Below are 922746 nucleotides of genomic sequence, written 5' to 3'. Positions count from 1 at the left end.
ACACCCTTGAAAGGCTGCTTTTGCGTGTTTTGTGCTGTCGCCAGCATGCTTAGAAAGCATAAAATAGGAAGAAATAGGTACTTTTTCATCTTTTGTTGATTTTAGTTGTGTATAGAAAGGCTCGGGTAGGGGCTGCGTTAGATGTCCCTAACTGGCCAATATGCTCCCAGTTATTGCAAAGTTACTGCTTTATATCAATAAAACGCGTGTATTAAGAAAATTAAAGAACCTATCATTTGGATTTCACCTTTTTTATATTATCTTTGCTCATCATATTATGATTCTTATGACTAAGGACTTGTTGCGTCCCGACTATATATTTGAGTCGAGTTGGGAAGTTTGTAATAAAGTGGGAGGTATTTATACCGTTCTTTCTACGCGAGCAAAAACATTGCAGGATCAATATCCGGACCGAATCATCTTTATCGGCCCTGATTGTTGGAAAGAACAAGACAATCCATATTTTCAAGAAGACAGCTCTTTGTTCGCAGATTGGAAGAGCAAAGCCGCTGATGACGGATTGACATGCAGAATTGGCCGCTGGTCAGTTCCAGGACATCCGCTTGCCATATTAGTGGATTACCAACCCTTTTATGCGCTGAAAAATGAGATTTATGCCCAAATGTGGGAGTGGTTTCAGGTGGATAGTCTGCACGGCTATGGCGATTACGACGAAGCCTCTATGTTTTCGTATGCAGCCGGCAGGGTGGTGGAGAGCTTTTATCGCTTTTATCTGGACAAGACCAAGAAGGTGATTTATCATGGAAATGAATGGATGACCGGCATAGGATTGCTCTACATTCGCCATCAGGTACCCGAGATAGGCACCCTTTTCACAACCCATGCAACGAGCATTGGGCGAAGTATCGCGGGAAACAATAAGCCCCTGTACGAATACCTGTCGGCCTATCACGGAGACCAAATGGCCGAGGAACTCAACATGCAGAGCAAACACTCGATAGAGAAACAAACCGCACATCACGTTGACTGCTTTACAACCGTGAGTGAGATTACTGCCAACGAGTGTAATGAGCTGCTGGATAAACCCGTTGATGAGATATTACTCAATGGTTTTGAAGACAGTTTTGTGCCACGAGGGCAAGAGCTGACGAGCAAACGTAGGCTGGCAAGAAAGCGAATCATAGAAGTTGCTAATGCTTTGATGGGCAATACTTTTGATGACAATACTTTCATTGTTTCTACAAGTGGCCGTTATGAGTTTCGCAACAAAGGCATCGATGTCTTCTTAGAAGCTATTAACCGCTTACGGTTGTCGCAAGATGCCTTAACGCGTAAGGTGCTGGCCGTGGTGGAAGTGCCGGCTTGGGTGGGCGAACCACGTGCCGACTTGATAACAAGGCTGGCGTCGGGAGAATCGTTTGACACGCCCTTGGAGCATTCTATGTTAACCCATTGGCTTCGGGACATGCCAGGCGACCGCATCCTTCAGATGCTGGAAGCGCTGAATATGCATAACGCCGAACATGACAACGTGAAAGTGATGTTTGTTCCGTGCTACCTCACGGGTGATGATGGCATTTTAAACCTGCCATATTATGATTTGGTTGTGGGTAACGACCTGTGCGTTTATCCTTCCTACTACGAGCCTTGGGGCTACACGCCGTTGGAGGCTATTGCGTTCAGGGTGCCTTGTGTCACAACCGATTTAGCGGGATTTGGTTTGTGGGTTAATCGAACAATCGGAACGTATGGTGAGATTGAGCATGGTGTGAAAGTGATTCACCGTACTGACACCAACTACTCTGATGTGGCCGACGAAATCAAGCAAACCATCATGCAGCTGTCAAAGTTATCACCTAAAGAGGTGAATACCATACGCCGGCGAGCAGCCGATTTGTCAAAAAAAGCATTGTGGCAACGGTTTATTAAGTATTACGAAACAGCCTATCACCAGGCTTTGTCACGAGTAGAGAATAGAATAATCAAGTAAGAAAAAAATAAGAAAATTAAAGATTTATGAAAATTAAGACGAGCAATGTTAACGCTCCACAGTGGAGGGAGTTGACAATCAAATCAAGACTGCCCGAACAACTGAAATGTTTGGACGAATTAGCACATAACATGTGGTTTGGTTGGAATCACGAAGCGCGTAGTCTCTTCAAGAGTCTTGATGAGAAATTGTACGAAGCAGTAGGGCACAACCCTGTGCTGTTGTTGGAGCGCCTTAACTATGACCGCAAAGAAGAGATCGTGAACGATGCCAAGTTGATGAAGCGCGTCGAGGACGTGTATGCCAAATTTCGCACTTACATGAACGTGGAACCCGATAAGAAGCGGCCATCTGTTGCCTATTTCTGCATGGAATATGGCATTAATCAGATATTGAAAATCTATTCAGGAGGTTTGGGCATGTTGGCTGGTGACTACCTCAAAGAGGCATCAGACAGCAATGTAGATATGTGTGCTGTAGGCTTTTTGTATCGTTACGGCTATTTCAAGCAGTCACTCAATATGGAGGGTAAACAGATTGCTCAATACGAGGCTCAAAACTTTAACTCGCTTCCCATTGAGCGTGAGGTTGATGAAAATGGCAACCCCATCGTGGTTGACGTTCCCTATCTTGATTATGTGGTGCATGCATACGTATGGCGTGTGAATGTGGGCCGCATCAAATTGTACTTGTTGGATACTGACAACGACTTAAACTCAGAGTTTGACAGATCCATTACCCACGCTCTGTATGGAGGTGATTGGGAAAACCGACTCAAGCAAGAGATATTGCTGGGTATTGGTGGTATACTCACATTGAAGAAACTGGGCATCCAGAAAGACATCTATCATTGTAATGAAGGCCACGCGGCTCTGTGTAATTTGCAACGTCTTTGTGATTACATTGAGAGCGGACTGACGTTCAATCAGGCAATGGAATTGGTGAGAGCATCCTCACTGTACACGGTGCATACCCCCGTTCCGGCAGGCCACGACTATTTTGACGAAACCCTTTTCGGAAAGTACATGCAAGGCTATCCACAGCGTTTGGGTATCACATGGGATGAATTCATTGGAATGGGACGTCAGAATCCTGACAATCATACAGAAAAATTCTGCATGAGTACCTTTGCATGCAATACCGCACAAGAGGTTAATGGCGTAAGCAAGTTGCACGGATGGGTAAGCCAAAAAATGTTCGCTCCTATCTGGAAAGGCTCTTATCCAGAGGAGAGCCATGTAGGATATGTGACCAATGGTGTACACTTCCCAACATGGACTTCGACAGAGTTTCGTGACCTTTACGACAAGTACTTCGACAAGTCGTTTATGAGCGACCAGAGCAACGAAGACATTTGGCACGCGTTTCTGAAGATTCCGGATGAAGAGATTTGGCAAACGCGCATGAAGTTGAAAAATAAGCTGGTGAAGTATATCCGTGAGAAGTTTACCGAGAATTGGTTGAAGAACCAAGGCGATCCGTCACGCGTGATGTCACTGCTTGAATGTATCAATCCAAATGCGTTGATGATAGGTTTCTGTCGTCGTTTTGCAACCTATAAAAGAGCGCACTTGTTGTTTACAGACATCAATCGGTTGTCAAAGATTGTGAACAACCCAGAACGCCCTGTGCTGTTCTTCTTCTCGGGCAAGGCCCATCCTGCAGATGGAGCAGGTCAAGATCTCATCAAACGTATCTATGAGATTAGCCAGCGACCAGAGTTTTTAGGTAAAATCATCTTCCTGGAAGATTACGACATGCATTTGGCCCGAAGACTGGTTTCTGGTGTAGATATTTGGATGAATACGCCTACGCGTCCACTCGAAGCCTCGGGTACGTCTGGCGAGAAAGCCGAGATGAATGGTGTTGTCAACTTGTCCGTGCTCGATGGCTGGTGGGTAGAAGGTTATAGAGAAGGTGCCGGGTGGGCTTTGCCTCAGAAGCGCACTTATCAAAACCAGGAGTACCAAGACCAGTTGGATGCAGCTACCATTTATTCGCTTTTAGAGAATGAAATTATTCCGATGTATTATAGTAAGAATGAGGAAGGCTATAGCGAACAATGGCTTGACGTGGTGAAGAAATCCGTTGCGACGATTGCACCTCATTACACGATGAAGCGTCAGTTGGACGATTACTACGACAAGTTCTACGAGAAGCAAGCAGCTAGATTTGCTGAGTTGGCCGCTGAAGATGCCAAGTTGGCTAAAGAGATTGCGCATTGGAAAGAGACAGTGGCTGAGCGTTGGGATGCCATCCATGTTGTTTCAAAGGATACTGAGTTCTTGACAAACGGTGGCGAAACGGGTGTTGAATATCGCATGAAATATGTGATTGACGAACAAGGCCTGGAGGATGCTGTTGGTTTGGAGCTGGTGACACTGAAACCCTTACCCGATGATGAAGGTCGTGAGCTTTATCGCGTACGTCCCTTTGAGATGACAGGGCACGAAGGCAATCTATATACTTTTGAAGCAGTAATAGATCCTGATGATGCCGGTACCTTTAAATCATGCGTGCGTATGTTCCCAAAGCATAAAAACCTGCCACACCGTCAAGATTTCAACTATGTAAAATGGCTTGATTAACTTGAGGTGATTGAGTTTGTATTAGAGGGTGTGTCAAGTATTTGACATGCCCTCTTTGGTTTATTCCATCAAGCGATTCGGTCGTTTGCTCGTGCATCGATGTACTATCTTTTCCTCAAGATAGGTTTTGTGACACTCATTTTTGAACAAACATTTGTAAGGGTCTTGTTTTTTTAGTAATTTTGCAATGCTTTACGAATACACTTAAAATTCATCTATCTAATGAATATTTCATATAAATGGCTTAAAGAATATGTCGATTTCGACTTGACTCCGCAGGAAGTTGCGCAAGCCTTAACTTCTACAGGGCTAGAAGTGGATGCCTTGGAAGAAGTTCAAACCGTCAAGGGAGGATTAAAAGGACTTTATGTTGGGCAGGTGTTGACCTGTGAAATGCACCCCAACTCCAATCACCTCCATATCACGACAGTAGACTTAGGGAAGGGAGAGCCTCAGCAGATTGTATGTGGCGCCCCCAATGTGGCTGCTGGGCAGAAAGTCATCGTAGCCGACCTTGGCTGTATTTTATATGATGGTGATGATTCGTTTACCATCAAGAAGAGCAAATTACGGGGCGTAGACTCATTCGGAATGATTTGCGCCGAAGACGAAATTGGTGTTGGTACGTCACATGAGGGTATCATTGTGTTGCCAGAAGATGCTCCTGTTGGCCAGCCTGCTGCAGAATATTATAACCTTGAGAGCGATTGGATTATCGAAATAGACATCACAGCCAATCGGGCTGATGCTTTGTCTCATTACGGTGTAGCTCGTGATTTGTATGCATGGTTGAAGCAAAATGGGTATCAAACCAGTCTGCATCGTCCGTCTTGTGATGAATTTAAGGTAGATAATGAAGACTTGCCCATTGATGTCAAGATTGAGAATACAGAGGCCTGCAAGCGTTATGCCTGTCTCTCACTCACGGATTGTGAGGTGAAAGAAAGTCCGGAGTGGTTGCAGAACAAGCTGAGAGTAATCGGCTTGCGACCCGTCAATAACATCGTTGACATCACAAATTATGTGATGATGGCCTACGGACAGCCCATGCATTGTTTTGATGCAGACATGGTTGAAGGTCATCAAATCGTGGTGAGAACACAGCCAGAGGGGACCAAGTTTGTGACCCTCGATGGTGAAGAGCATACTTTGGGTGAACACGACTTAAGCATTTGCAATGCAGAACACCCGATGTGTATTGCCGGAATCTTCGGTGGAAAGGGTAGTGGTACCTATGAAACAACACGCAATGTTGTTTTGGAGAGTGCCTATTTCCACCCAACCTGGATTCGCAAGAGCGCACGCCGGCATGGTTTGAGTACGGATGCAAGCTATCGCTTTGAACGCGGCATCGATCCTAATGGCACGATATACGCATTGAAGCAGGCTGCGATATTGTGTCAGCAGCTCGCGGGAGGTAAGGTTAGCATGCAGATTAAAGATGTGTATCCTACACCTATTGAAAACGCCCAAGTGTCACTTTCATACGATTATGTGAACGGTCTCATTGGTAAAAAGATAGAGCCAGAAATGATGAAGAGTATCTTGGAAAGCCTGGAAATGGAAATCAAGAGCGAGAATCAAGAAGGTCTTGAATTGTCTGTCCCCGCATACCGAGTTGACGTTCAGCGCCCCTGTGACGTCGTAGAGGATATCCTGCGTATCTATGGTTATAACAACGTTGAAATTCCAACGCAGCTCAAGAGTTCGTTGACCATACAGGGTGATGAGGATAGAGCAGCCCATTTGGAAAACTTGGTTGGTGAACAGTTGGTTGGATGTGGTTTTCATGAAATTCTGAACAATTCGCTTACCAAGACGTCTTATTATCATGATTTGAACCGTTACCCAGAGGAGGCAACCGTAAAGATCATGAATCCTTTGAGTACCGATCTGGGTGTGATGCGCCAGACGCTATTGTTTGGAGGCCTTGAAAGCATCATGCGCAATGTGAACCGTAAGCAAACAAACTTGCGCTTCTTTGAGTTTGGTAACTGTTACCAATATGTAGCAGAGCGAGCGAATGAGGAAGATCCGATTAAGGCATATCAGCAAGCTTATCATTTAGGACTATGGGTTACTGGTAAACGTGTGGAAGGAAGTTGGGCACATGCAGATGAGTCCAGTTCATTTGACGAACTGAAAGCCTATGTTCAAAATATTTTTGCCCGGTTAGGCGTGCCTTCTGGCATGTTGGTAACAGAAAAAAGTGAGAATAACATCTTCTCTCATGGTTTGAGCATCATGAATCGAGGAGGAAAAAACATCGCTGAATTGGGTGTTGTTTGTAAAAAGTTGCTAAAGCAGGTTGATGTAGCTGGTGAAGTTTATTTTGCTGAAATCAACTGGACGGCACTTATGAAATTAACTCGTAAGAATAAGGTTGAGTATAAAGAGTTGTCTAAGTATCCAGCCGTTAGTCGCGATTTGGCCCTGTTGATAGATAAGCAAACAGAATTCGAGCAAATAGAAAAGATAGCCTTCCAGACAGAAAAGAAGTTACTGAAGCGCGTTGAACTCTTTGATGTTTACGAAGGCAAGAATCTACCTGAAGGCAAGAAGAGCTATGCCGTCAATTTTATTCTGCAAGATGAACAAAAAACATTGAATGACAAGCAGATTGACGGAATCATGCAGAAACTTATTAAGAATCTCACAGAAAAGCTTGGTGCCGAACTTCGATGATTCGGTTGCCATGGTTTTGTGAATATAAACGTTCATATATCATTAAATAATCAACATTTAGGCGCGAAAGTTCTTCGTCCTAAACCTCTTCAATGAAGAGGATTAAATATTTTTATTCCAATGGGAAGAGCATTTGAGTATCGTAAAGCAACGAAACTGAAAAGATGGGGCCACATGGCTCGTACATTCACGAAAATAGGTAAACAAATTGCAATTGCAGTAAAAGCCGGAGGACCAGATCCTGAAAACAATCCCGCTTTGCGCGCCCTCATAGCCAATGCCAAGCGCGAAAACATGCCGAAAGACAATGTTGATCGTGCCATTAAGAACGCAATGGGGAAAGATCAAAGCGACTACAAATCGGTTACTTACGAAGGGTATGGTCCTCATGGAGTGGCTATCTTGGTAGATACTTTGACGGACAATACCACCCGAACCGTTGGTGATGTGCGGTCTGTATTCAATAAGTTTAATGGCAACTTGGGAACAAGTGGTTCACTGGCATTCCTCTTTGACCATAAAGCCGTATTCACCTTTAAGAAGAAAGATGGCTTGGATATGGACGAACTGATTCTCGACCTCATAGATTATGGTGTGGAAGATGAATATGATGAAGATGAGGAAGAAAACGAAATAACCATCTATGGTGCCCCCACGAGCTTCGGTGAAATTCAAAAACATCTGGAAACGGACGGTTTTGAAGTGACAGGAGCTGAGTTTACATACATCCCGAACGATTTGAAAGACGTTGCTCCCGAAGAACGTGAAACAATTGATAAAATGGTAGAGCGTCTTGAAGAGTTTGACGATGTGCAAACTGTTTACACCAATATGAAACCTGAATAACAGGAACATGTTATAGAGAGTGCGTCAAGTTTGGCGCATTCTTATTTAGTCATGACATGACCGGCATACACGAAAATAAAAGGAGATAAACTCCTAACACTTATGGTTAGTGCTTATCTCCTATATAATAGCTGTCGCTAACATTGGATTTAGTTTCTTAAAGCTGCAAGAACTTGCTGAATTGAGTAGAGGACTAAATCCTGAAAATTCTTTAAATTCCTGCCTTGACCATTACCGGATAGTGATCTGATGGAAACTGACCGTATGGCATGTCATTTATAACACCATACTTTTGTATGCTTACATCTTTCGTAACAAAGATATGGTCAATACGCTGATCTTTACCTTTTTCTCTGATTTTCCATCCATTTGATGTGCCGTAAGTTCCATAAGGTGGCTGTATTGATATTTTGTATGAATCGAGAAGCAGACCGTCATTTAGCAATATTCTAATGGGTTCGCTTTCAGGCGTTGCATTGAAATCGCCAGTGATAATGACCGTTGCATTGGTTCCTGCGATGGATTTGATTTTTTGGGGTCAGTCGTAAAACCCAGTTGCAACCCTCTCCCTCTCATGCACATAATTTCATAAGTATTTGTTATCTTTGCATCATGAAGACCGAGCAATTGTTGCGTTGTATCTTTCCAGAGATACTCGCAGATTATTTTGATGTGATAGATATCCAAGAGAGTATTTCCCAGATAGACTTCTGGTTGGATGAGCGTAACTTTATGGAAGAGGTTGACCGCAAGTCCGGCACGGTAAGCAGTTACGGCTTTACCGCCGAACGGGTTGTCCATGACTTTCCCCTTCGTGGCAAGCCCGTTTACCTTCATGTCCGCCGTCGAAAATGGCGTGACAGTTCCACGGGTGAGATATTCAGTTATTCTTACGATGACTTGACAACTGAGGGCAGCAAACTTTCCCCTGAGTTCGTTTCTTTTTTAAAAGAATAGAATTGAGTCTACTGCGGAGAGCATTACAGGTATCGGCTCTCACTATGGCGTAGACGGCAAGCAGCTTTCCACCCAATACAAGGAGCATTTCAGCGATTATCGCCAGTGGGAGCAGTTGTCGCATGCGGGAGACTGGCTGCTGTTTGATGAGAACCTGGGAGAGAGCCTGAGTATCGATGAGACTTGTCTGAGCAGCGGTGAGGTCTATACGTTTCTGACCAACAAGGCTGGCAAAGGTGGCAGGGGTACGCTGGTAGCTGTGGTCAGGGGAACAAAAGCCGAAGATGTGATTCGTGTTCTGGAAAAGATTGACCTTTCCAAAAGAAAGACTGTCAAGGAGATAACGCTCGACTTGTCTTCCTCTATGATGATCATTGCGCGCACGGTGTTCCCCAAGGCACTCATCACCAATGACAGGTTTCATGTGCAGAAGCTTTACTATGACGCTTTGGACGACATGCGCATAGCCTACAGGTGGATGGCAAGGGACAGAGAAAATGAGGAGATGAAGGAAGCCAAAGCCAAGAACGAAACCTACAGGCCATTCAGATACAGCAACGGTGACACACGCAAGCAACTGCTTGCCAGGGCGAAGTTTATACTGACTAAACACAAGTCAAAGTGGACAGAATCGCAAAGGCTAAGGGCTGAAATAATCTTTGAAAACTACCCGGAACTCAAAAAAGCCTATGACCTGGCCATGGAACTTACCGATATTTATAATGCCAGAAGCATCAAGGACGCTGCAAGATTGAAACTGGCTAAGTGGTTTAACGAGGTAGAGAAGTTGGGCGTGGATAATTTCTATACGGTAATTGACACCTTTAAGAACCATTATGATACCATACTCAATTTCTTTGTCAACAGAGCCACAAATGCCAATGCTGAATCCTTCAACGCAAAAGTCAAAGCCTTCAGGGCACAGTTCAGGGGAGTAACGGATATTCCTTTCTTCCTTTATAGGCTTATGAAATTATGTGCATGAGGGGGAGAGGGTTGCAACTGGGTTTTACGACTGACCCATTTTTTGCAGCAACAATCGAGCTGATTCTCTTCGCGCTATTACTCCTTGATGGTCAAAATGTGAGTTAAATAGAAAGAATATTTTTCCTGAAATTTTCTCCCGGAATTTTCCCCACGAACAGATTCGGTTACAGCATGTAACATCCCACCCTAATCCAACTTTCTCTGGAATTTCCGAATACCAGAAATTTCCCGAGTCGAGGAGATCAAATCTATCTTTTCGATAGAAAATGGCAGAGTGTTCGCCCTCGTCACCTCCATCTCGTCCCTCACCAATCCAGGCATATTGTTTTAATTCGGCAATTTGGACCAGCATGTGTTTGAATCCTTCTTGTGTTCCAAAAATATCAAACTCATGAAAGCGAATCAGTGATTTGCCTAACTCTTTTCGCTTTGACCACTGGTTAGCTCCGTCTGACTTAGTGTCCATCCGTAGGTTAAATGTTGCAACATTGATGTATGCTTTGGATTCTTGTCCTTTTTGAGCAAAGCTAAGGGTAGTGCAGCTCAGAAAAACAGCAAGAATTAAGATGAAATATCTATTTCTCATAATTGTAATCTAGTTTCTTTAATATTTTAATTTCTACCATCCTGGGTTTTGATGGAGATTATTATTTTTCTGTATGACGACCTCTGGGATCGGGTAAAGGTATTGGCGAGCGGGCCAATCACGTCCTTTGATGTTGTATTTGAGCAGATAGCCTGAACCTGCCTGAACCACGTTGAGAACATTGTTCTTCTTCGTACCAACATATACTCCAATCGGTGCATATTTGGCATCATCGATTTTATCGGTCTGATAAAAATATACATCAGCCTCCCCATCGCCATTCATGTCGAGAGGGGTGTTTAAGGCAGGTATGTATACACCTTCCCAAGGATCATCAGCCCACAGATGTGCACAGTTCCATCGTTTTAAATCGTTCATTCTAAAACCTTCCAAACAAAGTTCAATGGCACGCTCACGACGTATTTCAAGGATGGTAGCATCATTTACATCAGGATAATATGCAGCGATGTAAGGTTCAGGCGATGTAGGTTTCGCAGTTAACGTTCCTGTTGTTGGGGTGCCTCCAGTAATGCCAGCACGCATTCTAAGAACTCCTATCGTTTTTGCCCAGTCTTCATCAGTCAAAGTGTTAAGTTCTGCTTTGGCTTCGGCATAGTTGAGCAGAACCTCGGCAAACCGCATCAGTGGAATGTCGTTGTCGTTGGTGCGTGCATCATCGTAAGATACGTCGTCCATCGTATATTTGGTGTATTGGTAACCTGTTAGAGAATGTCCTGAGAAATTGGCTGCCGTAGGAACATAATTGCCAGTAGGGTCCATGCGGGTGAAGTCATAACCACGGATGGTTTGATTTAATCGCAGATCACGATTAGTTGTTTCTTCTACAAATGTCTTGAAACTGCCATCATTTTTTGTCTCACGATAGGGACTACCGTCTCGGTTGAGGTAAGTCTTAGCAAATTTTCTTGACATGCATAAGTGAGGACCATACGTGGAAGAGTTGAACCACCAATTTTGTTCTCCCATCTGCAATACTTTGTCTGTAGCTATGGCCAGCATTACTTCTGTTGTCACAGCATTGTCGGCAATAAACAGCTGTCTATAAGAACCGCGCCCATTTGTATAACTTGTACCTGTATATATTTTATACGGCCCTTTGTCAATCACCTCTTTGGCTGCTTCAGCGGCGAGTAGATAGAGCTGTTTTGGTGAATATTTCGTACAACCTGTGCGAGCAATATCGAGTTCGTCTGTTGCATGGTATTTTCGCCAAGCTGCTTCGAATAAGCAAACTCGTGACTTGAAGGACGCAGCCGTCCACTTGTTCACAGTTGTTGAGTTTTTGGTAGCATCCACCTTATTAATATAGTTATATGCGTAGTCGAGATCGTTAAGTATGTGTTCAATAATGACATCACGCGTGTCTTGCGAATTAAAAAGGTCAGGATCTTCACTGTTGTTAAAAACCTTTTGTATCCATGGCACCTCACCATAACTCACTAACTTGTTAAAATAGAATCTGGCACGAAACAGTCGAGCAATTCCATTATAATGGTTTCTGATATTCTCACTGACAGCTGGGTTGGTATTGTTTTCTAAAAAGAAGTTGATATTCCGTAAAGCTCCCCATGACCAGCTGCTGGATGAGTTGGTGGTATAAGCGCCGACTTCCATGCCGCCAATTTGGTTTTTTGCGCTGTAATCGCTCGTTGCATCTTGCTTGAATGCACTGGAGTAGTTTGGTAAGTCATTATAGAATGAGTATGCGTAGGTTTCAAGTCCTTTTGCGGAAGAAAACACCATGTTAACCGATGCGGAAGATTGTGGCTCTTCGTTCATGTCACAAGATGATAAGAGGAAAATTCCCAATATCGAGAGGCATAAAAATTTTTTTTTCATATCTGAAGTTCTTTGTATATAGTTGTGGATTTGTTAGAATGTGATGTTTAGTCCAATGCTGTATGTGGACATCATCGGGTAGTTATAGCCATCTCCGCTTCCCGAGTTCAAATCAATATCTGAGCTTCCAATGTTGGAAACGTTAACGTCTTTTGTGTATTTATAAAGCGGTGACCATGTAAAAAGGTTCTCTCCACAGAAAAAGACACTGGCTTGTCTGATGAATTTTGTTTTGCTAAGCCATTGCTGTGGAAGGTTGTATCCAATCTGCAAGCTCTTTAATCTCAGGTATGAGACATCCATCAGATATCGTGTATTAGCGTTGTTGTGTCCTCCATGGAAGGGAGCGTAGTAACCAGCATAGCGGGGCAAGAACGCATTTGGATTTTCTTCTGTCCAATAATTATTCTCATGCCATTTAGGCATTTGATTATATGGGCGGTTATATTGTCCCCAGAACACCGAGGCCTCGTTTGAAGGATACCAGTCTTGTTGACCTACACCTTGGAAAAATGCATTAATCCAAATGTTATTCCAGTCAGCAGATAGAGTAAAACTGTAGATGTAGCGTGGTTCCTCATTGCCAATAATGAATCGGTCTCCTGGATCATCGACCGTATTCTTTCCTCGGTCAATGTATCCATTTCCGTTGCGATCTTCGAACTTGATGTCACCAGGATACAGTTTGTATGATTTGGAAGTCTGCATCAGTGGATTGTAATATTTTTGTCCTGCAGCAATGGCAGCAGCATTTGCAGCGTCAATTTCCTCTTGGTTTTGCCATAGTCCGTTCGATTCGAATCCCCACAACTCTCCAATACGCATACCTTCATAATAGTTTCCTGCGAGTGACTGATTGGCTCTTGTGCTCAGCGATTTTGTGGCATTATTATATTTGTCAATGACCGAATAGTAGTCAGACAATGTAGCCTTTATCCCATAGTTGAATCGTTTGCCACCCAATTGAAATCCATCTCTCCATGCAATGGCTATTTCATAACCTCGTGTTGTAAGATCTGCATAATTACCTTTTGGGGAAGAAGCTCCGAACACATCTGGTACAGTAGGTCCCGCAACAATCATGTCTGTAGTTTTGCGCACATAGTAGTCGGCGTTGAACATCAATCTATTGTTTATGAAGTTCATGTCAATACCAAAGTTGTAGGTAGTAGCTGTTTCCCAAGTTAGGTCATCGGGCATTGCTGCTGGGCTGGATGTGTAGCGGCGTCGAAGTCCGTCAAGAATATATCCAGACGTAGACACGCCCATTGTTTGGATGTATTGGTAATTGTTTAATCCAGCTGCATTTCCCAGTTGTCCGTATGAACCTCTTAACTTAACATTAGACATCACGTTTGGGTTGACTTTCCAGAAGTGTTCTTCAGATAGTCTCCATCCCATGGATGCTGATGGGAAAAATGCCCAACGATGGTTTTCAGGAAATCTTGACGAGCCTTCATACCGACCGTTTACCTCAAATAGATAACGGTTGTCGTATGAATAGTTGAATCGGAAGAATGCTCCAGCAAATTGGTATGCATTCCATGACGAAGTTATGTTCTTATTATCAGTGCCCATGGCCAAATTAATGTTTTCCACTTCGTCTGTTAGCAAATCATCGTTATATGAAAAAATCTGTTTAGCGTTTTCTTTCTCATAGTTCCAGCCTACCATGCCCTTGAAATAATGAAGTTCGTTGAACGTTTCTTCATACTCTGCATAAATGTTCGTGGCTAAATATCTGGTGTTGCGTACGGTTTCTGCTATGTTAGAGCGAATTCCTGCTATATATTCTATTTTGCTTGTGTTGTCATTGTTGACAGATTTAGCGTAAGGTGTGCGAACTTGCTTGGTTGTACGCTCCAGAGAATTCTTTTTGAATGTAAAGTCTCCATTAAGACGAATTTTGTTGTTAAGGAAAGTGGCAATGAACGATGTAGTATTTTTATATTCATCTTTCTTATTATTGATACCACTCTGTCCATATAGCAAATCTCCCACGCCATATACGGCACAATATGTCAGCGTACCGTCTGGATTAAATATGGGGGAAGATGGATGCCCTTCGTCAGCGATGTTGCGCCATATCACTCCATTTCCTTCTGAGTAAGTGATAGGATTGTAATAATTATTATTGGAGAATTCGAAATTATTATTCACTTTCAACCAGTTGGTTATTTGGTAACCAGCTTTAAATCGCATGTTGTACGACTTGTATTTATCTGTCTGTTTTTTGCTATCAAAAAGTCCATCGTATGAAAAGAAACGTCCTGATAGATAGTAGTCGAATTTGTTATCGCTTCCTGAAATAGATAGATTCTGACTTTGGCTAAATACGTGATCTTTATAAAGGATATCGTACATATCTACTCCTTCAGGGTAATACACATATCTACCTTTTGTGCCAATACTTCCATCAGAAACTACTGTTCCGAAATTGCCACTATCATGGCGCCGTTTGTATTCTTCCAGCCATGCTGTGGAGAATTGTTGCGTCTTATTGATACCTGATGGATTAGAAGAATTGAAGTTATAATAGGCCATATGAAAGTGTTCGGCCCATGTGTAGCCGTCTGAGACAACATCAGGGACATTTGTGGGTCTCTGTATGGAGTAATTCGACGAATAATTGATTTTAGCAGTACCTTTCTGAGGATTCTTTGTGGTAATTAATACCACACCATAAGGAGCTCGTGCACCATAGATGGCCGATGCTGCCGCATCCTTTAGCACTGAGACGTTTTCAATGTCATCTGGATTCAACAATGAGGGGTCTCCTTCCACGCCATCGATTAGGACCAAGGCGCTGCCACCATTAATTGAACCCGTCCCACGAATATTGAAAGCAGAGCTGCGTCCAGGCTTACCATCAGCCAGACTAATGTTCAGGTTTGGTACTACACCCTCCAGCATCTGTGTCACATTGGCTGTTGGTCTGCCTTTAAAAACCTCAGATGACACCTGATCAACTGCTCCTGTCAGATTAGCCTTCTTCTGGGTTCCATATCCTATAACAACCACTTCGTTAAGGTTTTTTGAATCTTCTTCCAGCTTAACGGAGTAGGATTCAACTCCTTGTTTTACTGTTATTTTTTTTGTTATAAAACCTATATATGAAATAACTATTGTGGATCCAATAGGAACATGCTGTAAGGTGGCTATTCCCTCCATATTAGTAATGGCACCAACATCTGTTCCCTCTATTGAAACTGTAGCACCAGTGATGGCACCTAATTGATCGGAAACAATACACTGGATGGTCATGTCCTTTTTGTTGGAAACTTGCCTACTTTGTATTGATTCACGAAATTCACTTGCATTGGCAAAGCCTCTGTTAACTGGAATTATCAAAGAACCAGCTAAAAGTAGTGTTGCTAAACTTCTCCTTTTACCCATAAATAACTTTTTGTTTTAATTATAACTACAATCTTACAATTTTTGCTTGCAAAAGTACACAGCTCATGTTGCAAGCAGGTTACGAAGCTATGTAAAAAAGATAACACCATGGGTAGCTGGTAGTATAAAAGCACTGTAAAAATGCTATACTACTGTATAGATCATAATTTTTCAGTCAATGTGTTATTTCATTTTCAGGTGGGGATGCTGTCTTTAGAAATCTGATAGAATTTACTGATAATCCTTTGTGCGTATTGTTTGCTGATACAATATTTTCTGTGGTTCTTTATCTGAATGCACTATGTAGGCAAAATTATATTTTGCTTCTTTTAGTTTCTTAATACTTGTATTGTCCTTAATCTCCTTCACCATGAGTTGGTGTATTTTATCCCTGTTCTGTGCTACAATTTGCGCATTGTCCAATTCACCAACAAATGAACAGTGGTAAGTGTAGGTCTTGGTGTCTTTTTGAAAGGTCACACTGTCTGTTCTCGTACCATTAACAACTGGGGTAGGGCAGTATTTATCTGTATATTCCTTGGCTTCCCTTGCGCATCTGTCTTCCAGACTCTCATGACATGAAGACAGCATGGGAATCAATAAAATAGCGATGAATAATTTTTTCATGTATTCTTACATTATAAGCATTTCGAAGCTCGTATGTGCCGAGTGAAAAGCTAGTTTTTTCAGTTATGTTTGGGCGGATTCTATCCACTGCAAAGATACAAAGTTTTTACTAATTTTATCATTTCGTTCGTTGATATATGGTTTTAAATAGTTATCTTTGCATAAGATTGGAGGCCTTTGAGTCAATTTGACGAACATAATGAAATTCATGGCACTATTTACTAACAAAAGGATTGATTTCACTCTTTTAAACTAACGATTGAACTTCCTTCATAGCGGTAGTACAATCTTTGATACTATAACGAAAATATCTGATGGATCAAATAAGAAACTTTTGCATCATTGCCCATATTGATCATGGAAAATCAACCTTGGCAGATCGATTACTGGAATATACTAAAACAGTTCAAGTGACTGGTGGACAAATGCTTGATAGCATGGATTTGGAAAAAGAACGCGGCATCACGATTAAAAGCCACGCTATCCAAATGGAATATCAATATGAGGGACATAATTATATATTAAATTTGATTGATACTCCGGGGCACGTTGACTTTTCTTATGAGGTAAGTAGGAGCATAGCTGCATGCGAGGGTGCTTTGCTGGTTGTCGACGCTACGCAAGGTGTGCAAGCGCAGACCATCTCTAATCTATATATGGCCATCGAGCATGACCTCGAGATTATCCCTGTCATCAACAAGATTGACATGCCTTCTGCCATGCCAGAAGAGGTTGAAGATGAAATCGTAGAATTGATAGGGTGTGACCGTTCTGATATTATTCGCGCATCTGGTAAGACAGGTGAAGGTGTTAGCGATATATTAGATGCTGTGGTGCAACGCGTTCCACATCCTGTGGGGGATGAGAAAGCTCCACTTCAGGCATTAATTTTCGACTCTGTTTTTAACAGCTTTCGTGGTATCATCGCCTATTTTAAAATAGAAAATGGATGCATCAAGCAGGGCGATAAGGTAAAGTTTTATAACACGGGAATGGAATATGATGCCGATGAAATTGGCATTCTTAAGATGAATATGGTTCCCCGGCGAGAAATGAAAACCGGAGAAGTAGGCTATATCATCAGCGGCATAAAAGATGCGAAGGAGGTGAAAGTGGGAGATACCATCACCCATGTAAACCGTCCCTGCGAAAAGGCTATTGCTGGTTTCCAGGAGGTGAAGCCAATGGTGTTTGCGGGTGTTTATCCCATCGACCCTAATGACTACGAAAACTTGCGAACATCTCTTGAAAAGCTTCAACTCAATGACGCCTCATTGTCGTTCTCTCCTGAATCGTCTGTGGCACTTGGTTTTGGCTTCAGATGTGGATTCTTAGGACTCTTGCACATGGAAATCGTGCAAGAACGTTTGGATAGAGAGTTCAACATGGAGGTCATCACTACCGTGCCCAACGTATCTTATATGGTTTACGACAAACACGGAGAATCGAAGGAAGTTCATAATCCGTCTGGTTTGCCAGAAGCAACGATGATTGAACATATTGAAGAGCCTTATATTCGAGCTACTATTATTACGGATGCCAACTACATTGGCCCCATCATGACGCTCTGTTTGGAGAAGAGAGGCGAGCTGGTTAAGCAGGAGTTCATCTCTGGAAATCGCGTGGAATTGCATTTTATGATACCGTTAGGAGAAATTGTCATCGATTTCTACGATAAGTTGAAATCCATCTCAAAGGGTTATGCATCGTTCGATTATCATGTAGACTCGTTCCGACCCTCAAAGTTGGCCAAGCTCGACATCTTGCTCAATGGAGAGCCTGTGGATGCGCTGTCTACCCTGACGCATCAGGACAATGCTGTGAGTTTGGGTAGAAGGATGTGCGAAAAACTCAAAGACTTGATACCAAGACAGCAATTCGACATAGCCATTCAAGCCGCCATCGGAGGGAAAATCGTCGCCAGGGAAACCGTGAAATGCGTCCGTAAGGATGTAACCGCTAAATGTTACGGTGGCGACGTGAGCAGAAAACGTAAATTGTTGGAGAAGCAAAAGAAAGGAAAGAAACGCATGAAACAGATTGGAAATGTAGAAGTTCCGCAGAAAGCGTTCCTTGCTGTGCTGAAACTAGATTAATGTTTTAGGCAAACTAAAAATTACTAACTTTTCAATACCAGACAAATGAAAGAACCTGTTAATACACCTCGTGATATTGCAAGGGAATTGGCACGTAGATACAGTACGATGACACACGAGGAGTTGGATGCACTTGAAAGCATTCTCGTTCCCATGAAATTTGCGAAAGGTGAAATGATTCTCCGTGAGGGAGAAGTGTGTCGCAATATTTATTATCTCGACAAGGGATTGATACGTCAGTTTTATTTCAAGAACGACAAAGAATTAACAGAACATTTAGGCGAAGATCACACCATCTTTATGTGTATTGAGAGTTTGTTCAAAGAGCAGCCCAGCCACCTACAAATAGAAGCACTTGAGGCTTCTGTTGTTTATGCCATGCCCAAAGATAAGTTGGAGCTGATATCTCTGCATCATGTCAATATTCAAATGATGTATCGAAAGATATTAGAAGAAAGTTTGATTATCTCGCAGGTTCATGCCGACTTAATCAGATTCGAGTCAGCACAGAATAGATACAAGCGGATGTGCAAATTGTCTCCCCAAGTAGTCTTGCGCGCTCCGCTGACCTATATTGCCAACTATTTACAGATGACTCCCGAAACATTGAGTAGGGTGAGGGCCTCTACTTTGTTGGACTGATTCACGATTTCCATACGGAAAATCCAAAATGAATAAAATAATCTGTTTGTATTTATTTGTTGTTGTTAGTGTTTGTGGCGCTAATGGGCAGACTAAGCTTAAAGGTGTTGTAAAAGACAAAAATAACATAGGTGTAGAATATGTAACGGTATGTGTGGATAGTATCTTCACTTTAACAGATAGAAACGGAGAGTTTTCCCTCGAACTTCCAATCGGTATCAAGGGTGATATGACTTGTACACATATTGGTTATAAAAAGAAAGTAACACCGTATTCTATATATAAAGGTGGAATCGTTGACATATCATTGGAAGACGAAGTCTATAAACTTGGTGAGGCTTTGGTTGTAGCCCGAAAGACTACGCCTACAGCGATTCTTCGAAAAGGAATGAAACTACCTGGCGATGTTGCTTTCGGCAATGCTCCAACAGGCAAATATGAAATAGGACCCAAATTTACTGTCCATGATAATTTTATTATTGATAGCTTCAACTTGAAGATAAAGAAATGCACCTATGAACATTGCACGCTTCGACTTGTTGTCTATGAATTTTCAAAAGGAAAATTTTCCCCTATCATTTCCAAACCTATTTATTTCAACCTATCTCCTTTGAATAAGAATTCTGAAATTAATATTGAAACAACATCATCAATAGCATTACATAAAGGAAAAGATTACTATATTGGCCTAACTATAGTTTCTGGTTCAAAGGGAACAATCCACTTCCCTGCCTATCTTCGTAGCGGATTTGTAAGAAATCTAATTCAAGGGACCATGAAAAAGCTACCAGCAACAGTTGGTATTGGTATAATTGGACGGAAGCCAACCCTTGCAGATTAATTTAAGATCTACTCGCCTCACCAGCCGGACGTACTTTGAATGTCATGTTTGCGGCTGCCGCATTCAACTTCAAAAGAACCATGTGGCTTCTTTTGTACCTTTTTGAAAGAATGATTATATGGTGCTGTAGAGGCTGAATTTAAATTTTCAAAACCAATTCATCACGCAGGTCTATATGAAGAATGCGATGTCGCCTTTTTGAGAGTCGACTAGATATATACTTGCACCTATCCGAAAAAAATATGCCACAAAATTTGGATATTAAAAATATTGTTCGTACTTTTGCGAACAACAAAGAAGAAAGGAGAATTGGAGTGAAAAAGAAACAGTACACAACAGATCAGGAACAGATTGCTCGGTTTGCCAAAGCAATGGGACATCCGGCACGGATGGCTATTCTTGCTTTCTTGGCAAAACAAGAGAGTTGCTTCTTCGGTGACATTCACGAAGAACTGCCCATTGCCAAAGCAACCGTTTCGCAGCATTTGAAAGAATTGAAAGATGCTGGCTTAATTCAAGGGGAGATAGAAACGCCCAAAGTCCGGTATTGTATAAACCGGGAGAACTGGGAACTTGCCCGAAAATTGTTTGCAGCTTTTTTAGGAGACTGTAAATGTAAAAGTACATCGTGCTGTGAATAGCAGTACTTTTTTTTGGAATAATTGTTCGTAGTTCTACGAACTACAATTATTATATTAACATTAAAGTATAATGACAATGGAAATTAAAGTATTAGGAACTGGGTGTTCAAGCTGTAAAGCCTTGTACGAAACTACCAAACAAGCTATTTCAGAATTAGGTTGCGATGCAACCCTTATCAAAGAAGAAGATTTATTGAAAATCATGGAGTATAACATTTTACGGCTTCCGGCTTTGGTGATTGACGAGAAAGTCGTATCAGCCGGGAAAAAGTTATCCCTTGCAGAAGTGAAAGAGTTGATAACCAAATAAAAATGAACTATGAGAAAATTATTTTATCTACTGATTGCAACGTTGGTCTTAGTTTCCTGTGGTAACGGTGCAAAGAAAAAGACCGGAGAAAATCAAGCGGAAGAAATACAGTCTAACCGCATAGAGGTTCTATATTTTCATGGAGCGCAACGGTGTATCACTTGTCGGGCGATAGAAGCAAATACAATTGCCCTTTTGGATAGCCTTTATTCAGAAGAAAAGGCAGACGGTAAAATTATCTATAAAGTGATAGATATTTCAAAGAAAGAAAATGAAGCGATTGCAGACAAGTACGAAGTTACATGGTCGTCTTTGTTTGTAAACGCCTGGAAAGATGGCAAAGAGAATGTAAACAACCTGACCGAGTTTGGTTTTTCCAATGCGAAAAATGCACCGGACAAGTTTAAAGAGGGAATTAAAAGCAAGATTGACGAATTGTTAAAACAGTTGTAAGATGGATTTTCTTCAATCGCTATTAGATAACAGTTCTATTCCTGCTATTACAGCTTTTATATTGGGGATCTTAACGGCGGTCAGTCCATGTCCGTTAGCGACCAACATAACGGCAATAGGATTTATTAGTAAGGACATAGAAAACCATCACCGGATATTTATAAACGGATTGCTTTATACTTTCGGCAGAGCAGTAAGCTATACGGTTCTTGGCTTTATTCTTATCCCTGTTCTCCGTGAGGGAGCAAGTATGTTTATGGTTCAAAAAGCCGTAAGCAAGTACGGGGAAATGCTGATTGCTCCTGCGTTAATCATCATTGGAATATATATGCTCGATGGAATAAAACTCAATCTACCGAAAATCAATATCGGCGGTGAAAGTTTGAAAAAGAGGACTAAAGGCGGTTGGGGGGCTATGCTATTGGGTATGTTATTCGCCCTTGCTTTTTGTCCTACTAGTGGAGTATTTTATTTCGGTATGCTTATGCCTATGTCAGCAGCGGAAACGGGTGGGTATCTCTTACCTGTTATTTACGCTATTGCTACGGGATTACCCGTAATCCTTGTTGCATGGATTTTAGCGTACAGTGTTGCCGGACTGGGTAAGTTTTATAACCGGATGCAAATATTCGAGAAATGGTTTCGTAAAATAGTTGCCATCCTCTTTATTGCGGTAGGAATTTATTATGTAGTAGTCTTTTATCTATAAACATGGAGTATCACTTTAAACAAAAAAACAGTATGAAAAAGATAGAAATTTTCGACCCGGCAATGTGTTGCCCCACGGGTCTTTGTGGAACAAATATTGACCCTGAATTAATGCGTATTGCGGTTGTTGTTGAAACATTGAAAAAACATGGTATCATCGTTACCCGTCACAATTTACGTGACGAACCGCAAGTATATGTAAGTAATAAGACTGTAAACGAGCATCTGCAAAAACATGGGGCGGATGCACTGCCTATTACTTTAGTGGACGGTGAAATCGCCGTTTCAAAAACCTATCCTACCACCAAACAAATGAGTGAATGGACGGGTATCAATTTGGATTTTATGCCAGTAAAATGAGTACTCATCAGCTAATTGTATGGAAATGAAAACATTTAATTTATCAGATATAGATTTAACGAAGTATCTTTTCTTCACCGGAAAGGGCGGTGTTGGAAAAACTTCGATTGCTTGTGCTACTGCGGTAGGCTTAGCAGATAATGGAAAGAAAATACTTCTTATCAGTACAGACCCGGCTTCAAACCTGCAAGATGTGTTTAATCAAACACTGAACGGACACGGCACGGATATTCAAGAAGTACCCGGCTTAACGGTCGTTAATCTCGACCCGGAACAAGCCGCAGCCGAATACAGGGAAAGCGTTATTGCTCCTTTCTGGGGACAACTGCCCGAAAGTGTAATTCAGAATATGGAAGAACAACTTTCAGGATCTTGTACGGTAGAAATTGCGGCTTTCAACCAGTTTTCCGATTTTATCACGGATGCTAACAAAGCAAAAGAATACGACCATATTATCTTTGATACAGCCCCCACGGGGCACACGTTACGAATGTTACAACTACCATCAGCGTGGAGTACATTTATTAGTGAGAGTACGCACGGTGCATCTTGCTTAGGTCAATTATCCGGTTTGGAAGAACGGAAAGGTATCTATAAGCAGGCAGTTGAAACACTTTCGGATGCAAACGCAACCCGCTTAGTATTGGTTAGCCGTCCTGAAATCGCACCATTAAAAGAAGCCGCCCGTTCTTCACATGAATTGCAATTACTGGGAATTAAAAACCAGCTATTGGTAATCAACGGGCTTTTGCTGCAATTAGATGAAGCCGATAACATATCGAAACAGATATATGACAGGCAGCAAAATGCCCTGAAACAGATTCCTGCGGAGCTGCTGGAATATCCGTCTTATTATGTCCCTTTACGGTCATACAATTTATCTAATATTGCGAATATCCGCCGGATGCTTTACAATGATGATTTGACAAATGATGCGAACTATCAGCCGATTACCGATGCCAAAGGGATGGATGAACTGATAAACGACCTCTATCAATCAGGAAAAAGGGTTGTTTTTACTATGGGAAAAGGCGGCGTGGGAAAAACCACTATAGCCACTGAAATAGCCCTGAAATTAACAAAACTGGGCGCAAAGGTGCATCTTACCACCACCGACCCGGCAAATCATCTGAATTATAACCTTGCTGTTCAGGCTGGCATTACGGTAAGCCGTATTGACGAAGCGGAAGTGTTGGAAGCTTATAAAAACGAGGTTCGCAGTAAAGCTGCGGAAACAATGACAGCCGAAGATATGGAATATATTGAGGAAGATTTACGTTCACCGTGTACGCAGGAAATTGCAGTATTCAGGGCTTTTGCTGAAATTGTCGATAAAGCAGAAAATGAAGTTGTAGTAATTGACACCGCACCTACTGGACACACTTTGTTGTTGCTGGATGCAACGGAAAGTTACCATAAAGAAGTTCAACGTACACATGGCGACACTCCCGCTTCCGTAAGAAAGCTGTTACCACGTTTGAGAAACCAGCAGGAAACAGAAGTCGTTATTGTAACCCTGCCCGAAGCAACACCCGTATTTGAAGCCGAACGTTTGCAAATGGATTTACAACGTGCTGGGATTAATAATAAATGGTGGATCGTGAATGCTTGCTTGTCATTAACTGACACTGAAAATCCATTCTTGCGGGCAAAGGCGCAAAATGAATTGGTTTGGATTAAGAAAGTAGAAGAATTGTCAAAGGGAAATGCTGCCCTAATAGCTTGGAAAAATAATTAAAAACATGAAGATTTTAATTCTTTGCACAGGGAATAGCTGCCGCAGCCAAATGGCACATGGCTTTCTACAATCATTTGACAATAAACTGGATGTCTTCTCAGCAGGAACAAAACCTGCTGAAAAGGTTCATCCGATGGCGGTAAAGGTTATGGAAGAAATAGGGATAGATTTAGCCCATAATATCCCTAAAAGTGTAAACCTATATATAGGGCAGGAATGGGATTATGTGATTACGGTCTGCGGTGGGGCAAATGAAAGCTGCCCAGTGTTTACTGGTAAAGTCGGAAAGAGACTGCACATGGGATTTGACGACCCCTCGGAAGCAACCGGAACGCCGGAGTTTATAAACAGTGAATTTCATCGGGTACGGGATGAAATAAAAGCCCGTTTCTATGATTTCTACCTGAACGTATTAAAACCACAATTAAGCTAAATATTTGTTATTATGGAAAAGAAACAAGGAATTGGATTTTTTGAAAAATATCTGACTATCTGGGTTGCCTTGTGCATCATTATTGGAATTGCCGTGGGACAATGGCTTCCGGCAATTCCGCAAACATTAAGTAAATTTGAATATGCCAACGTGTCTATACCCGTGGCAATCCTGATTTGGTTAATGATTTATCCGATGATGCTAAAAGTGGATTTTCAAAGTGTTAAGAATGTCGGCAAGCGTCCGAAAGGAATAATAGTCACTTGCGTTACAAATTGGCTGATAAAGCCATTTACCATGTTCGGAATAGCCTATTTGTTCTTCTATGTGGTTTTCAAAGCCTTTATACCTGCTGGATTAGCCGAAGAATATTTAGCCGGGGCGGTATTATTGGGGGCTGCACCTTGTACAGCTATGGTGTTCGTGTGGAGTTACCTTACCAAAGGGGATGCCGCTTATACACTGGTACAAGTGGCTGTGAACGATTTAATCATATTGGTAGCGTTTGCCCCTATCGTTGCTTTCTTGCTGGGAGTTGGCGGCGTATCAATCCCGTGGGACACTCTGTTGTTATCCGTAGGGCTGTTTGTCGTGATACCACTTGCTGCCGGGGTCATTACCCGAATAATGGTTATCCGCCGCAAAGGTGTGGAATATTTCAATAACGTATTTGTTAAGAAATTTGATAATTATACGGTAGGTGGATTGCTATTAACGCTTATTATCCTGTTTTCATTTCAAGGAGAAACGATACTGAACAATCCTCTGCATATCTTCTTGATCGCCGTTCCGCTTGTGTTGCAAACGGTTCTGATATTCTTCGTTGCTTACGGTTGGGCGAAATGGTGGAAATTACCCCATGATGTTGCTGCACCTGCCGGAATGATTGGGGCAAGTAATTTCTTTGAATTGTCGGTTGCTGTGGCTATTTCTCTGTTTGGTTTACAATCCGGGGCTGCCTTGGCTACCGTGGTGGGAGTGTTAGTCGAAGTTCCAGTAATGTTGATGTTAGTAAGGATTGCCAATCACACACGAAACTGGTTTGCTGCTACAAAATAACAATAGGGCAAAAGTCTTAATCTAACTTTATCTTAAAAAAGGATCTTGGTGCTGAAAATGTTTGTTCCTAACGTTTCCAGCATTCTGCCTGTTACAAAATCAGAATAAAGATACATTTGTTGTTGAAACAAAAAAAACATGATTGTTTTTGACAACAAACAACCAGCCTTACGTCAAGTCTTTGAATAATGGCCTTGTAGAAGTTACGGATAAGTGTTGTAAGAAGAAGGAACACTGTGTTCTCTGCCATGAAAGATTTGGGCAATCTGTCCCACCCGAAACCAGTGTTCATATCATCGAAGATACGTTGGATTTCATCCTTCGTTTTCACTACTGTCCACGAAAATCTTTTAATAATCTCTTGAAACGCCTATAAATACAAGCTTGTAGGAGATAAAATAGACTCCCTACTTTTGAAAAGAGTATCTTTGCCACAAATTACAATTTGAAAGCAGATACTTATGAACAAAGGTCGATACGTATTTTCACAGCTGTGCGACTTTCTGCCGACAGACCATTTCAAATGGTTGATAAAAAAGTATGAAGGTAATAAATATGTGAAGAGTTTCACTTGTTGGAATCATCTGATGGTTCTTCTATTTGGTCAGTTGTCTAATCGTGAGGGATTACGAGACCTTATTGTAACCATCACTCCGTTCAAGTCAGCGTTCCACCATCTTGGTTTTGGAAAGAATGTCAGTAGAAGCAATTTGAGCAAGGCCAATGAAATACGCGAAGTCAAGATATTCCAAGAGTTTGCAGACAAGATGGTTTCCATAGCAAGAGAGAAACGAGGAGTCGTCAAGGACTTCTTCATATCGAACAATGTCTATGCGTTTGACTCCTCAACAATATCATTGTGCCTTTCTGTATACTGGTGGACTAAACTGCATCATGGGAAAGGAGGAGTGAAATTGCATGAACTGTATGACGTGAAGACAGACATTCCGACATTTTCTGTCATTACAGACGCTTCAGTTCACGATTCTCAAGTGATGGAGCTAATTCCCTATGAGAAAGAGAGTTTCTATATATTTGACAGAGCGTATATGGCAACTAGGAAACTTTATATAATAGAAGGAGCAGAAGCTTACTTTGTCGTGAGAGAGAAGCATAAAATGCCGTTTGAGGTCATAGAGGATAAAGAATACAACAACCCTTCATCTGGAATTATGGCTGACCAAATTATACGTTTCAAGGGATACAAGACTAAGAAGCAATATCCAAATAAACTTCGACGAGTGGTATTCTATGACTATGATGGTAATAGGACATTTGTATTTTACACGAACAATTTTGAAATTACAGCGGAACAGGTTGCTATGCTTTACAAATACAGATGGAGAGTAGAACTGTTCTTCAAATGGCTGAAGCAACATCTGCGCATCAAAGAGTTTTATGGAACCTCGGAGAATGCTGTAAAAATACAAATCTATGCAGCTATCATTGCATATTGTCTTGTCGTTATCGTACAAGAATGTATGGGGCTAAAGCTTCAAACCTATGATGTTCTAAGAATTTTAAGCACGGCATTGTTGACAAAAATGCCATTGTGTGACTTGCTCATTGAACAGAAAGAGGAAGAATTTACTGAAGGAAAAAACCTGCAGCTCTGCCTCAATTTTGATGGGTAACTATCAATTTGTTACTTTTTGAAATGTTAAAGGGTTTTCGTGGACAGTAGTGCTTCGTTTTCTCGCCATGGCATAACTCGAGCATGCTCGGTTCTGCTCATTTGGCTTAACGAAAACGTTCCTTTCCTCCACGATTTCCTCGGAACATGATCCACAATCAGCTCTGAAGCGATTGATAGTGAGCCCATTCTGTTCAAATCTCTCAAAGAACCTCTTCAGCGTGTCCTTCTGATGGAACCGAAGGTTTTCGTTAAGCCAGATGAGCAGAGCTAAGTTTACTTAAGCTCTGCCATGGCGAGAAAACGTGCCATGAAATGGAATGATCTACACCTTAGACCGAGGGTTGAGTCGATTACAGATAATAATGTGGAGTCAAATTGCTCCATGACCCGAAAATAATCCTCCAAAAGGAGTGAGCCTCTCAGATTTAATTTGTATCTTCGCCATATCTATCGTCGGATTCTCTTGTTTTTTTGCAACACTAAGATAAGTGAAAATTCTGACATGGCAAAATCCTGAGCAACATTTTGTTGCTCAAGTACTTAAAAAGTTTAATTTATAATAGTGTTGCGGAATTAAGGAATAACTGTTCTATGCCATTCGCACCATTCATATTTCTTATTTGCTTGGTGGCAGGTATTGCTTACCTTATCTATGTCAAGCGGAAAGAGCGTGAATTCATTGAGCAGGTTACGCCCATTACTCGTGGCGAATGGTCGGAGCGCAGAGTAATATTGAAACTTCTGAAAGCGGGTATCAACCCCAAAGCCATATTTCACGACTTATACATTCAGAAGCCGAACGGCACTTATACACAAGTCGATGTAACCGTTGCAACCAAGGTAGGCTTAATCGTTTTTGAGGTAAAGGATTACAGCGGTTGGATTTTCGGCAACGAACACCAAAAGTATTGGACGCAATTACTGGCATACGGCAAAGAAAAGCACCGCTTTTACAACCCCGTAATGCAAAATGCCGGACACATTCAAGCTATCAGACAATGTTTGCCGCAAAATCCGGGCATACCGATTTATTCCGTTATCGTATTCTTCGGAATCAGCGAGTTTAAGGATATTACTTGTAATGCAGAAAACACCTTTATAGTATATCCTCGCTCTATCCGACAGGTCGTATCGGATATTATGATGCAGCCCAACGCCAATTTCGGGAATAAGTACGAGATTATGAACTTATTCACCAAAGGAGTACAAAACGGAAATGATTCGATGATTGTTTCTTCACAAATCAATTCTGCTGCATATTATGGTCGCAAAACGCCACAGTCCACTTATACCACATCTTTCAACTCATTATTCCGTTTTCGTGATTTTTCACACAGAAGAAAATTTTGGTAACCCACTATTAGCGTATTAAATAGGGTCTGCTAATTAACTTTAACTATCTGACAATTAACTATTTATGTTGTATAAAATTTGGTCAATTCGCCCAAAATGATTACCTTTGGATGTTAAAACATTCAAGAATCGAGATGAAATACTACTCACAATATCGCAGTCACGACCTGTTTGAACTTCAGGAGTCACTTTCTGGATTGAGCAAATCCAACCGTTGGGTCAAGCTGGCCGACCACCTTCCCTGGGGCAGGATAGAGAAAGAATACAACAAACGTCTGACACTTGGATAGAAGCTTGCTTCTTCGCTAAGAACATCATGAAGTTCCTAAGGGGACTTCTTTGTCTCATTTTCGAAAAATCGGGCTTGAGGACCTTCCAAAAGAGAGTTATGAGCATTTTTGACAGCATGAAGGCTGCATTACCCATACCGCAAGGTTGTATGAAAGAAATAAATTAGCAGACCCTAATTAAATGAATATCAATATATTTGCACAAGATAATATAGGGAAGAAAAGTACTCTACAGGGAGCACGCTTTCTGTTTGTATTATTAATATTCTTAAGTCATTGCTCTTCGCCATACATTACATCACCATTCGATTTTGGTGGAGAATGTGGTGTTTCGTTCTTCTTTATTCTGAGCGGTTTTGTGTTGTCTTTGGGGTATGGTCCACGAGTAAGCCGTGGAGAATTTAGAACAAGGCAATTCTTTTGGCGACATTTTATGAAACTTTAGGTTCATCCGACTTTTCGAGTGATACGACAGTCATGTAGTGCATATAGCCTTAGTTTAAAATATCGTTCATCCCTAAATCCGTATGCATTGCGTTTCATCACTTTTATCTTATTGTTAATACCCTCCACTTTACCTGTTGAGATATGGCAGTCATACCATGCAAGTATACCTCTTTTGTAAGCCAGTATAGTCATTGCCATCTTTTGCAGTTGTGGAATATGACTCTCTTTTGCTTGCTCCACCCACTCCGTTAAAACTTTTTCAGCCTCCTCTTTACGCACTTGCAACCATATCTCCCTCAACTGTTCTTTCAGATAATACGCCTTTGATAGAGGCTCATTCATTGCCAAGGCATTTTCCAATCTCGTCTTATATTTCGCATCATAGATATCTGCTCCATTACAAAGCAACAGATATCTGGTTCCCTTGAGTACCTTACGTTTGTTAATATCCTTCTCCATGTTATATTGTATTCGCCGTATATCATCAAGTTTGTCATTCATCAGCTTTACGACATGAAAATGGTCAAAAACGTGTATCGCATCTGGACAATTTTCAAGTACGGAGCCAATAAAAGCCGCTGACAAATCCGTGGCAACATATTTGATAGATACATTCTTGCGCCTCACCTTCTTCCAAAAGTCAGCCAAAGCTTCTATTCCCTTACCCTCACCGACATAGAGTATGCGCCCGCTAATAAGGTCTACAACGATTGTTTTGTATATGTGTCCTTTCTTGACGGCAAACTCATCTATACCTATACACTTAACACCATCAAGCGACGGAGGGGAATAATGGCTTTCAAGATAATGGGAATGTATCTCCTTTACTGTATCCCAACTTACCTCAAGCCGTGCCGCCACATCTTTTAGGGTCATGGAACGCAACAAGTCTACGACATATTTTGCAAAGCGGTGAGTGTAGGAACTGCTGCCCGTTGCAAATCGTATCTTTTCCTGTTGGTCGTAATCACAGTCGTTGCATTTGTAGCGTTGGACTTTCATGCGGATAACTATTTTCTTGCCACCGATCGGAAGACCGAGAAAGTCTCTTATGCGGTAGCCATTTTTCACCAAATGAAGTTTGCCACATTTTGGGCAGACGCTTAAACGTTTCTTGTTTTGTACGTGAAGAATAATTGTATTACCTTTGTATTCCTCCCTTGTACATTCGAGACTATATAGTCCCCATGCGTGATATAGAAAACTGCTGTTCATGATTGTATATCTGTTTGTGGTTATTCAAATATACTCAAGTTCAGCGGTTTTCTTTTATCTTATTGTTAAATTGTCACTCGAAAAGTCGGATGAACCAAACTTTATCCGCTTCATTTGTTACTCTTTGCGATAATGTTGGTACTAGATTGGCGTATAGGAAATCATTATGATTGGTCGCAGATATTAACTACATTGCTATTGGTGCAATCGTGGATTCCGAGCAATCATACTCTTTATAACATTAATCCTGTTTCGTGGTTTCTGTGCGATACGTTATTCTTCTATCTTATTTTCAAATACTTATATTCGTTTATAATAAAAATGAGTTGGAGCAAGCTGATAAAGCTGATAACGGGATTTGTAGTAGTATACTTAATAGCTGCTTGGCACGTGCCAAACAATATGATAAATTGTACGCTATATGCAAATCCTTTGTTGAGAGCTTTTGATTTTACTCTTGGTATTGTTGCATATAGATATTATAAAACTGCGGATATTAGCTATATAAAGAATTGTACTCACAATATTGGTATGCTGGTCATTAGCATAGGTGTTGGAATGACGTTATATGTTGTTTATCAAATGCTTGATGGTAATGGTGTGCGTAGTGTGGCTTTATTTTGGCCTGTTATGCCTGTTTTTATTATTTGTTTAGCTACTATCGATGGCACAGAAGATTTTTTATCGCGCCTATTATCATCACGCTTGATGGTGTGGCTTGGGAACATGAGTTTTGAATTCTTTATGGTTCACTCGCTCGTTATGAGATTATTGAAACATACAATGAAAACAGGCGTGTCGATATTTTCTGATTATATGTTCTTCGGTGTTGCCCTGTGTGCATCTATCCTTGCTGCATGGGTGCTTAATCGATGTTTTACAAAAATGATGCTACGCAAATAATATCTTAAAACAATAATCACCATTAGCGTCATATTAATGGTGATTATTGTGAAAGTTTAAATCTTATTATACGAGCACATTATTTATTGATGTACTCCAATATTTGTTCGGCATGTATAGGCTTTTAGTTTAGGCTATTACTGTGTAACTATATGAATATAAGAACTTATGGACCATCACTCCAAATTTCGGAAGACCCAAAATAATTCATGTCTTCTTGCAGAAACGAAATCAAATCATTATATTTGCAGTAACTAATACAATAGTTGTTAAATAGTAATATTTAATATAACAACTAATATAGAGGTTACTATAATGTATATTTTTGAGCCTATATCAACGGAAGACATCCTCAAACGCCTGTCAAGCAACTGCCGATTACGTCGGCTGGAAAAGAACATCTCTCAGAAAACACTGGCAGAGACAAGTGACGTACCACTGTCCACGATACAGCGGTTTGAGCATACCGGGGCAATTTCCCTTACCAGCTTTGTGAAGATTGTTCGTGTACTGGGTTATGCGGACGATATGATGGAGTTGATAGGCAAGCCCAAGTATTCAAGCCTTGACGAAATGATTAAGATTAACAAGAACAAAAACAGAAAGCGAGGAACAGATGAGAGCGTTTGAATCCTTGAAAGTGTTGTATCACGGACACCTGGTTGGAAGGCTGACTATGGGAGTCAATGACACCTGCCTTTCTCAAAAATGCTATCTCACTTTATGAGGAACGTCTTTTTAACACAAATGCTGGACGAATTTTCAGCTAACTTATTCGTGTGTTGAAAATATGCTAACAATGGGAATGTTTTGTTATCTGCTTGAATGTTAGTGTCTTATGTGATTTTTAAGTCCAAAACGAAATCAAAAAGCAAAGTGTTTTGGGGCAAAAACTCCTTTTTTTGTGCAAAAAAGACCTTTTATATGATGTAGATTGGGCGGCTAAAGCATGCAAATTAAACGGTAAAAGCATGCAAATTAAACGGTAAAAGCATGCTAATAGCTGCTTTATTCCATCTGAATAAGTTACAAGATGATGGATTGAAGGCTTCGAGCACCTAAAAAATCTCCAAATTTTTTCTATTATTCAATTTTGTTTTGTCAAAGAAAACGAATCGAGTTAACAAATGAAAGTTTCGTTAACAGATTCGGACGGAGTTGATTGCCAACCAGCCTTATTTTCACATCGTTTCGTAAATAACAGTTCCATTCGTGTTCATACAAAAGGGCATGTTTGTTTTTACATCGAACATCATTGTTTCATGAAAAAGTCGTATGTGTTTGCTGACGACTTCAGGTGAAGTGAGCGAAGTGGCTTTATTTGTATTTGTCGATAAAGTCTTTAGCTCTGGTATCACCTAACTCTTTCGCTTTATTCAAGGTTTCCAGTCCTTCTTTCTTTTGCTTGTTTTGTACTTGGGCTAATCCTTTAATGAGATAGGCATCGGCATAACTTGGTGCGAGGGAGATGCACAGACCGGCCGTTTTGATGGCATCTTCGTATAAATTCACTTTCAATTGTAGCGAAGCCATCTCTGCTAAGTAAGTAGGTTCTTGCCGATTCAAAACGGCTGCATGAGCAATGTCGTTCAAGGCTTGTTGATATCTCCGCAACTGTGAATTGCACTTATAGCGCGTGTAATAAAATTCATGACTGGCTCTGCCCAGCATCAACGTGTCATATTGATTATAATCCGCCAATGCTTTTTTGTATTCGCCAATCTGGTCGTAAGCTACACCGCGTGCCAACACATAGGGAGCAGCCACTGGTGTCAAAGGCTGTGGACAGGCTGCGACGGCACTATCCAGTAAGGTTAGAATCTCTTTCTCATCAGCTTTGAGTTGAGTCTTTGCCTGTGCGGCTTCGTAAAATAGTTCACCAGAGCGTAAGGATGTTTTCGTTAGCGCCATGAACATGTCATAGGCCTTTTGATATTCTCCTTTGGTAAAAATAATCTGTGCTTGCTGATGTTGATATACAGGAAGTGGATTGATGTTATTTGCTTGTGTGGCTTCATCAAGTGCTTTATCTAATGACCATTGCGTAAAGGTGGAGTCGGGCTGATAAAGTTGCTGCTGATAGATGAGTTTGGCATACTCGGAGTGGGCAACATCCTTGTTTTTAGCATGCTTAATTGCCGTTTCCATCTCGTCGGCAGCCTGTGAAAGCTGTCCTTTGCTTGCAAAAATGTTTGCTTGCGCTACATATCCATCAACAGATTGCGGGAACAGACGTTTAAAGTCTTGCACATATTTGAGATAGTTCTTATGATTCTGTTCTCTTGACATCATCAGCATGACCAGTGCCTCTGACTCCTTGCTTGGCATTTGTGTGCGAATAGAAGTTTGTCGCAAAACGGGGTCTGCAATGCTCAGTCCGGTGTTTACTTTCATGTCGTTCATGAACTTTGCATCCACAGCATGCGTCTCTTCGGCACTGTTGGCATGTTGCAATATACCAATGACCTCACCCTTGGCATTCACGAATGGGCAGCCTTCCTTGTTCGCCGGTGCTTCGGAAGAGAAGATATAATAGGCGTACTTATCCATAAAGGTTTCCACCTTTTGGATTGGCACTTGCTTGATATCAAGTGATTTGATGGAATAGCCTACGATAGAAACTTTCTCATTCACCTTCGAGGTAGACGAAGCAATTTTTGCAGGAGTGGTGTTTCCTACTACTTTAAACTTGCATACGTCATATAGTTCGTTCGCTCCAATCATAACGTCAACTGTCATGGCCTTGCCTTGAGCATCAATCACTACAGCACTGTCGGCTCCCACAAAAGGTTTCCATGTGCTGATTGCCTCTCCATTTTCTCCAACAAATACACCACGTGTTGAACTAAGCAAGGTTCCATCGGCCTTGAACGTAGTTAATGAGAAAACAGATTTTGCTGCCTTTTTTACATTTGCAGACTGTGCGTAAACCTGGGAATGTCCCCCTAGCAGCAAGGCAATGAGGGTGGTGAGGGTTAGAATTGTTCTTGATTGTATTGGATGTATCATTGTGCTATTTATTTCATATTTAAAAGTTCGCGTGCGTTGGCAAGAGCCGCTTCTGTGACATTACTTCCACTCAGCATCTGAGCCACTTCCTGTACACGTTGGTCTTGGTTAAGTTCGTACATATTGCTTACCGTACTATCTTTTAATTCAGACTTGTTTACCTTATAGTGAGTTTTTCCAAGGGCAGCGATTTGTGGAAGATGAGTTATACTGATGACTTGCCGATCGTTCTTGCCCATTTCGTCCATGATGTATGCCATTTTCTCGGCAACACTACCACTCACGCCCGTATCTATTTCGTCAAAAATGATGGTAGGAAGTTTGACGGCCCCACTAATCATAGCCTTTAATGACAACATGACGCGCGCTATCTCACCACCGGAAGCAACTTGTGACACGGGTAATAAGGGTGAATTGGTGTTGGCGCTAAACAAGAAAGAAACGCCATCTTGCCCTTTGTTTCCTAATGGTTTCTGGGTGATTTCAACTTTGAAGCGGATGTTAGGGATGCCAAGAGGTACCAAGCGACTTGACATTTCCTTTTCAATAGTTTTGGCGGCCTTTTGTCTTATTGTTGTTAGTTGATTGGCTTTCTTCGTACAGTCTTTGAGCAGCTGGTCAACATGTGCTTGTAGTTTTTGTAGTTCTTCGTCACTATGGTCGATATGCTCCAGTTGTTTTTTTATTAACTTTTGTTGAGTGAGTAATTCGGTAATGGTTTCCACATGGAATTTGTGCTCCAATGCATTGATTAAATCAATTCGCTCTTGAAGTTTTGCCAGCTGTTGGGGATCGAATTCTATGTTTTCTGTTTTGTTCTGAATCTCGTTCTCTATATCTTTTAGTTCGATATAACAGCTTTCTGTTCTTTGTGCAACCTCTTCAATGGGGGAGTAAACTTCCTTGATGCCATCCAGTTGTTGAGTAATTGTTCTCAAAGCCTCGATGACGCCAACCGATTCTGCAGACAACAACTGTTCTGACTGATATAGGGCTGTCTTAATTTCTTCTGCATGTTCGAGCGTGGCGAGTTCCTGTTCGATGGCTTCCTGTTCACCCTCAACAAGTTGTGCTTGTGCGAGTTCACCATACTGAAAGCGTAAGAACTCTTCGTTTTCTTGACTTTTTGCAATGTCAGCTTTCAATTCTTCCAACTGTTCAGCAGCCTTCTTGTATTCTTGATAACATGCCTGATATTGGGCCAAACTCTTGCTGTCCTGCGTAATGATGTCGACAACTTGTAGTTGAAAGTCTTCTTGGTTGAGCAAAAGGTTTTGATGTTGCGAATGGATATCAATCAATTGTTCTCCCAATTCTTTCATGGTGACAAGAGGTACAGGAGTGTCGTTGATAAAGGCCCTGCTCTTTCCTGAACTGTAGATTTCCCTTCTCACGATACAGTCTGTTGCATCATCATCGATGTCATTCTCTTCGAAAAAGTGGAGAAGATTGTATTTGCTGACATCAAAATGAGCTTCAATCAAGCATTTATCCTTTCCAGTTCTGATGAGTTTTGTATCAGCGCGATTGCCCATCAAGAGGCCAATGGCTCCAAGTATGATGCTTTTGCCTGCTCCTGTTTCGCCCGTAATAACGGAAAAACCAGGATAAAAGTTGATGTCAAGTTCATCAATCAGCGTAAAGTTTTGAATATGTAATTGCTTCAGCATCTTTATTCTTTGATTTTTTCCCATGCATTGTTTTGGGAAGCGTTGATGGAAAACAGTATTTCGTAGACCCGCTCTTTCTCTTTCTGGGTTCCTTTTCCGCTGTAGATGTTGGCCAGTTCATCACGCTTATAATCGGTCCATATCTGCGGTAACAAGCTTAACGGTCTGTTTTCGTGACTTTTTTTCAATCCCTCTTCCAATGCGGTTGTGATGTTTGTTCTTCCTCGCTCAACGTTTGTGGCCATTTGGTCTAAACCGTTTCTGAAATAATCGTATTGCAGTTGGCGGAAGGGTGACATGGCGCTATCCATGTAGTCGTTAATGATGGCAAAACGGTTTCGGCTGTCGTCGAATGATTTCCAACCCGTAAAATTAAGATTCTGCGCATTATTGGTTAGGTTGAGGCATCTTTGCAGTATGTCTTCACCGCCCATGGGGGAGAAGGAGTCTAGATTCAATCCAATGATGAGATAAGCATAATAGGCAATCAAAGCAGTGAGCTGGTTATTGATGGACTCTTCATTGAATTCGAGTTGATCGAATTGGGCAAACTCAAAATTAAAGTCGTTATCTGTATTATTATATAATGTAGTGGTGTAAGCAGAGTTGAATACGGGCCTATTGGCTTGTATCAATGCCCGACAAGTGAACATGTTTGTGGCTTGATCGTATTTGGTCACCGTAATGTTGAAATTACATGGAATGCGCTCTATGCGTTGGAACTTCAGGTTGGTCCACTGCCGGTCATTGATGAATCTAGTGAGTGTCTGCTCCAGATTCTCAAAAATGCTGGCATCCGTACCTTGTATTTGGTTGTGGTTGATATGGATACGCGCATTCAATTCCTGACTGTATACCGGCGAATAGACGCCAGCAGCCAAGAAAAGACTGAATATGAGGAGTGATACAAACTTCTTCATCTGTCAAAAAATCAGTGCGCCAATCGTTCTTATTTCTTGTTAAACTCTCGTAAGCGTATACGGGTGAGCACCTGTTTCGTGTTGTTGGTAAAGTCATTGGATAACATCCAACTGTAATAGCCTGGATCTTTTAGAAGAACTTCTGTCACGGCACAACCTTTATATTTACCGAAGTTGAACACTTCTTGTCTCATGGGTGAACCATCTTCTGTGGTCAACACCTTGCCGTCTGCACCTTTCATGTCTCGCCAAACTATACGGCCGGCAAAATCAACATTATCATTCATCTTGGAGAATTCGGCCAAATATTTCATATCGTTGGGCAATGCCCTGTCTGCTTCTTCTGCTGTTTCGGGATTGTATTTATCCAGTTGTCCCATCAGTACACGATAAGTCACCTCAGCATCTTGGTCTGCCCGATGGGCTTTAAAGTCGTCTTCCATTTTCCGCCCACAATAGAATTTGTAAGCTGCCGCCAGGTTGCGTCGCTCCATCTTGTGAAAGATAGTTTGAGCATCAACCAAATTGCTTTTACTAAAGTCGAAGTCAATGCCTGCACGCAGGAATTCTTCCGCCAGTATTGGTATATCAAAGTGATTCGAATTATAGCCTGCAAAATCACAACCTTTAAATTCTTCTGCTAACTTTTGCGCTATATCTTGGAACTTGGGTGCATCTGCTACATCTTCGTTGGTAATGCCTGTCAAGGCAGAAACCTCGAGAGGTATTTTCTTTTCAGGGTTGACAAGAATGTTCTCGCGCTCTTCTTTTCCGTCAGGAAATACTTTGATGTAAGATATTTGGATGATACGGTCTTTTACTAAGTCAAGTCCTGTTGTCTCGAGGTCAAAAACTATGATTGGTTTCTTTAAATTCAGTTTCATTTTTTAGTGACTTGTCTATGAATAAAATGGAAATATCTACCCGATATCGAAATAATAGTTTTCTTTATTGGGTAGATATGTTTTGCGTCATGCGAGTTGCTGCATATCAGTCATTAAGCAGCATTGGCATAATAAGCATCAGGATGTCTTCGTCTTCCTCCTGTGTCGTCGGGACAATGACACCTGCACGGCTTGGATCAGCCAGTTGTATTGTTACGTCTTCACTTTCAAGGTTGGTGAGAATCTCTGTCAACGAACTGCCCTTGAAACCAATGTTCATGGTTTGGCCAGAGTAATCGCAAACGATGCTTTCCTTGGCACTTGTCGCAAAGTCTATGTCTTCGGAAGAGAGCTCCAGTTTACCAGTTTCCAGATGAAGCCGTACCAGTTGGCTGCTTTCACTGGCAAAGGGTAGGATGCGTCTCAAGGCGCCCAGGAGTCCCTTGCGATCGACGGTGAGTTGATTGGGATTGTCCTGCGGGATGACAGAATTGTAGTTAGGGTATCTGCCCTCTATCAATCTGCACGATAATGATCCTCCTGCATAATGTATTTCGGCGTTCTTCGTATCAAACTTAATGACTGCATCTCCCTCGTCTTTTGTCAAAACGTTTCTTAGCAGCATGGCTGGTTTCTTGGGTAAGATGAACGATGCCGGCGTTTCACTCTTTAGTTTGAAGTTTTTGTTTCTAACGAGTTTGTGTCCATCGCTTGCCACGATTGCCAAACTGTCATTCGTCAGGTCGAAATATATACCGTTCATGACAGGTCTCAGCTCGTCTTGTGCTGTGGCAAAGAGAGAACGGTTGATGTTGTCATTGAGAATCCCAGCATTCATCGTAATGACGGTTGCACCATCTGGTATTGCTTGTGATTCGGGATATTCTGCCGCATTTTGAGCAGTGAAGTTGTATACACCATTCTGGTATTGTATCTGAATGGTTAAATTGGTCACATCCACTTCAAAAGTCAGCGGTTGCTCTGGCAACTCCTTAACGGCGTCAAGAATGGTGCGGCTAGGCACGGCAAATTTGCTTTCACCATCACATTCATCAAGGTGCAATGATGTGCGCATGACATTTTCACTGTCACTGGCGGTAATGTTCAGCTGTTTATCTTGAATATCGAAGAGGAAACTGTCAAGAATTGGCAATGAATTCTTGCTGTTGATAACCTTAGAAAGTGTTTGCAAGCGACTGTTTAAAGCACTGCTTGATAATGTAAATCTCATGGGTATGATGTTTTAAATGTTTGTCTGTATTTATTAGTTACAAAAATACAAAAAAGCATTGTGTTGGACAAAAAAAGGTACTAAAAGTTTCTTTTTTTAGAAGTATTTTACTAATTTCGCAAAACAGTAGACACACATGTTAGATAATTTATTAAAAAAAACACTATAAATGGAATTACAAGGAAAAGTTATTGCTGAAATGCCTGAAAAAAGTGGCGTGTCAGCGAGAGGAGAATGGAAAGTGAGAGAATATGTCATCGAAACGCACGACCAGTATCCTCGCAAGATGGTCTTCTCTGTTTTTGGTGAAGATCGCTTGCAAAGATTTAATGTTCAGGTAGGACAAGAGGTGTTGGTGTCGTTTGACATCGATGCTCACGAATATAATGGTCGTTGGTTCAATAGTATCCGTGCTTTCGATGTACGTCAGGTAGATCCAGCGACGTACGGTGTACAGGGAGCGCCCGTGCCACCTGTCACATCCGATAACACGACTACACAGCAGGCTGACGCACAGCAAGGTGGAGCACAAGCTCCATTCCCTCCACAGTCTGAAATGGCAGGAGATAATGCTGACGACTTGCCTTTCTAACGTACAGCAGCCAATTGTAAATTACATAAAAAAGAGGATATGTCTATTGATGGACATATCCTCTTTTTTTGAGAACCCGCGGTTTGAATATTGTTTGTTAGACTGAAGGTCCAACTGTAAGTGTTTGTGTCAAGAATTACATGTGCAAGGAAAGGGCATTCATCGCAAGATGCAATCAGATGGAACCTGGCTGCAACTCTCTGACTTACCTGGCTGAAACTTCACATCAGACTTTTCATCGTGGATGAGTGCACCTTTGTGAACTTGCTTTTAGCTTGCTTTTGGCGAGGTTTTAAATGGAGCTTTTTCTTTTTCAGCCATTCTTTCTTCCGCTCCTCGTAATCTCTTCTTTTCCGTTCCAGATAGTTGTCTGCCATGACTTATTTAAAGTGTGAGTAGATGACAGACAGCGTTTGCTTGTTTGAGCCGCCAAAGAGTTTGGTGCCTGACAGTGACATGTCGTGTACAACGTTGGTCAGAATCTGCGTCTGATTGAATGTGTAATAAGACGTGGTCACCGGTATGACAACCAGTTTGTTCCAATCTTCCGACTGTTTACCTGTAGCCTTGTTGCGCGCCATGGCCTTGATGACACTTCCAATGTTATTGAAGGTATAACCATTGTTGGCCCTGTCGTAAGTGGCGAGGAAAGACGTTTTGTAGTCGGCAACTCGTTTGTGCTCAAAGAATGTATATAAACTGTCTTTCTGAATCAGCAAGAGTGTCTTCGGAATGTCTAATGCAAACTTGGAGTCAACCTCATTGTTGATTCGTTTCAAATGAATTTTTGCAGCGTTGATTGAATCTTTTTCATGCCCTTTGCATATCTCTTCGACAGGGATTGTGATTTCCGTGAAGATGCCGGCAGGTGATTTTAAGTAAGTGTTGTTCTTGTCATTCACCAACTCGTTAATTGTCTTTCGGTCGTTCACCATGGTTGATGTCTGCAATACCTCTTCGGTGCCTGAGAATGAAGCTGTTCCTGTATAGGTGCTGTCCTTATTAGCGAACCTGAAATAAACGTTCAGTTGTGTCCTGAATATGTAGGCCATCGAACCTAAACCACTGACGTGTTTGAAATAGAATCCCGGCACAACATGCTGTGTGAATGTCATGGAGTTCTTGAAATATTCAGGATGTTGATAATACTGGTTTAGGATATACGTACCATAATTCTTATATCTTTTGCCGTTTTTGTCGGTGTATGGCTGGTTCAGCTTAATTTTGATGTGATTCGTGTAGTTCTTGTCCCATCTTGTTTTTTCACTGATTTGCTGGTCTGTCAATGTGTAAACCTTATCAGCTTGTAATCCATTAGTGCCGACATACCCATTTTCTATAGGGTCAAAATTAGAATAATAGGTGTTAGCTTCGCTCATGGGTCTGCTCATTTCATAAGCAGTTAGCTTCATAGGCGCCAGCGAGTCACCATAGAATTTGTCGTAGTACAGTCTGATTTCGCACGAATCTGCCACAATCATTCCGTCTTCTTTGTTGACCATTTTGTCAGCATCAGGAAATTGATAGTTTTCCTGAATGTGGAATTGAGTCATGAAATTTCCGGTGATGTATCCCCCAGTTTCCGGGTCTCTAATCTTTCCCAAATATCCCAGGGTGTTTCTTGACAACACAGAATCTGCCGCGATAGAACGGGTAGAAACCATGAATGTATCGGTTGAAATCTGTAGATTGTCCAACGAGTTGGTCAATGATATGCCCACATTGTCGGTCGTATCGTCACATGCCGTGAACATGAGTGCGGCAAATGCAAGAACTGCAATAATCTTATTTCTCATTTGTGTTTAAGCTGTATTAAGTGCTGTAAACTAATCTGTTGGTGCTTCTGTATGTCCTTTTGTAACCCAAACGTGCTTATTTCTGCAAAACAAGATCATAGAACTCTTGATAGGCCTTCGTGAAATCACTTCCTGGATATTTCAAGAATGGCAGTTCTTTGTCTGCACAGTACTTCAAGAGCTTTTCGTTGACGTCAGTGCCAGCCTCGATAATGCCATCACTATAGTCAATGGCCAGTTTGCCCAGTTCGAAGAAGTCGAACTTCTCATTGTATGGCTTGAGTAAATCCAGCTTGGCGTCTTTAAACTGCACGCATCTTTTGAAGTTGGTCCCCAAGTCGGTTTTGAGTTGTGTTTGAAATAGGGATGTAATCACCTTGGCGTTTGCAAACGAAGGTTCATCTTTATAAGCTGTCTTTACATATAACGGGATTACGGCTCCCATCCATCCTTGGCAATGAATGATGTCGGGTACCCAGCGCAGCTTCTTCACTGTTTCGAGAACGCCACGTGCAAAGAAAATAGCGCGCTCGCCATTGTCAGGATATTCTGTTCCGGATTCATCAACCGTCATTTGCCGCTTTGTGAAGTAATCTTCGTTGTCGATAAAGTAAACCTGTATTCTCACTTGGGGAATTGAAGCAACCTTAATGAGCAGTGGATGATCGGTGTCATCAATGATTAGGTTCATACCAGAAAGGCGAATTACCTCATGCAGTTGGCCACGTCTTTCGTTAATGTTTCCCCATTTTGGCATGAAGGTCCTGATTTCGCAATCATTTTCCTGCATGGCTTGGGGAAGGTTACGTCCCATGAGCGACATCTCTGTCTCTGGAACGTAAGGTGTCATCTCTTGGTTGATAAATAGAATCTTCTTCGTCATGTCCTTGTTTGGCGTTTACTTGTTTAATGGTGGCAGCATGGCTGTGGCATGCAAATCGTCAGCTTATCAGCTGGCAACATCTGACCTTGATAGTAGCTTGTTACAATTGCCCAACATTAAGCCTACAACATCTGCCCACTGCAAAGATACGAAAAATAATCGAATTACTGGCGTTAATTCTCTTAATTCGGTGTTCAAGCCCTTGCAATTTGTTATTTTTAAACTTTCTGCGTGCCATCTGCCTTTACATTCCTTATCCGCTTTTCTATGATAAATGCCTGTGCAACATAATAGGTTGTACAGGCATCTATGGTTTATCCAAAATTGTTCTGTCTTGATGAGAACTCGTGAGTGGTGTGCCCATACGCATGATGGCATCCTGTTGTCCTCTACAACGAGATGCTGTCTGCGTGGTTTTACATCCTCCTGTCTCTTGTGTCTAGTGTTTCGCGGCCGTTTATTCTATTACCACCAGCGGGGTGTCTTCCATGACGCTTTCACCCTGTTTGATGCAGATAGCTGTCACCTTGCCGTCCTTCTCGGCCTCGATGTTGTTGGCCATCTTCATGGCTTCCAGCACAACAACCGTGTCGCCGGCCTTCACCTCGTCGCCTACATGCACTAAGATGTCGGTGATGACACCAGGGAGAGGCGCCTTCACGGCATGGTCGGTGTTGACGTTGGTGGCCGACTGGCTTTCTTCTTCTGGCTCGCTGGCTACCGGTTTGTTCAATACAGGCTTTTTCTCAGGCTCTGGCTCAGCCTCAAGTTCAACATTGAAGTCCTCGCCATTGACAATGACCTGTGCTACATTGTCGATGATGTTTCCTATCTCGACTGTATATTCCTTGCCGTCGATGATGTATTTGAATACTTTCATAATCAGTGTTTCCTTTCTCTTAAATAGGTGAGTGGTTTACTTTGCACCGCACAGTTGTGGCTTCTCTGTGAAAGAGACGAATTTGGCGTTCCACAGGCTCTGCTTGGGCTTGATGGTTATTTTGCCTGATTCAATGTCGTGTACGTTGTTTCCCCTATATTCATAGAGAGCCATTGCGATGGCTGCATAAATGTTCTTATCCATGTCTGTCTTTTTCTACTTGATGTTTCTACATTGGCATGCATCCGTGCTTCTTGGCCGGAAGACTCTGTCGCTTGTGTGCCAGCTGTGCCAGTCCGCGGCAGATGCGGAAGCGTGTGTTGCGAGGTTCGATGACATCATCTATATAACCATACTGAGCTGCCTGATAAGGATTGGCAAACAGTTCTGTGTACTCGTCTTCCTTCTCGGCCAGGAAGGCGCGCACGTCCTCACCAGCTTCTTTCTTTGCCTTTGCTTCTTTCGCACTTAACACAGCCACGGCACCCGAAGCTCCCATCACGGCAATTTCGGCTGTTGGCCATGCAAAGTTGAGGTCGGCTCGCAATTGCTTGCATCCCATCACGATGTGGCTTCCGCCATAGCTCTTGCGTAGCGTGATGGTAATCTTCGGTACGGTGGCCTCGCCATAGGCGTAGAGCAGCTGTGCGCCATGCAGGATGACGGCATTGTACTCCTGACCGGTTCCCGGAAGGAAGCCCGGAACGTCCACCAGTGAGACGATGGGGATGTTGAAGGCATCGCAGAAGCGAACGAAGCGCGCCCCTTTGCGACTGGCATTGGTGTCCAACACGCCGGCGTAAGCCTGTGGCTGGTTGGCCACGATGCCCACGCTCTGTCCGTTGAAGCGGGCAAAGCCGGTGATGATGTTCTTGGCAAACTTGGGTTGTACCTCGAAGAATTCGCCATTGTCCGTAATCTCTGCAATCACCTTATACATATTATAGGCCATGTTGGGATCGTCGGGCAATAGCTCGTTGAGCAAGTCACTCGTGCGGTCAACTGGGTCGGTGTTCTCCACGCGCGGCGCCTCTTCGGTGTTGTTGGACGGAAGATAGGTCAACAGCGTCTTGATAAGCTGTATCACCTCTTCGTCGTTCTTGGCGGTGAAGTGGGTCACGCCGCTCTTCGTGGCATGCACGCTGGCGCCTCCCAGATGCTCGGCATCGATGTCTTCGCCTGTTACCGTCTTGACCACCTTTGGCCCTGTGAGGAACATATAGCTGGTTCCTTCGGCCATCATGATAAAGTCTGTCAGGGCAGGAGAGTACACGGCTCCACCTGCACAAGGGCCAAGGATGGCAGAAATCTGCGGAACCACGCCGCTGGCAAGAATGTTTCGTTCGAAAATCTCACCATAACCAGCCAAGGCACAAATGCCTTCCTGGATGCGCGCTCCACCCGAATCGTTCATACAGATGACAGGAGCTCCGTTCTGCATGGCCAAATCCATAATCTTACATATCTTTTCAGCCATGGTCAACGAGAGCGAACCTCCGTTCACGGTGAAATCCTGTGCGTAAACGTAAACCAAGCGGCCGTCAATGGTGGCACTACCCGTCACGACTCCGTCGCCCAGGAACTGTTTCTTCTCCATGCCGAAGTTGTGGCAGCGGTGCAGCTTAAACATGTCGTATTCTTCGAACGAGCCCTCGTCCACGAGCATGTCAATACGCTCGCGCGCCGTGTATTTTCCACGCGCATGCTGCTTTTCTATCGCCTTCTCGCCACCGCCAAGACGAGCTTGTTCTCTCTTGGCTACCAGCTCTTTAATCTTTTCTACTTGTTTACTCATATTATTATTTAATCTTTTAGTTTCGATATATATGACGTCACAAAGGTAATAATAATTAGTGAAAGGTTGATGGGTTGAGGCGTAATTTATGTTATTGTAACACGGCTCTTTCGTTTATAGAACGTTGTTTGTTGTCAAAAACAATCATTTGCAGTTCAACGATGTCGCCCATGTCCGTGCGAATGTGCAGTTGTCTTCCTACGAAGGCAAATCCCTTACCCATTTCCATGATAAACTTCTGCAAATGGTTGATGATGCTGCTTTCCAGTTCAGACTCTGTAAAGTCTGCATCCGACTGCAAGCCAAGAAACTCTGCCACTACAGGATTTTTGATAAATTCCAACTTATCCTGTTGCATAGGAACTGTGAGCTTGTGCATCTCGTCAACAACCTTATCTTTATGTGCAGATTGGAGTAGGCGGTTATAATATTGTGAGACAATATTACGATGCAAGGTGCGCGTGCTCCACATCTCCCTCAATGCCTCTTGTTCATACCACCTACGCACAATAGGATCTTCTACCCTTATTAGTTCCCGATAATGCGTCCATGGCAGAATTTTTCTGCTAAGCGGAAATGAATCTTTAGATTTTGTACGCACTGCGTTCACAATCTCAGATTGCCCACTCATGGTGTTGAAGTTTTCTAATTGTTGACGCACTGCGTCTACTTTTGCTGATTGTTGACTCACTGCGTCAACAATCTGTGGAAAACAACGATAGAACTTCAAATAATTATACAAAGAAACACGTTCAAACCCCTTGCCATACGCATGAGTTAGTTCTTTAGCAAGTGTAGTTATTACCTGTTTTCCATATTCGGCTCTTTCTTCTCCATCAAGTTTCTCACGTGCAATGCGTTCACCAAGCATCCAATTGCGGAGTGTGAGCGAAACATTGACAGCACGGTATGCTTGCTCACGGGCGTCCTCTATAATCGAACAGATGTCCGAATATAGGGAGCTGAAACCTGTTGTGTCTTGTATATGATTGTCCATAATTGTTTAATGATGCAACTCTACAAAATTTTTCTCTCCAAAAACCTCATCGCAAACAATGCGGAGGTTATGTACCTCATTGTCATCAATCGAAATAAATATAAGTCCTTCTTCTGAGAGCAAGTCTCTTGCTACTTTCAGTCGGGGATAAATCATGTTCAGCCAATCGTTGTGGAAACGACCGTTGGTGTCGGCATTCTTTTCAAAACTTCAAGTAAATGACATCAAAACCACTTCGGTCATTGATAGCATTTTGCAGCGATACCCTCTAAAAGTTCACTTGCAAAGATAGACAAAACTTTCGAAAATTTACACTTGCAAATACTCTTATTGTGCGTGGTGACACACGGATTTGTCATTAAAGAAATGATGATTGATGGTAATAAATCATCCTTATTCTTTTATTTCATCAACATCATCACTTCAATGTAAGTGCCGTGTTATGGGGTAGAGTGGAGCGTGATGAATCACGTCCCTAACGGGTGTTTCATGCAAAAATGTCAATTTTTTATCTCAAAAACATCCCTTAAATCGGCTCTTGAAAAGTTTCAATCTAGAAAAAATCGATAGGCAAAGAGGATGCAAATAGGGGATGATGTGTTAAGAAAAATCGCGTTTTATGGTTAAAGCAATGGTTTAACTACACAAGAAGCATGCTTTTACCAGGTTATATGCATGCTATAACCAGTCAATTGCGCGCAAATTGGGGGCATGAAGGCATGCTTTTTAGCCGAAAAATGCTTGAATTTAATTACCAATTCGGCTGAATAATTCGTAATGTCTTGTGTGTCAGTGAACTGCGAAAAACGCTCATGCTTGGCGTATTTGCAAGCAAACCTGTGTTCGTTTGCAAATAAGCCAAGCATGAGAAGATGCGTTGTCAAGAAAATTCACAAAGATAAACCTACACGAAACGATGTGGTTCAACGTGAATTTAGTATGGCAGTCTGGGTTTGGAACCCTGCACCAGACTGCCATTCAATGTTTAAGCCTTGCTCTTGTCTCGCGTAGCTAAGATGAAATAGCTAATCAACAGCAGGTATGCGGCCAGTGACAGCAATTCGGACAAGGGGTTGGCAAGCCAATCTGGATTGATGGGATTGAAGCCTGTAAAGCGTAGCAACGCGCTCAAAACGCCCATCAACGCACCGCCGGCGATGAAGCCGCTGGCCAGCAGCGTACCCTTCTCTCCGCGCTGTTTGTTCACCTCATTGTTCTTGCTGCGTGTGGTCACAAACCAGTGAATGGCGCCACCGATGAGGAGGGGCGTGTTGAGTTCCAACGGAATGAACATGCCCAATGCAAATGCCAGTGCGGGAATTTTGAGTAAAGTGAGGATGATGGCCAACAATGCACCGATGCCGTATAAGATCCAAGGTGCGCCCGCACCATTCATCAAGGGCTCGATAACAGCTGCCATGGCATTGGCTTGCGGTGCCACCAGATGCCCTTGTTGTGCCGGATCGAAGCCGTAAGTTTGATTGAGCAGCATCATCACGCCGCCCACGGTAGCCGCACTGACCAGGGTTCCCAAGAACTTCCAAGTTTCTTGTTTGGCTGGTGTCGTTCCCAACCAATAGCCAATCTTCAGGTCAGTGACAAACGCACCGGCCATGGAGAGAGCGGTACACACCACGCCTCCCATGATTAAGGCGGCTACCATGCCCTCGGGACCGTTGAGTCCCACGGCTGCCATGACCACGCTGGCCAAGATAAGTGTCATCAAGGTCATGCCCGATACCGGGTTACTGCCTACGATGGCAATGGCGTTGGCTGCCACGGTGGTAAACAAAAAGGCAATGATGGCCACTAAGAGAATGGCAATCAGCGCATGCGTAAAGTTGTGCATAACGCCCAAAAGGAAGAATGCAAAGGTGATGAGAATGGCGGCAATGGAGCCGATGGCTATGACGCGGAACGAGATATCCCTGCGTGTGCGTATCTCTTCTTTCGTCACCTCACCTTGGCCTTTCATCTCCTTAGCCGCTAGTCCAACGGCACTTTTGATGATACCCCAGCTCTTGATGATGCCAATGATGCCCGCCATGGCAATGCCACCGATACCGATGCTCTTGCCGTAGGTGGTGAAAATCAGCTCGGGAGACATCTCGCCCACCGTCATGGTGAGGTTGGTTCCACCGATGTTTAGGATGGTGTCGCCAAACAACAGTGACAGTCCTGGCACGATGAGCCACCAAACGGCGAACGAACCCATACAGATGATAAAGGTATATTTCAGTCCGATGATGTAACCAAGGCCCATCACGGCTGCGCCGGTGTTTACCTTGAAGACCAGTTTGGCTTGATCGGCCAGCTGCTGACCTAAGCCGAAAACGCGGGTGGTGAAGTTCTCATTCCACCATCCAAAGGTGGCTACGATGAAGTCATAAAGCCCACCAACCAGTCCGGCCATAAGCAATGGCTTGGCCTGCGACCCGCCTTTGGCACCGCTCACAAGCACTTGTGTGGTGGCAGTGGCTTCGGGGAACGGATATTTTCCATGCATGTCGCTCACGAAATATTTGCGGAAAGGAATCAGAAATAGAATGCCAATGACTCCTCCCAGTGCTGAACTCATGAAGATTTTCATGAACGACGCACTCATTTCGGGGTACTTGGCTTGAAGAATGTAAATGGCAGGCAGGGTGAAAATGGCTCCAGCCACCACTGCACCCGAGCAGGCTCCGATGCTTTGGATAATCACATTTTCACCAAGTGCCTTGTTTCGCTTGGCGGCTGTTGACACGCCTACGGCGATGATGGCAATGGGGATGGCTGCCTCAAACACCTGTCCTACCTTCAAACCCAGATAGGCTGCGGCGGCCGAGAACAACATCGCCATGAGGATACCCCATGTCACTGACCACGCATTGACCTCGGGGTAGGTTTGGTTTGCGTGCATGATGGGTTGATACTCTTCTCCTTCTTTCAGTTCCCTGAAAGCATTTTCAGGTAATTGCACTGACTCTTTTTCCTTGTTTTCCATAAGTAATATTTGTGTTTTTGCTGACAAAGATATACTAAATCAATAAGATAGCAAAACGAATTGTAAGATTTTATTCCACTTTGTTATGATTGCTGTAGAGTGGTGTGGAATGTAAAAAGATGAACGCCGATGGGCGATAGTTGAACTATTTTTTATACATTTGCATTCCCAAGTTGGTAAAACAATAAAATACTTCAACCATGGCCACTACCAAAAACAAGCGTCCAACACCGATAGATAACTCTTATGCGCATGTTCAGCCACAAGCAACTGACGTAGAAAGAGTTGTTCTGGGGGCACTGATGATAGACAAAGACGCTTTTTCCATCATTTCCGAGATTCTTCGTCCTGAGTCATTCTACGAGCCAAGGCACCAGAAGATTTTCCATGCCATCCAGTCGTTGACGATGGAGGAGAAGCCGGTTGACATCATCACCGTGACCGATCAGCTGAAAAGAGAGGGGACGTTGGAGGAGATAGGGGGTGCTGCCTATGTAGTGGAGCTTAGTGCACAGGTTGCGTCATCAGCCAACATTGAGTATCATGCCAAAATACTTTCGCAGAAATCGCTGGCTCGTCAGTTGATTTCTTATGCCAGTGTCATCGAAACCAAGGCGTTTGATGAGTCGCAGGATATAGATGAATTGATGCAAGAAGCCGAAAGTGATCTCTTCACGTTGTCGCAAACCAACATGAAGAAGGACTATACGCAAATTGATCCTGTGATTGCCCAAGCAACGGAAATACTGCAAAAGGCATCTGCTAACACAGGTGATTTGACGGGAATACCTTCTGGATATACCAAATTGGATGGCATTACAAGTGGCTGGCAGAAGTCTGACTTGGTGATTATTGCGGGTCGTCCGGCCATGGGAAAAACGTCGTTTGCACTTTCTATTGCTAAGAATATCGCTGTAGATCATCATGAACCTATTGCCTTTTTCTCACTGGAAATGAACAATGTACAGTTGGTAAACCGCTTGATATCCAATACTTGTGAGATTGCGGGCAACAAGATTCTGAGTGGACAATTGACTGCTGATGAATGGAAACGTTTTGATACGAAAGTGAGAAACCTGATGGGTACACCTATTTATATAGATGACACGCCCGGACTGAGTATCTTTGAGCTAAGAACCAAGGCGCGTAGGCTGGTCAGAGAGAAAGGCGTAAAGATTATCATGATAGACTATTTGCAGCTGATGAATGCCAATGGCATGCGGTTTGGCAACCGTCAGGAGGAGGTTTCTACTATCTCCCGCTCACTAAAGGGACTGGCTAAAGAGCTGGATATCCCAGTACTGGCTCTGTCACAGTTGAGCCGTAACGTGGAGAATCGCGATGGATTGGAGGGAAAACGACCGCAGTTGAGCGACCTTCGAGAGTCGGGTGCCATTGAGCAGGATGCCGACTTGGTGCTGTTTGTGCACAGACCGGAGTATTATCGGTTGTATGAAGACAACAATGGGGTGGACTTACGAGGTAAAGCTCAAATCATCATAGCCAAGCATCGTAAAGGTGCGACGGGCGATGTGCTGCTTAATTTCCGTGGCGAGTATACGCGTTTTGAAAACTTGGACGAAGGTTATTCGATGCCAATTCCAGAAGGTGGGGAGTTTATGGAGTCGCGTCTTAATGGAGGTTTCCCACCTCCAGAGTCCACACCTTTAGGAGATTTGCCTCCAGCAGAGCCTGTTCCGTTTTGATGAATGGGCACTTTTCTCAATGAATACGATAGAGATTTTGGTATAAAATAGTGAAAAAGAGACTGTTATGAGTGGTTTTATCAGCATGTTGAGATGTACTTTAGATGCTTTTTCTTTCAGGGAAAAGGCGTGCATCTTGTCTGTTTTCATACTCTTTTTCATGTCTCTTTTGCCTTTAAACGGTTTTGCACAACAGCGTGAAGCGTTGCGTGATAGTTTGAAGAAGGCCACCGCAGCCTTGGAATATCATCCTGATAGTGTGGACTTGCGGTTGAAAAAAGCTGCGTGGAATTTACAATTAGAGCAGTGGCAGTATGCTAAAGACGAGTATGATAGGGTGTTGAACAAAAATCAAGACAACATCGCTGCCTTGTATTATCGGGCTTTCGCCAATCAAAAATTGGGGAGATATAATTTTGCCCGACTTGATTATGAGAATCTGTTGCAAAGAGTTCCCGGACATTTTTCTGCGCTTTTAGGTCTGGCTTTGCTCAATCAGAAGGACAAACACCATACGGAAGCACTTAATCAGATTAACCTGTTGGTGAGTCAACATGCCGACAGTGCGGTGGCTTATGCCGCTCGTGCGGGAATTGAAGTAGAGCAGGGGATGCTTGAGTTGGGCGAATACGATTATTCAGAGGCCATCAAAAGGGATCAGAAAAATACTGATTATCTGCTGAACAGAGCCGAACTGCGCATTCAATTGGGTAAAACTGAAAAGGCAAGAGAAGATCTTGACCGTCTTGTGTCATTAGGTGTTCCGCGCCCAGCTCTCAAGAATTGGTATAGAAGACTGAAGCGATGATTTTGAAAACGCTGTGCCCTAACAACCTACTTCCCCCGTTCTAACACTTTTAAGGCGCAGCCGTGCCGGCACTATTTCACGTCAAGCGGGAACAAACCATACAATCGGTCATCAATCATATCTGTAATCTCCTTGAAATCTTGTGGGTTTTCTTTGAAATGAAGGCGGTCGCCATCAACAATCATGAGGTTCCCTTTGTACGTGCTAATCCAGTTTTCGTAGAGCGTGTTGAGCCCTTGTAAGTAGTCTATTCGGATGGATTTTTCAAATTCACGACCACGTTTTTGGATGTGAGAAACCAGGTTTGGAATCCCTGAACGGATGTAAATCAAGAGATCAGGCAACTTCACGAGCGACATCATGAGGTTGAAAAGGTCTGTATAGTTGTCAAAATCGCGGTCGCTCATCATACCCATGCTGTGCAAGTTGGGTGCGAAGATGCAGGCATCTTCAAAGATAGTGCGGTCTTGAATGATGGTGTCGTTGCTCTTGCTGATGGCAACTACGTCTCTGAACCGCTTGTTGAGAAAGTAGATTTGCAAGTTGAACGACCATCGTGTCATGTCGGCATAGAAATCATCCAGATACGGATTGTCGTCTACTGGCTCGAATTGTGGTATCCAATTATATCGTTTGGCAAGCATGGTAGTGAGGGTTGTCTTGCCGCTTCCTATGTTTCCAGCAATGGCTATGTGCATGATGAATGAGTGTTTGTTGTGTGAATAGAATGATTGTTGATATGTTGAAAAGACGCTGCGTTGTGATTACAGATTGCCAAAGAGGCCGAACAGTTGCGCATCAATCTTGTCGATGATTCCTGAAAAGTCTTTCGGATTGTGCTCAAAGTCAAGCGCGTCCGCCTCAATGATGAGCTTTTTGCCTTGGTATTTATTGAGGATAAAATCTTCGTAACGCTCGTTAAGGTTCGTGAGATACTCCAGTGGAATGGCCTGTTCGTAGTCTCTACCGCGCTTTTGGATGTGTCCAACCAGGTTGGGAACAGACGAACGGAGGTAAATCATGAGGTCAGGAAGCTTGACAGCCATCATCATAGCCTCAAACAGTTCCATGTAAGTATTGAAATCTCTGTCAGACAAATGACCCATATCTCGGTTGTTGGCGGCAAACACATATACCCCTTCGTATATCGAACGGTCTTGTACGATGGTTTCTTTCGATTGAGCTATATCCAGCAAGTCATGAAAACGTTGCTTCAAGAAGTAAACTTCAAGGTTAAAAGCCCATCGTTCAATGGATCGATAGTAGTCGTCCAAATATGGATTGATGTCCACCGATTCCAATTTAGGCGTCCACCCATAGTGTTTAACCAACATGTTTGTGAGGGTTGTCTTGCCGCTTCCGATGTTTCCTGCGATGGCTATATGCACTGTTTTTGTCTTACTAAGAGTTGATGACTAAGCAGAATGAGCCGGGTGTATTCTATCTATTAGATTCAAAGATGCAAAGCCTTTCTGCATTTTGCCTGCAAAGTTAACCGAAACAGTGCATACTTCAAAATATATTAGTTGGTTTTTCTTGGTTTCCGTTTACCTTGACATTGGCTGTCTGAAAGAAGCTGTCAGTCCTTCGTGTGAGATGTTTTTCCCTTACTATTTGATGTGTTATAATGTTTGACGAAAGGTTATTTAATTTTAATTACGTCCATTTATCATCCAATTCGCGCATACAATTAAAATGAAAATCCTATATTTGTGTCATACAGAATGATTCATCAAAAACATAAAAATATGAAAGGACAAGTTTTATCTGCGGCACTCATCGCCTTCAGTATCGTCGTTTTAGGATTTGCGATAAAGGGCGGTATCGATAACTTTGTGAACAAAGACCACAAGGTAACGGTAAAAGGATTGTCGGAAAAAGAGGTTGAGGCGGACAAAGTGACATGGCCCATCTTATCAAAAGAAATTGGCAACGACCTGCCACAGCTGTATAAGAACATTGCCAACACACAGGCCATCATCAAGAATTTCTTGCTGAGTAACGGTATATCTGAAAGCGAAATCAGCGTCAACGCACCCTCGGTGATTGACATGAATGCCAACCAATATTCCAGCAATGAGTCGCGTTATCGCTATAACATCACCTCATCGATAACCGTAACATCGAAGAAAGTAAAGTTGGTGAGAAGCATTATCGCCAAACAAGGCAGCTTACTCAAGGAAGGAGTGGCCATTGTGGATGGTGGATATGAGAATCCTGTGAAATACGAGTATGTGTCTTTCGCGGCCATGAAACCCAAGATGATGGAGGAAGCCATTGATAATGCTGAGAAAACAGCCCAGCAATTTGCCGAAAACAGTCGCAGCAAACTGAACAAGATTACCAGTGCTGATCAAGGACAGTTCTCCATTGAGGACCGTGATTCCAACACGCCTTACATCAAAAAAGTAAGAGTGGTGACCACCATTACCTATTCTTTGAAAGATTAGCCGCCGTTGAAGGTCACGCTAAACAATTGATAGTCTAATCGAGTTTCGCTGGCTTTGTGGGTAAAAGAATAAACAAACAACGGATGTTTCATCGTGAAGCATCCGTTGTTATCTTTAGGTAGGTATGTGATGATGATTGACCTACCCACTTGTTTCTTGTGTGTAAACGAAGAATTTTGCTTATTTGTTCTTCAGCAAGTCACGAATCTCCGTCAAGAGTTTCTCTTCTGTTGTGGGTTCAGGTTTTGCTGGTTCAGGCTCTTCTTCATTCTTCTTAGTGAATTTCATGACTGCTTTGACGAGCAAGAATACACAGAAGGCGATAATTAGGAAATCAACCGTCTGCTGAATAAAGTTGCCATAGTTCAATGTTACGGCTTCCATGCTCTTGCCATCTTCTGAGAGTTTCTCGCCCAGTTTGATACTCAAGTCTTTAAAGTTGACACCGCCAAGCAGAAAACCAATGGGAGGCATGATGATGTCATCCACGAGGGATGATACAATTTTACCAAAGGCACCTCCGATGATTACACCGACAGCCATGTCAACCACATTGCCACGCATGGCAAATGTTTTGAACTCATTTAAAAACTTCTTCATAATTGTCTTTTTTTTATAATAATAATCGATATTTTGTCATGTAGACTTGTCATTGTTCTTTTTCGATGATTATATTCTGTAAAGTTATCGAATAACAAGGCTTTTTTATATTATTTAATACATGAATCACATGCAAATATAGAAAATAAATTGTAACTTTGCATACAAATAAAGGATAATTGTTACTTGACGTTCGTTTTTTTCGTTGTTTCATGACACGATGAGAGATTCTGTCATCAGGATGACAATCATTTCTATGATTTATAATTTAACCCTTTAATAAATAAACTAAAAGTAAAATGATTAAAATTGGTATTAACGGTTTTGGCCGTATCGGTCGTTTCGTTTTCCGTGCTTCTTTGGAAGAGGCTAATGCAAAAGACGTAGTAGTTGTAGGTATTAACGACCTTTGTCCAGTTGATTACTTGGCATACATGCTGAAATATGACACCATGCACGGTCAGTTCAACGGTACAATCGAGTATGACGTTGAGAAGTCTGAACTGATTGTGAACGGTAACAAGATTCGTGTGACCGCAGAACGCAACCCTGCTGACTTGAAGTGGGATGAGATTGGAGCAGAATATGTTGTTGAGTCAACAGGTTTGTTCTTGACCAAAGAGAAATCACAGGCTCACATCCAGGCTGGTGCCAAATATGTTGTGATGTCAGCTCCTTCTAAGGACGACACTCCAATGTTTGTTTGCGGTGTAAACCACGAGAAGTATGAGAAGGGTACACAGTTCGTTTCTAACGCATCTTGCACCACCAACTGCTTGGCTCCTATCGCTAAGGTGTTGAATGACAAGTTTGGTATCACCGATGGTTTGATGACCACTGTACACTCTACTACCGCTACACAGAAGACTGTTGACGGTCCTTCTATGAAGGATTGGCGTGGTGGTCGTGCCGCTTCTGGCAACATCATTCCTTCTTCAACAGGTGCTGCTAAGGCTGTAGGTAAGGTGATTCCTGAGTTGAACGGCAAGCTGACAGGTATGTCTATGCGTGTTCCTACTTTGGACGTTTCTGTTGTTGACTTGACCGTTAACTTGGCTAAGCCAGCTTCATACGACGAGATTTGCAAGGCTATGAAGGACGCTTCTGAGGGCGAACTGAAGGGTATTCTTGGATACACTGAAGAGGCTGTTGTTTCTTCTGACTTCTTGGGCGACCCACGTACCTCTATCTTCGACGCTAAGGCAGGTATCGCTTTGACAGACACCTTCGTAAAGGTTGTATCTTGGTACGATAATGAAATTGGTTACTCACACAAGGTTGTTGAGTTGATCAAGCACATGGCAAAGGTTAATGGCTAATCAAAATTAGTCGTTTAACGATAAATAAGCCGTTCGAGATAGCTCGAACGGCTTTTTTTTAGTATATTTGTCGCGTGAAGATGTTAACAATCTTAGGTCCAACGGCCAGTGGGAAAACGGCATTTGCAGCCCATCTTGCAGCCGATATCGGTGCTGAAATCATTAGCGCCGACAGCCGACAGGTGTATCGAGGGATGGATATCGGTACAGGCAAAGACCTCTCTGACTATGTCGTTCACAAGCAAATTCCCTATCATTTGATTGACATTGTTGATGCTGGAGAGAAGTACAATCTGTTCCGGTATCAGCAAGATTTTCATGCAGCATACGAGGATATTGTTTCCAGAGGCATCATTCCCATCCTCTGTGGCGGCACTGGTCTGTACATAGAAGCCGTGTTGAAAGGTTATGCGCTGTCGCCCGTGCCCCAGAATGAGCATCTGAGGCAGCAGCTAAGCGGCAAGTCTTTGGCCGAATTGACGGACATATTGATTGATTTGAAGCATAAAAACCATTCGGTGATGCACAATCAATCTGACGTAGATACAGCGCAGCGCGCCATCAGGGCCATTGAGATTGAAACCCATCTATTGCAGCATCCCATGCCCCAACGCGCACTGCCACCCATTGACGCATGCATCATCGGACTGCGCATTGACAGGGAAGAACGCCGGAAAAAGATTACTGACAGACTGAAACACCGATTGGAAAATGGCATGATCGAGGAGATTCAAGGGTTATTGGCTTCAGGTATACCGCCCGAAAATCTTATCTATTATGGATTGGAATATAAGTATGTAACCGAGTATGTCATTGGAAAAACTACCTATGACGAGATGTTTCAGCAACTCGAAATTGCCATCCATCAGTTTGCCAAGCGACAAATGACTTGGTTCAGGGGAATGGAACGGCGAGGGTTCGTCATCCATTGGATTGACGCGACGCTGCCCATGGAGGAAAAAATAATAAGAACGAAAGAGATATATGGCTATTGACAACAAACGGTGGGGGATTATTTACTGCCCCAAGAGCAATGCTTTAAGACCACAGAAACATTGGGAGCGCATCGAAAGAAGCCTGAAAGCCAATGGGGTGGAATACGACTATGTGCAAAGCGAGAATTCCGCAAGCGTGAGTCGTTTGGTCAAGATGTTCATCAATTCGGGGTACAAGACGATTGTCATCGTTGGCGGCGACTCGGCTCTCAATGACACCATCAACTGCATGATGCAGGCCGATTCGCAGCTGCGTGACGAGATTTCTTTAGGACTTATCCCCAATGGACTGATGAACGACTTTGCCCATTTCTGGAATATGCGGGAAGGCGAGGAAGAGCGTATCATCAAAGCGCTGAAAAAACACCGTGTCAAGAAATTGGATTTGGGTTGCATGCGGTACACTAATAAAAACGGTGAGGCGTGCAGGCGCTATTTCTTGAATTGTGTGAACATAGGCTTCATCGCAGCCATCATGAACCTGCGCCGCAAAACACGCCGCTTATTTGGGTCGCGAACCCTGTCGTTCTTTTTTTCTTTCGCCTTGTTAATCTTCCAACGACTGGATTATAAAATGCATCTCAAGATTAATACCGATATCATTAAGCGTAAGGTGATGACGGTGTGCGTGGGTAACTCGCTGGGATATGGCCAAACGCCAAACGCCGTTCCCTACAACGGCCAGTTGGATGTTTCTGTGGTCTATCATCCCGAAATGACCCAACTTTTTGAGGGTATCTATTTGTTTTTGCGAGGTAAGTTCCTCAATCACAAGAGTGTACACCCTTATCGTACCAAAAAGGTTGAAGTGTTTACGGCCGAACATGCCATGGTGGGTATTGATGGACGACTGATGAAGACGCCGGTTGGAAAATTCACGTTGTCGATAGAACCCGAAGCCATCAATTTCTTGTTGCCAGACTAATCTCTTTTCTTATTTTTGCAGTTGTCTCCCAAGGCTTCAGCGTTTCGGTTCCAAACCCATTGAGTTTGGCCTCTAAACGCATTGACTTTGACCTCCAAACTCATTGACTTTGGACATCAAACTCATTGAGTTTTGTCTGCCAGCGTTCACTGAACTGGTTTTTGGGCGTTACATCCGTCTGCGTACCTGTATCGGCATTGGTTTTTTACGGAAATGATATTGGTGAAAACATGCTTGTGAATGGTGCAGGAACCACGTTGTCTACTAACATCGACAGACAAGAGGGAAAACCACATTTGTTGCTCATCCAGAGCGAAATAAGATGAATTTTACAAATAAAGTTCGGTTTTATTTTGCTTTCAATTGAAAAATGACTAACTTTGAATCCGCCGTCAAACACGCAGAAATGTTGTTTGCTGCGGCCGTTAAATCTAGTAACAGACCAATATTATACCTTAATAGGCCTATGAGCTATCTTAAATTTGAACGGGCTTTCATGACTAATTTGGAGGAATCTCTTCAGAGAGAATTGCTGCGTACCAATCGGTCGGGAGCCTATTCCTGTTCTACCATTGTGGATTGCAACACCCGCAAGTATCACGGCTTGTTGGTTGTTCCTGTCCCCGAACTTGACGATGATAATCATGTGTTATTGTCGTCGTTGGATGTTACGGTCATCCAACATGGTGCAGCGTTCAACCTGGGTTTGCACAAATATCAGGGCGATCATTTCAGTCCGAATGGACACAAGTATATTCGCGAGTTCAATTGTGACAAAGTTCCTACGACCATCTATCGGGTAGGTGGAGTGTTGTTGAAGAAAGAGGTGGTTTTCCAACACTATGAAGACCGAATCTTGATATGCTATACGCTGCTGGATGCACACTCTGAAACCACCTTGCGTTTCAAACCTTTCTTGGCTTTCCGTAGCGTTCGACAGTTCACGCACGAAAATGCGACGGCTAGCAGAGACTTTGCGCAAGTGGACAAGGGCATCAAGACATGTATGTACCTAGGTTACCCCGAGCTGTTCATGCAGTTTTCTAAAGACAATGAGTTTGTGTTCCAGCCCGATTGGTATCGTGGAGTGGAGTATCCTAAAGAACGTGAGCGTGGCTATGCGTCCAATGAAGATCTCTATGTGCCCGGATATTTCGAGCTGAACATCAAGAAAGGAGAGCAGGTCGTGTTCTCGGCATCTACCTCTTCCTGCGATCCGAAAGAGCTGCAACAACTCTTCGGCGAAGAAGTAGAGGCGCGTAGTCCGCGCGACAATTTCTTTCACTGTCTGGTCAACGCTGCCCATCAGTTCCACAATCGTACATCTGAAGACGAACGGTACATCCTGGCTGGTTATCCCTGGTTTAAGTGTAGGGCGCGCGATACGTTTATCGCCCTGCCTGGATTGACCTTGTCTATCGAGGAACAAGACTATTTTGAGTTAGTGATGGCAACGGCCATGAGAGGTCTCACCGAGTTTATGGAAGGCAGGCCGTTGACCGTAAAAATATATGAGATAGAGCAGCCCGACGTGTTGTTGTGGGCGGTATGGGCCATTCAGCAATACGGTAAGGAGGCTGGAATGGAACAATGTATCAGTCGGTATTATCAATTTGTGTTGAAAATCGTTGATTTCATCGAGTCTGGACGCCATCCTAATCTCAGCCTCGAGAGTAATGCACTGCTCAAGTCGAATGGCAGAGATAAGCCAGTGACATGGATGAACTCTATCGCAAATGGTCGCCCAGTTGTTCCACGTTCGGGGTACATCGTTGAGTTTAATGCGCTATGGTACAATGCGCTGAAGTATGTAGCAGCCTTGGCAGAAGAAAGCGGAGACCTAAAAACCGTAGATCATTATGAAGCTTTGGCGAAAAAATGCCAGGAATCGTTTGTGAATACCTTCTATAACGAACACGGTTATCTGTTTGATTATGTGGATGATGGGCGCCCCGATTGGAGCGTTCGACCCAATATGATATTCCCTGTTGCCTTTGATTATTCACCGCTTACACAAGAGCAGAAGAAAAATGTGTTGGATGTTTGTACACGAGAATTGCTAACGCCAAAGGGATTGCGTTCGTTGTCACCCAAAAGCAATGGTTACAACCCCATGTATGTGGGGCCGCAGACGCAGCGCGACCATGCCTATCATCAGGGAACGGCATGGCCTTGGCTGGGTGGTTTTTACATGGAAGCGTGTCTGAAATTGTACAAACGAACGAGATTGAGTTTCATCGAGCGTCAGATGGTGGGCTATGAGGACGAGATGATGCAGCACTGCTTGGGTACGATTCCCGAGTTGTTTGATGGCAATCCGCCGTTCCATGGGCGTGGAGCCATCTCGTATGCCATGAACGTGGCAGAGGTGTTGCGCACGTTGGAGTTGTTAGAAAAGTATAAATATTGAAAAGGAGGATGAACAAATGAAAGTATTGATGTTTGGATGGGAGTATCCTCCTCATATCCTCGGTGGTCTGGGTACGGCCAGTTTTGGTATCACCGAAGGACTGAAAGCGCAGGGAGACATGGAGATTACCTTCTGTCTGCCAAAACCATGGGGTGACGAAGATCAGTCGAACGCCCATGTGGTTGCCATGAACAACGTGCCTATTGCCTGGCGTGACGTGGATGCTGACTATGTGAAAAGTAGAATAGGAAACATCACTGACTACCAGGAGTATTATCGATTCAGAGATCACATTTATGCTGATTTCAATTACATGAATGTTAACGACTTGGGATGTTTGGAATTTTCAGGTCGTTATCCCGATAATCTGCATGAAGAAATCAATAATTATTCTATCGTGGCAGGCGTGGTTGCCCGTTCACTTGACTTTGACATTATCCATGCACACGACTGGCTGACCTATCCTGCCGGCATCCATGCGAAGCAAGTGAGCGGAAAACCACTATGCATTCATGTGCATGCAACCGACTTTGACCGTAGCAGGGGCAAGGTGAATCCAACCGTTTATAGCATGGAGAAAAACGGAATGGACAATGCCGACTGTATCATGTGTGTGAGTGAGCTGACTCGGCAAACGGTCATTAATCAGTATCATCAAGATCCCCGAAAGTGCTTTACGGTGCACAATGCTGTTTATCCACTGCGGCAAGAATTGCAAGATATCCCTCGTGCGGACCACCGGGGGAAAGAGAAAGTCGTCACTTTTTTAGGGCGTTTGACCATGCAGAAGGGTCCTGAATACTTTGTTGAGGCTGCTAATATGGTGCTTCATCGCACACACAATGTACGTTTTTGCATGGCAGGGTCGGGCGATATGATGGATCAAATGATTTATCTGGCGGCTCAGCGAGGTATTGCACATCGCTTTCATTTCCCTGGATTCCTACGTGGAAAACAGGTGTACGAGTGTTTGAAGGCTTCTGACGTGTATGTCATGCCGTCTGTGAGTGAGCCGTTTGGCATCTCTCCGCTAGAGGCAATGCAATGTGGTACACCCTCCATCATCTCCAGACAGAGCGGATGTGCCGAAATTTTGACCAACTGTATCAAAGTTGACTATTGGGACATTCATGCCCTGGCGGATGCCATCTACTCCATTTGTCACAATGAAAGTCTGTTCACCTACCTGCAAACAGAGGGAAAGAAAGAGGTTGATCAGATTACATGGGAGAAGGTTGGCGTGTGGATTAGAGAGCTTTACGAGCGTACGATGGGCTGGCGTTAAGTGTGATAGATATGTGTGAAATAACGAAAAACCTATAAATAACAATGAAAACAATTTGTCTATATTTCGAAATACATCAGATTAGGCATCTGAAGCGTTATCGCTTTTTTGACATTGGTACCGACCATTATTATTATGATGACTATGAGAATGAGCGGTCTATGACAGAGATTGCCAATCAATCGTACATGCCAGCCCTCAACACCCTGTTGGACATGATTAAGACGCACAATGGATATTTCAAGGTGGCCTTTTCTCTTTCAGGCGTGGCGATAGAGCAAATGGAGATTCATGCACCGCAAGTGCTTGAGAAATTGCAAGAACTCAACGAAACAAAATGCGTGGAGTTCTTGGCCGAACCCTATTCGCACGGTCTTTCATCGCTGATTAATGAGGAATGTTTTGCAGCAGAGGTGAAGCGCCAGTGCAAGAAGATGGAAGAGTATTTCGGCCAAAAACCTCGTGTACTACGCAATTCGTCATTGATTTACAGTGATGACATCGGACTGCAAGTTTCACAAATGGGGTTTGATGGTATGCTGACAGAGGGCGCCAAACAGGTGCTGGGATGGAAATCGCCTCATTATGTTTATCATTGTACGTTGGCGCCAAAGCTGAAACTTTTATTGCGTGACGTGGAATTGAGTGACGACATCTCATTGCGTTTCAATAACCGTTCATGGGAAGGTTATCCTTTGTTTGCCGACAATTATATCAACCGAATCGCTGAACTTCCTGATAAAGAGCAGGTAATCAACATCTTCATGAATCTGTCTGCCATAGGGATGTCGCAGCCTTTGGACAGCAACATTCTTGAGTTTTTAAAGGCATTGCCGTTTTGTGCAAAGCATAAAGACATCGTCTTTTCTACTCCTTATGAGATATGTTCAAAGACCCAGAGCGTTGGTGCCTTGGATGTTCCAGATACAATTAGCTGGAATGATGAGGAGAGAGATGTGAGTGCTTGGCTTGGAAACCCCATGCAGCGAGAGGCATTCAACAAGCTTTACAGTGTTGCTGATCGCGTGAGAATCGCCAATGATCCGCGAATTAATCAGGATTGGGATTATTTACAAGCCAGCAACAACTTTAGATTCATGACCACTAAATCGTCTGGAGTGGGATTGGATCGAGGCATTTACAGCAGTCCTTTCGATGCCTTTACCAATTATATGAACATCTTGGGTGACTTTATCAATCGGGTGAATACGCTTTATCCTGAAGAAATCGATAATGAAGAGCTGAATTCTCTATTGACAACCATCAGGAATCAAGGCGAAGAAATAGAGATTAAGGAGAAGGAAATCCTGCGTTTGCAGACAAAAATAGAAAAGATAGAGGCGGCCAGTGATAAGCTCAAGGCGAAGCTGGACGACGATACAGACAAGGATAAAGGTACGGTTTCTGGTACAGAGGCAACGTCAATCGCTGCCAAAGACAAAGATTTACAGGCATGATTCGTTGTCGTTTTGTAGCGATTTAGTTGTGAAACATCATATTAGTGGCATGCGCTTCAAGGATTGCGCATGCCACTTTTTGGTGGTAGGTCAGTAAAATCTTTATATGAGGTTTCAGCAATTGCGCCTAAAATTGTTTGCTCAACGACATTTTTTTCGCACCCCTTTGTTATTTGCTCGAAAACCTTTATCTTTGTACCATAGAAAGACATGAAGACCAGAGTGGGGCATTCTGTAACTAATAAGTTAGCTCGTTCTTGTGCGGAATGTGTCGTTCTATACATTACGAATCAGTATCCTGTAATATCATCAATATGCAACAGAAAATTATCATTTTAGACTTTGGTTCACAAACTACACAGCTTATTGGCCGAAGAGTGCGTGAATTGGATACCTTCTGCGAAATATTACCGTATAATAAGTTTCCTAAAGGTGACGAATCTGTCATTGGTGTCATCCTGAGTGGTTCGCCGTATTCGGTGCATGACCATGAGGCATTCAAGTGTGACTTAAGTGATTTCATAGGCAAGTACCCCGTTTTGGGCATCTGCTACGGCGCCCAGTTCATCTCATTCACCAATGGTGGAAAGGTAGAAAGTACGGGTACGCGCGAATATGGACGCGCTCATTTGGAAAAGTTTGACGCAACTGATCCGCTATTCAAGGGCTTCCAACCGCAGTCACAGGTGTGGATGAGCCATGGTGATACCATTACTGCCATTCCAAGTGATTGTCATGTCATTGCCAGTACAGGCGAGGTGAAGTATGCAGCGTACGCCAGTGAGAAGAATCCAACATGGGCTGTTCAGTTCCATCCCGAAGTGTTTCATTCCACACAGGGTACCACTTTGTTGAAAAACTTCGTGGTGGACATCTGCGGTAGCCAGCAAACATGGAGCCCTGCATCATTCATTGAGAGCACGGTTGAGAGCATTCAGCAACAGGTGGGCAATGACAAGGTGATATTAGGACTGAGTGGTGGCGTTGACTCTTCTGTGTGTGCAACACTTTTGAACAAAGCCATTGGTCGTAATTTGACCTGCATTTTCGTCGACCATGGCTTGTTGCGGAAGAATGAGTTCAGCAATGTTATGAAGGCTTATGAAGGTCTTGGCCTGAACGTGATAGGCGTTGATGCCAGCAAGAAGTTCTTTGATGACTTGAAAGGAGTGACCGATCCAGAGCAAAAACGCAAGATTATCGGCCGCGACTTCGTTGAGGTATTCAACGCAGAAGCGAAGAAAATCACCGATGCCAAGTGGTTAGCGCAGGGAACTATCTATCCTGACCGCATCGAAAGCTTGAGTATTACTGGCATGGTTATCAAGAGTCATCACAACGTGGGTGGCCTTCCAAAGGACATGCATCTGCAACTTTGCGAGCCTCTTCAGTGGCTGTTCAAGGACGAAGTGCGCCGAGTGGGCTACCAATTGGGGATGCCCGAACATCTCATCAAGCGTCATCCGTTCCCCGGTCCCGGCCTTGCTGTCCGCATTCTTGGGGACATTACACCCGAGAAGGTCGCCATTTTACAAGAGGCGGACGATATTTATGTTCGTGCGTTGCATGATTGGATTTGCGACGATGGCGAGCCATTATACGATAAAGTGTGGCAGGCTGGAACCGTATTGCTGTCTACTATTCGCAGTGTTGGTGTGATGGGGGATGAGCGAACTTATGAGCATCCCGTTGCATTGCGTGCCGTTACCAGCACGGATGCCATGACTGCCGACTGGGCACACTTGCCATACGAGTTTTTAGCAAAGGTGTCTAACGAGATTATCAACAAGGTGAAAGGGGTGAATAGGGTTTGCTACGATATTTCTTCGAAACCGCCTTCGACCATCGAATGGGAATGATGATTCCTCATTTCCATGCAAAATATAACAAAAAGTCCCAAAGATGATCATCACCTTTGGGACTTTTTGTTCATGAATGTTTGCTTATTTATATTCAAAGCCCGCACTGATTACTTGAAAACCAGCTCTTCTTTTCCAGGTTTTTTCTCGATGTTGATGGTGTCACCAGGTTGGAGTTCGCCCGAAAGAATGCGTGCTGCAACGCCATCTTCAATATAAGTTTGAATGGCTCTCTTCAGTGGACGGGCACCAAACTGCACGTCATAACCTTTTGTAGCCACAAACTCTTTTGCCTTATCCGAAACATGAATGTGGTATCCCATGCCTTCAATGCGTTTGAATAGCCCCGTCAATTCGATGTTGATGATCTTCTTGATGGCATTCAAGTCAAGCTGATCGAAGATAATGATTTCGTCCAAACGATTCAAAAACTCTGGTGCGAACTGCTTGCTCAGGCTCTTCTGAATAATCGAGCGGGCGTATTCCTTATCCTCATCATTCATGCTGGGACCTAAATTGTTGGCAGCATTGAAACCAATACCACGCCCAAATTCCTTCAGTTGGCGTGTACCGGCATTCGAAGTCATGATGATGACGGTGTTTCTAAAGTCAACCAATCGACCGTTTCCGTCCGTCAATCTTCCTTCATCCAACACTTGTAGCAGGGTGTTAAACACGTTACCGTGCGCCTTTTCTATTTCGTCCAGCAAAACAATGGAGTAGGGATGACGCCTAACTTTCTCGGTTAGTTGTCCTCCTTCCTCATAACCTACATATCCAGGAGGTGCTCCCACGAGCCGCGAAACATTGAAACTCTCGGTGTATTCGCTCATGTCAATCCTGATCAGCGCATCCGTTGAACCAAACATGTGCTCAGCCAATTTCTTGGCAAGATAGGTCTTTCCTACGCCAGTAGGCCCCAAGAACATGAAAGCACCAATGGGATGGTTCGGATCTTTCAATCCAATGCGATTCCTCTGTATGGCCTTTACCAACTTGTCGATGGCTGGATCTTGGGCAATGACAGCGTCTTTCAGCTCTTTGGCCATTCCCTTCAACCTCACGCCTTCAGCTTCTGCCATGCGTTGAACAGGCACACCGGTCATCATTGACACAACATCAGCAACCTCGTCCGCCGTGATGTTCACCCTTTCGTCCATCTTGCCGGACGACCATTGCTTGTTCATGTCTTCCAACTCAATTTCCAATTCGGTTTGTTTGTCTCGATAACTGGCTGCCAATTCGAAATTCTGATTGCGTACAGCTTCTTGCTTTTTTATTTTAACCGCATCGATTTCTTTTTCTTTGTCGGTGATAGAGGAAGGCACTTCAGCGTGCTGTAAAAACACTTTCGACCCCACTTCATCCATGGCATCAATAGCCTTGTCGGGGAAGAAACGGTCGGTTACATACCTTTCTGTCAACTTGACACAGGCCAACAGTGCCTCATCCGAGTATTGAACATGATGATGCTGTTCGTATCTCTCCTTGATATTTTTCAGTATCTGTAGCGTTTCCTCCGTGGTAGTCGGCTCAATCAGCACCTTTTGGAATCTTCGTTCCAACGCACCATCTTTCTCTATCGAGTTTCGATATTCATCCAATGTGGTAGCACCAATACACTGAATCACACCACGAGCTAATGCCGGTTTCATGATATTGGCGGCATCCATGCTTCCAGGTGTGCTTCCTGCACCAATCAGCGTGTGAATCTCGTCAATGAAAACGATGATGTCAGGATTCTGTTCCAATTCTTTCAACAGGGCACGAATACGCTCCTCAAATTGTCCCCGGTATTTCGTTCCGGCCACGATGGCTGTCATGTCCAGACTTACCACTCGCTTGTTGAATAGCACGGGAGATGTCTTGTGCTTGGCAATCAGTTGTGCTAATCCCTCTACGATGGCGCTTTTACCGACGCCCGGCTCACCTATTAATATAGGATTATTCTTCTTTCGTCGTCCCAGAATCTCGATAACGCGTAGAATTTCCTTGTCCCTTCCTACCACCGGATCCAGTTTTCCCTCCCTTGCTGCTTGTGTCAAATCGGTAGAGAAGTTGTCCAGGATAGGCGTTTTGCCATTCCCTTTTCTCGACTGTGTCGTTGTTGATGGTGCAACATTGCTCTGGTTATGAGCCGTTTGCTGTCCTCTTGAGTCAAACTCAGCTTCCTCTTCCTCGTCTGGCAAGTCAAGTCTGCTGCTTGTTGGTTTTGCCATTCGTCGCAAATAGGTCAGCGTATCTTCGTAGTTCATGTTGTTTGTTTCTAATATTTCTTTGGCTCCATTGTTGGCTTGGTCATGCAAGATGGCCAACAACAGATGATGCACGTCCACCGTTTGCGTATGTTGAATCCTCGCTTCCAGCACGGCCAGCTTCAAAATGTTGCTGGCTCTCTCGTTCAAAACGAGTTCCGACGTGTTGATGGGTTCGTTGATTTCTTCTATTCGTACCCGGTTTTCCAATTCTGCTTTCACGGTTGGAAGATTGATGTTCAATCGTGTAAACACATTTTGTACCAGGCTATCCTTTTCTCTGAGCATCCCCAAAAGAAGATGTTCCGGGCCAACTGATCGGCTGGCCAGTCGGGTAGCTTCCTCTCTACTGAATGCCAGTACTTCGGATACTTTTGGTGAAAACTGACTAGTCATATCTCTTTTTACCTTTCTTTTCTTATTAAATACTACTTAATAGTTTGCAAAAATCGTGCCAATCTACGATAGCATCGCCATCCAATCCTGATGTCTTACTATCAAGAGGTGCCTCGTCTCGGCATCAATCTCATTGCCGATAGAGCCAAGAAAATACACGATTCACCCACGGTATGTATATCCTGAACCAGCGGTATTTGGTCACTGGCTTGCCTCCGAACCTGAGGATGAACTCTCTGAACTGACTCTTCTTAAATGGTAAGCCAGCGTAGAGGAAGTAGAAATGCGCGCAATGATTGGCGTGTGCATACTTAATGGCGTTCCATACCGTGACCGTGTCGGGGTGCAGGGGGTAGAAAGTCTTGCGCTTGGATGCCAGATACCACAGATAAGCGTTTCCTTGTGAAAGGATAATGGTGCATCCGCCAATCAGCTTGTTTTTGTACTGTGTGATGAATGTCTTGGTGTGTTGATTCTGATACAACTTCGTAAACATCTCTTCAGAAGGGATGAATCTCTTGATTTTGCTTCTGAAGTGATTTTTCAGGTGATTGTAAAATAGTTGGAGTTCTTCCGTGGTAGCCACCTCACTCGTCGTCACTCCGGCAGATTCAGCGTGTGCGATACGTTTCAAGGCCTTCTTGCTCAACCTGTTTTCTGGCGGCATACTGTGCAGCGAATTATGAATCTCTTGCCAGTTCATGGGGAAGTACTTGTTCTGTCTGAAGTACTGATAGCCAAACATCTTCTGGCTCAACGCGCTGAACTCTGTGTATAGCGCGAGCTTGCGCCTGAAGAAACGGTTGATTTCATGCAGCATCAGCCCAAACACTTGTTCCTTGTTCTCACAGCTGTCCTCATATTCTCCCTCGCCGTAAACTCTCCCTTGCTTATATATAAAAGGTGGAATCCAGGAGCCATGCCATCTCAGCAGCGCCAACATGTGAGCGACACACTTGCCTGAAGGGTCTTGTGCAACAACCATGTAAGGCGTTTGACCGGATGTATGCTCGGCTATCCGGAACAGCTCCGTGCTGTGAAAAAAGTTGTTGCAGGTTATCGGTGGCAATTCAGAGCTCTTGGAAATGATGCTGACCTTGATGTTGTCCATAGGACAAAAATACGAAATGTTTTCTGAAAAAAACAATGTTTCAGTGAATTTGATTAACTTTGTCCCAGAGATTTTTAACTATTCTGATGATTAAACCATACAAAATCATTCTGGCTTCACATTCTCCACGGCGCCAAGAGTTGCTGCGGGGACTTGATGTGAGCTTTGAGGTTAAGGTGAAAGAGGGAATTCCCGAGGATTATCCAGCCGATTTAGACACGGTTGAGATACCCAAGTTTATCGCACAAAAAAAGGCTGCTGCCTACGAAATGGCTCAAGACGAGCTGTTGATTACAGCCGATACGGTGGTCGTGCTGGGCCGACATGTCATGGGTAAGCCTGTGGATGCCGACCATGCCCGACGCATGTTAAGAGAGTTGAGTGGCAAGACGCATCAAGTGGTAACGGGCGTTTGTCTGAAAACGGCATCGGAGCAGCGTGCCTTTTCGGTGGTGACAAACGTGACGTTTAAAGAACTTTCGGATGCTGAGATAGATTACTACATCGAGAAATACCAGCCTTTCGACAAAGCAGGTTCCTATGGTATACAAGAATGGATTGGCTATATTGGTGTAACCAAGCTGGAAGGTAGTTACTTCAACGTCATGGGATTGCCCGTTCAGCGCATTTATGAAGAGTTGAACAAAATGAAGTAACCATCTTCAATACAGCGCTTTAAGGTTGTGATACTTTTCCTTTTAAAAGGTGATTGCGAGTGTGTTTATCACCTTTCTGCATCATGCGTTCTTTCCATTCATGCAAAGTGGTTTTTCAATAGCATTGAGTTTGGTGCTTAAAGTCATTGGGTTTGGTGTCCAAAGTGATAGAGATTGGACGTCAAACTCAATGCTATTCAAATCGAGGAGCAGATTGATAGAAAAATAAAACGAAGAACAGTGTGGCTCTTCGTTTTAACTCACTCTTTACAAGTCACTTTCGCTTACATTGAAGGTGTTGATACTCATGTCGCCTTTTTCAATTCCCAACTTCAACCATTTCATGCGCTGTGCGCTGGTTCCGTGGGTGAACAACTCTGGCTGACTGTATCCCTGTGCCTTTTCTTGCAGGTAATTGTCACCTATTTTTTCGGCACAGTTGATGGCCTCTTCAATGTCGCCGTCTTCCAACGAATGGTATTCCGCGTCGTCATAATGGGCCCACACGCCGGCGTAATAGTCGGCCAAAAGCTCCAAGCGTACGCTCACCTTGTTGGCTTCAGCCTTGCTCATACGGCTCATCATGCTATGTCCTTCTGACAAGATGCCCAGCAAATGCTCCACATGGTGGCCCACCTCATGCGCGATGACGTAGGCGTAGGCAAAGTCGCCGCTGGCTCCCAATTGGCGTTTCATAGTGGTGAAGAACGAAAGGTCAAGGTACAGCTTTTGATCACCCGAACAATAAAACGGTCCTACTGCCGATGTCGCCGAGCCACAAGCACTCTGTACGCCACCCGTATACAACACCAATGTAGGAGGAGTGTATTTGCGTCCCATCTGCTGAAATACCTTTGTCCATACGTCTTCCGTGCCTGCGAGTATCTGTCTGGAAAACTTTGCCAGCTCTTCCTCTTCTGCCGTGAATTCCCGTTGTTGTGGGGCACGCTCTTCTTGCAAGCCGTTCAGTGCGCCTTGCTGGATGACGTTTCCTATCACGTCACCGAGGTTTCCGCCCGACATGAATGTCATCAGGGCAATCACGACAATGGCTCCTAAGCCTCCGATGCCCGCCTTTGCGCCTCTTCCCATGCGCCGCCGGTCTTCTACGTTGTTGCTTTCTCTTCGTCCGTTTAATCTCATTTTGTATGTTGTTTTGTGGTTGACTTATTGAATTGAATGACTGACAAATTTAATCATTTATTTGATAACTCCGTTCAAAAAGCCCAGGAATGATGTTCCGCTGCGGTAAAATCCTCTGTTTTTGTATGATGAGGGTGGTTGAAATGCGGCCTCACGCATCTGAAGTGGGTGTATCACTTTAGGCTTGCCGCACCCCAATTTATCGACTTACGGAGTTGCTAACCTTTCGACGTTGCTGGTACGTTACGGTCGCAAAGCTGGCGATAGGCACAATAGGTGCATCGTTTCAGTTCGCTGGTGGGTGCGAAGGGGATGGATGGATTGTAGATTTCGCTCAGTAATTGCTGCAAATTTTCCTTGAATTTCGCATCATGCTCCCCAATGTCCAGCACCTTTTCTTTCTCTAAAAGCAGTGTCGGATCGTAGTCTTCACCAGCGGTTTGTTGGATAAAGAGCAGTGCCGGACTTACTGGTAGCTGTGCAGGATTGAGCTGGGGATGGTGCTTGACGATAGAAGCGTATAAGAAGGTTTGTAGATAATAGTCCTTGTGCTTTTCTGAAAGCTTTTCATCGGTAAAGATGTCATCCACGTCAACGGGCGTCGATGTCATGGATTTGCCTGTTTTGTAGTCGATGACCCGTATGCGATGCGTGCCGTCGGGATTGACAATCTCGTCCAATCGGTCGATGTAACCACCGATGGACAATGAGTGGGAGCCTTGCGCTGTCTCGAAAGTGAGGGTAGAACTAACCTTCTCTTCCAACGACTTGATGACGAAGGGTGCCAGCTTTTCATCAATTTGCAGCAAGCGGTTGAGGTAGTCGATGATGACCCTTCGGTTGATGAGTTGCAGACCATTGTACTCGGGTCGGTAGCCCTTGTTGCTTACGTTGAACAATTCTTCGTTAAAAGCTTGGTCTACAAACTGTTCTATGCGCTTTCCTTTCGTCCGTAAGTCATGGATGTCGCTGGCTTGTATGCGTTGGTTTTTCACCTTCAGATGGGTATAAATCAGTTCTGCGCTGCGGTGAAAAATGTTGCCGAACATGCGGTTGTCAACGGCATCCTCAGCCTCTGGCTCCTTCAATCCTGCGAGGATGTTGTAATAAAATTGCAACGGACATCGCAGATAGCGGTTGATGGCGGTGGGAGAGAGCTGCTCCAGCTGGTTCAAAACCTGCATCACCTGTTCGCTTTTCTCAATCACTTCCGGCCCATGCGTCTCCATGCTTTGCCCGCACTGCATGGAGTATCGTTGGATGGAGTGCCCATTTTCTACCATCATCTGCAACATGAACCTGCTCATTTCGCCCGTGTGACTAATCTCGGTTGAATTGTTATAGGTAAGCGTCACGTCGGTGGCTCGCTGTATCAAGCGGTGAAAATGGTAGGCATAGATGGCCACTTTGTGCTTCACCGTGGTGAGTCCGTATGCTTCACGCAAGGCATGTGGGATGAAAGACGTGTCGCTCACCCCTTTTGGCATGTTGCCCTCGTTGCACGACAGCACAAGCAGATGGTCGAAATCGAGGTTGCGTGTTTCCAATACGCCCATCACCTGGATGCCTTCCGCGGGCTCGCCGTGGAACGGGATGTTGGTGGCTTGAATGAGTTGGGCCATGAGGCGTTCGAAGGTGGTGAGGTTAATGGTGAGGTCGCCGGCTGCGATTAGGTCTGACAGTCGGTTGATTAAGGTGTACATTCTGAACACCGATTCCTGGAAAAAAGCGTCTTCGTTGTCTCTTCCTTGCTGTCCTATCCGTTTGAGGATATTGAGTATCCATTTGGTAAGCAAGCAGTTGGTTGGGTCGTCATCTATGTCTGTGAACAGAAGGGACAGGCCGTCGTCCATGGAAAGCTCGCTGCGGGTTGGAAAGTAATGCTTCTCGGTTTCGAGATGTGTTAGCAATGTTTGGTGATTCTCTGAAATATACTGGGCGTACGGATGTCTTAACACACGCTTGACGGCTGCCAATCGGTATTTGTCAGTGTTGAGGATGTGGCCGGAGGTTTGCAGCATCAGCAGGACGTTGATGAGTGATGCCACCGGCGATTGTGCCAACGGATACCCCGTTGTGATGTTGATTTTTCCCGCTTCTGGTGGGATGCAGTGGATTACCGTTTGCAAGAGCTGCTCGTCGCACATCACGATGGCGGTGTTCTTGCCAGCGTCAATGCGATCTTTCTCACGCAGCCAAGTGGTGATGTAGCGGGCTTGCATGTTCTCAGTGGGAGCCGATAGGTAGGTGATGTCTTTCGGTTGTGTGAACTGTTTGTATAGCTCGTCCGACTGGTTGTCCAGCTCATTCGGGAACACATCCAGGTATTGACGGATGAAATGGCCGGCCTCTTGCTTGCCGTCTGTCAGGTAATAGCGGTCGAAGTCCCAATAAAACATGGCCTTACCCATGTCTTTCAGTCGTTTGAAGAGGGCTTGTTCTACTTTTTGCAGCACGTTGAAGCCCACGAAGACATATTGTTCGTATTCAAATTCGATGTCCTCATTCTGTGCCACTTGTCGATAGAGAGCGCCTTCGTAGGCGATTCCCTGAACTGACAGGCGCTGGTTGAAATCGTGATAGATGTCCTTGAAATGGCTCCACAGATTGAGAAATCGACGCTTGAGTTCGGTATCGTGATCTTCATCAAAGCTCTTGAAAAACGCTTGGAGTATCTTTTTTTGCTCCTCAGACAGGTAAGAAACGTCATCAAACTCGTGTATGTCTCGAAGATTGGCAAACACTTTGTCGGCATCAACCATGTTCTTGTCAATGTCATCAAAGTCGGAGAGCAACAGTTGGCCCCATCCATAGAACTTGTCAAGCGTTTCATCACTTCCGGTACATGCATTGAATGATTTGTGCAAATCACAGATTAATTTGATGGAATCGCCGACGGTAAAGGGGGAATGCCGACGAAACAAGTCGCTGATGGTGATGTAGAACGGACTCCAGATGGGGCGGTCTGACAGGCATGCCAGCTGCTCGTTCATGAAAAGCGACGCGCGCTTGTTGGGAAAAACGACCGCCACGCGGGATAAATCCTGCCCGAACTTGGCAATCAAGTCTTGGGCTACATATTTTAAAAAGCTGTTTTTCATATCACTTCTTCAATCTTGTTGCTATAAACATACCATAGGTATCCTGTCACATGGGCATGACCCATCTGGGTCAACAATTGCATGTATTGCCAGACTTGATTGATATGTTGGGGCTTTGGTTGCCCAAACTTGAAGTCAACTACAATCATCTGTTGTCCGTCGGTCATCACCCTGTCTGGGCGATGGGTCATCACTTCTCCTGTCGTAGGATTGACATGCAAGATGCTGCACTCGTTAAATAGTTTCCATTTGCCTGAGAACCAGCTTGCAACCTTGGGATGATTGAGTCGCTTGTTCAACATCTCTTGCAGTTTTTCTCGGGTCACAATGTCATCGTATAATACGCCATCAAATTCTAATTGCTTCAATACAGCTTCCACATCGTCAGCGGTTTTGATTTGAGAAAACAGCTGATGGAGGATGTTTCCCAGTTGGATGTAGCTGGATTGTCTGTCATCTGGCTCCTCATCTTGATTGACAAACTCTTTGCTCTGGTTGCTTTGTCTGAATTCAACCATGTTGTCAAAACTCTCTATTTCTATCTTAAGCGTCTTGACAGGCTGCTGAAAGATGTTTTCGGAAGCCCTCTTTGTTTCGTCTTTAGGCGTGGATAGCGTTCCAAACTCCAGGCTGATGGTGTCCTTCTTATCATCTATGTCGCCCGTGAGAATGCTCCCCGACAGTGCTTTGTGCATCTCTTCCACACTTTCTTCAATTACCTTCGATCGCCTGCCGGCACTCTTTCGCTGGCCAAGGATGTAGAGACTCTTGCCTGCTCTGGTCAAAGCGACGTAGAGTAGGTTGAGGTTGTCAACCATGTTTTGCAGATGCTCGTGCTGATAATCGGGTTCGAAGAAAGTGTTTGTCATGCTTTTCTCCGAGAAATCTATTGGTATGAGCGGCAGTTGACAGAATGGTTCAGCATCCGTTTTGCACCATAATGTGTACCTTCTTTCAAGCTGCCAGTCACAGAAAGGAATGATGACATGGTCGAATTCCAGTCCCTTACTCTTGTGAATGGTCAGTATTCTGATGCCATCAAAGCCATCACTTTGAATGGTTTTGTCATGCAATGTCTCGTTCCACTGCTCCAGAAAGTTGTCCAATCCAGTGATGTTGTCAGTCAAATATTGATTCAGCAAGTCATAAAACTCGCAGATGTACGCGCTTTGATCCTTTAGTGTGTCGAGTTGAAAGATAGCAAACAAACGTTCAACCAAATCGATTGGTGGTAAGGTTAGTAATGAATCGGCCTGTTGTGTGAATTCTTTCGGAAGCCAATCCGTAACGTCTTTCCCTTGAATGAATAAGTCGTTGTCGTCCAGTTTGTTGTTAAGTATTCGCTTTTGATATACTTTTGATAGATTAGCCAAGGCGATTTTGTCTTCCGGATGCAATAGACAATGCATGGCATCTATCAACAGATTGACCGCAATGGATGAGTCCAATCGGAAGGCTTCGTCAGATACCAGGCGTATTTCCGGCATGCTTTCCATCAGTGCATCAGCGATGGTGGGTATCTCTTTGTTGTTGCGAACCAGGATGGCGATATCTTTTTGCCGTACTCCTTTCCCCATCAGCGTGGTGATGATTTGTGCGATTTCACTCACCATCAGGTTATCATAGTCTTCTTTTGGAAAGAGTTTGATGTTGGCAAAGCCTGTCCTGCTCTTCTCATCAGGCGCTTTTTGGCACACGTCCTCGTACGCTTTCTTTACTTGTTCGGCTTCTTCAGGGTTGTCTGTGGCCAGTGCTTCATACTCTTTTCGTGCGACAATCGTGAAAAATGTGTTGTTGAAATGAATGATGTTCTTCTCCGATCGACGGTTTACGTCAAGTTTAAGGGTTTCGAGTAGGTGCCCTTGTGATGGAAATTCCTGCTCAATGTTGTTCAACAGTCGCCAATCACCAGAGCGGAACCGATAGATGCTTTGTTTGACATCGCCCACGATGAGACCGGTACCATCAGCGTGACTGATGACTTCTTTCAATAGAATCTTGAAGTTTTGCCATTGGATGGTGCTGGTATCTTGAAACTCATCAATCATGATGTGTTTGAGTTGTGTGCCTATCTTTTCAAATATAAAGGGCGAGTCGCTGTCCTCAATAAGCTTGTTGAGCAACAACTGTGTGTCACTGAGTAAGAAGCTGTTCGAGTCGGCATTCAGCTCTCTTACCTTTTTCTCAATGCTGCCGAGCAGTCTTAGCTGGTTGAGATGTCGCAAGATGAGTGTTGCTGTGCGGAAAGGAACGAGTAGTTGTCTTCGTCTTTGTTCTGTGGTGTTCAACAAGTTGGTGAGCTCTGTAGCCAACATCATCAACCCCTCATCTTTTTGATCGCCCTTTCTCAACCACTCTTCCGGTGCATCCGCAGCTTTCTGTGCCGTGGCGTTGAACAGCTTGTCGTCGTCATATTTACCTGAACTGAGCTTGATGAAGTAGCCTGCGGGTCCTTTTTTCCCTCCCTTGAGATCATCGATGGAAGCCTGATGTCGGTCGAGTGTTTCGTTGAAGGCTTCCCCCATTTTACTGAATTCTGCTGATGCTCGATCTCGGATGTTTCTCAATTGTTTGGTGTATTGCACAAAGAAGTTGTCTTGACTCAGTACGCTTTCCAGCTCATCGCGATGCGCTTTATACACATCCTTAAAGATGTTCGAGCCAAAATCCTTGATTTCTCCGATGACATTCCATGACTTGTCGTCAGAGATGTTTTGCCGGATGTATTCGTATATCCATCTCAAGAGTTTGTCGTTTGGCTGCAATTCTTCAATCAACTCATCTACTGCCTTCTCTTTCACTTGCTTATCTCTCAGCTCAATTCTTAGATTTGCCGTGAGATCAAGTTCCCTTGCCAGGTTTCTCAACACGCTTTGAAAGAAAGCATCTATGGTCTCTACCCTAAAATAATTGTAATTGTGCAACAACTGTCCCAATGCCTTTTGCGCTCGTTCACGGATTTTAGTGCTAGGAAAGGGGATGGATTCTTGTATCTTGTGTAAATAACTATCAGAGTCGGGCAAGCCATGAGCGATGCCATATAACTGGCTCAAAATGCGCATCTTCATTTCTTCCGTTGCCTTGTTGGTAAAGGTAACAGCCAAGATGGAACGGTAGGCGTCTGGGTTCTCAATGACCCGCTTCATGTACTCAGTGGCCAGTGTGAAGGTTTTGCCGCTTCCCGCACTTGCTTTATACACCGTGAGCGATGGTTGTTGGTCTGAAAAGTTGTTCGTTGCAGTCATGTTTTGAGTTTTACCATTGTCTGAATAGTTCGAAACCAAACTTGAATCCAAAGTTCCTGTACTTGCCGTTGATGGTCGAAACAAACGCCCCAACAGAGGCAAGGCGGGTCTTGAAGGCATAACCCAGTTCGATGTAAGGATGGGCCTGCTTTGCGTGTAAAGCACTGAAATATAGTCTTTCTCGCTCTATGAAATGTCCCGCGAGTGGCACCCAGGCAAGTATTAAGAAAGGTGACTCGTATGTGAAGTTGGCTCTCGCATAATAATGAGATGAGTTATACAGGTCTGAATCCAGCAGTTCGAACTCGCCTGACCAATCGTCTATCCATCCATCGGGGAGGAACGTCTGTCTGAAGTTCTCAAAATCCACAAAGTAATCATTGCTGGAGCGATGGGAATAAAAACCGCCTCCCAAGCGCATGGACAGGCTCTGCACGTTCCACAAGGGCAAGATGTACTGACCGTCAAATTCCCAACGCGTGTACGGCACGTTGGTGTTCGCCAACTTATTGAGGCTTTGTTCGTAGCTGGCGGTCAGGGTAGGACCCGCATATCCCCAGGGTCTATACTGCACTTGCAACTTTGGGGCGAGAGAAGAATACATCCTAGGCTTGTTGATGAGGACGAATCCCTCTTTGTGTACGGCGGAACGGTGGTGGAGAATCAAGCCGGCTTGGAAACCAATGTGTTTGGACAGGTCATAATTGGCAAAGCAATCCCAATAAGTATCTTTGAACTCATCCAATTGCATACCCTCCCAAATGGGATTGTTGTCGGTGGCCAAGTTCAGCTCGTTTACCAGTCTTCTGTTTTTGATACGGCGACCACCGGATAGGGTAGTTTTCAGGTATGCGTTGTGTTGTTTGTCAAAATAATAGATGAGTGGCGTCCAAAAATAAAACTGTTTGAGTTTGAAAGAATAACCGGCCTTGAACTGAAGCCAAAGGTCACTGTTGTTCGTAAACTTGTATCCGCCGCGAATATTAAACTTATAATAAAATCCTTGGTTGTTGCTGTATCCCATGAAGAGCGGGTTCAAGATGGGGTTGATTCTAAAGTATCCCTGTTGGTCTGGCCCGAATTTTTGATTGATATGCGTCAGCACATTTTCCCCAATCATGTCCCACAAAATGGTTTTCAGCTTCATCCGTCTGCTGAATGTCGGAAGTGTGTCAAGCTTTGTAGTGTCCTTCTCGGCAGCTTCTCTTGCCTTCACTATCCTGCCATAAATCAGTTTTTCATACGAGGTGAGCGGCTCTGGTCTCAACTGTTTCATCTTGTTCATATCATGGTCGTCCTCCATGTGGTCATCAACAGGTTTGGGCAGATTGTAAGCCATGGTGTAATGAGCTTTGATGTCATTGCCCAGAAACAGGAAACGAGCATCCAAGTTGCATTTCTCCGGGCGTATAGCTTGCATGATACCGCTACCCATTTTGATGAAAAGCCTGAATTGTATCATGTCGTATTCACCCGCCAGCCTCACTTGTATGATGCGGCCGTCATGGGGCGTTACGATGGCTACCCCGTTAACCAGCAGCGTGTTTTTCAGCTTGGGCTTGAACCTAAGTCGGATAACACTGTCAGATTCTTGCTCAAAGCTGTATTTGTAATATATTTTGTTCTGTTTGTTGAAAGGTGAAAGAATGTTTTCACCAATCATGGTCACGTCATATATGTTGGGCGTGAGATAGCTCATCAAGGTTGGCATGGCAACGTGTCGGTGGGGAATGGTGGACAGTGACAGCAGCTTTTTTGTAGTAAAGTCGCCAGAAGGCAGTAACGACACTTCGTTGAAACTTTCTTGTACATATTCCCGTCTGCCACCATGGGCCACCGCATACATGGTAGGTACGGCCATGAGGAATACATTGCGCTTGTTCACACGCAACGAAGACTTGATGTAAGCATAGCTGGTGGTGTCGGCAACTCGCCTAATCTCGATGTTTTGTGGGTAGCTGAAAACACGGTGCAACAAAGTGTCGAGTTTACTTTTTGCAGACCATACTTCCTGTGGCAATGCGAGGCTGGGAAGTATCAACATCACTACTTTCAACAATGCTGTTCTCACCAAGGACAAAGGTACGATAACCCTGGCAAAAAAACGAACAATTGGTTAATTTCTTATCGGCATATTTCATTCATGTGCTGATGGCAGAAATTCCATGCGAGTGATTGCAAATGGTGGATGTCACCCTTCTACTTGCGTTTGTGCAGGACCATCCATAGTTGACAGCTTTGCCGTTTTCATCTTTCATCTATCTTCGTTATTTCTGCCAACCTAGAAAACTTGGACGCACAATGGTATTGTGAAAATTGTCCTAAAAAATGACAATAAATTTGCTGTTGCAAAATGTTGAACTAGAAAAAAATGATAGGCATTCGGGATGCACAGAAGGAGTAAATCATCAAGTTTTATGTTGTCTGGGTGTAAAAGCATGGAGTTGTTCTTGTAAAGTGTATGAGTTTGCTCTTTAATAAGCATGCGTTTGGTGCGAAAAAGATATCGTATAACAGCACTAAAGTACCTTTTTAGCAGTGTAAACGAGCGATAAATCGCCTTGAAAATCACTATGAAAATCGTAAAGTTGTGACAACTAATGTATTGCGTTTTTCGCTCATTTTTGCGATATTTTCATCTTTGGACGTCTTCATGGAAAATACGCGAAGCACAGCGCATCATTTGTTAAGAAAAATTTAACAAATTCATTACCGAACATCATCATCCCCCTGCGAGGCATGAAGGCCAAAAGTTCTTAAAATATTGAAATATAGTGGTAAAATAAATATAAAATGGTAGACAACTTTCGCTTCTGTGTCATTATTGTTGTATTTTTGCGTTCAGTTTAAAAATTGAATAACAACACAATTATGGCAGAAGCTATTGATATTCGTGAGTTAAACATGCGGATAGAACAACAGAGCGGTTTTGTGACCGACCTTGTTCGAGGTATGGATCAAGTCATCATCGGTCAGAAACATTTGGTTGATTCTTTATTGATTTCCTTGCTCAGCGATGGACACATCTTGTTGGAAGGTGTTCCTGGATTGGCCAAGACACTGGCCATCAAAACGCTGGCCCAATTGATAGAAGCAGACTACAGTCGAATTCAGTTTACACCCGACTTGTTGCCTGCCGACGTGATTGGTACCCTGATTTATTCGCAGAAGGAAGAGAAGTTTCAAGTGAAAAAGGGTCCGGTGTTCGCCAACTTCGTCTTGGCAGATGAGATTAACCGAGCACCAGCAAAGGTGCAGAGTGCTTTGCTGGAAGCCATGCAGGAACACCAGGTGACCATTGGTGAAAACACCTTTAAGTTACCTAATCCGTTCCTGGTGATGGCCACGCAGAACCCCATTGAGCAAGAAGGTACTTATGAACTCCCCGAAGCTCAGGTAGACCGTTTCATGCTGAAGGTGGTCATTGATTATCCTACCTTGGAAGAGGAGAAACTCATCATCCGTGAGAATCTTCAAGGTGCCATGCCGCAGGTCACGCCCGTGACCACTGCGGAGGAAATTCTCAAGGCTCGTACCATTGTCAACGAAGTGTATATCGACGAAAAAATTGAACAGTATATCGCTGACATCGTTTTTGCTACCCGATATCCCGAGCGTTATCAACTGCTTGAACTGAAAGACATGATTACGTTCGGCGGTTCGCCGCGCGCCTCCATTAACCTGGCCAAGGCTGCCCGCGCATACGCTTTCATCAAACATCGCGGATACGTTGTTCCTGAAGATGTGAGAGCGGTGGCACACGACGTGCTGCGTCATCGCATCGGATTGTCGTACGAGGCAGAAGCCAGCAACATGACATCAGAGGAAATCGTGTCGAAAATCATCAACAAGATAGAAGTGCCCTAGAGCGGGACGAGGAACAACTTGCACAGACAGTCGCGTCTGATGAGAAACAACCCTGAAGGGCATGGTTCTACTGGATGAAGAATATGGATACAAGTGAAATCTTAAAAAAGGTAAGGAAAATTGAGATCAAGACTCGCGGACTGAGTCAGAATATCTTTGCAGGGCAGTATCATACTGCCTTCAAAGGGCATGGTATGGCTTTCTCGGAAGTGAGAGAATACCAGTTTGGGGATGATGTCCGTGATATTGATTGGAATGTCACCGCCCGCTTTAACCGTCCCTACATCAAGGTGTTTGAAGAGGAACGTGAGCTCACGGTGATGCTGCTCATCGACGTTTCCGGCTCTTTGGATTTTGGAACTAAGAAGCAAACCAAAAGAGAGATGGCCACTGAGATTGCTGCCACACTTGCCTTTAGCGCCATACAGAACAATGACAAGATTGGTGTAATCTTCTTTTCAGACAGAATAGAGAAATATATCCCGCCCAAGAAAGGACGCAAACATATTCTCTACATCATACGCGAGATGTTGGATTTTGAGCCAGAGAGCAAGAAGACTGATGTTGCCATGGCCATAGAATACCTCACGCGAATGATGAAACGACGCTGCACGGCCTGCGTGTTAAGCGACTTCTACATCCGTCACGATGCCAAAGAATACGATCGCTTCGAGCATGCCATGAATATTGCAAACCATAAACACGACATGGTTGCCGTGCAAATATACGACCCACGTGCCAAAAACCTGCCAAACATTGGCCTGATGAAAATATGTGACGCAGAGACGGGGCATGAGATGATAATAGATACCTCGTCGGCCAAACTGCGCCGCGCCCATACGGCTTATTGGATGGAACGCAATGCCCAACTCAAGCAAACGTTTGCCAAAAGTGGGGTAGATTGGACGAGTGTGGCAACGGACGAAGACTATGTGAAGGCCATGATGCGACTTTTCGCACAGCGTGGCGTTTAATAAGCTTGTCTGTGGTGGGCGAACCATCTATCTGGTGTGTAAATACCATATAAGAATGAATGTAAACATAAAATATATCGTTGGTATCTTGCTTTGCCTTTTGTGCAAAACAAGCTTGTCTGCCCAAACGGCCGTCGAACAAAAGATTGATTCGGTTGGCATCTTCATTGGGCAGCAGGCTCACATGACCATTGACGTGACGGCTCATGAGCGTGCCAAGATTCAATTTCCATCCCTCAAACCCTCGCAATATTTAGTTCCGGGAGTAGAAATCATAGATGTTTCGGATGCCGATACAATGGCATTGGACAATCACTTTGTGAAGGTGTCTAAGAAATACACCATCACCTCGTTTGATGAAAAATTGTATGCCATTCCCGGACAAAAAGTAAAGGTTGATGGAAAGGAATATGTGGGTGGCACCTTGGCGTTGAAGGTGGTTACCATGGATGTGGACACGCTGCATCCCAACCAGTTTTTCCCACCAAAGGACGTGCAGGATAATCCTTTCCTGTGGAGTGAATGGAGTCCCATCTTTTGGATGAGCGTCCTCATGTTAGTACTCTGTATCACAGGATTTTATCTCTACCTCAGACTCAAGAACAACAAGCCCATCATTACCCGAATTAAAATCGTCAAGAAGATACCTCCTCACCAGAAAGCCCTTACGGCTATCGAGAAGCTGAAAGTGGAGAAGATGACTACTTCAACCGATCAGAAGACTTACTATACCGAGCTGACTGACACGTTGAGAAAGTACATCGAGGAACGTTTCGGCTTTAACGCCATGGAGATGACCACCACTGAAATCATCTACCATTTGCAGCAAAACGGTGACCGCAAGATGATGGACGAGTTGAAGGGACTGTTCGAAACGGCCGATTTGGTGAAATTCGCCAAGCACGAGGCACTTATCAATGAAAATGACATGAACCTTGTCAATGCCATCAATTTCATTGATCAGACAAAGATAGAGGGCCAGCCTACCGAAGAACGCATCGTTCCTAAACTTGATGAGAGTGACAGGCGTAAGCAAAAAAACAGAATGACAATCAAGACCCTACTCGCGGTCATAGGCATCGGTGTGCTGGGCCTGCTGGTTTATGTCATTTATCATGTGTATCTCCTGGTGATTTGATTGGGAGCGGATGTGATGTCATTAAAATGAATGAAACGTGGAATTTGTAAATAAAGAATATTTTCTACTGCTGTTGCTGCTCATTCCCTATGTGGTATGGTACTTCCTTTATCGCAAGAAGAGTGAGCCAACCATGCGAATGAGCGATACGCATGCTTATCTGTTCGCACCCAAAAGCTGGCGAATGCGGCTGATTCATCTGCCTATGGTGCTTCGGTGCGTCACCTTCATCCTGGTGGTGTGCGTGCTGGCTCGGCCACAAACGCGCAACTCTTGGGATCAGCGTTCTGTCGAAGGTATTGATATCATGCTGGCCATGGACGTTTCTACGTCTATGTTGGCAGAGGACTTGAGGCCCAATAGATTGGAAGCGGCCAAGAATGTTGCTGCCGAATTTATTTCTGGCAGGCCCAATGACAACATCGGACTGACGATATTTGCTGGTGAATCGTTCACCCAATGCCCCATGACAACCGATCATGCCTCGCTCTTGAACCTGTTGCGAAATGTTCGTACTGACATCGCTGCGCGTGGATTGATTTCTGATGGTACGGCCGTGGGAATGGGATTGGCAAATGCTGTTTCACGTTTGAAAGACTCCAAGGCCAAGAGTAAAGTGGTGATTCTCATCACCGATGGTAGCAACAACATGGGTGACATCTCGCCGATGACCAGTGCACAGATTGCTCAGAGCTTGGGCATCAGGGTGTATACCATTGGCGTAGGAACCAACAAGGTGGCTCCTTATCCCATGAATGTGGGCGGGACGACACAATATGTGAACATTCCGGTGGAGATAGATTCAAAGACCTTGAGTGACATCGCCGCTGTGACGGAAGGCAACTTCTACAGGGCAACCAATAACAAGGAATTGAAACAGATTTACAACGATATAGACAAGTTGGAGAAAACCAAGATGGAAGTCAAGAAATTCTCCAAGCGTTATGAAGCTTTTCAGCCATTCGCTTTAGCGGCCATCATCAGCTTGCTGTTGGAACTGCTGCTGAGAAATACGGTTTTGCGTCGTATTCCTTAAAGGTTTTATGGCGCAACTCGTCAAACTTGTTCGCGTGAAAAACGTACGACGGCTGTATAAGTTGTATAATATGTTGAATACGGAAAGTATATGGTAAGATTTGAAGACCCGATATATCTTTGGCTATTAGTCCTGATTCCACTATTGGCATTGGTTCGTTTTATGGGCTATCGCCGAAGAAGACAGAAATTAAAGAAGTTTGGTGACCCCGAACTCTTGAAGTTGCAGATGGCCGATACCTCGAAGTATCGTCCGTCTGTCAAGTTCTGGTTGTTGCAGGCTGCACTGGCTTTGCTTATCATCATGTTTGCACGGCCACAGATGGGGTCGAAGATATCCAACGAGAAACGCAGAGGCATAGAAACCATCATCGCCTTGGATATATCAAACTCCATGATGGCAGAAGACGTGGTTCCGTCGAGATTGGCCAAGAGTAAGCTGATGGTAGAAAACTTGGTGGACAACTTTACCAACGACAAAATAGGGCTTGTGGTGTTTGCCGGAGAGGCCTTTGTGCAACTGCCCATTACGAGTGATTACGTTAGTGCGAAGATGTTTCTGCAGAATGCTGATCCCTCACTCATCACCACCCAAGGCACTAATATAGCACAGGCCATCCGCTTGTCCATGAGCAGCTTCACGCAACAAGATAAAGTGGGGCGTGCCATCATCTTGATTACCGACGGTGAAGACCATGAAGGCGAGGCGTTGGAGGCTGCTGAAGAAGCTCGGAAGAAAGGCATCAACGTATATATATTAGGTGTAGGTGAAACCAAAGGCGCTCCCATTCCAACACCAGATGGCGGCTATATGACTGATGATAGGGGACAAACCGTCATGACAGCCTTGAACGAGAAGATGTGTCAAGAAGTGGCTAAGGCTGGTGAAGGAACCTACATACACGTTGACAACACGAGCGATGCGCAGAAGCAATTGAATGACGAGCTGGCCAAACTGCAGAAAGGTGAAACCAACAGTGTCATTTATAGTGAATATGACGAGCAGTTTCAGGCTTTTGCCATTCTGGCTCTCCTGTTGTTGATACTTGAAATATGCATATTGGAAAGCAAAAATCCAATGCTGAGTAAGGTTCGGCTGTTCAAAAAAAAGGAGAATAGAGAAGGATGAATAATACATTAATCAGATATATGCTGGGCTTGTTTGTCATGGCTTTGTGTGCGACAAACGTGTATGCGCAGAGTGACCGGCAGTTTATTCGCTCGGGCAACAAGCTGTATCGGTCGCAAAATTACGCCAAGGCAGAAGCTGAATATCGTAAAGCCATTGCACAAAATGGTCAAAATCCACAAGCTTTGTACAATCTTGGATGTGCGCTGATGATGCAGCAGAAAGATTCTGCGGCGATTGTGCAATATGAAAATGCGGGGAAGTTGGAGAACAGTAAATCCAGAAAGGCGAAGATATTTCATAACATTGGGGTGATTTGTCAGAATCATCAAATGTATGGAGAGGCGATTGAAGCCTATAAAGAGAGTCTTCGTAACAATCCGGATGACAACGAGACGCGCTACAACCTGGCTCTTTGCAAACGCCAACAGAAGAATCAAAAGCAGAATGGTGGCGAGCAAAAGAAGAAAGACGATCAGAATGGTAAGGATAAACAGAAGAAAGATGATCAGCAGCAAAAGCAACAGGATCAGCAACAACAGCAAAAGAACAAGCCGAAAGATCGGATGAGTAAGGAGAATGCGGAGCAACTCTTAAATGCAGCCACGCAGCAAGAAAAGGCCACACAGCAACGCATGAAGAAAGCCATGCGGCAGTCGGGCAAGAAGAAGCTGAAGAAGAATTGGTAAACCACACGTGATTAAAAGGATGAATAAGAAAAGGATGAAGCTATATCTCAATTATATATTTATCACCATACTCATTGGTGCGTTATGCCCACTGGTTGGCAACGCACAATCCATCACCGTGTCGGTGCCATCTCATGTGTCAGTAGGAGAGAACTTCAGGCTGTCGTACACCATCAACACACAAGAGGTAGATGATTTCAGAGCTGGTAACATCCCAGATGCTATCGAGGTGATTGCCGGACCGTACACATCCAGCCAGTCGAGCTTTCAAATGGTCAACGGTCATACCAGTAGTTCGTCATCCATCACTTACACCTATACGTTGTATGCCTCAAAGAACGGTACTTACACCATACCGCCTGCAAGAGCACGCATCAACGGAAAGACCATTACGTCGAGAGCGGCGAAAGTGACTGTGTCAGGTACCGCACGACAGAACAATGGTGCGCCTCAGATGCACGATGATTATGCTGGAGAGGCACAAATGAGAAAGGCTGGGAGCAAGATATCGGGTAACGATTTGTTCATCAAGGTGAGTGCCAACAAGCGAAGAGTGCATGAACAGGAACCTATCCTGCTGACCTATAAAGTATATACGCTCGTTGATTTGACACAACTGGAGGGTAAGATGCCCGACTTGACAGGCTTTCACACGCAGGAAATCAAGTTGCCACAGCAGAAAAACTTCCATGTAGAAAAGGTCAATGGGAAAAACTATCGCTGTGTTACGTGGAGCCAGTATGTCATGTATCCGCAAGTAACGGGAAAATTAGAGATACCAAGCATCACCTTCAAAGGTATCGTTGTCCAACAGAATAGGGCCGTCGATCCCTTTGAAGCGTTCTTCAACGGAGGCTCTGGTTATGTGGAAGTAAAACGCAACATCGTGGCACCGGGGCTGACGGTGCAGGTAGACCCATTGCCAAAGCGTCCATCAGATTTCTCTGGTGGGGTGGGAAAATTCAACCTTTCAGCTTCAGTCAATCACACGGAAGTGAAGGCGGGCGAACCCATATCCCTGCGTGTTGTCGTGGGAGGCGTAGGTAATCTGAAACTGATTAAACAGCCAGACGTTGCATTCCCCAAAGACTTTGACAAGTATGATGCGAAGATAACGGATAAAACTAAATTGACGGCAAATGGTGTTGAAGGCAACATGATTTATGACATACTGGCGGTTCCCAGAAATCAGGGACAGTATGACATACCTCCCATTGCGTTTACTTATTACGACACAGGCCTGAATGCCTACAAAACCATCAAGACACAGGCTTTCAAGATCAACGTGAAGAAGGGTGATGGCAAAGGCTCTTCGCTGGCTGACTATCGACAGGAGAAGGCTAACGACATCAGAGGACTCAAACTGCAAAATGTGAGAATGCACCGTGTGGATGAGTTCTTCTTTGGCTCTCCGCAATATTGGGTGAGTTTGTTGGTGCCGCTGTTGGCATTTATCATCTTGTTAGTTGTGTTCCGCAAACGTGCTTTAGACCATGCAGACATTGTGAAAATGCGTGGTAAGAAAGCCAACAAAGTGGCGACCAAGCGACTGAAGAAAGCCAGAAACCTCATGGAACAGAATAAACAAGCCGAGTTCTATGATGAAGTGTTGCATGCCTTGTGGGGATATGTCAGTGATAAATTGAACATGCCGGTCGAACAGCTGTCACGTGAGAATATCGCTGACAATTTGCAACGGCAGGCTGTTGATAACAAAACTATTGATACATTTATCTCGGCACTGGATGAATGTGAGTTTGAAAGATATGCCCCTGGCGATCCATCGGGTAATATGAATAAGACGATTGACTCAGCCATGACCGCGATTATGGAAATAGAAAATGTGATGAAAACGAGCTCAAAACATAAAAACAATTCGGCAGTGCGTGGCAAAACATTCCTGTTGTGTGTGTTGACGGTGTTCGTTTCACTTTCAGCTTCGGGCATCACCAAGGAGAACGCCGATACCGAATATAAACGAGGCAATTATCAGCAGGCTATCAAGGATTATGAGGAATTGCTCAAAAAAGGCGTCAATGCTGACTTGTACTATAATTTGGGTAACGCATACTATCGTACAGATAACATCACCCAGGCCATCCTTGCCTACGAACGTGCGCTGATGCTGTCTCCGGGTGACGATGACATTCGTTTCAATTTGCAGTTTGCCAGCTCAAAAACCATTGACAAAATTACCCCAGAGAGTGAAATGTTCTTCGTTACTTGGTATCACTCATTGGTCAATTTTACAAGTGTTGACAACTGGGCTGTCATGGCAATTGCGTCCATTGTATTGGTGTTGTTGCTAGTACTCATGTTTCTCTTTGGTCCCAACGTAATGTTGCGAAAGATTGGCTTTTATGGCGGATGCTTGTTCTTTATCCTCTTTGTTTTCTGTAACTTCTTTGCTTATCAGCAGAAGTATAATCTTCAGAACAGGAAGGCAGCCATCGTCATTGCTCCTTCCGTCACGGTCAAGAAGACACCAGCTAATGGTAGTGCAGACGAGTTTGTCATCCATGAGGGCACCAAGGTGGACATTACAGACAAAGGACTCAACGATTGGCGTGGCATCCGCCTGGCTGATGGGCGAGAAGGGTGGTTGCGAACCCGTCAGATAGAAGAAATATAATACATTATTAATACAGCATTCTGAAGTTGAATATACAAGCATTAACCGACCTGGATCATCAACTGCTGTTTGCACTGAACGGTTCTGACTCATTGTTTCTGGATGGAATGATGATGACCTTAACCTCCAGTGTGACGTGGATTCCTCTGTATGTCGCCTTGATTTATCTTGTTATCAAGAACAATGAGACGATGACACAGATATTTCTCGTCATTGGTTTTGCCGCCTTGTGCTTGCTCCTTTCATCGGGAATGGCCGATGCCTTCATCAAACCTTTGGTGGGTAGGATTCGTCCTTGTAACGATCTGATGCTGAAATACCAAATCGACGTGGTTGACCAATATCGTCCGCGGACTTTTAGTTTCTTTTCAGGTCATGCGTCCAACACGTTTTCTATTGCCCTGTTTCTCTGTCTGTTAGTCAGGAGTAGTTTGTTCAGCTTCTTTATGATCTCATGGTCTCTGCTCAATGCCTACACCAGACTGTACTTAGGTGTGCATTATCCAAGTGACGTACTGGTGGGATTCGCTTGGGCAACCGTCGTTGGATTCAGTACCTATTGGATGTATTGTCGGGTGAATCGAAAGCTCTCGGCCAATACGAATTACATCTCGAGTCAGTACACCCAAACGGGGTATAACTATAAGGACGTTCATCTTGTTATCTTAGTGATGTCTGTATCTTACATGTATGCTATATTTAGAGGATTAGTGTTGTTTACTTAATGAAGGTAAGAACAAAGAAATAATGGATACAAAACATATACATATTAGTGATTATCAGTACGATTTGCCCGACGATCGTATTGCAAAATTTCCTATAGCGCAGCGCGATCACAGTAAACTGCTTTTGTACAATCAAGGCAAAGTGGGCGAGGATGTGTTCTATCACCTGAAGAATCATCTCCCACAGGGAGCTTTGATGATTTTCAACAACACCAAAGTCATCCAGGCGCGAATGTACTTTATGAAGAGTACAGGCGCCAGGATAGAGGTGTTCTTGATGGAACCAGCTGCTCCAACTGATTACGAACAGATTTTCCAGACAAGGGGTCACTGTGCGTGGTACTGCATGATTGGCAATTTGAAGAAATGGAAAGAAGGGGCTCTTACTCGTTCTTACGAAATAAAGGGTCGCAGTCTTACGCTGACCATAACCAAGAAAAGTCAGCATAAAGAGGATCAGGCAGAGGGAAATCTACTGCTGTCCGCACCTGCTACTCACCATTGGGTTGAGTTTGATTGGGATGCAGAAGATATTAGTTTTTCCGAAATATTAGAAGATATGGGCGAGCTGCCCATTCCTCCTTACCTCAATCGGGAGACACAAGAGAGCGACAAGACCACTTATCAGACCGTGTATTCCAAGATAAAAGGGTCGGTGGCAGCTCCAACGGCAGGTCTTCATTTTACCAACGATGTGCTCAAGTCGTTAGACGAGCATGGCATCGACAGAGAAGAGGTAACCCTTCACGTCGGAGCCGGAACGTTTAAACCCGTGAAGAGTCAAGAGATAGAAGACCATGACATGCACACCGAGTATATCTGCGTACATCAACAAACATTGGAGAAACTGTTGCGACACGATGCAAGTGCCATCGCAGTGGGTACAACCAGTGTGCGGACATTGGAAAGTTTGTATTACATGGGCGTGTATTTGTCGGTACATCCCGATGCCTCAGAAGCCGAGTTACATGTCAATCAATGGGCTCCTTACGAGAGAATGCGAGAGGATGGAACGACGGAACAGTTGGATGGGGGATTGATAGACGGTATCACGCCCATGCAAGCGATACAAAACGTTCTCAACTATCTCAAGCGAAATCAATTAGGAGCCTTGCACAGCTCAACTCAAATCATCATCGCACCAGGCTATGAATACAAAATTGTGAAGATGTTGATTACCAACTTCCATCAGCCACAGAGCACGCTGTTGCTGCTGGTCAGCGCATTCGTTCATGGCGACTGGCGTAAGATTTACGACTATGCGCTGGCACACGATTTCCGCTTTCTCAGCTATGGAGACAGCAGTCTGCTGATTCCTTAATCGAGTTTACCACTCGATGTCACGTCGGATGATAACAGACTAAGTGTTGAACGGCCATGTGCTGGACACGTTTGGCAGGGCAAGTAGAAATAAACATGTTGGATATTTACATTTTTTTATAAGATGAAGATAGGTGATAAAGTAAGTTTTCTCAGTGAGTCTGGCGGTGGTATCATCGCAGGATTCCAAGGAAAAAACATCGTATTGGTAGAGGATGAAGATGGTTTTCAGATTCCTACTCCCATCAATGAAGTAGTGCTTGTTCGGGAAGATGACTATAGCACCAGCAAAGTTGTGAGTTCTCTTTCACCGAAACCTACTTCTGTGAAGCAGGCCATCAGCCATGCTGAAATGGATGAGGAGGAGGAAGATATAGAGCAAGACCCGGCTGACAAGGAGATTACCTTCCGTGCTCCGGTAGAAGAGCGTAAGGGTGGCAATCAACTTAGTTGCTATCTTGCCTTTGTACCATTGGATATCAAGGAGGTGACCCATACGAGATTCGAATGTTATTTCGTGAACGACAGCAACTATTATGTTCGATTCACTTACCTTGCTGCAGAAGGACAGAGCTGGACGTTGAAGGCTACACAGGAAGTAGAGCCTAATACAAAAGAGTTTATCGAGGAGTTTGGGCGTGAGGATTTAAATGAATTGGGTCGGGTAGCCATCCAACTGATTGCCTACAAGCGTGAGAAACCATTCATCTTGAAGCCAACAGTGGATATGCAGTTCAGGGTTGATCCAGTGAAATTCTACAAGCTTCACACCTTCGAAGAGAACGACTTCTTTGAGCAGCCAGCCTTGCTGTACACCATCATCGAAAAGGATAAAACCGCACGACCGTTGGTTGTAGACCCTACAGCTTTAAAGGCCGAGATGTATCAAAAGGCTGAACAAGATCACACCAAAGTTGCATCGTCGGAAAAAGCAAAGGCCGACACGTACATGAGTCGGTACGATGACAAGCGCCGAAAAGGAAATCCTTTTGTGATGAAGCATCGGGGTGATGACAATCTTCTGGTGGTTGACCTGCATGCCAATGAGTTGTTGGACTCTACTGCGGGCATGAGTGCCACGGATATTCTGAATTACCAATTGAAGAAGTTTCGTGACACTATAGCTGAGTATGCTAATAAGAAGGGGCAAAAAATCATCTTCATCCATGGTAAAGGTGAGGGTGTGCTGAGGCGAGCGCTCATCAATGACCTGAATTATCGCTACAAGAAATATCCATATCAGGACGCAAGTTTCCAGGAATATGGTTACGGAGCGACGCAGGTGACGATTAAATAAGGAGGGGTAAACAGGAGTTACGAGGGGAGTCAATGGGAGTTAATGGACATTAGCTTTACAGTTTAACTTAGGAGTTAATAGGAGTTACGAGGGGAGTTAATGGGAGTTAATGGACATTGCTCTTTTAAATAAAAAGAATTTGCTGGTAAACTTCATTTGCCTCCACTTACTCGTGTCAAATAATACGAACAACTTTAAATCAATACAATATGAAATCAGGATTTATTAAGGTAGCATGTGCAGTACCACTGGTCAAGGTGGCAGACTGCAAGTACAATGTCGAGCAAACTGAAGCTCAGATTGCTCAAGCAGAAGAACAGGGTGTCGAGATTATCGTCTTTCCTGAGTTGGGCATCACTTCCTACACGTGTCAGGATCTGTTTCAGCAGAATCTTTTATTAGATGCGTCAGAAGCTGCTGTACTTCATTTGTTGGAGTTCACGCGAAAGTTAGATGTCATTGTCATCATTGGGTTGCCTATCATTGTCGGTGATTTGCTCTTGAATTGCGGCATGGTCATTCAGCAAGGACAGATCATTGGAGTGATTCCAAAGACGTACCTGCCCGATTACAGTGAGTTTTATGAGAAGAGATCGTTTGCGTCTTCACAAGATTTGAAGGAAACAACCATACATTATGCCGGACAGAACATCGTAGTGACCCCGGATCCACAAATCTTCGTTACTGCCGACGGTGTGCAATTCGGTGTAGAAATATGTGAGGACGTGTGGGCCCCCGTTCCACCAAGTAATACGTTGGCATTGGCAGGTGCAGACATCATCTTCAACCTCTCGGCCAGTGATGCTCTGATTGGAAAGTACAACTACCTCAAGAGCCTGCTCTCTCAACAAAGTTCCAGAACCATCACGGGGTATGTCTATGCGGCCAGTGGTTTTGGTGAGAGTACGCAAGACTTGGTTTATGCGGGCAATGGACTCATCTATGAAAAAGGTACCATGCTGGCAGAGGGGAAACGCTTCACCTTCGAAGGACAGATGCATGCCGCACAAATAGACATTGAGATGTTGAGAGCCGAGCGCAGAACCAACTCGACGTATGTCAATGCTCAGCGACAAGTAAATAATTACGCCAAGCAAAGAGGATTTTCTGACAACTTGAGCCCTAATCAGTTTGCCATTTTCAGCAATGGATCGGCCATCCATTACCTGCCATGCCTGCCATGTCTGCGGTCGTATGACTTTAAGCTTGAGCGCGAGATTAATCCACATCCCTTCCTCCCAGATGCAGAACAACTGGATGAAAGTTGTCAGGAGGTACTCAACATCCAGTCGATGGGATTGGCTACGCGCATCAAGCACATAGGTTGCCGCAACGCTGTCCTGGGCATCAGTGGTGGCTTGGATTCTACGTTGGCACTGTTGGTTTGCGTGTTGACGTTCGACCAACTTGGTTACGACCGCAAAGGAATCATCGGTGTGACCATGCCTGGCTTCGGAACGACAGACCGAACCTATCACAATGCCATTGATTTGATGCAAGAGCTTGGTATCACCATCAAGGAAATCGACATCCGTAAGAGCGTCAACCAGCATTTTGAAGACATTGGGCATGACCCCAATGTACATGATGCGACGTATGAAAACTGTCAGGCTCGCGAGCGCACACAGATATTAATGGATTTGAGCAATCAGCTCAATGCTTTGGTGGTTGGCACAGGCGACTTGTCTGAATTGGCCTTAGGGTGGGCAACTTATAATGGCGACCACATGTCTATGTATGGTGTTAACGCAGGGGTTCCTAAGACTATGATTCGTTTTTTGGTACGCTTCTATGCCCAACACCTCACCAAGGATGACCAGACCGCGCGTATCTTGATGGATGTTATTGATACGCCTATCTCGCCCGAGTTGACACCTGCCGACGAGCATGGGGATATTAAGCAAAAGACAGAGGATCTGGTGGGCCCGTACGAGTTGCACGATTTCTTCCTTTATTATTTCTTACGTTTTGGCTTCCGTCCTCGCAAGATATTCTTGTTGGCCAAAAAAGCTTTCGCAGAAACAAAACCGCAGCAGCGGCAAGGTTTAGAGGGTGACTCGCTCAAGATGATAGGATATTATGATGAGGAAACTATTAAGAAGTGGCTCAAGGTATTTTGCAAGCGTTTCTTCTCTCAGCAATTCAAGCGTTCATGTTTGCCTGATGGACCGAAGGTGGTCAGCGTGAGCTTAAGTCCTCGTGGTGATTGGCGCATGCCAAGCGACGCTACCAGCAGACTTTGGTTAGAAGAGTGTGACAGCTTGTAAACAATGTGAACAGTATGTATGCTGTCAAGGCATACGAAAAATGACTACATAACTTAAGTTTCACTCCCTCATTAACAGCGAAAACTGTTTCAGGGAGTGAAACTTTTGTTATAAAAATCTACATATTGCTTTGCCACCTGCACATAGTCGTGGTGCTTCTTGATATATTCCATGCTTTGTTGTTGTAGCCGTTTCACTCGTTCAGGATGTTGTACCAGCAGCTCCAACTCATGCTCAACGCTTTCGTAGGAAGGTTCTACGTTGATGATGGGCCTTAGCTCCGTTTCCTTCAGTATTTCGTAATTCTCCGGTTCGCCGCCACCGATGCAGATGATACCTCGGCTCATGGCCTCCAGAGCGTTCATGGATGGCGTATAACTGTATAGTTGATCCAGGATGGCGTCAGAACCATTCATCATCTTTTTATATTCTTCGAAAGGCACATTCTCGGCAATTTTCAACTGAACTTGCTGGGGATATTTACGCACGATTGCCTGTGCAGCAGCCAACATGATATCCGTTCCTTTGTAGACCGACCGCTCTTTGTTGATGCCAATAAACAATTTTAATTTGCCATCTTCTTTATTTTTAACAACGTCGTTGCTTGTTGAAACACGGATAGGATAGGGGATGAAGGTTGTTTTTTGTGGGAAGATGGGTTGATAACATGCCCAATATTCATACAATCCGGCTATAATGCCATGGCAAGAGTTTGCGATATATTCGTTCAACTGTTGTTTATCAGTGCCCAGCCAGTCTTTTCGTTCTTTCAGTGCATCGGGTGTATTTCTCAGTTCATGCCCCATGTTAAAATCGCTATAGCGCAATGGCATGGTGGTGCAACACGTATTTACCCAATAGTAGTCCATGCCAAAGGCTGCCAAGAATATCTTCCGATTGTGTCTGCGCAAATAGTGGTATATCGGTTCGATGCGGTGTGCCTTAAGTTCGAGGAACATGGGGTTGATGACCTGCACCACATCAAAATCTCGAAGTTTGGGCAAGAGTGCATACAGTCTTGCCAGATAAGAGATGCCTCCCATCTTGCCAAGTTTCCTTGTCAGATTGATGTCACGGGGATAATTTTTCCAGAAATCGCCATTGGAAAGAACCGTCACTTGGTGGCCAAGCTGGCGTAATCCTTCGGCCAATGTCCAGTGTACGTTACTATATTCTCCAAGGAGTAGTATTTTCATATTCGGTTGCTGTCAAATCGGTATGGTGAACATGTTAGCACCAGCTTGTTAGTAGAATCAAGAATTTCCGCCCCATCTTTGTTTGTATCACACTTCTGAACAGACGATACTTCCTGGTGTAATTCTTTTTCGGGAGTGGGTAGAGCCCTCTTCTTCTCAATCGTTCAATGGTTTTGTTCAAATGGTTGATGCTGTGTGTATATCTGGCTACATTATAGAGATAATCCATCGACAATTGAGCGATACGTCGTCGCATGGCGTTGCGTTCCATTTCGGGCCATGAGTCCAAACGGTCTTGAAAATGAAAGAGAATGTTTTCTGTGTCTTGAAGCCGTTTCATCAACGTTCGTGGAGCTTTGCTTGTTGTGCAAGAATTCTTACGACGCCTATAATGATAAGCCCTGGCATCGGTCACATACATCCGCTCTGCGCGCAGAAGTAGTTGTGGCGTAAACTCTTCATCCTCGTTGAGTAAGCCATTTGTAAATTGCAGTCCACAGAGGATGTCCTTCTTGAACAGGTATTTCCACACCATCACTTGCAGATTGTTTTGACTGATATAGGCGCTCCCGGTCATGGGGCCTTGCACAGATGGCGCATTGTTCCCCTTTTTAGAGGAAGATGTGGCGAACGATACCACATCCGCATTCTTGTAACGTATAATGTCAAGACAGTGTTCGTATGAAAAAGGAATCAGTGCATCGTCGCCGTCAATAAACTGAACATACATGCCATTTGCAATTTTCAAGCCCAAGTTTCTGGCTGCCGCAGCACCTTGGTTTGTCTGCCTGATGTAGGTCAGTTGATTCTGATATGCGGCCAACTCTTGCAAGGAACACACGTCTGATCCGTCATCTACCAATATAATCTCCCGTTCATCCTGTCCCAAAGACAGAGAAAACACGCTTTGCAAACACTCGGTAAGTAGATTGATGGGTAAATTGTAGGTCGTGATAATGAAACTCACCAACGGTGTTTTTGATAAGCCTTGAGAATATATTTGTTGAGTTGGCATAGATGTTTTTCCTATCATTTTACTTACTTTGCTAAGGCGAAGTCTGTTTTTGCAAAAATAGTGCGAGCCGAACATAGAGAAAGTTTACTTTCTATATTGAGGTGCAGCCTATTTTATGCAAAGATAGTGCAAACTAAATACAAAGCAAACTTGTTTGTTTTGTTGAGGTGCTGCCTATCTTATGCAAAGATAATGGTTTTCTTCATTCCTTCCGCATTTGCTGCGATAATTCTTTTATGTTAAAATATTTGTCAATGAAAGTAATAAATGTTCCTAGACGTCGTTTTAACACTGATGACTGTGGAACGACGTAACAACAGCTATACGCATATTTTAAAGTATACTAGTTTGTTTGGTGGTGTGGAAGGCTTCATAGTCTTGATCAGCATCATCCGCAACAAACTTATCGCACTAATCCTGGGGCCGGACGGTATGGGACTCATGTCCTTATTCAACTCCACCATCAAATTGGTGTCCGATTCTACCAATTTTGGCTTGGGCATGAGTGCGGTCAGAGAGTTGTCTGCCTGTTACGAAACCGGTGATCAGGCTGCCATTCAGCACCAAATCACCGTGGTTCGGGCTTGGGGCGTCTTCACTTCTTTGCTGGGTATGTTCGCATGCGTCGCCCTAAGTCCTGTGTTAGATCGATGGATTTTTGACTGGGGCGACCATTCACTGCATTTTGCTCTGTTGTCCGTCATCATCGGAATGGCTGCCATCACCCGGGTGGAACTGGCTATACTGAAAGCAGTGAGAAAGCTGAGTGCCCTGGCAAAAATCTCTGTTTATCATGTGGTGGGCGCATTAATCACCTCCATCCCCATGTATTATATATGGGGAGAAACGGCCATCATCCCTTCGCTCATCGTCATGGCGCTCATCCAGATGCTCCTCACGCTTCATTATAGCAACCATCTCTATCCCTTTCGCATCTCGTTCAACACGGCTTTGATGTCAGAGGGTTTGGGAATGATACGCTTGGGTATCGCCTTCGTGCTGACTGGCGTGATTGGAAGTGGCGCTGACCTCTTGATTCGCCGTTATCTCAACATAGCGGGATCGATGGGTACAGTGGGCCTGTATAATGCCGGCTACATGATGACGATGACCTATGCCGGCATTGTTTTCTCTTCCATGGAGTCAGATTATTTTCCTCGATTGTCTGCCATCAAGGCCAATGGCGCCGCTCTGAGCAAGGTTGTCAACAACCAGATTGAGGTATCTTTGCTGCTGGTGGCCCCTATGTTGGTAGCCTTCATTGTGTGCACGCCCATTCTTCTGCCGTTGCTGTACAGCAGCGAATTTATGTCGATACAAACCATGGTTCAGGTTACCTTGTTGGCTATGTACATGAGGGCCATCAAGTTGCCCATTGCCTACATCCCGTTGGCAAAAGGTAACTCCAGGCTCTATTTGCTCATGGAGGGGCTGTACAATGTGGTGTTGGTAGCAGCTGTGATATATGGTTACAGGCTATTCGGGCTCTTTGGAACTGGCGTCGCCATTACCTTAACGGCTATTTTCGATTTTTGTTTGCTGTTCTTTTTCATGCATCATACCTACCAATATCAGGTTTCTTCATCGGTTGTTCGATATTCGCTCATCCAAATACCCATCGGACTACTTGCTTTTTTCCTGACCAGGGTGGACAATCCATGGGTATATTGGATGGTAGGCGGCCTTCTTACCACGGTCAGTCTTATCATATCTCTGCAAATTCTGCGTAGAAAAACCAATCTTTGGGAAAAGTTGAAGGCCAAACTGGCTGGATGGTTCTCTGTGTGAACATGAGCTATTGTGAGTTCCGAAGCATGAATTCCACACGATGATAGAACCGTGTTTCATCATGTTCAGCCGCTTGAAAATGCTACCTTTTGAGTAATAAATTTGTGTTGTCAAATGGTAGTGGCTATACATCCATTGCAATTCACATGACTTTGGGGTCCAAAGTCAAAGAAATTGGCAGCCAAACTCAATGGGTTTGACTGCCAATCTCTATGTGTTTGTAACTCCTTGATATACAGATTGATTACCTGTGTGTTTAGAATCTGTAGTCCACTTGTACGTCTATGACCGAGTAATTATGGTTTCCGTCAGCCAAAGAGCGGTCGTTGGTGTAGGCGTATTCGGCACTAATCAACATGTTTTTGGTGAACGAATAGTTGCATCCAATTTCATATTGCGTCTTCGACTGGTTCCATTCTCCTGTTGGGCGGTACATGTCATAGCGCGCTTTTACCCGCAATTTAGATTTGATGATTGGAGCCATCACCAGTGCATAGGCACCATCGGCCTTGTCACCTGCCTTATAATTAATGTTAGCATTGGTGGCATTGGATGGATTTTGGTAGGTTTGTGTAAAACTCAAACCTGTAGAATGAATGTATTCAGAGCGGAACGTCCAGTCGTTGACAAGATATTCGGCAGAGAAGGCATACCGGTTTTGCCTCAAAGAGCGAACACCCGATTGCGTTTGGTTTACGGTCTTGCCACTGGCGTCGGTGGTTGTGATGGGGTTGTGCTGTTCGTCAAGCACGTTCCATGTGCCCTTCCGGGCGTAAGTACCCGTCCAACCGAAAGCACCAATTCTCATGCCTTTGACTGGCATTACCCACAAACCGCCAATGATGTCTTTCTTTTGATCCACATCCTTCACGTTGATTCCCTGTCCGTTGAATACGCCTACTTGGTAGTGCAACAGTTTGCGTCCTTGGCTGTTGCTCAAGAAATCACCCTGCAACTGCAGACCGATGTCGCGGCCGTTGGATGCATGACCACCCGCACGGTCGTTAAAGCCTGTCAGCTTGAGTATGGTTTGCGCATAGCTCATGAAGCCTTGCTCCATGGGGTGCATAGGATTTTCAAAGCTAAAGGGTCGCTTGAACTGTCCCATCTTGATTCTTAAATAGTCGGTCTTTTGCCATTCTGCGAAGGCGTCGACGATGCGTGGACTGCTTCCAAGATTGGTGGTATTGCCGTTGAACTGTATTTGGGTCTTCCAATAAAAATCGTTCGCGATTCTACCGTCAAGTGACAGTCGAACCATACGGATGTTGAAAGTGTTTGATTCGGCATTCTTTTGTGAACTATATTTATACTGTGTCATTCCATAACCGGAAAGTTTCACGTTGTTAAGCCATGTAGGTAATTTTACTTGTGCATGAGCAGAAATGGCCATTGCGGCTGCCAATGCCAAGAGAGTTTCTTTTTTCATAATTTAGATGTTAATATCATGATTTTGTTAATTAATGTGCAAAATTACTATATTTTTTTGATAATTGACATTATGTTTCATAAAAAACGAGTTGAACAATCGTCTGGCCACACAACCTGCGTGTGCATTTTTCCCTCTTAAAATGTTTTCAACAATTAATGATAGAATAATTTGTCAGTATCAAAAAATAAGATTATTTTTGCGGTTGTTTACAAGCAAAGATACAATCTTATGAAGAAATTCTTTTTACCAATTGTCGTATTGACGATGGTTGTGCTGCTGGGAAGTTGTTCTAGTGGTAAAGATGTACCGTATTTTCAGAATATCGATGAGATTAGTTTGGCTGGATCAAAAGGTCTTTATGATGCCAAGATTATGCCAAAAGACATGCTGACCATTACGGTGAGTACAACAGATCCCGCAGCAGCGGCTCCTTTCAACCTGTCCGTAGGGAACACGGTGGGAGCATCAGGCCAGTTGTCGAACGGTGCTGGTAATCTTCAAGGATATCTTGTTGACAATGATGGAAATATCAATTTCCCCGTCATCGGACACATACACGTTCAGGGTATGACCAAATCGCAGTGTCAGGACATGATTCGAGGAAAGCTGCTGCCTTACATGGCCGCTACAGAGAATCCAATCGTCACGGTGCGAATGTCAAGCTATCGTGTAACGGTCACCGGGGAAGTAAACAGCCCGGGAGTGTTTCCGGTAACTACCGAAAAGATGAGCATCGTGGAGGCGTTGGCTCAGGCTGGTGACTTGACGGTGTATGGCAAACGAGATAACATCATGCTGATTCGTGAAGATGAGACAGGACAGAAAAAGATGGTTCGGCTCAACATGAATGATGCAAACTTGATTAACTCGCCCTATTATTATCTGCAACAAAACGATATTATATATGTACAGCCTAACAGCGTGAAGTCAAAGAACGCCGGTATCGGTCCGTCAACCACTTTGTGGTTTTCGTTCATTGGTATCGTGACGTCGATTTCTTCTTTGTTAGTAAACATTTTGAGAAATTAAGAGAAGACGGATAATGGCTTTTCAGAATAAAAATGAAGAATACCATGATATGATGTTGTGATATTCTTCATTTTTTTTATTTTGTGAGCCAGCTTGACACAACAATTAGCAGATAAGAGGATAATGATATGGAACCGTTAAAGCATGAATGTGGAGTGGCGATGATTCGCCTGTTGAAACCTTTAAAATATTACCAAGACAAATATGGTACCTGGCAATATGCGCTCAACAAGTTGTACCTGATGATGGAAAAGCAGCATAACCGTGGGCAGGAGGGTGCTGGTATGGCATGCGTTAAACTTGGTTCAGAGCCAGGCACCGAACACATGTTCAGGGAGCGGGCTGAAGGTAAGAACGCCATCACGGAGATATTTGGTAACGTAAGGAGTGTGTTTATGGGGGAATCACCCGAGAACATGACAGACATCGAGTATGTGAGAAAGAAACTGCCTTTTGCCGGAGAGTTGTACATGGGGCACTTGCGTTACTCCACAACGGGGAAGAAAGGACTGTCGTATGTTCATCCTTTCATGCGACGAAACAATTGGAGAGCCAAGAATCTTTGTCTGTGCGGCAACTTCAACATGACAAATGTGGAGGAAATCTTCCAAAAATTGATACAACAGGGACAGTGTCCTCGCATCAACAGTGACAGCTACCTGATGCTCGAGTTTATGGGTCATCGATTGGATCGTGAGGTAGAGCGCAATTATGTGAACGCCAAATCGTTGGGATTGGAGAATATGGATATTACCCGTTACATTGAAGACCATGTGCAGATGAGCAATGTTTTGAAGACGACCATGCAAGATTTTGATGGCGGATACGTTGTATGTGGCATCACTGGGTCGGGTGAAATGTTCTCCATGCGCGATCCGTGGGGCATCAGACCAGCCTTTTATTATAAGAATGACGAGGTGGTGGTGCTGGCCAGTGAGCGTCCCGTCTTGCAGACAACCTTCGATTTGGAGTGTGATGACATCTGCGAGTTGCAACCTGGACAGGCGCTACTGGTTAAACGTAACGGCGAGTGTAGCATCGAACAGATATTAGAAAAACGCGGTAATTCACCATGTTCGTTCGAACGAATCTATTTCAGTCGAGGTTCTGACCGTGACATTTACAAAGAACGCAAGAAGCTGGGTGAACTCTTGACGCCGGCCGTGTTAAAGGCTATCGATAACGATACGGCGCACACGGTCTTCTCGTTCATTCCTAATACGGCGGAAGTGGCGTTCTATGGTTTGTTGCAAGGCTTCAAGCAGCATGTTCATCAGAAGAAAATCCAGACGATACAATCCTTGGGACATGTGCCAACGACAGCAGAGTTGGAGGATATTTTATCTGAATCGGTTCGTTCGGAGAAGGTAGCGTGGAAAGACATTAAACTGCGCACCTTCATCACCGAAGGCAATTCGCGCAACGATTTGGCTTCGCATGTGTATGACATTACTTACGAGAGCTTGGTGGCTTATCAAGACAACCTGGTGATTATTGATGACAGTATCGTTCGTGGAACGACATTGAAGGAGAGCATCCTGCACATCCTCGATCGTCTTCATCCTAAGAAAATCATCATCGTTTCCAGCGCACCGCAGATACGTTATCCCGACTATTATGGAATAGATATGTCGAGTTTGCAGGAGTTTTGTGTCTTCCGCGCAGCCATCAAGTTGCTGAAGGATCAGGGTAAAGAAGATACGATTGGTGACGTTTACGCCGCATGTTTGGACGAACTGAAGAAACCTGTGGAAGAGATGCGCAATTGTGTTCGCGACATTTATGAGCCATTTACGGTGGAAGAGATTAATGAGAAAATCGTTGAAATGCTCCGTCCAAAAGATGTCACCACCCCGATAGAGTTGGTGTTCCAGTCCATTGACGGTCTGCATCAAGCCATTCCAAACCATCGCGGAGACTGGTACTTCACAGGTTTGTACCCAACACCCAATGGCATGAAGCTCTGTAATCAGGCTTTCATAGATTACTATGAGAAAGAATATAAACAATCATGATTAAACAATTGATATAATGAAGAATGTGACGCTTGTATTATCCGATGGAACTCGTTTCCACGGAAAATCTTTTGGGTACGATGCACCTGTGGCTGGAGAAGTGGTTTTCAATACAGCCATGATGGGCTATCCAGAGAGTTTGACCGATCCATCGTACGAAGGCCAATTGTTGACACTTACTTTTCCCTTAGTGGGCAACTACGGAGTGCCACCATTTACCATGGAGGAAAATGGCATTCCTTCTTTTATGGAAAGCGAGCGAATACATGCTTCCGCTCTGATTGTATCCGATTACAGCGATTACTACAGCCATTGGAATGCGGTTGAAAGCCTTTCTGAATGGCTGAAACGCGAGAAAGTGGCAGGTGTCACCGGCATAGACACGCGTGAATTGACCAAGGTGTTGCGCGAGAATGGTGTCATGATGGGAAAGATTTTGTTTGATGAAAATCCCGAACTCATTCCCGAAGCTGATTATGCCGGCGTGAATTTCGTTGACCGGGTGAGCTGCAAGGAGATCATTCGATACAATGAAGGTGCAGGCAAGAAGGTCGTGCTGGTTGATTGTGGCGTCAAGGCAAACATCATTCGAAGTCTATTAAATCGTGGCGTCGAAGTGATTCGCGTTCCTTGGAACTATGATTATACAGACATGGAGTTCGATGGTTTGTTCTTGGCTAATGGGCCTGGTGACCCCGACATGTGTGAAGAGTCGGTGAATATCATCCGCAAGCAAATCAGTGAGTCACGAAAACCGATTTGCGGTATTTGCATGGGTAATCAATTATTGGCAAAGGCAGGCGGTGCCACCATCTATAAACTGAAGTACGGTCATCGCTCACATAACCAGCCAGTGCGACAAGTTGGTACCAACAAATGCTATGTGACGAGTCAGAATCATGGATATGCCGTTGACGCAAAGACGTTGGAAACCGATTGGGAAGAACTGTTTGTGAACATGAATGACGGGAGCAATGAAGGCATCCGCCATAAAACCAATCCTTGGTTCTCATCTCAGTTTCATCCTGAAGCATGTTCGGGACCGGTTGACACCTCGTTCATATTCGATAAATTCATTGACACATTAAAGTAAGAGAAAACTATGAAAGACGAAAATATAAAGAAAGTTCTGCTACTGGGTTCTGGCGCATTGAAGATTGGTGAAGCTGGTGAATTTGATTATTCCGGTTCACAAGCATTGAAAGCACTTCGTCAAGAAGGCGTTTCCACCGTGTTGATTAACCCGAATATTGCAACGGTTCAGACCTCAGAAGGGGTGGCCGACAAGATTTATTTCCTACCGGTTCAGCCCTATTTCGTGGAGCGTGTCATCCAAAAGGAAAAACCTGACGGTATCCTGTTGTCGTTTGGCGGGCAAACAGCCTTGAATTGTGGCGTGGAATTATATAAGAGTGGCATCCTCGAAAAATACCATGTGCGCGTACTGGGAACGCCGATTCAGGCCATTATCGATACGGAGGATCGCGAACTCTTCGTGGAGAAGCTGCGCGAGATTGACGTTAAAACCATCAAAAGCGAAGCGTGTGAAAATATTGAGCAGGCTCGCAAAGCCGCCAAAAGCTTAGGCTACCCTGTGATTATCCGTGCCGCTTATGCTCTTGGAGGACTGGGTAGTGGATTCTGTGACAACGAGGAAGAACTGAACAAGCTGGCTGAAAAGTCATTTTCTTTTTCGCCACAAGTGCTCGTAGAAAAGAGCTTGAAGGGGTGGAAGGAAATAGAATATGAGGTGGTTCGCGATCGTTATGACAATTGTGTCACCGTGTGTAACATGGAAAACTTCGACCCACTTGGCATTCATACTGGTGAGTCGATTGTCATCGCGCCTTCACAGACCTTGTCAAACAGTGAGTATCACAAGCTGCGTGAGTTGTCTATTAGAATCATTCGACACATCGGAATCATCGGAGAGTGTAACGTTCAGTATGCGTTCGACCCCGAAAGTGAAGACTACCGCGTCATTGAAGTGAATGCAAGGTTGAGCCGCAGCTCTGCTTTGGCCAGCAAGGCAACAGGCTATCCCTTGGCGTTTGTGGCGGCAAAGTTAGGAATGGGTTACGGCTTGTTCGACTTGAAGAACTCCGTTACCAAGACCACCAGTGCTTTCTTTGAACCGGCTCTCGACTATGTAGTTTGCAAAATCCCACGTTGGGACTTGTCCAAATTCCGTGGCGTAGACAAAGAATTGGGCTCATCCATGAAGTCTGTTGGAGAAGTAATGGCCATTGGACGCAACTTTGAAGAGGCTATCCAGAAGGGACTTCGCATGATTGGACAAGGGATGCACGGCTTTGTGGAGAACAAAGAACTTGAGATTGAGAACATTGACGAGGCTTTGCGCGAGCCAACAGACAAGCGTGTGTTCATCATTTCCAAGGCCATGCACAAGGGATATACTATTGATCAGATACACGAGTTGACCAAGATTGACAAGTGGTTCTTACAGAAGCTCAAGCACATCATCGATATAGACGAAGCACTGAAACGCTGTACCAGTATCAATGTCTTGGACAAGGAGTTGCTGCGTACAGCCAAAGTCTATGGCTTCACTGACTTCCAGATTGCGCGTGCCGTAGGTCTTGAGGCCGAAATGGCCAACATGCACCAGGCCATGCTCGTGGTTCGGAATCTCAGAAAGGCATACGGTATCTTGCCAGTGGTGAAGCAAATTGACACTTTGGCGGCCGAATATCCGGCACAAACCAATTATCTGTATATGACTTATGCAGGCGTTGCCCATGATGTGGCGTTTGAGAAAGACAAACAATCCATCATCGTGCTGGGGTCGGGCGCTTACCGTATCGGCAGTTCTGTTGAGTTCGACTGGTGCGGAGTACAGGCATTGAACACCATCCGACGTGAAGGTTATCGGTCGGTGATGATTAATTATAACCCCGAAACCGTTTCGACGGATTATGATATGTGCGACCGTTTGTATTTCGACGAGTTGACTTTCGAGCGTGTTATGGATATCGTTGAGCTGGAAATGCCGCATGGTGTCATCGTCTCAACAGGCGGTCAGATACCCAACAACTTGGCAATGAAACTCGATGAGCAGCATGTTCCCATCTTAGGAACAGCCGCTAAGGACATCGATCATGCAGAGGATCGCGCTAAATTCTCTTCCCTGTTGTCGCAACATGGCATCAATCAACCAGAGTGGAGTGCGCTGACTTCCATGGACGACATCAATGAATTTGTCGATAGGGTAGGGTTTCCAGTATTGGTTCGCCCGTCTTATGTCCTTTCAGGCGCTGCCATGAACGTATGCTCTAATAAGGAAGAGTTGGAAAGATTCTTGAAGTTGGCTGCCAACGTGAGTGAGGATCATCCCGTTGTGGTGTCAAAGTTCATTGAAAATGCCAAGGAAATCGAGATGGATGCTGTCGCCATGAAGGGCGAAATCATGGCCTACGCCATATCAGAACACATCGAGTTTGCCGGCGTTCATTCAGGAGATGCAACCATTCAGTTCCCGCCACAGAAGTTGTATGTCGAAACCGTTCGTCGCATCAAGCGAGTGAGTCGCCAAATTGTCAGTGCACTGCACATCAATGGCCCATTCAACATCCAGTTCATGGCCCGTGACAACGATATTCTGGTCATCGAGTGTAACTTGCGTGCCTCACGTTCATTCCCGTTCGTCAGCAAGGTGCTGAAGCTCAATCTCATCGACCTAGCAACAAAGATCATGTTAGGAGTGCCTGTTGAGAAACCCAGGAAAAACCTGTTCGACTTGGATTATGTGGGCATTAAGGCCTCGCAATTCTCGTTCAATCGCTTGCAGAAGGCCGATCCAGTCTTGGGTGTAGACATGTCGTCTACCGGTGAAGTGGGGTGTTTGGGTGATGATACCAATCAGGCTTTGTTAAAGAGTATGCTCAGCGTTGGTCACCGCATCCCCAAGCATACCGTGTTGCTTTCAACGGGTGGAGCTAAGCAGAAGGCGGAGATGTTGGATGCAGCCAAGATGTTGAAGCAGCATGGTTACGAACTTTATGCAACGGCAGGAACCAGTCAATATCTCCATGAAAACGGTATTGATAATACCATGGTATATTGGCCTAGCGATGAAACAAAAGAACCGCAGGCTCTCACATTGTTGCATGAACATAAAATAGATATGGTGGTGAACATCCCGAAAGACCTTACACCGCGTGAATTGACCAATGGCTACAAGATTCGTCGTGCAGCCATCGACCTCAATGTGCCACTGATTACAAACAGCAGGTTGGCCAGTGCGTTTATATCTGCCTTCTGTACTCTGAAGATGGACGATATTGACATAAAGGCGTGGGATGAGTTCAAGTAAGTTTTTGAGTTTCTGAGTTTTTGAGTTGGTGAGTACGCTTCTTCGCACAACCAATACAAGAACTCAAAAACTCAGAAACTCTAAACTTAAAAACTTATATAAAAACTTATACAAAAAAAACCATCACTCACGAGGAGTGATGGTTGTTCTCTCAATTTTGTTCGTATTGATTACTGAGCCTGAGCTACAGAGTCAACTGCACCAGTAACAGAATCAACAGCAGCAGCAGCTGTAGAGTCAGCAGCTTCCATTGTAGAATCTACTACAGAGTCAGCGGTTGCTTCCAAAGAATCAACAGCAGCGTCTGTCTGAGATGTTTTGTTACCACAAGATGCGAATGAGATAGCTGCTACAGCTACGAACATTAAAACTAATTTCTTCATTTCTTTGCTTTTTAAATCTGTAAAACAATCATTTGTTTATTAAAACATTGCAAAGGTAAGGTTTTTTTCGATACTCCATACTTTTTTTTAGTCTTTTTTTTGCTTTTGTTTGTAACTTTCCTGTAACTATCTGATAATCATTTGTTTGTAATTACTAAAATTATGTTAAATTTTTATGTCTTTTCATCGGGTTTACAAAAATAGGGATAGAAATCGACAAATTGGATGCTCAAGTACAGCGATCTGAACTTTTTTCTTTAATTTTGCATACCATATTAAATAAGGTTAGATGATTGATACAAGTGCTTTTCAAGGTAAAACCGCTTCCTATTATACACTGGGTTGTAAACTAAATTTTTCAGAAACTTCTACGTTCGGAAAGATGCTTCAAGAATTGGGCGTTCGTACCGTTGACAGAGGCGAGCGTGCCGACATCTGCCTCATTAACACCTGTTCGGTCACCGAAGTTGCTGACCATAAATGCAGGCAAGCCATTCGTAGGATGGTGCGAGAGAACCCTGGTGCGTTTATCATTGTCACCGGTTGTTATGCCCAACTCGAATCAGAAGCAGTGAGCAAGATACCCGGCGTGGACCTGGTTTTGGGCTCTAATGAGAAAGCCCACTTGGTGCAATATCTCAATGATGCGTGGTTGCGCAAGAATGCACTTCGTGAGCAGGGTGATGATGTGCCTGATAGTTTGCATGCATTCCAATCGGTCAAGACGAAAGACATCAAGACTTTCCAACCCTCTTGTTCGAAAGGTAACCGCACACGGTATTTCCTCAAAGTGCAAGATGGGTGCAACTATTTTTGCACCTATTGCACCATACCCTTTGCACGCGGCTTCTCCCGCAATCCATCCATTGCGTCTTTGGTTCAGCAGGCCGAGCAGGCTGCGGCAGAAGGTGGGAAGGAAATCGTGTTAACGGGCGTCAACATTGGCGAATTTGGCGAAAGAACCGATGAGACTTTTTTAGACCTTGTCAAGGCTCTTGATCAGGTGGAAGGCATACGCCGATTTCGAATTTCTAGCTTGGAACCCGATTTAATGGCCGACGAATTGATTGATTATTGTGCGCAGTCCAGGGCCTTCATGCCCCATTTTCATATCCCTTTGCAAAGTGGGTCTGACGAAGTGCTTAAATTGATGCATCGTCATTACGACACCTCGCTGTTTGCCGACAAGATACACCATATTAAAGAGGTAATGCCGCATGCCTTTATCGGTGTGGATGTCATGGTGGGCTGCCGGGGAGAAAAGCCCGAATACTTTGAAGAAAGCTACGAATTCATTCGTTCTCTGGATGTCACTCAGCTCCATGTCTTCCCTTATTCCGAGCGTCCCGGCACCCGTGCGTTGTCCATTCCGTACGTCGTTTCAGAGCGAGATAAGAAGTTGCGCTCGAAGCGTCTTCTGCAGTTATCTGATGAAAAGACGCATGCTTTTTATGCCAAGTATGTGGGGCAGGAGGCTGAGGTGTTGTTTGAAAAAGCCAATCGTGGTCGAGCCATGCACGGTTTCACCCGCAACTACATTCGTGTGGAACTGCCCGCAGCATTGGCCAAAGAAGAATTTGATAACCAATTGATAACGGTCAAGTTGGGTGACTTCAATCATGACCGCTCTGCATTAAAAGCAATGATATGAAAGTAGCAATTGTCATTTTGAACTGGAATGGAGCTAAGATGTTGGCAACCTACCTCCCTTCCGTCATCAATTATTCTCGCGATGAAGCCGAAATCTTTGTTGCTGATAATGCGTCGACCGATGATTCCATGTCATGGTTGTCAAAACATTACCCCATGGTGAAGCAAATTGCCCTGGATCGTAATTGGGGTTTTGCCGAAGGCTACAACAAGGCTTTGGGCCATATCGATGCCGAGTACTACATATTACTCAATTCCGACATTGAAGTAACTCACCACTGGCTAACACCGCTCATTGAGTTTATGGACGCTCATCCGCAGGTGGCTGCGTGTCAACCCAAGCTGTTGTCGGTTTTCGACCACGACCAGTTTGAGTATGCGGGCGCGAGCGGAGGATTTATTGACAGATATGGCTATCCATTTTGCCGTGGCCGCATCTTTCAGACGGTGGAAAATGATGATGGCCAGTATGATGATCCCTGCAAGATAGTGTGGGCTACGGGAGCGTGTCTGATGATACGTTCTCACGATTATTGGGAGGCTGGAGGGTTGGATGGCCGTTTCTTCGCCCATAGTGAAGAAATAGATTTGTGCTGGCGCTTGCGCTCACGCGGCCGTGATATCTATTGTGTTCCCGACAGTCAGGTGTACCATGTGGGTGGAGGAACGCTGCCCAAGAACAATCCGATGAAAACATTCCTGAATTTCAGGAACAATTTGACTATGCTTTACAAAAACCTTAATGACAAAGATTTGAAGCATGTTATGCGTGTTCGGTGGTGGCTTGATTATCTTGCAGCCTTACAAATGCTGTTGTTGGGGCACCATTGGGGCGACTGCCGTGCCGTGTTCAAGGCCAGAAAAGCATTTAAACGCTGGCGAAATGAATTTGAATTTGACCGCCAAAAAATTCAGAACAGCAGGTTGGTGCAAGATGAAGAAATTCTGAGTCCCTATTCCATTCTTTGGAAATACTATGTCAAAGGAAAGAAAAAATACAGTGAAATCTAAGCGGAATTAAAGTAATTTTGGCTTAAATTTATCTTTTTTAGTTTAAAATTTGCTACTTATTATATTTTTGCTTAATTTTGCTCATAATAAGGATAATGTGTATTCGTTTTGAAGCAATATTATAGTCTATTATTTTTAGCCATCCTGTTGTGTAGCGCTTGTCAGCTAAAACTCAAGCCCTACAATCAAGAAGATCAGAAGATGCTGGTAGAAGTACAGCGCTATGATCGTCTGGAGAGCCGTTATCTCACAACGGGTGATTTCTCGGCGCTTCAACAAATGAATACCACCTATCCCATGGAAACCCGCACGTTGATAGAAGACGTGTTGGATTTGGGCGAAGTGAACGAACCGTACATCAATTCAAAATTCCTTAATTTCTACCAAGACTCCCTGCTGCAAGTCCTCATTTCTGATGCAGAAGCTGAGTATGCTGACATGGATGACATCAACAAAGAGCTGAGCAGTGTCTTCATGAAGTTGCAAAAGTTGCTGCCGGGGCTTGAAATTCCCACTGTCTATGCGCAAATTGGCGCGCTCAATCAGAGTGTGGTGGTGGGCGACAAGCTGATTGGCATTTCGTTGGATAAGTATTTGGGGGTAAATTATTCGGTATATAAGAAATATTATTCCGAGCAGCAACGACAATCCATGAAGCGCGAATACATCGTGCCCGACTGTGTCGTTTTCTATTTGTTGAGCGTCTATCCCATGGAAGATCACGGCGTAAACACGCAGGTGGAGAAAGATTTGCACATGGCCAAGATTATGTGGACGGCCAACAAAGTGCTGGGGAAACGATTTTTCAAAAGCGACTATGTGAATGTTGTCGACAGGTTCATGCGCAAGCACAAGAGCATCTCGGTAGCTGCATTGCTAAAACTGGATGACTATTCCAAATTTGAGGTATAGGGTGGTGTTTTAAATTTACGCCTATACCTATTTTTTCCTGATTAATTCACATTTATTATCATAATATTATGCCATTTCAATAACATTGAGTTTGGCGGTCAAAGTCATTGCTATTGAGGTCTTAACTCATTGAGTTTGAAGGTTAAAGTCATTGCTATTGAAGGCTTACCTTATTGAGTTTGGATGTCAAAGTCATTGCTATTGAAAATCAATGTGTGCATTCCAGGATTTCTTCCTATTTTGACATCACGAAAAAAAAGATTTTTTTTATTTTGCGCATTCTTACATTTAGCGTACCTTTGCATAAGACAGGCATCGCCTCGGCAACTCCAAACAAGCTTGGTTGCGCTCGGCTCGCGCTGTCTTTGCATAAGACAGGCATCGCCTCGGCAACTTCAAGCCAGCTTGGTTACGCTCGGCTCGCGCTGTCTTTGCATAAGACAGGCATCGCCTCGGCAACTTCAAACAGGTTTGGTTGCGCTCGGCTCGCGCTGTCTTTGCATAAGACAGGCATCGCCTCGGCAACTCCAAACAAGCTTGGTTGCGCTCGGCTCGCACTGTCTTTGCATGACATAAAAAATACATGAAATGAACTTAAAAGTACGTTTGGCGGCAATGAATTTTCTTGAATTTGCCGTTTGGGGTTCCTATCTTACTTGCATGGGAATCTATTTAACCAACATCGGAATGGCTTCCAACATCGGTGCATTCTTTGCCATGCAAGGGGTTGTATCCATCTTCATGCCTGCATTGATGGGCATCGTGGCTGACCGTTTGGTGCCTGCTCAACGCCTTTTAGGCTACTGTCACCTGCTGGCTGGCTTGTTTATGTTTGCGGCAGCCTACTATGGGATGAGCCAAGGAAGCAATGCTGAGTTTGGTATACTCTTTACTCTTTATTCATTTAGTGTGGCTTTTTACATGCCTACTTTGGCATTGAGCAATTCGGTAGCCTACAATGCCTTGACACAAGCAGGGATGGATACCATCAAGGACTTCCCACCCATTCGTACATTTGGAACTATTGGCTTTATCTGTTCCATGTGGTTTGTAGATATCTTTGGTTTTAAGAGCGATCAGAATCAGTTTGTGGTCAGCGGTGTTTTGAGCATTCTCTTGTTTCTTTACACCTTCACGTTGCCTCATTGTCCTACGTCCAAGGGGCAGCATGCAACTGGTTTGGTTGAAGCTTTTGGACTGAAGGCCTTCTCCTTGTTCAAACAAAAACGAATGGCCATCTTCTTTATCTTCTCCATGCTATTGGGTGTGAGTTTGCAGATAACCAATGGTTTTGCAACCCCTTTTATTGAAAGTTTCAAGACGTTGCCTGAATATGCGGGCACGTTTGGGGTGAAATATCCTGTGATACTTTATTCTTTGTCACAGGTCAGTGAGACCCTTTGCATCTTGATGATACCCTTCTTCATGAAGCGTTACGGCATCAAGAACGTGATGTTGATTGCCATGTTCGCATGGGTGCTGCGGTTTGCCTTGCTTGGATTGGGTAACCCGGGTGACCGCGTGTGGATGTTTGTGCTGTCCATGATTATCTATGGCGTAGCCTTTGACTTCTTCAACATCAGCGGCTCGTTGTATGTGGACAAAGCCACCGAACCCGCTCTTCGCTCCAGTGCGCAAGGCTTGTTCATGCTCATGACCAACGGCATCGGTGCAACGGTTGGATCATTGGCTGCACAGGCAGTGGTTACCTCACATACCATCAACGGCGTTACCAATTGGTCGGCCTGCTGGTATGCATTCGCTGGATATGCCTTGGTAGTGGGAGTGAGCTTTGCTCTGTTGTTTAAACCCAAGAAAAATATGGGGAAGGCATGAACAAGGTACGGCTGATTTTCAAGAGCGTAACAGAGATTGTGGGTTCTGACAATGTGGGATTGCTCATCCTGGTGGATGAACAACAACAGCGTCAGCTTACCATCCCATGTGACCGCAACATGCTGTATCAGTTTAGTCTTCGTGTACAAAAGGTCCCAATCACGAACAGGATGCTGCCAGAAGTGTTGTGGCAGGTCATCCGTTCGCAAACTACGTTGCACTTTGAGATTCTCATCAACGACCTGATAGAGGGGCAGTACAGGGCTGTGTTGTATAATGTAGAAACGCTTGAACCAATCTTGATACGCATCAGTGATGCCATGCTTTTGGCCTATTTCAGCGACATTCCAATATACATTGATGAGAAGTTGATGAAAAAGCAGAGCGTAAAGTATGTTCACAATGCGCAGGGTATGTCCATTCCGGTAAACACCTTGACGGATGAAATGCTGAAAAAGGCATTGAAGAAGGCCATTGAAGATGAGCATTATGAATTAGCATCCTTATTAAGAGATGAGATGAAACGACGCAATTTGCTTGATGCTTGATGTTTGAATATGAAAGAAGCCAGATATTTTTACGTTCCTGATGCTGCCCAGGCTACAGAATTACCACCAGAAGAGGCGCGGCATGCTGTCAGCGTTCTGCGACTGAAAGCTGGTGATGAAATATTCTTAATGGATGGAATGGGTACGTTCTACCAGGCAAACGTCACGCTCGCGGCAACCAAGCATTGTATGTATGACATCGTGAAAGCGTTGCCTCAGCAGAAAACATGGAAGGGACATGTGCATTTGGCCATCGCACCAACCAAGATGATGGATAGGATGGAATGGATGATTGAGAAGATGACTGAGGTTGGCTTTGATGAAATCACGTTTCTGGACTGTCGCTTCTCAGAGCGCAAAAAACTACGAATTGACCGCTTAGAAAAGATTGTTATCGCTGCAATGAAGCAGAGTAGAAAGGCTTGGAAACCCGTAGTTCATCCCATTATGCCCTTTCAAGACTTCGTTAATCAGCAGCGAGAGGGCGGCCTGTACATTGCCCATTGTTACACGGAGATAGCCAGAAAGGATTTTCTTAACGAGATACAGCAAGCTAATGGTCAACAAGATGTTACCATACTCGTAGGCCCTGAAGGTGATTTCTCAATCGACGAAGTGAATCAAGCCCTTGAAAAAGGGTTTTCGTCTGTGTCATTAGGGCAAAACAGATTGAGGACAGAAACCGCAGGACTGGTATCAATTGTGATGTCACAAGTGGTAAAACGCGTCTTATAGTCGATGAAAGAAAAGGTTGGAAACATATAACAGGCCCAGGGAAGGCACCTTCTTGACAGTCTGATGTTTCATTAATAGAAAGGTAAGGTTCAATATGAAAGTATTCAAACTATATTACATTTCCGCATGCTTGCTCATCATTGCTTTTTTGTCATCTTGTTCAGATGGTGAATATCGCCAAGCAATTCCGAAGTCAAGCACTGCTTTAGTGTCGTTTGATGTCAGCAAGATAAGTGGGGTTAACAGCGCCACGTTACTGAAAGTACTGCTCCGGATGAAGAATTTAGATGAGAGTGGTATCGATTTGACACACAAGATTTATCTTTTTGAATCGCCCGATGGGAACTTAGGTATCTGTGCGAAAGTGCAGGACCAAGGGAAGTTAGAGCAAATGTTCGTGAAGATGAACCGCAAGCCCGTGAAGTATCGTGAGGCCTATTTCGCACAAGTGAGTGACTCATGGATTGCCGGTTACAATGATCAGTCGCTCTTAATCATGGGACCTTTGCCACTTACTGCGCAGGAAGTCATGAAAGGCACGATGGCTAAATATCTGCAACAAGACGAGGAAAACAGCGTGATAGCTTCTCCTATATTTGAAAAATTGGAGGGAATTGACAGTCCCATGGCGATGGTTGCACAGGCGAAAGCCTTGCCCGAACAGCTTGTTGCACCGATGACGTTAGGCGCTCCGAAGGGTGTAGATGGGTCACAAGTGCTGATAGCTGCTGAAATGAGCATCCAAAAACGATGTCTGACCATCGAAGGCAGACCGTTTTCTTTTAACCAACGCATCAATCAAGAGATTGAAAAGTCGTTCAAAGTATATCGTCCCATCACCGACGCTTACCTGCAATCCATGTCAAACGAGGCCTTGTTGGGCATGTTCGTGAACGTAGATGGACAGAAGTTTTTGCCCATTTTGCAGCAGAACAAGGGACTTCAGGTGTTGCTGACGGGTATCAATCAGGCGATAGACATGGACAACATCATCCGCAGTGTCGATGGTGACATGTGCATCATTGTTCCAAACTACTCTGATGGAGCCCTTCAATTGTCGATGGCTGCGCGTCTTGCGCATACAAAATGGCTGGCTGACATCTCCTATTGGAAGCAGTCAGTGCCGCAAGGTGCTAAATTGACGGATGTCGGTAAGAACATCTATTCCTATTCAGATGGCAAGACTAACTTCTGTTTCGGAGTGAGTGAGGACAAACAGTTCTTCAGTGGCAGCAGCAAACAAGAAGCGTTGGCTTCAATTGGTAGGGCGAAAACGCCACTGCCCGAGCAGCTGCAAAATCAAATAAAAGGACAGAAAATGGTCATGGTGATTCATTTCAACGATGTGCGTAATGAAACGATGAAAGTGTTTGTTGATTTGCTGAAGCCCGTATTTGGACCTGTGAACACTATGGTATATAAATTAAAATAAAAGGTGGATAGTATCACGTTGAACAAGGTTCTGCCGCATGTCTTTTCACATGTGCAAGGATTAGTGTCAGATGTTTGGAATGAAGAAATCACCTTCCACAAGGGACATTATTATCTGTTGGAAGCCAATTCTGGCAAAGGAAAGAGTACGTTTTGCAGTTATTTGATAGGGTATCGGCGTGATTTCGATGGAAAAATCTTGTTTGATGAGCAGAATATCAATGCACTCACAATCAAAGACTGGGCAGAAATACGCACCCGGCATGTCAGTTATCTCTTTCAAGAGTTGCGTTTGTTTCCCGAATTAACCGCTCTTGAGAACGTTATGATGAAAAACAACATGACGCATTTCAAGACCAAAGCGCAAATTCTTGATTGGTTTGATGAATTGGACATTGCTGACAAGGTGAATGTCAGGATAGGACAGATGTCCTTTGGACAACAACAGCGCGTGGCATTGATACGCTCGCTTGTCCAGCCTTTTGATTTCTTGTTGGCAGACGAACCCATCAGTCACCTCGATGATGACAACTCCAACGCCATGGCACAAGTTCTCTTGTGTGAGGCTACTCGCCAAGGAGCCGGCGTCATTGTTACGAGTATCGGCAAACACCTGGGTTTAAAATATGATAAGGTTGTAAGACTATGACGCTTGTTTGGAAACTTCTTAGGCAACATGTGAGCATTCCTCAGTTTGTAGGTTTTTTCTTTGCAAACCTGTTTGGAATGATCGTCATTCTTTTGGGATATCAGTTTTATCGTGATGTCATGCCTGTGTTCAACAGCGATGACAGCTTCATGAAGGCCGATTACCTCACCATCAGTAAGAAAACGGGTACGACATCCACCATCAGTGGGGAAGATAATACGTTCAATGGGACAGAGATTGAAGAGTTGAAGCAGCAACCTTTCGTCAAAAAGTTGGGCGCATTTACCTCGGCAGAATATAAGGTGAACGTAACGTTGTACGTCAAGGAAACCAAATTGCTTGATTCCGAATTCTTTTTTGAGAGCATTCCAGATTCGTTTGTCGATGTTCCGCTTGCCCAATGGCATTATGACGAAGGCAGCAAGACGGTGCCCATCATCCTGCCCAGGTCATACATCACCATGTATAATTTCGGTTATGCGCGCAATCACTCATTGCCGAGCATCTCTGAAGGTGTGGTGGGAATGCTCAATGTGCGGCTGGCCATTCATGGCAATGGTCAAGATGAAGTGTTTGAAGGAAAAGTCATTGGATTCTCTGGTAAATTGAACTCCATCCTCGTTCCCATGTCATTCATGTCGTGGAGCAACCATCACTTTGCACCAAACGTGACGAGCAACCCCAACAGATTAATCGCTGACGTGTCAAACACGCGTGACGGTGCCATTGCAAAATACTTGGAAAGTCATGCGTATGAGGTGGAAGACAGCAATCTTGCCAACGAGAAAGCCATCTCGTTCTTATCGTTAGTCGTGTCTATCGTAATGGTTGTGGGTTTGTTCATATCCCTCTTGAGCTTTTATATCTTGCTCTTAAGCATTTATCTTCTCGTACAAAAGAATGCATATAAACTTGAAAATCTCTTACTGATAGGCTATCGTCCGCTGCAAGTGTCAAAGCCATACATCTTCCTCACACTCATGCTGAACGTCGCAGTTTTGCTGATAGCCGTTCTGGCCGTGTATTGTGTACGGGATTATTACATTGAAATACTGTATGCCATGCTTCCAAGCATTGACAAAACCAGTATGCTTCCTACTTGTTTATTGGGATTTGTTATCCTGGCGATTGTGTCTTTCATCAACAGTTTGATTATCCGTCGCAGAATCTCTGCTTTATACAAAAAATAAAAAAAGGCAATGGTCTTCACAGATAATCGCCTTCAAATCTTCAATAGGTATTAGTCCTTTAAGGTAAAAAGATTGTTTTCAGGATAACACTTGCAAAGTTAATGTTTTTTTTGAATCCTCCAAACCTTTTTAGTTATTTTTTTTATAAAATTAAAAATGTATCCTTAAAGGTGCAGAATTCTGCATTTTTTCAAATTTTGAAGTGACGTCGGTCAACCGCTATGTTCGATGCATTCTCCATCAAAGTGTCTTATACTGAAATAGCTTGACACATAATCAAACTCAAAAAAAAGTAAAAAGACATGACGAAATCAAGCAAAAGAAGAGAATTTAGTGACGCGTTCAAGCTGCAAGTGTTAAGTGAATATTTTTCTGGCGGCGGTTCTAAATTATCGGTGGCTCGCAAGTATGGGCTCTCGCACGGCCTTCTGCTGGCGTGGATGAAGAAGTGGCCTGTTGATTCAAAATGCTTATCTTTGCCGGAAGAAATAATCAACACTTACAAAATGGCACATCCCAACGTAGAATTCACAGCTCAAGACGCTTTAGAAAAGCGGATAGCTGATTTAGAGAAAGCTCTTGAATATGAGCGTCTTCGCAATTACGCTTACAAGAAATTGATAGACATCGCCGAAGCCGAGGAGGGCATTTCCATATTAAAAAAAGGTGGTGTCAAACAGTGACGGCGCTGCACAATGAATACTCCAAGGTATCCATCGAAAAATTGTGTGGTCTGTTTGACAAACGACGCCAATGGTATTACAACAAGCGCAAGACTGTCGTTTCCGAGCAACAGCGCGTGCGCCTGATCCTCTCCATGGTAGACTACTATCGCCAGTACTGCCCGGGACTGGGAGGCGTGAAATTACATCACCTGCTAAAGCAGGACTTGGGAGTGGAAATCACCCATGGGAGGGATGCCTTCCTCCGCCTGCTTTCCAGTAATGGGCTGATGTTGAAAAAGCCCAAACGCCGGCGAACGACAAACTCCAACCATCTCTACAAGAAATATTCGAATCTGGCACAAGGCCTTGAGGTGAATCAGGTTAACCAGTTGTGGGTTGCGGACATCACCTATATCTGGATTGCCCATGACGTGCTGTATCTGCATCTGGTCACGGACGCCTATTCCCACGCAGTGATAGGCTGGTGCCTGTCAGAGACCATGGAGGCGGAGAACACCCGGAAGGCACTGCTCATGGCCATCCAAAAAGCCGGAGGAGACAACCTTTGCGGAACCATACACCACTCTGACAGAGGCGTGCAATATGCCTGTAACGAATACATTGACACGCTTATGAGTCACCACATCCGAGTCAGCATGACCGAATGTTACAAACCAACGGACAACGCCATGGCCGAAAGACAAAACGGCACGTTCAAAGTGGAATGGATATATCAGCATCAGATGTATCAAGACTTCAATCACGCCCAGCGTGAAATAGCGCAAATGATTGATTTCTACAACCTCAAGCGACCGCACATGAGCATCGGAAAGAAAACGCCCATGGCCGTATACTCAGGAGAGGAACCTGGGCCGAATCTTTGGAAAAAAGAGAAAAACAGTCGTGCGTCAGCAAAATAAGAACTATCTTTGCCAAGCCCAAAACAAGGTGAGCGACGCTTACAGGCTAGCTTACCTAAGTTCTCCAGGGGCATCGAGCCCCTGAAGAACTTGCCCAAAACAAGGCTCGCTCCTCTTTAGGCTATTTCATTTCTCCACCAAAGGAAATGCTTATAAGCCTCGAAAAACGGAGATTGACAAGTAAAATAGTACAATAAAAAAATATTGACAAGTAATATAGAATAAACAACTAAAAACTGTCAAGCGATTTTAGGAAATGACAAAGGCAATGCCTTTGACCTGCAATAGCATTGAGTTTGGGCTCCAATAGCATTGAGTTTGGCCTTCAAAGTCATAGACTTTGGCCATCAATAACAATGCCTTTCCATTCCAATATGCATGCGCTTGCGTGGCAATCTACATATTATCTTGAATATGATACAGTTACGATGCGTCCCGGTTGGGTGAATATTCAGGGACGATCTATTCTTTAATCTTGATGAATGCATTTGTCAGGATGGCCGTGAGTCCACCTGTCGTAATGCCCGAAGAAAAGATGTTTTTAATGGTTTCTGGCATGTGATCCAATATTCCGGGTACCATTTCTACGCTAAGTCCCAGGGCAAAACTGATGGCCATCACCAATACTGCCTTTCGGTTGATTTGAGTTGACGCGATGATTTTGATGCCTGCGGCAGCCACGGTTCCAAACATCAGCAGCGTGGCACCACCGAGCACCGGGGCTGGAATTAAGGAAAACACCAATCCAACAACAGGGAACAGTCCTAAAACAACCAACGCTCCGGCAATGTAGTAGCCCACATAGCGGCTGGCGATGCCTGTTAATTGAATCATTCCATTGTTCTGTGCGAAGATTGAATTGGGGAAAGAGTTGAACACAGCGGCCAACATGGAGTTGAAACCATCGGCTAAAATGCCGCCCGATGCTCTTTTTTCAAATACTTCACCTTCGATGGGTTCTCCGGAAATCAGCGAGTTGGCCGTGATGTCTCCATAAGCTTCGATAGCTGTTATGAGGTAAACCAGTCCCAAAGATATCAGGGCAGATATGTCAAAACGGAATCCATATTTGAACGGAACGGGAATGATAAAGCCTCCATAGCTTTGAATGGAATCCAAGTGAATCATGCCCATGAGATAGGCAGCGATGCATCCAATGAGGAGGCCCAGCACGATTGAACTCATTCGAAGAAAGCGGTTGCTGGAACGATTGAAGATGATGATGCTAAGCAACACGAGTGCCGCCAACCCAAGGTTTACCAGAGAACCAAACGATCCGTCAGCTTCGGCTGCGGCACCACCTCCACATGAGTTGATTCCGGCTTTGACCAGCGACATGCCTATCAACGTGACAACGATGCCAGAAACCAGTGGTGTGATGATTTTGCGTGTGTACTTTAATAGGCGGCTCACAAGCATTTCGACAACAGAGGCGAACATGCAGGCGGTAAATATATAGGACAAAGCCATTTCGGTGTTCAACTTGCCACCTACCATGCCAAGCATGCCGGCTCCGATAATGGGGCCTATGAAGGAGAAGCTGGTGCCTTGGATGCACAAGAGTCCTGTACCAATGGGACCGATGCGGTGACATTGTATGAATGTGGCGACGCCAGAAACGAACAATGACATGGAAACCAAGAATCCTGTTGTTTCCAAATCAAAATTAAGGGCATTCGAAATAATCAGCGGTGGCGTGATGATGGCTACAAAGATGGCCAGCAAGTGCTGCAATGCGGCAAAGATACTTTCTCGGAGAGCCGGGCGGTCGTGAAGACCATAAATCAGGTCAGTCGACTTTGACCTTACTTGTTCTTGTTCTGTTGCGTTCATTTTTTAGCGTTCAATCAATAGGGGAGTGGTTACTTTTCGATGTTTTTTAATTTGATTTGGCAGTTGTCCAGCGATTCAATCATCGCCAAAGATTCGCATCTCACGCCTTCTGCTTCTATCCCATCACGTCCATGTTGGAAGGTTTTTTCAATGATAAAGCCCATTCCAACCAGTTCTGCACCCGCCTGCCGGCATAGATCAATGATGCCTTTGGCGGCATTTCCATAGGCCAGGAAGTCGTCAATGAAAACCACTTTGTCGTTGGGTGTTAGATAATCCTTGCTGATAACGACGTTATATTCACGCTGTTTGGTGAATGAGAAGACCGTGGTGGATAAGATGTTGTCCATCGTTGACGGTTTTTTCTTCTTGGCGAATACCACTGGAAGGTCCAGAAGTAACCCCATAACGATGGCAGGCGCAATGCCCGAGGCTTCGATGGTCAAGATTTTGTTGATTTCCGTTGAGGCGTAACGTTTGATGAATTCGATGGCGATGGCTTTCATGAGGTTGGGATCCATCTGGTGGTTGATAAATTTATCTACTTTCAATATGCCACCAGGATAGCATTTGCCATCTTTCAGAATGCGGTCTATTAATGTCTTCATCTTTTGCATTATTTTAATAATGCATGCAAATTTACGAAAAAGATTGTAAGTGCAGAAAGATGACAAGCTATTTTTTCTTGCCGCTTGTGCCGTGCTTCACTTGATGCTATCGCTTGGCAGTGCGGTGTCTGTTGATTGGTCTATTTGTTGTTTGCAGCCGTTGATCATGTTTTCAATCTGTGCCATACGGTATTTCAACCCAGTCTTGTATCCGTAATGTTGATAGTAGGAGCGTGCGCTTTCAAAATACTCAAGTGCATTTTCCCAATCCTTTTGGAACAGATAACAGAATCCAAGACGGTAGAGGGCATCGGCTTTTTCGTTGTCATGACATACGTTCAGCATCTTTTCATAGCATGGGATGGCGGCTTCGTATTGTTTCAATTGAAAGTGACTTTCAGCGTTGGCATAATAATAGACTGATTGTTCGTGAGGTGCGAAGACGGTGATGCTCGGCATAACCGAGTCCAGATACAGGCATGCCTGCTCGTATTTCCACAGGTGATAGTAGCACACGCCGATGTAAGCCTTGTATCGTTGGTTGAGAAGGTATTCCTGGTCAAGTTTCTGGAACAGCAAAAGAGCCTCGTGATACTTCTCACTTTGAAAGTATTCAAGCGCCATGTTCAGTCGGTCTTTGTCACTGATGGGTCGGTTGTGAGTGGCATCTACCAGGTTGATTTGCCCAAACAATAACACGAGGGTGGCCAACCCAATCATCAGACAGTGCTTCGAATTCATGTTATGTTCCTCATTTTGTGTAGAAATCAATGACGCGTTGGATGGCTCGTTGACACACAGGACAGAACTCGGGTGTGTCATTTGTGCGCATTCTACAGTCGTGTGACGCACGGTAAATGCCTTTCAGCGAGTAGCCAGCGCCTTCTATCAGTCCCACAGAAGGTACATTTCCCATCATGTCTTGCCATTTATCAGAAAACTTAACCTTGGTTGTTATGTTTTGTTCCCATGGTTCAATGTCAGGCGGATACATGGGGATTTCCTCGAAATCATAGGCATATTCGTCGGCAAGTCCGGCAAAGCTATGGCCAAACTCATGCACAACAACAGGTTTGAACGACGGATGATGGGTCATTGACAGGTTGTATGAATTGAGAATACCGCCGCCTCCGTACTGATGAGTGTTCACCAAGATGATGATATGTTCGTATGGAAGTCCTGCCAGCCAGTCGTGTATGGTCTTCAACCGCAATGTGGTAAGGTAACGGTTGCTATAAAACGTGTCAAAATGCGAGTGCAGAGCGGTGTTCTTCCACAAACCTTTAGAAGGTTCGCTGGTACCACTGTCAGCCGAAGGAGCTTTGACCGCTATGATGTTAAACCTGTTTCTCATGGCCTTGAAAGGCTCATGCGCGAACAATGCCTCGGTAGCTTCGGCTGCATCTTTCAGGAAGATGTCCATTTCGTTAGTGCGATATCCCTCTGCCAGAAAGGCGATGTGGATGCAGCGGGAGGTGTCTTGGGCTGTCTGTAGTGTTTCAAATGGAGTGCGGTTTCGTTCTCCGATGCGTTTAATCAAGATGTCACTTGGTGCGACCGTGTGTGTCAGTTGGGTTATCGTTTCACGCCTGTTGTCATTCAATGTTACCGTAATGTCAACGGTGTCCTTGGGCATTGGAACGAGAAATACATTCTCGAAAGCCCTGCTCGTGTGCTTGGCTTCATCGTAAGTGAGCCATTCTTGAAACAACGTTGAAAACGAATTGCGGTAGAGCGTGCGCTTCGTGTGATGGTCGCGGACGGTTATTTGGCCGTTTCCTTCCATGGGTAATTCGGCCAACCGCTGTCTTTTTCCATACCATCGGGGCATGACATTCAATTGATCAACGGCGATATGTTGCTGGTTCGCATTGCCCGAAAAAATATAATCAATGCGCAATGTGCTGTCAGAAAATGCCGTATTGAAGTCCTGCGCGTTCACGTTTGCCGACATGAATAGGCACAGAACACATGGTAGCGTATTGGTCAGGAAAGTCTTGATGTTCATCATTCAATGCTCAATAAATTCAATTTCGTTCATCAACTCTTGTACATAGTCGCGTTGCCAATCGTCTATGTGTAGCTTATTGTCACCATATAGCAAGATGTCGATGTCCATTTGGATGCGATTAAGCGACCTTTCAGCCCCTGTGTTTCCACATATCCGTTCCATGTTTTTCACCTTTTTAGTGAGTTCTTCAAGGGATTCTTCCACCTCTGTGTATGCCAAACAGTTGTAAAATAGGGCTGATGCCATGCCAATGGGCTGTGTCCACTTCTGTGTAGTGAACTTCATGTCAGGCCAAGTGTCAGCCAATAGCTGCATGACTTGTTTCATGTTGCGCTCTTGGTTGACATTTGTTCCCAATGCTAAGATTACTTGTTTGCTGTCCATTTGTACAAAATTACTAATAATTATTAAACGTACACCAATCCATTGTGCTTTTTTTATGAATTTATGTAACTTTGTCTAACATCTTAATGTTCATGAATAAAATTGCGATTATATTCCTCTTTTCAATTTCATCTATGGCATCATGGGCCCAGATGAGATGGAACCAGACCTATCAACTCTACATCAATCAATACAAAGATTTGGCTATTCGGGAGATGCTTCAATACCGAATCCCAGCGAGTATCACCTTGGCTCAGGCTGTTTTTGAGAGTGGAGCAGGGCGAAGTAGATTGGCACGACTGGGCAATAACCATTTCGGAATCAAGTGTCATGACTGGACTGGTCGTACTATTGCCGAGGATGATGACGCTTTGGGCGAATGCTTTCGCGCATACGATCATCCCCTTCAAAGTTTTGAAGACCATAGTAAATTCCTTGTGAACAGCAGTCGTTACCGCAAGTTGTTTAGCCTTTCCATGCAAGATTACCGTGGTTGGGCACATGGTTTGAAAGCTTGTGGCTATGCAACCAACCCGCGATATGCTTATAAACTCATCGAATTGATAGAGCTTTACAAGCTTTATGTCTACGATAGTGCCAGATCATACGATCACGCCATGGTTGAATATTCAGGCAATCAAACAGTTGTTAATCAGGCAAAGCCTTTACATCCTATCGCAATCTTCAACAAGAATTATTATATCCGGGCTCGTCGCGGCGATACTTTCAAGCTGATTGGCGAGGAGATAGGCGTGTCGTACAAAAAGATAGCTAAGTACAACGAGCGAGATAAAGATGATGCTTTGACAGAAGGCGAAATCATTTTCCTGAAGAAAAAGCGGAAAAGAGCACCGAAAGCTTTCAAGAATCGTCCGCATGTTGTCAAGAACGGAGAGAGTCTGTATATCATCGCACAGATTTATGGCATGCGTCTGTCCAGTTTATACAAGTTGAATGGTTTTACTCCAGACCATACCATCCACGTCGGTGACGTTGTGAGAGTATATTAGGACAAGCCAGTTTGCACGGCTGAGAACAATAAATACGAAAAACCATTGAGCCAGTAGGGTGAACCTCGCTCAATGGTTTTATTTTTCAGATCAATTGAATTGTCTCCTGACTTCGTCACTCAAAAAACATGTATTTTATAACTGGTTGATAAACACTATTTTGTATCTTTGTGTCATCTAATATTGGGTGACACGAAAGATATTTTAACTATGTTTGTCCGCAAAAAGAAATATCCATCTGGCAATATCGGAGTTATCGTTGTTGAGAAAATTGGAGGCAAAATGAAGGAACTTGCCACAATTGGAGTAGCCTATAATGAAGGTGAGGTTGAAAATCTTGTCATTGAAGCAAAAGAATGGATTTCCAGAGAGAATTCACGCCGCCAGCCCCAGCTTGATCTATTCGGCGAGGAACGTGAGGCCTGTGACCATGAGCGTGAAGAAGTCCGCCGTGTCCTGTCCAATGTCAGCAATATCTTTCTCAACGGATGCGACTTGATATTAGACCGCACGTTTGACAGGATTGGTTTCAATCGGATTGACGATGATGTATTCCGCAAGCTTGTTAAGGCTCGTTTGGCATATCCAACAAGCAAAGCTGCCACGGTGGAATACCTTAAAAACCACTTTGACGAAGATATGGATCTCTCAAAAATCTATCGCTATCTTGACAAGCTTAGCGACCATCAGCACGAAATCGTACAGGACATAAGCGTGCAACATACAGCTAAACTGTTCGGTGGAAATATCGGTGTGTTATTCTATGATGTTACCACACTTTACTTTGAAGCGGATTATGAGGACGAATTACGCAAGACAGGTTTCTCGAAAGAGGGACGTCACAGTAATCCTCAAATCATACTTGGACTGCTTGTCAGCCTTGGTGGCTATCCGCTTGCCTATTGCATCCATGAAGGCAACAAATATGAGGGTCATACGATGCTGCCGACGATAAACGAGTTTGTAAGCAAATACGGATTGGAAAACTTCGTTGTAGTGGCAGATTCTGGTCTGATGAACAATGCCAACATAGCGGAACTTGAATCGCACGGCTACAAGTATATAATAGGTGCGAAGATAAAGAATGAAAGTCAAGAGGTCAAGAACTGGATACTGGAACAGCCCAAGCGCGACTGCCAGATGGTTGAATATGACAAAGGAGGCGGACGTCGTCTCTTGGTCGGCTATACAGATGACCGTGCTAAGAAAGATGCCTATAACCGGGAAAAGGGAATACGCAGGTTGGAAAAGGCTTACAAGCATGGTGCGCTCACGAAAGGCAACATCAACAAGAGAGGTTACAATAAGTTCTTATCCATGGATGGTGAAGTGAAAGTCGCCATCAATTATGACCGTGTTGCCGACGACTCCAAATGGGACGGCCTAAAGGGATATCTCACCAATACGGATATACCAATACAGGACATATACACGGCATATCACAACCTTTGGCATGTGGAACGAGCCTTCCGCATAGCCAAATCAAAGATAGAGATACGTCCCATGTTTCACTTTACGCGCAAACGAATCGAGGCTCATATATGCATCTGCTTCGTGGCTTTGAAAGTATACAAGGAATTGGAGCGTATGTTGAAAGTCTCAGAGATTAAGATGAGCATAGACAAGGTGCTTGCATTGGCAAAGACCATTACAACGATACAAATCAAGCTACCTCTGAACAAGGAGGTTTATACGCAGACTATGCTGATGGCAAGACATCAGAGAATAGCTAAACTCTTTGACGAAGATTTTTGGGTGACACGATGACGAAGTCAGGAATAAATACGAAAAACCATTGAGCCAGTAGGGTGAACCTCGCTCAATGGTTTTATTTTTCAGATCAATTGAATTGTCTTTCGGAACACTACTGAATAATGCGCGTCATGTTGAACTCTGCGATTTTTCCGTCAGGATTTACCTTGGCTTTGATGCGATAATGCATGGTTTGCTGCGTATCATCCACCTTATTAACATCTTGGTCTGCAGAGAAATTCACGGTGTATTCGTATTGTTCGTCACCGATTTCTTTCTTGTCAATCTTGTAATCATTGAGCAGATGCCATGACATGCTGGCCACCTCCTGGTTGTATAGTTTATGCAAAAAGGTGATGACATCATTTTTATTCGCATCCACTTTACCCAGAAAAGAACTGATGACAGGACTGACCGTGCTGGTCAAACCATCCTCGTCCTTTGCGTTGATACTCTGAAAGAACTGTTTGAACAGCGAGCTTAACATGGCCCTTTCCTCTGGTTGAACCGTCTGTGCGTTGATTGTTTTGATGCCATCTTTAGCATCATCTACATACGCACCGTTGGGATGGTCTTCCAAGTAAAACTGGTATGCGTCCACACTGTTGGCTGAGCTGGCTGCCACCCAGTCCAACGAGTCAATCTTGCGCATGGCTTCCGCACGGTGTTCAGAGTCGGGATGCTTGTCAAGATAATCTTCCAGAGCTGTTTTTGAGTTGCTCACCCAAGCATCGGTCCATTCGCTATCCATTTGCTGGATGGCCGTCAAGCGAACGTGTATGGAGTCTCTGTGTGCCATGGGTGCGTCTTTAAAGCGGTCAAGATAGTCCTGAAGCACGATGGGATCTTCGCTCTTGGCGGCAAACTCGTAAGCCTCCAACTCTTCTTTCATTTGTGCATTGTGATAGAAATAATAGCCCACTCCACATGCAATGATGGCTATGATGAAAGCTATTATTAAAGTGGTGTGTTTCTTCTTGGAACGTTGCATGTCTCCGTTGGGTGCGGGAGGCGTTGTGTCCACCATGGTTGTAGGCTCTTCTTTCAGCTCTATAGCCTGTTCATGAACCGGAGAGTTATCATCGCGATAGTTCATATTGGCGTGGTGGCAGTTTGGACATTCGTGCAAATCATTAAAATAAACTTCACCACATTGCGTGCAACGGGTCACTCTTTCAGCAATTTCTACCCCACAAGAGGGACAAACGGGTGCTCGGTCACTGATTTGGTGGCCGCACTCCGGACATCTAATTATCGCCATATTGTCAAAGTGTAGTATATGTTTGTTAATGTATCCATGTATACTTTCTCGTGTTCGTGACATTTCGTCGGAATCTGATTTCTCTGAGTCCGTGTCTTCCCATCATTCTGCTTTTATCAACAAAGGTATTAATTCCGTTGATTCTACCTTTACCCGTGTATTGCCACATGGTAATGTCTCGCCCGTCTGCCAATACCGGTTCTCGGTCGGTATACTGCGCTATCATGATTTGATAACTGTCCAGTTGTCCAGATAGGTTGTGGTCATAGAAGTTGGCACCCGTGTAGATGAGTGGTTTTTGTTGATAAACTTCTTCCACCATGCCCAGGAATTTGTGCAAAGAGTCACAAAAAGCTTCTGTTGACAAGCCGTTGCGAGTTTCTACGTCAATCATGGGAATGAGGTCTTGGTCACCAGGTCGGCACTGTGTCATGAAGTTCTGCAGTTGGAGCGTCAAGTTGGTCTTAGGTCTGAAGAAGTGGTACGAACCCACTTTCAGGCCATAGCGATGCGCCAACTCAATGTTGGTTTGATAGGTAGGGTCTATCCTGTCACCGCCTTCAGTGGCTTTGAGGTAGACGTATGTGTTCTTGGTGTTTTCACCTACTGTTTCCCAAAACACCTCTCCTTGGTAGTGGCTCAAGTCGATGCCATGTACATGCGAGCATGTGTCTTCGCATTGTACGTCAAAATATTGGGCATGGACGGCCAATATGCAGAATAGGGCAATCACGCATGAAACGATTCTTTTCATATCTGCAAATATACATAAAAAACAGAATCTTTACGCCCGGTTGTCTAAAAAAAATATAGTCAGCGTGTATCTTTGTGGAAAATTTGCTTCTTTGGTGTCAATCGTTGTTTACAAAATCATTCCCGAATCGGTGAAAACATGGTTGAAAAGTGATAAGGAAAATTTTATTTCTGAAGATTATCCTTTTCCTTCTGATTACTCTCATCTTTCAGAAGATCTGCCAAAAAAGAATCCAGGTCCTTGTCTAAATCGTTCATCAAGTCGCCTCCTATAATCACGGTATCATCGTCTGCGACATATAGTTCGGCTATATTCTCTTGTTCATCATTCTCTAAAACAAAGCTAAATGGCTTGAGAATATTCATCTGATCAACCGTTTCATGAAGTTGTTTCAGGACTTTGCGAAGAATGGCAGCGGCATGTTCGTAGAACTTCTCCTCCGTATTGTCTATCCATTCTTCAACGACGCAACGGGTAATCTCGTTTTCATCGTCATCGAATGCTCGTAATTCTCCACTGTCTTGATAGATTCGGATGTGAATATCCGTAACCAGTGATGGGGTTTCATCTGACGTGAACTTTTGTGCTATCTTGCGAATAGCATACTCAGTCTGCTTGTACACTTGTTCGGTTGCGTTCATTAGTAGGTCCTTTCGATTATGCCCTGCAAATATAATTCTTTTTGCGAACACAGCAAGCAAATTTAGAAATAATTTATCTTAATGGTCACGGCTCTCTCATTTATGAAAGGTTGTTGGTTGCGAAAGACTGAATATCACATATTTGTATAAACAACGATTATTAGGAATAAAACAACCTTTGACGACTATGTTTGGAATGATAGCTGATTATTCACCATCGCCATTCGAATGTGTTAACAAACCTTTTGTTTGTTAAATCAATTCGTTTTCTTTGACAAAATAAAATCGCAAAATAGAGAAAATAGGAGAATGTTTAGGGTGTTCAAAATCCTGAAATCATCATCTTTTGCCTCATTTACGCAGAATAAACCGGCAATCTGCATGCTTTTGCAGTCTAAGATAATTATTAAAATGTATCTAATTGAAAATAAAGAAGTTACCTTGTTTGTACAACTAAACTGGTAACGATTTGGAAACGAGCGAGCTACTTGGCTTCGCTGTTTTCTGCCTAACAAAGAACGCTTGTTATTCCGTTTGCAAAGATAATACTTTGTTACCGAATAACAAGCGTTTTTGATGAGATATTCTTTATTCTGCACTTTTTGTATGCTGCTATGTTTATATTCCCCTTCCACGTTTCTTCTTTCTGTTAGCTTGGTATCTGAGTTTGCGCTGCCATGCAGCTTCGGTTAAGTCATAGCCTAGTGTACTTGGTGTAATCAAATCGCCTAACCCTTCCACAACTTCATCGGCTGCGCTAACAATGGTGTCTGCCACTGCACCAATGGAGTTCTGCACTCGTGGGGTATCATTGTCTCGTGAGACAGTGGAACGGCTTTTGGGTACAAGCTGATAACCTGTATCAGATTGTTTGTTGTTTTCTGTCGGCTCTTGTACTGTTTGATGTGGTTTCTTTGGTTCTTCCTTGTTAGTTGGTTCAAAATTCTTTTGCAAAGAACGGTAGCCGAATTCCCTGCCAATTTCGGAAGCCTTGAAGGATTGCCCTGCGTATGAGAACTTCAAGCCATAGACCTTGCCCTGCTTGTTCTTCATACGCTCTATAATAATGCCCTTCTTGTTCAACTCGTAAAGGAACATGGAGTGTCCCGTGATACCTGTTCCTTTGTACTTGTCAAGCAAGGAATAACAGATTTGCTGAACCTCTTTCTTGGTTTGCTCTCTCGTTGGACTTGCTTTTGTCTTTTGATATTTCTTTTCTGCCTTGACCTCCTTTGCAATGGTCAAGCCTTTCTCTCTGCTTATTTCCTCCGCCACTTTTGCTGCCCTATTGCTCACAAAAGTAGTATCATAGACTTCTCCATACAGACTGATACGGTTCGCAATGATGTGAATATGTCTGTTATCGGTGTCCTTGTGCGTTACCGCCACCCATTGGTGGTTGTCGAGTCCCATTCGCTTGGCAAACAAATGAGCAATCCACATAAGTTCGGACACAGGCAGTCTTTTCTCGTCCTGCGGTGCGATACCGATTTCGATACGGAGAAACTTGTTCCTGCAACGGCTGTTGTAGTCACTGACCACTTTCATTTCCTCGTAGATGGTCTTTGAATCTCTGCTGCAAAGATTGTGGAATGCAAGCCGACTACCGAGTTTACCTTCCCTGAAAATATAGTCCAAAGCCGTGCTGCCGTGCGCTATCGCCTTGCATTTACCTATCATTTCTTGTTAGATTTAAGACCTTATATATTTCATCATCCACCCGAAAATGCGGGTCGTAAAACCGCTTAAATGCCTCTTTGGCACATAGCGAAAGGTTCTTAGTGATGAATAGCCACCTTTCATCCTTGACTTTGATGAGATTGGAAATCTGCCCGTAGAACCTTCCTGTATGCTGGAGAATGGCAATGGCTTCCCTCTCATTGTCTGTCATCCTGGGAACGGCTGTTACTTCTCCGTTAAGGAGTATCTCACGGCAGTAGTCAGAGAACTTCCGTCCCGTGCTTTCCGCTTTTGACTTGATACGTTGCTTTTCCTCTAAGGTGCATCTTACCTTGATGAACTCCGTCTTCTTCATCTGCTGCCCTTCCTTATCCTGTTGCTGCCATCGGGCAGATTTTCCTTTGTATCTGCTCATATAAGTTTTTTTGAAAGTTAATCATTGTAGATGATTCGTTGTTGCTTAATTCCCGAACACTGACCGATGAGAACGGAGTGATTACGGTCTAATCTCCCCGACAGTCTGACGAGGGGAGCAAGAGCAGTTTGTGGGTACAAACTGACGTCTTGCAATATCAGCTAACGAAACGTTAACGCACAAGGCGTTTTGCTGCCGAAAAGTGAATGCCGTGCATTCTGTGTTTAACTGCGTTCGTGGTGTTCCCATCATTCAGTATGTTTGACAAATGTCTGTTGTTATGTTCTCTAAAAAAGGGTTGAGGGTTTTGAGTGGAATAATATCCCCTTTTCCCAAAAGTCCTCGCCCCCTTTTCCTGTGCCTCACAGCTTTCTCCACTTCTCTATGTCCTCACCATACTCCTCCAAATGAATGCGCACGATGTTCTCCACGAAACTTGAAAGGTTGCTGCCCCTGTCGCCTAACCTGCGCACGATAAAGTCGGCACGTTCCTGCGTTTCCCTGCTCAGATAGACCGCTTTTCGGTTGCTTAGTTTTGTTGGAACAAGGTAGGCCTGCTTGTAGGCTTCGAGCGTCTCCTTTCTCTTTTTGGCACTGATGCGCCTTTGAACGGTTGCGTTCTCTGTATGCTGCGCAGGTTCAGAGTGCGCAGTGTTCTCTGTGTACTGTTCGTTAGTTGGTCTTTCTATTTCAGGAACCTCATTCCCTTTCTGTGGAGTAGATTCGTACTCAGTTTTATCTTCCACACCCAAAAACCATGAAAAATCTTTGTCCGTTGTCTTTGTTTTATTTTCCATTTCGCTATCTAATTTTATGTTTGACTTGTTTTGATTTCTTACTTTCCTTTTGCTCCGTAACCGTCATCCGTGTCCGTTCCTGCACTTTCTGCTGCTCCTGTTTACGCATACGGCAGACATGAAACTCGTTGAGGTCTTTGAAGCCTTTGTAATGTATGGACATATCCTCCACCTTGAAACCTGCCTTGACGAAATCATTGGTTGCCCTCCGTCCTGCTTCATCATTATCAAGGAAGGCACGGATATGGGGCAGGTGTCGGTCGTTCAGATAGCGAACAGTCCTTGCCACATTGCTTACGGAGTTCATCACAAGGCAGTGGCTGGCTATCTCCTCTTTCATTGAAAGAAAAGAAAGGAAATCCATAAATCCTTCAAACACACATACAGGCAGTGGCTTGTCTATTGCGTGTTCTGTCTGTTTGTCCGTAAATATCAGAGTAATGTCCTTCGGAGCTATCGTTCCCTTGAACGAGTGATTGTCTCGGAGCTCATATCCTCCCAACAGGTTGGCAAAGCCAATGGCTTGATAGCGCCTGCCCCTTACCTCGTAACTGATACATTTAAGAAATGGCGTTGCCTTTTCCAAATCAATGCAGCGTATCTTTGTAAGATACTCCCGCAAATGTGGCGGCAAGGTGTCTGATATGCTTATCAGTTTCCTTGTCTCGTTTGCAGCCATCGTAGGTTGTAAATTATTAGGCACGAAGTTTTTACGAGAACTACATGTTATATTATCGAAAGCGTTCTGTCCCAAACGGTGGATGGCTTCCGATAGCGTGCAGCTCTCCAAGCGCATACAGAGGTCGATGATACTTCCGCCCCTGCCTTCGGCATAGTCTATCCAAAGGTTCTTCTCTGTGTCCACCTTGAAACTCGGATGTGTTTCTGCACGCAGCGGTGAGCGGTACAACGCATAGACTGGTGTTCTGCGTACAGGCTTGATGCCTATCCTTTCAAGATACTCCACGATGGGGTATCGCTTGATGCGTGATAAATCTTCTTTCATTGTGATATGTTTTAATTGAATGGATTGAATCATTTTTGTTTGAATGACAATGGTGTATTTGAATGGTAATTGAATGATTATTGAAAGAAATTCTCTTTTCAGAAGTTTTTCCCCTCCAAACTTTTTCATCTTTCTTCTTACTACATACTATTTTAAGTTAAGTAATTGATTTTCAATATATTTTGTAGTACAAAGTCATACTACGAACTTACAACATACGGCTACTACATTTGGTTGATGCAATAACTTGGCAAGGGACAAGGGAGAATCTTCCTTACCTTATATACATAGATTGGACTGCCGCCCTCACGCCTCTTGCTCACTTTCTCAAAGCCTGCCCTTTTCAGGGCTTCGCCCATATGCTTTAAGGACAAGGGATGATGCGTATAAAGTCTCAAGTAGGTGATTATCTCGGTGGTGGTCATATAGGTACAGTTGGGATTATCCTCCGCTGGCTTCTCAAAGCAACGGAGCAGCAGTTCCATTTCTGCGGTCTGTACTTGGAAGTCTTCGCTCTCCCTGTATAGTTCCGTGATTTCATCATCGTCAAACCAATAGCGAAAGCCTGCGTTTAACAAGGCTTTCGTTTCGGCATAGACATTATCCATAGATATTGCCTTTGCACGCTCAATGTCAATGGAAAACACCTCAAAGGGAAGAAAACGCCTGCTGCCTGTGGGGTCGGTAAGGAAGTCGTTACCATTTACCTATGCAACGAAGCTCGCTAAGTGTGGATATTCCTCCACATACTTGTCGTAGGGCATACGATACTTGACCATCGGGCAGGTAATAAGGTTTTTGAGTTCGTTTTCGTCACGCTTGTTGAGGGCTTTGAGCTGGTCATCAATGTTTACGATGAGGTTTTGCCCGATATAGGTAAGTGTGTCCTTCTCCTGCGGATATATCTTGCCCGTGTAGCTGTAACCATGCAGAGCAGGAGGACAAAGCAAGTCAAGGAATGTTGTCTTGAACTTGCCCTGCTCGCCTGTCAGCACGAGACAGGTATGGTTACGGCACTCACGGTCGTCCATAGCGTAGGCGACTACTGCCACGAGCCATTTTGTAAGATATAGTAGCCATTTTTCGTGATTGCGCACCACAACACAACCTGCCAGTTCGGGAATGGCTTTCAGTGAAAGAGAGAAGGCATTGCAGCAACTATTGTATTCGTCAGTGTTACCACAACTACTGCCTATATCCAGCAAGGGCAACGCTTTGAAATACTCTTGTATTGGATTGATGCGTGGCGAGAAGCTGCTCTCTATAATGGAATAGAGGTTGTCGGAAGAGGTTATTATCCCGATGTCGTTATCTATCTCCCTTCGAAGCGTATTGATTTCATAGCGACCCACTTTTGAAAAGTGAGCATCGTCCTTGCACCTGTATTCGGTTCTACCTAATATCGTGTTATATCTGAACTTATAATAGGAGGAGAGATAGGTTTCTATCTCACCATTTTTGGAGGAAGTCTTCCTTTGCTTGGGCGTATTATTTTCGCCCACTGAATTGCCTTTATCTGCGCTTGTTTTCATTATATGCCTGTTTTTGTTTCCGAGAGTGAAGTTATGAAGAGAATGGGAAAGTTCCAAGCATTCGGAGAGTGCTTGCATAATGTTGCGCAAATTGGCAATGAATTTCTCACGAACTTTTGACAGGAAACAGTCGGAAAGCATGGATTTAAGCCCCAAACAAGAAGATAAATGCGTAAGAGATGCAAGAAAGGCAGGTGCTTATTTGTTCCATTCTGCATAGTATTGCATCGGCTAAAAGGATATGATAAAATGGAGTAAAGAGGCAAAAAGAAGAGAGCGACAATCCTTTTGTCCTTTCATTGTTTTTCCCGGTATTTCCCTACTGTTCCCTTGTGCTTTGAAGTATGACTAACACTCCCTACTTTTGCAGGCAGAAACGTGCGGTGAAGCACAAGACAAGAAAAGGAAGTACAAACAAAACAACAATAGAATTATGGGATATTTTATCATTACGGATTCAAACTGGGCAAAACTGAGGAACGAGATACTCAGTCTTGCCGAGACCTGCCACAAAGCTTTCGGAGAACAGAGTCAGCACACCGATTGGCTGCACAACGGCGATGTATGCAAGTTGCTTAATATCAGCAAGCGCACCTTGCAGCATTACCGTGATACGGGCGTGCTGCCCTTCTCACAGATCGGGCACAAGTGCTATTACAAGCGTGAGGACGTGGAGCGGCTGTTGCAGACTAAATCGGAGAAGACAAAAACAGACAGAATAAAGAATAACAAATAAGACAAGGGTATTATGGAATCAGTAAAGGACTTGAACATGGAAGCGGATGATATGCAGGGGGTGCTGTCCGCACTTGAAGGAGTGAACAGACGGATAAAGGAAGTGGCACAGACACACAAACCGCTGTTTGGAGGTGAGCATTTCCTGACGAGCAAGGAAGTATGCGAGCGGCTGTATATCAGCCCTCGTACTTTGCAGGACTATCGGGACAGGAAGATTATTCCCTACACACAGTTCGCGGGGAAGATACTTTATAAGGAATCGGACTTGGAAAGGTTGGTAGAGAATAATTATAGCTATTAAAAATTAAGAGCCATCTAACAAGTTCATATGAGACTTATTAGATGGCTTGTATAAATAACGTGAATTCGAAGAATTTAGAATAAAGTAAACTGTGTATCTAAAGTCCTTTGTACATTAATACACGGCTTCTTTGGAAATAGACTATAGGCAGCAATAGCTCCCAATAAATTGACAAAAAACTATTGAATGGCTGATGAATAGGGTGTTCTACCTATGCGATATTCTTCAGTTTATCATTCAAAGACTCAATGATAGCCCTCTTTCTGAGCAGCTGTTTGTCAGAGATGCTCATCAGTGTTCCTCTCATGTTGCTTTTCAACTTGAGAATAAGCAGTATGCCATCAACGAAAAGCCTTTGGAAAAGGTTCCTGTTGGCATATCCCATATCACCTACTAACTTGCCATAAATGAATTTCACAAAGACTTGTATTTCAAATGTCTACAGTCTTCGGCGTCACTGCGAGTAATCATGAAATTTAGAACTTCTCCTCTCTCATTGCAGATCAAATGCAGCTTGAATCCATAGAAACAGCCCATGGAGTATTTTCCTCTTTTAACAACACCTCTGAAAATTTTATGAATGTATATTCTTTGGTTTCTACAAATGCGAAGTGATGTACTGTTAACAAACTTATGCTTGTGCATTTTCCCAAAAGTATCTTCTTGATAACAAGGCTAAAGGGACGGCAACCTCCTTTTCCAGTCCGAAAAAGCGACTATACGAGACAACATCTGGAACCAGATGGCGTAGGTGCTTTGCGAACCTTTTCAAGATAGAAATGCTTTTGGTAACGATAGCCTGAGTCGTGAAAGATTATCATATTCAGCATGACTTCTGCCTTAGACATCGTAGAATTACATGGTATTGTTTCTTATTGGCCGATTTTAGCATATATTTCGCCATCATTGTATTAAAAAACTTGCAGAATCATCTGCCAATACAGAATATTTCCGTAACTTTGTCTTCAGTAATCAAAGTGATTTTTGCTTGTAATTCTTTGTATTTCAGAGTTACAATAATTTTTGCTAGTTACCAACTTTATAAAGACCTATAATAGTTGAACTCACGTTAACATAAAAGATGCGCATAGAGATACTACAAGCGGGAACAGGTGATAGTATTTGGATTAGTCACAATAAGAAAAATGTTGTGATTGATGGTGGGAAATCTACAATAGCCATTAGGACTAGATATGACAAAATACCACTAGATGAGATTATTGACCTGCTTGTGGTGACTCATATCGACTCTGACCACATAGCTGGCATCATAGCATTGGTTAAACATATGAAAGAAAATGGGGAGTCACATAGGCTGAAACAAGTTTGGTTCAACTTCCCCAAGAAAGAAGAGACAGATGAATACTCTGTTGCCGAAGGAAATGAGTTGGCATCACTTCTTCTTGGAATAGATGGTGTGTGCTGGAATAACAACATTTCCGAATTGCTTGACTCTACGATAGAGGTTGGGGATATGAAACTGCGTGTACTGGCACCTGATCATGATGTGGCTGATGAATATAAGCCAAACAATCCTGATGAACTTGGAGTTTATCCAGAAGATTGGCATGTAAATTTAAGGACCTTGATAGATAATGTTGATGATGACGATATGGATGAAGGAGGTCCCAATAGCCAGTCAATTATAATTCTAGTTGAATGTGAAGGCAAGAAGTTGTTGCTACCTGGTGATAGTACCCCCAAGGAGCTATATGATGCGCTTCTGTATTATAATAACACCAATGGTACACCTCTTAAACTGGATTTTATGAAACTTCCCCATCATGGAAGTACACGAAACGTCACTAAAAACATCCTTGACGCGGTTACATGTTCAGACTTCATTATTTCAACTAAGAAGAATAAGAAATATCGTTTCCCAAATAAAGAGACCATTGCCAAGCTTCTTCGCTACAGAAAATGTGCAGATAAGGCAATCAACGTCTACTTTAACTATCAAGATTCTCTTGATGTGCTTGGAATAACAGCAGATGAGTTGATGGAAAATAATATTAATCTCAACGTTTGTAATGAATTCGTTTTTTGACATACGCAGTAATTGTGTTAAGATAAAGGCGGACATCAAGAGTAGGGGGCTCCAGTTTCGAGGAAGTGGAGTCCTCTACCCTTTGGATGTGGCTGAAGGGTACGATTATGTCTTTACGGCTCAGCATATTCTTAAATATGATCGGAAAAAGGCGTTAAATGCTGTTCTTGATAAAATAGAAACCATCGAAATAGATGTGTTTGAGGATGGTCATTTTATAACCTATAAGACCATTACAAAAGGCAATATCGCGAATTCTTTACTTCCTATTGGTGAAGATTTTCTTATCATTAGGATTGATAAGAGCGAAAAGCATTTTACTCCTTTCTTCTTGGCAGATGACCTCATTGAAGAAAAATCCATGCAACTCTATGGGGTTTCAGGCGAGGCGCAAGACATAATTACTAGACTGGATTGTATGTGTGTAGATAGCAAAGTAAATCTGGTTAATATCACTTCACATGTAGATAATATGGACAGTCTGCATGGAATGTCAGGTGGTGGCGTTTTTGCCCAGAACCAACCATTAATGTATGGTATGTTATGGAAATATGCTGTGACGAATGGTGAGTTTCACAATGTAAAGATTACACAGGAATTAGAGGAAAAGATTAAATCACAGTTAATTGTACGAAAATGGAAATCGCTTAATTTTATTAATATAACACAGTGTAAACAAGCAATGAGCGTTGTTTACGACAGTGTATTCCGTGATGTCAATGATTCTATACTGGTTAACCATAATAATACGCGGTTCCCTCTTGAGGCAAGATTTATAATGCCTGATTTTATTGATGAAGTACAAAACTTGTATTCTGATGACCAAGGGAAAACAGAGGAGAAACCTATTGAAGTTGATCCTACAAATCTCTATATAAAAAGTAGTGAGATCCAGGAATATAGTGAGCAATATCTGAAAGAGTTTTATAACCAGCTGAATAAAACAAGCAATAGGGAAATTAGAATTCCTGCATCAACTATATTAAATCCCAGCAGTAATATATTACTCATTGTAGGAGGCCCTGGCTCGGGCAAATCTTCTTTGCTAAAGTATCTTACCTTGCAACTGCTAAAAGGAAAAATGAATGCCTATGACGGCTACTTGCCTGTATGGATGCCATTTTCATATATGGCAAGGAATTGCGATAGTGATATAAAGAGTATTGTTCGAGATTGGCTTCAAGAAAACAAGTTATGGGAGAAAAACAGCTATTATCTAGAATATGCATTTGAGCAGCAGAAGATACTGCTAATAGCTGATGGAATAGATGAATGGAGTGAGGCCCCCCTACAAGCAGACAGAATTATCCGAAAAGTAAAGGCAGAGACAGAGGCTGATAATTTACTCGCCATTTTTTCAAGCAGGGAATATGGCATTGCGAATATCAATTCCCCTTTCAGTACAAGCGACACATATACAATCGCACCATTGTCTGCGCTACAGCAGGATGAACTTGTGAAGAAATGCGTAAATCATTATAATGGAGTGATTCGTGAAATAAAGAGCACAGTAGAGTTCCTATCTGCTAAGTTGAGGTCATTACAAGATATTGATCGAATGAAAGAGAACCCCATGCTACTGACCATCCTTATTGGGCAATATCTACAGGGTAACGAACTTCCTCACAACAATATTGCGGCCATGAATTGTATAATGGAACAATTGTTTGTCAAGCATCAACTTTCACGCAAGTATCAGGCTTACGACTATTCTGGGGCATTTGACTACACAAGCAACAAAATGATGCTTGGAATCCTCTCAAAAGAAATGTTTGACTATTACAATGATGGCAGCATGGATAAGACTCAGGCAGAAATACTGCTTAACCAATACCTGAATAGTCAGACATCAGGGCAAGAACTGATTAATGCGCATATTGTTGATGATTTATTCAGGCATAATACACATCAACTTGGTGTTATAGAGGAAAGGATAGGTTCTCGCATTTCCTTCATCAATAGGCAACTACAGGAATTTATGACTGCTAAATACCTTTCGGTAGATATAGAGAGGGCTAAAGTTTTTCTCCGAGATAAAGTTTCGGATGCCGGGCTACACCAGGTTGTTCTCTTCCTTTTCGAAATGATGCCAGCATCAGCTTTTGTAGGTTTGTACAATATCTTAAAACCTATAAAGGCAAACGATTATAGGGATTATTATTTATATAAATTGAAATTAGAGGTTTTGGTAAGATCTACGAAGGCACCCAAACATTTCTTACTAAAAGAAATAGAAGAATACATACAAAGGATTGAGTGGGAATCTGATTATGACATCAAACATGATTTACTGGAAATTCTGCTTGATGGTTTGTATAATACCTCATTACAAGATCGCATTGAAGACTTTATATCCAGATATATTCCTTCAACTTCCGTATATCATGACATCAGGCTATCGGGGTTGGCACAAGTGGCTGATTTGACAGAAGAGGATCGCCAGTTTATTGTTTTGACTGTTATAAATGGTGATGTGAACAACAAAATACTCGCATCTAAGGTAATTAGGGGTCATATCGCTAGCGACGAAAAGTTGCTGGAGATGGTTAATTCATATATAATACCATCAACATTGCCAGAAGTGGTAGCCTTCTTCATCAGAAGTGTTATTGTAGACGGGATAGATATAGATAAGGAAAACGAGCTAGTACGAAAAGTAGTGGCGTGTGACATCTTTACTCACTTTTATCAAATTGAGTTTGCTTTATTTACAGGTAGGCCCGTTTCATCTGATGAAATCCTTGAATTGGTTACAGAACTACCATTTTCAATTCAAGAGGAAGCTAACCGATTATTGCAGCAATATTTTCCACAAGACGATGCAGTCATGCAAAAGGCTCTAAAGTCAGTTAGTGCATTCTACGAAGGACGAGGTAATATTAACAAGGGTATAGCATGGAATTACCTGCTGACATGTTGGATAAATCATCCAAATGTTATCAAGGCCATTAAGGAAGAACTTAATAAGGAATATTCTTTTAATTTTGGAAATAGCTATGAATTGTGGAAAATTATTCAAAGACAAGAACTATCTCCAGATTTGCTTCAAGTGATAACCGAATGGGCTGTCAATAGGGACAAAAAGCATTTTAAATGGGGTATTGAGTCTCTCATTGTAAATACCATTGTTAACGATTCTCGAATCAAGACTAAACTTCTTGAAGCATTAGAGGATATGAAAAGTTATCAGCATATTGTTGTCCATCCTCTCATCAAAAACTGGGGACAAGATGCTGATGTTATAAAAATACTGCAACAATGTCTGGATGAGATGCCGTTAGACCAATCTTCGTGGATAGCAGGATATGCTTATGAAATATACCAAGGCAATGACGAACGGATTATGGCGTATCTAGATAAATGTATCAATGATGTAAATAAGGGTATAATGAAAGACCGTGCAGTGTCTGTGTATATAGGACATTATAAGGAGAAATTTGCAGAAAGATACATACCCCGGATACTCAATGGAGAAATCTCTATGAGTGATCATATTCTCGGCTCAAAATGGGGCATACTGGAAGCCATTATACAGAACTATTCAGAGCGTAAGGATGTCAGAGAGTACCTTCAGAATTATTATTCTGACGACTATAGATTTGCTGGGCAGATTATAGCAAAATATCATGGTTCTGAGTTGGCCTCCAGAATGCTTAAAAAGTGGTATCACATGGATACACGTTTGAGGCTGATGATGATACACAAAATTTCTAACTTGTCGAGTATGGACGAGCGCATAGAAGAAATATTACACTTATTCCAACAGGAGGGTAATGCATATGTCCTATGTGATACAGTTTTGTGCTTAGTAGAACACTTGAAAAGAAAAGGAAGAGACGCTGATGTGTTTAAGATTGCAGAAAAGGTGTTCATCACGTCACAGGTCACGACAGAATATACTTACAAAATGCGATTCTGTATTTACCTGATGTACCATAAACTTGATGAATATGTGCAGATTGATTTACGAACAGGGGGTAAAGAATACGAGTTTGCTCAGTTTCATGCCTTTTACAATGATAGTCCATATGTGGAGAAGACCATTGCAGATGAAGCAGATTATTTGCTTGCAAATGATATGGCCAATCTGAAGAAGATTGTCAGAGATGATAAGGGTATTTATTCGTATATTGTTTTCTTCTCGAAATATGTTAATCCTACCTCGAAGGCAGCAAACATCATTGTAAAATATCTTATAGAGAATAAAGTAAAAATAGATGATGCAAATATTCTGTTGTTCTTAAAAAAAGTCGGGAGACAAAAATCGTTATTGAAAGAATTAGTGATAAGCCATATTGATAATACAAATAATGAAATGTCTGCAACTGTGGCTCAAATCATTGCCGTAGAATTTGATAAAGATGAAGATATTAAGAATCTATTGAAGTTGGATGAATGGAAATGGCGTAATAATTCTTTTAACCGTGTATCGCTCAACTGTTCACTCAACACCAACGTGGAGAAGCTAAAAGATATATTTGACGAATATAAGGAGAACAAATATGATTTGAGCAATGATTATGCTTTTTACAACTTTATATTCTCAATGATAGATAAAAACAAGGTTTTTGAAAATTTAAAATACTACTTAACTGAGCTTCAAGATACATTTGTTTATCGGATGATTATCACTCCTTTGACATTAAGATTGAAACGTGATAAAGCAACAGCAGATGTGCTTTATGAAGAACTTATGCATACCGAGGACTCAAGAATTAGGGTGGCCATCTATTCATTACTTTCGTCTGTTGGGGTGAAAAGTTCGGAATTGAGAGAATGGAGAGAGCAACAGCATGAGTATCTTAATGAATATGGTCATGATATTGTATTGAATAGGGATAGGCAATTGATGGTGATTGTGCAATAACAACGACGTTAGATTCTGATCTAATATATGCCATTATTACGCAAGTTAGGGATAAGAAGGTACTATGACACTTGATACATTACTTGCAATCTCTTATACTATAGGATCTTTAAATCAGTCTATCAGCTAGATTATTAAGTTCGTACGTAGTTTGCAATATGCCAAATGCTTAAAGTCATAATGACAATATCCTAGTCTACTAGTAACAGCTGGTGAATTTTATTGATATCCCTGATACTCAAAAAATACAAGTATAAATTTATAATGAGCGAAATAAGTACATAGGATCTTTATCTGTAAATAGTGGAAGCAGTTGCAAAGGATTTCTGGCGAATAGCAAATGTCATATAAGCCTCCTTTAGAGCATGGCTAAAACAATGAAAAAAGGCAAATGTATTCATAGGTTCTCAAATGCAACAAAGGTAATAAATAAAGGACATCTGGAGTTTTTTCAGCCTACCAAATGTCCATTACGCCTAAAATGTTATGTCTTTGTTGTTTACTATTCAATCAGTTTTTCAAATCTCTGGTAAACTCAATTCAGACTTAAGCACTATTCTTTCCTTTTTATTCAGAGTTAGATTGAGCAGCCCATTGAATGCTATATCAGACTCTTCATATTTCATATTCGGTCTGGCAAAGTAAACTTTAAGTTTATCCCAAATCGGTCATTAGGATTTCTCTGTGTCGTACGGCAAAGAGAAATCCTTTAATTTTTTCCATATGGATAAGAATGATTGTCGTGTTTTTAGTGATCTGGCCAAATATAGGATATGCTTGTCTTTTGTTCTCCCCAAGTAGGCTGGCGTTGATAGCAATTCGTACCGAATTGTCTTCAGAAATTTCTTCTTGTTGGAATTAATCAGCGCATGTCTAAACAACGACATAAAGTTATATGCCATTACAATGAAACTCCCGCATGCCTCTGTTGCCCAGAAGTTATGTGTGACAAAATCATCAATGGAGAAATCATTCTTCAGTTCCTTTATTCTGTTCTCAGAATCCGCCCTTCCGCGATATGAGTCATATACGATCTTGGCTGGCAGGTCAAGGTCTGTTACGAAGCAGCTGTATCGGTATTTCCCGAAATCTTCCTCATCCTCGAAAAGATCCATCTGCTTGATTTGCTTTCCCGCAGCTTTTGGGCGCTTCTCAATTTCTTGCCTGACCATCACAATGCGTCTGGGTTTCTCCCAACTGTTTGCCTGATAGATGGTTTCGGATATTTCCAATCCGTCTGTCAGCTCTATCCATTTGCGTTCATGGGTAAGACTGTACTTAATACGGTTATTGAAACGGCAGGCTATGATATAGTGTAACCCTTTGTTTTCCAGATAGTCAAGTATTTCCTTTGCAAAGAAGCCACTATCCATGCGGACCAGTCCGACACGTTTGCCCTCAAGTATTGAGAGTGTGTCCTCAAGAAATGACAGATAGTTGGTACTTGCAGATGTGTTGCCAGGACGTAGCCAGTAATTTGCTATCATCCTCACATCGGAAACGAATGCAAGAAGAGGATGGTGCGACAGTCGTCCAGGACGTTTGGGGTTGTACCCTTTGGCTGCTCCCTCCTGGTTTCCCTCACGAACCATCACAGTCGAATCGAAGTCCAAGGTGTAATTGTCGAACTTCAACTCTGAGAAAAACCAACGGAACAAATTTCCGAAAACACGCTGGTTGATAGCTTGGGAGAATTTGTTGAGATAGCGCTGGTATGCACGATGGTCCGCTCCGCGTTTCCACCCAAGCAGGTCACATAGTGCAGTGTCATAACGTACCACGTCAAGATGGCCAAAGCAACTTGCGCCACACCACACACCTGCAAACAATCCCAATATTAACTGGATCGGGTCGTAGCCACGGTTGGATCCTTGAAGCGGAACACCACTTTGCATAACATGCTCTTCAAAATGGCATTTCTCAAGCATTTTGAAGAACAGGGAAAGACCACCAAAAGGTGTTATTTCCTTATTTACGAACTTTATGTCACAGTCGCGCATTGGAGTATATACTTTTTTCGTGGTAAAGTTAGTAAATATTTATGGATCAAGCATATACAATGCTGTTTTTCTAATGGCGGTTATTAGAAAATGACAAGAAGCTTTTTCTAATGACCGATTTGGGTTTATAATTACCAGCCGACAATTTACTCATCTTAAAACTAACATCGTATTTGCAAATGCAATCGGCAAGTGCATCAAGGACATTATGGTACACGATAAGGGTTATCTGATTATCTTGATTAGCAATATTCACATAAATCTTTCTTACGGAACAGTTGGCTTTCAAATCTTCCAGTAGACACTGGGCTATACCGTCTTTGTCCAACTCTATACTTAATTTTGTTGGAATAGCATTGTTTTCTGCATAGAAGTCAGGACGTGTATCTGTCGGAGAGATGCTTAACTTACAATTAGAATTTGCAACATCATAAATTCTTAATGGCTCAAGAAATACCTTCTCAGAGGAACATGCAGATAATCCACAGAAAAGGATTAGGCTGTAAAATACTTTTTTCATAATTACAAGGATTTTATATGTTGATATTTATATAAACGTAATTACAAGTTATTTCTTGCTTATATTATTACGTATTTCTGTTATTAATGAATAAACGTATCTGACACTTTCCAAGCCTAAATCATGATTTGTGTCATGTTGTAGGATGGATACCCCTTTCTACTTTATACATAAATGATAAATTTTATATGCCAAAGCTCCATTGCCTTGACATTTGAGAGTAGAAAGGCCTCCTAAAAACACGAAGCATGATAAATCACCTGCAAGAAATTGATCATTCATGTTTTATAATTTAGACAAATTAAAATTATCACTGAACTGAAAAATGTCAATGACTCGTTTCTTGCTTGCAAAAATATAATCAAAAAATCTGTATTTCGAGAATCCTCAAAGCGCAACCGACCAACCAACCAATTATTTAACTTTATCAGACGGTTTGTAGGAGGATATGAGGAGAAATGAAGTGGCAATGGCTATAAAATATCATACCTGAAGGTGCACAAAGTCCAAGTGATATTCCCTTTTATTCGTGATACAATATAATGGTATAAAGGGCAATGAATAAACAAATACTGTGGTTAGAGAATATCATGCCCCCTTAAAAAAATAGCCCTCTTTGATACGATAATCAAAAAGGGCTGAAATCCGCAATAAAGACATACATTTTATGGATAGTGTTTACTATTCAATCAACTTCCCGTGTTTTTTGAGTATTGAGAGAAACTCTCCCCATTCTGCCGCTCTTTTTTCTTTTGCTTTTTGAATGGCCTTGTTCTCTTTAACATATTGACTATTGTCCTCAATATTGCGTGGGTAACAGTCACTCAGATAAAACTTGCCAGATTCTGAAACTAATGATAAGTCTGTGAAGATTTGACTATTGAAAGATGACACAAACGTTGAGATATGGAGTAGAACCTTACCATACGAATGTATTTCTATATTACTGTAAATGGGAAAGAGCTGACTTGTCGGCTCAAAATCTTGAAAAATAATCTCACGGGTCTGCGCGTTGAAAGACTTGATGTTGTCAAGTGTAAAGAGATAGAGGCTTGAAGCGGCTCTTGTCATTCGGGCTGTTCCTATAGCAAACAATTCCGTTTTCGATGCTTGCACTGTGGGAGTTGAAGCAGACTCATCTTCATTGCTGCAACCAATAAACAGCAACGAGAAGATGAACGCTTGTAATACACAAAAGTACCTTTTCATAATTTGTTGGATTTAATTAGTTATTATAATATGTGATCGTCAATTATGTTCATATACTTCTTTATTTCTGCCATTAAGGAATAAACATGCTTAACACTTTCCAAGCCAAAGGCATGATTATCCTTGCATCTGTTTTCAACCATATCGGCAAACGCTTGAATTTCCGAGAAGAATCCTTGTGAAACAATTTGGTTATTCCCAACTATTGGTACAAAACCATTCCTTCCGTACAGATTGACAACGGTTGCATTATTTTGGAAGACCTTTTCCAAAGGGATTCCCCATATTGCAGAGTGTCTTGGAGAAAAATCAAGTCTTTCCATTCTGTCCAATATATACTGTCCTTTGTCCGTACTGATACTTAATTGTTCCTGTGGATTCTGCCAAGAGTAATCTGTTGATAGTTCCAGCATCCCCGTTATATTTTGATGCTCCAACACAAGGAATAAGGTCTGGCCACCATCCTTACTGCGCATTTCCTCTGCTGCCTTTACCTTTGCTTTGCCAAAGAGAAACGTAACATAGTCAAGAGGATGGATAAACAGGTCGAGCATGGCATCACCCTCTGGGTATAGCCCCGTAAGATAGTGATAATGATAATGTCGTTTGCCATCACCTTTCAATCGCTTTTGCAGAATTTGAGTGGCAGGGGCAAAACGTCTTTGCAGTCCGACGACGACATGTTGTGAGCCATAAAGTTTGACGGTATCGGTCAAAGACTTTAGTTCCCTCTCGTTCTCACACGGTGGTTTCTCTATGAATAAGGACTTCCCTGCTTTAATGACTTCGTTTGCTATATGAAAGTGCGAATGTGGATTAGCAGCCACAAAGACTCCCGAAACCGTATCATCATTCAAGATGTCTTGTAAAGAAGTCGTACCTTTTACTCCCTTGTACTTTTGAGAAATCAGCCCGGCTTTCTTCTCCGAGGTGCAACAGATGTATTTCAATGGCAACTGAAGATATTGTATCACAGGCAACAGGTTACTGACACAATGATTGCCAAGACCTACAAAAGCATACCGTTGGGTGTAGATATGGTTCAGTTCCCTTATGCTCCGCACACTCTTGTATCTGCCGATGATTTCGTCTATATGTCCCATAGTTTATGCTGTTATTTGCTTGAAATGTTCCTTATAGGTGATTTGCGTGTTGCTGCTCCATTGATATTTCCCGTAAAACAATTCTATCAGTCGCTTGGGAAACATTTTCTCCAGATTCCTTAACAGGATAATATCATACTTCCGGTGATAGTTGATCCAGCATTGATTACACGTTTTGGAATGTTGACACTGAATCTTACAGGTTTCCTTTGAATTGAATATCTCGTCAAGCGTGTTCTCATGGGTGTTGCCCAAGACCACGTCCAAATTCTGGCACAACGGGACATCTCCATTGGAATGGATGACCAACTCACTGAAAATGCTATGGCACCTCAGTTTCAGCCTGTTATTCTTCCATTCGTCATATAGGGCCACAAAATCAAAATTTTCATCCGTTTGATGTATGGATGAAGGTATCTGACGGATGAAATTATCATCATTGGCTTCCATCAAGTCCTTGGTCGTGTCAAAGAATGACATTGTGCTGTAAATGCCAATACGCACGTCTATGCTATATTTCTTGGCACAATCTATGACATGCTTCATATCCTCAAACGAGTTCCATGGAGAAAGACAGAACATTAGGGAGATAGGTACGATGTCTTTACATGTCTCTATAACCTTAATCACTTTGTCATATCCATCTCTCCCACGCATATAGCGATAGGTTTCTCTATTGCCGTCAAGTGATATGTATAGATGTTTGGGATGATGATTCTTTACGGAAGAAATTACCTTGTCTGCTGCAAGGCAATTGGACAGCAATGTATAGTTAGGGTGGTTAGTATCAAACCATCCCAATATCTTGTCTGCTTTGGGATGGAGGATAAACTCACCTCCTTCCAAACCGACCATCGTGCGTTTTGTTACACATTTGCTGTTCATTATTTTGATGATGTCATCTAAGCTGAGATTTTCTATAGGTTTCTTCCAAATGGAACAGTGCTTGCAACGAGACTGACAGCTTGTTGTGGAATATATCATCAAGGATGTGAGTTCCTTGTGCTGTCTTCGTACTACATTGTTGACAAATACAATTCCATTGTGGATGTAGTCATAAATACTATACATTCTTTCTTTTGAGTTTTATCTTTTATTGTTAAGAGTAGAAAACTACTAAAAGACTGCACTGTATTCATGACTTTTTATTCACTCATCATCTCCATTTACCAAGTAAGCCGCAATCCAAATGGTACCGTTATGATGAACGGATGCTCTGTGCGGTAGGTTTCAAGGCCGCTGCCATTCCCGAAGTAATAGAACATATTAGGTTCTAAATACAGACTGAAAGGCTTGAATAGCCTATACTGAACACCGATACCTAAGTTCACAGACCATTGATAACGTGGCTTGATGTCACCCTTTAACGTGTAGGACGAGTCAGACGTTATGATATACTTCTTATCAAGTGAACTGTGAACTGGCATCTCGAATGTCACTCCACCGGTCGTATAAGCATTGAATCGTCCCTTGCTCCATATACGATAGGTCAATCGCAATGGTATGCCCACATAATCAATCTTCTGGGTCTTCAACAAGGTCGCACCATGAAACTCACTCTCAAAATCAGACTTTATTCTTGTGTAAGTCAATCCTGTTCCAAAAGTCCAATGGGAACTTAGTTGCTTGTTGAGCGACAAACTAAAGGTCTGAGGGCGGTAGTGATGCGCCTTCTCACCTAAGGAAGCGTTGCCCTCTGTTGCATTATTCAGTGCTATCCATGACATTTTTGCCCTCTCGACGGAATCCATCAGTGCATTGTTCCGAACTAAATAATTTACATAATCATCCCATGTATATAATTTAGCCGCAGCCCCACCATTAGCGTAATCTACTACTGATAGGTAGTTCAAATTGGACATGGCTCCATTTGCACCGGCATTGGATGAATAACCCATATTGAATGTCCACGGATACTTCTTCTTATTGCAGACACTAGGCGACATACTTTCATTCAATGCCATCATTTTTTCTTCGGTAATTTGTGGAATACGAAGCACGGAGTCTATGGTGCTGATACCCTTTATAACCAATTGTTTCTGTATAGAATCCACATGGAAAACTACAGTCTGCTGCTCGGATTCTACACTATCTGTTATCATCCGTGAAGAAATCTTTTCAGTAGAGGTAGCCATTTCTGCCAAGGCACGTTCATCATTATTACTGGTACTTATACTTGATGGGATGGAATATCTTGGTTGCACTATCTTTTGAGAGGCAGATTCTTTTTGAACCCGTCCTGGCAGCCCCTTATGAGTGGTTACTGCTGTTTGCTTGTGTTCAGAAGTTCCAACAGTTTTGTCCTTCGTTACGAAATAGATATAGACAGGTATCAGAATTGGAAGCAAGAAGAGCATCCAATAGTTCATCAGTATGGTCCGCAACATTTTCTTTGCCCGAACCAACTGAGAAGATGAACTGTGAGGATTGATACCAAGCAGTTCTCCAATTTCCTTATGGGAAAGACCATCCAGAACCGAGAGTTTGAATATCTCCCTGTTCCCCTCCGGTAACGACTCTATTGCCGACAACAATAGTTCAAGTTCTATATTCTTTTCTTCCTCGTCTTCTTCGCTCAAAAAATCTGTGCCCAGACTAGACAGAGGAATGTCATCCTTCACTGTGCTTTGCAGGTACCTTAGAGAAAGGTTCCTTACAATGGTGATCATCCATCCCTCCAATTTTGAGTTGTCTTTCAGCGATTTGATGGAGGTGAAGATGATGATGAACGCATCATGCAAAATATCTTTTGCCGTGCTTTCGTCTGTCACATAATGCTGGCATATCCGCAATAATCTGTCGGAATATGCCTTGTATAAATTTCCGAGAGCTTTCCGTTCTCCCTGTTTACATGCGTTTATATCAACATCTACTTTCATAGATATACTTTTCCTTTTTATTAAAGGAGCAGATTGTGACTAAAAGACTGCACGAATTTTGAAACTTTTTTTTGAAAAACTTGAAAAAAGACTCAAATTTATGACTAGTGGCCTATTTTTAAGGGCGAATAATCAACAACAAGAGCACTATTGCAAAGTTCACCTCCCGTCATAAAGGAAACATTGGATTGCGTATTTTGATACCTGTAACAAACGATGGTCAATGGCACATCTAAGGAATTATAATTTGTCTGAAGTCATGAAGTAATTTCTCCATTCTTTTCATCAATTCCTTAAAGGGCTTGGCTTCGCCATATATATATCCATCTACCATATTTGTCTCATAGTCCAGACGATAGGCTTTCAGAACCTCATTTCGGGGGATAAAATCAATACTTGTCGGATAATCTTTGTCATAGTCCACATATCCCAAATGATAGAAACGACGACGATGTTCTACGATAGCCTTATAAAGGTTGCCATCGTTCAGTGACTTCTGGCCAAACTCTGTGTCCATCAATCTATCTAAATCATAGAGATGCCGAGACATACGCAATGTTCTTGGTTCTTCCTTTTGAAGCTCCTCACTAAGAAGCAGTGCCTTCTCCAAAAATGTTCTTGATGGCGTTACAGTCTTGATAGATGCTGTCATTTCATCATCCTCCTCAGGGAACTTATCGAAGACAAGAGAGTGAATGTCGCATTTCTCATTAGGCTCAGACATAGATAGACAACTGATTTCTATTTTAATCCTCGCATCAATAAGTCTCATGCTGGACGGCAAAATGCTCTCATAATTGACGAATATTATAGTCGGGTCGCTATCATGGTCTATAGGCCTTGGAGGTTCCCCTGTCACCGTTTCATTCATTATAGTATACCCTTTAACTCCCATTTTAAGGAGTTCTGCATCCAGTTCTGAAGAGAGAGTCCCATGAATATAATCCCGTGATGCTTTTCTTAGTTTCTTCACCTGATTGTTGTTCTCGCACTTTGCAAATGGCAAGTTAAGGACGTCCCCAAAGAAGTTCCTGCCAATGGAAATGTCTATATCTTCACTGAATCGATTGATGAGATTCCATCCTTTACTCAATGAAGTTCCCCCCTTGAAAAGAAGCCATTTCCCACAAGATGTATTGAACAAAGCTTTGAGGACTACTGTCACCCACCAATCCTTCTCTATCGCATTATCTTCGATATTATGATCTTGTGCGACTGATTGTATCATTGAGATCCTCTCATCAATGCTATGATTCTGCCAACTGCTCATGATTCTTATTGTTTAGGATGTTTATTATTTTTCTTCTTATCCATGCAGGCATGACTTTTAAGTCTTCCGACATGGTATCGTCCTCTGGATATTTACTCAATATCACATTGATTGCACTTTCCCACTCGCCATTATAGTTTCGTTCACCGATAGCTTTCATGGCTTGTACTAACAGACGTGTGACCTTTCCCTTCAATGCGAAATTCTTGGGCACTCCTCTTTTGAACGTAATGGTTTTATTGCCACACTTGATTTTTCTTGCAGACCCACTGGTGAGAAAAACAGGGGTCATGGTAACTTGTTCGGACAATCCGAGCATATTCAGCGCGGTGCTGCCAGTAGGGAGAATCTCTGCATTATCTCTTTCTGCAATAGCACGAGCAATATCCTCGGTAGTTGGATAAACAACACCGAATTTGGTTTCCTTTGTTTTTAGGTATATACCACGAGATAGCCTTAATAACAATCCCTGCCGGACAAAATCTGACAAAATTTTGCCAACATACTCGTCGTCGTATTCTGGGAAACTATTATTAAAAAACAGAGTACCGGTGTTTGCTTTTTCAATACAGTTCCTAAGAATATCAACAACCTTCTTTTCTTCTTTGTTTATTAACATATATTAAGTCGGTTATTTTTGCAAAAATACCGAGTATTTTCCAAACACCCAAATTCTTTGAAGTTATTTTTATTTGGGTTGATCATTTCCATTCCATTTCAGAATATCATTTTGCAAGTGATACGAATATAATGGCAAGCAGTGTGTGTTCTTACTGGAAGATTACCAATAGAAGTAGTATGTAGTTTTTAAGTAGTAACTGGATGCTTCTCTTACTAACTACGCTACAAGATTTTTTCTTTCACCGTATTATACCCTATTGTAGTTATGTAGTAAGATATAATCAGTGAAAGAAAAAAGCGTATTACCATCAGTTATCCATGTTGCCTATCAGGAATATCGGTGTTATTATGGATGCTGGTTTCTGCAGCTTCTGACAGATGTACTTTCTGAACAAATGCGCTTCCGTGTTGTCTAACAGAAAGGACAGAGCGATGATGATAGAAAGCGGATAGAGCGGTGCATAGCCTTTGAGCGGTCCATTGATAACGACTTCTTCCTCGTCAGCAACTCTTTCTTCGGGATGCAGGTTGGAAGATATCATAATTGTCTGAAGCCTATGGTTGAGTTTCCTCCATGTTACCCCAAAAAAACTCACAAGTTCACTCTCTGTCATGGCTATCTCTCCGTTTCCTTTGCGAATGACTTGCATTTTGCTGCCCCAATCAAAATAACTACGCTGATTGGCAGTGTTTGTTCTTATTTTTAGGTTGTTGTTTGTCTTCATGCCGATTCCTCCATTTTACAGGTTACAATATCCGAAGATTCACAAGCCTCTCTCTCCGAAGTTTCCTTTTCTTTTGCTGATTGCTTGGCAATGAGCCTGTCCATATCCTCTGATATCTTCCTGTCCGTTACCTGCGCATAGACTTGAGTGCTTGATATGGAGGCGTGTCCCATCATCTTGGCTATGCTCTCAATAGGTATTCCTGCGCTTAGGCTCATCGTGCCGAATGTATGTCTTGCCATGTGGTAGGAAAGTCTTTGGCAGATACCGCAAGCCTTTCCCACAATACTCAGTTTGGCATCCATGACACTGCGGCTGCAATCACGGTGAAAAACAAGGTGGTCGCCTTTTTCTTTCACCGTCTGCTGTACCTCGCTTCTTTCCGGCTCTTTCTGGCAATGACTGATGATGGTTTCCGCTATGGGATGTAACGGCACGATGAACTCAACTTTGGTCTTCTGACGTTCCTTTCTTATGTACATCTGTCCGTCCGCTGCCGTTTGGATATGCTTGTATTCCAAATTCTCCATATCTGAGATAGCCAAGCCTGTGAAGCAGGAAAAGACAAACATCAGTCTTGCCAGCTCCGCTTCCTTGTCGTTCATCTTCATTGCCATAAGTTTCATCACATCGCTCTTTTGCAGAAAGCGTATCTTCTTTTCCTCTTTCTCAAACTTGGCATTCTCAAACGGATTACAGCGGATAATTCTCTTGCTGACCGCACGGAACATCAGTCGGCTCAGCCAGCAGAGGTTGCTGTTGACGGTAGATGCTTTCAGCCCACGCTTTTTGAGAAAGAAGCGGTATTCCTCGAACAAGTCCTCTGTAATTGTTTCGATGGATATATCCTGCACTCCTTTGTTTTCTACAAATTCACGGAGATTTCTGTCAGAATAAAACAGGTTCAGGTAAGTTCCCTCTGCCCTTGATCTGCCTACACTTTCCTTGACTGCTTGGAGTTCCGCCCTGCTCATGGCAAGGAGCGTGGTCGGATTGGTGGCAATACCTTGCAAGCGGTTCTTGATAAGTTCTACGCTTACCACTCCGTCCCTCGTCAGTATGTCCCGATAGGTTTTCTCTACTAATTCCCTGAACTCATTGATTCTTTGATTGGTCTTCCTGTTGGTTGTCAACCCCTGCTTGGTGTTCCACTCAGAGGGCTGGCACTCTTCGCCCGTGGTAATGGCTGTATTCTTTCCGTCGATGGTGATACGGCAGAGAATGGCGGTATTGCCATCTGCCTTGGTCTTCTGTCTGTTGATATAAAATAGTATCTTGAATGTACTTCTCATTGTCTTGGTAGTCTTGATTTATAAGTAATGATAAGATAGAAAAAATAGGAATCAGATTGTTAACTGCATATCTTCAGTGAAAGAAAGGAAACGGTCAAATTCCTCAAAGAGTTTCTGCGGTGTTACCTTTGCATAACGCTCGGTCATGCTCACGTTGGAATGCCCCAGCATCTTACTCACGGTCTCAATGGGTACACCTTGTTCAAGCGTGATGAGCGTGGCAAATGTGTGCCTTGCCGTATGTGTGGTAAAAGGAAACGAGATGCCTGCACGAAGCCGCAGGGCTTTCAAATAAGATTGGTAAGTAGCATATCCCATGAAAGGGAGCAATGTTTCCCTTTCATCGCTGTGGAGCTTCTCCATCAGCCGTATGGCTTCGGGCAGCAGTTTGACACGACAAGGCACACCTGTTTTTTGGCGGTTGAACTTCAGCCAAAGGCTACCCTCGTCATCACGCACAAGATGGGACTTGTCCAGTTCCATCAAATCACAATATGCAGCACCCGTATAACAGGCAAAGAGGAAAATATCCCTTGCCGTTTCCATTTCCTCCTCCAAGTCCTCAAAGTGGAGAGTCTTTAACTTCTCAAATGCCCCTCTGTCAAGTGCTTTGGGGAGTTTCTTGTTACCCTTGCTGATTTTGACTTTGTCGAAAAGTAGGATGTCTGCCAACCCCTCACGGTAAGCCAGCCTGCATACCGTTTTCAAATGGGTGGCAACATTGTAGAATGAGCTTTCCTGAAATCCACACTCCCCCAAGAAGTACTGCTGAAACTCATGGATGAAGTTCTCTGTTAGTTGTGAGAAGGCTAAATCAGAAACCTTATACTTCTTTTGGATGAACTCCTGCAAGTGGATTCTCGTGGAGTGATAGCTGGCTATTGACTCTTTTCTGATGTCTACACCGATATGACTTTCTTTCTCTTTGATGAGCATATCAAGCCTTTCGATGAGCATGCACCGTGTCTGCACACTTCCTTGAAACTGTTCCTTCACATCGGTTGCGTCAAATGGACAACCTCTTGCAAGCAAAGACTGATAGGCTGACTGGATGGACAGCAGCAAGTTCTCCAACCTGCCATTCACTTCCACCGCCTCACGACTTTTTCCGTCCATTCTGCTCTCACGGGGATTCCACAAGTCAGGATTGCAGGAGAGCTTGCAACTGAACTGCGCGATAGAACGTCCGATGGTTATCCGCCCCATAATCGGTGCCTTGCCCGACTTGTCCAGTCCGCTCTTTTTGAGGTAGAGCAACACCTTCATTTTTTCTGTTTTCATACGCTTTGATATTTTGTGGCAAAAATACCAATTTCAAAGCGTTCATCACTTATGCAGAAAACTGCCGACCGTAGCAACAGCCACACGAGCGAAAATAATTCAGTTACCGAACATTGCTCCATCGTTACCTATGACGAATTCGGGTAACGCTCTGGTAACTGAACTTCTGCCTAAATCTGCATATTATAACTCTTTTTGAAAAGAGCACTTCTATGCAAATTATTCCGTTTTCTGCTCATTATCAGTCTGTTTACACCAACTTCGATATTTCTTCATTTTCATTGATTAGTTGCGGTGCAATATTTATGCTCTTGCTCCTCAATATGCATGCTTTTACACCCCAATTTACATCATATAACACGCCTTTTTGTACAAAAACAAGGGCTTTCACCCTCAAAACACATAGATTTTTCATAGTGATTTAGATTTATAAATCGAATAACTTACTATGAATCAATAAAATAACAAAATACTTCTATATTTCGCATATTTTCGGCACATGAGTTGGTTGATGGATAAAACGCCGAGCATTTGTGTTAAAAAGTCGTTGCGACGGAAGCTATTTCACCGAAGAACGTTACGTTTGCTATGAAACAAACGCAGAGAAACATGCTTCAATGAATGAGCCGAGTTGAGATGACATGCTGATTAATTTGTCATCACATCACCTACTTTTTGTATGCAGGCTTTGCTTGTTTCGGCTTTTTTGTATAATTTTGCGTTTGATAAGATATAAAATTCAAACTATGTATAGAACGAATACATGTGGGGAGTTGAGACTTTCCGATGAGGGCAAGGAGGTAACCCTGTCTGGATGGGTGCAGCGTACGCGTAAGATGGGTGGAATGACATTTGTTGACGTGCGCGACCGATATGGTATTACCCAACTTGTTTTTAATGAGGCAACCGACGCTTCTTTGTGTGAGCAGGCCAACAAACTGGGGCGTGAATTCTGTGTTCAGGCAACGGGTAAGGTGAGTGAGCGACAGAGCAAAAACGACAAAATGCCGACCGGAGATATCGAAATTTTGGTCAGTCAGCTAAACGTACTGAGTGAAAGTTTGACGCCTCCATTCAAAATAGAAGACGATACCGATGGCGGTGACGATTTACGAATGAAATATCGATACTTGGATTTGCGCCGACCAGCGGTAAGAAAGAATTTGGAATTGCGCCATCGGATGACGATTCTGATTCGCAATTTCCTCGACAACGAGCAATTCATTGAGGTAGAAACACCTATATTGATTGGTTCTACTCCGGAAGGTGCGCGCGACTTTGTGGTGCCTTCGCGCATGAATCCCGGACAGTTTTATGCATTGCCACAGAGCCCACAGACGCTCAAGCAACTGTTGATGGTGAGTGGGTTTGACCGCTATTTTCAAATCGCCAAATGTTTCCGTGACGAAGACTTGCGCGCCGATCGTCAACCCGAGTTCACGCAAATTGACTGCGAAATGAGTTTCGTTGATCAGGATGATGTTATCGACTTGTTTGAAAATCTGTGTCGTCACCTTTTCAAAGAGATTCGTGGGGTAGAGCTACCAGAGAAGTTGCAGCAAATGACCTGGCACGAGGCGATGAGACGTTTCGGCAGTGATAAGCCTGATTTGCGTTTCGGCATGGAGTTCGTTGAGCTTTTGGATGCGTTCAAAGGCAAGGCAGATTTTAGTGTCTTCAATGAAGCAAGCTACATTGGTGGCATTTGTGTGCCTGGATGTGCCAGCTATAGTCGTAAGCAATTGGACGAACTGAGCGACTTTGTTAAACGTCCGCAGGTTGGTGCCAAGGGATTGGTATACATTAAGTATAATGCCGATGGAACGATTAAGAGTTCTGTTGATAAGTTCTACTCAAAGGAACAGTTGCTGGAAGTGAAAGAGCGAATGGGCGCCAAGGATGGTGACTTGGTATTGATTTTGAGTGGAGACAATGCCAACAAGACGCGCGTGCAGTTGTGTACCCTTCGCTTAGAGATGGGCGAGCGACTGGGACTTCGTGATAAGAACAAGTTTGAGTGTTTGTGGATTGTTGATTTCCCCTTGTTCGAGTGGAGTGATGAGGAGCAGCGCCTCATGGCAACGCACCATCCGTTTACCATGCCAAATCCAGACGATATCCCCTTGCTTGATGAGCATCCTGAACGAGTTCGTGCCAAGGCATACGACTTTGTTTGCAACGGTATTGAAGTAGGAGGGGGGAGCCTGCGTATTCATGATGGACGGTTGCAGCAAAAGATGTTTGAGATATTGGGCTTCACACCTGAAAAGGCAATGGCTCAGTTTGGTTTCTTAATCAATGCGTTTAAATATGGTGCGCCACCTCATGCAGGTTTAGCGTTCGGGCTTGATCGGTTTGTGAGTATCATGGCCGGCTTGGATAGCATTCGCGACTGCATTGCCTTCCCAAAGAACAACAACGGCCGTGATGTGATGCTTGATGCGCCGTCGACCATTGATCAAAAACAATTGGATGAATTAGAGATAAAACTTGACATACATCAATAAAACGCTTCTTTGGTTCAACTAACCCATAAATGTGTTACTTTTTGATGTTTAATAATTGTGTTTTTTAAATAAAATGGCTACCTTTGCTTCGTTAATGAGATATTTTACCTCATTTGAAGTGCAAAGTATATTAAAATTTTATTGATTATGACAGAAAAGAAAGTAACGGCAGCAGTAGCTTCAAAGAAGGTTGCGGCTCCCAAGAAGTGCTCCACAACAAAGAGAGCTGCGGCAAAGAAGTGCGCTCTTGTGGTAAATGCTGAAAGCGTTGGCTTCCGTGCTGGTGATGTTTATCAAGCATTGGCTGCAGCAGACAAAGCGTTGAGCGTTGCTGAAATAGCTAAGGCTGCTAAAATTGGAACAGAAGAAGTCTATCTGGGAATTGGATGGCTGTTCAAAGAAGGTAAAATCAAGGATTCAGAGAATCTGTTTACTTTGGCTTAATTGCAACTCCTTGCTATCGGCTTTAGCCGATTATGAGGGTGCAATATCATACTTTCTTGTTAAACAAACAGGAAAAATTAAATGAGCTCGAAAATAATTTGGGCTCATTTATTTTTTTTCTCTCGCTATCGTATCGTTCCTCTATTGAGTTATGATGAGAGCCAATAACAGTGTTATTGATTCGTTTTTTTCTTAATTCTCTTGATTCTTCTGATAGCTTCTGGATGCTCGGGGCAGAGCTCTAATGCCTTTTGATAGTTGCGCAAAGCAGCTTCTTTCATCCCTTCTCTTTCACATTCTTTGCCCATCATGACATATTCAACGGCGAGCCGTTTCAGCAAATCTTCTTTTTCTTTTTGCTTGTCTCGTAAGCGTTGATTTTCTTCTTTAAGCGTGTTGATGAGATTGAGCTTTCGCCTGATTAGGCGTTTTGCCGCAGGCTTTTCTATTTCATACCTGCTGTGAATGGCCAGAAAGAAATTATCCAAGGCCGATTGCATGTCCCCCTGATCGAATGCCGTCACGGCATCATGATATTGTTTTTCGGCTTTACTTTGTTGCAAGGCTTTGTCGAGAGATTGCTGGTCATTGTATGTCTTGGCAAAACTTGTGATTTCTCGACTAATAAAAATATTCTCTTTCTTGATAGGGGCTTCAAGGTTAATGCCTTCTAACGATCGGCAACGTGACAGGGCAACGTAAGTTTGGCCTCCAGCAAACACGCCTCCAGATAAGTCGATGTTGACTTGATTGAAGGTAAGTCCTTGACTTTTATGAATGGTGATGGCCCATGCCAGCCGAATGGGGAACTGGCGGAAAGTTCCAATTACTTCTTCTTCAATCTTTTGTTCTTTTTCGTTGTAGGTGTATCGAACGTTTGACCAAATGTCTTGTTCTACATCTACATCCTCACCTTGTTCAGTCCTCACGTAAATTAAGCCATCGCTCTCATCTCCCATGCCAATGACGGTGCCTAAGGTACCATTCACCCATCGTTTGTCTCTGTCGTTCTTGACAAACAAAACTTGCGCACCTGTTTTGATTTCAAGTTTCATGGGAGTGGGCAGATTGTTCTCGGGGAACTCGCCTTCGATGATGCCATAGAAGACAGTGGGTTCGCCTGGTAATTGTTGAAGGTGTTGCTGGTTGATGTAGTCAACGCTATCTCTTCGAGTAGATAAGGTGATTGCCAGTCCTTCATGATTTTGTTGAGAGGTGTTTCCTACTCTTTGATTGAGAATGGACAAATCGGTTTGCGAAGTGTTGGACGTTCTGATATGGTCTAATATACTGATGAAAAGTGGGTCCGTTTGTCGGTAAATTTTCTGAAGTTCGATACAAATCAACTGCATCTCCCTGAAAACATGAGCATCAAAAAAGAACTTTGAAGGATAAAATGGTTGTAGCAATGCGCGTTCGTCCTCTTTTAATACCGGCTCTAACTGGTACATGTCGCCAACGAGTAATAATTGCTTTCCTCCAAAGGGAACGCGCATGTTCTGAGCATAAACGCGCAGTATCTTGTCAATGAAGTCGATGATGTCGGATCTTACCATCGAGATTTCGTCGATGATGATGAGTTCTACTTCCTTGATGAGTTTGATTTTCTCGCCGTTATATTTGAGTGTTTTCCGAAGGTTTCGTATGCTATACCTGTTGTCGTTAGGCAATAAGGGATGGAATGGTAGCTTGAAAAAACTATGCAAAGTGCTTCCTCCCACATTGATGGCAGCAATGCCCGTTGGTGCAAGAATGACATGTTTTTTCTTGGTTGTCTGTGAGATGTATCGAAGAAACGTTGACTTACCCGTTCCAGCTTTCCCTGTTAAGAATAATGAGCGATGAGTGTACTGAATAATCTGCAGTGCGTTTTGCAACTCCAGATTATTCAGATCAATGTGTTCGATGTCAGTTTCCTTAGCCATACCCATTATAGATTATCCAAATGGATTACCTTTTCTGTTGGTGTATGGTTTTCATGTGATTTGTCCGAACTGTCTTTTTGTTTCTCATTCTCATCTTTGATGGGTTTTGAGATAGGGTTGCCATCTTCGTCTAGAATGATTTCTTCAGAGATGGAGCTCAAGCTATGTGTTGCAGTTGTGTCCACTCGCGCCTGCTGGTAATAACTCGGACAGTTGTACATGTCGCTGGTAATATCTTTATCTTTAGGCTTACCAAACTTGCCATGATATTGTTTGAAGTTTGGATCATCCAGTACAGCTTGCAAGAAGTAGCCACAGATGGGTAGTGCTGTCCTTGATCCTTGCCCTAAAGCACCTGTGCGGAAATGGATGCTGCGGTATTCTCCGCCTACCCATGCGCCAACAACCAGTTTTGGACTGATGCACATAAACCAAGCATCTGAGTGGTTATTGGAAGTTCCTGTCTTTCCTCCCCATTCCGTATCGTTGTGTTTTCCTACGTATCCCCATAGGCTTTGTGACGTTCCGCCTGGTTCTCTTAGCCCACCCAGCAATAGTTGTTGTACGAGAAACGCACTCTTGTATGGAATTACTTGTTCGGCTTTGTTGGGTGCGATGTAGACTTGCCTCCCATCACGATCAACGATGTGCGTGACCAGAATAGGCTCATGATGTTTGCCATCGTCTGCGATAGTGCTATAGGCATTTGCCATTTCCAGTAGGTTGACGTCGCATGATCCTAACGCAAGGGATGGTTCGTCCTGCAGTGGACTCTTGATTCCCATCTTCTCTGCCGTGTCAATGATTCGTTTGATGCCCATCTCTTGTCCAAGTCTCACGGCGATAGAGTTGATACTTCTCGCAAAGGCACTCTTCAAGGGGATGGAGTCTCCTGAAAAACGTCCATTAGCGTTTCCCGGTGTCCATGTAACCTCTTCTTTCTTTTTCTTGTCATATACTTTCATGGAGATGTATTCATCCCGCCGTTTGTCACAAGGTGTCAGGCCTTGGTTCATCGCCTCAGTATAAACAAAGAGCTTGAAGGTGGATCCCGGTTGGCGCATGGCAGTTACTTTATCATATTTCCATGAGTTGAAGTTGATGTCGCCTACCCAAGCCTTCACGGCTCCTGTCTGTGGCTCCATCGCAACCATGGAGCAGTGCATGAAGCGCACCATGTATCGAATGGAGTCCATGGTTGACATTTCTTTCTCTATGGTTCCTTCGTCATAATCGAACAATTTTACCTTGTGGGGCTTGTTCAAATAATAGGTGATGGAGTCTGGATTATTCTGATATTTGGCGGCAAGGTATTTGTACACAGGCTGTCTTTGTGCGATTTGCTCAATGAATCCAGGAATAACCTTTCCGTTTTCATCAATCCATGGATCATTTTTACCCCAGTGATTATTGAAGTTGCGTTGAATTTGCTTCATTTGTTTACGTGCCGCCTCTTCGGCATACTTCTGCATGCGGGTATCAATCGTGGTATATATCTTCAGACCACTGCTATACAAGTCATACCCATTCTCCTCGCACCAATCCTTCAAATAGTTGGCGACAGCTTCCCTAAAGTATAATGCCTGACCGTCATAGTTAGATTCTACGCTATAGCTAAGCTTGATGGGAATGACACTCAGACTGTCATATTGCTTTTTAGACAGGTCGCCCTTGGTCACCATGTTTTGCAAAACAACATTTCTACGTTTAAGACTATTCTTGGGATTGGCTATCGGGTTATAATGTGTTGTGGCTTTAAGCATGCCTACCAGCACGGCACCTTGTTCAGTTGTGAGATTCGCGGGTGTTGTGTTGAAATAGGTTTTACTGGCTGTTTTGATTCCATACGAGTTAGATCCAAAGTCAACTGTGTTGGCGTACATGGTAAGAATATCCTTTTTATCATACAGCATTTCAAGCTTTAAGGCAATAATCCATTCCTTGCTTTTCATGATAAGTATCTTGATACCTGGTATCTTACCAAGCAATCCAGTGGAATATTGCGTGCGTACGCGGAACATATTCTTGGCCAACTGTTGCGTAATGGTTGATGCTCCACGGGCATCATTTCCAACCAAAGCATCTTTGGCCGCACCAAAGAGTCCTTGAAAGTCAATGCCAATGTGTCTGTAGAATCGTTCGTCTTCTGTATCAATCAGTGCTTTCCAGAACTGCGGATTCACTTCTTCATACTTGACGGGTGTTCTGTTTTCATTAAAATATTTTCCTATGAGCTTCCCATCTGCACTATAAATCTCAGACGCCGAGGAGGTATTGGGATTCTTAATCTGGGCGAAACCTGGTGATTTGCCAAACAACCAGAGGAAATTAAGATCAACAGCTCCAAGATAGATGATAAGTGCTATCAGCCCAGAGAGTAAAGCTATGCCTGTTTTGGTGTACCACGTTCGTCCTTGGTACAGGTTTTTATACCATGGCCAGAAGCCACGTAGTTTGATCCACAACCAGCTGAAAAATCTTTTTATCTTGTGAAGCATAATGGAGATAATTAATTTGCAAAGATAGCGAATTACTTGATTTCTATCGTTGATCGTCTATATAATTTATGATTTCTTCAATGTTCGTAGGCGAAAACCATTTGATTTCATTGTCACGTTTGAACCAAGTAACTTGTTTTCTCATGTATTGTCTTGTGTTTGACTGTATTTTTAAGATGGCATCATCCAGTGAGATGTCACCGTCGAAATAGGCGAAAAGTTCTTTGTAACCTACCGTGTTCAAAGCGTTCAGGCCCTTCTGTGGATATACCGCTTTGGCTTCTTCAATCAATCCTTGCTTCATCATTTTCAAAACACGGTTGTTGATTCGCTCATACATCTCTTCTCTAGGACGGTTGAGTCCAATCTTTACGATGTTGAAAGGCCGTATCTTCTTTGTGTTTGTGCGATATGAAGAATAGGTATTCCCAGTCATATAGCATATTTCAAGTGCATGAACCACGCGTCTGGGATTATGTAAATCCACAATTTTGTAATGTTCTGGATCCAGAACTTTTAACTCTTCAACGAGAGCATCCAAGCCTTCAGTTTCCAGTTTTCGTTTCATCAGCTTTCTTGTTGCCTCGTCGACCGTTGGTATGTCGTCGATACCTTGGCATACAGCATCAATATACATCATGCTGCCTCCTGATAGCAAAGCCATTTGTTGCTGGTTGAAAAGCTGGTTTAAAAGTTGCAAAACATCTTCTTCATATTTGGCTGCACTATAATAATCTGTTAGATGCAACGTGCCAACGAAATAATGTTTTACTCGTTCTTGCTGCTCTTTGGTTGGGGCTGCTGTACCAATAGGTATCTCAGCAAATAGCTGTCGAGAGTCGGCATTGATGATAGGCGATTGCAAATGTTCAGCAATTTGCAGCGCCACCTCTGTTTTTCCCACTCCAGTAGGGCCTAAAAGCACAACAAGTGTGTTCATTTATCTGATGATGCCTCGTTGAGAACTTTCTACAAAGTCTATGATGTATTGAATTTCAGGGGTAACTGTCAGGTTCTTTCTGATTTCTTCTATTCCTTCTTTCAAAACACCTTTGCTATAAAGCAATCGATAAGCTTGGTGTATCAGTTGGATTAATTCGTTGCTGAATCCTCTTCGTCTCAGCCCGATAATGTTGATGCCGGCATATTTGATGGGTTCTTTGCCCGCCATGACGTAGGGCGGAATGTCTTGTGAAGACCTGCTGCCACCCTGAACCATGACATAACCACCGATGTGACAGAATTGATGACATAAAACCGTCGCACTGATGATGGCGTAGTCATCTACAGTCACTTCACCGGCAAACTTGGTGGAATTGCCAATAATCACATTGCTGCCAATGATGCAATCGTGTGCAACGTGCATGTTTTCCATCAGCAAGTTGTTGCTTCCAACCTTGGTCGTTCCTTTTGATGCCGTTCCTCTGGAAATGGTGACATTCTCACGGATACTATTTTTGTCACCTATTTCACAGATTGTATCTTCACCGGCGAATTTTAAATCTTGCGGCTTCGTGCTGATGCTGGCACCGGGAAAAAACTCATTGTCATCACCTATTCGTGCTCCATAATTGATGGTGACACTATTCTGTAAGATATTACGGTTGCCCAGTACTGTGTTTTTATCAAGATAGCAAAATGGGCCGATGACATTATCGTCACCGAGTTGCGCTTCTGGATGTACAAAAGCTAATGGGCTTATTTGATTCATAGGGTATTGATGACTTTATGATGATGAAAAACATCGAGAGACATTTCTGTTTATTTGTTTTTGATGATCTGTGCCATAAACGTAGCTTCAGATACCACTTGGTCGCCAACAAAGGCATAACTCTTCATGGTACTGATGCCATGGCGTACGGGTTGAATCATTTCCACGCGGAAGATAAGCGTGTCGCCAGGAACCACTTTCTGCCTGAACTTCACGCTGTCAATCTTCAGAAAGTACGTAGACCATCGTTCTGGTTCTTCTACTTGGTTCAAAACCAGCAATCCTCCACATTGAGCCATGGCCTCCACTTGCAACACTCCAGGCATGACGGGTTCTTGCGGGAAGTGTCCTGTAAAGAAGGGCTCGTTGCTTGTAATATTCTTTACCCCAACAATCGTGTTAGAACCAATGGCGATGATTTTGTCTACCAACTGCATAGGATAACGATGGGGGAGTAGTTCCCTGATTCTCTTGTTATCCATAATGGGTGGCTCATTGGGATCGTAAATCGGTGCTTGTATTTCATGTTTGCGAATCTCTCTGCGCATCAGGCGGGCAAACTTGTTGTTGATGGTGTGTCCTGGCCGTGTCGCAACAATTCGTCCTTTGATGGGTTTGCCTATCAAGGCCATGTCACCGATAATGTCCAGCAATTTGTGACGTGTGCACTCGTTTTCCCACATCAAGGGCTTATGCTGAATGTAACCTATCTTGGTCGCATCCATGCGTGCCACTTTCAAGATATCTGCCAGTTGGTCCAGTTGCTCTTGTGAAACTTCTCTTTCGTAAATCACGATGGCATTGTCCATGTCACCACCTTTGATGAGGTTCGCTTCGAGCAAAGGAAGGATGTCTCTGACGAATACAAAAGTACGGGCAGGCGCGATTTCTGTCGCATAATCATCGATATTATCGAGTGTCGCAAATTGACTGTTGATGAATTTTGACTCGAATGAGCACATGGCCGTTATGCTGAACTGATCATCGGGAAGTATCGTAATACACGAACCTGTCTCCTCATCCTTCACTTCTATTTTCTTACGAATGATGTAAAAATCTTTCGGCGCATTTTGTTCTACGATACCAATTTCCTGGATTTTATTCACGTAAATGCCGGCTGAACCATCCAAAATAGGAAACTCAGGTCCATTTACTTGAATCATACAGTTGTCTATCCCCATTGCATACAGGGCAGAAAGACCGTGCTCAACGGTAGAAACGCGCACATCGCCACGTGCTAGAACCGTGCCACGTTGCGTGTCAACCACGTTTTCGGCAATGGCATCAACGATGGGTTGTTCTTCCAAGTCTATTCGCTGAATTTTATATCCAGTATTTTCAGGAGCAGGATTAAAGGTAACAGTCAAATTCAGCCCCGTGTGCAATCCTTTGCCACACAGGGAAAAACTACCTTTTAGTGTTCTCTGTTTGATTGTATCCATTCTATGATTTATTTATCGAGTGCAATTGTCTTATTTGATGTTCTTTTTCAATCGTTCCACCTCTTCTTTCAGGTTGTTGATTTCGTTGTATAGTTCAGGAAGTCTTCGGAAGATGGCTTGTGAGCGAAAATAGGCTCTCTCCTTCATGGGTGGCGTGCCAATGAGTTGTTGATTGTCCTTAATGCTTCCAGGTACACCCGACTGTGCGCCAAGAAATACCTTGTCGCCAATGGTGATATGTCCGGCAATTCCTACTTGTCCACCAAACATGCACCATTGTCCAACTTTTGTCGATCCGGCCACACCTACCTGCGCACTCATCACGGTATGTTCACCGATGTCGGTATTGTGGGCGATTTGAACCAAGTTATCAAGTTTCACTCCTTTTCTAACATAGGTGCTGCCCATGGTCGAACGATCAACGCAAGTGTTGGCACCCACCTCTACATCATCTTCAATGGTCACAATACCAATTTGCGGTATCTTGTCGTAGCCATCTTCAGATGGAGCGAATCCGAAACCATCGGCTCCAATGACGCAGCCCGCATGCAGGATGACACGATTTCCTATCTTGCAATTGTGATAGACAGTTGCGTGTGGATAAATGATACATTCTGAACCTACTGAGGCGTTCTCCAAAACCACTGCATGTGGGAATATCTGCGTGTTGTTGCCAATCACGACATTCTCTCCGATGTAAGCAAATGGGCCAACGTATACATTCTCGCCTATCTTGGCCGTTTCGGAGATGGTGGCCATGGGGTGGATGCCAGTCTTTCGGGGCTTAGTCGACTCATATAATTGAAGTAGTTTGGCGACACTATCGTATGCGTTCTTCACGCGTATCAAGGTCGTCTGGACGGGGTTGTCCAATTCCAAATCCTCATCAATAAGAACAATCGATGATTGTGTATCGTATATATAATGTGTGTATTTTGGATTAGAAAGGAATGAAATCGCTCCACTGGTACCTTCTTCAATTTTTGCGAAAGTGTGAACAGTTGCTTCTTCATTGCCTTCAATTTTGCCTCCTATATATTGTGCTATTTGCTTGGCAGTAAATTCCATACTTTAGGTATCTCAATTGATTATTTTGCAAATATACCTATTTTTACTCAGACTTTTGACTGACAAATGTAATATTTGCGTTTTTTCACTGAAACATTTATTTCTTTCACGGTTCGTCTATCACAGTTGAAACCCCAATGGGGCAGGTGTAACCTCACTGTTTATCGATATCGGTGTTCAACGAGAGTCGGGTTAAAAAGGAGTTATTTATGATATGAAAGTTTATAACCTTTCTAATTCTTTTTCCATTTCTTGCTGAAGTTTCATGGCACTCTTTGCAGCGGCCGTGGCAAAGTCTTCTCCTTGGCCGGCATAGATAATGCCGCGTGAACTATTGACGAGCAACCCACAATCCTTCGTCATTCCATATTGGCAGACATCTTGCAGGCTTCCTCCCTGCGCACCCACGCCAGGCACCAGCAAAAAGTGATGAGGAGCCACCTTTCTGATTGCCTCAAACATGTTGCCTTGCGTTGCACCAACCACATACATCATGTTTTGATCGGTCCCCCACGATTGAGAAGTCTTGATGACTTTCTCAAAAAGTTTCTCACCGTTCTTGTCTTCCGTCAACTGAAAATCATGCGATCCTTTGTTGCTTGTCAGTGCCAATACAACGACCCACTTGTCTTCATATTCGAGAAAAGGTGTCACGCTGTCTTCTCCCATGTACGGAGCCACGGTCAATGCATCAACATCGTATTCTTCAAAGAAGGTCTTGGCATACATGGCTGATGTGTTCCCGATGTCACCTCGTTTGGCATCAGCAATGATGAAATGGTCGGGATAATGCGCTTTTAGGTAGCTAATGGTCTTTTCGAAAGAAGTCATGCCCTGAATACCTTTACATTCATAGAACGCCAAATTTGGCTTGTAGGCCACACAATAGGGTGCCGTAGCATCGATAATGGCTTTGTTGAAGGCAAAAATAGGGTCTTCTTCATGCTGCAAATGTGGCGGCATCTTCTTGATGTCGGGATCCAATCCTACACATAAGAAAGACTTTTTGTCGAAGATCTGTTTTATAAGTTGTTGTCTGTTCATATACTATCCGTGAATATAAAAGTAGTGAATTTGTATTAACGTTATTCCCTTTTGCACCGTTGTCTTTGGCTATCGCTCACCCAATGAATGGTGGGTGAATTTCAATCTCTATGCTTTTGGGCGCCAATCTCAATGCCTTTGCCATTCAATCTCTATGCTTTTGAACCCCAATCTCAATGCTCTTAAATAGCTTGTTTTGAGATTATTTATAACAAACTGTATTTCAGTGTTTTATGGGCTAATAGAGTCCTTGTGTGTTATAGAAATCTTATGGTAATTATTTGTTTGAAAGCTATTGTTATTGTCTTAATGAAATATCCTTCAGAATTAAACGATGTCTTATTGTTTAAAGTTCGTTCTCTTTGAGCTTTTCCGCATTCTCTGCTACTGTCAGCGCATCTATCATTGCTTGAATGTCACCATTGACAAAGCCTTGCAGGTCGTGAGTGGTGTAGCCAATGCGGTGGTCGGTGACACGCCCTTGCGGATAGTTGTAGGTACGAATCTTCGCACTGCGGTCGCCAGTAGATACCAATGACTTGCGTCGGTTGGCAATATCATCAATGTATTTTTGATGCTCACGGTCGTAGATAAAGGTACGCAAGCGTGACAACGCACGTTCCTTGTTCTTAGGTTGGTCGCGTGTCTCGGTACATTCTATGAGAATTTCCTCCACTTCGCCCGTGTTGGGGTTCTTCCATGGATAGCGAAGACGAACGCCCGATTCAACCTTGTTGACGTTTTGTCCACCAGCCCCTGAGCTTCTGAACGTGTCCCATTTGATGTCACCTTCATTGATGTTCACCTCGAATTGGTCGGCCTCTGGCAACACAGCCACCGTAGCAGCTGATGTGTGCATGCGTCCCTGGGTCTCTGTGGCTGGCACGCGCTGCACACGATGTACGCCACTTTCGTATTTCAATGTACCGTAGACATTATCGCCACTCACCGCAAAGTCGATTTCTTTGTAACCGCCCACTGAGCCTTCGTTGACCGATGTGACACTTAACGTCCAACCTTTCGAGTCACAATAATGCTTATACATGTTAAACAAATCGCCCGCAAACAGGGCTGCCTCATCTCCTCCCGTGCCAGCACGTATTTCCATTTGTACGTTCTTGGCATCTTCGGGGTCTTTTGGCACTAATGCTAATTTTATTTCTTCTTCCAACTGTGGCTGCATATCTTCGTTAGCTTGCAATTCCTCACGAGCCATTTCTTTCATGTCAGCATCCGTTTCATTGGCAAGAATATCTTTCGACTCTCGTATGGCATTGAGGCATGCAATGTATCGTTTGCGAATGTCCATGATGTCCCCAAGGTCTTTGTATTCCTTGGTTAGCTTCACATAGCGTGGCTGATCGGCTATGACATCTGGGTCGGTAATCAAGGTAGATACTTCTTCAAACCTTGCCTCTAATCCATTGAGCTTGTTCAGTATGCTGTTGTTTTCTATCATATATATTAATATTCGAATGTTCCAAATTCTGATTGAATGGTCAATGCGCGTACTCCCTCTTCGATATGACCGATGATTTGTGCGTCAACATTAAAGTTTTTGCTGATGTTGATGATTTCTTGTGCGTACTCAGGAGCTACATATATCTCCATGCGATGCCCCATGTTGAACACCTTGTACATCTCTTTCCAATCGGTGTCACTGCTCTCTTGTATCACTTTAAACAAGGGAGGAACGGGGAACATGTTGTCTTTTACCACTTTACAATTGTCGCTGACAAAGTGAAGCACCTTGGTTTGTGCGCCTCCCGTGCAATGAACCATGCCATGAATGTGACTTCGGTGTGCATCCAACACCTTTTTAATAATAGGTGCATAGGTGCGAGTAGGCGAGAGAACCAAATGACCGGCATCAACCTCCACGCCTTCTATGCTGTCGGTGAGTTGATATTTACCGCTATACACCAACTCGTTGGGTACGGCATTATCGAAACTTTCAGGGAATTTTTCTGCCAAATATTTGGCAAAAACATCGTGACGGGCACTGGTCAGACCGTTGCTTCCCATGCCACCATTGTATGTTTTCTCGTAGGTAGCTTGTCCTGTGCTACTCAATCCGACGATGACATCGCCTGGACGGATGTTGGCATTGTCGATAACCTCGCTGCGTTTCATGCGGCAGGTCACGGTTGAGTCGACGATAATGGTGCGCACCAAGTCGCCTACATCAGCCGTTTCGCCGCCTGTGGGGTAAATGCCAATGCCCATGTCTCGCATCTCTTGCAGTAACTCGTCGGTGCCGTTGATGATGGCAGAAATCACTTCGCCAGGTATCAAGAGTTTATTACGCCCAATGGTACTCGACACCAAGATGTTGTCTACCGCACCCACACACAGCAAGTCGTCGGTATTCATCACAATGGCATCCTGTGCAATGCCCTTCCATACGCTGAGATCGCCCGTCTCTTTCCAGTACATATAGGCCAAAGACGATTTGGTTCCAGCACCGTCGGCGTGCATGATGTTGCAATAATCAGGGTCGTCTCCCAGTATGTCGGGAATGATTTTGCAGAAGGCTTGTGGGTAAATGCCCTTGTCGATGTTTTTGATGGCGTTGTGAACATCTTCCTTTGCGGCAGAAACACCGCGCATCATATATCTATCCATGTGTATCAATGTTTTTTAAGTTTGGTGAGTAAAACCGTTGATGTGATGACAAACAGCTGCATGAACCACTCTGTTCTTTCTGTGGCTATTTGTCTAAACACATCATTTCTTGAGAGGGTTTAGGAAAGAGCATTTAGGCTTGGTGCCAAAACTCCCATGAGACAAAAGCCTGCAACAGCAGCATTTCTAATCCATTTTTGACCGTTGCTCCCTGCTTGGCTCCCTGTTTCATGAAAAGCGTTTCATCTGGATTGTATATCAAATCGTACAGCAAATGATGGCTGCCCATTGCTTCGTAAGGCAGCTGGGGACAAACGTCGGCATGAGGATACATCCCAACGGGGGTACAGTTGACGATGACATTGTATTCTTGGATGATTTCGGGAGTGATGTCATCATATCGCAATACGTTTGGAAGGTTTTGTCGAGAAACATATTTTGTTTCAATTCCCAGCGACCTTAGCCCCACGTCTACCGCTTTTGCAGCCCCTCCGGTACCTAAGATTAGTGCTTTTTTGTGAAACGTCTCAAGCAGCGGTTCGATGCTGCGTGTAAACCCAATGACATCACTGTTGAAGCCCTTCAAGATGGTTTTCTTGCCCTTGTGTGTGACCTTGATAACGTTAACGGCACCAATAGATTTGGCCTCTGGACTGAGTTCGTCCAGATAGTGGATGACCTTTTCTTTGTAAGGCCTCGTGACATTTAATCCTTTGAGATCGGGGTTGGATGCCAACACTTCTTGAAGATTCTCTATATTGGGAATCTCAAAATTGACATAGCTGGCATTGATTCCTTCGTTTTGGAATTTCTCATTGAAATAACCTATCGAGAATGAATGCCCAAGAGGGTAGCCTATCAGTCCGTATTTGTCCATATCCATATCATTATTGCACGCAAATCCATTAGCGTGTTTCTTCTAAATCATTCTTTTTCTGCAAAATACATCGTGCAGATACCTAATGTCAATCTCTTGAACGTTGCGTTGGAAAAGCCCGCTTTCTGTAAAATCTCAACCATCTGTTCACCTTGTGGAAAGGCTTCGATGGTTGACGTGAGGTATTTGTAGGCGCTTTTATCCTTAGAAAGGAGTTTGCCATAAAAGGGTAGAAGCGTGTGCGAATATACCTTGAACAATTGTTTCATCGGGAACGAGACAGGCTGTGTCAGTTCAACAATGCTCAGGTGTCCACCTGGTTTCAGTACCCTGTAGATTTCTTTCAGTCCGCTGTCTAGATCTTGAAAATTACGAATGCCAAAAGCAGCTGTGACGGCGTCAAACGAATGGTCTGCAAAAGATAGCGCCAGACAGTCTTCTTTTTGAAAGGAAACGATGTGGTCCAAATGCGCTGCAGCAACTTTTCGTTTGCCTATTTCCATCATGCCAACCGAGATATCAGCACCAATCAACTGTTGGGGTTGCAGCATCTTGGCTGACAGAATGGCGAAATCACCAGTGCCGGTGGCTATGTCAAGTATGGTTTGGGGGGCGAAAGGTTCCAGCTGTTTGATGGCTTTTTTGCGCCATCCCTTGTCTATGTTCCATGACAAGCGATGGTTCAGCTCATCGTACGTGGGCGCAATGCGATCGAACATTCGCTCTACTTGCTGTTTCTTCTCGCCCTCCTGACTATACGGTTTTATCTTTTCTTGTCTGTACACGCTGTTGTATGAATTGTCTTTTATTATTTTAGCGAAGCGAGATAGTCGCTGACATTCTTTTCAATGCGAGCAGCCAAATCATCATGGTCGGCCGCCTTCTTGAACTTTTCGCCAGTGATGTGTTCGTACAATTCAATGTATCGCTCGCTTACACTTTCAGCATATTCGTCCGTAATCTCTGGCACGGTCTGCCCAGGCTCGTTCATGAAGTCGTGTTCGATGAGCCATTGACGTACAAACTCTTTTGACAATTGCTTCTGTGGTTCACCTTTTGCCAACTTCTCCTCATAGCCATCGGCGTAGAAGTAACGACTGGAGTCTGGGGTATGAATTTCGTCAATGAGATAAATCTTACCGTCTTTTTTGCCAAACTCATACTTAGTGTCTACAAGAATCAGTCCTTGTTTGGCTGCAATTTCCTGTCCACGAGCGAACAATTTGCGCGTGTAATCCTCGATGATGGCGTAATCTTCTGCCGGAACAATCCCCTGACTGATGATTTCTTCTTTTGAGATGTTGAGGTCGTGTCCTTCGTCAGCCTTGGTTGTTGGTGTGACGATTGGCTCTGGGAAACGTTCGTTTTCCTTCATGCCATCGGGCAATTTCACGCCACAAAGCTCTCTGGCTCCTGCCTTATATTCGCGCCAAGCGCTGCCCGTTAGAATGCTCCGGATGATCATTTCTACACGAAAGCCTTCACATTTTACGCCTACTGTCACCATTGGGTCTGGTGTGGCAATCTTCCAGTTGGGGCAGATGTCTTTGGTAGAGTCAAGAAATTTGGCAGCTATCTGATTGAGAACCTGTCCTTTGAATGGAATTCCCTTAGGTAGAATCACGTCGAATGCAGAGATTCTGTCAGTTGCAACCATCACGATCAAGTCATCGTTGATGTTATAAACATCACGTACTTTGCCATGGTAAACACTCTTTTGTCCATCGAAATGGAAATCAGTTTTTGTTAATGCTTTCATTGTTGTATGTTTAATCTTTAAACTCAAGTTTCTTTTCTTGGTTCCTGGCATTGTCGTATGCTTCATAGGCATTCACGATTCTCGTGACCAATTTGTGGCGAACGATGTCCTTTTTGCCCAATTCAACCACAGAAATACCTTCAACACCGCCTAATATTTTCAGTGCTTCTTTCAAGCCACTCTTTTGTTCGTGCGGTAAATCTATCTGGGTCATGTCGCCCGTGATAATCATTTTGGTGTTCCATCCCATGCGGGTGAGGAACATTCTGATTTGGGCTGGGGTGGTGTTTTGCGCTTCATCCAGGATGACGACAGCGTCGCTTAACGTTCTGCCACGCATGAAAGCCAGGGGAGCAATCTGAATGATGTGTTTCTCCATCATGTCTTGCAGTTTCACAGCTGGAATCATGTCTTCAAGGGAATCGTATAGAGGTTGTAGGTATGGATCTATCTTATCCTTCATGTCTCCAGGCAAAAAACCAAGTTTCTCTCCAGCTTCCACTGCGGGGCGGGAGAGGATAATCTTCTTGGCAGCCTTTTCTTTCAGGGCTTTTACAGCTAAAGCAATGCTGAGATAGGTTTTTCCAGTGCCTGCAGGACCAACGGCAAATACCATGTCCGAAGTGTTGTATGCTTCAATAAGTTTTTGCTGGTTCTCACTTCGACTTTTGATAGGGCGTCCCGAAATACTATACACCACGACATCCTTGATGGCATCGGCCTTTGTCTTGTGGTCATGAACGATGTCCAAGATATCTTCTTCCGTGATGGAGTTGTACTTCAAGACGTGCTTCTGCATCAGTTCGATGTCCTCTTCAATCTTGGCCATCTCTTCCTCGTCGCCCAAGATACGGATGACGTTTCCACGAGCAACTATTCGCAATTTGGGAAACAGCGACTTGAGCATCTGCAAATGATCATTGTTAACCCCATAGAATGTAACAGGGTCTATGTCTTCCAGAACAATATGCTTCTCAATCAATGTGATGTATAAGTTTAAATAATTGTTGCAAATGTACGAAAAAGATTAGACTTTAAAGATGTGGTATTGGAGTTTTTTCATAAAAGTGAAAAAAAAAGATTGGTACTAGGATTAACTGTTTTCTTTTTATTAACTTTGTCGCTCAGAAACTGTATTGATGAAGATTTCAAAGAAGAGATACTTACAAGGTTTTGCCCTCTGCGTTGTGTTTTTGGGCATGGTGCGTTGCGTCTTTCCTGATGTTGCGGGCAATAGGGCTGCAAAGGATATCTCTTCCCCGAGTAATCATTTTGATTCGCTGACGCTGAAAGACAAGTTTCATGAAGATCATGCTGTTAAATCCGTTGCTGCGAACAACCCTGAAGCTCGTCCGAATATGCGCTCAAAATTTTTCAATGCAGATGGATCACTTGTTAAAAACCGAATTTATAGCGTCCAGAATTTTTCCAAATCGTTTCCTGATCAGAATGATGTTCAGCTCGTTGCCGCCAATAAGTTGGGGGTGAAGCCGGTGCTTGATCGTGCCGAAGCTGAAAGTAGAAAGGCTGAGTTGGTATATATTGGTGCGAATCCTTATTTCTATGTTGATCGCTTAAAAAGCAGTATTCCTTATCTGGTGCCACAGGCTGCCGTATTGCTTCAAGACATTGGCCGCAATTTTTTTGACAGTCTGCAAGTGAAAGGAATTCCCCTTCACAAAATTATTGTTACCAGCGTGATGCGAAGTCGTGAGGACATTGAGCGGTTGAGAGGCCATAATGGCAATGCTAAGTCAAACAGTTGCCATCTCTATGGAACAACTTTCGACATTGGTTATAATCGTTATATTACTGTACAAGACCCAAATGGACCTGCCCGCCGACAGGTTCGTAACGATAGCTTGAAGTGGGTGTTAAGTGAAGTGCTGAACGATTTGCGCAATCTTAACCGCTGCTATGTAAAATACGAAATACACCAAGGATGCTTTCACGTTACGACACGATAGGTTAGAAGTGGTACTCGTATTCAGGCAAGGTGACGGTAGCTTGCCCCATCATGTCGAAATGATGATCCCTGACCATCCATCTTTGTCGTGATTTCGGTGCTCTTGGATTTAAGCACCTGGAGGTTTTGCGAAGAAGAAAACCTTCTTTTGTTCTATCAATTGTAAATCCTGAGGCTATTCGTGAGGATTTTCTGTTATAAGAGTTGATACGCCACAGTTCGAATCTATCTTCCAGTACCCATCCTGATTTGTTCCCCTTGTCCAGGCAGATGAACATGTATTCACCGTCAGGACTGAGGTAGGAGGATAAAATTTTATCATATTTTTGTGGCGTAAGGTTGAGCTCTTCATTGATGTTGAGCACTACATCCAGACAAAAAAACTTGTCTTTGCGAATGTAATACAGACTATGACGCTTGTTATCCGTATACTTGGCCACCACAGAGGCATCTTTTGATACATGTCTGGCCGCCTCGTTAACACGGTTTGCGATGGGCGTTTGAGCAGACAAATACGTTGAGGCGAATATGGATAAGAGTAATATTTTAAGTCTTCTTAATAGTATCATAATCAATTGCAAAGGTAAATTAAGAATCTGATACTCCCAAATAATTGATTTGTTTTTTGCATTGCGTATGTTACATACTCGTGGGTTGCAGCTCTTGTTATTTGCGAGTTATACACTCAGAATAAATCCTTGTTTACCTTTCAATGAACAACCGCCAGCTTTGCATATTCAAAACTGGCGGTTAAGTCATAACCATGAGAGGCTATTGCGGTCTGTTATTTTGTGCAAGAAGGTGTCCAAGGTTTCAGTTGTTTGAAGAAATCGTTTCCCTTGTCGTCTACTAAGATGAAAGCAGGGAAGTCGACAACGTCAATTTTCCAAATGGCTTCCATGCCAAGTTCGGGATATTCCACGCACTCAATGCTCTTAATAGAGTTCATCGACAGCACAGCAGCAGGACCGCCAATGCTACCCAAATAGAAACCTCCGTGCTTTTGACAAGCATCGGTCACCACTTGTGTGCGGTTGCCTTTGGCAATCATCACCATCGAACCGCCATGATCTTGGAACTCGTCTACATAAGGATCCATGCGGTTTGCGGTAGTAGGGCCCATACTGCCACAAGGCATTCCCTCCGGAGTCTTCGCAGGACCAGCATAGAGAATAGGATGGTTTTTGAAGTATTCGGGCAACTCTTCGCCTGCATCGAGACGTGCTTTGAGCTTGGCATGTGCGATGTCGCGTGCCACGATGATAGTACCGTTGAGACTCACACGTGTAGATACGGGATATTGCGACAGCTCTTTGCAGATGTCTGCCATGGGTTGATCGAGGTTGATTTTCACCACATCGCCTTCACCAGCTTGACGTAATTCCTCTGGAATGAGTGAACCTGGATTTTCGTCCAACTTCTCAATCCACAAACCCTCTCTGTTAATCTTGGCTTTGATGTTGCGGTCTGCCGAACAACTGACGCCCATTCCGATGGGACACGATGCACCATGGCGCGGCAAGCGTACCACCCGAATATCGTGAGCCATGTACTTACCACCAAACTGAGCACCCAGTCCAATCTTGTGTGCTTCGTCTAAAAGTTCCTTCTCCAGTGCTACATCGCGGAAAGCACGTCCTGTTTCATCTCCCGAGGTGGGCAGGTTGTCATAATAATGAGTAGACGCTAACTTCACGGTGAGCAGGTTTTTCTCTGCCGAGGTGCCTCCAATGACGAATGCAATGTGGTAAGGTGGACAAGCAGCTGTACCTAATGATTTCATTTTCTCTACCAAGAAAGGAACCAAGGTGCCAGGGTTTTGAATAATGGCTTTGGTCATTTGGTATAGATAGGTCTTGTTGGCAGAGCCGCCTCCCTTGGTAACGAATAGGAATCGATATTCCATTCCCTCTGTTGCCTCTAAGTCAATCTGTGCTGGAAGGTTGCATCTGGTGTTCACCTCGTCGTACATATTGAGGGGTGCATTCTGTGAGTAGCGCAGGTTGTCTTGTGTGTAGGTGTTGTAAACGCCACGAGAGATGGCTTCTTCATCGCAAAAGTCCGTCCATACCTGTTGTCCTTTTTCACCGTGAACAATAGCCGTACCCGTGTCTTGGCAAAGTGGCAGTTTGCCTTTTGATGCTACTTCTGCATTGCGCAAGAAGGAGAGAGCCACATACTTGTCGTTGTCCGACGCCTCAGGGTCGGTTAAAATCTTCGCTACTTGTTCGTTGTGAGTGCGGCGCAACATGAAACTCACGTTGTGAAAGGCTTGTTGGGTGAGCATGGTTAGAGCTTCTGGGGTTACCTTTAGAATGGGTTTGCCCTCAAATTCGCTCACCGATACGCCGTCTTTTGTTAATAAATAATACTCAGTTTCGTCATTGCCCATTTGAAACATGGGCGCATACTTGAATTCAGGTGTTTGTGCCATAATGTTTTTATTGTTGTTATTGTCTTGTTATTCTAAACGTATTATATTGTTATTTGCGCTATCAATATCCAAATATCTCTTCGGTAGAAAGACGTTTGATGTTGCCAATTTTCTGTAGAGCCTCCATGTTTAAATTCTTCTCATCGCCCAGAATGACGTAACGATAGGGCTTGCGTGCCATGTGTTTTTGCTCGAAATTGACAATATCTTGCATGGTGATGGTAGGCAAGGCTTGATAGATTCTTTCGTTTTCATCATAATCAAGGCCTCTTTCTTTGGCATCCAAATAGGCTTGAAGTACACCACTGCGTGTGACGCGAAGGCTGGCCAGCTGCTTCGTCAAACCCTGTTTGGCTATGTCGAAAGCAGCTTTACTTTGCGGAATGGTGTCTAAAATATTGTTGAACACCTTGATGCAATCCATCATTTTGTCGTTTTGAGTGATAATATATGTTTGTGCATACTCAGGATGACCTCTCAACGGACTGTTGTTGTAAAATGCTGATGCGCTATAAGCCAACCCTCTTGCTTCACGCAACTCTTGGAAAACAACGGTGTTCATGCCACCGCCAAAGTATTCGTTGAATAGAGTTCCTACCGCTGCCTGCTTGGCATCAAAAGGTTTGTTCTCGTTGTGATACATCACCATGTAAATGTTTTTAGCATTGTATGGAGCAATGTACACTTCGTTTTGCGGTGTGGTTTGTTCTTGATAGTCTTTGTTTTTCAATGCAGGTTTTCTGTTCTTGGCAGGCTCATACAGCTTGTCAAGGCAGGCAGAAAGCTGTTGTGTTCTCGTTGGGCCGTAGTATAGCACAGATTGTTCGTATTGTTTGAGCGATCGAAACAAATCAACCAAATGCTGTGGCTGTAAGGCTTTCAGTTCTTGTTCGCTTACAATATTCCGCACTTGGTTGTACGGTCCATACATGGCATACCTTCTTAAAGCATTGAAATTTTTGCGTTGATCGTTCTTGTCGTCTTGCCTTGCTTTCAATGTTAATGCAACATATTGTTCGTACGCTTTTGCATCGGGTTTCGCATCGGTCATCAGTTCGTTGAGCAATTTTACCGCTTTGGGCATATTCTCATCCAATCCTGACAACAAAATGGCGATCTTGCGCGGATTGGCTATGATGTTGAAGCTGCAGGCCAGTTTGTAAAACTCGCGTTTGATGTCCTCTGCCGATTTCTTAGAGGTACCCAGGTAGCTGATGTAATCACACGCCACTGCATACTCTTTGTTAGCAGTTGTGCCGAAATCCCAATTGAAAACAAGGTTAAAAAGTCCGTCATCGCTGTTGTGTTTGTACACAATAGGTAGCTTCTTTTTAGTCTCAGTGAAGGTTAAGTCGCGCTTGAAATCAAGGAATTGCGGCTGTATGGGCGTGGCGTGTGCATTTTTTATGTCACGCAAAAATGCACTGCTCTCGTTGCGGTTGCTGGGGATAGGGGTGATTTGTGGCTTGTCTATCTTCTTTTGCGTCGTGTCTTCGCCTTGCTTCTTGTACACACAAACAAAGTTGTCTTTGAAGTGTTTGTTGGCAAAGGCCATGATGTCTTGTTTAGAAATCTTTGCCAATCTATCCAAACGATTGACCACATCTTCCCATCTCTGATTGTTAATGAAGGCATCGGTCAGCATAGAAACGCGCGAACGGTTTGACTGTAGCGATTTGTAATAATCGCGTTTGGTGTTGTTGATGATTGACGAGAGCAAGTCATCGGCAAATGCTCCCTGTTTTAGTTTGTCAACCTCGGCCAACAATAGCTGTTTGACCTCTTCCAAAGACTGTCCCTCTTTGGGTAATCCCTCCATGCAGAAAGAAGAATAATCGGCCAAGGCATTGACGAACGAACCGCTCTCTAAAACCTTCATGCTTTGATTGAGGTTCAAATCTAACAGCCCCGCATGCCCGTTGCTCAATATTTTATCCACCAAGGTAAGTGTGTCATTTTGCATGGATGCAGCACCATCGAACTTCCAGGCCAACAATACATTCTCTGCTTCCAATCCCACTACTGTGGTGTCTACACTGGCTTTCAGGTCGGCTTGCGGTGCGAAGGTAGGGTAGGATAGTGTCGGGTTCTTCTTCCATGCTCCGAAATATTTGTCCAAGATGGCTATCACTTCATCCGGATTCATGTCGCCTGCCATGCAGATAGCCACGTTGTTGGGCACATAGTAGCGTTTGAAATAGTTTTGGATGTTTACGATTGATGGATTTTTAAGATGAGCCTGTGTGCCGATAGTGGTTTGTGTGCCATAGGGATGTGTAGGAAACAATTTGGCATTGAGTGCGTTCCACTGCTTTCTTCCGTCGTTCGAAAGCCCGATGTTGAATTCTTCGTACACCGCTTCCAATTCGGTATGAAAGCCTCTGATCACCATATTTTGAAACCGGTCGGCTTGAATTTTAGCCCAATTTTCTACTTCATTGGCCGGAATGTTCTCTACATAACAGGTGATGTCGTTGCTGGTAAAAGCATTAGACCCTTCAGAACCGATGGCCGCCATCAGCTTGTCATATTCATTGGGAATGTTGTATTTGGCAGCCAACTGTGATATACTGTCAATTTCATGGTATGCCTGTTTACGTTCGGCAGCATCGGTCAGCAAGCGATATTTCTCATATCGCTGTGTGATGTCTTGCAGATAAGCAGCCTCTTTCTCTGCATTGGTGGTGCCAAACTGCTTGGTTCCCTTAAACATCAAGTGCTCTAAATAATGCGCCAACCCCGTAGTTTCAGCCGGATCGTTCCTACTTCCGGTCTTAACGGCAATGTAAGTTTGAATGCGAGGTTTCTCTTTGTTCACGCTAAGATAAACTTTCAGTCCGTTATCCAATGTGTAGATGCGGGCTTTCATGGGGTCACCCGTCACTGTTTGGTAATCGTATACTTTTGCATAAAGACTACTTTGAAACAGTATGAGCAGTAAGCTTGACCATATAAATCTTGTTCTCATTTTTATGATTGTTAATGACTTGTTAGTAATATCCAATTTTGTTAGGTTTTGTTTCAAGTGGCTGAACCTGATTTCAGTTCTCGTATTCAACCTCTCGATCCAGTTTTTCAATGAAGTTATCGAATAAATTTTGTTCTACGTCACCCATGGCAAACTCTTTCTCAGCATCTTTTCTAATCTCGGCTATCCATGCCCGACGCGCCTTGATGTAATCTGTACGAATGCGATCGGCATCCGCCAAGGTGATGGTGTCGAGTTGATAATAATTCTTAATGAGTTCGTATGTCCAAGCCCACTGGTACTCTCGATAGTGTTCGTTGATGTCGGTGAATCTTTGCAGCACATCATCTATTGTCTCGAGTTCGCCATTTTTAATGTCGTCTATCAATCGTTCTTCTTCTGAAACAGGCAGCAGCAGTCCGGCCAGGTCTGTCCATTTTCCAGTTCCAATCGTCGTAGTGGGCGGTGTAAGTGCCGGGTCTTTCTTCAAAACTCGCTTCAAAACCGCACCCATGTAGATGTGAAGTGCGATGTCATAGTATTTGATACCTTTTTTTAGCGAACTGGCATTGATGACATATTCATGATAATTGTAGGTTGAAACGTCATCACCCGAGGCTTCGCGCAGCTTCTCCAGAATCTTTTTTCCTTCCACAATTTCGCCTACAGAGAAGGGAGAAAGCCAATCGAAGTTTACGATACTCTTTTGTGAATGTTGCGGACGCAAATCTCTTTTCGGCCACTTGTTGATGTCTCTGTAAAGGCCAACGGTCGTAATGTTTCGTCCCGGCGACAAGTACATGATGTCACCATAGGCGATGAGGTAGGAGAACGGAAGGCTGCGCGTGTCAGGATGATACATCAATTTGCCGAAACATACAGAGAATGTGCCGATGTTCGCTGGCATCAGCAGATAGGCACCGCTGGCCGTTTTGCATCCACGTTGCAGCACGCCATAGTGCATCGGCCCCATTTTATACGCATGGTTGCTAAAGTTGGTGGCGGAACCAGCATTGTAGAATGAAAACATTCCGCCAATCAACAGGCTGCTCTTGTGATGACTGGATGAGAAAGGACCACAGAAGGCTGCACAAGCCTCGCCGTTGGCCATATAGCTGTTGGCGAAGAATATACTGGAAGATGCCGTAAAACCATTTGTTATCTGGCAGGTCTCACCCACAAAGCAATCTTGCATCTTTACACTATTGATGATGGAAGATCCGTGCGAGATGATGGAATTTTCGCAAATAACACCTGTGCCAATATATACGCTGGCGGCCTCTGAACTAAGAATCGTACAGTCGCTCAGACGTGATGCACCGTTGATTTCGCAATCATCAAAGATGATGGTGTTGGTGAGTTCTTTTGTGTTCACGATTTTCACACAATTGCCAATCCATGCTTGGTCCGATTCGTTTAAAGCCATGCTCTCCTTGATGAGACGGAGTATGGCGTCTTTGAGTGCCTTGTCTTGAAAATGTTGTACCATGAAGGCGGCAAACTGACTGTTTAATTCTCTGAACAACACTACGTTGCCATCGCCCACTTCATTTAATACTGAAATGGTGTTGCCTTCGCCATACGTGGCTCCCTCGGTAGTCTCGAGTGTGCAAATGTTTGAAATAAAACAACTGTCGCCAATTGTATAATTATTGATATAATTGCCAACGTTCTCTATCAGGTTGTTATCACCTACGGTTACGTTTCTCAATGTGGCGTTGATAATGCCCGAATGCTTGAAAAACCCCTTCGTTACCTCCAACATTTCTTCAAAGGCACCAAGACGATTCTCGCCATAGAATAGGACGCGACTCAAATACTTTGGACTGAATCCCTCGGCAACCATGACGGATGACCAGTCTTCTGCCCAACAGCCATGACTTTCTAATACATTAATCTCTTCGCTTGTTAATGGCCTGAACTCTTTCATTTATTTCAATTAATCAGTTGGATACAAGAAGTCGTTATACGGATATTTCTGCACATGCAACTGCCGCACGGCTTTGTACAACGTTTCCCTGAATTCGTCAATGTTTTGCTTTTGTTTTGCCGAAATGAAGACACAGTTTTCATTCAACTTAGCCATCCAGGTGCGTTTCAAGTCTTCTAACGAAAGGTTTTCTGGTGTAGGAGGTGTCAAGTCATCAGGAGCTTTCTCAACCCATCTGTATTGATCTATCTTGTTGAAGACGATCATGGTCGGCTTATCTGCTGCATCCAATTCCTTCAGTGTGTTGTCAACCACCCTGATTTGTTCTTCAAAGTCGGGATGCGAAATGTCTACGACATGCAACAGCAAATCGGCCTCGCGTACTTCGTCAAGGGTTGATTTGAACGAATCAACAAGGTCGGTGGGCAATTTCCGAATGAATCCCACCGTATCGGCCAGCAAAAAGGGAAGATTTTCAATCACTACTTTGCGTACCGTGGTGTCTAACGTGGCAAAAAGTTTGTTCTCTGCGAACACCTCACTCTTGGACAACAAGTTCATCAAGGTAGACTTACCCACGTTGGTATAACCCACCAAGGCCACGCGAATCAGTCTTCCACGGTTCTTGCGCTGTGTGGTTTTCTGTTTGTCAATCTCGATGAGCCGTTGCTTGAGCAGCGTGATGCGCTGTAAAATGATTCGACGGTCCATTTCAAGCTGCGTCTCACCCGGACCACGCAAGCCAACAGAGCCCTTTCCACCACCAGAACCTGAGCCGCCACCTTGCCGTTCCAAGTGGGTCCACAAGCGTTGCAGGCGAGGCAGCATGTATCGGTATTGCGCCAATTCAACCTGTGTCTTTGCATTGGCTGTCTGAGCCCGCATGGCAAAAATGTCGAGAATCAGAGAGGTTCGGTCTAAGATTTTGACCTGAAGCTCTTTCTCTATGTTTCTGATTTGCTTGGCAGAAAGCTCGTCATCGAAAATAACCATCCCAACAGGTCGGTCATTTTCTTTCTCGTTTTCTATATACTGCTTAATTTCTTCCAATTTGCCTTTACCCACATAACTCACCATGTTGGGCCCCCCCAGCTTCTGTGTGAATCTTTTGACGGTAACTGCGCCTGCGGTGTCTGCCAGAAATTCCAACTCATCCAGATATTCATTGGTCTTCTCCTCGTTCTGATCCTGTGTGATGAGACCTACGAGTATGGCTGTTTCGGCTTTTGCTTCTGATATGACAAATTCTTTCATTCGGTATATAAATATGGTGATTGCAAAGTTACAACAAAGCGATAGAACGACAAAATAAAAACATCTTTTTTGTTACGGTGGCTAATGCAACACAATGCCAGCTAATCTGCAATGTCAGGATTTCTTTGATGTTTGATGGACAGGGCGTAAAAACAAGAGGCTGATTGATTAAGAATTTTCTTGACAACGTCCTCTCTTATCCTTGGCATATTTACAAACTCTTTCCCTGAAGTTTGTAAATACGCCAAGGAATTTGCAATGTCTGCAAGTGCCAATAGTACAATGTGTTAGTTATATTTCGTTGCGTGATGCGAATATTTTTCATGCTATTTTTGATCAAAAGCATTGCTTTTAGACCATTATATGTATGCTTTTGTTGTTCAACAACATGCATATTGCTCCATCAAGTGATGCTTTTTGTCGAGTAAACTCAATGCTCTAACGTCATCAAGTCGATTGACAGGGTACCGAAATCGCTTGTTTGGCATCCTCTGTGCCTATCGATTTTTTCTAGAATGAAAGTTTACAAGGGTCGTTTTTTGCCCACTTCTTTGATAAATTATCTTACAAATTTGACGAAATGCGAGATGCTCTTTTTTTTATTTGAACAAAAATATGAAAACTCAAAATAGTGCGGATTTTGCGTTTCAAATAGCAGGCCATATGTTAACAAAACTATAAAAATGGATTGAAAACCTTTTTTTTAAGAAACGATGGCAGTCATTTCAATAAATTATGATAACTTTGTGTCATAAATAACCATATTCATCATGAAACCAAAAAAAATAGTATTAGCTTTATTTTTAAGTGCGCTGTCCTTTCAATCTGCGACAGCTAGTTCAGTAGCCGATTACAAAGTAGTTCCTATGCCGAGGGAGATTACCGCAACGGCTAAAAAGGATTTTATGTTGACCGCTGCCACTCCCATCGTTTATCCAGAGGGAAATGCAGATTTGAAGCGTAATGCCGAATTCCTGGCACAGTATATTCGCGAGGTCACTGGCATTCAGGTGTCAACTACCACGAGTAAATCTAAAAATGCCATCACCCTGTCATTAAACAAGAAAATTACGGAGGACGAGGGGTATGTCATTACAGTGACAAACAAAGGAATTACTGTTACAGGAAAGACACCTAATGGAATTTTCTATGGAATACAAACCCTGCGCAAGTCGTTGCCCACACAGAAAGACGCAGATCAAATCACTTTTCCGGGCGTTGTAATTAAAGATGCGCCTCGCTTTGGTTATCGGGGAGGCATGCTCGACTGTGGCCGTCATTTCTTCCCACTGGATTTTGTCAAGAAATACATAGATTTGTTGGCGCTTCACAACATGAATGTCTTCCACTGGCATCTGAGTGAAGACCAGGGTTGGCGTATAGAAATCAAGAAATATCCTAGGCTGACAGAAGTTGGATCAGTACGTTCTGAAACGGTCATTGGACATAATTCTGCTGTCTATGATGGCGTGCCTTATGGTGGTTTTTATACACAAGACCAAGCTCGTGAAATCGTTAAATATGCTGCGGACAGATATATTACGGTGATTCCAGAAATCGATATGCCCGGCCACATGCTTGCTGCGCTGGCATCTTATCCTGAACTGGGATGTACAGGTGGACCTTATAAAGTGTCAACGTCATGGGGCATTTTCGATGATGTGCTGTGTTTGGGTAACGAAAAGACCTATCAGTTCTGTCAGGATGTGCTGGGTGAGCTCATCGATATCTTCCCCTCTAAGTTGATTAACATAGGTGGTGACGAATCTCCACGTGTGCGTTGGGAGAAATGTCCCAAGTGTCAGAAGGTTATGAAAGACCACAATCTACCGGTGAAAAAGCTGCAAGGATATTTCACTAACCGCATAGAAAAGTTTGTCAACAGCAAAGGCAGAAGCATCATTGGATGGGACGAAATCCTGGACGGTGACATCAATCAGAGCGCTACCGTCATGAGTTGGCGTGGAGTAGCTCCTGGTATTAAAGCTGCCAAGAGAGGTCATGATGTTGTGATGTCACCAACCACCTATGCTTATTTTGACTATTATCAGACAGATAAACGGGCTTCGGAACCGCTTTTGATTGGAGGGAATCTCCCCATCGAAAAGACTTACAGCTTTGACCCCTTGCCAGACACCCTGTCGGTTGACGTGCGTAACCATATCATTGGTGTTCAAGCCAATCTGTGGACAGAGTACATCGCCTATCCTAATTTAGCAGAATATCAGTTGCTTCCACGCCTTGCTGCCATTTCTGAAATCCAATGGTCAGATAAGAAGAAAGATTTTCCGGAGTTTAAAGAGCGTCTTACAAGGTTCGTTAGATTCTATGACCTCTATGACTATGTATATGCAAAGCACCTTTGGAAGAAATAATCATTAATAAATTAATTGAAGATGAGAGTCATTATAGAAGAAAATTACGAGTCGCTGTCACGTTGGGCAGCCGAACATGTGATTGAACGTATTAACAAGTTCAACCCAACACCTGAGCATCCTTTCGTGTTAGGTTTGCCTACTGGTTCATCTCCAGAAGGCATGTATGCTCGCTTGGTTAAGGCTTGTAAAGAGGGTAGAGTGTCATTTAAAAACGTGTTGACCTTCAACATGGATGAGTATGTGGGGTTGCCAGAATCTCATCCCGAAAGCTATCATTCGTTCATGGCGCGGAATTTGTTTGACCATATCGACTGTCCAAAGGAAAACATTCATATTCTTAACGGCAACGCAGAGGATTTGGAGGCTGAATGTAAGGCATACGAAGAAAAGATTAAAGCTGCAGGTGGCATCGACTTGTTTATTGGAGGCATTGGCCCAGACGGTCATATTGCTTTCAATGAGCCATGCTCGTCTTTGACTTCCCGCACGCGAATCAAAACACTGACCAGCGATACGATCATCGCCAACAGTCGATTCTTTGACAACGACGTTAACAAAGTTCCAAAGCACGCATTGACAGTTGGTGTAGGAACCGTGATGGATGCGCAAGAAGTGATGATACTCTGTAACGGTCATCACAAGGCTCGCGCCTTACAAGCTGTGGTAGAAGGACCGGTTACCCACTATTGGACAATTAGTGTACTCCAGCAACATCCGCATGGAATCATCGTTTGTGATGAACCTGCGACCGACGAACTGAAAGTTGGAACGTATCGTTATTTTAAAGATATTGAAAAAGATAATATTTAATAACCCAAGGGGCGAGTAGTGTTTAAAAGCTACTAGCCCTTTTTTAATATATGTAAAAATATGAATCTAAATCTAAGTTCAGAAATTGTATTAACTAAAATTCCGGTTGAAATATACCGACCTAAAACGGCTATAGACCGTTCGGAGTTAACGCGTTACGAAAAAATACACACGAACATCTTTGCACAAGAGGAAGAGGGTGCTAAGCATGTGGCTGAAAGTATAGCCGCCATCATCAAGAGCAAGCAAAAAGAAGGCAAGTTCTGTGTACTTGGTTTGGGTACAGGTTTGTCGCTCACACCTATTTTCAAAGAGCTGATTAGCATGTACGAAGCTAAACAGTTGAGCTTTCACAATGTCGTTGTCTTCAATGCATACGAATATTTTCCACTCACATCCAAATCGCAAAACAGCAGTATCAGTCAGTTGTGTACACGCTTTTTAGATCACGTAGATATCGATAAGAAAAACATATTCACTCTAGACGGTAGCATTTCGCAAGACGATGTGCAGAATCATTGTCGCTTATACGAGGAACGTATCAACACCTTTGGCGGTATTGACGTGATGTTGATAGGTATTGGACGTAGTGGAAACATCGCCTGCAACGTGCCTGGCTCTACTGTTACCAGCAATTCGCGCATTATCTTAGTAGACAATGTGCTGCGACAAGAAATGGCCTTGAGCTTTGGAACGAACGAGCAAGTGCCTCCTTGTTCCATCACCATGGGTATTGCAACCTTGTTGAAAGCAAAGAAAATATTTCTTGCAGCGTGGAGTGAAGAAAAGGCTGAGGTTGTACAAAAAACCGTTGAGGGTGTGATTACCGATGCTCTTCCTGCCTCATTCTTGCAAACTCACAACAACGTTGAAGTGGTTATCGACCTGCCTGCCGCATCTCGTCTGACTCGTATCGTGCACCCTTGGCTGGTAAAATCGTGCCAATGGACCGATAAATTAGTGCGTTCAGCATTGGTATGGTTATGCCAGCTCACAGGAAAACCTATCTTGAAGTTGACGAATAAAGATTACAACGACCACGGCCTGAGCGAGTTGTTGGCGCTTTATGGTTCGGCTTACAATGCCAATATCAAGATTTTTAACGACTTACAGCATACCATTACTGGCTGGCCTGGTGGCAAACCCAATGCTGATGACACATACCGTCCGGAGCGTGCGAAACCATTTCCCAAACGAGTAATTGTCTTTTCTCCACATCCAGATGATGATGTAATCTCCATGGGTGGCACCTTACGCCGACTGGTTCAGCAGGGACACGACCTTCATGTGGCTTACGAAACCAGTGGAAATATTGCTGTAGGCGATGAAGAAGTAACGCGATTCATGCACTTCATCAACGGATTTAATCAGATATTCGATGGCGAGAAAGATAAGGTGATTAAACAAAAGTATAGTGAAATCAAGAAATTCTTAGCAAATAAGAAGGATGGCGACATCGACACCTTAGATGTACGAACTATCAAAGGGTTGATTCGGCGAGGCGAAGCACGCACAGCTTGTACATATAATGGCGTGCCATTAGACCATGTTCACTTCCTTGACTTGCCTTTCTACGAGTCGGGTAAGATTGAAAAACTGCCGATGACTGAAAAGGATGTCGAGATTGTGCGCCAACTCTTGCAAGAAGTTAAGCCTCATCAAATATATGTAGCAGGCGACTTGGCTGACCCACATGGTACTCATAAGAAATGTACTGATGCCGTGTTGGCTGCTCTTGAACTTGAAAAAGAAGATGGAGCAGAATGGCTGAAAGAATGTAGAGTGTGGATGTATCGTGGTGCTTGGGCTGAATGGGAAATTGAAAACATTGAGATGTGTGTACCCATGAGTCCAGAAGAGCTGCGTGCTAAGCGCAACAGCATCTTGAAACATCAGAGTCAAATGGAGAGTGCACCATTCCTTGGCAACGACGAACGTTTGTTCTGGCAGCGCTCTGAAGACCGCAATCATGCCACTGCAGCACTTTACGATAGTTTAGGATTGGCATGCTACGAAGCCATGGAGGCATTTGTAGAGTATAAAGTATAGGTAAAATTTTTTCATCTGTTTGAATGCAAGCAAATATCTTTTCCAGAAGAAAAGATATTTGCGACGCATAAAAGGCAGCTGGTCTAGATGAATGATTTACCCCAGTTAGAGGTAGGCTTTGAAAACATTTGAGTTGTTCCAACTCGTTTATAGCCATCCCTTTAGCTGGGGTAACTTATGCTTATGCTGACATATAGAAGAGTTAGTTCATGATGACGTTTGGAGGAAGGGTAATCTCTCCTGCTATCGATTGTTTCATCATTTGGCAGATAGTGTTATAGTCATCATATTGAGCCTGCAAAAACATCAGCTTAGCAATGGCTGCTTCAACAGTACTGTCGTAACCGCTGACAACACCAGCATTTTGTAATTGATACCCATTGTCATAACGCGACATCTCCACATTGCCCCATACGCACTGGCTAACATTGACGACAACGACGCCCCGTTCCGCAGCTTGACTAAGCAGATGGGTGAGCCATGGCGTCTGAGGCGCATTTCCGCTTCCGTAACTGCGCATCACAATGCCCCTCAAGTTGGGTACTTCAAGAATTTGTTGCACAATATCTTCCTGTAAACCGGGAAACAGTGACAAAGCCATTACATGAGGATCCAAGTGTGTATGGGGAACCATAGGTTTGTTGAAGTTGGGCTTCAAAATAAGATGCTCATGATAGGTGAAGTTCACGCCCGCATCACAGAGGTGTGGAAAGTTGAAAGAATCGAAGGCGTTGAATCCATCTGCATTTTGTTTCGTACTGCGATTGCCCCGCAACAGACGGCCATTGAAATAAATACACACCTCTGGAACAATGGCCGTTCCGTCTTCGTGATGAGCCGAAGCCAGTTCGATACTCGATATGAGATTTTCCTTTCCGTCTGTTCGCAACACCCCAATCGGCAACTGACTACCTGTCAGCACAACGGGCTTTGTGAGGTTTTCCAGCATGAATGATAGGGCAGAGGCGGTATAGGCCATGGTATCGGTTCCGTGCAGGATGACGAATCCGTCATACTGTTCATAGCGTTCGCTGATGATGGTCACCAACTTTGCCCACATGGTGGGTGTCATGTCACTCGAATCAATGGGCGGAGTGAACTGATAGACGTCAACCTCTGTTTGAATTAATTCAAACTCCGGCACGTTCTCAACCAAATGATGGAAGTCGAGAGGCTCCAAAGCACCAGTCTTGATGTTCTGCCCCATGCCGATGGTGCCACCGGTGTAGATTAGTAAAACCTTGTTTGTTCTTTTCATAGTAGATTTGTTTTAGACTCTGTCTTAGCGTTGCTCAAGCAGTACCACGTTCTCAACATGCGGCGTGTGAGGGAACATATCGACTGGCTGAACGGCCATGACCTTGTACTGTTCATCCAACATTTGCAGGTCGCGCGCCTGTGTTGCAGGATTACAACTAACGTATACAATACGTTGGGGAGCTGCTCCGAGAATGGTACGAACCACATCTGGGTGCATGCCGGCGCGTGGAGGGTCGGTGATAATGACATCAGGACGTCCATGTTCGGTAATGAATTCCTCGGTAAGAATGTCCTTCATATCGCCTGCGTAGAACAGGGTGTTGTGTATGTCGTTGGCTGCCGAATTGACTTTCGCATCCTTGATGGCATCTTCTACATATTCAATGCCGATGACTTCCCGGGCTTCTCTGGCTACGAAGTTGGCAATAGTGCCCGTTCCCGTGTATAGGTCGTAAACCAACTCTTTACCGGTAAGTTGGGCAAATTCGCGCGCCACGCTATAAAGATGGTAAGCCTGATTGGTATTAGTTTGGTAGAAACTCTTGACTGCCACTTTGAACTTTAGGTCGCCCATGGTTTCCGTGATATGATCTTTTCCTTTGAACACCACTACTGTTTGGTCGCCAAAGGTATCGTTACACTTTTGGTTGTCCACATAAAGTAGGGAAGTTATCTGTGGAAACGAGTCAGCCACATGCTGCAAAAGTCCATGTGCGCGTTGCTCGTCACCCTCTTCTTGGAACTTAAACTGAATCAGCACCATCCACTCACCTGTGTTCGCACTGCGTATCATGATGTCGCGCAGCAGTCCCGTTTGTGCTCTCAAGTCAAAGAAGCTGATGTTGTGGTCGATGGCATAGTCGCGAATGCAGTTTCTGATTTGATTGCAGAGGTCATCCATGAGCCAGCATTTCTCAATGGGATAGATTTTATCAAAGGCTCCTGTGATGTGAAAACCAATGGCATTCATGTGCTCGTATTTCACACCGCTTGTCACCTCTTCCCAGGTTAACCATCGTTTGTTGGAGCAACCAAACTCCAGTTTGTTGCGGTATTCATACGTCTTTTCCGACCCCATGATAGGTCTGAATTCGGGCAATTCTATCTTACCGATTCGCTCCAGTTGGTCGTGTACTTGCTTTTGTTTAGCCTTAAGTTGTTCTTCGTAGGGCAACATTTGCCACTTACATCCACCACAAATGCCAAAATGTTGGCACTTTGGTGTTTGTCGCACATCACTGTATTTGATGAAACGTACCACCTCTGCTTCACAATAGTGGTGCTTCTTTTTGCGCACCTGCAAATCTACCACATCTCCAGGAACTGCAAATGGCACAAATACAACCATGTCGTCTATGCGTGCCAAAGATTTTCCTTCGGCGGCAACGTCGGTTATCAGGATATTTTCTAAAAGGGGTAAGGGCTTCTTTTTTCTTGACATCTTGCTTGTTTTGGTTGGTAAAATTAAGCTAAAATCTGTAATTGTCCAAACAATTTGACAATATTTTCTTGAAGAACAATTGAACCGGCTAATCATCTCAAATTTCATGTTCGTATCAAGCCTGTCATCCACATCTTTTCAATAGCATGTAGATTGGCGTGTAAAGTCAATGAGTTTGACCTTGAAAAGCATTGACTTTGGAGGCCAAACTCAATGCTATTGGCAGTCATAAGAAATATAAAAACGGCAAGCACTACTGTCCACGAAAACCCTTTAACATTTCAAAAAGTAACAAATTGATAGTTACCCATCAAAATTGAGGCAGAGCTGCAGGTTTTTTCCTTCAGTAAATTCTTCCTCTTTCTGTTCAATGAGCAAGTCACACAATGGCATTTTTGTCAACAATGCCGTGCTTAAAATTCTTAGAACATCATAGGTTTGAAGCTTTAGCCCCATACATTCTTGTACGATAACGACAAGACAATATGCAATGATAGCTGCATAGATTTGTATTTTTACAGCATTCTCCGAGGTTCCATAAAACTCTTTGATGCGCAGATGTTGCTTCAGCCATTTGAAGAACAGTTCTACTCTCCATCTGTATTTGTAAAGCATAGCAACCTGTTCCGCTGTAATTTCAAAATTGTTCGTGTAAAATACAAATGTCCTATTACCATCATAGTCATAGAATACCACTCGTCGAAGTTTATTTGGATATTGCTTCTTAGTCTTGTATCCCTTGAAACGTATAATTTGGTCAGCCATAATTCCAGATGAAGGGTTGTTGTATTCTTTATCCTCTATGACCTCAAACGGCATTTTATGCTTCTCTCTCACGACAAAGTAAGCTTCTGCTCCTTCTATTATATAAAGTTTCCTAGTTGCCATATACGCTCTGTCAAATATATAGAAACTCTCTTTCTCATAGGGAATTAGCTCCATCACTTGAGAATCGTGAACTGAAGCGTCTGTAATGACAGAAAATGTCGGAATGTCTGTCTTCACGTCATACAGTTCATGCAATTTCACTCCTCCTTTCCCATGATGCAGTTTAGTCCACCAGTATACAGAAAGGCACAATGATATTGTTGAGGAGTCAAACGCATAGACATTGTTCGATATGAAGAAGTCCTTGACGACTCCTCGTTTCTCTCTTGCTATGGAAACCATCTTGTCTGCAAACTCTTGGAATATCTTGACTTCGCGTATTTCATTGGCCTTGCTCAAATTGCTTCTACTGACATTCTTTCCAAAACCAAGATGGTGGAACGCTGACTTGAACGGAGTGATGGTTACAATAAGGTCTCGTAATCCCTCACGATTAGACAACTGACCAAATAGAAGAACCATCAGATGATTCCAACAAGTGAAACTCTTCACATATTTATTACCTTCATACTTTTTTATCAACCATTTGAAATGGTCTGTCGGCAGAAAGTCGCACAGCTGTGAAAATACGTATCGACCTTTGTTCATAAGTATCTGCTTTCAAATTGTAATTTGTGGCAAAGATACTCTTTTCAAAAGTAGGGAGTCTATTTTATCTCCTACAAGCTTGTATTTATAGGCGTTTCAAGAGATTATTAAAAGATTTTCGTGGACAGTAGTGAACGGCAAGATATCATGCATCCTGCCGTTTGGTGTTAATAACTTTCTATGGTTTAGCTATATATGAATATCTGAAAAAGCTAAACTATAGCGTTATTTTTTGTTCTTTTCATAATAGGCTCTCATTTCCATCAAGGTAGCCCCCGATGTTTGTGAGGTAAGCTGTGTGGTTCCAATTGGAGCCAAAGCCCAGTTGGGTCCAAAGAGCATGACCTTCTTGTTGACACCCTTGCGCCACAACACTTCTGCGTTGTTGTCCAAGAATGTGGTGAATTTCTTGGCATAAGCAGCATTCAAATTGGGTTCCAAAACCAACTGTGTGAAGTATCTCATAAAGATACCTTTGAACAAACCGCCATCGCCTTCGCCCTCGTTGCGCAATATATTATTGCCAATATCAATCATCGAGGCATTGCTGATGCAGTAATAAGCCGCTTTGCGGGCATCGTTCAAGTAAATGTCGTCGCCAGTGAGCTTGTACAACTCGTATGCAGCACCCACGAACGTTCCTTGATTGTAGGTCAAGGTCATGGTGTTCAGTTCGCCTGTTTTTGTGTTCAGGTTGTCATAAACGGCACCTGTAGCTTGATTGAAGAGGGTTTGTTTTTCCCACTCGTAGATTTTTCTTGCCCAGTTTAAATCATTTTCATCCTTTGTTGTCCAGTATAACCGAGCTGCCAAAATGGCTGCTGGGCCGTTAGAGCAAGCATTCTTGCTGTGTTGATTCTTCTTTCGTTCCCAGGCGATGCCACCTTCTCCCAGCTCGTTCCATCCGCCTTTGATCCAGGTCCAAAGCTCCTTTGTGGCGTCGAGATATTTGGTATCTTTCGTCGCTTCGTAGAGGCGTAGCATGGTGAGTGCAATCCATTCGGAATCATCATAAAAGTCGTTTAGATAATTACGTCCGGGATTGGAGAAGTTTGCAGCTTTGATACCTTCGAACCATTGGTCGAACAATTGTGAATACTTGGCGTCTTTCGTACGCAGATAGGCGTCGATGACCGCATCCATGGCATGCGCTTGTGGCCAGTAATTATTATCGTGACCGAGCTCAAAGCGGTCGGCGTGATATACAAAATAATGATTTTTCTGATCCCAGAAATGCTTGATGAGCGATGACGTTGCACTGTCGGCAGCTGCGTTCCAATCAATAGTATATTGATCACGCCCATAGGTATATTCATCTTCGATGTCAGAACATGACTGCCAGGTTGATGCTCCTAACACGAACAGGAATAGATATAGAAATGTTTTTTTCATTTTATGCTTATTTATTATCAATGAGTGGGGTAGAGGAAGGGCCTGTCAGCTTGTGCAGTTGGCTGGTTGAATGTCAACCAATGTAATAGCTCGTCCTCTACCTCTTTCCATTATTTTGCTATCTCTACAGTGTGACGGTATGCACCATCGCCATTAAGGTAGAATGTAAACTTTGACTTGTTACCAGTCTTCTCCGTGTCAAATTTGTTTTGAAGCTTCCACTTCTGATCCCATTGTGAAGGTCTGTATTCCTTCATTTCGTAGTATGAATCAGCCTCGGCGTCTCCAGGAGCACTATCAAGTCCGGCGTTGGTAGGACCCCAATGGACAGTAGACCGTACGCCATCTTTCTCGAGCACCATTTCAAATTTGTAACGTTGATCACGTCCCCAACCTTCTTGTTTGAACGGTGTAGCCCCCGAACCGATCCATGTTCCGTTGCCTTGGTATGCTAGAGGTATGGTTACAGTATTCTTAGGACTGAAGAAGAAGCCTACACTCTCTACCTTTGAAAGCTTAGCTGTTGCGATGGAGAAATCGAGATTGATGCGATACACACCCGTTTCGGCTACTGTAGCCGTACCCAATGTAGCATTGCTCTCTTTCAGAGTAGCGCCATCAATGAAGAATTTTCGGGGTTCATCTTTCTTGTTGTCAATAAAATAATAGGGTTTACCAGCTTCCAATTTGGTGAAAATCTCGAATTCACCACTCTTCGGTGCCGAGAATGCCAATGCCTTGTTCACGTCGTTGTGGCCTTCAGAACCTTCGCCGGTGATGAACAGTTGCGTAGGAATTTCTGCAAAACCTAACAGACGAGTGATCTTAATGGTGCGCACTTTTGTACTGGTTACCTGATTGATGCCACGTGATGATACAACCGTCCACTTCAAGGTTCCGGTCTCACCACTTCCCAATCCGGCCAACGATGCAATCTTATCAAGGTTCTTATGACTGATGGTTGCATAATTACGAGAGCCGTTGTTGTCAGAAGTAATGCGGTAAACAGGCGTTGAGAAATCGCCATCCTCTTTGGCGAACAATACTTCGTACAGTGGTGTGTTACCGTCTTCGGCCAAGGCGGAAGACCATTCAAAGAAGGTTGTTGCCGTTTCAGAAGCTTTCAGTTGTACGGTCTGTCCGTCTTTTGGCGACATGAGTTGTTTGACAGCTGTAACGTTTACATCTTTATACTCCATGTCTTCTGTGCATGACGTGCCAAGAAAAAGGGCACTGATCATAAGCAGGGATGAAAATATTTTTGTTTTCATAATTTTGTATGTATTATCTTTATTCTTGTTATTAGTTAGCATATCCGGGGTTGTTTGGCTTCAAGTTTGGATTGATGTCCATCTGTGACTGAGGCACTGACCATAGGTAGTCACGCGCATCGAGGAACTGATAATTGTCCAAACGAATGTAGGTGTTGTTGGTTCCGTATCTGGCACCATGCATGTAGCCATTGAGATATTCGGTTCCGGCCTTCCATCGTTTGATATCAAACCATCTTAAACCTTCTAAAGCAAGCTCTGAACGACGTTCTACGCGCAGCGTCTGGCGCATTTCTTCCTGTGACTGTTCTGCTGGGAAGTTAAGAGCTTTTGGCTTTGTGAAGCCGGCACGTTCGCGGATGGGACGAATAGTTTTGTTCCAAACCTCGGCAGTCATCTTTCCTTGTTCGTTCATGGCTTCTGCATACATCAAGAGTACGTCGGCATAACGCATGGTAATGATGTTTAAACCTGAGGCCATACCTGCTTCATGATGCTTGTCGTAGTATTTTCGAACATAGTAGCCTGTTGCCGAAGAGTTGCCCGTGAGCCCTTTATATCCATCGGGGGTGTTCTTCTTCGGATTGGTGTAGATAATCTCACCAACAGAGCCATCCTTGATATTTCCACTCCAATCGTACCCATCGTAGATAACGGTTCCGGTGAGACGAGGGTCGCGATTGACATAAGGACGAGCCTCGTTGTAGGTTTTAGAACTGCTGATAGGATCTCCATCGAGTGTAATGAAGTTGTCTACTAGTTCCTGTGTTGGAGCCGTAGAGATAACGCGAGCATCTTTAGAGAGTGGAGCCATATCGTTCATCTCACCCCAAGTGCGGGTAGAGGGAACATAAGCACAGTCCATAATGACCTCCGCATTGTATTCGTTCTCACTTTCAAACAATCCGCTGAAGTTAGGGAACAATTTGTAAGTTCCATGACTTCCATCCATAATTTGTCCGGTATACTTTTCTACATTGGCCCAGTCGTTGTCATAAAGGTAGACACGTGCTTGGAGCATCAATGCGGCAGCCTGGGTGATTTTGCCATTTTCCTCTGCAGAAAGTTGGTCACGGGTGGGCAAATACTGCAAGATGTCGTCCAGTTCTTGATGAATGAATTCGATGACCTTTGCACGTGGTGTTCGACTAATCGTATTCGCTTCTTCCAGCGTGATGTCTTTGGTGAAAAATGGAATGTCACCATAGAAATTAGTTAGACGGAAGAAGAGTGACGCACGGATGAATCGGGCTTGTGCCTTCATGTTGTTCTTCACTGCTTCCGGTGCATCCAAATTATCGATGTTTTCCAAGATGACATGTGTGGTCTTGATACCGCCATAGAGATTACTCCACTCGTTGGCAAAGATAGATGTGGCTGGGTCAGCGATACCATTGCGAATGGTTCGTTGGTCAGTGAATCCACGTCCTTGGAACACATTGTCGCTCAAAGCTTCGTCTTGCCACATTTTTCCGGCACTGTACAACTGGTTGTATGCCATATTGAGCATGTACTGTGCCTTGTCAATGGATGTCCAGAAGGATTTGTTTGTGTAGCTGTTCGTTGGCTCGTTGTCCATTCCGTTGCAACCAGCCAGTATGAATACAGCTATAAAGCATGTTATCAAATATTTTATTTTCTTCATTTTCGTTCCTCCAAATTAGAATTCAATGTCTAAACCAAAACCATAATACTTCAGCGTAGGGTAGTTGCGCCCACTATTGGCACCGCCATTTCTCATCTGGTTGTTGAACTCAGAAGACTCTGGGTCGATGAATGAACAGCTACTGAACGTAAACAGGTTTTGCCCAGTGACATACACTCTTAGTTTCTGCATTGACATCTTATCTGTCCAAGCCTTAGGCAATGTGTAACCCAGTGTGATGTTTTTCAAACGAAGGTAGGCGCCATTGAGCAAGTACATGTCTGATCCCAAACGGAAATTATTGGCTGTAGAGGTAGATCCCGGTGCGCTCAACCGAGGATATTTTGCATCTGTATGGGTTGGAGTCCAATAATCCAGCTGATGTTTGAAAATCACATACGAGTAATTAGAGTGGAAGGGTTCGAGCAATTCTCCACGTACAACCATGTCACGCTTGCCTACACCTTGTGCAAAAAGGCTGAAATCGAATCCTTTCCAGGCAACAGCGTAGTTGAAACCGAAGGTGTAGCGTGGAAATGCATTACCCAGTATGAACCGGTCTTTAGGGTCGATGATGCCATCGTTGTTGCGGTCTACATATTTATTGTCACCGGGCTGAACGGTTAAACCCACGGGTAGGGCAGAGGCTTCTATCTCTTCATAACTTTTGAAGAAACCGTCAGTGCGATATCCATAATATGAGCCCAAAGGTACACCTACACGCTTAAGAATATAAATCTCGTCGGCCTGTGTAATTTGTTCTTCATTAGGAAACTTTTCCAACTTATTGAAGTTGTCTCCAATATTTGCCATGAAGTTATGAACGAAATCACCTGACTGCAATCGATAGTTCAGTGCCAGCTCCCATCCGCGGTTGCTAACCTCACCAAGATTATCCATATTTTGGACGGTTCCGTATACAGAAGGAACAACCGGCTTCATTAAGATGTCAACTGTACGCTTGTTGAAGTAATCGAAAGAAACCGTCAAGTTGTTTTTGAAGAATGTGGCATCAAAACCTATATTGAAGGTTCTTGTCCGTTCCCATTTCAGCTTATCGGTACCAAGCACAAAGCCCGCTCCGGTTACTTCTTTGTTGTTATAAGCATAGGTGTTGTTGAACATGTTGTAAATGGTGTATCGGTCATAAATTCCGATGGTTTGGTTTCCTAGGACACCATAAGACCCTCGAATCTTCAAGTCGCCCACATGCTCTTGATAGCTCTTCATCCATTGTTCATCAGAGATTCTCCATCCCAAGGATAGTGATGGGAAAAATCCCCAACGATAGTCTTTGGCGAACTTGGAAGAGCCGTCGTATCTGAAGTTAATCTCAGCATAATAACGTTCCCGATAGTTATAAGCCAGGCGACCCAATACGGATGTAATACTGGTTCTTCTCATATCTTCCGGGAAGACATGAGAACCATTACTGGTTGTAATCTCTGCCTTGTCACTGGCAGATGTACCCAGATCGGCATTGGCATAGTCTATTCTGACCTGGTTTCCGCGACCTGTCTCCGACTCATTGGTAACACCCAACAAACCACTTACATTGTTGTCACCGAAACTTTTGTTATAATCGAGCAACAACTGCGTGTTGATCATGTACGAATCATAATTCCAGTTTTCGGTATAGTTCTTATCATTACCGTAACGCGATGGCTTCTCCTGGTCGGCACTATAATAATAAGGTACCCTCAATGTGCGGGTATAACGCGATTGTCCGGCAACGTCAACGCCAAAAACGCCACGTAGCTTCAATCCGTCAATGATTTTATATTCGGCATTAAGGTTGGCTACAAAATCGTTATTGCGGTATTTGTTGGTTCCTCCAGCCTCAAGGTTACCCAATGGAGTAAACTCGGTGAGGTAGCTGTTGAGCAAATATTTTCCATTAGATTTCAGCTGATTATAATAATAAGGAGGAACACGCGTAGCATCAATTTCCAAGCTTCCACCGGTAGTCGACACGCTATTGTTGCGCGTAAAGGCCAGCAAGGCCTGAATCTTGAAGCGTCCAACTTCGGTCGTAATGTTCGAACGTAAGTTATAGCGTTGTATGCCAAAAGCATCATTCCCAACATAGTTGCTTTCCTGATCGTAGTAACCCAGACTTACCATGTAAGTGGTTTTCTGACTACCACCTGAAACACTTAAGTTATGGCTCTGTTGCAAGGCTGTACGGAAGATTTGATTCATGAACCAGTTTTCCTCATCTCTGTGTTCGTATAGGTCACGAATCTGTTCAGGAGTGAACTCTGGTGTCATGCCCGAGTTGGTCAATGCCAGATTCTTTAGCGTTGCATTTTGGTAACCTTTTACAGGCGTAAACAGAATATCAGGGTCTTCCCATCCCACTGCGGTGTTCAATCGAACACGCGTAGGCTCATTAACTCGTCCCTTCTTAGTGGTTACCAGGATGACACCATTGGATGAACGAGATCCATAGATGGCAGCGGCACCTGCATCTTTTAAGATGGAGATGTTCTCAATGTCATTAGGGTTCAGGTCATTCAAGCTGCCTTCATTGGTCACCAATCCATCGATAACAATCAGGGGAGAGTTACTGTTGGTGGTGCTGATACCGCGCACGTTCAGGTTGGTGTTCTCCCCATTGGGGTTATAGCTCTTACGTTGAATGATTAAGTTGGGCGCAGCACCTTGCAAAGCTTGTGTGACATTAGCCACAGGCTTGTTTTCTAAGATGTCGCTTTTCACCTGGTCAACCGCACCCGTAATGCTGCGTCTTGTGGTAGTGCCATAACCAATGACCACCACTTCATCCAATACTTTTTGGTCTTCTTTTAGGGTGATTTGTAGATTCTTACGTCCTTGAATGTTGATTTCCTGATCTACGTACCCTACATAGGATATTTGCAACTTGCCCTGTGAAGGTGCATTGATTTGGAAATTACCATCGATATCGCTCACGGCACCCTCATTACTGCCTACCACCTTGATGGTAGCCCCGATAATGGGTTCGCCGTTCACATCGACAATTGTTCCTTTTACAAGCTGATTGTTGTCTTGTTGCTTATCACTGATGGTTAGTGACTGCCGTGTTTCGTTCTTTAGAACAGCCTTATCAATGGTGTTCTTCCCCTGTCCTGTATTCACCGTTGCATACGCACTGGGAGAGATAGAGAACAGCGAAACACACAAGCACAAGTACAGCTTACTGCCTTGTTTGCTTTTCATTTGTTTACTTTTAAATTAAAATTGTTAGACTTATTTTATTGTTATGCTTTTGACAACACAGTTTTGAAGTTGATTAGAAATCAATTTCCAGTTTAGTTCGTCATCTAGTTTATGCATTTAGTAATAGCTTTTCTAAAGTCATTTTTCACAAATGTCTTAGAATAGTAGGATGCAAAATTAAGATAAAAAGTTGGTAAACAGAAATAAATAGCTGACTTTAAGCTCAAATTCCAGCGACTTTTCTCAAACAAAGCGCAGACAGGCATTCATAGCCAGTAAGCGATAGACATGTTGTCGAAGATTTCATGCGAACGCTTTTCATTCGTGGGCTGAATGAAAAAGCAATTAGTAGTTATGATGAATTTTCTTGACAACGAACATCTTATTCTTTGGCGTATTTGCAAACAAACAAACTTACGATTGCAAATACGGCAAATATGAGCGATTTGTTTATGTATCTGTTAATCAACGAGTTGTTGCTAAAACAAAGATTTTCTGATCTGTTTTTCAAACTGTTTAAGCTTAAAAACATTGTTTTTAGCGCGCAATTAACAAGCATTTGCCATCCAAAAGCATGTTACATGACTGATTAAGTGTTGCCTTTTATCGAATAAGCTCATTGCTTTTGTGCAATGAAATCGATTTTTAGGAAAAATAATGAATGATGTGCTTCCTGCAAGCCTATTGATTTTTTCTAGATTGAAAGTTTTTAAGTGCCGTTTTTGAGCTATTTTTTGATAAAAAAAGCGGACATTGATTTGTGCAGTATTCTATTAATAATGTTCGGCAGTGATGTAGTAAAAACAAATTTGAATAGAAATATAAAGTACTTGTTGGTTCAGTTATTCTTGGTTGATACGTTCCATCTATAAGGTAGGTTGATAGATCATATCATAAGTACTTAAGTTAAACGAGTGAAATTAATTTAGCATATAAATCATTCTGCAGTAAGAGTTGTTGAAGATGAAGTTTACATCTTGCAGACTGACTTATATGCTAAATTAATTTTAGAAAGGGTAATATCCTAATTTACATCATCCACAGCAGAACAGAACAATCAGCTGAGCTGTGAAGATTCGGAGGAACATGCTTAACGGATAAACAGTGGAATAACCCGTTGATGGTGCGTCATGCGAACAAACTTGATTGGCGTATGCCAGCGCAGGTGGATCGGTATATGTACCTGCTATCATGCCCATAATGGTGAAATAGTTGAATTTATACTTCAAACGGGCAATGGTGCCGACAATAAGAATGGGAATGACGGTGATCAGAATACCTGTGTAGACGTACTTCAATCCGTCACCTTGAATAACTGTGTTAACAAATCCATCTCCGGCTTTGATACCCACACTGGCTAAAAAAAGAACCAAACCAATCTCACGCAGCATCATGTTAGCCGATGTTGTGGTATAAGTCACAAGCTTCATTCTATAGCCATAGCGCCCAATCAAGATAGCGATGATCAACGGACCGCCTGCAAGACCCAGTTTCATGGGGACAGGCATGCCAGGAATGGCAATGGGGAAACTACCAAACAGGATTCCTATAAAGATACCAATGAAGATGGTTGCAATGTTAGGTGCGTTGAGTCGTCGCATGGAGTTGCCCATCATGCGTTCTACGCGATTGACGTTTTCTTCATGTCCTACCATCATGATGCGGTCGCCTACGTGCAGGTGAAGGTCGTGACTGGCAAACAAGTCGATGCCCTGACGCGTGATTCTCGTGATGTTAACACCGTAAATACTGGAGAAATGCATCTTGCCCAGTACCTTTCCATTCATCGACGGATTCGTAATGACTACTCGTTTAGAAATCATAGGTTGTTTCTTTTCTTCTTCAACCCAAGGCAACTCTGCAACATGTCCAAAGCTCTTGATGACCTCAGCGTCTGACTCAGCACAAACGATGAGCATCTCGTCGCCTTTGTGCACCACGGTTTCACCATTTGGTATCTGGATGATGTCATCGTGTTTCAGTCTCGAACAGATGAATTCTCGATTCAGGAATTCTGAAATCTCGTGCAACGATCGTCCCTCGATGTAGGTGTTGTCCACGCTAAGACGAATTTGGCACGGCTTGACAGACGTGTTGTCTTCTTCTGTTTGCATCAGTTTGTCTTCTTCTTCATTCAAGTTAATTTTGCAAATGAAGCGTATGGCAATGGTTGCAGCGATGATACCCAACACGCCAAGTGGATAAGCGCAGGCATAACCACTGGCTATTTGTGGAACGTTACCATTTGTAAAAACGGAGGTAAGCGCCTCGTTAGCAGCTCCCAATCCAGGTGTATTGGTTACAGCGCCATAAAGCGTTCCTACCATCATGGGCAGATTGGTCACATCAGAGGTGTCGAAAAAGATGAAATAACAGGCAAACATCACGGCGATGTTGAGCAAAACAGCCGTTGTGGTAAGCATGTTGAGGGTGACACCGCCACGTTTGAAACTTTCAAAAAAGCCAGGACCTACTTGTAATCCGATACAGAAAACGAATAGAATCAGACCAAAATCCTGAATGAATGTCAGCAGACTGACAGGTGCGGTGAATCCAATGTGTCCCGCAACAATGCCGGCAAAGAGCACGAAGGTAACGCCTAAAGAGATGCCACCTATCTTAACTTTTCCCAATAAAACGCCAACAGCGATGACACTTGCGTAGAGTAAAACAATGTGCGCAACTGACTCGTTGTTGGTAAACAATTCAATTATCCAGTCCATGTCTGTGGTTTTATAATTAATAGCTGCGAGCAATGATAACACGATGTTTAGCTGGTTTACCTGAAACCATGTCTACACCTGGTGTTTGTTCAAAGCCAAATGGGACACAGCGAATGGTTGCTTGTGTCTCTTCTTTAATCTTGGCCTCGGTCTCTTCGGTTCCATCCCAGTGACAAAGGAAGAAACCACCATCTTTTATCTTCTCCTTAAACTCGTCATAGTTATCGCATTCATAAATATGAGCGTCACGATAGTCTTTGGCTTTCTTCAGAATGTTTGCTTGAATGTCGTCAAGCAGCTTATTGATGTAGTCGGCCAATCCTTCAACAGGAATGGTTTCTTTCTCTAAAGTGTCGCGGCGCATCACTTCAATCGTGTTGTTTTCAAGATCTCTGCCACCCATAACCAGGCGCACAGGAACACCTTTTAACTCGTAATCCGCAAACTTGAATCCCGGACGTTTGTTGTTGCTGTCATCGTATTTCACGGTGATGCCAAGCTTTTTCATGTCCTCCATAAACGGATTCAGCTTATCAGAAATGGCCTTGAGCTGCTCCTCATTCTTAGCGATTGGAATAATGACGACCTGTATGGGGGCCAGCTTTGGAGGCAATACCAAACCATTATCATCAGAGTGGGTCATGATGAGTGCGCCAATCAGTCGTGTAGATACACCCCAACTTGTCGCCCACACATATTCTGGTTTATTCTCCTTATTTAAATAGGTGACATCAAATGATTTGGCAAAGTTTTGACCTAAGAAATGACTGGTACCGCTCTGTAATGCTTTTCCGTCTTGCATCATGGCCTCAATGGTATAAGTATCCAAGGCTCCTGCAAAGCGTTCGGTTTCGCTCTTCACACCCTGCACTACGGGAACGGCCATCCATTGTTCAGCAAAGTCGGCATATACCTTGAGCATCTTCTGTGCTTCTTCTTCCGCTTCCTCACGCGTTGCGTGGGCAGTGTGGCCTTCTTGCCATAAAAATTCTGATGTTCTTAGGAATGGACGTGTACGCATTTCCCAGCGCATGACGTTGCACCACTGGTTGCACATCAATGGCAGGTCGCGCCAAGATTGTATCCAGTTCTTATATGTATTCCATATAATGGTTTCTGAGGTAGGGCGAATAATCAGCTCTTCTTCCAGTTTTGCAGCGGGATCAACTTCCACACTGTCGCCTGTTTCTGATGATTTAAGTCGATAGTGTGTAACAACCGCACATTCTTTCGCAAACCCTTTCACGTGTTCAGCCTCGCGACTCAGGAATGATTTGGGTATTAAAAGTGGGAAATAAGCATTTTGTGCTCCCGTTTCCTTAAACATCTTGTCCAACTGTTGCTGCATTTTTTCCCAGATGGCGTAGCCGTATGGCTTGATGACCATGCAGCCACGCACTGCCGATTGTTCAGCCAAATCGGCCTTAACAACCAAATCATTATACCACTGACTATAGTTTTCCGACCTTTTGGTCAAATCTTTTAATTCTTTTGCCATGTTATCTTGATGAATAGTTATTTACTTCTACGATAGGGAAATTCATATTACATTTTAGTGATATCCCTTTTGACCATAAGTTTGTATTGCTTAAATTTGTCGCAAAATTACAAAAAATTGTTGACTTGGGCATGATAATGCAATAAAAAGAATTATCTTTGCAACTATAAATATAAACACAAAACTGAGTGATTATGAAGAAAATGAAATTTATGACATTGGCTCTTTGCCTTTTAACCGTCTTTAGTTGTTCTACAAAACAGGGAACCGGAGCTTTGGCAGGTGCTGGCGGTGGTGCCGCTTTAGGAGCCATTATTGGCAAGATAGCTGGTAACGCTGGCGTTGGAGCAGCCATTGGTGGCGCGGTAGGAGCTGGCGCTGGTGCTATGATTGGCCGTCACATGGATAAAGTAGCGCAAGAAACAGCTGCACAAGTGGAGAATGCTAAGGTAGAAGAGGTGAAAGATAAAAACGGCCTTGATGCCGTAAAGGTTACCTTTGACAGCGGCATTTTGTTCGCCAGCAGCAAGGCTAATTTAAATCAAACCAGCAAGAATGAGTTGGCAAAGTTCTCTACCGTTTTGAAGAAAAACAAGGATTGCCACATTGATGTTTATGGGCATACCGACTCAACCGGTAATGACGGCATCAACATTCCATTGAGTAACGATCGTGCCCGCAGCGTGGTGAACTATCTCAAGAGCTGTGGCGTTCCGTCCAGTCAGTTCCAGAATGTGGTAGGACAGGGCAGTACACAGCCCGTGGCCGACAATGGCACCAAGGCTGGGCGACAGCTTAACCGCCGCGTGGAGGTATTCCTCTATGCCAGTCCGGCTATGGTTGAAGCTGCAAATGCTGGAACTCTTAACTAATATATTTTTAGGTAAATATCATAAGGGGTGCTACAAGGTACCCCTTTTTCGTTGAAACATGAAGAAAATCGCATCATTTTTTCGTTGGGCTATTGTCCTCTTTTTGGCAACATCAATCCTCACTGTTGTCGCCTACCGGTTCATACCCGTCTACATAACCCCCTTGATGGTGATTCGATGCTTCGAGAAAGGAGAACTCAAGATGCATCACCATTGGGTGGCAATGGACGATATTTCACGACACATGCCTGTTGCTGTGATGGCCAGTGAGGACCAACGGTTCTTGTTGCACCATGGTTTTGACTACAATGCCATCGAGAAAGCTGCGGTTCATAACATCAAAAACAAGACGGGAAAGAAGCGTGGAGCAAGCACAATTACGCAACAAACGGCAAAAAACGTATTTCTTTGGCCTGGTCGTTCGTGGGTTAGAAAAGGTTTTGAAGTTTACTTCACCGCACTCATTGAGTTGATATGGAGCAAACAACGCATCATGGAGGTGTACTTGAATTCCATCGAAATGGGGGACATGATTTATGGAGTGGATGCCGTAGCACGCTATCATTTCGGAAAAACAGCCAGTGATCTGTCGCGATCAGAATGCGCACTCATCGCTGCGACACTGCCAAACCCCATTCGATTCAGCAGCAAAGCCCCCAGTGGGTATGTCCGGTTAAGACAAAGAAAGATAGAGCATGAGATGAAATTCATTCCGTCATTCCCAAAAGAAGGAGAGGATATTGATCCAAACACCACTAAAGGAGGCATCTACCACAAGAAAAGATGAAAGATTTATTGTCGCAATTAAACCAAGAACAGCGCTTGGCTGTTACTTATAACGACGGTCCACAACTGGTTATCGCAGGTGCTGGGTCGGGCAAGACGCGTGTGTTGACTTACAAAATAGCTTATTTGGTACAACAAGGTTTGAAGCCCTGGTCCATCTTAGCATTGACGTTTACCAACAAAGCGGCTAACGAGATGAAGCAGCGCATCGCACAGTTGATTGGGCAAGAGACAGCCAGATACATCCAAATGGGGACTTTTCACTCCATTTTTTCTCGCATTTTACGCATTGAGGCTGACGCCATTGGCTACACTTCGGGCTTTACCATCTATGACGAAAGTGACTCTCGGTCGCTGCTCAAAACCATCATCAAGGAAATGGGGCTCGACGACAAGCAGTACAGGCCAGCCAGCGTACATGCCATTATCAGCAAAGCCAAAAACCAACTCATCATGCCTCGCGATTATTCCAGTAGATCAGAATTCATGAATCGCGACCGAAACAGTCGCATGCCCGAGCTTCATCCCGTTTACGAGGCTTATGTACAGCGATGCCGTAAGGCCAATGCCATGGACTTTGACGACTTGCTTGTTCTGACCCACCAGTTGCTGAAAGAGCATGAAGACATCCGACAAAAATATTGCCAGCGCTTTCAATATGTGCTGGTTGACGAATATCAAGACACCAACTATGCCCAGCAATGCATCGTATGGCTGCTGACCAAAGAACATCGTCACATCTGCGTGGTGGGCGATGACGCGCAAAGTATCTACGGATTTCGTGGAGCCAACATCGATAACATCTTGGATTTCCAACAGATATACGAAGGTTCGCGCCTCTTCAAGCTACAGCAAAACTACCGATCTACACAGAAAATCGTGCAGGCAGCCAATAGCTTAATCAAGCACAACGAACGGCAAATACCCAAAGATGTGTTCAGTGAGAACGATGAGGGGGAGAAGATTATCTTTAAACCCGTTTACTCAGATAAGGAAGAGGCATTCGTGGTTTGCAAGGACATCAAGCGTATTGCCAGACAAGAGAACGCACACTACAGCGACTTTGCTATCTTGTACCGAACAAACGCACAAAGCCGAAGTTTCGAGGAGGAGATGCGAAAGCAAAACATTCCATACCGAATCTATGGCGGCTTGAGCTTTTATCAGCGCAAGGAGATTAAAGACATCATCGCTTATTTTCGTTTGGTCGTCAATCCTGATGATGAAGAGGCTTTCAAGCGCATCATCAATTACCCAACCAGAGGCATCGGGAATGTGACAATCCAAAAGATAGCCGACTCGGCACGCAACCATGCGGTGAGTTTCTGGCAGGTCATATCCGATCCTGCACAATATCTCCAGGGGGTGAATCAAGGCACACTTGGCAAAATCAATCGATTTAAAGAACTCATAGAGGGATATATCTTAAAAGCCTCTAACACAGACGTATATCAGTTGGGCAATGAGATTATGAAGACAAGTGGATTCATTGCCGACATCTATTCCAACAGCGATCCAGAAGGATTGGCCCGACAAGAGAACGTAGAAGAGTTGTTGGCGGGTATGCAAGATTTCTGTGAAAGCAAGAAAGAAGAGGGTAGAGAAAACGAAATTTATCTCACTGACTATCTTCAGGAGGTTGCTTTGCTCACTGATTTGGACAGCGATGATGGCGAAGAGAGTAGGGTGTCACTGATGACCGTGCATGCCGCCAAGGGACTGGAGTTTCCCACCGTCTTCATCGTGGGACTGGAAGAAAACATTTTTCCAAGTCCGCTGTCGATGGGCTCGATGCGCGAGATGGAGGAAGAACGCCGTTTGCTCTATGTGGCCATCACCCGAGCAGAGAAGCATTGTATCATGACGAGTGCCAAAAACCGATGGCGATTTGGCAAGATGGAGTTTGATACGCCAAGTAGATTTATCAAAGACATTGATTCACGTTTTATACACATAGAATCCGAATTCGAAGTCGAAGCGTCCGATGATTCATTCCATACGCCTTACAGTAGAAGCTCCTTCTCGGGCGATGTTAATCGTCGATATAGTGACCGCATGCAGAACTCTAGACCTGTGGCCAGCCAATTCCAAGCCGATGTCAAACCAAAAATCACCTCTATTCAGCGTCCCGTGCAGGCGGTTGACCCGTTCTCATCCTCCTTTAAGCGCCAACTCCAACAGGCAGGTGGGAACTTTAAGCGGGTAACTGATGCCATGACCAACGGTGGACGAACAGTAGCAGCCTCTACCTCCAGTCCTGATGCCTCAGGCTTGCAAGAGGGCTGCACCATTGAGCACCAGCGTTTCGGCATTGGCACCGTACTCAGATTGGAGGGTGATGGCGAGAACCGAAAAGCCACCGTGGCCTTCAGAAATGCGGGAACCAAGCAGTTGTTATTAAAGTTTGCTCGATTCAAGGTGCTGTCATAGCAAGAGCAGGATAGCGTATACAAGGCGCATTTTGTTGAATTATTTCAGTTTTTTAAATTCTCATTCTAGAAAAAAAATCGCCATCACGCAGCTGTTTTTGGGTCATATTTCGCGTCTGTCCGCCTAAAAGCATTGCTTTTGGTCTTCTAGAAGGTACAGTTTGGCATGTTAAAGCAATTGGTTTTCTATTGAAAGTCATTGCTTTTCGGGTGTAAAAGCATTGATGTTCACAACCCGCATCAGGCATAGGAATACCTAAGTTACTGACACATAGTATACTGCAAAATTCGCGTATTTGCGTGCTATCATGCGTCTGGTTGCAAATACGCGAGTATTTGAGAGGGTAGTAAATATTTTTCATCATTTTCACCCTACCAGTCAAGAATAAGATGAACAGCTTGTGGGGAAATCATCATTACGTCCTTAATATTCAATTCTGTGAGGTCCATGGGTGGGGTGTTTACCATCGTTCAAAAAAAAGAAGGTCATGTTTATCATCCTTTAGATGTATTTTTTTTGCAGGTTGAACCTTTTTTTATACCTTTACCCCATCAAACGAAAAACAACTTAAACCTAATCATATTAAAAATGACACAAAAACAACAAATCGTAGAGTGCGTCCCTAATTTTAGCGAGGGTCGCAACATGCATGTAATCAAGCAAATTACAGATGAGATTGAGCGCGTGAAGGGTGTTAAACTTTTAGATGTAGACCCGGGTGAGGCTACCAATAGAACGGTGGTGACGTTTGTCGGTTCGCCCGATAATGTATTAGAAGCTGCATTCCAAGCCGTGAAAAAGGCAGCCCAGCTCATTGATATGCGCAATCACCATGGAGCGCATCCACGAATGGGTGCCACAGACGTTTGTCCACTTATCCCAGTGGCTGGCATTACATTGGAAGAATGTGCAAAACTCGCACAGCAGTTGGCAGAGCGAATCGCCAACGAACTCAACGTACCTTGTTATTGTTACGAGGCTGCTGCACGGACGCCAGAGCGTAAGAACTTGGCTGTTTGCCGTGCAGGAGAATACGAGGCACTGCCAGAGAAGATGAATGACCCTGCCAAGGCACCCGACTTTGGTGCTCGCCCCTTTGACGAAGGTGTGGCACGCACAGGATGTACTGCCGTAGGCGCACGTGACTTTCTGATTGCTACCAATTTCAACCTCAATACAACCTCTACGCGTCGCGCCAATGCCATTGCTTTTGACGTGCGTGAGAAGGGACGTCCACGCCGAGAGGGCAACTCTCCTGTGGGTAAGCCCATGAAGGATGAGCATGGCAAAACCATCATGATTCCGGGTACCTTGAAAGGGACAAAGGCGATTGGGTGGTATATTGACGAATACGCCATTGCGCAGGTATCTATGAATATCACGGATATCAACGCCACTCCATTGCACGTTGCCTTTGATGAGGTTTGCCGTTGTGCGCAGAACCGAGGCATCCGTGTCACGGGAACGGAGATAGTAGGACTGGTTCCTAAACGTACATTGATAGATGCAGGCAAGTACTTCTTGCGGAAACAGAACCGCTCTACTGGTATTCCTGAAGAGGATATCTTGACCATCGCTATCAAGTCGATGGGATTGGACGACCTCAAACCGTTCAATCCTCGTGAGAAGGTCATTGAATACTTGTTGGAGGACGATAACAAGAAAGCCAAACTGATAGACCTTACCGTGAAGGAGTTTGCCGATGAGACTTCGCGCGAGTCTCCCGCTCCCGGTGGTGGAACCATCTCCGCTTATATGGGTGCATTAGGTGCTACCTTGGGAACGATGGTTGCCAACCTGTCAAGTCACAAGGCAGGATGGGACGATCGCTGGGAAGAGTTCAGCAACTGGGCAGACAAAGGACAGGAAATCAAGGTAGAGCTGATGCACCTTGTCGACGAAGATACCGAGGCTTTCAACCGCATCATGGCTGCCTTTGGCTTGCCTAAGAAGACGGACGAGGACAAAGCTGCCCGTTCCGCAGCAATTCAAGAAGCTACTCTTTATGCCACACAGGTACCTCTTCACACCATGAAGGCTGCCTATAAAGTGTTTGAACTCTGTAAGGCGATGGCACAAGAAGGCAACCCCAACAGCATTTCGGATGCTGGTGTGGGCGTGTTGGCTGCCCGTGCTGCCGTTTTGGGAGCAGGACTCAATGTTAAGATTAACGCCTCTGGACTGAAAAATCGTGAGGTAGCTGACCAGTTGGTGGGCGAGGCTAACCAACTCATTGACAAGGCAAACCAAGCCGAAGTAGAGATTATGAAAATAGTAGAAAGTAAATTATAAGACCTTAAAGATAAAGAAAATGACGCACGAAGAATTCATAGCGGACATTCGGGCAGGTATTCCTAACACCTTACCCGACCCACAACCGTATGACCATACGGTGAACCATGCACCTAAGAGAAAAGACATTCTTACACCAGAAGAAAAGAAGTTGGCATTGCGCAACGCATTGCGTTACTTCCCAAAGAAGTTTCATGCCACATTGGCACCAGAGTTTTTGGACGAGTTGAAGACTTATGGACGTATCTATATGTATCGTTTCCGTCCTACGTATGATATGCACGCTCGTCACATTGACGAATATCCACACAAATGCAAGCAGGCTGCCGCTATCATGATGATGATACAAAACAACTTGGATAAAGCAGTAGCGCAACATCCACACGAACTGATTACCTACGGAGGCAACGGCGCCGTGTTCCAAAACTGGGCGCAGTATCGACTTGTGATGAAGTATCTCAGCGAGATGACAGACGAGCAAACATTGGTGATGTACTCTGGTCATCCGCTTGGTTTATTCCCTTCGCATAAGGATGCGCCACGAGTGGTGGTGACGAACGGTATGGTGATTCCCAATTACTCTAAGCAGGACGATTGGGAGAGAGACAATGCACTCGGTGTGAGTCAGTACGGACAGATGACCGCAGGCTCGTATATGTATATTGGTCCACAGGGAATTGTGCATGGCACTACCATTACTGTGCTCAATGCGGCACGCAAGGTAGGTGGCGACAACATGAAACTGTTTGTCACGGCAGGTCTTGGCGGCATGTCGGGCGCACAGCCAAAGGCTGGCAACATCGCTGGCGTGGTGAGTGTGACTGCTGAAATCAACCCCTTGGCAGCTAACAAACGATACGAACAAGGATGGGTAGATGAACTACACGACAATCTTGACGAACTGATACCTGCTATCCGAAAAGCTGTCGAAGAAAAGCGCGTGGTGTCCATGGCATATGTTGGTAACATCGTTGACCTGTGGGAACGCCTTGCCGAAGAGAATATCCGTGTGGACTTGGGTAGCGACCAAACATCTTTGCACAACCCTTGGGCAGGTGGTTATTATCCAGTAGGCATGAGCTTGGAGGAGTCTAATCGCATGATGGCGGAAGCTCCCGAGCAGTTCAAGGAAAAGGTTCGGGCGTCATTGCGCCGTCAGGTAGATGCCATCAACAAGCTCACCGCAAAGGGAATGTACTTCTTCGATTACGGCAATGCCTTCCTCTTGGAGGCAAGTCGTGCAGGTGCTGACATCCTTCGCAAGGACGGTAAGTTCCGTTATCCTTCGTATGTGCAGGATATCATGGGACCGATGTTCTTCGATTATGGTTTCGGTCCATTCCGTTGGGTATGCTCATCGTGCGACCCGAAGGATTTGGAGGTAACCGACCGCTTGGCAACTGAGGTGCTGGAAGAAATGAGAAAAACTGCCACAAAAGATATTATCGGTCAGTTGGATGACAACATCCATTGGATTAAGGAAGCTGGCAAGAATCATTTGGTTGTAGGCTCTCAGGCTCGCATCCTCTATGCAGACAGTGTGGGCAGAACCAAGATAGCGTTGGCATTCAACGAGGCAGTGCGCAAAGGCGAAATCAGTCAGCCCGTTGTCCTTGGTCGTGATCATCACGATGTCTCTGGTACGGACTCTCCTTTCCGTGAAACCAGTAATATCTACGACGGTTCGCAATTCTGTGCCGACATGGCCATTCAAAATGTCATCGGCGACGCTTTCCGTGGTGCCACATGGGTTTCCATTCACAACGGTGGCGGCGTAGGCTGGGGCGAAGTAATCAATGGCGGCTTCGGTATGGTGGTCGATGGCAGCGAAGATGCGAATCGCCACATCCGCGAGATGCTTCTGTGGGATGTCAACAACGGTATCGCACGCCGTAGCTGGGCTCGCAACAAGGGTTCTATCGATGCCATTCAACGAGAAATGGAACGCACTCCCGGCTTGAAGGTAACCTTACCCAACTTCGTGGATGATAGCGAAATAGAGAAACTTAACTTCTAAATCAACGTCCAGTCGCAGTGCTTCACGCTAAACACTTCTTTGAACGAGAGGCATTGCGACTTGGCACATTAACAATCACACTATGATACACAAAATTAGCGCAGCACACCTCACGATTGAAGAGGTGGGAGCGATTTTAGAAAACCATGCTACTTTAGAATTATCTGATGACGCACGTCAACGAATTGTGCGCTGTCGCAAATATTTAGACAAGAAAATTGCCGAGTCGGACGTTCCTATTTATGGCGTTACCACAGGCTTCGGTTCATTGTGCAACGTGTCGGTAGACAAAGACCGGCTGGCTCAGTTGCAAGTAAACCTCATCATGTCGCACGCTTGCGGCGTGGGCAGCAGGGTGCCAAATGACATTGTAAAGATTATGCTCTTTCTCAAAGCGCAGTCTTTGAGTTATGGCTATTCTGGCTGTCAGGTAGAGACAGTTGAGCGATTGATTGACTTCTTCAACAATGATATTTATCCCGTGGTCTATACGCAAGGCTCACTGGGTGCATCGGGCGACCTCGTTCCGTTGGCTCACCTTTGCTTGCCACTGTTAGGAATGGGCGAGGTAGAGTATAAAGGTGAACGAATGAGCGGCAAGGCGTTATTGCAAAAGATGAACTGGGAACCTATACAGTTGGCTTCCAAAGAAGGACTTGCCCTGCTCAACGGTACGCAGAACATGAACGCTTATGCCGTTTGGGCAGTGTTGCAGAGCGAGCGTCTCTGTGATTGGGCAGACAAGATTGGCGTAATGTCATTGGAAGCCTACGACGGACGTATCGAACCATTCACGCATGCCGTGCATGCTGTCCGTCCACACAAGGGACAGATAGACACCGCTGCACATATTCGAGAGCTGTTAGAGGGCAGTGAACTCATCAAGCAACCAAAGGTGAACGTGCAAGATCCCTATTCGTTCCGTTGTATGCCACAGGTGCATGGCGCATCAAAAGACACGTTGGCTTATGTGCGATCGGTCATTGAAATAGAGTTGAATGCGGCAACTGACAACCCAACTGTTTGTCCTGACGACGACTTGGTGATCTCTGCAGGCAACTTCCATGGCGAGCCTATCGCCCAACCTATGGACTTTTTGGCAATTGCCCTGTGCGAATTGAGCAACATCTCCGAGCGACGAATCTATAAGTTGATTTCGGGTACGCGCAATCTGCCCAGCTTCTTGGTGGCAAAGCCCGGTCTTAACAGTGGGTTCATGATACCACAATATGCCGCTGCTTCTATTGTCAGTCAAAGCAAGATGTACTGCACGCCAGCTTCGGTCGACAGCATTCCGTCGTCGCAGGGGCAGGAAGACCATGTAAGTATGGGTGCCAATGCAGCCACAAAGTTGTATCAGGTAGTGCTCAACACCGAGCGAGTGTTAGCTATCGAGCTGTTCAATGCAGCCCAAGCACTCGAGTTCCGTCGCCCATTGAAGTCGTCGCCAGCCATTGAGGCTATCTATGCGGCTTATCGCAAGGTGGTACCATTCATCGAAAACGATGAGTTTATGTCGCCACACATTGCGCAATCGGTAGAATTTTTAAGGAAATAAATCATCAATCCCACTCTCTTCGGACAGGAGGAGTGGGATTTTCATTTTGTTACATGATATGAAACTTTTAGTAACCAACATTGCTTTTCTGGCAGGCATCCAACCCACAGACAAGCTACGATTGGAGGGTAAGGAGATGGCGCAGCTCGAAACGATAGCGAATGCCTTTCTCTATGTCGAGGACGGACGCATCCATTCGTATGGTGCCATGAGCGATTTAGCGAAATGCAACCTTCCTTCTGATGTACAGCAGATAGATGCCAAAGGCGGAAGTGTGCTGCCCTCGTGGTGCGATTCGCACACACACATTGTCTTTGCAGGGAGTCGTGAGCAGGAGTTTGTAGACAAGATACGTGGCTTGAGCTATGCCGAAATCGCCAAACGCGGTGGTGGCATCCTCAATTCTGCCGACAAGTTGCACGACATGTCCGAAGACGAACTGTACCAACAGGCGATGCGTCGTGTAGACGAAGTCATCCGAAAAGGAACGGGGTGCATAGAAATCAAGAGTGGATACGGTTTGAACACCGTTGACGAACTGAAGATGTTGCGCGTCATCAAGCGCATCAAAGAGACGACACCGCTCAAGGTCGTTGCTACTTTCTTAGGTGCGCATGCTGTTTCGCGCGAATATGCAGGCAAGCAAAGTGAATATGTCGACTTGGTAATCCGTGAGATGATTCCCGCTGTAGCCAAGGAAAACTTGGCAGAATACATTGATGTGTTCTGCGATACGGGCTTCTTTACGCCCGAAGAGACCGCACGTATTCTTGAAGCTGGAGCAAAATATGGCATGAGAGGCAAGATACATGCCGACGAGTTGGCGTCCTCTGGTGGGGTAGAGGTAGGAGTTAGATGCAATGCCCTATCGGTAGACCATCTCGAGAGTATGACCGCAGAAACGATAGAGACACTACGTGGCAGCGAAACCATGCCTACCGCCCTTCCCGGTACATCGTTCTTCTTGAACATGCCGTTTGCGTTGGGGCGCAAAGTCATTGACGAGGGGTTGCCTTTAGCGGTGGCAAGCGACTACAATCCGGGGTCGACACCATCGGGCGACATGAAGTTTGTCATTTCCTTGGCGTGCATCAAGATGCGTCTCTTACCAGCAGAAGCCATCAATGCTGGTACTATGAACAGTGCGTATGCCATGGGATTGAGCAAGGATTACGGTTCTATCACGAAGGGAAAGGTTGCTAATTTTTACATCACAAAGCCCATCCCGTCGGTTGACTTTATTCCTTATGCTTACACCACACCAATTGTGGACAGGATATTTTTGCGGGGCGAGGAGTACATTCCACAAACAGTTTTGTAGAAAACTGGCAGATGTTCTGGATTCAAACCCGTTCGTTTGCCTTCTTCTCTGTTCCCCTTTCTTGACGAAAAAACGCTCAACAACAGTGTTGAGCGTTTTTACGAGTTTAGAGTCATTTTATTTTCGCATCTGACGGTCTCTTTCTTTCAAGAAACCGTGTCGGTAGGCGTATAGTAGTGCTTCGAGGTCCTTGATTTGTTGCTTAATCTCAGCACCTTTGTCCGTGTCGGAAACCAGCATGCGGTGGCTGCTCATCTCCACAATCTGCGTGGTGCTTACGATGTCGGTACCCTGCAAGATGGCATCGTTGGTGCTGGTGAAAGGTTCGTGCTGAACAAGTTGTAGTCCACGGCTGTGATAAACCAGCGTATAGCCAGCGATACCCGTTTCCTTGTGATAGGCTTGTGAGAATCCTCCGTCGATGACAATCAACTTACCATTTGCCTTGATGGGGTTCTCTCCCTTCGTAACATGCACGGGGACATGCCCGTTGATGATGTGTCTGTTCTCGCCCGTCACGCCGAAAGCATCCAAAATGCGGTCGGCGGTCGTTTCTTGGTCACGCAATTTAAAATAGTTGCCCTTCTCTTCATGGTGCGTCTCTTTGTCGGTAATGAAGTATCGTTCGAAGGTAGACATCTTTGATTTGTTAAACAAAGGACTGTCTGGTCCGCACCACAGGTAAGTAAAGTAGTCGATGGCGTATTCACGTTCTTCTTTACATGTGTCGTTCTGGAACGCCGCACGAATCATCATACCCGTATTGTGCATCAGTTCTTTACCAGCGTATTTCTTACCTGGATATATTTCTACCTCCTTCAAAGAACCATCTTCGTTCAATGGAATGGAGGCATGGAAGAGCAGGTTGCCATTGTAGACGCCATACATACAGCCATGTTGCAGCAAGAGTTTGATGTGCTTGTGCAGCTTTTCACTCACCATGAAAGAATGGTTCAGCCGGTTCATCAAGTCCTGTTCCTCGGGAGTCAACTCATTTGGATGCTTTGGATCGACGGTAGGAAAGTTGTTTCCATGCAGCGGATATTCTTTTCCATCCAGCAGAATGGTTCCTTTTTCATAATCAATATTGTTGAACAGTGCGCGGTTTTGCATCTTCCATTCCGGATGTTTCTCAAACAGTTTGCCCTCTTCCTTGAATTGAATAATGGCAATGGCCTTGTGCATCAGCGCTGTGAGGCGGAGCGTCTTCTCGTCCATCTCTTTCGATCCACCTGTGAGACGAGGGTAGAATTCCTCGCATGGATCATCGCCATAGGTCTCCATGGCAAAGGTTGCCAAGGGAACGAGGTTGATGCCGTAACCTTCTTCCAGTGTAACGAGGTTGGCATACCGTAGCGAAAGACGGATGACGCTGCAGATACAAGCATTGTTTCCGGCGCTGGCTCCCATCCAGATAATGTCGTGGTTTCCCCATTGAATGTCCCAATTGTGATACTTTTCCATGAAGTCCAGGATGATGTGTGCACCGGGTCCTCGGTCGTAGATGTCGCCAAGGATGTGCAGTTGGTCAACAACAAGTCGCTGGATGACGTTGGCCAAGGCGATAATGAAATCGTCAGCTCTTCCAGTAGAGATGATGGTTTCGATGATCACTTGATAATAAGCCATCTTGTCATTCACCTGCGAGTCCTCGTGCAACAACTCTTGGATGATGTAACTAAACTCCTTTGGCAGCGCCTTGCGAACCTTTGAGCGCGTGTATTTGCTGGAAACATCTCTGCATACCTTCACCAGTTGGTAGAGTGTGATGTGATACCAGTCGTAAATATCCTTCTCTGTAGCTTTCACCAACTCGAGTTTTTGCTCGGGATAATAGATAAGTGTGCACAGCTCGCATTTCTCACTTTCACGAAGTGAGTTGCCGAAAAGCTCGTTCACCTTGCGCTTGATGTTGCCTGACGCGTTCTTCAATACATGTTGAAAAGCTTCGTCTTCTCCATGAATGTCTGCCATGAAATGCTCTGTTCCCTTTGGTAGATGGAGAATGGCTTGCAGGTTAATGATCTCTGTACTTGCATCAGCTATGGTTGGAAACGATAATGATAACAAATCTAAGTATCGCAAATCTTGTTCAATTTCCTCATGTTTCATATTCATCATCTGTTTTTATCTTTCGTTCATTATATATTGCTTGTTGGGTTGATGGCCTCTCTTATTCTTTGAGTTTGTTTGTCATTCAATGCGTCTAACGGCATGAAGCCTTCTGTAAGTTGGTAATTTTCACTCAAAACCTGCATGATACGAGCCGCGAATTGTTCTTCGTTGAGTTGCTCAAGCATATCGTTGAGCACGTCTTCATCGTATTCCAAGCTGTTCAGCGTATCGTTCAGTTCCTGCAATGTCTGTTTCTTGATGTTGCGACGGTGATATTGATAACGCAGATAGAGAAGGGCTTGGCACACCTCTTTTTCAGGACTGTCGTCATTTGGAAAGATGTTTAATTTCTCTTGGATGCGTTGGTGTGTCAGCCGGTCGTGTGCCTCGAGGATTTCTTGATACAGCTTCATCGTTTCATGAGCCATTGCTTCGGGCGAGATCATGGAGGTGGTCACGGCATTGGGTATGACGTGGATTTGCTCATTCCATTTCCTCTTTTCCATTTCCTGCTTTTCAATTCCTCCCCAAACGATGAGAGCCGAAGCCTGTTGGGTTGCTTGTTTCTGAGCAGATATCCGCAAAACTTGGGTGGGAGTCGGGTGCTTTGTGAAATGCCACGGAGCCAGTTGTCCCAAGGAAGAATAGACTGTTGGAATCAATAATCTGTGGCATTGTTCCAATTTCTTATGAGCCGAAGCATCCCAAGCCCCGAAAACATGCACGATGTCGGGGAACTCATGGGACAGCTCTATCTCGTCGTATCTTTGAAGATACTGTTGAATCATCGACAGATGAGCTTGATTATCGGGACAGCCAGCTGCCTTCTTGGACATGTATAGCTCTACTCTCATCTCTATAGTTTATGGCTGGTGAAATCGTTTTTATCTGCTCTGACGTATCTCAAACGGTAAGATAGATTTCTCCACATCATGCTGATTTCAAAAGGTATGACCTTCCAAAGTGCGATGTCGTCCAAGAAATATGTAAGCGTTCTCTTGGCGAATCGTACACGCAGGATGACCGTAAGGAGCAAAGAAACCACGGCTGTCAGCAGTAAAGTATAATTCATGAGTACACCACCATATACCATCATGGCCAAGATGAATAGGTAGGAGGTATGCAAGAGTATCGTATCCAGATTGAACAGCATGCGCATGGGCGTTGATCGGTTGAGGTATTTGCGTGTTTCTTGATAGAAAAGATGCTTGTTGAGCCATTTCTTTTGCAGTGGTTCGTCTTCTATAATCCAGGCATCTTGCTCCATCATGAGTGCGGATGAGCCTTCGTCTGCATACTTGTTGACGATGAAATCGTATTCACCGCGTAGCAGGTGAAGGTTTCCCCGATAACCTTCTCCTTGTAGAAACATACTTTTTCTAAACGCCAAATTGGCAGAGTTGGTGCGATAGGCAATACCGTTTTCAGCTTTTCTCATAAGGTACAGTTCTGTATACAGCTGCTCAAGTCGGCGAAAGTCAGCTGTTTCCGCCGTGTAGTTACTATACCCCAGCACCAGTTTGTTGTTCTCATTGCAAGCCTTCGACATGCATTGCAACCAATAAGGAGAAGCGGGTGTACAGCTGGCATCGGTCATAATGATCCATTCATACTTTGCCGCCTTTACTCCAAGGGTGACAGCCAACTTCTTTTTACTCATGTAGCGTGAGGACGAAGGGATGAACGTTGCGTAAAGATGTTCATTGTTTTCATACCGCTTCAATACGTCTTCCGTCTCGCTGTCACCTTGTTCGGCTACGGCAACGACCTGAAAATCGTGGTCAAACTCTTGTGAAAGGAAGGAGGATAGGTGCATTTCCAGTTCCTTGGCTTGGTCGTGTACGGTAAGCAGTACCGTGATAGGAACTGATTGTTTCGCAGGGATTGAGCAAGCTGTTAATTGCTCTTGGGAAGAGTTCTCTTCTTGAAAACTGTCCAAAGCAGTAGATTCTTTCTCCTGGAGGTGCGAGGATTGAAGCCTCTTCACAATTTTTCTAAACCGGTAGAAGGGAGAGAAAAAAGGAGCAATCACTGCCAGCAGCAGTGTGATAGAGCTTAGTATGATGGTCAACTGGTCAAAAAACATAGACACGAATGATTCTACAATATTATAAATCCTCTGTTAAATAACCTTCGGGTAGTCTCCTGCAATTGTATTGACTGGCCATTACTTCGCCGTAAGCACCGGCAGACCGAATGGCCAACAGGTCGCCGCGATGACATTGGTTCAAATCAATGGCTTTGGCAAACACGTCACTCGACTCGCATATTGGTCCCACCACGTCATAGGATTCATGTGCGTCATTGCTGGAAAGATTCTCTATCTGGTGCCGCGATTGATACAAAGCGGGTCTGATGAAGTCGGTCATACCAGCATCAACGATACAAAACTTTTTGCATACGCCTTGTTTAATGTACAGCACTTTGGTGATTAAACTTCCACATTGTGCGACGACAGAGCGTCCAAGTTCGAAATGTAGTGTTTGATGTGGGTACAACTTCAAGTGCTGGGCGTATGTCTGAAAATATGCTTTGAAATCAGGAATGGGTTGTTGGTCAGGATGTTCGTAGCTCACACCCAATCCTCCACCAACGTTAATGCTTTCAACATGAACATGATGTTGATGCAGTTCTTCCTGCAATTGATTGATTCTGTCGCACAAAGAAACAAAGTCACGCATGTCAAGAATTTGTGAACCGATATGAAAATGTAGGCCGGTAAACCTCACATTCTTCATCCGTAAACACGCCTCAAGGGCGGTTTCCATCTCGCACAGGGCAATACCAAACTTGTTTTCGGCCAGTCCTGTCGTGATGTTCGCATGGGTATGAGCTTCCACGTCAGGGTTGATTCGCAAAGCAATGCGTGCGATTTTACCTTTCTTCTCAGCAATCTCGTTGATAACCTCAAGTTCGGCAATGCTCTCAACGTTGAAGCAAAGAATCTCTTGGTCAATGCCCAAAGCGATTTCCCAGTCACTTTTGCCAACGCCAGCATAAACAATTTTGTTAGGTGAGAAGCCCGCATCAATGGCAGCCAATATCTCTCCGCCACTCACGCAATCGGCCTCTAATCCGGCCTGACTGATGATGTTGAGCAACTTTGCGTTGGCATTTGCCTTGACGGCATAATGCACTTGGAAACGTTCATACGGCTCAATTTCAGTCTTGATGGCCTGGAGCGTTTCTTTCAGCAAAGCCGTGTCATAATAATAGAACGGCGTTTGCTTGGTGCTAAGTTTGTCTAATGAAACCAACTGATGCATAGCTTCCCGTTAATTACCGTTCGCGCAGGTTGTTTCAAACAGCAAGTCACTCAAACTTTGCAATGCTTGCTTCTTGTCAGCTTCCCTTACCAAGAAAGAAATGTTATAATTGCTGCCACCATAGGAAATCATGCGAACCGGAATATCCTTCATTGCATCCAAGGCAAGTGTTTCGAATCCAACATTGCTCCAGTCTAAATCACCAACCACGCAGATGATGCACATGTCGATATCAACGGTCACGGTACCGTATTTTTTCAATTCATCAACAATTTCATCCAGATGCGTAGCGTTGTCAATGCTCATGGACAAGCCCACCTCGCTGGTGGCAATCATGTCAATGGGCGTTTGGTAGCTTTCAAAAATCTCAAACACTTTTCTCAGAAATCCTGTCGCAAGCAACATCCTGGACGATTTGATTTTGATGGCAACGATGTTGTCTTTGGCCGCAACGGCTTTGATTTTTCCGCGAACGATCACGTTGTCAATGATCGTGCCATACGCATCGGGTTCCATCGTATTCTTCAGTCGAACGGGAATGCCTGCGTATTTGGCTGGCTGGATGCAAGTGGGGTGGAGGATTTTGGCCCCAAAGTAAGCCAGCTCGGCAGCCTCTTCAAAGTTGAGTTGTTGCACGGCATCGGTCTTGTCGACGATGCGTGGGTCGTTGTTGTGCATGCCGTCAATATCGGTCCAAATAACAATTTCTTCAGCGTTGAGCGCGGCACCAATCAAAGAAGCTGTATAGTCGGAACCTCCCCGCAGTAGGTTGTCTACCTCTCCATAAGCATTTCGGCAGATAAAACCTTGGGTGATATAAATCTGGTAACCCTCATTGTCAGCCATGATGGCAGAGAGTTTTTCCTTGATGTAGGGTGGGTCTGGTTCAGCATTCTTGTCTGTTCTCATAAAATCCAAAGCCGATAGAAGAACTGCATGAACACCCTGCTCCTGTAAATAGTTTACCACCATGTTGGTACTCATGATTTCGCCTTGCGCTACAATGCACTTCTCTTCGAACGATGTAAAAAGATCTTTGGTAAACGAACGAAGATATTCGAATTCGCTTGCTAAGAAGTCGCGGGTTTTCGCCTTGTATTCATCCGTCGCATACAATTCGTCTACATGCTGCATGTATTTTTCTTCCAATGTGTTAATTACCTCATTGGCGCCTTCCGGATTCTTCTTGTAGAGATAATCGGCTATCTCTATCAGCGTGTTGGTAGTGCCGGCCATGGCCGACAGAACAACAAATGTCTGCTCACCTGACCGTGTCACGAGTGAAGCTACATTCTTCATTCGTTCTGGAGAACCTACAGAGGTTCCCCCAAATTTCATCACCTTCATCTTTATTATATTTACATTGCTTCGTATATGAATTGTTTATCACTCAACCGATAGACACGGTTGCGAATCGCTCTCGGCTTCTTCTTGCAAGTCAATTTTGTTGTATTCGTTCGTTATGTCTACGATGCGACCATCTTTGCAACGGTACACAATACCTGGGAATTTGTCTAACATGGGGATGTTGTGTGTGGACATCACCACAGCTGTTCCCGTTTGGGTGATGTCTTTCAGTAGCTTCACGATGTGACTTGCCGTCTCGGGATCCAAATTACCAGTAGGCTCGTCGGCGATGATGATCTTCGGCTTGTTCAACAAAGCTCTCGCAATGGCTATACGTTGCTGCTCGCCACCAGAGAGTTCGTAAGGCATCTTATACTTTTTCTCAATCATACCAACATCATTGAGCACTTCATCAATTCGCTGGTTAATCTCGTTCTTGTCTTTCCATCCAGTGGCTTTCAAGACGAAATACAAGTTTTTGTAAACATCCCGGTCATGAAGAAGCTGGAAATCTTGAAAGATAATCCCCATTTCTTTTCTCAACGCAGGCACTTCGTTGCGTTTTACCTTTGTGATATCTCTGTCAAGGATTTCGGCTTTTGTGTCTGAATCGCCTTCGATATCCAATTCGCAATACATGGTTTTAAGCAGCGAACTCTTGCCAGAACCAACCTTCCCGATGATATAGATAAACTCTCCTTCGTCTACTTTGAAGTCAACGTTTTGCAAGATGTGATTGTCTGCTTGAAATATTTGAACTTTTTGATAATCTACTAACATATCTGATTTTTCCTTTTGATGATTTTGTTTAATGCCAGTTGGGGTATGTCATAGCCAAGAATGGTTGTCCTATAATTGAGGTCGTTGTTGGTCTTTTTACTTTTAAACGAAACATTTTATACGCTTGAAGTATGATGCAAATTTAGGCAATTTTTCCGAATTATAAGCCTCTCGGGGTGGAAAAGAGTTGGTTGGCGTACATGGCTCTATTATTTAGCCATGTTGCTTTCCGTTTTTTGTTATTTAATCGAACGGGTGGTTCACCTGTGAAATGTCTTCTGTCGCAACGTCTTTTTAACACAAATGCTGGACGTTTTTCAAACAACTTGTTCGTGTGTTGTAAATAAGCGCATTATGGTAGAGTTTTGTTATCTGTTTGATTGTTAGTATCTTATGTGATTTTTAGTCCGAAAGAGAAATCCAAAAGCAATGTGTTTGGCGCATAAAACCCTCTATTTTGTGTAAAAAAGACCTTTTATAGGATTGAGATTGGGCGGCTAAAGCATGCAAATTGGGCGGTAAAAGCATGCTAATTGCTGATTAATTCCATGTGAATTGAGTACAACATGATGCGTTTAAGGGTTTGAATACCTAAAATAACTCCCAATTTTGTCTATTTTTCAATTTTATTTTGTCAAAGAAAACGAATCGGTTTAACAAACGAAAGGTTTGTTAACAAAAAAGGCGGGTGTCGTTGATTGTCCTCCAGCATTATTTTCACATCGCGTCGAAAATGGTAGTTCCATTCGTATTCATACAAAAGAACATGGTGTTTTTTTTACACCGAACAACCTTGTTTCAATGAAAGAGCCTTGGGTTGACGTATCATCTTGCGGAGTTTAAAACTTGTTAAGGTGTTGGATATTTCATAAAACAATCTGTAGAGTATTACTGATTTTCCGAGATTTATTGTAATTTAGCAGCAATGATGACATATATTCAAATATGTGTTGGTTGAATAAATTCGACCAACAGGGGTATAAAGTATCGTCTCATTCAAAAATTGAGCCTTCGACATCTTTAAATTGTCCAATGAGTCAACCGAAATCACATGAGTAACAACTATAAAAAACATAGAATATGAAAAAGTTTGTCTTACTGACAGCTGCTGTTAGCTTAACATCTGTAGCATTCGGGCAGAATGCAAGTTCTTCTCCCGTGGATGAATACGAGTGCATCTACGAGTATCAAGTAAAAAACACCAAAGGTTCTATTGATGCGACCTCTACCATTCTTCAAATCGGTAGAAACACAGCAAAGTTTTCTGATTATACCACCTTTCAAGTAGACTCAGCCATAGCTTGCAAGGCTCCCGAAGCGGACATCCAGAAGTTCAAGGCACAAGAAACGAGAAACGATATACTCTTCGACCAGTCTGTTTCTCAAAATGAGCCCAAAGGTAAGTTGACGGTTTATAGCGTCATCACACCAAATTACTACAGTTATACCGAGAGCGCCACACCGATTAATTGGAAACTTTCAGAGGAAACTGACACTATTTGTGGATACACTTGTCAAAAGGCAGTGGGAGAATATGGTGGCAGAACATGGACGGTTTGGTATTCTTCTGAGATACCAGTGTCCTTTGGACCTTGGAAACTATGCGGTCTGCCAGGATTGGTATTGGCGGCTAACGATGCCGAAAACTTACATCAGTTCAAGGCAATCACGTTTCGTAAATCCAACACTCCGATGAACTTGAAGCCATACGCCAATCCCATCAATATTTCAAGAGAGCAATTTATTAAAGCGAAGAACAAGTTTGAGATAGATCCGATGGGCAACATCCCAGGAGAAGCCATCAGCGAGATGAGCGTTCAGAAATTCGATAACGGCGAATACAAAACCTTGGTCAATGGTGTGGTGGTGAGAGTTCGCCCTAATGGATATGTTCCGCTGGAATTGAAGTAAACATTGGAACATCAATGAATAGGCGAATATTCTTGATTTTCATGCTGTTGACATGCCTCTGTAACTCCTCTTTTTCCCAAAGTGTAGTTACAGGAATAGTGCGTGATACCACTGGTTTGGCTTTGGAAGGAGTCATCGTAAAGGCAACTGTTGACAAAGCAACTTTAGCCTTTGCACGAACAACCGAGAAGGGAGCTTATCAGTTAACGCTGAAGACAGATGCCAAACAGATCATCATCACAGCCGAAACCATTGGATATGAGAAAGCTAAGAGAGAAATCAAGAATATCTCACAGAAGTGCGACTTCATCCTGAAAGAGAAAACAACTGCATTGAAAGAAGTCGTGGTAAAAGCGCCCGCCATCTACCAACGAGGTGATACCCTGACTTACAACTTAGCCTCGTATATAGGAAAGAATGACTACACTTTGAAAGATGCCATGAAGAAGCTCCCAGGCATTGAAGTTGAGGACAAAGGTTCCATCAAATATCTGGGCAAAGAGATTTCTAACTTTTACATTGATAACATGGATTTATTGGGTGGACGCTATAACATAGCAACCACAAACATTCCTGCTTCGTTAGTAAGCACCGTGCAAGTGTTGAGCAACCATCAAGCTGTGAAAGCCAAAAAGGATGTCTTTTCCGACAACGTGGCGATTAATGTAAAAATGAGCAACAAGGCAAAGTTCAAACCAATTGGTTCTTATGGTGTGTCACTTGGTGCAGGCAAGCATACTTTGTATGAAGTGAATGGTGCAGGAATGCTCTTCATGTCAAACTTCCAAATGTTGGCTTCACTAAAGGCTGGCAACATCAATCAGTTTGCATTGACAGACGGAACCAATCACTTTGCCAAGAGAGAGAAATCATCTACCGTATCTAATTTGTTGGAGAATCTCTCTGCTTCCAAACCTCCTATTGATGTTGACAGATATGCTTCACCAACAGACAGGTTGGTATCTTTCAACCTATTGAAAAAGATTCAAAAGGATGTTACCTTAAAAGGGAATATTGGGTATAGTTATGTCAAAAGTAAGTACGATTATAGTTTGACGAGAAGTTATGCGGATGCAGACCATCATATCATCATCGCTCAAGCGTATTCACCTCTATTAACCGTACATCGCCCAAGCATTCTGTTGGAATATAAGGACAATTCGGATAAGACTTATCTCAGCAACACGTTGTCTGGCACTGGTTCTTTTCTAACATCTGAGTTGCCAACTAAAGAAAATGAATCTTTCTTTAACCAGAAACAGAAGATGCGAGCGTTTGATTTGAACAACAAGTTCTCTACCTTGTGGAATCACAAGGACTTGCGTTGGTCGGTTACATCTGTATTGTCATATCAAGGTTCGCCTATGGGAAAGATAATGCTTGACAAGGAAACTGCTGGTGGTGTAGTGCAAAATGCCAATGGACAAACGTTCAGAACAGAGAACACCATCTCTGTATCAAAGAAGCATCTCAACTCTCGCATCTATTTGCCATTGTTGTTGAACTACTATATAGATAAGGTGAAAACGAACTTGCAGCCCACAGATGAAGGCAACGATGTGAGTATGCAGAACCTCAGAATGGCGTTGGCACCACAATATGAGTATTCGCATCCTCAGTACAAATACGTCTTTCGATTGGGAATACCGATGCGCATAGACTATATAGCTCATAGAGACCACATGTCAGCATCATCGTCTGGATCTTGGTATTATTCCATTTGCCCAAGCGTGTATGGCAACTATAAGGTAACCTCCCGTTCTGTGCTGCGTACCAACCTGTTCTATTCCCGTAACTTTGGCGACATATTGGACTTCTTGAAAGCACCTGTCAGAGTCAATGACACCTCATTGAAGATTGGCTCTGGTGTATTGGCAGACAACAAAAGTTGGGATGCCTCGCTACATTACGACTATAAGATACCACTGAAAATGTGGTTTCTCAATGTAGATTTTCTTTATAATCAGGAAAAGAACAACTTGCTTTTGAGCCAAAACGCAAGCTCGAAGCTCGTCACCATGTCGAAAATATACGCCCCAAATACAGGAAGAAGTTTGATGGAGCAAGTAGGTATCACAAAATTTATAGAGCCTATCAAGACCAAAATTTCATTAAATGCTGTTTATCAATGGAAGCGACAAACGACTTTGCAGAATGATGTTCAGCAGAAGTACACCTGGAAAAGTTGGATTCTCTCTCCAAAACTTACTTCACAACCTTTTAAGTATGTGGAGTTAGATTATCATGGAATGTTTGCTAAGACTTATCTTTCTACCGAGTATCAGAGCAACAGCTATCTAAGTCAGCAGCACAAGATTTCCTTGAAAATCATGCCATTCGATGGCTTCACATTCGACACTTCTGCTGATATTGTGAAGAATGAATTGACGAAAGATTTGACGAAGACCATGAGTCTATTGGATATGGGATTATCTTATCGAAAGAAAGCACTCAAGGTTTCTCTTGACATCAGAAACATTCTGAACCAACAACAATATGGATATACCATTTACAACTCTGTCAATACATTTACCTATAACTATCAATTGAGAGGAAGAGAATGTGTTTGTTCCGTGAAATTAACCATGTGAGCCTTACATGACAAGTGTTGCAAAAGAGAGTATTATTATTTCTCGATTCTGAAGAGAAATTCAGCCATTGATGGCAAGGGTTTTGAATGCTATACAAAAAAAATATTAACTATGAAGAATCTACTATTAAGCGCAGCAATTGGCGACATCGCAGGAATGCCGTACGAATTTGAAAATCGAACAAAAAATTATAATGCGGTCGATTTACTACTTTCATCGAATACTTATACTGATGATACCGTTTGCACGTTTGCATGCGCGGAAGCACTTATTAAGAATTTGAATATGGCTGAAAACCTATGGAAGAGATGCCGTGCAGACTTTTATCGTGGATTTGGCGGACGGTTTGCAAGATGGCTGATTGCAAAAGATATTCAGCCATCTTATTACTCTTGTGGTAATGGTAGTGCCATGAGGGTTTCATCGGCTGGATTTATGGCTAAGGATGTCAAAGAATGTATAGAACTGGCTACACAGACAGCGATGCCTACCCATAATCATCCCGAGGGAATTAAAGGAGCAGTAGCAACTGCTTTGGCTATATTCTATGGTATGCACGGGAAAAACAAAGATTTTATTCGAGAACATGTGCTTGAAAAATACTACCCAAATTGGTCGGACTTGACTTATCAAGGTATAAAACCCAACTATGATTTTGATGAGAGCTGCCAACAGACAGTCCCAACTGCCCTTATCTGCTTCTTAGAAAGCACAGATTATGCGGACTGTTTGAAGTTGGCAATTGCCTTAGGCGGTGATGCAGACACTTTGGCTGCCATTTCTGGCCCCATGGCATACGCTTTTTACAAGACCATGCCAAAAGAATTGATTGATAACGCAATCGCGAAACTTCCCGAATGGATGCTTGAAGTGAACAAACAATTTGACGAGGTTGTGAACAAATAACGAATAGCGAATGTAACAATATTGAAAAAATATGGCACGTGACTCGCTTTTTATTCATCATCCTGGTCAGACGTTCGTAAAATAATGCTGGTTGCCCCGATGGTAAACAGCGAACCTTCTCGGATGATTCTGCGTTCGCGGTCGCCCAGTAGTTGGTTGTTTACGAATGTACCGGTATAGCTGGGGCCGTCGCTGAGCTCGTATTTCAGCTTACCATGTTTGTCTTTGGACACTGTGATGTTGCAGTGCGTCAGGTCAACGCTGGGGTCGGTCGTTTCGATAGGGCATTCTATGTTGTTGCCTTTCACGTAGCGTCCAATGTGATTGACGCCGAACTGAAGGGGAAGAACTTGTTTGTAGTGGAAAACGTTCTCTATAACAACAATTGCTCCATAGGCTTGTTGATGAGCGTTTTCATCGATTTTCATGTCCTTTTGTCTTTCTTTCAGTTTGGATACACCTATCTTAATCCTGAATTGTTTGTTGCATTCAGGACATTGGAAAACTAAAGATTGACCGTTAGAATATTTTGTCTCGTCAAATGTGATGTAATTGTCACATTTGGGACATCGAACTCTTTTCAATGTTACAGGTTATTTATGAGAGGAAATGGGGGAGAGTTTCAAAATCCAACCATCCGCAAATTCCTTTTGGTTTTGAAGGTTGTTCAAGGCATTGTATGCGGCACTTTCGGTTTCATACTGTCCGTAGATTACTCTTGTGCTTTTATTTTTCGTGTAAACTTTTGCCTGAGAATAGCCTGCTTGATGTAACTTTTCTACGTATGCATTTGCATTTCTGACCGTTACCCTACTGGCCAAAACAATAACGTAGGCTGTTGTTTTCTCTTCTACCTCTTTCTTAATAGGTTCAGCCGCTTTCGTTTCTTTTAAAATGGGTTTTGCTTCAGTTCTCTCAGGAGCGTTGTTGGGTACGTCTACAGAGCCTGTGATAATGTCTTTGGGCATGATATGATACAGCAAGCTGGTATCAATGTTGCCAAATAATTTGGCATTGTTTCCCTGATGGTTTAGCGTTGTCGGAAACAAAAAGAACGCCACAGCCACCAAACAAGCTGCAACCAGGTTTCTGATGACGCTGACTTTAACTCGGATAGTTTTGCCCGAATTATCATCAGTGTCAGGTAGCTTCACTTCTGCGGGCATGAGCTGCTCTTCCGATGGCTTTGAAGTGTCTGCATGATCAGCCTTATTGAGCTGTGATTCAGCTTGTTCAATAAAGCTTGTTTGAGTAGCTTGTTGAGTAGAAGTGACGCTTGAAATAGGGGATATATCCAATGAATTCAGACCATACAGGGTGGGCGTCAAGATGCCGGCCTCGCATGGTATGAATGTAAATATCCCTTCACTATTATTATAATGTAGCGTGCCAATGTCTGACAAATGGAATTGCCCCTCGTTTGAGAGATGCTCTTTGATTTCAATAACCTCACGTTCAATCCGGCGAAGAGCCTCGGGATAACTGATATCGTATACGTCTACATACGACTGTGCCAGTAATGAATCGTTGATGGTAAGTTGTGGATTGAACCCAATGGTGCGGAGTGGGGGATAGTACAACTCATCTTGCTCTTCATAGTGAGCATGAACGGGATGAGCCATGAACCCACCAAAATTTGGAATGATGACACAGTCATTGTCCAAAAGCAGCGTTTCGATATGTTTTTCCAATTCAATCACGTTTGCAAATTTATCGTTTTTTTACGAATAGAGCAACTAAAAACGTGAAAATTGCAACGGTGATAAATAAAAGCAACAAAAACTTTGCAGTTCTGTTGAATTGTGGTACCTTTGCTTTATAGAATACTTTCAGAAGGGTCAATAATGAAGTACACAGAAACAAAAATCAAAGGAGTATGGATCATCGAACCAAAAGTGTTTGAGGATGCGCGTGGCTATTTTTTTGAAGCATGGAAGCAGGCTGATTTTCAGAAACAGATTGGACAGGTTGTTTTTATTCAAGACAATGAATCTAAATCCAGCTTTGGTGTCTTGCGCGGCTTGCATTATCAGAAAGGTGAGTGTTCGCAAGCTAAATTGGTAAGGGTTATCAAAGGCCGTGTGCTTGATGTGGCAGTTGACCTTCGTAAGTCGTCACCAACTTTCAGCCAGTATGTCAGTGTAGAGTTGAGCGAAGATAACAAGCGTCAATTGTTTATTCCCCGCGGCTTTGCTCATGGTTTTTTGGTTTTGAGTGACGAGGCCATCTTTACTTATAAAGTGGACAATCACTATGCGCCAGCACAAGAGGCTGGAATACGTTGGGATGATGAAACTATTAATATCAGCTGGCCCATAGACAAAGATAAGATAGTGACCAGTGAAAAAGATTTAAAAGCCTGCTCTTTAGCTGATGCCGAACTTTTTGATTGATTCTGCATTAGGATTTTGACACAAAAACGTCTTTATGTAGCGATGAAAACATCTATCTCCACAACTGTCTTTCTACTCGTCCTCATGTTCTTTGCTGCCGGTTGCGCAAATAAGAGTAAGCAGGACGAGAAAGCATTGGCGCAAGAAGATGTGAAGGCCAAGCAGCTTTTGCAAGGCATTTGGTTGAATGATGACGAAGAAGATGTTGTTTTCAAAGTTCAAAAGGATACGATTTATTATCCTGACTCAACCAGCATCCCTGTCTATTTCAAGATTGTTCAAGACTCACTGATTTTACAAAGCTCGTCTGCTGTCAAATATGCTATTGTCCGACAAACGGAGCATCTTTTTGAATTTAAAAACCAGTATGGTGACGTGGTTCGTTTGGTCAAGAGTGACAATCCGGAGAACGAATTTGCCTTTATGCGCAAACAACCTGTGGCGTTAAACCAAAATAGTTTAATCAAACGCGATACCGTCATCAATGTCGATAAACAGCGTTACCACCTTTATGTTCAGGTAAACCCTACAACGTATAAAATCATCAAGAATTCTTATACCGACGAAGGTGTTGAGGTGGGCAACGTTTATTACGATAACATTGTACACATCAGTGTTTACAATGGTGCCAACAAATTGTTCTCACGAGATTTCAAAAAAGCAGACTTTCAAAAATTCATTCCGCAACAATTTTACACGCAATGTATTCTTTCAGACATTGTTTTTGATCATCATTCCTCACAGAGCGTGAATTTTAAAGCGTACCTGCCAATACCCGACTCTACAACAAGTTATGTAATCAAAGTAAACATCACGTTCGAGGGAAAATATGAGCTGAGCATTTAGTTGTATAATAATACAAAACAGCTACTAACAGTATTCTACTCAATGACATGAAAGGTACTTATAAACAAGGTACCTGTAAACAAGGTAGGCAGTGATAGGTGTGGACAAGAAACAAGCTGCTTGGATTTTAGTATTTGTCTTGATGCTTTTGGATGAGAATATAACCGATAATACCCAAGAAAATGAGCAATAAAGCCGTGAGCAACAGACCGTTCATCCTGTTCCAGCCAGTAACGTGGCTGAGCACGAGAAGGAACACCCCTAGGTATACGCAGTAGAGTGCCATCGTGGGAGATAACTTGTTTCTCATCAGTAATCTGTATTTGTCGACAAAAGTACGAAAATTATTTGGCAGACTTGCAAAAAAACAGTACCTTTGCACCGCAATTTGCAAAAAATATTTAATCATTAATTTTTAAAGTAGTATGAATCAATACGAAACCGTTTTCATTTTGACTCCCGTTTTGTCTGATGAACAGATGAAGGAAACGGTCGCTAAGTTCAAGAAGCTGCTCACCGACAATGGTGCCGAGATTCTGAATGAAGAGGCCTGGGGTATGAAGAAATTGGCTTACCAAATTCAGAAGAAAAACTCGGGCTTCTATTGCCTGTTTGAGTTCAAGGGTGAGCCCACATTGGTACAAACGCTCGAAACCGGCTTCCGTCGCGACGAGAAAGTAATTCGTTATATGACTGTTAAGCTCGACAAGTATGCTGCTGAGTATGCATTGAAGAGAAAGCAGAAATATGCAAACAAAAAGGAGGCATAATCATGGCAGCACAGAATAAATCAGAAATTCGTTATTTGACTCCACCTTCAGTGGACACTAAGAAGAAAAAGTATTGCCGTTTTAAGAAGAGCGGTATCAAATATATTGACTATAAGGATCCTGAGTTCCTCAAGAAATTCTTGAACGAGCAAGGCAAGATTTTGCCACGTCGTATTACAGGAACATCTTTGAAGTATCAGCGTCGTGTGGCACAGGCTGTTAAGCGTGCTCGCCAGATTGCACTGCTTCCTTACGTAACCGATTTGATGAAATAAATAAGGAGGAGGAAACAGAATGGAGATTATACTGAAAGAAGACATCATCGGTCTTGGATACAAGAACGATATAGTGAACGTAAAGAAGGGTTACGGACGTAACTATTTGATTCCAACAGGCAAGGCAGTTATCGCATCAGAATCTGCTAAGAAGGTTCTTGCAGAGGACATGAGACAGCAGGCTCACAAGTTGGCTGCTTTGAAAGCAGAAGCTGAGAAGAAGGCCGCCGCATTGGAAAATGTAGCTTTGGAAATAACGGCCAAGGTTTCTGCTTCCGGTGTTACCTATGGTTCGGTTACCGCTGCTACTGTGGCAGAAGAGTTGGCTAAGAAAGGCTTTGACATCGACCGCAAGATTGTTACCATGCGTGACATCAAGAAGGTAGGTGACTATGAGGCTGTCGTTCACTTCCACAAGGAAGTAGAAGTGAAGATTCCTGTGAAAGTGGTAGCTGAAAATGCACCAAAGGAAGAGTCAGCAGCTGAAACGAAGAAGGTTTCAGAACTTGCTGAAGAGGCAGCAAATGCTGAAGCACCTGTTGCAGAAACCGAAGTAACAGAAGAGGCAGAAGCCCCAGCAGCTGAAAACGCTGAAGAGGCTGCTGAATAAGTGGCGGGATCTGTTGCGCGCATTGTTGATTGCCCAACACCCATCCATGTTCTTCAGTGGATATTATTTTTAGATATATAATTGCACTGTAAAGCAAATCTATATGTATTCCCGATTGGTCGCACAGCTGACCAATCGGGATTTTTGATTTGACTAACATGTCTATTGTCTGTAACTATCCGAGAACCATTGGTTTCTCTTTGACATCTAACAAGCCAAACTTGTCAAAGAGATCTGCCTCATTTTTTATAAGCTAACATCACGGATTAAAAACAAAGACGACCAGAAGCACCTTGACAAGTGTTCTTATTTGTTTGAGCGAAATATAATACATGTATTTTATAGTATTGACAGAAACATTTAACATGTTGGCAATTTCAGAATTAGAATAATTACTAAGTTTTAGTTTGAATATCTTCTTTTGTTGTGGCGGTAAGACTTCCACAGCTCTCATCACCTTTTTCCACTGTTTTTCTCTGACGAATCGCACCTCATCGCCATCATCTTCGGATACCAATTCTTTGAGCCAGAAGTGAGCTCCTGCTATTTTCTTCTTATTGTCTCGGAGAGTATTTATGATGTCGTTTTTGAGAATGCAGAAAAGATAATTTTGGATTGGGCAAGACTCGTTAAGCGTTTTTCTATTATTCCATAACTTGATAAATGCATTTTGAACAGCATCTTCTGCCATATACTTGTCTCCGAAATATTTAAATGCAAGAAGATAAGCTCGGCTGGCATATAGTTTATATATGCCAGCAAACGCAAGTTGACTGCCATTTTTGAGTTCTTTTATCGATACTACGTCTTCTTGATTCATACAAAACTGCTATTTCATGTACATTTACTGACGAATTAACTGTTCAGTTTATTACATGACAAATCTATAAAAAATATTGATTATCAACAACTTTAATATGCTAAAATGTGATGAAGTTTATGTTACAAGAAGAAATTTCACATGGCAAGAACCTATATTCCATATTTTTGAATAAGATAACGGCAGAACTGCTGAACATGACTTGTTTCGATACAATCTATCTTTTCTGTTGAGTTAACCCAGTTTTGTTCAAATTCACCTATTGTCTTATCAAGCTGTTGCTGATCGAACGGCTTTCCTGACATAACAGATGCTGTCAACTCGTCAATATACATACTCCACCTACGAACGTAGTAGGTTCGAATAAGCCCGCTCCACGTTCTATTGGCATAGTCGTTAAGTGAGCCTCCCCATGTTGTAATGAGATTTCGTGCATTCTTTTCATAGTATGCTTTTTCCAGGTCATTATTTCCATAGTCACGCGCATCATCAATCCATTTACCAATGGAGCAGCGAGAGTTGCCAGCAGTGAGATAATCCAAGTCGACCAAAATCTCTTTCATTGTGTTTCCTGTACGCTGTAAGCCAACTAAATCTTTATTTACATAGCATGAATCAAGTTCCAACTTTAACTTTAAAAATTTATTGCCTAAAACTTGTCTGCCAACAGCAATAAGATCCAACTGATATTCATTTCTATCACATTCGGAAACGTGACTCATAAGTTTCCAAACCTCTTCCAGGCGTTTTGCTGGGTAAGTAATTCCTGTTCGACGCTCCTGATTCTTCCCTAATATGGGTCGTAATGCTGGCAGTATGCCCAATGATCTCGGGATTTGAGTATAAATATCATTAAACAATATCTGCCAAGCCTGCCGCATTTTAGGAGATGAAAAGCCGACATGCCGATCTGCAAGATTGTCTATCCACTCCTTGTCAGCAGGTTTTGCCGTCCATGCTTGTGTCAAAATATATTCGTAAGGAAACTGTATAACGTCAAGTCCTTCCAGTGTGGAGCCTATGCCTATCAGGTTTTTGTTCTTCTTGTTGAGAGCCTCGTTCAGCCTCTGCCCACTTTCTTTAACATTTCCAGTAATCGTTGTGTTTCCTCCAAAATTTCCCAAATAACACCAAATATATGGCTGCCCATAAAAGTTATTGGTTGTCTTCCAAAGTTCTACGTTTTCGCAATGATAATCCAGTAGAGACATTTTTCCTTGTGGAACTCCCGTTAACAAAGCTTTTATTCGTTTTGGCGTCCATTGTTTCTTGTTATGGTAGAACATCCACGACATCTGCATCCACTCGGCTCCAGGATCAACAGATGTAACGGTACGATATATATTATGTGATATTTCTTTTAAATATTCGGGCTTCCAACTGGGCGGGTCTACTTCGTTGAATGGGTCGATTCCGTAGATATGATCTGTTCCGAACAAAGCCTTTTGTTCCTCGAGATACATTTTTTGGATTTTGGCAAACAGAGGGTCTTCGGGATTGAGGAAGTGACACCGGTAATCATCACTGAAGCCTGCCCATCTACCCAGATACTTAATATTGGCCTGGGGATATAATTCTTTGAGTTTTGCAGGTACATGTCCAGAAAAAGCAGGGAGCACCGGCTTCATATTCAGAGAGCGTTCGCGTAGCAGGATTCTTTGCTGAAGCTCTTTTTGTTGTTCGAGCCAAGACATTGGTAGGGGACCATTCCATTTATCTATATTGGCCATTCTATTCCACGGTAAGTATGTCGGCCCTGTGAAATAGCTCCTAATTTCACTGTCAGACATGCCCATTCTTTCCCATACAGCATACCAAACAGCCTCCTGTCCTGTGATGGCCAAGGGCATGTTTACCCCATTCAGCGCCATCCAGTCTATGAGTCTTTCCCATTCTTTCCAACTGAAAAAAGGCATCGTATAACCGTACGTACAGTAGTTAAGAAAAAATCTTCTCTTTACTTTAGCATTCGATTTAACGAGATTAGGTACGCCTGGGAGTTTATCAGGAACCACCACCGGAACCTCAGCATACCAAGACACGGTGGTATGGCAGTAGTTATTCAGATAGTAATTCAAAGCTACAGCCATTGAATTAGCATTGTTTCCAGCAATATGAATCCTGCCATCCTTTCCGCTTTCAAGCGTAAACGCATCTGCTTTTGCCTTTGACTTGTTTTTGGTAAATTCGAATTGTGACTCGTGCTTAGGTAGAATTCGACTTACCAAAGCCTTGATTGACACAATATCTTGATCCTCTGCATTGCAATAAAATGGTATGAATAACAAACAACCCAAAAGGAATAGTTTCTTAGCAGCACTCATTGATGTTAGAATTTTAATGGTTTATTGTTGATATGATTCTTCTCAGATCTTTCAAAGGGTTGGTCAGGGGGAGTTGTTTTTCTGTTTGTCCGTGTTTGTTTATCCAGCTTTTCTCCCATTGATCCAGCGTTTCTCGTTGGTTTGAAAAATATATTTGTATTCTTGGAATATAATAGTCTTTGATAAGTCCGCTCCAGCATCTGGCAGCATAGTCTTCTTGGTGACCTCCCCATGTGGTAATTAATCGCTTAGCATTCGCTTCATATTGATTCTTTTCCTGAGGCGTGCGGCCTTGACTTCTGGCTTTTGTTATCCAAACATCAAGTCGGTCGGTAGGGTGGGATGCTAAAATCTTATCAGCAAACAGCAGCAACTCAATAGCCTTACTGAGCTGCTTATTTGCCTCAACATGTTTGTTGAGAGAGTCATAGCAGAGTGCATTCTCGTAATATATATCAGCTTTTGCACCAAGGTATTGCGCAGCGAAAAGTATCGCGTCGTCTTGGTAGAATTTTGACTTACCCAACTCGTCAGCGCACGACAAAAAGTCCTCAACAGCTTTGAAGTAAGTATCATTCAAATCGTGCCTACTCTTGCGCAAAGTATCTGGTATGGCAGTTTGCCACGTAAATCTTGGATATGAATACAAGGAGGAGTATACGCTTTTTCTGAATCCGTTCCACGCTGCTTTCATCTTGTCGGGATATTTGCCATATCGCGCCATGCAATAATTCGCAATCCACTCATCAAGATTTATCCCCTTGTCAGTCCATGCGGCATCAGTCAAAAGCTCATAGACCACCTCGTTATTCTCCAATCCCTCGGGAGCAGATCCTATTCCCACCAGGTTACCTTTGTTGGCTGCCGACAAAGCCAGAGAAGCATCGGTAGCATACATTTCCAAGTCGCCTGTAAGAAGCGTCTTTCCCCCGAAGTTAGGAACGTAGCTGAATATCCACTGTTTGCCATAAAAACCGTTGTGACGCTTCCACGTTTGCTCGGTATGCCACACCCATTTGGGATAATCGTTGCCCAAATCAATGATAATCATTCGATCGTTTGGCACCTGGCTGAGTAAGGCACTAAGACTTTTTCGGTTCCAAAAATCATGCTGGTAACCAAAGGTCCATCCCTGAGTTACCCAAATCGCATGAGGATTTCCAGCGTTTATTGACTGATAGATTGCCTTGCCATATTCAGCCAATAGTCTGCATTTTTCCTCCTCGTCATTAGGATTTACAGGGAGCTTCATCTCATTGAAACTGTCAGAAAGATAGTAGGTGTTTTCACCAAACTCCCTTTCCCATTCCTCAATAAATAATTTGCCCAACTGTTTGAAGTATGATGACTCAGGTGGTAAAACATAAGCGTTCAAGGAATCAGCAAAACCTCCCCATCGAAGGTGTTTGAAATTAATCTCTGGATGCTTTTTGGCAAATGCCTTTGGCACAAAACCTGCAAAAGCTGGTGCAATGGGATGCATGCCCAACTCTCGCATGCGTGATATGATTTTGTGTTGTAACGTTATTTGTTGCTTGTGCCACGCATCAGACAGAGGGCCGTCCCATTGGTTGAGGTTACCCATTCTGTGCCAAGGTAGATATGCTGGTCCGGTGAAGAACTCCCGTATTTGAGCTTTTGAAAGCCCCATTCTCGTCCACACTCGTTCTGCTATTGCCTCTGATGCAACAGATGCCAAAGGCATGTTCACTCCATGAAGTGCCATTAAGTCGAGTTCTTTTTCCCAACGCTCCCAGTCCCAATAGGGCATTGTATACCCAAATGTACATACGTTAAGAAAATAGCGGAGCTTGAACGGACTATTGATGACACCAGAGTGGTAATTTGGAAGTTGCTTAGGCAATTTTATATTATTTCCACTCCATGTGGCCATGACATGGCAAGCATTGCGCACATAGGTGTAAAAAGCATAAGTCAATGCCGTTGTACTTGTTCCGCTGAGTGTTAGACAATTGTTCTCACAACTGATAGAGAAAGCATCCAGACCTTCCTGACGTGGTAAAACCTTATATACTATGCGGTTTTCAGGAACCTCTAAAATACGATCGAGAACTCTTTTTGCTGGCACTGTGATATCATTATCAGCGGCAAGAAAAACTTGCGGTAATAATAGAAACAACAGTAAAAGTCGGTATTTCCTAAACATCATGATTCATATCTTGAGCAAAGGTTATCTTTTAAGAATAATTTCCGATACGATTGGAAAATGGTCTGACAAGTACGACCGTACCGTTTGACTTGTTTTCACCTCCCATCTATTCTTAGGATAAGCATATATATAGTCTATTTTGATCTTTGGAGTTGTCGATGAATATGTCTGATCCATAATTGTCATGTTGCGTCCCCATTTGTCCATAACCTTCTCTATAGCAGGTTCGGTAGGACCAGCATTGAAATCTCCTCCAATCAAGACCGGATAATTACACTTTTGAAGTTCTTGTACGATAAATTCTGCTTGCTCCTTTCTGGCGTCCTTTCCGCTTATATCAAGATGGGTTACAGCAAACACGAGCGTGTCTGTACCTACTTCGTAAGTGGCATACATAACGGCTCTTTGCTCTGACTTGGAAGGATTGGGCAGCATTACTTTTTTCATGTCAATGCATGGATACCGAGCCAGCATACCAATACCATAATAGCCCCCCGAGTAGTCGATGGTTTTTCCATACAAACCAAACATACCCGTGTGATAGGCTAATTCTGATATAAAGTTCTTTCCGTTCTGCTTGGGAGCACGTTCACGATGAGTGTTGCAGTCTACTTCTTGCAAGGCAACAAAGTCTGGCTTGAACGCTTTAATGTGATAAGCCAACTCCTCGAGTGATGCCAATTCTCCAAAGCGCAAGTTATACGTCATGACTCTTAACTTGAGTGGTCCTTGCGCCCCTACACAAAGTGAGATAAGTAGTAGGTAAAATGAAATTAAGATTCTCATATTAACTTTATTTAATTTTCAATACTGAAACTATTGGTAAATGGTCTGATGCGTTAATCCCGGTAAAGACCGTGTGAGATACAACATCTACTGCTGTTGATGGTTTATAGGCAATATAATCCAACTCACGATTTGGCTTATCAGAAGGAATGGTAAACTTGTTGGGATCTTTGTTCGTACGAGTAAAGCCGTTTGCTTCCAACATGGTTATAGATGCATCAGTTGGACGGCTGTTGAAGTCGCCACCTATAATGATCAATTTATGAGCGTATGGTTCTAAGCATTCTAAGTACTTGGGAAATTGCTTAAGCCGCTCACTCTCTGTAACGGAGAGATGCATTGTCGCAATATAAATATCTTTTCCTGCGAACACGATTTTTGCACTACCCAATATGTTGCTGCCTTTAATCGTTTGACCATCTATCATTTTGGGCAAAGGGTGGTTTATGATATTCTTCATTTCATATTTAGACAATATCGCAGCGCCGTAAGCTCCACCCTGATAGTCTTTTTGCTTGAAAAATTTGTGATATTTATACCCTGCTCGCTTGGCAAGTTCTTTTGCCTGATCAATATTGAAGGCACGTGTGGTCATGGAATCAACTTCCTGCAAAAGCACCACATCGGCATTTTTATCCTTCAAGACCTTAGCCACATTGCCAACTTCTGCCGGAGAGGGAACACCTGAACCTATATACGGGGAACAGTGACGAATATTATAACTCATTACCGTTAAATTATTTTTACTCTTTTGATGGTCCCAACCATCATCTCCAGAAGTATTGAAGTCTGTGCTGGCTTTGGAGCATCCTGACAAATTTATCATCAGAATACTCATGATAAGAATTATATTTTTCATTTTATTTTTTATTATGTTGATACTTATAAAAGTTTAATGTGAGAATATATTACTCCTCCCATCCTGGATTTTGTCCCAATAAAGGATTCTTGAGCCTTTCCTCATACGGCACAGGCCACAAATAATGCTTTTTAGGATCGAAATATCGGATTCCGCCTTCGGCCGTAGACTTTTCATGAACAATGTCACCAAACTCATCCACACCATTGTCAGGATACGGATTCCGCCCTAAATCATTCATGCATACAGTTAAGCTAGGTCCCGTTATAGCACGACCAAATCTCAGTTCACCTTCGCGCCAACGCATAATATCTGCATAACGCATACCGTCGAAACTCATTTCTACTCGGCGCTCACGCTTCAATTCTGTCCATAGATCCATGTTCCATTTCTTCAACTCGTCGAGTTTCATAGGATGCATGCCCACCCGGTTTCTCAACTTATTGACAGTTTCGTCAATCTCCTGCTGAGTTAAGGTGCCGTTTAATTTGTACAAGGCCTCGGCATAAGTGAGTAAAACCTCAGGATAACGAATGACGTTATAGTTGTTATGTCCTTTTCTATAAGCTATATTGTTAATGATGCTGTACTTTTTAAAATAAAAACCCGTATAGCTGTTAGCCCCCTTGCGGTTGTTGTTACTTAGCGAAGCAAAACGTGGTAATTTAAAAATAGGATTTGCGTTGTCTACATCCTTGTCACCATCGTCGCCGCCGGGCCACTTGTCACCAGGAGCATAGAGTGTCATCCTCATACGCGGATCCCGGTTTTTAAAATAGTCTGCATAATGTTTCTCGGGGTATGTGTACAAATCAGAAGTTACGACATTATTATTGTGATAATATTCCAATCCTGCCTTAGCCGGTTTACCGTCTGTACACAAAAACGCATCTACTAAAGTCTTGGATGCCATAAAACGCACATAGTCAACCGGACTGCATATTTCTCGCGAGGTGTTGTGCATGCGAACATCTTTCACATAGAGGCTGAAAATAATAGATTCATTGTTCTTTGGATTTGTCTCTACGTCTCCCTCTTGCTGGTATAGCTTAGCATAGTCGTACAGTCCATAAGGACTGTTATCCATAATCTCCCGGCAGGCATCTCTTGCTATCTCATAACGTTCGTTCTGCAAGGCAATACGAGCCTTCATGGCTAAGGCTCCCCAACGGTCAATGCGACCAACATTAACTCCTAACTGTCTCTTCGCAGGCAAGCGTTCAGCAGCCCAGTCAAGATCAGCCAAGATATGATCAATGACTTGACTACGGCTCGTTCGAGCGATATAGGCCTCTTTGGATGTTATCACATGATCCACCCATGGTACGTCACCAAAGAAAGTGGTCAACATGAAATACTCATAGGCTCTAATGACCTTCACTTCACCGGCATACACATCTTTAACTTCCTGTGGGATAGGGGCGGAGTTGTAGTTGTCAAGAAAATTATTGCAAGTGTATATATTGCTATACGCCCTTGACCAATATGAGCTCATAGGAAACCCGTCGCTATAGGTGTGTTTACCTCCGGAAACCTTGCTCAATCCACTTTTAACATCACCCCACAACACCGTTTCAGCAGTTGCCTCAGCCCATTTGATTAGAGTCTCATAGTCAAAAGCATCATAACACGGGTACAAGGCCGAACGTAGCTGTTCCTCCGTTTTCCAATATGTTTGGTTGGTAACCGAATCCAAAGGGTATTTATCTAATATATCGCTGCATGAAACTGTTATCATCAAACCGATGAACAGAATGCCAAAATATTTAAAAGTCTTCATAACACATCATTTTAAAAGTTAACGGATAGTCCAAAAACATAAGTTTTGACTTGTGGATATATACTTCCAGAAGTTTCACGTACTTCTGGATCATAAGAACCAAAATATTTGGTAAACGTCAGCAAGTTATCAGCTGAAAAATATGCCCTCACATGATTCATGCCCAACTTGGACACCCATTTATTAGGGAAGGTATAACCCAACTGCACGTTCTTCAAACGTAGATATGATGCGTCCTCGAGCCAATAATTGCTAAACATGAGGTTGTGCGACTGTCCTTGATACAATCTCGGATAAGTTCCATTGGGATTATTAGGTGTCCAACGGTTCAAGTGTTCAACTTTTGGAACCGAATAGTCATTGATGAAACAGTGACGGGCTTCGTCTGAAAGATAACCATTCACTTTCCCCACGCCCTGAAAGTAACAACTGAAATCCCAGCCTTTCCATGCAATATTGGCCTTGATTGCATAGGTGTAATGAGGGAATGGCTCGCCAAACACCACCTTATCATACTCGTCAATCATACCGTCAGGCTTGCCCTCTGGACCGCTAACATCCCGATACTTAATGTCTCCTGGTTGAACAATTGACTTATGTGCGTTTGGCACAACAAATTTAGGATTGATATACTTTCCATCTTCGTTTCTTCCTTCGAAATCGCTCGTTTGAGCCAAACCGTCAGTCAGATACCCATAATAGGCATTGATAGGATCACCTACACGCCGGATATGGTTACCAAGACTTGGTTCGCTATTGCCCAAATCAGTAATTTTATTTTTCGAATCGGATATATTTAAACTCAGTCCATATCTTACTTCACCGATATGGTCTCGCCAAGAAGCACCAAACTCCCAGCCTTTGTTCTCTATACGTCCCATGTTTTCAAACGGAAGATTATTCGAACCAACAACACCTACAATAGTCGGAAAAATAGGTTTCACCAGTGCATTGATATTTTCCTTCTTAAACCAGTCGAACGTCAAGGACAATCTATTGCTAATAAAGTTCAAGTCCAAACCGACATTCATCATGCGTATCGTCTCCCACTTGATGTTTGTATTTCCCAGTTTCCTTTGCTCAAATCCAACGTTGTTTGTATCACCGATAGGATATGCCTTTTCCCTACGTTCGATGGGAGTAACATAAGGATAGAATGTACTGCCCACATTCTGGTTACCCAATTCTCCCCAGGATGCACGCAGCTTTCCCATCGACATATAAGAATCGAGGAACCGCATGAAATCCTCTCTGAAGAAATTCCAGCCAACAGAGAACGAAGGGAAATAGCCCCAACGGTTGTTCTTTGCAAAACGAGAAGTGCCGTCTATACGAAGGTTGGCTTCAAGCAAATATTTATTGTCAAAAGCATAATTCAGTCGGCCAAAATAAGATTGTAATGCCCATTGTCCTTTGGTGCCGCTATTTGTAATGTCTTCCGTACCCATACTAAGCACATAAATATCATCTACGAGAATGTTTTTTCGACTTCCACTCAAATTGCTGTTATCATACCATTCTTGTGAAAAGCCCAGCAATGCTCCAATATCGTGCTTCCAGAACTTCTTGTTGAAAGTAGACGTGATTTGGAAGCTTTGCGTCAATGCATCTTGATGACTTTGCTGAACTGAATTTTTCATCGTCTTGTTGTCGGGGCTTGGCTCGCCATCTGCATTAAACTTTAGCAACGTGGGCGAAAACTCATCTATTTCACGGAAATAGTAGTTTGCAGAGTATTGTCCATTCAAATATAACCCGTCTACGATCTTAAGATTGGCTTCAACGATAGCATTTAACGTTCTCGACTTAGATTTCTGTGAACCACCTTCATACGCGACATACAATGGGTTGCCTACCGATCCGTATGACCAGTACGGCGTATCTTCCCATTGTCCGGCATCGTTCTTCTGCTTCCATTTGATTGGCAGCAACGGTGAGATTCTCTGGGCTAGACGAAATACTCCACCCGTTCCTGAAAATCCAGATACCTGGCGGTTGAAATCCACAAAACTAACCGTTCCGTTCAGTTTCAAGCGAGATCCTATTTCTGTATTCACATTGATACGAGCATTATGACGCTTGGAATTGAACGCATCGCCAACCACCAAACCATCTTGGTTTAAGTAGCCATATGATAAAAAATACGCACTTTTGTCACCACCACCTCTTACACTAACTGCATGGGAGGTCTGTAAAGCATTCTTTTTGAAAATCTCATGCACCCAGTCGGTGTTGGAATATTCATTTGGATATTCTCCTGAATCATATTTTTGGAACGCATCCTCGCTGTATGGCTTGGAGAAGCCAGCTGCTGCCATGGACTCGTTGTAAAGCTCCATATATTGCCTTCCGTTAACCAACTTTGGTAAGGCTGTAGGGGTTTGCATTCCCACATATCCACTGTAAGACACATGGGCATTCTCTTTTCTCTTACCTTTTTTCGTTGTGATTAATATCACACCATTTGCAGCGCGGGCACCATAGATAGCTGACGAGGCTGCATCCTTGAGCACCGATACACTCTCGATGTCCAACGGATTCAGAAGGTTTAAGTCGCCTCCTGCCACTCCATCAATTAAAATCAATGGCGAGGTGTTGCTGCTGATGGTGTTGATACCACGAACCCTAATACTGGGGACTGCACCTGGTTGTCCGCTCGAAGACTCAATGGTTACCCCTGGCAGCATTCCTTGCAAACCTGATGTAACGTTAGCTATCGGTCGATTTTCCAACGCATCGCCCTTAATCATTGAAACAGCTCCAGTTAGATTAATTTTCTTTTGTGTGCCGTAGCCAACAACAACGACCTCATCCAGCCCCGTGGCATCTTCCTGCATCACAAGGGATATGGTCCTGCCATCCCTAACTGTGTACTTAATCTCCTCACAACCTACATAGTTAATCTTCAGTACTGTACCAGGATCTACTTTAATGCTGAACTGTCCTTCTTGGTCAGTGATGGCAATAACTTTTTGGTCAAGTGTCGAAATAGTCGCTCCAACAAGAGGTTCACCATTTTTATCCTTTACCCTTCCGTAAACAGCTGGCTGTGCATCATTCGCTACATAAGTTGGTGAAGGCTTGGTCTTAGCGTCCTTTTTCAGCCTGTTTGTCCTATACAACATAATGGTACCGTTCTTGATGCTGTAAGCCACATCAATATTATGGAACAAGGCATCCAGCACCTTATCTACCCTTTTATTCTTGGCAGACAGGCTTACCAGCTTATCCAAGTCGACAAATTCCTTGCTATAGGCAATCTTTAGATTCGATTTCTTGCCTATAACCTTCATCGCTTTTCCAAGGGGCATGTTGTTGAACTTCACACTTATCACCTGACTTTGAGCACAGAGCCAAAGAGGTAACAATGTTGCCACAAAAAACACACATAGTCGTTTGACAATGTTTAATTGAGTTGTTGTCTTCATAGCTATAATTAATTGATTATATATGTTTGTTCGTCTTGCTTTTTAATTCTTATCGGTGTGATTGTCTCCATTGTTTCTATCACTTCTTTGATATCGTTCGAACTGCAGTTGAATGTATAGCTGTATTTTTTAGCAGCGTTCTCTTTGATGATGAAAGTGACATTGAAATTGCGTTCGAGCGTCAGCAGCACTTCATCCATCGGCGTATTAATGAAAGACAGTCTGTTGTTTTTCCAATCAGACGAACCATTATTGCTCGACACGTTCCTAATCGCACATGATGCCGTTCTACGTGCATAGATGGCCTGTTGGTTGGGCTTCATAGACCGTAAGGTGTGTTCCTTACCTGATTTTCCCACCAGAACATGTCCTTCATCCAAAGTTGTTACGATATCTTTGTTTTCTGGATAGGCTTTGATATTAAATTTTGTTCCCGTAACCTTCACCATCATATCGTAAGTTCTGACTATGAATGGATGCCTGGCATCTTTGGCGACTTGGAAATATCCTTCACCTTCGAGTCCAACTTCCCTGAGTCGGTCATAAAACCTATCGGGGTAACTAAGTTTAGAGTCAGAATTAAGAAATACCTTTGTGCCATCAGGGAGAACCACGAGCAACTTCTCACCTTTTGAAGCATAGATTTCATGGTGTTTAACGCTGGAATTGAGAAAGAGGTAATAAGAACTAAATCCGAGCATAAAGACAATAATCGCTGCTGATGTCCACTTGAGGACATTCGCAATTGGATGATGCTTCTTTTGCGTGATTACTTTCATGATGTTATTGAAAACACCGTCCATATCAAACTCTGGTGCACCAAGTTCTTCGCTGGCTCCTTCCTCATGATTGGTAAGCTGGTCAATGTCATGATCTAACATGTCCTCTATATTTTTAAATAGCTTCTCTCTATCTTTTGTATTCTTCATGCCTGTTTTTTTATAGAATACACATGAGGAAAATAATTGTATGTAAAATAAACGTTAATTAACCTTAATAGCATTCTAGACAGATAGTCAACTCTTCGAACAGTCAGTATGTTTTATTTTACAAATCCGAAGGATGAATTGGTGATGAAGAAATAAAACTTGGCGCTCATCACACTATCTCATTACTCTTTTAATGAGGCTCAAAAGAGGTGAAGGTTAATAGAAGTGCAAACCTCTGCTGTGTTTTTCATGGTTTTAATACAATCCAAACACCAACAAGTTTTGCACTTCGATTATTAATCTTCAAATAAAAGCACGAAACCGCCGTATGCCGAACGGCATGTACGGTGGTGTGGAGTTTGGTTAATGTGAAAAGTAGGGTAAGTATCCAACATTAGACGTTTACTGTGTTAATCAAAAAGAAGAGAATGCATGTGTAGAAACTTGCATTCTCTTCTTATTTAAAATCTCTTTTGGGAGATACTTAACTTTGTTTGAAAGCTTATCGATTGACCGTCACAGCAAAGTAGTCTCGCTTGCCGGATGGCCAGATGCCCTTGATGTAAAGTACGGGATCTTTACTTGTTGATGCCTTTTTTACAGCAGTTTGCAAGTCCTCTAATGCCTTCATTGGTATGTCATTCACCTCCAGAATAATGAAACCCTTCGAGATGCCAGCCTCTTTTAGTGCCCCTTTGTTAATTTTAATCACTTCCAAGCCGTAGCTCGTGCGCATCTGTTGCTTTTGTGCTGAGGTTATTTCTCTGAAGTTGCCCCCAAGCACATCAAGGTCTGCCACCTTGACAATGCTTGTGTTGCCCTGTGCGTTTTTCAGCGTAACGGTCTTTGTATTCTTTTTCTTGTTGTGCAGATAAGTGATGGTTATCTTCTCGCCAGGCCGCTTGCTGTAGATAATTTCCTGCAACTCGGCCATTTTGTTGATCTTTTTGCCATCCAGATTGGTGATGACGTCGCCTTCTTGCAGACCAGCTTCAGCACCCGCTCCTTCGCTCTCAACCTTGGCAACGTATACGCCAGAGTTGGTTCCCAGATCCACATCTTTATCCTGTTCTTTTTGCATGTTGATGTAGTTCAGCACGTCTTGCCCTTGAATTCCGAGCATTGCACGCTGCACTGTACCAAATTTCTTGAGATCGCTCACCACTTTGTTCATGATGCTTGTCGGAATGGCAAATCCATAACCGGCATACGAACCCGTTTGAGAATACAGCATGGCATTGATGCCTACCAGCTCTCCTTGTGCGTTAACCAAGGCACCACCCGAGTTACCTGCGTTGATGGCTGCATCGGTTTGGATAAAGCTTTCTACACCATTAGCGTACAAAGATCTTGCTTTTGCGCTGACAATTCCAGCCGTTACTGTATTGTTTAGACCAAATGGGTTGCCCACGGCAATGACCCATTCGCCAATTTTCAGTTTGTCAGAGTCGCCAATGGGGAGGGTAGGAAGTTTGCTTCCGTCAATTTTGATGAGTGCCAGGTCGGTAGTTTTGTCCGTACCAACCACTCTTGCAGAGAACTCTCTGTTGTCTGTCAACGTGACAGTTAGTTCATCGGCACCCTCAACCACGTGGTTATTCGTGACGATGTATCCATCATCAGAAATCAAAACACCTGAACCTGTTGCTCTCTTCGGTGGAGTTTGCATTTGTCGCTTTTGTGTTCCACCTTGTCCTTGTCCAAAGAAATCGAATGGGAAGCCAAAGAAATCAGAGAAAGGATTGCTAGGTACCTCCACGGTTCTGGTCTTCGAGTTCTGCACATATTTGATGTGAACCACTGCCGGCAACGCTTTATCAGCAGCATAAGTTAAGTCTACTGGTTGTCCTGCAGCGGGAACTTGATCACCAGCTGCGTTCACCTTAATAAACGAGCCGGCAGAAAAAGCAAGTGCGATGAGGCACATTGCTGTTAGCAAATAGTTAGAATACTTTTTCATTTAAATATGATTTAATTGTTCTTTATTTCTTTCATCGAGAATGTTCTGCCTGATAGATGGCAAGCAACATTCTGCCATTTGTTTATAACTGATGCAAATTTAAGCGCAAAAAACGTTAATCTGCCATTTTGTCCAGTTTCTTTATTCCAATTTAACAATTTGTTTTAACACATTAACGGCTCTTAAGTCATTGTCATGTGTTTTTACAAATATTGAAGATTCCAGGGCCTGTGTTTTTCAATTATCCTCAAAGATTTAGGTTCGTCCAAACGATTAAACGATGACCATGTCAGACGTTTGGACGCTTGTGTATAATGGTTTTCTGTTGGTGTACTTCCTCTTTGGACTTCAATGGCCTAGAAGTAAAAACTTTTTGTTTCCACTCTTCATCTCTTTATTTTTTACTATCTTTGCGCTCATAAGTAAGTGTTCCGGCTCTGCCGCTGGTATCTTTTGGATGCGAGAGGAAAGTCCGGGCAACACAGGACGCTCCACTTCTGAAACTAGAAGCTATTGGTGACAGTAGGTGTCGGTAGAAGAGAATAACCGCCCGCAAGGGTAAGGGTGAGAAGGTGGTGTAAGAGACCACCAGCTGATGGGTGATCATCAGGCTGTACCATCTGGAGGTTGCAAGTTCGCGTATACCATTGTTTGAAGGTTGTCCGCCTAAACGTTCGCGTACAATGGAGGGTAGAATGCTAGAGTTGGAGGGCGACTTCCAAAGTAGATAAATGGCAGAGCGCCAACATCGTTGGTTACAGAACCCGGCTTATAGGAACACTTCTTATTTTTATGAAATCAAATAGCATCACCAAGGCAAGACATTAGAGCTTTGTCTTGTAATGAAGTACAATCTATGAACAAGTATATACTGCAAGTTCAGCGCTTCCTGACAGTAGACATCTGGCGCATTACACCCAAAGACGTGTCGTCTTTGCAATATCTGCTCATTAGCATCGTCAAAAAACTATCATTAGCTGTCAAGTTCTTCCTTACCAAGGGAACGGGCGATTTAGCTGCCGCACTAACTTATTCTACGTTGTTGGCCATTGTTCCCATTTGTGCGGTAGTGTTTGCTGTGGCGCGAGGTTTTGGCTTTTCTAAGTACATTGAAGAGTGGTTCCGCAATGCCTTGTCAGGGCAGTCACAAGCCGCTGAAATTATTATTGGTTTCGTCAATTCGTATTTGGTACACACACAGAGTGGCGTCATCCTTGGCGTTGGCTTACTCTTCATGCTGTGGACGGTGCTTCGGTTGACACGAACCATTGAGCAAACTTTCAACAATATTTGGCAGGTGAAGCACGAACGCACGCTGTTCCGTACCGTCACCGACTATCTTGCCATGGTCTTTTTAATGCCTATCTTGATTGTCTTGATTTCTGGTATCTCCATCTTTATGACCGCATTCGTCGACCGTGCGCAAGGCTATATGCTGCTAGCACCCATGTTGCAGATAGGGTTGAAGGTGATGCCTTTTGTCATCATGTCGTGCGTGTTCATCGGTTTGTACATCTTTATGCCCAACACGAAGGTCAAGCTTACCGCAGCCATCGCGCCAGGCATTCTCGCCGGTGTGGCCATGCAGGTGTTGCAGTTGTTTTATATCCACGGTCAGATGCTGTTGTCCAGTTACAATGCCATTTACGGGTCGTTTGCCGCACTGCCATTGTTCATGCTCTGGGTGCAGATATCGTGGACCATTTGCTTGTTTGGCGCACAATTGTGCTACACCAATCAGAACTTGGAAGATTTAGCCTTTCTGACCAATCCAAATGAAATTAGTCATCGCTATCGGCTCTTGATGAGTGCCGTGCTGCTCAGCAAGATATGCAACCGATTCGTTGAGGGGAAGAAACCTTATACCGCTCTTGAATTAAAATTGGAAACAAACATTCCGATTCGCGTCACCAACGACTTATTGTACAATTTGACAGAGGTGAATCTCATCAATTCGAGTGTTTGCCATGAAGATCATGATGGCGACCTAATCTACCAGCCAGCACAGACGTTGGATCATATAACGGTAGGCGACATGGTCGATAGATTGGAAGCATTGGGGCGGTGGGACATGCAACTTGATTTGCACGAGCAACTCACTTCAACGGATTGGAAGCATCTGTTCGACTTACGCAAGACCTATTTGGATCAGCTGCGTGATGTTCCAATCAGGGCGTTATTCCCCCAAGAAGTCATGCAAACAAATAATAATGCGTGAAAATACCCGTTATTTAATTAGGTATTGGTATCTTACCAACCAATTATAAACTAAATGATTGTTGAGTTTAATCTGCTTCATCATTATAACAGTAGAAAGGATTAACGTATGGAAATGAATTTGCCAGATTTTATGAAGTATAAAGACAAGTTCTCTAACTCTGGTTTTGTCGAAAAAATATCACGCATTGCAAAGCGTGCGGGTGCAAAGCTTGTCTATGCCGCACTCATTCTTTATTACACCTTAGAGAACGACAAGGTGTCGGTTAGGGATAAAGCCATCATCATTGGAGCGTTGGGCTATCTCATCAGTCCGCTTGATGTTGTGCCAGATGCCATCCCTATCGCAGGCCTCAGTGACGACTTGGCGGTATTGATTTACGTACTCCATAAGGTTTGGGGTGAGGTTTCTGACGAGGTCAAGCAAAAGGCCAAGGCAAAAATGAGTCAGTGGTTCGACCTTGACGAGATCAACTCGGCCGACGATATCTTTACTGAGCGTCCCGAAGACACGCCTGTTTAGAAGGCTGTACAGCTTGTCGTTACATATTAAAAGAATGTAAGATAAGAGTTCTTGTTGCTGTGCTAAAGATTCTTTGTTGGGCCTAAAGGCTTGAAAGACGTAAACCGTTCTTTTGCTTTATGTCATCCAGCCGCGTAGCCTTTCACCGTGTTACACCTCATTACCATTAAGCATACAAACCTGTGTGGGTACTGGATTCGTGTCTGATAGATGATGAATTTTCTTGACAACCAACTTCTCTGTGCTTGGCTTATTTGCAGTAGATCTATCTGTTATCGCAAATAAGCCAAATATAAGCAGATTTCGTATATACCTATAATACAATTTGTTACCCGAATATCGTACTGTTTCGCCCATCTTTTTCATCATCTTTCCTGCCAAAAGCATTGCTTTTGGGCTTTAATATGCATGCTCTTGTGAGACAATCACCTATCTATTAACAGGCAAAGTGATGCTTGTAGTGCAATAAAAGCATTGCTTTTTCCTGTCAACACCCAATTTTTTCCTACCAAATCTCAATTGTTTGCTTCCTCATTGCCTATCGTTTTTTGCTAGAATGAAAGTTTTCATGGGGCGTTTTAAGGGCAAAAAACGGTTATAAAATCGTACATTTCTTGGACTTTGTGGCTCGAGGCATATCCTCGTTTTAGTGTGGTTATCAGTAACAGGGTTGTCGTTTTGCTCAACTATATGTGGTATCAGACCAAGTACAAGCAGTCGTTGTGCTTATTTTTACAAAGGGAAAATGAAATAGGGTAGAGGCATCAGGGTAAGATAAAAGAAGATGTGTAATTTGTATTTTTTTCACATTGTAATTGTTGTATCATTCTTTTATTTTCTGTATCTTTGTCATATCAACATTATAGAATACTAAGATTATGACAAAAAGAAACGAAATTTACAAATGTGAAAAGTGTGGTAACATGGTTGAAGTAGTGAATGAGTCAACCGGAGAACTTACCTGTTGTGGTGCTCCTATGAAACTTTTGAAGGAGAACACCGTTGACGCTGCGACGGAAAAGCACGTTCCTGTGATTGAAAAGATAGAAGGTGGCTACCGTGTAACCGTGGGTGAGGTAGAGCATCCGATGACGGAGGAACACTACATCCAGTGGATTGAGCTGATTACACCGACCGAAGTTCTTCGCAAATATCTTACACCATCTGACAAGCCAGTGGCTGAGTTCAAGACCTGTGCTACCGAAGTTTGTGCACGTGAGTACTGCAATCTGCACGGTTTGTGGAAAGCAGAATAAGGCATTGTTTTGTCTTTCGCTTTGAATCATATAAAAAGAGACAATCACCAGCGTGGTTGTCTCTTTTCTTTCACTTTCAGTTTCTTCTTATTCTGCAAGGCTGAAAAACGACTTTATGCCTCATGTGCGTTCTGATAAAGATACCTCTTGATGCTCTTCTTCGGCGTTTTTTCAAACTCTTCATCATGTAATCTGATAGCACTCAGTTTGCTATAGGCTGGCAATTCGTTGTTCAGTTGCAGTCTGTTTTGTTCCATGACTTCTTCAATATCCGACCTTGTCAGCCCAATGGAATTAGCTTCATCCAAGTCGGGACAAACCAGTCCCACCAGTTTGTTGTTTTCTTGAATCACCACACTCTCGCTGACCATGGGCATGGCGTTGAGCCTATCTTCTATTTCTTCGGGGTAAATGTTTTGCCCACTCGCACCCAGCAGCATGTTCTTCAAACGTCCCTTGATGAAAATATTGCCTTCTGCGTCCATTGTTCCTAAGTCGCCAGTGTGATACCAGCCCTCAGCATCTAGTGCTTCTGCTGTAGCTTCAGGATTCTTGTAATATCCCAGCATCACGTTTGTGCCTCTTGCCCAAATCTCACCGGGAACGTTCTGCGGATCGTTACTGTTGATCTTTACTTCCATGTGGTAGGCAGCACGACCGCAACTGCCGGGGACAAACGTCTCATGGTTGGCGTATGCGATGATTGGAGCACACTCGGTTGTGCCGTATCCAACGGTATATGGGAAACCTATCTTCTGCAAGAAATTCTCGATGTCCTTGTTGAAAGCAGCACCGCCAATAATGACTTCATGGAAATTGCCACCAAAAGCGTTGATAACCTCTTGTCCAATCTTCTCGTGAATCTTGGTGTTGATGACAGGCATGTTAAGCAACAGCTTCATCATGTTGTTCTGTATCTTTGGGTAGACCCGCTTCTTGATAATCTTCTCGATGACCAGCGGTACGGCAATAATTAAGGCAGGCTTGATTTCAGCGTATGCTTGAGCAATGACGGCTGGGCTCGGCAGACGGGTAAGATAGAAGATGTGGCAGCCCGTAATAAACTCATAAATGAATTCAAAGGCCATGCCATACATGTGAGCCATGGGCAGAATGCTTAACACATGATCGCCTTCGCGCATGATGCCACGCAACTCGTGCCGGGCAAAGTCTACGTTTCCCCACATGGCGCGATAGGGAATCATCACGCCTTTCGAGAATCCTGTCGTTCCGCTCGTGTAGTTAATCAGTGCCAATTCTTCTGGATCTTGCTCGATATAGTAGTTGACATGTTCTGGTCTGAAGTACTTAGGATACTTTTTTCCGAACATCTCGTTAAGATGTTCTCGGGCATACGTCAACTTCTCTGTTCTGGAAACGAACAATGAATAATCGGGAATATAAACGATTCCTTCCAAGTCTGGCATCTCTTTTTCGTCGATGACGGTTGCTACAACGTCGCCGACGAACAGCAATTTTGCTTCGCTGTGATTGACAATGTTGTGTATTTGTTCGGCGGTAAATTCGTGCAAAATGGGAACAGCAACGGCTCCATAAGTCAGTGTTGCTAAGAATGCGCATGCCCAAGCCGCACTGTTTCGTCCACAGAGGGCAATCTTGTCACCCTTCTGAACACCGCTGTTTTCAAACAAGATGTGCAGCTTTTCTATTTTTCGAGCCACATCGTGATACTGAAGAGTAACGCCTTTATAGTCAGTTAGGGCGTTCAAAGTCCAATGGTCGATAATGCTCTTTTGAATGAGGGCATTAAAACTCGGAATTTCTTTCATGCTTCTTTCTATTTATCTTAGTTGAATCATATTTCTGATGTGAAAATCATTAAGTTGAAATTTTCGGTGTCAGTATAAATAATTCTATTGCACAATATTTAAGTATGTGTGCAAAGATAATGTCTTATTTGCACATGTACAAGAAAAATGTGCATGTTTTTTCGTAATATTCAATACATATTTAATGTTTTGATAACTTATCTTCCTGGCAATAAAAGATAAAAGCAAGCCTGCCGTCACGAAAATGTCATGTTAAAGTAGCAGCTGGAAGGTGGCGTAAAATGAGTGAAAGTGCTTATTCGTACCTCATGGATTTGGCCGGATGTATGTGGGAAATGAGGTAGCTTGGGGCTATTAAAACCACAACACTGATTAAGAGTGTAGCCACGTTTAGCAGTAATAAAACGGGGATATTGATTTCGACTGGTACCGTTGTTACATAATAAGTCTGTGGATCCAGACCGACTAAACCTGTGTATTTTTGCAATAAAACCAATCCAATGCCGATAAGATTGCCGATGAGAAGACCGCGGGTGATGATGAAGACAGCAAACCATAAGAACGTATGTCTAATCATCGCATTCTTGGCTCCCATAGCTTTCAGCACACCAATCATGGTAACACGTTCGAGAATAATGATGAGAAGTCCTGAAATCATGGTCACTCCGGCCACGGCAATCATCAAAGCAAGAATGATCCAAACATTCAGATCGAGCAAATCCAGCCATGAGAAAATCTGGGGACTGATATCTCTGATGGTCTTTGAGGAATAAGTTTCGCCGTATTGATCTACCGTTCTATTCAAGCGATTGATGAAGATAGCTTCTGTTTCATCCACCTTATTGAAATCTTTAACCGTGATTTCAGCACCCGATACCTGATCTTTTTCCCAGCCATTAAGCTTCACAGCTGTGTAAAGGTCCATGTAGCAAGTGATGTCATCATATTGAGCCAGGTTGGTTTGATAGATGCCTGCAATGGTAAATCGCCTCACTCTGACCCCAGCGTGGTCAATAAAATAAGCAAATATCCTGTCACCTGTTTTTAATTTCAGCTTCTTTGCCATCGACATGGACAGCAATATATTGTTGCTACTTTTTGTGTCTGAGAAGGTAGGAATGCTTCCTTCCATCAGATTTTGGTGGATAAAGGTTGAGTCAAAGTCGGGTCCAACTCCTTTAAAAACAACGCCAAGGAAGTCGGAGTCGGTTTTCAATACCCCTTGTTTGGTTGCAAATCGTTGAACATGCTCTACGCCTTGTGTGTTTTTCAGCACCTTGATCAAGGAGTCTGTCATCTGAATGGGATACGATTCTGAGGTCTGCAGCGTCATGAAGTTAGCCACTTGGATGTGGCTTCCAAATCCAATGACCTTCGCACTGACGGCATGTTTGAAACCAAACACCACGCAGACAGAAACAATCATCACAGCAAGACCGATGGCAATGCCAGCGGTAGCAATCCTAATGGCAGGCTTGGAAACCTCGGCCTTGTCACCGTTTACACTGTAAATTCTTCTTGCTATGAATAATGGTAAGTTCATCTCTGGTTCTGTCGTTATAGGACGATGTCATTTGACGCATTACTGGAGGAAAGAGCTTAGTTGGCAATTCCTTACCAACCCTATGTTACAATCGTTCTGTATCCACTCTTCCCGGGTATTTATCTAATGCCTCACGCAGAACTATCAGTGCTTTTTCAAGATCGTGTTTGTTGAGAACATAGGCGATGCGCACTTGATTGATTCCTGCTCTCGGTGTGGTGTAGAAGCCCGCTGCCGGTGCCATCATCACCGTTTCACCTTCAAATGAGAATTCTTCCAGGCACCATCGGCAAAACTTTTCACTGTCATCGACAGGCAATTTCGCTACCGTATAAAAGGCTCCCATCGGTATAGGAGAGTACACGCCCGGTATTTTGTTCAGTCCATCAATGAGGCATTTGCGTCGTTCAACATACTCATCGTACACCGTACGATAATACTCTTCAGGCGCATCGAGCGATGCTTCTGCCACAATCTGTCCAAGAAGAGGAGGGGATAGGCGAGCCTGACAAAACTTCATCACAGCCTTTCTCACCTCGACGTTGCGTGTAATTAGCGCTCCGATGCGTATGCCACATTCGCTGTATCGCTTGGAAACCGAATCAATGAGGATAACATGGTCCTCAATACCCTTCAAGTGCATCGCACTGATGTAAGGCGAACCTGTGTAAATATACTCGCGATAAACCTCATCGGAGAATAAAAACAGGTCATATTTCTTTACTAAGTCCCTGATTTGGTTCATCTCTCTGCGGGTGTACAGGTAACCAGTAGGGTTGTTAGGATTGCAAATCATGATGGCACGGGTATGCTCGTTAATCAGCTCTTCAAACTTTTCAACCTTGGGAAGCGAAAAGCCTTCCTCGATGGTCGTTGCGATAGTCCTGATTTTTGCTCCCGCACTGATGGCGAAGGCCATGTAGTTGGCGTAGGCAGGTTCAGGCACAATGATTTCGTCTCCAGGGTTTAAACAACTCATGAAGGCGAACAACACTGCCTCACTGCCACCTGATGTAATAATAATGTCATCGGCCGAAACGTTGATGTCGTACTTTTTGTAATAGCCAGTTAGCTTCTCTCTATACGACAGGCAGCCCTGACTAGGCGAATATTCCAAGATGGTTCGCTTGATATGTTTGAGTGCATCCAAACCAACTTGTGGCGTCGGAAGGTCGGGTTGCCCAATGTTGAGGTGGTAAACCTTGATACCGCGTGCCTTTGCTGCTGTCGCCAAAGGCGCCAACTTGCGTATGGGCGACTCCGGCATCTCTAATCCTCGAACAGATATTTCTGGCATATAATTCAATTATCTTGTGGGGTATTGTATGATGGACTTTTCCCTTTTGTCCTGACAATCGTGCAAATGAGTGTGGTGCGTGGCATCATTCATGCCCACAACTCACTAGCATGTATGATGCAAAGGTAACAAATTAATCTGAACACCAAATGAAGTGTGGATATAAAATACCAGAGTTGGCATGAAATAATATTATCCACGCGTTCATCATAAGACGCTCGTTCCATTTGTGGGATTTGTTGATTTTTACTACTTTTGCATCCATATCATTCAAGCAATATAGTAACTTCATTTAAAAGATATAACAATGAGAACAAGAAATGCCAATTGGTTTGAGACAAATGTACAATATGAGCGTCAGGCAGAAGACGGACTTTTCGCCAAGGTAAGAGAAACTTATGTGGTTGACGCCTTTACTTTTGGTGAGGCAGAAGATGCTATCACCAAAGAAATGGCGAGCTATTCAAGCGGTGAGTTCATCATTAAGAACATTACGCCGGCTGTCTACAGCGAAATCTTTTTCAGTGACAGAGAGGGCGATGATAAATGGTACAAAGCCAAACTGATGTTCATTACTATTGATGAGGAAAAAGGTAAGGAGAAACGAACGGCCGTCAGTTATCTCGTTCAGGCCAAAAACATCGAGGGAGCCCTTCAAAATATCGGAGAAGTGTTCTCGAGTAGCGTGCTCGATTACGTAGTGGCCAATGTTTCAGAAACCAAAATCATGGATGTTTTTGAACATGATTTGAAGAAAGAACCCAATGACCAGCCTGAAGTATAAACGGCTGAGAAGAATAGGAGTGTGGTTCGTTTAAACTTTCATGATTATGGTTGATGTAGCAAAAAACTTGCACGACGTGCAGAAAAGGCTGCCCGATGACGTTTGTTTGGTAGCCATCAGTAAGTATCATCCCAAAGAGATGATAGCGAGTGCTTATGCAGCTGGGCAGCGCATCTTTGGCGAAAGCCGCGAACAAGAGCTTGCCGAAAAGGTGGAAGCACTGCCAAACGACATTGAATGGCACTTCATTGGACACCTGCAAACCAATAAGGTGAAAAATATAGCTCCTTACATCAGCATGATTGAGTCGGTCGACTCGCCCAAGCTTTTGCGTGAAATTAACAAGCAGGCAGCTCGCAACAACCGTGTTATTGACGTGCTGTTGGAGCTGCACATTGCTGAGGAGGCCACCAAATATGGCTTCACCTTGGATCAATGCCGTGATTTCTTGGAGGTCGGCGAATGGCGTGAATTGTCGAATGTGCGTATCTGCGGACTGATGATGATGGCGTCAAACGTGGACGATGAACGACAGATACGCCAAGAAATGTTGACGGCCAAAGACTTTTTTAACGAAGTAAAGGAGCGGTATTTCGCTGACCAACCATCTTTCAAACAGCGTAGTTGGGGTATGAGTCACGATTACCTCATCGCTGTGACGTGTGGTTCTACCATGGTAAGAGTGGGTAGTGCCATATTTGGCGAACGCTGAATCACATGATAAGATAATACAGCATCCTTTCCCTATCTATCCTTTTTGATTAATAGTGGAAAGGATGAATGTATACCTTCTTGCCATCTATGATGTAAATGCCTTGCGGCAAGAGCGATTTGTCGGTTCCCATATACTTCCCATCTATGCTGAAAATGCGTTTGTCGCTTGTCGCTTCCTGAGAGAATGTAGGCACAATTCCCTGTGTAGAGAACTTTTTGAGGAAGTCGAAATAAACAATTCCTTCTTTTTCTAAGATGTTATAAATAGGCTTATCTAACGGAACACCCGTCCACGGTTGATAGTTGGGCAGCGTTGTGTTGTTGGTCAGTTCGGTTACATTGTCAGTGCCTGGGAATAAATCACCCATCAGTTGGTTTTTGTATTTTTCCCGGTCACCATTGTACGAACTAAACAATAAGCCATCGGCAGGTATCACGGTCATGCGGGGTTTGCCCTTTATGTTGTTGACTCTGTTGCCCCCTAAACTAAATGCTTGGGCGTCATAATTAACGTGATACATCATCATGCCATGCCCACCCAATTTAGAATTCCAACGTTTGTTCTGTATATTCTGAATGATGTAGTATTCGTTTGTGCTTTTCTCCTTGTCGGCATATATGCGGTAGGCTTTCCCGTCTTCATCAATGTTCTTCAGGGTTACTTGTTGTGCGTCTTGCAGCTCTTCAATCTCCATCCATCCCATGGCTTCACGTTCCCATGCCGTATAGGCCGTGGGGCACCACCCATTGGCAGTATATTCGCCGTCGTCCATCAAGCTCCATGCCTCCATTCCCTGATTGTTGTCCCTTGCACTGGCAAGAGTAGGGTAGAAGTCGGGCAAACCCATGCAATGACTAAACTCATGACAGAACAGGCCTATGCCCGAAATCCATTTTTGTTTAGGGCTTTTCTCGTTGCCAATCAGTTCGTTGCTGATGCCAGATCGATACACTGTCTTGCCATCTACTTTAAAAGAAGGATAGATGGTTCCAGCTTTTGGCCACATCGTTTCGTTCTTCGCGTTCATGTTTTGGCCATATCCAGCGTATACAACGTACACCAAGTCTACATAGCCATCGTTGTTGGCATCGTATGCAGAGAAGTCAAGTGAGTCGTCCATGAGCTTGCAAGCATCAGTAATGAGTTCGGTAAACTTTTCATCGCCAGGGTCGGCATCCGTTCCTCCATAATAGGCAAGCTCATGTGGAAGTGTCACTGGGCCATAGACATCAAACTGTGGACTGAACATTTCAAAGCTCATGTCTTTGAAATATTGCTGTACACTGGATGCATTCCTGTTTTCACCATGACCATAATCATGAGGATGTCCTTCGCCATTGAGAAACTGTTGAAACGATTTGCGAGGATTGGGGAGCGTGAATGGGGTATCTTGGTAGGCAGCCAAAATGACAATTGCCTTAGGCGAACCCGTGTGTGGAAAGTAGGTATTGTCTGATTTCACCGGCTCTCTTCGCATGGCACGAGTTTGCAGCAGTGTGTTTGCTTGTTCAAAGAAAAGCTTTTTGTCTTGTGCGGCAACTAACTTTTTTTCTGTAGCTTGGCGTCTGTTTTCTTCGTGTGCTATCTGTTTACTCGCCTTTATACGTCCAAATTTGTCAATCGCTGCGATGTAGAAAGTGTTTTGCTCGCGCACCAAAATAGCACCGTCTTGCGTGCTATACCAGTTAAAATGTTCATCTCCATGCTGGTAAACTTGTAGAGTGGTTCCGTCTGGTTGGGTGACGATAAGCGGCATGCGCCAAGCTTTTGCAGCCCACGAGCAAACGGAAAGTATGAGTGCGAGTATGATAAATAACAGCTTTTTCATTTGTATGGTATGTTTCTTTCCATGGGCAAATGTACGAAAATAGTTTTGAATATCAATTGGTTTCGTCTTATTTTCGATAATTGAGCATTTGTTATAGGCAAGATTTGAGAACGCATTGACAATGGGGCTGTCTATCGTGTCATCGTCCTAAGAAAGACAAGGGGTTCTGTTCAGTTGTCCAAACTCATTGACTTTGGTCTCTAAAGTCAATGCTATTGAAAGGTAAACCCATTGAGTTTGGCGGTTAAAGTCAATGAGTTTGCCAGGACGTTTAAATGATTACTGCAAACCAATTGAGACAGGCGGAGAATGACCTGACGTCTGTTCACAGGATTGCACCAATCCCACAAAACAATTTGTTAACGTTACTGATGTTCTGCTTTATTTGCCGATGCAAAAGTGTTTGAAGATGTTTTCAAGTACCTCTGGTGTAGTGATTTGGCCACCCGTGATGTCTGCCAGCTGGTCAAGGCAAACACGCAGATCTTCAGCTATGAGATCTCCGCTGAGGTCTGCTTTTAACCCATTGATTACTCGAGTGATGCTTTCTTTGGCATGAATGAGGGCATCGTAATGGCGAGCACTCGTGATAATGACATCATTCTCCGTGATTTCGGGAATATTTGCTTTTTGATAGAGTTGGTTTTCTAATTGGTCGATGTTCGTTCCTAGTTTAGCACTGATTTGTATGGTTGATAAGTTGTTTGTTGGCAACTTGTCAGGAATCGTTCTGATATCTATCTTATTTTGAACGAGAATCACTTGTTTGTCCTCACAATACTCCAACAATTCTTGAATCTCGCTACGACTAGGCTGTTCATCAACCAACCATAAGATGATGCGTGCTTCGTTCAGCTTCTTATAGGTGCGTTCGATACCGAGCCTCTCTATCTCATCATTCGTTGAGCGAATGCCCGCTGTGTCAATAAACCGAAACGTGACACCTTTAATTTCGGTTGTGTCTTCAATGACATCTCTGGTCGTACCATGAATGTTGCTCACGATGGCTTTCTCTTCCTTTAGTAGCTGATTGAGAAGTGTGCTCTTTCCAACGTTCGTCTTGCCAACAATAGCCACAGCTACACCTTGTTTATAAGCTTTTCCTGTTTCAAAAGAGTGAGCAAGTGTATACAATCGTTGGTCAATAGTTTGTGCCAAATCAAGCAATTCTGTTCTGTCAGCAAACTCCAGTTCCTCGTGGTCACTAAAATCGAGTTCAAGCTCGAGCAATGAAGTTATCTTCAGCAGCTGATTCCTTAACAGAGCCAATTCATCGGAAAAATGACCTTTCAATTGACTCATGGCCATTTGGTGTGTGGCACGATTGGTAGAAGCAATCAAATCTGCTACAGCTTCAGCCTGACTTAAATCCAATTTTCCATTCATGAAAGCTCGCTGCGTATACTCTCCAGGATTTGCTTGGCGGCAACCATTTTGAATGAAGGTTTTAAGAATTTGTGAGATGACATACTGTGAGCCATGACAGGATATTTCAACTGCATTTTCGCCAGTATAGGAATGGGGTGAGCGAAAAACAGAGACTAACACCTCGTCAATCACTTCTCCATCTTGGTTTGTCAAATGCCCAAAATGCAATGTCTGCGGTTTTGCTTCTGTTAGTCTGTGGTCGGATTTGGAAACAAATACCTTGTCTGCAATGTTGATGGCATCATTTCCTGATAGACGAATAACAGCAATAGCACCACCAGCCGGTGTGGCTAAAGCGCAAATCGTAGAACTTGTGTCCACAGAAGATAGATTGTGCGTGTTGTCGCTTTGAGTAAGTTGCATCGAATGATTTAATGTTGGATTGAGTATAAAAACAAGTTGTCAGACCCGCCACATCATGGGTCTGACAATCGGAACGTTCAGATTGTCCCTTGTATAGATGAGGTTAGATAGTCACTCGTTAAATTCTATCAAGTACAATTTGTATTAACCCGTCAATAGAATTTTTGTATTCTATATTTGCCTTTTGAGCACGACGATTGGCTATTACCATACAACACGTCATGGCCTTGTGTCCTAACAGCTTAGCAAGGCCTGCTAAAGCACTACTCTCCATTTCGAAATTGGTGATGCGGTAACCGTTGAATTCGAAATTCTCGATTTTTTCATTTTGTTTCGGGTCGGCCAGAGGTATGCGCAACTCTCTGCCTTGTGGACCGAAGAAGCCACCACAAGCAATCGTCACACCGCGAACCATGTCGTCACCCGCAACGCGATTAAGTGTTTCTTTATCTGCGTCAATAACGTAGGGTGCGCCTTTTTGTGGGTTCCAGTCCATGTGTTTTTTGAAAGCCTCCTCAAATTCTAAGTCACACACTTCGTTTCTTCCAGCGTAATAATTCAACAAGCCATCAAACCCGATACTCTTCTCACTGGCAATGTATGTTCCTTCTGGCGTATATTCTTGCAATCCGCCACAGGTGCCAAGTCTGACCAAGGTGAGTGACCTAAGAGGTGATTTCTCATGACGGGTTGAAAAATCAATGTTAGCCAAAGCATCCAGTTCGTTCATGACAATATCAATATTATCACAGCCAATGCCCGTGCTTACCACACTGATTCGTTTTCCTTGGTAGGAACCTGTAATGGTATGGAATTCCCTGCTTTGTATATCGCACTCTACTTTTTCAAAATGAGAAGCTACCAGCGACACGCGTCCTGGATCGCCTACCAGAATGACCTTGTCGGCCAATTGTTCGGGCTTGACATGTAAATGGAAAACACTACCGTCGGCATTGATGATAAGTTCTGATTCTGCAAAATATTTTTTTTCCATCATTGTAGGGATTTAGTTGGGTAACAATTTGTTTTCTTCGTTTCTTACTGACTTTTCAAAGGTTTGCACATCTCTTCTTTGTTGCAGCAAGGTTTCTTCAGCCTTCAGCAGCTTTGATCGCATGTTTTGTTGTTCGGATATGGACGCTCCGCTATATTCGGATCTCATCTTGGCCAAAGTTTTCTCATTCTGTGACAATTGCGCTTTCATTTCAGTCAACTGAGTGTACAATTCTTTTGTCTTATTGCTTTTGAAATCATCTATTTTTGTATAAACAATCTTGTCATTAATTGGGAACAGAAAGCCTGGCTTTGAATTTGCTTTGTGATTGTTTTGCTTCAAACTTTCCAATCTTTTCAGTGCGGCATCCCTGTTTCCAAAGGCCCATGTGTCTTTAATGCTCGTCAACTTGGCAAAAGACTTAAGCTGTTTATCTTCAAGATTATCTTGACTGAAGTTAAGGCGCGGATTGGTTGGAACGAATGTATAGATGCAAACTTTATCTTTTGGTTGATAGCGGTCACTGACTAACCAGCCCAAGTCATACATGTCATCAATAGCCAAGAAATAATCGTTTGCAGTAGAATTGAATGGCAATCCATAATTCTCTGGTTTATAAAAAGTTCCGTCTTCATTGTTGAACAATGTCATGAAGATGTCATAACCACCCAAACTCTTTTCTCCTTGACCGGAAAAGAATAAGGTCATACCGTCAGAAAGTAGAAAAGGGTAGTTGACATTGTCTACCTCTTCATCCAATTCTACTAATTGTTTTGGTTTACTCCAGATGTCTCCTAATAGATCAGTTGAATACAGGTGGTATCCCTGTACGGTATCACCATCGGCATAGATGCGGTGATTGCCAAGTTCGTTAGTATAGGAGGATTGGCCATTTTGTTCAGAAAGCGTACCGGCATCCTTGCTCATAGGAATTTTAGATAAGAAATTTTTCTTGTCTACCACGATGCTATCGATGAACATGACTTTAGCAGTTCCTTCTACCATCGTCTCAAATAATCTGTCAGCAGGGGTTTTCTCTGTCTTAGTCACCTTCGAAGGAACTGACCTCTTCCCATGCTTTTGAGCTTGCATGGGAAGAGGTGAAAAAAGCAGTAATATCAATAAATATAATGTATACTTCATATTTGTCATGTTGACAAAGATACAAATTTATTTATGAAGTTAGTCATAAAGAATGCAAAAATGTAGTGACTTGTAAAGAAGCCGTTTTAACCTACAAGCTGTCTCTTTATCAATCACTTTTCAGCTCTTAGTTGCATATCCATATTTGCAGCAGCTCTTCTGCCATCACCCATGGCTAGAATCACCGTTGCGCCTCCGCGTACGATGTCGCCTCCTGCATAGATTTCTGATCTACTGGACTGCATCTGGTCGTTGACGACAATGGTGTTTTTGCGACCAAGTTCCAGTCCCTGGATAGATTTTGGTACCAGAGGATTTGGAGATACGCCGACAGCCACAACAACCTGATCTACTTCAAGCGTAATCGTTTGTCCTTCAACTGGCACAGGGCTGCGACGGCCACTTGCATCAGGCTCTCCCAATTGCATGACTTGTAACACGGCGGCGCTGACAGCACCTCTTTCATCCGTGAGATATTCAATAGGGTTATGCAGGCACATGAAATGGATGCCTTCTTCCTTGGCATGTTTAACTTCTTCAAGTCGGGCCGGCATTTCTGCTTCAGAGCGACGGTAGACCAGGGTAACGTCAGCTCCTAAGCGTTTGGCTGTTCTACAAGAGTCCATGGCTGTGTTGCCACCTCCAACGACCATCACTTTCTTTCCAAGATTGATGGGTGTGTCTGCATTAGTATTGGCGGCATCCATAAGATTGATACGGGTCAGGTATTCGTTGGATGACATGATGTTAATGGCATTCTCTCCTGGTATTCCCATAAAATTAGGAAGTCCTGCACCCGATCCCACAAAGATGCCTTTGAAATCTTTTTCTTTGAGTTCTTCAATAGAAAGGGTTTTTCCAATGATGCAGTCTGTTAAGAAATGAACACCCATTTTCTTGAGATTTTCAATCTCAACGTCGACGATGGCATTAGGAAGGCGGAACTCTGGAATTCCATATTTCAGCACGCCACCTATTTCATGCAGCGCCTCAAACACATGAACTTGATAGCCTCGCTTAGCCATATCCCCAGCGAAGCTCAAGCCTGCAGGCCCTGAACCGACCACAGCCACCTTAATACCGTTGTCAGGTTGCATATCAGGGATTGACGCGTTTCCACTTTCCCGTTCATAATCGGCGGCAAAACGTTCAAGATAACCAATGGCGACAGCGGGCTCGTTCATCTTCAAATGAATACATTTGCTTTCGCATTGTTTCTCTTGTGGGCAAACTCTGCCACATACTGCGGGTAGGGCAGAGGTGTTCTTCAACACTTTGGCAGCTGCTAGGAATTGTCCTCGCTCTATATTCTTGATAAAAGAAGGAATGTTGATGTTGACCGGACAACCTTCCACACAGGTCGGTTTAGCACAATCCAAGCAACGTTTGGCTTCAGTCATGGCCATTTCTTTCGTAAGTCCTAGATTGACCTCTTCCGTCCTGGTCGTTGCCCGATATGTTGGATCTAACTCTGGCATTTGCACGCGAGCGATGCTCTTCCGCTCTTTCGGCTTCATGGAATCCCGTAATGCCTTTCTCCATTCAGCATTTCGATCGGTTAGCATCGAGATACTCTCTTGTGTAGGCTCTACATCCATTTTAATGGTAGACGCATGTTTCTCCTGTGCGCTTTCTAACTCATTAAGGTGATCTTGCAAATGTTCTACCTCATCTTTTTCAACATCCTTGAATGTGTTCATGCGCTTGAACATCTCATCCCAGTCAACCAATGCGCCATCAAATTCAGGTCCATCGATACACACGAATTTTGTCTTGCCGCCAATCGTTAACCGGCAGGCACCACACATGCCCGTGCCGTCAACCATGATGGTGTTGAGAGATACATCTGTAGGTATGTTATATTTTTGCGTAAGAAGACAGCAAAACTTCATCATGATGGGAGGTCCAATAGCAAATGCCTTGTCGATATGTTCCTGTTTTATCAATTTTTCCATGCCCACCGTGACGACACCTTTCTCGCCATAGCTGCCATCATCGGTCATGATGATTGTTTCATCAGAATTCGCTCTTACTTCATCTTCTAAGATAATGAGATCTTTGCTGCGTCCTGCCAACACCGACAGCACCCTGTTACCCGCTTCCTTCAAGGCTTTAATGATGGGCAGCATAGGGGCAACGCCAACGCCACCACCCGCACAGAGTACGGTGCCAAACTTCTCGATGTGTGTGGCATTGCCCAAGGGACCTACCACATCAGTAACATAGTCACCTTCATTCAAATTGCAGAGCTTCATGGAGGACAGACCAACCTTCTGCACAACCAATGTGATGGTTCCGCGTTTGATGTCTGCATCGGCGATGGTCAGTGGCATGCGTTCGCCTTTGTGACCTACACGGACGATAACGAAATTGCCGGCTCTTCTGCTTTTAGCAATGAGCGGAGCCTCAATCTCAAAGAGAAAAACTTTCTCAGAGAACTGTTCTTTTCGGATAATTTTATTCATAGTATGTTTTAATAGATTGTTATAGTTCAAATTGATAGTCTAAGGAAAACAGATGTTTAACAGCCGCTTCTCCATGTCAGCCCAGCCATGATGCTGTTCCTGCAATCAAGGTCACCGTTGAACATGGCCGCATAGCTCACTCCTCCATACGGTTTGGTGGTTGTGACGCCATTCGCATGTTGGGCAGCACAATTCATGGAGAAGGTCAGAAGAAAAGAGATGAGTATGTATTTGAAGTTTCTCATCACGGCTGTCTTCACCTTAGAAATTTTGATCGTCAATCATCTCGAATCCACAGTAGGGGACAAGTACTTTCGGTACACGAATGCCTTCTGGTGTCTGATTGTTTTCCAAGATGCTGGCAACGATACGTGGCAAGGCCAATGCCGAACCATTAAGCGTGTGGCAAAGTTCTATCTTGCCATCTTCTGCATGACGATAGCGACATTTCAGACGGTTAGCTTGGTAACTTTCGAAGTTTGATACGGACGAAACCTCCAGCCATCTTTTCTGAGCTGCGCTCCATACTTCAAAATCGTAGCATATCGACGACGTGAAACTCATGTCTCCGCCACATAATTTCAAGATATGATAGGGGAGTTCCAGTTTCTTACATAATCCCTCTACGTGTTCAAGCATTTCGTTAAGAGATTCATAAGAATGTTCTGGCTTGTCAATACGGACAATCTCCACTTTATCGAATTGATGCAAACGATTGAGTCCGCGTACATCTTTTCCATACGAACCTGCTTCACGTCGGAAGCAAGCTGAATAAGCACAGCGCTTGATAGGCAGGTCTTTCTCATCGAGAATCTCGTCACGGAAAATGTTCGTTACAGGAACCTCTGCGGTAGGAATCAGATACAGGTCATCCAGCTGTACATGGTACATCTGGCCTTCTTTGTCAGGCAGCTGACCTGTGCCATAGCCAGATGCTTGATTCACAACAAATGGAGGCTGAACCTCGAGATAGCCAGATTTACGAGCCTCTTCAAGGAAAAATGCTTCGAGCGCTCGTTGGAAACGGGCCATCTTGCCAATGTATAAGGGGAAACCCGCACCCGTGATTTTAACGCCCAGGTCAAAATCTATGAGGTTAAACTTCTTACATAAGTCCCAATGGCACAATGCGTCTTCACCAAGTTCAGGTATCACTCCTCCTTCTTTCACAACGACGTTGTCTGATGCATCTTTACCTTCTGGGACATCTTCGTTTGGGATGTTAGGAATAGTATAAAGTAGGGTAGTGAGGTCGTTTTCAGCTGTTTCCATTGACTGTTGAAGACCTTTAGCTTCCTCTTTCAACTTTGCAACCTGCGCTTTCACCTCATTGGCTTCATCCAATTTTTTATCTTTCATGAGCCCACCTATCTTCTTGGCGAGCAAATTAGCTTGTTGCTTGTTCTTGTCAAGTTTTTGTTGGGATTCTCGACGTAGCTTGTCAATGGCGATCACCTGATTGACAGTTTCTCTTGCTCCCTCGAAATGTTTCTTCTCTAATCCTTTGATCACACGTTCAGTTTCTTCACTGATGAGTTTTAGTGTAAGCATATTTATATTTTTATTGAAAAATTTCCTACTGCTGACAAAGTTACTAATTATAATTAAATATTGTTCATTAAACATCAATATTTTAATGGAACTTTCTACAAAGTAAGAGCCCAGTATCAAATATCGATATCAGGCTCACACTTTTTGTTGATATGAAGAATCATTCAATTCATGTGTCTATCTTACACTGTAAGAAGGTTGTAGCGCGACAGCTACGCTGAATAGTGTAGCATGACTTCATGTCTTCTTATATTCCTAATGTTTGCTGATTCTGTAGATTACGCCGAACGTTCCATATACAGGATAAAGAGTTTGTTCTATCGTTTTGAATGAACGCTTGAAGATACCGTTGAGACCCCAATTTAAATCGGCATATAATCCGAAACGGCGATAAATATGACAATCTATCCCAGCGGATATGCCTACTTGGAACCGTCTCATGTGTTCAGAAAAGTCATAGATACCCCTTGTTCCAGGATCGCTACCCATCTCAATCCTGGGCCCCGTTGGATCTCCTACCCGCAGGTATCCATCATACACGCTTCCTTCAAAGTCTTTAGAGAGCAAGTACGATATATACGATCCCATGCGCAGTTGAATTCTGTCGCTTACATCGTAGGTAGCTTGAATGGGAAGGGTTATCATCCATTGCCGCACCTGTGTCTGCACATAGCCTGTGAACACCCCTTTCAATGACTCGCCTCCGCGAATCATTTCCATGTGGTAGTTCTTCACCTTGGCATCCACGTCCATATCTTTATTCTCCGCCCGAAGGCCTATCAGGCCACCCCATTTGCCATCGATGGTTTTCTGGCCATCAAGTTCTATGGTAACATTATTATGCAACTTGTATGATTCAAGCGATCTGACGGTTGCAGGTAAACCGATGGGAGCGGTTCCTCCCAGGTTGTATCCTATGCGAGCCTGGAGCTTCACATCCTTCATAAAAGAATCTGCCATGCTGTTCAGCGATAAGCATCCCATCCACAATATGATTAATATAAACTTACGCATGCCGTTATTCCTCCTTTGTACAAATGATTCTTACTTCATCAATAGACAACTCACTGCCAATAGCTCCTTCAAACTGTGCGCCTCTTTCGCTGGACGAGAAGACTACGGTTAAATTGTATCCGCGGTTGGCCAGGATTCTTTCATCGGGTTGTTGTGTATAGTCGAAAACCACTTCAAAAGGCGTCCATTGGTCAGTAGTCTTCACTTCTGCCAACTTGGCGATGGCCAAGATGTGCTTGTTCGTCAAGACATCATCCCCATACAGCGTTACGGGATTGTCCTGTTCGTCAACATTTCTATAAAACACAGCATAGATAGCCGCGCTGTCCGTGCGGTTGGGAACTATTTTTCGATTCTTGTCTTGATACTTTTTACCTGGCTTATACCGATACCATCCCGTCAGTTTGATGGGCTTTTTATCAAAAGGAATACCAAACTTGGTCGCTTTCATGGCATCGCGCATGGCCATTCCAAAATCGAAAGATCCCAGATACAGATTGCCTGCTGCCAGAGGCTTACCAACCAAGGAACCTAAGAAGCCTGTGCTTTGGGTGGTGAGTTTGGCATACGATCCACTGTGACCATCCTTCGCAGGGACACTGGGATAGCCCTCTGGTGGTGCCGATTCCCTGCTCATTCTAAATCCTGGATTACCCGTAGCCCAATAGTCGTATCGCTGACCATCTTCACCTATATAATACCAGGTATAGTATTTCAGTTCTTTCTGCTCCAACTCATAATGTTCAAAGTCAAATCGTATGGTGTCACTAACCGTCTGGACAACCGGAAAGAAGCTAACGGCATAGCGCCTATTCCACTGTTTGTCCTCAGATGTTACCGTATAGATGACGGGACCTTTACTGAAATCTTGAACCGAACCGTTTGCCGGAACGATGGTTGCCCCATCCGTCAATGTGAAGTGAGGAGCGATGGCGTTCAGATTTGCATGACGTCTTACATTGAAAATAATGGTACTGTCCGTGTACGGAACATGAAGCTTGCTATCTGAAGGGTGATAGAACATCTCCTCAGGCTTGCTTACCGAAACGGAAGCTTCAAGAATATCACACTCTGCATTCAATGGTTCGTCCTTAAAGCATGAGGTGAACACGGATGAAAGTGCGATAACCAATAAGTTTTGATAAAATTTCATTGTAACATAATCTTTTCGACTGCAAAGTTATGCTTAATATCTTAATGGGGCAAACGAATATCTTTAAAACTATTCAGATAAAGGACAAAAATGGTGGTTTTAATAACAATTTCTGATATAGCATTGTACCCAATTCGCTCAAACAGAATGAAATGCGATGACAATTGCGCTATGATGACCGTTGCTCTGCCATATTCCTATTACAACAGCCGTCAAAAGATACTTTTTAAATCAATACGATCAATCATCATGACGTGGTGAATCGGGCCTGGGTAGTTCGGTCAACCTCACTTTCCATTGTTTATTAAGTTGTACCAGTTGCAGTGTGTAGGTGGCAGATTCAACAAAATGTCCCACGGTCCCTATCGAGTCCATCGGCAAGAAATTCTCAACCTTCATGACCACTGAAGCCACCGAGTCACCCTCTTCATAATGTATTTTCTTGATTTCCGACTTGGCACCTTGCTCAGCACTCCGTAGCTTGTCAACATCATCTTGTTTTACCTGTGACGCTACATAAATCATCCATCTCTTTGAGGATGGGGTGCAATATGTTAGTGCATCGTTGAATTGCCAGTTAAAATAGGTTTGGGCAAAGGCGTTGGCCGTATCCCGGAGTTGCTCTTCATTTTTGTGGTCTGTACAAGCACAGAGGCCTATCAACATATAGCCTACTATCGTGAGGGAAATTGTCAATTTTATTTTCATCCGAAAAAACGTTTTATTGATGCATCAACAGTGCAAGCCAAAGGATAAGAGAGTTCACTGTCTGATGCAAAGGTACCAAAAACTTTGTTCATGTCAAGCCTTTTGTTTACTTTTGTGCCAAATATTTCAAACATGTTAAAATTCATTTGTTTGGGAAGTGGTAGCAGTGGAAACTGCTATTGTCTTTTTACAGAGAATGATGGCTTGATGATTGATGCTGGAATTGGCATCAGACTATTAAAAAGGTCATTCAAAGAGTATGGACTACCACTTTCACAAATTCACCATATTTTAGTTACGCACGACCATGCAGACCATGTGAAATCAGTGGGGGCGATAAGCCTTGATTATCATTTACCCGTCTATGCGACGCAGCTTGTTCATGCGGGCATAGAGCGCAACTATTGTGTACATAAGAAGGTTGCACCGGCTTACATGAAAGTCATTGATAAAGGACAACCGTTTAAACTGGGTGATTTCACCGTTACACCCTTTGGTGTGCCACATGACAGTTCTGACAATGTTGGTTATAAGATATCATGCGCTAACATCGTCTTTACGCTGATGACAGACATTGGTCATGTGACAGACGAAATGAAAACCGTCATCTCCGAAACGAATTATCTGGTCATAGAGGCCAATCACGACCCGAAGATGTTGATGTATGGCCCCTATCCCCAACATTTAAAAATTCGCATATCGGGCCCAAATGGGCATTTGGCCAACCAGGACTGTGCGCAAGCTTTGGCTGAGAACATGACCGAGCGGATGCGCCATGTGTGGCTGTGTCATTTAAGTGAAGAGAACAATCGTTATGATTTGGCACACGAAACGGTAGCACATATTTTGCGAACGAAAGGTATAGAGGCTGGAACAGACGTGCTGTTGGATGTGTTGAAGCGGAAATCGCCCAGCTCGCTATATAATTTGGAGTAATTATTTGCCTATTCCCCGTTTGTTCAATTTTTTCCTCATTTTAGGGCCTTAAAACGGCACTTGCAAACTTTCAATCTAGGAAAAAACGATAGGTCGGAAGGATGCAAATATGCCTTAATTTTGTGACAAAAACCGTTTTTCACCGAAAGAGCATTGAGTTTACCTCACTAAACGTATCACTTTGGCGGACTATTAGCATGCCTTTGCCCGTCAATAGCATGCTAAAAACTCGTTTTAAGCAATGCTTTTGGCTCAAAAGTAGTTGAAATAAAGCTAAACAACTTTAACATAAAAGCATAATTACCTGTGTAAGAGCGATGTAAGAAACATGCTCATATTTCGCTTATTTACGCCCATCAACATGTTTGTTTGTAAATAAGCCAAGGAGCGGAAGGCATGTTGTCAATAAAATTCAGAAAGATTTTAAATCCTTATTTTATTTTGTCTTCTTTCATACCATTTGCCAAAACAACAAACATTGCTGCCAAATAACAAAATGAGACGAATGAAATGCACCTACGCGAAAGACCGAGAGAAAAATTAAACTTTTCTACACCAAAACGAGAGTTCTTCAAACACGTTTTGTAACTTTGCACTTGCTGGTTGACTCTACGGGGGAGAATCTACCACTCGAAAGTTCCATGTATTTGGTAATATTCATGGGATTCATCAAATTTATTTGATAGATAGATGATGAAAAAAGTTATATTATTATGTATATGTCTTGCTCTTGCATCATGTAGCAGATATTATAAAAACTATAATATTACAGGTGTGGAGCTAAGACATATAGTTATTGCCGATTCACTAGAATTAGGCAAGGACTATTATTTATTAAAATTCAACATCAATTTATGCAATCCTGAAATACGTTTTTTTTCTGGAGGAGGAATAGAACCAGGACTGGATGGCATATACAATAATATGGAAGATTTGGAGATTTATGACAAGACTGGAAGAAATATTACAGATCTGTTTAAAGGATGGTGTATGAATAATAGTGGTATTATAACTGATGGAGTTGATACTTTCGAAGTATTTTCTTCTCCCTTTATTTCTTCTTTTATAGAATCGATTAATTCACATGATTATCAAACTAGAGGAACTAAGGTGGAGAGTTATAGGATTTTTTATGTAAATGTTAATTCTTCCAATAAGTTTGTTGCAAAAAAAATACAATTCAAAAACAGAATAGAAAATGTTGTGGAAGACACTAATGTTATATACAAAGTTAGATGGTGATGTTCCTGATTGGGAGTTAATTTTTTATGTCGGCATTGTATCCAATTGGAATTGTCAAAAGCGGAAAAGTGCAATAATAAAGAACGCCAAGGCAGGCACCATCATGGACAATGCCTACAGCTATGATGCCGTGAGCAACGTGCTGGGCATTCAGAACAACGCCCCGCTCCCGCAGAGCGGCAAGGCAGGCGGACAGATAAGCCACAGCTACACTTATGACCCACTGTATCGTTTGTCAAGCGCAACAGGTACTTACAAGGGTGCGGACAATAAGACGGCATCTTACACCCTTGCCATGGGCTATGACAACATGCACCGCATCACGAGCAAGAAGCAGCACCTCACGCAAAGTAACGTGCAGTTCAACGGTACCCTCAATGCAGGCTATGACCTCACCTATACATATAATAATGATGAGGGCAAGAAATTCCAACTGGCCAGTGTCCGTGACATCAACTACCGCACGGAAGAAACCCCGACGGACAGCACGAACATCAACAACGGACACAAGTACACCTATGATGCCAACGGAAACCTTGTCTACATCAACACCAGCCGTGTAAAGCATGATGGCAAGGAAGATGAAAAGGCAACCGAGCAGAAGTACAAGTGGGACGAAGAAAACCGACTCCTTGCAGCCGACGAGAATGGTTTTGTGAGCAACTACTGGTATGATGCCGATGGTGAGCGCACGGTGAAGACTAGTGGTGAGAATGAAGCTATCTTTGTCAATTCCGAGTTCTCGGGTGGCAACACCGGTACGGCACGCTTCAGTCTCTATGTCAGCCCATACCTCGTTGCTGGGCAAGGTGGCAAATATACCAAGCACATCTATGTGGGTAGCCAGCGTATCGTATCTAAACTCGGCGACCTCGCAAGCTACGGTGCGGACCCGAGACGCATCCCGTATGCAGGAAATGAGGCAGATGGCTTGACTATCAATTACAAGGATAAGTACAATCAGCAGTTACAATCCATTAAAGACAATTACAAAACGTTTGACTTACCTTATTCTGGAAAGGACAATGACGACTATGTCAATGGCAAAGGCTTTAGTAGTGATGACGACACGCCGGAGACTTCACAGGCAAGGGCGATGGTCAAGACGAGGGCTGGCGAAGCTGGCACTAACGAGCGGCTGCAGTTCTACTATCACCACGATCACTTGGGCAGCAGTAGTTACATCACCAACTTAGACGGAGAAGTGTCACAGCACATTGAGTATGTGCCGTTTGGCGAAGTATTCATAGAAGAGCGCAACAACACTTGGAACACGCCTTACCTCTTCAACGCCAAGGAATTAGATGAAGAAACCGGGCTATACTATTACGGAGCCAGGTACATGGACCCAAAAATCTCCATGTGGTTAGGGGTAGATCCATTAATGGAGAAATATCCAAGTGTTACTGGGTATTGCTATACGATGGATAACCCAATAAGATTTATTGATCCTGATGGGAGAGATGGCATGGTTACAGGAAATGGGACAGAAACAGACCCATATATTATTACTGCAAAGTATTTCTATAAAAAAGGTACATTAGATGAAAGTCAAAAACAAGGTTTAAATGATGCGATTAATGCATACAATAACTTAGGAGGCGGTAGCGGAATTAAAGTCAAAGAGCAGAATAGAACCTTTTATGCTAAATACAATCTAAGTGCCGAAGAAGTAAAAGATGTGAACGAAGCAAGGCTTAATACATGCTTTGAGACAACCTCCGGGGAGCCACGATATTATGGAAATATCGTTGGAACTGAAGTTTATAATGGAAATGAATATGGTTCTGCCAATAATTTTAGAATAGACTTCAATGTAGAAAACATTAAAAAAGGTATTGAAGAGGGTATTGACTCAAGAGATATTAATACAAGTACAGCAATTCATGAAATTGGACATAATTTGGGTGCAGAACATTCTGATAAGACATCTGTCATGAAGCTATTGGATACAATAGAAAGAACTTCTATAGAAGGAAAGACTTTGAAAACGTACGATTTTCCTAAAGTAGATAAAAACTCTATAAAGGTACTCTTTAATAAGCGGGACACTCCTAAAGCAGATACGAGCAATGGTAGGCTTTGGACAAAGAAAGTGAATTAATAAAAAATACTTATCAATGGAGTATAGCATATATTGCTCCATTGATAAGTTAAAGTTTTGATTTCCTCTATTAGATGATAAAGACAATTATATTATTGGTAATAGTTTTCTATACATTTCCATGCTGGAAGATAAATGCTCAAAGCAGAGATACCTCAAATATCTTTGCAGGATATTACATAGCTGTTTACAATAAGAGCGATTTATCACATAAAAAGATAAGAAGACATCATAAACATTCTTATAACACAGCTGTTGATAGCAGATACAGAACTTATTTTATTCCGATAAAAATTGGAAAAAATAATATTAATCAAAAAAATATATGGAAAGAGGTAACGGACAATAAAAAAGAAAGCGATACAATCTTTATTTTTCCGGACTCTACGGATATAAAGCTATTCAAACAAATTGGGCTGATCGATAGCAATATCTCTGATAAAAAACATCTCTTGCTTCAAGAGATAAAATCCTTACCCTATTATAATACCGCATCAAACAAAGCATATCTATTCAAATGTCTTTATGTCAAAGGAACCTTTTTGCAACTAAGGATAGACACTATAGACAAGAATTGGCAAGATTATTTGTTAGATATATATTCTATTTCAACAAAGAAAAAGAAAAAACTACTTCTTGTTACAGGCATAGATAGTTTGCATTCTATAAAAAGCGATGGAACAGGTAATGCTCCAGATTGGGAGTTGTGAAAATTGGGTCTTGATTATCAGGACTATCTGATAAGTTAAAAATGCGAAGGCAGGAATTAGCGCTTTGCCTTCGCATTATTTTCGCAATTATAGCATAAGCAAATGAAGCAACAGGATAGTTTTGGAACTTTATGCTCCAGATTGGGAGTTGAGTTTCAATGTCCGCATTGCCACTCAAACAATATTATCAGAAGTGGTAAAAGTAGTACAGGTAAACAACGCTACCGATGTAAGAATTGCCAGAACAGTTTTATTACCGTCTACAACATACAAAGCCTATCTTCCTAACATTGATAACTGACCAAAGATGGATTGGACAATCACAGCACGATGCTAACGTTGGGTGTTATGATTTATCAGCATTCATTCTTGTTTACTCTCAAGGGATTTTGTCAGTTGTACTGCTTGTTGTTGAAGTCTAATAAGAAGTTGGGAATAGGTTTCGAGTTTGCTGAGCAGTTGTTGAGCAGTGGCGACAGAATGATAAGTATTGAGGGCTTTCACGGCTTCGTTGTATAGTACGCCTATCTTATGAGTCATGGCAACGATTTCGGAGAGTTTCTCCAAGTAAGGTTCTTTTGCAGGGTCTTGGGTGATGACCTTAAAGGCTTCACCTAAAAGTCTTGCTCGGACAAAATCACTTTTCGTTTTTGCTCCCGACTTGCGGTAGAGTCTGATAAGCTTCTGCTGGTCTTCAGAATTAGGTATCCTGATGTGCCATCTGTCCCATCTTGGGCAGGTGGCACATCTGCCGTCTGGCTTCTTTTGTTTCTGCTTTTTCATTGCTTTCTAATCACGACTTGGGAGTGATTTAATCCCCCTTTGGGGCAAGGGTCTTTGTGGTACAAATGGCAATTTGTGGTACAAAGACACACCTTGCCAGTATAAAGAAAGAGATAGTTTGTTATGTTCCATAAAGTAACCTTTCTGGGGTGCTTTTGATAGACGAGAGTTCAAAGTTCAAGAAGTAAGTCAAGAGATAAGTTTAGACTAATTTCTTGACTTACTGACTTTATGAGCTGACATATTTTTGACTAAAGTTAATTTTGACTTAGGTCGAAACTAATTTCTTGACCAAAGTCATAACTGACCATTTGACTTAAGTCGCGACTGAGTTCTTAACTTAACTCATAACTTACCTGTTTGCGGTATTGGATTATAATGCCTTTCAAGCATAGCTTGTATGTCGCTCTGCCTGTAGAGTATCTTTCCTCCGATTTTGAAATAGGCAATCGTGCCATTGTCCCGATAGTCCTGAAGTGTGCGAGGACTCAACCGTAAAAGTTTGCACACCTCCTCGCCTGTCAGGTAAACCTCTCCACCCAACATCGGACGGGCAGTAGCGCAATACCGCTCCAATTTCTTCAATATTCCTTCCATCAGTTGTGAAAACAACTGCATCTGAGGGTCTTGCTGTGTAATGATTTCGTTCTCTGCCATAGTTCGTTCTGTGTTTGATTTCATTCATTGTTTGCATTCAGTAACTCTGCGATGTCGCTCTCCTTGTAATAGCACTTAACAAAAACATTGCAGCGAATTCAAAATATTCTATAATTTTGTGCATCATAAGATTTTTTGTTACCTTTGCGCTTTAAATAATAACATACTCTAACAGAATATACTTATGGCTAAAAAATTTGCCGAACATCAAGGGTTAGACTTGACCCATACAAACAAGGAAATCTTAGCAAAGTGGGAGGAACTGGATATATTCCACAAGTCTATTGATGAGCGTGAAGGTTGTGAACAGTTCATCTTCTTTGAGGGTCCTCCATCGGCAAACGGTCATCCCGGCATTCATCACGTATTAGCCCGCGCCATCAAGGACACGTTCAACCGGTACAAAACAATGCAAGGGTTCCAAGTGCTGCGCAAGGCTGGATGGGACACACATGGATTGCCCGTGGAGTTGGGTGTTGAAAAAGAACTGGGTATCAATAAGAAAGATATCGACAACAAGGATTCTGAACATTATATTTCGGTAGAAGACTATAACCGTAAATGTCGTGAAAACGTCATGAAGTTCACTGAAGAGTGGCGGAAACTGACCGAAGAAATGGGCTATTTCGTAGATCTTGACCATCCTTACATAACCTACGACAACAAATACATTGAAACGCTGTGGTGGCTTTTGAAGCAACTTTACAACAACGGATTGATGTACAAGGGCTACACCATTCAACCATATTCGCCTGCTGCGGGTACAGGATTGAGCTCGCACGAGTTGAACCAACCTGGCTGTTATCGTGACGTAAAAGACACCACCGTTACGGCAATGTTCAAGACGGATAACGATACGCTGGCTAAGCTTGATGCTGAGTTGGCAGCAAGCACCTGGGGAGCAACTTATTTGGTGGCATGGACCACCACGCCTTGGACGCTTCCGTCTAATACGGCACTCTGCGTAGGGCCGAAGTTTGACTATGTTTCGGTACGCACTTACAATCCTTACACGGCAGAGAAAATCAACATCATCATAGCAGCTGATCGCTTGAATGCCTACTTACCGGCGAAAGGACAGGTCGCTCCAGGTGATGAAATGCCCCCATATAATAAAGGTGAGAAGGTAGTTCCTTATCAAGTGCTTCGACATTATAAAGGAAGTGACCTGGAAGGCTTGCGTTACGAGCAACTGATGCCATGGGTGAAACCCGCTGAGAAAGTGGACGCCAATGCGGCTCCGTTTGTTCAGCAATACGCAAAGGCGCATCCCGAGAACGTGTTCCTGGGCGAAAATGGCAAAGACCAGTTCGTAGAGATGGCGAGTGAGGCTTTCAGAGTAATTCTTGGCGACTACGTTACTACAGACGATGGTACAGGCATTGTGCATATTGCACCAACCTTCGGTGCTGATGATGCCAAGGTGGCAAAGGATGCACGGATACCAGGTTTGTATTTAATCAACAAAAAAGGCGAAACCCGCCCCATGGTTGACCTGCAAGGAAAGTATTATCTCGTTGCAGAACTCGATGCAAACTTCGTGGAAAAATGTGTGGCCGTAGAAGCGTATGCACATCATGCCGGCGACTATGTGAAGAACTCGTATGATCCTAAGTTCAATCCCAATGGGGTGTGGGATGTGGAAGCTTCTGAAAAAGCTGAAGACCTGAACGTCATCATGGTCATGGAGATGAAGATGGAAGGGACGGCATTCAAAATAGAGAAACATGTACACAGCTATCCACACTGCTGGAGAACAGACAAGCCCATCTTGTACTATCCGCTGGATAGCTGGTTCATCAAGGACACGGCCAAGAAAGAACGGATGGTAGAACTGAACAACACCATCAACTGGCAACCAGCGTCTACGGGTTCTGGTCGCTTTGGCAATTGGCTTGAAAATTTGAATGATTGGAACCTAAGTCGCAGTCGTTTCTGGGGAACACCCTTACCAATATGGCGCGATGAGAACAAAGGCGAGAAATGCATTGGTAGTTTGGCCGAATTATACGATGAGCTGGAAAAGAGCGTGGCAGCCGGTTATATGAAGTCGAACCCATTGAAGGATCAAGGCTTTGTACCTGGTGACTATTCGCAAGCCAATTATGACAAGATAGACTTGCACCGACCATACGTCGACAACATTGTGTTGGTAAACGAACAGGGGCAGCCCATGTATCGTGAAAGCGACTTGATTGATGTTTGGTTTGACAGTGGTTCGATGCCCTACGCGCAACAGCACTATCCTTTTGAAGGCGATATGGCCGAGGACAAGACCATGCGTGATGCGCAGGATAGAGTAGTGACCGGAGAAGATGCCCGTAAGGCAATGGTAGAAAGCACCTATCATGGCACGCCCATTCCGCCCGCATTCTTCCCAGCCGACTTTATCAATGAAGGCGTGGATCAGACGCGTGGCTGGTTCTTTACCCTGCACGCCATTGCAACAATGGTTTTCGATTCAGTAGCTTTCAAAAATGTTATATCTACAGGATTGGTTCTCGATGCCAAGGGCAACAAAATGAGTAAGCACCTGGGCAATGTCAAGAATCCATTCGATATGATTGAGAAGTATGGAGCCGATGCCGTGCGTTTTTACATGATGACCAACTCGGCCCCATGGGATAACTTGAAGTTTGATGAAGAAGGTGTTGACGAGATGCGTCGCAAATTCTTCGGTACCTTATATAATACTTATTCATTCTTCGCCTTGTATGCCAACGTGGATGGTTTTGATCCAGCTACGACACAGCCAAACAAGGACCAAGCACCCGAGATTGACTTGTGGATTATTTCGAAACTCAATTCCTTGATTAAAAACGTTGAGACAGCATTGAATGGGTATGACCCTACTCGTGCAGGCAGAATGATTGATAGTTTTGTCAATGACGACCTAAGCAACTGGTATGTTCGTCTCAACAGAAAACGTTTCTGGGGGAAAGAAATGAGTGCTGACAAGCGTTCAGCATACCAAACCCTATATACCTGTTTGATGACCGTAAGCAAGTTGCTGGCTCCTTTCGCTCCGTTCTACGCCGATCAGTTATATCTTGATTTGGGAGGTAAAGCGGAGAGTGTTCATTTAGAATCTTTCCCTGTTGCAGATGAACAATTGGTCAATGAAGACCTGGAAGCACGCATGGACTTGGCACAGAAAGTCACAAGCATGGTGTTGGCGTTGCGTCGCAAAGTGAATGTTAAGGTACGTCAACCGTTAAAGCAGGTGATGATTCCTGCCATCGATGAAGAGCAAAAACGCCGAATCAATGCGATGGCAGATTTGATCAAGCGAGAGGTCAACGTAAAGGAATTGAACTTTATGGAAGGTGAAGGTTTGCTGGTGAAGAAAGTAAAGTGTAACTTCAGAACTATGGGCAAGAAGTTTGGAAAACTCATGAAGGGAGTTGCTAACTTTATGAACAGCGTGGCACAAGAGCAAATCGCATCTCTGGAGCATGATGGAAGCATCAGCTTTGCTGTTGATGGCCAGGAGGTAACGGTTGAAAGAGATGACGTTGAAATCGTCAACGAGGATATTCCAGGCTGGTTGGTGTCCAACGAGGGCAATCTCACCGTGGCTTTGGAGGTTGAATTGACGGATGACCTAAAGAAAGAAGGCATGGCAAGAGAACTCATCAATCGTATTCAGAATCTACGCAAGGAAAGTGATTTTGAGATTACCGACCGAATTAACGTGACTGTTTCTCCCAATGAACATACCGACGGAGCCATACAGGCATTTAGCGATTACATCAAAAGTCAGGTATTGGCAGACAACGTTGGCATTAATCCAAATGATGGGGTAGAGGTTGACTTTGACGATTTCAAACTTCATATTTTAGTAAAAAAAGTATAGTTTCATAACAACAAGTACGGTAAGGAGCGCAGGTTTGTAAGTTTCTGGCTGTACGTTTGAATTCATTTTATATGGAAGAGAAGAAAAGGTATAGCGACGAAGAACTGGAAGAGTTTCGCGCTATTATACATGAAAAATTGAGTTTGGCCCGTAGAGATTACACAAGCATGATGAAACAAATCATGAATTCTGACGGTAATGACATCGATGATACGTCACCTACCTATAAAGCTCTTGAAGAGGGTAGTGCCACGCAAACCAAAGAAGAACTGGTACAGATGGCTAACCGCCAGCAGAAGTTCATCCAAGGTTTGGAAGCTGCATTGGTGCGAATCAACAACAAAACGTACGGTATTGATCGGATGACGGGTGAATTGATTCCGAAAGAAAGATTGAAAGCTGTGCCGCATGCCACTTTGAGCGTGGCATCAAAGAAAGCACGAAACCATTAATGCAGGCTGACATTCTAAGTATCGTAATCAGAAGTTGATGAAGAGATATATTACAGACGGAAAATTAGCGATAATCATAGTTGTGGCCATTTTGGTGATTGATCAGATTATCAAGATTTTGGTCAAGACCCACATGGCCTTGGATGACTCTATTCACATAGCCGATTGGTTCTACATCAGGTTCATCGAGAACAATGGAATGGCATACGGTATGACCTTTTTCAACAAACTGACGTTGAGCCTTTTCAGAATAGTTGCCATCTCGGTGATTTCGTACTATGTGTATAAATTGGTGAAGCGTCCGCAACCAAGAGGTTACATCATCTGTCTGTCCATGATTCTTGCTGGTGCGATGGGGAATATCATCGACTCTATGTTTTATGGCTTGATATTCTCTCCCTCCACACCTTATGAAATCGCAGAGTTTGTGCCATTCGGTTCAGGCTATGCATCATTTCTACATGGTAAGGTGGTAGACATGTTTTATTTCCCCATCATTGAAACGACATGGCCACAATGGGTGCCACAATTTGGTGGGAAAGAATTTATCTTCTTCTCACCTATATTCAATTTCGCAGATGCATGCATCAGCGTTGGCGTAGTTCTTCTGCTGCTTTTCTACCGGAAAGAATTGGAACTCATTGGAACTACCATGAAGGGAGAGACCAAAAATGAGGAATCGCATGAGTGATCAATCGTCTAAATACTATTTGCTCTTTGCTTTCTTCTTGCTGGCAATGGTATCGTGCACTCCCTCTGTGCCTAATCGTTACATCCAGCCAGACAAAATGGAGGACATCTTGTACGATTACCACATTGCCGATGCCATGTATCAATCGAATAGCGGCGACGCAACAACCATGATTGCCTACAAAACCGCTGTACTGAAAAAGAATGGTGTGTCAGAAGCTGAGTTTGATAGTTCGATGGTTTACTACACAAGGCACACAAGATTGTTACAGAAAATATATGAATCTCTCTCAACAAGGCTGAGCAAGGAAGCACTGGCACTGGGAGCATCTGCAAGTGAGATTAATCAATATAGTTTGAATTCGGCGAATGGAGATACAACCAATGTGTGGACGGGGGAGCGATCGATTGTGTTTTCTCCTTACAGACCTTTTAATCTGAGCTCCTTCACATTGAAGACGGATACGACCTATAAGGCTGGCGACAATTTGTGGCTGAACTTTGATACACAGTTTATTTATCAAGATGGTTCACGAGAAGCTATAGCGATGTTGTCTGTCAAGTTCAATAATGACAGCGTCAGTTCACAACACGTATATGTATCGACACCAAATCATTATACACTTCAAATATCAGATAACAATCACGCCGGTATTAAGGAAATCAAGGGATATTTCATACTTAACAAAGGCAATTCGGCAGATGCGTATAGCACAACCTTTAAGCTGATGATAATCTCAAACATCAGTTTGATTAGAATCCATGCACCGAAACAGAAGCGCACAGGAGAAGCACCTGCTGACTCTACTTCTTCTGACGCGAGACACAAAGGCGGAAATGATTCGCTGAAATCAGCGGTTCAAATATCGGCATCATCACAAAGAATGCAAAATGCCAATGAAAAAGTACCGGCATCAGCTGCAATAAGATAGGCATTTTTATAAATACAATAATACCATATACGATTATGATGAGATTTGTTTTTACCAAGAGTGAGCATAACGTTGATTCGCTATGTATGAAAGTTGTTTTCATGACGGTTTGTGCACTTGTCCTCAACCTGCAGAATGTTTTGGCATGCACGAACTTTATTGTGGGAAAGAAGGCCTCTGCAGATGGCTCAGTTATCTGTTCTTACAACGCAGATGATTATGGGCTGTTTATTGGCTTGTGCCATTTCCCTGCAGGTAAACATCAACCTGGCACGATGCGTGATATTTACGACTGGGATAATAACGAGTATCATGGCCAAATTCCAGAAGCAGCTGAAACCTATAATGTCATTGGCAACATCAATGAATACCAAGTGACAATTGGAGAAACAACTTATGGCGGAAGGGAAGAAATGGTTGATTCAACTGGCATAATCGACTATGGTTCACTGATATACATCGCGTTGCAACGGTCAAAAACAGCGCGGGAAGCAATCAAGGTGATGACTACTTTGACCAATCAATATGGATATAACAGTGAAGGTGAGACTTTTACCATTTGTGATCCCAATGAAGCTTGGATCATGGAAATGATGGGGAAGGGACCTGGTAGTAAAGGCACCGTATGGGTGGCCATGCGTATTCCTGATGACGCTATATGCGGACATGCAAACCAAAGTCGCATCTCGAAGTTCAACATGAAGGACAAGAAGAACGTCATGTATGCGAAAGACGTTGTTAAATTTGCAAGGGAGAAAGGTTGGTATTCAGGAAAAGATGCTGACTTTTCTTGGAAAGATACTTATGCGAAACCTGATTTTTCCGGTAGAAGGTTCTGTGATGCTCGCGTATGGAGCTTTTTCAATCATTTCCAAGATATGACTCGCTATTTGCCATGGGCAATGGGCAAAGATCCAAATGCAGAAGACATGCCTCTGTGGATTTATCCGAAGAAGAAAGTGAGCGTGCAAGATATCCAAACATGCATGCGCGATCATTACGAAGGTACACCACTTGCTTTGGACAGCGTGGACATTGGAGGTGGAATTTGGCAAATGCCATATCGGCCCACACCGTTGATGTATAAGGTTGGTGACAAGCAGTATTTTAATGAGCGGCCTACGTCTACTCAACAATCTGCATTTTCCTATGTCAGTCAGATGAGAAACTGGTTGCCACGTGAAATCGGCGGACTTCTTTGGTTTGGCAATGATGATGGGAACATGATTGCATATACTCCTATCTATTGCGGAAATACAACGCAACCAGAGTGTTACAACACGCCAGGTGCAGATGCTGTTACATTCTCAGATAAAAATGCGTTTTGGGTTTGTAACTGGGTTAGCAACATGGTTTATCCGCGTTATCATCAGATGTTCGGTGACCTTCAAACAGTCCGTGATTCCTTGGAATCATCGTATTTTAACAATCAACAAGAAATAGAAGCTGAAGCTCAAAGACGATATAGCTCCAACAAACTTGATGCAATTAATTATCTTAATGATTATTCCAACCAAAAGGCGCAAGAGATGCTTGGGCGATGGAAGCAACTTGCAATACATTTGATTGTGAAATACAACGACATGACAATAAAGCCAGAAAGAAACGGTCGATTCTTAAAAACAAAGACAGGTCTCGGAGCTAAAGTCAAACGTCCCGGCTTTCCAAAATCATTTGCAAAGGAACTTGTCACTCGCACTGGAACAAAATATTTGACGAAGGAAGAAAACTAACACTTTCAATATAAGGTTATTTAGTATGCAACTTTACATATAACCGTTATTATGGTAAATAAAAGGTTTTAACCTTGATTTCACAGATAAACGACAAAAACTTTCGGGTGGATATTATGTTTGTTTCAGTGTTAATCTCTCTTAAAATTAGTGTTTAGTTCGCCTATTTCATCAGATTACAATGAAAAATGAGTACCTTTGCAGCTGATTTAGTCCGTTAAGGCCAGAATAAGTACTGATAAGTATCAGTCGCCTTGCGGAAGAAAACCGTTTATTAATAAATAATAATGTACGCAATCGTAGAAATTAACGGTCAGCAGTTTAAAGTTGAACAAGGAAAAAAGCTTTTTGTTCACCACATCAAAGATGTTGAGAGTGGAAAAACTGTTGAGTTTGACAAGGTACTCCTGGTAGACAATGAAGGAGCTATCACTGTCGGCACACCTACTGTAGAAGGTGCAAAAGTAGTAGTAGAAGTTGTGAACCCTCTTGTGAAAGGTGACAAAGTCATCGTTTTCAAGATGAAGCGTCGCAAAGACTATCGTAAGAAGAATGGTCATCGCGAGCAGTTCACTGAAGTAGAAGTTAAACAAGTAATCGCTTAAATTTTAGGAGGAATTCAACAATGGCACATAAGAAAGGTGTAGGTAGTTCTAAGAACGGCCGTGATTCAGAATCGAAAAGATTAGGCGTAAAGATTTGGGGTGGTCAAAGTGTCATCGCAGGCAACATCATTGTTCGTCAACGTGGCTCAAAGCATAACCCAGGACAGAATGTTGGAATGGGCAAAGACGATACACTATATGCTTTAAGTGATGGTATCGTTTATTTCCAAAAAGGTCGTAAAGACAAGAGTACCGTTTCTGTTCTTTCAGAAGAAGCTTACGCAGAAAAAATGAAAAAAGCAGAAGCTTAACAATTTTCAAACTTATTCCAAACAAACAACAGGTTCCCAATTCTCATCCGAGGATTGGGATTCTTGCTTAAGAATCTTTCGCTACATTACAAGATACTGTTTGACTTTCAGTGAGAAGTTGTTTAGCCCTGAACTCTAATCATAACGAATTATTAGGGGTCAGTCTGTAGATTCAGTGAATATAAAAACAAAAAGCTCTTTCAGTGGCTGCAGTTTCTCGTCATATATGTAATGACATAACGCAGCTATATTGCCTATCATCATAACCGTCTGTGAAAGGAAATTTTTGAGACCAAAGCCCCATGTGAGCTTTGGTCTCAAAGATTCATTTCTTATTGTTTTGCAACCTTCAGTTTGGCAGGCTTCATTCCTGCTGAACAGTCAATGGTGAAGACGTAGGTTTCTCCATCTTTGATTGTTGCATCGTCGGCGATGGCGATATTGCCATCTTTCTCCTGAACTTTGAAATAGGGATTGTCGGTAACGAGATAATGGTCGGAACCAGCTTTACCGAATTCCACACCCCAGTTGGGCTGACCGAAGAACTTGAAGTTGATATCTTTGGCATTCAGTTGCTGTCCGATGGTCAACGTCACTTGGTATACTTTATCAGCTATGGGAGCCATGGCCACATCAACATCTACCCCAGTCCACCAGCCATGGTTGATGGCTTTCCATGTAGGCTTGTTCATACCTTCGCTTCCGATAATCCATATACAACCTGTGCCGTCGGGTTGTAGTGAGGCTGGGTTGCCATTCTCTGCCAGCGGATGTATGCGGAAGTACTTCTTCTCGAAGTCTGCCGTGAGCGAATAGCTTCCCGTGAGGGCTTCGAATGTGAATGTGCCGTCGTTGTTCCGGCTCAGGAAATCTGGGTCGTAATACCATTCGTCTGATTTCATTTCCGGTGATCCCTCAAACTCATATAGTTTTCCTCGCGACATATTTAGCACTTGTGTTTCGCCGCTTGTGGCAAACTGAACTAATGTGACTTGGGCTTCGTAGGTTGGTCCGTACTCGAAATACCGCATATCGAAGCTGATCTCTACATCTCCCGCATTCTCAGAGGTAAAGGTGATGTCGCCATCGTTTCCCAGGGCTACTTCCTTGCCATTCCATCCAAACAACAATGGCTCGTGTGTATTCCCAACGGTAGGAGCCTTGAAATGGCCCTTGGTAACCGTAGAGGGAGTATTGATGATAGTGGTGAACAAGTAGGGATTCTCGGCTGATGGTGTCATGGCATAAGTTTTCCCATCTGCACAAACGAAATCGATGGATTTGAATTTCGGACGTTGGATGTCCACCTCAAGACTTTTTTCTGTTATTGCCAGAGATACATCCTGTAGTGTAAAGCGAAGCTCGGCCGTACCATTGGGAATGGAACGGTAAAAAGGCGCTTTAATACGTCCGCTGTATGTTCCCTCTGTCTTGGTTCTGACTGTTTGTGTGGCTACGACTTCCCCTCCGTAGCACAGTTCTACTTTAAGGGTGGAGAGGGGAACTCCCGTGCTGTTAGAGCAGTTCACATGATAATCTATACTGTCGCCCATCGTGGCGGAAAGCCGTTCGGTAGAAACCGTGATGACAGGATTCCCTGTCGTGGTTTCTTCATCATTACAGGCCACAAGTAGCGGCACTGCAATGATGAGAGCAAGGATATGTTTGATATATCTTTTCATTTTCAATCTTTTTTAGATGTTACAGAAGGATTCCATATACATGATACAACACCTTCGGCAGGAACTGTTACCTGGAAGTTGTATGCACCGTTGCTGACGGTTATCATCTGGTCGTGGCCACCGCTGTTGGCCAATACGATGCCGTAGGTGGAATCGGGATTGCGGAATGTGGCATAGTCTACATCCTTGATGTGTGCGCTACGGCTTGAATCTTCTATCCGAACGGCTCCGGGGCGCACCACGCTGGATATATGGCTAATGATGTAGTAGTGAGAATTGCGATGCAGCGTCTTGTAGTCCGATGCAATATCCACAGCGCCGTAGCAAGTCTGGCAGCCTCCGTCGAGGTTGGGCCCCATCTTCTCATCGAGCATCAGATTCCATACCAACACAGCCTTGCAGTGTCTGTTCACTGTTCCCAAGATGACGTTTTTCATATCGGGCAACAATCTGGCGGAAAGATTACGCCCGTTGTTCCAGGTACCGATGGAACTCTCAGAGAAGATGAGTTCCTTGTCGGGAGCCTTGGCATAAATATCATCTAACTCGGTATTGCTTCCACCATAGTCGTGATAGGCTGCACCAACTACATATTCAGACCCTTCGAACTCGTTGCCAAGCGCGTTGTATATCTTGACGGGATAGTCTTCCTGATCGGCCTTGTTGTCGTAGTTGTAGTTGTGGTCGAAAAGGTAGATCTTAGTCTTCAGCGCATTCTTTTTGAAAGCTTTGGCCAATTCTTTGACAAACTCTGCCTGTTCCTGCCAGGGCATATAGGTCGAGGCGCAGTTGGCTCTGTTGAGCGGCTCATTCTGTGGACTCACTGCATAGATGTTGATGCCTTCAGCTTTCATGGTCTGTACAAACTTCACGAAATAGTTGGCATAGTCGGTGTAATGATCAGGATTTACATGTCCGTCGGTCCATGAGTCGAATGGAGTCTTTGTCTTCAGGTCTTTCACTTTCATCCATTTCGGACAGGTCCATGGTGCTGCTACAATCTTGAGTTTGGGATTGATGGCCAGAATCTCCTTGAGAATGGGAATTACATAGTCAGTCTCGTCTTTATACAGGCGGAAATGCTCTAATCCTTTCTCATCGCACAAGGTATATTCGGTACTCGAAAAGTCATTGCATCCAATAGATATTCTCGCATAGCTCACACCGTATCCTTCGGTTTCCGAATAGGTGCGTTTCAGAAAATCGGCTCTGTCTGCAGCACTCATGTGAAGGAGATTGTAACATGTGCTGTAAGTGATGGCAAAGCCAAATCCGTCGATTTCTTGTCCCACTTTCGTATCATCGATGAGAATGGTCGACGGAGCTAAAGACTCTCCAGCTTTGAGCGAAATTTCCTTCTGAGCCAGCTGTATAAAACCGTCGGATGTTGTAGTGAATGTTTTCACCTTGTTGGCTTGAGGAACTGGAGAGGGTGTGGGATTTTCTGGCTTAACTTCAGGCTGAATATTGAGACCGCTGTCCACTGAGCATGCAATAGACAAGAAAAGGTTGGCACTGAGAAGCAGTGAAGTGATATACATATTTTTCTTTTTCATAAGTTTATTGATAATTGATGGGGTTGGAATTAATAGCCGGGATTCTGACGTAAGTTATCGTTCTCGTCAATAGCCGACTGAGGTATTGGGAGCAAATAAGAGTTCTCGTCAAATGGTCTTGCCTGTGGTAGGCGTCCTTCATCTCTGCTGTTGAGACTATTCATGACACTTTCCACTTTGTCGTTGCGACATAGGTCGTACCATCGCTCGCCTTCCATGGCAAGCTCCAACCGGCGTTCCAGTAAAACGGCTTCCTGCATTTTTTCTTTAGATGACGTGTATTTGGTATCCAAAACGGGGAGCTTGGCCCTTTGCCTGATGATGTTCACGAGCTTGGCTGCTTCAGCCAAATTGCCCTTGTTTGCATAAGCTTCTGCCTCAAGAAGGATGATGTCGGCCAAACGAACAACATATACGTTGTTGTAACCCGAACGCAGTTTAAACATGAAGGCATAGTGTGAAGACGGATAGTAGTTGCTCCACGAGCAGTCATAATAAACGATGGTCTGATTCTTTCTCAGCGTGTCGTTCTCGGCTTCAAAGGCTCTGATCAGGTCGCGTGATGGGGTTACCCATTTGGCCCAAGTGAAGCTATTGTCATAATCTTCCAGACATCGGCCGTACATCCATGATTCCCAGTTGCCGGCTCCGGGGAACCACTGAATCTCAAGTATTCCCTCAGTGGTGTTGCGCTTCATGCAGTCCTTGGTTTTAGCGTTCCATCCCCATAGGGTGGAAAAGTCTTTTTCCAAAGCCACGCCAGGCGTGTTTCTCACCTTTTCAGCGTAAGCAATCACCTTGTCATAATCACGCACGGCCTTCTCGGCGTACACCTTGCATAGGAAGGCCTGCGCTACAGTCTTCGACATCAGCGTGCGGTCGGTTGACGAAATGTCGGGGGCGTTTAGCTCTGCATATTCCAAGTCTTCGATAATCTGATGATAACATTCCTCTGTTGTGGAACGTGGTGGAAAGTAAGTGGGATAAACCTCTTTGATATTGTCGGAGGTAATGGTCTGCGCCACTTTCGTGATGACAGGCAGTGAACCCCACATCCTGACCATGCGGAACATCATCAAGGCACGGAATATTTGTCCTTCCGCACACCATTGACGATACTCTGCATCGCTAACTTCTCCTTTCTTGTGAAGCTGTTCTACACCATTGATGAGCACGTTGGCTTTGGCAATGTCTTCCAGATACCGGCTCCAGTCGCGGCTCATCGTTCCCGTGGCGGCATCCAGGGCATTGGTTTCCGTGGGAATGGTTTCCTGCCCAGTTGTTCCTCCGTAGGCATTGTCGGCATGGGCTTCCCCAAGCAGCAAATAGTCCAGATGCATGTGTTCCTGTCGGTTTTTAAAGAGTTTGTATAAAGCCGTTCGCTGGCTCAGGGCAGCTTCCCTATTCTTCAGTACGGCTGTAGTTGTGTCGGTTTGTGAGCCTTCGGTTAGTTCCGAGGCTTGGGATATAGGCTCTGTGTCCAATGAACAGGCTGTTGTGGCTGATAGCGCACATCCCATTAGTATTGTTTTGATATATTGTTTTGTTGTCATGATGATAGTGGTGTTAATGATTAGAATTCTACTTTAAGTCCCATGACAAACGAGCGGTTCAGGGGGTAAGTTCCCCAGTCGATTCCTTGCACACCACCGCTGTTCCCATACTGGTTTACCTCCGGGTCGCGACCGCTATAATTGGTCCATGTCAGGAGATTTGAAAAAGATATGTATGGCATGAGGCGGGTAAGGTGAAGTTTGTCGATAGCGTTCTTAGGAACATCGTAGGATAAGGATATATCCTTAACTCGCAGATAACTGCCGTCTTCAAGATAATAGGTGGAGTTTTGCTGATTAAAGCCTACTCTTGGAACAGACTTGTTTTGGCCTGGTACTTTCCAACGGTCCAGAACTCCTTTGCTTTGGTTTCTTCCGTTAAACATACCTTCACTTTCCATACGCGACACATTATAGATGTCGTTGCCTACGCTACCTTGCACGAGGATGCTCAGATTGAGACCCTTCCATGAGAAGGTGTTGGTCAGACCATAAGTAAAGTCTGGATTAGGGTCGCCGATATAGGTACGGTCACTAGCCGAAACAACACCGTCTTCATTTACGTCACGATAAATCATGTCGCCCGTTTCTTTATCCACGCCATCGGCCACGTAACCCCAAAAGGCTCCCAACGGATGGCCCACAGCGTTTCGCACCACGCTTTGTCCCACATTGTCGTTGGTGACTGCACCCCAGTACACTGGCACCAGCTCGAGACGGGTCAGCTTGTTACGGTTAAACGAAATGTTGAAATTGGTATTCCATTTGAAGTTACCCGTCAGGTTTTTGGAGTCTATGGAGAATTCCATTCCCTTGTTTTCAATTTCTCCTCCGTTATAGGTCAGATTTCTGGCAGCAGCACTTCCAGCCGGCAACGTAATGTGCATCAGCATATCACTGGTCTTCTTGTAGTACCAGTCAAAATAGAAAGTCAATCGGTTGCGCAACATGGTCAAGTCAAACCCAATATCCATTTGAGAGGTAGTCTCCCAGGTAAGTTCTGGATTGCTCAGTGAACCTTGTGTGCGGGTTGGAACAGCATGTTCGTTGCCCGTTTCCCACCATTGTATGCGTCCGAAGTTATAGAGAGCCAGATAGCCGTAGTCTCCCAGTCCGCTTTGGTTACCAGTTTGGCCCCATCCGCCACGAATCTTCATGTCGTCAATCCATTCTATGTCTTTCATGAAGTTCTCGTTGGAGATACGCCATGCGCCTGAGAAAGAGGGGAAAACACCCCATCGATGTCCGGGAGCAAGTCTTGAGCTACCATCGGCACGTAGGTTGGCGGTCAGCATATAAGTGCTGTTCCAGTTGTATTGCAAACGACCGAAGAATGAAAAAATCTTCCAGTCGGAAGCAGATGAACCGGTGCCACTCCAACTGATTTTATTGGCAGCGTTGAGTGTGCGAAAGAGGTCGTCAGCATAGTCGGATCCATTGATATAGTTTTGGCTCCAGTCGCTCTGCGTCCATGAAGATCCGGCCATGGCGTCTAGTCCGTGTTTGTCGAAATTCTTTTTCCAATTCAGCACATTATCGATGGTCCATACCGTTCCTGTCGAACGCCCGTCATAGCCCGTACCGTTCTGGTTGCGACCCTCGCGTGTAAGTTTTGGGTCAAGAAAATTGGTGACGATTGACGATGACCGATCAAACGAAACGGTGCTTGTCAATGTAAGTTCTGGTATGAAAGTAACGATAAACTTTCCAGTTGCCAACAGTTTGTTGTATTGGCTCTTGTTGTCTTTGGTACGGGCTATATTCTCCAGTGGTCCGTCCACATTTACACCATAAAAGTCTGTGTAATACTGACCCGGGCGAGCTGGATCCCATATCGGAGCATACGTCGGCGTGCCCAGAATGGCGGGAACCACTCCACCCCGGTCGCTACTCGTTCCCGAGATAATGCCTGTTCCTTTAAAAGTATAATCAGAATAAGCCACACTGCCGTTAAACGTGAGCCATTTACTGATTTCGTTCTCCAGCGATCCCCGCATATTGTAGCGTTTGTAGCTGGAGCTCACAATCACACCGTTCTCTCCCGTATATCCTCCTGAAAGGTAATAGCGTAGCTTATCGTTTCCGTTGGTAATGGCCAGTTGGTAGTTCTGCACGTTGCCTGTTCGGTACACTTCCTTCTTCCAGTCGGTTCGGTCTCTAAGTTCTGCGGGGAGTTTCAGACTCAAAACGCCCTTCTCGTTCATATCATTGATGAGATCCTTGTATTCTTCTGCGTTGAGTGGATCTTGGTTGTCACGAACGGTATTGAAGGCATAATGTGCACTAAGGCTTACCTTAGCTACACCAGATTTTCCTTGTTTGGTTCCGATGATAACCACACCGTTGGCAGCTCTCGATCCGTAGATGGCTGCCGACGAAGCATCCTTAAGAATTTGGATGTTGTCAATGTCGTTGGCTGATAGATAGTCAATGTTGTCTACAGGCACACCATCTACCACATACAGCGGGTTATTGCTTCCGTTGAGCGAAGTGGTACCCCGCACACGTATCGTCGGCGCAGAACCGGGTTGGCCGTTGGCCTGACTAATTTGCAGTCCGGCTGCTTTTCCCTGCATACCCTGCACGGCGTCACAATAGGACGTGTTTCCAGGTCTTCGGTGTTCACACTCGATACAGCTGTGGTCACATCTTTTCGTTTCACCGAACCGTAACCTATGGCCACGACCTCCGAGAGGATGTTGGCTTCCTCCTCCATAACAACATGCATATTGGGTTGTACACGTTGTTCCAAAGTTTTGTAGCCTACATAAGAAATGCTCACACGCGCAGAGCGGTTAGCCTCAAGGCTAAATTTACCGTCTATATCGGTTACGGTCCCGCTGCCGGTTCCTATTACCTTCACGGTAGCTCCTATAATGGGTTCTTGATGGGTATCCAGGACTACACCGCTCACTTTTATTATTTGTGCGACGGCTGTCATGGTAAAACACAGGAACGCCACAGAGAGCATGATGGCTTTTGGCCACAATTTCTGATTGTTTCTCATTCTAAATGTTTTTAGTTATTGACAGATGTTTAAGTTTTGTTTTGCAAATTTAATTAATAGAATCAAGCTTTGTTTACATACAAAGGTATCAATGTGGATAATTCTGTATGGTGGAAAATGATATATTATTGATATACATGATGTTGTGTTTTATGTTCAGGTGTTTTAATATAGAAATGATTTTGTTCTTTACAGCTTAAAGGCATCATAAAACAATGTAAAATGTTTGTTGAAACTGAAAAATATGGTATATTTGTGTGCCTATTAATTATATTTAACCGTCATGAAAATAAGACTTTTACTCTTATTTTTTATCTTCGCTTTGTCCCAGGAATCGTCTATGGCGCATTCCAATCGTTCCGAGACACAGCTTTCTCTTAACGAGCTCTATTCACTTTTAGACCGCTCCATCAAAAATTCTCAACAACATATCAAGACCAAAGAACATCGCCTTTCTGTTTTACGCCGGCAGTATGAGGGCATGAGCAATCTTCAAGCACGCTATGAGTTGGCGGACGGATTGTATCGTGAATATTATTCCTACAGCAACGACTCTGCGCTCGTATGGCTTGGTCGCGGACTGGAACTAGCCAAAGCATTGAAGCGCAAAGACCTTCTTAACAATCGTCGGCTGCTGTTGGCCAATCAGTATGGACTCTCTGGATTTTACAACGAGGCCATATTCCATTTTCAGCAGATTCCTCTTGAAAGGCTTAGCATGGAAGATCGCATAAACTATTATTTCGTAGGCAGTCATTTCTATGGCGATTTAGCTTTCTTTTCGAAAGATTCACAGATAGCGCAACAGTATTATCATATAGCAGACCAATATAGTGATTCTCTCAATGCCATCGCCCCCCACAATTCTATTCCATACTTATGGAGAAAGACCGAAAGACTCAACAACAGCGATCAATATCAAGAGGCACTGAAAACATCCACTCAATGGGAGAAACAGGTCAGCTACGGAACCCACGACTATGCTATCATGGCTTTCTTCCGCGCGGAGATCTACCGCAAGATGAAAAACCGTGATGAGCAGAAACGTTGGCTGGCCATATCGGCCCTGTGCGACATTAACAGTGCTGTCATGGACCAGAGTTCTCTGTGGAATCTCGCCAATCTGCTCAGTGAGGATGGCGATAACGACAGAGCCTATCAGTATATGGATTTCTCGTGGACTTGCGTTTCCCATTTCAGCACGCACATGCGTGGCTGGCTCGTTTCGCCCATCCTGACACTCATCAACAACAACTACCGCGACAGTCTGCAAAGTGCCAACCACCATCTCATGTTACTCATCGTTGTTGTCAGTCTTCTTTCCATTATTCTGCTCGGTATCATCTTCTATGTTCAACACAAACGGACACAGCTTGCCAAGGCCAGAAACGAATTGAAAAGCATCAACAGTAGATTGGAAATCCTCAACGAGCAACTTTCCAATGCTAATACGCTCCTTTCATCTACCAATCATCAGCTTTCCGATGCCAACAAGATGAAAGACGAGTACATCGGTAAATTCCTTTCCACGTGTTCCGAATATATCGATAAACTCGATAACTACCGCATCAAAGTCAATAGAAAGCTCAAGGCCAGACAATATAACGACTTGTTGAAAATGACGGAAACCGACGAGCTCAAATCCAATGAGCTGAACGAGTTATTCTACAATTTTGATACCGTCTTTCTTCATCTTTTTCCCAATTTTGTCAATGATTTCAACGCGTTGCTCCAACCCGAACATCGTATCCACATTCCCCACGGCGGACAGCTGACTACCGACCTGCGCATCTTTGCGCTCATACGACTGGGCATTGAGGAGAGTTCCCGCATTGCCGAATTCCTCAATTATTCACCTAATTCTATCTATAATTATCGTGCCCGCATTAAGAAAAAAGCCCTTTGCGACCGCAGTGAATTTGAGAAGCGCGTTAAGAATATAACGATGTAGGACGTACACCATATTTAAGTATCAATTAATAATCACAGTAGAATTAAAATCTTTCTTTTTTCTATGAAATGTTATCTTTTTTACACGGTTTTGTAACAACACTCCTTTATTTTTGTAAGCAAAATAAGATAACACAGAAAAAAAATGAAAGTCATATTCATTGTACAAGGTGAAGGCAGAGGACATCTGACACAAGCCTTGACTTTAGAGAAAGCACTTCGTGATTGTGGCCACGAAGTAACCGAGATACTTGTCGGTAGAAGTCGGTCTAGGGAAGTACCCTCCTTTTTTCTTCATCGAACACAAGCCCCTGTCTTTGGCTTCCTCAGCCCTAACTTTCTACCGTCAAAAGCAAACCAGAAGGTAGGACTTACTCGATCTATCATCTACAACATTTTTAAATCGCCTAAATACCTGTCGAGCATTCGATATCTTCATGAGCATATCCAAGCGAGTGGTGCCGACCTGGTCGTCAATTTTTATGAAGTCCTCACAGGATTAACCTATTTTCTTTTTCGGCCCGGCGTACCAGAAGTGTGCATCGGTCATCAGTACATGTTTTTGCATCCATCCTACCCTTTCCCGAAAAAACATAAAGCGAGCCAACGCCTCATGTTGGCGTTCACGCGAGCAACATGCCTGGGCGCCACGCGTAAGTTAGGCTTGTCGTTTAGGAAAACTGGCGATTACGATGAAGAAAACCTATCTGTTGTACCACCATTATTACGTGATGAGGCACTAAAGATACAAAGAGGTAAGGGTGATTACATGACGGGCTATATCATCAATGCTGGGTTCAGTGACTCGGTGATGCAGTGGCATGCCAATCATCGAGATATCTCGCTGCACTTTTTCTGGGACAAAAAGGATGCGGAAGAAACCACACAGATTGACGACACACTGACTTTTCATCGCATTGACGATCAGAAATTTTTATATTATCTGGCCAATTGTAAGGCTTATGCAACAACTGGTGGTTTTGAGTCGGTATGCGAAGCCATGTATATGGGTAAGCCCGCGATGATGGTACCTGTCCATGTCGAACAAGAGTGCAATGCGCATGAGGCCACGTTGGAAGGGGCTGGAATCAAGTCAGATAGCTTCAACATGGACCAACTTATTGCATTTAGTCAGCAATATATGGAAAAAACGGAATTTCGTACCTGGGAAAATGGCGCCAAAATGATGATTGTTGCGCGGTTGGAGGCAGCCGTGGAGCAATACAACAACACTGCAACCAACAAAGGCTACGGTCTAACGAGGTTTGGAAGAAAACTGTTAGTGAAGAGCCTTTTGCACAATTTTTCCTTCAAAAATTACTGATAAATCCACCACTATATATAATAGGTGCTCATCAAAGTGAATGGAGGAATCATGACATGCAACAGCATGACTCCTCAATTCATTCAGTTTTCGCCAGAAAATTGTTTGATGCGTTGCTCTTCTGCCAGCTTACAAATCAATAAGACACCATCTTTTTCGGCGACAATACAATCATCAAGTCCTTGGATGACAACTTGTTTGGCCTGTGTCGCATGTACGATGCAATTATGAGTGTCATACAAAGAAATATTCTCTCCGATGATGCCATTGCCGTACAGATCGCGCTTAGTTTGCTGAAGTAGCGAACTCCAGGTACCCAGATCACTCCATCCAAACTCTGCTGGACACACAAAGATTTCTTCAGATTTCTCTAAAATCGCATAGTCTACAGAGATGTTTTCACACGCACCATATCGTTCGTCGATGACCTGTTGTTCTTCTTTGGTACCATAGATATCCATCATGCTCTCAAAAATCTTAGCCATTGCTGGCACATATACCCTGAAGGCATTGACGATTGTTTTAACGTTCCAAATAAAGATGCCGGCATTCCAGAAAAAATTGCTCTGCTCGATATATTCTTGTGCGGTCTGTAAATCTGGTTTTTCCCTAAATCTATCTACCCTGAAAAGTTCTTTGTTACGCAACGAACTGGAGGTTAAATCTGCTTGGATGTAACCATACCCTGTTTCAGGTCTGTTGGGTTTCATTCCCAAGGTGATGATTGCATCTGTTTCGTTGGCAAAAGTTAAACAAGATTTGACTACTCTTTGGAATTCAACTCCATTAGTGACAACATGGTCACTGGGCGTCACTACGATGTTAGCTTGCGGGTCACACGACTTGATACGCCAACTGACGTATGCTATACAGGGTGCCGTATTACGGCGCATGGGCTCCTGAAGGATGTTTTCAACGGGGACATCAGGAAGCTGTTGACGCACAAGATGAAAATATTTCTTATTGGTCAAAATCCAAACGTGATCGGGAGAACAAAGTCCACTGAATCTGTCCAAAGTGAGTTGCAAAAGGGATTTGCCAACTCCTAATACATCAATAAACTGCTTGGGTTTATCACTTGTACTCATGGGCCAAAAGCGGCTCCCTACTCCACCTGCCATAATTACCAAATGGTTGTGTGTTTTTTCCATATATAACCAAATATTGTTTTCTTATGCAAATATAGTGATAATAAATCACAAACGACAAAAAATGATGTAAAAACGTTGACAATCAATCGCTATTCTCAAATCAATATGCTATCTTTGCAAGTGTATACATTTTATCTGTATACCTTAAATTATACTTACATCGAAAAAACTAATATTATAACTATAACATGATGAATGACTTAAAAACTATGAACCGTGCGGCAGACAACATCAGAATTCTTGCTGTCTCCATGGTAGAAAAGGCAAACTCTGGCCACCCAGGAGGTGCTATGGGCGGTGCTGATTTTATTAATGTGCTTTTTTCAGAATACTTGGTGTACGACCCAGACGATGCAACTTGGGCTGGAAGAGATCGTTTTTATCTTGACCCAGGTCACATGTCGCCCATGCTTTACTCCACACTTGCCTTGCAAGGTAAATATACGATTGATGAATTGAAGAATTTCAGACAGTGGGACTCGCCAACAACGGGCCATCCCGAACGTGACATCACTCGAGGAATAGAAAACACATCTGGACCTTTAGGTCAAGGACACACCTTTGCTGCCGGTGCAGCTGTGGCGGAAAAGTTCCTGGAAGCCAAGCTTGGAAAAACCATGATGCAACATAAGATATATGCATATATATCGGATGGTGGCATTCAAGAAGAGATTTCCCAAGGAACAGGCCGGTTGGCAGGTGCGTTGGGGCTGAACAATCTCATCATGTTCTACGATTCTAACGACATTCAGCTCTCGACGGATTGCGATGCTGTAACGCAAGAAGATACAGCAATGAAATATCAATCATGGGGATGGAACGTATTGACCATCAACGGTAATGATGTTACTGAGATTCGTCAAGCATTGGACGCAGCCCTGACGGAACAGCACCGACCCACGCTCATCATAGGCAAGACTACCATGGGTAAGGGGGCTTTGAAAGCTGATGGCAGCAGCTACGAGCGTAATGTGAAAACACACGGTGCCCCACTTGGCGGTGATGCTTACACTAAAACAGTACTTAATCTGGGCGGAAACCTCGATAATCCTTTTGAAATCTTCCAAGAAGTCCAAGCAATGTACGACAAACGCCAGGACGAACTGCGAGAGATTGTTGCCCAACGTCATGCTGAAGAAAAGGCATGGGCTGAGAAAAATCCAGAGTTGTCGGCACAAATGCAAGACTGGTTCTCTGGTAATGCTCCTCAAATTGATTGGAGCAAGGTTGAACAGAAACCAGGACAGGCCACTCGTGCTGCTTCATCAGTATGCCTTAGTGTCCTGGCCGAACAGGTTCCTAACATGGTTTGTTCGTCTGCCGACCTATCCAATTCGGACAAAACAGATGGTTTCTTGAAAAAAACGCAGAGCATGGTGAAAGGCGATTTCACTGGTGCTTTCTTCCAAGCTGGCGTCAGTGAGCTTACCATGACCTGTATGTGCATTGGCATGTACCTGCACGGTGGCGTCATTCCTGCCTGTGGAACCTTCTTCGTCTTCTCCGATTATCAGAAGCCGGCCGTTCGTTTGGCCGCATTGATGGAAGTTCCCATCAAGTTCATTTGGTCACACGACGCATTCCGTGTTGGTGAAGATGGTCCTACCCATGAGCCTGTGGAGCAGGAAGCACAAATCAGATTGATGGAAAAGTTAAAGAACCATCATGGAAAAGATTCCGTCAGAGTGTTTCGTCCTGCAGACGTTGAAGAGACAACAGTGTGTTGGCAAATGGCCATGGAAAACATGGATACACCGACGGCACTCATCCTTTCACGTCAGGCCATTGAGAGTTTGCCAGAAGGAAACAACTACCAAGAAGCACGTAAAGGTGCATACATCGTTGCTGGCAGCGACGAACAATATGACGTTATCTTGTTGGCCAGCGGCTCAGAAGTGTCAACTTTGGTTGCCGGTGCAAAATTATTGAGAAACGACAACATCAAGACGCGCATTGTCAGTGTGCCGTCTGAAGGGTTGTTCCGCCGTCAAAGCAGAGAATATCAAGAGTCCATTCTTCCGAAAGATGCAAAGATTTTCGGTCTGACAGCAGGATTACCAGTAACCTTACAAGGCCTGGTTGGAGCCAATGGAAAAGTCTTTGGACTTGAGAGCTTCGGCTATTCTGCACCTTATAAGGTGTTGGACGAAAAGTTAGGCTTCACGGCTGAGAATGTATACAAGCAGGTAAAAGAATATCTATCTGAATAATTTTGTCATGGATATCAAGACAGTTGGCCTCGCATGTGATCATGCTGGCTATGAAATAAAAGAGTTTATCAAGCAATACCTTGAAGAGAAAGGTATTTCGTACAAAGACTATGGCACCAACAGCACATCCTCTTGTGATTATCCCGATCACGCCCATGCCTTAGCCAATGCCATTGAGCGGGGTGACGTCTATCCCGGTATCGGTGTGTGTGGTTCGGGAGAAGGAATGAGCATGACGCTCAATAAGCATCAAGGAATACGTGCCGGACTGGCTTGGTCGCCCGAGATTGCTCACTTGACTCGCCTCCATAACGACGCCAACGTGTTGGTTCTGCCGGGAAGATTTGTTGACAAGGAGACGACAAGAAAGATTCTTGACGAGTTTTTTTCTACCGATTTCGAAGGTGGACGACATGCCCGCAGAATAGCAAAAATACGTATTCAATAACGTGAACATCAGGAGAGCCTCCTTGGTTCTCTTGATGTTTTTTATTTCTATCTACATCCTGATGAGCGATAACGATTATCAATTCGAGATATGCGCAAACAGTGTTGAGAGCTGCTTGGCTGCTCAGGCTGGTGGTGCAAACCGTGTTGAACTGTGCGCCGGTATTCCAGAAGGTGGCACAACGCCTTCTTATGGCGACATCAAGATGGCAAGAGAACACCTTAAGAAAACGCGCCTGCATGTGATTATCCGACCACGTGGAGGCGATTTCCTATACACACCGCTTGACATCAAGTGTATGTTGGCAGACATTGACATCTGTCAACAACTGGGTGTAGATGGCGTCGTGTTTGGTTGCCTGACCAAAGATGGTGGCATTGACATAGAAAACAACCAGCTACTTTTATCGCATGCCAACGGAATGTCTACGACTTTCCACCGAGCCTTTGATCGATGTAAGAATCCTTTTGAAGCTCTTAAACAGCTGATAGACCTTGGGTTCGACCGCATACTGACATCCGGACAGCAGCCAACTGCGGAAGAAGGTATCGAAATGTTAAAGCAATTGCAAGACAGGGCACAAGGGAGAATCAACATTCTTGCTGGTTGCGGCATCAACGAAACAAACATCGCACACATCGCCCAGTGCACGCTTGTCAAAGAATTCCATTTTTCTGCCAGAGAAAGTGTTTACAGTCAGATGGAATACCATAACCCATCCGTTTATATGGGAATGGCGGGTCAGGATGAAATGACCACGGAGGTAACAACAGAAAGGCGTGTGAGAAACACGATACAAGCACTTCTTCATTCAACAAGATAATCCATTCAACCTATGAAAAAAGCAAGCCTAATCCTATTGATGCTATTTTGTTTCCAACTCTGCCAAGCATCTTTAATTTTCAAAGACAACGAACAGCGACAAGAGGTCCTTCAAACTTTTAATGAAAGAATGAAACAAATAGGACCCAAATTCTTTGACATCAAGGGGTTGAAGTTGACAAATGACGAACTGGATGCCTTGCATTTTCTATATGCTTACATGCCTGTTGCCGACGTTACTGACTACCCTACTCGTTTTTACTTAGAGAATATCCGAAGCACTTTCACCACACAACGAGCCATGCCCTGGGGAACAAAGGTGCCACAGCTGTTGTTTCGCCATTTTGTCATGCCGCTGCGTGTCAACAACGAAAACCTTGACGATGCCAGAAAGGTTTTTTATGGCATGCTGAAAGACCGCATTCAAGGCATGAGCATGCAAGATGCAATCCTGGAAGTGAACCATTGGTGCCACGAACATGTCACCTATACCCCATCCGATGCCCGTACGCTGTCTCCGTTAGCCTGCATGAAGAACGCACAGGGACGCTGCGGAGAAGAGAGTACTTTTACTGTTGCTGCGCTCAGAGCAGTGGGCATTCCGGCCCGACAAGTATACACCCCACGTTGGGCCCACACTGACGATAACCATGCATGGGTTGAAGCTTGGGCAGACGGCAAGTGGTATTTTCTGGGTGCCTGCGAGCCCGAACCGGTACTGAACCTTGGCTGGTTTAACGCGCCGGCATCGAGAGCTATGCTCATGCACACAAGGGTTTTCGGGCATTATGACGGGCCTGAAGAGATTGTTTTGCGCACTTCCAATTTTACGGAAATCAATCTGATTGACCATTATGCCGAGACCGCACGAGCAGACTTTACCGTTGTGGACCAAAACGGAAACCCCGTCAATCACGCACAGGTAGATTTCAAGATATACAACTATGCTGAATTTTATACTGCGGTAAGGAAATTTACGGATCAAAAGGGCAAAACGTTCCTCACAGCTGGCAAGGGCGACCTGCTGGTTTGGGCCTCAAAAGATGGATATTACGGGTTTTCCAAAGCATCGTTTGGCCAAGATCAACAGGTAACCATTCGTCTCAACCGATCGCAGAAGACTGACCTGGTGAGAAAAATCCACCCATTAGATTCTCTTGACATTGTGCCTCCGCCAGAGAAAGCACGAATACCACAAGTGACAGAGGAAATGAATGCAAAGAATAAACTTAGATTTGCGCAAGAAGACAGCATCAGAAAAGCATACGAATCAACTTTCTATCATGCTGCAGATGAGCGTGAGCTGTCACAATTGTTAGTGAAAGCACGAGGCAACTGGCGGGTCATCAAGAACTTTTATGACAAGTACCCAGAGAAAGAAGGAAGAATATTGTCACTATTGAAGACGCTGAGTGACAAAGATTTGCGTGACATCACCATGGACATTCTCGAAGACCATCTCTTGGCGAAGAGCAACCAATTGAGTCCAAGAGTTGAGAACGAAATGATTATCCTGCCCTTCAAACAGCAATTGCAAAATGCCTTTGACGCAGCAACAACCAAAAAGTTTCAGCAAAATCCGGCATTGCTTGTTGAATGGATTCAAAAAAACATACGCATCAACCCAGATAACGAGGCCTTAAAAATTGCACAAACGCCCATCGGCGTGTGGAAGTCAAGGTTTGCAGATGCTCGCTCAAGAGATATTTTCTTTGTCGACTTGGCCCGTAGTATTGGTATCGAAGCACGAAAGGACGTGGTTACTTCTAAAGTTCAATATCGCCAAAATGGCCAATGGATGGATGTTGATTTTGAGACAGAAAAACAGAAAACAGCTCCAAAAGGGAAGTTGGTTTTAAGCTATTCGTCATCCAAATATCTGGATGACCCTAAGTATTATAACCATTTCAGCATCAGTAAAATAGAAAATGGTATTCCAGTTTTGCTAAACTTTGATGAAGGTCAGGTTGACATGGGCGGCGGAACAAGTTGGAAAAACACATTCAAGGATGGAACGAGCCTGGATACAGGAACCTATTTCCTGGTCACCGGCACTCGCATGGCCAGTGGAAATGTGAAAGAGAGCCATCAGATATTCAACATCGTGGAAGGACAAACAACTACGATTGACTTGAAACTTCGTACCTCCAAAACAGAGATCAGCGTGATTGGCAACTTTGATAGCGAGTCGAAGTTTGTGAAAGATGCCCAAGAGGTTAGCATCCTGTCGCAAACAGGCAGAGGATATTTTATTTTGGGCCTTATCGGTGTGGGACAAGAACCCACCAACCACACCCTGCGCGACATTGCTAAGCTGAAAGACGAATTTGACCGTTTGGGCAGACCTTTTGTACTTTTGTTTGAGTCAGAAGCGGAAGCCAAGAAGTTCAAGTCCAGTGACTTCGGAGAGCTACCCAACAAAACTATTTTTGGTGTAGACAAAGACGGTGCTATCAAGAAGCAAATCGTGGCACAAATGAAACTGCAAGATGCTCGCCAGTTGCCCATCTTCATCATTGCCGACACCTTTAACCGTGTGGTATTTTTATCTCAAGGATATACCATAGGTCTTGGAGAACAACTGTATAACACGCTAAGTAAATTGTAATTAGTGTTCGCTGAATTAATAAATCGCCATGACTGCAAAGCAGCGGACTCTAAACTTTGCAATGGCATTTGCCCATAAATTGAGCTTAATTTCGAAAAGAGCAAGTCAAAGTTCCCTGAGGAACTTCATCACGTTCTTGACAAAGTAGCACATTCCTGTCCAACATTCTGCTGTTTCTGGAAGCTTGGCTCTGATGTTATTGGCTTGATAGACTCTCTTGCCTGTGCCGAAAGAGCATTCGACTTCGTTTCGTTCTCCGACGGCCTTGGCCATCTTCTTGAGATATTCGGGACTTCTAGGTTCCTTTGGCGGTCAACCTAATGGTTTGCTGTAAGTCTTTATCTCATATTCTTTGAGAATCCTTCTGTCTGCATGGTTCATGTAGATCTTGTCTGCAAGAATAGTAGCGGGAAGGTATCCGAATCGTTCTTTGAAAAGTTGAATATGTAGTGAGAGATCAGTACTTTCGTTGTAGGCATCCCAGCTGTGGTTGGTCTATAAAGGTGTATCCTCGTCAGAAAGGGAAAACTTAGGCTTGATGACACATGCACCGATAATCATGCGGGCAGGCTTGTTACCTGCACCTTTAACTTCATTGTCAAGTCTGGAGTTGTATACCTTTTCCAGTTCTGTCCATGGAAGAAGATCGCCTAATTTTACCCAGCGATTATTCTTGTCCAGCTCATCAAAAGATGAACGGAACATATCGACCGATAACTGTTTCAAATGTGAAGTATACTTCATCTCACTCATGATTTAACACTGAAAAGGTACGAATCTTGTGTTAAACAACCAAAGATAAAACGATATATTTTATTGTATATCAAAAGATTATAATTTATTCAGTAAACACTAATTATTAACTTCATGGTAGTGGAATATCATGTGTCCAAGTTCCTCTAAGGCATTTTCTATACGTTTTCTACCTTGTTCCGTATTCAAGTCAATGTCTGAGAATTTGGAACGCTCTCTGTGAAGGTTAAGGTAATAAATGCCACCGATTATCAGGGATGATATGGCGGATATATCAATACCAGTGTCCTTGAATTTCTCTTCATAGATATTGACAAGAGGTAAAGTGTGCATTTCTCTGAGCATGGCCGTACGGACTGTGGTCTCATTTCCTTCAGCAATCTCCCAGCGTAACAGTTCCAACATCACTGATTTATCTTGAAGTGCTTTCTGTACATCCTTGAAAATACTGATATAGCCCAATTCTGAATCTGTAGGAAATTGAACACCAGTGAGCACATCCTTAAACCAATAGTCATACCTCTTAACGAATTCATCATAAAATTTGCTAAGATTGTCATATCTGTTATAGAACACAAGCGGCTCTATTCTGGCTTTCTTGATAAGCTCTGTCACCAGCATTGATGCAAAGCCTTTTTTCTTAATCAGACTTTCTGCTGCCTTGATAATGTCTGCCTGTATATCGACATTTGTCCTTCTGTATCTTTTGGGTTTATTTTCTTCTTCTGCCATCTAAAAAGGAATTGATTTTCTGATTTCCAAAAGAGCAGTCACTAATTGCTCTAACTGTTCTATCTCGTGAGAAGCCAATACACTAACTCTAAGCCGTGCTTCTTTGGTTCTTACCGCAGGATATGTGATACCGCTTACAAAGATACATCTTTTTTGTAATTCACGTGCTATTTCATATACTTTTCTATTGTCTCTTACCATAATAGGAAATATGGCTGATACCGAGCAGCCTATATCAAAGCCTTCCTCTGTCAGTCGTTTGCGCAGATAATTGACATTAGCCCACAACTTCTTGCGAATCTCTGGTTGTATCTGTATGAGTTCCAGTGCATTCAGTGAAGATGCTGCAACCTGTGGAGTCATTGCTGCGGAAAAGACATTACTGTCAGCATAATATCTCAGATACTGAATCAGTTTTTCTGACGCGTCGACAAAACCGCCGAAACACCCGAAAGATTTACTGAAAGTACCTGTAATAATATCAACCTGCTCCAGACAATTATAATATTCGGCAGTTCCCTTGCCACTTTCTCCCATAACTCCGATACCGTGGGCATCATCTATCATAAGGAGACAATTGTGTTTCTTGCAGACTGCAATGTATTCCGGGAGTTTTGACAAATCTCCATTTTGAGAATAAACCCCATCAATGATGACCAATCGAGTCTGATATTTTCCCGTTTCCCGTTCAAGGATCATGTCAAGATAGTCAATGTCGTTGTGTCCTATATGCTTTACATTGGTTCCAATTAAACCACTTGTGGTACTGGTATGGATATACGAATCTATGTAGGCTATGTCATTTTTCCCCAATATAGCACGAAGCAGACCCGCATTGGCGCCAAAGCCAGATGAAAATAGAATGGCATCTCGTTGTCCTACAAACTTTGCTATGCCTTGTTCCAACTGCTGATGGATGTCTAAATAGCCTCCTATGGCTTGAGCGGCACTTGCCCCTGTACCGTATTTCAGGACGGCATTTATACCAGCCTCCTTGGTCTCAGTCCTTTACGACATATCAAGGTAATCATTGGAAATGTATGCGGAAACCTCACCGTCATAGCCCTCGATTTGCATCTTGGCTCCAACTCCTGTTCTTGCCATGACCCAATAACTTTTGCAGCCGAACTGCTCCATTTGGTCAATGTAACTTTGGAAATTTTAGCTACGCTCGATAACATTCTCGTTTGGAGTAATCTCGAAATTCTTTAATGAAATAATATTTTTATTCATATAAACAATGTATATATAGTAAATAATGTCATAAATATAGCGAAAATACTAAGAAATTGCAAATTTTGAAAAAATAAAAACTGATTTTACTTGTTATAAACAATATGGATTTGTATATTTGTCCCATGATTGTAAAATTAGTATTATTTATTTGTTAGCTTTGAATTATGAAATATACTCTTGAAAAAAATATATTTGTGAGCAAAGAGTCGGTAAAGAAGCTCTGTTCTTGTATAACCCTTATGGGCATTGAATATATACGACTAAATACATGGTAAAGTAATCTATTGATATTTGATCTTTACCTTTCGAATAGTAAAGAATATAATTTTATTTGAAACGATTAAAATATTAACTTTTAAACAAAAATCACATGAGACTACATTTTTTCAATTCACTAATGTGTGCAATCGCGCTATTGGTTACTATGACTATAGTATCGTGCCATGACGATGAATCGGAAATAGGTATATCTTGGTCGCAAGAATCAAGAAAAATGATTCATGATGGAATTAAAACTGACTATGGAAAGAAAATGCTTTCTCTTGTTTTCTATACTGATGAGCAAGTGGGAGTCTCTGCTTCATCTAAAGATGATTGGATAAAGCCTATTCTAACATTCTCTAATGGGAAAGGCGAACTGAACATTGAGGTCTTGGAGAACAAAGATGTTACTTCGAGAGTTGGACATATTCTCTTAAAAGTTCAGAGGAAGACCATTATAATTGGTATTACTCAAGATGGTTCATCCAAGATTATCTCGGATCAAAATTGCTATTATCAAGATTCAGAAGGAGGGGATTTCGAGATTCGTGTAAAGGCGAATGGAAAACTTTCTGCTGAGGTTTATCCTGCTGATTGTAAGTGGGCAAGAGTGGTTAAGACTATTCCAAGTGGTGCCAATGAATACGCAATAACTGTTGCCATTGATAAAAATGAGGGATTAGGTAGAGTCGCTTCTGTTGATTTTAAAATTGATGGGAAAACTGCAAATCAGGATTGTGGTCCATGCTTAGTTCAGGAGCCTGCCCCTTTTACTAACACAACGACCATAATATGTAAGAAACCGGGCTGCCTACAAGTGCTCATGGGAAATGACTTAACCAATCTTCGTCGTATCAGATCGCTTAAATTAATAGGTAATATTAATGGTCTTGATTTTATCTTGTTGAGAAATTTATTCATGGATACAAATGAAAGCCTATACCAATATCCTGTAGATATAGACCTCTCAGAATGTAATATAGTTGCAGGTAATCAAAATCCATATGAGTATTTCGGTTGGCGCTCATCTAAAATATTTGAAGATGTTTTTATGTACGGTGAGATACCATCGGGAGTTTTCAGCAATGCTACTAATTTGAAGAGCATTATTCTCCCTAAAAATCTGAAAATAGTTGGTTATTCTGCTTTTGCTGGGTGTAAAAGCCTTAAGACAATAGATATCCCTGCTGATGTAGAGGAAATTAATAGTAAAGCATTTTATGAATGTATTAGACTGCAAGAAATCAAGCTTACATCCAACGTAAGCCTTACCTCCATTGGAAATCAAGCTTTCACGACAAAATCTACATTGAATGAACTAACAATTCCAGCTACAGTTGTTAATATGGGAGTTGAAGCCTTCAAACATTGTATTTATAACCATAGAACAACCAAAACTAATCAGAAATATCCGAGTGTAAATCTTTAATTACCAGCATATTCTAAAATTTAACACTTTTCGGTTGCCATTTGTCGCTTCCCAAATTTCCACATATTTTTGAGACGTATTTCTGACGTGGAGAATTTGCGGGGCTTGTTTTTTGTCACACCGTGCAGACAGTTGACAAGGGTTTACAACCGTTTACGACAAGCGACAATAACCGCCCCGATATGCGGAAACAGTCACACTGTGTAGAAAAGCGACAATGGTTGACTTCCGTTCACATCCGTTTACCATTTCAGAGATATAGGATTGAAGAAATGAACCATTAAACGATAAAACGGTATGAAAGCAACCAGAAAATGCAGTTTTTGCGGCAAGTCCTTTGTAACCCGAAGCGGTATGCAAAGATATTGCAGTGAGGCTTGTCAGGCAGAAGCCAAACGAGCCAGAGTGATGCAGAAGAACAACCTCTTCAAAGTCGCCCAACCCTTGATGGAGATACAGCATCAGGAGTATCTCACCTTTTCCAAAGCAGCCATCCTCATGGGCTGTTCCCGACAGTACATTTACAAACTTGTAGCCATCGGCAAGCTGAAAGCCTCACGCATCAGCAACCGCATGGCATTCATCCGCAGAGCCGACATCGAGCAGATGTTGGAGGGCAATCCCTATCACCGCATCCTGCCCGGCAACACCTCCACACCAAGGAAATCATCTTCATCTTCCTTACCTGCCAAAAGAGAAAAAAGGGAAAAGGAAAGCGAAGAAGTGTTGGACTTCTATTCGGGCGAGGAGGTGATGTCCCTTTTTAAGGTAAAGCAGTCATGGCTTTACACTTCCGCCAAGCGTAACCATATCCCCATCTGCCGTATCGCAGGAAAGAACTATTACAGCAAGAAGCATATTGACGAGTTTTTCGGTGTGGCAGTTGATATTAGCGAAATTACCGACTGGCTACTGACCGAGGAGGTGGAGGAACTGTTCGGCATGAAGCCGACCGCACTCCGTGCCTACACCTATCGCCATAAGATACCCACTAAAAGAGAGTACGGGCGTACCTATTACTCCAAATCACATTTGAACGAACTCCGCAGAACTGACCTTGTGAACGATGAACGCTACTATACCGTTGAGCAGGTGCAGCAAATCTATGGTCTTTCGTCAGCCAACATCTGCCATATCGTCAAGGTGAAGCACATCGAAAAGATAAAGGTGGGTGTGAAAAACCTGCTTTTGCGCTCAGATGTGGAGCGTGTCATGGCTGAAAGGAACAAATAACCGTGAAAAATCGGGATTATCGAAAATTATTTCAAAATGATGTATCGTGGAGGTATTCACGGATATTTCACGTTGTTCCTTTGCCATCGGAAACATGGATACAACTCCAAAATGTATACAACCAATTAAAACATAATTATTATGAGTAAATGCAAAACAGTTACCTTGCGTAAGCGCAAGATTAAGAACGGGACACAGTATTCACTATGCCTTGACTACTATCCCGGCTACCGTGACAATGTCACCATGAGAGTGATTACACGTGAAGCCTTAGGAATTTACATCTTCGCCAAACCTGCAAACCAGCAGGAACGGGACTTCAACGCACGCATGATGAAGAAAGCGGTCATCCTGCGCAACCAGCGCTACGAAGCCATTTTCAATGAAAACAACGGCTTTTTTGACAAGACCAAGATGAAGGGCGATTTCCTTGCCTATTTCAAAGGACTGGCTGACCGCAAGAATATCAAGTGGCAGCACGTATACAAGCATTTCCAGCGGTTCGTGAACGGCAAATGCACCTTTGAGGAGGTGGATGTGGATTTGTGCCGCAAGTTCATGGAATACCTGCTTGATGCACCCCAATCCATCCACACCAACCAAAAGCTGCACATCAACTCCGCAGCAGGCTATTGGTCAACTTTCCGTGCCGTGCTGCACACCGCTTACCGTGACAGGAAGATAAAGGAGAACCCAAACGGCTTCTTAGACCGCATCGAGTGCATTCCCACCATCAGGGAGCATTTGAGCCAAGAGGAACTGATACGGCTTGCCGAAACACCCTGTGAGGAGGAGGTCTTGAAAAAAGCTTTTCTTTTCGCCTGTCTTACGGGACTGAGAAAGAGCGACATCAGACAGCTCACGTGGCAGCAGATACAACCATACACCAACGGCAGGATGTTCGTTACCACCCGTATGCAGAAAACCAAAGAAATAGTGCATAACCCCATCAGTGATGAAGCCTATGGACTGCTGGGAGAACGGGGCGAGGGACTTATCTTTGAGGATTTCAAGGACAAGATGCTGCAAGGACCACTCCAACGGTGGCTCACGGCAGCAGGGATAACCAAGAAAATCACCTTTCACTGTACCCGCCACAGCTTCGGAAGCCTGCACGTGGAAATGGGAACGGACATGGCTGTCATCCAAGCCTATCTCGGACATAAGAACATTACCACCACACAAATCTATTCCAAGATAGCAGCGCAGCAGATGTGTCAGGTGGTGGACAAGATAACCTTGAAGCGCAAGGAGGCATAAATGTCTCACATTGACAGGTATTCAGAGGGGCGGTTATGGCTACAAGGCTATAATCGCCCCTCTATGTTTTTGGCTTGATGCCACCATTTATAAGCCCCTCAGAGTATGAAACAGAGTATGATATGATGACATTTCGTGAAATACATTGAAAAAGACCGTTCTAACCGCAAATAACGGGCAGTAATTGGGAAAAATAGCATTAACTTTGCACAAAATAATACAGGAACATTCAATCTCTCAACGAAATATGGAATCATCAATCAAGGACAAATACATCATCTTGGGCTTTGTCGGCTTCGCCATCGTCCTAATATCTTCCATTGCCACGCTGGTAATAGCGGACAGCTTCAACCAAGACAACTTTGTCAGGTGGATAGTATTCGTATGCTGTAACCTGTTGGGATGGTTGCTCTATCTCTCCTTTCAGACACTTATCTTTGATACATACGAAATCTACAAAATCAAGTTCGGCAAGAAAGAAACGATTGCCGAAGCCATAGAGGTGCAGGAAGAACTGTCACAAAATACACTTGAAGAAGCCACATCTGTGCCTGGACCTACATCAGTCCCTGAGCCTGTACCCGAATCATCCCCGACAAAAGAAGAGACACTTATCCAAACACAACCGATAGAGCTTACTATCGCCCCGGATCTTCACGAAAAGAACCGTGCCAATTACGCAAGCAGAGAGCAACGGGAAAAGGAAGAGCGCATCCGCATGGTCATGGAGTATTGCCATTATTACCTGCCTCGCATTGCCGACCAAGAAACCGTGAACCACATCTGTACTGAGGTGGACAAATGGATGAATCTTAACACTTATACCCCGAAGCCCATACAAAGACCGTTTACCAAAGACATCAACAACATTCCACTCCGTCACTTCGTATGGAATATCTCTGAGCGTTTCCTGTACAAGAGATACTACAATGGGGATAACCGTGCCAAGTTCATCAAAGCCCTTTTCCCGAAATCGTTTGCTGATACAGACTTATCAACCATCAAGAATTTCAAGGTAGAGCCGTTAAAGACGGAAATTCCCATTGATGAACCCGAAAACGGCAAACTTGATTTCCACTATCCCGAGGATTATGTGCGGAATTAGGATAATCACGACACCAACGACAACCATCCGGTAACTCATAACCGCCTGTTTTACATCGTTTCCCGAGTAATTTTACCCGTCATTTATGGCTGGGCTTAATTATTCGGGAATTATTTTGCAATGACGTGTCGTGGAGATATTCACGGATATATCATTTCAGTCCTTTGCGCCAAGTCTTACAAAAGAGACGAGTACGCGAATGGAAAAATCAATTCTTACCTTCAACGACCTCCCCGAGGTTGTCGCTCAGCTTCGAGACGAAGTGATGAGCCTGAAAAGCCTGCTCGCCGAGCAGCGCAGTGTGAACAATGCCAAAACGGTGGACACCCACGTGCCCATGTCTGTGGACGAGGCAGCAGAGTATTTAGGTATCCCTAAGGGTACGCTCTACATGAAACTGTCAGAAGGGACAATCCCTGCCACCAAGCCCGGCAAACGCTATTGCCTTTACCGTGACGAACTGGACAAGTGGCTGGAAACCGCCCGAAAGAATCCCATACCGTTGTCAGACGAGGAACTGAACAAGTCCTTATCCTCTTCCCACCGTCGCAAGCCCAACCCACGTAACTGGTGAATGATATGGAAGAGGATAAGAACTATATCAACCTGATACGTGGCGACCTCACAAAAGCATCCCAAGCGCATAACGGTATGCCCGACAGTGTAGGCATGATGAATATCAAGACGGCAAACCAAACCATTCTTGAAGCATCGTTATTGCCTACGCCCCGTGCGCTGTGGGACAGCTTTTGGTACGAGGGGGAACTCTCCTGCTTGTTTGCCGATTCCAACGTGGGCAAGTCCATCCTTGCCGTGCAGATAGCCGACCGCATCGCCCGAACCGACAATGTGCTGTATCTGGACTTTGAACTGTCCGAAAAGCAGTTCCAGCTCCGCTATACCAACGAGCATGGAGAGCTCTACACCTTTCCCGACAAACTCTATCGGGTGTCTATTGACTGCAACCAGCTTTTGGATGCCAACTTTGAGGAAGCTATCATAGGCGGCATTGAACAGATGGCTGTGCAGACCGACTGCAAGATTTTCATCATTGACAATCTTACCTACCTGTGTTGCGCCATGGAGAAAGGCGATGCCGCAGGACGGCTGATGATTCAGCTGAACAATCTCAAAAAGAGATATGCGCTCTCTATCCTTGTCCTAGCACATACGCCCAAACGCTCTTTGGATTGTCCCATCACATCCAACGACCTTGCCGGAAGCAAACGGCTCTACAATTTCTTTGACAGCGTGTTCACCATTGGAAAAAGTGCCCAAGACGGAGGGCTTCGCTATGTGAAGCAGCTTAAAGTGCGCTATGGCACGTTCTCTCATGATGCGGATAATGTAATCGTTTACGAGATTGACAAGGTGGATGCTTTCTTGCAGTTCGTGTTCAGGGGCTATTCCACGGAAAAGGAACACTTGAAAAAATTGGGCGACAATGAATCAAGCCAAAGGGATTGCCAAATTCTGCAACTCTCCCAATCGGGCAAGTCCGTCAGGGAGATAGCCTCACAGGTGAATTGTGGCAAGTCCACCGTAAACCGTATCATCCAGCGCAGCAAAGAGAGTAAAAACGCAGGTGTCCCAAGTGTCCCACTGTCCCAACCCTTAGAGTGTGGGACAATGGGACAGGATGGGACAGCCGACAATCAACCATCAAAAACGGACTAAGCTATGGGCAATTATTCATTACAGAAGTATAAAGGAACGGCAACACGGCATACCTGCCCCAAATGCGGAGACAGGCATTCTTTCGTCTATTACGTGGACGAAAATAATGTGCCGTTGCATCCATCGGTCGGCAGATGTAACCACGAAAGCGGTTGTGGGTATCACTACACTCCGAAAGAGTATTTTCAAGAGCATCCTGAACACAGAACTACCAATGATTTCTCTTTTGACAGGCAAAGAGCAGAGCAGAAGAAAGTGAAGCAGCAAAGTAAGCCGACAGCCATCGGCTATATTCCCCCTCACTATGTGGAGAAGTCGCAAAGCGAGCGTAGCAATTTCTTCCGTTTCCTCTTCACACTCCTTACTTCCTACTATGGCGACAAGGCGAAAGAGGTGTTGAAGCGGTTGTTGGAGGAATACCGTTTGGGGGCTACCCGTGACGGCTCTGTTATCTTTTGGCAGATAGACAGGACGGGCAAGGTACGCACGGGAAAGGTGATGCAGTACAATCCCGAAGACGGACACCGTATCAAGGGAGGACAGACATCGGCAGTGAACTGGATACACAGCATATTGAAAAAGCAGCGTGTGTTGGCAGAGGATTGGCAACTATCCCAATGCCTTTTCGGGGAACACTTGTTGAAAACGCATCCCGACAAGGTGGTGGTCTTGGTGGAATCCGAGAAGAGTGCCGTTATCGGTTCTGCTATCTTCCCCGATTATGTATGGCTGGCTACGGGTGGTAAGAGTCAGATGAGAGAAGAGAAACTCCGTGTACTGTCAGGGCGAACCGTGCTTCTCTTTCCCGATGCCGATGCTTATGCCGAGTGGAAACAGCGAGCCGAGAGCATGTACTTTTGTAAGGTGGTGGTTTCGGACATCATCGAAAGGAATGCCACCCCGAAACAAAAAGAAGCCCATATCGACATAGCCGATTGGATTATCTTTCAGATACGGGAGGGCAAGGTGATGAGTACAGCCAACCACTTGGTCGAGGCTGAGAGAATCCTCCAGCGGATGATAGAGAAGAATCCCGTCCTGCAAAAACTGATAGACGATTTAGACCTTGTGCTGGTCGGTGCATCTCCAATCGGCAACGATGATGAAAAACCTCCCTGACGGAGGAGAGCGGAAGCCGTAGGCTGGAGTTTGCAGACAATGGCTTGCCATTGATATAGCCCACTATAACTACACGCTCCGCTTACGTAGTTGTGGGCTCTCCCGAGGGGATTAGGGTTTTACCCTAATGACCCACTCAGGGCGTTTCTCCCCTGAGAACCCAGAGCAAAGAGTGACCCTCTCTTTGCAATCTCCGCTTATGGGTTGCACCCCTAAGAACCCCATGCGTTTACGGACAGCGGAAAAGCAAACAATAAAGTACAAACCAAAAAACAAGTATCTATGGCAACAAAATCAAGCATACATATCAAGCCCTGCAACATCGCATCGAGCGAGGCTCACAACAGGAGGACTGCCGAATACATGCGCCACATCGGAGAGTCCAGAATCTATGTCGTTCCTGAACTATCCACCGATAACGAACAGTGGATAAATCCCGACTTCGGCAGTCCGGATTTGCGGATGCATTATGACAATATCAGACAGATGGTAAAGGAAAAGACCGGACGTGCCATGCAGGAAAAGGAGCGTGAACGCAAAGGCAAGAACGGTAAAATAGTCAAGATTGCGGGATGCTCCCCCATACGTGAAGGAGTGCTGCTTGTCAGGTCGGACACCACACTGGCAGACGTGCGTAAATTCGGTGAGGAGTGTCAAAGACGCTGGGGAATCACACCGCTGCAAATCTTCCTGCACAAGGATGAAGGGCATTGGCTGAACGGTCAGCCGGAAGCGGAAGACAGGGAAAGCTTCAAAGTCGGGGACAGATGGTTCAAGCCGAACTATCATGCCCATATCGTTTTCGACTGGATGAACCACGAAACAGGAAAGAGCCGAAAGCTCAATGACGATGACATGATGCAGATGCAGACCCTTGCATCCGACATCCTGCTGATGGAACGCGGGCAGTCAAAGGCTGTCACTGGTAAGGAGCATCTGGAACGGAACGACTTTATCATTGAGAAGCAGAAAGCTGAACTGCAACGCATGGATGCAGCCAAACGGCACAAAGAAGAACAGATAAATCTTGCCGAGCAGGAACTGAAACAGGTGAAATCAGAAATACGCACTGACAAGTTAAAGAAGACAGCCACCACGGCAGCGACAGCCATAACTAGTGGAGTTGCTTCTCTTTTCGGGAGTGGAAAACTGAAAGAACTGGAACGTGCCAACGAAAAACTGCAAGACGAGGTTTCAAAACGGAACACCAATATTGAAAAATTGCAGAGCCAAGTACAGCAGATGCAGAAACAGCATGATACGCAAATCCACAATCTCAGAGAAATGCACAGGCAGGAACTTGACATGAAAGAAAAAGAACTGTCACGGCTCGCCAGAATCATAGACAAGGCTTTCAGGTGGTTTCCGATGTTCAGGGAAATGCTGCGCATGGAAAAGTTTTGTGCCATGCTGGGATTCTCTAAAGAAATGACTGAAAGTCTTATAGTCAAAAAAGAAGCCCTGAAATGTAGCGGTAAAATCTATTCCGAGCAACACAGGCGGAACTTTGATATAAAGGATGATATTTTAAGGGTGGAAAATGACCCTGACGATGAAAGCAGGCTGAACCTGACAATAAACAGGAAGCCGATTGCCGACTGGTTCAGGGAGCAATGGCACAGGCTTAGATATGGAGCAAGAGTGCCGCAACAGGAAGAAAGAAAAAGTAGAGGATTCAAATTATAATAGAAGCAATTTGATTAGTAATCTAAAAGCACTCCGATAACGATTAGAGTGCTTTTAGATTGTTTATCATTAATTATCAAAGCAAGTGCAGTTTAAGATTTTACTGAAGTTTGCATTAATAAAGAATATACTACAGCTGATATATGCGCAACATATTGTGACGCTTGTGATTCATTTCCCTTGAAATCCTTAACAAATACCGCTAAGGTATAACTGATATTATTAGGCAGACATATATAGGCAACATCATTGTGAGCTGCAAGAACACCATTTTCATTAACATAACCTGAACCTGTCTTATGCGCTATAACAACCCCTTCTTTATCAAGAAGTGGAGCTGCTATCCTATCTACACCTGTTTTGCATTCTTTTAACGTATTCTTAATGAAACTTTGTTTCTCATCATCGATAAGACCTTCAGTAAACAAACGATTCATCAACATTGCAGCACCAAGAGGAGATGTATAGTTAGAGTAAGCCTTGTTATGGTCAGCCGACATTTCCTCTTCCGTATAAGCTATCTGAAAACTTGAACGAGGAATGAGTGTGGCTATAAAACTATCTGTTTGAGCGACATTAACCATATCCTTAAACATAAGGTTGCTTGCATTGTTGTCACTCTGAGTAAGAGTATAACGCAGCAAATCTCTCACTGTCAATGATATGACTGGCCCTGAATAATCTTTCAGCATAGGACTCCAAGTCTTTGGGTCAAGTTTATCCCTATTTATATTTACTAAGGTATCAAGTGAAATTCCTTTATTGTCAAAGTCATTACAAAGAGCTAATGCCTGATGAACCTTAAACACACTCATCATAGGATAAACACTCTTATTATTGACCTTAACCGTATCTCTGTTATTAACAATAACCGCCACACCAATTTCGCCAGGACAAGCTGAGACAATTTGAGAAATGCTATCAGTCAAAACATTTGTTAAAGGAGGATTTGCGCTATCTTTTGTCGCTGATTTATGGAACAATGAAAATACCAAGATGAAAATGCAAACTAAAGCTATACTCAAAACTACGATTTGTTTTTTTCTGTTTTTTTCCATGTTTATATTATTTATATTTGTTTGACGAGAATATCTTTATTTGCCGACAAAGGTACATAACTTTACGGAAAAATATGTTTCTAAAATATATAAATAGACAGCTGTGGGGAAAATGTGGGGAAAAATTAGATAATTAAAAAGGCTAAATGACTGGAAATAATCACTTAGCCTTTTAATCCGTACCCAGACCCGTACTTCGTAATTGCTGCGCCCATCATTCAAGACTGTCAAATCGGGTCTTTCCTGTCAAGCCAATGATGCCTATGCGTATGCCAAACACATGGATTACGGATTTCTCGTTCCGTGAACAAACACTTTATCCGCAACTCTGCTATGTGGTGTATTGGCTTAACTCCATTTCTATGGGCAACACTTTTGTTGCAGATTTCAAGCAGCTTTTATCGAAATACCCATCAGTAAGAACTCGTTTATTAGGCTTTCCTCATAATTGGGAACAAGAGCCTTTGTGGAGATAAAATAATTGCCCTGTTTCTTAAAAAGCACTGGGGCAAACCAGCTCCGTCTTTAATTGTTTCCAATAAATGGATTGTTTCAAGCCCCTATAGAAAGAGAACAAAAATTCCTGTGTGAAAATTAATCTACGACAAGGAGCAAGCAAGGAGCAATATCAAACAAAAATCAATACCTTTGCAGTACATATGAGATAGACCAAAACAAAAGTGGAATATCGGAAACGAATAGCAAGGAAAAGAGAAGAAACGACCCAAGTTGATGTCCTTTTTGAGTTAATAATCAATAAAAGCGTTAAATCTTCACCTTTTAGAATGTGCAATTAAAAATAACAACCATATTTCTGACTTATTATCTATAAAATATTGAGTAATAATCGGTTGTAAATACTTAGGTTGTTCTGTTTCAAAACTTCACCTTAAATGGTTAGAACCTCTTGAGGTTCGCATAGTTCCCAAAATAGAAGGGTGTACTCTTTACGTGCCTAAAGGTACAGTAGAATTATATCATAACACGCGCAATTGGTCTAGAATTCAAAAAATTATTGAGGAATAAATCGCAAAGTAAGGGTTTGCACTTGTTTCGATTGGGGCAAGTTTGCTTTAAATAAGCTTTGTTGAAGAATAAAATAATCGAACATTAGTAATATGAAAATAATTCAATCCTTTTGGGGAGGACATAATAAAGATATAGAAAATCCTTATGGGTGGGCTAACTATAGATTTCATTGGCTTGGTTGGATGTTGAGTTCACTCCAGCTGAGAAGTCACTATGAAAAAGTGGAGCTCTATACTGATAAATTTGGTTATGATTTGTTAGTTAAAAAACTACGTTTGCCCTATACGGAGTTCATGTTGTTCTTGACGAATTGAACACGATGCCTAATGGGCTATGGGCTATGGCTAAAATAGAGTCATATGGATTGCAAACAGAACCGTTTTTACATATTGACGGGGATGTTTTTATCTTCGATTATTTGCCACAAGAACTCCTGACATGTGGAATAATTACACAAAATAAGGAATACGCAACAGAATATTATATGGATCGTTGGAAAAAGATTTCTTCTATCCTTCAATATATACCACAACTTATGAATAATTTCCATAAAGGTATTTTCAAGTCAAGAAATAACTTTCTATAAAACAGGAACAAATATTATTAAACAATTACTTTGTTCAAAAGCAATTGCTATAGAACCGTAAGTAGTAAATCCAAGTAAAAGATGGCAGAAAAGACAAAACTAATAATAGGTATAATTCTTTTTAATATGGTGATTTGTTATGCAAATGCTCAAACGGACAGTCTTGCGACCAAGATAGACTCATTGGAGAAAGTCTATAATTTAGAGGGGATTACTGTCACCGCGCATAAAAGGATTTTCACCCAAAAGCCCGACCGTTTGATCTTCAATGTTGAAAACTCTATTGTGAGCAATGGCGGTAACGCTTTGGCCGCACTGAAGATTACTCCCGGAATAAAAGTGCAAAATGAACAGATAACAATGATCGGCAAAAACGAAATGACAGTCATGGTAGATGAACGTCCTGTGAAGTTAAGTGGTGAAAGCCTTATAAATTTTCTAAGAGGAATTTCTTCAACAACAATTAAAAGCATAGAGGTTATTAGCACGCCTCCGGCAAAATATAAAGCACAGGGTAACAGCGGATTGGTTAATATTATATTGAAAAAGGCTAAAGTCGGTACTTGGTCGCTGATTTTGAGAAATACCTATCAGCAGGCTACTTATGGGGATAATAAGAGCGGAGCAGACTTTAATTTGAGGAAGAAGAAGCTCTCCATATCCTCCAATATCTCGACAGCTTCTGGGAAGGACAGATATGCCATGGACCAATTTACTTATTACCCTGTTGAGACTTGGCATCTGTCAGCGCCATTAAAGCGGAGTTATAACTTCATGAATGTGAACTTTGGTGTTGACTATGATGCGAGCCGGACATTGACTATTGGCATGAACTATTTGGGGCATAAAACGAATAATCCTTTTAGGCAATACAAGTTTAACACCGAAATTATGGATGCAAATAACAATATGTCATCCTACATGGAGACTTTCAATGATAAAATACATAAGGGGTATACCCATGTCCTTAATGTTCATGGTATAGTCAGATTGGATTCGCTTGGAAAAAAGATAAAGATAGATTTAGATTATTTGAGGAACACCAATAAGGACTCCACGAGCGATTATGGGGCAAGCTATTTTCCTGATAGGGAGCAGATTGCAGGCAGTTATTATGCGAATATCAGCAGAAACAAGAGCGAAGTGTCAAACTATGCGGCAAAAGTGGATGTGGAATTGCCATTACGGTGGATAAATTTGAACTTTGGGGGGCAGTTGGATTTTACGACCAATTGCAATGACTACACGTTCTATGACAATCTTTCCGGTAGCCAGATCGTTGACAATAGCCAAAGCAACTATTTTAAATATAAGGAAAATATAGCAGCTTTATACTTGTCTGCCAGTAAAAGCTTAAGTAAAAGGCTTAGCATGCAATTTGGCATAAGGGTTGAGCAAACTTATACTGAAGGCCGGTCTCTTACCATTGATCAAGCCAACAAACATCATTATCTCAATGCTTTTCCCTCTGCTTATGTTTTGTATAAGTTGTCAGACATCAAATCTCTTTCCTTGAGTTACAGCAGAAGGATAAACAGACCGTATTTCTATGATATGAATCCATTTAAGACTTATACCAGTCAATACGACTACAGCGTAGGAAATACGTCTCTGAAGCCTTCTTATTCCGACAACCTGGATTTAATGCTTTCTTCGGGTATATTTGTCCATAAAGTATGGTATAGCCATGTATCTGACGACTATGGGATATACCCGACAATCGACCCGACCACAAAGATTATCAAGCGTTCCCCGAGCAATTTCATAAATTACTATAGCGTGGGGATGTCCGAATCCTATACATTCAACAAGTGGTGGTGGTGGAACTCCTATAATAATGTTACATTTTACTATATCAACAAGAGGGCAATTCTTTCGGAAGCTCCTCCAATGATAGATAGGATAAGCGGTAATTTCATGACCCAGAATGATTTTCTCTTGAATAAAAAGAAAACTTGGATACTGAATTTTGGATTTTACTATGAACTCCCTTACATTAGTTCCTATAGTAAGGTGGCCTCCAATTATTATTTTTATATGGGAGTGAGAACGAATCTGTTGGAAAACAGGCTGTCTCTCTCACTTAATGTGAATGACATCTTCAAAACTTACCGCATGTGCGAAACCATGACTTCAAACGATGTCAGGTACAAATATGATAACCGTTCAGACACTAGATATTTGCAGTTCTCAGTGAGCTATAAAATAGGCAACAGCTCGATAAGAGGCAGAAGGCATGCAACTGCAAATGAGAACATTAGGCGTCGAATAAAATAAAGACCGAAAAGATTCTATTTCTATAAAAACTATGAATCAAATTTATTAAGTAACACTAATTACGGCATTTACAAATGATGTGATAAGCACGCTTCACATAAGAAGTAGCATTTCCACTTCATCAAAGATGAAAACCTGTTTGAACACATATTGTAAATAATTAATATTCAATGTATTATCTATGGCGTATTAAACTCATTGATATTGGAGGGAAAAGTCAATGACTTTGGCGGTCAAACTCATTGACATTGGACGATTAACTCAATGAGATTGAAACGGCAAGTATATCATGCATATTTTCTAAGGGCATCAACAACGACCAACGGACGGTTTAGGACGCACCTCGGACACATCATATTGCGTCATCTTTTGAACGGTATTCTCCTCCAAATCCAATTGGGTACCAACTTCCATAATGCAACCAAAACAGACCAACGCCAGTCGATGATGCGTACATGCTCATGACGCAATATGGCATGAAACATCTTGGCGGCAACTGTTTTTTGATTCAGCATCATGGGATACGAGCCTCCGTTGAGCAAAGGAGTATCCACAAAACCTGGCCTAAGATCTGTAAACTTGATGTGGAGTTTACGAGAATTGGCCAATTGCTCAAGTGACTGAATGTAAATGTTTTGCATGGATTTGGTTGCACTGTATGCCGGTGCTGGCCCTAATCCCTTGGTGCCGGCAATGGATGACACCACAGCAATGTGGCCTCCCCCATACGCCGCCATATATCTGTAGGCGGCTCCCACCATCCTGACGAACCCCATGCCATTGGTGTTTACCGTGTTCAGCTCTATATCTTCCTCAAGCTCTTGATTGATTTTTCCGACACCTGACACATGCAAATATAAGTCTACCCCACCCATGCGCTCAATTAAATCGTGCAGCCGGGCAGGAGCATCATCGCTACATACATCAATTTGGGCAGTATGGATGGTTGAAGTGCGAGCTTGCAAGCCATTACTTACGGAGAAGTTACCACTAAGCTTTTCTTCTCTCCACTTGTTCAAACAGTCGATACGTCGGGCCGCTATCCCGACAGTCCAGCCGGCATCATAAAAGAGTTGCGCCAGTTCTTTCCCCATTCCTGATGAGGCTCCCATGATAATTACTTTGTTCATGTTGACAAATATATGACAGATTACTCAAAAAAACGAAGTATTTCATGACATTATGGATAAAATTAAGTATATTTGCATTCAGTAATCAAAACATTATCTCTATGAAAGATTTTTTCAAATATGTTGGAGCAACAGTCGTAGGACTGATCGTTTTTGGACTGATTGTGGTGATTTTTGGCACGATGAGTATAGTAGGTTTGATATCATCTGCGCAAGCTACTCAAAATGTTAGCAAAAACTCCGTTCTTGTTTTAAATCTTTCAGGTAGTTTGGCTGAACAAGGTAGTGATAATGTTTGGGGAATGCTCACTGGAAACGAACTTGGTTCCGTAGGGCTTGACGATATTCTTTCTGCCATCAAAAAAGCAAAAAATAATGACAGAATCAAAGGAATCTATTTAGAGTCGGGTATATTTTTGGCTAATTATGCCAGTAGACAAGAGATAAGAAATGCACTCTTAGACTTCAAAAAAAGCGGCAAAAAAATCATTGCTTACGGTGACAACTACACTCAGGGCAACTACTATCTGGCCTCTGTGGCTGACAAGGTTTTCCTGAATCCACAAGGCATGATTGATTGGCACGGCATTGGCGCTCAACCGATGTTTGTGAAAGATTTGCTGAAAAAAGTCGGTATACAGTATCAAGTCGTCAAAGTTGGAAAATACAAGAGTGCCACTGAAATGTACATCGCCGACAAGATGAGCGATCCCAGTCGTGAGCAAACGCAGGCTTACATCGACGGTATTTGGTCAGATGTGCTCAAGGCAGTGAGTGACAGCAGGAAAATCAACGTGGATCAGTTGAACCAATATGCTGACAGCTTGATAACTTTCAGCAATCCAAAGGACTATGTGGATGCCAAATTGGTAGATGGCTTGCTTTATACCAACCAAGTGAAAGCCGAAGTAAAGAAGATATTCGGACTCGACAAGGATGATCCTGTCAACCAAGTGGGCGTCACTGACATGCGTAGTGTCAAGGAAGAAACCGAAGGAAAACAGGTTGCGGTGTATTATGCATACGGCTCTATCGTCGACAATCCGGTGACTGGCAGCATGTTTGGTGCAGAACACATGATTGTAGGTTCGGAAGTTTGCAAGGATTTGGAGGCTTTGGCGGAAGATGATGACGTGAAAGCAGTTGTTCTTAGAATCAACTCAGGCGGCGGAAGTGCATACGCTTCAGAGCAGATGTGGAATCAGGTTGAGCAACTGAAGAAGAAGAAACCCGTAGTGGTTTCGATGGGTGATATGGCTGCATCAGGCGGATATTACATGGGTTGCAATGCCAATTGGATTGTAGCGCAGCCTACCACACTTACGGGCAGCATCGGTATTTTTGCCATGATACCAGATATGAGTCAGTTGCTTACACAGAAATTGGGAATCAAGTTTGATGAAGTGAAAACCAATAAGAATTCTACGTTTGGCTCGTCAGCGCGACCGCTGAACGAAGAAGAAATCGGTTACCTCGCAAGATATATTGATAGAGGGTACGCTCTCTTCCGCCAACGCGTGGCTGATGGACGTAAATTGTCTGTCAATCAAGTAGAGGCTATCGCCCAAGGGCACGTCTTCGTAGGGCGAGATGCCTTGAAAATCAAGTTGGTAGACGAATTAGGTGGCCTTGAAAAAGCAGTAGCAAAGGCTGCAAAGCTGGCTAAACTCGATGAATTCTACACACAAGACTATCCTGCAAAGGCAAGTTGGATGGATCAATTGACGGGTGCCATGAGCGGCGGCAACTATCTTGACGAGCAATTACGAGCCACATTAGGCGAATATTACGAACCCTTCATGTTGCTCAAGACAATGAATCAGCAAAATATGATTCAAGCTCGTATACCTTTTTATCTGAACATCAGATAATCAAGAACATCAAAACCACGGTCTTAACTCGCATCGACGCAGCGGCCATTAAACATGATGACGTGCTGTACGAGTAAGACTCAATGTAATGAATGAGGACAGAAGGAGATTATATAAAGATTAACGAATGGCTGCTGCCACTGAGTTGGCTGTATGGAATTGGTGTAAGGTTGCGCAATCAAATGTTTGAAATGGGCATCCTGAAAGAACAGACATACGATATTCCCATCATCTCCGTTGGAAACATGACTGTGGGTGGAACGGGAAAAACGCCTCATGTTGAATACCTGGTTCGCCTCCTTGGTGGCAGGATGAAAGTGGGTGTGCTGTCAAGAGGCTATAAACGAAAAAGTAAAGGCTATGTACTGGCGCGCGAAGATTCAACCATGCAGGAAATTGGGGATGAGCCGTTCCAGATGAAATCCAAATTCCCCAACATCTTTGTCGCTGTGGATGCGAACAGAAGGAGGGGCATTGAGAACCTGACATCTGATGCAGAAACGAAAGATGTTGATGTAATCATCCTTGATGACGCTTACCAACATCGCTATGTAAAGCCAGGAATCAACATCTTGCTGGTAGACTATCATCGATTCATCATGAACGACCAACTGTTGCCAGCGGGGCGTCTACGTGAACCATTGAGTGGGAAAAATCGAGCAGATGTCGTCATCGTGACCAAATGTCCTAAAGACTTAAAGCCAATGGAGTTTCGGGTTTTGACCAAAAACCTGGACCTCTACCCTTTTCAATCTCTGTTCTTTACGACAATCAAATATGGTAGTTTGCAACCTATTTTTGGCGGACCAACTCGCACTCTCCATACCATTAAGAAGACAAACGTGCTCTTGGTGACGGGCATCGCTTCGCCTAAGCAAATGTATGAAGACCTGAAACACCATTGTCAGCAAATTCATCCATTAAAATTTGCTGACCACCACCTGTTCACAAGGAAAGACATAGACAAACTAAATGCACAATTTGAGACAATCTCTTCACCTAAAATTGTCATCACAACCGAAAAAGATGCCACGCGACTGATCGCTGTAGACGGCCTTTCTGACCAAGTCAAGAATGCCATTTATTCATTACCAATACAAATAAGTTTTCTTCAAAACGATGAAGAAGCATTCAACCATAAAATCATTAGTTATGTACGAAAAAATTCAAGAAACAGCATCCTGGTTGAAAGAAAGGATGACAACAAGTCCAAAGACAGCAATCATCCTGGGAACCGGACTAGGACAATTAGCTTCAGAGATAACAGATAGTTACGAATTCGCCTATACTGACATTCCAAACTTCCCCCTGTCCACGGTGGAAGGTCATTCTGGCAAGCTTATTTTTGGCAAGCTGGGTGGCAAGGACATCATGGCTATGCAAGGCCGATTCCACTATTATGAAGGTTATGACATGAAAGAAGTAACCTTCCCAGAGCGCATCATGTACGAGCTTGGCATTGAAACTTTGTTTGTTTCCAATGCCTCGGGAGGAATGAATCCCGACTTTAATATTGGAGATTTGATGATTATCGACGATCATATCAACTTCTTCCCTGAGCATCCACTCCATGGTAAGAACTTCCCAGCAGGTCCAAGATTCCCTGACATGCACGAGGCTTATGACGGACAACTAAGAACACTGGCTGACAAAATTGCCAAAGAAAAAGGTATCAGAGTGGTTCATGGTGTATACGTTGGCGTACAGGGACCGACTTTTGAAACACCTGCAGAATACAGAATGTATCATCGTTTAGGTGGTGACGCTGTTGGAATGAGCACCGTACCCGAAGTTATCGTGGCTCGTCACTGTGGCATCAAGGTGTTTGGAATGAGCATCATAACAGATTTAGGCATTGAGGGACAACCCGTCGAAGTTTCTCATGAAGAGGTTCAGGCTGCTGCGAACAAGGCTCAACCACTGATGACTGAAATCATGAGCGAAATCATCAAGAGAAGTTAAGGCATGCTCACCGTAAGCTGATGAGTGAGTTGACAAGGTACATCCACACGCTCACGTTTCTATAAAAGTGATTGGATACTCCTGTCAACTCACCTTGTAATCTATAAACTTTACAGCTAATTACCACTCAAGCGAATGACAGACATTTCAAAACTGGGTGAATTCAAACTCATTGATCACCTCACAAAAGACATCCAATTACAGAACCAATCAACAAAACTTGGTGTTGGTGACGATTGCGCCGTGATGCACTATCCTGACAAGGAGGTACTGATGACCACAGACATGCTGATGGAAGGTGTTCATTTCGACCTCACTTACATCGACATGCAACATCTTGGCTACAAGTCAGCCATGGTAAACATCAGCGATATATTTGCCATGAACGGAACGCCTAAGCAGTTGTTGGTGAGCCTTGCCATCGACAAAAGGTTTAAAGTTGAAGACATGGAGACTTTTTATAGCGGCCTGCAAATGGCCTGCAATAAATGGCATGTGGACATTGTGGGAGGTGATACGACATCCTCACGCACGGGTATGGCCATCAGCATTACCTGCGTTGGGGAAGCAAAGAAGGAAGACATCGTCTATCGCAGCGGCGCAAAAGACACTGACCTGATTTGCGTCAGCGGTGATTTAGGTGCAGCCTATATGGGATTGATGTTGTTAGAGCGTGAGAAAGATGTATATTACCAGCAGATAGATGAACTCAAAAAGAAACTTAAAGCAGCGCAAAAGGAACAAGACAATCAACTCATTGAGCATCTGAAGAAGAAACTTAGCGAGCTTGGTAACTTCCAACCTGACTTTGCAGGGAAAGAGTATCTGCTGCAAAGACAACTGCAAACAGAAGCAAGAGGCGACATCATAGAAAAGCTCCAAACTGCTAACATCCACCCTACTGCCATGATTGATATCTCTGATGGATTGAGCAGTGAATTGCTACATATATGCAAACAAAGCAAATGCGGATGTAGAATTTATGAGAAAAACCTGCCGATTGACTACCAAACAGCTGTCATGGCAGAAGAACTGAACATGAACGTCACGACTTGTGCGTTGAATGGCGGCGAAGACTACGAACTGCTTTTCACTGTTCCCATCACCGATCATGAAAAGATACAGCAAGTAGAAGGCGTGCGAATGATTGGACATATCACCAAAGAATCATTGGGAACTCAACTAATCACTCGTGACAATCAGGAATTCACACTGCGGGCTCAGGGATGGAACCCACTGTAAATAAACTATTTGCGTATGTACTTACCAGAGGAAACTTCTCTGATGACAGACGTATATCTGCACTTTCATAGTGTGTTCTGTTTGTTAACAAACATTAATCAGTAACATTTTTTCAAGAAAAGTTTCGATGATTAGATAATATTTCTTACCTTTGCAACCGCAAAAGCAATGGTGCCATAGCTCAGTTGGTAGAGCAAAGGACTGAAAATCCTTGTGTCCCCGGTTCGATTCCTGGTGGTACCACAGAAGAAAGGTTGCAAATAAAAAGTCCTGAACACATGTTCAGGACTTTTTATTTGTAACTAGTTGTTCATTTGTACGCTCATCAATAACACGATTTTAGGGGTCAGTCGTAAAACCCTGTTGCATCCCTCTCCTCTCATGCACATAATTTCATAAGCCTGTAAAGGAAGAAAGGAATATCCGTTACTCCCCTGAACTGTGCCCTGAAGGATTTGACTTTTGCGTTGAAGGATTCTGCATTAGCATTTGTGGCTCTGTTGACAAAGAAGTTGAGTATGGTATCATAATGGTTCTTAAAGGTGTCAATCACCGTATAGAAGTTGTCCACCCCCAACTTCTCCACCTTATTAAACCATCTTGCCAGTTTCAGCCTTGCCGCGTCCTTGATGCTTCTGGCATTATAAATATCGGTAAGTTCCATGGCCAGGTCATAGGCTTTTTTGAGTTCGGGGTAGTTTTCAAAGATTATTTCCGCCCTTAGCCTTTGCGATTCCGTCCACTTGGACTTGTGTTTAGTCAGTATAAACTTCGCCCTGGCAAGCAGTTGCTTGCGTGTGTCACCGTTGCTATATCTTAATGGCTTGTAGGTTTCGTTCTTGGCTTTGGCTTCCTTCATCTCCTTATTTTCTCTGTCCCTTGCCATCCATCGGTAGGCTATACGCATGTCGTCCAAAGCGTCATAGTAAAGTTTCTGCACATGAAACCTGTCACTGGTGATGAATGCCTTGGGGAACACCGTATGCGCAATGATCATCATAGAGGAAGACAAGTCGAGCGTTATCTCCTTGACAGTCTTTCTTTTGGAAAGGTCAATCTTTTCCAGAACACGGATCACATCTTCAGCTTTTGTTCCCCTGACCACAGCTACCAGCGTACCCCTGCCACCTTTGCCAGCCTTGTTGGTCAGAAACGTATAGACCTCACCGCTGCTCAGACAAGTCTCATCGATACTCAGGCTCTCTCCCAGGTTCTTATCAAACAGCAGCCAGTCTCCCGCATGCGACAACTGCTCCCACTGGCGATAATCGCTGAAATGCTCCTTGTATTGGGTGGAAAGCTGCTTACCGTCTACGCCATAATGAGAGCCGATACCTGTAATGCTCTCCGCAGTAGACTCAATTCTATTCTTTTAAAAAAGAAACGAACTCAGGGGATAGTTTGCTGCCCTCAGCCGTCAGGTCATCGTAAGAATAACTGAATATCTCACCCGTGGAACTGTCACGCCATTTTCGACGGCGGACATGAAGGTAAACGGGCTTGCCACGAAGGGGAAAGTCATGGACAACCCGTTCGGCGGTAAAGCCGTAACTGCTTACTGTGCCAGACTTGCGGTCTGCTTCTTCCATAAAGTTACGCTCATCCAACCAGAAGTCTATCTGGGAAATACTCTCTTGGATATCTATCACATCAAAATAATCTGCGAGTATCTCAGGAAAGATACAACGCAACAATTGCTCGGTCTTCATGATGCAAAGATAACAAATACTTATGAAATTATGTGCATGAGGGAAAGGGATGCAACTGGGTTTTACGACTGACCCGATTTTAGCAGCTATTCGTGATGATAAGGTTCACCTTTTAGGATGGTACAAGCTCGATACAACTGCTCAACAAAGATTAGTCGAACCATCTGGTGCGAGAATGTCAATTTAGACAAAGAAATCTTCTCATTTGCACGCGCATACACTTCCGGAGAGAAACCGTATGGGCCACCGATCACAAAAACAAGTTTTCTAACCGATTGTTGCTTCTTTTCCATCCACGAAGCCAATTCTACACTCCGAAATTCTTTGCCATGCTCATCCAATAAGACCACAGTATCAGCAGCCTCTATCTTCTTAAGAATCAACCGCCCTTCCTGCACTTTTTGTTGTTCCTCTCCCCTGTTCTTGTTGTTTTTTAGCTCAGGAATCACGGTTATGTTGAATGGTACATAATGACAAATCCTCCGTACATAGTCCTCTATACCTGCGATAAAATGTGGATTATCTGTCTTACCGACCACTATTAGTTCTGTTTTCATCTGATAAAAGGTTATCTTACAACATTCGTTCCATCACCATTCATGGGGAATTCGCTTGTTACTTCTCGGCACAGAATATTTATTTCTCATCCGAGTTGATGATGTCGTATTGATCTTTTCGCTTCGGATTCATCGGGAACCATCCTTTTTCAACCCGTTTTTTTTGAGAGAACAATTCACCTATAGTCCACAAACATGAAGCCCCCAATACGCCAAGAAGGGATGAAAACATGACATCTTCTACAAAAAGTGAAGCTATGACAGACAGAATGCCCATAACCAGGAATATCCACCAGGGACGAACGCCCCATTTATACTCTACCTTAATCACCACCGGGTGAAAGAGTCCGATAATAAGAAATGTTGACACCGCTATTATTAGTCCTTTGTAATACATGGTTATCGATAAGTTTAAAACTTGAAGTTGCTAATCAATCGCTATTTTATAAGCTCTTTGCAAATGTACAAAAAAACGCTTAATGTCAGAAAATTCTCATTTAAAATTACTATCTTTGTCAAACAATACGTATAACTTAAACAGCATAAAGATATGGCAAACAATGCAGAACTGATTGCCCAGTGTGAACAGAAGGCAAAACAATGGTTGACTCCCGCATTTGATGAGGAGACCCAGAATGAAGTGAAAGCAAAGATTGAAGCTGAAGACAAGACAGACTTGATCGATTCTTTCTACAAAGATTTAGAGTTTGGAACAGGTGGACTTCGCGGTATCATGGGTGCTGGCAGCAACCGTATGAATATCTACACGGTGGGCATGGCTACCCAGGGATTTGCCAATTACCTGAAGAAAAACTTCCAAGATCGTGCTGACATATCCGTTGTCGTGTGCCATGATTGCCGCAACAACAGTCGTAAATTCGCTGAAAGTGTTGCAGACATCTTCACGGCCAATGGCATCAAGGTATATTTGTTCGACGACATGCGTCCTACACCCGAGTGTTCTTTCGCTATCAGGCATCTTGGTTGCCAAGCTGGTGTGAACATTACAGCTAGTCACAACCCCAAAGAATACAACGGATACAAGGCTTATTGGGAAGACGGCGCACAAGTATTGGCCCCACACGATATGGGAATCATCAATGAGGTGAACAAGGTAAATGTAGAAGATATTAAGTTTGAAGGTAACAAACAGCTGCTTCAAATCATTGGAGAGGACATTGATCAGGCTTATCTCGACGCAGTCAAGACCGTCAGCATTGATCCAGAAGTGATCAAACGTCAGCACGATTTGAAGATTGTTTATACTCCTTTGCACGGCACTGGTATGAAGATGATTCCGCGATCACTCAAATATTGGGGCTTCGACAACGTGCATTGCGTTAAGGAACAGATGGTAAAGGATGGCAACTTCCCTACCGTTGTTTCTCCAAACCCTGAAAATGGAGAAGCATTGACATTGGCTTTGCGCGATGCCAAACAATTAGACGCCGACATCGTGATGGCCAGTGACCCTGATGCCGACCGCGTTGGCATGGCATGCAAGAACGACAAGGGCGAGTGGATCTTGATAAACGGAAACCAAACATGCTTGATTTTCCTCTATTACATCATCACCAACCGCAAGAACATGGGTCTGTTGAAGCCAACTGACTATATCGTTAAGACCATCGTGACCACAGAGGTGATTCGGAAAGTTGCCGAGAAGAACAACATTGAAATGATAGATTGTTATACTGGTTTCAAGTGGATTGCCCGTGAAATTCGCGTTGCTGATCCCGGCAAGAAATACATCGGCGGCGGCGAAGAGAGCTATGGTTTCATGGCTGCCGACTTTGTTCGTGACAAGGATGCAGTGAGTGCCATGTGTCTCTTGGCTGAAATTTGCGCGTACGCCAAAGATCAAGGTAAGACGCTTTACGATCTTCTTCTGGACATCTATCTGGAATACGGTTTCTCCAAGGAGTTTACCGTCAATGTAGTGCGTCCTGGAAAGACTGGTGCAGACGAAATCAAGACCATGATGGAGAATTTCAGAAAGAATCCACCGACAGATCTTGGAGGTTCAAAGGTGGTTGTTTGGAAAGACTACCAGACGCTTGAACAGCGTGACATCAATGGAAACATCTCCAAACTTGACATGCCAGACACCAGCAATGTACTACAGTGGTTCTGCGATGATGGCACCAAGGTGAGCGTTCGGCCATCGGGTACAGAGCCAAAAATAAAGTTCTATTTGGAGGTAAAAGGCACGATGAAATGTGCCGGATGCTACGAACGTTGCGATGCAGAGGCCGATGAAAAAATCAATGCAATCAAGAAAAGTCTGCATCTTGAGTAAACCAAGCAACGAATTGAGCTTCCTTCACTGGAGGCTCAATTTGTTGCTTCAAATTCTATGTCATTGAGTGCGACAACCAAAGTCAAAGAGTTTAGCGGTTAAAGTCAAAGAGTTTGATAGTCAAAGTCAATGAGTTTAGACAGCAAACCCATAGAGATTAGCATCCAATCTCTATGGGTTTATATTTAACTATCATTCAGATAGTTACGAATTAAAATTGTATTGTTTTCTATTAATTGGAATGTTCTGCTATCTCCTTCTGCGCACATTCAGTGCAGATGCCTTTGTAGTATAGCTGAATCTCATCAACAATATTTCCGTGAATATTTCTGTTCTGAACAAGTTTCGGTGCATCTTCTTCAGGTAAATCTATCACCCTTTTGCATTTCTTACAATAAAAATGTACATGGGGCTCTACACAACCATCGTAACACACACGATGCTCGTCAATGGTTATCATTTGAGCAGCTTGATGTTCTGAAAATAAACGCAGCGTATTATAAACGGTAGTCCTACTTAGGGTTGGAATTTTTGGACACAAACCTTTATAAACATCCTCCACTGTTGGATGGGTATGATTTTCCATCAGGAACTCCATGATGGCCAACCGTTGTGCTGAAGGGTGCACTCCAGCTTCGATTAACTTATTATATGCTTTGTTTTCTGATGTCATATTCGTACATTTTTTGAAAGTGCAAAGATACAAAAATCAATACAATTACAAGCATAAGAACAAAAAAGAATGGTGAAATCTTGCAGACTTCACCATTCTTCTGTTATAAATCTTACTTTCTTTGTTCAGAAAAGACATCCATAAAGTCAGAAATAGGAACTAATATTTGTTCTCCTGTTTCCATGTTTTTGATCGTTATCTTATTTTCCTTCATCTCGTTTTCACCAGCCATGGCCACGAATGCGATTTGCTTTGCATTAGCATAACTCATCTGCTTCTTCATCTTAACCGCATCTGGGTACATCTCTGCGCTGACTCCATGACTGCGAGCCTCATTGACCAAAGGTAAACAATAGGCCGTTTCTTTTTCGCCAAAATTGATGAAAAGAATTTGAGTAGAATTAGTTGTTTCTTTTGGATACAAGTCTAAAGCATTTAATACATCATAGATACGATCGGCACCAAACGAGATTCCTACCCCACTCAACCCTGGCTTGCCAAAAATACCTGTCAAGTTATCGTAACGACCGCCACCTGTAATGCTGCCAATAGAAACATCCTTAGCCTTTACTTCAAAAATGGCACCGGTGTAATAATTAAGGCCTCGCGCCAAAGTCAAATCAAGTTCTATCTCGTTATGAAGCTGCATTGGTTTCAACACATCTAAGATATAGGCAACTTCTTCCACACCCTTCAGTCCTACCTGACTGTCTTTCAGCACGTTTTTGATGACGTTGAGCTTTTCATCATTTGTTCCTTGAAGAGAAATGATGGGTTGCAATTTATCGATAGCTTCTGGAGAGATACCGGCGTTTGCTAACTCTTGATTGACATTTTCCAGCCCTATCTTGTCCAATTTGTCGATGGCAACTGTGATATCTACTATTTTATCCGCAGCACCTATCATCTCAGCAATGCCCGAAAGTATCTTTCTGTTATTGATTTTGATGATTACCCGCACGCCAAACCTTTGGAACACCTCATCCACTATTTGCATCAATTCTACCTCATTGAGCAAGGAATCTGATCCCACCACGTCGGCATCGCACTGATAAAACTCTCGATATCGGCCCTTTTGAGGTCGGTCCGCACGCCAAACGGGTTGAATTTGGTAACGCTTAAAAGGGAATTGAAGTTCATCATGATGCATGACAACATAGCGAGCGAATGGTACCGTCAAGTCGTACCGTAGTCCTTTCTCACAAAGTTGCGATGCAAGTTTCAACGTATTTCTTTCCACAAGTTCTTTGTCGTCAACCTTCCGTAGGAAGTCGCCCGAATTAAGAACCTTAAAAAGCAACTTATCTCCTTCCTCACCGTACTTGCCCATCAGGGTTTGAAGAGTTTCTAGAGCTGGGGTTTCTATTTGTTGATAACCATAAAGCGAATAAACGTCTTCAATAGTCTTGAATATGTAATTGCGCTTAGACATCTCCATGGGCGAGAAGTCTCTTGTCCCTTTGACGATAGTTGGTTTGTTAGTCATTTAATTTCTCTTTTGTCATTAGTTTCTTACAATTGTTTGATTACGATCAGGTCCGATTGAAACAATCTTGATTGGTGTTTCTAAAAACTCTTCCAAGAACTGGATGTAATCTTTGAATTGCTGTGGAAATTCTTCCTCATTGGTCATTTTTGTCAAGTCAGTGTACCAGCCTTGTAGCTCTTGGTAAATTGGCTTCACTCCTTCAAGGTCATAAGGAAGTTCCTTCGTCTGTGTGCCATCCTTCAGTTCATAACCAACACATGCTTTAATTGTCTCGAATTGATCCAGCACATCACTCTTCATTAAAATAAGGTGGGTCACACCGTTGACCATGATTGAATAACGTAATTGAACCAAATCTACCCATCCACAACGACGCTCTCTACCTGTAACAGCACCATATTCATGGCCGATGTCACGAAGTTTCTTGCCATCCTCGTCGAACAGTTCAGTTGGGAAAGGGCCTGAACCTACACGTGTACAATAAGCCTTCATGATGCCATAGACGTTTCCAATCTTGTTGGGACCGAGCCCAAGACCGATACATGCCCCGGCACAAATGGTATTGGAAGACGTAACAAACGGGTAACTGCCGAAATCAACATCCAACATGGTACCCTGCGCACCTTCACACAAGATGCTTTTCTGCTCACGAAGAAGATGATTGATTTCATGTTCGCTGTCAACAATATTGAATTGTTTGAGGTACTCTATACCCTCCATCCAATGCTTTTCCGTTTCTTCTAAATCGAAATCTGTAAAGTGAAGAGCCTTCAACATGTCCAAATGGCGCGCCTTGTGAGCCTCGTATTTTTCTTGAAAGTTGTCAAGGATATCTCCTACCCGCAAACCATTTCTCGACGTTTTGTCTGTGTATGTCGGACCAATACCTTTACCTGTTGTTCCAACCTTGCCCTTTCCTCGTGCGGCTTCGTATGCCCTATCCAGCACTCTATGCGTAGGCATGATGAGATGAGCCTTCTTGGAGATATGAATACGGCTTTTCAATTCGTGGCCACTCTTCTCCAGTTCTTTAGCTTCATCCATGAAAAGATCTGGTGCGAGCACAACCCCATTACCGATGATATTGATCTTTCCACCTTGAAAGATGCCAGAAGGAATGCTGCGAAGAACATATTTTTGGCCCTCAAACTCCAATGTATGACCTGCATTTGGGCCTCCTTGGAACCTGGCAACAACATCATATTTTGGCGTAAGCACGTCGACTACTTTGCCTTTTCCTTCGTCACCCCACTGCAAACCAAGCAGGACATCAACTTTACTTTTGTTCATTTTATTTTATGTTTTTAGTTTTTTCTTTATTCATTTTCTTGCGTGTTATCACCGCTTGACAGGTACTACAAACCCCATAGATATACAATGTGAATCCATCTTTCTTGAATCTTCTCAGTTTGGTTTCATTCACAGCCTCGACAATTGCCGGGGAGTTAACCTCCGAGACTTTGCCACAAACCGTGCAAATCTGATGGCAATGATCCTTATTGTCATAGCACGACTCATACACCGTGCCTCCTTGCAGACGATGGCAAATCACAAATCGCAGCTTTCTAAACAGTCTTAAATTGTTATAGAGGGTAGCCCTACTAACCCTAAAGTTATGTTCAACGAGATATTCATCCAACTCCTCCAAAGAGAAATGTCCCCTGATGCTATAAGCAGCATCAAGGATTGCATACCTCTCTGGCGTTCTTCGAAGGTTGTTTGTTACAAGATAATCATCTAGAAGCTGTTTAACAGCATTTCTGATATCTTTTTTCATTTCCCGAAAATTATAACTCTACAAAGTTACAATATTTCCTTTAAATATAGGTAATGTATGGCTATATAAATCTTCACAATTGTAAATTCAACCTCTCTTCGGCCATGTTACGAAAATCTTCACCAAGCTCTGCGAATTTATTCACGCAATTCAACGCGGCATGGCGAACGCCCATGTTCTCACTATTGAGCGCAAGGGCCACTTCATCCAAGAATTCGTCAATTCTATTTCGGTGAGGATTTTCCCCCTTCATAAAGAGCCTTGAGAGAATAAGATAGCCACACATCCGTACAATTTCTCCGTTGGAATTCATCCATTGGTAAGACAAATCAGCCGCATGTTGTAAGTGTTGGAACAAATTAAAACATGCCATTTCAGCCAAATCTTGTGAATTGACGTCCCCTACCCATTGCTTTGCGAGTGTATCATCCATTTCTTCGGGCGGCATGATGAGAGTCGCCAGAATCTTGCATTCACGGATATTCTCTTGCCACAACGCTATGGCAAGTTCATGATTCTTACCATATTGTTGAGCCATTTTTTGCAAGTCAGGCAGCGACACCCCCCAGTTTATCTTATAGTCCACCCCTTTCTGACGCATGGACTGTGAGACAACGCCGTTCATCAATAGTCTGAATGAACGTTTGATTTCCCTTACTGTTTCGTTAATATCTCCATTCATCCGATTCTGCAGTTTTAGAATATCTCATCATTTGATGAGCATACGATTCCGTATAATCAAGTTGTATGTCTACGATGTTACCCTGGTCATCATACAGAGGCTTCATCCAGGGATTGATAAACCCTTTGTAGGGAGCGATTTTAAGTTTTTGATAACGCCTTAACACCTCTCTGTGCAAATCTGCGTCTATGTCAATGGCGTATTTCTCAACGATTGCCCTTGCGGCCTCAAAATCACCTTCACTCTTGATACGCTGAATCTCTGCCAGCAGTTTGGCAAACAGCTGTCTCAGTTTTTGATAATCGTTGATTTGAACGAAATGACGAACAGTGCCATCATCAGTATCCCCCTGCGTTTGTATTATCGCCACCTCACCGTCGGCATGAGCCAACACCCATCGCGCAATGAGGGCGCGATTACGCATGTGAGCTTCCTCTATTTGATGCCCTTCCTTGATTCTGACCATCTGTGTCAACAGGCCATTCATCATGTAGGTATAGTATTGAGATTTGAACGCATCTGCGTTTGGTAGCAATCCCAACTCAATGAACTTCTCGTCTGCGATGTAATAAAGTCCAAACAAGTCGGCTCTGGCTTCCTCTATGGTGTCACCATAAGCACCCAAGGCATCACCGTCAACACCTGGCAACAACCGTCCACTGCCATGTCCTAAGCATTCATGCAGATCAGTATGCAAATCATCACAAAGATCTCCATAACGGTTAATCAACCCCAGCGTTTCGTCATCAATCACAAACTCCTCATGCAGACCATTTCCTCGGGCCACATGATTGTAAGCTTCCGTGAGATTTCCAATCGTAACACTCTTTGAACCATACCTGGCTCGAATCCATTCTGCGTTCGGCAGGTTGATTCCTATGGCCGACGGTGGATATTCATCGCCACCCAACATGGCTGCGCAAATGACATGAGCGGTCACACCTTTCACCTTTTCTTTCTTGAAACGCTTTTCTACCGGTGAGTGGTCTTCAAACCATTGTGCATTTTTACTGATGAGTTGGGTGCGCTTGGTGGCCTCTAAATCTTTGTACTCCACGAGCCCTTCCCATGAGCCTTTTAATCCCAACGGATCGCCATATACCTCTATAAAACCATTGATGAAGTCTACTTGTCCATCCTGTTCTTTCAACCACCCTATGGAATATTTGTCGAACAACTTTAAGTCGCCCGTTTCATAATATCGTATCAACAGCGAGATTATCATCTTTTGCTGTTCGTTTTCGGCAAATTCCCGCGCCTTGCCCAACCAGTAAACTATTCGTTTCAACTCCTTTTGGTACAGGCAGTTGGTCGTGTATGGTATCTCTTTGATTATACCATCCTCTTTCACCAACTTGGTATTCAGTCCATAGGAAACAGGTTCATCATCTGAAGGCTGTTTCTGGGCAGCGTAAAATTGCTCAACTTCCTTTTGACTAACGCCATCATAATAATTGCAAGCTGATGTCAACACCAAATCTTCTCCATCGGTCTTGTTGACACGCTTGGGCAAGATGTCGGGATTAAACATCACCGGAACAAGTTCATCAAGCAGCTCTTGCACCGTTTGACAGGGTGACAATGGCAAGCGTGTGACATCAATCTCAGACAACACTTTTCTAAAAAAGCCTTCTGAAAACTCTGGAATCATCTTTTCACTGCCGTAGTGATGATAGATGCCGTTTGAGAACCATATCCTCTTCAGATAGATTTCCAGATTCTTGAAGTCATCACCGTCCCTCGAGCCAGAATATTCTTCATACACTGCCTCAAGCACCTTTCTTATCTTCAAGTTGTACTTGCCAAACTGGTCGGTCGTGATATCTCTTCCCGCCAATGTGGCTTTTGCTAAAAAATAGATATAAATCTTTTGTTTGAGCGTCAAGTTCTCAAACCCTTTCAGACGATACCTTAGCATTTGCAAATCTGCAAATCGTTCGTCTGAATATTTAAATTCATGTGTCATTCAGCGACAATAGGATTGTTACTTCTTTTTCTTCTTCGAACCAGATTTCTTTTTTCCCTTCTTCGGAGCCGATGCATCTGGTGGAAGCATGGCCAGGTGCTGCATCTTGTAGTCGCGAGGTGTACAGCCATTCAATTTATAAAAAGACGCATAGAAGGATTGTCGATTTGAAAAGCCTACCATATCTGATATCTCTTCCATATTCAAATCGTAATACCGCTTATCCGTCAGCACTGCCATAGCCTCTTCAATACGATACTTGTTGACAAATGATGTGTAATTCATGTGAAAACGCACATTGACGACAGCCGAAATGTACCTCGTGTTAGTACCCAAGTCTTCGGCTAGTTTCTTTGCCGAATAATTCTTGTCTTTGTATTTCTTTTGGATGAGAATAACATCCAAAATTTTTTCCTGCAGCTCGTCCATCAATTCAGGGCTGACTAGAGAACGGTAGGCAGCATCCTTATCCTTTTTCTTAACAATGTTGTATTTTGCCATATCACCCAAATTAAAAAAATCCGAAACTGTTCTTTGTTTTGCAAATATATGCATATTTTTTCATTTCATCAAGTTTTTCAATAAAAATTTGATAAGATTTTACGATAAAAAAGTTTTTTCCGACATTCACCTTCGGGTGCGCGTGAAAATGATTAATAATGACGCATAAAGAAGATACCTAAGTACTTATATTTTGTGTGAAGAAAATGCTATTTAGCAGAAATGAACAAAACTGCCGTGTTTTTGACGAATGGATTGTCAGCATTCATGACATTGCATAACGGGTTAGATGAGTGGGTATGATTTGCGTCTAAAAAAGACATCATTTCAATAAGAAAAGTTAACTTATTTCCGATAAAATATGGTCTACCCAGCATGTAAAAATCTGGAGTAATGGTAGAGATTTAAGTTTGAAAATCAATCTCTATGACTTTATCCCCCAAACCCATTGAGATTGAAGGGAAAACCCATTGAGATTGGTGTACAAACTCAATGAGTTTGGACACAAGGGGCAAAAGATTAATATAGTAAATGCTATTTCGTGTTCGGCTCATCGCCTTTTTTCAAAATCGTGATACCTTCTTCTATTTCAGTAATCTCGATGAGTTTCTCGTAGGCGTAATTGCGAAGTCGCTCATATTCAAGTGCTTCTTCCAATTCCTTGATGCGTTGGCGATATTCGCTCTCTGTCAAATTTTTCTGTTTCATGATTTGTAGATATTCTTCTGGGACGGCCCATAGAATCTATTTATTAAATAAGGTATAGTCTCGCAATTGATCGATTACTTTCATCACTTGATGAGAAATTTGCAAGTAATGCTTCATTTCATCAACCTGATGAGCGTGATAAATATCACGAAAATGCTCGAATTCAAAAGCCAACCGATGCTTTTTTGGCTGAATGTTGATGGTTTGCGATTTACCGTCCTTGCACAGTTCCAATTCAGACAGCGTACTGACGGGGCCTGTGACGTGTATGCGACCTTTGTCACCCTGTATGGCTCCAAACGAATGTCCGTCACAATCTTTAGCGCCAACACAGGTGGCCACGAAATCAGGATAGGCCAAAATGGCCACTCCAGAGGTGTCAATCTGGTTATATCCCACATTGGAATGATATTCCACGCTGGTGGGTTCGCCAAACAATGACACGACAAAATTGATGTTGTAAACGTTGATGTCCATCAAAGCCCCACCATGGCATGCCGGATCAAACGCAGGGGTTAACTGGTGATTTAAATACAAATCGTACCTGCTGGAGCGTTGACTGTAATTGCAGGCTATCAATTTGATGCGTCCCAGTTGCGCCAGTAACTCGTCTTTTATCAATCGATAGTGGGGCATGTGCAACAGGGTAACGGCTTCGAATATATACAAATTGTCAGCAAATGCCAACTGCATCAGCTCTTCCAATTCAGCTACAGACGTACAGATGGGTTTTTCGATGATGACATTTTTCTTGGCCAACAAGGCACGCCGTGCATAAGTTGCATGTGCATGATTGGCCACGGCCACGTAAACAAAATCGATGTCACTGTTGCGGAGCATGGCATCATAATCGTTGTAAACCTCTTTAATATGAAACAAAGCAGCCAACCGCTCTGCCTTTGAAAGACTTTGCGGTCGGCTGCAAATGGCTTGAATCGTAATACCATTGATTTGTTGGACTACGGGAATCATTTCGTTGACGATTTTACCCGTTCCAATTATTCCAATGTTCATTTCATTTTTGTTCAAAGTTTGCCACGGTTGCTTATCGCTTCGCTTCTGTTTCGTCCTTCACATAGTGTGGAAGATGGAACTCGTAGGAGTTATCAAATACCTGCCCTACTTTATTGATTTCTAGCAAAGTGGTACCACCGTTCTTCCCGAAGCTGCCGCTGAGGTAGGCAATTTTATCCTCTGGTTTGATATATCCCTTTTGACGAAGCATCCTAAGGGCTGCCGTAAAGAGGTATTCAGAACTGGTATGTTCTTTTTGGTAAATAGGGATAATTCCATAACTCAAATTCAACAACCGTTGCGTTTTCTCTCTATAACAGATGGCCAAGATAGGTGTGGCACCACGGAAAGACGACAACGTGCGAGCCGTTTGCCCAGTCTCGCTGGCCGTGATGATGCCCTTCACGCCCAGTCGACGGGTAGATTCAATGGCTGAATGTGCCAAGAATTCCCGTTGGGTTTCATAATCATGAGCCATGGGATCGATGGTTGTTTCCCATGTTCTGTCGGTTTCAGCCTGCTCAGCTATGCGTGCCATCGTCTGAACAGCCTCTACAGGATATCGCCCAGATGCCGTTTCGCCACTGAGCATCAATGCATCTGTCCGAGAATAGATGGCGTTGGCAATATCGGTTACTTCGGCTCTCGTTGGTCGCGGATTGTTAATCATGGTGTGAAGCATCTGCGTGGCCACGATGACTGGCTTTTTCTTCATGACGCATTTGCGAATGATTTGGCGCTGAATGCCAGGTATTTCCTCGATGGGAACCTCGATACCCAGGTCACCGCGGGCAATCATGATGCCATAAGAGGCATCTATAATCTCATCGATGTTATCAACTCCTTCCTGATTTTCTATCTTTGAAATGATTTTGATGTCGCTGTGATGTTCGTCAAGGATGTCTTGCACGGCTTTTACATCCTGCGCATTACGAACAAAAGAATGCGCAATGAAGTCAATATCCTGCTCGATGGCAAAGAGAATGTTGTGTTTGTCTTTCTCGGTAAGTGCAGGTAAGTCGATGTGTCTGCCTGGTATATTCACACTTTTATGAGCCCCGAGTACGCCGTCGTTCATCACTTGTGCCACCACCATCGGCCCGATAATGTCAATCACTCTCATGTCCAGTGCTCCATCGTCGATTAAGATGTCGTTGCCAACTTTCAAATCTTTTGCAATATCTGCATACGAAACGTTAATGATGTCGTGTGTGCTGTCTACGTCCGGCCTACCGAAAATCTTTACAACCTCACCTGTTTTGTACAGCAGGGGTTCAGCTACGTTCGTGGTTCTCACTTCCGGTCCCTTGGTATCAATCAACAATGCCAGGTTTGAAGAAACTGCACGAGCATTTTTGATGACTTCTTTCATTCCCTCAATAGTGGCGTGAGCAGTATTCATACGCACGACATTCATACCTGCGAAAAACAATTTTCGCAAAAACTCCTCACTGCAATTTCGATCACTGATCGAACATACTATCTTTGTTTGTTTCATGATGATGATGATTCATTTGATGAATGACCTGCACAAAAAAGAAGGTTCAGGCCAAATCATCAATGCAAATATTGCTTTTTTATTCCATGCAAAATTACGAAAGATATCTGATACATCCAAATGATTTCAAGTTTTTCAAAGCCCCATTCTTGCGGGTTTAGCACACAATATAAAATTTAACACGAGATGGTGTTCATAGTTATGAGAAAGATTCTTTATTAGACATCTTGAAAGCCATCAATCCATCCTTCTTCCCATCGTATTTCCTTTTCACCCTTATCGTCTGCATGAGGGTTGTTGACAGACAGTCCCATCAGCCTGATAGCTCGATGGGAGTAATCCACTTCACGCAACAAACTCTTTGCCAGAGGCAGTATCTGGTCTTTGGTCTGCAAACAATGATCTACCGTAGCGCTTCTGGTTATTTGCGTAAAATCATCAAATTTGATTTTCAAGGTCAGTGTCTTGCCTTCAAAACCAGCCTCTTTGATTCGTTCAACCAGTTCCAACACCGTGTGGTAAAGTTCAATCAAGACAGCCGAGCGCCGGGTGAGATCTTCCTGGAATGTACGTTCGCAGCCAACGGATTTACGAATCCAATGGCTGATGACGGGCCGTTCATCATCGCCTCTGGCATCTTGATAGTAGACGCTGCCCATCTTGCCGAATACTTCAATCAAGTGCTTTTCAGAAACCGTACGCAACTGTTCGCCCGTAAAGATTCCCATTTTATGCATTAGTTGAGCTGTTTTAGGTCCGATGCCCCAAAACTTCTCTATCTTCAATTGACCAATAAAATCGTACGCATCTTCATGACTAATCTCAAACAATCCATCAGGTTTTCGATAATCAGAAGCTATCTTGGCTAGAAATTTATTGAAAGACACGCCGGCAGAAGCAGTCAAATGAGTGGTTTCTCGTATCTTCTTTTTTATTTCAAGGGCGATGGTCCGCGGATCATCAATATCCTTTTTATTGTCTGTTACGTCCAAAAATGCCTCATCCAAGGATATAGGTTCAATGATGTCTGTGTACTCACGAAATATCTCACGAACCTGTATGGAAACCTCGTGGTACACCTCTCCTCTGTGTGGCACAATGATCAATTGCGGACACAGACGCTTGGCTTTGCACATGGCCATGGCCGAGTGCACGCCAAACTTGCGCGCCTCGTAACTTGCCGTGCTCACTACCCCACGCGGTCCGTCGTGACCTACCGCGACCGGCTTGCCTCTTAATTCGGGATGGTCACGCTGTTCTACCGAAGCGTAGAAAGCATCCATATCAACATGGATTATTTTTCTCATCATGCAAATCTACACATTTATTATATATTGCACAAGAACAACGCATGAAAGCTCACAATAATGACTCGTAAATTCTATCAAAATACAGCTGGAAATATTTTGATATCTAGGTATTTATCGTTAACTTTGGCGATACGAAAAGAAACCATTCATAAACTAATTTTAAACAAAGATGACTTACAAGATTATTGACATCGAGGGAATCGGCAACGTAAATGCAAAAAAACTTGTTGAAGCAGGTATCAATACAGTGGATGATTTACTGCAAAAGGCAAAAAATCCTGCCGGCCGTAAAACCCTAGAAGAAACTACAGGGATAAGTGGTAAAAGTATTCTGAAGTGGACAAACCATGCTGACTTGATGCGCATTAACGGTGTAGGTCCACAGTTCTCTGAACTTTTGGAAGCCGCTGGTGTTGACACGGTGAAGGAACTGAAACACCGGGTAGCAGAGAATTTACAGCAAAAACTTGAAGAAATTAATAATAAGAGAAACTTGGTAAACCACGTACCCTCAGTTTCAGAAGTTCAGAAAATGATTGATCAGGCCAAAGAATTACCAGCAATCATGGAATACTAATTCCGCCTATTCGGCAGAATATCTTCAACATGGCACTGCATTTCATGCTGTTCATCTACAGCATGAGTGCTTTTTCTGCCCTATGTGGTCTATTGTCATCAGGTGAAGGTCAGCCACCAAAAAGATTTCAAAATCGCATTTAATATCCTTGAAAAACATGTTTCGAATTACAAGTTATTCTCACATCTCCACAATCTTAGGATAATGCAATGAACTGAGAACATGGATATGATGGTAAAACTTGTTGCATAAAACAGGGAAAAACAGCTGCACCTTTTCCATAGCACAAAGGTAGATTCACAAAGGTGAAATGGGCATATTTTCTTAATGTAGATATATAAGTTCTTGGATAAGAACTACTTCTGAACTATTTTTATGAAGTATTTTGGCAAAAATAACTAAATATATTTCTCTATCACGCAAAAAACAACTATATTTGCAAATCAAAATCGAGGTACAAGATAAAAAATAACAACAAATAACAATAAATACAATGACGAAAGCAGATATCATCAACGAAATTTCAATGTCTACCGGCTTGCAGAAAAAAGAAGTAGCAGCTGTGGTAGAATGCTTCATGAGTACTGTAAAGGATAGCCTTCTCAAGAAAAGAGAAAATGTTTATTTGAGAGGTTTTGGTAGCTTTATTATCAAGCACAGAGCGGCAAAGACTGCCAGAAACATTCAAAAGAATACCACAATTACAATTGACGCACACGATTTGCCCAGCTTTAAACCATCTAAGAGCTTCATCAATGCGATGAAAGCGTAAGGCAACTTTTAAGTTGAGAATTATCAAATTGGTATTCTACATCTATTAATATAGAAAATTTAGTACAAAACATATTATTTTTAAACATTTAAAATTATGCCAAACGGTAAGAAAAAGAAGGGCCACAAGATGGCTACGCACAAGCGTAAAAAAAGATTAAGAAAGAATAGACATAAGAGCAAATAACATTGCTTGATAGTCTATATAGACAGTGGGGCGCGTCAAAAAGTCCTATGAAGGATATTTGGCACGCCCTTTTTTGATGTAACTAAGCAAAGTAAGAAGAGAAATGACCAGCGAAGTTGTTATTGACGTCCAGGAGAAAGACATTGCCACGGCACTGTTAGAGGATAAGCGACTGGTTGAATACCAGAACGAACCGCGCTCTGCAACTTTCTCTGTTGGAAATGTCTACATCGCAAAAGTAAAAAAACTTATGCCAGGCTTGAATGCCTGTTTTGTGGATGTAGGATATGAAAGAGACGCTTTTCTTCACTATCTTGACTTAGGGAGCCAATTTAATTCGTATGCGAAGTACTTAAAACAAGTACAAAGTGACAGAAAAAAACTTTATCCATTTGCCAAAGCTTCACGTCTGCCAGACCTTCAAAAAGACGGTAGCGTTCAGTCAACACTAACCTTAGGACAAGAAGTATTGGTGCAAATTGTTAAAGAACCTATTTCAACCAAAGGTCCACGACTAACTGCTGAGTTGTCTTTTGCAGGTCGCTTTTTAGTTCTGATTCCCTTTGGTGACAAAGTTTCCGTTTCTTCAAAAATCAAAAACGGTGAGGAACGCGCCAGGTTGAAACAACTCGTCCGCAGCATTAAACCTAAAAACTGCGGCGTCATCGTACGCACGGTGGCAGAAGGAAAAAGAGTTGCTGAGTTAGATGGCGAAATGAAAGTGTTGACAAAGCGTTGGCAAGATGCGATTGTCAAAGTACAGAAAACCCAAAAACGACCTCAACTAGTATATGAAGAAGCGGTACGAGCAATCGCTTTATTAAGAGATATATTTAACCCAAGCTTCGAGAATATTTATATTAATGATGAAGAAGCATTTAGGCAGGTTAAAGACTATGTCACGTTAATAGCCCCGAGCAAGTCGGGCATTGTGAAGCGGTACACGGGCAAAGTGCCTATCTTTGATAATTTCAACATCACAAAACAAATTAAGTCTAGCTTCGGTAAGACCATCAACTACAAGCATGGTGCCTATCTTATCATTGAGCATACCGAGGCCCTTCATGTTGTGGATGTAAATAGTGGGAACCGAACACGAAAAGAAAATGACCAAGAAGCAAATGCGCTTGAAGTAAACCTTGGGGCAGCAGACGAATTGGCACGGCAGCTCAGGTTGCGTGACATGGGAGGTATTATCGTTGTTGATTTTATCGACATGCATCTTGCTGAAGACCGACAGATGCTCTACGAGCGCATGTGTAAGAACATGCAAAGTGATCGTGCACGTCACAACATTCTCCCACTGAGTAAGTTTGGATTGATGCAAATCACTAGACAACGTGTAAGACCTGTAATGGATGTCAATGTTGACGAAACATGTCCCACGTGTAATGGCACAGGTAAAATTAAGTCTAGTATTTTATTTACCGATCAACTTGAAAGAAAAATTGACAAACTAGTCAACAAAATAGGAATTAAACGGTTCACGCTCCACGTTCATCCGTATGTAGCCGCATATATCAATCAAGGAGTGTTCTCCCTGAAACGTAAGTGGCAGATGAAATATGGACTTGGAGTTAACGTCATCCCTTCACAAAAACTAGCTTTTTTGCAATATGAATTCTACAATTCAAAAAAGCAGTTTATTGACATGAAGGAAGAGATAGAAACAAAGTAAACTTTCTGATACAACAGGGATGAGCATGCCACAAGCGTGTCCATCCCTGTTGTTTTTATTATTTACCATATAGCATATTTCACAAAAATACATTGTAGATCATGAACAAGAAAGCCCTACTCACACTCATTTCATGTTGCCTCCTCACGGGCATCCATGCCAAAGAAATGTCGCAATACGAATGCTTCAGCCTCATGAAGGGCAAAATAAAGCCATCGGTAGCGCCCATGCTCAAGACAACCTGGGGACAGAACGCCCCCTATAACCTACAATGTCCGCTGGCTCCTGGTAAGAACGTACACTGCAAGACGGGCTGCGTAGCCACTGCCATGGCACAGGTTATGAAATATTACGGTTATCCTACGCGCGGACAAGGTAGCGTGAGCTACGCATACGTGGGCGACGACGGACTAACATACTTCGTTGAGACCGACTTCAGCAAAAGCACCTACGACTGGGAGAAGATGAAAGATGCCTACACATACGGTGACAACAGCTCGGACGAGGAGAAGCAAGCAGTGGCAAAAATCATGGCCGACTGTGGTGCTGCTGTGAAAATGGAGTACAGGCTACACTACAGTGGCGCATTTGACATGGATGTGGCACATGCTCTGAAAGACCATTTTGCGTACGACGATGCCGTGACCTACCTGTCAACCTTCCTCAACGATGATGTAAATGACAGCACATGGTACACAACCCTTTACCAGCAACTTTCAGACGGCATGCCGGTCATCTACGGAGGAAGTTCGCCCTACGCGCCACATTGCTTCGTCATCGACGGCTACGACGACAAGGGCAATTTTCATGTGGTATACGGTCTGGGAGGCGGAGATGGATTTGTGGATCTCAAGAAAATACCCTACCAGAATCAGTCGATGACATTCAACATCAAACCACGCAAGGTAACCAATACGGTGGGCAAACACCTTGCAGACAGCCGTACACCCATGGAGAAAGCGCGCTACCTGCTGGACGGAACCAGAATCAGCAGGCCGCAGCGGGGCGTCAACATCATCGTGATGGACGATGGAACGGTGCGCAAGGAGATAGTAACAGAACCTTAACAAGTTTTCTATTGCTGCTTGCTAAAACTTTGTTTGAGGATGAAAAAATCAGGAGGGTGCATCTTAATCGTTTATATAATGCACCCTCTCCTATTCTTAGTAAATTTCTACTGATACAAAAAAAATATAATCTTTGCTGGATCATCGTAATATTGCAACTTTATTCGCGCGTTGTTGAATTTGAGAATCGAAAGTATGTTTACGGCAACATCTATGACTTCAATTCGTGTATTATTCGTAAACCTCGTCGATACCAAACTCATCTACGTCCCTATCATCTCTGGCGCACGGATTATAACCTTCAGGTAGTCCAAAAGAAGCATCTGGTTTATATCCTAACGAAGCATCTTTATACACTCTTTTCATGAAGTTAGCCCATATTGGTAATGCCATGGTTGCTCCCTGCCCCATCCTCATGGAGTCAAAATGAATGTCGCGGTCTTCACCGCCTACCCAACATCCACTCACTAATTGAGGTGTGAAGCCCATGAACCAAGCATCAGAATTTCGGTTAGTAGTACCCGTTTTCGCTCCTATCTCTCCACCGATGTTGTACTTGAAACGCAATCGACCTGCTGTTCCTCTGTCGACAACTTCTTGCAAGAGAACTAGCATTTTGTTGGCACTCTCCGCACTAATCACTTCGCTCATACGAGGCTGGAAGGTTGCCAGCACATTCCCTTCATTATCTTCTATTTTAGAAACAAACATGGGAGCGGTACGGATGCCGTGATTGGCAAAAGTGGTGTATGCGCCGACCATTTCCGCAACAGAAACTTCACAAGGCCCTAAACAAAGAGCCATAGAAGGATGAATGTCTGGATTTTGAATGCCGAAATCGTGAAGCATACTTACAAACAGCTGTGGGTTCAAACGGCTCATCAAGTATGCCGATATCCAGTTGTTCGAGTTGGCCAAGCCCCATTTCAGCGTCACCATCGAGCCATAACTTCTTCTACTGGTGTTTCTTGGTGTCCAAGGTTTGCCTGCCACCATGTAAGTTCTCTGCACGTTGGGGGCTTGGTCGCAAGGAGAAAAACCGTTTTCCATGGCCAAGGAATACAGAAAAGGTTTGATGGTTGACCCAACCTGTCGGCGCCCGTTCATCACCATGTCATACATGAAGTGATTGTAGTCAAGCCCACCCACGTATGCCTTCACATAACCCGTCTGCGGATCCATGCTCATGAAGCCCGCACGAAGGAAAGACTTGTAATAACGGATAGAATCCATAGGCGTCATTGTCGTATCCACATCGCCATGATAGGTAAACACCGCCATGTCGACAGGTGTGTTGAATGACTTCTTGATTTCTTCGTCAGAGGCACCAGAGGCTTTCAATACTCTATAGCGCTCACTTCCCATCATAGACCTATTCAAGATAGATCTAATCTCTTTCGGTGTCAGTGCTTTGGTGAAGGGAGCGTTGGGGCGTTTGGCTTTCTCTTTGTCAAAAGCTGGTTGCAAGAACTTAGCCACGTGGTTATAAACAGCCTGTTCTGCATATAGCTGCATACGTGAATCTATGGTGGTAAACACTTTCAGGCCATCCGTGTAGACATTATAAGGCTTGCCATTTCTCTTAAAATTCTTATTGCACCAACCATAAAGGGGATCTGTATCCCATGCGATGGAATCGAAGACAAATTGATTCTGGTTCCAGGATGGATAATCAGAACGATCTGGACGCGAGGCCATCATATATTGGCGCAGGAATTCACGGAAGTAGGTAGCCAATCCATTCTTGTGATCTGTACGGTGAAAGTTCAGCTTCAACTTTTCATCTGCGTACTGGTGGTATTCTGCTTTCGAAAGATAGCCGGCCTTCTGCATTTGCCCAAGCACGACATTACGACGTTCGGTACAACGTTCAGGATAACGAACGGGATTATATAGAGACGGATTCTTACAAAGGCCGATGAGCATGGCCGACTCTGTGACTGTCAAGTCTTTGGGTTCTTTATTGAAATACGTATTTGCAGCCGTTTTAATTCCTACCGCATTGTGAAGAAAATCAAAATAATTAAGGTATAATGCGATGATTTCTTCCTTGGTGTAATTTCGCTCCAACTTTACCGCGATGACCCATTCAATGGGTTTTTGCAGCATTCGTTCCAATGTACTTCGTGCAGTTTCCGAATAAAGCTGTTTAGCCAATTGTTGGGTTATAGTTGAGCCGCCTCCGGCATTCTCTTGTCCTAATATCCCCCGTTTGATGATGGCACGTCCCAATGCGAAAAAGTCAATTCCTGAATGTTCGTAGAACCGTTCATCCTCTGTTGCAACCAAAGCATGAACCAGATGTGGAGAAATCTTAGAATAAGGTATGACAATGCGGTTTTCCTTGTTAAAGTTCCAGGTGCCCAGCACTTTTCCATCTGCCGAATAAACCTGGGTTGCAAAACGACTGATGGGGTTCTGAAGGTCTTCTACTTCAGGCATATAGCCTATCCACCCATTCCATATCGCGATAAATGCAATCAGGATGATGCAAAATACTGCGATCAAAGTTTTCCAAAGGAAATGAACAAATGCCTTTCTCATTCTCCGCAATACATATATATAATTGATGCAAAAATACAACTTTTCTTTTAATTATCTCTCGTAAATAAAAATTAATAACTAACTTAGCCGTCAATTCCAAAAACAGATTAAGTATACAAAATGGAAAAACGTCATTTTATCAACATTGCCGACCTCGCTAAAGATGAGCTGATGTATCTGTTGGCCTTGGCCGAGCAATTTGAAATGCATCCCAACCGCGAACTATTAAAAGGGAAGGTCGTAGCCACACTCTTCTATGAGCCATCAACCAGAACCCGTCTTAGCTTTGAGACGGCGGCTAACAGGCTGGGGGCACGGGTAATAGGCTTTTCAGATGCGAAAGCTTCCAGCGTATCCAAAGGTGAAACCCTCAAGGATACCATACTCATGGTTTCCAACTATGCCGACCTCATCGTGATGCGCCATTACATCGAAGGTGCGGCTCAATATGCCAGTGAAGTGGCTCCCGTTCCCATCATCAATGCCGGTGACGGTGCTCACATGCACCCTTCTCAATGCTTGTTGGATCTCTACTCTATCTACAAGACGCAAGGAACGCTTGAAAACTTGAACATTTATCTGGTGGGCGATTTGAAGTATGGCCGCACGGTGCATTCACTCATTACGGCAATGCGACACTTCAACCCCACTTTTCATTTCATTGCTCCTAACGAACTGGCCATGCCCATGGAGTACAAGCTCTATTGTCAAGAGCATGGCATCAAGTACCAAGAACACACTGCCTTTAACAGCAAGGTGCTGGCAGACGCCGACATACTCTATATGACACGTGTGCAGAAAGAACGTTTCTCTGACTTGATGGAATACGAACATGTGAAGAACGTTTACATTCTGCGCAACGACATGCTCAAAAGCGTCAAGGACAACCTCAAGATACTGCATCCACTACCACGTGTCAACGAAATTGCTTACGACGTGGATGACAATCCGCATGCCTATTACATTCAACAAGCACAGAACGGGCTCTATGCCAGACAAGCCATATTCAGTCATTGTCTAGGCATCACACTTGAAGACATCAAGCAAGATAAAACAATTATCAAATAAGTTGTAATACAACAATAATATTCTGATTATGAACAAGAAAGAGCGTTTAGTTGCAGCAATAGAGAATGGTACCGTTATAGATCATATTCCTGCGAGCAAAACATACCAAGTTGTCAATCTGCTGGAACTCCAATCATTAAACACACCGGTTACCATTGGCAACAATTTTGTTTCCAAAAAGATTGGTAAGAAAGGCATCATCAAGGTTTCTGACAAGTTTTTCTCTGATGAAGAAATCAGCCGCCTTTCTGTGGTAGCACCGAAAATAGTGCTCAACATCATCAAAGATTACGAAGTAGTAGAGAAGAAAACAGTTGAGACACCGAACGAATTGCGTGGCATCGTGAAATGCAACAACCCCATGTGCATTACCAACAACGAGCCCATGCAAACCGTATTCCATGTGGTAGACAAGACACATGGTTTATTGAAATGTCACTATTGTGATAAAGAACAAGACATCAATAAAGTAGAACTCTGCTGAATCCTGTCCTGTCAAACTCACTAAAAAAAATCAATAATAGACCCAAAAAACAAACAGAATGCTGTGAATTGCAGATCATTCTAAATGAAACATCTTTACTTAAACCAAATTAAAAAATCATGGAAAAAGATCAAGAACTTTTTAATCTCATTGAGCAAGAGCATCAACGCCAGCTCAAAGGAATGGAACTTATCGCATCAGAGAACTTTGTCAGCGACGAAGTGATGCAGGCTATGGGATCGTATTTAACAAACAAATACGCCGAAGGTCTTCCCGGAAAGCGTTATTATGGCGGTTGCCAAATCGTTGACCAGGTAGAGAATCTGGCGATAGCACGTGTTAAAGAACTCTTCGGAGCCGAGTTTGCCAACGTACAACCACACTCGGGCGCACAAGCAAACGCCGCCGTCTTGCTGGCTGTATTGAAGCCTGGCGATACATTTATGGGGCTCAACCTCGATCATGGCGGCCATTTGTCACACGGAAGCAGCGTCAACACATCCGGAATTCTTTATCATCCCATTGGCTATAACCTGAATAAGGAAACGGGTCGGATAGACTATGATGAGATGGAACAGCTGGCTCACCAACATCATCCTAAACTGATTATCGGAGGTGGCTCTGCTTACAGCCGCGAGTGGGACTATCAGCGCATGCGAAAGATTGCTGACGAAGTAGGAGCTTTACTCATGGTTGACATGGCTCACCCAGCAGGATTGATTGCCGCCGGATTGCTGAACAATCCCGTCAAATATGCACACATCGTCACCAGTACCACACACAAAACGCTCCGTGGTCCACGCGGTGGCATCATTTTGATGGGTAAAGACTTTGAAAACCCATGGGGCCTGACCACTAAGAAAGGTGATGTCAAGATGATGTCGCAACTGCTCAACAGTGCTGTATTCCCCGGAACACAGGGCGGTCCTCTTGAACATGTCATTGCAGCCAAGGCTGTTGGCTTCGGTGAAAACCTGAAACCCTCATGGAAAGAGTATGCTCTGCAGGTTAAAAAGAATGCGGCTGTGTTGGCCGACGCACTCACACAACGTGGCTTTAGCATCGTAAGTGGCGGAACAGACAACCACTCGATGCTGGTTGACCTTCGCTCAAAATATCCCGAACTGACAGGTAAAGTGGCAGAGAACGCACTCGTTGCTGCCGATATTACTGTCAACAAGAACATGGTTCCTTACGACACACGTTCGGCATTCCAAACCAGTGGCATCCGTCTTGGCACCGCAGCTATGACGACACGAGGTGCGAAAGAAGACATCATGCTTCTCGTTGCCGGACTCATCGAAGAGGTATTGAACGCACCTGATGATGAAAAGATCATCGCAAACGTAAGACAGAAAGTCAACGAAACGATGAAGAACTATCCCCTCTTTGCTTATTAAGAGGCATCAATAGGTTATCAACGACCACCGAATCCTTCCCATGTCCGATAGAAGAAAGCTTTTGAAGTATGGGAGGGGTTCGGCTTGATTCAATTCCTTGTTTATCCAATCAGCATACACTATTGATAGCTCGCTCATCAATGGAATGATAAAAACTCAATATGACATACGTTGTTCAATACACTATTCTCATTGCCATCCTCATCGCGGCTGTAGCGTATGCAGGACGAAGAATATACCTGACATGGCGACACAGCGGCGACAAATGCTACGGATGTAAAGGATGTGCATTACATGACCAGATTCTGAAAAAACAAGCGTCAGCCCATCGAAAGCCCGCATGTTATGAGAAAAAGTGAGACAAATGTTTGGAAGAACAAATTATTTACCTTATCTTTGCACACGCAAAAATCAATCAGGGTACCTTGGCCGATCGGTTAGGTAACGGTCTGCAAAACCGTGTAGGGCAGTTCGACTCTGCCAGGTACCTCATAATTAGCGAATCACAATCTTTTCACGCTTGAAGAGATTGTGATTTTTTCGTTTATGCCCATATATGCACCTAGCTTACAATGTTCAAATGGCCCATGTCATGGCTTTGGCAGGGACAGGACGATGGTTTTAAACCAATCTTTCATCACCCCACCCGCCTGATTTTGCGAATCAGATACCAAGACCAACACTTGGGAACCGTCGGCCAGTTTCGGACCAAGGCACATCCCCTCAAAGTTGGCTATCTCATGACGGAATAAAGAAAGTCGGGTGGTCCATTTCGTCACCAATCGTTTTTTCAAATAAGGCATTACTTCGTTCAGCGCTTCTTCCCCATCGATGGGAGCGCCTTTTTGAGGGTGTACCAAAAACAATTTATTGTTGACAAAAGCACCCAGTTTAGAAGGTGGCGTATAAAATTCGCGCTCTAAGACCAGCACGCTGCCGTCATCGAGTGCCGTGACCTCAGCAACTCCCATGCCATAGAGATAAGCTTTCTTGTTTGCTTCGGGTGCATCCATCAGATAGGCATACTGATGTAAGGGCTGAAAATCGGCACTGAACGATTGCAAGCGCAACCTGTTACGAACCCCATTTGTCGCAGTGGCCTGTTCACCATCGCCCAGAAGCGTCCCTTCATTACACGTCCAAAAAGTCTGGGTTCGCTCGTTAAAGCTCAAAGATTCCAACCCATAATTGCCCCTATCCTTTTGGTAAATGGCAGGAACGGACAGTTGTCTGATCGTTAGATGCCCATCCAGCGCATATTCTTTGATGGTGTTGTCGGTTTCACGGGTGATGTACAACGTTTTAGATGACGGCACATAAGTGATGGCTTCCATATCCCCATTTTTGTCTGTGTCGCCCCTAAAGCCGAGATTCTCCACGTGAAGTACGTCGCCAGTGATGGAGTCGAGTGCTATTTTAAAAAGGAAGAAGCCATCCTGTGGCGACTTGTCACTAACCACTGCATACACACTGTCACCGATATAGGTGATACCACTGTAATTCCCTGCGGGTATTTCCTGCGGAAAACTACGCTGCTTATTCACTCGCACAACTGTTAGCGAGTCTTGAGCTTTTACAGAATATACCGCCAATAAGACGGCTGCCATTAAATAAATCTTTCTCATCTGATATGAATAGAGTGCAAGCCGAAGCCAAAGGAAAACTTGTTTACTTTGGTGAGACGCAGCCCATCTTATGCAAAGATGGCGCAAACCGAAGCCATAGAAAAACTTGTTTACTTTGGTGAGGCGCAGCCCATCTTATGCAAAGGTAATATATTCCCAGCAACAAACTACAGCTTTTCTGCGAAGATTCACAAATCTTTTGCATACTCTATATATGTCAATGCCATACGAAGTGCACTAATTCTTAGTTTGTTGCCTGCCCTTTCGAAAAATAGACCTTAGGGTAAAATAGAGTTCTTCTTGTATTCTGAACATCCTCCATGAAAATCTTAGTGGCATGTACCCGAATTTATATTTTAATCGTTTGTACAGTCTATTTACCTCAATGCTTTTCCATATTCGATGAAGCTCATGCATGCCCATCGCTAAATCCTCAGCAGAAAGCTGTTGTCTGTAGGAATAATGAAAATAGTATAAATCTATCAATACCACCCAACGCTCATTCTCATAAATAGTTAACACTTCATCGCTTACGTTGAATTTTATCAACTGTTTCTTCATACTTTCATTGGCGCGAAGATAGTCAAACCTGCTTCCACTAATAATGTGTGTTACCGAGTGGGGATTGTAGTGGTAGTAATACTCTCCATGACAACAACCCACTTGCTTAGAAAACAGATAATGCAGTCGTGTACTGTTGTCATCACTGTAGGTTTTACATGTGTCATCGTACGGGAACTGTTTGAAGAGGAAGGTTTTCGCAGCATAAACGCCATGTATTTTCCAGGTTAAACTGTCTTTGAAAGCTTCATATCCAGACCTTTCTTCAAAAAAATCCATGGCATATTCCTGTGTGGTTGAATTGTCACCTCCAATAGTGATGAGCTTGAAAAGCACACAGTCTACTTGTGGATGCTTTTCAAAGACCTGTAAAGCCTGTTCTAAGGCATCTGGTGCAAAAGTATCATCGCAATCTAAAAAAGTGGTGTAACGAGCGTTGATATACCGAATTCCTTCATTGCGTGCATGTGCTGCTCCATAGTTTTGATTTAGATGATAAATCTCGATTCGTTGGTCTACAGCAGCATACGATTGTAATATTTCCCAAGAATTGTCCGTAGATCCGTCATCCACACAAATCACTTGAATATCTTTGAGGGTTTGTTTTCGCAACGAGTCCAAGCATCTTTTCAGATACTTGCTACCATTATAAACCGCCACCAATATGGCAAATGATGCTGTTTTTTCCACACTCGTGTTTTTAGACGTGTCCACAAATCGTTATTTTTTCTCCATCTACGCACTGACAACCACATACCCAGAGCAGCACAAGCGCTGTGCCATACCCTCGACACCGAGAAGGTGAGCCACCAACTTGTTATGAACAATGCTTAGCAAAATATCATAATCTTGTTCAACATCAGTGTATTTTAAGCTATGAATATGTGTTTTGTTGCGATTCTCGTTTATCATCTTAGGATGAACGAATAAAAATTACTTTTATTACGTTTCCGATGTAGAACTTTTGTTTCAACACCGAACCAAGCGTATATGCCAATTAAATAGCATTTTATTTTTCATTTTTTGGCATTTTAGTCGTTCAGTTCGTAGAAGGAGAATTCGGAAAATGTGAAATGATCGTCTATTTATAGTGTGATTATGTGAAAATACATGGTAAAAAAGACGTGATAATGTGAAATAATCACATGTTTATTGGTTGGATTATGTGAAAAGTTTTATCTTTGCAGTTGTAATTAAAGATTTTAATATGGAACAACTGCTTAGAAGAAAGGTTGATAGCTATTTGATGGCTTGGAAAGCTAATCCAGATAGAAAACCGCTCATTATTAAAGGTGCCCGTCAGATTGGAAAAACACGCTCAATAGAATGGTTTGCCAGTCAGAACTATAAGACTGTTATCCAAATTAATTTTGTAGAGCAACCAAAATATAAGAATATCTTTGACGATGGATTTGAAGTTGATGCGATTCTTAAAAACATTTCATTGCTCAATCCTGAATTGAAGTTTATACCTGGTGAAACTCTTTTCTTCTTTGATGAGCTTCAAGCTTGTCCAAATTGTGCTACATCATTGAAGTTTTTTAAACTTGATGGACGCTTCGATGTTATCTGTTCCGGTTCATTGATGGGTATTAGTTATCGGGAAATTGAATCTAACAGTGTAGGCTATAAGGAAGATTATGAGATGTATTCCATGGATTTTGAGGAGTTTCTTTGGGCTAAAGGATACAATGATGATTTTGTGGATGAGTTGTATCAGCACATGTTGGAAGTCAAACCACTTGCCAAACTGCAAATGGATGTTCTCTTTGAATTGTTCCGTGATTATGCTACTATCGGAGGTATGCCAGAGGTTGTAAACACATATATCAAGAACAAGAATTTCAGTGGAACTTTGGCCATACAGAAGCAATTGCTCAAAGACTATGAGGAGGATATTACAAAATATGTAGAAGGTTTGGATAAAGCAAAGATTCAAGCCGTTTATAACCACATTTCTACCTTCTTGGCAAAAGAAAACAAGCGTTTCCAGATTACTAAAATTGCAAAGAATGCGCGTAATAGAGATTACATTGGTTGTGTAGAATGGCTTTCTGATGCTGGCGTTATAAACATCTGCTACTGTTTGAATCAACCTGAGCTCCCGCTTAAAGGGAACTATGATCCTAAGCTATACAAGATTTACTATAAAGACACTGGACTTTTGATTGCGTCACTCGATGAGGAAGCACAAGATGATTTGAGAGCCAATAAGAATCTGGGTACATATAAAGGAGCTATATATGAAAACATTGTAGGTGATATGTTGGTAAAGCAGGGTTATAGCCTTTATTACTACAGCAAAGACAGGCCTTCTCTGGAAATGGATTTTTTTATCAGAGATGCTGACTCCCTTATTCCAGTTGAAGTAAAAGCTAATGATGGTGCCACACCGTCATTGAACAAGTTACTAAGTGATGATAAATATCCAGATGTTAAATACGGCATCAAATTAGGATATAAGAATATCGGTTTCAATGGCAAATTCTATATCTTTCCATATTTTTTGTCTTTCTTATTGAAAAGGTTTGTGCGGAGAGGATAAAATAAAGGTCATCCGAAATTTGGAGTGATAGCTCTTATTATAGCGCCACTCCATTTCCATAATGAACCTCATTTGTATTTGTTGTTCACCAATTTTGCCCTTAACAGAAAAGGCTGTAACGGCTCTTGGTTTTATTGATAGCTTTCTATGAAAAAAATGAACCATAAGTTATATAATTGATTAACAGACAATCAATTACGAATACTTAAAAACAAGCGGTTCAAACTCATTGAGTTTGGACTCCAAAGTCAATGACTTTAACTGCCAATGTCATACAGTTTGGTAGCCAAACTCAACGCTATTGATTTCGCTTGGATATCAGATGTAAACAAACACCGAAATAGCTACATTCTATACGAGTATTGTTTTGTATTTTTGCAGGCATAACCAAACTAAAGACATCAAACAATGAAAAAGTTTTTATTTACACTGCTGCTTTTGATGACAAGCACTAATGAAAGGACAAAAACCAACCGGCCAGTACGCAATGTTACACCGAAACAACCTGACGGTTGTTCAAATTCTTGAAGCAGCCATCGAAAGCAACAGGACAGGAAAAGCCATCAAATTATAGCATCATAGGAATGTTTATAACTTTTCCCGTATACTGATTTATGAGGATAGATATCCAATAAAAGCCCATTTCATCGGGAGTCACATCATTATTTTTAGGTATTTTATACAATGCATCGTCATTTGCAACTCTGTTGCGCATTAAATTTTGTATTTTTGTACTTGAGATAGAGAGACAAAGATGAAGTTATCAGACTTAAAAACAGGCGAAACAGGGGTAATTGTTAAAGTTACCGGTCACGGTGGCTTTCGCAAACGCATCGTTGAAATGGGCTTTATCAGCGGGAAAAAGGTTGAAGTGCTATTGAATGCGCCCTTGAAAGACCCCGTGAAATACAAAGTGATGGGTTACGAAGTGTCACTAAGACACTCCGAGGCCGATATGATTGAGGTGGTGTCACTTGAAGAGGCCCGAACGCAAAAACCAGCTGAAAACAATTACCAAGGAGCCATTTCTGATGACGACGTCGATGGAATCCAACGTGTAACAGAACAGCAAATCCGTGCTGTTGCGATGCAGAAGAGCCGAACCATCAATGTAGCCTTGGTGGGAAACCCTAACTGCGGGAAGACATCATTGTTCAATTTTGCATCCGGCGCACACGAAAGAGTGGGCAATTATTCGGGTGTCACCGTCGATGCCAAGGAAGGTCATGCCAGCTTTGAAGGCTATCATTTCAACATAGTTGACCTTCCCGGCACTTATTCGCTTTCGGCTTATTCGCCGGAAGAACTCTATGTGAGAAAACAAATCATCGAGAAAACACCAGATGTCGTCATCAATGTCATAGATACCTCAAACTTGGAGCGAAACTTTTATCTAACGACACAACTCATTGACATGCACCTTCGTATCGTCTGCGCATTAAACATGTACGACGAGTCTGAAGACCGAGGAGACCGGATTCATATCGACAAGCTTTCCGAACTTTTCGGCATCCCGATGGTTCCTACTGTATTTAAAAATGGAAGAGGCGTTAAGGAGCTGTTCCATCAGGTTATTGAGACATACGAAGGCAAGGAAGACGCCCAACCACAATTCCGCCATGTACATATCAATCATGGGCATGAAATAGAGCAAGGCATTGCTGACATCCAGGCTTTCTTGAAACAAGACGAAAATATTCGGCAGCGCTACTCTACCCGATATCTTGGCATCAAGCTGATGGAACACGACCATGACGTGGAAAAAATGATCAGCTCCATGCCCCAGGCAGACAAGATATTTGCTGCCAGGGACAAAGCTGACAGACGCGTAAGGGAGGAAACGAATACCGACAGTGAGACTGCGGTGATGGATGCGAAATACGGCTTTATTCATGGAGCACTGAAAGAGGCTGCCTACAAAACAGGAAACAAGAAAGACACCTACCAGCTTACGCACTGGCTGGACAGCTTTATCACGCATAAAGTATTGGGTTTCCCTATCTTCATAGCCTTGATGTGGCTGATGTTCGAAGTAACTTTCTCACTTGGTCAATACCCCATGGATTGGATAGAATCCGGCGTTGCCTGGCTGGGACAGGCCATTTCCACCTATTTTCCTGACGGCCCCATCAAAGATATGCTCGTCGACGGTGTCATTGGGGGTGTAGGTGCCGTCATCGTCTTCTTGCCACAGATATTAATTCTGTATTTCTTCATCTCTTATATGGAGGACAGCGGTTACATGTCTCGTGCGGCTTTCATCATGGACAAGCTGATGCACAAGATGGGATTGCACGGCAAATCGTTCATTCCTCTCATTGTGGGTTTCGGCTGTAATGTGCCGGCAGTGATGGCAACACGAACCATTGAAAGCCGAAAGTCAAGGCTCATCACCATGCTCATCTTACCCATGATGAGCTGTTCGGCCCGACTTCCCGTTTATATCATGATTATCGGAACGTTCTTCTCGACCCAGTATCGGTCAACGATGATGATGTCGCTGTATCTCATTGGCATCCTCATGGCCGTCTTTCTGGGCTGGTTGTTCAGCAAATTTGTCATCAAGGGTGAAGACACCCCCTTTGTGATGGAACTTCCCCCGTACCGATTACCGACCTGGAAAGCCATCACCAGACATACTTGGGAGAAAGGAAAATTGTACCTCAAGAAGATGGGTGGCATCATCTTGGTGGCCAGTATCATTGTCTGGGCATTGGGCTATTTTCCCCATAACGAGCATCTGTCCAGGGCTGAACAGCAAGAGCAGAGCTATATTGGACGCATTGGCAAGGCCATAGAACCAGTATTCAGAGTTCAAGGTTTTAGTTGGAAACTGGATGTGGGCATCGTGGCAGGTGTTGGAGCTAAAGAGATCGTGGCTTCAACAATAGGTGTACTCTATTCGTCAGAAGGGAGTGTTGAGGAAGATGACGCAACATCAGATGAGCCCGAGAAGTATTCACGACTGAGAAAACAAATGACAGCCGATGGCATCACGCCGCTAACCGCATACGCTTTCTTGCTCTTTATCCTGTTATACTTCCCCTGCGTGGCCGTTATAGCTGCCATCAAAGGCGAAACAGGCAGTTGGAAATGGGCATTGTTCTCGGCCGGTTATACCACGCTTCTGGCATGGATTGTATCTGCAGCCTTCTATCAAATAGGAAGTCTGTTTATCTCATAGTTGCATATTCTTGGACTGTCCAACATTAATTTCAAAAAAATAAACGAAATGTTTGGCATTTTAAGAAAATCAATGTACCTTTGCACACGCAAAAAAGAAACTTGCACCCTTAGCTCAGTTGGTAGAGCAACTGACTCTTAATCAGTGGGTCTAGGGTTCGAATCCCTAAGGGTGTACTTCTTTCTCGCTTGCACCCTTAGCTCAGTTGGTAGAGCAACTGACTCTTAATCAGTGGGTCTAGGGTTCGAATCCCTAAGGGTGTACAATCACTACAAAGGTAAATCAATAGGTCTGAATGAGGACATTTTGGTTTACCTTTTACTTTTTTCTTAACTTCGCACCATCAGCTGAAGTTCAAGTTTCAACGACATGATGACAAAATGATAAGGAATGTAAGTTAGCAGCTTTATGCTGAAACAGCGGCAACTTTTGAAAACCAGCGGTGAAGGGGAAAGAAAAACGCCTGCAAAACATAAATAGTTTACAGGCGTTTTGTTACTTTGTAGTCGGTACGAGAATCGAACTCGTATGCCAAGATTGAGAATCTTGTATCCTAACCATTAGATGAACCGACCGTTTTGCATACGCATCTTTGGCGGAAGCGGGGGGATTCGAACCCCCGGTACGGTAACCCGCACGTCAGTTTAGCAAACTGGTGGTTTCAGCCACTCACCCACACTTCCCTTCCTTTTCATCGTAAAGGAGAATGCACTGTGTCTCAAATGCGGTTGCAAAGGTAATGGTTTATTTCTGAATACCGCAACCAATGTAATGAAAAAAGAATGTTTTTAAAATTTATTAACAAGTTGATTTCAGCGCATGTTATCGTCTACAAACGACAGCGGAAGCAGATCTTTCACGCTTCTGACACAATAGATTTTCTGAGTACCGTACAAGAGAATTTTGATAGGCTTTTTGTATCGGTCTTCTATCTCCAGTATGACCTGTCGACAAGCTCCACAAGGTGTGATGGGACTAGGCAATACGCCTTTCTCGTTCCGGCCTGCAATGGCCAAAGTTTCAATGGGACTGTCGGGATAGTTGGCTTGAGCCGCAAAGACAGCAGTACGCTCTGCGCATAAACCTGATGGGAATGCAGCATTTTCTTGGTTGGCTCCTATCACTATTTTTCCATTTTCAAGTCTTAAAGCAGCGCCCACATAGAATCGGCTGTAATTCGCGTATGCGTTCTTGGTAGCTTCTATGGCGGCCTGAACCAACTCTTGGTCTTGTGGTGAAAGTTCACCAAGCTGATAACTCTCAATCGAGATATTAATGTCAATCTGTTCCATGCATGTTAGGGTTTAAAGTATTCATAGGCGCCGATATCCGGCCGTTCATCTCTCTTTCTGCCATCCCTATCCAAGGGTAAGGATGTTGCTTGGTTGGCTTTTCCTATGGCCAAAGATTTTTCTCGCAATCTGAAATCATATCTCAGGCTATCAGTGTCAATCAAAAGGAAGTTCTTGTGACCAGCCTGAATCGTATCTTTTACATCTTCATATATCACGTTTTTAAAATAAACACTATCTGCTGACTCTTCACGAGGCATGCGTAGCAAACAGTTCTCAAAGGCGAAATGCAACTGAGAGGCATCTTTTCCAGGGTTTCTCATCACCTCATGGGCGGAGTAGCCCGTAACAAGTGAGTTGTTACAAACGAATTGAATTAAGGGCGAAGATGCCGCACTCAATCTTAGAGCCACACCTCTGTTAGAGTCAAATGGATAAAATTGCGCCAAGGTACATCCGTTCATCACCACATCGCCGCCATCAATTGAAACGCAATCGTTGAGGGTATTACTGAAAACAGAATTGTTGATGGAAACTTGCGAATGACGAGTCAGCAAGCCATATCCTTGACAATTGTGGATGGTTGAATTGGCCATGATCAGTTTTTGCTTCGCTATGTCGGCAGAATCAATAACCAAACCATTGTATGCGCCATGGATATCGGCGTACGAAATGGCATTCTCGTTGGAAGAAGGATAAATATGTACGCCCTGCCACTGACCACTCAGCCCATCATAAGGCAGGTAATCGAACATACGATCCAGTCGGTTGCCTCGCAAAACAACTTCTTTTTGCGGTTCTCCCTCAATGGACAGTCGACCATAGACATCAATGCCTGCACGTTGATCGAAATACAATGTCGTACCAGCAGCTATGCGCAAAGTCTTGTTTTCTTCAACTGTCAGTTTTCCAAACACCACAATGGGCTTGGTTCCTGATAGTACTGTATCGTTCTTAACATGATGATCGCGTAAGAAAATGGCATCCCAAGCATAGGCATTCAGATTAACTTTTTGCTCCTTTCCATTCTCCAATGCAAACACAATATTGTCTTCAATGCGTTGCGGCACATCTGCATATTTAGGCGGAGCGGTTAATTCTACATACACACGAATGCTGTCATTCTTTCTAATTTCAATCTCTGAAGTTGCATATCCCACATCTTTACCCAGATAAATACCGTCTACATTGACTCTAAACCCCGTCTGATTGCCCCGTTCTAACCTGACGTTAGAACATCTAATGCCTCCTCCTGAATGGTTATAAACCCAAAAAGATTTGGCTGCCGAGGGAATATTGGAAAAGACGGTATCAAGTTTGATACTGTCAGAGGAGAATGTCAGCAAATGATTAGGTGATGAAGAAAAGGTATCTTCATCATGACATGCGGTGAAACCAATCAGTGCAAACAAACAAACTATAATAGAAAATCGTATATTCATTAATGAATAAACGCTAAAAGTGATTATTTATTTTTGACAACCCCAATAAAGTCTTGACAAGAAATGTAAAATAAGCAATGGTCAATGCAAGCGAGGCAACACAGCTGTGTTTAAACCATTGCACACAACTTTTCATAACTCATCCCAACAAAGTCATTAATAACCATATCTGACAAAGGCTCAATCAACTCAACAGAGTTTGTTGTTGCCAGTCCACAAACCTTCATTTGAGCGGCCTTTCCCGCTTTCAATCCGTTGATACTATCTTCAAATACAACACATTGGTTGTGCGAAACAGCAAAATGAGCAGCAGCTGTAAGGTAACAATCCGGATCAGGTTTACTGCGTTTAAAGTCTTCACTGGTAAGGATAACGTCAAAGAACGTTTCAAATTCTGGGTGACGTTGATATACATTTGCCATTTTCTGTTGGTTGCTACTTGTTACAATGGCCGTATTAACGTGATGCTGTTTCAGGTCTTTGATAAAGGCAATAACTCCAGGAATGAATGCGTAATCCATATTTTTTTCAAACTCAATGAGCTGATTTTCTATTTCATGTTGCGCCTTTTTTTCATCTTTAAAATACCGATCGAATATCTGAGTTAGGGTCTGTCCCTTAATAAGATGGGCAAAATGCGGTATGTCAGGTTTGTAAATCTTACCTAACCGATCCCAACAAACAGTATACTGAGACTCGGTATCCAGTACGACTCCGTCTAAATCAAAAAGTGCTGTGTTAAACATTATTTACCTTATTTTATAGTATGACATGTCAAAGGTACAAAAAATATTCGTATTTTTGCACAAAAAAGAGAAGATGAGGAATCTGTTGTGGGTCATTGTCCTCACCCTTTTTGCATCAGGATGTGATGACAATCACAACAACGTGTTGAAGAAAAATGGTTTACAAGCCATATCCTTTGCGATAGATTCAACCACGTATCTGGCAAACAACGCTCACTCCCCCAAGTGCGAAGTATCCATCCAAATGCAATGTATGCGAGGAAAAAACGCTCTGAAAATCAACCAAACATTGATTCAATCTGGTTTTCTGGTGACAAATAGCTTATCTCAAACAAACGAGTCGACCGACATGGAGAAGGCCCTGCGTACCTTTGTAAGCCAATATATGAATGAATACATCAATACTTATGGTCCGCTTTACCGTGCAGATTCTACCAATCCAACCACCTATAACAGACGTTATCAACTGAAATCGGAACTCCAAAATAACCAAAAAGACATCCTCACATACATCATTTACTTGTCAACAGCTGCGGGAACGTCGCAAACATCAAATCAAACAATTGCAAAAAACTTCAACTTGAAGACTGGAGAGTTAATCACTTTGTCAGACCTGTTCATTGAGGGTTATGAAGAATCTGTAAAAGACATCATTCTTGAAAAGCTTCAAAAACGTTTGAAAAATCATCGAACTGGATTCCAAAAACACGAAGGAAGTTTGACAGATGGCGATATTTACATCACTGATAATTATGTCATTGGCAAGAATAAAATAACTTTCATCTATTGTGAAGATGAGATTGTGTCCCATGAATATGGCGAGGTGAGGGTTGATTTAAGCAAATCTGAATTAAAGAAATACTTAAAATGAACATAGAAGCGATACTGAAATATTTTCCTTCCATAACGGAAGAGCAGAAAAAACAATATGGCATGCTTCAAGAACTGTATAGCGATTGGAACGCAAAAATCAATGTCATTTCACGCAAAGACATTGACCATCTGTATGAACATCATGTTTTGCATTCGCTGTCTATTGCTAAATTGATCGGTTTCATCGATGAAACAAAGATTTTAGACTTAGGGACAGGAGGTGGTTTTCCTGGTATTCCCTTGGCCATTATGTTTCCAAAATGCAACTTCACGCTCATCGATGGAACGGGAAAAAAGGTTCGAGTGGCCGAAGAAATCGCCCATTCCATCGGTCTAAAGAATGTCACAACCAAGCATATCAGAGGTGAAGAAGAAAAAGGTATCTATGATTTTGTGGTGAGTAGAGCCGCCATGTCTCTCCCCGACTTGGCCAAAATCGCCAAGAAGAACATATCCAAAGAGCAACGAAATGTTTTGCCAAACGGAATCATCTGCTTGAAAGGAGGAGATCTTGACGCTGAAATTAAACCGTTCAAACGCATCGTTGAGAACTGTTCGATATCAAATTGGTTTGACGAAGAGTGGTTCAAAGAAAAGAACATTGTCTATCTGCCACTTTAATTTCATAAAACAACAACACTAAAAGACGATAAGTTATGCTCAATATCAAATGCTTCGAGTGCAATATGCTGCAAGAAAACTGCTATGTAGTCAGTGATGAAACCAAGGAATGTATCATCATTGATTGTGGGGCCTTTCATGAAAAAGAGCAGAAAGCCATAGCACAATACATCGAAGCTCAAGGTTTAAAACCTGTTGATTTCATCGCCACGCACGGACATGTCGATCACCATTTCGGCGATCAGTTTGTCTATACAAAATACGGATTAAAGGTGAAAGTTCATCGTGCTGACGCTTTTTTGATGCAACTACTGCAAGAACAAGCTGAAGCGTTTGTGGGTGTTAAGCTTTCTGACGATTTCCCAAGTGTGGGTCAGTATCTCAACCAAGATGATATCATATCCTTCGGAACACACCAATTCACATTGATAGAAACTCCGGGACACACACCTGGAAGCGTGTTCTTTTATTGTCAAGAAGAGGATGTTGCATTTTCAGGCGATACATTGTTTCACCTATCCATCGGAAGAACTGATCTTCAGGGAGGCTCCATGTTCCAGATGATTCAGAGTTTAAGGATGCTTTCACAGCTTCCTGACAACACTAAGATATACCCTGGACATGGTGAACCAACAACAATCGGCACTGAACTCGCAGGAAATCCCTACATGGATCGCTAAAACGAATACGCAATGACAACTCCCCAACAACAGCAAATCAAAGAAAAAGTGATACTGGGAATCGATCCTGGTACCAATGTAATGGGTTATGGCGTCATTAAGATTCTTGAAAGAAAGCCTTCCATGGTAGCCATGGGGGTGATTGACATGCGAAAGACTGATGACCCTTACCTTCGATTGGGACATATTTTTGATCGTATCACTGGCATTATTGATGAATATCTACCCGATGAGATGGCCATTGAAGCACCTTTCTTCGGAAAAAACGTGCAGTCCATGTTAAAGTTGGGACGTGCCCAAGGAGTGGCCATCGCTGCGGCCATTCACCACGATGTACCCATTCATGAATATGCTCCGCTCAAGATTAAGATGGCTATCACTGGTCAAGGTCAGGCCAGTAAGGAACAAGTGGCTGGGATGCTTCAAAGACTTTTGAAAATAAATCAAAGCGAAATGCCGCATTTCATGGACGCTACAGACGCCCTCGGGGCTGCCTATTGCCATTTTCTTCAGATGGGAAGACCCAGCGCAGACAACAAGTACCACGGCTGGAAAGACTTTATCAATAAGAATAAAAACAGACTTTCACAATCGTCTACCAAGTAACAGAACGACAAAAGAACATTCAAAAGATTCATAACCACCCAATTATATCAAATTAAGAACAAGAACAAAAAACATAAGAGAATTATGAAAAAAATCATTATGCTACTCGCTTTCACCTGCACATTTGCAGTGAATGCCATGTCACAAGAAATTTACAATGAAGTAAATCGCATCATGCACCAGGCTGAAGCCATCAAAAATGATACGAAAAGAAACTTGGAAGAGCGGAAAATAGCCACTTTCAAGGCCGATGCTATCTTCTACCTTATCACGAAAGCGGCGCAAAACGACCATTTCACCGAGTTGGAATTGGGGAAACAGACCAATGCCATGATTGACTTTGTCAATAGCTATGTCAAGCGGTTGGCTCGCTCATCCAATAAGCAGGACAAAGAAATCTTGATGGCTCGATTCAAAAATGCCACCGTTCAAAATCCTCTTTTTAACGATCCGGAGAAAGAAATCACCTACGCATATGTTGACAATGAAAAATTCATCACGCAGTTTTCCATTGACACCGATTGGGTAAAAGCATTAAATGCAGTGAAATAACAAGAGGTTGCACCTAAGGGGTGTTCCCAACTCATCAGGCACATTGGCACTCACTTCTTTTGGTGATAATGAAAGTAGTACCAATATGTTTTCCCATAGATATCCCGAATTTTGGTTTGTCTGACCATCTTTTCGGGATATTTTTTTTCCAAATCCTGATAATCTCTGTAATCCGCATCTGTCACCGCATCATGATATACCAGCTTTGGATTTGAACGCGAATGGGTATAAAGCACTAATGCCTCACGATAATGTTTAGGCAACAAGCTGTCAACATGATAGTAACGAGGAAGATGAACCACAAACTTGTCCAAATTTTTATCCAACAAATAGCCGCATAACAAATAATCTCCGGCTGGTTTCTTGGCCTTTCTGCTCTCCGTGATGAGTTTCAAATAGCGCATGACAGGCATCTGCTGTCTAGGTATGACACCGATGTAACGATACACGTCTTTATCTGGTGTCATCAACATTCTCACTGAACTGCCATTTGGCAGCAGCGATTGAGACTCGCCCATCAAAGGATATTCAAACAGACTCTCCCCCATTTTATGCGTCTTTGACAAGCAATAAGCACGCAGCATCACAAGGTTTGAATCGGTTTTCAAATTGTTTTTCCCCACCTCCAGCGCATCTTTGTATTCCTTGTTGACGATAGCCTGTTCCATTTTTGCGCGCTCATGAAATGCCACGTCATGATTACTAAACAGACCTACCAGCACAAACATCACGCCCAGCGACATGATATTTTGCCACAAGAGATGCACAAACACCTCATACGCTTTTCCTTCTTCCACTTGGTGCCTGTTTCTCTTGAGAACCCACATCAGGCCTCCATAGGCCAACAGCAGCAAAGGTGCCGCTATCCACCATCCTCCCAACGAGAAGTTGCGGTCAATGTTATCACTAATATCTGTCAGAATCGTCAGCAGTAGTAATGAGGGGAAAAAGGTAAGCGAGTACCCTATTCCTGAAGGACGACAAAAATAAGATACGCCAAGGTGCACCAGATAGAGTGTCAAGGTAATCAATATTGCCCCGACACCAGCATGGTAAGAGGTTTTTCCCTCTGACAGTATATGTTGCGCCACGGCCAAAACATCAGCTTGGTACACATATAGATACACGAAAGTAAAGCAACAAAAGAGAATGCTGCTCACCCAACGTATCAACAACGTATCATTCAAACGAGCTATAGACTGTGTGATCAAGAGGAGGTGTTTACTTTTTTTTCAAGACCATAGCACTGCGTGCCGGGATGTATAATTTAAGCCACCCCTTGTTTGCTTCTTCGTACAGAGGGTCGAAGTTGGTCAAATGCTCCACGCTATCATCTGTCAAACCATTACCGCCAAACTGGGGATCATCCGTATTCAACACAACTTGATAGCTTCCTGCCGGAGCGAGAAAGCCATAATCAACAAATGATTGGGAGGGCGAGAAGTTAAACACAAACACCAAATCTCCCCGCATGTAGCACAATATTTGATCGCCATCATGATGCCAAATCTCCTGAACCACCGTTTTGTTGAATCCCTTCTGTGATTTCAACAGGTTGACCATCGCGCGGTCGAAGTCGCCCAAATAATGATAATCCAGTTCCTGATTGTCCACCAGGTTCCACTGTCTTCGAGCATATTTATGGCTCCATCCATTTCCTTCTCTTGGAAAATCAATCCATTCAGGATGCCCGAACTCGTTTCCCATGAAGTTAAGATAACCTCCATTCATTGTGGATGCAGTAACCAACCTGATCATCTTGTGAAGTGCTATACCACGATGAACCAGTGCATTTTCATCACCTTTCTTGAAGTGCCAATACATGTCAGCGTCAATCAGCCTGAAGATGATGGTTTTATCACCTACCAAGGCCTGGTCATGACTCTCGCAATACGAGATGGTCTGCTCGTCAGAACGCCGGTTCTTGATTTCCCAAAAGATGGAGCTGGGTTTCCAATCTTCATCCTTCAGCTCTTTGATGGTCTTGATCCAGAAATCGGGTATGTTCATGGACATGCGGTAATCAAAGCCCAAGCCGCCATCCTTCACCTTGGCAGCCAAGCCCGGCATGCCGCTAACCTCTTCGGCAATAGTTATCGCATCTGGGTTCACTTCATGAATAACCTGGTTTGCCAATGTCAGATAACAAATGGCATCACCGTCCTGGTGACCGTTATAATAATCGGAATAGTTGGTAAACGCCTCCCCCAATCCATGGCTATAATAGAGCATCGAGGTGACTCCGTCGAAACGAAACCCATCGAAATGGAATTCTTCCAACCAATATTTACAGTTGGACAGCAAGAAGTGCATCACCTCGTCCTTGCCATAATCAAAGCACAAACTGTCCCATGCAGGATGTTCGCGTCTGTCACCGGGACAGAAATACTGATTAGGATCGCCCGCAAGATTACCCAGTCCCTCAACCACGTTCTTGACTGCATGACTGTGCACGATATCCATGATGACAGCCACGCCCTGCTGATGGGCTGCATCTATCAACTCTTTCAGTTCTTCTGGTGTACCAAATCTCGAGGATGCTGCAAAGAATGAGCTGACATGATAGCCAAAAGAGCCATAATAAGGATGCTCTTGTATGGCCATAATCTGTATGCAGTTATAACCAGCTTTCACGATGCGCGGCAGCACATAATCCTTGAATTCGGTGTATGTACCAACCTTCTCGGCATCCTGCGCCATGCCTATGTGGCATTCGTAGATGAACAACGGATCTCTGGAGGCTTTAAAGTTGGTTGTCTTCCATGCGTAAGGAACCTCTGGACACCATACCTGAGCCGAGAAAATCTTAGTCTGATTGTCTTGAACCACGCGGTTCACCCAAGCCGGAATGCGCTCACCCTGTCCACCTTCCCAATGAACATGCATCTTGTAAAGATCACCATGGTGGATGGAAGTTTTGTCCATCATCAGTTCCCAGTTGCCCGTTCCCTCAACACGCTTGGCGGCATATTCAGGCCGTTCTTCCCAGTTGTTGAAGTCACCAACCAGATAAATGGCCGTCGCATGGGGTGCCCACTCTCTGAACACCCACCCTTCTGCAGTTGGATGCAAACCAAAATAATGGTGTCCCGAAGCAAATTCGCTTAAAGTAAACTTTCCGTTTTGCGTTAAACGTCTTTGGGTTGCCATCGCATGCTCATGCCTGCCGCAGATGGCGTTGGCGTAAGGTTCCAGATAAGGATCATTCTTGATGATACCCAACTCACTCGCTACCTCTTCCTGATGTTTTGTTTCTGCACCCTTTGGGTGGTGTGATGTATTATTTTTCATGATAGACCTGACTTAATATAGGATGTTGATATATATGAAATGTCTAATCCACATAACGACGACCACGTTCGTAATGCCCACGCTGAAGAATCTTTCCATTGCGATCTTTCTCTACAAACTTGCCGTCTCTGGCATCGTCTACATACGACCCTTCAAATCGCTTGCCGTCTTTAGTTTCTTCTATGGCAGGGCCATTGCGCTTGCCATTCTTGAACGTACCCTTGTATTTGCTGCCGTCAGCATAGTGAATAATCACTTCACCATGCACCTTCCCGGCCTTAAAGTCACCTTCAAAAACATCGCCATTCTTCTTCACCAACTTCCCCTTGCCGTTCTGCAAGTCATTTTTCCACAACCCGGTGTAGCGGTCGCCATTGGCCCATGTCATCGTTCCCACACCATTTTTCTCGCCATCTTTGAACGTTCCGGTATATTTATCACCGTTGGCCAAACGGAAGATGCCTTCTCCAGTTCGTTCGCCGTCAACGTATTCGCCTTCGTACAAGTCGCCGTTTTGGAATTTATAGATACCTTTTCCGTTCTGGATATCTCCATACCAGTCGCCTGAATAGACGTCGCCGTCGGCATATTTGTAAAGTCCTTTTCCTTCACGCACATTGTTCTGCCACTGACCGTCATAGCTGGAACCATCGCCCCAATCAAAGTATCCCTTGCCACTTTTCTCATCATCTTTCCACTGCCCTTTGTAATAGGCGCCCGTAGAAAAGGTGTAAGTTCCCTTGCCTTGGCGTTTGTCTTGATACCAGTTACCCTCATAGCGGTCGCCATTGTAATAATACATCACACCGTGACCTTGCTGATAGTCGCGAAACCACAATCCCACATACTTGTTGTTGTTTGCGAAATAATAGGTGCCCCGTCCGTGCTGCTGGTTTTGAAACCACTGACCTTCATATTTTTCTCCATCGGCAAACGTATAGATGCCATACCCCTGTCGTCTGCCTTTTACAAACTCGCCCTCGTAAGTATTGCCATTGCTGTATAGCACGTTGCCCTTCCCCTGAGGCTTACCGCCAGACATTTCACCTTTGTATTGTCCAGTGACGCGAGCTTTGCCCTCGCCTTCGGATATTGTACAAGAGCCCAAGGTGAGTTTTTGGGCAAAAACATAGAATGGAAATAGTAACAATATGATGGATAATAGTTCTTTCTTCACGTGATAACGGGTTTTGTTGTACCGTCCAAAAGTACTTATTTTTACTGAGACAGCAAAGACTATTAGTATTATTTAGTATCTTTGTACGTCTTAAATTAGATTTTTTATGAAGTTTACAGGTATCATACCGGCGCGCTACGGGTCGTCCCGTTTCCCCGGAAAGCCTTTGGCCATGCTGGGTGGCAAGACCGTTATCCAACGGGTGTACGAACAGGTTTCACAGGTATTGGAAGATGCTTTCGTCGCAACTGACGACCAGCGCATCTTTGATGCCGTCACAGCATTTGGCGGAAAAGCGGTGATGACCAGCCCTAACCATCAAAGTGGAACAGACAGAATCGAGGAAGCAGTAGAGCAATTGGGACTGACGTGTGACGTTGTGCTCAACATTCAGGGCGACGAGCCTTTCATTCAGCGACAGCAAATAGAAACGTTGTGCCATTGCTTCGACGACTCCAAGACGCAAATAGCAACGCTGGGAAAACGGTTTGAAAGCCAGGAGGCGCTGGAAAATCCCAACTCACCTAAGATTGTGGTGGATAAAGATGGGTATGCGCTGTATTTCTCAAGGTCGGTCATCCCATTCATCAGAAACAAAAAAGGTGACGAGTGGATGAGCCAATATCCTTTTTTAAAGCATCTGGGCATTTACGCTTACCGCAGGGATGTTCTCAGGGAAATCACACAGCTGCCGCAATCTTCGTTGGAATTGGCCGAAAGTTTGGAACAGTTAAGGTGGTTGCAGAATGGTTATCGTATCAAGGTTGGTCTCACTGACATTGAGACTGTAGGAATAGATACACCCGAAGATTTGGAGCGGGCCGAACGCTTTTTAGGACATTTGCAGCAGGTGGAGTAACTAATGTCCTAATGATGGATTTTCAATAGCATGGACTTTGGCCGCCAAAGTCATTGAGTTTGGGGCTCAATTGCATTGAGTTTGAACGCCAAACTCAATGCTTTTAAAGCCATCTATGTATCATCATGGTTTTCAATTGGTTGGAAGCACCGCTGGTATATGATAAGATGATGTTCATTCGTGAAGCATTTCTACTTTTAAAACCGTTTGCGTTTCTTTTGTCATCTTATAGGGATCGGCCAGCCTCTCCTCAACCACCCACAGTATATGTCCTTGATGATCGGTCAGCACCAGTTGCTGCCGTTTCTCAAACAGCGACATCTTTCGGTCGGTCATGTAGTCGCTCAACAATTTAGTTCCATTCATGCCGAAAGGCTGGAAGCGGTCGGCCGGCTGGACAGGTCTGAGTACTAATGGAAAACTTACTTGGTCAAAATCAATATAGGCACAGCGTTTATCCTTGACGGTTTGAGCCGATATGGGGGCGGCGATAACGGAAAGCCTCACTTTCAACTTAGTATCAAAGCGGTAAACACCTGGTTCCGGAATGGTGAGTGGCTTCTGTGGTTCATTGTTGCGCTGCGCCAACACCAGTTGGTCGCGGTCAATCAGCAACTCGTGCGTCTTGGAGGTCCACACTCTTCCGCTACCGTTGTTTCTGTTTTCATAAATGTTGTCAATCTGCTTGGAGGTGAATTGATGGTTTTTCAGCAAATACCACAATATGTATTCGTGCGTAACCTCCTTGAGGTGGAAATACCAATAAGATCCACGGGGTTTCCATTGGGCCACTCGTTCCATCCACCCGTCAAGGATACTCACAGCATCAGCCAGGCGCAGGGCCGTTTGTAAGATGTTTTGCTGTGCCGCTGGATTGATGCTTTCCAAAAGCGGAATCACTTCCAACCGCATTTTATTGCGCTGAACATCGGGCACTAAATTGGTGCTGTCGGTGATATAATTTTGTTGAATGCTTTGCAGGTAATCCGTTATCTCTTTGCGACTTACACAAAGTAGTGGCCTGTATATATAATCGTTTTTAGGCGCAATGCCCGTCAACCCATGAATGCCCGTTGAGCGAACCAGGTTGATTAAAATGGTCTCTACGCTGTCGTCCTGATGATGACCCACACAAACGCCGCCAGCACCCATGTCCTTACAAAGGTTTTTGAAATGGTCGTATCTCAGCTCGCGGGCCGCCATTTCAATGCTCACATGGTGCAACTCGGCATAAGAGCGCGTGTCAAAATGCGCCAAATGCAGGGGAATGTCAAGTTTTCGGCACAACTCTTGGCAAAAAAGCTCATCCCTATCCGACTCTTCACCGCGTAAACGAAAATTGCAATGGATGGCTTCTAGGCGGTAACCCAGTGTCTTGAGGCAGCGAAGCAGGCACACGCTGTCGGCTCCGCCTGAAAGGGCTACCAGATACAACTCATCTTTGTGAAGCAATGACAAAGATGAGATATAGTTCTGAATATGATGCTCAAACTTATTCAACGTATAAGACGAGGCCCTTCAGATATTCTCCTTCGGGATGGTAAATGTTGATGGGATGATCGGCAGGCTGGTGCAATTGGTGCAGAATGCGAACCTTGCGCTTGGCCTGGGCGGCCGCTGTAAACACGGCATTCCTAAAGTTTTCTTTCGTCACCACCTGTGAACAACTGAACGTAAACAGTATTCCTCCGGGCTTGATGCGCTCGAACCCCTTCACGTTCAGTCGGGTATAGCCCTTCAAAGCATTGCGTAGCGCCGCCCGATGCTTGGCAAAGGCGGGAGGATCCAGCACCACCAGATCGTATTGTGCATCGTGAGCGTCGAGATACTTGAAAGCATCGTCACAGAAAGCCGCATGCCTGGCATCCGACGGGAAGTTCAACTCGATGTTCGCATTGGTCAACTCTACGGCTTTAGCACTGCTGTCAACCGAATGAACGAGCTTGGCCCCACCGCGCATGGCATACACTGAGAAGCCTCCAGTGTAGCAAAACATGTTGAGTACCGAGCGGTTTTTGGCATATTTTTCCAGCAAAGTGCGGTTTTCACGCTGGTCTACGAAAAAGCCAGTCTTTTGCCCTTTCAACCAATCCACATGAAATTTCAGTCCGTTCTCGATAGCTACGTTGTCATCGCTGCCACCATAGAGGAATCCATCCTGTTGTCCCAATTCGGCTTTGAACGGCAAAGTGGTCTCACTTTTATAGAAAACATGCTCGATACGACTGCCCATCACGCTCCTAAGAGCCTCACATATAGGCAGTCTTTCCACGTGCATTCCGACGCTATGCGCTTGCATGACAGCCGTTTTCCCATAACAATCAATGATTAAGCCTGGCAACATGTCGCCTTCACCATGCACCAATCGGTAGGTGTTGTTTGTTGGATTGTCGGCAATACCAATGGCAATGCGCATATTCAGGGCAGCCTTTAGTCTTGACTCCCAAAACTCTTGGTCAATAGTGATATCCCTAAACGACAATACTCGCACAGCGATGGAGCCGATTTGGTAATGCCCTATCGCAATGAACTCTCGGTGAAAGGTCACTACTTTGACAAGTTCGCCTTCTTCAATCCCATCATCCATCCGAAGGATTGCACCAGAAAAAATCCAGGGATGGAAGCGTTTGAGCGACTCTTCTTTACCCTTTTTAAGCTGTATGGTTTTGGTTGTCATCTTTTACTTGTTTAGCGTTATTTTCTTCTTCGTCAGGTATGAGCGTATAATCGCCTGTTTCTTTCAGCCTAAGTATTTCTTCATACAACATGATACAGGCCCATGCGTCAGTGGCTGCGTATAGCTTTTGTTTATCTGTGAGGTTCTCCTGGTCCCAATTGGTGAGGCGCTGACGCTTGCTAATCTTTTGATGAAAGATATTTGCATACAACTTCTGAAGACTTAAATCTTTGATTCCGAGTTCACCGACAATATCTTGTAAATCAATGAAATATCCTTTCTCAAAATCACATCTTTTATGCAACATCAACAAGTCGTCATGCCACGACAATCCAATCATCTTGGTTTTCGTGTTCTCCAGCAAGAGTTTGATGGCTGGAGTGATGCCTAACATATTAAGACGGAACAAGAAACAAATCTCCCTGGTAGCGACCTGAAACAATGAAACTTGGTAAGATTGTCCTTTTCTGAATACGGGACGCGTTTCGGTATCTACGCCTAAAATGTCTTGAGCCAACAAGAATTTCACCGCTTTTTCTGCCATTTTTTCGGTGGTCACGACAATGATTCGACCTGAAAATAAAACTTGTGGGAGTGTGTGGATGGCTTCCTTGTTGAATTTGCTATAGATAATTCTCTTCATAACCCATATTCTTATGAATTGCAAAAATAGAAAAAAGTTATCAAAACGTGAAGGATTCTGACATATTTACGCTATTTTTGCATTCAAATCACATAGACTTGATATGGGAATAAAAAGAAAGAAGCCCGAGCGAAAACCAAAGAATGTGGGTGAAGCTGTAGGCTTTCAAAATATCTTCAGCAACGAAAAAACAGATTTTCTCTTAGGTGCTATCCTATCGGTCATTGCACTGTACGTCATCGTTGCAATGGTTAATTATTTTTATACGGGACAGGCAGACCAAAGTATCCTGGAGGATTTGCGGCCAAGAGAATGGATGAATGCTGATCGTACCTTCTCAAATTATTGCGGAAGTATCGGTGCTATCATCGCTTATACGCTGATTACAGTCAACTTTGGTATTCCCGCATTTCTGATACCTCTGTTCATTATTTTGCTGGGACTTAGCTTAATGAAAGTCTACAAGATTAACCTATGGAAATGGTTTCTTGGCATGGCTCTCGTTATGATATGGAGTTCTGTCACGCTTGCCAAGTTTGCAACACCGCTGATGGGTGAACTTGTGTTCAATCCTGGTGGCCGACATGGCATGTTCTGCGTACAACAATTAGAGAATTTAGTAGGTCCTCCCGGTTTAACAGCCATTTTGTTGTTGGTGGCACTGGCGTTTTTAACTTATTTAAGTGCCGAAACAATAGAAGTGATTCGAAAGGCATTGAACCCCGTGAAGTACTTAACTCGTAAGATTCCATTCACGGTAACGAATCTCACCCGTCATGATAACACTGCTTCTGCGGTTAAGTCAGAGGAGGAAGATGAGGCTCAGCCCATTGGCAACACGTCATCTGATGATGAAGAAGACTCAAAGCCAACAGTGGTAGATTTAACAGATGTATCTAAATTTACAAACACCTCTACGAAAAAATCCAACGGAAAGACTGCTTCCACACAGCCTTCAAGTGAAGACGGGGCATCACATCTGACGGTCGAAGTGGCTGCTGAAGATGAGAAAGCGTCTGGCAAGACATTGACAGCAGAAGAGGTTTTGAAGACACCTATCAACCCCAAAGAGCCTTTCTTGAAGTATAAATATCCCGGGCTTGACTTGTTAAAGAAATACGAGAGCGACAACAAGCCATTGGTAGACATGGACGAAATCAAGGCTAACAATGCTCGTATCGTAGAAGTACTTAACAGTTTTGGTGTTTCAATCCGTGAGATTAAGGCCACGGTAGGCCCAACTATCACCCTCTATGAGATTACGCCAGCCGAAGGAGTGCGCATCTCTAAAATCAGAAACCTGGAGGATGACATCGCTTTAAGCCTTGCCGCATTGGGAATACGCATCATCGCTCCCATCCCAGGAAAGGGTACCATTGGTATTGAGGTGCCAAACAAGAAACCGACTATCGTATCCATGGAAAGCATATTGAACTCTAAAAAGTTCCAAGAGTCAACCATGGAGCTGCCTTTAGCCATAGGAAAGACCATCACTAACGAGGTGTTTATGGTGGATTTGGCAAAGATTCCCCATCTTTTAGTCGCTGGTGCAACGGGACAAGGTAAGTCTGTCGGGCTGAATGCCATCATCACTTCGCTGCTTTACAAGAAGCACCCCAATGAGTTGAAGATTGTCTTAATCGACCCCAAAAAGGTGGAATTCAGTGTTTACTCTCCTATTACAGACCACTTCATGGCATCAGTTCCAGACAATGATGATGAGCCTATCATCACCGATGTGACGAAAGTTGTTAGGACGCTAAATTCACTTTGCACCTTGATGGATCATCGCTATGACATGCTGAAGATAGCCGGAGCACGAAACATCAAGGAGTATAACAAGAAATTCATCAATCACCAGCTAAACTTAACCAAAGGACATGAATACATGCCCTACATCGTTGTCGTAATTGATGAGTATGGCGATCTGATTATGACTGCTGGAAGAGAGGTTGAAGCCCCCATCACTCGTATCGCACAGTTGGCCCGTGCCGTGGGCATACACATGGTTATCGCCACTCAACGACCCACCGCCAACATCATTACTGGTAACATCAAGGCCAACTTCCCCGGCAGAATGGCCTTCAAGGTAAGTGCCATGATCGACTCGAGAACCATCCTTGACCGTCCTGGTGCCAACCAATTGGTGGGACGAGGCGACCTGCTTTTCCTCAATGGAAACGAGCCTGTCCGCGTTCAGTGTGCATTTGTTGACACACCAGAGATTGAGAGAATCAATCAATTCATAGCCAGTCAGCCCGGTCCGGTGTCACCTTTGGAGTTGCCCGAACCTGCTGTTGACGGGAAAACTGGTACCGCGGGTGCGGGAGGTGGCGACATACAAAGTCTCGATCCCTTCTTCGAAGAAGCAGCCCATGCCATCGTCACAAGTCAGATAGGCTCAACCAGTATGATTCAAAGGCGGTTCTCTATCGGGTACAACCGCGCGGGAAGGCTGATGGATCAGCTCGAAGCGGCCGGCATTGTTGGTCCCGCTCAAGGCAGCAAACCAAGGGATGTGCTGGTGCAAGACGAAGCTTCACTCAACTCAATCATTGCTGCCATCCATTCAACATAAAAGAAAATATAAAATGAAAAGATATCTATTTTTAAACGTACAGAGAGTAATTATATTCCTATTTGCAGTCACCTTATATACAAATGCAAGCAGTCAAAGTAATTCGCAGACCCGAAAAATACTGGATAGGACAGCCCAAGTGGTTGGAAGAGCAGGTGGTGCGAGTGTAAACTTCACGATTGCAAGTGCGAAAATGGGAAAGACTTCCGGTACTATTGCCATCAAGGGCAACAAGTTTCATGCACGAACACCCCAAGCCATGGTGTGGTTTGACGGCAAAACGCAGTGGAGCTACATGAAGAGCACCAACGAGGTGAACATCTCTACCCCATCGCGTTCGCAGCAAATCTCCATGAATCCCTACACCTTCATCAACATGTATAAGGCGGGATATCGACTGAGTCACCGTGTAAAAGGAAACAATTACGAAGTACACATGGTTGCCCAAAACAAGAACAATGGCATACCTGAAATGTACATCTCCATCAACAAGCGAACCTACAATCCGTCGCAAGTAAAAATCAAACAAGGGGGTAGCTGGACCGTCATCAACATCAGCAACTTTAAAGCCAAGAACCTTCCCAACAGCACTTTCGTATTCCAATCGAAAGACTTGCCGTCTGCCGAGGTTATTGACTTGAGATAGTCACAGCCAAGCTAGCGAACAAGAAATCACCTATCAATATTTAACCACATGAAGTCAATGGAACGATCACAGCTGTTAGCAGATTTCAAACAACGATTTGACTTGTTCAAGATGATTTGGCGCCATCGGAAACTAGCCGAGAAACGCAATTTAAGTTTTGAACAAAACAAGGCTGCCAAGTACGTCATGTGGGGAATGACCATTTTTGGGTTCGTTTATTTTTGCTTCATCGCCATTCTTTTTTCATTGGCAGCCAATGACAGCCGCTCCTACACCCCAGTTGAATTCGTCTGCGGAACAGTTCCTTTCATCCTTGTGCTTGATTTTTTATTTAGATTTGCCTTCCAAGAAATCCCCGCACAGCTCATTAAGCCCTACGTTCTGTTGCCCATTTCCAAGTATGCTTGCATTGACAATTTCATCGGAACATCACTTCTTTCTGGATACAACTTCACCTGGTTCTCCTTTTATGTTCCCTATGTACTGATGTCGGTCGTCTTCAGTTCTGGTGTATGGGTATCACTCGGCGTGTTATTCTTCTTTTGGCTACTCATGCTGATCAATACACAATGGTATTATATTGCACGAACCTTAACCAATGACAGCGCACTTTGGTGGATATTGGTGGGCGTGGTTTATGCCATCATGGCCATGCCTTGGTATTTAGGCAAGCATGCCAGAATAGATCACCTGTTTGACTTTTATACTGGCATAGGACATTTCATCACAGATGGTAGCCTTCTCCCCTACCTCGTCCTTGTAGCCTTATTGGTTCTTCTTTTCTTCCTCAACCGACGCATCCAGTATGCACACATCCAGTCAGAATTGATGCATTTAGAAAAAACGAACCTGCGCCATGTCAATAAGCTTTCGTTCTTTGAGCGATTTGGACAAACAGGTCTTTACCTACAACTTGAGGTAAAAAACTTATTGCGCAACAAGAATCCCCGAAAAAGCTTCATTACCTCCGTCAGTGTGGTGTTCGTTTTCTCTGTCTTCCTCTCTTTTACAGACATCTACGACAGCGGCGCCATGGTCTCGTTCTTGGGTTGTTACAACTTTGTTGTCTTTGGTGCGGTGATGCTGACACGCATCATGTGCAATGAAGGCAACTACATAGATTGCCTCATGGTGCACCAGGAAAACATTCTATCACTACTCAAAGCGAAATATATATTCTACTGCGCTATGTTGTTAGTACCCTTCCTGTTGATGATCCAAACAGTCGTTGTTGGCAAATGGTCATTGCTCATGCTTCTGGCTTATGCTGTATTTACGGCAGGTTTTCAATATTTCATCCTTTTCCAAATGGCCGTCTACAACAAGCAAACCTTACCGCTCAACACCAAATACATAAGTAAGGCCGGAATGGAAAACAACTACAGACAGCTGGTTGTCACCATGGGATGTCTCTTTGTACCCAGCATTCTCATTACCACATTGAGCGGTTTCATGAGCGAACAACAGGTCTATGCCTTCATGTTGGTCGTAGGCGTAGCTTTCATCGCCACCAGTAAGTTTTGGCTTCGCAATATTTATAACAGGATGATGCGCAAGAAATACCAACTGCTGGAAGGCTTTCAAAGCTCACGATAGCGCTGACACGCAAATTGACGAACTAGACTAAAACTTCTCTGCGGCCAATCCTCCTTCGCTGGTTTCTTTATAAAGCGAAGGTAAGTCGTGTCCTGTTCTCTTCATCACTCTCACCACCTTATCAAACGACACACGATGTTTGCCGTCTGAAAACGAGGAGTATAAGTTCGCATCCAATGCCCGGGTTGCGGCAAAAGCGTTGCGCTCGATACACGGAATCTGAACCAAACCACATACTGGATCACAGGTCATACCCAAATGGTGTTCAAGCCCCATCTCGGCCGCATACTCTATTTGCATGGTACTGCCACCAAACAACTGGCACGCTGCCGCAGCAACCATAGCGCAAGCCACGCCCACCTCGCCCTGACATCCTACGTCAGCGCCAGAGATAGACGCATTGTGCTTCACGATGTTACCAAACAGTCCAGCCGTGGCCATAGCGTGTAGGATGCGCGTATCACTGAATTCGTGTCCCTTGGCCAAATGATACAACACCGCTGGCATCACACCAGATGCACCACAGGTGGGGGCTGTGACAATAGTTCCACCGGAAGCATTCTCCTCACTCACCCCCAGTGCGTATGCATATACAAGTCCACGTGTTTGCAAAGACCTCTTGTACCCCGTCGCCTTCACATAGTAGCTGGGCGCTTTTCGACGAAGATTCAGGGGACCGGGCAGCACTCCTTCATGATTGATGCCTCGTTCTACAGCCGCTTTCATCACGTTCCAACATTCCATGAGATAGTCCCAAATATCATCACCTTCACACATGGCGACATATTCCCAGTAGCTTCGACCATTGGTTTCACACCATTTCATAATGTCCTTCATGGTGTTCAAATCGTACACATCCTGGGTATTGAACAGATCATCATCGCCTTTTCCTTCCGACAAGGCACCGCCACCGACACTATATACCACCCAGCTGCCCAACAGTTCCTGGTGCTCACCAAAAGCCTTGAACTCCATTCCGTTGGGATGGAATGGAAGAAATATCTTGGGTTTCCACACTATTTCCAACTTATGGTTCACTCCCAGTACGTCAATGATAGCCACGTCGGTCATGTGCCCTTTGCCCGTTGCGGCCAAACTGCCATAGAGCGTCACTTCGTAACTATGGGCATGAGGATATTTCTCCAAGAATATCTTTGAAGCCAATTGAGGTCCCATGGTATGACTGCTGGAGGGTCCCCTACCTATTTTATACAATTCTTTCAACGATTTCATAACTTCACGTTTGTTTTTGATCGACTCAAATCGATGTCTTGAAACTTCGAAATACAATCTGGTACAAAGGTAGCTATTTTTTCTAATGCTAGTTTGCTATTCCATGAATTTTTATTTATCTTCGCACGAATAAAGGTATAATATGGACATTGATTTGATTCTTCGCATAATGATAGCTGCATTGTTAGGCGGTATCATCGGTTTAGAACGCGAATACAGAGCCAAAGAAGCAGGTTTTCGCACACACTTTCTCGTAGGCCTGGGCAGTGCACTCTTCATGGTGGTATCTCAGTACGGTTTTGAACACATTCTTGCCACACAGCCAAATGTGTCTTTAGACCCTTCGCGCATTGCTTCACAAGTTGTGTCGGGCATAGGTTTCATCGGTGCCGGCACCATTATTTTCCAAAAACAGGTGATTCGCGGACTCACAACGGCCGCAGGTTTATGGGCAACGGCCGCCATCGGTCTGGCATGCGGAGCTAGCATGTATGTAATTGCTGTGGCTTCAACAATCATGGTGCTTGCCTGCTTGGAAACGTTGAATTATACGATGAAACGTTTTGGCAACCGAAACATTAATCTCACATTTACCGCTTCTGACAAGACACACATCCAAGAAATCCTGAATCATCTTGACCAAGAAAAGATAACCATCAACTCATACGAGATTCACCCTGAAAAAACTAGCATAGGAGCTAACTACAACGTCGAAATGGAAATAACCATTAAGCGAGCCAAAGCCAATAACCACATTTTGTCTTTAATATCTCATTTTGAGGGAGTTACGGTAAAAAGTATTGAGTAAAGCTTTTGCTTTGTTCGGCAACAAACTATCAATCCATTTTCAAAGTGTCTTATACTGAAATAGCTTGACACATAATCAAACTCAAAAAAAAGTAAAAAGACATGACGAAATCAAGCAAAAGAAGAGAATTTAGTGACGCGTTCAAGCTGCAAGTGTTAAGTGAATATTTTTCTGGCGGCGGTTCTAAATTATCGGTGGCTCGCAAGTATGGGCTCTCGCACGGCCTTCTGCTGGCGTGGATGAAGAAGTGGCCTGTTGATTCAAAATGCTTATCTTTGCCGGAAGAAATAATCAACACTTACAAAATGGCACATCCCAACGTAGAATTCACAGCTCAAGACGCTTTAGAAAAGCGGATAGCTGATTTAGAGAAAGCTCTTGAATATGAGCGTCTTCGCAATTACGCTTACAAGAAATTGATAGACATCGCCGAAGCCGAGGAGGGCATTTCCATATTAAAAAAAGGTGGTGTCAAACAGTGACGGCGCTGCACAATGAATACTCCAAGGTATCCATCGAAAAATTGTGTGGTCTGTTTGACAAACGACGCCAATGGTATTACAACAAGCGCAAGACTGTCGTTTCCGAGCAACAGCGCGTGCGCCTGATCCTCTCCATGGTAGACTACTATCGCCAGTACTGCCCGGGACTGGGAGGCGTGAAATTACATCACCTGCTAAAGCAGGACTTGGGAGTGGAAATCACCCATGGGAGGGATGCCTTCCTCCGCCTGCTTTCCAGTAATGGGCTGATGTTGAAAAAGCCCAAACGCCGGCGAACGACAAACTCCAACCATCTCTACAAGAAATATTCGAATCTGGCACAAGGCCTTGAGGTGAATCAGGTTAACCAGTTGTGGGTTGCGGACATCACCTATATCTGGATTGCCCATGACGTGCTGTATCTGCATCTGGTCACGGACGCCTATTCCCACGCAGTGATAGGCTGGTGCCTGTCAGAGACCATGGAGGCGGAGAACACCCGGAAGGCACTGCTCATGGCCATCCAAAAAGCCGGAGGAGACAACCTTTGCGGAACCATACACCACTCTGACAGAGGCGTGCAATATGCCTGTAACGAATACATTGACACGCTTATGAGTCACCACATCCGAGTCAGCATGACCGAATGTTACAAACCAACGGACAACGCCATGGCCGAAAGACAAAACGGCACGTTCAAAGTGGAATGGATATATCAGCATCAGATGTATCAAGACTTCAATCACGCCCAGCGTGAAATAGCGCAAATGATTGATTTCTACAACCTCAAGCGACCGCACATGAGCATCGGAAAGAAAACGCCCATGGCCGTATACTCAGGAGAGGAACCTGGGCCGAATCTTTGGAAAAAAGAGAAAAACAGTCGTGCGTCAGCAAAATAAGAACTATCTTTGCCAAGCCCAAAACAAGGTGAGCGACGCTTACAGGCTAGCTTACCTAAGTTCTCCAGGGGCATCGAGCCCCTGAAGAACTTGCCCAAAACAAGGCTCGCTCCTCTTTAGGCTATTTCATTTCTCCACCAAAGGAAATGCTTATAAGCCTCGAAAAACGGAGATTGACAAGTAAAATAGTACAATAAAAAAATATTGACAAGTAATATAGAATAAACAACTAAAAACTGTCAAGCGATTTTAGGAAATGACAAAGTCAATGAGTTTGACATCCAAAGTCAATGCTTTTGATTGGCAAAGTCATAGAGATTGGATGCTAAACTCAATGGGATTGAATCCACTACACGTCAAGCAGTCGGTGGCTGACCAGACGACGTGCTTGTCGGAACGCCACCACTTACATTTCATCTGTATGGCTGCCAGCATCTAGCACGCTATCGCAGCCTGAACTTTCTTTCGTATTTTGTGCTCGGCCATACATAGGAGAAACGCCTATAGCGGTATATTTTTGGGAATGACGAAACAAAAAAAGGTGCATCAACAGCTTGACACACCCTTTACTTATGATCTTAGTGGATATAATTATAATCTTAGCGCCTCTTATTTAGCGTAGGCCACACTGCGTGTTTCGCGAATGACAGTGATTTTTACCTGTCCAGGATAGGTCATCTCGTTTTGTATCTTGGTGGCAATATCATCTGACAACTTCAGCGACTCGGCATCATCCATCTGGTCGGCACCTACGATAACGCGAAGTTCGCGGCCAGCCTGTATGGCATAAGTCTTCGTCACGCCAGGATAACTCATCGCGATGGCCTCGAGGTCATTCAGTCGTTTGATGTATGCTTCCACAATTTCGCGACGTGCACCAGGGCGCGCACCCGAGATGGCATCACACACCTGGACAATGGGAGCCAGCAGTGTTTGCATCTCTACCTCATCATGGTGGGCTGCGATAGCGTTGCAGATATCCGGTTTCTCCTTGTATTTTTCGGCCAATTTGCCACCGTATAGTGCGTGAGGCAGTTCACTCTCCTCATCAGGTACCTTACCAATATCGTGTAAAAGTCCTGCACGCTTTGCCTTTTTGGGATTGAGTCCCAGTTCTGACGCCATCACCGCACAGAGATTAGCGGTTTCGCGTGCATGCTGAAGGAGGTTCTGTCCATAGCTTGAGCGATATTTCATTTTGCCTACGATGCGTACCAGTTCGGGGTGCAAACCATGAATGCCTAGGTCGATCACGGTACGTTTTCCCGTTTCGATGATTTCGTTATCAAGTTGCTTCTTCACCTTTGCCACCACCTCTTCTATACGTGCGGGGTGGATACGTCCATCAGCAACGAGCTGGTGAAGAGCCAAACGGCAAACCTCTCGACGCACTGGATCGAACGCAGAAATAACGATGGCTTCGGGTGTGTCGTCGACAACGATTTCTACTCCCGTTGCAGCTTCCAAGGCACGGATGTTGCGTCCTTCGCGACCAATGATGCGACCTTTTACCTCGTCATTGTCTATATGGAAGACGCTGACAGAATTTTCAATAGCCGTCTCGGTGGCTACGCGCTGGATAGTCTGGATGACAATTTTCTTAGCCTCTTGGTTGGCATTGAGCTTGGCTTCGTCTATAATTTCATTGATGTAGCCGGCTGCATCTGTACGGGCCTCGTCTTTCAGGCTTTCTATCAATCTGCTTTTTGCTTCTTCTGCACTAAGTCCAGAGAGTTCTTCCAGCATTTCGCGCTCTTGCAGTTGCATTTTTTCGAGTTCGGCCTGCTTAATTTGCAACAATTTCTTTTCATTGTCGATGCGCTGTTGCTGATGGTCTACCTCCTGTTTTCTGCGTCCGAGTTCTTCCTGACGCTGACTCAATCCAATTTCTCTTTGCTTGAGCTTGTTCTCGGTCTGTTGGATTTTCTGGTTGCGCAGTTGAACTTCCTTCTCCAACTCAGATTTCTTGTTCAGGAATTTCTCCTTGACCTCCAACAATTTCTTTTCCTTAATCACATCAGCCTCTTTATTAGCGGCTGCTACCATTTCATTATATTTTCCTTTAACAATGTAACGGAAAATCGCATAGCCACCCAGTCCGCCAAGAATCAGCGCTACGATGGCAACAATTACTATACTCATTATTTTTAAATTTAAATTTCATTTATAATAACTACATAAATGAAAGAGGTTGGAAGAATCATGCGTAAGCGCGGCAATCCGCACGTTGCACCATACATTTCCGCTTAAAATCAGAACGGCTTAGAAAGATAAATAACTTCCTGGTACAAGAATGCACGTTGTGGAAGGTTGGTTTAATCCTTCAGTGCCTCTTCAATTTCAGAAGTTAATTGAGATATGATTTTACTATACGGGGTGACATCATTGCGTGCAAACTCTTTCTCGTAACGCAATGCTATGTCAATCAATGCCATATAGAGTATATCCTTCTCGCTTCTCTTTGCCTTGAAAACAGAAGCGTAAGTGTTTACAGTATCAGTAATAAGTTTGGCTGCCTTACGATAATACTCCTCATCCTCCCGCATGACCGTGACGCTCATGTCGGTATCGTAAACATGCAATCTTATCTGTAGTTTATCTCTATTGTCTCCTGCCATCGCTCCGATTACTTTTCATTCAGTAGCGTGATACATTTGTTAACGTCTCTTATCAGCTTTGACAACCGTTTTTTGGCCACTTCGATGTCAGTGGTGGAAATTTCTATCATCTTGGCTAGTTTGAGACTGTTGTAGTCATTTTGTGCTTGATTCAACTTCGCCTCGAGCTGTTTTATCTTGGCATCACGCTCGTCAACCATGGCATACAAGCTGTTGTTCTCCTGTTTTGTTTCCTTGTACTGGAGAATCATCTGCCTCATGCGAGTGGTAAAGAGCGTTAGAGTTTTCTCATTAGCATCCATCGACATACAATTTGGTCACAAATTTAGCGTAATAAATTGACAATCACAAATTATCGGTTGTTTTTTTGTCCATCACTTTAATCTTAGCTGGTTGTGCGAGCAACGCCAAGTTGTCGTAATGTTTTGTGTGATTGATGGTTATTTTTGGTTCTCATTTCCTGGCTTCGGTTCTTTTTTAGCCAGCATTACTACCTGATGAATGAAATCGGTAGTCCATTTTTGAGAGAATCCCAGTCGTTTGTTGTACTGCCGAACAGCGACCACAGCTTTGATGACGCCTGCATCCTTATAGTCATTTTTAGTAAAGATGTCGTTCACGGTCTTTTCTGTCATGGTGTACAATGCACTTTTGAAAATGGACGGCATACGCAATTTAAACTTCATCAAGTTTCCGACAAGCATCATCAGTTCTTGAGTAAACCCCTGAAACTGTAGCAAGTAAGGTTGCACATCTTCCAACCTTCGACAATTCTTTCGTATACTCTGATCGATTTCTTTGAAAAAAAGATCATCTGTATGATACATTTCTTTCAACATGTTTTTGCACCGTGCTTTCTCGCCCACTCCCAGTTTGTTGTTGACAGTGGGCACGCGTAGAGTGATTTTGAACGTCCTGAGGTCGGGCAGCATCTTTAAGTTATTGATACCCAACTGGGCTGCTATAGCCGATTGAAAGTAAACCCTGATGAGTGTCATGTAGTCTTCCATCCCACCAGTAGTGTCATTTCGATCTTTCTTTCCAAACAGTTTTGATAATAAATTTGCCATTATATTGTAAAATTAAATTCATTTCGTAACTAAGAGTTTTTTCCTAAATCTCTACAAAGGTATGATAAAACCATAAATATACAAAACAAAAGAAACAATTTTAGCTGTAGCACTTTCCGCTTTCAATAATTATTTATACCTTTGTACACAACTTTAGAAAAAAGTACAACAAGCATGACGCTTGATTCCTGTTGGTAACAAAAGGAACAATCTAATCATGCAAGTTGATTATTCAAGTGATAGCCATAGTAAGTTTAATTCTGTTGCGATTATCAGATTAATAACCAATTAGATTCGAAGAATGAAAGGAATCGTTTTAGCCGGTGGCTCCGGAACACGCCTTTATCCCATCACCAAAGGAATAAGCAAACAGCTCATTCCCATTTTTGACAAACCCATGATTTATTATCCAGTATCAGTCTTGATGCTGGCTGGAATTAAAGAAATTCTCATCATTTCGACTCCCTATGACCTACCAGGGTTCAAGAGACTCCTTGGCGATGGGCATGACCTCGGCGTGGAGTTTTCATACGTTGAACAGCCAAGCCCTGACGGTTTGGCACAAGCGTTTATCCTGGGTGAAGACTTTATTGGTGACGACTCCGCATGCCTGGTGCTGGGTGATAATATTTTTTATGGTTCGGGATTCACCGCTCTGCTGAAACAGAGCTTAAAAGACGCCGAACAAAAAGATAAGGCAACCGTTTTCGGCTACTATGTGAACGACCCAGAACGGTATGGCGTGGTGGAATTTGATGGTCAAGGGAAATGCCTGAGCATTGAAGAAAAACCCGCACACCCTAAAAGCAATTATGCTGTAGTGGGACTGTACTTCTATCCAAACTCTGTAATTGACATTGCCAAGAATATCAAACCAAGCGAACGAGGAGAACTGGAAATCACGACTGTTAACCAAACATTTCTTGAACGACAGCAACTTCAAGTAAAGACTCTGCAACGTGGGTTCGCATGGTTGGACACGGGAACACACGATAGTCTTTCGGAAGCAAGCACCTTTATCGAGGTGATTGAAAAAAGACAGGGATTGAAAGTGGCCTGCTTGGAAGAAATTGCTTTCAAGCAAGGATGGATTGATGCCAAACAACTCAAGAAATTGGCAGAGCCAATGTTGAAAAACAATTATGGAAAATACCTTTTAGACATCGCGAGCAGGACTATTTAACGGGATGGCTGGGAAGGAATGAACAAGAAACAAGAATTTATATTTTAGCTAAAAAATGGAAGAAGAGATAAAGAATCAGGAATTGGAGAACGTCGAAGGACAAGAGGAGAATTCATTCTTCAATTTACAAACGATTATACAGACACTCATCCTCAACTGGAAATGGTTTGTACTGTCTGTAATTATTTGTCTGGGAGCGGCTGCTATCTATTTGCGTTACACGCCACGCATCTATCAGTCGTTCGCCAAGCTGCTAATTAAAGAGGAAGAAACTAGAAGAGGAAGAAGCTCATTGCTCTATTCATCAAACCTTGGCATGATGTCAAACTCAACGGGTATAGATAATGAAATGGAGATCTTATCTTCCCTGAACCTGGCAGAACAGACGGTGAAAGACCTGAAGCTCTACGTTAAATATACCTCTGAAGGAAGAGTGAGAGACATGGTTATCTATAAGAGTCAGCCCATCAGCGTGGACCTCGATCCTGCCCATCTCGATAAGCTGCGCTCACCCATCTCTATGGTTATCCAGAGAGTAGGCAACACATATCATGTCACAGGAAGTTACAGTAGCCCCGTTGAAGGCAGAGGATGGCAAACCACGAACATTGACAAGAAGATTAGTCAACTGCCATCCACAATAGTAACCAAAGTTGGTATTCTATCGTTCATGAACGAAAATGCAGGCTCCATGAAAGACGGACAATCGTTCAAGGTTTCCATTCTTCCACCCAAAAGTGTAGCAGCAGGATACAGAGGTGCTTTCTCTGTAGCGCAGAACAATAAAACAACATCCATTGCTCTTCTGGGAGTCAAGGACGAAGTACCATCTCGCGCCAGCGATTACTTAAAGCAATTGGTCATCTGTTACAACCGACAGGCCAACATGGACAAGAATGAGGTAGCACGCAATACAGAAGCCTTCATCAATAGCCGTCTGGAAAAGATCAGTGAAGAATTGGGAGCCACTGAAGGACAGCTGGAAAGCTACAAGAAACGCAACAGAATGGTAGACCAAGCGATGAATGCTGGTCAAGCTATGCAAAACGCTAACGAGTACGATCAGAAGCTGGCAGAAGCTAATACACAGGTGGCCCTGCTCAACAGCGTACAAGAAAGCATGTCGCAACCCAGTAACCAATATCAGACGCTACCAGCTAACGTGGGCATCTCAGACCCTACGGTAAACGGCTTGATCAATAAGTACAACGAAATCGCATTGGAGAGAAAAAAACTCCTTCGCAGTGCTTCTGAGACCTCACCGACGGTAACACCCCTCACTTCTCAATTGGATGATTTGAACAACAGCATCCACCGTGCCATGGCCCAAGCTAAGAAGGGACTTCAAATTCAGCGCAACAATGTTGCTTCGCAATATGGCAAGTACCAAGGACAACTCACTGCCAGTCCAGAGCAAGAAAGAATGCTTACTCAGATTGGCCGACAGCAAGATGTTAAATCAGGACTCTACTTGATGTTATTACAGAAGCGAGAAGAAAACTCTATCTCGCTTGCAGCAACAGCCGACAAAGGCATTCTGATAGACGAACCCGCCAACGGTGGACAAGTAAGTCCAAACAGACAACTCATATTCCTCATCGCCTTGCTCTTGGGACTGGGCATTCCTGCACTCATCTTATTCTTAATCAACTTCTTCCGCTATAGGATAGAAGGACACGATGATGTTGCCAAGCTTACCAAGCTTCCCATCTTGGCCGACGTCGCCGTTGCCAGTGATACGGCTAAGACAAAAGCCGACATTGTTGTTCACGAGAACCAGAACAACCAGATGGAAGAAATCTTCCGAAGCATGCGAACCAATCTCCAATTCATGCTGAAAGAAAACCAGAAGGTTATCCTCTTCACGTCGAGTACCTCTGGCGAAGGAAAGACATTCAACGCCTCCAACCTGGCTGTCAGCTTCGCACTGCTTGGTAAAAAAGTAATTCTTGTTGGACTGGATATCCGCAAGCCACGCTTGGCCGAGCTCTTTGAAATCAACGATCATCATCATGGCATTACCATGTTGTTAACCAAGGAGCAGCCTAGTTGGGAAGAAATCCAAAGCCAAATTTTGCCATCGGGCGTGAACAACAACCTGGATCTTCTCATGTCAGGACCCATTCCTCCCAACCCTGCCGAATTAATAGCTCGCCCTTCACTCGACGTCATCATCAACCAGTTGAAAGAGAAATATGACTACATTCTCATCGACACTGCTCCGGTTGGTCTCGTCACCGACACGTTGCAAATAGGACGTGTAGCAGACGCCACAGTTTACATGTGCCGTGCCGATTACACGCCCAAAGAAAGCTTCGGACTGATCAACAGCTTGGCAAAAGAGAAGAAACTTCCTAACATATCCATCGTCATCAATGGTATCGACATGTCCAAGAAGAAGCATGGATATTATTATGGATATGGCAGATACGGAAAGTATGGGAGGTATGGACGATACGGTGGAAAATATGGGAAATACGGATCGTACGGTCACTATGGCAATTACGGTACTTACGGCAACTATGCAAACAGCCACTATGGAGACAAGAACGACACGTCCATCAAGCGTTAATGCACTTGATGGCGTGCTAATATCATTTTTATATTTGCCACCATTTAAACTGATTTCAAATAGATGACAATAGCAGTTGATTTTGACGGAACCATCGTAGAACATAAATACCCCGCGATAGGACAAGAGATACCTTTCGCTACCGAAACGCTCAAAATGCTCATCAATGAGCATCATCGACTCATCTTATGGAGCGTGCGTGAGGGAACTCTCCTGCAAGAGGCTGTGGATTGGTGCAAAGAACGCGGGGTTGAGTTTTGGACTGTCAACAAGGACTATCCAGAAGAGGAAGGAACCTCCAACAACAACCATTTCTCCAGAAAGATTAAGGCCGATATCTTTATCGACGACCGAAATATTGGCGGATTGCCCGACTGGGGACAAATATATCACATGATACACGATCATAAAACAACCAAAGACCTGATTCGTGAAGCATACTTGCGAGGACAAACTGCCGAAGAACCCAAACCCAAAAAGCGTTGGTGGAAATGGTGAATTGTGCTACCAAACAAACTGTCAACGAATTGACTAAATAACCTTATCATTCGTTTCGGTTAGTCATTTTTTTCTACTAACTTTGCACAAATGAGTGATAAACATGAAAAGATATATTACGGGGTGCCTCATTGCACTTTGTTGCAGTACAAGCATCATGGCCAAGAACAAAACAATTGATCTTCGCATCATCCAAACCAGTGATGTCCACGGTAGTTTCTTCCCTTACGACTTCATCAATCGCAGACCAAAGGCAGGTAGTCTTGCCCGAGTGACGACCTATGTTGACTCTCTGCGGGCAAAATATGGGAAGAATCTCATTCTATTAGACAACGGCGACATATTACAAGGTCAGCCTATCTGCTATTACAGCAACTATGTCAACCCGCAAGGCCCTAATATCGCAGCATCTGTTGTCAACTACATGCAGTATGACGCACAGACCATAGGCAATCATGACATCGAAACCGGGCATGCCGTTTACGACAAGTGGATTCGTGAAGTGTCGTGTCCTACCCTCGGAGCCAACATTGTCAATACCCAAACTCAACAACCATACGTTCATCCATACACCATTCTTGAGCGGGATGGTATCAAGATTGCCGTCCTTGGCATGCTCACTCCGGCCATACCCAACTGGCTTCAAGAAAAGTTATGGAGTGGACTTCGGTTTGAAAACATGGTGCAATCGGCACGCCACTGGATGAATGTATTGCAAACAACCGAACACCCCGACATCGTCATTGGTTTGTTTCATTCGGGCAAACAGGGTGGCATTACCACCCCAACCTACGAAGAAGATGCCTCCTTGCGCGTGGCAAAAGAGGTTCCGGGCTTCGATTTGATACTCTTTGGACACGATCATACCCCTCACAGCAGCACCATTCTCAACAGCAAAGGCCAACCTGTTGTTTGTCTCAATCCTGGTTGTAATGCTATCAACGTAACCGACAGCGAAATTAGGATTACGCTGAATGAGCAGATACGAAAAGGAAAGAAAGCCCATGTCGTATTGCGCAAGCAGGTCAACGGACGCGTGGTAGACATTCGAAATGAGCAGATTGACCAAAAATTCATGGCGCATTTTCAAGACGACATCAATGCCGTCAACGCCTTTGTCAATAGGAAGATTGGCTCATTTCAACACACTATTTACAGTCGTGATTGCTATTTTGGCAGTTCAGCCTTTACGGATTTGATTCACAACCTACAACTAACGGTTACTGGAGCCGACATCTCGTTCAACGCACCCCTTGCTTTTGATGCCCAAATCAAGGCAGGCGACGTGTTTGTAAGTGACCTTTTCAACCTCTACAAATACGAAAACAACATCTATGCGCTCAAGATGACAGGCGAAGAAATTCGCAATTACTTAGAAATGAGCTACGATTTGTGGGTCAGCACCATGACCTCTCCCGGCGACCACATTCTCCTCATCGACAACAAGACCAAGGATGACCAACAACGTTATGGCTTCAAAAACTTCACATTCAATTTCGACAGTGCTGCCGGCATCGATTATGAAGTTGATGTCACCAAGCCAAAAGGAAACAAAGTTAACATCCTGAAAATGAGTGATGGTACGCCATTCAGCCTCAAGAAGACGTATAAGGTTGCCATGAACAGTTACAGAGGCAACGGCGGAGGTGAACTCTTGACACGTGGCGCGGGCATCTCCATGGCCGAATTGAAGCAACGTATCGTGTTCGAAAGCAAGCATGATCAGCGTTATTATCTCATGCAATGGATTGAAAAATGTGGAGAAATAAATCCCAAACCCAATAACAATTGGAAGTTTGTACCCGCAGCGTGGACCATACCTGCATTGAAACGAGATAAAATGCTTATCTTTGGACAACCACAAAGAGAGGAAGATGAGAAATGAAAACCCTGTTTTTTATATTTTGTAAAACAGACCTCGTGCTCGAAAAACAAGCAAACGGACTATATACCATACCGCTTGCCGATGAACCACCGATACACACAAAACCTTGGACACATATTATGGATGTGGAAAACATGGCAGACGGCACTCCTGTTCGGGCATTTCGAATAGATGAACCCATCACCAACAACCCACAATATGAGATGTGTGGACTGCGCGCTTCATTCTACAAGCTGCCCCACGACTTATATTTAATGGCCGGAAAGTGCCACGAGCTGCTCTATTGGGACTTCAACACCAAGTTTTGCGGCGTATGTGGTGGCCCAATGCAGATGCACACCGCCATTTCAAAACGCTGCACCCAATGCGGAAAAGAAGTGTGGCCACAGTTAGCCACAGCCGTCATCGTGCTGATACACCGCGGAGATGAGGTGCTATTGGTTCATGCAAAAAACTTCAAATCCGACTTTTATGGACTGGTGGCGGGATTCGTTGAAACTGGTGAAACGCTGGAGGAAGCCGTGCATCGCGAGGTCATGGAGGAAACGGGCATCAAGATTAAGAACGTAACCTACTTCAGTTCGCAGCCATGGCCCTACCCCTCCGGCTTGATGGTGGGCTTCAATGCCGACTATGTTAGCGGTGAGTTAAGGTTGCAGCGATCAGAATTAAGCAAGGGTGGCTGGTTCTCTAAGAATAATCTCCCCACCATTCCAGAGAAGCTTTCTATTGCCAGAATGCTCATAGATGCCTGGCTGGAGAAAGGCGAAGAATAACCAAACTGTAAGAATCTTCAAAACATATCTCATGAAACCATTCGCAAAACTTCTTGGCTTCGATACCAAGAGCATGAAAATGAAAACAGAATTGATTGCCGGAGCAACCACATTCTTAACAATGAGTTATATCCTCGCCGTCAATCCAGCCATTCTCTCGAGCACGGGAATGGATAAGGGTGCGCTCTTCACGGCTACAGCTTTGTCAGCTGCTATAGCCACCTTGCTGCTGGCCTTCATGGCCAAACTGCCCTTTGCACAGGCTCCCAGCATGGGACTGAATGCCTTTTTTGCCTACACGCTCTGTCAGGCTATGGGCTATTCATGGGAACAAGCCCTGGCCATCATGCTCATTGAGGGGCTCGTGTTTCTACTCATTACCTTTTTCAATGTACGCGAATTAATTCTCGACAGCATACCCAAAAACCTGCGGTACGCCATCTCTGCGGGCATTGGCATGTTCATTGCGTTTATCGGCCTCAAGAATGCGGGCATCATCGTGGCCAAAGAAGGCACGTTTGTGGGCTTGGGTGCCTTCACCCCCGAGTCGACATTGGGCATCATCGCCATTCTGCTGAGTGGTATCCTGATGGCCCGCAATGTCAAAGGGTCGCTGTTCTATGGCATCGTTGCCGCAACGCTCATTGGCATACCTATGGGCGTCACCATGATACCTGATGGCTGGCTGCCGGTTTCCGCGCCACAAGACATCTCCCCCATCTTCTGTCATTTCGACTTCAACGGGTTCCTCAACATCAAGACCCTGTTGGTGATTTTCTCGTTGCTCATTGTCAACATCTTCGATACCATCGGCACCTTGGTCGGTTTGGCAGAGAAAACGGGCATCGTACAACCCGACGGTTCCATTCCAAGAGTGAAAGAAGCGATGATGAGCGATGCCATTGGTACCACCTGTGGAGCCATGCTCGGATCCTCCACCATCACCACCTATATTGAAAGTGCATCGGGTATTGCGGAAGGTGGCCGAAGCGGTGTGACATCAGCGTTTGTGGGTATTCTCTTCCTCCTTTCCCTTTTGGTATCGCCTATCTTTCTCCTCATCCCCGGTGCTGCTACCAGTGGCGCATTGGTGTTGGTAGGTGTGCTGATGCTCGACTCGGTGAAAAAGCTCGATTTGAGTGATGTAAGCGAGTCATTCCCTGCCTTCATTACCATGATTACCATGGTACTTTGCTATTCCATTGCCGACGGTATCTGCCTTGGCATCTTGAGCTATGTGATTTTGAAGTTGTGTGTTGGCCGTTGGAAACAACTCAACATCACACTCGTAACGTTAGCCATTCTGTTCATCATTAACTTCGTTTTCAATTAATATGAAACATATCAGTTGGGGATTCATCGGATGCGGCGAGGTCACCGAATTGAAATCGGGACCTGCCTTCAATGAGGTTGAGGGATCGCATGTAGAAGCTGTGTACAGCAGGAGCAAGGAGAAAGTGCTATCGTACGCCGAGCGTCACCACATCAAGAAATGGTATACCGATGCGCAGCAGCTCATAGACGACCCCGAGGTGAACGCCATTTACATCGCTACCCCACCCTCCAGCCATGCCACCTACGCTATCATGGCCATGAAGGCGGGCAAGCCGGTCTACATTGAGAAGCCTTTGGCTGCCAGTTATGAAGATTGCGCGCGCATCAACAGAGTAAGCCAGCAAACGGGAGTTCCCTGCTTTGTAGCCTACTACAGAAGATACCTACCCTATTTTCAGAAGGTGAAAAGCATCCTGGACAGTGGAACCATCGGCACGGTGACCAACGTGCAAGTGCGTTTTTCCGTTCCTCCTCGGGATCTGGACTACAGCGGCAGCCGCCATCTTCCGTGGCGACTGCAACCCGACATCGCTGGCGGTGGCTACTTTTATGACCTGGCACCTCATCAACTTGACTTGCTGCAAGAATTCTTTGGTGTGATTACCCAGGCGCATGGCTATTGTGCCAACCGCGCACACCTATACTCTGCCGAGGACACCATCAGTGCTTGTTTCCTGTTTGAGAATGGTCTTCCGGGAAGCGGGTCATGGTGCTTCGTAGGTCATCAGAGTGCAAAGGAAGACAGCATCGACGTGGTTGGCGAGCAAGGCTCACTGTCGTTCTCGGTTTACAACTATCATCCCATTCAGTTAATCACCTCTGACGGCATCCGAAACATCACGGTTCCTAACCCATCATACGTTCAGCTACCCATCATCAAAGCGGTTACCGAAGACCTGCAAGGTATCGGTGTCTGCACCTGCACGAGCGTCAGTGCCACGCCAGTAAATTGGGTGATGGACAGAATATTGGGTAAATTTTAACTGCATACCTATTTTGATGCTACACTACAAACGATACACACTACTGTTGTTGGTCGTATTTTCGACCCACATGCTGGCTGATACCATCCCTGAGAGAAAAGGTTTCTTCAAGAAACTAACCCAGGGGGCGGTCAGGTTCGTAGAGAGTTTCTCGGAAGTAGACACCAATTATGTCGAACCACAGCATTACTACTACACCGTGATGCTGCAAAACACCAACACCTATGAAGGCTATCGTTTGCGCAACCAACAAGGACAAACTGTCACCTTGGCTCCCCAACCCAGCATCAAGATAGGCCCTTTCGTAGGCTACAGGTGGTTTTTTCTGGGCTATACCTTCGATCTCAAACACTACGACAAGAATAAGGATCGCCAAGAAATAGACCTGAGCCTCTATTCTTCGCGCCTCACCATAGATTTGTTTTATCGTAAAACGGGCAACTTATATAGTATCAGAAGCCTGTATATTGATGATAAAATCGACACCAAACCTCTTGAGAAGCAACCGTTCAGTGGCTTCAAGTCGAGCATCAAGGGCTTCAATCTCTACTACATTTTCAATCACCGAAAATTCTCTTACCCAGCTGCTTTCAGCCAATCCACGGTACAACGAAGAAGTTATGGGTCGCCTATGGTGGGCATTGGCTATACCAAGCACAAGATGAGCATCGACCTGTCTGAACTTAATCATCTGGTCAGATCGGTGTTAAAACCAGGGGAAGAGGGAAAAACGAAAGAAGACACACGTCTGACATTTGGTAATTATCACTACTCCGACATTTCAGTTTCTGGCGGATATGCTTACAACTGGGTGTTTGCCCACAACTGGCTGTTCGCCTCTTCCCTATGCCTGGGACTGGCGTACAAGCACAGCGTGGGTGACGTTTTGAAAGAACAAACGACCACCCATGATTACAATCTGAAAAAATTCAACGTCGATGCAGTAGGCCGGGTTGGCGTTGTGTGGAACAATACGCGCTATTATGTAGGCACAAGTACCATATTCCACGTATACAACTATCAGAAAGGTCAGTTTTCAACAAGTACCATTTTCGGTAACTTCAACATCTATGTAGGATTTAATTTTGGAAAAATAAAACAAAAATAATTTGATATATGCGACTGCTATTTTTACTATTATCCACCTTCTGCCTACAGGTCTTCGGGCAAACCCTGCAATATGAAAAAGCTGACAGTGTCAAGGTTGAACAACTTCTCGCTTCTGCCCGTCAGCAAGACAAAGGCACAAACATGGTGATATTTTTTGCTCGTCAGTTGATTGGAACGCCCTATATCGCCAAGACCTTGGAAAACAACGACCGGGAGAACCTGGTTATCAACTTGCGCGAACTTGACTGTACAACGTATGTGGAAAATGTTTTGGCACTTTTCTTATGCCACAAGAACCATCAAAAGCGTTTTCAAGACTTTTGTCAATTTCTGCGACTCGTCAGATATCGCAATGGAAAAGTAGCTTATCCCAACCGTCTTCACTACTTCTCATCCTGGATAGAAGACAACGTGCGCATGGGCTACATCCAGCATGTTGAAGAGCTTGACCCGCCTTTCTCGGCTACACAGGTGCTTGACCTGCACTACATGACAACCCATCCGCAATATTATCCGATGATGAAGGGCAAGCCGGAGGTCATCGCAGCCATTCGAGAAATGGAGATTGAGCTAAGTGGCAACGAATATCTGTACATTCCCAAGGACAGCATTCGCAATACGCCCCTCCTCAGGCGGTGCATCAAAGACGGTGACATCCTGGCCATGCTCACCAGCCGAAAAGGGCTGGATACCAGTCACGTCGGCATAGCCATCTGGCACGAAGATGGCCTACATCTGCTCAATGCCTCCTCCATTCACGGAAAAGTGGTGGAAGAATCGATGACGCTCAACAAGTACATGAGTAGACAACGCTCACAAATTGGCATCAGGGCGGTCAGGTGTGCCGGACTGTAAACACAAGGGTTGCCGACCACTTGAACAGCTCATTTATTCAACCTCAAAACGCTGTTGTTTTCAGGCTTTTACCATTGTCGTGCAATCTCATAGAGTTTGGCAGTCAAAGTCAAAGAGTTTGGCAGTCAAAGTCAAAGAGATTGGCTGCCAAAGTCATGGAGATTGGTTTTCGAAAGAAAAACAATGGAATCAATCGAGCTACAGAGTGATGACAAAATAAAAAGAACCCATAAAATAGAGTGAATTCACAGCTATTTTTCGTAACTTTGTCAACACAACGAGAATAAATTATCATTAACAAATAAAAGATTCGAAAATGAAAATTGATCAATTCAATTTTGCTGGAAAGAAAGCAATTGTACGCGTAGACTTCAATGTTCCATTGGATGAAAATGGAAAGGTAACCGACGACACCCGCATTCGTGGTGCTCTGCCTACGCTGAAGAAAATTCTTGCAGACGGCGGTGCTGTCATCATGATGAGCCACATGGGCAAGCCCAAAGGCAAAGTGAAGGCTGAATTATCACTCGAACAAATCGTTAAGAACGTTTCAGATGCTTTAGGCGTTAACGTGAAATTTGCGAAAGACTGCGCCCATGCTGAGAAAGAGGCAGCTGACTTGAAGATGGGTGAAGCACTGTTGCTGGAAAATCTTCGCTTCTATGCTGAAGAAGAAGGCAAGCCTGTAGGCGTAGAAAAAGGCACACCAGAATATGACGAGGCAAAGAAGGCCATGAAGACCAGCCAGGCAGACTTTGCCAAGAAACTGGCTTCGTATGCAGACGTATATGTAAACGATGCCTTTGGTACCGCTCACCGCAAGCACGCTTCAACAGCTGTGATCGCCGACTATTTTGACGCCGATAGCAAGATGTTAGGCTACCTGATGGAGAAAGAGGTTACTGCCATTGACAACGTGTTGAAGAACGCACAACATCCTTTCACGGCCATCATCGGTGGCAGCAAGGTAAGCTCTAAGCTGGGTGTTATCAAGAACTTGCTTGACAAGGTAGACAACTTGATTATCGGCGGCGGCATGGGTTACACCTTCATCAAAGCACAAGGTGGCAAGATTGGTAAGTCGTTGCACGAAGATGATTTGATGCCAGAGGCTCTTAATGTGATGAAAGCCGCCAAAGAAAAGGGCGTGAACCTGTCATTGTCGGTAGCAACCGTTTGCGGAAAGGAATTCTCCAACGACACCGAACGCAAAGTGTTCCCCATCAATGAAATTCCAGACGAATGGGAAGGCATGGACGCATCGGAAGAGAGTTTGGAGAACTGGAAGAAGATTATTCTCGATTCTAAGACTATCTTGTGGAACGGTCCTGTTGGTGTGTTCGAGTTGGAAAACTTCGCACACGGTACTGGTGAAATTGCCAAATACGTAGCTCAAGCCACGCAAGAGAATGGTGCATTCTCTCTGGTTGGCGGTGGCGACTCAGTGGCAGCTGTCAACAAGTTTGGCTTGGCCGACAAGGTTTCTTACGTTTCTACTGGTGGTGGCGCAATGCTTGAGGCCATTGAGGGAAAAACTCTTCCCGGTGTAGCTGCCATTAAAGGCTGAAAACAGCATGCAAGGGATATTTCCTTGCAGGCATAAATAAAATTGGGTAGGAGGTAAATGTTATTCATAAAAGACATTTACCTCCTATTTTTCACATTTGCCGACCTCCCCATCACCGTACGTGCCGTTTGGCATACGGCAGTTTCGCGTTTTTACACCTTACGGTGTGCGGCATGTTGTTTTCAGCCATGCCTTCGATATACGTTTCAGTTACTACCGTTTAATTGACAGGTCTGCCTTTCGTGGAGCGTTATCGAGTACTCCACTACTATGGCATCTGCTGACTTTTCACAGCAAGCGTTACTCCGTTTCTTTCGTAAAAAAACTATTTGATGCGTCCGTGAGTCCTCCTCGGATATGAACAATATCTTTCCACCTTATATCTACTTTATTTTTCGTTAAGCTCAAGGGAACTCCGCCAACCATTCCGAATAGCTATAAGACTTTGATTTGTTTGACAATCTCATCCATGGCCAAATGCCTTATAAAAAGTTTCTGTACGTTAAGTCAGATGTTTGTCGCCAGCTTCCTTCAGATTTCACCTCACGATGAACACCCTTGCCTTTAGTTATGTAATTCGCGCTATTAGGCCATACTCGGGAGTTGCACCCGTTAGATAATGCTCATGCTGAGCGTACAATAAACTGTTGTAAACTACCTTGTCATAGCTTGATACAGTTTATTTTACACTTTCATTTAAGGATTGAAAACCTTTGTCACATATTCGAATATGACATACACTTTTCTTCCGTAGACAATCATCATGTTCTCATCCTTGACAGAGTTTCCTTTTGCTTTACTTGTCACAACATCGTTTCTTTTTATTTGCACTACTTCTTCTATTCGAAGTAGTTCTAAAAAAATGCAAAACTATAATCAATAAGATTATTACATGGATAGATGTAAATAACACCAAATAGAACCACCACGTAAAAGCAGCTCCACCTGCACCTTTATAGGTCATTAAGTAGTACAAAGGAAATGAATAAACAATAAACACAATTGCATTTATTGAATATTTTTTGTGACTAATAAAAATCCATTCTATTAGTAGTAATATTATGCATATTAAAGAAATAGCATATACGATTATACTATCATTCATATTTTAAATTGTTATCATTAGCAATGTATTTGCAACAATAGATTGCCAATACATTGCAGAAAGTTAATTACTCAACTGTAGATTCAAACTATCCGGGATGCTTCTTATTCCATTGTTGATACAAATTTATTAATCGCCTTTTATATCTGATTTTGAACCACCAGCCGTAGAGTCAACCAGCAAGTGCAAAATTAGTCAATCCTTTTATAAAACTCTTGTTTGGTGTTGAAAACTTGAGTTTTTCACTCCCAATCTGGAGTGCAAAGTGCCGATGTGTTCTTGTATATTCATTTTTCTTTGTTTTGGACTACAAATATAGCAAAAGGCAGAGAATCTTTCCCTGCCTTTATACCTAATTATTTAGAACCAAATTGATTATTAAGTAGTTATTCTGACAAGTCCCAATTTGGAACATTACCAAAAATCATGTGTTATTTGTTTTCATATATAATTTCTTTTGTTTCATAGTGTCGTCTATATATTTTTTCTAATTTTACTATTCGGTTATTTTTATCATAAGTAAATACACATGTATATGAAATAATGACGTCAGACATATTGGGCTTGTAGGTATAACTATATTGGGTAATAAGACTATCCTTGACTATAATGTTAATACTAACTACATAGTCAACACTGGCATCAAGATACGTGTAATACTTATTGATATCTTGTATAGAAATCTTTTTTCGCTCCCCTATAGGCTTTGTAAACGATAAGATTTCGCTTGGGTCATAACTTGACAAAATATCAGCAATAATACACGCATCTTTATATATGACCTCGGGATATTTTAGAATTATTCCATAATCAATCAGGCTATAAGATTGATCTAAAAATATCTTTTGATATTTGATATCATCTGCGGACAATTTAACCAATCTACCTCGTTTATTATACACCCCGATTTTTTTTTCGTTTAGAAATAAACTTCTCTCTACCTTACAACCATTGCTTAAAATTTTTACAACAGTTTGTGATTTCAATTCTAAACTATTTAGAATTGAAATCACAGAAAGTATCAATATAGCACAAAATCTCATTACTAATCTTTTATTTTGGCGACCTCAGTTTTGAGCATTACACTTGAGACCTAAAAAGAGCTATTCCACATTTATAATCATCGATTTTACAGAGATCCATCCAATCTGCTTCAGATTCATGCAACGAATGGAATGTAAGTACACATGACTCTCTTTGTATGGTTAATATAATCTCATATCCACATTTCATTTCTTTAAGTATATTCTCCAATCTATCTGCAAAAATAAAAGCATTTGATACAATATCCTTACGACAAAAATCCTCAATGTGAACATTATTGAGAAAACATTCATACGCCGTCATATCATCAAACAAATCTAATGTTATATGTGGATTATTGACATAAAAACGTTTAAAGAAAATACATTGTCCATTAACAGTGATTCCTTCTTTTAAAAGATCTGCAAGCCCTTTGGACAGCCTATTTGAAATAAGCTGTCTTTTCAGAAAGAGCATCATTTTTTTATTAAAAACAATCATTCTCCAAGATATTTTTGTCCTTGTTTTGTTGCGCTCCTCTATGAACACTTCACCGAACGGCACATATTCGATGTGCTACGATACCTCGCCGTCAAGGTTGGTGATGTAGCTACTGCTGCCCAAGTGATCAAGATGGTAGTAGAACTACATCTTCTCGTACCCTTCATTCGGCTTGTCTCTTGTACTTACAGAAAGAAGTTTCGTTATTTTCATTACCTTTAATTCTGTCATAACGTACGATTGTTTATGGTTATCAACTATTTAACGTCGTTCTTTCCTGTTTATTGCTCTCGTTTTTGTTATACCCATACCATTCTTCGCACCTTTGATTACTTCCGTTAAATTGCAATGCAGACATTGAAACTCAACTTCCCAATCTGGAGCATAAAGTGCCGACGCGTTCTCATATATTCATTTTTCTTTCTTTTGGACTACAAATATAACAAAAGGCAGAGAATCTTTCCCTGCCTTTATACCTAATTATTTTGAACAAAATTGATTATCAGGCTGTTATTCTGACCTACCTTTCTTTAATAACTTCCCCATTCCATTGTGTAATATTAGGAGTATAAATAGAAAGCCATTTATTAATGAAGTTCTCTATATTAGAAATATCCTTTTCTAATCTTCTTTTTAGTTTTTCTATTTGTCTTTCCATTCCTTTTTTTGACCAAGCTGTATGCAATTTATAATAATCAAACATAAATCTTTTACTAAATAAAGGAATTGTATGTAACAAATCCATGTCAAGTCTTGCTCTCTTTTTATTATTTGGTAACAAATGAAAATTTAAACCATCAATATTCTCTAATTGGTAAATATCATTTAGTCTAGGAGATAATTCGAATATATTCAGATAAATTTGAATATAAGAATCCCTTTTACTAATATATATGGTAATAAATTCTATCACTACTGTCCACGAAAACCCTTTAACATTTCAAAAAGTAACAAATTGATAGTTACCCATCAAAATTGAGGCAGAGCTGCAGGTTTTTTCCTTCAGTAAATTCTTCCTCTTTCTGTTCAATGAGCAAGTCACACAATGGCATTTTTGTCAACAATGCCGTGCTTAAAATTCTTAGAACATCATAGGTTTGAAGCTTTAGCCCCATACATTCTTGTACGATAACGACAAGACAATATGCAATGATAGCTGCATAGATTTGTATTTTTACAGCATTCTCCGAGGTTCCATAAAACTCTTTGATGCGCAGATGTTGCTTCAGCCATTTGAAGAACAGTTCTACTCTCCATCTGTATTTGTAAAGCATAGCAACCTGTTCCGCTGTAATTTCAAAATTGTTCGTGTAAAATACAAATGTCCTATTACCATCATAGTCATAGAATACCACTCGTCGAAGTTTATTTGGATATTGCTTCTTAGTCTTGTATCCCTTGAAACGTATAATTTGGTCAGCCATAATTCCAGATGAAGGGTTGTTGTATTCTTTATCCTCTATGACCTCAAACGGCATTTTATGCTTCTCTCTCACGACAAAGTAAGCTTCTGCTCCTTCTATTATATAAAGTTTCCTAGTTGCCATATACGCTCTGTCAAATATATAGAAACTCTCTTTCTCATAGGGAATTAGCTCCATCACTTGAGAATCGTGAACTGAAGCGTCTGTAATGACAGAAAATGTCGGAATGTCTGTCTTCACGTCATACAGTTCATGCAATTTCACTCCTCCTTTCCCATGATGCAGTTTAGTCCACCAGTATACAGAAAGGCACAATGATATTGTTGAGGAGTCAAACGCATAGACATTGTTCGATATGAAGAAGTCCTTGACGACTCCTCGTTTCTCTCTTGCTATGGAAACCATCTTGTCTGCAAACTCTTGGAATATCTTGACTTCGCGTATTTCATTGGCCTTGCTCAAATTGCTTCTACTGACATTCTTTCCAAAACCAAGATGGTGGAACGCTGACTTGAACGGAGTGATGGTTACAATAAGGTCTCGTAATCCCTCACGATTAGACAACTGACCAAATAGAAGAACCATCAGATGATTCCAACAAGTGAAACTCTTCACATATTTATTACCTTCATACTTTTTTATCAACCATTTGAAATGGTCTGTCGGCAGAAAGTCGCACAGCTGTGAAAATACGTATCGACCTTTGTTCATAAGTATCTGCTTTCAAATTGTAATTTGTGGCAAAGATACTCTTTTCAAAAGTAGGGAGTCTATTTTATCTCCTACAAGCTTGTATTTATAGGCGTTTCAAGAGATTATTAAAAGATTTTCGTGGACAGTAGTGAAATTCTATATACTGACAATCAACTAACCGACACAGCTCATATATGTATAACGAAGGATTAGCAAGACCGTAACATGTGTTTACAAATGGAGATTTAGCAAATTTTTTTTACCAAGTTCAGGAATAACATTCTTTAAAACAATGTTATTCCTAATTTTAAAAGATTCTAATAGTGTGATTTTTAAAAACATTTTGCTTTATCGTCTATTATTATTACCTATTATTCCTGCACTCCCGTTTACACTTTGCTGCATCCAATTTCCTAATTGACTACCTGTTGTTCTATCTATTCTGAAAGCATAATATTGGAATCATATATCAGAGCTTGATGGAAATTTATTGATAACCTCTATCTCAAATATATTTATGTCCTTAGGAAAGATATCGAGAACGGAACATTCTTATCCTAACTCAGGTTAGTAGGTGTAGGTTAAAACATACCTATCGTTGAGACGATAATAAACGGGAACTGTCTGGTTGGCCTTCAAATTGTCGACGTTGACACACCCTTCGCTGGCCACTTGGAATGGATGCAGTCGCATGTCCGCATATTGTAACCGGTGTGCAGAGAAGTATTTGAACACCGTTTCCTTGGCGCTCCAATGGATGAGCCGGCTCTCTGTAGTGCCAGCCACTTCATCTTCACGAAGAAACCGCTTGGCTATGCGGTCCACCCGGTTGCTGTAATATTCGATATCAACGGCCACCTCTTTCGTTTTGCTCAAGATGATGGCTACATATCCCGCTGTATCACTGATACTAATAAAAAAATCTTTCAGTAAAGGTTTGCCATGCGAATCATGATTGATGACGACATGCTGGTTGCCATTCATGGCATATAACAATGCGTAGACCGCCATTTTTTGGCGCTTGCGCTCAAAATGATGATAACCGGAAACAACTTGTTCAAGGTGTGGATAGGCAGACAGAAACTCATCTATGGACTCATCAATCTTCCACAGTCCAAGTTTCACATCCTTTGTCAACTGGCTAATACTGAGGACGGGCATTGCTATTCGTTTACTTCGTTCTCATCCGTAGCAATGGGATGGACCACCAATTTCACCTGACTGATACGCCTCTCCTCTATTCCCACAATTTCAAAAGTATAGTTCTTATAGCTGATCTTCTCGTGAAGATGAAGAAAATCGCCCTTCATCTCTAACAGCAATCCGGCTAAAGAGTCGGCATCACCCTGCACATCACTGAACTCATCATCATGGATGTCTAAGATTTTGAAGAAATCGGACAATGGGGTCTTGCCTTCAAACAGGTACGTATTTTCGTTTAATTTAGAAAATGTACGTTCTTCCTCATCATATTCATCATTGATTTCTCCGACAATTTCTTCCAGAATGTCTTCCAAGGTAATCAATCCACATGTTCCTCCAAACTCGTCAACAACGATGGCAATGTGCACCTTATTCTCCTGAAACTCAGTCATCAAGTCATCAATCTTCTTCGTGCCTGGTACGAAGTAGGCTGGTCTGATAAGACTCTGCCAACGAAAAGCGGCAGGCTTATTGAGATGAGGGAGCAAATCTTTGATGTACAAAACGCCGCGAATATTGTCATCATTGTCCTGATACACCGGAATGCGGCTATAGTTGTTTTCGATGATGCACTGCATGACTTCATTAAAATTAGAATGAATGTCTATGTCAACTATGTCTTTTCGTGGCGTCATCACCTCTTTTGCCGTCTCATCCCCAAAACGAATAATGCCTTGCAGCATGCTCTGTTCGTCTTTAATGTCTTCCTTGTCTGTCAATTCCAATGCCTGTTCCAAATCATCAACGCTGAGAACATGGTTTTGTTTTTGTATGACCCGTTCGGCTATCACCCCGCTTCGCAGCAAGATATTCTCGATAGGCCAAAACATTTTTCGGAAGAACAAGATGCCATTGACACTGTTTCTGCAAAACTTCAAGGGGTTTTGACGACTATAAACCTTGGGCATGATTTCACCAAACAGCAATAACAAGAACGTCAACAACACTGTAATGGTGAGAAATTGCAACCAATAAGCCTTTGGTCCAAAATGAAATAGCGAACCAAACACATAGTTGCACAGCATGATGATGGTGACGTTGACAAAGTTGTTGGTAATCAGAATGGTAGCCAGCGTACGTTGACTGTCATCACGTAGCATTTGAATCTTGCGGTCACGGACGCTTCTTTCACCGTCTAATGCAGCGAGATCGGTAGGAGAAAGACTGAAAAAAGCTATTTCAGAACCGCTTGCGAAGCCGGAGGCCAGCAACAAAAGAGCCGCCAGAACGGCTGCAAAGATGACGCCTACTGTTGGATACTGGAAGGTGACATCTGATAAAGAAGAGCTAATAGAGGAGATATCCAATTTCAAAAGGGTAGTTTAGTTGTATCATTTGTCGGAGTGGTCGTCTCAGAAGAACCACTCTTCTCTGTTTTATCTTCCGCTTCTGACGAGGCGCCACGCTTAGGGGAAAGGAGTTCCATGTTATCAGCCAGTACCTCTGTGACATATCGTTTGATACCACGTTGGTCATCGTATGTCCTATATCTCAGACGCCCTTCAACGTACAGTTTGTCACCCTTATGTACATATTTCTCGACAACCTTGGCCAAACCTCGATAGAAAACGATGTTATGCCAATCAGTGTGATCTGGAACCCGAGTTCCATTTTGCAACGTATAGCCACGCTCAGTTGTTGCCAGCGTTAACTGCGCAACCGCTTGATCGGCCTCAAAATATCTTACTTCTGGGTCTTTACCAACATTACCGATGAGCATTACTTTATTCATGACAATGTACTATTTGATGAAGAATATGCTATTTCCACATGCCTAAATACTTGAAACGGAAATTTTTGCCTTTTGCAGAAGGAAATTGGGAGCGACTGTCCACACGATCTTTGAGATAGTCGACAATACGATTGTAACAATCTTGTCCGGAATTGGCCTTGCATTGAGCGATGAATTGCGTATCCTTGTACTCATGCTTACCTGTGGAAGGAATCAAAACCACTCTCTTGAAATCTAGAGAACCCTCATACCAGCCTTCATGAATTTCGGTCAAACGCGTCATAGCTGTGGCAGCAATATCCCGCTTATCAATAGGACTCGCTGGATGATTGGATGGGTGTAACGCTTTTTTTTGCTTAAAATCGAGCATCGTTTCTGCCGTGGTCTTGATAATGATGAAATATACTCGGGGGCGTACCTTATAACGTTTTGGATAGAAGACGTCGCTTGCAACATAATCGCGGATGTCTGATTCCAAATCCATGTCTACCACTATCTCGGGTATAGAACGCAAAAACTCTAAAGCTTCTTCAACATTATAAACTAATGTCTCACGATCAAAGTATCTTAAATATAAATTCATGAATGAGTATGTTTCTCTGAAAAAAAGAGCGGCAAACGAGACTTGAACTCGCGACCCCAACCTTGGCAAGGTTGTGCTCTACCAACTGAGCTATTGCCGCATCAATATAATAACAACAAAACGTGAAGAGGAGGAGACTCGAACTCCCACGAAGCAATTTTCACTACCCCCTCAAAGTAGCGCGTCTACCAATTCCGCCACCTCTCCAACATTTGTTACCATCCTGAATAAAAGTGCCCAGAACAGGGATCGAACCTGCACGTTGTTAAACACACGCACCTGAAACGTGCGCGTCTACCAATTCCGCCACCTGGGCAAGTTGGGTAAAGTTACCCTATTGGTTTTATTCAGAACGAGAGCGGCAAACGAGACTCGAACTCGCGACCCCAACCTTGGCAAGGTTGTGCTCTACCAACTGAGCTATTGCCGCATCACCCTTTTAGCAAGGGACATTTCTCCAAATGCTGTGCAAAGGTAATGCTTTTTTCTGACTGTACAAATAAAATCATCTTTTTTTTCTGAATGGATTGCTATTTATTTAATCCATCCTATCTGCGTAATCGTCAAAAGTATATTTGCGTAGCACTTCTAATTCGCCATCCTGACGCAAGAAACCTATTGCTGGATGCCCCACTCCATTGAACATATTGGTCTTAACCGTAGTGTAATGCATCATATCTTCAAAAATAATGTTTTCACCAACCTGTAGTTCATGGTCAAAGCGCCACGAGCCCATGTAGTCGCCACTGAGGCACGAGTTTCCACCTAATCTATATATATGTTCTTTGGTTGGCAGATGTTTTTCCTCCTCAACGATATCGGCAAACCGCACCGTTGGCATGTATGGCATTTCCAAGCAGTCGGGCATGTGACACGTAAAGCTCACGTTGAGGATAGCCGTTCGGATGCCGTGATCTTCTACTACATCGACAACCTGCGACACCAGCGGTCCCGTTTGCCACGCAAAGGCGCTGCCTGGTTCTAGAATTACTTTCAGATGTGGGTATCTTTTCTTAAAATCAAGAAGGGTTTGTACCAACAAATCGATATCATAATCCTTGCGCGTCATCAAGTGTCCACCGCCGAAATTAATCCACTTCACTACTGTCCACGAAAACCCTTTAACATTTCAAAAAGTAACAAATTGATAGTTACCCATCAAAATTGAGGCAGAGCTGCAGGTTTTTTCCTTCAGTAAATTCTTCCTCTTTCTGTTCAATGAGCAAGTCACACAATGGCATTTTTGTCAACAATGCCGTGCTTAAAATTCTTAGAACATCATAGGTTTGAAGCTTTAGCCCCATACATTCTTGTACGATAACGACAAGACAATATGCAATGATAGCTGCATAGATTTGTATTTTTACAGCATTCTCCGAGGTTCCATAAAACTCTTTGATGCGCAGATGTTGCTTCAGCCATTTGAAGAACAGTTCTACTCTCCATCTGTATTTGTAAAGCATAGCAACCTGTTCCGCTGTAATTTCAAAATTGTTCGTGTAAAATACAAATGTCCTATTACCATCATAGTCATAGAATACCACTCGTCGAAGTTTATTTGGATATTGCTTCTTAGTCTTGTATCCCTTGAAACGTATAATTTGGTCAGCCATAATTCCAGATGAAGGGTTGTTGTATTCTTTATCCTCTATGACCTCAAACGGCATTTTATGCTTCTCTCTCACGACAAAGTAAGCTTCTGCTCCTTCTATTATATAAAGTTTCCTAGTTGCCATATACGCTCTGTCAAATATATAGAAACTCTCTTTCTCATAGGGAATTAGCTCCATCACTTGAGAATCGTGAACTGAAGCGTCTGTAATGACAGAAAATGTCGGAATGTCTGTCTTCACGTCATACAGTTCATGCAATTTCACTCCTCCTTTCCCATGATGCAGTTTAGTCCACCAGTATACAGAAAGGCACAATGATATTGTTGAGGAGTCAAACGCATAGACATTGTTCGATATGAAGAAGTCCTTGACGACTCCTCGTTTCTCTCTTGCTATGGAAACCATCTTGTCTGCAAACTCTTGGAATATCTTGACTTCGCGTATTTCATTGGCCTTGCTCAAATTGCTTCTACTGACATTCTTTCCAAAACCAAGATGGTGGAACGCTGACTTGAACGGAGTGATGGTTACAATAAGGTCTCGTAATCCCTCACGATTAGACAACTGACCAAATAGAAGAACCATCAGATGATTCCAACAAGTGAAACTCTTCACATATTTATTACCTTCATACTTTTTTATCAACCATTTGAAATGGTCTGTCGGCAGAAAGTCGCACAGCTGTGAAAATACGTATCGACCTTTGTTCATAAGTATCTGCTTTCAAATTGTAATTTGTGGCAAAGATACTCTTTTCAAAAGTAGGGAGTCTATTTTATCTCCTACAAGCTTGTATTTATAGGCGTTTCAAGAGATTATTAAAAGATTTTCGTGGACAGTAGTGAATCCACTTGATTTGCGAAAACCATGGAGAAAACCTCTCTTCAATATGAGCAAGCGTTCGCTGAAACACATCAGCACCGCTTTCACAATGACAATGACAATGAAATCCAGTGACCACAGAAGGCAACTCGCAAGGTAGTTTATTAGCCGTTACGCCAAATCTTGTTCCCGGCGCACATGGATTATACAAGTCTGTACCCACCTCAGAATATTCTGGATTGATACGCAGTCCCACGTTAATGGATGGATTCACGCTTTTGACAGTTTGCCCGAAACGTTCCAATTGTGATAGGGAATTAAACGTGAGATGGCTTGACATACGGGCTATCTCTTCAATCTCGTCTTCCACATAGGCAGGAGAATAAGTATGAGTAGGAGCGCCAAATGTGTGAAAACCCAACAAGGCTTCATTCAGTGAGCTGGCTGTTGTACTGTGAATATACTCGCGAAAGACCGGAAAAGTTTTCCACAGCGCATAGGCCTTAAACGCCAATATAATCTCCACACCGGCTCTATCGGCTACGCTGCTAATCAATTGAAGATTTCGTCTCAGTTTTGTTTCTTCAAGTATATAGATGGAGTTCCTTATGTTCTCAAATGTTCTCGCGTCAACTTTCATGTCTCCTAGATATGTATTTCTGGGCAAAGGTAACTTTTTATTTCTTATAAAATTGCTAATTTGATATTATTTTCATACATTTGCAACATCAAATCAAAATAGTGATGAAGCTCGTAATCATGACTAAATCCACATTTTTTGTGGAAGAAGACAAAATACTTACTGCCCTTTTTGATGAAGGAATGGACAACTTGCATTTACACAAGCCTGGTTCGTCACCCCTTTATTCAGAGCGTTTACTGTCACTGCTACCCGAAAAGTACCACAAGAGAATTACGGTTCACGAGCACTATTATCTGAAGAACGAATACAACTTATCAGGAATTCATCTGGACCAATTAACCGATCAGCCGCCCGCAGGCTATCGGGGACGGATTACTCGCAATTGCTCAGATTTGAGTTTGCTGAAGGAAACGAAGAAAAAAGCCGATGATACCTTTTTGACATACATCTTCGACAGCATTGAGGAAGAAAATCATAAAGCCAACTTCAACATGCAGCAAATTGAAGAGGCTGCCAAAAGGGGTCTCATAGACCGACACGTATTTGCCGCGGGAGGCATGAATATAGATAATGTGAAACTTGCCAAGGATTATGGCTTTGGCGGAGTGGTGATAAGAGGCGACTTGTGGAGTAGGTTTGACATCCACAATGAGACGGATTTCAAAGATTTGATGGCACACTTTGAAAAGCTACGAAAGGTTGTCGGATAGGAATAATAATCCTTACAACTGAAGAATATTCTATAACACTATAAATCATAAATGCTAATTAGTAATGAGTGACAAAGACTCTTTTTTAATCTTCTCAGGTACAAAATCGAGATACCTTGCAGAGAAGATTTGCGCAAGTTTGAATTGCCCATTGGGAAAGTTGGTCATGACGAAATTTTCTGATGGTGAATTTGCAGTATCCTACGAACAATCCATTCGTGGACAGAATGTTTTTCTCGTTCAAAGTACATTCCCCAACTCTGATAACCTGATGGAGCTTTTGCTGATGATTGACGCTGCAAAACGTGCGTCGGCAAGACACATCATTGCTGTGATTCCTTATTTCGGATGGGCAAGACAAGATCGCAAAGACAAACCAAGAGTGAGCATTGGCGCCAAACTTGTTGCCGACTTGTTAAGTTGCGCCGGCATTGATCGCCTCATTACAATGGATCTCCACGCCGATCAAATTCAAGGATTTTTCAACGTTCCTGTGGATCATCTGTATGCATCTGGCGTTATGCTCCCCTATCTGCAGAGTCTGAAGTTAGATCAGCTGGTTATTGCTTCTCCAGACGTTGGTGGTTCCAAACGTGCCAATACGTATGCAAAATATTTGGGATGCCCGCTCGTTTTGTGCAATAAAACCCGCGCTCGCGCCAATGAAGTGGAAAGCATGCAAATCATTGGCGATGTGAAAGGTAAGAATGTTGTCTTGATTGATGACATGATAGACACCGCAGGCACCATCACTGTGGCAGCCGATGTCATGAAGAATGCCGGCGCCATCAGCGTGAGAGCACTGGCATCACACGCTGTCATGAGCGGTCCGGCTACAGAAAGAGTGCAAGCTTCATCCATTGAAGAGATTGTCTTTACGGACTCCATTCCATACACTCAAAGATGTTCCAAGATCAAACAACTATCTGTTGCAGACATGTTTGCAGAGACCATCCGCCGTGTAATCAACAATGAGAGTATCTCATCACAATATTTAATTTAATCCCAAGCAACTATGATGAAGCCATCCACGCTTATTGCAATCACCTTGATGAGTACCTTTGTACTCACAGGGTGCCAATCAAAAAAGAAGGACAAACTGCCGGAAGCGCAGCAAGTAGCTGTTCAAGACAATACGATTCCTGACATCAAGATGAACGACATCAATGGAAACGAAACTTCCGTCAAAGTCGAAGTGGCCAAAAATAAGATTACCATTCTTGACTTTTGGGCCAGTTGGTGTGGCCCCTGCGTCCAAGAAGCACCAAGTGTGGTGGCACTCTACAACGACTATCATGCTAAAGGATTGGGCATCATTGGCATCTCTCTCGATAAGGACGAGGCTTCGTGGAAACAAGCTGTAGACAAACTGGACATGAAGTGGATACACCTTTCGGACCTTCAAGGATGGGATAATGCTGCCGCCCAACTATTTAATGTCAACTCCATACCACATACGGTTGTGGTTGACGAGCAAGGTACCATTCTCGTTCAGGGACTCAGAGGTGATGACCTGCGCCAATTTATTGCAGAAAAGTTGGACTAACCTTCTATTTTACAATGATAATCTATAATGCAGGAGGAAGCCTATACGCTTCCTCCTGTTTCTGTTTTCTTCACTATGTAACATCTTTATCGAATAACCACTCAAACAAAAAACCACAGACCTTATGGAAATCTATCCATAGAGCCTGTGGCTTTTATCAAGTGAAAAGATAAATGACCTGCATTCATCTTATCCAAATTTCGATAAATATTAGTTCTTGAAGAAGTCTTTCACTGCTTCGTTTGGAACCATTTGTTCATCAAAAACGTAAGCACCCGTCTTTGGGCTCTTCACCATTTTGATTACCTTTGTATATGCTCGACCATCCATCTTACCTTCATGGAGGGTAGCGACCGCTTTCTTTGCCATTCTATAATCTCCTTATTACTTAATTTCCTTATGAAGAGTCATCTTCTTCAAAATAGGATTGTACTTCTTTAACTCAAGACGCTCAGGAGAATTCTTACGATTCTTCGTCGTTATATAACGACTTGTTCCTGGCTGTCCACTATCCTTCATCTCGGTGCATTCCAAGATTACCTGTACTCTATTACCTTTTGCTTTCTTTGGCATAATGACTATTCTCCTACTACTTTAATGTCTTTCCAATCGCAATAGCCATTAGAAACGGCTTTCTTCAACGCTGCGTCAAGACCGACTTTATTAATGAGACGAAGACCAGCCGCACTGATCTTAAGGCTAATCCAGCAACCTTCTTCTACATAATAGAACTTTTTGCTGAATAGGTTTACGTCAAAGCTGCGCTTTGTACGATGCTTTGAGTGAGACACATTGTTACCAATCTGTGCCTTCTTTCCTGTGATTTGACAAATCTTAGACATTGCTATCTTAAATTATTGTTATCGTTTTGATACTTATTCCAAACAGGGTGCAAAATTACAAATATTTATCGAAAACCCAAAAGAAATCTTGAAAGAATCCTTTTTATTAAGTTTTTTTGATGTTTTACCGTGTAGCAATACTATTTTGCATTACTTTTCCACTTGATTGGCAGGTTGGCGTTCGGGTGCGTTTTCCTGTAGATATTCTAAGAAAAGACGCAGTGCTTTGTTAGTTGCAAAGTTCAGATTAAGATCTCTACCATGGTCTTCCGTCAGCTGAAAGGTCCTGATGTCGTCTTTCGCTCCATATCCTATCCAAATGGTTCCAACGGGTACCTCCGGTGTTCCTCCGCCTGGTCCGGCGACACCAGTGATAGAAATCACATAGTCGCAATCCAATGTTTCACAAAGCCCTACGGCCATTTGCCTTGCCACCTCTTCACAGACGGCTGTTTGCGCTTCAATCACCTCATGATCAACACCCAGCAACTTCTCTTTCACATCATTGCTATAAGCGATGATACCGCCTTTAAAGTAATTGGAAGCACCCGGAACGGCGATGATGACTTCCGCAATGCGACCGCCCGTACAGCTTTCTGCCGTCCCAAGCGTTTTCTTTGTATCGTACAACATCTGTTGTATCTCACGACTGATAACTTTACTTCCAAAGTCCATTTCTATAACTGTTGCCTTCTGTTTTATCCTATTAGTCTGATCTTCGCATGATGTGTCAGCCTACTTATTTAAACGTTACTTTACTGAATGCTGGTTTATCGATGCTACAAAAATCTTTGTCTAGATATTTATAATAACCTGTGATGCCAATCATAGCTGCGTTGTCTGTGGTATAACTGAATTTAGGAATATAGATGGTCCATCCATATTTCTCAGCATGTTCACGAAAAGCATTGCGCAATCCGTTGTTGGCCGACACTCCACCGGCAACGGCAACATGGTTGATGCCTGTTTCTTTCACAGCCATTCTCAGTTTGTTCATGAGGATATCCACAATGGTAAACTCAAGACTTGCTGCGATGTCATTTTTATGGTTCTCTATGAAATCAGGTTCTTCAGCCACCCATTTGCGTAAGTTATACAAGAATGACGTCTTCAATCCCGAAAAACTATAATCCATACCAGCGACGTGTGGCTCTGCAAATTTGTAAGCATGCGGATTTCCCTGCCGTGCCAATTTATCGATGATGGGTCCCCCGGGATATCCAAGTCCCATCACCTTCGAGCATTTGTCTATCGCCTCACCAGCGGCATCGTCAATGGTCTGTCCCAGCACCTGCATGTCGTTGTAGGCATTGACCTTCACAATTTGCGAGTTACCACCCGACACCAACAAGCAAAGAAATGGCAACGGAGGCTGTTGATGGTCGTCACCGTCCTCTTTGATGAAATGTGCCATGACATGACCTTGCAGATGATTGACGTCTATCAAAGGGATGCCCAGGGAGCGAGCGAAACCTTTGGCAAAGCTCACCCCTACGAGCAGCGACCCCATCAGGCCTGGCCCGCGCGTAAAGGCTATTGCACTTAATTGTTCTTTGGTGATGCCCGCGCGTTTCAACGCCTGATCCACAACAGGCACTACGTTTTGTTGATGAGCGCGTGATGCCAGTTCTGGCACCACTCCACCATAGGCTTCATGCACGGCTTGCGAAGCTGTTACATTGCTCAACAACACATCATTGCGCAGAACAGCTGCTGACGTGTCATCGCAACTGCTCTCTATACCTAATATATATATGTCTTCCTTCATGATTAAATTCTTTCCTTCAGCGGGGCGCAGTCAGCGGCTTCTTCGCATCTTTACAGCACCATCAAAGCTATTTAACTGCACCATCAAAGCTATTTAGTGTGTCAAAATCTCAACGCCGTGTTCGGTCATCACAAAAGTATGCTCCCACTGTGCACTGGGCAGTTCGTCACCAGTGACGATTTCCCAGCCGTATGGATCTTCTGCATCGATGAAAACTTTCCAGGTGCCCATGTTAATCATCGGTTCTATGGTAAACACCATACCCGGTACCAGCAACATGCCGGTGCCTTTGTGACCGAAGTGCATGACATCAGGTTCTTCGTGAAATTTTATTCCAACGCCGTGTCCGCATAAGTCTCTTACAACTCCATAATGGTATTTTTCGGCATGTTTCTGAATAGCGTGGCCTATATCGCCCACAAAGCTATATGGTTTCGCTGCTTCCGCACCAATCTCCAGGCATTCTTTCGCAACGCGTACCAGCTGCTCTTTCTCCGGAGTTGTCTTACCGATGATAAACATGCGCGAGGCATCTGCGTAATAGCCGTCCACAATGGTCGTCATGTCCACATTGATAATATCACCGTTTTTCAGTACATCTTCTTTCTTAGGGATGCCATGACACACCACTTCATTGATACTGGTACAAACACTTTTAGGGAAGCCTTCATAGTTGAGACAAGCCGGAATGGCATGGTGTTCTTCGCAATATTTCATGCAGATATCATCAATTTCCTGCGTATCCATCCCCTCGTGAATCTGTTTGGCCACTTCGTCCAGCACACCCGTGTTCACCACGCCTGACTTTCTGATACCTTCTATTTGCTCCGGAGTTTTGATTAATTCGCGAGTGGGAACCAGTTTACCCTTATTTTCCCAGTACATCACCTGTTTGTCAAGATCAGTTAAGGGCTGCCCTGACAAGGCATGCCATCTTTTCTTCTTCTTAAAATTCATCTGCATACTTAAATTTACCAAGTGTACAAAAGTACACCAAATTACAGACACCACAAAATTTATTCAACCTTTTTAAGTTTGCAAACAACACGGTAGAGCCTAACGTAGAGTCAGCCAGAAAGTTTTGCACTTCGATTTTGAATCTGCATTTACAGTATTAAAGGTACTATAAATTAGCTAGATTACCAACTTTTAAAGCATCTCTCTTATACCGAACACAGGTTAGTAGACTCATAGATATTGGCAGGAACCTGGACTTCAAATATGACACCACTTTCACCATTTATAGTAGGGATAGCCTTCAAGGTAATCTTTTTCTTAGGCAAACCTTTCATCATTGTCTCATTAATGTAAATATCGACATTCTTTGTCATTAAGAATAAATCTGTTATTTGGTTCTTTTTTACATCTAATAATGCCACGTACCATTCTCGGTTTTTTGTATCCCTCAACAAGATATGAGCATCCTGCATATCATCAGTTACATCATAACTGTTAACAACAGGATGAATCCATGTCTCGTCCTGTTCACCCACACCTTCATTTGCATAGTCCCATAACCAAATTGGATATCGCAAAAAATCTTCAAGGCTTGTATCTTCTATTGGTTTAGAAGACCCGTATTGTAGTTCAAACTTTTTCTTCCTATTGAAAAATATTCCCATAATATATTCCTTTTAAGTTAGCTTTCATCATCTTTTGTTTGGTTTCAACCCCTATGATTATTTTATATAATTTGTAATAGAATGAGCCGTAACTATAGTAACTTCTACAAATAAAATCGTTTGATAGAAAGTTGTTTTCTATTGAGAGATACATAGAAGGACTTATTACTTCGTCATAACTACCACAACAATTGCGGTGGCGAATAAATTGTGTATGACCTCTCTCTTCATCTAAATAACAAACATTTCCCACATCAAGTATATAATATCCTTTACACTTGATCAGTTCAGTAAAATGAATATTGGCATATTCGTTACAGAGACAAAACTCCCGAAACTGCTCAGAAACAATCGTATAATGGTCATACGTCGTTACCATATTACGACGGCTTTTCAATTTATAATTAGGATTAGGAACATCTTTTATCCTATTTTTACAAATTGGACAAATATCAGGGCGATCATCTGTGGAATCATACATGAAACCATGTTCATCGCCTCCTATTAAAAATGTGCTACCAGGGTGTCCATCTTAAATTGTTGTTTTTATAAAAATTTCTATAGTTGAAATGAAGCTTTTTGCTAAACTATCAACTTTTTGTAATGCTGGCAAAGTATAATTTAACACATCAAAATAAATCGTTGTAGAACGGTCTATGCGGACTAAGTCAGTTGTTTTAAAACCATAATTCATACAACAACACAAAAAATAATCTTTTGGCTAATGTGACAAAAATGTGCTTAACTTCTTTGTCCCATTAGCCTGATTTTATCGTTTTGAGATAGCGAAAACAATATTTTGGGGTTCTCCTTTATCACAACATCTGCTAATTTTGCATTTCGGGCATTGCTTAAACCTATCGGTTGATCTTTTACGTTATTATAACTTGGATAAGCAACGTTAATTTTCCTCATTCAATCGTCCTATATTTTCATATAATTCCAATCCTTTATCAAATATGTTTTTATATCCTTTACATGTATTACCTATCAAATTAGTACCTTTTATAAAAATATTATTATTAACAGTCATTCTTTCAAAAAAATGACAATCAAAAAAATCAAAAAAACCAAGGAAGATATTATTATGTATATGTATTTCCGAATAATTATGTCCGCCCATCTCATGATTTATATCATTAAGAACTATGCAATTCTCTAATACAAATCCTTTGCGAAACCACGTTGAATTCAAATACATATTCTTTATTACACATTCTTTTATATAAACAGGTGTTTTTATTTCAGAATAATTGAAGTCAATATTCACATTGCTAATACCTTCTATTATGATTATATTATTTTTTTGATATTTTAAATAATTGTCATCATTTATAATTATTGATTTATTTTCTACCATTTTAATTCTCCAAATTTAATAATAGGATTTGCCGTCGGACGGTTTGAATATCCAGGAAATAAGTTTAATGAACGAATTTGTCCATTGTGCACATTGATAATTAAAGACTTTTGTATGCCATTAATTGTACCTTGAAAAGTATTACTGCCTTCTCGCAAATTGAATTTATTTTTGATTACAAAATCTTCCACATGACTTGTAATATCTGACTTAGATATTCCTATATCCTCATGTCTATTATTTGAAAAAGCATGTTCATTAAACTTTTGTATAACATCATTAGATATATATTTTTTACCCGTCCACGGATTCACTTTATTATCCCTAGCATATTTAAAACCAGAAGCGGCACCAGTAATTGCACCTACACCAGCTCCCGTCAAAGCGTTGACTCCCCTTTCTGATTTCACGCAGCATCATAGGCATACGACAAAGACTGTTGTGCATAGGCTTGTAGGGCTATGCATGCCCATACCATGGTTAGAATAAAGTGTTTCATACGCCCTAAGGTTTTAGTCTTTAGAGATAAGCAATCAATAAAATCAGAATATAACGCCATATATTCTTGTATGGTATTGCAAATATAAACACTATTTTTGAATCACACAAATAAAATGGGATAAAAATCAATAATCAGAAAAGGCGCAGATCCATTCGGATTTACCGTGTTGAACAGCCATTACCCGGACTGATTTATACGATCACTCACCAAAAATAAAAGTATCTTCATTACATACTGGTCTTGATTTAATTGTTTCATCTTTCAAAAATGCTAAATCCATTTTTGTATTCTTGCAACATAATAACACAAGTTTATTTCCTTGTGATGGTGCATCTATAAGGTTTAAAACATAATCGTAATTATTTTTAAGTAAGAAAGTTGAGATGATAAAATCATCTTCTTTTCCTACATAATACCTTTTTTTATATCTTCCTTTTCCTAAAAATACCCGATTGACAACAAAAACACTTTTTAATTCACTATCATATACAAATATCTCATAATGAATTATTTTTAACCTTTCTAAATAATTACATATCTTATTATTTTTCTCAAAAGTTGGAGATACTGAATATGTCTGAGTACTATCCAAGACTTCAAAAAGAACTGTAGCAAAAAGTTGTTCTTCCTTTGGAATATCAAATAATTTCCGCATTTTACAAATTGCCTGTTTTTCTAACTGCTTTATTTCGATCTTGGGAATTATTTTTTGAGGTATAACATTTATAAATGATGGCAACAACATAATTAATAATATTATATTTTTTTTCATAATGCAATTTTTAGGGAAGTATTCTCCATATAAAATCTATTGAACGTGCACCAATATTTCTGAAAACTCCAGAAGCTGGATCCATAACTTGATACACAACTTTTTGGAAGGTAACACCAGATATTTTTTGTATAGTAAGTACCGAAATTTTGTTTAATGCTGTAGCATGATTTATTGCAGTCCCCGTTCCAGAGGATAACATAAACCGATTTCCACCATTTAACAAACCAGACAATTGTTTAGCACCCAGTACGTCAGAAGGTAACTCTGTCCCTAAAGGTTTAACTGCCCGCCCAGTTAAATCTGTAATCGCTTTATTCATATCTAACGGTTTAACTGGGTCATTTATTCCATAATTATATTTTTTCACTAAATGATCTCTATACACATCTTGTGAAACTCCAGTATTGGCTTGAGATGTAGCAGGACCACAATTCATATCATTATTTTGTATAACACTAGGGAGATTAGCGTTACCAAGAACTTCAGTATTAGTTACTCTTGATCCATCCCAAAAATTCCTACCATCAATGCTTGCGGAAATTCCACTAGCTATTCCACCCACTACTCCACCGACACCCATTCCTATAAGACCATCTCTCGCACCACTCAAAAGTGCCTGTCCAAAAGTTTGATTTTGCATCAGTCCATTTCCAAAACCAGAAACAAATCCACTGCTTAGTCCTGCACCTCCTCCTATCAAAGCTCCAGACACAAAGCTTGTGGTGGCAGTTGTTGCTGTACTAGTTCCAAAAAAACCCGCAACAAAACCGCCCGACATTTGACCTGCAATTGGCAAAACAGAGCTTATTCCTGCACCAACACCAGCACCTAATGCACCTGCTGCTGCCCCAACAGCAAAATAGCCAAGTCCTTTTGCGTTAAATTTAAATCCATGTGAAGCCCAATTTACAATTCCACCTATGACTGCCCCTATTATAAGATGCCAGAACTCCCCATCCCCATCCACATACACCAGCGGATTATTCAAACAATAGCTGTACCTGTTGAAGCTCTGCGTAAAGTCTGGCATCTGCACGTATGGGTCAGGGCTGAGGAAACGGCCCAAGACAGGGTCATACAGGCGGGCATTCATGTTGATAAGCCCGAACTGCGGAAGATGTTCATGACCCGTGTAGCCACGTCCTAAGAACAACGCAGGCTCCGTGCCCGGTGCATAAGCTACTTGTGTTTCAGGATTGCGCAACCGTCCCCACGCATCATAACTCAATTCCTGTTTTAAAGTGCCATCAGCATTCGCAATATGCGTGATGCTGCCCAGATAGTCACGGCAGATGTAATATATCTTCCACTCACTGCTGTTTTCTTCCTTGACATACACGGCCGGAGCACTGTAAGCATCGCCACCGATGAATAAGCGTTGGGCGGCATTACCCTTGACACCGTCAATTTCATACTTGCCGTCAAAATAATAACGTGTCAGAAGAGTGGAACCTCCGCTGTCTACAATCATTTTTATCCGGTCGCCGTCTGCATTGTACGTCAACGAAGCTTTGATGCCGTTTTCTGAAATCTCATCCGGGCGTTGAATGGAATTATACGTAACGGTCTGTGATCTTAATGGCACTGTGTTTCCATCAGGTGTCAACATGGTAACCTGATAAGGCCTGTCTGCATGATTGTATTGCATGCTGCCCATGCCGGGCATCTGTGTGATGTTGCCGTTGGAAGCATAGGTTATCTGCTGTTGTCCGATGCTACTCAGACGGTTCAGGTTGTCATATCCGAACGTTTCGGTAAGATGGCGGGTGTTGTCGGTCCTGCTGTTCAGGTTACCTGTCTGAATGTCGGAGTCGTAGGCAAAGTCTTGGATGTTGCCAGCCGTTCGGCTGGTAGGCATACCAAAATCTGTATAGCTGTAAGTGCGGTTCAATGCTCCCGTGACGGCTTTGGTGGGCTGACCTAAGGCATTTTCTTCTGTCAGTTTCCAAATACTGATGTCGTCATTCAGCTTGATTTCTGTATTGTACCCGTTGGAATAAACATACTTTTCTGTTGCAATGGCTCCTGTTTGTGAGGTATATGAGATTTCGGCAATGTTGCCATCGTGATAGGTAAACCGCTTTTCTAAGAATTTCCCTTCGGAAAGATTGTCCCAAACGGCTGCAACCCTATCCATTTCATCATATTCAAATACCCGCATGCTAAGATTATCTGAATATAACTGTGCTAAAGTACCGTCATCATTATAAACGTATGAGGTATTTGTGTCAGCTCGTTTTTCCACTACCCTGCCATATTGATCGTAAACAGTCGTGTTGCTGACATTTCGGGCATCGGTCACCGTCAATGTCTTGCTGCCGTCAGCAGCATAGGTTTCAGTGAAGCTTTGTCTTCCTGCACTGGGGTCGGTGATGGATGTCTGTCTTCCATATTGGTCATATTCAAACGACGTCACCACATTACCTGGGGCCGTTATGCGCGATGGCTGACCATCCGGACGCAAGGTATATTCTATCATTCCACCCGGATCTTCTACTTTTATCAATGCCCCCGATTCATCTGTCGTTTTGGTTGTGGCAATGCCGTTTCGTGTCTCGGTGGTGCTCAGTCCGTCATAAGCCCATGTGGTTGTTTTGCCTGAGGCCTCTGTCAGGGTAAGCGGACGATTGTATGGGTCGTAGGTATAGGTAGCCCAGAAGTTGGGTGACGTTCCTCTGAAAGGAAGCGACACTTTTTCCAACCGTCCCCTTCCGTCATACGTTTGGTCAACAAACTGCCATTGCCCGTCAAAGCGTTGACTCCCCTTTCTGATTGCACGTCCCAAAGCATCATGATGCACAACCGTTGACGGTTTGCCCGTAGCCGTATTTGTTACGGTATACAATCCCTGTCCGCCCCAGTCCGTTTTTACTTCTTCTTTCGTTCCGTCCGGGTGTTGGGTGGAGATAAGCTGCCCCCAAGCGTCATACTGATAAGACGTAGTACGGTGCTTGAAGTCGGTAACTGTGCCTGCATGGCCAAACTTGTCATAATTGGCATAGGTCGTGGTTTGCCCCAAGGCGTTGGTTGAAGAAGCAAGATTCCTGCCTTCAGCATCATAGGTAAACGTCGTACCTAAGAATGTAGCCACGTCATACGGTGCCGAAAGTTCACTCGTCATGTTGCCATAGGCGTCGTAGGTCCAGCGCGTCTCATTTACCTTGTTGTCTTGAATATATGAGATTCGAGATTCGGGCAAACGATTGGTATTGTAGGTAATCGTCTCCTTATTGACCCACGATGTGCCACCGCGTACATTCGTAACGGTTTTTGTCACAGGTTGTCCAATCAGGTATCTGCCAGATGTTACCAGGTTGTCATACGTTTGCGCCGTTGTCGTATGTAAAGGTACGAATTTTTTCGAAAATAGAATTACCATTTGAAATGTCTACGTTCTTATTTCTCACAGCGGATTTGCTACTCTTTAATCATATAAACATCCATAGATTTTATAAATTGGTCTACGTTCTTACTTCTATACTCTTCTATACTAAGCATTATTATATTTTTAAAATCTTTATTTTCATATGAAGAAATTTCTATAGTTGAAATGAAGCTTTTTGCTAAACTATCAACTTTTTGTAATGCTGGCAAAGTATAATTTAACACATCAAAATAAACTGTTTTAGAACGGTCAATGCGGACTAAGTCAGTAGTTTTAAAACCATAATTCATACAACAACACAAAAAATAATCTTTTAATAATTCTCTGTTTTTTTGCATTTCACATTCACTCTTACATGTAAAAGAAGAAAATAAAAAAATGTAGAGAAAAAAAAGGAGGGACAATTTGCGTTTCATATTATCTTTTATTTAAAATTCCATAAGTTAAATTGATATACGCCAGCACTTGCATGCGATTATGCATACCAATATCACGGTTAGAATAAAGTGTTTCATACGCCTTAAGGTTTTAGTCATTAGAGAAAAGTGTTGAGTATCATCTGAATATATCGCTATATATTCTTGTATGGTATCGCAAATATAAACACTATTTTTTGATTTTACAAATAGTTTGGAATAAAAACAACAAAAGTCTCCGGGGTAGAGTCAGCCTACAAGTTTTGCACTTCGTTTTTGAATCTGCACAGAAAGGTTGATGATAGCCATACTCAGTCAACCGATATTTCACCTATCTAATCCTAAAGATTACTCGTGAGTATATTTCATCATGAAAGTCAGTCACCACCTTGACCGGTCATCTGCAACGTAAACAACAATGACACCACATTGCATCTTTCGTCGCTACATCTAAAAGTTTTTGACGGCCCTATCCATTTCTCGCCTGTCTTCTTTTTCCTTCAGCGTTTGTCGTTTGTCGTATTCCTTCTTTCCCTTAGCCAAAGCGATGTCCACCTTGGCTCTTCCATGCGCATCGATGAACACCAAGGTGGGAACGATGGTATGACCAGCTACCTTGATGTCGGCTTCCAACTTTCTGATTTCACGTTTCGTCAGCAACAGCTTGCGGTCACGCTTGGCTTCTGGGTTCGAGTAAGAGCCATAGAAATACGGACTGATGTTCATCCCTTTAATCCAAATTTCGCCATGATAAATGTAGCAGAAGGCATCAACCAAAGAGGCCTTACCCAGGCGAATGGACTTGATTTCCGTACCCGTGAGCACGATGCCGGCGGTATAAGTATCAATGAAAAAATACTCAAATGACGCTTTTTTGTTCCTAATCTGTATGGGACTCTTTTTTCTTAGTGCGAGTTCTTCCTTATTCATTCTTACACAATCTTTACAAATTGCCCGATGTGTTCATCCACATAACGTGCAATATTTTCCGTCCAACGCTCTTCATTTTCAACGAATTCATCGTCAAAATCGTCAAAGGCTGGATATTTCTCAAACAACGCCATAAACTCGTCGTCAGAACAATCTTGTTCCAATTCGGCAGCATATTTACGATAGAGCTTATGACATTTCCCTATCATCTTAGACAAATCGTGGATGTCCCAGCTTTTCAGAGCCTTGTCAAAAGGGTTTCTGAAGATAAAGGGACCATAACCGTTATGAATGAGCTGTACGAATCCACCGTCCATCACTTCCTGATGAAGGATGTGATAAGCCAACAGCGTAATTTGATCCGAGTTTAGTTGTTGCATCGAGTCGGCCGTCAGTTCTCCGCCTATCGCATCATAAATCGTATCCACAATCGCCTGAAGAAATACATCCATCCCTTCTTCAGCTGCTTTTTGCAGAACGTTTTCTTCAAGTTTTATTTCAATCATACACTGCAAAGATATGCAATTCGTCTTGATTATCTTCACATTATTAACTATTTTTGAACTGTTTGCACACACATTACCACTTCAACCAGTTCTTTTTTGATTTTTGGCCGTGGAAGTTCTTCTCGTTTCACTGGTGACCATGTACCAGTATTCGCATAAGTTAAAATTATCTACGAAACATATTTCATTCCACATTATAATATAAAATAGCACCCGGAGAGCATTGATAGTATAATATTTCTTAATATTCATTGGAATCTCATTAATTTATTTATACCTTTGCCCAAACCGAATAAAAAAGAAAGGACTAGAAAATGAAAAAACTGATCATGTTATCCATGATGCTGTTTGCTTGTTTTACCATAGTAAACGCACAACAAAAAGCACAAATCAAGTTTGACAAAATCACTCACGACTTTGGCAAATTCAATGAAAGCACACCTGAGCAGAAGTGCGTTTTTACCTTCACTAACGTGGGTAACGCCCCGCTTATCGTCAATCAAGCTGTGGCAAGCTGTGGTTGCACTGTGCCAGCTTACACCAAAACTCCTGTTCAACCAGGAAAGAAAGGTGAGATAAAAGTAACGTACAACGGCAAAGGTAGATTCCCTGGACACTTCAAAAAGACCATCACGGTACGCACCAATGGGGAGCCAGAGATGACCCGTCTGTACATTGAGGGCGTCATGGAAGAGGCTAAGAAATAAGCAAAGACTACTTTTATAGTATACATACACATAGAGGAGGGAGTATCAAAACAGTGATACCCCCTCTTTTTTTGAACCACAATGATTGATCTGTATAACAAACGAATTCCATGTTCCCACGAGTAGTCAACATTTGGAACAGCCTATTTGACACATTGATGCGACACAGAAGCAAAAAAAAAGAGGTTGGTGCAGGATGCTACCAACCTCGAGGGACGATTTCATAAATCATGAAATCTAAAAACTGTGACAAATATAATGTTTAAGATTGACAATAACAAATTTTACCCCTAAAAAGTTCAATATTTAACAATCAGTCAACAATAAACTGAAAGCAGCAGTCATTTAAACTATTAAAAAGACGTGTTGTCACAAAAAATTAATATATAGAAAAACATCAATATCGAGTATATTTTGTAACTTTGCTCCAACTAAATAACTTATAAACTAACTTTAGAAATTATTGAGTATGAACAAAATTTTACGCATTTCAGTAATGAGTTTGCTCGCTTTGATAAGCAGCATCACCTTTGCACAAGTGACATTTGACGCCAATGTAGACAAAGGAACACAAACAGGAGATGGAAAACCTGACCAAGTAAGCAAAGACGGTGTCACTCTTTCGTGCACAAATGCTGCACTTGCAGCCGTTCATTACAAGACAAAGAAAGCAGAATACCGTTTCTATTCCAATTCAAGCGTAACCCTATCTGCTACTGACAAAAACATTGTAAAAGTCGAGATGACCTGCTCAGGCGATAAAAGACATGCAGCATCCAACTTTGCTACACAAGAAGGCCTGGTAATTACTAAAGAAACAGCTACATGGACAGGTAAGGCTACCTCTATCACTTTTAAGACTACGAAACAAGTACGTGCCTATAAAGTAGTCGTTACCTTAGAAGGTGGAGCTGTTACTCCTACCCCTGAAGTACAAACAGTAGATAACATTGCAGCTTTTAAGGCGTTATCTGACGGTACTACCGCTCAATTAAAATTGAATAATGCACAGGTACTCTACACATGGACCAGTAACAAAGGCAACACCAGCACTTACATCCGCGATGCTACAGGTGCCCTGCTGTTGTACAATAGCGGACTAACCCTCAAAGAAAACCAGATGGTGAACGGTGAAGTAACCTTGGAACTAAAAGACTTTAAAGGACTGCCCGAAGGTGTGAATACCGATAAAACCAACGCTGACGGGTTGACCATCACCAATGGTACACCAGCAAAACCAAAGGTCATCACCCCCGACAAGGCGGGCGAGAACCTCTCTGACTTGGTACAAGTGGAAGGAGTAACCATACAGAGCGAACAATCGGGGACGCACACCAACTACTATGCCCACGTCGGAGATCAAAAGATTCAATTGTACAACGGCTTCCACTTAGACGCCTATAATGATCTGTCAACGCTGGAAGGGGCTAATAACAAAACCGTCAAAGGTATTGTCAGCATGTTTAATGGCAATTATCAGATTACGATTATCAGCATCGACACAACGACTGGGATTGACAACTTAAATGCAGAGAGCAAGACCCTCAACGAAAATGCACCGATGTACAACTTGGCTGGCCAGCGTGTTGACAAGACATATAAGGGTGTTGTTATACAAAATGGCAAGAAGTTTATCAACAGATAACCATGCGCTGAAACGAGAAATCATACACTTGATTATCTATATATCAAACGGACGTGTCCATCTGGCGGCACGTCCGTTTCTTATTTTGTCCCCACAAAATTTATCAACACGTTTGTCATTTAGACAGAAACGCAGCGCATCGCTCGGCACATCGCTCACCATCAATACCGGCAGAGACGATTCCACCTGCATAGCCAGCGCCCTCTCCACAAGGAAAGAGGCCACGAACGCGAACATGTTGCAGCGTTTCGCGGTCGCGGAGAATACGCACGGGCGACGACGTTCGCGTCTCAACGGCTATCACGACAGCTTCATTGGTCAGGAAACCACGGCTCATCTGTCCAAACTTCTTGAAGCCTTCTTGCAAACGATGGGCGATAAATGGCGGCATCCAAAAGTGAAGTGGACTGCTCATTAAGCCGGGAGCATAACTGGATGCCGATAAGTCGTATGACAATTTGCTGTTCACAAAGTCAGCCATTCGCTGCGCCGGAGCAGTTTGTTGCCTATTTCCCTGCAACCAACAAGTGTATTCCAATTGTTCCTGCAACTGCATCATCACCAAATCATCATTCAGCTTTTCATCATCACTGGGCATCAACATGCCTGCCTGGCGAACGTCTTCAGGATGCAATTCCACCACCATGCCCGCATTCGACCACTTCGTTCCGCGGTTACTGGGACTCATTCCATTCACCACTATTTGCCTCGGACCCGTGGCAGAAGGGATGACAAAGCCACCCGGACACATGCAGAACGAGTAAACGCCACGTCCTTCCACCTGACTGACAAATGAATATTCGGCCGCCGGAAGATATTTTCCCCGACCCCGCTTATCATGATATTGTATCTGATCGATCAACATTGAAGGATGTTCCAAGCGCACTCCAACCGCCAATCCTTTCGGTTCGATTTCTATTTTGGCACCACTCAAATATCGATATACGTCACGCGCACTGTGTCCGGTGGCCAAGATGACCGGCCCTTTGAACGTAACTTCCTGCCCCGAAGACAATCGCACGGCTTCAACGCCCAGCACCTCATCCCCCTCGGCAGACAGCAAGAAAGCCGTCATCTTGGTTTCAAAATGCACCTCTCCACCACTGTTGATGATGGTATTTCGCATGTTTTCGATGACCTTCGGCAACTTGTCCGTACCGATATGCGGATGTGCGTCGGCCAAGATCGAGGTTGAAGCACCATGTTGGCAAAACACATTGAGAATTTTCTCAACCGAACCACGCTTCTTCGAGCGGGTATACAGTTTGCCATCCGAATACGCACCGGCGCCACCTTCACCAAAACAATAGTTGCTTTCAGCATCCACCTTCTGCGTCTTGGTAATCATGGCAAGGTCTTTCTTGCGCTCCCTGACATTCTTCCCCCGCTCGATGACCACGGGTTTGAAGCCCTCTTCAATCAAACGAAGTGCGGCGAAAAGTCCCGCCGGACCAGCTCCCACCACGATGACACGAGGCTTTTGGGACACATCCGGATAAACTGTCCTGATGAATTCCTCATCCTGTGGCAACTCATTGATGTACACTCTCAAACTAAGATTCACATACACCGTTCGCTGCCGTGCGTCAACAGACCGTTTCAACACCCGCACATGCTTCACCGTTCGGGCATCCATTCCCTTTTCCTTGGCCAGATATTCAATGATAGTCTGCTCGGAATGAGCATGCTGAGGAAGAAGTCTGATTTGAAATTCTTTGATCATGAATGAAGAAATTTTGTAGATTTTCGACAAAAAAGGATGTCACAAAACACCTTATCTCTTTGCAAAATAAGTATTTTTTTTCCAGCTACCCAAGTATTTTTCAGATTAAAACCAACTCTTTTCAAAGTTCATGCCCATCGAAGGGAAATCAATGTTGTATGATAAGCCATTCAAAGTTTTTTCGTACTTTTGTCACCAAATATCGACTTCGCAGCATGATGAGGCATGAAACCCAATGCGTTCACCATCGTTGTAGGCTGGATAACGCCCACGTTTCTGTTCGTAATGCTGAGAAGCGAAATCAACAAATCATCAAAACCACTTTTGTCGGGTGGCATAAAACATTAAAAAACAGTAAAATGAAAGTATTGAAATTCGGCGGAACATCCGTTGGTTCCGTCAAGAGCATCCGCTCTTTGAAGAGAATTGTAGAACAAACTGCCAAGCAGCAACCAGTGATTGTGGTAGTCAGTGCCTTGGGAGGCATCACCGATCAATTGCTGTCAACTGCCCAACAGGCCTTGCAAGGTGATGACGAATGGAAACAACAGTTCAGCGAGATGGTAGACAGGCACCACAAACTCATTGACACCATCATCACAGACAATGCGCGGAGAGAAGAGTTGTTCTATACCGTTGACGCTCTTTTTGAACAACTACGATCCATTTACTTCGGCGTTTATCTCATTCATGATTTAAGTCGGAAGACGCAAGATGCCATCGTGAGCTATGGCGAACGATTGAGTTCGAAAATCGTCGCCACGTTCATCAAAGGCGCTAAATGGTACGATGCCCGCGAATTTATCAAGACCGAACGCAAGCATGACAAGCACACACTGGACAGCCAGCTCACCTACAAACTGGTTAAACACACGTTTGCCACCCTCCCCCGCATCTCTCTCGTGCCGGGTTTCATCAGTCAAGACAAGAATACCAACGAAATCACCAACCTCGGACGAGGTGGGTCAGACTACACGGCATCTATCATCGCCGCAGCGCTAAACGCGGAGATATTGGAGATATGGACTGATGTCAACGGCTTTATGACGGCCGATCCGAAGGTGATTAAGACCGCTTACACCATCAACGAACTGAGCTACATCGAGGCTATGGAGCTGTGTAACTTCGGCGCCAAAGTGGTTTATCCACCAACCATCTACCCCGTGTGCGTCAAGAACATCCCCATCAAGGTGAAAAACACCTTCGACCCAGACGGCGAAGGCACCATTATCAAAGCCCAAATAGCCAACGATGGCAAGCCCATCAAGGGTATATCCAGCATCAAAGGCACGGCACTCATCAATGTGAGCGGCCTCTCCATGGTGGGTGTGATTGGTGTAAACCGACGCATTTTCACGGCCCTGGCCGACAAGGGCATCTCCGTGTTCCTGGTCAGTCAGGCTTCTTCCGAAAATTCTACCAGCATTGGCGTACAGGAAAAGGATGCCGAAGAAGCTGTCAAGGTGCTCAACGAAGAGTTTGCCAAGGAGATTCAGACCGGTGCCATGTTCTCCATGGAAGCACAGAAAGGCTTGGCTACCATCGCCATCGTGGGCGAAAACATGAGACACCTGCCGGGAATAGCCGCCAAACTCTTTGAGACGCTCGGCCGATCGGGCATCAGTGTGATTGCCTTCGCACAGGGATCCAGCGAAACCAACATATCGGTAGTCATCGAGGCTCCATACCTTCGCAAGGCGCTGAACGTGCTGCACGACTCGTTTTTCCTATCAGAATACAAGGTACTGAACCTGTTTATCTGCGGAATAGGTACCGTTGGCGGCAAGCTCATCGAACAGATTCGAACGCAATACGAAGAGCTGAAACGCCATTCGCAGCTCAAACTCAACGTCGTAGGCATCGCTTCGTCAAAACATGCCATTTACAACCGTGACGGCATTGACCTGAACAATTACAGGGAAGCGTTGAAAGAATCTGACCTCAGCTCGCCCTCTGCCCTGCGCGACCATATCCTCAACATGAATATTTTCAACTCTGTGTTCGTCGATTGCACCGCCAGTGAAGAGATTGCCGCACTCTATCAAACCTTTCTCGAACATAACATCAGCGTGGTGGCAGCCAACAAAATAGCCGCATCCTCACCTTACAACGAATACTTGGCTCTGAAACAAACAGCCGTGATGCGGGGCGTGAAGTTCAGATACGAAACCAACGTCGGCGCCGGACTGCCCATCATCGGCACCATCAACGACCTGCGCAACTCGGGAGACAAAATCTTGAAGATTGAAGCCGTGCTGAGTGGCACCCTCAATTTTATCTTCAACGAACTTTCCGCCGACGTTCCGTTCTCAGCAACCGTACGCCGCGCGCAGACTGAAGGCTACAGCGAACCCGACCCACGCATCGACTTGAGCGGCAAGGATGTTATCCGAAAACTGGTAATCCTGACGCGAGAAGCCGGCTACAAGGCTGAACAAAATGACGTGGAGAAGCATCTGTTTGTGCCAGCCGACTATTTTGAAGGCAGTCTGGACGACTTCTGGAAACGCTTACCCCTCTTGGATGCCGACTTTGATGTGCGCCGAAAGCGACTGGAAGAACAAGGCCAGAGATGGCGATTCGTGGCCTCCATGGAGCATGGACACATGCAAGTGGCTCTGCAAGCCGTTGACCGGCAGCATCCGTTCTACAACCTCGAGGGCAGTAACAACATCGTGCTGCTCACCACCGAGCGTTACAAAGACTACCCCATGCAGATACAAGGCTATGGAGCTGGTGCCGACGTGACAGCCGCAGGCGTGTTCGCCAACATCATGTCCATCGCCAACATTTAGGATAAGCCATGACGGCCATCTTGCGCAAGCTGTCGTAAGAGCCACGCCCCTCACCGCACGCATATACCGAGAGATGATTGACGAATCGTGAATGACAAACCAACGCCTTTTGTATGCCAGCGCAATCGTAGGAACGCACAAACCCCACATCCCTACGATTGCGCTGAACCATTTCCACTAAATTTGTCTGTTATTTTCATCAAAAAAGGCCTCTAAAATGGCCATCCAAAATTTCTATTCTGGAAAAAATCAATAGGCAAGCAAGGGACAAACGAGCAATGACATTGGTTGAAATAACGATGTTGTACGCAAAAACGCTTGATTTTTTCTACAAGAACCATACTTTTACGCAACAATTACCATGCAATACCCCGCCAAAGGCATACATATTACACGCTTATAGCATAGCTTTTGGCTTCAAAAAACATTGAAAGATAGAGCAAAACTTTTACAAATAACTGCAACGTATTGATTATCTTTCACTTGTAAACATCGTTCATCTTTGTCGTATTTGAAAGCAAGGGCGAGGTTGTTTGTAAATACGCCAAGCATTGAAGCGACCTTTGTCAAGAAAATTCCTCATCACATTTCCACTTTATGTTTGCGCTTAGAGCACGAAAACACAGTGCACTGCAATCTAAAATTCGTGCGCAACACCAGCAAATGTGGTTATCAAATTAAGAATAGAGTACACATAATATCAAGGGAGCATCCGTACTTTTCCTCACAAAAAAATGCAATCTTTTAGGTTAATGATTAATTTTGAACATGCTGGTTGGATAAATTGAAAAAACTTTTATTGAATTTTCTTGAATTAATCTGCAAGAATTCATTATATTTGCATGCAGATAACTTTAAACCTAAACAATCAAATGGTCTACGTCGAAGTATCAGAACCTAGCAGACTCACCAGCTTCTACCTGGCGATGGAAGAATATATTGCACGACATGTCGACAGTACGGAGGATTGTTTCTTCATGTGGCAAGTGCCGCCAACGGTGATGTTTGGACGTAACCAACTCATCGACAACGAAGTAAACACCGAGTATTGCCAGGAAAAAGGCATCCACCTCATCAGGCGAAAAAGCGGAGGTGGCTGCATCTACGTTGACGAGGGCTGCATTCTGTTCTCCTGCATCACACACGACGACCAGGTGAACATGGTATTCTGCCAATACATCAAGCGCGTGGTAGACATGCTTCAGGCCATGGGGGTAGATGCCCATTCGGGTGGACGAAACGACATTCTCATTGGCGATAAAAAGGTGTCAGGCAACGCATTCTACCATGTACCGGGGCGAAGCATCGTTCATGGCACCATGCTCTACGACACCAATATACAAAACATGGTGGCCAGCATTACGCCCAGCCAAGAAAAACTCATCAGCAAAGGGGTGCAGAGCATTCGCCAGCACATCGCTCTGCTCAAGGATCACACCACGCTTACCCTCGAAGAGGTCAAACGTTTTGCACGTCAACACCTCTGCTCATCGACAATCACCCTGACAGCCGATGACGTGAAGGGTATCGAAGAGATTGAACAAGACTACCTGTCGGACGATTTTACATACGGCAACAATCCCCGTTACTCCATCGTTCACAAAAAACGGATTGAAGGCGTTGGCGAATTGGAGGTGCGACTTGAACTGAAAAACAATGTCATCAAAGAGGCCAACATCATGGGCGACTACTTCCTGACGGGCGACCTGGACAATGGCATTCTTAAGAAGTTGCGCCATGTACCTTACAACGCACAGGCTATCGCGAACGCCCTGCCCGACCGTTTGGACGACATCATCAGAAATCTGAAGAAGCAACAGTTGGTTGATTTGATATTGGCTGAATGAAAACCGCCTTGCAACCATCCTAACTTGACACCAACTACAGACTACTAAAAAATGAAAACAAATACGAAAAATCTACACTTAAACATCAAAAACATGGAAAATAAAAAAACTTGTTTGTACGACAAACACGTGGCATTGGGTGCGCAGATGCAACCCTTTGCAGGATTTGAGATGCCCATTCTGTACTCGTCCATCATCGAAGAACATCAAGCGGTACGCCAACATTGTGGCGTTTTTGACGTATCACACATGGGCGAGGCTTACATAACAGGCGCAGATGCCGAACGATATGTCAACCACATCTTCACCAACGATGTGGCAGGTGCGCCTATCAATCAGGTATTTTACGGCATGATGCTCTACCCTGACGGTGGAACGGTGGACGACCTGTTGGTTTACAAGATGGGTGAAAACGAGTTTTTCCTCGTCTTCAACGCTGCCAACATCGATAAGGATGTGGCCTGGATGCGCGAAAACGCCGAGGGTTTTGATGTAACCATTGACCACTGCTCTGACTATTATGCACAGCTGGCCGTGCAAGGACCCGAGGCAGAAGCCGTGATGAAAGAGGTGTTGCACCTGGATTGCACGGATCTTCAGTTCTATACAGCGAAGACAGTAGACGTTGATGGCGAGAATGTCATCATCAGTCGTACGGGCTACACGGGCGAGGACGGATTTGAAATCTACGGCTCTCACGCGTACATTATTAATACATGGGATGCCTTGATGGCGAGCAAGCGGTGCGTACCCTGTGGCCTTGGCTGTCGTGACACCCTGCGCTTCGAAGTAGGATTGCCACTTTACGGCAACGAACTGTCTGCAGAGATTTCGCCTGTTATGGCTGGTTTGAGCATGTTCTGCAAACTGGACAAGGAAGAATTCATCGGCAAAGAGGCCATTGTGAAGCAGAAAGAAGAAGGCGTCAAGCAAAGAGTAATCGGTCTGGAGCTGCAAGAAAAGGCCATCCCTCGTCATGGTTATGCCGTTCTGAGGGACGGACAGCAGGTCGGTGTGATAACCACTGGCTACCATGCCATCAGCGTGGACAAGAGTGTGGCCTTCGCTCTGGTGAACAAGGAAGATGCGAAATTAGGTACCGAACTGGAAATCCAGATTCGCAAAAAGACATTTAAGTGTGTGGTCGTGAAGAAGAGATTCTACGACAAACATTATAAGAAAGACTAACTTAGCTGTGGGTTTCTCCCAGCGGTGGTTTCCATCAACAGGACAAGTCCGAAGAGTATGGAAGCCAGTCACCGTTTCCCAAATAGCTTTTCTCAACGATGAGGGAATGAACGGAGAACACAGTGAAGCAACTATCAAGTATAACATTAATTAATATAACATATTATGGCAAAAGTGATTGAAGGACTCTATTATAGCGAGTCACATGAGTTTGTAAAAGTAGAAGGTAACATCGCCAGCATCGGTATTACCGATTATGCACAACAGGCATTAGGCAACATCGTTTATGTGGACCTGCCAGACGTTGACGACGAGATAGAAGCAGGCGACGATTTTGGTGCCGTTGAGAGCGTAAAGGCTGCCAGCGACCTCAGTACTCCCGTGAGTGGAAAGGTTGTAGAGGTGAATGAGGCTTTGGAAGACACACCAGAGTTGATTAACCAAGATGCTTTCGGTGCATGGATTATTAAGGTAGAACTGTCGGATACCAGCGAGCTGGACAACCTGATGGATGCCAAGAAATACGAAGAATTCTGTAACAAATAAATACAATGACTTACAAGTTTTTTCCACATACGGAAGAGGATGTAGCTCAGATGTTGGAGAAGATTGGCGTCAAGTCGCTCGATGATCTTTATCAAGAGATTCCGGAAGAAGTGCGGTTCAAGGGAGAATACAAGCTGCCGGAAGCAAAAAGCGAACTTGAGATTCGTCAGTTCTTCAACGAGCTGGGGGCCAAAAACAAGCAACTGACCTGCTTTGCCGGCGCCGGCGTGTACGATAGATACTATCCTTCGGCAGTGCCTTATCTGGTAGAACGGTCTGAATTTCTGACCAGTTACACACCTTATCAAGCCGAGATTTCACAAGGCACCCTACATTACATCTTCGAGTTTCAAAGTATGATGGCCGAACTCACCGGTATGGAAGTGTCTAACGCCTCCATGTACGATGGTGCTACAGCCACAGCCGAGGCTGTCTTGATGGCAAAGGCCAACAACAAGAAAGCCTACAGAGTGTTGATTTCTGAGACGGTGGATCCTAAAATCCTGGCCGTTGTCAAGACTTATGCTCACTATCAGAACATAGAAATTGACCTAATTCCGCAGAAAGAGGGTGTTACCGACCAACAACAACTGCAACAGAAGCTGTCAGAAGGCGGCGTGGCAGGCGTTGTGGTTCAGTATCCCAACTACTATGGCATTGTAGAAGATTACACTGGGGTGGCCGACCTGTGTCATGAGCAGAAAGCATTGTTCATCATGAACAGCAATCCGGCAGACCTCGCTTTGTTGAAGACACCTGCTGAATTAGGAGCAGACATCGCCGTTGGCGAAGGTCAATCATTGGGCATCCCGATGAGTTGGGGCGGTCCTTATGTGGGTTACATGTGCTGTACCACGAAAATGATGCGCAAGATGCCGGGACGAATCGTCGGCAAGACCGTTGATGAGGATGGCCAACGCGTGTTTGTTTTGACCCTTCAAGCCCGCGAACAACATATCAGAAGGGAGAAAGCCACATCGAACATCTGTTCCAATCAGTCGCTGATGGCTCTTTGGGTGACCATTTACCTGTCACTGATGGGCAAGGAAGGTCTGAAAGAAGTAGCCCAATTGTCGTACGACGGTGCGCACTATCTGTGCGAAAAGCTGGTGAAGACAGGCCATTTCTCATTGGCTTTCAACCAGCCTTTCTTCAATGAATTCTGCGTACGGTATGATGGTGACATCAAACAACTGCAACAACGACTGATAGACAACGGCATCTTCGGAGGCGTACAGGTTGGAGACGACATGCTCATGCTGGCTGTCACCGAGAAGAGAACCAAGGATGAAATAGACAAACTAATAGAACTTGTGTCATGAATCATAAACTATATAGCAATCTGATATTTGAGTTGTCGCATCCAGGACGACGTGGGTACAGTCTGCCCAAGAATCAATTTGGCCACCATGAAATACCCGCCGAACTGAAAAGGACAGCCGATGCCGAGCTTCCGGAGTGTGATGAGATGACCGTGGTGCGCCATTACACTAATCATAGCGGGAACAATTTCGGCGTTGATAATGGTTTTTATCCTTTGGGATCGTGTACGATGAAATACAATCCACCCATCAACGAGGAAATTGCCGCACACCCTGCTTTCGCCAATCTGCATCCCCTTCAACCGGCTGAGACGGTGAAAGGTGCCGAGGAAGTGTATGAGAACTTGCAACAGTCATTATCTGAGCTGACAGGTTTGTCACGCTTCACGCTGAATCCTTGTGCCGGTGCACATGGTGAGTTGACGGGATTGATGATCATCAAGGCCTATCATGAGAGTCGTAACGACCATCAGAGAACCAAGGTCATCGTACCCGACTCGGCTCATGGAACCAACCCAGCTTCAGCTGCCGTATGCGGATTGGATGTGGTAGAGGTGAAGAGTACACCCGATGGACTGGTAGATGTTGAGCACCTCAAGACCCTTTTGGGTGACGACATCGCCGGCATGATGATGACAAACCCCAACACTCTCGGCCTATTCGAGGTGCATATCCCCGAGATTACCAAACTCATCCACGACTGTGGTGGTTTGATGTATTACGACGGAGCCAACCTCAATCCGCTTTTGGGCGAATGTAGACCAGGCGACATGGGCTTCGACGTGATGCACATTAACCTGCACAAAACATTCTCTACGCCCCATGGTGGAGGTGGACCAGGTTCGGGTCCAGTTGGCGTTTGCGAGAAATTGGTAGATTTTTTACCCACCAACAACTGCAAGGTGAAAGGCCATACAGGCACAGCCATCACCATTCATCCTTATCATGGACATTTTGCAACCTACCTGAGAGCCTATACTTACATTCTCTCTCTAGGTAGGGAAAACGTGAAGAAGGTAGGTCCATACGCGACACTGAATGCTAACTACATCATGAATAGCTTGAAAGATGTGTACGAACTGCCTATTGACAAGGTCTGCAAGCACGAGTTTGTTTTCGATGGATTGAAAGATAAGAGCACGGGAGTCACCACGATGGACGTTGCCAAACGCCTGTTAGATTACGGTTTCCACGCTCCCACCATCTATTTCCCACTGCTTTTCCACGAAGCAATGATGATAGAGCCAACCGAAAGCGAAAGCAAAGACACCATTGATGGTTTCATTGATGTGATGCGCAAGATAGCTGAGGAAGCGAAGACCAACCCTGATATCGTTAAGGGCGCACCACACGAAACGCCTGTCAAGCGTGTGAATGATGTGGAAGCGGCTAAACATCCGATACTCACCTATCAACAGCTCATCCATGACAACAACTGATCTCATCATCATCGGCAGTGGCCCCGGAGGTTACCGGGCTGCCGATTATGCCGCTAAGAACGGCCTTCAAGTTCTGATTTTTGAAGAGCTGGAGGTCGGTGGCACATGTCTCAACAGTGGTTGCATACCGACAAAGTGTTTGGCGCACGATGCCTCGAAAGAGACCATACCAGCATTTGAGTTGGTGATGGAACGCAAGCAACAGACCATTCAGCAGCTGAGAGAGGGTGTGCAGACCCTACTATCACAGCCCAACATCACGTTGGTGCGAGGCAAAGCCGTTTTCAAGGACAGCCAAACGGTGGTTGCCAACGGTGAAGAATACCAGGCAAAGCACATCATCATCGCCACTGGATCGCACGCAAAGATGCCACCCATCGAGGGATTGGTGTATCAACAGGGAGGAGAATCGAATGTTGTAACATCGACAGAACTGTTGAATATCGACCACGTTCCCGAGAAACTGTGCATCGTAGGCGCTGGGGTTATCGGGATGGAATTTGCTTCTGCATTCGCCAGTTTCGGCAGTAAGGTGACCGTCGTGGAGTTCATGAAAGAATGTTTGCCAACGCTCGACAGCGACATTGCCAAGCGTTTGCGCAAGTGCATGGAGAAGAAAGGCATTGAATTCTACCTGCAAGCTGGTGTGAAGAGCATTCATCAAGGCAAAGTGACCTTTGAGCGGAAAGGCAAAGAACAGACCGTAGAGGCCGATACCATCCTCATCGCAACAGGTCGTGCGGCCAACATGGATTCACTAAATCTGGACGTCATGGGCATTGCCTACGATAAAAAGGGCATTTTGGTCGATGATAACATGGAAACTTCCATCAACGGTATTTATGCCATCGGCGACACAAACGGCCGTCAGATGCTTGCCCATGCTGCGACTTTCCAAGGTTTCAGAGCCGTGAACCACATCCTTGGCAAGAGCGACAACATTCGTTTCGACATCATGCCTGCTGCCGTGTTCACCCTTCCCGAGGCTGCTTCAGTGGGCAAGACCGAAGATGCATGTAAGGCCGAAGAACTAAATTATACGGTTCGAAAAGGCTACTACCGTGCCAATGGCCGCGCCCTGTCGATGGAAGAACCTGAAGGTATGGCGAAACTGATTGTTGACGAACAGAACAAAATCATTGGTTGTCACATCTACGGTGCCCATGCCGCTGAATTGGTGCAAGAGATTTCGGCACTGATGAACATGGACATCACAATCGACCGACTGAAGGACATCATCCACACCCACCCCACTTTGGGTGAGATTTTGCAGGACATGGCCATCGGTTAGGAAGGATGCGGCTGTCTTAAAGAGCCCATCACTTCAACAATAGGAGGAGTAAGACAAAGTTGGAGTTATCGGGTGCATTCCATGCACCATGGAGCTTGACTCAGGGTTGATATTCAACCAAAGCGCAAGGCTCAAATACTTCAATTTGTCTTACTCCTTTATTTTTAATATACTTTGGCACATTATTTGCATTAATGTTGATGGAAAAAATTATTAACATATCATTATATGCAAAAAGGTAATATCGGGGTTACAACAGAAAACATATTCCCCGTCATTAAAAAATTTCTGTATTCAGATCACGAAATATTCTTACGCGAACTCGTCAGCAATGCTGTAGACGCCACACAAAAGCTCAAGACGCTGGTCAAACAAGGCGACTTTAAGGGCGAAGAGGGCGACTTGACCATTCGTATCAAGCTCGACAAAGAGCAAGGAACGTTGACTATCAGCGACCGAGGCATTGGTATGAACGCTGAAGAGATAGACAAATACATCAACCAGATTGCATTCTCTGGCGTGAACGATTTCATGGAGAAGTACAAAGAGAACGCCAATGCCATCATTGGACACTTCGGACTGGGATTCTACTCTGCGTTCATGGTCAGCAAGAAAGTGGAAATCATCACGAAAAGCTATCGCGATGGCGAGCAAGCCGTGAAATGGAGTTGCGACGGAAGTCCGGAATTTACCATTGAGAACATTGAGAAGGCCGACCGAGGCAGCGACATCGTACTCTACATAGATGACGACTGCAAGGAGTTTCTTGAGAAATCTCGCATCGAAAGCTTGCTGAACAAGTACTGTAAGTTCCTTCCCGTACCTATCGCCTTTGGCAAAAAGACCAAATGGGAAGATGGAAAACAGGTGGATACCGAGGAAGACAATCTCATCAACGACACCGAACCGCTTTGGACAAAGACACCGTCTACGCTGAAAGATGAAGATTATAAGAAATTTTACCAGAACCTCTACCCCATGCAGGACGAGCCTTTGTTCTGGATACACCTCAACGTTGACTACCCATTCAACCTCACCGGCATTCTCTACTTCCCACGAGTAAAGTCGAACATCGAATTGCAGCCGAACAAAATACAACTCTACAGCAATCAGGTATATGTCACCGATCAGGTAGAAGGCATTGTTCCGCAATTCCTTACACTGCTCCATGGCGTCATCGACTCGCCGGACATCCCGTTGAACGTGAGCCGAAGTTATCTGCAAAGTGATGCGAACGTGAAAAAGATATCCACTTACATCACCAAGAAAGTGGCCGACCGCTTGCAGGCTATCTTCAAGGAAAACCGCAAAGACTATGAAGAAAAATGGAATGACCTCAAAATTTTCATCAACTACGGAATGCTCACACAGGAAGATTTCTATGAGCGCGCGAAAGACTTCGCATTGTTCAAGGATGTTGATGGGAAGTTCTTCACCTATGATGAGTACAATACCTTGATTAAGGATGAGCAAACAGATAAGGACGGACAACTGATCTATCTTTATGCCACCGACAAGGATGAGCAGTACTCATTTATCGAGTCTGCCAAGGCTAAGGGGTATAATGTCTTGCTGTTCGACGGGCAATTGGATGTGGCAACCGTATCCATGTATGAACAAAAGTTTGAAAAATGCCGCTTTACACGTGTGGATGGCGACATTATTGACCGTCTGATTGTGAAGGAAGATGCCAAAGAAAACAAACTTTCGAGCGAGGAAAGCGACAATCTGTCACAAGTTTTCAAGTCGCAAATGCCAAAGATGGCTCAGGTTGAGTTCAACGTAGAAGTGCAGCCTTTGGGTGAAACAGCAACTCCGTTGGTCATCACACAGAGCGAGTACATGCGCCGTATGAAGGATATGAGCAAGTTCCAAGCTGGCATGGCCTTCTATGGTAGCATGCCCGACATGTACACCTTGGTGCTGAACAGCGACCACCGACTCATCAAGGACGTTCTTGCCAAGAGCAACAAGGCAACCGAGGCAGAGCTGAAACCGATACTCAGTGAGATAAAAGGTCAGGAAGCTCGCTTGGCCGCCCTGCACCAGAGTCAAGACAAGAAGAAGTCAGAAGAGGTGACGCAAGAAGAGAAAGACGACTTGCAGAACACTGAAAAAGCCCTCAAGGAGCAGAAAGAGAAGAAGACAGCCGTCATCTCCAAGGCCGCCAAGGACAACCAAGTGGTGCATCAGCTCATTGACCTTGCCCTGCTACAGAATGGCATGCTCAAGGGAGCATCACTCGATGCCTTCCTCAAACGCAGTGTTGATTTGATTAAATAGAAGGTCATCAATACGAAAGATGTAAGATTTTTAAATCTCAAATCAAATAAGACGCCACCCACTACGGGTGGCGTTTTTATTTGTACGAGCAAACCGATGAAAAGTAAAGCCAGACAGCATTCATCCCACCAGCTGACATTTTGCTTTTATTTTTCACGAAAGTTCTAAAAAAATCAGAAAAAGATTTGGCGGTTACATAAAAACCTTTTACCTTTGCACTCGCAATCACAAAAAGAGAATTGCTAACGGCTCCCTAGCTCAACTGAATAGAGCATCTGACTACGGATCAGAAGGTTGTGGGTTTGAATCCCGCGGGAGTCACGCAGAAGGATGGTCTTGAAGGCCATCCTTTTTTCATTTTTCCAACTTTAAGTCAAAGTGCTTGGAATTTAAACTGATTTTAGGAAAAACGCAAAGTCATTGAGTTTAATAACCAAAGTCATTGGGTTTGAAGGGCAAAGTCATTGAGTTTAACGACCAAAGTCATTGAGTTTAACTACCAAAGTCATAGACATTAAAGGCCAAAGCAAACGATCACCAAACATCAGATTAAAATTCTCTGTAAGATGCTAATAATAAGGCGCTTAGAAATATCAACTTCTTATCAACAGATTTGAGAATCAGACATCTCCCGTACTGACAACTCTTCATACTCAAAATTAACCATTCCTACTTGTGAATGCGGAGATACACGCGCCCCTTCAGCCTGTCTTTTTATCAGATTCTACTAAAATCGCATTATACCGTCCTGTTGCTTTCGCACGAATTGAAGGCGTTTAAAGATATTTATGAGAACATCACTTGGCGTTATTAGCCAAAATACGTACCTTTGACCTCACTATAAAATAAGGTAAACAGACCGTACCGTCTGCACCTTAAAACGATCACTTGAAAATGAAAATATTGTTTACCAAGCTCTTCATAGCCTCATTTTTCATCTTTGTTCATACCATGGCTTTGTCAGCCCAACAGCCCAGCAATGCCGATTCCATATCGGTTGCACAGAACGACAGTGCCATACAAGCTGCGATGAACGAAGACCTTGCGGCCACGGCCGACAGCATGGGCATGGCTACAGAGAACAGTGGCGTGCACCAGTTTTTGAAAACCAAGTTCATTGAAGGCAACGCCGGCTTCATGTCGCTGGTGGCGTTAGTGCTCATCTTAGGTTTGGCGTTCTGCATCGAGCGCATCATTTACCTCAGCTTGTCGGAGATTGATGCCAAGCGATTCATGGCCGATGTGATTACAAAGATAGAGAGCAAGGATTTGGAAGAAGCCAAGCAACAATGCCAAACGACACGCGGACCTGTAGCCTCGCTGTGCTACGAGGGGCTAAGTCGTGTGGACGAACCGATTGAGAACATAGAACGTTCGGTGGCATCTTACGGCTCTGTCCAAGCCAGCAACCTGGAGAAAGGCTGTTCGTGGATTACGCTGTTCATCGCCATGGCTCCTTCGTTGGGTTTCTTAGGAACGGTCATTGGCATGATTATGACGTTCGACCAGATACAGATGGCCGGCGACATCAGTCCCACCATCGTGGCTGCGGGTATGAAGGTGGCACTCATCACCACGATTTTCGGAATTATCGTAGCCCTCATCTTACAGGTGTTTTACAATTACATCTTGTCAAAAATAGACCATATCACGGCACAGATGGAAGAGTCGGCCATCACGCTGCTTGATGCACTGATGAAGCATAAACTATCGAAATGAAGCACATCGACCTACAGCATCGTTCAACGGAACAGCTCTCCAGGTGGGTGCTGTACGTTTTGTCAGCTCTGACGGTCTGCTTGTTCGCCCTCTACTATCTGGTGGGCTATGACCAGCCGTACGTTGAGAACCCCGACTTCAACGAACCTTTACTCACTACCGCCCTACTCTTCTTTATGTATACGCTGTTGGTCACGACAGTAGGCATCGGTGTTTGGTCCATCTTACGTGAAACAAAACGTCGACGCAGCGAGTCAAAGGTAAGCAATGGCATCCCCACTTCATTAATCAGTCGCTGCGTGGCGGGTGGAACGCTGATGGTCCTCGTCCTGACTTTCGCATTGGGTTCAACACAACCGCTGATGACTAACGGAAAGAGTTTCACGGACAGCACGCTCCTTCGCATGGCCGACCAGTTCATCAACACCTCCATCCTCCTATTGGTAGCGGCTGCCTTGGCCGTGGTCTTCGGCATGACAAGATATTATCGCAAGCAAAAAAGAGAACATGCTGATTAGGAAAAGAAGACATGACATCCCAGGACTGAACACCACTTCAACGGCTGACATCTCGTTCATGCTGCTGATATTCTTCTTGGTAACCACCTCTATGGACGTGGATAAAGGACTGCGCAGGCAGTTGCCACCGGCACAGCAGGAAAAGATTGAACAAGAGAGTTTGGTAGACAAGGGCAAACTGATGGAGCTGAAAATAACGGAAGGCAATGTGTTGCTGCTCAATGAACAGCCCATCAACATGGATGAATTGCGTATCAGAACGGAGGAATTCATCACAAGAGTGGGCAAAGAGCATCTCATATCGATAAGCGCATCACCCGAGTCGGCATACGAAACCTACTTCAACCTGCAAAACGAGCTGATGGCTGCGTATAAAAACGTGCGCAACCGCCTGGCCCGCCAACGATATGGGCAAGCAATCGAAGCATGCAACGAGGCTCAACGGAATGGCATTTTAGAACAGTGTCCACAACGGATTGCAGAGACATACCAAACAAACGAGGAAGGAGCCAAGCCATGATCAGCTTCAGAAAGCGACAACATTTTGTGCCGAATCTAAACACGGCATCCCTACCCGACTTGATTTTCACGGTGCTATTTTTCTTCATGATCGTCACTCACATGCGTGAGGTGACGCTCAAAGTGAAGTATCGTATGCCGCAAGGAACTGAATTGACGCGACTTACCAAGAAGTCGGCCGTATTGTATGTCTACATTGGCGTTCCCCTTTCTACTAGTGGGACGGCCAATGAAAGAAATGTCCGCATCCAATTGAATGACAAGTTTGTCACACCTGATGACCTTGTGGACTACATCACCGAGGAGCGTCATCGCATGTCACCCGAAGACTTGCAACAGATGACTGTATCTATTAAAGCCGACAGACATGTGCGAATGAGTACATTAAACGAGGTGAAGCTGGCACTAAGAAAGGCTAACGCCCTACGTATCAACTATTCGGCCACGGAGAAACCATCGCTGAAGAATTGAGAATGAGTGGCTATCCATACATGAAGAGTGCCTCTGATACTGCCAAGATAATCGGCTTAACAAACAGTACAAGAGAAACGAAGAACTTTAAACACCGAGTGTTCATGGCTTCATTTCTCTTATCGTGTAGCAAAAAAGTTGAAGCCTTCCTTGACTTCAACTTATTCATAACTTATTCATCAATCTTGATAATACACCCGCTTCACCCTGTTGCTCACCCCTGTAAGCACCTCGTAAGGGATGGTTTCGAGCGTGTCTGAGAGTACGGTCACAGGCAGATGGTCGCCAAAAATCTCTACTTGGTCGCCTTCCTTGCAATCAATTCCCGTCACGTCGATCATGGCCACGTCCATACAAATGTTACCCACATAGTAGGCACGCTGCCCATTGACCAAACAATAGCCATGTCGATTGCCCAAACGTCGGTTCAGTCCGTCGGCATAACCGATAGGAATGGCTGCAATCATGCTATCGTGTTCAATCGTTCCCTTTCGACTATAACCTACCGTATCGCCAGCTTTTACCATGCGCATTTGCAGGATTGTGGTTTTTAAGGTACTGATGTGATTGATTACTTGGTTGTTTCGAGGATCGATGCCATACAGTCCTAAGCCCAACCGGCACATATCCAGCTGTCGCTCGGGGAAATGTTCAATACCGGCAGAGTTGTCCATGTGGCGCAAAATCTTGTGTTGAAAAGCGGCTTGCAACTGTTTACTTGCCTTATCAAACAATGCAAACTGCTGTGCGGAGAAGTCGTCAAAGTCATCGCTATCCGACCCTACAAAATGCGAAAATACCGAACGGGGAATGATGGCGTCTTGATGTTTCAAACGTTCTATCAAACGCTCTATGTCATTAGTGGGGTCAAACCCAAGCCGATGCATGCCCGTATCAAGTTTGATATGCACAGGATAGTCGGTGATACCCTCTTTCTCGGCAGCCTTGATGAGTGCTTCCAGTAAGCGGAACGAGTACACTTCAGGTTCCAAGTCGTAATCGAAAAGCGTTTTAAACGAACTCATTTCTGGGTTCATCACCATGATATTGGCCGTGATGCCATTCTTTCTGAGTGTCACACCTTCATCGGCAACTGCCACAGCCAGATAATCCACACGATGGTCTTGCAGCGTCTTGGCTATCTCTACCGCACCCGCTCCGTAAGCATCTGCCTTGATCATGCAGACCAACTTCGTGGACTGCTTCAAGAATGAACGGAAATGATTCAGGTTGTCGACCACCGCATTGAGGTTCACCTCAAGGATTGTCTCATGCACTTTCTGCTCAAGCAACTCGCTAAGCCTGTCAAATCCAAACCTGCGGGCTCCCTTCAGCAGGATCACCTCATCGCGCAGCGCGTGGAATACGCCACTCTTGATAAAAGCTTCTACCGTTGGAAAGAAATACTTCTGCGTTACCTTGATAGCATCTTGCTGCTCAGTAAGCTGCGGACCGATACCAATCAACTTGGTCACACCACGCTTTACGGCAAAGTTAGAAACCTCTCTGTACAGTTCAGAAGCCTCTCGTCCGCTCTGATCAATGTCGCTCAAGACCAACGTTCGGCTACGCCCTTGATGGTCAGGGCGACGATTCATGAAGTCGAGTGCGATGTCCAGTGAATTGATGTCCGAGTTGTAGGAGTCGTTGATGAGTGTACATCCATGCTGTCCCTCTTTCACTTCAAGTCGCATAGCTACTGGTTCTATTTGCTGCATGCGTTGATCCAGCACGTCTGGTGTTACACCCAAGTGTAGTGACACGATGGCGCAGACAATGGAATTGACCACAGAAGCCTCATCGATGAACGGCAGTGAATACCAATCTTCCTTACCTTTATATATATAGGTGACTGTCGTCATGGTTTCTTTCTTCTCGACAAATTTCACAAAGAACGGTGCCTCTTTGTCCTTCATCGACCAATAAAGTCGTTCACCAGGATAGTCGTATTCAGTGATAACCTTGCTGATAATTTCATCGTCAGCTGGATAAACCAGGGTTTCAGCATCGTGGAAGAGGACGAGTTTTTCACGACATTTATCCTCGATGAGTCCGAAATTCTCTTGATGCGCGTCGCCAAGGTTGGTCAACACGGCAATGGTGGGTTGTATGATGTCACGCAAAGCACTCATCTCCCCTGGCTTACTGATTCCCGCTTCGAACACGCCAACCTGCGTTTGTTCATTCATCAACCAAACCGAAAGAGGCACACCAATCTGTGAATTGTAGCTGCGAGGCGAACGGGTGACATAAAATTGCGGTGAAAGCAGCTGATACAACCACTCTTTCACCATTGTTTTTCCATTGGAACCTGTGATGCCGACGATGGGAATGTCAAACTCATCACGACGCCGTTCTGCAAGCCTTTGCAGAGCTTTGAGTGTGTCAACCACCTTGAGAAAGTTGGCTTCGGGATAAAGTTTGTCGTAACCAACCGGCACAGCCGAAACCACAAAGTTGCGTACACCACGCTGATAGAGTTCCGGAATATAATGATGACCATTGTTACGATCGGTCACCAAAGCAAAAAATAAAGTTTCTTCGGGAAAACAGAGCGATCGACTGTCTGTTAAGATAAAGCCTATCTGTGCATTTTTTGTCCCATAACGCCGCGCACCTATCAGTGTGGTAACCTTTTCGATACTATATGTCATAAAACTCAATATTTATCAATACAAAGGTAAACTTTTTCTGATGGATGCCAAAGAAAATAAATGTAGATTCAAAATCGAAAGTCAAAAATAGATAGCTAATAAGTATTTTATAGGACAAAATTTGTTCATTCCATTGAAAACAACTACATTTGCAACTATCCATCAAATTGGGCAAACCAACAATGAGACAACTGAAAATCACAAAATCAATTACGAATCGGGAAAGTGCTGCTCTCGATAAGTATCTTCAAGAGATTGGACATGAAGACCTAATCTCCATTGAAGAAGAAATTGAATTGGCTCAACGCATCAAAAAAGGTGACCGAAAAGCATTAGAAAAGTTGACCAAAGCCAATTTGAGATTCGTGGTTTCAGTGGCAAAGCAGTACCAGAATCAAGGTTTAAGTCTGCCTGATTTGATCAATGAAGGTAACTTGGGACTAATCAAGGCCGCAGAAAAATTTGATGAGACACGTGGGTTCAAATTTATATCGTATGCCGTTTGGTGGATTAGACAAAGCATCTTGCAAGCTATAGCCGAACAAAGTAGAATCGTAAGGCTTCCTTTGAATCAAGTAGGGTCGGTCAACAAAATCAATCGGATTCTAAATAAATTTGAACAAGAGCACGAAAGAAGGCCAAATGTTGATGAGATAGCTGACCAGATAGACCTGCCAGAAGACAAGATTGTAGAGGCCATGAAAGTCAATGGTAAGCACATCTCTGTGGACGCACCCATCATGGAAGGAGCGGATAGCAGCCTCTTGGACGTGCTTCCCAACACAGAATCACCCATGGCAGACAACGAGTTGGTGATGGAATCGTTGCGAGAAGAGGTAGCCAGTGCATTGAATGTCCTGAATGAACGTGAACGGAACATCATCGAATGCTTCTATGGCATCAACCAAAGAGAGATGACACTGGAAGAAATTGGGGATAAATTTGGCCTCACACGCGAACGCGTCAGACAAATCAAGGAGAAGGCTTTGCGCCGGCTCAGACAAAATACGAAGAGTAAACAGCTCAAAGCCTACTTAGGCAGATGAGCGTAAACAGGTAAAAAGATTATTTTTTTAGATGCTATTTCACCTATGGAAAAGCATCTTTACAGTTAGAAATATGAAAGTTAGAAAACTCTTATTGATTATTTTCACCATTGTGATTTCCATGCATGTCAATGCCGCAAAAGAAACAACAGGCACGCACATGTTCGGTTTTGCTGCATCGTTTAACGATTCTACCATCTACATCACGGAGATACAATATGTTGATTCCGCCTATATCGGCAAATCAAACTTCTTGTTCAGCAGAGAAAATTATTCCTATCAACTGCAAAATTACCTACGTTCTATTGGTGCTGTAAGCCCCACTTGCATCACAACTTTCGCCAAAGATCAGAAGAAAATTGAAAAAAAATATCTTTCCATGCGGAAGAAATATGAGAAGAGTGGAAAGTATACCATCAAATATATTACAGCAACAAACTTCAGGTATCAGGGCATAATGCCTCAGGCTAGTGACTTGGAACAAGAAAAAGCGGCTAAAAGAAAAGCCAAAGAGGCTAAAAAAGCGGCAAAGATAGCGAAGAAACAAGCCAAAAGAAAACAAAAATTGGCAGAGAAAGGAATCATTGAAACGAACCATCCTGCGGCAGCTAAAGATACAAAACAATAGATTTTTACCTGAAGAATACCGGCTTTCATGGACTTACAAACAAACTATTTCACCATAGCTGACCATCATCTCTGCATCAGTTTTCTTCCTTCACAGAAGAACAATATGCATCTCATCCCTTCTTTTGAACCTTTCAGAAGTGAAAAATTCGAAGAAGATGATGAGCTTTTTTTTGAGCTGACAGTAGATGATAACTTAAAACCCATCGCCAAAGACAAGCGCGAACTAATCAGAAAGTTCGAAACAGGGAATGGCGATACCACCGTGGATTTACTCGACAACGGCGGCTATCAATATATTATTAAGAATGTAAAGGGTGCAGATTGCTGCATGCTACAAACCGACAAAGACTTCAAACACTGTAAGTGCGCACTCAATGGGAACTACAACATGCGCTGTTTTGGATTGAGTAACGCACTTATGTTGATCTTTGCTTTTGCAGGAAGCCGCAAAGAAACCCTCCTCATTCACGCTTCACTGGTTCGACAGGCAGGCTATGGATATGCCTTTATTGCCAAGAGTGGAACCGGAAAAAGCACACAAGTGAGCATGTGGCTGCGATATCTTGAAGGCTGCGACTTGATGAACGACGACAATCCCGTCATCAGAATAATCGATGGCAAGCCCTATATTTATGGCAGTCCATGGAGTGGGAAGACGCCTTGTTATCGAAATGTGAAAGCCAAATTGGGCGCCATCACACAAATAGACCGTGCCAGTGCAAACAGCATTGAGCCGCTTAAACCCGTCGAAGCCTTTGCCTCCATGCTCGTTTCATGCTCCATGATGAAATGGGACAAAGACATATTTAACCGCATCTGTGACACCGTCACCCACATTATTGAAACAACTGGCATCTACATTCTGCACTGTCTTCCCAACAAAGAGGCTGCCGAAGTTTGCCATAAGGCTATTGCAAAACAATAAAAAGGAGGATAACAAAAGAGAGTGGCCATGTCTTCAAATCCCAAAAACACGCATAGTCATCAACCTGCTGCTAAAGAGTTGCAGATTGAAAACCGTAAGTTTCTCCCTGAAGTTATCACACTTTTGAACGAAGGACATACGGTAACTTTGCAATTGAGAGGCTTCAGCATGCGCCCTTTCCTTGAGGACAATCGTGACAAAGCACTCCTGGCCAAGGCCAAAGACATACAAGTGGGCGATGCGGTTTTAGCAGAAACAGCCCCGAAGCATTATGTCTTACACCGAATTATCAAGATTCAAGGAGAAACGGTCACACTAAGAGGAGACGGAAACTTAGGAACAGAGGTGTGTCATGTCCATGACGTACATGGGTATGCGATTGGCTTTTACCGCAAAGGCCGCACCAAACTCGATAAGACAAACGACATCAAATGGCGCACCTATTCGCACATTTGGACGGCACTTTATCCCGTCAGACGCTACCTGTTGGCTGCGTACAGAAGAATATGGATTCCGCTGTTTGGACCAATTTAATCAGAAAACAATAATAGATAATATGAAAGCAAAAACAGGATTTAATCTACGCAACGTGTGTGGTGAGCAAGTCATCGTTGCTGAAGGTAGAGAAAACATCGACTTCAGTAACATCATATCCATGAATGAAACCTCAGCTTACTTGTGGAATGCCATTCAGGGCAAGGATTTTACCGTTGACGACTTGGTAGAATTGCTCACGCAAGAGTATGATGTAGACAAACAGACGGCTCGCAAAGACGCACAAGCGTTGGCCAACCAATGGCTCGAAGCTGGAATTTGCGAATAGTTCATTCCTTTCATCAATTAACCAGTAACGCCATGGCGATAAGACAAATGTCTACGTCATGGCGTTACTGATTACAAACGTTCAATCAACAGACCACCCGATAGGGTTATTTCAGTTCGTCAATAAAGAAGTTTGCTATCTGCCGCATCAAGTGATTGCGGGTGTTACCGCCATAAATACTATGATTGCGGTTGGTATAATAAATCTCTTTAAAGTCTTTGTCAGCCTGAACCAATGCCTCTGCATACTCAAATGTGTTTTGTGGATGCACATTATCATCGGCCAAACCATGACAAATCAATAAGACACCATGCAGCTTTGCCGCCCGCTCTATCGGATTAACGGCATATCCATCGGGATTTTCTTTGGGTGTTCGCATGTATCGCTCGGTATAAACCGTGTCATAAAACTTCCAATTGGTAGGAGGCGCTACGGCTACACCAGCCTTGAACACGCCACGTCCCTCGCTCATGCTCATCAGTGTGTTGAAACCGCCATAGCTCCATCCCCAAATGCCAATGCGGTTCTTGTCAACATACGACTGCTTGCCAAGCCACAGAGCTGTTTCCACCTGATCTTTGGATTCTAATTCTCCTAACCGCTGATAAACCACTTTCTCGAACTCAGAACCTCTACCGCCAGTGCCTCTGCCATCAACACAAACGACTATAAAACCCTGTTGTGCCAGATAATAATCAAAAGCACCTCCCTGCCCCATGGAACCCGCATTCCATGAGTTGGTCACTTGTTGGCTACCCGGTCCACTATACTGAAAGAGGATAACCGGATATTGTTTAGAAGCATTGAATTGAGCGGGTTTCACCATCCATCCGTCCAACTTTACGCCTTCAGACGTGGTGAAAGAAAAAGTTTCCTTGGGTGTCCAACCGTAGTTCGCTATTTTTTTTCGCAAAGACGCATTGTCAATCAGCGTGGACATCACCTTTCCTTTATTGTCCCGAACGGTATATACATACGGATGATCGTAATCGCTCCATGTATTGATGAAGTATTGATAATCGCCAGAGAACTGCGCAACGTTCCACCCTTGTTGCTGCGTCAGTCGATCGGTCTTACCATTCTTGTGCGAAACATAAATCTGACGGTCGTGAGCATTCAGTGCGGCAGCTTGATAGTAAACATCACCGGTTTTTTCGTCGTAGCCATACCAAGCGGTAATGTCATAGGAACCATTCCCGATGGTTCTAATCATCTGACCGTTCATGTTATACAGATACCCCTTCATATACCCGTCCCGATCGCTGGGCAGCAAAATGCTGTTCTCGCCAATGATGACACCTTTCATGGCCTCTTCCTTGACATACTTCGGTACACGCTCCTTAATCAACAGCGTAGCCACGGTACTTGATGGATTAACGGCATACAAATGCATTTCGTCCTGATGGCGATTCAAGGTGTAAACGATAACCTTGTTGGGATCGGTCGTTGGCTTGATGCGGGGAACATAGCCATCGGCATCCAACGGAACTTGCAACTGGCGGGTTTGATGGCTCTTTACATCATAGCTCCACACCGACACCTTGGAATTGTCCTGACCGGCCTTGGGATATTTATAAGTATACAGTCCCGGATAATCTGCATATTGATGCTGCTCGGGGTGCATGCCCTTGAAAAGTTGTAAGGCATAACTCTTGACGTTAGACTCGTCGTATTTGATCCAACAAATCTTGGTTCCGTCGGCGTTAAAGCAGAACGAAAGATTGTGTCCAAACTCTTCTTCATTCACCCAATCAGGCACTCCGTTGATAATTTCATTGAACTTACCGTCTTTGGTGACCTGACTTTCAGCGTTGTCGTACAAGAGTTTAATGAGGTGGATGTTGTTGTCACGCACGAAAGCAATCTGTCTACTGTCTGCCGACCACACCGGAACCTGCTGCGGTCCTCCCTCCGAAAGGGGTTCCAACTTTGTACTGGCAATGGTATAGATATAATATTGTGCTTTGAACGAACGGCGATAAATACGTTCGGTCTTAGTCTGGATGAGCATTTTCGCACCGTCCGGCGACAGGATATACCCGTCGAACGAATCGATTTTCGAACCCATCGTATGGTTCACGTCAAACAGCACGGCCGTCTGCTTCCCCGTCTTGAACGAGTACCTGACAACACGATTGCCGTCTTTGCTGATTCTTGCATACTGGTCGGTACCCGCTATGGGTTTAATTCCGCTCAAACGCTCTGCCGCAAAAGCACCATCTTGGATGGCCTTCAAAGTAATTCGCTTTGCCGAATGGACGCTTAAAGTTGCCATGAACAGTGCTATAATCCCTAAAATGATCTTTTTCATTCTGCTTGATTTCTTAATGCTAATGATTGCAAAGATAGGCAATTTTGCGTATTTTTGCAAGTGAATGAAACAATTATATCGTGACTTTGGCTCGTGGATTCGCACGTATTTTGATGGTCCGGTGCAGAAGATTTCCGTTGACGCGGGCTTTACCTGCCCTAATCGGGATGGCAAGCTGTTAACAGGTGGCTGCACTTACTGTGACAACCGAGCGTTCAATCCCTCTTATTGCAACCCCAGGAAGACCATTCAAGAACAGTTGGAAGATGGAAAGGCGTTCTTTTCGCGCAAGTATCACGGCATGAAATACCTCGCTTACTTCCAAGCTTACACCAATACTTACGCTTCTATCGAATCACTCAAGCGCATATATGAAGAGGCTTTGCTGGTGGAAGACATCGTGGGCATCGTCATCGGTACCCGTCCCGACTGCATGAGCGACCAGCTGTTGGACTATTTGGAACAACTGAACAAGCAGACTTTCCTCTTAATAGAATATGGTGTAGAGACGACCAACAACGACACACTGCAGCGCATTAACCGAGGACACACCTTTGAATGCAGCAAAGCAGCAATAGAAAAGACGCACGATAGGGGCATCCTGACAGGCGCACACGTCATCATCGGACTGCCGGGCGAGTCGGGCGAAGACAGTATTGGGCAGGCTCCCATCATCTCGTCGCTACCCATCGACGTGCTGAAAATTCACCAAATGCAGGTGATACGGCACACGCTACTGGCAAAACAGTACGCAGAATCCCCATTCCACACCTACACGGTTGATCAATATCTTGACGTCATCATCCGCTACATAGAGCGTCTTCGAAATGATTTGGTGCTCGAACGCTTTGTCAGCATGTCACCGCCAGACAGGGTCATCGCACCCAAATGGGGACTGAAGCCTTATGAATGGATGAATTTGTTGACGCAAAGAATGGTTGAACGGAACACATGGCAAGGAAAGTTATGGCATCCCTCCGCAAATATCACCATGGATGTTGAATGATGTTCGCAACTTTCTTCAATGCTGAATTTTCTTGACAACACCCTGCTCATATTTCGCTTGTAAACAAGCAAACTGTCCGCACGGCTCAAATAAGCGAAATATGGCGCACTTCATTATCTTATTGAAGCACAATTCATTGCGGAACCATTACCTAATTTCCAGACCGTTCACTATGCTTTTACGAAACAAAAGCATTGCTTTAAGAGCCTAAAGTCATAGCTATTGTCCTTCAATGGTATGACACTTGGCTCCTAAAAAGCTACATCTATCAGCATAATCTCCATGCTTTAGCACCACCGTTCGGACTTTTTTCCCAAAAAACGAGCATTCTTACTCCTTGTTGGCCTATTGATTTTTTCTAGAATGTGATTTTTCAAAGGTAGTTTTTTGGTTATTTTTTTGGACAAATACAGAAAACTCAAAGAAAAGAGCAACGTACAAACAATATATCATATATTTTGCTTATCTTCGTAACATCAATATTCATCACACGCTCGGGCATAGACCCGAATGTTTAAAAACAATACAAATATGAAGATAGGAGACAAGGCGCCCGAGATATTGGGACGCGACCAAGACGGTAATGAACTGAAGTTGGATGATTTCAAAGGCAAGAAATTGGTGTTGTATTTCTACCCAAAGGACAACACGCCAGGATGTACCACCGAAGCTTGTAACCTGCGCGACAACTACGAACGCTTTTTAGCCCAAGGCTATGCCGTAGTGGGTGTTAGCGTGCAAGACGAGAAATCGCACAAGAAGTTCATTGAGAAGCACCAGCTACCCTTCCCACTGATTGCTGACACAGAAAAGACACTCAATAATGCTTTTGGTGTTTGGGGCGAGAAAAGCATGTGTGGAAGAAAGTACATGGGAACCTTCCGCACCACCTTCATCATTGATGAGGAAGGAAAGATAGAGCGCATCATCACGCCGAAAGAAATCAAGGTGAAGGAACACGCCCAGCAGATACTCGGTTAATGCTGGGTTAATTTGTTGTCTCATCAAGGCTGCAAAGGCTTGCAGCACCAGCGGGCCACCTTCAACATCACGCCCATACAGGGTATCTCTTTCAAGAGAAAATACTTTTTGTTGCTGCGGACCAACCTGCCGCTCAAGCCTTTCAGTGGGCCATACTTGACATAAACAGGAGTGCCTGGCTTTAGTTTTGCTTGCTCCTCGCTCAAGAATTTACGCATGGCAATCTCGGGATTGCACATGGCTTGGAACTCAAACATCTGCTTGGCCGGAATCTCATAATACCGACTGTCATCCTTGCTTTTGCGGATGACAGAAGATTTGAAGGGTGCATCCATCAGCAATTGCCGTATGGTCTTTTCGGGTTTGCTTTTCTTAATGAATACCAAATTTCGAACGACAGGCCGCAGTTGTTGACGGATGTGATGGTCTTTGTCCTCAACGTCCACATACTCCATCGGTATAAAATACTCCAACTGCTGCTCATCCAGATAATCCATCACCAACTGAGGCTTTGCCATGAACAGCCTTACGGCAAACCATGGCAACGTATCTTCTACATTCTGCTGAGGCAAGATGGAAGCTGATGACGCATTTTCAGAAGGGTGACTATCTGGCTTGCTTTCCATAACTACGACCGTATTTCTTGGATAAATGTACATAGCATCTCTACATCTTTCACACCAGGCGCTGTCTCGAAACAACGATTCAAGTTAACACCTGCGAACAAAGGATGATTGAACTGCTTGATGCGTTGTGCATCTTCGGGGCCAATGCCGCCTCCTAACAAGAATGGCGTAGTACCCTCGTACTTCTCAAAGACTGACCAGTCGGGCTTCTTACCTTGGAATTCCTCTTCATCGAAAGACGGAACGAAAAGAAACTGGTCGACCACTCCCTCAAACTCTTTACACTGTTCCAAATCTTGTTGGGATGATATGGACAAGGTCTTGATAATCTTGATATTCGGTTGGATATCGGGTTTGAGCGTACGAAGCAGGTTCTCTATCATCACCCTGCTTTCGTTTCCGTTCAATTGAACGTAATCAAGACTGTAATTGTAGACGCGTGTCACGATGGTCTGCGGCATATCGTCAGCGAACACGCCTACCCGCTCAATACGATTAGCAACAGACTGTGGCTCCTGCTTTTGCATTCCTTTGGCCAAGCGTTCTTCACTATAATCGGGTATGATGCCGGCCATGCTGCTAATCATCTCCACATAACGAGGAGAATGGGGAATGAAGTTGAAGCCCATCATGTTGATGTCTAAGGCTGATACGGCGCGAATGTTGTCGGTATCACGCATACCGCACACTTTTATTTTCATTTTGTTCATTCAATCACTAATGTCCCGTTAAGGTGGGCTAATCGCTCTTTGAATTAATTGAAATACAGTCTATTAGGTGGTGTTTTGAAATGAAACGGACTTGATTTCGTAACTTTGCAGTCAAATTTAAATGACTGTTATGTTCCAAGACAAATACGTTTTTGCCCAGCTCACCGCTTTTTTGAACAGAACTCAGTTTAACAACTATGTTCGCAAGTATGATGGAAACCGCTATGTGAAGCATTTCACTTGTTGGAATCAGTTGCTTGCTATGATGTTTGGTCAACTGAGTAATCGAGAGAGTTTGCGAGATTTGATAGTTGCTTTTGAAGCACATAGAGCAAAGCAATACCATCTTGGATTAGGGCGTAAGCCTATTGCGAAAACGACATTTGCTTCAGCCAATCAGAATCGTGACTACCGTATCTTTGAAGACTTTGCTTTCTATATGATGGAGCAAGCCAGAAAGAAACGGGTAACGGATGTCTTCAAGTTGAAAGGCAATGTGTATGCCTTCGACTCAACGACAATTCCTTTGTGTTTGTCAGTCTTCTGGTGGGCAAAGTTCCGTAAGAAGAAGGGAGGGATAAAAGCACATGTGTTATATGACCTCGAATCTCAGGTTCCTGCTTTCTTCCATATCTCTACAGCATCCATTTACGACTCAAATTCCATGAAGGAAATTCCTTATGAATCAGGTTCTTACTATGTATTCGACCGTGGATATAATGCATTCAAGGAACTTTTCAAAATACATCAGCATGAATCGTTCTTTGTTGTGCGAGCCAAGAAGAATCTGCAATACAAATGCTGTAAATGGAGACGCAGGTTGCCAAAGAATATATTGACAGATGCTGTAATTGAATTCATTGAATACAATTCATACCGAAAGTATCCAGAGAAACTCAGACTCGTCAAATTCTATGATGAAGAACAAGACAGGGAGTTTGCTTTCCTAACCAATGCCTTTCATCTTACAGCACCTGAAATCGCCAATCTTTACAAGAATAGATGGCAGATAGAGCTGTTCTTCAAATGGCTAAAGCAGCACCTCAAGATCAAGAAGTTTTGGGGTACTACAGAGAATGCTGTGAGAATCCAAATTTCATCGGCAATCATAGCCTATTGCCTTGTTGCTATCGTACAACATGATTTTCAACTTAAGCGATCGACTTATGAGGTTCTTCAGATTCTAAGTATTTCGCTTATGGATAAGACACCACTCGTAGATCTCTTCGAAAGGACTGATTTCAATAATGTCAAAGAACTCGATTGTCCCCTCTTTCCGGGGTTATTTGATTAATATTTAACTGGTCCCGATTTTAACGGGACACTAATGTCATTCAATGTTAAAATGATGTTGAACTCGACAAATGTACGAATTTATTTCGACAAACATCTTGAAGTAGCTCATATAAATTGGATTTCGACGTTCTTACCCCGCATCCTAAAGGCCTACGGAAGACGACAATAGGCCGGAATAAGAGTGAAATGAATCTAATTTGAGCCGCAAAAACAACTTCACCTTATTATATAAGAGGCTCATGATTAAACGCTGCACGAAAATATTGACACTATAATGTAATAAAGATATTGCTGGAACGTTATGATATTAACAAAGACATTATCAAAGATATAGCCTATGAAATACTTTACACCAGAAGAACTGAACCCCTCAGAGGTCACGCTGAACTTACTCAGACAGTTGGCTCGTACATACAGGGTGATAGACATTGATAACAAGAAGACATCCTATTGTCTCAATTAATGCCCAAAAACGCAAATGAAGAACATTCTTATTTCTCCCTCACTCCTATCGGCTGACTTTACAAACATCAAGTCAGACGTCGAAATGATTAACCGCAGTGAGGCCGACTGGCTTCACATGGATGTCATGGATGGTGTGTTTGTACCAAACATTTCATTTGGTTTTCCCGTCATCAGTGCCGTCTCGAAAATCTGTAAGAAGCCGCTCGACGTTCACTTGATGATTGTACAACCCGAGCGATACATCGAACAAACGGCCAAGGCTGGGGCCTATATTATGTCTGTTCAATACGAAGCATGTACCCATCTGCACCGTACTATTCAGCAAATCCATGCGGCTGGCATGAAAGCCGGCGTGGTATTGAACCCTTCCACGCCCGTTCATCTGCTGGAAGACATCATCTGTGACGTTGACTTGGTACTGCTTATGAGCGTCAACCCTGGCTTTGGTGGACAAACATTCATCGAGAATACCATCAACAAGGTGAAACGCCTCCGCAAACTCATAGATGAATACGGATCTAAAGCTCTTATTGAGGTTGATGGAGGTGTACAGGGAGAAACCGCTCCGCGACTTGTTCAAGCAGGAGCAGACGTACTGGTGAGTGGTAGCTATGTATTCAAATCAGAGAATCCAGAGAATACCATTAAACAGTTAAAGACACTTTCTGCAAGCCAAGAAAGTGAAGAATGACCCTCGAGAACTTAACATAATCATGGAGCAAGAAGAAGACAAATTAGCATTCTTCTTGCTCAATAGGAGTGCATGAGCGGCCTGATTACATCATTCGTAATTCCATCTGATGCTCTTGAGCCATCTTCCTCAGATTGATGATGGCATAACGCATGCGCCCCAAGGCCGTATTGATACTTACATTCGTGGTGTCAGCTATCTCTTTGAATGACAGCTGTTGATAGAATCGCATGTACACCACTTCACGCTGAGCGGTAGGCAAAAGGTTCATCATCTTCTTGACATCGCAGAGAATTTGTTCGTTGACAAACTTACTCTCAATGTTCTCGTCTAACAATTCCTTACTGCCAAAGTTTGACAAGTCATTGTCTTCTGTAGCCTCAACAATCTTTTCAGATTTCTGTTCGCGATACATGTCCATGATGATGTTATGGGCAATGCGCATGACCCATGCGCAAAACTTACCCGTAACGGTATACTTCCTCTGCTGTAACTTGGTGATGACCTTCACAAAGGTTTCTTGAAAGACATCGTCAGCCACATCCCTATCCCTTACAACAAACAGGATATAAGAGAATATCTTTGACTGATTGCGCGACAATAATAAATCAAAAGCGTGGTTATTACCATTGATATACGCCACTGCCAATTCCTCATCTGACAGCTCATTCAGCTTCCTCATTTTCTTAAAAATTTGATTCTAAGTAAATGTATATCTATAGGCAATGATATTTATTTGTTATAAAACGTTTCAAGATGTGCACAAAGTTAAACGAATTTAATGATTCCACCAAATTAAATAACCAAAATATACGCAAGAAACTTTACTTTTCCGAAAAGAATCAGTTGCCCTACTGTGTATATTCAACTATCGAGTATGGCTTATTGATTGCGCTTTTCTTTTGTATATGGCTTATTGCGAATGATGACATTCTCAAATCCCATGGATTTCATCAACTGGTAGAACTGGCGTGAGGCGTTGCGCTCTGCACTCTTGATGTTTGGGGTTGTCAAGCATCGGTCAATCATAGCTTGGTAGGCTCTTTGGTAAAGATCGTCACGATCTTTAGCCTTCCACTCGCCTTTTTCAAAGAAAGACTTGGTGCGAGCCTCGTCAATAAAGTTGTGATCCAACAGCTTGACGGGTGGTAACATAACGACGATAGAATCTCCCTTAGGCTCTATAAAATCTTCACCTGCATCTTGTAAATCAATCCCCAGTCGCAAAGTACCATAATAAATACGAACCAATTCGGCGTCACCGAAGAAGCCATGCCTAACGGTATCGATGATTTCTTCGTTGTTGATGGTTAGAAACTCCCATTGTCCGATGTCACGAATGCTCTGTATCTGCGTGGGGGTGATATTGATTTTGTCATCCTTTGACAGAGCAAGCCTATTGTCTTTATTGAGATACACCAACACGATGCCCACCAATAGCAAGATGATAATGATGGAAAAAACAACCTTCCCTGATGTCTTGGACAAGCGGTTGAGCAAGTTGTGCCTTTTATTGTTATTTGTTTCCATGTTCAATCGTTGTTTTGTCAAGAAGAGTCTTGATGTCTTCCAATGTGAATTGTTTTCGGAAAGAGATGGTGATGTCTTCCTCACGATACCCCATTTGCTCAATCATCGGTATCAAAGTGCGGGCAGCACTTTCACGAGCCAGGTCGATAATGCCCAGTGAATTGATGTCATTGATGATGGCATTACGCCCTTGTTGACCGTAACTGGCGAGTTCTTCGTCAGAGAAGTTGCTGCGAGTGAGTGCTACATACTGTTTGATTTCTTCATGATTGATGCGAGTTGACGTGAGTGTCACCCGAGGATCCGGCAAGATAATCTCAATTTTTTGTCCCTTCTTTTGCACGTTCTCTTCGCTGAAATTACTGAAATCGATGTATGCTTTCAGGGTGGCATCCATCGGGATGGCAATCTTCCGTCTGCCCAACGGAAGGTTGACACTAAAATCTTTCTTCATGAAAGAACCGTTGAGCTTCAGCTGGTCGTCATGCGTAACAATCTTGTGAACATGCACTTCAGTGGTATATAGTTTAGAACACTTTTGTATCTGCATCACCATGGTTGGAATCGTGTCCATAGGAGCGATTCCCTCTTCTGTTTTATTGTGCGAACAGGAGCAAAATGCAATGATGCAACTGAGGATAAATAGGTATGATCGCATGTCAGTTTTGTGCGTGATACAATGTAGAAAACGCTAGAAGCTACATATTGTAGCAATGGCATTTTCGTATTGTTCAGTAATTTATGTTTTACAAAAGTAGAAAAAATATTTGAGAATGTCATGAAATGTGTCAAATTTATATTCTTCATTTTACATCTGGTTGTTTACTACAAAAATATGATGTAACTTTGCAAACTCAAACAGACTCCATCATTCTACAATGGTCTGTGAGCAACTATTATATCATCTTAAATGAACATTCATCATCCTGTTTCACGTCAATTCATCGTATGCGTGACGCTGTTCTTGCTGCTATCGAAAGCTGTTTTTTCCGCTGTGACTGACACTACGGCGTTAACACCATCCCCCATCCTCACACCTGTTACTAATTTCAATGCGAAGAAGGCATTGAAACAAGATTTCACATACATGGGATTGGGATTCATCGCCTCGGGATTTATCGTGAAATCTCGCAAAGAAGACTTTCGTTCTCTCCGACATTATTTTCAACCAACGTTCAAGACCACTTGGGACAACTACGCACAATACAGCCCTCTGCTAACAACGTGGGTGCTGAACACGGCTGGCGTTCAAGGACGAAGCTCACTTCAACGTCTTGCTGTAAGCAACGCCATGTCGTTTGTCATGATGGCAGGAATAGTCAACACCATGAAACACACCACAAAAGAGCTTCGTCCAGATGGCACTAAACGCAACTCTTTCCCTTCGGGGCACACGGCTACAGCGTTTGTTGCTGCAACCATCTTGCACAAAGAGTATGGACTTACGCGTAGCCCATGGTACAGCATAGCTGGGTATTCAGTTGCTACAGCAACGGGCATTTGCCGCATTTTGAACAACAGGCATTGGGTAAACGACGTGTTGGTTGGAGCGGGAATAGGCATTTTAGCCACAGACATTGGCTATGCCCTGGGTGACCTGATATTCAAGGATAAAGGCCTGAGGCGAAGCAATCTGGAAGATATTACGCCCAACATCTCAAACCGACCCTCATTTTTTGCCATCAACATAGACATGGCAGCCAGGATGCAACGCTTTAAAGCACCAGAAGTATACGACCACTATGATGAGAACATGCAACCCTATGCTCCTGGCAGCACGCAAGGCTCGAGCCATCCTTTAGGCTTGAAACTGAACTTAGGTGCCAGCATAGGCGTAGCGGTTGAGAGTGCTTATTTCTTGAATGATTACATCGGAATAGGCGGAAGACTTCGCGTAACGACCATGCCTGTTACTTCTACCGTTGATTTGTCGCATGGGTTCAAATATAATATGTACGCACATGGCCTGCAAAATGATTTAAAAGAAAAATTCGTGAACTTCGTAGGACTGGAATCCAATCATGTGGGCATGTTCGATTTCAGTGCGGGTGCCTATTTCTCTTATCCCCTTACCAGCCGATTGCGCTTAGGCAGCAAGGTGCTGATTGGTAGAAGACACACGACTGACTATGACATCGATGCCATCGCCGATGTGGATGTTGAAGGTCTGCGCAATGCCCTTACTCCAATTTCCGCAAATGACAAACAATATTTTAAGAGCCCAGATGAAAAGGGAGAGCTGACAAGATGGTTGGATGACCTGGGCGATGGACGAGGCATCCATGATGGTAAGTTTTTAACGATTAAGTCGAACAAAACGCCCCTATACAGCACGGGGCTCTCCTTGACGTGGGCCTACAAGCATGGCATGTCGTTCAAGACAAATCTTAATTATGACTACGCTGAACCTGAATACACCTATGAACTGAGGAACCGTGTTCAAGAATCACAGGATGGCACACGGACTTATCTTACTGACACCTTTAAACGTCGGACTCCCATGCACCAACCCAGTTTTTCATTCGGTATGGCATTTAATTTTTAAACCTATCAACAGCCGGCGGAACGTGATAAACCTCGTCCCTTTCACGCAGCAGTCATAAAAACGCTGTGACTGATCATTGGTATAATTGCATGGGCTAACGCATTGAAAAACCCATTTAAAAGTAACCTTTCTATCAAAAGACATGTGAGTTGACCGTATCCAAATCATGGTAGTCTATATAATTGAATTTTCTTGACAACGTACGCTCTCATATTTCGCTTATTTGCAAACAGACTTGTCGGTTGTTGCAAATACGGCAAGCATGAGCACTTTTCGTATATGTCTTATACACAACAGTTTACGCTTCTTTCCTAAGTTTTATCTACCTGCCAACATCCCATTTGCTAGCAATAACATTGAGTTAAGCATGAAATTCACATGCTTTTGGCAGGCAATTACCTATCACTTGCCCCCCCAAAGTACTGTGTATTCAGCGAAAAACTCATTGACATTGCAGCAAAAACACGATTTTAAAACATCGTTAACGTCCTGTGTGCATCCTCCATGCCTATCGTTTTTCTCTAGATTGCGCATTCTGAAGGGCCATTTTGAGGGTTAAATATGAGCAAAATTATCAACAAATGTTCGCTCAGCTCTCTTGCGCTGGTTCAGTACATCACATCCCGATAGATGAACAACCCATATTTCGCCTTTCTAAATTTTCTTATTTCAAGGGTGGGAAAATATGTAAGAAATATTTGTAAACTTAAAATTATTCACTACATTTGCGACAAATCTACTAACTTAAAACACATTAAAACCATGAACATTCCATTTATTTTCTGGCTTGTGCCAGTAGCCTCCGTGGTTGCACTATCCATGGCATGGTACTTCTTCCAAAGCATGATGAAGTATGATGAAGGCACACCTCGTATGCGAGAAATTGCACAACATGTGCGCAGAGGCGCCATGGCGTACCTCAAACAACAGTACACTGTGGTGCTGTATGTATTTATCGCATTAGCTATCCTGTTTGCTTTTATGGCTTACGTGCTCAAAATTCAAAATCCATGGGTACCGGTTGCGTTCCTCACTGGAGGTTTATTTAGCGGACTCTGTGGTTTCTTTGGTATGAAAACCGCCACTTATGCATCGGGTAGAACCGCCAATGCAGCTCGCAAGAGCTTAAATCAGGGTCTGCAGATAGCCTTCCGGTCGGGCGCAGTCATGGGACTCGTTGTGGTTGGTTTAGGTCTGTTGGACATTGCCATGTGGTTTATACTCCTCACCTATCTTTATCATGGCAGCAACATGGCACTGGTTACCGTCACTACAACAATGCTGACCTTCGGCATGGGTGCCTCTACACAAGCGCTGTTTGCACGTGTTGGAGGAGGTATCTACACCAAAGCAGCCGATGTAGGTGCTGACTTGGTGGGCAAGGTAGAACAAGATATTCCTGAAGACGACCCTCGAAATCCCGCTACTATTGCCGACAATGTAGGCGATAACGTGGGCGACGTTGCTGGTATGGGTGCTGACCTCTATGAAAGTTATTGCGGAAGTATCTTGTCTACGGCTGCATTAGGTGCCACAGCCTTTGTGGCAAGCGGTGACATGCAACTCAAAGCCGTGGTAGCTCCTATGATTATTGCGGCAGTAGGTATTTTCTTGAGCCTGATTGGTATTTTCTTGGTACGTACCAAAGAAGAAGCAACGATGAAAGACTTGCTGAAGTCTTTGAGCCTTGGTACCAATGTTGCTGCGGTACTTATTGCCATTGCTACCTTCCTCATCTTGTATTTCTTGGGCATCACCAACTGGTTGGGCGTTAGCTTCTCAGTAGTAACAGGTCTAGCAGCAGGTGTCATCATTGGTCAAGCCACCGAATATTACACCTCACACAGTTACAAGCCCACCAAAGAGATTGCAGCTTCTTCGCAAACAGGTGCAGCAACCGTCATCATCAAAGGTATTGGCACGGGAATGATTAGTACTTGCATTCCTGTAGTAACCATATCTGTTGCCATTATGTTGAGCTACCTCTGTGCCAACGGTTTTGATTTGAGTATGAGTGCCGAATCTATCAGTCATGGACTGTATGGTATTGGCATTGCAGCAGTAGGCATGCTATCTACCCTGGGCATTACCTTGGCTACAGATGCCTATGGACCCATTGCTGACAATGCAGGTGGTAACGCTGAAATGAGCGAACTGGGTGAAGAGGTGAGAGAACGCACCGATGCACTCGACGCATTGGGTAACACCACAGCAGCTACCGGTAAGGGCTTTGCCATCGGCTCAGCTGCACTGACAGCCTTGGCGCTTTTGGCATCCTATATAGAAGAGGTGAAAATAGCCATGGTCAGAATGGTAGACGAGGGTCATCAATTTGTAAATGCCGCCGGCAATGTATTTACACCAAACACGGCAACCATGTCAGATTTCATGGACTTCTTCCAAGTGAACCTCATGAACCCACGCGTTTTGGTAGGTGCTTTCATTGGTGCCATGGCTGCTTACCTGTTCTGCGGACTCACCATGGGTGCTGTAGGTAGAGCGGCAGGTGCGATGGTTGATGAAGTAAGACGCCAATTTAGAGAAATCAAGGGTATATTGGAAGGCAAAGCTACCCCAGATTATGGACGCTGTGTAGAGATTAGTACCAAGTCGGCACAACGCGAGATGCTGTTACCATCCATATTGGCTATAGCCATTCCTATCGTTGTTGGCATCGTATTAGGTGTCGCAGGAGTGTTAGGTTTGTTAGTAGGCGGATTGTCTGCAGGCTTCACACTGGCCATATTCATGGCAAACGCAGGTGGCGCATGGGATAATGCCAAGAAGATGGTTGAGGAAGGTAACTTCGGTGGCAAGGGCTCGGCATGTCATAAGGCTACTGTCGTTGGCGATACCGTAGGTGATCCTTTCAAAGACACAAGCGGACCAAGCTTAAATATTCTGATTAAGTTGATGTCTATGGTCAGCATCGTGATGGCTGGACTAACAGCTGCTCTGATTTAAACACATAAGATATTAATGCTTGGAAATCACCCCAAGAAACTCAATCAATGCCGTAAATTTGGATGAGTTTCTTGGGGTGATTCTTGTTTGCAAAGAATATTTCATTACCTTTGCAATAGAAATAATGACAACGATAATGGCAGAACACAACCTTAATCAATCTACACCGAGAGATGGAGCTCATGGACATTATTCTCATTCTCAGCACCATCACCATCGCAGAAACTACGAATCATCAAAGTTTAAGAACAACAATCGCTTTTCTAAGAAACGAAGAAAAATGATTAGTAACGTTCTGTTCATTTCCTTATCCATCATTGCAGCACTCATCATGATTGCGGTTATCTGGTTGTACACCGTTGAATAATGCTACACGAATCATATTGAATGATGTAGAATAGGAATCTATTCACCAAGATAAAAAGGCGTTTCGAAGTATGATGTTCGAAACGCCTTTTTTATTTAATGGTGTTGTTTGACTAACAAACTTTCTCCAATCGCTTCATTACAGAGAACATGAACAAAGCAGAGAGTAAGCAGACTCCAATGAATACAGACCAAACAGCCCATACTGGTAAGTCACCCCAAAGGTATCCACCTACGCTCACCAACAAGTTACCAATGGCGGTAGCAGCAAACCATCCGCCCATCATGGCACCCTTGAGTTTAGGAGGTGCAACCTTACTCACAAAGCTGATACCCATTGGACTTAACAACAATTCACCAAACGTCAGCACGAGATAAGTACTAATCAACCAGTTGGCAGATGCGTAACTGGCTGTTCCTGCCTCGGCAGCTAACGCCTGTTCATTAGGAGTAAGCAAGCCTTGTGAGCCAACAATCATGATGGTATAGGCAAATGCCGCAATCACCATACCATAAGCTATCTTGCGTGGAGCCGAAGGTTCTTTGCCCTTGGCTGCCAACGAACCAAAGATAGCCATGCTGACTGGTGTCAACGCTACAACATAGAATGGATTGAATTGTTGGAAAATAGGCGCACTCACATCAATAGCTCCCTCTACTTGTGTGTACTTATAAATCAACACAGCGATTGCTGCCACGATGACGGCTAAAGAGATTCCCTTAGCTTTCTGTGTTTTTGACTGGAAGAATGAGAATCCTGCATAGACGATAAAGATAATCATCACAAGATTCACCACATCGAAAGCCATGCTCTGAACGCCAGAAGAAGTCTTTTGAGTAAACTCATTGGCAAAGTAAGTCAGGGTAAGTCCGTTCTGGTGGAATGACATCCAGAAGAAAATAACCACTGCAAACACCAACAACAATGCCACTACTCTATCCCTTACATCTTTTTTGCTCAACTCTTCGGTCTCGATAGCTTTACCATCGTCTGTCTTGGCTGCCGTGCCATTTCCTTCCACATGACGGAACGTTGAACGGAAACCGTAATAAATAGCCATAGAAATAATCAAGGATACACATGCTACAGCAAAAGAGAAATGGTAAGCATCGTTCTCGGCATAGCCAACAGACTCGGCCCACTCCTTGATTCGGACGGCTGCCGTTGGTGCGAACAAAGCACCAATATTGATAGCCATGTAGAAGATGGAGAAAGCTGAATCGCGCTTGTCGGCATACTTCGGATCATCGTAAAGATTACCTACCATTACTTGCAAGTTGCCTTTGAACAAGCCTGTACCAAAGCTGATGAACAGCAAAGCCAGTAACATTACTAAGAGCGCAAACGTCTCACCGCCCAATGGGATGGATAAGAACAGGTAACCCAGGAACATCACCACGATGCCAATGGTGACCATCTTGCCAAAACCGAACTTGTCGGCAAGCACACCACCCACCAGTGGAAGGAAGTAAACCAGTCCAAGGAACACACTGTAAATCATACCAGCCGTACCAGGATCTAATCCAAAGTTAGCTCTTAAAAACAATACAAACACGGCAATCATGGTGTAATAACCAAATCGTTCGCCGGTGTTGGCCAGTGCCAAAGCAAAAAGGCCTTTAGGTTGATTTTCAAACATAGATTTATTTTTTTAAATTGGTTTTAGTTATATCAAAAAGATAAGATAGCTTCACGACGATATTAGACAAGTTGGACTTGGCAAAATAATCTCTCTTGGTATCGCCATAGATATTTGCCAAACCATAATAATAACGCGCATCAAGTAAGATATGACCCAACTTAGGCAACGAATACTCCACGCCGATGCCCGCTACAATTCCATAATCAAACTTGTGTTCCACGGGCATGCTATATTGTGTTGTCTCTTTATTAGCTCTGTCATTCATGTTTGCATGGTCCAAGTCAAAGTTTACGCTGGTACTTTCATTCAGCATATAACCGAACTGGGGACCAGCTTGAAAGAAAAATTGAAAGCCTCTACCCTCTTTTCCCCATGCCAAATGGGCGAAAACGGGTACTTGTATATAATTGATGGTTCTGCTATATTCCTCAGCGAGGCCTGTTTCACTGTTCACAACTGGTTGATCCTTCAAGTCAACGATGTTTTCTTTCCATCCACCTTGTGTATAGTTCACCTCGGCATAAATAGAGCAAATGGTCTTGAAATACTTCTCTGAAGCATAACGCAACGTGAGTCCTCCCGTCATACCACCATGTAAGCCTTGCGTAACTTTGGGTACGAAGCCGACATTACTGAGGACATAGCCGCCATTAACGCCCACAGCAAACTCGTTACGATAGTTCCCTACTTGGGCAAAAAGCCACAAAGGAAACAAGATGAACAGTAGAGAAAATACCGACTTTTTCATTTAAAAATCTTTCAAAAGCGATTCTTTAATAAGTGATACTCTCGATGGTTCGATTGTTCTTATAATGAATCAACATGAAATTGGCATTCTGTCTGCCACCGTTAGCGACCTGCCTGAAATGTAATGGAGTTTGCAATGGCGTATGCATATTTTCCGCTTTGCTTCCTGAGAAGTTCATGCCATACCGATGAAGTCCTTGACAAAAATAACTTGCTTGGTCGTAACCAGTTAGTGCAAATCGTGGAAGAGCGCCTTGCATCTCTTCCTTAAACCACTGACGATACTTATATTCAATCCGCTTGGTTTGAGGAGAGAGGGCGTTGTAATAAGCAACTGTCGGTATATAAGTTTCGTACTTGCAGAAGTAATCGAAGTACACTTTCGTATACATCAGCCACTCTGTGTAGCCAAACAACGACACAGACAGTGCGGGATTGGCTGCCTTCAGTCCATCAATCTTTGCCAAAGCCACGTTCAATTCTGGTGAACGCCCGGTATTCAAAATGACTACATTAGGCTTTGACAAGCTGAACGACTTTGCAAAAGCTTCCTCGCTCGACTTCAAGTTGGTGATGTTATACTTGATGCCTTTGGCTTCCAACTGCTTTCTCAACGGAAAAGTGAAGATGCCTTTTGTACTCGTAGCATCATTACAGTCAATGAATACCGGGTGATGGTTAGGAAAACGATCCAGGTAAGCACGTATGGCGTCTTGTGCTTGACTGTCTGCCGACTGGTATATTTGGAATATCTGAGGATTATTGGCCACCTCACCTCCTTCAATAGAGAACGGAATAACCATTTTAATTCCAAACTTCTTGCAAAAATCTCCCAAATGTTTTACTTGCTTGGTGTATAACGGACCAAAAATAATGTCACAACTTTTGGCATTCGGATCCAGCAACGTTTGGCGGATATCAACATCAATTGGTACATTCCACGCATGGATATCGGTTGAAATACCCTTTGCCTTTAAATCATCACAAGCCAGCAACAAACCGCGATAATATTCCACCATTCTCCTGCCATCACCATCAACATCGTGCAAAGGGAGCATCACACCAATGCGAATGGCACGCTTGGTAATGTCCATATTACTAGCCAATTGCGGTTTGGCAGATTCTTTTTTCACAGGTGTTTGTGTCTTGACCGACCCTGTTGTCGCAGCAGTCTGTTTCTTAACAAATGGTATGAAAACGGTATCCCCCTTCTTCAACTCATATCCTTCTTTTTTCATTTCAGGATTGGCATCCATCAAATCAGGAACGGAAACACCATATTTTCGTGCAATACCGAATACGGTATCTTTCTTCTTAGCTTCATAAATGTCACGCCATTGGTTGACTTGCGCTATGGCTTCAATGCTGAAAAGCATTAAAACCGCCAGTAATATATTTTTAAATATAGATTTCATGTTCATCGTTTTCATCCTTATTTAACTGCAAAAATACAAAAAAATATTCAACACCTCACTATTAGTCATGAATCTTTTACTATCTTTGTCTTCGGATTGCACCATTCTCATTGTTCAAAACGAATCAAAAATGAAAATTAAGACAGCCCTATTCATTCTCATGCTGCTAACCTCTTTGCACATCATGGCACAAGAGACACCCACGATAAGTCCATCTGCCATCTTCACAACAGTAGATGGCGAAACGAGTGAGGCGGTCACTGAATTTAGTGGTTCAGCACCTTTAAAGGCCAAATTTTCAGCAAATGTAGCGAATCAAGGAGACTGGAACGCTTACTTCGAATGGCGGTTTACCCTTGAAGGTGACGAGAAACCGTATCTCATACGCTACGAACAAGATACCGAAGTGACTTTCACCAAGGCGGGTTCGCATCGAGTAGTGCTCTACGCCATCTTCACTCATGGCACTGACTCGGTGAAGTATACGGAGGAATATTGGGCTGACGCATCACCGATAACTGTTTCTATTTCAGAAAGTAAGCTGGATATGCCTAATGCTTTTTCACCTAATGGTGATGGCATCAATGACATCTATAAAGCCAAAGACGGTTGGCAAAGTCTGACAGAGTTCAAGGCATACATTTTTAACCGGTGGGGACAAAAGTTGTTCGAGTGGACAAATCCAGCCGATGGTTGGGATGGAAAGTTCCAAGGCAAAGACGTGAAGCAGGGCGTTTACTTCTGTTTAGTCAAAGCAAAGGGTGCCGACGGAAGAACTTTCAACATCAAAACAGACGTAAATTTACTGAGAGGATACAATGAAGATGGTGGCACCAAGATGGGTAAATAAAACAATTTAGGAAGCAACAGGATACAAATGACTCGCGAAGACGAAAAGATTAATATATGGGGTGCACGCGTACACAATCTTAAGAACATCGATGTAGAGATTCCACGCAATGCACTCACCGTTATTACAGGCTTATCAGGTTCAGGAAAATCATCCTTGGCATTCGACACTATTTTTGCCGAAGGCCAACGAAGGTATATCGAAACGTTCTCGGCATACGCCAGAAACTTCCTCGGTAACCTGGAAAGACCCGATGTAGATAAAATCACAGGACTGTCTCCAGTCATCAGCATCGAGCAGAAAACCACCAACAAAAATCCACGCTCTACTGTAGGTACAACCACTGAAATATACGACTACCTGCGCCTTCTCTATGCCCGGGCCGGTACAGCATACAGCTATCTGTCGGGTGAAAAAATGATAAAATACACCGAAGAGAAGGTTATTGAGATGATTCTCAACGACTATGCCGACAAGCGCATCTACATTTTGTCTCCCTTGGTCAGGCAAAGAAAAGGCCACTATCGCGAACTTTTCGAGAGTATGCGGCGCAAAGGCTATCTCTACATGCGGGTAGATGGAGAAATCAAGGAGATTGTTCGCGGCATGAAGGTTGACCGGTACAAGAACCACAACATTGAGGTGGTGATCGACAAGTTGCAGGTGCGTGGTAAAGATGATGAGCGACTGAAGAAAACAGTACAGATAGCCATGAGGCAAGGCGACGGTGTCATCATGATTATGAACAAAGAAACAGGCGAAATACGCAACTTCTCCAAACGCCTGATGGACCCCGTCAGCGGCATTTCATACGGTGAACCCGCCCCCAACATCTTTTCTTTCAACTCGCCAGAGGGTGCCTGTCAGCGTTGCAAAGGTTTGGGCTATGTCAACGAGATTGACCTTTCAAAAGTTATTCCGAATGACAAACTTAGCATACATGATGGTGCCATCGTCCCATTGGGCAAATACAAGAACCAGATGATATTCTGGCAAATCGATGCCATCTTGCACAAATACGATCTGACACTCAAAACTCCATTCAAAGACATACCGCAGGATGTGGTTGATGAAATACTTTATGGAAGCCTTGAAAACATCAAGATTTCCAAAGACTTAGTTCGTACCAGTAGTGACTATTTTGTGACTTTTGAAGGCATCATCAAATACCTGCGTACGGTCATGGAGAATGATGATTCGACAGCCGGACAAAAATGGGCAGACCAGTTTCTTGCCACGACCACTTGTCCTGAATGCAACGGCATGAGGCTCAAGCGAGAATCGTTGTCGTACAAGATATGGGACCACAACATTTCAGAGATTGCCAACCTCGATATCACCGAACTGAAAGAGTGGCTCGACCATGTGGAGGAGCATCTGGACAAACAACAAAGAACCATTGCTACTGAGATTGTGAAGGAATTGAGAGCACGCGTGAGCTTCTTACTGGAAGTTGGTCTCGACTATCTTTCACTCAACCGCGCGTCTGCCTCTTTGTCCGGAGGCGAGAGCCAGCGCATCAGACTGGCCACTCAAATTGGCTCACAACTGGTCAATGTGCTGTATATTCTCGACGAACCCAGCATTGGTTTGCACCAAAGAGATAACGAACGGCTCATCCACTCACTGAAAGAATTGCGCGACATGGGCAACTCTGTCATTGTCGTGGAGCACGATAAAGACATGATGTTGGCTGCCGACTACATTATAGACATCGGCCCAAAGGCTGGACGCAAAGGAGGTGAGGTTGTCTTTCAAGGCACTCCGCAGCAAATGCTCCAGCAACATACCATCACGGCCGATTATCTAAATGGCAAACGAGCCATTGAGTTACCCACGAAACGGCGTGAAGGCAACGGCAAAAGTATTTGGATAAAGGGAGCAAAAGGTAACAACCTGAAGGATATTGACGTGGAGTTTCCGCTTGGAAAACTCATTGTCGTAACGGGCGTGTCTGGCTCTGGCAAGTCTACTCTCATCAACGAAACGCTGCAGCCCATACTGTCGAAGCATTTTTATCGCTCGCTGAAAAAGCCAATGTCGTACGATTCGATAGAAGGCATCGACTATATAGATAAGGTGGTGGATGTAGATCAAAGTCCGTTAGGGCGAACTCCTCGCAGCAACCCAGCCACCTATACGGGCGTGTTCAGCGACATTCGCTCGCTGTTCGTCAACCTACCAGAGGCTAAAATACGGGGTTACAAACCTGGACGCTTCTCGTTTAACGTGAAAGGTGGACGATGTGAGGCCTGCGGTGGCAATGGTTACAAGACGATAGAAATGAATTTTCTGCCCGATGTGATGGTGCCATGCGAGGTTTGCCATGGCAAACGCTACAACCGCGAGACACTTGAAGTGAGATATAAAGGCAAAAGCATTGCCGACGTGCTGGACATGACCATCAATCAGGCGGTAGAATTTTTCGATGCCGTGCCTAACATTCTACACAAAATCAAAACCATTCAGGATGTTGGCTTAGGCTACATCAAACTGGGACAACCCTCCACTACCCTTTCGGGCGGTGAGAGTCAGCGGGTGAAGTTGGCTACCGAATTATCTAAACGCGACACAGGAAAGACGCTGTACATCCTTGACGAGCCAACAACAGGACTGCACTTCGAGGACATCCGCATCTTGATGGACGTGCTTCAGCAATTGGTTAATCGTGGTAACACGGTTGTAATTATCGAACACAACCTGGATGTCATCAAGTTGGCCGATTACATCATTGACATGGGACCAGAAGGTGGACGTGGCGGCGGCATGATTTTAACCACGGGAACGCCTGAAGAAGTGGCCAAAAGTAGTAAGGGATATACCCCAAAATTCTTAAAACAAGAACTTAAAGGCTAACCCCCTTCCGAAAGAGTTAACCTATATTTATAGAAGTAGGCCCGTGCCCGCTTCCATATTTTATTATACCTAAATGTTACAAATATTTAGGAGATTCGCCGTATTTATTGGCCTCTAAATCTGAATCTTGGCAGCACCAAACAATCAATAAGATACTTCCAATCAACGGAATGATTCCCCAAAGAATATTCCAACCGCTCTTGTTAATGTCATGCAAGCGACGAACTGTAACAGCTAAATTAGGTAAGAACAATACGAGTGCCGCAAGACAATAAATCGCTCCGTAAAAGGCGTACTCAAAGGTGATGCCAAAAAGGTTATCCAATAAAGCTGCTGCAATTAAAACCAAACAGTAAAACAGCACGAACCACCAATACTCTGACCGGCGCGCACGTCCCTTAAAGGTTGCATACTTGTTAAAAACTTGACGAACGGCATCGGAAAACGACAGCTTGGGCGATGCCTCACGAATAGAATTTTGTTCCATAGTTTTATTTTTTAATAGGTACAATCTCATTGTACCTTGGTTATTAAGATGTTTAAAGAACAACAGAAGTTTAAAATTTTACTTTTATTAAAAGTGCTTTGCAATATAGCTATACACGCATTCTCTAAGGACAAAGTTAGCTTTAAATATTCAATATAACAACTCTTTAACTCAAAATTTTTAAAGAAAAAAGCATCAATTAGCTGGAGTAAATACATATTAATTCTGACAGTATACTATTCGTATTCGAGATTTCACAAGTACCGATCTACAGCCTTCATATTGTCGTCCTTTCAATAGCCATGAGTTTGATCATTAATCTACATGACTTTAACGTCCAATCTCAATGACTTTGGATGCCAATTAGCATGAGTTTACCTGAAGTAAAATACTTGCCTGTTATTAAGAGAATTCACGCAACGAAAAAAGTCCCTACCCGATGGCATTTCAAATACCAAAGGTTAGGGACTTTATTTATGTATAAATTCGTAAAACTACGAAATGGCTACCGAAGCCGCATGTATCCAATCGAATACCATGTAGCACACGCCAAACAACACTACACCGGCTGTGCATACAGCCAATGCCAACTTGGTGTTTGTGTGACTCTTGAACATGGGCAATGGATTTTCACTTTTCTTGATGTACATCGCCTTCACAATCAAGAGGTAGTAATACAAGGAGATGACCGTATTGATTAACGCAATGAACAACACGATGTACGCCCATGCCCCTACTGAAGTACTCAGATCGGCATCCTGCACGGCTGCCATAAAGATAAAGAACTTAGAGAACATGCCCGCAAACGGTGGAATACCACCCAACGAGAACAATGCCAAAGTCATGAGGAAAGCCAGCTTGGGATTGGTTTGATAAAAGCCATTGTAACTGTCCATCATCACCGTACCGTTGTTATGTTCCTCTACCGCACTGATAATGGTAAAAACTGCCATGTTAGCTACCACGTAAATCAGCACATAGAAGCTCAATGCAGTGACGCTCAACGCCGAGTTACCAACAATCGCCAAGACAATATAACCTGCCTGAGAGATAGAACTGAACGCCATAAAGCGTTTCAGGTTGGTTTGACGAATGGCGAACAAGTTGGCTACCGTGATTGACAACACAATAACGATGTACAACAAATATTGCCAATAGATGACCATGGGGGCAAAGACTTTCATCAAGATAGTGCAAAGAGCAAAAGCTGCTGCACCTTTACTTACTACCGAGAGATAGCCAGTAACGGTAGTTGGCGCACCTTGGTACGAGTCGGCTGTCCAGAAATGGAAAGGCACCAAGCTAATCTTAAAGCCCAAGCCGCTGAAAAAGAACACCATGCCAAGAATGGTAAACGGTGTGGCTGTGAGCTGTGTGGCAATGTCTTCAAAGTAAAGCGTGCCTACCGCACCATAGATAAAGCTGATACCGTAGAGCATCACCCCGCTTGAGAAGGTGGCTGTCAATATGAATTTGGCTCCTGCTTCGGCTGAGTCGTGACGATATTTGTCAAACGCAACCAAGCAAGCCATAGGTACGCTCGCCATTTCCAAGCCTAAGAAAAAGAGCAAGAAGTGGTTGGCACTCACCATCATATTCATTCCCAACAGCGTTGCTATCACCAATAAGTAAAACTCTCCCTCCTTAAAAGCGGTATCGGGACGCGACAACCATTCTTTGGACTGAATGAGAACGATGAGCGTTCCAAAAGCCAAAATCGTCTTTATCACCCCAATGGCAGGTGTAGCGATGTACATTCCCCCAAAAACAGTGTGTGTCTCAATGGGGAATAGGTTGATGAGGATGTGCGCAAACATAAGCAGACAAATCATGGGATTGAACCATGAGCGACGCTTGTCGGTGGGAGCAAGCGTCCTTATCTTCTGCGATGTAGCAAAGTCGACAACAAACGTAACCAGCAAAAGCACCACTAAGGTGACCTCTGGCATCATATATAGGAATTGACTGTAATTCATCTTCTTCTAAACTTTAGTGTATTATATTGAGTAGGATAGGTCCTACGGCATCATTGATGACATTGCTTGCCCACAGAGGTGCGATACCTAAGCCAGCTACACAGAATATCAAACACATCACAGCCACACGCTCGTCCCATGTAGCATCAGTGAGTTGCTCAAAATGAGGATTGGGTACCTTCTGATATAGTATTTTTCCGACAACACGCAGGATATAAACTGCGGTAACAACAATGGAGGTACAAGCAATAATAGTAGCGGTGCGGTGGAATGTGTCGTTGTTGGCAAACGAGCCTACAAAGATAGTCATCTCAGCAACGAAGCCGGAGAAACCGGGTAACCCCAAGTTCGCCAAACCTGCCACTACATATCCCACGCCCAAGAAAGGCATGATTTTCATCAATCCACCCAACTGACGGACATCACGTGTATGCGTACGTCCGTAAATCATACCGATGAGCGCAAAGAACAAAGCGGTCATCAAACCGTGCGAGAGCATTTGGAGAATCGCACCCGTACAAGCGGTTTTGGTCATCATCAACAGTGCGAACAACACCAAACCACAGTGACTTACCGAAGAATAGGCGTTGATATATTTCAAGTCGGTTTGTACACAAGCCGAAAGAGCACCATAGACTACAGAGATGGTGGTGAGGATAAGGAAGATCCAAGCCAACTCTTGTGCCGCCTCGGGCAACAAGAACATGGCGATGCGGAAACAGCCGTAGCCTCCCAACTTCATCAACACGCCAGCATGGAGCATAGAGACAGCGGTGGGTGCAGAAGCATGTCCATCGGGTGACCATGTGTGGAAGGGGAACAAGGCGCCTAACACACCGAATCCAATGAATATCAATGGGAAAAATATCTTCTGAACATCAACGGGAATGTTGTGCAGAGCAGCAATCTCAAGTACGTTCATCGTGGTGGCTCCACTATAGAAGTAAATGCCCAGGATACCGATAATCAGCAAGGCACTTCCGCCCATGAGCATCAACGTCAACTTCATAGCGGCATATTCTTTTGGACCACTACCCCACACACCTATGAGCAGATACATCGGGATAAGTGCCACCTCGTAGAACATGAACATGGTAAATAAATCGATAGAGATAAAGAAGCCAAACACACCAATGCTCAACAAGGTGAACCAAAGGAAGTATTCTTTAGTCATGGGTTTGAGCTGCCAAGAGGCAAAGGTACCCGTAAAAACGATGATACTCGATAAGAGCAACATGACAACCGAGATACCATCCACTCCTACCGTGTAAGCAATGTTAAGCGGTTTGAACCAAGGTGCACTGTACATAAACAGCATGGCTTCGGTATTTCCTGCATGGCGCATTTGGATAAATGCAATAGTAAGCCAAACAGAGAGTGCCAGCAAAGCGGTAGAGCCAGCCACCATGACGCCACGTACTTGACGGATGTTGCGAGCCAACCAAAGCCCGAACAACATCAAGACGGGAATAACGACGAATAATGTTAATATACTCATTTTTGTATTTTATTCATTAAATCTTTCTAACTAAAGCATTACAACAAGCAAATCAATGCCAACGTCAATGCTACACTACCTGTAAGGAACCAAATGGCGTATTGTCTCACATCGCCACTCTGCCAAGGTCGGATGCTTTCGCCTGCCTCTTGTGTACCCCATGCCAAGAAGTTAAAGAAGCCATCAATGACATGACGGTCGAACCAAGCAATGGGACGGCTGACACAACGGAAGATAATTTTGTGTGTCACAAACTGCCAAACCTCGTCCATATAAAAACGTTTGTAAGCAGCGCGGTGCAAGGTTGGGAAAGTACTTGCCAACTTGTCTGCCACTGGCGTTTTCTCTCCTTTATACATAAAGGTGGCAAGACCGATGGCAAGCAATGCCAATACAGTACTGGTAATCGCCACTGACCAGTTGGTATGCGTATTAAACCCAATGCCGTTGGCAGACACCAGTTGTCCTGCACGTGTCCCCCAAAGGAAGACGGTACAAGTGATGAGCGACAAGAATATCAACGGAAAGGTCATCACCGCAGGAGCTTCGTGAGGCGCATGCACGTTGGGTTCGCCCTGATGCGACTCGTAATAGCTCTTACCCCAGAAGATAACGTAATACAAACGGAACATATAGAAGGCGGTCATCATAGCAATACCGCTCATCACCATTCCCATGACGGGATGGAAGTTGTAACAAGCCACCAATATCTCATCCTTTGAATAGAATCCTGAGAAAGGTGGAATGCCCGAAATAGCAAGACATGAAATCAAGAACGTAATGTGCGTGATGGGCATGTACTTGCGAAGTCCTCCCATATAATATTTCTCGTTGGAGTGTACGGCATGAATCACACATCCTGCACCCAAGAACAAACAAGCCTTGAACATGGCATGCGTAAACAGATGGAACATGCTTGCCATATATCCTAATCCTTGTACGTCGGCATATTCTTCGGTCATTGCTACTGCTCCTGTGGCAGGATCGGGCAAGCAAACGCCCAAAGCAACGAGCATAAAACCAATCTGCGAAATGGTTGAGAATGCCAAGACACGCTTGATGTCGCTCTGTGCACATGCTACGGCAGCCGCATAAAAGGCAGTAAAGGCTGCAATATAAGCAATCCAATGCAACTGTTCGGGCGCATATTCCACGAACAAGGGGAACATACTTGCCACCAAATACACACCTGCCACCACCATCGTTGCAGCGTGAATCAATGCCGAAACTGGAGTTGGACCTTCCATCGCATCGGGCAACCAAATGTGTAAAGGGAACATGGCTGATTTACCTGCACCACCAATAAACATCAGGAACAGAGCCAACGGCATCACCCAAGCGGCATGAGCAGCATGAGTTGCCAATTCTGGCGTAGCGGTTAAATCGTAATTGAATGTTCCTACATAGAAGCTATAAAACAAAATACCGATTAAAAAGAACAAATCGGCAAAGCGTGTTACAATGAAAGCTTTCTTTGAAGCAGCCACGGCTGTGTGCATGGGATAATAGAAACCAATGAGCAGGTAAGAGCTAACGCCCACCAATTCCCAAAACAAATACATCTGGAAGATATTGGTTGCTACTACCAAGCCCAACATTGACATGGTGAAGAGCGAAAGGAAAGCGTAATAACGCTGAAAACCTTTTTCTCCGTGCATATAGCCAAAGGAATAGATGTGCACCATGAAACTGACCGTAGAGATAACCACTAACATCATTACAGAAATAGGTGTCAACCTAAAACCGATGTTAAAGGTAAGCAGTTCAGTAAACTTCAACCACGTAATATTAAAAGGTGTAATGGTAGGATATAATCCGTCAACGCCACGCCCTACGCCTATAAAATATTCATAAGCGGTGTAGCAAGAGAGACAGAACACCGTACCAAGCACCACGGTGCCAATGAGTCCAGCCACCTTATGACTCATCTTCATACCCAACAGTCCAAGTATCAGGAAACTGAGTGCAGGTAGAAGAAGTATTAAATATACATAACTGTAATCCATCATCTTATAATTTCATATTTTCAATACTGTTCACCTGATCACTACCAAAGTTTCGGTAAACGTTTATAATAATGGCAATCGCCACCGCTGTCTCGGCAGCACTGATGCCAATGGAGAACAACGTGAAGAAAAAACCCTCCAACTGTTCGGGGAACAGGATGCGGTTAAACACGGCAAAGTTGATGTCTGCGGAGTTAAGAACCAACTCTACGGAGATTAACATTGCCAACAAATTACGACGGGTAACGAAGCCAAATACGCCAATAAAAAACAATAGCGCACTCAGACCTATCAAACATTCAACGGGTATCATTTATCATCCTCCTTTCTGGCAATTAACAAACCGCCAATGATACATGCCAACAAAAACACGGAAATGAGTTCAAAGGGCAAAACATACTGATATTTTTCAGAGCCTACCAATGCTTGGCCAATGACATTCATCGAGACTTCTGCATCGGCAACCTGCGTTGCTTGATGTATAAACTGGTTCTTCACCAAGACACCTATCACGGTAGCCAGTCCTATCAATGAGAGCAAAGCTCCCTGAAAGACGCGTGAACCTTTGAGATGTTCTACTAATCCTTGGAGCGTACGCTTAGATACCAACTGTATTGCAAAGATATAGAGTATCGTGATGCCCCCTGCATAAATAGCAATCTGTGCTGCTCCCAAATATGTATATCCTAAAAGGAAATAGATACCTGCAACACCAAATAAAACAAATATCAGAAAGGTAGCCGCCCGCATAATCCTTTTTGTTAGTACACACATGATGGCAGAGCCCAAGATGACGACTGCCAAAATGCAAAACATGATTAAATTAGCCATATACGTTACTACTTTTATTTGGTTTTGGTATTAAATTGTCCAATGGTCAGCGGTGCCCCACCGTCTATCAAGTCTGGCAAACTTCCGCCTTGATACACTTCCTTGTCAAGGTGCATGGTCAAGGAATCTCGCTCAAACACACTGTTTTCAAAGTCGTTGGTAAACTCAATGGCGTTGAAGTTACAAGAGTTGACACAGAGTTGGCAGAACATACAATCGCCTAATTTGTACTGATAGTCCACCAATTGTTTCTTTTTCCTGCCCGTTTCTTCATTGACAACCATTTCACTCTTAATGAGTATGGTCTCATTGGGACATGCTTTCTCGCACATAGTGCACGCTACACAGTTGTGAGTGCCGTCTTCGTTACGCTTAAACACTAAGCGTCCGCGATGACGTTGAGCCACATGCAGTGTCGTTTTGCGATTCTCTGGATATTGTTCGGTGCTCTTTGGGGTGAAGTATTCCTTCAAGGTAACCCTCAACCCCGTTACAAGCGACTTGACAGCATACCAGATTTCGCTAAAATATGATTGTTTATTTTCCATCTTACTGAATCTTCAAGAAATGAAACGATTTAACCGTGGATACCAAAAGCCACACAAATGGTCATCAGTATGAGATTTACCAATGCCAATGGCATGAGATACTTCCACTCTAAAGTTAAGATTTGGTCAATTCTCAAACGTGGGAACGTCCAGCGAATCCACATCAGAAGCCAAACTACAACAAAGGTCTTACCTAAGAACCACACAATGCCAGGAATATAATTCATCACAGCATCGAAGCCTTCGACTCCAATGTTGAAAGGTGCCCAACCGCCTAAGAACACGGCAGTGGCTAATCCTGCGATGACAAATAGGTTGAGGTATTCTGCCAAATAGTAGAAACCAAAACCCATTCCCGAATACTCTGTATGGTATCCAGCAGTCAACTCGCTCTCTGCCTCTGCCAAGTCGAACGGTCCACGGTTCGCTTCAGCGTTGCCAGCTACCAAGAACAACAAGAATGCAATGATCGCTGGAAGATGTCCTTTAATAATTAACCAGTTCCATGGTCCTGTCTGTGCTTCCACAATTCCGCTCATTTGCATCGTTCCCGTCAAGGCAACAGCCGCAATGAGAGTCAGTCCCAAGGTCATTTCATACGAAATCATCTGCACCGCTCCACGCATGGCAGACAGAACAGAATATTTGTTATTTGATCCCCATCCTGCCAAAAAGACGCCTAACACACCAATACTCGATATAGCAGACACCAAGAAGATGCCCACGTTAAAATCGAGAATGTGCGCTCCCTTATTCCAAGGAAGGAACGAGAAAGTACCCACCGAGGCAATCACGACAAAGAATGGCGCAATATAATACAAGAATTTGTCGGCTTTGTCAACGGCAAAGATTTCTTTAATGAGCATCTTAAACACGTCGGCAAACACCTGAAGCGTTCCCCAAAAGCCCACACGCATAGGCCCGAGACGACATTGGAAGTAAGCACACACCTTACGTTCCATGAATATCAACACTATCGCCAACAAGGCGTAGGCAGTGAGAATGGCGACACCAACGATAACACATTCAATGAATATCGTCCAAAAATCGTTCAAACCTAAGGTTTGTCGAAGCAGCGTGTCGAACCATGTGGTTACTATACTAAAATCAAACATGATCTATTTAAGTTATTTATATTGAACAAGTTGCGAACATTGAGCAAAGCATTGCTACAAGTTGTCAACTTATATACCTGCTATCTGTCAATATCTGGAATGACAAAGTCGAGCGCCGCACCTGCAGTAACAAGGTCAGCTATCTTTTGTCCTCGTAGCATCTCATCCATCGCAGCAACATGATTCAAGCCCATAGGACGGAATTTCAAGCGATAAGGCATCTTGTCTCCCTTGGAATCCAAGTAAACTCCTATTTCGCCACGCGAGCCTTCGCATGAGAAATACCATTGTCCTTCAGGCACTTTGATGATTGGCTTCTGTTTTACATAGAAGTCGCCTGCTGGAATATTATCAATAAGCTGTTCGATGATGCGAATGCTTTGCTTGATTTCCTCAATACGATTGAGGTATCTACCAAACGAATCGCAATGCTCGTTGAGAACTTCCTCAAACTCTACCTTGTCGTACATGGCATAAGGATGATTCTTGCGCACATCGTTTTTCCAGCCAGAAGCACGTCCAGAAGCACCTGTTACACCATAACTAATGATGTTTTCAAGATTCATGGGCGCAATTCCCTTGAAGCGTTGTTGCATAATGACGTTATCCCCAAACACATCCATGTACTCTTGTAACATGGGTTTGAGATAAGCACACAGTTTCTTGGTGTTCTCCACAAAGTTGGAATCAATATCATCTTGGCAACCGCCAATGCGGTAATAGTTTTGAATGAGTCGTCCACCCGTAGTCTCCTCCATGACGTTCAACACGTGTTCACGGTCGCGCATGCTGTACAAGAAGGCTGTCAAAGCACCCAAATCCTGTGCGCAACAACCCAAATATAGCAAGTGCGAGTCGATACGCTGCAACTCGTCCATGATGGTACGGATGTACTGTATGCGCTCGGTCAGTTCTATCTCCATCGCCTCTTCGATAACGCCCACCAACGCATGGCGGTTCATCATGGCACTGAGGTAGTCCATTCGGTCTGTCAACGCCAAGGTTTGAGGATAGGTGTACGCCTCGCACATCTTCTCCATTCCACGGTGGATATATCCCAAATGCGGATAAATTCGCTTCACGGTTTCACCGCTTAATACACTTTGCAAACGAAGTACACCGTGCGTACTGGGGTGTTGAGGACCGATGTTGATAACGAAATCGTTGTCTGTGAACAACGGAACGCGGGTCTCTACCAAGTTACCGTTCTTGTCGAGTGAGTATTGGAACGTGTAATCCAACTCCACATCCTCTTCCAAAGTGTACTGGTTGTTCTCGGGCGAGACATCGAAGTTCTTACGAAGTGGATAGCCCTTGAAATCATTGCGCAAATAAAGACGGCGCATATCCTTATGTCCCAAGAACTTAATACCTAAGAAGTCGTACACTTCACGCTCTAAAATATCGGCAGCCTTCCATAGGTTGGAAACAGTATCGAGTACATACTCCTCCCCTATTTGCTGCGCTATCGCCTTGACCGATGTACGCTCGTGAGTTAGTGTGTTTTCTAAAATATAAATACATCCTAACCCTTCTTCGCCAAAGTCTTCGCCAACAATGGTAACAAGGTAATCGAAATGCTTGTCGTTCTTCAGTTTCGACATCTCTTGTGCCAAGTTACTGAATGCAATTTCTATATTTTCTAATTTCATATCCGATATACCTTATTTAATGTTGATGTTCTAACTCTTCTTGAGGATGAAAGTCTTCGGGAACGTGAGTCACTACGATAGGCTTGTTTTCCTTCAGTTTTTGTTGGTACACCTCTGCGTTACTCAATCCGTGGTGGTGATCCTCTTGCTTATGATTGACACCTCCGAAGAATTTTTCTACTTTGATTTTGCGCTGCAACTGCATCATGCCATACATGATAGCCTCTGGGCGTGGCGGACATCCCGGTATAAAGACATCGACGGGAACAATCTCATCAATTCCTCTAACCACGTGATAACTGCTCTTAAACGGACCGCCAGAAATGGCACATCCTCCTACCGCAATAACGTATTTGGGTTCTGCCATTTCATCGTATAAACGCCTAAAAGCAGGTGCCATTTTGTTGGTAATGGTTCCAGCACACATAATCAGGTCGGCTTGTCGTGGAGAGTTACGTGTGACCTCAAATCCGAAACGAGCGAAATCGTAACGAGCGCATCCCACTGCCATAAACTCAATACCGCAACAGCTGGTAGCGAATGTCAAGCTCCAGAGCGAGTTGGCACGTCCCCAGTTAATCAATTGATCCAGCGATCCTGTGACAACATTCACGCCTCCTTCATGGAGTTCGTCAACAATGCGTTCCAACGATTCGTTGTCCTTAAACTCTTCGTAAGGAATACTCTTGATATACGGTTTCTTTATTTCCATTCCAAAGCTCCTTTCCGCCAAGCATAAGCCAAGCCTAAGACAAGTACCATGAGGAAGAAACCGATGCTAACCAATGCCATAGCTCCAAAATCTCGCACAACTACCGCCCATGGATAGAGCAGTACAGTCTCGATATCGAACATGAGGAAAAGGATAGCGAAGAGGTAATAACCAACGTGCATGGGAAGCCACGAAGAACCTCTCGTTGGGATACCACTCTCATAGGGTTCGCCTTTTACCGCATTATACGAGCGCGGACCAATCAACTTTGCAATGACATAAGCTGCCACTACCAAGGTTACGGCCGTCAACAAAACGGTAACGAATAAAGTAAAATTCATAAAATTATTATAATTATAATTGTTCTCGCTTTCTGTCGAAACACATACATTTTTACAAATGCGATGCAAAGTTAATCATTATTTTGAGATTTTTTACAAGATATGACAAAAAAAATAGGTTAAATTGCTAACTTCAGATTGCAAAATGAGATTCTCGAGTAATTATTTTATTTTCAAAGCTACAATGCACTTATTCAACTTCCACTAACGACATACAAATAAAAGTAAAAAGTTGATAGTATTTGAAGGCATATAATATTTGAAAATTCTTAACACAATACATTAGAAAACTCTCGGATTTTAGGGCAAAATCCTGGCGATATTTTCAATCAACCTCATGGTTGACGACAAATATGCGAATTTTACAAAATATTGATATAGATAGACTTACGAACCAGATAGCAGAAGGCATGGGGGCTAACTCCATGCTTTTGGCATCAAAATGGGCGAAATTGGCATCTTAGAACCATGCTACAAGGGAGCAAAAGCTATCTTTTAGCACGACTAAAGCATGCAGATAAGCTGATTAAAGCATAGGAATAAGGTGGTAACTCACTATTCTGACACCTTCAAAAAAACTAAAACAAAGAAAACTCGAGCTATTTTCTTAGGCTTATCTCAATGCTTTAACAGGGGAAAGATGTACTTGAAAACAAGAACAAAAGTTTACAAATATTTTCCTCTTCCCTTTTTGTAACAAATAAATTCAGAGCAAAATCACTACGCAGGAAATAAAGCAGGAGAATAAAAATGGAGGCAGCGAAAAAATATTCTGCCTCAAATAGTGTCAACAGATGTATGTAACAACCAAATCCCTTGTACCTCTATATTGGTGCTGGCCTGACTTCGTCACTCAAAAAACATGTATTTTATAACTGGTTGATAAACACTATTTTGTATCTTTGTGTCATCTAATATTGGGTGACACGAAAGATATTTTAACTATGTTTGTCCGCAAAAAGAAATATCCATCTGGCAATATCGGAGTTATCGTTGTTGAGAAAATTGGAGGCAAAATGAAGGAACTTGCCACAATTGGAGTAGCCTATAATGAAGGTGAGGTTGAAAATCTTGTCATTGAAGCAAAAGAATGGATTTCCAGAGAGAATTCACGCCGCCAGCCCCAGCTTGATCTATTCGGCGAGGAACGTGAGGCCTGTGACCATGAGCGTGAAGAAGTCCGCCGTGTCCTGTCCAATGTCAGCAATATCTTTCTCAACGGATGCGACTTGATATTAGACCGCACGTTTGACAGGATTGGTTTCAATCGGATTGACGATGATGTATTCCGCAAGCTTGTTAAGGCTCGTTTGGCATATCCAACAAGCAAAGCTGCCACGGTGGAATACCTTAAAAACCACTTTGACGAAGATATGGATCTCTCAAAAATCTATCGCTATCTTGACAAGCTTAGCGACCATCAGCACGAAATCGTACAGGACATAAGCGTGCAACATACAGCTAAACTGTTCGGTGGAAATATCGGTGTGTTATTCTATGATGTTACCACACTTTACTTTGAAGCGGATTATGAGGACGAATTACGCAAGACAGGTTTCTCGAAAGAGGGACGTCACAGTAATCCTCAAATCATACTTGGACTGCTTGTCAGCCTTGGTGGCTATCCGCTTGCCTATTGCATCCATGAAGGCAACAAATATGAGGGTCATACGATGCTGCCGACGATAAACGAGTTTGTAAGCAAATACGGATTGGAAAACTTCGTTGTAGTGGCAGATTCTGGTCTGATGAACAATGCCAACATAGCGGAACTTGAATCGCACGGCTACAAGTATATAATAGGTGCGAAGATAAAGAATGAAAGTCAAGAGGTCAAGAACTGGATACTGGAACAGCCCAAGCGCGACTGCCAGATGGTTGAATATGACAAAGGAGGCGGACGTCGTCTCTTGGTCGGCTATACAGATGACCGTGCTAAGAAAGATGCCTATAACCGGGAAAAGGGAATACGCAGGTTGGAAAAGGCTTACAAGCATGGTGCGCTCACGAAAGGCAACATCAACAAGAGAGGTTACAATAAGTTCTTATCCATGGATGGTGAAGTGAAAGTCGCCATCAATTATGACCGTGTTGCCGACGACTCCAAATGGGACGGCCTAAAGGGATATCTCACCAATACGGATATACCAATACAGGACATATACACGGCATATCACAACCTTTGGCATGTGGAACGAGCCTTCCGCATAGCCAAATCAAAGATAGAGATACGTCCCATGTTTCACTTTACGCGCAAACGAATCGAGGCTCATATATGCATCTGCTTCGTGGCTTTGAAAGTATACAAGGAATTGGAGCGTATGTTGAAAGTCTCAGAGATTAAGATGAGCATAGACAAGGTGCTTGCATTGGCAAAGACCATTACAACGATACAAATCAAGCTACCTCTGAACAAGGAGGTTTATACGCAGACTATGCTGATGGCAAGACATCAGAGAATAGCTAAACTCTTTGACGAAGATTTTTGGGTGACACGATGACGAAGTCAGGAAAATGGAGGCAGCGAAAAAATATTCTGCCTCAAATAGTGTCAACAGATGTATGTAACAACCAAATCCCTTGTACCTCTATATTGGTGCTGGCATCGGTTCCTCTTTTAGATTTAATAAAGAATTTACCGAAAAGATTAAGCACATTGCTTGCTTTAACATGTGTTCCTTTGCCTGCAAAATAAATATTTCCTAACTACACAAGTATCAAGAATGAACCAATTCCCATTTGACACAAAAAGTGGAGCTTTGATATGATATCAGCTCCACTCCACCGACCTCCGTTAAACCCTATTGAAGAATAAGGTCAGTTTGTATCTCGCTTGACATTTTAGAATACTCTTCGTAACTATTAAAGAGTATGAAAATAAATTTCCTAAAAACCACTATTCACAATTTGTCATAACGAGATGATATGTTATTAATAGGATTACACGAATCTTTTAAAATTGTTTTTTATGCGTTTTGCAAAGTAGTTTATTCGTAACTATCGGCTAACAGGAAAACAACTTGCATGAGAATATAACTCACTTTGCAAATATATAGAATATTATCATACACGTCAATAGTTTTAAGATTTATTAAGACATCCCAACGCACCACGCCCGTGTATGATGTCGTTCAAAGAACCAACAATTTACTTGGAATGCCTACAACACCCCAAGGGTGAACGCTATATAGACGAGTACAGCTAATAAAATCAAGGATATGATAGTTTTGATTAAGCAACTGGTCACTTTTTTAATAAAAAAGATGGCCAAAGCGATGGCAACTATGCAAAAGATATACAAAGAAAAGTTTGAACTCATTGAATCAATTACGCTAAAAACATGTTCATACTTACGTTTGCTACAAAATTTTCAAACATCAAATACTCATTCGTTTATTTAAACAACTTCCTGAAAGCAGGAGGAATCTGCGTTTCAAATTCCATTGGCCGACGAGTTACTGGATGGGTAAAACAGAGCATGTAGGCATGCAGACAAAGCCGATCAAGGGGATTGTCACCATTGCCATACTTGAGATCTCCACACACAGGATGCCCTATATCGGCAGAATGGACGCGTATCTGATTCTTTCGTCCCGTTTCCAAGCGATACTCTACCAGCGAATGTTCGGTGGTTCGATCTAAGGTATGAAAATGGGTAATGGCAAACTTTCCGCCATTATCTACCGGACTTGAATAGGTAACGTAGGCCTTGTTGTCTTTCAACCAACTCGTAATGACCCCTTCGTCGACTTCCATTTCGCCGGACACCACCGCCACATAACGGCGATCGTACACAATGTCGTGCCAGTTGTGTTCCAGCTCTTGTTCTGTCGCCATATCCTTGGCGTAAATCATCAGACCACTGGTTTCTCGATCCAACCGATGCACAACGTGTGCCGTGCATTTCTGTTTACTGGTTCTAAAATAATCATCAAGAACCCTTTTCACGTTTAATGAAGAATGACCCGCAGCCATGGACAGGATTCCAACGTGCTTTTCAATCACAACCAAATAACGATCTTCGTAGACAATCTTCAAATAGCGGTTTTTGAAGTTGGTGTTTTTTTTAGACTTGCTCACCGCAATTTTCATTCCCGCCTCAAGCGGAAAGTCAAACTGCGTGATGCACTTGCCATTCACGATGATGCCTTTTCCAGCCAACGTCGCTTTGATTTTACTCTTGCTAAGGTTGGTGACATGATTCAGCAACCAGTTTAACAGCGTGTCGGCTTGCGCCACCTCATAGCGGTCATAATCGCCTTTCATCTTATTGATATCCATCCAGTCTGCTCTTCACTCGCACGTGCGAAAGTCTTGTCATTTATCTTGAATGCTTTCAGTCAGAGACGTTTCCTCCTCCATCCCTATCTAATGGCATTCAAATCATTCATCCAACAATCCAGCTGTACCTTAAATTCTTATCTCTTTCAAGATGTCAGCCATCTTTTCTTTGGTTTTAATCGTTGTGGGTACCAATGGCAAACGCAACACATTCTCAATGTACCCCATGTCGTTGAGCAAAGCCTTGACGCCAGCAGGGTTACCGTCAACGAACAAAAGACTATATAGCTCGGTAAACATGTGGTGTATTCTCCGGGCAGCTTCGTATTCGCCCTGGAACTCAAGTCTAATCATTCTGGAAAATTCTCTGGGTAAAGCATTGCCAATAACTGATATCACACCGGCCGCACCACTGGCTATCATGGAGAACGTCAGCGCATCGTCCCCACTGATAATGTCAAACCTATCGGGTTTACCCTTAATGATTTCGTCCACCTGCTCAAGGCTTCCAGCTGCCTCTTTAATGCCTACGATGTTTTCACAGTCATGAGCCAACCGAACCGTTGTTTCGGCTTTCATATTGACACCCGTACGCCCTGGCACATTGTACATCACGACTGGAAGCGGACTGGCTGAAGCTATGGCCTTGAAATGTTGATACAATCCCTCTTGAGAGGGTTTGTTATAATAGGGACAGATACTCAAGATGCCGTCGATTCCAGTCCAGTCTGTGGCTTTCATCTCTTCAATCACTGCTGCCGTATTGTTGCCTCCACAATACTTTAAGATTGGAACCAGCCCCTTGTTCTCCTCTTTAACCAACTCTGTGATCTTGTTTTTCTCATCCAATGTCAGACACGGTGTCTCACCGGTTGTCGCCAAGATGCATAGAAAATCAACACCACTATCCAATTGATAACGAATCAGTCGCTTCAACGCTGGATAATCTACTGCGCCATCCAACGTAAAAGGGGTCACTACTGCCACACCAAGTCCTCGAAAAATGTGATATCTCATAAATGCCTTTTAATCTTACGATTTAATTGCAAATATAGTACTTTTAGCCGATAAAGCTAATCAAACGACAGAAAAAAAACATTTTATTTACGACTTACTACCCAGGAACAAGAACACCATGCTCAACAACACCAAAGCCAAGTCGACCGCTTTTCCCTTGAGATTCTTCTCATGAAAGACAAAGGCTCCAAATAAGAAACTCACCAATACACTGCCTCTTCGCACCATGGAAACGATGGATATCAAGGCCTCTGGCTTACTCAAGGCATAGAAATAGACAAAATCGGCCATGCAAAGAAAAACACTGATGCCCACTATCGACCACGACCAATGAAAAGATGTGGTATGATGATGGGTGGGATACCATATCAGTAACAAGACCACTCCCATCATGAAACACTGGTAAATATTATACCAACCCTGTACCATCATTTTGTCCAACCCTACTCCCCCAGCTGTTACCGGAGCCATGAGATACTTGTCGTACAAGCCACTCACTGCTCCCAACAGTGCAGCAAGCACCAGAAGGAACAACCAGCGATTGTGCTTAAAATCTATTCCCTCTTTCTTGCCCGACCTACTCAGCAGGTAGAACGACGTAATGGCCAGCAGAACGCCAATCCATTGATATAGGTTCAGCTCCTCACCAAACACCAGCATGGCACCGACAAGTACCATCACGGGACGTGTAGCATTAATGGGACCAACAATGGTAAGCGGAAGATGCTTCATGGCAAAATAGCCACATATCCAAGAAGACAGTACGATACAACTCTTCAGTAGGATGTATCGGTGGACTTCCCATCCTCCAGAGGAAACATGGAAGATGGTGTTGTCCAACACACCTGTCGTTGCAGACAGGATGATAAATGGCAAAAAAATGCACGAACAGAATAGTGTATTCAGAAATAATACGGGGATGACGGAATTGCCTGACAAGGCTTTTTTCTTGAAAACATCATAAAAGCCCAGCAGTACCGCTGACAAGAAGGCAAGCAACAACCACTCCATCAGTACTCAACGTCATCTAAAAACAACGCATTGGCAGGCATGCTTTCGCCTGCTTTGGTGCGGTTTCCACTCCGTACAACGGCATCAAACTCATCGAGGGTCATGCGATGTCGGCCCACTTCTATCAAAGTACCAACCACAGCACGTACCATATTGCGCAAAAAGCGATTGGCTTTGATGACAAAGTACCAAGCATCTTCGCCAACTTCCACCCATTCAGCCTGCACCACATGACACAACGTTGTCTTTACATCCGTGTTGCTTTTGCAGAAAGCACCAAAATCTTCAACCTTCAGCAGATGCGACGCTGCTTCGTTCATCAATGAAAAGTCGAGCTGATAAGGCAACTGACACGAATAATGGCGCAGAAATGGATTCTTCGACAGGTGTATATAATAATGGTAGGTGCGCCATTTGGCACTGAAGCGGGCATGCATATCCTCACTGACGAGATAAACGTTCAATACCGAAATGTCCCGCGGCAGCAGACGATTGAGCTTATAGGTGAATTGTTTGGTGTCTATCTCAGCATGAAAATCAAAATGTGCAAACATCTTCCGAGCATGCACACCGGCATCTGTCCGGCCGGCCCCTACGGTCACGATGGGCTCTCTAAGAATAACAGACATGGCCTGTTGCAACTCAGCCTGCACCGAATGCCCGTTGGGTTGCACCTGCCATCCATGATAAGCTGTTCCGTCATAGCGGAAACAAATGAAATACCGATGCATGAAAAGGTTACTTTTTAACTTTTTGTTGCTGCTGTCGACACATAGCCACCCGCCTCATCATTTGGCGATGAAACTTCTCTTCGGCACGGATAATCTTAAACACTTTGCAGGCAGGCAGAATGGTCAAAAACTGAAGATGATACTGCTGCTGTATCTCTTTTATTTTCAATTCGCTTGCCGCATGTTTGCGAATAGCTTCTTCACAGGCCTTTTCATCCGTGACGTTCAGGTGCCTAAAGCGACGACCTTCCGCAAAATAGGTCATCTGTTTCTTTCTCATGTCCCGATACACGGGGAAAAACGTAGCCGATTCTTGCGGGGTCAGTCCGGCTTCTGTAGTGATGAACTGTTCCAGCTCGGCTTGAAATTTCTGAGGATTAAATCGCCTTTGCCCACGTTGTGGTTGAGCTGTCGCGGAAGATACCAACAAACAGAAGGTGATAAAAATAACGGATAAAACGTGTTTCATGTTCAGCTCCTTTCTTATTCATCAGCTAATATTGCGTAGATGTCGCCATTGTCAATCATCGAGTAAAAAGCAGTTTCTTCAACAGAGCCATCACTCATGCTGCTTTCTGTTTGCTGATCTGTGGTGAACTCTTGTTCCTGTTGGCCTGCAAAAGGCTTTTCGAAATAAATAGTAGCCGTCAATGCAACAGCCAAAACGCTGGCTGCAGCAATCATTGCCGGACGCATTCTGAACCAAACGGTGTGTTGTGTCTTCACGGTTTTGGCTGCTTGGTCAGGCAACTGAGCCATGAATTGATCGGCAAAGTTATCCAAATAACCCTGTGGAGCCTTGAAAGGTTGTTCCTTTCCAAATCGGTTCTCTATGTATTTGTCTTCTTTTACCATAATTATTATCTTTATTAATATGACGCAAAATTCACCAAAAGGTTTAATCCAGATCCTGGAAATAGGCTGTTATTTTCTTGACTGCCAAATGATAACTGGCTTTTAGCGCACCTTCGCTCGTGTTGAGAAGTGGGCTCATCTCGGCATATTTCATTTCCTCATAGTAGCGCAAGTTGAACACCACACGCTGCACTTCCGGCAGCTGGGCTATGGCTTCTTGCAACTGCGCTTGTGTCTCATCTCCGTCAAAGTAGTCATCGGCCATCAGCATGTTGGCCACCGAAGGGTCGTCATCCGCACTGACCGCCCTGTTGTTGCTTTTCTTTCTCAAGAAGTCCAACGCCTCATTGATGGCAATGCGGTAGATCCAAGTTGATATTTTTGATTTGTTTTGAAAATCATCCAAATTGTTCCAAGCCTTGAGAAAGGCATTCTGCAACACGTCATTGGCATCTTCATGGGTCAGAACGATACGACGAATCTTCCAATACAGCGGTTTACTATATTGGTGAACAACCTGTGAGAAGGCCTGGCGTTGTGTTTCCTTTTTGGCCAAGCGATCGGCTATATTCTGTTCATCGTATGGTCTATCCATTCGCACTTATGGCAAGTAATTGAGGAGTTGGTGGTATATCACCGAATCGAATCCATAGACATCGGGATATAATGTCATCACATGGTTCTCGTTTGGGTACAAAGTATAATAGGTGATGAACAGAGGAACCGTCGGTTTTACTTGAACTGACTTAATCAACTTGGCCCTGTCCAGTCTGTCGGCCTCCACTAATTGTTTCTTGTCTGATGATGGATTGTCATCCATATAGGTGGGATGAATGTCTGCTTCCATCGAATATCTGATTCTTTCTATCGTCTTTTCGTCCTTATCATCCAATAAGAACACAGCAAAATCGAATGGCTTTTCGAGTCGAATACAGCCATGCGAAACTCCTCGGTATTCTCTTTCGAAGACTCCCTTCGATGACGTATCGTGCAGATAGATAGCGAATTTGTTCTTAAAGCGGAACACGATGCGCCCCATGGCATTGCCCTTTCCACCTTCTTGTATGACAAAATAGTTGCCACTTTTCAGCATGTCGGCAGACACCTGCGTGACATCCATTCGTTTTCCGGTCTTTCGTTCGCGAATGAAATATCGCCGAGCGTCAAAATAATCTTTATTTCCCGCTTGTGGAACCACGCTTTTTTCGATGATGCTTCTGGGCATGACCCACTGTGGGTTGACGTCCATACGCATGATTCTACTGGTTATCAGTGGTGTCTTCGTACTCAAAGCACCCATACCAACGCGCATAATCAGCGTACTGTCATGATCTCTTGCCATGAGATGCATGGAAGGTAAATTGATGACGACGTACTTTTCATGCTTGTCAGGCTCGTCATCCAGTCGCCACCTGGCACGCTCCAAATTGCAAATCACCTTGCGCCTGGCCGCTGTACCTACAGCTTTGGGCAACCGTTGTTTCAAATCATCGTACAACTTTCCATGCGGTTGAATGGCTTGTAGGTAGATGCCCACGCTGTCGTGCCGTATCTTCTGCAAGGCCTCGGTCCAAAAGTTTTTGGTGGGTCGCTGCATGGGAAGATCAAAAAGTTCACGATAACCCACATTGATAGAATCGCGCTTTCTAACATCCAGCTTGTTAAACAGAGCAAATGGGTTGGTATACCCAAACTGTTGACCATTGACATAGCGTAGATAAGCTTTGGTGAGATGATATTCCAATCGAGCCATCACATGGCTGATGGTGTTGCTGGCTGTATCAAAGTCGAGTGTGCGCAACCGTTTCAAATCGTTCTCAATATCCTTGACATAGAACTTTTTAGGTGAAAACCCAACCTGATCAACGGTACGCAGATACGCCAATAACGTGTCTGCACGCGCATCAACACCCAGCCTGTCTATCCACAAGAAGCTACCATGCTGACCATAATAACTTCGGGTTCGATAATCGGGCTGCATGGAGTCGACATCGGCTTTCATCAACCGATCAAGGTGCTGACGTATTTTACCAGGATGAATGGCATAAGATGACGTTCTCAAATTGGAAAACGCCTCTAATTGAAGTGCTTGGTTCGGATTCAACTCCTTCTTCTTGCATGAACACAACTGGAAGATAAGAAGAAAGAGAAGTGAAAATTTGAAGAAGACTTTCAAAGTCTAACTATCTGATAGAAATCTTTCTAACCGTTTTACCTACCTTAACAATGTAACAACCCTTGGGTACATTGAGTTCGTATCGCTTGTCCTGACTGTCAACCTTGACACTCATTAAGCAAACTCCCGTTACATTATATACTTGCAATACTTGTCCATTAGCACCACTGACATGCAAAACAGAGCCTGAGACAGAAATGGAAACACTCTGAATATCATTCTCGATGATTTCCATTGACTGACCAGCTTGCATGGACAAAGGATGCGCCATGAACAATGCTGCAGCGAATGCTATAGAAAGTATTTTTTTTACCATATTATGTCTACCATTTGTGTTCACTTCAAGGCAAAGATAGTTATTTATAGGTAATATTCAAGGATGAGCCTTAAATATTATTGTGCATTTAACTCTATTTAACATCGAAAATCATTTCTTCGGCTGTCAAAAAGCTGTTTGGAAATATTTTCTGTGCTTCTCGCAGAATCACGCTCTCATCATCATATCGCGCACTATAATGCCCCAACAGCAGTTTTCCCACTCCCGCATCAAGAGCCACCTGGGCAGCCTGTGCCGCCGTGCTGTGATAATACAGTTTGGCGCGGGCTTCATGTTCCGAATCGTAGGTCGACTCATGGTACAACACATCCACGCCCTTTACCAGCTGGTGGAGCGTAGGGATATATCGCGTGTCACTGCAATAGGCATAGCTACGCGGTGCCTCAGCCGGATAGGTCAGTCGACTGTTTTCCACCAATTCGCCCTCCTCCGTAGTCCAATCGGCACCATTCTTGATGTTGTTGATTTGCGAAATGGGGATTTGATAGCAATCAATCATATCCCGACGGATGTGCGGCAAGAGTGGTTTTTCCCTAAACAGGAACCCACAACAGGGCACTCGATGCTCCAAAGGAATGGATGCTACCGTCAAACTTTTATCCTCATAAATCACCTGATGCTTGGTTGTGTCAACAGCATGGAAGACCACTTCAAATTCAAGACCCTTGCAAAACATGTCTATTTGCATCTGAAGCATCCGCTCAAACTCGCCTGACGCATAAACATGCAGTGTAGCCGTACGCCCCAGCATGCCGAAAGTGGAAATCATACCGATAAGTCCCAGACAATGATCGCCGTGCAGGTGACTGATAAACACCGCTTGAATACGGGTGAAACTCACCCTGGAACGGCGCAACTGCACTTGCGTACCTTCGCCACAGTCGACCATGAAAAGCTTTCCGCGTATGTCGACCACTTGCGAAGAAGCGTTGTGTTTGAGCGTAGGCAAGGCACTGCCACAACCTAAAATATGTATTTTAAAAGGTTCCAATGCCTTCGATTATTGCTGTCTTCTGTAGGCAAAGATGCCCTCGTTGTTCTCCAGATAGAGGCTGTCGGCTCCCAAGGTGTTCACGCTGAAGGTGTCTTTATTCAGCAACAACTTACCGTTGAGAATCTTCCAGGATGTCCATGGATTGCTTTCTGCCTTGACGAACGACTGCACCGCACCGCCCTCTTGTATCTCAAAGTTCTTGTCCAGGCTCGACCACTTGCCTAAGAGCGTGGTGAGATTGATGACTTTCTGAGCCACTCTTTCACCGTTGGACTGAACACCTACGATGGCTAGTCGGTCACCTACCATCAAACCTCCCTGAACATCAGAGATGACGTCGCCATCTGAGTTCAACATATACATCAGCGTATCGCCAGCATCTGATATAATCTGCAGCGTATGCATCGCCGTACCGTCCCCGCAAACGCCATAAACAGTAGAATCGTTATTAGTTTCTTCCACGGAGGCTGCGTCTTTATCTGCAACTTGCTTGGGCTTACGGTCAACACATCCCATCACTAAAAATGTGGTCAAAACAACAACCACTAAGCCTTTCATACTCTTTTTCATGATAATCTGTTTTAATATTTTCTATTTCTTTGATTTCCAACCTGTTGTACGAATCAACAAAGAAGTGTTTTCTTCGACATTGCAATTCCTATGCTATTGGCCACTAAACTCAATGACTTTGAAGGCCAAACTCAATGACTTTGGAGTGCAAACTCAATGACTTTGGAGTGCAAACTCAATGACTTTCATTTGCAGCCGCATCGCATGCATTATTATTGGTCGCATGGGTTGCCTTCCTTTCCATCATCTTTGCTTCCACCCATAGTTTATCCATTTCCTCCAACGTCATATCAGTCAGTAGCTTTCCTTTCTTTAACGTTTGCTGTTCTACATAGTTGAAACGACGAATAAACTTCTGGTTAGTCATCTCCAAAGCGTTCTCTGGATTCAGATGATACAAGCGTGCGGCGTTGATGACGGAGAAGAGAAAATCACCGAGTTCACTCGTTGCTTTCTCTTGACTAAGCTGATTCAATTCCACCTCCAACTCCTTCAACTCCTCACGCACCTTATCCCATACGTCTTCACGCTGTTTCCAGTCGAACCCTACGTTGCGGGCTTTGTCCTGAATGCGGTAAGCCTTGATGAGTGATGGCAGTGAATCAGGCACACCCGAGAGCACTGTTTTGTTTCCATCTTTCTCCTTTTGCTTAATCTGCTCCCAGGTTTGTTCCACCTGTTGCTCCGTTTTGGGGTTGTCGGTCAACGTGTTACCTTCGGCCGTTTTTCCCTGTTTGGGATCACCCTCCCATCCTGTCCAGTCGATAAACGGATGGCGAAACATCAGCTTGTCGGCCTGCTTGTTGCATACATCTGCCAAATCGAAGTCGCGCGTCTCCTCTCCTAAGATGGAATAGAACAGCACATGCTCCATGACATCGCCCAACTCCTTGCAAATGTTTTTCTTATCGTCGTTCAAAAGCGCGTCGCAAAGTTCGTAAACCTCTTCAATCGTATTGGGTCTGAGGCTCTCATTGGTCTGCTTTCTGTCCCAAGGACACTCTTTTCGCAATCGCTCTTGGACATCGAGCAAACGACTAAAAGCCGCCAGCTTTTCTTCTTTCGTGTGCATATAGGTGTATTTTATTACGGCAAAAGTAATCATTTTCAATTGAATTTTCGTAATTTTGCAACGATTTATACGAATTTATTATTTAAGCAGAAATACATCAAATGGAATTAGCAAGTAAGTATGATCCCAAAGAAGTGGAATCAAAATGGTATGAGTATTGGCTGAACCACAAACTTTTCAGTTCAAAACCTGACGGACGCGAACCTTATACGGTTGTCATACCTCCACCCAACGTCACTGGCGTTTTGCACATGGGACACATGCTCAACAATACCATTCAAGATATCCTGGTGCGCCGCGCCCGCATGGAAGGCAAGAATGCCTGCTGGGTACCGGGTACAGACCATGCGTCGATTGCCACAGAAGCCAAAGTGGTGGCACGTCTCAAAGAACAGGGCATCAACAAGACTGACCTTTCAAGAGATGAGTTTTTGAAGCATGCATGGGACTGGACACACGAGCACGGCGGCATCATCCTGAAGCAACTGCGTCGCCTGGGCGCTTCTTGCGACTGGGATCGCACGGCCTTCACCATGGACGAAAAGCGTTCGGAGAGTGTCATCAAGGTGTTCTGTGACCTCTACAACAAGGGACTCATCTACCGCGGAGTGCGCATGGTGAACTGGGATCCACAGGCTCAGACGGCCCTCAGTGACGAGGAGGTGATTTACAAGGACGAACATTCCAAACTGTATTACCTGCGATACAACGTTGTGGAAGAACCCGGCAAGTATGCCGTTGTGGCCACCACGCGTCCAGAAACCATCATGGGTGACACGGCCATGTGCATCAACCCCAACGATCCCAAGAACCAATGGCTGAGGGGTAAGCACGTCATCGTGCCACTCGTAGGCAGGGAGATTCCGGTTATAGAAGACGACTACGTGGATATCGAGTTCGGAACGGGCTGTCTCAAAGTGACACCGGCGCACGACATCAACGACCATGCCTTGGGTTTGAAACACGGATTGCAAACCATCGACATCTTTAACGACAACGGTACCCTCTCCGAGGCGGCCGGACTGTATGTGGGCATGGATCGTATGGAGGTGCGCAAGCAAATAGCCAAAGACCTGGAGAAGGCGGGATTGATGGAAAAGGTGGAAGACTATGACAACAAGGTGGGCTATTCCGAACGCACCCATGTGCCCATTGAGCCGAAGCTATCCACACAGTGGTTCCTCAAAATGCAACACTTTGCCGACCTGGCCTTGCAGCCGGTGATGGACGATGACATACAATTTTATCCATCAAAGTATAAGAACACCTACCGCCACTGGCTGGAGAACATCAAGGATTGGTGCATCAGCCGTCAGCTATGGTGGGGACATCGCATACCAGCCTACTACTTCACGGTAAACGACAAGCAAGAGGTTGTGGTGGCCAAGTGTGCGGAAGAAGCGCTGGAGCTGGCCCGAAAGAAGGACAATGCGCTGACCATGGAACAGCTGGAGCAAGACAGCGACTGTCTGGACACCTGGTTCTCCTCATGGCTGTGGCCTATCTCGCTCTTTGATGGCATCAACCATCCCAACAACGAGGAAATCAACTACTACTACCCCACGGCTGACCTGATTACCGGACCCGACATCATCTTCTTCTGGGTGGCACGCATGATCATGGCCGGATACGAGTATAAAGGGCAGATGCCTTTCAAGCATGTGTACTTCACGGGCATTGTTCGTGACAAACTGGGTCGTAAGATGAGCAAGAGTCTCGGCAACTCTCCCGACCCCATCTCACTGATAGACCAATACGGAGCCGACGGTGTGCGTATGGGTATGATGCTCAGTGCGCCGGCGGGCAACGACATCCTCTTCGATGAGAGCCTGTGCGAGCAAGGTCGAAACTTCAACAACAAGATTTGGAATGCCTTTAGATTGGTAAAAGGATGGGAAGTGGTTGACGGCGAACAGCCCAATGCCTGCAAACTGGCAACAGCCTGGTTCGAGGCAAAACTGCGCACCACAAACGAAGAAGTGAACGACCTGTTTGCTAAATATCGTATCTCTGAAGCCCTCATGGTGGTGTATCGCCTGTTCTGGGACGAGTTTTCCAGTTGGTATCTGGAAATGGTCAAACCTGCCTACGGTACGCCCATTGACCGAACAACATACGAAGCAACCTTGAAATACTTTGATGTGCTGCTCAAAATGCTGCATCCTTTCATGCCATTCATCACCGAAGAACTGTGGCAACACCTGTACACACGCGCTGAAGGAGCATCGATTATGCGCGAGAAGTTGCAAATCGCAGAGCCTACGGACGCGGACAGAACGCTGGTAGAGGACATTGAAAAGGTCAAACAAATCGTGAGTGGCGTGCGTACTGTACGCAACCAAAAGAACATTTCACCTAAGGACGAACTTGAGCTCATCGCCATATCCAACAACAACCATGCGGTTTATAACGACATCATCACCAAGATGGCCAACCTGAAAAACATTGAGGTGGCGGAAGAAAAGCCATCAGACGCAGCCCTATTCATGGTGGGTACCGATGAATTTGCCGTGCCAGTGGGCAACTTGATTGACGTAGCAGCCGAACTCAAAAAGCAGGAAGACCAGCTCAAACATCTTGAAGGATTCTTGGCTGGCATCAAGAAGAAGCTCGCTAACGAGAAGTTCGTGGCCAATGCTCCGGAAGCTGTCGTGGCACTGGAGCGTAAGAAACAGAGCGACTCGGAGGAGAAAATAGCCTCATTGCGCCAATCAATAGCAGAGTTGAAGAATAAAGTATCATGATGAATAGGAGGAAACGATTGTTTTGGTGGGTGATCTTGGCATGCACGATGATACTCTCTTCGTGCAGCGAGGATGAGCCTGTAAACGTTGAGGACTTCAATAAGCAGACCATACTGGTTTACATGCCTTGGTCAGGCGATTCGAATGTCAGCGGGCTGTATAACATTTTCAAGGAAAACCTAGACAGCATTGAGTCGGGAATAAAAGCCAAGAAAGGGTTGAAAGGCTCACGATTGGTGGTTTTCCTCAGCAAGTCGGCCACTGAATCGGAATTGTACGAGGTGAAATATGAAAACAAGGAGTTTGTACACCAACCCATCAAGACCTATTCGGGGCATGCATACACCACGGCAAGCGGTATCGCAGAAATAATCAACGACACCAAGTCGGCTGCTGAAGCCTTGAACTATGCCATGATTATTGGGTGTCATGGAACAGGTTGGACTTACAAGGCCAACTGGAAAGACTATCCATATCAGGCGAAGAAATACAACTTCATGACGCGGCAACGCGTGACCCAATGGGAACGAACACGCTTTTTTGGCAGCGTGAACGACCTGGAAAACTATGCGACAGACATCGAAGTGCTGGCTGAGGGCATTGCCCAGACGGGTACTAAAATGCAGTATATCTTGTTTGACGACTGTTACATGGCCAACATAGAAACGGCTTACATGCTGAAAGATGTATGCAACTTCTTGATTGGGTCGACCTCAGAAGTCATTGCTATCGGCATGCCTTATGCATCCATGTGGGCCAGTTTGGCCACACCAGTACCCAACTATGCCACGGCAGTAAACAAGTTTCATGAGTTTTATTCAAACTATAAGGTGGCCTCTGGAGCCATTGCCGTGATTGATTGCCGTCAAGTAGATGGGCTGGCCAACATCATGCGAGACATTAATGCCGTCTATACCTTAGACGACAAACAACGAGACAGCATCCAAGTACTGGATGGTTTCAAACCAAACATCTTCTTTGATTTGGGCGACTACGTGGACAAGCTGTGCCAAGACGAAAGAATGAAAGCAACATTCAAAGCCCAACTGGCCAAGGTTGTACGCAGCAAGAGCGTGACGGATTCAATTTATTCGTATATCTATCCATACGAAAAGCCCAAGTATATCAAGATTAAGAACTTCAGTGGAATCACCATTTCCGACCCAACCCTGCATGTTGCACCATCGCGAGGATTGCAGCAAACAGGCTGGTGGAAAGCAACACATTAGGTTATCGCCTTACGTCTTCTCAAGAACAGTTTCGCTTTTGCGAAAGTTCTGAAATCAACTGAAAGGCGCTAACCCGTGCGGTGGAGAATTCTTTCGAATTAGAAAGAATAAGAAAGTCCAACAGACAGGTATTCCTTGTACATGAAATATCCATGGTGATCGTCGCGCTTACGACTGTCGTCAAATCGTGGATATACGTACAGGTTGGTGGAGAGGTACTTGGTAAACTGAACCGTGAGCGTATTCTCCCACTCCATTTCGGTACGTTTGTAGGACGTATAACCGTACAAACGCGTCTTCCATCGAACCATATCAGAGAACTTCCAGGTGAGATCAATGTTCAAACTCGAACCATAGTCGTCTACATAATGTTTACCTTTTTCGATACCAAATCTTGTTACCAAATCTTCACGTCCCACATAACGATAATGGTAGGCAAACGGAGCTATGTTGACATTTCCCTTGAGCTTGCCCTTAAACGAGTCGACGTTGTACCGCATACCCAGGGATAATTCAACGTTCAACGGAGAGAGGAAATCGGAGTATACGCGCTCGTCGTTGTTACGATAGCCACGCATGAACTGAGTGTTGGCAATAAGTTGCAGAGAATAGTACCATCTCTTGGAGGCTTGCAGACCAAAGCTGCTCGTGTATCTGATATCGTCAGTATGGGTTTTAAGCGCGTGCAGGGTATCACTCTTGGAGGTTTGGAAACCTAATTTCATCTCCAGCTTATTGTCCCATTTCACTTTCTGCTTATTGTTGTAATTGGCATTTAGCGTCACAGTGCCCAGCATCGAATAGTTGCTCTCGCCTGCCTTGTACCAGTTGCCTGATACATAGTTTTGCAGGAATTGAAGATAGCCATCGCCCGAGAATTTCCAGAAATTAGGTTTTTTGATGACTACGTCTACTGGAACAGGTAAAGCTTCGGTGGGTGTGGGTGCCACTTTCTCTACGATGGCGGTCTTCGTCTTGATGGTTGCATCTTGACTTGTTGAGACCAGGCCCTGCGCATTGAGACGTGTCTGCGTGTTCCGAACAAGATCAGGACGCTTCAAATAAACGCGGAGCAAAGCTCTCTCCAGCGTTTCGTTGAGCATAGAATTGGTTACGGGGTCTTCAGACAGTCGAAACTGATTGTGGCTGATGTTATGGTAAAACGTCATAGGCAAAAACAATCTCGAGTATTTGCCATTCTTGTCATTGAGCAAACTGTTCAATGACGCATTAACCTTCTGCAGCGAATCAAGCTGCATCTTATAGTTTTTCAGTGAATCTGTATACGTTTTTACGAAAGGAGCAACGGTATCCACAGGATGGTGGATAACGCCACGTAAACTCTCCCCATAAGCATTCATAGCAAGAGCTGACAAGAACAATAACGCTGTGCTTTTAAATTTCATTTTATTAATTGTTTTGTATGGATGCAAAGGTAATAATAAAAAATGACAGTTGCTTGTTTGTTTCGCAATTTTATGCTAACTTTGCAACTTGTATTTTTGTGACATTTAACAAATAAAATATCATATCGTGGCTGAAACAAAGTATATATTCGTTACGGGTGGTGTAGTTTCATCACTTGGTAAAGGTATCATTTCATCTTCTATTGGTAAGCTTTTACAAGCAAGAGGTTACAACATTACCATTCAAAAATTTGACCCTTACATCAATATCGATCCCGGTACACTCAACCCTTACGAACATGGAGAGTGCTATGTAACGACCGATGGTATGGAAACCGATTTGGACTTAGGCCACTACGAGCGCTTTACCGGCATACAAACCACCAAGGCTAACTCGCTGACAACCGGTCGTATCTACAAGGCGGTGATTGACAAAGAACGGCGAGGCGACTACCTGGGCAAGACCATTCAGGTGGTTCCTCACATCACAGACGAAATTAAACGCAACGTGAAGCTGTTGGGACAGAAGTATCATTATGACTTTGTCATCACGGAGATTGGAGGTACAGTGGGCGATATCGAGTCAACACCTTTCCTGGAAGCTATCCGTCAATTAAAATGGGAACTGGGTAAGAACGCCTTGAGCGTACACCTCACATACGTTCCTTACTTGAAAGCTGCGGGAGAGTTGAAGACCAAACCAACGCAGCACAGCGTGAAAGAACTGCAAAGCATTGGTATACAACCCGACGTACTGGTGTTGCGCACCGAGAAACACTTGAAGGATGATGTTTTACATAAGGTGGCTTCGTTCTGCAATGTGGATTTTGATTGTGTGATTCAGAGCGAGGATTTGCCAAGTATCTACGAAGTTCCGGTGAACATGCAGAACCAAGGTCTGGACGTAGCCATTCTTAAAAAGATGGGATTGGAAGTAAAAGAAACGCCAACCCTTGGTCCATGGAAGAGTTTTCTGGAGCGAAGAAACAGAGCGAAGGAAGAGGTTCACATCGGTTTGGTTGGCAAGTACGACCTTCAAGACGCTTATAAGAGTATTCGAGAGAGCCTTTCACAGGCTGGCACCTATAACGACCACAAGACTGTATTGACGTTCATCAACTCGGAAAAGATCACTGAAGACAACGTTGCAGAAATGTTGAAAGGGCAAGACGGCATTGTTATTTGTCCTGGATTCGGGCAGCGCGGCATAGAAGGTAAGCTGGTTGCGGCTCATTATACACGCACACACGACATCCCTACCTTTGGTATTTGTCTGGGTATGCAGATGATGGTGATAGAATTTGCACGCAACGTGCTGGGCTATCCTGATGCCAACAGTAGAGAGATGGATGAAAAGACAGAGCATAATGTCATTGACATCATGGAGGAACAGAAGAACATCACCAACATGGGAGGTACGATGCGTCTGGGTGCTTACGAATGTCAACTGAAACAAGATTCACGCGTGTTCAACATCTATCGACAGGAATTCATACAAGAACGTCACCGTCACCGTTTTGAATTCAACACCGCTTTCATCAAAGAATTCGAGAAGGCGGGCATGATGTGCGTAGGAAAGAATCCTGAAAGTAACCTCGTTGAAGTAGTAGAAATACCTGGTTTGAAGTGGTACATCGGTACACAGTTCCACCCAGAGTATCAGAGTACAGTGCTTAAACCACACCCATTATTCGTCGATTTCATCAAGACGGTTATTCAAAATCAGAAGAAATAATCAAGAAATGGATAAAAATACTATTACCGGACTCGTGCTGATGGGTCTGCTGCTGATTGGGTTCAGCTGGTGGTCGCAACCCTCTTCCGAACAAAAGGCAGAAATGATGCGCCAAGACTCCATTGCTGCGGTCATGAAGCAAAAGGCAGAAACCAACAAAAAGAATGCGGAAGCCAAACATTTGGCTGAACAGAAAGCCAAGCAAGAAGCTGACACCACGGCTCTTTTCCATGAAGCCTTACAGGGTGACGCACAGGATATCGTTTTGCAAAACGAGAAACTGCAACTTACTTTGAACACCAAAGGAGGAACAGTCACCAAAGCTGTGATTAAGGGATTCAAGGACAAAGAAGGAAATAGGGATGTAACGTTGCTGGATGAAAAGGTTCATCGTTTGAACTTCACCCTATCCACCAAAGACGCCAATATCGCTACACAAGACCTCTTCTTCCAACCTTCGGCACAGACAGACTCCACCGTTACGCTCACAGCCAATGCGGGTCAGGGAAAGTCTATGGTGCTTACTTATAAATTAGGGCCAAACTATCTCCTACACATGTCCATGCAAGTGATGGGCATGAACGGTCTTTTTGCGCCAGATACGAAAGTCATGAACGTGAACTGGAAAGACAAATGCAGACAGCAGGAGAAAGGTTTTACATTTGAGAATCGCTATTCAACCCTTACTTATCATGAGGAAGATGGTGGCACAGATAAGCTCAGTGAAACTTCTGAGAAAGTAGATGAGCAAATCGACAAGAAGATTGACTGGGTTGCTTTTAAGAACCAGTTCTTCTCAGCTGTGATGATTGCCAAGCACGACTTTAATACTGGTGCCTTGTTGACCAGCATTCCTCAGCAGAAAGGCAGTGGCTTCTTGAAAGAGTATGAGGCGAAATTGAAAACCTTCTTTGACCCAACTGGGCAAACACCATCTGAATTTGAATTCTATTTCGGCCCAAATGATTTCCGTTTACTCAACCGAGTTGAGCAACAGAGTACTTTCAATAAAGACCTTGAATTGCAGAGATTGGTATACCTTGGTTGGCCATTGTTCCGCATTATCAACCGTTGGTTCACCATCTATGTATTCGATTGGCTATCCAAATGGTTCCCCATGGGCGTAGTACTCATCTTAATCACCTTATTATTAAAGGTCATTACCTTCCCAATGGTTAAGAAGAGCTACATGAGTTCGGCCAAGATGCGTGTCTTAAAACCAAAACTTGACGCTGCCACGGCACAATACAATAAGCCTGAAGACCAGATGCAGAAGCAGCAAGCCATGATGGCTGAATATTCTAAATATGGCGTTAGTCCTCTTTCTGGCTGTCTGCCAATGCTCATTCAGATGCCTATTTGGATTGCTATGTTCAACTTTGTGCCAAACGCTATTCAACTACGTGGTGAAAGTTTCCTTTGGATTAACGACTTGAGTACATACGATCCAGTGATTGAATGGAACAGAAACATTTGGCTCATTGGTGACCACCTGTCACTCACCTGTATTCTTTTCTGTGTGGCCAACGTGCTCTATAGCTGGATGACCATGCGCCAACAGCGCGATCAGATGGTGGGACAGCAAGCCGAACAAATGAAGATGATGCAATGGATGATGTATCTCATGCCAGTGATGTTCTTCTTCATGTTCAACGACTATTCATCAGGCCTTAACTTCTATTACTTTGTTTCACTGTTCTTCAGTGCAGCCATCATGTGGACTTTGCGTAAGACGACCAACGATGAGAAGCTGCTTAAGATTCTCGAAGCACGATATGAAGAGAACAAAGCAAACCCGAAGAAGCTAAGTGGCATGGCGGCTCGCTTGCAAGCCATGCAGGAACAACAGCAAGCCATGCAACGCAAAAGAGAAGAACTTGAAAGAAAAAAACGTAAACTATAATAGGGATGAAAAAAACAACACTCCTTTTAGCAACTGTCGCCCTCTTGTTTGGCGGCAGTTTTGCAAATGCACAGAACACCGTGAAAGATCAAAACGCAACATTCAAAGTGGGCAGTGACCTCATGACACCAGAAGCCTTATGGGCCATGGGACGCATTGGTGGTGCCACAGCTTCACCAGATGGCAAACAAGTTGTCTACCAAGTAGGCTACTACAGTGTGAAACAAAACAAAAGTCAGCAGATGCTGTTCGTCATGGATGCAGACGGAAAAAACAAACGTCAGCTCACAACAGGACAGCAAAGCGAAACAGATGGCGCATGGATTGATCAGGGACGACGCATCGCTTTCATCACAGGAGGCCAGCTTTGGTCAATGAATGCCGACGGAAGTGACCGAAAACAGCTCACAAACAGCAGCGTGGACATTGAAGGATTCAAGTTTTCACCAGACGAAAGAAAAGTCATCCTCATCAAGTCACTTCCCTATCATGGCACCATTCAAGCCAATCCTGCTGACCTTCCACTGGCTACAGGGCGACTCGCTACTGACATGAACTACCGCCATTGGGATCACTATGTTGAAACAATCGCACATCCTTTCGTGGCAGACTTTGACGGTTCAAGAATCAATGATGACATAGACATTTTGCAAGGCGAGCCTTTCGAGTGCCCAACCGCTCCTTTCGGAGGAACAGAACAGCTTGCTTGGAGCCCCGATTCTAAGTCAATTGCTTACACATGCCGTAAGAAAGAAGGTGTGCAATACGCCATTTCCACCGATACAGACATCTACTTATATGATGTTGCAACAGGCAAAACCAAAAACCTTTGCAAGCCATCTGGCTACAAAGAACCTGCCATCGATGCCACAAAATCGATGAAGAATCAAGCGGTGAATCATCAACCAGGCGATATGAATGTTGGTTACGACACCAATCCTCAGTTCTCTTCGAACGGCAAATACATTGCTTGGCAGAGCATGGCGCACAATGGTTATGAGAGCGACCGCAACCGCTTGTGCGTCTATACACTTGCGGATGGAACGAAAAACTATGTCACCGAACAGTTTGACAGCAATGTTGACGCATATTGCTGGGGCAATGATAACAACACATTCTACTTCATTGGTGTATGGCATGGCAAGACACATGTCTATCAAACCAACCTGAAAGGCCAAATCAAACAACTCACTGATGGACAATACGACTACGGTAGCCTACAGCTGTTGGGCCGTAAGGGACAGCTACTCGTTACGCGCCACTCGATGTCACACCCAGATGATTTGTTTGTTCTCACTCCGTCAAAGAAGGAAAAGCGTTCACAAGTGACACAAATAACAGATGAAAACAAACATATCTTTGATCAATTGGCCATTGGAAAAGTTGAAGAGCGTTGGACAAAGACAACAGATGGCAAGGACATGCTCAGCTGGATCGTTCTTCCTCCACACTTCGATGCCAACAAGAAATACCCTACTCTGCTGTTCTGTGAAGGTGGTCCTCAAAGCCCAGTCAGTCAGTTCTGGAGCTATAGATGGAACTTACAAATCATGGCAGCACACGGCTATATCGTTGTTGCACCAAACCGTCGTGGTCTTCCTGGCTTCGGTTCGGCATGGAACGAAGAGATTTCTGGCGATTGGACAGGACAATGTATGAACGATTATCTATCGGCCATCGACGACGCAGCAAACAATCTTCCCTACGTGGACAAAGACCGATTGGGAGCTGTTGGCGCCTCTTTCGGTGGATTCTCGGTTTATTATCTTGCCGGTCATCATGACAAACGATTCAAATGTTTCATCTCTCACGATGGTGCATTCAACCTCGAGAGCATGTATACTGACACCGAAGAGGCCTGGTTCTCCAACTGGGAATACGAAGATGCCTACTGGAACAAAGACCAAACAGCCAATGCAAAGCGTACATACCAGAACAGTCCTCATCAGTTTGTTGATAAATGGGACACGCCTATCCTCTGCATACATGGTGAAAAGGATTATCGTATCAACGCCAATCAAGGCATGGGAGCCTTCAATGCCGCCCGTTTGCGTGGCATTCCAGCCGAACTACTTATCTTCCCCGATGAGAACCACTGGGTGCTGAAACCACAAAATGGCATTCTTTGGCAACGCACTTTCTTCAACTGGTTAGACCGCTGGCTGAAGAAATAATGCCCTTGTGCCAACTCGTCAACTAAAAAAAACTTTAAAACTCAATAACTTAAAAACTCACTATAATGGTTGAAACATTTCAAAAGAAACTGAGTGACTCTCCAGCATGGCGCTGGACTGCCCTGGTATTACTGGCATCGGCAATGTTCTTTGCCTACATCTTCGTTGACATTCTGTCGCCTTTACAAGAATTTTTACAAACACAACACGGTTGGGACCCTATAGCCTACGGCCGTTTTGCGGGTTCTGAACCATTCTTGAACGTATTTGTATTCTTCCTCATTTTCGCAGGTATCATCCTGGATAAGATGGGTGTGCGCTTCACAGCCATTCTTTCAGGTGCCGTCATGGTAGTTGGTGCTTCCATCAACTATTACGCATTGACAGAAGGTTTCGAAGCAAGCAGTCTGAAGGTATGGTTTGATAACAATTTGAACCTGCCGCTCTCGGCCTGGAATGTTACACCATTTTATGATGGCATGCCAGCCTCAGCCAAACTATCAGCCATCGGATTCATGATTTTTGGTTGTGGAGCTGAAATGGCTGGTATCACGGTTTCGCGTGGTATTGTGAAGTGGTTTAAGGGTAAAGAAATGGCGTTGGCCATGGGAATCGAAATGGCTATTGCCCGTGTGGGTGTCGCCGTGGTTGTCATTGCTTCGCCAGCCATCGCCTCTATCCATCCAATCGACGTTTCACGGCCTGTCGCTTACGAGCTTCTTTTACTGATTATTGGTTTGATATGCTTTATTGTTTATGGTTTCATGGACAAGAAGTTGGATGCACAAGGCGTGGAAGAAGAGAAAGATGATCCATTCAAAGTGTCGGACATTGGAAAGATATTATCACTGAAAATGTTCTGGATTGTGGCGCTACTCTGCGTTCTTTACTATTCAGCCATCTTCCCTTTCCAAAAATACGCCATCAACATGTTGCAATGCAACCTTAACTTTACGGCCGAACAAGCAGGTATGGTGTTCTTCGTATTTCCATTAGGTGCCGCTGCCGTCACTCCTTTCTTAGGCAATTTCCTCGACCGCAAAGGTAAAGGAGCGTCCATGCTCATCTTAGGCGCGTTGCTCATGGTGATATGCCACCTTGTGTTTGCGTTCGTCGTACCAGCCACACAAAGCGTCATCATTACCTATGCCGCCATCATCTTGTTAGGCATTTCGTTCTCATTGGTTCCGGCTGCACTGTGGCCTTCTGTTCCAAAGCTGATTGATGACAAACTCATTGGTTCGGCATACGCATTGATTTTCTGGATTCAGAACATCGGTCTTTATGCCTTCCCCATGATCATTGGTTCTGTGTTGCGTTCATCCAACCCTGGTGTTACCGACCCATTGAAGTACAACTACACCGTACCCATGTTGGTATTCGCCTCTTTGGGCGTAATCGCTCTTGTCTTGGGATTCCTGTTGAAAGCCCTTGACAAGAAGAAAGGTTATGGCTTGGAACAACCAAACATCCAAAAGTAGGAGTGATAGCACTGGGCAAGTACGAAATACTTGCCCATGGGCCTGACATCAATTGGGCCACCCTACCTCAACCCACCTGTACCAAGAAGGGCTCAACTTATTACAGTTGAGCCCTTCTTGCTATATAAATGGTTGCTTGTATCAGAAGCGATAGCCCAATGTGAGCAACAGCTGATGGCGCTTGTGGCTAACGCTTACAGCATCGGCGATACAGTCCTCTTGCTTGTTTGTTTTAGAACGGTAACTCATGAATGGATAAAAATCGCCATTGGTCTGTGTATACTGATAGGCCAAATCTACAAAGAATTTCTTGACTGAGTAACCCAATCCGCAGGTAATGCGGTTGGTACTTTCCCAGTTGGTGTAGTCGGTTGAGGTGGCGTATGCGTTTCCTGGCGAGGAAATACTACCGTCACGAAAACCGTCCTTGCTAAACATCGGACTCAAATAGTTATACCCCAGACGAACAGCCCAACTTGGATGCGGTTTGTATTCCGCGCCCAATTTCACTGTACTCACTCCTTTCAGGGTTGCTTTGGTATGGTCGTTCATGCCACCATCACTATAAGAGTCATCATAATAGCCACCATCTACAGGGTCATAATAACCACCGTTGTTCACGCGATTATCGATTGTGCCATAGTCAGCATACTCGTAGGTTGCACCCAAGGCCAGCTCTCTGCCAATGGTATGTCCCAGGCTCAAACCAAACTTCCAAGGTGTGTATACCTTGAAGTCATAATCTGAGCTTTGCCCTTTGTCTACCCTGTCCAGCCCAGCGCCCATGGTCATATCATTTGCACCTTTTAGATGTAAGCTGTACATGGTAGGCGTGTGGATATATGCTCCTATACGGAATGGAGAGTTTTCTATGGGTAGGAAGATAGCACCAGCCTTGAGATCAACACCAGTACCATCTATTCGCAGGTCTTCCCACATTCCCATTACTGTGTTAAGCTCCAAATTCTCCGTGTAATAGCTGTTGCTACGATAGTTCACGTCGTGCAAGCCAAAAGTCAATCCAAGGTACACCCGATTGTTAAAGTTGCCGCTTAGATTTAAGCTATACTCACCAATGTATCCTTTTTGATACTGTCCAAACACATAGGCCGTACCATCAAGATAGTCCATGCCTGTCTGTTTGCCATTAGAATCCTTGATAGGAGCCATCAAACTGGCATAGTTGGCATCCACGCCATTCCAATTATAGTCGTTAGCATACGGATACTTCATCGCCGACAGTTTATTCTGTGAGGCTTGCGATAGCGTGTTTACAGCCGTTAGAATCTGGTCAAAATTACGACTCTTGTGGTAATTAAACGCAATGTTCACATATTCGTTCCAGCCTGTACGCATTGAGTAAACCAACCCTATTTGGTCAAAGCTGGCATTGGTCTTGTTACCATTGAAACTAACATTGATGTTGCTTATAGAGGGCGTAGTGGTTTCACCTTGCTGAGTGACCATTCCCCCAGATACAGTAACCTGCCCAGAACGGAACAACCCAATCCCTGCTGGGTTAGTACTAATCGTGGATATATCCGCACCCAGCGCCTCCAAAGCGCCACCCATACCTACATACCGAGCCGTACCATTGAGGTCGTTGTCAATCAGTTTCGTATCTTGATAAGTTTCTTGTGCTGTCAGTGATGCCGACATGAACATCATGACCGCCATCAGGCAATATTTTGTCTTCATTTGTCTCATCTTTTATATTCGTGTTATTCTTTACCTTCTACCTCCACCAAAGTGGCCGCCGCCACCGCCGGAAGAGTGTCCGCCGCCAAAACCGCCACCGGAAGAACGTGTGCCACCAAAGCCGCTACCGGAAGAACGTGTGCCACCAAAGCTACCGCTGTTATAACTTGGTGTAGACCTGGTGGAATTACCAAAGCTACTGTTACTGCGAGTGCCGATCGAATTGGAACGAGGCGTATCGGTTCTGCCACCGAACGACCTGTTACGTCTACTGCGGGTTGTATAAGTACTCCCTGGCTGTCTGTTGCGATTTGTCGTTCCACGAGCGAATCGCCCTGTACTGTATGTATCTCCGCTGCCGCCAAATCTCCAGGTTCTGTTTCCGGTCAAGCCACGGGGGTTGCCTTCGTATACACGTGCATAGCCTCTACCATACCCGCCATACGGATAGTTATACCAGCCTCCGTAATATGAACCATACCATCCGCTATAGCCATAATACCAAGGATTGTACCATGGATCGTAGAAACCATAATAGCCACCATACCAAGAACTGTACCAGGGATCGTAGAACCCAGTATAACCATAATACCATGGGTCATACCACGGATCGTAAAAACCCCAACCGGCACGCCAATAAGGATAGGCTCTCCAACGATAGCTGCTGTAGAACCACGGATTATAATAGCCGTCCCAGCGGCTCATCCGACTTGTATATTCAAAGTCATCACCATCGACCATCGTATCATAATACTTGCCGACAAAAGTGGTGTCGATGTAGGTAGAGTCGGGATAAACCCCTCTACCCTTCTGAAATTCGATGACATCGTTGCCACGATTGTCCGTTCCTATCTTCTGATAATGACTCCAATACTTACCATGACGATTATATTCGTCTACATCACGGTCGCTGCCACTATAAGTCACTTCACGATCATTCGTTCGCACCTTTGGCTTCTTAACGGTAGGCAAGTTAGACGGAAGAATGTACATATCGTCCTGTGCCAACATCTTATAGGGCATCATTCCCAACAATAGGGTGAATAATATGAGCTTTTTCATCTTGTTACTCCTTTCTAATATATGCTTTTCCACAATGCAAATATATCAAATATGTTTATGCAAATATAAGGAAATTCCCTAACTATGGATAGGTTTTTCCCTATTTTTTATACCTTTGTGGCATCTTTTACGTTAAGAATATGAAATATAAGATAGCAGACTTTAAAATAGCCTGTACGCCGGAGCTTACGCAAATTGCCAAAGACCTGTTACCTGATTTGATGGGAGAAATTGGCTTTGAGTCGTTTGAAGACACTCAAGATGGACTCAAAGGATACATTCCCGCAGACTTACTGGACCCCAACAGCTTGAAGCAAGTGCTTGACACCTTTCCCTTAGAAGGCGTCAACATCACCTACACGCTTTCCGATACAGAAGACAAAAACTGGAACGAGGCCTGGGAAAACATGGGGTTCGCACCCATCAACATTGACAACCAGGTGCTGGTTTATGATGCAAGAGCTGGGAAGAAGCCCGACGGTGACTCGCTCATCAACATCGGAATCGAAGCAAAACAAGCCTTTGGCACGGGAACTCACGAAACTACTCGCATGATGATTGGAGCCATGCTACAGCTGTCACTGAAAGGAAAACGGGTTCTGGACTGTGGATGCGGCACGGGCATTTTGGGCATCGCCGCCCTTAAACTGGGCGCAGAGGCGGTCGTTGGCTTCGATATCGACGAGTGGAGTGTGGAAAACACCCAACACAATGCTGCTATCAATGAGGTCGACAACATCGAGGTTTTTCATGGTGACGCACACGTTTTATCGCATGTGTCGGGGGTATTTGACGTGGTGTTGGCCAACATCAACCGCAACATTCTTCTGAACGACATGACCGCTTATCTGGAAATAATGAATGCTGACTCGATATTGATCATCAGTGGCTTTTATGAGGAAGATGTAAAATTGCTTGACGAAAAAGCCAACACATTAGGATTAGTAAAGACAAGCCAAAAAACAGATAACCACTGGTGCTGCTTGACATTCATCAAACAGTAACTATATAGAAACCAGCTGATTACGAACAGAATACAGATGCATGTTCAAACTCATTGACTTTGTCCCTCAAAGTCAATGGGTTTGGCCTTCAATAGGATTGACTTTGACGCCTAAAGTCATAGAGATTGGCTGGCCTTCAAATAGCTGTACGGTTTTTAGTTGGTTATTCTAAAATACTTGTCAATATTTTTCAATAATATTATTTTACTTGTCAATCGCCCTTTCGAGGCTCAAAGGTATGAAAAATCATTGAACGATGGCCATGATAGAGCGTCGATTGCATCGAGCTGTTTGACACATCCCCATGTTCACCAAGTTACCTTTTGGCGACCAATGGTCATCTGCTTCAAATCGTAAAACGAGCCGTTGTAGACATTCAAGTCAACGAATCCTTTGATACCGGGCAGTTTTCCGGCATCAGTATGCTGCCAGAATTTCCACTTGCCTTTGTAGGTCACCTTCTCAACATAGTAATGGGCTATCCAATAGGGATAATCATCAAAAACGGGTGCGCCCAGATATTCGTCCTTAAATTTATAATAGGTATAAATCATGGGCTTTACATGGTACTTGTCTTCGACGATGTGCAACCAGGTGAGGATATCTCGTTGAAAGTCTTCAACGCTCTGGTCTTTAGGTTTGTGTTCAACATCCAATACCGGCGGCAGGTCACCATCTTCCAGATGTACCTGCTTCAAAAAATAGTATGCCTGATCTCTGGCCGACGAATGGTTGCTCCAAAAATGGTATGCCCCCCTGATAAAACCATGTTCGCGCGCATTATAAAAGTTGTCGTTGAAATTGTCATCCAGTTTGTCGGCACCCTCTGTTGCCTTGATCATGACAAACCTGAGCGGGCACCCTCCTATCATACCATTGCGCAACAGTTGCCAATGGATGTCACCTTGATAGTGAGAGATGTCGATACCATGTATCTCATAACCTGCGGGGTAGTCAGCATCACCATAAAGTGCGCGCCACCTGAACCCGGTAGGACTTACAAAAAACTCATAGAATGCCCACATATAGAGTAGTGCAAAGACAATGCCCCCTACCCAAACGGCCCGTCGGGGACATCTACCAAAGAATCGTGTGCGTTTCTTTCTGACTCGCTTTCTTCTTTTTCTTGTTGGCATTGAATGATGAAATTGAAAAAGAGAATCTGCCATGCAATACGTAACCGAACTACATCAGCAGACTCTCTTTAGGCTGGTTCTATAAATTAGCTTTGTTAGATTTTGAGCTTATTTTTGAGGTCAAAATGCAAGAGAGTAAAGGAGTGTAGCGAGCTACACGACTGAACGAACTTACATTTTGAACAAAAAAACGGAGCAAGCCGAATACAATCAAACTTGTTTGAATTGTTGAGGCGCAGCCTGTTTTATATAAAAAGAAGCCAAAAGATAACAAAACGTATTTCATAAACATTTAATGACTATGTGCGGTGGTAATTTATAGAACCAGCCTTTATAGTAGTTTTAACTGTCAGTAAGATTATTCCTGCTCCAATGCCAAGGTTCGTGTGGTCTGGTCACAAACCTCACTGGGGCCCCAATACTGGATAGGACCTGGATAAACATAGCATGTATGGTTAGCCCATTCGTCACGGTTGGCGGCGAAAGTCTTGAAAGGCTTGCCTTCCAACTCTACCAACGCCTTGCGGATAACCGGTTTCATTTCACCTGTACGACGCTCCATGTTCATCATCATGGTGATAGGTACACCACCTGCTTTCCAGTTGTCGGTGCAGTCGGTGGTATTCTTGACAATAGCCATGTATCCTGTCTTACCGTTCGCGATGAGCTGAGCAGCACTGGTACCAAGCGCATAGCAATAGTCGGCATCAAAATTAGACGGCGCAGCACAGCGACCTTCGTAACCAAAGAAATGGTGAAGAGGTGAGAACTTACCTTGATATTTGCCTTGCTTCTTCCATTCATTGAGCTTAGCGGCAACCATGTTGGACAGCAACTTCTCGGTCTCAATTAAGGAAACCTGAACATTTCCGTGTGGGTCGCGATCCAAACTCAGCTGACGAGCCACATCTTCCGGCAATGTTTCGAAAGTAGAGCGGTTGGCGTCAGAGAGGTGAGCCAGGATGTATTCACGTTGTGCATCCTTGTCCAAATCCTTATAATCGGCACCATGAGCGGCCAGCAGGTCGTTCAATTCGGCGATCAAGCGGCCGATGGCGGGGATGAATTCTATCAAGCCTTCGGGAATGAGGACCACGCCAAAGTTGTTTCCTTCTTTGGCACGATAGGCCACAACAGAAGCAATGTTCTCAACAATTTCATTCAACGTCTTGTCTTTTGCCTGTATTTCTTCAGAAACAAGACAAATGTTTGGCTGTGTCTGCAATGCACACTCCAGTGCAATGTGAGAGGCCGAACGTCCCATCAGCTTGATGAAATGCCAGTATTTGCGAGCCGAATTGCAGTCACGCTCAATATTTCCAATGAGCTCTGAATAGGTTTTGGTTGCCGTATCAAAGCCAAATGAGGTTTCAATTTGCTCGTTCTTCAAGTCGCCGTCAATGGTCTTTGGACAACCGATGACCTGCACGCCATACTGTTTGGCAGCGTAATATTCGGCCAAAACACAGGCGTTGGTGTTTGAATCGTCACCACCAATGATGACAAGTGCTTTGATATCCAGCTCGCGAATCACCTCCAGACCCTTTTCAAACTGGTCTTCTTTCTCCAGCTTGGTACGTCCAGAGCCAATCATATCAAAACCACCCGTGTTGCGATATTTCTCCAAGAAACCAGCAGTAATCTCGATATAATTATGATCTACCAAACCACCAGGCCCCATCAAGAAGCCATACAAGCGGTTTTCTTCGTTCAACTTCTTCAAAGCATCGAACAAGCCACTAATCACATTATGTCCACCAGGAGCCTGACCTCCACTGAGGATAACGCCTACATTCATCAGCTTGTGTTCACATTTATCACCTGGCACAAACTCAACGAGAGGCATTCCGTATGTATGTGGGAATAATTTTTTGATTTCATCCTGATCATCAACACTTTCAGTTGGTGCTCCTTCCTGAATTTTTACAGCACCTTGAAGAGCTTTTGGCAGTTTTGGCTGATAAGAAGCTCTTTCTTTTTGTAATGCACTTGTTTTCATCTTTGCAATTTTACTAATATAATAAATGATAAATTTTCATTGCTCTTAGGTTTTGCAAATTTACCCTTTTTCTTTGAGATAGAAAAACAAACAATCAAGAAAACAAGATTTTTCCAGTCAATGTGTTGCAAATACAGATAATTTTTCTACCTTTGAACTATCATTCAATTTCGTACAAACTATAAAGAGACAATTCATATGGCAAACAAAAGAGATTTAAAACGAATAATTCATTATGTTTGTAGTGACCTTTTAGCAGAATGCGTAGCCGCCTCGCTGTATAGTGAAAAACCCGAAAAGGAGAATATTGATGCGCTGCTGACGTCGATCTTGACGTTGCAGAGTCAATATATTAAGCGCGTATCTCATCCCGAACCAGGAATGAAGCAAAAGGATTATTACAAGGATTTGATTGCAAAATTCAACTCAGACGTGTCTGAAATTGTAGATCAAATATCGAATATTTATTAAAAAAACCGAAGCGTATATGCTAAATCGTTTGTGTAGATGGCTATTATATAGTTGCATGGGATGGACAAAAGTTGTAACTGTTGACCATCCCGACAAATACATTATCTGTCTTGCCCCACACACCAGCAACTGGGATTTCATCATCGGCCTGCTATATATGCACGCTGAGGGCATGAAATCAAACTTTCTGATGAAGAAAGAATGGTTTGTAGGCCCCCTCAAACCCCTTTTGAAAGCCATGGGGGGAATACCCGTTTGGCGCTCAAAACATACGAGCATGACGGACAACCTTGCGGCCTTCGCCCAAAAGGAGAAAACTTTTCAACTCTGTATCACACCCGAGGGAACACGATCTCTGAACCCGGATTGGAAGCTGGGATTCTATTACATCGCCCTGAAAGCAAACATACCCATCCTCTTGTATGGTCTTAACTATCAACGCAAGACAATAAAATGTACGAAAAAGATTGTTCCCACAGGAAATGTAGACGAGGAGATGAAAGAGGTGAAACTATATTTTAAAGGCATGCAAGGCAAACATCCTGAGAAATTTTCGATAGGAGAAATTGCCCAATGAGGTTACGCACGGTTTTATTTCTGTACTGCGTGTGCCTGTCACTCCACCTATCTGCTCAGTACAACAGTAGCTTCACGCGAGCATGGGGCGATATTGACCATCGGGATAAGCCGTGGGTGACGAACACATCGAAGACCAACAAGATTACAAAAGGACTGAAGAATAGGCATATTTCTGTATGGGCAAGCCATGGCTACTATTACGATCAGAATAAATTTAAGTGGAAATGGCAGCGACCAAACCTATTTGGAACCACCGAAGATTTGTTCACTCAAACCATTGTCATCCCCTACCTTATTCCCATGCTCGAGCATGCTGGAGCCTGTGTATTTACACCCCGAGAGAGAGATTGGCAAAAGCATGAGGTCATTATTGATAACGATGACCCAAACAAAGGGACATCCTATCTTGAGATAAACGTTCATGGAAATTGGGAACGAGCTCATACAAAAGGCTTTGCAAGGACAAAAACCATCTACAATGATGGCGACAATCCCTTTCAGCAAGGTAGTGCGAGAATAGCTCATTCAACCAAAAGCAGGCATCCAAGCCTGGTATCTTATCAGCCTAATCTGCCTCAAGCTGGACGATATGCCGTATATGTGAGTTATCAAACGGTAGACAACAGTGTGGATGATGCCGAATACATCGTCTATCACAAGGGTCAGGAAACTGCTTTTAGGGTCAACCAGCAGATGGGAGGAGGCACTTGGGTTTATCTTGGCACCTTCGATTTTGACGCTGGAAGTAATCAGTTTAACCGTGTAGTGGTGACAAATCGCTCGAAGAAGAAAAGACGCTTCGTGACGACTGATGCCGTTAGATTTGGTGGTGGAATGGGTAACATTCAACGTGGAGGAAGCATAAGCGGTCTGCCACGGACGCTTGAAGGTTCGCGATATTATGCACAATGGGCTGGTGCACCCTACAGTGTCTACGGAGGAAAAGGCGGTCAAGACGACTATTCCGATGACATCAACACCCGATCCAAAATGACAAATTGGCTCTCAGGCGGAAGTGTATTCGCGCCATCACTGCCAGGACTAAGGGTTCCCCTTGAGTTGGCATTGGCTGTTCACAGTGATGCAGGATATAGTGCGGATGGAAAATCGCTCACTGGTTCTTTGGCTATTTGCACGACGAACTTCAATGACGGACGCTTGAATGCCGGGATTTCGAGAATGACCTCAAAGGATTTCGCCAATGACTTACTGCAAAATGCAGTCAGAGACCTGAGTACCGACCAAAGACCCTGGCCCAAGAGATACCTTTGGGACAGAAACTATTCGGAAACGCGTGTGCCAGAAATCCCCTCTGCGATACTGGAAACCATGTCTCATCAAAACTTTCCAGACATGATTCTCGGTCAAGATCCCAACTTTAAGTTCAGCTTTGCCCGTTCAATCTATAAGACCATATTAAGATATATCAATCGACAGCACGGAAAATCGTTTGTTGTTCAACCATTGGCACCACAAGATTTCCGCATCGAGTTTACATCTAAGAACAAGGTAAAACTGTCATGGTCCCCACAAACCGACCCCAAAGAGGAAACGGCAACACCATCATCGTATAACGTATACATGGCGACAGGAACGAGTGGATTTGACAATGGTAAGAACATCAGCAGAACATCTTATTCGATAGAACTTGAACCTGATGTGCAATACAACTTTAAGATTACGGCCTGTAACAAAGGTGGAGAGAGTTTTCCCACAGAAACTTTGTCGGCATACTATTCACCATTAGCCACTCAAACGGTACTGGTTGTCAACGGATTCAATCGTCTTTCGGCGCCCAAGGTAATCGATGATGAGCTTCAACAAGGCTTTGACCTCCATGAGGATATTGGGGTTGCGTACGGAAAGACTGCGGGGTGGGCAGGATATCAAACGGCTTTTGACAAAACACGCATGGGCAGTTTGACAGAAAAAGGTTTGGGATATGGAGGCAATGAACTGGCCGGACAATTCATTGCAGGTAACACTTTCGATTATGTAGTAGACCATACGGCCGCCATTGCGAGTTCTAAAAAGTACAATGTGGCGAGTTCATCCAGCCAAGCAGTATGGTCTGGCGAAGTAAAACTGACCAAATATCCCTGTATTGACCTGATATTAGGATTGGAAAAATATGAACCGTACACAGTAAAATACTATAAATCGTTCACCCCTCAGATGCAAACTCTGTTGACAGACTATGCCAATCATGGCGGAGCAATCATGGTTAGCGGCTCGTATATTGGCTCGGATATGACCTTTGAAACCGAAAGATCGTTTCTCAACAACGTTCTGAAACTATCCTATACGCCCAGCGATAGTATTGTTTCCTCTAATGCTGTACATGGCCTGGGCATGAACATGACGTTCTACCAAACGCCTAATGAAGAGCATTATGCCGCGCAATGGCCCGAAGTTCTTTCTCCCAATCCAAGTGCTATGTGTGTCATGCAATATGCTAATGGTACCAGTGCCGCAGTTGCGTACAAGGACAACCATTATAGATGCTTCACCATGGGTTTCCCGTTTGAATGCATCATCGATCAAAAGAATAAAGAACTGCTGATGCGGGGAATATTAAACTATTTGCTAGAATAACGGACAGGCTCGCCCAGCAGCTTATGGAAGCACAACAATGGCATGAGAATTGCAGTTTGATTGACATAAACAACCACTTATATAATAGCAGAAGATATGAAATATAAAATCCAATCCAATCCATCTGGCACGAGATGTATCGAAGTTTCGGACGAACATCTGACCTGTATTCAGAAATATGCTTTATTCGAAAACCTGGTTGATAGCACGGGCATCATTGATGAAGATATACTGAACAAGCTAAAACTGAATGTCAGATCCTTGTTAGAATCAGATGCAAATCATGACAAAGCCCTACTGGATCTTTGCCTTGACGTTATCTACCACGCCAACATGAAGGCATTTGGCCTCAACCAATTGGTGAAACTGTATATAGACTGGGCAAACCAAAAGACCGAGGATAAAGAATGTATCACGAGTCGTGAGGACTAAAATAAAGACAACACTCATTTGAAAGATTATCAACTTACTGATTTTCTTCCAACCACTAAGAAGGAATGCAAGTTAAGAGGTTGGGAAGAACTGGATGTCATCTTGTTTTCAGGAGATGCCTATGTTGACCATCCATCCTTTGGAGTTGCCGTCATAGGGCGTTCACTTGAAGCTGCGGGATACAAGGTTGCCATCGTTCCTCAGCCTGATTGGCATGGCGACTATCGCGACTTCAAGAAGCTGGGTAAGCCGAGATTATTCTTCGGTATCTCACCAGGTTGCATGGATTCGATGGTAAACAAGTACACTGCCAACAAAAGATTGCGCAAGGAAGATGCCTACAGTCCTGACGGAAGACACGATTGTCGTCCTGAATATCCAACCGTTGTTTATTCAAAGATTCTACGTCAACTATACCCTGACACACCCATTGTATTGGGTGGCATTGAGGCTTCCATGAGACGTCTTACGCACTATGACTACTGGCAAGACGCTCTTCGCAAATGTATTCTATGCGATTCGGGTGCCGACATGATTCTGTACGGCATGGGAGCGAAGTCTGTTCTGTGCTTATGTCAAAGGATAGCAGCCGGTGAACCCATCCAACAGATTCACGATATCCCACAGACTGTATATCTAACTCAAAAAGAAGAGATCGATGGGGGCATCAAAGATGACGACATTATCCTTCATAGTCACGAGCAATGCTTGAGGGAAAAACGACTGCAAGCCGATAATTTCAGGCATATAGAAGAAGAGTCCAACAAGATACATGCACAAAGATTGATTCAGGCTGTGGACAATAAATATGTGGTAGTCAATCCTCCTTTTCCAACTTTGTCAACTAAAGAGATTGATGCTTATTATGACTTGCCCTATACGCGCGTACCACATCTCAAATATAAGGGCAAACGCATTCCTGCCTACGAGATGATAAAATTCTCGGTAAACATCCACCAAGGCTGTTTTGGCGGTTGTGCCTTCTGTACGATATCGGCTCATCAAGGGAAGTTTGTCACTTGCCGATCGAAAGAAAGCATCTTGAGAGAAGTAAAACAGGTGATTGACATGCCTGACTTTAAGGGTTATCTTTCTGATCTTGGAGGGCCGTCAGCTAACATGTATGGCATGGCAGGTAAGAACCATCTGGCTTGTGAACACTGCAAACGCCCATCCTGCATTCACCCAAAAATCTGCCCCAATCTCAACACAGACCACAGTAAACTACTGGATATCTATCGATCCGTCGATGCTATTCCCGGTATAAAAAAGAGTTTTGTCAGCAGTGGTGTTCGGTATGACTTGCTGTTGCACAAGAGCAAGGATGAAACGACGAATGCCGCTGCACAAGAATATACCAAGGAACTGATTAAGAACCATGTGAGTGGTCGCTTGAAGGTAGCACCCGAACACACGTCAGATACTGTTTTGAACTTGATGCGCAAGCCTTCATTCAAGTTGTTCGAACAATTTAAAGTCATCTTTGACAAAATCAACAAAGAAGAAAATTTAAAGCAACAACTCATCCCCTATTTCATCAGCAGTCATCCCGGTTGTCAAGCACAAGATATGGCAAATCTTGCCATCATCACCAAAAAACTGAATTTTCAGCTTGAACAGGTGCAGGATTTCACCCCTACTCCCATGACTGTCAGCACAGAGACATGGTACACAGGATACGATCCTTACACGCTGGAACCAGTTTACTGTGCCAAAACACCAAATGAAAAACTTGCCCAACGACAATTCTTCTTTTGGTACAAACCCGAGGAAAGAAAGAACATTGAAAGGGAGTTAAGAAAGATAGGAAGGCCAGAACTCATCGAACAGCTTTTCTCCCATGCACCAAAGCCACCAAAAACATCTTCCAGAAAAGATGAAGCAAGCTCGCAAAGAACAAACAACAAACGCCCTGCTTCTTACAATCCAAACTTTTCAAACAAGCGAAAAAGGGAGAAACACAAACGTCGAAACTAAATAGACGTACACCACAAACCAAACAACGCTCATCATAGAAGACGACATAAAGGTACATAAAACGGCGAAAGAAAGTTTGTTTAGTCAAACGATAGCAACCTATGACCGTCCTAAAACAAACTTTCTTGCACGTCGCTTAATCACACATTACTTTCACAAACCTAATGAACGCAGGCTTTTCATCCCAAGACATGGAAAATTACTTATCATCAATATGCAATTTTCTGCTCACTCTTGAACATCCTACAAAAACAGACAACACACAAAGTAATGCGATGACTACTCCTGCTTGTTTCCTCATTGACAGTGATGATTAAGCTAAATTATTTAGATTTTTTCTTTAATTTCAATGCCGGGATTTTAACTTTTTCACCCTCCTTCACTTCGTTCTTCTCATTGACAGCCTCCATGTAGCACTCCATGCCAGGCCCTAAGTAAGTTTTACTGATAGAAGTCAAGGTCTGTCCTTTACGCACCGTTACGGTTTGTGCCACACCTGTTATGACATAGGCACCGGTTCTAACTCTCGAATCTGAATCATATTTTGAGGCCATTGTTTGGCTGTTCTGTGGAGACTGGTCACGCTTGACGCTCTCAGATGCCACTTTAGCAGCTGCATCCTTCTCTTTTTTCTCGTCTTGAACACCATTGTCAGACTGCTCTATTGATTGCATACTCTGATTAGCAGCAGACGTATTTTCCTGTCCCGCACTGTTTACCGCCGCATTTTCGGAGGCCGATTCGCCTTGAACACCAGCCACGTTTTCCTTCACTTGCGCAGCTTGTTTAACAGCATGCAGCTCTGCCATCAAATGCTCTATTCGATTATCACGAGCCGCAAACTGCTTACCGATATAATAACCGCCAAGACATGCCACTAACAGCAAAGCACATACGGCACCAATCAGTATCTTTTGATTTCGCTGAGTTCGAGCCAAATTAGCACGCAACTGTTGATTTTTTTCATTCAACTCATTCAGTTCGGCTAACTCAAGTGATTCTTTTTCTTCGTTTTCCTTTATTGGTGAGTGCGACTTGTTATCTGTTTTTTCTGTAACATTTCCTTCTTCCAAGACAGGCTGGTCATCAACCGCAGGAGTTCCTTCAATGGGCGGAACCTCTATCACCTCTTGCTCACGCACGCCATCTTCAATGAGATTGCCAGAACGAGGCTCAGTGTCGTTGGTAACCAACACCTCCCCATTCACAGTAGATGACGGTCCAGGTGATGGTTCAGGTGATGATTTTTCTTGAAGATTGTCCTGCGGTTCAACTTCAACCTGTTTTTCTTCCGTAGTCAGAACGGTCTCCACAGGTGCGCTGCTGTCATCGTTTTCTTGTTCCTCGAGTTGCTGATAACGTTCATCTATCTCCGAAAAATCGGCATCATCGCTCACTGTAACCGTTTCAAACTGCTCGAACGGACTGTTCACCTTATCCCTCAAGACAGGTTCGGGCGTGAAAGAAATCTTCTCTCTCCCCTCAATGATGATGCGTTCACCCGTGTTCACATCCACACTCTCACGGGCATTCACGGATGTCACCTTGAACGTTCCAAGTCCTCTAATCTTAACTTGTTTATCGGCTTTAAGGCCCGTTGTCAAAACGTCTACGAGCAAAGGGATAAAAAATTCGGCCTCACTTTTCGATAGCTGGTGCTGTTCTTCCAACACGCTCGCCAAATCTGTGATCTTTATCATGAGTCGCCTCCTTTCTTCAACTGTTCTTTGACGGAAGGCATGGGTCTGAAACTAAGAACCAATTTTGGGGGAACCAACATCTTCTTGCCTGTTGAAGGATTCATCAGGATGCGTTCCATCCGCTTTTTCACTTCAAAAGTACCGAATGAAGGGATGGAAATCGATTCGCCCTCTCCAAGAATGTTTGTCATTTCTTCCACGAGCGTACGAACATAGTTTTGCGTTTGTTCTTGCGTATAGCCCGCACGTCGTGACAATTCTGCAATAAACTCTTTGTTATTCATGGAACTTGCTGTATATGTTTAGACAATCTCGCCGTACAAATCAAACTCTTCGGCATCAGTGATCTTCACTTGATAAAAAGAACCAATCTGCACGACCTTCTGTCCGCCTTGTATTAATATTTCGGGATCGACCTCTGGGGAACAAAATTCCGAACGCCCGATAAAATAGTAGTTTTCCTTCCTGTCTATGATTACTTTCATGGTTGAGCCTATCTTTGCGGCCTCTATCTCGGCACTGATTTCCTGCTGAACCGCCATCAACTCATCCAATCTTCGCTGCTTCACATCTTCAGGTACGTCGTCTGCATAGTGATTGGCACCGTAGGTTCCCTCCTCTTCCGAATACATGAAAGCACCCATGCGTTCAAATCGGGCCCATTTAACAAAGTCGAGCAACTGCTGAAAATCTTCCTCTGTTTCGCCGGGAAACCCGACCATCAGCGTGGTGCGCAGATGAATGCCTGGCACCTTTTCTCGGATGGTGCGAATCAAATCCATGGTTTCCTGCTTGTTCACATGCCTGTGCATGCGCTCAAGTACCGAGTCGGAGATATGCTGCAGCGCGATATCAAGATACTTGCAGACGTTTTGTTTCTCGTTCATCACGTCCAAAAGCTCAAGTGGAAACTGGTTTGGATAAGCATAATGCAAGCGTATCCACTCAACCCCTTCCATGTCAGCCATCTCGCTAATCAAATCCGCGATGTGCCGTTTGCCATCAAGGTCTACCCCATAATAAGTCAACTCTTGGGCGATGATTTGAAACTCTTTCACCCCATCAGCCACCAAGTTACGAACCTCTTGCAGAATTTCGTCTTTCGGTCGGCTGACATGCTTGCCAGTTATGAGGGGAATGGCACAATAAGCGCAGTGACGATTACAGCCTTCTGATATTTTAATGTAGGCATAGTGAGCGGGCGTCGTGAGATGTCGCTGACCGTTGCAAGCCTTGATTTCAGCCTTTCCCAAATCAGCCAACAGCTGCTTGTAATTGAACTTGCCATAGAATTTGTCCACCTCCGGAATCTCATTTTCAAGCTCATTCTTATAGCGTTCACTGAGACAACCCATGACAAAAAGTTTGTTCAAACGACCTTCTTTCTTCGCTTCAACAAATTGAAGTATCGTATTAATACTCTCTTCTTTAGCTGCTTCAATAAATCCACATGTATTAATCACTGCAATCTCACCATCAGGTTGTTCACTGTCGTGCGTGCAGTCGTACCCATTCGCTTCAAACTGCTTCATCAGCGTCTCGCTGTCAACGAGATTCTTTGAGCAGCCCATCGTAATGATATCTATCTGATTCTTCTTCAAAATTATGGACTTTCTGTTATAATTCGTGCTGGAACAAACTGTCTACAAACTCTCGTCTGTTGAACAGCTGCAAATCATCCATCTGTTCACCCAGTCCGATATATTTCACAGGCACCTTCAGTTGGTCGCTGATACCGATGACCACGCCCCCTTTGGCCGTTCCATCCAATTTTGTGATGGCCAGCGAGGTAATCTGAGTGACGGCAGAGAACTGCTTTGCTTGCTCAAAAGCGTTTTGTCCCGTGCTACCATCCAAGACGAGCAACACCTCATCAGGAGCCTGAGGCAGAACTTTTTTCATCACATCCTTGATTTTCTTCAATTCGTTCATCAAACCCACCTTGTTGTGCAAGCGACCGGCTGTATCGATTAACACCACATCGGCCCCATTGGCCTTTGCACTTTGAAGCGTATCAAACGCCACCGAAGCCGGATCGGCTCCCATCTGTTGACTCACCACAGGCACGCCTACCCTTTCGCCCCAAATCTTGATTTGGTCTACGGCAGCAGCACGATAGGTGTCGGCTGCTCCCAGGAATACCTTTTTACCCGATGCCTTAAACTGATAAGCCAGTTTGCCGATGGTTGTGGTTTTGCCAACTCCATTGACACCAACGACCAAGATAACATACGGCTGATGGTCGGCGGGTAGATCCCAATTCTCGTGATCCTCGGTGTTGTTTTCAGCCAATAAGGCCGCAATCTCATCGCGCAAGATAGAATTGAGTTCAGCAGTTGACACATACTTGTCGCGTGCCACCCTTTGCTCGATTCGTTCAATGATTTTCAGCGTTGTGTCAACACCGACATCCGATGTGACGAGCACCTCTTCCAAGTTGTCCAGTACCTCGTCATCGACCTTAGACTTGCCTGCAACAGCACGTGACAACTTTGAGAACACACTCTGCTTGGTCTTCTCCAGACCCTGATCCAGCGTTTCTTTTTTCTTCTTATTGAACAGACCAAAAATACCCATATATTACCTTATTGTTGTTGAGTCACTCCTGAATGGAGTATAATTATTCTAAAATTACCTGCCGCAGCTTTTGCAAAGTTGGTGCGAGCCAAACACAAAGCAAGTTTACTTGTTTTGGTGAGGCGACGCCCAACTTATGCAAAGTTGGTGCGAGCCGAATGCAAAGCAAGTTTACTTGTTTTGGTGAAACGACGCCCAACTTATGCAAAGTTGGCGCGAGCCGAATACAAAACAAGTTTACTTGTTTTGGTGAGGCGATGCCCAACTTATGCAAAGTTGGCGCGAGCCGAATGCAAAGCAAGTTTACTCGTTTTGGTGAGGCGATGCCCAACTTATGCAAAGATAGCACATTTTTTTGACTCTTTCTGTTTATCAAATAGATTTTCAACCAATTCCTTCATAATTGTAACGCACGTCATTGCAACAGCTCTTCCAATTGGTTATAAGAACAAGTTTTCAATGCCGTGTAGCCAGCCTTTTCGGCTCTACGAACATCACGAAGACATATCATCAAACAACCAATCAGTCAACGCATTACAAACTCATTGACTTTACCAGCCAATAACATGCGAATAAGGGCGAAAACTCTATGACTTTGAGCACCAAAGTCAATGGGTTTGCATCTGTGTTACATGAATGTGTAAATGGATAGGCTATTTTTGAAAAAAAATAGGAATGCGACAACCAAAGTTGGCAGGATATGAGCCACCGGATTTATGATTGTTATCGGTGGGCTTGTTTTTCATTCAAACGACAACTTGTGAAGTGCGTTTTTCAAACGTTCGGCCTCTGATTGACGAATGGCCAGCGTGATACTACAGGTGTTGTCAAAAGTTTGTGAAACGATTCGAGGCTGCATATCTTTCACAATTCTCATCACCTGGTTCATCATGGGATAGGCAAATGTGCAGGTGATGGTTTCTTCTACCAGTTTTACCTCTATCTGTGATGCCTCAATGGCTGCCGAAGCAGCTGAGCGGTAGGCGACAATAAGTCCACTGGTACCCAACTTGGTACCACCAAAATAGCGGATTACAACTATTAAGATGTCGGTTAACTCGAAGGAATTGATTTGTCCCAGTATCGGTTTTCCTGCGGTACTCGACGGCTCTCCGTCATCATTCGCCCTGAAGTTAACACGTTCAGCCCCCAGCATATACGCGTAGCAACAGTGTCGGGCGTCATAATATTTTTTCTTGTACGCCTGCAAGATTGATTTTATTTCGTCTTCAGACGTTACATGATGCGCAAAGGCGAGGAATTTACTCCTCTTCTCAGAGTAAAATCCCTCGCCTACTTTTTGTGATATTGTCTTGTATTCGTCTAATATCATGACAGCTTGTGAATCACCAATCCGCTACGTAGCTTGGGTTCAAACCACGTTGCTTTTGGTGGCATAATCTTTCCAGAGTCAGCAATATCCATAATCTGCTGCATGGAAACAGGATAAAGAGCCAGTGCCATCTTCATTTCTCCACTGTCTACTCGACGTTCAAGCTCTTCCAAGCCACGCAAACCACCAACGAAATCAATACGCTTGTCTGAACGTAAATCCTTGATTCCGAGTAATTCATCGAGTATCAATCGAGAAGAAATATCTACATCCAACACACCAATTGGATCGTTGTCGTCGTAGGTTCCTGGTTTTGCTTTCAAGCTATACCACTTTCCGTCGAGATATAAAGAGAATTCATGCAACTGCTGTGGCTTGTAACTCTTCGTACCTTCCTCTGTTACATCAAAGTTTTTCTCCAGAGCTTTTAGGAACTCTTCTGATGACATTCCGTTCAAATCCTTCACCACTCTATTATAATCTAAAATGGTTAACTGAGATGCAGGGAAGCATACAGCCATGAAATAGTTATATTCTTCATGACCCGTATGATTAGGATTGGCTTTTGATTTTTCAACCCCAACCAATGCAGCAGCTGCAGAACGATGGTGACCGTCAGCGATATACAAGGCTGGCATCTTCTTAAATTCAGCGGTAATGGTTTCTATATCCTTTGCATCAGAGATTACCCAGAACTGATGTTTGAAACCGTCAATAGGAGCAATGAAGTCGTATTCAGGCTTTTCTGAAGCATACCGCTCAATCAATGACGTAAGCGTTTGATTGTCGGGATAAGCAAAGAAAACAGGTTCTATGTTGGCATCACATACCCGTACATGCTTCATTCTGTCTTCTTCTTTATCTCTTCGAGTCAATTCATGCTTCTTAATAACCCCATTGAGATAATCTTGGCAATAAGCACCTACTACCAATCCATACTGTGTTTTACCATTCATGGTTTGGGCATAGATATAGTAGTTTTCGTGTTCGTCTTGCTTGAGCCAACCTTTCTCTTGAAACTTCTTAAAGTTCTTGGCAGCTTGCTCATAGACGCGTGGGTCATATTCAGATGTTCCTGGCTCGAAATCGATTTCTGGTTTTATAATGTGATACAAACTCTTCTCATTATCTCCAGCTTCTTCTCTCGCCTCATCAGAATCTAAGACATCATATGGACGTGACTCAACCTCTTCGACTAAATCTTTTGGAGGTCGAACACCTTTAAATGGTTTGATTGTTGCCATGGCGATTACTTATTAACTTGGAATTTTGTGCAACCGTCTTTGAAATAAGCATTGATTTGCTGTGCGGCAGCAATTCCGGCATTTGCGTTGGCTTCTGCAGTCTGTGCGCCCATCTTCTTAGGAGTAGTGAAGTAACGACCCTCGAACTTTGCAAATTCAGCATCAGCGTCTGGCTTGATGTCTGTCACAAATTTAAGATCTTCACGTTCACCCATTAAACGCAACAATTCTGGTTCGTTGATAACTTCCTTGCGAGCAGTATTCACCAAGATGCCACCCTTCTTCATCAAGTTAACAACATCATAACCAACACTTTGTTTTGTGTGTTCATTGGAAGGAAGGTGTACACTGACAATATCACACTGCTTGAAAAGTTCTTCTTTGGTAGCTACGAACTGAACGCCATCTTCTTTTTTAGGATTCTCTGCATGTGAACGGCTGAAGCCATATACCTCCATACCAAAACCATTGGCGATACGAGCTACATGACGTCCAATGTTACCAAAAGCCAAGATACCTAACTTCTTACCTTTCAGCTCACAACCTGATTTTCCAGAGAAGCAGCTACGAGACATATAAATCAACAAGCCAAATACCAATTCGGCTACTGCATTAGAGTTTTGACCTGGGGTATTTTCTACCACTACACCTTTTTCTTTGGCATAGGCGGTGTCGATAGAATCGTAACCAGCGCCTGCACGAACAACAACTTTAAGTTTTGGAGCAGCATCAAGGATTTCTTTTGTTATTTTATCAGAACGAACAATCATCGCCTCTGCATCTTTAACAGCTTCTTTGAGTTCATCGGTAGAAGTGTATTTCTCTAACAGTTCAACGCAATGATTCTGGCTCTCCAACTCTTTTTTAATAGCCTCGACTGCCTTTCCATTAAAAGGTTTTTCTGTAGCAATAAGTACTTTCATTTGTTTAGAATATTGAATGGGTTAATTAACTACGCAATCACATCAAGAGGTGATTACGCATGAATTGATAAACAAACAGGCTAAAATAAGGTTGAATCAGGCAAACTGAATTATTAAGCTCGCCTAATTTCCTTATTTTAGCCTATTCGTAAATCATAACTAGTGTGTAGTTTGTGATTGATTAATGTTTGTCTTCGAATTCCTTCATGCAAGCGATCAGCTCTTTCACACCATCAACACACATTGCGTTGTAGCAACTTGCACGGAAACCTCCAGCAGAACGGTGTCCCTTGATACCAACCATACCACGTTCGGTAGCGAACTCGAAGAATGGTTTTTCAAGATCCTTGTATTCATCATTCATGATAAAGCAGATGTTCATCAATGAGCGATCCTCTTCAGCAACAGTACCCTTGAACAGTTTGTTTCTGTCGATTTCAGCATACAACAAGTCTGCTCTTTCGTGAGCCAACTTATCCATAGCTTCTACACCGCCGTTCTTTTTAATCCAACGTAAGGTTTCAAGAGCTGAATAGATAGGAACAACAGGAGGAGTGTTAAACATAGAACCTTTCTCGATGTGTGTGCGATAATCCAACATCGTTGGTATTTCACGTCCGGTCTTGCCCAGCATGTCTTCCTTAACAATAACGAATGTAACACCGGCCATAGCCAAGTTCTTCTGTGCTCCACCGTAGATACATGCATATTTAGCAACATCAATTGGACGACTAAATATATCTGATGACATATCTGCAATGAGTGGCACCTTTACATCCAAGTCTTTGCGGATCTCTGTACCGTAGATGGTGTTGTTAGAAGTAATGTGGAAATAATCACAATCTTCAGGTACGCTCCATCCTTTAGGAAGATAAGAATAGTTCTTGTCTGCAGAAGAAGCCACTTCTACTACTTCTCCGAAGAACTTTGCTTCTTTCAAAGCTTTCTTAGCCCATGTACCTGTGTTCAGGTAGGCAGCCTTCTTCACAAAGAAGTTGTTAGGAATCATGTGGAACTGCAATGAAGCACCACCACCTAAGAAGATAACTGCATAGCCTTCTGGTATCTGCAACAACTCTTTAATCAAAGCTACAGCCTCGTCAACAACTGGCTGAAAGTCTTTTGCACGGTGGCTAATCTCCATCAGAGAGAGTCCACTACCATTAAAATCGAGAATTTGTTTCGCTGTGTTTTCAATCACCTCACGAGGGAGAATTGATGGACCTGCATTAAAATTGTACTTTTTCATATTAATTGATTAGTTAGTAGAAATAAATGTTTGTCTTATTTGGGGGCTAATTTACGACATTAGTCTGAAAGAAAAAAATATTAATGCATTTTTTTTGCGCAAAGCCTCTTTTTTTATGAAACTGGCTCTACCAAAGTCTTTATTCCCTTGATTTTTTCACCTTTGGACAACTGGAGAACTTGTTGCAACTTATTTCGAACCACGGCCACGTATACATAATAGTCTTTAACATCGATACGTCCGATTTCTGTTGACTTCAAACCGCATTTCTTACACAAAAATCCCACGACATCCATCTTACTGATCTTATTTTTCTTTCCTTTTCCGATGTACAATGTAGCCATTTTGGGTTCCATGGGAACCGGTGGAAGTTGTTCAGGAAAGTCAAAGTTTGTGATGTCAGAAGAGATAAATTCAGGAATGCTCTCCGTAGGTCCGATGATGAGAAAGCTTTTTCCTTTTTTGTCCCATCGGGCCGTTCTTCCTATTCGGTGTATGTAACCATCTTCATGTTCAGGCAAATGATAATGAACGATATTACTGACATCGGGAATATCAAGTCCACGAGAGGCCAAGTCGGTACTAACCAAGACATTTACGGAACCATTAGAAAACTGATAGAGTGAATCTTCACGTTGTTTTTGGTCAAGCCCACCATGGAAGACCGTAGAGGAAAATCTATGTTCCTGCAAGTATTCATGAATTCGCTCGGCACTATCTCGGTAATTGACAAAGACGATACTACTTTGATTGCCAAAAGTGAGCAACAGCTTGGACAAGGTCTCTAATTTATCTTTCTCAGGACTATGTACAGCAAAGATTTGAATCTGCTTTGTGGCATTAACTTCATCCAAATAATCCAAACGCTGTAGACGGTTTACATTGACAAACTCTGGGATGGAGTCGGCATCTGTTGCCGATAGGAGTATTCGTTGCTTGATTGCATGCAGTTGTGTCAACACCTCCTTCATTTCATCCTGGAATCCCATTTCAAGACATTTGTCGAACTCGTCTATCACGACATATTGTGTGGAATTTGTGACAATGTTTCCTTTGCTAAGATGATCGTTGAGTCGGCCTGGTGTGGCAAATATGATTTGGGGTTGAATCTGCTTCAGCTGTTTGTGCTCATCCATAGCTGGCCGACCACCATAACAAGCGTAAGAACGTACGGGCGTAGACAAAACTTTCAAGATACTTGATGACTGAAGTGCCAACTCTCTGTTTGGCACGATGACCACGGCTTGCAGCTCATCGCGTGACACCTCTATTTTTTGAATCAACGGCAGTAAATAAGCCAATGTTTTACCTGATCCCGTAGGAGACAAGATGACAACATCTGCCTGCCCACCCAATATGAGCCGAGATGCCTCTTGCTGCATGAGGCTTAATTCATCAATACCCAGTTTGTTTAAATTAATATTGGCACTCATGGTCACCCCTTCTTTGCGTTTATAATTTTATCAATCTCATCAAACTCTTTACCCATATTCAGATTTAGGTAAATAGTATAGAGCGGAAGGCTCCAGCGCTCTTTCATGTCAGGAGCCAGTTGTCTGTAGCGTTCGAGATAGGGCAAAGCCTTGCGATAATCATTTAATATCATTTGTCTATGCTGCTTAGACACCTGTGTTTCTTTGTCTAAAATGACGGCCTGATTAAAATAAGCCAGCCCCGCATTCAAATAAGGTTCCATCATGCTATCGTTCTCTGCAATCAATCCATCACATATTTCTATACATTCGTCATATTGTCCCGTATTCAGCAAAACGGTACTCTTGGCAAAGCGATAAATCTGATTGGTGCTGTCGACCGATAGTGCTTGGTTAATGACGTGTAGTGCTTGATCGAAGCTATGATTCTGCACAAAATAGTCTACCAGCCGTGGAAAGAAGAACGGAAAGTCTGGATGTGATGAGAATCCTTCTTCCAATGTCTTTAAGTACAAGGTAGTATCATTCATTTCCTTATACGTTTGCGCCAAATATTGTAGCATGTAAACGTAGTGAGTTGTATCCTTCAATGCTAAAGGAGTGTGCTTCAAGGTTGCTTGGTGGTTCTTGAGTTTGTAAGCATTGTAGGCCGCCCAATAGGAAGCCTCGGGTATCAACTTGTCACGTCTCATATAGTCATACTTTTTGAACAAAGGTTGATACGCGCAATTGATGTATGCGTCATACATATCATAAGCTTCTTGATACTTATGCTTCAGCATGAAATAGGCTCCGCCATTGAAAAGGTTGGGTCTGATTTGGTTTAAGAACTGGGCATGTTCGTCTCTGTATTCTATTTTAATGACTCCTTTTTTGTTGGGTGTCGCATCAACAGAGTCGAACGCTTGCAAAACATCAAACATTTTCTTTCCCAATGAAAATAACTTAGCTGTATCGTACTTTTGCTTTAAATACAGCTTTTCATTTCCCTGTTCATACTGCTTTTTAACAGCCTCGAACAGTGTTATCCATATTTTCTTATTATTTCTATTCGTGGAGTCTTTCAACAAATTACTCATGGAACTCTCTGCTTTATCCAGATTATTACCATGTTTAATCCATTGTTTAGCCTGGGATATTTCTTTTCTCTGTGCTTGTACTGAACAAACAACGATGATAAGTAGAAGGAAAATCACTACTGTCCACGAAAATCTTTTAATAATCTCTTGAAACGCCTATAAATACAAGCTTGTAGGAGATAAAATAGACTCCCTACTTTTGAAAAGAGTATCTTTGCCACAAATTACAATTTGAAAGCAGATACTTATGAACAAAGGTCGATACGTATTTTCACAGCTGTGCGACTTTCTGCCGACAGACCATTTCAAATGGTTGATAAAAAAGTATGAAGGTAATAAATATGTGAAGAGTTTCACTTGTTGGAATCATCTGATGGTTCTTCTATTTGGTCAGTTGTCTAATCGTGAGGGATTACGAGACCTTATTGTAACCATCACTCCGTTCAAGTCAGCGTTCCACCATCTTGGTTTTGGAAAGAATGTCAGTAGAAGCAATTTGAGCAAGGCCAATGAAATACGCGAAGTCAAGATATTCCAAGAGTTTGCAGACAAGATGGTTTCCATAGCAAGAGAGAAACGAGGAGTCGTCAAGGACTTCTTCATATCGAACAATGTCTATGCGTTTGACTCCTCAACAATATCATTGTGCCTTTCTGTATACTGGTGGACTAAACTGCATCATGGGAAAGGAGGAGTGAAATTGCATGAACTGTATGACGTGAAGACAGACATTCCGACATTTTCTGTCATTACAGACGCTTCAGTTCACGATTCTCAAGTGATGGAGCTAATTCCCTATGAGAAAGAGAGTTTCTATATATTTGACAGAGCGTATATGGCAACTAGGAAACTTTATATAATAGAAGGAGCAGAAGCTTACTTTGTCGTGAGAGAGAAGCATAAAATGCCGTTTGAGGTCATAGAGGATAAAGAATACAACAACCCTTCATCTGGAATTATGGCTGACCAAATTATACGTTTCAAGGGATACAAGACTAAGAAGCAATATCCAAATAAACTTCGACGAGTGGTATTCTATGACTATGATGGTAATAGGACATTTGTATTTTACACGAACAATTTTGAAATTACAGCGGAACAGGTTGCTATGCTTTACAAATACAGATGGAGAGTAGAACTGTTCTTCAAATGGCTGAAGCAACATCTGCGCATCAAAGAGTTTTATGGAACCTCGGAGAATGCTGTAAAAATACAAATCTATGCAGCTATCATTGCATATTGTCTTGTCGTTATCGTACAAGAATGTATGGGGCTAAAGCTTCAAACCTATGATGTTCTAAGAATTTTAAGCACGGCATTGTTGACAAAAATGCCATTGTGTGACTTGCTCATTGAACAGAAAGAGGAAGAATTTACTGAAGGAAAAAACCTGCAGCTCTGCCTCAATTTTGATGGGTAACTATCAATTTGTTACTTTTTGAAATGTTAAAGGGTTTTCGTGGACAGTAGTGAAGGAAAATATGTATCAATCTTTTCATGTTAATCAACTATTATAAATTAATCAGTGCTTTTAAGTATCTCTAGTGAGATGATGTATTCAACAAAGGTGATGAATAATTTCTGAATATTGAACTCTTTCTTCTGCAAATATACGGAAAAAGTTAATATCCTCTACATTTATTACAATAAACTTAACATTATTTGCAAAGGGATAAATAAAGTTTTGCAATCATATAAAAACGTGGAGGATATACCTCACGATACATCCTCCACGTTAAGATTATTAATAGTACTATTATTTATTCAAATTCTCCATTTCCTTCGTTCTACTGTCTTCAGCACCATAGAGCGAGTAATAGCATTGATAAAGAGGATAGCTCCAGTTTGCACGACTCTTATCGGGATCAAGGTCACGAGCTTTTTCCAGATAGCCAACTGATTCTGTATAAAGTTTCTTTTGCTCAGCAGCATTATTCAAAGCCTGCGCCTTTGAATTAATACAGAACCCAAGATAGGTATATACAAGTGCATCCTTATCGTTTACTGCTACAGCTTTCTTATAGCCCTCGATAGCTTCATCCCACTGACCAGCATTCATTGCAATTTGAGCTTTCATTGCCAAAGCACTGAAATTATTAGGATCTTCTTGCAGCTTAGAAGCAACCAATTTGTTCAACTCTTCTTTGTTGTCCATGCTGTTATACATGGCACTTAATGCGCTGAACACTTGCTCATTACCCTTCTCTTTTACATACAGTTCTTTCAAGCTTTCAATAGCTTTCAACGAGTCTGATTTTGATGTGAGCCCTTGTGTAATGAGATACGACTTCAAGTTCAATGCCTCCTTATGCACATCTTTTGCTGTATCCTGCAAGGCTACATCTGCATATTGGTTTGCCAAATCAACCTTCTTATCTTGGAAGGCATATACAGCTGCTACGCGTGCCACCTCTCCAAGATATTGATCATAAGCAGGTTTGTTAGCAACATCCTTAAACAAATTGGCTTGAGACGAAGATACATACAAACCAAAGTTCTTCAAAGCTCCTTGCTGATCGTTCTTTGTACCCGCGTCCTGTCCTGCATTAATCAACTGTGGGCGTAAGTTGTACAAACGATTTTGATTGTCCTTGTGAAACTTAGGTTTTACCTTTCCTTTCGCATTAGGCATCATATCGTATTTGTCTGCTTCAATACCAGCATTTATTGCGTGGTAAAGTGCATCATAATATCCCAGCGTATCATACTGTTGCTGTTCACCCTGCTTGAGCTGTTGACTAAGCATATTCTTCTCAATGATAGCCTGCTCCTTGTTCACTTTTTGCATGGCAAGGTCGACTAGCTTATTATAAGCTTTTGCTTTTTCTTCATTGTTTGCTAATTGTGACAAATTTGACTTGACCAAATTCTCTGCTTCAACAAATGTTTTTGCAGACATGATAGCCTTTAACGCGTCACTGTCACCGGCAAAAGACGTTGAGGCACCCAGTGCCATCAAAGCCATCAACATTAATTTTTTCATAATTTCGTTATTTTTAAAGGTTTATTTTTATTCGTTAGGCTCCAACTCATCATCAAAATCTACCAATGGAGCCTCTTCAGCAGTTGTCTTGTCTGACCCAGAGTTCATGGTATCCTCTCCCTCTCTATCGGGCTGATCCAATTCCTCTTTATTATCCTCTTCCAAGGATGCTTCCAGTTCTGAGCTCATGGTCTTGCAAACACTGGCGATGACATCATTCTTCTTTGACAGATTAATCAATCGTACACCTTGTGTAGCACGTCCCATCACACGACATTCTGCAACAGCCAATCTAATGGTGATACCACTCTTATTGATAATCATCAGATCGTTGTCATCGGTTACGTTCTTAATCGCAACCAGACGTCCTGTCTTATCAGTAATACTCAGTGTCTTGACACCTTTACCGCCACGATTGGTCTTTCTGTAATCCTCTACCAAAGAGCGCTTGCCATAACCGTTTTCACTGACAACCATGACCGTCTCGTTTACAGGATCATTCACAACAATCATGCCAACTACAGCGTCGTCACCATCATCCAGTCGCATACCGCGCACACCTGTTGCGGTGCGTCCCATGGTACGAACGGTGTTTTCATCGAAACGCACTGCCCTACCATTGCGGTTAGCCATGATGAGTTCGTTTTCACCATTGGTCAATCTCACATCAACCACTTCGTCGCCTTCTGCAATGTTGATGGCGATAACACCATTGGTTCGTGGACGAGAATAAGCCTCAAGGCTTGTTTTCTTCACGGTACCGTTCTTGGTTGCAAAGACGACATAGTGAGAATTGATGAACTCTTCATCATTCAAGCCACGCAAACGTAAAATTGCATTGATGGCATCGTCACTGTCGATGTTGAGCAAATTCTGGATGGCACGACCCTTAGAATCCTTGGCTCCCTCTGGTATGTTATAGCACTTGAGCCAATAGCATCGTCCCTTCTTGGTGAAGAACAACATGGTTTGGTGCATGGTAGCGGGATAGATAAACTCCGTAAAGTCTTGATCACGATGTGTGGCACCCTTAGATCCAACACCACCCCGTGCTTGTTCACGGAAGTCAGACAATGGCGTTCGCTTGATATACCCAAGATGACTCACGGTAATAACAACAGGATCATTTGGATAGAAATCCTCGGCATTGAACTCATGTTCATCAGGAATAATCTTTGTGCGGCGGTCATCACCGTATTTCTCCTTTACCTCGTTCAGCTCATCCTTCATCACCTTCTTACAAAGTTCGGGATCAGAAAGAATGTTTTCCAGATAAGCGATGAGTTTTTCCAACTCATCATATTCAGCATGCAACTGATCCATGCGAAGTCCTGTCAACTGAGACAGACGCATGTCAACAATGGCCTTACTCTGCAGATTATCCAGGTCAAACCGCTTTTCCAAATTAGTTTGAGCTTCCGAAGGCGTCTTACTTCCACGGATGATGTGAACCACTTCGTCAATGTTGTCGCATGCAATAATCAAGCCTTCCAAGATATGGGCGCGTTCTTGTGCTTTCTTCAACTCAAACTTGGTCCTGCGGATGGTTACATCATGGCGATGCTCAACAAAGTACTTCACACATTCTTTCAAGCTCAACAGGCGTGGACGACCTTTCACCAGGGCGATGTTATTGACTGAGAACGAACTTTGCAAAGCCGTCATCTTAAACAATTTGTTTAAAATGACATTGGCATTGGCATCCCGCTTGATGTCAATAACAATACGCATTCCCTGCCGACCCGATTCATCGTTAACGTTTGAGATACCGTCCAGCTTACCTTCTTTCACAAGAGCTGCTATGTATTCAATGAGCTGCTGTTTGTTAACGCCGTATGGAATTTCTGTGACAACAATCTTATCGTGGCTCTCATCACTTTCAATCTCGGCTTTTGCTCTGATGATGATACGACCACGACCAGTTTCGTAGGCATCTTTCACGCCCTGCAGGCCATAGATATAAGCCCCAGTCGGGAAATCAGGAGCCTGGATGTGCTTCATCAGTTCGTCCAGCTTGATGTCAGGGTTGTCAATATATGCGCAACAACCTTCTATCACTTCACGAAGATTATGAGTTGGCATGTTTGTCGCCATACCCACCGCAATACCATTTCCACCGTTTACAAGCAGGTTTGGTATCCTGGTCGGCATAACCGTTGGCTCCTGTAAAGTGTCGTCAAAGTTGCTGGCCATGTCCACGGTATCCTTATCCAGGTCGTCCATGACATGCTCACCCATCTTTGACAATCTACATTCGGTATAACGCATGGCAGCAGCAGAGTCACCGTCAACACTACCAAAGTTACCTTGCCCGTCTACAAGCGTGTAGCGCATGTTCCAATCTTGTGCCAAACGTACCAAGGCACCATACACAGAACTGTCACCATGAGGATGGTACTTACCAAGCACCTCACCTACTACACGAGCACATTTCTTATATGGCTTGTCACTTGTATTGCTAATACCCAGCATACCGTATAAGATACGACGGTGCACAGGTTTGAATCCATCACGTACATCAGGAAGGGCACGAGCCACAATCACAGACATCGAATAATCGATGTATGACGACTTCATTTCTTCCTCAATGTTAATCTTCATGATCCTGTCATGATCAATTGTCTGATTTTCGTCCATTCAATCGTTAGTATAAATATAATGTTAAATTCCGTCTAAAATCGTCTATAAGCGCATTTAATTTCGCTCTGTGACGTTTTGCCTATTTATTTCAACATGCTAAAGTACAACTTTTTTCCGAATTAGAAAGGCTTTAAACGATAAAAAACGCAAAATTTAGCAATATTGAGCATATTGGTGAAACTAGAGTGATAGCAATTGCCTTCACACCTAACGAAGAGTAACCGACTGTGAATTCCCTGCCTGTAACGATGTTGAGTGTTTTTCAGTTCCGGTTTTTCTTTGTGACATCAACACGCCTCGAGGTCGGTTGAAGAAGATGGTAAAAGCGGACAATCAAAGATTTCTATATATAATACTTCTTTTTAGATTCGTAAGGATTAACTATCCTGGTTATGACTTACAAGTTACATGGAGAGCAGTTGTTCGTCTTCCAATTCACAACCACGGAAGCCCATTTCTTTGGCTCGTTTTTCATCGAATACAGAATAAACGGCCGACCCTACAACACATAGTTCACCCTGCCCATTCTCGATGGTTGCATCAATGAATACCAGGTTGCGCCGACGCTCTCGTATGTGGGCACGTATGGTTAATTGAGGTTCTGTCGTGGCAACCGGCTGTTTATAGCGCACTTCCAACTTGCTGGTCATGCCAGTGGTTTGTAGTTTTCGGATGACCACCCACCCCGCTATCTCGTCGATGAGCGTGCTAAGAATGCCCCCATGGATGGTTCCTACCCACCCTTGTCCATGTGTTTGTGGATTCCAAAAGGAGATGATGTCGTCGCCATCCTCATAAAACTCCATCTTCAACCCCATCTCATTGTCTGGGCAACAACCATAGCAGTTGTACTTCTCCACTCCTATCCAGGGATTCTTAATTTTTCTCATGTTGTAACATTTTATCAAGTCTGACTATTTATCTCATGGCTATCAACCAATGAGTGCCTCATCTGCGGGCACTCATTCCAATGCAATAGCGTGGCATTGCATCCACTTAGAAGGTCATCATGACGCTGAACCTCACTCCGTTCTTTTTAGTATTGGGATGTCCGTTGTAATTGATACGATGGATGTAGTCTACCCCAAAGAATTTGAAAATGTTGTGAACACCTGCCACAATCTCCATATAGGGCACTTTCTTGTCCATAACGTATGCTCCTTCCGGGAAGGCAAACAGCATGTCATCGGCCTGATTGCGCTGCAAAAAGGGATTATTTTTGTCTGTCAGAGTGCCAAACATGCCTTTAAAAGCTATATATTCACGCCACTTCAATCGCTTGATGAGAGGAATACGATTCAGCAGCTTACCATTCATGTCCCATGACAAAGACCAGAACGCATAGCGGTCTGTCAGAAATTCCATGTTGCGCATCATGGAGAATGTCTCTGGGTGTTCAAAGTAGGAAAGATTCACTGGTGGCATGATCAACAAAGGGAACGGCACCTTGTCCCACTGTGCGCCCAGGTTTACATATCCATTCAGATAACCCCAACTGCCCAGCCATTGCCGCTTGTAAACCCCAACTTCCGTAAAATTCATCGTATATTGTCCACCCAGGAAGTTTTTCAATCCCATGGTATGGCTTACTTTGAACTCAGGACTATCCAAGTTGATGGGTACTCTTTTCTGTTTGGTGTTCAAGAAAGTCTGTCCAGGGCAATAGCGCAAGCCAAATTGTAACTCAGTGGTTCTTATCTTGAAAATCTCTTGACGATCACTCATGCGCATGAAGTGCAAGTCACCTGCCACCTCATTGCTCTCGGCTTTGACAGAGGTGTTAACACTGAATCCCCAATCTGTTTCATAAATAAACGATAGTTTCTGGCGGTTGTAGAAATACATCTGTTCTACCTTCTGCGTCTTAATGGCCATAAAGGCATTGTCTTTATTGTGTATCAAAAACTTATCGGCTGGCGACATCACGTCATAAGCGGTCTCAAAGACCAGATTACGTTGTGGAAACTCAAACGGCGAGTTCTTCTTTTTGTTCAAGGCATAGGTCACCTCTGAACCGTAATAGGTTTTCTGCGACCGTGTTCCGTATGCCACATAGCCATTCCAGAACAGATGCGGATTGAGTGCAGCCATCGTTCTACCGCAGATCCGGAAGCGCAAACCATCCACAAAGTTGCTCGATACAAGCGTATTGATAGGGCCGAAGTCGAACTTGCTCTTGCGTTGGCTGCTGCCTGTCTCCACATAATTTTCAACAAGTGCTTTGATGCCCACCAACAACCACTTGAAGTTTTTCGATTGTTCCATACGATGCACGAAAGCATCCATAGACGATTCACCCTTCGTCAATTCCACCGCACGATATCGATTCCAGAAATCCTCATCCCGAACCATGGCATCGGCTTCATGCCGCACTTTGGCCCTGCCCTTGAATATCTTGTTGGGCAATTCGTCAAAAGCATAGTCGCTCATGCGGGTATTACGCACAACCAGTACTTTGGAAAGAAAACTCGTTAGTGACAATTCAGCCCACATATCATCCTTGGTCAGCACCCACTCACCGTTATCGAGCTTGGTGTATTCTTGGTCTACATGCAGGTCTTCGACAAAATTGACATCACTTTTCTTCGGTATGGTCAACTTGCATTTCTTCACATGCAAAGTCGAATCGGCCAGAACATACAGCTCTCCGCGGAATCCAAAGTCTTGCTGGTTATTGGGAATAAACTGTAGATGATAGCACAAGTCACGATTTACATAGACCGTGTCTTCGATGTAATAGCGATAAAAAGAGATGGCCGTACGCCCGATAGGGCTCACGAAAGAATACTGAAGCAGCCGAACATAGTCGTCGTAGATATCAACGTTCGTAAAGACGTCTTTCATGATCACGTTCAAGGCTTCACCTGTCTGCAAAATCTTATTGACACCCTGACTTTGATGCCCTTTGATGATATTTTTCTCCGACTTCGGCTCTTTGCGGTAGATGTGCTGCGTTACCGTTTCGTCTACAGATACTGGGAGAACCAACTTATTGTTATAGCTGCTGGTTTCAATCTGGTCCAACATCCACTGCGACTTGCTCAATCTGCCACTTTCCAAATCCTCTGGCTTGATGTCACTCAAAGACAACGTAAGCTTTTGATACTTGTTATACTGGTAGTAAGGATGATTATCCAGATGATTTTTCTTCTTGGCTGCAATCACCCGCCGCATCAGTTCCACGGCAGGGTTGTTTTTGCGCGAATAGCGACCACGCTTACTCTTTACCACCACTTCATTCAAGCGTTTGGCATCTTCCTTTAAAACAATGTTCAGATGTGGCTTTGTACTGGCATCTACCTTAATAGACTGCTGTTTAAAACCCACTGAACTGATTGTCATCACCCATCCCTCATGCCGGGCAATGCTGAATTTACCTTCTATGTCGCTGACAACAGCAACATGATGGCCTTTATACATCACGCTAGCGTATGGAATGGCATACCCATCTTCATCTACTATCACACCCGTAATCTGCGCATGAGCTACACAGACAAAAGTCATGACTATAAACAGAAAACTAAAAAATCTCTTCACCTTATTATATATAGGGTCACCTGCCGGTGCAAGTGACATCTTGTCGATATTGTAATTTCATTTAAACCCTGAGGTAGGTCAACCCCTATGGACGGTCAGGGGCGATTTCTCTCTATCATGCAAAGATATACATAATCTTAGAATTTTAAAGAAAACTCTTTGGATATTAATATTTTTTCTATTAATTTTGCACCTACTTATGGAGCGTCCGCCGCTGTTAGCAGTTATTATTGGCACCGGTTTCGGAAGCGGATTCTGGCCATGGGGGCCAGGAACTGCAGGTGCTTTTCTGGCCACAATCCTGTGGCTGGCAATGGCGGTCACATTCAGTCCCACCACCTTATTTTTCATCACACTTGCCCTCATTGTCGTTTTTACTGCTTTCGGCACTTGGGCAGCCAACGAGTTGGAACCATTTTGGGGTGAAGATCCCAAGCGAGTGGTCATTGACGAGATGATTGGTATGTGGATGCCGCTGCTGGCTGTACCTATACAAAATGGCTGGTACATAGTAGCATCCTTCGTTCTCTTCAGATTCTTTGACATCATGAAGCCATTGGGTATTAGAACGTTGGACCGTCGTCACGGTGGTTTCTGGGTGATGGCAGACGATTTGTTGGCTGGCGTTTATAGTCTCATTATCATCCTTTTCACACAATGGGCTATATAAAAAATGCAGTCATCACCTTCGGCAAAGCGCAGATATCGGCTTGGATAGCATCATTCGTCGACTTTGCCGTCACCATCATCTTGGCGCAATTTGCTGAATTATGGTACGGTTATTCCACCTTTATCGGCGCCCTCATGGGAGGAATCACCAACTGCATCATCAATTACAAATGGGTGTTCCATCCCGACTCTATCAATAAGCGTCACGTAGCAGCACGGTATATGATAGTGTGGGCGGGAAGCATTCTGCTCAACACCTTTGGCACCCTTTCCCTAACAGAAGCGACAGGTGTAAGTTTCATCATCGTCAAAGCGGCTGTCGCCATCGCCGTTGCCGTATTGTGGAACTACCAAATGCAACGACTGTTTGTGTTTAACGCAAAGCTAAGCCGACCTCTGAAGAAAATAATCAACAAGAAAAAAACAACGATAGAATTGCCGGAATCTACATCCTCCGAGGCGTTTATCCTACCTGACATAGAAAATTGAACACGATGAAATATAGAGACTATTTACAAAAACTCATTTATACCCTCATCAATCCCATCATCAAGGGAATGATTAAGATGGGAATCACGCCCAACATGGTGACAACCATCGGTTTTGTCGGCAACGTCGTCGCCGCATTCCTCTTCATCCATGCCAGTCAACTCACGCCGATATCCATAGGTTTTTCATGGATTGGCTGGGGAGGAGCTATTCTCCTTTTCTCCGGTTTGTTTGACATGATGGATGGCCGATTGGCGCGTTTGGGCAACATGTCCACTACTTTTGGCGCATTCTGGGATAGCACTTTAGACCGCTACAGCGAACTCTTCTCGCTCTTCGGCATCACGCTTTACCTGATGACCGCTTCAGGAATCTGGGCAGGTGTCATTACATTCCTGGCCCTGGTAGGTTCCATCATGGTGAGTTATGTGCGGGCCCGAGCCGAAGGTCTGGGCATTGAGTGCAAGGTGGGACTGATGCAACGTCCGGAGCGTGTCGTAGTGACGGCCTTGGCCGCCATCATCACCGGCATGACCAGCAACCTGTGGTGGCTCATCGGGGGCATGACGCTCATCGCTGTTTTGGCCAACATCACTGCTTTTTGGCGCGTGGCGCATTGTTACAAACAATTGAAAGACCGATAAGTGTTCAGTATTTACATCATCTTGTTATACATCGTGTTGGCAGCCTACAAGCCCACACGCAAATTGGCCTTGGCCTTAGCCCCCTGGGCCTTGTTTGGTTGTACCTATGACGTGATGCGGCTTTACCCCAACTACATGGTCAACCCGATAGACATTCGTGACCTCTATGAGGCTGAGAAACAGCTTTTCGGCATCACGACAGCAGCCGGAACGCTCACGCCTAATGAGTTTTTCGCACAACACCACTGCACGGTAGCCGACCTCTTGGCTGGCTTTTTCTACCTCTGCTGGGTTCCTGTACCCATAGCGTTCAGTCTGTACCTTTATCTTAAGGGCGACCGCAAGCATTATCTTCACTTTTCAACAGCATTCCTTTTCGTCAACCTCGTGGGATTTGCAGGCTACTACATCCATCCCGCTGCCCCACCCTGGTATGTCATGCAATATGGTTTTGAACCCCTGCTGCACACCAGTGGAAACGTTGCCGGACTGGGCAGGTTCGATGAACTCATCGCCATTCCCGTGTTCCAGTCGCTCTATGGCAAAAACGCTAACGTGTTTGCCGCCATTCCATCACTGCATGCGGCCTACATGCTTGTAACAACCATTTATGCCGTGATAAGCCAACAGCGGAAAGCGGTCATTGCCACTTTTGCCATCATCTGCATGGGCATCTGGTGGACAGCCGTGTACACCAGTCACCACTACCTCATCGACGTTGCACTGGGAATCGCTACTTGTGTTGTAGCTGTCGTGGTTTTCGAATGCCTGTTACTCAAGGTTCCCTCCATCAGAAATACCTTTAATGGCTACATTCGTCGCATATCGTAAAATAGAGGCTTACTGGTCTGAAAACAAAGTCATTGGGTTTGGCGTCCAAACACGTTGACTTTGTCTGCCAATCTCCATGCTTTTAGACATCAAAGGCATTGAGTTTGATTACGCACCTCAATGCCTTGATAATTAGAGAAATATGACGATATGTACTCCTACCTTATCTCTGTCATCGGTAGGAATTTTTTTCCACAACAACATCCTGCAACTCTGCCGGAGCGATAAGTCCCACAATCCTCTTATAAGTTCACACTGCTGATGTCAACAAGGTTGGTGACAATAGCATAAATGGTAAGGCCCGCCGGCGAATGAATTTGCAGTTTTCTGGCTATGTTGCGTCGATGCGTGATGACAGTGTTGATAGAAATGCACAGATGCTCGGCAATCTCCTTGTTCGTCATACCCTGCACCAAACTGATTACCACTTCTTTCTCCCGATCGCTTAACGCCTCTTGGTTTTGCGGTGTTTGATTGATCATGGATGAAATTTTAACCGACACGTCATTTTTCCTTAACTGCCGCTCCAAATGACGGATGGCCGGTGTGAAGATTTCATCCTCTACCAATGCGTGCTGCGAAAGCCATTGTTCACAATTGTAGAGGTCGTAGAGGGTGGCCGTGAGCTGGTTATTCCTCAAACCATCAGAAGGTAAATACTTGATAATGATATTCTTGAGTTCTTTCAGCTTAAGGTCTGTCTGACCATGATGTTTTGAATAAGTTTCGATATCATAGCTCTCGTTGGCCTTGTTGTTCAGCAAATCGTTGACGTAGGGGAACACGTTCTTCTCTTCATAGCGCATGTGGTTTCGAATGGTGTGCGCATATTCATCGTAAATCTTGATGATGAGCCGTGCCAGATTATCATTTTCATCGAGTGCACTCTCCAATTCTTTTCGGATAAAAGGCAGTTGAAAATCAAGATAATAAGCATGGCTGGCACTTAGGTATTTGATCAAGGTAGGTATACACAATCGCTCTACATCCTCGGTGTCACGATACCCATTAATGGTGAGGTTGACGATGGCCAAAAAAGTATAGGTGTCCACATGCTCATCTTCACAAACCTCACGAACGGTTTTATCGCCAAAACCCAGGCTAATGCCAAACGACCCAAGACTTTGCAATATGCTATAATTGTCTGCGATGATAGAAATGAGCTTATCATCAGCCTCATACATCTTATGAACTTTCATTGTATTACCCTCATGATTATGTATCAGTTTGCAAAAATATAAATTATTTACGAATGGCACAATCATAATATTTAGGTATTTGATTGATGAATACAAGAAAGAAGTACCTATTTCAGGGTTGTTTCATACCTAAATATAATGAGCCATTCTGTCACCAATCTCCTTCATCAAAATGTAGCAGCAAGAAGAATTTAACACCTACGGAGGAAAGAAACAGCTATATGAAGCAACATTTGTTCGACGCATTCAAAGCAAAAGGTGTACGCTAAGTCTTGACATGTTCAAGGTTTAACGTACACCTTTCCATGGGTGCAATCATTATTTTAAAATCAGCCAGCAGCGTGAAAGATTAGGGTTGATGTTGCTCTCTCAACAAATCATTCACGGTTTTTACTGGGTTGAATGTGGACAATGGAACCTCTACGAATACCGTATTCCAATTGCTCATGGCTCCATTCCACAATCCAGGTAACTCTAATGCTTTCAACTCTTTACCATCTTTACTTTTAGTAGAGATGAAACCAGTTTCCTTGTCTACGAAATCGGGCAAGTTGAATGGCTTTCCCTGATAATCTTTCAAAGCACAAACCAGGTCTACCGGATTGAAATGGGTTCCCTCATTGAACATTTTAACATATTCCTCATTGTTCTTGTCTATCTGACTGGACTCAAGGATTTGCGGACTGGTAGCGCCGTCTTTGCTATAAATAATGAAAGGACCTCCACCGGGTTCACCAATATTTCTGACCATCCCACACACACGCAAGGGGCGGTTAAGCTTTCCACGAAGATACGGGAAGAGCACCTCATCTTCCATGTGTTTCAATTTCTCATTGCGGCACATCAGGTCACGTTGTACAAATCGTATGATTTCTTCCAACTCATCATGAGAGAATTTACCACTTTCCAACAGGCGCAAGCATTTGAAACATTTTTCCTGTAGCTCAATCAACACGCCACCAATCACCTGCTTGTAGGTAACGGTATCGGTCTTCAAGCGGTCAGGAACCACGTTGTCGATGTTTTTAATGAAAACAACATCAGCATCAATGTCATTGAGGTTTTCGATTAAGGCACCATGACCTCCCGGCCTAAAGAGCAAAGTTCCGTCTTCATTTCTGAATGGCGTATTATCCATGTTCGCTGCGATGGTGTCGGTGCTGGGCTTTTGTTCGGAGAACGACACATGGAATTGTACCTTGTATCGCTTTGTGAATCTATCAACAACCTTTTCAACCCGCTGCTTGAACAGTTCCAAATGCTGGTGTGATACCGTGAAATGAATGTAAGAGTCGCCATGACAGCTGGCATATAAAGCAGCTTCTACCAAATGTTCTTCCATGGGTGTACGTGGCGCATCGTCATATTCATGAAACAACAACAGCCCCTTGGGCAGGTTGCCATAATTGAGTCCTTTTGGCTCCAAAAGGTTCTCCACCACCGTTTTATATTGACCTTGGGCGATAAGCTTAGCCGCTTTTACACCTTCGTTTTGCTCGCATACCTCTGTGAGTTCTTCATAAAAAGCAAATTTCTTGAGGTTAGTGAAGAACTCTTTTTCGAAATCTGTCGTTGGAACCGTATAGTCGGCATGCAAAAACGCATAGAGATTTTTGAACATACGGCTGGCTGCACCCGAAGCAGGTACAAACTTTACGATGCGATGGTCGCCCTGTTTGTACTGGTTCCACAATTCTACGTAATGCTTTTTCATTACTTCGTCCAGCAAAACAATACCATACTCAACACTGGCTGCCGCCTTGATTGGAAGAAATGGGAAGCCGTTTTTAATGTCTTCCAACTGTTGATTGATTTGTTCTTCTGTAATACCTTTTTGAGAAATTTGTTGAAGATCTTGTTGTGTCATATTGAGTTCTTTATAAATTAGCGGAAGGATATAAGTATAAGTTTGCGTATTTGATACAAAGATAGTTACTTTTCATGAAATACACATTAGTTTACAATAAAAACATTATCTTTGCATGTATACTTTAAGGCAAATAGATGGATACAAAGTTTGAATTCCTTGCGTCGGAAAAATCTGAATACATAGCCATATTCAAGCGCATCAAAGAAACAATTGGCGATTCTTTTCAGGAAAACGATGAAGCAAACATCAAATCGCATTTGAAGACATCTCTGGAGAATGGCCTCATCACAAGAGATGCCTTTGGGTTGAACCCAGTGTTAAACTCGATGCAGACAGCAGAAATTGCCGTCAACGAAATTGGCCTGAAAAGGGATGGCGTGGTTGCTATCTTGCTGTACCAAAGTGTGGTCAACGGTTACTTGGACATCGATGACGTTAGCGCGAAATATGGTGAGGTAGTAGCACATATCATTCATGGTCTGGTAAGAATTAATGCACTGTATAGCAAGAACCCTGTGGTTGAAAGTGAGAATTTCAGGAATCTGCTGCTCACCTTTGCTGAGGACATGCGTGTTATCTTGATTATGATTGCTGACCGTGTGAACTTGATGCGCCATATCAGAGATGCTGAAAACGTGGAGGCAAAGCGACAGGTGAGTGAGGAGGCAAGCTATTTGTATGCTCCCTTAGCCCATAAATTGGGGCTTTATCAACTGAAGAGCGAGCTGGAAGACCTGAGTTTGAAATACCTTGAGCATGATGCTTATTACATGATTAAGGATAAGCTCAATGCGACGAAAAAGGCTCGTGACAGTTATATCGCGAGCTTCATCAATCCTATTCAGCAGAAGTTGGAAGATGCAGGGTTGAAATTTCAGATGAAGGGACGCACCAAGAGCATCCATTCTATCTGGCAAAAGATGAAGAAGCAGAAATGTAACTTCGAAGGTATCTATGATCTTTTTGCCATACGTATTATCTTGGATGCGCCTTTGGAGAAAGAAAAGATGCAATGTTGGCAGGTCTACTCCATCATCACGGACATGTATCAGCCCAACCCAAAGCGATTGCGCGACTGGCTTTCGGTTCCAAAATCCAATGGATATGAGAGTTTGCACATCACCGTTTTAGGACCAGAGAACAAATGGGTTGAGGTACAGATACGTACTGAACGAATGGACGAGATTGCAGAGCGGGGTTTGGCTGCGCATTGGCGATATAAAGGCATCAAGAGTCAGGGCAACATCGACGAATGGCTGGCCAGCATAAGAACAGCCTTGGAAGCGGGTGACGATTTGCAAGTAATGGATCAGTTCAAACTGGATCTTTACGAAGACGAGGTATATGTGTTCACACCAAAAGGTGAAATCAAGAAGTTCCCTAACGGGGCTACGGTCTTGGACTTTGCCTATTACATCCACTCTGACGTAGGAAGCAAATGTGTTGGCGCGCGTATCAACAACAAGAACGTTCCTATCAGAGAACAATTGAAATCGGGTGACACGGTTGAGATATTGACGCAAAGCAACCAAAAACCAAACCAGAGTTGGCTGAAAATCGTCAAGACCAGCAAAGCGAAAGCCAAAATACGCCTGGCGTTGAAAGAAACTCAGGTGAAAGATGGGCTTTATGCCAAGGAATTACTGGAGCGGAGGTTCAAGAACAAGAAGGTGGAACTGGAAGAAACCATCATGAACCACCTGGTGAAGAAGATGGGATACAAGGAGATTTCGGATTTTTACAAGCAAATAGCTGACGAGAAACTTGATCCTAACGATATCATTGACAGGTATATAGAACTGCGTGACAAAGAATTGAACGTTAACACGCTGAAGCCAGTTCAACGTGCCGATGAGTTCAGTTTGGAGCATCCTGACGGACAAATGACCAGCCAATCTGACGTGTTGGTCATCGACAAGAACCTGAAGGGCATCGATTACACGTTGGCTCAATGCTGTCATCCCATCTATGGTGACGACGTCTTTGGGTTTGTAACGGTAAGTGGCGGCATTAAAATACATAGGAAAGACTGTCCCAACGCGCCGGAAATGAGGAAGAGATTTGGGTATCGAATGGTGAAAGCCAGATGGAGCGGACAAAATGGGGCCTTATACACCATCGTACTGCGCATCATTGGGAATGACGATATCGGAATAGTTAACAACATTACCAGCATTCTATCCAAAGAAGAGAGGATAGTGATGCGTTCCATCAATATCGATTCAAACGACGGATTGTTCAGTGGTAATCTTTCTGTTCAATTGGATGATGTGACGAGGCTGGATGCTTTGATCAAGAAATTACAAACGGTGAAAGGGGTAAAACAAGTAACCAGACTGTAAATAAAGAATCTTTTCGCCCTCTCTTTTCATGCAGACTCCAGCCAAGTATCATGATAAAAATCAGTATATTTTGCATTGTCTTAGGCAGCAATTATGAAGCAAGTATTTAAGTTGGCGTTGCCATCCATCATCTCAAATATCACTGTTCCCCTATTAGGTATCATCGACCTAACCATTGTCGGGCACATGGGTGATGTGATTTATATTGGAGCCATCGCCATTGGCACCATGATTTTCAATGTGCTGTACTGGCTCTTTGGTTTCTTGCGGATGGGTACCAGCGGCATGACATCTCAGGCATTAGGAAGACGTGATTTGACCGAAGCCATGAGATTGTTGGTTCGTTCGCTGACTATCAGTACGGCGATTGCTGCGATTTTCATCGTCTTCCAACTTCCAATTCGTTGGATGGCGCTGACCATCATGCAGCCCACCGAACAAATTGCGGAACAGGCAGCAATTTATTTTTCCATTTGCATTTGGGGCGCACCAGCCATGTTGGGCTTATACGGACTGACAGGATGGTTTATAGGTATGCAAAATACGCGAATTCCGATGTTGGTCTCCATCTTTCAAAACATCGTGAATATCGTTGCAAGCGTTAGTTTTGTATTTGGATTTGGCATGAAAATCCAAGGTGTTGCGTTGGGAACTTTGACGGCACAGTGGACCGGTTTCCTTCTTGCCTTGTACTGCTGGAAGCGATATTATGGCAGATTGGCTGAATATAATTGGAAAGATGACTTGTTTAAGCGAAGTACGATGGTTCGATTCTTTGCCGTCAACGGGGACATTTTCATACGAACGCTTTTCTTGGTTGGTGTCAATTTCTTTTTCATTTCAGCCGGATCGAGGCAAGGAGCCATCATCCTATCTGTCAATACGCTCTTGATGACTTTGTTCACCCTCTTCTCTTACGTTATGGATGGATTTGCTTACGCCGGAGAAGCCCTTAGCGGGAAGTATTATAGTGCAGCGAATAAGCTGGCCTTTGACAGGGTCTATCGTAGCTTGTTCGCATGGGGAGCCATCATGGCCGTGGTGTTCACGCTGGTCTACGCAGTTGGAGGCAATGGCTTTCTGATGCTGTTGACCAACGAAGCTGTTGTCGTTCAATCTGCCGAAGCATATTTCTGGTGGGCTGTGATGATTCCTATTGTCAGCGTATCGGCCTTTGTTTATGACGGTATATTTATTGGACTCACGGCCACAAGGGGCATGCTGGTATCTTCAGTGGTATCAGCTCTTGTCTTCTTCGTGCTGTACCTTACCCTACAAAGCTACTTGGGAAATCACGCGCTGTGGTTGGCTTTCATCGTCTATTTAGGCTTGAGAGGTGGCATACAATGGTTGTTGTATCGAAGAATGCATCTGAATTGGGTACAAAAATAAAATGTCGTCAACGCTTTGAGATGCATATCAAATCAATTATCTTTGCAATATGGAATTCATATACTTAGCCATAGGGCTCGTCATTGGAGCAATCATCGTTTTTTTCTTTTTAAATGGAAAGCTGAAAAAGCTGGAGACCAAGAACGTTTTGTCTAATCAACAATTGGCGCACGAACAAGAACTTGGCACACAGTTGCAAGCAGAACGTGACCGACTTCAGCGTGAGCAAGCAGAACAACAGCAACAGTTGATAACTATCAAACTTGAACTGGAGCGAGTAACTACGCAGCTGGAATCAGAACAAGCATCGCATTCGAAAGAGACAGAAATGCGCCGCGAACAATTTGAACAACAACTGAAGACCGTTCAAGAGCAATTCTCAAATTTGGCAACACGCATCTTAGAACAGACGTCGGAAAGGCTGAAGACAACCAACAACGAATCGATGGAACATCTAACAAAACCGCTTAAGATGAACATCGAGCAATTGCAACAAGCCATTCAGCACACAAATACAGAAACATCTAAGAATACTGCCTCGCTATCACAACAACTCAGAGAGATGAGTTTACAGACACAGAAGATTGAATCCACCGCAACCCGACTGACCAATGTAATTAGAGGTGGGAACAAGGCACAAGGCAATTGGGGTGAACGCATGCTGACAGACATTCTGGAAAGTCAAGGTTACAAGGTCGGCATTGATTATGACATCCAGCACACATTAACAGATGAAAAGGGAAATGTGATTAAAAATGATGATACAGGAAGGCGGATGATTCCTGATGTCATTCTACATTACCCAAACAATGAAGACGTCATCATTGATGCCAAGATGTCAATTGATGCCTATTATCAATATGTTAACACCGAAGAAGAAGCGCTCAAGAAAAAGTTTGCAGCCGATTTGGTGAGCAGTATACGCACACAAGCCACCAATCTCGCCAAGAAAGACTATAGCAAATATGTACATTCGCCACGAAAAGCCATTGATTTCGTCATCATGTTCGTTCCAAACGAAGGAGCTTTGCAGCTGGCTTTAGACACGGATCCAAAGATATGGAGTGAGGCTTTCGACAAACAGGTGTTCATCACCAGCCAACAAAACTTAATGGCCATATTGCGTATGATTCAGATAGCTTGGAGACAATACGCACAAACAGAAAACCAAAAGAAGGTTTTCGCCTTGGCTGAAGAATTATTGAAACGTGTAGGCGAATTCATAAAACGATTTGACAAGATTGGCAAAGACATTGACATGCTTCATAAAGACTATGGGGAAGCTTACAACAAGGCTTATACGGGGCGGCAAAGTATTGTACAGAAGGCCAACGAACTGAAAGAATTAGGCGTAAAAGAAAGTGCTAACCAACAGATTCCCATGGCCCAACCTGACGTATTGGACATCACAGAAGAAAGCGAAAATGAGTAAGACAAAAAAGAGATTGTTATTCGTGTGTTTAGGAAACATTTGCAGAAGTCCGGCGGCAGAGGGCGTAATGAAATCCATTGTCAAGGCTGCTGGCATGGAAAATGAATTCGTCATCGACTCAGCAGGCATTGGAGATTGGCACATCGGACAACTACCCGACCATAGAATGAGAAAACATGGTGCACAAAGAGGATATCGGTTTGATAGCCGTGCTCGCCAGTTCAATGCGGATGATTTTGCGAAATTTGACCATATCTATGTCATGGATCAAGAAAACAAACGCATGATTACCGCTATGGCAGCTACCGAAGAAGATGGCCAGAAGGTAGAAATGCTGGCAAGTTACCTAAAAGACAAGCCGAACGTTGATGTGGTACCAGACCCATATTATGGAGGAGATGAAGATTTTAAATATGCGCTTGACTTGATAGAAATCGCTTGTAAAGAGTTATTTATTCAATTAAATGGAAAATAAGCTGGCCATTTGTAATTCCACGCGAGCTCGGTTTAACTGACTGAAGAGCAGACCCTACGAATCGTATATTTATAATCTTCTGGCATTTCATCAATTGCCTCGATATTATATGAGGCTGCATGAGTACACGAGTTCCTATATTTTTTAATCCTTATAAATGCAATGTATACATTGCACTTTTCTGTATAAATATTTTGTAAGATTATAAAATATTGTTATTTTTGCAAAAGCATAAAATAAATAAATTAAGAGAATACTTTAAGGTATGGATGTAAAAAGAGTTTATACCTTCGGCAATGGAAAAGCTGAAGGTAAAGCAGATATGAGAAATCTGCTTGGTGGCAAGGGTGCTAACCTTGCGGAAATGAATTTAATAGGCGTTCCAGTTCCTCCTGGTTTTACCATTACGACAGATGTTTGTAATGAATATTTTGACAAAGGAAGAGATGAGGTTGTTGAACTTTTAAAGGGTGACGTTGAACGTGCAGTCAAGCACATTGAGACTTTGATGAACTCAAAGTTCGGTGATGCATCCAATCCGTTGCTGCTATCCGTACGTTCAGGAGCTCGCGCTTCCATGCCAGGCATGATGGATACCATCTTGAACCTAGGACTGAATGACAATGTGGTGGAAGGCTTGGTGAAGAAAACTGGAAATGAACGTTTTGCTTATGACAGCTACCGCCGTTTTGTACAAATGTACGGTGATGTAGTTCTCGGAATGAAACCAGCGAACAAAGAAGATATCGATCCATTTGAAGCAATCATCATGGATGTCAAGGCCAAACGTGGAGTGAAGCTTGACAATGAAATGACCGTTGATGACCTCAAGACATTGGTTGTTAGATTTAAGGATGCCATCAAGAAACAAACAGGAAAAGACTTCCCTACCGATCCCATGGATCAACTCTGGGGAGCCATTTGTTCGGTGTTTGACAGCTGGATGAACGAGAGAGCTATCTTGTACCGCAAGATGGAAGGCATACCCGCAGAATGGGGTACAGCCGTTTCTGTCATGGCCATGGTGTTTGGTAACATGGGTAATACCTCTGCCACTGGCGTATGCTTCTCCCGCGACGCAGCAACTGGTGAGAACCGTTTCAATGGAGAATATTTGGTCAATGCGCAAGGTGAAGACGTTGTTGCGGGCATCAGAACGCCGCAACAAATCACCAAAGAAGGAAGTATGAGATGGGCCAAGCAGCAGAATATTAGCGAAGAAATACGCAAATCCCAATATCCTTCCATGGAAGAAACCATGCCGGAAATCTACGAGCAGCTGAACAATATTCAAGACAAGCTGGAGAAGCATTACCATGACATGCAGGACATGGAGTTCACTGTACAAGAAGGCAAACTGTGGTTTTTACAGACCAGAAATGGAAAACGCACAGGTACCGCTATGGTTAAGATTGCCATGGATTTGCTGCATGAAGGAGAAATTGACGAAAAGACAGCACTAAAACGCTGCGAACCCAATAAGCTGGATGAACTATTGCACCCAGTATTTGATAAGCTTGCACTCGGCACAGCCAAAGTTCTCACCAGAGGATTACCCGCTTCACCAGGTGCTGCAAGCGGACAAATCGTATTTTTTGCAGACGATGCTGTTAAATGGCACGAGGCTGGACATCAAGTTGTCATGGTACGTATGGAAACATCTCCGGAAGACCTGGCTGGCATGTCTGCTGCAGAAGGCATCCTGACAGCTCGTGGAGGTATGACATCACATGCTGCCGTTGTTGCCAGAGGTATGGGCAAATGCTGTGTATCGGGCGCAGGAGCCATCAATGTGAACTATAAAGAGCGCATAGTAGAGATAGACGGCATCGTTCTCCATGAGGGCGACTATATATCTATCAATGGCTCAACAGGCGAAATATACCAAGGCGAGGTTGAAACACGCCCGGCTGAAGTTACTGGTGACTTTGCAGAGCTTATGAAGCTTTGCGACAAATATACCAAGTTGGTGGTACGTACCAATGCAGACACACCGCATGACGCTGAAGTTGCACGTAATTTTGGTGCAGTTGGCATTGGCCTTTGTCGCACAGAACACATGTTCTTTGAGAATGAAAAGATCAAGGCCATGCGAGAAATGATCTTGGCTGAAACCCAAGACGGCCGTGAGAAAACTCTCGAGAAGCTCCTACCCTATCAGAAACAAGACTTCTATGGCATATTGAAAGCGATGGACGGATATCCCGTTAACATCCGATTGCTGGATCCACCGCTACACGAATTTGTTCCTCATGATTTGGCTGGACAAGAAATCATGGCCAAGGATATGGGTGTCAGTGTGCACCAAATTCAAAAACGAGTAAACAGTTTAAGTGAGGCTAACCCCATGTTAGGCCATCGTGGCTGTCGTCTGGGCAACACCTATCCAGAGATTACTGCCATGCAGACAAAAGCCATCTTGGGTGCCGCTATTCAATTGAAGAAGGAAGGATACGACCCACGTCCCGAGATTATGGTGCCACTGATTGGTATCGTGAAAGAGTTTGATGTGCAAGAAAAAGTAATTAGAGACACGGCAAAACAACTGTTTGAAGAAGAGGGAATTGAAATACCTTTCCATGTAGGAACAATGATTGAAATTCCTCGAGCTGCTCTTACAGCCGACTTGATTGCTGAACGCGCTGAGTACTTTAGCTTTGGAACGAATGACCTTACTCAAATGACGTATGGGTATAGCCGTGATGATATCGCAGGTTTCTTGCCTGTTTATTTGGAGCAGAAAATATTAAAGGTAGATCCGTTCCAAGTATTAGACCAAGATGGCGTAGGACAGCTTATTAAAATGGCCGTAGAAAAAGGTCGTTCCACTCGTAAGAATCTTACATGTGGCATTTGTGGTGAGCATGGTGGTGAGCCTACTTCCGTGAAATTCTGTCATAGGGTAGGTCTTAACTACGTTAGTTGTTCACCGTTCAGAGTTCCTATCGCCCGCTTAGCAGCGGCTCAGGCAGCAGTCGAGGGATAAGACTTTTCACATTTATCAACAGCAATAGGTCAGGTAGTTGCGTGTATCAACACAGGCTACCTGGTCTTAACTTAAAATCGACATGTTATCAAGATTATTTATTCTCATCCTTAGTTGTTTCTTTTTCATGAATACACAAGCTGACAATGGTGCAAAAGTGGCAACTGTCAGTATCGGTTCAGAATACCAACAAGCGCTGACGGACATTAAGGCCGAGTTTGGTGAACCTACAACCATTGACCAACAAGCTATTGAATTCAAGAATATGACCTATCATAATTTTAAATTTGACTTAGTCATCTTCAAGTTCAAGAATGATAAATTAAATGAAGCTCGCTTTTTCATGAGAGCCAAAAATAAAATAGGTGCCGATAAAAAAGTAGAAGCGTTGTCTAAAGAGCTGGGTAAAAAACATCCTCTATCAGAAGATTATGAAGATGGCTCATATTTCTATAAAGGCGGTTTATCACCAAAAGGCATAGGGCACTTGTTTACCATCTCGACAGCCAAAAGACAAGGTGTATGGAATGCTGAATTGACTTACGGTCCATTCTAATTCATGCATTTGTTCTATTTTTTGTGTTCAATGAAAGCGTGGTGCAAAGCTACCATATAACTGTTGAATAAACACATGGCTTCATCTTACCCATTCCAGTTGGAGCACATGCTAAAGATTCAAAATCGAAGTGCAAAAATTGTTGGTGTTTGGATTGTACAAAAAACATGAAAAACACCGCGGAGGTTGCCATGCGGCCGGGGGCGCGAAGCCCCCGAAGAGCACAATCAGCAATACAAAAAAAGCAAAAGGGAGACCGCAGTCTCCCAAAGATTAATTAACTTTGTATTGTATATGTATCATCAATTAACCTCGGAGCAAAGGTCGCAAATTTTCGCCTTACTCCAAAAGAAAATAAAGAGAAAAGAAATTGCCCTCATTGTGGGTACGAGTGAAGCTACGATCAGTCGTGAGCTAAAGAACAACAGCACGCCATCAGGAAAGTATATCTGGACAAAGGCGCACGACATGGCTATGCAGCGCAGAAATAGAACGGTAAAGAACTCCAAACTCTCCGACGAATTGGTCTGGAGAATCAAGGAATATATCATCAATGACCAGTGGTCTCCAAGACAAATATCTGGTTATCTGCGCAAGAACGAGGGGATAAAGGTGTCCCACCAGTCCATCTATAACATCATCCACAATGACACGACAGGGGAACTTGCCAGGCACACAAGGCATAAGATGAAATACAGGCATCGTCCCAAGGGCAGACATCTTCCAATCAAGGACAGGGTGAGCATCCATGAAAGAAGCAAGGAAGTTGACGGGAAGAGATTCGGGGATTTTGAGATGGACTTGATCGTAGACCCTGCCCAGCACGCCATACTCACGCTGGTGGAGAAGTCCACCAATATGCTGCTCATGCAGAAACTGCCATTCGGGAAGCAGTCAAAGCCCCTGGCAAAGGTGGTCAGGAAACTGCTGCTGCCATACAAGGATTGTCTGAAGACCATTACAACAGACAACGGGCCTGAATTTGCGGCACATAAGGACATTACCAAGTTCTTAGGCGTGCCCGTGTACTTCGCTGATCCATATTGCTCATGGCAGAAGGGAGCTATTGAGAATACAAATAAGCTGATCAGACAATATATACCGAAAAAGGATTCGTTTGAACATTACACAGACAAGAGAATTATGTCGATACAAAAGAAATTGAACGAAAGACCGAGAGAAAAATTAAACTTTTCTACACCAAAACGAGAATTCTTCAAACACGTTTTGTAATTTTGCACTTGCTGGTTGACTCTACAGATGCGCTAAGCATATTAAATGGTTAAAAAATTTTGGGCATTGCCAAATTATTATTACATTTGCACACTCATTTAGGAAGATTGGCAGAGTGACCGAATGCGCTGGACTCGAAATCCGGTATACCCTTTTTGGGTATCGGGGGTTTGAATCCCTCATCTTCCGCCAACAAAAGAGACTTCAAACTCATTGACTTTGCTTACCAAAGTCAATGAGTTTGAGCTTTTATAGCATTGACATTGAGCACTAATAGCATTGACTTTGCGTGTTAATAACTTAGACTTTGCGTGTTAATAGCTTAGACATGGTGTGTTAATAACTTAGACTTTGAGCACCAATAGCTTAGACTTTGAGCACCAATAGCATAGACTTTGAGCACCAATAGCATAGACTTTGAGCACCAATAGCATAGACTTTGAGCACCAATAGCATAGACTTTGAGCACTCGTCTGTTTGGGTATACTTTTGGTACTCAAAACATAAACCAAAAAAGTTCGAGATAACATCATTGTGTTGTCTCGAACTTTTTTGTTCAATTACATCAAATTGTTTAGTTATTGATAGTCCCGCCAACGATATCCAGCAACTCGTTTGTAATGGCTTGCTGTCTACCCTTGTTATACTGTAAATTGAGTGAACGAAGCAAGTCATCTGCATTGTCGGTAGCTGTCTGCATAGCGACCATTCGAGCGGCATGCTCACTTGCGTTGCTATCTAGCAATGCCGTATAGAACATGAGGTGTAATTGATTGGGTATCAAGGTGCCCAATACAGTCTTGACATCAGGCTCTACAATGAAGTCATCGTTCAATGGCTGGACATCTATCTCTTTCCTTTCAACTTTTAGATTCTTTTTCCTCAGATATTCCTGTGCTCTTGCCGTCGTGTAAGAAGATTTCAAATCACGATCATTTCCCCATCCAATCTCGGTTGACAAGTCAATGGGTAAGAAGGTTTTACGAGTCAGAATCTGAGAACCTACACTTTTAAAGTGATGATATATCATCTCGACCTTGTCATACTCACCGTTAAGGAACTTCTGTGCAATTTCATGAGCAATCTTTTGGCAGGTCTGTGCATTAGGCTTATCAGCCAATTCAACGAAATTCCCAGCAGTTTTATACCCCATCTTTACAGCACGCTCTGCAACTTTTCGGCCAATAGGATAAATAATAATGTTATCCTTATCAATTCCGAGACGATGGTAATCTTCAACAGCCTGTTGCATCATTTTCAACACATTAATGTTAAAACTACCGCATAGACTGCTGTTTGAAGAAAAAACCACCAATGCCACGCGTTTCAAGTTAGGACGTACGGCATCAAATGGCGTATCAGCATCTGGTGTAGAAATAAGAAATGACTTAAGAATATGCTCCAACATATTTTCGTATGGGAGCATATTCTCTACTCTGACCTGTGCATGATGAAGTTTGCTAGATGCAACCATCTTCATCGCACTGGTGATTTTTCGGGTATTCTTGACACTGGCAATACGTGTCTTAATCTCTTTGAGTGACGGCATAGGCTATGAAACTTTGTAAGAAGCTGTCACTTCGCTCATGGTTTGCTCGATGGTCTGGATGGCTTCGTCTGTTAATTGGCCTGACTCAAGAACCTTCAGTACATCAGCATGTTTGGTGCGCATGGCTTCCAAAAAGGTATCTTGGCATGTTCGAACCTCATCAATTGGCACATCATGCAGCAAGCCATGTACGCCACAATATAGAATGGCAACTTGCTCGCCCACAGGAACAGGACTGTATTGTGGTTGTATCAACAACTGATTGTTCTTTCTTCCTCGATCAAGTGTCATGGCTGTTACCGAATCCATATCACTTGAGAACTTGGAGAATGCTTCAAGCTCACGATACTGGGCTTGATCAATTTTCAAAGTTCCGGCAACTTTTTTCATACTCTTGATCTGAGCACTACCACCAACACGTGACACGGAGATACCCACGTTGACAGCAGGTCGAAAACCTTGATTGAAGAGATTGGACTCAAGGTAAATCTGTCCGTCTGTAATAGAGATAACATTGGTAGGAATATAGGCTGACACATCGCCTGCCTGGGTTTCAATAATTGGCAAGGCTGTCAATGAACCACCACCTTTGACATGACCCTTCAGGCACTCGGGCAAGTCGTTCATCTGCTCGGCTACCTCTTGCTGGTCATTGATACGAGCAGCCCGTTCCAACAATCTAGAGTGTAGATAAAACACATCACCCGGATAAGCTTCACGCCCAGAAGGACGACGTAGAATCAGTGAAATCTCGCGGTAAGCAACGGCCTGTTTAGATAAATCATCATATACCACAAGAGCTGACTCCCCTCGATCGCGGAAATATTCACCGATGGCAGCGCCTGCAAACGGCGCATAGTATTGCATGGCAGCTGGGTCAGCGGCTGTAGCAGAAACGATGATGGAGTAAGGTAAAGCACCACGTTCTTTTAATGTCTGAACAAGGTTTGCAACAGTGGATGCTTTTTGGCCGATGGCTACATAAATACAGTAAACGGGTTTGCCTGCATCATAAAAGCTCTTCTGGTTGATAATAGTGTCAACCGCAATAGCTGTTTTACCAGTTTGACGGTCACCAATAATCAACTCACGTTGTCCTCTACCAATTGGAATCATCGAGTCTACAGATTTCAATCCTGTCTGCAGCGGTTCTTTCACGGGTTGTCTGTAAATCACTCCCGGAGCTTTACGATCCAGCGGCATTTCAAACGATTCTGTCAAATCGAGCTCGCCCAATCCGTCAATAGCCTCACCAAGAGGGTTGATGACACGTCCAAGCATGTTGTCATTCACGCGGATGGATGCGATGCGATGGGTACGTTTCACAACCATCCCCTCTTTGATGGCGGATGATGACCCCAAAAGAATACAACCGACGTTATCTTCCTCCAAGTTCATCACAATGGCTATCACACCATTCTCAAACTCGAGCAACTCGTTAGCTTCGGCATTCTGCAAACCGTACACGCGAGCCACACCATCCCCCACGTTAAGTACGGTACCAGTTTCTTCAAACTGATTGTCCGAGCTGACACCACTTAGTTGTTGAAGTAGTACGTCTGACACTTCGCTTGGTTTTATTTTGTCTGACATTTTATTTTTTCTTTTTAATTTATTTCTTAAGCTCTTTCAGGATATTGTTCAGTTTTGTTTGAACGCTGGCATCCATACGGTAAGAATCATATTCAAGGATAAAGCCTCCTATGATGTCTGGGTCGACTTCTGTTTGGAACTCAACCGTAGCCTGAGACTTGTTTTGAACCATCTGTTTCATTTTTTGCTCCACCTCAGGCGTGACTGTTGTTGCAGTAATCAATCGGCCACTGATGATATTTTTCTGTTTTCGATAGAGCGTAATATAAGATGTGGCCATCATCTGGATGACATTCTCTCTGCCTTCTTGTAGAACCAGCTGGATAAATTTCTCTGTCAATTCAGACAGATTCTTCCCACAAGCAGCTTGCAAAAGTGCTTGCTTTTTGTCCTTTTCAAGCATGGGATTGTCAATTGTAGAACGCAGTTCAGGTACACGATTATATTGATCAGCAAGAGTTAACATCTCCTGATAAACCTGATCTTCCAGGTTCTGCTCCATCGCACATTTTAAAAGCGCCCTCGCATATCTGACTGATATTACACCTATAGCCATATCCTTTTACTCGTTATTTTTACCAACAGAAATGTCATTCAGCAGTTTGTTGATTAACTCCATTTGACTCTCATCTGAAGAAAGTTTCTCGCGAACAATCTTTTCTGCTACCTGAACGGAAATCTCAGCTACCTGTGTGCGAATGTCTCGAATGGCATTCTGCTTTTCTGCTTCTATTTCAGCTTTTGCCTCATTGAGCAATCTGGAACCTTCATTTGTAGCTTTCTCCTGAGCTTTCACAACAATCGCATCGCGAGTATCCGCCGCATCTTTCAATATTTGTGCCTGCTTTTCTCTCGCATTTTGGAGCATGGCTTCCCCCTCTTTCTGTATGTTTGCAAGTCTTTCATTGGCCTCATGAGCCTTTCTCAAGCTGTCGTCAATGAATTCCTTTCGGCTATTCACCATATTGACAATTGATGGAAAGCCCCATTTCCATAAGATGGCCAATACAATGATAAAGACGATGGCCATCCAGAAAAACAATCCAAAATCAGGAGTTATTAATGACATAAGCTATTATTAATTTCTTGTTAATCAGTTGAAAGTGTATTTTCTACATCGACAGATGGCAAGACAAATACCATCTGCTATTTCAACTTCTACACAAACAATGAAAGCAGGGCAATGATAATCGAAAGGAATGCTGCACCTTCAATCAACGCGGCTGCAATAATCATGGAAGAACGCAAGTCACCAATCTTCTCTGGCTGACGTGCCATGGCATCCATAGCATTACCACCAATACGTCCGATACCGATACCTGCGCCAATTACAGATATACCACCGCCAATTGCGGCACCTACTTTTGCAACAGCATCTGCTGCTAATAATAATGATAACATAGTCGTTTTAATTTTAAGTTATTATTTTAATATATTTCAATTCTTACTCTAAGGAGGCATTGTGTTCCTTAACATGAGCGAGTGAGATAAAGACTGCGCTCAACATGGTAAACACTAATGCTTGGATATAGCATACCAACAGTTCCAGCAACATCATGAAGATGCTCATCAGGACGCTGACAACAGTCATCAAAGTACCTGATACTGGGTTGATGGCAAACATGATAAAGATGATGCAGGCAAACGATATGGCAATGGCATGGCCAGCCATCATGTTGGCAAACAATCGAATCATCAAGGCCAGAGGCTTTGTGAGGATTCCAAAGAACTCGATAAAAGGCATCAAAGGAATCGGTGCCTTCATCCACAAAGGGACGTCTGGCCAGAAGATTTCTTTCCAATATGCCTTCGTTCCTGTTAAGTTCGTTACCAAGAAGGTGCATAGAGCCAAAAAGAAAGTACAGGTGATATTCCCCGTAAGGTTACCTCCTCCTGGCGGAAAAGGTATGACACCCATGAAGTTGGAGATGAGGATGAAGAAAAAACAGGTTAACAAGTATGGAGCATACTTATCAGCTTCTTTACCCAATGTCGGTTTAATTACATCATCATATACCGACATGACAAACATGTGAACCAACCCCGTAAATCCTCCAGGTGCTGGGTCACTTGGTTTATGATTGCGACACCATCTGGAAGGAATCAGTATACAGAGAAGCAAGATAATGGCATTAATAAACAGAATGACAACGGTCTTGGTGATTGATATGTCGAAAGGACGAACCTCTTCTCCATTCACCATCTCGCAAATCTTATTCTCGTGTACTTCGTTATTTGCAATATACAAACCATAAGGACCTGGCCTGTTACCTTGTTCATTGGGTTCATGGGCAAATTCATTACTGCAAAAGACATGCCATCCTGTCGAGCTTTTAACGATAATCGGCAGATGTAACACGATTGGCTTGCCCATAAAGTCAGTTATGTGCCACTCGTAGGAGTCTTTAATATGGCCCATCAAAATCTCCTCCAAGTCAATATTTTCCTTTTCCTGGTCAGCAGCCATCGCTGGAGAAAGAACCAGAAACAGGGTCAATAGACAGAAGATATGTTTGATATATTTCATTTCTTAATGCTTATTTGATTCTTCTTCTCTACTCGGGAAAAATATGTTGCGTCGTAAATAATCATCGCTAAATAGTAAATCGAGAACATAGCAGCGAATGCAATGACTTGTGTTCTTGTTCGAACGATGAGGCAATACGCCAGGACAACCAGTATTCCAACAAAAAACTTCACAGCCATGGCTACCAAGTAGAAGCCTGTTAGCTTCGTTGGAGATGTCTTAGCTGTTTTCTTCCACAAAGCAGCGTAGACCCAGGTTGAGGTTAAAAAATATAGCACACAAACCACCAGTCCTGTCAGCATGGCTGTGTTGGAAGTGATTTGAATCGCCAATAAGAAGACTAGCATGAATCCTGCAATGATCCATAAACCAACTTTCTTATATTGTTTAACCACAGAATCGATCATAAACTTGCCGTCTATTATACTTCTACACAAAGTGAAACGTCGTTCTGCTTCACCTGAACAAAGCCACCCAGAATATCGATTTTCTGCTTTTGCTGATGTGTTTTATATTCCACCACTCCTTCTTCCAGAGAAGAAATAATGGGAGCATGATCTGTTAAGATCTCAAAGCTTCCTAATGTTCCAGGCACCAGTACGCTTTCCACCTCGCCATCAAACACCACCTTTTCAGGAGAAACTATTCTTAGATGTAACATATATCTCTTCCTGTTTTGTGATTATCCCTGTGCTGCCGCAAGCAATTTCTTACCTTTCTCAATGGCATCCTCTATGGTACCCACGTTCAGGAAGGCCTGCTCAGGCAGGTCATCAACCTCACCATCAAGAATCATATTAAATCCTTTAATGGTGTCTTCAATGGAAACCATCACACCTTTCACGCCAGTAAACTGTTCGGCCACCGTAAACGGTTGTGACAAGAAACGCTGTACGCGACGCGCACGGTTCACAATTTGTTTATCATCATCAGACAACTCGTCCATTCCAAGAATGGCAATGATGTCTTGTAATTCCTGATAGCGTTGCAAAATTTGTTTTACTCTTTGCGCACACTCATAATGTTCTTTGCCAACAATCAATGGATCGAGGATACGCGAGGTAGATCCTAAGGGGTCTACAGCCGGATAAATACCCAGCTCTGTAATCTTACGGCTCAACTCGGTCGTAGCATCCAAGTGTGTGAATGTCGTAGCAGGAGCAGGGTCTGTCAAGTCATCTGCCGGCACATAAACAGCCTGAACGGATGTGATAGATCCCCTCTTGGTTGATGTAATGCGCTCTTGCATCACGCCCATTTCAGATGCCAGGGTAGGTTGATAACCTACAGCCGATGGCATACGACCCAGCAAAGCAGATACTTCAGAACCTGCCTGCGTGAATCGGAAGATGTTGTCAACAAAGAACATGATATCTGCATGTTCACCCTGACCAGCAACGCCCTTGTCACGAAACTGCTCGGCAACGGTCAAACCCGACAAAGCAACCGATGCACGGGCCCCAGGTGGCTCGTTCATTTGTCCATACACGAGTGTAGCCTGTGATTGTTTCAATGCCTCTGGATCGACCAATGACAAATCCCATTTGCCTTCATCCATGGCTTTGCGGAATTTATCACCATATTTAATCACCCCCGATTCTATCATGTCCCGAATCAAGTCGTTGCCTTCACGCGTACGTTCTCCTACGCCAGCGAAGACCGAATAGCCGTTGTGACCTTTGGCGATGTTGTTGATTAGTTCCATAATCAACACCGTCTTTCCTACACCGGCACCACCGAACAATCCAATTTTTCCACCTTTCATATAAGGTTCCAGCAAGTCAATCACCTTGATGCCAGTTGCCAGCATTTCTTTGTGCGTGGACAAGTCCTCAAACTTTGGAGGTTCTCTATGGATAGGATATGAATTATCCTTGGTCAACGCTTCCATTCCGTCAATCGCCTTGCCTACAACATTCATCATTCTACCCTTGATTTGTTCTCCAGAGGGCATGGTGATGGGACTTCCTGTAGGGATTACTTCCATTCCACGTTGCAATCCATCGGTATTATCCATGGCTACACAACGAACCGTGTCTTCACCTATGTGTTGTTGAGTCTCGATGATTAGCTCCGTTCCGTCTTGGCGTTTGATGCTTAAAGCATCATAGATTTTTGGGAGCACCTGATCTGAATCTTGCCCTTTGGTGTCAAAATAAACATCGATGACTGGCCCAATAATCTGAGAAATACGTCCGGTTATCTGTGACATGATTTTATATTTTATATCAATATTTTTCTAAATTAATCTTAAACTTAAGTCCTGCAAATATACGAAAATACTTTGTATAGCTCGTTGGCTTTGCCAGATATTAACAAAACCAATTGCTTTATTAACATATATTACCTTTGAAAACTTTCACTAAATACTCAGTTCATCAAGCACCTTGATGAGTTTTCGGTCAAAGGGTTTATCACTCCTAATGGCTTCTACCAGCGGGATATAATCTATCTCGTTGTTTTTTATACCTATCATGATGTTGCGTTGTCCTTGTATGATAGCCTCAACGGCCGACACGCCTGTTCGACTTGCCAAGATTCTATCGTGCGCGGAGGGGCGGCCTCCTCGTTGAAGATGCCCTAAAATGGTGACGCGAACATCATATCCAGGGAACTCTTTTCTTACACGCTCAGCGTAATACAACGCGCCACACTTAGGACTTTCGCTCACGATGACGATGCACGAGCGTTTTGATTTACGTATACCCCGCTCCATGAAGTGTCCCAATTGGTCCACGTCTGTTCTATCTTCGGGTATGATGGCAGCTTCTGCACCCGATGCGATGGCACTGTTTTGCGCCAAAAAACCGGCATCACGCCCCATCACCTCTACAAAGAAGATGCGTTCATGACTTTGTGCCGTGTCCCTAATTCGGTCTACGCATTCGACAATCGTGTTCAAGGTTGTGTCATATCCGATGGTGGAATCCGTACCATACAAGTCGTTGTCGATCGTACCGGGCAGGCCAATACAACGTACGTCGTATTCCTTGCCGAACTCCATGGCACCCCTCAACGAACCATTTCCACCAATCACGATTAGTGCGCCTATCTGATGTTTTTGCACATTTTCATAAGCTTTCTTGCGTCCTTCAGGTGTCATAAACTCTAAAGATCGTGCTGTTTTCAAGATTGTACCACCCGACATGATGATACCACTCACGTTTTCGGTCGTAAAATCCTTGATATCATCGTTGATCAGGCCATCAAATCCCTTGTATATACCTTTAATCTTAAAGCCATTACAGATACCCGCGCGCGTTACCGCACGGATGGCTGCATTCATTCCCGGAGCATCTCCACCAGAGGTCAAAACTCCTATTGTTGTTATATTATTCATACTTCAAAAAAAATATTTCATACAAAGATATATAGAGCCAGATAGCCTAACATGGTTCCCACCAATGCTTTCCATCCAATATTGCGCAAATACCAGACCACACGGATGCGTTCAGCCTTGATCAAGGCTAACCCACTCATCGAGCCAATGGCCAAGATGTTACCAGCAACGGCTGATGTGTATCCCACTATTTTCCAATATTCTCCGTCTTGTGCGAATGCCGACAGGGTGGCTGATGCGTGAACATTTTCCACTGCATGAAGCGACAGCATACCCATGCCTGTAGCAAAGTTGTCTAAGATGGTGCTCACCAGTGCGCTCACTGCGCCCAACATCCACACATTCTGCACTCCCTGGTCTAACAAAAGTGTAAACCGCTGCAAGAATCCTGTTTCCTGTAAAACACCGACAGCCAGCATGATGCCCATCACAAAGAGCATCATTTGCAGCACTCCGTATTGCAGCACGCGTGGTGTGCGGCGCTGTATCATCTGTTCTTCATTCATCAGTCGATGGTTGAACAATTCGTTCACCACCCAAAGAACGGATAGCACACAGAGCGCTCCGAGGAATGGACTCAACCGGGTGATATTACTAAACGACGGGATGAACCACAACCCACCAATGCCGATGAACAGCATCAACAATCGTTGCCGCACGTTGAGATTGGTATCATCGCCACGATAGGGCATCACAATCCACTCGGTCTGCATCCGCTCGGGCAACATCCGCCCCACCCAATAAGTTGGCAGTGCCCATGCAATGAGGCATGGGACGAGTAGCGACAGCGAATAGTTGGTTGGCGTAACGGCTCCTTGACTCCACAAAACCAGTCCCATGGGATCGCCGATAACCGTTAATGCTCCCCCACAATTGGCAGCCAAGACGATGGCCGAACCATAAATCATGCGGTATCGCCTGCTTGGAATAATCTTGTGCATGATGGTGAGCATCATGACCGTAGTAGTGAGGTTGTCGAGATTGGCCGAGATGATAAACGTCACAATGGCCAGCCGCCATAATATTTTCTTGCTACTGCGCGTCTTCAATAGTTGACTGATAAAATCGAAACAGCCATTATTGTTCAAAATCTCCACGATGGTCATCGTAGCCAACAAGAAGAGAACGATCTCGGAGGCATGACCCACATGCTTAAGAAACACGTGGCGGGCAATAAACTCTTTGACGAGTATTCCTGTAGACTCTGCTCCGTCCAAGAAGCTAACATAGTCGGTAGCGTGTCGGCTCATCACAAAATCAGTACCGTAACCGACATACAAAACCCATCCTACTGTTCCTGCAAAGATGGCAACAGCAGCTTTATTGACGTTCGTCTTGCTTTCTGTGGCTATCAAGAGAAGGCAGACTGCTAAAATACTGACAATGATGGGTGTCATGATAAAGCAACTTAATCACCGCAAAGATACTAAATATAATATGAATTAAACAAAACAATTGTGTGATTTTTCCATTAAAACCTCAAAACAGCTTTGTACTTCGATTTTGAATCTTCACATTGGACATGCTTGGCAAACTCATTGACTTTAATGGGCAATTGCATTGACTTTAACGGGCAAACTCATTGACTTTGGACTGCAAAACCAATGCTTTTAGATGAGCTTCAAGACCTACTGTTTATCAACTACTTACAGATACCTGTATTCATTAAAAAAGGCACAGGACGTAAACCCTGTGCCTTTGATTATTTTCCAATAAGATTGCCGTTTTGCTTGTAAACGAGCTTAATCTTCCTCTGGCGTGATGAGCTTATAGCCCTTGCCGTGGATGTTGATGATTTCAATCTGGTCGTCATCCTTCAAGTGCTTGCGCAACTTGGTGATGTAAACGTCCATCGAACGAGCGTTGAAATAGTTGTCGTCTATCCAGATGGTCTTCAAAGCAAAGTCACGCTGCAGTATTTCGTTCGCATGAGAGCAGAGCAAGGACAGCAACTCGTTCTCCTTGGTAGTCAACTTTGTTTGCTTGTCACCGATGGTGAGCAACTGCTTCTGCGTATCAAACACAAACTTGCCGATTTTGTAAACTGTGGCTTCCTTGTTTTTCTTACCTCGTACACGGCGCAAGATGGCCTCAACACGCAACACAAGTTCTTCCATGGAGAATGGTTTGGTGATGTAATCATCGGCTCCAATCTTGAATCCCTCGAGGATATCTTCCTTCAAAACTTTTGCTGTGAGGAAGATGATGGGCATGTCTGCGTTGGCCTGGCGTATTTCCTGGGCCAGCGTGAACCCGTCTTTCTTAGGCATCATCACGTCCAGGACGCAGATGTCAAACTTGTCTTTCAAGAACTCTCTATAGCCAACCTCACCGTCTGGGCATAATGTTGCGGTATAACCCTTAGCCTGTAAATACTCGCGAAGCAGCATTCCTAAATTCTCATCATCTTCACACAATAGAATTTTTATTTTCTCTTCCATAGTCTTGTATTTATTAATGAATAATTATTAATCTTTAATGACGGGGAGTTTGATTGTAAACTTAGTCCCCTTTCTGTACTCACTATCAACGGCTATCTCACCATCGTGCAGTTCCACAATTTGCTTGACATAAGCCAATCCCAGCCCAAATCCTTTCACATCGTGCACATTCCCTGTATGGACGCGGTAGAACTTCTCGAAAACTTTCTTCAAATTTTCTTTCTTGATGCCCAGTCCCGTGTCGCGAATTGACAGATACAAATGCTGATCATCGTTCCAAGTAGACATGTAGATGTCCAGCGGCTGGTCGGGTTTTCCGTACTTCACGGCATTGTCCATCAGGTTGAAGATGGCGTTTTGGAAGTGCACTTCATCAACGTAAATGGTAGAGTCAACGGCACCTATGTCCGTATATATCCTTCCTCCGGTATGTTCAACACGCAATGAGAACGAATGGGCAATGCTCTCAACCATCTCGTTGAGGTCCAATTCCTTCTTCTTGAACACGGTTTTCTTACGATCGAACATGGACATCTGCAACACCTTCTCCACCAAAAACCGCAGACGCTTGGTCTCTTCTTGTATCACCCCACCAAGATGGTTAATCATAGACTCGCTCTTGGTCAGGCTCTTGTCATTCAACATCTGCGCAGCCAACGAAATACTGGCGATTGGTGTCTTCAATTCGTGGGTCATGTTGTTCATGAAGTCGTTCTTAATCTCGGTATACCGTTTCTGCCTGAACACCACAACAATGGTGAAAATAAACGTCACCAGCAGGATGAAGGTGAAAACAATAGCTGGCATCATGAACCTTACTGAAGAAAAGATGTAGCTGTTCATATCGGGGAAGTGCACCTTCACCACACCCATTTTCGATGCGGGGTCATTACGGAACAGCACCTGTGAATAAGTATATTCCTCCCCTTTCTCTGAATAGTCAGAACATCTGTACACCTCGCGTCCATCCTGTGTCGTCACACGAAAGTGATATGGGATGTTGATTCCATTGTTCATCAGTTCCGACTTGAGGTCTTGATCCAACAATTTGAAGTTGATTCGCTCTTTCAGTGGCTTGTCAGAAGCTGAGTACAAGATGGAGTAAACCACTTCGTCGAGCAACGCTTTCTGGTAGATGTACCGGTTCTTGACAATCTCCTGCAACGACTTTGAAGCCTCAGACAGAGAGTTTTTATCGTTTTGCAGAATCATTCCCTTGGGCATCTGTGAGGGTTTCACTGTGATGGTCTTCAGCTCAAAGGCCGAATACATGGTTCCATCCTTGCCCGTCACCGAGAACTGGTGGGACTGTTGCAACGTACCGTCGGGCTTTCCTGAACGAGTTCCAATCGAGTCTTGTATATAAGCTCTCCGTTCTGTCTCGTTCACATCCTTCTGTAGGTAGCGCCACGTCTCGTTATATTCCAAGTTGCGAGATGCCTGGTTCAAGGCTCTGTTGACCGATTCGTCAAACTGTTCCTTCTTCATGTCGGCCATTTCCTGAAAGTATTTCAACTGCAGGAAAAGCAACACCAGGAACGAAAGCCCCATGATTGTCGAGATGACCCAAATTGTTCTCTTCTTCATACATCACAAAGATAACGTTTTTCTTAAACGCTTAACAATAAGCTGTTAAATATTTCTCTATTATTATCGATAATTAACGAATTGCATATTTATAATTATGCATATCAAATTATAAAACATAATCATCAAGAATGAGTATTAAGCTTGTGAACTTTTCAAACAGAAAAGGTGTGACATGGCAAACCACATCACACCTTTTAACTTGTAAAATAACGATTTATTCTTCCTCATTTGCGAGCTCAGCCTCATGCTCTTCAATGAGCTTCGTCTGCAAATCGTTTGGTACCAACTCGTAACTTGAGAACTTGGTCGTGAACGATGCACGTCCGCCGGTCAGAGAACTCAAAGAGATAGAGTAGCTGGACAATTCCTTCAATGGTATCTTGGCAGACAGTTTTTGGTATCCTGCCTCGCTATCCATTCCCATAATCAATGCGCGACGGCCTTGCAAATCGCTCATCACATCGCCCATGTAGTCAGCAGGAACATACACTTCCAAATCATAAATTGGTTCAAGAATCTTAGGACCAGCAGCCTTGAACGCCTGTGAGAAGGCATGACGCGCAGCCAAGGTGAACGACAATTCATTGGAATCTACCGGGTGCATCTTGCCATCGTATACCACAACCCGAACATCACGCGCATAACTTCCGGTCAAGGGGCCGTGCTCAATGCAGTCCATTACACCTTTCAGGATGGCGGGCATGAAACGCAAGTCAATGGCGCCACCAACCACAGAGTTGATGAATACCAACTTACCACCCCACTCTAAGTCGATTTCCTCCTTGCTCTTGATGTTCATCTTGAAATCCTGACCATTAAATTTGTAAACCGTTGGGTCAGGCATGCCTTCGGCATAAGGTTCTACAATCAGATGAACTTCACCAAACTGGCCTGCACCTCCCGATTGCTTCTTATGTCGATAGTCTGCTCTGGCTTGCTTGGTAATGGTTTCGCGGTAAGGTATTTTGGCATCCACAAAGGTCACTGGTAGCTTCTCATTGTTCTCCAAACGCCATTTCAAGGTACGCAAGTGGAACTCACCTTGTCCGTGAACAATGGTCTGGCGCAATTCTTTCGATTGTTCAACCACCCATGTCGGATCTTCTTGACGCATCTTCAGCAAGGCGGCCATCACCTTTTCTGTATCAGCTGAATTAACAGCTTTAATGGCACGACTGTACTTCGAATTAGGATATTTGATGAAGTCGAAACGCCACTCACAATCCTTTCCATTCAACGTATTACCCGTTTTAACGTCCTTCAACTTAACCGTGCAGCCTATATCGCCTGCGTTCAGCTGGTCTACTGCTATACGGTTGGCACCCGCACAAGCATACAATTGGCCAATACGCTCTTTCGATCCACGGTCTGCATTGGTCAAATCATCGCCTGATTTCACGCTACCACTCATAACCTTGAAATAAGATACCTCGCCAATATGCGGTTCCATACCGGTCTTGAAGAAGTAAAGTGACGTGGGACCTTGTGCATCTGGAGCCACTTCCTCACCGCGTGTATTGTGGATTTTCGGCATTTCACTCACAAAAGGAACAACATTTCCTAAGAACTCCATCAGTCTACGTACACCTTTATCCTCACCAGCGCAAACACAGAATACAGGGAAGATGCTGCGCGTAACAAGTCCCTTGCGGATTCCTTCACGCAATTCGTCCTCACTAAGTTTCTCTTCTTCGAAAAATTTCTCCATCAAACTATCATCATTCTCAGCAGCTGCTTCTACGAGTTGTCTATGCAGTTCCATGGCTTTTTCCATCTGGTCTTCTGGAATATCCTCAATAATAGGCATTCCACCTTCAGCCTTCCAGGAATACTTCTTCATCAACAGCACGTCAATGATTTCGTTAAAGTTGGCTCCAGTCTCCACTGGATATTGTATTTGAACACACTTGGAGCCATAAATATCTTTCATGGTATTGATGACAGCATCATAATCACATTTGTCTGAATCAAGCTGATTAACCAAGAAGATGACGGGCTTCTTCAGTTTTTCCGTGTATCTAAAGTTGTTCTGCGTACCCACTTCTGGTCCATATTGCCCGTTGATGAGAATCACAGCTTGGTCAGTAACATTCAAAGCAGTGATGGCTCCGCCCACAAAGTCATCCGAACCGGGACAGTCAATGATGTTCAGTTTTTTGTTATTCCATTCTACATGGAATACGGTAGGGAACACCGAATAGCCGTATTCCTGCTCAACTGGAAAATAATCACTGACGGTATTTTTGGCCTCTACTGATCCACGGCGCTTGATGATACCACTGCCAAACAGCATACTCTCGGCAAGTGTGGTCTTGCCGCTACCCGCACTGCCAAGCAATGCGATGTTTTTAATTTCGTTCGTTTGATATACTCTCATAACGGTTATAGATTTTAAAAAGGGTTAGTATTACGTTATTTAAGATTATGCCGTCTAAGTTAGGCATTTTTTGAATAAAGACAAAAGTATTATAGAAAAAATATAACATATTTAAATCAAATTAGTACTTTTGCATGAAAATAGTCCATACCCATGGCAGGCTTATACATACACATTCCTTTTTGCGCCAGTCGCTGCATTTATTGTGGCTTCTACTCCACCACGCACCTTGATGTGCGCCAACAATATGTTGATGCTTTGTGCCGAGAGATGCAGCTAAGACGCCATTACCTGCCCACGACAGAAGACACAGGTGCTGTTGCTCAGCCTCTGATTTCCACCATATATTTAGGTGGAGGTACCCCTTCCCAACTCACTCCCGCACAACTTCAACAGATTTTCAGTACCATCGTCACGGTTTTCTTTCAGGGAGAAGATACGCTGATGCGCACCCATTGTGAGGTAACCATGGAGTGTAATCCCGACGATATCACCCCATCATTTGTCCAATTTCTACAGCGTTCGCCTGTGAACCGTGTGAGCATGGGTGTACAATCATTCAGCAACGAGCGATTGAAGTTTCTTCACAGGCGCCATCATGCGGAAGATATTTCTCCTGTGGTGCAGCAACTTCGAGGCATCGGCATTGACAACATCAGTGTAGATTTGATGTTTGGTTTTCCCAACCAAACACTCGACGAATGGAAACTGGACATCCAAAAGGCCCTTGCGCTGCGGGTTGAACACATCTCGGCTTACAGTTTGATGTACGAAGAGGGCACACCACTCTATCAACTACTAAGCAATAAAAAGGTGAAAGAAATTGATGACGAACTTTCTTTGACCATGTATCAAACTTTAGTGGATGAGCTGAAAGCTTCTAGATATGAGCACTACGAAATCAGCAACTTCGCTAAACCGGGCAAACGGAGCCAACACAACAGCAGTTATTGGCACGCTATACCCTATCTGGGCATCGGTGCGTCGGCCCACTCGTACGACATTCAATCGCGACAGTGGAACGTTTCCAATATCAAGGAATACATCTCATCCATCGAACAAGGTGAGATTCCTTTCGAACGCGAATGCCTTGACGACGATACACGCTACAACGACTTGATAACAACCGCACTGAGAACATCGGAAGGCATCAACTTATCGACACTCACTCCTAAACACAGGACGTATCTTTTACAACAAGCAGAAAAGCAAATCGCCCAAAACCTCTTGGAGATTCGGGGCGATTCAATTCGTTTGACGACGCAAGGACTGTATGTGAGCGATGCCGTTATGGCTGATTTAATCTACGCTTAAAAGCTTCGTATGCCTGTGCTTTGACCTCTTTTTCTACCTCATCCAACGGACGATGACCAGAAACAGCTGACTTAACCCAGACACATACCAAGAATACGACAATGACAGCTCCCGCAGAGGCCAACCATTTCAGCACCTCGCTCTCACTCCTAACCACGTTGAACGTCAAAATTCCCACCACAACAGGCAAGGCCCAAAGCAGCCAATCGAAACCCGTTCGCATCTTATAGCTTTCTTCTATCTCCCGATACTCTTTGTTTTTTGCCAGAAGTTCACGGCGGTTTTCCAGCCAATAACGCTCAAAGTCCTCCTCCATCATGCTTCTTCCTCCTCGGTACGCTTAGGCAACGCCAAGTTGAGTACTACGCCCGTAATGGCACTCAGGCCAATACCACTCATCTTGGTCAGTTCGTTATCGCCACCAGGAAGCAAAAAGAAGACCAGGGTACTTAAAGCAATGCCACCTATTATAATAAGCAGCACTTTTACCAAACCTTGCTTCATGGCATTGGCATAAACCAAACAACTAACCATAAGAATACCGATGAGTACGCCACGCAGACTGAAATCGAGCATCGCACCACCAATTCCCAGCGTTAAAGTCACCGATACTATAATGATATTGCGTTGATTGTTAAGATTCACTTTGTGCTGTATCAGATTTTGAACTCCCACACTGGCAATGGTTCCAAACAGCAACAGCATGATTCCTCCCAGTACTGCTTGCGGAATACTCTGCAACAGAGCACTCAGCTTTCCAATCACAGAGAACACGATGGCCGTCAATGCTGCGATGCGAATGATCTGCGGATGAGTCACTTTGGTAATCTGCATGGCACCCGTCACCTCCGAGTAAGTGGTCACGGGAGGGCCACCAAAGAAGGCTGCCGCAAGACATGCCAACCCATCACCCAACATCGTGCGGTGCAAACCCGGCTCTTTCACGAAGTCTTTGTCAGCCACTGCGTTCACCACATACACGTCGCCAATGTGCTCTATCACCGGTGCAATGGCAACAGGAATCATGTAGATAAATGGCTTCCAAGCAAACTCGGGCCAATGAAAATGGGCCAATGAGCCTGGCAAGGCAAACCATGATGCCTCATGCACTTTCGTGAAATCCACTTCACCCATCAGGGAAGCGACGATGAACCCTACCACAATGCCACACACGATGGGCACTAATTTAATTAACCCCTTGCCGAGTGTCAGTACAAGGATGGCCGTCACCAAGGATACAAAGGCCAATGTCCAGTTCTCTTTGGCCATGTTCACGGCCGATCCCGACAAGGACAAACCAATGAGGATAATCACCGGACCGATGACAACGGGCGGGAACAACCGATCCAGGAGCTTCCTTCCCTGCCATTTAATCAATGCACTCATCACAAAATAAACCAAGGCTACGCCAGCAATACCCGCCAATGTACCAGCCATGCCCCACATCTTGGAGGCCTCAATGATAGGTGCGATGAAAGCAAAGCTCGAGCCTAAGAAAATAGGTACCTTCCCTTTCGTTACCAAATGAAAGATGAAAGTACCTATACCAGCGGTAAACAGTGCGGTTGCCGGATCCAAACCCACCAGCAATGGAACCAAAACGGTTGCACCGAATGCGACAAAGAGAAATTGCACTCCCACAATTCCCTTACGTAAAGGAGTTAATTCAATGGTATTCATCATGCAGGCAAAATTACAAATTAATATCGAATTGTGAATAAAAAAACAACAAATGATTGCTACAGTGCAAGAAAATGAATATCTTTGTCTTGGTCAATCGTACCTTGTACGGTTTGCACAACACCTCTTGCTTCATCTGATATGACGAACATCAATAACAAAACATACTTTATGAAAATCAAGAATTTACTTTTACTCGCCTTGACTGTCTTCGGCCACCTGACATTACAGGCGCAAGACGACATCAAACTAATCGTTGGAACCTATACCAATGGTACCAGCAAAGGCATTTACTCGTTCAACTTCAATCAATCCACCGGAAAGGCCACCCCTCTCGACACGCTCGAACTGAAGAACCCATCCTTCCTGACACTCGCCTCAGACGGCACGATGATTTATGCCGTTAACGAAAACCATGACGAGTCGGCAGCGGTCAACGCCATCACGTTTGACAAGACAACGGGACAAATGCAGCTGCAAAGTTCGTTCCCCACGAAGGGCGCAGACCCTTGCTATGTGGAGACCAACGGCAACCTGTTGCTGACGGCCAACTATTCAGGAGGCTCCATGAGCGTGTTCCCCTTGAACGTAGACGGGTCGCTCTCAGCCATGTCGCAACAATTCAAAGGCTCGATAGGTGGACCAAACCCTGAGCGTCAACAGGCGCCACACGTTCATTGCGCACGATTCCTTCCCGATGGAAATGGCGTTATTGCCACCGATTTCAGTGCCGACCAACTGCTGCGTTTCGAACTGGAAGACATGAAATCACTGGGCAACGCAAAGGTTACCGCAAAGCTGTCCAAAGGTTCAGGACCGCGCCATATCGCCTTCAGCACCGACAGCAGGTTTGTTTATGTGATGAGCGAACTGTCGGGAGCGGTTACTGCATACCAATATAACTTTGGCAATATGAAGAAAATACAGGAGATACAGTCTGATGAAGTGGGCGCACAAGGCGGCGCAGACATTCACGTTTCACCCGACGGCAGATTCTTGTATACCAGTAACCGACTGAAAAATGACGGCATTGCCATCTTCAAAATCAATCAAAAAACAGGCTTGTTGACAAAGGTAGGCTATCAGCGAACAGGCATCCACCCACGTCATTTCAACATTACACCCAACGGACGGTTCTTACTTTGCGCCTGTCGCGACGACAACACCATTCAGGTTTTCCGCATCAACAGTGCTAATGGCTTACTGACCGACACACATCAAAACATCTCTGTGGATAAGGCAGTGTGCGTACAGTTCTACCCCATCGTGATGCAACCTGACATCCAGGGTGACGGTGTGTTTAGGGTGATAGAGGTGACAAAATAAGTTTGTATTTTCATCTGTCAAAAACCATCATCTCCCTTCTGACCTATTTTAGTCCTTATAAATGACAAAAAAATGGCCATCGTAAAATGATGAAATAGAAAAAATCAATAGGCAAACGACACGCCTACATGACTTTTATTTCCAACAAATAGGTTGTTTTAGCATAAAGTCATTGAGATAGTGCGGCAATAGCATACATATTGCCGCACTATCTGTATGCTATTGCGGCTCAACTGCATTGTTTTTTCACCGTTTTTCTTGGCTTTTTTGGGAAAAATCGGGGGTGAAAAAACCTGTTTTTTCACCTCTAATTCCACAACACCCTGATTCACTTTGATTTATACAAATCGCCCATATTTCGCGTGTTTACGTCGAACTACTTGGTGGTTTGCGAATAAGCCAAGCACGGAAACATGTTTGTAAAAATCTTTCTAACACGATAACAGAATTCTCCCAGGCAAATATTGTATCTACTCCCCTCCCCTTTGGGGAGGGGTTGGGGGTGAGGCTCTTTCTTCTATCTCTTCCAAATAATATAGATAATCACCGGTGCGCCAATCAATGGAGTTACGGCGTTGAGAGGCAAGATGCCTTGCGAACCGGGCAACACGCAAACAAGTTGGCACAAAAGAGCAATCAACGCCCCCATGGCCATGGTGATGGGAAGCAATTGAAGATGGTTGTCGGTGCCAATCACAAGACGCGCCAAGTGTGGAACGGCAAGCCCGATGAATGCCACCGGACCGCAATATGCCGTGGTAACGGCCGTGAGCCATCCAGTAATCACCAAGAGCCAACTGCGCATCGTACGCACGTTTACGCCCAAGTTGCGCGCGTATGTTTCGCCCAACAACAGCGCATTGAGGGGTTTGATCAGCAAGACGGAACCCACCAACCCTATCACAATCGCACCAGTAAACATGGGCAGTTGCGACAACGACACGCCGCCAAAGTTTCCCATGCCCCACATGGTAAACGACTTTACGCCTTCTTGGGTGGCGAAAAAGTTGAGAAGGGCGATGGCAGACGAAGCCAAATAACCAATCATCATACCGATAATGAGCAGCATCACACTGCTTTTTACCCACTGGGCGAACATAAAAATGATGCCTGTCACGGCCATGGCTCCCACAAACGCAGCCAACAAGACAGCCCATGCCCCACCTACGCTGAACAAAGCCGTAGACACACTTCCGCCCAGCAACAGCATAACGAGAGCCACGCCTAATGCGGCCCCGCTGTTGATGCCAAAGATAGAAGGACCTGCCAAGGGGTTTTGAAACGACGTTTGCAATAGCAAACCGGAGGTAGAAAGTGCGGCCCCGCACAGCAACGCCGTGAGGGCTTGCGGCAAACGCGACTGGAGGATGATGAATTGCCAACTGGGTTTGCCCACATCTTGTCCGCACAAAATAGTCAACACATCCTGCGTAGGTATCGCAACGCTACCTACCAACAAGTTGAGCATCAGCAGAAGGCAGATGCAAAACGATAAAGCCAAACTCAAAACGATGGTATTGTTCTTTGTCATACCAAAGGGCAAAGTTAGTTAAAAAGTGGGATAAAATGGCTAACTTTGCACACGGAATAAAGAAACAGGATATGGAAAATCAGTTTACTCGAACCGAAATGCTCTTTGGCACCGCTGCCCTGGAAAAGCTAAGCCAATCGCACGTCATGGTTTTTGGCGTGGGCGGCGTGGGCAGTTATGTGGTGGAAGTGCTGGCACGCAGCGGAGTTGGAGAAATCAGTTTGGTAGATAACGACGAGGTAAGCCTCTCGAACATCAACCGACAACTGGTGGCATTGCATTCAACCCTCGGGCAAAAAAAAGTTGAGGTGGCGCGAAAGCGCATCTTAGACATCAACCCCCACTGCAAAGTGCATGCGCATGCGCTGTTTTATTTGCCGGAAACAGCACATGAAATTGACCTGTCAGCTTGCGATTATGTGGTAGATTGCATTGATACCATGGCTGCCAAACTGGAGATTATCAAACAATGTGATGCGCTGCACATACCCATGATTGCCTGTATGGGGGCAGCCAACAAGATGGATGCCACTCGTTTTAAGGTGACAGATATCAGCAAAACGCAGATGGACCCGCTGGCAAAGGTTATCAGAAAGAAACTTAGAAAGTTGGGAATTACCCACCTCAAGGTGGTTTATAGTGACGAAGAACCCCGCAAACCGTTTCCCATAGCGTCAACCAATGAGGACTCATCAGCACCAGAACCCGCATCATCAGCACCAATCGTTACTAATAAAAAGCGGTCTGTACCGGCCAGCAATGCGTTTGTTCCTGCTGCCGCCGGACTGATTGTTGGGGGTGAAGTGGTGAAAGATTTGTGTGATTTATAGCTTAGAGTCAGGAGTTAGCGGGAGTTAAGATGGGAGTAAGTGGGGACTAGAATGGGAGTTAACTGGAGTTATTAGGAGTTAAGAGGGAGTTATCAGACAAATGTCCGTTTACTCCCGATAACTCCCATTTTACTCCCATTAACTCCTTTAAAACGCCCAGTCACCGCCTTTACTGCCCCAGCTTCTGCAAGATATAATCCCTACACTTCTCCATGAGCCACTTAGGCGTGCTGGTAGCACCACAAATGCCAACGGTATTGACACCTTGTAACCAATCGAAATCTATTTCGTCCACATCCTCTATATGGTAACTATTGGGGTTCACGCGCTTGCACTCTTTGAATAAGACACGCCCATTCGAGCTCTTTCGGCCACTCATGAAGAGTATCAAATCATGCTTAGACGCAAAGTTAGCAATGTTAGGCATACGGTTCGCTACCTGTCTACAAATGGTGTCAAAGCTGCGAAAGACGGCATCGCGTGAGATGTGCGATTGTATGTAATCAATCACACGATGAAACTCGTCGAGGCTCTTGGTGGTTTGCGAATACAAATAAATGTCGCGTGAGAAGTCCAACAGCTTCACGTCGTCTACCTTTTCTATCACAATCGCATTGCTTTGGGTTTGACCTACCAAGCCCAACACCTCGGCATGACCAGTCTTTCCGAAGATCACAATTTGCGCATCAGGATGATTTTCGTATTGTTTTTTAATGCGGCGTTGCAACGCCAGCACCACGGGACAGGTGGCATCTATAATCTCGATGTTGTTTTTTCGAGCCAATTCGTAGGTTTCAGGGGGTTCTCCATGTGCTCTCAGCAACACCTTCACATCGTGCAGTTGGCGCAAATCATCGTGGTTAATGGTCACCAGTCCGCTTTCATGCAGACGCTTCACTTCAATACCATTATGCACAATGTCGCCCAAACAATACAGCGTTTCTCCCTTGGCCAATTCTTCCTGTGCTTTCTGTATGGCGGTCGTCACGCCGAAACAAAAGCCACTGCCACTATCAATTTCTATTTGTACCATCGGAAAATCAGTTCACATGGATATCAATAATCACCTTAGGCAACTCCGGGTCGTTGGTAATCATCAAGATACGAGGTTTACTCTTAGCCTTTTTCAATTGCGCTGCGATAGCCGTCACTTTGAGTTTGGCGGTCTGACCAGGTTCCAATTTCGACTTGTTGAGCGATATCTGCAAACCTCCGGTGAACATTTGTACGTTCTCTATCTCGAGCTTGCTCTTCCCTATGTTTTGGATGAAGATTTGTCCTTTCAGCTTTTTCTTACGCCCAAAGGTGCCCAAATCCAACTTGGTTGCAGAGAGTTGCATCTTTGGTTGGGGCATGTGCGCGGCTGTTGCCTGATCATCGAATTCAGGTAGAAGTACAGCAGAGACTGTCAACTCATTATCTGGATTTACTTTATCGCCCGGAACAAAACCCATAAAGATGGATGTCTGGGTCAGTCCGTAGTCGCGTATCAGCTTGGAATTCAAGGTGATGGTTGCAACGCCGGCTCGGCCTGGCGCAATGCGTGAGGGTGAAACGTCGGCTGAAAGATAGTTGGGTAGATGCATCAAGATGGGCTGTGCCATCTGCGTCGTGTTGTTCTTGATGTGTATCTTAGCCTGCGGACGCTCGCCACGATTCACATCATCAAACTCGATGTTGTTGACATCGGTTTGCAACAGGCCTAAAGTAAAGGGATAAGATCCGCCGAAATCAATGATTTCATCCACGACTTTACCCTTGATGGTCAACTCCAAAGGAGCGGCAGAGCCATTGCTGTAAATGCGAACCAGCTTGTTGAAAGTTCCCATTTGCTTGGCATCATAGGTGACTTTCACGACAGCCGAACCGTGAGAAGCGATGGCTTGGCGGGGATAATCCACAGAGGTGCAGCCGCAACTGGTCAGCACTTTGCTGATAGCGATCGGCTTGTCGCCGGTGTTCCTGATGTCATACGCCACCGTCACGGGAGCCTTATAAACGACTTGTCCGCAATCTATCACCTCGTTGACGGCTGTCATCTGCTGCGCAGAAGACAGGAGTGGAAGCGCCATGAGCGCGAATATTATGAGTTTTCGATTCATCTTTTATTGTATATTCAATGTTTTTGCAGCCTCCCTACCATTGTACTCCGGACTGTAAGCACACTGAATGGTGCAAATGCCCGTTTGGTAGGTTCCGGCTCTGTCTATGTAATAGTCGGTTTCTATGCGATGTTTTCCTTTGCCAAGGCGGTCGAAATAATAGTTGGTGGCATTGTCTTTGGGCGCACAGTAGTAGCCTTGATGATAGCCACTCAACTGACCTATCGGTTCAAGACATGCCGCACGCTTATCCTGTAGCTGCACGAAGTCGTAGTCGCGGTCGGCCTCTATCTCAATTCTCACGGTCACCCTGTCGCCCACTTTCAGATTCGTTGCAGGCTTACCATTATATAATAAGGTACGAGTTACCTTAATTCCAGACGACTGACTGGCCACTTCGGTAGATTTCTGCATGAACTGTGCGTACACAGCTCCCCATGATGTACCGGCTGAAGTCTTGCTCACAGCAAGCGTTCGCACATCCTTGCCCGGCTTCGACACCTTGACATAACCCAGACCTGCGGTGGCCTTAGGCAGGTCAACAGGCTGGTTGTCTATCTTGATAACGGCATCTTGGGATGACTGGGTGAGCTTTTCGGTGGCTCCATGCAAGAAGGCAAACACCGCATTCACGCTGTTAATGGGCGTATCCCAAGCCTGTGTGCGCTTGGATTGCAGCAGCCAGCGTTGCATTTCCTCAATGCTGGGGTCGCCAGGACGCAGACGTTTTGTGGCCTCAATGGCTGCCACCTGCGAGGGTATGCGATAGTCGCACCAGGTGTACTGGGCACGCGGCGTATCGAAATAGCGTCCCATTTCCTCTTTGTAAACACTATATTCGTTGATACTTTGCAGATATTCCTTGGCCAATTCGTGTTTACCATACTGTGAAAGGATAATCGCAGAATTGGCTTTTCCATAGATTGTCAATGCCGAAGGCTTCTTGGCGAGCAAGTCAACAAGGTATTTAACGGTGGAGGTCCATGGTCTTTCTGCCAACGCATGGATGTACAAATAGTCGCAAGCCGCCTCGCTGGGAGCCAGATTCTTGTTTCCTTTTGCTTTCAATTCTTTCAATTGAGCCACCTCTTCGGCTGCTTTCTTGTCCAAGTATGCAAGAGCCTGCCGAATGATTGACGTAGTTACCTGCTGCTTACCAATGAGCACATTCAACCGAACCAACATCTTGACAACGGCTGTTGTCATGTATCGACTGCCCGACATGCCCTTCCACCAGCTGAAAGAGCCATCGGGATTTTGTAGTTTTGACAGCTTGTCGAGGGCGGAGTTCAATCGGTAGTCCATCGAGTTTGGGTCAAAGAAAGTGACCAGTTGCTGCTTCTGCTCGCTCTCTTTGTTTGCATCGGCCACCCAAGGCGTTTCTTCAAGTACCATTGTTTTGAGTGATTGGTTCTTCTCCAGACTACTCATGAGCGAGGTCTCGCCACCCTTTTCCTGCTTCCACAGGCTAATGGTCGACTTCAGTTGCGGTGCCTCGTTCAACAGATAACGCCCAATGCTGTTGGCATAGTAGGCTGCTGCCAGACTGATGGCATTGTCGGCGTCGGGCGTTCCCATCGAGGGCAGTGCCTGAACCATGAGCCATGCTGGGTTATTGGTGTATTCGATGGTCAGCCGATTGGCAGCATCATCCACGGGGAAGAGCTGTTTCAGGTCAATCATCTTGGTGCCGGGGGCATGCTGCGTGAAGGGTACGGTGGTGGTCACCCATTCCTTCGCGGGCAGAATGGGCAGGTAGTGTTGCTCGCCATCGCTGTATCCCTTCCCGCTTACCATGACCCGTGCGATGAGCAACGACAGCTGCGGATGGGTGGCGAGCAGACGAGTTACGTCGAAATCGAAGGCTACCGATACGGTTGTGTCGGGCTGAAGACGGCAGGACTGCTGTTTACTAAACACCACACCTTCGGTCTCCGGGTTGAGCAACTCCAGTTGCACGGTGCCTTCAACCACTCGCTTAGAGGTACTGATGATGCGCGTCGACAGCGTGGCATGGTCGCCCATACGCACAAAACGCGGCATATTGGGCTGCACCATGACGGTCTTTTGCGCCACAACCTCGTCCTTGAGCATACCATGACGCATCGCCTTGTCGTGCGCAAGGCCCATGAACTGCCATGTAGTGACACTCTCTGGCAAGATGAATCGCAGGCTCACGTTGCCTTTGTCGTCAGACAACAAGGCCGGAAAGAAGAAGGCTGTCTCGCTCAAGTTCTCACGAACGCTCATTCGTGAGGCTGGTTGTTGGGGCTGAGATGCCTCTGCCAAAGCTGGCGAAGCGGTGTCATCAGCAAATTCTTCCCTTGCATTGCCCCCTCCAGCTGTCGATTTCAGCACCATGGCACCTGACTGCTTGGCCGTCGCAGACATAGGCATGGCCTTCATCGCACGGCTTCCATACAGCCTGATATCAGGGGCATAGCCTACGAGGAACACCTCATCTCTCTGGCCGAAACTTGTAAACACATTGTCAAAACGACTGAAATCAAGATTCCGTTCACGAAGAGACGCGATGGGAGCATCACCATAGAGAACAGCTTCAGCAAAGTTTAACCCGCTCCATTGGGTGAAAGGCAAAGCTGGATGGTAAGTGGTATTGAGCTTCCAATCGTGTTTTCTGATTTCATTGAGCGTCTGGTCGAACAACACAGCCATCAACTGAGCCTGCGCTGGCGAGCCATCTGGCTTGGTAATTTGCAACGACCACTCTTCCTTTTGCCCTGGGGTGAGGCGATTGCGGAAAGTCTTCCATGTGACCATCAACCGCTTGTCGGGCTGCGGTTTTTGTATCATCTGACGATGACTGTATAGCTTACCATTCTTCACCCATGCGTAGTTGACAAGCAATCCCTTGTCATATTGGGGCAGATAAGTCAGCTTCTTCTTAATCAGTTGGTTGTTGATTTCAAGGGTTCCACTATCTATGACACGGTCGCCAGCAATCATCGTGTACACTACATGCACCTGCCTGTCAGACGAACCAAACAACAGATACACCGGTTTGCCCTTGTGTGGGAATGTGTCTGATGTGACATAAAAGAAATCGGAGGTCTTGACAACAGGTTTCTTGTCATCAAGAGAGAAAATAACAAACTTCTGGTCAAGCGTATCGTTGCCGCAAATGGCAACTAAATGATGCTCGCCCGAAGACAGATTCTTCAATCCCTGAACGGTCGGCTCATTGGTTTTTGCTGAATAAGCATGCCCATCTATCGTATAATTTACTTGTCCATCGACAGGCTGACCAGCGTTATTGATGTACCTGAAGGTCACAGGCTGGATGCTGTCTCGCAAACTTTGAGCCGGCAAGTTACAGGTGAGCAAGGTTGGTTTGTCGCTCAATGGTAGCCGAGTTGCAGCCGAATGGCTCTCTCCGCCAGCGTCAGTGACATCGACATGAACCTCGAACGAATAGTAACGTGCAACGTGATGGCTGTAATCATCGGGCATCTCCATCGGCACAGGAACCGTGAAGCGTCCGTCACCGTCAGTCACCAAGGTGTCTTTGGCGACCATAACCTCCCGATCTTTATTCATACGATAGAACCACCACATGGCAGGTTTGCGCACAACCGTATAACTAACTTTGGCTGATTGGACAGGAACACCAGCGAAACTCTTTACATGTCCAACCACATTCACGGTGTCACCCGCCTGATATTTCTCTTTCACGTCATCGAAAGAAACCTGGAAAGTAGGACGTTTATATTCTTCAACCGAGAAAGATTCGTAACCGCTGTTGCCAAAGTTTGTGCGCAATGAGAACATGCCAGTAAGTCCAGAGGATGGCAAAACAAAGTCGGTTGACGCCGTTCCAAAGTCGTCTGTAACCACCTCTTTGGTGGCTACAACCTTATAATTGGCATCACGCAACGTCAAGGTCATGGCCTGATGGGCAACTGCCTCGGTACGTTCATCATCCACCCTTCGGTAAACAATGGCTGCGGCATGCACAGTCTGTCCAGGACGATAGATGCTTCGATCCGTATAAAGCTCAACCTGCGGACGAACTGGGACTCGGTCTTTTGGGAATTGTCCATACGCATTGAAATAAGTTTCCGCACAAGCTTGGTCCTCATCTGTATAAGGATAAATGGATTGATAGGACGACCTACCCATTTGGTGCACCACCTCTCCTTGCGCATTGCAGGTCAAGGTTTGGGAATGTCGCTTGTTGTCATAATTGTTACCGTTTGTGATTCTGATCTTAGCGTTCGGCAATGGCTGTCCTGTGGTTGCACTCACAACAACCAATCGTACCCTGTTGTTGGGCAGTTTCTGTGACATGAGATACATATCGCTGACCCGTAACAAGGCTCGCTGTGGCTTGATGGATTTATTGGTGGTGGTCATCTCTACGAGATACACGCCAACTGGCAAGCCTTTGATGGTCATCGTGTCGCGCATGACCTGATAGTCTGGCAAACCAACGTATCGCTTTGAGGCTGTGTACACGGGTGTTTTAGATACAAGATGCGACTTGATTCTTGCATAGTCACGCGAGTCATTGGGATCAAATGAAGTATCGCCTTTCAGATTGAGGCGCCACACCGACATGTCCAACTGATCGATATTACAGATTTGCATGATGACCACCTGTCGCTCCTTGTTAGGAATCTGGACGCTTTCACCCAGTGAAAGATGGAACATTGGCAACGTTAACCGTGCCTGGGCATTGCGAAGAATGTTCATGCGAGGCCACGCTCCCCATTGGGTTAGTGCATAATTTATGTAGTTCATCTTGCTTTCGGCAGAAGCATCGTCAGCCTGTTCCATAAAACGATAGCGCTCAATGGCCAGTTCACCTGCCACAGGAAGATCTTTATAGTGGTCAATCAATGAATCGATGGTCAGCAGATATTTCGACTTCCTCACCTGCATCACGTCCCCATCTCTATCTTGTCGCACGCGCAGCAAGGCCGTGATGCACGCAGCAGGACGGTTGTTTTGTTTTTGATAATAATCGTGCAGCATCCCATAAGCCTCAGCCTCCATGCCCAATACATGCAAGAGATCGTTGCCGAAAATCTTACTGTCGATGCCTTCTATCACCATGGGCACATACTCCGAGGCCTTATGAGCAGCCAACAAGTCGGGATGCGACAAGGATTTGCGGTAATACTCCTCACTCAACTCCTTACTATTGTCCGACAATCGCTCATTCTCCCGATAGCGACGACCTAACGACGATTGATAAACAGCAGCTAAGACCGGATCCTGCTTCTCGGCCTTCTGCATGCTGGCGACTAGCCTTTCCACTTCTATGGTCAATGAATCGGGCGACACTTGACTAGCGAGGGAGCCGTGTAGCAATTCAGCTTTCAAGAGATGGCCGTATCGTTTATCGGCCTGTGCCTTGGTTATAATCTTCTTCAGCACATTCATGGACGTCTTAGGTAGATCCTTCTGTTGTGCTCGCTCATACTGCTTCCAAAGTACAGTATAACTGTCTGCCATCAGGTGAGACGGCAGCATCAGTAAAGAAGCTATCAACATCATTATGATTTTTTTCATACCTTAACCCTTGTTTTTATAAAAGACTTAGGAAGCATGCAGATGACAGAACTATATTCTACCAAAACACACACCGTTCGTTATTTGCAAAGATAGTGCAAGCCGAAGGCAAAGGAAGTTTACTTACTTTGTTAAGGCGCAGCCTATCTTATGCAAAAACAGCGCAAACCGAAAGCAGTCAAACTACGTTTGAATTGCTGAGGTGTAGCCTGTTTTATGCAAAGATAGTGCAAGTCGAATGCAAAGAAAGCTTGTTTACTTTGCTAAGGCGCTGCCTATCTTATGCAAAGATAACAAAAATCGAATAATAGCCACAAGAATTATCATTCTTTATGACGATTTAAGTGCTAGCTAAAAAATGGATGCCGATTAGCGAATAAACAGAAAAGATGTAAAAAGATAAGTCACACCAAACAATACAATCACCTAACCCTCATGAAGAAATGCCGTGGGGTGTGGCATGATGGCACTAGAAACAAAGAGGAGAAGCGCCAAGACGAAGCTGCCAAATGATGGTCTACCCTACACACCATCATCTTCCTCTTCCATATCTGCTTCCGATTCCTCACCCTCCGTGTTACCGGTATCCAACAGGGTATCTTTCTGGATGGATACAGCACCAAGGTTTGATATCTTCATAACCAAAGGAACATACTCGTCACTCATTTTGTCGGGCGATCCGATACTCACTGCAAAAATGAGGTTGTTGCCTTCAACTTTATCAAAAACAATACCTAACAATGCGCTGTTTTTACGATAAAGTTCATCAACATAGTTTACAAAATCAGCTTTCGTAAACGTCCTACCATAGAATTCGCTTTGGTCTTTTCGAACGATACTCAGTTTTATCTTATTATCATAATATTTGTTGCCTGCCCCGTCATCCGCTAACGGTAGCGAAGAGTCAGCTTGCCTTGATACATTTACATGATACACCGAGCCTACCCATTCAACAGGAATCGACTGCTCGTAGTCGCTCATAGATTGCGTGGCCTTCTTCTTGACAGGCTTTGGCTTCTGCGTGATGATTGTCTTGTCTTGTTTCTTTTCAGAACAAGAAACGATACCACAACCTACAACTATAATCAAAAATAAACGTAAATACAATCGCATGAGTTGATTCTATATATAATGTTTCCTATCTTATAACTTACTTGTGGCGTGTTGTGCTTCACCCCCATCATCAGGAAGAAAACCAGAACCGTCCATCATTTGCAAAGGTACAAATAAAAAATGACAAAAAAAATCATTGCACACAAACTAGACAAAAAAAAGAAAAGCGCCCGCTAATCACTTAGGGGACGCTCCATATCATCCTGATCTTACAAACTAATTCCTATAGAATCTCATTTAAATATATAAAAGTTCAGTTCTTGTATTTATCTACTGTTATGCGCAACTAATCATTTAGTTGATTATGGTTAGGAAATTTCCTCCATCTATAGCAGGTGATATCTGGCAATATAGAGATGTCTTCCCGATTGGGTAGGTCACCTGCTCCACGGCTATCGTCTTGCTGCATAGTGACTTCTTAGTCATGCTTTTAGATGCGTTGTCAACCTCTAAACCCCAGACTGCCATTAAAATGGCTAAAATCAAGCGCATTCAATTAGTTAAAGTCTAGTTAAATTACTGTGTCGATTTTATGTTATGACGAGAGTATGATAAAAAGGTTTAATCCTATCAATAAAAAAAATGAATTGAAATGGGGGGGTAATGGTCAGAACGACCGTATCTTTCCATCTCAATAATTTGTCGTTGAACAAAGAGTGAGCGTGCCACGAACGACACGATTTGTACATTATTTTACCCAAATAATGCCCCAAAAACGGCTCTTCAAAAGTTTCAATCTAGAAAAAATTGATAGGCAAACAGGGAGCAAACAAGTGATGATTCGGTGAGAAAAAAGCAGTTGTTCCAGCAAAAACAATGAGATGACACGGCAAGATTCATCAGTTTGCACCTCTACTAACATGACATTACAGCGTTAAAGCATGCAAATTAGCATTGAAAAGCAATGACTTTGGCTGAAATCAACATGAACCACCGAGGAGAAACGACGCATGAAGACGGTAGAATATTGTATATCAACGTCTTATCAACATCGCTCATTTTCGGCGAATTTTCGGTCAGCAGCAAGTTCGTTTGTAAATAAGCCAAGGAGAAGAAAGATGATTGTCAATATAAATTACCACCAAATGAACATTGATTACAAAAAATACTTAAATCGTTGTGGAAAACAACACTTTGTAGTATATTTGCACGGTATTATAAAATTAAAATATATAAAAGTAAAAAATGGGACACCATAATCTTGACGCATTAGATAAGAAGATTCTCACGATGATTGCTGAGGATGCCCGTACTCCATTTCTGGAGATTGCCCGCGCATGCAACGTTAGCGGAGCAGCCATCCATCAGCGCGTGCAAAAATTGATAAATTTGGGGGTGATTAAGGGTTCGGGATTCATATTCGATCCAGAGAAGATTGGCTACGAAACCTGCGCTTTCGTTGGTCTGCACTTGAAAGATCCCAGTGATTTTGACCGAGTGGCCGACGAATTGAAGAAGATTCCGGAGGTGGTAGAATGCCATTGCCCAACGGGTGATTATGATTTGTTCATCAAGCTATATGCCACAAACAATCATCACCTGATGAGCATTATCTATGATAAATTGCAACCCCTGGGACTGTCGGGAAGCGAAACCATGATTTCGTTCCGCACCGTAATCGATCGCCAATTGCCCGTTGCTCAGATGAAGATAGAAGAACGCAGCGAGATGGTTGATGAAGAGGCAGATCCAGAGCCGTAGTTTTACGAGAAAGAAACGACACCAAATATAACGGGTGGAAGATAAATACATTTTTGAGTATTTAACTTCCACCCGATTTGCTGGGTAGCTGCAGACGCAGTTTCTACTCTTCTTGAACGAAGAAACTTAGAGCAATTTGGCCAAAGAGGAATATTTGAGAATGGCTCTTGACTGACTGAGCAGCCGATAAAACTCGCGTGCAGAATTTTTGACATAGGCTTGTTTGAGCAGATGAATGCATCCCTCCATATCGTTGCCTGTCATTTCGAGCGGGATGGCAACCAGGCCATCTTCATCATGAATGGTGGCGTCGGCTAATATCGTGATGAGCTTGCTCTGTTTAATCAGCTTCAGCAAGATGCTCACGTCGTTGAGTTCAACGCGTATTTTGAGCTTGCTGTTTTCACTATGAATCATATCATCGAACGAGTTGCGAGCCTGTAAACCGCGTGCCGGCATGGCAGCATCGTACGGAGCCAAATCGTCTAAGGTCAACGACTTCCGCTTTGCCAATGAATGTTGCTCACTGACCACTACGGACAGATGGTTGTTGAAGAGCACGTGGCTCTCTATCTTATCGTTTCTGTCGGTAGGTTTGAAAGCCAGCACAAAGTCAACTTCCCGCCGTTGCAGCATGTCCATCAGCTCACTCATGGTTTTATAAAAAACATTGAGGCGCACATGTGGGTACAGTTTCATGAATTCGAGAACGGTCTCGGTAAGCAAAGGACTGAACGTGAACGTAACGCCGATGTTCAATTCGCCCGTCAGCATGTTCTTCAGGTCGTCCATCTTCTGCGTGCAATCATCGACATCAATCATCACTTTTCGGGCATATCGCATGAATTGTTTACCGGCTTCGGTGAGCGAAACCTCGTGACTGTTTCGCTCAAACAAGATGGTGTCGAATTCGTTCTCAAGCTGGCGTATCTGTTGAGAGAGGGTGCTCTGTGTGATGAACAGCGCCTTTGATGCCTCAGAGAAATTCAACAATTCGGCCACCTTGAGAAAGTATCTTATTTGTCTCAGTTCCATAGTTTACCTCATTCAGTTGGTTACATCATATTCAATCTACGTTACGTGTAGCGCGATAGGATATCTTGTTGAGGAAGAAGATGGGCAATGTGGCACCCAACACCATTCCTAAAATGTCAAAAGCGCAAGTGAATCCGTTTGATGTACAAAGATACAAATAATGATTGAATAAATCTTCATCCTGTGTAAACAAACACATAACCAAAGCCTCGACAGTTCGATAGGCATACATACCAGGAATCATCGGCAAGAGAGATGGGAAAGAGAAAGTCTCAGGTGGACACTTAGCCATTCTGGCCAGTGCCACTGCCATGAAGCCAATGACCAAAGAGGCCACGAAACTGGCTACGATAAGGCTCTCTGGGTGATAGGCGTTGTTCATCAAGAAATATCTCACGCCATGGCCTACGGCTGAGATGAGGGCGCAATAAGGATACGCATTGTGCGGTGGGTTGCTGATACTGGCAAATCCTATGCCTGCCAGAGCACCAAAAAATGCGTCTTCTAAAACGCATAAAAAGAATGCCATAACTATACGATTAAAACATTTTGAGATTCATCAGCAGTATGCCACCAGCCAATCCAACAGAGAGGCAGAACGTAAGGATCATGGAATTCATGAATCTGCTGAAAGACACAAGATACTGACCTTGTATAAGATCGCTAAGACTGTTGATATACGGGATGCCTGGTATGAGGTACAAAACACTGGTACCCAATGCCACATCGGGCTTGTCACCCAGTCCGAAGACATATCCCGCCGTACCGATAACGGCAGAAAAGAAAGCACAAACCATGAAAACCAGTTTGACATCCACATGTTCTTCCAACAACACCTGCTTCAATCGGAAGCCCAACAGCGTAGCCACGAAGACGATGACCATGGCCAACAAATCGCCACCGAACAAGCGGCAGAATGACATATTTGCAAGTGAAGCAAGGAACAACACCACACACTTGTTGGTAAACGGCGCAGAAATGATGCGGGCAAACTCTGTCTGAGCCTCCTCAAACTGAATATGACCGTCAGAAACGGCCCAACTGAGTTTGCTCAGTTGGGTGTTTTTGTAAAAGCTGATACCTGTGCTCGGCGTTTTCTTGAAGTACACGCTTGATTGTCCCGTTTCCGGATCAAAGTGTGCCAGATGGATACTACCGGGCAAAATAGTCATTTCTATGTTTAGCTTCCACACCTTGGCCATGCGGTCAACGTTCTTCTTTATCCGTGTGCAGGTCGCTCCACAGCCATAAAGCCATGAGGCATAGTCGGCCAGAAACAGGCATATTGACTTGGTTTGGTCAGCCACTTGCAATTGATTATTCTTCGTCCCAGTCATAGATATCGAATTCATCTGAAAGCTCAAATAATTTATGTCCTTTGGTGTGCCTTCTCATTTTAACAGCTTCACGCATGATGAAGATGACACCTAACATTAAAATAACACTACTCCAAATAATGATTTGATTGTCCATAATTACTATCTTGTTAAAGTTTTACGCTAAAGATTCAAAATCGAAGTGCAAAAATTGTTGGTGTTTGGATTGTACAAAAAACATGAAAAACACCGCGGAGGTTGCCATGCGGCCGGGGGCGCGAAGCCCCCGAAGAGCACAATCAGCAATACAAAAAAAGCAAAAGGGAGACCGCAGTCTCCCAAAGATTAATTAACTTTGTATTGTATATGTATCATCAATTAACCTCGGAGCAAAGGTCGCAAATTTTCGCCTTACTCCAAAAGAAAATAAAGAGAAAAGAAATTGCCCTCATTGTGGGTACGAGTGAAGCTACGATCAGTCGTGAGCTAAAGAACAACAGCACGCCATCAGGAAAGTATATCTGGACAAAGGCGCACGACATGGCTATGCAGCGCAGAAATAGAACGGTAAAGAACTCCAAACTCTCCGACGAATTGGTCTGGAGAATCAAGGAATATATCATCAATGACCAGTGGTCTCCAAGACAAATATCTGGTTATCTGCGCAAGAACGAGGGGATAAAGGTGTCCCACCAGTCCATCTATAACATCATCCACAATGACACGACAGGGGAACTTGCCAGGCACACAAGGCATAAGATGAAATACAGGCATCGTCCCAAGGGCAGACATCTTCCAATCAAGGACAGGGTGAGCATCCATGAAAGAAGCAAGGAAGTTGACGGGAAGAGATTCGGGGATTTTGAGATGGACTTGATCGTAGACCCTGCCCAGCACGCCATACTCACGCTGGTGGAGAAGTCCACCAATATGCTGCTCATGCAGAAACTGCCATTCGGGAAGCAGTCAAAGCCCCTGGCAAAGGTGGTCAGGAAACTGCTGCTGCCATACAAGGATTGTCTGAAGACCATTACAACAGACAACGGGCCTGAATTTGCGGCACATAAGGACATTACCAAGTTCTTAGGCGTGCCCGTGTACTTCGCTGATCCATATTGCTCATGGCAGAAGGGAGCTATTGAGAATACAAATAAGCTGATCAGACAATATATACCGAAAAAGGATTCGTTTGAACATTACACAGACAAGAGAATTATGTCGATACAAAAGAAATTGAACGAAAGACCGAGAGAAAAATTAAACTTTTCTACACCAAAACGAGAATTCTTCAAACACGTTTTGTAATTTTGCACTTGCTGGTTGACTCTACACGCTGCAAAGGTAGGAGGATAAACACCCGATTTTACGTTTCTGTTACGGTTTGTATCTATACCAGCATTCGGTAGATGATGGATGAAAATTGAGACTTCAAGTTGTTTTGTAAACTTTGAAATAACCCTACAAAGGAACGATGTGCTAATGATAATGCGGAAAAACAAATACTTGATAACATCATGACAAGCTGTTTGTTACATAGATTCACCTTGAGTAACAAACTAATTGGTGTTTGCTCTGTTTTGTATGGAACGTTGTCACGTATTTAGTAAAAACGATTTGATTTTCTTTCTCTTGGCATTTGGTTCTATGAATATCTGTTATTGGTTTTACCATAGAAAGGGGAAAAAATGAACCTACCATGTGTCTTTCAGTGATGAAATATATATGACGATTCTAAAAACGACAAATATCTATTTGCCTTTCTTTGAAAAATAAATTATCTTTGTCATACTAAAGCATGAATCAATCATTCAACACAAAAACATTATGAGAAGTATCACATCATTTGAATTGCAGTATGCACCCCGTTTTTGTAAAATACAATAGATGGAGTAGCCATCTCACTTCTACCTAATATTATATACATGATGACATGTTAGACGCAAAAGCTCCATACATTGATAAGAAGATATGGGTCGTCATCATACTGGCCTTTCTTCCGATTCTCATCTTGCGCGACTTCACTCCTGCGAATGAAGGTAGGTACCTCATCATTGCCGATGAAGCAATCAGGTCGGGTAACTTCATTTCCTTCACTCTCCATGGAGAGCCTTATGCAGATAAACCACTTTTTTATCTTTGGTTAGTAATGCTTTGTCGATGGATATCGGGTGGACACTACATGATTTTGTTGAGCCTGCTTTCGTTTATTCCTGCTTGTGGCATTGCCGCCATCATGCTTTCATGGACAAACAATCTGTTCTCAGAGCAAAATAGAAAGACGGCCACCTTGATGCTAATGACCACTGCTTACTTTGCTGCAACGGCATTGGTTGTACGCATGGACATGCTGATGGTGCTGTTCATAGTGCTGGCTTTTCGTTTCAATTTATCTATCAGTGGTACTATTCCTACCGACGCCATGCCTCCCTCCTCCCGCTCGGCTTTTGGATTATCAGTCTGATAGGTAGTTGCACCATCGTTATATACGGTATCATTCGCCGCAATCCAGTCTCGATTCTGGGACAATCATTCGGATTTGTGGCCTATGTACGCAACATTGTCCTTCTATCCAGACAGCGTAAAAGCGGTGATCAATAACACTAAGGCGACCTGACATTCAGCAAAACTACTTGCAAAACATCAAAGCAATGAACACATCCTTAATTCTTCTCAGTATCGTAGGCCTCATGGCTGGCATGCTTTCCAGCTCCATCGGGTTTGGTGGCGGCATGCTGCTGCTACCCATCGTCACCTCCGTATACGGCATAGAGGTGGCCGTTCCCGTATGTACCATCGCACAACTGCTAAGCAATGCCTCGCGCGCCATCATCGGATGGAAAAGCATTGAATGGAAAAAAACGCTATGGTTTTTGCTGCCATCCATTCCCCTCACGGCCCTGGGTGCTTACGGTTTCTCCATTGCGCCCAAAAACATCATGACCATTATCGTAGGCTTTGCCTTGATACTGTTTGCCATTCAGAAACTCCGTGGCAAGCTGCACTTTCCACAACATCCGGCAACCATGGTCATGGGTGGTTGCGTCACGGGATTCATCAACGGCATGTTGAGCATTTCAGGGCCGCTGAGCAGTGCGGCGTTCCTCACATTAGATTTAAGTCCGGTGTCGTACATCGCCAGTGAAGCCACAACAGCAACGGTGATGCACGTTGTTAAAATCGTGGTTTATGGCAAGCTGAATCTGGTTAACGAGCAAATCATCATCGCTGGTCTTGGCATTGCCGTGGCGATGATTGTCGGCAACTACCTGGCCATGCGATTCATCAAGAACGTTGACAAAAAGAAATATCAAAAAGTGGTAGCCAGCTGTATGATACTTTTATCGTTGTTCCTCATCATCTCGGCGATGTGTTAATATATATTAATTATGAATGATTCTTGACATCTGTTTGTCACTTTTCAATTAAAAGCATTACCTTTGCATCCGCAAACAGAAATGACAGCATTAGTTGAGGTGCGTTAGTTCAGTTGGTTAGAATGCCTGCCTGTCACGCAGGAGGTCACGAGTTCGAGTCTCGTACGCACCGCCAACCAATCATTTCTCCATGCACTTGGTGCGTTAGTTCAGTTGGTTAGAATGCCTGCCTGTCACGCAGGAGGTCACGAGTTCGAGTCTCGTACGCACCGCCAACAAATAGTTTAGACATTAAGTCTGAATGGATTTAACAACACATCAGTATCATAGCTCCATGGAGTTATGATATTTTTTTTGCCCTCTACCCGTGATAAATCTGTTAAAAAGCTCAAAAAGCGGGTCAGTCGTAAAACCCAGTTGCAACCCTCTCCCCCTCATGCACATAATTTCATAAGCCTATAAAGGAAGAAAGGAATATCCGTTACTCCCCTGAACTGTGCCCTGAAGGCTTTGACTTTTGCGTTGAAGGATTCAGCATTGGCATTTGTGGCTCTGTTGACAAAGAAATTGAGTATGGTATCATAATGGTTCTTAAAGGTGTCAATTACCGTATAGAAATTATCCACGCCCAACTTCTCTACCTCGTTAAACCACTTAGCCAGTTTCAATCTTGCAGCGTCCTTGATGCTTCTGGCATTATAAATATCGGTAAGTTCCATGGCCAGGTCATAGGCTTTTTTGAGTTCCGGGTAGTTTTCAAAGATTATTTCAGCCCTTAGCCTTTGCGATTCTGTCCACTTTGACTTGTGTTTAGTCAGTATAAACTTCGCCCTGGCAAGCAGTTGCTTGCGTGTGTCACCGTTGCTGTATCTGAATGGCCTGTAGGTTTCGTTCTTGGCTTTGGCTTCCTTCATCTCCTCATTTTCTCTGTCCCTTGCCATCCACCTGTAGGCTATGCGCATGTCGTCCAAAGCGTCATAGTAAAGCTTCTGCACATGAAACCTGTCATTGGTGATGAGTGCCTTGGGGAACACCGTGCGCGCAATGATCATCATAGAGGAAGACAAGTCGAGCGTTATCTCCTTGACAGTCTTTCTTTGGAAAGGTCAATCTTTTCCAGAACACGAATCACATCTTCGGCTTTTGTTCCCCTGACCACAGCTACCAGCGTACCCCTGCCACCTTTGCCAGCCTTGTTGGTCAGAAACGTATAGACCTCACCGCTGCTCAGACAAGTCTCATCGATACTCAGGCTCTCTCCCAGGTTCTCATCAAACAGCAGCCAGTCTCCCGCATGCGACAACTGCTCCCACTGGCGATAATCGCTGAAATGCTCCTTGTATTGGGTGGAAAGCTGCTTGCCGTCTACGCCATAGTGAGAGCCGATACCTGTAATGCTCTCCGCAGTAGACTCAATTCTATTCTTTTAAAAAAGAAACGAACTCAGGGGAAAGTTTGCTGCCCTCAGTTGTCAAGTCATCGTAAGAATAACTGAATATCTCACCCGTGGAACTGTCACGCCATTTTCGACGGCGGACATGAAGGTAAACGGGCTTGCCACGAAGGGGAAAGTCATGGACAACCCGTTCGGCGGTAAAGCCGTAACTGCTTACCGTGCCGGACTTGCGGTCAACCTCTTCCATAAAGTTACGCTCATCCAACCAGAAGTCTATCTGGGAAATACTCTCTTGGATATCTATCACATCAAAATAATCTGCGAGTATCTCTGGAAAGATACAACGCAACAATTGCTCGGTCTTCATGATGCAAAGATAACAAATACTTATGAAATTATGTGCATGAGAGGGAGAGGGTTGCAACTGGGTTTTACGACTGACCCCAAAAAGCAGATGAAACAGACATTTACTTTTCCGCTTTTTATTTACTTTTGCACACATTCATTTCAATAAGTTTCCACAAATGAAGAAACAATATTTCATCTTGATTTTAACAATGGTCGCTTTCTGTTCGTTACCGATCAAAGCGGCAAGTGATGACGACGCCCCGAAACGCTGGGGATTACAACTGGGAATGGGCAAGACTTCCGTAGGAGACAATTCGCCAGAAAACCAACCCTTCTATGTTTCCAATGACAACGAAGGGAACCTATTTTCACTCAACGGTGATTATTTTCTCAATCAAAGACTGGCCTTGACTGGTGGTTTGTATTTTGAACAAGCCGGACTTATTACAAGCTTTTCCAGTGGAATCGGACTGAAGAAGATTAATACAATGGGCCTCACAGCCGGTGCCAAATATTACTTTTTTCCCAAGAAATGGATCATCCAGCCGCACGTTGGCGCCTCCCTTCAAACCAATTTCCTCAACCTTAGTCGTTCACAGGGCAAAGGCAATTATGCGGTCACCGAAGCATACCCCGGAACAACCCTTTATATGGAACACGATGTACAATGCCCAGCTTTGAGTATTATACCACAGTTGGGCGTTGACATTCACCTTTTCAGCACCGTTTCGCTCTGCCTCGACTGGGACTACCGCTTTGGTTTAGGGGGACATCAACGCGCAAATATGCGATTTATCAACGGTCCTTTTACGGGACAGCCGAGCCTTTTCGAGGCAGAAAAGTTCAAGACCGCCTTCACCATCGGTGTCAAAATGGATTTCCCCACGCGCAAAATCAGCCAACGCGCATACAACAATGTCCTGTGGCTGCTCAGGGGGTGGATTGAAAGCAAAGCGCAAAACAGATGACTCGAGCATGACTAACTTTCGGCAACAAACCATCATTACTTTGTCATGCTATGCACATGGCTTTGTAAAAAGAATATTGTAACTTTGCAATATCACAGCAAAACAATAGAAAGAAATGAAAAAGTTTTTTACACTTTGCACGCTCTTGGTATGCTCATCACTCCTCGTGATGGCTCAACCCAAGAAACCAAAACTAGTAGTAGGCATCATTGTAGACCAAATGCGTTGGGATTATCTGCCCTATTATGAAAGCCGGTTTGGGGAAGATGGCTTCAACCGCCTGATGAATGGAGGCTTTAGTTTCGACAACCTCAACATTAATTACACCCCTACCGTTACCTGCGCAGGCCACACGCACGTTTATTCAGGCTCGGTGCCAGCCATCTCTGGCATTGCCGGTAACAACTTTTACATCAACGGCCAGCGTGTTTATTGCGCCGACGACAATACCGTTAACAGCGTAGGAAGTCAGTCGAAGGCTGGCAAGATGTCGCCCCGCAACCTCAAAGTGACGACCATGACCGACGCTTTACGACTGGCCAACGATTTCAGATCGCGCACCATTTCAATCTCCATCAAAGACCGTAGCGCCATCATGCCTGGCGGACATACGGCCAATGCAGCCTATTGGATGGATGTATCGGCCGGTTCTTTCATCACCAGCACTTACTACATGAACGAGCTTCCCGCATGGTTGAAAGCCTTCAATAAGAAGAATTACGACATCATCAAACGCGACGTGCGCACCGATCCGGAAGGAAATTCCATCTTGGTGCGTCTGGCCATGGAGGTTCTGGACAACGAAAAACTGGGGCAAGGCGATGAAACCGACTTCCTGGCCATGAGCTTTTCGTCGACCGACTATGTGGGTCACAAATACGGTGTGAGAAGTAAACAAACCGATGCGATATACCTCAACCTGGACAAGGAGTTGGGCAAACTACTCAACAAGTTGGACGAAAAGGTGGGAAAAGGCAACTACCTGCTGTTCCTCACAGCCGATCACGGAGCTTCGCATAACACAGATTACCTCCGCGCACACAAAATTCAGGCCGGAACATGGGATGCTCGCGCAACCATGAAGGCTCTCAACGAACACCTCACTTCCAAATTTGGAGTGGCCAAACCATTAGTTAAAGACTACATTGAATACCGTATCTATCTTGATCATGAAACGATTGGCCAATCGAACCTCGATATCCAAAAGGTAAAAGACGAGATTGCGGCATTCTTGAAACAAGACACGAAGATTGAATTCGTGGTTGATTACGAGAATTTAGAGAATCTATCCATGCCCGCCAGACTGAAAAACATGATGCGCAATGGATATAACGCCCAGAGAAGCGGCGACATGGAGGTGGTACTTTCGCCCGCTCATTACGAGCATGCAGGCACGGCTCCTCACCAAGGAACCACGCACGGAGTATGGAATCCCTACGATTCGCACATCCCATTTGTACTTTACGGCTGGGGAATTCCACATGGCAGAAGCGCGTACGAAGCGACCATCAACGACATTGCACCCACCATCTGCAACCTTTTGAAGATACAAGTGCCGAACGGCAGCATTGGCAAACCGCTTCCATTTAAGGAATGATGAAACGGTTTGATTAGTCCCAAATCATAAGAAATCAACAGCTCGTCCCCTCGCCTATCATGGCTTTCTGCACATGAATGGCGAGGGGATTTTGTTTTGTGCTAGCATCATTGAGTTTCTTGAACAAGTGACAACGATTTTAGGGCAAAATACACAGCATCCAAACTCATTGACTTTGGGCTGCAAAGTCATACAGATTGGCTTGCAAAGTCAATGACATTGGGGTCTAAAGTCATGGAGATTGGAAACGGAAAGCAAAAGTAAGAAAATGGGAAAGTGCAAAGATATGGGACTACCACTCAATGCACTTTCCTATTATTTCTTGTTAAGTAATTGTTTAACAACGAATTAAACCAATCAAGCATCCTTGTTTATTGACTCGTGTTATTTCATCTGTTCCATTCGTTGTTGCAAAAACCTTTACTCCTTAAACTTCTTAGCAGCCCTGAGCTGCTGACGCATGCTGCTGAGCAGCAGTTGGCTCTCTTGGAGCAGGTTGAGATAGACAAGCGACAATTGGAAGGTCTCGTTGTCCTGTGCCATCTGTATACGATCGATATGCTTCTTACGATATTCACTCAACTCTGTTTCAAACTGGTCGGCCTTATCCAACAACTCCCGATAGTTGTCAAACCGACCTGTGGCAATAAGATTTTCTGTTTGGGTTAAAAAGTCGGTGATTTTCAGACGGATAGGTTGATATTCGTCAATGAGACGCTGCGTGATAGGAGTAAAATTGTTGTCAACATGTTCTTTGATAGGCTCAAGCATACGACGCAATCCATAGATGTATTGCTGCGACGCGTTCATGCCCACATGGAACCACGTATTGCGTTCAATGGCGAGGTCGGCAGGTGCCTTACGCAAAGCCATCAGTTCCTGTCGCCGATATTTCGTAAGTGATGTTTTCTCATTGCGCAGCGCACTCAGACTGTGCCTCAACACATTTGGTTTATCATTGATAAATCCGTCCAAGATGGCATTGTATTGCACATTGGCAAAACGTGTCATGTAACTTTGCGTACGACTGACATGTTTGCTCAGTAAATCCCAGAGAATAACCGGATCTTGCGTGCGCATCATCAAACGGTAAGTATCATCTTTGCCCGAGCCGCTGTCCGACTTATCCTTCGACCCTCTAAATAAACAATAGATTACTAAGGCGATGAAGACCGCTTGTGCTAAGATACCTCCATAGAACATGAGCAAGGCTACCACAGCGGCGCAAAGAAATGCAACGCCAGCCGTGATAAACCAACCGCCGATGACAGACAATACACCCGTTACACGGAACACAGCACTCTCGCGACTCCATGCCCGATCGGCCAAGCTGGTACCCATGGCAACCATGAAGGTAACATAGGTGGTAGACAATGGCAACTTGTAGTTGGTACCAAAGGTAATCAGCATGGAAGCCAAAACCAAGTTAACCGCTGCCCGAACCACATCGTAAGCAGCACCATCATCTAAAGATGCGGCCCGGTGATCAAATCGGCTGTTTATCCAATCGATGATTCGATTAGGAATGATTTTCATGACATACGAGTTGGTATTTTGTGTGAAGCGAACGATACTGCGTGCGGCACCACTCGATCCAAACATCTCGTCGCCCTCGTCTTGTCGTGCCAAATCAACCGAAGTTTTAATCACGCGATGAGCTTTCTTTGATGTGGCCATGGCTATGATCATGATGACGCCTGCCAACATTAAATAAAATGGAGGTGTTTTGGCACTCTCAACCAAACTGGTCATCAAGAAAGAAGTGGGAGCAGTGCCGTTACCCTGCGCCAAATAAGTTTGATACGAATCAAGTCCGGCAAGCGGAACGCCGATAAAGTTAACCAAGTCGTTGCCAGCAAATGCCATTGCCAAGGCAAACGTTCCCATCAACACAACGAACTTGAAGATGTTCACCCCCATGAGATGCATGAACTGCATGAGGATGGCCGAGCCGATAAAGGTATAAACAAGCAACATGCCTACGTGGTCATTGATGTATTGCCGTGTAGCTTCGGATATATAAGGAGACTTCCCTAAACCCTTCATAAAGATGAAGTAAGCCAAAGCGGTGAATGCGATGCCACCAAAAATGGCAATGGCATAACGCATGTTTTTCTTGTAATTGAAAGTAAAAATGATACGCGTAAGATACTGCACGACAACGCCAAACGCAAAAGCGATGGCGACACTCACAAAGATGGCAATAATCACTTTTAAGGCCTGTTCTGTGTTCAACAAATCACTGAATCCGAGGGAAGAGTCGGCTATCATCTTGATAATGGCCAACATGAAGGTGGCACCCAACAGCTCGAAGACCATGGAAACCGTGGTAGAGGTAGGCATTCCCAAGCGATTGAAGATATCCAAGACAATGACGTCTGTAACCATAACTGCCAAGAAAATAATCATGACCTCATGGAAACTAAACTGGGCTGGATTCATGATGCCATGCCGAGCCACATCCATCATGCCCGATGACATGACTGCGCCTAATACTACACCAAAGGAAGCAATGATGAGGATGGTGCGAAACTTGGCCACCTTGGCTCCCACTGCCGATTGTAAGAAGTTGACAGCATCGTTAGAGACACCTACAAATAAGTCAAAAACTGCCAAAGAAAGCAGGAAAATGACGATGCACAAATAAATTGTTAACATTGATATGGTTTAATAATGAATAATCAAAGTACAGTCTGGCATAGCACCTACTGATTTTGTGAGCAAAAATAGCGGAGTTATATTACAAGTCTTTTAAACACATATTACAATCGTATTACAATCGCAAATAATTAAAATTATGCATCACCACTGGTTGTTTTCAATTTAAAAATTGTACCTTTGTACCTTAAATATTGAGACATTACATAGAGATGAGTAAAGATAATTTGACTCATGCGTTGACAAGCACGGTTGAACTGCTGTCCCAACCAGAATCACTCAACAACTTGTGCCATCGGCAGCGTGATGGATACCCTATCCCATCTGGTAAAACACTGCAAGAAATCATAGACTTGTCAAGAGCCATTCTTTTTCCTGGATATTATGGAAAAGCATCGGTGAACATTCAAACAATACAATATTATATAGGTGTAAACGTAGAGCGATTTCAACGCTTGATGGAAGATCAAATATTAGCTGGACTCCGTTTCTGTGAAGACTGCGAGACTACGTTGAGCGAGTTGGAAGCAGACGAACAGAAAAAGATGGCCAGGGATTTGTCGTTCAAATTGGTCAAGAAACTACCTGAAATACGTGAAAAACTCTCAACAGATGTCATCGCAGCTTACAATGGCGACCCTGCGTCTGAAAGCCGGGCTGAGATTATAGCGTGCTACCCTATCATCAAAACATTGGCAAACTATCGCATCGCACACGAACTCTATCTACTCAAAGTTCCTCTGATACCCAGAATGATGACAGAAATGGCTCACTCGGAAACTGGAATCGATATTCATCCGGGCGCACACATAGGCAGATACTTCACCATTGATCATGGTACAGGTGTCGTTATTGGTGCCACATGCACGATTGGCGACAACGTGAAAATATACCAAGGGGTAACCTTGGGGGCTAAAAGCTTTCCGTTGAACGAACATGGGAACCCTGTCAAGGGCATTCCACGTCATCCCATCATTGAAGACAACGTCATCATTTATGCCAATGCCACCATCTTAGGCAGAGTTACCATCGGTAAGGGAAGCGTCATTGGCGCCAATGTTTGGGTGACAGAAGACTTGGCTCCCGACACAAAGAAATACAACAAGAATTAAGTTTTCATTATTTTAATACAACTATTATTTATCAATTCAATCAAATGGAATTTGAACTCATCGCCAAAACTTTCATGGGCTTGGAACCCGTTTTGGCACAAGAGCTGACCCAACTGGGTGCAAACAATGTACAAATAGGACGCAGAATGGTGTCATTTACTGGTGATCAGGAAATGATGTACCGCGCCAATTTCCAACTCCATACGGCCATTCGTATTCTAAAACCCATCAAGCACTTCAAGGCTCGCTCTGCTGAAGAGGTGTATGATGAAATCAAGACGGTGGACTGGAGCCAGTACATAGAAAAAGGTAAGACATTCTCCGTCGACTCGGTGGTTTATTCTGAAGAGTTCAGAAATTCCAGATTCGTGACCTACAAGGTGAAGGATGCCATCGTAGACCAATTCAGAGAAAAGACAGGAACACGTCCAAATATCTCGGTGAGCAATCCTGACATGCGCCTACACATACACATTGCCGACGAAGATGCAACGCTTTGTTTGGACTCGAGTGGAGAGTCGCTGCACCGAAGAGGCTACCGACAGGAATCTGTAGAAGCTCCTTTGAACGAGGTGTTGGCTGCCGGAATGATCTTGATGACAGACTGGAAAGGCGAAACCGACTTCATTGACCCGATGTGTGGCAGTGGTACGTTGTTGATAGAAGCGGCGCTGATTGCCCGAAACATGAGCCCTGGCATCTTTAGAAAGGAGTTTGCATTCGAGAAATGGCCCGACTTTGACCAGGAGTTGTTCGACCGTATCTATAATGACGAGTCGCAAGAGAGCGAGTTCACGCACCATATTTATGGATATGACATTGACATGAAAGCGGTGAACACGGCTCGACTGAATGTTAAAGCAGCGGGACTAACCAAAGATATCACGATAGAACAGGCTGATTTCAAGAACTTTAAGAAGCCTCAAGAACCCAGTATTCTCATTACCAATCCGCCATACGGCGAGCGTATCTCCACGCCTAACTTGCTCGGAACCTACAAGATGATTGGCGAACGACTGAAACATGAGTTCATGGGCAATGATGCTTGGATATTGAGTTATCGTGAAGAGTGTTTCGAACAGATTGGCTTGAAACCATCTATCAAGATACCAGTGTACAACGGAAGCCTTGAATGTGAGTTCAGAAAGTATGCTATCTTCGACGGAAAGATGAAGGAATTTCGTGCCGAAGGAGGCATCATCAAGACCGAAGAGGAAAAGAAAGAGATGGCTGAAAAGCATCGATTTAAGAAAAATCGCGAGTTCAAAAAACGCTTAGAAGAAAACGAAGAGAACGAAATTGCGGATATCCGCTCGTTCAAATTTCATTCCTTGGAACGAGTACAGGAAAGAGACGAGCGCAAAAAAGGCGGAAACCGCCGCAACGACCGCTCGTATGATAGTAACGATATGCCTGATTACAAAGGCAAGAAACGCTTTGACAAAGACGGACGTGGACGGTCATTTGGTAAACGAGGTGGTAAAGAACGTGGAAGAAAGAATTATCAAATAGACGATTATGAATAAAACTTGGTTCAGTTTTCTTACCCTCATTGCCCTATTCGTAGGTGGCCAAAAGGTTATGGGACAGAAACTATTCACACTCGAAGAGTTAAACTTTGGAGGGAAAAACTATCGAAAGTTCGTCCCAGAAAATCGCTACACTACATGGTGGGGCGATGAACTGATTCGCACAGAAGCCAGCCAATGCAGCGTTATCGACAAGAAAACGGGCAAAGAGCGCATCATGTTCACGCTGGAAGAAATAAATAAATACGCAACAAGCGACAGATCCAGCCAGGTTAAAAACCTGTTTGACGTTTCGTTTCCTTACCCTCGCAAGCCACTGGTACTGCTGCGCAACGGGGCAAACATGAGCTTGTACAACTGGAAAACGAAAAAGACTGCATGGTGCATAAGCACTGCTGACCAGGGCGAGGTAGCCGAATGGAATGCCAAATCCAAGGCAACTTCGTATATAGAACCTAAAAGTCAGCAACTCCATATACGCACCTCTGATGGCAACGACACTCAGTTGACAACCGATGGAAGCAGGGAAATCGTGTATGGTCAAAGCGTACACCGTGACGAGTTTGGCATACACAAAGGTATGTTTTGGGCACCAAATGGACAGAAATTGGCATTCTATCGCATGGATCAGAGCATGGTGGCTGACTATCCGCAGGTAAACATCTTCGGCAGAATAGCAAAATGCGAGCCAGACAAATATCCTATGGCAGGCGAGACAAGTCACAAAGTAACGGTGATGGTGTATGACTTAACCACGAAAAAGACGGTTACTTTGCAAGCTGGTGACCCCACTGACCGATATTTTACTAACATTGCATGGAGTCCAGACAGCAAGAACATCTATATGTTTGAACTGAATAGAGACCAAAATGACTGTCGGTTGGCAAGCTACGATGCACAAACAGGCAAAAAGATCGCTGAACTTTACCGAGAGACGCACGATAAATATGTAGAGCCACAGCACCCTATTACATTCTTGCCTTGGGACAACAACCTCTTCATCATGCAAAGCCAACGTGATGGTTACAACCATTTGTACCTATACCAAACTAATGGTAAGTTGGTCAAGCAGCTTACCAAAGGCAAATGGGTGGTGTTGGACGTGATAGGATTCAATGCAAAAGACAAGTCGATTGTCTATACTTCTACCGAAAAGCATGCGCTGCAAACCAACACATACACCGTAAATGTCAAGACTGGAAAGCGTAGATTGTTGGACAACGGACGTGGCTATCACAGTCCGTCATTATCCCCTTCTGGTACATTTATCGTAGATAAGTACAGCGAACCCACCGTTCCACGCAACATAGAAATTATCAATACTGCCAACGGAAAGCGCACCCAGTACTTTGAAGCGGCTGACCCGTGGAAAGAATATCAGGTGCCAACCTTTACATGTGGCACCATCAAAGCTGCTGACGGCACGACCGACTTGTACTATCGCATGGTGAAACCAGCCAACTTTGATGAAAACAAGAAATATCCTTTAGTGCTTTATGTGTACGGAGGACCTCATGCACACAACGTAGATGCACGTTGGCATTACGCTTCTCGCAGTTGGGAAACCTACATGGCACAGAAGGGATACATCCTTCTCATACTCGATAACAGAGGAAGTGAGCGGCGAGGAAGGGATTTTGAACAAGCAACATTCCGCCAATTAGGTCAGATAGAGATGCAAGACCAAATGAAGGGCATTGAATATGTGAAGACTTTACCATACGTCGATGCCAACAGAATAGGCGTACATGGTTGGAGTTTCGGCGGTTTTATGACCATTTCGCTGATGACAAATTATCCCGAAACCTTCAAAGTGGGTGTTGCTGGCGGTCCTGTCATTGATTGGAAATGGTACGAAGTGATGTATGGAGAACGCTATATGGACACACCACAAGCCAATCCAGAGGGCTATGCCAAGACTTCCTTGATACCACAAGCCAAGAATTTGAAAGGCAAATTACAAATTATTCAAGGCACTAACGACAAAACGGTAGTGCCGCAACACTGCTTGTCGTTCATCGCTGAGTGTATCAAACAAGGCACTCAACCCGATTTCTTCGTCTATCCGGGTGAACCACACAACATGAGAGGACACCAAAGTGTTCACCTCCACGAACGCATTACACAGTACTTTGAAGATTATCTGAAATAAAAAAGGAAACATACGCATGAAGATATTATTATTAGGTAGTGGCGGAAGAGAACACGCCTTGGGCTGGAAAATAGCACAAAGCAAACGAGTAACCCAACTGTTCATCGCTCCCGGCAACGCTGGAACAAGTGAAGTAGGCACCAATGTCGACATTCAGGTGAACGATTTCGATGCCATCAAAGATTTTATTTGCAACCAAAAGATTGACATGGTTGTCGTTGGACCCGAAGATCCACTTGTGAATGGCATCTATGATGCGTTGAAAAATGACTCTCGAACCAAAGACACCGTTGTCATAGGACCATCGAAAGAAGGGGCAAAACTGGAAGGTAGCAAGGATTTTGCCAAGGCTTTCATGAAACGCCACCACATTCCAACCGCCCGATACCACACCTTTACGGGCGAGACTTTAAATGAAGGACTTCGCTTCTTGGAGACTTTAGAGGCTCCATACGTGTTGAAAGCCGACGGACTATGTGCCGGCAAGGGCGTTTTAATACTCCCTACGCTGGCAGAAGCACAGCGAGAATTAAAGGAAATGTTAGGTGGGATGTTTGGAAAAGCGTCGGCACGAGTCGTTATAGAGGAATATCTAAGTGGAATAGAGTGCTCTGTTTTCGTCTTAACCGATGGCAAACATTATCAAATTTTGCCAGAAGCAAAGGATTACAAGCGCATTGGTGAAGGTGATACAGGGCTGAATACAGGCGGCATGGGCAGCGTCTCACCCGTCCCATTTGCAGATAAGGACTGGATGAAGAAGGTGGAGGAACGAATCATTCAGCCAACGATAAAGGGACTATCTGAAGAAGGTATCGACTACAAAGGTTTTATCTTCTTTGGCTTAATCAATGTGAAAGGCGAACCCATGGTGATAGAATACAACTGTAGAATGGGCGATCCAGAGACCGAAAGCGTAATGCTGAGACTTGAAAGCGACCTTGTTGATTTGTTTGAGGGCACTGCCGAAGGCAACTTAGACAAGCGTGTTGTCACCTTTGACGAACGCGCAGCCGTGTGCGTCATGCTCGTCAGCGGCGGTTATCCGCAAGCCTATACCAAGGGATATCCTATCTCAGGACTCGAAACGGTAAAAGACAGCATTGTCTTTCACAGCGGAACGGCGGTGAAAGATGGGCGAGTTGTAACGGCTGGCGGCAGGGTTTTGGCCGTTTGTTCATACGGAAAAGACAAAGACGAGGCACTGAATAAGAGTTTTGCAGCAGCAAAAAAGATTGATTTTCAAGACGTATATTTCCGAAAAGACATCGGCAAAGACCTATAAATGTCTACGCTCGCTCACACGAAGATCGGCTGGCCAATCCATCAAGTACGAACAGCTGTCGTCACCGATGCTTTAACTCGAGAATGCACTTACAGTGTCGTTTGGTTTGATTCATGACGCATAGATTACAAAACAGAATAGCAGGAAGTCGATATGCCCTGCCCATCACCATGGTATATGCGATAGGCATTTGGTTCATGGGCGGTTTGCTTCAACAGCAGTTGTGGCCTCAGTTCATACTGATGCTCATGACTACTTTGACCATGGTCGAACTGAACAACCAGCACAGTTTGATACGAACCTATAGTCGCATGCTGTCTTGTTCGTATCTTGTACTCTCTGTCGCTGCCCTACCCTTGTTTGTTCACCTGGATGCCTGCATCGTTCAACTTTGTTTTGCCCTCACTTATTTGTTCATGTTCCGCGCCTATCAAGACAAATCGGCCATCAGCAGCGTGTTCAATGCGTTCTTCTTCATCGGTGTGGCCAGTATTTGGTTTGTCCAAATACTATTCCTTATCCCCATTTGGTGGATTATCTTGCGGTTTTACGTCATGGGCATGGGCTGGCGAACCTTCTGGGCATCGCTGCTGGCTGTCATCACTCCCTATTGGTTTGTAGGAGGCTATTACGTCTATCGGCACGATGTTGGCACACTCATCCATCACTTTTCCAGCATCACCGACTTTGCACCTCTCTTCGATTTCCAAAGCATTTCCTCGCTGAACCTGCTGACGCTCTGCTTTATCTGTGCATTGGGCATTATCGGCATGCTGCATTTTCTCCTCAACAGTTCAAAAGATAAGATTCGCATTCGCTTGTTTTTCTCTTCCTTCATGTTGATGATGACAGCCACCATCGTATTCATCATCCTGCAACCCACGCACCTAACCAACCTCTTACCTGCACTCATTATCAGCGTTTCATCCCTTATCGGCCACTACATCACGTTCACCGGCTCGCGCCTGTCGGGCATTACTTGCCTCACGCTGTTCATCATCACGCTGACCATCACGGGTTATCAACTATGGATACATTGATAGATCTCTTGATACAATACGGCTATGTGGGCATGTTCTTGGCCTCGCTTTTGGCCGGATCGGTCTTTCCTTTCAGCAGCGAAGCCGTCATGGCGGGTCTGTTGGCAGCTGGTCTTAACCCCTGGCCCCTGGTCGTGTACGGCACCATTGGAAACGTCATGGGGTCGTTGTTCAATTATTTCATCGGCACGTTGGGGCGATTAGACTGGATAGAGAAATACCTACATGTCAAACCCGACAAGCTGGATCGCGCACAACGCCTGATGGCCCAGTACGGCGCCTGGATAGGTTTCTTCGCTTTTCTGCCCATCATCGGCAGCGCCATAGCCATTGTCTTAGGACTGGTAAGAGCCAACATCTGGGTCACCCTCTTCTCTTTCACCTTGGGAAAAATATTCAGATACCTACTTATCATTTATGGCATGAATCTCATTTTATAAGCATTACATACATGACACGCTCAATGAAAAAATACCTTCTGCTGCTCACGGTCACGCTCATTCTCGCATCTTGCACCACCAACCCGCAAGACACGAGACGAAAAATCACGGTGACCATAGAGCCACTTCGTTATTTCACCGAACAAATTGCTGGTGAGAAGTTTGTTGTGAACACCATGGTTCCCCAGGGCGGAAACCCCGAAACCTACGAACCAACCGCCCAACAAATGGTGAAATTGGCCGAAAGCGACCTGTACATCAAGGTGGGAAACATTGGCTTTGAACGCACATGGATGAAAAAACTGAGCCAAAACGCGCCACATACCATCATCATCGATTCGTCTGAAGGCATTGAGTTGGCCCACTCATCACACGGCGTTACTGATCCACACACCTGGATGAGCACCAACAACGCAAAGCAAATCGCACGAAACATCTACGAAGCGTTGGTCAGCATCAATGCACGAGACAGCGCCTCCTACAGGCGAAATTACGAAGCCTTGATAGACACCATTGAGGCTACCGACATGCGACTGCGCGAACAGCTCACGCGTGACAAGTCGCAGGCCTTCCTCATTGATCACCCTGCCCTCACCTACTTTGCCCGCGACTACGAGCTTTTACAGATTCCAGTGGAGGAAGAAGGGCGCGAACCCAGTGCCGCCCAACTGAAAAAGACCATCCAGTTGGCCAAGGACAAGAAGGTGAAAGTGATGTTTGTGCAGAAGCAGTTTGAAACCAGAAGCACGAAGATAGTCAGCCAAGAGGTGGGTGCAGAAACGATAGCCATCAACCCTTTGAGCCACAATTGGAGTGAAGAAATGGTGAGTATTGCCAAAAAACTAAAATAACCGCATGACACCCATCATCCAATTAGAAAACATCAGCGCGGCGTACGGACAGAAAACGGTTCTGCAAGACGTGAACCTCACCGTGTACGATCACGACTTTCTGGGCATCATCGGACCGAACGGTGGTGGCAAAACTACCCTTGTACAACTCATCATCGGTCTGAAAAAGCCGAGCGAAGGACAAATCAAGTTCTACCGAAACGGAACACTTTCAGACCACATCAGCATGGGTTATCTCCCACAATACAACGACATCGACAAGAAATTCCCCATCTCGGTGCAGGAAGTAGTGCTGTCGGGACTGAGCGGACAAAAGAAATTGTTCTCCCCATTCACGTCCAAGCACCACCAAATGGTGGATGAAACACTCGCCAGAATGCAGCTCACCGAACTGCGCCGGCGTGCCATCGGCACCCTGAGTGGTGGCCAGTTGCAGCGTGTGTTGCTGGCTCGCGCCATCGTAGCACGACCAGAAGTGCTGATTTTGGATGAACCTAACACCTACATTGACAGGCAATTCCAAGAACAGATGTACCAAATGCTCAACGACATCAACCGCGATTGCGCCATCATCATCGTGAGCCACGACATTGGCTCCATCCTGCAAAACGTGAAGGCCGTGGCCTGTGTCAACCACAATGTACACTACCATCCCGACACAGAGCTGTCGATGGTTGAGCTGGAGCAACACCTCGGCTGCCCCATCAACTTGTTGGGACATGGACGCATGCCTCACCGCGTGCTCAAAGCCCACACGGATTGAAGTTGAATGCTCGCTACGTCAGCAGCTTTCAGCCATCGCACACCCACTTAATCATTCTATACACAACCGGGCAAACACTCTAAAAATAATTGGGCGAATGGCGAATGCACCCCTGTGCATCCCCACCCTTTCCGCAAAAAAACACTGTTTCATAAACCTCTCATTGACAGTGTTTTATAAGAGAGATTGACCACATTTTCAAAGTCATGGAGTTTGGGTATCAAAGTCATGGAGTTTAGCCTCCAATCTGCATGGGTTTGAGGTCCAAAGTCAATGAGTTTGCAGAGCAAGGACAATGCTATCGATAAATATTTTTATTGTTAGCTGATATTCAATGGTTTACAAAGAAACGACGGGCTGTCAATCCCGTGCATTTCATACCCTTGCAATACACTCGGCATCAGGTTGCTTGTAAATCACCTGCGTTCAAGAAAATTGTGAACGACTGTCAAAAAAAAATCCACTCACTTGAGAAGTTGATGCTCAAATGAGTGGATATGATTATTTCAATAATCTGGAAGAATTACCACAAATCCAAGCGGTTTTTCTTCGGAATAAAGAGCTTGTCGCCTTCTTTCACGTTGAAAGCCTCGTACCAAGCGTCGATATGAGGCAGTGCGCCATTGACGCGCCACTTGCCCAACGCATGGGGATCACGCTTCACGCGGTTGCGTATTTCCTGCTCGGTGATGTTCTGTCCCCACACGCCTGCATAGGCCAGGAAGAAACGTTGATCGGGGGTAAATCCGTCTTTGGTCTTCAAAGGCTTCTTCGCCGTGGCGTTCTTATAAGCCAGGAAACTAACCTGCAATCCGCCATGGTCGGCCAAGTTCTCACCCAACGTGAAGCGTCCGTTGGCCTTGAGGTCGGGCAAAACATTGATATTGGAGAAGAAATCGGCATACATGTCGGCTCGCTCGTTGAAGCCTTTCGCATCGTTGGCAGTCCACCAATCGTTCATATTGCCATTGGCATCGTACTGACGACCTTGGTCATCGAATCCGTGCGTCATCTCATGACCAATCACCACGCCTATGGCACCATAGTTGAAGGCCTCATCGGCCTTAGGGTCGAAGAACGGATATTGCAGGATTCCCGCTGGGAAACAAATCTCGTTGGTGGTGGGATTGTAGTAGGCGTTCACGGTTTGCGGTGTCATGAACCACTCATCACGGTCGACTGGCTTACCAGCACGCTCGGCAATATGATTTTCGTGTGCGAACTGGCGGCATGCCATGACGTTCTCATAGAACGACTTAGCGGGGTCGATATTCAACTTAGAATAATCGCGCCACTTGTTAGGATAACCGATTTTGACATAGAATTTATCCAACTTCTTATGTGCTTCGGCCTTGGTTGTATCGCTCATCCATGTTTGTGCATCAATACGTTGGCCCAATGCAATTTGCAGATTGCGCACCAAGTTCTCCATCTTCTTTTTAGAACTCTCGGGGAAATAACGGTCTACATACATCTTGCCGAGTGCCTCGCCCATTTGCGCCTCAACCTGATTGGTGGCACGTTTCCACAGCGGATAATCCTCCTTGCGACCACTCATGGTCTTACCGAAGAAGTTGAAGTTGGCCTCACGGATTGCATCGGTGAGATAGCTTGATGAAGACATGATGACATCCCACTCCATCAACGCGCGCAAATCGTCGGCAGTGGCAGCAGCCGAGAGCTTGTCATATCCTTCCAAGAATGACGGTTGGCCGACAACCATCGTCTGGATGTACTCACTCTTCACGCCCTCCGCATTAGCCATGCCTTCAAGGTTGATGTTGGGGTAATTGGCCTTGAACTCTTTCAAGGTCATCTTGTTGTAGTTGGCTTGTGGGTCGCGAAGCTCCGTCATGCTCTTTGAAATCAACGCAAGTGCGGTTTCGGTTTTGAAAATGACATCCGCCTTTGCCTGTGCCTGCGCCTCATCGAATCCATAGAGGCTGAACATGCGCGCGATGTGCTTCTTATATTCGTCGCGAATGGCAATGGTGGCCGCATCGTTGTTGAGGTAATAGTCCTTCTGCCCCAATGTCAATCCACCCTGACTGACGTTCAGAATGTTCATCGTCACATTCTTTTCGTCAGCAGCGAAGTAAGAACCGAAAGCGACGCCATATCCCTGAGCCGCATACTTCAATTGCAGTTGTTCCAGATCTTTCTTCGTTTTGGCAGCTTCCATCTCATCCAACAAGGGTTTCACAGGTTTGATGCCCTCTTTGTTTCGACGGTCGGCATCCATGGCGAGCTTGTAGAAGTCGGACAGCTTTTGCTCCATCGTACCTTTCTTATACGTCTTCTTCTGCAACTCACCCAAGATGGTGTTTATTCGCTTGTTGTTATCTTCGGCCAACTGGTCGAAGCTGCCAAAGCGCGAATAAGCAGCCGGCAGCGGATGTTTCTTCTGCCATCCGCCCGTGGCAAACTGGTAAAAATCATCGGCTGGGCGGACAGACTTGTCAAAGTTAGCCTCGACAAGTCCCGATTTTGATTGTGCCATCCCCATCGAGGGTGCCACCATCAACATCATGATTGGAAATAAATGTTTCATAAGTTTTAATGTATTTTAGTTTACGAGTTTACAAGTTTACGAGTTTACGAGTTAACAAGTTGATAGTTCAAAGTTCAAACCACAAAGTTCAAAGTTCAAAGTTCAAAGTTCAAAGTTTCTCCATTTTCTCATTAAGCTCCATCCATCGTTCGTTTTCCGCATCCAATGCTCGTTGAATAGAAGTATATTCAGTAACCAACTCCATGTTAGACGCATTTTCTGGTTGTGAGAGAATGGTGTTTAGTTCGGTGATACGCTTTTCCATGGAAGCAATTTTAGCTTCACTCTCCTCGATGCTCCGTTTTAGTTTGCGTACTTTCTTTTGCTGTTCCTTCCGCTGGAGATATTCTTCAGCCCCACTCTTTTCTGTTTTTGAAGCAGCTTGCAATGGTTGTGATGCACTTGACTGTGCGTTTGTGTGCAAAAGAGAATCGATGCTATGGTTGTCAGCGTCATCACCCATTGCCTGTGCATGACTGCGGATGAAGTCGTAGATGCCACCTAAATGTTCTTTCACCTGGCCGCCACCGAACTCGTAAACCTTGCTCACCAGGCCATCGAGGAAGTCGCGGTCGTGGCTCACCAATATCACCGTGCCATCGAAAGCCTGTATGGCCTCCTTCAAAACATCTTTTGATGGCATGTCCAAATGGTTGGTAGGCTCGTCAAGAATGAGCAGGTTGACGGGTTGCAAGAGTAAGCGTATCATCGCCAACCGGCTGCGTTCGCCACCCGATAACACCTTAACCTTCTTCTCAGACGTTTCGCCACCGAACATAAACGCACCCAACAGGTCGTTGATTTTCAGTCGCATGTCACCCGTTGCTACACGGTCAATCGTTTCGTAAATCGTCAGTTCCTCATCCAGCAGCTGTGCTTGGTTCTGCGCAAAATAGCCTATCTGCACGTTGTGACCCACCTTCAGGGTGCCAGTATACGAAATCTCACCCATGATACATTTGACCAAGGTAGATTTACCTTCGCCATTTTTACCGACAAAGGCAACCTTTTCCCCACGTTTAAGGGTGAAAGTAACGTCTTTAAACACCGTATGAGAGCCATAATCTTTACGAAGTTCATCACAAATAATAGGGTAATCGCCACTTCGAAGGCATGGAGGAAACTTCAAGTGCATGCGTTTGTTATCAACCTCATCGACCTCGATGAGTTCTAACTTTTCCAGTTGACGGATGCGCTGTTGCACCTGAACGGCCTTGGTTGCTTGATAACGGAAACGCTCAATGAAGGCTTTTGTGTCGGCTATTTCTTTTTGTTGGTTTTCATAGGCGCGCAGTTGTTGCTCTCTACGCTCGGCGCGCAACACGACATATTGATCGTATTTAACTTTATAGTCTTCGATATGGCCACAAGTAATCTCTATCGTACGGTTAGTTACATTATTGATGAAAGCACGGTCGTGACTGACCAGCACCACTGCTTTGGCTGATTGAGCGAGAAATTGTTCCAGCCATTGTATCGACTCAATGTCGAGATGATTGGTTGGTTCGTCCAGCAACAGCACGTCAGGGCGACGCAACAAAATCTTCGCCAGTTCGATTCGCATGCGCCAACCACCAGAGAACTCGGACGTGGGACGGTCAAAATCTTCCTGAGTGAAGCCCAGTCCGGTAAGTGTCCGCTCCATTTCGGCCTCATAATTCTCACCGCCCATCATCAAATAGCGATCATGTTCCTGCGTAAACTTCTCGACCAGTTCCATGTACGATGCACTCTCATAGTCGGTACGGTTGCCCAATTCGTTCTGCATGTGCTCCAGGTGTTCCTTCATGCGCATGCTATCAGAAAAAGCCTTTCGCGTTTCTTCCTTGACAGTTGTGTCATCGGCTATCTTCATCACCTGCGGAAGATAACCAATGGTGGTGTCATTAGGAACCGAAACGACACCCGCAGTAGGTTTCTGTTGGCCGTTGAGAATCTTGAGTAAGGTAGATTTACCAGCCCCGTTCTTGCCCACCAATGCGATTCTATCACGCTCATTAATGACAAAACTCACGTCGCGGAACAAGGGTTTCACACCAAATTCTACCTTCAAACCTTCTACTGATACCATGAATATCTCGTTAAATTTAGTCGCAAAGTTATTTCATCCTCCTTCAACGCTGCGCTTCTTAACAGCACAATCACGCTTGCTTTTCTTCCTTCTGATTGCGCTTACGAAACTCATTGAAGCATACTAAGATAATCAGTACCACCAACAAAGCAAAGGAAATATACGCGATGGTTTCCGTGCGATTGACCGATTTAGGGAAGAAACTCAATATCACCGTATGCTTACCGGGTTTCACCTGGATGGCACGAAGTATGTAATTAACCCGACCAACCGGTACTTCCTCGCCATCAACCGTGGCCGTCCATTCCGGATAATAAATCTCAGAGAACACCACCACGCCACCTTTGCTCGACTCTACCTGATAGGTTAGTTGATTGGGTTCATACTTCTGTAGCGTTACTACCGATGAATGGTCTTGCGCAACGGCCTCACCAAGTTGTTGTCTGAACTTCTTATCAGCCACAGCCTCAGTACGAAGATTCATCTTTCCGATGCGTTCTATTTCCTGATTGGCATTATCCACATACGTCAATTTATCAACAAACCACGCATTACCAAAGGCGTATGGATTTTTAAGCGGAACGGTTTGTCCGCCCTGCAATGGCATGATAAAGAACTTAGTGTTCAGCATATTCAGCACAGGCGAAATGCTATCGCCATTCAATTGCGTCATGTCGCCCTGAGCATCCATAATCCCTTTCATCAGGTTTTGCATTTCAGGAGCGATATAAGCCTCTATCATTTCCTGATAACGGCGCAACTTAGCTGGATGATAGCCACCAATGCTCTTGTGGAAATAACTGGTTTCGTTCTCGTTAAACGTACTCGTTGAGAGATTCAACACACGATAGTCGAGTTCTTTGGTCTGTAGGATTTGCTTGTCGGTGGGTGTCATTTCGATAGGATTTTCGCGCACACTCTTCTCAACAAACATGCTATCGTACAAATAACGCTTGTTGACAGCCCACATATCTACCAAGCACAACAGGGTAAGACCACCGATGAGCCACGCTGTTCGTATTTTTCTTGCCCTGTAAAGCAGTAAAAATAGGGTACCAATGAGGATAATCACAAACGATCGCCAGCAGTCAGTTGTGAAGATAGCTTGCCGCATGGCACGAAGATTTGTCAACAGCGCACCCTGATATTCGGAAGGAATATTCTTCATAGCCTCCATCTCTGCAGTGGAAATATAGTCGGAGAAGAACACTGTTGGCATCAGGGCAAACAACAAGCAGAACCCAGCAGTGAGGCCAAAGCTGACATATACATATTTCAAGCGTTTGTTCAATAGTTCGGGTTCGTCAATGATTTTCTTCAATGCCATCACGGCCAACAGCGGAATAGTAAACTCTGCGATAACCAATATCGACGCCACGGTTCGGAATTTGGCGTACATGGGCACGTAATCGATGAAGAAATTGGTAAGCGGCATGAAGTTTTTACCCCACGACAGCATGACAGACAGGATGGTAGCTGCCAACAAAGCCCACTTCATAGGCCCTTTCACGATGAACAATCCCAAGATGAAGAGCATCATGACGAATGCGCCAACATACACAGGACCGCTGGTTCCGGGTTGTTCACCCCAATATTGGCCTATCTGTTGATAGATTTCCATGAACTGTGGATCAGCCTTTTTCATGGCGGTTTCGTTCATTGAGAGCGGAACAGACGCACCACCTTTAGCATTAGGTATAAGCAGCGTCCATGTTTCACCAATGCCATAACTCCACTGGGTGATGTAGTCGCGCTCCAAGCCACTATTGGTTTGGTTGGCCGAGTTGGGCTTCACCAGCTCGCTTTTGCCACGCATCGACTCTTGACTGTATTCCCATGTATGATACAGGTTGCTCAGGTTGATGCAGATACCGATGGCAGCGGCGGCGATACACACGGCTGTTGCCTTACCAAACCGTGCCAACTGCTTGTCTTTCACAGCCTGAACCAAGAAAGCGATAACCATGAAGAGGATGATGAACAGATAATAATAGGTCATCTGCACATGATTGGCCTTCACCTCAAAGGCGGTAAACAAGGCCGTCAGGATGAATCCCCAGAGATATTTTCCCCTATAACTAAGCACAATGCCAGCTATCATTGGTGGCAGATAGGCCAAGGCCATCACTTTCCAAATGTGTCCGGCAGCAATGATAATGAAGAAATAACTGGAGAAAGCCCAGATGACAGAACCCAAAACAGCCAACTCCTTGCGGAAATCAAAAGCACGCAACAGGATGTAGAAGCCCAGCAAATAGGCAAACACATACCACACATTTTCGGGCAACCACAGGTGGTAAGCGTTCATCACCTTGCTCAATGTGTCGGTACTTTTGTACGACGGAGCCGTTTGATAGGTGGGCATACCTCCGAACACTGAATTGGTCCATCGGGTTCGTTCACCTGTTCTTTCATAATATTCTGTTTGTTCATGCCCAAGCCCCTTTCCTGCTGAAGCATCATGCTGGAACAGAATACGCCCTTCCAGACTGGCTGGAACGAAGTAAGCGAATGAAATCAAGACGAACAAGACAATGGCGGCGACATCCAACCCATATTTCTTCAAAGCTTCCATGAATAGCTGTTTTATGTTAAGATTTAGGCACAAAGATAGCAAAACTTTACCGTTTACACCTGCCTGTGCAACCATTTTTTGCTACCTTTGCAGCCAAATAGCAAACAACAGTCATGAAAATAGGTATCATTGTGGCCATGGAGAAAGAGTTCACGCAACTCAAATCCTTGCTCGAAGACATGCAGACACAACAGTATCGGCATCTGTCTGTCATCACGGGACGCATTGGACAACACGAAATCGTGATGCAACAATGTGGCATTGGAAAGGTAAATGCTGTCATTGGTGCGGTGGAATTGATAAACCATCATCATCCCAACTTAGTGATATCATCTGGATGTGCGGGTGGTGCAGATGCGTCATTAAGTCCTACCGACGTGGTTGTAAGCACACAATGTTGTTACCACGACGCTTATTGTGGCAAAGAGTGCGAGGCAGGTCAAATCATGGGAATGCCCGCAAGCTACGCCTCTCCTGCCGAATTGGTGCGTAAGGCGTGCGCCATCGACTGCGGAACTAATATTCGCAGCGGTCTCATTGTGAGTGGCGATTGGTTTGTTGACAGCAAAGAGAAGATGCAACAAATACTTTCCTCTTTTCCCACAGCCATGGCTGTTGACATGGAAAGTTGTGCCATTGCCCAAACCTGTTACCTTTATCACACGCCGTTCATCTCCTTCCGCGTAATCAGTGATGTTCCTTTAAAGGATACGAATGCGGCACAGTATTATGATTTTTGGGAACGATTGGCCAACAATTCGTTCCATGTCACTAAAGAGTTTATACAGATAGTGGGATAGTTTACAAGTTTACGAGTTGACAAGTTCACGAGTTGATAGCTTTCTCTGTTGACGAATCAACGATAAAACACATGAATAAAGAAAAGCCATCAACTCGTAAACTTGTCAACTAAAAACTCGTCAACTAACAACTCATTAACTAAAAAACTCACAAACTCATCAACTTAAAAATGAACAAGATTCCCTCATTCACCATCAACCACAACAAATTGTTGCGTGGTATTTATGTAAGTAGGCAAGACGTTGTCGGCTCTGAAGTCATCACTACTTTCGACATCCGCATGAAAGAGCCCAACCGTGAACCCGTGTTACACATCGGCGCCTTGCACACCATCGAGCATTTGGCCGCCACCTATCTGCGCAATGACGCTCAGTGGAAAGACAAAATCGTTTACTGGGGACCCATGGGATGCCTCACCGGCAACTACCTTATTATACATGGCGACCTGAAAAGCAGCGACATTGTCGACTTGATGATACGCACCTTCAGCTTCATTGCCAACTATGAGGGCGAGATTCCCGGCGCACAACCCAAGGATTGTGGCAACTACCTGTTGCACGACCTACCCATGGCGAAACTTGAATCACGCAAATTCCTTGAAGAAGTATTGCTGAATATTGAAGACAAGAACCTTGTTTATCCAGAATAATTTCCTACAACATTATAAAATAGCCTCTTTCCTATAAATCTCTTTCTGACTTAATGTCAGGCCTGAGAAGTCTGCCTGTAAAACGAACGAAAGATAATTTAGTTATCTTGGCAGATAACATAAATTGAAATTGGGATGGTTTGAAAATCTCTAAAAAATAATTTTATATGAAAACTTTTTTTACGTTTTTATTAATGCTTAGCTTGTCTTTTGTGGCATTTGCCCAAAAGAAAACATTTCAAGTAGAAACCGGTATTAACTATCCGATAGGATTGGTAAAAGATGGGAACAAAGAAAACCACATTGGTTTTTATATTAATGGAACATATAATTTTCATAACAACCCACTTAGTGCTAAACTTAAAGTCAGCTATGAGAGCTACACGGTAGTGATGAACGAATATACCAATTCACCTTTCAATGGAAGGTCTATTGTGATTTTGCCTGCCCTGAATTATAATTTCCCATTGTCATCACAGGTAGAATTCTATACGGGAGCGGGTGTTGGCGTTACGATTGATAATATGAATAGAGGTGTTTTTAATGAAGGAAGAAAATAGACCTATAGCTCATTTTGCAGGCTGAAAAGTGTCATGCCATTCGATATATACACATGTTTCGCCCATTCAAGATACCTTCAGCACTAAATTGACGATTCAAATTGCTCAATAGCTCATTTTGCAGGCTGAGACATAGGTATCTTTCCGATGTACACTAACTTTATGGGCATTTAAGTTGCCTCAAAATTCAAAGTTAGTATGTTCAAAATGAGATGTCGTGTGTGTGGCAGTACGCATACGAAAAAGAATGGTGTTCGCAAAGGTGTACAACTGTATAAATGTCAGGATTGCGGCTATCAGTTTCGCTCCGGTTTCCAAGTGAGCGATGATGAATTGTGGACTGCTTATCAACAACAGAAGCAGACGATCAACGAACTATCGGTACGCTTCAGGATAAGCCTCTCTACGGTCAAGCGTAGGTTGCATGACATCAAGTGTGAGTGGGTGCAACCTCCACTAAACGGAAGTGGTTTTGTCCATCTGGACGTAACGTATTGGGGTCGAAACTTCGGTGTGCTGCTCGCATTGGATACGGAGAACGGAAAGCCTCTCTATCTGTCCTTTGTAAAGAGCGAGACGGTGAAGGACTATGAAGATGCGGTCGTCAGTATTGAGAAGCGTGGATATGTCATACGCGGTCTAATCATTGACGGGAAAAAGAGCCTCTTCAAGTCTTTCTCCGAGTATCATGTACAGATGTGCCAGTTCCACATGAAGCAGATTGTCAGAAGGTATCTTACGCAGAATCCGAGAATGCTGGCCAGCCGGGATTTAAAGGCTCTTGTGGACAGGCTGCATCGAATCCACGAGGCTGATTTCAGGAGCGAATATCAAGCATGGAAGGAAAAGTGGAAGGGTACGATAGAACACCGCAGCCTGCACAAGGACGGCAGGCTGCATTATACGCACCGACGGTTGAGGTCAGCCATGAACAGCCTTGATTTCTACTCGCCTTATCTCTTTACCTGCCAGCGGGAGGAATGCTGGGGAATGCCCAATACTAACAACAAGATTGAGGGAACATTCACTGACCTGAAGAAAAACTTGAACAATCATAGCGGACTTACACAAGAGAACCGCAAAAGGTTCATCAATGGGTTTTTCTTGGCATTGATAGAAACTCAAAGTATGAAAAAGCAGGAACCACACCCATAGTGGATCCTGCTCATACTTGTCGTTTTATACAATCCTATTCCTCATGGAGTTGCTCCCCAGCAGAGCCCCATTATGCTTCAGACTGCATGGCAAAGGTATATAAACTCTTTGAATATTCTGAATAAAGCCAGCCTGCAATTTGAGCTATTGAACACCTAACTCAAAAAATTAGCCTGCAAAATGAGCTATACGCCAGAAAATACCATGCCATATTCTCACCTCAAGTAGGAGTTAATATCATCAAACATTTCAACATATCAGCTCAATACAGCATTACACAAAAGGATTTTTCCCGCTTGATGATAGGCGTTGGATATATCTTTTAGAACGTCCTGTCAATAAGAAAAACCCCAATAAGTCAGCTACAACTTATTGGAGTTTTCTTTTTGAAGGCCTCTTCATAACAAAATGCGATTCCTTTGTTAGCAGTTAGTAATGGAGGCTTACGTTTTATCTTAACTTCTTCGTCAAGGTGCTGCCATGAAGGGTTTTCACTCGCACAACAACCACTTGCGTGGCAGGAACGTGCAACCTCACGGAATGTTGACCGTGGGCATCAGAGGCGGCAATCAGGGTTCCATCGAGTGCGAACACCTGCACATGTGCCAAGTCCTCGCCCTGCACGTCAATCCAGTTACCACCTCGCATCATGCGTAGCGAGCCTTGTGTTGTGTCTATATGCGTGGTCTCACCTGGATAAACATTGTAAATACTGTTCGTAAACGACACTTCATAGGGAGCGCAGTTCTCGTTCCACAAATCACACTCCACACCGTCTACCATGCCCATCAACGCCAATCTATAGATACGATTGTTGATGACGGGCAAGCTGTCCTTGTTTCTCAACCATCCTGTAACAAAGATTTCATCATCTCCTCCACCCGACAAGTTACATTGCTTTTGGGCACTACCTCCCAAGGCTATGCGTCGGTGAGTTTTCATATCAATCAAGCAAAGCGTCAATTTGCCGTTGTAGGTGGCTTGAGGTGCGAGCGTCATCACCACTCCTATCTTTAGCAATGGATTGCCACTGAGGTCAACGTTCGTGGGAGATATGGAAAATCCACTGTTGTCTTGCACCATGCCCAAAAGTTGTACGAAAAGCTTGTCGCTGGGCTTAGCTGCCTCCACTTGCAACGTAGACGGCTCGTTGCCATGCACCATACTCACCGTGGCGATATTGTCGGCATCATATTGTTTAAGTACTTCTACCTTCAGTTTGTATTCCTTGGACTGCAGATTGTCGGGCAAGTGTATGTCCACCCTCACCTCGGTCTCGGCAAACATCTCAAAGTCCACCACCTCTGCGGTTTGTCCTGAAGCAACCACATGAGTGTCATCATCCACGAGCGATACCCTCACCGTACCATCGAAAGGCCTACCCGTGAGTTTGCGTATCGTCAAGCACAGCGTGGCTTTGTTCCCGGCAGTACACGGTTTGAGCGTATAGGGGTGTGATGCCAATGCGAAAGGTACCTTGTCATCGGGTTTCTCAAATAGGCGCACGCCGTTGCCTTGCACCTGAAAGGCTATGCGTGGTGCCGTTTTCATCTTACACCATGCTCCATAGGTGTCCTTATCCTTGAGGCTGGCGCATACAGCTTGCAAATAGTAGATTCCATCGGCAAGGTCTTCAAGATTCATCGTAAACGTGCATGCATCGTCAATCAGCTGTCCCGATTGCAGCACGCCACCGTTATATTTGCCGCGTTCTGCGGTGTATCCGCCTTTGTCGTGCCATGCCGATGGCACCACTTTAACTTGTTTGCCCTGCTCATTGTACACGCCCAAGCCAACATCTCCGGCAAACGTTCCGTCGGCTTGGTTCTTAAAGTGGTGATAGCTAACCGTCATGGGTTGCCGTTTGTTAGTGGGCATGCTGCCAACTACGGTCATATTGCCCTCCGAGTTGAAACACAAGTTGGGGGCATCATCAGCAAGTTCGTCATCAATGGGTGCGCTTCCCGGTTTGTTGGGATGCACCAAAACTATCTGCACCTGCTTGTTAAAGGAGAGAGGCTTGCCGCCAAACTCCTGTCCTGTGGAGGCAAGGTTCAGTGCAGTGACGGAGAAGTAGCCGTCGCCACCGCCTCCCCAACCAAAGTTCATGTGAAACAGGTTGTCCTTATCTACACCGTCTACCACCCATGCGTGTCCGCTACCGCCCGACTTCACGCTGCCGCTGATATACACGGGAAAGCCGTTTTCTATCTCCTTGCGCAATATCTGGGTGAAAGCAGCTGCGCCCTCATCAGACTTGTTGAGCATGGAAGTGGAATAATTGAAGTACGTTTTCAGTGCCTTGGCTGCCATGAAGGTTTGTGCACCACTGGATGTGGGACTGTATTGCATGTTCACCGACACGCCCACATCACGCATGAGCAGTGCCACGGCGTCGCAAGCCTCCGCATTGTCAAGTGCCGTGCGTGTGTTGTATCTGGGCAACATCTTGTCCCATGGGTATACCGACTGACTGAAGTCCACACTCATCATGCGGTTGTCAGAGCGCACTACATACGAGTAGCTACCCTCTCCCCGCTCTGGCCAGCGATGATAATACATGATTTGCGCCACTGCCGTAGCCACGCATCCTGTGTATTTGTACCCCGTAAGACGACTGTAAGGGTCGTCTTGATTCCATGCCGTTGTGAGCAACGGAGCCACCTCCTTTCGGTTGGGAGGCGTAGTGGTAACGGTAGCTCTTGTGCCAGGTTGCCTTTGCAATTGGTGAAAGGCGTCACGGTAGGCGCTCAGCAGGAATTTAAGCTCCTCGCTTGCACGCAACGTGTCGAGCGTTCCTGTGTGCGAGTAGCCCAACACTTGTCCCATGTCATCATCGCCTGCCACCACCACAAAGCCCCGCCCATGACGGTCGTTATAAATATAATAAGGTGGTGTACCATGCGAAGCTCTCGTAGCATGGCGTTCCGAAAGGCTCACATTGACATATTTGCGGGCAATACTTATCGACTTGTCCACTGTTACTATCTTGCCCAAGGTGGGAATGCTCACCATCGAAGCAAGCACAATGCCCCATAAGGTGGGACTTAACCATCTTTTAATTTTCATTTTTTTAATCTTGTTTGATTTTAACTACAAAAGTCTGATACAAAGCCACTAACCACACCGACAACACGAAAGGTGCGGTGAGCGTGACAAGCCCCATGTGCAAACCTGCATACTGCATTAGCAACGATAGTATCAGGGCTATCAATGCCTTGACGTAAGTCCATGTGCCAATGTCAAGAATATTGGCAACTGCCAAAACCGCAAGAATGGCATTGTAGCCATACATGCCGTTGTTCACCGAGGTGGTACTGACAAACGGCACACAAACCACGGCGAGACACAGCGCACAGGCCACAAGCGATTCCACGCCCATCTTGCGCGAATTGACACAAATGGCAAGAAGAAACAACAAGCCAGTGAGCAGGTTGTTGCCCTGAAGCATGATTTGTCCAAAGCTCAGTGAGGCGGCTCTAATCAGCGAGAAACTTTCCGTAGTATCGGCAGCTGTCATTGCTGGCAGCTGCAACTGGGGAAAAACGTGACCCAGCAGCAGCATCGCCCAAGTGATGAGTACGAAGGGTGCGGTGAGCGCAGGGACAAACCGTTGCCGCTCGAACATTCGCGTCACCAGCGCAGACAGCGCACATGCCACCACCATGAGCAATACAGAACCTACATGGATGGGCATGAAACAGGGTACGGCGATGCCTACCAGCGCAGCATTAAAACCATAAAGGCCGTCACGAATGCGCTCTCCGTCATATCGAAGGGCAACAGCCGTACATGTGCCAATGGCACTTCCAGCCAAGGCAAACAAACACATGAGGAGGGAGTTGCAAGCAATACCTGCAAGCATCAGTGCGCCCGACAGCGCATTACCTTGAAACATGACTTGTCCCACACCACGGAATATACTTTTCATCATCTGCATTGAATCGTCATTTTAGAAGTGTTTTTGTCCGTTTGAGCGCACAAAATTACGTAAAAGATACGATATGTGTGTAAAAGAGAACAAATAAACGGAAATTTATAGCACCACGTTTATTACCGAAAAAGGATTTTTCCAAAAACACGCAATCGTAAATGATTGATTTTCAGGAGCATGAGAAGCATAGCTAAACTCAATGACTTTAGCGTCCAAACTCAATGACTTTAGCGCCCAAACTCTATGACTTTAGCACCCAAACTCTATGTTATTGAAAAACAACTGATGAGCACCACCCAAAAAAACCTTTTCAGTTTACAATTTAGAGGATAATGGAGAGCGTAATTTTACTCTTAGTGGGGTTTAACTACCAGAGGTCAAACACATAACCAACCGTGAAGGTGAACACCTTGTTTTTCATTCTATCTTGGGTATATTTGTTCATCTTGGTCAGGCCGAAGTTGTATCTTGCATCCAGCACCACATGGCTGTACTCCAACGAAAAGCCAACAGGAATGGAAACGTCGAAGCGCTTTGAGTAGGACAGGTTGTCATATTTTTCGGTGTAGGCATACAGCAAATTCCCCTTCTCGCCAGTCTGATAATGCACTTTTCCTTCCTTGTCAACCGTAAATTGCGACAACGTAGCCCTACCTTTTGCCGACAAGAGGTAGCCCATCTGCACGCCAGCATTGAACGAAAGACCAGGAAGAACCGCCACATGAGCCATCAAGGGAAGCGTAAGATAATCGTATTTCCACTGAACATCCTCAGACGTATAGTGTACTTTTTCCTTGTCAATCGTTTCTGATGGCGGAAAACGCATTCCCTGAACCGAATAGAACACACCGGCAGAGAATGCCACCTGATTCATCGCTTGGTACTGTACGTCCAGTCCGCCGATAAATCCTTCGCGGTATTTTGATTTCTGCTCAACTCCATTCTGCTGCCCATCAGGGTACAAACCACCAATGACAACGTCCATGTTTGAGATGTTTGCCAAGTTTACCCCAACCTTAGGAATCAATGACCACGTCCCAACACTGCGTTGAGCCATGGTAAATGTGCAGGCCATCAGCAGGGCCATAGACAGCAATAACTTCTTCATGATGCTTATTTTTTCTATATAAACGGACAAAGGGTGTGATTTATTACAAAAGAAGATGAAAAGCTGAATATCTAAAGACAGCATAACAGACAGAGACAGATAAATAAACGCAAAGTAAACACCAAAGCAGAACGAATGTAGACGATGGCTTCAACATGCTCTTGCTCACAAACATTTGGCATGGTTAACGGCCGATGATTTCATCTTTTTCGTTATCTTTGTACAGCAACCAAGCATTTTTGGAATGGAACAATATATCGACACATACGCCTCTCCCTTAGGAATCATCACCATGGGCAGCAATGGCAAGCAGCTTACAGGATTGTGGTTTGAAGGACAAAAACACTTCGGCGACACGCTATGTGACCAACCTTCACATCATGCGCTCCCCATTTTTGACGAGGCCCGCACTTGGTTAGACGTTTATTTTCAGGGCAAACGCCCCACCTTCACACCCCCGATTCTGCTGAACGACACGCCGTTTCGCAGGACTGTGTGGCAGTTATTGTTGACCATTCCGTATGGAGAAACCACCACTTACAAAGACATTGCCAGGCAGTGGGCCAGGCAGCACGGCGCGAAAAGCATGTCGAGCCAGGCGGTGGGCGGTGCCGTTGGGCGCAATCCCATCTCCATCATCATTCCCTGTCATCGGGTTATCGGCACCAACGGAAGCCTCACGGGCTATGCGGGAGGCCTGGACAGGAAGCGGTGGCTGCTGCAATGGGAACAAGAAAACACTGACAAATTCTTCATACCTCAAGACTAGGAACGAATCATGAGGGACAGAAGGCAGCACATTACACTTAATCCGTCAAGTTTACACCCCATTTGTTTTCTAACTCCTTGATGCGCTCTTGCGTCTGACGGATAAACGATTGGTAAGCATCGTCATCCGGATGGAACGGACGATGCGCCAAGGCGGCCTTCACAGGATGCCAATCGGCCAAGAAAAGTTTGGCCTCCTGACTGAAAAAGGCATCCGAAAAACGCTCCCAGATATATGCCACGGCTTGTTCGGACGGATGTAACATGTCTTCTTTGTAAAACCGATAATCGCGCAACTCGTCGTTCACAATCTCGTAAGCGGGGAAATAGGTCACCACGCCTGGATAACGTTCTTCCAACTGGCGAGTAGCCAAAAGCAGCGTGGCCTTGGACAGCTGACTGCCATGAAAACCGTACTTGGCATAACGAATGGGACTGACGGTGAGGATGACGTGCACCTTGTCATTGCGCTTCAACAAACATTCTACCGCTTGAGACAGATAGGCCACACACTCCTCCACGCTCAATTCTGCTTCACGAAACAAGCGTTGCGGACGCTTTTGGCAGTTGTCTACTATCTCGCCCGTCTCTTTCAAGATGTACACATGGTTGGTACCCAGGGTAAACACGGCCACGTTGGGGTTCACATCGGTGCACTCTACCGTATGCAGAATGCTGGCCGGATTGTACATCACGCCGTAAGGATTGACGGTGACGCGAAACTTATCTTCGACAAACCGCTGCCCCATGCTGTCAGCAAAGCATGAACCGACAAAGAGCATGCGCTCGAATGGCGGGATTTGAAACGAGGGTTGGTCTACCTTGACGATGGTTCTGAACTGCATAAGCTATTGATTCTGCCTTTCCACCCCATCAACATCACAGGAACTGCGATGAAGAGGAAGCGGGAAAAAACGTTAGGATGACAAAATTAATCATTTTTATCAAAAGACACTTGGCATAACTTATATTTTATTGTAGATTTGCGATATTAATCAAACCCAAGACGAGCAATGGCACATTTCATGTCTAAAGACGCATTCCAACACTGGAAAGAAGGCCTGCAAAGCATTGTGCGGAGATTTCCGCTGACCCTGTTTTTCACCATCGCCTCATGCCTGTCGCTGATATACCTCAATCACGATTTGAGCAATGGCGGAGAGATGAAAGGATTCGAATTCTTCCTCATGTTCTATCCACTCACGGCCACCATTCTGTCGTTGACACTCCACCTGTGGACGGAAGACATGCGTAAACGGCTCGAAGCATGGGGATGGCAAGGTGGCCTACATGCCCTTTGGCTGGCCCTGTGCATCTATTGGGCCACCGAATACGAACTATCCATTGGGCAAAGTATCGCCGCCGGAACATGCGTAGGCGCTATGCTCGTGGGCTGGTTCACACTGCCTTTTACGCAACAAACGAACGACCGTCCAGCCATTAATTTCCTCATCAGGCTTATGGGAAGCGGCATTATCGCCGCCGGCACATCCCTTGTTCTCTTCTTGGGTATCTTGTTGCTGATACAATCGTTCAAGTATCTGTTTAACATGGACATAGAGGAAACCCTCTATGCCGACACGGCTATCGTGTGTTTCACGCTGGTGGCCCCACTGTTATTCATGTTCCAGTTGCCAAAAGACGAACAAAAATACAGTCAATACAACTGGCTGCAACATAAGTTTGGCAACGGCATCATCCATTACCTGCTCATTCCGCTGCACTTAGCCTACGTCATCACGCTTTATCTCTACGCTGCAAAGATACTCGTTACCTGGGAATTGCCCAACGGATGGGTGTCTACATTGGTTTCGGTGCTCATGTTGCTCACCGTCATTATTCTGTTCTTACTCTACCCTATCCACCAGCAAGACCATGTAAAGCCGGTAGACCGTTTGGCGGTTCGCTACCTTCCAATCATCGTTTTGCCGTTGCTGGTGCTGATGTCGATAGGCATTGGCCGCCGTTTTTCCGACTATGGCGTAACCATACAGCGTCTGTACCTGCTATTGTTCAACCTTTGGTGCTACGCTGTCTGCATAGGTCTCATCGTCTGCCGGTCGCGCAAGGTGATGTGGGTGGCATGGAGTTTTGTCGCCATTCTGTTGCTGGTGTCGGTATTTCCGGTAAATCTATCAAGTTATACCCACAACCGTTTGCAAAAACAGGTACGCGAATTGTTGGCCAAGCACAACATGACCAAGTTTCCGATAAGCAGTAAAACATACACAACTTTATTGAAACAGGTAGGATACCAACAGGCGAAAAGCTTTGCGGGTAAGCTGAACTACCTGAACAGAACATACGGCAGACAGACCATTGAAGACATCATCAACCCCAGGTATCTCCTCGCCGACTATCAAGTAGAAGAGATGTACAGACAGTCAATGGCAGGTACCTCTTCAACATCCATACCCGAAAACAGACTCATCAGCGACGATCGCGAAGAAAACATTCCATTACCCATTCCGCCAGGTTACCGTTATTTTCAGAACATCGATCAATATACTCAGCAAAAAGGCGCTAAAGTTGAGGGCGACAAGCTACTTGTGACCATGAAATATCAACTGAATGGGAAAACATTGACTGACCACTACCAAATGAGTTTGGCTGAGATTGAACGAAAGGTCAATGGCAAAGATAAGTTCTGCATAACTGCCACCGGCAAACAGACACAGCTTGTCATCACTTACCTGTACCTCTCGTATGGCGAAGACTTCGTCGACATGCAATACCGGGGTACGCTCTTCGTGAAATAGCACACGACTGTGAGCATGGAATGTGCGTCATCAAGCCCATTTCACGGATGCTTCCATGGATTTGAACGGTGCATCATGTCGGTGGTTGATGGTTCACCATAGGCTGGTAGTCCGTCATGATACGCAAATAAAAACGGGAACCTGCTCCAAGGTTTAGCCGATGGAGTGCATAAATAGTATTTAAAAATGAAAAAGCATATTATTTTCTCAATAGTTTTATTCTCGAATATCGTTATGTTCGCTCAGAATCAGAACTATAATATCAGATCACGAGTTTTAACCTTAGAAGATTCCATTCCGGTAAGTTTCGCAACAGTGAGACTCATGCAGCCCGACTCCGTCATGATTGGATCAACCCTTACGGATTTGAACGGTCTGTTTGGCTTCGACACCACATTAAAAGAGGGGATGTTTCTTTCCATATCCTCAGTAGGATGCAAAAACACAGATGTAGTCCTTCCGTGTGATACCATGATTTATATTGAAAGCACCAATAAACTTGCAGAAGTCGTGGTTCGGGGAAGTAAGAAATATGTCAAGGGAACGCCGAGAGGCTTGCAAATCTCAATGGCAGGGAATCCTATTGCAAAACTTGGCAATGCCATGGAGGCGATCAAGTACCTGCCGATGATTGACACGTCTGGCGGTGGGATATCTGTCCTTGGACATGGAACGCCCGTTGTCTATATCAACAACAGGCTTGTGCGTTCAACAAGTGAGTTGTCTTCACTTTCCGCCAACGATATATCCAATGTTGAGATTATTACCAACCCTTCATCAAAATATGGTGCCAATGTGTCATCTGTCATTCTCATACGTACAAAAAAACTTAATGAGGGATTCCATGCTGTCGCAGCAGGTAATGTGTCGGCAAGTGAAGAATGGTCAGAATCTGTCGATGTGTCACTGAATTACCATACAAAAAGCGGACTTACTGTCTTGGGAGATTTATCATACGGCTTTTCTGGCTTCAAACAGGATAGACATTATATTGAATGTTTTTATTCAGAGAGTAACCCTGAATCAAAATATCGTTCTGATACTTATTCCAAAGCCAAAAGCAAAAGCCAGTCCCTCATGGCAGACGCTGGGCTAAACTACGATTTTGGAACCAACTCTATTGGTGCAAAATACACGTTTCAGCGCACTCCTAAGAGTCATTATAGCGGCAATGCAAAATCTGTAATAGATTATCAAGGAACCGAAGATGTAATAGCATCAATAAGTGACTTGTATAATCAAAGTTCCATGCACCATGTCAATACTTTCGGCAGTTTTGCACTGCCTGTCAGTATCTGGTTGCGTATAGACGCCGATTATGTGAAATCCTATCGTACTTCCAACTCGGGTGTAGATGAGAACAATTCTACCAATATGGTCTACAATTCGAATGTAAGCAAAGCCTCTTTATGGTCAGGAAAAATTGTACTGTCAAGAAAAATCAGCAAGGTGGAGATAGAGGCAGGTTCGGAAATCTCATATACACGTAATAATCAGGATTATTTGGGGGCTTCCACTGGGAATCTGGATTTTATTACTCCGGAAACAGACAATGTAAAACAAAATCTCTATGCAGGATTTGTCAGTTTTAACTGGACACCCAACAACATATGGAATATGTATGGTGGACTTAGACTTGAATCAACCAATACAGATTTCAGACAAAACAACGTTCTTCGTGAAGATTTATCAAAATCATATACAGACTTGTTGCCTAATCTGGGCATATCCTTTAATTCATCTATTCGTATGAGTTTGTTTTACAGAGCATCCGTGTCTCGTCCGGGATACCAATCTCTTGACAACACATACGTTTATGTTACTCCAACCCTTTGGGAAACAGGCAATCCTGAACTTCGTTCAACTCTCCGCCACAAAATAGGATTGAACCTTTATTATAAGAAATTTATCCTTCAAAGCTCATTCACAATGAACAAACGGAATGTGACTTCAATATATCGCTATGACAACACCGATCGCATTAATGTTGTACAACCTGTCAATCTGCCAGATTATAACTCATTCCAGCTTGTAGCTGTCCAACAACTTGATTTCGGCTTTTGGCATCCCACCATACAGGGCGTGTTCTATGTTCAGGATTTGAAGTATGGCTCACCTGTAAGAAAATACGATAAACCGCTCTATACTCTGTCGCTCAACAACCGGTTCGACATTCCCGGCAGTTTCTATGCTTATTTAAATCTGTTCGGTATAGGGACCGGCAATCAAGATGTGATTTATAGCCGTGGTTCGTGGCAGGCATCAGTGACCTTGAACAAAACTTGGAAAAGCTGGGCTTTCACACTCTCGGCTAATGATATATTCAATACATGGAGACAGAAATTTGACACTTTCACCAATACTGTCGATTATTCTTCTGACATCAAGGGGGGATCCCGTTCAATCGCATTAAGCATACGATATACTCTTAACGCAGCAAAGGGTAAATATAAAGGAAAAACATCTCGACAGGACGAGATAGATAGATTATAGATCCATACAATGAAGAAGATGAAGATTATCATGCAACGTGATGCTATGCAATGCGGCATAGCATCATTAGCTATGATTTGTAATTATTTTGGTCGCTTTGTTTCGGTTATCCCAAAGCTATTCCTCACAGCAAGTTCCCGTTAGGGTTTACGCTTCAATGTGCTAAAATGTGACCAGCCGTGGGCCGTCTTCCTGCTCTGCAATGGTTACCTTGACAGCATCTTTTGGCAGCAACTCTTCCACCAACTCCGGCCACTCGAGGAAGCAGAGACGATGGCTGTAAAAATAATCCTCATAGCCCATGTCGTACACCTCTTCGAGCTTTTTAATGCGATAGAAGTCGAAATGGTAGATGGAGTCTTGCAACTTATTGGAATAATACTCATTGACGATGGCAAAGGTGGGTGAGGTGATGACATCCTCCACGTCCAAACATTCACAAATGGCCTTGATGAAAGTGGTTTTTCCAGCTCCCATTTTTCCGTAGAAAGCAAACACATTGCCCTTACCCATGTTGTCTATGAACTGCTGGGCAGCCTCTTTTATGCAATCTAATGACTTGATTTTAATTTCCATTTCTCTATTTTATTAATTTCTATTATCTGTATTGTTTGATTGTTTTATCGTTTTCTGGGCGTGAGTGTAATCAGCGGAATGAGCATTTCCTCCATGCTGATGCCCCCATGTTGGAAGGTGTCCTTGTAATAGGATACGTAATAATTGTAATTATTGGGATAGGCAAAGAAGGTGTCACCCGTGGCAAAAACGTAGCTGGTACTAATGTTGGGCGAGGGCAACTGTGCACTCCGGGGATCTTTAATGGTAAAGACTTCCTTGGCACTGTAACTCAAATTTTTGCCAAGTTTGTACCTTAGGTTGGTGTTGGTGTTGCGGTCGCCGATAATCTTGATGGGCTTTGAGGCGCGAATACTGCCGTGGTCGGTGGTCAACACCACTTTATAGTCGCTCTGTGCAAGCAATTTCATCAACTCGGCCATCATGGAATGTCGGAACCAGCTCTTGGTGATGCTGCGATAAGCCGACTCGTTGTTGGCTAACTCGCGCACCATCTTGGACTCGGTTCGGGCATGTGAAAGCATGTCTATAAAGTTGACCACCAACACATTCAAATCGTTCTTCTTGAGTTCATGCAGCTTGTCGAAAAACTTTTCTGCCCCACTCGAATCATTCACCTTATTATATGAGAAGCTGTGATGACGACGGTAGCGCTCGATTTGTGTCTGTATAAGCGGCTCTTCATTGAGGTTTTTGCCCTCCTCCTCGTCTTCATCTACCCACAAATCGGGAAACATTTCGGCTATTTTGTTGGGCATCAGTCCACTGAAGATGGCGTTTCGGGCATACTGTGTGGCCGTAGGCAAAATGCTCACATATATGTCTTCCTGCAGGTCGAACAGGTCGCCAATCTCCTTGGAGATGACTCGCCACTGGTCATAACGAAAGTTGTCGATGACAATGAGAAACACTTTTTCGCCAGCATCGAGCAATGGAAAAATCTTGTTCTTAAACAAATCGGGACTCATCATGGGCCTATTGGTCTGAGAAGGCGCTACCCACTCGAGATAATGTTGCTTGATGTATTTGGCAAATCCGAGGTCGGCCTCTTCTTTCTGCATCTGCAACATCTCTGTCATGCTGCTGTTTGTCGAACTCAGTTCCAGTTCCCAGTGGACCAATCGTTTGTAGATATCCATCCAATCGCCCAGTGATTGGCAATTCATAATCTGCATGGAGATGTCTTGGAAACTCTGTTGATAGCCCGATTGCGTCACCTCCGTTACAATTTCTTTGCGGTGGATGTTCTTTTTAAGCGCCAGTAAAATCTGGTTGGGGTTCACAGGTTTGATGAGATAGTCGGCTATTTTTGAACCAATGGCCTGATCCATAATGTTTTCTTCCTCACTCTTAGTCACCATCACGACAGGTGTTGCCGGACTGATTTCCTTGATTCGTTGCAAGGTTTCCAATCCGGTGAGACCCGGCATCATTTCATCCAACAGCACCAAGTCAAAGGTGTGCTGGCGACATTGATCGATGGCATCCGATCCATTGCTCACCGTCACCACCTGATATCCTTTTTTTTCGAGGAAGATGATGTGTGCGCGAAGCAGTTCTATCTCATCATCTACCCATAACAATAGTCCATTGCTCATCATTAAAATCCTTCTAAATCATAATATTCATCACCTAAGTCGATGACCTTTGGTTCAGCTTTTTTCTTTGCCTTTTCATCCTTAGAAGCCGGTTTGGCGGGTGTTTTCTGATTGTTCTTTTGAGACTTTTCCTTTGGAGTGTTCTCAAAATAAATAATCGTTTCACCAGGACGTTGCGGCTGTGGCTTGTTGGGAACCGTCTTAGGTTGCGTTTGCGTTTTCGGCTTCACGGCTGGTGTCTTGGCGTTAGGTACCTTTAAAGGTTGCTCACGGGGAGTGGTTTGCTGCTTTTTATCCTGGTTGGCAGGAAGCCGAAGTATGGTTTCGCGCAGAGGAACATTTTTGTCTTGCGTCTTTGGCAAGGGTGTTACAGTTGGAATCACCGTGCCACCTTGTTCGTTTTGTTTCGTTTCTTCCTCTTGCGGAACAATGATAGTTCCACGATCTATCGGCTCAATTTCGAGGCCATTGTCTATAAAGATGCCATCATCCAGCAGGTGGTCTATCTCTTCTACCGATGGTTTGCGCTGCGGTTCGGTAGGTACCTCAGCCGGTTCTGTGAGCAGCTGGAACGTACTTATCTTCAAAGGTGCAAAGTGCTTGTTATAGTATCGGTCATAATCATCATAGCTGAATGTGGTGCCCAGCAACTGAAGATTGGCATCGCTGATGACAAACGAACGCGCCTTACCCACGAGAGAAGTGAGATTGGTTTGGCGATGGAACGCACGAGCATACTGCAAAGCCTCGTCAAAATTACGGAAGCCGGCTATCTTCATCAAGTGCAAACCTGCATCTGCATCAATAGTAACATCAAAATTGCGTACCACATAACGGGTAAAATTGTACTTGGCCACCTGGTAGAGCAATTGATTTTCTTGAACAGAATCAGGATGATAGACGAGCATGAACGTGAAGTCCGTGTTTCGTTCGTTACTGAACTGACGGGATGCAATAGAGTCACTGTCACTCAACACCGCAGAACGCCACGACCACACTTCGCCCATGTCAAACTTACCGCCGTGCAATCGTCTGCCAGCCTGTACACCATTGATAATCATGCCAGCCATGTTGCTGAGGCCACTCTCGGGGAATTGTTCCACCAGCTTCCGCATATCGGCCAAGCAACCGTCAGCATCACCATTGTTCAACTTACTTAAACCTCCGATGAAAAGGAATTTGTCACGGTTGGCACCCAATGGGAAGCGGGTTGATGAAAGATGCGTATTGCCGCGCACTTCATCGTAGCGATCAGCCTTAAACGCATTGTAGGTGGCCGCATAGAGGGAATCCTCAAGTTGCACACCAAACTGCGCGTTCTCACGGAAATGAGGGTCGGTGAGAAGAACGGTCCACTCACTTTTCGGATGTTGTGCCTTGAGCAGCTGTATGTAGCGAGCGGCAACACCCGACTGCCCCAGCCTTGAATACAACAGGAACAGGTGATAATAAGCTTTGTCTATATGCTCGTAGGAAGGATAGCCATCAACCAGCCGCCGCAGAGCCTTCTCACTCAACTTCAAATTGTCCAGTTTATCCTTAAAGATAACCCCCGAGTGAAATAATCCATCCATGATTTGGAGATTGCTGGCCGCAACTTGTTCGGCAGAAAACGGTATCTGCGCCAAATAGTAGGCACGCTTGTGCGGGTCGTTCTGGGCACTATCGGGAACCTGACTGAGTGAATCTGTCACCGTTTCCGCTTGTTGTAGGGAATCGAGTTGTGATTCTGTCATCTGGTTAGTATCGCCAAACGACACCACCGTTTTATTAGTTCGTTGCCAATTGTCAACGTTTTCACGCTTTCCCCACAATCGTTCAAAAGCGGTCTTGCCTTGGTTAACAGCCATTTGATTATAAAAATACCATTGGCCATCACCTTGCTTTTGAGGGGTTGGCGTGGGTGGTCGGTAAGGAGTGTTTCGTTGGTTGTCGAAATAACTGTCATCCCCTCCAGCCATCGAGTTTTGACCATTCTGCTCAGCCAGGCGATCAGCCTCTTCTCTTTCTTTCTTCTTCAACGCATCAATGACACGGTCGATGGCTGCATAAAGTTTTGGTTCAGGCAGTTTGGCCAGTGCTTGCAGGGAATCTTGCAACGAAACAGCATCGGTGTAAGGCACCAGTTCGTCAAGAACTTTCGATCGATAAGATAGCTCTTCATAATCTTCACGCTCTTTGTCCAACAGTCCTATCGCTTCGCCATAACACCGTTGGGCGTCGTTATACTTCTCACGTTCCCAATAAAGATCACCAAGTTTCAGCAGTAACACACCTTTTTCAATGCCGCTGCGGGTAGCACCTTTGTTTCCTTTCTCATACGCATCGATAGCTTGGAGGGTATCTTTCTTGGCCAAATAAATATTACCAATGGCATAATAAACCTGATCCAGGTAGTCCTTATTGTTCTCGTTGACCGCCATTCGACGCAACTTGGCAATCATTTTCTTGGCTTGTGTACCCGCCATCACTTCGGTCATGGCAACACGAGCGTTAAACTCAACCTCGTAAGGGGGATGCTGTCTAAGTACTCGCTGGTATGACTTGTAAGCCTGTTCCTTGTTTCCAACGGCCTCATAGAGCTGTCCTAACAGGAACCACTGGCGGGCTTTCTGCTTGCGACGCATCTCGTGTTTAATGACTTTGCGGAGATAAGGAATGGCTTTATCGTACTCCTTCGTGTGTAGATAATAGTCGGCATAGGTATAATCCCACTCTTTTTGCGCCTGCCAGTGAATGGAATCGCGCTGCATGTTGCGAATGACGTCTTCGGCATCGTACAACCAATCTTGCTCAATATAGCTTTTAGCAAGCCAGGCTCGTGCACGACCATAGATGGAAGGCTGCGACTGATACAGACGACTCATGTAGGAAAAGGTTGACGCAGCCTCATCAAAAGCACCCGAATGGAATTGCGAACGCCCCATGAGCATCCACGCTTTCCATAAGAAAGGATTGTATTCTTTCCGACTCAGCCACTCACGATCTTTCTCTGTCTTTCGCTTTCCTGGATTCCACTCAGGTCTACGCTTGATGCTATGCAACTTGATTGCCTTCTGAGATTTCTCAATAGCGCGGTCAAAGTTAGCCTTACCAAGTTCACGGCTTTTTTTATTTCCGACAGGATAGAGAGGAAGCATTTCGGTAAAGTTGTCTCGATGTCCATTCTCTTTCTCCAATGAGCCATCAATATAGGCTACCGAACCATTGTAATAGATGTTATACCGAGTGGTAAACGAATGCCACCATCTACTCTTGGCAGTGTTTTTCTGCGTAGAGCAACCCACCAATGACAGCAATAAGGCTATCAAAGGCACGGCTAAAGTGATATTTTTAAGATGGTGAGACCTCACGTTGGTTAAACTTGAATATAAGGACTTTTATTGCCTTTAGCAAGGCATAAATGATGATACTGACAAAAATGATGGCAGCTCCAGATGGGATGTTCAGCATATAACCGAACGTCAAGCCCAACAAACAATCCACCCAACCCAACAAAATGCTGTATGCGATGATGCGTTTATAGCTATATGTAAACAGATTGGCTGTCATCTGGGGAATGGTCAACAAACTGATGGCCAAGACAACTCCAACCATACGGAGGGTGGATACGATGGTCATGGCGATCAATATCATCATCATGTATTCGATGGCTGATACGGGGAGCTTTTGCGAACGGGCAAAACATGCATCAAAGGCAACGCTCAAAATAGGACGAAAGAGCAATGTGAATATGGCGAGCAACAGCAAAGAAAGCACGGCAAGCAACAACAGATCACCATGAGAAATAGTTAAAATGTTGCCAAAAAGGAATGAGGGAAGGTCGGGCATGAATCCCGGTGTCAAAAAACAACAGATGATACCCACGCTCATACCAAAAGTCCAGAACAGGGCAATGGCAGAATCTTCACGCGCATCACTACGATTTGACATCCACTGAATGCCGCATGCACTGAAGATGGCGAACAGCATGGCCGACAGGATGGGATTGAAACCTAAGAACACCCCCAAGCCAATACCGCCAAACGAAGCATGCGTAATGCCGCCACTGATGAACACCAGTCGGCGCGTCACAATGTATGTACCGATGAAGCCACACACGATACTGGCCAAAAGTGAACCTAACAGGGCGTTTTGAAAAAACGTATAATGCAGTATGTTCATGGCTATTGATTAGAAATAAGCATGATGACCTCGTCCTTTAGTTGGTTAGGAAGGTGGATGCCCCGCAATATGAGACTTCTGTTCCAATCCTTCACTTCCTCTTGCTTCATGGAGTACAGCACTTCGGCGAATTCATTGGCCTCCTCATCCGTGAACTGATCAGACGGTTTTCCTTTAAAGCGGTCCAGTTCTTCGTCATCAAAGTATTCAATATCTTTCGTTGCAGCCTCCATCATACACACTTGCTCACACATCTCGTCAACGCCATTACAGGTGGCACATGAACTGGTTGGCATGTGAACTGGTTCTTTGTCCTCACCACGTTTAGTAGCAAAGATACCAAAAAGAGCGGCCAGCAGGATTAAACCCAATAGGATAAGTATAACTGTCATAATGGCTAAATATGATGAACCATATTGATTTCCTTTATCTGAAAACCTGCATGACGCATGTCATCCCAAAAATGCGGGTAAGACTTTGACACGACTTCCGGATGATTGATGCGCAGACCAGGGAACTTAATCGCTGCTGGCGCGAAGGCCATGGCCATGCGATGGTCTTCGTATGTATCAATGGGTTCAAAAGTAGGTTCGCATTTTTCACCATCCCAGAAGAGCTCGCTGCCGTTTTGATCCTTGATGACATATCCCAACTTGCGCAGCTCAGTCTTCAAAGCCTCAATGCGATTTGTTTCCTTAATCAGCAAAGAAGACAAGCCCGTAAACAGAAATGGAATGTCGAGAACCGCACAGCATACTGCGAATGTTTGTGCCAAATCAGGCGAATTAATGAAATCGTATTCCAATTTCGGCAACGTTCTGACATGTCGCGTGATACGAATGCCCCCCGTACGTGGGTCTTCACCATTTTCTACAGTAGTCTTGACGCTAAGCAAGGAGAAAAGATATCGCGCCACAGAGTCGCCTTGCTTCGATCCATCGGTAAGTCCTTTCAACATGAACGTGTTGTCACGATGACTGGACAAGGCCAGAATTTCATACCAATACGAAGCCGCACTCCAATCACTTTCTATGTAATATTCGTGCGGTTGATAGGGAGTTGGCTTGACAGCAAGCGTGTCAATGTCGCTCCATTCAGCCTCTGCACCAAACTGCTGCATGGTCCATAGCGTCAGATCGATATAGGAACGCGAAGCCAATGTTCCCGTCAGTTTCAGTTCAAGTCCATCCTTCAACACGGGCCCAATCATCAACAAGGCCGAAATATATTGCGAACTGACATCGCCTGGCATCTCCAGATAACCGCCTTTTAAAGGTTTTCCTTGAATGCGTAGTGGCGGAAAACCTTCTTGTTCGGTATATTCAATATCCGCACCAAAATAGCGTAAAGCATCTACCAACGGCCCAATAGGGCGATGTTTCATCCGTTCAGTTCCCGTGATGACATGCTCTCCCCCACGGACAGCTAAGTAAGCCGTCAGGAATCGCATGGCTGTACCAGCCGCCTTGACATCTATCACCCGCGGCATGTCCTTGAGAGCATCGATGACAACTTGCGTGTCATCGCAATCGGAGAGATTCTCGGGACTAATCTTTCCACCCGAAAGAGCATTGATGATCAATGTCCTGTTGCTCACACTTTTAGATGCAGGCAACTTGATGGTATGGTTGAAACGGCTGGGTGCCGTGATTTCATATTGTGTCATCTTCACCTTTAATTAATTGTTTGTATGGGCAGATCTAACACCTCGTCACTCTCCTCCTTGGCAGCTCGGCTGGTTGACCTGTTTTTCTTTGGGCCTGGAATCAACGGACTATAATACAACACCTGACGAATACGATGTTTTTGGTCAGGTGACAAGCAAAAACCATATCCTATGGCATAGTCCATGATGTTAGTTGATTCAAACTGTTGTCCTTCACAATTTTCCCTTTTCACCAGTTCTTTAATGTCGATGTTCTTGCTGGGAGCATTCTTCAAATAGTCATTCAACCAGCTATCATACGCTACCTTATTATAGGAAGGTGTATCCTTGCAGTGGTCAGAGTCGTGACAATCATCAACAGCTTCATAACCTCCATGAGCCTTGTTCTCTGAAAACGTGTGATACAGTCCTAAGTAATGCCCCAATTCGTGCGCCAAGGTCACGTTAACATCGGTGGAAACATATTGATATCCTCTACGTCCTTTGTCGTTTAAGACATAGCGGGTGGACTCTGAATTGATGTAAGTGCTGTTGATAGAAGAGCAATAAGCGTAGTTCAAGTTGCGCTTGGTCAAATGTTTTTGACGAACAGATTCAAGACCAGAGATGGTAGAATCACTCTTCGAAACATACGGTAAGTGACTAACGCCCAAAGTCTGTCCATCTTTGTCTTTCGTGAAATGATACAGCATCACATTGATATATTCATTGGGATCCCAGATATACTTGACATTTTTTCCCGAATTGTCATTCATAAACTCTTTGGGATTGATGGGATAAGCACCAGTATATTTCACATATTCCACCCCAGGGGTTACCAGTTTCTTACCAGACTCATCATATTGTGCCAGAAAGAAATGCACGCGTATGCGCTCACTTTTCCCATAGACATCACCCTGAAACAACTCATTGACATTCTTCACAATGGCTTGCAAACGTGAAGCCGGGACATATTGTGTGGCATCTTCAGCATTCTGGTACAAAACGTGGAAGATGATGGGCAGCCGATAGACATACTCGTCATCAATTGTCGTCTGCGTATCGTCATCATCCTCATCCACTACCACATTCTGCGTTTTCCGCTCCAGCCCATCATCTTGACTGCAAGAAAAAAACGTGAAGCAAAACAACAGAAAAATATATGTATATCGTTGCATGAAAATAATCTCTATTGATTCATGCAAAGTTACTAAAAAAAATGAGTGAAGGCAAACGCTTTTAAACGATATCTACATGAATCCATGTAAATTAAACATTTTAAAACAAAAAAAGGAAACATAAATTTGCAGATATGCCACGAAGTCACTATCTTTGCAGCACTTTTAGAAAATGATCGGGATTTGGCGCAGTTGGTAGCGCACACGTCTGGGGGGCGCGAGGTCGCTGGTTCGAGTCCAGTAATCCCGACATAAAATTAAAGAGCTGTTAATCATTGATTACAGCTCTTTTTTCTTTTCCGTTTTACTATCGCAGGTTTTGTTGAAATTGGGTAATAATATCCCAGTTCGGGTTAAGCCCTACTACGAGAGTAGCATATATACCATTGTTTGTCATTGAGTTGATGAAATCTAATTACAACCACTTGTAAGTTACAAGGAACCCTTATGGATGATATAAAACTAAAAGCCACTCACCATTCCGACGATTCATATTTACTTGAACAGAATGGTAAGTGGCAATACGAAAAACTCTTGCAATAAGCTTAAAATCTCTCAGTCAGGACTCATGTCTACCAACCAGGATTCTGTGGAAGCTTAAATCCGCGAGACTCATACAATGTGATTTGATCCTTGGGCAAAGGATACAAGTAGTCTTTCTCTGAATAAGTACGCATTTTGCCCTTATCTTTGATTGGCAAAATGTACCCGCTGTTTCCGCCTCCGTCAAGATGTACGCCTTTCAAATTCTCAACAGTCAACGGTTTCTTATTCGGATATTTGGCATTATACCATTGTACATATCTATCTTTATCTACCCATGCCCCTCTATTCAAATCGGGATTCAGACTCATGTCAGCATAATTAAGTTTACTCCAACGGCGCAAGTCATTGAACCTGATTCCTTCGAAAACCAGCTCAACTCTCCGCTCACGACGTATCTCCCACAACAATTGCGAAACATCTTGGTCGCGTTTAGGATCGTTGATGACAACACCGTTTACCTTCAATTGCCCACCATCTAAAGTTACATGAGGCATAGAGGTGCTCGGCCGATCTCTTAAAACATTTATCGTTTTATCAAAATCTTTTTGCGTCAAATTGTATGCGCCCAAAGTAGACAACTCGGCAGCCGCCTCAATATAATTCATTAACACCTCATTGTATTTCATAACAGGAGCATCCGTAATGCAAGTGCTGCTTCTACCTCCAGGCAAGTATTTTAGCGATTCATTTACAAAGCGGTTGCCAAAATAGCCAGAAACAGCCCAAACATCTACAACACCCGTCAAAAAAAGTCCCGTCGTATCAATATTGGCATACAGGCGAGGGTCACGATCAGCGATTTCGTCATAGAACCATTTATCGCCCTTAAACATATTGTTACCACTTTGACCTATAGGAAGACCGTTTTTGGTTAGATAGGAGTCGATCAAGGATTTTGAAGGTGCCTTTTCCTCGTGTTCTGTGTTTTGGAATGCCATCAAACTGTGTGTTACAATCGACTCAACATAAGCACGGTACATAATGACTTCCGGATTACCGGCGAGATCCATAGACGTGGTCAAGTCTTTATAATTATTACACAATTTATATTTGCCCTCATTCATGATGGACTCTGCAAAAATCTTCGCAGCCATCAAGTATTTTTTTGCAGCTTCGTTATTCTTTTCCCGATATTTTTGCCATGTACCCTCAAACAACATGAAGCGCGACGCAAAAGCTCTCGCTACATCTTTGTTGATTGTCAATCCGGCCTTGCCATCGGATACGCGAATATTTTCAACAGCAAAATTGAAATCATCTAACACTTTATCCATTACCACCGTACGCAGATCCCGTGCTTTGTAAAGTGTATTATAATTATTTTGCGCTATCGTATCTGCATAATAAGGAACGTCTCCAAATTTTTCAACTAACGAAGCATACTCCATTCCACGCAACAATCTACTTACGCCCAACCAGTGCTTCTTCGCTTCTTCGTTCAAGGCCGACTTTTCAATGCTATTTATTTGCAGGTTTAACGCACGAACGTTATCAAAGTTCCAACCAGAACCACTTGTTGATACCGGTGCGACCTTTGTAAAGAATGTTGCTTTCAATTGTGCGATGTCGTCTGTCCAGTCTGCAACATTGGTATCGGCAAACCAATCAGCACGCGACCATCCCGACCTATATCCAGGGAAGTAAGTGGTATAAAAATCTAATGTCGACAACCGAATGTTCGACTCTTTATCCCAAAACTCCGGAGAATAGCTCACGGTATCCAGTGGATCCAATGTCAGAAAATCATTACATGATGTCAATGTAATGGATATCAGGAATACTCCCAATCCAAATATTTGTTTTTTCATATTATTTGCTTTTTAAGGGTTAGAATACAGCTTGTACACCAAAAGACAATGTCCTTGTATATGGATAGCTTCTACCAAACGACCAGCTACTGTTTCCATAGCCGGCTTTATAATTTGTTGACTCAGGGTCTAACGGCAATTTCATGTTATCAAACTCAAACAAGTTTTCGCCACTGAAATATATTCTAAAGCTTTGGAAATATGCCTTTTGTACCCATTTTGTCGGTAACGTATATCCCACTGTAATGTTTTTACAGCGTAGATAAGACATATCTTCTAAGAATCGAGTCTGCCGCAAATAGCTTTTACCATTTGATGTCCATGCCATGTTAACGGGGCGTGGATAGAACGCATCGGTATGTTCGGGCGTCCAATAATCCATTTGATGATCAAAGGCAGCATCCATATATCCAGAGCCACCTCCTGCAATACCTACAGCACCAGTTGGCCAATAGTCGCGTTTTCCTACACCTTGGAAGAAAACGTTGACATCAAATCCTTTATATGATGCTCCTAAGTTGAAACTGTATTCAAAATTTGGAAGCTCATTACCAATAACAGACAAATCTCCATGGTCTTCAACGGTGTTTTTTCCGTATGTTATTTTACCGTCATCATTTAAATCTTTGTATTTTACATCTCCAGGTTCAAATTTGAAGTTTCCACTTTCAAACAAGGCTTGCGAGGCGATACCTTTTTTGAGTTTACCGCTCTCGTCAAAGTCATCTTTTTGGAACAACCTATCGGATGTATAGCCCCATATTTCGCCTAACCTCTTACCTTGGTAATTGCCATAGATATTGCGGTCTTGGGCGTTAAATTTAGTAATCTCTTCCGTTACATGAGACAATGATGCCCCCAACGAAACACCTAAACCATTTTTGAATAAATGCTGATAATTAACACCCAATTCAAAACCTTTGCCAGTAAGTTCTCCGTAATTAACTTTTGGTACTTTCGCTCCAAACGTAGCAGGTAAGGCTTCTCCCGCGGTGTGCATGTCAGATGTTACACGACGATACCAATCAAACGTAAATTTCAAATCATTGTCGAAAAATGCAGCATCAACACCGAAATCTAACGTTGTAACTCGTTCCCATGTTAACGTAGGAGATATAACGGAAGGAGTATTCAGCGAAGCCATATTTTTACCTCCGACTACCCAACCCGAATAGTTCATCGCCATTACAGACATAAACGAATAAGGTGCCACATCTTGATTTCCTATGGTACCCCACGATCCACGCAATTTCAGATTAGACAACACAGGCGATGCCCAATGCATGAATTTTTCTTCTGACATACGCCATCCTGCAGATGCAGAGGGGAAGAAAGCAAACTTCTTTCCAACGGGGAAACGAGACGAACCATCATAACGAGCATTCAGCTCGAACAGATATCTTTGCATGTAATCGTAATTAATACGCCCAAAGAAACCTGCTGCTGCGAAATGGGTATGATAGCTTGAACCTCTTTCAAATGAATACTGATCACCTGAAGCAAGTGCTATTTCAGGAAGGTCTTGACTTATCAATCCCTGCCGTTTAGAGTGATGTCCAAGACTTTCACGTTTTTCCGCATCAAAACCACCCATCAACTTAAAATTATGCTTGTCTAACAAGTTGAACTGGTAAGTTACATATCCTTTGAAAATATGTTGCGTGGTATACATGCTGTTTTGTGTTACGGCATCATGATAGCTGGAGTAAATTTGTTCAAAGCTGTTGAAAGGAGAGGTTGCAAACATGTTGTATGCATAAACTGTTCCTCCATTACGCTTCTGTGCATCATTAGCATACGAAAATGTATAATCAAAATTGACAGACAGGTTTTTCATTGGATTCAACTCCGTCCCCAAGTTCGCACGGACGTAGGTTGACGTGACGCTTTCCCGATTACCATTTTTGATATCTGTTACCGCCGAACGGAAAGGCTTTCCTTTGTAGTCGGCGTACGGATACCAACGAGGCCAACGCAACAAATAGAACCAAGCATCATACTGTCCGGATGTAAAGCGGTAAGGCTCCTCATTTTTAGAACGAGTCAGCAATATGTTGGTGCGTACTTTCCACCATTTAGTGATTGCTGTAGTAATATTACTGTGCAATGTGTACCTGTCATACTTGTCAGTGTTGAATTTCATAACGCCTTTTTGACCTAAACGGCTCAAACTGATATTATATTGCGTGTTCTTGTTCCCTCCAGTTATCGACAGGCTGTGATTTTGTTGTGGTGTCCACTTGTGGGTAAATTCCTTCACTGGGTCGAAAGAACGGTAAAAATACGTTTTGCCATTAACAATCTCAAAGTCGCGGCCCTCCTGCATCTCTCCCAATGCATCTTGCGACATACCGCCGTATTTCTGCTCCCATTCTTTGATTTTATTGATGGCATATTGGTCTATGGTATAGCCAATATTGGACTTCTGAGTCAATTTTTCCGACTGCATGATTCTCCAGATATAGTCAGCATTATCAGAGGCGGAAGCCAATTTGGGCATGACGGTCGGTGTGTTCCATGCAAAATTATTAGAATAAGACACTCTTACTTTATCATTGGCAGCGCCTTGTTTTGTCGTAATCAAGATAACGCCCCACGCTGCTCGTGTTCCATAAATAGAAGCAGATGAGGCATCCTTAAGCACAGATATGGTTTCGATGTCATCTGGATTGACCAGATTCAAGCTGGGCACTTCAACGTTGTCAACCAAAATTAAAGGAGACGTTCCGCTTGTTGCATTTAAAGAACCTACCGAACCACGAAGTTTAATGGTGGATTCTGTTCCTACGCCTCCTATCTTATTTGTAATGGTCAATCCCGGCGTAACTCCCTGTAAAGCTTTACCTACATCTGTAATTGGCCTGCTGGCAATGGCTTCTTTTACATCAACATTAGCCACCGCACCTGTCAGGTTGGCTTTCTTCTGTGTACCATAACCCACAACAACTACTTCTGAAAGCTGGCCGGCATCTTCCTCAAGCGCTACCTGCATGTTGTCTTTTGCTCGAAGCGTTACCGTTTTGTACCCAACGTAAGAAATTTTAAGTTGAGTACCAGCATCTACCGGAAGTGTAAAACGACCGTTTGTGTCCGTAATGGCACCTGTGGTTTTACCAACCACAACAATCGTGGCACCTACAATCGGTTCACCATGGGCATCGGTGACAATACCACGAACGGCTTGCTGCTGCATCATCACACCAGGCAAATTCAGCTCACTTGCTGATGCCAACATCGGTTGGGACGCAAAAGCACTACCTGCGACGGTAAGTATCGCACATAGATAATTTTTTGTTTTCATAGACCCAAAATTTAAGTTAATAATATATATCTCTACTTTGAATATTATTCACAGTAAGGGGTTAACGCATAGAAATAGGTTGTGAGGCTTATCTGGTTCACCCTGTATCATTGCAATTACTTCCGCAGCAAATGTAGTGATATCACATCAAAAATACAAATTTTATTTAAATTAATTTACGTTCCCAATTCATAAATAATGTTTAAACGCGCATTGGAGAGGCAAGTTTATGCGTAATGGACATTTGGTAGGCTGGCTATTTCAGTCTACCAAATGTCCATTACGCCAACTTTGCAGAAACATGGAAAGCATCCAACATTGGAGGCAACGTTAAAGAGCCACACAAATTCTTTTTATCGTAAGAACTTGTGTGGCTCTACCTATGAGATGTAACACTCGTTACAATCAAGCACCAATTACCAACCTGGATTCTGTTTCAATTCCTTATTCAGTGTTATCTGTCCTGTCGGAACAGGATAGAAATAATGCTTTTTGTCAAAGGTACGAATCTGCTTCAAAGTATTCGAACCAATCATATATCCATCGGCATTTACATCAACTTCAGGATTCTTCAAATACTTTAAGTTAGCGCCAAGATAGATATTGGGATGCTTTTGTGAATCTAACAAATCAAGTTGATGCCAACGTATCAAGTCCCAATAGCGATACCAGTTGTCAAACATCAACTCGCAACGGCGTACTCGTCGGATTTCCCACAACAAGTTGCTAACATTCATGTTGTTAGCGGGGTCAGCCTCTGGCGTTGTTGTCATATTTGGCAAGCCTGCACGCTTCTGTAAAAGGTTCACACTCTTATCCAAATCTGCTTGGGTTAGATTGCCTAACTCAGCTTTTGCTTCCGCATAATTCAAGTAAATCACTGACAACCAGTAGATAGGACAATCGGTATATTGCTTACCAATGTTGTTTCGGTCAGTGGTAGTCATTTCCTTAGGGTTATCATATTTGGCTACACCATACCCTGTTGTCGAAGTAAATTCATTCGAACCAGCACGCGAATAAGGCTTTCCCTTAAACACCAAAACCGTATCTATAGTTACAGCTAAACGCTTATCGCGTACGGCGAGCAAAGAATTGATGTTAAATACACCATTCGCATCTGCCTGTACTGCATCGGTATTATCCAATGCCGTTGTTGCCTTTGGCTTTCCATCCAAGAATAAATAAGCATCAAAGGCATCCTTCGTCATGCCATGTGTACCACTGGTATTCAAAGTATAATCGACTGTTGAGTGCATTAAAACGTTCTGAGAATAAGGCTTGTAGAAGATAATTTCAGGATTATTACTCAAATCTATCGAATTATAGATACCCTGATAGGAATCATTGAGCTTGTATCTCTTCTTCATCAATGCCTCACAAGCCGATACACACTCATTCAAATACTTCTGGGCGCGTGCCACATCCGGACCTTTGCCAGCATTTTCTTTAGCAGTACGATATTTACAATAGGTTCCTTCAAACAAAGTAACATCCGCTTTCATTGCCAATGCCATATCGGCCGTAAAGCGCTGTTTGTTGCTTCCCTGTATGTACTTGGCTGCAAAATTCAAATCGTTTAATACGCTATCCATGACAATATCGCGATCTACTCTCGGACCATACAACACGTCATTATCGTCAGTTGACACCACATGACCTACCCATGGCACATCTCCATATTCTCTTACGAACTGATAATACTGCCAGGCACGATTCAAGCGGGCGATGCCTTCATAACTTGCCTTCACAGTTTCGGACAACGTAGAGGATTTCAAACCCTGGATGATATAGTTGGCGCGTCGTATTTCTGTTAATGGACTTGACCAGTTACCTGAAGAAGAAACCACGTTGGTGTAAGACCACAAGTTATCGTGATAACTTACTTGGTCATCACTCAAGGTCTTAAAATAGAACCATCCACCACCGCCAGCGTTGCCATAACCTACATAGTTATTCAGGAAGTGGTTACACTGGTTGTCTAAGTTGCTGGAATTACTCCAATATGTTGGGGTATTGGTAAAGGTGTCGTACGGACTGATGTCCAAGAAGTCATTACAACTCGACATCGCCACTATCAAACCAATACCTAAAATAATGCTCTTTTTCATAATTGCTGATTTTTAGGAATTATACACTATAAGGTTACTTGAACACCAAAAGAGAATGTACGCGTGATGGGTGCTGTACGTCCCCAGCCACCGTAACTCTCACCATCACCCGTGTTCACTTCTGGGTCTACAGGTAAATCGTGTCCTTTGTGTAACAAGAATAAGTTATTACCACTGAAGTAAATACGTGCTCTTTGGATATAAGCCTTCTGTGTCAGGGCTGTAGGAAGTGTATAACCAAGCGTGATATTCTTCAATCGTAGATACGACATATCCGTCAGATAGCGTGACTGTGGATAATAGTTATTCGATCCGTTGCTAATACCTGATACCGTACCGCCTCCATCATTTCCTGGGAACAAACGCGGGTATCGATTACCTTGATTTATCTCATAGCCCTTTATCGTTTTCCAATCATCCGAATAAAGCACCCTGTTATAACTATCCTGATGTGCATAAGATGCCAAGTCTGCACTACGCATCAACGGGAAGTTAAGCGATGAGATAGTCCAAGCATCACGCTTGCCAACACCTTGGAAGAACAAATCCAAGTCGAATCCCTTCCAATTACCACCTAAATGGAAGCTATATTCGTAACGAGGCAAGAAGTTTCCTATCACTTTCAGGTCGCCATGATCACCGGCAGTGCCTTTACCACCATCGATAACGCCGCTGCCATCTAAGTCTTTAAACTTAACATCACCAGGTCCATAATGGAAAGAGCCCTTCTCCAAACCTTTTTGTGAAGCGATGCCTTGTGCATAATTCCATGTACCATCGGCATTGCGTCCCGTGAAATCTGATTCTTCAAAATATCTATCAGTCTCGAATCCCCAAATATCACCATAAACCTTACCCGAGTAATTGGTATTCAACAGCTTCGCATCATTGCGCCACTCTTGTACCGTAGTCTTAGAATCACTCAAGTTAAAGTTAGCATATACATTCACCTCTCCGAAGGTGTGATTCCAGTTGATATTAAATTCCCAGCCACGTGTGCGCAGCGTTCCTGCATTTTGATAAGGTGCAGCGGCGCCTAATACGTCAGGTAAGACTTGCGATGGGGCTAACATGTCTCGGTTTTCACGTTGGAACCAGTCAAAGCCCATCATCAATTCGTTATTGAAGAAGCCTAAATCCAAACCTAAGTCAATAGTGCGAATGCGCTCCCATGTCAAGGAATTAGCAACTAAGTTTGGCATATTATACATGGTCAGCTTATTAGCATTGGCAGCGTTGTTCTCTACCCAATACGCATAACGTGAACCCGTTTGATTGATAAGTTCTTCAAACATGTAATTACCAATGGCCTCATTACCAATTTCACCAAACGATGCGCGCAACTTACCGTTGCTCACTACCTTCTTCAAAGGCTCAAAATAAGCCTCTTCGGAGAAGCGATAACCAGCCGAAGCTGATGGGAAGAATGCCCAATGATCATCGTGAGGGAAGCGTGAAGAACCGTCATAACGACCATTCAGTTCTAAGAGATAGATGCCCTTGTAATCGTAGTTCAATCGTCCAAAATAACCTGCAGAAGCCCTTGCTGAGTGCTCCCAACTAATATCTTGTCCTTCTTGTGAAGCCAAATTCAATTCAGGCATTTGCTCATCGAACAAGCCACTACGCTTTCCATACAGGTAAATATAGTCAGTCTTCTCAGCATTCACACCAGCCATCGCTTTGAAGTGATGGTCTCCCCAACTCTTATCATAGTCCATATAAGCATTGAGGGTCCAAGTATTGCTCTTTGAATTGTCACGCCAAACGGTAGTTTGACTTGGGTTTACAATATATCCTGGCTTCACTCCACCCCAGTTAATGCCGTATACCGAGAAGTCTTCAGAGCCACTATTCATGTTCTGTATCATATAGGTGAAATCAGCATTCAGGGTCAACTCTTTGGTTAAATTGGCTTTTGCAAAAGTATTCAAGCGGGTTAAGTCAACCGTTGTACGACGATCAGATGCCTGCTTCTGCATGGCGATCACACGCTGATCCAATCCATCTATTGTTCCTGAAGGGATAAAGAATGATCCCCAACGCCACAAATATTGATAGGTACTTGACCAGGTGTCAGGACGTTTGTACATCTTGCGCGTGAAATTGATGCGTGCACCTATCTGTAACCAATCAGTGACATTACTCGTAATATTAGCCGATGCGTTGTATTTATTCAACTTGTCAGGATGTATTTTCATCAACCCCTGTTTTTCATCATAGCCAAATGACAAGTAATAATTGGTTTTACCAGACGAGCCTTGTACTGAGAGTATATGACTCTGTGAAGGTGCAGCATTGTTAAAAAATATTTTCTTGATATCCCAGTCTGCATAATAATAAGGTGTGGCACCTACCATGGCATAATCACCCACATTATCGTCACTGACATATTTTCTCATCTCGCCATAACCAATCTTGCCACCATTCTGTGCTTTCCACTTTTCAGCGTAAGGAAGAAGTTTATCGAAGTACATACCAAACAATTCTACCTCGTACTGACCTGCATTCGCCTTGCCTTCCAAAGCCATTTTAAGTTGCGTCGGCACATCGGGATAGTCTGGCAAATAGGTTGCTTGATCCCAAGAGAAGTTGTTGTTATAGGTAACAGTTGTACGTTCTGAAGGGTGTGCTCCCTTGGTTTGAATCAGGATAACACCGAAAGCAGCTCGTGTTCCGTAGATAGAAGTGGATGCGGCATCTTTCAGCACTGAGATGCTCTCAATGTCCTGTGTGTTCAGGAATGAGATGTCATCCATAGGCACGCCATCTACGACAATCAGCGGATTGCTCACTGCCTTGTTACTCAAGGTACCTACACCTCTAATACGCATAGATGCTTGCCCGTTAATACTACCATTCGATGAGGTAATGGTTAGTCCTGGCACTGCACCTTGCAGGGCTTTCGTTACGTCTTGTTGAGGACGGCCTGCCATGGTTTTACTCAAGTCAACCGTCGAGACTGCACCTGTCAGGTTGGCTTTCTTCTGTGTACCATAACCCACAACAACTACTTCTGAAAGCTGTCCGGCATCTTCCTCAAGCGCTACCTGCATGTTGTCTTTTGCGCGAAGCGTTACCGTTTTGTACCCAACGTAAGAAATTTTAAGTTGAGTACCAGCATCTACAGAAAGTGTAAAACGACCGTTTGTGTCTGTAATGGCACCTGTGGTTTTACCAACCACAACAATCGTGGCACCTACAATCGGCTCGCCATGGGCATCGGTTACAATACCACGAACGGCTTGCTGTTGCATCATCACACCAGGCAAGTTCAAATCACTTGCTGATGCCAACATCGGTTGGGACGCAAAAGCACTACCGGCGACCATAAGTATCGCACATAGATAATTCTTTGTTTTCATAGACCCAAAATTTAAGTTAATAATAATATATATCTGCTTTGAATATTTTTCGCAGTAAGGGGGTAACGCGTGAATAGTTGTGAGGCTTATCTGGTTCACCCTGTACCATAGCAATTACTTCCACAGCAAATGTAGTGATATCACATCAAAAATACAAATTTTATTTAAATTAATTTACGTTCCCAATTCATAAATAATATTTAAATGCGCATTGAAGAGGCAAGTTTATGCACATTATTCTTCATCATCAGGTGCTGTTTTGTCCAAATAAATGACAAAAAAAGTTTACTTACAAATTGATGAAATAGAAAAAAACGATAGGCAAACATGCGACAATCATTCCCTACGAATGCAATGTAAAAGGCTTATTTGAGCAATAGCACGGAGTAAACCCAAATCGGCCATTAGAAAAAGCTTCTTGTCATTTTCTAATGACCGATTTGGGTTTAAGCAACATTTTTTGTCTAAATCATATCCCATTCATGATAGAGTGGGATGTATTATCATGCACATGACTCTAACAAGGAACAATGCTCCTAACTTGTCAAAATAGGGACGGGCTTAACCCGAACTGGGGTAATCCTTATCTTATTGCTGTGATGTTTACAAAACAAAGGCAACAAAAAGGACAGAATCCCAAGTAAAGATACCCGATATTATTTATCAATTAGTTACAAAATTCAAATATTCTGTTCATAACAAATTTTGTTTTCAGGCTTAGAATTGATTAGCCTTAGAATTTGTTTCTTCTTTTCCAAAGCTTCATTAAAACCATCACACATGATGTCCACTAATTCCTGATATATCTTGCCCTCATGCCATTTTGATTTATTGACTAATTGTTTTGTAATGGATACGCGTGGCTTTTTACCATATTTACCAGTTTTAGGTTTAATGAATTTCCAGCCTCCTCTTTTCTCTTCAATTCCATACGAGCTTATTATTTCAAGACATTTATCCCAACGGTCCTTATTATTCGATTGATAGGCAGCGTCAGCTGCAATTGCTATTTTATATGTTCCTGATTGGAAACTGATGGCAATTGTTATTTTGTCAGTATCTACTTGTCCAATGGTCTGAGCTTTAAATATAATTTCTGCATCTCCATTTCTTGCTGATCCAGCTATATTATATTCTTTCAAATCCTCGCACTTACCATCATAACGGCTCTTGATACATGTAACAATTTTATGATATAGAGCAATTTGAAAGATACTTTCTAAATTATTCGAAAGTACAAATTGAGTAGTTGCTCGATATTTGTCAAGATTTTCCTTGTCGCGATTAGGTAGCTTATGAAAAATCTGAGGGTATTGCTCTGGGCTATCTAAATATTTTTGCAAACTGTCGATAATATTGCGTAAAGAATCTAAATATTCATCCACGATTACTATATGCCGATTTGTTACTTGATTATCATCAGTTGCTCGCTCCGCCTTGTTGAAAATATCGTACAGATCCTCGTATTTTAAAGAATGCCATTTAATTTCATTTGATTTTGCATCTTCCCCAGTAAGGCTTAATAAAACAAAATGATTCACCCCTTCACCGTTTTTCTGTAAAATCTTATCAGCGTATTCTTCTGTCTGCCATTTCCCGCTTTTGACCTTATGTTCTAAGGACTTGATTTTATTCTCTACTACCCACAACGTCATCATATCATTCTGTTTTGTTGTAAACACAATATCTATGTGATTGCTTTCAACCTGAGTTCCAATGTTGGGATAGGTAATGTTGTTTTCATCTACGCCAAACATTTGACGAAGTATCTTTGATTTTACTGTTTGAGAAAAAGCATGGCAATTTTCAGATAACATCCAAGCTATAATGGATGAATGTACACGCTCGATATCGGCAACACCAATGTAATTAAAAAAATTGTTCCACTAGTGTCCGGTTAAAATTTCCATACTATCATTTATTTCGTTAATATTCAATGAGATACATCGATTTAAAAATTTTCCGATTTGATTTCTTATCTTTGTACTGTCTCATATATAAGATAGCACAGGATATGAATGTCGGAAACACTGTACTCTCGCAACTGATGTCTCTCATCCCTGATTACGAGCTCAGGAAATGTGTTGACAAATATCGAGGGGATTTTCATGCAAGACGTTTCACTTGCCGTGATCAGTTTCTTGTCATGAGTTATGCTCAATTTACTAGCAGTGCAAGTCTTCGAAGTATAGAAGCTCAACTTACCGCATTCAACTCCAAATTGTACCATGCGGGGTTGAAAATCATGCCAAAATCTACTCTTGCTGATATGAACGAAAAGAAAAACTGGCGTATTTATCAAGACTATGCAATGATACTTGTCGATAGAGCTAAGACCCTTTATAAGGATAATTATTACCGTCTGAACATCGACAACATGGTCTATGCTTTTGACAGTAGTACCATTAATCTTTGTCTGCAGCTTTGTCCTTGGGCAAAATTCCATCATGATAAAGGGGCGTTCAAAATGCATACCTTGGTTGATGTTAAGAACAGTATACCTAACTTTGTTCTCCTTACTCCCGGCAATGTACATGATAGCCAAGCTATGGATATGCTGCCAATCGAAACAGGCGCCTATTACCTTATGGATAAAGGATATGTCGATTTTGATCGGCTGTTCCGAATCTTTCAACAACAACATGCATACTTTGTTACCCGAGCTAAGGATAATATGAAGTACAATGTTTTCGAGACAAGAGTGGTTGATAGGCAGACTGGTGTCATCTCTGATGAAACTATCAGTCTCACTGGTCTCTTTACTGCCAAGAAATATCCAGACGTATTGCGATTGGTTACATATGAAGACTATGCTCAGAACGTTGTGTATCGATTTTTGACTAATGACTTCATCCTTCCAGCGATTACCATTGCAGAACTCTACCGAGAGCGTTGGACTATTGAGACGTTCTTCAAATGGATTAAGCAGCACTTGCATATCAAGTCGTTCTATGGAACAACCCAGAATGCAGTCTTTACGCAAATATGGATAGCTATCTGCGATTATCTGCTTCTTATTATTGCTTTGAAGATGTATCATATTAAGCAAAATCTTTACATATACTCTAACGTCATCGGACAAGTTCTCTTTGAGAGGACTCCGTTGAATGAACTATTTGATAAAACAATTATTAATCAAAATGCGGAAAATGAACGCCAGCTTTCGCTTTGGTAAAATTTAACCGGACAGTAGTGATGAGACAGTACAAAGATAAGAAATCAAATCGGAAAATTTTTAAATCGATGTATCTCATTGAATATTAATGAAATAAATGATAGTCTGGAAATTTTAACCGGACACTAGTGATTTAAAGTCTCTAATATAGTTACCTTTTAACACACAGCAACCAAAATATAGACCTCCGTTTTCTATGATATCTTCAAACCTCGGCAAGCCCTCGAAAATATTTTCATTACTACAAATCATTAGTGTCCCGTTAAAATCGGGACCAGTTAAATATTAATCAAATAACCCCGGAAAGAGGGGACAATCGAGTTCTTTGACATTATTGAAATCAGTCCTTTCGAAGAGATCTACGAGTGGTGTCTTATCCATAAGCGAAATACTTAGAATCTGAAGAACCTCATAAGTCGATCGCTTAAGTTGAAAATCATGTTGTACGATAGCAACAAGGCAATAGGCTATGATTGCCGATGAAATTTGGATTCTCACAGCATTCTCTGTAGTACCCCAAAACTTCTTGATCTTGAGGTGCTGCTTTAGCCATTTGAAGAACAGCTCTATCTGCCATCTATTCTTGTAAAGATTGGCGATTTCAGGTGCTGTAAGATGAAAGGCATTGGTTAGGAAAGCAAACTCCCTGTCTTGTTCTTCATCATAGAATTTGACGAGTCTGAGTTTCTCTGGATACTTTCGGTATGAATTGTATTCAATGAATTCAATTACAGCATCTGTCAATATATTCTTTGGCAACCTGCGTCTCCATTTACAGCATTTGTATTGCAGATTCTTCTTGGCTCGCACAACAAAGAACGATTCATGCTGATGTATTTTGAAAAGTTCCTTGAATGCATTATATCCACGGTCGAATACATAGTAAGAACCTGATTCATAAGGAATTTCCTTCATGGAATTTGAGTCGTAAATGGATGCTGTAGAGATATGGAAGAAAGCAGGAACCTGAGATTCGAGGTCATATAACACATGTGCTTTTATCCCTCCCTTCTTCTTACGGAACTTTGCCCACCAGAAGACTGACAAACACAAAGGAATTGTCGTTGAGTCGAAGGCATACACATTGCCTTTCAACTTGAAGACATCCGTTACCCGTTTCTTTCTGGCTTGCTCCATCATATAGAAAGCAAAGTCTTCAAAGATACGGTAGTCACGATTCTGATTGGCTGAAGCAAATGTCGTTTTCGCAATAGGCTTACGCCCTAATCCAAGATGGTATTGCTTTGCTCTATGTGCTTCAAAAGCAACTATCAAATCTCGCAAACTCTCTCGATTACTCAGTTGACCAAACATCATAGCAAGCAACTGATTCCAACAAGTGAAATGCTTCACATAGCGGTTTCCATCATACTTGCGAACATAGTTGTTAAACTGAGTTCTGTTCAAAAAAGCGGTGAGCTGGGCAAAAACGTATTTGTCTTGGAACATAACAGTCATTTAAATTTGACTGCAAAGTTACGAAATCAAGTCCGTTTCATTTCAAAACACCACCTAATAGACTGTATTTCAATTAATTCAAAGAGCGATTAGCCCACCTTAACGGGACATTAGTGAATTTAGACCAATCAATATACAATTCAACTTCATTTTCATGAGTCGTTTTTGAAAAGACTCTGATTTCTCGTCCTAATTTATGAACGCCGAGTCTCCCGATTCCCTTCTCTCCCAACGGATATCGCCCACATTCATTCTTTTTAGTGGATTTTTTGTAATCGGTTCCAACAACAAGCCAAACGTTTTTTATTATATCGGCATTCATACCGCATCCGTTATCCGAAATAGTTATCTTTTTAAGTACTTTATTTTCAGAATAAAACTCTACCTTACATTCTGTTGCACAAGCATCATACGAATTTTTCACCAATTCAAGAATGGCAATACTTTCATTTTTAATCAAGTCTTCTCCGAAATGTGCAATGATTCTCGGTGTAACGGAAAAATGATGTTTCATATGGCTTTAAATAGAATTTTTAATTATTACTTCACCTAACCTTCTGGCATATTCTGGAGGCACGGCGTTACCAATGAGTTTAGCGGTTGCAGCAATGCCATTAGTTTTGAAAACGTAAGTTTTTGGAAAGCTTTGTAAAGTTGCTCCATCACGCAGAGAAACAGCCCTATCTTCATCGGGGTGTCCGAAACGTCCGTTCGAAATGCTGAAAAACTTAGTGGTAATCGTTGGAGCAGGTTTATCCCAACTCATTCGCCCGTATGTATCTTTAAAAGAGGAATCTTTCCCTATAAAACATTTGAGTTGTAATTCCGAATCATTTGCCCAGCCCAATCTGTCACCTCCGTTATGTCGCGTTTTTGCCATACGACGCAATCCTTTTTCACTCAATCCTGCTGCTGTGTGATTAAAATCACTCAAATCTCTATGACCTGCTTTAATCTTTGGGAATCCGTTTTGCGGTCCAATGGCGTCACGAAGTAATTTGCTTTCTTTTTCGGGAGCGGGCAAATGAATATCTGTATTTTTTAATCGAGTGGCTATTAATGAAAAACGTTTTCTACTTTGCGGTATGCCGTAATTGCTCATATTTACAACTCGATATACGATTTTGCCATATCCTATCTCTTTTAACTTTCCAAGAAAATCTGGCAATATGCTATCTCTATGAGTTATAATTCCAGGTACATTCTCTACTAAAATATATCCAGGCTTATAATAATCAACGAAGCGGGCAAAATCAATTAATAAGTCCTTTGACTGAATTGATTTGTTTTTATCGGAACGTATTATGCTATAAAATTGGCAAGGACTACATCCGACAAAAATTAAGTTGTCGTCATTTTTTTTGTAAATTGAAGTTTATTTCAAAATAATTACAGTGCAACGCTTTAATATCTGATTGGATAAAGACTGCACCTGGATTATTATACTCGTAAGTCTCTTTTGCATCCTTATCGAAATCAACTCCAGCTATAACATTTATACCAGCTTGGCGAAGTCCGCATGTCATACCGCCTCCGCCACAAAAGAAATCAATTGCCTTATATTTTGTAATATTTACTTCCATTAATTTTTACCGCATTTAAAATGTTTTAATAAAAATCATATACTTATCCTCAAAATAAGGATATAAACTTCCGTAGCCTATATTATTTGCCACCTATGACCATTTTAATCAATATTTCATTGCAAATATACATAAAATCGAATCTAAAACCTAGTGATAGACCATATTTCTTTTATTGTTATATAGACTCTAGCTCACTATGATTGTTTAATGGAGTTCGGTAATTATCACTCCATGTTTTTTCCCTCCATATACAAAGTTAAGATTACCCGTATTAAATAACGTTTTAATGGGTAACGTGTCTTTTGGATTATCAACATATATGATATTGATAATTCTATAGGTCTCTTTGTGAGAATATGTCCACCTTCCTATTTTTTCTTTTAAAAGATTTCTACTTACTTGAGGAATCTTTAAATCAAATTTGACGGTTAAAGTATCTTTTGGATGTATCGATGGCTCTGCATCCAAGTGTGCTTTTACAAGTGTAAGCCAAGTACTGTCCTCAAGAACCTGTATCTGGTATTCTCTTTTCAGTCTAATAGGTTTATTTGAATTATTATGCATCCATAATGATAATTCCTTTCCTATTGTTTTGTCTACATGGCTCCTCACTACAATAGAGTCATCATACTTTGTGGAAATACTATCCTTTTGAGAATTTCCCGAAAGACTTTCTTTTTTAACCGTATTTGTAGTACAACTATAAATTACAAATAGCAATATTAACAGGAGAATCATCTTTATGTTCTTATTCATAATTTTCTATTGAATTGTCTTATCAAACTTACCGTTAAAATCTCTAACAACAATTCTTCGATGGTATAACTTCTTAATGCGAATTTCATCCCATGAATATTGTTTTGCAACTCTTCAAACAAGGATGAGTGTTTTGTTTGGACACCCTGTCAGAAGCTATGAACAGGTTTAAGTTCACCTTTTTTTCTATCATAATAGACAGAGTTCCATAAATTATTAAACTCTTGTTCCGTTATCATTTGAATATTGAATTTCTTGAAGAATTGCAAATCACAGTTTGTATCCAACCAATAACCGTAATTCCTTTCATCGGGCATTTTTACTATTATTTTTCCACCGCTATCAATTCCTATTTCTCGAAAAGGTTCATCGTATTTTTCATCATATTCTAAATACCACATTGCTACATCGCCTAATTTATCAAAAAAGTCTGGATCGGCATTAAAATATTTGCTCAAAATAAAACGAATTCTACTACATAAGTTTTTTTCTTTCATCGTTTGCACTGGGATTTCTTTTTTACGGTGCCGATATTGAAACTTAAAATACAACATAATTACATAAAAGTTAAACGTAATAATTTAACGACGATGTCCCGTGTAGCCACGGTGCAGACCCATGGTGTTGATCGTCACCGTCTGCCTGCCCCACGCATCGTAGGAGGCATCGAAGACCTTTGCACCATTTTCATCCATAACGGATAGGATGTTGCCTAATCGTCCATAATTTTTATCTACACTAAAAGTTTCTATATAACAGCCTCCGAAATCGCTCATAGGATTCGGCAGGTACACCCTAATGTGATTAGCATGTGTAGTGACTTGAAAGTGTTAGTTCCTACACATCATCATCATTCACATTCTAACATGTGGGCGATACCCTCAATTACTCTTAATACTAAAGCATAAACTACCAACTACAATTCCCACAGAAAGCAAGTTTTCGTCTATTCTTGTTGTAATCTTCCACGATAAGGATGCCCTTCACATTGAAAGACTCACCATGGCCTTTACTCGTTGTACTGTTAATCGTCACTTTTAAAGTGAATTTTTTATTCTTATACCAAAAAACATCTTTCTTATTGGCCACAAGAGTAAACTCTTCAAGATGACGATTAACCATCATGTAAGCTGTGGTCGCAAGATCGTTCACCATAATGTAGCCTTTATTTCGCACTTTGCCTGGATACTTATAAAAAACACAACAACCACCATCTATCTCTGATGGTATAGAGTCGAAGCTTCCTATTTCAATGCTGACATCCGATTTTACCTCTGCAAAAGATGTGAGAGAATATAGTATTGAAAGACAAGTAATTATAGATAACTTTAAAGTGTTCATTTCTATCTGTTTTTAATCTCACTTTGGCATGGCCTTGGATAACTTTTATTCATTTTATCCTCTGAATAATAAGCTGACTCCCCACATCGCAAATATTCCGCTAATTGTGAAAACTACAGAGCCGATGCAGAACGCCCATGTTATCCGATTCCATTTCTTATGCCATTGCTCATCTTCTTTCTCAAATTGCTTAAAGTATTTCAGATAACGGTCTTTTGAAAAAACGGCCCTATATGCAGGGATATAACACAAACCGATAGGCAGTGCGATTATTGTCATTGCTACAATTAGATTCACACCCCCAAACATACCATCTGGGATTCCCAGTAAAACAAATGACAAGAATATAGAATAACCAGAATAGAAATACCCAAACCAATGGTGGGCGAAGCCTATAGACACCCCTCCATCCTTCTCATACATATAATCCCACAATTCTTTCTCATTCTTTCTCTCATCCACTTTCTTATTGTAGAAGTTCTCAAAAGAAAAAAGAACGGATAAATAGTGCATTATCCGCAACACACCTTTATCGACTTTTTTCATTGACCATATTTCTTTTAGATACATGCAATCACTAATGTCCCGTTAAGGTGGGCTAATCGCTCTTTGAATTAATTGAAATACAGTCTATTAGGTGGTGTTTTGAAATGAAACGGACTTGATTTCGTAACTTTGCAGTCAAATTTAAATGACTGTTATGTTCCAAGACAAATACGTTTTTGCCCAGCTCACCGCTTTTTTGAACAGAACTCAGTTTAACAACTATGTTCGCAAGTATGATGGAAACCGCTATGTGAAGCATTTCACTTGTTGGAATCAGTTGCTTGCTATGATGTTTGGTCAACTGAGTAATCGAGAGAGTTTGCGAGATTTGATAGTTGCTTTTGAAGCACATAGAGCAAAGCAATACCATCTTGGATTAGGGCGTAAGCCTATTGCGAAAACGACATTTGCTTCAGCCAATCAGAATCGTGACTACCGTATCTTTGAAGACTTTGCTTTCTATATGATGGAGCAAGCCAGAAAGAAACGGGTAACGGATGTCTTCAAGTTGAAAGGCAATGTGTATGCCTTCGACTCAACGACAATTCCTTTGTGTTTGTCAGTCTTCTGGTGGGCAAAGTTCCGTAAGAAGAAGGGAGGGATAAAAGCACATGTGTTATATGACCTCGAATCTCAGGTTCCTGCTTTCTTCCATATCTCTACAGCATCCATTTACGACTCAAATTCCATGAAGGAAATTCCTTATGAATCAGGTTCTTACTATGTATTCGACCGTGGATATAATGCATTCAAGGAACTTTTCAAAATACATCAGCATGAATCGTTCTTTGTTGTGCGAGCCAAGAAGAATCTGCAATACAAATGCTGTAAATGGAGACGCAGGTTGCCAAAGAATATATTGACAGATGCTGTAATTGAATTCATTGAATACAATTCATACCGAAAGTATCCAGAGAAACTCAGACTCGTCAAATTCTATGATGAAGAACAAGACAGGGAGTTTGCTTTCCTAACCAATGCCTTTCATCTTACAGCACCTGAAATCGCCAATCTTTACAAGAATAGATGGCAGATAGAGCTGTTCTTCAAATGGCTAAAGCAGCACCTCAAGATCAAGAAGTTTTGGGGTACTACAGAGAATGCTGTGAGAATCCAAATTTCATCGGCAATCATAGCCTATTGCCTTGTTGCTATCGTACAACATGATTTTCAACTTAAGCGATCGACTTATGAGGTTCTTCAGATTCTAAGTATTTCGCTTATGGATAAGACACCACTCGTAGATCTCTTCGAAAGGACTGATTTCAATAATGTCAAAGAACTCGATTGTCCCCTCTTTCCGGGGTTATTTGATTAATATTTAACTGGTCCCGATTTTAACGGGACACTAATGACATGCAATAATGAACCGCATTCAAAAAATATTCAAATTTCTTATTCATAATTATACCATTATCTTCCATATATCATATCAACAGAACTTGTTGCAAGCCATCCACCACCATATGTCCCAAGGTCGTCACAATATTGACTTTACCCATTGTAATGCGGATCACATTGAACTCTCGGGATTGTGAGGGACGTAAGTGAAGAAGAACATAACTTCAACTCTTCTTTTTTTCATGTTCCTCATCACATGTCATCAAGTGTAATGGGAATTTCTATCGGGGTGATTTTCACTTTCTTTTTCGCCCACCTCTCAGCCTTTTGGGCCGACTTCTCAGATAGTCGGCCATTGAGGTATTGCTCGATGATGAGAGAGGCCATCGGTGCAGCCAAATCAGCACCGAAACCACCATTCTCAACATATACGCTCACAGCGATGCGAGGCAAATCTTTTGGGGCGAAACCCATAAAGGTAGAATGGTCATCCCCCTTGTTTTCAGCGGTTCCGGTCTTGCCACATATTTCATATTGATGAGCGTTGATGGCGTGTGCCGTGCCTCCTTTGACGGCTGCTCGCATGCCTTTGATGACAACGTCAATAGCTTCGGGCGTGGCCATGCAGTGGTGTCGGGTGGTATCAACGGCGTGCCCGGAGGCGTTTTCGTGAATATGGGGAGTGATGTAATAACCGCGATTGCCGACCATTGCGGCCAAATTGCAGAGTTGCAAGGGCGTGGCTTTTACTTCCCCCTGCCCCATTCCTACCCACATAATGGTGGTTCCATTCCATTTCCTGTGCAGGTTTTGCAGATAAGCCGAATCAGGAATCAATCCACGGTCTTCATTTTCCAAATCAATGCCAAGCGATACGCCCAGTCCCATGCTGTGCATGTAGTCGGCCCACCGATTGATAGCGGCGGATGGTGATGGATACAGCTGCCGGTTGTCGATTGTTTCTTGGAACGATTTGCAAAAAAATGCGTTACACGACTGCCCAATGGCTTGAATCATTGCCAGCGGCGTGCGATGTGGATGACAGCCAATACGAATGCCATTAAACGAGAAACCGCGTTGACAAGCATACGTCTTCTTCGTGTCTATGGCTCCTTCTGACAGCATGAACAAGGCTTGAGCCACCTTGAAAGTGGATCCGGGCGAATAAGATGTGGATATGGCACGATTGACGCCATCGTCCAATTTATCGTTACTAACCAGCGCAAGCACTCGCCCCGTAGCTGGCTCGATGGCCACAATACTGCCCTGCTTGTTTTGCAACAGGCGTTTCGCCAGGCGCTGTAGCGATTGATTTATCGTCAGCTTTTCTACACTTGTACTCTCTTGGGTAAACCCATGGAGGGGAAAAACGACCATAAAAAAAGCGAAAAGTATCTGGAAAATAGTTCGTATCATCGTTTAGTTCAACTCGTTGAATTTTCAGGCAAAGATAATAAAAATTATCGACCGCCGCAGCAATTTTTCTTAAAATGCTAGAACGACATCAAACCTTCCTCATCTGGCGAAAGCGGTACGATTACGGCATCTTCCCAGAGAGGAATCTCCATGATATTAAAGTGCCGCTTTAAAGTCATTGAATTTACGCCTCATAGTCAATGACTTTACCGTTTAAACTTCATGAGTTTGGTGCGTAAACTCCATGAGTTTGAAAAGACAGCATAACGCGGTGACTATCAACACCTTATTTCAGGGAACATTTACTCTAAAATGAAGTAATACCCGTCAATCATCAGCAGCGTATTTTTCGTGGCAAAACAGAACCGTTTTCAGCACTGGCTCATGATGCAGATGAATCATTTGCGTTTTTTTTAAGCTGTCCGGTTCTTTTTTCAAAAAATAAAATTGTACCTTTGCTTCTGCTAATGGATAGGTCGCTATCTTTTCTGGTAATGCGGCCTGCCCTGCCCTAACTAAACTTTAACTTAACGATATGCTCATGAAAAGATATGCCCTGATCTCCGTGCTGCTTGTTTTCTTCACTTACCAAGCTTGGGCCACAGAGAATCTCACGCAATATGTAAACCCGTTTTTGGGTACGGCCACCCTATGGACCCAACAAGATCTTCAATATGAGAGGAAACGAGAAACCCGCACATGGGGAGGCGAAACTTTCCCAGGGGCGTCATTGCCACATGCCATGGTACAACTCACACCGGTAACCATGTATCGAAGTGGAGCCGGTTATCAGTATGAAGACAAACAGATTTATGGATTTGCACACACCTGTAAAGGCCACTGGAATTTGCTGCATCTGCCCTTATTGCCGACGAATGCAGAACGGGTGAACGCCGACGACTTTGCATCACCCTTCTCGCACCACAACGAGAGTGCCCACCCAGGCTACTATCAAGTGTACCTCGAACGCTATGGAATCAATGCTGAATTGACCTCTACCCTGCGATGCGGCTACCACAAATACACGTTCAAACCGGGAGACCGCAAGCGACTGATTGCCGACATGACGCGCACCAACAACCACGTTCGCGAATGGGCAATCGAAAAGGTTGGTGAGCATTCGTTCTCTGGTTATCAGCATGCGGATGGTAAAATATATTTCTATGCTATATCCAATTATGCAGTCGACCACATCGGACAGCTGCAAGGAAGAAACCACACCGTTTCGGTAGTTGACTTTAAGAATTCGACCACCCAGCAGCCGTTGGAGCTCAAAATAGGCTTCTCGTTTGTAAGCGTAGCAGGTGCCAAAGCCAATTTGGAAGCCGAAATGCGACAAAAAGATTTCGCGCAAGTGAGAAATGAGGCCGACCAGACCTGGGAGGCGCTGCTCAACAAGATTCAGGTGACAGGCGGTACGAAGCGGCAAAAACAATTGTTCTACTCCTGTCTGTACCGCTCATGCTTATGGCCTTGCCTTAGAAGCGACGTGAACAAAGACTATACAGATGCACGAGGAAACACGGTAAACAATGGATTTCACTACTACACCAACCCATCGTTTTGGGACGATTATCGCAACAAGCTGGTGTTGATAGGACTGGTAGAGCCAAAGATTACCGTCGACATCTTACGTTCGCTCATTGACGAAGGCGAGAAGCGCAACGGTTACATGCCCACTTTCTTCCATGGCGACCATGCCTCGACCTTTGTTGCCGGCAGTTATCGGCGGGGCTTACGCGGATTTGACCTCAACCGTGCCTATCAGCTTATCTTGAAAAACGCCACGGTGCCAGGCAGAGGCGGAAGACCTTATCTGGATGAATACCTCAAACAAGGCTGGGTTGCAGAGAAGGACACAACCCAGGTTCCTTACTACGACGAATACAAGGCGGCCGTCACCAAGACCTTGGAATATGCGTACGATGACTATGCAACGGCGCAGGTGGCTAAAATACTGGGTGACACCAAGAACTACAAACTGCTGATGAAGCATTCACAAAACTACAAGAATGTATTCGACCCATCCACGGGGTTCTTTAGAGGAAGGATTGCCGACGGCTCATTCATCAAGGAGTTTGACCCTTATTATCCATACTTTGCGTACATGTACCGTGAATCCAATGCATGGAACAACCTGTTTTTCGCACCCCATGACATACCGGGCATCATCCGTTTGTATCCTAACAAGAAAACAATAGAAAAGAAGTTGGACAAGATGTTTTCGGAACCATGGCGGGGATACGAAGTTGAGAATCTAACTGGCTTCATCGGTAACTATTGCCATGGCAACCAACCTGGCCACAGCATACCCTACATGTACTATTTTGTGGGACGCCAAGACAAGGCACAGTGTGTTTTAGACAGCATCATGAACCACTATTACGATATGGGTGAAGACCGTTTGGCCTTGGCCGGCATGGATGATGCGGGGGAAATGTCCTCCTGGTTTGTCTTCAATGCAATGGGGCTCTACACCCTATCGCCAGCCGACCCCGAATACATTGTAACCGTACCTTTGTTCGACCAAGTAAAACTGAAATTGAACAATGGCAAGACGTTCACCATACGCAAGCAGGGAAAAGGCAATAAAATCAAACGCATTGAATATGGCGGTAAACGATTGAAAGGATGGTTTATTCAAGATGCAGCCCTTCAACAAGGTCGTGAGCTGACGATAGTGACTGCACCCGGAGATTGTCAAAAATAAAAGTTAAATATTAATTATCTATCAAATTACAAAAATGAAACATGCATTATTAACATTACTTTTGCTGATTTCGGTAAGCCTGTCAGCAAAAACCATTAGAGTGTTGGCCATTGGAAACAGTTTTTCCGAAGACGCCGTTGAACAGTATCTTTACGAACTTTGCGCCGAGAACGGCGACCAACTGATTATTGGAAATGCCTACCGAGGCGGACAAGGGCTTGAATCGCACTGGAAAGTAGTAGTGAACCAAGAGCCGGCTTTCAGCTACAGGAAGATTGTAAAAGGCAAAAAAACAACATCTGAGAAGCGCACGCTTACCTCCATCGTCATTGATGAAGAGTGGGATATCATCACCTTTCAGCAAGTAAGTCACGACGCTGGTTTGTATCGCACCTACGAACCTTTTCAGACAAACCTCATCCGATACGTCAAAGCAATTGCGACGAACAAGAATCCGCGCATAGGTTTTCACATGACGTGGGCTTATCCTCAATATTCAAAACACGGAGGATTCAAGAGTTACAACAATGACCAAATGACCATGTACAACGCCATTTGCGATGCCGTTCGTCAAAACTTGGAGCATCATCCCGACATCCATTTCGTCATTCCTTCTGGTACGGCTGTGCAAAACGCTCGCGCCACCTACCTTGGCGATCACCTCAACCGCGACGGTTTTCACTTGGATTTGGGCTTAGGTCGCTACATCGCCGCATGTACATGGGCAGAAGCACTGACGGGGAAAAGCTGTGTAGGCAAGAAGTTTCGCCCCGCAAAAGTAACGGCCAAAGATGCGTTGACTGCACAAAAAGCCGCACATGCCGCTGTAAAAACCCCATACAAGTTGGCAGAATAGCAACGACTGGCTGGTGTAATTTATCAGCCAGTTGCACCAAAATTGTAGATAAAAATGATTACCTTTGCACCCAAATCATAAATAGTTAAGGTAAAGAACATGATAACAGTTTCAAATCTTGCCATCCAATTCGGCAAGAGAGTGCTCTACAAGGACGTCAACATCAAATTCACGCGCGGAAACATCTATGGGATTATAGGTGCCAACGGTGCAGGGAAATCAACATTATTGAAAGCCATCAGCGGCGAATTAGAGCCAAACAAAGGGACCATTGAACTGGGACCAGGTGAGCGTTTGTCGGTACTCGAACAAGATCACTTCAAATATGATGAATTCAAGGTGATGGACACCGTGTTGATGGGTCACGAGCCTTTGTGGAACAACATGAAAGAGCGCGAAGCCCTTTACGGCAAAGCCGAGATGACGGAAGAAGATGGGAATCGCGCAGCAGATTTGGAACTGAAGTTCGCAGAAATGAACGGATGGGAAGCTGAGAGCAATGCAGCCCAGCTTTTGCAGAATCTTGGCATCAAAGAAGACTTGCACAACAAGCAGATGGCAGAGCTGTCGAACAACGAGAAAGTGCGTGTCATGCTGGCAAGAGCCTTGTTTGGCAATCCAGAAAACTTATTGCTTGACGAGCCTACCAACGACTTGGACCTTGACTCGGTGCAGTGGTTGGAAGAGTATTTGAGCAACGTAGAGCAAACGGTGTTGGTGGTTAGTCACGACCGTCACTTCCTGGATGCCGTCAGCACACAGACTGTTGACATCGATTTTGGTAAAGTAACGGTATTCTCTGGCAACTATTCGTTCTGGTATGAGAGTTCTCAGCTGGCATTGCGTCAGGCTCAGAATCAAAAGATGAAAGCCGAAGAGAAGCGCAAGCAGCTGGAAGAGTTTATCAGACGGTTCTCTGCCAATGTGGCAAAAAGTAAGCAAACCACCTCTCGCAAGAAGATGTTGGAGCGACTGAACGTGGAGGAAATTCGTCCGTCGAGTAGAAAATATCCTGGAATTATCTTCCAAATGGATCGAGAACCAGGCAATCAGATTCTGGAAGTTGAAGGACTGAAAGCGGTAGACACCGATGGAACGGTACTTTTTGACAACGTCAGCTTTAATGTAGAAAAAGATGAGAAGATTGTTTTCTTGAGCCATAATCCCAAGGCCATGACAGCGCTCTTCGAAATCATCAACGGCAATCGACAGGCTGATGCGGGAACTTACAAATGGGGCGTGACCATCACCACCGCCTATCTCCCACTCGACAACGCCGAATATTTCAACTCAAAGCTAAATCTTGTGGACTGGCTCAGCCAGTTTGGGACGGGCAACGAGGTGGTTATGAAAGGCTATTTAGGACGCATGCTGTTCTCTGGCGAGGAGGTATTGAAAGAGGTCAACGTGCTGTCGGGCGGTGAAAAAATGCGCTGCATGATTGCTCGCATGCAACTGAAAAATGCCAACTGCCTGATATTAGACACACCAACCAACCACCTGGACTTGGAGAGTATCCAGGCGTTTAACAACAACCTCGTATCGTTTAAGGGCAACATTCTGTTCTCTAGTCATGACCATGAATTCATTCAGACAGTAGCCAATCGCATCATCGAATTGACACCGAGTGGCACTATAGACAAACTAATGGAATACGACGAGTATATCTACGATGAGCAAATCAAAGAACTGAAAGAAAAGATGTATAATGCTTGAGAAAGAATGGTGTGCTTTCTATAGCAGTATCTCACAAAGACAAAACAGCTTGACAAGTAATTGAAACTTGGCAAGCTTTTTGCTATGATATAACAGAAGAATTATCAATTATTAGGAAAATGAGCAATAAAAATAAATTGAAGCACCAAGCGAAAGAAGACATTCTCAAAAATCAAGAAGGTGATGTAGACACACAAGCTACAGTAGACAATGAAGCGAACGCCGAAGTTTCAGAGAAACAGAAAGAAACTGAAGAAGTAGAAGATACTTCAGAAACTAAAGAAGATCCGCTTCAGAAGGCACAAGCCGAGCTTGATGAACTGAAAGACAAATATCTACGCACTGTTGCAGAGTTCGAAAATTACAAAAAGCGCACGCAAAAAGAGAAAGCTGAATTGATTTTCAATGGTAGCGAAAAAACGGTTTCGGCCATTCTGCCCATCCTTGATGACATGGAAAGAGCAGCAGCAAATTCAGCAAACACAGAGGATATCCAGGCATTGGAAGAGGGTTGGGAGTTGATTTTCAAGAAACTTCAAACCACATTAGAGGGCTTAGGCGTCAAGAAAATCGAGACAAAGGACAAAGATTTTGATGTAGATTTTCATGAGGCCGTTGCCATGGTTCCTGGTGTGGAAGAAGACAAAAAAGGAAAAGTAGTTGACTGCGTACAAACAGGATACACCCTCAACGAAAAGGTCATCAGACATGCCAAAGTGGCTGTAGGCCAGTAAACGAGGAACAGTGTATATAAGAGAGTATATATAGGATTAAATAAATGGCAAAACGTGATTACTATGAAGTGCTTGGCATTAACAAGAACGCTTCAGAAGACGAAATAAAGAAAGCTTACCGCAAACTAGCTATCAAATATCACCCCGACCGCAATCCCGACAGCAAGGAAGCTGAAGAGAAGTTCAAGGAAGCAGCCGAGGCCTATGACGTATTGCATGATCCACAAAAGAGACAACAGTACGATCAGTTTGGCTTTAACGCTCCCGGTGCAGGGGGCTTTGGAGGATTCGGAGAAACAGGCGGATTCTCCATGGACGACATATTCTCTATGTTCGGTGATGTATTTGGCGGACATGGAGGTTTTGGTGGATTCAGTGGATTTGGTGGCGAAGGCAGTAGGCAACGACCTCAATACAGAGGTTCAGACCTGCGGCTGAAAGTGAAACTCTCGCTACAAGAAATTGCGACCGGAGTTACCAAAAAGTTCAAAGTAAAAAAGGATGTTACCTGTACGCACTGTCATGGTAGCGGTGCAGAAAACGGAAGTAAGTCAGAGACCTGCCCTACCTGTCACGGAAGTGGCGTTGTAGTCAAGACGGTAAGAACCATGCTGGGCATGATGCAAACACAAACGGAATGTCCAACCTGTCACGGAGAAGGCACCGTCATCAAAGACAAATGCCATCAGTGTCATGGCACCGGAGTGGTAAAAGGCGAGGAAATCGTTGAGATTAAAATACCGGCAGGCGTGGCAGAAGGCATGGTCGTGAACGTTCCGGGCAAGGGTAACGCAGGCCAACGAAACGGTATCAGCGGGAATATCCAGGTGTACATCGAAGAAGAGGAAAACGATACTTTCATTCGTGATGGTCAGGACATCGTTTACAACCTGCTGCTTGACTTCCCAACTGCGGCCCTCGGAGGAGACGTAGAGATACCCACACTGGAAGGAACGCGGGTTAGAATCAAGATTGATGCTGGTACACAACCTGGGAAGACATTGCGCCTGAGAGGCAAGGGATTGCCCGCCGTGCAAGGATATGGCAGCGGAAAAGGTGACTTGGTGGTGCACATCAGCGTCTTCGTACCAAAGACTTTGAGTCGTGAGGAAAAGAACATGCTGGAGAATTTGCGCAACAATGATAATTTCAAAGGCGACAATGTGACCAAACGGTCTATCTTCAAGAAGTTCAGAAATTATTTTGATTAAGTTAAACTCGCAGTTGATGGCTATCATCAACTGCATTTTTTATCGTTTAAGATGACATACGAAGAAACGATTGATTACCTTTTTCACGCAACCCCTGTGTTTGAAAATGTGGGCGCATCGGCCTACAAAGAAGGCTTAACAAACACATTGGCATTGGATGAGCATTTTAATCATCCACACAGACAATATAAGACCATTCATGTAGCAGGCACCAATGGCAAGGGATCGTGCTCGCATACATTAGCCTCGATTCTGCAAGCAGAAGGGTATAAAGTAGGACTTTACACCTCTCCTCACCTCATTGATTTCAGGGAACGCATACGCGTCAACGGCAAATGCATCGACCAAGAACGCGTTATCAGATTTGTAGAAGAAGAAAGAAGTTTCTTTGAACCCCTTCATCCCTCATTCTTTGAACTGACAACAGCACTGGCATTTACATATTTTGCAGAGCAGAAAATCGATGTTGCGGTTATAGAAGTGGGACTGGGAGGTAGGCTCGATTGTACCAATATCATCACCCCTTTCCTATCCATCATTACCAACATCAGTCTGGATCATACCCAGTTTCTGGGTAACACGCTGCCATTAATCGCCAAAGAAAAAGCCGGCATCATCAAAAACCACATTCCAGTGGTGGTGGGTGAGACAACGGCAGAGACGAAAAACGTGTTTGAAGAAGTTGCAAACCAACATGAAGCTCCCCTTATTTTCGCTGAAGATAACAATGAAATCATCGCCTCCAGGTATGATAATGCGTTGCAAGAAAGAATCTATAAAACGCAGTCGTTCGGAGAAATTCATGGTGACTTGATGGGAAATTATCAAGACAAAAACACCAACACCGTCTTGAATGCAGTGAAAGTGCTGAAGAACTACGACCTCATCAAGTTGTCAGACAACAGTATTCACCAAGGCTTCAAACAGGTTTCGACCACCACCGGACTGCTGGGAAGATGGCAATGCATTCAAAAGTCGCCGGCAACCTATTGTGACACGGGACACAATGTTGGCGGATGGACCTATCTGAGCCAACAATTGGCGCAACAAGATTGTGCGCAAATGAGAATCGTATTCGGTATGGTGGACGATAAAGACCTGTCGACTATCATGCAAATGTTGCCCCAGAATGCACAATACTATTGGACACAACCTGCATGTCAACGCGCTTTTCCTGTTGAAAAAGTAGCACAATTAGGGCGTGAAAACCATCTTCATGGAAAAGCGTTCCCAACCGTGAAGGATGCATACCAAGCAGCCATGCATGACGCAGATGCGCAGGATTTCATTTTCATCGGTGGAAGTAGTTATGTGGTAGCCGATTTATTGACCTTTCTCAAACAATGATACTTTAATAGATTTTAACACCAAAAGTCAATGTTTTTCCTGACTTCGTCATCGTGTCACCCAAAAATCTTCGTCAAAGAGTTTAGCTATTCTCTGATGTCTTGCCATCAGCATAGTCTGCGTATAAACCTCCTTGTTCAGAGGTAGCTTGATTTGTATCGTTGTAATGGTCTTTGCCAATGCAAGCACCTTGTCTATGCTCATCTTAATCTCTGAGACTTTCAACATACGCTCCAATTCCTTGTATACTTTCAAAGCCACGAAGCAGATGCATATATGAGCCTCGATTCGTTTGCGCGTAAAGTGAAACATGGGACGTATCTCTATCTTTGATTTGGCTATGCGGAAGGCTCGTTCCACATGCCAAAGGTTGTGATATGCCGTGTATCACTACTGTCCACGAAAACCCTTTAACATTTCAAAAAGTAACAAATTGATAGTTACCCATCAAAATTGAGGCAGAGCTGCAGGTTTTTTCCTTCAGTAAATTCTTCCTCTTTCTGTTCAATGAGCAAGTCACACAATGGCATTTTTGTCAACAATGCCGTGCTTAAAATTCTTAGAACATCATAGGTTTGAAGCTTTAGCCCCATACATTCTTGTACGATAACGACAAGACAATATGCAATGATAGCTGCATAGATTTGTATTTTTACAGCATTCTCCGAGGTTCCATAAAACTCTTTGATGCGCAGATGTTGCTTCAGCCATTTGAAGAACAGTTCTACTCTCCATCTGTATTTGTAAAGCATAGCAACCTGTTCCGCTGTAATTTCAAAATTGTTCGTGTAAAATACAAATGTCCTATTACCATCATAGTCATAGAATACCACTCGTCGAAGTTTATTTGGATATTGCTTCTTAGTCTTGTATCCCTTGAAACGTATAATTTGGTCAGCCATAATTCCAGATGAAGGGTTGTTGTATTCTTTATCCTCTATGACCTCAAACGGCATTTTATGCTTCTCTCTCACGACAAAGTAAGCTTCTGCTCCTTCTATTATATAAAGTTTCCTAGTTGCCATATACGCTCTGTCAAATATATAGAAACTCTCTTTCTCATAGGGAATTAGCTCCATCACTTGAGAATCGTGAACTGAAGCGTCTGTAATGACAGAAAATGTCGGAATGTCTGTCTTCACGTCATACAGTTCATGCAATTTCACTCCTCCTTTCCCATGATGCAGTTTAGTCCACCAGTATACAGAAAGGCACAATGATATTGTTGAGGAGTCAAACGCATAGACATTGTTCGATATGAAGAAGTCCTTGACGACTCCTCGTTTCTCTCTTGCTATGGAAACCATCTTGTCTGCAAACTCTTGGAATATCTTGACTTCGCGTATTTCATTGGCCTTGCTCAAATTGCTTCTACTGACATTCTTTCCAAAACCAAGATGGTGGAACGCTGACTTGAACGGAGTGATGGTTACAATAAGGTCTCGTAATCCCTCACGATTAGACAACTGACCAAATAGAAGAACCATCAGATGATTCCAACAAGTGAAACTCTTCACATATTTATTACCTTCATACTTTTTTATCAACCATTTGAAATGGTCTGTCGGCAGAAAGTCGCACAGCTGTGAAAATACGTATCGACCTTTGTTCATAAGTATCTGCTTTCAAATTGTAATTTGTGGCAAAGATACTCTTTTCAAAAAGTAGGGAGTCTATTTTATCTCCTACAAGCTTGTATTTATAGGCGTTTCAAGAGATTATTAAAAGATTTTCGTGGACAGTAGTGGCCGTGTATATGTCCTGTATTGGTATATCCGTATTGGTGAGATATCCCTTTAGGCCGTCCCATTTGGAGTCGTCGGCAACACGGTCATAATTGATGGCGACTTTCACTTCACCATCCATGGATAAGAACTTATTGTAACCTCTCTTGTTGATGTTGCCTTTCGTGAGCGCACCATGCTTGTAAGCCTTTTCCAACCTGCGTATTCCCTTTTCCCGGTTATAGGCATCTTTCTTAGCACGGTCATCTGTATAGCCGACCAAGAGACGACGTCCGCCTCCTTTGTCATATTCAACCATCTGGCAGTCGCGCTTGGGCTGTTCCAGTATCCAGTTCTTGACCTCTTGACTTTCATTCTTTATCTTCGCACCTATTATATACTTGTAGCCGTGCGATTCAAGTTCCGCTATGTTGGCATTGTTCATCAGACCAGAATCTGCCACTACAACGAAGTTTTCCAATCCGTATTTGCTTACAAACTCGTTTATCGTCGGCAGCATCGTATGACCCTCATATTTGTTGCCTTCATGGATGCAATAGGCAAGCGGATAGCCACCAAGGCTGACAAGCAGTCCAAGTATGATTTGAGGATTACTGTGACGTCCCTCTTTCGAGAAACCTGTCTTGCGTAATTCGTCCTCATAATCCGCTTCAAAGTAAAGTGTGGTAACATCATAGAATAACACACCGATATTTCCACCGAACAGTTTAGCTGTATGTTGCACGCTTATGTCCTGTACGATTTCGTGCTGATGGTCGCTAAGCTTGTCAAGATAGCGATAGATTTTTGAGAGATCCATATCTTCGTCAAAGTGGTTTTTAAGGTATTCCACCGTGGCAGCTTTGCTTGTTGGATATGCCAAACGAGCCTTAACAAGCTTGCGGAATACATCATCGTCAATCCGATTGAAACCAATCCTGTCAAACGTGCGGTCTAATATCAAGTCGCATCCGTTGAGAAAGATATTGCTGACATTGGACAGGACACGGCGGACTTCTTCACGCTCATGGTCACAGGCCTCACGTTCCTCGCCGAATAGATCAAGCTGGGGCTGGCGGCGTGAATTCTCTCTGGAAATCCATTCTTTTGCTTCAATGACAAGATTTTCAACCTCACCTTCATTATAGGCTACTCCAATTGTGGCAAGTTCCTTCATTTTGCCTCCAATTTTCTCAACAACGATAACTCCGATATTGCCAGATGGATATTTCTTTTTGCGGACAAACATAGTTAAAATATCTTTCGTGTCACCCAATATTAGATGACACAAAGATACAAAATAGTGTTTATCAACCAGTTATAAAATACATGTTTTTTGAGTGACGAAGTCAGGACGCAGATGCGCAGGATTTCATTTTCATCGGTGGAAGTAGTTATGTGGTAGCCGATTTATTGACCTTTCTCAAACAATGATACTTTAATAGATTTTAACACCAAAAGTCAATGTTTTTTTATGACTTAAGTTTGTCATATTCATTTTTTTTCAGTTACTTTGCAAAAGCATCAAGTAACTAAAAACTTATTTTTATGACGAACACAACAGAAACAGAAAACCTCTGTGGATTGAAGTCCAAGGATTTTCAAACCACCATCGACGGAAAAAATACAGATCTTTATATTCTCAAAAATAATGTTGGAAACGAAGTAGCCATCACCAACTACGGTGGTGCCATCGTTGCCATCATGGTTCCTGACAAAGAGGGCAAACTCGCCAACGTCATTCAAGGTCACGACAACATCCAGGATGTCATTGATTCACCTGAACCTTACCTGTCTACTTTGATTGGCCGATATGGTAATCGCATCGCAAAAGGTAAATTTCATTTGCATGGCAAGGAATATAACTTGCCCATCAACAATGGTCCAAATTGCCTTCATGGTGGCAACAAAGGGTTCAATGCCCGAGTTTGGGATGCCCTTCAGATGGACGATCAAACCCTGGTTCTTAAATATGTAAGCCCTTATGGCGAAGAAGGCTTTTCAGGAGAATTAAGGACAACGGTTGTGTATTCGTTCAATGATGATAACGAACTGTCGATAGAATACATGTCGACCACCAATAAAAAGACAATTATCAACCTCACCAGCCATGGCTTTTTCTCACTGCCAGGCATCGCAAATCCTACTCCTACAATAGAAAACCAGATTTGCGAAATCAATGCAGATTATTATATTCCAATCGATGATACCTCCATTCCCACGGGTGAAATTCGATTTGTAGAAGGAACACCATTTGACTTCCGTCAGCCTAAGTCCATCGGTCAAGACATAGAAGCAGACGACGTGCAAATTAAAAATGGTGCCGGATATGATCATTGCTTCGTGTTGAACAAGAAAGAAGAAGGTGAACTAAGCTTTGCAGCCAGATTGACCGATCCAACGAGCGGTCGCATCATGGAAGTGTATACCACCGAACCAGGCGTACAATTGTACACTGACAACTGGGCAGACGGATACAAAGGGCAGCATGGTGCCACTTTCCCACGCCGCAGTGCCGTGTGTTTCGAGGCGCAACATTTCCCTGATTCACCTAACCATCCTTATTTCCCATCAGTGGTATTGAAACCTAACCAAGAATATAAGCAAAAGACTGTTTATAAGTTTTATACACAGAAATAATCCAGGAAGAAATATCTAAAATAACTAATAAAAAAATCTTTCAACAAAAAATGGAACAACAGACTAACAAAAATGGCGTCATTGTTGCGATTATCTCAATGATGTTCCTCTTTGCTATGATTTCATTCGTAACCAACCTTGCAGCACCATTCGGAAATATTTGGGGTAAAACCTACTCTTGGGCTGGTATGGTTGGTAACTTAATGAACTTCCTGGCTTATCTTTTCATGGGAATCCCAGCAGGCAAGATGCTTGTGAAATACGGTTACAAGAAAACTGCACTGATTGCTATCGCAATCGGTTTCATCGGTTTGTTTGTACAGTATTTATCAAGTACGTTTGGCGGAAGCAGTGAGATGTTCAGCGTTCAGGGACAACCAGTTATGCTCAACTTCATCGTCTATTTGTTAGGTGCGTTCATTTGCGGATTCTGTGTATGTATGTTAAACACGGTGGTGAACCCCATGTTGAACCTTCTTGGCGGAGGCGGTAACCGTGGAAACCAACTCATCCAAACAGGAGGAACATTAAACTCACTCGCAGCAACACTCACCCCGTTCTTTGTTGGTGTGCTCATTGGTCAAGTTACGGACAAAACCAGCATGACTGACGTTACCCCCTTGCTTTGGGTAGCCATGGGCGTGTTTGCCGTTACCTTCCTGATTATTTCATTCGTAGCCATTCCAGAACCACAGTCAACCGCCCCAGGCGTTAAGTCTGAATACAGTCCATGGAACTTCCGTCACTTCATCCTCGGCGTGATTGCCATTTTCTTCTATGTGGGAATTGAAGTGGGTATTCCAGCTGAATTGAATTTCTACATCACCAAGCTCGATTTCCCTGGTGCGGCAGCCGTAGCTGGTGGTATCGTAGCCATCTATTGGTTGTTGATGCTCGTTGGCCGTTTCGTCAGCAGTTTCATCAGTGGTAAAGTATCTTCACGTACACAGATGATTTTCACCTCATCCTTGGCCATCATCCTTTTATTGGTTGCCATTGTGCTCCCCGAGAGTTCTGCCGTGTCATTCCGTGGCTCTGAAGTTCCTATCAAGTGCTTCTTCATCATTTCATGTGGTATCTGTACCTCAATCATGTGGGGCTGTATCTTCAACTTAGCGACAGAAGGTCTGGGTAAATACACGGCCGCAGCGTCAGGTATCTTTATGATGATGGTTGTTGGTGGTGGTGTGATGCCATTCATCCAAGACCAAATTGCAACCAGCCTCAACGATTACATTGCCAGCTACTGGCTTGTTATAGCCATGCTCGCATACCTACTCTACTACGCTCTGGTAGGCTGCAAGAATGTGAACAAAGACATTCCTGTAGAATAATAAGCAACAAAGAATGCTGAATGCTTATCCCAGATAAGTACATTCAGCATTTTTTATGATAAAACAATTTTTAGATTATAAACCCCTAAACCCTATTAATTATGATGGACATAGATCATGTAAGAAGTCGTTTCATCAAGCACTTTGATGGCAAAACAGGAAATATTTATTTCTCACCAGGTCGTATTAATTTGATTGGCGAACATACAGATTATAACGGTGGATTCGTATTTCCAGGCGCAGTAGACAAGGGAATCATGGCTGAAGTTCGCCCCAATGGCACCAATACGGTCATGTGCTACGCTATAGATATGAAAGACCGTGTAGAGTTTAAGGTAGACGATCCCGAAGGTCCCCGCACCAGTTGGGCACGCTACATCTACGGCATGGTGCAAGAAATGAAGAAACTCGGCGTCGACGTAAAAGGCTTCAACACCGCTTTCTCTGGCGATGTGCCCTTAGGTGCTGGTATGTCTTCATCGGCAGCATTGGAAAGCTGTTTCGCCTTTGCCTTGAATGATTTGTTTGGTGATAACAAAGTGTCTAAATGGGACATGGCTTTGGCAGGACAAGCTACAGAGCACAAGTATGTAGGCGTTAACTGCGGTATCATGGATCAGTTTGCCAGTGTCTTCGGACAAGAGGGTAAGCTCATGCGCCTCGACTGCCGTAGTCGCGAGTTCGAATACTTCCCATTCAACCCAGAGGGCTACAGACTCATGCTCGTCAACTCATGCGTGAAACACGAATTAGTTGGTTCGCCATACAACGACCGTCGCAAATCTTGCGAGAATGTCGTTAAACACATTGCAGCCAAGTACCCCAATGAGAAATTTGAAACCCTGCGCGACTGCACATGGGAGCAATTAGAAGCCGTGAAAGCCGAAGTTGGTGAGGAAGATTACAACCGCGCCCGCTTCGTTCTGGGTGAGAAAGACCGCGTGCTGGCCGTATGCGATGCATTGGAAGCTGGCGACTACGAGACGGTGGGTAAGAAGATGTACGAGACCCATGAAGGTCTGAGCAAGGACTATGAGGTATCTTGCGAAGAGCTTGATTTCCTCAATGACGTTGCCAAAGAGAACGGCGTTACAGGCAGTCGTATCATGGGCGGTGGCTTCGGTGGCTGCACCATCAACCTGGTGAAGGATGAAATTCATGACAAGTTCGTGGCCGATGTCACAGAAAAATATCTTGCTAAATTTGGCAAGAAACCTGAAATCTATGACGTAGTCATCAGCCAGGGCTCTCACAAAGTATGCTAATTGATAGCAAAGAAAGATATCTGTTATCAACATTGTGATAACAGGTATCTTTTTGTTTTTACTCATTCATAACAAATATTACCAAAAACATTCAAGATGAAACTAACTAAAGGATTATTCGTGGGCGCAGCATTTGCCATGGCACTGTTTACGGGTTGCTCGTCCAGTGACAGCAGTAAGTTAACTGTTTCAGGCTTAGACCCTGCCAAGTTCGACACAACACTCAACGAAAAGCCAGTTAAGCTGTTCGTTTTAAAGAACAGCAATGACATGGAAGTTTGCGTCACAAACTTTGGTGCACGCGTCGTGTCAATCTGCGTACCCAACAAAGCCGGTGTTGCTACCGATGTAGTGCTAGGATATGACAACATTGCGCAGTATGCCGATTCTGTCAATAACGCCAGCGATTTCGGCGCAGCCATTGGTCGTTACGCCAACCGCATCAATCAGGGTCAAATCACTGTTGCAGGAAAGAAGATTCAATTGCCACGCAACAACTTTGGACACTGTCTGCATGGTGGTCCCTCAGGCTGGCAATATTCTGTATACGAAGGTAACCAGTTGAACGACTCAACGCTACAGCTTGTCTTGCATTCTCCTGACGGTGACAACAACTTCCCTGGCAATGTAACGGCAACAGTTACCTACACGGTAACCAGCGACAACACCCTGGACATGAAGTTTGAGGCTACCACCGACGAAGAAACCGTCATCAACATGACGAATCACTCGTACTTCAACCTCTCTGGCGATCCCTCAAAGGCCGGCACCAACATGGTTCTTTATGTCAATGCCGACAACTATACACCCTGCGACAGTACCTTTATGACAACAGGAGAAATCAAACCAGTTTATGGCACACCCATGGACTTCACCAAGCGTCACGCACTGTATGAAACCATCGGGGACACTACCTTCACACAACTCAAATATGGCAGAGGGTATGACCACAACTATGTGCTGAACACCTACAAGGACGGTAAGGGTGACGACACCAAGGTAGCTGCCAGCCTATACTCTCCCGAGTCGGGCATCTATATGGAAGTGTACACCAACGAACCAGGTATACAGGTTTATTCTGGCAACTTCCTTTCTGGCAGTGTCATCGGCAAAAAGGGCATCGCCTATCCACAGCGTGCCTCAGTTTGTTTGGAGACCCAGAAATTCCCTGATTCTCCAAACAAGAAAGACTGGCCTTCACCTTACCTCAAGCCAGGTGAGAAATATTTCAGTCACGTTGCCTATAAGTTTAGTGTAAGATAAACCCCGCTGCGGCAACAATGTTCCGCATCAACGCTATCAAGTAGGAGATAAACGCCCATCATGGAGGTTTGTCTCCTACTTTTTTCATTACCGCCATCAACAGTTTCTTACTTTCGATATAACATTTTAAGGGTCGGCTCGGTCGTAATCATCTATATCGAAATGGCATCTCTCAAAGAGAATCCGTCAAGTACGTATTATTAAAGATTCAGCCGAGAAGGATGCAAAGGAAGTTTAAATGGCAGATTAAAAATATAATTTATGTTATAAAAACGCCCTGTATAGACCAGAAAACTTGCACGGATGAAATATTTTACTACCTTTGCATTGTGTTTTTCATGGTATTAGATTATTAAGGTTAATGAAGATTGGTTGTCGTGAGACAATCAATTTTTTTTGATAGTTCACGTTGTCAGGTTACACGGACGACAGCACGCCTTCGGGAGTCCATTCTGTGAAGGCAAAGCATTTGTTTTAAAAAGTAAGACAATGATTTAATTGTCCGCTTATTTCAGAATTTTCTTTCCATCCAAGATGTATATCCCCTTTGGCAGGGCATCGAGTTTGGTTCCCACGAACTGTCCATTGAGATTATAAATTTTGAAAGGCTGGCGAGTGTTGGGCTTGGCCTCAAGCTGTTTGATACCAGTTTCCTGCTTGTTCGTAGGTCCTATCACCTTTACGTCATCCAAGAAAAAGCGGTTGTAAGGTATAAATTGGATGGTCGTCGCTCCGGTTCCCGTGAAAGGAACCTTGATGGTAGTCCACTTCCCTCTTTCCAATGTAAAGACGCCCAACGGCGAGTCGTTGATGTACACATCCAACGTGTTAACATCTTTTCCAAAAGGTGCAGCCACGAAGATGAGTGTGTCTTTACCGTGCGCAACAAATTCGGGTGACAACACGGTGCCATTTTTTGACGATGTGCCAAACTTCGCACATCGGTCGCCACCGTATGCGGCACCTGATGGCACGTTCCAGCCTTCCATATCCGTCATGAAATCATTCATGCTTCGGGCCACTTGCCCGCTAAACTTGCCGTCATTTCCACCCGTTCCCTTACACTGGTCAAATGTTTCGTGGAATAAAATGCCGTCAGACGGCGTCTGATTCGGTTTTGTTGAGGCAGCAACCACCTTGAAACGAAAAGAAATGGTTCCGTCATCATTTCTTGTTATCTCATTCACGTCCTTATTCATGAAATAGGTTCCCCACCTATTCGCATTGAACAAACGGGCCGCAGGCTTAGAATTGGCTGTCAGACTGTCATTGGCCTTATATGGATAGGCATCGCCTGCAATCTCTGAGGCACTATAATTTCCCCACATGTCGAGGTAAACATCTGAATTGTCGGCATGAAAAATAGTACATCTTTGATGATCTTTCTGACTGTTCACAGTATTGTCGGCCCATGTCTTGGCATCAAAATCAACATGAAGAATCAGCAATCCTTCTCCACCAAGTCCTGCATCCCAACCTGTTTTTTGCCTATTTTCCAACAGGTAATATTCATTTCTATTGTTTTCGTTGTAAATAACATAGGCCTCACCCTGTTCACTGAGCGGCTTCATGTTCGTGACAGTGAGGTCGCTGGTTAGCTCTATTGGATTCAACCAACCTAAATAAGTGCGCTCATAACTGGTATAACCAGCTGGAACGAAGCCATCAACGTTGTAACTTCCTTGATCCATCACATCCCATGAAAACATGCCATAAGCCTCGCCATTAAGCGTGTCATACATGTCAGGCAGCCCCAACACATGCGAAAACTCATGACAGATGGTTCCGATACCTTCGATTTGTGTTCGTGAAGACAATTCAGGACCACAGGCATAAGTATCGATTGTCACCTGATCCAAGTTAAAATCAAAGTTGGATTCAGACAGTTCCGCCTGGTGTGGCCACACGCGCTTGGAATCTTGTCCTTCTGCTGAATTTTCACCTTGACCGGCATACAACACGTAAAGCGCATCCACTTTCCCATCATGATCCCAATCGTAATCTTTGAAATCCACCTCTGCATCTGCACCCATGCAAGCCTCTTGTATCATTTCGTGCGGTCGGACATCGTAACCTTCACGGTCGTTGGCACCATAGTAAGCATAACCTTTCTTCATGCGTATGGGGCCTACGACATCAAAAGTTAAATCAAATTTACCCCTGCTCTGGTCTAAGAAATAATCTCTTACACTTCCTCTAAATCCCAATTCGTGAACAAATCCCAACTTATTGGTTATCTGTTGATAAAGCTCTTTTGTATGCGTTTCGTTGAATTTGGCGTCCTCAAAATCCACCAAAATCATCAAACCTTTTTTCTTTCCTTCGTAGCCAGCGTGCTTTTCGCCCAAGGAAACACGTGTCTTTGCCTGTCTACGAGCTGCTAATCTGCATCTTTTTGCAGCAGCTTTTCTTGCTAAGGTTGTGAAATCGGCAGGTCGATAAGCTTGAAGTTGTTCGTCAAAAACGTATTTCTGACCATCTTCTGCCTCCATGTAATGCAAGTGTTCATCGCCTTTGAACATCGCTTTTACCTCTACTCCACGCGCAAGACGAATGACTTTCCATCCGCTCTTTTTGACTGGTATGGCGACAATCCACGGCGTCATCCATATAAATAATAAAATGGAGAATAATCTTTTCATGCCATATTTTCTATTTGATGACAAAAATAATGAAAAGATTTTTAAAATCATTGTGAAGATTCAAATAAGAAGTACATCACCATCAAGCACGTACGTTCACATGCTTTGTGCCTTCAAAACCGTGTCAAGAGCATCATGCACGCTCACCAATGGACATCTGTTGAGCTTACAGACCAAAATGTAGGCGGTAGACTACCATTGGGAAAAAGGAGAAATGATATTGTGACACATACGCACGTTTGTCAATATCATAAAACATGTATGCGATATTTTTTCGATTGGTGAGGTTAATCAAGTCAATTCCCCACTCCTGTGAAACCTTCTTACCATTCAGTCTGCCGCCCAAACGAGTGTCCAATCTGAAGTAAGCAGGCATTTGTTTTTGATACCACTGATCGTATTGGTACACCTGGTCGTGAGCCGCTTGAGATGCCACCTCATCAACAGGCGTGTATTTCAAACCACCCGAGAGCGCCAACTGAGGTGAGGCAAAGAGGGTCCAACGGCTGCTCACAGGCCATTCAAACCCACCAGTGACATTCAGGATGTAACCACCATCAAACACTGTGCTGAATTCATGGTTGAGTACTGGGTCGGTATAGCGTGAGCGATAGAGGGTGCCGGACATCAAGAAGAAATAATTTTTGCTGAAGAATTTTTCCACCGTCAGTTCAAGTCCATAGTTTCGTCCCCTGCCAATATTGCGAAGTCCGGCGATGCGTTCCATGGAGTTTTCGCCTGCTCCATAATTGAGTAGCGACACTCCATAGGCCTTGTCCTCAGCCGCAATATCAAAAAGCCATTGACAATACAGTTCTGTATGCACACGCCAATCCTTGTTAATTTGGTAGTTGTGCGAGAGGTTTGCATGCCAACTCTTGGAGAACCCCAAGTGATGATTGCTGTCCGAATAATGACCATCGGCCTCTCTGACGAAGAAAAAAGTGTGCGGAGGCAACTGACTGTAAAGGCCTCCTGCGAGGCCAATGGTGTGATGGGTACCAAGTTTTAACTCAGCAGCAGCACGTGGTTCCAAAGCATAGTTGCCATTCAGGGGCAAATAACTGCCATGTACGCCTGCAGTGACAGTAAAAGCATCGCTGAACAAATGTTGATACTGCGCATAAGCGCGATAAAGTGATAATGTGCTTCTATCGTCATTGAGGGGATAGGGTGTATCTTCCACCTCATTGAACATATTGAGATAATATTGATCGACAACCGTACCCACATAAAGATTGTCGTGATGCGTGGATAATCGATGACGGATATCGGCCGAAAACGAGAGTTTGCGTTCCTTGGTTAGATCCGTAAAAATCATTTTAAAGTCTTCTTGATTGGCCAATTCCTTATTGTACACTCTCATCTTTATATCATTATAGTTCCAAGAAAGTGTGGCATGAAGATCGGTCCGAGCAGCCAGTTGGCCATGATAGACCATACCTAACAATGCCAAGCCACTGCGTAAGTTAACCTTTTGGTCAAACGATAGCTTGTCAACTTGCACGGTCGTACCCGCCCCGGAGAGTTCTGATGTCTTGAGATGAATGCTACTTGTACCTACAATGCCAATCAATGAAAGCGTGTGACCCTCATGGATGCGCCAATCTATCTTGGTGGTAAGGTCTTGATATCTTGGCACAACGGCCATGGATTTGCCAAAAATCTTCATGGCATAGCTTGCCAACTCTGGGATGGAATAACGATAGGAGGCAAGATAGGTCATCGAACCATCCTTGTTCATCGGCCCCTCTGTCATGAGTTCGGCTCCATTATAGCCCATCTGGAAGCGCATTTGGTGGTTGTTGGGATTGCCTTTTCTCAGATTCAGATCAAAGATTGCCGCCAGTGCATTGCCTTTTGTTGCCTGCCAACCGCCCAATAAAAAATCAGAGTTGGTAACAACATTCATATTAAGGGCAGTTACCTGTCCAGCCGTCATTCCCAGTCCGGCGTTGAAATGGTTAGGATTTGGAATTTCAATCCCATCCAATCGATATTGCACCCCTAATGATGAGTTGCCTCTCACCACGATCTCATTACGCGAATCGTTGATGGGCATCACGCCTGCAAAGCTCCTCACCATCCTGCTTGGATCGCCTAACGAACCCGCATATCGCTCTGTTTCTTCCACACTAAAGCTTCGCGCACCTGCATAGGCAAGCGGCTGTAGGGGCCGAGCTTTGTTGTAATATCGCTTCACCTCTACCCCCTTGAGATTATAAGTGGCAGACTCCAGTTTGACATCAAGCGACACTTCTTCACCCATAACCAACAACAAACTGATCTCCTTGTCCTGGTAGCCCACTGAACTGGCCCGCAAAACTTGCCTGCCCAACGGTACTTGTAGTTCAAAACGACCCGCTTTATCTGTGGTTTGGGTAATTAAAGGCTCCGCATTTAAAATGCTCAAACTAACATCAGCCAACGGGTTTCCATGAACGTCCGTCACCCTACCCAATACCTTTTGCGTTCTGTTTCCTTGTGCCATGATGGCCATGGAAACAACTAACAACAGTATACCAGTGCCAATCCACCTTTTCATCATACGATAGTTATAAGATTTGTTCGCGCAAAAATAATTATATCACATTACAAACCTGTTAAAATCCCATCAATTACTCATGAACGTTCACTACTTTCTCATTGAAGCTTTGCTGAATTAAGCAAAAAAAAAATCGCGAACAAGGTGCTCGCGATTTTATCATGTACAATGACCATGAAGGAAACTGTGCAAAAGAAACTTTCTTATTTCTTTGCGTCAGCCTTTTTCTTTGTGTCGATTGGCTTATAAGCCTTGTTCAAACCAGCAACCACATCCTTGGTGATGTCATAGCTCTTGTCGGCATACAGCAGATTATCTCCTGCCTTGGAAAGGATGAGGCTATACTTCTTATCCTTGTTATAGCTTGCCAAGAAGTGCTGAATGGAGTCGCGGAGAGCCTTGTTGTACTTATCGGTTTCTGTTTGAAACTCATTGCTCAGACGCTGATTGAGCGCCTGTAGATCGGCACTCTGCTTCTGCAATCCAGCCTGAATGGATTCTGCCTGGTCACGAGTATATGCATTTTGTTGAAGCTTCTGCTGGAAGTTTGCAGCTGCTTGCTCCAACTGTTTCTGCTTTCCAGCCAGCGTGTTCTGAATGTTTTGACCCTTCTTCTGCAAAATCAAACTATAGTCTTTGCAGAACTTATACTGGGTCATGATGCTGTCTACCTCAACATAGGCAATTTTCATGTCTGTAGGAACAGCAGCTGTTGTACCTTCTGACTTCTTATCAACCTGAGGTTTTGAATTGTCACATGCCGTGAAAGCCAGTGTCGCAAGTGCTGCAACCGCTACCGAACGGATAATCTTTTTCTTCATTTTGTATACTGATATTTAATTGTTTACGTATTATTTTGTCTCATGACCATGACAGCATGCTGCCCATGACATCCATTTCAAAACGCCTTATTCTGCTTTCTTGCCTCTTTGTCTTGATCTACCACACAATGAATGCCACGCTCTTTCATAGCGTCACTGTCATGTATGTGCATGGAATCGAACTTTCCATTCTTCTGAAAAATCAATTTCACAGCCATCAATGCAATACATATTGCAATTATTAACATGCTAAGAAGTAATGTTTTCAACATTTCTTATTATATTTGCACTGTCACTTTGTCATTTCAATTTGGCAAAGGTAGTGCAAATAGAGCAATATACAAAATAAAATAAGAAAAAATAGTATGGAAAAGAAAGACTTACAACCAGCTAGCGTCTTCAAGCAGTTCGCCAAAATCAACGAGATACCACGCCCTTCCAAGCGTGAGGAAAAGATGATAGAATACCTCAAAGAGTTTGGCAAGAGTCATCAACTGGAAACGTCAGTAGATGAAACAGGCAACGTGATTATCCGCAAACCAGCCACCAAAGGCTATGAGGATCGTGCTACGGTGATACTCCAGAGCCACATGGACATGGTGTGTGACAAACTTGTAGACGTTGAGTTCGATTTCGATAAGGATGCCATCCAGACCTACATTGATGGCGAATGGCTTACCGCCAAGGGCACAACGCTCGGTGCAGACGATGGCATCGGCGTGGCTATGGAATTGGCTGTGCTCGAAAGTGACGACATTGAACACGGTCCGATAGAATGTGTTTTCACCGTTGACGAAGAGACACAACTAACGGGAGCGTTAGGGATGAAGGCCGGATTCATGACGGGTGATTATCTCATCAACTTAGATTCTGAAGACGAAGGCAAAATATATGTAAGCTGTGCGGGTGGCCGTAGCACCATTGCCACCTTCGATTACAAGGCAGAAGAGGCTCCAAAGGACCACTTCTTCATGCAAATTTCGCTGAAAGGTTTGGTGGGAGGCCACTCTGGGGATGACATCAATAAGAAGCGTGCCAATGCCATCAAGGTTTTAACGAGATTTCTTTTCAACGAACAAGAGAAATTTGATTTGCGCTTAGCAAGTTTTAATAGTGGCAAATTGCACAACGCCATCCCGCGTGATGGAAAGGTTGTGTTCGCCGTTCCCAATGATGCGAAAGAGCAAGTGCGTGCCGATTGGAATGTCTTCCATCATGAAGTGATGCAAGAATTCCATGTTACAGATACCGACATGGTGTTCAACATGGAAAGTACCGAGCCCCAACAGGTGCTTCCTAAGGACGTAAGCAGCAAACTGATACTGGCTCTGCAAGCCGTTGACAATGGCATCTTTGCCATGTGCCAAGATGAATTATTGGCCAATATGGTTGAAACATCAAGCAACGTGGCAGCGGTGAAGACCATGGATGGCAAGGTTGAAATCTTGTCGTCGCAACGCAGCAACGTGATGAGCAATTTGGACAATATGTGTAACACCGTGAAGGCCGCTTACCAATTGGCAGGCGCAAAGGTTGAACAAACCGATGGCTATCCAGCTTGGAACATGAACCCAGACAGCAAATTAGTCAAACTGACGGTCGAGACTTACAAGAAATTGTTCAACAAAGAGCCAGAAGTATTGGGCATTCATGCAGGACTTGAGTGCGGATTGTTCTCGGAACGTTATCCCCATATCGACATGGTTAGCTTCGGACCCACGCTTCGTTTCGTTCATACACCCGATGAACGTTTGCACATCCCTACCGTACAAATGGTTTGGGATCACCTTCTTGAGATATTGAAGAACATCCCTGTACGCAAATAGTGCACGCAAATAGCATCAATGGATTCATGGTTTCAACCGACACCGTGAATCCATTTTTCATGCTCTTTACATTCGTCATTACCAAAAAGTAAAAGACATTAAACAAAGTTTACAACCCTCTCTACCCTCATTCTTCGAAGAATTGCAGTATTGGCCTCATGAAGGGAGTGATGTCGCGCGGGTGAGAACGATTGTAATAGTCAATCCTTGTGGTCGACCAAGCCACATAAAGACGTTTCTTTGCCCGCGTCATGGCTACATAAAATTTACGCTTGTCTTCGGCCAACAGCCGTTCGTTGTTTTGATTGTAGAAGTTGGGATAGCGTCCGTCAACGGCATCAAAGATGATGACATTGTCAAATTCCAGTCCTTTTGCCTTGTGAACGGTTGTCACAAAGATGCGCTCTTGCAGCGTTTGACTGTTACACAAGTCGGCCTCTTTCAACGTGTTTATTTCCGTGACGTAGGCCCACAGCTGCTCCACCAACGATGGTGCCGCTGCCTGGTCAATGATATCATCCGTGAGAAACTGCGTGATATAATGCAATTTATCTTGCGGTTCCAACAGTTTTTCACTACAAAGAAACGCATAGAAGCGTTGCATTTCCTGCACCAACACAGGTTCATCGCCAGGTTTTTCTCGCTGATACAGCCGCTGTTTGGCCGCATTGTATATGTCTAAATAGTTTTTTCGCAACACCTCTGCCCGCTTCTTGAACCGCGGATGACGTATCCATTCCAACTGAGAAGGTACCATGAGCTTGGCTTTTCCATAGCAATGGCGCACCACATTGCACGTTGCATCAACGTCGGCATCGGCCAAATGGGCGTTTTCTCCTTCCAAATGCAACACCGAGAGCAAGTGCTTGAGTTTGTACTCACGCAGATTTGGCTCTAATAACCGAACGAGTTTGAGCGAATCCAGATAGCGTGGACACTGCTCTTTCAACGATATGGCGGGCAAATAGCGTTGCAGATTGAAATCCAGAATATGATAATCGTAGTCGGCATTATGTCCCAAAAGCATGCTGTCGCCCACGTATTCCATGAACATCTGTAACCCTTCAGCATGACTATGCAGCTCATGTCGCTGCATTTCAGCAATCAATGGATTTTCAATCTCTCCCAGTCGTTGCGGAATGTCACGGTCGGTTTCCATAAAAACGACAAACGACGAGCCTGGAACCACTTTCCCTTGCCGCATCCTGACAGCTGCAATCTGCACGATGTCGTCCTCAAAAACATTCAGTCCGGTGGTTTCTGTGTCGAACACCACAATATCCTGCTGCTCATAACACTTTACAAATTCCTGCACATAACTGCTCTCTGGATATATCAGAAGGTCGGTTGGTAGCATCGCCCTGTCCAACAATCCTCGCACAAAGCCACGCGCCGCCGCATTGCTCTCAAAGACATGCAGCCCCATGAACAATCGTGACCAACCGATGAAGTTGTGCTCGTTGGCCAAAACATTCAGGTGTGCCAGCAGCAACTTCACGCCCTGCGAGGCGAACAAATCATCTCCCGACACCTTAAAATGCGATAATGACAAGTCGTTCAACGCCCTACTCATCATTTCGGCATCGGCATTGGCGCTCACGATGACCGCCGATGTTTCCCTCGCATCCGCCGCTTGCAACCGATTCACCACATCAGCAACGTCACGGTATTCCGAGTCAATGGTCACGCTATCCATCACTTGCAACTCATCTCCCTTACGTTGGGGAAGATAATTGGTCGTTGGCAGCACGTTTTTGTCTATTCCCAGCTGCTGTTCGGCATACACATTGAACACTTCAAGCAGATATTGAGGGGAACGATGGTTGACAAACAGCCGGTGAACATGCCCCTCACAACGCTCCCTCAGGGCGTCCAGCGTGCTCATCTTGGCACCCATGAACGAAAAGATGGCCTGCTGCTCGTCACCCAGATACATCACGGTGTGGAAGTCGCTACTTGTAAAACCGTCGACAAGTGCCAGCTGCAACGGGTTGAGGTCTTGCACCTCATCAACCTGTATCCAGTCATACCGCTTCAGCTCATGCTTGTCGTCGGCCCGCAGCGCATCGTAAGTAAGCATCAACAAGTCCTCAAAATCCAGCAGTTTGTTCTCTTTCTTGTACGCCATGTAATGCCGCGCCTGGTCCATCTTTTTCAGCAAGGCACCAATATCACGCTGACTTCCCAGGTCGTATGCCTCGGTCTGGATGAGATCCTCGTACACATCCGAATGCCTGAACACATTCAACATCGTGGCAGGCGTCATCTCCATTCGCTGCACTTGGCACAACGTGCGCAACGCCGTCACGTCCCTTGCCGTCACACATTCAGGGTGTAGACGCAGTTTTTTGGGATGTTCATGCACCAGTTGATGGATGAATCCCGCAAAATGAAACACCTCCGTATATTCACTTTTCGCTCGATAATTCGCCTGCACCGCATATTCGTCCTCATCCCGATAGCGAGCCAGGATGCTGACAGCATCGTCATCGTCAATAACCGAACTCTCGGCAGGCACCAAACTATTGTCGAACAAGAATTTGGAACAAAACCGATGCACGTTTCCTACATACACCTCGTTAACGCCTTCATCCGCAATATGCGCCTCAATACGTTCTTTCATGCCACGGGCAGCGCGGTTTGTAAACGTCAAACACAGCATCTTATCGAATGGCATTCCTTGTTCGTGCGCCCTACGAATGCGCTCGGTGAGAATTTGGGTCTTGCCACATCCCGGCGGAGCCAGCACCAGGTGGTACCCACCCTCGGCCTGTATCACCGCCTGTTGAAACTGGTCGGGCGTAAAAGTTGTCTGAATCTTATTCGTGTTCATGGCCTGCATCGTTATCGTTTAATCCTACAAATATATCATTTTTATTTGAGCTACCCGGCATTCTCCAAAAAAATACTATATTTGCAGTTGATTTGTAGACGATGAATGACCATCTACTCGCAACGCAAACCCAATTAAACATGATGAAAAATAAAAACAAAATACAGGCACACAGTGCCGTGATACTGGCCAACGTAATCTTTGGTTTAGGTGTACCCGTTACCAAACTCTTGCTCGACGAATGGGTGTCGCCCATGGGATACATGTTCACCCGATGCCTGGGTGCTGCGGTGATATTCTGGTTGATTAGTCTGTTCATGCCCAAAGAGCATGTTGAACGCAAAGACTTACTCATCATTATGCTGGGTGGTTTGCTTGGATTCGTGGTTTCACAAACGCTCACCGCCTGGGCTTTGGTATACACCACGCCCGTTTACTTTTCACTGATTGCCACACTGACACCCGTTGCCACCATGCTGATGGCAGCCGTTTTTTTGAAAGAGACGCTCAATGGAAAGAAGACGATAGGCGTACTCATCGGTATTGCCGGTGCGCTATTGATGGTATTCATGGGCTGGCAGGGCGGCTCAGGAACCAACGACGTGCTGGGCATCTTCCTCACCATTCTGAGTCTGCTCACCTGGGTCATCTATCTGTTGATTACCCGAAACGTTTCTCAGAAGTACTCGGCCGTGACCCAGATGAAGTGGATTTTCCTCATTTCTACCATCGCCGTGCTGCCATTTGCCGCCCCCGAATGGGGTCAGCAGAAACTTTTCTCTGCCGCATGGGCCTGGACAGGCGTAGCCGAAATGGCCTTCATCGTGCTGTTCGCTACCGTGATGGGCTACTTTGCCATACCGTTCGCCATGCGCTACCTGACCGCTACCACCGTAAGCATTTACACCAATCTGCAACCTGTGGTTGCTTCGTTGGTAGCCATCTACATCGGACAGGACGTGCTGACCTGGGACAAACCGGTGGCCGGCATTCTCGTTTTGCTGAGTGCCTACATCATCACCAGAAAAAACGTGGAATAATAAAACACGGAAACACACAAAAAATCGTTCACATCACACCCATGCTCATCGTTCACAACCGACTGATACCCTTCAAAAATTATGATGCCATCAACATTCTGGGAATGTTGTTTTGCCGCAAGGGAACGACCATCACGGCCGACCTTATCCAGCATGAGCGCATCCATACCCGACAGATGATTGAACTGGGATTTATATTCTTCTATCTTTTCTACGTCATCGAGTGGCTCGTTCGCCTGCCGATGAGCGGGCGCGCCTACCTGAACATTTCATTTGAGCGCGAGGCATACAGACACATGGACGATCCCAACTATTTGCTCAACCGACGGCCATACGCTTGGACACGCTATCTGAAAAACCCGAGTAAACCTCGCACGAAACCCACCAGAAAATCGAATTAAAAACGGGGCTCACAGCCCCCACGGATGGCGCCCCACGAAGGCTGCCAACCAAGGACGTTGACTTTGGGCATCAATGTCTATGACTTTGGACCCCAAAGTCATAGACATTAACCTTCAAAGTCAATGCTTTTAGTTTCACAAGGGAAAAAAGAAGAGAAACGAGGACATGCTTTACTTCAAAAGAAGTAAATAATAAGCTGTGTATCAAACCATTTATAAGACATACGGTATCAGCAAATCATCACCGGCCAGCGAGACTTTCAAGCGATACTTATCGGTGTACTCCACATGCATGAGTTGTTTGGGAGCGGTTGACTGCGGTTCCGTCAACGCCAAGGCCACATGCCCCATGGTACGGCGGAGATTGAGTTCGACACAAGGATGGATGCACAACTCCTCGCGATCCTCCATCCGAACCACCATCATGTCGATGCCAAACGGCCCCACATATTTGCCTTTGAAGAGCGAACCCACCAGCGAGATAACATGCGCCTGAATGAAATCGAGCAATTCGAGGGGTACATACCGCGCCATCATGTCGCGCTTCACCGCCTCCGAAGCGATGATGTTGCCCGTATAGGCACCATGAACCGTCGAGAACAGTGATAGACCAAGGTATGCCACACGGCCGTTGTCCATGGCCATGAATTCCATTCCAAAATCACAGACCTTATTATATTGCGGCTCTATCATGATGCCACCCTGCTTTTTGATGAGGTTTCGGCACCACCCTTCAACATGGCCACTGAAATCATGGTCTACATATCTCAACCCCCTACCGCTACTGCTCCAGGGTGCCTTCAATACAAATCGATCACCGTCTGCCATGAGCAGGTCGGCCAACTGAGCGGCATCGTCCGAGAAAAAAGTGCTGGTTCCCACGAAACGCTCGTGTGACGCAGCAAGAACAGGTAGCAAATGGGTTGCAGCAAACGTGCGACTGCTCAGTTTGCGCATAACATCCAATTGCTTGGCCGTGGGCACTGTTTGTCTGAACGTCGCGTTGGACGACACCAAATAGTGACACAAGGCCCTGTTCCACCCCCAAGGTTCGACCTTCACCGTGGAGAAATCGATGGGAAAGCGGCACAAATCGGCATGCGAAATAAACAACACATCATGCACCAAACCGCCAAGACGGCGTGCCGATTCGAGTGCAGCCGACACGTCATCCACCAGCACCATATCACCGTCATCAGCCCACAGAGCCGGCAGATAGCCTAAGTCGGCACGCAATTCGCGTGCGGCATGCGGAGCTGTGAAAGCATCCATGTTGGACGCCAATGCTACATCGTGATCTGGATTGAAGATATGTAATTTCATCGTCGGAAAGCCTCATTCTTTTAACTGGGTACAAAAATAATAAAAAAAGATGATATTTTGCAATATAGAGTTTGCAATTATAGAAATAAATAGTATCTTTGCAGTGACGATTATGCAATTTAAAAGGATTTAGAAATGGAATCTTTCTTCCGCACTCATAAAAGCCTTGTAGAGCACACCAAAGCGCCAGTTCGTCGCACCCTCATGGATGAGATTGACTGGAACGACCGCTTGATAGGCATCAAGGGAACAAGAGGTGTGGGAAAGACCACATTCTTGTTGCAATACGCACAAGAAAATTTTGAGAGTACTGATCGCCGCTGCCTGTACATCAACATGAACAACTTCTACTTCCAAGGCTGCGGAATAGATGATTTTGCGAAGCAATTTGTTGAGCAGGGCGGTAAGGTGCTGCTCATTGATCAGGTGTTCAAGCAGCCCAACTGGAGTGAGGAGCTAAGGCGATGCCACGACCGTTTTCCGGAGTTGAAGGTGATTTTCACCGGCTCGAGCGTGATGAGGCTCAAGGAAGAGAATCCCGAACTGAACGGCATCGTGAAGAGTTATAATCTGCGAGGATTCTCGTTTCGCGAGTTTCTCAACCTCAAGACCAACAACCAGTTTACGCCTTACACGCTTGACGAGATACTCACGAATCACGAATACATCATCAAGCAAATCCTGCCAAAGGCCAGTCCGGCGAAATACTTCATGGACTATATCCACCATGGCTTCTACCCATTCTTCCTGGAGAATCGCAATTTCTCGGAGAATCTGCTGAAGACCATGAACATGATGACGGAAGTAGACATTCTGCTCATCAAGCAAATTGAACTGAAATACCTCACAAAAATCAAGAAGTTGTTCTACCTGTTGGCCACTGAAGGGCAGTGTGCGCCTAATATCAGCAATCTGGCGCACGAGATACATACCAGTCGCGCTACGGTGATGAATTACATCAAATACCTGGCCGATGCCCGATTGATTAACATCATCTATCCCATGGGTCAAGATTTCCCGAAGAAGCCCAGCAAAGTGATGATGCACAACACCAATCTGCAATATGTGATCTATCCGAACAAGGCAGATACACAAGACTTGATGGAGACTTTCTTCGTGAACTGCATGTGGAAAGACCACGCAGTGAACCAAGCTGGCAAAGACCGTTTCTACCTGGTTGACGGCAAACAGAAGTTCAGAATTTGCGATGCAAAGAGCGAACATAAGATACATTACAGCAGTGATACCGTCTACGCCCGATACAACACAGAGGTGGGACAAGACAACCGCATCCCCCTATGGCTGTTTGGTTTTCTATATTGACAGGCGACAGAGGGGCGAATCAAGACAAGCGAACAAATAAATACAGCAACAAAAGAACAAGAGTAATAGTAAAGAATTAAAAGATTCATACGAAACATTTATTCATATTTTATTTATAACAAAATGGCAAAAGAAAAAAAGTTTATCACTTGTGATGGTAACGAAGCCGCAGCTCATATCAGTTACATGTTTTCTGAGGTAGCTGCCATCTACCCCATCACACCGTCTTCTCCTATGGCCGAACATGTTGATACATGGGCTGCCAAGGGACGAAAGAACCTATTTGGTCAAACGGTTACGGTACAAGAAATGCAGTCGGAAGGAGGCGCAGCCGGTGCCGTGCATGGCTCTCTTCAATCAGGCGCATTGACCACAACCTATACAGCATCGCAGGGTTTGCTACTCATGATACCAAACATGTACAAGATAGCTGGCGAACAGTTGCCTTGCGTCATCAACGTTTCTGCGCGCACCATTGCCACACACTCATTGTGTATCTTTGGTGACCACTCTGACGTAATGGCTTGCCGTCAAACCGGTTTCGCCATGTTCTGCGCTGGATCCGTTCAAGAGGTGATGGATTTGTCGACTGTACCTCATTTGGCTACCTTAAAGACAAGCATTCCTTTCATCAATTTCTTCGATGGTTTCCGCACCTCGCATGAGTATCAAAAAATTGAAATGATTGACGAAGAGGAAATCAAGAAATTGATTGACTATGACGATATCAAGCGTTTCCGCGACCGCGCACTCACTCCAGAGCGCCCAGTAACCCGTGGTACGGCTGAAAACCCAGAAACATTCTTCACACATCGCGAAGCATGCAACAAGCATTACGAGGATGTGCCAGATGTTGTGGAAGGCTATCTGAAACAAATCTCTGAGCTTACAGGTCGCGAATACCACATCTTCTCTTATTATGGAGCAGAGGATGCAGAGAACATCATCATCTTGATGGGTTCGGCTACCGAAGCCGCTCGCGAGGTGATTGACCACCAGTTGAAGGAAGGTAAGAAGGTCGGAATGATTTCGGTACACCTCTATCGTCCTTTCTCCGTTAAACACCTGCTGGCCGCAGTGCCAAAGACTGTTAAGCGTATTGCAGTGTTGGATCGCACGAAAGAGCCAGGTGCCGAAGGCGAACCGCTATACCTTGACGTGAAGAGTGCTTTCTATGACGTAGAAAACAAGCCACTGATTGTGGGTGGACGCTATGGACTTGGGTCAGCTGACATCACGCCAAGCCACATCATTTCCGTGTTCAACAACCTGGAGATGAACGAGCCAAAGAACCACTTTACGGTTGGTATCGTTGATGACGTGACCTTTACTTCACTTCCTTTGCTCGAAGACATTCCTCTGGGAGCCGAAGGAACGTTCGAAGCTAAGTTCTTTGGACTGGGTGCCGACGGTACTGTAGGTGCCAACAAGAACTCTGTGAAGATTATCGGTGATAATACCGATAAATATTGTCAGGCCTACTTCTCGTACGACTCGAAGAAGTCAGGAGGTTTCACCTGCTCACATCTTCGCTTTGGCGATCAGCCCATTCACTCTACCTACAAAGTAATCACACCTAACTTTGTGGCTTGCCACGTTCAGGCATACTTGAGAATGTATGACGTGATTCGCGGTCTGCGCAAGAATGGTACCTTCCTTTTGAACACCGTATTTGAGGGAGAAGAGTTGGCCAACTTTATTCCAAACAGACTGAAGCGCTACTTTGCTCAAAACAACATTACGGTATATTACATCAACGCGACGAAGATTGCGCAAGAAATTGGTTTGGGCAACCGCACCAACACTATTCTACAGAGTGCCTTCTTCCGTATCACCGAGGTGATTCCTGTTGACCTTGCCGTTGAACAGATGAAGAAGTTCATCGTGAAGTCTTATGGTAACAAGGGACAGGACATCGTTGACAAGAACTACGCAGCTGTAGAACGCGGTGTGGAGTATCAGCAATTGACGGTTGACCCAGCATGGGCAAACCTTGCAGATGAAGAAGAAGCACCAGAAGAGGATGTTCCGGCATACATCAAGGAAATCGTACGTCCAATCAATGCACAGAATGGCGATTTGCTGAAAGTATCCGATTTCGTGAAATACGATATGGTTGACGGTACCATGCTGAATGGTTCGTCGGCCTATGAGAAGCGAGGCGTTGAAGCATTCAACCCCGAGTGGACACCCGAAAACTGTATCCAGTGTAACAAATGTGCTTACGTTTGTCCTCACGCAGCCATTCGTCCATTCGTATTGGATGAGGAAGAGGTGAAAGGTTTCAATGACAAGACCCTGGCTATGAAGGTTCCAAGACCGATGGCTGGCATGAACTTCCGCATTCAGGTAAGTGTACTCGACTGTGTAGGTTGTGGTAACTGTGCCGATGTCTGCCCTGGAAACAAACAAGGTAAGGCATTGAAGATGGTTCCATTTACACGCGATGAGAAGATGATTGAGAACTGGAACTATCTCACCAAGAATGTGAAGAGCAAACAACATCTTGTTGATATCCAGAGCAATGTGAAGAATTCTCAATTTGCACAACCTTTGTTTGAGTTCTCGGGTGCATGCGCCGGATGTGGTGAAACACCTTATGTAAAATTGGTTTCACAATTGTTTGGCGATCGTGAAATGCTTGCCAACGCAACAGGTTGTTCATCTATTTACTCTGCATCACTGCCTTCAACACCGTACACGACCAATGCAGACGGTAAGGGGCCGGCCTTTGCCAACTCATTGTTTGAAGACTTCTGCGAATTTGGTATGGGTATGGTAATGGGCAACAAGAAGATGCGTGACCGTCTTGCTCTCCTACTCGAGCAACTGGCAGAAAAAGAAGATTCGTCTAACGAGTTGAAAGAAGCCGTTCAGAAGTGGATGGAAGCGAAAGAAGACGCTCAAGGCTCTAAGGAAGTCACAGAACAACTCAAGCCTCTTATCAAAGCAGGTGCAGAGAAAGGTTGTGACACTTGCAAAGAACTGATGACGCTGGAGCACTACCTCATCAAACGTTCACAGTGGATTATTGGTGGTGACGGTGCATCGTATGACATCGGTTTCGGTGGACTCGACCACGTTATCGCATCAGGTGAAGATGTTAACATCTTAGTTCTCGATACGGAAGTTTACTCGAATACGGGTGGACAGAGCTCAAAGGCAACACCACTTGGGGCCATTGCTCAATTCGCAGCCCAAGGAAAACGCATCCGCAAAAAGGACTTAGGCTTGATGGCTACGACCTATGGGTATGTGTATGTTGCACAAATAGCAATGGGTGCCGACCAGGCTCAAACGCTGAAAGCCATTCGTGAAGCAGAGGCTTATCCCGGACCATCGCTCATCATCGCCTATTCACCCTGTATCAACCACGGCTTGAAAGCCAAGGGTGGCATGGGTAAGAGCCAGGCAGAGGAAACTCGCGCCGTTGCTTGCGGTTACTGGCACTTGTGGAGATACAATCCTCAGCTGGCCGATGAAGGCAAGAATCCATTCTTACTCGACTCTAAAGAACCAGACTGGAGCAAGTTCCGCGATTTCTTATTGGGTGAAGTTCGCTACCTGTCTGTGAAGAAAGCATATCCGAACGAAGCCGATGAACTATTCCAAGCTGCAGAGGATATGGCGAAACTGCGCTATAACAGCTATGTTCGCAAATCGCAAGAGGATTGGAGTATGTCAAATGGAGAAGTTGACAAAACCGCCAATGAGGATCCTAATACAGCCGAAGCTACAGAAAAAGTGGTAGCAAGTGAACCGAAGGAAGATTCAAAGGCCGAGCATGTTGATGCTAAATCTTAAGCAAGAAACATAGCTCATCATATTTAGAAAAGAGGGAGTATCAGCAACATGATACCCCTCTTTTTTTCTTATTTTACGATGGATTCAAGATGAATGAACAAATTCTTGGCTTTCCAAGAATGATTATGAAGGAGTATGGTTCATCAAGTTCAGCAAAATTTGCAGCGTGATCCGTCTAATACAGCACTTAAAAATATCTAACGAACAAGACTTCTCTCTATTTTAAAGTCCATTCTGCATGTGAACCACTCAATAGAAGTCTAACGGTCACCCTATCTGTTAACAAAATTTAAAGGCGGTAAAAAGTATTGGTAGGTAACCGTATGCTGCATTCTTTTTTTGTATCTTTGCAAGCAAATAAAAACATACAAAGTCGTTTCTCTTCTGAAACGCAGAAATTTCTATCAACACTTATTATACAACAATGTATAGCAAAGACGAATTATCATCTAAAGATATCCAGGAATTGTCGGATATCGCTCAAAAATTGGGTGCCGAAATTGACGAAAACAATACGCCAGAAGAAATCATATATTCAATACTCGATAAACAAGCAATGTCAGAAACAGATGAAAACGCCACAGGTACCAAGCGGCGTCGTATTCGCATACCGGTACGTGAAACTGACAGAGTGTACTCGGTGAATGGGAAAGAGGGTGAGAACTTCGACCTGAAAAAGAAAAAACCAGCCAGCGAGCCTACTTCCTTATTCAAAGAGGACGACATGACCAAAGAAGATATTTCGTCTAAAGAAGAGAAGGAATTGACTCCTGAAGAAGAACTTGCAGCCATCCCTAAGCATAGGGGAAGGAAGACAAAACGCGAGCTTGAACTTCTTGCAATGATTGATGCCAAGAAGGAAGAGAACCAAGAAGATACAGAAAAACAAGAAAAAGAGGCAGAAGATAACGACGATACCGAAGCATTACGCTCAAATGAAGCACATGATGAGGTGAATGAAAAAGATTCTGAGAACGCGGAAGAAGAGGCTTCAGAGGCAAACTCAGAAGACACAATTCATAAAGACTCTGGTATGACCAACTTATTGGAACGCTTACAAGCGAAAGTGAATGCGCACAACGAGAACGAGCAAGAACGTCGCGAGGCCATCGCAGAAGGCATTTGGGAAGGAGATCCTGCTGATGGTACAGACTTTATCGTTGTGCAAGACTTACCCATCGTAGATCAAGGTGCGGTGCCAAGTTATGATATGTTTGACAATCCTACCACACCCGTGATGCCGTCGGCTTCATACCAAACGCCTGTAAACACGAACGCTACCAACCAGCCTGCATACGACTTTTCTGACATTATTGAAGCAAATGGTGTGCTGGAAATCATGCCAGATGGCTATGGATTCCTACGTTCAAGCGACTACAATTATCTGTCTTCGCCTGATGATGTGTACGTTGCCAGCTCACAAATCAAGAAGTATGGCCTGAAAACAGGTGATGTGGTACAGTGTCATGTTCGCCCTCCACATGACGGAGAGAAGTACTTCCCACTGACCAACATCGACAAGATCAACGGAAGAAACCCAAATGAGATTCGTGACAGAATACAATTTGAACATCTCACTCCGCTCTTCCCAGAAGAGAAATTCACACTCTGTGGTGATAAAGCAACGACCAATCTGTCTACAAGGGTGGTCGACCTCTTCTCTCCTATCGGCAAAGGACAGCGCGCACTCATTGTGGCACAACCCAAAACCGGTAAGACCATCTTGATGAAAGACATTGCCAATGCCATCGCTGCCAACCACCCCGAGGCTTATTTGATGATGCTTTTAATCGACGAACGACCAGAGGAAGTGACCGACATGGCGCGAACTGTGAATGCAGAGGTCATCGCATCAACATTCGATGAGCCGGCAGAACGACATGTTAAGATTGCAGGAATCGTGCTTGAGAAAGCCAAACGGATGGTTGAATGTGGGCATGATGTGGTGATATTCCTCGACTCTATTACCCGTTTGGCCCGCGCCTACAACACAGTAAGCCCTGCATCAGGCAAGGTATTGACCGGTGGTGTGGACGCCAACGCATTACAAAAGCCGAAACGATTCTTTGGTGCAGCCCGCAACATAGAAGGTGGTGGATCACTCACCATCATCGCTACAGCACTGATTGACACGGGCAGTAAGATGGATGAGGTAATCTTCGAAGAGTTCAAGGGTACCGGCAACATGGAACTTCAATTAGACCGGTCACTTTCTAACAAGCGCATCTTCCCAGCTGTCAACCTGGTTGCATCGAGCACCCGTCGTGACGACTTGCTACAAGACAAGACCACACTGGATAGGATGTGGATTCTGCGCAAGTATATTGCCGACATGAACCCAATAGAAGCAATGAACTCAATTCATGACAGAATGATAAGAACCCACAGCAATGACGAGTTCTTGATGTCAATGAACTCATGATAATGAACAAAAATATTGAAATAAAAGGTGCCCGTGTCAACAATCTGAAGAACATCAGCATCAATATTCCCCGAAATCAATTTATTGTTATAGCCGGCCTATCGGGTTCCGGCAAATCATCCTTGGCCTTCGACACATTATATGCCGAAGGCCAACGTCGCTATGTAGAATCACTTTCCTCCTATGCAAGACAGTTCTTGGGGCGCATGAGCAAACCCGAATGTGACTTCATCAAGGGACTGCCACCAGCCATAGCCATTGAACAAAAAGTGATTTCTCGCAATCCTCGAAGCACAGTTGGCACGTCAACCGAAATATACGAATATCTACGTTTGCTATATGCTCGTATTGGTAAGACATTCTCTCCTATCAGTGGCGAAGAGGTAAAGAAACATTCAACTGACGACATCGTCAACTGTACGCAACAATATTCTAAGGGAACCAAGTTTGCCATCCTGGCTCCATTGCACCTGATTGAAGGCAGAACGCTGGAGAAACAACTTGAAATGGAAATCCAGGAGGGCTACACTCGTCTTTGGTTCAAGAACGATTTCGTGCGGATAGACGACTTTCTGGCTGACAAAGAAGCGTTGGAAAAAGCAAAGGTTGACGAGATTTTCCTGTTGATTGACCGCCTGTCTGTTGACGACGCCAAGGATGTTATCTCCCGATTGATAGACTCTGCAGAGACTGCTTTCTACGAAGGACGTGGTGAATGCCAATTGGTGTTCTTCCCCTCCAACATAACTTATGAGTTTTCCATGCGTTATGAAGCTGACGGAATGACCTTCGAGGAGCCCAATGACAACATGTTTTCATTCAATTCTCCTTTGGGAGCATGCCCAACTTGCGAAGGGTTTGGCAGCATCATAGGCATTGATGAAAAACTGGTTATTCCCAACTCTACCCTTAGTGTCTATGACGGTTGTGTACAATGCTGGCACGGCGAAAAGATGGGTCAGTGGAAAGATGAGTTCTGTCGACGTGCGAAACGAGACAATTTCCCGATATTCAAGCCCTACCTGGAGTTGACAAGAAAAGAGAAAGACATGCTGTGGCATGGCTTACCATCCGACATGCACGAAGACGAGCGTGACCGAGTGAGCATTGATGCCTTTTTCCAAATGGTGAAAGAGAATCAATACAAGATTCAATACCGTGTGATGATGAGTCGCTATCGGGGCAGAACCACTTGTCCAACCTGTCATGGTACACGTCTGAAAAGAGAGGCCAGTTGGGTGAAGATCAACGGCATGAGCATCACTGACCTGGTAGAAATGTCCATCTCCAACCTCCATGCGTGGTTCAAACAACTTGCCTTGGACGACCATGACGCAGAGATTGGCAAACGATTGCTCACCGAAATCAACAACCGATTGCAGTTTCTTATTGACGTGGGACTGGGCTATCTCACGCTCAACCGCCAATCCAACACATTGAGTGGCGGCGAGAGTCAGCGCATCAACCTCACCACATCGCTTGGAAGTTCCTTGGTGGGCTCACTTTATATCCTGGACGAACCCAGCATTGGCTTGCATAGTCGCGATACAAAACGATTGATTGGTGTGCTAAAAAAGCTACAAGCATTGGGCAATACCGTCATCGTGGTGGAGCATGACAAGGAAATCATGCAAGCCGCAGACACCTTGATAGATGTAGGTCCCAATGCGGGTAGACTGGGAGGAGAAATTGTTTTCAATGGATCCATCAAAGATATTGACCGCAATAAGGAGCAATTTGCCAAACAATTCTCTCGCTCTCACACCATCCAATACCTCACAGGAAAAGAAACAATCGATAAACCCAGTTCTCGAAGGTCATGGAACATGGCCATCGAACTGAAAGGTGCCAGACAAAACAACTTAAAGGGAATTGACGTAAAGTTCCCGCTGAACGTGCTGGATGTGGTGACTGGCGTTAGCGGATCGGGTAAGTCAACCTTGGTGAAGGGCATCCTCTATCCCGCCTTAAAGCGACATTTGAATGAGGTAGCCGATCAGCCTGGCGAATATATTTCGCTGGAAGGCGACTGGAAACACATCGAGCATGTAGAGTTTGTTGACCAAAATCCCATAGGCAAGAGCACGCGCAGCAATGCGGCAACTTACGTCAAGGCCTACGATGCCATCAGACAATTGTTTGCCGAACAACCGCTTGCCAAGCAAATGGGCTTCTCACCACAATACTTCTCCTTCAACACCGAAGGCGGCAGATGCGAAGAATGTAAGGGCGCAGGAACCATCACCGTTGAGATGCAGTTTATGGCCGACCTCGAATTGGAATGCGAAGCGTGCCATGGTCAACGATTCAAGAAGGACATATTGGATGTGCGGGTAGATGGAAAAAACATCAATGACGTGCTGAACATGACGGTTACAGAGGCCCTTGAGTTTTTCAATCGCTTGAATGAGAAAACGGTTGTCAGCCGACTGCAACCGCTGGATGACGTGGGATTGGGATACATCAAGTTGGGACAAAGCTCGTCTACGCTTTCGGGTGGTGAAAACCAACGCGTAAAACTGGCTTACTTCATTGGGCGCGAGAAGCAAGAACCTACCTTATTTATCTTTGACGAACCAACCACCGGACTACATTATCTGGACATCAAACGTCTGCTGTCGGCATTCGATGCATTGATAGAACGAGGACACTCCATCATCGTCATCGAACACAATCTGGATGTCATCAACTATGCCGATTACGTCATCGACCTTGGTCCGGACGGGGGTGACAAGGGCGGCTCATTGGTTGTCGCAGGCACACCTGAAGAGGTAGTCAACTGTAAGGAAAGTCTTACCGGGCAGTACCTTAAAGCTGAGCAGTTGTAACAACCAACTAAACTCATCTCAAACGATATCACTCCCATTATTTCAGACAACCATGAATCGCAGCGAGCTATCCATCTTAATCCCTACCTACAACGATTGTTGTGTAGATTTGGTCAAAGCACTGGCTTGTCAAGCAGCGAACATACCCAAACTACACTATGAAATCATCGTGGTAGATGATGGTTCCACACGCCCTGAAACCAAACTGCAAGCTACTGAAATCAATGCGTTGGACAACTGTAGGTTCATCAGTAGAAACATCAATGTTGGGCGTGCTAAAATTCGTAACATTCTCACTGTCATGGCGCGCCATCACTGGCTGCTGTTCTTGGATAGTGACATGAAAATCACGAGAGACGATTTCATTCTGCAATATCTTCAAGCCGACCGACAGGCGATGGTCATCTATGGCGGCAACTGCGTGCAACGCCCGCCCAAACCAGCCGATGGAACGTTGAAATATCGTTATGAGACTGCGGCTGAGGATTCACATTCGGCAGCAGAGCGCAACAAGTCACCCTATCAACAGTTTAACACTTCCAACTTCCTGGTGGCCAAGTCGGTGATGGAGGCTCTTCCTTTTGATGACCGAATACAAACCTATGGCTATGAAGACGTGCTGTTTGGCAGGTCTTTAGAGGCAGCCGGCATCAACATTTACCACATTGACAATCCTGTTGGTTTTCAACAGTTTGAATCAAACGTCAGCTTTCTGGCAAAAACAGAGGAAGCCATGTACACGCTCAACTTATACCACGAAGAACTGAAAGGCTATTCGAAAGTTTTGGATGCTTATCACAAACTTCGTCTTCTGGGCCTGGCACCTCTCCTTCGGTGGTTCTTTCATGCTGCAAAAACAAAGATGAAAACCAATCTGCTGGGTACCCATCCCTCTCTCTTCATCTACAAATGTTACAAATTAGGGTTTTACGCAACCATTGCACACGGTAAGCATCGTAACAAGAAAGAAATAAAAGATTAAATTTTGCTGGACGTTCATTCAGGTGCTGAACTCTAAAGAAAATTGAAAGAATTGGCTTATTAGCGTAGGATGTAACGCATTGAATCTCAAGTGATTCCGTTGGGGTAATAACGATAGCTGATTATCAATGCGTTACAGATGTTTTGGTGCAAATTATTGGCACTTTGGTACGAATTTGTGTTTTATGTTAAAAATCAATCGTTTTATTATATGAATACTTTCTTTTTTTAAATCAAAATTCTTTGAAAGACCCGATGAACTTGAAGAGATGGATAACGTCTTCTTTTGCAATGTCCTGGTAGTCGCCATATTTGGGGTCTTTGTTTTCTGGAATGAGACGGATATTTTGCTCATCGTCTGCCCGGCTCACCCATTTTACGGTTCGCATCTCGTTTTTTGTAACGATGGCATATACTTCTCCGTAGATGATATCTTGCACACCTTCTGGTATATGACGAAGACAGATTCTTGAACCACTTTTGATGAGTGGGTACATGCTGTCTCCTGAGAGTCTGCACCAGAAATACCCCTCTTTGTTGTATGGCTCCATAGATATGTAATCGTCTGCATATTCTACGGTGTCCAGGTTCACGAGGTCGAACCCACCGAGGAAGTCAATGTCGAAATATGGTCTTCCAACTTTTTTCAGTGCGTCTTTGGCGTATTCTTCTTCTATATCCTCCTCTGATCTCCAAGGACTTCCAATTCCATAGCAGAGCCAATCGCTGTTTAGCTCTGGTTTGGCGTCGCAGATTTTCCTGATGGTGGATGGTTTTAGTTCTTTGTCACCCTTTGAATTAAAATAGCCGTTGCTAAGTCCGAACTCATTTGTAAACTGAGTGGTATTACCACCTTTGTTGATAAAATCTTCGAGTAAAAGCTCTAACCTTTTCCTCGTTCCTTTGACCGCTTTGATTTCCATACCTATGAGTTTTTATGTTAATTAAACGTTTTGAGCGTTTGTGTTATATTATGTTAATAAACTAACAAAATTCTTCGATATTCTAATTTAATTATATATATTTGCACAGAAAATCTAATGGTGATTTAGATTATCGTAGCAATTGAGATGATATAATTTGTTTATCGCTTTATTTGCTACAAATATATAAAATAACGGTGGAAAGTCGTCAACTGTTTATGTTAAATTATGGTAAAAATGAAAGAGAAATATCTAAAAACAAAGGCGGCAGCTGACCGATTGCAGGTTCATCCAAAGACTCTGCTTAGGTGGGCAAGAGAGGGAGAGATACCCTACATCCGTCCGAAAGGCAGGTATTACTTCTCAACGAGCAGTATTGATGCCTTTTATAACAACGAGTTGTAAGGAGTTATGACTTAGCTTTGATTTTTATTTATTGGAAAACGGACGCAGCCGTTGCGTCAGCCGAAAGACGTTTCAAGTTGATGAGTAGGTAAAGCGGTTGGGGTGGAGGATTGAAAGTTGCACCTCTATACATACACTGATACGATAGGTATGGTAAAAACGAAATGAAGGCTATAAAGAACAAGGGGTAGTCATGGACTTTAATGTACTGGTAGCGCAGTGCGCCCAAACTAAATACAGCCTCCTTGCGTGTTGAAACATGGCACTGCAATCGAATTGACAAGGAGGCTCTATCTAAAGAAGTTAAATTTTCTTGCGCAAATTTGGATGTTTCGCAGGATTTGAATATCTTTGTAGCGCAAACAGTTAATGAATCACATTCATTTCGCAGGGCAAGCGGTCAAGTTGCTCAATCAAGGTTGGGCATTTTTTATGCCCGTACATTAAGATATTGGCGGTTGCCTATACGTAGTTATATACAAGTCCTTCGGGGTGAGTGCATTAACTGTTTGCAGCGTATATGGTAGCCGCTTTCTTTGTATAAAGTCTGCCTATCACATAACTTTAAATGCAAACAGTTATGAATAATCAAATTTCAGTCCTAAAACAGACAGAATTGTGTGGACAGCAATTCACGGTGTATGGCTCAATGCAAGACCCTTTATTCGTAGCTTCTGATGTTGCGACAATGATTAACCACCCTAACACAAGCGAACTTGTTAAACTCGTTGATGATGACGAAAAGCTGACCTCAACAATTCTTAGGTCAGGTCAAAACAGAGAGGTTTGGATGTTGACAGAGAACGGCTTATATGAGGTGTTGATGCAGAGCCGCAAGCCAATCGCCAAGCAATTTAAGAAAGGTATCAAGGCTATTCTCAAAGAAATCCGCAAGACGGGTGGCTACATTGCCACCACGCAAGAGGACACACCCGAGCTGATTATGGCTCGCGCCTTGCAAGTTGCTCAGGCGACCATTGACAGGCACAAGAAGCAGTTGGAATTGGCAAATGAGAGAATAGCGTTACAAGGTGAGCAATTGAAGTCGCAGGCTCCGAAGGTGGATTATTACGACCAAGTGTTGCAGAGTGAGGGTACGATGACCACGAGACAACTTGCGATGAGCATAGGTATGACAGCCAACACCCTAAATAAGAAACTTTGCAACGCAGGTATACAATTCAGGCAAAGCGGAATGTACATTCTTCGCTCCCCATATTCTTCATACAACTTGACAGGAGTCCGCTCCTATCCATACACAACTTCTGACGGAAGGACGCTGACCAAGCAGTATCTTGTATGGAATGAACGAGGAAAGCAGTTTGTGACGATGTTGCGCAACAATAACTTTGATGCAAAGAAGACACGGAGGGAGATAAGTCCTGATTTTTGGATGACGCTACTACGACCTCAGTGTGCTACAAACAAGAATAAATAAAAAAATGTAAGCATATAAAAACTATATACAAGAAGTCCCTGTTTCAAATCATCACGGTTTGAAATGGGGATTTTTCGTATATAGAAGTTTCCATATAAGCTGCAATAAGGCTTTGTTCTCGAAGAAGTATGGAAACCACTTTTTGTAAGTGATATTATTTAACTCTTTTGGTTGTTTTGTCTGTGAAGATAGAACAACCTTTTTTATTAAAAAAAACAAGCAAATGAACAATATTTATATAGGTATAGACCCTGGTCTGCACGGTGGAATCGCTGTGTTGGACGAAGATGGTAACGTAACTGACGTAGAAAAGATGCCACAGACGCCACTTGACATATTGACCTATTTCAGGCAATATGATATAGCGCATACGGCCGTGTATTTGGAAGACGTGGGACACGGCATGCCAGGGCAGTCGTCCAAGGCGACAGCAACCTTTGCGAGACATAACGGACATTTGGAAATGGCACTTTTGTCTTGCGGTTTGCGAACCATTAAGTGTACTCCACAAAAATGGATGAAGACCTATCAATTGGGCAAGAGCAAAGACTATAGCAAGACGGATTGGAAGCGCAGGTTGAAAGAAAAATGCCAGCAGTTGTTTCCTACGCTTGGTAAGAAGATAACCTTAGCGACTTGTGATGCGCTTTTGATAGCCTCTTATGGTCGCCATCAAGAAATACGGAACGACAAATAGTACTCGCTTTAGTGTTTTTATGTTATAAAACGTGACAGCTACCTTGTCTGTGAAGATGGGGTAGCTTTTTTTATTTCCAAATTTTTATGATAGATGTGTACGACATAATCAAGTCAATCAACGAGGAGAAAAAGGAAAAGAAACTTCATCCTACCTCTGCTTTATTCAGCGAGATAACAGCCGCTGTGGCAGTAGTGGTAAAGAAAGAGATAAACGAGCTTGTGAAGAGCAAGCATGTGGTGTTTCATCAAACGGTCAACAGTTTATCGTTTGATGCCGTAGAAGATAAAGAGCGCAATGGCAATGAGCCATAAGAAACATGTAGAATTTTTGTCAAATCAATAAAAATTAAAAAAATATGGACATACAATTAATAGGAACGATTGTAAGAGTGTTGCCCATGCAGAGCGGCACAAAGAGAGATGGTGGTGAATGGCAGAAGCAGGACTATCTACTTAGTGTAGAGGGTGAACGTTATGACAAAAAGGTTTGCTTTCAGATATTCGGTGCTGAAAAGATAGCGAGAATAGGGTTGAAGGAAAACGAGCGTGTGCGCGTGCATTTGGAGATACGAGCCAACGAATACAATGGAAAGTTTTACAACAGCATAGACTGTTGGAAAGTTGACAGGAACAGCGACCATCAACAGCAGCAAGACAATGCTGTCGTGAATGCAAGCCAACAAGCGGCACCCAATCAGCAGCCACCGCAAGAGACGGTTACACAACCAACGCAACAGCAGTTTCCGCCGCAGGTGAATAGTCAAGGTGAACCACAGCAACAGGCTGCACCACAAGCACAAGAAGCTGAACCATTGCCATTTTAGAATTAAATGAAGCCCTGCTTTTATTGGTGGGGCTTTTTTATTTGAAAAAAAAGATGAAAACAAATCAGATAATGATACGCCCGATGGGCATGTTTAGTGTTGAGCAGAGAACGAAAGATTCTATGTTTAACGCCACAGCTTTGCTCAAGCAATGGAATGCAACCTCGAAAGGAGATAGAAAGATGGACCTGTATTTCAACTCTCCTAAAACACAGGAATTTATAGAAACGATTATGTCTAAGGAAAATTTACATACCCCGAAAATGGTGTATGTAAAATCCCGCGCGTCACGCGGTGCAAATGCTGGAACTTGGATGTCGCCTATCCTATTCATTGACTTTGCTATGTGGATAAATCCATCTTTCAAATATGATGTAATTAAGTTCGTGTTCGATAGGATGATAGAATTTCGCAACGACGCAGGTGACGCATATAAAGACCTTGGAAGTGCAGTTCAAAAAATTGTTGCTCCAAATTTTATGTGCGTGGCGATGAAGAAAGTTGGTGAGGCGTTGAATTGGATAATCTTCAACAAGCACGAGAAGGCGCTCCGCAACAAACATGGTGATGAGGGAAAAATGCACTCTTTGTTCGACCTTGAAAGAGAGATAGCAATGCTTATAAATAAAGGTTTTATAAAAGACTATAAATGCTTGCTATCTTATCTCCGTGATGAATACAAACGTAGGAACATGCCTACTGTATTTATGGAATAATGGAGCGTAATTAAATGTTAGATTAAGATTGAACCTGTCGTATCAATATCTGTAAATTTGAACTATACTATAATAAGAAATGAAAGTAGTACTTGATGATAATGTGTTTTCAGTTATTGGGTCTGATTATCGTCTTGAACACCTACTCATTTATCTTATAAGGAATGCAGATAAAGAAGGGAGATTTATCACCACATATAAAATCCTCGAAGAGGAAACAGGACTTGCCAAATCAACCCTCAGCAGAAGTCTAAAAACATTATCCGAAGGAAACATTTTAGCACTAAAAAAGGTATCTTCGAAAGAAGTCGAGGAAGTGTTAATGGAACGGAATGTGGAACGGAACGTAACTATTATAACTATCTGTAACATAAGGAGATTGAGGGGGCTTTCAAATGTTAATGGAACGGAACTTGGAACGGGACACAACGAGAATAATGATGATTTCTTTAGATTTTAATATTGAACTATATTAACCAATTATTCAATATTCAGTAGAGATAAGGATGAGAAAAGATATAAGCATTCCGATAGATATTTTAACCAAATTCGATGGGAAAGCCAATTACTATTACTTGTTTGCTTGCATTTTAGATAATGTCAACAGAAAAGGAATATGCGATTTGTCTATTCGCTCACTATCTACTGTATCTAATCTATCTGTAAAGGTTGTGCGAAATGCCATTGATTTTATGGTTAAAAAAAAACTCATAAAATTAAGCTCTCAAGAAACAAGAAGGGCACAGCAAAGGGCACAGCAAAATACAATCATAAGTGTCTGTAATACAAGCGAATACTCAATTACGTTTTTTGAGAAGGGCACAGCAAAGGGCACAGCTTTTACATTTGAAAAACTATGGGATTTATACAAGAAAAAAGAGGGTCCAAAGGATAGGTTAAGAAAGAAGTGGAATACTTTTGATGAGGAAACGAAAGAAAAGGTTTTCGAGTTCGTTCCCAAATACGTTGCCTTAACAGAGTATAAGTATCGGAAAATGTTATCTACATTTCTAAATCAAAGGACTTGGGAGAACGAAACCATATCCGTTGGTTATGACAGCATCAATGTAAAGAACTTTAATGCGAGCCTATTGGTGGATGGAGAGAACAGCCTTTTTTATCAATTTGTAGACCACTTCAATAAATTTGTGGCAGGAACGAAAATACCGCCTGTTGACATGAGGACAGGTTTGACAGAAGAAAGAAGAGTAAAATTCAACATTGCATATTGTTTGAAGTATCATCAGATAAAATTGGTCATGGAGAAGGTACTTGCAAGTCCAAGTCTGAATGGTGAGAAAGGTTTTGTGGCGAGTTACGATTTTATTTTTGACCCAAGGAATTTCCAGAAGATATATGAGGGAGTGTATGATAGATGAAACAAGACAATCACGTTTTATTACATAACGATGACGCAGAGGAAGCTGTGTTAGGAGCCTTGCTTGTCAACAACGAGAATTATTATCGTGCAGACGGTTTGTTATGTGAGAAGTTGTTCTGGGGGGCAAAAAACAAAAGTCTTTACCACTGCATAGAAACACTTATCCTGAATGAGAAGATAGCCGACATCATAAGCGTCAGTCAATATTATATGGTGCAGAAGGACGCAACATTATGGCAACCGTTTGAGATAGTGGAAGTAAGCTCAAAGGTTGTGACCGATGTCACCTTTTTACAAAATGTGTATCTGTTACGAGAATTGCAGCTACGCAGAAGCTATTGGCAGTTTGGGCAGAAACTCATCCTGTCAGGTATAGACATGACCGTCAGTGTAGACGAACTCAAGCAACAACTGTCTTCCATATTATCGGACACTGACACAGGCATAGAGCCAGTAAAAAGTTTGGCGGCTGTGAACGGCTCATTGTTACAGCGCATAGATGACAACCGTGAGGGAAAGAATAACACATCCATTCCAACAGGTTTCAAGATGATAGACGAGGTGAGCGGTTTTCAGTTGACAGACCTTAATGTGATAGCCGCAGAATCGAGTATTGGTAAAACATCGTTAGCAATAAATATTTCTGTCAACGCAGCAGAGCGTGGTATCCCTGTGATGTATTATTCATTGGAAATGAATGCCATGCAGTTAGCGTCAAGGATAAATGCCTCACGTTTGAATTTGAGTTCAAGCACCTTGCAATACAAGCGGTTGAGTGATGCGCAGTATGACGAAGCGAGAGAAGCCATGAGGACAACGAGCAAACTACCCATTCTTTTTGATGACAAGGCGACCAGTAGTTTTGAAGCCATAGACGAGAGCATACACAGGAATGCCAGAAAAGGCAAGGCAAAGATGTTTGTGATAGACTACCTGCAGATACTATGCTCAACGGGTAAAATATCCAACCAGGAGCAATTTTTGGGCAAGGTGACACGAGTGCTGAAGAACACTGCAAAAAAAGAAAACGTATGTGTTGTTTTGCTATCGCAGTTAGCAAGAGACAGGGAAGACCCCTACCCGACCACCTCAAGATTACGAGGAAGCGGTCAGATAACAGAAGCATCGGATAATGTCTTTTTCATTTATAGACCAGAGATGGTTGGTAAGACCACCTACAAAAACTATCCCCATGTGAGAGATGTAACAGGAACGGCAGAGTTGATATGGGCGAAAGGCAGAAATGCAGGAACGAGAAACTGCTTGGTAGGATTTGATGCGATGAGTACGAAATTTTATGATAGAGAATTTTCAGTGATGCCGCAGGATAACATGGGAAATACAAAAGCCAAGAAAGACGATTTAGCTTTTATCCCACCAGAGAAAGGAGCATTACCATTTTGACATAATAAAAAAAAGATATAGATATGAGAAAGAATGATAAAATGATTAGAAACGCAGGTTTTTCTGTAAGGCTGACCAACGCACTTGCTGCGGCTGGGATTAAAACCGTGTATAAAGCATTGAATATGCCAATTAGTAAGTTGAAACGCATACCAAACCTTGGTGACGCATGCGTGAATGAACTTTATAACTATGCAAAAGAACACAACTTACTGCATACCCATCAATACGACAAACAAATAAAAGAAACAGCGCATGAAAGCAATTAACGCAAGTGTAGCACTCTTGCGTCAATCCGAAGGCATGGATGGCGTAAAGAAACAGATAGAGAGAGCTGGGCGGACAGCCTACAAGTCTGTAAATAAGATACACGATGGGAGTGCCGACCGCTTTGTTGAGATGCTGAAAGAGAAAAGGCACAATGCCGTTTTTGAGCATGGGACGATATACCTGTGTACGACATCAAAAAGCGTTAGTTTGAAGTATATGAACAATCCATATTCAATTGTATGCGGTGGTAATCAAATACAAGACAATCGCAAATACATAACGACAAACTATAGAGTGATCGTTGAAAACGGATGGGATGATGACTTGCAATACCTATGTGAGCCAACTCAACTTCATGAGCGCAGATACACCCTATCGTTCATCACATCAAGAGCTATCGCCAACGAGTTTGTGCGGCATAGGCATTTTAGTTTTGTGCAAGAGAGTACCCGATGGTGTAATTACAGTAAAGGTCGCTTTGGTGGGCAGATAGAATGCGTGATACCTACAGCAATAAAGCCAAATACCGTACAATATCTCCAATGGAAAAAGGCGATGCGCTATGCAGAGCATTGGTATATGGAACTTTCGGAGAGCAAAGTAAAACCAGAAATAGCCAGGGACTTGTTGCCGTTAGGTATGAAAACCGAGTTAGTGATGACAGGCACAAGGACAGAGTGGAATAACTTTTTTGAGTTGCGTTGTGCCAATGACGCACATCCTGACGCAAGGTTTTTGGCGGAAAAGGCGAAAGAAATTATTTACGAAGAAGAAGAGCAATATGATGCAGAAAGTTGAAGACATGATACCATGCGTTATCAGGCGGATGGCAAGGTTGCAGTTGTTATGTCAGCTTCGTGATTATGGCTTTTTCAAAGCAAAAACAAAAGAACATGTCATTTACGACCAAGCCGTTATAAACCTATTGATGAGCAGTGATAAAGCAATTGACAGTTTTATTTCTTCTCGTTTCGATTACATTAGGTTTAGAAATCACGAACGAAATAAGGACGGTCAGTTGGTAAGTGTAGAAGCATATCTTTCAGACAAATGAGTAAGGACTGGATAGGAAACAAGAAATCAACCTTTGTCACACTTGGAGCCAGCAGCCATAGCGACAATGAGCGACAACGAGAAGATTACTATGCGACAGAGCCAAAAGCCGTAGCAGAGCTATTGAAGATAGAAACCTTTTGCGATTCTATCTTAGAGCCTGCCTGTGGTGAGGGGCATATCTCAGAGGTACTGAAACGTAACGGCTACCATGTGGTAAGCAGAGATTTGGTAGATAGAGGTTATGGCGATGTGGCAGACTTCTTGAGTGTTGACAATACGTTATGGAATGGTGATGTGATAACCAATCCACCTTATCGGTTAGTAATAAAACAAATAAAACAACATAGAATACATTAACCCGTGAGGGCGAATATTTTTACTTTTATTTCCATTGTGAGGGAAGCGTCCCTCACTTTTTTATTTGGAATGGTGGCGGAAATGGTAGACGCAACGAGGATAGCGCGCACGTTATGAGAAGCCGACTTGCAACAAACGGTCTCATTGCAGGTTCGACCCCTGCCCATTCCACAACAATGAAAACCATAAATAAAAATGAATATGAGAGAAAATGAACATTTGACATTGAACGACATCCATGTTGGTGATTGGGTGCAAGAGTACAGTGGAATAGCAAAAAGGATGAGCTGTCCGTTGGTGGTGAAAGACATTTTCGCTGACGGAAGTTTGAATTTAGGCTTTGACAATGAGAGATATTCGGAGTTTGAGCCAATGGAAAGTTATGACAAAGACATTTATGGAATAAAGGTCAATGAAGAGATACTCGAAGGATTTGGCTTTATGAAAAAAGCTAACGAAGGCTACGAATGGTTGTTACTTTATAAGGAATATTCGATATTGTTTGGATTACCAAATAAAGTGTTGTTCTATAAAAATGCAGACGAAAGTTATATAGACACATTGGAAGGTCCATTCATACATGAGTTGCAACGTTCGTTTTACAAGCAAACAGGAATGCCATTAAAATTAGAGTGGAAAGGAGTGGAACACCGTGAAGATAAAGATTAAGAAGCTGTCGAGCAACGCAAAGTTGCCTTATAAGAAACATGCGGATGATTTCTGCTTTGATCTGTACGCCACATCATGCGAGGAGATAGCTCCAAACGTGTATAAGTATGGTTTTGGTATCGCCATGCAGATAGAGCGTGGCGAGGAGTACGTGTTAGAGATAGGCAACGACAAGGTACGAGAGTATGTGAGCATAGATACCTCTAAGATGCCATTGCTGTTTGATATAGACATTCGTCCACGCTCATCGGTGTGGAAGACAGGATTGGTACTATCTAACAGTATAGGAACGGTAGATGAGGGTTATACGGGCGAAATGTCAGTTGTATTCTATCATGTAGTCCCTACCCTACCTATATATAAGGTTGGGGATAGAGTGGCGCAGATGAAGATAGGTTTTACTCTGCCCGTAGACTTTGACATTGTAGAAGAACTCAACGAGACAGAGCGCAAGGCAGGAGGATATGGAAGTACTGGTCAATAAAAGCAAGTAAGGTATATAGTTTTTAGGAAAAAGATTGAGGATAACACAATTATGATGGCAATGGCTTTTCGGCTATTGCCATTTTACAAAAGACTATACAACTAAAAAAAACAATTATGAGAAAGAAAACATCCAATTGGTTTGAAACCACCGTCAGCTATGAAAAGCTGACAGAAGATGGAGTAGAGAAGCGGGTAAGAGAACGCTATGTGGTGGAAGCATGCAGCTTTGGCGAGGCAGAAAACACCATTATCGAAGAAACAAGTCCGATGGTAGCGATAGGCGAGATAGACGTTCAAAAGATAGCCAGAGCGAGCTATCAAGAAGTGTATTTTGATGATGAAAAACACTGCGGCATCTATTACAAAGTAAAGCTGTCATCATGCTATATTACAGATAACGGAGATGAGAAAGAAGAAACTGTCTATATACTTGTAGAAGCAAGCAGTATAGAAAGTGCCAGAAAGAAAACGGCAGAAGCATTGTCGTTACATGACGGATGCGGCACAGAAATCACTGGCATGGCGAAAGTGCGGTTTGTGGATGTGTTGGAAAACGGATAAAACGAAAAACAGAGATGAGTAAGAGTATTGTAGTATGTGTTGCTGAGAGTGGTGGCAAAATAAGAGACGTAACATTTTATGAAGAATATAATGTTATGGCTTTGGAATGGTGTAAACAACACAAAGATAAGGGGATGATTGTAGAGGTTTTAACCTGCGAATTTCCATTGTTTTTAACCGAAGAACAAGAGAAGAGACACGGCGAAGAAGGAACAAGATTAACTAAGTCTCATTGGAGTATTCGGGTGAAATGTGTGGAGAAAGATAAGATATATGGTACCGTGAAATCATGTGCTTACGACTTAGGCCTGAGTGCTTACAGAATAAGAAGAGTGTTAGATACCAACATGACTGTAGACGGACTGCATTTTGTAAGAGTGTTACCAAAATGAAAAGAAGAGAAAAACAAATAGCAAGTGCCTACTATGCGGCACAATGCAGAAGGAGAAAGGTTAGCACCACTCGCAATGGAGAAACGCTAACCTTTTCTTCTTTGAAAGAAGCGAGTGAGAAGCTCAATATTCCAAGTTCGATGATTTGCGTGAGCTGCAAATATGGGGTAATTGTAAAAGGAGGATATTTGTTTGAATATGCGTAAACAGCATTTGATATAACATTTAACCAATGAGAAAACTTAAAAAGGTTGCTCTATTTGATTTATTAGGATACTGCAATGGATTTTCTTGTCCTTCTAAACAGATTGAAATTATATCATGTGAGAAAGGACAAGCTGATACTATTATTAAGAAACACCACTATTCTCATAAGGTAACAAAAAATTCGTTTCTTTCTTTTCTTGTCTTATACAAGGGTAAGGTTAGCGGAGCATTGCAGTTGGGTTATGGTATAAGACCAAAAATAAAAGGAGATTATTCTTGTGACGAAACAAGAGAATTTGACAGAATGTGGCTTTCTGACGATATGCCAAAATATTCGGAGACGATAGTGATAAGCCTACTTCATCATTTCCTTAAAAAAGTATATCCAAACATCAAGTACTTGATAAGCTACGCCGACACGTCAGCAGGGATGACAGGTACGATTTATAAGGCAGCTAACTATACCCTTATAGGCAAGATAAAGGCAGACTTCTACATTCTTCCAGATGGAGAACGAGTCCATCCTGTTACGATGTGGCATCGTTACAACACAAGAGCTTGGAACTTTCTGCAAAAGAAGATACCAGGCATAAGGAAGGCAGATGGCTTCCAGCTTAAATTTATCAAAAAGTTATAGAAATGTTTTAAGCCGCCATAGGGCAACCTATGGTGGCTATTTATTTGAGTAAAAAAATGATAGACAAAAAGATAAAGCCGCAGTTGTTCAACGACTCATATCAGAATTTTAAGAAATATAACATACCGAAAGCTCAATTAATTTTAGCGGATGTTCCGTTCGGTATAGGTGAAAATGCGTATGGCTCAAATCCTCAATGGTATAATAATGGAGATAACAAGAATGGAGAGAGTGAATTTGCAAAAAAAGCATTCTTTAATTCTGATTATTCGTTCAAGCCAGCCGAGTTTATTCACTTCTGTACGCAGATGCTCATGAAAGAGCCAAAAGAAGCTGGCAAGGCGCCGTGCATGATAATATTCTGCGAATACGAGCAGCAGTTTGAGTTCATAAGATTAGGAAAGAAATACGGACTGATGCACTACATACCGCTCGTATTCCGCAAGAACTACTCTCCGCAGGTATTGAAAGCCAATATGAAAATCGTTGGCAACTGCGAGTATGGCGTATTGCTTTATCGCAACAAACTCCCGAAGTTTAACAATAAGGGACAAATGGTGTTTAACTGCATGGATTATCCAAGAGACACGGAAACACCACGAATACACCCTACACAGAAAAGTGTTCCATTGCTTGAAAGACTGATAGAGCTGTTTACCGACAAGGGAGATGTAGTGATTGACCCAACGGCAGGAAGTGGAAGTTCGCTACTTGCCGCTGCCAATTTGAGTCGTCGTTCCTTTGGGTTTGAGATAGACAAAGAGTTTTTCAAAAAAGCGAATGACATTATGTTGAAAAAGATACAGCCAAATTTATTTGCTTGAATTATGAGAGAAAAGAAATGTTACATCTCTCTGCCGATAACAGACAGAGATTTGGATGATGTTAGGGAAATAATAGCGGAGTTGAAGCGCAAATTGGAAGATAAAGGTTTTGTACCTGTTTCACCATTTGACAGGGATGTTGACTTCAATGCCACTCACGCAGAACACATGAGAGCGGATTTTAAGTTATTGCTCGATTGCGACTACATCCTTATGGGGCAAGAATGGGAACGTTCAGTTGGCTGTCGTGCAGAGTTGAACGCTGCGCTTGCGTGTGGAATAAAAATAATGTTTGAATTTGCAGAGATAATATGATTCACGTTAGAGATGGAGAACCGTACATCATTTTCAAAGGCAAACCGCTTTACCCATACGATGGTCTGTACATAGGTACTTCAGAGAGGTTTTTCAGAGGAGGAGTTAGAGGAATAAGCAGGTGTATCAAAGCCAGCTTGAATGACGCGGCGGTAGTAGTTTTGGAAGATGAATGAGTTTTTTTTAACGCCAAATCCGTGCAAGCATTTTGGCGCCATAAGGATGTCTAAATCTTTTGCACCAACCATGCTCGCAACAGATTATAAATCACCACCATTGATAATAGAGATAGAAAAATGAAATATGACAAAGAGAACCCATTAAAAGTATTCACTGCGTTCAGTGGGTACGATAGTCAATGTCTTGCATTGGAAAGATTGAAAAAATATGACAAGGATTTCGAGTATGACCTTGTTGGCTGGTCAGAAATAGACAAGTATGCCATACAAGCGCATAACGTTCTATTCCCTCAATACAAAGACAGAAACTTTGGTGACATATCGAAGATAGATTGGGCGAAAGTTCCTGATTTTGATTTATTTACGTTCTCATCGCCTTGCCAAGATTTCAGCCAAAGCGGTCTGCAACGAGGTGGCGAGGAAGGGAGCGGCACGCGCAGTTCGTTGCTATGGGAATGCAGAAAGGCAATTCTCGCAAAGAAGCCAAAATACTTGATGCTTGAAAATGTAAAGGCATTAACAAGCAAGAAGTTCATGCCATTGTTTCAAAAGTGGCTTGACGAGCTTGAGAGTTACGGTTATGTCAACTATTGGAAAGTACTCAACGCTACTGATTTTGGTGTGCCGCAGAACAGAGAGAGGGTGTTCTGCATATCAATATTGAAGACAGAAGATGAACCTATGCCAGTCTTCCACTTTCCCGTACCCTTTCCACTTGAAAAGAGATTGAAAGACATTGTGGAGAAGAATGAGGACGGAAGTCCGAAGAAAGTGAACGAGAAATACTATCTGTCTGACAAGGCGCTTGAGTATTTCAACAGAGTTAATGAAGACAAGACACATTGTCATAATTTCAAATAAGGATGGGTGGAGGGATAGCCTGCGCCATAAGGTGCAAGGCAGGCAGTCGTGTAGATGACAACTTTGTGATAAATGAAGAATAAGATAATGGAAGCCGTCATCATACCGCAAGTAATGAGGGGGGGGGCAAGCCCAACGATAACAGCGAGTGTGAAAAACATGGGGTGTGCCAACCTTGTTTCGTTAGCGCATTTCCCCATAGCAGGAGTGGTAGAAATTTATGAGTGAATTATGATTGAAGATGTTTTTGTAATCAATGGCTATAAGAGAAATGGCAAGGAAGTGTCATCCACTATTCGTGGAGTATATGGTAAGTGTGGTTTTGATAGTGTTTTTGTCGGCACGGGACATGGGATAACTGGAATAATAGAATGCGCATTATGATTTATGGATTTGGTTGCACAAGAAACTGTTTAGGATAAAAGTGACTGCAAAGCATAGAATGCTGTTCACATAATTAACTGGTTAAGATTGAAATATCGGTGTAAAAGCAATATTATGAAACTATATAATCATGTAGCTTACAAGATGTGCCAACATGAAGTAGATATGGCACGGCATATCCCAGCTGGTGGCAACTGGAAGGATATTCCTGAAGAGATTACGGATAATAGACTTGCTAAGATTCGTGACAGCGGAGGCAGAACAACCTATTACGGGCGTCTTACATGGGATAAACCAAGTTATACCATAAACACTTTTTTTAATCGCGTACCTAACGGTTGTAATCTCCATCCAGATCAGATGCGTGTTATTTCGACTCGTGAAGCAGCTCGTCTTCAGTCTTTCCCTGATGATTTTGTGTTTATATCAAAAACAAAATCTGGGATATACAAACAAATAGGGAATGCTGTCCCCCCCATTATTGGCAAGAATGATTTCTACACTCATTAAGCCCCATTTGGATAGTTACAACATTGTAGACCTTTTTGCTGGGTGTGGAGGGTTGTCAGAAGGTTTTATTCAAAATGGTTTTAACCTATTAGCAGCCAATGAGTTTGATGAAAGTGTATTTGAATCCAATAAATTCAATCACTACTGTCCACGAAAATCTTTTAATAATCTCTTGAAACGCCTATAAATACAAGCTTGTAGGAGATAAAATAGACTCCCTACTTTTGAAAAGAGTATCTTTGCCACAAATTACAATTTGAAAGCAGATACTTATGAACAAAGGTCGATACGTATTTTCACAGCTGTGCGACTTTCTGCCGACAGACCATTTCAAATGGTTGATAAAAAAGTATGAAGGTAATAAATATGTGAAGAGTTTCACTTGTTGGAATCATCTGATGGTTCTTCTATTTGGTCAGTTGTCTAATCGTGAGGGATTACGAGACCTTATTGTAACCATCACTCCGTTCAAGTCAGCGTTCCACCATCTTGGTTTTGGAAAGAATGTCAGTAGAAGCAATTTGAGCAAGGCCAATGAAATACGCGAAGTCAAGATATTCCAAGAGTTTGCAGACAAGATGGTTTCCATAGCAAGAGAGAAACGAGGAGTCGTCAAGGACTTCTTCATATCGAACAATGTCTATGCGTTTGACTCCTCAACAATATCATTGTGCCTTTCTGTATACTGGTGGACTAAACTGCATCATGGGAAAGGAGGAGTGAAATTGCATGAACTGTATGACGTGAAGACAGACATTCCGACATTTTCTGTCATTACAGACGCTTCAGTTCACGATTCTCAAGTGATGGAGCTAATTCCCTATGAGAAAGAGAGTTTCTATATATTTGACAGAGCGTATATGGCAACTAGGAAACTTTATATAATAGAAGGAGCAGAAGCTTACTTTGTCGTGAGAGAGAAGCATAAAATGCCGTTTGAGGTCATAGAGGATAAAGAATACAACAACCCTTCATCTGGAATTATGGCTGACCAAATTATACGTTTCAAGGGATACAAGACTAAGAAGCAATATCCAAATAAACTTCGACGAGTGGTATTCTATGACTATGATGGTAATAGGACATTTGTATTTTACACGAACAATTTTGAAATTACAGCGGAACAGGTTGCTATGCTTTACAAATACAGATGGAGAGTAGAACTGTTCTTCAAATGGCTGAAGCAACATCTGCGCATCAAAGAGTTTTATGGAACCTCGGAGAATGCTGTAAAAATACAAATCTATGCAGCTATCATTGCATATTGTCTTGTCGTTATCGTACAAGAATGTATGGGGCTAAAGCTTCAAACCTATGATGTTCTAAGAATTTTAAGCACGGCATTGTTGACAAAAATGCCATTGTGTGACTTGCTCATTGAACAGAAAGAGGAAGAATTTACTGAAGGAAAAAACCTGCAGCTCTGCCTCAATTTTGATGGGTAACTATCAATTTGTTACTTTTTGAAATGTTAAAGGGTTTTCGTGGACAGTAGTGAAATTCAATCATTCAAAACATGCAAGTGAGGGAAAGTTTATCCTTGGTGATATTATAAAAGATGACACCAAGCAAAAGATTTTCACAGCATGCGGAGAAAATCAGGTTGATGTTATCCTTGGAGGCCCTCCTTGTCAAGGTTTTTCTTATGCAGGGTTGCGTAATCCAATAGATAAGCGTAATCAACTTTTTAGAGAATTTGTTTCTATCGTTAGAGTTTTGAAACCGAAATTCTTTGTCATGGAGAATGTAATGGGAATCTTAACAATGGAAAATGGCGAGGTGATTAAAGATATAGTTCATTCATTTAGAGATGAGGGATATTATATTGGTAAACCATTAAAACTCAATTCAATGTGGTATGGTGTTCCTCAAAAACGCAAGCGAGTGTTTATCATTGGTTCATTGGATGAAAATATAAAAATTGAACAACCAGAGCCTTTATTTGAATACAATGATATGTACTTGCCAGAGCCAGTAACTGTAAAGGATGCAATAGGAAACTTACCTAAAATAGAAGATGGTGGTGGTGAATTTAAAATGGAGTGGGATTTTAAAAAGCCATCATTATATGATTTGCTAATGAAAAGAGAGATTGACTTTGACACATTTTACAAATTAATGTGTAAGAGATAAAGTAAAATGATATAATATATCAATTCCGTTTCTTTGCGATTTTTAATATAAGTATATGACTAAAATTCACGGGCTTGGATATACGAGAGATTATAGAGGGAAAGTATCTTCGAGACACATTAAAGATATAGCGAATACAGTCACTACGTACACGGGAAGTGGAGGAAGTGCAGATTACTTTATATTGGAAGTGTATGACTAAAAACAACAGGATAATCAAGCTGTTCAAAGTCTGGCATAGTTCACAAAACGGATATGTATATTCATTGAACGGTGTATCTCCAACCATTTCTTGTGGTTGCCACGCTGGTGTTGAACCTAAAATTATGATAGTTTATGACTAAGGCAAAAATAATTCAGCTATTCAATATTTGTCCACCGTCTGTCAAACGTCCAGACAAACAGAGAGGCAGGGTTTACAGCGTTGATGGGGTAAGTCCTACCCTTAATGCGATGCAAGGCGGAAATCTGCAGCCGAAAATAGTGGTGATAGAGTGATGATGTTTTTATCATGCGCAAGTCGCGGGAGGGACCCCGATAATTCAAGTGAGCGAAATAGGTCTCGTTGAATGTATAGACAGAGAATTGAGATTAACAATAGTGGCAATTCAAATACCATCACAACAGTTCAAAAAGACTATCTGCTTATGGAGTTTCCGCAAATAATGAGATCTGAGCGGACAGAATTTGGGAAATCTGTCAGGAAAGAATATGAGAGGCACGAATTAGGTATCAAAAGGCAAGACATGCGTATATGGAGACCTCGCAAAGATGGGGTCTCTAATTGTATCACCACTTTGACAAAAGACAATATTATGATAGAACAAAAGAGAAACAAAGGCAAGTTGATAACAGAAGAGGTAGCAGTGAAGTTAAAGCTACCGAAAGAATATGTTGGCAAACGATTTAGGATAAGGAAATTGACTCCAAGAGAGTGTTTCCGCCTTATGGATGTGGATGAAGAAAAAACAGACAAACTGCTAAATGCCAAGAATGAGAAAGGATTGCAGCTTATATCCAATTCACAACTTTACAAATTAGCTGGCAACAGCATAGTTGTGAGTTGTATGGAGTACATGTTTAGGAACTTGTTCATAGGTGTTCCAGAAGAAGAGAAAAGGAAACAAGAGCCTGTGCAATTAAAATTATTTTAGATGAAATATTTAGGAAGCAAGCGCAGGATAGCGAAAGACATTTTGACTATCATTCTTGACGGAATGAAAAAGGGAGATTATTTTGTGGATGCCTTTTGCGGTGGTTGTAATCTGTTGGACAAAGTACCAAACACTTTCAATCGGATAGCCAATGACAGGAACGAGTACCTTATTGCCATGTGGAAATGCTTGCAGCAAGGTGAGATATTTACAGAAACAATCAGTAGGGATTTGTACTCAAAGGCGAGAGAAGCATATCGAAAAGAAGACTTCTCGCTATTTACAAAAGGCGAGATTGGTTGGATTGGATTCATGGGTAGTTACAATGGTCGCTATTTTTCAGGAGGCTATTCGGGACATGATGTAAACGGAAGAGATTACATCAGCGAGCAAATAAGGAACACGCTGTCGCAAATACCGCTTTTATCGGATGTGGACTTTCGTTGCGGTAGCTATGAAGAGATAATGCTACCCCGCCCTGTGAGTAAGACGACTATCTATTGCGACATTCCGTATAAGGACGTAAAGCAATATACGACATCAAGAAACTTTGATTATGAAAGATTTTACGATTGGTGCAGAGAGAAACATGCAGAGGGTTATCGTGTTTTTGTTTCAGAATATCAAATGCCCGATGACTTCAAATGCGTTTGGCAGAAGCAGATAACGAACTCAATGAACCAAACGATAACGAAAAAACCTATTGAAAAACTATTCACGCTTTAACTATGGAAAACAAGCTTGATAAACTCACTGCTGAGTGGATAAAGAAACACCCGAAAGCGACACTTGAAGAAGCGTTCAAAGCAGGGTATTTAAGGCATGTTGAAGCGTGGGTGAAGAACGAGAGATAAGAATGATAGAAGAGAACAAACTATATCACGGAGATTGCTTTCGTCTTATGCAGGACATTCCCGACAAGTCTATTGATATGATACTATCCGATCCACCCTACGCTTGTCTGAACAAAAACAACAAGGACGCAAAGTGGGATAAGGAGATAGACTTGCAAGAGTTGTGGAAGCAGTATGAGCGCATTATAAAGGACAATGGGGTTATATTGCTGTTCGGCCAAGGAAAGTTTGCAGGCAAGCTCATTTTGAGTAATCAAAGGCTATACAAATACGACCTTATTTGGAATAAAATTAGGAAGACAGGCTTTCTTAATGCTAAAAAGATGCCAATGAGACAGCACGAGCAAATACTTGTGTTCTATAAAAAACTGCCTACATATAATCCTCAAATGGTGAAGTGTGAGCCACGTCAACGTAACCACAGCAGAGGGAACGGAACGCACAAAGAAACAAATAGAAACTACGGGAAGTATGGAAAGGCAGAGGATATTATTACAGACGAGAAATATCCAGGCAGCATTATAACTTTTGCAAAGGGACACGGTAAAGAAGATTGGCTACACCCTACGGCAAAGCCCATAGAATTGCTTAGATACCTTATTCGCACCTATTCCAACGAGGGAGATTTGGTGTTAGACAACTTTGCTGGTAGCGGCTCAACTTGTATAGCTGCCATAAAGGAAAACAGAAAGTTTATCGGAATGGAAATGGACAACCACTTCTTTGAGGTGGCAGATGAGAGAATAAAGAACGAATTGAGAGAACCGAAATTATTTTAATATTTTAAAGATATGAACGTAGAAAACGCAAACAAAGCATGGTATTTATTGAAAATGAAATCATGCGTAGAGAATGTTTTAGAATTGATGGGAAGTGACACTGATTTTAGCGTAACTGTATCAGTAAAGGAAAAAAACGGGAAAGGAAGGTATGTGTTCCTTGACAAATTAGGAATTTCTGACGTGAAAGACGTGCTAAACAGCATGAAAGCAAGAATAGAAGAAAAATTAGAGGAGTTGTAATGATGAATACTCGAAAACCAGAACATATTTTTCCATACTCTATTCGGCTGTTAGCCATAAAGCAAGTGCTTAACAGGTGCTTGGACGATGGTTATTTCGACTGCCATAAAAAAGAAGGCGCAATCTACAATAAAGCGGTTATTAAACTTTGCATATCGGATAGTCATGCAGCAGACGAATTTATGGCAGGAGGAAACGGTTTTAGATTCAGAAATCACAAGAAAGACAAGAAGGGGAAGTTGGCGAGCGTGGAAGCATACATGCCAAAATATGAAAAGTAAATATTATGAGTGAAGAAAATTTTAAGATTGGCGACTTGGTCGTGTTGACCGAAAAAGGGAAATCTATTTTCGACGAAGTAAGCGATTCTGATATGCCTATGCGGATAGATGCTATCGAAGATAATGTTTACAAGTGTTTATTTAAAAACAAAGAGATGTTCTTGTATTTAAATGTTTCTTGTATAGAGTCTTTTCACAAAGAAAACGAAGACAAACTTGTTTCGTGTAAAGAAATAGAGTTTGCGAAACTAACGAAACAAATGCTTGAAACTTTCAAAAAGAAAAACGCAGACTATGGAGACAGCACAACGCAGACTTTCAAAGAGTTTGGATTGACATCATACGCTATCAGATTGAACGATAAACTAAACAGGATTAAGTCGTTCTGTAAGAATGGTGAATTGGAGGTGAAAGACGAATCGTGCATAGATACGCTTATGGATATGGCAAACTATTGCCTATTGGCGGTTATTGATATTAAAAACAAAGAAAATGGGAAAGACAATAAAGAATAATGCTGACAAGGCTTTTCCTTATGCAAAGGATGAAAACACGGATGCTTCTATGCTTGAGAAAAAGAGAGCATACATTAAAGGTTATGAGCAGGCACTTAAAGATATGAAAAAACATCTTGACATTGCTGCTATTGCTGGTAAAAGTTTTATGGTGCTTGACATGTATAAATGGATTGATAGAAGACTAAAAGATTAAGGAAAAAAAACGAATAAAATTATGAGATACGAGAATTTAAGAATTACGAAAATTAACGACGGCTATATCATCTTAGAAAATGGAGATAAAGAATGAGGAAGAAAAACTGCGAAGAAAAATCGTTTATCAGGAATTAAAGAAGAAAAACATCGCCTTGTTTTACAGAGAGTTTTCTGTTGTGCATAGGGAATGGTTGTCGGCATTAACAAAAGCATACAAAGAAAGGGGAATATTTGATGTAAGCCCGTTGATGTTAAGCAGTTACTATAAGTCATACGAAGACAAACAGATAGCCATATTGGCTGGCGGTTTGCTTTTGCCAAACAACGACAGAGTGATGGAGCAAGTGTATGGCATGAGAAAGCTGTTAGGCGACAATCCCTATAAAAACCTATATGAGAACAGGGCTTTCGTAAGACTATCTAACGGCAGTAATCAATTGCGTAACATTGCCTATGGTGGTTCATTGCCATACTACAAGCTATCGCATCTACTCAGCGTGCTGTGGGAGATAGAACACACCACCAACAAGACCCTATACGACACATTTATGGTAAACATTCAGGAAAGAGGATATACACCATATTATGCTTTGTTGGACTTGTTTGAAAATTTACAGATAGTGAACCCAGAGTATCGCGTCAATCTGACGCTCATGGGGCTTTGCGAACAAGGTTCTTTTGGAGAAGGTTTGTGGGAGATAAAAGGCATAGATGTAGAGTTGGCGTGTCCGAACAGCTTGGAGCTAAGAAACTTCTTGCGGTTATGGATGCCCAATTGGAATAAAATTTATAGCATACGAGAAATGAGCGAAATATTAGGCTTTGAGAAAGAGACAGATTTGTATTATTGTATGCTTGCCTATAAGACGCTGAGCCAATACAGAAAAAAAGAAATAGGACGCTACCTAACAGCATATAACAGGCTCTATGCCAAAGGTGAATCTGGCTATCAGATAAATAGGGCGTTAAAAGAAAAACTGCCGAAGATAAAATTTGAGAAAGAGTAAGAAAAGAAACTCTCATAACATACCCCTTGCGCTTTGTATGTTATGAGAGTGGAAACTTTTTTTATCCGTGGAAGAAGCTCATGGCGTTGGTACCAGGCTTCTTGCCGTCAATACAGATATACCGATCCGTCATGTTGGTTGTGCTATGACCAGCGAGCGTTCGTATTGTTTCGACAGGGACATCTTTTTGCGCAAGAATGGTGCAGAAAGAGCGGCGAGCCGAGTGCATAGAAATGAACATGTACTTTGGACCCCGCTTCAACTCTCCTGCGACATAAAGTTGCGTGTCTTGGTTTATACCCAATTTCTTGCAAATGCGCTGAATAGTAACACGAAGGGCGGATGCTCCATGATTGCCACAATCTTCGGCAAGATACTTCAGCAACCTATGATGTACAGGTTGGTTGACCTCCGTCTTTGTCTTTTTGGAAACATACGACAGAATGTCGTTAGAAACATTCTCCAAAGTCAATTCTTTTGCGTCAGAACACCTGCACCCCGTATAAAGACAACGCATAAACAAGTTTTTGGTGTGTCGCTCTGTTATCGAGTGAGGGACGTAAGCGTCAAGAGCCTTCATTTCGTCTTCCGTAAGTGCGATATGTTGTGACGGAGCATGCTTACCTGTGAGAACACCCGTAAGACTTCTGCATGGAATGAGATTCTCCTCCGAGTAGTCGTTCAGCAAAGACTTTATCAAAGAGAGGTAAGTGCATGCAGAGTTGGGAGCCACCCTATCCAAGATATACTGCGTGATTGTAGTAAGATTAACCCTTGTGAGATGTTTCCATGAAATGTATTGCACACCGAGAGCATCGCACATCATGCGAATGATTTGTGGTCGGTCGGTGTATTTGTGTAAGAAAGCACCGATAAATGTATCTTTCCAATCATCAAATGGCACCTGCATGATGTTTGCCATGAATGGCTGTGCGATAAGAAAACCGAAACGCTTGTCGTCATTCTCCAAACCAAGATAATGTTGTAATTGTTGTAAATCCATAATAATGTATTTATTTTTTATGTTAAACTTATGGTAGTCATACGGATGAGTTATATTCGCATGACTAAATGTTGAAGAATGCCGTTATCTATTCGGCTATCGTGAAGTAGACTTCCTCTCCTATGTTATTTTGGATAATGACACGCAAAGGGTCAATAAGTGTTTTGTGTACCTCTGTGATGTTGTTGCCTTTGAGGTTTACCAAATACTCTTCAATATTTTCAAGCGACTGGATGGCCAATGCGGCTTCCTTGCTTAAACTAACTCTTACGAAATCTGCCTCTGCGAGTCTTTGTAATTGTTCCATAATTATATTTACTACAATATTAAATTGATTATTGTTTTTATTTATTTGGTTTTATTTGATTTTTGCGAGTTTTGCATTGTCGTTCTGCTTGTTTCCAAATAGGAAGTTGATGTACGCAAGTCCTTTTTGCGTGCAGATGGTTTTCATGACAATAAAGTCGCTGCCGTCTGACCGCTTGATTGGTGGTAACTCGGTAAGGTAGAAATATCCAGCCTGCACAAATCGTTGTTTTGGCTCGTTCTTGCTTACGAAAAACACCCCTTGCTCTCGCAACTTCTTAAAGAGCGTGTTACGCCCGAACGGCAGCTTAAGGATTTTGGCGGCTTGCCCAATATCCACGCATCCGTCTGCTTTGAATGCTGCGTCAGCGAAGTCGGCTTTTGGCTGCAGCAGCTTGATTTTGTTGTCCTGCATGGAAATTTTCTCGTTTGCTTGCGAAAGCTGCTTTTCTGCTAATTGTAAACGGTTGTGTAGAATTTCTTGAGAACGTGCTAAAATGTAATCATCGCTTTTCAACAGCATTTCACGCTTATTGAACTCATTGATAAACATCTCCTTGAATTTACCAGCCTTATCACCATTATAACCCATAACTAAAAAAGAAAAGCCGTCTTTGGTCATTTGGTACATTTTGTGATTTTGACCTGTCTTTTTGTTCTCAAAAGTAGCCTCGCCAAAATTGGCGACCCTAAAACTTTCAGAACATGAGAGATTTTCAATGTCTCTACAAACTTTACTGTGTTCTTTTCCGAATACTCGCGAAACGATTAAACTTGTCGTTACGTCTCGTCCTTGTGAACTTTGAATTACTAAATCTGTCATTCTTTATGATTTTGACAATAAAAAAACCGTGCTACGAGTTGTCAAAGTTCATAAAGCTAAACTTTTGTGGGCATTTCTGACACCACACTCGGCACGGTATATCTATACCTTTAATTCGATAAGTATGGGTACAAAAAAAGCCGATATTACTCGGCGGCTCTGTACCGCTTTATGATTTTGACGCTGCAAAGATACGAATAATACTTCGTATTCTCCAAATTGTTAGCTTGCTTTTTTGCGATTATCGTGTTATTTTGTGTTAATATATATATTAGCATATTGCATTACCATATATTTTGTGTTACCTTTGTGCTGCAGCAATGAAGTTTGACTATGACGCATTTTGACAAACAAAAACTATCGGAGATCGTTTTGTACATTTTGAACAAGACAAAAGGCTTAGACTATTACCATTTGTTCAAGGTGATATACTTTGCCAATATGGAGCATTTGGTGAAGTATGGTTTCCCTATGGTTGCGGACGATTTCTACGCTCTGCCTGACGGCCCAGTCCCTACGGTTCTTTATGATAGTATCAAGCGAGATACCAATTGTGATAGTGAGCTGCATAACCTATTGTCAAGCAGTACAAAAAAGGGAGAGGACGATGCTTATTATATGCTTGCCGCAAGCCGCAAGACCGATGAGGACTATTTGTCAAAGGCAGATATAGAGGCTCTGGATAATTCAATCAAAGAAAACGCATATCTTCCCTATTCTGAGTTGAAAGCCAAGTCGCATGGCAAGGAGTGGGAAAGGGCTTTCTCACAAAGTAGCGACAAAAAGATGAGCATTGTAGGCATTGCGAAAGATGGTAGAGCCTCTGATGACATGATAGAATACATCAAGGAAAACTTGATGATTGAATCGGCTTTGGCATGACGAGTATAGGAGATTTAATCGGAAGTTTATCCGATAAGCTCACGCAAGACAACATTGATGTTGGAAGCGTATATATGCTTCGTCTTGACAAAACGAATGGTATAACTCCAAAGAACGGAGATACCTTTCGTGATAAATTCTTTGTAGTTCTCGGTCTTAACGAAGATAGAGTGGTTGTTGGCGGTTTGGTTATTAACTCAAACATCAACAAAAATCTGCCACCCACTGTTACTGATTACTATTTACAAATATCAGCTGAACGTTACCCTTTTTTGAAACATGATTCATTTGTGAATTGCTCAAAGTTAATCATTGCTAACAAGGATAAATTCACACGCTCAACTTATTGCGGAGAAATTACCGACAGCAGTTTTTTAGAGAGTATATACAATACCGTCAAAGAAAGCCCAATGGTGAGCAATAAGCAGCTGAAAATGTTTGGAATAGAGTAAGGTTTATTTCTTTACTACAATACTCATTCAATACAAGTTATACTTTTGCAAAACAAAATAACCGCCCATACGTTTGTTGTGTGGGCGGCTGTATTTGTTACTGCTATGATAGGTTAGTAAAAATAAAAGCCAAAATGTATGTTATTGAATTGACAGCTAATTATTACTATCCTCCGTTATTTTCTTTTTTTTACGCTTATATATATAGATACCCAAAGATCCAATCGAAATTAAAGTAAATATCCCAGAAACAGACCATTTGCAAGTATTGTACAAGGATTCCTTATGGTTTAACTCATTCATATCCAATATATATTTTATAGCGTCATATTCTGTAGCTTGATGTAAATAAACATCCGCATCATACTCAACAGACAAACTAATTCGTTCTGAATGCAAACCTTCGGAAGCGAACTTGAAAGCAGAAAAGCTAAATATTGCAAGTATTGCACTTACAATGAAAGCAATAAGATATGCCTTAGTGTTCATATTAAATAATGATTATTTTTTTTGAACTCGTTTGTATTAATTAGATTAAGAACATGTTAACATATATGCTCTTCATTGTAGAAAACTAAAATAACTTGGAAGCCATCTCTTCCATGTTCAGTAAGTCTCTTTTCTATGGCTAAGTCTATTCCTATTTCTTTGTTCGTGAAATATGCGTATTTTATATCACCTTTATATTGGTCTTTTATTTTTTCAGTTGGCTCTGTTTCGTATTGACCGTAATGTTTTCTAACAGAAAAAAGTACCATTTTATAAAATTCTTTCGCTTTTTGTAATGGGTTAGAATAATATTTATTTGAAAAATTTTTCTGCATCATTATTCCTGTAACAGAAGAATTATCAGAATCATCATATTCAAACCAAATTTGTCCAAGGTCAAATTCTAAATCCCAATAATTAAACCGCTGCTCAAATTGATAAAGTCCTTTATCAATAACGTTGTATGACACATTGCTTTTCCTTAAAACATTTTCAGCTGTTTTTCTATTACTATTAAAAGAAACGCCGAATAAATTCGCATTTATTTCACCCTTTATTATCTTATGTTCTTGTTTGTTTTCTTTTTTGTCAGATTTTGCATTCCCACAAGAATTAAATATTAAGCAAATAGATAATAGTGACATCCAAAAGATTATTGAAAGTTTTTTCATAAAAATTGTTTTTTGAAAGTTAATATATAATTTAAGATAAATCTTCGTACTGCAAATATATTGAAAAATGCAGTTGTAAACAGCTTTTCAATATGTAAAATAAGTTAATAGCTGTGGAAGGTGACAAACAAATATAAAATAAAACGAGGTTGTAGTTTATGATAAGTGCATGAAGCCTCTATGTCCCTCATTCATATAATAATGAGCGGAACAACGACAGATGGATTTTTTTTATTATCAACATGTACTTAGTATATATCTATATATGATAGTACAGAGGTTTCCAAAATGTCGTTTTTTGCCTGTGTGGAAGTTCTTGTCCCAAGAATTTTGTTTCACCGTACAATGAGCAACTTATGAGGGTCGTGAGGTCGGGAGTTCATAGGCTTGAATGATTGCTCCCACTTTCTTATTGCAGGTATATTCCATCAGACTGAGCAGTTTTGTATATGGCTGATAAGACCAAAAGGACTGCACGGATTGAACCTTTATGTCGTTTCCCCTTTTTTTTTGGGGGGGGGTGGATGGGGGCTGTTAAAAGGCCCCCGCCTTAAGGTGAAGAGAAACGGGCGAGGGCTTGTATATTAGTTATGAAAATCGTATTGTGTCAACATGTGCGTCGCGTTGTTTTCTCTTCCCTGTTTCTTTTCTGTTGCAAATATAGGACGCATTCTAACACGTCACAAGAGAAGTGACTAAAATCCAACGAAAAAGATAGAAACTCGTTAGATTATCTATTTTCATCATAATTCATCGTACTGTGTTTGTTGTTTTGTACTTTGTGCTGGAAAGTAAGAGTGTAAAGAAAAGACTGCCACGAATCACTTCGGAGCAGTCCTGATTATAAATCTTTTAATTATTTAATTATGAAAACAGTGGGACGCTTCCCACATTTAGTATTTTTTTTATTCTTCGGTTTCGCTTATTTTGTTTCCTTTTTCACTTGGTTTGTCAAGATAGTTGTCTACAAACTTATTCATTGCGTCGGCAGTAAGGTCAAATCCAAGCGATTCGTCCATGTTGAGGATGTTGTGTGCCAATTCCTCAATGTCAAGAATCTCGTCCTTGTTGTCTTTGAACGGTGGCAAGTTGTTGATTTTTGAAATCAGGCTGTTCACCTGAATGGCGACAGCGATTATTTTGCCTCTGAAAAGATGCAAGTCGGCAGCTTTTATGGCATTCTGCATAGAAACCTCGTCATCTGAAAGTTTTATCGTATTTCCGTTCCTGTCTTTTTCAATATGCTTGATGCCATATTTCTCTTCACTCTTTCTCGCTAAATTCTTTTCGGTGAACGAGATTAGGAGATTGCAATATTTCCGTATGTCAAAAGGGTCTGTGTCAAGGACTATCTGGCTTGTGTTGGACGGGCAGAGATAGTGCCTTATCACATACGGCTCAAGAACCCTGTCGGGGATGTTTTCCGTAATGATATTGCCTCCCTCGTCAAGGTCGGTTGGCAGGATGCGCCCTCGCTGTATGGCATCAAGTCTTTGTTTCTCAGCGAAAGAACGATAAGCACCATCTTTCACTACATCGTACTCACTTGAAAAATAGAGAGCGTTTTTCAGGAAAGACACTATCGTACTTGCGTATTCGTGGAACAACAGTGCGTTTACAAACATTTCGTTTCTCTGGCTGTCTTGCGTGTCAGCGAATGATTTCGGTCGTGAGTATGCGAACATTTGCTTGGAAGCCGCTATACCCTCGTTCAGGAAAAGGCACAACGGCTCATCTCCGTTCAATAAATTAAAATTGTTTAGCATATAGTGATATATTTAACTTAAAAAGCGGTATGCAGGTATTATTTATACGCTACATACCTTTAGTAATAGTTTCTGAAAAACTTATCATACTTCCATTTTCCATTTTTGTACAGCACGTGGCGATCTATTTCTCCGTGTATTCTGTCTGGGATATTTCTTGCATGTCGTTCTTGGTCTGAAAATATTCTTCTTATTTCAAACTCTGCAAATCCTTTCTCATCCACATTTCCTTTGATAATGTGTCGTACTTGTTTATCGAGCAAATGCAAGTTAGGACTTTCGAGGCGGATTTCCTCTCCTCCGTTGATGCTGTAAGTAGCTATATACTTTGTAGGGAAGCGCATATCTTCTTGTATTTTAGTTTCTCCAAAAGTACATATTCTCTTTACAATTTCAAAGACATTGGTGTAAAATCGTTTATTTGCCAGTTTATTTTCGTTCTGTTGGCTCAAAATATTATTAGTTAGGAATTGTAGCCCTATATAACAATTCGTCTCCTGTGAAGCCTTCTTTGAATATATCCATGGTCTTTCCTTTATACTTTTCATCTGTATGAATGATTTTGACCGCTTCGAGAAGCCCCCAATCTCCGAATACGGCTTCTTTATGTTTTCCTTTCTCTCCAATCATTACCAAGTCTTTCGAGTATCGGATGTGATACCTGCTGTAGCCTTGCACCATGTCGTAAAAAGCGCAAGCGAGGTCATCGTACTCTTCGCATTCTGTGAAAAAACCACGAGAGCCTGCGCCCATATCGCATTTTGCCCAATCGGAAAAAACCACAAACGGATGTTCGATATTCTCTCCTGGTTGGAATGTCAATACGGTATGCGTGTCTTCGTTCAGCTTCACGACGCAATACCAGCATTTTTTGTCAATCTGATTTCCTTCAAAATTAGTGAAGCATTGAAAACCTTTCAGGAAAAACCACGGTTCGTACATGTCGTACAGCTTAAAACATCGTTCTTCAAAATCTGAAAATGTTTTTATTTTCTTTGTTGGTGGAATATAATAACTCATATTACGTTTATTTTAATGTTAGTTAATTAGTTCGTACTTGCGACAATTTTCATGTTGCCGCAAGCTGTACTCTATACGTTATGAAACATCCACTCCTCGTGTAGTTTTCCCGTAATCATTGCATTTGTAAATTTTGTAGAGCAAACTCCATATTTTTTATACCCATCATCAAGTGCGGTGAAGCCGCAGAAACCGATATTCAAAAGATTGCTTGGCGTTGCAGCAACCCTTATGTCTTCGTCTGCAATAGAGTCCATGTGAATATCGCACGCACCCATTACTTCTTTATCTGGATTTCTGTAAACGCATTTCATAATTGAAAAGCCTTTTTGCATACTCATGTATAACGTGTCGTACTCTTCTTTTATTTCGATGTTTTTGATAAAATTCCTGAACGTTATTATTTCGTCCTCCTTGATTTTAATCTTGCACGTTGGCTCGTCTAAAACCTTTTTCCACATTTTTGGGTATGATGTGTTTGCGGTCTCAACTTTCTTGTATTCGGTATGATTAAAGAAGGTTGCCTTACTAAAGCCAAACTCGTTTCTTTCGTAAAAATCAACCGTTACGTTATTGTTACACTCATTCGCAAAATTGCATAATGATTTAATGTCGTTTTTGCTTAGAAGAGTATAAAATTCCTCGTTTCCGTGGCTTGTATCGCTTTTTATTTGCCACGGCGAACAATTACCCTCTACGGCAATAGATGTGCCGTTAGACGCAAGAAAAACAAGGTTGTTTGTGGCTGGGTCGTACCATAGCAAAACATCTTCCAAACTTCCATGTTCAGCACCTATTTGTTTCGCTACTTTCGCCAATCTTTTTACTTTGTTGATTTCTGCTTTGCTGTCAAACTCAATAAAGATTGAGACAAGTGCTTTCTCTTCGCACTCGTAGTTTCTTTGTACTTTCATAATTGTAAATTTTAGTTGTTAATAATTGTGTGGTTCCCTATTAAGTTATTGTACTTAACAGGGATTCTTTCTCTAATTTGCTTTAAAAAGCACCTTACCTTCAAAGTAAACGAAATCATTGTGAGGGCTTTCTTTTAATATACCAATCTTTTCTTCGTACCTGTTTGCATTAAAAGCAAAAGTAAATTTAGCCATTTTGCTTGTTGTATGATAGCTTTTAAGCTCATTCATTCTATCCGAATATTCTTTTATCAACTCCGTCTTTGTCATTCTTTCGATAGAATAGAAATATCTTCCCGCCTTGCAAGTGTCATAATTTTCATTTTCAATTAAAAACTTGAAAGCTGCCCTCGCGGTTGGTGCCATGTAGATATGTTCAGGGCTGAACACGTCCACATAACCATAAATACTTTTTGCCATAATAATTTATTTTTTAAAAGTGAATAATTGTTCCCTCCCAAGTTGTCGTACGTGGGAAGGATGTTTTTGTGTTGCAAGTCTTTATCCAATAAATAATACTTCTTCTAATTGTTTCTTTGTAAACGGAAAATTAGGTAATTCTCTATTTACACCTGCTTTTGCCATTCCTGCCTGTTTGTCTGTAATGAATCGTACTTGATATTTCTTGTCAATCTTCTTTCTAAAATTCTTGAAAAAATCAATAGCTGAGTGTTTTGAGCCAAAAAACATACAGTGATATTTGTTTCGATTGAATAGCGCAATGTCACCAAATGCTTTTATGTCATGCTTTGTAACAAACTTTCCTTTGTCAGGAGTAATAATTGCCCATGTTGTCTTGTAAGGATTCAACTTAATTTCATTTGTTTTCATAATCGTAAAAATTTAGTTAATAATCGTACTTCCAACAGTGATTAAACTCTTGGAAGTTTGAAGATTTCAAGAAAGATATTTCTTGCTTATTTCACCTGAAGAAATTTTCTTTTCCAGATAATCTTTGAAGGTCATCAATACTTCATTTGCATCATAAAAGTGACATTCGGAATGATTGTTCGCAATAATTCCAAAAACTCCTTTCCAAACATCATTTTTTCCAAAAACAAACGAAATGCCACCTATGCTTACGCTTATCTGACTTTTGTAAACATAATAGCAGTTATCGTACTTATAATTTTCAAGAATGTCTGTTTTTGGAAGGTTCAGGTTTTTGCATATTTTCCTGACTTCTTTTTTGATTTCTCTTAATTCCATATTTCTATTTTTTTTAAAATTAAACATTCGTACTTGCAAGATTGGTTAGGGTCTTGCAAGTTTGTTGTTAGAAATCCCACTTGGCGTTATCGTACTCGGGGAGACGACGAACTATGAACTGAGCAACATTGGATATAAGCTCGTTTATTTTCATCTTGAAATTTTCATAGTCTTTGCGCATTGTCCACGTTTCGTACTCTTCATCTTCTATCCATCCCCTTGCATCCGTATTATAATCTATCATTTGCAGGGTTTTAAGGAATTGAACAATTGTCATGCGCTTGCCATCTTGTTCTTTCAAATCTTGAATGTATTTTTCGCACCAACCTAAATTCTCGTTTACTTCCTTATCGCCTTTCGTTAATTCAAATTGATTGAAAATAAAGGCGTCTGTTATAAACTTTTGCGTTTCCTCTTCAAACTTTTCTGCGTTCTTTCTGTTTTTTGAAAAAACAAACGGAAGGCTTGTCATTTGCTCTTTCGTTGTTTCTTTCCAATTCAACGAATCGTTCAAAGTCTCTCGTACTCCGATGAGAGCTTCTTTTGAAATTGTCATGCAACTCATAATAATTTGTTTTAAAGGTGAATAATTGTGCGGCTATCATTTGTTAAGATGATAGCCACGAAAGTTGCGTTACTCGTCAGCCCAGTATGTCCACGTATGCAATTTCTTGGTTCCATATCTTTTTAAGTACGACTTGAGACGTTTCTCAAATTTTTCGTACTCTTGTTTTTGTGCCGCATAGCACTTTTGGAAATCCTCTTCGGTTGCTTTTATTAAATTTTTAAACCAACCCGTGTTCCTCTCGACATCGTACTCGGTCAGGAAAGCAAATTCATAGATATTTCCACGGCTGCTGTTATTGTAGAAATACAGGTCGTATGGTGCTTCAAATCCGTCCTCGCTTGTTTCATTCTCAAAAAGTTCCAATGTCCGTTTCATATCGGCAAGATTATTTCTTAAAAATTGTTTCTCGCCAAAATTTGCTTCCTGCTTGTTTGCTTCGTCAAAACTTTGTCCTTGCCCAAAATCTGAATAACCGAAACAGAATCTTGTTTCTATTTTCGGTTTGTCGAAAGTTACCAAACCTCCGAATGACGTAAGTACGCAATTGCTTGTATTTTTCAAACAGTAGTCTTGCATTCCTTTGTCGTTTTCCCAAATTTTGGCAAATTCTTCTTTCAACAAAAATTCGTGTGGCAAAGAATTTTTCTTAAACTTAATCGTACTAAATTCTTTGATTGCCTGCAAATCTTGTTCGTACCCGTTTGCCTCGCACCATTCAGCAAATGCTTCCTGTCGGTTGGTATCGTACTTTTTCAGAATTTCAAAAACCGTCCAAATTTCATCACTGACAAAACTTTCGTCAATCATTGATTCTGGAATGTTCTCATAATCTTGAAACATGAACTCAGGGTCGCTTTCGTCTTTGTGCAACCTTTTGCATGCTTGTAAAAACTCGTTTTTACTTTCGTACTTTGAAAGTTGTAACCACTTGCCAGCGATTGAGCCGCTGTTGTACTTTCCATAAGTGCCTACATAAACACTTGCTTGCATTAAATTTTTCATAATTTGAAATTTTTAATTGTTAATACTAAAAATAGAACCCCAGCTAAATTTTACTTTGGCTGGGGCTTCGTACTTTGTTCTTAATTGTTCTCCAATCACTACTGTCCACGAAAACCCTTTAACATTTCAAAAAGTAACAAATTGATAGTTACCCATCAAAATTGAGGCAGAGCTGCAGGTTTTTTCCTTCAGTAAATTCTTCCTCTTTCTGTTCAATGAGCAAGTCACACAATGGCATTTTTGTCAACAATGCCGTGCTTAAAATTCTTAGAACATCATAGGTTTGAAGCTTTAGCCCCATACATTCTTGTACGATAACGACAAGACAATATGCAATGATAGCTGCATAGATTTGTATTTTTACAGCATTCTCCGAGGTTCCATAAAACTCTTTGATGCGCAGATGTTGCTTCAGCCATTTGAAGAACAGTTCTACTCTCCATCTGTATTTGTAAAGCATAGCAACCTGTTCCGCTGTAATTTCAAAATTGTTCGTGTAAAATACAAATGTCCTATTACCATCATAGTCATAGAATACCACTCGTCGAAGTTTATTTGGATATTGCTTCTTAGTCTTGTATCCCTTGAAACGTATAATTTGGTCAGCCATAATTCCAGATGAAGGGTTGTTGTATTCTTTATCCTCTATGACCTCAAACGGCATTTTATGCTTCTCTCTCACGACAAAGTAAGCTTCTGCTCCTTCTATTATATAAAGTTTCCTAGTTGCCATATACGCTCTGTCAAATATATAGAAACTCTCTTTCTCATAGGGAATTAGCTCCATCACTTGAGAATCGTGAACTGAAGCGTCTGTAATGACAGAAAATGTCGGAATGTCTGTCTTCACGTCATACAGTTCATGCAATTTCACTCCTCCTTTCCCATGATGCAGTTTAGTCCACCAGTATACAGAAAGGCACAATGATATTGTTGAGGAGTCAAACGCATAGACATTGTTCGATATGAAGAAGTCCTTGACGACTCCTCGTTTCTCTCTTGCTATGGAAACCATCTTGTCTGCAAACTCTTGGAATATCTTGACTTCGCGTATTTCATTGGCCTTGCTCAAATTGCTTCTACTGACATTCTTTCCAAAACCAAGATGGTGGAACGCTGACTTGAACGGAGTGATGGTTACAATAAGGTCTCGTAATCCCTCACGATTAGACAACTGACCAAATAGAAGAACCATCAGATGATTCCAACAAGTGAAACTCTTCACATATTTATTACCTTCATACTTTTTTATCAACCATTTGAAATGGTCTGTCGGCAGAAAGTCGCACAGCTGTGAAAATACGTATCGACCTTTGTTCATAAGTATCTGCTTTCAAATTGTAATTTGTGGCAAAGATACTCTTTTCAAAAGTAGGGAGTCTATTTTATCTCCTACAAGCTTGTATTTATAGGCGTTTCAAGAGATTATTAAAAGATTTTCGTGGACAGTAGTGTTCTCCAATATTCTGGAAAGTCGCACGTTAATTACTAAAAATCGTTTCCAAAATCGTTTTGGGACAATTCTCAAAATAATTATTAGATACATCGTACCTAAAACTATCAATGCCAAACTATCTGAAATAAGGCATACAAAAAACGGTAGGAGCAATAAACAACCCACCGCAAAAATTTTAATTCTTTCCATAACTCAATTTATTTAATGTTTATGGCTGCCTGCAAAGTTTATCGTACTTTACAGGCATGTAGAAAATGTTTACCCCCAAATGGCATAAATATAGTTGCCACTTCTGAAAATTTCTTGTGCTTTATCCCACCCGTATAATTTTTTCATTCCTCGTACTGAACCAGTGTGGGAAATAGAGGAACACTTTTTGCCTTCCAATCTTTTTTGAAGGTCTTTTGTTTTAACGTACTCCATAATTCTTAAAATTTAAATTAAATATCGTACTTACAAAGTGTTTCAATACCTTGCAAGTGAATTTTCCCCTAATTTTTTAGGTTAATAGCTTTTTTAACTTTCTGGTAACCAAGCATAAAACTGTCACCAAATAAACACAAGCCCATAGCGGTAGAATAATTCAAGCGATTGTTAGATAAATTTCACTTGTCCGTTAATCTCTAAAGTAATCGCTTCCTGGGACATCTCATTTTTAAGATTTTCGCAAATTTCCAAAATCGTATCTATATTGTTCTTCAGTTGTTCGGAGGTGCAATAGCTATATACTATTTTGATTTTTTCGATAACGGTTTGCCCGTCGTTTGCAACCCAACCGCCTACAGCGTCGGAGGCGGTTGCTCCTCCAAACAAAACAGACAGCCGCTTTATAATTTCCATTACTTGTTTCTCATTGCTTGCCGTTTGGTTCACATTAACCGTTGACGGTACATAAATTGCCACCTTGCAATCTAAATCAAACTTAAATTTTAATTGCTTTTTCATAATTGTAAAATTTTTATTTGTTAATAATTTGGTATAAAAAAGCCTCCTAACAAATCGCAAAATTTATTAGGAGGTTACTCGTTTTTTATGTTTCGTGTTACATTGTTTCAAATTCTTGCTTACATGCAAAGTAAAAATTTGTAGCTTCTTTGTAATTGAAACCGTATCTTAAAAATGTTTCCTTGCTGATCCGATATTCTTTCATATCGTCTTTTAATTTTTTGTACCACAAATCTAAAAAGTAGAAAAAATCTTTATTTGTTGATTTTCCTTCTTTTATTGATTGGTATTTATTATAAAAGTCCTCAAAATCGAATCTTGCAAATTTTGCCTTCCTTTCAAGCGTTGGTATTGAAAGCAGCACACTGAGGGCAAAATTATTACCGTATTTTGTTAGCTTGTTTTTTGCAGGAGTCGCAAAAATAGGTGTGTTATTTTCACTTGTTTTATTTTGCGCATCTAGGTATTGGCGTTCCTTCATTTTTATGAAAGCTCCAAAGGAATGCAGGCTAATTTTTTGGGCGATTGCCTCCTCTTCCCACCTGTTATAAATTGTCGTGGGTATTATTATTTGTTGTTCCATGTTATTTTTTATATTATTATTTGTTGTTACTTTGTAAATATTTTTCAATTTACAGAGCATAAAAAAAGCGGCTGTTTGGGCCGCTTTTTTTGTTAGTTAAAAATTTCGTTCGTTATCCTTGTTACATCCTCAACGGCGGCGCCGTTATCCTTCAATGTTTGTAAAATGTTCCGTAAATCACTAAAGGCGGCGTTTGCTTTGTTCAGCTGGTTTTTAAGCCTTTTTTCTCCTTCTAAAAAATAAGAATAACCACGAATCGCGCGTAAATAATTGGGGCGGGTGCAATCAAGTTTTTTATAATAAACCGTTTGCGTGTGTTCCTTGCCGAATAAATCCAGGCGCTTTATATTTTCACTATTAAGACTTGTTTTTTTATTGTCTTTGTCCTCGTCTTTGTCTTTGTCCTCGTCCTTCTTGTTCGGCTCTGAACAATAACAAATAACCTGATCGCCTTCGATAATGTTTTTATAATCGAATGAATTGCAAAAAACATCATCCAGAAGGGTTTTTATTTCGTTGTCAGTTTGCAACCCTTCAAAAAATTCCACGGGGGCAACGTTTTCAACCATTTCAAGTTTATTTTTATTTGCGTCCTCCCATTGTTTTTTTATTGATGAAAGCGCAGCATCAAACGCGCCTTCGTTTGCCTCCTTGAGAGCTGCAAAGGTATTATAAAATTCTTTGCACTCGTTGGAGGCCTCAAAATTAAGCCCGGTTTTTTTCTCAATTAAAGCAAGTAACCGTTTTTTTGGACTTTCGACCGGCTCGGACTGGCTGCAGTTTGTTTTACACCCTTTCGTTGTCGTGGCATCCGTTACATTTATACCTTCATTTGTTACCTGGTTTTCTACATTGATCGCTTGTTTTGTTTCGTTTGATACGCTTTGCGCATTCTTTTTGTTTGTCGTTTCCATAACTCAAAAATTTAAATGATTTATAAAAATGTTTGTTTTTTGTGCCTGGTAAAATATTTTTCAATCTTGCCAGGCGGTTTTTTGTTTTTACACACTGAAAAATTATAAATAAATAATCTAAGTGTGTGAAGTACTTTTTATCCTCGTTATATGGAGGATAAAAAATAATATCTTTCAAATATATTTAGTTATAACTTGGAAAGGTTATAACTCAGCGGTTTCCTTTCGCCGCTGCGGTATGTAAGCAAGTCAAATATTTGCATTATTGATTTTACAAACTTTTTTTATATCAAAAATTTGCGTGGATAAAAAAAGCGGTGTATATTTGCAGCCGTTGAAGGCTTGTATCTATTTATATTTTTTATATAATAGATATTTGCAATTTACAGCCTCCTGAAGTGTTCCAGCACTTTAGGAGGTGCTTTTTTTATCTATTTTCAATAAATCAAAACGAGCCTATTACCCCCAAAGGGGGCAAGGTGGATAACGCTTTATCCGTATTACAAAGATACAAAACATACAATAAAAGTACAAATATTTAGCGTTAAAAAGCGTTAAAATATAAAGGCTATTTGCCTGATGCTCAGGCGGTTGCATGGTTGTTAACCTGAACATATAAGTAAAATATATTTACATGGTAAACCAGGCAACCAGACAACCGGATAACCAGACAACCGGATAAAAACAAAAGAAAAAGCACACAGGAGGGAGGCGACTCTTAATTTGCGGGGGAGGGGTGGGTTTGTAATTATTACAAATTTGGAGATTATTACCATAATGTGCAAAATATCAACGAGTTACGGGGTTTATTTATTGACCGGGGCGGGGGGGGGGGGTGCATGGGGCATATTTTTGTTATTTCACTTTTCGTCTGTTTTTTTTTATTTTTTTATTTTCAGTTTTTATTTTTTTTTGTTGAGGTTGTATTGAATGGGGCTGTGTGGGTAGTTTGTCAGGTTGGCGCACGAGAATGGTGGAGTTTATGTGAGTGTGTGAAAGTGAGTGAGTGAGTGAGAGAGAGAAAGTGAGTGATGTGTGGAAGATAGGATATGCTTCTGTATGGAGTTAGTAATCGTTGTAGGATAAGGGGTTGTGGGAAGAGTTGTTCGTGCGTGTGTATGGGTATGGGTATGTGTATGTGTGTGTAAGGGTGTTTTTGTGTTTATGATGGTTTTATTGTGTTGTGTTGTGATGTTTTGTCGTGAAATATGGCATTTTTGCAGTTTGTATGAGAAGTTGGTGTTTTGTTGCTGTAATAGCTTTGTTTAGTAGTGTTGAGTGTTGTTTTGTGTAGCTGTTTTTAAAGTGTTAAATTCATGTTAAATTCATTGTTTTTTGTACTGATTTTGCGTTTATGGATGATTTTTGGTGGTATATTCTGCTATTATTCTTGAATTTTCAAGATTTTAGCTAATGTACTTGAAAGTCCCATGTATAGGGGTTATCTTTGCATTGTTAGTGGATATATTTCTTGAATTTCATCTATTTTAGTGATAGGTAAATATAGATTTATATATCTGTATAGTAAGAAACGATAGATTTTGAGAAGATTTGGCAAGGAATTTGGGAAATAGCGTTGATTATGAGAAGAGTATGGACGTAGTGTCGTTACTCTCTTCGTCTTTGTATTCATCGTTTTCCAAGAAGGAGATACAGGAAGTCATCATGGACCCTCGTTTTGGTGACAGGGTTTTTGGTTATGAGAGTTGTGTCCGTGATGCTTGTGCCAAGGTTTTCAAGAGTTATCGTGGTAGTGTTTATTATTTTTCTGGTAAGTATTGGTCTTTACTGACGGATGATTTATTGGAATTATCTTTGAGTGCTGCCTTGTTGCGTTTTCGTCCACAGAAGTCGGACTTGGTAAAGGCTCGTTCCAATATTTTGCGTGCAGCGAAGCAGGGTGCGTCTTTATCTATATTACGTCCGTCCCGTTATATTGTTGGTTTCAGTAATGGTGTCTACGATTTTTCGGATATTTGCAATCCTGTGTATCATCCGTTTACTGACCGCATGGACGTGTTGTCTATCCTACCTTACTCATACGACCCGACGGCTACTTGTCCGCAATGGTTGTCGTTTTTGAGTTCCGTATTGACACCTGCGCAGGTTTCCCTGCTTCAAAAATATTTATCGCTTGGTGTTGCCCCCCGTGATGCGTCCACCCATAAGGTAGAAGAAACGTTATGGTTGGTAGGTAATGGTGCCAATGGCAAGAGTGTGATATTTGAGGTTATCGGGTATGTGTTCGGTTTGGACAATATTTCCTCTGTTCCACTTCATGACTTGATACGTGGTGGTGACGAGCGTGCCAGGTTCATGGCAGCTCTTGTGGGTAAGATATTCAACTACTGTACAGAGGTAGACTCCTCTGACATTTCAAGGTTTGAGGGTAATTTCAAGTCCTTATGCTCTGGTGAGCGTCAAGCCGTTCGCCTTATCGGTAAGAATGTGGAGATGACATCCGATATTCCATATTTAATCTTCAATATGAACAAGAAGCCGAGCAACAGGAGCATGGGTGAAGCGTTCATGCGCAGATTGCTGCTCATCCACTTCAGGACTACCGTTTCCAAGCGTGACATGCGTCCAGATTTGGCGCATGTGTTGTGTGCGGAAGCCAGTGGTATTAGAAATTGGCTCATTCAAGGTTACAAGACCCTCATGGATGACGGTTTCAAGTTTATCCCCACGAAAGAAAGTCTTGAGGAGACCGAGGAGTATCTGTTGGAGAATGGTCAGACGATACAGATATTTTTGCGTGTGAGAGGTTACAGACCCAACAGGTACAGTGGGCAATGGAGTGAAATGCCAAAAGCTGTGCCTGCTCAATCGTTGTACAACGACTATGTTACGTTCTGTGAGCGTAAGATGTACGATGTTGAAACGCTGAACATGTTTGGCAGGGAGATGACACGGTTAGGCTTTGCGAAGCGCAAGCACAGCAGTTACAACATTTATGAGCTGTATTCCGACAACGAGATAAGTTACGCATTTAATATTTAGATTTATATAGTTATGAGAGAAAGAAAAGAATATTGGGCAAAAGTTGTAAATGAGGAAGCGTTATCGTTTCTCTGTTCTATAGGCGTTTGCACTCGCGAATTGCCAATTATGAAAGTGTACGATATTAGTTATTATAAAGTAATGATTGTTGAGATATTAAGGGGCGATTTCCCACAACAGATAGAATTTTGTTTTTCAAAAGGCGATATATCACCGTTGTCCTATGAGAATGCCGTTCTCCTGAATATAGAGCATAATGCTAAATGGGCAGAGATTTGCAATGATTGCATTACCAGTGAGGCTACAAGAATGTGCGAGAATTTTACCAAAGGCATCATGTCGAAAGAAGAAGCAAGAAGGTTGATAATGGGCATAGATGTTGGTACTGGAAATGATTATACAAGCTATGAGCGTATCAAGTTTGAGAGAGCTAATGAAACGCATGAATTGCCAGATGAGATAGACTTATATAATTTCTTTGAGAAGTGGAGAGGTTTTGCCATTGGTCGCTACTTGTCCTGTAGTGATAAATATGTTGTTGGACGTGATGTAACTCTAATTGGCGATATGAGGAGTTATATGAAGGAGCGTGATGACTTTGACTATATCATTTACAAGATTGGACTACAATTTTACCATGCCATCAAGTTCAAGGACAGAGGTACGTTCCTTGTGAGCGAAAAGAGATATAAAGAGTTAAAAGCAAAGAAAGGGGAGTAATTATGAATCAATTATCACGGAAGATAAACAAGCTGTTGCCATTGTATGTTGATTTGCATACTTTCAAACGAATATTGGGAACATCGAACAACCACTATACATTTGCGATATGGAATTGTGGTAGAAGGGATAATCTACTTCATACCTTGGCAGATTTAAGAATAACAATCAGAAAAGGTGCAGAGTTTTGGACTATTAAAAAAGGGTATGTATGAGTTTTTGTAAAAAAAATAATACATAATAAAACGAGCTGCATTTAGATTTAGTGAGTTCCTATATGGAATACCTACGAGTAAAGAAAGACTATCGTCCATGGAAACGTTAAACTTATGATGATATGAAACCTGAAGATGTGAAAACCATTGATTATTTCGTAGCAAGTCTATCTGAAAAGGAAGCAAGGGAGCAATTATCCCTTGCTTACCAACAGATGGAACTTTGCTTAGGTGTACTTAATGGGAAGAAAGGCGTAAAGCCAGTAGAGATGGCAGACAACGGATTGTCTACCGATTTGGAGTTGTTCTATAGCTGCAAACGAGTGGTTGACGGACAATTACCTATCAAAAACACAAAATCAAAAAAATAAAGAAGAAATGAAGAAAAACAAGTTAGAAAAGGATAAGCCTTTTCGTTTCGGTAATTTTTATGTGACCCTCGTAGATCAGTCCCTTCCTGTGGATGGTGTTGCCCATGAGAGTACTCCAGAGGAGAAAGCCTATACCGATGAAGAGCGTGAGAAAAACGGCATTGTTTTTATCAATGCGTTGAAGATAAGCAGTTTGGAAGGACTGTGGCAGGTATTCTTGTCAGAGAGTAGCAGTATGTACACCCTTATCATCTATCTTATCGAAAACAGGTCAAAGGCGAATGATGACATCCTATCTACTTTTTTCACCAACATGAGCTTTGTGACGACAATAGGTTTTGGCGTGTTCCAATCCGCTGTGTTGCGACTTGCGGAAACGGTCATCATAGAAACGGATGAGGTAAGCAGCAAGGAAAAGAAGATGGAGCGATACCGTCAGCTGTGCAAAGAATTAGAGGCGTTCTTTATGAGAAGTCTGCAGAATTATGAACCAAAGGAGAAGCAAGACCTTAGCGACAAAGAGATGGCGCAAGCCGAGTTGGCGGATGAGCTAAAAGAATTGCCTCACCCCCTTACCCCTCCCCGAAAGGGAGGGGAGTAGTCTCTCCCCCCTCCCCTCCCCGAACGGGAGGGGAGGGAATGGCTGGACTAATAGCTCGTCTTCTTGTGAACTTGTCAACTTATTAATTTGTGAACTCGTCAACAGGTTTGCTGGGTTTATCATTTTCTTTCACTTCGTTATTCGCCTTTTCATTCGTTTTTATCGTCTCTTTAGCCATTTCTTTTGCTTCCTTGCGGCTTTCTATGTGGTCTTGGTATAATTGGCAGTCGCAGCATTTTAAGGGCAGGTAGATACGGATACTCTCGTCTTCTGGTTCTGCATCTACAGATGTGTTTTTCCTTAGTAGTTCCGTGTATTTGACGAACATTTCGCCCCTTTCCTTCGAGCCAGTAGGCAAAGACTTTGCCGCCATCAGTACCTGTTTTGCCGCTTCCTCGGTAGACATCAGTTCTATGTCCTCTTCCTTGATAGATGTCGGCAACCTGCTTCTTATCAATCTTCTTCTATCCTCTGCCATTTCCATAAACTTTTGAGAGGTAGTCAACGCGTTTCTGATGCTCTGGTTCTGTTCAAAAGTAAGTACACAGTTATCCGCATACGCTATGTTGTACGCTTCTGCCTCCGTGTACCCTACTGCCAACAAGTCAGCCAACACGACTGCTTGCGGTTCTATATTATAGTCTTTCGCTTCCTTTGTAATTCTTTTACTGAAATCCATATTTTATAGTTTTATTATTCATTTACTCATCCTTTCGCATGGGTACGGCTATACATGCGCAGTGAGCATGATATTGAGGTAACAAGTCGCTATCCGTGGCAGGGTGAAACCCAACCATGCTATCGCATAGGGCACATGGGTACGAGCTTCCTCTCATGACAAAGAACCCCTCGATGCCATCATCCTGTTCAAATTCCATTTCCAAGTTTTTCATCCACGCCATATTCATGGTGTTTTTCGCCATGTTTATGACATTGTTCGCATTGCTGTTGCTCACTCCCGCTGTGCTTAGTCCTGTATTGTCCCTATGCACCCCCATCAGTCTGATATATTGCGCTTTCATCGTAGGCATATATTTTGCGCTCATCGCCATTTTCACCTCTGGCGTTGTGTACACCGTGTGTTGTGCCATTTTCACCTTAGCGATGATGCTTGCGTCCGACAGAGCCTTTTCCTTGCCTTGCTCCCTTGCCAATAACAGCGATGCCATGAGTGCCTCTATGTCATACATATATCGAAACAGGTAAGCATCTAACGTTTCCCGCATATCCATGTCATTCTTTCCGAGAGATGCAAGGTAGGCTATTAACCCCTCTTTTCTCTCATCGTTGTCAGAGATATGTAAGGAATAATTCATAATAAGTTGGAAGATACGATCCTCCAACTCATCCATTACCGCTGTGATGCGTTCATACATCTGTTTATTGGCTTTTAATAAGAAGTCTTTTGCAGGAATATGATATTGCAGGCAAATCTTTGCGATGCGCTCCGCCCCCTCCACCAATATGTCATCCACCTTACCTCCAAGTTCGTCAGCAAATGCGATTCTTCTTTTGATGAAATTCTGAGCAGCGATGATTTCCTTTATGCTCGGTCTTTTCCGCTCTTCTTTCTTGTCAAACTCCATCCTTTATGTGTTAGTTTTGAATCTTATAATTGTCCCACTTTGAATACGCCTTGCCAGTCACAGGGTCAACTTTATTTCTATTCTTGTCCCACACGAACTTTCCATCTCCGTGCGGTGTCATGTCGCCATTGTCAACAGGTTCGTCTTTTTGTTTCTTTTCTATGATGATTTTCTTTTCATCGAACAACAAGTCATTCTCCTGTTCGCTTTTCTTTTCAGCCAGAATTCTATCCCATTCCTGCGGTGTGGCATATACCGATTTTTCCGAAGCCGTTTGCTTGGACAAGAATCCGTTTTGCACCTGCATAGACAAATTTGTCGTGAGTTCTGTTTCATTCAAGTGAACATACGGTTTGATGTAATGTGCGATAGGTGTGCTTTTGAATTTCAGTTGTTTTCCTGTTTCCACACCATATCCGTGAGAAAAAATCTCCACCATCTTATCAACAGCCCCATCAAACTCATTGGCGTCGCTCATCGCCTTTTCATAGGCAGGTGAGTATAAGATTTTCAGTGCAGCCGCAGGTAAGTCGCCCGATTTCAATTCAGGAGGCGTGACTGCGAACGACTGCGTGTATATTTGTTTTTCCAAGACACTCAATTCCTTCTCGTATCCATTGCTTGCATCCTGCCTGTTTAGAAATCCCATTTCCCCGTCAGACGGTAGGAAGAATATCTTTGAAGCATGGCTCATATCCTGTGTTGCCACCTCTTCCGACCCTTCGCCCTTGACATACATGATAGGCAGTCCGAAGTCGTGGTTACTCTGTGCCATGCGTGAGAATGCCATCTCATAGTTATCAATAGACTCTTGCGAGAGTGTCCAGCACGCCCCCATATCATTTCTTTGATAAGCGACTGGTATTTGTTCAAATCCGTGTGGTTCTTTCTGTATCAAGCTATATCCGCTCATGTTAAACAAACTAAGTGTTGCCTGTTTGAATTTCTCTACCGCAGTAGTTGCATCTCCACTACTCTTCAGGCAGTAATAGAACTCCTTATCCCATACATCAACAAATCTGTTGACCACTTTCCCTGTCTCGTCAAAATTACAATACGTTCTTGCCAACAAGTTGAGTTCTCCTGTCTTGATGTCATAATGTGGGAACAGTTTATCCCCCTTTAAGAATGACAGCACCTTCCATGCGAATTTTTTTCCGTTCATAAAACCAACGAATGCTCCGTCACCCGTTGCCTTTACCGACTTAGCCAGTTGATACCAAGCCGTTTCCATGTTCCGTTCCTGCCATCCACGCTTGAACGCGTTGTATATATGCCTTGCGTCCACGTCATCCTTTTTGTCCGCTAGTTCAAACTGTATATCATTCCCAGTGAGGTGTGTGAGGTGCTTGTACAAAATCACACTTTGGAAAGCGAACGCATACCTTGGCACCTCTTCGAGGTACCACTTTCCGTCTTCTGGGTTTCTTCTGTAAATATCAGGGTAATACTCCCTATCGTTAATCAGATGCCCATAAGGGTCTAATTCCCTTAGGAAGTCCTCCTGCGTTACAATCTTTCGATGAAGGAAATCTGATGTTTCCGTTTCCTCCATGACATTTCCAAACCTCTCTCCATGGTTATAATGTCCATCTGGTTTCACTCTCGTGAAAGGCTTTTTCGTGAGCAGTTCCCTCAACTCATTGTCTTTCAGTTTTTTCTCCCCCTTTGCTAAAACACTCAAATCCATGTTACTATGCTATATTATTGTTGTTATTACTGTTATCCATGAATACGAATATGGCAAAACAAGCCGCCATAGCTATCGTTAATCTCAAAGTAGTCCACACCACCATGTGTTTGTTCTTTTTATTAAAAATGTCTTGCCCATTCGGGTACTTTCACTTTTTTGTGTTTTACCTCCGGATACGCTCTCATGACGAGTGCTTCAAAGAAGTCAGGTGAATGCTTTACGAGCGTTTTCATTTGCGCTTTCTTAATCAGACACCACCCTTTGTCTAATTTTGACATATCCTGTCGGATACATTTTCTCTCTGTTTGCAAGATGTCACTCAACTTTCTTCCGTCAAACCCTTTCCCAGAAAACTTCTCTTCCAACATCACCTCGTCGAAACTAATTTCAGCGTTGTGTATTTTTTGTGCGAGCAGATAAGCGCATTGACTTTTCACGTTGTCATACACATTTCTGAACTTTTCGTCTACCGCCTCCACATTATTGAACGGAATAGCCTTTGGGAAGACTCCTTTGAATGTCTGCCCAAGTCCATTTAAGTCATAAATAAAGTTTTGCTCTGTGACCCCCCATTCAGCGATTTTCGCTGCCACCGCTGCGCACGTCTTCACTGCATCCATCTTACATACGAACACATCAGCCACATGCCACCCAATCCAATGGAAGGTCACACAGTTATCCCCACCCGTGAAAGCAATGTCGCAGGTCGCCCTATGAATGCCATCCCCTATCATTTGGTCGTTTCTGAAACATCTCTCGAGGTGCGACATTTTAATCAAGTCATCTCCCATTTCCATGAAATTCCAGTTTCCGTCCAACTCCCGTGCTTTAATCTCCTCTGTTTGGTTGTGCAATCCAGCGAGATAGCTGGGGTCAGACTTCAACAACAGCTTGTTGAATTTCAAGTCAGCCTTGATAAATGTCACCGATTTAACGAAGAACGAAGTTTTGTCGTAACCCAATTCTTCGTAAGAGCTATCCCACCTACTATCAATCTCCTCTCTGCATTGTAGGTACACCTCCTCTGGTGTGTTTCCCCACACCGTCTGTTCCACCGAATCTCCCCTCATGTAGCAGTATCTGATAACCCCATTTCTTTCTGGTATAGGCAGTCCGTCTTCCCCGATATACCAATCGATGAAAATGCGAAGCCATGACAGAGGGTCAGGGTTGCATGTACCCAATATACGCGACCGGATACCTGCTCCATTACGATTACTTGTTAGTAAGAATTTGAACATTCGGAACGACATCTGCGGCAACTCATCAATTCCGATGTATGCGAACTGCTGTCCTCTGTATTTGTCATCGAACTCCTCATAAGGCAAATCATAGATGCCGAATTTCAGTTGTGCTTTCGAGTGGAAATTCCACGTCATGTCATCCTTAGACTTGTTATATCTTCCAAACCTCCCATACAACAAGTTGCTATCTCTGACGATGTTGTTAAAGTCATCCTTATTTTTTCGTAAGATGATGCCATTAAATAGCGGGTTCATGATGTCATACATCGGCTCCATGAGAAGCGTGAACGTGTTGTGGTTGATGGTATATCCATCCGTTAGATAGAGATGGTGCTTTCCCGACACCGTGATGCACCTACATTCCTCTTTCTCTTTGTTTTTTTTAATCTCAACGATTTTCTTCGACAGTGCGTTGATGTTATTTGGTGATTTAGACACCGTACCGTTGACGTGCGCCCTTGCGAGGTAATTCGTTTTGAAATAAATATCCCTGTCATCCACGCAAATGAAGACGATACCCCACCATCCATAGTGTTCAGGCGTTTCGTTCACACTATATACTTTCGCCCATACACCCAGCGACCTTGCCAGTTGAGCCACGTCCTCAATCAACGCCTTGTTCGGTAGTTCAAGGTGTGGGTGTCTTCTTTTTGAGTAGCCGTGTATGTAAAACACGCCCATTAGGAAAGCCCATCTTGCTGATATGCTTGCCGTCATATATTCCTTTGGAATCCTTGCCAGTCGTCGTCCCCTGTTGGTGGTAATCTTCCGTACCATTTCTTGTGATATTCCCTTTACGCAATATTTTCCGTATTTATCCTTTAGAACCCTATACCCCACGCCCGTGAGAAACCTTGCCAGGTTGTATGATTTATCCACGACCACTCCATTTTTAGGAAATTCCATGAACCCCGTCCCACATATATATCCGAGCAAGAACGGGTGTATAGGAAGGTCGAACTCCGTTCTATTCTCGTTCATCTCCACAGCGTTCGGCAGAGGAATTTCCACGAAATCAGTAACATTTCTTCTTAGAGAGTTTGGTATTTTCGCATCCATCCTATAGTTGCTGAAAATCTCTTCCGCTGTCCATTCCCTGTATTCATCGAACTCCCCCTGTTTTGCCCAGAACCGATGGTTGTTCATACATTTCATAGAAGTGCCATCATCAAAATACAAGGTGTACACCGTGTTTTTCCCCTGCTCAAAGATACGTTCCACTCTTTGAATGCCCTCGAAAGGCGTGCATACGCAGTCACCAACCTCCAATTCACCCATTTTTACGAACCCATTAGGCGTAGCGACAGGAGTAGAGTAAGGATTAGCCTTCCCTCCTCCACGGTTTCCACCCGTGATGAGAATATCCACATTCGCATGCAAGTCATCCTCTTGCGGACCCTTTTGTGCGATAAAAACATTGTTTGCTTTTTTATGGTCAATTTCTCTTCTAAGATTTTGAATAAAATTTACGGAATATACCTTTTTACCTAATGTAGTTTTCATATATATGTAAATATATTTTACTACAAAAATACCATATAAAGCCTTTACTAACAGGAAATAACGCTAAAATGTTCAACATTTTAGTAAAAATACTTTACAAACAACTTGAAAAGATATATTTTTGTAAATATATTTTACAAGACTATGGAGAAAGAAGCTCTTATTGAACAATTAAAAGAAAAAGTCGGAGAGACCGATTTCAGTGTATTATCAGAAAAGACGGTAGACGCCTTAGTGACCCCTTTGTTGCCCTCGTTTGCGGATGATGAGAAAGTAACAGAAGATAGTTGGACGATGCCTGTAAACATGTTCAAGAATTTTGTCGGTCAATATCGGCACGAATTAGCGCAAGGTTCAGAAGCAGAGAAACAACGTATTGCTAAGGAGAACGAGAGCAAGGTTAAGCATCTTGCAGAAGACCTTTTTTCGCAATTCAAGAAAGATTGGGAAGAGAAGCACTCTGTCCCCTTGAAAGAAGACGATAAAAAAGGAAACGTTGAGAAACCGTCAGAAACGGAAGACCTTTTGAAAAAATTAGAGGGTCGTCTGTTTGGTGAGGACGGAAAAGGCGGTTTGATTGGTGGTAAATTGACCGCAGTAGAAGCCTTCATTGATGATACCAAGAAGAAAGAAGAAGCAAAGAACGCAGAAGAAATCAAGCACCAGCTGAAAGATTACCTTATGAAAGAGCGTAAGGCCGGTCGTGAGGCTGTTGTAGACCTTGCGATAGAGCTGTCAGGCATTAAGCCAGACGGTAATATCAGCGAGCAGAAAGCCCAAGTAGAAAAAATCTACGAAGAGCAGTACAGACGATTCTATGGCGATGGTGGAAAGCCCTATGGTGGTGACTCTACTGGCGGTAGGAATGAAGCAGACCCTGATGATGATGTGAAAGCCTACTTAGAAAAGCGTAAAAAAGCCGATGAGGAGCGTGCCATTAAACTTTCAGAAGTCAAGAATAGTTTTGTTTAACATTATCAACCCCTAAAACGAAAGACCAAATGTCAACAATAGGAACATTCAATCAGTCGGTACGCTATTCTACCAAGATAGGTGGCTACCGCAGAGTATTTGAGGGACACGTATCCCTTCTTGTCGGAGGTTTTTCCTTTGACTTAAACGATTTGCCAGAGGCGGGCAATGTTCTTCCTGCAGGTACCCCAGTTTATGTAGACGAGGTAGCCCGTACCATTAAGCCCCTCTATGGCTTCAAAGTATTGAAGAATGATGGTACCGCCCTTACTGTGGAAAAAGGACTGTCTGGCACCCGTGCCAAGGTAGGCATGACCATAGAAGGTCAGAAGGTAGCCAGTATAGACAAGAGTGACCCTACCTGTGATGTCCTCACAATGGCGGCTGCCGTTTCTACCGCCAAAGTAGGTGGTGTAGTCTATGGTGTGATGGATGGTAAAGACATCAAGACGAAAGTCAATGCCTTGACCCCTTACGACACCTGTCTTGACCCCCATGCGGTATCAGCCGATGGTGATGGTGCTTGGGCAAGTGATTTTCCTGTATTGGAAACTCGTATGCCCCCTATCACGGATGAAGTTAAGAAAGCATTGAACAGCAACGGCTGTTTCTTCCGATTCAGTAACCGTCATTAAAAGAAAGGAAAAGAACGATGAGAGATACATCACTGTATAACGTAGGCGACCTGCGTCGCTACATCAGTCCGAACAACTTTGGCGTGATATTAAACGACTCCAACGCCAAGTACAACCAAGCCATTTGGCGCAGATACGCATCATGGGGAACCCCGAGTGATGACAAAGAGTGGAGTCAAGGTCATAAAGAAACTCCAATATTGGTACGTGCATCCATTCTTGGTACTCACTCCAACAAGCCACAGAGGAATGGTGGTGGTTGGACAGCATATACTGGTTCAGTGCCAAAGATAGGTCATGGTTACTCTATTGACGAGGACGACTTGTTCATGATTAGAAAGAACAAGAACATGCAGGGCATTCCTGCCTCCATTCTCATGACCGACCTGGTTACAGACCGCAGTACTGCCATGATTGGTGGTGTTCATGCAGAGTTGAACTACCTTACCTTACAAGCCCTCTCTACGGGAGCCATCAAGGATGTGTCGGTTGACGGTGCTGCTTTTGACTATAAATTCCCGATTGCCGACAGTCATTATTTGAAGTTGGCAAAGGCCAAGGAATGGTTTAAGAAAACGGGTGGTAAAATAACCGCCAACGAGACTGCCGACCCTATCAATGACATCTTGGATGCTCAAAGTGTTTTGACCAACGAACTTAATCTTTCAGTTGACCACTGGAAGATCAGCAAGGAGTTGTTCGACCGCCTTGTTAAACACAAGAGCGTAGTAGACAAATGCGTTGCGAGAGCCAACTACTTCGATAAGGAGAATGTCCACTTGACCGATAAGGAAGTTGCTACTTTCATGCACGACATGGGTGTATGGATGTTTGATGTGGTGGACTACAAGTCCCGTCATGAGGTGGATGGAGTCAGCACGGCTGATGCACCTGCTTTTGATGAGCATAACCTTGTGGCATGCAGTTCACAAATCATCCCGTTCGAGATGAAATGTACCAATAGCATCTTGATAGACCGTCAGCGGTTAGGACAGGTAGGCAGCAATCACAACTACTATCTTGTAGAAGACCGCATTGCCGTTCTGTCCACAACAGAAGAACGTCCATTCAAGAATATTGTAGACTGTGAGCTTTATGCGGCACCTGTCTTCAATAACATTCGAGAGATTGGTTTCTTAACCGCTTGGTCAGAATAGGCAACCAATAGCAAGAAGTCGTATGGATTGTTGTCGATACACTATCTCGAAATACCTCAGGGGTAAAGTCAGGAACATCAGTGTTCCTGACGAAACCCTTTTATCTATCTTGGTAGACAAAGGTTTGACACCCGACCTTGACTATTCGGAAGTATCGCAGCAATTGAGAGATTTGTGCGTTGCCGATTTGTACACATGGGTTGCCTTATCACCAACAACCTCCAACCGAGTGACCGACAAGGATGCTCATTGGGAGCATAGTGAGGGCGGAGAGTCAATTTCCGCAACCGTATTAAATCATTATATACGCATGGCGAACAGTATCTACAAGCGGTACGGTCTACCTACGGTAGGTGTTGGTCGTTGGGGCATGGTAGGAAGAGGTATCCACAATATTAACAACGGTAGAGAAAGAAACTTGTAGTCATGGTAAACAACCCGAGATTTCCCCATAAATGTCAGATTATCAGACCCACCAAGTCGGACAATCCCATGTCAGACGAGGAAGAAGGAGTGGTTTTGTATGATGGCATTTGCAGAGGTTTCGACAAGCTCACCACGTCAGTCAGCGGAGAAGTAATCTCCTCATATCGAGGTCTTGCGCTGCCTTTGAAGCAGGACGAGTGGACGAAAGAAACCATCCCGCAGGAGGGAGACAGGATAGTTTTGGACAAAGGTTCTTTCACAGAATATGGCGAGGTGATGGACAGGATGCCTGGTAATTTAGGAACTCATCTGCTTTGGAAGTATGTCAGGAATTAGCACCATAGTACAGTCGGCTATTTCTGATTTCAAGAAAGAGATAGAGGATAAGGTTGAACAGAATTGCAAGGTCTATTGCAAGTACATTCTTGACGCGGCGATAACATGGAGGCTACATACAGAAGGAGCGCATAACTTCACAGGTAATCTTATTAACTCCATTGTAGTATGTCTATATAAGAAAAACGAACCACTCGTTGCCTATTATTCTCATTCGAAGGTAAAGAGATCCATCTTCCATAAAATGGCTCAAAGGAAGCAAGTGTATGATTTTTATAAAGATTGGGACGGTGTGGAAAGTATGTTCGACGCAGACGAAAAGACAGACGAGGGTTATGGAGAGAATGATGCAAAGAAATTCTTTCAGCAATATCGTCCTAATAGTAATAGTCTATTTGACATTGTCGTTGCCTATCCTGTTGAGTATGCTGATTTTGTAGAAAACAAAAGGCAAACGACCGGATACCTGATGACCAAAAACGTTGCCGAAAATGTAGGTTTAACCTTTTTAAAGATGTAAATATATGCCAAAGTCAACGATGTACAACATATTCAACTCTCTCGTTACCGCAGCCAAGACTACAGGTGTGGCAAACATTTTCCTCTCCAATCGTCCAGATGTGACCAAGGAAATGACCGAGTTTGTTGTGATAGACCTTCCGACGGTGCAATACAGGGCGGTGAAGGGCAACGATGACTTTATAGTTAGGACGGAGGGTGTGTTCTATATCGGCATGAAAGCCAAGTCGGACAACACCCCCAATATAGGTAAGCAAACTGCGCTTGTGCAGAAGTTCTTAGACCTCTTCCCGATTACGGATGACCGCATTGTCGCAACAGAGCCTACGGTACTGCTGAAAGGCAGCGATAAGAGCGGTTTTCAATTGACCACCATCACATTTCATATCCGCACAAAAATCAATTCGTTTAACCATTAAAAAGAAAAAAACATGGCATTTAAGAGAAAGATAGACATGCAAGGCGATGTGTTCAACGGCATATCGTGTGTGTTTGCAGTAAAAGGCGGTATCGCCACCACTGGCAATGCAGCCACCTTGAAAGACACCGACATGATAGAGTTTCCAGTGTCCGATGAGTCAGGTTTCAATTTTGACACTGGTGCACCAAGCATAGACCACTTCAAGATTAAAGGTCTGCAAGCCGACTGGGTATCGAAGTTCAAGCCTGGCGATGGCGAGGTGAAGTTGGAAATCCCCTGTAACAACACAGAGATTTTGGATTTCTGCGGTTTCAAGGGACAGAAGACCACTTTGACTCTCCCAGCAGGTTTAACCGTTGGTGGCAAGGGTAAGGTATCAGGTCTGAGTTATTCATCCACCCAAAAAGCCATCTACTTAGGTGTGTTGGTTTTGAATGACAGTGAGGATAAAATCCTGTACATCAAGAAAGTCAAGTTCATGGCTCAATTGGTATTTGATAGTAGCAACAAGCCTCTCTGTGTCGTTTTGACAGGAAGCGTAGCTGCTGGTGCTGATGCAGACGCCTTTGGTATCTTTGAGCCAGACGCAACTGCATAAAAGATTGTTTCATTGATAACAGAACTCAACCGATGGGGCGGTGGTAGTGATGCTACCGCTGCCCCTATTTAATTAAAAGAAACAGGAATGAAAGAAGAACCTATCGTTAATCAGCCCACCGAAGAAGAACAGCGCATCTATCAATCTGTTCGTGACAACACTCCCACTATAGTAACCATTCCAGGAACCCGTAAGCGGTATAAGATACGTTGGTTGAAATATTGTCAGACACGGAAACTTGGAAGAGTACTTCTACGCAAACAAAATAGTGACGAAAAAGATAAAGCGCAACAAGATTTAAGTAAAGTTGATATTGTCATAGCAGACAGCAAGATAGCATGCAAAGCCGCTGCGATATTCGTGTTAGACGGTATGTTCAAGCTACACTTTCTTTATTGGTTTTTGTGGCGATGGTTCTATTATGTGAAAGAATACCGTTACGACCAGCTTCTTCCCATCCTTACAGAAGGTAAAAAAAAAGTACCTCTCATGCAGTACTTCGGAGCTACCACATCCTTGATAGGGGTGAAGGATACGCTACTCCAGATGACGACGAAGGAAGTAGAACGTATCCTTCAAGAACTGGGTACGGAACGGCCCACTCAGCAGCCAAGCACCGAGAGTGGCTCGTCAGCACAAGATACTTCTTCTTCGGACTAATACCTGTAAAGATGTATGAGTACTACTACGTTTACACCATTGCCCAAATAGAACTGATGAACATAGACGTTCCGATGACCTGCTACCGCCACAAGCGTGACAAAGACGCGCCTCCTACCCGTGCAGAAATGGATGAGACCGTGCGAAAGTGGGAAGAGCGCAAGAAACGTAGAAAATGGAAGATAGAAGACCTATTAAACAGTAAGAAAGAAATCACCACAACCCCATAAAACCAAGCAGCCATGGCATCCAACAACATCTTGAAATTCACCGTAGCCATAGAGGACAAAGCCACTAATGGTTTAGACGCTATCTCTAATCGTCTGAAACAATTGGAAGATCAATTCATTAAGTCTATTGGCAACATCAATCAGTCTTTAGGAAATATAGGAGGCAAACAGCCGCTTCCTAACTTAGATGCGCTTTTGAAACAGGTAGCCAGTGCCAAAGAATCCTTGAAAAAGGATGTGAACGACGTTCCTATGTTTAAGAATGTCATGGAACAGATGCGCCAGTTGCAAAGTTTTGTTGGTAGCTCTGCGCTTCCGCAAGAAATCAAGAAGATGGAAGAAAGTCTATCCAATCTTTTTAAGGAAGCAGGTCGTGTCAATCCCAACAGTTTTACCACCTATTTTAATCAGTTAAGCAAAGCCTACGAAAGTTTCCAAAGCAAGTTGAGTGGCAGTGGCTCGACCGCAGGTCTAAAGGCGTTGGATGAAAAGATGAGCAGTTTAGGCGGCTTGCGAGGTGGTGGCATTACGCAAGACGTACAGTCGCAAGCCGAGCAAATCAAGATAGTGTTGCTCAAATCCATTCAAGACATCAACGAAGCTGTCCTCACCACCAAGAAATTGTTAAGCAACAGTGGTGGTATAGATTTTGGGGCTGTGAGCGAAAAAGTGGACAGGCTTTCCGCCTCCATCGGTCAGTTGACCGAAGCCTTCAGGAGCATGAACGGTGTCATGGGTCAGGACAAGGGGCTGTTGAACTTAGCCGCAGGGATGGGAACGATGCTCAATGAGGTGAAATCCGCTGTAGGGACGCTCAAGATGGGAGATGCCAATCTCAACGTAAAATCAAGTTTTGAGACAGCCGTCAAGAGTATTTATCAAGCACGCACGGAGTTGGAGCGGCTTTCCCCTTTGTTAGAAAAGTTACAGCATCAACGCTTCCTTGCTAAATCATTTGGTTTTGATACCAACGAGATAGACAATGCTATTTATAAGCTCAACCTATTGCGTGGAAAGCTCAATAATATCGCCAATGGTAACACAGGCTTGTTGGTCAGCAATGCCTATCCTGGCGGTGCTGAGGGTCTGCTAACCTCCCAGTTGATGCAAGCCGAGCGTTCAAATCTTCAGGCTATCAGGAACACCCTTGCCGTTCAAACCGAAGCCAACAGTCAGGCTGCCAAGAACGAGCAAGCGAAAGATGCTGTATCCCGAGCCAACGCACGGCTGACCGAAGAAGAACAGCGTGTTGCCAATGCTATCCGTAACAGCTCTGGTGCCATGCACGGTCAATCGCAAGTAGTGTCTGACCTGAAAAGCATGGCTCTGCAATATTTGAGTGTATGGGGAGCGCAACAGTTCGTTACCGACATGGCTAATATCACGGGAGAGTTGGAATTGCAGCGTAAGTCCCTTGAGGTCATTTTAGACAATGCCAGTGCTGCTCAGAAGATGTACAGTGAGATACGCGACCTATCGCAGATGTCGCCCTACACCTTTGAAGACCTGTTGAAGAGCCATAGGCAGTTAGCCGCATTTGGTATTGAAGCCAAAGACATATTCAGCACGTTGAAATCCCTGTCAGACATTGGCGCAGGTTTGGATGTAGATGTATCCCGATTGATTTTGGCGTTTGGTCATACCAAGTCATACGGCTACCTTTCTGGTATACAGAACAGGCAGTTTGAGACGGCAGGTATTGACTTAGTTGGAGCTTTGTCAGCTATGTACAACAGGCGTGCCAACGAGCGTAAACGTGAAGGCAAACAGTATGAGTTTGTCAACAGGAAAGACATTTTCCAACGCATGCGCGCCCGCAGTATTCCCTTTGAGGATGTGCAAGAAGTAATATTGGACTTGGACAAGCCTGGTGGTAAGTTCTACAACATGCAGATCCGTCAGTTTGAGACACTTGGTGGTAAGTTAAGAAACCTTCGCAACAACTACCGTATCATGATGAGCGAGTTAGGAGGGGCGAACAAAGGCTTCTTGATGGGCAGTGTCGGCATGATTAACGAATTGACAGAGCATTGGCAGCGATACCTGGGTGTGTTAAAAGGTGTTGCTTTTGGTTACGGAGCCATTAAGCTCGCTTCTCTATTTGCAGGCAGACAAGCCCTATCCGCCAGCAAAGAACTCGTTTCCGCCTCCGTGTTGCGCAACCGCCTATCAGGAACGACATCCTATCTGAACGGTAACATCAGCATGTGGGGAGCCATGGGTAGCAGTAGGAATTTTTTTAGTCATAAATCCTCCTTAGCGTTAGATAAGAATGACAACATTGTCAGGAGCATCGCCACAGACACCAAACTCAACTCACTGACCAAGCAGCGCATTGCCCTTACCAGTGCGTTGACCAAAGAGCAACGGATACTCCTTTTGACAGAATCGGGTATTAACCAAGCCCGTGCCACACAGATAGCGAGTATGAGTGCATGGCGTCGTGGTCTACTCTCTTTGCGTTTAGGTATTATTGGTGTAGCACAAAGTTTCAAGGCTATGGCACTTGCCATGCTCACCAACCCTATGACATGGATATTCGCTGCCGTTGGAGCCGTTACATGGATTGTCAACAAGATTGGACAAGGCGTGGAAGAAGCCGAGAACTTCAAGAAGGGTCTATCCGAAGCCGCAGAAACCGATGTCAAGGGTATGAGTGAGTTTCTTGACCCTTACAAGCAAAGCGGCATGATTAAGACCGTAGGTAAGACCTCTGTGAGAGGAGATGGTAGGACTGCTATTCATGAAACCGTCGCCATCAACAAAGCAGAGTTGGAAGCCGAAGGTATAGACACCGTTTTTGAAGAATTGAAGAACAGACTACAGACCGCCTCTCCAATGTATGAGGGCGACTATTTTGATGTGATGAAAGCAGGCAACCAAGCTGAACAAGTAGAGGGCTTGTTCCAAAAGATGGAAGACATCAAGTTTGCTAAGCAGATAGAGCAACAGACCAGTGATGAGTTGGGAGCAGCAGTCTCATCTACCGCTCCTGAATCTGCGTGGTATGTTTGGCAATATGGACGTGGTGAGGGCGTGATAACCAATATGGGTGACTATGCGAAAGACCGCGCTGACTTGGTGAATAGCATTCGTGTGTCTGATGACCAATGGAATAGTTTTTCGCAAGAAGACAGAGCAGCCATTGAAAAATACATGAGAGATTTGGGTATGGCAAGAAATGAAGCCATAGCCAAATACCTTATCAATATGAGTGCTGAGGGAAATGCGAAATTGGCTGTCAACAAAAGCTATGATGAAGATAACGTTTTGAGAAAAGGTGCGAAACAAGCATTAAAATTGAAGCATACGTTAGATGAAGCCAAGGCAGACATTGCTCCTGTGGCTGAAAGTATGGCGACCATCCTTGTCAATAAATTTGGCGACAACATCAGTGCTGGCAGTGCCTATGTTACAGACGCCTTTGACAAAATGCTCTCTGACGCTAAAGTTGGAAGTCCTGAGACGCAGGCAGAGTTGGCAGCCGAACTCAACCGAAGTATCTATGATAATTTGGCTTCTATGGGTAAGAGTTCACTTGCCAACATGGTGTTAGAGCGTTCCTATCAAAACGAGATAGGTAAGATGGCACTTTCAGGGTTAGACGGTAATCTTCGTCAAGATATGTCGGAAGATGAGGTTATCAAAGTAGCAAAAGGAACCGCCAAGAAAGCATTAGAAGCCCTCAAGTTGAAAGACCCAAAATTTAATGAGTGGTGGAAGAGCCAAGGTAAGACCGCCCTATCCTCCTTTTTGAGTGGTATCACTGAAAAGACAGAACATGCAGCGAAAAACATAGTTAGCAATATTGGTTGGGTTAATTTCTACCAGAAATTTGGTTTAGCAGTAACTGCCGAGGATTCTAATGATTACATCGGTTATATCAAAAACAAGCGAAAAGAGATAGCAGACAATATGCAACGCATACTATCTGTCAAAAGTAAATTGAAGACCCAATTTAAGATAGATGTTGGTGTAGACCTTAATTCAAGTGATGCTGTCAAGCAGATAGCTCGCTTAGTAGGTGCTATGAACAGAGCCATATCAGATGCTTGGAAGACCCACAATGCTTCAAGTGGAGAAGCAAGAAAAGAGTCAATGCGCAATATCGAATTTTTAAGAACCACCCGAGATAATGCGCTTACCGCCTATAAAGTTGCTCATGCTTTACAAGCCGACCATCAGTCATTGACCGATGACGACGGCAAGAATAAAGGTGGAAGAGGAAGTCGTAGCAGTCATAGTGGTGGTAGTTATAAAGACCCATTTGTAAACCGCTGGGATGAGCGCATCCGTGTGATGAAAGAAGCCAACAACGTGTATGAAGACTGGGAGAAGCGTGTTGGCAGAGGAGCCGCCATTGAAAGAGTTAATAAGCAATTTGGTGATATTTTTGAATCGTGGAAGAAAGACAAAACACTTCCTTTTGATTTCAATACAGAAGATGTTGGCGACATCCGCAAGTATGTAGAGAGCATCAAGCAACAAGCCGTTGAGAGGTATAAGAAGCAAAAAGGCAGCAAGCGTTACAACCATGGAGAAGAATCGTTGCGGGTGTATAGGCAAGCTCAAGAAGTGCTGAACAGCATAGACGCAAAGATGTTCGACCGAGCTACCGAGTTGTGGGCGAGCAAGACCAATCTTTGGTTAGACCGTTTGACGAAAAAATGGGAGCTGTACCAAAAAGTTCTTAAGGCAACAGGTGACATGCAACTATCCATGTCGCTGTCGGGCTTTAATACAGAGAAATACCAATCCGTTGCCGATGCTATCAAAGAGAAGATAAGCAAAGACTTACAAGATATGGGTGTAAAAAAAGGGTTTGTTTTTGACAAAGATGCCAGCGACAAGCAGATAGAAGAGAGTGTCAAGGCTTCGTTGGGAGGCAAATCCAATGATGAGCGCATCAAAGGCATTGTAGAGGAGTTAAAGAAATGGCGAGACCTTCAACGGCAGATAGAAGACGAGGGTAAAGAAGCATACGCATCCATTGTAGGTGGTATAGACAACTACCTCAACCGCATACAAAAAGCCAATTCCGAGTATGAAGACCTCCTACGAAAGATGGAGAATGCCAAGAATGCGGGGGCGCTGTCAGAGGAGCAGTTTCAGCGAGGAGTGCAGATAGCTGCTGACAAACGAGACAGAGCCATATACGAAGCGAGTGCGCCTTACAAACAGCTCATTGGTTCAACACTCACCAACAGTAGTCAGTTTGCCCATGCTGAGGGCAACCGAGCCATACAGCTTTTAATGGAACAATTTAACAGAGGTAGCATTTCCGCTGATGAATACACCAAGAAGATAAAAGAGATCAATGATGCGTTAGACAAGACCGACAAGAGTAAGGTGAGCGACATTATTCGTTTCTTTAATGAGACCCCAGAGCAACGTCATACTCGCAAAGCCAATGAAGCCATGGAGCGTTTTACTAATGCGACGAATGAGTACGAGCAATATAAAGGCATCAGAGACAAAGCCATTGCGAATGGGGACAAGCGCACCGCCATCAATGCAGAGGTTGCGATGGGGCGAGCGCAAGCCAAGCAAAAAGCCGCATTGGCAGAGGCGAATGAAGAGCAAGAGAAAGCCATTAAGTTCAAGAAATTCGCTGATGCCGTAGACACTGCCACAAAAGCTCTGCGCGATTTTCAAAGTGGCATGGATTTACTTAGTAAAACGTTCTCTGCTCTTGGCATGGAAGGAGCTGCTAATGTGGCAGAAGATGCCGCAGGGCTTGCTGGCGGAATGCTTCAAGGAGCCAGTTCTCTCTCGTTTTTAGGCCCATGGGGGCAAGCTGCGGGAGCCGCCTTAGGATTGATAGGTGGTGTAGCCCAATTGCATGACAAGAATTTAGAGCGTCAGATAGGTAAGATAAAAGACGATGTTGCAAACATAGAAGCCTATACCGAGGTCATCAGCAGGGCGCAGGAGCGCACGTTGGGCTATGATAGAGGTAACGAGTTACGCAGTTTTGCACAGCAGTATGCCAAAAAGGAGTTTATCTTTGGACCCTTTAATTTTAACAAAGATGGAGCTGCTGGTCATGCCATGAAAGAATTTTATGGCGCAGCCACTGGTGCAGACAACGGCTATCAACAACAGTTTGAGTTATTGAAGCGAGAGCGTCAAGACTATGTTGACATGTACAACAAAGAGGATGATAAGAAGAAGAAATCTCAAAAAGACCTTTTGGAGTACAAGAAGAAGATAGCCGAGTTGGACGACAAGACGCTTCACTTCGTTGAGGATGCTGCAAAAAATCTGTGGGGCATAGACATCAAAGGTTGGGCAGACCAAGTGAGTGATGCTCTGTGTAATGCCTTTGAGAATGGTGAGGATGCTGCCAAAGCCTTTAAGGACACTACAGAGGATATTCTTCGTGGTGTAGCCAACAACATCATCAAGATGGGCATTATTCAACCTATGTTTGAAGAGTTGAGGACTAAACTTCTTGGTTATAATGACAAAGCGGGCAACTACCACGCAGGGCTTATAGACATTCACGACAAAAACAGCTTCAAAGACCCTGACAAGACCGCTAAGGTACTTGCTGGCGGTGTTGGTCAATTTATGAAGGAAAGGGGTAATGATATGATAACGACCGCTCAGCAAGGACTTATTGGCATGGAGCGAATGTTTGAAAGCATGGGTTATAGCTTGAAGAAATCAAAGGATAGCGGTAGTGGCACGTTAAGTAGTGGCATACAAGGTATGAGCGAGGACACGGCAGGACTACTTGCAGGTTATGTGAACGCCTTGCGCCAAGACGTGTCTTATATCAGGTTGATACAAACCACCTTTGCTAATGAGATGTGGAAAGACTATATCCAACAGGTAACAGGCATGGGAGGTGCGCTGACGAGGATAGACGAGAATGTAGCTGCTATCAGGTCGGTTATCAGCGAGAACGGAGCATTGTACCAGAAAGTTGAGCAGATGGCAGGTGATTTGCACAATGTTATCTTTGGAAATGAGAGGGTGAGGATAGAATAGAATAGAAAAACGAAGCCTCTCCCCCTACCCCTCCCCGAAAGGGAGGGGAGTGAATAGACAAGCTATCAACTTGTAAACTCGTCAACTATCAACTTGTGAACTGAAACTTTTACTTCAGATAGTCGAGGTCGTCTTCTGTGGTGGCTTTTCCACGAACAATGATGTTTGCAGATTTGCTGTTTCTGAAGACCATCAGTCTTGAGGAGTCGAGTCCCTCAGCCTGGACGGTCGCGTCATCCAACACATGTACAAGGACGAACGCATCGTTTCTTGCTATGACCCTTACGTTTGAGTTGTCTCTGACATAGATGACGGCATGATGGCGTCCGTTAATTCTGACGGTAGACTTTGAGTTTCCAAGAATCATTGCTTTTGACTGGTTTAAAAAACCGTAATTATCATCCACGAGGATGCCGTTTTTCCTTAGCAAATCTCTTTCAAAATGAGCAGAGATATATTCGTTGGACGGATAATGATGTATCAAGCAAAAATCAAGTCCTTTGAAAAATTTGTCTATCAACGTTTGCTCATCCGTATCATCCTTCCATTCTCCGAACCATTTATCACAAAGGTTCAGTTTTCTTGCCATGTTGCGCAACTCTACACTCAAAGAAATGTCATTATTTTTCATACTTTATTTGTTTTTATTTTGTAAAGGTAAACATAAAAGTAACATATTTGTTTTCAAACTATTAAAAACATTGTATAAAGAGTAAGAATTAAGTATTATTTTATTTATTTGTAAATATTCTTTACTATTTTTGTTCACAATAAACGACCTTGGTATGGGAATAAAGAAATTATACATCCAACAATCATTTTACGATGGTTCAACCTATCAAAAGGGAGCCATCGTGGACACCTTTGCTACCTATCATGTAGCTATTTTTGACATATCATATAAGTATTTGCCAGAGACAAAAGACCTTCCGAAGCGAGATTGGAATGGCACTGATGGAGAAGATGTGTATATTCCTAAACATATCCCTATGAAAGGCTATGAGCTGGAAGTCAATATGCTATATAAGGGTAGCGAAGACCATATCAATGATGACATACAGTCGTTTGTGGAATACCTCTATGGCAGGAATGCAGGAGCGACAGGTGGTAGATTGTTTATTTATGATGAATATACTCAAACAGGTCGTAAGGATGTGTATGTAAAATCCATTTCACCCTCTGACTACTATGTAGAGGAGAACGATACTGATGCTATTTGTGCTTTCAGTGTTAAGTTTTACGTCAGCGACCCAGTAACCAACGTAAGCCCTACCTATATCGAAGGTAAGATAACCGATTTAAGCTATTAAGACGATGCGAACAGAGCCACTCATTATCTATCATAACACCAAACCACTTTGCCGAGCTGAAAAGTGGACTTTTTACGACAAGGTGCAATCCGTTGGTGGTCAGTATATCTCCACGACCATTAAGAGTCCTGTACCTATTACATTTAGTATTGGCGACTATTGTGAGTATCGTGGTGAGCGTTATTACATGAACAACCTCCCGAGTGTTACACAGCAAGCAAAGCCCAAGGAGTACGGTGAGGGTTTTGTTTACGACAATGTTCGTTTTGATGGAGCAGGTTTTGAGTTATGTCGCATTTTAATGCTCGACATTACCCCTACGACAGGACTTTACATCCCAAAGAAAGGCACCAATTACACGGGCAGCAGTAATTTTCAGTTGTACTGTGGGGAAACCCGCATGACCGTAGACGGTACCGAGAAAATCTATCCTGCCGTCTGTACCCTTGCAGGTAAGATACAAGCCAACTTAGACAGAGCCTACCCCACATCAGGGTGGAAAATATTAGTAGACACCACTACTACACATGAGGTAAAAGGTAATACCGAGTTGCGCACGCATACCGATGACAAAATTCTAAGTTTTAATAATACCACTGTCGCCAACGCCCTTGCGGAAGTAAACAACACCTTTAAGTTGAATTTTCATATCAAAGGAAGAACTATCTATATCGGCTACACATTAGGGGCTGTTACAGGTAACTTTATGGGAAATAGCGGTGTTGTTGGTGACAACGACTATTATTATTTAGGTTATGGTCGAGGTTATGCCGACAAGGAGCATCCAGGAAGAGGATTATATGAGATAAAAAAGAGTGCGGACACCAATCAGCAAATCATCACTCGTCTCCGTGCTATGGGTTCAACGAAGAACATGCCGTTCAGATATTACAACAAGCGTTACGACTTGTCGCAAGACTTGTACCCCGCCAACCTTCAACTCCCCGATACGTTCAAGCCACCATTGGAAAAACATGCGGGGCATGAGCGTCGCAAGACCATCAACAAAAGTGTTTATGAGGTTCTTGGAGAGACCAATGATGCCTATCTTGAAAAATATAACGACATCAAAAGGTGCAAGGAAGGACTGCGAGAGGGCGTCGCCATTTGGGACGGCAGCAATGGCTTACCAGAGATCTATCCAACGATAGAGAGAATGACCTATGGAGAGTTGCGTGGCAACAATTGTGCCGACATGTTGGGCAAGACAGAGAGCGGTAGTGGCGCACAAGTCAATGGACATTCATCCTTTTATTATTACGACAACAACGAAAGGGTGGATGAAATATTGGCAGTAGGCAAGCTGACAGGCACCACACTAAGTGATGATGCCAATTTTGGCAACGGACTGTTGCAACCAGACACCTTGGAGGAAAGTAGTAATATAGACTGTCCATGTAATGTTAAGAGTAGTTTCTCTGTCTCGTATTTGCAGAATAAAATAGACAGAGGTTATGACCTATTTCCACCCATACGCATGCAAGCGGCAGGAAAGTACATTCTATCTCCAGAAGCACCCTCTTTGCGTGCAGAGGTCAGCATTAACACAGGCAGGCACGAATCAGGTGGCAAGCACGCTTCTGGACTTTGTTATTATGAGATAATTCTATCTTCTGTGTCCTTGAAAGATAATCAAAGGACGACTATTGGTAAATATGTGTCAGAAAAGAAAGCCGTAAGCAGCGGCCAACCCTGTCTGATAGAACTACCAAAATTACCAGACCTTTTTGATGACAAGAAAGAAGAAGGAACAAAATACGATGCGCAAATCAAAGCCATTCAATTGAATGGTGTCAGTGATGTTTATGCCTCAATTGTCTTTCATGTAGAAGACATTAAGAGAGATGTCCAAGACAATGTCTATCTCACCGTTTATGCAGGCAAGCCCAGTTTTGGCAAAGAGGCTTCCGTGATGAAAGACTCCCCTAGCGTCTATGTATGGAGTCCATCCACAGAAGACAAAAAAGACATCAACAAGCCATTCCATGTGATTATCAAAGACATCGGCATTTCACAGTTTGTATCTCAATTTAGCGGTGGTGAGCAACCCATGCTTAGCATGAAAGACGGCAACTGTTTAGGTCGTAATTTCTTGATAGGTAAAGACGTAAAACGAGTGACCTACACCAAGAATGGTAATACCTATAATGGATGGCAATTAGAGCTGACACGAGCCGCCGATGATAGCATACACCGCTACTATCCAAACCAAACAGACCGTTTGCAAGCTGGTGACCATTATGTGTTGTTAGGCATTCCTATGCCCGATGCCTACGTTCAAGCAGCCGAGATGCGTCTTTTGGTAGCTGCCAGTCAGTACCTTAGAGACAATAGTAGGACGAAATACAACTATGAGCCAAAGGTAGACGAGTTGTTTTTGGCACGCAATTACGACAGATGCGAGAGCATGAATGCCAAAGAGCAATCTATCTATTGGAATTTGTACGCAGGATTGCGCTTACCATTCTTTGGTAGTCCGAATACAGACAATGCAGACGAAGAACTCCCACTCGTCAATATACCGATAGAAAGTTTGACGATAAAAGAGGGTGACGGCATTATCCCAAAGGTAGAACTCCATTTGCGAGAAGGCAGTAGTCAGAGCAGCATTCAGCAGATAAGCGCGAGAATAGACGCCCTCTATGACGGAATGAATAGAGGAAATGGTGGCATGACTCTTAGCGATACCAACACCGCTATATTTCGTACAGGTGTGAAATACTTTTTGCGCAAAGATATTGCAGATACTGCTGAGCAGGTCATTATTTTTTTGAAAGGCATCATCGCTAAGGCTATCTCCTACTTCAATGGCATTGAGAACAACGGTAACTTCCGCAACAAAGGGGACATCACCAATACAGGCTGCATCATGACGAATAACCTCACGGTGACGGGTAAGGCGACATTCTTTGAATTGGAGATACAGAAGGCAAAGGCAGCTGGGGGTATGTCTGTGAACTCTGCGGGTACTTTCCATATTGATGCAGTGGAGGTAACGCCAGACGGATTTGTGTGTTACCAACGTGCTGAGAAAGACGGTGTGAAGCTGTTGCAGACGTGCGAGCCGAAAGACCAGATGATGTGTTCAAATGGGATGAATAGCCTCCTCCTGCAGCCTCCCCCAACCCCTCCAAAGGAGGGGGGAAGCCAAGGGAGGGGAGACCAGACGAAGGATGGAAAGCCACATGCCATTGGCAATCACTACTATTGGCGGTTGGCAACGGAAGCACCTAAGGAGGTGGTGATGCACACGATTGACGGTAAGGAAGAAAAGTGTCTGAAATTGGTGCTGTCAAAAACTGACCGCCATAAATTGAAGAATGAAAGTCCGCAGGATATAGGCGACATACCGAAGGTAGGTGACGACCTCGTTCAGGTTGGAAATCGTGACAACAAGGAAAGACAGAGCGTCATGATGTCGTGTGCTTATAATAGTTTTGACCCCGATTTGAAGCCGTCTTATTGGGCGCATTACATGGGTGTGAACGACTATGATATTTCCAAGCATAGATACACATGGTTTGCCGCCAATGGCAGTCAGGTGACGGGCAACTTCAAGGTGCAGAGCGATAATGGTGGACTTGAGTCTATTGAGGACTACATGAAAGGCTTGGCGTCTGAAAATAGTTCTGTGCTGTACAAGTTGGTGATGAGCAGCTCGCAGTTCAATGTGAAAGCAGATGGAAGTCTTTCTCCGCAATTCATCTCCATCTATGCTTACAAGGTACAGGGAGAAAATCTCACGCAGCTGTCGCCAAGTGAAAAAGTGAGCGTGCGTGTGACGAAAGGCGAGAACGAGCTCCCTATTAAAGAAAACTCTGTTGTTGTGCGCAGCGACAAGTGGAATTTATGGGCAAAAAAAGAAGACATGACCGATGTGTTTAATGTGGATTTGATCATCAACGATAATGTTGTAGACAAGCAGAAGTTGGTAGACATGCAGAAGATACATGTTGTCAGGGAAGGACAGGACGGACGTGACGGACACTCGCTTGTAACTAAGGTATTTATGGAGGGCAGCTACCGTAACGGATTCACCAAGGGCGTGAAAAGCTATGTGAAGGTGTACTATGACGGGCAGGAGGTGACGGACTTCAAGGCGAGCTATAGATACAAAGGCGGTGGATTTTCCGACTGGTCAGCAACAGAAATTAAAAGCAGTGACGCTTGGGGTGATGCGCAGCGTGACGGCAGTACGCTCTACGTTGAGTATGCGGTGGAGTACAAGGGGTTGAAAGCCCTTGCGACAGGCAGGCTTGACAACATACAGGACGGCAAAAAAGGAAGTGATGCCGTGAGCTACAATCTGATACCGATGCAGGAAGCAGCCGTGGCATACAAGGCGGATAGTGGGAAAAAACTTGTAAGATTGTTTTTAGCGTACAAGATACAGAAAACAGTTGGTGAAGTTACTCGTGAATTAGCTCTCGGTGAGGAAGGCATAAAACTTTCTGTGGCTGGTATTACTAAAACATTCGTGTCAATTGGTGGCGCATATGTCTTGGATAAAAAAGATGTTGAATACAAAGAAACTAACATTGACACATACATTGTGACGCTGAAAAAAGGCAGCGACATCGTAGACCAGCGCATTGTTCCTATCACTTTCAAGCCAAAGGTGGTGTTTGACATTGACACGGTGAATGGAAAAATTACCAGTCAGATAGAAGCTGCTAACGGTAAAATAAACTCTGTTGAGCGGGACCTCAACCAGACCAAAGCCACGGTGGGAGAGCTTGATGGGAAGTACTCGCAGCTAAAGATGAAGTCAGACGAAATTAGCCTTACCGTGAATAATGGAACTCGTCCTAACTTGCTTTGGGGAAGTGACCTTGATTTGTCAGAGATGCAGGATAAGATACAGCTTGCCTATAAACAGGGGACCGATATCAAACAGAAAACCGCTGAAAAGGAAAATTTGCAAAGACAGTTGGATGCCACGTCTACCAATGACACGGCAAAGCGCAATGACCTACAGAAGAAGATAGATATTTGCAACGATGCCATAACCGCTGCAAAGAATAAGGTTAGTGAGTGCAAGGCAGCCATCGAGAAACATTTGGGCGTGGGGCTGAATGTCACCAAGGTTGACAACACAGAGAGGTTCGAGTATTTGAAAGGCGGTGGCGTGGCTTGTGCGGATGCCATAAAGGCAAAGGTGACAGCAGTAAATGACGATGGAAACTACTATGCAGGCTTGTATTGGCAAATAGGTTTTGGTGCTAAATCAAACGTCAAGGTAAAACCCAACACCGAATATACTTTCTCGTTTTGGATAAGAACGGAGATACTGCAAGGCAGTGGCTATGCGGTGGTGGAAAGTTTTAATATGGAAAGCCTTTCTGGTGGAAGGAAAGACCGTACGATGCCGTGGACAGATGTTAAAGCAACGAACGAGTGGGAAAGAAAGAGCTACACGTTTACTACAGGAGCCACAGGCTACATTATGGTGGGTGTTGGACTTTCGGGTTCACCCAATTTCTCGGGACTTATCTACCTTTGCCGCCCCAAGCTGGAAGAGGGCAACACTGCCACTCCATGGTGCGCCTATGACGGCACGGTGGATGCGTTGAAGAGAACTGGTATTGACATCTTGACTGGTGAAATAGTGCTTGACGCAGACAAAACGACCGTCAAGGGAGATCTTACGGCAAAGAGCCTGCAAACGGAGGGAGACCCAGCCAAAGGGGGTGGTACCGTCGTGGCCAAGGACGGCGTTATAACCTTCTATGGCGTTAACAAGTCAGTACCTGGCATAGAGATAGGACTTAACGAGGCTGGAGAGCCTGTTCTCAAAATGTACAAGAACGGGAAATTCATGTACGACCTGGGGCCAGACACCATATTCGAACAAGTAATCGAGCGTGAAAACGGATTCACACCGTGTGACATGCATAGGATATGCAACACCGTGGGAAACGACATGGAGAAATCATTCGGAGTAAACTTCCCGAACAATTATCGAACGATGGTGGCGTATGTGTTCAGTGAGGGGTACAAGAGAGTTGGCAACCAGACGAGATACAAAGTGTCTGAAACAAAGGAGATATCGACATACAACGGTGTACACTTCGTCGAACAACGCAGTGTCTCTGGGATTACCGCCGACCAACTTGAAAGCATGTCAAGGATAGCCGATGGATGGTATTTGAACGGGGGTGGCCCCAGAGTCAGCGACTCAAGCGCGCCTGCGTATGACGGCTCAAATCCACAAGGATATACGTGTCGCCGTTTTGGCGTGAGGTATTACTCTAATGGAAAAGCTACATCAAAACTTGGCTCGTTCACTGTGTGTGGAAACAGTCAGACAGGATGGACGGTGGAAAAAATAGACATACCATTCTTATAACTTAAAAATGTAAAATGTAGATGAGCTATGGATAAAGATAGACAAACGGTAAAATCAGTTTCAGACAAGCGCATTATCGTGCCAGGCACGGTGAACGGCAGAGAGTATTACTTCTTAGTGGACACGGGCGCATCGATAGCACTCATCAGTGAAAAGGTGCGGGGACTGGACATCGGAAAACGTTTCGGTGGCAGCATCATGGGCGCAGGTGGCAGCATAAGAGCAAGGATTTGCAACACGTTCGTGAAGATTGGCGGAAAGGATTTCTCGCAATTCCTCGCTACCGACTTGGATAACCTCATTGTATCTATTGCGGAAGAGACGAATGTAGAGATAGCTGGTATCATCGCTCTGCCACAGATGCAATTCTACGGTGTGGAGATTGACACGGACGACGGAACTATAAGGCTATGAAGAAACAAAACAGCCTCTCCCCCTGCCCCTCCCCGAAAGGGAGGGGAGTGAATAGACAAGCTAACAACTTGTGAACTCGTCAACTATCAACTTGTGAACTAAAAAACTAAAAAGATATGAACAACGAAATGTGTGGATGCAACGGAACGTGCGGCAGCGAGGAAAAGACCTCCACCGCAAAAGGAATAGTAAGAATCAACTACAAGGAGGACTTCGAGTTAGTAGTGGAACTATTAGCTGGAGATAAGCCTTATAAGCTGGGCGATGAAGATTTCAGGATAGACTTTATCGTCATGGCGAGCCGATACACAGTAGGTCGCACAGGTGGCATTTGCGAACGGTGTGCGGTGGACGGCAACAAGATACGGTGCTTCATGGACAGGCATGGTTTGCCTCCTGGTGAGCTGCGTGCCGAGGTGAAAGTGAATAATCCTGACCCCAACTATGCAAACGGAAGTAGGCTGAGCGTGGCGATTGCCGAGGGTGTAGTGGTATTAGTGAAGGACAACACTCGCTTTGACGGTGCTGTGGTGAAAGCCAATATCCCTGTGGCTTTGGTGGATGCTTTCCAATTGGCAAAGGCACACGGCTATAAGGGTACGATAGATGAGTACTACGCTACGTTCAACGATATTGGTCATCTGAAAGAAAATATCAAGGGAACGCTGGATGAAATGAAGGAAGCCGAGAAGCTGCGGGCTACTGCTGAAACGGAAAGAGCCAAGGCTGAAACTGAACGGCAGAGTAACCGAGATAAGTTCAACACTGCCGAGGGTGAGCGGGTGAAGAATGAGCAACAGCGACAGAATAGCGAGGAAAAACGTGAACAGGCGGAAGTGAATAGATTTACCGCTGAAAACTATCGTAAGAGTGCAGAGGAAGAACGATTAAATGCTGAACAGCGACGCAACAGCACGGAACAGGCACGACAGACAGCTGAGGACCAACGTAGAAAAAATGAGATAGAAAGGTTTGCTTCAGAAAATGCGCGTTTCAAATGGGAAGAGGGTCGCAAACAGGCGGAAAAACAACGACAGACAGCCGAAGAACAGCGCAAGCAAGCCGAGACGGAACGAGTTAACTCGGAAACGGTATGGAAAGAGTATGAAGAAGCAATTAAAAGAGCCGAGCGGCAACGGAATGCCACTGAAACGGAAAGGGTGGCTGCGGAAAAGCAGCGGAACAGCACGGAAGTATCACGGAAAAAGAATGAGCAGCAGCGACAGACGAATGAAGATGCACGCCAAAAGGCAGAAAAAGAACGTGCCACTGCCGAGGGGAAACGTGCGGATATAGACAAGGAGCGTGACGAGCTTGTCGCCAAGATGCAGGCGGCATGGCAAGAGATAGAACGCATGAAGAAATTGCGTGAGGGTGAGTACGGCAAGGAGATAGAATTAGTAGAGAAAATCAAGAACGCTGCCAAAATTCCTACGCAGAACGTGTGGCTCGATGCCACGAACGGACAGATAAAAAGCACGCCTGCCAGTGAGGGTATCAACGCAAACGCCTACAAATACTACTATATAGGAAGAAGAGAGGTGGTGGGAAATGGAGGTAGATTCACAAATAGATATCTTCGCTCTCTTGACCTGAGCAACTGGGACACGCAGTCACTCTCGGACGCAAGCTATATGTTCAAGGGCTGTTCGTCTCTGCAATCAATAGATGTAAGCAACTGGAATACACAGGCACTAAAAAACGGATTCGCCATGTTTTCCAATTGCTCTGCGCTTCAGACAATAGACCTAAGCAACTGGAACACGCAGTCACTGTCAAGCACAAATTATATGTTTGAGAACTGCACATCTCTCCATTCAATAGACGTGAGCAACTGGAACACGCAGTCACTCTCGGACGCAAGCTATATGTTCAAGGTTTGTTCGTCTCTGCAATCAATAGATGTAAGCAAATGGAATACACAGGCACTGTCGAATGTATCAAGTATGTTTGAGAATTGTTTATCTTTGGAAAAGTTGAATTTTAGAAATGTGAATTTTAATAAAGTAACAAGAGCAAAAGGTATGTTCTATAACTGTAATGCACTTGAAGAGCTGTGGCTGCCGCTGACGTTCGACCTACTGACTTCGATTGACTTGAGCATACCGAACTGGGGCGCAACGCCAGAAGGTTTGGCGTCTTTGCGCCGGACGTTCGGAGAGGGTGCTGATGACCGCACGGCAAAGGGTTTGCATCCATGCACGGTGAGGTTGCACGAAAATGTATATGACAGGCTGACGGACAATGAGCGTGCGGCAGCAGCAAGGAAAGGTTGGACAATCACAAAATAGAAGAATATGAAAAGGACAGAAATTAACGGCTGCACGGTGCTTGAAGCCGATGTAGGAAAGAAGATAGTCAAGGACAACGAATTTGTGTGCGGCACGGTGGTATGGCTGGCGGTGAACGATACCGCAGAGGACTACACCGAGATTACCGAGAAGGAAGCAGAGGAGATGGAGAAAGAAGCCTCCCCCGACCCCTCCGAAGGAGGGGAATAGCCTCTCCCCCTGCCCCTCCCCGAAAGGGAGGGGCAGGGAATGGCTGAACTAACGACTTGTTCACTTGTCAACTCGTGAACTCGTGAACTATAAAATATATTAACAACTTAAAAAACAAAAAAAATGAAAGAAGTAAAGAAAGAGAATTGGAAGTATTTGGTAGTGTTTTTCATGATGGCACTGTCCATTGGTGTAGGCAACTATTTTAATTTAAGAGCCGAAGCTGGCGGTTGGGGAATTGTGGGTATGGCTGCCGTTATCAGCACCATTTCGCTGGCTGCGCTTGAGTTTTGCAAAGTACTCATCTACGGTGGCTCATGGAATTGGCAACGTGTGCTGGTAGGCATCGGTGTAGCAATCTTGTCAAGCGCTCTGCTATGCGTAATTTGATGGAGAAACTTGCGAGTATAGGCACGGACAGACTGCTACATTTCAATGCCTGTTTGTTCGTTGCCTACCTCACCGCACGACTGCTGCCTTGCTGTACGGTAGAGCGAATGTTAGCTGGTTTTACATTTGCCGTCCTCATCGGCTTTGGAAAAGAGCTATATGATGAAGCACAGGAAGGCGATATGTTCGACTGGCACGATTTATTGGCAGACGTGGCAGGAGCGGCGGTGGGAGCGGTGATGGGACTTTGAACTAAAAGAAAATTCGAGGGACGATTTTGTAAACTAAAAGATAATGAATGAAACAAGAGTAATTATAGAACAATGTAGTGCGGGAGTACTTACATCCTTGGCTGCGATATTTCTGCAAGATGCAATCAGTACGATGCTGCCATGGCTTTTCACTATGTTAGCCGTTATTTTGTGCGACTTAGCGTTTGGCGTTAGAAAAAGCATGAAATTAGGAATACACATCAGTCCGAGCCGTGCGATGCGTGCGACCATGAGTAAGATGGTGACGTATGTGGCATGGGTAATGGCGGTGGCGATGATAGATTGTGCTGAAGGGCATTCGCTCAACATCACCCGATGGGCGTGCTTGCTCGTTTGTCTGATAGAGGGAATGAGCATTATTGGTAATATGCTCAAGCCGTATGGTTATGATTTAAGCGTGAAAAGTTGCGTGGTGTTTTTCCTCTCGCTCATTTTCAGACAGGATAAGGAAAAGCTCGAAGACTTGGTATCGGATGAACATCTTGATGTGATTACCGCAAGAGAGAGAAAGAAGTGGGGGGACGTGAAGAAAAAAAACTCCACAAGTCCCTCAAAATGAGTGTAGACTGTGGAGTAACGGATTAAACCGTCAGAGGTACATCCTCTTTCTAAAATGCGACACAAAAATAAGAAAAAACGAGATAATAATGAAAGAAGTATTAAAAAAGCGGACACCTGTATTGTCCGCTGGAGGAGCGACATCACATCGCTATCTTCTTGTTCGCAGGAACAAGGAAAGAAAAGCATCGGGATTTTTTAGGGTAAATCCTTTTGCCATTTTTCACGATGTATGGGCGAAATAAACGCACCATGCCACTTTCTTGTAAATCATCCATTCATAACACCTCCTTTCTGTTTTGCGCCCAACCTGTATCGGACGCTTATCTGCACTCTACCAAAGTGCAGAAAAAAGCCCACAATTTACAGGCTTGCGGGCTTAATCTCGTAGAGAGATGCGGACGGTGATTTTTGGTAGCTCACCGAAAGGAGATGCTCTCTTGGATGATTTACGGCACAAAGATAAAGTAAATAAATAAAAGCGACAAATCTTTAACACACATTTAGGAATTATGAAATATAGAGCAAGTGACACACTAATAAGTAAGCTAAAAGCGTTTGAGGGACTTCGATTAGTAGCTTACAAGCCTACGAAAGCAGAGCGGTGGTACACCATTGGCTACGGACACAGCGCAGGAGATGTAAAGGCAGGAATGCGCATTAACGAGGAAAAGGCGGAAGAACTGCTCAAACGTGACCTTTTCTTTGTGGAGAAGTTCATAAACGGTATACCAAAGATAAAGACGCAAGGTCAGTTCGATGCGTTGGTGTCGTTTACCTACAATGTGGGCATTGGAAAGTTGAAAGCGTCTACGCTATTAAAGAAAATCATGCACGATGCATCTACGGCAGAGATACAGAGAGAGTTCATGAAGTGGGTGTACAGCGGAGGAAAAAAGCTGGACGGACTGGTGAGAAGAAGAAGGTGGGAGGCGGAAAGATATGGACTTTGAACTTTGAACTTTGAGATTTGAACATTGAACTTTATAGTTAGCAAGGCTATCAACTCGTATACTCGTGAACTATGAACTTGTAAACTTCAAACGATAATACAAATAATATGGCACTGAACAGGGATAAAATTGATAAGGGGAAAGTAAGACGCTACTTCAATGACCGAGCAGGAAAGCACAAGTACTACAAACACTGCATTAACAAGATTGTGAGAAGAATGTGCAAGAATGTGGATGAAGATAGCTACGAGCTGCGTATAAAGAAGCCTTATCGTGGCTGGGAGCATTGAAATGTAAAACAATTAATCAGGCGTTCTTTGACATTGTGGGACTGTTATAATTTGAGTTAATTTGTTTGAGCTTTGGTACAATAATTCTATCTTTGCGAAATAGAAATAATAATAATCGGTATGCAGTTAAAATTTGAAGGGCAGACAAGTTCTATAGATGCTGGCACACTTATCAACGTTCTCATGCAATATCAGAGCGTTGCACAGGAGGCAAATCTCATTTATGGTGGAGGAACCCAAGAAATAAAAATACAGGTAAATGCTATCGAAAAGGGTTCTTTCATTATAGATCTTGAAATTGTGCAGAATGTGATTCAACAGCTTTTTAGCAAAGCGTCCGTTGAATACATAGTTGCATTGACAGGGATTATTACCTTCTCCTATAAGGCCTATAAAAAATTAAAGGGGAAGCCCATAAAAACAGAAGACGATAAAAAGAAAATAAGTAGTCTTTCGGTTAATGGAGATATGAACGTAAATATAAACGTTTATAACAGCAGGGCAACAAGGGAAGCGATTTCCAAGTCTATACAGGCCGCTGATGATGACGCGAGCGTTGAAGGGTTTTCTGTAAAGGACAAGGAGGATAATGTTATAGTTACTTTTAGCAGAGATGAGTTCAAAGAATACAAATACGATGATTTTGATACAGAGGAGGATGTTCATGAAGAACGCATTGTTGATTCTGAAGCTACCTTAATCATTGTCGGGCTGAATTTTGAGAAAGGTTCCAGGTGGCAATTCATGTACGATGGATTCAAAATTCCTATTGTTGTAAAGGATGATGCACTTATGAGGAAAATTGATGAGGGGGAACGCTTTGGGAAAGGGGATTCTATCCGTGTGAAATTGCGTAAAATACAAAAGTATAATAAGGAATACAGAGCATACGAAAATAAATCGTATAAAATAATTGAATTTTACGAACATATAATACCTCCACAGCAAACGGAGCTTTTCTAAGCACAAATTATATATATGACTATATCGCCACAGCTTAAACCCCTCGAAATCGAGATGTTCAGCGGCAGTCCCACATTATTGAGATTGCCGCTTTTGCGTAAATAATAAAAACAGACAATATGAGAGGAAAGAAGAATTACTTACTTGTAATGGTTTTAACGCTGCTTTCGCTGACTGGCTGCAAGACCGTTAAGTTTGTGCCTGTGCCAGAGTATCACACCTTATATAAAACGAGGGTGGACACGGTGCAACGTTTGGATAGCGTGTACTTCAGGGATAGCGTGTTCATGGCGGCAAAGGGCGACACGGTGTTTCTGACCAAGACGCAGTGGAGGGAAAGATTTAGAAACGTTTACCATATCAAGGCGGACACTGTTATGCAGCTTGACAGCATTCGTGTGTCTTACCCTGTGGAAAAACAGCTTACAAAGTGGGAGCGGTGGAAAATTGACATGGGCGGCTGGGCAATGGGCGTGGCGGCTGTGCTGGTTATCTTAGTCATTTTGAAAGTGACTAAGATAGCGCATAAGATATTTGTTTGATGCAGAAACAGAACAGCTGCTGCAAAAAGCAAACCCTGCAAATATATCCGCATGGGTGTGCGAGCAAATCAAAGAGAATAGCAGGTAACGACTGTTGATTTTGCTTGTTGGTATTCATTGAAAGAAAATCTCATTTTTTAGATTTTTTTCTTTCTTTCCTCCTGTATCATCCTTTTTGCCTTGCTCATGAGCATTTTATAGGCATTGTCGCATAGGTCACCCCACTTTTCGTTTTGCAGGTAAGATGAATTTTTGCGTAAGTAGTTCAGTTTTGCCTTGACCATATCAATGAGCTGCCTCATGTCGTTGAACCGCTCATAGTTGAGTGTTTTGTCGTATCTATGCAACGTGTCATTCATGTCAATAAGACAACAGTTAATGACATCGCACGCCATGAACAATGCAATTTCTGCCGCCCGCATGTATTCTTCATCCTCTTTACTCATTCCGATGCTTTGTAGTGTCGTGTCGGAAGCCTCGTTTTCGGCAGCTTTCAGATATTCGTCTATCGTGCGAGTGTGTAGGATTTCTATTTTTTCCCCGAGGCGCATGGCTGCTTGAAACATTCTTTTTCGCATCAACTCGTTCTGCTGTATACGCATTTGCCTAACTGATGGATGTTGATTGAATTGTTCATCTATCTTTGCCAGTAAATCGGATGGTATGTCCTTTAATTTCAGTTGGTTCATTGTTGTTTGTTCTTAGTCTTTTCTTTCATTATTGTTTTCAGTTCCTTTGCGCTTGCATGAGGATACTCTTTCAGAATGGCGATAAACTTTTCACGCTTTAGCTCCTTGTAAAATTTAACGAAATCAATTCTAACGAGGTCGCACGGCTCGCCCGGGTCAATCGCGTTTTCCTTACCACTCTTTGCAGCCATAGCTGACAATGCGAATACGTCAATACCGTCCTTATTAACGATGAAGTACACATCTCCGTTAATATGTATCTGACCATAATATCTTGCTATTGAGAACTGTGAGTTTTCCCAATATTCCTCTGCCATGCAAATTGGCATATCGTTGTTTGTCATTGTCTAATTATTTTATTTTGTTTATACAATTTCTCTATATTTAATCTACCCTTTCAAACGTGTATGCCTCCACCCATGGGTTGCGCTCCCAAGTGCCTTTGCCGCAGATATTATTGATGAGCGCAGCGTAGGCTAATTTCGGTGTTGGAAATAATTTTATATTACCGCTTCTCGTTTCTCTGTGTGCTTCCTTTTCCCAATCCCTTACCATCAGCCCCTCAACATAATATCCGATTGTCGCTTTTCTGATGCCCTCTTTCAAGCAATCTTCGTTTGTTATGTCCTGCAAACGTTCTATTCTTACATCGGTAATCTTGACGTGATGTGGCATAAGGTCGGCACGGACAAACATCTTATTGGGAAAACCTTTCTTAAACCAATCTGTTTCACGCTCCCATTCATCGAAGCTCGCAGACCCTATATCAGAGTAACGTTGCGCAATAGCTACCACTTCTCCAGCCTTGTATCGCAGCATCTTTTCCGTTTTCTGCCAATTACCGATGGGTATTTCCTTTTTTATGACACGCCTTGTCATTGTCTTCGTTCCGCCCAGCACCGCTTGGGTGAGGAGGAACTTGTCGTTAAACATTATTTTCTTCATTTGATTATAGTTAAAAGGACAGGACGCACCGATAAATAAAAGTGTCTAATTTCTAAATTATCTTGTAAGTGGTGCGCCTATCCTGAATTATTTACTATCTTTGGGGTGTCTAATTTTTAAATTTACAAACTTATGCAACAGAAAGTAATTACTATTGCAAAGCGCTTTCAGGCAGTTGACCAGTATTATCTCAACCTTGATAGTATCACAAAGGATATTAACGATAAAGGCTGGATAATAAAACAAATTATCTCTACTTCATTTGAGCATCAACCATTCGGACAAGAAGCTCGCTATCCTGTTCTGGCCGTAACCCTTTTGATAGAACGCCCTTAGAGATAAAATCATAGGCTCGGTTTAAAGCGTCCGTATTTGCCCAAATCACATTGCAAACACACCATAATCGGGTGTTCCATTGCCAAAATGGAGCATCTGAAACCCACTTATATGCCATCTCGATTATTTCCACAGAGCTGTCATTGTATCGTCTGTAGATTTCCTTTCTGATTTTCTTCTTCGTAATAAACATGATGTTTTTCATTTGCTTTCCTTTTTTAGTTCCTTGATAAGGTCGTCTGCCCACAGTATGCAATTATGGACATGTGATGCAACGCTTGCACCAGACATTGGTTGGTCGAATGACGCTACCATTATGTCTCTTGCAATCTCGTATCGGCGTTGCTCCCAGTCAATAGGCTTGACGGTTTCGTTATTTATTTGTACACCTTTCATTTGTGCGCCAACATTGAAATCTAATTCAAATCTTGAATATTCTTTCCTATTTTCACTATCCAGATAGCTTATAAAACATCCGGATAGTCTATCAATAATACTAATAACGTCTACAATTTTTCCTGTTTTAATAACTTTTGCTTTCATATTATTTATTTTTATCTAAAACCAGACCACCATTCAAAACGTGTTGTATCATACTTTCACCACCTTTTAGCATTTTCTTGAAAGAAGGTCTGCGAAACTCAAATACCTTGAAGTCTTTTGGAAACGTATCTTTCCGATATGTTTTCAAGTGAGTCATTGTACCACCGCACTCGCAACTTATACAAAATGGCGTTACACCTTTGTCTGCACAGGTGGTAAACACTTCCTGGTGGCATACTTCTCACACATAGCCATGAATTTCGTCACGACCATCGTAACACTTAATGTTTGCAAGGTTATTATACCTCTTTTCAAGTTCTTTTCTTTTCATGTCATTTTGTTTTAATTCACTTATTAAAATTATTCTCGCACCACTCGTAGAATGATGCTGCTATCTTTTCTATTTCATCAATTGATTGGTTTTCGTATGACAAGTCTAAATCTACTCTATCTATCTTATCCGTGCTAACTAATATTGCTACGGTTATTCCATAGTCAGGGAATCCTTCGATATTTCTACTCTTTTTGTAATCCGTATAGTCCCATACAGCAAATTCAATCTGGTATGGTGAATTATTCCAATCATGCTTACGAGGTATCGGAGATTTGAACCATCCGTAATTCTCGTTAGCGTGACCGTTGTTGTACTTCTTGTAGCCTCGCCTTTTCAGTTCTGCTGCGAGGATGTTGTATTGTTCTTTCGTCATTGTTATTCCGTTTTAATAAGTAATTAGTTTTCGTGTATGTTGCCGATAACGCAGCAGTCTTTATAGACATTATGCAAATCATAGCTTATCACGTTTGCCGCTTCACATACAAATCCGTCCTTACAGTACGACACAGTTCGAGTTCCGTCCAAGAAATCTACATTGAGAATATCTCCCTCAAAAATCTTCTTTCCTTTCTTGTCTTTCAGCCCTGTGTACTGACCTACTGTGTCAGAATCTACCTCGTATTCTAAACAAACTGCATCAAATTCGCATATATAATCAGATATATATAATTCATTTGATTCTTGAACATGGATTTCATCTACTCTGTGTATAAGATTTCCGTAAACCCATTCTCCTGTCCCTTTAACTTTCCCACGAAACAGTATCTCTCGTTTTGCCATTATTGTTATATTATTCTTGTCCAACATTCGTTATTATCCCATTGCTTATTTTAGCGTTACCTAATACGCAAACGTTACCTAATACACGAGCGGTGCCAGATACACGAGCATCGTCATATACCAAAGCGTCGTCACGTACCAAAGCGTTGTCAGATACACAAGCTTTGCCAAATACCCAACAATTACCAACGTGTGATAGGTTGTCCTCGCTCTCAACATATCCGCCTTTGTCGCCTTTCTTCACATATTCGAAATCTCGCAAGGCTTCTATTCTGTACAAAGTTCTGCCACTTACCGTGATAGTTTCATCTACCAATAGTCTGTATTTCTTTTTCATTGCTATAACTATTTATCTAAATAAACTTTTTTCAATTGGTTGATTTCCAAGAATAGCATTTACACGCTTTATCTCTACATCTACTTCTTTCTCTACAACCTTACACTGCTCAAGTACAGTTTTGCTTCGAGTCTTGAAGGATTCTTGTTGCAATCGTCGTATCAAAGCGACTTTGTCAAAAAACACGACTGTTCATACTTTATCTCCATTTTTATTTAATTCAACTTCTGCATCGCATCCTTTTCCTTCCTTACAATTAAGGTCCGCCAGCCCAATCTTGATATTGTCGAATACAAACTCAATCATACCACAAGGGTCGCTTGCCGTAATGCTTATTACGTCAGCTCCGATATGCGCCAAAGCCTTTGCCACGATGTCAAGATAATACCATCTAAAAAATGAATTCCCAATCTTTACGACAGCATTTTCGTCGTGAACTTTCCTGCCTGTGTATGTTTCCTTCTTGTGTGTTATCACGCCATCGCCACCACACATCGGACAATCGAAATCGTGGTAATGCGTATGTAAGTTATCATCTGTATATTCCCATTCTACCTCACCAGTACCACCACACTCCTTGCATTCTTCCTCGTTTCCTTCTGTTACCAATTCATCTACCAACGGACATGCATCCAACGCCTGTCTGATAGCCTTATATGTACAAGATAAATGGCATGGTCTTAATACTTTTGGTAGTTTTAGTTCTTCACATCTCTTGACAGGCTCGTAGTGTTTGTTAAGCCTGTCTGGGCTAATTCTGATTATTACATGACCTTCTGTTGCCCAAACTTCATTGTAGACAGGATGGAGAAATGGAACATACGTAAATGCTCTAACGCCATCTCCTGCTGTAAACATTTCTAACAACTCGGTCTCGTTCTTGATTTTATTGTTTTGCATTGCTGTTTGTTAGTTTACGAGTTAGTAGTTAACAAGTTTACGAGTTAATAGTCATTTATGTTATCTAACTTCCCATCCTTTCTTAGTGGTTGACTGTTTGGGCTTGCGTCTAAATCACATTCTTTAATATAAAACTTTCGGGCAACTTCCTCATACGGATCTTGCTTTAGCGTCACCTGTTGATTGACAAGATTGACATCTTGTGTGCTGTGTCGTGACATTTTTACACTCACCTTTCCTGCTTGAATATTAATGGCATTGTCAGTAATTTCTATTTCCACTTTCTCATCCGTGGTTTTGTATGGAGAAAAGACGAGCTTTCCTCTTTCTGTAAAGTCCTTTGCATTAATGTCAAAACCCGTACTTTGCATTTCATTGTCGTTTTGGCTTTTGCAGCCGTTGCTTATTTTGTTTGTTTCCATAGCTTTACTTGTTTTTTCTATCTTTCAACTCATTAACATGCTTAGTGGCTGTCGCCAAGCTGTCAATAAAACCGTCCTTATTGATACCGTATCTCGCTGCTATCTCAGACATTTCTGACAAAAAATACGCTAATGAAGTTATAAATACTGGTAGTCGCATTACAAAGTCATTATCATCTATAGCCCTCATCAAACTCAAATAAAATTTATTAAAGTCTTTGTACTCTTGCTTCGTGAGTTCCTTATTGTTTGTTTCCATTGTTTTTCTTTTGTATGTTGTTTTATCTTACTTATCCCTTTTCTGTTCTTTCAATTTATTAAGACGTTTGGCATTATTCATCACGAAATCAATGAATTTATCTTTACCGATACCGTATGGCTCCATTGTCCCAGACACGGCTGACAAGAAATTCACTAATGAACTTGCAATTACTATTAGTTTCATGTTTTCACTATTGTCTTTCATAGTGTCCACCAATGCCGTATATAATTTTTTGGAGTCTTTTTCGTCCTGCTTTGTAATTTCTATTCCGTTTATTTTCATTTTTATTTCGTATTTATTTTTTTTCATTACCATCCAAATCTACAGACATAACTTGCATCGTGTCAGACAACAGACTTTTTAGGAATTGGTACTTATTGATACCAACTTGTTCTACTATCTTAGAAATATCGGATAAAACAAGCGCCAAAGAGGCTGTTAGTATTGTTAGTTTCATTCCTATACAATTATCTTACACGACTCCCATCAGTTTCATACAAAATTCATCAATGTCTTCTATGTCCTGCTCCGTAAAACTATATTTGTTTGCTTTCATTGTCTTACCTGTTTTTAATGTTCTCCAATTGCTCTGTTATATACTGATAATTTCTTTCTTCAATGGGTTTATCCTCTTTATAGTAAGTCATATGTTTAATCCATTCATGATAACACACGGGGCAAAACCATCTATTTATTACAGCTATATAATAGCCTTCTTCTGGCATCTCCAAGCAATTGTCGCATATCCCTGGACTTCCAACTGCTTGTTGAAGTTCATGACTATCAATTTTAATAACTTTGAATCCTTTTTCGTTTTTTACAATACTTGCCATAACGATCTTATTTATATTTATTTTAAGTTCAACGCTTCATTTTTTTTATCCGTTTTTATATATTTTTCAATCATTCTTTTATAACTTTATCTCCAACCCATAATGCGCAGCCTGTACACGTTTTCCTGTTGCCTTGCGCATCTCACGCACGAACTTTCGCTCATCGCCATTGCCGTCAGACAAATGGATAAGCAAGATGTATGTGGTAAGATGAAGGTCTATCCGTTTTGCTATTTTGATAGCGTTCTGCAAGGACATGTGGCTACGCTTGATACGGTCTTTTAACCGTTCATCTAAATGACTTCTATACAAGATGTAATTGTCATAATTCGCTTCTATCATCCAAAGGTTTATATCCTTGAAATCATAGTTGATGTATTTTATGCCGTCTTCCGTCATTACATCACGAGCGAAAGCGGAGCAGTCGGTAAAGAAACAGATGCGCCCACAGTCCTCATGCTTGATTAAGAAGCCGCAATTAGGACATCGTGTTCCGTCCGTGTTGTAATGGATAAGAGGAAAAGGAAGCACCTCAAATCCACCTTCTCGAAACCACACACCTTCTTTGTATGGCTTGGCAAAAGTTTTGTTGAGATGCCTCTTTTCAATCGTGTCTTCTGAAGCTCTGACCGTAATGCCTAACTCAGCGTATTGGTAGGCATAAGCAGCATGGTCGCCATGCGCATGGCTCACGATAACAGCTACTATCTTTTCCACATTCCAATGAAGAGCCTCTTTTACCTTTTTATCGAAAGGCAATCCAGCTTCAATAATGAGAGCCTCTTCTTCATTTTGTAAAACGTAGCAATTGCCGTTAGAGCCACTACCCACGACCGTCAGTTTCATAGACTTACTACTCTTTAGATTGGACATTTGCGAGAGCCTTGTGCATTCTGCGTATTCTCAAACAAATCATTTGCACCTTTATTCTCACTTTGTGGGGCTTCCTTTATTTCCTCGTAAGAAGCTGAATCCTCAAAGTCATCTTGATGTTCAGTAGCTATCTTTTTTGTTTGTTCTACGTTGTCAGAAGTACTGTTTACGATATCTCGTTCCACATCACCTTTGGGTTGAGCCATAAAAGCCTCATCATCGGTATGCCCATCTTCGGTGCTATCAAGTTCTATCTTGCAAGCCCTTGCGATAACCGTTTTCTTTGCCATTTGGTCTGTAAAATTCAAGTGCGCCCCACTATTTCCACGAGCGGCACCCTGTCCCCATGCCTTGCGTATCATATCCATAGTCATTACTTCAAGGCGAGTTGAGCCGTTTTTATACACAACAACTGCGTATGCACCCACTATTTTGGCATTATCCATGTTTGCCATAGAGGTTTCGTGTTTTACAAGCTGCAGAACACCACGGTCGTCCACCGTGTACACGAAATTATCCTCTTCATATACCACCTGCGCATTGACAGACACAATGTCTGTGTCTCGCTTTGCTCGCATCAGCTTGCCTGTGTATCTTTCCCAAAAAGAAAGCTGATTACCCGTAGGAATGAAGTAGCAATGTTGCATAGGGTGTTCTCCACGCACTACCATGTCTAACAAGCAGTTAGCTATGCTTTCTTTCGTGCAAGTGTCAATAGCTTTCTGCTTATCCCTTGTTTGTACGTTTTGGAGGTAAAGCCATGCCGACTTAAGCGCATTCCCTGCTTCATATCCTTTTGGTAATACAATTTCACCTGCTTTTTGCATAGTAGACACCCGTTGCAGTACCTGTTGAGAGATATTATCCACTGTGCGTGCAAGGGCTGTTTGGTTTTGTGAAAGAGGCTGTGTAGCCACCGATTGTGTTTTGTTTTCTGTTGTCATTTTATTTGTTGTTTTATGTATGAAAAATTTGTGTTATGTCATTTGTTGACCATTGTTATTCTTTTACGACCGTCAATTGCTCATCACGACTTACCACAAGACGAATTTGCTGACAGGAAGTAGGAAGAATGTCGTTGCAACTCTCTGCATTATCAATGATGATGGGCGCATACATGTCGTTGTAAGTATTCATTGCTCGAATTAGGTCAATGCCAGCATTGATTTTCTCGCTGTTGGATAAATCGTTATACGGCACACCGTGCATAGTCAGCACACATGTAGGCTTTGTTGAGCCGTTGAGTAACGTTTCAAACATCTTGAACTTGATGAGCATAAAGAGTTTATTAACCCTTTCCTCCAAGTTTTGAATAGAAGCCAATTCAAGATTAGCAGCCGTATAATCCTTGCGTTCCAAATCCGTCAGTTGCTGATTAAGTTGCTTCATCTGCATGGTAAGCTGTTCAATGCGTTCTTCCCTCTCTGCTATGAGCTTTTCTTTTGAAAGCGATAGGTTGAGTTCATCACGTTGCCGTATCAACTCTTGTTTTTTATCCTTAATCATCTGTGTGGTAGAAGATTCTCCATCCTTACAAATATCATTAAGTTTTGCTTCCTGCTGTTCGATTTGTAGCGACAGGTGTTTCCAATCATCATTATCATGGTAGTCCACCTGTTCCACCTTGTAAGCCTTCAGTTCGTTTTCCTGACCCTGCACGGAAGAGACCTCTGTGGTTAGCATGTCAATTTTCGTTTGCAGTTCGTTCAGCTCCGCTTCGATTCGCTGTTTTGTATCTTTCAGTGCCTTCGCCTCCACATCCAACCTATCCTGCTCAGCCATGTGCCTAACTGTCCACTGCTCATGCGCTTTCTCTTTCAACTCCTCAATGTTTTCAGACGACAGTCGCTGTCCACAATTCGGGCATATTTCTTGGTCTTCATTCCATACGAATGCTTTACTCTCTACCTCTTCCCATTTTTTACGAAATTCATCGGCACGCAATTCTATCTGTTGTAGTTCTTGCTTCTTCATGCGCAATGCGTCAGCTTTCATGTCGCGCGAATATTCCGTGTTTTTCAGCTTTTGCTGTATGGCGTTCAGTGCATTCTCATGTTCTGCACGCTTTGCTCGGTTTTCACTTTCGATTTTATTAACAATCTCCTGTTGTTTATCTTTCAGGGAATTAACGAGTTGTCGTTGCGCAGCTTTTTTTTCGTAGTCTTGCGAGAGTTTAGCCGATGCGTCCTGCAACTGGTCATCATACTTTTTTATATCCTCATCAATTTCGTTCAGTCTTTTACGAATAGCTGCGAAATCAGACACCTCATCAGATAGACCCTGCAAGATTTGTTGATTTTCGGTAATCTTGTTTGGGATACTCTCTATTTCGGTCTTTATACCTTTTATCTGATATGAGAGGTGGCTACGGTACTCCTTCAAATCCTGCCCAACCAACTCATCAACCAATCGCTTAAACTCATCTTTTTGTTTTGCTATTTCAGAGAGAGACATATCTCCCACCATTTTTATGAGCAAGGCGCGCTGTTCTTCCGCCTTCAGGCTTGGGAAATATGCGGGGTTAGTGATGGCGCGAAATAGAGCCTCGTTGCACAAAGCGTTCACCTCCGCCTGGTAATCCTTGATTGTGTATTTGTTACCATTGATGAAACACTCTGTGGTATGTCCTGTTAGTGCATCCTCAAACTGTCCTTTCGGTTTACTCCATATTTCTTTACGCACTTTTCTTAGCACGAGTTTCCTGTTGTCAGCAGAAACAGTCAGCGTAACAATATTCTCCAAATTGTTAATCACATTATTGTTTTCATCTTTCGGATCAATTCCGAACACCGCTTGCCCATCGCTGTTTTTTCCGAATAGCACCCACATAATAGCGTCTGCAGTGGTTGTTTTACCCGTATGGTTGGCTCCGAGAATATTCGTGATATCAGAAGCAAAGTCGAAGGACAATGATTTTACCCCTTTGAAATTCTCAATTTCCAGTTTTTTAAATTTAATGTTCATATTTTTAGTTCTCCGTTATTTGTTTTTGATTACATCTTTCCTGTTGTTTATGTTTCCACTTGTGATTTCATACTGTTGCAACTTCTGCTTTGTGATATAAAGCTCATGCTGGTAATTATCACGTTCGATTCTCGCCTGTCCAATTTTTACAAAGCATACGATGACAGCAATGATAATTGTTACCGTGATTGCATGAATTGGATAGCGTTTAATAGTTTTTACAATGAGATGCAGTAAGTCTGCTAACGACAAAGCGAGGTTTTTTGCCGCACAAAGGAAATACCAACCACTTAGAGCGATATGATTTCCTTCCTCTTCCTGTTTGTTGATGTAAAATGATATAGGTTTCATAATCCGTATTTTTCTATCAATTCGTTGTACTTTTCCTTATAAGAACAAATATTTTGCTCTTCATAGATTTTTGCAATATCTCTGATTCTTGCCTTTGCTGTTCGTTGGCAATGGTTTGCTGCGGCATTACTAAGCCGTGCAACCAGAGTTTGCAGTTGTGTTTCATCAAAAATCATTTACTGTTTCGTTTTGGAAATAATGTTTCATGCACTTAATGGTATATATTCGAGCCTGCGTAGGTGACATATTATACACTCGTAGATTTGCGACCTTTTGGCTTGTGCAGTCTTTTGTGTTAATACACCTAACCCGAATTAGTGTACCATCTTTAGCTTCTGCTTTTCCTGTTGGTTTTCTCTTGTTTGAGAATATACCAAACAAGAATGCTTTAATCTCGTCATCGTCCGTATCTACTACCTTTATCTGCTGGTTGTCTTTCTTTCGGCAAAAGTCCACAAGGTAGTATGGCTTTTCTTCGTCTTTGAGTTTCATAGTTGTTTATTCTCCTATATTAAGGAGACCACTTTCTGCTTTTTTCAACTCAAATTTTTCCGCATCAAGTTTTAGCCGAGAATAGTTATTCATTTGTTTGAGGATAGAAACTGATAACTTTCCTCTCTCAATTTCAATCTCTTGTTTCTCATTCTTTTCAAGAAGGTCTGCCATAAATTGCATCATGTCCTTACCTTCAACCTTTTGATCTAATTGCTGCATATTACTTACATTTTTTATTATTATATTATTACTATGTATCACGCTGTTATCACCTACATTTACAGTGCATTAACACCGATGCCATTACAGCAGCCCCTTCGGTGGATAGCTGTATATCACCTACATTTATAGTGCATTAACACCATGTTTCGTGTATCTGTCTGATATACAGAATTGTAAGTGATTTCACGAGTGAATAATCCTCGTGTTAAGGGTGTACAGCCACCCCGAATATCATTTTTTATTTTTCAACTTTCAGTGTTATTCCCGACATTTTACACTTGTAACCAATTTTCTCTTTCAGGCCGTAGTAAGACCAATTACGCAGCACGAATGGTTCTCCGTTCTGATTATCCTCTTTCGCTTTTTCCTCTCTGTGGATTTGGTTCATCAAAACGATAGTACCGCATCTGTGCTTGATGGCTAAATCTACCAGCATACGAGAATAAGTATGAAGTTTGGTGTCCACATAGTTATTCTCCTTGTCATGCCATCTGTCTATGGCTTGACACTTCTTCTTTCTTCCTTTGCCACCAGCAGAGTATTTGTTATTGATTTGACAGCGTTTAACTGCTTCTTGTATCTGCCTTCTTCTGTAGTTAAACTCATCCTTAGTGCCTATCTCAAATGTCTTAAAACCGTTATCACACTCTTTGTATGCTTTCACATCGGTAGTGCATACGATAGGATTCATAACACCCAAGAAAGCGAATAGTTGCTTATTTTTATCAACCTTGACTTCTTGTTTTGGTATATCCACGCAAAGGAGCAGAAACACCTTATTCTTGTCGAATTTCAGAGATGATGTACACATCTTATACTCACCACTGATTACTCTTTCTACAATCAATCTATTACCGCTCCTGTCCCGACCAAGCTTGCACTGAAACAGAACACCAATCAAAGTGAAGAAACATCCGTTGTGCGTTTTACCATCTTTGTCTTGATAGTCAGCAAAGCGAAGATTGAGAAACCTATCCGCCTTAAATGGTATCGGCATATTTGATTTGTATGAGCGCAGTGAGCGCTTCCACATACCTTGCTTGCGGTCGTCTTGGTACATTTTCTGTGCGTTCTGCAATATACTTGATACCATACCCATATCTATCTTTCCTTTAAATTTCTCACTTGCTGCAACGTATGGAGCATTTTGCTTGGTTGCTTTCTGACCCTTACATCCGAGATATTCCAAATTTTCCCTATTTTCTTCTGATAGATAAGGAGTAGTATTATCCAATATAAATAAATGTGAAACACCCATATTTGCAACTTGAACGGCTATATTTCTGTTGTCGTAAAGTTTATCGTAGTACGACCTACGCAAGTCTTTGTCGTCCTCGCACACAAAGACTTCAATCTTTCTTGTAATGACCATATTTAAGTAGATGTTTATTTTTTTTATTGCGCTCACTGTATTTACGACACAAATCAGTATGCTATACACTAATCGGTCGGAAGATACTGGTGAAGAAAGCGCTGTATGTACCACACAAATTAGTATGCTATACACTCCAAACCGATTCGGATGGTTTGCCAGTTCGCTGTATGTACCACACAAATTAGTATGCTATACACTATGTTTATTATAACTACTTGCATAACAAATTGTTAGGATACTTACCGAGTGGTAAAATTTCCCTCAGCTTAAAGCGGTACAGCCCGCTCGAATTATTTTTTTTGAACCCACTCCCAATTCGATTGTAGCACCATATTTCAGTGCAGAGTGAGCTTGGTGTTGATAGACCGCTATGAAGCAGGAATCGAACCCGCAACTCATTACCACAACCTCCACCAACGAGCCGAGTTGAACGGCATACTCCTTATCCCATATCTATATTCAATATTATATAGGTATAGGATTATATTGCTCTATGCCGTAGCGACCACGAACCCCAAGCTCATGTTCTTATCAGTCTATAAAATAATTGAGGATTTTCTGACTTTTGGCATATAATTCAAAATTCAAATAAATAGCCGCCTATTCAGTCCACTATGAGGTTACGGCATTTCTGCTACCCATAGCACCTTTCAGCTTAACTGTGCCAAATAGTCAAATAACGCTTTGTAATTAGATTACGAGCGCAAAGATAATAGATAATCTAATTATAGCAATGATTTTCTAAGAAATAATTTTGATATTAACACTATATAACTATTATGCGGTAAGATTATCCTATATATAATTATGTTTAGAGATGACATTCTGTTAATATATATTATTTTCTAATATTTTCGTTGCATTATCTTTGTTCGTGTTAGATTATTTTCTATTTTTGCAGACATATTAAAAGATAACAACTCATTAATTATATCATATAACAATGAAAAGGCGGTGTTTTAACATGCCGAGAAGACTGACTGACAGTAGAAGATTCAGTAAGGACGAGAAAGAAGTTCTTGCTGCATGGCTCGGTATGAAGTTCGCCTTTGCCAATTCTATATTATACGATTTCAGTACGAAGACCCTCATGCAGTTTTATCATATTAGCTTTACGACTGCCAAGAAGTTGGAAGTTAATATGCGTAAGGATGAGGAGTTGTTTCATTTTGCTGACAAGAAACACCGTTTGTTTGCCAAATCTTGTAAAGACAAGGTAGGACATGAGCCACGCAGGAATTACAAGACGAAGTATTACGCAGATGATGTTTTCACAATAGAGGTACCGCAGTGTTATCTTTCCGAAAAGAGAGAAGACAGGCGCACCTTACCACTTGCCAAATTAGTTCGTTTAATCGAGGAAGCACTTGTACGCAAGGAATACGATGATGATTCTGAGTATAAGTCAACAGAGGGCGGTCGAAAGATTGACAACCTATCTTGTGGAACTCGCACTATCACGCAGGAAAGCGTAGCAAGGAAAACTGGGTTGAGCAGAATTAAGGTAAACAGGATATTGAAAGATCTTGTAGAGAGAGGTATCTTTTCGAGAACAGAAATGCGGATAGAGCGATGCAAGGCAGGTGAGCCACACTCATTCAAAGCCATCAATAAAAAAACGAGAATGCCCTATTACGCCAAGTGTGTGCCAGTGACATATACAAAGCTGAATGATGATGGAGTGCGGTTCAGATATGTGATTTGGAATCATGCAAAACGAGTTTGCACAAAATTCGTGATGTCTGCTCGAAAGATGGTAGAAGAGATAAAGAAAACGATGCCACACCTTTCAGAAACAGAACTTCAATTCAAAGTCATGGTAAATAATTATTATCAGTTGCATGAAATTTATGATTAATTATTTTTTTGCGCCATTTTCCAAATGAACACTATATATAAAGGGCTTACTATATTCTATAGTATATAGATAAGAGAGAAAAAGAAAGAAAGAAAAAGATAGAGAAAACATCAAAAAAAAACTTTCTTATTATAAAATTTGCCGCAAAAAAAAACAAAAATGCCGATTTTGACACATGTTTAAACGGATGTTGCAACAGTTCTTTCACAATCCCTATTGGAATAAATCATCTTAAAAGATGAGATACCAATGCATGAAAACAAATCTGTGTGTCTATGTAAGTATTTCATGAAAGCGCAAAAAAAATGGTGGAGCGACAACCTAAAAAGCATAAAAATACGAAATAATCATCTATGTAGCTTAATAAATATACAAATCATGGAAAATTCAGAAAAGCTAACTGCCGTCATGCAGTTTCTCCGAGAGAACAATATCAAGTATGTATTGAATGGTAAAGGTGAGGGACATTGCAACCTGTGGGTGCCAGTTCACCGCATAGCCATTAAGATGACAGGCGAGGATGATGCCTTGTTTTATGACACGCATCGCAGAACCTGTTTTCCCGTGTTCATCAGAATGGAGGAAACAGCGGAGTTCGTGATAGAAAAGGTACAGAACACCATCGTAAAGTCAATGAAAAAAGTGCAGGAGCAATTACTTCTTAATCAGGAAAAGGCAGAGCGTAAAAAGAAGACTGAAGAAAGAATATCAAAACGAAGAGCGAAGAAAGAAATGTTGCTCAAGAAAAAGGCAGAAAGCAGGTCAAGCCGCATTTTGATAAAGAAATCTTATGATAAAGATGATATGGTAATTAAACCAAAGAGAAAGCGGATAAGAGTGAGGGTCAGTCATGATTAAACACTAATTCATGAAAAAAGTATTTGAGTGTTATTCGGACGGACTTTTTACATAAAAAAAAGAAATCGGCAGAGCAAGAGGGCGGGAACTCTACCGATTTTCTTTTAGAGTGCTAACAATTCGATTAAAGTCCTTGTCGGCACTTTTGTATTTGCAAAGATAGTGCGTTTTGTTAATCAACAAAACAGATTACACTAAAATCTTTATTATTAGAAAGCATTTTTTAGATTATCGAATGCCTTATTAACCGTCTTGTCTACAATTTTTGCGTAAATAGCCGTAGTTTTTATGTCCTTATGTCCTAAGAACTCTTTGACCACCTCGATACGGACGTTGTTATTCAGGCAGATGACAGCAAACGTATGACGCCCAACGTGGCTGCTACACCTTGTTTCTATGCCAGCCCTATATTGTATGGCTTGCAGATTTCTATTATATACCTGCATACATTGCACTGGTAATTTGTAGTCATATTTTTTTAGAATATCCATAGCAGGAGGAAGCAACGTGATGTTATATTTGTTCCCTGTTTTGACACGTTCCTCTTTGACACGATAGGCACCGTCCACAAACTTTGCCATTTCTTCAAAATTGAAATGAGCCATGTCCGTATATGCCAAACCTGTATAGCATTGGAACAAGAAGCAATCCCTGGCTTTGATAAGTGGTATTTCTTTCAGCTCCACGGACTTAAATTTGTTTAACTCATCAATTGATAGGTATTTACGGTCGGTACATTCACATCTCTTAAAATGTAGAACATCGTAAGGATTGTTTTGTATATATCCGAAGATCTTTGCCTCACGGATGTAGATTTTCAGCACTTTGTGATAGTTGTATATGGACTTTGTCTTAATAGCATTCTTCGTTGACAAATCATTCCACAATAAAATGTTTCGCTGATTAACATCAGAGAACTCCTTTATCTTTCCCCACCTTTTTAGAATGTTATATACGGACAGATGTCCCTTTCGTGTACCTTCCGATATTTGTCTTTCATAAATACGTTGATACATGAATGTAAGGAAAGCATCCTTTTGCAATGCGCACCCATTGTTCTCCATGTATTCTCTCAGACCATCAAGCGCGAATGGCTCCCTGTTCTCAAGTTTAGAGTTGATGTAGTCATCAATTGAGTTGCGAATGGTGTCAATGCGCTCATTATATTCCTTCTGATGTCCACAGTTGCAGATACGATTATTTCTGAACTGATTTATCTTAACCTTTATTCCTGTATTATAGAAATTTCTTTTTCCTTGGTAAGATACTTCAATGTAGACAGCTGCTGTATTTGTTCTTGATGCAGTATTATGTCTATTAAAAACGACTCTTGTACTTGGTATTGTTTTCATATCACTTTATCATTATTTTTACAACCTCAAAACAGCAAAATGGTACGAGCAGTGGTACGAATTTGGTACGGATTATGTACCAAAATGTTCCTTTTTGTGCCTTTTTGCTCCTTTTTTGTAAAGTGATATTACGCTATCCTAATAGCAGATAAAACATTGAATACCAATTAGTTATGAATTTGGTTTTCGTTGTTTTTTGTTGTTCTCAAGTGATTCCGTTGGGGTTCGAACCCAAGACCCACAGCTTAGAAGGCTGTTGCTCTAATCCAACTGAGCTACGGAACCGATAATCGACTGCAAAAGTAATCATTTTGATTGAGAGTAAGGCGATGAAACGGCTTGTTTCAGTAGAAGTTAGCATTTTTTAACAAACACAGTTGGTCATTTGATGGCGAACCTCACACTACTCTCAATCTGCTGCTACTCAAAAAGTTCGTTCATTATTTTTGTCCTATAAAATGACAATAAAACGGTTATGAATAATTGCTGATCTAGAAAAAATCGATAGGCAGATGGTATGCAAACATGCCATATCTTGGTTAGAAAAACCGAATTTTCAGCTTAAACGATGCAAAAATAGCCTGACTTAGCACCATATTGGCGGTCAATCTTCATGATCTAAGCTGCCAAAAGCATGGAGATTGGAGGCATAGAGCATTGCTTTTGCGGCCGAGATGAACTTCAGAAGGAGCAAAGATGCTTATCAATAACTGCAAATCATTCATTATCAACCAACTACAAATCACTCTCATTTTGGCCGTATTTCGAATCAATGGAAGGTTGATTCATCAATAAGCGAAATATAAGCGGGCTGTTGTCAAGATAAATTCATCATCAAGCACCTGCTTACCAAAGGGTTCAATGCCATTATAGCAGGCATGAGAAACGCCTTATTGAGAAATGACAACGGCCTCTCCTACTCGTCATTCAATGCGTTCGAGCATCTTTAATCCATTGAGCGTGCAAATGCCACGGATGAATAATAAAATGATGTTACGAAAGACTATCTGTAGGCCATGTTCCTTATACAGTTGACTGGTCATGGCAAAACGTACGGCTTCACGCGCTACTTCCACAACGATGTGATAATTAGTGTCTGGCCTAAAGAAGCCCTCTTTTACGCCTCTGTCAATAAAGTTATACGCATCTTCATCTCGTTTCTTATGCTTGTTCTCAAGATAAGCTTGCACACGCTTGTACTTTTGTACTTCATCAAAATATAGCGGAGAAATCTCTGACAAACGATGGGCCTGGCAATTGTAGAATTCAATCAATATATCCATGACATGATGGTTGTCCTGTTCACTGAAATTCTTCATGTGCTCATCAAATTCTTGCTCGGCAGCTTTCATGCCTTCCAGCAGCAGTTCCTCCTTGTTGCTGTATATCTCGTACACCGTGCGCTTGGATATGGATAATCTCCTGGCTATGTCATCCATCTTGACCGCCCTGATGCCCTTCTCGAAAAATTCGCTCATGTCTGCTTTCAATATACGCTCACGCAACTCTTGTCGATAAGGCGTTTGACCGATCACTCTATTCATTCCTTTTACCATAACGGCGCAAAGATACAAAAAAGCATAAAAACTTGTTATTCTTTAATGGTTTTTTCTTAACTTTGTTCCGTTATCAACTAATAAAACGTTTAATCATTGGGAGAGACAGCTGGGTAGATTTTTATTAAATTCATGCCCTTTTCGCCCTCCATTTAGTACTATAATCCAATGTTAAAAATTACCAAAGAAGCAGCTCTTGCTTACCATGAGGGGGAACGTCCCGGCAAAATTGAAGTAAAACCGACCAAACCATACAGAACACAAACAGACCTGAGCTTGGCCTATTCACCAGGCGTGGCCTATCCGTGTCTTGAGATTCAGAACAATGAAAATGACGCTTACAAATATACCAACAAGGGAAACTTGGTCGCAGTGATCTCCAACGGCACGGCAGTGCTGGGCTTGGGGGACATTGGTGCCATGAGTGGTAAGCCCGTGATGGAAGGCAAAGGCTTGCTGTTCAAGATATATGGCGGCATTGACGTATTCGACATCGAGGTAAACGAGAAAGACCCCGTGAAGTTTTGTGAGACCGTTGAAAGGATTGCACCGTCGTTTGGCGGCATCAATCTGGAAGACATCAAAGCACCGGAATGTTTCTACATAGAGGAAAGGCTGAAGAAAAATCTCGACATCCCCGTGATGCACGACGACCAACATGGCACGGCCATCATATCAGCGGCGGGTCTGAAGAACGCTTTAGAGGTTGCCGGCAAAGACATTAAGAAAGCCAAATTGGTTATCAATGGCGCAGGAGCCGCTGCCATCAGCTGTACCAAATTGTATGTAGCTTTGGGGGTAAAGAAAGAAAATATCCTGATGCTGGATTCGCACGGAGTGATTACAACAGACCGTACCGACCTGAACCCAGAAAAAGCGATATTCGCTACCAACCGGAAGGACGTACACACTTTGGAGGAAGCCCTTAAGGATGCCGACGTCTTTGTGGGTTTGTCAAGAGGCAATATTCTATCCAAAGACATGATTCGTTCGATGGCTTCCAATCCTATCGTGTTCGCATTGGCCAATCCCGTGCCTGAAATTAGCTACGAAGATGCCCTTGACAGTCGGCCAGACGTCATCATGTCGACCGGTCGCAGCGACTACCCCAATCAGATTAATAATGTTATCGGCTTCCCATACATCTTCCGTGGTGCGCTGGATGTACATGCCAAGGCTATCAATGAGGAAATGAAGATGGCCGCCGTACATGCCATAGCCGACCTGGCCAAACAACCCATTCCGGATGTGGTCAATGAAGTTTACCACATCAACGACTTGAGTTTTGGTCCCAAGTATTTCATTCCAAAGCCCATAGACCCACGCCTCATCACAGCAGTAAGTGCGGCTGTTGCCAAAGCAGCCGTAGAGAGTGGTGTGGCCAGGACACCTATCAAGAACTGGGATAAGTACAAGGAGAATTTGAAGCAGTTGCTCGGACAGGAGTCTAAGTTTACGAGAACGCTGCATGCCACAGCCGCTCGGCATCCGCAGCGCATTGTGTTCGCAGAAGGAGGCCACCCCACCATGATGAAAGCTGCCGTGCAGGCGAAGCAAGAAGGCATTTGCTTTCCTATTCTGTTGGGAAACCCTGACAGGCTTAACCGACTGGCTAACAGACTGAAACTTGACCTCACGGGAATCAAAATCATAGACATGCGCGCAGATAAGGAACAAGGAAAGCGCGCGAAGTTTGCTAAACACCTGTCAGAAAAGCTTGAACGACAAGGGTATACCTTCGAAGAAGCGTACGACAAGATGTACGAGCGCAACTATTTTGGCATGTCAATGGTTGAAAATGGTGATGCAGATGGCTTCATCACAGGACTCTACACAAAATACTCGAACACCATCAAGGTGGCCAAAGAAGTGATAGGCATTCGTCCTGGATACAAAACTTTTGCCACCATGCACATCCTTGATACCAAAAAAGGCATCTACTACATCTCTGACACCTTGATTAACAGGCACCCAGACGAGAATGTGCTGTATGACATTGCGCGCCTCAGTGCTGACGCTGTAAGATTCTTCAATGACAAGCCAGTCATGGCGATGATTAGCTATTCCAACTTTGGAACAGACACGATTGGAAGTCCACAAAAGGTTCATGCGGCCGTAGAAAAAATGCAACAAGAGTTCCCTGACTTGGCTGTAGATGGCGAAATGCAGGTTAATTTTGCCATGGACAAAAAATTACGGGACGACAAATATCCATTCACTCGCTTGAAGGGTAAGAACGTCAACACGCTGATTTTCTCAAACATGAGCAGTGCTAACGGCAGTTATAAATTGCTGCAAGCCCTCAATTCGGATGCAGAAATCATTGGTCCGATACAAATGGGATTGAAAAAACCAATCCATTTTACCGACTTTGAATGTTCTGTGCGCGACATTGTAAACATCACTGCCGTAGCTGCCATCGATGCATACGTGGAGAAAATCAAGAATTCAAAAAAATAAATTCAACTATAAAAGTGCCAACAACGCAGTTTATGCTGTTTGTTGGCATTTGCATTTTGTATATCAACCCATTGCTACATGATTACATTTCCATGTGCCAAAATCAATTTAGGCCTTAACGTAGTAGGCGTTCGGCCAGATGGTTACCACGACATAGAAACCGTGTTCTTCCCCATTCCGTTGCACGACACGCTTGAAATAACACGCATGGACGAACAGTTTCCGTCCGATAATCCGTGCGATTTGAAGATAACAGGAAGGGCAGTCGATGTTCACGAAGATAACAATCTCGTCATCCAGGCTTACCATTTGCTGGCAAAAGACTTCCCACTACCGCGTATTCACGCTCATCTTTATAAGGAAATCCCCTCACAAGCGGGCTTAGGAGGCGGCTCGAGTGATGCTGCTTTCATGATCAGGCTGCTCAATGAGCAATTCAAACTCAATCTTACCACCGCTGACATGGAGCAATATGCGGCCCAATTGGGTGCCGATTGCGCCTTCTTCATCACCGCTAAGCCTTCGTTTGCAACGGGAATAGGTGCCCAACTCGTGCCGACTGAGTTACCAAAAAGAAATCTTAATGGGTGTTATCTCGCACTGATTAAGCCCGATATAGCCGTTTCAACCAAAGATGCTTATGCCAAAATTGAGGTGAAACAACCTGCCAAATGCTGTCGTGACATCATCAGTCAGCCCATAGAAACGTGGAAAAACGAACTGATGAATGACTTTGAAATACCCGTATTCAAGTTGTATCCGAAGTTGAAGCACATCAAAGAGCAGCTCTACCAGCAAGGAGCTGTGTATGCAGCCATGAGTGGAAGCGGCAGTACCATCTATGGTATTTTCAAAAAAGAACCACAAGGAATTAGCCAGTTGTTCGGCGATTGTTTTACAGCTGTACTTCCATTATAGGTAATGAGAGTTGACTGGAGTGAAACGTCTGCTCACAATTGATGCATAAACTGTTCAGCTGTATGCAGCGTTTCTTGCTTGCCAACATCCATCAACCTGAGGTTTGACTCTACATGTCCAATGATGGGAACCTGATTGCACACGCTTAAATAGAAATCAATCACGCCAAAACGGTCAGGAAAAGCATCCATCCATGGAAACAACTGTGGTGAAAAGGTGTGAATACCAGCGAAGGCAAGCTTCTTGTACTGTGCCACATTCAAGTTTGGATAGGGCGAACGAAACTCGCCAGTGTTCACGTTCGTCCAACCAACCAAGCGCATATCGTCGTCAAAAAGCAAGTAACGATTGGTGTTACGCTCGCTGACCAGCAAGGTTGCCGCTGCCTCCTTATGCGCGAAATAAAAGCGTTGAAGGTTGATATTGCTTAGTATATCAACGTTATGAATCAATATTCTGGTGTCCCCAAACAAGCGCTTTGCAGCCTTAATACCACCTCCCGTATCGAGCAACTGGGTGGTTTCGTCGCTGATAAGGATATCTAAACCAAAATAATGATTTGTCTCTAAGTATTGAATAATTTGCTCTGAGAAATGATGCACATTGACAATAATACGACTAAAACCCGCATCTTTTAACTTGAATATCACCTGTTTGAGCAAAGGTTCTCCCCCAACTTCCACCAAAGCCTTTGGCACATGGTCGGTCAGCGGTTTGAGTCGGGTTCCCAATCCAGCTGCTAAAATCATTGCTTGCATCATATCTTTATCTTCATTCATCATTACTTATCTCTCTCACTCAACGCTGTCAAAACCAGCAGGTATTTAACTTGTCGTCCTAAAAAAAGCTACTTTGCCTCCAACGTTTTCTCTATTTTCTGTTCACGGTGGTTGATTCTAACCTCTATTCCGAACTTATCATGAATGTGTTCTGCCAAATGTTGCGCGCAATATACGCTGCGGTGCTGTCCGCCTGTGCAGCCAAATGAGAATATCAAACTGGTAAATCCCCGCTCAATGTATCGTGCCACGTGACGATCGGCCAGTTGGTAAACATTATCAAGGAAGACGAGTATCTCGCCATCATCTTCCAAGAAACGAATCACAGGCTCATCCAAACCCGTCAAATTCTTATAAGGTTCGTATCGTCCGGGGTTGTGAGTTGACCGACAATCAAACACATATCCGCCCCCATTTCCTGTGGGATCTTCGGGAATACCTTTGTGATAAGAAAAACTGTTCACACGAACAATCAGCTCACCTCTATCATCATATTTCGAAAAAGTGGCGGGTCCATCCACCGGATTGGCCTTAAATATATTGTTATCCGTAATCTTGAAGCCATCAGTTCTCTTCACTTTTCTCTCCTCTTTGTTGGCAAATTGAGGCAACTCCGTCATCTCTTTGAGGATGCCCATCATGTATGGATAGGGAAAAACATGCTCGCCAAGCTTAATAAGCTCACGAAGATTCTGCATGGCTGCTGGAATAGATTGAATAAAATGTTTCTTCCGTTCGAAATATCCACGAAAGCCGTATGCGCCCAAGACCTGTAACGTGCGAAACAACACAAAGAGATTCAATCGCTCTACGAAGTGTCTACTCGACGGAACTTCCGTATATTGTTTCAAAGACTCATAATAAGCGGACACCAAATCACGACGTAATTTAAAAGGATATTTAGCTGATGCCTGCCATAGGAAAGACGCTAAGTCATAATAGTATGGCCCTTTTCTGCCTCCTTGGTAGTCAATAAAATAGGGATTACCATCGTTGTCAAGCATCACATTGCGTGCTTGAAAATCTCGATACAGGAAACATTCCGCTGGTTCTGCCGTCAAATCCTTGGCAAACATACGAAAGTTGGCCTCTAACATCAGCTCGTGGAAATCGATTCCTGTCGCTTTCAGAAAGCAATACTTGAAGTAGTTCAGGTCAAACAACACGCTTTCTACATTGAATTCGGGTTGTGGATAACATTGCTGAAAGTCGAGTCCAACGGCTCCCCTAACTTGCATTTCGGGTAATGCTTGAAGCGTTTTGGTCAACAGCTGCTTTTCTTTTTGCGTGTATCTGCCGCCAGCATCACGGGCACTTTTCAGCATATCAAACAACGAAGTATGTCCCAAATCGGTCTGAAGATACCTCAGTTCATCGTCACTAACAGCCAAAATCTGAGGAACCGGAAGCTGTTTGACCGTAAAATGCTCCGTGAGATAAATGAACGCATGATTTTCATCACGACTGGTACCTATCACTGCGATCACCGATTGGCCTGATTTGTTGCCGAAACGATAATAAACACGATTGCTGCCAGCCCCTTCCAACTTCTCTATAGTGGAAGGTTTCTCACCCGCCCATTGTGCATAAAGTTCTATAAGTTTCTCCATATATTTCAATTCTTCTCCCCTTTGCACCACGGGTTTACAGCACATTGAACCGTAACACGCTCGTTGATGAAAGGTGATATAGACAGAATGACAAGACAAAATTAAGCATTTTTTAGTGAAAAAACGGATGAACGGGCAGGAAAAGAAAAATATATCCTCTCCCAAGAACAGCCAAAGGGATGTGGAAAGGTCTACCTAAAAAAAGAATCGGATGTCATCCCGACATCCGATTTAAAAAAACAAACTACTTAAAAACTAATCTACTAAAACAAATCAAAAATATCTTATCTACTTAACACTTTAATCAATATTTTCGTATTTAGGTTGCAAAGATATATGTTTTGGTTTTGATTTCAAAATTTTTTGATATAAAAAAACGCATTTTTTATACAATATGCATAAAATAAGAGGGTGTGCCTACAAATAGACACACCCTCTCGTTTATTTTAATCAAATTGATATTTACATCATGCCACCCATTCCTGGCGCTGCCGGCATAGCTGGTTTTTCCTCTGGCTTGTCAACAATAAGACATTCAGTAGTTAAGAACATGCCTGCAATAGATGCGGCATTCTCCAGTGCAACACGAGCAACTTTCGCCGGATCTACGATACCCTCTTTGCGTAAGTCCTCGTAAGAATCGGTACGAGCATTGTACCCATAGTCATCTTTGCCCTGACGTACCTTGTCAACAACAACAGCACCTTCGCCACCAGCGTTGGTTACAATCTGTCGAAGTGGCTCTTCAATAGCGCGTTCTACTATGTTGATACCAGTCTGTTCGTCAGTATTCACACCCTTCACACCCTTCAATGCGTCGAGCGCACGGATGTAAGTGATGCCGCCACCGGCCACAACACCTTCTTCAATGGCTGCGCGGGTTGCACACAGAGCATCGTCAACGCGATCTTTCTTCTCCTTCATTTCAACCTCGCTGTTAGCACCTACATAAAGAACGGCTACGCCACCAGAGAGTTTAGCCAAGCGCTCTTGCAACTTCTCCTTATCGTATGAGCTTGTGGTATTTTCAATCTCGGCCTTGATTTGATTGATACGAGCCTGGATATTCTCGCTCTGTCCACCACCGTTAACAACGGTTGTGTAGTCCTTGTTGACCGTAACTTTCTCAGCAGAACCCAACATTTCGAGGGTAGCCTGCTCGAGTTTCAAGCCCTTTTCCTCGCTGATAACCACACCACCTGTCAAGATGGCGATGTCTTCCAGCATGGCCTTACGGCGATCGCCAAAGCCAGGAGCCTTAACAGCGCATATCTTCAAGCCGGCACGAAGGCGGTTCACTACCAACGTTGTCAATGCCTCAGAATCTACATCCTCTGCGATGACCAACAATGGGCGGCCACTTTCGGCTGCATTCTGCAAGATAGGCAAGAATTCTTTAATGTTGGATATCTTCTTTTCGTAAATCAAGATGTATGGATTTTCCATCACACTCTCCATCTTGTCCGTGTCAGTCACGAAGTAACTTGACAGATATCCGCGGTCAAACTGCATACCCTCTACCACGCCGATGTTGGTATCGCGGCTCTTACTCTCCTCGATGGTGATTACACCGTTCTTGCTCACCTTGCGCATAGCGTCGGCCAAGAGTTTACCAATCTCTGCGTCGTTGTTAGCAGATACGGTAGCCACTTGTTCTATCTTGTCGTAATTGTCACCAACTTGTTCTGCATGTGCCTTGATATATTCAACCACTGCACTAACAGCCTTGTCAATACCACGCTTCAAATCCATGGGGTTGGCGCCAGCGGTCACATTCTTCAAACCTTCAGACACAATGGCCTGTGTCAAGATGGTTGCCGTTGTGGTTCCGTCACCAGCATCGTCACCCGTCTTAGATGCAACGCTCTTCACAAGCTGTGCACCAGTGTTTTCAAATGCATCCTCCAGCTCTATTTCTTTTGCTACGGTCACTCCGTCCTTGGTAATTTGCGGAGCACCGAACTTCTTCTCAATCACAACGTTGCGACCCTTAGGCCCCAGTGTAATTTTTACTGCATTCGCCAACTTGTCAACGCCCTGCTTGAGCAAGTCTCTTGCTTCAACATCGAATTTAATATCTTTTGCCATAATTTTTATATTCTGTATTTATATTGGTTCTATAGTATGTTAATCATAAAAAATGCACCTGTGCGAAATTTACTTGACCACAGCAAGAACATCACTCTGACGCATAATCAAATAGGTGTCACCGTCAAATTCTAATTCCGTGCCACTATATTTTCCGTATAGCACCTCATCTCCTTCCTTGAGAACCATCTCTTCGTCTTTCGTACCGTTACCCACGGCTACCACCTTACCATGCAATGGTTTTTCTTTTGCGGTGTCGGGAATAATGATTCCACCTACTTTCTCTTCTGCTGGTGCTGGAGCAACCAACACTCTGTCTGCTAATGGTTTAACTTTCATAATAATAATTTTTAAGTTCTTCTATATTCTATTCATGTATCTTGAGAGATGATCAATATCTTCAGAACATCAAACTACAAGACTCACCCTTTCCATGCGAAAAACGTGCCAACTCAGCCGCATGTCATTTTTGTCAGTCTGCTGTCTGCCACTTTTGTCAGTCTGCTGCCTGTCAAATCTGTTATTTGCCAACTTTGTCAGTAGATGCGTTAACTCTTCCAGTATTGATGACATATATATATAAAGAAATGTTCATGCCCAATTTAGGTGGAATAAAATTAAGTGAACGATAAAGCATGAAGGTCGCACCTATTGTTGATATTTTTTATCAAATTTCGCCATTAAAACGGCACTTGTAAATCTTCAATCTAGAAAAAATCAATAGGCTTGGAGGATGCATACAGGAGTTCATCGTGCAAGAAAAATGGCATTTTGGCGCAAAGTCAATGTGTTTACCTCTCAAGATGCATCACTTTAGCGGCCAATTCACATTACTTATCTGCACAAAAGCATGCAAATAACACCTTTAGAGCATTGCTTTTGACTTAAAAAACCGTGTAAAATGGGGAAAAAACCAGCCTCCAAAACTGTAACATTCTGTCCATCAACCACATTCAAAACCCGCTCATATTTGGCGTATTTGCGACGAGGTGTAAGGTCGTTGACAAATAAGCCAAGCATGAAGAGGTTGGGTGTCAAGAAAAATCATTCGCAGGTATCAGCGTGATTTTCATTTTGACAACAGATATTCTCTTTCGATTTTTTAGTACATCCAGCCTATGTTTCGGGATTTTTTTCTACCTTTGCAAGACACATATTTATAAACGACTCAAATTTAGCATAGAGATGAAACAGACGATTCTTGTCACTGGCGGAACTGGCTTTATCGGTTCACACACAACGGTTGAACTACAACAGGCGGGCTACAACGTTGTTATTGTAGATAATCTTTCCAACTCAAAGATTGAAGTCCTTGATGGCATCGAAAAAATTACAGGAACACGCCCCTGCTTTGAGAAGATAGACCTGTGCAATGAAGAAGAAACGGAAGCTGTTTTCAAAAAATATGACAACATTGCCGGCATCATCCACTTCGCTGCCTCCAAGGCCGTTGGTGAGAGTGTGGAGAAACCCTTGATGTATTACAGAAACAACATCACCTCTTTGATCAACTTGCTGGAGCTGATGCCCAAGTATCACGTCAAGGGAATCATCTTCTCAAGCAGTTGTACCGTGTACGGTCAGCCCACCAAGGAGAACCTCCCTGTGACGGAGGAAGCACCCATTCAAAAGGCACTTTCGCCCTACGGTAACACCAAACAGATTAACGAAGAAATCATACAAGACTATATTCACAGTGGCGCAGCTATCAAGAGCATCATCTTGAGATACTTCAACCCCATTGGAGCGCATCCATCTGCCCTGATTGGCGAGTTGCCCAACGGCGTGCCAAACAATTTGATTCCATACGTAACGCAAACGGCCATGGGCATTCGCAAGCAGCTGACCATCTTCGGAAACGATTATGACACACCCGACGGAACGTGCATTCGCGATTATATCTATGTGGTAGACCTGGCCAAGGCGCACGTCGCTGCCATGAGAAGGGTGTTGGAAGAAGACGCCGATCGCATAGAAATTTTCAACATCGGCACGGGAAGAGGCGAATCAACGCTTGAAATCGTTGAGGGATTTGAGAAAGCAACGGGGGTAAAACTCAATTGGAAGTTCGGCCCACGGCGTGAAGGCGACATCGAAAAAGTATGGGGCAACGTGGACAAAGCCAACCAAGTGTTGGGTTGGAAGGCCGACACACCCATTGAAGACGTGCTGGCATCAGCCTGGAAATGGCAAGAAAAATTGCGTGAAGACGGGGTGATGTAAGCCCTTATCAACCCTTCCGGAGAAGGTACGAGGCAACATCCAGCCGTGTAATCTATCAGCCAGTTATCCCATGTATGCAGCATGATGACTGGCTGGTTATGTATAATTTTGTTAATATTGTTTAACAAAACACCTTTCAAGGAGTTGATATTTCGACAGATAAGCTTTTTATCGTAAATTTGCACCCGCTGTCACGAGTTGACGGCATCAATTCAAACCTAAAAATAATAAAACAAAAAAATGGCAACAAAGATTAGATTGCAGCGCGGCGGACGCAAAGGCTATGCTTTCTATAGCATCGTAATCGCTGACTCAAGAGCACCACGAGATGGTAAATTTATTGAAAAGATTGGAACGTATAATCCCAATACGAATCCAGCAGCTGTAGATTTGAATTTTGACAGAGCTCTTTACTGGCTTGAGGTTGGCGCACAACCCACAGACACAGCTCGTAACATTCTCAAGCGCGAGGGTGTGTATCTCATGAAGCACCTGCGTGGCGGTGTAAAGAAGGGAGCATTCGACGAGGCTGCTATGCAAAGCAAATTCGACGCTTGGAAACAAGACAAGGACAAAGGATTGCAAACAAGGGCTGAGATTGAAGCTCAGACTAAGAAGGATGCAGCAGCAAAAGAACTTGAAGCAGAAAAGAAGATTAATGCAGAAATCGCTAAGAAGGTAGCTGAGAAGAAGGCTGCTGCACAGGCTGAAGAAGCAAAAGCTGCTGCCGAAGAAGAGGCTGAAGCTACTACAGAAGAGGCAGAGGCTACTACAGAAGAGGCTCCTGCTGCTGCAGAATAAGACAGCAATTTTACGCAGACAGGTGAGGCTGACAGTTGATTCCAGCGATACAAAAACGCAAGACGAATCACGCTTTACAGCTGACGCTGGTTTTGACTTTCCTCACACGATACAAGTCTGTGAAATGATAATGAGTTCGGTGTTTCGCCGAACTCATTGTCGTTTTACAGCGTATGTCCTACTTACAGTATCATTGGATGCACGAAATACACGAGGAGCGGATGGCACTTTTTCGGTACAGTAAAAAGAGTATTTGAAGCCCTACCCTTGTTTTTCGGCGCCAAAAATCATGCAAAGCCCCCAATTAGTAGGATCTGTCATTGCTATTGTTGCAAATATTTTGTATCTTTGTACATTGTATGATGGAAATCAAAGAGTTAGACAAAAATTCAAAGGACATCGAGCTTGTCAAGCAGTTGTACGTCGAGGCATTTCCGAAAGTAGAGCGATTGCCGTTCGACGCATTGCTATTGTTACAAGAAAGAGCAGATATCAAATTCCTCGGATTTTACGATGAAAACGGCCAATTTAAAGGACTGACCTATACTTATCATCATGATGATTTGAGTTGGCTGTTTTATTTCGCGGTCATGCCCAGTGAGCGAGGCAAAGGAATCGGTACGAAAATTATCCAACGTTTATTAGAAAAGTATAAAGATGAGCGACTGATGATTGACATTGAAGACGTTGAACAGCCCGCTGACAACAGCCAGCAGCGTAAGAAACGATACGAGTTTTATAAGCGAATGGGATTCGTTGACTACGGATTGCGTAAAACATGGCCTGGAATAACCTACATCATCATGTCAAGTGGTGGACGTGTAACGTCGGAGGAGTATGACAATATCGTCAACCAATTCTGGGACTTACTTCAGCTAACCGACGATTAAGCACACCCGAAGAAAAGTACTAAAAGAAGAAGCCACGGTAACATCTCATGCAAGATGCTATCGTGGCTTGTTGTATGGATAGAGGGTTTAGTCTTCCATCAGCTTTCTGTATCGGCCTTTTTTAATTTCCTCATCCCCCAATCGACGGGCCTTGTTGATTTCATATTCAGAATAAGTTCCTTCAAAGTAGAACACTTCACCATTGCCTTCGAATGACAAAATGTGCGTACAGATACGGTCTAAGAACCATCGGTCATGACTGATGACTACCGCACAGCCTGCAAACGACTCCAAACCTTCTTCCAAAGCACGGAGCGTATTTACGTCAATGTCATTGGTAGGCTCATCCAGCAATAGCACGTTTCCTTCTTGTTTCAGCGCCAAAGCCAGTTGCAGACGGTTGCGTTCACCACCCGAAAGCACTGAACACATTTTGTTTTGGTCGGTTCCGGAGAAGTTGAAACGCGACAAGTAGGCACGAGCGTTAACGTCACGGCCACCCATTCGGAGGGTTTCATTGCCCTGCGAAACCACTTCGTAGACCGTCTTATTGGGATCAATGTCCTTGTGTTGTTGGTCAACGTAAACCATTTTCACGGTTTCACCCACCTCAAACGTACCAGCATCAGGCTGTTCCAATCCCATAATCAGGCGGAAAAGCGTGGTCTTACCCGCACCATTGGGACCGATAACACCTACGATACCATTCGGCGGCAGCATGAAGTTGAGATCGTTGAACAACACTTTTTCGCCAAAAGCCTTCTTCACATGCTGCGCCTCAATCACCTTGTTACCCAATCGTGGGCCGTTAGGAATGAAGATTTCCAGTTTCTCTTCCCTGGTCTTCTGTTCCTCATTCAACATCTGTTCATAGGAATTCAAACGAGCTTTACCTTTAGCTTGGCGAGCTTTTGGAGCCATGCGAACCCATTCAAGCTCACGTTCAAGCGTCTTACGTCGCTTCGATGCCGTCTTTTCTTCTTGATCCATGCGCTTGGTCTTTTGCTCCAACCACGAGGAATAGTTGCCTTTCCATGGAATACCTTCTCCCCTATCCAGCTCAAGAATCCACTCACTGACATCGTCCAGGAAGTATCTGTCGTGCGTAACTGCAATCACCGTACCCTCATATTGTTGCAAATGCTGCTCCAACCAGTCGATGCTTTCGGCGTCAAGATGGTTGGTTGGCTCGTCCAGCAACAAGACATCAGGCTTTTGCAGCAACAACTTACACAGTGCTACCCTACGACGTTCGCCACCAGAAAGGTTGGTCACAGGCAGGTCACCCGCAGGACAACGCAAGGCTGCCATGGCCCTATCCAGTTTAGAATCCATGTTCCATGCGTCCGTGGCATCGATGATATCTTGTATTTCAGCCTGCCGTTGCATCAGCTTCTCCATCTTGTCAGGATCACTATAATACTCTTCCATGCCAAATTTGACATTGATTTCATCGTATTCTTTCAGTGCGTCATACACATGCTGCACGCCCTCTTGCACATTTTGCTTCACTGTTTTATCTGCATCGAGGGGAGGATCCTGCGGAAGATAACCAACAGAGTAGCCAGGACTCCACACCACATCGCCTTGTGTGGGTTGTTCCAGCCCGGCAATAATCTTCATCAGTGTTGACTTACCCGCACCATTCAGACCTATGATGCCTATCTTAGCACCATAAAAGAATGACAGGTAAATGTCCTTGAGTACTTGTTTTTGGTTTTGTGGGATAATCTTTGAGACACCCACCATAGAGAAGATAACTTTCTTGTCGTCTACTGTTGCCATTATATAAAATATGTATTGAATGAAATATGCGATAAAAGCTGAACGCTTTTCTGTTGCTCATCATAGATGGAAAGCCCCATGTTCACGCGTCGAAGTGAAGGAGGCGCGCCATGTACTTGCCCAAGATGTCGAACTCGATGTTAACAACAGACCCAATCTTGATGTCACAGAAATTGGTATTCTCTCGGGTATAGGGAATGATGGCCACCTTAAAACTATTGTCCGTAGGCTCACATACGGTCAGCGAAACGCCGTTCACGGTGACGCTGCCCTTGTCTACGGTCATGTAACCACGCTTGGCCATCGTCTTATCAAATGGGTATTCAAAGGTGAAATAGGTTGACCCATCGGCATCTTCCATGTTCACACACGTCGCCGTTCCGTCGACATGACCTTGCACGATGTGTCCATCCAAACGGCCATTCATCAACATCGACCGCTCTACATTCACCCTGTCGCCCACTTTCAACAGCCCCAGGTTGCTTCTGATGAGGGTTTCCCTCATGGCTGTAACCGTGTAGGTGTCGTCAGTCAAACGAACTACCGTCAGGCAAACACCATTGTGACTGATGCTTTGGTCTATCTTGAGATGATCTACAAACGAGCATTTAAAGGTGAAATCAATATTGTCTTGATCTCGATCGATGGCAACCAGTGTGGCCATTTCTTCTACGATTCCGGAAAACATAAGCTAAAGTGTAATTAAAAAGGCAGGAATGCACCTGCCTTTGTATCATAAAAAGGGGTTGCTCGATGATGTGATGAAACTCCGTACTTGATAAGATTTGAGAGCTCTCCGCCTTTGTAATCCACCGGCTTTACAGCTTAGTCCCTAAGGATTTATGTGGCCCGCCATTAGCAAGAGAAGTCTTCTCGGTTTCATTTTTTTATTGATGAGTATCCCGATCAAACCGACACAACCCCCATGTTGTATCATGTTTGTTATTGCAAAGATACATTTTTCGCTCGAAACAAGCAAATTTTGCACCCTGTTTTCTGTTTGATTTTACATGAAATCACAGAATTGCTAAACTTTTTCATTACTTTTGTCGTCTAACAGACAACAATGGAATGTGGGGATAAATACCCCATCTTCCCGCGCAATCTGATAAAACATAACGAACACGGTATGAAAAATATTTGTACAACTTGTCTTCTGGCAATCATCTTCTTGTCATTGTCAACGCCTATTGAGGCGCGAAAGTGGTCACTGAAAGACTGCATCCATTACGCCCTATCCAACAACATCTCGTTGAAAAAGACCTCGCTCAAACATCTCAGTGCCATTGAAGACACCAAGCAGAGCCAGGCTGCGCTGCTACCATCGCTGAACGCTGCCACCTCTCAAAATGTGACTTATCGGCCATGGCCACAAACGGGTATCGCCGCTGAAGGCTATGTGCAGACTTCAATTGACAAGGTGTATTACAACGGAACTTACAGTGTGAACGGTAGTTGGACGGTATGGAACGGTGGTAGAAACACCAACACGGTGAAACTGAACAAGCTGACGGAAAAACAAGCAGCACTCGACTCGGCGACCATAGCCAACCAACTGATTGAGCAAATCGCACAGCTGTATGTACAAATACTATATTCCAGCGAGGCCATCGCAGTGAACAAATCTATGTTGGCCTCGAGTGTGCAAAACGAAAAGCGTGGCGAAGAATTTATGAAAGTGCAGAAAATGAGTCGTGCCGACATGGCGCAGCTTACCGCCCAACGTGCTCAAGACGAATATAATGTGGTTGAAGCTGAGAGCAACTTGCGCAACTACAAGCGACAGCTGAAGCAGCTTCTGCAACTGGTTGATGAAGAAACGTTTGAAATAGACGTACCGCACACAACCGATGCCATGGCCCTTCAACCGATTCCCACTGTGAAAACGGTCTATTCGGCAGCGTTGAACTATCGTCCTGAAATACAAAATGCACAGCTGGGCATCGAGAGCAGCAATCTGAGTGTGAAGATTGCGAAGGCCAGCAAACTGCCCGTCATCGGAATCAACGCTGGTGTTGGCACCAGCACCACTTCGATGAGCGACTATCAATGGGGAAACCAACTGAAAAACAACTTTGACATCGGTGCTGGCATCTCATTGAGCATTCCGCTGTTTGACAACAGACAGGCAAAGACAGCCGTAAACAAAGCCATGTTGCAAAAGCAAAACTACATGCTCGACTTGAAAGACAAACAAACCACGTTGTACTCGAACATCGAAGACTATTGGCTGCAAGCCGTTAACAACCAGAACCGATTCAAGGCCGCCAAGGTGAGTACACAGAGCGCAGAGGAAAGTTTCAGACTGCTTAAAGCCAAGTTTGACGAGCAGCTCATCAACATCGTTGAACTCACAGACGGCAAAAACAAGCTCATGACAGCAGAACAAAACGAACTGCAAGCCAAGTACCTTGCGATATTAAATATTGGCTTATTGAAATTCTACCAAACGGGGTTGATGGAATAAGGGGTGCTTGCCGCGACCTAAAGCATCAACTCTTTTGGTGACGAAACAAAGGTGGTAGCCCCATGTTCCAACAAAAATTCTTTATCTCTAAATCCCCATAACACACTGATGCAAGGCATGTTGCTATTGCGTGCCGTGGCTATGTCTACATCACTGTCACCAATATAAACTGCATCTCGGCCATCATCGTCCAACTGACGCAAGGCTTCTAACACCGTGTCAGGTGCCGGCTTTTTCTTGATGTTTTCTCGTTCACCAATCGCTACCGTGACATAGTCGCTAAAAAAGTGTCGACAAAGGTCTTGCGTGGCATCGTAGAACTTGTTGCTGACCACAGCCAACTTCTTACCATGGGCGTGCAAATTGGCTAAAAGCTCGAGTATCCCTGGGTAGGGTTTGGTATTGTCAAGATTATGAACCAAATAGTGTTGACGAAAATCAGCGTATGTAACCTCAAAATCGGGATTGTCTAATCCGTTGGGAATGGCGCGCTCCATGAGTTTTTTCACACCATTACCCACAAACTTTCGCACCTCGCCAATGGTTCGTTCAGGCATGCCATGCATCTTCAAAGCCGCATTGCAACTAATGTATAAGTCTTGAAGTGAATCAAGCAAGGTACCATCTAAATCAAAAATATATGTACTGTATTCTTTCATGAACCTATGAGTGTTTAATTTGTTCTGTTGGTTGACTCCCATTGAAGTTTCCTCTTCTTTCTGAAGGAAAAGCCATCCGTTCATCAACGATCGGGCATATATTATCTGTGTCAACCCTGATTCTGTCTACAAAGGTAGCATTTGTTTGTTGCATTGACAAACAAATGAACGTTTTTCATGGCTCCTGTCCTGGCTTCAACAGACGATTGTAAGGGGTGAAGCAAACTGTGTCATATTCTTTTGTTCAACATCTTTCAACCTTATTATTTCATTGAAAATATGACGATAAACTACTCGTTATTGCGCAGGAGGAATTATGCTAACTTACAAGATATCAGCAGAATACGAAAGCAAGCAACCAAACGGCAATCTCAAATTAAAAAGTTCACAAATCAATTCACATGACTTTGGAGGTTAAACTCAATGACTTTGGTGGTCAAACTCAATGACTTTGGAGCCCAAACTCAATGCTATTGCCAGACGTGGTGTAAACGGTTGTGTTTGGCAGTCAGGGTTCATGAATGAGAAACCAAAATATATGCGCAATTATTTTGCCTTGTCTCTAACTTCAACTAACTTTGCATTCAAATCACATTTGCAATTGAAAACATGGACAAACAGCATAAAAACTACTATCTACTTGCTGCGGCCATCTGCGTTCTTCTGGTATGCGGATTGACCTTTTACTATTTCTTCAGCGCTTTTTCGACCTCAGAAACCACCAGCTATATCTACATAGACACGGATGATAATGTCGACTCGGTAGTGGCCAAGCTATCTCCCATAGCCCGTCAACATAGTCTTCATGGTTTTACCACGTTGATGAGGCACACCAAGTATGCCGATAACGTTCGCACAGGTAGGTATGCCATCAAGTCGGGAGAAGGGGCTTTCACGGTTTTGAGGCACCTGAAAAATGGCATGCAAGAGCCTGTTAATCTTACCATTCCTACGGTCAGGACCATTGAGCGCTTGTCGGCCGAACTGGCAAAACATCTGATGCTTGACAGTACAACGTTGGCCAACGCCTTGAAAAACGACACCGTATGCCAAAAATACGGCTACGACACCACCACCATTGCGTGCATGTTCATTCCAAACACCTACGATATTTACTGGAATGTAAACATGAACAAGCTGTTGGATCGGATGAAAAAAGAGAGCAACAACTTCTGGAACGCCGATAGAAAGGCAAAAGCACAGCGACTGAAACTATCTCCAAACGAAGTGATTACCTTGGCCAGCATCGTTGATGAGGAAACGGCTAACAATGGAGAGAAGCCCATGATTGCTGGCATGTACTATAACCGACTGATGTTGCGCAATGCCGAATATCCCAACGGAATGCCACTGCAAGCTGACCCTACCATCAAATTTGCGTGGAAAGACTTTGGTTTGAGGCGCATATACAATAAGCTGTTAACCATCAAAAGTCCCTACAACACATACGTGAACACAGGATTGCCACCAGGCCCCATCCGCATCGCCTCAATTGCTGGCATAGAGTCTGTGCTCAACATGACGCATCACGACTACCTGTACATGTGTGCCAAAGAAGACTTCAGCGGAACACACAACTTTGCACAGACATACGCTGAACACAAAGTCAACGCAGCCAAATACACCGCAGCATTGAACAAACGAGGCATTCAATAACAACTATCCGTTGTATGTTCAAACATGCTGTGGAGCTAAATTGAGCATTCATTTCCCAATCTTTTTGGATAAAAGAATCGTCTATAAATGAAAATACAATGTATTGATGACCAATACATTGTATTTTATATCGTTGTCGGGGCGACAGGATTCGAACCTGCGACCGCCTGTTCCCAAAACAGGAGCGCTACCGGGCTGCGCTACACCCCGCTTGCAGTTCATTGTTGAATTGCGAGTGCAAAGGTAAGATATATTTTTATATTCCCAAAATTTTTTAAACAATTATTTCATAAAGTGCTCACGAACGCATGAATCATAAGGAATTTTGCGCTTGTTAGCGTCATTAATGTGACAATTCTGAGAATGAACGTTCCCGACACATTGTTTATTAACACGGCTCATGCACGCTACAATCAATCTCTGTAAACCAAAACAGGGAAAGCATGATCTACTTTCCCTGTTATTATTTTGGTGCAAAAGTGCTACTTCTTGATGATACCTTGGTCCACAAACACTTTTTTCAACGCCTGAACACCCCGCTCTACTTGTTCTTCAGTATGTGTAGCCATCAGTGCAAAACGAACCAATGTGTCTTGCGGTGCACAGGCTGGAGGTATCACAGGGTTGATGAACACACCGTTGTCAAAAGCCAACTTGGTCACCATAAAGGTCTTATCAATATCTCTCACATACAGAGGAATAATCGGACTCTCCGTTTCACCAATCTCAAAACCTTCTTCCTTAAAGCGTTTCAAGGCATAGCGAGTGACTTGCCAAAGATGCTCTATCCGCTCTGGTTCAGCCTGAATGATACGCAGGGCTTCGCGTGCGGCAGCTGTTGCGGCAGGCGTATCGGATGCACTAAATATATAGGTGCGACAGGTATGGCGCAGATAGTTGACGGTGTCGCTGTCCGATGCGATGAAGCCGCCGATAGAAGCCAAACTCTTTGAGAAGGTTCCCATGATGAGGTCAACCTCGTGGGTCAATCCAAAATGGTCACAAACACCACGTCCTTGACGGCCAAAGACTCCCAATCCGTGCGCCTCATCAACCATGATGGAACAATTATACTTGCGTTTCAATTCAACAATAGCGGGCAAATTGGCCAAATCTCCCTCCATAGAGAACACTCCATCCACCACAATCAGCTTTACAGCATCGTAAGGAAGCTTTTGCAACAACCGTTCCAAGTCGGCCATGTCGTTATGCTTATAGCGCAGTTGGGTGGCAAACGACAAGCGACGTCCATCCACAATGCTGGCATGGTCACGGTCATCACAGATGATATAGTCGTTGCGACCCACCACCATGGCCAACACACCTTGATTAACAGAGAACCCCGTAGGGAAACACAGTGTTTCATCTTTCCCCACGAAGGTGGCCAATTCTTTCTCCAATTGCACATGCAGATCAAGCGTACCATTGAGGAATCGGCTTCCTGCACAGCCCGAACCATATTTATCCAAGGCCTCCTTGGCCGCACGGATGACACGTTCATCGCCCGTCAATCCAGTATAAGCGTTAGAGCCAAACATCAACACTCGATGTCCGCCCATCTCTACTTCCGTTCCTTGTTTACTGGTTATTTCCCTGAAATAAGGATACACGCCAGCATCCATGTATTTCTGAGGATCTCGATAATTCTTGTATCTTTCTTGTAATTGTCCCATTATATTTAAATAGGTGTCCCACCCATAATGAATAATATAGGCTGCAAAGATATAAAAATAATAACATAAATTGTTCCTTTCTCAACTAAAAACGCCAAATTTAAGTTTTTTACCAGATTTAAATGGATATATCACTGGAATTGTCGTACATTTGCGAATCATGTTCGCATGAATGAAAAAGTCTTTCGGAACAACAGCGTTAAAATAACAGACAATACACAAGATGAAGAAGATAAGATTCATCATGAACCCCATATCGGGAACCAGTGACAAGGACGGCATACCCAAAATGATTGACGCAAAGCTCGACCATGAGCAGTTTGAGTACGAAATCATTACGACCAATCATGCCGGTCATGCCTCCGAATTGGCTACTGAAGCCAAAGATTCTCATGTGGATATTGTCGTGGCTGTGGGTGGTGATGGCACTATCAATGAGGTGGCGCGCGCCATTGTGCATTCAGACACGGCACTGGGCATCATCCCCTGCGGTTCAGGTAATGGACTGGCGCGCCACATGCTCATTCCCATGAGTGTGAAGAAGTCCATCGAAATCATCAACAAATGCGTCATCCATGACTTCGACTACGGCATCATCAACGGCTACCCGTTCTTCTGTACCTGCGGCATGGGATTCGATGCCTATGTCAGTCAGAAGTTTGCTGAGTGCGGAAAGCGCGGTCCCATCACCTATGTTCAGAAGGTATTGGAAGAAGGCCTCAAATACAAACCTGAGACTTACGAAATCACCACCGAGAATGGTGTGAGCAAATACAAAGCCTTTCTCATCTCTTGTGCCAACGCATCGCAATATGGCAACAATGCCTTCATCGCGCCACAGGCATCGATGAGCGACGGACTGATGGATGTGATTATCATGGAACCCTTCGATATTATCGAGGCTCCACAAATCAGCATCGACATGTTCAACAAAACGTTGGATAAGAATTCCAAGATTAAGACTTTCACCTCAAAGAAACTCCACATACACCGTAGCAAGCCAGGGGTAATCCATTACGATGGCGACCCAGTGATGACGGGCAGAGACATTGACATCGAACTGGTGGAAAAGGGTATCAAAATCATCATCAACCCCGATGCTGACAAGAGTCAACGACAGCCAAACGCCATTCAGAGTGCCGCTGCCGAGCTGTTCAACGAAATCAACGTGGTACGCGAAGACATCTCCAAACAGACGCGCCACATACAGGCCTTAAGCAAAGTGTTGCAGAAGAAATTAAACCTATGATGGCCACATGCGGCCGTTACCATGGCCACATGCTCATGAACGCCATCCAACCAACACGGCATCAACCCGCAGGCTGATGCCGTTTTTGTTTCAAATGACTAAAGTATGGCATGCGCCTCCGTTCTGTCACAGTCGTTCTTTACAAATAAAAATTGTTCATTAATTTCGCATACCATTCTGACATTTCTCCCGCATCGTCAAACAGTGTCAGCGTCTGCTCATCCAACATTTCGGGACGACGCTTCACCCATGCCATCAAACAGCGTTTAGGCGATTTGCGGGCAACCGTCTTTATCAAATATTTTTTTCGAAGATAAAATCCCGCAATCACGGCTGAAGTACTGAATTTCTCAACCGATTCAACTGGCAGCACCACACTCATTTCGCCCTCATTGGCAAGCAATCGGTAGGCTGATTGGCACAATGCTTCATAGGGAAGCGTGTCACTGTGCCGAGCCATGGAACGCTTCGCATCCGGACTGCGAAGACCTTCTACGAAGTAAGGTGGATTAGAAACGATGCTGTCAAATTGTTTTACCGATTCAAACTGCTGCAAAGCCACCTCCCGAACCCTCACCCTATCGGCAAATGGGGATGCCTCTACATTGACTTTTGCCTGCCGACAGGCGTCACGGTCAATCTCCAAAGCCTCAACAAAGCAAGCAGCATACCGCTGCGCCATCATCAAAGCAATGAGTCCGGTGCCCGTCCCGACATCAAGAATGCGCTGTCCTCCCTTGGCCCAGGCACCCAGCAACACGCCATCCGTGCCCACTTTCATGGCGCACTGGTCTTGTCGGATGGTAAATTGTTTGAACTGAAACCACTCGTTACTCATGCTGCAAATTTACACAAAAAAGATGAAAATGAGAGGTTCTCATGTTTGGAAATCACCGTCAAAAATCTAAAAACCTCCCACCTTGATAACACATTGATTATCAATAACCTGCAAAACGAATTTCAAACCCATTGACCTTGCCGCCCAAACCCATTGACTTTGATGCCTAATCCCATTGACTTTTGGCGGCAAACTCTATGCTATTGAAAAGTTCATGTTATGCGCTTGATTTAACGCCCTCAAACTCATCATCAATTCAGGATGGCAAGGGCTACCGCCAACGACTTGGCATGATATTTGCATCTTACCACATATTAAACATGAGTAATATAAAATGTAGCGGTGCAAAGGCCCTCATGTCAATAAAAAGTAGTAACTTTGCACACCGATAACGAAAAGACAAATATGAGTAAAAAGAACAATCCATCTATCCAGATGATTGCCGATTTCGAAGGAGATATTTCAAATCTCTTTCATGTAGAAACAGAAGGCGACGTGCCCATCTTAGCAACACGCAACATGGTGATGTTTCCCGGCGTGCTCTGCCCCATTCTCATTGGTCGCGAAAACAGCCTGAAACTGATTGAAAAAGCCAAGAAAGCCCCCAATACCATATTCGCCATATTCTGCCAAAGAGATGCAGATGTGGAAGAACCGCATCAAAAAGACTTGTACGCTTACGGTGTGTACGCCCGATTGGTGCGCGTGCTGGAAATGCCGGGACACGGACAAAACGTCACGGCCATCATTCAGGCGATGGGACGCTGCAAGCTGGAAAAGGTCACCAAGACCAAACCTTTCTTGCAGGGATTGACGACTATTGCCCCAGAGGTATTGCCCGAACCGAACGATGAGGAATACCAAACGGCCGCAGAGGACTTTCGCAAGCAAACCATCGAGTACATCAAAGAGAACGATGATATCGCCGACGAGGCACAGTTTGCCTTGAACAACATCCAGAACAACATTCTGAGCATCAACTACATGTGCACCAACATGCCTTTCACCAACGAGGATAAGATGAGCATGTTGGAGGCCAACTCGATGAACGAGCGCATCATGATTTCGCTGAAAGTGCTGAACAAGGAAATGCAGCTGCTGGAACTGAAAAAACAGATTCGCACGAAAACGCGTGAGGATCTGGATGAACAGCAGCGCGAATACTTCCTGCAACAGCAAATCAAGAACATCAAAGAGGAACTGGGCAACGGTGAGGGTTCGCCCGAGCGTCGTGATTTGGAGGCGAAAGCCAAGAAAAAGAAATGGACGACCGAGGTGCGCGACACTTTTTACAAAGAGCTGGAGAAGCTGGAGATGTACAATCCACAAAGTCCGGAGTACAGCGTACAGCTGAATTACCTGCAAACCATGGTCAACCTACCCTGGGGAGAATACACGGCTGATAATCTCAACCTGCAGCGCGCGCAGCGCACCTTGGACCGTGACCACTATGGCATGGAAAAGGTGAAGGAACGCATTTTGGAATACATGGCCGTGCTGCAATTGCGCGGTAACCTCAAGTCGCCCATCCTGTGTCTGTACGGACCGCCGGGCGTGGGCAAGACCAGTTTGGGTAAGAGCATCGCCTCGGCCATGAAACGCAAGTATGTGCGCATCTCGTTAGGAGGCGTACACGACGAATCGGAGATACGCGGACACCGCCGAACCTATATCGGCGCCATGCCCGGCCGCATCATCAAGAGCTTGCAGAAGGCGGGTTCTTCCAACCCCGTGTTCATCCTCGATGAGATTGACAAGGTGACGCAGAACACCATCAACGGCGACCCATCCTCGGCATTGCTCGAGGTTTTGGACCCTGAACAGAACAACGCCTTCCACGACAACTACCTGGATGTAGACTATGACCTGTCGCATGTGATGTTCATCGCCACGGCCAACGACCTCAACACCATTCCTCGTCCTTTGCTGGATCGTATGGAGATTATCGAGGTGAGCGGCTACATCACGGAAGAAAAGATTGAGATTGCCAAGCGACACCTGGTGCCAAGGGAACTCAAGAACACCGGACTGGACACCAACGAACCCAAAATCAAGTTCAACAAGGCATCACTGGAGAAGATTATCGAGCAATATACCCGTGAAAGCGGCGTGCGACAGCTGGAAAAACAAATCAACAAGGCCCTGCGGAAGATGGCGTTCAACAAGGCCATGGACGGTGAGCTGACCTACACGGACATCACGCCCGAGAAGCTGGAGTCGCTGCTGGGCAAGCCGCCTTTCTATCGCGATATCTACCAGGGCAACGACTATGCCGGCGTGGTGACAGGCTTGGCATGGACCAGTGTGGGCGGAGAGATTCTCTTCATCGAGACCTCGCTGAGTAAAGGAAAGCCCGGCAAGCTCACTTTGACAGGTAACTTGGGCGACGTGATGAAAGAGTCGGCCGTGATTGCGCTTGAATATGTCAAGGCGCATGTGGACGCTCTGGACATCGACTACCGTCTGTTTGAACAGTGGAACATACACATCCACGTGCCGGAAGGAGCCACACCGAAGGACGGTCCGTCGGCCGGAATCACCATCGCCACATCCATTGCCTCGGCGCTCACACAGCGCAAGGTGCGCAAGAACACGGCCATGACGGGTGAAATCACCCTCCGTGGCAAGGTTCTGCCCGTGGGTGGCATCAAGGAGAAGATACTGGCGGCCAAGCGCGCAGGCATCACCGACATCGTGATGTGCAAGGAGAATAAGAAGGATATTGACGAGATTCCGGAGAAATACCTCAAGGGAGTAGAGTTCCACTATGTGGAAAACGTGCAACAGGTATGGGACTTTGCCCTGACCAACGAGCGCGTGGAGCATCCTGTGGACCTGACCATCCAGGAACTTCCCGACAAGACCGCCAGCGATCCGCACACCGTTCTGCTGTAAAGAGAGGGTAACATGACATTTGAACTGCAACATACAGACCCATCATCGGACGCACGGGCAGGCCTGATTACCACGGCGCACGGGCAGATTAAGACACCTATCTTCATGCCTGTGGGTACGGCTGGAACGGTAAAAGCCGTGCATTTCAGGGAACTGAAAGAGCAAATCAACGCGCAAATCATTCTGGGCAACACGTATCACCTGTACCTCCGACCGGGACTGGACATACTGAAGGCCGCAGGAGGATTGCACAAGTTCAATGGCTGGGATCGCCCCATCCTGACCGACTCGGGAGGGTTTCAAGTGTTCTCGCTCACCGGTATCCGCAAACTGCGTGAGGAGGGTTGCGAATTTCGGTCGCACATTGACGGTTCCAAGCATTTCTTCTCGCCCGAAAGCGTGATGGACACCGAGCGCATCATCGGCGCCGACATCATGATGGCGTTTGATGAATGCCCGCCCGGCGACTGCGACTACCAATACGCCAAGACAAGTTTGGTCATGACACACCGCTGGCTGGATCGTTGCATCAAGCGGTTCAACGAAACGCAGCCGCTGTATGGTTACGACCAGTGCCTCTTTCCCATCGTGCAGGGAGCGGCGTACAAGGATCTTCGGGAAGAATCGGCAAAATACATTGCAGATAAAGGAGCAGACGGCAACGCCATCGGTGGCCTGGCCGTAGGAGAACCCACGGAGGTGATGTACGAGATGATTGAGGTGGTGAACGCCATTTTGCCGAAAGACAAGCCACGCTACCTCATGGGCGTGGGCACGCCACAGAACATTCTTGAAGGCATCGAGCGGGGCGTCGACATGTTCGACTGCGTAATGCCTACCCGCAACGGACGCAACGCCATGCTGTTTACCTACGAGGGCACCATGAACATGCGCAACAAGAAATGGGAAAACGATTTCACCCCCATTGATCCCAACGGATGCGACACCGACCAGCTTTGTACCAAGGCCTACCTGCACCATTTGTTCAAGGCAAAGGAGTATTTGGCACTGCAGATAGCGTCCATTCACAATCTGGCCTTCTATCTTAGGTTGGTGACCGATGCGCGCAAGCACATCCAGCAAGGCGACTTCAGCACATGGAAGCGGGGCATCATCGAGCAGTTAGGACGAAGAATTTAAGACGAGATGAAGAGTTTCAAGACCCGCAGACGACACCGGCGATTGCTCAAGGCAGGCAGATGGATGAGACGGCACTTTGCATGGCTCACCCTATGGATGGCATGGCTGGGCAGAAAACTGAGTTTTTTGCGCATTCTGAACCCAAACAAGTACATCCGAAGGATAGACTGGTACATCATCAAGAAATTCATTGGAACGTACATCTACTCCATCGCGCTGATTATTGCCATCGCCATTGTGTTCGACTTCAACGAGAACTTGTCAAAGTTTACTGAATACCATGCGCCGGCAAGAGCCATCATCTTTGACTTTTATGCCAACTTCATCCCGTATTACTCCAACCTGTTCAGTCCGCTGTTCGTGTTCATTGCGGTGATTTTCTTCACCTCCAAGCTGGCCGGCAACTCGGAGATTATCGCCATGTTGGCATCGGGCATCTCGTTCAAGCGACTGATGCGGCCCTACATGCTCTCGTGCGTGCTCATCGCATCACTGTCTTATTACCTCAGTGCTTACGTCATTCCGCACGGCACCGTGATACGGCAGAACTTTGAGAGCATGTACCGAAACAGCAAGAAACGAACAGCTGCCGACAACGTTCAGCTGCAAGTGGGCAAAGGAGTCATTGCCTACATACAGCACTACGACAACAAGACCAAGCGCGGATATGGCTTCTCGTTGGACAAGTTTGAAAACAAGAAGTTGGTGAGCCACATGACAGCGATGGAAATTCAGTACGACACCATTGCCGATTCGAAGTATCACTGGAACGTAACCGGATGGAAAATCAGACAACTAAAGGGTCTTCGTGAACACATCACCAGTGGAGCCGACCTTGACACCCTCATCCAGATGGAGCCAACCGATCTGGTGTACTCCAAGGGACAGCAAGAAACGTTTACCAGTCCGGAACTGAAAGATTACATCACCAAGCAGGTGGACAGAGGATCGAGCAACGTGGTACAATACCAAGTGGAGTACCACAAGCGCATCGCCTCGTCGTTTGCGTCGTTCATCCTCACCATCATCGGTTTTTCATTGTCGGCCAGGAAGCGAAAAGGAGGCATGGGACTGTACCTCGGTTTGGGGCTGGCACTGAGCTCTTTGTACATCATGCTGCAAACCGTTTCGGCCACCTTCGCCATCAATGCCAACGCACCTCCCATCTTGGCAGCGTGGATACCGAACATTATTTTTGCCTTGGTGGCCTACTTCTGTTACCGCAATGCACCGAATTGATGAGGATAAAAGTGAGTGAGCGATAACATGACATGCGCCCTTGGCACGGCGAATCTACACAAAGAAATGAACCGTCTTGCATTCACCAAGAATCATGTGAATGACAAAGGACAAATTGAAAATCAGAAAAAATGAAGTTTGAAGAATTAGAATTAAACAATAATGTATTAGACGCATTATACGACATGCGCTTTGACACTTGCACACCCGTACAAGAAAAGTGTATACCCGAAATACTTAAAGGACGTGACGTGCTGGGTGTGGCACAGACCGGAACCGGAAAGACGGCAGCTTACCTGCTGCCCATCATGAGCAAGATAGACAGTGGAAACTACCCAGAAGATGCCATCAACTGCCTTATTATGTCGCCAACGCGCGAACTAGCCCAGCAAATAGACCAGGCCATGCAGGGCTTTGGCTATTATCTGCAAGGCGTAAGCAGCGTGGCTGTGTATGGCGGGAACGATGGAAACCGGTACGACCAGGAACTGAAAAGCCTCCGCATGGGTGCCGACGTGGTGATTGCAACGCCGGGTCGCTTCATCAGTCACATGAGTTTGGGCAACGTAGACCTGAGCAAAGTGAGCTTCTTCGTGTTGGATGAGGCCGACCGCATGCTGGACATGGGCTTTTCGGAAGACATCATGACCATTGCTAAGGGCTTGCCGAAGACATGCCAGACCATTATGTTCTCGGCAACAATGCCTGACAAGATTAACGAGCTGGCAAGAACATTGCTTAAAAATCCCGTTGAGGTGAAATTGGCTGTGAGCAAACCAGCCGAGAAAATTAAACAGACCGCCTATGTATGTCATGAGACTCAGAAGCTGGGCATCATCAAGAAAATCTTCAAACAAGGTGACTTGAAGCGCGTCATCATCTTCTGTGGAGCCAAACAAAAGGTGAAACAAGTGAGCCAGGCACTGCAACGCATGAAAATCAATTGTGGCGAGATGCACTCCGATCTGGACCAGGCTCAGCGCGACGAGGTGATGTTCCAATTCAAGAGTGGACAGATTGACGTGCTTGTAGCCACGGATATTTTGTCAAGAGGCATTGACATCGACGACATTGCCATGGTCATCAATTACGATGTACCTCACGACGCGGAAGACTATGTACACCGCATTGGCCGTACAGCCCGTGCAGACCGTGACGGAGCGGCTATCACGCTGGTTAGCAAAGACGACATCTACTACTTCCAACAGATAGAAAAGTTCCTTGAAAAAGAGGTGGAAAAGGTTGAACTGCCTGAAGAACTGGGCGAGGCACCTGACTATACTGCCGATGGAAAGCCACAGCGCAAACGCTCTTCTGCCAAATCAGTTCGCCGGAAAAACCGTGACCAAACGGCACACAAGCGCAAGCCGCGTCGGAATAAAAACGAGCAACGCCCCAAGGAGGTAGATGCCAAAAGTGAGCAAACAAACGAAAAGCAAGCGCAAGAACGCAGTAAGACAGCGGATAAGCAGCCTGCAAAGAATCGCCAAAAGAGTAACAAACGCAACAACAATAGGCGTAAACAGCAAAACAACACTGACGGAGCTGGAACGCAACGTAATAAGCAACGCAATGACAAACGACAAGCGATTGACAACAAAACTGGAGACAAACAGGTGCAACCGCAAGCCAATACGAAGAACAAGCGTCGCAGAAAACCCAACAACAACCGTAAAACGCAACGCGAAGACCCACACAATGGCAGAAGAAAGTTTGAACCTGCAAAGACCGAGGCCAAACCAGAGAGTGGCATTTCAGCCATCATCAAGAAACCACTAAAATGGCTCAAGTCGCTCGGAAAGAAATAAACGAATGGGTGACACCCAAGAGATTCCATCCCTCAAACCGCCTATTGTGACGATGAACAGAGGATGACGAAGATGAGAGGAGAATGTATCAAGCTGACATTCTCCTCTCATTGTTTATCATCGTTGATGGAAAAGGATTTGTTAGCTACCTTGTATTCACCGCATATTCCGTGTTATCGGAAACGTTTTGTTCAACCTTCTGGACTTGTCATCAAGTGAATGAGATAACAACCAGCCGTAGGTTTGCTACATGTAAAGTAATCAAACCGAATATGTTAAATATGTAGATTGAACGAAACTATTCACTTTATTATTTGCTTTAAACACTTAATTTACTTATATTTGCACAATAAAAATAATACTATTAATATACCAAGGAAAAATAAAAGATTTTATTATATATTAAAACTATAATAACTATATATCTTAATAAGACAACATTAATATATAAATATTTTTATTATCTCAAACAACTATTACTAACGAATAAACATTTAAAATTTAATCCTTAAATCAGATTGATAAGCATGAGAACAAATATCCTGCTAAAAAACAAGAGATTTCTTTCGGTAGGTATCATTTTGCTACTTGCAAGTACACTCACATCTTGCGCATCACCAGATCCTTCAAACGACAAGAATGACAGGAACATCAGTTTCAAAACCAAGCCATTTGAACGCGAAAAGAACGTATTTCACCATGCTGTACCTCAACACACGGTTTTAATATATAGTGGTGGAGCTCATCGGCCTTTCCAATGGGATGCGGAACATTTTGATCCTTACCTAGCCGGCAAGGTTGATGGTAAAGAAAAATGGCTGTTCGATGGGTTTTTATTTTTAGAAATATTGGACGGCCATGGGCGCGGATTTGCTTCTGGCTATCAGAAACAAGCAGCGAGGAAAGAAGAATGGGAGAAGTTGTTGAGTGGCTATTTTAAGAAAGGTAATGCCATTGCGGCGTTGAATGAACAGGCAAAGGCGGTTAAAGAACGGATAGGAGCAAGCAAGGCTGGAAAACGGAAAATAATATTGGTAATTCCAGAGCCCATCCCTAATCAAACTGATTGGGGTGAGATTAATGGTAAGAAAGTAGTTTTCACGGACCAAAACGATCGTTTGTCTGCGTGCAAGTGGTACATTGATCGCGCAGAGCAGTTGTTTAAGGACAGCCACTTAACCGAATTGGAATTGGTTGGGTTTTATTGGTTGGCTGAGGAGGCAACTAACACACGCCACCTGGTGAATCAAGTATCTGAATACCTTGACAAGAAAGGATATGACTTTTATTGGATACCTTACTTTTATGCGGATGGGTATAATGAATGGCAACACCTGGGATTCAACGTACCCTATTATCAACCAAACTATTTCTTCGACGAAAAGCATCCTTACAGCAGGTTACAAGAAACTTGTGACAGAGCGGCCAAATACGGCATGAACTTGGAAGTGGAGTTTGATGATAGAGCATTGGCTTCCCAAAAGAATTGGGGCTATCGTTTAAGAGACTATCTGGATGTATTTGAGAAAAATAGTGCGTTTAATTCCTTGAAAATCGCCTACTATCAAGGGAATGACACCTTTTACAAATTAGCGAAGTCGGATCATCCAGCAGATCAAACGCTATATAAACGACTGGTGAAACTCATTGCAAAGTAATCATCGATATCATGGAACAAGAGATTAGCATGCCTTGAGGAGAATCGATTAAGAAAAGTGAAAATATCTTTGTACCTTATTTATATTTTATATTAGATACACTTAAATTTATTATCTATGGAAACAAAGCGAACCTTCTTTTTGAAAAAAAGCGCCATGCACATGTTACGTGCACTGAGTTGCTTCTTATTTCTGCTCTGTAGTATAGAAGCATCGGCCCAAACAACGGTCAGAGGTGTGGTAACCGACGCTAACGGCGAGTACCTCATCGGGGTCCAAGTACAGGAGAAAGGAGCGAAACAAGGTGTAAGTACAGATGCAAACGGAAAATTCAACATCGCCGTGTCCAATCGAAATGCCGTATTGACATTTCGCTATGTGGGATACAAAAACCATTCGGTAGCTCTTAATGGCAAAACGAATGTTAACGTGATGCTTGAAGAGGACGCAAAAGCATTGGACGAAGTGGTTGTTGTGGGCTATGGCTCCCAGAAGAAACAGCATGTGACAGGATCTGTTGCGCAATTGAATGCGGACGAGATCCTAAAGGCACCATCAGGCAATGTGTCAGGTATGCTTGTTGGCCGAATGCCAGGATTGGTTGCCCAACAGAAGTCAGGACAGCCTGGTGCCGATGGATCCAACTTGCTGATTCGTGGCGTAAGCACACTGGGCACTGCAGCACCAATGGTCATTGTAGACGATGTTCAGCGAAGCTTTAACAATCTTGACCCCAACGAAATTGAAAGTATTACCATCCTGAAAGATGCATCTTCAGCGGCTGTCTACGGTATGCAAGCAGCTGGTGGCGTAATTCTCGTGAAAACTAAACGTGGTTCCATGCAACGCCCTCGAATTACATATTCAGGGAAATTGCTATACAGCCAGAACACCAATTACCCTAAATTCCTGAATGGTCCAGACTTTATCAAATGGTTTAACAAAGCACTTGAGATGGATGGCAAAGAACCTTTGTTCACGGAAGAGGTGTACAACAAGGTTTTGAATGGAGATCCGGAAGGCAAATATGCCAATACCGATTGGTTCTCTGAATTGATGAAGAACGGTGCCACCACTACCCATCACAACATATCCGTGAATGGTGGCAACGAGACAGCCAAGTATTTTGTTTCACTGGGCTACTTCGACCAAGGCGGTATCGTGGATAAGTTTTCCTTCAAGAGATATAACCTACGCTCTAATTTGGACATCTCATTAGGCATGGGATTCAAGTTAGGATTAGATTTAGGAGCTCGCCAAGAGCGGCGCAACTCAGGATACTTCTCTGTAACGAACCAGTCCTGGAACAACCCCATCAACTTGGCTCAACGTATGATGCCTATCGTTCCTACGACCTACAAAGGCATGCCTACCGCAGCGAACATTAGCTCAAACGCCAAATTCAATCCTATCGCTTTCAATAACCAAACAGGATACAACAATTCTGTCATGAACGCTCTTACGACGACGGCGACATTATCGTGGGACGTACCTTTTGTTAAAGGCTTGAATTTGAAGTTGAAAGCTTCTTACGACAAAGATTACACGACGTCTAAGTCGTGGGCTGAAATTGTTGAGTTGAACAGTTATGATCCATTCACAGAGAAATACAGTGTCATCATCTGTGATCACGGAATGAACAAAGACGATGTGGCACAATTGCGTAACAGTTCTGCACAGGCAAGCCGACTAACGCTTCAGCCCTCCATCAGTTACCACCGCACCTTTGATAAACATGATATTTCTGGCTTGTTACTGTACGAGCAGTCATCTTACGAAACTGAATCATTCGGTGCCGGCGTACAAGGTTTTGACTTAACATCACTACATGAATTAAGTCTGGGTAAAGATATCATGGGCAAAGAAAAGAAGAAGGCCATCAATGGTGGAAGTTATATCTTTAACCGGGCTGGATTTGTTGGCCGTATCAACTATGCATACGATGGCAAATACTTGCTTGAATTAGCTGCACGTTACGATGGTTCTGTTCGCTTCCCAAAAGAAAACAGGTGGGGCTTCTTCCCAGCAGCATCATTTGGATGGAGAATATCAGAGGAGTCATTCTTCGAACCGCTCAAGGGCTTTGTAGAAAACTTGAAGATCAGAGGCTCGGCAGGTGTGCTTGGTAATGACCGTATCGGTGACTTTCAATATCTGAATCTCATGGTCCCAAATCCGCCTACGCTCTACGTTGGCGATAGAGAGTACATCTCTATTTACTCGAAAGGTAACGTAAACCGAAACATTACATGGGAGAAGACCAGAACCTACAATATTGGTTTCGACCTGTTGTTGAACAAGGGAATTTTTGGAATGGAATTTGACTATTTCTATAAACTTACAAATGACATCTTAATCTCCAGTGGTGGTATCTATCCTCCTTCATTGGGAGGCAACTTCCCCAGCATAATTAATGGTGGAAAAGTGAGCAACAGAGGCTTTGAACTTGTATTGACCCATCAAAACAACATTGATCAATTCCATTATAACCTCAGAGGCAATGTAAGCTGGTCAAGAAACAAAGTCTTGCGAATGAACGAAAGCCCAAATGTACCAGACTATCAAAGACGCACAGGAAGAAAAATGGGTGAGAAAATGGGATTTATCACCGAAGGCTTGTATCAAAATGAAGAGGATATCATCAACTCTCCTACACTGAGTCACTTAGGCAAAAGCCAAATCCGTCCTGGAGACATCCAATATAGGGACTTAAATCATGACGGTAAAATAGATAGACTTCAGGATTATACGTTCATTGGTAACAGCAATCTCCCTGAACTGTTTTACGGTTTGAGCATTGGAGCGTCGTGGAAAGGCTTCGACTTCTCCATGTTGTTCCAAGGAGCAGCCATCACAGATGTTTTCTTGAGCGGAGTATATGGAAATGGTTCCGTTGATGCTACCATTTTTACCAGACCATTCCACGGTTTGGGCAACTCACCATATTTCTTGATTGAAAATAGTTGGACGCCAGAAAATCGTAATGCCGAATTTACCCGTTTGTCTACCAATGCTGCCGAAATGGGCAACTGCAACGGATGGGCTTCTGACTGGTGGATAAGAGATGGCAGTTATCTTCGACTGAAGAATATCCAATTAGGATATACACTGAAAAACAGTTTCATTCACCGAATCGGCTTAGACAACATTCGTCTTACGCTCACAGGAGGAAATCTGTTTACATGGTCAAAACTGACGAAATACAACATTGACCCCGAAACTCCTGAAATAACCAATGGTTATTATCCTCAACAGCGTACTTATGAGTTTGGCATCAATTTCACATTCTAATATATTATTCCAAGACTATGAAAACTATTAACAATATCTTGACAATCTTGGTATCCGCATTCATTCTATCAGCTTGTTCTGATTTTTTAGATCCTGAACCAAGAGCACAATATACCGAGATGGATGCGTGGAGTTCCGTAGACAATACCTATTTGTACATCAATGGCTTTTACAAACCTATTTACGAATACGGACCTTATGGCGTAAAATACGCTGGAGTAAGCCTTACTGATGGTTTCTCTGACATTCTTCGGTACAGCGCAAATGTCATGGGCGGATCCGGAGGTGATGTCAACAAGGTGGTCTACACCGGAAATATCAGTCCACAAGGCAATCCCCTGAGTGATTATACATACGAATATAACCGCATCAGGCGCATTAACGAATTTTTGTACGGATTAAAGACCTATGCAAAATACGGTGACCAGGAGAAACTGATAATGGAGGCACAGGCACGTTTCTTCAGGGCTTACCTTTATTTCATGCTGGTAAGGGGGCATGGCAGCGTTGTAATTCGCGATTACATCGACGGTCCCAATGAGGCATTCAAGGAAAGAAGTCCCGAATCCGCATGCTGGGATTTTATTGAAAGCGACCTTGATTTTGCCGCAGAGAACTTGCCCGACACTTGGCCCAAGAAGGATTTAGGACGCATCACCAAGGGTGCTGTTTATGGATTCAAGTCGCGTGCCATGTTGTATGCCAAGCGCTGGGACAAGGCTGCTGAAGCCGCTGCAAAGGTAGTGGCGAAAGAGGGAGAGCTATATGACCTTATGCCAAATTATGCAGACGTATTCAATCAACCCGACTTTTGCAAGGAAACCGTTTTAGGCTATCGTTTCCATGGTCAGCTAACGCATTCAACGCTCTTTGACAAGCAATATAGTCCGAAAGGTGACTTCCCTGAAACCAATACGGATGGAAAGTGTTTAGCTGTTCCAACACAAGAGCTTGTAGACTCCTATCGAATGGCTGACGGAAGCAGTTTCGATTGGAACAACCCAACGCATGCCGCCAACCCATATAAGAACAGGGAGCCTCGCTTTTACGCTTCCATTCTGTATAATGGTGCTACCTGGAAGGGAAGAACCATTGAAACTTTCGTGGGAGGTAAAGATGGATTTAAGCCGTTTGACATTGAGGCGTACCCAAACGCCACTACTACTGGCTACTATATACGCAAATTGCTGAACGAAAGCGTCAAGGACATGACCGTCAAAGGCACCACCTGTTGGAACGAAGTACGCTATGCAGAAGTACTATTGAACCAAGCTGAAGCACTCAACGAGATGGGTAAGACCGCTGAAGCTCTTATCCCATTGAACAAAGTAAGAAGTAGAGCAAAGCTACCTGCTGTTTCACCTACGAGCCAAGAGAGTCTGCGGAACATTATTCGCGAAGAACGGAAGATAGAACTTGCCTTTGAAGGCCAACGTTATTGGGACTTAAGACGCTGGAACATGGCTTTAGAAGTATTAGGAGGCAAACGTATGCACGGCATGAAGATAACCAAGCAAGCAGACGGAACCTTCAATTACCAGATAATTGACTGCGACGGTAAAGACCGACATTTTGAAGAACGATATTATCAATTCCCAATACCGGCATCGGAAATCAAAAATAATCCGAAATGCAAGCAAATAGATAAATGGTAAACTTAATCAAGCATAACAATGAAAACAATAGATAAAATTACGGTGTCAGTTCTTGGCCTACTGCTCATGTTTTCGTGCCAAGAAGCAGATACATTGGTACCCACAACAGGCAATGACATTAGTGGCATAACGATTATGTTACCAGATGGCACAAAATCAGATTTCACCGTTGCTCCTGATGCCAACAACATGATCAACCTCGAAATGGACGGAAGCATCAAGACTGATCTGACAAAAATCAGAATGTCAGTAAACGCTCCCAACAACGCGATAGTAGAATCAAGCATACCACTTGGGCAATACATGGATTTTACAAAGCCTGTGAGCTTTGATGTTATTGCAGCCAATGGGGACAAGAAAACATATACAGTTGATTTGAAAGTGGTTCCAACAGCCATCCAAGTAGATGAGCTGTGGAGAAAGACAGGATCCCAACTGAATTTCGTTAAGCACAATAACGGCGGCTTGGCCATCAGTGGAGATTATTTGGTCATACACGAACGCACAAAGTTTGACTATTACAATCTGAAAGACGGAACAAAGGCAGGCACTTTGTCTATGGAGGGGGTTGACTGGAATACACTTACCCGCACCGTACCCTTATTTATAGCCAACGACGATGCTGGAAACATTGTTTCAACCAACTTCTACATGAATAGATGGATGCCCAAAGACGGCACCAGCACCATACACATGTTTTGGTGGGAGGGTGTAAACGCCAAACCCAAACTGCTGTTTTCGTATGATGTTAACTTAGATGAATTCGCAGGAAACAAAGACGTAGGTAGAAAATTCTACGTCAAAGGCAACATCAAGGAGCATGCATTCTTGTATATGGGCGTTTCGTTCCAGAACGTTTTCCTCAGATGGGAAATCAAAAACGGAAAACCTGTATCGCAACAACCTGAAAAGATACAATATGACCCAGGTTACCAAATGGGCCTAATGCCCCAAATCGTACCTATAGAGTTTGGTAAAAATAGCAACTATTTCATTTCACGCTACGATGAAGGAAAACCTAAGGTAGCCATCACGTACATGGACGGCCATACCAACAAACCTCTTTATTCCTCGTCACATCATGTGCAAGGTATTTTCCACCAGTGGCTTGGCGGAGGAACTGCATTCGATTATGTAGATTTGATGGGAGCAAAATACATGTTTTACATCGAAGGAGATGTAAATAACTGGATGAGAGAGATTTACAATGTTCGATTGGTAATGAAAGATCCAGCTGGAACTACCACCAACACACAACTATTGGCACATACGCGCAAATGGAATGGGTGGCTTGAGTTCCCAATTGATCCCGCATACGGTGCCAATATCAATACTACGGCAGATGTCGTCACGCAAATAGCACCCGACAAGAAGTCTGTCATCGTAGCCTTCCTTTATACCAACGGAGGCGTAATGGTGTGGAAAGTAAACTTGATGTAGCGAACTTTAAAAAGATCGGAGATGCTTCAACGAGCTCGTTGAAATTGCTTAGAAGAAGTAAAAGAAAATGATAAGTAAAATGCATGGCAGTGCTTTTCAAGTATGTAGAAAACCAGTTAGTAAGTGATTACTGACCTGCAAAAACATTCTCGACTGACTCGGAAAATCATTCCAAGCATCCCCCTTCTATTCCTGCTCATGCAGAGCACAATAAGTAAAATCGGCTGTATGATTCTAAATTCATACAGCCGATTCTCTTTGATTATTTGTTATTTGGCCTGTTGCCAAAGCAACATTTAAACTAATGTATTACCTGATTCGGTCAGCTGACCTCACCAATTTTTCATCGTGAATGATACCCCGGCGCGCCAAAACTAATGCGATGATGGCAACCAAAGGTAGACATGCCGCAAACTGAAGATGGAAGGTATACTCATGACCAAAACCATTCAGCAGGGCGAATGCATAATAAACATACCATGCCAGACAGAAAACAATGCTCCATACGCAAAGTTTAGCCTGCAAGGGTCGTTTGCGGTATAAAAAAATAGCGCAGGCTTCTAAAGGGATGGTCACTACCAACAGGGCGAAAAGAGGCCAGTTGCTGAAATTGATTCCTTGATCGGGCACTACTGTCCCAAGGTTATAAATCAAGGTAGACAGCCCCATCCCTTGCGGTTCGAGCATGGATACAGGCATGCACAGACATGCCACCGTCACTATTAGAGCCAATAGCAGGTACAGCGTTTGCTTTCGTTGAATCATGCCTGACTGTCGTTATTATCCAAAGAAGGATCACGGTAATAAACATTACCTTCTATAAATTCCTGTGTTGCCAGCAAAGTAGGTTTGGGCAACTTCTCGTAATAACGCGAAATTTCTATTTGCTCACGATTCTCAAACACCTCTTCCAAAGAGTCGTTGTAAGACGCGAACTCTGTCAATTTTTTATTCAAATCCTGTTTAATCTCTGCTGCAATCTGATTAGAACGCTTCGCAATGATTGCCACACTCTCATAGATGTTTCTCGTCTCATCACACAATTCCATAATGTTGCGTGTAGTCGTGTTGACGGGTGCGTTTGACTTTTTGTAATCCATTTTTTATAAATCCTTATCTGTTGGGCATTGTCGTTTTACTGGACAATGACTTATTCAAAATATATAATTGATGATTTTATTCACGATGTATGGCAGAAATATGAGGCAACATCCTCTTTGTTTTCTACGAGTTAGACTCTCCTGTCTTCGTGACCTCCTTGCATTTCTTGATAAACTTCTCAGCCAGGGGGCGTTGCTTCGAGTCGGGATACTCGTTGATGAATCCGTAGCACTCATCTTCTGCATCCTGGTAGCGTTCCAATCGCTTCTCCTCAACGCTCTGTTCTGCCAACTCAAACTTGCTCTTCATCACCAGCACGGCAAAATTCTCACGCAGTGATGAATAGGGGTAATCCTTCAATGCATTCTCTGCCGTAATGATGCAAGCTTCGTAATTGTTGCCGCCGCTGGTGCAGTTGCCGAAATAAGGGCCAAGATCATAATACAACTGTGCCGAATACAACTCCTTCTTCACCAGCTTGTCTTGCAACTCAAAGAGCCTGTTCTGTGCGCTGTTTTTCAGTTTGGCGTCTGGAAAAAGATCCAAAAACTCCTGGAAAGAGGCGATGGCCGAAACCGTTTGCGACTGATCCAAACGTGGCTCTGGCGTACACATGTACAGACTTTCGCCCACATAGTAGCTCGCCAACTCAGCGTATTTACCCTTCGGATAACTTTGAATATATCGCTTGAACGCTTGGGCAGCACTCTCATAATCACCACTTTTGTACTGCGCCATGGCCAACATGTAAAGGCTTTCCTGCGCATTCTCGGTACCTTTCTGAACAACAATCAAATCGTTGAGCAAGGTAATGGCCCGAGTGTACTTACCTTTGAAAAAGCACTCCTTCGCATATTCATAGCGATAGTTGCTGTCGGTCGACTTGTAAACCGCATTGAACTCACTGGCACAACTGCCGAATAACAATGCGACGCATATAGTGGAAATGAAAAACAGTTTCTTCATTGACATGATCTTTGGAGTGCAAAAGTACATATAATCCATCGATTTACAAAGTAAAGAGAATGCTTTTTCGCAAATAATTAACCTTTATAACGGATATTTTTGTACTTTTGCATGTCTGGGCAGCCATTTGCATGCTTAGAAACAATCCTTCAATAGATTCAGGATGAATTTCAAACTCACGTCAAAATACAAACCTACGGGCGACCAACCAGAAGCCATTCAGCAACTCACCGATGGCATTCAACGGGGTGATCCAGCTCAGGTGTTGCTCGGTGTAACCGGATCGGGCAAGACTTTCACGGTGGCCAACGTCATCAACAACGTACAAATGCCAACGCTGATTCTGAGTCATAACAAGACGCTGGCAGCCCAACTCTACGAAGAGATGAAGGGCTTTTTCCCCGAGAACGCAGTAGAGTATTATGTATCTTATTATGACTATTATCAACCCGAGGCTTATCTTCCTACGACCGACCTGTATATTGAGAAAGACTTGGCCATCAACGACGAGATAGACCGCCTGCGTTTGAGTGCGGTAAGTGCTTTGTTATCAGGAAGAAAAGACGTCATTGTCGTGTCTTCCGTTTCGTGCATTTACGGCATGGGAGGCCCCTCGGCCATGACCAACAGCATCATTACGGTGAAGAAAGGAGAACGATTAGATCGTAATGATTTTTTACGGAAGTTGGTGGAAGCACTGTATGTTCGCAATGACATCGACCTGCAACGTGGCAATTTTCGCGTCAAGGGCGATACGGTAGACATCGCGATGGCCTACTCCAACAACATTCTTCGCATCACCTGGTGGGACGAAGAGATTGACAGCATCGAGGAAGTGGACAGTGTGACCTTCCATCGATTGGAAGAATTTGAGGAATATCACATTTACCCCGCCAATCTCTTCGTTACGACAAAAGAACAGACCGAGCACGCCATCCGTGCCATTCAGGACGACTTGGTGAAGCAAATTGACTATTTCAACGACCTTGGTGACACCATCAAAGCACAACGCATCAAGGAACGTGTGGAATACGACATAGAGATGATTAAGGAACTGGGCCACTGCAGCGGCATTGAGAACTATTCGCGCTACTTTGACGGACGTGAAGCCGGTCAGCGGCCTTATTGCCTTTTAGACTTCTTTCCAAAAGATTTCCTACTTGTTGTCGACGAGAGTCACGTCAGCGTGCCGCAAATCAGTGCCATGTACGGTGGCGACAGGGCCCGTAAGCAGAATCTCGTGGAGTACGGATTCCGCCTGCCAGCAGCGTTTGACAATCGTCCGCTGCGCTTTGAAGAGTTCCACGACATGCTCCATCAGACCATCTACGTTTCGGCCACCCCTGCCGACTATGAGCTGCAAGAGGCTGAAGGGGTCGTGGTAGAACAAATCATCCGACCCACGGGATTGCTCGATCCGGAGATTGATGTGCGCCCCAGCGAAAACCAAATTGACGACCTTTTGGACGAAATTCTGCAACGCACCGAACGCGAAGAACGTGTCCTGGTCACCACGCTGACCAAACGTATGGCCGAGGAGCTGACCGAATACCTGCTCAATCATGACGTGCGTGCCAACTACATCCACAGCGACGTGGCCACGCTGGACCGCGTAAAGATCATGACCGACCTGCGTGCCGGCGTTTTTGACGTTTTGGTTGGGGTCAACTTGCTGCGCGAGGGTCTGGATTTACCAGAGGTATCGCTCGTGGCCATCCTTGACGCTGACAAGGAAGGGTTTTTGCGAAGTCACCGTAGTTTGACGCAAACGGCAGGACGCGCCGCACGCAATGTCAACGGAAAAGTAATTATGTATGCTGACACCATCACCGAAAGCATGCAGCGCACCATCGACGAAACCGCTCGCCGCCGCTCCATTCAGCTGAAATACAACGAGGAACACCACATCACGCCACAGCAGATTGTCAAGGAAATCAAGAACGCATTGCCCACCTCGAAAGAGAATGAGAAAGATTGGCGCTACCCCACCCTTGCCGCCCAACAGGCGTATATGGAGGCAGAGAGTGGCGCCTTTGCAGCCGACCCGATTGTATTGCGAATGACGCGCGAACAACTTGAGAAGAGCATTGCCAACACCACTGCCTTGATGAAACAAGCAGCCAAGGACTTAGATTTCCTGCAAGCCGCTCAGTACAGGGATGAAATCGTGAGGTTGCAGGCGATGTTGGAACAAAAATAACTTCACCATTCAACGTTCAGCATTTGCATGAGCAGAACTGAATCATTACACATTGTAATAAGTATATCGTCTTCTTTTTTTACCAAGAAATGCCCTAAAAACGGCACTAACAAACTTTCAATCTAGAAAAAATTGATAGGCAAACAGGATGTAAACTTGAGAATTATTGTCAAGAAAAATCAGTTTTCACCCTAAACTCATTGCTTTTACCCAATTAAAAGAATGTCTTTGGTGTCCAATCTGTAGGATATTATCGGGTAAAAGCATGTAAATTGCGCCCTTAAAGCAATGGTATTTGCCATAAGAAGACATGAACTTCCAGCTCATCCGACGCAAGATTCTCATAAATTATTAGCTATCAACAACATATAAAAATAGCTAAATTTTGGCGTATTTACAACCAAAAGACCAGTTGATGGTAAATACGTGAAATATGAAGAGGTAGTTTGTCAAGAAAAATCATACGCGCATGCCATTATCATATTACTTCCGCTTTCAAACTGAAAGGATAATTTGTAACGGTAGTATCATTAATGTTTGAATCATTGCTTTCATTAATCTTCTCAAATTTTGCGTCATTTACACAGAAAATATATACATTTGTGAAATGAATCAATTAACTGGATGATGAGAAAGTTTGGTACAGCCATCTTCTCGGTCTTGCCTTTCATAAATCGACCTCAGACCCACTTGGCTCTGAAGTGACAGTTAGAAAAGGGCAAACAGGAGGTGAAGGCTGATAAGAATGCACACAATGTAGCTAAGAATTTACAGCAAACACAGCATCAAGAACGCTCAAGGCATGGCGGGTAGCTGGCAGCTTTTCTTCCGTAGTCAGTATAAAAAGGAGGACACTTCATGGAATACAGCAAAGAAGACAAATTAGAATGGACGATGATTTTCATTCATGAGTTTGGCAAGCGGTTCGGCCTTACCATGAAAGAGGCTTTCGGCTATCTGAGTCGCTTCAAGGGTATTGACTTCATAGACAAGCACTATGGCTTTGTACATACGCAATCGTTTGAAAGTATGGTAGACGACATCGCCAGTCTGTGCAAAAGAATGGGAGGACAGTTGGGATGAGACTCTATCATGGCACCAGCAACAGGAATTAGAAACTGGTAAAATAGGGTAAGGTAATTTATATTCTTCTAACAGCGAGAAAGTATAACTTGCAGCGGTTGTAGTGCAAGGAACAGATTTCATCCTTTTTCGTTAATCTTCTCAAATTGTGCGTCATTTACGCTGAAAATATATACATTTGTAGACTGAATCAACCGATTGAATTATGAGAAAGTTTGTCATCGCCATTCTCTTAGCCATGCCTTTGATAATCCAAGCTCAGACAGTTTTGACGCCGGAGCAAAAATTGGAAAAGGCCAAACAAGAAGCGCAGGCTGCCAAGAAAGCCGTCATAGAGGCTAGGAAAGCTGCAAAACGAGCTGCTGCAGAGGCCAAGAAAGCTGCCAAAGACAAAGCTAAACAGGCCGAGAAAGCACGAATTGAAGCTGAAATTGAGCGTGCCAACAAGGAGGCAGCTCGATACAAGATGGAAGCAGAGATGATTAAGAAGAAGGCAAGACAGACTGTTGAAGATGCGCAGAAAGCTGTTGCAGGTTCGTCATCAGGCTGGTCCATCCCAGACAACAGTGCGAACGAGAGCAATCAAAGAAGCAGCTCGCAACAGCAATCGGTTAGTTCAAAGGTCACTATGCCGAAGACAGACAAATATGATTCCAAGTATTTGGAGGGAGGTGTACCGCAAGATGCCGATGGCAAAGTAGTATTCACCCTCGATTTAAAAGCCCCTGGGAAAACGGGCAAGCAGATTTACGACATCACCTATCAATATCTTGATGAACTGACAAAAGGCGAAAATCAACTCAATAGCCACATCGCGCTAGTCAATCAAGAACAGAATATCATTGCCGCCCGATACACAGAGTGGTTGGAATTCAGTAAGTCATTCCTGTCATTAGACCGGACAGAATTCGATTATACGCTGATTGCCAAGTGCACAGACAACCACTTGGAGCTCACGATGAGCCGCATACACTACGACTATGAGAAGGGACGGCCCACACACATGTCGGTCAGTGCAGACGAATGGATTACTGACGAGGTGGCCATCAACAAGAAAAAGAACAGTCTGCGTCCCCTGTCATCAAAGTTTCGCCGCAATACCATCGACCGCAAAGATGAAATATTCAGTCAGATTTCCTATCGACTTCGCTGACAAACCATACCTGGCTGAGCATCAACAGACAGGCAGAAACACTAATAAAAACTATTTTTTCAAGCGATAACACCACATCTATATGAGTGCAAAATACCCAAGACGACAAAGAGGAACAGGCGAAACGCCACGCGATAGAATCTTTTGGATTCGAAACATACTCAACATCATCTTCATGATTGGTGCCGTGGTAGGCGTCATCTTCTATTTCTTTACACAAAAAGAAACGCTTGGAATCATCATCATCCTAACCGCTATGTTCTTCAAGATGGCCGAATGCAGCATTCGCATATTCCACAAATGACTCGATTTTTATTATCCATATTCCTTTTACTATCGTCCTTGACTATGGTTGCTCAGATAGACGACTATAATCAAATAGACCCAAGTGGTAACATTACGCGACGAGATGGCATGGCCAACGACTCGACCCATGAGAACAAAGAAATTCCGAAGGGGCTGAAGGTTTGGACGGTCAGCGAACGTTTTGGTGACATCGTTCCTGCCATTCCCGACACCTTGTCACACATGTATCCCAACAGCATCTTTACAACGGGCATGCGCGGTGAATACAATTCTACGGGCAATCTGGGCGCACCACGCATCCACAGGCTGTTCGTCGATCGCCAACGTGCTGATGAACAGTTTATCTTTACGCAACCCTATGACTACTTCATCGTTGCTCCGGGCGATTTTCATTTCACCAACACACTGTCGCCCATCACCAACTTGACCTACAATACGGCCGGAAACCGCACCAACGGGGAAGATCATTTCACGGCTAAGTTTGCCGTCAATGCGGGCAAGAAGTTAGGTTTGGGATTTAAATTCGATTACCTTTACGGCCGTGGCTATTATTCCAACCAAGCGTCTTCACATTTCAACTACACCCTGTACGGTTCCTATCTCGGCGAACGGTATCAAGCTCACCTGCTCTTTTCGACCAATCATCAAAAGAATACAGAGAATGGAGGTATTACTGATGACAAATTCATCACCAACCCAGAAAGCTTTGACGATAACTACCAAACATCAGAAATACCGACGGTATTGCAGCAGAACTGGAACCGTAACGATAATCAGCACGTTTTTTTCAGTCATAGATACAACGTTGGCTTCAATCGAAAAGTACCCATGACGGCTGAAGAGATTAAGGCAAAAAAGTTTGCCATGGAGGCCAAGAAAGAAAATGATGCGAAGAAAGCCAAGCAAAAGGCCAGGAAACAGGCCAAGAAAGATGGCAGAACACTGAACGATGACGACCTGAAAGAAACAGAACCGCTGGCCGGCAGGCCTGATGACGCGGTCATTGCAGGCGTTGAGTCTGCAACTCCTGCAGCGCAAGACAGCGGCCGTATTGTCGTGAACGGTCAACAGGCAGCAGACAGTTTGTTGGCCAAACAAAAGAAAGAAAATAAGGATACGGCTTGGGTAAAGAACGAATATGTGCCCGTGACCAGCTTCATACACACGCTGAAATTCGACAATTACACCCGCATCTATCAAGCATATCAGACGCCAGACAACTACTATGCCAACACATACAAGATGGATGAATGGCTGCGAGGTGACTCTATTTATGACAAGACCAAGCACTACCGTGTGCACAACACGTTTGCACTATCGCTCTTGGAAGGATTTAACAAATGGGCCAAATCGGGATTGAAAGCTTTTGTCAGTCACGAACTGCGTCATTTCACGCTACCCGACACCGTTGGAATGGCGACTTACAACGAAAACTCCGTGTACGTTGGCGGACAATTGAGCAAGACACAAGGCAAAACTTTCCACTATGAAGTGACCGGAGAGGTGGGTGTTGCAGGACGAGATGCAGGCAAGATAGACATCAACGCCACCGCCGACCTCAACTTCAAGCTGTTTGGTGACACCGTACAGTTGGCTGCGAGTGGCTTCTTCCATCGCTATCAACCCACTTTTTACTACCGTCATTACCACGGACGTCATTTCCTCTGGGATAATGATGACTTGAGCAACACCACACACACGCGTATTCAAGGCTTGTTGAGCTATGCCAAAACCAAGACTTCACTGCGCATTGCCGTGGACGAATTGACCAATTATACCTACCTGGCGCAAGCCTATACCATCAACAATCAGTATCAGCGTATTGGCACAGAGGTTGGCGTTCGGCAAAGCAGTGAAGCCATCAACGTGCTGACGGCCTCACTGTCGCAGGATGTAGCATGGGGACCTTTGCACTGGGAATCGGTCATTACCTTTCAAAACTCATCCAGTCAAACGGCGTTGCCATTACCAAAACTCAACATTTACTCTAATCTTTATTTCCGATTGAAGATAGCCAAAGTACTGAAATGTGACGTGGGTGCCGACGTACGTTACTTCACCAAGTACTATGCACCTGATTACAGTCCGGCCTTAGGTCAGTTTGTTGTGCAGGAAAATACCGACCGCGTTGAAATAGGCAACTACCCTATCGTGAACGCATACGCTAATTTCCACTTGCAACAAACACGCTTCTTCGTGATGTACAGTCATGCCAATGCGGGCAGTGGCACGAAGGCAAGTTTCCTCGTTCCTCACTATCCGCTCAACGGCAGCATCATCCGCTTTGGGTTGAGCTGGAACTTCTTCAATTAAAAAAGCAGACCGAGAGAAACCAGAACACCATATATAAAGATGTTCCGCCCTGTCTCACCAAGGATTTGATTCAGCGCCTTACCTTGTTTAACTCGCATGCGACGGCAAGTACGCGTATGCAAAACTAAATAAATCATAGAGAAGATGAAGGCCCAAGGATGCCCGTTGAACAAAAACACGATACCCAACAACCATCCCAACCATCCCAGCAAGAGATAAAATTTGCGTGATAAGGATTCACCCATCCGTACTACCAAGGTCATCTTGTGGGCTCGCCGATCGTTCTCCAAGTCACGATAGTTGTTGACAATCAACAAGGTATCAATGACAATTCCACAGGCCAGCGAACTCGACACCACTTCCCAAGTGACGTGATTCATCGTTGATGGCATCGCCAAATAGTAGGTTACACAAACAGGAATCAGGCCAAAGAAGAGAAGAACCAGTAGATCACCCAGTCCGAGATAAGACAGATGCGTGGTGTAGAGGAAACAAAACAAGACACAGAGAAGTCCCACTCCAATCATTTCAACACCGCCATAGCAAATCAAAGGTAGTCCAACCACACACGCCAGCAAAGTTGTGAGGGCAATACCCATGCGCATGGCTTGCGGAGAAATCCACCCCTGCGCACAAGCACGACGTGGTCCCAGTCGGGTTTCATCGTCATTTCCCCGCTTGAAGTCAAGATAGTCGTTGATGAAATTGGCGTCTATCTGCATGATGAAAGCAAAGAGGAAACACAACACTACCGGCACAACACGAACGTTCCAGTCAGTCTTCGCCAGTGCCAATGCCGTGGCAATCATAACGGGAACAGCCGAACCAGACAAAGTTTTGGGACGCATGGCCAAGAGCCAAGCTTGAAGAGAGTTGCGTTGAACACGAGGTGCATGCATACAAATAGTTTTTCGTTGAATCTTCTTGAGATTGGTTTGCAAAAATAAACAATTATTCTTACATTTGCAACAAACTCCCATGGGCATGATAGAAAACAATGTAAACCTTGATTTAATGGCTTTCATCGAGCAAAACATCCTACCAAAATACAACGATTTTGGCCTTTCGCATGGATTGGGGCATGTGCAGCATGTCATCAGAGGAAGCCTTGAGCTGGCCAAAAGGATGGGGGCAGACGTAAACATGGCATACACTGTTGCGGCCTATCACGACATTGGCATGTCTGGACCGAGAGCCATTCATCACATTACCGGAGGAAAAATACTTGCCGCTGACGCGCGATTGAAGCGATGGTTCTCACCAGAACAGATACGCATCATGCGCGAAGCCGTTGAAGACCACCGTGCCAGCGCATCCCATTCACCACGCAGCATCTACGGTAAGATTGTGGCCGAGGCTGACAGAGACCTCGACCCAGAGCATGTTTTTCGCCGCGCAGTACAGTTTGGTTTAGAAAACGAGCCCGAAAATAATCGCGAAGAACAGTGGCGTCGCTTTCTGGCTCACCTGCAAGAAAAATATTCCAACACAGGCTACATCAAACTGTGGATTCCCAACTCGCCTAACGAACAGCACCTGAAAGCCATCCGCAGCATCATCGAGAACCCAGAAAAACTAAGACAACAATTCGACAATCTCTATAATGAGGAAACAGGCAAACAGCACACCTGCTGACTTGTCTACCCCAAAAGCTCACGACCTTTTTTCACTTACAGCAGGCCAGCTTTCTTCAACAGTGGCATGACGGTCTCGGCATGGAGCCGCTTCTTCTTTTCTACAGAACGGTATTCGTCGAGCAGGGGCTGATGATCGTTGAGCAAAACCGCCATGAGCTTCTCGTCAACAATCAAAGCTTTCTTGTTGCCTGGCGTGACGATGTAACACACATTCTGACTGGCTAACTTCTTGGAGGCGGCAGCCGTGGCCAACGCACCAATGAGGCCGAACATTCCACCAATGGTAGCGCGACTGCTCATTTCCTGCACATTGAGGTAGGTGAGCAGCAGATGGCCATCGCTCATCTTGAAGGCTCGGGCATATCCGTTGCCGAAAGCACAACCGCGATCCTTGTACGGACGGGTGTTCAGCAAGAGCGTGTCGCCATACATGATGGCGAAAACATCCTTCTTGAGCAGCTTCTTGACCTGCTTATCGTGCGAGTCGAACCTGAAATCGTTTCCGCCCCACCACATCTGCTGGTTGCGTGTCTTGGTGATTACGGTCACGCTGTCGGCAGTCTTCCATTCGCCTGCGGCCAATTCTTCGTTACTGTTGCAGTATTTAATGCTAACACACTTGTGCGTATGTTCTTTTTCTACAGATTCCGCCTCATTCTGTGCATGAGCTGGAACGAAAGAGGCCGTGGCCAGCAACAGGCTCATAGCTACGGCGGCAGTACTTGTTTGAATCTTTTTCATATCTAACTGAGATTAATAGTGTTTGTCCTTGTTTCGGTCAGAATGTGACAACGGTGCACGCGGTTAAAACAAATAAGCCAGGCCGATGCCTAACTGATAATGGTTAAACCCAAACTGACCCTCCCATCCGGCGGGCTTGCGATAGATGGAAGTAAGCTGTCTAAGGTCGACTCCGATGCCCCAATGGCGTGACAGCTTATAGGTGCAACCAAGAATGGAAAGAAGTCCAAGCCCGTTTTCCTGGCCCGGCTGTTCCAGGTCATTGCGGGCAAAGCCCATGCCTACCGCACCTTCCCATCGCCAGCCTTTGTCGGTTGTCCATGTGGCGACGAAGCTACCTCCCACGAAGAGCACATTGCAGTTGGGCTTGCTGAAGTGGTTTTGGCTGGCATGAATGCCAAAGCCCAGCCCATTGTCCCACAAATGTTCATAGTCAAGGCTCAGCGTTTCGACTGAGCTTGAATTGTAAGTTTCTCTCACATCCTCGAACTTGGATGTCATGATGCCAAGCCCGTAATTCAGTCGAATCATGTTTGGCAGCGCCTCTGTGCGGTCTGGTTTCACAGCAGTATCAACAGGCTGCTGGGCACTCACAAAGATTGCAAAGAGACTGCAGAATGCCCATAAAAGTGTTCGCTTCATATATGTTAGCTTTAAATTGATGTACAAAGATAACAAAAATCAAAATTTTACAAAAAAAACATCTTTTTTGTTCTATTTTTTATCGGAAAAAGTTTCTTTCCTTCATAGACCTTACTGACATTTTTTGCAGAGTGCTAAGCCGAATCACGTGTTAACTCGCTCTTATTGTCTGACATGTCGTGACGCGACCTTGACTTGGTGACCATCCAAACGCCCACAAACACCATGAGAACAGCAAGGCCATGCGTCCATTTGAAAATGCCCATTCCCGTGAGTACCGTCACTACCACGGCCACAATGGGCTGCACATAGTTGTAGGAACTGACCACCGTGGGGCGCAACACGCGTTGGGCTGAAATGACGAGGATGTATCCGACAAACGTACCAAAGAAAACAACATAGGCGGTTTCCATCCAGGTTTTAGTAGAAACGGCCGCCCAAGGAATGTCCATGACTTCACGGCAAGAAAACGGCCAAATGAGACAGGTGGCCCATAGAAACATCCATTTGTTGACGGTAAAGACCGAATACCGCTTCACCAACTTGTTGAATGTGGATAAATAAAACGCATAGGACACCTGCGCCCCCATGACCATCAGGTCTCCGCGAATGTCGCCAACCTTGGCATCGCCTGCGGTCATGCTGGTTAATATCAAAATCAGCGCACCGCAACATCCTATCAACACGCCTATTGCCTTTTTACCCGTGATGGGTTCTTTCAAAATGAGTGCCGCCAACACCATGGCAAAAATGGGCATGGAGGTTGTGACGATGCTGGCATTGATGGGAGAAGTGTAGCTTAAGCCAATGGTAAAACAACATTGATTGCAAACCAATCCGAAAACAGCGGCGCCAATAAACCACAACACATCCCGTAGGGGTACATGCTCGTGCTTGACAAAAAGCGAACTCACCCAAAACAAAATGGCTCCGCCCAGCACTCTAAACGAAACCATACTCACGCCATTCAACCCATTTAGCATGGCATCTTTGCCAATTGGAGCCATGAGTCCCCAGATGGCACAGGCCGAAAACATACTCAAGTGAGCCAGCAAGGGGGCACGATTAAAATGCTTGGGAGAAACATGTTCGTGATCTAAAGAATCCATATTTTGTTCCATCACAATGAAAATGAGTTTTAAAAGAAGTGGGTAGCCATGAGAAAGTAGCCTTATGGAATAATTTTGAACCGAACTCTAAAGGCTTTTTTATGCTCATCCCAGTTGGTTCCCAATAGTTCAAACCTTCCTATTTGTGAGGTTGAACGCACATGTTTTCCGATACATGGACAAACGTCGTAATCGCCAATGCGGCAAATACGAATCACTTCGGAAGCATCGGCTGGCAGGCGATCTAAGCTGATTCCTTCGGGAAGATGCTGCCTGTCGACCACTTCAAACGTAACGGGCAAATCTTGTTGTATCAACTCGTTCATACGAGTTTCAATCTCTTTTTCGTCACGTTTGTCCGGTTTTTGATTGAGAACAAACGTCATTTTGCTTTTCTTTCGCTCAATGTGCGCATTGTTCGAACGCTCACATCCAAACATTCTATGCATCAATTGATTGAGTAAATGCTCTGCAGTATGGGCCAATGGGAATGACACTTCCCGCTCTTGTATTTCCAACACGATCTTGTTATTTTATGAACAGACAAAGATAGCCATAAATGTAGAAACGAACAAAAGAACCCTAAACGAAAACTCCCCATCCTCTGTGATTTGACGAGAATGGGGAGTTTTCGAGTTGATTAGCGCTGAAAATCAGACTTCATGACGTTTTATTTCATAAATTTTACCGCCATAGCCCATCACCTGCGTTACAAAAGGCTGACCAACTTGCCATGCTACGGTTTGTTCTTTGTTGGTCAACAAGTCAATGGCTTGACAAGTACCTTGCGACATTTGTAAATAGTTGAAGGCATGTTCTGGAATGTTGATGTGCACTGTTTGCTGATTGGGCGAGAAGTTCACGACAATCAACAAGAGTTGCTCTGCCGATTTACGCAAGAAGACATACTGCTCATCGGGGTTGAACAATGCCGAGTGCTGATTGTTGGCATACATCAAGTCGAAGAACTGACCGTGTGCAATGGCAGGCAGGTTACGGAAAATGAGTATTTGTCGATAAATCTCGGATAACGTTTTACTGTGTTTATCCATTTTTCTTCTTTGGTAATATCCTTCGACGACGGACTTTACTGCCCAGTAGTCGAATATGGTTGTCCTACCGTCAAGTCCACTGAATCCCTCTGCATCCATGCCTCGCTCGCCAAACTCCTGTCCAGCATACACCATGACAGGATTGGTGTGCAGCCATGCGCACACCATGAAAGCCGGCAACGCACGTTCGGCACTGCCACAAAAGAAGTCGCTGGCGATGCGTTGTTCGTCGTGATTTTCCAAGAAATAAAGCATCTTTGGCAAAATATTATCCACGGATTGCCATTGGCGGGTAATGTGATGGGCGGGACGCTTGCCACACACGATGTCGCGCAAACAGTCGTACATGCCCACCTTATCGTACAGATAGTCAAATCCAGAAGCGATATACGCCCGATAAAGCGAAGGATTGTACACCTCGCCAATGATGATGACGTGTGGATGTGTAGCCTTGAGCTTACCAATAGCGTACTGCCAAAATGCTGTTGGCACCATCTCTGCCATGTCACAGCGAAAGCCATCCACTCCCTTAGAAGCCCAAAACAGCAGAATGTTTGTCATCTGTTGCCACGTGTCGGGCATGGGGTCGAAATGTTCACTGCGTCCACCAGCATCAGTGTAATCAATGCCATAGTTCAGCTTGACGGTCTCATACCAATCATTAGCTGAAGGCGAAGCATTAAAACAATCGTTACCCGTACATTTAGCAGGATATTCATGATAAGGTTCGCTGGCATCCTTGCACAAATCAATGGCAGGTTCAAAGGGATAGCCTGGGCAATAATAAAAATTGTTGTGAATGTCAAAATGCTTGTTCACATCATCGTTCTCTCCCAAGTCTCTCACTCCCTTAGGTTTGCAAATGGAGTGGTATTGCCGTGCCACATGATTGGGGACGAAATCGATAATCACCTTCATGCCCACATCGTGCGTTCGTTTCACCAAAGCCTCGAACTCATCCATGCGCTTGGGCACCTGCACGGCAAGATCAGGGTCGACATCATAATAGTCAGTAATAGCGTATGGCGACCCAGCCTTTCCCTTCACAATGGTTGAATGTTGGCGAGGGATGCCGTAGGTAGAATAATTGGTTGTCGTTGCATGTCGAACAATGCCCGTGAACCAAATGTGCGTGAACCCCATGTCGTGAATACGATTGAGCACAGTCGTAGTGATGTCGTTCATCTTCCCCACTCCATTCTGTTCCATCGTTCCATGGGGTGTGCGAGGCATGTTTTGATTGCCAAAAAGGCGAGTAAAGATTTGATAGATGGTCATTTTTATAAGGAGTTAATAGGGAGTTAGATAGGAGTTAATAGGGAGTTAACGGACAATAGCAGTTCTTTCTATGGAAGTTAAAATGTAAAGAGAAATAAAATGGGAGTTAACAGACAACACCTAATTTAATACTTGCGATTAAATGACATTTGTCTATTAACTCCCACATCACTCCTATTTACTACTATTTACTCCCAACAGGTATTTAGATGCCGTGGACTGTCACTTCCGTGCTGATGCGTCCTATCATACCCTGCAGAGCCTTTCCAGGTCCACATTCGGTAAAGTCAGTAGCACCATCGGCAATCATATTCTGCACCGTTGTTGTCCAGCGAACACTACTGGTCAGTTGGGCGATGAGGTTTGCCTTAATCTTAGCTGCATCGGTATAAGGTTTTCCATCTACGTTCTGGTACACAGGACATTGAGGCGTATTCACTGTGGTAGCCTCTATCGCCTTTTGCAACTCGTCTTTGGCAGGCTGCATCAATGGCGAGTGGAATGCACCTCCCACCTTCAAAGGCAACGCACGCTTGGCTCCCGCAGCTTTTAGCTTTTCGCAAGCCTCCTCAATACCTTCCTTATCTCCAGAGATAACCAATTGTCCAGGACAGTTATAATTAGCAGGAATGACAACTTTGCCTTCTTTGCTCACCTCTTGACATATCTCTTCTACCTTTTCATCTGGCAAACCAATGATTGCTGCCATGGTACCCGGTGCCACCTCGCAAGCCTTCTGCATTGCCATGGCACGGGCATAAACTAATTTGAGACCGTCTTCAAAGCTCAATGCACCAGCTGCCACCAATGCAGAAAACTCGCCCAAAGAGTGACCTGCAACCATATCAGGCTTGAACGCATCGCCCATACAGAGTGCTGAAATGACACTGTGCAAGAACACGGCAGGCTGTGTTACCTTGGTTTCCTTGAGTTGCTCATCGGTACCATCGAACATGATGTCGGTGATACGATAGCCCAACACCTCGTTGGCTTTGTCGAACAACTCCTTTGCCGTTTCGTTATTATCATAAAGTTCTTTTCCCATTCCTACAAACTGGGATCCCTGACCGGGAAATACAAATGCTTTCATACTTGTTTTTTTGTTTGATTAAATCTAATGTAAGCAGATGCGCCAAGCTAATGGCGGTCTACAAATTTTCTAATACTCATAAAGAAACAACCTGCCTCAATGTGAGACATGGCTGCAATTCGTTTTAATATTTTATAAGGCATGCGTTGATGATTCAACCTTCGCACAATATAATAAAAACCTACCGTATTGAACACGCCTATCGTGATTACCACCAGCAGTTGGACAGTGGCAGAAGCTCCTAACTGATAAGAGATAAACCAACACAACACATTAAAGGCATTGAGTGCCAATACCGACACGGTTGTACCGATATGCGAGAAGCCTATCTCTATAAACAAATGGTGCAGATGCGATTTGTCTGGATGGAATGGAGAGCCTCCCCTCAACATGCGCAGAAACATGACACGCAAGGTGTCGAAAACTGGAATGGACAGAGCAGAAAGCGTAAAAGCCACTACCCCCATGTTAGGATAATTATAGGCCACCATGGATTTGGTTTCCAAAATATGAAAAACAAAAATACTCATGAGTGTGCCCAGCATGAGCGTTCCACTGTCGCCAATGAACATCTTTGACGTTTTGCCGAAAACGTTGTGCAAGAAAAAAGGAAGCAAGGAAGCCACACATATCCAAGCCAGCACGGTCATCGACCCGTAACCCGATGTCATGAAAGCATAACCGAAGAGGGCGCAAACGAACATGCAAAATCCAGAAGAAAGTCCATCAACGCCATCAATCAAGTTAATGGAATTGATGATACCGACACCCACAAACGAAGAAAGCGCAATGCCAACATATTCGTTCAGCTGGTGTATGCCAAAGGCGCCATGAAAATCGTCAATAAATTTGTGCTCGGTAGATACCAAGAACAAGATTACGCAGAACTCGACTATCAGTCTTAACCATGCGCTTAATCCTATGAGATCATCCAACGAGCCTAAATACATCATTACCGTAATGGCAACAAAAGCAGGAAAGAAAATATAACTGTCAAAGACTGCACTCGTCAAGCCCACACCCAACACAACTCCCCAAAAGACAGCAATGCCGCCCAATACGGGAACGGGGGCTTTCTGCAATTTGCGGGCATCGGGATTATCAACCATTCCTTTTTGTTTGGCAAGTTTAACTATTAAAGGATGAATCCATGTCACCAACGCAAACGCACTAATAAAAGGAATGACAATGCCTAAAAGAAGAAACTTCAAATTCATAATGTTCTCTACTTAAAATCTTGTTCGCTTGATACCACTTTTCAAATAACCAGGAATGTTGTAGATGGTCTCGTGAGGAAACATGAAGAAGTTACGCAGGATTTTACTCATATTGCCTCTGAAAGCCTTGCACCTGCGCACATAATAATTCTTGGATTTACTTTTTGTGCGTACATCGTGATACCCAAAGTTTCCCGAGTCCAACACATAGCGCAGCACCTGTTTGCCCATGTCCGCATACCGCTCGTTATAAAGTGGCATCTTATCTTTGGAGTATCCCAAGAAGTCAACTGCCATGGCGGCAAACACTTTCCATATCTTTTCAATGCCCAAATACGTTACGTCACGAGCCAACTGCTCTTGGTCAATATCCGCATGGTGTGCATAAAGCAGGCGCATCCAGTCGGCTATCTGCCTCAAACCTATTCCGCCACCAAAATAATGTCTTGTCAAGTGTACAAAGACAAAGACAAGGTCCAACCGCAAGGGAGGCAGCACGGCAAAGCCACCCCCTACACAGACCTTTCTTTCCTTCTCCTCACGAAACATTGCATCACACCAAGCGGGGAAACGCTGTTCCAGGGTTTTATTCACATACGGATTGATGCGGCCATGCAGCTCCACCACTACATTGCGATACTGAAAGACAGCTTCCATTGTATCGGTGGCGAGAGGCTCTATCATCTTCATTTTTTGTTGACACAACTTGTAAGTCTCGGCTATCTGTTCCGTGTCGGGAATATATAGGTCGACATCTCCCGACTGTCTAGAAAGTGGGTCACGATAGTTTTGTGCCACCCCTTGTCCTTTCAGCAAGACAGGCACAACATCAATGTCTTCCAGCAAGTGATATATCTCGGGGATGGCAGCATTCATCGTTTCGTTGTTCCTCCTAACGGTGAGTACATACGTTATCAGTTTCATCTTCAATGGCTGCGGCAGCTCTGCTTCTCTCAAAAGCGAAATACCATCAGACACATTGCCTACAACAGCTTGTTTCTCTGCCATGCCCAGCACGGCTTTCCAGTCTATATGCTTACCTACAAGGACATCTTTGTGGGCAATCTCTCCCCACACTCCTGCTTTGTACAGTTCAAGGAAAACTTTTTCTGTATCCGTAAATGTCGTCATTTGCTATTCTTATTTTGCACAAGCTGCAGATACAAAGCGTGATACGCCTCGTACATACTCACTGAAGAGAACAGCTTGCATGCCTTTTGTTTGGCACGAAGCGGCTTGTCTTCCTCCTTTTCTGCTTGCAGGATCTTCTGTATCAAATCATCCGAGTGTCCTGATTGATAATAGGTAATCTCATCATCCGCATATTTTTCTTTCATCCCTCGAATGTCTGCACATACTATCTTCTTTCCATACATGGCTGCTTCTGTCAGTGCCAGGCAAAAGCCCTCGCTCAGACTTGTCTGCACATATACGTCCATAAGTGGCATGTATCGATGTCCTTCGGGGACAAAACCCATGAACATTACCCTTTGGGAAATGCCCAATTCAGCACACCGCTGTTGAAGAGGCAATCGCAAGTTTCCTTCGCCAATCACCAACAGGCGAAACCTGTCTGGCAACTGTGCAAGGGCTTGTACCAACTGTTCCACTCCCTTTATCTTCACCAATGAGGCACATGTACCTATGAGCGTGTGACCTCCCTTAAATTGCTGCACCTGCTCTTCTTCCTTGACGGACAGCTTACCCTGTGGCTTATCTATGCCATTGTAGCAACGAGCCAGTTTCTGCGCGTTCACCCAGCGTGAATAATAACCAACGGCATCATCGCTGAGCACCACTACCTTATCCAACGTCCTGACAGAAGCCAAGAACAACAGACTGAAAAGAGAGCCTCCCATTCTGCCAAATCCGACCCGAAACTCTTCCCATATATAACAATGTACCGTGGTTACAAATTTTGTTTTCTTGCCAAACCACGGCTTGTAAAAGGTAAGATATAAATTGGGGCGTATACCATGGGCATGCACAATATCGTAGTGGGAAAAGTTGATGGGCCGGTATCCGTCTACCTTTTCCGTGGGAAAAGGAAGTTCAAAGATGTTCTCGTCAAAGTAAAACACCTTGCACTCATGACCATGTTCAACCATTTGCTTCGCCAGTTGCATGACCACCGACACGGGACCTGCGTGCTTCAGCGCAGAAACCACATAAGCTATCCTCACCTCTTGATAACGCAGAAATGCTTTTTTAATTGTACAGCCACCCGAGCAATATGCGGATGTTGGCACGTAGCCATGTCTACTACCGTCACGCCTTTATAACTATTGAGCGTGTGCATGCGCGACGGCTGGCCGGTTGTGGGCGCAGAAAGTCGGCATACCCCATGAAAAGCGAGTCTGCCAATCTCATCTTTTGTTACCTGTTGTATGACAATGTCCTGCCCATAATAGAGTTTTCCGTCTTGTGCGGGTCGATATAGCTTACCTTCACATTCAAAAAACGCTCCTGCATTGCGAGCCGTTCTGTCTGCAAAAACGTATGACTCTCGTCGTACCTCCTCTCCTTGGGCATTATAAACAAACGTATGCAATACAGGATTGTCATACGGCAAGTAAGTTCCCAACAGCATCTCCTCCCCAAACACATCCGTAAGGACGGCATCCGCCAGAGGTTGTGTCGACACTACTTTCTCTTTACGGCAACTGTACGTCTCCTGATCAAACTCATACAACGTAAGTCCTTCGCCAAAAAGATTTTCGGGCATGATGTACACTTTGCCATTCTTGCGCACGATGCAAGGAAAACTAAGATGCCGTTCCACATCCAAGACAGGCGTGAGCTTCTTCAACTCAAGTGTGTTGCGCTCTACTGTCAACAACGATATGCGACCACGTCTCAAGTGTATGTCATAATCCTCTGCCAAAAGCAAGATTTCGTCATCCGTCACCTCCAACACAAAGGGGTCGGCAAACCATCGGTCGGTGTAGGAATGCCGAAGCATACGAACATAGAAAGATGCCCCATGCACCAACGCCTCCAACGACTTGTCGGGAAATCCGATGTTCCATTGTCTCTCCCTCACAACATGGTTGTATATACGTCCCAAAAGCATCCGTAAAAGCGAATATTTAGCTTTATTTTCGCAGAAAGCGTTGATACACCCAGGTTCTTACACTGTTGGGTAGCAAAAACTGTACGGTGCCACGCACCATATCGTTGTATATCATCTTGGGAAGGGATATGAGTCCGTGTTGCCACATCCACTTGTTCAATGCAAGCACATCCTTATAATACGCCATGCCACCTCTTCGTGCAAACTGGTCTCTGCCCGAACGCACGTTCACCACAATGTCGGGAATGTTGCGAAACTTGCATCCAGCCTCAATCATGCGCGCCCAAAGATAATAATCTTCTTGCTTGAAATCCTGCTGATAATTGCCGGCACGCAGCAGTTCGCTTTTCTTCATGACAACCGTAACATGATTCACACCACACCGCGATTGCATAAACCGCTTGATACCGCTGTCATCCAAAGGCAAGATGCGCTTGCTCACCACATGCTCAGGCGAGTCGACAAATTCGGTTATCATCCCCCCAACTACCGCCAAATCATGGTCTTCCTCAAAACATCTCATCTGTTTCTCAAAACGGTCGGGCAACGAAATGTCATCGCTGTCCATGCGAGCAAGATAATCATGCTGTGCCTTTTCCACGGCAATGCGCAACGCTCCACCCAATCCTCTGTTCTTATCCTGATAATAAGCATGCAAGCCCGCAAACCGAGCTTTCGTATTCTCCACCACATCTATTAACGCTTGTGGTACAGGACCATCGGCTATCAGCACAATCTCGTCTGGCACCAGCGTTTGACGAATGATGCTGTCCAAAGCCACCTGCAAATATTCAGGGTTGTCGTTTTTATAAATCGACATGATGACAGAAAACTTCAACCTACTCATGCTCTTTTATTTTTTTATCCTAACCTTTATAATTATCTACCAAAAACAAATCCTAACTGCATTGCATACAACGCCTTTGATATATACACACAAAGGCATGTGGAACAAACTCACAAATGCCGCCAAACTACTGGGATTGGGTTCAATATTCCAACCATAGTAACAATAAGACGACAAATGGCCTGTTATCACAGCAAGTATGGCAAATGCCTTGAGCGCATCAATACAGAAAACACGGGGATTCTCCATGAGAGATTATCTATTTATTCGAATTTCGAAAAATGTTTTTATGAAAAGGCACTACCAATGTGCATTCATATAAAGAATGATGTGACTACAAAAAACACTCACAAAACAGTGTTTGTAAAATTTATAATACGTTATATTGAAGGAATATAAATACTGAATTATCTTTACAAAGTGCCTCTCATAACTCGCGTGAAATCATCCAACAGCAAAATTGGTCGCAAATACGCAAAATTTGAGCAATGTTTGTAATTTGTTGATGTTGAGCATGTTAAAACAAAACCATCTCTTTTCATTCCTAATTTTATCAGTTTTTTGCGGCAAAGGCATTGAGACAAGCCTGCAAGTTGCATGCTTTAATGCGGTTATTACATGTTAATAACAGCTCTAATGCGTGTTTCCAAGGGCATTAAATCAATGCTTCAGTTTGAAAAGACATTTATTTTGTTAAAATTAGCCCATTTTTGTTGTGCGTTTGCCTATTGATTTTTTCTATTTTGAAGATTTTAGATGGTCGTTTTTTGGTAAAATAACACGACAAAAACTAACAAATACCTTAACCAAGAATCACCAAGCTAAGAATTCGTAACCGTATTAAAATAGGTACGCACGGTTCTTGCGTCCATTAAGCAAATATTACCAAATCTAAAACTAAAACTTGAGTTACTTCCTTCCTATGCTGTGATACTCAAATCCGAGAGCCTTCATGTCGTTTGGAACAAAGATGTTTCTTCCGTCAATAACCAGAGGCGTGTTCATAGATTTCTTCACAACTCCCCAGCTTGGCAGACGGAATTGTTTCCATTCAGTAAGCACCAACAATGCATCGGCATCAAGAACGGCATCATACATATCTGTAGCGTAAACTACAGCATCACCTACCCTACGCTGACATTCCTCCATGGCAACAGGATCGAAGACACAAATATTAGCACCTGCCTGTTTCAATAACTCAATAGTTATAAGCGAGGTTGCCTCTCGCATATCGTCTGTCTCTGCCTTGAAGGAAAGTCCCCATATTGCTATTTTTTTTCCTTTCAACTTGCCTTGATAGTAATTGTTCAGTTTCTTGAAAACAACTTCTTTCTGCGATGCGTTCACAGCCTCTACCGCCTTTAGCACTTTCATGTCGTAACCATTCTTCTCTGCTGTCTTTATCAGTGCTTTCACATCTTTTGGAAAACAACTTCCTCCATATCCACAACCTGGATACAAGAATTTATTTCCAATGCGTGTATCAGCACCTATACCTTTGCGAACCATGTTGACGTCGGCACCAATCAGCTCACATAAGTTGGCGATATCGTTCATAAAGCTGATACGAGTGGCGAGCATTGAATTGGCTGCGTATTTAATCATCTCCGCTGAAGGTATGTCTGTAAAGATGACACGAAAATTATTCATCATAAATGGACGGTACAACTTCACCAACAGTTCTTTGGCTCTGTCGCTTTCCACTCCTACGACGACACGGTCAGGACTCATAAAGTCCTTGATGGCTGCTCCCTCTTTCAGAAACTCGGGATTGCTTGCCACATCAAAGGGTATATCCACACCACGTTTGTCAAGTTCTTCCTGTATAGCAGCCTTGACTTTCTTAGCAGTTCCGACAGGAACGGTAGACTTGGTCACCAACACTGTATATTTGTTGATATTGGCTCCAACAGTATGCGCCACTTGCAACACATAATGCAAATCTGCACTTCCATCTTCGTCAGGAGGTGTGCCTACGGCAGAAAATACGACCTCCACATCTTCCAATACAGATGTTAAATCTGTGGTGAAATGTAGTCTTCCTTCTTTTACATTTCTCTGCACCATTTCATCCAAGCCCGGCTCGTAAATGGGTACAATGCCCTTCAAAAGCATGTCTACTTTCTTTTGATCTACATCTACGCAGGTTACGTTGGCACCCATTTCTGCAAAACAGGTTCCACTAACCAAACCTACATATCCTGTTCCTACTATTGCTATGTTCATATTTGAGTTTTTAAGTTAATGAGTTGGTAAGTTATTAAGTTGACAAGTTGACAAGTTAACGAGTTGACAAGTTGACAAGTTGACGAGTTAACGAGTTAATCTCTCAATGGATTTTGATCTGATTGATACCATTCCACAAACTTGCCAATTCCTTCGTGCAAACTAAAATGCGGCTGATAACCTAACTCTGTCTGTAGCCTTGTGGTGTCTGCATTGGTCTGATACACATCTCCCGGCTGCATAGGCAAATATATTTTTTCGGCTTTCTTACCCAATGCCTGCTCTATCTCCGCAATGAAATCCATGAGTTTTACAGGATGCGAACAGCCTATGTTATAAATTTTATAAGGCACATGGTGAGGACAGTCCTCTGCGTTCAAAGTAGAATCTATCACCCGTATCGTTCCATTGACAATATCATCGATGTAGGTAAAGTCGCGTATCATGTCGCCATGGTTGAACACCTTGATAGGTTCTCCTTTAGATATAGCGTTGGCAAACAACATTGGCGACATATCGGGGCGTCCCCAAGGACCGTAAACGGTAAAATACCTAAGTCCTGTTACACTGAACCCGTACAATTTGCCATACGCATGAGCCATCAGCTCGTTAGACTTCTTACTGGCAGCATACATGCTCACTGGCGAGTCAACCTTGTCGTTCTCATGATATGGCACATGTTCGTTAAGTCCGTACACTGAACTCGAAGAGGCAAAAACCAAATGACTTACCTCATGGTTTCTACAACACTCCAACACATTCAGGAATCCAACAAGATTGCTGTGCAGGTAGGCAAAGGGATTTTGTATGGAATATCTCACCCCTGCTTGAGCCGCCAAGTTCATCACCTTATCGAAGTGATAACGCAAGAAAAGTTGTTCCATCGCTTCCTTGTCTGCAATATCCATGCGCACAAACAAGCAGTTCTCAAATTTTGAACTCTGTACGATATTCTGATGCCAAGAAACGTCATATTCATTGAAACCACACATTTGCAGACGCCCATACTTCATGCGGACATCATAATAATCGTTGATGCAATCAACGCCCACAACAAAGTCACCTCGCTGTGCAAGTTCATACATTAGCTTCGAGCCAATGAAACCTGCCGCACCCGTTATAAGAATTTTCATATCTTGATAGGTTATGAGCGGTTTTATAAATTACCGCCGTAAAGTTTTTACATGTTAGTCTTTTTACATTTTGTCATCTTGCGGTCTCTTTTTATATAAAACAGGCTGCGCCTCAACAATTCAAACAAGTTTGATTGTATTCGGCTTGCTCCGTTTTTGGTTCAATTTACTTGTTCGTTCAGTCGTATAGCGCGCTATACTCCTTCACTCACAAGTAAATTGAACCAAAAATAGCTCCGCAATCTGTCAAAGCTAATTTATAGAACCGCCCTTATTTGACTATATTTTCTATTATCTGCATCCATTGTGCAGCTATGTTTTCTATTCGGAATTGTTCTCTCATCTTCCTGCTGTTCTGCCCAAATTGTTGGAGCAGAGACTCGTTGTCTAACAAGCTATCCAGACTCTCTGCCATTTGGTCAATGTCCCCACATGGCACTACATATCCATTTTCGCCCTCATGAACCAGTTCTTTAACTCCCGACACCCGTGTCGTCACGATAGGCAGCCCCACGCACACAGCCTCTATCATTGCATTGCTCATACCTTCTGAGTCGCTGCTCAGCGCAAAGACAGCACTTTCTCGGAGTCGTTCTACCACTTCCGCTGTCTTACCTGGCAGCATTATTCGCTTCGACAATCCTGGCACCATGCCTTCCATCTCATTAATATAATTGGTAAGCCGTCCTCGTTCTGGTCCCTCTCCATAAATGACCAGTCTCCATGCTTGATGCTTGGCGGCTATCTTGGCAAACGCTCCTATCAATACTTCATGCCGTTTTTGTGGATAGAGACGTGCCACAGAGATGATGGTCTTGGTTTTATGCACCTTTGTACTATCCACCTCTTTAAGGGCTTCTTCCCTTACGGGATTGAAAACAATACGAGTTTTTTTACGTATCCAATGCGGAAAGTAATCCTTAATGGCCTGTGTCTGTACCACAAAGACATTTGTAAAGGGCAAGACAAAGACTTTTAGCAATCGACGCACCAACGGTTGTGTGCGTGGGTCTATCCTCTCCGAAGATATGATGGGCGTATGCGTTCCAAGCAATGCCAATATGGTAAAGAGGTAGACACCTTCTGTAAAGGCAATCACGACATCGGGCTTTTCCTCGCAAACATGGTTTCTAAGCCAAGCCCTTCGTCTGTTCATATCTTGTAGGTTCTCTACAAATCTTACATTGCTGTCTTCTTCTGTAACTTGTTCATCCGTGCCCTTGGCAGACTTTTCGTTTGCGGTCATTACAACCTTCACTCGCTTGTTCACCTTATAATAATAGTCACTGTACCGCAAACATACTATCTCCACCTGATGACCTCTATCAACAAAGTCGCCAGAGAGCAGACTTACCACACGTTCTGCGCCACCACTGCCCAAAGAAGCTAAAGTAAATATAATTTTCATTGACTTGCTTTTTTCATTGACTGACGGATATGGTCAACGATGATTTGTGAAAACAACACCGCACCTTGTCGATTAAGAAGACACATATTCTGCCACTGACTTTTCCGTCCCGCAATGGAGAAGTACAACAGCAACACGGTTATAAAGAATAACAAAAAAATGAAAGAATTTACTAACATGATTCTAATAAAATTGCTATCACACTTTTATAAGTAGCTTTCGCAACGGATTGATATTTTTTTTGCAACGGATGAACACGGAAATTCACGGATTTTATAATATTCCGTGTCAGTCCGAGAAACTCCGATGCTTAACACTCTTTATTGCAACGGACAAGTATTCTTTTTGCAACGGATAGGCACGGAAATTCACGGATTTTATAATATTCTGTGTCAATCCGTGAAACTCCGATGCTTAACTATTTTTGTAACGGATAGGCACGGAAGTACACGGATTTATCTTATTCCCTGTTAATCCGATGATCAAAATCACAAACCACTGGACCTATACGCCTAACAAATTTTCTATCACCACAGAAATTAAACACAAAACCAACTTGCTTTTTAGTTGTTGTGAGATAGTTGATAAGTTGTGCCACATGCTCGTTAGTAATAGTTGTCACCGCCTTTAGCTCCAAAATAATCACATCGTTTACGATTATGTCTGCCACAAAGTCACCAACAATCAACTTTTCTTTATAGGTCACCTGCAACGGCACTTGTTCAGCAACAAGTAATCCTCGTTGCTTCAATTCATAAACGAATGCGCGTTCGTACACCTTTTCGGCATACTCGATTGCCAAGTTATGACAAACCTCATAAAAAGCCTCAATTATTTTATCTGTTATGTCCCTATAAAGTAGCATATAACCAGATTTTTAGATTCTTATTTACGCAACGGATAGGTATTTTTGTAACGGACAAACACGGATCCACTCGGATTAATTTTTTCCGTGTCAATCCGTAAAACTCCGATGCTAAACACTCTATTGAAACAGATAAGTATTCTTTTCGCAACGGATAGGCACGGAAATTCACTGATTTTATATTATTCCGTGTCAGTCCGTGAAACTCCGATGCGACATACAGTATAACAACAGGCAAGCACGGGGTTAATCCTCCTCAGCCTTCTGTCGCTTCAGAACATCGTACAGGTAGAAAAGGTAACCAACAGGTTTAAGTAGGTAGCACCACCAAGGAAGCCGCGGCTTCTTGCCATGATAACAAACAAGGTATCTCCAAAAGCTAATGGCATCAAGCACATGTCGCTGCACACCAAAGCGTTCATCACATATCTGATGCGAATAATACAGCATGGTTCCTTGTGGCGACTGGCGATGTAGCTGTCGAAGATGATGTGATAATCCGTCCTCTAAATACTGGCAAATATAAATGTTGGCATTAAAATGTCTCAACAAATACGTTTTGGCTATCTCATTAAACACCACATCCTCGGTAACGAACTTCTCGCCAATAAATTCTGGAAAAGGATACTTACGCAGTACATCCGTCTTGAAAGCTTCGGCAATATCGCCACGCATTTTATGTTTCTGCCGAAACGTTACACTGTCATCATCCAATACATCGGTAGTGAATCGTTTACAAATCCGTTCGCCATGAGAGTATGTCCGCATACCTGCAACGCCAGCAAACCTGTTGTTGTCTTTTATTTGCTGATAATAGTCAACCAACACAGCAAGGCTGTCGGTGGGAAGGTAGTCATCACTATCAATGATAAAGAACAACTCACCATGTGCCAGCTCTACTCCACGATTGATTGCTCTGTGCTTGCCACCATTCGCTTGATAATAATACCGTATCGTTATCTTCTGCTCCTGTGCCCACTGCTGTACCAATCTTTTTGTATCGTCTATACTGCCGTCGTCAATAACCAACCATTCAAAATCTGTGTAGGTCTGGTGTATTAAACTCTCATACAATCTTGGCAATGAATAAGCACGATTATATGTGGAAGTAAAAACTGTAACAAGGGGCATGTTGTAAAAAGCAAGTACTTAAAAGCACATCAATTTATTTTTGCAACGGATAAACACAGATATACACGGATTTTTAATATTCTGTGGCAGTCCGTGAAACTCCGATGCTACACACACATTATTGTAAGAGATTGTTTTTTTCAGCGGACAAGCATGGATGTATGCGGTTTATTTTTATATCCGTATCAGAATTTACTACAACAAATTCACCTATTTATTATATATTACGAAGTAAGTTTTAAGAATGCTTTTTCAACTTCTTCCAACCCATATTTTATATGATAACTTTTATCTAAAGGTATCCAACTTCCAATTTCCAAATCCGCCTTATGCGGTTCAATATGATTATAACCAGACCCATGAAAAAACGTAATTTCTCCAAAATACACTTTTCCATCTACATTATACAAATCAACTCTACAGTGAGGAAATGGCTTTGAAAGAATTTTTGCACATTCTACCATATAATCAAAATTCTTGGGCTTTTTAATTGAATTATCAAGAAAGTTTTCACGAGTTTCTTTTATTTCAAGCAAATTAAATTGCATATCATACACATTTCTATAATAATGCTCTGAATGTCCTCCGTCTTTGTCACAAGCGCCAATATCTAAGAATAAAAGTTTTGGAACGCCAGCAAAGCACATAAATTTATAATCCAAAAGAGAGCCTCCGTCAAGTGGTCTTAAGATTTTTTCAATTACGATTTGAGGCTTTATATACTTATAATTATATTCAAAACCATAATAATAAAAGTTATTACGAAGTAAAGGTCTAAATATTTTTTTTATTTTTTCTTTATCGAAATTATCTTTCGTACAAATTATATTCCCACCTGAAAGATGATTGCACTTCAAAAAGAATTCATTCGGTAGCTTTTCTATGTCTATATCATCTACACTTGTAAAACTCGCATAACACTCATTTAAGATATCGCGTAAGCCACATTTCTCAACATATTTTCTTACCAAATATTTATCCGTACAAATGGTCATAAGAGGATTGAAATAATGAAGTTTCAACCACCAAATTTTCTCGTCAAACGTTTGTGGGTTATCAATACTTAATTTCGTATGATACAGGACATAATATTTAATATGTGCATACATCCTTTTGGGTATAAGAAAGGCTCTCATACGGAAATAACAACGCTTTAAGTTGTTATAAAATAATGTCTCTTTTATTTTCATTCTAAATCTAATTAAATGCTCTGTTATAATTATATCTTTTTTTATTAGAAATGTGTATTATCAATAAAATTGTTGCGTGATTAAATAAAAAACCTATATATGCTTTAAGTAGTTAGGCTACGAGAAATGATTGGCGGAAAGATTCCACCATATTCTCCGATACCGCAGTATTATTTTATACGGCCTTAATTCCCTCACCGATAGAAACAAAGTCGCCTAAGATGTGAATTCGTATCATAAGATATTCACTACTGTCCACGAAAATCTTTTAATAATCTCTTGAAACGCCTATAAATACAAGCTTGTAGGAGATAAAATAGACTCCCTACTTTTGAAAAGAGTATCTTTGCCACAAATTACAATTTGAAAGCAGATACTTATGAACAAAGGTCGATACGTATTTTCACAGCTGTGCGACTTTCTGCCGACAGACCATTTCAAATGGTTGATAAAAAAGTATGAAGGTAATAAATATGTGAAGAGTTTCACTTGTTGGAATCATCTGATGGTTCTTCTATTTGGTCAGTTGTCTAATCGTGAGGGATTACGAGACCTTATTGTAACCATCACTCCGTTCAAGTCAGCGTTCCACCATCTTGGTTTTGGAAAGAATGTCAGTAGAAGCAATTTGAGCAAGGCCAATGAAATACGCGAAGTCAAGATATTCCAAGAGTTTGCAGACAAGATGGTTTCCATAGCAAGAGAGAAACGAGGAGTCGTCAAGGACTTCTTCATATCGAACAATGTCTATGCGTTTGACTCCTCAACAATATCATTGTGCCTTTCTGTATACTGGTGGACTAAACTGCATCATGGGAAAGGAGGAGTGAAATTGCATGAACTGTATGACGTGAAGACAGACATTCCGACATTTTCTGTCATTACAGACGCTTCAGTTCACGATTCTCAAGTGATGGAGCTAATTCCCTATGAGAAAGAGAGTTTCTATATATTTGACAGAGCGTATATGGCAACTAGGAAACTTTATATAATAGAAGGAGCAGAAGCTTACTTTGTCGTGAGAGAGAAGCATAAAATGCCGTTTGAGGTCATAGAGGATAAAGAATACAACAACCCTTCATCTGGAATTATGGCTGACCAAATTATACGTTTCAAGGGATACAAGACTAAGAAGCAATATCCAAATAAACTTCGACGAGTGGTATTCTATGACTATGATGGTAATAGGACATTTGTATTTTACACGAACAATTTTGAAATTACAGCGGAACAGGTTGCTATGCTTTACAAATACAGATGGAGAGTAGAACTGTTCTTCAAATGGCTGAAGCAACATCTGCGCATCAAAGAGTTTTATGGAACCTCGGAGAATGCTGTAAAAATACAAATCTATGCAGCTATCATTGCATATTGTCTTGTCGTTATCGTACAAGAATGTATGGGGCTAAAGCTTCAAACCTATGATGTTCTAAGAATTTTAAGCACGGCATTGTTGACAAAAATGCCATTGTGTGACTTGCTCATTGAACAGAAAGAGGAAGAATTTACTGAAGGAAAAAACCTGCAGCTCTGCCTCAATTTTGATGGGTAACTATCAATTTGTTACTTTTTGAAATGTTAAAGGGTTTTCGTGGACAGTAGTGTAAGATATTATATAGTGTTTGTCTAAAAATGTTTAACTACTTTTTTCAACAATTCCTCCCATCTTTTTATCGTCTTATCCATTGTATAATATTTAGAACGCTCAATGGCAGCTTCTTGAACTTTTTGTCGATAAATATCATCACCTATCATTTTTTTGATTGCTAAAGCTAATGCATCCACATCGTTTGGAACACAAATTAACCCTTCAGAATCATTACGAATAATCTCCCGTTGCCGCCCTTTGAAATCGCAAGCCACACAAGCACATCCCTGAGACATAGCTTCAATGAGAACCAATCCAAAGCCCTCGTATCTACTACTTAAAACAAGGATAGCCGATTGCTTGTATCTATCAACAATATTTTTTTGATATCCCAAGAATTTTACTTGATTTTCAACTTCTGATTTCCGAACAATATCCTGCAACAACTCTAAATCTTCTTTTTTCCCTTCTCCAGCAATTTCCAAAGTCCAATCAGGATATTGTTTGGCTATTGTTCCCCAAGCCTTTAACAAGATGTCAAAACCTTTATAATGCCAGTCATCAATTCTTCCTGCAGCCAATACAATCTTGTCTTTTACAGGTAAGTTAATAATAGGGGTTAGGAAAAGAGGATTAGGCATAACTACCGTATTCTTTAAACGCAATCCTATGAACTCTTTATCAGCCTCTGTTAGTATTGTTACACAACAATATAATTTATTTATATAGAATTTCGTTATAATCTGCCATTTAGTAAGAGGTGTATTTTGGGGTCTTTCAAAGGCATTATGCTCAGTCATGATAACAGGAATATTCAATCCTATCGTAGCCAATTTCGCAACCAAGCTGCATGTTTCCATAATACCAATAATTACATCCGGTCGATAAGTTTTGGCGTATTTACGAATATTTGGCAACGTGCTTGCCCACTTCTCAATTTTAGAAGATATACTTGAAAATAAAGGCAAGAGCTGTACACTACTCTCTATCTCATACGTTGGCTCTTCCAAAGTATTAGATATGAGATATACGCTATGAGAAACGGACAAGCCATTAGCGAGCATTACGCCCACACGCTCAGCACCCCCATACGACAATCTGCTACAGACAATAAATATCTTCATAAGTTTATTTTTTCGAAAAAAACAATGCCTATAATTGCTGCAATATTTGTTCACCTCTCATCATTATCATGGCACTGCTATACTTATCATGGAAGAAATAGACAAACACAACTCCACAAGCCAGTAAAAAAATCATACGCCATTTCATAGAAAGAGATTTTGCCATAAGTGGGAGCATAAAGATTTCCAGGGTGGCAAACATCGTTGAGGTGCGACCAGAAAGAGCTGTATAATTGCAGAAAATGATAAGAAACAATGTGGAATAAAAATACCCCGTGCGGTATACATCATAATACGATGAAAAGCATCGTAACCTATCCTCCATAAATGTAAACATCAACAAAATGCCAACTTGAAAATAAATCATAGGATTTGCAAGTCCTTTCGCTTCATCCACATACATTCCCTCTGTATAAGTAGAATATTGCAAGTCTTCACTATACGCCTCAACAAAATTGGCAATTGAAGAGAACATTACCTGAGAAACAATAAAAGCCAGAACCAATCCAATAACGATGTGGCTCTTTTTCAATTTTAACAGACAAAGGAAATAAAGTGGTAAGCCGATAATAGCCATATGATGGAACTGGTAAGCCACAAAAACCAACAAGAGATAATGCCACATCTTTCGTTCTTTGATAAGGTCTACCCCAAGCACAACCAATAATATTGCTAACGAAGAACGCATCTGTATAAAATCTCGATTAAGCAAAAAGCGACCTATATAGACACAAAGCCCAATCAAAGCAAACACAGAATATCTTTGCAGATTCTTATACAACAAAAACATGGATAGCCCACCCATGACGAACAGATAAAATCGACTATTATCAACTATTGCCTTGACACATGATGCCAAAAACCAATATCCCGATTCGGCATAGCCAAATGGTTTCGCATTGAAAGAGAAATCCCATGGCAGTGGTGCCATATCAAAAGCCATCTGATACACCAACTCATCTGGCCATGCCGTCCGGACACCAATGGCGTATGTAAGTACACACAGAGCCAAAATCAGAACCTTATGCTGGTATTTTACTTTATTCTGAATAACCAGTACAAAGCAAAACAAATAAAATAAAGCAAAAAGAACAACCATCACGACAAAAGTTTATGCTTGAAATGAATAAGAGCAGATACTATTTTTATGGTTGGTTGATAAAAACCAAGCATCGAGACATACAAAAGTATCTTTTCAAAAAGAGAATATGGCGAAGCCAAAATAATATTTTTGTACCTATAAAATATTTCATGAAACTCTGCAGAAGTAAATACTTCTTTACCAAAAATGAAGGCTCTTGAAACCATGGCAGCAGATTTACGTTGATAAGCATGCTCTTCAACACCAGTTCCTTGTAAAAGAGTTGCATAAAGTTCTCTTAATTGCAAATCTTTGTGAAGTGAATTCTTGTTATAGTGTTTGGAAAGAGAGCCTTGCGCAGAATCTTTGACATAATGATAAAAAGCTTTGGGTAAATAATCCACTTTGATATCATGCTTAAGAAGTGAACAAATAACATATTCATCTTCACAAAACGACACTTCATTTGGAAACGAAATATTATATTTACGATAGCATGCTGTTCTAATGAGTTTATTACAGCAAGATCCCATAAGATGATCAAATATTTCTTTAAGTACAACCCTACTTTCCAATGATGACGGTTTCTGCCTAATATAGCTTTGCTTAACAGGACTATTAATATAGAAATCACAAATCACCATATCTGTATCATGTCTTTTGGCACACCTATAAAGTTCTTGCAACATCTCTGGTTCTACCCAATCATCAGGATCCACATGTATGGAATACTCACCTCTTGCACGTTCTATACCGCATTGTCGTGCGGCAGAAACACCCTTGTTGCATTGATGAACAACCTTTACCCGCTTGTCCTTGCGTACATATTCATCACAAATATATCCTGAATTATCTGTACTCCCATCATCTATCAGGATAACCTCAAACTCGGTAAGAGTCTGACCTAATACACTATCCAAAGCCTTACATAGTGTCTTGTCTGCCTGATATATAGGAATAATAACAGAGACGAGAGGGGTTGCTTTATTCATTTAGTCTTTACCTTAAAATAAATATTATCTAATAATGAAGAGAATTTTTCTAGTCCACAAAGATTCATAAATAAGCGTAACTTTCGCGTCCATTTACTTGTATCTTCTATAAACAATACAGGCTTATAAAGTACGTTAAGTTTGTTTTTACGTATCCACACATTCATTAAATATTCAGAAAAATATCCCAATTCTCGTGGAGCAATCCCAAATGAGCTTTCATCCAATTGTTTTTCAACTAAAAATAGTATATTAAACAGCCATTCACAATAATCATCAAATAATTGTTTACTACAAATTATAATATTGCCTGCACACAATCGATTAATATAAAATTCTTTTTCAAATTCTTCAAGATATTCAGGATAAAGTTGTATTATGGCAGGTTTAACAAATCGATAAAAGCAAAATTCTGGAATATCTTCTTTTATTCTAAAATAGCCACTACGCTCACCTTGTTTTTTGGATTTATTACTAACTATCACATCATAATGTTTCATATACTCGACTATTTCTTGCTCCGATAAAATAACTTTATGAGGATTCAATGCAACTTTTTTGTGCGCCAAGTATCTTCTGTAGTGAACCAAGCCAACATAATCAACATTATGAATATTCTTCCATATATGGTATAATCCTGTAAGTTCACAATAAATACCATTCCTATTTGAAATATTATCGATATTGTCGTTGTCTTTTACGGCATTATTTATAGCTATATTTGGATGTAATGAAGCTCCTACATGTATAAATTGATAGCATTCATCTCCTAATAATTCTGCTGGCTTATGTGCAGCAACAAATATTTTAACTTTGGGGTCTTTCATTTGAAAATTAGTTTTTATTAACAATCATTCCGTTCCGTTTCCTAAAATTCTGATACATTTTACGTAAATAAGCGACTATTTTCTCTACTATATAAAACACACAAGAGTGACCAGGATTTTTTTTCTCATACAGACAATCATGTAACATCATATATTTGTCATAATCTCTCTTTAATGGATGAACACAATCAGTATGCCATGGCTTCTCTCCAGATGTATAATGAACAATAATAGGAGAACATCTATCTTTAGCAACATTTTCCCACTTATCAGCTCTTAACCAAGTAAGCTCACCATAAAATCCTTGTTGAAAGTTATAAGTATAATCTAAGTATAAAACCTTCCCTTCAAGTACAACGTTTAAGGCATCTTGATCAGGACACATCAACCACCCTGCATTCGCAATATAATCAATTAATTTTTTTGCAATATCATATTTTCTCCAATAATCTAAATTCATCAATAACACTCCTGAATTGAAATAACGAGAAAACATATTAATCCTGTTGTGCATTCTAACATCATCGCCACATTGATCCTCTACGACTCCACAAGCATAATTTGTTAGATCTATATTAAAGAGATTCCTCAAAGAATGTCTAACAATTATATCGCAATCTAAATATAAGACAGATGAGTCATTGATAATCTCAGGAAGCATGAATCTGAAGTACATAGATCGGGGGAGTCGTCCTGTCACTTGAAGTCCCTCAAATATTTTGCCATCTATAACTTTCACCTCTACAGGCTTCTTATAGTATTTTTCAAGATAATGAAACTTCTTGAGATTTTCATCTAACAATCCTTCTGTCATCACATAGATGTGGCAGTCTTCAAGTTTGTTATTTTCTAAAATAGATGTAATGCAAATTGCGCAATGGTTGGCATATCTGTCATCTGTACACAGTGCTATATTCATCATTATTATGATTTAATTTTCAATCGCATCTTTTAGCCATGCAATGGATTCTTGACTTAGTATTTTTAGTTTTAATTGTGCATCTTCTATACTACTTTTGGGCAATTTGCCATTGAAGTCACTGTCTACTAATCTGTCTTCAAGACCAAACATTTCAAGCAAGGAAGTAAAACGTGCCATTCCTCTATTTTTGTTTCCAATGACAATAAAAGGTTTTCCAAAGATAATAGAGAATACGCAGGCATGGAAACTGTCGGTTACAATATAGTCTGAATCTCTAAAACCTCTAATCCAATCTTCTACAGGGGGCTGAATACGTTCTTCGATAGGCGCCCATATATCATCTGCTTTAGAGTTAACTTTGAATGCCTTTATATTTAACTGCGTTGCGCACGTATTGACTATACGCATTTTCCAGTCCGATTCATCAAGAATGTATGCCATCAGTTTCTCTTGACGCTGATTAGAAAACGTAAACTGATGAAGTAACTTAATATAGTCTTCTTTTGTTAATAAGAGTGTTGGATCCAATACACGTTTAGCGTCCACATATAAATGCTCTTTACACAATTTTATTCCCGACTGCTCACGAACACTAATAGCATCAAAACTTTTTATTAACCTTTGGCATACTTTAGTTTCATCATCAGAATATTCCCATGTATCTACTCCAAAAGAAGGTGCGTATGCTATTCGTTTGCAATCCCAGTCTTTAGCAAACTCTAAAAAAGAATTATATCTATTCTTGCTGTTACCTAATATGCCAGCCCTCCAAATTTGGTCACTACCAACAACAATAGCATCGAAATTATTTTTTGATAATAGATTAGGCTTATCGATTGTAATATGGTGTATATATTGATTGATAAATTTCCTCGTATTAACCTCTATCCCTGGATATACTTTATGTTCATATGCTTCATTGAATATCCTGATATTCTTTTTGCCAATGTATTTAGCCTTTAACCGTCGTAGTAATTCCCTTGGATGGTTAAAAATATTCACTTTTTTAATATAAGGGCGGTCTATTACAACAACCTCATGCCCCATTCTCTCCAAGACGGTTTGTAACGCATAAGCCTGCAATAATCCTCCATAATTATAGTTCAGAGGTAATGTGTAGATTCCAATTTTCATTTTCCAATTATTCTATGATAGATTTTTGAAAAATGCCAACGATATTGACTCATTTTTGTTCGAAGCCTCACCGTGTACGTTGGTTTCATTATTTTCTCCATAGTTTCGATCACAGAATCTGCCTTATTGATATAATTAAAAAACGAATCTCTTTTAACGTGCCTTTTTGTATGTTCGTGCAAACCTTCATTATAAATTTTCGCTCTCTCCAAATCTGTTTCTTTGTACCTTACTTTTTCATAAGGAAAAGCAATTTCTCCCTTATTTGAATTAATGATTACTAAACATAGACCGTTATCATTTTCCATATCAGGCTCTATATGCTCTGCTCCCCAAAAATCAGCAATTGTTATGTCTGAATGGTTCCGCCCCTCTTTACAGGCGCAGTAATAGCATGCCTCACGTACAGAAAGCCCATCGAAAAAAGCACGCATATAAGGATCTTCAGAACGTGGGACAGAATAAGTCTGTTCCTTATTCTTAAATGTCAGCCGATATCCTCTCCAAGTATCATATTTATATCTAAAATTAACATGGGTAATTGCTTCACCTCCAAAATATGTATGTTTAACCTCTTGGAGATATCGACCCCAAAGCATAGGACTTGGAACCCCGTGACAAGCAACATCTACTGTCAATAGATTATCATAAGTAGTTCTTCCTAAAAAATGATTTAAGCCTGCAACTTGGCATGGTGTACCTGTATATAAAACTTTGCGTCCTTCTTGTAAAAACTTTTCTACTTTACGAAAAGAATCACCTACACTGGCTTGAACATATTTAGATCCCCTAAATAGTCTTAAGTCCTCAGTTTGCTCTACATAATCAATATTTACCTGCCAGTTTTCATTAAATCGTGCTCCAAATACAACTCCTCCATCTTCTAAAACAGGTGTTGCTAACAATGTAAAAACCCCGCCAGAAGTACTCACGAAACACATGTCTTCGTCCCTATTATAGGCACCAAGAGTCTTAATCGGAGACTGCTTGTCCCAGGGACTTTGGATTGGGCAGGTATCTACACACAATGAGCAATGAATACAAATATCTTCATTTGCCTTCGCATATAGAAAGCCTTCATCATCCGTTTGCATGGAAATACAACTGACAGGACAAACATTTACGCAAGCTGTGCATCCGTTACAATCTTTCTTATCTTCAATATTTATCATTAGAAATGAGTACTGATCGTATTATTATATCTTTAATGCTCAAAATTTAATTGCTTTTTACGTACTCTCAAATATCCTCCTCCTAAACTTGAAGTAAGCATTCTTATACATTTTTGAACTTAACATTTAATAAAATGTTTAACTTTTCTCGAAATCTTCATGATTGAAAACAATAAATTCGATTTAAAAACCCTTTGCTGTGTATGAAACCGTTTTGGTATAGGTTTATTTCTCTCCACAAAATAATCTAATGCTTGATTAAAATATTCTCTATCCATGGATTCATATCCGAGCTGTAGTTTATCCAGAGCATATTTCTCATCCAATAGATCTTGATAAAGATGCAGATCGTCAGTGGGCATATCTATAGTAATCAAAGTATTTTTAATAGCCTTTATAAATTCCTCGATGGCCTTCTTTCGCTTTTCAAAAGTTTTATAATTCCCATTGCTTATACTATCTTCTCTTACAAGATAGTAACACAATGGTTCTTGAATGAATCCTCGGCAGTATTTGTAATACATCGGTAACAATATCTGCCAATTTGGGCCTATTGGAGATGGATAGATTTTACGATTGATATGTGTAGCATCAAAAGCGGACATCCTACACATCTGGCAGGCTGCTGTGAAGACCGAATTACTTAACAATGCTTGGACAAAGTGATTACGATCGAATCTATTAGGATTGTACCTAGAAAGAACACCATATGCACAATCTACTTGTTTTTCTGAAACTAACCATGCATCACTGGTTACAACTGCACAGTCGGGATGTTCCTCCAAATACTTAACTTTTTTTTCTATAGAATCGGGAGTTAGCCAATCATCATACTCTGGCCAACACAGATATTCACCATTCACATATTGTAACCCTTTTTCAACTGCAGTAGAGACTCCGCCGTTTTCTTTATAAATATATTGGAAAGATATTCCTCTATCTTCAAATTTGTTTTTATAAGAAAGAACAACATCTTTTGTTCCGTCCGTAGAACCATCATCTACATAAATATATTCTATATGGGTGTATGTTTGTAATAAAATAGAATCACTACTGTCCACGAAAACCCTTTAACATTTCAAAAAGTAACAAATTGATAGTTACCCATCAAAATTGAGGCAGAGCTGCAGGTTTTTTCCTTCAGTAAATTCTTCCTCTTTCTGTTCAATGAGCAAGTCACACAATGGCATTTTTGTCAACAATGCCGTGCTTAAAATTCTTAGAACATCATAGGTTTGAAGCTTTAGCCCCATACATTCTTGTACGATAACGACAAGACAATATGCAATGATAGCTGCATAGATTTGTATTTTTACAGCATTCTCCGAGGTTCCATAAAACTCTTTGATGCGCAGATGTTGCTTCAGCCATTTGAAGAACAGTTCTACTCTCCATCTGTATTTGTAAAGCATAGCAACCTGTTCCGCTGTAATTTCAAAATTGTTCGTGTAAAATACAAATGTCCTATTACCATCATAGTCATAGAATACCACTCGTCGAAGTTTATTTGGATATTGCTTCTTAGTCTTGTATCCCTTGAAACGTATAATTTGGTCAGCCATAATTCCAGATGAAGGGTTGTTGTATTCTTTATCCTCTATGACCTCAAACGGCATTTTATGCTTCTCTCTCACGACAAAGTAAGCTTCTGCTCCTTCTATTATATAAAGTTTCCTAGTTGCCATATACGCTCTGTCAAATATATAGAAACTCTCTTTCTCATAGGGAATTAGCTCCATCACTTGAGAATCGTGAACTGAAGCGTCTGTAATGACAGAAAATGTCGGAATGTCTGTCTTCACGTCATACAGTTCATGCAATTTCACTCCTCCTTTCCCATGATGCAGTTTAGTCCACCAGTATACAGAAAGGCACAATGATATTGTTGAGGAGTCAAACGCATAGACATTGTTCGATATGAAGAAGTCCTTGACGACTCCTCGTTTCTCTCTTGCTATGGAAACCATCTTGTCTGCAAACTCTTGGAATATCTTGACTTCGCGTATTTCATTGGCCTTGCTCAAATTGCTTCTACTGACATTCTTTCCAAAACCAAGATGGTGGAACGCTGACTTGAACGGAGTGATGGTTACAATAAGGTCTCGTAATCCCTCACGATTAGACAACTGACCAAATAGAAGAACCATCAGATGATTCCAACAAGTGAAACTCTTCACATATTTATTACCTTCATACTTTTTTATCAACCATTTGAAATGGTCTGTCGGCAGAAAGTCGCACAGCTGTGAAAATACGTATCGACCTTTGTTCATAAGTATCTGCTTTCAAATTGTAATTTGTGGCAAAGATACTCTTTTCAAAAGTAGGGAGTCTATTTTATCTCCTACAAGCTTGTATTTATAGGCGTTTCAAGAGATTATTAAAAGATTTTCGTGGACAGTAGTGAAATAGAATCTAATAAACGATATACAAATGACTTGCCATTCCACCCTGGCGTGATTATACTCACTAACGGTTGATTAATTTTAGTCATTTTATTCTTTTAATTTTAATTAAGACGTTTTCCTTAATAATATTCCCTATATATTCAAGTTCCATAAACCTGAATATTTTAGAAATTATATAATAAAATAAAGAACCTATTATTGTGCCTGCTATAATTTGCAATGGTAAAATTGCAAATAAACTACATATATAATAAATTAATCCTCCCATAATTAGAGATAAAAAGAATGAAGGAGACAAATCTTGCATTTGTTCTATAAAGCCAACTCCAATCAACTTTCCTGTATAAAAAGTATTAATAAACAAAGTAAAATAGGCAGAAATAACACTTCCAATACACATTGCTACAACACCCATCGGAACGGTAACTACCACAACTAAAATCAATAATATTTTTTCTACAATTGTAATTCTTAAGAACAAATCAGAACGTCCTTTAACTTGCAATAAATTCATATTTAAAGAAGATATTGGTTTCCACATCGCTGAAAAGCACAAAATTTGTAAAAAGATGACACAAGGAATCCATTTTTCTGATATCATAACTATTACTAAAGGACGTGCCATTGCTGCGAGTGCTATCATAACAGGAAAAACCAGATAAGCAGAAACACGCAGCATCTTTCGATAAATTACAGATAATTCTTGTGTATCATCCTGTATTCTGCTCAAAATTGGTAATGTAACATTAGAAATTACATCATTTACCGTAGCGGAAGGTAATGCTGCATAACCTTCACCTCTCGAATAATATCCTAAAGCAGCTGAAGAAAACTTTTTACCAATGACAATTGGATATATATTTCCAAATATACAATTTAGCAAATTAGAAATCAATATTTTAGATCCATAAGAAAAAAGTTCTTTAAAAGATTGTGTCGAAAATTTAAATCCGGGAAACCAATGCTGGTAGTGGTAATATAATCCAAATCTAATATAAATCATTACAATATTAGGTATTACTAGAGCATATACTCCCAAACCATAAAAAGCCAATGCAACGGAAATGAGTCCTGTAGAGATGGTTGTTACTACATTGATAAAACTCATTGTTCTAAACTGCAAATCCACTATCATCTTTGCTCCTTGGACAGCTAACAAACAGCCACTTGCACTTTGTATTGCAAATAAATATATTATATTTTTTAAAACAGGTTGATGATAAAAATCTGCGAAGATGGGGGCAAAAACAACCATAAACACAGCCATCAGTATATTCATGACTACATTGAAAATAAAAACCGTAGAAAAATCCTCTGGTGTCCTATCTTTCTTACGAATTAGTGCATTTGTAAAACCTGAGTCGACAAGTATGGCACAAACACCATTAAGGATTGCGACCATGCCTATCAGGCCATAATCTGATGGGTCTAATAAGCGAGCCATAATAATGCTTTGGATGAACATTACACCCTGTACAGAAAACTTCTCAAGAAATTTCCAAAACACACCAGATATGGTTTTTTCTTTTAAACTTTGTTCTTTCACTTTAAAATCAAAGGTTATGAAAAAGTAAACTAAAACATATTCAATACCTTTTCAACAATAGGAGCCATGTCATAATACTTATATTCTGCAAGTCGACCACCAAACAAGACATGGGTTTCTTTGTCAGCTAATTGCTTATACTTCAGATATACCTCATTATTTACACCATTGTTTACGGGATAATAAGGCTCCATTCCAGATTTCCACTCTACGGAATATTCCTTTGATATAACTGTATGCGCACATTTATTCACCTCATTTCCAAATTTCTCAAAATGTTTATGCTCTATAATTCGTGTATATGGCACTGCTATATCAGTATAATTCACCACCGCATTACCTTGGAAATTAGAAAGATTGAGTACTTCCTGCTCGAAAAAAACAGTTCGGTATTCAAGATTTCCAAATTGATAATTATAGAATTCATCAATCTTACCAGTGAAAACAATCTTGTCGGCAATACCTTCCCAATGTTTCCTGTTTTCAAAAAAGTCTGTGTCGACCTTGGTTTCTACACCTTCTAACAACGCTTTTATAAGCATATTGTATCCGCCTTTTGGAATTCCTTGATACCCATCATTAAAATAGTTATTATCAAAAACCAATCGAACAGGCAGTCGCTTGATAATAAATGCTGGGAGCTCAGTACACTTGCGTCCCCACTGCTTTTCCGTATATCCTTTTATTAATTTCTCGTATATGTCTTTACCTATTAATGTCAAGGCTTGTTCCTCAAGATTTCTGGGTTCAGTTACCCCATCAGCTTGCATCTTCTTTACTGCCTCAGAGCGTTGTTCGTCTAATTTTGCGTTTGCTTCTTCTGGAGTTGTTACACCCCACATTTGATAGAAAGTATTCATATTGAAAGGCAAATTATAAAGTTTCCCCTTATAATTTGCAACAGGTGAATTTGTATAACGGTTAAATTCTACCAGGGAATTTACAAAATCCCACACTCTTTTACTTGAAGTATGAAATATATGGGCACCATAGCGATGCACATTAATTCCTTCAATATTTTCACAAAACAAATTACCTCCTAATTGAGGTCGCTTTTCTATAACCAAACATTTTTTCCCATTTTTGTGTGCAAGATAAGCAAACATGGCACCAAAGAGTCCAGCTCCAACTATTAAATAATCATATTGCTTTTCCATTTATTTGTTTTTTATGCAGTTCAAAAAAATATAACCTCATGAATTCCTACAGCTCATTCATTTATAAATAATGTTTTTTATAATGATAAGCACTAATAAAAACTGCGTATATGAAATTAGTTATACACAGTGTATGAAACGACAATTAGTTCTGAATTTTCTTTACAAAGTACCTCTCATAACTCTCGTGAAAACAACCAACACCAAAGTGGGTCGCAAATACGCTAAAAATCAGAGACTTTTATAACACGTTGATATGAATATATTATACATAAAGAACTTATTTTCACTCCCATTTTTACCGTTTTTTGTCGACTAAAGCATTAAGATAAGCCTGCAATTTGCATGCTTTAAGGCTGTTATGTCATGTAAATAACACCTCTAATGAGTGTTTCCAAGGGCGTTAAGTCAATGTTCTAACTTGAAAAGACGTCTATTTTGACAAAATCAGCACATTTTTGTTGAGCGTTTGCCTATTAAATTTTTCTATTTTGAAGATTTTAGATGGTCGTTTTTTGGTAAAATGATAGGACAAAAACAGTTTCTTTACCGTTGATGATAAAGTTCTGATTTTATATTTGTATCGGTTTACAAATACATGATTTTATTATATTCTATTTCTTTACTAACATACCTTAGTATTACCACGGCTCAAACCCTGTGGGCTTTACAGCTTCCACGGTTTTGTTTGCCGCTTCCAAATCAAAGTCTTTGGAATCGTCAATCTCTCCGTTTTCTTTCATGTCTTCATATCCCCACGGTCCGCCACAATCTTCTTCGGGACAGACTCCTTTGCCAGCCGTACACGAGGCATGGGGATGCAATTCATCTATAATGTCCTCAAGCGTGATGTCGTGAATCCAGTCATCACCGAAGTCGTAAACGTAACAGAGTTTATGTTTAGGATCGAGCTTTTCCCCATAAAACTCTCCCACCGTGAACGCTCGGGCATTATAGTCGGGAGTGTCGCTCCAATCTTCGTCATGTACCTCGGCTATCGTCAGCACACGACTGTAAGGTTTGTCTCCAAAGCTATACAGATGTTCGTTCCACCAGCCGAATGCCTCTTGAATTACGGCATGGAATCCTGAGAAAGTGAAGTTGGCAGGCACCAACACACGCCGCCATACGGGTGGCTTGGTGATACCTCGCAACTTAATCTTGAACTGATAAGTTATCTTGGCTTTCTTATTTGATTTCACAATGTTATCTGACTTAAGGCTTGTTCTATAAATTGTTACCTATTATTATATAAAAGAGAGATACTAACTATAGAAAATAGCCTTTGTCTTACTCCCAACAATGATCGTTCCAAGAAGAATCTTCGTCTTCAAACTCAAAAAGTTTGGAGTGCGCACCACCAGCATCACCCTCATTAGGGCTTCCTGTTGTATCTACATTACCTTTTTTGTTTACTCCTAACTTGCCCGATTCTTCTAACAGATGGGTTGTGTTATTGACACATAAAACATCTATATGTGGAGTTATATAAATTTGACGCACGACAATATCTTATTTACTTACACATATCTTCTTTCCATTCTTGACATAAATGCCTGGTGGCAGAGGTTGACTATCGTCCACTACCATTCCCCGTAAGTTGTAAGTACGAGGTTTATGTGATTTCAATTCAGGAAGAATATACATGATAGCGGTGGTTTCGTCATCAAACCGTATGGCGTATTTGCCATTTGATAATGTGTTTGAATTTTTGTTTATTCTAAAGAATGCACGCATACCATTCATTCTGTTATGCGATGAAGAGGGTTTATACAGTTTGTCACCATTTCCAAGGAATAATTCTGTACCGTCTGTTTGCAGCTCCGTGGGGTTAAAAACACCCACGAAAGAGAAAGCTCCCGTTGGATCGCTCACTACAGTAGGTTCAGCATTGGTGTAAATGACATTCGTAAAAATAGGACACTCTACTGTCTTTGTAGGCTTTAGCAGATAGGGAACACCTGCTTTTATTTCCTTTGCTTCTGTAAAAATCATCGTACCATTCGCATCTACATTCCCCGTAAAAGTTCTTAATCTATGGGTATTCCCGAATAGTTCCTGCACTTGACTCTCCTCCACATCAAACGGCAAGCAAATGGTATTCCAATAGTCTTTGGAGAAAATACGCTGCACTTGGTAAGAATAAGTCTCTCCAGATTTGATGTGTTGCGAAGACAACGCAACAATATCAGACAATCGAGAGATAACTTCAATGTAATAAATACTCATTGCTTGTTTCAAACTCTCATCATATTTCATCAGCACTTCGACTTTGCCACTCGCACCTTTTGCAGAAAAACCTAGAACACATATATCTGCATTTTTGGCTACTTTTTTAGATTCTACCGGTTTGTTGTCTATCGACAAACTCACGGTATAGGGGGCATTGGAATCTGTACAAACAAGTATGGTATCGACATTGTCAAATTCATTACAACTAGTTAAAACAGTTTTGGTGACGGCCCAACTGGATGTTCCGATGTGTAACATGCTTTTCTTATTCATGTTATCTCCATTTTTCCCATCCGTTTCAAGAATCCATTGATGACCGTTTTGCTCTTCAGATGTATATTTTTTTAAAACACCTTCTTTAGCATCCTTTCCCCATCCTCTAAACATGTCAGAAAGCATAAATCTCTGGGCATACAGGCAAGGAGTCACGAAAAATAACAATGAGAGGCATATCAGCCAACGAAAAGTGAATGTTTTCATCGTATACTTATTTTCTTTAACAAGCGTTTTTCGATAACTCATCATACAACCTTCAATCCATCAATCCCGCTTAAAGATATCTCGAGTATATACCTTCTCTTCCACATCATCCAAACAACTGTCGTATCGATTGGCAACAATGGCCTGAGACTGTTGTTTGAACGCATCCAAATCATTAACCACCCTACTGCCAAAGAAAGTGGTGCCGTCCTCAAGCGAAGGCTCGTAAACAATCACCTCGGCACCTTTAGCCTTAATGCGTTTCATCACTCCTTGTATGCTGCTCTGCCTAAAGTTGTCACTATTACTCTTCATCGTAAGGCGGTAGATACCTATCACGCATTTTTTCTCTTTGGATGTATCAAAAGCTCCCCGATTGAAATAATCATAATAGCCAGCTTTGCGTAAAACACGGTCGGCGATGAAGTCCTTACGCGTGCGGTTGCTCTGTACGATAGCCTCAATCAGATTTTCGGGAACATCCTCATAGTTCGCCAAAAGTTGTTTGGTGTCCTTGGGCAGACAATAGCCGCCGTAACCAAACGATGGATTATTGTAGAACGAGCCTATGCGTGGGTCAAGTCCTACCCCTTGGATAATATCTTTGGTGGAGAGGTTTTTCATCTCGGCATATGTATCCAATTCATTGAAGAAGCTGACACGAAGTGCCAAATAGGTGTTGGCAAACAGTTTCACCGCCTCAGCCTCGGTGGTTCCCATGAACAGCGTGTCAACATTCTCTTTCATTGCGCCTTGCTGAAGCAAAGAGGCGAAATCGTGGGCTGCCTGTTCTAACTTTTCATTTCCCGCAGGTCGTCCAACGATGATTCTGCTGGGATAGAGATTGTCGTAGAGAGCCTTACTCTCACGCAAGAACTCTGGGGCAAAGAGGATGTTTCCACAATTGTATTTTTCACTGACGCTCGCCGTATACCCCACAGGCACCGTACTCTTGATAACCATAATGGCATGAGGATTTACCTTCATCACCAACTCGATGACCTCTTCCACATGCGACGTGTCGAAGAAGTTTTTCACAGGGTCGTAGTTAGTTGGCGTGGCAATCACCACAAAGTCAGCCTGCTTATAAGCCGTCTCTCCGTCGAGCGTTGCTTGTAAATTGAGTTCTTTCTCGGCAAAGAACTTTTCTATGTATTCATCACTGATAGGAGATTCCCGTCTGTTAATCTTGTCTACCTTCTCTTGCACCACATCAACAGCCAGTACATGATGATGCTGACTGAGCAACGTAGCGATGCTTAATCCTACATAACCCGTGCCAGCTACGGCAATGGTATATTTTTTGTTCACAGGATAAAATTATATTTCGTTTGGTCTACCATTTACAGAAGTAGTCTTAGCTCAAAGCCAACAATCTCTCTACCCACTTGTTGAATAAGGGACATTTCTTCCTTATCCCATCAAGTCCTATCTCCATGGCAATGATATTGCCATATATCACCTTTTGATAACCATTGATTATTTTGGATAGTCTGTGCGAAGGTGATGTATCATGCCCATTATTGATTTCTTCGGGATTGGGATATTGTTCAAGGATGTGAGTTAGCTCGTCTCTATCAATGTAATCTTTTTCAGAAAAGACATGATCAAAACTATCTATGTCATGAAATAGCAAGGACTCAAATTCGTGCAACTGAATGTAAGGTATGAAGCGCCTATCATTGATATCACATTCCATTCCCTCGCATAAGCGATTTATTATCTCCTGCTTGTCTTGCTTACACAGCACCTCCTCCCAAGCAGGAAAATGATGCTTATCTGTTAAACCGTAATAATCAATGAACAGGGTAACAAAAGCGTTTTCTCTGAGATGATTTAATATCTGCTTTCTCAAATCGTCCCACTTAACAATTCCCCCCATTGACTTTTTTATGCGTGGGCAGTATACACTGATGTTCTGCTTAGACAACTCAGGCATCAACAGGGCTTTGCAAAACTCTTGCTCTGTCTCTCCCTCACATATTATAATCAGTCGTTTTACTGACATCCTTATCAGGTGTTTGGTTGGGCTTTGCTGATAATGCTAAGCTTCCACAATTCGTCCAGTGTATATTCATCAACCCATTGAGAAAGTTGGTCTGCATCCAATCGCTCAAAATGACTCTCACCATTTATCTGGTCTACGGTAACTACATCTTGTGGTTCAAAATTGGAAAGCAATTCTGTCGATTGTGTGGCTATTATCACCTGACATCCTTTTGCGGCTGCCGACTTAATAAGCCCTGCCAACTTACTAATGGCGGCAGGATGCAATCCTAACTCAGGCTCGTCAATGATGATTACTTGAGGTAAGGTTGGCTGAAGGAATAAAGTAGAAAGAGCGATAAAACGCATCGTACCATCTGACAAATCATTAACACCATACACCATAGAACTATACCGATCTTCCCATTGCAATCTCAAATCCCCTTTCGCATTAGGATGAAAAGAGAAATCACGAAAGTATGGCGCTATGCTCTGTACCGTTTTAACGATAAAATTATACTTTTGCAGATTATCATTTTTAATATGATACAAGAAAGCTGCTAAATTTTGACCTTTATCATATAAGCGGTAAATATCATTATGTATATTTGACCACTGTGTAAATGGCGAATGCTCGCTGGTATCGTGGAAATGGTACTTCTCTAAACCAGCCAAGTAATTCTTGATGAAATTTGCTCGCGGAGCGGATGAATCATTAAGCTTTGATTCGGTCTGAAAAGAAGATATATCCATGGGATTATCCTTATGCGGATTGTTAGCATACCATAGTCCCTCCTTGGTAAATACAAACCCCTCTGTACCAGCTTTCAACTCAAAGGAATAACCATTTTTACCAAAATCAAGATGAGAATAAATCGTATCTGTTATCTTGCTTCCCTCAAACAAGAATTTATCCATTCCTCCATGCAAAGCCACATATTCTTTCAACCGTTGAAGATACATATTTTTCAACAGTTCAAAAAAAGACAACAAATTAGACTTTCCACTGCCATTTGCACCTATTAATATATTAACGGGTGACAATTTCAGCTTCAAATCTCTAATTGATTTATAGCCTTTAATTTCGATAGATTCCATGATGCTAATTTTATAATGGAATGGAGTAAAAATCAGATAGCATTCTATCCTTGCAGCGACTGCTTATACCAATCGTATAACTTCTGCACGCCCTGTTCTATTTCCACTTTGTGCGTCCAACCTAAAGAGTGCAGCTTCGACACATCGATGAGCTTGCGTGGAGTTCCGTCGGGTTTGCTTTCGTCCCATGCAACGGTTCCTGTAAAGTCAATGGTTCGTACAATGAGTTCGGAAAGTTGCTTGATGGTCAGTTCCTTTCCCGTACCTATATTAATATGACAGTTGCGTATCTCGCCAAGAGAGGGGATAGCACCGCCACGCCCCTCGCTATTGTTGCGATTTACCTCACCGTTGGTAGCAGTGCCGTAAAACACGCTCGAATATTTCTCAATGCCGATGATATCCTTAAAGTCTACATTGAGTAGGATGTGTACCGAAGCATCTGCCATATCCTCACTCCAAAGGAACTCGCGCAATGGCGAGCCTGTTCCCCAAAGTGTTACCTTGTTGTCTTCTATGCCATAAAACTTCAACGCCTGCAAGATACGTTCTTGACTACACCCACCGTCAACATTGTCTTTTCCTATCTGCTCTGCCAAAGTTTGTACAGGATTGATGGGTCGTTTGTTCATATCTACCCTAATGGCTTCCCAGTTATCCTCATGAATCAGTTTAGCCAAATATATCTTACGCATCATGGCAGGCATCACATGACTGTTCTCCAGGTGGAAGTTGTCATTGGGCCCATATAGATTGGTGGGCATCACCGCAATATAGTTCGTCCCATATTGCAGGTTATAGCTCTCGCACATCTTCAGTCCAGCAATCTTGGCAATGGCATATTCTTCGTTGGTGTACTCTAACGGCGAGGTCAACAACACATCCTCTTTCATGGGCTGTGGTGCATTCTTTGGATAGATGCAGGTAGACCCCAAGAAGAGTAGTTTTTTCACACCATATTTATAAGCCGATGAAATCACGTTGCATTGCATCATCATGTTTTGCATGATGAAGTCGGCTCTGTACAGACTATTCGCCATGATACCTCCCACAAAGGCAGCGGCTAACACTACCGCATCAGGACGTTCTGTCTTGAAAAAGTCGTCAACGGCCTGCTGATTGGTTAAATCTAATTCGCTATGGCTGCGCCCTATCAGTTGGCTGTACCCTCTTGCTTCAAGATTCTTCCAGATGGCAGAACCCACTAAGCCATGGTGCCCAGCGATGTATATTTTAGATGTTTTTGATAATGCCATGATGAATGGATGGGTTTGTTGATTTCCTAGGAACACTAGGAATCCTAGGAGTGCTAGGAAATCTAGGAATACTAGGTAATCTAGGAATACTAGGTAATCTAGGAAAACTGGGTTATCTAGAAAGAAAAAAAGCTGTTTTCCCTATTTTTTCACATTCTTCAAATCAAACTCCGTCATTCGCTTCACCAGTTCTTCAAAGCTGGTTTGGCGAGGATTCCACCCAAGTTTCTCTTTTGCCTTCGTGGGGTCACCAAGCAACTGCTCAACCTCCGCAGGACGGAAATACTTGGGATCTACCTCCACAAGCACCTTTCCCGTCGCCTTGTCAATACCCTTCTCATTCATCCCCTTATCACGCCATTCAAGCTCGATGCCCGCATAATGGAATGCCAAGGTGGCAAAATCGCGTACACTATAATACTCGCCTGTAGCAATGACGAAGTCATCAGGCTGCTCTTGCTGCAACATCAACCACATGCACTGCACATAATCGGGTGCATAGCCCCAGTCGCGTCGAGCGTCCAAGTTACCTAAATACAGTTTATCTTGCAGCCCATGTGCGATACGTGCCGCTGCCAAGGTAATCTTTCGCGTCACAAAAGTTTCTCCTCTACGCTCGCTCTCATGATTGAACAGAATGCCGTTGCAGCAATACATGCCATAACTTTCGCGATAATTCTTCATAATCCAAAAGCCATACAACTTGGCCACGGCGTAGGGCGAACGCGGATAAAACGGCGTTGTTTCCCTCTGTGGAACTTCTTGTACCTTGCCAAACAACTCTGACGTGCTGGCCTGATAGATGCGACAACTCTTTTCTAATCCGCAAATACGCACCGCTTCCAACAATCGAAGCACACCAATAGCATCAGTATCGGCTGTGTATTCGGGCACATCGAAACTCACTTTCACATGACTCTGTGCCGCCAGATTGTATATTTCTGTAGGATGAATCTCGCCAATGATTCTAATCAATGACGAAGAGTCGGTCATGTCGGCCCAATGCAGGTTCACCAACCGGTCTTTCTTCATGTCGCGCACCCACTCGTCCAAATACAAGTGTTCGATGCGCCCCGTATTGAAGGACGAACTGCGGCGCAGCAATCCGTGCACTTCATATCCTTTATCAATGAGGAATTCGGCCAAATAACTGCCGTCCTGCCCGGTGATACCGGTGATTAAAGCTACTTTTGAACTTGTCATTATTCTTATCTTAATCAAACATGCTCAGCACCTTGTCTACAATCGGTGCCATGTCGTAATATTTATATTCTGCCAAACGCCCACCAAAGATCACATTTTCCTCCTTGTCAGCCAACGCCTTGTAGCGGGCATACAGTTCGCTGTTGCGACTGTCGTTCACGGGATAGTAGGATTCCATGCCGGGTACCCACTCCGTAGAATATTCACGCGAGATGACAGTTTTGGGATTTTTATCCACATCCGGACCAAACATCTCGAAGTGCTTGTGCTCGATAATACGCGTGTAGGGCACCTCAGCTTCCGTGTAGTTCACCACCGCATTACCCTGGTAGTTGGCCGTGTTGAGCACCTCGGTTTCGAAACGCACGGTGCGATACTCAAGCTTGCCCAGAGCATAGTCGAAATATTCATCGATTTTCCCGGTATATACAATCTTGTCAGCCACACCGTTCCACTTGTCTCGATCGTCAAAGAAGTCAGTGTTCACCTGGGTCTCAACACCATCCAACAGTCCGTCTATCAGCTTGTTATATCCTCCTATGGGAATGCCTTGATAGCGGTCGTTAAAATAGTTGTTGTCAAAAACCAACCTCACAGGCAACCGCTTGATGATGAATGGGGGTAGCTCTGTGCACTTCCTCCCCCACTGCTTCTCGGTGTACCCCTTGATGAGCCGTTCGTAGATGTCGCGGCCGATGAGCACCAAGGCCTGCTCTTCCAAGTTGCGAGGCTCGTCAATGCCTTCGGCTTTCATCTTAGCCACAGCTTCGGCACGCTGCTCGTCAAGCTTGGCCTGCGCCTCTGCCGGCGTTCTGACGCCCCACATCTGATAAAACGTGTTCATATTGAACGGCAGATTGTAGAGCTGTCCCTTGTAGTTGGCCACCGGCGAATTGGTGTAGCGATTGAACTCCACGATGGAATTAACAAAATCCCACACCCGCTTGCTGTTCGTATGGAAGATGTGAGCGCCATACTGATGCACATGAATGCCCTCCAGGTGTTCGCAATAAAGATTGCCGCCCAGGTGAGGCCGTTTGTCAATCGCCAGACACTTCTTGCCTCGTTGGGTTGCCAAGTGGGCGAACATACAGCCAAAGAGCCCTGCGCCAACAATGAGAAAATCATATTTTTGGGTGCTCAAAGCCGTCATATTAGTAAAAAGAGGGAACAAATGTGATAGGATGTATCATCGATTCTGCGCACGATACGCAGTGCCGACTGTAGGAATTCATCTGAAGTTTTCTATACAAAGGATGAATAGGTACACACTGCTGAAAAAGGAATTGAATGCTCTATAAAGCATAGAACGAAAAAGGATAGACCATCTTCTCCTCACCCATCCAGCTGACAGGCAAGTGCGCTTACTCTTCTCCGTTTCTCAACTCCACCGTAGGGCAATCATATCACCCGCAGAGCACTCAAAACATAGCGTATCTAGTTCTGTGGGCAAAGTTAAATATTTTTCTTCAATGCTGCAATTTTTACATCTATTATTGTAGGCATGAAAATCAGAAAGCAAAATACTTCGGGCCATCATTCAACACCCGTAGCCCAGTCCATTTACCTTATTTTCACCGCGTCTATAGAGCGTCTTTTCCAAACTCATTGACTTTACCCTCCAAACCCATTGACTTTGACCTCCAAACTCATTGACTTTGGAACGGTAGAAAAACAAGGAAAATACAGCAAAACAAAAAGAAAAAAGTCCAAAATATTTGCTATCCTATCGAATTGTCCTATCTTTGTATCTCGAACTACAAATCCATCTCGAACAGATGCATCAAGAACAACTCACGAAAGAGAATCTACGAATCGTCTTCATGGGCACCCCAGAGTTTGCCGTAGGTTCGCTCCGCGCACTCGTGGAGGGAGGTTACAACGTTGTGGCCGTGGTCACACAACCCGACAAGCCCGTAGGTCGACATCACGACACATTACAGGCATCCGAGGTGAAGAAGTACGCCTTGGCGCAAGGATTGCCCGTTTTGCAGCCCCAGAAGATGAAAGACCCCGCCTTTGTGGAGCAGTTGGCCAGCTATAAAGCCGACCTTCAGGTGGTTGTGGCCTTTCGCATGCTGCCCGAGGTGGTGTGGGCCATGCCCCCACTGGGTACCTTTAACGTGCACGCGGCGCTCTTACCTCAGTATCGGGGGGCCGCACCCATCAACTGGGCCGTCATCAACGGCGAGACAACCACCGGGGTCACTACGTTCTTTCTGGACCATCAAATCGACACCGGGCGCATTATCCTGCAAAAATCGATGCCGATTCCCGATGATGCTGACGTAGAGTATGTCTACAATCACCTTATGGTGCTGGGGGCACAGCTATGCCTTGAAACCATTGACCAATTGATTGAGAACGGCGGAGAGATTCCATCGACACCGCAAGAACACTATGCGATGGACGAAGCCGAACTGCATCCGGCACCGAAAATCTTCAAGGAGACGTGCCAAATCAATTGGCATCAGCCGGCTAAACGGGTGTACGATTTCATCCGCGGACTAAGTCCGTATCCAGCAGCATGGACCATCGCCATCGACGGCAACGGCAAACAGCAGACGTTGAAGATTTACAAATCAAGCAAAACCAACCTTGCTGCTGATGAAACACCGGGTACGATGTGGGTGGAAAACAAGAAACTGTATTTCGCAACTGAAGACAACTGGCTGGAAATCACGGAGCTGCAGATGGCTGGAAAAAAACGCATGAGCGCGAAAGACTTCCTAAATGGGTGGAGGGAATAAAAGCTATTAGGCCAATAAACCTAATTGGCCCAATTGGCCTTATTAGCCTAATTAGCCTAATAACCAGCAACCAGAGAATCTTAAAAACTTAAAAATCTCAAAAACTCACAAACTCAAAATGACCATACAAGAAGACATCAAGAACGCCATAGAGGTAATGAAACAGGGTGGCGTGATACTCTATCCCACCGACACCGTGTGGGGAATAGGTTGCGACGCAACCAATGCTGAAGCCGTGGCCAAAGTGTACAAAATCAAAAAACGCGATGACTCGAAGGCACTCATCTGTCTGGTCGACTCCGATGCGCGCCTGCAACGCTATGTAAGACAGGTGCCCAATGTGGCATGGGACTTGCTGGACGTGGCCGTGAAGCCAACGACCATCATCTTGGATGGCGCCATCAACCTGGCTCCCAACCTGATAGCAGAAGACGGAAGCATCGCACTACGCATTACCAAAGAACCCTTTTCGCACGAATTGTGCTACCGTTTTCAGAAGGCTTTGGTAAGTACCAGCGCCAATGTCAGCGGTGAACCGGCAGCAGCCAACTACTGCGACATCAGTCAGGAGATACTCGATGCGGTTGACTATGTCTGCCATTCGCGCAGACAGGAACACAAACCCCAAACGCCCAGCAGCATCATTAAGCTGGCAGAAGATGGAGAAGTAACCATCATCAGAAAATAAAACACACGCTCTTGATATTTGTCGCCACGGCCACCCCACACGTTTTCACGAGACAGGCGACAACAGGATAAACGATGCAACCAACAACCTATATCAACAAACTTCACAAGTGGAGACTGACACATCTGACCAATCGTCAGATGGCGACCATCCTAGCCTTTTTCATAGGTATCTTCGCCTCGGTAGCCGCTTATGTGTTGCACTTCATCATCAGACAGATTCAACATTTACTTACGGCTGGTTTCGATGCTACCACCTACAACTGGCTGTACCTACTGTTTCCCGTTATCGGCATTTACATCACATCACTCTTCGTGAGATATGTGGTGAAAGATAACATCTCACACGGCATCACGCAGGTGCTGTATGCCATATCGACCAAGCAGTCAAGGCTGAAGGCGCACAACTGTTGGACATCGGTCATCTCATCGGCCATCACCATCGGCTTTGGTGGGTCGGTAGGTGCCGAGGCTCCCATCGTGCTGACGGGATCGGCGATAGGCAGTAACCTCGGACAATTGTTCAAGATGGACAACAAGACGTTGATGCTGCTCGTGGGTTGTGGCGCATCCGCTGCCATCGCAGGCATCTTCAAAGCGCCGATAGCTGGCCTGGTGTTCACGCTGGAGGTGCTTATGGTAGACCTCAGCATGGCTGCACTGCTGCCAATCCTCACCTCTACCGTCACGGCAACCGTCTTCACATACATTTTCGTGGGTAACCGCTCGCTGTTCGATTTTACACTCGACAGTGCTTGGAACATCGACCGCATACCGGCAAGCATCTTGCTGGGATTGTTCTGCGGCATGGTAAGTCTGTACTTCATCCGCATGATGAGCAAATGCGAAGGAGTGTTCGAACAGCTTAAAGACTATCCATTCGCCAAACTTTTTTTAGGAGCTATCCTGCTGAGCTCACTGATATTTTTCTTTCCTTCACTATATGGTGAGGGCTACAATTCGCTGAATATCTTGCTTAATGGAAACACGGAAGCCGACTGGAACGCCGTAATGAACAACTCATTGTTCGCAGGCAGTTCGGGCTTGCTGGTGGTCTACATCGCCTTGGTGTTGCTCACTAAGATCTTTGCCACATCGGCTACCAACGGAGCGGGTGGCGTGGGAGGAACCTTTGCGCCATCCCTTTTCGTCGGAGGGTTCGGTGGTTTTCTCTTTGCGCGTGTGTGGAACATGAATCAGGTGGGAACCTACATCCCCGAAAAAAACTTCACCCTGCTGGGAATGGCTGGGGTGATGGCTGGAGTGATGCATGCCCCTTTGACCGGTGTGTTCCTCATTGCTGAGCTCACGGGCGGCTACTCGTTGTTCTTACCGCTTATCATGGTGAGCATTGTGTCGGTGATGGTCATCAGTATCTTCGAGCCACACAGCATCTATGCCACGCGTCTGGCGCGCCAAGGCAGACTGCTCACCCATCATACAGATCGATCAATCCTAACGCTCATGAGCCTGGATAGCGTGATAGACCACGACTATACGACCGTAGACCTAGACATGCCGTTAGGGAAGTTGGTGAGTGTAATCAGCAGAAGTCACACCAGTTTCATCCCTGTCGTGAACACGGCAGGCATCTTACTGGGCATCATTGACATTAACAAGATTAGGCATGTGATGTTCAGAACCGAACTGTATCACCGCTTCACCGTGCAACAAATTTTAATACCCCCGAAAGCTACACTGGGCATTAAAGACTCCATGGAAGAGGTGATGGAGAAGTTTGACAAGACCAACGCCAACTATTTGCCGGTGGTTGACGTGGACGGAGAGCTTACTGGCTTTATAGAACGCACCCGACTGTATTCCATGTACCGCAAGACGGTGGCCGACTTTTCGGCAGAGTGATTGAAAATAAATGGCAAACACGAAAGCGGAAGGTTTCTCCGTGCCTCGTGTTTGCCACATTTTTATAGCAGCGTAGCGCCGGTTAGCCACGCCAACGACGCTGAAAATGAAGGTTGCTTGTTAGGGTAACCCTATTTGTTTACCTTGACAATCTTTGTGGGTTGCTGCTCTTTGTTTCGTCTGTTGGTCACCGTGACCACTGCTTGTGCCAGGTTGAGAAAGGCCTGTCCCGTCATTGTATCAGTGTGAACAGCCGACGGTTCGCCACCATCACCATTCTCACAGATGCTCTGCACGATGGGAATCTGCGCCAACAACGGCAGCTTCATCTCGTCTGCTAGCTGCTTGCATCCATCCTTTCCAAAGATAAAATATTTGTTTTCAGGCAGTTCAGCGGGTGTGAACCAAGCCATATTTTCCACCAATCCGAGAATCGGCACGTTCACCTTGTCGTTCTGATACATATCAATACCCTTCCTAGCATCAGCCAAAGCCACCTTCTGCGGCGTGCTCACGATGACCGATCCCGTGATGGCGAGCGTCTGGAGCAATGTTAAATGAATGTCACTTGTACCTGGTGGTGTGTCAAGGATGAAGTAATCCAGCTCGCCCCAATCAGCATCAGCAATCAATTGCTTCAGCGCATTCGATGCCATGCTGCCTCGCCAGAGCGTTGCGGTCTGTGGATTGACAAAGAAGCCCACGCTCAACAACTTCACACCATATTTCTCTATCGGCACAATGAGTTGTCTGCCCTCTTTCTCGATGGCGTAAACTCGCTCGTTTTCCACGCCGAACATCTTGGGCATGGATGGGCCGAAGATGTCAGCATCCAACAATCCCACCTTGTAACCCAGTTGCGCCAAGGCGATAGCCAGGTTGGAAGAGATGGTCGACTTGCCCACTCCACCCTTGCCTGAGCTTACGGCAATGATGTTCTTCACTTGCGGAAGCAACTTGTCTACCTCTGGTCTTGGTGCGGTCTTGAACTCTGTTTTGATATTCACCTCAACCTCTTTTCCTACATGGAAGTGGATGGCAGCCTCGGCAGCCTTGAGCGTTGACCGCAGAAAAGGATCGGTCTCACGGGGAAATATCAAGGTAAACTCAACCTTCATCCCATCGATTCGGATATCATCTGCCAGCATGCCGCTCTCAATGAGATTCTTCTTGGTTCCGGGATACATCACCGTTGCCAATGCTTCAGTAATTAGTTTTGGATATAAAGTCATCTTCTCATGTTTTATATTTAGCGTTGTCATCCCTTCTTTTTGAAGCGATTTTTCAATTGATTGATTACAGTTGCATGCCCTGTCGATAAGTCATTGTTTTTCCAAGAGCCGACAATGACGGTGCAATGTCTTGCGGCTGTGTAGCCCATTTCTTATTCGGTTTGGTCGACATGACGAACTGTATGTGGGCTCCTTCTTTCAAATCGGTCCATTTCAAGTAGGATTTAGTGTAGGGTTTCCCATTCAAAAACACTTTATTAACATACACTGCTCTCTTACTCCAGCCCTTGGTTGTGACCACAATCTTCTTTCCATTGCTCATCGTTAGTGTGACACCAGGCAAGGCTGGCGAACCTATATTGTAGTATCCGCTTGAGGGTGCCACCGGATAGAAGCCCATACTGTTAAAAATGTACCATGCAGACATCTGTCCACAGTCATCATTTCCCGAGAGCGAACCAGGCTCATCGCCATAGAATCGGTCAACAACTTCCCTGACAATCTTCTGCCCTTTCCAACCTTCGCCCAAGTAATTGTACAGATAAGCCACATGATGACAAGGTTCATTGCCATGCCAATAAGCGCCAATTCGTCCCTGAATGTCGTGCGCACCGGGTATATCATCTGGCAAATCGTAGGTAAACAACGAATCCAAACGCTCACGGAACTTGTCTTTTCCCATGAGGTTCATCAGCCCTTGAACATCCTGTGGAACCGTCCAATGATACTGCACGGTGAAACCTTCGGTGATATCACCCCATCCATTGACCGACCCTGGTCCTTGATAAGCAATGGGTGAGAAAGGCGATCGCCATGCTCCACTGGCGTCTTTGCCACGCATATACTTGGTTTGGTGGTCGAAAAGATTCTGATAACTCAATGCCCTGTTCAGAAAATAGGTATATTCTTTGGTCTTTCCCAGCTTCTTTGCGGCCTGCGCAATGGCATAATCATCGAATGCATACTCCAGTGTTTTGGAGACAGACTCATTCTCTTTGTCAAATGGCACATAGCCTTTGGATCGATAGTCGGGCAAACCATCGTAGTTAGGGTTCATGGCTGTTCGCACCATAGCCTCGAAAGCTCGCTCGTAGTCGAAGCCTTTCACCTCCTTGCAAATCATGTCTGCCAGCACCGCAGCGGCGTGATAGCCAATCATACACCAAGTTTCGTTACTACCAAACGACCAGAATGGCAACATTTTCTCAACGCTCTTGTCATAATGAGCCAGCATGGAATTAGCGACATCGGCCTGAATGTCGTGATGAATCAGGTTCATCAAAGGGTGCCAGGCACGATAAGTATCCCAAAGAGAGAACTCGGTTCGATTGGTAAACCCATGCGCCTGCTCGATGTTCTTATCCAGACCGCTGAACCTACCATCAGCATCATCATACGTAAATGGGCATAATGCAGCATGATAAGCCGAGGTATAGAAGGTGCGTTTCTGCTGTTCACTGCCGGTAATCTCGTACTTTGCCAGTTCTTTCTGCCACTTTTGTTCGGCCAACTGCTTGAGACTGTCAAAAGTATGGCCTTGCAATTCCTGCATATTCAGCTTGGCACCATCGGTCGAGGTGGAAGAAATACTGGTCTTCACCGTTACCACAGCATTATCATGTGTATTGAATGTTGCCGTGAACAGGATGTTGGGCCCCCACGCTTCACGATTACTTCTAAAACGACTTGTGTTGTAAATAACCGGCTTTTTGTCTTGATAAATGATGAAATGACGGAACGGATGCGAGAATTCGGCTCTAAAATAGATGTGCCTCTCCGGTCCCCATCCCTTGACAAGTTTGTATCCTGTAAGGGTATGATCGTCTTCAACGCGGATGTTCGACCACACACATTTCTGCCAAAGCGTATGGTTCAAATCAATCAGCACAAAGGCTGAATCGGTCTTCGGATAAGTAAATCGGAAAATACCACTACGCTCTCCCGCCGTCATCTCAGCCTTGACACCATAATCTTTCAAGTTCACATAGTAATAACCCGGTGTCGCCTGCTCGTCATCATGCGAAAAACGACTGCGATAACCGCTGTCCGGTGCATCATTACTACCTGGATCAAGCAATATTTTACCTGTGCCTGGCATGAAGAGAAAGTCACCCAGGTCGGGGATTCCCGTACCACTGAGGTGTGTCAACGAGAATCCCTGGATAGAGTTTCGGTTCCATTTATAACCCGAAGCGCAGTCGTAAAAATGTTCATCCGTATCGGGACTGATTTGAATACCCCCGAAAGGAATCTGCGCACCAGGGTAAACATTGCCATAACCATCGGTGCCCACAAAAGGATTAACATAAGCGATGGCTGGCTTATCCATTTGCTTGGGTCGATTTTGCGATGCACACACAGCCACACGCTGCATGGCCACGAACAGGAAAAGAATGATATATTTGATTTTCATTTCTGCTTACATATTTATTTCCTACCACCCTTCAACGGGCAGGAGGTGGTATTGATGGAGATTTAATGAGCCTTGATATCGCCAATGGCAACCTGATATTCGTGCCAAAGGGTGTCAATACCATACTTCTTGCCCAGTGCATATTTCACGGCACCATCCCAAGACCATGGCACAACCTCCAGGGTTGAACGATTCATCTTACGAATAAAATCCTTATCCTTATGGTCCTTCACCCAGTTCAGGAAGTAGCCCGTGGTGCGATAACCATCCATATAATTTCCACCTTTCGGTCGATCTTGCTCACCATGGAACCCGCCATTGGCCACACGAACGGCATCGGCCATTCCCTCTATGAACGACCATACCATCTTATTATCACCGTAACCACCAATGCCTTGCGGCTCTAATTGAAAGGCATGCGTCAACTCGTGCAACAATACGCCTCGCGTTTCAAAAAGAACCTTCGCCGTGTCATTGTTGGAAAACGAACGCTTGATGTGTCGTGTGCTATAGAAGATGTCCACGAATCCATTCCCACCACCCTTGGCAGAGATTCCCTTATCGTCGCGAATAATATAGTGCAAACGCTTACAAGCGGGGATGCTGTCAGATGGTTTGAAATACAACGTGCGCATCACGGTGGCCGTTACCTGACGGATGTACGCATCAGGATTGGGTATGATGGCATGATAAATACGCGATCCCTCGCTACCTTTGTCTTGATCTTCAAAATCTATTCTGCCCAAATGGGTATTCCATTGGTCGTCTGTATAACGGGACACGCCTGCCATTTTCTTTGATATTCCACACGAGATGAGCAGCATTCCGCTCATCATAGCAGCCGCCATTACCCATACGTTCTTCTTCATAATCGTTTAGTTTCTTAATGCTGATTGATGTTGAACTTTAATTTCCATTGGTCATTGAATACGGCTTGTCCGTCTTTGCCAATCCTCTTTTCTTATTAGGTTTGCTCCCCATGTCAAATTCCAACACGCCTCCCTTCAGCAAGTCGGCATGGGTGATATACAGTTTGGTGTACGGTTTGCCATTCAGTCTTACCCGTTGAACATACCGATTGCGATCGTTCACCTTCGGAGCCTTAACAATCATGGCCTTACCCGTTGGCATCGTTACCTTCATATAGGGCAGGTAAGGAGCCCCCAGCACATATTCATCGGTCCCAGGGCATACAGGATAAAAGCCCATGGATGAGAAGATGTACCAGGCCGACATCTGTCCACAGTCGTCGTTGCCGCCCAATCCGCGCACTTCGTTGCGATACATCTTGTTCATGATGGTGCGAAGCCACTCTTGTGTCTTCCATGGTGCCGAGGTCCAGGCATACAGATAAGGAATGTGATGACTGGGCTCGTTGCCATGAACGTATCCTCCAACCAAACATTCTGCCGTCACATCCTCATTATGCTCATAGTACTTGGCCGGCAAATCCATTGCAAACAAACGGTTGAGCTTTACCAAGAATTGTTTTTCTCCGCCTAACTTGTTCATCAGTCCATACACATCCTGTGGCACATGGAATGAGAAATTCCACGAATTACCTTCGATGAAACCTTCGTTAGAGGTCTGATACGGATCCAAATCCTTCTTAAAAGTGCCGTCTGCATAGCGAGGACTAGCAAAACCAATCGTTGTGTCGAACGTGTTTCGATAGTACAAGGCACGTTTGGCATACTCGGCAGCGATGTCTTCTCGCCCAGCTTTCTTGGCTGCCGCATAGATGGTCCAGTCGTCGTATGCATATTCCAGCGTGTTCGAGGCCGCCGTTGCGTCACGCTCGTAGGGTACATAGCCCTTTTGCATGTATTCGCCAATGCCCGCAAAATAGTGACATGTAGCCGTGGAGGTCATGGCCTTGAGAGCGGCATCATAGTCGATGTCGGCTCCTTTCACCATGGCATCGGCAAGAACAGACACAGCGTGATAGCCTGTCATGCACCATCCTTCGTTGCCCATGAGGCTCCAAATGGGCAGCATCTTATGCACACTCTGCTGCTGATGAGCCAACATAGACTTCACCATATTGGTGTTTCGTTCGGGCTTCAGCAGGTTGAGCAGCGGATGCAGGGCGCGATAAGTATCCCAAAGCGAGAAAATGGTATAGTTGTCAAAGTCGTGAGCCACATGAATATTGCCGTCCAAGCCACGGTATTGCCTGTCAACATCCATGTAAACAGACGGGTTGATCATGGTGTGATAAAGCGACGTGTAAAGCATGGCCTTATGGTCTTCGGGTCCCTCACATTCGATGACATCCAGCTCGCGTTCCCATTGGTCGTGCGTTTCCTTGCTGATTTGCTCGAAACTCTTGCCCGCAGCCTCAGCACGAAGGTTCTTTAGTGCGCCCTCGGTACTCACTGCTGACAGGGCTACCTTGATTTCAAGAACCTGAGAAGCCTGGTTGTCAAAGTTGAAATAAGCCACTATATCCCTTCCAGCTATCTCCGGAAAGTTGTGGTACAGGTCAAACTTTCGCCAGAATCCCACATATTTGGGACGTTTCATGTCACGATAGCCATAGCTCTTGATGGGCTTGCTCAGCGAAATGGCGAAATAAGTATAGTTGCACCGCGCCCATCCGTTGGTAAGTCTGTAACCCGTTATCACCGTATCGTTTTCCACTCGCATGCTGCTCCACAACACCTTGCCGTCGTAGTTGTAGATACCATGCAACAAATCGAGTATGATGCGGCTGTCCGCTCCCTTTGGAAACGTGTAACGGTGAACGCCCACTCGTGGAGTAGCGGTGAGCTGTGCCTTGACACCATAATCATCCAACATCACTTCATAATATCCGGCTGTGGCCTTTTCGTTGGCGTGTGAATAGCGTGACCGATAGCCATTCTCCGGATGCGTGGCCGTGCCGGGATTCAACTTCAGTGCCCCTGTCTGCGGCATAATCATCACGTCGCCCAAATCACTATGCCCCGTACCGCTCAAATGTGTATGACTGAATCCCACAATGGTAGGGTCATCATATTGATAACCAGCGCAGTAAGCATATACCTTACCTTGATATTTGCCATCGAAATTATGCGGAATGGTATCGGTTTCAGGACTCAATTGAACCACACCAAAGGGCGCACAGGCACCTGGAAAGGTGTGTCCCATGCCGGCTGTGCCAATCATGGGGTTGACATACGATGTCAACGAACGCTTGGTCTGCGCCTGCATAAGCAAGCTACCAAGCATGAGAAGTGCCATCAACGGCAACACTGTTTTTTTCATCTGATTTGGGTTTTTGGGGGTCTACTTACCAGTAGCCTTACCACTGCGCTTGCTGCGGTGGTAGCTGCGATAGTCATCGAGCGGTATTTCTACGTCGGGCTCTTCCAACTGGCCTTCATGCGGCAGCCGGAATTTGATGTACTTGATGTTCAATCCCCGCTCCATCCACATGCTTTCATAATACGTCTGGATGGACAAGATGCGCCGGGTAGCCTCGTCAACGTCAGCGGTGTGATACAGGTCAGCTGTTTTTTGGAGCAACGGCAGCTGGTTTTTCTCCACCATGAGCGACGTGTAGGTGAACAAAAAGTTGGAGTCGGTTTTGAGATGCACTACCCCGCCGTCCACCAAGAAACGGCGATAGCGGTTCATGAAATAGGTGCTGGAGAGCCGTTTTCGGGCATTCTTCATCTGCGGATCAGAGAAAGTGAGCCATATTTCCCGCACCTCATCCGGTGCAAAAAAGCGGTCAATCATCTCGATGTTCGTGCGCAGAAAAGCCACATTGTCCAACCCTTCGGCCAAAGCCTGCTTGGCACCGGTCCACATGCGCGCGCCTTTGATGTCAACGCCGATAAAGTTTACGTCGGGAAAAAGCCTGGCAAGCCCCACGGTATACTCACCCTTACCACATCCCAGCTCCAGCACAATGGGATGGTTGTTTTTGAAATAATCGTCGCACCAGTGACCTTTCATATCGAAAGGAACATTCTCAAGCACGGAAAAGGGATATTGAAAGACATTTTTGAATGTCTCCATTTCAGCAAATTTCTCTAATTTTCCTTTGCCCATAAAGTGTTTTTTGTGTTTGCAAAGATAATCAATTATTTAATTTCAGCCAAACCCACACAGGCTTTAATCGGCCGAAATATCATCCCTTCTTGCGCACGTTTCGTCATCTTCGACTCTCATCTTTGAAACATACGCAAAAGACACAAAGGTATCTTTGTAACTAATTGATTTTCAGAAACTATCGTTTAAGTTTCCAAAGTCAATGAGTTTGGAGGTCAAAGTCAATGGGATTACAAGGCAAAGTCAATGTGATTGGCAGGCAAAGTCAATGGGATTGAATCTGACTTCCATAACACATCATATTTGTGTGATGAAACACCAACGATTGGGGACATAAAGTGGCGACTTTCATGCCGCCCAGAATCAGAAAAGAGCGACAAGAATGTCGCCCTTTTATATTATCCACTATTACTCTATCACCACGGTACTCCAGCCATGAATATCTGGCTCCGTGCCATACTGTACGCCACGCAACTTATTGTACAGCTTTGTGGAGATGGGTCCAGGCTTGTCACCAAAGTCATAACGTTTGCCCGTATCGAGGTCGTCGATGTAGCTGATGGGACTGATGACGGCAGCTGTTCCGCAGGCTCCAGCCTCCTCAAATGTTTCCAACTCCTCTTCGGGAATGGGACGTTGTTCCACCTTCAGTCCCATGTCTTCGGCCAACTGCATGAGGCTCTTGTTGGTGATGGAAGGCAGGATGCTGGTCGACTTCGGCGTGATATACGTGTTGTTCTTAATGCCGAAGAAGTTTGCAGCCCCACATTCGTCAATGTATTTCTTCTCCTTGGCATCAAGATAAAACTCACTGGCATACCCTTTTTCGTGGGCGATGCTGTGTGCGTAGAGCGATGCGGCATAGTTGCCGCCCACCTTGTACTTGCCCGTTCCCAGAGGAGCCGATCGGTCGTAGCCGCGCATGATGACGTATGGGTTGCTGGAAAATCCACCTTTGAAATAAGGTCCCACAGGGGTGACAAAGATGATGAATGCGTATTCGCGCGCCGCACTCACGCCCACCTGCGCCGAAGTGCCGATGAGCAGCGGACGAATGTAAAGCGTAGCTCCGCTCTCGTAGGGTGGTATGTACGCTTGGTTGAGCCTCACCACCATCTTAACCATCTCTTCAAAACGCTCGGTAGGCAGCTCAGGCATCACGATTCCGCGGCAAGTACTCTGCAAACGAGCCGCATTCTCGTTCATTCTGAACACGCGTATCTTCCCATCTGGACAGCGATAGGCCTTCAAACCCTCGAAGGCCTCTTGTCCATAGTGCAGGCAAGCGGCAGCCATGTGCATATTAAGGTACTCGTCGGAGCATACTTCAATCTCGCCCCATTGACCGTCACGATAGTAGCAACGCACGTTATAGTCGGTCTTCACATAACCGAAGGACAGGTTAGCCCAATCAATATTTTTCATCATCTTATCTGTTTAAAAGGTTTATAATCACATCATGTGTTTCGCAAAAATAGGCAAAATATCGCGCAAGCACAACGATTGTAACATATTTTTTGCAGTGCAGAACACACTTAATCTTCTTCCAAAATCTTCTTAATGTCAGCATCTACCTTTGTCAGGCGCGCCTTACAAAGTTTGATAAGCTTTTGGGCGTTTTTCAGTTCGGTGGTCAATTCGTCGATGTCGAGTTCCTCGTTTTCCATCCGCTGCACAATGTTTTCCAGCTGGCGAACAGCTTCTTCATAATTTATTTCTTTGGTCATATTATTTGATGATTGATTTGAATGTTCCATTCTCCACGCGCGTTTCTATCTCGTCACCCGTCTTCAACTCACCGGCATGGCGCACCGCGCGTCCTTGGTGCAGCGTGATGCTGTAGCCACGGCTTAGCAGCAGTTGGGGATCCAGCGACTTGCATCGCTGCTGAAGCATGTCCAAGCGATGCCCTTCCGTCACGATTTTTCGCTCGGCCATCGGTTTCAAACTATTTGAAAGTACCTGGACGTGATGCTGGGCATCAGAGATTTTGCGGGAAGCCCTGGCAGTGAGCTGCAAAAAATATTGTTGCAAACGCTCTTCCTGCCGCACCCTGACATGCGAGAAAAGTACCGGTATTTTGCTTGAAACGCGCACGAATCGATTCTTCTGTCGCTCCATGCAGTGCCGCACGATTTGCACCATCTCACTTTGCGCATCGTCTATCCGAGCCAAGGTGTCAGCCAGGTTATCGATGAGATACGCCGCCGCTGCCGTAGGGGTTTTGACACGACGGAACGAAACCATGTCCAACACGCTCTCATCGCGTTCGTGCCCAATTCCAGTGATGATGGGCAAGGGAAAATTGGCTACGTTCTCGGCCAGCGAAAGGGTATCGAAACCGCTCAAATCGCTTGTCGCACCGCCGCCACGAATGATAACCACCACGTCAAAGTCATCGACTTGCGCATTGATATGGTTCAAGGCTTCGATGATGGTGGGTTCCACTCGTTCGCCTTGCATAACGGCAGGAAAAAGCTGAACCTCAAAGTTGAACCCAGGCTCGCAATCTTTCAACTGTCGCAAAAAGTCGCCATAGCCGGCCGCCTGCTCACTGGAAATGACGGCAACGCGGCGCGCAAACATGGATAGGTGCAAGTCTTTTTGCAGGTCGAACACCCCTTCGGCTTTCAAACGAGCAATGATTTCCAAGCGCTTGCGGGCCATGTCGCCCATGGTGTACACGGGGTCTATGTCGGTAACAATCCAAGAAAAGCCGTAAGCCTCGTGGAAATTGGCGTACACCTTTAACAACACTTTCATGCCGGCGCGCAGCACTTGTCCGGTTGTGCGTTCAAAGTAAGGACGCATCAGCATCCACTTGTTCTTCCAACATTTGGCCGATGCCTTGGCCACGGGCGTGTTGGTTCGCTCATCTTTCTGCACCAGTTCCATGTAACAGTGCCCCCTTACCTCGCGCACCTCAGACAATTCGGCCTCCACCCAATATTCATCGGGCATGGCAGTTTGGAGGGTTTCGCGCACCAGTTCGTTGAGTTCATACAAGGTTAGTGCTTGCTTCATGTGAAAATATTTTTTACCTTTTCGATACAAAAATACAATTTTATTTTGAAAGGCGATGCATGGTAATAAAAATGCACTGGCAGATAGTTCAAAAAGTTCCATTTCTTAAATAATCTTACTGCTGGAGATTCAAGAGAAACTGCCCAGAATGGTTTAGAGAAAAATCATCATATTTAGGTATTGCCTTGACAATTAGGAGCTGTTACCTTTGCAAATTCAAATGATACATGCAAAGCATGCCATTGAACGAAAAAAAATTAAATAACTAATTTATATATCATCTTGAAAATGAAAAATTTAAGAAAAAAACTTTTGGCATTAATATTTTTATTGACAATAGTAGGTAGCATGCAAGCCAAAAATGCGTTAATTGTAATAGCGCATGGCTCACCTATGCCCAGTTGGCGTAAACCAGTCTTGGATTTAGAACAAATCGTACGGCAAAAATTAGCAACTCATCCCGTAAAAGGCATCGACTATATGCGTGTGGCACTCATGGAATATACAGAACCTTCGATAGCCAATGTAGTAAAGGATTGTTTGGAACAAGGAGCTGATACCATCTTTGCGTTACCTTTATTCATAGCCCCATCAAGTCACACGGAAGAAGATTTACCCAATATTCTTGGCATGAAGTATAATAGATATGTACGCGAAGAGTTAGCAGAGGAAAATACCGAGATGGTTCAGACCAATGTTCCTATTGTCATGGGACCAACATTCTATTATAGCTACGTGTTAGAAAAGACGATGTTACAACGAATAAAAGCGATGTCGAAAGATGAGGCAAACGAAGCCGTAGTATTTCTTGCACATGGCGACCCAGAACGTATTGGATTTTGGAACATGATGTTAGAACATGTACAAAAATACATCAAAGACAACAGCAAGATAACTTATACTGATGCACGACAGATAGAGATGGGACATGACTTCGCAAATGAACTACTACCTATATTAAAACGTGCCGCACAACACAAAAAGCGAATATTGGTACAGGGCATTTATCTTACTTCAGACGTGAAACGTATGGCAGATAGGCACAACATGCAGGAAAAACAAGCGGAGCTAACCAGAGATGGTGTAGAAATAGTTTACAGCAATGAGGGAATTTTGCCTGCATCATCTGATTTAATTGCCAATTGGGTAATAGAAGAAACGACACAATGGTTGAAGAGCAAGAAATAGCTCTTCAATCTTATCCGTTAGTAAAATAGTGCATACATGTTACGTATTAAGCCAAAACACACAGCCAAAACAACCAAAATCGTACAGATGACTTTGCTGCTATTTGGGAACACATCATGCAAGAAAAGTATTTTTGTCTTGCTGTGTATGATAGGGGGCATTCTCAATACTCATGCTCAAACAAGTAAGGTTTTTGGTTATGTTACTGACACAAATAACGAGCCTCTAATAGGCGTGTCAGTGAAAGTGGATGGCACTAATACGATGACTGTTACAAATAACGAAGGACGATTTTTATTAAGTATTCCACGACAAAATTCATTTACTGTAACATTCTCATATGTGGGATATGCCACAAAAAAAGTGAAATGTAAAGATAACACACCATGCCTAAATGTGAAGTTGTCAGAAGATGTAAATCAAATAAATGAAGTTGTAATACGTGCAAAAAGCAATATCAACGCGATTGACTTGCGAGCTAAATCGGGTGCAGTGGTTAATGTAGACATGAGAGCACTTAAAGATAAGCCAATGATTGACATGGGATTGGCTATGCAAGGAATGGTACCAGGATTAATGGTTTCTAATACAGGGGAATTGGGTAAAGCCCCTGAAATACGCATACGTGGAAACTCTTCATTTAGAAAGGGGAATATGACCAATGAACCATTGTATGTTTTAGACGGAAAAATAATAGCTGCCGAAACCTTTTATAACCTTCCCCCACAAGATATTGCAAGTATTAAGGTACTAAAGAACGCATCAGCATGTGCCTTATACGGCGTTAAAGCTGCTAATGGGGTTTTGGAAATAACGTCACAACGTGGGTATAGTGGCAAACTTACCATATCCTACAGCAACAATATCGGAATTACGGGACGCGGAAAGCGAGGAGTTCGGTTAATGAATTCCAGTGAAAAATTGGAATTTGAACGACTTTTACAAAATCCTGCCACACCAGGCTATCGGTTTAGTGCCGACTATTACAACAAGTATGAGGCAGATAATCCTGATAAGGCTCAACTTATCAAAGAAGGAGAAGTATATCTCAATGAATTACGGAAAATTGACACAGACTGGTTTAACGAACTGATACATAATAATATCTACCAACGCCACAGCTTCAGCTTGAAAGGCGGGAACAATTCAACGACATATTATGTTTCTGCGAACTATGCCAATCAAGGTGGAAGAATGAAAGGAAACGACAAACAACGTTATAGTGTACGTCTTAGCTTAGACCAACGTTTAGGAAAGATTGGTTATATGATGTTGGGAGTCAATGGTGGATATGCAAAAACGAATACGCCAACTGGCACAACATTCGACCCAACTTCATTGGTGTATAACCTTAATCCTTACGAAACAACTTCATCACAACTTTATTCATATCCAGGACAAAGGTTCAATGACTTACTTTACCAATTCCAACAAGACCATACAGATAAAGACGTGGGGTTTTCCGCCAACCTCACTCTTACACCCTTTGCAGGACTAACATTGGCCTATATTGCAGGTGCTGACTTGAGCTTTGGCAACAATCATCGATTTACTCCTGCTACCTCTTACAGTGAACAGCATCAAGGTATCCCTCTCCTAAGGCGCGGGATATACAGCAAATCTCAAAATGCGACAACAAACATATCGAGCAACTTTAGAGCAACATATAATCAAGTAATCAATGACATACACGACCTTACTCTTGGTGCGAATATAGATTATTACTTTTACGACAATGAGGGAGTAGGCATCACGGGATATGGTGTGGGTAATATAGACTCACCTTCTGCCATAAACCATTCGCTGCAAGGGCTTAGGCAACCTGAGATACGAAACCCACATGACAGGAATGCACAATTGGGTATAGGTGTGGTAGGTGGCTATTCCCTTAAAAACATCTACGACTTTTACGCTACCTACAAAGCGGATGCGTCATCCGTTCTTCCTAAAGAAAAGCGTTGGAACTCTGCTTGGGCAACAGGAATAGGGTGGACGCCAACCAACTATTCATTTTTGAAGGGCAATAAGATAATATCTGCACTGAACCTAAAAGCATCGTATGGCGTAACAGCTAATCTTAATGGCGTTTCGGTATCACAAACGATTGGCACATTCTCATTTTCCAATAAAGGCTATGATGAGGTAAGGCCATTGGAACTACTTATGCTTTATAATAAAGATTTGAAAGCAGAGCAAAACAAATCAATGGACGCTGGTCTAACCCTTGAACTATTTCACCGCATTACATTTGATGCGAATTGGTATAATCGCATTACAGAAGAAGCCCTGTTGGATGTACCTATTGCGACAAGCACAGGGTTTCAATTGATGAAACGCAACGTTGGAATTCTACAAAATAACGGTATAGAGTTAGGCTTTAACGTTAGGATTATTGATAATTATGACAGCAGGTTAAATTTGCGTGCCAATTTTTGCTATAATCGCAACAAAGTTATTGATCTATATGACGGCAATCGATTATATACGAACGAAGATGATATACTGCCAACTTACGAGGTAGGTAAATCATACGATATGCTGTATGGGCTTCATTCATTAGGCATTAATCCTCTTACTGGTTATCCTGTATTCAAGACTCCTGACGGCAAGGAAAAACAAGCAAGCGAATTTCTTACGAAGTCTGACTTCCAATCCTTAGGTCATCTCACACCACCCTACAACGGAGGATTGAATGTTGATTTTCAATACAAAGAATTTGAAATGAATGTTGGCTTTTACTACACGCTTTCGGGTATTCGTCAATTTGATTACAAGTACGTACGTAATAAAGACAATGCAAACAAGAATGCTATTGCTGGACTTACTGAGCACATGTGGTTTAAGCAAGGAGATGAGCACAAAATTTATCCCACACCCTATTACGCAAACAGTGTGGCTGAAGAAAACATGGCTTTGTATGCAACCTCTCGCACAGTTGGTTCAAGCAACATGTTAAAATTATCCATGGTGTCATTGAGATACCGCATTGCAGGAAAATGGTTAGAAAAGCATTTACCTTTTTTACAATTCGCCTCAGTGGGATTTCAAGGTTCAAATCTCTATACATGGACATCCTTTAAGGAGTCGGATCCAGAAAGTGGAAAACTTTCTGGAACACTTCAACCTGTGTTCACATTTAATATGAACCTAACATTTTGAAATTATGTTTAAGATAACACGCAAAAATATATTATTGTTTCATTATATCATTTCTGCGATGATATTTACATCGTGTTCGCTCAACATTCCGCCAATGGATATGTTTTCAGACCCCGATGCGATTACCAATGTTCAAAATGCACGTTCACTCTTAACTTCAGCATATAGGGCATATCCTCATTACGAATTGGAGTTTTCAATCTTAGGCAATGACTTTTGCCCCACGTCACTCTCTCACAGCAATGTTGAATTAACAAACCTGTATGCGTGGCGTCCTAAAGAAATCACACAACTTTCCACGAATCTTTGGCTTGGATATTATAACGTTATTGCTATCTGTGATGCTTTAGATGAACGACTGCCACAAGTGCAGATAGAAAAAGAAGGTGACAAGCAGGAAATTATTAATATTTCCTCGGAAAGCAAACTACTAAAAGCTTGGTGCTATTTGCAATTACTCAAGATATATGCTCCAGCCTACGACAGAAACCCAGACGACATGGGAATCATACTAAAGTCGACACTCGGAATAGAAAACAAACAGCGTAGTTCTATCAAAGAATGTACGAGTTATATCGAGGATTTATTACTACAAACAGCACAACATCCCTTCAACAACAAAAATCAGATGTGGATGTCGAACGATGCAGCTCACTACTTATTAGCCGATCTCTACCTTTATATGGGACAATGGGATAAAGTTCTCGAGTATGCTGTCCCACAGCTTTCTACAATGCCAAAGACAGAGTCTGACTCCTATGAAAAAGAATACAATTCTTTATGGACTGACAAGAACTCAACAGAACGTATTTTTGCTTTTTATATGGATAGTCCTGTTTTCACTAATTTGGAATACGATAGAAACAAAGGAGATTTATTTGCCATCAACCCAAACTTTGCGATTGACAAATCAGACAAACGTTATGACATGGCGATTATACCCAAAAAGATGTACAACAAACAGGTCATGCTCTTGGGTAAATATAACAAGTTACAAAAAGAAAACATGGTCGTCTCCTACCTTAACAAAATGCGGCGGGCAGGTCTTATCTTCATGGTGGCTGAAGCTTATGCACAAATAGGAAATTATAACAAGGCTATTGCAACGATAAACAGTTATCGAAAATTAACTGGAAAGAACATGCTCACAGAAAATTTGAATGGCAAAGATTTAGTCGATTCTATCCTTCACGACAGATACGAAGAGTTTGCTGGAGAAGGCACTAATTACTTTGACTTAAAACGTACACATAACAAACCGCTTGCTCGCTTAACTTTATGGGGCGAGGGACATTCCGCTTATATATCAAAAGACGACTATCGGTGGACTTTCCCTATACCAAAAGCAGAATACCGCTTTAATCTTGCTGAAATCAACCAAAACAAAGGCTGGTATTATACAAATGACAAATGAAAAGTAGGTGATATCGTCTAACATGACATCACACTAAAAGACATCACACGGAGCTGGCAAATATCTCATAAAAATAACTCATTTTTTTATAACAATTACACAATGAAAACCATTAAGTTTACATTAGCAGCCCTTTTGGCACTTTTTCTTATTCCCTCTTGTACAGAGGATAAGGATGAGCAAATGACAAATCATCTAAATCTTGAACTGCAAGGAGTTCATGAAATTGCAGAAGATGATAATACGACTATCGCGATTAAGGCAAGTCTGTCCTTTACACCAGAGGAAGACATTACTGCCAATTTGATGGTCACAGGAAACGATGACAAGATTGTAGAACTTTCTACGCAAAATCTTGTTTTCAAGAAAGGTGAAAAGGTTCAAACCTTTACTATCAAATCCAACAACAAACATTTAGTTAAAGGAGTTCGTTCTATTACCATCAATGTGGGTCACATAAACAATGATAACGTAAAATTATTAAAGCCTGTGACTATTAATGTTCGACAAGATAGTGATATTCCAGTCTTTACAGAAGCACAACAATCTTTAATCAAGGGTTATAAAGAAAAGTTTGGAGTTGACCTCACAAGCATCCTTGGTAAAATAAAGGTAAAAGCAACTGTTAGTTATAATGCAAGTGACAAAGAACAATACTTTGGAGGTAAAGAGAAAGAAACATTCAACGGTTACACCATTATTACACTCAGCGAAAAAGCCACTGCCGACAAACCCGTTTTAAAGATGATATCCAATGCAATGGGACTTAACGACTTTTTCTACATGGTACTTAAAAAGAAGACAGTTGAGGATACAGAATTCTTCCAACAACAACCTAATGGCTTGGCTGTTGTGAAAGCTGTAAAGTTTGATCCTAAGGAAGATACATTCACGACAGCTCTTGACAATATTGAACTCAATATTAAAGATGGAAAAATCAATTTCTTAGGAACGGGAAAGGATGTATATGGAGACGAAATAACTGTGGTGCCTTTTTCATACAAGTTCTCTGCATGGGACCGTTTGCAGAACATTGTAAAGCAAGGAAATGTCTCCGTTACCATCAAATTGCCTTATGAAGACCATGAGCAAACGATATTAATTAACCAAGATGTAATTGATGCAGGTGGAAGTATTTCCCCAAATAAATGGCTCGGATATAGCACCATAGACAAGGATTCATATAAGAACGATCCGTCTGACTACATCAAGCCTACCTCTGTTCTTGACTTCAAGGGAGGGAAGATGTCTTTTACATTCCCATGGGACTTTGATGAGGCGAATGGCTACACACAAATAAATGTAGAATATACCTTTTAATATTGATTAAAGAACAGAATCATCTCCTCTTCTATTATGAAGCGGTGACAAGTGTAAACAATAAAAAATTCACAATATCATACCCTAAAGGTATATGCACATAAAACTAACAACTTGTAGAATAAGCTTATTATCACTTCTACTTGTTTTTTCTATTTCTATAGCAAGGGCGAGGGACACAACGTTCCCTCCCCTTTCTCCCAATGCTGTTGAGGGGGAACTCACCAATGGCTTACGTTACATCCTTGTACCTACTACAAACCAATCGCATAAAATAGAAATGCGGATGATTATGCGAATAGGTTCGTTGGTTGAAGATGAAGAACAAAGAGGATGCGCACACTTCTTGGAACATTTAGCGTTTGAGGGAACTAAACATTTTCCCAATCGCACTATGATACAGGCTTTCGAGGCGCAAGGAATGAAATATGGGCGAGATATTAATGCGTTTACAGGATTCGACCGTACCATTTATTCCTTATCTCTACCGATCACCAGCGCCCAACAACGTTCTGAAATACTGCAATTAGCACTTCATTCGACAAGCGATTGGCTTGGTGCTATTGAAATATCAACATCTCATGTTGAAAATGAGAAAGGCACCATTATAGAAGAACTTCGCAGTTATACCCTGCCTGATGATTTTTATACGCTAAAAATAGGAACAGGAAGATATTCTAAGCGTATGCCTTTGGGTTCAGAACAAGAAATTAAAGCTGTAACGCCTAAAGCATTACTACAATATTACAACAAATGGTACAAGCCTCATAATGCAACTATTATTATTGTTGGAGATGTAGACGTTAAGGAGGCTAAACATTTGATATCAACAACATTGGGACATCTTCCAAAAACAAACAAGCAAACTACACCTCCCTCTTATCCTTTAACTTACAGCAAAGGCACCAACTATATGGTGTTAACCGATAGTTTACAAACCACTCAAAAAATTGATTGGATAATTCCACATGTCATGCCTTTTACCACCAATCTGCACAACATGCTTGAACGTAAACGTATGGAAATTGTGTGTTCTTTACTCAACAACAGATTAAAGGAAAGCGGAACAAGGTGCGAAGTCTATGACTCGTGGTATTTAGCAAATAAAAATCATTTTACATTCTCATTTTCATCAACGCATAACAGCACATTGCTACAATCCATAAGAGCTGCCTCAGCAGAATGTAGACGTATTGTCAAGCAAGGTATCTGCTCCATAGAACTTCAACATCTCATCAAAAAGCAACAAGAAAAAATGATTGTTGAAAAAGAAGACAAAACTGCTACTGAGATTTGCGATGATCTAATTGATTATGTTATTTTTGGGGAAAGACGAATTTACTCTAATCAAGAAGCCAATCAGCTGAAAGTGCTATTAAGTAAAACTACGAGCAGAGATATTGTAAAGCGTTTAAGCTTCCTGTTGAAACAAATGCGAAAATCAAGCCTAATAGCTTACAATAGTCATAGTGACAATTCATTGTCCAAGCAAGCAATCATACAAGCATGGCAACAAGGACAGCGGCAAAACATGGAAAGATACACATTCCATCTACCTCATCCAAGTTCTCCAAGTGCTGCCATACAACGCCCCGAATGGGATCTGAAAAAGTACGAGATTGCAAAAGGAGCTATAACAAAGCAAAACTATCATGAAAAGTTGGGCGTAACCGATATAAAACTTTCCAATGGAATACGCTTATTGCTCAAACCTACCAATACCGCCGACTCTACCATTTACATCGCATGGATAGGACGTGGCGGAATGGCAGACCTTACAACTCTACAACAAAAACGCTACTACGATGCTATTGCTTATGTGGATCTGGGTGGTATACAAGGATTGCCAAACGATACGCTGTCTGACATCATGATGCAAAAATCACTCTCAATGGCTTTGGGAGTAGACCAATATTGGCATCAATTATTAGCTTCTGGACCAGTCTGCTATAGCTCTTCTTTATTTCGTTTGATCAGAGAAAAAATAATGCATCCAGGCTTAGATTATCCACTATTCGAAAATCTGAAACAATCAGAAATAACGAATAATGGAAAAGAGACCTTGTTACAGCGTATGATGAAACGAGATATTAACCGACTCATAGATATTTGCATTGATTCATTGGTTGGAAACGGAAGAGATAAAACTTTTTTAATGAATAAAGCAGATTGGCAACAGCTTGATTTAGATACGTTGGCAACCTACTATAAGCGTACATTTGGTGATTTGCGCAATACAACAATCATCCTAACAGGGGGATTTGATTTGACAAAAATTATACCGCAAGCTGTCGCTATCTTTTCTGAAATGCCTCAACAAGATGCCATGCCTTTGGACAATCGACCTATAAGCTTACCGCACAATGAGGTGCGAAAAGTATTTATAGACAATGATAGTCATCAAAATGGAACACTCTATATGGTACTTCCCTTCAACTATCATCCTGGGTTGAGAACGTCTCTCTGCATGAAACT

Annotated in this window: 765 protein-coding genes, 18 tRNA genes, 1 other RNA gene and 16 pseudogenes (2 of these 800 running past the window's edge); 375 read left to right on the top strand and 425 right to left on the bottom strand. The window is 43.5% G+C overall.

All coding sequences use genetic code 11. From position 1 onward, the window contains the following. Positions 1-89, bottom strand: partial view of a hypothetical protein gene (locus NQ518_RS04190; protein ID WP_227208054.1) — the start only. Its footprint begins 337 nt before the window's first position; only the first 89 of its 426 coding nucleotides appear in the window; its start codon is at positions 87-89; its stop codon lies beyond the left edge, outside the window. Positions 90-286: 197 nt separating this feature from the next. Here NQ518_RS04190 and NQ518_RS04185 point away from each other — a divergent pair, with 197 nt between their 5' ends. The 4 genes from NQ518_RS04185 (at position 287) to NQ518_RS04170 (ending at position 8070) form a co-directional block, all read left to right on the top strand. Further along, the gene (locus NQ518_RS04185; RefSeq protein ID WP_227960784.1) at positions 287-1951 is read left to right on the top strand and encodes a glycogen/starch synthase; all 1665 of its coding nucleotides are present in this window, start codon (positions 287-289) and stop codon (positions 1949-1951) included. A gap of 26 nt (positions 1952-1977) precedes the next feature. Further along, on the top strand, positions 1978-4539 hold the full coding sequence (gene glgP, locus NQ518_RS04180) for an alpha-glucan family phosphorylase (RefSeq protein ID WP_227960786.1): 2562 nt from the start codon (positions 1978-1980) through the stop codon (positions 4537-4539). Between the two features lie 222 nt (positions 4540-4761). Next, the gene (pheT, locus tag NQ518_RS04175; RefSeq protein ID WP_227960788.1) at positions 4762-7224 is read left to right on the top strand and encodes a phenylalanine--tRNA ligase subunit beta; all 2463 of its coding nucleotides are present in this window, start codon (positions 4762-4764) and stop codon (positions 7222-7224) included. A gap of 120 nt (positions 7225-7344) precedes the next feature. Next, positions 7345-8070: a YebC/PmpR family DNA-binding transcriptional regulator gene (locus NQ518_RS04170; protein WP_227208059.1), complete on the top strand. Its 726-nt coding sequence runs from the start codon at positions 7345-7347 to the stop codon at positions 8068-8070. Between the two features lie 211 nt (positions 8071-8281). On the opposite strand, the gene NQ518_RS04165 is transcribed toward NQ518_RS04170, so the two are convergent. Next, positions 8282-8590 carry an endonuclease/exonuclease/phosphatase family protein gene (locus NQ518_RS04165; RefSeq protein WP_227962432.1) on the bottom strand — a complete coding sequence of 103 codons (309 nt, stop codon included), beginning with the start codon at positions 8588-8590 and terminating at the stop codon, positions 8282-8284. Between the two features lie 92 nt (positions 8591-8682). Here NQ518_RS04165 and NQ518_RS04160 point away from each other — a divergent pair, with 92 nt between their 5' ends. Further along, positions 8683-9027, top strand: coding sequence for an ISAon1 family transposase N-terminal region protein (locus NQ518_RS04160; protein WP_227960382.1), 345 nt, complete (start codon positions 8683-8685; stop codon positions 9025-9027). Position 9028: 1 nt separating this feature from the next. Continuing rightward, on the top strand, positions 9029-10012 hold the full coding sequence (locus tag NQ518_RS04155) for an ISAon1 family transposase (protein ID WP_419471399.1): 984 nt from the start codon (positions 9029-9031) through the stop codon (positions 10010-10012). A 24-nt stretch (positions 10013-10036) separates the two neighbouring features. On the opposite strand, the gene NQ518_RS04150 is transcribed toward NQ518_RS04155, so the two are convergent. The 4 genes from NQ518_RS04150 to NQ518_RS04135 form a co-directional block, all read right to left on the bottom strand. Further along, a complete protein-coding gene (locus NQ518_RS04150; RefSeq protein ID WP_227960790.1) occupies positions 10037-10600 on the bottom strand; it encodes an exonuclease/endonuclease/phosphatase family protein in 564 nt (187 codons plus the stop codon). Positions 10601-10633: 33 nt separating this feature from the next. Beyond that, positions 10634-12460, bottom strand: coding sequence for a RagB/SusD family nutrient uptake outer membrane protein (locus NQ518_RS04145; protein ID WP_227208063.1), 1827 nt, complete (start codon positions 12458-12460; stop codon positions 10634-10636). 33 nt (positions 12461-12493) lie between these two features. Beyond that, positions 12494-15724: a SusC/RagA family TonB-linked outer membrane protein gene (locus tag NQ518_RS04140; protein WP_227208065.1), complete on the bottom strand. Its 3231-nt coding sequence runs from the start codon at positions 15722-15724 to the stop codon at positions 12494-12496. 363 nt (positions 15725-16087) lie between these two features. Then, entirely contained in the window at positions 16088-16483 is a 396-nt protein-coding gene (locus NQ518_RS04135; RefSeq protein WP_004350031.1) for a cupredoxin domain-containing protein, read from the bottom strand. Between the two features lie 314 nt (positions 16484-16797). On the opposite strand from NQ518_RS04135, the gene lepA reads away from it, so the two are divergent. The 11 genes from lepA to arsB all read left to right on the top strand — a co-directional run bounded on the left by lepA (position 16798) and on the right by arsB (position 25764). Next, the gene (lepA, locus tag NQ518_RS04130; protein ID WP_227208428.1) at positions 16798-18579 is read left to right on the top strand and encodes a translation elongation factor 4; all 1782 of its coding nucleotides are present in this window, start codon (positions 16798-16800) and stop codon (positions 18577-18579) included. Between the two features lie 45 nt (positions 18580-18624). Further along, positions 18625-19221: a Crp/Fnr family transcriptional regulator gene (locus tag NQ518_RS04125; RefSeq protein ID WP_227208426.1), complete on the top strand. Its 597-nt coding sequence runs from the start codon at positions 18625-18627 to the stop codon at positions 19219-19221. A gap of 28 nt (positions 19222-19249) precedes the next feature. Further along, positions 19250-20062, top strand: coding sequence for a hypothetical protein (locus NQ518_RS04120; RefSeq protein ID WP_227960792.1), 813 nt, complete (start codon positions 19250-19252; stop codon positions 20060-20062). A 314-nt stretch (positions 20063-20376) separates the two neighbouring features. After that, positions 20377-20703, top strand: coding sequence for an ArsR/SmtB family transcription factor (locus NQ518_RS04115; protein WP_227208433.1), 327 nt, complete (start codon positions 20377-20379; stop codon positions 20701-20703). Positions 20704-20779: 76 nt separating this feature from the next. Continuing rightward, on the top strand, positions 20780-21013 hold the full coding sequence (locus NQ518_RS04110) for a thioredoxin family protein (RefSeq protein ID WP_227208422.1): 234 nt from the start codon (positions 20780-20782) through the stop codon (positions 21011-21013). A 9-nt stretch (positions 21014-21022) separates the two neighbouring features. Continuing rightward, positions 21023-21466, top strand: a complete 444-nt coding sequence (locus NQ518_RS04105) for a nitrophenyl compound nitroreductase subunit ArsF family protein (RefSeq protein ID WP_227960794.1) — start codon at positions 21023-21025, stop codon at positions 21464-21466. A 1-nt stretch (position 21467) separates the two neighbouring features. Then, a complete protein-coding gene (locus tag NQ518_RS04100) occupies positions 21468-22175 on the top strand; it encodes an aromatic aminobenezylarsenical efflux permease ArsG family transporter (protein ID WP_227960796.1) in 708 nt (235 codons plus the stop codon). A gap of 32 nt (positions 22176-22207) precedes the next feature. Then, positions 22208-22534: an arsenite efflux transporter metallochaperone ArsD gene (gene arsD, locus NQ518_RS04095; RefSeq protein WP_227960798.1), complete on the top strand. Its 327-nt coding sequence runs from the start codon at positions 22208-22210 to the stop codon at positions 22532-22534. 25 nt (positions 22535-22559) lie between these two features. After that, positions 22560-24272 carry an arsenical pump-driving ATPase gene (gene arsA, locus NQ518_RS04090; protein ID WP_227208431.1) on the top strand — a complete coding sequence of 571 codons (1713 nt, stop codon included), beginning with the start codon at positions 22560-22562 and terminating at the stop codon, positions 24270-24272. Positions 24273-24276: 4 nt separating this feature from the next. Then, positions 24277-24705, top strand: a complete 429-nt coding sequence (locus NQ518_RS04085; RefSeq protein WP_227208416.1) for an arsenate reductase ArsC — start codon at positions 24277-24279, stop codon at positions 24703-24705. Positions 24706-24717: 12 nt separating this feature from the next. Next, on the top strand, positions 24718-25764 hold the full coding sequence (gene arsB / locus NQ518_RS04080) for an ACR3 family arsenite efflux transporter (RefSeq protein WP_227208612.1): 1047 nt from the start codon (positions 24718-24720) through the stop codon (positions 25762-25764). Positions 25765-25930: 166 nt separating this feature from the next. Here arsB and NQ518_RS13580 read toward each other — a convergent pair. Next, positions 25931-26074: pseudogene (locus tag NQ518_RS13580) on the bottom strand (IS1380 family transposase); the annotation flags it as partial. 151 nt (positions 26075-26225) lie between these two features. Here NQ518_RS13580 and NQ518_RS04070 point away from each other — a divergent pair. Further along, positions 26226-27398 (top strand): IS4 family transposase, encoded by a 1173-nt coding sequence (locus NQ518_RS04070; protein WP_227208630.1) that lies wholly within the window; start codon positions 26226-26228, stop codon positions 27396-27398. Between the two features lie 123 nt (positions 27399-27521). Here NQ518_RS04070 and NQ518_RS04065 read toward each other — a convergent pair. After that, positions 27522-27845 (bottom strand): annotated as a pseudogene (locus tag NQ518_RS04065) (hypothetical protein); the annotation flags it as partial. A 146-nt stretch (positions 27846-27991) separates the two neighbouring features. Between NQ518_RS04065 and NQ518_RS04060 the strand changes: the two are divergent. The 3 genes from NQ518_RS04060 to NQ518_RS13575 all read left to right on the top strand — a co-directional run bounded on the left by NQ518_RS04060 (position 27992) and on the right by NQ518_RS13575 (position 29488). Continuing rightward, complete coding sequence (locus NQ518_RS04060) at positions 27992-28753, top strand: nuclease-related domain-containing protein (RefSeq protein ID WP_227960800.1); 762 nt, start codon at positions 27992-27994, stop codon at positions 28751-28753. Between the two features lie 134 nt (positions 28754-28887). Beyond that, on the top strand, positions 28888-29043 hold the full coding sequence (locus tag NQ518_RS04055; RefSeq protein WP_227960802.1) for a hypothetical protein: 156 nt from the start codon (positions 28888-28890) through the stop codon (positions 29041-29043). A 181-nt stretch (positions 29044-29224) separates the two neighbouring features. Beyond that, positions 29225-29488 carry an acyltransferase family protein gene (locus tag NQ518_RS13575; protein ID WP_374211133.1) on the top strand — a complete coding sequence of 88 codons (264 nt, stop codon included), beginning with the start codon at positions 29225-29227 and terminating at the stop codon, positions 29486-29488. A 2-nt stretch (positions 29489-29490) separates the two neighbouring features. Here the strand turns inward: NQ518_RS13575 and NQ518_RS04050 are convergent, their stop codons facing one another. After that, positions 29491-30705 carry an ISL3 family transposase gene (locus NQ518_RS04050; RefSeq protein ID WP_227960804.1) on the bottom strand — a complete coding sequence of 405 codons (1215 nt, stop codon included), beginning with the start codon at positions 30703-30705 and terminating at the stop codon, positions 29491-29493. A 111-nt stretch (positions 30706-30816) separates the two neighbouring features. On the opposite strand from NQ518_RS04050, the pseudogene NQ518_RS04045 reads away from it, so the two are divergent. Both NQ518_RS04045 and NQ518_RS04040 read left to right on the top strand, forming a co-directional pair. Beyond that, positions 30817-31608, top strand: a pseudogene (locus tag NQ518_RS04045) (acyltransferase family protein); the annotation flags it as partial. 315 nt (positions 31609-31923) lie between these two features. Beyond that, the gene (locus NQ518_RS04040; protein WP_227205829.1) at positions 31924-32238 is read left to right on the top strand and encodes a helix-turn-helix domain-containing protein; all 315 of its coding nucleotides are present in this window, start codon (positions 31924-31926) and stop codon (positions 32236-32238) included. Between the two features lie 687 nt (positions 32239-32925). Here the strand turns inward: NQ518_RS04040 and NQ518_RS04035 are convergent. The 5 genes from NQ518_RS04035 to dnaN all read right to left on the bottom strand — a co-directional run bounded on the left by NQ518_RS04035 (position 32926) and on the right by dnaN (position 39322). Beyond that, positions 32926-34617, bottom strand: coding sequence for a tetratricopeptide repeat protein (locus NQ518_RS04035; protein WP_227960806.1), 1692 nt, complete (start codon positions 34615-34617; stop codon positions 32926-32928). Between the two features lie 8 nt (positions 34618-34625). Further along, positions 34626-36287 carry a DNA repair protein RecN gene (recN, locus tag NQ518_RS04030; protein WP_227960808.1) on the bottom strand — a complete coding sequence of 554 codons (1662 nt, stop codon included), beginning with the start codon at positions 36285-36287 and terminating at the stop codon, positions 34626-34628. Between the two features lie 2 nt (positions 36288-36289). Next, positions 36290-37207, bottom strand: a complete 918-nt coding sequence (gene porD / locus NQ518_RS04025; RefSeq protein ID WP_004350047.1) for a type IX secretion system protein PorD — start codon at positions 37205-37207, stop codon at positions 36290-36292. 29 nt (positions 37208-37236) lie between these two features. Continuing rightward, positions 37237-38091 carry a 3'-5' exonuclease gene (locus NQ518_RS04020; protein WP_227960809.1) on the bottom strand — a complete coding sequence of 285 codons (855 nt, stop codon included), beginning with the start codon at positions 38089-38091 and terminating at the stop codon, positions 37237-37239. A 106-nt stretch (positions 38092-38197) separates the two neighbouring features. Next, positions 38198-39322 carry a DNA polymerase III subunit beta gene (gene dnaN / locus NQ518_RS04015; protein WP_227205819.1) on the bottom strand — a complete coding sequence of 375 codons (1125 nt, stop codon included), beginning with the start codon at positions 39320-39322 and terminating at the stop codon, positions 38198-38200. A 169-nt stretch (positions 39323-39491) separates the two neighbouring features. On the opposite strand from dnaN, the gene NQ518_RS04010 reads away from it, so the two are divergent. After that, on the top strand, positions 39492-39914 hold the full coding sequence (locus tag NQ518_RS04010) for a DUF3127 domain-containing protein (RefSeq protein WP_227960811.1): 423 nt from the start codon (positions 39492-39494) through the stop codon (positions 39912-39914). Positions 39915-40135: 221 nt separating this feature from the next. Here the strand turns inward: NQ518_RS04010 and NQ518_RS04005 are convergent, their stop codons facing one another. The 9 genes and pseudogenes from NQ518_RS04005 to NQ518_RS03965 form a co-directional block, all read right to left on the bottom strand. After that, on the bottom strand, positions 40136-40291 hold the full coding sequence (locus NQ518_RS04005) for a hypothetical protein (RefSeq protein WP_227960813.1): 156 nt from the start codon (positions 40289-40291) through the stop codon (positions 40136-40138). Positions 40292-40294: 3 nt separating this feature from the next. Further along, positions 40295-41710 (bottom strand): DUF4270 domain-containing protein, encoded by a 1416-nt coding sequence (locus tag NQ518_RS04000; protein ID WP_227205815.1) that lies wholly within the window; start codon positions 41708-41710, stop codon positions 40295-40297. A gap of 76 nt (positions 41711-41786) precedes the next feature. Then, complete coding sequence (locus NQ518_RS03995; RefSeq protein ID WP_102696921.1) at positions 41787-42593, bottom strand: glycogen/starch synthase; 807 nt, start codon at positions 42591-42593, stop codon at positions 41787-41789. Between the two features lie 457 nt (positions 42594-43050). Continuing rightward, positions 43051-43473 (bottom strand): biotin/lipoyl-containing protein, encoded by a 423-nt coding sequence (locus tag NQ518_RS03990; protein WP_227205812.1) that lies wholly within the window; start codon positions 43471-43473, stop codon positions 43051-43053. A gap of 36 nt (positions 43474-43509) precedes the next feature. Further along, positions 43510-43677 (bottom strand): hypothetical protein, encoded by a 168-nt coding sequence (locus tag NQ518_RS03985; protein WP_227205810.1) that lies wholly within the window; start codon positions 43675-43677, stop codon positions 43510-43512. Positions 43678-43702: 25 nt separating this feature from the next. Continuing rightward, positions 43703-45268 (bottom strand): acyl-CoA carboxylase subunit beta, encoded by a 1566-nt coding sequence (locus tag NQ518_RS03980; protein WP_227205808.1) that lies wholly within the window; start codon positions 45266-45268, stop codon positions 43703-43705. Positions 45269-45359: 91 nt separating this feature from the next. Further along, positions 45360-46265 carry a PDDEXK nuclease domain-containing protein gene (locus NQ518_RS03975; RefSeq protein ID WP_260107757.1) on the bottom strand — a complete coding sequence of 302 codons (906 nt, stop codon included), beginning with the start codon at positions 46263-46265 and terminating at the stop codon, positions 45360-45362. Positions 46266-46286: 21 nt separating this feature from the next. Then, positions 46287-46472: pseudogene (locus NQ518_RS03970) on the bottom strand (DNA methyltransferase); the annotation flags it as partial. A 778-nt stretch (positions 46473-47250) separates the two neighbouring features. After that, on the bottom strand, positions 47251-49251 hold the full coding sequence (locus tag NQ518_RS03965; RefSeq protein ID WP_227205806.1) for an OPT family oligopeptide transporter: 2001 nt from the start codon (positions 49249-49251) through the stop codon (positions 47251-47253). 200 nt (positions 49252-49451) lie between these two features. Between NQ518_RS03965 and dnaB the strand changes: the two genes are divergently transcribed. Both dnaB and NQ518_RS03955 read left to right on the top strand, forming a co-directional pair. After that, positions 49452-50957, top strand: coding sequence for a replicative DNA helicase (gene dnaB, locus NQ518_RS03960; protein ID WP_102696925.1), 1506 nt, complete (start codon positions 49452-49454; stop codon positions 50955-50957). 67 nt (positions 50958-51024) lie between these two features. Then, on the top strand, positions 51025-51765 hold the full coding sequence (locus tag NQ518_RS03955) for a tetratricopeptide repeat protein (RefSeq protein WP_374211132.1): 741 nt from the start codon (positions 51025-51027) through the stop codon (positions 51763-51765). Positions 51766-51836: 71 nt separating this feature from the next. On the opposite strand, the gene NQ518_RS03950 is transcribed toward NQ518_RS03955, so the two are convergent. After that, positions 51837-52463 carry a deoxynucleoside kinase gene (locus NQ518_RS03950; protein ID WP_227205804.1) on the bottom strand — a complete coding sequence of 209 codons (627 nt, stop codon included), beginning with the start codon at positions 52461-52463 and terminating at the stop codon, positions 51837-51839. 66 nt (positions 52464-52529) lie between these two features. Beyond that, positions 52530-53153, bottom strand: a complete 624-nt coding sequence (locus NQ518_RS03945) for a deoxynucleoside kinase (RefSeq protein WP_227205802.1) — start codon at positions 53151-53153, stop codon at positions 52530-52532. Positions 53154-53513: 360 nt separating this feature from the next. On the opposite strand from NQ518_RS03945, the gene NQ518_RS03940 reads away from it, so the two are divergent. Next, complete coding sequence (locus NQ518_RS03940) at positions 53514-54215, top strand: SIMPL domain-containing protein (protein WP_227205800.1); 702 nt, start codon at positions 53514-53516, stop codon at positions 54213-54215. 180 nt (positions 54216-54395) lie between these two features. Here NQ518_RS03940 and mscL read toward each other — a convergent pair whose 3' ends face one another. Beyond that, entirely contained in the window at positions 54396-54815 is a 420-nt protein-coding gene (gene mscL / locus NQ518_RS03935; protein ID WP_227205798.1) for a large-conductance mechanosensitive channel protein MscL, read from the bottom strand. A 299-nt stretch (positions 54816-55114) separates the two neighbouring features. On the opposite strand from mscL, the gene gap reads away from it, so the two are divergent. From gap to guaA, 8 genes are all read left to right on the top strand, one after another. After that, positions 55115-56134, top strand: coding sequence for a type I glyceraldehyde-3-phosphate dehydrogenase (gene gap / locus NQ518_RS03930; RefSeq protein WP_004348308.1), 1020 nt, complete (start codon positions 55115-55117; stop codon positions 56132-56134). A gap of 80 nt (positions 56135-56214) precedes the next feature. Continuing rightward, positions 56215-57129 carry a tRNA (adenosine(37)-N6)-dimethylallyltransferase MiaA gene (gene miaA / locus NQ518_RS03925; RefSeq protein WP_227205796.1) on the top strand — a complete coding sequence of 305 codons (915 nt, stop codon included), beginning with the start codon at positions 56215-56217 and terminating at the stop codon, positions 57127-57129. After that, entirely contained in the window at positions 57119-58054 is a 936-nt protein-coding gene (locus NQ518_RS03920; protein ID WP_227205794.1) for a diacylglycerol/lipid kinase family protein, read from the top strand. Before miaA (NQ518_RS03925) ends, NQ518_RS03920 begins: the two co-directional genes overlap by 11 nt. Positions 58055-58179: 125 nt before the next feature. Next, a complete protein-coding gene (locus NQ518_RS03915) occupies positions 58180-58380 on the top strand; it encodes a hypothetical protein (protein ID WP_227205792.1) in 201 nt (66 codons plus the stop codon). 140 nt (positions 58381-58520) lie between these two features. Beyond that, the gene (locus tag NQ518_RS03910; RefSeq protein WP_227205790.1) at positions 58521-60464 is read left to right on the top strand and encodes a glycogen debranching enzyme N-terminal domain-containing protein; all 1944 of its coding nucleotides are present in this window, start codon (positions 58521-58523) and stop codon (positions 60462-60464) included. A gap of 16 nt (positions 60465-60480) precedes the next feature. After that, positions 60481-61749, top strand: a complete 1269-nt coding sequence (locus NQ518_RS03905) for a glycosyltransferase family 4 protein (protein ID WP_227205788.1) — start codon at positions 60481-60483, stop codon at positions 61747-61749. Positions 61750-61793: 44 nt separating this feature from the next. Next, entirely contained in the window at positions 61794-63206 is a 1413-nt protein-coding gene (locus tag NQ518_RS03900) for a glycoside hydrolase family 57 protein (protein ID WP_227205786.1), read from the top strand. A gap of 314 nt (positions 63207-63520) precedes the next feature. Beyond that, complete coding sequence (gene guaA, locus NQ518_RS03895; protein WP_227205784.1) at positions 63521-65065, top strand: glutamine-hydrolyzing GMP synthase; 1545 nt, start codon at positions 63521-63523, stop codon at positions 65063-65065. Between the two features lie 110 nt (positions 65066-65175). Here the strand turns inward: guaA and NQ518_RS03890 are convergent, their stop codons facing one another. Together NQ518_RS03890 and NQ518_RS03885 are read right to left on the bottom strand one after the other, a co-directional pair. Beyond that, positions 65176-67716: an ATP-dependent Clp protease ATP-binding subunit gene (locus NQ518_RS03890; RefSeq protein WP_227960815.1), complete on the bottom strand. Its 2541-nt coding sequence runs from the start codon at positions 67714-67716 to the stop codon at positions 65176-65178. 130 nt (positions 67717-67846) lie between these two features. Further along, positions 67847-68827 (bottom strand): GNAT family N-acetyltransferase, encoded by a 981-nt coding sequence (locus NQ518_RS03885; protein ID WP_227205781.1) that lies wholly within the window; start codon positions 68825-68827, stop codon positions 67847-67849. Between the two features lie 86 nt (positions 68828-68913). Here NQ518_RS03885 and NQ518_RS03880 point away from each other — a divergent pair, with 86 nt between their 5' ends. Next, positions 68914-69483: a Maf-like protein gene (locus NQ518_RS03880; protein ID WP_227205779.1), complete on the top strand. Its 570-nt coding sequence runs from the start codon at positions 68914-68916 to the stop codon at positions 69481-69483. Between the two features lie 267 nt (positions 69484-69750). On the opposite strand, the gene ypfJ is transcribed toward NQ518_RS03880, so the two are convergent. The 4 genes from ypfJ to NQ518_RS03860 form a co-directional block, all read right to left on the bottom strand. Continuing rightward, positions 69751-70626, bottom strand: a complete 876-nt coding sequence (gene ypfJ / locus NQ518_RS03875) for a KPN_02809 family neutral zinc metallopeptidase (RefSeq protein WP_227205777.1) — start codon at positions 70624-70626, stop codon at positions 69751-69753. Positions 70627-70844: 218 nt separating this feature from the next. Then, a complete protein-coding gene (locus NQ518_RS03870) occupies positions 70845-73727 on the bottom strand; it encodes a PD-(D/E)XK nuclease family protein (protein WP_227960817.1) in 2883 nt (960 codons plus the stop codon). Next, positions 73724-76972, bottom strand: a complete 3249-nt coding sequence (locus tag NQ518_RS03865; RefSeq protein WP_227960819.1) for a UvrD-helicase domain-containing protein — start codon at positions 76970-76972, stop codon at positions 73724-73726. Before NQ518_RS03865 ends, NQ518_RS03870 begins: the two co-directional genes overlap by 4 nt. 10 nt (positions 76973-76982) lie before the next feature. Then, a complete protein-coding gene (locus NQ518_RS03860) occupies positions 76983-79043 on the bottom strand; it encodes a DUF5686 family protein (protein WP_227960821.1) in 2061 nt (686 codons plus the stop codon). An 800-nt stretch (positions 79044-79843) separates the two neighbouring features. Between NQ518_RS03860 and NQ518_RS03855 the strand changes: the two genes are divergently transcribed. The 11 genes from NQ518_RS03855 (at position 79844) to NQ518_RS03805 (ending at position 94045) form a co-directional block, all read left to right on the top strand. Beyond that, positions 79844-80839, top strand: a complete 996-nt coding sequence (locus tag NQ518_RS03855; protein WP_227960822.1) for an AAA family ATPase — start codon at positions 79844-79846, stop codon at positions 80837-80839. An 83-nt stretch (positions 80840-80922) separates the two neighbouring features. Then, the gene (locus NQ518_RS03850; RefSeq protein WP_227960824.1) at positions 80923-81813 is read left to right on the top strand and encodes a DUF58 domain-containing protein; all 891 of its coding nucleotides are present in this window, start codon (positions 80923-80925) and stop codon (positions 81811-81813) included. Between the two features lie 55 nt (positions 81814-81868). Beyond that, positions 81869-82951, top strand: coding sequence for a hypothetical protein (locus tag NQ518_RS03845; RefSeq protein ID WP_227960826.1), 1083 nt, complete (start codon positions 81869-81871; stop codon positions 82949-82951). Between the two features lie 37 nt (positions 82952-82988). Further along, positions 82989-83987 (top strand): vWA domain-containing protein, encoded by a 999-nt coding sequence (locus NQ518_RS03840; RefSeq protein ID WP_227960827.1) that lies wholly within the window; start codon positions 82989-82991, stop codon positions 83985-83987. A 90-nt stretch (positions 83988-84077) separates the two neighbouring features. Beyond that, positions 84078-85115 (top strand): VWA domain-containing protein, encoded by a 1038-nt coding sequence (locus NQ518_RS03835; RefSeq protein ID WP_227960829.1) that lies wholly within the window; start codon positions 84078-84080, stop codon positions 85113-85115. After that, the gene (locus tag NQ518_RS03830) at positions 85112-85804 is read left to right on the top strand and encodes a tetratricopeptide repeat protein (RefSeq protein WP_227960831.1); all 693 of its coding nucleotides are present in this window, start codon (positions 85112-85114) and stop codon (positions 85802-85804) included. Before NQ518_RS03835 ends, NQ518_RS03830 begins: the two co-directional genes overlap by 4 nt. A 19-nt stretch (positions 85805-85823) precedes the next feature. Further along, entirely contained in the window at positions 85824-88436 is a 2613-nt protein-coding gene (locus NQ518_RS03825) for a BatD family protein (RefSeq protein ID WP_227960833.1), read from the top strand. A gap of 26 nt (positions 88437-88462) precedes the next feature. Then, positions 88463-89161: a phosphatase PAP2 family protein gene (locus tag NQ518_RS03820; protein ID WP_227960835.1), complete on the top strand. Its 699-nt coding sequence runs from the start codon at positions 88463-88465 to the stop codon at positions 89159-89161. Positions 89162-89183: 22 nt separating this feature from the next. Continuing rightward, positions 89184-90482: an S-adenosylmethionine:tRNA ribosyltransferase-isomerase gene (locus NQ518_RS03815; protein ID WP_227960837.1), complete on the top strand. Its 1299-nt coding sequence runs from the start codon at positions 89184-89186 to the stop codon at positions 90480-90482. Between the two features lie 123 nt (positions 90483-90605). Further along, on the top strand, positions 90606-91778 hold the full coding sequence (locus tag NQ518_RS03810) for a DUF2027 domain-containing protein (protein WP_227960838.1): 1173 nt from the start codon (positions 90606-90608) through the stop codon (positions 91776-91778). Positions 91779-91987: 209 nt separating this feature from the next. Beyond that, on the top strand, positions 91988-94045 hold the full coding sequence (locus NQ518_RS03805; RefSeq protein ID WP_227205752.1) for an NAD(+) synthase: 2058 nt from the start codon (positions 91988-91990) through the stop codon (positions 94043-94045). Positions 94046-94134: 89 nt separating this feature from the next. Here NQ518_RS03805 and NQ518_RS03800 read toward each other — a convergent pair whose 3' ends face one another. Both NQ518_RS03800 and NQ518_RS03795 read right to left on the bottom strand, forming a co-directional pair. Further along, positions 94135-95241, bottom strand: coding sequence for a glycosyltransferase family 4 protein (locus NQ518_RS03800; RefSeq protein ID WP_227960840.1), 1107 nt, complete (start codon positions 95239-95241; stop codon positions 94135-94137). Between the two features lie 34 nt (positions 95242-95275). After that, the gene (locus NQ518_RS03795) at positions 95276-96274 is read right to left on the bottom strand and encodes a glycosyltransferase (protein ID WP_227960842.1); all 999 of its coding nucleotides are present in this window, start codon (positions 96272-96274) and stop codon (positions 95276-95278) included. A 276-nt stretch (positions 96275-96550) separates the two neighbouring features. On the opposite strand from NQ518_RS03795, the gene NQ518_RS03790 reads away from it, so the two are divergent. Then, a complete protein-coding gene (locus tag NQ518_RS03790) occupies positions 96551-98044 on the top strand; it encodes an oligosaccharide flippase family protein (RefSeq protein WP_227960844.1) in 1494 nt (497 codons plus the stop codon). Positions 98045-98300: 256 nt separating this feature from the next. Here the strand turns inward: NQ518_RS03790 and NQ518_RS03785 are convergent, their stop codons facing one another. Further along, positions 98301-99473 carry a porin gene (locus NQ518_RS03785; protein WP_227960846.1) on the bottom strand — a complete coding sequence of 391 codons (1173 nt, stop codon included), beginning with the start codon at positions 99471-99473 and terminating at the stop codon, positions 98301-98303. 231 nt (positions 99474-99704) lie between these two features. Between NQ518_RS03785 and NQ518_RS03780 the strand changes: the two genes are divergently transcribed. From NQ518_RS03780 to carB, 4 genes are all read left to right on the top strand, one after another. Next, complete coding sequence (locus tag NQ518_RS03780; protein WP_227960848.1) at positions 99705-100505, top strand: polysaccharide biosynthesis/export family protein; 801 nt, start codon at positions 99705-99707, stop codon at positions 100503-100505. A 128-nt stretch (positions 100506-100633) separates the two neighbouring features. Continuing rightward, positions 100634-102520 (top strand): amidophosphoribosyltransferase, encoded by a 1887-nt coding sequence (locus NQ518_RS03775; protein ID WP_227960850.1) that lies wholly within the window; start codon positions 100634-100636, stop codon positions 102518-102520. Positions 102521-102536: 16 nt separating this feature from the next. Continuing rightward, positions 102537-103613, top strand: coding sequence for a glutamine-hydrolyzing carbamoyl-phosphate synthase small subunit (gene carA / locus NQ518_RS03770; protein WP_227960852.1), 1077 nt, complete (start codon positions 102537-102539; stop codon positions 103611-103613). A 9-nt stretch (positions 103614-103622) separates the two neighbouring features. Beyond that, a complete protein-coding gene (gene carB, locus NQ518_RS03765; RefSeq protein ID WP_227960854.1) occupies positions 103623-106853 on the top strand; it encodes a carbamoyl-phosphate synthase (glutamine-hydrolyzing) large subunit in 3231 nt (1076 codons plus the stop codon). Between the two features lie 170 nt (positions 106854-107023). Here carB and NQ518_RS03760 read toward each other — a convergent pair whose 3' ends face one another. After that, positions 107024-107236: a PG1828 family lipoprotein gene (locus NQ518_RS03760; RefSeq protein ID WP_227960856.1), complete on the bottom strand. Its 213-nt coding sequence runs from the start codon at positions 107234-107236 to the stop codon at positions 107024-107026. A 289-nt stretch (positions 107237-107525) separates the two neighbouring features. Between NQ518_RS03760 and mtaB the strand changes: the two genes are divergently transcribed. From mtaB to NQ518_RS03700, 12 genes are all read left to right on the top strand, one after another. Continuing rightward, positions 107526-108887 (top strand): tRNA (N(6)-L-threonylcarbamoyladenosine(37)-C(2))-methylthiotransferase MtaB, encoded by a 1362-nt coding sequence (gene mtaB, locus NQ518_RS03755; protein WP_227205731.1) that lies wholly within the window; start codon positions 107526-107528, stop codon positions 108885-108887. Continuing rightward, positions 108884-109897, top strand: coding sequence for a glycosyltransferase family 2 protein (locus NQ518_RS03750; protein WP_227205729.1), 1014 nt, complete (start codon positions 108884-108886; stop codon positions 109895-109897). Before mtaB ends, NQ518_RS03750 begins: the two co-directional genes overlap by 4 nt. A gap of 108 nt (positions 109898-110005) precedes the next feature. After that, positions 110006-110809 (top strand): gliding motility protein GldB-related protein, encoded by an 804-nt coding sequence (locus NQ518_RS03745; protein ID WP_459554060.1) that lies wholly within the window; start codon positions 110006-110008, stop codon positions 110807-110809. A 272-nt stretch (positions 110810-111081) separates the two neighbouring features. After that, positions 111082-111396 carry a hypothetical protein gene (locus NQ518_RS03740; protein WP_227960858.1) on the top strand — a complete coding sequence of 105 codons (315 nt, stop codon included), beginning with the start codon at positions 111082-111084 and terminating at the stop codon, positions 111394-111396. A 1-nt stretch (position 111397) separates the two neighbouring features. After that, positions 111398-112645, top strand: coding sequence for an MFS transporter (locus NQ518_RS03735; RefSeq protein ID WP_227205723.1), 1248 nt, complete (start codon positions 111398-111400; stop codon positions 112643-112645). Further along, positions 112642-113193: a bifunctional nuclease domain-containing protein gene (locus NQ518_RS03730; RefSeq protein WP_227205721.1), complete on the top strand. Its 552-nt coding sequence runs from the start codon at positions 112642-112644 to the stop codon at positions 113191-113193. Before NQ518_RS03735 ends, NQ518_RS03730 begins: the two co-directional genes overlap by 4 nt. 9 nt (positions 113194-113202) lie before the next feature. Beyond that, on the top strand, positions 113203-113928 hold the full coding sequence (locus NQ518_RS03725; protein ID WP_227205719.1) for a 16S rRNA (uracil(1498)-N(3))-methyltransferase: 726 nt from the start codon (positions 113203-113205) through the stop codon (positions 113926-113928). A 94-nt stretch (positions 113929-114022) separates the two neighbouring features. Beyond that, positions 114023-115360, top strand: a complete 1338-nt coding sequence (locus NQ518_RS03720) for a DUF4836 family protein (protein WP_227205717.1) — start codon at positions 114023-114025, stop codon at positions 115358-115360. Between the two features lie 3 nt (positions 115361-115363). Further along, a complete protein-coding gene (locus tag NQ518_RS03715; protein ID WP_227205715.1) occupies positions 115364-116008 on the top strand; it encodes an ATP-binding cassette domain-containing protein in 645 nt (214 codons plus the stop codon). Further along, positions 116005-117198 carry an ABC transporter permease gene (locus NQ518_RS03710; protein ID WP_227960860.1) on the top strand — a complete coding sequence of 398 codons (1194 nt, stop codon included), beginning with the start codon at positions 116005-116007 and terminating at the stop codon, positions 117196-117198. The genes NQ518_RS03715 and NQ518_RS03710 overlap by 4 nt, the downstream gene beginning before the upstream one ends. Before the next feature lie 302 nt (positions 117199-117500). Then, entirely contained in the window at positions 117501-117881 is a 381-nt protein-coding gene (locus tag NQ518_RS03705; RefSeq protein WP_102696941.1) for a transposase, read from the top strand. Continuing rightward, entirely contained in the window at positions 117878-118783 is a 906-nt protein-coding gene (locus tag NQ518_RS03700) for an IS3 family transposase (protein ID WP_260107754.1), read from the top strand. The genes NQ518_RS03705 and NQ518_RS03700 overlap by 4 nt, the downstream gene beginning before the upstream one ends. A gap of 462 nt (positions 118784-119245) precedes the next feature. Here NQ518_RS03700 and NQ518_RS03695 read toward each other — a convergent pair whose 3' ends face one another. From NQ518_RS03695 to NQ518_RS03675, 5 genes are all read right to left on the bottom strand, one after another. Next, complete coding sequence (locus NQ518_RS03695; RefSeq protein WP_227205711.1) at positions 119246-120616, bottom strand: nucleobase:cation symporter-2 family protein; 1371 nt, start codon at positions 120614-120616, stop codon at positions 119246-119248. A gap of 29 nt (positions 120617-120645) precedes the next feature. Further along, positions 120646-121224, bottom strand: a complete 579-nt coding sequence (gene xpt / locus NQ518_RS03690) for a xanthine phosphoribosyltransferase (protein WP_040562556.1) — start codon at positions 121222-121224, stop codon at positions 120646-120648. A gap of 96 nt (positions 121225-121320) precedes the next feature. Then, positions 121321-121965 carry a tetratricopeptide repeat protein gene (locus tag NQ518_RS03685; RefSeq protein ID WP_227205709.1) on the bottom strand — a complete coding sequence of 215 codons (645 nt, stop codon included), beginning with the start codon at positions 121963-121965 and terminating at the stop codon, positions 121321-121323. A 10-nt stretch (positions 121966-121975) separates the two neighbouring features. Further along, on the bottom strand, positions 121976-123178 hold the full coding sequence (locus NQ518_RS03680; protein ID WP_227205832.1) for a M64 family metallopeptidase: 1203 nt from the start codon (positions 123176-123178) through the stop codon (positions 121976-121978). A 57-nt stretch (positions 123179-123235) separates the two neighbouring features. Beyond that, the gene (locus tag NQ518_RS03675; protein WP_227205707.1) at positions 123236-123619 is read right to left on the bottom strand and encodes a 2-amino-4-hydroxy-6-hydroxymethyldihydropteridine diphosphokinase; all 384 of its coding nucleotides are present in this window, start codon (positions 123617-123619) and stop codon (positions 123236-123238) included. A 92-nt stretch (positions 123620-123711) separates the two neighbouring features. On the opposite strand from NQ518_RS03675, the gene NQ518_RS03670 reads away from it, so the two are divergent. Together NQ518_RS03670 and NQ518_RS03665 are read left to right on the top strand one after the other, a co-directional pair. Beyond that, entirely contained in the window at positions 123712-124629 is a 918-nt protein-coding gene (locus NQ518_RS03670) for a glucosaminidase domain-containing protein (protein WP_227960862.1), read from the top strand. A 210-nt stretch (positions 124630-124839) separates the two neighbouring features. After that, positions 124840-126396 (top strand): IS1634 family transposase, encoded by a 1557-nt coding sequence (locus NQ518_RS03665; RefSeq protein WP_227960864.1) that lies wholly within the window; start codon positions 124840-124842, stop codon positions 126394-126396. A 97-nt stretch (positions 126397-126493) separates the two neighbouring features. Here the strand turns inward: NQ518_RS03665 and NQ518_RS03660 are convergent, their stop codons facing one another. From NQ518_RS03660 to NQ518_RS03625, 8 genes and pseudogenes are all read right to left on the bottom strand, one after another. Continuing rightward, positions 126494-127642, bottom strand: coding sequence for a zinc ribbon domain-containing protein (locus NQ518_RS03660; protein WP_040562525.1), 1149 nt, complete (start codon positions 127640-127642; stop codon positions 126494-126496). A 25-nt stretch (positions 127643-127667) separates the two neighbouring features. Continuing rightward, positions 127668-128396 carry a glycoside hydrolase family 25 protein gene (locus NQ518_RS03655; RefSeq protein ID WP_004348919.1) on the bottom strand — a complete coding sequence of 243 codons (729 nt, stop codon included), beginning with the start codon at positions 128394-128396 and terminating at the stop codon, positions 127668-127670. 164 nt (positions 128397-128560) lie between these two features. After that, complete coding sequence (locus NQ518_RS03650) at positions 128561-129037, bottom strand: hypothetical protein (RefSeq protein WP_227205199.1); 477 nt, start codon at positions 129035-129037, stop codon at positions 128561-128563. 618 nt (positions 129038-129655) lie between these two features. Further along, on the bottom strand, positions 129656-130717 hold the full coding sequence (locus NQ518_RS03645; RefSeq protein ID WP_004349996.1) for a relaxase/mobilization nuclease domain-containing protein: 1062 nt from the start codon (positions 130715-130717) through the stop codon (positions 129656-129658). Next, entirely contained in the window at positions 130707-131132 is a 426-nt protein-coding gene (locus NQ518_RS03640; protein WP_004349995.1) for a plasmid mobilization protein, read from the bottom strand. The genes NQ518_RS03645 and NQ518_RS03640 overlap by 11 nt, the downstream gene beginning before the upstream one ends. A gap of 362 nt (positions 131133-131494) precedes the next feature. Beyond that, positions 131495-131929: a DUF3408 domain-containing protein gene (locus NQ518_RS03635; protein WP_004349994.1), complete on the bottom strand. Its 435-nt coding sequence runs from the start codon at positions 131927-131929 to the stop codon at positions 131495-131497. 4 nt (positions 131930-131933) lie between these two features. Beyond that, positions 131934-132935 (bottom strand): toprim domain-containing protein, encoded by a 1002-nt coding sequence (locus tag NQ518_RS03630; protein ID WP_227960866.1) that lies wholly within the window; start codon positions 132933-132935, stop codon positions 131934-131936. Between the two features lie 224 nt (positions 132936-133159). Then, positions 133160-134467: pseudogene (locus NQ518_RS03625) on the bottom strand (VapE domain-containing protein). Positions 134468-134900: 433 nt separating this feature from the next. On the opposite strand from NQ518_RS03625, the gene NQ518_RS03620 reads away from it, so the two are divergent. Next, on the top strand, positions 134901-135203 hold the full coding sequence (locus NQ518_RS03620) for a helix-turn-helix domain-containing protein (RefSeq protein ID WP_004349989.1): 303 nt from the start codon (positions 134901-134903) through the stop codon (positions 135201-135203). A 12-nt stretch (positions 135204-135215) separates the two neighbouring features. Continuing rightward, positions 135216-135506, top strand: a complete 291-nt coding sequence (locus NQ518_RS03615; RefSeq protein ID WP_004349987.1) for a helix-turn-helix domain-containing protein — start codon at positions 135216-135218, stop codon at positions 135504-135506. A 74-nt stretch (positions 135507-135580) separates the two neighbouring features. Here NQ518_RS03615 and NQ518_RS03610 read toward each other — a convergent pair. After that, positions 135581-136482 (bottom strand): annotated as a pseudogene (locus NQ518_RS03610) (IS982 family transposase). A gap of 105 nt (positions 136483-136587) precedes the next feature. Between NQ518_RS03610 and NQ518_RS03605 the strand changes: the two are divergent. Continuing rightward, positions 136588-137553, top strand: a complete 966-nt coding sequence (locus NQ518_RS03605; RefSeq protein ID WP_066265397.1) for a ComEC/Rec2 family competence protein — start codon at positions 136588-136590, stop codon at positions 137551-137553. An 88-nt stretch (positions 137554-137641) separates the two neighbouring features. Beyond that, entirely contained in the window at positions 137642-142420 is a 4779-nt protein-coding gene (locus tag NQ518_RS03600; protein ID WP_227962436.1) for an NACHT domain-containing protein, read from the top strand. Between the two features lie 671 nt (positions 142421-143091). On the opposite strand, the gene NQ518_RS03595 is transcribed toward NQ518_RS03600, so the two are convergent. The 11 genes from NQ518_RS03595 to NQ518_RS03545 form a co-directional block, all read right to left on the bottom strand. Further along, positions 143092-144420: an IS1380 family transposase gene (locus NQ518_RS03595; protein ID WP_227960868.1), complete on the bottom strand. Its 1329-nt coding sequence runs from the start codon at positions 144418-144420 to the stop codon at positions 143092-143094. A 70-nt stretch (positions 144421-144490) separates the two neighbouring features. Then, the gene (locus NQ518_RS03590) at positions 144491-144940 is read right to left on the bottom strand and encodes a hypothetical protein (protein WP_227960870.1); all 450 of its coding nucleotides are present in this window, start codon (positions 144938-144940) and stop codon (positions 144491-144493) included. Between the two features lie 681 nt (positions 144941-145621). Further along, a complete protein-coding gene (locus NQ518_RS03585) occupies positions 145622-146149 on the bottom strand; it encodes a hypothetical protein (protein WP_066265417.1) in 528 nt (175 codons plus the stop codon). Positions 146150-146172: 23 nt separating this feature from the next. After that, the gene (locus NQ518_RS03580) at positions 146173-147252 is read right to left on the bottom strand and encodes a Gfo/Idh/MocA family protein (RefSeq protein ID WP_066265420.1); all 1080 of its coding nucleotides are present in this window, start codon (positions 147250-147252) and stop codon (positions 146173-146175) included. A gap of 3 nt (positions 147253-147255) precedes the next feature. Next, on the bottom strand, positions 147256-148323 hold the full coding sequence (locus NQ518_RS03575) for a radical SAM protein (RefSeq protein WP_066265423.1): 1068 nt from the start codon (positions 148321-148323) through the stop codon (positions 147256-147258). 95 nt (positions 148324-148418) lie between these two features. Next, the gene (locus NQ518_RS03570) at positions 148419-150131 is read right to left on the bottom strand and encodes a sigma-70 family RNA polymerase sigma factor (protein ID WP_066265429.1); all 1713 of its coding nucleotides are present in this window, start codon (positions 150129-150131) and stop codon (positions 148419-148421) included. 232 nt (positions 150132-150363) lie between these two features. Beyond that, complete coding sequence (locus tag NQ518_RS03565) at positions 150364-151401, bottom strand: nucleotidyl transferase AbiEii/AbiGii toxin family protein (RefSeq protein ID WP_004348715.1); 1038 nt, start codon at positions 151399-151401, stop codon at positions 150364-150366. Next, positions 151379-152020, bottom strand: coding sequence for a DUF6088 family protein (locus NQ518_RS03560; RefSeq protein WP_004348713.1), 642 nt, complete (start codon positions 152018-152020; stop codon positions 151379-151381). The genes NQ518_RS03565 and NQ518_RS03560 overlap by 23 nt, the downstream gene beginning before the upstream one ends. A gap of 310 nt (positions 152021-152330) precedes the next feature. Then, the gene (locus tag NQ518_RS03555; RefSeq protein WP_004348712.1) at positions 152331-152747 is read right to left on the bottom strand and encodes a hypothetical protein; all 417 of its coding nucleotides are present in this window, start codon (positions 152745-152747) and stop codon (positions 152331-152333) included. After that, complete coding sequence (locus NQ518_RS03550; protein ID WP_004348710.1) at positions 152744-154039, bottom strand: site-specific integrase; 1296 nt, start codon at positions 154037-154039, stop codon at positions 152744-152746. Before NQ518_RS03550 ends, NQ518_RS03555 begins: the two co-directional genes overlap by 4 nt. A gap of 51 nt (positions 154040-154090) precedes the next feature. After that, the gene (locus NQ518_RS03545) at positions 154091-155320 is read right to left on the bottom strand and encodes a site-specific integrase (RefSeq protein ID WP_004348708.1); all 1230 of its coding nucleotides are present in this window, start codon (positions 155318-155320) and stop codon (positions 154091-154093) included. Positions 155321-156066: 746 nt separating this feature from the next. Here NQ518_RS03545 and aspS point away from each other — a divergent pair. Together aspS and NQ518_RS03535 are read left to right on the top strand one after the other, a co-directional pair. After that, positions 156067-157827 carry an aspartate--tRNA ligase gene (aspS, locus tag NQ518_RS03540; protein WP_227205198.1) on the top strand — a complete coding sequence of 587 codons (1761 nt, stop codon included), beginning with the start codon at positions 156067-156069 and terminating at the stop codon, positions 157825-157827. Between the two features lie 147 nt (positions 157828-157974). Further along, complete coding sequence (locus NQ518_RS03535; protein WP_227205196.1) at positions 157975-158271, top strand: winged helix-turn-helix domain-containing protein; 297 nt, start codon at positions 157975-157977, stop codon at positions 158269-158271. 173 nt (positions 158272-158444) lie between these two features. Here the strand turns inward: NQ518_RS03535 and NQ518_RS03530 are convergent, their stop codons facing one another. The 13 genes from NQ518_RS03530 to NQ518_RS03470 all read right to left on the bottom strand — a co-directional run bounded on the left by NQ518_RS03530 (position 158445) and on the right by NQ518_RS03470 (position 174202). Continuing rightward, on the bottom strand, positions 158445-160202 hold the full coding sequence (locus tag NQ518_RS03530; RefSeq protein WP_227205194.1) for an ATP-dependent DNA helicase: 1758 nt from the start codon (positions 160200-160202) through the stop codon (positions 158445-158447). Continuing rightward, positions 160202-162694 carry a transglycosylase domain-containing protein gene (locus NQ518_RS03525; RefSeq protein WP_227205192.1) on the bottom strand — a complete coding sequence of 831 codons (2493 nt, stop codon included), beginning with the start codon at positions 162692-162694 and terminating at the stop codon, positions 160202-160204. Before NQ518_RS03525 ends, NQ518_RS03530 begins: the two co-directional genes overlap by 1 nt. 43 nt (positions 162695-162737) lie before the next feature. After that, positions 162738-163634, bottom strand: a complete 897-nt coding sequence (gene miaA, locus NQ518_RS03520) for a tRNA (adenosine(37)-N6)-dimethylallyltransferase MiaA (protein ID WP_227205189.1) — start codon at positions 163632-163634, stop codon at positions 162738-162740. Beyond that, positions 163635-164405 carry an acyl-ACP--UDP-N-acetylglucosamine O-acyltransferase gene (gene lpxA, locus NQ518_RS03515; RefSeq protein ID WP_227205187.1) on the bottom strand — a complete coding sequence of 257 codons (771 nt, stop codon included), beginning with the start codon at positions 164403-164405 and terminating at the stop codon, positions 163635-163637. It abuts the gene before it with no gap. A gap of 50 nt (positions 164406-164455) precedes the next feature. Further along, positions 164456-165847 carry a bifunctional UDP-3-O-[3-hydroxymyristoyl] N-acetylglucosamine deacetylase/3-hydroxyacyl-ACP dehydratase gene (locus NQ518_RS03510; RefSeq protein ID WP_227205185.1) on the bottom strand — a complete coding sequence of 464 codons (1392 nt, stop codon included), beginning with the start codon at positions 165845-165847 and terminating at the stop codon, positions 164456-164458. Between the two features lie 30 nt (positions 165848-165877). Further along, the gene (gene lpxD, locus NQ518_RS03505; RefSeq protein WP_227205182.1) at positions 165878-166915 is read right to left on the bottom strand and encodes a UDP-3-O-(3-hydroxymyristoyl)glucosamine N-acyltransferase; all 1038 of its coding nucleotides are present in this window, start codon (positions 166913-166915) and stop codon (positions 165878-165880) included. 222 nt (positions 166916-167137) lie between these two features. Next, a complete protein-coding gene (gene pyrF / locus NQ518_RS03500; RefSeq protein WP_227205180.1) occupies positions 167138-167959 on the bottom strand; it encodes an orotidine-5'-phosphate decarboxylase in 822 nt (273 codons plus the stop codon). Between the two features lie 346 nt (positions 167960-168305). Next, on the bottom strand, positions 168306-169418 hold the full coding sequence (prfA, locus tag NQ518_RS03495; protein ID WP_227205179.1) for a peptide chain release factor 1: 1113 nt from the start codon (positions 169416-169418) through the stop codon (positions 168306-168308). A 5-nt stretch (positions 169419-169423) separates the two neighbouring features. Beyond that, positions 169424-170584: an AIR synthase-related protein gene (locus NQ518_RS03490; RefSeq protein ID WP_227205177.1), complete on the bottom strand. Its 1161-nt coding sequence runs from the start codon at positions 170582-170584 to the stop codon at positions 169424-169426. Positions 170585-170717: 133 nt separating this feature from the next. Next, positions 170718-171461 (bottom strand): shikimate dehydrogenase family protein, encoded by a 744-nt coding sequence (locus tag NQ518_RS03485; RefSeq protein ID WP_227205205.1) that lies wholly within the window; start codon positions 171459-171461, stop codon positions 170718-170720. Between the two features lie 47 nt (positions 171462-171508). Next, a complete protein-coding gene (gene ubiE, locus NQ518_RS03480) occupies positions 171509-172246 on the bottom strand; it encodes a bifunctional demethylmenaquinone methyltransferase/2-methoxy-6-polyprenyl-1,4-benzoquinol methylase UbiE (RefSeq protein WP_227205176.1) in 738 nt (245 codons plus the stop codon). Between the two features lie 23 nt (positions 172247-172269). After that, entirely contained in the window at positions 172270-173220 is a 951-nt protein-coding gene (locus NQ518_RS03475; RefSeq protein ID WP_227205173.1) for a phosphoribosylaminoimidazolesuccinocarboxamide synthase, read from the bottom strand. Positions 173221-173230: 10 nt separating this feature from the next. Next, positions 173231-174202, bottom strand: a complete 972-nt coding sequence (locus tag NQ518_RS03470) for a PhoH family protein (protein WP_227205171.1) — start codon at positions 174200-174202, stop codon at positions 173231-173233. A 157-nt stretch (positions 174203-174359) separates the two neighbouring features. On the opposite strand from NQ518_RS03470, the gene NQ518_RS03465 reads away from it, so the two are divergent. Next, positions 174360-175187, top strand: coding sequence for a DUF5715 family protein (locus NQ518_RS03465; RefSeq protein ID WP_227960872.1), 828 nt, complete (start codon positions 174360-174362; stop codon positions 175185-175187). 1 nt (position 175188) lies between these two features. Here the strand turns inward: NQ518_RS03465 and NQ518_RS03460 are convergent, their stop codons facing one another. The 5 genes from NQ518_RS03460 to hflX all read right to left on the bottom strand — a co-directional run bounded on the left by NQ518_RS03460 (position 175189) and on the right by hflX (position 183772). Continuing rightward, the gene (locus tag NQ518_RS03460; RefSeq protein WP_227205168.1) at positions 175189-175755 is read right to left on the bottom strand and encodes a hypothetical protein; all 567 of its coding nucleotides are present in this window, start codon (positions 175753-175755) and stop codon (positions 175189-175191) included. Between the two features lie 215 nt (positions 175756-175970). Beyond that, positions 175971-177620 carry a fumarate hydratase gene (locus NQ518_RS03455; protein ID WP_227205166.1) on the bottom strand — a complete coding sequence of 550 codons (1650 nt, stop codon included), beginning with the start codon at positions 177618-177620 and terminating at the stop codon, positions 175971-175973. A 61-nt stretch (positions 177621-177681) separates the two neighbouring features. Next, positions 177682-180588 carry a M16 family metallopeptidase gene (locus NQ518_RS03450; RefSeq protein ID WP_227205164.1) on the bottom strand — a complete coding sequence of 969 codons (2907 nt, stop codon included), beginning with the start codon at positions 180586-180588 and terminating at the stop codon, positions 177682-177684. A 73-nt stretch (positions 180589-180661) separates the two neighbouring features. Beyond that, positions 180662-182518 carry a DUF4954 family protein gene (locus NQ518_RS03445; RefSeq protein WP_227205161.1) on the bottom strand — a complete coding sequence of 619 codons (1857 nt, stop codon included), beginning with the start codon at positions 182516-182518 and terminating at the stop codon, positions 180662-180664. Between the two features lie 9 nt (positions 182519-182527). Further along, positions 182528-183772, bottom strand: coding sequence for a GTPase HflX (hflX, locus tag NQ518_RS03440; RefSeq protein WP_227205159.1), 1245 nt, complete (start codon positions 183770-183772; stop codon positions 182528-182530). Positions 183773-184542: 770 nt separating this feature from the next. Here hflX and NQ518_RS03435 point away from each other — a divergent pair. The 3 genes from NQ518_RS03435 to NQ518_RS03425 are packed head-to-tail and all read left to right on the top strand — an operon-like array spanning position 184543 to position 189009. Then, positions 184543-186147 (top strand): beta-N-acetylhexosaminidase, encoded by a 1605-nt coding sequence (locus NQ518_RS03435; RefSeq protein WP_227205157.1) that lies wholly within the window; start codon positions 184543-184545, stop codon positions 186145-186147. A 21-nt stretch (positions 186148-186168) separates the two neighbouring features. Beyond that, positions 186169-186960, top strand: a complete 792-nt coding sequence (nagB, locus tag NQ518_RS03430; RefSeq protein ID WP_227205155.1) for a glucosamine-6-phosphate deaminase — start codon at positions 186169-186171, stop codon at positions 186958-186960. A gap of 60 nt (positions 186961-187020) precedes the next feature. Beyond that, positions 187021-189009, top strand: coding sequence for a glucosamine-6-phosphate deaminase (locus NQ518_RS03425; protein WP_227960874.1), 1989 nt, complete (start codon positions 187021-187023; stop codon positions 189007-189009). A gap of 202 nt (positions 189010-189211) precedes the next feature. Here NQ518_RS03425 and NQ518_RS03420 read toward each other — a convergent pair whose 3' ends face one another. From NQ518_RS03420 to proS, 9 genes are all read right to left on the bottom strand, one after another. Next, positions 189212-190267 carry an asparaginase gene (locus tag NQ518_RS03420; protein WP_227960875.1) on the bottom strand — a complete coding sequence of 352 codons (1056 nt, stop codon included), beginning with the start codon at positions 190265-190267 and terminating at the stop codon, positions 189212-189214. Positions 190268-190291: 24 nt separating this feature from the next. After that, on the bottom strand, positions 190292-191710 hold the full coding sequence (rlmD, locus tag NQ518_RS03415; RefSeq protein ID WP_227960877.1) for a 23S rRNA (uracil(1939)-C(5))-methyltransferase RlmD: 1419 nt from the start codon (positions 191708-191710) through the stop codon (positions 190292-190294). A 303-nt stretch (positions 191711-192013) separates the two neighbouring features. Further along, positions 192014-193186 (bottom strand): IS4 family transposase, encoded by a 1173-nt coding sequence (locus NQ518_RS03410; RefSeq protein ID WP_227208630.1) that lies wholly within the window; start codon positions 193184-193186, stop codon positions 192014-192016. Between the two features lie 225 nt (positions 193187-193411). Continuing rightward, positions 193412-194578 (bottom strand): glycoside hydrolase family 76 protein, encoded by a 1167-nt coding sequence (locus tag NQ518_RS03405; protein WP_227960879.1) that lies wholly within the window; start codon positions 194576-194578, stop codon positions 193412-193414. A 110-nt stretch (positions 194579-194688) separates the two neighbouring features. Next, positions 194689-195849, bottom strand: coding sequence for a SusE domain-containing protein (locus NQ518_RS03400; protein WP_227960881.1), 1161 nt, complete (start codon positions 195847-195849; stop codon positions 194689-194691). A 31-nt stretch (positions 195850-195880) separates the two neighbouring features. Next, a complete protein-coding gene (locus NQ518_RS03395; protein WP_227960883.1) occupies positions 195881-197494 on the bottom strand; it encodes a RagB/SusD family nutrient uptake outer membrane protein in 1614 nt (537 codons plus the stop codon). Between the two features lie 15 nt (positions 197495-197509). Beyond that, on the bottom strand, positions 197510-200695 hold the full coding sequence (locus NQ518_RS03390; protein WP_227960885.1) for a SusC/RagA family TonB-linked outer membrane protein: 3186 nt from the start codon (positions 200693-200695) through the stop codon (positions 197510-197512). 1034 nt (positions 200696-201729) lie between these two features. After that, positions 201730-203418: a putative transporter gene (locus NQ518_RS03385; protein ID WP_227205142.1), complete on the bottom strand. Its 1689-nt coding sequence runs from the start codon at positions 203416-203418 to the stop codon at positions 201730-201732. A gap of 16 nt (positions 203419-203434) precedes the next feature. Further along, positions 203435-204916, bottom strand: a complete 1482-nt coding sequence (gene proS / locus NQ518_RS03380; protein WP_227205140.1) for a proline--tRNA ligase — start codon at positions 204914-204916, stop codon at positions 203435-203437. A gap of 194 nt (positions 204917-205110) precedes the next feature. Between proS and NQ518_RS03375 the strand changes: the two genes are divergently transcribed. The 7 genes from NQ518_RS03375 to hutI all read left to right on the top strand — a co-directional run bounded on the left by NQ518_RS03375 (position 205111) and on the right by hutI (position 216192). Then, complete coding sequence (locus NQ518_RS03375; protein WP_102697004.1) at positions 205111-205788, top strand: OmpA family protein; 678 nt, start codon at positions 205111-205113, stop codon at positions 205786-205788. 58 nt (positions 205789-205846) lie between these two features. Next, positions 205847-206575, top strand: coding sequence for a monofunctional biosynthetic peptidoglycan transglycosylase (gene mtgA, locus NQ518_RS03370; protein ID WP_227205138.1), 729 nt, complete (start codon positions 205847-205849; stop codon positions 206573-206575). Beyond that, the gene (locus NQ518_RS03365; RefSeq protein WP_227960888.1) at positions 206572-209004 is read left to right on the top strand and encodes an ATP-dependent helicase; all 2433 of its coding nucleotides are present in this window, start codon (positions 206572-206574) and stop codon (positions 209002-209004) included. Before mtgA ends, NQ518_RS03365 begins: the two co-directional genes overlap by 4 nt. Positions 209005-209592: 588 nt before the next feature. Further along, complete coding sequence (gene ftcD, locus NQ518_RS03360; protein WP_227960891.1) at positions 209593-211296, top strand: glutamate formimidoyltransferase; 1704 nt, start codon at positions 209593-209595, stop codon at positions 211294-211296. 19 nt (positions 211297-211315) lie between these two features. Next, a complete protein-coding gene (locus tag NQ518_RS03355; protein WP_227960893.1) occupies positions 211316-213313 on the top strand; it encodes a urocanate hydratase in 1998 nt (665 codons plus the stop codon). Positions 213314-213395: 82 nt separating this feature from the next. Then, positions 213396-214871 (top strand): histidine ammonia-lyase, encoded by a 1476-nt coding sequence (hutH, locus tag NQ518_RS03350; protein ID WP_227205130.1) that lies wholly within the window; start codon positions 213396-213398, stop codon positions 214869-214871. Between the two features lie 58 nt (positions 214872-214929). Next, entirely contained in the window at positions 214930-216192 is a 1263-nt protein-coding gene (gene hutI, locus NQ518_RS03345; protein WP_227205128.1) for an imidazolonepropionase, read from the top strand. A gap of 117 nt (positions 216193-216309) precedes the next feature. Here hutI and NQ518_RS03340 read toward each other — a convergent pair whose 3' ends face one another. The 6 genes from NQ518_RS03340 to NQ518_RS03315 all read right to left on the bottom strand — a co-directional run bounded on the left by NQ518_RS03340 (position 216310) and on the right by NQ518_RS03315 (position 223700). Beyond that, positions 216310-218304: a fructose-1,6-bisphosphatase gene (locus NQ518_RS03340; protein WP_227205126.1), complete on the bottom strand. Its 1995-nt coding sequence runs from the start codon at positions 218302-218304 to the stop codon at positions 216310-216312. A 29-nt stretch (positions 218305-218333) separates the two neighbouring features. Further along, positions 218334-219161 carry a glycosyltransferase family protein gene (locus tag NQ518_RS03335; RefSeq protein WP_227205124.1) on the bottom strand — a complete coding sequence of 276 codons (828 nt, stop codon included), beginning with the start codon at positions 219159-219161 and terminating at the stop codon, positions 218334-218336. A gap of 2 nt (positions 219162-219163) precedes the next feature. Further along, positions 219164-220294 carry a glycosyltransferase family protein gene (locus NQ518_RS03330; protein WP_227960895.1) on the bottom strand — a complete coding sequence of 377 codons (1131 nt, stop codon included), beginning with the start codon at positions 220292-220294 and terminating at the stop codon, positions 219164-219166. A 121-nt stretch (positions 220295-220415) separates the two neighbouring features. Continuing rightward, complete coding sequence (gene lysA / locus NQ518_RS03325) at positions 220416-221573, bottom strand: diaminopimelate decarboxylase (protein ID WP_227205120.1); 1158 nt, start codon at positions 221571-221573, stop codon at positions 220416-220418. A gap of 9 nt (positions 221574-221582) precedes the next feature. Continuing rightward, positions 221583-222920 (bottom strand): aspartate kinase, encoded by a 1338-nt coding sequence (locus NQ518_RS03320; RefSeq protein ID WP_227205118.1) that lies wholly within the window; start codon positions 222918-222920, stop codon positions 221583-221585. A gap of 39 nt (positions 222921-222959) precedes the next feature. Next, entirely contained in the window at positions 222960-223700 is a 741-nt protein-coding gene (locus NQ518_RS03315; RefSeq protein ID WP_227205116.1) for a cell division ATP-binding protein FtsE, read from the bottom strand. A gap of 1080 nt (positions 223701-224780) precedes the next feature. Here NQ518_RS03315 and NQ518_RS03310 point away from each other — a divergent pair. From NQ518_RS03310 to NQ518_RS03300, 3 genes are all read left to right on the top strand, one after another. Continuing rightward, the gene (locus NQ518_RS03310) at positions 224781-225611 is read left to right on the top strand and encodes a GLPGLI family protein (RefSeq protein ID WP_227205114.1); all 831 of its coding nucleotides are present in this window, start codon (positions 224781-224783) and stop codon (positions 225609-225611) included. A gap of 14 nt (positions 225612-225625) precedes the next feature. Beyond that, positions 225626-228202 (top strand): carboxypeptidase-like regulatory domain-containing protein, encoded by a 2577-nt coding sequence (locus NQ518_RS03305; RefSeq protein WP_227205112.1) that lies wholly within the window; start codon positions 225626-225628, stop codon positions 228200-228202. A gap of 111 nt (positions 228203-228313) precedes the next feature. Then, on the top strand, positions 228314-229108 hold the full coding sequence (locus NQ518_RS03300) for an ADP-ribosylglycohydrolase family protein (RefSeq protein WP_227205110.1): 795 nt from the start codon (positions 228314-228316) through the stop codon (positions 229106-229108). A gap of 50 nt (positions 229109-229158) precedes the next feature. Here NQ518_RS03300 and NQ518_RS03295 read toward each other — a convergent pair whose 3' ends face one another. Together NQ518_RS03295 and NQ518_RS03290 are read right to left on the bottom strand one after the other, a co-directional pair. Further along, positions 229159-229692, bottom strand: coding sequence for an FHA domain-containing protein (locus NQ518_RS03295; protein WP_227205108.1), 534 nt, complete (start codon positions 229690-229692; stop codon positions 229159-229161). A 9-nt stretch (positions 229693-229701) separates the two neighbouring features. Then, positions 229702-230808: an HU domain-containing protein gene (locus NQ518_RS03290; RefSeq protein ID WP_227205106.1), complete on the bottom strand. Its 1107-nt coding sequence runs from the start codon at positions 230806-230808 to the stop codon at positions 229702-229704. Between the two features lie 144 nt (positions 230809-230952). Between NQ518_RS03290 and rfbC the strand changes: the two genes are divergently transcribed. Beyond that, positions 230953-231501 (top strand): dTDP-4-dehydrorhamnose 3,5-epimerase, encoded by a 549-nt coding sequence (gene rfbC, locus NQ518_RS03285; protein WP_227205104.1) that lies wholly within the window; start codon positions 230953-230955, stop codon positions 231499-231501. A 42-nt stretch (positions 231502-231543) separates the two neighbouring features. Next, positions 231544-232347: a DUF4738 domain-containing protein gene (locus NQ518_RS03280; protein ID WP_227205101.1), complete on the top strand. Its 804-nt coding sequence runs from the start codon at positions 231544-231546 to the stop codon at positions 232345-232347. Between the two features lie 127 nt (positions 232348-232474). Here the strand turns inward: NQ518_RS03280 and NQ518_RS03275 are convergent, their stop codons facing one another. After that, entirely contained in the window at positions 232475-232657 is a 183-nt protein-coding gene (locus NQ518_RS03275) for a hypothetical protein (RefSeq protein ID WP_146014584.1), read from the bottom strand. A 115-nt stretch (positions 232658-232772) separates the two neighbouring features. On the opposite strand from NQ518_RS03275, the gene rpsF reads away from it, so the two are divergent. From rpsF to rplI, 3 genes are read left to right on the top strand one after another with little or no spacing between them, the layout of a single operon-like run. Beyond that, the gene (gene rpsF, locus NQ518_RS03270; protein ID WP_004348820.1) at positions 232773-233117 is read left to right on the top strand and encodes a 30S ribosomal protein S6; all 345 of its coding nucleotides are present in this window, start codon (positions 232773-232775) and stop codon (positions 233115-233117) included. Positions 233118-233119: 2 nt separating this feature from the next. Continuing rightward, positions 233120-233392, top strand: a complete 273-nt coding sequence (rpsR, locus tag NQ518_RS03265; protein ID WP_004348819.1) for a 30S ribosomal protein S18 — start codon at positions 233120-233122, stop codon at positions 233390-233392. Between the two features lie 19 nt (positions 233393-233411). Beyond that, positions 233412-234002: a 50S ribosomal protein L9 gene (rplI, locus tag NQ518_RS03260; protein ID WP_227205099.1), complete on the top strand. Its 591-nt coding sequence runs from the start codon at positions 233412-233414 to the stop codon at positions 234000-234002. Between the two features lie 259 nt (positions 234003-234261). Here the strand turns inward: rplI and NQ518_RS03255 are convergent, their stop codons facing one another. The 9 genes from NQ518_RS03255 to NQ518_RS03215 all read right to left on the bottom strand — a co-directional run bounded on the left by NQ518_RS03255 (position 234262) and on the right by NQ518_RS03215 (position 249058). Continuing rightward, a complete protein-coding gene (locus NQ518_RS03255) occupies positions 234262-234822 on the bottom strand; it encodes an RNA polymerase sigma factor (RefSeq protein ID WP_227205097.1) in 561 nt (186 codons plus the stop codon). Positions 234823-234974: 152 nt separating this feature from the next. After that, positions 234975-237146: an alpha-N-acetylglucosaminidase gene (locus NQ518_RS03250; RefSeq protein WP_227205095.1), complete on the bottom strand. Its 2172-nt coding sequence runs from the start codon at positions 237144-237146 to the stop codon at positions 234975-234977. Positions 237147-237159: 13 nt separating this feature from the next. Beyond that, positions 237160-239235 (bottom strand): alpha-N-acetylglucosaminidase, encoded by a 2076-nt coding sequence (locus NQ518_RS03245; RefSeq protein ID WP_374211131.1) that lies wholly within the window; start codon positions 239233-239235, stop codon positions 237160-237162. A 102-nt stretch (positions 239236-239337) separates the two neighbouring features. Continuing rightward, complete coding sequence (locus tag NQ518_RS03240) at positions 239338-240024, bottom strand: endonuclease/exonuclease/phosphatase family protein (RefSeq protein ID WP_004348812.1); 687 nt, start codon at positions 240022-240024, stop codon at positions 239338-239340. An 85-nt stretch (positions 240025-240109) separates the two neighbouring features. Continuing rightward, positions 240110-240961, bottom strand: coding sequence for an endonuclease/exonuclease/phosphatase family protein (locus NQ518_RS03235; RefSeq protein WP_004348810.1), 852 nt, complete (start codon positions 240959-240961; stop codon positions 240110-240112). Positions 240962-241010: 49 nt separating this feature from the next. Then, positions 241011-242741 carry a RagB/SusD family nutrient uptake outer membrane protein gene (locus NQ518_RS03230; RefSeq protein ID WP_004348809.1) on the bottom strand — a complete coding sequence of 577 codons (1731 nt, stop codon included), beginning with the start codon at positions 242739-242741 and terminating at the stop codon, positions 241011-241013. Positions 242742-242752: 11 nt separating this feature from the next. Next, positions 242753-246169, bottom strand: a complete 3417-nt coding sequence (locus tag NQ518_RS03225) for a TonB-dependent receptor (protein ID WP_004348808.1) — start codon at positions 246167-246169, stop codon at positions 242753-242755. Between the two features lie 8 nt (positions 246170-246177). Beyond that, on the bottom strand, positions 246178-247098 hold the full coding sequence (locus tag NQ518_RS03220; protein ID WP_004348807.1) for a FecR family protein: 921 nt from the start codon (positions 247096-247098) through the stop codon (positions 246178-246180). A 502-nt stretch (positions 247099-247600) separates the two neighbouring features. Beyond that, positions 247601-249058 carry a Do family serine endopeptidase gene (locus NQ518_RS03215; RefSeq protein ID WP_227205093.1) on the bottom strand — a complete coding sequence of 486 codons (1458 nt, stop codon included), beginning with the start codon at positions 249056-249058 and terminating at the stop codon, positions 247601-247603. 423 nt (positions 249059-249481) lie between these two features. Between NQ518_RS03215 and rnpB the strand changes: the two genes are divergently transcribed. The 4 genes from rnpB (at position 249482) to NQ518_RS03195 (ending at position 253054) form a co-directional block, all read left to right on the top strand. Further along, an RNA gene (gene rnpB, locus NQ518_RS03210) (RNase P RNA component class A) lies at positions 249482-249846 on the top strand. Between the two features lie 68 nt (positions 249847-249914). Next, a complete protein-coding gene (locus NQ518_RS03205; protein ID WP_227205091.1) occupies positions 249915-251276 on the top strand; it encodes a YihY/virulence factor BrkB family protein in 1362 nt (453 codons plus the stop codon). Positions 251277-251390: 114 nt separating this feature from the next. Further along, on the top strand, positions 251391-251798 hold the full coding sequence (locus NQ518_RS03200; RefSeq protein WP_040562542.1) for a YkvA family protein: 408 nt from the start codon (positions 251391-251393) through the stop codon (positions 251796-251798). Between the two features lie 878 nt (positions 251799-252676). Further along, the gene (locus NQ518_RS03195) at positions 252677-253054 is read left to right on the top strand and encodes a desulfoferrodoxin (protein ID WP_227205089.1); all 378 of its coding nucleotides are present in this window, start codon (positions 252677-252679) and stop codon (positions 253052-253054) included. A 113-nt stretch (positions 253055-253167) separates the two neighbouring features. Here the strand turns inward: NQ518_RS03195 and NQ518_RS03190 are convergent, their stop codons facing one another. From NQ518_RS03190 to NQ518_RS03180, 3 genes are all read right to left on the bottom strand, one after another. After that, on the bottom strand, positions 253168-254844 hold the full coding sequence (locus tag NQ518_RS03190) for an AMP-binding protein (RefSeq protein ID WP_227205087.1): 1677 nt from the start codon (positions 254842-254844) through the stop codon (positions 253168-253170). A gap of 295 nt (positions 254845-255139) precedes the next feature. After that, the gene (locus NQ518_RS03185) at positions 255140-256387 is read right to left on the bottom strand and encodes an ABC transporter permease (protein ID WP_227205086.1); all 1248 of its coding nucleotides are present in this window, start codon (positions 256385-256387) and stop codon (positions 255140-255142) included. Positions 256388-256472: 85 nt separating this feature from the next. Next, entirely contained in the window at positions 256473-257684 is a 1212-nt protein-coding gene (locus NQ518_RS03180; RefSeq protein WP_227205084.1) for a pyridoxal phosphate-dependent aminotransferase, read from the bottom strand. A gap of 307 nt (positions 257685-257991) precedes the next feature. On the opposite strand from NQ518_RS03180, the gene NQ518_RS03175 reads away from it, so the two are divergent. Both NQ518_RS03175 and NQ518_RS03170 read left to right on the top strand, forming a co-directional pair. Next, entirely contained in the window at positions 257992-258468 is a 477-nt protein-coding gene (locus NQ518_RS03175; RefSeq protein WP_227205082.1) for a DUF4494 domain-containing protein, read from the top strand. 46 nt (positions 258469-258514) lie between these two features. Continuing rightward, positions 258515-259180 carry a YggS family pyridoxal phosphate-dependent enzyme gene (locus tag NQ518_RS03170; RefSeq protein ID WP_227205080.1) on the top strand — a complete coding sequence of 222 codons (666 nt, stop codon included), beginning with the start codon at positions 258515-258517 and terminating at the stop codon, positions 259178-259180. Positions 259181-259229: 49 nt separating this feature from the next. On the opposite strand, the gene NQ518_RS03165 is transcribed toward NQ518_RS03170, so the two are convergent. The 10 genes from NQ518_RS03165 to NQ518_RS03120 all read right to left on the bottom strand — a co-directional run bounded on the left by NQ518_RS03165 (position 259230) and on the right by NQ518_RS03120 (position 271830). Beyond that, positions 259230-261011, bottom strand: coding sequence for a M6 family metalloprotease domain-containing protein (locus NQ518_RS03165; protein WP_227960897.1), 1782 nt, complete (start codon positions 261009-261011; stop codon positions 259230-259232). A gap of 381 nt (positions 261012-261392) precedes the next feature. Next, positions 261393-262802: a tRNA uridine-5-carboxymethylaminomethyl(34) synthesis GTPase MnmE gene (gene mnmE / locus NQ518_RS03160; protein WP_227207914.1), complete on the bottom strand. Its 1410-nt coding sequence runs from the start codon at positions 262800-262802 to the stop codon at positions 261393-261395. A gap of 118 nt (positions 262803-262920) precedes the next feature. Further along, the gene (locus NQ518_RS03155) at positions 262921-263799 is read right to left on the bottom strand and encodes a nucleoside phosphorylase (protein WP_227207912.1); all 879 of its coding nucleotides are present in this window, start codon (positions 263797-263799) and stop codon (positions 262921-262923) included. A gap of 9 nt (positions 263800-263808) precedes the next feature. Continuing rightward, a complete protein-coding gene (locus tag NQ518_RS03150; RefSeq protein ID WP_227207910.1) occupies positions 263809-264939 on the bottom strand; it encodes a hypothetical protein in 1131 nt (376 codons plus the stop codon). 113 nt (positions 264940-265052) lie between these two features. After that, positions 265053-267404, bottom strand: a complete 2352-nt coding sequence (locus tag NQ518_RS03145) for a bifunctional dihydroorotate dehydrogenase B NAD binding subunit/NADPH-dependent glutamate synthase (protein WP_004348786.1) — start codon at positions 267402-267404, stop codon at positions 265053-265055. Between the two features lie 56 nt (positions 267405-267460). Continuing rightward, on the bottom strand, positions 267461-267664 hold the full coding sequence (locus NQ518_RS03140; protein WP_004348784.1) for a hypothetical protein: 204 nt from the start codon (positions 267662-267664) through the stop codon (positions 267461-267463). A gap of 1 nt (position 267665) precedes the next feature. Beyond that, entirely contained in the window at positions 267666-268955 is a 1290-nt protein-coding gene (serS, locus tag NQ518_RS03135) for a serine--tRNA ligase (protein ID WP_227960899.1), read from the bottom strand. Positions 268956-269210: 255 nt separating this feature from the next. Next, on the bottom strand, positions 269211-269915 hold the full coding sequence (locus NQ518_RS03130) for a porin family protein (RefSeq protein ID WP_227960901.1): 705 nt from the start codon (positions 269913-269915) through the stop codon (positions 269211-269213). A gap of 58 nt (positions 269916-269973) precedes the next feature. After that, the gene (locus NQ518_RS03125) at positions 269974-271122 is read right to left on the bottom strand and encodes a PCMD domain-containing protein (protein WP_227960903.1); all 1149 of its coding nucleotides are present in this window, start codon (positions 271120-271122) and stop codon (positions 269974-269976) included. Positions 271123-271362: 240 nt separating this feature from the next. Next, the gene (locus NQ518_RS03120) at positions 271363-271830 is read right to left on the bottom strand and encodes a hypothetical protein (protein WP_227960905.1); all 468 of its coding nucleotides are present in this window, start codon (positions 271828-271830) and stop codon (positions 271363-271365) included. 132 nt (positions 271831-271962) lie between these two features. On the opposite strand from NQ518_RS03120, the gene NQ518_RS03115 reads away from it, so the two are divergent. From NQ518_RS03115 to NQ518_RS13570, 5 genes are all read left to right on the top strand, one after another. Beyond that, positions 271963-272766 carry an MBL fold metallo-hydrolase gene (locus tag NQ518_RS03115; protein WP_227960907.1) on the top strand — a complete coding sequence of 268 codons (804 nt, stop codon included), beginning with the start codon at positions 271963-271965 and terminating at the stop codon, positions 272764-272766. A 690-nt stretch (positions 272767-273456) separates the two neighbouring features. Next, positions 273457-274008 carry a hypothetical protein gene (locus NQ518_RS03110; protein ID WP_102697048.1) on the top strand — a complete coding sequence of 184 codons (552 nt, stop codon included), beginning with the start codon at positions 273457-273459 and terminating at the stop codon, positions 274006-274008. Next, positions 273983-276112, top strand: a complete 2130-nt coding sequence (locus NQ518_RS03105) for an RHS repeat-associated core domain-containing protein (protein ID WP_227960909.1) — start codon at positions 273983-273985, stop codon at positions 276110-276112. The genes NQ518_RS03110 and NQ518_RS03105 overlap by 26 nt, the downstream gene beginning before the upstream one ends. A gap of 74 nt (positions 276113-276186) precedes the next feature. After that, on the top strand, positions 276187-276822 hold the full coding sequence (locus NQ518_RS03100) for a hypothetical protein (protein WP_227960911.1): 636 nt from the start codon (positions 276187-276189) through the stop codon (positions 276820-276822). A 102-nt stretch (positions 276823-276924) separates the two neighbouring features. Then, a complete protein-coding gene (locus tag NQ518_RS13570; protein WP_081454833.1) occupies positions 276925-277110 on the top strand; it encodes an IS1/IS1595 family N-terminal zinc-binding domain-containing protein in 186 nt (61 codons plus the stop codon). A gap of 75 nt (positions 277111-277185) precedes the next feature. On the opposite strand, the gene NQ518_RS03095 is transcribed toward NQ518_RS13570, so the two are convergent. Next, positions 277186-277605 carry a plasmid mobilization protein gene (locus NQ518_RS03095; RefSeq protein ID WP_004347770.1) on the bottom strand — a complete coding sequence of 140 codons (420 nt, stop codon included), beginning with the start codon at positions 277603-277605 and terminating at the stop codon, positions 277186-277188. A 345-nt stretch (positions 277606-277950) separates the two neighbouring features. Further along, a complete protein-coding gene (locus NQ518_RS03090) occupies positions 277951-278262 on the bottom strand; it encodes a helix-turn-helix domain-containing protein (RefSeq protein ID WP_044071569.1) in 312 nt (103 codons plus the stop codon). Positions 278263-278446: 184 nt separating this feature from the next. Between NQ518_RS03090 and ileS the strand changes: the two genes are divergently transcribed. The 7 genes from ileS to rpmA all read left to right on the top strand — a co-directional run bounded on the left by ileS (position 278447) and on the right by rpmA (position 286841). Continuing rightward, entirely contained in the window at positions 278447-282118 is a 3672-nt protein-coding gene (gene ileS / locus NQ518_RS03085; protein ID WP_227960913.1) for an isoleucine--tRNA ligase, read from the top strand. 71 nt (positions 282119-282189) lie between these two features. After that, positions 282190-282570 carry a TraR/DksA family transcriptional regulator gene (locus NQ518_RS03080; protein ID WP_023057477.1) on the top strand — a complete coding sequence of 127 codons (381 nt, stop codon included), beginning with the start codon at positions 282190-282192 and terminating at the stop codon, positions 282568-282570. Between the two features lie 37 nt (positions 282571-282607). After that, positions 282608-283261 carry a lipoprotein signal peptidase gene (locus tag NQ518_RS03075; RefSeq protein ID WP_227960915.1) on the top strand — a complete coding sequence of 218 codons (654 nt, stop codon included), beginning with the start codon at positions 282608-282610 and terminating at the stop codon, positions 283259-283261. Further along, the gene (locus NQ518_RS03070) at positions 283254-284192 is read left to right on the top strand and encodes a DUF4296 domain-containing protein (RefSeq protein WP_227960917.1); all 939 of its coding nucleotides are present in this window, start codon (positions 283254-283256) and stop codon (positions 284190-284192) included. Before NQ518_RS03075 ends, NQ518_RS03070 begins: the two co-directional genes overlap by 8 nt. 86 nt (positions 284193-284278) lie before the next feature. Continuing rightward, on the top strand, positions 284279-285925 hold the full coding sequence (locus tag NQ518_RS03065) for a dipeptidase (RefSeq protein WP_227960918.1): 1647 nt from the start codon (positions 284279-284281) through the stop codon (positions 285923-285925). Between the two features lie 287 nt (positions 285926-286212). Next, positions 286213-286530 carry a 50S ribosomal protein L21 gene (rplU, locus tag NQ518_RS03060; protein ID WP_004347757.1) on the top strand — a complete coding sequence of 106 codons (318 nt, stop codon included), beginning with the start codon at positions 286213-286215 and terminating at the stop codon, positions 286528-286530. Between the two features lie 20 nt (positions 286531-286550). Further along, positions 286551-286841 carry a 50S ribosomal protein L27 gene (rpmA, locus tag NQ518_RS03055; protein WP_008121848.1) on the top strand — a complete coding sequence of 97 codons (291 nt, stop codon included), beginning with the start codon at positions 286551-286553 and terminating at the stop codon, positions 286839-286841. Between the two features lie 332 nt (positions 286842-287173). On the opposite strand, the gene NQ518_RS03050 is transcribed toward rpmA, so the two are convergent. The 4 genes and pseudogenes from NQ518_RS03050 to NQ518_RS03035 form a co-directional block, all read right to left on the bottom strand. After that, positions 287174-288523 (bottom strand): DUF5121 domain-containing protein, encoded by a 1350-nt coding sequence (locus NQ518_RS03050; RefSeq protein ID WP_227960920.1) that lies wholly within the window; start codon positions 288521-288523, stop codon positions 287174-287176. Between the two features lie 2 nt (positions 288524-288525). Beyond that, a complete protein-coding gene (locus NQ518_RS03045) occupies positions 288526-290079 on the bottom strand; it encodes a glycoside hydrolase family 30 protein (RefSeq protein ID WP_227960922.1) in 1554 nt (517 codons plus the stop codon). Positions 290080-290108: 29 nt separating this feature from the next. Continuing rightward, positions 290109-291632: a RagB/SusD family nutrient uptake outer membrane protein gene (locus NQ518_RS03040; RefSeq protein ID WP_040562049.1), complete on the bottom strand. Its 1524-nt coding sequence runs from the start codon at positions 291630-291632 to the stop codon at positions 290109-290111. 20 nt (positions 291633-291652) lie between these two features. Then, a pseudogene (locus tag NQ518_RS03035) lies at positions 291653-294639 on the bottom strand (SusC/RagA family TonB-linked outer membrane protein). 283 nt (positions 294640-294922) lie between these two features. On the opposite strand from NQ518_RS03035, the gene NQ518_RS03030 reads away from it, so the two are divergent. Both NQ518_RS03030 and NQ518_RS03025 read left to right on the top strand, forming a co-directional pair. Continuing rightward, entirely contained in the window at positions 294923-296590 is a 1668-nt protein-coding gene (locus tag NQ518_RS03030; protein WP_040562047.1) for a DUF6377 domain-containing protein, read from the top strand. Between the two features lie 144 nt (positions 296591-296734). Next, on the top strand, positions 296735-297913 hold the full coding sequence (locus tag NQ518_RS03025; RefSeq protein WP_227207571.1) for a glycosyltransferase family protein: 1179 nt from the start codon (positions 296735-296737) through the stop codon (positions 297911-297913). 83 nt (positions 297914-297996) lie between these two features. Here NQ518_RS03025 and NQ518_RS03020 read toward each other — a convergent pair whose 3' ends face one another. Continuing rightward, positions 297997-299064 (bottom strand): mannose-1-phosphate guanylyltransferase, encoded by a 1068-nt coding sequence (locus NQ518_RS03020; RefSeq protein ID WP_227207569.1) that lies wholly within the window; start codon positions 299062-299064, stop codon positions 297997-297999. 191 nt (positions 299065-299255) lie between these two features. Between NQ518_RS03020 and NQ518_RS03015 the strand changes: the two genes are divergently transcribed. The 4 genes from NQ518_RS03015 (at position 299256) to NQ518_RS03000 (ending at position 305152) form a co-directional block, all read left to right on the top strand. Beyond that, positions 299256-301274, top strand: coding sequence for a transketolase family protein (locus NQ518_RS03015; RefSeq protein WP_227207577.1), 2019 nt, complete (start codon positions 299256-299258; stop codon positions 301272-301274). A 7-nt stretch (positions 301275-301281) separates the two neighbouring features. Beyond that, a complete protein-coding gene (gene rpiB, locus NQ518_RS03010; RefSeq protein WP_227207567.1) occupies positions 301282-301722 on the top strand; it encodes a ribose 5-phosphate isomerase B in 441 nt (146 codons plus the stop codon). Between the two features lie 61 nt (positions 301723-301783). Then, entirely contained in the window at positions 301784-302545 is a 762-nt protein-coding gene (locus NQ518_RS03005; protein ID WP_227207575.1) for a copper homeostasis protein CutC, read from the top strand. A 12-nt stretch (positions 302546-302557) separates the two neighbouring features. Beyond that, on the top strand, positions 302558-305152 hold the full coding sequence (locus tag NQ518_RS03000; protein WP_374211130.1) for a transglutaminase-like domain-containing protein: 2595 nt from the start codon (positions 302558-302560) through the stop codon (positions 305150-305152). A gap of 105 nt (positions 305153-305257) precedes the next feature. Here NQ518_RS03000 and NQ518_RS02995 read toward each other — a convergent pair whose 3' ends face one another. The 4 genes and pseudogenes from NQ518_RS02995 to NQ518_RS02980 form a co-directional block, all read right to left on the bottom strand. After that, a complete protein-coding gene (locus tag NQ518_RS02995) occupies positions 305258-305425 on the bottom strand; it encodes a hypothetical protein (RefSeq protein ID WP_227207565.1) in 168 nt (55 codons plus the stop codon). A 222-nt stretch (positions 305426-305647) separates the two neighbouring features. After that, a complete protein-coding gene (locus NQ518_RS02990; protein WP_227207563.1) occupies positions 305648-305896 on the bottom strand; it encodes a hypothetical protein in 249 nt (82 codons plus the stop codon). Positions 305897-306007: 111 nt separating this feature from the next. Continuing rightward, positions 306008-306637: pseudogene (locus NQ518_RS02985) on the bottom strand (TetR/AcrR family transcriptional regulator); the annotation flags it as partial. Further along, a pseudogene (locus NQ518_RS02980) lies at positions 306638-307870 on the bottom strand (aminotransferase class I/II-fold pyridoxal phosphate-dependent enzyme). It abuts the pseudogene before it with no gap. 373 nt (positions 307871-308243) lie between these two features. Between NQ518_RS02980 and NQ518_RS02975 the strand changes: the two are divergent. From NQ518_RS02975 to NQ518_RS02940, 8 genes are all read left to right on the top strand, one after another. Then, positions 308244-309563: a leucine-rich repeat protein gene (locus NQ518_RS02975; RefSeq protein ID WP_227207559.1), complete on the top strand. Its 1320-nt coding sequence runs from the start codon at positions 308244-308246 to the stop codon at positions 309561-309563. Between the two features lie 297 nt (positions 309564-309860). After that, positions 309861-310796 carry a transposon Tn4555 protein TnpA gene (gene tnpA / locus NQ518_RS02970; protein WP_004292844.1) on the top strand — a complete coding sequence of 312 codons (936 nt, stop codon included), beginning with the start codon at positions 309861-309863 and terminating at the stop codon, positions 310794-310796. Positions 310797-310937: 141 nt separating this feature from the next. Further along, positions 310938-312056: a tyrosine-type recombinase/integrase gene (locus NQ518_RS02965; protein WP_004338318.1), complete on the top strand. Its 1119-nt coding sequence runs from the start codon at positions 310938-310940 to the stop codon at positions 312054-312056. Between the two features lie 247 nt (positions 312057-312303). Further along, the gene (gene tnpC / locus NQ518_RS02960) at positions 312304-313161 is read left to right on the top strand and encodes a transposon Tn4555 protein TnpC (RefSeq protein ID WP_004339687.1); all 858 of its coding nucleotides are present in this window, start codon (positions 312304-312306) and stop codon (positions 313159-313161) included. Between the two features lie 199 nt (positions 313162-313360). Then, entirely contained in the window at positions 313361-313735 is a 375-nt protein-coding gene (locus NQ518_RS02955; protein WP_004338328.1) for an excisionase family DNA-binding protein, read from the top strand. A gap of 5 nt (positions 313736-313740) precedes the next feature. Next, positions 313741-314838 carry an AAA family ATPase gene (locus NQ518_RS02950; protein ID WP_004348225.1) on the top strand — a complete coding sequence of 366 codons (1098 nt, stop codon included), beginning with the start codon at positions 313741-313743 and terminating at the stop codon, positions 314836-314838. A gap of 3 nt (positions 314839-314841) precedes the next feature. After that, positions 314842-315957, top strand: a complete 1116-nt coding sequence (locus tag NQ518_RS02945; RefSeq protein ID WP_004292742.1) for a DUF6371 domain-containing protein — start codon at positions 314842-314844, stop codon at positions 315955-315957. 282 nt (positions 315958-316239) lie between these two features. After that, positions 316240-317643 (top strand): hypothetical protein, encoded by a 1404-nt coding sequence (locus NQ518_RS02940; RefSeq protein WP_004292734.1) that lies wholly within the window; start codon positions 316240-316242, stop codon positions 317641-317643. A gap of 92 nt (positions 317644-317735) precedes the next feature. On the opposite strand, the gene NQ518_RS02935 is transcribed toward NQ518_RS02940, so the two are convergent. Further along, entirely contained in the window at positions 317736-318701 is a 966-nt protein-coding gene (locus tag NQ518_RS02935; protein WP_004339683.1) for a CfxA family broad-spectrum class A beta-lactamase, read from the bottom strand. 1118 nt (positions 318702-319819) lie between these two features. Here NQ518_RS02935 and NQ518_RS13565 point away from each other — a divergent pair. Then, positions 319820-320316, top strand: a pseudogene (locus tag NQ518_RS13565) (DUF6734 family protein). Positions 320317-320397: 81 nt separating this feature from the next. Next, positions 320398-322593, top strand: a complete 2196-nt coding sequence (locus NQ518_RS02930; protein ID WP_227207553.1) for an outer membrane beta-barrel family protein — start codon at positions 320398-320400, stop codon at positions 322591-322593. 362 nt (positions 322594-322955) lie between these two features. Here NQ518_RS02930 and NQ518_RS02925 read toward each other — a convergent pair whose 3' ends face one another. Continuing rightward, positions 322956-323723, bottom strand: a complete 768-nt coding sequence (locus tag NQ518_RS02925; protein ID WP_227960924.1) for an SDR family NAD(P)-dependent oxidoreductase — start codon at positions 323721-323723, stop codon at positions 322956-322958. Between the two features lie 101 nt (positions 323724-323824). Here NQ518_RS02925 and sppA point away from each other — a divergent pair, with 101 nt between their 5' ends. The 5 genes from sppA to NQ518_RS02900 all read left to right on the top strand — a co-directional run bounded on the left by sppA (position 323825) and on the right by NQ518_RS02900 (position 329041). After that, positions 323825-325594: a signal peptide peptidase SppA gene (sppA, locus tag NQ518_RS02920; protein WP_227207549.1), complete on the top strand. Its 1770-nt coding sequence runs from the start codon at positions 323825-323827 to the stop codon at positions 325592-325594. Between the two features lie 92 nt (positions 325595-325686). Continuing rightward, positions 325687-326865 (top strand): tetraacyldisaccharide 4'-kinase, encoded by a 1179-nt coding sequence (gene lpxK / locus NQ518_RS02915; protein ID WP_227207547.1) that lies wholly within the window; start codon positions 325687-325689, stop codon positions 326863-326865. Further along, on the top strand, positions 326747-327556 hold the full coding sequence (locus NQ518_RS02910; RefSeq protein ID WP_227207545.1) for a purine-nucleoside phosphorylase: 810 nt from the start codon (positions 326747-326749) through the stop codon (positions 327554-327556). The genes lpxK and NQ518_RS02910 overlap by 119 nt, the downstream gene beginning before the upstream one ends. Before the next feature lie 135 nt (positions 327557-327691). After that, positions 327692-328798: a thiamine-phosphate kinase gene (gene thiL, locus NQ518_RS02905; protein ID WP_227207543.1), complete on the top strand. Its 1107-nt coding sequence runs from the start codon at positions 327692-327694 to the stop codon at positions 328796-328798. 170 nt (positions 328799-328968) lie between these two features. Further along, positions 328969-329041, top strand: a tRNA-Phe gene (locus NQ518_RS02900). Between the two features lie 136 nt (positions 329042-329177). Here NQ518_RS02900 and NQ518_RS02895 read toward each other — a convergent pair. The 4 genes from NQ518_RS02895 to NQ518_RS02880 all read right to left on the bottom strand — a co-directional run bounded on the left by NQ518_RS02895 (position 329178) and on the right by NQ518_RS02880 (position 331461). Next, positions 329178-330161 carry an ISAon1 family transposase gene (locus NQ518_RS02895; RefSeq protein ID WP_419471402.1) on the bottom strand — a complete coding sequence of 328 codons (984 nt, stop codon included), beginning with the start codon at positions 330159-330161 and terminating at the stop codon, positions 329178-329180. 1 nt (position 330162) lies between these two features. After that, a complete protein-coding gene (locus NQ518_RS02890; protein WP_227960252.1) occupies positions 330163-330507 on the bottom strand; it encodes an ISAon1 family transposase N-terminal region protein in 345 nt (114 codons plus the stop codon). A gap of 86 nt (positions 330508-330593) precedes the next feature. Then, positions 330594-331064, bottom strand: coding sequence for a 23S rRNA (pseudouridine(1915)-N(3))-methyltransferase RlmH (gene rlmH / locus NQ518_RS02885; RefSeq protein WP_227207172.1), 471 nt, complete (start codon positions 331062-331064; stop codon positions 330594-330596). Positions 331065-331143: 79 nt separating this feature from the next. Then, a complete protein-coding gene (locus NQ518_RS02880; protein WP_227207174.1) occupies positions 331144-331461 on the bottom strand; it encodes a DUF4491 family protein in 318 nt (105 codons plus the stop codon). A 153-nt stretch (positions 331462-331614) separates the two neighbouring features. Between NQ518_RS02880 and NQ518_RS02875 the strand changes: the two genes are divergently transcribed. Then, positions 331615-333363 carry a phospho-sugar mutase gene (locus NQ518_RS02875; RefSeq protein WP_227207176.1) on the top strand — a complete coding sequence of 583 codons (1749 nt, stop codon included), beginning with the start codon at positions 331615-331617 and terminating at the stop codon, positions 333361-333363. 232 nt (positions 333364-333595) lie between these two features. On the opposite strand, the gene NQ518_RS02870 is transcribed toward NQ518_RS02875, so the two are convergent. From NQ518_RS02870 to dinB, 11 genes are all read right to left on the bottom strand, one after another. Further along, positions 333596-334036, bottom strand: coding sequence for a Fur family transcriptional regulator (locus NQ518_RS02870; protein ID WP_227207178.1), 441 nt, complete (start codon positions 334034-334036; stop codon positions 333596-333598). Positions 334037-334148: 112 nt separating this feature from the next. Next, the gene (gene hisS, locus NQ518_RS02865; protein WP_227207180.1) at positions 334149-335522 is read right to left on the bottom strand and encodes a histidine--tRNA ligase; all 1374 of its coding nucleotides are present in this window, start codon (positions 335520-335522) and stop codon (positions 334149-334151) included. Between the two features lie 18 nt (positions 335523-335540). Continuing rightward, a complete protein-coding gene (locus tag NQ518_RS02860; protein ID WP_227207182.1) occupies positions 335541-336815 on the bottom strand; it encodes an adenylosuccinate synthase in 1275 nt (424 codons plus the stop codon). Position 336816: 1 nt separating this feature from the next. After that, entirely contained in the window at positions 336817-337302 is a 486-nt protein-coding gene (locus NQ518_RS02855; protein ID WP_227207184.1) for a Fur family transcriptional regulator, read from the bottom strand. Between the two features lie 73 nt (positions 337303-337375). After that, the gene (locus NQ518_RS02850; protein ID WP_227960928.1) at positions 337376-337984 is read right to left on the bottom strand and encodes a DNA alkylation repair protein; all 609 of its coding nucleotides are present in this window, start codon (positions 337982-337984) and stop codon (positions 337376-337378) included. Continuing rightward, a complete protein-coding gene (locus NQ518_RS02845) occupies positions 337968-339950 on the bottom strand; it encodes a dipeptidyl peptidase 3 (RefSeq protein WP_227207188.1) in 1983 nt (660 codons plus the stop codon). The genes NQ518_RS02850 and NQ518_RS02845 overlap by 17 nt, the downstream gene beginning before the upstream one ends. Before the next feature lie 18 nt (positions 339951-339968). After that, positions 339969-340451, bottom strand: a complete 483-nt coding sequence (locus NQ518_RS02840; RefSeq protein ID WP_227207190.1) for a helix-turn-helix domain-containing protein — start codon at positions 340449-340451, stop codon at positions 339969-339971. 534 nt (positions 340452-340985) lie between these two features. Further along, positions 340986-341159 (bottom strand): hypothetical protein, encoded by a 174-nt coding sequence (locus NQ518_RS02835; RefSeq protein WP_227207192.1) that lies wholly within the window; start codon positions 341157-341159, stop codon positions 340986-340988. 36 nt (positions 341160-341195) lie between these two features. After that, on the bottom strand, positions 341196-342173 hold the full coding sequence (locus NQ518_RS02830; protein WP_227207194.1) for a Gfo/Idh/MocA family protein: 978 nt from the start codon (positions 342171-342173) through the stop codon (positions 341196-341198). 31 nt (positions 342174-342204) lie between these two features. Next, positions 342205-343671, bottom strand: coding sequence for a pyruvate kinase (gene pyk, locus NQ518_RS02825; RefSeq protein ID WP_227960930.1), 1467 nt, complete (start codon positions 343669-343671; stop codon positions 342205-342207). Between the two features lie 218 nt (positions 343672-343889). Beyond that, positions 343890-344978 (bottom strand): DNA polymerase IV, encoded by a 1089-nt coding sequence (gene dinB / locus NQ518_RS02820; RefSeq protein ID WP_227207257.1) that lies wholly within the window; start codon positions 344976-344978, stop codon positions 343890-343892. Positions 344979-345150: 172 nt separating this feature from the next. Between dinB and NQ518_RS02815 the strand changes: the two genes are divergently transcribed. The 4 genes from NQ518_RS02815 to NQ518_RS02800 all read left to right on the top strand — a co-directional run bounded on the left by NQ518_RS02815 (position 345151) and on the right by NQ518_RS02800 (position 349261). Continuing rightward, on the top strand, positions 345151-345558 hold the full coding sequence (locus tag NQ518_RS02815; protein WP_004347685.1) for a DUF4332 domain-containing protein: 408 nt from the start codon (positions 345151-345153) through the stop codon (positions 345556-345558). A 493-nt stretch (positions 345559-346051) separates the two neighbouring features. Further along, a complete protein-coding gene (locus NQ518_RS02810) occupies positions 346052-346330 on the top strand; it encodes an HU family DNA-binding protein (RefSeq protein WP_227207198.1) in 279 nt (92 codons plus the stop codon). 289 nt (positions 346331-346619) lie between these two features. Beyond that, positions 346620-348194: an Rne/Rng family ribonuclease gene (locus tag NQ518_RS02805; RefSeq protein ID WP_227207200.1), complete on the top strand. Its 1575-nt coding sequence runs from the start codon at positions 346620-346622 to the stop codon at positions 348192-348194. Between the two features lie 101 nt (positions 348195-348295). After that, positions 348296-349261, top strand: coding sequence for a C10 family peptidase (locus tag NQ518_RS02800; RefSeq protein ID WP_227207202.1), 966 nt, complete (start codon positions 348296-348298; stop codon positions 349259-349261). 231 nt (positions 349262-349492) lie between these two features. On the opposite strand, the gene NQ518_RS02795 is transcribed toward NQ518_RS02800, so the two are convergent. Further along, positions 349493-351805, bottom strand: coding sequence for a penicillin-binding protein 1A (locus NQ518_RS02795; RefSeq protein WP_227207204.1), 2313 nt, complete (start codon positions 351803-351805; stop codon positions 349493-349495). A gap of 120 nt (positions 351806-351925) precedes the next feature. Between NQ518_RS02795 and pyrB the strand changes: the two genes are divergently transcribed. The 5 genes from pyrB to NQ518_RS02770 all read left to right on the top strand — a co-directional run bounded on the left by pyrB (position 351926) and on the right by NQ518_RS02770 (position 355247). Next, positions 351926-352873, top strand: coding sequence for an aspartate carbamoyltransferase (gene pyrB / locus NQ518_RS02790; RefSeq protein WP_227207206.1), 948 nt, complete (start codon positions 351926-351928; stop codon positions 352871-352873). A 28-nt stretch (positions 352874-352901) separates the two neighbouring features. Continuing rightward, the gene (locus tag NQ518_RS02785; RefSeq protein ID WP_227207208.1) at positions 352902-353357 is read left to right on the top strand and encodes an aspartate carbamoyltransferase regulatory subunit; all 456 of its coding nucleotides are present in this window, start codon (positions 352902-352904) and stop codon (positions 353355-353357) included. Positions 353358-353476: 119 nt separating this feature from the next. Further along, on the top strand, positions 353477-354757 hold the full coding sequence (gene glyA, locus NQ518_RS02780; protein ID WP_227960932.1) for a serine hydroxymethyltransferase: 1281 nt from the start codon (positions 353477-353479) through the stop codon (positions 354755-354757). Positions 354758-354918: 161 nt separating this feature from the next. Beyond that, complete coding sequence (locus tag NQ518_RS02775) at positions 354919-355116, top strand: FeoB-associated Cys-rich membrane protein (protein WP_227207212.1); 198 nt, start codon at positions 354919-354921, stop codon at positions 355114-355116. A 60-nt stretch (positions 355117-355176) separates the two neighbouring features. After that, positions 355177-355247: transfer RNA gene (locus tag NQ518_RS02770), tRNA-Cys, on the top strand. 100 nt (positions 355248-355347) lie between these two features. Here the strand turns inward: NQ518_RS02770 and NQ518_RS02765 are convergent. Together NQ518_RS02765 and NQ518_RS02760 are read right to left on the bottom strand one after the other, a co-directional pair. After that, positions 355348-356382, bottom strand: coding sequence for an esterase-like activity of phytase family protein (locus NQ518_RS02765; protein ID WP_227207214.1), 1035 nt, complete (start codon positions 356380-356382; stop codon positions 355348-355350). A gap of 237 nt (positions 356383-356619) precedes the next feature. Next, complete coding sequence (locus tag NQ518_RS02760; protein WP_227207216.1) at positions 356620-357633, bottom strand: glycosyltransferase family 2 protein; 1014 nt, start codon at positions 357631-357633, stop codon at positions 356620-356622. A 517-nt stretch (positions 357634-358150) separates the two neighbouring features. Between NQ518_RS02760 and NQ518_RS02755 the strand changes: the two genes are divergently transcribed. The 4 genes from NQ518_RS02755 to NQ518_RS02740 all read left to right on the top strand — a co-directional run bounded on the left by NQ518_RS02755 (position 358151) and on the right by NQ518_RS02740 (position 362935). Beyond that, positions 358151-359488, top strand: a complete 1338-nt coding sequence (locus NQ518_RS02755) for an ATP-binding protein (RefSeq protein WP_227207218.1) — start codon at positions 358151-358153, stop codon at positions 359486-359488. Between the two features lie 754 nt (positions 359489-360242). Then, complete coding sequence (gene feoB / locus NQ518_RS02750; protein WP_227207220.1) at positions 360243-362672, top strand: ferrous iron transport protein B; 2430 nt, start codon at positions 360243-360245, stop codon at positions 362670-362672. 103 nt (positions 362673-362775) lie between these two features. After that, positions 362776-362848, top strand: a tRNA-Lys gene (locus tag NQ518_RS02745). 14 nt (positions 362849-362862) lie between these two features. Next, positions 362863-362935: transfer RNA gene (locus NQ518_RS02740), tRNA-Lys, on the top strand. A gap of 240 nt (positions 362936-363175) precedes the next feature. Here NQ518_RS02740 and NQ518_RS02735 read toward each other — a convergent pair. The 5 genes from NQ518_RS02735 to NQ518_RS02715 all read right to left on the bottom strand — a co-directional run bounded on the left by NQ518_RS02735 (position 363176) and on the right by NQ518_RS02715 (position 366152). Next, positions 363176-363247 (bottom strand) — tRNA-Glu (locus NQ518_RS02735). A gap of 18 nt (positions 363248-363265) precedes the next feature. Continuing rightward, a tRNA-Ser gene (locus NQ518_RS02730) sits at positions 363266-363355 on the bottom strand. Positions 363356-363484: 129 nt separating this feature from the next. After that, positions 363485-363964, bottom strand: a complete 480-nt coding sequence (gene cdd / locus NQ518_RS02725; protein WP_227207222.1) for a cytidine deaminase — start codon at positions 363962-363964, stop codon at positions 363485-363487. Positions 363965-363969: 5 nt separating this feature from the next. Beyond that, on the bottom strand, positions 363970-365406 hold the full coding sequence (locus NQ518_RS02720) for a right-handed parallel beta-helix repeat-containing protein (protein WP_227207223.1): 1437 nt from the start codon (positions 365404-365406) through the stop codon (positions 363970-363972). A 110-nt stretch (positions 365407-365516) separates the two neighbouring features. Beyond that, the gene (locus NQ518_RS02715; protein ID WP_227207225.1) at positions 365517-366152 is read right to left on the bottom strand and encodes an HAD family hydrolase; all 636 of its coding nucleotides are present in this window, start codon (positions 366150-366152) and stop codon (positions 365517-365519) included. Positions 366153-366294: 142 nt separating this feature from the next. Between NQ518_RS02715 and NQ518_RS02710 the strand changes: the two genes are divergently transcribed. The 5 genes from NQ518_RS02710 to NQ518_RS02690 all read left to right on the top strand — a co-directional run bounded on the left by NQ518_RS02710 (position 366295) and on the right by NQ518_RS02690 (position 369484). After that, entirely contained in the window at positions 366295-367023 is a 729-nt protein-coding gene (locus tag NQ518_RS02710) for a DUF3298 domain-containing protein (RefSeq protein ID WP_227207227.1), read from the top strand. After that, the gene (rsmG, locus tag NQ518_RS02705; protein ID WP_227960936.1) at positions 367020-367646 is read left to right on the top strand and encodes a 16S rRNA (guanine(527)-N(7))-methyltransferase RsmG; all 627 of its coding nucleotides are present in this window, start codon (positions 367020-367022) and stop codon (positions 367644-367646) included. The genes NQ518_RS02710 and rsmG overlap by 4 nt, the downstream gene beginning before the upstream one ends. Positions 367647-367681: 35 nt before the next feature. Further along, positions 367682-368326: an MBL fold metallo-hydrolase gene (locus NQ518_RS02700; protein WP_227207232.1), complete on the top strand. Its 645-nt coding sequence runs from the start codon at positions 367682-367684 to the stop codon at positions 368324-368326. A gap of 12 nt (positions 368327-368338) precedes the next feature. Continuing rightward, positions 368339-368932, top strand: coding sequence for a crossover junction endodeoxyribonuclease RuvC (gene ruvC, locus NQ518_RS02695; protein WP_227207234.1), 594 nt, complete (start codon positions 368339-368341; stop codon positions 368930-368932). An 84-nt stretch (positions 368933-369016) separates the two neighbouring features. Then, a complete protein-coding gene (locus NQ518_RS02690) occupies positions 369017-369484 on the top strand; it encodes a hypothetical protein (protein ID WP_227207235.1) in 468 nt (155 codons plus the stop codon). A gap of 50 nt (positions 369485-369534) precedes the next feature. Here NQ518_RS02690 and NQ518_RS02685 read toward each other — a convergent pair whose 3' ends face one another. Genes NQ518_RS02685 through NQ518_RS02675 form a run of 3 tightly spaced genes read right to left on the bottom strand, consistent with a single transcriptional unit; the run spans position 369535 to position 373952 of the window. Beyond that, entirely contained in the window at positions 369535-370695 is a 1161-nt protein-coding gene (locus NQ518_RS02685; RefSeq protein WP_227207236.1) for a DUF6057 family protein, read from the bottom strand. A 10-nt stretch (positions 370696-370705) separates the two neighbouring features. Then, a complete protein-coding gene (locus tag NQ518_RS02680) occupies positions 370706-372775 on the bottom strand; it encodes an alpha amylase C-terminal domain-containing protein (RefSeq protein ID WP_227207238.1) in 2070 nt (689 codons plus the stop codon). Between the two features lie 43 nt (positions 372776-372818). After that, a complete protein-coding gene (locus NQ518_RS02675; RefSeq protein ID WP_227207239.1) occupies positions 372819-373952 on the bottom strand; it encodes an MORN repeat-containing protein in 1134 nt (377 codons plus the stop codon). Positions 373953-374058: 106 nt separating this feature from the next. On the opposite strand from NQ518_RS02675, the gene kdsB reads away from it, so the two are divergent. Further along, positions 374059-374811: a 3-deoxy-manno-octulosonate cytidylyltransferase gene (kdsB, locus tag NQ518_RS02670; protein ID WP_227207241.1), complete on the top strand. Its 753-nt coding sequence runs from the start codon at positions 374059-374061 to the stop codon at positions 374809-374811. Between the two features lie 174 nt (positions 374812-374985). Here the strand turns inward: kdsB and tilS are convergent, their stop codons facing one another. The 3 genes from tilS to NQ518_RS02655 are packed head-to-tail and all read right to left on the bottom strand — an operon-like array spanning position 374986 to position 378131. Beyond that, positions 374986-376311 (bottom strand): tRNA lysidine(34) synthetase TilS, encoded by a 1326-nt coding sequence (tilS, locus tag NQ518_RS02665; RefSeq protein ID WP_227207243.1) that lies wholly within the window; start codon positions 376309-376311, stop codon positions 374986-374988. Next, positions 376304-377488: a class I SAM-dependent rRNA methyltransferase gene (locus tag NQ518_RS02660; RefSeq protein ID WP_227960938.1), complete on the bottom strand. Its 1185-nt coding sequence runs from the start codon at positions 377486-377488 to the stop codon at positions 376304-376306. Before NQ518_RS02660 ends, tilS begins: the two co-directional genes overlap by 8 nt. After that, the gene (locus NQ518_RS02655; protein WP_227207247.1) at positions 377463-378131 is read right to left on the bottom strand and encodes a 3'-5' exonuclease; all 669 of its coding nucleotides are present in this window, start codon (positions 378129-378131) and stop codon (positions 377463-377465) included. Before NQ518_RS02655 ends, NQ518_RS02660 begins: the two co-directional genes overlap by 26 nt. Before the next feature lie 109 nt (positions 378132-378240). Here NQ518_RS02655 and NQ518_RS02650 point away from each other — a divergent pair, with 109 nt between their 5' ends. The 3 genes from NQ518_RS02650 to NQ518_RS02640 are packed head-to-tail and all read left to right on the top strand — an operon-like array spanning position 378241 to position 382951. Continuing rightward, a complete protein-coding gene (locus tag NQ518_RS02650; RefSeq protein WP_227962438.1) occupies positions 378241-380709 on the top strand; it encodes an FtsK/SpoIIIE family DNA translocase in 2469 nt (822 codons plus the stop codon). Positions 380710-380722: 13 nt separating this feature from the next. Further along, positions 380723-381355 (top strand): LolA-like putative outer membrane lipoprotein chaperone, encoded by a 633-nt coding sequence (locus NQ518_RS02645; protein WP_227207249.1) that lies wholly within the window; start codon positions 380723-380725, stop codon positions 381353-381355. Positions 381356-381412: 57 nt separating this feature from the next. Beyond that, the gene (locus NQ518_RS02640; RefSeq protein ID WP_227207251.1) at positions 381413-382951 is read left to right on the top strand and encodes a DUF5687 family protein; all 1539 of its coding nucleotides are present in this window, start codon (positions 381413-381415) and stop codon (positions 382949-382951) included. 27 nt (positions 382952-382978) lie between these two features. Here the strand turns inward: NQ518_RS02640 and NQ518_RS02635 are convergent, their stop codons facing one another. Beyond that, positions 382979-384184 (bottom strand): L-serine ammonia-lyase, encoded by a 1206-nt coding sequence (locus NQ518_RS02635; protein ID WP_227207253.1) that lies wholly within the window; start codon positions 384182-384184, stop codon positions 382979-382981. 142 nt (positions 384185-384326) lie between these two features. On the opposite strand from NQ518_RS02635, the gene NQ518_RS02630 reads away from it, so the two are divergent. The 3 genes from NQ518_RS02630 (at position 384327) to NQ518_RS02620 (ending at position 386376) form a co-directional block, all read left to right on the top strand. After that, positions 384327-384992 carry an MgtC/SapB family protein gene (locus tag NQ518_RS02630; protein WP_227207255.1) on the top strand — a complete coding sequence of 222 codons (666 nt, stop codon included), beginning with the start codon at positions 384327-384329 and terminating at the stop codon, positions 384990-384992. A gap of 101 nt (positions 384993-385093) precedes the next feature. Continuing rightward, positions 385094-385474 carry a transposase gene (locus NQ518_RS02625; protein ID WP_102696941.1) on the top strand — a complete coding sequence of 127 codons (381 nt, stop codon included), beginning with the start codon at positions 385094-385096 and terminating at the stop codon, positions 385472-385474. Beyond that, positions 385471-386376: an IS3 family transposase gene (locus NQ518_RS02620; protein ID WP_260107754.1), complete on the top strand. Its 906-nt coding sequence runs from the start codon at positions 385471-385473 to the stop codon at positions 386374-386376. The genes NQ518_RS02625 and NQ518_RS02620 overlap by 4 nt, the downstream gene beginning before the upstream one ends. 609 nt (positions 386377-386985) lie before the next feature. Here NQ518_RS02620 and rny read toward each other — a convergent pair. The 4 genes from rny to NQ518_RS02600 all read right to left on the bottom strand — a co-directional run bounded on the left by rny (position 386986) and on the right by NQ518_RS02600 (position 390064). Beyond that, a complete protein-coding gene (gene rny / locus NQ518_RS02615; protein WP_227208224.1) occupies positions 386986-388518 on the bottom strand; it encodes a ribonuclease Y in 1533 nt (510 codons plus the stop codon). 173 nt (positions 388519-388691) lie between these two features. Then, positions 388692-388994: a cell division protein ZapA gene (locus NQ518_RS02610; RefSeq protein WP_102697112.1), complete on the bottom strand. Its 303-nt coding sequence runs from the start codon at positions 388992-388994 to the stop codon at positions 388692-388694. Between the two features lie 8 nt (positions 388995-389002). Beyond that, complete coding sequence (locus tag NQ518_RS02605; protein ID WP_102697151.1) at positions 389003-389296, bottom strand: hypothetical protein; 294 nt, start codon at positions 389294-389296, stop codon at positions 389003-389005. A 138-nt stretch (positions 389297-389434) separates the two neighbouring features. Further along, positions 389435-390064 (bottom strand): hypothetical protein, encoded by a 630-nt coding sequence (locus NQ518_RS02600; protein WP_227208226.1) that lies wholly within the window; start codon positions 390062-390064, stop codon positions 389435-389437. A gap of 301 nt (positions 390065-390365) precedes the next feature. Between NQ518_RS02600 and rfbA the strand changes: the two genes are divergently transcribed. The 10 genes from rfbA (at position 390366) to NQ518_RS02550 (ending at position 402828) form a co-directional block, all read left to right on the top strand. Further along, on the top strand, positions 390366-391247 hold the full coding sequence (gene rfbA / locus NQ518_RS02595; protein ID WP_227208228.1) for a glucose-1-phosphate thymidylyltransferase RfbA: 882 nt from the start codon (positions 390366-390368) through the stop codon (positions 391245-391247). 55 nt (positions 391248-391302) lie between these two features. Next, positions 391303-393819, top strand: coding sequence for a GumC family protein (locus NQ518_RS02590; protein ID WP_227208230.1), 2517 nt, complete (start codon positions 391303-391305; stop codon positions 393817-393819). Positions 393820-393882: 63 nt separating this feature from the next. Further along, positions 393883-394317: a BT0820 family HAD-type phosphatase gene (locus NQ518_RS02585; protein ID WP_227208232.1), complete on the top strand. Its 435-nt coding sequence runs from the start codon at positions 393883-393885 to the stop codon at positions 394315-394317. A gap of 103 nt (positions 394318-394420) precedes the next feature. Next, complete coding sequence (locus NQ518_RS02580; RefSeq protein WP_227208234.1) at positions 394421-396202, top strand: bifunctional metallophosphatase/5'-nucleotidase; 1782 nt, start codon at positions 394421-394423, stop codon at positions 396200-396202. Next, positions 396199-396978, top strand: coding sequence for an NAD(+) diphosphatase (gene nudC / locus NQ518_RS02575; protein ID WP_227208236.1), 780 nt, complete (start codon positions 396199-396201; stop codon positions 396976-396978). Before NQ518_RS02580 ends, nudC begins: the two co-directional genes overlap by 4 nt. Positions 396979-397009: 31 nt before the next feature. Then, positions 397010-398311, top strand: coding sequence for an NCS2 family permease (locus tag NQ518_RS02570; protein WP_227208238.1), 1302 nt, complete (start codon positions 397010-397012; stop codon positions 398309-398311). A 1-nt stretch (position 398312) separates the two neighbouring features. After that, on the top strand, positions 398313-399296 hold the full coding sequence (locus NQ518_RS02565) for a Gfo/Idh/MocA family protein (RefSeq protein ID WP_004350597.1): 984 nt from the start codon (positions 398313-398315) through the stop codon (positions 399294-399296). 16 nt (positions 399297-399312) lie between these two features. Then, positions 399313-400404, top strand: a complete 1092-nt coding sequence (locus NQ518_RS02560) for a DUF4421 domain-containing protein (protein ID WP_227208239.1) — start codon at positions 399313-399315, stop codon at positions 400402-400404. A gap of 8 nt (positions 400405-400412) precedes the next feature. Next, the gene (locus NQ518_RS02555) at positions 400413-401261 is read left to right on the top strand and encodes an N-acetylmuramoyl-L-alanine amidase-like domain-containing protein (protein WP_227208241.1); all 849 of its coding nucleotides are present in this window, start codon (positions 400413-400415) and stop codon (positions 401259-401261) included. A 316-nt stretch (positions 401262-401577) separates the two neighbouring features. Further along, complete coding sequence (locus NQ518_RS02550; protein WP_227960940.1) at positions 401578-402828, top strand: phosphoglycerate kinase; 1251 nt, start codon at positions 401578-401580, stop codon at positions 402826-402828. A 1536-nt stretch (positions 402829-404364) separates the two neighbouring features. Here the strand turns inward: NQ518_RS02550 and NQ518_RS02545 are convergent. The 15 genes and pseudogenes from NQ518_RS02545 to NQ518_RS02475 all read right to left on the bottom strand — a co-directional run. Next, positions 404365-404976, bottom strand: a complete 612-nt coding sequence (locus tag NQ518_RS02545; RefSeq protein WP_227207085.1) for a hypothetical protein — start codon at positions 404974-404976, stop codon at positions 404365-404367. A gap of 37 nt (positions 404977-405013) precedes the next feature. Continuing rightward, positions 405014-405457 carry a hypothetical protein gene (locus NQ518_RS02540; protein WP_227207083.1) on the bottom strand — a complete coding sequence of 148 codons (444 nt, stop codon included), beginning with the start codon at positions 405455-405457 and terminating at the stop codon, positions 405014-405016. Positions 405458-405977: 520 nt separating this feature from the next. Continuing rightward, the gene (locus NQ518_RS02535; RefSeq protein ID WP_227960942.1) at positions 405978-406370 is read right to left on the bottom strand and encodes a hypothetical protein; all 393 of its coding nucleotides are present in this window, start codon (positions 406368-406370) and stop codon (positions 405978-405980) included. 49 nt (positions 406371-406419) lie between these two features. After that, positions 406420-407592, bottom strand: coding sequence for an IS4 family transposase (locus NQ518_RS02530; protein ID WP_227208630.1), 1173 nt, complete (start codon positions 407590-407592; stop codon positions 406420-406422). A 549-nt stretch (positions 407593-408141) separates the two neighbouring features. Then, positions 408142-408735, bottom strand: coding sequence for a 4'-phosphopantetheinyl transferase superfamily protein (locus NQ518_RS02525; RefSeq protein ID WP_227207079.1), 594 nt, complete (start codon positions 408733-408735; stop codon positions 408142-408144). A gap of 2 nt (positions 408736-408737) precedes the next feature. Continuing rightward, complete coding sequence (gldE, locus tag NQ518_RS02520) at positions 408738-410084, bottom strand: gliding motility-associated protein GldE (RefSeq protein WP_227207091.1); 1347 nt, start codon at positions 410082-410084, stop codon at positions 408738-408740. 2 nt (positions 410085-410086) lie between these two features. Continuing rightward, complete coding sequence (locus tag NQ518_RS02515; protein ID WP_004351180.1) at positions 410087-410509, bottom strand: single-stranded DNA-binding protein; 423 nt, start codon at positions 410507-410509, stop codon at positions 410087-410089. A gap of 28 nt (positions 410510-410537) precedes the next feature. Continuing rightward, positions 410538-411092, bottom strand: a complete 555-nt coding sequence (locus tag NQ518_RS02510; protein WP_227207077.1) for a hypothetical protein — start codon at positions 411090-411092, stop codon at positions 410538-410540. Positions 411093-411119: 27 nt separating this feature from the next. Further along, positions 411120-411192: transfer RNA gene (locus tag NQ518_RS02505), tRNA-Gly, on the bottom strand. A 23-nt stretch (positions 411193-411215) separates the two neighbouring features. Next, a tRNA-Leu gene (locus tag NQ518_RS02500) sits at positions 411216-411299 on the bottom strand. Between the two features lie 27 nt (positions 411300-411326). Beyond that, positions 411327-411408: transfer RNA gene (locus tag NQ518_RS02495), tRNA-Leu, on the bottom strand. Positions 411409-411449: 41 nt separating this feature from the next. Further along, positions 411450-411522, bottom strand: a tRNA-Gly gene (locus NQ518_RS02490). Positions 411523-411630: 108 nt separating this feature from the next. Continuing rightward, positions 411631-412194, bottom strand: a pseudogene (locus NQ518_RS02485) (type III PLP-dependent enzyme domain-containing protein); the annotation flags it as partial. A 49-nt stretch (positions 412195-412243) separates the two neighbouring features. Then, positions 412244-413416 carry an IS4 family transposase gene (locus NQ518_RS02480; protein ID WP_227208630.1) on the bottom strand — a complete coding sequence of 391 codons (1173 nt, stop codon included), beginning with the start codon at positions 413414-413416 and terminating at the stop codon, positions 412244-412246. A gap of 127 nt (positions 413417-413543) precedes the next feature. After that, a pseudogene (locus NQ518_RS02475) lies at positions 413544-414167 on the bottom strand (type III PLP-dependent enzyme domain-containing protein); the annotation flags it as partial. A gap of 104 nt (positions 414168-414271) precedes the next feature. Here NQ518_RS02475 and NQ518_RS02470 point away from each other — a divergent pair. From NQ518_RS02470 to NQ518_RS02460, 3 genes are all read left to right on the top strand, one after another. Then, entirely contained in the window at positions 414272-414880 is a 609-nt protein-coding gene (locus NQ518_RS02470; RefSeq protein WP_102697604.1) for a beta/alpha barrel domain-containing protein, read from the top strand. Between the two features lie 64 nt (positions 414881-414944). Beyond that, on the top strand, positions 414945-415883 hold the full coding sequence (locus tag NQ518_RS02465) for a ribose-phosphate pyrophosphokinase (RefSeq protein WP_004349775.1): 939 nt from the start codon (positions 414945-414947) through the stop codon (positions 415881-415883). A gap of 12 nt (positions 415884-415895) precedes the next feature. After that, positions 415896-416426 (top strand): peroxiredoxin family protein, encoded by a 531-nt coding sequence (locus NQ518_RS02460; protein WP_227207073.1) that lies wholly within the window; start codon positions 415896-415898, stop codon positions 416424-416426. Positions 416427-416636: 210 nt separating this feature from the next. Here NQ518_RS02460 and NQ518_RS02455 read toward each other — a convergent pair whose 3' ends face one another. The 15 genes from NQ518_RS02455 to NQ518_RS02385 form a co-directional block, all read right to left on the bottom strand. After that, entirely contained in the window at positions 416637-416795 is a 159-nt protein-coding gene (locus NQ518_RS02455; RefSeq protein WP_004349773.1) for a DUF4295 domain-containing protein, read from the bottom strand. 15 nt (positions 416796-416810) lie between these two features. Then, positions 416811-416999, bottom strand: a complete 189-nt coding sequence (gene rpmG, locus NQ518_RS02450) for a 50S ribosomal protein L33 (protein ID WP_004349772.1) — start codon at positions 416997-416999, stop codon at positions 416811-416813. Between the two features lie 5 nt (positions 417000-417004). After that, positions 417005-417268: a 50S ribosomal protein L28 gene (gene rpmB / locus NQ518_RS02445; protein ID WP_004349771.1), complete on the bottom strand. Its 264-nt coding sequence runs from the start codon at positions 417266-417268 to the stop codon at positions 417005-417007. A 150-nt stretch (positions 417269-417418) separates the two neighbouring features. Further along, complete coding sequence (locus NQ518_RS02440) at positions 417419-417943, bottom strand: CinA family protein (protein ID WP_227207071.1); 525 nt, start codon at positions 417941-417943, stop codon at positions 417419-417421. A gap of 64 nt (positions 417944-418007) precedes the next feature. Continuing rightward, positions 418008-419036: a tRNA (adenosine(37)-N6)-threonylcarbamoyltransferase complex transferase subunit TsaD gene (gene tsaD, locus NQ518_RS02435; RefSeq protein WP_227207069.1), complete on the bottom strand. Its 1029-nt coding sequence runs from the start codon at positions 419034-419036 to the stop codon at positions 418008-418010. 93 nt (positions 419037-419129) lie between these two features. Next, positions 419130-419993, bottom strand: a complete 864-nt coding sequence (map, locus tag NQ518_RS02430) for a type I methionyl aminopeptidase (RefSeq protein ID WP_227207068.1) — start codon at positions 419991-419993, stop codon at positions 419130-419132. A 206-nt stretch (positions 419994-420199) separates the two neighbouring features. Then, positions 420200-420658, bottom strand: coding sequence for a hypothetical protein (locus NQ518_RS02425; protein ID WP_227960944.1), 459 nt, complete (start codon positions 420656-420658; stop codon positions 420200-420202). Beyond that, on the bottom strand, positions 420639-421139 hold the full coding sequence (locus NQ518_RS02420; RefSeq protein WP_227960946.1) for a hypothetical protein: 501 nt from the start codon (positions 421137-421139) through the stop codon (positions 420639-420641). Before NQ518_RS02420 ends, NQ518_RS02425 begins: the two co-directional genes overlap by 20 nt. 420 nt (positions 421140-421559) lie before the next feature. Beyond that, complete coding sequence (locus NQ518_RS02415; RefSeq protein WP_040561871.1) at positions 421560-422018, bottom strand: hypothetical protein; 459 nt, start codon at positions 422016-422018, stop codon at positions 421560-421562. After that, positions 422012-422428 (bottom strand): hypothetical protein, encoded by a 417-nt coding sequence (locus tag NQ518_RS02410; protein ID WP_040561873.1) that lies wholly within the window; start codon positions 422426-422428, stop codon positions 422012-422014. The genes NQ518_RS02415 and NQ518_RS02410 overlap by 7 nt, the downstream gene beginning before the upstream one ends. Before the next feature lie 291 nt (positions 422429-422719). Next, positions 422720-423292 (bottom strand): hypothetical protein, encoded by a 573-nt coding sequence (locus tag NQ518_RS02405; RefSeq protein ID WP_040561875.1) that lies wholly within the window; start codon positions 423290-423292, stop codon positions 422720-422722. A 10-nt stretch (positions 423293-423302) separates the two neighbouring features. After that, a complete protein-coding gene (locus tag NQ518_RS02400; RefSeq protein ID WP_227207061.1) occupies positions 423303-426674 on the bottom strand; it encodes an RHS repeat domain-containing protein in 3372 nt (1123 codons plus the stop codon). Positions 426675-426712: 38 nt separating this feature from the next. Next, a complete protein-coding gene (locus NQ518_RS02395) occupies positions 426713-427096 on the bottom strand; it encodes a hypothetical protein (protein ID WP_227960948.1) in 384 nt (127 codons plus the stop codon). Between the two features lie 450 nt (positions 427097-427546). Continuing rightward, positions 427547-428026 (bottom strand): SsrA-binding protein SmpB, encoded by a 480-nt coding sequence (gene smpB / locus NQ518_RS02390; RefSeq protein WP_036872427.1) that lies wholly within the window; start codon positions 428024-428026, stop codon positions 427547-427549. Between the two features lie 2 nt (positions 428027-428028). Continuing rightward, positions 428029-428532, bottom strand: a complete 504-nt coding sequence (locus tag NQ518_RS02385; RefSeq protein WP_023058450.1) for a DMP19 family protein — start codon at positions 428530-428532, stop codon at positions 428029-428031. Positions 428533-428846: 314 nt separating this feature from the next. Between NQ518_RS02385 and NQ518_RS02380 the strand changes: the two genes are divergently transcribed. Continuing rightward, the gene (locus tag NQ518_RS02380) at positions 428847-429239 is read left to right on the top strand and encodes a DUF1573 domain-containing protein (protein WP_227960950.1); all 393 of its coding nucleotides are present in this window, start codon (positions 428847-428849) and stop codon (positions 429237-429239) included. A gap of 469 nt (positions 429240-429708) precedes the next feature. Next, a complete protein-coding gene (locus tag NQ518_RS02375) occupies positions 429709-430884 on the top strand; it encodes a hypothetical protein (RefSeq protein WP_227960952.1) in 1176 nt (391 codons plus the stop codon). A gap of 115 nt (positions 430885-430999) precedes the next feature. Here NQ518_RS02375 and NQ518_RS02370 read toward each other — a convergent pair whose 3' ends face one another. Continuing rightward, a complete protein-coding gene (locus tag NQ518_RS02370; protein ID WP_227960954.1) occupies positions 431000-432607 on the bottom strand; it encodes an NAD(P)/FAD-dependent oxidoreductase in 1608 nt (535 codons plus the stop codon). Positions 432608-432966: 359 nt separating this feature from the next. On the opposite strand from NQ518_RS02370, the gene thrA reads away from it, so the two are divergent. After that, positions 432967-435402 (top strand): bifunctional aspartate kinase/homoserine dehydrogenase I, encoded by a 2436-nt coding sequence (gene thrA, locus NQ518_RS02365; RefSeq protein WP_227960955.1) that lies wholly within the window; start codon positions 432967-432969, stop codon positions 435400-435402. Here thrA and NQ518_RS02360 read toward each other — a convergent pair. Continuing rightward, a complete protein-coding gene (locus NQ518_RS02360; protein ID WP_227960957.1) occupies positions 435380-435574 on the bottom strand; it encodes a hypothetical protein in 195 nt (64 codons plus the stop codon). The genes thrA and NQ518_RS02360 overlap by 23 nt on opposite strands. 700 nt (positions 435575-436274) lie before the next feature. Between NQ518_RS02360 and NQ518_RS02355 the strand changes: the two genes are divergently transcribed. The 12 genes from NQ518_RS02355 (at position 436275) to NQ518_RS02300 (ending at position 448545) form a co-directional block, all read left to right on the top strand. Beyond that, positions 436275-437249, top strand: a complete 975-nt coding sequence (locus NQ518_RS02355; protein ID WP_227960959.1) for a lipoate--protein ligase — start codon at positions 436275-436277, stop codon at positions 437247-437249. Positions 437250-437342: 93 nt separating this feature from the next. After that, a complete protein-coding gene (gene gcvT, locus NQ518_RS02350; RefSeq protein ID WP_227960961.1) occupies positions 437343-438437 on the top strand; it encodes a glycine cleavage system aminomethyltransferase GcvT in 1095 nt (364 codons plus the stop codon). Between the two features lie 165 nt (positions 438438-438602). Then, complete coding sequence (gene gcvH, locus NQ518_RS02345) at positions 438603-438983, top strand: glycine cleavage system protein GcvH (protein ID WP_227960963.1); 381 nt, start codon at positions 438603-438605, stop codon at positions 438981-438983. A 5-nt stretch (positions 438984-438988) separates the two neighbouring features. Beyond that, a complete protein-coding gene (gcvPA, locus tag NQ518_RS02340) occupies positions 438989-440305 on the top strand; it encodes an aminomethyl-transferring glycine dehydrogenase subunit GcvPA (RefSeq protein WP_227960965.1) in 1317 nt (438 codons plus the stop codon). Then, entirely contained in the window at positions 440302-441744 is a 1443-nt protein-coding gene (gene gcvPB / locus NQ518_RS02335) for an aminomethyl-transferring glycine dehydrogenase subunit GcvPB (protein ID WP_227960966.1), read from the top strand. Before gcvPA ends, gcvPB begins: the two co-directional genes overlap by 4 nt. Continuing rightward, on the top strand, positions 441731-443035 hold the full coding sequence (gene lpdA / locus NQ518_RS02330) for a dihydrolipoyl dehydrogenase (RefSeq protein WP_227207040.1): 1305 nt from the start codon (positions 441731-441733) through the stop codon (positions 443033-443035). Before gcvPB ends, lpdA begins: the two co-directional genes overlap by 14 nt. A gap of 228 nt (positions 443036-443263) precedes the next feature. Next, positions 443264-445318 carry a molecular chaperone HtpG gene (htpG, locus tag NQ518_RS02325; RefSeq protein WP_227207038.1) on the top strand — a complete coding sequence of 685 codons (2055 nt, stop codon included), beginning with the start codon at positions 443264-443266 and terminating at the stop codon, positions 445316-445318. Between the two features lie 247 nt (positions 445319-445565). Beyond that, positions 445566-445639: transfer RNA gene (locus NQ518_RS02320), tRNA-Arg, on the top strand. Between the two features lie 573 nt (positions 445640-446212). Beyond that, a complete protein-coding gene (locus tag NQ518_RS02315; protein WP_374211129.1) occupies positions 446213-447037 on the top strand; it encodes a MotA/TolQ/ExbB proton channel family protein in 825 nt (274 codons plus the stop codon). Beyond that, complete coding sequence (locus NQ518_RS02310; RefSeq protein WP_227207036.1) at positions 447034-447555, top strand: hypothetical protein; 522 nt, start codon at positions 447034-447036, stop codon at positions 447553-447555. The genes NQ518_RS02315 and NQ518_RS02310 overlap by 4 nt, the downstream gene beginning before the upstream one ends. Further along, positions 447545-448075: an ExbD/TolR family protein gene (locus NQ518_RS02305; protein WP_227207034.1), complete on the top strand. Its 531-nt coding sequence runs from the start codon at positions 447545-447547 to the stop codon at positions 448073-448075. Before NQ518_RS02310 ends, NQ518_RS02305 begins: the two co-directional genes overlap by 11 nt. Continuing rightward, complete coding sequence (locus NQ518_RS02300) at positions 448072-448545, top strand: ExbD/TolR family protein (protein ID WP_227207032.1); 474 nt, start codon at positions 448072-448074, stop codon at positions 448543-448545. The genes NQ518_RS02305 and NQ518_RS02300 overlap by 4 nt, the downstream gene beginning before the upstream one ends. A gap of 179 nt (positions 448546-448724) precedes the next feature. Here the strand turns inward: NQ518_RS02300 and NQ518_RS02295 are convergent, their stop codons facing one another. After that, positions 448725-451199, bottom strand: a complete 2475-nt coding sequence (locus NQ518_RS02295) for a bifunctional UDP-N-acetylmuramoyl-tripeptide:D-alanyl-D-alanine ligase/alanine racemase (protein WP_227207031.1) — start codon at positions 451197-451199, stop codon at positions 448725-448727. A 182-nt stretch (positions 451200-451381) separates the two neighbouring features. Here NQ518_RS02295 and NQ518_RS02290 point away from each other — a divergent pair, with 182 nt between their 5' ends. From NQ518_RS02290 to NQ518_RS02270, 5 genes are all read left to right on the top strand, one after another. Further along, positions 451382-452245, top strand: a complete 864-nt coding sequence (locus NQ518_RS02290; protein WP_040562414.1) for a sigma-70 family RNA polymerase sigma factor — start codon at positions 451382-451384, stop codon at positions 452243-452245. A gap of 73 nt (positions 452246-452318) precedes the next feature. After that, positions 452319-452873, top strand: coding sequence for a hypothetical protein (locus NQ518_RS02285; RefSeq protein WP_227960968.1), 555 nt, complete (start codon positions 452319-452321; stop codon positions 452871-452873). A 27-nt stretch (positions 452874-452900) separates the two neighbouring features. Then, the gene (locus NQ518_RS02280; protein ID WP_227960969.1) at positions 452901-453800 is read left to right on the top strand and encodes a hypothetical protein; all 900 of its coding nucleotides are present in this window, start codon (positions 452901-452903) and stop codon (positions 453798-453800) included. Between the two features lie 27 nt (positions 453801-453827). Then, on the top strand, positions 453828-454334 hold the full coding sequence (locus tag NQ518_RS02275; RefSeq protein ID WP_227960971.1) for a S24/S26 family peptidase: 507 nt from the start codon (positions 453828-453830) through the stop codon (positions 454332-454334). A gap of 22 nt (positions 454335-454356) precedes the next feature. Continuing rightward, entirely contained in the window at positions 454357-454623 is a 267-nt protein-coding gene (locus NQ518_RS02270; protein ID WP_227960973.1) for a PqqD family protein, read from the top strand. A gap of 106 nt (positions 454624-454729) precedes the next feature. Here NQ518_RS02270 and NQ518_RS02265 read toward each other — a convergent pair whose 3' ends face one another. Next, complete coding sequence (locus tag NQ518_RS02265) at positions 454730-456934, bottom strand: S9 family peptidase (RefSeq protein WP_227960975.1); 2205 nt, start codon at positions 456932-456934, stop codon at positions 454730-454732. A 64-nt stretch (positions 456935-456998) separates the two neighbouring features. Here NQ518_RS02265 and mnmL point away from each other — a divergent pair, with 64 nt between their 5' ends. Continuing rightward, entirely contained in the window at positions 456999-457940 is a 942-nt protein-coding gene (gene mnmL / locus NQ518_RS02260) for a tRNA modification radical SAM protein MnmL/YtqA (RefSeq protein ID WP_227960976.1), read from the top strand. Between the two features lie 531 nt (positions 457941-458471). Then, complete coding sequence (gene bcp / locus NQ518_RS02255) at positions 458472-458921, top strand: thioredoxin-dependent thiol peroxidase (RefSeq protein WP_227207015.1); 450 nt, start codon at positions 458472-458474, stop codon at positions 458919-458921. Positions 458922-458944: 23 nt separating this feature from the next. Here the strand turns inward: bcp and NQ518_RS02250 are convergent, their stop codons facing one another. Beyond that, a complete protein-coding gene (locus tag NQ518_RS02250; RefSeq protein ID WP_227207013.1) occupies positions 458945-459547 on the bottom strand; it encodes a UpxY family transcription antiterminator in 603 nt (200 codons plus the stop codon). A gap of 2 nt (positions 459548-459549) precedes the next feature. Further along, positions 459550-460248, bottom strand: a complete 699-nt coding sequence (locus tag NQ518_RS02245) for a phosphoribosylanthranilate isomerase (protein WP_227207011.1) — start codon at positions 460246-460248, stop codon at positions 459550-459552. 139 nt (positions 460249-460387) lie between these two features. Between NQ518_RS02245 and NQ518_RS02240 the strand changes: the two genes are divergently transcribed. The 3 genes from NQ518_RS02240 (at position 460388) to rpe (ending at position 462709) form a co-directional block, all read left to right on the top strand. Continuing rightward, entirely contained in the window at positions 460388-461551 is a 1164-nt protein-coding gene (locus NQ518_RS02240) for an IS4 family transposase (protein ID WP_227208633.1), read from the top strand. 339 nt (positions 461552-461890) lie between these two features. After that, entirely contained in the window at positions 461891-462016 is a 126-nt protein-coding gene (locus tag NQ518_RS02235) for a hypothetical protein (protein WP_260107753.1), read from the top strand. 15 nt (positions 462017-462031) lie between these two features. Continuing rightward, positions 462032-462709 (top strand): ribulose-phosphate 3-epimerase, encoded by a 678-nt coding sequence (gene rpe, locus NQ518_RS02230; RefSeq protein ID WP_227206245.1) that lies wholly within the window; start codon positions 462032-462034, stop codon positions 462707-462709. An 85-nt stretch (positions 462710-462794) separates the two neighbouring features. Here rpe and NQ518_RS02225 read toward each other — a convergent pair whose 3' ends face one another. From NQ518_RS02225 to NQ518_RS02215, 3 genes are all read right to left on the bottom strand, one after another. Then, on the bottom strand, positions 462795-463391 hold the full coding sequence (locus tag NQ518_RS02225; protein WP_227206243.1) for an RNA polymerase sigma factor: 597 nt from the start codon (positions 463389-463391) through the stop codon (positions 462795-462797). Positions 463392-463591: 200 nt separating this feature from the next. Further along, positions 463592-464239: a DUF4230 domain-containing protein gene (locus NQ518_RS02220; RefSeq protein ID WP_227206241.1), complete on the bottom strand. Its 648-nt coding sequence runs from the start codon at positions 464237-464239 to the stop codon at positions 463592-463594. Next, entirely contained in the window at positions 464226-464813 is a 588-nt protein-coding gene (locus NQ518_RS02215; protein ID WP_227206238.1) for a DUF4230 domain-containing protein, read from the bottom strand. Before NQ518_RS02215 ends, NQ518_RS02220 begins: the two co-directional genes overlap by 14 nt. Before the next feature lie 336 nt (positions 464814-465149). Here NQ518_RS02215 and NQ518_RS02210 point away from each other — a divergent pair, with 336 nt between their 5' ends. The 3 genes from NQ518_RS02210 to NQ518_RS02200 all read left to right on the top strand — a co-directional run bounded on the left by NQ518_RS02210 (position 465150) and on the right by NQ518_RS02200 (position 470115). Then, positions 465150-466784 (top strand): phosphatase PAP2 family protein, encoded by a 1635-nt coding sequence (locus NQ518_RS02210; RefSeq protein ID WP_227206236.1) that lies wholly within the window; start codon positions 465150-465152, stop codon positions 466782-466784. Between the two features lie 762 nt (positions 466785-467546). Further along, on the top strand, positions 467547-469748 hold the full coding sequence (locus tag NQ518_RS02205; protein WP_227960978.1) for a sodium-translocating pyrophosphatase: 2202 nt from the start codon (positions 467547-467549) through the stop codon (positions 469746-469748). Positions 469749-469884: 136 nt separating this feature from the next. Continuing rightward, on the top strand, positions 469885-470115 hold the full coding sequence (locus NQ518_RS02200; protein ID WP_227960980.1) for a hypothetical protein: 231 nt from the start codon (positions 469885-469887) through the stop codon (positions 470113-470115). Between the two features lie 112 nt (positions 470116-470227). Here NQ518_RS02200 and NQ518_RS02195 read toward each other — a convergent pair whose 3' ends face one another. From NQ518_RS02195 to NQ518_RS02185, 3 genes are read right to left on the bottom strand one after another with little or no spacing between them, the layout of a single operon-like run. Next, positions 470228-471754 carry a peptide MFS transporter gene (locus NQ518_RS02195; protein WP_227205020.1) on the bottom strand — a complete coding sequence of 509 codons (1527 nt, stop codon included), beginning with the start codon at positions 471752-471754 and terminating at the stop codon, positions 470228-470230. Positions 471755-471758: 4 nt separating this feature from the next. Then, positions 471759-472505, bottom strand: coding sequence for a porin family protein (locus NQ518_RS02190; protein WP_227205018.1), 747 nt, complete (start codon positions 472503-472505; stop codon positions 471759-471761). Between the two features lie 25 nt (positions 472506-472530). Further along, on the bottom strand, positions 472531-473925 hold the full coding sequence (locus tag NQ518_RS02185) for an amino acid ABC transporter substrate-binding protein (protein ID WP_227205016.1): 1395 nt from the start codon (positions 473923-473925) through the stop codon (positions 472531-472533). Positions 473926-474049: 124 nt separating this feature from the next. On the opposite strand from NQ518_RS02185, the gene NQ518_RS02180 reads away from it, so the two are divergent. Both NQ518_RS02180 and uvrA (NQ518_RS02175) read left to right on the top strand, forming a co-directional pair. After that, positions 474050-474769, top strand: coding sequence for a gliding motility-associated C-terminal domain-containing protein (locus NQ518_RS02180; protein WP_227960981.1), 720 nt, complete (start codon positions 474050-474052; stop codon positions 474767-474769). Between the two features lie 27 nt (positions 474770-474796). Continuing rightward, the gene (gene uvrA, locus NQ518_RS02175; protein ID WP_227960983.1) at positions 474797-477625 is read left to right on the top strand and encodes an excinuclease ABC subunit UvrA; all 2829 of its coding nucleotides are present in this window, start codon (positions 474797-474799) and stop codon (positions 477623-477625) included. Between the two features lie 76 nt (positions 477626-477701). Here the strand turns inward: uvrA (NQ518_RS02175) and NQ518_RS02170 are convergent, their stop codons facing one another. The 11 genes from NQ518_RS02170 to NQ518_RS02120 all read right to left on the bottom strand — a co-directional run bounded on the left by NQ518_RS02170 (position 477702) and on the right by NQ518_RS02120 (position 488791). Further along, a complete protein-coding gene (locus tag NQ518_RS02170; protein ID WP_227960985.1) occupies positions 477702-478112 on the bottom strand; it encodes a DUF805 domain-containing protein in 411 nt (136 codons plus the stop codon). Between the two features lie 494 nt (positions 478113-478606). Further along, positions 478607-480088 carry an NADH-quinone oxidoreductase subunit N gene (locus NQ518_RS02165; protein ID WP_227205008.1) on the bottom strand — a complete coding sequence of 494 codons (1482 nt, stop codon included), beginning with the start codon at positions 480086-480088 and terminating at the stop codon, positions 478607-478609. Between the two features lie 13 nt (positions 480089-480101). Continuing rightward, complete coding sequence (locus NQ518_RS02160) at positions 480102-481586, bottom strand: complex I subunit 4 family protein (protein WP_227205006.1); 1485 nt, start codon at positions 481584-481586, stop codon at positions 480102-480104. Positions 481587-481624: 38 nt separating this feature from the next. Continuing rightward, positions 481625-483592 (bottom strand): NADH-quinone oxidoreductase subunit 5 family protein, encoded by a 1968-nt coding sequence (locus tag NQ518_RS02155; protein ID WP_025071551.1) that lies wholly within the window; start codon positions 483590-483592, stop codon positions 481625-481627. Positions 483593-483596: 4 nt separating this feature from the next. Further along, complete coding sequence (nuoK, locus tag NQ518_RS02150) at positions 483597-483905, bottom strand: NADH-quinone oxidoreductase subunit NuoK (RefSeq protein WP_004348632.1); 309 nt, start codon at positions 483903-483905, stop codon at positions 483597-483599. Continuing rightward, positions 483902-484423, bottom strand: coding sequence for an NADH-quinone oxidoreductase subunit J family protein (locus NQ518_RS02145; protein WP_227960987.1), 522 nt, complete (start codon positions 484421-484423; stop codon positions 483902-483904). Before NQ518_RS02145 ends, nuoK begins: the two co-directional genes overlap by 4 nt. 14 nt (positions 484424-484437) lie before the next feature. Next, positions 484438-484971 (bottom strand): 4Fe-4S dicluster domain-containing protein, encoded by a 534-nt coding sequence (locus NQ518_RS02140; RefSeq protein WP_227960989.1) that lies wholly within the window; start codon positions 484969-484971, stop codon positions 484438-484440. A 29-nt stretch (positions 484972-485000) separates the two neighbouring features. After that, positions 485001-486086, bottom strand: a complete 1086-nt coding sequence (gene nuoH, locus NQ518_RS02135) for an NADH-quinone oxidoreductase subunit NuoH (RefSeq protein WP_227960991.1) — start codon at positions 486084-486086, stop codon at positions 485001-485003. Between the two features lie 80 nt (positions 486087-486166). After that, complete coding sequence (locus tag NQ518_RS02130; RefSeq protein WP_227960992.1) at positions 486167-487738, bottom strand: NADH-quinone oxidoreductase subunit D-related protein; 1572 nt, start codon at positions 487736-487738, stop codon at positions 486167-486169. Positions 487739-487754: 16 nt separating this feature from the next. Further along, the gene (locus NQ518_RS02125) at positions 487755-488450 is read right to left on the bottom strand and encodes an NADH-quinone oxidoreductase subunit B (protein WP_227960994.1); all 696 of its coding nucleotides are present in this window, start codon (positions 488448-488450) and stop codon (positions 487755-487757) included. Continuing rightward, on the bottom strand, positions 488441-488791 hold the full coding sequence (locus tag NQ518_RS02120) for an NADH-quinone oxidoreductase subunit A (RefSeq protein ID WP_025071546.1): 351 nt from the start codon (positions 488789-488791) through the stop codon (positions 488441-488443). Before NQ518_RS02120 ends, NQ518_RS02125 begins: the two co-directional genes overlap by 10 nt. A gap of 944 nt (positions 488792-489735) precedes the next feature. Between NQ518_RS02120 and NQ518_RS02115 the strand changes: the two genes are divergently transcribed. Continuing rightward, entirely contained in the window at positions 489736-491292 is a 1557-nt protein-coding gene (locus NQ518_RS02115) for an IS1634 family transposase (RefSeq protein ID WP_227960864.1), read from the top strand. Positions 491293-492184: 892 nt separating this feature from the next. On the opposite strand, the gene NQ518_RS02110 is transcribed toward NQ518_RS02115, so the two are convergent. The 12 genes from NQ518_RS02110 to mazG all read right to left on the bottom strand — a co-directional run bounded on the left by NQ518_RS02110 (position 492185) and on the right by mazG (position 501835). Next, positions 492185-493072, bottom strand: a complete 888-nt coding sequence (locus NQ518_RS02110) for an RluA family pseudouridine synthase (protein WP_227960996.1) — start codon at positions 493070-493072, stop codon at positions 492185-492187. 129 nt (positions 493073-493201) lie between these two features. Then, positions 493202-494089, bottom strand: coding sequence for a 4-hydroxy-tetrahydrodipicolinate synthase (gene dapA / locus NQ518_RS02105; protein WP_227204990.1), 888 nt, complete (start codon positions 494087-494089; stop codon positions 493202-493204). Between the two features lie 87 nt (positions 494090-494176). After that, positions 494177-495100 (bottom strand): DMT family transporter, encoded by a 924-nt coding sequence (locus NQ518_RS02100; RefSeq protein ID WP_227204988.1) that lies wholly within the window; start codon positions 495098-495100, stop codon positions 494177-494179. Continuing rightward, entirely contained in the window at positions 495100-495831 is a 732-nt protein-coding gene (truA, locus tag NQ518_RS02095) for a tRNA pseudouridine(38-40) synthase TruA (protein ID WP_227204986.1), read from the bottom strand. The genes NQ518_RS02100 and truA overlap by 1 nt, the downstream gene beginning before the upstream one ends. Positions 495832-495838: 7 nt before the next feature. Next, complete coding sequence (locus NQ518_RS02090; protein ID WP_227204984.1) at positions 495839-496300, bottom strand: hypothetical protein; 462 nt, start codon at positions 496298-496300, stop codon at positions 495839-495841. Between the two features lie 14 nt (positions 496301-496314). Then, positions 496315-496686 carry a hypothetical protein gene (locus tag NQ518_RS02085; RefSeq protein WP_227204982.1) on the bottom strand — a complete coding sequence of 124 codons (372 nt, stop codon included), beginning with the start codon at positions 496684-496686 and terminating at the stop codon, positions 496315-496317. A gap of 43 nt (positions 496687-496729) precedes the next feature. Beyond that, complete coding sequence (locus tag NQ518_RS02080) at positions 496730-497281, bottom strand: RNA polymerase sigma factor (RefSeq protein ID WP_227204980.1); 552 nt, start codon at positions 497279-497281, stop codon at positions 496730-496732. A gap of 6 nt (positions 497282-497287) precedes the next feature. Beyond that, positions 497288-498748 (bottom strand): L,D-transpeptidase family protein, encoded by a 1461-nt coding sequence (locus NQ518_RS02075; RefSeq protein ID WP_309565674.1) that lies wholly within the window; start codon positions 498746-498748, stop codon positions 497288-497290. 121 nt (positions 498749-498869) lie between these two features. Then, complete coding sequence (locus tag NQ518_RS02070) at positions 498870-499178, bottom strand: T9SS type A sorting domain-containing protein (RefSeq protein WP_227204978.1); 309 nt, start codon at positions 499176-499178, stop codon at positions 498870-498872. Positions 499179-499272: 94 nt separating this feature from the next. Continuing rightward, on the bottom strand, positions 499273-500190 hold the full coding sequence (locus tag NQ518_RS02065) for a ribonuclease Z (protein ID WP_227204976.1): 918 nt from the start codon (positions 500188-500190) through the stop codon (positions 499273-499275). A gap of 9 nt (positions 500191-500199) precedes the next feature. Then, positions 500200-500763, bottom strand: coding sequence for a lipocalin family protein (locus NQ518_RS02060; RefSeq protein ID WP_227204974.1), 564 nt, complete (start codon positions 500761-500763; stop codon positions 500200-500202). A 175-nt stretch (positions 500764-500938) separates the two neighbouring features. Next, positions 500939-501835: a nucleoside triphosphate pyrophosphohydrolase gene (mazG, locus tag NQ518_RS02055; protein ID WP_227204972.1), complete on the bottom strand. Its 897-nt coding sequence runs from the start codon at positions 501833-501835 to the stop codon at positions 500939-500941. Positions 501836-501936: 101 nt separating this feature from the next. On the opposite strand from mazG, the gene NQ518_RS02050 reads away from it, so the two are divergent. Further along, complete coding sequence (locus NQ518_RS02050; protein WP_227204969.1) at positions 501937-504579, top strand: valine--tRNA ligase; 2643 nt, start codon at positions 501937-501939, stop codon at positions 504577-504579. Further along, positions 504576-505808 (top strand): clostripain-related cysteine peptidase, encoded by a 1233-nt coding sequence (locus NQ518_RS02045; protein ID WP_227204967.1) that lies wholly within the window; start codon positions 504576-504578, stop codon positions 505806-505808. Before NQ518_RS02050 ends, NQ518_RS02045 begins: the two co-directional genes overlap by 4 nt. Positions 505809-505906: 98 nt before the next feature. On the opposite strand, the gene NQ518_RS02040 is transcribed toward NQ518_RS02045, so the two are convergent. Then, complete coding sequence (locus NQ518_RS02040) at positions 505907-507214, bottom strand: DUF3078 domain-containing protein (protein WP_227204965.1); 1308 nt, start codon at positions 507212-507214, stop codon at positions 505907-505909. A gap of 127 nt (positions 507215-507341) precedes the next feature. Here NQ518_RS02040 and NQ518_RS02035 point away from each other — a divergent pair, with 127 nt between their 5' ends. From NQ518_RS02035 to NQ518_RS02020, 4 genes are all read left to right on the top strand, one after another. Then, a complete protein-coding gene (locus tag NQ518_RS02035; RefSeq protein ID WP_227204963.1) occupies positions 507342-508949 on the top strand; it encodes a CTP synthase in 1608 nt (535 codons plus the stop codon). Between the two features lie 7 nt (positions 508950-508956). After that, positions 508957-510852, top strand: a complete 1896-nt coding sequence (gene yidC, locus NQ518_RS02030; RefSeq protein WP_227204961.1) for a membrane protein insertase YidC — start codon at positions 508957-508959, stop codon at positions 510850-510852. Positions 510853-510857: 5 nt separating this feature from the next. Then, positions 510858-513026, top strand: coding sequence for a dipeptidyl-peptidase Dpp5 (locus NQ518_RS02025; RefSeq protein WP_227204959.1), 2169 nt, complete (start codon positions 510858-510860; stop codon positions 513024-513026). Between the two features lie 65 nt (positions 513027-513091). After that, on the top strand, positions 513092-514507 hold the full coding sequence (locus tag NQ518_RS02020) for an MFS transporter (protein ID WP_227204956.1): 1416 nt from the start codon (positions 513092-513094) through the stop codon (positions 514505-514507). Positions 514508-514648: 141 nt separating this feature from the next. On the opposite strand, the gene NQ518_RS02015 is transcribed toward NQ518_RS02020, so the two are convergent. Both NQ518_RS02015 and NQ518_RS02010 read right to left on the bottom strand, forming a co-directional pair. Next, complete coding sequence (locus NQ518_RS02015) at positions 514649-516205, bottom strand: OmpP1/FadL family transporter (protein WP_227204953.1); 1557 nt, start codon at positions 516203-516205, stop codon at positions 514649-514651. Between the two features lie 30 nt (positions 516206-516235). Next, positions 516236-517267 carry a hypothetical protein gene (locus tag NQ518_RS02010; protein WP_227204951.1) on the bottom strand — a complete coding sequence of 344 codons (1032 nt, stop codon included), beginning with the start codon at positions 517265-517267 and terminating at the stop codon, positions 516236-516238. Positions 517268-517407: 140 nt separating this feature from the next. Here NQ518_RS02010 and prmA point away from each other — a divergent pair, with 140 nt between their 5' ends. Then, positions 517408-518271 carry a 50S ribosomal protein L11 methyltransferase gene (prmA, locus tag NQ518_RS02005; protein WP_227960998.1) on the top strand — a complete coding sequence of 288 codons (864 nt, stop codon included), beginning with the start codon at positions 517408-517410 and terminating at the stop codon, positions 518269-518271. Positions 518272-518579: 308 nt separating this feature from the next. Here prmA and NQ518_RS02000 read toward each other — a convergent pair whose 3' ends face one another. Beyond that, positions 518580-519407, bottom strand: a complete 828-nt coding sequence (locus tag NQ518_RS02000; protein ID WP_227961000.1) for a glycoside hydrolase family 25 protein — start codon at positions 519405-519407, stop codon at positions 518580-518582. Positions 519408-519765: 358 nt separating this feature from the next. After that, positions 519766-521406, bottom strand: coding sequence for a diphosphate--fructose-6-phosphate 1-phosphotransferase (locus NQ518_RS01995; RefSeq protein WP_227961002.1), 1641 nt, complete (start codon positions 521404-521406; stop codon positions 519766-519768). A gap of 198 nt (positions 521407-521604) precedes the next feature. Here NQ518_RS01995 and NQ518_RS01990 point away from each other — a divergent pair, with 198 nt between their 5' ends. The 5 genes from NQ518_RS01990 to NQ518_RS01970 all read left to right on the top strand — a co-directional run bounded on the left by NQ518_RS01990 (position 521605) and on the right by NQ518_RS01970 (position 527460). Further along, on the top strand, positions 521605-521877 hold the full coding sequence (locus NQ518_RS01990) for a hypothetical protein (RefSeq protein WP_227204943.1): 273 nt from the start codon (positions 521605-521607) through the stop codon (positions 521875-521877). A gap of 16 nt (positions 521878-521893) precedes the next feature. Continuing rightward, on the top strand, positions 521894-522454 hold the full coding sequence (locus NQ518_RS01985) for a 1-acyl-sn-glycerol-3-phosphate acyltransferase (protein ID WP_227204941.1): 561 nt from the start codon (positions 521894-521896) through the stop codon (positions 522452-522454). Next, positions 522451-525051 carry a golvesin C-terminal-like domain-containing protein gene (locus NQ518_RS01980; protein ID WP_227204940.1) on the top strand — a complete coding sequence of 867 codons (2601 nt, stop codon included), beginning with the start codon at positions 522451-522453 and terminating at the stop codon, positions 525049-525051. The genes NQ518_RS01985 and NQ518_RS01980 overlap by 4 nt, the downstream gene beginning before the upstream one ends. A gap of 96 nt (positions 525052-525147) precedes the next feature. Further along, positions 525148-525483 carry a hypothetical protein gene (locus tag NQ518_RS01975; RefSeq protein ID WP_004350388.1) on the top strand — a complete coding sequence of 112 codons (336 nt, stop codon included), beginning with the start codon at positions 525148-525150 and terminating at the stop codon, positions 525481-525483. Between the two features lie 18 nt (positions 525484-525501). Further along, entirely contained in the window at positions 525502-527460 is a 1959-nt protein-coding gene (locus NQ518_RS01970) for a YgiQ family radical SAM protein (RefSeq protein ID WP_227204938.1), read from the top strand. A 323-nt stretch (positions 527461-527783) separates the two neighbouring features. On the opposite strand, the gene NQ518_RS01965 is transcribed toward NQ518_RS01970, so the two are convergent. The 10 genes from NQ518_RS01965 to NQ518_RS01920 all read right to left on the bottom strand — a co-directional run bounded on the left by NQ518_RS01965 (position 527784) and on the right by NQ518_RS01920 (position 538998). Beyond that, positions 527784-529160 (bottom strand): HU family DNA-binding protein, encoded by a 1377-nt coding sequence (locus NQ518_RS01965; protein WP_227204936.1) that lies wholly within the window; start codon positions 529158-529160, stop codon positions 527784-527786. Continuing rightward, on the bottom strand, positions 529157-529444 hold the full coding sequence (locus NQ518_RS01960; RefSeq protein WP_227204934.1) for an HU family DNA-binding protein: 288 nt from the start codon (positions 529442-529444) through the stop codon (positions 529157-529159). Before NQ518_RS01960 ends, NQ518_RS01965 begins: the two co-directional genes overlap by 4 nt. 18 nt (positions 529445-529462) lie before the next feature. Next, a complete protein-coding gene (rimO, locus tag NQ518_RS01955; RefSeq protein ID WP_227204931.1) occupies positions 529463-530761 on the bottom strand; it encodes a 30S ribosomal protein S12 methylthiotransferase RimO in 1299 nt (432 codons plus the stop codon). Positions 530762-530777: 16 nt separating this feature from the next. After that, complete coding sequence (gene ftsY / locus NQ518_RS01950) at positions 530778-531737, bottom strand: signal recognition particle-docking protein FtsY (RefSeq protein WP_227204930.1); 960 nt, start codon at positions 531735-531737, stop codon at positions 530778-530780. Between the two features lie 742 nt (positions 531738-532479). Continuing rightward, positions 532480-533070, bottom strand: a complete 591-nt coding sequence (locus tag NQ518_RS01945; protein WP_227204928.1) for an IMPACT family protein — start codon at positions 533068-533070, stop codon at positions 532480-532482. Continuing rightward, positions 533067-534314 (bottom strand): DUF1015 domain-containing protein, encoded by a 1248-nt coding sequence (locus tag NQ518_RS01940; RefSeq protein WP_227204926.1) that lies wholly within the window; start codon positions 534312-534314, stop codon positions 533067-533069. Before NQ518_RS01940 ends, NQ518_RS01945 begins: the two co-directional genes overlap by 4 nt. A gap of 5 nt (positions 534315-534319) precedes the next feature. Beyond that, positions 534320-535237, bottom strand: a complete 918-nt coding sequence (locus NQ518_RS01935; protein ID WP_102697688.1) for an NAD(P)-dependent oxidoreductase — start codon at positions 535235-535237, stop codon at positions 534320-534322. Between the two features lie 181 nt (positions 535238-535418). Next, positions 535419-536486 carry a 3-phosphoserine/phosphohydroxythreonine transaminase gene (serC, locus tag NQ518_RS01930; protein WP_227204925.1) on the bottom strand — a complete coding sequence of 356 codons (1068 nt, stop codon included), beginning with the start codon at positions 536484-536486 and terminating at the stop codon, positions 535419-535421. A gap of 113 nt (positions 536487-536599) precedes the next feature. Next, on the bottom strand, positions 536600-537919 hold the full coding sequence (locus NQ518_RS01925; RefSeq protein ID WP_227204924.1) for a DEAD/DEAH box helicase: 1320 nt from the start codon (positions 537917-537919) through the stop codon (positions 536600-536602). A 2-nt stretch (positions 537920-537921) separates the two neighbouring features. Continuing rightward, a complete protein-coding gene (locus NQ518_RS01920) occupies positions 537922-538998 on the bottom strand; it encodes a tetratricopeptide repeat protein (RefSeq protein WP_227961004.1) in 1077 nt (358 codons plus the stop codon). 247 nt (positions 538999-539245) lie between these two features. Here NQ518_RS01920 and NQ518_RS01915 point away from each other — a divergent pair, with 247 nt between their 5' ends. Then, positions 539246-540418 carry an IS4 family transposase gene (locus tag NQ518_RS01915; RefSeq protein WP_227208630.1) on the top strand — a complete coding sequence of 391 codons (1173 nt, stop codon included), beginning with the start codon at positions 539246-539248 and terminating at the stop codon, positions 540416-540418. A 336-nt stretch (positions 540419-540754) separates the two neighbouring features. Here NQ518_RS01915 and NQ518_RS01910 read toward each other — a convergent pair whose 3' ends face one another. The 4 genes from NQ518_RS01910 to NQ518_RS01895 all read right to left on the bottom strand — a co-directional run bounded on the left by NQ518_RS01910 (position 540755) and on the right by NQ518_RS01895 (position 548125). Beyond that, positions 540755-541981 (bottom strand): tetratricopeptide repeat protein, encoded by a 1227-nt coding sequence (locus NQ518_RS01910; protein ID WP_227204922.1) that lies wholly within the window; start codon positions 541979-541981, stop codon positions 540755-540757. 27 nt (positions 541982-542008) lie between these two features. Further along, the gene (gyrA, locus tag NQ518_RS01905; protein WP_227961006.1) at positions 542009-544618 is read right to left on the bottom strand and encodes a DNA gyrase subunit A; all 2610 of its coding nucleotides are present in this window, start codon (positions 544616-544618) and stop codon (positions 542009-542011) included. A 407-nt stretch (positions 544619-545025) separates the two neighbouring features. Next, on the bottom strand, positions 545026-545511 hold the full coding sequence (locus NQ518_RS01900; RefSeq protein ID WP_227961007.1) for a PaaI family thioesterase: 486 nt from the start codon (positions 545509-545511) through the stop codon (positions 545026-545028). Positions 545512-545617: 106 nt separating this feature from the next. Next, positions 545618-548125 (bottom strand): DUF5686 family protein, encoded by a 2508-nt coding sequence (locus NQ518_RS01895; protein ID WP_227961009.1) that lies wholly within the window; start codon positions 548123-548125, stop codon positions 545618-545620. A 232-nt stretch (positions 548126-548357) separates the two neighbouring features. Between NQ518_RS01895 and NQ518_RS01890 the strand changes: the two genes are divergently transcribed. The 4 genes from NQ518_RS01890 to NQ518_RS01875 are packed head-to-tail and all read left to right on the top strand — an operon-like array spanning position 548358 to position 550791. Then, the gene (locus NQ518_RS01890; protein WP_227962442.1) at positions 548358-548828 is read left to right on the top strand and encodes a phosphatidylglycerophosphatase A family protein; all 471 of its coding nucleotides are present in this window, start codon (positions 548358-548360) and stop codon (positions 548826-548828) included. Beyond that, positions 548816-549316 carry a GtrA family protein gene (locus tag NQ518_RS01885; RefSeq protein WP_004350431.1) on the top strand — a complete coding sequence of 167 codons (501 nt, stop codon included), beginning with the start codon at positions 548816-548818 and terminating at the stop codon, positions 549314-549316. The genes NQ518_RS01890 and NQ518_RS01885 overlap by 13 nt, the downstream gene beginning before the upstream one ends. 5 nt (positions 549317-549321) lie before the next feature. Continuing rightward, a complete protein-coding gene (locus tag NQ518_RS01880) occupies positions 549322-549960 on the top strand; it encodes a CDP-alcohol phosphatidyltransferase family protein (RefSeq protein ID WP_227961011.1) in 639 nt (212 codons plus the stop codon). Beyond that, complete coding sequence (locus NQ518_RS01875; protein ID WP_227961013.1) at positions 549961-550791, top strand: phosphatase PAP2 family protein; 831 nt, start codon at positions 549961-549963, stop codon at positions 550789-550791. Between the two features lie 242 nt (positions 550792-551033). Here the strand turns inward: NQ518_RS01875 and NQ518_RS01870 are convergent, their stop codons facing one another. Further along, positions 551034-551990 carry a helix-turn-helix transcriptional regulator gene (locus NQ518_RS01870; RefSeq protein WP_040563113.1) on the bottom strand — a complete coding sequence of 319 codons (957 nt, stop codon included), beginning with the start codon at positions 551988-551990 and terminating at the stop codon, positions 551034-551036. Positions 551991-552339: 349 nt separating this feature from the next. Beyond that, positions 552340-553857 (bottom strand): DUF4301 family protein, encoded by a 1518-nt coding sequence (locus tag NQ518_RS01865; RefSeq protein ID WP_227961015.1) that lies wholly within the window; start codon positions 553855-553857, stop codon positions 552340-552342. A gap of 137 nt (positions 553858-553994) precedes the next feature. Between NQ518_RS01865 and NQ518_RS01860 the strand changes: the two genes are divergently transcribed. The 8 genes from NQ518_RS01860 to NQ518_RS01825 all read left to right on the top strand — a co-directional run bounded on the left by NQ518_RS01860 (position 553995) and on the right by NQ518_RS01825 (position 564468). Then, the gene (locus tag NQ518_RS01860) at positions 553995-556202 is read left to right on the top strand and encodes a RelA/SpoT family protein (RefSeq protein WP_227961017.1); all 2208 of its coding nucleotides are present in this window, start codon (positions 553995-553997) and stop codon (positions 556200-556202) included. A 93-nt stretch (positions 556203-556295) separates the two neighbouring features. Further along, positions 556296-557594, top strand: a complete 1299-nt coding sequence (locus tag NQ518_RS01855; RefSeq protein ID WP_227961018.1) for an MATE family efflux transporter — start codon at positions 556296-556298, stop codon at positions 557592-557594. A 49-nt stretch (positions 557595-557643) separates the two neighbouring features. Continuing rightward, positions 557644-559026, top strand: coding sequence for a DNA recombination protein RmuC (locus tag NQ518_RS01850; protein WP_227204913.1), 1383 nt, complete (start codon positions 557644-557646; stop codon positions 559024-559026). After that, complete coding sequence (locus tag NQ518_RS01845; protein ID WP_227204912.1) at positions 559019-559501, top strand: low molecular weight protein-tyrosine-phosphatase; 483 nt, start codon at positions 559019-559021, stop codon at positions 559499-559501. The genes NQ518_RS01850 and NQ518_RS01845 overlap by 8 nt, the downstream gene beginning before the upstream one ends. 265 nt (positions 559502-559766) lie before the next feature. Continuing rightward, complete coding sequence (gene ppdK / locus NQ518_RS01840; RefSeq protein WP_227961020.1) at positions 559767-562487, top strand: pyruvate, phosphate dikinase; 2721 nt, start codon at positions 559767-559769, stop codon at positions 562485-562487. 127 nt (positions 562488-562614) lie between these two features. Beyond that, complete coding sequence (locus tag NQ518_RS01835; protein WP_227204910.1) at positions 562615-563043, top strand: hypothetical protein; 429 nt, start codon at positions 562615-562617, stop codon at positions 563041-563043. Between the two features lie 294 nt (positions 563044-563337). Continuing rightward, positions 563338-564276 (top strand): IS30 family transposase, encoded by a 939-nt coding sequence (locus tag NQ518_RS01830; protein WP_227208636.1) that lies wholly within the window; start codon positions 563338-563340, stop codon positions 564274-564276. Between the two features lie 101 nt (positions 564277-564377). Next, positions 564378-564468, top strand: a tRNA-Ser gene (locus tag NQ518_RS01825). 382 nt (positions 564469-564850) lie between these two features. On the opposite strand, the gene NQ518_RS01820 is transcribed toward NQ518_RS01825, so the two are convergent. From NQ518_RS01820 to NQ518_RS01755, 14 genes are all read right to left on the bottom strand, one after another. Then, entirely contained in the window at positions 564851-565825 is a 975-nt protein-coding gene (locus NQ518_RS01820; protein ID WP_227205574.1) for a F0F1 ATP synthase subunit gamma, read from the bottom strand. A 3-nt stretch (positions 565826-565828) separates the two neighbouring features. After that, entirely contained in the window at positions 565829-567418 is a 1590-nt protein-coding gene (gene atpA, locus NQ518_RS01815) for a F0F1 ATP synthase subunit alpha (protein WP_227205576.1), read from the bottom strand. 19 nt (positions 567419-567437) lie between these two features. Further along, complete coding sequence (locus NQ518_RS01810) at positions 567438-567974, bottom strand: F0F1 ATP synthase subunit delta (protein WP_227205578.1); 537 nt, start codon at positions 567972-567974, stop codon at positions 567438-567440. 6 nt (positions 567975-567980) lie between these two features. Beyond that, the gene (atpF, locus tag NQ518_RS01805) at positions 567981-568487 is read right to left on the bottom strand and encodes a F0F1 ATP synthase subunit B (protein WP_227205580.1); all 507 of its coding nucleotides are present in this window, start codon (positions 568485-568487) and stop codon (positions 567981-567983) included. Between the two features lie 89 nt (positions 568488-568576). Continuing rightward, positions 568577-568819 carry an ATP synthase F0 subunit C gene (atpE, locus tag NQ518_RS01800; RefSeq protein ID WP_004350460.1) on the bottom strand — a complete coding sequence of 81 codons (243 nt, stop codon included), beginning with the start codon at positions 568817-568819 and terminating at the stop codon, positions 568577-568579. A gap of 43 nt (positions 568820-568862) precedes the next feature. Next, entirely contained in the window at positions 568863-569945 is a 1083-nt protein-coding gene (atpB, locus tag NQ518_RS01795) for a F0F1 ATP synthase subunit A (protein WP_227205582.1), read from the bottom strand. Then, positions 569942-570352, bottom strand: coding sequence for a hypothetical protein (locus NQ518_RS01790; protein WP_040563116.1), 411 nt, complete (start codon positions 570350-570352; stop codon positions 569942-569944). Before NQ518_RS01790 ends, atpB begins: the two co-directional genes overlap by 4 nt. Positions 570353-570366: 14 nt before the next feature. Beyond that, a complete protein-coding gene (gene atpC, locus NQ518_RS01785; RefSeq protein WP_004350464.1) occupies positions 570367-570606 on the bottom strand; it encodes an ATP synthase F1 subunit epsilon in 240 nt (79 codons plus the stop codon). A 21-nt stretch (positions 570607-570627) separates the two neighbouring features. After that, complete coding sequence (atpD, locus tag NQ518_RS01780) at positions 570628-572157, bottom strand: F0F1 ATP synthase subunit beta (RefSeq protein WP_227205584.1); 1530 nt, start codon at positions 572155-572157, stop codon at positions 570628-570630. A gap of 150 nt (positions 572158-572307) precedes the next feature. Continuing rightward, a complete protein-coding gene (gene pfkA / locus NQ518_RS01775; RefSeq protein ID WP_227205586.1) occupies positions 572308-573285 on the bottom strand; it encodes a 6-phosphofructokinase in 978 nt (325 codons plus the stop codon). Positions 573286-573302: 17 nt separating this feature from the next. Next, entirely contained in the window at positions 573303-574682 is a 1380-nt protein-coding gene (locus NQ518_RS01770) for an SLC13 family permease (RefSeq protein ID WP_227205588.1), read from the bottom strand. A 345-nt stretch (positions 574683-575027) separates the two neighbouring features. Then, positions 575028-575726: a response regulator transcription factor RprY gene (gene rprY / locus NQ518_RS01765; protein ID WP_004350468.1), complete on the bottom strand. Its 699-nt coding sequence runs from the start codon at positions 575724-575726 to the stop codon at positions 575028-575030. Positions 575727-575753: 27 nt separating this feature from the next. Next, positions 575754-577313 carry a sensor histidine kinase gene (locus NQ518_RS01760; RefSeq protein ID WP_227205590.1) on the bottom strand — a complete coding sequence of 520 codons (1560 nt, stop codon included), beginning with the start codon at positions 577311-577313 and terminating at the stop codon, positions 575754-575756. 217 nt (positions 577314-577530) lie between these two features. Further along, positions 577531-579693, bottom strand: a complete 2163-nt coding sequence (locus tag NQ518_RS01755; RefSeq protein ID WP_227205592.1) for an elongation factor G — start codon at positions 579691-579693, stop codon at positions 577531-577533. 153 nt (positions 579694-579846) lie between these two features. Here NQ518_RS01755 and hemW point away from each other — a divergent pair, with 153 nt between their 5' ends. Continuing rightward, complete coding sequence (gene hemW, locus NQ518_RS01750) at positions 579847-581007, top strand: radical SAM family heme chaperone HemW (RefSeq protein WP_227205594.1); 1161 nt, start codon at positions 579847-579849, stop codon at positions 581005-581007. Here the strand turns inward: hemW and NQ518_RS01745 are convergent. Both NQ518_RS01745 and NQ518_RS01740 read right to left on the bottom strand, forming a co-directional pair. Then, entirely contained in the window at positions 580982-581326 is a 345-nt protein-coding gene (locus NQ518_RS01745; protein WP_227205596.1) for a hypothetical protein, read from the bottom strand. The two genes, hemW and NQ518_RS01745, sit on opposite strands and share 26 nt — an antisense overlap. Further along, complete coding sequence (locus NQ518_RS01740; RefSeq protein WP_227205689.1) at positions 581323-582687, bottom strand: uracil-xanthine permease family protein; 1365 nt, start codon at positions 582685-582687, stop codon at positions 581323-581325. Before NQ518_RS01740 ends, NQ518_RS01745 begins: the two co-directional genes overlap by 4 nt. A 171-nt stretch (positions 582688-582858) precedes the next feature. Here NQ518_RS01740 and NQ518_RS01735 point away from each other — a divergent pair, with 171 nt between their 5' ends. Continuing rightward, the gene (locus NQ518_RS01735) at positions 582859-584013 is read left to right on the top strand and encodes a lactonase family protein (RefSeq protein ID WP_227205597.1); all 1155 of its coding nucleotides are present in this window, start codon (positions 582859-582861) and stop codon (positions 584011-584013) included. Between the two features lie 517 nt (positions 584014-584530). Here NQ518_RS01735 and NQ518_RS01730 read toward each other — a convergent pair. After that, a complete protein-coding gene (locus NQ518_RS01730) occupies positions 584531-585544 on the bottom strand; it encodes an iron ABC transporter permease (RefSeq protein WP_260107752.1) in 1014 nt (337 codons plus the stop codon). A gap of 71 nt (positions 585545-585615) precedes the next feature. Here NQ518_RS01730 and NQ518_RS01725 point away from each other — a divergent pair, with 71 nt between their 5' ends. Further along, positions 585616-586374: a tRNA threonylcarbamoyladenosine dehydratase gene (locus tag NQ518_RS01725; protein ID WP_227205693.1), complete on the top strand. Its 759-nt coding sequence runs from the start codon at positions 585616-585618 to the stop codon at positions 586372-586374. A 169-nt stretch (positions 586375-586543) separates the two neighbouring features. On the opposite strand, the gene NQ518_RS01720 is transcribed toward NQ518_RS01725, so the two are convergent. The 4 genes from NQ518_RS01720 to NQ518_RS01705 form a co-directional block, all read right to left on the bottom strand. Further along, positions 586544-587407, bottom strand: a complete 864-nt coding sequence (locus tag NQ518_RS01720) for a 4-hydroxy-3-methylbut-2-enyl diphosphate reductase (protein WP_227205599.1) — start codon at positions 587405-587407, stop codon at positions 586544-586546. A 7-nt stretch (positions 587408-587414) separates the two neighbouring features. Next, complete coding sequence (locus NQ518_RS01715; protein WP_227205601.1) at positions 587415-588476, bottom strand: DUF1573 domain-containing protein; 1062 nt, start codon at positions 588474-588476, stop codon at positions 587415-587417. Between the two features lie 3 nt (positions 588477-588479). Further along, positions 588480-594011, bottom strand: a complete 5532-nt coding sequence (locus tag NQ518_RS01710; protein WP_227961022.1) for an alpha-2-macroglobulin family protein — start codon at positions 594009-594011, stop codon at positions 588480-588482. Positions 594012-594533: 522 nt separating this feature from the next. Then, a complete protein-coding gene (locus NQ518_RS01705) occupies positions 594534-595100 on the bottom strand; it encodes a DUF4738 domain-containing protein (RefSeq protein ID WP_309565652.1) in 567 nt (188 codons plus the stop codon). Between the two features lie 1209 nt (positions 595101-596309). On the opposite strand from NQ518_RS01705, the gene NQ518_RS01700 reads away from it, so the two are divergent. After that, complete coding sequence (locus NQ518_RS01700) at positions 596310-596825, top strand: Lrp/AsnC family transcriptional regulator (protein WP_004350492.1); 516 nt, start codon at positions 596310-596312, stop codon at positions 596823-596825. A 126-nt stretch (positions 596826-596951) separates the two neighbouring features. On the opposite strand, the gene NQ518_RS01695 is transcribed toward NQ518_RS01700, so the two are convergent. Genes NQ518_RS01695 through NQ518_RS01680 form a run of 4 tightly spaced genes read right to left on the bottom strand, consistent with a single transcriptional unit; the run spans position 596952 to position 599333 of the window. Beyond that, on the bottom strand, positions 596952-597860 hold the full coding sequence (locus tag NQ518_RS01695; protein WP_227961026.1) for a LysR substrate-binding domain-containing protein: 909 nt from the start codon (positions 597858-597860) through the stop codon (positions 596952-596954). Between the two features lie 31 nt (positions 597861-597891). Further along, positions 597892-598389, bottom strand: a complete 498-nt coding sequence (locus NQ518_RS01690) for a threonine/serine exporter family protein (RefSeq protein ID WP_227205611.1) — start codon at positions 598387-598389, stop codon at positions 597892-597894. Positions 598390-598399: 10 nt separating this feature from the next. After that, a complete protein-coding gene (locus NQ518_RS01685) occupies positions 598400-599197 on the bottom strand; it encodes a threonine/serine exporter family protein (RefSeq protein ID WP_227205613.1) in 798 nt (265 codons plus the stop codon). Beyond that, positions 599178-599333, bottom strand: coding sequence for a hypothetical protein (locus NQ518_RS01680; protein ID WP_227961027.1), 156 nt, complete (start codon positions 599331-599333; stop codon positions 599178-599180). The genes NQ518_RS01685 and NQ518_RS01680 overlap by 20 nt, the downstream gene beginning before the upstream one ends. Positions 599334-599542: 209 nt before the next feature. On the opposite strand from NQ518_RS01680, the gene NQ518_RS01675 reads away from it, so the two are divergent. From NQ518_RS01675 to NQ518_RS01650, 6 genes are all read left to right on the top strand, one after another. Next, positions 599543-600481, top strand: coding sequence for an IS30 family transposase (locus NQ518_RS01675; protein WP_227208636.1), 939 nt, complete (start codon positions 599543-599545; stop codon positions 600479-600481). Positions 600482-601106: 625 nt separating this feature from the next. Then, positions 601107-601637, top strand: a complete 531-nt coding sequence (locus tag NQ518_RS01670) for an ArnT family glycosyltransferase (protein ID WP_227205617.1) — start codon at positions 601107-601109, stop codon at positions 601635-601637. Further along, positions 601565-601774 carry a lipid-A-disaccharide synthase N-terminal domain-containing protein gene (locus NQ518_RS01665; RefSeq protein WP_374211146.1) on the top strand — a complete coding sequence of 70 codons (210 nt, stop codon included), beginning with the start codon at positions 601565-601567 and terminating at the stop codon, positions 601772-601774. Before NQ518_RS01670 ends, NQ518_RS01665 begins: the two co-directional genes overlap by 73 nt. Before the next feature lie 50 nt (positions 601775-601824). After that, positions 601825-602550: a sulfite exporter TauE/SafE family protein gene (locus NQ518_RS01660; protein WP_227961029.1), complete on the top strand. Its 726-nt coding sequence runs from the start codon at positions 601825-601827 to the stop codon at positions 602548-602550. 98 nt (positions 602551-602648) lie between these two features. Beyond that, positions 602649-602725, top strand: a tRNA-Asp gene (locus NQ518_RS01655). 23 nt (positions 602726-602748) lie between these two features. Beyond that, positions 602749-602825 (top strand) — tRNA-Asp (locus NQ518_RS01650). 159 nt (positions 602826-602984) lie between these two features. On the opposite strand, the pseudogene NQ518_RS01645 reads toward NQ518_RS01650, so the two are convergent. Together NQ518_RS01645 and NQ518_RS01640 are read right to left on the bottom strand one after the other, a co-directional pair. Then, a pseudogene (locus NQ518_RS01645) lies at positions 602985-603967 on the bottom strand (ISAon1 family transposase). 1 nt (position 603968) lies between these two features. Further along, the gene (locus NQ518_RS01640; RefSeq protein ID WP_227960382.1) at positions 603969-604313 is read right to left on the bottom strand and encodes an ISAon1 family transposase N-terminal region protein; all 345 of its coding nucleotides are present in this window, start codon (positions 604311-604313) and stop codon (positions 603969-603971) included. Positions 604314-604470: 157 nt separating this feature from the next. Between NQ518_RS01640 and NQ518_RS01635 the strand changes: the two genes are divergently transcribed. Next, a complete protein-coding gene (locus NQ518_RS01635) occupies positions 604471-605262 on the top strand; it encodes an outer membrane beta-barrel protein (protein WP_227961031.1) in 792 nt (263 codons plus the stop codon). Between the two features lie 115 nt (positions 605263-605377). Continuing rightward, the gene (locus tag NQ518_RS01630; RefSeq protein WP_227961033.1) at positions 605378-606859 is read left to right on the top strand and encodes an alkaline phosphatase family protein; all 1482 of its coding nucleotides are present in this window, start codon (positions 605378-605380) and stop codon (positions 606857-606859) included. 420 nt (positions 606860-607279) lie between these two features. Here the strand turns inward: NQ518_RS01630 and NQ518_RS01625 are convergent, their stop codons facing one another. Continuing rightward, on the bottom strand, positions 607280-609517 hold the full coding sequence (locus NQ518_RS01625) for an inorganic phosphate transporter (protein WP_227961034.1): 2238 nt from the start codon (positions 609515-609517) through the stop codon (positions 607280-607282). A gap of 212 nt (positions 609518-609729) precedes the next feature. On the opposite strand from NQ518_RS01625, the gene epsC reads away from it, so the two are divergent. From epsC to NQ518_RS01585, 8 genes are all read left to right on the top strand, one after another. Continuing rightward, on the top strand, positions 609730-610629 hold the full coding sequence (epsC, locus tag NQ518_RS01620) for a serine O-acetyltransferase EpsC (RefSeq protein ID WP_227961036.1): 900 nt from the start codon (positions 609730-609732) through the stop codon (positions 610627-610629). A 44-nt stretch (positions 610630-610673) separates the two neighbouring features. Next, positions 610674-612155, top strand: a complete 1482-nt coding sequence (locus NQ518_RS01615) for a THUMP domain-containing class I SAM-dependent RNA methyltransferase (protein ID WP_227961038.1) — start codon at positions 610674-610676, stop codon at positions 612153-612155. Beyond that, positions 612148-614310, top strand: a complete 2163-nt coding sequence (locus NQ518_RS01610) for a S9 family peptidase (RefSeq protein WP_227961040.1) — start codon at positions 612148-612150, stop codon at positions 614308-614310. Before NQ518_RS01615 ends, NQ518_RS01610 begins: the two co-directional genes overlap by 8 nt. Positions 614311-614326: 16 nt before the next feature. Then, the gene (gene purD, locus NQ518_RS01605; protein ID WP_227205634.1) at positions 614327-615595 is read left to right on the top strand and encodes a phosphoribosylamine--glycine ligase; all 1269 of its coding nucleotides are present in this window, start codon (positions 614327-614329) and stop codon (positions 615593-615595) included. A gap of 113 nt (positions 615596-615708) precedes the next feature. Then, the gene (locus NQ518_RS01600; protein ID WP_227205636.1) at positions 615709-616635 is read left to right on the top strand and encodes a hypothetical protein; all 927 of its coding nucleotides are present in this window, start codon (positions 615709-615711) and stop codon (positions 616633-616635) included. Next, the gene (locus NQ518_RS01595) at positions 616623-617075 is read left to right on the top strand and encodes a YqaA family protein (RefSeq protein ID WP_227205638.1); all 453 of its coding nucleotides are present in this window, start codon (positions 616623-616625) and stop codon (positions 617073-617075) included. The genes NQ518_RS01600 and NQ518_RS01595 overlap by 13 nt, the downstream gene beginning before the upstream one ends. A gap of 23 nt (positions 617076-617098) precedes the next feature. Next, positions 617099-617926 carry a metal ABC transporter solute-binding protein, Zn/Mn family gene (locus NQ518_RS01590; protein WP_227205640.1) on the top strand — a complete coding sequence of 276 codons (828 nt, stop codon included), beginning with the start codon at positions 617099-617101 and terminating at the stop codon, positions 617924-617926. A gap of 4 nt (positions 617927-617930) precedes the next feature. Next, the gene (locus NQ518_RS01585; RefSeq protein WP_227205642.1) at positions 617931-618689 is read left to right on the top strand and encodes a metal ABC transporter ATP-binding protein; all 759 of its coding nucleotides are present in this window, start codon (positions 617931-617933) and stop codon (positions 618687-618689) included. Positions 618690-619212: 523 nt separating this feature from the next. Here the strand turns inward: NQ518_RS01585 and NQ518_RS01580 are convergent. The 3 genes from NQ518_RS01580 to NQ518_RS01570 all read right to left on the bottom strand — a co-directional run bounded on the left by NQ518_RS01580 (position 619213) and on the right by NQ518_RS01570 (position 625886). Beyond that, a complete protein-coding gene (locus NQ518_RS01580; protein WP_227205644.1) occupies positions 619213-621240 on the bottom strand; it encodes a M13 family metallopeptidase in 2028 nt (675 codons plus the stop codon). 109 nt (positions 621241-621349) lie between these two features. Continuing rightward, on the bottom strand, positions 621350-623311 hold the full coding sequence (gene abc-f, locus NQ518_RS01575) for a ribosomal protection-like ABC-F family protein (RefSeq protein ID WP_227205646.1): 1962 nt from the start codon (positions 623309-623311) through the stop codon (positions 621350-621352). A 70-nt stretch (positions 623312-623381) separates the two neighbouring features. Then, positions 623382-625886: a YfhO family protein gene (locus NQ518_RS01570; RefSeq protein ID WP_227961042.1), complete on the bottom strand. Its 2505-nt coding sequence runs from the start codon at positions 625884-625886 to the stop codon at positions 623382-623384. A gap of 113 nt (positions 625887-625999) precedes the next feature. Between NQ518_RS01570 and NQ518_RS01565 the strand changes: the two genes are divergently transcribed. The 4 genes from NQ518_RS01565 to NQ518_RS01550 all read left to right on the top strand — a co-directional run bounded on the left by NQ518_RS01565 (position 626000) and on the right by NQ518_RS01550 (position 629051). Beyond that, positions 626000-626686 (top strand): 5'-methylthioadenosine/adenosylhomocysteine nucleosidase, encoded by a 687-nt coding sequence (locus tag NQ518_RS01565; RefSeq protein ID WP_227205650.1) that lies wholly within the window; start codon positions 626000-626002, stop codon positions 626684-626686. Positions 626687-626856: 170 nt separating this feature from the next. Then, the gene (locus NQ518_RS01560; RefSeq protein WP_227205652.1) at positions 626857-627336 is read left to right on the top strand and encodes an S-ribosylhomocysteine lyase; all 480 of its coding nucleotides are present in this window, start codon (positions 626857-626859) and stop codon (positions 627334-627336) included. Between the two features lie 167 nt (positions 627337-627503). Then, a complete protein-coding gene (locus tag NQ518_RS01555) occupies positions 627504-627896 on the top strand; it encodes an outer membrane beta-barrel protein (protein ID WP_227961044.1) in 393 nt (130 codons plus the stop codon). A 198-nt stretch (positions 627897-628094) separates the two neighbouring features. Next, on the top strand, positions 628095-629051 hold the full coding sequence (locus NQ518_RS01550; protein ID WP_227960240.1) for an IS256 family transposase, variant Zn-binding type: 957 nt from the start codon (positions 628095-628097) through the stop codon (positions 629049-629051). Positions 629052-629501: 450 nt separating this feature from the next. On the opposite strand, the gene NQ518_RS01545 is transcribed toward NQ518_RS01550, so the two are convergent. From NQ518_RS01545 to NQ518_RS01535, 3 genes are all read right to left on the bottom strand, one after another. Continuing rightward, positions 629502-632120 (bottom strand): C10 family peptidase, encoded by a 2619-nt coding sequence (locus NQ518_RS01545; protein WP_227205656.1) that lies wholly within the window; start codon positions 632118-632120, stop codon positions 629502-629504. A 4-nt stretch (positions 632121-632124) separates the two neighbouring features. After that, positions 632125-632985 (bottom strand): urea transporter, encoded by an 861-nt coding sequence (locus NQ518_RS01540; protein ID WP_227205658.1) that lies wholly within the window; start codon positions 632983-632985, stop codon positions 632125-632127. Between the two features lie 367 nt (positions 632986-633352). Continuing rightward, the gene (locus tag NQ518_RS01535; protein ID WP_227205661.1) at positions 633353-634093 is read right to left on the bottom strand and encodes a porin family protein; all 741 of its coding nucleotides are present in this window, start codon (positions 634091-634093) and stop codon (positions 633353-633355) included. Positions 634094-634337: 244 nt separating this feature from the next. On the opposite strand from NQ518_RS01535, the gene NQ518_RS01530 reads away from it, so the two are divergent. Then, positions 634338-634862 carry a methylated-DNA--[protein]-cysteine S-methyltransferase gene (locus NQ518_RS01530; RefSeq protein WP_227961046.1) on the top strand — a complete coding sequence of 175 codons (525 nt, stop codon included), beginning with the start codon at positions 634338-634340 and terminating at the stop codon, positions 634860-634862. 37 nt (positions 634863-634899) lie between these two features. On the opposite strand, the gene NQ518_RS01525 is transcribed toward NQ518_RS01530, so the two are convergent. Next, on the bottom strand, positions 634900-635706 hold the full coding sequence (locus NQ518_RS01525) for a GSCFA domain-containing protein (protein ID WP_227961048.1): 807 nt from the start codon (positions 635704-635706) through the stop codon (positions 634900-634902). A 168-nt stretch (positions 635707-635874) separates the two neighbouring features. Here NQ518_RS01525 and NQ518_RS01520 point away from each other — a divergent pair, with 168 nt between their 5' ends. From NQ518_RS01520 to NQ518_RS13560, 3 genes are all read left to right on the top strand, one after another. Next, complete coding sequence (locus NQ518_RS01520; protein ID WP_227961050.1) at positions 635875-637620, top strand: DUF4153 domain-containing protein; 1746 nt, start codon at positions 635875-635877, stop codon at positions 637618-637620. A 342-nt stretch (positions 637621-637962) separates the two neighbouring features. Then, a complete protein-coding gene (locus NQ518_RS01515; protein ID WP_227961052.1) occupies positions 637963-640113 on the top strand; it encodes an outer membrane beta-barrel family protein in 2151 nt (716 codons plus the stop codon). A gap of 9 nt (positions 640114-640122) precedes the next feature. Beyond that, a complete protein-coding gene (locus tag NQ518_RS13560; RefSeq protein ID WP_374211128.1) occupies positions 640123-640257 on the top strand; it encodes a cysteine peptidase family C39 domain-containing protein in 135 nt (44 codons plus the stop codon). Positions 640258-640275: 18 nt separating this feature from the next. Here NQ518_RS13560 and tsaE read toward each other — a convergent pair whose 3' ends face one another. From tsaE to NQ518_RS01480, 7 genes are read right to left on the bottom strand one after another with little or no spacing between them, the layout of a single operon-like run. Further along, a complete protein-coding gene (gene tsaE, locus NQ518_RS01510; protein ID WP_227961053.1) occupies positions 640276-640689 on the bottom strand; it encodes a tRNA (adenosine(37)-N6)-threonylcarbamoyltransferase complex ATPase subunit type 1 TsaE in 414 nt (137 codons plus the stop codon). A 44-nt stretch (positions 640690-640733) separates the two neighbouring features. Beyond that, the gene (porX, locus tag NQ518_RS01505) at positions 640734-642287 is read right to left on the bottom strand and encodes a T9SS response regulator signal transducer PorX (RefSeq protein ID WP_227962452.1); all 1554 of its coding nucleotides are present in this window, start codon (positions 642285-642287) and stop codon (positions 640734-640736) included. Positions 642288-642289: 2 nt separating this feature from the next. Then, positions 642290-645640: a type IX secretion system periplasmic lipoprotein PorW/SprE gene (porW, locus tag NQ518_RS01500; protein WP_459554059.1), complete on the bottom strand. Its 3351-nt coding sequence runs from the start codon at positions 645638-645640 to the stop codon at positions 642290-642292. Next, complete coding sequence (locus NQ518_RS01495) at positions 645621-646451, bottom strand: metal ABC transporter permease (RefSeq protein ID WP_227205675.1); 831 nt, start codon at positions 646449-646451, stop codon at positions 645621-645623. The genes porW and NQ518_RS01495 overlap by 20 nt, the downstream gene beginning before the upstream one ends. 2 nt (positions 646452-646453) lie before the next feature. Beyond that, entirely contained in the window at positions 646454-646843 is a 390-nt protein-coding gene (locus NQ518_RS01490) for a hypothetical protein (RefSeq protein WP_227205677.1), read from the bottom strand. Between the two features lie 5 nt (positions 646844-646848). Next, complete coding sequence (locus NQ518_RS01485; RefSeq protein ID WP_227205699.1) at positions 646849-648117, bottom strand: 3-phosphoshikimate 1-carboxyvinyltransferase; 1269 nt, start codon at positions 648115-648117, stop codon at positions 646849-646851. 8 nt (positions 648118-648125) lie between these two features. After that, the gene (locus NQ518_RS01480; protein ID WP_227205679.1) at positions 648126-649274 is read right to left on the bottom strand and encodes a zinc-dependent metalloproteinase lipoprotein; all 1149 of its coding nucleotides are present in this window, start codon (positions 649272-649274) and stop codon (positions 648126-648128) included. 177 nt (positions 649275-649451) lie between these two features. Here NQ518_RS01480 and NQ518_RS01475 point away from each other — a divergent pair. Further along, positions 649452-649524 (top strand) — tRNA-Pro (locus tag NQ518_RS01475). A gap of 322 nt (positions 649525-649846) precedes the next feature. On the opposite strand, the gene NQ518_RS01470 is transcribed toward NQ518_RS01475, so the two are convergent. The 5 genes and pseudogenes from NQ518_RS01470 to NQ518_RS01450 all read right to left on the bottom strand — a co-directional run. Next, positions 649847-651628 (bottom strand): RagB/SusD family nutrient uptake outer membrane protein, encoded by a 1782-nt coding sequence (locus NQ518_RS01470; RefSeq protein ID WP_227205681.1) that lies wholly within the window; start codon positions 651626-651628, stop codon positions 649847-649849. Positions 651629-651647: 19 nt separating this feature from the next. Continuing rightward, on the bottom strand, positions 651648-654929 hold the full coding sequence (locus NQ518_RS01465; RefSeq protein ID WP_227205683.1) for a SusC/RagA family TonB-linked outer membrane protein: 3282 nt from the start codon (positions 654927-654929) through the stop codon (positions 651648-651650). Positions 654930-655345: 416 nt separating this feature from the next. Further along, positions 655346-657040, bottom strand: coding sequence for a RagB/SusD family nutrient uptake outer membrane protein (locus NQ518_RS01460; RefSeq protein WP_227205685.1), 1695 nt, complete (start codon positions 657038-657040; stop codon positions 655346-655348). A gap of 26 nt (positions 657041-657066) precedes the next feature. Next, entirely contained in the window at positions 657067-660339 is a 3273-nt protein-coding gene (locus NQ518_RS01455) for a SusC/RagA family TonB-linked outer membrane protein (RefSeq protein WP_374211145.1), read from the bottom strand. Positions 660340-661085: 746 nt separating this feature from the next. Then, positions 661086-662273 (bottom strand): annotated as a pseudogene (locus NQ518_RS01450) (hypothetical protein); the annotation flags it as partial. A 146-nt stretch (positions 662274-662419) separates the two neighbouring features. On the opposite strand from NQ518_RS01450, the gene NQ518_RS01445 reads away from it, so the two are divergent. Then, complete coding sequence (locus NQ518_RS01445) at positions 662420-663580, top strand: IS4 family transposase (RefSeq protein WP_309565639.1); 1161 nt, start codon at positions 662420-662422, stop codon at positions 663578-663580. Between the two features lie 285 nt (positions 663581-663865). On the opposite strand, the gene NQ518_RS01440 is transcribed toward NQ518_RS01445, so the two are convergent. From NQ518_RS01440 to NQ518_RS01400, 9 genes are all read right to left on the bottom strand, one after another. Then, positions 663866-665029, bottom strand: a complete 1164-nt coding sequence (locus NQ518_RS01440; RefSeq protein ID WP_227208633.1) for an IS4 family transposase — start codon at positions 665027-665029, stop codon at positions 663866-663868. 82 nt (positions 665030-665111) lie between these two features. After that, entirely contained in the window at positions 665112-665552 is a 441-nt protein-coding gene (locus NQ518_RS01435; protein ID WP_227208565.1) for an ATP-binding protein, read from the bottom strand. 6 nt (positions 665553-665558) lie between these two features. Continuing rightward, positions 665559-666341, bottom strand: coding sequence for a DNA cytosine methyltransferase (locus NQ518_RS01430; RefSeq protein WP_260107767.1), 783 nt, complete (start codon positions 666339-666341; stop codon positions 665559-665561). A gap of 49 nt (positions 666342-666390) precedes the next feature. Then, positions 666391-666621, bottom strand: coding sequence for a DNA cytosine methyltransferase (locus NQ518_RS01425; RefSeq protein WP_260107750.1), 231 nt, complete (start codon positions 666619-666621; stop codon positions 666391-666393). A 207-nt stretch (positions 666622-666828) separates the two neighbouring features. Further along, a complete protein-coding gene (locus tag NQ518_RS01420) occupies positions 666829-667380 on the bottom strand; it encodes a hypothetical protein (protein WP_227208564.1) in 552 nt (183 codons plus the stop codon). Between the two features lie 149 nt (positions 667381-667529). Next, positions 667530-667877: a hypothetical protein gene (locus tag NQ518_RS01415; RefSeq protein WP_227208562.1), complete on the bottom strand. Its 348-nt coding sequence runs from the start codon at positions 667875-667877 to the stop codon at positions 667530-667532. Between the two features lie 84 nt (positions 667878-667961). Then, the gene (locus NQ518_RS01410) at positions 667962-668156 is read right to left on the bottom strand and encodes a hypothetical protein (protein ID WP_227208560.1); all 195 of its coding nucleotides are present in this window, start codon (positions 668154-668156) and stop codon (positions 667962-667964) included. A 133-nt stretch (positions 668157-668289) separates the two neighbouring features. After that, positions 668290-668721, bottom strand: coding sequence for a hypothetical protein (locus NQ518_RS01405; RefSeq protein ID WP_227208558.1), 432 nt, complete (start codon positions 668719-668721; stop codon positions 668290-668292). A 54-nt stretch (positions 668722-668775) separates the two neighbouring features. Beyond that, on the bottom strand, positions 668776-669267 hold the full coding sequence (locus NQ518_RS01400) for a hypothetical protein (RefSeq protein WP_227208556.1): 492 nt from the start codon (positions 669265-669267) through the stop codon (positions 668776-668778). Between the two features lie 154 nt (positions 669268-669421). Here NQ518_RS01400 and NQ518_RS01395 point away from each other — a divergent pair, with 154 nt between their 5' ends. Then, positions 669422-670585 (top strand): IS4 family transposase, encoded by a 1164-nt coding sequence (locus tag NQ518_RS01395; RefSeq protein ID WP_227208633.1) that lies wholly within the window; start codon positions 669422-669424, stop codon positions 670583-670585. Positions 670586-670860: 275 nt separating this feature from the next. On the opposite strand, the gene NQ518_RS01390 is transcribed toward NQ518_RS01395, so the two are convergent. Beyond that, positions 670861-672024 carry a penicillin-binding transpeptidase domain-containing protein gene (locus NQ518_RS01390; RefSeq protein ID WP_227207939.1) on the bottom strand — a complete coding sequence of 388 codons (1164 nt, stop codon included), beginning with the start codon at positions 672022-672024 and terminating at the stop codon, positions 670861-670863. Positions 672025-672565: 541 nt separating this feature from the next. On the opposite strand from NQ518_RS01390, the gene NQ518_RS01385 reads away from it, so the two are divergent. The 6 genes from NQ518_RS01385 (at position 672566) to NQ518_RS01360 (ending at position 680598) form a co-directional block, all read left to right on the top strand. Next, positions 672566-674734: a GH92 family glycosyl hydrolase gene (locus tag NQ518_RS01385; protein ID WP_227207937.1), complete on the top strand. Its 2169-nt coding sequence runs from the start codon at positions 672566-672568 to the stop codon at positions 674732-674734. Positions 674735-674768: 34 nt separating this feature from the next. Further along, positions 674769-675590 carry a DUF4886 domain-containing protein gene (locus tag NQ518_RS01380; RefSeq protein WP_227207935.1) on the top strand — a complete coding sequence of 274 codons (822 nt, stop codon included), beginning with the start codon at positions 674769-674771 and terminating at the stop codon, positions 675588-675590. A 99-nt stretch (positions 675591-675689) separates the two neighbouring features. After that, the gene (locus NQ518_RS01375; protein WP_004349502.1) at positions 675690-677306 is read left to right on the top strand and encodes an ABC-F family ATP-binding cassette domain-containing protein; all 1617 of its coding nucleotides are present in this window, start codon (positions 675690-675692) and stop codon (positions 677304-677306) included. Positions 677307-677425: 119 nt separating this feature from the next. Continuing rightward, positions 677426-678040 (top strand): nucleotide exchange factor GrpE, encoded by a 615-nt coding sequence (locus NQ518_RS01370; protein WP_227961057.1) that lies wholly within the window; start codon positions 677426-677428, stop codon positions 678038-678040. 44 nt (positions 678041-678084) lie between these two features. Next, entirely contained in the window at positions 678085-679251 is a 1167-nt protein-coding gene (dnaJ, locus tag NQ518_RS01365; protein ID WP_227961059.1) for a molecular chaperone DnaJ, read from the top strand. A gap of 51 nt (positions 679252-679302) precedes the next feature. Then, entirely contained in the window at positions 679303-680598 is a 1296-nt protein-coding gene (locus NQ518_RS01360) for a bifunctional folylpolyglutamate synthase/dihydrofolate synthase (RefSeq protein ID WP_227961061.1), read from the top strand. 48 nt (positions 680599-680646) lie between these two features. On the opposite strand, the pseudogene NQ518_RS01355 reads toward NQ518_RS01360, so the two are convergent. The 3 genes and pseudogenes from NQ518_RS01355 to NQ518_RS01345 form a co-directional block, all read right to left on the bottom strand. Beyond that, positions 680647-680985, bottom strand: a pseudogene (locus NQ518_RS01355) (IS1634 family transposase); the annotation flags it as partial. A 53-nt stretch (positions 680986-681038) separates the two neighbouring features. Further along, positions 681039-682211: an IS4 family transposase gene (locus NQ518_RS01350; RefSeq protein WP_227208630.1), complete on the bottom strand. Its 1173-nt coding sequence runs from the start codon at positions 682209-682211 to the stop codon at positions 681039-681041. Between the two features lie 133 nt (positions 682212-682344). Beyond that, positions 682345-683571: pseudogene (locus tag NQ518_RS01345) on the bottom strand (IS1634 family transposase); the annotation flags it as partial. A 299-nt stretch (positions 683572-683870) separates the two neighbouring features. Here NQ518_RS01345 and NQ518_RS01340 point away from each other — a divergent pair. The 4 genes from NQ518_RS01340 (at position 683871) to NQ518_RS01325 (ending at position 688824) form a co-directional block, all read left to right on the top strand. After that, the gene (locus NQ518_RS01340; RefSeq protein ID WP_227961064.1) at positions 683871-684962 is read left to right on the top strand and encodes an aldose epimerase family protein; all 1092 of its coding nucleotides are present in this window, start codon (positions 683871-683873) and stop codon (positions 684960-684962) included. Positions 684963-685012: 50 nt separating this feature from the next. After that, positions 685013-686296 carry an MFS transporter gene (locus tag NQ518_RS01335; RefSeq protein ID WP_227961066.1) on the top strand — a complete coding sequence of 428 codons (1284 nt, stop codon included), beginning with the start codon at positions 685013-685015 and terminating at the stop codon, positions 686294-686296. 104 nt (positions 686297-686400) lie between these two features. Next, entirely contained in the window at positions 686401-687561 is a 1161-nt protein-coding gene (gene galK, locus NQ518_RS01330) for a galactokinase (RefSeq protein ID WP_004349510.1), read from the top strand. Between the two features lie 96 nt (positions 687562-687657). Then, complete coding sequence (locus tag NQ518_RS01325) at positions 687658-688824, top strand: aldose epimerase family protein (protein ID WP_374211127.1); 1167 nt, start codon at positions 687658-687660, stop codon at positions 688822-688824. A gap of 506 nt (positions 688825-689330) precedes the next feature. Here NQ518_RS01325 and NQ518_RS01320 read toward each other — a convergent pair. The 4 genes from NQ518_RS01320 to NQ518_RS01305 form a co-directional block, all read right to left on the bottom strand. Further along, positions 689331-691466: a M6 family metalloprotease domain-containing protein gene (locus NQ518_RS01320; RefSeq protein WP_227961068.1), complete on the bottom strand. Its 2136-nt coding sequence runs from the start codon at positions 691464-691466 to the stop codon at positions 689331-689333. Between the two features lie 166 nt (positions 691467-691632). Continuing rightward, positions 691633-694014, bottom strand: coding sequence for a carboxypeptidase regulatory-like domain-containing protein (locus NQ518_RS01315; protein WP_227961070.1), 2382 nt, complete (start codon positions 694012-694014; stop codon positions 691633-691635). A gap of 200 nt (positions 694015-694214) precedes the next feature. Further along, a complete protein-coding gene (locus NQ518_RS01310) occupies positions 694215-694832 on the bottom strand; it encodes an OmpH/Skp family outer membrane protein (RefSeq protein WP_004349517.1) in 618 nt (205 codons plus the stop codon). Between the two features lie 77 nt (positions 694833-694909). After that, positions 694910-695104, bottom strand: a complete 195-nt coding sequence (locus tag NQ518_RS01305; RefSeq protein WP_040562775.1) for a hypothetical protein — start codon at positions 695102-695104, stop codon at positions 694910-694912. A 93-nt stretch (positions 695105-695197) separates the two neighbouring features. On the opposite strand from NQ518_RS01305, the gene NQ518_RS01300 reads away from it, so the two are divergent. Further along, on the top strand, positions 695198-696658 hold the full coding sequence (locus NQ518_RS01300; RefSeq protein ID WP_227207920.1) for an aminoacyl-histidine dipeptidase: 1461 nt from the start codon (positions 695198-695200) through the stop codon (positions 696656-696658). A 127-nt stretch (positions 696659-696785) separates the two neighbouring features. Here NQ518_RS01300 and NQ518_RS01295 read toward each other — a convergent pair whose 3' ends face one another. Beyond that, positions 696786-699500 (bottom strand): 3'-5' exonuclease, encoded by a 2715-nt coding sequence (locus tag NQ518_RS01295; protein ID WP_227961071.1) that lies wholly within the window; start codon positions 699498-699500, stop codon positions 696786-696788. Positions 699501-699634: 134 nt separating this feature from the next. Between NQ518_RS01295 and NQ518_RS01290 the strand changes: the two genes are divergently transcribed. Together NQ518_RS01290 and NQ518_RS01285 are read left to right on the top strand one after the other, a co-directional pair. After that, on the top strand, positions 699635-700531 hold the full coding sequence (locus tag NQ518_RS01290) for a DMT family transporter (protein ID WP_227962454.1): 897 nt from the start codon (positions 699635-699637) through the stop codon (positions 700529-700531). A 41-nt stretch (positions 700532-700572) separates the two neighbouring features. Continuing rightward, a complete protein-coding gene (locus NQ518_RS01285; protein WP_227961073.1) occupies positions 700573-700932 on the top strand; it encodes a hypothetical protein in 360 nt (119 codons plus the stop codon). Between the two features lie 213 nt (positions 700933-701145). Here the strand turns inward: NQ518_RS01285 and NQ518_RS01280 are convergent, their stop codons facing one another. After that, complete coding sequence (locus tag NQ518_RS01280) at positions 701146-702255, bottom strand: hypothetical protein (RefSeq protein ID WP_227961075.1); 1110 nt, start codon at positions 702253-702255, stop codon at positions 701146-701148. A 135-nt stretch (positions 702256-702390) separates the two neighbouring features. Here NQ518_RS01280 and NQ518_RS01275 point away from each other — a divergent pair, with 135 nt between their 5' ends. From NQ518_RS01275 to NQ518_RS01255, 5 genes are all read left to right on the top strand, one after another. Then, positions 702391-703578, top strand: a complete 1188-nt coding sequence (locus NQ518_RS01275) for an ATP-binding protein (RefSeq protein WP_227961077.1) — start codon at positions 702391-702393, stop codon at positions 703576-703578. 123 nt (positions 703579-703701) lie between these two features. Continuing rightward, a complete protein-coding gene (gene nifJ / locus NQ518_RS01270; RefSeq protein ID WP_227961079.1) occupies positions 703702-707382 on the top strand; it encodes a pyruvate:ferredoxin (flavodoxin) oxidoreductase in 3681 nt (1226 codons plus the stop codon). A 424-nt stretch (positions 707383-707806) separates the two neighbouring features. After that, entirely contained in the window at positions 707807-709804 is a 1998-nt protein-coding gene (gene rho, locus NQ518_RS01265) for a transcription termination factor Rho (protein WP_227961081.1), read from the top strand. Positions 709805-709806: 2 nt separating this feature from the next. Continuing rightward, complete coding sequence (uvrA, locus tag NQ518_RS01260) at positions 709807-712632, top strand: excinuclease ABC subunit UvrA (protein ID WP_227961083.1); 2826 nt, start codon at positions 709807-709809, stop codon at positions 712630-712632. Between the two features lie 52 nt (positions 712633-712684). Beyond that, complete coding sequence (locus NQ518_RS01255; RefSeq protein ID WP_227961085.1) at positions 712685-713614, top strand: glycosyltransferase family 2 protein; 930 nt, start codon at positions 712685-712687, stop codon at positions 713612-713614. Positions 713615-713846: 232 nt separating this feature from the next. On the opposite strand, the gene NQ518_RS01250 is transcribed toward NQ518_RS01255, so the two are convergent. Beyond that, positions 713847-714536 carry a S24 family peptidase gene (locus tag NQ518_RS01250; protein WP_227961087.1) on the bottom strand — a complete coding sequence of 230 codons (690 nt, stop codon included), beginning with the start codon at positions 714534-714536 and terminating at the stop codon, positions 713847-713849. Between the two features lie 237 nt (positions 714537-714773). Between NQ518_RS01250 and NQ518_RS01245 the strand changes: the two genes are divergently transcribed. The 37 genes from NQ518_RS01245 to NQ518_RS01065 all read left to right on the top strand — a co-directional run bounded on the left by NQ518_RS01245 (position 714774) and on the right by NQ518_RS01065 (position 736275). Then, entirely contained in the window at positions 714774-714941 is a 168-nt protein-coding gene (locus NQ518_RS01245; RefSeq protein WP_227961089.1) for a helix-turn-helix domain-containing protein, read from the top strand. 580 nt (positions 714942-715521) lie between these two features. Beyond that, positions 715522-716379 (top strand): phage antirepressor KilAC domain-containing protein, encoded by an 858-nt coding sequence (locus NQ518_RS01240; RefSeq protein WP_227961091.1) that lies wholly within the window; start codon positions 715522-715524, stop codon positions 716377-716379. 223 nt (positions 716380-716602) lie between these two features. After that, positions 716603-717076, top strand: coding sequence for a RuvC family protein (locus NQ518_RS01235; RefSeq protein ID WP_227961093.1), 474 nt, complete (start codon positions 716603-716605; stop codon positions 717074-717076). A gap of 86 nt (positions 717077-717162) precedes the next feature. Next, positions 717163-717390 carry a hypothetical protein gene (locus tag NQ518_RS01230; RefSeq protein WP_227961095.1) on the top strand — a complete coding sequence of 76 codons (228 nt, stop codon included), beginning with the start codon at positions 717163-717165 and terminating at the stop codon, positions 717388-717390. 44 nt (positions 717391-717434) lie between these two features. Next, positions 717435-717902, top strand: a complete 468-nt coding sequence (locus NQ518_RS01225; RefSeq protein ID WP_227961097.1) for a DUF3127 domain-containing protein — start codon at positions 717435-717437, stop codon at positions 717900-717902. Positions 717903-717955: 53 nt separating this feature from the next. Next, positions 717956-718618 carry a KilA-N domain-containing protein gene (locus NQ518_RS01220; protein ID WP_227961099.1) on the top strand — a complete coding sequence of 221 codons (663 nt, stop codon included), beginning with the start codon at positions 717956-717958 and terminating at the stop codon, positions 718616-718618. A gap of 79 nt (positions 718619-718697) precedes the next feature. Further along, positions 718698-719078, top strand: coding sequence for a replication/maintenance protein RepL (locus tag NQ518_RS01215; protein WP_227961100.1), 381 nt, complete (start codon positions 718698-718700; stop codon positions 719076-719078). Between the two features lie 46 nt (positions 719079-719124). Next, a complete protein-coding gene (locus tag NQ518_RS01210; RefSeq protein WP_227961102.1) occupies positions 719125-719997 on the top strand; it encodes a hypothetical protein in 873 nt (290 codons plus the stop codon). Continuing rightward, positions 719994-721403: a replicative DNA helicase gene (locus NQ518_RS01205; RefSeq protein WP_227961104.1), complete on the top strand. Its 1410-nt coding sequence runs from the start codon at positions 719994-719996 to the stop codon at positions 721401-721403. Before NQ518_RS01210 ends, NQ518_RS01205 begins: the two co-directional genes overlap by 4 nt. A gap of 23 nt (positions 721404-721426) precedes the next feature. Continuing rightward, positions 721427-721672 (top strand): DNA-directed RNA polymerase subunit alpha C-terminal domain-containing protein, encoded by a 246-nt coding sequence (locus NQ518_RS01200; protein WP_227961106.1) that lies wholly within the window; start codon positions 721427-721429, stop codon positions 721670-721672. Continuing rightward, positions 721659-722471 carry an FAD-dependent thymidylate synthase gene (locus NQ518_RS01195; RefSeq protein ID WP_227961108.1) on the top strand — a complete coding sequence of 271 codons (813 nt, stop codon included), beginning with the start codon at positions 721659-721661 and terminating at the stop codon, positions 722469-722471. Before NQ518_RS01200 ends, NQ518_RS01195 begins: the two co-directional genes overlap by 14 nt. Then, positions 722455-722727: a hypothetical protein gene (locus NQ518_RS01190; RefSeq protein WP_227961110.1), complete on the top strand. Its 273-nt coding sequence runs from the start codon at positions 722455-722457 to the stop codon at positions 722725-722727. The genes NQ518_RS01195 and NQ518_RS01190 overlap by 17 nt, the downstream gene beginning before the upstream one ends. Further along, positions 722724-723086, top strand: coding sequence for a hypothetical protein (locus NQ518_RS01185; protein ID WP_227961112.1), 363 nt, complete (start codon positions 722724-722726; stop codon positions 723084-723086). The genes NQ518_RS01190 and NQ518_RS01185 overlap by 4 nt, the downstream gene beginning before the upstream one ends. 66 nt (positions 723087-723152) lie before the next feature. Then, a tRNA-Ala gene (locus tag NQ518_RS01180) sits at positions 723153-723257 on the top strand. A 30-nt stretch (positions 723258-723287) separates the two neighbouring features. Then, positions 723288-723755 carry a hypothetical protein gene (locus NQ518_RS01175; protein WP_227961114.1) on the top strand — a complete coding sequence of 156 codons (468 nt, stop codon included), beginning with the start codon at positions 723288-723290 and terminating at the stop codon, positions 723753-723755. After that, positions 723739-724239 (top strand): dUTP diphosphatase, encoded by a 501-nt coding sequence (locus tag NQ518_RS01170; protein ID WP_227961116.1) that lies wholly within the window; start codon positions 723739-723741, stop codon positions 724237-724239. Before NQ518_RS01175 ends, NQ518_RS01170 begins: the two co-directional genes overlap by 17 nt. 116 nt (positions 724240-724355) lie before the next feature. After that, positions 724356-724802 (top strand): DUF4494 family protein, encoded by a 447-nt coding sequence (locus NQ518_RS01165; protein ID WP_227961118.1) that lies wholly within the window; start codon positions 724356-724358, stop codon positions 724800-724802. 14 nt (positions 724803-724816) lie between these two features. Beyond that, the gene (locus NQ518_RS01160) at positions 724817-725194 is read left to right on the top strand and encodes a hypothetical protein (RefSeq protein WP_227961126.1); all 378 of its coding nucleotides are present in this window, start codon (positions 724817-724819) and stop codon (positions 725192-725194) included. Then, on the top strand, positions 725191-725400 hold the full coding sequence (locus tag NQ518_RS01155) for a hypothetical protein (RefSeq protein WP_227961127.1): 210 nt from the start codon (positions 725191-725193) through the stop codon (positions 725398-725400). The genes NQ518_RS01160 and NQ518_RS01155 overlap by 4 nt, the downstream gene beginning before the upstream one ends. A 26-nt stretch (positions 725401-725426) precedes the next feature. Then, positions 725427-726038 carry a Mom family adenine methylcarbamoylation protein gene (locus NQ518_RS01150; protein WP_227961129.1) on the top strand — a complete coding sequence of 204 codons (612 nt, stop codon included), beginning with the start codon at positions 725427-725429 and terminating at the stop codon, positions 726036-726038. A 56-nt stretch (positions 726039-726094) separates the two neighbouring features. After that, a complete protein-coding gene (locus tag NQ518_RS01145; protein WP_374211126.1) occupies positions 726095-726862 on the top strand; it encodes a DNA-methyltransferase in 768 nt (255 codons plus the stop codon). A 3-nt stretch (positions 726863-726865) separates the two neighbouring features. Beyond that, positions 726866-727177 (top strand): DUF4406 domain-containing protein, encoded by a 312-nt coding sequence (locus NQ518_RS01140; protein ID WP_227961131.1) that lies wholly within the window; start codon positions 726866-726868, stop codon positions 727175-727177. A gap of 296 nt (positions 727178-727473) precedes the next feature. Continuing rightward, on the top strand, positions 727474-728217 hold the full coding sequence (dcm, locus tag NQ518_RS01135) for a DNA (cytosine-5-)-methyltransferase (RefSeq protein WP_227961133.1): 744 nt from the start codon (positions 727474-727476) through the stop codon (positions 728215-728217). A gap of 72 nt (positions 728218-728289) precedes the next feature. Then, positions 728290-728445: a hypothetical protein gene (locus tag NQ518_RS01130; RefSeq protein ID WP_227961135.1), complete on the top strand. Its 156-nt coding sequence runs from the start codon at positions 728290-728292 to the stop codon at positions 728443-728445. 270 nt (positions 728446-728715) lie between these two features. Next, positions 728716-729111, top strand: coding sequence for a DNA cytosine methyltransferase (locus NQ518_RS01125; protein ID WP_227961137.1), 396 nt, complete (start codon positions 728716-728718; stop codon positions 729109-729111). Beyond that, positions 729065-729298 (top strand): DNA cytosine methyltransferase, encoded by a 234-nt coding sequence (locus NQ518_RS01120; RefSeq protein WP_309565622.1) that lies wholly within the window; start codon positions 729065-729067, stop codon positions 729296-729298. The genes NQ518_RS01125 and NQ518_RS01120 overlap by 47 nt, the downstream gene beginning before the upstream one ends. An 85-nt stretch (positions 729299-729383) precedes the next feature. Beyond that, the gene (locus NQ518_RS01115) at positions 729384-730556 is read left to right on the top strand and encodes an IS4 family transposase (RefSeq protein WP_227208630.1); all 1173 of its coding nucleotides are present in this window, start codon (positions 729384-729386) and stop codon (positions 730554-730556) included. Between the two features lie 49 nt (positions 730557-730605). Then, positions 730606-731244: a DNA cytosine methyltransferase gene (locus tag NQ518_RS01110; protein ID WP_227961141.1), complete on the top strand. Its 639-nt coding sequence runs from the start codon at positions 730606-730608 to the stop codon at positions 731242-731244. Positions 731245-731813: 569 nt separating this feature from the next. Beyond that, positions 731814-732398: a DNA cytosine methyltransferase gene (locus tag NQ518_RS01105; RefSeq protein ID WP_309565620.1), complete on the top strand. Its 585-nt coding sequence runs from the start codon at positions 731814-731816 to the stop codon at positions 732396-732398. Then, positions 732399-733124 (top strand): DNA adenine methylase, encoded by a 726-nt coding sequence (locus tag NQ518_RS01100; RefSeq protein ID WP_227961142.1) that lies wholly within the window; start codon positions 732399-732401, stop codon positions 733122-733124. It begins immediately after the preceding gene. A gap of 2 nt (positions 733125-733126) precedes the next feature. Further along, the gene (locus NQ518_RS01095) at positions 733127-733252 is read left to right on the top strand and encodes a hypothetical protein (RefSeq protein WP_260107748.1); all 126 of its coding nucleotides are present in this window, start codon (positions 733127-733129) and stop codon (positions 733250-733252) included. Between the two features lie 2 nt (positions 733253-733254). Continuing rightward, the gene (locus tag NQ518_RS01090; protein ID WP_227961144.1) at positions 733255-734031 is read left to right on the top strand and encodes a DNA-methyltransferase; all 777 of its coding nucleotides are present in this window, start codon (positions 733255-733257) and stop codon (positions 734029-734031) included. A 12-nt stretch (positions 734032-734043) separates the two neighbouring features. Next, a complete protein-coding gene (locus tag NQ518_RS01085) occupies positions 734044-734274 on the top strand; it encodes a hypothetical protein (protein ID WP_227961146.1) in 231 nt (76 codons plus the stop codon). Beyond that, the gene (locus NQ518_RS01080; protein WP_227961148.1) at positions 734274-734555 is read left to right on the top strand and encodes a hypothetical protein; all 282 of its coding nucleotides are present in this window, start codon (positions 734274-734276) and stop codon (positions 734553-734555) included. The genes NQ518_RS01085 and NQ518_RS01080 overlap by 1 nt, the downstream gene beginning before the upstream one ends. Positions 734556-734560: 5 nt before the next feature. Next, positions 734561-735070 (top strand): DUF1599 domain-containing protein, encoded by a 510-nt coding sequence (locus tag NQ518_RS01075; RefSeq protein ID WP_227961150.1) that lies wholly within the window; start codon positions 734561-734563, stop codon positions 735068-735070. Further along, complete coding sequence (locus NQ518_RS01070) at positions 735048-735266, top strand: hypothetical protein (RefSeq protein WP_227961152.1); 219 nt, start codon at positions 735048-735050, stop codon at positions 735264-735266. The genes NQ518_RS01075 and NQ518_RS01070 overlap by 23 nt, the downstream gene beginning before the upstream one ends. A gap of 79 nt (positions 735267-735345) precedes the next feature. Further along, positions 735346-736275, top strand: a complete 930-nt coding sequence (locus NQ518_RS01065) for a hypothetical protein (protein WP_227961154.1) — start codon at positions 735346-735348, stop codon at positions 736273-736275. 61 nt (positions 736276-736336) lie between these two features. Here NQ518_RS01065 and NQ518_RS01060 read toward each other — a convergent pair whose 3' ends face one another. The 3 genes from NQ518_RS01060 to NQ518_RS01050 all read right to left on the bottom strand — a co-directional run bounded on the left by NQ518_RS01060 (position 736337) and on the right by NQ518_RS01050 (position 738407). After that, a complete protein-coding gene (locus NQ518_RS01060; protein ID WP_227961156.1) occupies positions 736337-737278 on the bottom strand; it encodes a tyrosine-type recombinase/integrase in 942 nt (313 codons plus the stop codon). A gap of 88 nt (positions 737279-737366) precedes the next feature. Then, positions 737367-737585, bottom strand: coding sequence for a hypothetical protein (locus tag NQ518_RS01055; RefSeq protein ID WP_227961158.1), 219 nt, complete (start codon positions 737583-737585; stop codon positions 737367-737369). A gap of 51 nt (positions 737586-737636) precedes the next feature. Beyond that, positions 737637-738407, bottom strand: a complete 771-nt coding sequence (locus NQ518_RS01050) for a phage regulatory protein/antirepressor Ant (protein ID WP_227961160.1) — start codon at positions 738405-738407, stop codon at positions 737637-737639. A 381-nt stretch (positions 738408-738788) separates the two neighbouring features. Between NQ518_RS01050 and NQ518_RS01045 the strand changes: the two genes are divergently transcribed. Together NQ518_RS01045 and NQ518_RS01040 are read left to right on the top strand one after the other, a co-directional pair. Then, positions 738789-739289 (top strand): Panacea domain-containing protein, encoded by a 501-nt coding sequence (locus NQ518_RS01045; RefSeq protein WP_227961162.1) that lies wholly within the window; start codon positions 738789-738791, stop codon positions 739287-739289. After that, complete coding sequence (locus NQ518_RS01040) at positions 739286-739741, top strand: hypothetical protein (RefSeq protein WP_227961163.1); 456 nt, start codon at positions 739286-739288, stop codon at positions 739739-739741. The genes NQ518_RS01045 and NQ518_RS01040 overlap by 4 nt, the downstream gene beginning before the upstream one ends. 156 nt (positions 739742-739897) lie before the next feature. Here the strand turns inward: NQ518_RS01040 and NQ518_RS01035 are convergent, their stop codons facing one another. From NQ518_RS01035 to NQ518_RS00965, 15 genes are all read right to left on the bottom strand, one after another. Continuing rightward, positions 739898-740230: a hypothetical protein gene (locus tag NQ518_RS01035; protein WP_227961165.1), complete on the bottom strand. Its 333-nt coding sequence runs from the start codon at positions 740228-740230 to the stop codon at positions 739898-739900. A gap of 56 nt (positions 740231-740286) precedes the next feature. Beyond that, positions 740287-740901 (bottom strand): hypothetical protein, encoded by a 615-nt coding sequence (locus NQ518_RS01030; RefSeq protein WP_227961167.1) that lies wholly within the window; start codon positions 740899-740901, stop codon positions 740287-740289. Positions 740902-741806: 905 nt separating this feature from the next. Next, positions 741807-742667, bottom strand: coding sequence for a hypothetical protein (locus NQ518_RS01025; protein ID WP_227961169.1), 861 nt, complete (start codon positions 742665-742667; stop codon positions 741807-741809). 59 nt (positions 742668-742726) lie between these two features. Then, positions 742727-743011, bottom strand: coding sequence for a hypothetical protein (locus tag NQ518_RS01020; protein WP_227961171.1), 285 nt, complete (start codon positions 743009-743011; stop codon positions 742727-742729). Positions 743012-743126: 115 nt separating this feature from the next. Further along, complete coding sequence (locus tag NQ518_RS01015) at positions 743127-743687, bottom strand: hypothetical protein (RefSeq protein ID WP_227961173.1); 561 nt, start codon at positions 743685-743687, stop codon at positions 743127-743129. A 71-nt stretch (positions 743688-743758) separates the two neighbouring features. Continuing rightward, positions 743759-744601 carry a hypothetical protein gene (locus tag NQ518_RS01010; protein ID WP_227961174.1) on the bottom strand — a complete coding sequence of 281 codons (843 nt, stop codon included), beginning with the start codon at positions 744599-744601 and terminating at the stop codon, positions 743759-743761. Between the two features lie 72 nt (positions 744602-744673). Beyond that, positions 744674-745021, bottom strand: coding sequence for a hypothetical protein (locus NQ518_RS01005; protein ID WP_227961176.1), 348 nt, complete (start codon positions 745019-745021; stop codon positions 744674-744676). An 81-nt stretch (positions 745022-745102) separates the two neighbouring features. Continuing rightward, positions 745103-745432, bottom strand: a complete 330-nt coding sequence (locus tag NQ518_RS01000) for a hypothetical protein (protein ID WP_036882170.1) — start codon at positions 745430-745432, stop codon at positions 745103-745105. Positions 745433-745498: 66 nt separating this feature from the next. Then, complete coding sequence (locus tag NQ518_RS00995) at positions 745499-745810, bottom strand: hypothetical protein (RefSeq protein ID WP_227961178.1); 312 nt, start codon at positions 745808-745810, stop codon at positions 745499-745501. Between the two features lie 67 nt (positions 745811-745877). After that, positions 745878-746366 (bottom strand): hypothetical protein, encoded by a 489-nt coding sequence (locus NQ518_RS00990; protein ID WP_227961180.1) that lies wholly within the window; start codon positions 746364-746366, stop codon positions 745878-745880. Between the two features lie 78 nt (positions 746367-746444). Then, on the bottom strand, positions 746445-747380 hold the full coding sequence (locus tag NQ518_RS00985) for an antirestriction protein ArdA (RefSeq protein WP_227961182.1): 936 nt from the start codon (positions 747378-747380) through the stop codon (positions 746445-746447). Positions 747381-747528: 148 nt separating this feature from the next. Further along, positions 747529-748701, bottom strand: coding sequence for an IS4 family transposase (locus NQ518_RS00980; RefSeq protein WP_227208630.1), 1173 nt, complete (start codon positions 748699-748701; stop codon positions 747529-747531). A gap of 729 nt (positions 748702-749430) precedes the next feature. Further along, positions 749431-749781: a hypothetical protein gene (locus tag NQ518_RS00975; RefSeq protein WP_227961184.1), complete on the bottom strand. Its 351-nt coding sequence runs from the start codon at positions 749779-749781 to the stop codon at positions 749431-749433. A 97-nt stretch (positions 749782-749878) separates the two neighbouring features. Further along, on the bottom strand, positions 749879-750364 hold the full coding sequence (locus tag NQ518_RS00970; protein ID WP_227961186.1) for a hypothetical protein: 486 nt from the start codon (positions 750362-750364) through the stop codon (positions 749879-749881). Between the two features lie 92 nt (positions 750365-750456). Further along, positions 750457-751278 (bottom strand): hypothetical protein, encoded by an 822-nt coding sequence (locus NQ518_RS00965; protein WP_227961188.1) that lies wholly within the window; start codon positions 751276-751278, stop codon positions 750457-750459. A gap of 1563 nt (positions 751279-752841) precedes the next feature. Between NQ518_RS00965 and NQ518_RS00960 the strand changes: the two genes are divergently transcribed. From NQ518_RS00960 to NQ518_RS00945, 4 genes are all read left to right on the top strand, one after another. Beyond that, the gene (locus tag NQ518_RS00960; RefSeq protein WP_227961190.1) at positions 752842-754281 is read left to right on the top strand and encodes a DNA primase family protein; all 1440 of its coding nucleotides are present in this window, start codon (positions 752842-752844) and stop codon (positions 754279-754281) included. Between the two features lie 12 nt (positions 754282-754293). Beyond that, positions 754294-755001, top strand: coding sequence for a hypothetical protein (locus NQ518_RS00955; RefSeq protein ID WP_227961192.1), 708 nt, complete (start codon positions 754294-754296; stop codon positions 754999-755001). Positions 755002-755338: 337 nt separating this feature from the next. Then, entirely contained in the window at positions 755339-755587 is a 249-nt protein-coding gene (locus tag NQ518_RS00950) for a hypothetical protein (protein ID WP_227961194.1), read from the top strand. A gap of 7 nt (positions 755588-755594) precedes the next feature. Then, positions 755595-756188: a hypothetical protein gene (locus tag NQ518_RS00945; RefSeq protein ID WP_227961196.1), complete on the top strand. Its 594-nt coding sequence runs from the start codon at positions 755595-755597 to the stop codon at positions 756186-756188. Between the two features lie 82 nt (positions 756189-756270). Here the strand turns inward: NQ518_RS00945 and NQ518_RS00940 are convergent, their stop codons facing one another. The 4 genes from NQ518_RS00940 to NQ518_RS00925 all read right to left on the bottom strand — a co-directional run bounded on the left by NQ518_RS00940 (position 756271) and on the right by NQ518_RS00925 (position 762214). Then, positions 756271-756867, bottom strand: coding sequence for a hypothetical protein (locus tag NQ518_RS00940; RefSeq protein ID WP_227961198.1), 597 nt, complete (start codon positions 756865-756867; stop codon positions 756271-756273). 22 nt (positions 756868-756889) lie between these two features. Beyond that, positions 756890-757774, bottom strand: coding sequence for a hypothetical protein (locus NQ518_RS00935; RefSeq protein WP_227961199.1), 885 nt, complete (start codon positions 757772-757774; stop codon positions 756890-756892). Positions 757775-757784: 10 nt separating this feature from the next. Further along, on the bottom strand, positions 757785-759464 hold the full coding sequence (locus NQ518_RS00930; RefSeq protein ID WP_227961201.1) for a phage portal protein: 1680 nt from the start codon (positions 759462-759464) through the stop codon (positions 757785-757787). A gap of 122 nt (positions 759465-759586) precedes the next feature. Then, positions 759587-762214 carry a terminase large subunit domain-containing protein gene (locus NQ518_RS00925; RefSeq protein ID WP_227961202.1) on the bottom strand — a complete coding sequence of 876 codons (2628 nt, stop codon included), beginning with the start codon at positions 762212-762214 and terminating at the stop codon, positions 759587-759589. 144 nt (positions 762215-762358) lie between these two features. On the opposite strand from NQ518_RS00925, the gene NQ518_RS00920 reads away from it, so the two are divergent. From NQ518_RS00920 to NQ518_RS00870, 11 genes are all read left to right on the top strand, one after another. Further along, complete coding sequence (locus NQ518_RS00920; protein WP_227961204.1) at positions 762359-763186, top strand: hypothetical protein; 828 nt, start codon at positions 762359-762361, stop codon at positions 763184-763186. A gap of 29 nt (positions 763187-763215) precedes the next feature. Further along, the gene (locus NQ518_RS00915; RefSeq protein ID WP_227961206.1) at positions 763216-763821 is read left to right on the top strand and encodes a hypothetical protein; all 606 of its coding nucleotides are present in this window, start codon (positions 763216-763218) and stop codon (positions 763819-763821) included. A 17-nt stretch (positions 763822-763838) separates the two neighbouring features. Continuing rightward, the gene (locus NQ518_RS00910) at positions 763839-764978 is read left to right on the top strand and encodes a major capsid protein (RefSeq protein ID WP_227961207.1); all 1140 of its coding nucleotides are present in this window, start codon (positions 763839-763841) and stop codon (positions 764976-764978) included. A 22-nt stretch (positions 764979-765000) separates the two neighbouring features. After that, positions 765001-765402: a hypothetical protein gene (locus tag NQ518_RS00905; RefSeq protein ID WP_227961210.1), complete on the top strand. Its 402-nt coding sequence runs from the start codon at positions 765001-765003 to the stop codon at positions 765400-765402. Between the two features lie 2 nt (positions 765403-765404). Then, entirely contained in the window at positions 765405-765740 is a 336-nt protein-coding gene (locus NQ518_RS00900; RefSeq protein ID WP_227961212.1) for a hypothetical protein, read from the top strand. Further along, positions 765727-766260, top strand: coding sequence for a hypothetical protein (locus tag NQ518_RS00895; RefSeq protein ID WP_227961214.1), 534 nt, complete (start codon positions 765727-765729; stop codon positions 766258-766260). Before NQ518_RS00900 ends, NQ518_RS00895 begins: the two co-directional genes overlap by 14 nt. A 4-nt stretch (positions 766261-766264) precedes the next feature. Beyond that, positions 766265-766678 carry a hypothetical protein gene (locus tag NQ518_RS00890; protein WP_227961216.1) on the top strand — a complete coding sequence of 138 codons (414 nt, stop codon included), beginning with the start codon at positions 766265-766267 and terminating at the stop codon, positions 766676-766678. A 12-nt stretch (positions 766679-766690) separates the two neighbouring features. Beyond that, entirely contained in the window at positions 766691-767278 is a 588-nt protein-coding gene (locus NQ518_RS00885) for a hypothetical protein (RefSeq protein ID WP_227961217.1), read from the top strand. Positions 767279-767365: 87 nt separating this feature from the next. Beyond that, positions 767366-767938 (top strand): hypothetical protein, encoded by a 573-nt coding sequence (locus NQ518_RS00880; RefSeq protein WP_227961220.1) that lies wholly within the window; start codon positions 767366-767368, stop codon positions 767936-767938. 11 nt (positions 767939-767949) lie between these two features. Beyond that, positions 767950-768168, top strand: coding sequence for a hypothetical protein (locus tag NQ518_RS00875; protein ID WP_227961222.1), 219 nt, complete (start codon positions 767950-767952; stop codon positions 768166-768168). A gap of 12 nt (positions 768169-768180) precedes the next feature. Further along, entirely contained in the window at positions 768181-775164 is a 6984-nt protein-coding gene (locus tag NQ518_RS00870; protein WP_227961225.1) for a hypothetical protein, read from the top strand. Between the two features lie 109 nt (positions 775165-775273). Here NQ518_RS00870 and NQ518_RS00865 read toward each other — a convergent pair whose 3' ends face one another. After that, positions 775274-775795, bottom strand: coding sequence for a hypothetical protein (locus NQ518_RS00865; RefSeq protein ID WP_227961227.1), 522 nt, complete (start codon positions 775793-775795; stop codon positions 775274-775276). A gap of 154 nt (positions 775796-775949) precedes the next feature. On the opposite strand from NQ518_RS00865, the gene NQ518_RS00860 reads away from it, so the two are divergent. From NQ518_RS00860 to NQ518_RS00800, 13 genes are all read left to right on the top strand, one after another. Continuing rightward, a complete protein-coding gene (locus tag NQ518_RS00860) occupies positions 775950-776474 on the top strand; it encodes a hypothetical protein (RefSeq protein ID WP_227961229.1) in 525 nt (174 codons plus the stop codon). 4 nt (positions 776475-776478) lie between these two features. Continuing rightward, positions 776479-782823: a hypothetical protein gene (locus tag NQ518_RS00855; RefSeq protein WP_227961230.1), complete on the top strand. Its 6345-nt coding sequence runs from the start codon at positions 776479-776481 to the stop codon at positions 782821-782823. Between the two features lie 27 nt (positions 782824-782850). Next, positions 782851-783237, top strand: coding sequence for a retropepsin-like aspartic protease (locus tag NQ518_RS00850; RefSeq protein WP_227961232.1), 387 nt, complete (start codon positions 782851-782853; stop codon positions 783235-783237). Positions 783238-783353: 116 nt separating this feature from the next. Next, entirely contained in the window at positions 783354-785528 is a 2175-nt protein-coding gene (locus NQ518_RS00845) for a BspA family leucine-rich repeat surface protein (RefSeq protein ID WP_227961234.1), read from the top strand. Between the two features lie 6 nt (positions 785529-785534). Further along, the gene (locus NQ518_RS00840; RefSeq protein WP_227961236.1) at positions 785535-785738 is read left to right on the top strand and encodes a hypothetical protein; all 204 of its coding nucleotides are present in this window, start codon (positions 785535-785537) and stop codon (positions 785736-785738) included. A 123-nt stretch (positions 785739-785861) separates the two neighbouring features. Further along, positions 785862-786128, top strand: coding sequence for a hypothetical protein (locus tag NQ518_RS00835; protein ID WP_227961238.1), 267 nt, complete (start codon positions 785862-785864; stop codon positions 786126-786128). Continuing rightward, the gene (locus NQ518_RS00830; RefSeq protein ID WP_227961241.1) at positions 786116-786379 is read left to right on the top strand and encodes a hypothetical protein; all 264 of its coding nucleotides are present in this window, start codon (positions 786116-786118) and stop codon (positions 786377-786379) included. The genes NQ518_RS00835 and NQ518_RS00830 overlap by 13 nt, the downstream gene beginning before the upstream one ends. Before the next feature lie 43 nt (positions 786380-786422). Then, positions 786423-786959: a phage holin family protein gene (locus tag NQ518_RS00825; RefSeq protein ID WP_309565591.1), complete on the top strand. Its 537-nt coding sequence runs from the start codon at positions 786423-786425 to the stop codon at positions 786957-786959. 88 nt (positions 786960-787047) lie between these two features. After that, the gene (locus NQ518_RS00820; RefSeq protein WP_227961244.1) at positions 787048-787203 is read left to right on the top strand and encodes a hypothetical protein; all 156 of its coding nucleotides are present in this window, start codon (positions 787048-787050) and stop codon (positions 787201-787203) included. A gap of 267 nt (positions 787204-787470) precedes the next feature. Next, on the top strand, positions 787471-787911 hold the full coding sequence (locus NQ518_RS00815; RefSeq protein WP_227961246.1) for a lysozyme: 441 nt from the start codon (positions 787471-787473) through the stop codon (positions 787909-787911). Positions 787912-788018: 107 nt separating this feature from the next. After that, entirely contained in the window at positions 788019-788201 is a 183-nt protein-coding gene (locus tag NQ518_RS00810) for a hypothetical protein (RefSeq protein ID WP_227961248.1), read from the top strand. A gap of 120 nt (positions 788202-788321) precedes the next feature. After that, a complete protein-coding gene (locus tag NQ518_RS00805; RefSeq protein ID WP_227961250.1) occupies positions 788322-789164 on the top strand; it encodes a hypothetical protein in 843 nt (280 codons plus the stop codon). A 119-nt stretch (positions 789165-789283) separates the two neighbouring features. Continuing rightward, positions 789284-789706, top strand: coding sequence for a hypothetical protein (locus tag NQ518_RS00800; RefSeq protein ID WP_227961252.1), 423 nt, complete (start codon positions 789284-789286; stop codon positions 789704-789706). A gap of 137 nt (positions 789707-789843) precedes the next feature. Here NQ518_RS00800 and NQ518_RS00795 read toward each other — a convergent pair whose 3' ends face one another. The 3 genes from NQ518_RS00795 to NQ518_RS00785 are packed head-to-tail and all read right to left on the bottom strand — an operon-like array spanning position 789844 to position 791340. After that, positions 789844-790395, bottom strand: coding sequence for a hypothetical protein (locus NQ518_RS00795; RefSeq protein ID WP_227961254.1), 552 nt, complete (start codon positions 790393-790395; stop codon positions 789844-789846). After that, positions 790392-790739, bottom strand: coding sequence for a hypothetical protein (locus tag NQ518_RS00790; protein WP_227961256.1), 348 nt, complete (start codon positions 790737-790739; stop codon positions 790392-790394). The genes NQ518_RS00795 and NQ518_RS00790 overlap by 4 nt, the downstream gene beginning before the upstream one ends. A gap of 40 nt (positions 790740-790779) precedes the next feature. Further along, the gene (locus tag NQ518_RS00785; protein WP_227961258.1) at positions 790780-791340 is read right to left on the bottom strand and encodes a hypothetical protein; all 561 of its coding nucleotides are present in this window, start codon (positions 791338-791340) and stop codon (positions 790780-790782) included. A gap of 132 nt (positions 791341-791472) precedes the next feature. Here NQ518_RS00785 and NQ518_RS00780 point away from each other — a divergent pair, with 132 nt between their 5' ends. Then, positions 791473-791676 (top strand): hypothetical protein, encoded by a 204-nt coding sequence (locus tag NQ518_RS00780; protein WP_227961260.1) that lies wholly within the window; start codon positions 791473-791475, stop codon positions 791674-791676. Between the two features lie 201 nt (positions 791677-791877). Here NQ518_RS00780 and NQ518_RS00775 read toward each other — a convergent pair whose 3' ends face one another. From NQ518_RS00775 to NQ518_RS00690, 18 genes are all read right to left on the bottom strand, one after another. Next, a complete protein-coding gene (locus tag NQ518_RS00775) occupies positions 791878-792219 on the bottom strand; it encodes a hypothetical protein (protein WP_227961261.1) in 342 nt (113 codons plus the stop codon). Between the two features lie 347 nt (positions 792220-792566). Next, the gene (locus NQ518_RS00770) at positions 792567-792926 is read right to left on the bottom strand and encodes a hypothetical protein (RefSeq protein WP_227961263.1); all 360 of its coding nucleotides are present in this window, start codon (positions 792924-792926) and stop codon (positions 792567-792569) included. Positions 792927-792949: 23 nt separating this feature from the next. Further along, positions 792950-793333, bottom strand: a complete 384-nt coding sequence (locus NQ518_RS00765; RefSeq protein ID WP_227961265.1) for a YopX family protein — start codon at positions 793331-793333, stop codon at positions 792950-792952. Between the two features lie 10 nt (positions 793334-793343). Beyond that, positions 793344-793670, bottom strand: a complete 327-nt coding sequence (locus tag NQ518_RS00760) for a hypothetical protein (RefSeq protein WP_227961267.1) — start codon at positions 793668-793670, stop codon at positions 793344-793346. A 192-nt stretch (positions 793671-793862) separates the two neighbouring features. After that, positions 793863-794570, bottom strand: a complete 708-nt coding sequence (locus NQ518_RS00755; RefSeq protein WP_227961268.1) for a hypothetical protein — start codon at positions 794568-794570, stop codon at positions 793863-793865. A 44-nt stretch (positions 794571-794614) separates the two neighbouring features. Further along, positions 794615-794992, bottom strand: a complete 378-nt coding sequence (locus tag NQ518_RS00750) for a hypothetical protein (protein WP_227961270.1) — start codon at positions 794990-794992, stop codon at positions 794615-794617. Between the two features lie 4 nt (positions 794993-794996). Further along, positions 794997-795251 (bottom strand): hypothetical protein, encoded by a 255-nt coding sequence (locus NQ518_RS00745; protein WP_227961272.1) that lies wholly within the window; start codon positions 795249-795251, stop codon positions 794997-794999. Between the two features lie 27 nt (positions 795252-795278). Then, a complete protein-coding gene (locus NQ518_RS00740; RefSeq protein ID WP_227961274.1) occupies positions 795279-795563 on the bottom strand; it encodes a hypothetical protein in 285 nt (94 codons plus the stop codon). Continuing rightward, a complete protein-coding gene (locus NQ518_RS00735) occupies positions 795550-795711 on the bottom strand; it encodes a hypothetical protein (protein WP_227961276.1) in 162 nt (53 codons plus the stop codon). Before NQ518_RS00735 ends, NQ518_RS00740 begins: the two co-directional genes overlap by 14 nt. 103 nt (positions 795712-795814) lie before the next feature. Beyond that, on the bottom strand, positions 795815-796087 hold the full coding sequence (locus tag NQ518_RS00730) for a demethylase (RefSeq protein ID WP_227961283.1): 273 nt from the start codon (positions 796085-796087) through the stop codon (positions 795815-795817). A 78-nt stretch (positions 796088-796165) separates the two neighbouring features. Continuing rightward, positions 796166-796933, bottom strand: a complete 768-nt coding sequence (locus NQ518_RS00725; protein ID WP_260107747.1) for an MBL fold metallo-hydrolase — start codon at positions 796931-796933, stop codon at positions 796166-796168. Between the two features lie 14 nt (positions 796934-796947). Further along, positions 796948-797904: a RecT family recombinase gene (locus NQ518_RS00720; protein WP_227961287.1), complete on the bottom strand. Its 957-nt coding sequence runs from the start codon at positions 797902-797904 to the stop codon at positions 796948-796950. 55 nt (positions 797905-797959) lie between these two features. After that, on the bottom strand, positions 797960-799924 hold the full coding sequence (locus NQ518_RS00715; protein ID WP_227961289.1) for an AAA family ATPase: 1965 nt from the start codon (positions 799922-799924) through the stop codon (positions 797960-797962). A gap of 15 nt (positions 799925-799939) precedes the next feature. Then, positions 799940-800275, bottom strand: coding sequence for a hypothetical protein (locus tag NQ518_RS00710; RefSeq protein WP_227961291.1), 336 nt, complete (start codon positions 800273-800275; stop codon positions 799940-799942). Further along, positions 800272-800451, bottom strand: a complete 180-nt coding sequence (locus tag NQ518_RS00705) for a hypothetical protein (protein WP_227961292.1) — start codon at positions 800449-800451, stop codon at positions 800272-800274. Before NQ518_RS00705 ends, NQ518_RS00710 begins: the two co-directional genes overlap by 4 nt. Beyond that, complete coding sequence (locus NQ518_RS00700) at positions 800441-800767, bottom strand: hypothetical protein (RefSeq protein WP_227961294.1); 327 nt, start codon at positions 800765-800767, stop codon at positions 800441-800443. The genes NQ518_RS00705 and NQ518_RS00700 overlap by 11 nt, the downstream gene beginning before the upstream one ends. A 6-nt stretch (positions 800768-800773) precedes the next feature. Then, positions 800774-800989, bottom strand: coding sequence for a hypothetical protein (locus NQ518_RS00695; protein WP_227961296.1), 216 nt, complete (start codon positions 800987-800989; stop codon positions 800774-800776). A gap of 241 nt (positions 800990-801230) precedes the next feature. Continuing rightward, a complete protein-coding gene (locus tag NQ518_RS00690; RefSeq protein WP_227961298.1) occupies positions 801231-802364 on the bottom strand; it encodes a hypothetical protein in 1134 nt (377 codons plus the stop codon). 967 nt (positions 802365-803331) lie between these two features. Here NQ518_RS00690 and NQ518_RS00685 point away from each other — a divergent pair. Both NQ518_RS00685 and NQ518_RS00680 read left to right on the top strand, forming a co-directional pair. After that, a complete protein-coding gene (locus NQ518_RS00685; protein WP_227961299.1) occupies positions 803332-804225 on the top strand; it encodes a winged helix-turn-helix transcriptional regulator in 894 nt (297 codons plus the stop codon). Between the two features lie 378 nt (positions 804226-804603). Continuing rightward, the gene (locus tag NQ518_RS00680) at positions 804604-805083 is read left to right on the top strand and encodes a hypothetical protein (protein ID WP_227961301.1); all 480 of its coding nucleotides are present in this window, start codon (positions 804604-804606) and stop codon (positions 805081-805083) included. Between the two features lie 209 nt (positions 805084-805292). Here NQ518_RS00680 and NQ518_RS00675 read toward each other — a convergent pair whose 3' ends face one another. The 3 genes from NQ518_RS00675 to NQ518_RS00665 all read right to left on the bottom strand — a co-directional run bounded on the left by NQ518_RS00675 (position 805293) and on the right by NQ518_RS00665 (position 807979). Further along, complete coding sequence (locus tag NQ518_RS00675) at positions 805293-806435, bottom strand: site-specific integrase (RefSeq protein WP_227961303.1); 1143 nt, start codon at positions 806433-806435, stop codon at positions 805293-805295. Between the two features lie 210 nt (positions 806436-806645). Beyond that, positions 806646-806720: transfer RNA gene (locus NQ518_RS00670), tRNA-Arg, on the bottom strand. A 638-nt stretch (positions 806721-807358) separates the two neighbouring features. Next, positions 807359-807979, bottom strand: a complete 621-nt coding sequence (locus NQ518_RS00665; protein ID WP_227961305.1) for a TetR/AcrR family transcriptional regulator — start codon at positions 807977-807979, stop codon at positions 807359-807361. Between the two features lie 180 nt (positions 807980-808159). On the opposite strand from NQ518_RS00665, the gene NQ518_RS00660 reads away from it, so the two are divergent. Both NQ518_RS00660 and ispE read left to right on the top strand, forming a co-directional pair. Then, the gene (locus tag NQ518_RS00660) at positions 808160-810451 is read left to right on the top strand and encodes an NADP-dependent malic enzyme (RefSeq protein WP_227961306.1); all 2292 of its coding nucleotides are present in this window, start codon (positions 808160-808162) and stop codon (positions 810449-810451) included. 78 nt (positions 810452-810529) lie between these two features. Continuing rightward, on the top strand, positions 810530-811369 hold the full coding sequence (ispE, locus tag NQ518_RS00655; RefSeq protein ID WP_227961307.1) for a 4-(cytidine 5'-diphospho)-2-C-methyl-D-erythritol kinase: 840 nt from the start codon (positions 810530-810532) through the stop codon (positions 811367-811369). Between the two features lie 32 nt (positions 811370-811401). Here the strand turns inward: ispE and NQ518_RS00650 are convergent, their stop codons facing one another. From NQ518_RS00650 to NQ518_RS00635, 4 genes are all read right to left on the bottom strand, one after another. Further along, complete coding sequence (locus NQ518_RS00650; RefSeq protein ID WP_227962464.1) at positions 811402-812130, bottom strand: sugar phosphate nucleotidyltransferase; 729 nt, start codon at positions 812128-812130, stop codon at positions 811402-811404. Between the two features lie 86 nt (positions 812131-812216). Beyond that, the gene (locus NQ518_RS00645; protein ID WP_227961308.1) at positions 812217-813758 is read right to left on the bottom strand and encodes a RapZ C-terminal domain-containing protein; all 1542 of its coding nucleotides are present in this window, start codon (positions 813756-813758) and stop codon (positions 812217-812219) included. 462 nt (positions 813759-814220) lie between these two features. Beyond that, positions 814221-815846: a chaperonin GroEL gene (gene groL, locus NQ518_RS00640; protein WP_227961309.1), complete on the bottom strand. Its 1626-nt coding sequence runs from the start codon at positions 815844-815846 to the stop codon at positions 814221-814223. Between the two features lie 69 nt (positions 815847-815915). Then, positions 815916-816185: a co-chaperone GroES gene (locus NQ518_RS00635; protein ID WP_004349545.1), complete on the bottom strand. Its 270-nt coding sequence runs from the start codon at positions 816183-816185 to the stop codon at positions 815916-815918. A gap of 846 nt (positions 816186-817031) precedes the next feature. Here NQ518_RS00635 and galE point away from each other — a divergent pair. From galE to NQ518_RS00620, 3 genes are all read left to right on the top strand, one after another. After that, the gene (galE, locus tag NQ518_RS00630) at positions 817032-818069 is read left to right on the top strand and encodes a UDP-glucose 4-epimerase GalE (protein WP_227961311.1); all 1038 of its coding nucleotides are present in this window, start codon (positions 817032-817034) and stop codon (positions 818067-818069) included. 240 nt (positions 818070-818309) lie between these two features. Beyond that, positions 818310-818870, top strand: a complete 561-nt coding sequence (locus NQ518_RS00625) for a 30S ribosomal protein S16 (protein ID WP_227204891.1) — start codon at positions 818310-818312, stop codon at positions 818868-818870. Between the two features lie 359 nt (positions 818871-819229). After that, positions 819230-819760, top strand: coding sequence for a GNAT family N-acetyltransferase (locus NQ518_RS00620; protein ID WP_227961313.1), 531 nt, complete (start codon positions 819230-819232; stop codon positions 819758-819760). Between the two features lie 87 nt (positions 819761-819847). Here NQ518_RS00620 and ettA read toward each other — a convergent pair whose 3' ends face one another. After that, positions 819848-821545, bottom strand: coding sequence for an energy-dependent translational throttle protein EttA (gene ettA, locus NQ518_RS00615; protein WP_227961315.1), 1698 nt, complete (start codon positions 821543-821545; stop codon positions 819848-819850). Positions 821546-821627: 82 nt separating this feature from the next. Continuing rightward, complete coding sequence (locus NQ518_RS00610) at positions 821628-822233, bottom strand: riboflavin synthase (RefSeq protein ID WP_023057263.1); 606 nt, start codon at positions 822231-822233, stop codon at positions 821628-821630. Between the two features lie 441 nt (positions 822234-822674). Here NQ518_RS00610 and NQ518_RS00605 point away from each other — a divergent pair, with 441 nt between their 5' ends. Next, a complete protein-coding gene (locus NQ518_RS00605; RefSeq protein ID WP_227204888.1) occupies positions 822675-824012 on the top strand; it encodes a TolC family protein in 1338 nt (445 codons plus the stop codon). A gap of 17 nt (positions 824013-824029) precedes the next feature. Here the strand turns inward: NQ518_RS00605 and NQ518_RS00600 are convergent, their stop codons facing one another. Beyond that, the gene (locus NQ518_RS00600) at positions 824030-824671 is read right to left on the bottom strand and encodes an HAD family hydrolase (RefSeq protein ID WP_227204887.1); all 642 of its coding nucleotides are present in this window, start codon (positions 824669-824671) and stop codon (positions 824030-824032) included. 609 nt (positions 824672-825280) lie between these two features. Between NQ518_RS00600 and mltG the strand changes: the two genes are divergently transcribed. Continuing rightward, positions 825281-826327: an endolytic transglycosylase MltG gene (gene mltG / locus NQ518_RS00595; protein ID WP_227204886.1), complete on the top strand. Its 1047-nt coding sequence runs from the start codon at positions 825281-825283 to the stop codon at positions 826325-826327. A 136-nt stretch (positions 826328-826463) separates the two neighbouring features. On the opposite strand, the gene NQ518_RS00590 is transcribed toward mltG, so the two are convergent. Both NQ518_RS00590 and spt read right to left on the bottom strand, forming a co-directional pair. Next, positions 826464-826537, bottom strand: a tRNA-Pro gene (locus tag NQ518_RS00590). Positions 826538-826809: 272 nt separating this feature from the next. Further along, positions 826810-828000, bottom strand: a complete 1191-nt coding sequence (gene spt / locus NQ518_RS00585) for a serine palmitoyltransferase (RefSeq protein ID WP_227204885.1) — start codon at positions 827998-828000, stop codon at positions 826810-826812. A gap of 223 nt (positions 828001-828223) precedes the next feature. Here spt and NQ518_RS00580 point away from each other — a divergent pair, with 223 nt between their 5' ends. Beyond that, a complete protein-coding gene (locus tag NQ518_RS00580; protein WP_227961316.1) occupies positions 828224-829249 on the top strand; it encodes a diacylglycerol/lipid kinase family protein in 1026 nt (341 codons plus the stop codon). Positions 829250-829388: 139 nt separating this feature from the next. Here NQ518_RS00580 and NQ518_RS00575 read toward each other — a convergent pair whose 3' ends face one another. Continuing rightward, entirely contained in the window at positions 829389-830087 is a 699-nt protein-coding gene (locus NQ518_RS00575; RefSeq protein WP_227961318.1) for a tRNA1(Val) (adenine(37)-N6)-methyltransferase, read from the bottom strand. A 405-nt stretch (positions 830088-830492) separates the two neighbouring features. Here NQ518_RS00575 and lon point away from each other — a divergent pair, with 405 nt between their 5' ends. The 8 genes from lon (at position 830493) to NQ518_RS00535 (ending at position 845213) form a co-directional block, all read left to right on the top strand. Then, on the top strand, positions 830493-832982 hold the full coding sequence (gene lon, locus NQ518_RS00570) for an endopeptidase La (protein ID WP_227961320.1): 2490 nt from the start codon (positions 830493-830495) through the stop codon (positions 832980-832982). Positions 832983-832994: 12 nt separating this feature from the next. Continuing rightward, a complete protein-coding gene (gene tgt / locus NQ518_RS00565; protein WP_227961322.1) occupies positions 832995-834122 on the top strand; it encodes a tRNA guanosine(34) transglycosylase Tgt in 1128 nt (375 codons plus the stop codon). Between the two features lie 6 nt (positions 834123-834128). Then, positions 834129-835361, top strand: a complete 1233-nt coding sequence (locus tag NQ518_RS00560; RefSeq protein WP_227961324.1) for an LptF/LptG family permease — start codon at positions 834129-834131, stop codon at positions 835359-835361. Positions 835362-835492: 131 nt separating this feature from the next. Further along, positions 835493-837169, top strand: a complete 1677-nt coding sequence (locus tag NQ518_RS00555; protein WP_227204879.1) for a DEAD/DEAH box helicase — start codon at positions 835493-835495, stop codon at positions 837167-837169. Positions 837170-837696: 527 nt separating this feature from the next. Beyond that, entirely contained in the window at positions 837697-838827 is a 1131-nt protein-coding gene (locus tag NQ518_RS00550) for a DUF4855 domain-containing protein (protein WP_227204878.1), read from the top strand. A 162-nt stretch (positions 838828-838989) separates the two neighbouring features. Then, complete coding sequence (locus NQ518_RS00545; protein ID WP_227204877.1) at positions 838990-842118, top strand: SusC/RagA family TonB-linked outer membrane protein; 3129 nt, start codon at positions 838990-838992, stop codon at positions 842116-842118. A 17-nt stretch (positions 842119-842135) separates the two neighbouring features. Continuing rightward, positions 842136-843773 (top strand): RagB/SusD family nutrient uptake outer membrane protein, encoded by a 1638-nt coding sequence (locus tag NQ518_RS00540; RefSeq protein ID WP_227204876.1) that lies wholly within the window; start codon positions 842136-842138, stop codon positions 843771-843773. Positions 843774-843791: 18 nt separating this feature from the next. Continuing rightward, entirely contained in the window at positions 843792-845213 is a 1422-nt protein-coding gene (locus tag NQ518_RS00535) for a DUF5018 domain-containing protein (protein ID WP_227204875.1), read from the top strand. 309 nt (positions 845214-845522) lie between these two features. Here the strand turns inward: NQ518_RS00535 and NQ518_RS00530 are convergent, their stop codons facing one another. The 3 genes from NQ518_RS00530 to NQ518_RS00520 all read right to left on the bottom strand — a co-directional run bounded on the left by NQ518_RS00530 (position 845523) and on the right by NQ518_RS00520 (position 847280). Then, positions 845523-845978 carry a DUF4293 domain-containing protein gene (locus NQ518_RS00530; protein WP_227204874.1) on the bottom strand — a complete coding sequence of 152 codons (456 nt, stop codon included), beginning with the start codon at positions 845976-845978 and terminating at the stop codon, positions 845523-845525. Next, positions 845975-846313, bottom strand: a complete 339-nt coding sequence (locus tag NQ518_RS00525; RefSeq protein WP_227204873.1) for a DNA-directed RNA polymerase subunit omega — start codon at positions 846311-846313, stop codon at positions 845975-845977. Before NQ518_RS00525 ends, NQ518_RS00530 begins: the two co-directional genes overlap by 4 nt. A gap of 124 nt (positions 846314-846437) precedes the next feature. Next, the gene (locus tag NQ518_RS00520; RefSeq protein WP_227204872.1) at positions 846438-847280 is read right to left on the bottom strand and encodes an outer membrane protein assembly factor BamD; all 843 of its coding nucleotides are present in this window, start codon (positions 847278-847280) and stop codon (positions 846438-846440) included. Between the two features lie 163 nt (positions 847281-847443). Between NQ518_RS00520 and uvrB the strand changes: the two genes are divergently transcribed. From uvrB to NQ518_RS00495, 5 genes are all read left to right on the top strand, one after another. Continuing rightward, positions 847444-849480, top strand: a complete 2037-nt coding sequence (gene uvrB / locus NQ518_RS00515; protein WP_227204871.1) for an excinuclease ABC subunit UvrB — start codon at positions 847444-847446, stop codon at positions 849478-849480. Positions 849481-850338: 858 nt separating this feature from the next. Beyond that, positions 850339-850563 carry a DUF3791 domain-containing protein gene (locus tag NQ518_RS00510; protein WP_023057586.1) on the top strand — a complete coding sequence of 75 codons (225 nt, stop codon included), beginning with the start codon at positions 850339-850341 and terminating at the stop codon, positions 850561-850563. A gap of 205 nt (positions 850564-850768) precedes the next feature. After that, a complete protein-coding gene (locus NQ518_RS00505; protein ID WP_227204870.1) occupies positions 850769-851716 on the top strand; it encodes a DUF4468 domain-containing protein in 948 nt (315 codons plus the stop codon). An 82-nt stretch (positions 851717-851798) separates the two neighbouring features. Continuing rightward, a complete protein-coding gene (locus NQ518_RS00500; RefSeq protein WP_004349897.1) occupies positions 851799-852020 on the top strand; it encodes a hypothetical protein in 222 nt (73 codons plus the stop codon). Then, the gene (locus NQ518_RS00495) at positions 852017-854335 is read left to right on the top strand and encodes a putative porin (RefSeq protein ID WP_227961325.1); all 2319 of its coding nucleotides are present in this window, start codon (positions 852017-852019) and stop codon (positions 854333-854335) included. The genes NQ518_RS00500 and NQ518_RS00495 overlap by 4 nt, the downstream gene beginning before the upstream one ends. On the opposite strand, the gene menA is transcribed toward NQ518_RS00495, so the two are convergent. After that, positions 854332-855234 carry a 1,4-dihydroxy-2-naphthoate octaprenyltransferase gene (menA, locus tag NQ518_RS00490; protein ID WP_227961327.1) on the bottom strand — a complete coding sequence of 301 codons (903 nt, stop codon included), beginning with the start codon at positions 855232-855234 and terminating at the stop codon, positions 854332-854334. The genes NQ518_RS00495 and menA overlap by 4 nt on opposite strands. Before the next feature lie 79 nt (positions 855235-855313). Between menA and NQ518_RS00485 the strand changes: the two genes are divergently transcribed. Then, positions 855314-855970 (top strand): HD domain-containing protein, encoded by a 657-nt coding sequence (locus NQ518_RS00485; protein WP_227961329.1) that lies wholly within the window; start codon positions 855314-855316, stop codon positions 855968-855970. A 35-nt stretch (positions 855971-856005) separates the two neighbouring features. Here the strand turns inward: NQ518_RS00485 and NQ518_RS00480 are convergent, their stop codons facing one another. From NQ518_RS00480 to NQ518_RS00400, 17 genes are all read right to left on the bottom strand, one after another. Then, positions 856006-856713: a DUF6563 family protein gene (locus tag NQ518_RS00480; RefSeq protein ID WP_227961331.1), complete on the bottom strand. Its 708-nt coding sequence runs from the start codon at positions 856711-856713 to the stop codon at positions 856006-856008. A 63-nt stretch (positions 856714-856776) separates the two neighbouring features. Continuing rightward, complete coding sequence (locus NQ518_RS00475) at positions 856777-857355, bottom strand: hypothetical protein (protein WP_227961333.1); 579 nt, start codon at positions 857353-857355, stop codon at positions 856777-856779. Positions 857356-857489: 134 nt separating this feature from the next. Beyond that, on the bottom strand, positions 857490-858464 hold the full coding sequence (locus NQ518_RS00470; RefSeq protein WP_227961336.1) for a DMT family transporter: 975 nt from the start codon (positions 858462-858464) through the stop codon (positions 857490-857492). 62 nt (positions 858465-858526) lie between these two features. After that, on the bottom strand, positions 858527-858913 hold the full coding sequence (locus NQ518_RS00465; RefSeq protein ID WP_227961338.1) for an alanyl-tRNA editing protein: 387 nt from the start codon (positions 858911-858913) through the stop codon (positions 858527-858529). Positions 858914-859117: 204 nt separating this feature from the next. Next, positions 859118-860794, bottom strand: a complete 1677-nt coding sequence (locus NQ518_RS00460; protein WP_227961339.1) for an alpha-amylase family glycosyl hydrolase — start codon at positions 860792-860794, stop codon at positions 859118-859120. Between the two features lie 205 nt (positions 860795-860999). Continuing rightward, a complete protein-coding gene (gene fabD / locus NQ518_RS00455; RefSeq protein WP_227961340.1) occupies positions 861000-861884 on the bottom strand; it encodes an ACP S-malonyltransferase in 885 nt (294 codons plus the stop codon). A gap of 47 nt (positions 861885-861931) precedes the next feature. Continuing rightward, the gene (locus NQ518_RS00450; RefSeq protein ID WP_227961342.1) at positions 861932-863101 is read right to left on the bottom strand and encodes a glycosyltransferase family 4 protein; all 1170 of its coding nucleotides are present in this window, start codon (positions 863099-863101) and stop codon (positions 861932-861934) included. Positions 863102-863113: 12 nt separating this feature from the next. Further along, on the bottom strand, positions 863114-864232 hold the full coding sequence (locus NQ518_RS00445) for a nucleotidyltransferase domain-containing protein (protein WP_227961343.1): 1119 nt from the start codon (positions 864230-864232) through the stop codon (positions 863114-863116). Beyond that, a complete protein-coding gene (locus NQ518_RS00440; RefSeq protein WP_227961344.1) occupies positions 864229-865284 on the bottom strand; it encodes a glycosyltransferase family 4 protein in 1056 nt (351 codons plus the stop codon). Before NQ518_RS00440 ends, NQ518_RS00445 begins: the two co-directional genes overlap by 4 nt. Then, entirely contained in the window at positions 865281-866144 is an 864-nt protein-coding gene (locus NQ518_RS00435; protein WP_227961346.1) for a glucosamine inositolphosphorylceramide transferase family protein, read from the bottom strand. The genes NQ518_RS00440 and NQ518_RS00435 overlap by 4 nt, the downstream gene beginning before the upstream one ends. 52 nt (positions 866145-866196) lie before the next feature. Continuing rightward, positions 866197-867021, bottom strand: coding sequence for a glycosyltransferase (locus tag NQ518_RS00430; RefSeq protein WP_227961348.1), 825 nt, complete (start codon positions 867019-867021; stop codon positions 866197-866199). Positions 867022-867930: 909 nt separating this feature from the next. Next, positions 867931-869247: a UDP-glucose dehydrogenase family protein gene (locus tag NQ518_RS00425; protein ID WP_227961350.1), complete on the bottom strand. Its 1317-nt coding sequence runs from the start codon at positions 869245-869247 to the stop codon at positions 867931-867933. Positions 869248-869342: 95 nt separating this feature from the next. After that, entirely contained in the window at positions 869343-870380 is a 1038-nt protein-coding gene (locus tag NQ518_RS00420) for an NAD-dependent epimerase/dehydratase family protein (protein ID WP_227961351.1), read from the bottom strand. A 271-nt stretch (positions 870381-870651) separates the two neighbouring features. Further along, complete coding sequence (locus NQ518_RS00415) at positions 870652-871788, bottom strand: glycosyltransferase (RefSeq protein ID WP_227961353.1); 1137 nt, start codon at positions 871786-871788, stop codon at positions 870652-870654. A gap of 460 nt (positions 871789-872248) precedes the next feature. Then, a complete protein-coding gene (locus NQ518_RS00410; protein ID WP_227961355.1) occupies positions 872249-872653 on the bottom strand; it encodes a GxxExxY protein in 405 nt (134 codons plus the stop codon). Positions 872654-872899: 246 nt separating this feature from the next. Then, positions 872900-873784, bottom strand: a complete 885-nt coding sequence (locus NQ518_RS00405; RefSeq protein ID WP_227961357.1) for a glycosyltransferase family 2 protein — start codon at positions 873782-873784, stop codon at positions 872900-872902. Positions 873785-874008: 224 nt separating this feature from the next. Continuing rightward, positions 874009-874974 carry an ATP-grasp fold amidoligase family protein gene (locus NQ518_RS00400; protein WP_227961359.1) on the bottom strand — a complete coding sequence of 322 codons (966 nt, stop codon included), beginning with the start codon at positions 874972-874974 and terminating at the stop codon, positions 874009-874011. A gap of 379 nt (positions 874975-875353) precedes the next feature. Between NQ518_RS00400 and NQ518_RS00395 the strand changes: the two genes are divergently transcribed. Next, positions 875354-876526, top strand: coding sequence for an IS4 family transposase (locus NQ518_RS00395; protein WP_227208630.1), 1173 nt, complete (start codon positions 875354-875356; stop codon positions 876524-876526). Between the two features lie 74 nt (positions 876527-876600). Here NQ518_RS00395 and NQ518_RS00390 read toward each other — a convergent pair whose 3' ends face one another. The 20 genes from NQ518_RS00390 to glf (NQ518_RS00295) form a co-directional block, all read right to left on the bottom strand. Beyond that, entirely contained in the window at positions 876601-877686 is a 1086-nt protein-coding gene (locus tag NQ518_RS00390; RefSeq protein WP_227961361.1) for a glycosyltransferase family 4 protein, read from the bottom strand. Between the two features lie 28 nt (positions 877687-877714). Further along, a complete protein-coding gene (locus NQ518_RS00385) occupies positions 877715-878785 on the bottom strand; it encodes an EpsG family protein (protein WP_227961363.1) in 1071 nt (356 codons plus the stop codon). Beyond that, a complete protein-coding gene (locus tag NQ518_RS00380; protein ID WP_227961365.1) occupies positions 878785-879759 on the bottom strand; it encodes a glycosyltransferase family 2 protein in 975 nt (324 codons plus the stop codon). Before NQ518_RS00380 ends, NQ518_RS00385 begins: the two co-directional genes overlap by 1 nt. Further along, on the bottom strand, positions 879756-880586 hold the full coding sequence (locus NQ518_RS00375) for a DUF4422 domain-containing protein (RefSeq protein ID WP_227961366.1): 831 nt from the start codon (positions 880584-880586) through the stop codon (positions 879756-879758). The genes NQ518_RS00380 and NQ518_RS00375 overlap by 4 nt, the downstream gene beginning before the upstream one ends. Before the next feature lie 7 nt (positions 880587-880593). Continuing rightward, entirely contained in the window at positions 880594-881508 is a 915-nt protein-coding gene (locus NQ518_RS00370; protein ID WP_227961368.1) for a glycosyltransferase family 8 protein, read from the bottom strand. Positions 881509-881517: 9 nt separating this feature from the next. Further along, positions 881518-882642 carry a polysaccharide pyruvyl transferase family protein gene (locus NQ518_RS00365; RefSeq protein ID WP_227961370.1) on the bottom strand — a complete coding sequence of 375 codons (1125 nt, stop codon included), beginning with the start codon at positions 882640-882642 and terminating at the stop codon, positions 881518-881520. Further along, the gene (locus tag NQ518_RS00360; protein WP_227961372.1) at positions 882639-883814 is read right to left on the bottom strand and encodes a Coenzyme F420 hydrogenase/dehydrogenase, beta subunit C-terminal domain; all 1176 of its coding nucleotides are present in this window, start codon (positions 883812-883814) and stop codon (positions 882639-882641) included. The genes NQ518_RS00365 and NQ518_RS00360 overlap by 4 nt, the downstream gene beginning before the upstream one ends. Before the next feature lie 119 nt (positions 883815-883933). Further along, on the bottom strand, positions 883934-884875 hold the full coding sequence (locus NQ518_RS00355) for a glycosyltransferase family A protein (RefSeq protein WP_227961374.1): 942 nt from the start codon (positions 884873-884875) through the stop codon (positions 883934-883936). 39 nt (positions 884876-884914) lie between these two features. Further along, positions 884915-886087, bottom strand: coding sequence for an IS4 family transposase (locus NQ518_RS00350; RefSeq protein WP_227208630.1), 1173 nt, complete (start codon positions 886085-886087; stop codon positions 884915-884917). Positions 886088-886304: 217 nt separating this feature from the next. After that, positions 886305-887768 (bottom strand): lipopolysaccharide biosynthesis protein, encoded by a 1464-nt coding sequence (locus tag NQ518_RS00345; RefSeq protein WP_227961376.1) that lies wholly within the window; start codon positions 887766-887768, stop codon positions 886305-886307. A 29-nt stretch (positions 887769-887797) separates the two neighbouring features. After that, a complete protein-coding gene (gene glf, locus NQ518_RS00340) occupies positions 887798-888925 on the bottom strand; it encodes a UDP-galactopyranose mutase (RefSeq protein ID WP_227961378.1) in 1128 nt (375 codons plus the stop codon). Between the two features lie 641 nt (positions 888926-889566). Beyond that, positions 889567-890127, bottom strand: coding sequence for a plasmid pRiA4b ORF-3 family protein (locus NQ518_RS00335; RefSeq protein WP_227961380.1), 561 nt, complete (start codon positions 890125-890127; stop codon positions 889567-889569). 88 nt (positions 890128-890215) lie between these two features. Then, a complete protein-coding gene (locus NQ518_RS00330; RefSeq protein WP_227204843.1) occupies positions 890216-890428 on the bottom strand; it encodes a hypothetical protein in 213 nt (70 codons plus the stop codon). A gap of 9 nt (positions 890429-890437) precedes the next feature. Continuing rightward, a complete protein-coding gene (locus NQ518_RS00325) occupies positions 890438-891637 on the bottom strand; it encodes a hypothetical protein (RefSeq protein ID WP_227204842.1) in 1200 nt (399 codons plus the stop codon). 60 nt (positions 891638-891697) lie between these two features. After that, on the bottom strand, positions 891698-892948 hold the full coding sequence (locus tag NQ518_RS00320; RefSeq protein ID WP_227204841.1) for a nucleotide sugar dehydrogenase: 1251 nt from the start codon (positions 892946-892948) through the stop codon (positions 891698-891700). Positions 892949-892994: 46 nt separating this feature from the next. Continuing rightward, the gene (locus NQ518_RS00315) at positions 892995-893645 is read right to left on the bottom strand and encodes a DUF4276 family protein (protein WP_227204840.1); all 651 of its coding nucleotides are present in this window, start codon (positions 893643-893645) and stop codon (positions 892995-892997) included. A 5-nt stretch (positions 893646-893650) separates the two neighbouring features. Next, positions 893651-894721, bottom strand: coding sequence for an AAA family ATPase (locus tag NQ518_RS00310; protein ID WP_227204839.1), 1071 nt, complete (start codon positions 894719-894721; stop codon positions 893651-893653). 44 nt (positions 894722-894765) lie between these two features. Next, positions 894766-895977 (bottom strand): GDP-L-fucose synthase family protein, encoded by a 1212-nt coding sequence (locus NQ518_RS00305; protein WP_227204838.1) that lies wholly within the window; start codon positions 895975-895977, stop codon positions 894766-894768. 141 nt (positions 895978-896118) lie between these two features. After that, positions 896119-897180, bottom strand: a complete 1062-nt coding sequence (gmd, locus tag NQ518_RS00300; RefSeq protein ID WP_227204837.1) for a GDP-mannose 4,6-dehydratase — start codon at positions 897178-897180, stop codon at positions 896119-896121. Positions 897181-897190: 10 nt separating this feature from the next. Beyond that, on the bottom strand, positions 897191-898333 hold the full coding sequence (gene glf / locus NQ518_RS00295) for a UDP-galactopyranose mutase (RefSeq protein WP_227961382.1): 1143 nt from the start codon (positions 898331-898333) through the stop codon (positions 897191-897193). 625 nt (positions 898334-898958) lie between these two features. Here glf (NQ518_RS00295) and fmt point away from each other — a divergent pair. The 3 genes from fmt (at position 898959) to NQ518_RS00280 (ending at position 902480) form a co-directional block, all read left to right on the top strand. After that, entirely contained in the window at positions 898959-899930 is a 972-nt protein-coding gene (gene fmt / locus NQ518_RS00290) for a methionyl-tRNA formyltransferase (RefSeq protein ID WP_227961384.1), read from the top strand. 118 nt (positions 899931-900048) lie between these two features. Further along, entirely contained in the window at positions 900049-900618 is a 570-nt protein-coding gene (locus tag NQ518_RS00285) for an L-threonylcarbamoyladenylate synthase (protein WP_227204834.1), read from the top strand. A gap of 74 nt (positions 900619-900692) precedes the next feature. Beyond that, positions 900693-902480: a chloride channel protein gene (locus NQ518_RS00280; protein ID WP_227961386.1), complete on the top strand. Its 1788-nt coding sequence runs from the start codon at positions 900693-900695 to the stop codon at positions 902478-902480. A gap of 131 nt (positions 902481-902611) precedes the next feature. Here the strand turns inward: NQ518_RS00280 and NQ518_RS00275 are convergent, their stop codons facing one another. From NQ518_RS00275 to xseA, 8 genes are all read right to left on the bottom strand, one after another. Continuing rightward, the gene (locus tag NQ518_RS00275; protein ID WP_227961388.1) at positions 902612-903712 is read right to left on the bottom strand and encodes an Mrp/NBP35 family ATP-binding protein; all 1101 of its coding nucleotides are present in this window, start codon (positions 903710-903712) and stop codon (positions 902612-902614) included. Positions 903713-903776: 64 nt separating this feature from the next. Continuing rightward, entirely contained in the window at positions 903777-906125 is a 2349-nt protein-coding gene (locus NQ518_RS00270; protein ID WP_227961390.1) for a GH92 family glycosyl hydrolase, read from the bottom strand. Positions 906126-906187: 62 nt separating this feature from the next. Next, positions 906188-906994, bottom strand: a complete 807-nt coding sequence (locus NQ518_RS00265; protein ID WP_227961392.1) for a basic secretory family protein — start codon at positions 906992-906994, stop codon at positions 906188-906190. Between the two features lie 37 nt (positions 906995-907031). After that, on the bottom strand, positions 907032-909374 hold the full coding sequence (locus NQ518_RS00260; RefSeq protein ID WP_227961394.1) for a GH92 family glycosyl hydrolase: 2343 nt from the start codon (positions 909372-909374) through the stop codon (positions 907032-907034). Positions 909375-909395: 21 nt separating this feature from the next. Further along, a complete protein-coding gene (gene trmB / locus NQ518_RS00255; RefSeq protein WP_227961396.1) occupies positions 909396-910166 on the bottom strand; it encodes a tRNA (guanosine(46)-N7)-methyltransferase TrmB in 771 nt (256 codons plus the stop codon). A 408-nt stretch (positions 910167-910574) separates the two neighbouring features. After that, the gene (locus tag NQ518_RS00250) at positions 910575-911591 is read right to left on the bottom strand and encodes a branched-chain amino acid aminotransferase (protein ID WP_227962466.1); all 1017 of its coding nucleotides are present in this window, start codon (positions 911589-911591) and stop codon (positions 910575-910577) included. 110 nt (positions 911592-911701) lie between these two features. After that, positions 911702-911893 carry an exodeoxyribonuclease VII small subunit gene (xseB, locus tag NQ518_RS00245; protein WP_004349828.1) on the bottom strand — a complete coding sequence of 64 codons (192 nt, stop codon included), beginning with the start codon at positions 911891-911893 and terminating at the stop codon, positions 911702-911704. 1 nt (position 911894) lies between these two features. Then, positions 911895-913190, bottom strand: coding sequence for an exodeoxyribonuclease VII large subunit (gene xseA / locus NQ518_RS00240; RefSeq protein WP_227961397.1), 1296 nt, complete (start codon positions 913188-913190; stop codon positions 911895-911897). Positions 913191-913478: 288 nt separating this feature from the next. On the opposite strand from xseA, the gene NQ518_RS00235 reads away from it, so the two are divergent. From NQ518_RS00235 to NQ518_RS00215, 5 genes are all read left to right on the top strand, one after another. Continuing rightward, positions 913479-914378, top strand: coding sequence for a sirohydrochlorin chelatase (locus tag NQ518_RS00235; RefSeq protein WP_227961399.1), 900 nt, complete (start codon positions 913479-913481; stop codon positions 914376-914378). An 87-nt stretch (positions 914379-914465) separates the two neighbouring features. Then, entirely contained in the window at positions 914466-917537 is a 3072-nt protein-coding gene (locus NQ518_RS00230) for a SusC/RagA family TonB-linked outer membrane protein (protein WP_374211144.1), read from the top strand. 4 nt (positions 917538-917541) lie between these two features. Continuing rightward, a complete protein-coding gene (locus tag NQ518_RS00225) occupies positions 917542-918951 on the top strand; it encodes a RagB/SusD family nutrient uptake outer membrane protein (RefSeq protein WP_227961401.1) in 1410 nt (469 codons plus the stop codon). 102 nt (positions 918952-919053) lie between these two features. Beyond that, entirely contained in the window at positions 919054-920271 is a 1218-nt protein-coding gene (locus NQ518_RS00220) for a DUF4929 family protein (RefSeq protein ID WP_227961403.1), read from the top strand. 94 nt (positions 920272-920365) lie between these two features. Further along, a protein-coding gene (locus tag NQ518_RS00215) for a M16 family metallopeptidase (RefSeq protein WP_227961405.1) crosses the window boundary here: on the top strand, positions 920366-922746 show its 5' portion. It continues 463 nt past the right edge of the window; only the first 2381 of its 2844 coding nucleotides appear in the window; it begins with the start codon at positions 920366-920368; its stop codon lies beyond the right edge, outside the window.

It is taken from the genome of Hoylesella buccalis ATCC 35310 (genome assembly GCF_025151385.1).
Lineage (GTDB): Bacteria > Bacteroidota > Bacteroidia > Bacteroidales > Bacteroidaceae > Prevotella > Prevotella buccalis.
This window is presented reverse-complemented; position numbering and strand designations above follow the sequence as displayed.

Coding starts and splice junctions, on each gene's coding strand:
- NQ518_RS04185 (WP_227960784.1), top strand. CDS start 287: ATGACTAAGGACTTGTTGCGTCCCGACTATATATTTGAGTCGAGTTGG.
- glgP (WP_227960786.1), top strand. CDS start 1,978: ATGAAAATTAAGACGAGCAATGTTAACGCTCCACAGTGGAGGGAGTTG.
- pheT (WP_227960788.1), top strand. CDS start 4,762: ATGAATATTTCATATAAATGGCTTAAAGAATATGTCGATTTCGACTTG.
- NQ518_RS04170 (WP_227208059.1), top strand. CDS start 7,345: ATGGGAAGAGCATTTGAGTATCGTAAAGCAACGAAACTGAAAAGATGG.
- NQ518_RS04160 (WP_227960382.1), top strand. CDS start 8,683: ATGAAGACCGAGCAATTGTTGCGTTGTATCTTTCCAGAGATACTCGCA.
- NQ518_RS04150 (WP_227960790.1), bottom strand. CDS start 10,600: ATGAGAAATAGATATTTCATCTTAATTCTTGCTGTTTTTCTGAGCTGC.
- NQ518_RS04145 (WP_227208063.1), bottom strand. CDS start 12,460: ATGAAAAAAAAATTTTTATGCCTCTCGATATTGGGAATTTTCCTCTTA.
- NQ518_RS04140 (WP_227208065.1), bottom strand. CDS start 15,724: ATGACCATCCAGTGTATTGTTTCCGATCAATTAGGTGCCATCACTGGT.
- NQ518_RS04135 (WP_004350031.1), bottom strand. CDS start 16,483: ATGAAAAAATTATTCATCGCTATTTTATTGATTCCCATGCTGTCTTCA.
- lepA (WP_227208428.1), top strand. CDS start 16,798: ATGGATCAAATAAGAAACTTTTGCATCATTGCCCATATTGATCATGGA.
- NQ518_RS04125 (WP_227208426.1), top strand. CDS start 18,625: ATGAAAGAACCTGTTAATACACCTCGTGATATTGCAAGGGAATTGGCA.
- NQ518_RS04120 (WP_227960792.1), top strand. CDS start 19,250: ATGAATAAAATAATCTGTTTGTATTTATTTGTTGTTGTTAGTGTTTGT.
- NQ518_RS04110 (WP_227208422.1), top strand. CDS start 20,780: ATGGAAATTAAAGTATTAGGAACTGGGTGTTCAAGCTGTAAAGCCTTG.
- NQ518_RS04105 (WP_227960794.1), top strand. CDS start 21,023: ATGAGAAAATTATTTTATCTACTGATTGCAACGTTGGTCTTAGTTTCC.
- NQ518_RS04100 (WP_227960796.1), top strand. CDS start 21,468: ATGGATTTTCTTCAATCGCTATTAGATAACAGTTCTATTCCTGCTATT.
- arsD (WP_227960798.1), top strand. CDS start 22,208: ATGAAAAAGATAGAAATTTTCGACCCGGCAATGTGTTGCCCCACGGGT.
- arsA (WP_227208431.1), top strand. CDS start 22,560: ATGAAAACATTTAATTTATCAGATATAGATTTAACGAAGTATCTTTTC.
- NQ518_RS04085 (WP_227208416.1), top strand. CDS start 24,277: ATGAAGATTTTAATTCTTTGCACAGGGAATAGCTGCCGCAGCCAAATG.
- arsB (WP_227208612.1), top strand. CDS start 24,718: ATGGAAAAGAAACAAGGAATTGGATTTTTTGAAAAATATCTGACTATC.
- NQ518_RS04070 (WP_227208630.1), top strand. CDS start 26,226: ATGAACAAAGGTCGATACGTATTTTCACAGCTGTGCGACTTTCTGCCG.
- NQ518_RS04060 (WP_227960800.1), top strand. CDS start 27,992: ATGCCATTCGCACCATTCATATTTCTTATTTGCTTGGTGGCAGGTATT.
- NQ518_RS04055 (WP_227960802.1), top strand. CDS start 28,888: ATGAAATACTACTCACAATATCGCAGTCACGACCTGTTTGAACTTCAG.
- NQ518_RS13575 (WP_374211133.1), top strand. CDS start 29,225: ATGAATATCAATATATTTGCACAAGATAATATAGGGAAGAAAAGTACT.
- NQ518_RS04050 (WP_227960804.1), bottom strand. CDS start 30,705: ATGAACAGCAGTTTTCTATATCACGCATGGGGACTATATAGTCTCGAA.
- NQ518_RS04040 (WP_227205829.1), top strand. CDS start 31,924: ATGTATATTTTTGAGCCTATATCAACGGAAGACATCCTCAAACGCCTG.
- NQ518_RS04035 (WP_227960806.1), bottom strand. CDS start 34,617: ATGATACATCCAATACAATCAAGAACAATTCTAACCCTCACCACCCTC.
- recN (WP_227960808.1), bottom strand. CDS start 36,287: ATGCTGAAGCAATTACATATTCAAAACTTTACGCTGATTGATGAACTT.
- porD (WP_004350047.1), bottom strand. CDS start 37,207: ATGAAGAAGTTTGTATCACTCCTCATATTCAGTCTTTTCTTGGCTGCT.
- NQ518_RS04020 (WP_227960809.1), bottom strand. CDS start 38,091: ATGAAACTGAATTTAAAGAAACCAATCATAGTTTTTGACCTCGAGACA.
- dnaN (WP_227205819.1), bottom strand. CDS start 39,322: ATGAGATTTACATTATCAAGCAGTGCTTTAAACAGTCGCTTGCAAACA.
- NQ518_RS04010 (WP_227960811.1), top strand. CDS start 39,492: ATGGAATTACAAGGAAAAGTTATTGCTGAAATGCCTGAAAAAAGTGGC.
- NQ518_RS04005 (WP_227960813.1), bottom strand. CDS start 40,291: ATGGCAGACAACTATCTGGAACGGAAAAGAAGAGATTACGAGGAGCGG.
- NQ518_RS04000 (WP_227205815.1), bottom strand. CDS start 41,710: ATGAGAAATAAGATTATTGCAGTTCTTGCATTTGCCGCACTCATGTTC.
- NQ518_RS03995 (WP_102696921.1), bottom strand. CDS start 42,593: ATGACGAAGAAGATTCTATTTATCAACCAAGAGATGACACCTTACGTT.
- NQ518_RS03990 (WP_227205812.1), bottom strand. CDS start 43,473: ATGAAAGTATTCAAATACATCATCGACGGCAAGGAATATACAGTCGAG.
- NQ518_RS03985 (WP_227205810.1), bottom strand. CDS start 43,677: ATGGATAAGAACATTTATGCAGCCATCGCAATGGCTCTCTATGAATAT.
- NQ518_RS03980 (WP_227205808.1), bottom strand. CDS start 45,268: ATGAGTAAACAAGTAGAAAAGATTAAAGAGCTGGTAGCCAAGAGAGAA.
- NQ518_RS03975 (WP_260107757.1), bottom strand. CDS start 46,265: ATGGACAATCATATACAAGACACAACAGGTTTCAGCTCCCTATATTCG.
- NQ518_RS03965 (WP_227205806.1), bottom strand. CDS start 49,251: ATGGAAAACAAGGAAAAAGAGTCAGTGCAATTACCTGAAAATGCTTTC.
- dnaB (WP_102696925.1), top strand. CDS start 49,452: ATGGCCACTACCAAAAACAAGCGTCCAACACCGATAGATAACTCTTAT.
- NQ518_RS03955 (WP_374211132.1), top strand. CDS start 51,025: ATGAGTGGTTTTATCAGCATGTTGAGATGTACTTTAGATGCTTTTTCT.
- NQ518_RS03950 (WP_227205804.1), bottom strand. CDS start 52,463: ATGCACATAGCCATTGCTGGAAACATAGGAAGCGGCAAGACAACCCTC.
- NQ518_RS03940 (WP_227205800.1), top strand. CDS start 53,514: ATGAAAGGACAAGTTTTATCTGCGGCACTCATCGCCTTCAGTATCGTC.
- mscL (WP_227205798.1), bottom strand. CDS start 54,815: ATGAAGAAGTTTTTAAATGAGTTCAAAACATTTGCCATGCGTGGCAAT.
- gap (WP_004348308.1), top strand. CDS start 55,115: ATGATTAAAATTGGTATTAACGGTTTTGGCCGTATCGGTCGTTTCGTT.
- miaA (WP_227205796.1), top strand. CDS start 56,215: ATGTTAACAATCTTAGGTCCAACGGCCAGTGGGAAAACGGCATTTGCA.
- NQ518_RS03920 (WP_227205794.1), top strand. CDS start 57,119: ATGGCTATTGACAACAAACGGTGGGGGATTATTTACTGCCCCAAGAGC.
- NQ518_RS03910 (WP_227205790.1), top strand. CDS start 58,521: ATGAGCTATCTTAAATTTGAACGGGCTTTCATGACTAATTTGGAGGAA.
- NQ518_RS03905 (WP_227205788.1), top strand. CDS start 60,481: ATGAAAGTATTGATGTTTGGATGGGAGTATCCTCCTCATATCCTCGGT.
- NQ518_RS03900 (WP_227205786.1), top strand. CDS start 61,794: ATGAAAACAATTTGTCTATATTTCGAAATACATCAGATTAGGCATCTG.
- guaA (WP_227205784.1), top strand. CDS start 63,521: ATGCAACAGAAAATTATCATTTTAGACTTTGGTTCACAAACTACACAG.
- NQ518_RS03890 (WP_227960815.1), bottom strand. CDS start 67,716: ATGACTAGTCAGTTTTCACCAAAAGTATCCGAAGTACTGGCATTCAGT.
- NQ518_RS03885 (WP_227205781.1), bottom strand. CDS start 68,827: ATGGACAACATCAAGGTCAGCATCATTTCCAAGAGCTCTGAATTGCCA.
- NQ518_RS03880 (WP_227205779.1), top strand. CDS start 68,914: ATGATTAAACCATACAAAATCATTCTGGCTTCACATTCTCCACGGCGC.
- ypfJ (WP_227205777.1), bottom strand. CDS start 70,626: ATGAGATTAAACGGACGAAGAGAAAGCAACAACGTAGAAGACCGGCGG.
- NQ518_RS03870 (WP_227960817.1), bottom strand. CDS start 73,727: ATGAAAAACAGCTTTTTAAAATATGTAGCCCAAGACTTGATTGCCAAG.
- NQ518_RS03865 (WP_227960819.1), bottom strand. CDS start 76,972: ATGACTGCAACGAACAACTTTTCAGACCAACAACCATCGCTCACGGTG.
- NQ518_RS03855 (WP_227960822.1), top strand. CDS start 79,844: ATGGCAGAAGCTATTGATATTCGTGAGTTAAACATGCGGATAGAACAA.
- NQ518_RS03850 (WP_227960824.1), top strand. CDS start 80,923: ATGGATACAAGTGAAATCTTAAAAAAGGTAAGGAAAATTGAGATCAAG.
- NQ518_RS03845 (WP_227960826.1), top strand. CDS start 81,869: ATGAATGTAAACATAAAATATATCGTTGGTATCTTGCTTTGCCTTTTG.
- NQ518_RS03835 (WP_227960829.1), top strand. CDS start 84,078: ATGGTAAGATTTGAAGACCCGATATATCTTTGGCTATTAGTCCTGATT.
- NQ518_RS03830 (WP_227960831.1), top strand. CDS start 85,112: ATGAATAATACATTAATCAGATATATGCTGGGCTTGTTTGTCATGGCT.
- NQ518_RS03825 (WP_227960833.1), top strand. CDS start 85,824: ATGAATAAGAAAAGGATGAAGCTATATCTCAATTATATATTTATCACC.
- NQ518_RS03815 (WP_227960837.1), top strand. CDS start 89,184: ATGGATACAAAACATATACATATTAGTGATTATCAGTACGATTTGCCC.
- NQ518_RS03810 (WP_227960838.1), top strand. CDS start 90,606: ATGAAGATAGGTGATAAAGTAAGTTTTCTCAGTGAGTCTGGCGGTGGT.
- NQ518_RS03805 (WP_227205752.1), top strand. CDS start 91,988: ATGAAATCAGGATTTATTAAGGTAGCATGTGCAGTACCACTGGTCAAG.
- NQ518_RS03800 (WP_227960840.1), bottom strand. CDS start 95,241: ATGAAAATACTACTCCTTGGAGAATATAGTAACGTACACTGGACATTG.
- NQ518_RS03795 (WP_227960842.1), bottom strand. CDS start 96,274: ATGATAGGAAAAACATCTATGCCAACTCAACAAATATATTCTCAAGGC.
- NQ518_RS03790 (WP_227960844.1), top strand. CDS start 96,551: ATGACTGTGGAACGACGTAACAACAGCTATACGCATATTTTAAAGTAT.
- NQ518_RS03785 (WP_227960846.1), bottom strand. CDS start 99,473: ATGAAAAAAGAAACTCTCTTGGCATTGGCAGCCGCAATGGCCATTTCT.
- NQ518_RS03780 (WP_227960848.1), top strand. CDS start 99,705: ATGAAGAAATTCTTTTTACCAATTGTCGTATTGACGATGGTTGTGCTG.
- NQ518_RS03775 (WP_227960850.1), top strand. CDS start 100,634: ATGGAACCGTTAAAGCATGAATGTGGAGTGGCGATGATTCGCCTGTTG.
- carA (WP_227960852.1), top strand. CDS start 102,537: ATGAAGAATGTGACGCTTGTATTATCCGATGGAACTCGTTTCCACGGA.
- carB (WP_227960854.1), top strand. CDS start 103,623: ATGAAAGACGAAAATATAAAGAAAGTTCTGCTACTGGGTTCTGGCGCA.
- NQ518_RS03760 (WP_227960856.1), bottom strand. CDS start 107,236: ATGAAGAAATTAGTTTTAATGTTCGTAGCTGTAGCAGCTATCTCATTC.
- mtaB (WP_227205731.1), top strand. CDS start 107,526: ATGATTGATACAAGTGCTTTTCAAGGTAAAACCGCTTCCTATTATACA.
- NQ518_RS03750 (WP_227205729.1), top strand. CDS start 108,884: ATGAAAGTAGCAATTGTCATTTTGAACTGGAATGGAGCTAAGATGTTG.
- NQ518_RS03735 (WP_227205723.1), top strand. CDS start 111,398: ATGAACTTAAAAGTACGTTTGGCGGCAATGAATTTTCTTGAATTTGCC.
- NQ518_RS03730 (WP_227205721.1), top strand. CDS start 112,642: ATGAACAAGGTACGGCTGATTTTCAAGAGCGTAACAGAGATTGTGGGT.
- NQ518_RS03725 (WP_227205719.1), top strand. CDS start 113,203: ATGAAAGAAGCCAGATATTTTTACGTTCCTGATGCTGCCCAGGCTACA.
- NQ518_RS03720 (WP_227205717.1), top strand. CDS start 114,023: ATGAAAGTATTCAAACTATATTACATTTCCGCATGCTTGCTCATCATT.
- NQ518_RS03710 (WP_227960860.1), top strand. CDS start 116,005: ATGACGCTTGTTTGGAAACTTCTTAGGCAACATGTGAGCATTCCTCAG.
- NQ518_RS03705 (WP_102696941.1), top strand. CDS start 117,501: ATGACGAAATCAAGCAAAAGAAGAGAATTTAGTGACGCGTTCAAGCTG.
- NQ518_RS03695 (WP_227205711.1), bottom strand. CDS start 120,616: ATGAACGCAACAGAACAAGAACAAGTAAGGTCAAAGTCGACTGACCTG.
- xpt (WP_040562556.1), bottom strand. CDS start 121,224: ATGAAGACATTAATAGACCGCATTCTGAAAGATGGCAAATGCTATCCT.
- NQ518_RS03685 (WP_227205709.1), bottom strand. CDS start 121,965: ATGAATTCGAAGCACTGTCTGATGATTGGGTTGGCCACCCTCGTGTTA.
- NQ518_RS03680 (WP_227205832.1), bottom strand. CDS start 123,178: ATGTCGGCAAACGTGAACGCGCAGGACTTCAATACGGCATTTTCTGAC.
- NQ518_RS03675 (WP_227205707.1), bottom strand. CDS start 123,619: ATGGACAGCAAACAAGTAATCTTAGCATTGGGAACAAATGTCAACCAA.
- NQ518_RS03670 (WP_227960862.1), top strand. CDS start 123,712: ATGAATAAAATTGCGATTATATTCCTCTTTTCAATTTCATCTATGGCA.
- NQ518_RS03665 (WP_227960864.1), top strand. CDS start 124,840: ATGTTTGTCCGCAAAAAGAAATATCCATCTGGCAATATCGGAGTTATC.
- NQ518_RS03660 (WP_040562525.1), bottom strand. CDS start 127,642: ATGGCGATAATTAGATGTCCGGAGTGCGGCCACCAAATCAGTGACCGA.
- NQ518_RS03655 (WP_004348919.1), bottom strand. CDS start 128,396: ATGAAAAGAATCGTTTCATGCGTGATTGCCCTATTCTGCATATTGGCC.
- NQ518_RS03650 (WP_227205199.1), bottom strand. CDS start 129,037: ATGAACGCAACCGAACAAGTGTACAAGCAGACTGAGTATGCTATTCGC.
- NQ518_RS03645 (WP_004349996.1), bottom strand. CDS start 130,717: ATGATAGGTAAATGCAAGGCGATAGCGCACGGCAGCACGGCTTTGGAC.
- NQ518_RS03640 (WP_004349995.1), bottom strand. CDS start 131,132: ATGAGCAGATACAAAGGAAAATCTGCCCGATGGCAGCAACAGGATAAG.
- NQ518_RS03635 (WP_004349994.1), bottom strand. CDS start 131,929: ATGGAAAATAAAACAAAGACAACGGACAAAGATTTTTCATGGTTTTTG.
- NQ518_RS03630 (WP_227960866.1), bottom strand. CDS start 132,935: ATGAAAGAAGATTTATCACGCATCAAGCGATACCCCATCGTGGAGTAT.
- NQ518_RS03620 (WP_004349989.1), top strand. CDS start 134,901: ATGGGATATTTTATCATTACGGATTCAAACTGGGCAAAACTGAGGAAC.
- NQ518_RS03615 (WP_004349987.1), top strand. CDS start 135,216: ATGGAATCAGTAAAGGACTTGAACATGGAAGCGGATGATATGCAGGGG.
- NQ518_RS03605 (WP_066265397.1), top strand. CDS start 136,588: ATGCGCATAGAGATACTACAAGCGGGAACAGGTGATAGTATTTGGATT.
- NQ518_RS03595 (WP_227960868.1), bottom strand. CDS start 144,420: ATGCGCGACTGTGACATAAAGTTCGTAAATAAGGAAATAACACCTTTT.
- NQ518_RS03590 (WP_227960870.1), bottom strand. CDS start 144,940: ATGAAAAAAGTATTTTACAGCCTAATCCTTTTCTGTGGATTATCTGCA.
- NQ518_RS03585 (WP_066265417.1), bottom strand. CDS start 146,149: ATGAAAAGGTACTTTTGTGTATTACAAGCGTTCATCTTCTCGTTGCTG.
- NQ518_RS03580 (WP_066265420.1), bottom strand. CDS start 147,252: ATGGGACATATAGACGAAATCATCGGCAGATACAAGAGTGTGCGGAGC.
- NQ518_RS03575 (WP_066265423.1), bottom strand. CDS start 148,323: ATGTATAGTATTTATGACTACATCCACAATGGAATTGTATTTGTCAAC.
- NQ518_RS03570 (WP_066265429.1), bottom strand. CDS start 150,131: ATGAAAGTAGATGTTGATATAAACGCATGTAAACAGGGAGAACGGAAA.
- NQ518_RS03565 (WP_004348715.1), bottom strand. CDS start 151,401: ATGAGCAGTTGGCAGAATCATAGCATTGATGAGAGGATCTCAATGATA.
- NQ518_RS03560 (WP_004348713.1), bottom strand. CDS start 152,020: ATGTTAATAAACAAAGAAGAAAAGAAGGTTGTTGATATTCTTAGGAAC.
- NQ518_RS03555 (WP_004348712.1), bottom strand. CDS start 152,747: ATGAAGACAAACAACAACCTAAAAATAAGAACAAACACTGCCAATCAG.
- NQ518_RS03550 (WP_004348710.1), bottom strand. CDS start 154,039: ATGAGAAGTACATTCAAGATACTATTTTATATCAACAGACAGAAGACC.
- NQ518_RS03545 (WP_004348708.1), bottom strand. CDS start 155,320: ATGAAAACAGAAAAAATGAAGGTGTTGCTCTACCTCAAAAAGAGCGGA.
- aspS (WP_227205198.1), top strand. CDS start 156,067: ATGTATAGAACGAATACATGTGGGGAGTTGAGACTTTCCGATGAGGGC.
- NQ518_RS03535 (WP_227205196.1), top strand. CDS start 157,975: ATGACAGAAAAGAAAGTAACGGCAGCAGTAGCTTCAAAGAAGGTTGCG.
- NQ518_RS03530 (WP_227205194.1), bottom strand. CDS start 160,202: ATGGGTATGGCTAAGGAAACTGACATCGAACACATTGATCTGAATAAT.
- NQ518_RS03525 (WP_227205192.1), bottom strand. CDS start 162,694: ATGCTTCACAAGATAAAAAGATTTTTCAGCTGGTTGTGGATCAAACTA.
- miaA (WP_227205189.1), bottom strand. CDS start 163,634: ATGAACACACTTGTTGTGCTTTTAGGCCCTACTGGAGTGGGAAAAACA.
- lpxA (WP_227205187.1), bottom strand. CDS start 164,405: ATGAATCAAATAAGCCCATTAGCTTTTGTACATCCAGAAGCGCAACTC.
- NQ518_RS03510 (WP_227205185.1), bottom strand. CDS start 165,847: ATGGATACAATCAAACAGAGAACACTAAAAGGTAGTTTTTCCCTGTGT.
- lpxD (WP_227205182.1), bottom strand. CDS start 166,915: ATGGAATTTACTGCCAAGCAAATAGCACAATATATAGGAGGCAAAATT.
- pyrF (WP_227205180.1), bottom strand. CDS start 167,959: ATGAACAGACAACAACTTATAAAACAGATCTTCGACAAAAAGTCTTTC.
- prfA (WP_227205179.1), bottom strand. CDS start 169,418: ATGATAGAAAACAACAGCATACTGAACAAGCTCAATGGATTAGAGGCA.
- NQ518_RS03490 (WP_227205177.1), bottom strand. CDS start 170,584: ATGGATAGATATATGATGCGCGGTGTTTCTGCCGCAAAGGAAGATGTT.
- NQ518_RS03485 (WP_227205205.1), bottom strand. CDS start 171,461: ATGGACAAATACGGACTGATAGGCTACCCTCTTGGGCATTCATTCTCG.
- NQ518_RS03475 (WP_227205173.1), bottom strand. CDS start 173,220: ATGAAAGCATTAACAAAAACTGATTTCCATTTCGATGGACAAAAGAGT.
- NQ518_RS03465 (WP_227960872.1), top strand. CDS start 174,360: ATGAAGATTTCAAAGAAGAGATACTTACAAGGTTTTGCCCTCTGCGTT.
- NQ518_RS03460 (WP_227205168.1), bottom strand. CDS start 175,755: ATGATACTATTAAGAAGACTTAAAATATTACTCTTATCCATATTCGCC.
- NQ518_RS03455 (WP_227205166.1), bottom strand. CDS start 177,620: ATGGCACAAACACCTGAATTCAAGTATGCGCCCATGTTTCAAATGGGC.
- NQ518_RS03450 (WP_227205164.1), bottom strand. CDS start 180,588: ATGAGAACAAGATTTATATGGTCAAGCTTACTGCTCATACTGTTTCAA.
- NQ518_RS03445 (WP_227205161.1), bottom strand. CDS start 182,518: ATGAAAGAGTTCAGGCCATTAACAAGCGAAGAGATTAATGTATTAGAA.
- hflX (WP_227205159.1), bottom strand. CDS start 183,772: ATGAAAGAATTTGTCATATCAGAAGCAAAAGCCGAAACAGCCATACTC.
- NQ518_RS03435 (WP_227205157.1), top strand. CDS start 184,543: ATGAAACCAAAAAAAATAGTATTAGCTTTATTTTTAAGTGCGCTGTCC.
- nagB (WP_227205155.1), top strand. CDS start 186,169: ATGAGAGTCATTATAGAAGAAAATTACGAGTCGCTGTCACGTTGGGCA.
- NQ518_RS03425 (WP_227960874.1), top strand. CDS start 187,021: ATGAATCTAAATCTAAGTTCAGAAATTGTATTAACTAAAATTCCGGTT.
- NQ518_RS03420 (WP_227960875.1), bottom strand. CDS start 190,267: ATGAAAAGAACAAACAAGGTTTTACTAATCTACACCGGTGGCACCATC.
- rlmD (WP_227960877.1), bottom strand. CDS start 191,710: ATGTCAAGAAAAAAGAAGCCCTTACCCCTTTTAGAAAATATCCTGATA.
- NQ518_RS03410 (WP_227208630.1), bottom strand. CDS start 193,186: ATGAACAAAGGTCGATACGTATTTTCACAGCTGTGCGACTTTCTGCCG.
- NQ518_RS03405 (WP_227960879.1), bottom strand. CDS start 194,578: ATGAAAAAAACATTTCTATATCTATTCCTGTTCGTGTTAGGAGCATCA.
- NQ518_RS03400 (WP_227960881.1), bottom strand. CDS start 195,849: ATGAAAACAAAAATATTTTCATCCCTGCTTATGATCAGTGCCCTTTTT.
- NQ518_RS03395 (WP_227960883.1), bottom strand. CDS start 197,494: ATGAAGAAAATAAAATATTTGATAACATGCTTTATAGCTGTATTCATA.
- NQ518_RS03390 (WP_227960885.1), bottom strand. CDS start 200,695: ATGAAAAGCAAACAAGGCAGTAAGCTGTACTTGTGCTTGTGTGTTTCG.
- NQ518_RS03385 (WP_227205142.1), bottom strand. CDS start 203,418: ATGGACTGGATAATTGAATTGTTTACCAACAACGAGTCAGTTGCGCAC.
- proS (WP_227205140.1), bottom strand. CDS start 204,916: ATGGCAAAAGAATTAAAAGATTTGACCAAAAGGTCGGAAAACTATAGT.
- NQ518_RS03375 (WP_102697004.1), top strand. CDS start 205,111: ATGAAGAAAATGAAATTTATGACATTGGCTCTTTGCCTTTTAACCGTC.
- mtgA (WP_227205138.1), top strand. CDS start 205,847: ATGAAGAAAATCGCATCATTTTTTCGTTGGGCTATTGTCCTCTTTTTG.
- NQ518_RS03365 (WP_227960888.1), top strand. CDS start 206,572: ATGAAAGATTTATTGTCGCAATTAAACCAAGAACAGCGCTTGGCTGTT.
- ftcD (WP_227960891.1), top strand. CDS start 209,593: ATGACACAAAAACAACAAATCGTAGAGTGCGTCCCTAATTTTAGCGAG.
- NQ518_RS03355 (WP_227960893.1), top strand. CDS start 211,316: ATGACGCACGAAGAATTCATAGCGGACATTCGGGCAGGTATTCCTAAC.
- hutH (WP_227205130.1), top strand. CDS start 213,396: ATGATACACAAAATTAGCGCAGCACACCTCACGATTGAAGAGGTGGGA.
- hutI (WP_227205128.1), top strand. CDS start 214,930: ATGAAACTTTTAGTAACCAACATTGCTTTTCTGGCAGGCATCCAACCC.
- NQ518_RS03340 (WP_227205126.1), bottom strand. CDS start 218,304: ATGAAACATGAGGAAATTGAACAAGATTTGCGATACTTAGATTTGTTA.
- NQ518_RS03335 (WP_227205124.1), bottom strand. CDS start 219,161: ATGAGAGTAGAGCTATACATGTCCAAGAAGGCAGCTGGCTGTCCCGAT.
- lysA (WP_227205120.1), bottom strand. CDS start 221,573: ATGCATCAGTTGGTTTCATTAGACAAACTTAGCACCAAGCAAACGCCG.
- NQ518_RS03320 (WP_227205118.1), bottom strand. CDS start 222,920: ATGAAGGTGATGAAATTTGGGGGAACCTCTGTAGGTTCTCCAGAACGA.
- NQ518_RS03315 (WP_227205116.1), bottom strand. CDS start 223,700: ATGTTAGTAGATTATCAAAAAGTTCAAATATTTCAAGCAGACAATCAC.
- NQ518_RS03310 (WP_227205114.1), top strand. CDS start 224,781: ATGAAAAAGTTTGTCTTACTGACAGCTGCTGTTAGCTTAACATCTGTA.
- NQ518_RS03305 (WP_227205112.1), top strand. CDS start 225,626: ATGAATAGGCGAATATTCTTGATTTTCATGCTGTTGACATGCCTCTGT.
- NQ518_RS03300 (WP_227205110.1), top strand. CDS start 228,314: ATGAAGAATCTACTATTAAGCGCAGCAATTGGCGACATCGCAGGAATG.
- rfbC (WP_227205104.1), top strand. CDS start 230,953: ATGAAGTACACAGAAACAAAAATCAAAGGAGTATGGATCATCGAACCA.
- NQ518_RS03280 (WP_227205101.1), top strand. CDS start 231,544: ATGAAAACATCTATCTCCACAACTGTCTTTCTACTCGTCCTCATGTTC.
- NQ518_RS03275 (WP_146014584.1), bottom strand. CDS start 232,657: ATGAGAAACAAGTTATCTCCCACGATGGCACTCTACTGCGTATACCTA.
- rpsF (WP_004348820.1), top strand. CDS start 232,773: ATGAATCAATACGAAACCGTTTTCATTTTGACTCCCGTTTTGTCTGAT.
- rpsR (WP_004348819.1), top strand. CDS start 233,120: ATGGCAGCACAGAATAAATCAGAAATTCGTTATTTGACTCCACCTTCA.
- rplI (WP_227205099.1), top strand. CDS start 233,412: ATGGAGATTATACTGAAAGAAGACATCATCGGTCTTGGATACAAGAAC.
- NQ518_RS03255 (WP_227205097.1), bottom strand. CDS start 234,822: ATGAATCAAGAAGACGTAGTATCGATAAAAGAACTCAAAAATGGCAGT.
- NQ518_RS03250 (WP_227205095.1), bottom strand. CDS start 237,146: ATGAGTGCTGCTAAGAAACTATTCCTTTTGGGTTGTTTGTTATTCATA.
- NQ518_RS03240 (WP_004348812.1), bottom strand. CDS start 240,024: ATGACGTATAACTTGCGCTTTGGAGAATTGGCATCACTCGAGGAGTTG.
- NQ518_RS03235 (WP_004348810.1), bottom strand. CDS start 240,961: ATGAAAAATATAATTCTTATCATGAGTATTCTGATGATAAATTTGTCA.
- NQ518_RS03230 (WP_004348809.1), bottom strand. CDS start 242,741: ATGAAGACTTTTAAATATTTTGGCATTCTGTTCATCGGTTTGATGATA.
- NQ518_RS03225 (WP_004348808.1), bottom strand. CDS start 246,169: ATGAAGACAACAACTCAATTAAACATTGTCAAACGACTATGTGTGTTT.
- NQ518_RS03220 (WP_004348807.1), bottom strand. CDS start 247,098: ATGAAGAATACAAAAGATAGAGAGAAGCTATTTAAAAATATAGAGGAC.
- NQ518_RS03215 (WP_227205093.1), bottom strand. CDS start 249,058: ATGAAAAAGTATTCTAACTATTTGCTAACAGCAATGTGCCTCATCGCA.
- NQ518_RS03205 (WP_227205091.1), top strand. CDS start 249,915: ATGAACAAGTATATACTGCAAGTTCAGCGCTTCCTGACAGTAGACATC.
- NQ518_RS03200 (WP_040562542.1), top strand. CDS start 251,391: ATGAATTTGCCAGATTTTATGAAGTATAAAGACAAGTTCTCTAACTCT.
- NQ518_RS03195 (WP_227205089.1), top strand. CDS start 252,677: ATGACAAAAAGAAACGAAATTTACAAATGTGAAAAGTGTGGTAACATG.
- NQ518_RS03190 (WP_227205087.1), bottom strand. CDS start 254,844: ATGAAAGAAATTCCGAGTTTTAATGCCCTCATTCAAAAGAGCATTATC.
- NQ518_RS03185 (WP_227205086.1), bottom strand. CDS start 256,387: ATGAACTTACCATTATTCATAGCAAGAAGAATTTACAGTGTAAACGGT.
- NQ518_RS03180 (WP_227205084.1), bottom strand. CDS start 257,684: ATGCCAGAAATATCTGTTCGAGGATTAGAGATGCCGGAGTCGCCCATA.
- NQ518_RS03175 (WP_227205082.1), top strand. CDS start 257,992: ATGAGAACAAGAAATGCCAATTGGTTTGAGACAAATGTACAATATGAG.
- NQ518_RS03170 (WP_227205080.1), top strand. CDS start 258,515: ATGGTTGATGTAGCAAAAAACTTGCACGACGTGCAGAAAAGGCTGCCC.
- NQ518_RS03165 (WP_227960897.1), bottom strand. CDS start 261,011: ATGAAAAAGCTGTTATTTATCATACTCGCACTCATACTTTCCGTTTGC.
- mnmE (WP_227207914.1), bottom strand. CDS start 262,802: ATGCAACTTACTCAAAGCGACAACACGCACAATCTATCTTCTGTGGAC.
- NQ518_RS03155 (WP_227207912.1), bottom strand. CDS start 263,799: ATGATGGAAAAAAAATATTTTGCAGAATCAGAACTTATCATCAATGCC.
- NQ518_RS03150 (WP_227207910.1), bottom strand. CDS start 264,939: ATGAAGTATACATTATATTTATTGATATTACTGCTTTTTTCACCTCTT.
- NQ518_RS03145 (WP_004348786.1), bottom strand. CDS start 267,404: ATGAATAAAATTATCCGAAAAGAACAGTTCTCTGAGAAAGTTTTTCTC.
- serS (WP_227960899.1), bottom strand. CDS start 268,955: ATGCTTACACTAAAACTCATCAGTGAAGAAACTGAACGTGTGATCAAA.
- NQ518_RS03130 (WP_227960901.1), bottom strand. CDS start 269,915: ATGGCAGATTCTTTTATGAAGGATGTGAAGCTCCAGGCTCGCATAGGA.
- NQ518_RS03125 (WP_227960903.1), bottom strand. CDS start 271,122: ATGAAATTTTATCAAAACTTATTGGTTATCGCACTTTCATCCGTGTTC.
- NQ518_RS03120 (WP_227960905.1), bottom strand. CDS start 271,830: ATGAAAATAAAATTGACAATTTCCCTCACGATAGTAGGCTATATGTTG.
- NQ518_RS03115 (WP_227960907.1), top strand. CDS start 271,963: ATGTTAAAATTCATTTGTTTGGGAAGTGGTAGCAGTGGAAACTGCTAT.
- NQ518_RS03110 (WP_102697048.1), top strand. CDS start 273,457: ATGATGAAAAAAGTTATATTATTATGTATATGTCTTGCTCTTGCATCA.
- NQ518_RS03105 (WP_227960909.1), top strand. CDS start 273,983: ATGTTATATACAAAGTTAGATGGTGATGTTCCTGATTGGGAGTTAATT.
- NQ518_RS03100 (WP_227960911.1), top strand. CDS start 276,187: ATGATAAAGACAATTATATTATTGGTAATAGTTTTCTATACATTTCCA.
- NQ518_RS13570 (WP_081454833.1), top strand. CDS start 276,925: ATGAAGCAACAGGATAGTTTTGGAACTTTATGCTCCAGATTGGGAGTT.
- NQ518_RS03095 (WP_004347770.1), bottom strand. CDS start 277,605: ATGAAAAAGCAGAAACAAAAGAAGCCAGACGGCAGATGTGCCACCTGC.
- NQ518_RS03090 (WP_044071569.1), bottom strand. CDS start 278,262: ATGGCAGAGAACGAAATCATTACACAGCAAGACCCTCAGATGCAGTTG.
- ileS (WP_227960913.1), top strand. CDS start 278,447: ATGGCTAAAAAATTTGCCGAACATCAAGGGTTAGACTTGACCCATACA.
- NQ518_RS03080 (WP_023057477.1), top strand. CDS start 282,190: ATGGAAGAGAAGAAAAGGTATAGCGACGAAGAACTGGAAGAGTTTCGC.
- NQ518_RS03075 (WP_227960915.1), top strand. CDS start 282,608: ATGAAGAGATATATTACAGACGGAAAATTAGCGATAATCATAGTTGTG.
- NQ518_RS03070 (WP_227960917.1), top strand. CDS start 283,254: ATGAGTGATCAATCGTCTAAATACTATTTGCTCTTTGCTTTCTTCTTG.
- NQ518_RS03065 (WP_227960918.1), top strand. CDS start 284,279: ATGAAAGTTGTTTTCATGACGGTTTGTGCACTTGTCCTCAACCTGCAG.
- rplU (WP_004347757.1), top strand. CDS start 286,213: ATGTACGCAATCGTAGAAATTAACGGTCAGCAGTTTAAAGTTGAACAA.
- rpmA (WP_008121848.1), top strand. CDS start 286,551: ATGGCACATAAGAAAGGTGTAGGTAGTTCTAAGAACGGCCGTGATTCA.
- NQ518_RS03050 (WP_227960920.1), bottom strand. CDS start 288,523: ATGAAAAGATATATCAAACATATCCTTGCTCTCATCATTGCAGTGCCG.
- NQ518_RS03045 (WP_227960922.1), bottom strand. CDS start 290,079: ATGAAAAAGAAAAATATGTATATCACTTCACTGCTTCTCAGTGCCAAC.
- NQ518_RS03040 (WP_040562049.1), bottom strand. CDS start 291,632: ATGACAACAAAACAATATATCAAAACAATACTAATGGGATGTGCGCTA.
- NQ518_RS03030 (WP_040562047.1), top strand. CDS start 294,923: ATGAAAATAAGACTTTTACTCTTATTTTTTATCTTCGCTTTGTCCCAG.
- NQ518_RS03025 (WP_227207571.1), top strand. CDS start 296,735: ATGAAAGTCATATTCATTGTACAAGGTGAAGGCAGAGGACATCTGACA.
- NQ518_RS03020 (WP_227207569.1), bottom strand. CDS start 299,064: ATGGAAAAAACACACAACCATTTGGTAATTATGGCAGGTGGAGTAGGG.
- NQ518_RS03015 (WP_227207577.1), top strand. CDS start 299,256: ATGAATGACTTAAAAACTATGAACCGTGCGGCAGACAACATCAGAATT.
- rpiB (WP_227207567.1), top strand. CDS start 301,282: ATGGATATCAAGACAGTTGGCCTCGCATGTGATCATGCTGGCTATGAA.
- NQ518_RS03005 (WP_227207575.1), top strand. CDS start 301,784: ATGAGCGATAACGATTATCAATTCGAGATATGCGCAAACAGTGTTGAG.
- NQ518_RS03000 (WP_374211130.1), top strand. CDS start 302,558: ATGAAAAAAGCAAGCCTAATCCTATTGATGCTATTTTGTTTCCAACTC.
- NQ518_RS02995 (WP_227207565.1), bottom strand. CDS start 305,425: ATGGCCAAGGCCGTCGGAGAACGAAACGAAGTCGAATGCTCTTTCGGC.
- NQ518_RS02990 (WP_227207563.1), bottom strand. CDS start 305,896: ATGAAGTATACTTCACATTTGAAACAGTTATCGGTCGATATGTTCCGT.
- NQ518_RS02975 (WP_227207559.1), top strand. CDS start 308,244: ATGAGACTACATTTTTTCAATTCACTAATGTGTGCAATCGCGCTATTG.
- tnpA (WP_004292844.1), top strand. CDS start 309,861: ATGAAAGCAACCAGAAAATGCAGTTTTTGCGGCAAGTCCTTTGTAACC.
- NQ518_RS02965 (WP_004338318.1), top strand. CDS start 310,938: ATGAGTAAATGCAAAACAGTTACCTTGCGTAAGCGCAAGATTAAGAAC.
- tnpC (WP_004339687.1), top strand. CDS start 312,304: ATGGAATCATCAATCAAGGACAAATACATCATCTTGGGCTTTGTCGGC.
- NQ518_RS02955 (WP_004338328.1), top strand. CDS start 313,361: ATGGAAAAATCAATTCTTACCTTCAACGACCTCCCCGAGGTTGTCGCT.
- NQ518_RS02950 (WP_004348225.1), top strand. CDS start 313,741: ATGGAAGAGGATAAGAACTATATCAACCTGATACGTGGCGACCTCACA.
- NQ518_RS02945 (WP_004292742.1), top strand. CDS start 314,842: ATGGGCAATTATTCATTACAGAAGTATAAAGGAACGGCAACACGGCAT.
- NQ518_RS02940 (WP_004292734.1), top strand. CDS start 316,240: ATGGCAACAAAATCAAGCATACATATCAAGCCCTGCAACATCGCATCG.
- NQ518_RS02935 (WP_004339683.1), bottom strand. CDS start 318,701: ATGGAAAAAAACAGAAAAAAACAAATCGTAGTTTTGAGTATAGCTTTA.
- NQ518_RS02930 (WP_227207553.1), top strand. CDS start 320,398: ATGGCAGAAAAGACAAAACTAATAATAGGTATAATTCTTTTTAATATG.
- NQ518_RS02925 (WP_227960924.1), bottom strand. CDS start 323,723: ATGAACAAAGTAATTATCATGGGAGCCTCATCAGGAATGGGGAAAGAA.
- sppA (WP_227207549.1), top strand. CDS start 323,825: ATGAAAGATTTTTTCAAATATGTTGGAGCAACAGTCGTAGGACTGATC.
- lpxK (WP_227207547.1), top strand. CDS start 325,687: ATGAGGACAGAAGGAGATTATATAAAGATTAACGAATGGCTGCTGCCA.
- NQ518_RS02910 (WP_227207545.1), top strand. CDS start 326,747: ATGTACGAAAAAATTCAAGAAACAGCATCCTGGTTGAAAGAAAGGATG.
- thiL (WP_227207543.1), top strand. CDS start 327,692: ATGACAGACATTTCAAAACTGGGTGAATTCAAACTCATTGATCACCTC.
- NQ518_RS02890 (WP_227960252.1), bottom strand. CDS start 330,507: ATGAAGACCGAGCAATTGTTGCGTTGTATCTTTCCTGAGATACTCGCA.
- rlmH (WP_227207172.1), bottom strand. CDS start 331,064: ATGAAAACAGAACTAATAGTGGTCGGTAAGACAGATAATCCACATTTT.
- NQ518_RS02880 (WP_227207174.1), bottom strand. CDS start 331,461: ATGTATTACAAAGGACTAATAATAGCGGTGTCAACATTTCTTATTATC.
- NQ518_RS02875 (WP_227207176.1), top strand. CDS start 331,615: ATGGCAAACAATGCAGAACTGATTGCCCAGTGTGAACAGAAGGCAAAA.
- NQ518_RS02870 (WP_227207178.1), bottom strand. CDS start 334,036: ATGACATCAGAAAACAAAGCATATAATAAGTTAATCGAAGCTGGAGTG.
- hisS (WP_227207180.1), bottom strand. CDS start 335,522: ATGACTAACAAACCAACTATCGTCAAAGGGACAAGAGACTTCTCGCCC.
- NQ518_RS02860 (WP_227207182.1), bottom strand. CDS start 336,815: ATGAACAAAAGTAAAGTTGATGTCCTGCTTGGTTTGCAGTGGGGTGAC.
- NQ518_RS02855 (WP_227207184.1), bottom strand. CDS start 337,302: ATGAAAAAAGATATCAGAAATGCTGTTAAACAGCTTCTAGATGATTAT.
- NQ518_RS02850 (WP_227960928.1), bottom strand. CDS start 337,984: ATGAATGGAGATATTAACGAAACAGTAAGGGAAATCAAACGTTCATTC.
- NQ518_RS02845 (WP_227207188.1), bottom strand. CDS start 339,950: ATGACACATGAATTTAAATATTCAGACGAACGATTTGCAGATTTGCAA.
- NQ518_RS02840 (WP_227207190.1), bottom strand. CDS start 340,451: ATGGCAAAATACAACATTGTTAAGAAAAAGGATAAGGATGCTGCCTAC.
- NQ518_RS02835 (WP_227207192.1), bottom strand. CDS start 341,159: ATGAAACAGAAAAATTTGACAGAGAGCGAATATCGCCAACGCATCAAG.
- NQ518_RS02830 (WP_227207194.1), bottom strand. CDS start 342,173: ATGAACATTGGAATAATTGGAACGGGTAAAATCGTCAACGAAATGATT.
- pyk (WP_227960930.1), bottom strand. CDS start 343,671: ATGAAACAAACAAAGATAGTATGTTCGATCAGTGATCGAAATTGCAGT.
- dinB (WP_227207257.1), bottom strand. CDS start 344,978: ATGAGAAAAATAATCCATGTTGATATGGATGCTTTCTACGCTTCGGTA.
- NQ518_RS02815 (WP_004347685.1), top strand. CDS start 345,151: ATGACTTACAAGATTATTGACATCGAGGGAATCGGCAACGTAAATGCA.
- NQ518_RS02810 (WP_227207198.1), top strand. CDS start 346,052: ATGACGAAAGCAGATATCATCAACGAAATTTCAATGTCTACCGGCTTG.
- NQ518_RS02805 (WP_227207200.1), top strand. CDS start 346,620: ATGACCAGCGAAGTTGTTATTGACGTCCAGGAGAAAGACATTGCCACG.
- NQ518_RS02800 (WP_227207202.1), top strand. CDS start 348,296: ATGAACAAGAAAGCCCTACTCACACTCATTTCATGTTGCCTCCTCACG.
- NQ518_RS02795 (WP_227207204.1), bottom strand. CDS start 351,805: ATGAGAAAGGCATTTGTTCATTTCCTTTGGAAAACTTTGATCGCAGTA.
- pyrB (WP_227207206.1), top strand. CDS start 351,926: ATGGAAAAACGTCATTTTATCAACATTGCCGACCTCGCTAAAGATGAG.
- NQ518_RS02785 (WP_227207208.1), top strand. CDS start 352,902: ATGAACAAGAAAGAGCGTTTAGTTGCAGCAATAGAGAATGGTACCGTT.
- glyA (WP_227960932.1), top strand. CDS start 353,477: ATGGAAAAAGATCAAGAACTTTTTAATCTCATTGAGCAAGAGCATCAA.
- NQ518_RS02775 (WP_227207212.1), top strand. CDS start 354,919: ATGACATACGTTGTTCAATACACTATTCTCATTGCCATCCTCATCGCG.
- NQ518_RS02765 (WP_227207214.1), bottom strand. CDS start 356,382: ATGAGAAAGATTTATTTAATGGCAGCCGTCTTATTGGCGGTATATTCT.
- NQ518_RS02755 (WP_227207218.1), top strand. CDS start 358,151: ATGGAACAACTGCTTAGAAGAAAGGTTGATAGCTATTTGATGGCTTGG.
- feoB (WP_227207220.1), top strand. CDS start 360,243: ATGAAGTTATCAGACTTAAAAACAGGCGAAACAGGGGTAATTGTTAAA.
- cdd (WP_227207222.1), bottom strand. CDS start 363,964: ATGGAACAGATTGACATTAATATCTCGATTGAGAGTTATCAGCTTGGT.
- NQ518_RS02720 (WP_227207223.1), bottom strand. CDS start 365,406: ATGAATATACGATTTTCTATTATAGTTTGTTTGTTTGCACTGATTGGT.
- NQ518_RS02715 (WP_227207225.1), bottom strand. CDS start 366,152: ATGTTTAACACAGCACTTTTTGATTTAGACGGAGTCGTACTGGATACC.
- rsmG (WP_227960936.1), top strand. CDS start 367,020: ATGAACATAGAAGCGATACTGAAATATTTTCCTTCCATAACGGAAGAG.
- NQ518_RS02700 (WP_227207232.1), top strand. CDS start 367,682: ATGCTCAATATCAAATGCTTCGAGTGCAATATGCTGCAAGAAAACTGC.
- ruvC (WP_227207234.1), top strand. CDS start 368,339: ATGACAACTCCCCAACAACAGCAAATCAAAGAAAAAGTGATACTGGGA.
- NQ518_RS02690 (WP_227207235.1), top strand. CDS start 369,017: ATGAAAAAAATCATTATGCTACTCGCTTTCACCTGCACATTTGCAGTG.
- NQ518_RS02680 (WP_227207238.1), bottom strand. CDS start 372,775: ATGAAAAATAATACATCACACCACCCAAAGGGTGCAGAAACAAAACAT.
- kdsB (WP_227207241.1), top strand. CDS start 374,059: ATGAAGTTTACAGGTATCATACCGGCGCGCTACGGGTCGTCCCGTTTC.
- NQ518_RS02660 (WP_227960938.1), bottom strand. CDS start 377,488: ATGACAACCAAAACCATACAGCTTAAAAAGGGTAAAGAAGAGTCGCTC.
- NQ518_RS02655 (WP_227207247.1), bottom strand. CDS start 378,131: ATGAAGAGAATTATCTATAGCAAATTCAACAAGGAAGCCATCCACACA.
- NQ518_RS02645 (WP_227207249.1), top strand. CDS start 380,723: ATGAAAAGATATCTATTTTTAAACGTACAGAGAGTAATTATATTCCTA.
- NQ518_RS02640 (WP_227207251.1), top strand. CDS start 381,413: ATGGAACGATCACAGCTGTTAGCAGATTTCAAACAACGATTTGACTTG.
- NQ518_RS02635 (WP_227207253.1), bottom strand. CDS start 384,184: ATGAAATCGTTGAAAGAATTGTATAAAATAGGTAGGGGACCCTCCAGC.
- NQ518_RS02630 (WP_227207255.1), top strand. CDS start 384,327: ATGGACATTGATTTGATTCTTCGCATAATGATAGCTGCATTGTTAGGC.
- NQ518_RS02625 (WP_102696941.1), top strand. CDS start 385,094: ATGACGAAATCAAGCAAAAGAAGAGAATTTAGTGACGCGTTCAAGCTG.
- rny (WP_227208224.1), bottom strand. CDS start 388,518: ATGAGTATAGTAATTGTTGCCATCGTAGCGCTGATTCTTGGCGGACTG.
- NQ518_RS02610 (WP_102697112.1), bottom strand. CDS start 388,994: ATGGCAGGAGACAATAGAGATAAACTACAGATAAGATTGCATGTTTAC.
- NQ518_RS02605 (WP_102697151.1), bottom strand. CDS start 389,296: ATGGATGCTAATGAGAAAACTCTAACGCTCTTTACCACTCGCATGAGG.
- NQ518_RS02600 (WP_227208226.1), bottom strand. CDS start 390,064: ATGGCAAATTTATTATCAAAACTGTTTGGAAAGAAAGATCGAAATGAC.
- rfbA (WP_227208228.1), top strand. CDS start 390,366: ATGAAAGGAATCGTTTTAGCCGGTGGCTCCGGAACACGCCTTTATCCC.
- NQ518_RS02590 (WP_227208230.1), top strand. CDS start 391,303: ATGGAAGAAGAGATAAAGAATCAGGAATTGGAGAACGTCGAAGGACAA.
- NQ518_RS02585 (WP_227208232.1), top strand. CDS start 393,883: ATGACAATAGCAGTTGATTTTGACGGAACCATCGTAGAACATAAATAC.
- NQ518_RS02580 (WP_227208234.1), top strand. CDS start 394,421: ATGAAAAGATATATTACGGGGTGCCTCATTGCACTTTGTTGCAGTACA.
- nudC (WP_227208236.1), top strand. CDS start 396,199: ATGAAAACCCTGTTTTTTATATTTTGTAAAACAGACCTCGTGCTCGAA.
- NQ518_RS02570 (WP_227208238.1), top strand. CDS start 397,010: ATGAAACCATTCGCAAAACTTCTTGGCTTCGATACCAAGAGCATGAAA.
- NQ518_RS02565 (WP_004350597.1), top strand. CDS start 398,313: ATGAAACATATCAGTTGGGGATTCATCGGATGCGGCGAGGTCACCGAA.
- NQ518_RS02560 (WP_227208239.1), top strand. CDS start 399,313: ATGCTACACTACAAACGATACACACTACTGTTGTTGGTCGTATTTTCG.
- NQ518_RS02555 (WP_227208241.1), top strand. CDS start 400,413: ATGCGACTGCTATTTTTACTATTATCCACCTTCTGCCTACAGGTCTTC.
- NQ518_RS02550 (WP_227960940.1), top strand. CDS start 401,578: ATGAAAATTGATCAATTCAATTTTGCTGGAAAGAAAGCAATTGTACGC.
- NQ518_RS02545 (WP_227207085.1), bottom strand. CDS start 404,976: ATGAGATTTTGTGCTATATTGATACTTTCTGTGATTTCAATTCTAAAT.
- NQ518_RS02540 (WP_227207083.1), bottom strand. CDS start 405,457: ATGATTGTTTTTAATAAAAAAATGATGCTCTTTCTGAAAAGACAGCTT.
- NQ518_RS02530 (WP_227208630.1), bottom strand. CDS start 407,592: ATGAACAAAGGTCGATACGTATTTTCACAGCTGTGCGACTTTCTGCCG.
- NQ518_RS02525 (WP_227207079.1), bottom strand. CDS start 408,735: ATGCCCGTCCTCAGTATTAGCCAGTTGACAAAGGATGTGAAACTTGGA.
- NQ518_RS02515 (WP_004351180.1), bottom strand. CDS start 410,509: ATGAATAAAGTAATGCTCATCGGTAATGTTGGTAAAGACCCAGAAGTA.
- NQ518_RS02510 (WP_227207077.1), bottom strand. CDS start 411,092: ATGAATTTATATTTAAGATACTTTGATCGTGAGACATTAGTTTATAAT.
- NQ518_RS02480 (WP_227208630.1), bottom strand. CDS start 413,416: ATGAACAAAGGTCGATACGTATTTTCACAGCTGTGCGACTTTCTGCCG.
- NQ518_RS02470 (WP_102697604.1), top strand. CDS start 414,272: ATGAAGCTCGTAATCATGACTAAATCCACATTTTTTGTGGAAGAAGAC.
- NQ518_RS02465 (WP_004349775.1), top strand. CDS start 414,945: ATGAGTGACAAAGACTCTTTTTTAATCTTCTCAGGTACAAAATCGAGA.
- NQ518_RS02460 (WP_227207073.1), top strand. CDS start 415,896: ATGATGAAGCCATCCACGCTTATTGCAATCACCTTGATGAGTACCTTT.
- NQ518_RS02455 (WP_004349773.1), bottom strand. CDS start 416,795: ATGGCAAAGAAAGCGGTCGCTACCCTCCATGAAGGTAAGATGGATGGT.
- rpmG (WP_004349772.1), bottom strand. CDS start 416,999: ATGCCAAAGAAAGCAAAAGGTAATAGAGTACAGGTAATCTTGGAATGC.
- rpmB (WP_004349771.1), bottom strand. CDS start 417,268: ATGTCTAAGATTTGTCAAATCACAGGAAAGAAGGCACAGATTGGTAAC.
- NQ518_RS02440 (WP_227207071.1), bottom strand. CDS start 417,943: ATGGACTTTGGAAGTAAAGTTATCAGTCGTGAGATACAACAGATGTTG.
- tsaD (WP_227207069.1), bottom strand. CDS start 419,036: ATGAAGGAAGACATATATATATTAGGTATAGAGAGCAGTTGCGATGAC.
- map (WP_227207068.1), bottom strand. CDS start 419,993: ATGAATTTTAAGAAGAAGAAAAGATGGCATGCCTTGTCAGGGCAGCCC.
- NQ518_RS02425 (WP_227960944.1), bottom strand. CDS start 420,658: ATGGGAATATTTTTCAATAGGAAGAAAAAGTTTGAACTACAATACGGG.
- NQ518_RS02420 (WP_227960946.1), bottom strand. CDS start 421,139: ATGTATGATTCCACAGATGATCGCCCTGATATTTGTCCAATTTGTAAA.
- NQ518_RS02415 (WP_040561871.1), bottom strand. CDS start 422,018: ATGGTAGAAAATAAATCAATAATTATAAATGATGACAATTATTTAAAA.
- NQ518_RS02405 (WP_040561875.1), bottom strand. CDS start 423,292: ATGAAAAAAAATATAATATTATTAATTATGTTGTTGCCATCATTTATA.
- NQ518_RS02400 (WP_227207061.1), bottom strand. CDS start 426,674: ATGGTAATTCTATTTTCGAAAAAATTCGTACCTTTACATACGACAACG.
- NQ518_RS02395 (WP_227960948.1), bottom strand. CDS start 427,096: ATGAAACGCAAATTGTCCCTCCTTTTTTTTCTCTACATTTTTTTATTT.
- smpB (WP_036872427.1), bottom strand. CDS start 428,026: ATGAATAAGGAAGAACTCGCACTAAGAAAAAAGAGTCCCATACAGATT.
- NQ518_RS02385 (WP_023058450.1), bottom strand. CDS start 428,532: ATGATTGAAATAAAACTTGAAGAAAACGTTCTGCAAAAAGCAGCTGAA.
- NQ518_RS02380 (WP_227960950.1), top strand. CDS start 428,847: ATGAAAAAACTGATCATGTTATCCATGATGCTGTTTGCTTGTTTTACC.
- NQ518_RS02375 (WP_227960952.1), top strand. CDS start 429,709: ATGAACAAAATTTTACGCATTTCAGTAATGAGTTTGCTCGCTTTGATA.
- NQ518_RS02370 (WP_227960954.1), bottom strand. CDS start 432,607: ATGATCAAAGAATTTCAAATCAGACTTCTTCCTCAGCATGCTCATTCC.
- thrA (WP_227960955.1), top strand. CDS start 432,967: ATGAAAGTATTGAAATTCGGCGGAACATCCGTTGGTTCCGTCAAGAGC.
- NQ518_RS02360 (WP_227960957.1), bottom strand. CDS start 435,574: ATGGTTCAGCGCAATCGTAGGGATGTGGGGTTTGTGCGTTCCTACGAT.
- NQ518_RS02355 (WP_227960959.1), top strand. CDS start 436,275: ATGGTCTACGTCGAAGTATCAGAACCTAGCAGACTCACCAGCTTCTAC.
- gcvT (WP_227960961.1), top strand. CDS start 437,343: ATGGAAAATAAAAAAACTTGTTTGTACGACAAACACGTGGCATTGGGT.
- gcvH (WP_227960963.1), top strand. CDS start 438,603: ATGGCAAAAGTGATTGAAGGACTCTATTATAGCGAGTCACATGAGTTT.
- gcvPA (WP_227960965.1), top strand. CDS start 438,989: ATGACTTACAAGTTTTTTCCACATACGGAAGAGGATGTAGCTCAGATG.
- gcvPB (WP_227960966.1), top strand. CDS start 440,302: ATGAATCATAAACTATATAGCAATCTGATATTTGAGTTGTCGCATCCA.
- lpdA (WP_227207040.1), top strand. CDS start 441,731: ATGACAACAACTGATCTCATCATCATCGGCAGTGGCCCCGGAGGTTAC.
- htpG (WP_227207038.1), top strand. CDS start 443,264: ATGCAAAAAGGTAATATCGGGGTTACAACAGAAAACATATTCCCCGTC.
- NQ518_RS02315 (WP_374211129.1), top strand. CDS start 446,213: ATGAAAATATTGTTTACCAAGCTCTTCATAGCCTCATTTTTCATCTTT.
- NQ518_RS02310 (WP_227207036.1), top strand. CDS start 447,034: ATGAAGCACATCGACCTACAGCATCGTTCAACGGAACAGCTCTCCAGG.
- NQ518_RS02305 (WP_227207034.1), top strand. CDS start 447,545: ATGCTGATTAGGAAAAGAAGACATGACATCCCAGGACTGAACACCACT.
- NQ518_RS02300 (WP_227207032.1), top strand. CDS start 448,072: ATGATCAGCTTCAGAAAGCGACAACATTTTGTGCCGAATCTAAACACG.
- NQ518_RS02295 (WP_227207031.1), bottom strand. CDS start 451,199: ATGACATATAGTATCGAAAAGGTTACCACACTGATAGGTGCGCGGCGT.
- NQ518_RS02290 (WP_040562414.1), top strand. CDS start 451,382: ATGAGACAACTGAAAATCACAAAATCAATTACGAATCGGGAAAGTGCT.
- NQ518_RS02285 (WP_227960968.1), top strand. CDS start 452,319: ATGAAAGTTAGAAAACTCTTATTGATTATTTTCACCATTGTGATTTCC.
- NQ518_RS02280 (WP_227960969.1), top strand. CDS start 452,901: ATGGACTTACAAACAAACTATTTCACCATAGCTGACCATCATCTCTGC.
- NQ518_RS02275 (WP_227960971.1), top strand. CDS start 453,828: ATGTCTTCAAATCCCAAAAACACGCATAGTCATCAACCTGCTGCTAAA.
- NQ518_RS02270 (WP_227960973.1), top strand. CDS start 454,357: ATGAAAGCAAAAACAGGATTTAATCTACGCAACGTGTGTGGTGAGCAA.
- NQ518_RS02265 (WP_227960975.1), bottom strand. CDS start 456,934: ATGAAAAAGATCATTTTAGGGATTATAGCACTGTTCATGGCAACTTTA.
- mnmL (WP_227960976.1), top strand. CDS start 456,999: ATGAAACAATTATATCGTGACTTTGGCTCGTGGATTCGCACGTATTTT.
- bcp (WP_227207015.1), top strand. CDS start 458,472: ATGAAGATAGGAGACAAGGCGCCCGAGATATTGGGACGCGACCAAGAC.
- NQ518_RS02250 (WP_227207013.1), bottom strand. CDS start 459,547: ATGGAAAGCAAGCCAGATAGTCACCCTTCTGAAAATGCGTCATCAGCT.
- NQ518_RS02245 (WP_227207011.1), bottom strand. CDS start 460,248: ATGAAAATAAAAGTGTGCGGTATGCGTGATACCGACAACATTCGCGCC.
- NQ518_RS02240 (WP_227208633.1), top strand. CDS start 460,388: ATGTTCCAAGACAAATACGTTTTTGCCCAGCTCACCGCTTTTTTGAAC.
- NQ518_RS02235 (WP_260107753.1), top strand. CDS start 461,891: ATGAAATACTTTACACCAGAAGAACTGAACCCCTCAGAGGTCACGCTG.
- rpe (WP_227206245.1), top strand. CDS start 462,032: ATGAAGAACATTCTTATTTCTCCCTCACTCCTATCGGCTGACTTTACA.
- NQ518_RS02225 (WP_227206243.1), bottom strand. CDS start 463,391: ATGAGGAAGCTGAATGAGCTGTCAGATGAGGAATTGGCAGTGGCGTAT.
- NQ518_RS02220 (WP_227206241.1), bottom strand. CDS start 464,239: ATGGAAACAAATAACAATAAAAGGCACAACTTGCTCAACCGCTTGTCC.
- NQ518_RS02215 (WP_227206238.1), bottom strand. CDS start 464,813: ATGGACACGATTCCAACCATGGTGATGCAGATACAAAAGTGTTCTAAA.
- NQ518_RS02210 (WP_227206236.1), top strand. CDS start 465,150: ATGAACATTCATCATCCTGTTTCACGTCAATTCATCGTATGCGTGACG.
- NQ518_RS02205 (WP_227960978.1), top strand. CDS start 467,547: ATGAACATTCCATTTATTTTCTGGCTTGTGCCAGTAGCCTCCGTGGTT.
- NQ518_RS02200 (WP_227960980.1), top strand. CDS start 469,885: ATGGCAGAACACAACCTTAATCAATCTACACCGAGAGATGGAGCTCAT.
- NQ518_RS02195 (WP_227205020.1), bottom strand. CDS start 471,754: ATGTTTGAAAATCAACCTAAAGGCCTTTTTGCTTTGGCACTGGCCAAC.
- NQ518_RS02190 (WP_227205018.1), bottom strand. CDS start 472,505: ATGAAAAAGTCGGTATTTTCTCTACTGTTCATCTTGTTTCCTTTGTGG.
- NQ518_RS02185 (WP_227205016.1), bottom strand. CDS start 473,925: ATGAACATGAAATCTATATTTAAAAATATATTACTGGCGGTTTTAATG.
- NQ518_RS02180 (WP_227960981.1), top strand. CDS start 474,050: ATGAAAATTAAGACAGCCCTATTCATTCTCATGCTGCTAACCTCTTTG.
- uvrA (WP_227960983.1), top strand. CDS start 474,797: ATGACTCGCGAAGACGAAAAGATTAATATATGGGGTGCACGCGTACAC.
- NQ518_RS02170 (WP_227960985.1), bottom strand. CDS start 478,112: ATGGAACAAAATTCTATTCGTGAGGCATCGCCCAAGCTGTCGTTTTCC.
- NQ518_RS02165 (WP_227205008.1), bottom strand. CDS start 480,088: ATGAATTACAGTCAATTCCTATATATGATGCCAGAGGTCACCTTAGTG.
- NQ518_RS02160 (WP_227205006.1), bottom strand. CDS start 481,586: ATGAGTATATTAACATTATTCGTCGTTATTCCCGTCTTGATGTTGTTC.
- NQ518_RS02155 (WP_025071551.1), bottom strand. CDS start 483,592: ATGGATTACAGTTATGTATATTTAATACTTCTTCTACCTGCACTCAGT.
- nuoK (WP_004348632.1), bottom strand. CDS start 483,905: ATGATACCCGTTGAATGTTTGATAGGTCTGAGTGCGCTATTGTTTTTT.
- NQ518_RS02145 (WP_227960987.1), bottom strand. CDS start 484,423: ATGGCTAATTTAATCATGTTTTGCATTTTGGCAGTCGTCATCTTGGGC.
- NQ518_RS02140 (WP_227960989.1), bottom strand. CDS start 484,971: ATGGAAAATAAACAATCATATTTTAGCGAAATCTGGTATGCTGTCAAG.
- nuoH (WP_227960991.1), bottom strand. CDS start 486,086: ATGTTTGATTTTAGTATAGTAACCACATGGTTCGACACGCTGCTTCGA.
- NQ518_RS02130 (WP_227960992.1), bottom strand. CDS start 487,738: ATGAAATTAGAAAATATAGAAATTGCATTCAGTAACTTGGCACAAGAG.
- NQ518_RS02125 (WP_227960994.1), bottom strand. CDS start 488,450: ATGGAAATAAAGAAACCGTATATCAAGAGTATTCCTTACGAAGAGTTT.
- NQ518_RS02120 (WP_025071546.1), bottom strand. CDS start 488,791: ATGAATTTTACTTTATTCGTTACCGTTTTGTTGACGGCCGTAACCTTG.
- NQ518_RS02115 (WP_227960864.1), top strand. CDS start 489,736: ATGTTTGTCCGCAAAAAGAAATATCCATCTGGCAATATCGGAGTTATC.
- NQ518_RS02110 (WP_227960996.1), bottom strand. CDS start 493,072: ATGGATATCAATAAGATGAAAGGCGATTATGACCGCTATGAGGTGGCG.
- dapA (WP_227204990.1), bottom strand. CDS start 494,089: ATGAGATATCACATTTTTCGAGGACTTGGTGTGGCAGTAGTGACCCCT.
- NQ518_RS02100 (WP_227204988.1), bottom strand. CDS start 495,100: ATGGAGTGGTTGTTGCTTGCCTTCTTGTCAGCGGTACTGCTGGGCTTT.
- truA (WP_227204986.1), bottom strand. CDS start 495,831: ATGCATCGGTATTTCATTTGTTTCCGCTATGACGGAACAGCTTATCAT.
- NQ518_RS02090 (WP_227204984.1), bottom strand. CDS start 496,300: ATGAAACACGTTTTATCCGTTATTTTTATCACCTTCTGTTTGTTGGTA.
- NQ518_RS02085 (WP_227204982.1), bottom strand. CDS start 496,686: ATGGTAAAAGAAGACAAATACATAGAGAACCGATTTGGAAAGGAACAA.
- NQ518_RS02080 (WP_227204980.1), bottom strand. CDS start 497,281: ATGGATAGACCATACGATGAACAGAATATAGCCGATCGCTTGGCCAAA.
- NQ518_RS02070 (WP_227204978.1), bottom strand. CDS start 499,178: ATGGTAAAAAAAATACTTTCTATAGCATTCGCTGCAGCATTGTTCATG.
- NQ518_RS02060 (WP_227204974.1), bottom strand. CDS start 500,763: ATGAAAAAGAGTATGAAAGGCTTAGTGGTTGTTGTTTTGACCACATTT.
- mazG (WP_227204972.1), bottom strand. CDS start 501,835: ATGCACACGAAAGAAGAAAAGCTGGCGGCTTTTAGTCGTTTGCTCGAT.
- NQ518_RS02050 (WP_227204969.1), top strand. CDS start 501,937: ATGGAATTAGCAAGTAAGTATGATCCCAAAGAAGTGGAATCAAAATGG.
- NQ518_RS02045 (WP_227204967.1), top strand. CDS start 504,576: ATGATGAATAGGAGGAAACGATTGTTTTGGTGGGTGATCTTGGCATGC.
- NQ518_RS02040 (WP_227204965.1), bottom strand. CDS start 507,214: ATGAAATTTAAAAGCACAGCGTTATTGTTCTTGTCAGCTCTTGCTATG.
- yidC (WP_227204961.1), top strand. CDS start 508,957: ATGGATAAAAATACTATTACCGGACTCGTGCTGATGGGTCTGCTGCTG.
- NQ518_RS02025 (WP_227204959.1), top strand. CDS start 510,858: ATGAAAAAAACAACACTCCTTTTAGCAACTGTCGCCCTCTTGTTTGGC.
- NQ518_RS02020 (WP_227204956.1), top strand. CDS start 513,092: ATGGTTGAAACATTTCAAAAGAAACTGAGTGACTCTCCAGCATGGCGC.
- NQ518_RS02015 (WP_227204953.1), bottom strand. CDS start 516,205: ATGAAGACAAAATATTGCCTGATGGCGGTCATGATGTTCATGTCGGCA.
- NQ518_RS02010 (WP_227204951.1), bottom strand. CDS start 517,267: ATGAAAAAGCTCATATTATTCACCCTATTGTTGGGAATGATGCCCTAT.
- prmA (WP_227960998.1), top strand. CDS start 517,408: ATGAAATATAAGATAGCAGACTTTAAAATAGCCTGTACGCCGGAGCTT.
- NQ518_RS02000 (WP_227961000.1), bottom strand. CDS start 519,407: ATGCCAACAAGAAAAAGAAGAAAGCGAGTCAGAAAGAAACGCACACGA.
- NQ518_RS01995 (WP_227961002.1), bottom strand. CDS start 521,406: ATGAAAACAAGTGCATTACAAAAAGAAAGAGCTTCTTATCAGCCAAAA.
- NQ518_RS01990 (WP_227204943.1), top strand. CDS start 521,605: ATGGCAAACAAAAGAGATTTAAAACGAATAATTCATTATGTTTGTAGT.
- NQ518_RS01985 (WP_227204941.1), top strand. CDS start 521,894: ATGCTAAATCGTTTGTGTAGATGGCTATTATATAGTTGCATGGGATGG.
- NQ518_RS01980 (WP_227204940.1), top strand. CDS start 522,451: ATGAGGTTACGCACGGTTTTATTTCTGTACTGCGTGTGCCTGTCACTC.
- NQ518_RS01975 (WP_004350388.1), top strand. CDS start 525,148: ATGAAATATAAAATCCAATCCAATCCATCTGGCACGAGATGTATCGAA.
- NQ518_RS01965 (WP_227204936.1), bottom strand. CDS start 529,160: ATGATAAAGATCACAGATTTGGCGAGCGTGTTGGAAGAACAGCACCAG.
- NQ518_RS01960 (WP_227204934.1), bottom strand. CDS start 529,444: ATGAATAACAAAGAGTTTATTGCAGAATTGTCACGACGTGCGGGCTAT.
- ftsY (WP_227204930.1), bottom strand. CDS start 531,737: ATGGGTATTTTTGGTCTGTTCAATAAGAAGAAAAAAGAAACGCTGGAT.
- NQ518_RS01945 (WP_227204928.1), bottom strand. CDS start 533,070: ATGATATTAGACGAATACAAGACAATATCACAAAAAGTAGGCGAGGGA.
- NQ518_RS01940 (WP_227204926.1), bottom strand. CDS start 534,314: ATGGCAACAATCAAACCATTTAAAGGTGTTCGACCTCCAAAAGATTTA.
- NQ518_RS01935 (WP_102697688.1), bottom strand. CDS start 535,237: ATGAAAGTACTTATTGCTACAGAAAAACCTTTTAATGGAAAGGCAGTC.
- serC (WP_227204925.1), bottom strand. CDS start 536,486: ATGAAAAAGTACAATTTTAATGCAGGTCCATCAATTCTCCCTCGTGAG.
- NQ518_RS01925 (WP_227204924.1), bottom strand. CDS start 537,919: ATGAGTGCCAATATTAATTTAAACAAACTGGGTATTGATGAATTAAGC.
- NQ518_RS01920 (WP_227961004.1), bottom strand. CDS start 538,998: ATGAGTAATTTGTTGAAAGACTCCACGAATAGAAATAATAAGAAAATA.
- NQ518_RS01915 (WP_227208630.1), top strand. CDS start 539,246: ATGAACAAAGGTCGATACGTATTTTCACAGCTGTGCGACTTTCTGCCG.
- NQ518_RS01910 (WP_227204922.1), bottom strand. CDS start 541,981: ATGAAAAAATTAATGTTGATGGCTTTGATGGCACTGGGTGCCTCAACG.
- gyrA (WP_227961006.1), bottom strand. CDS start 544,618: ATGGACGAAAATCAGACAATTGATCATGACAGGATCATGAAGATTAAC.
- NQ518_RS01900 (WP_227961007.1), bottom strand. CDS start 545,511: ATGAGAAAAATTAAGAATCCCTGGATAGGAGTGGAGAAGTACAACTGC.
- NQ518_RS01895 (WP_227961009.1), bottom strand. CDS start 548,125: ATGACTTTTGTCTGTGTAGCTCATGCGCAGATTACGGGTGTGATAGTA.
- NQ518_RS01890 (WP_227962442.1), top strand. CDS start 548,358: ATGGAGCGTCCGCCGCTGTTAGCAGTTATTATTGGCACCGGTTTCGGA.
- NQ518_RS01885 (WP_004350431.1), top strand. CDS start 548,816: ATGGGCTATATAAAAAATGCAGTCATCACCTTCGGCAAAGCGCAGATA.
- NQ518_RS01880 (WP_227961011.1), top strand. CDS start 549,322: ATGAAATATAGAGACTATTTACAAAAACTCATTTATACCCTCATCAAT.
- NQ518_RS01870 (WP_040563113.1), bottom strand. CDS start 551,990: ATGAAAGTTCATAAGATGTATGAGGCTGATGATAAGCTCATTTCTATC.
- NQ518_RS01865 (WP_227961015.1), bottom strand. CDS start 553,857: ATGACACAACAAGATCTTCAACAAATTTCTCAAAAAGGTATTACAGAA.
- NQ518_RS01860 (WP_227961017.1), top strand. CDS start 553,995: ATGGATACAAAGTTTGAATTCCTTGCGTCGGAAAAATCTGAATACATA.
- NQ518_RS01855 (WP_227961018.1), top strand. CDS start 556,296: ATGAAGCAAGTATTTAAGTTGGCGTTGCCATCCATCATCTCAAATATC.
- NQ518_RS01850 (WP_227204913.1), top strand. CDS start 557,644: ATGGAATTCATATACTTAGCCATAGGGCTCGTCATTGGAGCAATCATC.
- NQ518_RS01845 (WP_227204912.1), top strand. CDS start 559,019: ATGAGTAAGACAAAAAAGAGATTGTTATTCGTGTGTTTAGGAAACATT.
- ppdK (WP_227961020.1), top strand. CDS start 559,767: ATGGATGTAAAAAGAGTTTATACCTTCGGCAATGGAAAAGCTGAAGGT.
- NQ518_RS01835 (WP_227204910.1), top strand. CDS start 562,615: ATGAATACACAAGCTGACAATGGTGCAAAAGTGGCAACTGTCAGTATC.
- NQ518_RS01830 (WP_227208636.1), top strand. CDS start 563,338: ATGTATCATCAATTAACCTCGGAGCAAAGGTCGCAAATTTTCGCCTTA.
- NQ518_RS01820 (WP_227205574.1), bottom strand. CDS start 565,825: ATGCCGTCACTCAAAGAGATTAAGACACGTATTGCCAGTGTCAAGAAT.
- atpA (WP_227205576.1), bottom strand. CDS start 567,418: ATGTCAGACAAAATAAAACCAAGCGAAGTGTCAGACGTACTACTTCAA.
- NQ518_RS01810 (WP_227205578.1), bottom strand. CDS start 567,974: ATGGCTATAGGTGTAATATCAGTCAGATATGCGAGGGCGCTTTTAAAA.
- atpF (WP_227205580.1), bottom strand. CDS start 568,487: ATGTCATTAATAACTCCTGATTTTGGATTGTTTTTCTGGATGGCCATC.
- atpE (WP_004350460.1), bottom strand. CDS start 568,819: ATGTTATCATTATTATTAGCAGCAGATGCTGTTGCAAAAGTAGGTGCC.
- atpB (WP_227205582.1), bottom strand. CDS start 569,945: ATGAAATATATCAAACATATCTTCTGTCTATTGACCCTGTTTCTGGTT.
- NQ518_RS01790 (WP_040563116.1), bottom strand. CDS start 570,352: ATGATCGATTCTGTGGTTAAACAATATAAGAAAGTTGGTTTATGGATC.
- atpC (WP_004350464.1), bottom strand. CDS start 570,606: ATGTTACATCTAAGAATAGTTTCTCCTGAAAAGGTGGTGTTTGATGGC.
- atpD (WP_227205584.1), bottom strand. CDS start 572,157: ATGTCACAGATAACCGGACGTATTTCTCAGATTATTGGGCCAGTCATC.
- pfkA (WP_227205586.1), bottom strand. CDS start 573,285: ATGAATAATATAACAACAATAGGAGTTTTGACCTCTGGTGGAGATGCT.
- NQ518_RS01770 (WP_227205588.1), bottom strand. CDS start 574,682: ATGACACCCATCATTGTCAGTATTTTAGCAGTCTGCCTTCTCTTGATA.
- rprY (WP_004350468.1), bottom strand. CDS start 575,726: ATGGAAGAGAAAATAAAAATTCTATTGTGTGAAGATGATGAGAATTTA.
- NQ518_RS01760 (WP_227205590.1), bottom strand. CDS start 577,313: ATGAAGAAGAGAACAATTTGGGTCATCTCGACAATCATGGGGCTTTCG.
- NQ518_RS01755 (WP_227205592.1), bottom strand. CDS start 579,693: ATGAGAGTATATCAAACGAACGAAATTAAAAACATCGCATTGCTTGGC.
- hemW (WP_227205594.1), top strand. CDS start 579,847: ATGGCAGGCTTATACATACACATTCCTTTTTGCGCCAGTCGCTGCATT.
- NQ518_RS01745 (WP_227205596.1), bottom strand. CDS start 581,326: ATGATGGAGGAGGACTTTGAGCGTTATTGGCTGGAAAACCGCCGTGAA.
- NQ518_RS01740 (WP_227205689.1), bottom strand. CDS start 582,687: ATGAATACCATTGAATTAACTCCTTTACGTAAGGGAATTGTGGGAGTG.
- NQ518_RS01735 (WP_227205597.1), top strand. CDS start 582,859: ATGAAAATCAAGAATTTACTTTTACTCGCCTTGACTGTCTTCGGCCAC.
- NQ518_RS01730 (WP_260107752.1), bottom strand. CDS start 585,544: ATGACAAAGAACAATACCATCGTTTTGAGTTTGGCTTTATCGTTTTGC.
- NQ518_RS01725 (WP_227205693.1), top strand. CDS start 585,616: ATGGAAAATCAGTTTACTCGAACCGAAATGCTCTTTGGCACCGCTGCC.
- NQ518_RS01720 (WP_227205599.1), bottom strand. CDS start 587,407: ATGGTACAAATAGAAATTGATAGTGGCAGTGGCTTTTGTTTCGGCGTG.
- NQ518_RS01715 (WP_227205601.1), bottom strand. CDS start 588,476: ATGAATCGAAAACTCATAATATTCGCGCTCATGGCGCTTCCACTCCTG.
- NQ518_RS01710 (WP_227961022.1), bottom strand. CDS start 594,011: ATGAAAAAAATCATAATGATGTTGATAGCTTCTTTACTGATGCTGCCG.
- NQ518_RS01700 (WP_004350492.1), top strand. CDS start 596,310: ATGGGACACCATAATCTTGACGCATTAGATAAGAAGATTCTCACGATG.
- NQ518_RS01695 (WP_227961026.1), bottom strand. CDS start 597,860: ATGGAACTGAGACAAATAAGATACTTTCTCAAGGTGGCCGAATTGTTG.
- NQ518_RS01690 (WP_227205611.1), bottom strand. CDS start 598,389: ATGGCATTCTTTTTATGCGTTTTAGAAGACGCATTTTTTGGTGCTCTG.
- NQ518_RS01685 (WP_227205613.1), bottom strand. CDS start 599,197: ATGACTGGGACGAAGAATAATCAATTGCAAGTGGCTGACCAAACCAAG.
- NQ518_RS01680 (WP_227961027.1), bottom strand. CDS start 599,333: ATGGACAATCAAATCATTATTTGGAGTAGTGTTATTTTAATGTTAGGT.
- NQ518_RS01675 (WP_227208636.1), top strand. CDS start 599,543: ATGTATCATCAATTAACCTCGGAGCAAAGGTCGCAAATTTTCGCCTTA.
- NQ518_RS01670 (WP_227205617.1), top strand. CDS start 601,107: ATGTTAGACGCAAAAGCTCCATACATTGATAAGAAGATATGGGTCGTC.
- NQ518_RS01660 (WP_227961029.1), top strand. CDS start 601,825: ATGAACACATCCTTAATTCTTCTCAGTATCGTAGGCCTCATGGCTGGC.
- NQ518_RS01640 (WP_227960382.1), bottom strand. CDS start 604,313: ATGAAGACCGAGCAATTGTTGCGTTGTATCTTTCCAGAGATACTCGCA.
- NQ518_RS01635 (WP_227961031.1), top strand. CDS start 604,471: ATGAAGAAACAATATTTCATCTTGATTTTAACAATGGTCGCTTTCTGT.
- NQ518_RS01630 (WP_227961033.1), top strand. CDS start 605,378: ATGAAAAAGTTTTTTACACTTTGCACGCTCTTGGTATGCTCATCACTC.
- NQ518_RS01625 (WP_227961034.1), bottom strand. CDS start 609,517: ATGTTAACAATTTATTTGTGCATCGTCATTTTCCTGCTTTCTTTGGCA.
- epsC (WP_227961036.1), top strand. CDS start 609,730: ATGAGTAAAGATAATTTGACTCATGCGTTGACAAGCACGGTTGAACTG.
- NQ518_RS01615 (WP_227961038.1), top strand. CDS start 610,674: ATGGAATTTGAACTCATCGCCAAAACTTTCATGGGCTTGGAACCCGTT.
- NQ518_RS01610 (WP_227961040.1), top strand. CDS start 612,148: ATGAATAAAACTTGGTTCAGTTTTCTTACCCTCATTGCCCTATTCGTA.
- purD (WP_227205634.1), top strand. CDS start 614,327: ATGAAGATATTATTATTAGGTAGTGGCGGAAGAGAACACGCCTTGGGC.
- NQ518_RS01600 (WP_227205636.1), top strand. CDS start 615,709: ATGACGCATAGATTACAAAACAGAATAGCAGGAAGTCGATATGCCCTG.
- NQ518_RS01595 (WP_227205638.1), top strand. CDS start 616,623: ATGGATACATTGATAGATCTCTTGATACAATACGGCTATGTGGGCATG.
- NQ518_RS01590 (WP_227205640.1), top strand. CDS start 617,099: ATGAAAAAATACCTTCTGCTGCTCACGGTCACGCTCATTCTCGCATCT.
- NQ518_RS01585 (WP_227205642.1), top strand. CDS start 617,931: ATGACACCCATCATCCAATTAGAAAACATCAGCGCGGCGTACGGACAG.
- NQ518_RS01580 (WP_227205644.1), bottom strand. CDS start 621,240: ATGAAACATTTATTTCCAATCATGATGTTGATGGTGGCACCCTCGATG.
- abc-f (WP_227205646.1), bottom strand. CDS start 623,311: ATGGTATCAGTAGAAGGTTTGAAGGTAGAATTTGGTGTGAAACCCTTG.
- NQ518_RS01570 (WP_227961042.1), bottom strand. CDS start 625,886: ATGGAAGCTTTGAAGAAATATGGGTTGGATGTCGCCGCCATTGTCTTG.
- NQ518_RS01565 (WP_227205650.1), top strand. CDS start 626,000: ATGAAAATAGGTATCATTGTGGCCATGGAGAAAGAGTTCACGCAACTC.
- NQ518_RS01560 (WP_227205652.1), top strand. CDS start 626,857: ATGAACAAGATTCCCTCATTCACCATCAACCACAACAAATTGTTGCGT.
- NQ518_RS01555 (WP_227961044.1), top strand. CDS start 627,504: ATGAAAACTTTTTTTACGTTTTTATTAATGCTTAGCTTGTCTTTTGTG.
- NQ518_RS01550 (WP_227960240.1), top strand. CDS start 628,095: ATGTTCAAAATGAGATGTCGTGTGTGTGGCAGTACGCATACGAAAAAG.
- NQ518_RS01545 (WP_227205656.1), bottom strand. CDS start 632,120: ATGAAAATTAAAAGATGGTTAAGTCCCACCTTATGGGGCATTGTGCTT.
- NQ518_RS01540 (WP_227205658.1), bottom strand. CDS start 632,985: ATGATGAAAAGTATATTCCGTGGTGTGGGACAAGTCATGTTTCAAGGT.
- NQ518_RS01535 (WP_227205661.1), bottom strand. CDS start 634,093: ATGAAGAAGTTATTGCTGTCTATGGCCCTGCTGATGGCCTGCACATTT.
- NQ518_RS01530 (WP_227961046.1), top strand. CDS start 634,338: ATGGAACAATATATCGACACATACGCCTCTCCCTTAGGAATCATCACC.
- NQ518_RS01525 (WP_227961048.1), bottom strand. CDS start 635,706: ATGCAGTTCAGAACCATCGTCAAGGTAGACCAACCCTCGTTTCAAATC.
- NQ518_RS01520 (WP_227961050.1), top strand. CDS start 635,875: ATGGCACATTTCATGTCTAAAGACGCATTCCAACACTGGAAAGAAGGC.
- NQ518_RS01515 (WP_227961052.1), top strand. CDS start 637,963: ATGATTGGATCAACCCTTACGGATTTGAACGGTCTGTTTGGCTTCGAC.
- NQ518_RS13560 (WP_374211128.1), top strand. CDS start 640,123: ATGAAGAAGATGAAGATTATCATGCAACGTGATGCTATGCAATGCGGC.
- tsaE (WP_227961053.1), bottom strand. CDS start 640,689: ATGGAAATTAAAATCAAGTCATTAGATTGCATAAAAGAGGCTGCCCAG.
- porX (WP_227962452.1), bottom strand. CDS start 642,287: ATGAGCAATGGACTATTGTTATGGGTAGATGATGAGATAGAACTGCTT.
- NQ518_RS01495 (WP_227205675.1), bottom strand. CDS start 646,451: ATGAACATACTGCATTATACGTTTTTTCAAAACGCCCTGTTAGGTTCA.
- NQ518_RS01490 (WP_227205677.1), bottom strand. CDS start 646,843: ATGACAGTTATACTTATCCTATTGGGTTTAATCCTGCTGGCCGCTCTT.
- NQ518_RS01485 (WP_227205699.1), bottom strand. CDS start 648,117: ATGACACAATATGAAATCACGGCACCCAGCCGTTTCAACCATACCATC.
- NQ518_RS01480 (WP_227205679.1), bottom strand. CDS start 649,274: ATGCAACGATATACATATATTTTTCTGTTGTTTTGCTTCACGTTTTTT.
- NQ518_RS01470 (WP_227205681.1), bottom strand. CDS start 651,628: ATGAAAAAACAAATATTTGGATTGGGAGTATTCCTGATATCCATTACA.
- NQ518_RS01465 (WP_227205683.1), bottom strand. CDS start 654,929: ATGAAAACAAAAAATTATCTATGTGCGATACTTACCGTCGCAGGTAGT.
- NQ518_RS01460 (WP_227205685.1), bottom strand. CDS start 657,040: ATGAAAAAGAGCATTATTTTAGGTATTGGTTTGATAGTGGCGATGTCG.
- NQ518_RS01455 (WP_374211145.1), bottom strand. CDS start 660,339: ATGTTGGCATCAGCAAGTGATTTGAACTTGCCTGGTGTGATGATGCAA.
- NQ518_RS01445 (WP_309565639.1), top strand. CDS start 662,420: ATGAATGTCGGAAACACTGTACTCTCGCAACTGATGTCTCTCATCCCT.
- NQ518_RS01440 (WP_227208633.1), bottom strand. CDS start 665,029: ATGTTCCAAGACAAATACGTTTTTGCCCAGCTCACCGCTTTTTTGAAC.
- NQ518_RS01435 (WP_227208565.1), bottom strand. CDS start 665,552: ATGAAACATCATTTTTCCGTTACACCGAGAATCATTGCACATTTCGGA.
- NQ518_RS01425 (WP_260107750.1), bottom strand. CDS start 666,621: ATGGAAGTAAATATTACAAAATATAAGGCAATTGATTTCTTTTGTGGC.
- NQ518_RS01420 (WP_227208564.1), bottom strand. CDS start 667,380: ATGAATAAGAACATAAAGATGATTCTCCTGTTAATATTGCTATTTGTA.
- NQ518_RS01415 (WP_227208562.1), bottom strand. CDS start 667,877: ATGAAAGAAAAAAACTTATGTAGTAGAATTCGTTTTATTTTGAGCAAA.
- NQ518_RS01410 (WP_227208560.1), bottom strand. CDS start 668,156: ATGAGCGATTTCGGAGGCTGTTATATAGAAACTTTTAGTGTAGATAAA.
- NQ518_RS01405 (WP_227208558.1), bottom strand. CDS start 668,721: ATGAACACTTTAAAGTTATCTATAATTACTTGTCTTTCAATACTATAT.
- NQ518_RS01400 (WP_227208556.1), bottom strand. CDS start 669,267: ATGAAAAAAGTCGATAAAGGTGTGTTGCGGATAATGCACTATTTATCC.
- NQ518_RS01395 (WP_227208633.1), top strand. CDS start 669,422: ATGTTCCAAGACAAATACGTTTTTGCCCAGCTCACCGCTTTTTTGAAC.
- NQ518_RS01390 (WP_227207939.1), bottom strand. CDS start 672,024: ATGATACGAACTATTTTCCAGATACTTTTCGCTTTTTTTATGGTCGTT.
- NQ518_RS01385 (WP_227207937.1), top strand. CDS start 672,566: ATGAAAAGATATGCCCTGATCTCCGTGCTGCTTGTTTTCTTCACTTAC.
- NQ518_RS01380 (WP_227207935.1), top strand. CDS start 674,769: ATGAAACATGCATTATTAACATTACTTTTGCTGATTTCGGTAAGCCTG.
- NQ518_RS01375 (WP_004349502.1), top strand. CDS start 675,690: ATGATAACAGTTTCAAATCTTGCCATCCAATTCGGCAAGAGAGTGCTC.
- NQ518_RS01370 (WP_227961057.1), top strand. CDS start 677,426: ATGAGCAATAAAAATAAATTGAAGCACCAAGCGAAAGAAGACATTCTC.
- dnaJ (WP_227961059.1), top strand. CDS start 678,085: ATGGCAAAACGTGATTACTATGAAGTGCTTGGCATTAACAAGAACGCT.
- NQ518_RS01360 (WP_227961061.1), top strand. CDS start 679,303: ATGACATACGAAGAAACGATTGATTACCTTTTTCACGCAACCCCTGTG.
- NQ518_RS01350 (WP_227208630.1), bottom strand. CDS start 682,211: ATGAACAAAGGTCGATACGTATTTTCACAGCTGTGCGACTTTCTGCCG.
- NQ518_RS01340 (WP_227961064.1), top strand. CDS start 683,871: ATGACGAACACAACAGAAACAGAAAACCTCTGTGGATTGAAGTCCAAG.
- NQ518_RS01335 (WP_227961066.1), top strand. CDS start 685,013: ATGGAACAACAGACTAACAAAAATGGCGTCATTGTTGCGATTATCTCA.
- galK (WP_004349510.1), top strand. CDS start 686,401: ATGGACATAGATCATGTAAGAAGTCGTTTCATCAAGCACTTTGATGGC.
- NQ518_RS01325 (WP_374211127.1), top strand. CDS start 687,658: ATGAAACTAACTAAAGGATTATTCGTGGGCGCAGCATTTGCCATGGCA.
- NQ518_RS01320 (WP_227961068.1), bottom strand. CDS start 691,466: ATGAAAAGATTATTCTCCATTTTATTATTTATATGGATGACGCCGTGG.
- NQ518_RS01315 (WP_227961070.1), bottom strand. CDS start 694,014: ATGATGAAAAGGTGGATTGGCACTGGTATACTGTTGTTAGTTGTTTCC.
- NQ518_RS01310 (WP_004349517.1), bottom strand. CDS start 694,832: ATGAAGAAAAAGATTATCCGTTCGGTAGCGGTTGCAGCACTTGCGACA.
- NQ518_RS01305 (WP_040562775.1), bottom strand. CDS start 695,104: ATGTTGAAAACATTACTTCTTAGCATGTTAATAATTGCAATATGTATT.
- NQ518_RS01300 (WP_227207920.1), top strand. CDS start 695,198: ATGGAAAAGAAAGACTTACAACCAGCTAGCGTCTTCAAGCAGTTCGCC.
- NQ518_RS01295 (WP_227961071.1), bottom strand. CDS start 699,500: ATGCAGGCCATGAACACGAATAAGATTCAGACAACTTTTACGCCCGAC.
- NQ518_RS01290 (WP_227962454.1), top strand. CDS start 699,635: ATGAAAAATAAAAACAAAATACAGGCACACAGTGCCGTGATACTGGCC.
- NQ518_RS01285 (WP_227961073.1), top strand. CDS start 700,573: ATGCTCATCGTTCACAACCGACTGATACCCTTCAAAAATTATGATGCC.
- NQ518_RS01280 (WP_227961075.1), bottom strand. CDS start 702,255: ATGAAATTACATATCTTCAATCCAGATCACGATGTAGCATTGGCGTCC.
- NQ518_RS01275 (WP_227961077.1), top strand. CDS start 702,391: ATGGAATCTTTCTTCCGCACTCATAAAAGCCTTGTAGAGCACACCAAA.
- nifJ (WP_227961079.1), top strand. CDS start 703,702: ATGGCAAAAGAAAAAAAGTTTATCACTTGTGATGGTAACGAAGCCGCA.
- rho (WP_227961081.1), top strand. CDS start 707,807: ATGTATAGCAAAGACGAATTATCATCTAAAGATATCCAGGAATTGTCG.
- uvrA (WP_227961083.1), top strand. CDS start 709,807: ATGAACAAAAATATTGAAATAAAAGGTGCCCGTGTCAACAATCTGAAG.
- NQ518_RS01255 (WP_227961085.1), top strand. CDS start 712,685: ATGAATCGCAGCGAGCTATCCATCTTAATCCCTACCTACAACGATTGT.
- NQ518_RS01250 (WP_227961087.1), bottom strand. CDS start 714,536: ATGGAAATCAAAGCGGTCAAAGGAACGAGGAAAAGGTTAGAGCTTTTA.
- NQ518_RS01245 (WP_227961089.1), top strand. CDS start 714,774: ATGAAAGAGAAATATCTAAAAACAAAGGCGGCAGCTGACCGATTGCAG.
- NQ518_RS01240 (WP_227961091.1), top strand. CDS start 715,522: ATGAATAATCAAATTTCAGTCCTAAAACAGACAGAATTGTGTGGACAG.
- NQ518_RS01235 (WP_227961093.1), top strand. CDS start 716,603: ATGAACAATATTTATATAGGTATAGACCCTGGTCTGCACGGTGGAATC.
- NQ518_RS01230 (WP_227961095.1), top strand. CDS start 717,163: ATGATAGATGTGTACGACATAATCAAGTCAATCAACGAGGAGAAAAAG.
- NQ518_RS01225 (WP_227961097.1), top strand. CDS start 717,435: ATGGACATACAATTAATAGGAACGATTGTAAGAGTGTTGCCCATGCAG.
- NQ518_RS01220 (WP_227961099.1), top strand. CDS start 717,956: ATGAAAACAAATCAGATAATGATACGCCCGATGGGCATGTTTAGTGTT.
- NQ518_RS01215 (WP_227961100.1), top strand. CDS start 718,698: ATGAAAGTAGTACTTGATGATAATGTGTTTTCAGTTATTGGGTCTGAT.
- NQ518_RS01210 (WP_227961102.1), top strand. CDS start 719,125: ATGAGAAAAGATATAAGCATTCCGATAGATATTTTAACCAAATTCGAT.
- NQ518_RS01205 (WP_227961104.1), top strand. CDS start 719,994: ATGAAACAAGACAATCACGTTTTATTACATAACGATGACGCAGAGGAA.
- NQ518_RS01200 (WP_227961106.1), top strand. CDS start 721,427: ATGAGAAAGAATGATAAAATGATTAGAAACGCAGGTTTTTCTGTAAGG.
- NQ518_RS01195 (WP_227961108.1), top strand. CDS start 721,659: ATGAAAGCAATTAACGCAAGTGTAGCACTCTTGCGTCAATCCGAAGGC.
- NQ518_RS01190 (WP_227961110.1), top strand. CDS start 722,455: ATGATGCAGAAAGTTGAAGACATGATACCATGCGTTATCAGGCGGATG.
- NQ518_RS01185 (WP_227961112.1), top strand. CDS start 722,724: ATGAGTAAGGACTGGATAGGAAACAAGAAATCAACCTTTGTCACACTT.
- NQ518_RS01175 (WP_227961114.1), top strand. CDS start 723,288: ATGAGAGAAAATGAACATTTGACATTGAACGACATCCATGTTGGTGAT.
- NQ518_RS01165 (WP_227961118.1), top strand. CDS start 724,356: ATGAGAAAGAAAACATCCAATTGGTTTGAAACCACCGTCAGCTATGAA.
- NQ518_RS01160 (WP_227961126.1), top strand. CDS start 724,817: ATGAGTAAGAGTATTGTAGTATGTGTTGCTGAGAGTGGTGGCAAAATA.
- NQ518_RS01155 (WP_227961127.1), top strand. CDS start 725,191: ATGAAAAGAAGAGAAAAACAAATAGCAAGTGCCTACTATGCGGCACAA.
- NQ518_RS01150 (WP_227961129.1), top strand. CDS start 725,427: ATGAGAAAACTTAAAAAGGTTGCTCTATTTGATTTATTAGGATACTGC.
- NQ518_RS01145 (WP_374211126.1), top strand. CDS start 726,095: ATGATAGACAAAAAGATAAAGCCGCAGTTGTTCAACGACTCATATCAG.
- NQ518_RS01140 (WP_227961131.1), top strand. CDS start 726,866: ATGAGAGAAAAGAAATGTTACATCTCTCTGCCGATAACAGACAGAGAT.
- dcm (WP_227961133.1), top strand. CDS start 727,474: ATGAAATATGACAAAGAGAACCCATTAAAAGTATTCACTGCGTTCAGT.
- NQ518_RS01130 (WP_227961135.1), top strand. CDS start 728,290: ATGAAGAATAAGATAATGGAAGCCGTCATCATACCGCAAGTAATGAGG.
- NQ518_RS01125 (WP_227961137.1), top strand. CDS start 728,716: ATGAAACTATATAATCATGTAGCTTACAAGATGTGCCAACATGAAGTA.
- NQ518_RS01120 (WP_309565622.1), top strand. CDS start 729,065: ATGCTGTCCCCCCCATTATTGGCAAGAATGATTTCTACACTCATTAAG.
- NQ518_RS01115 (WP_227208630.1), top strand. CDS start 729,384: ATGAACAAAGGTCGATACGTATTTTCACAGCTGTGCGACTTTCTGCCG.
- NQ518_RS01105 (WP_309565620.1), top strand. CDS start 731,814: ATGTATAGACAGAGAATTGAGATTAACAATAGTGGCAATTCAAATACC.
- NQ518_RS01100 (WP_227961142.1), top strand. CDS start 732,399: ATGAAATATTTAGGAAGCAAGCGCAGGATAGCGAAAGACATTTTGACT.
- NQ518_RS01095 (WP_260107748.1), top strand. CDS start 733,127: ATGGAAAACAAGCTTGATAAACTCACTGCTGAGTGGATAAAGAAACAC.
- NQ518_RS01090 (WP_227961144.1), top strand. CDS start 733,255: ATGATAGAAGAGAACAAACTATATCACGGAGATTGCTTTCGTCTTATG.
- NQ518_RS01085 (WP_227961146.1), top strand. CDS start 734,044: ATGAACGTAGAAAACGCAAACAAAGCATGGTATTTATTGAAAATGAAA.
- NQ518_RS01080 (WP_227961148.1), top strand. CDS start 734,274: ATGATGAATACTCGAAAACCAGAACATATTTTTCCATACTCTATTCGG.
- NQ518_RS01075 (WP_227961150.1), top strand. CDS start 734,561: ATGAGTGAAGAAAATTTTAAGATTGGCGACTTGGTCGTGTTGACCGAA.
- NQ518_RS01070 (WP_227961152.1), top strand. CDS start 735,048: ATGGGAAAGACAATAAAGAATAATGCTGACAAGGCTTTTCCTTATGCA.
- NQ518_RS01065 (WP_227961154.1), top strand. CDS start 735,346: ATGGAGATAAAGAATGAGGAAGAAAAACTGCGAAGAAAAATCGTTTAT.
- NQ518_RS01060 (WP_227961156.1), bottom strand. CDS start 737,278: ATGGATTTACAACAATTACAACATTATCTTGGTTTGGAGAATGACGAC.
- NQ518_RS01055 (WP_227961158.1), bottom strand. CDS start 737,585: ATGGAACAATTACAAAGACTCGCAGAGGCAGATTTCGTAAGAGTTAGT.
- NQ518_RS01050 (WP_227961160.1), bottom strand. CDS start 738,407: ATGACAGATTTAGTAATTCAAAGTTCACAAGGACGAGACGTAACGACA.
- NQ518_RS01040 (WP_227961163.1), top strand. CDS start 739,286: ATGACGAGTATAGGAGATTTAATCGGAAGTTTATCCGATAAGCTCACG.
- NQ518_RS01035 (WP_227961165.1), bottom strand. CDS start 740,230: ATGAACACTAAGGCATATCTTATTGCTTTCATTGTAAGTGCAATACTT.
- NQ518_RS01030 (WP_227961167.1), bottom strand. CDS start 740,901: ATGAAAAAACTTTCAATAATCTTTTGGATGTCACTATTATCTATTTGC.
- NQ518_RS01025 (WP_227961169.1), bottom strand. CDS start 742,667: ATGCTAAACAATTTTAATTTATTGAACGGAGATGAGCCGTTGTGCCTT.
- NQ518_RS01020 (WP_227961171.1), bottom strand. CDS start 743,011: ATGCGCTTCCCTACAAAGTATATAGCTACTTACAGCATCAACGGAGGA.
- NQ518_RS01015 (WP_227961173.1), bottom strand. CDS start 743,687: ATGAGTTATTATATTCCACCAACAAAGAAAATAAAAACATTTTCAGAT.
- NQ518_RS01010 (WP_227961174.1), bottom strand. CDS start 744,601: ATGAAAGTACAAAGAAACTACGAGTGCGAAGAGAAAGCACTTGTCTCA.
- NQ518_RS01005 (WP_227961176.1), bottom strand. CDS start 745,021: ATGGCAAAAAGTATTTATGGTTATGTGGACGTGTTCAGCCCTGAACAT.
- NQ518_RS01000 (WP_036882170.1), bottom strand. CDS start 745,432: ATGAAAACAAATGAAATTAAGTTGAATCCTTACAAGACAACATGGGCA.
- NQ518_RS00995 (WP_227961178.1), bottom strand. CDS start 745,810: ATGGAATTAAGAGAAATCAAAAAAGAAGTCAGGAAAATATGCAAAAAC.
- NQ518_RS00990 (WP_227961180.1), bottom strand. CDS start 746,366: ATGACAATTTCAAAAGAAGCTCTCATCGGAGTACGAGAGACTTTGAAC.
- NQ518_RS00985 (WP_227961182.1), bottom strand. CDS start 747,380: ATGAAAAATTTAATGCAAGCAAGTGTTTATGTAGGCACTTATGGAAAG.
- NQ518_RS00980 (WP_227208630.1), bottom strand. CDS start 748,701: ATGAACAAAGGTCGATACGTATTTTCACAGCTGTGCGACTTTCTGCCG.
- NQ518_RS00975 (WP_227961184.1), bottom strand. CDS start 749,781: ATGAAAAAGCAATTAAAATTTAAGTTTGATTTAGATTGCAAGGTGGCA.
- NQ518_RS00970 (WP_227961186.1), bottom strand. CDS start 750,364: ATGGAACAACAAATAATAATACCCACGACAATTTATAACAGGTGGGAA.
- NQ518_RS00965 (WP_227961188.1), bottom strand. CDS start 751,278: ATGGAAACGACAAACAAAAAGAATGCGCAAAGCGTATCAAACGAAACA.
- NQ518_RS00955 (WP_227961192.1), top strand. CDS start 754,294: ATGAGAGAAAGAAAAGAATATTGGGCAAAAGTTGTAAATGAGGAAGCG.
- NQ518_RS00950 (WP_227961194.1), top strand. CDS start 755,339: ATGAAACCTGAAGATGTGAAAACCATTGATTATTTCGTAGCAAGTCTA.
- NQ518_RS00945 (WP_227961196.1), top strand. CDS start 755,595: ATGAAGAAAAACAAGTTAGAAAAGGATAAGCCTTTTCGTTTCGGTAAT.
- NQ518_RS00940 (WP_227961198.1), bottom strand. CDS start 756,867: ATGGATTTCAGTAAAAGAATTACAAAGGAAGCGAAAGACTATAATATA.
- NQ518_RS00935 (WP_227961199.1), bottom strand. CDS start 757,774: ATGGAGTTTGACAAGAAAGAAGAGCGGAAAAGACCGAGCATAAAGGAA.
- NQ518_RS00930 (WP_227961201.1), bottom strand. CDS start 759,464: ATGGATTTGAGTGTTTTAGCAAAGGGGGAGAAAAAACTGAAAGACAAT.
- NQ518_RS00925 (WP_227961202.1), bottom strand. CDS start 762,214: ATGAAAACTACATTAGGTAAAAAGGTATATTCCGTAAATTTTATTCAA.
- NQ518_RS00920 (WP_227961204.1), top strand. CDS start 762,359: ATGGAGAAAGAAGCTCTTATTGAACAATTAAAAGAAAAAGTCGGAGAG.
- NQ518_RS00915 (WP_227961206.1), top strand. CDS start 763,216: ATGTCAACAATAGGAACATTCAATCAGTCGGTACGCTATTCTACCAAG.
- NQ518_RS00910 (WP_227961207.1), top strand. CDS start 763,839: ATGAGAGATACATCACTGTATAACGTAGGCGACCTGCGTCGCTACATC.
- NQ518_RS00905 (WP_227961210.1), top strand. CDS start 765,001: ATGGATTGTTGTCGATACACTATCTCGAAATACCTCAGGGGTAAAGTC.
- NQ518_RS00900 (WP_227961212.1), top strand. CDS start 765,405: ATGGTAAACAACCCGAGATTTCCCCATAAATGTCAGATTATCAGACCC.
- NQ518_RS00895 (WP_227961214.1), top strand. CDS start 765,727: ATGTCAGGAATTAGCACCATAGTACAGTCGGCTATTTCTGATTTCAAG.
- NQ518_RS00890 (WP_227961216.1), top strand. CDS start 766,265: ATGCCAAAGTCAACGATGTACAACATATTCAACTCTCTCGTTACCGCA.
- NQ518_RS00885 (WP_227961217.1), top strand. CDS start 766,691: ATGGCATTTAAGAGAAAGATAGACATGCAAGGCGATGTGTTCAACGGC.
- NQ518_RS00880 (WP_227961220.1), top strand. CDS start 767,366: ATGAAAGAAGAACCTATCGTTAATCAGCCCACCGAAGAAGAACAGCGC.
- NQ518_RS00875 (WP_227961222.1), top strand. CDS start 767,950: ATGTATGAGTACTACTACGTTTACACCATTGCCCAAATAGAACTGATG.
- NQ518_RS00870 (WP_227961225.1), top strand. CDS start 768,181: ATGGCATCCAACAACATCTTGAAATTCACCGTAGCCATAGAGGACAAA.
- NQ518_RS00865 (WP_227961227.1), bottom strand. CDS start 775,795: ATGAAAAATAATGACATTTCTTTGAGTGTAGAGTTGCGCAACATGGCA.
- NQ518_RS00860 (WP_227961229.1), top strand. CDS start 775,950: ATGGGAATAAAGAAATTATACATCCAACAATCATTTTACGATGGTTCA.
- NQ518_RS00855 (WP_227961230.1), top strand. CDS start 776,479: ATGCGAACAGAGCCACTCATTATCTATCATAACACCAAACCACTTTGC.
- NQ518_RS00850 (WP_227961232.1), top strand. CDS start 782,851: ATGGATAAAGATAGACAAACGGTAAAATCAGTTTCAGACAAGCGCATT.
- NQ518_RS00845 (WP_227961234.1), top strand. CDS start 783,354: ATGAACAACGAAATGTGTGGATGCAACGGAACGTGCGGCAGCGAGGAA.
- NQ518_RS00840 (WP_227961236.1), top strand. CDS start 785,535: ATGAAAAGGACAGAAATTAACGGCTGCACGGTGCTTGAAGCCGATGTA.
- NQ518_RS00835 (WP_227961238.1), top strand. CDS start 785,862: ATGAAAGAAGTAAAGAAAGAGAATTGGAAGTATTTGGTAGTGTTTTTC.
- NQ518_RS00830 (WP_227961241.1), top strand. CDS start 786,116: ATGCGTAATTTGATGGAGAAACTTGCGAGTATAGGCACGGACAGACTG.
- NQ518_RS00825 (WP_309565591.1), top strand. CDS start 786,423: ATGAATGAAACAAGAGTAATTATAGAACAATGTAGTGCGGGAGTACTT.
- NQ518_RS00820 (WP_227961244.1), top strand. CDS start 787,048: ATGAAAGAAGTATTAAAAAAGCGGACACCTGTATTGTCCGCTGGAGGA.
- NQ518_RS00815 (WP_227961246.1), top strand. CDS start 787,471: ATGAAATATAGAGCAAGTGACACACTAATAAGTAAGCTAAAAGCGTTT.
- NQ518_RS00810 (WP_227961248.1), top strand. CDS start 788,019: ATGGCACTGAACAGGGATAAAATTGATAAGGGGAAAGTAAGACGCTAC.
- NQ518_RS00805 (WP_227961250.1), top strand. CDS start 788,322: ATGCAGTTAAAATTTGAAGGGCAGACAAGTTCTATAGATGCTGGCACA.
- NQ518_RS00800 (WP_227961252.1), top strand. CDS start 789,284: ATGAGAGGAAAGAAGAATTACTTACTTGTAATGGTTTTAACGCTGCTT.
- NQ518_RS00795 (WP_227961254.1), bottom strand. CDS start 790,395: ATGAACCAACTGAAATTAAAGGACATACCATCCGATTTACTGGCAAAG.
- NQ518_RS00790 (WP_227961256.1), bottom strand. CDS start 790,739: ATGACAAACAACGATATGCCAATTTGCATGGCAGAGGAATATTGGGAA.
- NQ518_RS00785 (WP_227961258.1), bottom strand. CDS start 791,340: ATGAAGAAAATAATGTTTAACGACAAGTTCCTCCTCACCCAAGCGGTG.
- NQ518_RS00780 (WP_227961260.1), top strand. CDS start 791,473: ATGCAACAGAAAGTAATTACTATTGCAAAGCGCTTTCAGGCAGTTGAC.
- NQ518_RS00775 (WP_227961261.1), bottom strand. CDS start 792,219: ATGAAAGCAAAAGTTATTAAAACAGGAAAAATTGTAGACGTTATTAGT.
- NQ518_RS00770 (WP_227961263.1), bottom strand. CDS start 792,926: ATGACGAAAGAACAATACAACATCCTCGCAGCAGAACTGAAAAGGCGA.
- NQ518_RS00765 (WP_227961265.1), bottom strand. CDS start 793,333: ATGGCAAAACGAGAGATACTGTTTCGTGGGAAAGTTAAAGGGACAGGA.
- NQ518_RS00760 (WP_227961267.1), bottom strand. CDS start 793,670: ATGAAAAAGAAATACAGACTATTGGTAGATGAAACTATCACGGTAAGT.
- NQ518_RS00755 (WP_227961268.1), bottom strand. CDS start 794,570: ATGCAAAACAATAAAATCAAGAACGAGACCGAGTTGTTAGAAATGTTT.
- NQ518_RS00750 (WP_227961270.1), bottom strand. CDS start 794,992: ATGGAAACAAACAAAATAAGCAACGGCTGCAAAAGCCAAAACGACAAT.
- NQ518_RS00745 (WP_227961272.1), bottom strand. CDS start 795,251: ATGGAAACAAACAATAAGGAACTCACGAAGCAAGAGTACAAAGACTTT.
- NQ518_RS00740 (WP_227961274.1), bottom strand. CDS start 795,563: ATGAAAAAAAATAAATACGAAATAAAAATGAAAATAAACGGAATAGAA.
- NQ518_RS00735 (WP_227961276.1), bottom strand. CDS start 795,711: ATGAAACTAACAATACTAACAGCCTCTTTGGCGCTTGTTTTATCCGAT.
- NQ518_RS00730 (WP_227961283.1), bottom strand. CDS start 796,087: ATGGCAAGTATTGTAAAAAACGAAAAAGGATTCAAAGTTATTAAAATT.
- NQ518_RS00725 (WP_260107747.1), bottom strand. CDS start 796,933: ATGAAACTGACGGTCGTGGGTAGTGGCTCTAACGGCAATTGCTACGTT.
- NQ518_RS00720 (WP_227961287.1), bottom strand. CDS start 797,904: ATGACAACAGAAAACAAAACACAATCGGTGGCTACACAGCCTCTTTCA.
- NQ518_RS00715 (WP_227961289.1), bottom strand. CDS start 799,924: ATGAACATTAAATTTAAAAAACTGGAAATTGAGAATTTCAAAGGGGTA.
- NQ518_RS00710 (WP_227961291.1), bottom strand. CDS start 800,275: ATGAAACCTATATCATTTTACATCAACAAACAGGAAGAGGAAGGAAAT.
- NQ518_RS00705 (WP_227961292.1), bottom strand. CDS start 800,451: ATGATTTTTGATGAAACACAACTGCAAACTCTGGTTGCACGGCTTAGT.
- NQ518_RS00700 (WP_227961294.1), bottom strand. CDS start 800,767: ATGAAACTCAAAGACGAAGAAAAGCCATACTACCTTGTGGACTTTTGC.
- NQ518_RS00695 (WP_227961296.1), bottom strand. CDS start 800,989: ATGCAGCAATTAGATCAAAAGGTTGAAGGTAAGGACATGATGCAATTT.
- NQ518_RS00690 (WP_227961298.1), bottom strand. CDS start 802,364: ATGGTCATTACAAGAAAGATTGAAGTCTTTGTGTGCGAGGACGACAAA.
- NQ518_RS00685 (WP_227961299.1), top strand. CDS start 803,332: ATGCCGAGAAGACTGACTGACAGTAGAAGATTCAGTAAGGACGAGAAA.
- NQ518_RS00680 (WP_227961301.1), top strand. CDS start 804,604: ATGGAAAATTCAGAAAAGCTAACTGCCGTCATGCAGTTTCTCCGAGAG.
- NQ518_RS00675 (WP_227961303.1), bottom strand. CDS start 806,435: ATGAAAACAATACCAAGTACAAGAGTCGTTTTTAATAGACATAATACT.
- NQ518_RS00665 (WP_227961305.1), bottom strand. CDS start 807,979: ATGAATAGAGTGATCGGTCAAACGCCTTATCGACAAGAGTTGCGTGAG.
- NQ518_RS00660 (WP_227961306.1), top strand. CDS start 808,160: ATGTTAAAAATTACCAAAGAAGCAGCTCTTGCTTACCATGAGGGGGAA.
- ispE (WP_227961307.1), top strand. CDS start 810,530: ATGATTACATTTCCATGTGCCAAAATCAATTTAGGCCTTAACGTAGTA.
- NQ518_RS00650 (WP_227962464.1), bottom strand. CDS start 812,130: ATGATGCAAGCAATGATTTTAGCAGCTGGATTGGGAACCCGACTCAAA.
- NQ518_RS00645 (WP_227961308.1), bottom strand. CDS start 813,758: ATGGAGAAACTTATAGAACTTTATGCACAATGGGCGGGTGAGAAACCT.
- groL (WP_227961309.1), bottom strand. CDS start 815,846: ATGGCAAAAGATATTAAATTCGATGTTGAAGCAAGAGACTTGCTCAAG.
- NQ518_RS00635 (WP_004349545.1), bottom strand. CDS start 816,185: ATGAAAGTTAAACCATTAGCAGACAGAGTGTTGGTTGCTCCAGCACCA.
- galE (WP_227961311.1), top strand. CDS start 817,032: ATGAAACAGACGATTCTTGTCACTGGCGGAACTGGCTTTATCGGTTCA.
- NQ518_RS00625 (WP_227204891.1), top strand. CDS start 818,310: ATGGCAACAAAGATTAGATTGCAGCGCGGCGGACGCAAAGGCTATGCT.
- NQ518_RS00620 (WP_227961313.1), top strand. CDS start 819,230: ATGATGGAAATCAAAGAGTTAGACAAAAATTCAAAGGACATCGAGCTT.
- ettA (WP_227961315.1), bottom strand. CDS start 821,545: ATGGCAACAGTAGACGACAAGAAAGTTATCTTCTCTATGGTGGGTGTC.
- NQ518_RS00610 (WP_023057263.1), bottom strand. CDS start 822,233: ATGTTTTCCGGAATCGTAGAAGAAATGGCCACACTGGTTGCCATCGAT.
- NQ518_RS00605 (WP_227204888.1), top strand. CDS start 822,675: ATGAAAAATATTTGTACAACTTGTCTTCTGGCAATCATCTTCTTGTCA.
- NQ518_RS00600 (WP_227204887.1), bottom strand. CDS start 824,671: ATGAAAGAATACAGTACATATATTTTTGATTTAGATGGTACCTTGCTT.
- mltG (WP_227204886.1), top strand. CDS start 825,281: ATGGACAAACAGCATAAAAACTACTATCTACTTGCTGCGGCCATCTGC.
- spt (WP_227204885.1), bottom strand. CDS start 828,000: ATGGGACAATTACAAGAAAGATACAAGAATTATCGAGATCCTCAGAAA.
- NQ518_RS00580 (WP_227961316.1), top strand. CDS start 828,224: ATGAAGAAGATAAGATTCATCATGAACCCCATATCGGGAACCAGTGAC.
- NQ518_RS00575 (WP_227961318.1), bottom strand. CDS start 830,087: ATGAGTAACGAGTGGTTTCAGTTCAAACAATTTACCATCCGACAAGAC.
- lon (WP_227961320.1), top strand. CDS start 830,493: ATGAGTAAAAAGAACAATCCATCTATCCAGATGATTGCCGATTTCGAA.
- tgt (WP_227961322.1), top strand. CDS start 832,995: ATGACATTTGAACTGCAACATACAGACCCATCATCGGACGCACGGGCA.
- NQ518_RS00560 (WP_227961324.1), top strand. CDS start 834,129: ATGAAGAGTTTCAAGACCCGCAGACGACACCGGCGATTGCTCAAGGCA.
- NQ518_RS00555 (WP_227204879.1), top strand. CDS start 835,493: ATGAAGTTTGAAGAATTAGAATTAAACAATAATGTATTAGACGCATTA.
- NQ518_RS00550 (WP_227204878.1), top strand. CDS start 837,697: ATGAGAACAAATATCCTGCTAAAAAACAAGAGATTTCTTTCGGTAGGT.
- NQ518_RS00545 (WP_227204877.1), top strand. CDS start 838,990: ATGTTACGTGCACTGAGTTGCTTCTTATTTCTGCTCTGTAGTATAGAA.
- NQ518_RS00540 (WP_227204876.1), top strand. CDS start 842,136: ATGAAAACTATTAACAATATCTTGACAATCTTGGTATCCGCATTCATT.
- NQ518_RS00535 (WP_227204875.1), top strand. CDS start 843,792: ATGAAAACAATAGATAAAATTACGGTGTCAGTTCTTGGCCTACTGCTC.
- NQ518_RS00530 (WP_227204874.1), bottom strand. CDS start 845,978: ATGATTCAACGAAAGCAAACGCTGTACCTGCTATTGGCTCTAATAGTG.
- NQ518_RS00525 (WP_227204873.1), bottom strand. CDS start 846,313: ATGGATTACAAAAAGTCAAACGCACCCGTCAACACGACTACACGCAAC.
- NQ518_RS00520 (WP_227204872.1), bottom strand. CDS start 847,280: ATGAAGAAACTGTTTTTCATTTCCACTATATGCGTCGCATTGTTATTC.
- uvrB (WP_227204871.1), top strand. CDS start 847,444: ATGAATTTCAAACTCACGTCAAAATACAAACCTACGGGCGACCAACCA.
- NQ518_RS00510 (WP_023057586.1), top strand. CDS start 850,339: ATGGAATACAGCAAAGAAGACAAATTAGAATGGACGATGATTTTCATT.
- NQ518_RS00505 (WP_227204870.1), top strand. CDS start 850,769: ATGAGAAAGTTTGTCATCGCCATTCTCTTAGCCATGCCTTTGATAATC.
- NQ518_RS00500 (WP_004349897.1), top strand. CDS start 851,799: ATGAGTGCAAAATACCCAAGACGACAAAGAGGAACAGGCGAAACGCCA.
- NQ518_RS00495 (WP_227961325.1), top strand. CDS start 852,017: ATGACTCGATTTTTATTATCCATATTCCTTTTACTATCGTCCTTGACT.
- menA (WP_227961327.1), bottom strand. CDS start 855,234: ATGCATGCACCTCGTGTTCAACGCAACTCTCTTCAAGCTTGGCTCTTG.
- NQ518_RS00485 (WP_227961329.1), top strand. CDS start 855,314: ATGGGCATGATAGAAAACAATGTAAACCTTGATTTAATGGCTTTCATC.
- NQ518_RS00480 (WP_227961331.1), bottom strand. CDS start 856,713: ATGAAAAAGATTCAAACAAGTACTGCCGCCGTAGCTATGAGCCTGTTG.
- NQ518_RS00475 (WP_227961333.1), bottom strand. CDS start 857,355: ATGAAGCGAACACTTTTATGGGCATTCTGCAGTCTCTTTGCAATCTTT.
- NQ518_RS00470 (WP_227961336.1), bottom strand. CDS start 858,464: ATGGATTCTTTAGATCACGAACATGTTTCTCCCAAGCATTTTAATCGT.
- NQ518_RS00465 (WP_227961338.1), bottom strand. CDS start 858,913: ATGCATAGAATGTTTGGATGTGAGCGTTCGAACAATGCGCACATTGAG.
- NQ518_RS00460 (WP_227961339.1), bottom strand. CDS start 860,794: ATGACCATCTATCAAATCTTTACTCGCCTTTTTGGCAATCAAAACATG.
- fabD (WP_227961340.1), bottom strand. CDS start 861,884: ATGAAAGCATTTGTATTTCCCGGTCAGGGATCCCAGTTTGTAGGAATG.
- NQ518_RS00450 (WP_227961342.1), bottom strand. CDS start 863,101: ATGAATTTGAAGTTTCTTCTTTTAGGCATTGTCATTCCTTTTATTAGT.
- NQ518_RS00445 (WP_227961343.1), bottom strand. CDS start 864,232: ATGACGACATTTACGGATACAGAAAAAGTTTTCCTTGAACTGTACAAA.
- NQ518_RS00430 (WP_227961348.1), bottom strand. CDS start 867,021: ATGAGTAGGTTGAAGTTTTCTGTCATCATGTCGATTTATAAAAACGAC.
- NQ518_RS00425 (WP_227961350.1), bottom strand. CDS start 869,247: ATGAACATAGCAATAGTAGGAACAGGATATGTAGGTTTGGTTAGTGGA.
- NQ518_RS00420 (WP_227961351.1), bottom strand. CDS start 870,380: ATGAAAATTCTTATAACGGGTGCGGCAGGTTTCATTGGCTCGAAGCTA.
- NQ518_RS00415 (WP_227961353.1), bottom strand. CDS start 871,788: ATGAAAATTATATTTACTTTAGCTTCTTTGGGCAGTGGTGGCGCAGAA.
- NQ518_RS00410 (WP_227961355.1), bottom strand. CDS start 872,653: ATGCTACTTTATAGGGACATAACAGATAAAATAATTGAGGCTTTTTAT.
- NQ518_RS00405 (WP_227961357.1), bottom strand. CDS start 873,784: ATGCCCCTTGTTACAGTTTTTACTTCCACATATAATCGTGCTTATTCA.
- NQ518_RS00400 (WP_227961359.1), bottom strand. CDS start 874,974: ATGAAAATAAAAGAGACATTATTTTATAACAACTTAAAGCGTTGTTAT.
- NQ518_RS00395 (WP_227208630.1), top strand. CDS start 875,354: ATGAACAAAGGTCGATACGTATTTTCACAGCTGTGCGACTTTCTGCCG.
- NQ518_RS00390 (WP_227961361.1), bottom strand. CDS start 877,686: ATGAAGATATTTATTGTCTGTAGCAGATTGTCGTATGGGGGTGCTGAG.
- NQ518_RS00385 (WP_227961363.1), bottom strand. CDS start 878,785: ATGGTTGTTCTTTTTGCTTTATTTTATTTGTTTTGCTTTGTACTGGTT.
- NQ518_RS00380 (WP_227961365.1), bottom strand. CDS start 879,759: ATGAATAAAGCAACCCCTCTCGTCTCTGTTATTATTCCTATATATCAG.
- NQ518_RS00375 (WP_227961366.1), bottom strand. CDS start 880,586: ATGAAAGACCCCAAAGTTAAAATATTTGTTGCTGCACATAAGCCAGCA.
- NQ518_RS00370 (WP_227961368.1), bottom strand. CDS start 881,508: ATGATGAATATAGCACTGTGTACAGATGACAGATATGCCAACCATTGC.
- NQ518_RS00365 (WP_227961370.1), bottom strand. CDS start 882,642: ATGAAAATTGGAATCTACACATTACCTCTGAACTATAATTATGGAGGA.
- NQ518_RS00360 (WP_227961372.1), bottom strand. CDS start 883,814: ATGATAAATATTGAAGATAAGAAAGATTGTAACGGATGCACAGCTTGC.
- NQ518_RS00350 (WP_227208630.1), bottom strand. CDS start 886,087: ATGAACAAAGGTCGATACGTATTTTCACAGCTGTGCGACTTTCTGCCG.
- glf (WP_227961378.1), bottom strand. CDS start 888,925: ATGGAAAAGCAATATGATTATTTAATAGTTGGAGCTGGACTCTTTGGT.
- NQ518_RS00325 (WP_227204842.1), bottom strand. CDS start 891,637: ATGAAAACATTCACTTTTCGTTGGCTGATATGCCTCTCATTGTTATTT.
- NQ518_RS00315 (WP_227204840.1), bottom strand. CDS start 893,645: ATGTCAGTAAAACGACTGATTATAATATGTGAGGGAGAGACAGAGCAA.
- NQ518_RS00310 (WP_227204839.1), bottom strand. CDS start 894,721: ATGGAATCTATCGAAATTAAAGGCTATAAATCAATTAGAGATTTGAAG.
- NQ518_RS00305 (WP_227204838.1), bottom strand. CDS start 895,977: ATGGCATTATCAAAAACATCTAAAATATACATCGCTGGGCACCATGGC.
- gmd (WP_227204837.1), bottom strand. CDS start 897,180: ATGACAAGTTCAAAAGTAGCTTTAATCACCGGTATCACCGGGCAGGAC.
- glf (WP_227961382.1), bottom strand. CDS start 898,333: ATGACGGCTTTGAGCACCCAAAAATATGATTTTCTCATTGTTGGCGCA.
- fmt (WP_227961384.1), top strand. CDS start 898,959: ATGCATCAAGAACAACTCACGAAAGAGAATCTACGAATCGTCTTCATG.
- NQ518_RS00285 (WP_227204834.1), top strand. CDS start 900,049: ATGACCATACAAGAAGACATCAAGAACGCCATAGAGGTAATGAAACAG.
- NQ518_RS00280 (WP_227961386.1), top strand. CDS start 900,693: ATGCAACCAACAACCTATATCAACAAACTTCACAAGTGGAGACTGACA.
- NQ518_RS00275 (WP_227961388.1), bottom strand. CDS start 903,712: ATGACTTTATATCCAAAACTAATTACTGAAGCATTGGCAACGGTGATG.
- NQ518_RS00270 (WP_227961390.1), bottom strand. CDS start 906,125: ATGAAAATCAAATATATCATTCTTTTCCTGTTCGTGGCCATGCAGCGT.
- NQ518_RS00265 (WP_227961392.1), bottom strand. CDS start 906,994: ATGAAGAAGAACGTATGGGTAATGGCGGCTGCTATGATGAGCGGAATG.
- NQ518_RS00260 (WP_227961394.1), bottom strand. CDS start 909,374: ATGAAAAAAACAGTGTTGCCGTTGATGGCACTTCTCATGCTTGGTAGC.
- trmB (WP_227961396.1), bottom strand. CDS start 910,166: ATGGGCAAAGGAAAATTAGAGAAATTTGCTGAAATGGAGACATTCAAA.
- NQ518_RS00250 (WP_227962466.1), bottom strand. CDS start 911,591: ATGAAAAATATTGATTGGGCTAACCTGTCCTTCGGTTATGTGAAGACC.
- xseB (WP_004349828.1), bottom strand. CDS start 911,893: ATGACCAAAGAAATAAATTATGAAGAAGCTGTTCGCCAGCTGGAAAAC.
- xseA (WP_227961397.1), bottom strand. CDS start 913,190: ATGAAGCAAGCACTAACCTTGTATGAACTCAACGAACTGGTGCGCGAA.
- NQ518_RS00235 (WP_227961399.1), top strand. CDS start 913,479: ATGAAAAATTTAAGAAAAAAACTTTTGGCATTAATATTTTTATTGACA.
- NQ518_RS00230 (WP_374211144.1), top strand. CDS start 914,466: ATGACTTTGCTGCTATTTGGGAACACATCATGCAAGAAAAGTATTTTT.
- NQ518_RS00225 (WP_227961401.1), top strand. CDS start 917,542: ATGTTTAAGATAACACGCAAAAATATATTATTGTTTCATTATATCATT.
- NQ518_RS00220 (WP_227961403.1), top strand. CDS start 919,054: ATGAAAACCATTAAGTTTACATTAGCAGCCCTTTTGGCACTTTTTCTT.